The 922,746-nt window shown below is 61.4% G+C and carries 764 protein-coding genes, 2 tRNA genes, 23 pseudogenes and 2 riboswitches (2 of these 791 only partly in view); of the genes and pseudogenes, 337 read left to right on the top strand and 452 right to left on the bottom strand.

Annotated features, from left to right (window positions below):
• Positions 1–983 carry the 5' portion of a hypothetical protein gene (locus C5F70_RS11585; RefSeq protein ID WP_104903353.1) on the bottom strand. The gene continues 274 nt to the left of window position 1, outside the view, so the window shows 983 of its 1,257 coding nt (coding positions 1–983); the start codon lies at positions 981–983; its stop codon lies beyond the left edge, outside the window.
• Between the two features lie 347 nt (positions 984–1,330).
• Between C5F70_RS11585 and C5F70_RS11580 the strand changes: the two genes are divergently transcribed.
• Complete coding sequence (locus C5F70_RS11580) at positions 1,331–1,747, top strand: SRPBCC family protein (protein WP_104903352.1); 417 nt, start codon at positions 1,331–1,333, stop codon at positions 1,745–1,747.
• An 80-nt stretch (positions 1,748–1,827) separates the two neighbouring features.
• On the opposite strand, the gene C5F70_RS11575 is transcribed toward C5F70_RS11580, so the two are convergent.
• The 3 genes from C5F70_RS11575 to C5F70_RS11565 form a co-directional block, all read right to left on the bottom strand.
• Complete coding sequence (locus tag C5F70_RS11575; protein ID WP_104903351.1) at positions 1,828–3,219, bottom strand: HAMP domain-containing sensor histidine kinase; 1,392 nt, start codon at positions 3,217–3,219, stop codon at positions 1,828–1,830.
• Positions 3,197–3,880 carry a response regulator transcription factor gene (locus C5F70_RS11570; protein ID WP_003219726.1) on the bottom strand — a complete coding sequence of 228 codons (684 nt, stop codon included), beginning with the start codon at positions 3,878–3,880 and terminating at the stop codon, positions 3,197–3,199. Before C5F70_RS11570 ends, C5F70_RS11575 begins: the two co-directional genes overlap by 23 nt.
• 187 nt (positions 3,881–4,067) lie before the next feature.
• A complete protein-coding gene (locus C5F70_RS11565; protein WP_017846562.1) occupies positions 4,068–4,988 on the bottom strand; it encodes a MurR/RpiR family transcriptional regulator in 921 nt (306 codons plus the stop codon).
• Between the two features lie 284 nt (positions 4,989–5,272).
• Between C5F70_RS11565 and iolC the strand changes: the two genes are divergently transcribed.
• From iolC to C5F70_RS11495, 13 genes are all read left to right on the top strand, one after another.
• Positions 5,273–7,210 (top strand): 5-dehydro-2-deoxygluconokinase, encoded by a 1,938-nt coding sequence (iolC, locus tag C5F70_RS11560; protein WP_104903350.1) that lies wholly within the window; start codon positions 5,273–5,275, stop codon positions 7,208–7,210.
• Between the two features lie 163 nt (positions 7,211–7,373).
• The gene (gene iolE / locus C5F70_RS11555; protein WP_017846560.1) at positions 7,374–8,267 is read left to right on the top strand and encodes a myo-inosose-2 dehydratase; all 894 of its coding nucleotides are present in this window, start codon (positions 7,374–7,376) and stop codon (positions 8,265–8,267) included.
• A complete protein-coding gene (gene iolB / locus C5F70_RS11550; protein ID WP_104903349.1) occupies positions 8,264–9,052 on the top strand; it encodes a 5-deoxy-glucuronate isomerase in 789 nt (262 codons plus the stop codon). Before iolE ends, iolB begins: the two co-directional genes overlap by 4 nt.
• A 10-nt stretch (positions 9,053–9,062) precedes the next feature.
• Positions 9,063–10,994, top strand: a complete 1,932-nt coding sequence (iolD, locus tag C5F70_RS11545; protein ID WP_046383702.1) for a 3D-(3,5/4)-trihydroxycyclohexane-1,2-dione acylhydrolase (decyclizing) — start codon at positions 9,063–9,065, stop codon at positions 10,992–10,994.
• 19 nt (positions 10,995–11,013) lie between these two features.
• Positions 11,014–12,024 (top strand): Gfo/Idh/MocA family protein, encoded by a 1,011-nt coding sequence (locus C5F70_RS11540; protein WP_017846557.1) that lies wholly within the window; start codon positions 11,014–11,016, stop codon positions 12,022–12,024.
• Positions 12,025–12,986: 962 nt separating this feature from the next.
• Complete coding sequence (locus tag C5F70_RS11530) at positions 12,987–14,015, top strand: Gfo/Idh/MocA family oxidoreductase (protein ID WP_046484460.1); 1,029 nt, start codon at positions 12,987–12,989, stop codon at positions 14,013–14,015.
• Between the two features lie 128 nt (positions 14,016–14,143).
• Entirely contained in the window at positions 14,144–14,323 is a 180-nt protein-coding gene (locus tag C5F70_RS11525) for a hypothetical protein (protein ID WP_079444050.1), read from the top strand.
• Between the two features lie 48 nt (positions 14,324–14,371).
• On the top strand, positions 14,372–15,307 hold the full coding sequence (locus C5F70_RS11520; protein WP_017846555.1) for a sugar ABC transporter substrate-binding protein: 936 nt from the start codon (positions 14,372–14,374) through the stop codon (positions 15,305–15,307).
• Positions 15,308–15,372: 65 nt separating this feature from the next.
• Positions 15,373–16,926 carry a sugar ABC transporter ATP-binding protein gene (locus C5F70_RS11515; protein WP_104903347.1) on the top strand — a complete coding sequence of 518 codons (1,554 nt, stop codon included), beginning with the start codon at positions 15,373–15,375 and terminating at the stop codon, positions 16,924–16,926.
• 58 nt (positions 16,927–16,984) lie between these two features.
• The gene (locus tag C5F70_RS11510) at positions 16,985–18,007 is read left to right on the top strand and encodes an ABC transporter permease (RefSeq protein ID WP_017846553.1); all 1,023 of its coding nucleotides are present in this window, start codon (positions 16,985–16,987) and stop codon (positions 18,005–18,007) included.
• A 344-nt stretch (positions 18,008–18,351) separates the two neighbouring features.
• A complete protein-coding gene (locus C5F70_RS11505; RefSeq protein WP_010564800.1) occupies positions 18,352–18,756 on the top strand; it encodes a TraR/DksA C4-type zinc finger protein in 405 nt (134 codons plus the stop codon).
• A 96-nt stretch (positions 18,757–18,852) separates the two neighbouring features.
• Positions 18,853–20,535, top strand: a complete 1,683-nt coding sequence (locus tag C5F70_RS11500) for a methyl-accepting chemotaxis protein (RefSeq protein ID WP_370737522.1) — start codon at positions 18,853–18,855, stop codon at positions 20,533–20,535.
• A 115-nt stretch (positions 20,536–20,650) separates the two neighbouring features.
• On the top strand, positions 20,651–20,854 hold the full coding sequence (locus C5F70_RS11495) for a hypothetical protein (protein WP_104903346.1): 204 nt from the start codon (positions 20,651–20,653) through the stop codon (positions 20,852–20,854).
• A 6-nt stretch (positions 20,855–20,860) separates the two neighbouring features.
• Here C5F70_RS11495 and C5F70_RS11490 read toward each other — a convergent pair whose 3' ends face one another.
• The 3 genes from C5F70_RS11490 to C5F70_RS11480 form a co-directional block, all read right to left on the bottom strand.
• Positions 20,861–21,097 (bottom strand): DUF2789 domain-containing protein, encoded by a 237-nt coding sequence (locus C5F70_RS11490; RefSeq protein ID WP_104903345.1) that lies wholly within the window; start codon positions 21,095–21,097, stop codon positions 20,861–20,863.
• A 70-nt stretch (positions 21,098–21,167) separates the two neighbouring features.
• Entirely contained in the window at positions 21,168–21,398 is a 231-nt protein-coding gene (locus C5F70_RS11485; RefSeq protein ID WP_017846549.1) for a hypothetical protein, read from the bottom strand.
• Positions 21,399–21,508: 110 nt separating this feature from the next.
• Positions 21,509–21,784, bottom strand: a complete 276-nt coding sequence (locus C5F70_RS11480) for a hypothetical protein (protein WP_082118780.1) — start codon at positions 21,782–21,784, stop codon at positions 21,509–21,511.
• 414 nt (positions 21,785–22,198) lie between these two features.
• Here C5F70_RS11480 and C5F70_RS11475 point away from each other — a divergent pair, with 414 nt between their 5' ends.
• Complete coding sequence (locus C5F70_RS11475; protein WP_017846547.1) at positions 22,199–22,648, top strand: hypothetical protein; 450 nt, start codon at positions 22,199–22,201, stop codon at positions 22,646–22,648.
• A 132-nt stretch (positions 22,649–22,780) separates the two neighbouring features.
• Positions 22,781–23,797: an ABC transporter substrate-binding protein gene (locus C5F70_RS11470; protein WP_104903344.1), complete on the top strand. Its 1,017-nt coding sequence runs from the start codon at positions 22,781–22,783 to the stop codon at positions 23,795–23,797.
• An 89-nt stretch (positions 23,798–23,886) separates the two neighbouring features.
• Here C5F70_RS11470 and C5F70_RS11465 read toward each other — a convergent pair whose 3' ends face one another.
• Positions 23,887–26,013: a TonB-dependent siderophore receptor gene (locus tag C5F70_RS11465; RefSeq protein WP_104903343.1), complete on the bottom strand. Its 2,127-nt coding sequence runs from the start codon at positions 26,011–26,013 to the stop codon at positions 23,887–23,889.
• Positions 26,014–26,106: 93 nt separating this feature from the next.
• Positions 26,107–26,496 carry a DUF2946 domain-containing protein gene (locus C5F70_RS11460; protein ID WP_104903342.1) on the bottom strand — a complete coding sequence of 130 codons (390 nt, stop codon included), beginning with the start codon at positions 26,494–26,496 and terminating at the stop codon, positions 26,107–26,109.
• Positions 26,497–26,589: 93 nt separating this feature from the next.
• Between C5F70_RS11460 and C5F70_RS11455 the strand changes: the two genes are divergently transcribed.
• Entirely contained in the window at positions 26,590–27,027 is a 438-nt protein-coding gene (locus C5F70_RS11455; RefSeq protein ID WP_046383694.1) for a DUF3995 domain-containing protein, read from the top strand.
• An 88-nt stretch (positions 27,028–27,115) separates the two neighbouring features.
• Here the strand turns inward: C5F70_RS11455 and C5F70_RS11450 are convergent.
• A pseudogene (locus C5F70_RS11450) lies at positions 27,116–29,944 on the bottom strand (DUF6531 domain-containing protein); the annotation flags it as partial.
• 460 nt (positions 29,945–30,404) lie between these two features.
• On the opposite strand from C5F70_RS11450, the gene C5F70_RS11445 reads away from it, so the two are divergent.
• Together C5F70_RS11445 and C5F70_RS11440 are read left to right on the top strand one after the other, a co-directional pair.
• Positions 30,405–30,734, top strand: coding sequence for a hypothetical protein (locus C5F70_RS11445; RefSeq protein WP_026139966.1), 330 nt, complete (start codon positions 30,405–30,407; stop codon positions 30,732–30,734).
• A gap of 191 nt (positions 30,735–30,925) precedes the next feature.
• Positions 30,926–31,210 (top strand): hypothetical protein, encoded by a 285-nt coding sequence (locus tag C5F70_RS11440; protein ID WP_102617591.1) that lies wholly within the window; start codon positions 30,926–30,928, stop codon positions 31,208–31,210.
• Between the two features lie 472 nt (positions 31,211–31,682).
• Here the strand turns inward: C5F70_RS11440 and C5F70_RS11435 are convergent, their stop codons facing one another.
• The gene (locus tag C5F70_RS11435; protein ID WP_017846540.1) at positions 31,683–32,045 is read right to left on the bottom strand and encodes an NUDIX hydrolase; all 363 of its coding nucleotides are present in this window, start codon (positions 32,043–32,045) and stop codon (positions 31,683–31,685) included.
• A gap of 126 nt (positions 32,046–32,171) precedes the next feature.
• Here C5F70_RS11435 and C5F70_RS11430 point away from each other — a divergent pair, with 126 nt between their 5' ends.
• Together C5F70_RS11430 and C5F70_RS11425 are read left to right on the top strand one after the other, a co-directional pair.
• A complete protein-coding gene (locus C5F70_RS11430; RefSeq protein WP_046484474.1) occupies positions 32,172–33,152 on the top strand; it encodes a Gfo/Idh/MocA family protein in 981 nt (326 codons plus the stop codon).
• Positions 33,153–33,242: 90 nt separating this feature from the next.
• Entirely contained in the window at positions 33,243–33,884 is a 642-nt protein-coding gene (locus C5F70_RS11425; RefSeq protein ID WP_046484476.1) for a ribonuclease T2, read from the top strand.
• Here C5F70_RS11425 and C5F70_RS11420 read toward each other — a convergent pair.
• Positions 33,875–34,744: a helix-turn-helix domain-containing protein gene (locus C5F70_RS11420; RefSeq protein ID WP_104903340.1), complete on the bottom strand. Its 870-nt coding sequence runs from the start codon at positions 34,742–34,744 to the stop codon at positions 33,875–33,877. The genes C5F70_RS11425 and C5F70_RS11420 overlap by 10 nt on opposite strands.
• Before the next feature lie 109 nt (positions 34,745–34,853).
• Between C5F70_RS11420 and C5F70_RS11415 the strand changes: the two genes are divergently transcribed.
• On the top strand, positions 34,854–35,264 hold the full coding sequence (locus tag C5F70_RS11415) for a hypothetical protein (protein ID WP_046383689.1): 411 nt from the start codon (positions 34,854–34,856) through the stop codon (positions 35,262–35,264).
• Between the two features lie 98 nt (positions 35,265–35,362).
• Complete coding sequence (gene glsB / locus C5F70_RS11410) at positions 35,363–36,271, top strand: glutaminase B (protein WP_017846535.1); 909 nt, start codon at positions 35,363–35,365, stop codon at positions 36,269–36,271.
• A gap of 153 nt (positions 36,272–36,424) precedes the next feature.
• Here glsB and C5F70_RS11405 read toward each other — a convergent pair whose 3' ends face one another.
• Both C5F70_RS11405 and C5F70_RS11400 read right to left on the bottom strand, forming a co-directional pair.
• The gene (locus C5F70_RS11405; RefSeq protein WP_017846534.1) at positions 36,425–37,669 is read right to left on the bottom strand and encodes a saccharopine dehydrogenase family protein; all 1,245 of its coding nucleotides are present in this window, start codon (positions 37,667–37,669) and stop codon (positions 36,425–36,427) included.
• A 28-nt stretch (positions 37,670–37,697) separates the two neighbouring features.
• Positions 37,698–38,795 (bottom strand): carboxynorspermidine decarboxylase, encoded by a 1,098-nt coding sequence (locus C5F70_RS11400; RefSeq protein WP_017846533.1) that lies wholly within the window; start codon positions 38,793–38,795, stop codon positions 37,698–37,700.
• A gap of 355 nt (positions 38,796–39,150) precedes the next feature.
• On the opposite strand from C5F70_RS11400, the gene C5F70_RS11390 reads away from it, so the two are divergent.
• The 8 genes from C5F70_RS11390 to metE all read left to right on the top strand — a co-directional run bounded on the left by C5F70_RS11390 (position 39,151) and on the right by metE (position 48,631).
• Positions 39,151–40,170 (top strand): LacI family DNA-binding transcriptional regulator, encoded by a 1,020-nt coding sequence (locus C5F70_RS11390; protein WP_046484528.1) that lies wholly within the window; start codon positions 39,151–39,153, stop codon positions 40,168–40,170.
• On the top strand, positions 40,154–41,158 hold the full coding sequence (locus tag C5F70_RS11385; protein WP_104903339.1) for an ABC transporter substrate-binding protein: 1,005 nt from the start codon (positions 40,154–40,156) through the stop codon (positions 41,156–41,158). The genes C5F70_RS11390 and C5F70_RS11385 overlap by 17 nt, the downstream gene beginning before the upstream one ends.
• Positions 41,159–41,977, top strand: a complete 819-nt coding sequence (locus C5F70_RS11380; protein WP_017846530.1) for an iron ABC transporter permease — start codon at positions 41,159–41,161, stop codon at positions 41,975–41,977.
• Positions 41,974–42,768 (top strand): ABC transporter permease, encoded by a 795-nt coding sequence (locus tag C5F70_RS11375; RefSeq protein WP_017846529.1) that lies wholly within the window; start codon positions 41,974–41,976, stop codon positions 42,766–42,768. Before C5F70_RS11380 ends, C5F70_RS11375 begins: the two co-directional genes overlap by 4 nt.
• Complete coding sequence (locus tag C5F70_RS11370) at positions 42,765–43,796, top strand: ABC transporter ATP-binding protein (RefSeq protein WP_104903338.1); 1,032 nt, start codon at positions 42,765–42,767, stop codon at positions 43,794–43,796. The genes C5F70_RS11375 and C5F70_RS11370 overlap by 4 nt, the downstream gene beginning before the upstream one ends.
• Before the next feature lie 10 nt (positions 43,797–43,806).
• Positions 43,807–44,640 (top strand): phosphodiesterase, encoded by an 834-nt coding sequence (locus C5F70_RS11365; RefSeq protein WP_017846527.1) that lies wholly within the window; start codon positions 43,807–43,809, stop codon positions 44,638–44,640.
• Between the two features lie 138 nt (positions 44,641–44,778).
• A complete protein-coding gene (locus tag C5F70_RS11360; RefSeq protein ID WP_046383684.1) occupies positions 44,779–46,098 on the top strand; it encodes an OprD family porin in 1,320 nt (439 codons plus the stop codon).
• Positions 46,099–46,342: 244 nt separating this feature from the next.
• Positions 46,343–48,631, top strand: a complete 2,289-nt coding sequence (gene metE, locus C5F70_RS11355; protein ID WP_104903337.1) for a 5-methyltetrahydropteroyltriglutamate--homocysteine S-methyltransferase — start codon at positions 46,343–46,345, stop codon at positions 48,629–48,631.
• Positions 48,632–48,689: 58 nt separating this feature from the next.
• Here the strand turns inward: metE and C5F70_RS11350 are convergent, their stop codons facing one another.
• Positions 48,690–49,844 (bottom strand): DUF1624 domain-containing protein, encoded by a 1,155-nt coding sequence (locus C5F70_RS11350; RefSeq protein ID WP_104903336.1) that lies wholly within the window; start codon positions 49,842–49,844, stop codon positions 48,690–48,692.
• 119 nt (positions 49,845–49,963) lie between these two features.
• Here C5F70_RS11350 and C5F70_RS11345 point away from each other — a divergent pair, with 119 nt between their 5' ends.
• Together C5F70_RS11345 and yfcF are read left to right on the top strand one after the other, a co-directional pair.
• On the top strand, positions 49,964–50,515 hold the full coding sequence (locus tag C5F70_RS11345; RefSeq protein ID WP_046484530.1) for a DUF924 family protein: 552 nt from the start codon (positions 49,964–49,966) through the stop codon (positions 50,513–50,515).
• A 96-nt stretch (positions 50,516–50,611) separates the two neighbouring features.
• Positions 50,612–51,244, top strand: a complete 633-nt coding sequence (gene yfcF, locus C5F70_RS11340; protein WP_104903335.1) for a glutathione transferase — start codon at positions 50,612–50,614, stop codon at positions 51,242–51,244.
• Here the strand turns inward: yfcF and C5F70_RS11335 are convergent.
• Complete coding sequence (locus C5F70_RS11335; RefSeq protein WP_017846521.1) at positions 51,219–51,485, bottom strand: hypothetical protein; 267 nt, start codon at positions 51,483–51,485, stop codon at positions 51,219–51,221. The two genes, yfcF and C5F70_RS11335, sit on opposite strands and share 26 nt — an antisense overlap.
• A 132-nt stretch (positions 51,486–51,617) precedes the next feature.
• On the opposite strand from C5F70_RS11335, the gene C5F70_RS11330 reads away from it, so the two are divergent.
• Positions 51,618–52,262: a hypothetical protein gene (locus C5F70_RS11330; protein WP_026139963.1), complete on the top strand. Its 645-nt coding sequence runs from the start codon at positions 51,618–51,620 to the stop codon at positions 52,260–52,262.
• A 34-nt stretch (positions 52,263–52,296) separates the two neighbouring features.
• Positions 52,297–52,638 carry a hypothetical protein gene (locus C5F70_RS11325; protein ID WP_046383680.1) on the top strand — a complete coding sequence of 114 codons (342 nt, stop codon included), beginning with the start codon at positions 52,297–52,299 and terminating at the stop codon, positions 52,636–52,638.
• Between the two features lie 39 nt (positions 52,639–52,677).
• On the opposite strand, the gene C5F70_RS11320 is transcribed toward C5F70_RS11325, so the two are convergent.
• The gene (locus C5F70_RS11320) at positions 52,678–53,424 is read right to left on the bottom strand and encodes a creatininase family protein (protein ID WP_104903334.1); all 747 of its coding nucleotides are present in this window, start codon (positions 53,422–53,424) and stop codon (positions 52,678–52,680) included.
• Between the two features lie 31 nt (positions 53,425–53,455).
• Positions 53,456–54,169 (bottom strand): murein L,D-transpeptidase catalytic domain family protein, encoded by a 714-nt coding sequence (locus C5F70_RS11315; protein ID WP_017846517.1) that lies wholly within the window; start codon positions 54,167–54,169, stop codon positions 53,456–53,458.
• Positions 54,170–54,208: 39 nt separating this feature from the next.
• On the opposite strand from C5F70_RS11315, the gene C5F70_RS11310 reads away from it, so the two are divergent.
• Both C5F70_RS11310 and dapF read left to right on the top strand, forming a co-directional pair.
• Positions 54,209–55,792 (top strand): murein L,D-transpeptidase, encoded by a 1,584-nt coding sequence (locus tag C5F70_RS11310; RefSeq protein ID WP_017846516.1) that lies wholly within the window; start codon positions 54,209–54,211, stop codon positions 55,790–55,792.
• A gap of 25 nt (positions 55,793–55,817) precedes the next feature.
• On the top strand, positions 55,818–56,627 hold the full coding sequence (dapF, locus tag C5F70_RS11305) for a diaminopimelate epimerase (protein ID WP_102617584.1): 810 nt from the start codon (positions 55,818–55,820) through the stop codon (positions 56,625–56,627).
• 66 nt (positions 56,628–56,693) lie between these two features.
• Here the strand turns inward: dapF and C5F70_RS11300 are convergent, their stop codons facing one another.
• Positions 56,694–57,188, bottom strand: coding sequence for a DUF1543 domain-containing protein (locus C5F70_RS11300; protein ID WP_017846514.1), 495 nt, complete (start codon positions 57,186–57,188; stop codon positions 56,694–56,696).
• A gap of 105 nt (positions 57,189–57,293) precedes the next feature.
• On the opposite strand from C5F70_RS11300, the gene C5F70_RS11295 reads away from it, so the two are divergent.
• A complete protein-coding gene (locus C5F70_RS11295; protein WP_104903333.1) occupies positions 57,294–58,115 on the top strand; it encodes an aldo/keto reductase in 822 nt (273 codons plus the stop codon).
• 30 nt (positions 58,116–58,145) lie between these two features.
• Here C5F70_RS11295 and C5F70_RS11290 read toward each other — a convergent pair whose 3' ends face one another.
• The 5 genes from C5F70_RS11290 to C5F70_RS11270 form a co-directional block, all read right to left on the bottom strand.
• Positions 58,146–58,475 (bottom strand): DUF6388 family protein, encoded by a 330-nt coding sequence (locus tag C5F70_RS11290; protein WP_046383675.1) that lies wholly within the window; start codon positions 58,473–58,475, stop codon positions 58,146–58,148.
• A gap of 22 nt (positions 58,476–58,497) precedes the next feature.
• Positions 58,498–58,728, bottom strand: coding sequence for a hypothetical protein (locus tag C5F70_RS11285; protein WP_226927611.1), 231 nt, complete (start codon positions 58,726–58,728; stop codon positions 58,498–58,500).
• A gap of 427 nt (positions 58,729–59,155) precedes the next feature.
• Positions 59,156–60,004 carry a metal-dependent hydrolase gene (locus C5F70_RS11280; RefSeq protein WP_046383674.1) on the bottom strand — a complete coding sequence of 283 codons (849 nt, stop codon included), beginning with the start codon at positions 60,002–60,004 and terminating at the stop codon, positions 59,156–59,158.
• 15 nt (positions 60,005–60,019) lie between these two features.
• The gene (locus C5F70_RS11275; protein ID WP_104903332.1) at positions 60,020–60,910 is read right to left on the bottom strand and encodes an SDR family oxidoreductase; all 891 of its coding nucleotides are present in this window, start codon (positions 60,908–60,910) and stop codon (positions 60,020–60,022) included.
• Entirely contained in the window at positions 60,907–62,445 is a 1,539-nt protein-coding gene (locus C5F70_RS11270; RefSeq protein WP_104903331.1) for an NAD(P)/FAD-dependent oxidoreductase, read from the bottom strand. The genes C5F70_RS11275 and C5F70_RS11270 overlap by 4 nt, the downstream gene beginning before the upstream one ends.
• Before the next feature lie 258 nt (positions 62,446–62,703).
• Between C5F70_RS11270 and C5F70_RS11265 the strand changes: the two genes are divergently transcribed.
• From C5F70_RS11265 to C5F70_RS11220, 10 genes are all read left to right on the top strand, one after another.
• Positions 62,704–63,702: an alpha/beta fold hydrolase gene (locus C5F70_RS11265; RefSeq protein WP_046484500.1), complete on the top strand. Its 999-nt coding sequence runs from the start codon at positions 62,704–62,706 to the stop codon at positions 63,700–63,702.
• Positions 63,703–63,996: 294 nt separating this feature from the next.
• The gene (locus C5F70_RS11260; protein WP_104903330.1) at positions 63,997–65,277 is read left to right on the top strand and encodes an alkane 1-monooxygenase; all 1,281 of its coding nucleotides are present in this window, start codon (positions 63,997–63,999) and stop codon (positions 65,275–65,277) included.
• A gap of 135 nt (positions 65,278–65,412) precedes the next feature.
• Entirely contained in the window at positions 65,413–65,907 is a 495-nt protein-coding gene (gene praA, locus C5F70_RS11255) for an alkane oxidation protein activator PraA (RefSeq protein ID WP_046484504.1), read from the top strand.
• A 133-nt stretch (positions 65,908–66,040) separates the two neighbouring features.
• A complete protein-coding gene (gene praB, locus C5F70_RS11250) occupies positions 66,041–66,562 on the top strand; it encodes an alkane oxidation protein activator PraB (protein WP_079444031.1) in 522 nt (173 codons plus the stop codon).
• 119 nt (positions 66,563–66,681) lie between these two features.
• Complete coding sequence (locus tag C5F70_RS11245) at positions 66,682–68,139, top strand: outer membrane protein transport protein (protein ID WP_026139961.1); 1,458 nt, start codon at positions 66,682–66,684, stop codon at positions 68,137–68,139.
• A gap of 280 nt (positions 68,140–68,419) precedes the next feature.
• Positions 68,420–70,945 carry an acyl-CoA dehydrogenase gene (locus tag C5F70_RS11240; RefSeq protein ID WP_104903329.1) on the top strand — a complete coding sequence of 842 codons (2,526 nt, stop codon included), beginning with the start codon at positions 68,420–68,422 and terminating at the stop codon, positions 70,943–70,945.
• Between the two features lie 71 nt (positions 70,946–71,016).
• Entirely contained in the window at positions 71,017–72,360 is a 1,344-nt protein-coding gene (locus C5F70_RS11235) for a 3-oxoacyl-ACP reductase (protein WP_104903328.1), read from the top strand.
• Between the two features lie 3 nt (positions 72,361–72,363).
• Positions 72,364–73,254 carry a MaoC/PaaZ C-terminal domain-containing protein gene (locus C5F70_RS11230; RefSeq protein ID WP_104903327.1) on the top strand — a complete coding sequence of 297 codons (891 nt, stop codon included), beginning with the start codon at positions 72,364–72,366 and terminating at the stop codon, positions 73,252–73,254.
• Complete coding sequence (locus C5F70_RS11225) at positions 73,251–74,549, top strand: acetyl-CoA C-acetyltransferase (RefSeq protein WP_104903326.1); 1,299 nt, start codon at positions 73,251–73,253, stop codon at positions 74,547–74,549. The genes C5F70_RS11230 and C5F70_RS11225 overlap by 4 nt, the downstream gene beginning before the upstream one ends.
• A gap of 31 nt (positions 74,550–74,580) precedes the next feature.
• A complete protein-coding gene (locus C5F70_RS11220) occupies positions 74,581–76,284 on the top strand; it encodes an AMP-binding protein (RefSeq protein WP_104903325.1) in 1,704 nt (567 codons plus the stop codon).
• A 343-nt stretch (positions 76,285–76,627) separates the two neighbouring features.
• Here the strand turns inward: C5F70_RS11220 and C5F70_RS11215 are convergent, their stop codons facing one another.
• Positions 76,628–77,743 (bottom strand): Gfo/Idh/MocA family protein, encoded by a 1,116-nt coding sequence (locus C5F70_RS11215; protein ID WP_104903324.1) that lies wholly within the window; start codon positions 77,741–77,743, stop codon positions 76,628–76,630.
• 310 nt (positions 77,744–78,053) lie between these two features.
• Here C5F70_RS11215 and C5F70_RS11210 point away from each other — a divergent pair, with 310 nt between their 5' ends.
• Both C5F70_RS11210 and C5F70_RS11205 read left to right on the top strand, forming a co-directional pair.
• Positions 78,054–79,094, top strand: coding sequence for a YCF48-related protein (locus tag C5F70_RS11210; protein WP_169865359.1), 1,041 nt, complete (start codon positions 78,054–78,056; stop codon positions 79,092–79,094).
• Positions 79,095–79,109: 15 nt separating this feature from the next.
• A complete protein-coding gene (locus tag C5F70_RS11205; RefSeq protein WP_104903323.1) occupies positions 79,110–81,485 on the top strand; it encodes an RND family transporter in 2,376 nt (791 codons plus the stop codon).
• A gap of 49 nt (positions 81,486–81,534) precedes the next feature.
• Here the strand turns inward: C5F70_RS11205 and C5F70_RS11200 are convergent, their stop codons facing one another.
• Positions 81,535–86,427 (bottom strand): DUF6543 domain-containing protein, encoded by a 4,893-nt coding sequence (locus tag C5F70_RS11200; protein WP_104903322.1) that lies wholly within the window; start codon positions 86,425–86,427, stop codon positions 81,535–81,537.
• A 141-nt stretch (positions 86,428–86,568) separates the two neighbouring features.
• Here C5F70_RS11200 and C5F70_RS11195 point away from each other — a divergent pair, with 141 nt between their 5' ends.
• From C5F70_RS11195 to C5F70_RS11185, 3 genes are all read left to right on the top strand, one after another.
• Entirely contained in the window at positions 86,569–86,856 is a 288-nt protein-coding gene (locus C5F70_RS11195; protein WP_046490933.1) for a DUF5629 family protein, read from the top strand.
• Complete coding sequence (locus C5F70_RS11190; protein WP_104903321.1) at positions 86,843–88,018, top strand: lactonase family protein; 1,176 nt, start codon at positions 86,843–86,845, stop codon at positions 88,016–88,018. Before C5F70_RS11195 ends, C5F70_RS11190 begins: the two co-directional genes overlap by 14 nt.
• Positions 88,019–88,173: 155 nt before the next feature.
• Entirely contained in the window at positions 88,174–88,353 is a 180-nt protein-coding gene (locus C5F70_RS11185; protein WP_046490937.1) for a hypothetical protein, read from the top strand.
• Between the two features lie 39 nt (positions 88,354–88,392).
• Here the strand turns inward: C5F70_RS11185 and C5F70_RS11180 are convergent, their stop codons facing one another.
• The 10 genes and pseudogenes from C5F70_RS11180 to C5F70_RS11135 form a co-directional block, all read right to left on the bottom strand.
• A complete protein-coding gene (locus C5F70_RS11180) occupies positions 88,393–88,995 on the bottom strand; it encodes a glutathione S-transferase (protein ID WP_104903320.1) in 603 nt (200 codons plus the stop codon).
• Positions 88,992–92,630, bottom strand: a complete 3,639-nt coding sequence (locus tag C5F70_RS11175) for an AAA family ATPase (protein WP_104903319.1) — start codon at positions 92,628–92,630, stop codon at positions 88,992–88,994. The genes C5F70_RS11180 and C5F70_RS11175 overlap by 4 nt, the downstream gene beginning before the upstream one ends.
• Positions 92,627–93,867, bottom strand: a pseudogene (locus C5F70_RS11170) (exonuclease SbcCD subunit D C-terminal domain-containing protein). Before C5F70_RS11170 ends, C5F70_RS11175 begins: the two are co-directional and overlap by 4 nt.
• A 1,255-nt stretch (positions 93,868–95,122) precedes the next feature.
• Positions 95,123–96,763, bottom strand: a complete 1,641-nt coding sequence (locus tag C5F70_RS11165; RefSeq protein WP_017846487.1) for a BatD family protein — start codon at positions 96,761–96,763, stop codon at positions 95,123–95,125.
• Entirely contained in the window at positions 96,760–98,499 is a 1,740-nt protein-coding gene (locus tag C5F70_RS11160) for a tetratricopeptide repeat protein (protein ID WP_104903318.1), read from the bottom strand. Before C5F70_RS11160 ends, C5F70_RS11165 begins: the two co-directional genes overlap by 4 nt.
• On the bottom strand, positions 98,496–99,584 hold the full coding sequence (locus C5F70_RS11155; protein ID WP_017846485.1) for a VWA domain-containing protein: 1,089 nt from the start codon (positions 99,582–99,584) through the stop codon (positions 98,496–98,498). The genes C5F70_RS11160 and C5F70_RS11155 overlap by 4 nt, the downstream gene beginning before the upstream one ends.
• Positions 99,577–100,071, bottom strand: a complete 495-nt coding sequence (locus C5F70_RS11150) for a DUF4381 domain-containing protein (RefSeq protein ID WP_017846484.1) — start codon at positions 100,069–100,071, stop codon at positions 99,577–99,579. Before C5F70_RS11150 ends, C5F70_RS11155 begins: the two co-directional genes overlap by 8 nt.
• Positions 100,068–101,000: a DUF58 domain-containing protein gene (locus C5F70_RS11145; protein WP_017846483.1), complete on the bottom strand. Its 933-nt coding sequence runs from the start codon at positions 100,998–101,000 to the stop codon at positions 100,068–100,070. The genes C5F70_RS11150 and C5F70_RS11145 overlap by 4 nt, the downstream gene beginning before the upstream one ends.
• A 5-nt stretch (positions 101,001–101,005) precedes the next feature.
• On the bottom strand, positions 101,006–101,965 hold the full coding sequence (locus C5F70_RS11140) for a MoxR family ATPase (protein WP_003218556.1): 960 nt from the start codon (positions 101,963–101,965) through the stop codon (positions 101,006–101,008).
• 148 nt (positions 101,966–102,113) lie between these two features.
• On the bottom strand, positions 102,114–102,464 hold the full coding sequence (locus tag C5F70_RS11135; protein WP_079444019.1) for a hypothetical protein: 351 nt from the start codon (positions 102,462–102,464) through the stop codon (positions 102,114–102,116).
• 826 nt (positions 102,465–103,290) lie between these two features.
• On the opposite strand from C5F70_RS11135, the gene C5F70_RS11130 reads away from it, so the two are divergent.
• The gene (locus tag C5F70_RS11130; protein WP_104903317.1) at positions 103,291–108,159 is read left to right on the top strand and encodes an NAD-glutamate dehydrogenase; all 4,869 of its coding nucleotides are present in this window, start codon (positions 103,291–103,293) and stop codon (positions 108,157–108,159) included.
• Positions 108,160–108,287: 128 nt separating this feature from the next.
• Here the strand turns inward: C5F70_RS11130 and C5F70_RS11125 are convergent, their stop codons facing one another.
• The 3 genes from C5F70_RS11125 to C5F70_RS11115 all read right to left on the bottom strand — a co-directional run bounded on the left by C5F70_RS11125 (position 108,288) and on the right by C5F70_RS11115 (position 111,136).
• On the bottom strand, positions 108,288–108,983 hold the full coding sequence (locus C5F70_RS11125; RefSeq protein ID WP_017846480.1) for a GntR family transcriptional regulator: 696 nt from the start codon (positions 108,981–108,983) through the stop codon (positions 108,288–108,290).
• 16 nt (positions 108,984–108,999) lie between these two features.
• Complete coding sequence (locus C5F70_RS11120) at positions 109,000–109,701, bottom strand: FadR/GntR family transcriptional regulator (protein ID WP_017846479.1); 702 nt, start codon at positions 109,699–109,701, stop codon at positions 109,000–109,002.
• 109 nt (positions 109,702–109,810) lie between these two features.
• Positions 109,811–111,136 (bottom strand): C4-dicarboxylate transporter DctA, encoded by a 1,326-nt coding sequence (locus C5F70_RS11115; protein ID WP_173677810.1) that lies wholly within the window; start codon positions 111,134–111,136, stop codon positions 109,811–109,813.
• Between the two features lie 216 nt (positions 111,137–111,352).
• Between C5F70_RS11115 and C5F70_RS11105 the strand changes: the two genes are divergently transcribed.
• On the top strand, positions 111,353–111,982 hold the full coding sequence (locus tag C5F70_RS11105; protein WP_104903316.1) for a DNA-3-methyladenine glycosylase I: 630 nt from the start codon (positions 111,353–111,355) through the stop codon (positions 111,980–111,982).
• A gap of 14 nt (positions 111,983–111,996) precedes the next feature.
• Here C5F70_RS11105 and C5F70_RS11100 read toward each other — a convergent pair whose 3' ends face one another.
• The 6 genes from C5F70_RS11100 to C5F70_RS11075 all read right to left on the bottom strand — a co-directional run bounded on the left by C5F70_RS11100 (position 111,997) and on the right by C5F70_RS11075 (position 117,679).
• Positions 111,997–112,401, bottom strand: coding sequence for a cupin domain-containing protein (locus C5F70_RS11100; RefSeq protein WP_104903315.1), 405 nt, complete (start codon positions 112,399–112,401; stop codon positions 111,997–111,999).
• Positions 112,402–112,484: 83 nt separating this feature from the next.
• Entirely contained in the window at positions 112,485–113,918 is a 1,434-nt protein-coding gene (locus tag C5F70_RS11095) for a PLP-dependent aminotransferase family protein (RefSeq protein WP_046490964.1), read from the bottom strand.
• A 132-nt stretch (positions 113,919–114,050) separates the two neighbouring features.
• Positions 114,051–114,818, bottom strand: coding sequence for an SDR family oxidoreductase (locus C5F70_RS11090; RefSeq protein WP_017846474.1), 768 nt, complete (start codon positions 114,816–114,818; stop codon positions 114,051–114,053).
• Positions 114,819–114,849: 31 nt separating this feature from the next.
• Positions 114,850–115,917 (bottom strand): phosphotransferase family protein, encoded by a 1,068-nt coding sequence (locus C5F70_RS11085; protein WP_046383649.1) that lies wholly within the window; start codon positions 115,915–115,917, stop codon positions 114,850–114,852.
• A gap of 129 nt (positions 115,918–116,046) precedes the next feature.
• On the bottom strand, positions 116,047–117,000 hold the full coding sequence (locus tag C5F70_RS11080) for a 2-hydroxyacid dehydrogenase (RefSeq protein ID WP_104903314.1): 954 nt from the start codon (positions 116,998–117,000) through the stop codon (positions 116,047–116,049).
• 154 nt (positions 117,001–117,154) lie between these two features.
• Positions 117,155–117,679, bottom strand: coding sequence for a cysteine hydrolase family protein (locus C5F70_RS11075; RefSeq protein ID WP_104903313.1), 525 nt, complete (start codon positions 117,677–117,679; stop codon positions 117,155–117,157).
• A gap of 488 nt (positions 117,680–118,167) precedes the next feature.
• Here C5F70_RS11075 and C5F70_RS11070 point away from each other — a divergent pair, with 488 nt between their 5' ends.
• Together C5F70_RS11070 and C5F70_RS11065 are read left to right on the top strand one after the other, a co-directional pair.
• The gene (locus C5F70_RS11070; protein WP_046490971.1) at positions 118,168–119,445 is read left to right on the top strand and encodes a serine/threonine transporter; all 1,278 of its coding nucleotides are present in this window, start codon (positions 118,168–118,170) and stop codon (positions 119,443–119,445) included.
• 143 nt (positions 119,446–119,588) lie between these two features.
• Positions 119,589–121,241: a SulP family inorganic anion transporter gene (locus C5F70_RS11065; protein WP_104903312.1), complete on the top strand. Its 1,653-nt coding sequence runs from the start codon at positions 119,589–119,591 to the stop codon at positions 121,239–121,241.
• Positions 121,242–121,292: 51 nt separating this feature from the next.
• Here the strand turns inward: C5F70_RS11065 and acnB are convergent, their stop codons facing one another.
• A complete protein-coding gene (gene acnB / locus C5F70_RS11060) occupies positions 121,293–123,893 on the bottom strand; it encodes a bifunctional aconitate hydratase 2/2-methylisocitrate dehydratase (RefSeq protein WP_017846468.1) in 2,601 nt (866 codons plus the stop codon).
• 396 nt (positions 123,894–124,289) lie between these two features.
• Here acnB and C5F70_RS11055 point away from each other — a divergent pair, with 396 nt between their 5' ends.
• On the top strand, positions 124,290–124,760 hold the full coding sequence (locus C5F70_RS11055) for a DUF1289 domain-containing protein (RefSeq protein ID WP_017846467.1): 471 nt from the start codon (positions 124,290–124,292) through the stop codon (positions 124,758–124,760).
• Positions 124,761–124,763: 3 nt separating this feature from the next.
• Here C5F70_RS11055 and C5F70_RS11050 read toward each other — a convergent pair whose 3' ends face one another.
• The gene (locus C5F70_RS11050) at positions 124,764–125,627 is read right to left on the bottom strand and encodes a universal stress protein (RefSeq protein ID WP_017846466.1); all 864 of its coding nucleotides are present in this window, start codon (positions 125,625–125,627) and stop codon (positions 124,764–124,766) included.
• A gap of 149 nt (positions 125,628–125,776) precedes the next feature.
• Between C5F70_RS11050 and C5F70_RS11045 the strand changes: the two genes are divergently transcribed.
• The 3 genes from C5F70_RS11045 (at position 125,777) to C5F70_RS11035 (ending at position 128,536) form a co-directional block, all read left to right on the top strand.
• Positions 125,777–126,379, top strand: coding sequence for a tRNA-(ms[2]io[6]A)-hydroxylase (locus C5F70_RS11045; protein ID WP_017846465.1), 603 nt, complete (start codon positions 125,777–125,779; stop codon positions 126,377–126,379).
• A 171-nt stretch (positions 126,380–126,550) separates the two neighbouring features.
• Positions 126,551–127,258: a winged helix-turn-helix domain-containing protein gene (locus C5F70_RS11040; protein ID WP_017846464.1), complete on the top strand. Its 708-nt coding sequence runs from the start codon at positions 126,551–126,553 to the stop codon at positions 127,256–127,258.
• Positions 127,259–128,536 (top strand): ATP-binding protein, encoded by a 1,278-nt coding sequence (locus C5F70_RS11035; RefSeq protein WP_017846463.1) that lies wholly within the window; start codon positions 127,259–127,261, stop codon positions 128,534–128,536.
• 17 nt (positions 128,537–128,553) lie between these two features.
• Here the strand turns inward: C5F70_RS11035 and C5F70_RS30795 are convergent, their stop codons facing one another.
• From C5F70_RS30795 to C5F70_RS11015, 4 genes are all read right to left on the bottom strand, one after another.
• On the bottom strand, positions 128,554–128,748 hold the full coding sequence (locus tag C5F70_RS30795) for a hypothetical protein (RefSeq protein WP_177410554.1): 195 nt from the start codon (positions 128,746–128,748) through the stop codon (positions 128,554–128,556).
• Positions 128,749–128,750: 2 nt separating this feature from the next.
• Positions 128,751–130,574: a serine hydrolase gene (locus C5F70_RS11025; RefSeq protein WP_104903311.1), complete on the bottom strand. Its 1,824-nt coding sequence runs from the start codon at positions 130,572–130,574 to the stop codon at positions 128,751–128,753.
• 94 nt (positions 130,575–130,668) lie between these two features.
• A complete protein-coding gene (locus tag C5F70_RS11020; RefSeq protein ID WP_104903310.1) occupies positions 130,669–131,157 on the bottom strand; it encodes a GFA family protein in 489 nt (162 codons plus the stop codon).
• A 33-nt stretch (positions 131,158–131,190) separates the two neighbouring features.
• Entirely contained in the window at positions 131,191–132,081 is an 891-nt protein-coding gene (locus C5F70_RS11015; protein ID WP_079444008.1) for a LysR family transcriptional regulator, read from the bottom strand.
• 229 nt (positions 132,082–132,310) lie between these two features.
• On the opposite strand from C5F70_RS11015, the gene C5F70_RS11010 reads away from it, so the two are divergent.
• The 8 genes from C5F70_RS11010 (at position 132,311) to dctM (C5F70_RS10975) (ending at position 140,851) form a co-directional block, all read left to right on the top strand.
• Positions 132,311–133,129, top strand: coding sequence for a MaoC family dehydratase N-terminal domain-containing protein (locus C5F70_RS11010; RefSeq protein WP_046490981.1), 819 nt, complete (start codon positions 132,311–132,313; stop codon positions 133,127–133,129).
• A gap of 28 nt (positions 133,130–133,157) precedes the next feature.
• Positions 133,158–134,321 (top strand): acyl-CoA dehydrogenase family protein, encoded by a 1,164-nt coding sequence (locus C5F70_RS11005; protein ID WP_046490983.1) that lies wholly within the window; start codon positions 133,158–133,160, stop codon positions 134,319–134,321.
• A 10-nt stretch (positions 134,322–134,331) separates the two neighbouring features.
• The gene (locus tag C5F70_RS11000) at positions 134,332–135,681 is read left to right on the top strand and encodes an MmgE/PrpD family protein (RefSeq protein ID WP_104903309.1); all 1,350 of its coding nucleotides are present in this window, start codon (positions 134,332–134,334) and stop codon (positions 135,679–135,681) included.
• 9 nt (positions 135,682–135,690) lie between these two features.
• On the top strand, positions 135,691–136,887 hold the full coding sequence (locus C5F70_RS10995) for a CaiB/BaiF CoA-transferase family protein (RefSeq protein ID WP_104903308.1): 1,197 nt from the start codon (positions 135,691–135,693) through the stop codon (positions 136,885–136,887).
• A 14-nt stretch (positions 136,888–136,901) separates the two neighbouring features.
• The gene (locus tag C5F70_RS10990) at positions 136,902–137,717 is read left to right on the top strand and encodes a CoA ester lyase (RefSeq protein ID WP_104903307.1); all 816 of its coding nucleotides are present in this window, start codon (positions 136,902–136,904) and stop codon (positions 137,715–137,717) included.
• Positions 137,718–137,873: 156 nt separating this feature from the next.
• Positions 137,874–138,857: a TRAP transporter substrate-binding protein gene (locus tag C5F70_RS10985; protein WP_017846454.1), complete on the top strand. Its 984-nt coding sequence runs from the start codon at positions 137,874–137,876 to the stop codon at positions 138,855–138,857.
• A gap of 81 nt (positions 138,858–138,938) precedes the next feature.
• Positions 138,939–139,571: a TRAP transporter small permease gene (locus C5F70_RS10980; RefSeq protein WP_046490990.1), complete on the top strand. Its 633-nt coding sequence runs from the start codon at positions 138,939–138,941 to the stop codon at positions 139,569–139,571.
• Positions 139,571–140,851, top strand: a complete 1,281-nt coding sequence (gene dctM, locus C5F70_RS10975; RefSeq protein ID WP_017846452.1) for a C4-dicarboxylate TRAP transporter large permease protein DctM — start codon at positions 139,571–139,573, stop codon at positions 140,849–140,851. Before C5F70_RS10980 ends, dctM (C5F70_RS10975) begins: the two co-directional genes overlap by 1 nt.
• A 34-nt stretch (positions 140,852–140,885) precedes the next feature.
• Here the strand turns inward: dctM (C5F70_RS10975) and ampC are convergent, their stop codons facing one another.
• A complete protein-coding gene (gene ampC, locus C5F70_RS10970; RefSeq protein ID WP_104903306.1) occupies positions 140,886–142,040 on the bottom strand; it encodes a class C beta-lactamase in 1,155 nt (384 codons plus the stop codon).
• A gap of 128 nt (positions 142,041–142,168) precedes the next feature.
• Between ampC and C5F70_RS10965 the strand changes: the two genes are divergently transcribed.
• The gene (locus C5F70_RS10965; RefSeq protein WP_104903305.1) at positions 142,169–143,047 is read left to right on the top strand and encodes a LysR family transcriptional regulator; all 879 of its coding nucleotides are present in this window, start codon (positions 142,169–142,171) and stop codon (positions 143,045–143,047) included.
• A gap of 64 nt (positions 143,048–143,111) precedes the next feature.
• On the opposite strand, the gene yghX is transcribed toward C5F70_RS10965, so the two are convergent.
• From yghX to C5F70_RS10950, 3 genes are all read right to left on the bottom strand, one after another.
• Positions 143,112–143,999, bottom strand: a complete 888-nt coding sequence (yghX, locus tag C5F70_RS10960) for a YghX family hydrolase (RefSeq protein WP_104903304.1) — start codon at positions 143,997–143,999, stop codon at positions 143,112–143,114.
• Between the two features lie 44 nt (positions 144,000–144,043).
• On the bottom strand, positions 144,044–144,538 hold the full coding sequence (locus C5F70_RS10955; RefSeq protein ID WP_079443999.1) for a PaaI family thioesterase: 495 nt from the start codon (positions 144,536–144,538) through the stop codon (positions 144,044–144,046).
• An 81-nt stretch (positions 144,539–144,619) separates the two neighbouring features.
• Positions 144,620–145,510, bottom strand: a complete 891-nt coding sequence (locus C5F70_RS10950; RefSeq protein ID WP_017846447.1) for a DMT family transporter — start codon at positions 145,508–145,510, stop codon at positions 144,620–144,622.
• 91 nt (positions 145,511–145,601) lie between these two features.
• Here C5F70_RS10950 and C5F70_RS10945 point away from each other — a divergent pair, with 91 nt between their 5' ends.
• The 3 genes from C5F70_RS10945 (at position 145,602) to C5F70_RS10935 (ending at position 147,950) form a co-directional block, all read left to right on the top strand.
• On the top strand, positions 145,602–146,927 hold the full coding sequence (locus C5F70_RS10945; protein ID WP_104903303.1) for a PLP-dependent aminotransferase family protein: 1,326 nt from the start codon (positions 145,602–145,604) through the stop codon (positions 146,925–146,927).
• 76 nt (positions 146,928–147,003) lie between these two features.
• Positions 147,004–147,216 carry a DUF6434 domain-containing protein gene (locus C5F70_RS10940; protein WP_046490999.1) on the top strand — a complete coding sequence of 71 codons (213 nt, stop codon included), beginning with the start codon at positions 147,004–147,006 and terminating at the stop codon, positions 147,214–147,216.
• Entirely contained in the window at positions 147,213–147,950 is a 738-nt protein-coding gene (locus tag C5F70_RS10935; protein ID WP_104903302.1) for a CPBP family intramembrane glutamic endopeptidase, read from the top strand. The genes C5F70_RS10940 and C5F70_RS10935 overlap by 4 nt, the downstream gene beginning before the upstream one ends.
• Positions 147,951–148,001: 51 nt before the next feature.
• Here C5F70_RS10935 and C5F70_RS10930 read toward each other — a convergent pair whose 3' ends face one another.
• Positions 148,002–149,711, bottom strand: a complete 1,710-nt coding sequence (locus tag C5F70_RS10930; RefSeq protein ID WP_173677809.1) for an amidase — start codon at positions 149,709–149,711, stop codon at positions 148,002–148,004.
• A gap of 54 nt (positions 149,712–149,765) precedes the next feature.
• Complete coding sequence (locus C5F70_RS10925; RefSeq protein ID WP_102617547.1) at positions 149,766–150,554, bottom strand: helix-turn-helix domain-containing protein; 789 nt, start codon at positions 150,552–150,554, stop codon at positions 149,766–149,768.
• 83 nt (positions 150,555–150,637) lie between these two features.
• Here C5F70_RS10925 and C5F70_RS10920 point away from each other — a divergent pair, with 83 nt between their 5' ends.
• Both C5F70_RS10920 and C5F70_RS10915 read left to right on the top strand, forming a co-directional pair.
• On the top strand, positions 150,638–150,943 hold the full coding sequence (locus C5F70_RS10920) for a DUF2834 domain-containing protein (RefSeq protein WP_102617546.1): 306 nt from the start codon (positions 150,638–150,640) through the stop codon (positions 150,941–150,943).
• Complete coding sequence (locus C5F70_RS10915) at positions 150,936–151,358, top strand: MAPEG family protein (RefSeq protein WP_104903301.1); 423 nt, start codon at positions 150,936–150,938, stop codon at positions 151,356–151,358. The genes C5F70_RS10920 and C5F70_RS10915 overlap by 8 nt, the downstream gene beginning before the upstream one ends.
• An 83-nt stretch (positions 151,359–151,441) precedes the next feature.
• Here the strand turns inward: C5F70_RS10915 and C5F70_RS10910 are convergent, their stop codons facing one another.
• Positions 151,442–152,653: an MFS transporter gene (locus C5F70_RS10910; RefSeq protein WP_017846439.1), complete on the bottom strand. Its 1,212-nt coding sequence runs from the start codon at positions 152,651–152,653 to the stop codon at positions 151,442–151,444.
• An 83-nt stretch (positions 152,654–152,736) separates the two neighbouring features.
• Between C5F70_RS10910 and C5F70_RS10905 the strand changes: the two genes are divergently transcribed.
• Positions 152,737–153,576 (top strand): helix-turn-helix domain-containing protein, encoded by an 840-nt coding sequence (locus C5F70_RS10905; RefSeq protein WP_017846438.1) that lies wholly within the window; start codon positions 152,737–152,739, stop codon positions 153,574–153,576.
• 19 nt (positions 153,577–153,595) lie between these two features.
• On the opposite strand, the gene C5F70_RS10900 is transcribed toward C5F70_RS10905, so the two are convergent.
• The 10 genes and pseudogenes from C5F70_RS10900 to C5F70_RS10855 all read right to left on the bottom strand — a co-directional run bounded on the left by C5F70_RS10900 (position 153,596) and on the right by C5F70_RS10855 (position 167,900).
• Positions 153,596–156,172: an EAL domain-containing protein gene (locus C5F70_RS10900; RefSeq protein WP_104903300.1), complete on the bottom strand. Its 2,577-nt coding sequence runs from the start codon at positions 156,170–156,172 to the stop codon at positions 153,596–153,598.
• A 306-nt stretch (positions 156,173–156,478) separates the two neighbouring features.
• Positions 156,479–156,706 (bottom strand): annotated as a pseudogene (locus C5F70_RS31475) (DUF2303 family protein); the annotation flags it as partial.
• 15 nt (positions 156,707–156,721) lie between these two features.
• Entirely contained in the window at positions 156,722–157,915 is a 1,194-nt protein-coding gene (locus C5F70_RS10890; RefSeq protein ID WP_104903298.1) for a DUF6396 domain-containing protein, read from the bottom strand.
• A 104-nt stretch (positions 157,916–158,019) separates the two neighbouring features.
• The gene (locus C5F70_RS10885) at positions 158,020–159,126 is read right to left on the bottom strand and encodes a DUF1176 domain-containing protein (protein WP_104903297.1); all 1,107 of its coding nucleotides are present in this window, start codon (positions 159,124–159,126) and stop codon (positions 158,020–158,022) included.
• A gap of 415 nt (positions 159,127–159,541) precedes the next feature.
• Positions 159,542–159,943 carry a DUF5329 domain-containing protein gene (locus C5F70_RS10880; protein ID WP_104903296.1) on the bottom strand — a complete coding sequence of 134 codons (402 nt, stop codon included), beginning with the start codon at positions 159,941–159,943 and terminating at the stop codon, positions 159,542–159,544.
• 68 nt (positions 159,944–160,011) lie between these two features.
• Positions 160,012–160,473, bottom strand: coding sequence for a hypothetical protein (locus C5F70_RS10875; protein ID WP_104903295.1), 462 nt, complete (start codon positions 160,471–160,473; stop codon positions 160,012–160,014).
• A gap of 139 nt (positions 160,474–160,612) precedes the next feature.
• Positions 160,613–161,902 (bottom strand): sel1 repeat family protein, encoded by a 1,290-nt coding sequence (locus C5F70_RS10870; protein WP_104903294.1) that lies wholly within the window; start codon positions 161,900–161,902, stop codon positions 160,613–160,615.
• Positions 161,903–162,010: 108 nt separating this feature from the next.
• Positions 162,011–163,294, bottom strand: a complete 1,284-nt coding sequence (locus tag C5F70_RS10865; protein WP_104903293.1) for a sel1 repeat family protein — start codon at positions 163,292–163,294, stop codon at positions 162,011–162,013.
• Positions 163,294–165,195 carry a phosphatidylserine/phosphatidylglycerophosphate/cardiolipin synthase family protein gene (locus C5F70_RS10860; RefSeq protein ID WP_104903292.1) on the bottom strand — a complete coding sequence of 634 codons (1,902 nt, stop codon included), beginning with the start codon at positions 165,193–165,195 and terminating at the stop codon, positions 163,294–163,296. Before C5F70_RS10860 ends, C5F70_RS10865 begins: the two co-directional genes overlap by 1 nt.
• Positions 165,192–167,900: a type VI secretion system Vgr family protein gene (locus C5F70_RS10855; protein ID WP_104903291.1), complete on the bottom strand. Its 2,709-nt coding sequence runs from the start codon at positions 167,898–167,900 to the stop codon at positions 165,192–165,194. The genes C5F70_RS10860 and C5F70_RS10855 overlap by 4 nt, the downstream gene beginning before the upstream one ends.
• A 352-nt stretch (positions 167,901–168,252) precedes the next feature.
• On the opposite strand from C5F70_RS10855, the gene C5F70_RS10850 reads away from it, so the two are divergent.
• Positions 168,253–169,656 carry an MFS transporter gene (locus C5F70_RS10850; RefSeq protein ID WP_104903290.1) on the top strand — a complete coding sequence of 468 codons (1,404 nt, stop codon included), beginning with the start codon at positions 168,253–168,255 and terminating at the stop codon, positions 169,654–169,656.
• A 33-nt stretch (positions 169,657–169,689) separates the two neighbouring features.
• Here C5F70_RS10850 and C5F70_RS10845 read toward each other — a convergent pair whose 3' ends face one another.
• Complete coding sequence (locus C5F70_RS10845; RefSeq protein ID WP_017846427.1) at positions 169,690–170,610, bottom strand: bifunctional helix-turn-helix transcriptional regulator/GNAT family N-acetyltransferase; 921 nt, start codon at positions 170,608–170,610, stop codon at positions 169,690–169,692.
• Between the two features lie 70 nt (positions 170,611–170,680).
• A complete protein-coding gene (locus C5F70_RS10840; protein ID WP_104903289.1) occupies positions 170,681–171,517 on the bottom strand; it encodes an alpha/beta fold hydrolase in 837 nt (278 codons plus the stop codon).
• Between the two features lie 177 nt (positions 171,518–171,694).
• Here C5F70_RS10840 and C5F70_RS10835 point away from each other — a divergent pair, with 177 nt between their 5' ends.
• The gene (locus C5F70_RS10835) at positions 171,695–172,603 is read left to right on the top strand and encodes a LysR substrate-binding domain-containing protein (RefSeq protein ID WP_104903288.1); all 909 of its coding nucleotides are present in this window, start codon (positions 171,695–171,697) and stop codon (positions 172,601–172,603) included.
• Between the two features lie 118 nt (positions 172,604–172,721).
• Here the strand turns inward: C5F70_RS10835 and C5F70_RS10830 are convergent, their stop codons facing one another.
• Positions 172,722–176,777, bottom strand: coding sequence for a bifunctional nitrate reductase/sulfite reductase flavoprotein subunit alpha (locus C5F70_RS10830; RefSeq protein ID WP_104903287.1), 4,056 nt, complete (start codon positions 176,775–176,777; stop codon positions 172,722–172,724).
• Between the two features lie 517 nt (positions 176,778–177,294).
• Between C5F70_RS10830 and nirB the strand changes: the two genes are divergently transcribed.
• The gene (gene nirB, locus C5F70_RS10825) at positions 177,295–179,856 is read left to right on the top strand and encodes a nitrite reductase large subunit NirB (protein ID WP_104903286.1); all 2,562 of its coding nucleotides are present in this window, start codon (positions 177,295–177,297) and stop codon (positions 179,854–179,856) included.
• Positions 179,856–180,218 carry a nitrite reductase small subunit NirD gene (gene nirD / locus C5F70_RS10820; RefSeq protein WP_104903285.1) on the top strand — a complete coding sequence of 121 codons (363 nt, stop codon included), beginning with the start codon at positions 179,856–179,858 and terminating at the stop codon, positions 180,216–180,218. The genes nirB and nirD overlap by 1 nt, the downstream gene beginning before the upstream one ends.
• Before the next feature lie 74 nt (positions 180,219–180,292).
• Here the strand turns inward: nirD and C5F70_RS10815 are convergent, their stop codons facing one another.
• Positions 180,293–181,774 (bottom strand): PAS domain-containing methyl-accepting chemotaxis protein, encoded by a 1,482-nt coding sequence (locus C5F70_RS10815; RefSeq protein WP_371920070.1) that lies wholly within the window; start codon positions 181,772–181,774, stop codon positions 180,293–180,295.
• Positions 181,775–182,071: 297 nt separating this feature from the next.
• Between C5F70_RS10815 and C5F70_RS10810 the strand changes: the two genes are divergently transcribed.
• Positions 182,072–184,270 carry an OsmC domain/YcaO domain-containing protein gene (locus C5F70_RS10810; RefSeq protein WP_104903284.1) on the top strand — a complete coding sequence of 733 codons (2,199 nt, stop codon included), beginning with the start codon at positions 182,072–182,074 and terminating at the stop codon, positions 184,268–184,270.
• Positions 184,271–184,755: 485 nt separating this feature from the next.
• On the opposite strand, the gene C5F70_RS10805 is transcribed toward C5F70_RS10810, so the two are convergent.
• Positions 184,756–185,922 carry a cystathionine gamma-synthase gene (locus tag C5F70_RS10805; RefSeq protein WP_104903283.1) on the bottom strand — a complete coding sequence of 389 codons (1,167 nt, stop codon included), beginning with the start codon at positions 185,920–185,922 and terminating at the stop codon, positions 184,756–184,758.
• Positions 185,919–187,295, bottom strand: coding sequence for a cystathionine beta-synthase (locus C5F70_RS10800; protein WP_104903282.1), 1,377 nt, complete (start codon positions 187,293–187,295; stop codon positions 185,919–185,921). Before C5F70_RS10800 ends, C5F70_RS10805 begins: the two co-directional genes overlap by 4 nt.
• Before the next feature lie 256 nt (positions 187,296–187,551).
• Between C5F70_RS10800 and atzF the strand changes: the two genes are divergently transcribed.
• Complete coding sequence (atzF, locus tag C5F70_RS10795) at positions 187,552–189,348, top strand: allophanate hydrolase (protein ID WP_104903281.1); 1,797 nt, start codon at positions 187,552–187,554, stop codon at positions 189,346–189,348.
• Positions 189,349–189,350: 2 nt separating this feature from the next.
• Entirely contained in the window at positions 189,351–190,085 is a 735-nt protein-coding gene (locus tag C5F70_RS10790; RefSeq protein ID WP_104903280.1) for a GntR family transcriptional regulator, read from the top strand.
• On the opposite strand, the gene dapA is transcribed toward C5F70_RS10790, so the two are convergent.
• From dapA to C5F70_RS10775, 3 genes are all read right to left on the bottom strand, one after another.
• A complete protein-coding gene (dapA, locus tag C5F70_RS10785; protein ID WP_104903279.1) occupies positions 190,060–190,911 on the bottom strand; it encodes a 4-hydroxy-tetrahydrodipicolinate synthase in 852 nt (283 codons plus the stop codon). The two genes, C5F70_RS10790 and dapA, sit on opposite strands and share 26 nt — an antisense overlap.
• A gap of 363 nt (positions 190,912–191,274) precedes the next feature.
• Complete coding sequence (locus C5F70_RS10780; protein WP_017846413.1) at positions 191,275–191,757, bottom strand: VOC family protein; 483 nt, start codon at positions 191,755–191,757, stop codon at positions 191,275–191,277.
• 212 nt (positions 191,758–191,969) lie between these two features.
• A complete protein-coding gene (locus C5F70_RS10775) occupies positions 191,970–192,896 on the bottom strand; it encodes a LysR family transcriptional regulator (RefSeq protein ID WP_017846412.1) in 927 nt (308 codons plus the stop codon).
• Between the two features lie 143 nt (positions 192,897–193,039).
• Here C5F70_RS10775 and C5F70_RS10770 point away from each other — a divergent pair, with 143 nt between their 5' ends.
• Positions 193,040–193,444 carry a RidA family protein gene (locus C5F70_RS10770; protein ID WP_079443979.1) on the top strand — a complete coding sequence of 135 codons (405 nt, stop codon included), beginning with the start codon at positions 193,040–193,042 and terminating at the stop codon, positions 193,442–193,444.
• Positions 193,445–193,520: 76 nt separating this feature from the next.
• Here C5F70_RS10770 and C5F70_RS10765 read toward each other — a convergent pair whose 3' ends face one another.
• Positions 193,521–194,687 carry an MFS transporter gene (locus tag C5F70_RS10765; protein ID WP_104903278.1) on the bottom strand — a complete coding sequence of 389 codons (1,167 nt, stop codon included), beginning with the start codon at positions 194,685–194,687 and terminating at the stop codon, positions 193,521–193,523.
• A gap of 94 nt (positions 194,688–194,781) precedes the next feature.
• On the opposite strand from C5F70_RS10765, the gene C5F70_RS10760 reads away from it, so the two are divergent.
• The gene (locus C5F70_RS10760) at positions 194,782–195,675 is read left to right on the top strand and encodes a LysR family transcriptional regulator (protein ID WP_017846409.1); all 894 of its coding nucleotides are present in this window, start codon (positions 194,782–194,784) and stop codon (positions 195,673–195,675) included.
• Between the two features lie 224 nt (positions 195,676–195,899).
• Here C5F70_RS10760 and C5F70_RS10755 read toward each other — a convergent pair whose 3' ends face one another.
• The 4 genes from C5F70_RS10755 to C5F70_RS10740 all read right to left on the bottom strand — a co-directional run bounded on the left by C5F70_RS10755 (position 195,900) and on the right by C5F70_RS10740 (position 199,169).
• Complete coding sequence (locus C5F70_RS10755; protein ID WP_046486046.1) at positions 195,900–196,283, bottom strand: hypothetical protein; 384 nt, start codon at positions 196,281–196,283, stop codon at positions 195,900–195,902.
• Complete coding sequence (locus C5F70_RS10750) at positions 196,280–196,492, bottom strand: hypothetical protein (RefSeq protein ID WP_046486048.1); 213 nt, start codon at positions 196,490–196,492, stop codon at positions 196,280–196,282. Before C5F70_RS10750 ends, C5F70_RS10755 begins: the two co-directional genes overlap by 4 nt.
• 364 nt (positions 196,493–196,856) lie before the next feature.
• On the bottom strand, positions 196,857–198,323 hold the full coding sequence (locus tag C5F70_RS10745; RefSeq protein ID WP_102617027.1) for a DUF726 domain-containing protein: 1,467 nt from the start codon (positions 198,321–198,323) through the stop codon (positions 196,857–196,859).
• A 225-nt stretch (positions 198,324–198,548) separates the two neighbouring features.
• Positions 198,549–199,169, bottom strand: coding sequence for a LysE family translocator (locus C5F70_RS10740; protein WP_104903277.1), 621 nt, complete (start codon positions 199,167–199,169; stop codon positions 198,549–198,551).
• Between the two features lie 129 nt (positions 199,170–199,298).
• Here C5F70_RS10740 and C5F70_RS10735 point away from each other — a divergent pair, with 129 nt between their 5' ends.
• Positions 199,299–200,024, top strand: a complete 726-nt coding sequence (locus C5F70_RS10735) for a hypothetical protein (protein ID WP_046486054.1) — start codon at positions 199,299–199,301, stop codon at positions 200,022–200,024.
• A gap of 104 nt (positions 200,025–200,128) precedes the next feature.
• Here the strand turns inward: C5F70_RS10735 and C5F70_RS10730 are convergent, their stop codons facing one another.
• The 24 genes and pseudogenes from C5F70_RS10730 to C5F70_RS31060 all read right to left on the bottom strand — a co-directional run bounded on the left by C5F70_RS10730 (position 200,129) and on the right by C5F70_RS31060 (position 230,597).
• Positions 200,129–202,285: a TonB-dependent siderophore receptor gene (locus C5F70_RS10730; protein ID WP_104903276.1), complete on the bottom strand. Its 2,157-nt coding sequence runs from the start codon at positions 202,283–202,285 to the stop codon at positions 200,129–200,131.
• A 240-nt stretch (positions 202,286–202,525) separates the two neighbouring features.
• Positions 202,526–205,084: an autotransporter outer membrane beta-barrel domain-containing protein gene (locus C5F70_RS10725; RefSeq protein ID WP_104903275.1), complete on the bottom strand. Its 2,559-nt coding sequence runs from the start codon at positions 205,082–205,084 to the stop codon at positions 202,526–202,528.
• A gap of 244 nt (positions 205,085–205,328) precedes the next feature.
• On the bottom strand, positions 205,329–206,090 hold the full coding sequence (locus C5F70_RS10720; protein ID WP_017846401.1) for a PIG-L deacetylase family protein: 762 nt from the start codon (positions 206,088–206,090) through the stop codon (positions 205,329–205,331).
• Between the two features lie 203 nt (positions 206,091–206,293).
• Complete coding sequence (locus C5F70_RS10715; RefSeq protein ID WP_104903274.1) at positions 206,294–206,893, bottom strand: SAM-dependent methyltransferase; 600 nt, start codon at positions 206,891–206,893, stop codon at positions 206,294–206,296.
• On the bottom strand, positions 206,890–207,648 hold the full coding sequence (locus C5F70_RS10710) for a PIG-L deacetylase family protein (protein ID WP_104903273.1): 759 nt from the start codon (positions 207,646–207,648) through the stop codon (positions 206,890–206,892). Before C5F70_RS10710 ends, C5F70_RS10715 begins: the two co-directional genes overlap by 4 nt.
• Positions 207,645–208,642 (bottom strand): annotated as a pseudogene (locus C5F70_RS10705) (acyl-CoA dehydrogenase). Before C5F70_RS10705 ends, C5F70_RS10710 begins: the two are co-directional and overlap by 4 nt.
• A gap of 1 nt (position 208,643) precedes the next feature.
• Positions 208,644–210,752 carry a glycogen debranching protein GlgX gene (gene glgX, locus C5F70_RS10700; RefSeq protein ID WP_104903272.1) on the bottom strand — a complete coding sequence of 703 codons (2,109 nt, stop codon included), beginning with the start codon at positions 210,750–210,752 and terminating at the stop codon, positions 208,644–208,646.
• A gap of 179 nt (positions 210,753–210,931) precedes the next feature.
• A complete protein-coding gene (locus C5F70_RS10695) occupies positions 210,932–211,201 on the bottom strand; it encodes a DUF2934 domain-containing protein (protein WP_017846396.1) in 270 nt (89 codons plus the stop codon).
• A 23-nt stretch (positions 211,202–211,224) separates the two neighbouring features.
• Positions 211,225–213,993, bottom strand: coding sequence for a malto-oligosyltrehalose synthase (locus tag C5F70_RS10690; RefSeq protein ID WP_104903271.1), 2,769 nt, complete (start codon positions 213,991–213,993; stop codon positions 211,225–211,227).
• Complete coding sequence (gene malQ, locus C5F70_RS10685) at positions 213,990–216,074, bottom strand: 4-alpha-glucanotransferase (RefSeq protein ID WP_046383595.1); 2,085 nt, start codon at positions 216,072–216,074, stop codon at positions 213,990–213,992. Before malQ ends, C5F70_RS10690 begins: the two co-directional genes overlap by 4 nt.
• A complete protein-coding gene (gene treZ / locus C5F70_RS10680) occupies positions 216,071–217,816 on the bottom strand; it encodes a malto-oligosyltrehalose trehalohydrolase (RefSeq protein WP_026139954.1) in 1,746 nt (581 codons plus the stop codon). The genes malQ and treZ overlap by 4 nt, the downstream gene beginning before the upstream one ends.
• 19 nt (positions 217,817–217,835) lie before the next feature.
• Positions 217,836–219,392 (bottom strand): glycogen synthase GlgA, encoded by a 1,557-nt coding sequence (glgA, locus tag C5F70_RS10675; RefSeq protein ID WP_371918431.1) that lies wholly within the window; start codon positions 219,390–219,392, stop codon positions 217,836–217,838.
• A gap of 484 nt (positions 219,393–219,876) precedes the next feature.
• A complete protein-coding gene (locus C5F70_RS10670) occupies positions 219,877–220,830 on the bottom strand; it encodes a D-2-hydroxyacid dehydrogenase family protein (RefSeq protein ID WP_017846391.1) in 954 nt (317 codons plus the stop codon).
• A 26-nt stretch (positions 220,831–220,856) separates the two neighbouring features.
• Entirely contained in the window at positions 220,857–221,870 is a 1,014-nt protein-coding gene (locus tag C5F70_RS10665; protein ID WP_104903270.1) for an alpha/beta fold hydrolase, read from the bottom strand.
• Between the two features lie 43 nt (positions 221,871–221,913).
• Complete coding sequence (locus tag C5F70_RS10660) at positions 221,914–222,357, bottom strand: YqaA family protein (protein ID WP_104903269.1); 444 nt, start codon at positions 222,355–222,357, stop codon at positions 221,914–221,916.
• A 3-nt stretch (positions 222,358–222,360) separates the two neighbouring features.
• Positions 222,361–222,807 (bottom strand): DUF411 domain-containing protein, encoded by a 447-nt coding sequence (locus C5F70_RS10655; protein ID WP_017846388.1) that lies wholly within the window; start codon positions 222,805–222,807, stop codon positions 222,361–222,363.
• Between the two features lie 107 nt (positions 222,808–222,914).
• On the bottom strand, positions 222,915–224,168 hold the full coding sequence (locus tag C5F70_RS10650) for a ferric reductase-like transmembrane domain-containing protein (protein ID WP_104903268.1): 1,254 nt from the start codon (positions 224,166–224,168) through the stop codon (positions 222,915–222,917).
• Between the two features lie 152 nt (positions 224,169–224,320).
• Positions 224,321–225,646, bottom strand: a complete 1,326-nt coding sequence (locus C5F70_RS10645) for an MFS transporter (RefSeq protein ID WP_104903267.1) — start codon at positions 225,644–225,646, stop codon at positions 224,321–224,323.
• 82 nt (positions 225,647–225,728) lie between these two features.
• Positions 225,729–226,922: an L-2-hydroxyglutarate oxidase gene (gene lhgO, locus C5F70_RS10640; protein WP_017846385.1), complete on the bottom strand. Its 1,194-nt coding sequence runs from the start codon at positions 226,920–226,922 to the stop codon at positions 225,729–225,731.
• A gap of 111 nt (positions 226,923–227,033) precedes the next feature.
• Positions 227,034–227,744, bottom strand: coding sequence for a FadR/GntR family transcriptional regulator (locus tag C5F70_RS10635; protein WP_017846384.1), 711 nt, complete (start codon positions 227,742–227,744; stop codon positions 227,034–227,036).
• Between the two features lie 164 nt (positions 227,745–227,908).
• Positions 227,909–228,370 (bottom strand): SRPBCC family protein, encoded by a 462-nt coding sequence (locus C5F70_RS10630; RefSeq protein ID WP_017846383.1) that lies wholly within the window; start codon positions 228,368–228,370, stop codon positions 227,909–227,911.
• A gap of 90 nt (positions 228,371–228,460) precedes the next feature.
• Positions 228,461–228,673, bottom strand: a pseudogene (locus C5F70_RS10625) (methyl-accepting chemotaxis protein); the annotation flags it as partial.
• Between the two features lie 22 nt (positions 228,674–228,695).
• Complete coding sequence (locus C5F70_RS10620; protein WP_256588395.1) at positions 228,696–230,456, bottom strand: M91 family zinc metallopeptidase; 1,761 nt, start codon at positions 230,454–230,456, stop codon at positions 228,696–228,698.
• A 6-nt stretch (positions 230,457–230,462) separates the two neighbouring features.
• Positions 230,463–230,597: a hypothetical protein gene (locus C5F70_RS31060; protein ID WP_017846380.1), complete on the bottom strand. Its 135-nt coding sequence runs from the start codon at positions 230,595–230,597 to the stop codon at positions 230,463–230,465.
• Positions 230,598–230,769: 172 nt separating this feature from the next.
• Here C5F70_RS31060 and C5F70_RS10615 point away from each other — a divergent pair, with 172 nt between their 5' ends.
• Positions 230,770–230,964, top strand: a complete 195-nt coding sequence (locus C5F70_RS10615) for a hypothetical protein (RefSeq protein ID WP_017846379.1) — start codon at positions 230,770–230,772, stop codon at positions 230,962–230,964.
• 14 nt (positions 230,965–230,978) lie between these two features.
• Here the strand turns inward: C5F70_RS10615 and C5F70_RS10610 are convergent, their stop codons facing one another.
• Both C5F70_RS10610 and C5F70_RS10605 read right to left on the bottom strand, forming a co-directional pair.
• The gene (locus tag C5F70_RS10610; protein ID WP_017846378.1) at positions 230,979–231,359 is read right to left on the bottom strand and encodes a hypothetical protein; all 381 of its coding nucleotides are present in this window, start codon (positions 231,357–231,359) and stop codon (positions 230,979–230,981) included.
• Between the two features lie 165 nt (positions 231,360–231,524).
• Positions 231,525–235,106, bottom strand: coding sequence for a membrane-targeted effector domain-containing toxin (locus C5F70_RS10605; protein ID WP_104903265.1), 3,582 nt, complete (start codon positions 235,104–235,106; stop codon positions 231,525–231,527).
• A gap of 278 nt (positions 235,107–235,384) precedes the next feature.
• Between C5F70_RS10605 and C5F70_RS10600 the strand changes: the two genes are divergently transcribed.
• Entirely contained in the window at positions 235,385–237,670 is a 2,286-nt protein-coding gene (locus C5F70_RS10600; RefSeq protein WP_104903264.1) for an acylase, read from the top strand.
• A 214-nt stretch (positions 237,671–237,884) separates the two neighbouring features.
• Positions 237,885–237,958 (top strand) — tRNA-Cys (locus C5F70_RS10595).
• 979 nt (positions 237,959–238,937) lie between these two features.
• Here the strand turns inward: C5F70_RS10595 and C5F70_RS10585 are convergent.
• From C5F70_RS10585 to C5F70_RS10560, 5 genes and pseudogenes are all read right to left on the bottom strand, one after another.
• A complete protein-coding gene (locus tag C5F70_RS10585) occupies positions 238,938–239,249 on the bottom strand; it encodes a hypothetical protein (protein WP_057004210.1) in 312 nt (103 codons plus the stop codon).
• A 454-nt stretch (positions 239,250–239,703) separates the two neighbouring features.
• Entirely contained in the window at positions 239,704–240,408 is a 705-nt protein-coding gene (locus tag C5F70_RS10575; protein WP_104903262.1) for an endonuclease NucS domain-containing protein, read from the bottom strand.
• Between the two features lie 266 nt (positions 240,409–240,674).
• On the bottom strand, positions 240,675–241,214 hold the full coding sequence (locus C5F70_RS10570; RefSeq protein WP_104903261.1) for a hypothetical protein: 540 nt from the start codon (positions 241,212–241,214) through the stop codon (positions 240,675–240,677).
• A gap of 19 nt (positions 241,215–241,233) precedes the next feature.
• Positions 241,234–241,359 (bottom strand): annotated as a pseudogene (locus tag C5F70_RS31055) (hypothetical protein); the annotation flags it as partial.
• Between the two features lie 101 nt (positions 241,360–241,460).
• Complete coding sequence (locus tag C5F70_RS10560) at positions 241,461–242,138, bottom strand: GntR family transcriptional regulator (RefSeq protein WP_017846363.1); 678 nt, start codon at positions 242,136–242,138, stop codon at positions 241,461–241,463.
• Between the two features lie 226 nt (positions 242,139–242,364).
• Here C5F70_RS10560 and C5F70_RS10555 point away from each other — a divergent pair, with 226 nt between their 5' ends.
• From C5F70_RS10555 to C5F70_RS10530, 6 genes are all read left to right on the top strand, one after another.
• Positions 242,365–243,102, top strand: coding sequence for a DUF969 domain-containing protein (locus C5F70_RS10555; protein ID WP_046484274.1), 738 nt, complete (start codon positions 242,365–242,367; stop codon positions 243,100–243,102).
• Positions 243,099–244,055, top strand: a complete 957-nt coding sequence (locus C5F70_RS10550; protein WP_046484272.1) for a DUF979 domain-containing protein — start codon at positions 243,099–243,101, stop codon at positions 244,053–244,055. Before C5F70_RS10555 ends, C5F70_RS10550 begins: the two co-directional genes overlap by 4 nt.
• Before the next feature lie 15 nt (positions 244,056–244,070).
• Complete coding sequence (locus C5F70_RS10545) at positions 244,071–244,844, top strand: LamB/YcsF family protein (protein WP_017846360.1); 774 nt, start codon at positions 244,071–244,073, stop codon at positions 244,842–244,844.
• Positions 244,844–246,445, top strand: coding sequence for a 5-oxoprolinase subunit PxpB (pxpB, locus tag C5F70_RS10540; protein ID WP_104903260.1), 1,602 nt, complete (start codon positions 244,844–244,846; stop codon positions 246,443–246,445). Before C5F70_RS10545 ends, pxpB begins: the two co-directional genes overlap by 1 nt.
• A complete protein-coding gene (locus C5F70_RS10535; protein WP_104903259.1) occupies positions 246,442–248,178 on the top strand; it encodes a biotin carboxylase N-terminal domain-containing protein in 1,737 nt (578 codons plus the stop codon). Before pxpB ends, C5F70_RS10535 begins: the two co-directional genes overlap by 4 nt.
• Before the next feature lie 1,253 nt (positions 248,179–249,431).
• Positions 249,432–250,415, top strand: coding sequence for a GlxA family transcriptional regulator (locus C5F70_RS10530; protein ID WP_046484266.1), 984 nt, complete (start codon positions 249,432–249,434; stop codon positions 250,413–250,415).
• Here C5F70_RS10530 and C5F70_RS31045 read toward each other — a convergent pair.
• From C5F70_RS31045 to C5F70_RS10480, 11 genes are all read right to left on the bottom strand, one after another.
• On the bottom strand, positions 250,408–251,541 hold the full coding sequence (locus C5F70_RS31045; RefSeq protein WP_256588393.1) for an avidin/streptavidin family protein: 1,134 nt from the start codon (positions 251,539–251,541) through the stop codon (positions 250,408–250,410). The two genes, C5F70_RS10530 and C5F70_RS31045, sit on opposite strands and share 8 nt — an antisense overlap.
• Positions 251,484–252,341 (bottom strand): pepsin-like aspartic protease, encoded by an 858-nt coding sequence (locus tag C5F70_RS31040; RefSeq protein ID WP_256588392.1) that lies wholly within the window; start codon positions 252,339–252,341, stop codon positions 251,484–251,486. Before C5F70_RS31040 ends, C5F70_RS31045 begins: the two co-directional genes overlap by 58 nt.
• Before the next feature lie 162 nt (positions 252,342–252,503).
• A complete protein-coding gene (locus tag C5F70_RS10520; RefSeq protein WP_026139948.1) occupies positions 252,504–253,862 on the bottom strand; it encodes an MFS transporter in 1,359 nt (452 codons plus the stop codon).
• 21 nt (positions 253,863–253,883) lie between these two features.
• Entirely contained in the window at positions 253,884–254,705 is an 822-nt protein-coding gene (locus C5F70_RS10515; RefSeq protein WP_017846354.1) for an aspartate/glutamate racemase family protein, read from the bottom strand.
• 32 nt (positions 254,706–254,737) lie between these two features.
• Positions 254,738–255,628, bottom strand: a complete 891-nt coding sequence (locus tag C5F70_RS10510) for a hypothetical protein (RefSeq protein ID WP_017846353.1) — start codon at positions 255,626–255,628, stop codon at positions 254,738–254,740.
• A 70-nt stretch (positions 255,629–255,698) separates the two neighbouring features.
• Positions 255,699–257,357, bottom strand: coding sequence for a hydantoinase B/oxoprolinase family protein (locus C5F70_RS10505; RefSeq protein WP_017846352.1), 1,659 nt, complete (start codon positions 257,355–257,357; stop codon positions 255,699–255,701).
• Positions 257,358–257,369: 12 nt separating this feature from the next.
• Complete coding sequence (locus C5F70_RS10500; protein ID WP_104903258.1) at positions 257,370–259,454, bottom strand: hydantoinase/oxoprolinase family protein; 2,085 nt, start codon at positions 259,452–259,454, stop codon at positions 257,370–257,372.
• 163 nt (positions 259,455–259,617) lie between these two features.
• Positions 259,618–262,245 carry a LuxR C-terminal-related transcriptional regulator gene (locus tag C5F70_RS10495; protein WP_081610129.1) on the bottom strand — a complete coding sequence of 876 codons (2,628 nt, stop codon included), beginning with the start codon at positions 262,243–262,245 and terminating at the stop codon, positions 259,618–259,620.
• Between the two features lie 279 nt (positions 262,246–262,524).
• Positions 262,525–263,787 (bottom strand): FAD-binding oxidoreductase, encoded by a 1,263-nt coding sequence (locus tag C5F70_RS10490; protein ID WP_017846349.1) that lies wholly within the window; start codon positions 263,785–263,787, stop codon positions 262,525–262,527.
• A complete protein-coding gene (locus C5F70_RS10485) occupies positions 263,777–264,724 on the bottom strand; it encodes a dihydrodipicolinate synthase family protein (RefSeq protein WP_017846348.1) in 948 nt (315 codons plus the stop codon). Before C5F70_RS10485 ends, C5F70_RS10490 begins: the two co-directional genes overlap by 11 nt.
• 41 nt (positions 264,725–264,765) lie before the next feature.
• On the bottom strand, positions 264,766–265,692 hold the full coding sequence (locus tag C5F70_RS10480) for a 4-hydroxyproline epimerase (RefSeq protein ID WP_104903257.1): 927 nt from the start codon (positions 265,690–265,692) through the stop codon (positions 264,766–264,768).
• Between the two features lie 195 nt (positions 265,693–265,887).
• Between C5F70_RS10480 and C5F70_RS10475 the strand changes: the two genes are divergently transcribed.
• The 3 genes from C5F70_RS10475 to C5F70_RS10465 all read left to right on the top strand — a co-directional run bounded on the left by C5F70_RS10475 (position 265,888) and on the right by C5F70_RS10465 (position 269,380).
• On the top strand, positions 265,888–266,655 hold the full coding sequence (locus tag C5F70_RS10475) for an AraC family transcriptional regulator (protein WP_046484259.1): 768 nt from the start codon (positions 265,888–265,890) through the stop codon (positions 266,653–266,655).
• 86 nt (positions 266,656–266,741) lie between these two features.
• Positions 266,742–268,808 (top strand): maltose alpha-D-glucosyltransferase, encoded by a 2,067-nt coding sequence (treS, locus tag C5F70_RS10470; protein WP_017846345.1) that lies wholly within the window; start codon positions 266,742–266,744, stop codon positions 268,806–268,808.
• A 113-nt stretch (positions 268,809–268,921) separates the two neighbouring features.
• Positions 268,922–269,380: a hypothetical protein gene (locus C5F70_RS10465; protein ID WP_104903256.1), complete on the top strand. Its 459-nt coding sequence runs from the start codon at positions 268,922–268,924 to the stop codon at positions 269,378–269,380.
• A gap of 50 nt (positions 269,381–269,430) precedes the next feature.
• On the opposite strand, the gene C5F70_RS10460 is transcribed toward C5F70_RS10465, so the two are convergent.
• Entirely contained in the window at positions 269,431–269,673 is a 243-nt protein-coding gene (locus tag C5F70_RS10460) for a Pathogenicity locus (protein WP_104903255.1), read from the bottom strand.
• Between the two features lie 654 nt (positions 269,674–270,327).
• Here C5F70_RS10460 and C5F70_RS10450 point away from each other — a divergent pair.
• Positions 270,328–270,591 carry a hypothetical protein gene (locus tag C5F70_RS10450; RefSeq protein WP_141123472.1) on the top strand — a complete coding sequence of 88 codons (264 nt, stop codon included), beginning with the start codon at positions 270,328–270,330 and terminating at the stop codon, positions 270,589–270,591.
• Between the two features lie 255 nt (positions 270,592–270,846).
• Here C5F70_RS10450 and C5F70_RS10445 read toward each other — a convergent pair whose 3' ends face one another.
• Positions 270,847–271,083, bottom strand: a complete 237-nt coding sequence (locus C5F70_RS10445; protein ID WP_169884367.1) for a DUF2790 domain-containing protein — start codon at positions 271,081–271,083, stop codon at positions 270,847–270,849.
• A 33-nt stretch (positions 271,084–271,116) separates the two neighbouring features.
• Between C5F70_RS10445 and C5F70_RS30565 the strand changes: the two genes are divergently transcribed.
• Entirely contained in the window at positions 271,117–271,326 is a 210-nt protein-coding gene (locus C5F70_RS30565) for a hypothetical protein (RefSeq protein ID WP_158683853.1), read from the top strand.
• 353 nt (positions 271,327–271,679) lie between these two features.
• On the opposite strand, the gene C5F70_RS10440 is transcribed toward C5F70_RS30565, so the two are convergent.
• On the bottom strand, positions 271,680–272,612 hold the full coding sequence (locus C5F70_RS10440; protein WP_046383563.1) for a cation diffusion facilitator family transporter: 933 nt from the start codon (positions 272,610–272,612) through the stop codon (positions 271,680–271,682).
• A gap of 1,171 nt (positions 272,613–273,783) precedes the next feature.
• On the opposite strand from C5F70_RS10440, the pseudogene C5F70_RS31035 reads away from it, so the two are divergent.
• Positions 273,784–273,876: pseudogene (locus C5F70_RS31035) on the top strand (lysis protein); the annotation flags it as partial.
• 120 nt (positions 273,877–273,996) lie between these two features.
• Here C5F70_RS31035 and C5F70_RS10425 read toward each other — a convergent pair.
• A tRNA-Leu gene (locus C5F70_RS10425) sits at positions 273,997–274,083 on the bottom strand.
• Between the two features lie 336 nt (positions 274,084–274,419).
• Between C5F70_RS10425 and C5F70_RS10420 the strand changes: the two genes are divergently transcribed.
• Positions 274,420–274,611: a DUF2188 domain-containing protein gene (locus C5F70_RS10420; RefSeq protein ID WP_104903254.1), complete on the top strand. Its 192-nt coding sequence runs from the start codon at positions 274,420–274,422 to the stop codon at positions 274,609–274,611.
• 56 nt (positions 274,612–274,667) lie between these two features.
• On the opposite strand, the gene C5F70_RS10415 is transcribed toward C5F70_RS10420, so the two are convergent.
• Positions 274,668–274,949 (bottom strand): hypothetical protein, encoded by a 282-nt coding sequence (locus tag C5F70_RS10415; protein ID WP_017846337.1) that lies wholly within the window; start codon positions 274,947–274,949, stop codon positions 274,668–274,670.
• A gap of 196 nt (positions 274,950–275,145) precedes the next feature.
• Here C5F70_RS10415 and C5F70_RS10410 point away from each other — a divergent pair, with 196 nt between their 5' ends.
• Entirely contained in the window at positions 275,146–275,604 is a 459-nt protein-coding gene (locus C5F70_RS10410) for a GFA family protein (protein ID WP_017846336.1), read from the top strand.
• Between the two features lie 2 nt (positions 275,605–275,606).
• On the opposite strand, the gene C5F70_RS10405 is transcribed toward C5F70_RS10410, so the two are convergent.
• The 10 genes and pseudogenes from C5F70_RS10405 to C5F70_RS10360 all read right to left on the bottom strand — a co-directional run bounded on the left by C5F70_RS10405 (position 275,607) and on the right by C5F70_RS10360 (position 285,014).
• Positions 275,607–276,134, bottom strand: a complete 528-nt coding sequence (locus C5F70_RS10405; RefSeq protein ID WP_104903253.1) for a DinB family protein — start codon at positions 276,132–276,134, stop codon at positions 275,607–275,609.
• A 106-nt stretch (positions 276,135–276,240) separates the two neighbouring features.
• A complete protein-coding gene (locus C5F70_RS10400) occupies positions 276,241–277,032 on the bottom strand; it encodes a hypothetical protein (RefSeq protein WP_104903252.1) in 792 nt (263 codons plus the stop codon).
• Between the two features lie 18 nt (positions 277,033–277,050).
• Complete coding sequence (locus tag C5F70_RS10395; RefSeq protein ID WP_046383555.1) at positions 277,051–277,398, bottom strand: DUF2493 domain-containing protein; 348 nt, start codon at positions 277,396–277,398, stop codon at positions 277,051–277,053.
• Between the two features lie 65 nt (positions 277,399–277,463).
• The gene (gene mgtA / locus C5F70_RS10390) at positions 277,464–280,178 is read right to left on the bottom strand and encodes a magnesium-translocating P-type ATPase (RefSeq protein WP_104903251.1); all 2,715 of its coding nucleotides are present in this window, start codon (positions 280,176–280,178) and stop codon (positions 277,464–277,466) included.
• An 847-nt stretch (positions 280,179–281,025) separates the two neighbouring features.
• On the bottom strand, positions 281,026–281,637 hold the full coding sequence (locus C5F70_RS10380; protein ID WP_017846331.1) for a LysE family transporter: 612 nt from the start codon (positions 281,635–281,637) through the stop codon (positions 281,026–281,028).
• 74 nt (positions 281,638–281,711) lie between these two features.
• Positions 281,712–282,503, bottom strand: coding sequence for an AraC family transcriptional regulator (locus C5F70_RS10375; protein ID WP_046489450.1), 792 nt, complete (start codon positions 282,501–282,503; stop codon positions 281,712–281,714).
• A 50-nt stretch (positions 282,504–282,553) separates the two neighbouring features.
• Positions 282,554–283,064, bottom strand: a pseudogene (gene arsH / locus C5F70_RS10370) (arsenical resistance protein ArsH); the annotation flags it as partial.
• Positions 283,062–283,347 (bottom strand): annotated as a pseudogene (locus C5F70_RS30790) (arsenate reductase ArsC); the annotation flags it as partial. The pseudogenes C5F70_RS30790 and arsH, both read right to left, overlap by 3 nt.
• Before the next feature lie 70 nt (positions 283,348–283,417).
• Positions 283,418–284,701, bottom strand: a complete 1,284-nt coding sequence (locus C5F70_RS10365) for an arsenic transporter (protein WP_104903249.1) — start codon at positions 284,699–284,701, stop codon at positions 283,418–283,420.
• A 19-nt stretch (positions 284,702–284,720) separates the two neighbouring features.
• The gene (locus tag C5F70_RS10360; protein WP_256588391.1) at positions 284,721–285,014 is read right to left on the bottom strand and encodes a metalloregulator ArsR/SmtB family transcription factor; all 294 of its coding nucleotides are present in this window, start codon (positions 285,012–285,014) and stop codon (positions 284,721–284,723) included.
• Between the two features lie 240 nt (positions 285,015–285,254).
• On the opposite strand from C5F70_RS10360, the gene C5F70_RS10355 reads away from it, so the two are divergent.
• The 3 genes from C5F70_RS10355 (at position 285,255) to C5F70_RS10345 (ending at position 286,545) form a co-directional block, all read left to right on the top strand.
• Positions 285,255–285,470 (top strand): hypothetical protein, encoded by a 216-nt coding sequence (locus C5F70_RS10355; RefSeq protein WP_017846326.1) that lies wholly within the window; start codon positions 285,255–285,257, stop codon positions 285,468–285,470.
• Between the two features lie 71 nt (positions 285,471–285,541).
• Positions 285,542–286,237: an AzlC family ABC transporter permease gene (locus C5F70_RS10350; RefSeq protein WP_046383548.1), complete on the top strand. Its 696-nt coding sequence runs from the start codon at positions 285,542–285,544 to the stop codon at positions 286,235–286,237.
• Positions 286,234–286,545, top strand: coding sequence for an AzlD domain-containing protein (locus C5F70_RS10345; protein ID WP_046383547.1), 312 nt, complete (start codon positions 286,234–286,236; stop codon positions 286,543–286,545). Before C5F70_RS10350 ends, C5F70_RS10345 begins: the two co-directional genes overlap by 4 nt.
• Positions 286,546–286,651: 106 nt before the next feature.
• On the opposite strand, the gene C5F70_RS10340 is transcribed toward C5F70_RS10345, so the two are convergent.
• Entirely contained in the window at positions 286,652–286,909 is a 258-nt protein-coding gene (locus C5F70_RS10340) for a hypothetical protein (RefSeq protein WP_046489453.1), read from the bottom strand.
• Between the two features lie 109 nt (positions 286,910–287,018).
• Between C5F70_RS10340 and C5F70_RS10335 the strand changes: the two genes are divergently transcribed.
• Positions 287,019–287,372, top strand: a complete 354-nt coding sequence (locus C5F70_RS10335) for a hypothetical protein (protein ID WP_017846322.1) — start codon at positions 287,019–287,021, stop codon at positions 287,370–287,372.
• Between the two features lie 143 nt (positions 287,373–287,515).
• Here the strand turns inward: C5F70_RS10335 and C5F70_RS10330 are convergent, their stop codons facing one another.
• From C5F70_RS10330 to modA, 4 genes are all read right to left on the bottom strand, one after another.
• Positions 287,516–288,220 (bottom strand): YoaK family protein, encoded by a 705-nt coding sequence (locus tag C5F70_RS10330; RefSeq protein WP_017846321.1) that lies wholly within the window; start codon positions 288,218–288,220, stop codon positions 287,516–287,518.
• A gap of 283 nt (positions 288,221–288,503) precedes the next feature.
• The gene (modC, locus tag C5F70_RS10325) at positions 288,504–289,589 is read right to left on the bottom strand and encodes a molybdenum ABC transporter ATP-binding protein (protein ID WP_371920063.1); all 1,086 of its coding nucleotides are present in this window, start codon (positions 289,587–289,589) and stop codon (positions 288,504–288,506) included.
• The gene (gene modB / locus C5F70_RS10320; protein ID WP_017846319.1) at positions 289,589–290,269 is read right to left on the bottom strand and encodes a molybdate ABC transporter permease subunit; all 681 of its coding nucleotides are present in this window, start codon (positions 290,267–290,269) and stop codon (positions 289,589–289,591) included. Before modB ends, modC begins: the two co-directional genes overlap by 1 nt.
• Entirely contained in the window at positions 290,270–291,037 is a 768-nt protein-coding gene (modA, locus tag C5F70_RS10315) for a molybdate ABC transporter substrate-binding protein (protein ID WP_046383545.1), read from the bottom strand.
• A 220-nt stretch (positions 291,038–291,257) separates the two neighbouring features.
• Between modA and C5F70_RS10310 the strand changes: the two genes are divergently transcribed.
• On the top strand, positions 291,258–294,998 hold the full coding sequence (locus C5F70_RS10310) for a hypothetical protein (RefSeq protein WP_104903248.1): 3,741 nt from the start codon (positions 291,258–291,260) through the stop codon (positions 294,996–294,998).
• Positions 294,999–295,004: 6 nt separating this feature from the next.
• On the opposite strand, the gene C5F70_RS10305 is transcribed toward C5F70_RS10310, so the two are convergent.
• From C5F70_RS10305 to C5F70_RS10290, 5 genes are all read right to left on the bottom strand, one after another.
• Entirely contained in the window at positions 295,005–296,066 is a 1,062-nt protein-coding gene (locus tag C5F70_RS10305) for a nitronate monooxygenase family protein (protein ID WP_104903247.1), read from the bottom strand.
• Positions 296,067–296,184: 118 nt separating this feature from the next.
• Entirely contained in the window at positions 296,185–297,231 is a 1,047-nt protein-coding gene (gene ada, locus C5F70_RS10300) for a bifunctional DNA-binding transcriptional regulator/O6-methylguanine-DNA methyltransferase Ada (protein WP_104903246.1), read from the bottom strand.
• Positions 297,232–297,306: 75 nt separating this feature from the next.
• The gene (alkB, locus tag C5F70_RS10295) at positions 297,307–297,972 is read right to left on the bottom strand and encodes a DNA oxidative demethylase AlkB (RefSeq protein ID WP_046489457.1); all 666 of its coding nucleotides are present in this window, start codon (positions 297,970–297,972) and stop codon (positions 297,307–297,309) included.
• 4 nt (positions 297,973–297,976) lie between these two features.
• Positions 297,977–298,141: a hypothetical protein gene (locus C5F70_RS30785; protein WP_177410553.1), complete on the bottom strand. Its 165-nt coding sequence runs from the start codon at positions 298,139–298,141 to the stop codon at positions 297,977–297,979.
• 26 nt (positions 298,142–298,167) lie between these two features.
• A complete protein-coding gene (locus C5F70_RS10290; protein ID WP_017846312.1) occupies positions 298,168–298,470 on the bottom strand; it encodes a DUF1883 domain-containing protein in 303 nt (100 codons plus the stop codon).
• A 214-nt stretch (positions 298,471–298,684) separates the two neighbouring features.
• Here C5F70_RS10290 and C5F70_RS10285 point away from each other — a divergent pair, with 214 nt between their 5' ends.
• From C5F70_RS10285 to C5F70_RS10270, 4 genes are all read left to right on the top strand, one after another.
• A complete protein-coding gene (locus C5F70_RS10285; RefSeq protein ID WP_046383541.1) occupies positions 298,685–299,035 on the top strand; it encodes a hypothetical protein in 351 nt (116 codons plus the stop codon).
• Positions 299,036–299,212: 177 nt separating this feature from the next.
• Positions 299,213–299,860 (top strand): c-type cytochrome, encoded by a 648-nt coding sequence (locus C5F70_RS10280; protein ID WP_017846310.1) that lies wholly within the window; start codon positions 299,213–299,215, stop codon positions 299,858–299,860.
• The gene (locus C5F70_RS10275; protein WP_026139942.1) at positions 299,857–300,774 is read left to right on the top strand and encodes a c-type cytochrome; all 918 of its coding nucleotides are present in this window, start codon (positions 299,857–299,859) and stop codon (positions 300,772–300,774) included. Before C5F70_RS10280 ends, C5F70_RS10275 begins: the two co-directional genes overlap by 4 nt.
• Positions 300,775–300,851: 77 nt before the next feature.
• The gene (locus tag C5F70_RS10270) at positions 300,852–301,082 is read left to right on the top strand and encodes a hypothetical protein (protein ID WP_046383538.1); all 231 of its coding nucleotides are present in this window, start codon (positions 300,852–300,854) and stop codon (positions 301,080–301,082) included.
• 9 nt (positions 301,083–301,091) lie between these two features.
• On the opposite strand, the gene C5F70_RS10265 is transcribed toward C5F70_RS10270, so the two are convergent.
• Positions 301,092–301,373: a hypothetical protein gene (locus tag C5F70_RS10265; RefSeq protein ID WP_017846307.1), complete on the bottom strand. Its 282-nt coding sequence runs from the start codon at positions 301,371–301,373 to the stop codon at positions 301,092–301,094.
• Positions 301,374–301,565: 192 nt separating this feature from the next.
• Positions 301,566–301,751: a hypothetical protein gene (locus tag C5F70_RS10260; protein ID WP_017846306.1), complete on the bottom strand. Its 186-nt coding sequence runs from the start codon at positions 301,749–301,751 to the stop codon at positions 301,566–301,568.
• Positions 301,752–302,061: 310 nt separating this feature from the next.
• Between C5F70_RS10260 and galU the strand changes: the two genes are divergently transcribed.
• On the top strand, positions 302,062–302,901 hold the full coding sequence (gene galU, locus C5F70_RS10255; protein ID WP_003212579.1) for a UTP--glucose-1-phosphate uridylyltransferase GalU: 840 nt from the start codon (positions 302,062–302,064) through the stop codon (positions 302,899–302,901).
• A gap of 105 nt (positions 302,902–303,006) precedes the next feature.
• Entirely contained in the window at positions 303,007–304,365 is a 1,359-nt protein-coding gene (gene gorA, locus C5F70_RS10250) for a glutathione-disulfide reductase (protein ID WP_046489458.1), read from the top strand.
• On the opposite strand, the gene C5F70_RS10245 is transcribed toward gorA, so the two are convergent.
• A complete protein-coding gene (locus tag C5F70_RS10245) occupies positions 304,366–305,373 on the bottom strand; it encodes a DNA-binding protein (RefSeq protein WP_104903245.1) in 1,008 nt (335 codons plus the stop codon).
• A 170-nt stretch (positions 305,374–305,543) separates the two neighbouring features.
• Here C5F70_RS10245 and C5F70_RS10240 point away from each other — a divergent pair, with 170 nt between their 5' ends.
• The 3 genes from C5F70_RS10240 to ahpF all read left to right on the top strand — a co-directional run bounded on the left by C5F70_RS10240 (position 305,544) and on the right by ahpF (position 308,856).
• A complete protein-coding gene (locus C5F70_RS10240; protein WP_104903244.1) occupies positions 305,544–306,476 on the top strand; it encodes a site-specific integrase in 933 nt (310 codons plus the stop codon).
• Positions 306,477–306,609: 133 nt separating this feature from the next.
• Positions 306,610–307,173, top strand: coding sequence for an alkyl hydroperoxide reductase subunit C (gene ahpC, locus C5F70_RS10235; protein ID WP_010210361.1), 564 nt, complete (start codon positions 306,610–306,612; stop codon positions 307,171–307,173).
• A gap of 117 nt (positions 307,174–307,290) precedes the next feature.
• Positions 307,291–308,856, top strand: a complete 1,566-nt coding sequence (ahpF, locus tag C5F70_RS10230) for an alkyl hydroperoxide reductase subunit F (RefSeq protein WP_104903243.1) — start codon at positions 307,291–307,293, stop codon at positions 308,854–308,856.
• Positions 308,857–308,985: 129 nt separating this feature from the next.
• Here ahpF and C5F70_RS10225 read toward each other — a convergent pair whose 3' ends face one another.
• Positions 308,986–309,981, bottom strand: a complete 996-nt coding sequence (locus C5F70_RS10225; RefSeq protein WP_104903242.1) for an aldo/keto reductase — start codon at positions 309,979–309,981, stop codon at positions 308,986–308,988.
• A gap of 105 nt (positions 309,982–310,086) precedes the next feature.
• Between C5F70_RS10225 and C5F70_RS10220 the strand changes: the two genes are divergently transcribed.
• Positions 310,087–310,983, top strand: a complete 897-nt coding sequence (locus C5F70_RS10220) for a LysR family transcriptional regulator (protein WP_104903241.1) — start codon at positions 310,087–310,089, stop codon at positions 310,981–310,983.
• Between the two features lie 243 nt (positions 310,984–311,226).
• On the opposite strand, the gene gloA is transcribed toward C5F70_RS10220, so the two are convergent.
• Positions 311,227–311,748, bottom strand: a complete 522-nt coding sequence (gene gloA, locus C5F70_RS10215; protein WP_017846299.1) for a lactoylglutathione lyase — start codon at positions 311,746–311,748, stop codon at positions 311,227–311,229.
• Positions 311,749–311,946: 198 nt separating this feature from the next.
• On the opposite strand from gloA, the gene C5F70_RS10210 reads away from it, so the two are divergent.
• Positions 311,947–312,483 (top strand): DUF4946 domain-containing protein, encoded by a 537-nt coding sequence (locus C5F70_RS10210; RefSeq protein WP_104903240.1) that lies wholly within the window; start codon positions 311,947–311,949, stop codon positions 312,481–312,483.
• 115 nt (positions 312,484–312,598) lie between these two features.
• Here C5F70_RS10210 and C5F70_RS10205 read toward each other — a convergent pair whose 3' ends face one another.
• The 3 genes from C5F70_RS10205 to C5F70_RS10195 form a co-directional block, all read right to left on the bottom strand.
• The gene (locus C5F70_RS10205) at positions 312,599–312,961 is read right to left on the bottom strand and encodes a histone-like nucleoid-structuring protein, MvaT/MvaU family (RefSeq protein WP_017846297.1); all 363 of its coding nucleotides are present in this window, start codon (positions 312,959–312,961) and stop codon (positions 312,599–312,601) included.
• A 196-nt stretch (positions 312,962–313,157) separates the two neighbouring features.
• Positions 313,158–314,699, bottom strand: a complete 1,542-nt coding sequence (locus C5F70_RS10200) for an EAL domain-containing protein (protein ID WP_104903239.1) — start codon at positions 314,697–314,699, stop codon at positions 313,158–313,160.
• A gap of 47 nt (positions 314,700–314,746) precedes the next feature.
• Positions 314,747–315,661, bottom strand: coding sequence for a LysR family transcriptional regulator (locus C5F70_RS10195; RefSeq protein WP_046383527.1), 915 nt, complete (start codon positions 315,659–315,661; stop codon positions 314,747–314,749).
• Between the two features lie 78 nt (positions 315,662–315,739).
• On the opposite strand from C5F70_RS10195, the gene C5F70_RS10190 reads away from it, so the two are divergent.
• The 3 genes from C5F70_RS10190 (at position 315,740) to C5F70_RS10180 (ending at position 319,375) form a co-directional block, all read left to right on the top strand.
• On the top strand, positions 315,740–316,663 hold the full coding sequence (locus C5F70_RS10190; protein WP_104903238.1) for a DMT family transporter: 924 nt from the start codon (positions 315,740–315,742) through the stop codon (positions 316,661–316,663).
• 245 nt (positions 316,664–316,908) lie between these two features.
• Entirely contained in the window at positions 316,909–317,985 is a 1,077-nt protein-coding gene (gene hppD, locus C5F70_RS10185) for a 4-hydroxyphenylpyruvate dioxygenase (protein WP_017846293.1), read from the top strand.
• 175 nt (positions 317,986–318,160) lie between these two features.
• Entirely contained in the window at positions 318,161–319,375 is a 1,215-nt protein-coding gene (locus tag C5F70_RS10180; protein WP_256588388.1) for a dermonecrotic toxin domain-containing protein, read from the top strand.
• Between the two features lie 53 nt (positions 319,376–319,428).
• Here C5F70_RS10180 and rarD read toward each other — a convergent pair whose 3' ends face one another.
• From rarD to C5F70_RS10165, 3 genes are all read right to left on the bottom strand, one after another.
• Positions 319,429–320,310, bottom strand: a complete 882-nt coding sequence (gene rarD / locus C5F70_RS10175; RefSeq protein WP_102617074.1) for an EamA family transporter RarD — start codon at positions 320,308–320,310, stop codon at positions 319,429–319,431.
• Positions 320,311–320,468: 158 nt separating this feature from the next.
• Positions 320,469–321,479, bottom strand: coding sequence for an aldo/keto reductase (locus tag C5F70_RS10170; RefSeq protein WP_104903236.1), 1,011 nt, complete (start codon positions 321,477–321,479; stop codon positions 320,469–320,471).
• Between the two features lie 81 nt (positions 321,480–321,560).
• Complete coding sequence (locus tag C5F70_RS10165; protein ID WP_104903235.1) at positions 321,561–322,463, bottom strand: LysR family transcriptional regulator; 903 nt, start codon at positions 322,461–322,463, stop codon at positions 321,561–321,563.
• A gap of 101 nt (positions 322,464–322,564) precedes the next feature.
• Between C5F70_RS10165 and C5F70_RS10160 the strand changes: the two genes are divergently transcribed.
• Positions 322,565–323,269, top strand: coding sequence for an SDR family oxidoreductase (locus C5F70_RS10160; protein WP_104903234.1), 705 nt, complete (start codon positions 322,565–322,567; stop codon positions 323,267–323,269).
• 38 nt (positions 323,270–323,307) lie between these two features.
• On the opposite strand, the gene C5F70_RS10155 is transcribed toward C5F70_RS10160, so the two are convergent.
• Positions 323,308–324,618, bottom strand: coding sequence for an MFS transporter (locus C5F70_RS10155; RefSeq protein ID WP_017846287.1), 1,311 nt, complete (start codon positions 324,616–324,618; stop codon positions 323,308–323,310).
• Positions 324,619–324,779: 161 nt separating this feature from the next.
• On the opposite strand from C5F70_RS10155, the gene C5F70_RS10150 reads away from it, so the two are divergent.
• The 5 genes from C5F70_RS10150 to C5F70_RS10135 all read left to right on the top strand — a co-directional run bounded on the left by C5F70_RS10150 (position 324,780) and on the right by C5F70_RS10135 (position 329,783).
• A complete protein-coding gene (locus tag C5F70_RS10150; protein ID WP_046489470.1) occupies positions 324,780–325,886 on the top strand; it encodes a sugar diacid recognition domain-containing protein in 1,107 nt (368 codons plus the stop codon).
• A gap of 91 nt (positions 325,887–325,977) precedes the next feature.
• The gene (locus C5F70_RS10145; RefSeq protein ID WP_104903233.1) at positions 325,978–327,120 is read left to right on the top strand and encodes a glycerate kinase; all 1,143 of its coding nucleotides are present in this window, start codon (positions 325,978–325,980) and stop codon (positions 327,118–327,120) included.
• A gap of 99 nt (positions 327,121–327,219) precedes the next feature.
• Positions 327,220–328,494, top strand: a complete 1,275-nt coding sequence (locus C5F70_RS10140; protein ID WP_104903232.1) for an AAA family ATPase — start codon at positions 327,220–327,222, stop codon at positions 328,492–328,494.
• A complete protein-coding gene (locus C5F70_RS30560; protein WP_158683852.1) occupies positions 328,491–329,210 on the top strand; it encodes a hypothetical protein in 720 nt (239 codons plus the stop codon). Before C5F70_RS10140 ends, C5F70_RS30560 begins: the two co-directional genes overlap by 4 nt.
• A gap of 60 nt (positions 329,211–329,270) precedes the next feature.
• A complete protein-coding gene (locus C5F70_RS10135) occupies positions 329,271–329,783 on the top strand; it encodes a GNAT family N-acetyltransferase (protein ID WP_104903231.1) in 513 nt (170 codons plus the stop codon).
• Here C5F70_RS10135 and C5F70_RS10130 read toward each other — a convergent pair.
• From C5F70_RS10130 to ccoN, 3 genes are all read right to left on the bottom strand, one after another.
• The gene (locus tag C5F70_RS10130) at positions 329,780–330,472 is read right to left on the bottom strand and encodes an aspartate/glutamate racemase family protein (protein ID WP_046383518.1); all 693 of its coding nucleotides are present in this window, start codon (positions 330,470–330,472) and stop codon (positions 329,780–329,782) included. The genes C5F70_RS10135 and C5F70_RS10130 overlap by 4 nt on opposite strands.
• Positions 330,473–330,562: 90 nt before the next feature.
• A complete protein-coding gene (locus C5F70_RS10125) occupies positions 330,563–330,772 on the bottom strand; it encodes a cbb3-type cytochrome c oxidase subunit 3 (protein WP_017846283.1) in 210 nt (69 codons plus the stop codon).
• Entirely contained in the window at positions 330,772–332,199 is a 1,428-nt protein-coding gene (gene ccoN, locus C5F70_RS10120; RefSeq protein WP_017846282.1) for a cytochrome-c oxidase, cbb3-type subunit I, read from the bottom strand. Before ccoN ends, C5F70_RS10125 begins: the two co-directional genes overlap by 1 nt.
• Before the next feature lie 241 nt (positions 332,200–332,440).
• On the opposite strand from ccoN, the gene C5F70_RS10115 reads away from it, so the two are divergent.
• From C5F70_RS10115 to C5F70_RS10100, 4 genes are all read left to right on the top strand, one after another.
• Positions 332,441–334,105 (top strand): nitrite/sulfite reductase, encoded by a 1,665-nt coding sequence (locus C5F70_RS10115; RefSeq protein WP_102617078.1) that lies wholly within the window; start codon positions 332,441–332,443, stop codon positions 334,103–334,105.
• Positions 334,102–334,566, top strand: a complete 465-nt coding sequence (locus C5F70_RS10110) for a DUF934 domain-containing protein (RefSeq protein ID WP_017846280.1) — start codon at positions 334,102–334,104, stop codon at positions 334,564–334,566. Before C5F70_RS10115 ends, C5F70_RS10110 begins: the two co-directional genes overlap by 4 nt.
• Before the next feature lie 68 nt (positions 334,567–334,634).
• Entirely contained in the window at positions 334,635–335,129 is a 495-nt protein-coding gene (locus tag C5F70_RS10105; RefSeq protein WP_017846279.1) for a hypothetical protein, read from the top strand.
• A gap of 77 nt (positions 335,130–335,206) precedes the next feature.
• Positions 335,207–335,878 carry a DUF3313 domain-containing protein gene (locus C5F70_RS10100; protein WP_026139938.1) on the top strand — a complete coding sequence of 224 codons (672 nt, stop codon included), beginning with the start codon at positions 335,207–335,209 and terminating at the stop codon, positions 335,876–335,878.
• Positions 335,879–335,891: 13 nt separating this feature from the next.
• On the opposite strand, the gene C5F70_RS10095 is transcribed toward C5F70_RS10100, so the two are convergent.
• The 3 genes from C5F70_RS10095 to C5F70_RS10085 all read right to left on the bottom strand — a co-directional run bounded on the left by C5F70_RS10095 (position 335,892) and on the right by C5F70_RS10085 (position 341,704).
• On the bottom strand, positions 335,892–337,292 hold the full coding sequence (locus C5F70_RS10095) for a DUF1254 domain-containing protein (RefSeq protein WP_017846277.1): 1,401 nt from the start codon (positions 337,290–337,292) through the stop codon (positions 335,892–335,894).
• A 164-nt stretch (positions 337,293–337,456) separates the two neighbouring features.
• Positions 337,457–337,822, bottom strand: coding sequence for a response regulator (locus C5F70_RS10090; RefSeq protein WP_017846276.1), 366 nt, complete (start codon positions 337,820–337,822; stop codon positions 337,457–337,459).
• A 147-nt stretch (positions 337,823–337,969) separates the two neighbouring features.
• Positions 337,970–341,704 (bottom strand): hypothetical protein, encoded by a 3,735-nt coding sequence (locus C5F70_RS10085; protein WP_256588387.1) that lies wholly within the window; start codon positions 341,702–341,704, stop codon positions 337,970–337,972.
• A 167-nt stretch (positions 341,705–341,871) separates the two neighbouring features.
• Here C5F70_RS10085 and C5F70_RS10080 point away from each other — a divergent pair, with 167 nt between their 5' ends.
• The 5 genes from C5F70_RS10080 to C5F70_RS10060 all read left to right on the top strand — a co-directional run bounded on the left by C5F70_RS10080 (position 341,872) and on the right by C5F70_RS10060 (position 348,439).
• Positions 341,872–345,369 (top strand): response regulator, encoded by a 3,498-nt coding sequence (locus tag C5F70_RS10080; RefSeq protein ID WP_173677801.1) that lies wholly within the window; start codon positions 341,872–341,874, stop codon positions 345,367–345,369.
• A complete protein-coding gene (locus C5F70_RS10075; RefSeq protein ID WP_169884331.1) occupies positions 345,370–346,200 on the top strand; it encodes a protein-glutamate O-methyltransferase CheR in 831 nt (276 codons plus the stop codon).
• Positions 346,197–346,796, top strand: a complete 600-nt coding sequence (locus C5F70_RS10070) for a chemotaxis protein CheB (RefSeq protein ID WP_017846272.1) — start codon at positions 346,197–346,199, stop codon at positions 346,794–346,796. Before C5F70_RS10075 ends, C5F70_RS10070 begins: the two co-directional genes overlap by 4 nt.
• Positions 346,790–347,983 carry a hybrid sensor histidine kinase/response regulator gene (locus C5F70_RS10065; RefSeq protein WP_017846271.1) on the top strand — a complete coding sequence of 398 codons (1,194 nt, stop codon included), beginning with the start codon at positions 346,790–346,792 and terminating at the stop codon, positions 347,981–347,983. Before C5F70_RS10070 ends, C5F70_RS10065 begins: the two co-directional genes overlap by 7 nt.
• Positions 347,984–348,061: 78 nt before the next feature.
• Entirely contained in the window at positions 348,062–348,439 is a 378-nt protein-coding gene (locus tag C5F70_RS10060; protein ID WP_017846270.1) for a response regulator, read from the top strand.
• A gap of 50 nt (positions 348,440–348,489) precedes the next feature.
• Here C5F70_RS10060 and C5F70_RS10055 read toward each other — a convergent pair whose 3' ends face one another.
• The 5 genes from C5F70_RS10055 to C5F70_RS10035 form a co-directional block, all read right to left on the bottom strand.
• Positions 348,490–353,253, bottom strand: coding sequence for a hypothetical protein (locus tag C5F70_RS10055; RefSeq protein ID WP_104903229.1), 4,764 nt, complete (start codon positions 353,251–353,253; stop codon positions 348,490–348,492).
• 111 nt (positions 353,254–353,364) lie between these two features.
• Complete coding sequence (locus tag C5F70_RS10050) at positions 353,365–355,074, bottom strand: ATP-binding protein (protein WP_104903228.1); 1,710 nt, start codon at positions 355,072–355,074, stop codon at positions 353,365–353,367.
• Entirely contained in the window at positions 355,071–356,573 is a 1,503-nt protein-coding gene (locus tag C5F70_RS10045; protein ID WP_026139937.1) for an ATPase domain-containing protein, read from the bottom strand. Before C5F70_RS10045 ends, C5F70_RS10050 begins: the two co-directional genes overlap by 4 nt.
• A 142-nt stretch (positions 356,574–356,715) precedes the next feature.
• The gene (locus C5F70_RS10040) at positions 356,716–357,774 is read right to left on the bottom strand and encodes a lipopolysaccharide assembly protein LapB (protein ID WP_017846266.1); all 1,059 of its coding nucleotides are present in this window, start codon (positions 357,772–357,774) and stop codon (positions 356,716–356,718) included.
• 76 nt (positions 357,775–357,850) lie between these two features.
• Complete coding sequence (locus C5F70_RS10035) at positions 357,851–358,744, bottom strand: bestrophin family protein (protein ID WP_104903227.1); 894 nt, start codon at positions 358,742–358,744, stop codon at positions 357,851–357,853.
• 235 nt (positions 358,745–358,979) lie between these two features.
• On the opposite strand from C5F70_RS10035, the gene C5F70_RS10030 reads away from it, so the two are divergent.
• The 5 genes from C5F70_RS10030 to C5F70_RS10010 are packed head-to-tail and all read left to right on the top strand — an operon-like array spanning position 358,980 to position 364,539.
• A complete protein-coding gene (locus tag C5F70_RS10030; RefSeq protein WP_104903226.1) occupies positions 358,980–360,629 on the top strand; it encodes an AMP-binding protein in 1,650 nt (549 codons plus the stop codon).
• Positions 360,630–360,651: 22 nt separating this feature from the next.
• Positions 360,652–361,419, top strand: coding sequence for an SDR family NAD(P)-dependent oxidoreductase (locus C5F70_RS10025; protein WP_104903225.1), 768 nt, complete (start codon positions 360,652–360,654; stop codon positions 361,417–361,419).
• Positions 361,420–361,432: 13 nt separating this feature from the next.
• Positions 361,433–362,617 (top strand): acetyl-CoA C-acyltransferase, encoded by a 1,185-nt coding sequence (locus tag C5F70_RS10020; protein ID WP_046489480.1) that lies wholly within the window; start codon positions 361,433–361,435, stop codon positions 362,615–362,617.
• 9 nt (positions 362,618–362,626) lie between these two features.
• A complete protein-coding gene (locus tag C5F70_RS10015; RefSeq protein ID WP_104903224.1) occupies positions 362,627–363,754 on the top strand; it encodes an acyl-CoA dehydrogenase in 1,128 nt (375 codons plus the stop codon).
• 11 nt (positions 363,755–363,765) lie between these two features.
• On the top strand, positions 363,766–364,539 hold the full coding sequence (locus C5F70_RS10010) for an enoyl-CoA hydratase (protein ID WP_046489481.1): 774 nt from the start codon (positions 363,766–363,768) through the stop codon (positions 364,537–364,539).
• Positions 364,540–364,602: 63 nt separating this feature from the next.
• Here C5F70_RS10010 and C5F70_RS10005 read toward each other — a convergent pair whose 3' ends face one another.
• The 14 genes from C5F70_RS10005 to arnC all read right to left on the bottom strand — a co-directional run bounded on the left by C5F70_RS10005 (position 364,603) and on the right by arnC (position 381,433).
• On the bottom strand, positions 364,603–365,754 hold the full coding sequence (locus C5F70_RS10005) for an acyl-CoA dehydrogenase family protein (protein ID WP_104903223.1): 1,152 nt from the start codon (positions 365,752–365,754) through the stop codon (positions 364,603–364,605).
• Between the two features lie 3 nt (positions 365,755–365,757).
• Entirely contained in the window at positions 365,758–366,861 is a 1,104-nt protein-coding gene (locus tag C5F70_RS10000; RefSeq protein ID WP_046383501.1) for an enoyl-CoA hydratase/isomerase family protein, read from the bottom strand.
• 134 nt (positions 366,862–366,995) lie between these two features.
• Positions 366,996–367,841, bottom strand: coding sequence for an alpha/beta hydrolase (locus C5F70_RS09995; RefSeq protein ID WP_104903222.1), 846 nt, complete (start codon positions 367,839–367,841; stop codon positions 366,996–366,998).
• Positions 367,838–369,463, bottom strand: a complete 1,626-nt coding sequence (locus C5F70_RS09990; protein ID WP_104903221.1) for a cytochrome P450 — start codon at positions 369,461–369,463, stop codon at positions 367,838–367,840. The genes C5F70_RS09995 and C5F70_RS09990 overlap by 4 nt, the downstream gene beginning before the upstream one ends.
• Positions 369,464–369,465: 2 nt before the next feature.
• A complete protein-coding gene (locus C5F70_RS09985; RefSeq protein WP_104903220.1) occupies positions 369,466–370,983 on the bottom strand; it encodes an acyl-CoA dehydrogenase family protein in 1,518 nt (505 codons plus the stop codon).
• A 233-nt stretch (positions 370,984–371,216) separates the two neighbouring features.
• Positions 371,217–371,927, bottom strand: coding sequence for an HPP family protein (locus C5F70_RS09980; protein WP_017846254.1), 711 nt, complete (start codon positions 371,925–371,927; stop codon positions 371,217–371,219).
• 188 nt (positions 371,928–372,115) lie between these two features.
• The gene (locus C5F70_RS09975; RefSeq protein ID WP_177410552.1) at positions 372,116–373,726 is read right to left on the bottom strand and encodes a glycosyltransferase family 39 protein; all 1,611 of its coding nucleotides are present in this window, start codon (positions 373,724–373,726) and stop codon (positions 372,116–372,118) included.
• Between the two features lie 15 nt (positions 373,727–373,741).
• Positions 373,742–375,121, bottom strand: a complete 1,380-nt coding sequence (locus C5F70_RS09970; RefSeq protein ID WP_104903218.1) for a UDP-glucose/GDP-mannose dehydrogenase family protein — start codon at positions 375,119–375,121, stop codon at positions 373,742–373,744.
• Complete coding sequence (arnF, locus tag C5F70_RS09965) at positions 375,118–375,531, bottom strand: 4-amino-4-deoxy-L-arabinose-phosphoundecaprenol flippase subunit ArnF (protein ID WP_046489489.1); 414 nt, start codon at positions 375,529–375,531, stop codon at positions 375,118–375,120. Before arnF ends, C5F70_RS09970 begins: the two co-directional genes overlap by 4 nt.
• Entirely contained in the window at positions 375,528–375,875 is a 348-nt protein-coding gene (gene arnE / locus C5F70_RS09960; RefSeq protein WP_017846250.1) for a 4-amino-4-deoxy-L-arabinose-phosphoundecaprenol flippase subunit ArnE, read from the bottom strand. Before arnE ends, arnF begins: the two co-directional genes overlap by 4 nt.
• Positions 375,872–377,527 carry a lipid IV(A) 4-amino-4-deoxy-L-arabinosyltransferase gene (arnT, locus tag C5F70_RS09955; protein WP_104903217.1) on the bottom strand — a complete coding sequence of 552 codons (1,656 nt, stop codon included), beginning with the start codon at positions 377,525–377,527 and terminating at the stop codon, positions 375,872–375,874. The genes arnE and arnT overlap by 4 nt, the downstream gene beginning before the upstream one ends.
• Positions 377,524–378,408: a 4-deoxy-4-formamido-L-arabinose-phosphoundecaprenol deformylase gene (gene arnD, locus C5F70_RS09950; protein ID WP_017846248.1), complete on the bottom strand. Its 885-nt coding sequence runs from the start codon at positions 378,406–378,408 to the stop codon at positions 377,524–377,526. Before arnD ends, arnT begins: the two co-directional genes overlap by 4 nt.
• A complete protein-coding gene (gene arnA, locus C5F70_RS09945) occupies positions 378,408–380,399 on the bottom strand; it encodes a bifunctional UDP-4-amino-4-deoxy-L-arabinose formyltransferase/UDP-glucuronic acid oxidase ArnA (protein WP_104903216.1) in 1,992 nt (663 codons plus the stop codon). Before arnA ends, arnD begins: the two co-directional genes overlap by 1 nt.
• Entirely contained in the window at positions 380,396–381,433 is a 1,038-nt protein-coding gene (gene arnC, locus C5F70_RS09940) for an undecaprenyl-phosphate 4-deoxy-4-formamido-L-arabinose transferase (protein WP_046489492.1), read from the bottom strand. Before arnC ends, arnA begins: the two co-directional genes overlap by 4 nt.
• Positions 381,434–381,945: 512 nt before the next feature.
• On the opposite strand from arnC, the gene C5F70_RS09935 reads away from it, so the two are divergent.
• Together C5F70_RS09935 and xerC are read left to right on the top strand one after the other, a co-directional pair.
• Positions 381,946–382,758: a M949_RS01915 family surface polysaccharide biosynthesis protein gene (locus tag C5F70_RS09935; protein WP_017846245.1), complete on the top strand. Its 813-nt coding sequence runs from the start codon at positions 381,946–381,948 to the stop codon at positions 382,756–382,758.
• A gap of 108 nt (positions 382,759–382,866) precedes the next feature.
• Entirely contained in the window at positions 382,867–383,781 is a 915-nt protein-coding gene (xerC, locus tag C5F70_RS09930; protein WP_046489493.1) for a tyrosine recombinase XerC, read from the top strand.
• 43 nt (positions 383,782–383,824) lie between these two features.
• Here xerC and C5F70_RS09925 read toward each other — a convergent pair whose 3' ends face one another.
• Positions 383,825–385,036: a multidrug effflux MFS transporter gene (locus C5F70_RS09925; RefSeq protein WP_104903215.1), complete on the bottom strand. Its 1,212-nt coding sequence runs from the start codon at positions 385,034–385,036 to the stop codon at positions 383,825–383,827.
• 190 nt (positions 385,037–385,226) lie between these two features.
• Between C5F70_RS09925 and C5F70_RS31470 the strand changes: the two are divergent.
• Positions 385,227–385,943 (top strand): annotated as a pseudogene (locus tag C5F70_RS31470) (MCP four helix bundle domain-containing protein); the annotation flags it as partial.
• 42 nt (positions 385,944–385,985) lie between these two features.
• The gene (locus C5F70_RS31465; RefSeq protein ID WP_371920069.1) at positions 385,986–386,849 is read left to right on the top strand and encodes a methyl-accepting chemotaxis protein; all 864 of its coding nucleotides are present in this window, start codon (positions 385,986–385,988) and stop codon (positions 386,847–386,849) included.
• Between the two features lie 104 nt (positions 386,850–386,953).
• Here C5F70_RS31465 and C5F70_RS09915 read toward each other — a convergent pair whose 3' ends face one another.
• The 3 genes from C5F70_RS09915 to C5F70_RS09905 all read right to left on the bottom strand — a co-directional run bounded on the left by C5F70_RS09915 (position 386,954) and on the right by C5F70_RS09905 (position 390,329).
• The gene (locus C5F70_RS09915) at positions 386,954–388,189 is read right to left on the bottom strand and encodes a fimbrial protein (protein ID WP_017846241.1); all 1,236 of its coding nucleotides are present in this window, start codon (positions 388,187–388,189) and stop codon (positions 386,954–386,956) included.
• A gap of 168 nt (positions 388,190–388,357) precedes the next feature.
• Entirely contained in the window at positions 388,358–389,428 is a 1,071-nt protein-coding gene (locus tag C5F70_RS09910) for a linear amide C-N hydrolase (protein ID WP_104903214.1), read from the bottom strand.
• Positions 389,429–389,450: 22 nt separating this feature from the next.
• Entirely contained in the window at positions 389,451–390,329 is an 879-nt protein-coding gene (locus C5F70_RS09905) for a hypothetical protein (RefSeq protein ID WP_371920068.1), read from the bottom strand.
• A gap of 233 nt (positions 390,330–390,562) precedes the next feature.
• Here C5F70_RS09905 and C5F70_RS09900 point away from each other — a divergent pair, with 233 nt between their 5' ends.
• Both C5F70_RS09900 and C5F70_RS09895 read left to right on the top strand, forming a co-directional pair.
• Positions 390,563–391,237, top strand: a complete 675-nt coding sequence (locus tag C5F70_RS09900; RefSeq protein WP_026139934.1) for a response regulator transcription factor — start codon at positions 390,563–390,565, stop codon at positions 391,235–391,237.
• 66 nt (positions 391,238–391,303) lie between these two features.
• The gene (locus C5F70_RS09895) at positions 391,304–392,233 is read left to right on the top strand and encodes an EAL domain-containing protein (RefSeq protein WP_104903212.1); all 930 of its coding nucleotides are present in this window, start codon (positions 391,304–391,306) and stop codon (positions 392,231–392,233) included.
• Here C5F70_RS09895 and C5F70_RS09890 read toward each other — a convergent pair.
• Positions 392,196–392,873, bottom strand: a complete 678-nt coding sequence (locus C5F70_RS09890; protein WP_017846236.1) for a response regulator transcription factor — start codon at positions 392,871–392,873, stop codon at positions 392,196–392,198. The genes C5F70_RS09895 and C5F70_RS09890 overlap by 38 nt on opposite strands.
• 246 nt (positions 392,874–393,119) lie before the next feature.
• Here C5F70_RS09890 and C5F70_RS09885 point away from each other — a divergent pair, with 246 nt between their 5' ends.
• From C5F70_RS09885 to C5F70_RS09865, 5 genes are all read left to right on the top strand, one after another.
• Positions 393,120–395,891: an ATP-binding protein gene (locus tag C5F70_RS09885; RefSeq protein ID WP_158683851.1), complete on the top strand. Its 2,772-nt coding sequence runs from the start codon at positions 393,120–393,122 to the stop codon at positions 395,889–395,891.
• A 75-nt stretch (positions 395,892–395,966) separates the two neighbouring features.
• Entirely contained in the window at positions 395,967–399,410 is a 3,444-nt protein-coding gene (locus C5F70_RS09880; protein WP_158683850.1) for a hybrid sensor histidine kinase/response regulator, read from the top strand.
• 268 nt (positions 399,411–399,678) lie between these two features.
• Positions 399,679–400,254 carry a fimbrial protein gene (locus tag C5F70_RS09875; protein WP_026139933.1) on the top strand — a complete coding sequence of 192 codons (576 nt, stop codon included), beginning with the start codon at positions 399,679–399,681 and terminating at the stop codon, positions 400,252–400,254.
• Between the two features lie 66 nt (positions 400,255–400,320).
• Positions 400,321–401,082 (top strand): molecular chaperone, encoded by a 762-nt coding sequence (locus C5F70_RS09870; protein ID WP_226926191.1) that lies wholly within the window; start codon positions 400,321–400,323, stop codon positions 401,080–401,082.
• Between the two features lie 118 nt (positions 401,083–401,200).
• Positions 401,201–403,954, top strand: coding sequence for a fimbria/pilus outer membrane usher protein (locus C5F70_RS09865; RefSeq protein ID WP_256588383.1), 2,754 nt, complete (start codon positions 401,201–401,203; stop codon positions 403,952–403,954).
• Positions 403,955–404,042: 88 nt separating this feature from the next.
• Here the strand turns inward: C5F70_RS09865 and C5F70_RS09860 are convergent, their stop codons facing one another.
• The 4 genes from C5F70_RS09860 to flgE all read right to left on the bottom strand — a co-directional run bounded on the left by C5F70_RS09860 (position 404,043) and on the right by flgE (position 407,321).
• Positions 404,043–404,384, bottom strand: a complete 342-nt coding sequence (locus C5F70_RS09860; RefSeq protein WP_104903208.1) for a hypothetical protein — start codon at positions 404,382–404,384, stop codon at positions 404,043–404,045.
• Between the two features lie 194 nt (positions 404,385–404,578).
• Positions 404,579–404,989 (bottom strand): response regulator, encoded by a 411-nt coding sequence (locus C5F70_RS30555; RefSeq protein ID WP_132849932.1) that lies wholly within the window; start codon positions 404,987–404,989, stop codon positions 404,579–404,581.
• A gap of 152 nt (positions 404,990–405,141) precedes the next feature.
• On the bottom strand, positions 405,142–405,927 hold the full coding sequence (gene flgG / locus C5F70_RS09850; protein WP_057004138.1) for a flagellar basal-body rod protein FlgG: 786 nt from the start codon (positions 405,925–405,927) through the stop codon (positions 405,142–405,144).
• A gap of 77 nt (positions 405,928–406,004) precedes the next feature.
• Positions 406,005–407,321: a flagellar hook protein FlgE gene (flgE, locus tag C5F70_RS09845; protein WP_017846227.1), complete on the bottom strand. Its 1,317-nt coding sequence runs from the start codon at positions 407,319–407,321 to the stop codon at positions 406,005–406,007.
• A gap of 313 nt (positions 407,322–407,634) precedes the next feature.
• Between flgE and C5F70_RS09840 the strand changes: the two genes are divergently transcribed.
• The 4 genes from C5F70_RS09840 (at position 407,635) to C5F70_RS09825 (ending at position 411,377) form a co-directional block, all read left to right on the top strand.
• Positions 407,635–408,141: an AAA family ATPase gene (locus C5F70_RS09840; protein WP_104904551.1), complete on the top strand. Its 507-nt coding sequence runs from the start codon at positions 407,635–407,637 to the stop codon at positions 408,139–408,141.
• Between the two features lie 205 nt (positions 408,142–408,346).
• Positions 408,347–409,078, top strand: a complete 732-nt coding sequence (locus C5F70_RS09835; RefSeq protein WP_017846225.1) for a GntR family transcriptional regulator — start codon at positions 408,347–408,349, stop codon at positions 409,076–409,078.
• Positions 409,079–409,213: 135 nt separating this feature from the next.
• Complete coding sequence (locus C5F70_RS09830; RefSeq protein ID WP_046489496.1) at positions 409,214–410,503, top strand: MFS transporter; 1,290 nt, start codon at positions 409,214–409,216, stop codon at positions 410,501–410,503.
• 28 nt (positions 410,504–410,531) lie between these two features.
• Positions 410,532–411,377, top strand: coding sequence for an amidohydrolase (locus C5F70_RS09825; protein WP_104903207.1), 846 nt, complete (start codon positions 410,532–410,534; stop codon positions 411,375–411,377).
• Between the two features lie 123 nt (positions 411,378–411,500).
• Here the strand turns inward: C5F70_RS09825 and C5F70_RS09820 are convergent, their stop codons facing one another.
• Positions 411,501–412,118: a CatB-related O-acetyltransferase gene (locus C5F70_RS09820; protein ID WP_017846222.1), complete on the bottom strand. Its 618-nt coding sequence runs from the start codon at positions 412,116–412,118 to the stop codon at positions 411,501–411,503.
• Between the two features lie 608 nt (positions 412,119–412,726).
• Positions 412,727–413,266: a hypothetical protein gene (locus C5F70_RS09815; RefSeq protein ID WP_046489498.1), complete on the bottom strand. Its 540-nt coding sequence runs from the start codon at positions 413,264–413,266 to the stop codon at positions 412,727–412,729.
• A gap of 261 nt (positions 413,267–413,527) precedes the next feature.
• On the opposite strand from C5F70_RS09815, the gene C5F70_RS09810 reads away from it, so the two are divergent.
• From C5F70_RS09810 to copD, 4 genes are all read left to right on the top strand, one after another.
• Positions 413,528–415,393 (top strand): copper resistance system multicopper oxidase, encoded by a 1,866-nt coding sequence (locus tag C5F70_RS09810; protein ID WP_104903206.1) that lies wholly within the window; start codon positions 413,528–413,530, stop codon positions 415,391–415,393.
• Between the two features lie 63 nt (positions 415,394–415,456).
• Positions 415,457–416,263 (top strand): copper resistance protein B, encoded by an 807-nt coding sequence (locus C5F70_RS09805; protein WP_104904550.1) that lies wholly within the window; start codon positions 415,457–415,459, stop codon positions 416,261–416,263.
• Positions 416,264–416,333: 70 nt separating this feature from the next.
• Positions 416,334–416,720 carry a copper homeostasis periplasmic binding protein CopC gene (gene copC, locus C5F70_RS09800; RefSeq protein ID WP_046489501.1) on the top strand — a complete coding sequence of 129 codons (387 nt, stop codon included), beginning with the start codon at positions 416,334–416,336 and terminating at the stop codon, positions 416,718–416,720.
• A 3-nt stretch (positions 416,721–416,723) separates the two neighbouring features.
• Positions 416,724–417,668: a copper homeostasis membrane protein CopD gene (copD, locus tag C5F70_RS09795; protein ID WP_104903205.1), complete on the top strand. Its 945-nt coding sequence runs from the start codon at positions 416,724–416,726 to the stop codon at positions 417,666–417,668.
• A 154-nt stretch (positions 417,669–417,822) separates the two neighbouring features.
• Here copD and C5F70_RS09790 read toward each other — a convergent pair whose 3' ends face one another.
• From C5F70_RS09790 to tssA, 18 genes are all read right to left on the bottom strand, one after another.
• Positions 417,823–418,695, bottom strand: a complete 873-nt coding sequence (locus tag C5F70_RS09790; protein ID WP_104903204.1) for an ADP-polyphosphate phosphotransferase — start codon at positions 418,693–418,695, stop codon at positions 417,823–417,825.
• A 265-nt stretch (positions 418,696–418,960) separates the two neighbouring features.
• Positions 418,961–422,902 (bottom strand): type VI secretion protein IcmF/TssM N-terminal domain-containing protein, encoded by a 3,942-nt coding sequence (locus C5F70_RS09785; protein WP_104903203.1) that lies wholly within the window; start codon positions 422,900–422,902, stop codon positions 418,961–418,963.
• Positions 422,902–423,570 carry a DotU family type IV/VI secretion system protein gene (locus C5F70_RS09780; protein WP_104903202.1) on the bottom strand — a complete coding sequence of 223 codons (669 nt, stop codon included), beginning with the start codon at positions 423,568–423,570 and terminating at the stop codon, positions 422,902–422,904. The genes C5F70_RS09785 and C5F70_RS09780 overlap by 1 nt, the downstream gene beginning before the upstream one ends.
• Entirely contained in the window at positions 423,567–424,949 is a 1,383-nt protein-coding gene (tssK, locus tag C5F70_RS09775; RefSeq protein ID WP_104903201.1) for a type VI secretion system baseplate subunit TssK, read from the bottom strand. The genes C5F70_RS09780 and tssK overlap by 4 nt, the downstream gene beginning before the upstream one ends.
• 63 nt (positions 424,950–425,012) lie before the next feature.
• The gene (gene tssJ / locus C5F70_RS09770) at positions 425,013–425,654 is read right to left on the bottom strand and encodes a type VI secretion system lipoprotein TssJ (RefSeq protein ID WP_104903200.1); all 642 of its coding nucleotides are present in this window, start codon (positions 425,652–425,654) and stop codon (positions 425,013–425,015) included.
• The gene (locus tag C5F70_RS09765; RefSeq protein ID WP_104903199.1) at positions 425,651–426,055 is read right to left on the bottom strand and encodes a DUF4150 domain-containing protein; all 405 of its coding nucleotides are present in this window, start codon (positions 426,053–426,055) and stop codon (positions 425,651–425,653) included. The genes tssJ and C5F70_RS09765 overlap by 4 nt, the downstream gene beginning before the upstream one ends.
• Before the next feature lie 8 nt (positions 426,056–426,063).
• Positions 426,064–426,711 (bottom strand): DUF3540 domain-containing protein, encoded by a 648-nt coding sequence (locus C5F70_RS09760; RefSeq protein ID WP_104903198.1) that lies wholly within the window; start codon positions 426,709–426,711, stop codon positions 426,064–426,066.
• Positions 426,708–427,670, bottom strand: coding sequence for a pentapeptide repeat-containing protein (locus tag C5F70_RS09755; RefSeq protein WP_104903197.1), 963 nt, complete (start codon positions 427,668–427,670; stop codon positions 426,708–426,710). Before C5F70_RS09755 ends, C5F70_RS09760 begins: the two co-directional genes overlap by 4 nt.
• Positions 427,663–430,257, bottom strand: a complete 2,595-nt coding sequence (locus C5F70_RS09750) for a pentapeptide repeat-containing protein (RefSeq protein WP_104903196.1) — start codon at positions 430,255–430,257, stop codon at positions 427,663–427,665. Before C5F70_RS09750 ends, C5F70_RS09755 begins: the two co-directional genes overlap by 8 nt.
• Before the next feature lie 42 nt (positions 430,258–430,299).
• Positions 430,300–432,927: a type VI secretion system Vgr family protein gene (locus tag C5F70_RS09745; RefSeq protein WP_104903195.1), complete on the bottom strand. Its 2,628-nt coding sequence runs from the start codon at positions 432,925–432,927 to the stop codon at positions 430,300–430,302.
• Between the two features lie 36 nt (positions 432,928–432,963).
• Complete coding sequence (tssH, locus tag C5F70_RS09740; RefSeq protein ID WP_104903194.1) at positions 432,964–435,696, bottom strand: type VI secretion system ATPase TssH; 2,733 nt, start codon at positions 435,694–435,696, stop codon at positions 432,964–432,966.
• Entirely contained in the window at positions 435,697–436,704 is a 1,008-nt protein-coding gene (gene tssG, locus C5F70_RS09735) for a type VI secretion system baseplate subunit TssG (RefSeq protein ID WP_104903193.1), read from the bottom strand.
• Positions 436,668–438,383: a type VI secretion system baseplate subunit TssF gene (gene tssF, locus C5F70_RS09730; protein WP_104903192.1), complete on the bottom strand. Its 1,716-nt coding sequence runs from the start codon at positions 438,381–438,383 to the stop codon at positions 436,668–436,670. The genes tssG and tssF overlap by 37 nt, the downstream gene beginning before the upstream one ends.
• Before the next feature lie 3 nt (positions 438,384–438,386).
• Positions 438,387–438,806 carry a type VI secretion system baseplate subunit TssE gene (tssE, locus tag C5F70_RS09725; RefSeq protein ID WP_226926231.1) on the bottom strand — a complete coding sequence of 140 codons (420 nt, stop codon included), beginning with the start codon at positions 438,804–438,806 and terminating at the stop codon, positions 438,387–438,389.
• A gap of 70 nt (positions 438,807–438,876) precedes the next feature.
• Positions 438,877–439,365: an Hcp family type VI secretion system effector gene (locus C5F70_RS09720; RefSeq protein ID WP_017849099.1), complete on the bottom strand. Its 489-nt coding sequence runs from the start codon at positions 439,363–439,365 to the stop codon at positions 438,877–438,879.
• Positions 439,366–439,524: 159 nt separating this feature from the next.
• Positions 439,525–441,009, bottom strand: coding sequence for a type VI secretion system contractile sheath large subunit (gene tssC, locus C5F70_RS09715; protein WP_017849098.1), 1,485 nt, complete (start codon positions 441,007–441,009; stop codon positions 439,525–439,527).
• A gap of 3 nt (positions 441,010–441,012) precedes the next feature.
• A complete protein-coding gene (tssB, locus tag C5F70_RS09710; RefSeq protein ID WP_017849097.1) occupies positions 441,013–441,510 on the bottom strand; it encodes a type VI secretion system contractile sheath small subunit in 498 nt (165 codons plus the stop codon).
• 98 nt (positions 441,511–441,608) lie between these two features.
• The gene (gene tssA, locus C5F70_RS09705) at positions 441,609–443,159 is read right to left on the bottom strand and encodes a type VI secretion system protein TssA (protein WP_104903191.1); all 1,551 of its coding nucleotides are present in this window, start codon (positions 443,157–443,159) and stop codon (positions 441,609–441,611) included.
• 636 nt (positions 443,160–443,795) lie between these two features.
• On the opposite strand from tssA, the gene C5F70_RS09700 reads away from it, so the two are divergent.
• On the top strand, positions 443,796–444,851 hold the full coding sequence (locus C5F70_RS09700; RefSeq protein WP_104903190.1) for a helix-turn-helix domain-containing protein: 1,056 nt from the start codon (positions 443,796–443,798) through the stop codon (positions 444,849–444,851).
• Here C5F70_RS09700 and C5F70_RS09695 read toward each other — a convergent pair.
• The 11 genes from C5F70_RS09695 to C5F70_RS09645 all read right to left on the bottom strand — a co-directional run bounded on the left by C5F70_RS09695 (position 444,845) and on the right by C5F70_RS09645 (position 466,741).
• Complete coding sequence (locus C5F70_RS09695) at positions 444,845–446,122, bottom strand: MFS transporter (RefSeq protein WP_026140300.1); 1,278 nt, start codon at positions 446,120–446,122, stop codon at positions 444,845–444,847. The genes C5F70_RS09700 and C5F70_RS09695 overlap by 7 nt on opposite strands.
• 296 nt (positions 446,123–446,418) lie before the next feature.
• Positions 446,419–447,645: a RhtX/FptX family siderophore transporter gene (locus tag C5F70_RS09690; RefSeq protein ID WP_017849093.1), complete on the bottom strand. Its 1,227-nt coding sequence runs from the start codon at positions 447,643–447,645 to the stop codon at positions 446,419–446,421.
• Positions 447,646–447,658: 13 nt separating this feature from the next.
• Positions 447,659–449,149 (bottom strand): PepSY domain-containing protein, encoded by a 1,491-nt coding sequence (locus C5F70_RS09685; RefSeq protein ID WP_256588382.1) that lies wholly within the window; start codon positions 449,147–449,149, stop codon positions 447,659–447,661.
• Positions 449,146–449,427, bottom strand: a complete 282-nt coding sequence (locus C5F70_RS09680) for a hypothetical protein (RefSeq protein ID WP_034097888.1) — start codon at positions 449,425–449,427, stop codon at positions 449,146–449,148. The genes C5F70_RS09685 and C5F70_RS09680 overlap by 4 nt, the downstream gene beginning before the upstream one ends.
• Positions 449,427–451,499, bottom strand: a complete 2,073-nt coding sequence (locus tag C5F70_RS09675; protein ID WP_017849090.1) for a TonB-dependent siderophore receptor — start codon at positions 451,497–451,499, stop codon at positions 449,427–449,429. The genes C5F70_RS09680 and C5F70_RS09675 overlap by 1 nt, the downstream gene beginning before the upstream one ends.
• 142 nt (positions 451,500–451,641) lie before the next feature.
• A complete protein-coding gene (locus C5F70_RS09670; protein WP_104903189.1) occupies positions 451,642–453,336 on the bottom strand; it encodes an ABC transporter ATP-binding protein in 1,695 nt (564 codons plus the stop codon).
• Complete coding sequence (locus C5F70_RS09665) at positions 453,333–455,060, bottom strand: ABC transporter ATP-binding protein (RefSeq protein ID WP_104903188.1); 1,728 nt, start codon at positions 455,058–455,060, stop codon at positions 453,333–453,335. Before C5F70_RS09665 ends, C5F70_RS09670 begins: the two co-directional genes overlap by 4 nt.
• The gene (locus tag C5F70_RS09660) at positions 455,057–456,106 is read right to left on the bottom strand and encodes a Gfo/Idh/MocA family oxidoreductase (RefSeq protein ID WP_104903187.1); all 1,050 of its coding nucleotides are present in this window, start codon (positions 456,104–456,106) and stop codon (positions 455,057–455,059) included. Before C5F70_RS09660 ends, C5F70_RS09665 begins: the two co-directional genes overlap by 4 nt.
• A complete protein-coding gene (locus tag C5F70_RS09655; protein ID WP_104903186.1) occupies positions 456,103–461,424 on the bottom strand; it encodes a non-ribosomal peptide synthetase in 5,322 nt (1,773 codons plus the stop codon). The genes C5F70_RS09660 and C5F70_RS09655 overlap by 4 nt, the downstream gene beginning before the upstream one ends.
• Entirely contained in the window at positions 461,421–465,692 is a 4,272-nt protein-coding gene (locus C5F70_RS09650; protein WP_104903185.1) for a non-ribosomal peptide synthetase, read from the bottom strand. Before C5F70_RS09650 ends, C5F70_RS09655 begins: the two co-directional genes overlap by 4 nt.
• 155 nt (positions 465,693–465,847) lie before the next feature.
• Complete coding sequence (locus C5F70_RS09645) at positions 465,848–466,741, bottom strand: AraC family transcriptional regulator (RefSeq protein ID WP_017849084.1); 894 nt, start codon at positions 466,739–466,741, stop codon at positions 465,848–465,850.
• Between the two features lie 222 nt (positions 466,742–466,963).
• Here C5F70_RS09645 and C5F70_RS09640 point away from each other — a divergent pair, with 222 nt between their 5' ends.
• The 16 genes from C5F70_RS09640 (at position 466,964) to C5F70_RS09565 (ending at position 484,395) form a co-directional block, all read left to right on the top strand.
• Positions 466,964–468,619: a (2,3-dihydroxybenzoyl)adenylate synthase gene (locus tag C5F70_RS09640; RefSeq protein ID WP_104903184.1), complete on the top strand. Its 1,656-nt coding sequence runs from the start codon at positions 466,964–466,966 to the stop codon at positions 468,617–468,619.
• Positions 468,616–469,386, top strand: a complete 771-nt coding sequence (locus C5F70_RS09635) for a thioesterase II family protein (protein ID WP_305888791.1) — start codon at positions 468,616–468,618, stop codon at positions 469,384–469,386. Before C5F70_RS09640 ends, C5F70_RS09635 begins: the two co-directional genes overlap by 4 nt.
• Positions 469,383–469,688: an isochorismate lyase gene (locus C5F70_RS09630; protein WP_017849081.1), complete on the top strand. Its 306-nt coding sequence runs from the start codon at positions 469,383–469,385 to the stop codon at positions 469,686–469,688. The genes C5F70_RS09635 and C5F70_RS09630 overlap by 4 nt, the downstream gene beginning before the upstream one ends.
• Positions 469,685–471,082: an isochorismate synthase gene (locus tag C5F70_RS09625; protein ID WP_104903182.1), complete on the top strand. Its 1,398-nt coding sequence runs from the start codon at positions 469,685–469,687 to the stop codon at positions 471,080–471,082. Before C5F70_RS09630 ends, C5F70_RS09625 begins: the two co-directional genes overlap by 4 nt.
• Positions 471,083–471,166: 84 nt before the next feature.
• Entirely contained in the window at positions 471,167–471,895 is a 729-nt protein-coding gene (locus C5F70_RS09620; protein ID WP_017849079.1) for an AraC family transcriptional regulator, read from the top strand.
• A gap of 183 nt (positions 471,896–472,078) precedes the next feature.
• Positions 472,079–473,143 (top strand): SDR family oxidoreductase, encoded by a 1,065-nt coding sequence (locus C5F70_RS09615; protein WP_046383432.1) that lies wholly within the window; start codon positions 472,079–472,081, stop codon positions 473,141–473,143.
• Entirely contained in the window at positions 473,140–474,399 is a 1,260-nt protein-coding gene (locus C5F70_RS09610; protein WP_104903181.1) for an aspartate aminotransferase family protein, read from the top strand. The genes C5F70_RS09615 and C5F70_RS09610 overlap by 4 nt, the downstream gene beginning before the upstream one ends.
• 14 nt (positions 474,400–474,413) lie before the next feature.
• Entirely contained in the window at positions 474,414–474,857 is a 444-nt protein-coding gene (locus C5F70_RS09605; RefSeq protein ID WP_046489543.1) for a type II toxin-antitoxin system RatA family toxin, read from the top strand.
• A gap of 3 nt (positions 474,858–474,860) precedes the next feature.
• Entirely contained in the window at positions 474,861–476,003 is a 1,143-nt protein-coding gene (locus C5F70_RS09600) for an acyl-CoA dehydrogenase family protein (protein ID WP_034113710.1), read from the top strand.
• Positions 476,000–476,827, top strand: a complete 828-nt coding sequence (locus C5F70_RS09595; RefSeq protein WP_104903180.1) for an SDR family oxidoreductase — start codon at positions 476,000–476,002, stop codon at positions 476,825–476,827. The genes C5F70_RS09600 and C5F70_RS09595 overlap by 4 nt, the downstream gene beginning before the upstream one ends.
• Before the next feature lie 10 nt (positions 476,828–476,837).
• A complete protein-coding gene (locus C5F70_RS09590; RefSeq protein WP_104903179.1) occupies positions 476,838–477,794 on the top strand; it encodes a fatty acid desaturase in 957 nt (318 codons plus the stop codon).
• A gap of 59 nt (positions 477,795–477,853) precedes the next feature.
• A complete protein-coding gene (locus tag C5F70_RS09585; protein ID WP_017849072.1) occupies positions 477,854–478,654 on the top strand; it encodes a DUF3050 domain-containing protein in 801 nt (266 codons plus the stop codon).
• Between the two features lie 16 nt (positions 478,655–478,670).
• Entirely contained in the window at positions 478,671–479,738 is a 1,068-nt protein-coding gene (locus C5F70_RS09580; RefSeq protein WP_046489549.1) for an HlyD family secretion protein, read from the top strand.
• Positions 479,735–481,252, top strand: coding sequence for a DHA2 family efflux MFS transporter permease subunit (locus C5F70_RS09575; RefSeq protein WP_046489551.1), 1,518 nt, complete (start codon positions 479,735–479,737; stop codon positions 481,250–481,252). Before C5F70_RS09580 ends, C5F70_RS09575 begins: the two co-directional genes overlap by 4 nt.
• 23 nt (positions 481,253–481,275) lie before the next feature.
• A complete protein-coding gene (locus C5F70_RS09570) occupies positions 481,276–482,619 on the top strand; it encodes a TolC family outer membrane protein (RefSeq protein WP_104903178.1) in 1,344 nt (447 codons plus the stop codon).
• 150 nt (positions 482,620–482,769) lie between these two features.
• Complete coding sequence (locus C5F70_RS09565; RefSeq protein ID WP_104903177.1) at positions 482,770–484,395, top strand: methyl-accepting chemotaxis protein; 1,626 nt, start codon at positions 482,770–482,772, stop codon at positions 484,393–484,395.
• Between the two features lie 66 nt (positions 484,396–484,461).
• Here C5F70_RS09565 and C5F70_RS31025 read toward each other — a convergent pair whose 3' ends face one another.
• Both C5F70_RS31025 and C5F70_RS09555 read right to left on the bottom strand, forming a co-directional pair.
• Entirely contained in the window at positions 484,462–484,998 is a 537-nt protein-coding gene (locus C5F70_RS31025) for an AAA family ATPase (protein WP_104903176.1), read from the bottom strand.
• A 63-nt stretch (positions 484,999–485,061) separates the two neighbouring features.
• On the bottom strand, positions 485,062–485,466 hold the full coding sequence (locus tag C5F70_RS09555; RefSeq protein WP_017849067.1) for a hypothetical protein: 405 nt from the start codon (positions 485,464–485,466) through the stop codon (positions 485,062–485,064).
• Between the two features lie 185 nt (positions 485,467–485,651).
• Between C5F70_RS09555 and C5F70_RS09550 the strand changes: the two genes are divergently transcribed.
• A complete protein-coding gene (locus C5F70_RS09550) occupies positions 485,652–486,083 on the top strand; it encodes a hypothetical protein (RefSeq protein WP_104903175.1) in 432 nt (143 codons plus the stop codon).
• 19 nt (positions 486,084–486,102) lie between these two features.
• Here C5F70_RS09550 and C5F70_RS09545 read toward each other — a convergent pair.
• A pseudogene (locus C5F70_RS09545) lies at positions 486,103–486,222 on the bottom strand (transposase domain-containing protein); the annotation flags it as partial.
• Positions 486,223–486,451: 229 nt separating this feature from the next.
• On the opposite strand from C5F70_RS09545, the gene C5F70_RS09540 reads away from it, so the two are divergent.
• A complete protein-coding gene (locus C5F70_RS09540) occupies positions 486,452–487,285 on the top strand; it encodes an oxidoreductase (protein ID WP_104903174.1) in 834 nt (277 codons plus the stop codon).
• A gap of 22 nt (positions 487,286–487,307) precedes the next feature.
• Entirely contained in the window at positions 487,308–488,246 is a 939-nt protein-coding gene (locus C5F70_RS09535) for an AraC family transcriptional regulator (protein ID WP_046383423.1), read from the top strand.
• A 76-nt stretch (positions 488,247–488,322) separates the two neighbouring features.
• Here C5F70_RS09535 and C5F70_RS09530 read toward each other — a convergent pair.
• The 9 genes and pseudogenes from C5F70_RS09530 to C5F70_RS09490 form a co-directional block, all read right to left on the bottom strand.
• Positions 488,323–488,571: pseudogene (locus C5F70_RS09530) on the bottom strand (transposase domain-containing protein); the annotation flags it as partial.
• A gap of 752 nt (positions 488,572–489,323) precedes the next feature.
• Positions 489,324–489,542, bottom strand: a pseudogene (locus C5F70_RS09525) (transposase domain-containing protein); the annotation flags it as partial.
• A gap of 507 nt (positions 489,543–490,049) precedes the next feature.
• Positions 490,050–490,502, bottom strand: coding sequence for a hypothetical protein (locus C5F70_RS09520; protein WP_046489557.1), 453 nt, complete (start codon positions 490,500–490,502; stop codon positions 490,050–490,052).
• Between the two features lie 57 nt (positions 490,503–490,559).
• A pseudogene (locus tag C5F70_RS31015) lies at positions 490,560–490,715 on the bottom strand (ATP-binding protein); the annotation flags it as partial.
• A gap of 469 nt (positions 490,716–491,184) precedes the next feature.
• Entirely contained in the window at positions 491,185–492,075 is an 891-nt protein-coding gene (locus C5F70_RS09510; RefSeq protein WP_046489561.1) for a helix-turn-helix domain-containing protein, read from the bottom strand.
• 409 nt (positions 492,076–492,484) lie between these two features.
• Complete coding sequence (locus C5F70_RS09505) at positions 492,485–493,462, bottom strand: transporter (RefSeq protein WP_256588381.1); 978 nt, start codon at positions 493,460–493,462, stop codon at positions 492,485–492,487.
• A 73-nt stretch (positions 493,463–493,535) separates the two neighbouring features.
• Positions 493,536–494,585: an alpha/beta fold hydrolase gene (locus C5F70_RS09500; protein WP_104903172.1), complete on the bottom strand. Its 1,050-nt coding sequence runs from the start codon at positions 494,583–494,585 to the stop codon at positions 493,536–493,538.
• 83 nt (positions 494,586–494,668) lie between these two features.
• Complete coding sequence (locus C5F70_RS09495; RefSeq protein WP_104903171.1) at positions 494,669–496,318, bottom strand: NAD(P)/FAD-dependent oxidoreductase; 1,650 nt, start codon at positions 496,316–496,318, stop codon at positions 494,669–494,671.
• A 212-nt stretch (positions 496,319–496,530) separates the two neighbouring features.
• Positions 496,531–496,890 (bottom strand): helix-turn-helix domain-containing protein, encoded by a 360-nt coding sequence (locus C5F70_RS09490; RefSeq protein ID WP_046489568.1) that lies wholly within the window; start codon positions 496,888–496,890, stop codon positions 496,531–496,533.
• A 148-nt stretch (positions 496,891–497,038) separates the two neighbouring features.
• Between C5F70_RS09490 and gstA the strand changes: the two genes are divergently transcribed.
• Entirely contained in the window at positions 497,039–497,668 is a 630-nt protein-coding gene (gene gstA / locus C5F70_RS09485; RefSeq protein WP_046383405.1) for a glutathione transferase GstA, read from the top strand.
• A gap of 6 nt (positions 497,669–497,674) precedes the next feature.
• Here gstA and ppsA read toward each other — a convergent pair whose 3' ends face one another.
• From ppsA to C5F70_RS09465, 4 genes are all read right to left on the bottom strand, one after another.
• Positions 497,675–500,131 (bottom strand): phosphoenolpyruvate synthase, encoded by a 2,457-nt coding sequence (gene ppsA, locus C5F70_RS09480; protein ID WP_104903170.1) that lies wholly within the window; start codon positions 500,129–500,131, stop codon positions 497,675–497,677.
• Positions 500,128–501,717 carry a glycogen synthase GlgA gene (gene glgA, locus C5F70_RS09475; RefSeq protein ID WP_104903169.1) on the bottom strand — a complete coding sequence of 530 codons (1,590 nt, stop codon included), beginning with the start codon at positions 501,715–501,717 and terminating at the stop codon, positions 500,128–500,130. Before glgA (C5F70_RS09475) ends, ppsA begins: the two co-directional genes overlap by 4 nt.
• A gap of 230 nt (positions 501,718–501,947) precedes the next feature.
• Positions 501,948–504,449 carry an alpha-glucan family phosphorylase gene (glgP, locus tag C5F70_RS09470; RefSeq protein WP_104903168.1) on the bottom strand — a complete coding sequence of 834 codons (2,502 nt, stop codon included), beginning with the start codon at positions 504,447–504,449 and terminating at the stop codon, positions 501,948–501,950.
• Between the two features lie 24 nt (positions 504,450–504,473).
• Entirely contained in the window at positions 504,474–505,679 is a 1,206-nt protein-coding gene (locus tag C5F70_RS09465; RefSeq protein WP_104903167.1) for an acetate/propionate family kinase, read from the bottom strand.
• Between the two features lie 561 nt (positions 505,680–506,240).
• Between C5F70_RS09465 and C5F70_RS09460 the strand changes: the two genes are divergently transcribed.
• Together C5F70_RS09460 and C5F70_RS09455 are read left to right on the top strand one after the other, a co-directional pair.
• On the top strand, positions 506,241–507,602 hold the full coding sequence (locus C5F70_RS09460) for a basic amino acid/polyamine antiporter (RefSeq protein ID WP_231590031.1): 1,362 nt from the start codon (positions 506,241–506,243) through the stop codon (positions 507,600–507,602).
• An 88-nt stretch (positions 507,603–507,690) separates the two neighbouring features.
• Positions 507,691–508,233, top strand: coding sequence for an Hsp20/alpha crystallin family protein (locus tag C5F70_RS09455; protein WP_017845784.1), 543 nt, complete (start codon positions 507,691–507,693; stop codon positions 508,231–508,233).
• Positions 508,234–508,555: 322 nt separating this feature from the next.
• On the opposite strand, the gene C5F70_RS09450 is transcribed toward C5F70_RS09455, so the two are convergent.
• The 3 genes from C5F70_RS09450 to C5F70_RS09440 form a co-directional block, all read right to left on the bottom strand.
• Positions 508,556–508,810 carry an Lpp/OprI family alanine-zipper lipoprotein gene (locus C5F70_RS09450; protein ID WP_017845783.1) on the bottom strand — a complete coding sequence of 85 codons (255 nt, stop codon included), beginning with the start codon at positions 508,808–508,810 and terminating at the stop codon, positions 508,556–508,558.
• Between the two features lie 116 nt (positions 508,811–508,926).
• A complete protein-coding gene (gene polX, locus C5F70_RS09445) occupies positions 508,927–510,714 on the bottom strand; it encodes a DNA polymerase/3'-5' exonuclease PolX (protein ID WP_104903166.1) in 1,788 nt (595 codons plus the stop codon).
• Positions 510,711–511,244, bottom strand: a complete 534-nt coding sequence (locus tag C5F70_RS09440; RefSeq protein ID WP_169796383.1) for a c-type cytochrome — start codon at positions 511,242–511,244, stop codon at positions 510,711–510,713. Before C5F70_RS09440 ends, polX begins: the two co-directional genes overlap by 4 nt.
• Before the next feature lie 275 nt (positions 511,245–511,519).
• On the opposite strand from C5F70_RS09440, the gene C5F70_RS09435 reads away from it, so the two are divergent.
• On the top strand, positions 511,520–512,866 hold the full coding sequence (locus C5F70_RS09435; protein WP_017845780.1) for an erythromycin esterase family protein: 1,347 nt from the start codon (positions 511,520–511,522) through the stop codon (positions 512,864–512,866).
• 21 nt (positions 512,867–512,887) lie between these two features.
• Here C5F70_RS09435 and C5F70_RS09430 read toward each other — a convergent pair whose 3' ends face one another.
• The 6 genes from C5F70_RS09430 to groL all read right to left on the bottom strand — a co-directional run bounded on the left by C5F70_RS09430 (position 512,888) and on the right by groL (position 517,955).
• Complete coding sequence (locus C5F70_RS09430) at positions 512,888–513,577, bottom strand: phosphoribosyltransferase (RefSeq protein WP_104903165.1); 690 nt, start codon at positions 513,575–513,577, stop codon at positions 512,888–512,890.
• A gap of 44 nt (positions 513,578–513,621) precedes the next feature.
• The gene (locus tag C5F70_RS09425) at positions 513,622–514,506 is read right to left on the bottom strand and encodes a universal stress protein (protein ID WP_017845778.1); all 885 of its coding nucleotides are present in this window, start codon (positions 514,504–514,506) and stop codon (positions 513,622–513,624) included.
• Positions 514,507–514,553: 47 nt separating this feature from the next.
• Positions 514,554–514,952 (bottom strand): hypothetical protein, encoded by a 399-nt coding sequence (locus C5F70_RS09420; RefSeq protein WP_218276647.1) that lies wholly within the window; start codon positions 514,950–514,952, stop codon positions 514,554–514,556.
• A gap of 30 nt (positions 514,953–514,982) precedes the next feature.
• Positions 514,983–515,594, bottom strand: a complete 612-nt coding sequence (locus tag C5F70_RS09415; RefSeq protein WP_104903163.1) for a Spy/CpxP family protein refolding chaperone — start codon at positions 515,592–515,594, stop codon at positions 514,983–514,985.
• Between the two features lie 126 nt (positions 515,595–515,720).
• Complete coding sequence (locus C5F70_RS09410) at positions 515,721–516,281, bottom strand: nitroreductase (RefSeq protein ID WP_017845775.1); 561 nt, start codon at positions 516,279–516,281, stop codon at positions 515,721–515,723.
• A gap of 54 nt (positions 516,282–516,335) precedes the next feature.
• Entirely contained in the window at positions 516,336–517,955 is a 1,620-nt protein-coding gene (gene groL / locus C5F70_RS09405; RefSeq protein ID WP_046484233.1) for a chaperonin GroEL, read from the bottom strand.
• A 253-nt stretch (positions 517,956–518,208) separates the two neighbouring features.
• On the opposite strand from groL, the gene C5F70_RS09400 reads away from it, so the two are divergent.
• A complete protein-coding gene (locus tag C5F70_RS09400) occupies positions 518,209–518,706 on the top strand; it encodes a BCAM0308 family protein (protein WP_046484231.1) in 498 nt (165 codons plus the stop codon).
• 14 nt (positions 518,707–518,720) lie between these two features.
• Here the strand turns inward: C5F70_RS09400 and mgtA (C5F70_RS09395) are convergent, their stop codons facing one another.
• A complete protein-coding gene (gene mgtA, locus C5F70_RS09395) occupies positions 518,721–522,302 on the bottom strand; it encodes a magnesium-translocating P-type ATPase (RefSeq protein ID WP_104903162.1) in 3,582 nt (1,193 codons plus the stop codon).
• Positions 522,303–522,499: 197 nt separating this feature from the next.
• Between mgtA (C5F70_RS09395) and C5F70_RS09390 the strand changes: the two genes are divergently transcribed.
• On the top strand, positions 522,500–523,069 hold the full coding sequence (locus C5F70_RS09390) for a GNAT family N-acetyltransferase (RefSeq protein ID WP_017845771.1): 570 nt from the start codon (positions 522,500–522,502) through the stop codon (positions 523,067–523,069).
• 21 nt (positions 523,070–523,090) lie between these two features.
• Here C5F70_RS09390 and C5F70_RS09385 read toward each other — a convergent pair whose 3' ends face one another.
• From C5F70_RS09385 to C5F70_RS09355, 7 genes are all read right to left on the bottom strand, one after another.
• Positions 523,091–524,779, bottom strand: a complete 1,689-nt coding sequence (locus C5F70_RS09385) for an HAD-IIB family hydrolase (RefSeq protein WP_104903161.1) — start codon at positions 524,777–524,779, stop codon at positions 523,091–523,093.
• Between the two features lie 37 nt (positions 524,780–524,816).
• Positions 524,817–525,542 (bottom strand): dienelactone hydrolase family protein, encoded by a 726-nt coding sequence (locus C5F70_RS09380; RefSeq protein ID WP_046383389.1) that lies wholly within the window; start codon positions 525,540–525,542, stop codon positions 524,817–524,819.
• 296 nt (positions 525,543–525,838) lie between these two features.
• Positions 525,839–526,972 carry an NAD(P)H-hydrate epimerase gene (locus tag C5F70_RS09375; RefSeq protein WP_046484224.1) on the bottom strand — a complete coding sequence of 378 codons (1,134 nt, stop codon included), beginning with the start codon at positions 526,970–526,972 and terminating at the stop codon, positions 525,839–525,841.
• A 66-nt stretch (positions 526,973–527,038) separates the two neighbouring features.
• Positions 527,039–528,475, bottom strand: a complete 1,437-nt coding sequence (locus tag C5F70_RS09370) for an NAD(P)(+) transhydrogenase (Re/Si-specific) subunit beta (RefSeq protein WP_104903160.1) — start codon at positions 528,473–528,475, stop codon at positions 527,039–527,041.
• 9 nt (positions 528,476–528,484) lie between these two features.
• Entirely contained in the window at positions 528,485–528,826 is a 342-nt protein-coding gene (locus C5F70_RS09365; protein ID WP_017845766.1) for an NAD(P) transhydrogenase subunit alpha, read from the bottom strand.
• Positions 528,823–529,962, bottom strand: coding sequence for an NAD(P) transhydrogenase subunit alpha (locus tag C5F70_RS09360; RefSeq protein ID WP_104903159.1), 1,140 nt, complete (start codon positions 529,960–529,962; stop codon positions 528,823–528,825). Before C5F70_RS09360 ends, C5F70_RS09365 begins: the two co-directional genes overlap by 4 nt.
• Positions 529,963–530,025: 63 nt before the next feature.
• Positions 530,026–531,408, bottom strand: a complete 1,383-nt coding sequence (locus C5F70_RS09355) for an NAD-dependent succinate-semialdehyde dehydrogenase (protein WP_017845764.1) — start codon at positions 531,406–531,408, stop codon at positions 530,026–530,028.
• A gap of 399 nt (positions 531,409–531,807) precedes the next feature.
• On the opposite strand from C5F70_RS09355, the gene C5F70_RS09350 reads away from it, so the two are divergent.
• Positions 531,808–533,652: a response regulator gene (locus C5F70_RS09350; protein WP_104903158.1), complete on the top strand. Its 1,845-nt coding sequence runs from the start codon at positions 531,808–531,810 to the stop codon at positions 533,650–533,652.
• Between the two features lie 10 nt (positions 533,653–533,662).
• Here the strand turns inward: C5F70_RS09350 and C5F70_RS09345 are convergent, their stop codons facing one another.
• From C5F70_RS09345 to C5F70_RS09335, 3 genes and pseudogenes are all read right to left on the bottom strand, one after another.
• Positions 533,663–534,343: a BON domain-containing protein gene (locus C5F70_RS09345; RefSeq protein WP_017845762.1), complete on the bottom strand. Its 681-nt coding sequence runs from the start codon at positions 534,341–534,343 to the stop codon at positions 533,663–533,665.
• Positions 534,344–534,469: 126 nt separating this feature from the next.
• Complete coding sequence (locus C5F70_RS09340) at positions 534,470–535,852, bottom strand: MBL fold metallo-hydrolase RNA specificity domain-containing protein (RefSeq protein WP_046383383.1); 1,383 nt, start codon at positions 535,850–535,852, stop codon at positions 534,470–534,472.
• A 35-nt stretch (positions 535,853–535,887) separates the two neighbouring features.
• Positions 535,888–536,807, bottom strand: a pseudogene (locus tag C5F70_RS09335) (universal stress protein).
• A 283-nt stretch (positions 536,808–537,090) separates the two neighbouring features.
• Between C5F70_RS09335 and C5F70_RS09330 the strand changes: the two are divergent.
• The 3 genes from C5F70_RS09330 to C5F70_RS09320 all read left to right on the top strand — a co-directional run bounded on the left by C5F70_RS09330 (position 537,091) and on the right by C5F70_RS09320 (position 540,100).
• Positions 537,091–537,738, top strand: a complete 648-nt coding sequence (locus C5F70_RS09330) for a BON domain-containing protein (protein WP_017845759.1) — start codon at positions 537,091–537,093, stop codon at positions 537,736–537,738.
• Positions 537,739–537,817: 79 nt separating this feature from the next.
• Positions 537,818–539,641, top strand: coding sequence for an ATP-dependent zinc metalloprotease FtsH (gene ftsH, locus C5F70_RS09325; RefSeq protein WP_017845758.1), 1,824 nt, complete (start codon positions 537,818–537,820; stop codon positions 539,639–539,641).
• Positions 539,642–539,674: 33 nt separating this feature from the next.
• Positions 539,675–540,100, top strand: coding sequence for a potassium channel family protein (locus C5F70_RS09320; RefSeq protein WP_104903157.1), 426 nt, complete (start codon positions 539,675–539,677; stop codon positions 540,098–540,100).
• Between the two features lie 3 nt (positions 540,101–540,103).
• Here the strand turns inward: C5F70_RS09320 and C5F70_RS09315 are convergent, their stop codons facing one another.
• Positions 540,104–542,473 (bottom strand): phosphoketolase, encoded by a 2,370-nt coding sequence (locus C5F70_RS09315; RefSeq protein ID WP_017845756.1) that lies wholly within the window; start codon positions 542,471–542,473, stop codon positions 540,104–540,106.
• Between the two features lie 362 nt (positions 542,474–542,835).
• On the opposite strand from C5F70_RS09315, the gene C5F70_RS09310 reads away from it, so the two are divergent.
• A complete protein-coding gene (locus C5F70_RS09310; protein WP_017845755.1) occupies positions 542,836–543,465 on the top strand; it encodes a helix-turn-helix domain-containing protein in 630 nt (209 codons plus the stop codon).
• 30 nt (positions 543,466–543,495) lie between these two features.
• Complete coding sequence (locus C5F70_RS09305; protein ID WP_046484211.1) at positions 543,496–544,479, top strand: zinc-dependent alcohol dehydrogenase family protein; 984 nt, start codon at positions 543,496–543,498, stop codon at positions 544,477–544,479.
• A 13-nt stretch (positions 544,480–544,492) separates the two neighbouring features.
• Here C5F70_RS09305 and C5F70_RS09300 read toward each other — a convergent pair whose 3' ends face one another.
• The 3 genes from C5F70_RS09300 to C5F70_RS09290 form a co-directional block, all read right to left on the bottom strand.
• Entirely contained in the window at positions 544,493–544,744 is a 252-nt protein-coding gene (locus tag C5F70_RS09300) for an Lpp/OprI family alanine-zipper lipoprotein (RefSeq protein ID WP_017845753.1), read from the bottom strand.
• Between the two features lie 110 nt (positions 544,745–544,854).
• On the bottom strand, positions 544,855–545,775 hold the full coding sequence (locus C5F70_RS09295) for a universal stress protein (protein WP_046484209.1): 921 nt from the start codon (positions 545,773–545,775) through the stop codon (positions 544,855–544,857).
• Positions 545,776–545,826: 51 nt separating this feature from the next.
• Entirely contained in the window at positions 545,827–546,741 is a 915-nt protein-coding gene (locus tag C5F70_RS09290; RefSeq protein ID WP_104903156.1) for a universal stress protein, read from the bottom strand.
• A gap of 188 nt (positions 546,742–546,929) precedes the next feature.
• Here C5F70_RS09290 and C5F70_RS09285 point away from each other — a divergent pair, with 188 nt between their 5' ends.
• Together C5F70_RS09285 and C5F70_RS09280 are read left to right on the top strand one after the other, a co-directional pair.
• Entirely contained in the window at positions 546,930–547,832 is a 903-nt protein-coding gene (locus C5F70_RS09285) for a GGDEF domain-containing protein (RefSeq protein ID WP_017845750.1), read from the top strand.
• Positions 547,833–547,979: 147 nt separating this feature from the next.
• On the top strand, positions 547,980–548,849 hold the full coding sequence (locus C5F70_RS09280; protein ID WP_017845749.1) for an oxaloacetate decarboxylase: 870 nt from the start codon (positions 547,980–547,982) through the stop codon (positions 548,847–548,849).
• Positions 548,850–548,869: 20 nt separating this feature from the next.
• Here the strand turns inward: C5F70_RS09280 and C5F70_RS31460 are convergent.
• Both C5F70_RS31460 and C5F70_RS31455 read right to left on the bottom strand, forming a co-directional pair.
• Positions 548,870–549,346 (bottom strand): annotated as a pseudogene (locus C5F70_RS31460) (methyl-accepting chemotaxis protein); the annotation flags it as partial.
• A 159-nt stretch (positions 549,347–549,505) separates the two neighbouring features.
• Positions 549,506–550,135: pseudogene (locus C5F70_RS31455) on the bottom strand (PAS domain-containing protein); the annotation flags it as partial.
• A gap of 289 nt (positions 550,136–550,424) precedes the next feature.
• Between C5F70_RS31455 and C5F70_RS09270 the strand changes: the two are divergent.
• Together C5F70_RS09270 and C5F70_RS09265 are read left to right on the top strand one after the other, a co-directional pair.
• A complete protein-coding gene (locus C5F70_RS09270; protein WP_046383374.1) occupies positions 550,425–550,805 on the top strand; it encodes a RidA family protein in 381 nt (126 codons plus the stop codon).
• Positions 550,806–550,944: 139 nt separating this feature from the next.
• Positions 550,945–552,933 (top strand): U32 family peptidase, encoded by a 1,989-nt coding sequence (locus C5F70_RS09265; RefSeq protein WP_104903155.1) that lies wholly within the window; start codon positions 550,945–550,947, stop codon positions 552,931–552,933.
• A 40-nt stretch (positions 552,934–552,973) separates the two neighbouring features.
• On the opposite strand, the gene C5F70_RS09260 is transcribed toward C5F70_RS09265, so the two are convergent.
• Positions 552,974–553,867, bottom strand: a complete 894-nt coding sequence (locus tag C5F70_RS09260; protein ID WP_104903154.1) for a DMT family transporter — start codon at positions 553,865–553,867, stop codon at positions 552,974–552,976.
• Positions 553,868–553,976: 109 nt separating this feature from the next.
• Between C5F70_RS09260 and C5F70_RS09255 the strand changes: the two genes are divergently transcribed.
• Positions 553,977–554,417 carry an Lrp/AsnC family transcriptional regulator gene (locus C5F70_RS09255; protein WP_017845744.1) on the top strand — a complete coding sequence of 147 codons (441 nt, stop codon included), beginning with the start codon at positions 553,977–553,979 and terminating at the stop codon, positions 554,415–554,417.
• 102 nt (positions 554,418–554,519) lie between these two features.
• Here C5F70_RS09255 and xylB (C5F70_RS09250) read toward each other — a convergent pair whose 3' ends face one another.
• The 6 genes from xylB (C5F70_RS09250) to C5F70_RS09225 form a co-directional block, all read right to left on the bottom strand.
• Positions 554,520–555,980: a xylulokinase gene (xylB, locus tag C5F70_RS09250; RefSeq protein WP_104903153.1), complete on the bottom strand. Its 1,461-nt coding sequence runs from the start codon at positions 555,978–555,980 to the stop codon at positions 554,520–554,522.
• A gap of 16 nt (positions 555,981–555,996) precedes the next feature.
• On the bottom strand, positions 555,997–556,989 hold the full coding sequence (locus C5F70_RS09245; RefSeq protein WP_046383370.1) for a LacI family DNA-binding transcriptional regulator: 993 nt from the start codon (positions 556,987–556,989) through the stop codon (positions 555,997–555,999).
• A 21-nt stretch (positions 556,990–557,010) separates the two neighbouring features.
• A complete protein-coding gene (locus C5F70_RS09240; RefSeq protein ID WP_057004076.1) occupies positions 557,011–557,943 on the bottom strand; it encodes an ABC transporter substrate-binding protein in 933 nt (310 codons plus the stop codon).
• 34 nt (positions 557,944–557,977) lie between these two features.
• Positions 557,978–558,946 (bottom strand): ribose ABC transporter permease, encoded by a 969-nt coding sequence (locus C5F70_RS09235; RefSeq protein ID WP_104904548.1) that lies wholly within the window; start codon positions 558,944–558,946, stop codon positions 557,978–557,980.
• Between the two features lie 13 nt (positions 558,947–558,959).
• Complete coding sequence (locus C5F70_RS09230; protein WP_017845740.1) at positions 558,960–560,492, bottom strand: sugar ABC transporter ATP-binding protein; 1,533 nt, start codon at positions 560,490–560,492, stop codon at positions 558,960–558,962.
• A gap of 163 nt (positions 560,493–560,655) precedes the next feature.
• The gene (locus C5F70_RS09225) at positions 560,656–561,198 is read right to left on the bottom strand and encodes a cytochrome b (protein WP_017845739.1); all 543 of its coding nucleotides are present in this window, start codon (positions 561,196–561,198) and stop codon (positions 560,656–560,658) included.
• 182 nt (positions 561,199–561,380) lie between these two features.
• Here C5F70_RS09225 and C5F70_RS09220 point away from each other — a divergent pair, with 182 nt between their 5' ends.
• From C5F70_RS09220 to C5F70_RS09190, 7 genes are read left to right on the top strand one after another with little or no spacing between them, the layout of a single operon-like run.
• Positions 561,381–562,058, top strand: coding sequence for a thermostable hemolysin (locus tag C5F70_RS09220; protein ID WP_104903152.1), 678 nt, complete (start codon positions 561,381–561,383; stop codon positions 562,056–562,058).
• A complete protein-coding gene (locus tag C5F70_RS09215; protein ID WP_104903151.1) occupies positions 562,048–563,526 on the top strand; it encodes an AMP-binding protein in 1,479 nt (492 codons plus the stop codon). Before C5F70_RS09220 ends, C5F70_RS09215 begins: the two co-directional genes overlap by 11 nt.
• The gene (locus C5F70_RS09210) at positions 563,523–564,197 is read left to right on the top strand and encodes a TenA family transcriptional regulator (protein WP_017845736.1); all 675 of its coding nucleotides are present in this window, start codon (positions 563,523–563,525) and stop codon (positions 564,195–564,197) included. The genes C5F70_RS09215 and C5F70_RS09210 overlap by 4 nt, the downstream gene beginning before the upstream one ends.
• On the top strand, positions 564,184–564,993 hold the full coding sequence (locus tag C5F70_RS09205) for an SDR family oxidoreductase (protein WP_104903150.1): 810 nt from the start codon (positions 564,184–564,186) through the stop codon (positions 564,991–564,993). Before C5F70_RS09210 ends, C5F70_RS09205 begins: the two co-directional genes overlap by 14 nt.
• Positions 564,990–565,634, top strand: coding sequence for a tetratricopeptide repeat protein (locus tag C5F70_RS09200; RefSeq protein ID WP_017845734.1), 645 nt, complete (start codon positions 564,990–564,992; stop codon positions 565,632–565,634). Before C5F70_RS09205 ends, C5F70_RS09200 begins: the two co-directional genes overlap by 4 nt.
• Before the next feature lie 11 nt (positions 565,635–565,645).
• Complete coding sequence (locus C5F70_RS09195; protein ID WP_017845733.1) at positions 565,646–566,308, top strand: response regulator; 663 nt, start codon at positions 565,646–565,648, stop codon at positions 566,306–566,308.
• Positions 566,305–567,669, top strand: coding sequence for an ATP-binding protein (locus C5F70_RS09190; RefSeq protein WP_017845732.1), 1,365 nt, complete (start codon positions 566,305–566,307; stop codon positions 567,667–567,669). Before C5F70_RS09195 ends, C5F70_RS09190 begins: the two co-directional genes overlap by 4 nt.
• Before the next feature lie 7 nt (positions 567,670–567,676).
• Here C5F70_RS09190 and C5F70_RS09185 read toward each other — a convergent pair whose 3' ends face one another.
• Both C5F70_RS09185 and C5F70_RS09180 read right to left on the bottom strand, forming a co-directional pair.
• Positions 567,677–568,915 (bottom strand): MgtC/SapB family protein, encoded by a 1,239-nt coding sequence (locus C5F70_RS09185; protein WP_104903149.1) that lies wholly within the window; start codon positions 568,913–568,915, stop codon positions 567,677–567,679.
• 12 nt (positions 568,916–568,927) lie between these two features.
• The gene (locus tag C5F70_RS09180) at positions 568,928–570,001 is read right to left on the bottom strand and encodes an NAD(P)-dependent alcohol dehydrogenase (RefSeq protein ID WP_026139872.1); all 1,074 of its coding nucleotides are present in this window, start codon (positions 569,999–570,001) and stop codon (positions 568,928–568,930) included.
• 243 nt (positions 570,002–570,244) lie between these two features.
• On the opposite strand from C5F70_RS09180, the gene C5F70_RS09175 reads away from it, so the two are divergent.
• From C5F70_RS09175 to C5F70_RS09160, 4 genes are all read left to right on the top strand, one after another.
• The gene (locus C5F70_RS09175; RefSeq protein ID WP_017845728.1) at positions 570,245–571,168 is read left to right on the top strand and encodes a universal stress protein; all 924 of its coding nucleotides are present in this window, start codon (positions 570,245–570,247) and stop codon (positions 571,166–571,168) included.
• Between the two features lie 199 nt (positions 571,169–571,367).
• Positions 571,368–572,117, top strand: a complete 750-nt coding sequence (locus C5F70_RS09170) for a helix-turn-helix domain-containing protein (protein WP_032804245.1) — start codon at positions 571,368–571,370, stop codon at positions 572,115–572,117.
• Positions 572,118–572,220: 103 nt separating this feature from the next.
• Complete coding sequence (locus C5F70_RS09165) at positions 572,221–572,784, top strand: GNAT family N-acetyltransferase (protein ID WP_046383356.1); 564 nt, start codon at positions 572,221–572,223, stop codon at positions 572,782–572,784.
• A gap of 261 nt (positions 572,785–573,045) precedes the next feature.
• Complete coding sequence (locus tag C5F70_RS09160) at positions 573,046–578,037, top strand: glycosyltransferase family 32 protein (RefSeq protein WP_104903148.1); 4,992 nt, start codon at positions 573,046–573,048, stop codon at positions 578,035–578,037.
• A 51-nt stretch (positions 578,038–578,088) separates the two neighbouring features.
• Here C5F70_RS09160 and C5F70_RS31000 read toward each other — a convergent pair whose 3' ends face one another.
• Positions 578,089–578,223 carry a hypothetical protein gene (locus C5F70_RS31000; protein WP_256350977.1) on the bottom strand — a complete coding sequence of 45 codons (135 nt, stop codon included), beginning with the start codon at positions 578,221–578,223 and terminating at the stop codon, positions 578,089–578,091.
• A gap of 423 nt (positions 578,224–578,646) precedes the next feature.
• Between C5F70_RS31000 and C5F70_RS09155 the strand changes: the two genes are divergently transcribed.
• Positions 578,647–580,056: a circularly permuted type 2 ATP-grasp protein gene (locus C5F70_RS09155; protein WP_026139870.1), complete on the top strand. Its 1,410-nt coding sequence runs from the start codon at positions 578,647–578,649 to the stop codon at positions 580,054–580,056.
• A gap of 2 nt (positions 580,057–580,058) precedes the next feature.
• Positions 580,059–581,009 (top strand): alpha-E domain-containing protein, encoded by a 951-nt coding sequence (locus C5F70_RS09150; RefSeq protein WP_017845722.1) that lies wholly within the window; start codon positions 580,059–580,061, stop codon positions 581,007–581,009.
• Here C5F70_RS09150 and C5F70_RS09145 read toward each other — a convergent pair.
• The 3 genes from C5F70_RS09145 to C5F70_RS09130 all read right to left on the bottom strand — a co-directional run bounded on the left by C5F70_RS09145 (position 581,006) and on the right by C5F70_RS09130 (position 586,065).
• The gene (locus C5F70_RS09145) at positions 581,006–581,926 is read right to left on the bottom strand and encodes an AraC family transcriptional regulator (protein WP_104903147.1); all 921 of its coding nucleotides are present in this window, start codon (positions 581,924–581,926) and stop codon (positions 581,006–581,008) included. The genes C5F70_RS09150 and C5F70_RS09145 overlap by 4 nt on opposite strands.
• Positions 581,927–582,136: 210 nt before the next feature.
• Positions 582,137–584,422 (bottom strand): ATP-dependent DNA helicase, encoded by a 2,286-nt coding sequence (locus tag C5F70_RS09135; protein WP_104903146.1) that lies wholly within the window; start codon positions 584,420–584,422, stop codon positions 582,137–582,139.
• The gene (locus C5F70_RS09130; RefSeq protein WP_104903145.1) at positions 584,419–586,065 is read right to left on the bottom strand and encodes a VRR-NUC domain-containing protein; all 1,647 of its coding nucleotides are present in this window, start codon (positions 586,063–586,065) and stop codon (positions 584,419–584,421) included. The genes C5F70_RS09135 and C5F70_RS09130 overlap by 4 nt, the downstream gene beginning before the upstream one ends.
• A 187-nt stretch (positions 586,066–586,252) precedes the next feature.
• On the opposite strand from C5F70_RS09130, the gene C5F70_RS09125 reads away from it, so the two are divergent.
• Entirely contained in the window at positions 586,253–586,477 is a 225-nt protein-coding gene (locus C5F70_RS09125; RefSeq protein WP_017845718.1) for a YgdI/YgdR family lipoprotein, read from the top strand.
• 75 nt (positions 586,478–586,552) lie between these two features.
• Here C5F70_RS09125 and C5F70_RS09120 read toward each other — a convergent pair whose 3' ends face one another.
• The 8 genes from C5F70_RS09120 to C5F70_RS09085 all read right to left on the bottom strand — a co-directional run bounded on the left by C5F70_RS09120 (position 586,553) and on the right by C5F70_RS09085 (position 597,223).
• Positions 586,553–587,977 (bottom strand): lipase, encoded by a 1,425-nt coding sequence (locus C5F70_RS09120; protein ID WP_017845717.1) that lies wholly within the window; start codon positions 587,975–587,977, stop codon positions 586,553–586,555.
• Positions 587,978–588,036: 59 nt separating this feature from the next.
• Positions 588,037–589,380: a TolC family outer membrane protein gene (locus C5F70_RS09115; RefSeq protein ID WP_017845716.1), complete on the bottom strand. Its 1,344-nt coding sequence runs from the start codon at positions 589,378–589,380 to the stop codon at positions 588,037–588,039.
• Between the two features lie 2 nt (positions 589,381–589,382).
• Positions 589,383–590,684 (bottom strand): HlyD family type I secretion periplasmic adaptor subunit, encoded by a 1,302-nt coding sequence (locus C5F70_RS09110; RefSeq protein ID WP_104903144.1) that lies wholly within the window; start codon positions 590,682–590,684, stop codon positions 589,383–589,385.
• Entirely contained in the window at positions 590,681–592,432 is a 1,752-nt protein-coding gene (locus C5F70_RS09105; protein WP_104903143.1) for a type I secretion system permease/ATPase, read from the bottom strand. The genes C5F70_RS09110 and C5F70_RS09105 overlap by 4 nt, the downstream gene beginning before the upstream one ends.
• Positions 592,433–592,536: 104 nt before the next feature.
• The gene (locus C5F70_RS09100) at positions 592,537–592,905 is read right to left on the bottom strand and encodes an AprI/Inh family metalloprotease inhibitor (protein WP_104903142.1); all 369 of its coding nucleotides are present in this window, start codon (positions 592,903–592,905) and stop codon (positions 592,537–592,539) included.
• Positions 592,906–592,953: 48 nt separating this feature from the next.
• On the bottom strand, positions 592,954–594,387 hold the full coding sequence (locus C5F70_RS09095; RefSeq protein WP_104903141.1) for a serralysin family metalloprotease: 1,434 nt from the start codon (positions 594,385–594,387) through the stop codon (positions 592,954–592,956).
• A gap of 358 nt (positions 594,388–594,745) precedes the next feature.
• Positions 594,746–595,849, bottom strand: coding sequence for a P1 family peptidase (locus C5F70_RS09090; RefSeq protein ID WP_104903140.1), 1,104 nt, complete (start codon positions 595,847–595,849; stop codon positions 594,746–594,748).
• 9 nt (positions 595,850–595,858) lie between these two features.
• The gene (locus tag C5F70_RS09085) at positions 595,859–597,223 is read right to left on the bottom strand and encodes an APC family permease (RefSeq protein WP_017845710.1); all 1,365 of its coding nucleotides are present in this window, start codon (positions 597,221–597,223) and stop codon (positions 595,859–595,861) included.
• A 199-nt stretch (positions 597,224–597,422) separates the two neighbouring features.
• Here C5F70_RS09085 and C5F70_RS09080 point away from each other — a divergent pair, with 199 nt between their 5' ends.
• A complete protein-coding gene (locus C5F70_RS09080) occupies positions 597,423–598,217 on the top strand; it encodes a helix-turn-helix transcriptional regulator (protein WP_017845709.1) in 795 nt (264 codons plus the stop codon).
• Between the two features lie 44 nt (positions 598,218–598,261).
• On the opposite strand, the gene C5F70_RS09075 is transcribed toward C5F70_RS09080, so the two are convergent.
• The 5 genes from C5F70_RS09075 to C5F70_RS09055 all read right to left on the bottom strand — a co-directional run bounded on the left by C5F70_RS09075 (position 598,262) and on the right by C5F70_RS09055 (position 602,683).
• Positions 598,262–599,341 carry a polyamine ABC transporter substrate-binding protein gene (locus C5F70_RS09075; protein ID WP_104903139.1) on the bottom strand — a complete coding sequence of 360 codons (1,080 nt, stop codon included), beginning with the start codon at positions 599,339–599,341 and terminating at the stop codon, positions 598,262–598,264.
• Between the two features lie 60 nt (positions 599,342–599,401).
• Entirely contained in the window at positions 599,402–599,743 is a 342-nt protein-coding gene (locus C5F70_RS09070; protein WP_104903138.1) for a cupin domain-containing protein, read from the bottom strand.
• A gap of 26 nt (positions 599,744–599,769) precedes the next feature.
• Complete coding sequence (locus tag C5F70_RS09065; RefSeq protein ID WP_104903137.1) at positions 599,770–601,176, bottom strand: FAD-binding oxidoreductase; 1,407 nt, start codon at positions 601,174–601,176, stop codon at positions 599,770–599,772.
• A gap of 168 nt (positions 601,177–601,344) precedes the next feature.
• Complete coding sequence (locus C5F70_RS09060; protein WP_104903136.1) at positions 601,345–601,773, bottom strand: hypothetical protein; 429 nt, start codon at positions 601,771–601,773, stop codon at positions 601,345–601,347.
• Positions 601,774–601,855: 82 nt separating this feature from the next.
• Positions 601,856–602,683 (bottom strand): AraC family transcriptional regulator, encoded by an 828-nt coding sequence (locus tag C5F70_RS09055; protein ID WP_102617472.1) that lies wholly within the window; start codon positions 602,681–602,683, stop codon positions 601,856–601,858.
• Positions 602,684–602,940: 257 nt separating this feature from the next.
• Between C5F70_RS09055 and C5F70_RS09050 the strand changes: the two genes are divergently transcribed.
• Complete coding sequence (locus tag C5F70_RS09050; protein ID WP_017845703.1) at positions 602,941–603,213, top strand: DUF1652 domain-containing protein; 273 nt, start codon at positions 602,941–602,943, stop codon at positions 603,211–603,213.
• A gap of 92 nt (positions 603,214–603,305) precedes the next feature.
• Here the strand turns inward: C5F70_RS09050 and C5F70_RS09045 are convergent, their stop codons facing one another.
• Positions 603,306–605,750: a UvrD-helicase domain-containing protein gene (locus C5F70_RS09045; RefSeq protein WP_104903135.1), complete on the bottom strand. Its 2,445-nt coding sequence runs from the start codon at positions 605,748–605,750 to the stop codon at positions 603,306–603,308.
• Between the two features lie 218 nt (positions 605,751–605,968).
• Between C5F70_RS09045 and C5F70_RS09040 the strand changes: the two genes are divergently transcribed.
• Complete coding sequence (locus C5F70_RS09040; RefSeq protein WP_057004051.1) at positions 605,969–606,664, top strand: pirin family protein; 696 nt, start codon at positions 605,969–605,971, stop codon at positions 606,662–606,664.
• Positions 606,665–606,719: 55 nt separating this feature from the next.
• Here the strand turns inward: C5F70_RS09040 and pgm are convergent, their stop codons facing one another.
• The 4 genes from pgm to C5F70_RS09020 form a co-directional block, all read right to left on the bottom strand.
• Positions 606,720–608,366 carry a phosphoglucomutase (alpha-D-glucose-1,6-bisphosphate-dependent) gene (gene pgm / locus C5F70_RS09035; protein ID WP_104903134.1) on the bottom strand — a complete coding sequence of 549 codons (1,647 nt, stop codon included), beginning with the start codon at positions 608,364–608,366 and terminating at the stop codon, positions 606,720–606,722.
• A 104-nt stretch (positions 608,367–608,470) separates the two neighbouring features.
• Positions 608,471–609,877: a PLP-dependent aminotransferase family protein gene (locus tag C5F70_RS09030; protein WP_104903133.1), complete on the bottom strand. Its 1,407-nt coding sequence runs from the start codon at positions 609,875–609,877 to the stop codon at positions 608,471–608,473.
• 35 nt (positions 609,878–609,912) lie between these two features.
• Positions 609,913–611,349, bottom strand: coding sequence for a hypothetical protein (locus C5F70_RS09025; protein ID WP_104903132.1), 1,437 nt, complete (start codon positions 611,347–611,349; stop codon positions 609,913–609,915).
• 705 nt (positions 611,350–612,054) lie between these two features.
• The gene (locus C5F70_RS09020) at positions 612,055–613,077 is read right to left on the bottom strand and encodes a zinc-dependent alcohol dehydrogenase family protein (RefSeq protein WP_104903131.1); all 1,023 of its coding nucleotides are present in this window, start codon (positions 613,075–613,077) and stop codon (positions 612,055–612,057) included.
• A gap of 269 nt (positions 613,078–613,346) precedes the next feature.
• Between C5F70_RS09020 and C5F70_RS09015 the strand changes: the two genes are divergently transcribed.
• Together C5F70_RS09015 and C5F70_RS30540 are read left to right on the top strand one after the other, a co-directional pair.
• Entirely contained in the window at positions 613,347–614,261 is a 915-nt protein-coding gene (locus C5F70_RS09015) for a LysR substrate-binding domain-containing protein (RefSeq protein ID WP_017845696.1), read from the top strand.
• Positions 614,262–614,294: 33 nt separating this feature from the next.
• Positions 614,295–614,603 (top strand): hypothetical protein, encoded by a 309-nt coding sequence (locus tag C5F70_RS30540; RefSeq protein WP_158683847.1) that lies wholly within the window; start codon positions 614,295–614,297, stop codon positions 614,601–614,603.
• A 245-nt stretch (positions 614,604–614,848) separates the two neighbouring features.
• Here the strand turns inward: C5F70_RS30540 and C5F70_RS31450 are convergent.
• The 5 genes and pseudogenes from C5F70_RS31450 to C5F70_RS08985 all read right to left on the bottom strand — a co-directional run.
• A pseudogene (locus C5F70_RS31450) lies at positions 614,849–615,142 on the bottom strand (ATP-binding protein); the annotation flags it as partial.
• Positions 615,143–615,708: 566 nt separating this feature from the next.
• Positions 615,709–615,997 (bottom strand): annotated as a pseudogene (locus C5F70_RS31445) (response regulator transcription factor); the annotation flags it as partial.
• 303 nt (positions 615,998–616,300) lie between these two features.
• Positions 616,301–617,188: pseudogene (locus C5F70_RS31440) on the bottom strand (sensor histidine kinase); the annotation flags it as partial.
• Between the two features lie 1,395 nt (positions 617,189–618,583).
• Positions 618,584–619,684 (bottom strand): ABC transporter substrate-binding protein, encoded by a 1,101-nt coding sequence (locus C5F70_RS08995; protein ID WP_104903129.1) that lies wholly within the window; start codon positions 619,682–619,684, stop codon positions 618,584–618,586.
• 707 nt (positions 619,685–620,391) lie between these two features.
• Positions 620,392–621,084, bottom strand: coding sequence for a DMT family transporter (locus tag C5F70_RS08985; protein ID WP_218276653.1), 693 nt, complete (start codon positions 621,082–621,084; stop codon positions 620,392–620,394).
• Between C5F70_RS08985 and C5F70_RS08980 the strand changes: the two genes are divergently transcribed.
• Both C5F70_RS08980 and C5F70_RS08975 read left to right on the top strand, forming a co-directional pair.
• Complete coding sequence (locus C5F70_RS08980; protein ID WP_177410575.1) at positions 621,059–621,331, top strand: helix-turn-helix transcriptional regulator; 273 nt, start codon at positions 621,059–621,061, stop codon at positions 621,329–621,331. The two genes, C5F70_RS08985 and C5F70_RS08980, sit on opposite strands and share 26 nt — an antisense overlap.
• A 511-nt stretch (positions 621,332–621,842) precedes the next feature.
• Positions 621,843–622,763 (top strand): LysR substrate-binding domain-containing protein, encoded by a 921-nt coding sequence (locus tag C5F70_RS08975; protein ID WP_017845651.1) that lies wholly within the window; start codon positions 621,843–621,845, stop codon positions 622,761–622,763.
• A gap of 8 nt (positions 622,764–622,771) precedes the next feature.
• On the opposite strand, the gene cptA is transcribed toward C5F70_RS08975, so the two are convergent.
• Genes cptA through C5F70_RS08935 form a run of 8 tightly spaced genes read right to left on the bottom strand, consistent with a single transcriptional unit; the run spans position 622,772 to position 631,806 of the window.
• Positions 622,772–624,505, bottom strand: a complete 1,734-nt coding sequence (gene cptA / locus C5F70_RS08970; RefSeq protein ID WP_017845650.1) for a phosphoethanolamine transferase CptA — start codon at positions 624,503–624,505, stop codon at positions 622,772–622,774.
• A 4-nt stretch (positions 624,506–624,509) separates the two neighbouring features.
• Positions 624,510–625,253: a hypothetical protein gene (locus tag C5F70_RS08965; protein ID WP_017845649.1), complete on the bottom strand. Its 744-nt coding sequence runs from the start codon at positions 625,251–625,253 to the stop codon at positions 624,510–624,512.
• A complete protein-coding gene (locus C5F70_RS30995; protein ID WP_026139859.1) occupies positions 625,253–625,987 on the bottom strand; it encodes a hypothetical protein in 735 nt (244 codons plus the stop codon). Before C5F70_RS30995 ends, C5F70_RS08965 begins: the two co-directional genes overlap by 1 nt.
• Before the next feature lies 1 nt (position 625,988).
• Entirely contained in the window at positions 625,989–627,728 is a 1,740-nt protein-coding gene (locus tag C5F70_RS08955; protein ID WP_017845647.1) for an ABC transporter ATP-binding protein, read from the bottom strand.
• Positions 627,725–628,924, bottom strand: a complete 1,200-nt coding sequence (locus C5F70_RS08950; protein WP_046383325.1) for an aminotransferase class I/II-fold pyridoxal phosphate-dependent enzyme — start codon at positions 628,922–628,924, stop codon at positions 627,725–627,727. The genes C5F70_RS08955 and C5F70_RS08950 overlap by 4 nt, the downstream gene beginning before the upstream one ends.
• The gene (locus C5F70_RS08945; RefSeq protein WP_017845645.1) at positions 628,911–629,174 is read right to left on the bottom strand and encodes an acyl carrier protein; all 264 of its coding nucleotides are present in this window, start codon (positions 629,172–629,174) and stop codon (positions 628,911–628,913) included. The genes C5F70_RS08950 and C5F70_RS08945 overlap by 14 nt, the downstream gene beginning before the upstream one ends.
• Before the next feature lie 32 nt (positions 629,175–629,206).
• Positions 629,207–630,115, bottom strand: a complete 909-nt coding sequence (locus tag C5F70_RS08940) for an NAD(P)-dependent oxidoreductase (protein WP_104903127.1) — start codon at positions 630,113–630,115, stop codon at positions 629,207–629,209.
• The gene (locus C5F70_RS08935) at positions 630,115–631,806 is read right to left on the bottom strand and encodes a fatty acyl-AMP ligase (protein WP_232591733.1); all 1,692 of its coding nucleotides are present in this window, start codon (positions 631,804–631,806) and stop codon (positions 630,115–630,117) included. Before C5F70_RS08935 ends, C5F70_RS08940 begins: the two co-directional genes overlap by 1 nt.
• Positions 631,807–632,217: 411 nt before the next feature.
• Here C5F70_RS08935 and C5F70_RS08930 point away from each other — a divergent pair, with 411 nt between their 5' ends.
• From C5F70_RS08930 to C5F70_RS08900, 7 genes are all read left to right on the top strand, one after another.
• Positions 632,218–633,342, top strand: a complete 1,125-nt coding sequence (locus tag C5F70_RS08930) for a hypothetical protein (RefSeq protein ID WP_017845642.1) — start codon at positions 632,218–632,220, stop codon at positions 633,340–633,342.
• The gene (locus tag C5F70_RS08925) at positions 633,326–634,156 is read left to right on the top strand and encodes a nucleotidyltransferase family protein (protein ID WP_046383321.1); all 831 of its coding nucleotides are present in this window, start codon (positions 633,326–633,328) and stop codon (positions 634,154–634,156) included. Before C5F70_RS08930 ends, C5F70_RS08925 begins: the two co-directional genes overlap by 17 nt.
• Before the next feature lie 67 nt (positions 634,157–634,223).
• Positions 634,224–635,297 (top strand): LPS export ABC transporter permease LptF, encoded by a 1,074-nt coding sequence (gene lptF / locus C5F70_RS08920; RefSeq protein ID WP_104903126.1) that lies wholly within the window; start codon positions 634,224–634,226, stop codon positions 635,295–635,297.
• On the top strand, positions 635,294–636,373 hold the full coding sequence (lptG, locus tag C5F70_RS08915) for an LPS export ABC transporter permease LptG (protein ID WP_046484133.1): 1,080 nt from the start codon (positions 635,294–635,296) through the stop codon (positions 636,371–636,373). Before lptF ends, lptG begins: the two co-directional genes overlap by 4 nt.
• A 56-nt stretch (positions 636,374–636,429) precedes the next feature.
• Complete coding sequence (locus C5F70_RS08910) at positions 636,430–637,359, top strand: diacylglycerol kinase family protein (RefSeq protein WP_158243610.1); 930 nt, start codon at positions 636,430–636,432, stop codon at positions 637,357–637,359.
• 9 nt (positions 637,360–637,368) lie between these two features.
• Positions 637,369–638,334 (top strand): hypothetical protein, encoded by a 966-nt coding sequence (locus C5F70_RS08905; RefSeq protein ID WP_104903125.1) that lies wholly within the window; start codon positions 637,369–637,371, stop codon positions 638,332–638,334.
• 19 nt (positions 638,335–638,353) lie between these two features.
• Positions 638,354–639,115, top strand: coding sequence for an aspartyl/asparaginyl beta-hydroxylase domain-containing protein (locus C5F70_RS08900; protein WP_017845636.1), 762 nt, complete (start codon positions 638,354–638,356; stop codon positions 639,113–639,115).
• Between the two features lie 51 nt (positions 639,116–639,166).
• Here the strand turns inward: C5F70_RS08900 and C5F70_RS08895 are convergent, their stop codons facing one another.
• On the bottom strand, positions 639,167–639,661 hold the full coding sequence (locus tag C5F70_RS08895) for a RimK/LysX family protein (RefSeq protein WP_104903124.1): 495 nt from the start codon (positions 639,659–639,661) through the stop codon (positions 639,167–639,169).
• Between the two features lie 300 nt (positions 639,662–639,961).
• On the opposite strand from C5F70_RS08895, the gene C5F70_RS08890 reads away from it, so the two are divergent.
• Both C5F70_RS08890 and C5F70_RS08880 read left to right on the top strand, forming a co-directional pair.
• Positions 639,962–640,453: an acyl-CoA thioesterase gene (locus tag C5F70_RS08890; protein WP_017845634.1), complete on the top strand. Its 492-nt coding sequence runs from the start codon at positions 639,962–639,964 to the stop codon at positions 640,451–640,453.
• 315 nt (positions 640,454–640,768) lie between these two features.
• Positions 640,769–645,418 (top strand): hypothetical protein, encoded by a 4,650-nt coding sequence (locus tag C5F70_RS08880; RefSeq protein WP_256588378.1) that lies wholly within the window; start codon positions 640,769–640,771, stop codon positions 645,416–645,418.
• 165 nt (positions 645,419–645,583) lie between these two features.
• Here the strand turns inward: C5F70_RS08880 and hypE are convergent, their stop codons facing one another.
• The 26 genes from hypE to C5F70_RS08750 form a co-directional block, all read right to left on the bottom strand.
• A complete protein-coding gene (hypE, locus tag C5F70_RS08875; protein WP_046484092.1) occupies positions 645,584–646,651 on the bottom strand; it encodes a hydrogenase expression/formation protein HypE in 1,068 nt (355 codons plus the stop codon).
• On the bottom strand, positions 646,648–647,784 hold the full coding sequence (gene hypD / locus C5F70_RS08870; RefSeq protein ID WP_079443710.1) for a hydrogenase formation protein HypD: 1,137 nt from the start codon (positions 647,782–647,784) through the stop codon (positions 646,648–646,650). Before hypD ends, hypE begins: the two co-directional genes overlap by 4 nt.
• Positions 647,781–648,014 carry a HypC/HybG/HupF family hydrogenase formation chaperone gene (locus C5F70_RS08865; RefSeq protein WP_017845603.1) on the bottom strand — a complete coding sequence of 78 codons (234 nt, stop codon included), beginning with the start codon at positions 648,012–648,014 and terminating at the stop codon, positions 647,781–647,783. The genes hypD and C5F70_RS08865 overlap by 4 nt, the downstream gene beginning before the upstream one ends.
• Positions 648,005–649,168, bottom strand: a complete 1,164-nt coding sequence (locus tag C5F70_RS08860; RefSeq protein WP_104903123.1) for a hydrogenase maturation protein HypF — start codon at positions 649,166–649,168, stop codon at positions 648,005–648,007. Before C5F70_RS08860 ends, C5F70_RS08865 begins: the two co-directional genes overlap by 10 nt.
• Complete coding sequence (hypB, locus tag C5F70_RS08855) at positions 649,161–650,174, bottom strand: hydrogenase nickel incorporation protein HypB (protein WP_104903122.1); 1,014 nt, start codon at positions 650,172–650,174, stop codon at positions 649,161–649,163. Before hypB ends, C5F70_RS08860 begins: the two co-directional genes overlap by 8 nt.
• A 23-nt stretch (positions 650,175–650,197) precedes the next feature.
• Positions 650,198–650,545: a hydrogenase maturation nickel metallochaperone HypA gene (locus C5F70_RS08850; protein WP_046383285.1), complete on the bottom strand. Its 348-nt coding sequence runs from the start codon at positions 650,543–650,545 to the stop codon at positions 650,198–650,200.
• A complete protein-coding gene (locus tag C5F70_RS08845; RefSeq protein ID WP_104903121.1) occupies positions 650,538–651,620 on the bottom strand; it encodes a HoxV in 1,083 nt (360 codons plus the stop codon). The genes C5F70_RS08850 and C5F70_RS08845 overlap by 8 nt, the downstream gene beginning before the upstream one ends.
• On the bottom strand, positions 651,617–652,120 hold the full coding sequence (gene hybE / locus C5F70_RS08840) for a [NiFe]-hydrogenase assembly chaperone HybE (protein WP_104903120.1): 504 nt from the start codon (positions 652,118–652,120) through the stop codon (positions 651,617–651,619). Before hybE ends, C5F70_RS08845 begins: the two co-directional genes overlap by 4 nt.
• The gene (locus C5F70_RS08835; protein WP_017845597.1) at positions 652,107–652,337 is read right to left on the bottom strand and encodes a rubredoxin; all 231 of its coding nucleotides are present in this window, start codon (positions 652,335–652,337) and stop codon (positions 652,107–652,109) included. The genes hybE and C5F70_RS08835 overlap by 14 nt, the downstream gene beginning before the upstream one ends.
• A gap of 7 nt (positions 652,338–652,344) precedes the next feature.
• On the bottom strand, positions 652,345–653,238 hold the full coding sequence (locus tag C5F70_RS08830) for a hydrogenase expression/formation protein (RefSeq protein ID WP_052743351.1): 894 nt from the start codon (positions 653,236–653,238) through the stop codon (positions 652,345–652,347).
• Positions 653,235–653,717: a hydrogenase gene (locus tag C5F70_RS08825; RefSeq protein WP_104903119.1), complete on the bottom strand. Its 483-nt coding sequence runs from the start codon at positions 653,715–653,717 to the stop codon at positions 653,235–653,237. Before C5F70_RS08825 ends, C5F70_RS08830 begins: the two co-directional genes overlap by 4 nt.
• Entirely contained in the window at positions 653,714–654,073 is a 360-nt protein-coding gene (locus tag C5F70_RS08820) for a HypC/HybG/HupF family hydrogenase formation chaperone (RefSeq protein ID WP_234427191.1), read from the bottom strand. Before C5F70_RS08820 ends, C5F70_RS08825 begins: the two co-directional genes overlap by 4 nt.
• A 19-nt stretch (positions 654,074–654,092) precedes the next feature.
• The gene (locus C5F70_RS08815; protein WP_026139853.1) at positions 654,093–654,728 is read right to left on the bottom strand and encodes a HyaD/HybD family hydrogenase maturation endopeptidase; all 636 of its coding nucleotides are present in this window, start codon (positions 654,726–654,728) and stop codon (positions 654,093–654,095) included.
• Between the two features lie 20 nt (positions 654,729–654,748).
• The gene (cybH, locus tag C5F70_RS08810; protein WP_017845592.1) at positions 654,749–655,432 is read right to left on the bottom strand and encodes a Ni/Fe-hydrogenase, b-type cytochrome subunit; all 684 of its coding nucleotides are present in this window, start codon (positions 655,430–655,432) and stop codon (positions 654,749–654,751) included.
• A 61-nt stretch (positions 655,433–655,493) separates the two neighbouring features.
• A complete protein-coding gene (locus C5F70_RS08805) occupies positions 655,494–657,350 on the bottom strand; it encodes a nickel-dependent hydrogenase large subunit (protein ID WP_017845591.1) in 1,857 nt (618 codons plus the stop codon).
• Positions 657,351–657,356: 6 nt separating this feature from the next.
• Positions 657,357–658,457 carry a hydrogenase small subunit gene (locus C5F70_RS08800; protein WP_017845590.1) on the bottom strand — a complete coding sequence of 367 codons (1,101 nt, stop codon included), beginning with the start codon at positions 658,455–658,457 and terminating at the stop codon, positions 657,357–657,359.
• A gap of 435 nt (positions 658,458–658,892) precedes the next feature.
• On the bottom strand, positions 658,893–659,948 hold the full coding sequence (locus C5F70_RS08795; RefSeq protein WP_017845589.1) for a HoxN/HupN/NixA family nickel/cobalt transporter: 1,056 nt from the start codon (positions 659,946–659,948) through the stop codon (positions 658,893–658,895).
• Positions 659,949–660,138: 190 nt separating this feature from the next.
• Positions 660,139–661,464, bottom strand: a complete 1,326-nt coding sequence (locus C5F70_RS08790; RefSeq protein ID WP_017845588.1) for an ATP-binding protein — start codon at positions 661,462–661,464, stop codon at positions 660,139–660,141.
• 5 nt (positions 661,465–661,469) lie between these two features.
• A complete protein-coding gene (gene nikR, locus C5F70_RS08785; RefSeq protein ID WP_017845587.1) occupies positions 661,470–661,925 on the bottom strand; it encodes a nickel-responsive transcriptional regulator NikR in 456 nt (151 codons plus the stop codon).
• 12 nt (positions 661,926–661,937) lie between these two features.
• Positions 661,938–663,395: a nickel-dependent hydrogenase large subunit gene (locus C5F70_RS08780; protein WP_104903118.1), complete on the bottom strand. Its 1,458-nt coding sequence runs from the start codon at positions 663,393–663,395 to the stop codon at positions 661,938–661,940.
• 8 nt (positions 663,396–663,403) lie between these two features.
• A complete protein-coding gene (locus C5F70_RS08775) occupies positions 663,404–664,408 on the bottom strand; it encodes a HupU protein (RefSeq protein ID WP_046484070.1) in 1,005 nt (334 codons plus the stop codon).
• Positions 664,405–665,829 (bottom strand): sigma-54 dependent transcriptional regulator, encoded by a 1,425-nt coding sequence (locus C5F70_RS08770; protein ID WP_226926216.1) that lies wholly within the window; start codon positions 665,827–665,829, stop codon positions 664,405–664,407. Before C5F70_RS08770 ends, C5F70_RS08775 begins: the two co-directional genes overlap by 4 nt.
• Before the next feature lie 207 nt (positions 665,830–666,036).
• Complete coding sequence (locus C5F70_RS08765; RefSeq protein WP_046486974.1) at positions 666,037–666,585, bottom strand: cupin domain-containing protein; 549 nt, start codon at positions 666,583–666,585, stop codon at positions 666,037–666,039.
• Between the two features lie 261 nt (positions 666,586–666,846).
• The gene (locus tag C5F70_RS08760; RefSeq protein ID WP_102617496.1) at positions 666,847–668,127 is read right to left on the bottom strand and encodes an FAD-binding oxidoreductase; all 1,281 of its coding nucleotides are present in this window, start codon (positions 668,125–668,127) and stop codon (positions 666,847–666,849) included.
• Between the two features lie 59 nt (positions 668,128–668,186).
• Positions 668,187–669,677, bottom strand: coding sequence for an aldehyde dehydrogenase (locus C5F70_RS08755; RefSeq protein ID WP_104903117.1), 1,491 nt, complete (start codon positions 669,675–669,677; stop codon positions 668,187–668,189).
• A gap of 33 nt (positions 669,678–669,710) precedes the next feature.
• Positions 669,711–671,087 carry a glutamine synthetase family protein gene (locus C5F70_RS08750; protein ID WP_017845581.1) on the bottom strand — a complete coding sequence of 459 codons (1,377 nt, stop codon included), beginning with the start codon at positions 671,085–671,087 and terminating at the stop codon, positions 669,711–669,713.
• Positions 671,088–671,352: 265 nt separating this feature from the next.
• Between C5F70_RS08750 and C5F70_RS08745 the strand changes: the two genes are divergently transcribed.
• From C5F70_RS08745 to C5F70_RS08720, 5 genes are all read left to right on the top strand, one after another.
• A complete protein-coding gene (locus C5F70_RS08745) occupies positions 671,353–672,114 on the top strand; it encodes a gamma-glutamyl-gamma-aminobutyrate hydrolase family protein (RefSeq protein WP_104903116.1) in 762 nt (253 codons plus the stop codon).
• A gap of 245 nt (positions 672,115–672,359) precedes the next feature.
• The gene (locus C5F70_RS08740; protein ID WP_104903115.1) at positions 672,360–673,502 is read left to right on the top strand and encodes an ABC transporter ATP-binding protein; all 1,143 of its coding nucleotides are present in this window, start codon (positions 672,360–672,362) and stop codon (positions 673,500–673,502) included.
• Positions 673,503–673,546: 44 nt separating this feature from the next.
• On the top strand, positions 673,547–674,428 hold the full coding sequence (locus C5F70_RS08735; RefSeq protein WP_162231507.1) for an ABC transporter permease subunit: 882 nt from the start codon (positions 673,547–673,549) through the stop codon (positions 674,426–674,428).
• Complete coding sequence (locus tag C5F70_RS08730) at positions 674,425–675,300, top strand: ABC transporter permease subunit (RefSeq protein WP_017845577.1); 876 nt, start codon at positions 674,425–674,427, stop codon at positions 675,298–675,300. Before C5F70_RS08735 ends, C5F70_RS08730 begins: the two co-directional genes overlap by 4 nt.
• Positions 675,301–675,880: 580 nt before the next feature.
• Positions 675,881–677,158, top strand: coding sequence for a DUF2254 domain-containing protein (locus C5F70_RS08720; RefSeq protein WP_104903114.1), 1,278 nt, complete (start codon positions 675,881–675,883; stop codon positions 677,156–677,158).
• Between the two features lie 6 nt (positions 677,159–677,164).
• Here the strand turns inward: C5F70_RS08720 and C5F70_RS08715 are convergent.
• Positions 677,165–678,486, bottom strand: a pseudogene (locus tag C5F70_RS08715) (chloride channel protein).
• A gap of 241 nt (positions 678,487–678,727) precedes the next feature.
• On the opposite strand from C5F70_RS08715, the gene C5F70_RS08710 reads away from it, so the two are divergent.
• From C5F70_RS08710 to C5F70_RS08700, 3 genes are all read left to right on the top strand, one after another.
• Positions 678,728–679,681 carry a TAXI family TRAP transporter solute-binding subunit gene (locus C5F70_RS08710; protein WP_102617500.1) on the top strand — a complete coding sequence of 318 codons (954 nt, stop codon included), beginning with the start codon at positions 678,728–678,730 and terminating at the stop codon, positions 679,679–679,681.
• A 75-nt stretch (positions 679,682–679,756) separates the two neighbouring features.
• Positions 679,757–681,784 (top strand): TRAP transporter permease, encoded by a 2,028-nt coding sequence (locus C5F70_RS08705; RefSeq protein WP_046486953.1) that lies wholly within the window; start codon positions 679,757–679,759, stop codon positions 681,782–681,784.
• A complete protein-coding gene (locus tag C5F70_RS08700) occupies positions 681,781–682,167 on the top strand; it encodes a DUF1850 domain-containing protein (RefSeq protein ID WP_017845572.1) in 387 nt (128 codons plus the stop codon). Before C5F70_RS08705 ends, C5F70_RS08700 begins: the two co-directional genes overlap by 4 nt.
• Before the next feature lie 314 nt (positions 682,168–682,481).
• Here the strand turns inward: C5F70_RS08700 and C5F70_RS08695 are convergent, their stop codons facing one another.
• Positions 682,482–683,936 carry a TrkH family potassium uptake protein gene (locus tag C5F70_RS08695; RefSeq protein ID WP_017845571.1) on the bottom strand — a complete coding sequence of 485 codons (1,455 nt, stop codon included), beginning with the start codon at positions 683,934–683,936 and terminating at the stop codon, positions 682,482–682,484.
• A gap of 345 nt (positions 683,937–684,281) precedes the next feature.
• Positions 684,282–684,437: a F0F1 ATP synthase subunit gamma gene (locus C5F70_RS08690; RefSeq protein ID WP_256588376.1), complete on the bottom strand. Its 156-nt coding sequence runs from the start codon at positions 684,435–684,437 to the stop codon at positions 684,282–684,284.
• 713 nt (positions 684,438–685,150) lie between these two features.
• Here C5F70_RS08690 and C5F70_RS08685 point away from each other — a divergent pair.
• The 4 genes from C5F70_RS08685 (at position 685,151) to C5F70_RS08670 (ending at position 690,075) form a co-directional block, all read left to right on the top strand.
• Positions 685,151–686,146 carry a TRAP transporter substrate-binding protein gene (locus C5F70_RS08685; RefSeq protein ID WP_026139851.1) on the top strand — a complete coding sequence of 332 codons (996 nt, stop codon included), beginning with the start codon at positions 685,151–685,153 and terminating at the stop codon, positions 686,144–686,146.
• Between the two features lie 65 nt (positions 686,147–686,211).
• On the top strand, positions 686,212–686,844 hold the full coding sequence (locus C5F70_RS08680; RefSeq protein WP_046486948.1) for a TRAP transporter small permease: 633 nt from the start codon (positions 686,212–686,214) through the stop codon (positions 686,842–686,844).
• Complete coding sequence (dctM, locus tag C5F70_RS08675; protein ID WP_017845567.1) at positions 686,841–688,124, top strand: C4-dicarboxylate TRAP transporter large permease protein DctM; 1,284 nt, start codon at positions 686,841–686,843, stop codon at positions 688,122–688,124. The genes C5F70_RS08680 and dctM (C5F70_RS08675) overlap by 4 nt, the downstream gene beginning before the upstream one ends.
• A 745-nt stretch (positions 688,125–688,869) precedes the next feature.
• Positions 688,870–690,075 carry an ISL3 family transposase gene (locus C5F70_RS08670; protein ID WP_026139890.1) on the top strand — a complete coding sequence of 402 codons (1,206 nt, stop codon included), beginning with the start codon at positions 688,870–688,872 and terminating at the stop codon, positions 690,073–690,075.
• Between the two features lie 271 nt (positions 690,076–690,346).
• Here the strand turns inward: C5F70_RS08670 and C5F70_RS08665 are convergent, their stop codons facing one another.
• The 16 genes from C5F70_RS08665 to C5F70_RS08590 form a co-directional block, all read right to left on the bottom strand.
• Positions 690,347–690,928, bottom strand: a complete 582-nt coding sequence (locus C5F70_RS08665) for a putative natural product biosynthesis protein (RefSeq protein ID WP_026139850.1) — start codon at positions 690,926–690,928, stop codon at positions 690,347–690,349.
• 209 nt (positions 690,929–691,137) lie between these two features.
• Positions 691,138–691,527, bottom strand: a complete 390-nt coding sequence (locus C5F70_RS08660; RefSeq protein WP_017845565.1) for a DUF2946 domain-containing protein — start codon at positions 691,525–691,527, stop codon at positions 691,138–691,140.
• A 77-nt stretch (positions 691,528–691,604) separates the two neighbouring features.
• Positions 691,605–693,239, bottom strand: a complete 1,635-nt coding sequence (locus C5F70_RS08655; RefSeq protein WP_046486945.1) for a methyl-accepting chemotaxis protein — start codon at positions 693,237–693,239, stop codon at positions 691,605–691,607.
• 114 nt (positions 693,240–693,353) lie between these two features.
• Positions 693,354–694,358, bottom strand: coding sequence for a CDP-6-deoxy-delta-3,4-glucoseen reductase (locus C5F70_RS08650; RefSeq protein WP_104903113.1), 1,005 nt, complete (start codon positions 694,356–694,358; stop codon positions 693,354–693,356).
• Between the two features lie 10 nt (positions 694,359–694,368).
• Positions 694,369–695,394 carry a 4-hydroxy-2-oxovalerate aldolase gene (gene dmpG, locus C5F70_RS08645; protein ID WP_079443696.1) on the bottom strand — a complete coding sequence of 342 codons (1,026 nt, stop codon included), beginning with the start codon at positions 695,392–695,394 and terminating at the stop codon, positions 694,369–694,371.
• Between the two features lie 10 nt (positions 695,395–695,404).
• Entirely contained in the window at positions 695,405–696,346 is a 942-nt protein-coding gene (locus tag C5F70_RS08640) for an acetaldehyde dehydrogenase (acetylating) (protein WP_079443695.1), read from the bottom strand.
• Positions 696,343–698,202 (bottom strand): feruloyl-CoA synthase, encoded by a 1,860-nt coding sequence (locus C5F70_RS08635; protein ID WP_104903112.1) that lies wholly within the window; start codon positions 698,200–698,202, stop codon positions 696,343–696,345. The genes C5F70_RS08640 and C5F70_RS08635 overlap by 4 nt, the downstream gene beginning before the upstream one ends.
• A 108-nt stretch (positions 698,203–698,310) precedes the next feature.
• Positions 698,311–699,093, bottom strand: coding sequence for a 2-keto-4-pentenoate hydratase (locus C5F70_RS08630; RefSeq protein ID WP_104903111.1), 783 nt, complete (start codon positions 699,091–699,093; stop codon positions 698,311–698,313).
• A gap of 29 nt (positions 699,094–699,122) precedes the next feature.
• Positions 699,123–700,094 carry a nitronate monooxygenase family protein gene (locus tag C5F70_RS08625; RefSeq protein ID WP_017847311.1) on the bottom strand — a complete coding sequence of 324 codons (972 nt, stop codon included), beginning with the start codon at positions 700,092–700,094 and terminating at the stop codon, positions 699,123–699,125.
• A gap of 42 nt (positions 700,095–700,136) precedes the next feature.
• On the bottom strand, positions 700,137–700,949 hold the full coding sequence (gene hcaB, locus C5F70_RS08620) for a 3-(cis-5,6-dihydroxycyclohexa-1,3-dien-1-yl)propanoate dehydrogenase (RefSeq protein WP_104903110.1): 813 nt from the start codon (positions 700,947–700,949) through the stop codon (positions 700,137–700,139).
• Positions 700,950–700,959: 10 nt separating this feature from the next.
• Complete coding sequence (locus C5F70_RS08615; protein ID WP_017847309.1) at positions 700,960–701,490, bottom strand: 3-phenylpropionate/cinnamic acid dioxygenase subunit beta; 531 nt, start codon at positions 701,488–701,490, stop codon at positions 700,960–700,962.
• Between the two features lie 9 nt (positions 701,491–701,499).
• Positions 701,500–702,849 carry an SRPBCC family protein gene (locus C5F70_RS08610; protein ID WP_057005521.1) on the bottom strand — a complete coding sequence of 450 codons (1,350 nt, stop codon included), beginning with the start codon at positions 702,847–702,849 and terminating at the stop codon, positions 701,500–701,502.
• 39 nt (positions 702,850–702,888) lie between these two features.
• A complete protein-coding gene (locus tag C5F70_RS08605; protein WP_017847307.1) occupies positions 702,889–703,242 on the bottom strand; it encodes a non-heme iron oxygenase ferredoxin subunit in 354 nt (117 codons plus the stop codon).
• Positions 703,214–704,089, bottom strand: a complete 876-nt coding sequence (locus tag C5F70_RS08600; protein ID WP_046383254.1) for a protocatechuate 3,4-dioxygenase — start codon at positions 704,087–704,089, stop codon at positions 703,214–703,216. The genes C5F70_RS08605 and C5F70_RS08600 overlap by 29 nt, the downstream gene beginning before the upstream one ends.
• Positions 704,090–704,093: 4 nt before the next feature.
• Positions 704,094–704,390, bottom strand: a complete 297-nt coding sequence (locus C5F70_RS08595; protein WP_032804499.1) for an extradiol ring-cleavage dioxygenase — start codon at positions 704,388–704,390, stop codon at positions 704,094–704,096.
• A 6-nt stretch (positions 704,391–704,396) separates the two neighbouring features.
• Entirely contained in the window at positions 704,397–705,212 is an 816-nt protein-coding gene (locus tag C5F70_RS08590) for an alpha/beta fold hydrolase (RefSeq protein WP_017847304.1), read from the bottom strand.
• Positions 705,213–705,507: 295 nt separating this feature from the next.
• Here C5F70_RS08590 and C5F70_RS08585 point away from each other — a divergent pair, with 295 nt between their 5' ends.
• From C5F70_RS08585 to C5F70_RS08560, 6 genes are all read left to right on the top strand, one after another.
• Complete coding sequence (locus tag C5F70_RS08585; RefSeq protein WP_017847303.1) at positions 705,508–706,089, top strand: TetR/AcrR family transcriptional regulator; 582 nt, start codon at positions 705,508–705,510, stop codon at positions 706,087–706,089.
• A gap of 456 nt (positions 706,090–706,545) precedes the next feature.
• On the top strand, positions 706,546–707,583 hold the full coding sequence (locus C5F70_RS08580; RefSeq protein WP_102618766.1) for a branched-chain amino acid ABC transporter permease: 1,038 nt from the start codon (positions 706,546–706,548) through the stop codon (positions 707,581–707,583).
• Positions 707,583–709,349, top strand: a complete 1,767-nt coding sequence (locus C5F70_RS08575) for an ATP-binding cassette domain-containing protein (RefSeq protein WP_104903109.1) — start codon at positions 707,583–707,585, stop codon at positions 709,347–709,349. Before C5F70_RS08580 ends, C5F70_RS08575 begins: the two co-directional genes overlap by 1 nt.
• A 5-nt stretch (positions 709,350–709,354) precedes the next feature.
• Positions 709,355–710,110, top strand: a complete 756-nt coding sequence (locus C5F70_RS08570; protein ID WP_226926318.1) for an ABC transporter ATP-binding protein — start codon at positions 709,355–709,357, stop codon at positions 710,108–710,110.
• 50 nt (positions 710,111–710,160) lie between these two features.
• Positions 710,161–711,297, top strand: a complete 1,137-nt coding sequence (locus C5F70_RS08565; protein ID WP_046486463.1) for an ABC transporter substrate-binding protein — start codon at positions 710,161–710,163, stop codon at positions 711,295–711,297.
• A gap of 31 nt (positions 711,298–711,328) precedes the next feature.
• Positions 711,329–712,609 (top strand): OprD family porin, encoded by a 1,281-nt coding sequence (locus C5F70_RS08560; RefSeq protein WP_104903107.1) that lies wholly within the window; start codon positions 711,329–711,331, stop codon positions 712,607–712,609.
• Positions 712,610–712,769: 160 nt separating this feature from the next.
• Here C5F70_RS08560 and C5F70_RS08555 read toward each other — a convergent pair whose 3' ends face one another.
• The 6 genes from C5F70_RS08555 to C5F70_RS08530 all read right to left on the bottom strand — a co-directional run bounded on the left by C5F70_RS08555 (position 712,770) and on the right by C5F70_RS08530 (position 719,816).
• Positions 712,770–713,894 carry an FAD-binding oxidoreductase gene (locus C5F70_RS08555; RefSeq protein ID WP_104903106.1) on the bottom strand — a complete coding sequence of 375 codons (1,125 nt, stop codon included), beginning with the start codon at positions 713,892–713,894 and terminating at the stop codon, positions 712,770–712,772.
• A complete protein-coding gene (locus tag C5F70_RS08550) occupies positions 713,887–715,509 on the bottom strand; it encodes a methionine--tRNA ligase (protein WP_104903105.1) in 1,623 nt (540 codons plus the stop codon). The genes C5F70_RS08555 and C5F70_RS08550 overlap by 8 nt, the downstream gene beginning before the upstream one ends.
• 4 nt (positions 715,510–715,513) lie before the next feature.
• The gene (locus C5F70_RS08545; protein WP_226926317.1) at positions 715,514–716,638 is read right to left on the bottom strand and encodes an FAD-binding oxidoreductase; all 1,125 of its coding nucleotides are present in this window, start codon (positions 716,636–716,638) and stop codon (positions 715,514–715,516) included.
• Positions 716,635–716,988, bottom strand: a complete 354-nt coding sequence (locus C5F70_RS08540; protein WP_017847294.1) for a cupin domain-containing protein — start codon at positions 716,986–716,988, stop codon at positions 716,635–716,637. The genes C5F70_RS08545 and C5F70_RS08540 overlap by 4 nt, the downstream gene beginning before the upstream one ends.
• A 16-nt stretch (positions 716,989–717,004) precedes the next feature.
• Positions 717,005–718,345 (bottom strand): lysine N(6)-hydroxylase/L-ornithine N(5)-oxygenase family protein, encoded by a 1,341-nt coding sequence (locus C5F70_RS08535; RefSeq protein ID WP_256588375.1) that lies wholly within the window; start codon positions 718,343–718,345, stop codon positions 717,005–717,007.
• 97 nt (positions 718,346–718,442) lie between these two features.
• Complete coding sequence (locus tag C5F70_RS08530; RefSeq protein WP_104903102.1) at positions 718,443–719,816, bottom strand: MFS transporter; 1,374 nt, start codon at positions 719,814–719,816, stop codon at positions 718,443–718,445.
• Between the two features lie 137 nt (positions 719,817–719,953).
• Here C5F70_RS08530 and C5F70_RS08525 point away from each other — a divergent pair, with 137 nt between their 5' ends.
• Positions 719,954–720,715, top strand: a complete 762-nt coding sequence (locus C5F70_RS08525; protein WP_017847291.1) for a helix-turn-helix transcriptional regulator — start codon at positions 719,954–719,956, stop codon at positions 720,713–720,715.
• Here the strand turns inward: C5F70_RS08525 and C5F70_RS08520 are convergent.
• From C5F70_RS08520 to C5F70_RS08500, 5 genes are all read right to left on the bottom strand, one after another.
• Entirely contained in the window at positions 720,690–721,355 is a 666-nt protein-coding gene (locus tag C5F70_RS08520) for a glutathione S-transferase family protein (RefSeq protein ID WP_104903101.1), read from the bottom strand. The two genes, C5F70_RS08525 and C5F70_RS08520, sit on opposite strands and share 26 nt — an antisense overlap.
• Positions 721,352–722,821 carry an FAD/NAD(P)-binding protein gene (locus C5F70_RS08515; RefSeq protein WP_104903100.1) on the bottom strand — a complete coding sequence of 490 codons (1,470 nt, stop codon included), beginning with the start codon at positions 722,819–722,821 and terminating at the stop codon, positions 721,352–721,354. Before C5F70_RS08515 ends, C5F70_RS08520 begins: the two co-directional genes overlap by 4 nt.
• Complete coding sequence (locus C5F70_RS08510; RefSeq protein ID WP_104903099.1) at positions 722,818–723,252, bottom strand: nuclear transport factor 2 family protein; 435 nt, start codon at positions 723,250–723,252, stop codon at positions 722,818–722,820. Before C5F70_RS08510 ends, C5F70_RS08515 begins: the two co-directional genes overlap by 4 nt.
• Before the next feature lie 115 nt (positions 723,253–723,367).
• Positions 723,368–723,910 (bottom strand): ester cyclase, encoded by a 543-nt coding sequence (locus tag C5F70_RS08505; protein WP_104903098.1) that lies wholly within the window; start codon positions 723,908–723,910, stop codon positions 723,368–723,370.
• A gap of 25 nt (positions 723,911–723,935) precedes the next feature.
• Positions 723,936–724,943: a polysaccharide deacetylase family protein gene (locus tag C5F70_RS08500; RefSeq protein WP_046383240.1), complete on the bottom strand. Its 1,008-nt coding sequence runs from the start codon at positions 724,941–724,943 to the stop codon at positions 723,936–723,938.
• Between the two features lie 101 nt (positions 724,944–725,044).
• Between C5F70_RS08500 and C5F70_RS08495 the strand changes: the two genes are divergently transcribed.
• The 4 genes from C5F70_RS08495 (at position 725,045) to C5F70_RS08480 (ending at position 731,994) form a co-directional block, all read left to right on the top strand.
• The gene (locus C5F70_RS08495; protein ID WP_104903097.1) at positions 725,045–725,941 is read left to right on the top strand and encodes a LysR family transcriptional regulator; all 897 of its coding nucleotides are present in this window, start codon (positions 725,045–725,047) and stop codon (positions 725,939–725,941) included.
• Between the two features lie 204 nt (positions 725,942–726,145).
• Complete coding sequence (mexE, locus tag C5F70_RS08490; RefSeq protein WP_017847284.1) at positions 726,146–727,387, top strand: multidrug efflux RND transporter periplasmic adaptor subunit MexE; 1,242 nt, start codon at positions 726,146–726,148, stop codon at positions 727,385–727,387.
• 15 nt (positions 727,388–727,402) lie between these two features.
• The gene (locus C5F70_RS08485) at positions 727,403–730,582 is read left to right on the top strand and encodes an efflux RND transporter permease subunit (RefSeq protein WP_104903096.1); all 3,180 of its coding nucleotides are present in this window, start codon (positions 727,403–727,405) and stop codon (positions 730,580–730,582) included.
• Positions 730,579–731,994: an efflux transporter outer membrane subunit gene (locus C5F70_RS08480; protein ID WP_046383236.1), complete on the top strand. Its 1,416-nt coding sequence runs from the start codon at positions 730,579–730,581 to the stop codon at positions 731,992–731,994. Before C5F70_RS08485 ends, C5F70_RS08480 begins: the two co-directional genes overlap by 4 nt.
• Before the next feature lie 85 nt (positions 731,995–732,079).
• Here C5F70_RS08480 and C5F70_RS08475 read toward each other — a convergent pair whose 3' ends face one another.
• The 7 genes from C5F70_RS08475 to C5F70_RS08445 form a co-directional block, all read right to left on the bottom strand.
• Complete coding sequence (locus C5F70_RS08475; RefSeq protein WP_079443682.1) at positions 732,080–732,469, bottom strand: hypothetical protein; 390 nt, start codon at positions 732,467–732,469, stop codon at positions 732,080–732,082.
• Positions 732,470–732,641: 172 nt separating this feature from the next.
• Positions 732,642–733,031 (bottom strand): hypothetical protein, encoded by a 390-nt coding sequence (locus C5F70_RS08470; protein ID WP_017847280.1) that lies wholly within the window; start codon positions 733,029–733,031, stop codon positions 732,642–732,644.
• Positions 733,021–733,968 (bottom strand): hypothetical protein, encoded by a 948-nt coding sequence (locus tag C5F70_RS08465; protein ID WP_104903095.1) that lies wholly within the window; start codon positions 733,966–733,968, stop codon positions 733,021–733,023. The genes C5F70_RS08470 and C5F70_RS08465 overlap by 11 nt, the downstream gene beginning before the upstream one ends.
• Positions 733,969–734,378: 410 nt before the next feature.
• Positions 734,379–734,756, bottom strand: a complete 378-nt coding sequence (locus tag C5F70_RS08460; RefSeq protein WP_104903094.1) for a hypothetical protein — start codon at positions 734,754–734,756, stop codon at positions 734,379–734,381.
• Positions 734,757–734,867: 111 nt separating this feature from the next.
• On the bottom strand, positions 734,868–735,263 hold the full coding sequence (locus tag C5F70_RS08455) for a hypothetical protein (RefSeq protein ID WP_256588373.1): 396 nt from the start codon (positions 735,261–735,263) through the stop codon (positions 734,868–734,870).
• The gene (locus C5F70_RS08450; protein ID WP_104903092.1) at positions 735,248–735,625 is read right to left on the bottom strand and encodes a hypothetical protein; all 378 of its coding nucleotides are present in this window, start codon (positions 735,623–735,625) and stop codon (positions 735,248–735,250) included. Before C5F70_RS08450 ends, C5F70_RS08455 begins: the two co-directional genes overlap by 16 nt.
• Positions 735,615–736,562: a hypothetical protein gene (locus C5F70_RS08445; RefSeq protein ID WP_104903091.1), complete on the bottom strand. Its 948-nt coding sequence runs from the start codon at positions 736,560–736,562 to the stop codon at positions 735,615–735,617. The genes C5F70_RS08450 and C5F70_RS08445 overlap by 11 nt, the downstream gene beginning before the upstream one ends.
• 430 nt (positions 736,563–736,992) lie before the next feature.
• On the opposite strand from C5F70_RS08445, the gene C5F70_RS30990 reads away from it, so the two are divergent.
• Positions 736,993–737,241, top strand: a complete 249-nt coding sequence (locus C5F70_RS30990; RefSeq protein WP_256588372.1) for a hypothetical protein — start codon at positions 736,993–736,995, stop codon at positions 737,239–737,241.
• A 309-nt stretch (positions 737,242–737,550) separates the two neighbouring features.
• On the opposite strand, the gene C5F70_RS08435 is transcribed toward C5F70_RS30990, so the two are convergent.
• Complete coding sequence (locus C5F70_RS08435; RefSeq protein ID WP_046486474.1) at positions 737,551–738,573, bottom strand: AraC family transcriptional regulator; 1,023 nt, start codon at positions 738,571–738,573, stop codon at positions 737,551–737,553.
• Between the two features lie 167 nt (positions 738,574–738,740).
• On the opposite strand from C5F70_RS08435, the gene efeU reads away from it, so the two are divergent.
• Genes efeU through efeO (C5F70_RS08415) form a run of 4 tightly spaced genes read left to right on the top strand, consistent with a single transcriptional unit; the run spans position 738,741 to position 742,952 of the window.
• Positions 738,741–739,586, top strand: coding sequence for an iron uptake transporter permease EfeU (gene efeU / locus C5F70_RS08430; protein WP_104903090.1), 846 nt, complete (start codon positions 738,741–738,743; stop codon positions 739,584–739,586).
• A 10-nt stretch (positions 739,587–739,596) separates the two neighbouring features.
• Positions 739,597–740,799 (top strand): iron uptake system protein EfeO, encoded by a 1,203-nt coding sequence (efeO, locus tag C5F70_RS08425; RefSeq protein WP_017847275.1) that lies wholly within the window; start codon positions 739,597–739,599, stop codon positions 740,797–740,799.
• A 14-nt stretch (positions 740,800–740,813) separates the two neighbouring features.
• Entirely contained in the window at positions 740,814–742,118 is a 1,305-nt protein-coding gene (efeB, locus tag C5F70_RS08420; protein WP_104904547.1) for an iron uptake transporter deferrochelatase/peroxidase subunit, read from the top strand.
• Between the two features lie 15 nt (positions 742,119–742,133).
• Positions 742,134–742,952 (top strand): iron uptake system protein EfeO, encoded by an 819-nt coding sequence (gene efeO, locus C5F70_RS08415; RefSeq protein WP_017847273.1) that lies wholly within the window; start codon positions 742,134–742,136, stop codon positions 742,950–742,952.
• A gap of 5 nt (positions 742,953–742,957) precedes the next feature.
• Here efeO (C5F70_RS08415) and C5F70_RS08410 read toward each other — a convergent pair whose 3' ends face one another.
• Together C5F70_RS08410 and pssA are read right to left on the bottom strand one after the other, a co-directional pair.
• Entirely contained in the window at positions 742,958–746,371 is a 3,414-nt protein-coding gene (locus C5F70_RS08410; protein ID WP_104903089.1) for a hypothetical protein, read from the bottom strand.
• A 147-nt stretch (positions 746,372–746,518) separates the two neighbouring features.
• Positions 746,519–747,862 carry a CDP-diacylglycerol--serine O-phosphatidyltransferase gene (gene pssA / locus C5F70_RS08405; RefSeq protein WP_017847271.1) on the bottom strand — a complete coding sequence of 448 codons (1,344 nt, stop codon included), beginning with the start codon at positions 747,860–747,862 and terminating at the stop codon, positions 746,519–746,521.
• 124 nt (positions 747,863–747,986) lie between these two features.
• On the opposite strand from pssA, the gene C5F70_RS08400 reads away from it, so the two are divergent.
• Positions 747,987–748,538, top strand: a complete 552-nt coding sequence (locus C5F70_RS08400; RefSeq protein ID WP_104903088.1) for a TetR/AcrR family transcriptional regulator — start codon at positions 747,987–747,989, stop codon at positions 748,536–748,538.
• Positions 748,539–748,592: 54 nt separating this feature from the next.
• Entirely contained in the window at positions 748,593–749,072 is a 480-nt protein-coding gene (locus C5F70_RS08395) for a nuclear transport factor 2 family protein (protein WP_046383231.1), read from the top strand.
• Positions 749,073–749,108: 36 nt separating this feature from the next.
• Here C5F70_RS08395 and C5F70_RS08390 read toward each other — a convergent pair whose 3' ends face one another.
• Positions 749,109–750,266: a PQQ-dependent sugar dehydrogenase gene (locus C5F70_RS08390; RefSeq protein WP_057005535.1), complete on the bottom strand. Its 1,158-nt coding sequence runs from the start codon at positions 750,264–750,266 to the stop codon at positions 749,109–749,111.
• A 22-nt stretch (positions 750,267–750,288) separates the two neighbouring features.
• Entirely contained in the window at positions 750,289–750,606 is a 318-nt protein-coding gene (locus C5F70_RS08385) for a hypothetical protein (protein ID WP_017847267.1), read from the bottom strand.
• Between the two features lie 212 nt (positions 750,607–750,818).
• On the opposite strand from C5F70_RS08385, the gene ligD reads away from it, so the two are divergent.
• Positions 750,819–752,324 carry a DNA ligase D gene (gene ligD, locus C5F70_RS08380; RefSeq protein ID WP_104903087.1) on the top strand — a complete coding sequence of 502 codons (1,506 nt, stop codon included), beginning with the start codon at positions 750,819–750,821 and terminating at the stop codon, positions 752,322–752,324.
• Between the two features lie 18 nt (positions 752,325–752,342).
• Here the strand turns inward: ligD and lpxO are convergent, their stop codons facing one another.
• Both lpxO and C5F70_RS08370 read right to left on the bottom strand, forming a co-directional pair.
• Complete coding sequence (gene lpxO / locus C5F70_RS08375; RefSeq protein WP_017847265.1) at positions 752,343–753,242, bottom strand: lipid A hydroxylase LpxO; 900 nt, start codon at positions 753,240–753,242, stop codon at positions 752,343–752,345.
• A gap of 259 nt (positions 753,243–753,501) precedes the next feature.
• Positions 753,502–754,845 carry an LPS O-antigen chain length determinant protein WzzB gene (locus C5F70_RS08370; RefSeq protein ID WP_026140065.1) on the bottom strand — a complete coding sequence of 448 codons (1,344 nt, stop codon included), beginning with the start codon at positions 754,843–754,845 and terminating at the stop codon, positions 753,502–753,504.
• Between the two features lie 386 nt (positions 754,846–755,231).
• On the opposite strand from C5F70_RS08370, the gene C5F70_RS08365 reads away from it, so the two are divergent.
• The gene (locus C5F70_RS08365) at positions 755,232–755,618 is read left to right on the top strand and encodes a TIGR03067 domain-containing protein (protein ID WP_104903086.1); all 387 of its coding nucleotides are present in this window, start codon (positions 755,232–755,234) and stop codon (positions 755,616–755,618) included.
• Between the two features lie 135 nt (positions 755,619–755,753).
• On the opposite strand, the gene C5F70_RS08360 is transcribed toward C5F70_RS08365, so the two are convergent.
• Positions 755,754–756,566 (bottom strand): bifunctional 2-polyprenyl-6-hydroxyphenol methylase/3-demethylubiquinol 3-O-methyltransferase UbiG, encoded by an 813-nt coding sequence (locus C5F70_RS08360; protein ID WP_104903085.1) that lies wholly within the window; start codon positions 756,564–756,566, stop codon positions 755,754–755,756.
• Between the two features lie 277 nt (positions 756,567–756,843).
• On the opposite strand from C5F70_RS08360, the gene C5F70_RS08355 reads away from it, so the two are divergent.
• From C5F70_RS08355 to C5F70_RS08340, 4 genes and pseudogenes are all read left to right on the top strand, one after another.
• Complete coding sequence (locus C5F70_RS08355; protein ID WP_104903084.1) at positions 756,844–757,251, top strand: FMN-dependent NADH-azoreductase; 408 nt, start codon at positions 756,844–756,846, stop codon at positions 757,249–757,251.
• Positions 757,252–757,396: 145 nt separating this feature from the next.
• Positions 757,397–757,713 (top strand): annotated as a pseudogene (locus C5F70_RS30985) (site-specific integrase); the annotation flags it as partial.
• A gap of 20 nt (positions 757,714–757,733) precedes the next feature.
• Positions 757,734–759,320: an ABC-F family ATPase gene (locus tag C5F70_RS08345; protein ID WP_026140064.1), complete on the top strand. Its 1,587-nt coding sequence runs from the start codon at positions 757,734–757,736 to the stop codon at positions 759,318–759,320.
• 156 nt (positions 759,321–759,476) lie between these two features.
• Positions 759,477–760,652 (top strand): MFS transporter, encoded by a 1,176-nt coding sequence (locus C5F70_RS08340; RefSeq protein ID WP_057005542.1) that lies wholly within the window; start codon positions 759,477–759,479, stop codon positions 760,650–760,652.
• Here C5F70_RS08340 and C5F70_RS08335 read toward each other — a convergent pair.
• Both C5F70_RS08335 and C5F70_RS08330 read right to left on the bottom strand, forming a co-directional pair.
• Complete coding sequence (locus tag C5F70_RS08335) at positions 760,646–761,683, bottom strand: dienelactone hydrolase (RefSeq protein ID WP_026140063.1); 1,038 nt, start codon at positions 761,681–761,683, stop codon at positions 760,646–760,648. The two genes, C5F70_RS08340 and C5F70_RS08335, sit on opposite strands and share 7 nt — an antisense overlap.
• Before the next feature lie 229 nt (positions 761,684–761,912).
• Positions 761,913–762,524: an FMN-dependent NADH-azoreductase gene (locus C5F70_RS08330; protein WP_104903082.1), complete on the bottom strand. Its 612-nt coding sequence runs from the start codon at positions 762,522–762,524 to the stop codon at positions 761,913–761,915.
• Positions 762,525–762,648: 124 nt separating this feature from the next.
• Here C5F70_RS08330 and C5F70_RS08325 point away from each other — a divergent pair, with 124 nt between their 5' ends.
• Both C5F70_RS08325 and C5F70_RS08320 read left to right on the top strand, forming a co-directional pair.
• The gene (locus C5F70_RS08325) at positions 762,649–763,557 is read left to right on the top strand and encodes a LysR substrate-binding domain-containing protein (protein ID WP_017847256.1); all 909 of its coding nucleotides are present in this window, start codon (positions 762,649–762,651) and stop codon (positions 763,555–763,557) included.
• Positions 763,554–763,910, top strand: a complete 357-nt coding sequence (locus C5F70_RS08320) for an MmcQ/YjbR family DNA-binding protein (protein WP_017847255.1) — start codon at positions 763,554–763,556, stop codon at positions 763,908–763,910. Before C5F70_RS08325 ends, C5F70_RS08320 begins: the two co-directional genes overlap by 4 nt.
• Here C5F70_RS08320 and C5F70_RS08315 read toward each other — a convergent pair.
• Complete coding sequence (locus C5F70_RS08315) at positions 763,899–764,282, bottom strand: DUF1294 domain-containing protein (protein ID WP_017847254.1); 384 nt, start codon at positions 764,280–764,282, stop codon at positions 763,899–763,901. The genes C5F70_RS08320 and C5F70_RS08315 overlap by 12 nt on opposite strands.
• A complete protein-coding gene (locus C5F70_RS08310; protein WP_104903081.1) occupies positions 764,279–765,109 on the bottom strand; it encodes an undecaprenyl-diphosphate phosphatase in 831 nt (276 codons plus the stop codon). The genes C5F70_RS08315 and C5F70_RS08310 overlap by 4 nt, the downstream gene beginning before the upstream one ends.
• Positions 765,110–765,339: 230 nt before the next feature.
• Here C5F70_RS08310 and C5F70_RS08305 point away from each other — a divergent pair, with 230 nt between their 5' ends.
• The 3 genes from C5F70_RS08305 to C5F70_RS08295 all read left to right on the top strand — a co-directional run bounded on the left by C5F70_RS08305 (position 765,340) and on the right by C5F70_RS08295 (position 768,163).
• The gene (locus C5F70_RS08305) at positions 765,340–766,974 is read left to right on the top strand and encodes a methyl-accepting chemotaxis protein (protein WP_017847252.1); all 1,635 of its coding nucleotides are present in this window, start codon (positions 765,340–765,342) and stop codon (positions 766,972–766,974) included.
• 107 nt (positions 766,975–767,081) lie between these two features.
• Positions 767,082–767,648: a nicotinamide riboside transporter PnuC gene (pnuC, locus tag C5F70_RS08300; protein ID WP_104903080.1), complete on the top strand. Its 567-nt coding sequence runs from the start codon at positions 767,082–767,084 to the stop codon at positions 767,646–767,648.
• Positions 767,645–768,163 carry an AAA family ATPase gene (locus tag C5F70_RS08295; protein WP_102618900.1) on the top strand — a complete coding sequence of 173 codons (519 nt, stop codon included), beginning with the start codon at positions 767,645–767,647 and terminating at the stop codon, positions 768,161–768,163. The genes pnuC and C5F70_RS08295 overlap by 4 nt, the downstream gene beginning before the upstream one ends.
• Before the next feature lie 109 nt (positions 768,164–768,272).
• Here the strand turns inward: C5F70_RS08295 and ggt are convergent, their stop codons facing one another.
• Positions 768,273–769,997: a gamma-glutamyltransferase gene (ggt, locus tag C5F70_RS08290; protein ID WP_104903079.1), complete on the bottom strand. Its 1,725-nt coding sequence runs from the start codon at positions 769,995–769,997 to the stop codon at positions 768,273–768,275.
• Positions 769,998–770,177: 180 nt separating this feature from the next.
• Here ggt and C5F70_RS08285 point away from each other — a divergent pair, with 180 nt between their 5' ends.
• Together C5F70_RS08285 and C5F70_RS08280 are read left to right on the top strand one after the other, a co-directional pair.
• Positions 770,178–771,323 (top strand): MalY/PatB family protein, encoded by a 1,146-nt coding sequence (locus tag C5F70_RS08285; protein WP_046383215.1) that lies wholly within the window; start codon positions 770,178–770,180, stop codon positions 771,321–771,323.
• 93 nt (positions 771,324–771,416) lie between these two features.
• Entirely contained in the window at positions 771,417–771,761 is a 345-nt protein-coding gene (locus C5F70_RS08280; RefSeq protein WP_104903078.1) for a hypothetical protein, read from the top strand.
• 618 nt (positions 771,762–772,379) lie between these two features.
• Here C5F70_RS08280 and C5F70_RS08275 read toward each other — a convergent pair.
• From C5F70_RS08275 to C5F70_RS08265, 3 genes are all read right to left on the bottom strand, one after another.
• Positions 772,380–772,595 carry a molybdopterin-binding protein gene (locus C5F70_RS08275; protein ID WP_003173733.1) on the bottom strand — a complete coding sequence of 72 codons (216 nt, stop codon included), beginning with the start codon at positions 772,593–772,595 and terminating at the stop codon, positions 772,380–772,382.
• A 313-nt stretch (positions 772,596–772,908) separates the two neighbouring features.
• Positions 772,909–773,817 (bottom strand): FecR domain-containing protein, encoded by a 909-nt coding sequence (locus tag C5F70_RS08270; protein ID WP_104903077.1) that lies wholly within the window; start codon positions 773,815–773,817, stop codon positions 772,909–772,911.
• Positions 773,814–774,332, bottom strand: a complete 519-nt coding sequence (locus C5F70_RS08265; protein WP_017847246.1) for a sigma-70 family RNA polymerase sigma factor — start codon at positions 774,330–774,332, stop codon at positions 773,814–773,816. The genes C5F70_RS08270 and C5F70_RS08265 overlap by 4 nt, the downstream gene beginning before the upstream one ends.
• 359 nt (positions 774,333–774,691) lie before the next feature.
• On the opposite strand from C5F70_RS08265, the gene C5F70_RS08260 reads away from it, so the two are divergent.
• Positions 774,692–775,942, top strand: coding sequence for a ribonucleotide-diphosphate reductase subunit beta (locus C5F70_RS08260; RefSeq protein ID WP_079443666.1), 1,251 nt, complete (start codon positions 774,692–774,694; stop codon positions 775,940–775,942).
• Positions 775,943–775,997: 55 nt separating this feature from the next.
• Positions 775,998–776,486, top strand: coding sequence for a DUF1289 domain-containing protein (locus C5F70_RS08255; RefSeq protein WP_104903076.1), 489 nt, complete (start codon positions 775,998–776,000; stop codon positions 776,484–776,486).
• 91 nt (positions 776,487–776,577) lie between these two features.
• Here C5F70_RS08255 and mdeB read toward each other — a convergent pair whose 3' ends face one another.
• A complete protein-coding gene (mdeB, locus tag C5F70_RS08250) occupies positions 776,578–779,268 on the bottom strand; it encodes an alpha-ketoglutarate dehydrogenase (protein WP_104903075.1) in 2,691 nt (896 codons plus the stop codon).
• 191 nt (positions 779,269–779,459) lie between these two features.
• On the opposite strand from mdeB, the gene C5F70_RS08245 reads away from it, so the two are divergent.
• From C5F70_RS08245 to C5F70_RS08235, 3 genes are all read left to right on the top strand, one after another.
• Positions 779,460–780,386 (top strand): class I SAM-dependent methyltransferase, encoded by a 927-nt coding sequence (locus C5F70_RS08245; protein WP_046483619.1) that lies wholly within the window; start codon positions 779,460–779,462, stop codon positions 780,384–780,386.
• Positions 780,387–780,534: 148 nt separating this feature from the next.
• Positions 780,535–781,251, top strand: a complete 717-nt coding sequence (gene pcsA, locus C5F70_RS08240; RefSeq protein WP_017848465.1) for a phosphatidylcholine synthase — start codon at positions 780,535–780,537, stop codon at positions 781,249–781,251.
• Positions 781,252–781,373: 122 nt separating this feature from the next.
• Positions 781,374–782,153, top strand: coding sequence for a TSUP family transporter (locus tag C5F70_RS08235; protein WP_046383211.1), 780 nt, complete (start codon positions 781,374–781,376; stop codon positions 782,151–782,153).
• Here C5F70_RS08235 and nudC read toward each other — a convergent pair.
• Entirely contained in the window at positions 782,121–782,954 is an 834-nt protein-coding gene (gene nudC / locus C5F70_RS08230) for an NAD(+) diphosphatase (RefSeq protein ID WP_104903074.1), read from the bottom strand. The two genes, C5F70_RS08235 and nudC, sit on opposite strands and share 33 nt — an antisense overlap.
• Positions 782,955–782,959: 5 nt before the next feature.
• Positions 782,960–783,772: a crotonase/enoyl-CoA hydratase family protein gene (locus C5F70_RS08225; RefSeq protein WP_017848462.1), complete on the bottom strand. Its 813-nt coding sequence runs from the start codon at positions 783,770–783,772 to the stop codon at positions 782,960–782,962.
• 205 nt (positions 783,773–783,977) lie between these two features.
• Between C5F70_RS08225 and C5F70_RS08220 the strand changes: the two genes are divergently transcribed.
• The 3 genes from C5F70_RS08220 to C5F70_RS08210 all read left to right on the top strand — a co-directional run bounded on the left by C5F70_RS08220 (position 783,978) and on the right by C5F70_RS08210 (position 786,299).
• Positions 783,978–784,532 (top strand): UPF0149 family protein, encoded by a 555-nt coding sequence (locus C5F70_RS08220; protein ID WP_017848461.1) that lies wholly within the window; start codon positions 783,978–783,980, stop codon positions 784,530–784,532.
• 91 nt (positions 784,533–784,623) lie between these two features.
• Positions 784,624–785,880 (top strand): 3-phosphoshikimate 1-carboxyvinyltransferase, encoded by a 1,257-nt coding sequence (gene aroA / locus C5F70_RS08215; protein WP_017848460.1) that lies wholly within the window; start codon positions 784,624–784,626, stop codon positions 785,878–785,880.
• 32 nt (positions 785,881–785,912) lie between these two features.
• Entirely contained in the window at positions 785,913–786,299 is a 387-nt protein-coding gene (locus C5F70_RS08210) for a hypothetical protein (protein WP_046383210.1), read from the top strand.
• 67 nt (positions 786,300–786,366) lie between these two features.
• Here the strand turns inward: C5F70_RS08210 and C5F70_RS08205 are convergent, their stop codons facing one another.
• Positions 786,367–786,744 (bottom strand): hypothetical protein, encoded by a 378-nt coding sequence (locus tag C5F70_RS08205; protein WP_102618714.1) that lies wholly within the window; start codon positions 786,742–786,744, stop codon positions 786,367–786,369.
• A 73-nt stretch (positions 786,745–786,817) separates the two neighbouring features.
• Positions 786,818–787,417: an NAD(P)H-dependent oxidoreductase gene (locus C5F70_RS08200; RefSeq protein WP_017848457.1), complete on the bottom strand. Its 600-nt coding sequence runs from the start codon at positions 787,415–787,417 to the stop codon at positions 786,818–786,820.
• Between the two features lie 69 nt (positions 787,418–787,486).
• Here C5F70_RS08200 and C5F70_RS08195 point away from each other — a divergent pair, with 69 nt between their 5' ends.
• Positions 787,487–788,098, top strand: coding sequence for a TetR/AcrR family transcriptional regulator (locus C5F70_RS08195; protein WP_017848456.1), 612 nt, complete (start codon positions 787,487–787,489; stop codon positions 788,096–788,098).
• 10 nt (positions 788,099–788,108) lie between these two features.
• Here the strand turns inward: C5F70_RS08195 and C5F70_RS08190 are convergent, their stop codons facing one another.
• Entirely contained in the window at positions 788,109–788,786 is a 678-nt protein-coding gene (locus tag C5F70_RS08190; RefSeq protein WP_102618715.1) for a GNAT family N-acetyltransferase, read from the bottom strand.
• Positions 788,787–788,922: 136 nt separating this feature from the next.
• Positions 788,923–789,804 (bottom strand): LysR family transcriptional regulator, encoded by an 882-nt coding sequence (locus C5F70_RS08185; RefSeq protein WP_104903073.1) that lies wholly within the window; start codon positions 789,802–789,804, stop codon positions 788,923–788,925.
• A 113-nt stretch (positions 789,805–789,917) separates the two neighbouring features.
• On the opposite strand from C5F70_RS08185, the gene C5F70_RS08180 reads away from it, so the two are divergent.
• The 3 genes from C5F70_RS08180 (at position 789,918) to C5F70_RS08170 (ending at position 794,513) form a co-directional block, all read left to right on the top strand.
• The gene (locus C5F70_RS08180) at positions 789,918–791,120 is read left to right on the top strand and encodes an MFS transporter (RefSeq protein WP_104903072.1); all 1,203 of its coding nucleotides are present in this window, start codon (positions 789,918–789,920) and stop codon (positions 791,118–791,120) included.
• Positions 791,121–791,313: 193 nt separating this feature from the next.
• Positions 791,314–792,168, top strand: a complete 855-nt coding sequence (locus C5F70_RS08175; RefSeq protein ID WP_104903071.1) for a CAP domain-containing protein — start codon at positions 791,314–791,316, stop codon at positions 792,166–792,168.
• A 158-nt stretch (positions 792,169–792,326) separates the two neighbouring features.
• Positions 792,327–794,513 (top strand): GAF domain-containing protein, encoded by a 2,187-nt coding sequence (locus C5F70_RS08170; protein ID WP_104903070.1) that lies wholly within the window; start codon positions 792,327–792,329, stop codon positions 794,511–794,513.
• Positions 794,514–794,516: 3 nt separating this feature from the next.
• On the opposite strand, the gene C5F70_RS08165 is transcribed toward C5F70_RS08170, so the two are convergent.
• The 4 genes from C5F70_RS08165 to C5F70_RS08150 form a co-directional block, all read right to left on the bottom strand.
• Positions 794,517–795,683 carry a diguanylate cyclase gene (locus C5F70_RS08165; RefSeq protein ID WP_104903069.1) on the bottom strand — a complete coding sequence of 389 codons (1,167 nt, stop codon included), beginning with the start codon at positions 795,681–795,683 and terminating at the stop codon, positions 794,517–794,519.
• Between the two features lie 51 nt (positions 795,684–795,734).
• Positions 795,735–797,972 (bottom strand): 1,4-alpha-glucan branching protein GlgB, encoded by a 2,238-nt coding sequence (gene glgB, locus C5F70_RS08160; protein WP_104903068.1) that lies wholly within the window; start codon positions 797,970–797,972, stop codon positions 795,735–795,737.
• Positions 797,969–801,316, bottom strand: a complete 3,348-nt coding sequence (gene treS, locus C5F70_RS08155; RefSeq protein ID WP_017848448.1) for a maltose alpha-D-glucosyltransferase — start codon at positions 801,314–801,316, stop codon at positions 797,969–797,971. Before treS (C5F70_RS08155) ends, glgB begins: the two co-directional genes overlap by 4 nt.
• A 145-nt stretch (positions 801,317–801,461) precedes the next feature.
• Positions 801,462–803,450: an alpha-1,4-glucan--maltose-1-phosphate maltosyltransferase gene (locus C5F70_RS08150; RefSeq protein ID WP_104903067.1), complete on the bottom strand. Its 1,989-nt coding sequence runs from the start codon at positions 803,448–803,450 to the stop codon at positions 801,462–801,464.
• A 204-nt stretch (positions 803,451–803,654) separates the two neighbouring features.
• Between C5F70_RS08150 and C5F70_RS30775 the strand changes: the two genes are divergently transcribed.
• The 5 genes from C5F70_RS30775 (at position 803,655) to C5F70_RS08130 (ending at position 807,713) form a co-directional block, all read left to right on the top strand.
• Positions 803,655–803,822, top strand: coding sequence for a hypothetical protein (locus tag C5F70_RS30775; protein ID WP_017848446.1), 168 nt, complete (start codon positions 803,655–803,657; stop codon positions 803,820–803,822).
• A gap of 13 nt (positions 803,823–803,835) precedes the next feature.
• Positions 803,836–804,075, top strand: coding sequence for a DUF3203 family protein (locus C5F70_RS08145; protein WP_046483643.1), 240 nt, complete (start codon positions 803,836–803,838; stop codon positions 804,073–804,075).
• Positions 804,076–804,259: 184 nt separating this feature from the next.
• On the top strand, positions 804,260–805,675 hold the full coding sequence (gene ccoG / locus C5F70_RS08140; RefSeq protein WP_102618721.1) for a cytochrome c oxidase accessory protein CcoG: 1,416 nt from the start codon (positions 804,260–804,262) through the stop codon (positions 805,673–805,675).
• Between the two features lie 94 nt (positions 805,676–805,769).
• Positions 805,770–807,179 (top strand): GntR family transcriptional regulator MpaR, encoded by a 1,410-nt coding sequence (gene mapR / locus C5F70_RS08135; protein WP_017848443.1) that lies wholly within the window; start codon positions 805,770–805,772, stop codon positions 807,177–807,179.
• 69 nt (positions 807,180–807,248) lie between these two features.
• Complete coding sequence (locus tag C5F70_RS08130; RefSeq protein ID WP_226940717.1) at positions 807,249–807,713, top strand: hypothetical protein; 465 nt, start codon at positions 807,249–807,251, stop codon at positions 807,711–807,713.
• Positions 807,714–807,725: 12 nt separating this feature from the next.
• On the opposite strand, the gene C5F70_RS08125 is transcribed toward C5F70_RS08130, so the two are convergent.
• The 7 genes from C5F70_RS08125 to tpx form a co-directional block, all read right to left on the bottom strand.
• The gene (locus C5F70_RS08125; protein ID WP_046383198.1) at positions 807,726–808,472 is read right to left on the bottom strand and encodes an SDR family oxidoreductase; all 747 of its coding nucleotides are present in this window, start codon (positions 808,470–808,472) and stop codon (positions 807,726–807,728) included.
• 54 nt (positions 808,473–808,526) lie between these two features.
• Complete coding sequence (locus C5F70_RS08120; protein ID WP_104903066.1) at positions 808,527–810,623, bottom strand: bifunctional diguanylate cyclase/phosphodiesterase; 2,097 nt, start codon at positions 810,621–810,623, stop codon at positions 808,527–808,529.
• Between the two features lie 152 nt (positions 810,624–810,775).
• Entirely contained in the window at positions 810,776–812,245 is a 1,470-nt protein-coding gene (locus tag C5F70_RS08115) for an efflux transporter outer membrane subunit (RefSeq protein WP_017848439.1), read from the bottom strand.
• On the bottom strand, positions 812,242–815,349 hold the full coding sequence (locus tag C5F70_RS08110) for an efflux RND transporter permease subunit (RefSeq protein WP_102618159.1): 3,108 nt from the start codon (positions 815,347–815,349) through the stop codon (positions 812,242–812,244). Before C5F70_RS08110 ends, C5F70_RS08115 begins: the two co-directional genes overlap by 4 nt.
• On the bottom strand, positions 815,346–818,447 hold the full coding sequence (locus C5F70_RS08105) for an MdtB/MuxB family multidrug efflux RND transporter permease subunit (RefSeq protein WP_102618160.1): 3,102 nt from the start codon (positions 818,445–818,447) through the stop codon (positions 815,346–815,348). Before C5F70_RS08105 ends, C5F70_RS08110 begins: the two co-directional genes overlap by 4 nt.
• Positions 818,444–819,742, bottom strand: a complete 1,299-nt coding sequence (locus C5F70_RS08100; RefSeq protein WP_026140210.1) for an MdtA/MuxA family multidrug efflux RND transporter periplasmic adaptor subunit — start codon at positions 819,740–819,742, stop codon at positions 818,444–818,446. Before C5F70_RS08100 ends, C5F70_RS08105 begins: the two co-directional genes overlap by 4 nt.
• A 232-nt stretch (positions 819,743–819,974) precedes the next feature.
• On the bottom strand, positions 819,975–820,475 hold the full coding sequence (gene tpx / locus C5F70_RS08095; protein ID WP_017848435.1) for a thiol peroxidase: 501 nt from the start codon (positions 820,473–820,475) through the stop codon (positions 819,975–819,977).
• A 170-nt stretch (positions 820,476–820,645) separates the two neighbouring features.
• Between tpx and C5F70_RS08090 the strand changes: the two genes are divergently transcribed.
• Positions 820,646–821,935: a glycosyltransferase gene (locus tag C5F70_RS08090; RefSeq protein WP_104903065.1), complete on the top strand. Its 1,290-nt coding sequence runs from the start codon at positions 820,646–820,648 to the stop codon at positions 821,933–821,935.
• Positions 821,936–822,011: 76 nt separating this feature from the next.
• Here C5F70_RS08090 and C5F70_RS08085 read toward each other — a convergent pair whose 3' ends face one another.
• Positions 822,012–822,524, bottom strand: a complete 513-nt coding sequence (locus C5F70_RS08085) for a GNAT family N-acetyltransferase (protein WP_026140209.1) — start codon at positions 822,522–822,524, stop codon at positions 822,012–822,014.
• 245 nt (positions 822,525–822,769) lie between these two features.
• Between C5F70_RS08085 and C5F70_RS08080 the strand changes: the two genes are divergently transcribed.
• The 8 genes from C5F70_RS08080 (at position 822,770) to C5F70_RS08045 (ending at position 832,260) form a co-directional block, all read left to right on the top strand.
• Positions 822,770–823,675 carry an AraC family transcriptional regulator gene (locus tag C5F70_RS08080; RefSeq protein WP_017848432.1) on the top strand — a complete coding sequence of 302 codons (906 nt, stop codon included), beginning with the start codon at positions 822,770–822,772 and terminating at the stop codon, positions 823,673–823,675.
• Between the two features lie 178 nt (positions 823,676–823,853).
• Positions 823,854–825,176, top strand: a complete 1,323-nt coding sequence (locus C5F70_RS08075) for a sugar ABC transporter substrate-binding protein (RefSeq protein ID WP_026140208.1) — start codon at positions 823,854–823,856, stop codon at positions 825,174–825,176.
• Positions 825,177–825,310: 134 nt separating this feature from the next.
• Positions 825,311–826,201 (top strand): carbohydrate ABC transporter permease, encoded by an 891-nt coding sequence (locus C5F70_RS08070; RefSeq protein WP_046385260.1) that lies wholly within the window; start codon positions 825,311–825,313, stop codon positions 826,199–826,201.
• A 10-nt stretch (positions 826,202–826,211) separates the two neighbouring features.
• Positions 826,212–827,042, top strand: a complete 831-nt coding sequence (locus tag C5F70_RS08065) for a carbohydrate ABC transporter permease (RefSeq protein WP_017848429.1) — start codon at positions 826,212–826,214, stop codon at positions 827,040–827,042.
• Positions 827,043–827,088: 46 nt separating this feature from the next.
• Complete coding sequence (locus C5F70_RS08060; RefSeq protein WP_104903064.1) at positions 827,089–828,192, top strand: ABC transporter ATP-binding protein; 1,104 nt, start codon at positions 827,089–827,091, stop codon at positions 828,190–828,192.
• 16 nt (positions 828,193–828,208) lie between these two features.
• Positions 828,209–829,690: a mannitol dehydrogenase family protein gene (locus tag C5F70_RS08055; RefSeq protein ID WP_104903063.1), complete on the top strand. Its 1,482-nt coding sequence runs from the start codon at positions 828,209–828,211 to the stop codon at positions 829,688–829,690.
• 137 nt (positions 829,691–829,827) lie between these two features.
• Positions 829,828–831,309 (top strand): xylulokinase, encoded by a 1,482-nt coding sequence (xylB, locus tag C5F70_RS08050; RefSeq protein WP_046383189.1) that lies wholly within the window; start codon positions 829,828–829,830, stop codon positions 831,307–831,309.
• A gap of 12 nt (positions 831,310–831,321) precedes the next feature.
• The gene (locus C5F70_RS08045) at positions 831,322–832,260 is read left to right on the top strand and encodes a carbohydrate kinase (protein WP_104903062.1); all 939 of its coding nucleotides are present in this window, start codon (positions 831,322–831,324) and stop codon (positions 832,258–832,260) included.
• Between the two features lie 105 nt (positions 832,261–832,365).
• Here C5F70_RS08045 and C5F70_RS08040 read toward each other — a convergent pair whose 3' ends face one another.
• On the bottom strand, positions 832,366–832,635 hold the full coding sequence (locus C5F70_RS08040) for a DUF1652 domain-containing protein (RefSeq protein ID WP_017848424.1): 270 nt from the start codon (positions 832,633–832,635) through the stop codon (positions 832,366–832,368).
• Between the two features lie 245 nt (positions 832,636–832,880).
• Entirely contained in the window at positions 832,881–833,903 is a 1,023-nt protein-coding gene (gene ilvA, locus C5F70_RS08035) for a threonine ammonia-lyase, biosynthetic (protein WP_104903061.1), read from the bottom strand.
• 272 nt (positions 833,904–834,175) lie between these two features.
• Here ilvA and C5F70_RS08030 point away from each other — a divergent pair, with 272 nt between their 5' ends.
• Together C5F70_RS08030 and map are read left to right on the top strand one after the other, a co-directional pair.
• A complete protein-coding gene (locus C5F70_RS08030) occupies positions 834,176–834,376 on the top strand; it encodes a ParD-like family protein (RefSeq protein WP_003190946.1) in 201 nt (66 codons plus the stop codon).
• Entirely contained in the window at positions 834,376–835,131 is a 756-nt protein-coding gene (gene map / locus C5F70_RS08025; protein ID WP_046383187.1) for a type I methionyl aminopeptidase, read from the top strand. Before C5F70_RS08030 ends, map begins: the two co-directional genes overlap by 1 nt.
• 24 nt (positions 835,132–835,155) lie before the next feature.
• Here map and C5F70_RS08020 read toward each other — a convergent pair whose 3' ends face one another.
• Together C5F70_RS08020 and C5F70_RS08015 are read right to left on the bottom strand one after the other, a co-directional pair.
• The gene (locus C5F70_RS08020; RefSeq protein ID WP_104903060.1) at positions 835,156–836,094 is read right to left on the bottom strand and encodes a magnesium transporter CorA family protein; all 939 of its coding nucleotides are present in this window, start codon (positions 836,092–836,094) and stop codon (positions 835,156–835,158) included.
• A gap of 6 nt (positions 836,095–836,100) precedes the next feature.
• Entirely contained in the window at positions 836,101–837,687 is a 1,587-nt protein-coding gene (locus C5F70_RS08015) for a RimK family protein (protein ID WP_104903059.1), read from the bottom strand.
• A gap of 94 nt (positions 837,688–837,781) precedes the next feature.
• Between C5F70_RS08015 and C5F70_RS08010 the strand changes: the two genes are divergently transcribed.
• Positions 837,782–838,882, top strand: a complete 1,101-nt coding sequence (locus C5F70_RS08010; protein WP_104903058.1) for a GNAT family N-acetyltransferase/peptidase C39 family protein — start codon at positions 837,782–837,784, stop codon at positions 838,880–838,882.
• A 53-nt stretch (positions 838,883–838,935) separates the two neighbouring features.
• Here the strand turns inward: C5F70_RS08010 and C5F70_RS08005 are convergent, their stop codons facing one another.
• The 4 genes from C5F70_RS08005 to C5F70_RS07990 form a co-directional block, all read right to left on the bottom strand.
• Positions 838,936–839,721: a sulfite exporter TauE/SafE family protein gene (locus C5F70_RS08005; protein WP_017848418.1), complete on the bottom strand. Its 786-nt coding sequence runs from the start codon at positions 839,719–839,721 to the stop codon at positions 838,936–838,938.
• A 91-nt stretch (positions 839,722–839,812) separates the two neighbouring features.
• Entirely contained in the window at positions 839,813–840,583 is a 771-nt protein-coding gene (locus C5F70_RS08000) for a class I SAM-dependent methyltransferase (RefSeq protein ID WP_102618168.1), read from the bottom strand.
• A gap of 58 nt (positions 840,584–840,641) precedes the next feature.
• Positions 840,642–841,946 (bottom strand): ATP-binding protein, encoded by a 1,305-nt coding sequence (locus tag C5F70_RS07995; RefSeq protein WP_017848416.1) that lies wholly within the window; start codon positions 841,944–841,946, stop codon positions 840,642–840,644.
• Between the two features lie 3 nt (positions 841,947–841,949).
• Complete coding sequence (locus tag C5F70_RS07990; RefSeq protein WP_017848415.1) at positions 841,950–842,651, bottom strand: response regulator transcription factor; 702 nt, start codon at positions 842,649–842,651, stop codon at positions 841,950–841,952.
• Positions 842,652–842,876: 225 nt separating this feature from the next.
• Here C5F70_RS07990 and C5F70_RS07985 point away from each other — a divergent pair, with 225 nt between their 5' ends.
• From C5F70_RS07985 to C5F70_RS07940, 10 genes are all read left to right on the top strand, one after another.
• On the top strand, positions 842,877–844,034 hold the full coding sequence (locus tag C5F70_RS07985; protein ID WP_046483679.1) for an efflux RND transporter periplasmic adaptor subunit: 1,158 nt from the start codon (positions 842,877–842,879) through the stop codon (positions 844,032–844,034).
• 12 nt (positions 844,035–844,046) lie between these two features.
• Entirely contained in the window at positions 844,047–847,136 is a 3,090-nt protein-coding gene (locus tag C5F70_RS07980) for an efflux RND transporter permease subunit (RefSeq protein ID WP_102618169.1), read from the top strand.
• 52 nt (positions 847,137–847,188) lie between these two features.
• The gene (locus C5F70_RS07975) at positions 847,189–847,830 is read left to right on the top strand and encodes a DUF1345 domain-containing protein (RefSeq protein WP_104903057.1); all 642 of its coding nucleotides are present in this window, start codon (positions 847,189–847,191) and stop codon (positions 847,828–847,830) included.
• Between the two features lie 75 nt (positions 847,831–847,905).
• Complete coding sequence (locus C5F70_RS07970) at positions 847,906–848,745, top strand: AraC family transcriptional regulator (protein ID WP_017848411.1); 840 nt, start codon at positions 847,906–847,908, stop codon at positions 848,743–848,745.
• Between the two features lie 54 nt (positions 848,746–848,799).
• Entirely contained in the window at positions 848,800–849,399 is a 600-nt protein-coding gene (locus C5F70_RS07965) for a LysE family translocator (RefSeq protein ID WP_104903056.1), read from the top strand.
• Between the two features lie 109 nt (positions 849,400–849,508).
• Positions 849,509–850,525 (top strand): LacI family DNA-binding transcriptional regulator, encoded by a 1,017-nt coding sequence (locus C5F70_RS07960; protein WP_090234923.1) that lies wholly within the window; start codon positions 849,509–849,511, stop codon positions 850,523–850,525.
• A gap of 76 nt (positions 850,526–850,601) precedes the next feature.
• Positions 850,602–851,384: a sugar phosphate isomerase/epimerase gene (locus tag C5F70_RS07955; protein WP_104903055.1), complete on the top strand. Its 783-nt coding sequence runs from the start codon at positions 850,602–850,604 to the stop codon at positions 851,382–851,384.
• Positions 851,377–852,318: a sugar kinase gene (locus C5F70_RS07950; protein WP_017848407.1), complete on the top strand. Its 942-nt coding sequence runs from the start codon at positions 851,377–851,379 to the stop codon at positions 852,316–852,318. The genes C5F70_RS07955 and C5F70_RS07950 overlap by 8 nt, the downstream gene beginning before the upstream one ends.
• A 45-nt stretch (positions 852,319–852,363) precedes the next feature.
• Positions 852,364–853,659: an MFS transporter gene (locus tag C5F70_RS07945; protein ID WP_104903054.1), complete on the top strand. Its 1,296-nt coding sequence runs from the start codon at positions 852,364–852,366 to the stop codon at positions 853,657–853,659.
• Entirely contained in the window at positions 853,659–854,636 is a 978-nt protein-coding gene (locus C5F70_RS07940) for an NAD(P)-dependent oxidoreductase (protein WP_104903053.1), read from the top strand. Before C5F70_RS07945 ends, C5F70_RS07940 begins: the two co-directional genes overlap by 1 nt.
• Before the next feature lie 136 nt (positions 854,637–854,772).
• Here C5F70_RS07940 and C5F70_RS07935 read toward each other — a convergent pair whose 3' ends face one another.
• The gene (locus C5F70_RS07935) at positions 854,773–856,323 is read right to left on the bottom strand and encodes a methyl-accepting chemotaxis protein (RefSeq protein ID WP_371920062.1); all 1,551 of its coding nucleotides are present in this window, start codon (positions 856,321–856,323) and stop codon (positions 854,773–854,775) included.
• A 309-nt stretch (positions 856,324–856,632) separates the two neighbouring features.
• Between C5F70_RS07935 and C5F70_RS07930 the strand changes: the two genes are divergently transcribed.
• Genes C5F70_RS07930 through C5F70_RS07920 form a run of 3 tightly spaced genes read left to right on the top strand, consistent with a single transcriptional unit; the run spans position 856,633 to position 859,092 of the window.
• Positions 856,633–858,060, top strand: coding sequence for a nucleobase:cation symporter-2 family protein (locus C5F70_RS07930; RefSeq protein ID WP_046383168.1), 1,428 nt, complete (start codon positions 856,633–856,635; stop codon positions 858,058–858,060).
• Between the two features lie 12 nt (positions 858,061–858,072).
• Complete coding sequence (locus tag C5F70_RS07925) at positions 858,073–858,534, top strand: LEA type 2 family protein (RefSeq protein ID WP_017848402.1); 462 nt, start codon at positions 858,073–858,075, stop codon at positions 858,532–858,534.
• A gap of 6 nt (positions 858,535–858,540) precedes the next feature.
• A complete protein-coding gene (locus C5F70_RS07920) occupies positions 858,541–859,092 on the top strand; it encodes a GNAT family N-acetyltransferase (protein ID WP_017848401.1) in 552 nt (183 codons plus the stop codon).
• A 46-nt stretch (positions 859,093–859,138) separates the two neighbouring features.
• Here the strand turns inward: C5F70_RS07920 and C5F70_RS07915 are convergent, their stop codons facing one another.
• Positions 859,139–860,065, bottom strand: a complete 927-nt coding sequence (locus C5F70_RS07915) for a carbon-nitrogen hydrolase family protein (protein WP_026140204.1) — start codon at positions 860,063–860,065, stop codon at positions 859,139–859,141.
• An 83-nt stretch (positions 860,066–860,148) separates the two neighbouring features.
• Here C5F70_RS07915 and C5F70_RS07910 point away from each other — a divergent pair, with 83 nt between their 5' ends.
• Positions 860,149–861,078 carry a LysR family transcriptional regulator gene (locus C5F70_RS07910; protein WP_079443641.1) on the top strand — a complete coding sequence of 310 codons (930 nt, stop codon included), beginning with the start codon at positions 860,149–860,151 and terminating at the stop codon, positions 861,076–861,078.
• Here C5F70_RS07910 and C5F70_RS07905 read toward each other — a convergent pair.
• Complete coding sequence (locus C5F70_RS07905) at positions 861,050–861,304, bottom strand: hypothetical protein (protein WP_017848398.1); 255 nt, start codon at positions 861,302–861,304, stop codon at positions 861,050–861,052. The genes C5F70_RS07910 and C5F70_RS07905 overlap by 29 nt on opposite strands.
• 162 nt (positions 861,305–861,466) lie before the next feature.
• Here C5F70_RS07905 and C5F70_RS07900 point away from each other — a divergent pair, with 162 nt between their 5' ends.
• Positions 861,467–861,787, top strand: coding sequence for a YqjD family protein (locus C5F70_RS07900; protein ID WP_017848397.1), 321 nt, complete (start codon positions 861,467–861,469; stop codon positions 861,785–861,787).
• Between the two features lie 60 nt (positions 861,788–861,847).
• On the opposite strand, the gene C5F70_RS07895 is transcribed toward C5F70_RS07900, so the two are convergent.
• Positions 861,848–862,882 carry an Ldh family oxidoreductase gene (locus C5F70_RS07895; protein WP_017848396.1) on the bottom strand — a complete coding sequence of 345 codons (1,035 nt, stop codon included), beginning with the start codon at positions 862,880–862,882 and terminating at the stop codon, positions 861,848–861,850.
• A gap of 267 nt (positions 862,883–863,149) precedes the next feature.
• Here C5F70_RS07895 and C5F70_RS07890 point away from each other — a divergent pair, with 267 nt between their 5' ends.
• From C5F70_RS07890 to C5F70_RS07860, 7 genes and pseudogenes are all read left to right on the top strand, one after another.
• Positions 863,150–864,139: a FecR family protein gene (locus tag C5F70_RS07890; RefSeq protein WP_102618174.1), complete on the top strand. Its 990-nt coding sequence runs from the start codon at positions 863,150–863,152 to the stop codon at positions 864,137–864,139.
• Between the two features lie 330 nt (positions 864,140–864,469).
• Positions 864,470–864,921: pseudogene (locus C5F70_RS07885) on the top strand (hypothetical protein).
• Positions 864,921–865,472, top strand: coding sequence for a hypothetical protein (locus C5F70_RS07880; protein WP_017848393.1), 552 nt, complete (start codon positions 864,921–864,923; stop codon positions 865,470–865,472). The pseudogene C5F70_RS07885 and the gene C5F70_RS07880 overlap by 1 nt, the downstream one beginning before the upstream one ends.
• Positions 865,473–865,540: 68 nt before the next feature.
• Positions 865,541–866,296 carry a hypothetical protein gene (locus tag C5F70_RS07875; protein ID WP_104903051.1) on the top strand — a complete coding sequence of 252 codons (756 nt, stop codon included), beginning with the start codon at positions 865,541–865,543 and terminating at the stop codon, positions 866,294–866,296.
• A gap of 61 nt (positions 866,297–866,357) precedes the next feature.
• Entirely contained in the window at positions 866,358–867,038 is a 681-nt protein-coding gene (locus tag C5F70_RS07870; protein WP_017848391.1) for a C39 family peptidase, read from the top strand.
• A gap of 38 nt (positions 867,039–867,076) precedes the next feature.
• Complete coding sequence (locus C5F70_RS07865; protein WP_104903050.1) at positions 867,077–867,820, top strand: hypothetical protein; 744 nt, start codon at positions 867,077–867,079, stop codon at positions 867,818–867,820.
• Positions 867,821–867,870: 50 nt separating this feature from the next.
• Positions 867,871–869,172 carry a hypothetical protein gene (locus C5F70_RS07860; RefSeq protein WP_026140201.1) on the top strand — a complete coding sequence of 434 codons (1,302 nt, stop codon included), beginning with the start codon at positions 867,871–867,873 and terminating at the stop codon, positions 869,170–869,172.
• A 64-nt stretch (positions 869,173–869,236) separates the two neighbouring features.
• Here C5F70_RS07860 and C5F70_RS07855 read toward each other — a convergent pair whose 3' ends face one another.
• Positions 869,237–870,562 (bottom strand): sigma-54 dependent transcriptional regulator, encoded by a 1,326-nt coding sequence (locus C5F70_RS07855; RefSeq protein ID WP_017848388.1) that lies wholly within the window; start codon positions 870,560–870,562, stop codon positions 869,237–869,239.
• Positions 870,563–870,907: 345 nt separating this feature from the next.
• Here C5F70_RS07855 and C5F70_RS07850 point away from each other — a divergent pair, with 345 nt between their 5' ends.
• Positions 870,908–871,168, top strand: a complete 261-nt coding sequence (locus tag C5F70_RS07850; protein ID WP_017848387.1) for a hypothetical protein — start codon at positions 870,908–870,910, stop codon at positions 871,166–871,168.
• Between the two features lie 73 nt (positions 871,169–871,241).
• Here the strand turns inward: C5F70_RS07850 and C5F70_RS07845 are convergent, their stop codons facing one another.
• From C5F70_RS07845 to gnd, 3 genes are read right to left on the bottom strand one after another with little or no spacing between them, the layout of a single operon-like run.
• A complete protein-coding gene (locus C5F70_RS07845) occupies positions 871,242–872,090 on the bottom strand; it encodes a Cof-type HAD-IIB family hydrolase (RefSeq protein WP_104903049.1) in 849 nt (282 codons plus the stop codon).
• The gene (gene zwf / locus C5F70_RS07840) at positions 872,087–873,610 is read right to left on the bottom strand and encodes a glucose-6-phosphate dehydrogenase (RefSeq protein WP_017848385.1); all 1,524 of its coding nucleotides are present in this window, start codon (positions 873,608–873,610) and stop codon (positions 872,087–872,089) included. Before zwf ends, C5F70_RS07845 begins: the two co-directional genes overlap by 4 nt.
• Complete coding sequence (gnd, locus tag C5F70_RS07835) at positions 873,607–874,590, bottom strand: phosphogluconate dehydrogenase (NAD(+)-dependent, decarboxylating) (RefSeq protein ID WP_017848384.1); 984 nt, start codon at positions 874,588–874,590, stop codon at positions 873,607–873,609. Before gnd ends, zwf begins: the two co-directional genes overlap by 4 nt.
• A gap of 282 nt (positions 874,591–874,872) precedes the next feature.
• Here gnd and C5F70_RS30535 point away from each other — a divergent pair, with 282 nt between their 5' ends.
• The 4 genes from C5F70_RS30535 to C5F70_RS07820 all read left to right on the top strand — a co-directional run bounded on the left by C5F70_RS30535 (position 874,873) and on the right by C5F70_RS07820 (position 879,660).
• Positions 874,873–875,034: a DUF6026 family protein gene (locus C5F70_RS30535; protein WP_017848383.1), complete on the top strand. Its 162-nt coding sequence runs from the start codon at positions 874,873–874,875 to the stop codon at positions 875,032–875,034.
• 152 nt (positions 875,035–875,186) lie between these two features.
• Complete coding sequence (locus tag C5F70_RS07830) at positions 875,187–876,929, top strand: phosphoethanolamine transferase CptA (RefSeq protein WP_104903048.1); 1,743 nt, start codon at positions 875,187–875,189, stop codon at positions 876,927–876,929.
• 128 nt (positions 876,930–877,057) lie between these two features.
• Positions 877,058–879,295, top strand: coding sequence for a TonB-dependent siderophore receptor (locus C5F70_RS07825; protein WP_104903047.1), 2,238 nt, complete (start codon positions 877,058–877,060; stop codon positions 879,293–879,295).
• Between the two features lie 143 nt (positions 879,296–879,438).
• On the top strand, positions 879,439–879,660 hold the full coding sequence (locus C5F70_RS07820) for a hypothetical protein (protein WP_046483715.1): 222 nt from the start codon (positions 879,439–879,441) through the stop codon (positions 879,658–879,660).
• A 100-nt stretch (positions 879,661–879,760) separates the two neighbouring features.
• Here the strand turns inward: C5F70_RS07820 and C5F70_RS07815 are convergent, their stop codons facing one another.
• From C5F70_RS07815 to C5F70_RS07770, 10 genes are all read right to left on the bottom strand, one after another.
• The gene (locus C5F70_RS07815) at positions 879,761–880,252 is read right to left on the bottom strand and encodes a GNAT family N-acetyltransferase (RefSeq protein WP_104903046.1); all 492 of its coding nucleotides are present in this window, start codon (positions 880,250–880,252) and stop codon (positions 879,761–879,763) included.
• Positions 880,253–880,417: 165 nt separating this feature from the next.
• Entirely contained in the window at positions 880,418–881,524 is a 1,107-nt protein-coding gene (gene zapE, locus C5F70_RS07810) for a cell division protein ZapE (protein ID WP_104904545.1), read from the bottom strand.
• A 15-nt stretch (positions 881,525–881,539) separates the two neighbouring features.
• Positions 881,540–881,875 (bottom strand): nuclear transport factor 2 family protein, encoded by a 336-nt coding sequence (locus C5F70_RS07805; RefSeq protein WP_017848377.1) that lies wholly within the window; start codon positions 881,873–881,875, stop codon positions 881,540–881,542.
• Between the two features lie 51 nt (positions 881,876–881,926).
• Positions 881,927–882,643 carry a YafY family protein gene (locus C5F70_RS07800; protein ID WP_026140198.1) on the bottom strand — a complete coding sequence of 239 codons (717 nt, stop codon included), beginning with the start codon at positions 882,641–882,643 and terminating at the stop codon, positions 881,927–881,929.
• Positions 882,644–882,776: 133 nt separating this feature from the next.
• Positions 882,777–885,434, bottom strand: a complete 2,658-nt coding sequence (gene pepN, locus C5F70_RS07795; protein ID WP_104903045.1) for an aminopeptidase N — start codon at positions 885,432–885,434, stop codon at positions 882,777–882,779.
• 13 nt (positions 885,435–885,447) lie between these two features.
• Positions 885,448–886,278 carry a DUF2797 domain-containing protein gene (locus tag C5F70_RS07790; protein ID WP_104903044.1) on the bottom strand — a complete coding sequence of 277 codons (831 nt, stop codon included), beginning with the start codon at positions 886,276–886,278 and terminating at the stop codon, positions 885,448–885,450.
• Positions 886,275–886,535 (bottom strand): YeaC family protein, encoded by a 261-nt coding sequence (locus C5F70_RS07785; RefSeq protein WP_017848373.1) that lies wholly within the window; start codon positions 886,533–886,535, stop codon positions 886,275–886,277. Before C5F70_RS07785 ends, C5F70_RS07790 begins: the two co-directional genes overlap by 4 nt.
• A 12-nt stretch (positions 886,536–886,547) precedes the next feature.
• Positions 886,548–887,420 (bottom strand): rhomboid family intramembrane serine protease, encoded by an 873-nt coding sequence (locus tag C5F70_RS07780; protein ID WP_017848372.1) that lies wholly within the window; start codon positions 887,418–887,420, stop codon positions 886,548–886,550.
• Positions 887,417–888,388 carry a metallophosphoesterase gene (locus C5F70_RS07775; protein ID WP_046383153.1) on the bottom strand — a complete coding sequence of 324 codons (972 nt, stop codon included), beginning with the start codon at positions 888,386–888,388 and terminating at the stop codon, positions 887,417–887,419. The genes C5F70_RS07780 and C5F70_RS07775 overlap by 4 nt, the downstream gene beginning before the upstream one ends.
• The gene (locus C5F70_RS07770) at positions 888,388–889,278 is read right to left on the bottom strand and encodes an NAD(+) kinase (protein ID WP_104903043.1); all 891 of its coding nucleotides are present in this window, start codon (positions 889,276–889,278) and stop codon (positions 888,388–888,390) included. Before C5F70_RS07770 ends, C5F70_RS07775 begins: the two co-directional genes overlap by 1 nt.
• Before the next feature lie 143 nt (positions 889,279–889,421).
• Here C5F70_RS07770 and C5F70_RS07765 point away from each other — a divergent pair, with 143 nt between their 5' ends.
• The gene (locus tag C5F70_RS07765; protein WP_102618180.1) at positions 889,422–890,369 is read left to right on the top strand and encodes a DUF1853 family protein; all 948 of its coding nucleotides are present in this window, start codon (positions 889,422–889,424) and stop codon (positions 890,367–890,369) included.
• 32 nt (positions 890,370–890,401) lie between these two features.
• Here the strand turns inward: C5F70_RS07765 and C5F70_RS07760 are convergent, their stop codons facing one another.
• The 11 genes from C5F70_RS07760 to cobW all read right to left on the bottom strand — a co-directional run bounded on the left by C5F70_RS07760 (position 890,402) and on the right by cobW (position 907,954).
• Positions 890,402–893,713 carry an ImcF-related family protein gene (locus tag C5F70_RS07760; protein ID WP_104903042.1) on the bottom strand — a complete coding sequence of 1,104 codons (3,312 nt, stop codon included), beginning with the start codon at positions 893,711–893,713 and terminating at the stop codon, positions 890,402–890,404.
• Positions 893,700–894,710, bottom strand: coding sequence for a hypothetical protein (locus tag C5F70_RS07755; RefSeq protein ID WP_104904544.1), 1,011 nt, complete (start codon positions 894,708–894,710; stop codon positions 893,700–893,702). The genes C5F70_RS07760 and C5F70_RS07755 overlap by 14 nt, the downstream gene beginning before the upstream one ends.
• 107 nt (positions 894,711–894,817) lie before the next feature.
• Positions 894,818–895,081, bottom strand: a complete 264-nt coding sequence (locus tag C5F70_RS07750) for a PAAR domain-containing protein (protein WP_079443631.1) — start codon at positions 895,079–895,081, stop codon at positions 894,818–894,820.
• A complete protein-coding gene (locus C5F70_RS07745; protein WP_104903041.1) occupies positions 895,081–897,432 on the bottom strand; it encodes a DUF2235 domain-containing protein in 2,352 nt (783 codons plus the stop codon). Before C5F70_RS07745 ends, C5F70_RS07750 begins: the two co-directional genes overlap by 1 nt.
• A complete protein-coding gene (locus C5F70_RS07740) occupies positions 897,420–897,941 on the bottom strand; it encodes a DUF3304 domain-containing protein (protein WP_104903040.1) in 522 nt (173 codons plus the stop codon). The genes C5F70_RS07745 and C5F70_RS07740 overlap by 13 nt, the downstream gene beginning before the upstream one ends.
• Positions 897,942–898,199: 258 nt before the next feature.
• A complete protein-coding gene (locus C5F70_RS07735; RefSeq protein WP_104904543.1) occupies positions 898,200–898,955 on the bottom strand; it encodes a DUF4123 domain-containing protein in 756 nt (251 codons plus the stop codon).
• Positions 898,956–898,963: 8 nt separating this feature from the next.
• Positions 898,964–901,360, bottom strand: a complete 2,397-nt coding sequence (locus C5F70_RS07730; protein ID WP_104903039.1) for a type VI secretion system Vgr family protein — start codon at positions 901,358–901,360, stop codon at positions 898,964–898,966.
• 110 nt (positions 901,361–901,470) lie between these two features.
• Positions 901,471–902,073, bottom strand: coding sequence for a VWA domain-containing protein (locus C5F70_RS07725; protein ID WP_104904542.1), 603 nt, complete (start codon positions 902,071–902,073; stop codon positions 901,471–901,473).
• Between the two features lie 53 nt (positions 902,074–902,126).
• Entirely contained in the window at positions 902,127–903,128 is a 1,002-nt protein-coding gene (locus C5F70_RS07720) for an ATP-binding protein (RefSeq protein ID WP_104903038.1), read from the bottom strand.
• Positions 903,128–906,889 (bottom strand): cobaltochelatase subunit CobN, encoded by a 3,762-nt coding sequence (gene cobN, locus C5F70_RS07715; protein ID WP_104903037.1) that lies wholly within the window; start codon positions 906,887–906,889, stop codon positions 903,128–903,130. The genes C5F70_RS07720 and cobN overlap by 1 nt, the downstream gene beginning before the upstream one ends.
• Positions 906,890–906,892: 3 nt before the next feature.
• Complete coding sequence (gene cobW / locus C5F70_RS07710) at positions 906,893–907,954, bottom strand: cobalamin biosynthesis protein CobW (RefSeq protein ID WP_017846596.1); 1,062 nt, start codon at positions 907,952–907,954, stop codon at positions 906,893–906,895.
• Between the two features lie 91 nt (positions 907,955–908,045).
• Positions 908,046–908,246, bottom strand: a riboswitch (cobalamin riboswitch).
• Between the two features lie 41 nt (positions 908,247–908,287).
• Positions 908,288–908,498, top strand: a riboswitch (cobalamin riboswitch).
• A 96-nt stretch (positions 908,499–908,594) separates the two neighbouring features.
• Here cobW and C5F70_RS07705 point away from each other — a divergent pair.
• The 4 genes from C5F70_RS07705 to cobM all read left to right on the top strand — a co-directional run bounded on the left by C5F70_RS07705 (position 908,595) and on the right by cobM (position 910,705).
• Positions 908,595–908,783 carry a CbtB-domain containing protein gene (locus C5F70_RS07705; RefSeq protein WP_017846597.1) on the top strand — a complete coding sequence of 63 codons (189 nt, stop codon included), beginning with the start codon at positions 908,595–908,597 and terminating at the stop codon, positions 908,781–908,783.
• 11 nt (positions 908,784–908,794) lie between these two features.
• Positions 908,795–909,499 carry a CbtA family protein gene (locus C5F70_RS07700; RefSeq protein ID WP_079444077.1) on the top strand — a complete coding sequence of 235 codons (705 nt, stop codon included), beginning with the start codon at positions 908,795–908,797 and terminating at the stop codon, positions 909,497–909,499.
• The gene (locus tag C5F70_RS07695) at positions 909,496–909,888 is read left to right on the top strand and encodes a cobalamin biosynthesis protein (protein WP_104903036.1); all 393 of its coding nucleotides are present in this window, start codon (positions 909,496–909,498) and stop codon (positions 909,886–909,888) included. Before C5F70_RS07700 ends, C5F70_RS07695 begins: the two co-directional genes overlap by 4 nt.
• Positions 909,889–909,958: 70 nt before the next feature.
• Positions 909,959–910,705 carry a precorrin-4 C(11)-methyltransferase gene (gene cobM, locus C5F70_RS07690; RefSeq protein ID WP_104903035.1) on the top strand — a complete coding sequence of 249 codons (747 nt, stop codon included), beginning with the start codon at positions 909,959–909,961 and terminating at the stop codon, positions 910,703–910,705.
• 253 nt (positions 910,706–910,958) lie between these two features.
• Here the strand turns inward: cobM and nfuA are convergent, their stop codons facing one another.
• Entirely contained in the window at positions 910,959–911,543 is a 585-nt protein-coding gene (nfuA, locus tag C5F70_RS07685) for a Fe-S biogenesis protein NfuA (protein WP_003190728.1), read from the bottom strand.
• A gap of 94 nt (positions 911,544–911,637) precedes the next feature.
• A complete protein-coding gene (locus tag C5F70_RS07680; RefSeq protein WP_104903034.1) occupies positions 911,638–913,932 on the bottom strand; it encodes a fatty acid cis/trans isomerase in 2,295 nt (764 codons plus the stop codon).
• A gap of 164 nt (positions 913,933–914,096) precedes the next feature.
• On the opposite strand from C5F70_RS07680, the gene metH reads away from it, so the two are divergent.
• Entirely contained in the window at positions 914,097–917,807 is a 3,711-nt protein-coding gene (gene metH / locus C5F70_RS07675; RefSeq protein WP_017846602.1) for a methionine synthase, read from the top strand.
• Between the two features lie 51 nt (positions 917,808–917,858).
• Positions 917,859–918,077, top strand: coding sequence for a DUF2970 domain-containing protein (locus C5F70_RS07670; protein WP_017846603.1), 219 nt, complete (start codon positions 917,859–917,861; stop codon positions 918,075–918,077).
• On the opposite strand, the gene C5F70_RS07665 is transcribed toward C5F70_RS07670, so the two are convergent.
• Complete coding sequence (locus tag C5F70_RS07665; protein ID WP_017846604.1) at positions 918,074–919,141, bottom strand: ABC transporter substrate-binding protein; 1,068 nt, start codon at positions 919,139–919,141, stop codon at positions 918,074–918,076. The genes C5F70_RS07670 and C5F70_RS07665 overlap by 4 nt on opposite strands.
• A gap of 422 nt (positions 919,142–919,563) precedes the next feature.
• Between C5F70_RS07665 and C5F70_RS07660 the strand changes: the two genes are divergently transcribed.
• Both C5F70_RS07660 and C5F70_RS07655 read left to right on the top strand, forming a co-directional pair.
• Positions 919,564–921,222, top strand: a complete 1,659-nt coding sequence (locus C5F70_RS07660) for a nitrite/sulfite reductase (RefSeq protein WP_017846606.1) — start codon at positions 919,564–919,566, stop codon at positions 921,220–921,222.
• On the top strand, positions 921,206–921,700 hold the full coding sequence (locus C5F70_RS07655) for a DUF934 domain-containing protein (protein WP_017846607.1): 495 nt from the start codon (positions 921,206–921,208) through the stop codon (positions 921,698–921,700). Before C5F70_RS07660 ends, C5F70_RS07655 begins: the two co-directional genes overlap by 17 nt.
• A gap of 40 nt (positions 921,701–921,740) precedes the next feature.
• Here the strand turns inward: C5F70_RS07655 and C5F70_RS07650 are convergent, their stop codons facing one another.
• Positions 921,741–922,145, bottom strand: coding sequence for a MerR family transcriptional regulator (locus C5F70_RS07650; RefSeq protein ID WP_104904541.1), 405 nt, complete (start codon positions 922,143–922,145; stop codon positions 921,741–921,743).
• A gap of 70 nt (positions 922,146–922,215) precedes the next feature.
• Here C5F70_RS07650 and C5F70_RS07645 point away from each other — a divergent pair, with 70 nt between their 5' ends.
• Positions 922,216–922,746 carry the start of an NADH:flavin oxidoreductase/NADH oxidase family protein gene (locus C5F70_RS07645; protein WP_104903033.1) on the top strand. It continues 693 nt past the right edge of the window, so 531 of the gene's 1,224 nt are visible here — the first part of the coding sequence; its start codon is at positions 922,216–922,218; its stop codon lies off the right edge, out of view.

Here is a 922,746-nt window from a genome sequence, read left to right as displayed (position 1 = left end):
AACGAGTTGGTGGGGTCTGGCCAAAAGAGTGCTTTCTCGAAACCCGACGGGTCCCTGCCATACGCGAGTATATGCCCGGGGTTGTTGATCGACACCGCGTAATTCTGCGCATTGAGGGGCATGGTCAGCAGCAGGGGCGCGCTGCTGGGTGTTCCCCAGAATGCCGTTTGCGGCACATCGCCGGTAGCGCCGCTGAACACGCAGGTACCGACCACCTGAAGCTGATCGTTCATGCCCACCGCCCAGCAATAGCTGGCGCCGGAGGGGCTGGCCAGCGCGGTCAACACGTAGCTGCTGCCGTTCCAGGTGGCGACGGTGGGTTTGGGCGTGGCATTGGCCCCCGGACAGTTCATGACGACACTGGGATAGCCGTTGATCAAGGTGTTGTTCACGTCGACCCCGGCACAGTTGTCGCCATAACTGGAAACGCGCTGCGGCGTGGCATTGCCCGGGGTATACAGCACCACGGTTGCCTGTAACGTGGCGCTGATGCTTTGAGCCAGGGCAGCGCCTAGCGGGTTCAGGGCGGTGGGTACGGTCTGGACATCGGCGGGTCGCAGCAGGGGAAATAGCAAGGTGCCAGGCAAGGGGGCCGTCGCCGTCGGCAGGCCACTGGGCGTCGCTGCATTCCAGAACACGGCAAAACTGAGATTGGCGGCGTTGGCGCAACTTCCCAGCATCCAGCCACTGTTAGCGATTGCCTCGACGCTGCACGGTTGCCCGTTCACCAGCGGCGGCAAGACCTGTTGAGGGCCGCTCAGCGATGCGGCGTACCAAGGATTGCTGTTGGCGCTGACCGTAGCGGATGAACAATTGCCCACGGCCTGCGCGCTATCGTTGACGCTACTGGTTGAACATTGCGCCCCGGCCGCACTGCCCGAGTCGACGTATGTGGCGGCACTGGCGGTTACACCATAGCCGTACAGCAGCGAGGCGCCGAGCAGTGTCAGCGCAGTGATCGAGGTTTTGAAATAACGCGGCATGATGAGTCCCTCCCTGGAGTGTTTTACCTGTCGGTGCCGTATGGGCAGGCGCCGGTTGCGTACCAGTAAACGCTGGAGATGGGGGCGTTACAACTGTCATTTCTAACAGGTACAGAACGAGTGGCTGTGCGTTAGCATCGGTATTTTTGTGCCCTGCGGGCCGTCCAGGCACGCAGATGATTTCAGTGGTCCGGTACGGCATGGCATCAATCTCGAGCATCCATCGCGCCACGAATAGGGGGTGAAGTGACGAATCGGCTGGCGTACATTGTTCAACCCCGGTCGCCAGCAACTGTCGGTGCGACAGATCTGGCGATCTGAATTGTTTATTGTCTGGAGTATTGATTGTGCCTACAGCTTCTTCTGTCATTGAAGTTCCGGTTTCGGCCGATCAGGTGTGGCAATTGGTCGGCGGTTTTGACGCGCTGCCGGACTGGCTGCCATTGATCGTCGAGAGCAAGCCGGGCGACGGCGGGCGCCTGCGTCACCTGAAGACCGCCGATGGCGGCGTGGTGGTGGAGCGCTTGCAGACCTTTGATAACGGGGCCCGCACTTACAGCTACAGCATCGAGGAGTCGCCGTTTCCGGTGAGTGCCTACCTGGCGACGTTGCGGGTCGAAGCCCTGACGGAATCGTCGGCGAAGGTGACGTGGTCGGGCGTGTTCACCCCGGTGCCGGGCACCACCGACGAGGCGGTGGAGGCTTTGTTTGCCGGCGTGTACCGCGGTGGGCTTGAGGCGCTGCGCGCCAACTTCCCGGCTTGACCTGATCGATCGGGCAACCGACGCCCAATGTGGGAGGGAGCAAGTCCCCTCCCACCGTTTCGATCGGTGTCGTGTCTGGTTTATTTGGGCATCAGTTGCTGGCGACACTCCAGCACCAACCGCGCACCGCCGCGTTGGCTGGTGCCAACGTCCAGATTGAAACCGTGCAGGTTGATGATCGCCGCGACAATCGACAAGCCCAGCCCAAACCCACCTTGCTGGTCGCTTTCATCCACGCGATAGAACCGCTGGAACACCGCCTTGCGTTCCGCTGTTGGGATGCCGGGGCCGGAGTCGTGGACTTCGATACGCGTGCTGCCCGCATCGTTGACCGCGCGCAAAATCACTTCGCCGCCCGCTGGGGTGAACTTGATCGAGTTGCTCAGCAGGTTGGCCAGGGCCTCGAACAGCAAGGCCCGGTCGCCGGTGATCCAGGGCAGGGATGGCGGGGTGTCGAGCACCAGTTGCAGTTCGCCTTCCTCGGCCAGGGGCAGGTAGAAGTCGTGCAGTTCGCGCAGCAGCGGCAGTGGGTCCATCACCAGGAAGCCCGAGCGGCGTTGGTGGTCTTCCAGTTCCGAGATCCGCAACAACCCGCGAAAGCGCGCCATCAGCGTGTCGGTCTCCGCGATGGCGTCGTCCAGCTGCACCGCGTGGGCCGAGTCGTGTTCGGCTTGTTGCTTGATGCGATAGAGCTGCGCGCGCAAGCGGGTGAGCGGGGTGCGCAGGTCGTGGGCGATGTTGTCGCACACGCCTTTGACCTCGTTCATCAGCTTCTCGATGCGGTCGAGCATGGCGTTGACGATGGCGGCGAGCATGTCCAGTTCGTCACGCCGGTTCGACAGCGGCAGGCGATGGGTGAGGTCGCCGGCGACGATGGCCTCGGCGCTGGCCTGGATCCCGCGAATCCGTCGCAATGGGCGGCGGCGCAGCAAATGCCAGCCGGCGGCGCCGGGGATGATGGTCAGCGACACCGCCCACAGCAGCGCGTGCCAGATGATCCGGGTTACGCCGAACAGCGAACCGTTGGCGCGCACCAGCACCAGCCAGCGGCCATCGGCGGTGTGGGTGACCACGGCGTCGCAGCTGTCTTTGGGCAGTTTCGGGTCGTCGGAGTCGACGCAATTGGCCAGGGCGTGGATCTTGCCGTCCAGGGGCAAGTCGGGTGGTATCGCCTGGATCGGTCCGTTCAATGGGCGAAATTGCGCATCGAACAGGCCATAGGCGTCCACGCCCTTCATGTCGAAGGTCATGCTGGTGGTCAGGGCTTCCAACAGTTCTTCGCCGTCGAACCGCTGGAACAGGTGCTGGCGCTGCATCAGCGAATGGCGCGAGAGGTCGCTGAGGTAACCGGATACCTCGTAATACAGCACCCCCATGAGGATGCAGCTCCAGGCCACGAACAGTGAACTGTACAGCGCCAGCAAGCGGCTGCTGGAGGAACGCCAGCCCTTAGAGGGGTTCAGCAATGACATACCCGGAACCTCGTACCGTGCGGATCAGCGGCGTGAGGCCCGGTGGATCGATCTTCTTGCGCAGGCGACCGATGTGGACATCGATCAGGTTGGTCCCGGGATCGAAGTGATAACCCCAGACTTCCTCGAAGATCATCATCCGCGACAGGATCTGCCCGGTGTTGCGCATCAGGAATTCCAGCAGTTTGTATTCAGTGGGCAGCAGGCTCAGCGGCTGCTCGGCGCGGCTGGCTTCACGGCTGATCAGGTTCAGCTCGAGGTCGGCCACGCGCAGGGCGGTTTCGAATTCCTTGACCGTGCTTTTGCGCCGCAGCAGCACTTCAACGCGGGCGGCCATTTCATCGGAGGCGAACGGCTTGGTCAGGTAGTCATCCCCACCGGCGCGCAGGCCGCGCACCCGCTCGTCGACATCGGAGAGCGCGCTGATCATCAGGATCGGCGTCGACACGCCGATGGTGCGCAGGGTGGTGACGATGGCCAGGCCATCGAGTTCCGGCAACATACGGTCGAGGGTGATCAGATCGTAATCACCACTCACGGCGCGGACCAGGCCTTCGCGGCCGTTGTCCACCCAATCTACGTCCAGTCCATGGCTACTCAGCTCGGCGACGATCTCGCGGGCCGTTACGGCGTCATCCTCAATGGTCAAAATGCGGGTCATAGGATTACCTGGTGAGCGATTCACACTAGAAGTGTGGGCATTTTGCCAAGAAATGGCTGAACGCTTCCTAAATAAAACTTCATGTTGGCAAAACTGACACAGTTTTCATAAATCCCGCCTACTCCGATGTGCGGGCTTGCCTGCGATGAAGGTGTGTCAATCGGCGGCTACGGTGACGGATCCTCCGTCAGTCGTCGAAGCCCACCTGCTCATGAATCTCATCCACCTTCAACTCCAGGCGATACGCCACCGCAATGAACAGCGCCTGGCACAGGCACAACGTGGCGCTCAACGAACGGAAGGCAAACGACGAGCCTTCATTGACCAACAGCACTGCGTTCGCGCGCTTGGCCAGGGGCGACAGGTTGCTGTCAGTAATGATCAGGGTCTTGGCCTGGTGGTGCTGGGCGATACGCAGGCAGTGCTGGGTTTCTTTGCCGTAGGGCGTGAAGCTGATGGCGATCACCAGGTCATTGGCGCGCACGCTGCGCATCTGCTCGCGGTAGCTGCCGCCCAGGCCTGAGATCAGGTGGATGCGCTTGTTGGTGTGCTGCAGGTTGTAGACCAGGTAATCGGCCACCGCAAACGAACGGCGCACGCCAACCACGTAGATGTTGTCGGCGTTGACCACCAGGTCGACGGCTTTTTCGAACGCCGCGTCATCCAGTTCCAGGCCCAGGCGCTCGATGCCCGAAAGCGTGGCATTGACACACTCGCGCGCCAGGTCGCCGCCGCTGGCCTTCTGCGACTTGTTGGCGATCATGCTGCGGATGCGCTGCTGATAGTTCTGCACCGGCGTGGTCTTGTGGGTGTACGCCTCGCGAAACAGCGCCTGCATCTCACTGAACCCGCTGAAGCCGAAACGCTGGGAGAACCGCACGATGGCCGACGGATGCACTTCGCATTCGCGGGCGATGTCGCTGATGCGGTCGACCATGATCCGATCGCTCTGCTGGCTCATGTAGCTGGCGATGCGCTTGAGCTGGCGTGGCAGGCTTTCGTATTCGTCGGTGATCAGCTGCAACAGGCGTTCGGCATTGATCGCAGGGCTGGCGAGAGTGTCTTGGGAAGCGGTCTCGGGCGTGGCCGGCTGATCGGTGCGGGACATGGGCAATCCTTCTGGCGGGTTCATCTGGTGCGCTGATGGTGGGTGCAAGTCTACAGGGTAGGCGCAAAAAAATACCCCGGCATGCGCCAGCGAGTGGGCGGCTGAAACGATGCACTGTCGCTGGCGTACCCTTATGCTGACGTATTGGAAAAAATATTCTACCAAAAATAATTATGGAATAAATATTGATTGGGCTCGCTGAACGTTCTAGTCTGCTCCCACCAAGAGCGTGTGCCGTCGCCACGGCGGCACAACGCAGGCTGATAAAAATAACAGGAGCCAGCATGGGCCAGACTCGTTTTGCCAGTGGGCGTCAATTGGATCTGATTTGCCTCGGGCGCCTGGGCGTCGACCTCTATGCGCAGCAAGTCGGTGCGCGGCTTGAGGATGTGTCCAGCTTTGCCAAGTACCTCGGCGGTTCTTCCGCCAACATTGCCTTCGGCACCGCGCGCCTGGGCCTCAAGTCGGCGATGTTGAGCCGGGTAGGGGACGACCATATGGGCCGGTTCCTGACGGAATCCCTGGCCCGTGAAGGCTGCGATGTCAGCGGCATCAAGGTCGACCCGCAACGCCTTACGGCGCTGGTGCTGCTGGGCCTCAAGGACCGCGAAACCTTCCCCCTGGTGTTTTACCGCGAAAACTGCGCCGACATGGCCCTGCGCGCCGAAGACATCAGCGAAGCCTTTATCGCCTCGAGCAAGGCCCTGCTGATCACCGGCACGCATTTCTCCACCGACGCTGTGTACAAGGCCAGCGTCCAGGCCCTGGATTACGCGGCCAAACACAACGTCCAGCGCGTGCTCGACATCGACTACCGCCCGGTGCTGTGGGGCCTGGCGGGCAAGGCCGATGGCGAAACCCGGTTTGTCGCCGACCAGAGCGTCAGCCAGCACGTGCAGAGCATCCTGCCGCGCTTCGATCTGATCGTCGGTACTGAAGAAGAGTTCCTGATCGCCGGCGGCAGCGAAGATTTGCTCAGCGCCCTGCGCACCGTCCGTGAACTGACCCCGGCGACCCTGGTGGTCAAGCTCGGCCCGCAGGGCTGCACGGTGATCCACGGCGCGATCCCGGCCCGTTTGGAAGAGGGGGCGATCTACCCCGGCGTGCGCGTTGAAGTGCTTAACGTGCTGGGCGCCGGCGATGCGTTCATGGCGGGCTTTCTCAGCGGCTGGCTGAACGATGCCAGCGACGCGCGATGCAGCCAGTTGGCCAATGCCTGCGGCGGCCTGGTGGTGTCGCGCCACGCCTGCGCACCGGCCATGCCGACGCCGGCCGAACTGGATTACCTGTTCAACAGCCCGGTGCCGATCACCCGCCCCGATCAAGACGTGACCCTGCAGCGCCTGCATCGGGTCACGGTGCCACGCAAGGCCTGGAAGCAACTGTTCGTGTTCGCCTTCGACCACCGCTGGCAATTGGTCGACCTGGCGCAACGCGGCGGCCAGGACCCGAGCCGCATCAGCACGATCAAGCAGCTGTTTATCCAGGCCGTCGAACGCGTGGAGAAGACGCTGCGCGGGCAGGGCGTCGAGGCCGATGTCGGTTTGCTCGCCGACCAGCGCTTCGGCCAGGACGCGCTCAACGCCGCCAGCGGTCGCGGCTGGTGGATCGCACGCCCGGTGGAGGTGCAGAACTCGCGGCCCCTGGCGTTCGAACACGGCCGTTCGATCGGCAGCAACCTGATCGCCTGGCCCCAGGAGCAAATCATCAAATGCCTGGTGCAATACCACCCCGATGACGAACCGCTGCTGCGTCTGGAACAGGAAGCGCAACTCAAGGCGGTGTACGAGGCTTCGCTGGTCAGCGGGCATGAACTGTTGCTGGAAGTCATCCCGCCCAAGGATCACCCCTCGACCTACCCCGATGTGCTCTACCGCAGCCTCAAGCGCCTGTACAACCTGGGTATCTACCCGGCGTGGTGGAAAATCGAGGCACAGTCGGCCGAGGACTGGACAAAACTCGACGAACTGATCGAGGAACGCGACCCGTACTGCCGCGGCGTGGTGCTGCTGGGCCTGAATGCCTCGGCCGAATGCCTGGCCGAGGGCTTCCGCCAAGCCAGCCAGAGTCGCACCTGCCGTGGTTTTGCCGTGGGACGCACGATCTTCCAGGAGCCGAGTCGCGCGTGGATGGCGGGGGAGATTGATGACGAGACCCTGATCCGCCAAGTCCGGGCCACTTTCGAGCAATTGATCAGTGCCTGGTGCAGTGCCAGAGGCTGAACGTAGTTCTTAATTTGAAATGTAATCCAATGTGGGAGGGAGCTTGCTCCCGAAGGCGGTGGTGCAGTTACAGAAGTGTTGCCTGACACACTGCCATCGGGAGCAAGCTCCCTCCCACATAATGCAGATCTCAGTGATACCTGAAAATAATAAAGGTGCAGCCATGCCCGCAATCCGAATTGGCATCAACCCGATCTCCTGGAGCAACGACGACCTGCCGGCCCTGGGCGGCGAAACGCCCCTGAGCACGGCGTTGAGCGAAGGCAAGCAGATCGGCTACGAAGGTTTTGAACTCAACGGCAAATTCCCCAAGGACGCCAAGGGCGTCGCCGATGTGTTGCGCCCCTACGACCTGGCGCTGGTCTCCGGTTGGTACTCCAGCCGCCTGGCCCAGCGGTCGGTCGCGCAGGAAATCGAAGCCATCGCCGCTCACGTCGAGTTGCTCAAACACAATGGCGCCACGGTGTTGGTCTACGGCGAAGTGGCCGATTCGATCCAGGGCTCCCGCATCCGCCTGATCGAACGCCCGCGTTTCCACAGTGAGCAGGCCTGGCAGGACTACGCCGACAAGCTCACCGAACTGGCGCGCTTTACCCTGTCCCAGGGCGTGCGCCTGGCCTACCACCACCATATGGGCGCCTATGTCGAATCGCCGGAGGACATTGATCAACTGATGCGCCGCACCGGCCCCGAAGTCGGCCTGCTGTTCGATTCGGGCCATTGCTACATGGGTGGCGGTGAACCCCTCGACGTACTGCGCAAGCACATCGACCGCGTGTGCCATGTGCATTTCAAGGACGTGCGCAAAGCAGTGGTGCAACTGGCGCGCAACCAGATGTGGAGCTTCCCCGACTGCATCGTCAACGGCACCTTCACCGTGCCGGGTGACGGCGATATCGACTTTGCCGCGTTGCTCGATGTGCTGCTGGCCGCGCATTACCGAGGCTGGCTGGTGGTCGAAGCCGAGCAGGACCCGGCTGTCGCGCCGAGCTATATCTATGCGAAAAAAGGTTACGACACCTTGCGTGCGCTGCTGAACGAGAGGACGGGGCAATGAGTTTGCTGGTCAAGAGCCATAAGCGCGGGCAAACCATGGTCGCCCTCGAAGCGGGCCGCCTGGACTATGTCGGCTTTGCCGCCTACCGCCTGAGCCTGGGCGAAACCCTGCCAGTCACCGCCGGCGATCAGGAGCTGTGCCTGGTGCTGCTTAGCGGCCGGGTGACGATCGAAGGCGAGGGGTTCAACTGGCAGAACCTCGGCGATCGTCAGTCGGTGTTTGAAGACAAATCGCCCTTTGCCGCTTACCTGCCGCCGGGCACCGACGCCCAGGTGACGGCATTGAGCGACGTGCAGCTCGCGGTCTGCGCCGCGCCTGGCGCGACGGGTTTCGCGCCGCGCTTGATCCGCCCCGAACAATGCAAGCGCAGCGTGCGCGGCAAAGGCGCCAACACCCGTTACGTGTGCGACATCCTGCCCGACAGCGAGCCCGCCCACTCCTTGCTGGTGGTGGAAGTCCGCACGCCGTCCGGGCATTCGTCGAGCTACCCGCCGCACAAGCACGACACCGACGACCTGCCGCACCAGAGCTTTCTCGAAGAAACCTATTACCACCAGGTCAACCCGCCCCAGGGCTTCGTGTTCCAGCGGGTGTACACCGACGATCGCAGCATCGATGAGGCCATGGCCGTGGAAAACAGCGACCTGGTGGTGGTGCCCAAGGGGTACCACCCGGTGAGCGTGCCGTATGGCTACGAGTCCTACTACCTCAACGTAATGGCCGGCCCCAAGCGCGCCTGGCATTTTCATAACGACCCGCAGCACAGCTGGCTGCTGGACCTTTAAGGGGCGCGACATGACCACCACTCGTTTGACCATGGCCCAGGCCCTGGTGAAATTTCTGGATAACCAATACATCGAAGTCGATGGTGTGCAGAGCAAGTTCGTGGCCGGGGTGTTCACCATTTTCGGCCACGGCAACGTGCTCGGCCTGGGCCAGGCGCTGGAGCAGGACAGCGGCGACCTGGTGGTCCATCAGGGCCGCAACGAGCAAGGCATGGCCCACGCCGCCATCGGGTTTGCCAAACAGCACCTGCGCCGCAAGATCTACGCGTGTACCGCGTCGGTCGGCCCGGGGGCGGCGAATATGCTGACCGCTGCCGCGACCGCCACGGCCAACCGCATTCCGTTGCTGCTATTGCCTGGCGATGTCTACGCCAGCCGCCAGCCCGACCCGGTGCTGCAACAGATCGAGCAGTTCCATGACCTGAGCATCAGCACCAACGACGCCTTCCGTTCGGTGAGCAAATACTGGGACCGCATCAACCGCCCCGAGCAATTGATGAGCGCGGCGATCCACGCCATGCGCGTGCTCACCGACCCGGCCGAAACCGGTGCCGTCACCCTGGCGCTGCCGCAGGACGTGCAAGCCGAGGCCTGGGATTACCCGGATTACTTCTTGCAAAAACGTGTCCATCGCCTCGACCGGCGCCCGCCCACCGAGGCGATGATCGGCGATGCCGTGGCGGCCTTCGAGGGCAAGCGCAAGCCGTTGATCATCTGCGGCGGCGGGGTCAAGTACTCCGGGGCGAATGCGGCCCTGCAGGCATTTGCCGAACGCTTCGAGATGCCCTTCGCCGAAACCCAGGCGGGCAAGAGTGCGGTGCTGTCCAGCCATCCGCTGAACGTCGGCGGGATCGGCGAAACCGGCTGCCTGGCCGCGAACCTGTTGGCCGCCGAGGCCGACCTGATCATCGGGATCGGCACGCGCTACACCGATTTCACCACGTCGTCGAAGTCGTTGTTCAAGCACGCCGAGGTGCGGTTCCTCAACCTCAACATCAGCCCCGGCGATGCGTTGAAACTCGATGGCGTGCAAGTGCTGGCGGATGCACGAGTCGCCCTTGAGGCATTGGCCGCAGCGCTGGGCGATTATCGCGCCGGTTGGGGCGAGCAGGTGCGCGATGCAAGGGCGCAACTGGATGCTGAAGTCGACCGGGTGCATCAGTTGGAATACGCCGGTGACGACTTCGTCCCCGAGGTCGACGACCACCTCGACCGCGGCGTGCTGCGCGAATTTATCGAGCTGACCGGTTCGTGCCTGACCCAAAGCCGGGTCCTCGGCGTGCTCAACCAGGCGCTGGCCGACGACGCGATCATCGTCGCCGCCGCCGGCAGCCTGCCCGGCGACCTGCAGCGCAGCTGGCGCAGCAAGGGCGTCAACACTTACCACGTCGAGTACGGTTATTCGTGCATGGGCTACGAGATCAACGCCGCCCTCGGCGTGAAACTCGCCGAGCCGACGCGCGAGGTCTATGCGCTGGTCGGCGATGGCTCCTACATGATGCTGCACTCGGAGCTGGCCACCTCGATCCAGGAGCGCCGCAAGATCAACGTGGTGCTGCTGGACAACATGGCTTTCGGTTGCATCAACAACCTGCAGATCGGCAACGGCATGGACAGCTTCGGCACCGAGTTCCGCTACCGCAACCCCGAGAGCGGCAAGCTCGACGGCGGCCTGGTGCCGGTGGACTTCGCCATGAGTGCGGCGGCCTACGGTTGCAAGACTTACAAGGTCAGTAGCGTCGAACAGCTCGAAGCGGCGCTGGCCGATGCGCGCACGCAAACGGTGTCGACGCTGATCGATATCAAGGTGCTGCCCAAGACCATGATCCACGGCTACCTGTCGTGGTGGCGGGTGGGTGTGGCGCAGGTCTCCACCAGCGAACGCACCAACGCGGCGGCGAAAAAACTCAATGAACAGCTGGCCAAGGCCCGGCAGTACTAATAACAAGAGGAGTGAATGTATGTCGTTGAAGCTGGGTGTTATCGGTACGGGCGCTATCGGCCGGGACCATATTCGTCGTTGCAGCCAGACCTTGCTCAACAGCCAGGTGGTGGCGGTGACCGACATCGACCTGGAGCAGGCCGCCAAGGTGGTGGCGGATCTGAAACTGGACGCCGAGGTGTATCCGGACGGCCATGCGCTGATCCGTTCGCCTCAGGTCGAAGCCATTCTCGTTACTTCCTGGGGCCCGAGCCATGAGGCATTTGTGCTCGCCGCCATCGAGGCGGGCAAACCGGTGTTCTGCGAAAAACCCCTGGCGGTCACCGCCGAAGGCTGTCGCAGGATCGTCGAGGCCGAAGTGGCGCACGGCAAGCGCCTGGTGCAAGTGGGCTTCATGCGCCCCTATGACGAAGGTTATCGCGCCCTCAAAGCGGTGATCGACAGCGGCCGGATCGGCGAGCCGCTGATGCTGCACTGCGCGCACCGCAACCCGCGGGTGGGTGAGAACTACAAGACCGACATGGCGATCACCGACACCCTGATCCACGAGCTGGATGTGTTGCGTTGGCTGCTCGACGACGACTATGTGTCGGTGCAAGTGGTGTTCCCGCGCAAGACCAGCAAGGCCCTGGCCCATCTGCGCGATCCGCAGATCGTGCTGCTGGAAACCGCCAAGGGCACGCGCATCGATGTGGAAGTGTTTGTGAACTGCCAGTACGGCTACGACATTCAGTGCGAAGTGGTGGGGGAGACCGGTATCGCCAAGCTGCCGGAACCGTCGCAGGTGCAATTGCGCAGCGAGGCCAAGCTGTCCAATGCGATTCTGATGGACTGGAAAGACCGCTTTATCGGCGCCTATGACGTCGAGTTGCAGGCGTTCATCGACAGCGTGCGCGCCGGGCAAGTGGGCGGGCCGTCGGCGTGGGATGGGTTTGCAGCGGCAGTCGCGGCGGATGCGTGTATCGAGGCCCAAGGCAGTGGGCAAATTGTCCAAGTCAGCCTGCCTGAGCGTCCGCGCTTCTACGGCTGACACGCGGTCAATGTGGGAGGGGGCTTGCCCCCGATAGCAGTGGGTCAGCTAATGAATCTGGATCTGATCCACCGCCATCGGGGGCAAGCCCCCTCCCACAGTTGGATTGGGTGTGCACTTCAATGAAGGAGTGAATGTATGCGAATTGGATTGGTCGGCTATGGCCACGGAGGGCGCTTCTTTCATGCGCCACTGACTGCAACCCTGCCTTCTGCGGCTAACACGCGGTCAATGTGGGAGGGGGGCTTGCCCCCGATAGCAGTGGGTCAGCTAATGAATCTGGATCTGATCCACCGCCATCGGGGGCAAGCCCCCTCCCACAGTTGGGTTGGGTGTGCACTTCAATGAAGGAGTGAATGTATGCGAATCGGACTGGTCGGCTGTGGCCACGGAGGACGCTTCTTTCATGCGCCACTGACTGCAACCCTGCCTTCTACGGCTAGCACTCGGTCAATGTGGGAGGGGGCTTGCCCCCGATAGCAGTGGGTCAGCTAATGAATCTGGATCTGATCCACCGCCATCGGGGGCAAGCCCCCTCCCACAGTTGGATTGGGTGTGCACTTCAATGAAGGAGTAAATGTATGCGAATCGGACTGGTCGGCTATGGCCACGGAGGGCGCTTCTTTCATGCGCCACTGACTGCAACCCTGCCTTCTGCGGCTAACACTCGGTCAATGTGGGAGGGGGCTTGCCCCCGATAGCAGTGGGTCAGCTAATGAATCTGGATCTGATCCACCGCCATCGGGGGCAAGCCCCCTCCCACAGTTGGATTGGGTGTGCACTTCAATGAAGGAGTGAATGTATGCGAATTGGACTAGTCGGCTATGGCCACGGAGGGCGCTTCTTTCATGCGCCACTGACTGCAACCCTGCCTTCTACGGCTAACACTCGGTCAATGTGGGAGGGGGCAAGCCCCCTCCCACAGTTGGATTGGGTTTGCACTTCAATGAAGGAGTGAATATATGCGAATTGGACTGGTCGGCTATGGCCACGGAGGGCGCTTCTTTCATGCGCCACTGATTGCAACCCTGCCCGGCGCTACTTTTGTTGGTGTGGTGACTCGTTCACCCGAGCGCCGTCAGCAATTGAGCACTGATCTTCCAGGGGTTAAAGCCTTTGACAGCATCGGCCAGATCGTCGAGGCCGGCGTTGACGCCCTGGTGATTTCCACCACGCTTAAAGGTCGCCCGGCGCTGGTGCTGGAGGCCATCGAGCACGGCGTCGCCGTGGTCAGCGATAAACCTTTCGCCGCCAACGCCGAGCAGGCCCGGGTGCTGATCACCGCGGCTGAACGCCAGGGCGTGTTGCTCAGCGTCTACCAGAACCGGCGCTGGGATTCGGATTTCCTGACCTTGCGCAAACTGATCGACGCCGGCGCCCTCGGCGCTGTCACCCGGTTTGAATCCCGCGTCGAGCGTTTCAGCCCGCAATCGGTGGGCAATGCCAGCGGCGGCGGCTGGCTGCGCGACCTGGGCAGCCATCTGGTGGATCAGGCGCTGCAACTGTTCGGCCCGGTAGATCGGGTTTTCGCGCAACTGCACTACAGCGCCGAACACCCCAGCATCGACCACGGCTTCTTCGTCTCCCTGACCCACGCCAACGGGGTGATTTCCCACCTGTGGGGCAACGCCTTGCAGAACAGCCCGGCACCGCGCTTGCGGGTCAGCGGCACCCTGGGTTGCTACACCGTCGACGGATTGGACGGCCAGGAAGACGCACTGATAGCCGGCAAGTCGCCCAAAACCGAGGGCGAGCACTGGGGCTCTGAGGAGCACCGCCGCTGGGGCTGGTTCGAACAAGGCCCCGAGCGCGAGCGTGTGCCGTCGGAAAAAGGCTGCTGGACCCAGTTCTATCGCCAGTGGCAGGCCGCCGTGCAAGGACAGGGGCCGCTGCCGGTGGACGCCTACGAGGCGTTGGAAACCACAAGGATATTGGACGCCGCACGCCTGAGCGCCGAGCGCCAGCAAGTGGTTTCGACAAAAATAGAATAAAATTCTAAAACAGGTTGATATAGAAATTATTTTCCAATAAAGTCTTTTCCAGGTTGCATAAAGTACGTTCCGGACTCGATCCCGACGACTCAACAAAAACAAGATCAAAAACAACCAGGTACCGTCAGATGAAAATCTTCAACGCTGTACTGCGAGTTTTACGCCCAGCCCTTGCGCCACGCGGTCTGCCCCGCACCCGGCCGTTTTACTTCTCCTTCCTCAACGTGCTGTGCGTCGAAAACCAAGGCGCCCTGGTGTGCTGCATTCCGGGAGCACCGCTCGTCCGCCTGCCGTCATCCTCGCTCTGAAAAACGCAACGTCCAAAAAACCAACAAGAAAGTGGAGACAGACCGTTCATGAAGACCCCGATCCGTTTTACCGCGCTGGCGTTGTCCCTGCTGCTGGCCAGCGGTTTTGCCATGGCTGCCGATCTGAAGATCGGCGTGAGCATGTCGCAGTTCGATGACACCTACCTGACCAATGTGCGTGAGTACATGGACAAGCAAGCCAAGGCCTACCCCAAGGGCGATGGTGTGCAACTGCAGTTCGAAGACGCGCGCGCCGACGTGGTCAAGCAATTGAGCCAGGTCGAGAACTTCATCAGCCAGAAGGTCGACGCGATCATCGTCAACCCGGTGGACACGGCGTCCACGGCGCGGATCAGCAAGTCAGCGCTCGAAGCGGGTATTCCGCTGGTCTATGTCAACCGCCGACCTGACCAGAAAGACCTGCCCAAAGGCGTGGCGGCCGTGACCTCCGATGATGAAGAGGCCGGCAGGCTGCAAATGCAGTACATCGCCGAAAAACTGGGGGGCAAGGGCAAGGTGGTGATCCTGCTCGGTGACCTGGCGAACAACTCCACCACCAACCGGACCAAGGGCATCAAAGAAGTCCTGGCCAAGTACCCGCAGATCAAGATCGAGCAGGAACAGACCGGCATCTGGCTGCGTGACCGTGGGATGACCCTGGTCAACGACTGGTTGACCCAGGGCCGCGAATTCAATGCCGTGCTGGCCAACAACGATGAAATGGCGATTGGCGCGGCTATGGCGTTGAAGTCGGCCGGCACCAAGCCGGGCAGCGTCTTGATTGCGGGGGTCGACGGCACGCCGGACGGCTTGAATGCGATCACCAAGGGCGAAATGACCGTGTCGGTGTTCCAGGATGCCAAGGGCCAGGCAGTCGGCTCGGTGGAGGCGGCGCGCAAGATGGCGAAGAAGGAAGCGATCGAGCAGAACATTGTCATCCCGTTCAAGCTGATCACCCCGGACAACGTCAAAGACTTCAAGTAGCCCTTACATCACAACAATAAGCCGGCAGGGCGGTCGTGCCCGCCCTGTCGATGGAGTACCGCCCTATGCTTGCTCAAGCCACTGTCTCGCAGCCGCCCGCTATCCAGCCGTCGCTGCTGGAAGAACCGTACCTGCTGGAAATCCTCAACATCAGTAAAGGCTTTCCCGGTGTGGTGGCCCTGGCCGATGTACAACTGCGTGTGCGCCCGGGCTCGGTGCTGGCGCTGATGGGCGAGAACGGCGCGGGCAAGTCGACCCTGATGAAAATCATCGCCGGCATCTACCAGCCCGACACCGGGGAAATCCGCCTGCGCGGCAAGCCGATTGTGTTTGAGACGCCGCTGGCCGCGCAAAAGGCCGGGATCGCGATGATCCACCAGGAACTCAACCTGATGCCGCACATGAGCATCGCCGAGAATATCTGGATCGGCCGCGAGCAGCTCAACAGCCTGCGCATGGTCAACCACCGCGAAATGCACCGCTGCACCGCCCAATTGCTCGCCCGCCTGCGCATCAACCTCGACCCCGAGGAGCAGGTGGGCAACCTGAGCATCGCCGAGCGGCAGATGGTCGAGATTGCCAAGGCGGTGTCCTACGATTCCGACATCCTGATCATGGATGAGCCGACGTCCGCCATCACCGAGAAGGAAGTCGCCCACCTGTTTTCGATCATTGCCGACCTCAAGGCCCAGGGCAAAGGCATCGTCTACATCACGCACAAGATGAATGAAGTGTTCGCCATCGCCGATGAAGTGGCGGTGTTTCGCGACGGCCAGTACATCGGCCTGCAGCGCGCCGACAGCATGAACAGCGACAGCCTGATCTCGATGATGGTCGGCCGTGAACTGAGCCAGTTGTTCCCGGTGCGCGAAACGCCCATCGGCGAGTTGCTGTTGTCGGTGCGCGACCTGGGCCTGGACGGCGTGTTCAACAACGTCTCGTTCGACCTGCATGCCGGCGAGATCCTCGGCATCGCCGGGCTGATGGGCTCGGGCCGCACCAACGTGGCGGAAACCCTTTTCGGCATCAGCCCAAGCACTCGCGGGCAGATAACCCTCGATGGCAAGGCGCTGCGTATCACCGACCCGCACATGGCCATCGACAAAGGCTTTGCGCTGTTGACTGAAGACCGCAAGCTCAGCGGGCTGTTCCCGTGCCTGTCGGTCCTGGAAAACATGGAAATGGCCGTGTTGCCGCATTACTCGGGCAACGGGTTTATCCAGCAGAAAGCCCTGCGTGCGCTGTGCGAAGACATGTGCAAGAAGCTGCGGGTGAAAACCCCGTCCCTGGAGCAATGCATCGACACCTTGTCCGGCGGCAATCAGCAGAAAGCCCTGCTGGCGCGCTGGCTGATGACCAACCCGCGCCTGCTGATCCTCGACGAACCGACCCGTGGCATCGATGTCGGTGCCAAGGCCGAGATCTACCGTTTGATTGCGTTCCTCGCCAGCGAGGGCATGGCGGTGATCATGATTTCTTCGGAGCTGCCTGAAGTGCTGGGTATGAGCGACCGGGTGATGGTGATGCATGAAGGCGAACTGATGGGCACCCTGGACCGTGCAGACGCGACCCAGGAAAAAGTCATGCAACTGGCCTCCGGTATGACCGCGGTCCACTGACGAACAGCCGCGCGGGCCTGCGGTTGGCCTGCGCCATAGAATAAAAAGGTGATTGGCTATGAACGCAATAACAGACAACAAGCCTGCCACGGCAGCGGTCAAGCACCGTCGGCGCTTGCCCACCGAGCTGAGCATCTTCCTGGTGCTGATCGGCATCGGCCTGGTGTTTGAGCTGTTTGGCTGGATTGTGCGAGACCAGAGCTTCCTGATGAACTCCCAGCGCCTGGTGTTGATGATCCTGCAAGTGTCGATCATCGGCCTGCTGGCCATCGGTGTGACCCAGGTGATCATCACCACCGGGATCGACTTGTCTTCCGGCTCGGTCCTGGCGTTATCGGCGATGATCGCTGCCAGTCTTGCGCAAACATCTGATTTTTCCCGTGCGGTGTTTCCGTCCCTGACCGACCTGCCGGTGTGGATTCCGGTGGTGGCGGGGCTCGGCGTGGGGCTGCTGGCGGGCGCGATCAACGGCAGCATTATTGCGGTGACCGGTATCCCGCCGTTTATCGCAACGCTGGGGATGATGGTGTCGGCCCGTGGCCTGGCGCGTTACTACACCGAAGGCCAGCCGGTGAGCATGCTCTCGGATTCCTACACGGCCATCGGGCATGGCGCGATGCCGGTGATCATCTTTCTGGTGGTGGCGGTGATCTTCCATATCGCCCTGCGCTACACCAAGTACGGTAAGTACACCTACGCCATCGGCGGCAATATGCAGGCGGCGCGCACCTCGGGGATCAACGTCAAGCGCCACCTGATCATCGTCTACAGCATCGCCGGGCTCCTGGCGGGCCTGGCCGGTGTGGTGGCCTCGGCGCGTGCCGCCACCGGCCAGGCCGGCATGGGCATGTCCTACGAACTGGATGCGATTGCCGCCGCGGTGATCGGCGGCACCAGCCTGGCCGGCGGAGTAGGGCGCATCACCGGCACCGTGATCGGCGCGCTGATCCTTGGGGTGATGGCCAGCGGGTTTACCTTTGTCGGGGTCGACGCGTATATCCAGGACATCATCAAGGGCCTGATTATCGTGGCGGCGGTGGTGATCGACCAATATCGCAACAAGCGGAAGCTAAAACGCTGACGCAGTGCAAAATGTGGGAGGGGCTTGCCCCCTCCCACATTCAGACCTGCATTCGTCAGATCCAACCGTTTGTCTTCTATATAGCTCCACAACACTGAATTTCTTGCTATAAACACACTCCGATGACCATTCGCCAAGCCCGTCCTGGTGCCTTTGGGGGTTATCTTGGAAAAAATGCCTGTCTTTTCAGTTGCTGCGCCCTCAAGTCGGCCTTAGACTGCCGCCCCTCGTAAATTGAGTGCCGGGTGGCGCTTGGAATGGATGGCGCCTTTCCGAGACCTGCAGAGGTTGACCGGAACGCTCCCTTATTCGCCTTAATGCACGTATTTTTTATAGAGAAATCAATGACAAAGGAAAAGTTGCTGGCCATGCCGGCGGATGACTACATGAATGCCGAACAGCACGCTTTTTTCGAGCAGTTGCTGCAAGACATGAAAGTGGAACACCACGAGCGCATTGAACAGAACCGCATCGCCATTGAGAGCCTGGACACCCCGGCCGACCCGGCGGATGCCGCCTCCGTGGAAGAAGAGCGCACCTGGTTGGTGAATGCCATTGATCGCGACCAGCGCATGCTGCCGCAACTGGAGCGCGCACTGGAGCGCATCAAGGAAGATTCCTTTGGCTGGTGCGATGACAGCGGCGAGCCTATCGGCCTCAAGCGCCTGCTGATCAGCCCGACCACCAAGTACTGCATCGAAGCGCAAGAGCGCCACGAGCAGATCGACAAGCACCAGCGTCAAGCCTGATGCGCTGAAGCTGGGGGGCGAGTACTGCGCTCCCCAGGGAAAATACCCGTTACGCCCGCTATATTGATCTGTTGCAAGCTCCCCCACTAAAGGCCCATGGATAATGGCCTGATAGTGGCGTTTAATGCAGAGACAATAATGACAAGCAGTGGGGTGACGAAGATGGCTGGAGACGGATCTCTGATGGGCGCAGCAGTGCCACCGCACGCGGTGGTGCGCGGGTTGCCCGGCTGGCTGACGCCGCTTTTGCAGAGCACCGCCGTGGTGCTGGTCCTGCTCGGCCTTGCGTTTGCCAGCCTGCCGATTTATCTCTGCCTGACACTGGCCTTGCTGGTGATCTGGCTGCCTCGCCTGAAAAAACGCACACCCAGCGCGGCGCCGTCCGAAGCGGTCGATGCGATTGGCGACCTGACCCGCGACCTGTCCTATACCACCAGTCATAACGCCTTGTCGGCGGCCGGCGTGGCCTATTCGGTCAAGCAACTGGCTGCGCGCCTGCAGTCGCAGTTGAGCGCTGCCCAGCAGATCGTCAACAGCGCCGAAGTGATGATCGGCACCGAACAAGTCACCTCCCAACTCAGTCACCAGGCGCTGGGCGCCGCCAGCCAGGCGCATCAGCGCAGCACCGAGGGCCGCGAAGTGCTGGCCCAGTCGATCACCCGCATGCACCAACTCAGCCAGCGCGCGAATGCCAGCCGCGAGATGATTGAAGCCCTGAGCCAGCGCAGCGAGGAAATCCAGCGGGTGACCCTGGTGATCCAGTCCATCGCCAGCCAGACCAACCTGCTGGCCTTGAACGCCGCCATCGAAGCCGCGCGTGCCGGCGAGCATGGGCGCGGGTTTGCCGTGGTGGCCGATGAAGTCCGCGGGCTGGCCGGCCGTACCGCCACCGCCACCGAGGAAGTCGGGGTGATGGTGGCCGATATCCAGCAACGCACCGGCCAGGTGGTGGAGCAGATTCGCCAACTGTCGGCGGACCTGCACACCGGCGTGGAGCAGGTGGAACACGCCGGTGAGCAGTTGCAGAACATCGCCAGCCTGGCCGCGGATGTCGAAGGGCAGGTCAACGAAATCGCCCAAGGCACCGAGACCAATCGGGCGCAACTCGACAGCCTGTTCCATGCCGTGGAGCAAATGCGCAGCGACCTGACGGTGAGCGACGAGCAAACCCGTCAACTGGCCGATGCCGCCGTGCAAATGGAAGGGCAGGCCGAAACCATCAGCGAACGCTTGGCCGCCGTCGGGCTAGATGACTATCACCAGCGCGTCTACGACCTCGCCCGCGAAGGCGCGAGCCGCATCGCCGAACAGTTCGAGGCCGATGTACTGCAAAACCGCGTCAGCCTGGAGGATCTGTTCGACCGCAACTACGCGGCGATCCCCAACACCCACCCCAGCAAGTACCACACGCGTTTTGATAGCTACACCGATCAGGTGTTGCCGGCGATTCAAGAGGCGCTGCTGCCGCGACACGAAGGTTTGGTATTTGCCATCGCCTGTACGCAACAGGGGTATGTGCCGACACACAACAAGGCGTTTTCCCAACCCTTGACTGGCGATGTACAGGTGGATGCGTTACAGAATCGCACCAAGCGCAAGTTCGACGACCGTACCGGGATTCGCTGTGGCAGCCATCAGCAAGCGGTACTGTTGCAGACTTACACCCGCGATACCGGTGAGTTGATGCACGACTTGTCGGTGCCGATCATGGTCAAGGGCCGGCATTGGGGCGGGTTGCGCCTGGGCTATAAACCCGAAGGCACGAACGCCAGGCACTAGAGATTGTTGCTGTTTGCGCAATAGAGCTATCCAGGGGATAGCTTTTTCTGACGGGAGGAAAAACGTAGCATGGCCGCCGTTGTTAGTTAGCTAACGATTGTTGCGGAGAAGCTCCATGCAAAACAAAGTCGATGTCGCTGTGATGATTGGCAGTGGCGTACCCAAAACCCTGCGTGCGTTGGGTCAGAAGGCTTGTTGGGTCGTGCTGCTCAACGGTGAGCAGCGTGGCACCGCCTTCGCCAGCCGTGATGAAGCCGAGGAGTGCAGGGCCGCCTGGCAAGCGCTGTTGCGCATGGAACAGTCAGACAGCCTGCATTGAGGGGCGTTATTGCGCTTGGTGCAGACGCTGGTTCAGTTCATCCACGGCCATCGCCCATTCAGCGTCTTCCCGAAGTTCTTCCTTGAGGAACCGAGCCTGCTGGGGCGTCCAGAAGGGCGCGTCGATCAGCTTGACGTCGTCGGCCAAAGGATGGGCAGCGATAAACGCGTCGATGTCCTTCGGGGTGGAGTTCAGGCCCAGTTGATCAAACAGGGTTTCAAGGGTTGGTACTGGCGCATCCATATCGTTCTCCATGCCGGTTTTGGGGGGTATGCATCGGAGGCTTGTCGCGCAGTAGAGTTCTATCGGATTCTCAGGAGGTCAACGCCCCTGAGTCCACCGCTGTCTTGAGGGCCCTGGCGGCTTCTTTTGCCGCGACGGCGGCGGCGTCCGCGGTCTTGAACCAACGATCTTTTTCCACTTGGTGCATTGTGATCGTGGTCAAGGGAGGCTTGGCACGCATTACGATAACTGCTTGGAATTCTCCGTCTACTTCCTTGGCTTCGCCATGGATAAAAAATTCGCCAATATCAAATTCCGTCACGTATAACCTTCCCTTCAAGGTAACTGCACTGATGAAACCTGACCCGCACGGGGCAAACTTCAATGGACGGGCCAGTATGGCAGTTGTTGAGGGGCGACGGCGCGGTAAAGTCATCCAGGTGACGAAACGATCCCGCCGTGCGGGGCGTGCAGGGCGGCCTCGAGGGTTTTTGCCAGTTCGCAGGCGCGGATATGGTTGCTGCGAAAGCCTTTGATCCTGCCGCTGGTGACTTCCATAATATGAAAGAAGTTGCGCCCGGCCGGTACAACTTGATAAAGCACGGAGTTTGAGTACCCATCATGGCTGTGCAAGCAGTAGTATTGGCGCTCGTCTTGATAGGATGAGTGAGTGCTGGAAGACGTAGCGTTGTGTTGACGTCGTTGCATGGTCAGCTCCTGTCGATCGATCTGGTTGGCCCGCCAGCAGCGGAACGGGTGGTTTTGACCCGTGTTGCTGTTTTAATATTGTCGTCGGCGATCGGTACTCGGTTCCATTCCAGGTGTTTTGTTTTGTGCAGGTTGTCGGAAACTGCGCTTTTTAATTGGGTTATTCTCTGAAGCTGGTCGACCCGTCTTCTCGGGCTGTTAAACCTGTGATTTGCTGTGAAGATCGATGGCCTGCATAAGGCTCGTCGTGTATGCCTGTATTAGTCTTACGGCACCGCAGGGGCGTTTTTTCAGGGTTTTTAATCAATGCGTTGTGTCAGCGTGCCGGTATGGCCGCTTTTTTGTGCTGCCCGTTCCGGCGGACAGTGCTTTTTTTGATCTGGGGGCGTTTCCTTGGCAGTCAGTAATCTGGATATGCACGCGTTATTCGTGCTGGGTGATTTGCGCGCAAAGTTGGTCAAGCAGTTTCAATCCCGTTTTGTTTACATCACTGAACAGACACCGGAAGGCATCTATATCGCCGAGATCGATACTGAATCGGCATTGGTCGTGGATGACAAACAACGCCTTGAACTCAAGGTCGGTGATCATTTTCGTGCCGCGGTATTGCCCAGTCGCGAAGGTGGCAAGTTTGAATTGAAGTTCCGCGATATCAAGTTGACGGTGTATGGCTTGGGCGACTATGCCTTTGTTTCCTCGGCCGAAGGCCAGGGCATTGTGTTCAAGGAAGGTCACAGCGTGATGCTGGTGTTTGCCGCCAACGAACAATTGCAGGAAGGCTTGACCAAAACCCTCAAGGCCGTGACCGGCAAGGCCGCCAAGTGGCGCAAGGGTGAACTGGTGACCTTCAAGGCCAGCGAATAACCCGCTCGTACAGCAAACAGCCTTTATCTCCCGGAACCTCTACTACAGTTGAGTTGACTTAACTATTCAGAGGCTTCGCGCAGTGGCGGCCAAGCCGTCCGTTATTGCAGCGAACACGTGAGGTGCAAAGGCATGAAAGGATTGAGATCCCTGTTGGCGGCGTCCCTGGCGAGCCTGAGTCTGTCGGTGACTTCGTTGCCGGTTTCGGCTGCACAGGCGCCTGTGCATTTCGCCGACCTGAACTGGGAAAGCGGCAGTCTGATCACCGAAGTGCTGCGCTATATCGTCGAGAAGGGCTATGACCTGCCCACCGACACCTTGCCCGGCACCACCATCACCCTGGAAACCGCCCTGGCGAAGAATGACATCCAGGTGATCGGCGAAGAATGGGCAGGCCGCAGTCCGGTGTGGATCAAGGCCGAGGCCGAAGGCAAGGTGGCCGGGGTGGGCGATACGGTCAAGGGCGCCACCGAAGGCTGGTGGGTGCCGGAGTACGTGGTTAAGGGCGACCCTGCCAAAGGCCTTAAGCCCCTGGCGCCAGACCTCAAAAGTGTCGCGGACCTGGCGCGTTACAAGGACGTGTTCAAGGACCCCGAATCCCCAGGCAAAGGGCGCTTTCTCAACAGCCCCATTGGCTGGACCTCGGAAGTGGTCAACAAGCAGAAACTCAAGGCCTACGGCCTGGACGACAGCTATGTGAACTTCCGCAGTGGCTCGGGGGCGGCGTTGGATGCCGAGATAACTTCCTCGATTCGTCGCGGTAAGCCAGTGCTGTTCTATTACTGGTCGCCGACGCCCTTGATGGGGCGCTACAAGTTGATCCAGCTGGAGGAGCCGGCGTTCGACGCCGAGGCGTGGAAGACGCTGACGGATGCGGACAATCCCGATCCGAAGCCGACACGGTCTTTGGCGTCCAAGTTGAGTATCGGCGTGTCCACGCCGTTCCAGAAAGAACATCCGCAGATTGTCGGGTTCTTCGAGAAAGTCGAGTTCCCGATCGAGCCGCTGAACAAAGCCTTGGCGACCATGAGCGAGAATCACACCGCGCCACGCGACGTCGCGCTGGCGTTTCTCAAGGCGCATCCTGATGTGTGGAAGGCCTGGTTGACGGAGGATGTGGCGCAGAAGGTTGAAGCCAGCCTGAAATAGCGTCCCATCCTGCGGCAGAACGCGGGGCAAGAATGTGGAAGCGGGCTTGTCAGCGTGTGCCCGCTTTCACATTGGCTAGCATTCCAGGCTCAGAAGCGGGTTTGCACCGCCACTTCAAACGTGCGCGGCGACCCCAGGTAATACGCCGGCGACACATGGGCAAACTCGGCATACACCTCGTTGGTCAGGTTGCGCACGCGGCCGGTCACCGAGGTGTGGGCGTCCACCTTGTAGCGCAGGAATGTGCCGAACAGGGTGTAGGCCGGCACTGTCTGGGTGTTGGCGTTATCCGCATACACCTGGGCCACATACCGCGCATCCACGCCGCCTTGCCAATCCTCGGAAAAATCATAGGTCAGCCACAGGTTGCCGACGCGCTTGGGCACATTGGTCGGCGTATTGCCCTTGCGTGAGACCACCGCGCCGCTGGCGATTTTTTCGTTGAACTCGTCGTACTCGGCGTCCACCCAGGCGAAGTTGCCTTCGGCGAGTAGTCGCGGCGTGATGCGCAACGAACTGGCCAACTCAATGCCCTTGGACGACTGTGCGCCTACCGGGATGCTGTTGGTGGGGTCCAGCGGGTCGGTGACGGCAAAGTCCTTGCGCTCGATTTTGTAAGCCGCGATGGTGGCCGAACCGCGACCGTCCAGGTAGTCGAATTTACTGCCCACCTCCCACTGTTTGCCGGTCGATACGTCGAATACCTGGGTGGTGGTACTCGGCTGTTCGGCGGCCGTGCTGTATTGCACGTACACATTGGCCGTCGGGATGAACTGGTAGGTCAGGGCCGCGCGCCCGGTCACCGGCTCCCAACTGCGCGTGAAGTGCCGTGGACTGCTGGCGGTTATCGCGCCATGGTTGGTGACATCCAGGTCGATGGCGTCGTAGCGCAGGCCCGTCAGCAATGTCAGTTTATCGGTCAGGCCCAGGCGATTTTCCACGAACAGTGCTTTGGTGGTGACCTCGTTGGTCTTGTCGCTGATAAAGCCCGGTCGGGTGCCTGGGATGTCGTAAAAGTACCCCGGGTCGTAATGGTCAGGATCGACCGTGCTGTTGCCTGCGGCTCTCAGCGGGCTATTGGTCGTGCTGTTGACCTTGTATTCGAAGCCGCCGGACCAGGTGGTGGCGAGGCCGACGACGCGGTCGTCGTGGCGCAGCTCGAACTGGTTGCCATTCTGCTCACCCTGATGACGCACCTGGTACGCGGTCGAGCGGTTCACCGCGCTGTTGTCGGCGTTGTATTGGTAGGTCTCCAGGTTGCGGTAATCGCGCTGGCTGTCCAGGTGATACAGGGTGTTTTTCAGTGTAGTGCTGTCGTTGATCCGGTAGTCGATGATCGAACGCGCCCAGAGCGTGCGCTGTTCGTAACGACCGTCGGCGACGTTGTAATTGTTGAAACGGTTGTGTTTATCGATCTTCAGCTCGCCGGCCTTGGGGTTCAGCACCGGCGTGCCCCAGTACGGGCTGTCTTCATGTTCGTCCTGGTATTCCAGGGCCAGGGTATGGGACAGGTTGGGGGTAAGGTCGCTGAGCAGGGAAAACGCTACGCTCCAGGCGTCGCGCTGGTCGCGGTCGATGTAGCTGTGGTTGGTGTTGCGGCTGACGTCCAGGCGTGCGTAATGCTGCACGTCGGCGCTGGGGTCGGTCAGCGCGTGGTTCAGGCCGAATGCCATGCCGGCGGTGTCGTAGCTGCCGTAGGTCAGTTGGCCTTCGGCGGCCTGTTCTTCGCGGGTGGCCAGCTTGGTCACGTAGTTCAGCGAACCGCCCACGGAGCCGGCGCCGTTGATCAAGGACGAGGGGCCGCCGACCAGTTCCACCCGATCATAGATCCACGCGTCCACCGGCCGGGCCAGGCCGGTGGCGACGTTGATGCCGTTGAACATCTGGGTGATCTGGCTGCTGGTAAACCCACGATACGAGACAAAACCCCCAAACCCCGGCGGTGCGCTGGCGTTGACACCGGGCAAGGTATTGGCTGCATCCCGGAACGTCTTGGCGCCATGGCGCTCGATGTCATTGCGGTTGGCGATTGCCACCGAGGCGGGCGTTTCGCGCACGCTCAACCCCAGCCGCGACGCCACGCCGCTGGACTGGTCCAGGGCCAGGCCGGGTTCGTGGGAGGGTTCGCCATCGATGGTGGTCGGGGCCAGTTCGAGCGCCCAGGCACAGACTGGCAGGCAACCGAACAGGCCTGCCAACAGAGGTAAATGTTTCATGCTTGAATCCTGAAAAACCTGCTTGAAAACAACGCACAGTCACCCGTACTTCCTTACGGAAACGGTGTCAGTGCAGATCAGAAAGCGCGAGGATCAGGCGAGGGCGGGCGGCGCCCGTGGGTGGGCCGTGGGCCAGGTGAAGCGGGCAGGAATGTCAGCCGCCAGTACGATAGCCGGCGGCGGTGCGTGGGGTTGCGGCAACACCGCGACGTTGAGGCTGGAGTTCAGCGCCGGGCCCATGCCGCCGGTCGAGCACAGCGGGCAACCAAACGCCTTGGACAGCGTCGGCAGGCTTTCCTCGGCGGGGGTGGACGGCTTGGGCGCCTGGGTGCGTGGGTCGACGGTACAGAACTGCCCGCCGAGTCCGTTGAGCTGCATGCCCGCCATCTGCCCATGCCCGATGCTGCACGCGAACACATTGAACAGGACGCTGCAGTAGAGCATCCAGGCAATGAGCGAGCGGTCGGCACGGGTGATTTTCATGGGGTGGCACTTTACCATCGGCCGCCGACGAAATGCCTGCAAAAAATCTCAGGGGGACTATCCTACTTCGCACAAATTCCGGGAGAGGCCGCCATGAGCTTTATCGTCGCACGATGGATCGTCGGTATTTTCACCTTTGTCAGCATGGTGCATTTGTACTGGGCCGCCGGTGGCAAGCTCGGCAGCCTCGCCGCCATCCCTCAACTTCCCGGCGAATTCGCCAGCGGCCCCCGCCTGGCGTTCAAGCCTTCGGCATTGGGCACCTTGCTGGTGGCGATGGGCCTGGTGGCAATCGCCTTGCTCGTTTGCCTGCGGGCCGGGCTGTATTTTTCGCCGGTGTCCCATGGCGCATTGCAATGGGGCATCAGCGCGATTGCCGTGATCATGTTTGCCAGGGCAATCGGCGATTCGGAGCTGGTGGGTTTTTTCAAAAAGGTCGGTGGTTCGCGGTTTGCACGGTGGGATACGTATTTTTATTCGCCGTTGTGCCTGTTGTTGGGCGCCGGGTTGTTGGTGGTGGCGTGGAGTTGATCGCCTGATCGCGCCGCGAGCGTTCACCCGCCTGCGGACCCGCCCCGTGGATTTGGGCGCTTACCGATAGGCGTTGATCCTGCCCACCCGTCAGGCAGCGCCCGTTATCCGGATCGTAGTAGCGGTGGCGATGGTAGTGCAGCCCGCTTTCCCGGTCGAAGTATTGACCTTGGGAGCGCAGCGGGTTTTCGACTTTTTCGACGTCCAATCGCGTGATCCGGCCGTCGGCGCGGTAGTGCGCGGACCACACGATTTCGCCGTCGGGCGTGGTGAGTTCCTGCGCGGTGCCAAGGTGATCCAGTTGGTAGTGGAAAGGCGTGGTGTGCTGTGGGCCGAAGCCTTCCAGCAGGGCCAGTGGGCGGACACTGTCGGGTTCGTAGACGTAGCTGCGATGCCGTTGCGCGCGGTGTTCGGCGATCAGTCTGTCGCCTTGCCAGAAAAACTCGGTGGTCGTGCCGGCGACGGTTTTGCTGATGCGGCGACCAAACGGGTCGTAGCGGTAGTGGACGGTTTGGCCGTTGGGGCGGGTGAGGCCGATCAGGCGGTGCTGGCAGTCGTAGCGGTATTCGGTAACGACAGAGTGGGCCTGGCCACGCCGTTCGCGGATGAGATTGCCAAAGGCGTCATAGTCGTATTGGCGGCCATCCTGGAGCGTCAGACGGTTACCCGCTGGCGTGTAGGTGAAACGTTCCTGTGCGGCCTGGGAATGATCAGCGCGGACCAGGCGGTTTAGCGTGTCGTAGTGGTAGCGGTGCTCGCCTTTGCGGGTGTCGAGCAAGTACCTGAGGTTGCCGGCTTTGTCGTAGCTGTACTGGCGGCGGTAGCGAGTGCCTTCGATATCGCAGATGCCATGGTTGAACAGGCGTGCATGCTCATCGTATTGGTAACTGCTGAGCAGTTTGCCTTGGGCGCGTTGGTGTTCTCGGCCGGCGTCGAACAGGTGAGACGTCAACAGCGCGCCATTGAGTTCAACGGTCGCAAGGTGGCCGCCCTTGTCATGGTTGAACCCTAGCTGGTTGTTGTCTGGCAGGCGCAGGTATTTGAGTCGGCCGCAGGCGTCGTAGCCATAACGGAGTGTGCCCCAGCCCTGGTGTTCGGCGATCAGGCGGTTTTGCGGGTCGTATTCGTAGGTAAGGGGGCGGTAGCCGTCGTCGACGCTGAGGAGGTTGCCCTGGCGGTCGTAGGTATATTCAACAATGCCGCCATCGGGCAGGGTTTTCCTGACCAACCGGCCGGCGTGGTCTCGCCGGTAGCGGGTGACGAGCTGACTGCCGTCGGTGCCGCGTGCGGTTTTTTCCAGCAGCTTGCCGTTGAGGTCGTAGGCATAGGCGGTGCGTCGGCCGTCGAAGTCGATTTCCTGCTGGAGCAGGCCGTTGGGGTGATAGTCGAAGCGGTAGATTTCGCCGATTTCGTTTTCGATTTCGGCGAGCAACAATCGCACGTGGTCGTAGCGGTAGTTGACCTGGCTACCGTCCGCATTGATGCGCCGGCTGATCAGGGGCAGACCGTCGGTGTATTCGTAGCGAGTGACGTGCCCCAGTTCATCGCGTTCGGCGGTGATTCTTCCGTAGGGGTTGTAGCTGTATTCCCGCGTGCCACCGCCGGGCATGACCACACGAACCAATCGTCCGACACCGTCCCACTGGTACTGGGTCGCCACCCCATGCTTGTCCTCTTGCGCCACCCTCCGACCGAGATCGTCATAGCGATAGCGCTTCACACTGCCGTTTGGCCAGTGTTCTTCAAGCAACTGCCCACGCTCATTCCACCACCGCCGCAGGCAGCTATGGTCGGGAAACCAAACCCCGATCAGTTGGCCATACTGGTTGTAGCTATAGTCGGTAACGTTGCCATCGGGGTCGGTCTGACGAATGACATTGCCTTGGTCGTTATGCGCGTAGTTCCAAACTGCCTGGCCACGACGTACAACTCTTAAGAATCCATTGTCATACTCGTAGGACGTTGGCTCATCTTCCCCCGGAAAAAACGCGACCAAGCATCCAGCGTCGTCGTACTGATACGCCGTTACCGCGCCGAGGGGGTCTTGCTCGACCGTGAGACGGCCCTTGTCGTCATAGGATCTGAAATGCTTGGCGCCATCCGGACCCACCCGCTGCACCCGCCGTGCCCGAACATAGGTTTCCTGGCTCCCATCGGCGTTGTGATGGGTCACGCTGCCGTCGTCCCCCCAGGCATACCGCGTGTCGATCTGCAAGAAACTCGCCCAATGCCGGACACATCGCGCCGCCTTGCCAGCCCGTTCCCAAGCCCAAAAGAAGCGCGCGCCGCCGGTTAACTGGCGTTCAAGGATCAAGTGTTGCTTGTCGTACCGATAGGTCTCGCTTTCCCCTACGGCATTGGTCGCCGAAACCAGTCTTCCAATGTCGTCATAGGTGTAGGAAACCACGGTCTGTTCGGTCATCCAATCCCCGGCCGCACGGCCCTCGGGCCGCTGAACCTGGTAATCGAGCGCCACCAAGTGGCCGCGCTCATAACGGAAAAACAGCGAGCGACCGACACCGTTATCCAGGCGTTCAATGTGCCCCAATACATCGCGGACAATTCGCAGCCGGTTGCCGTAGGCATCGCTGATCGCGGTCAGCACACCGTGGCAGAAGTGGTAGAAGCGTGATGCCTGGCACAGCACCAGCTCATCCGACCGCGCCCCCAGGTAGATCGCGGCGTCGGCCTGGCGATTGCCGGTTGTCGGTCGCGTCTCGGTCGGCAAGGGCAGGGCGGTCGATCGGTGCTCATGCTCGATCCACATCGTCGAGGCGTCCGTCAGCGTCAGCCGATGCGCCAGCGAGTGGCTCCAGCCAACCCCCAATCCGCAGTCCACATCCACCGCACGGGGGTGATAGCACCGCGTCCATTCGAACGGCAGGAGCCCGTCCAGTGCGGCATCGGTCAGCCTCAGCGAATCCAGTGCGCCATACCCGGCGTTGACCTGCTGGGGATACTCGGCCTGGCGTTGATGCACGCCATCCAGCTCCGGTGTGATAAAGGCAATGTGGGAAGCGTTAGTCATCCGTGACGTCTCGGCAAAGGGTAAGACGTCGGAGTCTGCCGCGGAAAAAAGACGCTGGACGAACGGCTGGAAAAATCAGAAGGGGCTGACACGCCCAGGGAAAATCCCGCGAAAAAGCAATTGAAAGGGCTACCCAAAAAGTCGATCCGACCGATTGCGAGACCGCCCGTCATTGTTCGCGCAAATAAAACCACTTGTCTTGCTGCCCGGTTTCCAGATATCGGCCGGCGAGTTGAGCCCGCGTTGTGGCGATCCTTCAATCCGTGCGATAAGGCAATTTAGTGGCCCCTTTGTAACAAAATTCTCGCCAGAATCGCTTTTATTTTCAGCTGGTTAGGTGAGGAAGCAAATGCGCAATGTAGGAATCATGCTGATCGCCTGTTCCCTGGCCGGCGGCGCGGCTGCCGTACAGGCACGGGAGTTGCGCGAGGGCGACAAGTACATGTGCAGTTGGGGCGCGGGCACGGCCGCCAGGGCACAGGAACTCAAGCTGTCGGGCGTTTCACTGTATGCCGCGCGGCAGAAGATCCAGACCATCAAGTTCAACAAGTCATGGATGCGGATGATGGCCATGGGCATCACCGAGCAGACTTATGACAGCCGTTCACGGCTCAAGCCCGAGGCGATTCGCCAGAGTTTCTATCAGGATTGCGTGCGCTACAAAGTGGCGCGCAAATAAGGCGCTTCTTGCTGGTCGAGCAGCGCGGTTTACAAATCCACGACAATCTCAGTGTTTCTATTTGCATACAATTGCCCCCGTCATTGAGGAGACTGGTATGCAAACGCTTTTTCCCGGGGCGACGTCGGATGATGTCGCCGCGCTGTTCCTGATCGCCGACGTTCGCTGCCAGAAGAGCAGGGCGCACTAAAATGATGACCCCTCCGGAGCCCCGGTCGCCCGACAGCTTGCGCTACTTCGCAGTCGCGGTGTTGTGCGTTGCGGTGTTGCTGGGGATCTATTTCGTACAACTCAATGCCAAAGTCGACCGCCAGCGTGAACAGACCGTCGAGTACCTGGCTCTCTGCAGGCAAGTGGAGCGCGTGGCCAGTGCCGCCTCGGCAAACAGGATTGAACTTAGCGATACGTGCAAACAGTTGAGCGGACAGTCATCGAAAAGTCTCACGCCGAAATCGATTGATAACCCTTCTTTATAAAGGGAAATAGTACTTAAAAGTCGCGATGGTATTTGCACCAAAAAGTGGCGCTTATATACCTCCCTACCTTGATAAATGTGTGGTTATTGAAGGACTTACGATTGTTTTATTCCGACGAAAGGATTAAAACCATCTTGTTACGGAATTAGGCAATCGGTACTATAGCCGGGCGTTCACCTCCCACGGTTTATGCATTTTTTAAATCCCAAGTTTCCATCAGCTACTTGGGATTTTTTTTGCCTGGGATTTGTTGTCGGCATCAACAAGCTCCGCGCGCATCCGACCATTGTGCTTGGCTTGGTACAGCAACATCGTCGATGTTCTCGACAAACTCGAGCATCACACTGTTCCATCCAACTCGTTGGACGAGATTACCGATTTCGGTGGCGAGCAAGTCGATAACCGGCCTGAGCACATTCGAGTGAAGCGCCCCGACGCAGAATCTGCACAGGTCGCCGGACAGAGCGCGGAACTACAGGCGTCGCAGAAAGGATTTGACGATGTGCCGGGTGGTATCGGTAGTGTCCAGCTCGTCCATCGCACCGTAGGCGTGCCAGCGGCAATCGATGATTTCGTTGCACGGCCGTGCTTGCGCGATGTTCACCACCGACGCCTCGAACACATGGTGCAGCGTGTCGCGCGCCTTCAATTCCTGCAGGTACAGCAGTCCGTCGACGTTCAACCCGGTTTCTTCTTCCAGCTCCCGTTCGGCGGCGCCGACCGGGCGCTCATCGCGTTCGACCTTGCCGCCCGGCAACGCCCATTTCGATCTGGCTTTGCGCACGAAGAGGATATGCCCCTCGTGTTCGCAAATCACCGTTGCGCGTATTTTCATCGTCTGTGCCCCGCAGCGAGATGTCTGTCATAAAAGTGTAATGCAAATGTCATGCTGGATGGTGGTGGCGTATCTGCGTGAGGATATAGATACTGGTCGATTGACGACAACGCACGAGGGGAGCAGATGAAGACGGTACGTTGGGGCATGATCGGCTGTGGCAGCGTCACTGAGTTAAAGAGTGGACCTGCTTTCTACAAAGCGCCAGGTTCGGCCCTGGTGGCCGTGATGGGGCGCCGCGAAGAGGCTGTGCGCGATTATGCGGCACGCCACGGCATTGGCCGTTTCTATACCGACGCCCAGGCACTGATCAACGACCCTGAGGTGGACGCGGTGTACATCGCTACACCGCCCGACAGCCACCTCGAATACAGCCTGATGGTCGCGGCCGCCGGCAAGCACTGTTGTGTCGAAAAACCCATGGCGCTGAATGCCGAGCAGGGCGCATTGATGCAGCGCACCTTCGAACGTGCCGGGCTGCATTTGTTTGTGTCCTACTATCGCCGCTCGCTGCCGCGCTTCCAGCAAGTGCGCGACTGGTTGCGCGATGGGCGCATCGGCCAACTGCGTCACCTGACCTGGTCCCTGTGCAAGCCGCCAGCCATCGAAGACACCAGTGCCGCCAATTGGCGCACCGACCCGGCCATTGCCGGCGGCGGCTACTTTGCCGACCTGGCCAGCCACGGCTTTGATCTGTTCCAGTACCTGGCCGGCGACATTGTCGAGGTTGCCGGGTTTAGCGCGCGACAGGCCGGACAGTATGCGGCGGAAGACGCGGTGACTGCCTGCTGGACTTTCAGCTCCGGCGCGCTGGGCATGGGCTGCTGGAACTTTGTCGCGGACCGCCATGAAGATCGCGTCGAGCTGATCGGCACCCTGGGGCGGATCACGTTTGCGGTGTTCGACGACCAGCCGTTGCGGCTTGAAGGGGCGGTCGCCGAAGTGCTGGAGGTGCCTTGCCACACGCATATCCAGTGGCACCATGTGCTGGGCATGAACGCCCATATTCGCGGCGAAGCCGAGCACCCCTCACTGGCGATCGAGGCATTGAAGACCGACCGGATTCTGGACAAGGTGCTGCAACGCAATCCCTATCATCCTGAGTAGTTTTCCTGGCGTCGGCGTTGCATTCACCACTTTCGCCGGACCCTGGCCTGCACTCACAATGCGGGCTTATTTTTTTCAAGGAACAGACGGATGAAATACAAGGCAGCCTGGCTGGCCGTGGGGTGGGTACTGGCAAGCATGGCGACGCAGGCGGCGCCACGCGAGCAACGGCCGGTGGGGGACTTTGATTTTTATGTGCTGTCGCTGTCGTGGTCGCCAACGTTCTGCCTGGCGCACCCGAACAACGAGCAATGCAGCGGCAAAGGCTACGGGTTTGTATTGCATGGGCTATGGCCGCAATACGCACGGGGTGGCTGGCCGGCGTCGTGCGATACGCAGTCGCGGCTGTCGGCGGATGAGCTGGCCAAAGGCGCGTTGATATTCCCGACGCAGGCACTGCTCAAGCATGAATGGTCCAAACATGGCACCTGCAGCGGCCTGGAAGCCACGCGTTACCTGCAGGCCACCGATGCGGCCTTGGCCACGGTGCAGATCCCACAGCAATTGCAGCCATTCAACGTGCCGGGTCACTTGGAGGCACGGGAGATCGAGGCGCTCTTTCGCGAGAGTAACCCGGCCATGGGCAACCATGGCGTGGCGGTGATCTGCAAGGGCAAGGTGCTGTCCGAAGTGCGCGTGTGCCTGAGCAAGGAACTGCGTTTTGCCGGCTGCCCCAAGAGTGTGAAAACCCAGTGCCGAGACGGTGATATCCGCATTCCGGTTCAGCGCTGATCGAGCGCCTGGAGCGAGTGCAATGCGATGGCCGCCGGGGCCTCGGTTGACGTCGACACCCCGACGCGGCCCGCCAGGTAACGCGCTGGCGGCTGGCCCACGGCCTTGCGGAACATGGTGATAAAACCGCTGGCATTTTCATAGCCCAAGTCCAGGGCGACCCGCTGCACACTTTCGCCCCTGGCCAGTCGTTGCAACGACAGGATCACATGCAACTGCCGACGCCAGCGGCCGAAGCTCAGGCCTGACTCCTCCAGCAACAAGCGCGTCATGCTGCGCTCGCTCATGCCGATGCGCGCCGCCCATTGGCCGAGCGTGGCCTTGTCGCCGGGGTTGGCCAGCAGGCTGTCGGCCAGGCGACGCAGCCTCGGGTCCTGGGGCATCGGCAGGTGCAGGCCTTCGATGGGCGCCTGGGCCAGCTCGTCCAAAAGCGTGTCGATCAAACGCCCCTGCGCACTGTTCACGTCGTACAACTGCGGGAAGCTCACCGCTTTGCTGATCAACTCATGCAACAGGCCGGATACCGACAGGGTGCAGCATTGCGAGGGCAGGGCGCCGGCAGCGTCCGGGTCGATCAGCAGGCAATACACCTCCGCTTCGCCGGCGCCACGCGCGGCGTGGGGCATGCCGCCGGGAATCCACAGCGCGCACTGGCGCGGCACAATCCAGATGCCGGCCTCGATTTCGCAATGAATCACCCCGCGCAGCGTGTACATCAACTGGCCTTTGCGGTGGGTGTGCTGAACGTGCTCCCAACGCTCGGACGTACTGGTCGCGCTCACGGCCACCACCGCACGCGGGACCAGATCGGCATCCTTGGCTAACGACGGATCATGCTGGTCCAGGCGATGGCGTTTCATGGTGAGCTCGCAGCTTGGCTGAATTGCGAAACATTCTGGCTATTCTGTGCAATGCCGTCCAGCTTCGTCAGCCTTATAGTGAGACTCTCTCTCATTAAGGAACTCTGCCATGCGACTCGACAGTTCAGCATTTCCCGTGGTGAAGATCATTTTTGATGCGCCGAATGAAGGCGGGTCGCAGGACAGCTTCGTGATGTTCGAAGGCCTGCTGGCACGTCAGCAATCTTTTGTGTTGCTGTATGAAAAAGCCTTGGACGAACTGAATCACGCGCACTCCTACGAAGAGCGCGAGCACGCCTCGCACTGGATGAAGACACACCGGCAGGCCCTGCGTGCGTATGTCAAAGGCATGATCCAGGTGGAGCCCTGCGCGGCCAAGCGCCGGGCACTCAAGCCGTTCGCCGCGACGTTTGGCAATGCCTGGGGTTATCCGCTGCTGATGGTGGCGTCCAATGACCAGGCGTGGGCGCTGGCGCGGGATGTGCTGGATGAGCAGGTGTCGGATGTGACGTATTTCTAAGCGATGCACCGCCTCCCGCCAGTGGGACTGCCGAGCGCATTGAAGTATCCTCCGCGCCCCGCTTACCACTGATTCAAAGAACGATGACAGGACAAGACATGCAGGCGCTGTTGGAGTCGATTCTCGACGAAGTTCGTCCACTGATCGGCCTCGGCAACGTCGCCGACTACATTCCCGCGCTGGCCGACGTGCCCGCCGATCAACTGGGGATCGCCGTGTACGGCAACGACGGCGCAGCCTACTGCGCCGGGGATGCCGATACCCTGTTCTCGGTGCAGAGTATTTCCAAGGTGTTCAGCCTGGTGCAAGCCATCGACCACGGCGGCGAAACCATCTGGGAGCGCCTCGGCCACGAGCCCTCGGGGCAACCGTTCAACTCCCTGGTGCAGCTGGAATTCGAACGCGGCCGCCCGCGCAACCCCTTTATCAATGCCGGCGCGCTGGTGATCTGCGATATCAACCAGTCACGCTTTGCCGTGCCGATTCTGTCGATGCGCGACTTTGTGCGGCGCCTGTCGGGCAACCCGCAGATCCTGGTCAATAGCGTCGTCGCCGAATCGGAAGCACAACACGGCGCGCGCAACGCGGCCATGGCCTACCTGATGAAGTCGTTCGGCAACTTCCATAACGATGTCGACGCGGTGCTCCACAGCTACTTCAACTACTGCGCGTTGCAGATGAGCTGCCTGGACCTGGCCAGGGCGTTCAGTTTCCTGGCCAACGAGGGGGTGAGTGCCCACAGCGGCGAGCAGATCCTGACTGCGCGCCAGACCAAGCAGGTCAACTCGATCATGGCCACCAGCGGGCTGTATGACGAGGCGGGGAACTTCGCCTATCGCGTGGGTTTGCCGGGCAAGAGCGGGGTCGGCGGCGGCATTGTCGCGGTGGTACCGGGGCAGTTCACGGTGTGCGTGTGGTCGCCGGAGTTGAACGCGGCGGGGAATTCGCTGGCGGGGATCAAGGCGTTGGAATTGTTGAGTGAGCGGATTGGGTGGTCGGTGTTTTGAGGCCGCTCCCGTGTGTGCAGGAAGCATCACGAATCCAAATGTGGGAGGGGGCTTGCCCCCGATTACAGTGTGTCAGTCAATACAGCTGTGACTGATCTACCGCTATCGGGGGCAAGCCCCCTCCCACATTTTGGTTCGGTCTGCTATCGCCTATCAGGCAATCGCATCCCAGGCCCGATCGCCGTGCTCGTCTTTGATCCGAGTCGGCAGGCCCATCACGTCCAGCGCTTTCAGGAACGGCTCAGCCGGCAGTTCCTCGACGTTGGCCATGCGCTTCACATCCCACTCACCACGCGCTACCAGTAGCGCAGCGGCGACCGGCGGCACGCCGGCGGTGTAGGAGATGCCCTGGCTGTCGGTCTCGGCGTAGGCTTCTTCATGATCGGCCACGTTGTAGATGAACACCTCGCGCGGCTGGCCGTCCTTGGTGCCTTTGACCAGGTCGCCGATGCAGGTCTTGCCGGTGTAGCCGGGGGCGAGCGAAGACGGGTCGGGCAGCACGGCCTTGACCACTTTCAACGGCACCACTTGCAGGCCTTCGGCGGTGGTGACCGGCTTTTCGGAGAGCAGGCCGAGGCTGTTCAGCACGGTGAACACGTTGATGTAATGCTCGCCGAAGCTCATCCAGAAACGCACGTTGGGCACGTCGAGGTTTTTCGACAGCGAGTGAACTTCATCGTGGCCGGTCAGGTACAGGTTCTGCGAACCGACCACAGGCAGGTCGTCGGTACGTTTGACTTCGAACATGGTGTTGCTGGTCCACTGGCTGTTCTGCCAGCTCCACACCTGTCCGGTGAATTCGCGGAAGTTGATTTCCGGGTCGAAATTGGTGGCGAAGTATTTGCCATGGGAGCCGGCATTGACGTCGAGAATGTCGATCGAATCAATGCGGTCGAAATGCTGTTGCTGCGCCAGCGCGGCATACGCGTTGACGACACCCGGGTCGAAGCCCACGCCAAGGATGGCGGTGATGTTCTTCTGTTTGCACTCTTCCAGGTGGTTCCATTCGTAGTTGCCGTACCACGGCGGGGTCTCGCAGATTTTGCCCGGCTCTTCGTGGATGGCGGTGTCGAGGTAAGCCACGCCGGTATCGATGCAGGCACGCAGCACCGACATGTTGAGGAAGGCGGAGCCGACGTTGATGACGATCTGCGATTGTGTCTCGCGGATCAGGGCCTTGGTTGCTTCCACGTCCAGGGCGTTCAGCGCGAAGGCTTGGATGTCGGCGGGTACTTTGAGGCTACCCTTGGCCTTGACGCTGTCGATGATGGCCTGGCATTTGGAGATGTTGCGCGACGCAATAGCAATACGACCGAGTTCGTCGTTGTGCTGCGCACACTTGTGGGCCACCACCTTGGCGACACCTCCTGCACCAATGATAAGAACGTTCTTTTTCAATTGCTTTATCTCTCCTTTATCCGCCAGCTTACGAAAGGCTGGACAGGTAGTCGTCGTAACCAAATTCACGAACCACCTCGACTGTACCGTCGAGTTGTTTCACTACGATGGACGGCATTTTCAGGCCGTTGAACCAGTTTTTCTTGACCATGGTGTAGCCCGCGGTGTCGATGAACGACAGCCGATCGCCGATGGCCAACGGACGATCAAATTGATACTCGCCGAAAATGTCCCCGGCCAGGCAGGATTTGCCGCACACCATGTAGGTGTGTTCACCCGTGCTCGGCGCCAGCTTGGCATTGAGGCGGTAGATCAGCAGGTCCAGCAGGTGGGCTTCGATGGAACTGTCGACCACGGCCAGGTGTTTGCCGTTGTACAGCGTGTCGAGCACGGTGACTTCCAGCGAGGCGCTGTTGGTGATCGCCGCTTCGCCGGGTTCCAGGTACACCTGCACGCCGTACTTCTCGGAGAACGCCTTCAAGCGCGCACAGAATGCGTCCACGGCATAGTCTTCACCGGTGAAATGGATGCCGCCGCCGAGGCTGACCCACTCGACCTTGTGCAGCAGCGCGCCGAAGCGTTCTTCGATGGTGCCGAGCATCTTGTCGAACAGGCTGAAGTCGTCGTTTTCGCAGTTGTTGTGGAACATGAAGCCGGAGATCTGCTCGATCACGCCTTCGATCTTCACCGGGTCCCATTCGCCCAGGCGGCTGAACGGACGCGCCGGGTCGGCCAGCAGGTAATCCGAACTGCTCACCTGCGGGTTGACGCGCAGGCCGCGGGTCTTGCCTTCGCTACGTTCGGCAAAACGCTGCAGTTGGCTGATGGAGTTGAAGATGATCTTGTCGCAGTTTTCCAGCATCTCTTCGATTTCATCGTCGGCCCAGGCCACGCTGTAGGCGTGCGCCTCGCCTTGGAATTTCTGGCGACCGAGCTTCAATTCATACAGCGACGACGACGTGGTGCCGTCCATGTATTGCTGCATCAGGTCAAACACCGACCAGGTGGCAAAGCACTTGAGCGCCAGCAACGCCTTGGCGCCGGACTGTTCGCGCACGTAAGCAATCTTCTGCATGTTGACCAGAAGTTTCTGTTTATCGATGAGGTAGTACGGCGTTTTGATCATTTTTGAGAGCCTGCGGCGGTGCCTGCCAAAAAAGGACACGCATTGTGCCCGCACTTGGAGCAGATCGAAAGGTTAGCGGGCGGATTTTGCGCGTCGGGTTTCCAAGCATAGCCCCGGAATATGACTCTCCAACGGCATGCATCGACCCAATGTGGGAGGGGGCTTGCCCCCGATAGCGTTGTGTCAGACGCCCGATAGGCCAGCTGATCCACCGCCATCGGGGGCAAGCCCCCTCCCACATTCGGATCGCGGTGTGTCCAGGGCGCTGACATCAAACCGTCATCTGTCCACCACGTTCCTGCCACATTGCGTCGCTAATGTCCTCGCCAATGAGATCGATCTCAAGCGAGTGACCATGACTGATTTGAAAGACGTTGCACGGCTGGCCGGGGTCTCCCGTGCGACCGCTGCCCGCACCTTTGCCTCTCCCGACCAGGTACGCCCGGCGACCCGCGAACAGGTGTTCGCCGCTGCCCGCGAGCTGGGTTTTCGGCCTAACTTGCTCGGCCGCCAACTGCGCCTGCAAACCACCAACCTGATCGGCGTGGTGGTGCCCAACCTGCTCAACCCGGTCTTCGCCGAGCAATTGCAGGCCATGGAGCGGGCGGCCCGTTTGCGCGGCTATAGCCTGTTGCTGGCAACCACCGACTACAACAGCGAGCGCGAAAGCATTGTGGTGGAAGAGTTGCTGCGCCAGCGCGTCGACGGCCTGGTGCTGACGGTGACGGATGCCGAAAGCAACAGCGTGCTGCACAGCCTGGCCACCGAGCAGACGCCGTTCGTGCTCGCCTACCACCAACCGAGCAACCCCGACTACAGCGCCGTGTCCGTCGACAACCGCGCCGGTATGGCCCTGGCGACGCGCTATTTGCTCGAAGCGGGGCACCGGCGCATCGGCATGGTCGCCGGCCCCGCGTTGCAGTCCGACCGCGCACGTCTGCGTTACGCCGGTTATTGCGATGGGATGAAAGAGCATGGCCTCCAACCCCGCCCGGTGATCGAAATGCCGGCCCACACCCAGGCCGAGTTCGCCGCCATTGCACCGTTTCTCAACGGCCCTGATGCACCGACCGCGCTGGTGTGTTCCAACGACTTCCTGGCGATCAGCCTGATCGCCGAGCTGCGCCGCAACGCCTGGAACGTACCCGAGCAACTGTCAGTGATGGGCTTCGACGGCATCGCCCTCGGCACCCAGATGCACCCGACGCTGTGCAGCGTGGTGCAGCCCATCGCCTTGCTCGCCAGCACCGTGATTGACCAGTTGCTGGCGCAGATCGCCGGCAACGCCCCGATTTCCCATTGCCTGCCTTGCCATATCCGGCCGGGTGAAAGCACTCAACCCCATGAGGAGACCCTTGATGCGCGTATTCAGTAAAACCCTGGCCGCCGTGCTGCTGTGCGGCATGGCCAGCCTGGCCCAGGCCGCCGACACGGCGATTTGCTACAACTGCCCGCCGGACTGGGCCGACTGGGGCAACCAGCTCAAGGCCATCGCCGCCAGCACTGGCGTGCAGGTGCCGCTGGACAACAAGAACTCCGGCCAGTCCCTGGCGCAGTTGGTGGCGGAGAAAGCCGCTCCGGTGGCCGACGTGGTGTATTACGGCGTGACCTTCGGCCTGCAGGCGCAAAAGGCCGAGGTGGTCGATGGCTACAAACCCAAAGGCTGGGAGCAGATTCCCGCCGGCTTGAAAGACCCGACCGGCCACTGGTTCGCGATCCACTCCGGCACCTTGGGCATCATGGTCAACGTCGATGCGCTGGGTGGCTTGCCGGTGCCGCAAAGCTGGGCCGACCTGCTCAAGCCTGAATACAAAGGCATGGTCGGCTACCTCGACCCGTCCAGCGCTTTCGTCGGCTACGTGTCGGCGGTGGCAATCAACCGCGCCCTGGGCGGCGACCTGGACAACTTCGCCCCGGCCATCGACTACTTCCAGAAACTGGCGAAAAACGCCCCCATCGTGCCCAAGCAAACCGCCTATGCGCGGGTGTTGTCCGGTGAGTTGCCGATCCTGGTGGACTACGACTTCAACGCCTACCGCGCACGCTACAAAGACAACGCCAACGTCGCGTTCGTGATTCCCCAGGAAGGCAGCATCAGCGTGCCCTACGTGATGAGCCTGGTGGCCAACGCACCGCACCGCGCCAATGGCGAAAAAGTGCTGGATTTCGTGCTGTCCGATGCCGGCCAGGCGCTGTGGGCGAAGGCTTACCTGCGCCCGATACGCCCGGTGCAGATGCCGACCGAAGTCGCCGCGCAGTTCCTGCCCGACAGCGATTACGCCCGCGCCGGCGTGGTGGACTACCAGAAAATGGCCGCCGTGCAGGAAGCCTTTGCCGCTCGTTACCTGAACGAGGTCAAGTAAGTGGCCGCATCGGCAAGACATACCGCCTGGGCCCTGGCCCCGGCCTTTGCGGTGCTGCTCGCGTTCTGGCTGTTGCCGCTGGCGCACCTGATGGTGCTCGGCGCCGAGAGCCGCGACAGCAACGGCAGCGGTTACTGGCAGGTCCTCAGCAGCGCGCAGTATCTAGGCAGCCTGGCGCAAACCTGTGCGCTTGCGGTGTTCGTCACACTCGTGGCGTTACTGATCGGCGGCATCAGCGGTGTATTCCTGGCGCGCCAGCAGTTCTTCGGGCGCTCGGCGCTGGTTGCGTTGCTGACGTTTCCGTTGGCATTCCCGGGTGTCGTAGTGGGCTTTTTGGTGATCCTGTTGGCCGGGCGCCAGGGGCTGCTGGCGTCCCTGGGCCTGCAGTTGGCCGGTGAGCGTTGGATCTTCGCTTACTCGCTGGCCGGGTTGTTTATCGGCTATCTGTACTTCTCGATCCCGCGGGTGATCCTCACGGTGATGGCCGCGTGCGAAAGCCTCGACCGCAGCCTGGAAGAAGCCGCGCACTCGTTGGGCGCAGGGCATTGGCGCGTGGTGTGCGATGTGATCGTGCCGGGCCTGGCACCGGCGTTGGCGTCCTGCGGGGCGATCTGCTTTGCCACGTCCATGGGCGCCTTCGGTACGGCGTTCACCTTGGGCACGCGGCTGAACGTGACCCCGGTGGCGATCTACAACGTGTTCACCAACTACGCCAACTTTGCCGTCGCCGCGGCGCTTTCCGTGGTGTTGGGCGCGCTGACCTGGGCAGTGTTGCTGCTCACCCGGCGCTGGGTGAAAAACGCGGGGACTGTCCTGTGAAGCGCTCATCGCTGTTCGTGATGCAACTGCTGTTTACCCTGCTGGTGTGCGCCTTCATGTTGGTGCCGGTGTTGATGTCGTTGCTGGCCGGGCTCACGCGCAATTTCTTTGTGGGCCTGTCCAGTGGCTTGACCTTCGATTGGTTGATTCAGGTCTGGCAGGCCTATTCGCCGACGGTGTGGTTGTCGCTGCAACTGGCCCTGGCCTGCGCGGTGTGCGTCTGCGTGATCGGCGTGCCGGCGGCCTACGCCCTGGTGTGCATGAACAATCGCTTCAGTCGCGCCTTCGAGGAACTGATGGTGCTGCCGGTGGCGATGCCGGGGCTGGCCAGCGCGCTGGCCTTACTCTTGACCTACGGCCAGTTCGGCGCGTTTCGCAGCAGTTGGCTGTTCATTTTGGTCGGCCATGTGCTGTTCACCTTGCCATTCCTGGTGCGCCCGGTGATGGCGGTGATGCAACGCCAGCAACTGCCGGTGCTGGAGGAGGCGGCGGCGAGCCTGGGGGCAGGTCCCATCAAGCGCTTTTTCAGCGTGGTGGTGCCCAACTGCCGGGCGGGCATTCTCGCCGGTGTGCTGATGGTGGTCACCTTGTCGCTGGGTGAATTCAACCTGACCTGGATGCTGCATACGCCCATGACCAAGACCCTGCCGGTGGGCCTGGCCGACAGCTACGCCTCGGCGCGCCTGGAAATCGCCAGCGCCTACACCCTTATCTTTTTGCTGATGATCGTGCCGCTGCTGATTGCGTTGCAGGCCATCAGTGCCCGTTTGTCCCGTGGAGAGCGTCGATGACCGCTATCACTATCCGCCTGCAAGGTTGCCGCAAGGCGTTCGCCGACGGCACCGTCGCCGTGCATGACTTGGACCTGACCGTCGAAGGCGGCGAAACCCTGGCCATCCTCGGCCCGTCCGGTTGTGGCAAAACCACGACGTTGCGCTTGATCGCCGGCCTGGAGCGCCCGGATGTGGGCCAGGTGTTCTTCGGCGACCAGGACGTCACGCGCCTGCCCATCGAGCGCCGCGATGTGGGCATGGTGTTCCAGAACTATGCGCTGTTTCCCAACCTGGATGTGGCCGGGAACATCGTCTATGGCCTGAAGATTCGCGGCGTGTCGCCAGCGGAGCGCAACAAGCGCTGCGAGGAACTGCTGGAACTGGTCGGTTTGCAACACCACGGCAAGCGCAGCATTTATGAACTGTCGGGTGGGCAACGCCAGCGCGTGGCCTTGGCCCGTGCGTTGGCGCCGCGCCCCAAGGTGCTGTTGCTGGACGAACCCCTGGCCGCCCTCGATGCGCAATTGCGTGAGCGCCTGCGCAGTGAGTTGAATCAACTGTTGCGCGGCCTCGGTATCACCTCGGTGTTTGTCACCCACGACCAGGGCGAAGCCATGGCCCTGGGGGATCGCATCCTGGTGATGGAACACGGCCGCGTCGCGCAACTGGCCAGCCCGCGGGACATCTACCAGAAACCGGCCAACGCCTTCGTCGCAGGCTTTGTCGGCAACCTGAATGCCTTCCAGGTCATTGAGCCGTCGCCCCATGGTTTGAAAGTCTGCGGCGGCGAATTGCCGTGGCATGCAGCGCAGTTGCCCGGCACCGTGTATTGCCGCCCCGAACACTTGCGGGTGATGGAAAACGAAGGGCATCTGCACGGCCATCTGCTGGCGCAGTTTTTCCAGGGCGCGCAAAGCCGCCTGCTGGTGGATGTGGGCGGCCCGCAACCGTTGCTGGTCGACAGCAGCGACAACCAGCTGTACGCCGTCGGCGCGCCGATTGCCTTGGCCATCGCGCCGCACATGTTGTTCACCCTGAATGCGTGAGAGTTGCCTTTTGAACCGTCCGTTTCTTGTTGCACAGATCAGCGATCTGCACCTTAAAGCCGGCCAGCGCCTGACTTACGGCGTGGTCGACACCTTGGGCGCGCTGCGCCGTGCCGTCGACCATCTGAACGCCAGCCACCCACGCCCCGATATCGTGGTGATCAGCGGCGACCTGGTGGACTTCGGCCGCGCCGATGAATACGCCGTGCTGCACCCTGAACTGGCGCGCCTGCACATGCCTTGCTACCTGGTGCCCGGCAACCATGACACGCGCGGGCCGTTGCTGGATGCGTTCCGCGATCACACCTACTTGCCGAGTTCGGCGGCGGGCCCGTTGGATTGGGTGGTCGACGCCCACCCCCTGCGCCTGATCGGCCTCGATTCCACCATCCCCGGCGGCCATGGCGGCCAACTGCTGGACAGCCAGTTGCAGTGGCTCGACCAACAGTTGGCACTGCGTCCGCAAGTGCCGACCGTGCTGATCCTGCATCACCCGCCGTTTATCAGCGGCATCGGCCATATGGACCGCGAGCACTTTATCAATGCCGCCGCCCTCGAAACCGTCGTGGCGCGCCACCCGCAGGTGGAACGCTTGCTGTGCGGGCATTTGCACCGGTCGATGCAGCGGCGTTTCGGCGGCAGTTTGAGCTGTGTATGCCCTGGCACGTCCCATCAGATCGTGCTGGACCTGCAAGACGCCGCGCCGGCGCATTTCAACCTGGAACCGGCGGGTTACTTGTTGCATCGCTGGGATGCGCAACAGGGGTTGGTCAGCCACAACGGCGTATTCGGGGACTACCCGGGGCCATATCCGTTTTATGACGCTCATGGATTGATTGACTGAGGTTCTACGGAGGTTCACTTCACCCAACCAAGTAACTGAACGTTAGTTAACGCAACGGCCAACTCATGTGTGGCCGTGTGCTTCCTGCTGTCCATTTTTAGCGCCCGGAACTTGGATTCCGCGCCGGAGTTCGTCCTGATGAAAGCTACTTTGAATGTATTAAGCCTATTGACCGGCAGCTTGGGCATCGCCCTGAGCCCCCTGGCGTCGGCCGATTTCTTGAGCGACAGCAAAGCCAACTTGAGCATGCGCAACTTCTACTTCAACAACGACAACCGTGACGGCAGCGCCGCACCGTCGAAGACTGAAGAGTGGGGCCAGGCGTTCATACTCAATTACCAATCGGGCTTCACCGACGGCACCGTCGGCTTTGGTCTGGACGCGGTCGGCATGCTCGGCATGACCCTCGACAGCAGCGCCGGCCGCCATGTGGGCAGCTCGATGATCCCAACCGACGACGGCAAGGCCGTGGACAACTGGGCTCGCGGCGGCGCCACCGCCAAGGCACGCTTCGCCAAGACAGAAGCGCGCTACGGCTACCTGCGCCCGAACCTGCCGATCCTGGTGAGCAACGATGGCCGCCTGTTGCCGCAATCGTTCGAAGGCGGGCAGGTCACCAGCAAAGACATCGACAACCTGACCCTGATCGGCGGTCAGCTTCAACACACCACCGGGCGCGGCTCCAGCGACCGCAGCGGCCTGGCGGCGGCGGGCGGCACCCAGGAAAGCAATAAATTCACCTACGCCGGTGCCGACTACCAACTGACCAAAGACCTGATGGTCCAGTACTACTACGCCAACCTCGAAGACTATTACCAACAACACTTTGCCGGCTTGATTCATGTATTGCCGCTGGGCGATTACGGTTCGTTGAAAACCGACCTGCGTTACTTCAAGACCACCTCCGACGGCAAAAACAGCAGCGCCGCCGGGCGCGCCGAAGGCTACAAGTTCAGCGGCTATACCAAAAACGGCAGCGGTGAAATCGACAACAACACCTGGAGTGCGGCCTTCATCTACTCCCTGGGGTCTCACGCGATTACTGCCGGTTACCAGCAAGTGTCCGATGACAGCAACTTTGCCCAACTCAACCAGGGCGGCCTGGTGAACAAAGGGGAGGGCGGCTCCAGCCTGTATCTCTACACCGACCGGACGGTGCAAACCTTTATCCAGGCCGGCGAACGCACGGCCTTTGCGCAGTACGCCTATGACTTCGCGGCGTTGGGCGTGCCGGGCTTGAAGGCGTCGATGATGTATTTGAAAGGCGACCATATCCTCACCGCCAGCGGGAACAACGCCAGCGAGTGGGAACGGGATATCTCGTTGGATTATGTGGTGCAGAGCGGCACCTTCAAGAACGTCGGGTTCGGCTGGCGCAACGGTATGTCGCGCAGTGAGGTCGCGCGGGACCAGGATCAGAATCGGCTGTTCGTGAGCTATTCGATTCCATTGATGTAACAGCCTGTAGGAGCGAGCTTGCTCGCGAAGAACGCCAACGATCATGCGGGCTGCCTGACGGTACGCGGCGCACTTGGGTTTTTCGCGAGCAAGCTCGCTCCTACAAGGGTCAGGTGTTCAGGCGCCGCGAGCGCGGTATTAACATGAGTAAATCTTGTGATCATCAGGAATAAAATGAGTTTGTCTCACTATCGTCATCTGCCGACAATGGCTGCCATTACTACCTACAGTGGAGTTGTAAGTCATGGCAGTCGCTCATTCCCTCGGATTTCCGCGCATTGGACGCGATCGTGAACTGAAAAAAGCGCAGGAAGCGTTTTGGAAGGGCGAACTCGACGAAGCCGGCCTGCACGCTGTCGGCCGCGATTTACGCAAGGCGCATTGGGCCTTGCAAAAACAGGCTGGCATCGAGCTGTTGCCCGTCGGTGATTTTGCCTGGTACGACCAGGTACTCACCCATTCGCTGATGTTCGGTGTGATCCCTGAGCGTTTTCGCCCGGCCGATGGCAAAGCCACCTTGCAGACCTTGTTCGGCATGGCGCGTGGCGTCAGTGACAATTGCTGCGGCGGGGCGCACGCCCAGGAAATGACCAAATGGTTCGACACCAATTACCATTACCTGGTGCCTGAGTTCAGCGTCGACCAGCACTTCCACCTCGGCTGGGACCAGCTCTTCGACGAGGTCAAGGAGGCGCTTGACCTGGGGCACACCGTCAAACCCGTGGTGATCGGCCCGCTGACCTACCTGTGGCTGGGCAAGGCCAAGGGCGGTGATTTCGACAAACTCGAGCTGCTCGACCGCCTGCTGCCCCTGTACGGCCAGATCTTCCAGCGCTTGGCTGACCTGGGCGTGGAGTGGGTGCAGATCGACGAGCCGATTCTGGTACTCGACCTGCCGCAAGCCTGGAAAAACGCCTTCGAGCGTGCCTACAACCTGATCCAGCGTGACCCGCTGAAAAAGCTGGTCGCGACTTACTTCGGTGGCCTGGAAGAAAACCTCGGCCTGGCCGCCAACCTGCCGGTGGATGGCCTGCACATCGATCTGGTGCGCGCACCGGAGCAGTACCCGACCATTCTCGACCGCCTGCCGGCCTACAAGGTGTTGTCCCTTGGGGTCGTCAACGGGCGTAACGTCTGGCGTTGCGACCTGGACAATGCCCTGGCCACCTTGCGGCACGCCCATGAAAAATTGGGCGATCGCTTGTGGGTGGCGCCGTCCTGCTCGTTGTTGCACAGCCCGGTCGACCTGGGCCGTGAAGACCAGCTCGATAACGAGTTGAAAAGCTGGCTGGCGTTCGCCGTACAGAAGTGCGCCGAAGTGGCCGTGCTGGCCCAGGCCGTCGACCAGCCCGACGCGCCGAACGTGCTCGCCGCCCTCGCCGAAAGCCGCGCCGTACAGGCGGCCCGTGCCGCATCGCCGCGCATTCATAAACCGGCGGTGCAAGCCCGCGTGGCGGCAATCACCGCTCAGGACAGCCAGCGCCAGTCGCCGTTTGCCCAGCGCATCGAGACACAACGCGCCGGTCTCAAGTTGCCGCTGTTTCCGACCACCACCATCGGTTCGTTCCCACAAACCGCGTCGATCCGCCTGGCGCGTCAGTCCTACAAACAAGGCAAGTTGAGCGAAGCCGAATACGTCGAGGCGATGCACAGCGAGATTCGTCACGCCGTTGAGGTGCAGGAAAACCTCGGCCTGGACGTATTGGTGCATGGTGAAGCCGAGCGCAATGACATGGTCGAGTACTTCGCCGAGCAATTGGACGGCTACGCCTTCACCCGCTTCGGCTGGGTGCAGAGCTACGGTTCACGCTGTGTGAAACCGGCGGTGATTTTCGGCGACTTGAGCCGCCCGCAGGCGATGACCGTGGCGTGGATCCGCTACGCCCAAGGCCTCACCCGCAAGGTGATGAAAGGCATGCTGACCGGCCCGGTGACCATGCTGATGTGGTCCTTCCCGCGTGAAGACGTGAGCCGTGAAGTGCAGGCGCGTCAACTCGCCCTGGCGATCCGTGACGAAGTGGTCGACCTGGAAGCCGCTGGCATCCAGATCGTGCAGATCGATGAAGCCGCGTTCCGTGAAGGCTTGCCGTTGCGCCAGGCGCAGTGGCAGCACTACCTGGTCTGGGCCACCGAAGTGTTCCGCCTGTGCGCCTGCGGTGTGCGTGACGAAACCCAGATCCATACGCACATGTGCTACAGCGAGTTCAACGATGTGATCGAGTCCATCGCGGCGATGGATGCCGACGTGATCACCATCGAAACCTCGCGCTCGGACATGGAACTGCTGGACGCGTTCGAAGCCTTCGCCTACCCGAACGACATCGGCCCGGGCGTCTATGACATCCACTCGCCACGAGTGCCGGACGCCTCGGAAATGGCCAACCTGCTGCGCAAGGCCGCCAAACGCATTCCAGCAGAACGCTTGTGGGTGAACCCCGACTGCGGCTTGAAAACACGCGGCTGGCCGGAGACGGAAGCGGCCCTGATCCATATGGTCGCGGCGGCGCGGCAACTGCGCGCCGAACTGGCGTAACACGGCCTGACAAGGTGCTAGGGCGCTTGCGCCCTTTCACCGCAGGCGCAGTGACAGGTCACAGGTATTTAAGCCACGCCACATCCCGCCGCCGCGCCTTCAGCCCGGCAAACCAGCGCACCGGCCAATACAGCACCATCGGCAAGAGCAGCGCGACCAGCCATACCGCGCCGACACTGTCGAAGCCGAAGTAGGCGCCATGGTTGAGGCCCAACAGCGCCACGCACGCGACATAGAGCATCTTCAGCACATACAGGTGCAACAGATAAAAGAACATCGGGGCTGCGCCGAATACCGCGAGCACGCCGATCCAGCGCCGCTGCCCCACGCGTTCAAGAGCCAGCAGCAATAACAGGCCAATGCCCAGCGTCAACGCGAGGAACAACAGCGACGGCGGATACTTGGTGACATTGAAAAAGCTCATCAACGTCAGCACGCCGCTGTCATACGCGTGCCACGGCTGCTCGCCATAGCCATTGGCCGCCCGCAACACCACGAATCCCAGCAATGCACCGAGCCCCGCCCGTAACAGGTAACGCTGGCGCAGGGCCGGCGCCATGGCCGTGGCAAACCATGGGCCCAGGCCGTAACCCAGCGCGATCACACCGATCCATGGCAACACCGGGTACGTGATGCGCAATCGCAGGTGATCGGACACCTCGATCCAACTACGCTCATGCAGGAGCGCCCACACAGTCTGCAGCGCTGTCCCTGGAGCGAAGTGCAGCGCGTCCAGCAGGTTATGCCCGGCCATGATCACCAGTGCCAAGCTGATCAGCAGCGGGCGCGGCAACCACAGCAGCGCGGCGAGGGCGATCATGCTCAGGCCAATCGCCCAGATCACCTGCAGGTAGATGACGCTGGGCGGCAGTTGGAAGGTCCAGGCAAAGTTGACCAGGCTGAACTCCAGCACGATCAAGAACAGCCCGCGCTTGAACAGAAAGGCCGACACATCGCCACGGCCCTGGTATTTTTGCCCGTACAACCAGGCGGACAGCCCGGTGAGCAACACAAACACCGGCGCACACAGGTGGGCGAGGGTACGGCTGATAAACAGCGCGGGCTCGGTGCTGTCGAGGCTCATCGGGTCGCTGACCTGACGGTGCAGCAGGAAGGTTTCGCGCACGTGGTCCAGCAGCATGAACAGGATCACCAGGCCGCGCAGGGCGTCGATGGAAAGCAGGCGTTGGCGCAGGGGAGCAGCATCGGTCATGGGCGTGGATCACAAGGGCAGGATGGAAAACGGATGTTATCCTATAACGCATGCGCGCGCCGCTGCGCGAAGTCATCGAGAGCGAACAGGTTCGCGCCTGGCATCGGGAGAGGCTGATCATGAGCAAACCACACAACGACACCCCGCACGCCGTCGTCGATTTCTGGACGCAGGCCGGTCCCAAGCGTTGGTTCGCCAAGGACGCAGCGTTCGACGCGGCGTTTCGCGACACCTTCCACACCACCCATTTGCAAGCGGCGCGGCGTGAGCTGGAGGGCTGGCTGGACTCGGCGCAAGGTGCGCTGGCCTTGCTGATCCTGCTCGATCAGTACCCGCGCAACGCGTTTCGCGGCACAGCGCATATGTTTGCCACGGACCCGTTGGCGCGCTTGTATGCGCGGCGCATGGTGGATGCTGGGCTGGATCAATTGGTCGAACCGGCATTGCGTGCGTTTTGCTATCTGCCGTTTGAGCATTCCGAAGACGCGCAAGACCAGCAACGCTCCCTGCTCCTCAACCAGCAGTTGGATGCCAACACTTACCGTTGGGCCAAGGAACACGCGCGGATCATCGAACGTTTCGGGCGCTTTCCCCACCGCAACGAGGTGCTGGCCAGGACGACCACGGAGGCGGAACGGGCGTTTCTGGAGCAGGGCGGGTTTGCCGGTTGAGGCGCTATTCCGCCGGGGAATGCCCCCATAAAAACTGCGCATTGTCTTTATCGCCGCCGATCTCGTAGCGTGGGGTTTCACTCAAGGAGATCCACCATGAATCAAGCTGCGCTGCGCCTCTACGTTGATTCGCTGTTCACCAGCCCCTACGCGATGTCGGTGTTCGTCACCCTGCGCGAAAAAGGCCTGGCGTTCGACACCGTGCCCCTCGACCTCGATGCCGCGCAACACCAGATGGCGGGCTTTGCCCAACTGTCCATGACCCAACGCGTGCCGACGCTGGTGGACGGCGATTTCTCCCTGTCGGAGTCCTCGGCGATCAGCGAATACCTCGACGAGGCCTACCCCGGAACGGCGGTGTACCCGGCCGACCCGAAGCAGCGGGCGCGGGCGCGGCAGGTCCAGGCGTGGTTGCGCAGCGATTTGCTGCCGATTCGCCAGGAGCGTTCGACGTTGGTGGTGTTCTATGGGCAGAAGATGCCGCCGTTGTCGCCATTGGCCGAAGCTGCCGCCCATCGCTTGATCAGTGCGGCGCAGGTGCTGTTGGCGGGGAATCCGGCGTACTTGTTCGGGGAGTGGTCAATTGCCGATGTGGACCTGGCGGTGATGCTCAACCGCCTGATCCTCAACGGCGACCCTATGCCGGCCGACTTGGTGAGCTATGCGCAGCGCCAATGGCAGCGGCCATCAGTGCAGGAATGGGTCAATCTGCCAAGGCCCGCGCTTTAGGCCATTCCTGCGCGACGCGTCGGTCCAGCTCTTCCCAGTCCGCCATGCCCAGCACGCGGGTGGTGTTCAAACCGCGCAGGTAACCGAGCAATTGCTGGGCGATGGCGTAGGCCTGGTCCGGGTCGGCGGCCTCGTCCAGCAGCACATCTTCATAGACAACCAGGTAATCGGCGACCCGATCGCGAAAATCCGGCAATACGGCTTCGCGGATGCGGTCGAAGGTTTTCTGGTGGGGTTTCATAGCGTGGTCCTTATAGATTTTATGTAAGCACTATTGATTCAGATAATAGTCAGCATCAGAGATTGCAAGTTCTGTTTTTTCCACAAAGGCGGAAAATCTCCCCATCAAGACGCAGTTCAAGGAAATCGCGCGATGAGGACGTTTATTCAACTGGCTTTAATGACCCTGATGATGAGCACTGTGGTCATGATCAACCCGGTAATCGCCGATGAACTGCGTGCAGGCCATTTGCTGTCACTCGGCGCTAGCGTAGACTCGCTGCGGCACGAGCAGTCAGTGGGGGTGCTGTACAGTGAAAACACGGTCGACAACCTCAGCTACCTTGAACGCTACCACGCCACAGCCTTGAATGGCGCCAGAGATGCCCTTGATGGGCGCATCCGGGCGGCGTTCGTCAACAGTTCCGACCCGGAGTTGGCGATTGACTGGTTGATGAATTCGTTGCAAGGCACGTTTTTGTCGGTGACCGTTTACGACACGCTGGATGCGCTCGTGCAGGCTCACCCCGATGTGGTGGTGATGCTCGACACCCATAACCAACTGTTGACCCCGCGTAACGACCTGGTCGAAGCGCATTTTATCGCGCGCTTCTATGACGCGGACCTGCAGTACATCGCCAAGGCCGAAGGCTCGGTGCATAAGCAAGTGCCGTCGGTGTGGACGCATGACAAGGCGGCCCCGGAGATTGCCGCGCAGATCGAGCAGCAGCGCGATGTACAGCTCGATGCCTTGAAACAATTTGATGCGTCGCTCAAGGCATTAGTCCGAGCGGGTTGATGTGAACTTTTCCTTTTATATATTCAGGATTTCTATGCGCTCTTTTTTTGCCCCGGCCCTGGCTGTCGCTTCTTTGTTACTGGCCGGTTGTGTTTCCGCTCCGAATGCTCCGACATTGACCCTGCATACCGCCAAGACCCCCGAAGGTTATATGCAATGCGTGTTGCCCAAACTTGAAAAACACAATCTCACCTCGACCGTGACGCAGAATTCGCGCCACGCCAAGGTGGTGTTGACCAGCAAGGTTGCCGCCGATGATGTACTGGAGGCCTACAAGAGCCAGGACGGCACCAAGGTGTTCCTGTATGAGCGCAAGCCGCTCGCGTCGACCATCACGCCGTCGCGCCTGGAATTGACGGCGCAAGAGTGCAAGTAACCGCAGGCCACCCCTAACTCGGTGGGCGCGAGGGTTGGCTCAAGGGGTTGCTTCGTGGCTGAAGCTGTCGACAACCCTGACCAGCCCTTGAGCCGCCAACGCCACCAATTCAGCGCCTTTCTCCACGGTCGCCAGGGCCGGGTCCGAGCCCATGCGCCCGTCGGGGAAGCGCGCGCGGAAGTCCAACGCTTCACGGATCGGCCCGGTGTTGGCGATCTGCGGCGAATAATCGGCAGACTTGATCGACTCCGGATAAGCCCATTGCGTCACGGCAATTTCCGACGGCGTGGCATGGCTGCCGTGGCCGACCGGGAACTGCCGGTGAGCCAACTCGTTGACGCCGTCCAGATCCCACCAGTTCACCAGCTTCAGCGCAAACCCGGCCGGTTGGCGGGCGAAGCTGGCGGCGGCATACAGCTCGGAAAACGCCGCTTCGATCGTGGCGATGTTGCCGCCATGGCCATTGAGAAACAGGATCTTCTCGAAACCATGCCCGGCCAGCGAACGCACCCAGTCGCCAATCGCGGCAATAAAGGTGGAAGGGCGCAGCGAAATGGTGCCGGGAAAGCCCAGGTGGTGCTGGGCCATGCCGATATTGAAGGTCGGGCCGATCAGGATGTCTGCGTGTAGCTGCGCTTGGTGGGCGATGATTTCCGGGCACATCCAGTCGGTGCCCAGCAGGCCGGTGGGGCCGTGTTGCTCATTCGAGCCGATCGGGATCACCACCGTGCGGCTGCGCTCCAGAAACTGCCCGATCTCGATCCAGGTGGACTTATGTAGAAGCATGCGACGCTCTCTTTATATCGGTGGGGACAGGCTAACCGCCACGGATTGTACGACTACTCGCCACCTGTTGGGGTTTGCAGTTGAGGTAGGTCGAAGACTTCAGCCAGCGCTGGTCCGGGTACCACGAGAACATGAACTGCCCATCCTTGAGTTTGTCCACCACCTGGCGCGCCACCTGCGGACGCACCGCCGGGCAACCCTGGCTGCGGCCGATGCGGCCTTCGCGCTTGCTCCACAACGGGTTGACGTAGTCGGCGGCGTGAATCACCAGGGCACGGTCGCGCGCCTGATCATTGAAGCCTGGCTCCAGGCCGTCCATGCGCAACGAATAGCCATGGGTGCCCAGGTAACTTTCCTGGGTACGGAACAGGCCCAGGCTGGACTGGTGGCTGCCTTCACGATTGGAGAACTGGGTGGCGAAGTTTTCCCCGGACTTCGCCCCGTGGGCCACCAGGTCGCGCAGCACCAGGGTCTTTTTGCGCAAATCGAAAATCCATAGCCGACGAGCGGTCGAAGGCTGGGAATAGTCAATCACGGCCAGGCGCTCGGAACGCTCTTCACCATTATTGACCGCGCACTGCACCGCGTTCAGCGCGCTTTTGAGTACAGTGGGATTGAGTTCTGGAGCCGAGCGCGCCAGGCTGCTATACAAGGAAACAGGGTTGCCGTCGGCGGCGAGCACAACGGTGCTCAGCGTAGCCACGGTCAAGGTCATCAGGCCGAGGCGGCACATAAAAGTCAGCATCTACAGTACATCCCCCCACTGTGGATTGGAGCAAAGCTATTGTTCAAAAAACACGCATGTTACTTGAGCATTTGCTTGCTCGTTGCACCGCTGGTCGCTACAGCCGACGAAGTACCGATGGGCACGTTACCGGTGATTCCAGCCAGCCCGGTCCAACAGGCCCTCGCGCAGTTGCCCAGCGTGTGCCCCAGCCTTGCGTCGCGCATCGACGCGGCGACATTGGCGCGTCTGCAGGCGTTCTATCGGCAGCAGGGCGATGTGCCGCTGTGGGTCGCCGAACGCCGCCAGGCACTGCAAGCGCAGTTGCTGATGCTGGCCGACGACGGCCTGGACCCCACCCACTATAGCCTGCCCCCGGCGAACGCCACGGACAACGTGCTGTGCAGCGATATCGGCAGCAGCGAACAGTACCTGCAAGCCCTGCAGGATTTGCATTACGGGCGCCTGCAGCAATCGCGCTTCGAACCGCTGTGGCATTTCCAGCCACCCACCCGCGACCTGGATACCGAGGTGTTGGCCTTCGCCGCCACCGGGCTGCACGACATGGCGCAAGCCTTCGACCAGGCCCGGCCCAGCACGGATTTATACCGCAGCCTGCGCAACGTCTATTCCACGCTGCGTAAGCAGCCATTACCGCATTGGGACGCGGTCGCCGGCGGGCCGCTGTTGCGCCCCGGCATGGAAGACCCGCGCGTGCCGGAACTGGCGCGGCGCCTCTACCGCGGCGGTTACCTCGCCAGCGAACCCAAGGACAACGGCAAGCAGTACCGCGACGAACTGGTCAAGGCGGTCAAGGCCTTCCAGGTCGGTCACTCATTGCAATCCGACGGCGTGATCGGCGCCGGCACCGTGGCCGAACTCAACATCAGCCCGGCGGTGCGCCGCGAGCAGTTGCGCATCAACCTGGAGCGCTTCCGCTGGCTGAGCCAGGACCTGGAGCCCGAAGGCGTGGTGGTCAACGTCGCCGCCGCGCAATTGAGTGTCTATCAGAGTGGCATCCCGGTGTGGCAAACCCGCTTGCAGGTCGGCCGCGCCGAACGCCAGACACCGCTGCTCAAATCACGCATCAACCGGTTGACCCTCAACCCGACCTGGACCGTGCCGCCCACCATCATGCGCGAGGACAAACTCCCGGCCATCCGCCTCAACCCCGAATACCTGCGCCAGCAGAACCTGCAAGTGCTCGACCCCGAAGGCCGCCCGCTGGCCCCCGAACACATTGACTGGGCCCGCCCCGGCAACATCCTGCTGCGCCAGGGCGCCGGCCCGCGCAACCCGCTGGGCAAGATCGTGCTGCGTTTCCCCAACCCGTACTCGGTGTACCTGCACGACACGCCCAGCCAACCGCTGTTCACCAAAGGCCCGCGTGCGTTCAGCTCGGGTTGTGTGCGGGTCGAACAACCGTTGCTGCTGCGCGACCTGCTGGTGAGCCCGGCGGAGCGCGTTCGCACCGATGAATTGCTGGCCACCGGCGTGACCCATGAATTCCGCCTGGCGACGCCGGTGCCGGTGTTGCTCGGGTACTGGACCGTGGAAGTGGATCGCCAGGGCGAGTTGGTGTATGCGCCCGATATCTACGGGCGCGACCCCGTGTTGATGAAAGCCATGGGGAGTGTGCTCTGATTTGTCACCGCCCACAGCACACGCCATGACGCTGCCTTTCGTGAAGATGCACGCCCACGGCGACGACTTCCTCATCATCGATCGCCGTGGTCTGGATGATCCGATCAGCGCGCAGGTCGCTCGCCGTCTCGGCAATCGTCACACCGGCATCGGCTTCAATCAGTTGGCGGTGGTGCTCGATTGCGCAGACGCTGCCGCACGGATCAAATTCTGGAACCCCAATGGCACGCCCCTGCAAACCTGCGGCAGCGCTACGCGCGGTGTGGCCGAGCGGCTGATGCATGAAGCCGGCACCGATACCATCGTGCTGCGTACCGACCGCGGTTTGCTGACCTGTGTGCGTGAGTCGGGGCAGCGGGTGTCGGTGAATATGGGCGCGCCATCGCTGGGCTGGGCCGCGGTGCCGCTGGCCGAGTCGATGGACACACTGTACTTGCCCCTCGAAGGCGACCCGGCGGCGTGCAGCATGGGCAACCCCCATTGCACCTTCTTTGTCGCGGACCTCGCCGCTGTCGACGTGGCGACCCTGGGCCCAGCCCTGGAAACCCACGTGCTGTTCCCCGCCAGGACCAATGTGCATTTTGTCCAGGTCATCGATCGTGGGCATATTCGCCTGCGGATCTGGGAGCGCGGCGGCGGCGTGCCGCTCGGGTCCGGCTCGTGCTGCTGCGGCGCGGTGGTGAATGGGATTCGCCGCGGCTTGCTCGACGACCGCGTCGAGGTGCAATGCGACGGCGGCACAGTCACCGTGCAGTGGGACGGGCAGGGCGGCGTGGTGTTGACCGGGAGCGTGGAGCCGATCATGCAGGGCATCGTCTATGTGCCCATAGGGTAAATTGAGTTCCGGCAGCGGTTCATCCGGTGCCGGCGGTTGAGCGTCGGCGGAGCGGGTAAAGCCGGTTCACCCCAGCACAATGTAGTCGTTCTGCTGGAGCACCGGCCGGTGCGGGGCTTGGACGAGGTGAAGGTAACGGCCGTCGACCAGATCGATGGGCAGGCAGTCGTCGATGTCCAGCACGCCGTCGGTGTGGGCCTGTGACCAGTGACGCAGCAGCTGTTGCTTGCCTTTGCCCGTCGCTTCCTTTTTGTCGCGGGCAACCACCAGCAGGTAGTGATGCGCCTCGCCAAAGCGGTTGGTCTCATAGCCGCCCAGGTTGATGAAGTACAGGTGCGGCGCGCCGGCCTGGGGCGCCAGGTGGCTGAGTTCGACTTTCCAACCGTCGACGCCATCGACCGCCATCCACGAATCGATATGCACGCCCTTGGGGCTGCCAAACCAGGCATCGCGTAACTGTGGGTAGGTGGCTTCCAGCGTATCCGCCACGGCGAATACCACGTCATGGACTTCGATCCTGGCCCGTGGGTGCTTGCCCCCGAGCATCACGACAAACAGCATTGCAGGCCCTTCCGGCGATTTGGCAAAAGGCAACCATACTTCGATTGAACCCGTTTGTCCGGTGAATGCCACACTGTTAACCCGCGAACCCATCAGGAGATTGTCATGCGAACCATCGATCTGGCCGGTGTTCCGGTCCCTGTCATCGGCCAGGGTACCTGGCGTATGGGCGAAGACCCGGAGCGGCGCCGCGCCGAAGTCGCGGCGTTGCAGTGCGGTATCGACGAGGGCATGACCTTGATCGACACCGCCGAAATGTACGGCGAAGGCGGCGCCGAAAGCGTGGTCGGCGAGGCCATTCGCGGCAAGCGCGAGCAGGTGTTCCTGGTGAGCAAGGTCTACCCCCGCAACGCCAGCCGCCGGGGCGTACCGCGCGCGTGCGATGCCAGCCTCCAGCGCCTGGGCACCGATTACATTGACCTGTACCTGCTGCACTGGCGCGGTCAGTACCCGCTGGCAGAAACCGTCGAGGCGTTCGAGCGCTTGCGCGAAGCCGGCAAGATCGGCCGCTGGGGTGTTTCCAACTTCGATGTGGCCGACCTGCAGGAACTTGCGTCACCGGCCTGCGCGACCAACCAGGTGCTCTACAACATCCAGGAGCGCGGCATCGAATTCGACCTGCTGCCGTGGTGGCAACAACATCACTTGCCGTTGATGGCTTACTGTCCGATCGCGCAAGGCGGCGAATTACTGTCCAGCCCGACCCTCAAGCAGATCGCCCATCGGCATCAGGCGACGCCCGCGCAGGTCGCGCTGGCCTGGGTAGTGCGTCAGGACGGGATGATCGCCATCCCCAAGGCCGTCACGCAAGAGCATGTGCGGCTTAACGCTGCGGCCGCTCAACTGGTGCTGGACGAACACGACCTCGACGCCATCGACCGGGTGTTCGGAGCGCCCAAGCGCAAGCATCCGTTGGCGATGGTGTGAGGCGATAAAACCAGCATGGGGCGTGCCGCGTCAGCCGCTCACGCCATGCAACTCGCAGTATTCGTCCCAGCTCATCCCCGCCATCTGCGCCACTTCCTTATGCACTTCGAGGCGTTGCGCTTCGAATGCCTGGGCGGATTCGGCCGTCAGCTTGAGGGTCAGCTCCCAGGCAAACAGCCCCAGGCGCTCGGCTTCGGCTTCGAACGCCTCATGCAGGCGTTCGGCGCGGTATTGCGCAAGGGTTTCGCCTTTGGCCTGGGCGGCCAGCGGGTTCAGAGTGTCCAGTTGGGTGAGGACATCCGGGTGTGCCTGCAGAAATCGGTCCAGCGCGAGTTGATGGGTATCGCCGGGTTGGGACACAGGTGGGTTCCTCGAAAAAAAGTCAGGCATCTGCGCCGGTGTCTTGGCAAGCCTGTCTACGCCGGGCGCGTTTGCGCATGCGGCGGTTTATCCGGGTGCGTATGGGGTCGAGGACGAAAAGTAACAGGTATGCGGTCAGCACCAGCGTCAGGTCGATCCAGGTTTCGCTGATCGGCCCTAAAAACAGCTCCATAACCGCCTTGGCCAGGTAGAGCAAAGCAACCCCACATAACCACAACAGTGCGTTAAACATCAGTGGGTGCATAGTATTAGACCGTTTGTGTTGTATCTCAAGCCAAGCTCCTTGCTGCTGGCGATTTCAGCGTGTTCCCCTTGCTGCGCGATCCGGGAACCCTGAAAAAGTCGCAGATATTACATCTTGAAACAGGTTTAGGGACTGGTTCTTATCAGAAAGTTCCATCGCTAAAGCGCAAGCGCGCACATGAGCGTGCTGAGGAACCTGAAAAATCAACTGGGCGACCGCAACGGCTTTTCGCGCCGCGCCTGGTCATGTGTGGCGTTGGCCGGTGTGTTCCCGGCCCTGTCTTCGAGGGGCTGCGCGCCGGCCGCGAGGGCGCGCTGTGTGTTATTCGGCGTCGGGGGGCGCCTCGACGCTGACCCGAGCACCCACGGCGATCAGGGTGGTCGTGGTGCTGTACCAGGTTGCGTGCGCGGCGGGTCTAGGCTTGGGCCGATCGGTATTCGCGCTGGGTCTGTTCGATCTCTTCGACCAAGCCCTCGATCCTCGCCAGGCGCGCACGGTTGTCGTGGTCCCACGGATGAAAGCCCGGCTTGAAGTAGTGCAGCCACGGCCGCAGCATCCGCGGGAACACGCCCTTGGGTCCATACAAAAACTTGAGCATGCGCCAGAACCCTTGCACATGCCCGCCGGCCTTGCGGTCGGCAATCAGCAGGCGCAGGTGGAAGTCGAACACCACCAGCCAGAAGAGCAACGTCGTGGTCAGCATGCTCCCGGTGCGCAGCAGGTAACGCAGGGGGCCCGGCTTGATCACGCGGTTCCACACGTCAAACGCCACCGCCTTGTGCTCGGTTTCTTCGAGGGCATGCCAGTACCACATCTGCTGGTAACCCTTGAGTGAATCGCCGAAGCGCGAAGGGTCGCTCAGGAGGATTTCCGCGAGCATCGCGGTGTAATGCTCCAGGGCGATGGTCACCGCCAGGTTGAACGCCGGCGGCAGGTGTTTTTTCTGCAGGTCGAGGAAGAATTTCAGGCGCCGGTCCAGGCGATGTGCCGGCAGGCCTGCGGCTTGCAGCAAGTCGTTATAGGCGAGGTGTTCGCGGCTGTGCATGGCCTCCTGGCCGATAAAACCCTGGATCTCCTGTTTCAGCGCCGGGTCATCGATGCGTTGGCGGTAGTGGCGCACGCTGTCCATGAAAAACAGCTCGCCCTGGGGAAACAGCAACGACAACGCATTGAAAAAATGCGTGATGAACGGACCTTGTTCGTGCCAGTCCTTGATGCGTTCGGCCGGCAAGGCAAAGCGGATATCGCGACGGATCGGTAGCATGGGGCTTGCTCCTGTTCAGAGACGGCTCTCGTCGTTGCTGTCAAACAGCGGCGTTGGGCGTTTGGGGACCATGCGCTTGCTGGCGAACACCACCAGCGCTTGATAGGCCGCCGGCAGGCAGCGGGTGAGCAGGTCGAGAACATACGCATCGCGGCCGATGAGCACGCGGCGTTTATTCTTGCGCACGCCCTGCAGGATCACTTTGGCGGCCTGGTCGGCGTCGGTGATGAACAGCTTTTCGAAGTCGGCGCGGGCCTGCTGTTCGCTGTGGATCAGAAAGCCGGTCATGTTGGCGTCGATGCGGCTGCTACGGCAGATATCGGTGCGGATGCCGCCGGGGTGGACACAACTGGCCGAGACGCCGCAACGTTGCAGGTCCAACTCCTGGCGTAGGGCTTCGGTAAAGCCGCGCACCGCGAATTTGCTGGCGTTGTAGCCGCTCATGCCGGGCTGGGCAAACAGCCCGAACACGCTGGACGTGTTGACCACATGGCCGTCGCCGCTGGCCTTGAGATATGGCAGGAAGGCCTTGGTCCCGTACACCACGCCCCAGAAGTTGATGCCGATGATCCATTCCAGATCGCTGTAGTCCACGCCTTCGACGGTGCTCGACAGCGCCACTCCGGCGTTGTTGAAGATCAGGTTGACCTGGCCGTGCTCGGCAGCGCAGCGCGCCGCCCAGTCTTGCATGGCGTGCCGGTCGGACACATCCAGCACCTGGGTGGTCACCCGCACCGGCGCCAGGGTGGCGGTTTGAATCAACGCCACGGTCTGTTCCAGGCCTTGGCTGTTCTTGTCCGCCAGCGCCAGGTGGCAACCTTCGCGCGCCAGGGCCAGGGCCAATGCGCGGCCCATGCCGGATGCCGCGCCGGTGATCGCCGCCACGCGGCCATTGAACGACTTCATGACAGGCTCCCTTCTGCGGTGGAATGTGGCGCAGCCATTGCGCGGGGCGCCGCGTCAATCGGTGCCATGCTGGCGACATAATCCTTGAGCGCAAAATGCCGGGTGATCTGCTTGAAGCGCCAGGTCGAGCCGGGCCACAGGGTGGTGTTCTTGCCGGTGCGAGGGTCGAGGTACCAGCTCCGGCAGCCGCCGGTGTTCCAGATGGTGCGCGTGAGTTTGTCCTGCAATTGGTGGTTGTAGGCTTGTTCCACCGCGGGTTTGACCTCCACTGTGGCAATGCGGTGGCGCTGCATTTGTTGCAGCGCATCGAGGATGTAAGCGACCTGGGCTTCGATCATCAGGATCATCGAGTTATGCCCCAGGCCGGTGTTGGGGCCGATGATCAGGAACAGGTTCGGGTAGCCCGGCACCGTGCTGCCTTTGTAGGCATGGGCGCCGTCGTGCCAGGCGTCCATCAGGTCGACGCCGTGACGCCCGATGATGCAGTCGCGGGGCAGCGGGTCGGTGGCCTGGAACCCGGTGCCGAAGATCAGGCAATCGGCCGGGTGCTTGACGCCGTCGGCGGTGATCACGCCATCGGCTTCGATGCGCAGCACGCTGTCGGTCACCACCTGCACATTGCTGCGCGACAACGCTGGGTAATAGTCGTTGGAGATCAGCACGCGCTTGCAGCCGAGGGTGTAGTCCGGCGTCAGCGCCTTGCGCAGGGCAGGGCGGGTGACGTGTTTGTGCAAGTGGCGCAGGGCGACTTTCTGCACCATCTTCATCAGCCGTGGGTGCCGGGCAAAGCCCACCACGCGGGCTTCCAGCGCCCAATACAAGGCGCCGCGCACCAGCCGTTGGGTGAAGGGCAGGTGCTTGAATGCCCAGCGCTCAACGCGGGAAATCGCTCGGTCGGGCTTGGGCATGATCCATGGCGGGGTGCGCTGGAACAGGTCCAAATGGGCGACCTGCGGCGCGATCTGCGGCACGAACTGAATGGCACTGGCGCCGGTGCCGATCACCGCCACGCGCTTGCCCTTCAGGGCATAGGCGTGGTCCCACTGCTGGGAGTGAAAGCGCTGGCCTTTGAAGCTGTCCAGCCCCGGGATATCCGGCAGCGCGGGGCGAGACAAGCCGCCCATGCCCGACACCAGCACCCGCGCGCTGACCTGGCGCCCATTGCTGAAGCTCAGCTGCCAGCGTTGTTGCTGCTCATCAAACACCGCACGTTGCAGGCCCATGCCGAAGCGCAGATACGGCGCCAGCGCGAAACGTCGGGCGCATTGCTCCAGGTAGGCGCGGATCTCCGCTTGCGCGGCGAATTGGCGGGTCCAGTGCGGGTTGGGCGCAAACGAAAACGAATAGACGTGGGACTGCACATCGCAGGCGCAGCCAGGGTAGTGGTTGTCGCGCCAGGTGCCGCCGAGTGTCTCGGCCTGTTCGGCGATAAAGAAGTCGCTAAAGCCGGCTTCCTTGAGCTTGATCGCCATGCACAGGCCGGCGAAGCCTGAGCCGATGATGGCGATGTCGATGGAATCACTGTGGGCATTCATAGGCGGGCCTGCGTGGGCATCGGATGTGCTCCTGTTTTTGTTTTGTCTTTTTAGATAGAACACCATTGCAAAGGAAAATTGAATTACTTATTTTAAAAAATATTTTAAATAATCTACCTGAAAATATCGCCTAGGCTAGTCCCTGGCTCCTTATGTGCGACGGTATGCACGAAGTTTAGGTCCAGGGTGTGGGCGATGGCTGAGGCCTTGATCAATTCCGGTCGGGCGGTCGGCAGCAGGGAAGCAGAGGACCGAGCTATGGCTGTCGAATGGGTTATCGCTGCGGGTGTGCTGGTCGGTGCGAGCGTGGTGGCATGGGGCTTCAGTGCCTGGATGACACGGCGCATCGAAGCGGCCGTTCCAAGTAACGGGCGCTTTGTGGACGTCGATGGCGAGCGCTTTCATTATCTCGACGAGGGCAAGGGCCCACCGCTGGTGATGATTCACGGGCTGATGGGCAGCAGTCGCAACCTGACCTACGCCTTGTCGGGGCAGTTGCGCGAGCATTTCCGGGTCATCACGCTCGACCGACCTGGCTCGGGCTATTCGACCCGGCATCCGGGCACGGCGGCGGACCTGCCGGCCCAGGCCCGGCAAATCGCGGCTTTTATCCAGGCGCTGGGCCTGGATCGACCGCTGGTGCTGGGGCATTCCCTCGGCGGCGCGGTGGCCCTGGCGCTGGCCCTCGACCATCCCCACGCGGTCTCCGGGTTGATCCTGGTGGCACCGCTGACCCATCCCCAGCGCCTGTTGCCGCTGGTGTTCCTGTCATTGGCGGTGCGCCCGGCGTGGCTGCGTCGCTGGCTGTCGCACACGCTGACGATGCCGATCGGCCTGCTGACCAAAGGCTCGGTGGTCAAGGGCGTGTTCGCCCCCGATCCTGCACCAGCGGACTTCGCTACACGCGGCGGCGGGCTGCTCGGCATGCGCCCGGCCAACTTCTACGCGGCCTCCACCGAGATCAACCAGGTCAACGATCACCTGCCGGGCATGGTCAAGCGCTACCCGCAACTGACCCTGCCCATCGGCCTGATCTACGGCGCAAAGGACAAGGTGCTGGACTTTCAAAAACACGGCCAGGCCCTCGCGAGCCGGGTGCCCGGCCTCAAGCTGCAACTGGTGGAGGGGCGCGGCCATATGTTGCCGATCACCGCGACGGAGCGTGTTGTGGCGGTGGTGGAACAGGTGGCCAAACGGGCCCGATCACCGCAAAACACCACCGTCCTGCATCCACCGTTGGCCCTGGCGGACAAATAATCGGGCCATCCGAGTCGCGGCACAACGGCGTCAATGCGCGCTCTAGACACCTGACCAGCCAGCTGAAAAAGAGACTGCTCGGTCACGCAAAAAAGGGCTCGATAAACTAGTTGACGACCTAACGATTCCGCGTTATTTATTTAAAAAAATATTTCAATGTTTGTTTTGAAATGATTTTTGAAATGCCTAAGAGCGAATAACAATGAAAAAAACGTCTTTTATCGCATGGTTGATTTCCCGGAGCCTTCCGCGCTCCTCGAACCTGTTTTGCACCTGCCTCGTCCGGAGGTTGCCATGAATCAGACCCTGGCCACCCCGCAGGTCTGGGCCGACGGCAAACGCCACCTGTGGTGGCTTGGCATCCTGCCCCTGGCAACGCCTTTACTCTCCGGCACACTGGCAATCACCAGCGGCGTGCAACAACTGTGGTGGGTTGGCGTATTGGTGATCTTCGGCCTCATCCCGCTGATCGATGGCCTGTTGGGCGAAGACGTGAGTAACCCGCCCGAGTCCGCCGTCAACCACCTCGAATCGCAACGCTATTACCGCTGGATCATCTACACCGGCGTGCTGTTCGTCATCGCTTCGGTGGTGATCACCGGTTGGCTGGCGGCCGGCGGTATCGACTGGATCATCAACGGCGGTTTGCTCCAGGCCACCGCCGCGCTGGAACCTTCGAGCTGGCTGGCGAAAACGGCCGCCTATCTCACCTCGCGCACCCAACTGCACGGCCAGGTCAGTGCGTTCACGTACCTGGGCATGGCCATGTCCACGGGCGCGGCGACTGGCATCGCGATCAACACCGCCCACGAGCTGGGGCACAAACCCAAGCCGCTGGAAGTGTTCCTGGCCAAAGTCACTTTGGCGCCGACGTTCTACGGGCACTTCTATACCGAACACAATCGGGGCCATCACGTCCGTGTCGCCACCCCGGAAGATCCGGCCAGCTCGCGGCTGGGGGAAAGTTTCTGGGCTTTCCTGCCGCGCTCGGTGTGGTTCAGCGCACGCTCGGCGTGGAACCTGGAGCGCGAACGCCTGCGCAAACTCGGCCTGCCGGCCTGGCACTGGAAAAACGCCGTGCTCAGCGCCTGGCTGTACAGCGTGGTGTTGTGGGGCGCGATGATTGCCTGGTTGGGGGCGGCGGTGATTCCGTTCCTGATCATCCAGGGCATCTACGGCTTCTCGCTGCTGGAAGTGGTGAACTACGTCGAACACTACGGCCTTAAACGCCAGAAGTTGCCCAACGGCCGTTATGAGCGTTGCTCGCCGCGACACTCGTGGAACAGTAACCGGATCGTGACCAATATCTTTCTGTTCCAACTGCAACGGCACTCCGATCATCACGCCAATCCGACGCGCAGTTATCAATCGTTGCGTCACTTCGATGAATCGCCGCAACTTCCCTACGGTTATGCAAGCATGATTGTCTGGGCTTACGTGCCGTATTTGTGGCGACGACGGATGGACCATCGGGTGCTCAGGCATTATGCCGGGGATATCACTCTGACCAATCTTCAACCGTCCAAGCGTTTGCACTATCTGAAACAATACGGCGGCAATAGCAAAACGTTCTGAGATGAACTGAAAAAGTTACCTGGCGTGCTCGGGATCTTTGTATCGCGCGGTTTCTTATCGCCCAGCGTTTATCGATTTCATTGCAAGAGAGTTGTTTGACCCCACAAAAATAAAAGCAAGGGAAGGACGTTCACCATGCAAACACCTGCCAAGTTCACTGCCCATATCTTATTGGCGGCATTGGGTCTGATTGTCTATCAGCAAGCCCAGGCTGCCCGTATTGAACCTGCCGGCAGTGCGTTTACTGCCCAAGGGCCCATCAGTTTTTCCAAAGGCAAGCTGATCAGTGCCGACTGCACCATCAAGGTGGCGGGCAAGGTTGCCGCCGACGGTTCGTCCGTCAATGTCGACAAGGTCGAATTCGACGGCGGCCTCAAGTGCAGCCGGGTCGAAGCGATCAACCTGCCGTGGATCTTGGTGGCCAAAGACACCCAAAGCGGCTCGATGTCGAAGATCAGCGTGGACGTCCACGCCTTCGGCCTGGGCGGCAAGTGCGGCCCCTCCACGGCCGACGGCACCTGGGATAACGCCACCGGCAAGTTGGAAGCCGCCAATGTACCGATTGGCGAAGACTGCAAGATCAAGACGGTGTCGATCAAGATGCCGGCCAACTTCAAAGTTGTCGAATAGATATATCCGATAGTTGCAGCGGTAATTGAATTGAAATTTGGCTGGAAAGGGAAGTTCTGCAGTTTCTCCGTGACCTCTCGTTCATGGCCATTACCCCTGGCGAATGACTCGCCATAACATGTGAGGAAAAATAATGAAAAGTTTGAAAACTCTCGTGTCGTTGTCTGCTTTGGCCGTGTGCATGGGTGCGGCCTCGATGGCTAATGCTGTCAGCATTAGCCCAGATGGAGCTTTCAGTACCTCCAGCGGTACTATTGTAGTGAAGTCGCCATCTTCATTTGGTGCTGCAGTGACTTGCGGTATTACCTTTAAAGGGAACGTTACATCTGGCGTGGCGACCATCAACGACGCGAAGCTCACCGGTGGGGGGCTTTGCGATTTGCCGGTACTGAAGAATATCCCCACCCCTGGCTGGGTATTGACTGCCACTAGTCTTTCGGGCGGCACAGTAACCAACGTTGGCTACACCATCACCAAGCCACTGATTCCGCTAACTGATTGCGGCCCTGACACTATCAACGTGACTTGGAACAACAGTACTCACGCATTGACCGCAAACAACCAGACGTTGACTGGCCACACATCCGGCACTAGTCCGAACTGCGTTGTGCAGTCTCTGACTGTGACGGCGCCAAGTCTGACCATTGTTCCTTGATGCAGTAACTCCATAAAGGGCTGATCACCCGTAGAAAGTGGGTGCCTTTTACCGGGCACCTACCGGGCGGTGACGCAAAGGCAACGCGTAGAGCGGCAGATAATAATAAGGATTGGAGCATGAATAATAAGAAACAACAGGTGCGGGTGACCGCTGGGTTTGCTCTTCTGAGCAGCTTGATCGTGGCCGGCTCTGTTCAGGCCGGTGGCTTTTCAACTCCAACTTATGGTGCTCCCGGCTGGGGGAGAGCGTTCGGGGGTGGTTCGTTGTTCAAAAATGACCCCAGTTCGGCGTACAACAACCCCGCCGCGATGGCGTTTGTGGACCAGAACGTCGCACAAATGACGGTCGACTACGCGCGCATCAAAATCAAATATAAGGGCGCGGCTAATGATTATCTGGGTAACCCTGTCTCGAACAGTCCAATAGGTGCGGATGGTTTCCCTGACCTTTCATCGCCAACGGTCAACAACAATGATGGTGGCGAGGGTGGTTTCACTGCCTGGTTGCCGACCGGGTTCATGGTGATGCCCCTGGGGGACCGGTTCGCTTTTGGCTTGAGCCAAGTGGTGCCACAAGGGATGCGCTCAACTTGGGACGAAGACTCCAAACTTCGCGATTTTGCTGTAGACACCAAGATCGAAACCGTGGGATTGACCGGTTCGCTTTCGTTCAAAGTCAATGATCAGTTCGCCATCGGCGGTGGGCTTATTGTTCAACACAGTAAAGGGTTTGTGAGTCAGAACATCGATTTGTTGGCGGCTGCTGCCAACTCCCAGGACCCATTACTGGGCAGTATTGATTTGCCGGCAGGTGTCGGAGGCGCGCTGATACGGGTCAAGGTCGACAATATCTCCACCGGCTGGTTTACCGGTATTACCTGGAAACCCACTGACCAAGACACCTTGGGCCTGAACTATCACGCCAAGATCAAGAACAAGATGACGGGCAAGTACAACATTCGTTCAGACTCGTACAGCTATGCCCTGATGACTCAACCGAACCCGTTCACTGGCACTGGCACGCTGGTTGGGTCGGCTTATCCTGGGCTGGCGTTGTACCCGGATGGCGCACATGCCAGTACCCAACTGGATATTCCCGCGACTGCGGGCTTTGACTGGGTGCATCAGTTCAATGACCGATTCACCTTGGGCGCAAGTGTGAACTGGACGCAGTGGTCGTCGTTCAAGGACCTCACGCTCAAGTCCGGCGATATCACCATCGTCTCGATCCCCTACAACTACAAGGACTCGTGGATGTACTCCCTCGGCGGCGACTTCCGTGCCACCGATGAACTGACGCTGCGTGCCGGTGTGGCCCTTGACCAGACACCAACCCGCAACTCGACCCGTGACCCCCGTATCCCGGATGGTGATCGTACGTTCTTGTCGTTCGGTGCGGGTTACGAGGTAAAGGCTGTAAAGGGCTTGAGTCTTGACTTGGCGTATTCCCATCAGTTCGTGCAGGAAGTGAAGCTGAAAACCAAAAACGTTGACCGCTTGGGTGGCGCCAGCCTGGACGGCAAGGCTGAGTCGTCAGGCGATGTGGTCAGCGTATCGGCCACCTACAAGTTTTAACAGATATCGAGGGCTATGGAGGAAGGCACTAAGCGCATCTGAATGCCTTCTTCCTGCTGTTTGCCCTCATTTACGGGTCGCCATGTGACCTATTCCGATTTTCGTATTCGTGACCCCGGCTGACGTGCTCAGCCCAGTATTTTTTTGCCCATGAGTTAAATAAAAATTTCAAAATATAATTTGAATCTGACTTTCCAAATTTGTAGTGTTGCCCTACGCCGCAGTTCATATCGATCTGCGCCAGCGTTCGCCACGCCCTGAATCGAGTAGAGGTATCCCCATGGTGATCTGGTTATTGGTGGGTTTCGCAGCCGCGATTGCCCTGGCGTATCGACAAGCCGCCGCTGTCCACTGGCTGGGCGCTGGCCTGGCCTGGCTGGCGGCCGGCTACCTGTTCAACGTGGTCGCCGTTTTCGGCACCACCGTCGTGGCGCTGTTAGTGGTATTGCCCGCGTTGCTGATGACAATCAAACCGCTGCGTCGCCGCCTGTTGACCAGCAAGGCTCTGAGCCTATTTCGTACAGTGATGCCGGCAATGTCCGACACCGAGCGCGCGGCCATCGAGTCCGGCACCGTGTGGTGGGATGCCGAACTGTTCAGCGGCCGACCCGACTGGCAGCGCCTGCTGCAAGCCGCGCCGGCCAGCCTGAGTGCCGAGGAACAAGCCTTCCTCGACAACGAAGTCGAAACCCTGTGCGACATCGCCAACGACTGGGAAACCACCCAGGTCTGGCAAGACATGTCCCCCGAGGGCTGGCAGTACACCAAGGACGCCGGTTTCCTTGGCATGATCATTCCCAAGCAGTACGGCGGCAAAGGCTTTTCCCACTACGCGCATTCGCAAGTGGTGATGAAGCTGTCGACACGCTGCTCGGCGGCGGCGATTTCGGTGATGGTGCCCAACTCCCTGGGCCCGGCGGAATTGCTGCTGCATTACGGCACCGATGCCCAGCGCAATTACTACCTGCCGCGCCTGGCGCGTGGCGAAGACATTCCGTGTTTCGCGCTGACCAGCCCGTATGCCGGTTCCGACGCTGGGGCGATTCCGGACCTGGGCATCGTCTGCAAAGGCCTGCACGAAGGCGAGGAAGTGCTGGGTTTCAACGTGACCTGGGACAAGCGCTACATCACCCTTGGCCCGATTGCCACAGTGCTTGGCCTGGCGTTTCGTGCGCAAGACCCGGAAGGTCTGCTCGGCCAGCCGGGTTCGCTGGGCATCACTTGCGCGTTGATCCCAACCTCCCATCCGGGCGTGAACAGCGGTCGTCGGCACTGGCCGCTCAACGCGGTGTTTCAGAACGGTCCTACCACCGGCAAGGATGTGTTCATTCCCCTGGAGTGGGTCATCGGCGGCCGCGAACAGGTCGGCAACGGCTGGCGCATGCTGATGGAATGCCTGGCGGCCGGTCGGGCGATTTCCCTGCCGTCGGCCAACGTCGGCCTGGGCAAGGTCGCAGTACGCGGCACCAGCGCCTATGCGGCGATGCGCAAACAGTTCGGCCTGCCCATCGGCAAGTTCGAAGGCGTGCAAGCCCCGTTGGCGCGCATGGCTGGGCATTTGTATGCCTGCGACGCAGTGCGCAAGGTGTCGGTGGCATCGCTGGATGCCGGCGAGAAACCTTCAGTGATCTCCGCCATCGCCAAATACCACGTCACCGAGCGCGCGCGGATGATCGTCAACGACGGCATGGACATCGTCGCCGGCAAGGGCATCTGCATGGGGCCCAACAACTTCCTGGCTCGCGCTTATCAACAAAGCCCGATTGCGATCACGGTGGAAGGCGCGAACATCATGACCCGCTGCCTGATCATCTTTGGCCAGGGCCTGATCCGTTGCCATCCCTATGTGTTGCGCGAGATGGAAGCGGCGCGCAACCCCGATCGGCGCAAGGCGCTTGAAGCGTTTGACAGCGCAATGTTCGGCCATGTGAGCTTTGTGCTGGCCAATACGGTGCGCGCCACAGTGCATTCGCTCACTGGCGGGCGCCTGATTTCCGCACCCTCCAAGACCGAGCCGGCGTTGGCGTCCTACTACCGTCAGGCCAATCGGCTGTCGGTGGTGTTGGCTTTGATCTCGGACGTTTCCATGGGTGTGCTCGGCGGTGCGCTCAAGCGCAAGGAAAGTATCACCGGGCGCCTGGGCGATATTCTTTCGCAGTTGTACATCTTGTCTTGCGTGCTCAAGCGCTTTGAAGACGACGGTCGGCCCCAGGCGGACTTGCCGTTGGTGCACTGGTCGGCCCAGGACGCCTTGCTGCGCGCCCATGAAGCGCTCGCCGAGGTGCTGGAGAACTATCCGTCGAAAGCCGCTGCGGCGGTGGTGCGCGGCTTGAGTTTTCCGTTTGGCATCCCGTTGCGCAAACCCTCGGATTGGCTGCTGGCCCAGGTGGCGGATGTGGTGCAGACCCCCGGCGAAACCCGTGAGCGCTTGCTGGCCAATTCCTATATCCCACGTCCGGAAATCGACAAGCTGGCCTACGGCGAATTGGCTTTCCGCCTGTTGCCGCAGGTGGAGCTGATCGAAGCACGGCTCAAGCCTGCGATCAAACAGGGCTTGCTCGAACCGATGCCGATCGCCGCCACGGCCTTTGCCGCCTGGCGCGTCAAGGCGCGGGCGCTGGACTTGATCAGCAGCGATGAAGACGCCTTGCTCGCGCGCTATGTGGAATATGCCGACCACGGCATCCAGGTCGACGACTTCCCGCAGGACTTCGGTCTGCTTGAGGCGTTGCAGCAGCGTAAGCATGTGTTGCAACCGTCTACCCAGCGTCGTACCAGCCAGGGCGAGAATGCTTCGGTCAATTGAGTGGCACTGAATGAACGCGCCTACATGGCTCGGGCGTTCATACCGATACCGTATCGTGAGTGGATGTTTATATGAGTGACAGCTACCTATCGTTCGTCAATTCTCCCTGGGGCCGACGCTTGGCCCAGGCCATCGGCCTGCCGCAACCGTTGCTGCTGCAACGTCATCGCCGTGGCCAGCAAGGCCTGGCCAACCCGGTGATCGTCGCGGGGGCAGGGCGCCTGGCTGTGCAAGTGCAACAGATTTTCAGCGCCACCGACACGGTCGCCGCCACTGCAGCGACCCTCAAGGCGCCGTCTACGGTCAAGGTGCAGGGCGCGGTGTTCGATGCCACGGGCGTCGTCGACCTGCAGCAGCTCGATGAGCTCTACGTATTTTTCCACGCCAATGCCAAGCGCCTCGCCCAGCATGGCCGTGTGGTGGTGCTCGGCACTGCTCCCGAAGACTGTCGGGATTTGCCCCAGGCCATCGCCCAGCGCGCCCTCGAAGGGTTGGTGCGTTCGCTGGCCAAGGAACTGCGCCGGGCGATCACCGTGCAATTGATCTACGTCGCGCCGGGGGCCGAACACGCCCTGGACAGCAGCCTGCGCTTCTTTCTGTCGCGTCGTTCGGCCTATGTGTCGGGGCAAGTGGTGCGCCTGGAAAAACCGCTGGACGGCCCTGTCACGGTCAACTGGGACACCCCCTTCGCCGGCCGCCGCGCACTGGTCACCGGTGCCTCCCGCGGCATCGGCTTGGCGATTGCCCAGGTATTGGCCCGCGACGGCGCCCATGTGGTGTGCGTGGATGTGCCCCAAGCCGAGGACGCGCTGCAACACGCCGCCGCCAGCGTCGGTGGCTCGGCGTTGCCACTGGACATTACCGCAGCAGATGCGGCCTCACTGTTGCAGGCCCATGTCAGCCAATCCGGCGCCTTCGACGTGGTGGTGCATAACGCCGGGATCACCCGCGACAAGACCATCACCAAGATGACCGAAGCGGCGTGGCGCAGTGTGCTGGCGGTCAACCTGCAAGCGCCGTTGCAACTGAGCCACGCGTTGCTGGAATGCCAGGGCCTGAACCCGGGCGGGCGTATCGTCTGTGTGTCGTCGATTTCCGGCATCGCCGGCAACCTCGGGCAAAGCAACTACGCCACCTCCAAAGCCGGCGTGATCGGCCTGGTCCACGGCCTGGCGCCGTTGGCGGCGGCGCAGCAGGTCACGGTGAACGCGGTGGCGCCGGGGTTCATCGAAACCCAGATGACCGCGAAGATCCCGCTGCTGATCCGCGAAGCCGGGCGGCGCATGAATTCGCTGTCCCAGGGCGGCCAGCCGATCGACGTGGCCGAGACCATCGCCTGGCTGGCCCACCCGGCGTCCGGCGGCGTCAACGGCCAAGTCGTGCGCGTGTGCGGCCAAAGCCTGCTGGGAGCTTGAGCCATGGACTACGTGACGCAGATCATCGACCCGCCGCCGTCGCAGCCCCAGTTGTTGCTGGACGGCCTGCGCGCCTTGCGCAAACCCAAGCTCGACGGCGCGCCTGAGTTGCCCAAGGCGCGTCTGGTGCGTTCGGCGGTGGAATTGTCGGCCACCGGCATCGCCGCGTATGGCCGCGCCTGTGGTTTCCGACATGAGCAGGGCGTGCCGCTGTCCTACCCGCAGGTGCTGGCGTTCCCGTTGCACCTGATGCTGCTGACCCGGCCGAGTTTCCCGTACCCGGCCAGCGGCATGGTCCACCTGGCCAATCGCATTCGTCAGCACCAGCGCTTGCACGCGGGCCAGGCCCTGCGCCTGGAGGTGTACTGCGAGCGTTGGGTGGCGCACCCCAAGGGCCAGGCGCTGAGCATCGCCACCCGGGCCTACGGTGCGGACACGCTGCTGTGGGAAAGCGACAGCCTGTACCTGCGGCGCGACGTGAAAAAACCGGTGGGTGAGCCATGGGCGGACGTGCTGCCCTTGCAGGAAGAAGGCCTGTTGCGCACCCAGCGCTGGGTGCTGCCCGCCGACCTGGGCCGGCGGTTTGCCAAGGTCTCGGGGGATTTCAACCCGATTCATACCTCGCTGATCGGCGCAAAACTCTTTGGCTTTCGCCGCGCCATCGCCCACGGCATGTGGACATTGGGCCGCGCATTGGCCGCCGAGCAACCGCCGGGTGGCCTGGATCAGGCGCAAGCGCATTGCGACTTCAAGCTGCCGATCTTCCTGCCCGGCCAGGTCGCGCTGTGGCGCCGCCCCGTGAGCGGCCCGCGGCGTGAGTTCGAAGTGCGCAACTTCGCCGGTGACAAACCGCACATGCGCGGGCTTTTTATCTGGAACGAGCGCCTTAAATGAATGACTACAGCTTCAACCCGGCCCCGGCCCGCCGTGTGGCGATCATCGGCGGCAACCGCATTCCGTTTGCCCGCTCCAACACGGTGTACGCCCACGACAGTAACCAGGATTTGCTGGTGGCCGCGCTGCAAGGCCTGGTCGACCGCTACAACCTGCATGGCCAGCGCCTGGGCGAGTTCGCCGCGGGCGCGGTGATCAAGCACTCGCGGGATTTCAACCTGGCGCGTGAGTCGCTGTTATCGACCACGCTGTCTGCGCAAACCCCGGCCTACGACTTGCAACAAGCCTGCGGCACGGGCCTGGAAGCGGCCTTGCTGGTGGCGAACAAGATCGCCCTCGGCCAGATCGACGTGGGCATCGCCGGTGGCGCCGACACCACGTCCGACGCGCCCATCGGCCTCAATGAAGCGCTGCGCCACACCTTGCTTGCGGCCAATCGCGCCAAGGCCATGGGCGACAAGGTGAAGGCGCTGCTGAAGGTGCGTCCGTCGATGTTCTTCAAGCCGCTGCTGCCGCGCAATGGCGAACCGCGCACCGGCCTGTCGATGGGCGAGCACTGCGAAGAAATGGCCAAGCGCTGGCAGATCAAGCGCCTGGCCCAGGATGAATTGACCCTCAGCAGCCACCAGCGCCTGGATGCCGCCTATCAACGCGGTTTCTTCGACGACCTGATCAGCCCCTATCGCGGCCTGGCGCGGGACAACAACCTGCGCGCCGACACCAGCCTGGAGAAGCTCGCCAGCCTGTCCCCGGCCTACGACCGCCAGAACGGCACGCTCACGGCGGGCAACTCCACACCGCTGACCGACGGCGCCTCGGTGGTGCTGTTGGCCAGTGAAGCGTGGGCCGCCGAACACGGCTGGCCGGTGTTGGCTTACCTGCGCACCGGCGAGACCGCGGCGGTGAACTTTGTCGACGGCAGCGAAGGCCTGCTGATGGCGCCGGCCTATGCCGTGCCGCGCCTGCTCAAGCGTGAGGGCCTGGGCTTTGCCGACTTCGATTTCTTCGAGATCCACGAAGCGTTCGCCGCCCAGGTGCTCTGCACGCTCAAGGCCTGGGAAGACGCCGACTACTGTCGCGAACGGCTGGGGCTGGACGCACCGCTGGGCACCATCGACCGCGCCAAGATGAACGTCAACGGCGGCTCCCTGGGCTGCGGGCATCCCTTCGCCGCCACCGGGGGCCGGCAATTGGCGGCGTTGGCCAAGGCGATCCACGAGCGTGGCGGCGGGCGCGGCCTGATTTCGATCTGCGCGGCGGCCGGGCTGGGCATTACCGCCATCGTCGAAAAGTAGCGCTATCCAAAACAACAACAAGGAAACTGCCATGAACGCTATCAGCCTGGAACACACCGAACGCATCTGGTTGAACGCCTACCTGCCTGGCGTCCCGGCGGACATCGATGCCGGTATCGAGGACTACCCGTCGCTGCGCGAGGTGTTCCTGGAGCACTTGGAAAAATTCCGCGAACGGGTGGCCTACGTCAGCATCGGCACCGAAATGACCTATGCCGACTGGCACATGCAGGGCATCGCGTTTGCCGCCTGGTTGCAAGGCCAGGGTGTGAAGACCGGCGACCGCGTGGCGCTGATGATGCCCAACTGCTTGCAGTACCCGATCTGCCTGCTGGGGACGATCCTGGCCGGTGCGGTGGTGGTCAACGTCAACCCGCTGTACACCGCCCATGAACTCAAGCATTTGCTCAAGGACAGCGGCGCGGAGACGGTGGTGATCTTCGAGAACTTCGCCCACACCCTGGAAAAAGCCATGCCCGGCAGCAGCGTCAAGCGCGTGGTGGTGGCGGCCATCGGCGACTTGCTCGGCACCTTCAAGGGCGCGGCGATGAACTTCATCCTGCGCCGCGTGCAGAAACAGGTGCCGAGGTTCAACCTGCGCGGTTCGGTACGCTTCAATCAGGCGCTCAAGCAAGGAAGGGCGCTGACCCATTTCCCGGTGGACATGCACCTCGACGACCTGGCCTTCCTGCAATACACCGGCGGCACCACGGGTGACGCCAAGGGCGTGATGCTCAGCCACCGCAACATCATCGCCAACCTGCTGCAAGCCAAGGCCTGGGTCGGCAACCAATTGGACCAGGACAAGCAGGAAACCAACGTCACCTTGTTGCCGCTGTATCACATCTTTTCCCTGACGGTGAACTGCCTGATGTTCATGTGCCTGGGCGGGCGCAACATCCTGATCGCCAACCCACGGGACGTGAAGCGCGTGCAGATGATCCTGCGCAAGGAGCGCTTCAACGGGATTGCCGGGGTCAACACGTTGTTTAACGGCTTGCTGGAGAACCCGGAATTCTGTGCGCGGGACTTTTCCGACCTGCGCATGGTGATCGCCGGTGGCATGGCCACGCACACGGCGGTGGCCAAGCGCTGGAAGGAAGTCACCGGGCTGCCGATCATCGAAGGCTACGGGCTGACCGAATGCTCGCCGGTGGTGAGCATCAGCCCCATCGATATTTCCCGCATGCGCGAGATGGAATTCACCGGCAGCATCGGCGTGCCCTTGCCGTCGACCTGGGTGCGTTTCATGCGCGAAGACGGCGAATTGGCTGACCTCGGTGAGCAGGGCGAATTGCAAGTGCGCGGCCCGCAGGTGATGCAGGGCTACTGGAAGCGGCCCAAGGAAACCGCCGAGGTGCTGGATGCCGAGGGCTGGCTGTCGACCGGCGATATCGGGGTGATGGATACGCGCGGTTATATCCGCCTGGTCGACCGCAAGAAGGACCTGATCCTGGTCTCGGGCTTCAACGTGTACCCCAATGAAATCGAAGACGTGGTGGCGCTGCACCCCGGCGTTGCTGAAGTGGCGGCAATCGGTGTGGAAGATGGCGTGACCGGCGAGAGGGTGAAGATCATCGTGGTGCGCAAGGACCCGAACCTGACCCAGGCACAGATCCTGGCCCATTGCCGGGAATACCTGACGGGGTACAAAGTGCCCAGGTACGTGGAGTTTCGCAGCACCGAGCTGCCCAAGACCACGGTGGGCAAGGTGCTGCGCCGCGCGCTGCGTTAACTTGAATTCTAGGTGATCTAAATGTGGGAGGGGGCTTGCCCCCGATAGCGGAGTTGAAGTCACCGAGCCTATCGACTGATCCACCGCCATCGGGGGCAAGCCCCCTCCCACATTTCAGAGCGAGTTCACATTGACCCAGCGCTGTTCTCGAGCCGCCATGTGGAGTTTCGCAGCACCGAGCTGCCCAAGACCACGGTGGGCAAGGTACTGCGCCGCGCGCTGCGTTAACTTGAATCTCTAGGTGATCTAAATGTGGGAGGGGGCTTGCCCCCGATAGCGGAGTTGAAGTCACCGAGCCTATCGACTGATCCACCGCCATCGGGGGCAAGCCCCCTCCCACATTTCAGAGCGAGTTCACATTGACCCAGCGCTGTTCTCGAGCCGCCACCCGAATCGCTGTCGCCAGCCGCTCGACCGCCCACGCCGTCTCGAAGTCGCTGCCGTCCGCGCCCTGGCCGGCCACTGCCAGAATCAACTCGCGCACTTCCAGCGTCTTCAATTCGTTGTAGCCCAACTGATGGCCGGCGGCCGGGCTGAACGCCGCGTAGCCGGGCAGGGCGGGGCCGGCCAGCAGGCGTTGGAAGCCGTCCTGGCCCTTGCGGCACAGGCGCAGTTCGTTCAAGCGCTCCTGATCGAAGGCCAACGTGCCTTGCGTCCCGCTGATCTCAAACGCCAGGTGGTTTTTGTAACCGTGCTTGAGCCAACTGCTGCTCACCGTGCCGCGCGCGCCGTTGGCGAAACGCAGCAGGGCGTGTACCTGGTCGTCCACGGCAATCGACTTGAGTGTGTCGCCGCCTTTGACGGCGGGGCGCTGCGCATGCACGGTCTGCGTATCGGCGCACACGCTGACCACATCGCCCACCAGATAGCGTGCCATCGACAGCAAGTGGCTGCCCAGGTCTGCCAGGGCGCCACCGGCATGTTCCACCTCACAGCGCCACGACCAGGGTGAAGCCGGGTCGGCCATGAAGTCTTCGCTGAACTCACCCTGGAAACTGATGATTTCGCCCAATTCGCCGTTGGCGATGATCTGCTTTGCCCACCCGATCATCGGGTTGTGCTGGTAGTTGTAGCCGACCCGCGTCACCACGCCCGCCGCACTCGCGGCGTGGCGCATGGCGTCGGCCTGCGCCAGGCTGACCGCCAGCGGTTTTTCGCAGTACACCGCCTTGCCCGCCGCGAGCGCGGCCATGGCCATGGGGTAGTGCAAATGGTTCGGTGTGGTGATCGCCACCACATCGACCGTGGGGTCGTTGACCAGCGCTTGCCAGTCACCATGGGCCTGGGCAAATCCCCAGGCATCGGCGCAGCGCTGGGCGCGTTCGGTGTCGGCATCGGCCAGGGCGGCCAGCTTGAGGCTGACCGGCAGCTCGAATACCGTGCGGGCGTTATTGAACGCCAGGGCATGGGCGCGGCCCATGAAGCCTGTGCCGATCAGGCCGATTCCGAGTTTGCGCATAGCCGTGGTCCTTTGGATTATTGTTTTCAGGGAGGCTATTAATGGAATATAAATTCTCATAATTCAATATGTGGAAAAAATAATTCATTTCTGAAGCTATATCATTGCAGTTGATGTGGTTATATTCAGCGCAGGGTTAAAAGCCGCCAGTTAACAAAAGATAACGTAGCGCCGATTGTCAGACGATTCGAAAGCCCGATAGGATGGCCCCTACTTCCTCCAGGCGCTCTAGATTGCAGGTTTCAGAGCCCGGGAAGGTAAGACGACCTAACAATAATAAATGGGAGAAAGGTCTATGAGTGAGCCTGTCATGGGTTGGGTTGTTTGCCGCCCACGCGCCGCACGCAGGGTTGCGTTGCTGGCCACAGCGCTCTCGTTGCTGGCCGGTGCCGCGTTGTCGCCACCGCTGTTGGCAGCCAGCGATACCGCCGCACAGCCGGTGTTTGCAATTGAATCCCCCAAGGCCGCCAAGGGCCTGATGATCGACGTGGTCCACGCGGGCTCGCGCCTGGTGGCGGTCGGTGATCGCGGGCACATCCTCTATTCCGATGACCAGGGCAGCACCTGGACCCAAGCCAAAGTTCCCACCCGCCAGTTGCTCACGGCGGTGTTTTTTGTCGATGACAAACACGGCTGGGCCGTCGGCCACGATGCGCAGATCCTCGCCAGCGTCGACGGCGGCGCCACCTGGGCCCAGCAATACCAGGACCTCAAGCGCGAAGCGCCGTTGCTCGACGTCTGGTTCAACGACGCCAACCACGGCCTGGCCGTCGGCGCCTACGGGGCGCTGATCGAAACCACCGATGGCGGCAAAACCTGGGAAGACGTCAGCGAGCGCCTCGACAACGAAGACCAGTTCCACCTCAACGCCATCGCCCAGATCAAGGATGCCGGCCTGTTTATCGTCGGTGAGCAGGGCAGCATGTTCCGCTCCAGCGACGACGGCCAGACCTGGGAAAAACTCGAAGGCCCCTACGAGGGTTCGCTGTTCGGCGTGATCGGCACCGCCCAGCCGCACACCCTGTTGGCCTACGGCTTGCGTGGCAACCTGTACCGCTCCACGGATTTCGGCAGCACCTGGGAGCAGGTCGAACTGAATGCGGCGCGCGGCGCTCTGGAGTTCGGCTTGTCCGGGGCGACCTTGCTCGATGACGGCGCGCTGGTGGTGGTCGGTAACGGCGGCAGCGTGGTGGTCAGCCATGACGACGGCCAGACCTTCAGCGTATTCAATCGCCCGGACCGTATTTCACTCTCGGCGGTGACGGCGGCGGGCAATGGCAACTTGATTCTGGTCGGGCAGGGGGGTGTTCGTGTTGCTACGCCAACCGGCGCCGAACCCACAAAACAATAAGAAGGCGGGGAAAGAATGAGCAGTCATCACAACGATAAAGCGACCTTTCTTGAGCGCCTGATCTTCAACAACCGCCCGGCAGTGATCGTCATCTGCCTGCTGGTGAGTATTTTCCTGTTCTGGCAGGCGACGTTGATTCGCCCCTCCACCAGCTTCGAAAAGATGATCCCGCTCAAGCACCCCTTCATCGAAAAGATGATGGAACACCGCAACGACCTGGCCAACCTGGGCAACACGGTGCGTATCTCGGTGGAGGCCAAGGACGGTGACATCTTCACCAAGGACTACATGGAGACCCTGCGGCAGATCAACGACGAGGTGTTCTACATCTCTGGCGTCGACCGCTCGGGCCTCAAGTCGCTGTGGAGCCCCAGCGTGCGCTGGACCGAAGTCACCGAGGAAGGCTTTGCCGGCGGGGAAGTGATCCCGCAGAGCTACAACGGCTCGCCGCAAAGCCTCGATCAACTGCGCAACAACGTGCTCAAGTCCGGCCAGGTCGGGCGCCTGGTGTCCAACGACTTCAAGTCGAGCATTGTCGACATCCCGCTGCTGGAGTCCTACCCGGACCCGCAGGACCAGGGCAAGTTGCTGGCGCTGGACTATCGGCAGTTCTCCCATGAACTGGAAGACAAGATCCGCACCAAGTTCGAAGCGCAGAACCCCAACGTCAAGATCCACATCGTCGGTTTCGCCAAGAAGGTCGGCGACCTGATCGACGGGCTGGTGATGGTCGTGTTGTTCTTCGGCGTTGCCTTCGTCATCACGCTGGTGCTGTTGCTGTGGTTCACCAACTGCCTGCGCAGCACCGTCGCGGTGTTGAGCACGACGCTGGTGGCGGTGGTCTGGCAACTCGGCTTGATGCACTTCTTCGGCTTCGGGCTCGATCCATATTCGATGCTGGTGCCGTTCCTGATCTTCGCCATCGGTATTTCCCACGGCGTGCAGAAGATCAACGGTATCGCCCTGCAATCGAGCGACGCGGACAATGCGCTGACTGCCGCACGGCGGACCTTCCGGCAACTGTTCCTGCCGGGGATGATCGCGATTCTGGCGGATGCGGTGGGTTTCATTACCCTGCTGATCATCGACATCGGGGTGATCCGGGAACTGGCCATCGGCGCGTCCATCGGCGTGGCGGTGATCGTGTTTACCAACCTGATCCTGCTGCCGGTGGCGATTTCCTACGCGGGCATCAGCAAGCGCGCCGTGGCCAGGAGCAAGAAAGACGCGAATCGCGAACACCCGTTCTGGCGCCTGCTGTCGAATTTCGCCAACCCGAAGGTCGCGCCGATTTCCGTCGCCCTGGCGCTGGTCGCGTTCAGCGGCGGCCTCTGGTACAGCCAGCACCTCAAGATCGGCGACTTGGACCAGGGCGCGCCGGAGCTACGCCCGGATTCGCGCTACAACAAGGACAACAACTTTATCATCAGCAACTACTCCACCAGTTCCGACGTGCTGGTGGTGATGGTCAAGACCAAGGCCGAAGGCTGCTCGCGCTATGATGCCATGGCGCCCATCGACCAGTTGATGTGGAAGATGCAGAACACCGAGGGCGTGCAGTCGGCGATCTCGCTGGTGACCGTGTCCAAGCAGATGATCAAGGGCATGAACGAGGGCAACCTGAAATGGGAAACCTTATCGCGCAACCCGGATGTGCTGAACAACTCCATCGCCCGTGCCGATGGCCTGTACAACAACAACTGCTCCCTGGCGCCGGTGCTGGTGTTCCTCAACGACCACAAGGCCGAAACCCTCGACCGCGCCGTGCATGCGGTGCAGGACTTCGCCAAGGAAAACAACAAGGACGGCCTGGAGTTCATCCTCGCCGCCGGTAACGCCGGGATCGAGGCCGCCACCAACGAGGTGATCAAGGAGTCGGAACTGACCATCCTGATCCTGGTGTACCTGTGCGTGGCGACCATGTGCATGATCACCTTCCGCTCTTGGGCGGCGACCCTGTGCATCGTGCTGCCGCTGGTGCTGACCTCGGTGCTGGGCAACGCGCTGATGGCGTTCATGGGCATCGGCGTCAAGGTCGCGACCTTGCCGGTGGTGGCCCTTGGCGTGGGCATCGGCGTGGACTACGGCATTTACATCTACAGCCGTCTGGAAAGTTTCCTGCGCGCTGGCCTGCCGTTGCAAGAGGCGTACTACCAGACGCTCAAGTCCACAGGCAAGGCGGTGCTGTTCACAGGGTTGTGCCTGGCGATCGGCGTGTGTACCTGGATCTTCTCGGCGATCAAGTTCCAGGCCGACATGGGCCTGATGCTGACCTTCATGCTGCTGTGGAACATGTTCGGTGCGCTGTGGCTGCTGCCGGCGCTGGCGCGGTTCCTGATCAAACCGGAGAAGTTGGCCGGGCAGAAAGGCAACTCGCTGTTCGCCCACTGAGTGCGGCGGTGGGGGCGGTTGCGCCCCCACCGGCAACGTCAGGCTGCGCTCACCGGCTTGCGCGCGGTATGGGCGCGATCGCCAGGAACAACTGATCCACCGGCGGCGTGATCAATACGTAGACAATCCGCCTGATCGGCTCGGCGCCCGGCTCCTGGGGGTTGCGCAAGCTGCTCTGGACGTGTTGCTTGAGCAAATCTTTCTGCGTGTATTTGCGCTGCTCCGCCAGTTTCAGATGGGCGCGGGTATAGCGCGCGGGCGGGGCGTCGGCGCTGGCGTAATGGAAGTGGGCATACCACAGCACCGTCGGCGGTTTTTTCGCTTTGTCATACACCGCGTATTCGGTGAAGAAATCGCCACTGAGGGTCGGCCGTTGCGGGTCGGCCAGGCTGGTCAGGTTGATATCGATCTGCTGGTGTTGCCACAGATACTCGAGGCTCTCCTGGGTCGGCCATTGACGCTTGTAGCCCTCGCTGCACACCCGTTCCGCCAGCCGCAGCATATCGCGGGCCTGGGCCTGGTACTCATCGATCAGGTCCTGGGCCGAGGGTTTGTCGAGGTGGTCGCGCTGGATTTCCTCGGCCAGCGCGGTGAGCTTGTCCGCGTGCCCGCTGAGCAGCTCATCCCAGTCGCCCGGGTTGACCTGTTGGCGTGTGCGCGGCGAGTCGAGTTTTTGCCGGTCGGCGGTAATGACGCGTTCAATGTCGCGGCGCTGTTCGATCAGCGTCTGGGCCAAACCTTTGAGGGTCGCCAGCGTGCGGCCTCGCGGGGGCTGCGTGGGGGCTTGGGAAGGCGGTTCGGCGGTGGTCGCCCAGCCGTCCGCGTGCTTGTTGAAAGAGGCAACGGCTTCACCGGTCAGCGTATCGGTGAGGGTGAAGTGCTCCTCGGCGTTCTGCGCATCGGCCGGCTTGAGTTCGCCGATCAAATACTCTTTTTTGCGGGTCTTGAACACGCGCTTTGTCGGCGCCTTGGCGCGCAGGGTTTTCGACAGCGGCAGCACCACCTCCAACGCTTCCTGCTTGCGCACCACCGATTCCAGCTCGCTGTTCGCCAGCGCCTGGGCGTATTCGAGGCCCGCCAGCAGACGTTCGGCCTGCGGGCGCAGGCGGCTCGGGTGGAGCGCCTTGAGTACGCGGATCGCCTCTTCATAACGGCGGTACTTTTTCAGCACGCTCTCGTACACATGCCGTTGTTCGACCAGGGTGTATTCGGTGCTGCTGCGCACTTCGACGTGAGACAGCAGCGCCGCGCTCAGGTCGGTTTGCTCCAGGCGTTTGACGTACAGCTCTTCCTGCGGCGGCAGGCGTACATCGGTCATCTCCACGCTGCTGACGGCCAGGTAGTCGAGGGCATTGAGCCGCAGGTTGTCGGGGAAAAAGTTCTGCGGATATTCGATCTGTGTCAGCAACTCCTGGCGTATCGTGCGCCCCGCCAGCGAATCGTTTTCCAGCTGTTCCAGGGTGGTTTCCATGGCAACGGAAACCTCGGCCATGTGCTGGCGGATGTTTGCTGACTCGGTGGCGTTGCGCACGTATTCGTCGTAGACCGTCGAGTCGCCGAGCAAGTTATTCACGAACATGCGGCGCGCCATTCGCGCCATGGGTTCGCCCGCGCCGGAAAAGCGCATGGCGTTCAACCGGCCCAGGAGCATCTCGTGGATAAACAGTTGTTGGTCCCAGACCGTCTTGAGGATTTTCGCGCGGTCATGCACATGCACGCCAGCGCCGCCGACTTTTTCCAGTTCTACGCCGAGCTTGACCATCTCCAGGCGCGGGGCGAGTGATTGGGCAAACAGCAATTCCAGGTTCTCCAGCAGAATCTGGAATTCGGTGCGCAATTGCTGATGCTTGAGGGTTTCGCGCTGATGCCGTGTTTCCAGGGCGGGCCTTTGCTGGTCGCTGGCTTTTTGCAGCAGGTTCCACACCAACTGCGCGGTTTTGCGTTGTTTGACCAAGGCGTCCAGGGCGGGAGATATCTGCGTGCTCGCTGCCTGGAATGGCGCCATCAGGTGCTGCATGTCTTCACTGAGCACTTGCACCCGGGCGAGCACTTCTTGTTTCTTGCGCAGGTTTTCTTCGCGCAAGGCGGCCAGGCGCTTGGGCCCGCCACCCAGCAGTTTGAGCCCGCGGTCCAGCGACCAATGGCCGTTGCCGTCGGTGCTCAGCAAAATCCCGGGATGTTCGGGTTTTTGCGGATGAACGATGAACACGTCAGCAAAACCCGGGACGATGCTCACCCTGAATAACAGCCCGGCCACCGAGGCATGCCACAGGCCGTTGATGCGGTACAAACCTTGGTGAGGCCCGGTGTCGAGTGGCGCGGGAGCGGGCACGGGCCACGGCACGTTGACGGCGCGCAGTTTCTCCAGCAGCGCGGCCGCGGCGGTGTCGCCGGCCAGCGAATGGTCGAAGTCCAACGGCGTGCGGCCACCGCCGGGTGGTTCGCTGGGCAGGCCGATGACGCCGCGTTCGACCGCCGCGGCATGGCGGGTTGCCAGGCCGGGCGGGCGTCGGAAGGGCGTGCGCGTGACGGGCTGTTCGTCGAGCGGCGGGCTGGCGCTGTGCGCGCTGAGGGGGCCTTGATGCACCAGCAGCATGCCGATGTTGAGCAGCAGGTCGACCCACGCCAGCTCTTTCGCCGTAGGGTCAGGGCTCTCCAGCGCCGGCAGGTCCTGGGTCAGGCTTTGCGTCGCCTGGATCAGCCAGCCGATCGTCGCCAGGGGGCCGCGCACGGCCATCAACAAGGTGTTGAAGCCCAATTGCATGCCTTCGAGGATCAACGCCCAGCGGCTTTGCGCGTTCGAGGTCGACTCGCGCTCGGCCTGGTCCAGCAACTGGCGGGTTTCGCAGCCGAACAGATAGTCCATCAGGCTGCCGTGGTTGAGCGCTTGGAGGATTTCGTCGCCGCTCGCATCGCCGGCCGGCGCCAATTCGGCGGGTTTGGGCACCTCGGGCAGCCGGTCGAACTCCGAACCGATGCCGATGCGCAGGATGTGCGGCTGGCTGAACCCGCCGTTGCTGTAGATCGCCCTGGCCGGGTCGGGCAGCCAGGTCAGCACGCTGTCCTGTAGCGCACCGGGTTGCACAATGGCCGCCAGCAGGTGTTCGCGGCTGCTGAACTCGAGCAGCGCGTCGCGATAGGCCGGACGGTATAGCAGGTGCGGCCCCAGCCGGGTGTCGAGCGGTTCGATGATGAACATGTTCTGCGCCACGTCCGCCGTGGCTGCCGGCGTGCGCAGAAAGGCCAGGGGGCGGATGACCATTTCGTCGCCATCGACCCGGCGTGCCAGCGGGTTGGTTGCGAGCAGTGCCCGCACACAGCGCGCGCCGCGCGCGGTCAGGCCGGCTTCGCCGCGGAGCGCGTGCTCCAGCGCCTGGGTTTTCAGGTGCAGGGGCCGCTGTTGGTTGAACAGCCGCTGGCGTTTGCGCGCGGCGGCGGTGTCGCCCATCAGTTCCCGGCGCAGGTAGGCGGGATAGTTGTTGCCGATGTCCACACGCTGGACCAGTTGCAGCACGTAGGCGGGCGTCAACCACGCTTCGAGCGCCCGGCCGCTGCGATGGCTGAGCGTCATGCGGCCTCTGGGGCTTCCCGACAGGTTCTTCAGCGCCAGGTCCACCAGGCTCATGGATACCGGCGCGAGGTAACCACCTGCAAGGCTGCCCACCGCGACATGAAAGGTCAGGGTCAACTCGTCGGCCCGGTAGCCGGCAGCGCGTGCCGCGTCGTTGCAGGTACGCTGGCCGCCCAGGGCGACAGCGCGATCCAGGCACAGTTGATGGTTCAAGTGCTCGGCGGCATAGCTATGCAGGGTTTCCAGGCCATCGAAGTCGGAATCGCCGAGGGTCTGGCGCTTGATCCCGGCCTGTTCAAGCAGGCATTCGCGGTAAGCCAGGCGGTCGGCGGCGCTGGCGCGTTGCAGCCAGTCGGGCAGGGCGGCCTGGAGAGACGCCAGCGTGGCCAGCGCCGTGCCGCGGGCGCGGGCGAAAAACCGCGCCGGTTGGGTGATGTCGGCAAACTGTTGTTCCAAGGCCTGCACCGTGCTGTTGGCCGGGAGTTGCAGGGCGGCCAGGTCCTCCAATTGCTGGTTGAGGATCAGCGCGGCCTGGACCTCGAAAATATTGCCGTCGGGTTCGTACTGCTGCCAGGTGATGCTGTCGACGCTGAAGCGCTGTTGCAGGTGGTCGGACCAGGCCTGGCCGAAGGCGTCCAGGTCAGGGTAGGTCTCGATTGCGCCGGATAGACGGCACAGCAACACCTGCTCGCGGCACACCACCAGCAGGTCGCTCGCTTGCAGCGTGAGCAGGCTGCCTGCGCGCGTCAGGTGCGCCTCTAGCGTATAGGCATGAATCGCGTTGTCGGGGGCCGGGCGGCGTGCGCGGGTGGCACGGTCTGGGTAGCGCGCCAGCGTATTGAGGATGTCCAGCGGTTGGGCGTGGCGTGCGGCGGCGTCGAGCAGCGTGCCTTGCAGCACGTCGGCCAGCCATTTCCAGCGGCTGCCGCCGGCGTCGCTGTCTTCGCCCCAATAGCTGGCCATGGCGTCTTGGAAGCCGATAAACAGCAGCGACGGCAGTTCGCGAATGACGGCTTCGATGACGTCAAGATCATAGGCGTGGGCGCCATTGGCCGGATAACCGAGCCGCGTGCCGCTGGCATCGCTCAAGTAGCTATCCAGGCCGTGGCGCGTCGACACATCGGGAAAGCTGCCGTCGGCGAGATGGCTCAGCGCGACCTCCAGCAACGGCAGCAACGCCCGCCCGCCACCGTCACGGGGCACGGCCAGTCGCAGGTCGGCGAGGGGGTGTGTCAACGGCGGATATTTCTCCGCCAGGTTGCGCGCCAGCATCTGCGCGGTGACTGCGCGCAGTGTCGGGCGCTTGAGAAACTGGGCTTCAAGCGCTTCCCGCAGCGGGTCGGCGGCGAGGGGGGGATTGCGGTCTGGCATGGGTATTCCTTTACGTTGAATAAAGACGTGCCCTTGCACGGTAATCCGCGGTGTGGCGCCGATGCGGTAGCCGGTTATGGTTTTAGGTCCTGGCGGCAAAGTGGCCTATCATTAGCCCTTTGAACCTGATGAAAGACTGTGATGACTACTACTTTGACGGCCGTCCTTGCCACCAGCGACATGCTTGAAATCGACGGGCTGCATGCCTTCGAGTTCGCACTGGATGAAGAAAAGCTGCTGATCATCGCCATGGATGGCCGTGCGCAAAAACGCTGGAGTTTCAGCCAGGAACAGCTGCAGGCCGCAGTCTTCGATGAGACTCTGCAAAGCTGGACGCTGACCGGTGATGTGGGCGAGCACCGCCTGGTCTGCGTGAATGCCTTCACCGGCAACAACAATGACGAGGATGAAGCGGATGCTGATGCGTAAATTCTGGCCCTTGTTGATCGCGGGCAGCGTCGGGGCGATGTCGGTACAGGCTGCACCGGCCGACACCCATGAACTGCTGGTCGGCAGCTACACCGCCGGCAGCAGCGAAGGGATCTATCGCCTGCAATTCGACAGCCGCACCGGGCGGTTCCAGGGCAAGCCGGTATTGGCGGCGAAAACGGCCAACCCGTCCTGGCTGACCGTCTCCAAGGATCAGCAGCATCTGTTTGTCGTCAATGAAAACGGCCCCGGCCAACAGGACGCGGTCGGTCGCGTCAGCAGCTACCGCATCGACCCGCAGAACCATCAGCTCACGCTGATCAACCAGGTACAAAGCCTGGGCAGCGAGCCGACGCATTCCAGCGTAGCCGCCGATGGCCGCTACCTGTTCGTCGCCAACTATTCAGTGCTTGAAGACCCGGGCGGCAGCCTGGCGATTCTGCCGCTGGACGCCCAAGGCAAACTGGCGGCGCCCGTGCAGTTGAGCGGGCACCCGGCGAGCCGCGTCAACCCGCAACGCCAGGCGTCCAACCATGTGCATTCGGTGGTGCCGGCGCCGGATGGCAAGTATGTGTTTGTGCAGGATCTCGGCGCGGACAAGGTGTTTGCCTACCGCTACGATCCCAAGGCCAACCCTGAGCAGCCCCTGACCCCGGCCAACCCGGCGTCGGTGCCCTTGCCGCCGGGCAGCGGCCCGCGTCATTTGCTGTTCAGCGCGGACGGCAAACATGCCTGGCTGACCACCGAGATGAGCGCTCAGGTCGCGGTGTTCGATTACCACGACGGCACGCTCAACCAAACCCAGCTGGTGGACTTCGCCGCCGGGCAACCGGTGTCCGACAAGGCCGGCGCGGCGCTGCACGCTTCCAGCGATGGCAAGTTCCTGTACGTGAGCAATCGCGGCACGGCCAATCAGTTGCTGGTGTTCAGCATCGATCCGGCGACCGCGCATCTCAAGGAACTGCAGCGCCGTTCCGTGGACGGCGACCACCCGCGCGAGTTCAGCCTGGACCCGAGCGGCAAGTTCCTGCTGATCGCCAACCAGAAAAGCAATGAAATCGTGGTGGTCGAACGCGACCCACACACCGGCCTGCTCGGCAAAACCGTGCAAAAACTACCGATCGATGCGCCCAGCGACCTCAAGTTCCTGGTGCGTCAATAAGCCATAGGCCCCGCACGTCGGGGCCTGATCCTCTTTATTAATTCGATTAATAACAGCTACTGTTTCAAAGCATTTCTAAGGCCCAACCCTCGGGCGTAAGTTGAGTTCCAAGGCCTCCCCGGCCACTCAACCAAACGAACACAAGGGTTACCGACATGAACTTCAATCTCTTCTCGATCATCGCCGCCTCCGCTGTTTCCGCCACTGTTGTACTGCCAGCTGCGGCCAGCGTGAACATCATCGGCAAACAATCCAGCACCAGCGCCTACACCCAGAAATACCTGCAACAGAGTGCCAACTTCTACGCCGCACTGGATCACAAAACCCAGTACTGAGCGACCTGTGGGAGCCGGCGCGCCCGCTCCCACATCGATTCAGACAGATTCAGGCTTGGCCATCACCGCGATAAACAGCGGCGAGTCCAGAAACCACTGCAACCACGCCTGCACCCGTCGATATGAGGTGCGCGCAAACCACTCCCGATCGACATGGGCAAACTGCCGCACAAACGGCGCCACAGCCATATCCGCAAGGCTTGGATGCTCGGCGAGCAAATACGCACGGTCAGCCAGCAACGCCTCCAGCTTCTGCAAAAACACCTCACCGTCGGCCCGATACGCTTCCATCGGCCGCTCCGGGTAGCGCTCGGCATACTTGTAGTGATTCAAGTGATGTTTGAAGCCCAGGTCATTCTCGGCAATCAGCGCCAGCACCGCGGGATCACCCTGCAGCAACCAGTCTTGCGGATCGTTTTGCGCGAGGGCCCAGCGCATGATGTCCAGGCTTTCGTCGATCACCCGACCGTCGACGCTCAACACCGGCACCGTGCCTTTGGACGACAGCGCGAGCATCTCGGCCGGCTTGGCCTTGAGGTTGACTTCGACAATCCGCAGCGGCACGCCGCAATAGCGCAGGGCCAGGCGGGCGCGCATCGCGTAGGGGCAACGGCGAAACGAGTACAGCAGCGCCTCGCTCACTTCACCTCCACGGTGCTCAAACCATTGCCCTGACGCTTGACCTGGATCTGCACCGGAATGCGCTCGTGCATTTCCTGTACGTGGGAAATCACCGCCACCTTGCGGCCCTGGGCTTGCAGGCCGTCCAGCGCGTCCATGGCCAATTGCAGGGATTCCGGGTCGAGGCTGCCGAAACCTTCGTCGATAAACAGCGACTCGATCTTCAAGGTACTCGAGGCCATCGACGCCAGGCCCAGCGCCAGCGCCAGGGAGACGAGGAACGTCTCGCCGCCGGACAACGAATGCACCGAGCGCAGTTCGTCGCCCATTTCCGTGTCCATCACCAGCAGGCCGAGCATGCTGCCGCCGCGTTTGAGGCGGTAGCGGCGCACCAGTTGGCGCAGTTGCACGTTGGCGTGGTGTACCAGCAAATCGAGGTTGTAGGCCTGGGCGATCTTGCGGAAGGTGTCGCCGGTGGCCGAGCCGATCAGCGCATTGAGGCGCGCCCAGCGTTGCCATTCTTCATAAGCCTTGGTGATCTGTTCGGCCAGGGCGTGGTTGGCATCCTGGCGGCGCTGGTCTTCGGATTGCCGCGCGCGCAGTTCGGCGCAGTGTTTTTCGCCCTCGGCCAGTTGCTGGTTGAGCGTGGCCAGTTGGGCGTCCAGTTGTTCGGCGTCGAGGTTGCCGTTGTGCAGCGCCTGGTGCTCGGCCAGGCGTTGTTCGCGCTCCTGCAGCAGAACCCGGGCTTGCTCGACGGCTTTTTCGCTGTTGTGCAGTTGCTGGCGCAGTGCGCTGGCATGGGCCTCGTCCAAGGCCAGCAGGCGCTTGAGCCCGGCGTCGTCCAGGTCGGGGTGCAGAGCGCGCCACTCGGCCAAGCGTGTCGCGAGCGCGTGTTGTTCGGCGTGCAGCGTGTGCTGGCGGTCTTGCTGGGCCTTGAGGTCGGCGGCCAGTTGGATCAAGGCGTTGCGGATGTCCTGCAGTTGTTGATTGGCGTCGGCTTCGCTTTGCCGAGACTGCGCCACGGCCTGTTCGAGTTGCTGTTGCCAGTCTTCGGCGCGTGGGTGTTCACCGAGCAGGCGGGTGAGTTTTTCCTGGGCCGCGTGTTGCTGGGCGGCCAGTTCGCTGACCTGCTGGCGCAATGCGTCGAGTTGCTGCTGGCGATGTTGCTGATGGGTGTGTTCTTTCTCGATCGCCTGCTGACGCGTTTGTTGCTCGGCCAGTTCATCGCGCTGATGGGCCAACTGTTCGAGGCGCTGACCGACCTGTTGGTCCAACTGCATGAAGGTCGCCGCCGGTTCGCTGCGCAGGCCCTCGAGTGTCTCGGTCGGCAACAGGCTGGCGAACGCCTGGAGTTCTTCGTCGAGGCGTTCGCGGTCGTTGGCCAGTTCGCGTTGCTGGTCGATCAGCAACTGGCGGGCCTGCTGGCTGGCGTCCTGGGCGGCTTGCAGCTGTTGCTGCAGGCGCCCGGCGTTTTGTTGCAGGTTGAGCAGGGCGCCTTGGCGTTGCTCGTCCTGGGTGATGTTTTGCGTCAGTTGACTGAGCTGCTGGGCCAGCCAGGTGCTGCGCCGGGCCGCCTCCTGATTGAACAGCGCGGCCGCCAGCGGGTGCGCGTCCAGGCTCGGCGCCAGGGCTTGCTGTTGGATTGCCAGTTGCTCCTGTTGCTGCAGGAATTCCTTTTGCTGGGCGATCAAACCGCCGACTTCACCGCGCAGCTCGGTGAGTTTTTCCTTGAGGCTGTCGACGGCTTTCTGCGCCATCGCCTCTTCGTTTTCGTCGTGGCGACCGAGGCTGTGCAGCAACGCTTCGGGTTGGTGATACGGATGCGCTTGGCTGCCGCACACCGGGCAGGGCTGGTCATCCTGCAATTGCCCGCGCAACTCCTCGACACTGGCACTGCGGGCCAGGCGCTGGCGCTCCAGCAGTTGCTTGGTCACCGTCAGGGTCTGTTCGGCGCGCGTGAGTTCGGCTTTGGTGTGCAGGCCGGTCTGGTTCAACTGATCGCGTTGTTGTTGCGCGTCCGCGAGTTTTTGCGTCAACACGCTGGCTTGCTGGTCCAGCTGTTGCTGGTTGTCCCACAGCCGGGTCAGGTCTTCGAAGGCGCGTTGCTGCTTGCGATTGTCTTGCAGCAGGCTGGCGAGTAACTGGATCTGCTCGGCGACGGCGTGAGGTTCGGCGCCGGCCTCCTGGTGCAGCAGGTCGAGGGCATCGCGTTGTTGGGCGAACTTCTCGGCGGCGGCGGTGGCGCGCTGTTCAAGCTGCGGCAGTTCGGCCTGACCTTTGTTCAGGCGATTGCCGACCAGCATCAGTTGTTGCAGGCGGTCGCGGTAGGCATTCCAGGCCTCGCTCAACGGCGCGAGGGCGGCGCTGCGTTCCAGGCCGGCGGCCAGGCGTTGCAGGCGCTCGGCGACGAGGGTGTGCTTTTCCTGCAAGCCCTTGAGCAAGGCCTGACCTTCGGCGCAGGCTGTTTCGTGCTGTTGCTGGTCCTCGTTGCGCTTGGCCAGTTCCTTGTTCAGGTGGGCGAGGGTGTTCTGTTCCTCGAAGGCCTGGCGCAGCAAAGGCCCGGCGTCGGCCTGAGCTTGCAGGGCCGCGGCCAGCGCTGTTTGGGCCGATGCCTGCTGTTGTAGGGCTTGCTCCTGGCGGCCATGCAGATCGGTTTGCTGCTCGATCTGCGCTTGAATGTGCGCGGCCAGCGGCGTGAGCAAGGTGTCGAGCTCAGCCTGGCGCGCGAAGTGATGACGCTGCGGCGCCAACTGTTCCAAGCGGCTCAAGTCCTCGCGCTGCGGGCCTTGGCTGTCCCAGTGCTGCTGGGCTTGCTGCAACTGTTCGACGGCACTGAGCTTGCGCTCCTGCCATTCGCGCAGTTCCTTGAGCCAGGTGTGCTGCAGCTCCAGTTGCTTGAGCTGGGCTTGCTCGGTCTTGAGCTGTTGCTGCGCGTTGGCCAATTGTTGGTCCAGTTCGGCGCGAGCTTGCTCGGCCAGGGGTTCCACGCCGGTGGCCTGGTCCTGCAGCTGTTTGTGGGCGTCCTTGGCGTCCTTGGCCTTGTCGAAGGCGCGACGGCCGAGTTGGGTGTAGAGCGCGGTGTCGGTGAGCTTTTCCAGCAGTTCGCTGCGCTCGTTGTCGTTGGCCTTGAGGAAGGCGCTGAACTCGCTCTGCGCCAGCAGCACCGCGCGGGTGAACTGTTCGAAGTTCAGGCCCAGGGCCAACTCCAGCTGGGTCTTGTATTCGGTTTTCTGGCTCGCCAGCAACTGGTCGCTGTCCAGGTCGATCAGGCTTTGCCGGCTGTTCTGCAACTTGCCGCTGGCTTTGTCGCGGGCGCGGTTGGCTTCCCAGCGCGCACGGTAACGGCGGCCGTTGACGCCGACAAAGTCGACCTCGGCATACCCGCCGCCGGTGCCGCGTCGCAGCAACGTGCGCGGGTCGCCGATGGAAATATCGCTGTCGGCGTCGGGCATCTTGGCCTGGCCGGTATCGCCCAGGCGCGGCACGGCACCGAACAGCGCCAGGCACAGCGCGTCGAGCAGGGTACTTTTGCCGGCGCCGGTCGGCCCGGTAATCGCGAACAACCCGGCGCTGGCCAGGGGCTCGGCGGTAAAGTCGATCTCAAACGGGCCCGCCAGGGAGGCGAGGTTTTTCAGGCGGATGGCGAGGATCTTCATGGCTGTTCGCCCTCCTGTTGCACTTCCTGGAGCAGCACCGCGAAGTCCTTCAAGGTCTGTTCATCCACTTCACTGCCGTAGTTGTCCTGCCAGGCGCGGCTGAACAGCTCCTGGGGGTGAGCTGGTCGAGTTCGATCAAGCGCTCGTTGTCGGTGTCGTCGCTGCCGCGTTTGCCGGCGTACTCGGCAGCGATACGCACCAGGCGCACGGCCTTGCCTTGCAGGGCGGTTTCGATTTGCTGGCGCAGGTCGGGTTGCGGCTCGTCGAGGCGCACGCGCACTTCCAGCCACGGCTGGCGTTGGGTTTCGGCGAGCAGGTCGATGTCCGGCAAGTCGCCGAGCTGCTTGAGGATATCGGCCAGTGGCGCCGCTTCCAGGCGTTGCAGGTTGACCGCGCGCGGGATCAGGCGCGGTTCGACGCTGAGCAGGGTTGCGCCGTCGAACGTCACGTCGAGAATCTGGTGTTGGTAGCCGATTTCGGAAAACGACAACGGAATCGGCGAACCGCTGTAGCGAATGCGTTCTTCGCCGTTGACCCGCTGCGGCTTGTGCAGGTGGCCGAGGGCGACATAGCTGACGCTGGCGTCGAACAGGCTGGCGGGCAGCGCTTCGGCGTTGCCGATGATCAGGCTGCGCTCGGAGTCTTCCGACACCGAACCGCCGGCCATATGTGCATGGCTGATGGCAACCAGTGCCTGGCCGGGCTCGCGTTTGGCGTTGGCTGCGGCAATCAGCCACTCATGCACCTGGCCGATACCGCGCAGGTAATCGTCGCCCAGTTGCGCCCCGGTGACTTCCGCCGGGCGCAGGAATGGCAGCGCCAGGCACCAGGCGGCGATCTTGCCGTCGGCGCCGGGCAGCGGGATCAGCAAGCGCTCGGTATCCAGTTGCCCGTCATCGAGCCACAACACCCGGCCCAGGGCATGGGTGCGCAAACGGCGCATCAACGGCGCGGGCAATTCGATGCGCGAGCCGGAGTCGTGGTTGCCGGCGATCATCACAATCGTGAGGTTGGGGGTTTGTTCGTGGGCGCTGATGATGAAATCGTACAGCCGCTCCTGGGCCTTGAGCGGCGGGTTGACCGTGTCGAAGATATCACCGGCGATCAACAGCACGTCCGGCGCGTGCGCGCCGAGCTGGCGCAGCAGCCACTCGAGGAAACAGGCGTGTTCGAAGTCGCGCTCCTGGCCATGCAGGTTTTGCCCAAGGTGCCAGTCGGAGGTGTGAAACAGACGCAAGGCGAGCTCCGTGGAGAAGATGAAAAGGAGGGGAGTTTACCTGTATTGCGCACACGCTGCTCCAGACGACGCAGATCCAGTGTGGGAGGCGGCTTGCCTGCGATGGTGGTGGTCCGCTTGCTCAGTGTTGTCTGGCCCATCGCTATCGGGGGCAAGCCCCCTCCCACAGGGGTATGCGGTGTGCGTTATGCCTTGGCGGGCAGGCAATCCAGGGCGCGGTCGGACAGGTTCGGGCTATGTCGACCAGACGACGCAGATCCAGTGTGGGAGGGGGCTTGCCCCCGATGGCGGTGGTCCGCTTGCTCAGTGTTGTCTGGCCCATCGCCATCGGGGGCAAGCCCCCTCCCACAGGGGGATGCGGTGTGCGTTATGTCTTGGCGGGCAGGCAATCCAGGGCGCGGAAGGACAGGGTTCGGGCCATGTAGATCAGGCGACGCAGATCCAGTGTGGGAGGCGGCAAGCCCCTCCCACAGGGGGACGCGTTATGCCTTGGCGGGCAGGCAATTCAGGGCGCGGTCGGACAGGTTCGGGCTATGTCGACCAGACGACGCAGATCCAGTGTGGGAGGGGGCTTGCCCCCGATGGCGGTGGTCCGCTTGCTCAGTGTTGTCTGGCCCATCGCTATCGGGGGCAAGCCCCCTCCCACAGGGGTATGTGGTGTGCGTTATGTCTTGGCGGGCAGGCAATTCAGGGCGCGGAAGGACAGGGTTCGGGCTATGTAGATCGGACGACGCAGATCCAGTGTGGGAGGGGGCTTGCCTGCGATGGTGGTGGTCCGCTTGCTCAGTGTTGTCTGGCCCATCGCTATCGGGGGCAAGCCCCCTCCCACAGGGGTATGCGGTGTGCGTTATGTCTTGGCGGGCAGGCAATTCAGGGCGCGGAAGGACAGGGTTCGGGCTATGTAGATCGGACGACGCAGATCCAGTGTGGGAGGGGGCTTGCCTGCGATGGTGGTGGTCCGCTTGCTCAGTGTTGTCTGGCCCATCGCTATCGGGGGCAAGCCCCCTCCCACAGGGGTATGCGGTGTGCGTTATGTCTTGGCGGGCAGGCAATTCAGGGCGCGGAAGGACAGGGTTCGGACTATGTCGACCAGACGACGCAGATCCAGTGTGGGAGGGGGCTTGCCCCCGATGGCGGCGTGTCAGCCGACATCATAATTGACTGATACACCGCTATCGGCGTGGTGGGTCCGCTTGCTCGGTGTTGACTGGCCCACCCCCCGTCCCGACTCTCGATTCGTGACGTATCAGGAGCGCTATTTGGGATACAACGGCGGCAAGCTGGTGGTGTCGGTCGTCGGGTCTTGCTCGCGGTCGGCCATTGGAATGGCTTTTACCGCACGCCACAGTTCTTCACCCAGCCAATAATGGCCGCTTTCGCTGTACAGCGCGCCGTTCAACCCATCCAGCGCGTCGGACAGCGGCACGAAGCGCGCCGCCATGTCGGCCAGGGTTTCCGGTTGTTGCCGGGCCCAGGCGTCGAGGGCCTGGCGGGTGGCCTGGGGGTCGTTGGCCTGGGTCGCGCGCTTGAGATCGTCGAGCAGGGTGCGCGGGCTCGGGCCGGTTTGTGCGGCGCGTTGCACCGCCGGTTGGCGGCGTGCGCGCCACCACAGGCCGAAACCCAGCAACGTGGTGCAGGCAAGGAGCAGGGTGCTCAGTTGCCACAGCCACAGGCGGCTATCGTCGGGGGCGGTGATCACGGTCGGTGTCGCGGGCGTGTCCACCACCAGGCTCGGGTTATTCGCCACTTGCAGCGTGCGGGCGGGCAGGCGGGTGCGTTCGAGGTGGTCCTCATGGGTGTTCCACCACACCACTTCCACCGCCGGCAAGTCCAGCGCGCCGGCGCGGGTGGGCACCAGGGCTTCGCGGTCTTCTCGGCTGCCGATCAAGCCACGGTCGTTGTTCTGGTTGCCGACTACCGGCTGGTCCGGGTATCGGCGCAGGCCATTGATTTCGGTGCTCGGCAGTGCCGGCAGTTGTGCGCTGGAGAGGCCCTCGGCCTTGACCGTCAGGCTGCGGGTCAGGGAATCGCCGACCTGCACGTGGTCCGGCTCGGGGTTCCAGTTTTCGCTCAGGGTCAGGCTGCGTGCCGGCAGCCACGGCGCCTCGGCGGGGTACAGCTCGGGCTTGGGCTTGACCGTCAGCTCGAGGGGCGCGGAGCTGACGTGGATCAGCTTGCCCGGCTTGGTGCCCTGCAGCGTGTTCTCCTGCGGCGGGCGCGATTCCACCAGGGTCGCGCTGAAGGTCTGGGCGGCAATCGTCAGGCTGCCGCTGTGCTGCGGGTAGATCGCGTAGCGGGTTTCGATCACGCCGTGGCGAATGCTGTTGATGACCTTCTCGTAGGTGCGTGATTCGCCCAGTTGCTCGATGCGCGCATCGGGAATCTGCAGCGGTGTGAGGCTGCTGTCGTCGTACAGCGACACCGAGTGATACACGCGTACCGTCAACAGGGCCTGGGCCTGCACGTACACGGTGTTCTGGTCGAGGTTGGATTCAACGAACACCGGCGCGAGTTCGGCGTTGGTGTCCTGGCTGGTGGTTTCCAGCACTTGCAGGCTGATCGGCTGGGTCGTGTATTCGCCCACTTGCAGCGGCGGGATCACCACGGTGCCGTTCTGCTTGGGCAGCAGGGTGATGATCCAGCGCGTGGTGGCGTGGTTATCGCCGCCGAGGGTGGTGAGTTGGTTGATCTGGCGCGTGCCGCTGACTTCGAACTGCGCCTCCAGCGGCGACAGGTCGGGTTTGCCGAACTGCGTGACGTCGCCGGATTCCACCGTCAGCTCCACCGTTTCCCCGGAATTGAGGCGGCTGCGGTCGACGCTGGCGACCAGGTTCGCCGCCTGGGCGTGGCTTGCCGACAACGCGAGCAGAAGCAGAAGGGTGGTGCGGCGGCTCATCGAGTCTTGTCCTGATGCTGTTGCTGTTCGTACCAGAATTTGCGCCGCAGCAGTTCGCCGGGGTTGTCCGGGATCTCCTGCAGCCATTGTTCCAGGGCCTGGCGATGTTCGTCGTCCAGGCTGGCGCCGCTGGGGCGCAACGGCGGGGTGGTGGTTTGCTCGTCCTCCAGCTCGCTGCCCGGCACGTCATTGCCGCCCGCTTGTGGCGTGGCGCCGGCCTGGGTCTCGGCGGTGCCGGCTTCGCCCGGGTTTTGCGGCGATTGCTCGCCACCCGTGGCACTTTGCGCGCTCGCGCCCGGTTGCGCAGTTTGGCCGGGTTGGGTGGTTTCGTCATCTTCGTTTTTTGCGGGCTGGGCCGGCTCGGGCTGCGCCTGTTGTTGTATCAGGCTTTCCACCAGGGCCTTGTTTTTCAGGGCCGGCAGCAGATCGGGCTGGGCTTCCAGCGCCTGTTCGTAGGCATCGATGGCTGCTTCCAGCTCACCGGACCTGGCCAGTGCATTGCCGCGATTGTAGTGAGAGTAGGCGTCACTGCCCTCGGCAAAACGCTTGATGGCTTCGGCGTAGTTACCCGCTTCGTACAGCGCCACGCCTTGCCATTGCGGGTCTTGGAAGCGTTCGGCGGCTTCGGCGGGGCGTTTTTTCTTCAGCAGGTACTGGCCTTGCTGATCGGGGCGCAGCCACAAGTCCTGGAGTTCGAAGGCATAACTGGGCTGCGGTGCGCCAAGCAGCAGCAACGGCAAGCAGAACAACCAGCCACGCCGCCCGGCGCACGCGGCCAGCAGCAACAGCGGCAGTAGCAGCCAGTAACCCTGGTCGGCCCAGGTGTCGAGGTGCAGCAGTTGGCCGTCGTTGCGCAGGGCTTGCGGCGCGTCGAGCATGCCCAGTTGGCGCAGGTCCTTGTCGTCCAGGCGCGCGGCACGGTAGCGGCCGCCCATTTCGCTGGCGAAGGCTTTGAGCGTCGGGCTGTCGAGGCGCGGCACGAGGATGGCGCCTTGGTCGTCCTTGAGAAATTCGCCGCTCTCCAGGGTCACCGGCGTGCCCTCGCGGCTACCGATGCCGAGGATCGACAGGCTTGGCGCCTGGCCGCCTTGCAGCAGCAAGCGGATGCCCTGGCGTTCCTGCTTGGACAGCGATGAGCCGATCAGCAACAGGCGCCCCTGGCCGAGGCCGCCTTGCTTGAGCAGGCCGAGGGCTTTCTCCACGGCCAGGTCGGCGCGGTGCCCGGGCTCGGGCATCAATGAGGGGCGTAGCGCTTCGAGCAGGTTGCGACTGGTGGCCAGGTCGTCCGACAGCGGCACCAGGGTGTGGGCGCTGCCGGCATACACGACGATGGCGGTTTGTGCGTCGCTGCGCGCTTGCAGTAAGTCATACAGCTTGCGCCGTGCCTGCTCCAGGCGGCTGGGCGGGCTGTCGGTGGCGAGCATTTCCGGGGTCAGTTCGAGCAGCACCACCAAGGGGTCGGAAGGCTTCTGGCTGGTCTGTTCCACCCGTTGCCAACTGGGGCCGAGCAAGGCCAGTACTGCCAGCAGCCAGGCGATACCGAGGAGCACCCACGGCGATTTGCTTTCACGGCCATTGCCACCGCTGAGCAGCACGGCATGGAACGCCGGCGGCAGGATCATCTGCCAGCGCCCGGCGCGCTTTTGCCGGTGCCACAGCTGCCACAGCAACCAGCCGAGCAGCGGCAGCAGCAACAGCCACCAGGGACGGAACCAGTGCGGCCACAGGTCGATCATCGACGCCTCCGCAAACGCAGGCGTTTGAGGCGCTGGCGCCATTCTGGGTGCTGTTGCAGAAAATGCCCCTTGGTCGACAGTTTGTTGAACAGCCGTTGCAGCGTGTTGTTCGGCCAGCGCTCCTGCACCACCAGCAACAGGCTGAGGATCAGCGCCAATGCCAGGGGGCCGCTGTACAGCGCCTGGGCCGGGCGCGCCTGGGTCGGTTGCTGTTCGACCGGTTCGAGTTGGTCGAGGGTTTCCTTGACCGCTTGCAACTCTGCGCCATCGCGGGCACGGAAGTAGCGGCCGCCGGTGGCCTCGGCGATGGCCTTGAGCGCCGGTTCGTCGAGGTCCAGGCTCGGGTTGACGCCCAGCACGCCGAGGGAACCGGTTTGTTCAGGATCGGCGCCGATACCGATCGGATAGATCTTCACGCCTTCTTCGGCGGCCAGACGCGCGGCGGTCAGCGGGTCGATCCGGCCGCCGTTGTTGGCGCCGTCAGTCACCAGGATCAGCACGCGGCTTTGCGCCGGGCGCTGGCGCAGGCGCTTCAAGGCCAGGCCGATGGCGTCACCGATGGCGGTGTTCTTGCCGGCGATGCCGATGCGCGCTTCATCCAGCCAGGTGCGTACCGTGTGGCGGTCGAAGGTCAGCGGCGCTTGCAGGTAGGCTTGGCTGCCGAACAGGATCAGGCCGACGCGATCGCCTTCGCGCCCTTCAAGGAAGTCGCCGAGCAGGTGCTTGACCAAGGTCAGGCGGCTGACGTCTTCGTCTTCCCAGTGCATATCGGGGAAATCCATGGAGCCGGACACGTCCACCGCCACCAGCAGATCGCGGCCGCTGGCGGCAATCGGCAACGGTTCGCCGAGCCATTCCGGGCGGGCGGCGGCGGTCAACAGCAGCAGCCACAGCACGACGAAAGGCGCCTGTTGCCGCCAGCCGGGCAGGTTCGAGCGTGCGCGGCGGCCCGCCAGGCCTTCGAGGTCGCTGAGGTAGCTGACTTTCAGCGCGGGCTCGCCGCTGTCGGCCGCCGGCAGCACCAGGCGCATCAACCAGGGCAACGGCAGCAGGGCGAAGATCCACGGCCAGGCGAACTCAAACATGTTTGCGAATCCAGGTGTCGACGGCCTGGGTCAGGCCGGCGATGGCTTTGTCGTCGAGTTTGCATTCGGGCTTATAGGCGCCTTCCACCAGCACCATCCAGCGTGTGAGGCCGGCGGCGGGGCAGCGGTTATCGAGAAACGCCAGCCATTTGCGGCCGTTGAGGGTGTGGCTCTGGCTGTAGGGGTAGTCGTTGCGGCACAGGCGCTTGAGCAGGCCGTTGAGTTGCTGCAACCAGGCCCCGGCGGGCGCGCCGTCGTAGGGTCTGGGCATCAGCGCCAGTTCGGCCAGGGCGGCGATGCGCAGCGGGTCGAGCGGTTGTTCGGCGCGGGACACGGGACGCCGCGTGGGCAGGAAACGGCGCAGCCACCACACGCCCCAGCCCAGCAGCGGGATCACCAGCAGCAACAGCCACCAGCCTGGCGCAGGCGGCCAGAAGCCGATCGCCGGTGGGGCGATCAGCGGTTGGAGTTGGTCGAGGCTGCTCATTGCTTTTTAACCGGGCGTTGCGGGTTGAGGTATTCGCGCAGTTGCTCGACCATTTCGCTCTGGGTGCTCAAGGGCATCAGCAATACCCGCAGTTTCTGCGCGAGCAGTTCCCAGCGGGCGCTGCGCGCTTCGGCCTGGGCCTTGTAGGCCTGGCGCAAATCGAAGTTCAGCGTGTCCAGTTCCAGTTGCGCACCGCGTTCGGCAAAGCGCAGCAGCCCCGCGGCGGGCAGGGCGTGGTCGAGCGGGTCGGAGATCGGCAACAGCAGCAGGTCGCAATGGCGTGACAACAGGCTCAGCTGTTGTTCGGCGCCTTCGGTCAGTGCGCGCTCGTCGCAGATCACGATCACCAGGCTGCCCGGGCGCAGCACTTCACGGCCACGGCGCAGGGCCAGGCCCAGGGCGTCGGTTTCGGGGCCGCTCTCGGTGCTCAGGCTCTGGTTGACCCGCACCAGGCGGTTGAGCAGTTGCAGCAGGCTCTGTTTGCTGCGCCGCGGTTTGATTTCGTAGTGCTCGTTGTCGCCGAAGACCAGCCCGCCGACGCGGTCGTTATGCCCCAGCGCCGCCCAGCCGATCAGGCTGGCCGCCTGGGCCGCGAGCACCGACTTGAACATCTGCCCCGAACCGAAAAACAAGCGGCAGCTTTGCTCCACCATGATGAAAATCGGGCGTTCGCGCTCTTCGTGGAACAGCTTGGTGTGCGGTTCCTGGGTGCGCGCGGTCACGCGCCAGTCGATGGTGCGTACATCGTCGCCGGCCTGGTAGACGCGCACCTGGTCGAAGTCGACCCCGCGCCCGCGCAGCTTGGAGTGGTGCAGGCCGATCAGCGGGCTGCGCTGGCTCGGCGTGGAAAACAGCTGCACTTCACGCACGCGGTGGCGCATCTCAATCAATTCACTGAGCGTGACGCGCACTCCATCGCTGGCGTTCATCGATTTCAAGCGACGGCTACGACGTCGAGAATGCGTTGCACCACGCGGTCCTGGTCGATCCCGGCGGCTTCGGCTTCGAACGACAGAATGATGCGATGGCGCAGCACGTCGAACAGCACCGCCTGGATGTCTTCCGGGCTGACAAAGTCTCGCCCGGCCAGCCAGGCGTGGGCGCGGGCGCAACGGTCGAGGGCGATCGAGCCACGGGGGCTGGCGCCATAGGCAATCCACTCGGCCATTTCCGGGTCGAATTTGGCCGGGGTGCGCGTGGCCATGACCAATTGCACCAGGTATTCCTCCACCGCATCGGCCATGTACAACCCGAGGATTTCCTTGCGCGCGGCAAAGATCGCCTGTTGGCTGACGCGGCGTTCAGGCTTGGTTTCACCGTTGAGCGCCTCGCCACGGGCCTGCTGCAGGATGCGCCGCTCGACGGCCGCGTCCGGGAAACCGATCTTGACGTGCATCAGGAAACGGTCGAGCTGGGCTTCGGGCAATGGGTAGGTGCCTTCCTGCTCGATGGGGTTTTGCGTGGCCATCACCAGAAACAGCGGCGACAGCTCGTAAGTACTGCGGCCCACACTGACCTGCCGCTCGGCCATGGCTTCGAGCAAGGCCGACTGCACCTTGGCCGGGGCGCGGTTGATTTCGTCCGCCAGCACCAGGTTGTGGAAGATCGGCCCCTGCTGGAACACGAAGCTGCCGGTTTCGGGGCGATAGATTTCAGTGCCGGTGATGTCGGCGGGCAACAGGTCGGGGGTGAACTGGATGCGATGGAACTGCGCTTCGATGCCTTCGGCCAACTCCTTGATGGCCTTGGTCTTGGCCAGGCCCGGCGCGCCTTCCACCAGCATATGGCCGTCGGCAAGCAAGGCGATCAGCAGGCGCTCGATGAGTTTTTCCTGGCCGAGAATCTGCGTAGAAAGAAAGGTTCGCAGCGCAAGCAGCGCTTCACGATGTTCCATCGATGACGGTTCCTGGAGAGATGAGCCCGAGCGTCGAGAAAAAACGCCGGGCCTGGGGGGCTTACTTTAATGCATCGGGGGGGGCGGCGACTAACGGCGCGCGGGGTATTTTTCGCAAAACGTGTAGGAATTTTGTGTGGCAGTAGCCTCAGGCACGGATATAAGTGCCTGTGCCCCTGAGAATGTTCTGCAGGGTTTCTTCAACTTCAGCCATATCCTCAGGGGCGGTGCTGTGCAGAATCTCCAAGTGGTCCTTGCCGCCCAGCGCATCGGCATCGCCTGCCGCCAGCTCAATCAGCAACGTGCTGTCACTCAGCGTGACCTTCAGGCCCTCGAGGGTCGATGGTTCGTCGTCCCAGGTCAGCTCCACCTCGTCTTCATCCGGGTAACGGGCCAGTATGAACATCTCGCCCTTAGCGCTATGGCAGCAGAGCATGGCCATGTTGTCTTCTTCTTCGTCACATGGGTTGGCGATCAGGTTGGTAGTGATCAATTGCATGGCAGTCCTATGGGTTTATTGGCCGCAAAAGGGGGATTTTGCCACTGCCGCCATATTTATGTCGGTGTGAATTTCATCAGTGCGTCATGGCTTGAGCACAACGATTTTGCCTTTTTTATAGGTTGACTATCTAAACGGTGGCACGCCTGTCGGCTGTGGCCTGGGGGCCGCCTGATTATATTTATCCCATTGCGCAGAATATACGCCGCTGTCGGCGAACGAAATCGGCGGATTGATGTTATCCGGTGACGAGGTGGGTTGCGAAATGATGGGCGAGGGTGCTGTTGGCGTAATCATGACGGGCCTGCAATAGATGGCGGTCGGTAAACCACGCTCCCTGTGTTTTTTTGATTGGCGGTTGGCGCAGGAAAAGTTCCCTGATGTTTGAGGTCCCTTGCTTGATGTGCCGTAGGTATGTGCCGACGGGCTTCGCGTGTGTTAGCTATCATTGGCTTGAAATCAGCGCCGGTGACCGGCTTTTTTGTAGTTCGGTGTGCGTGGTTGCCCTTTGTGCAACCCTTCGTTGCCAGCCGATGACCGAATATGTCGCAGCGCCGCAAGCAGCTGTCTTCCTACTCTCGTTAAGCTGCGCAACGGATGTGCTCACTGCTGGGAGCCTGACCTGCCCGTCACACCGTCGCCTGGCAAGGTGTATGTCCAATGGAAGTTGTATGTGACCTGATCGTCTTGTCCAGCTTCACCCACCTGTCACCCTGATTCGTTTATGGTGCTTGTATCGTTACCTGCGAACAGGGCTGACGGTCTCCCCGCAAGGGGATAACACGCGACGCTTCCATCAATAACAAGCCCAAGCGGAGTACCACAGATGGCGTTCTTCACCGCAGCCAGCAAGGCCGACTTCCAGCATCAACTGCAAGCGGCACTGGCGCAGCACATCAGTGAACAGGCACTGCCACAAGTGGCGCTGTTCGCTGAACAATTTTTCGGCATCATTTCCCTGGACGAACTGACCCAACGTCGCCTTTCCGACCTGGCCGGTTGCACCCTGTCTGCCTGGCGCCTGCTTGAGCGCTTCGACCACACCGAACCCCAGGTGCGGGTCTACAACCCCGATTACGAACGTCATGGTTGGCAGTCGACCCACACCGCGGTCGAAGTGCTGCACCATGACCTGCCATTTCTGGTGGACTCGGTGCGTACCGAGCTGAACCGCCGCGGCTACAGCATCCACACCCTGCAAACCACCGTGCTCAGCACGCGCCGTGGCAGCAAGGGCGAATTGCTGGAAATTCTGTCCAAGGGCACCCAGGGCGAAGGCATCCAGCAAGAATCGCTGATGTACCTGGAAATCGACCGCTGCGCCAACGCCGCCGAACTGAACGTGCTGAGCAAAGAGCTGGAGCAGGTACTGGGCGAAGTGCGCGTGGCCGTGGCCGATTTCGAGCCGATGAAAGCCAAGGTCCAGGAACTGCTGGTCGGTATCGACGCCAGCCGGTTCAGCATCGACGGAGAAGAAAAAGCCGAGATCAAGAACTTCCTGGAATGGCTGGTGGGCAACCACTTCACCTTCCTCGGCTATGAAGAGTTCGTGGTACGTGACGAGGCGGACGGTGGTCATATCGAATATGACGCCGGCTCCTTCCTCGGTCTGACCAAGCTGCTGCGCGCCGGCCTTACCGCCGACGACCTGCGCATCGAAGACTACGCCGTGTCCTACCTGCGCGAGCCGACCGTGTTGTCGTTCGCCAAGGCCGCCCACCCGAGCCGCGTGCATCGCCCGGCTTATCCGGACTACGTGTCGATCCGCGAGATCGACGCCGACGGCAAGGTCATCAAGGAATGCCGCTTCATGGGCCTGTACACCTCGTCGGTGTACGGTGAAAGCGTGCGGGTGATTCCTTATATCCGCCGCAAGGTCGCGGAAATCGAACGCCGCTCGGGCTTCCAGGCCAAGGCGCACCTGGGCAAGGAACTGGCGCAGGTGGTCGAAGTACTGCCGCGTGACGACCTGTTCCAGACCCCGGTCGACGAGCTGTTCAGCACCGTGATGTCGATCGTGCAGATCCAGGAACGCAACAAGATCCGCGTGTTCCTGCGCAAAGACCCCTACGGGCGTTTCTGCTACTGCCTGGCCTACGTGCCGCGCGATATCTATTCCACCGAAGTGCGCCAGAAGATCCAGCAAGTGCTGATGGATCGCCTGAAAGCCTCGGACTGCGAATTCTGGACGTTCTTCTCCGAGTCCGTGCTGGCCCGTGTGCAACTGATTCTGCGGGTCGACCCGAAGAACCGCCTGGACATCGACCCGCTGCAACTGGAAAAAGAAGTGGTGCAGGCCTGCCGCAGCTGGCAGGACGACTATTCCAGCCTGGTGGTCGAAAGCTTCGGCGAAGCCCACGGCACCAACGTGCTGGCGGATTTCCCGAAAGGTTTCCCGGCCGGCTACCGCGAGCGTTTTGCTGCGCATTCGGCGGTGGTCGACATGCAGCACTTGCTCAGCCTCACCGAAGCCAACCCGTTGGTGATGAGCTTCTATCAGCCGCTGGGCCAGGCGTCCGGCCAGCGTGAGCTGCATTGCAAGCTCTACCATGCCGACACCCCGCTGGCGCTGTCCGACGTATTGCCGATCCTGGAAAACCTTGGCCTGCGCGTGCTGGGCGAGTTCCCGTACCGCCTGCGTCATGCCAATGGCCGTGAGTTCTGGATCCATGATTTCGCGTTCATTGCCGCCGAAGGCGTGAACCTGGATATCCAGCAGCTCAACGACACCCTGCAGGACGCGTTCGTGCATATCGTCCACGGCGATGCCGAGAACGATGCGTTCAACCGCCTGGTACTCACCGCCGGCCTGCCGTGGCGCGACGTGGCGCTGCTGCGTGCCTACGCGCGTTACATGAAACAGATCCGCCTGGGCTTCGACCTGGGTTACATCGCCAGCACCCTGAACAACCACACCGACATCGCCCGCGAGTTGACCCGGTTGTTCAAGACGCGCTTCTACCTGGCGCGCAAGCTCACCGCCGACGACCTGGAAGACAAGCAGCAACGCCTGGAACAAGCGATCCTCAGCGCCCTGGACGAGGTTCAGGTGCTCAACGAAGACCGCATCCTGCGTCGCTACCTGGACCTGATCAAGGCCACCCTGCGCACCAACTTCTACCAGACCGACGCCAACGGCCAGAACAAGGCGTACTTCAGCTTCAAGTTCGACCCGCGGGCCATTCCCGAGCTGCCCAAGCCAGTGCCGAAGTTTGAAATCTTCGTCTACTCGCCACGGGTCGAGGGTGTCCACCTGCGCTTCGGTAATGTCGCGCGCGGCGGCCTGCGCTGGTCCGACCGTGAAGAAGACTTCCGCACCGAAGTGCTCGGCCTGGTAAAAGCCCAGCAAGTGAAGAACTCGGTGATCGTGCCGGTGGGCGCCAAGGGCGGCTTCCTGCCGCGCCGCTTGCCACTGGGCGGCAGCCGCGACGAGATCGCGGCCGAGGGCATCGCCTGCTACCGCATCTTCATTTCCGGCCTGTTGGATATCACCGACAACCTCAAGGATGGCGCCCTGGTGCCGCCGGTCAACGTCGTGCGGCATGACGGCGATGACCCGTACCTGGTGGTCGCGGCGGACAAGGGCACTGCGACCTTCTCCGACATCGCCAACGGTATCGCCATCGACTACGGCTTCTGGCTCGGCGATGCATTCGCCTCCGGCGGTTCGGCCGGTTACGACCACAAGAAAATGGGCATCACCGCCAAGGGCGCGTGGGTCGGTGTGCAGCGTCACTTCCGTGAGCGCGGCATCAACGTGCAGGAAGACAGCATCACCGTGGTCGGCGTCGGCGACATGGCCGGCGACGTGTTCGGTAACGGCCTGTTGATGTCCGACAAGCTGCAACTGGTCGCGGCCTTCAACCACCTGCATATCTTCATCGACCCGAACCCGAACCCGGCGACCAGCTTCGTCGAGCGTCAGCGCATGTTCGAGCTGCCGCGTTCGGCGTGGAGCGACTACGACACCAGCATCATGTCCGAAGGCGGCGGTATCTTCTCGCGCAGCGCGAAGAGCATTGCCATCTCGGCGCAGATGAAAGAACGCTTCGACATCCAGGCTGACAAACTGACTCCGACCGAACTGCTGAACGCCTTGCTCAAGGCGCCGGTGGACCTGTTGTGGAACGGCGGTATCGGCACTTACGTCAAGGCCAGCACCGAAAGCCATGCCGATGTGGGCGACAAGGCCAACGACGCCCTGCGCGTCAACGGCAACGAGCTGCGCTGCAAGGTGGTGGGCGAGGGCGGTAACCTTGGCATGACCCAACTGGGGCGTGTGGAATTCGGCCTCAATGGCGGCGGTTCGAACACCGACTTCATCGACAACGCCGGCGGCGTGGACTGCTCCGACCACGAAGTGAACATCAAGATCCTGCTCAACGAAGTGGTGCAGGCCGGCGACATGACCGACAAGCAACGCAACCAGTTGCTGGCGAGCATGACCGACGAAGTCGGCAGCCTGGTGTTGGGCAACAATTACAAGCAGACCCAGGCCCTGTCCCTGGCCGCACGCCGTGCCTACGAGCGTGCCGCCGAGTACAAGCGCCTGATGAGCGACCTGGAAAGCCGTGGCAAGCTGGACCGCGCCATCGAGTACCTGCCGACCGAGGAGCAGCTCACCGAGCGCGCCGCCACCGGCAAGGGCCTGACCCGTCCGGAGCTATCGGTGCTGATCTCGTACAGCAAGATCGACCTCAAGGAAGCCCTGCTCAAGTCGCAGGTGCCGGATGACGAGTACCTGACCCGTGACATGGAGACCGCGTTCCCACCGAGCCTGGTGGCCAAGTTCGGCGAGGCGATGCGTCGCCACCGTCTGAAGCGCGAGATCGTCAGCACCCAGATCGCCAACGACCTGGTCAACCACATGGGCATCACCTTTGTGCAGCGGCTCAAAGAGTCGACCGGCATGAGCCCGGCCAACGTGGCGGGCGCCTATGTGATCGTGCGCGACATTTTCCATCTCCCGCACTGGTTCCGTCAGATCGAAGCCCTGGACCATCAGGTCTCCGCCGACGTGCAACTGGAGCTGATGGACGAGCTGATGCGCCTGGGCCGTCGTGCCACGCGCTGGTTCCTGCGCAGCCGTCGCAACGAGCAGGATGCCGGGCGTGACACCGCGCACTTCGGTCCGCACCTGGCCGCACTGGGTCTCAAACTCGACGAACTGCTCGAAGGCCCGACCCGTGAAGGCTGGCAGACCCGTTACCAGGCCTACACCGAAGCCGGCGTACCGGAGTTGTTGGCACGCATGGTTGCAGGCACGACGCACCTGTACACCTTGCTGCCGATCATCGAAGCCGCCGACGTGACCGGGCATGACGCCGCCGAAGTGGCCAAGGCCTACTTCGCCGTCGGCAGCGCCCTGGACTTGCCATGGTACCTGCAGCAGATCAGCGATCTGCCGGTCGCCAACAACTGGCAGGCCCAGGCCCGCGAAGCCTTCCGCGACGACGTGGACTGGCAGCAACGGGCGATCACCATTTCCGTACTGCAAATGGCCGAAGCGCCACAAGACATGGAAGCCCGCGTGGCCCTGTGGCTTGAGCAGCACCAGGACATGGCCGATCGCTGGCGCGCAATGATGGTGGAAATCCGTGCCGCGGTCGGCACGGACTACGCCATGTACGCGGTGGCCAACCGTGAGTTGCTGGACCTGGCGTTGAGCGGTCAGTCGGTGCTGGCATCGGTTTGATCGAGCGGTAAACAACTGTGGGAGGGGGCTTGCTCCCGATAGCGATGGATCAGTCAACACCTGTATGACTGATCCACCACTATCGGGGGCAAGCCCCCTTCTTCATTGTGAGCACCATCGACTTGGGATCAGTGGTGCTTGAGTAGTCGGGTCTCCAGGTGATCCAGGTGCCGGGTCATCAAGTTCACCGCAATGCCAGAGGCCCGTTGCTCGATCGCATCGACAATCGCCACATGCTCCTGCCACGCACAATAGCTGCTGGCTTGCGCCTCGTACTGGGCAATGATCAGCGACGTCAACGGCACCAGGCTGTTGAGAAACTGCGCCAACGGCGCATTCCCCGCCATCGCCGCCAATTGCAGATGAAACTCCCCCGACAAGCGAATCGCCGGCCCACGCTGGTCGCGTTCAATACAATCACGCTCGCGGGCAATCAGCTCGCGCAACTGGCGGATCTGCATCGGTGTGGCCTGGGCGCAGGCCAGTTGTACCACCGTGATCTCCGTCAACCGCCGCGCTTCCAGAATCTGCCGCGTCTGCTGGGCATCCGGTGCGGCTACCTGGGCGCGCTGGTTGGGGCGCAGGATGATCACGTGCTGGTGCGACAACTTGGCCAACACCCGGCGAATCACGCTGCGGCTCACTCCGAAGGTTTGGCCCAGGCTTTCCTCGGTCAACCGGGTGGACGGGGCGATGCGCTGTTCGAGAATGGCGTCGAACAGCCGTGGGTAGATGTCATTCACCGAGGGCTTTTTACCGGCCACCAGGCACATGGCGGGTAGGCCGGTGATGGGCAGGTCGCGTGGCAAGGCGTGGGCGGTCATGGCCGGTCTCCAAAAATCAACTGCCCAGATGGTCGTCCGGGATGGTCAAGCGAATGCCCATGCGCAGGCCTTCCTGGAGGATGTGCTTGCGCATTTCGGCACTGGCCAGGGCGCTGTTCTTGTTGCGGATGGCGCGCACCACGGCATCGTTTTCCTGCAGGCGTTCTGCCAGGTGTTCCGGGGAGTTGCGCAGCACCTGTGCGCTTTGCTTGAGAGCGTTGCTGGTTTGTTGCACCACGTTCTGGAAGATCGGGTTGGAGGTGAGGGCGAACAGTTCTTCGTGGAAGGCAATGTAGGCATTCATCCCGGCTTCGGCGTCGCCAGCGTCGAGGGCTTCGCGCATGTCCATCAGGGTCAGGCGCAGTTGGCCAACCTCTTTGCTGCTGATGGATTGGGCCACCAGGCCGACAATAAACGGTTCGAGGGTGTAGCGCAGTTGCAGGATATCTTCGAGGCTGGCGTCGGCCACGGCGTCACTCGATTGCGCCTCGTTGACGTGGGTTTCGAGCACCACCACGCCTTTGCCGGGCATCGAGCGCACCAGGCCGAGGGTTTCCAGCACGATCACGGCTTCACGCAGGCTGGGGCGGCTGATGCCCAGCTGTTCGGCCAGTTCACGCTGACCGGGCAGCATTTCACCGCGCCGCCACTGGCCCCGCGCCAGGGAGGCGCGGAGTTTTTCTACGACTGAATTGACGACGGTTGAGGGGGTGACCACGTCGATTGCTCCTTGATGTTGCGAATACAATTGCCACAAAGGCGACGATTGAGTGTGGGAGAGAGCAAGCCCCCTCCCACTGGTGATCTGTGTCGCTCATGCCAATGGGTCAGAACTCCTGGTGCGCGGGCACTACCGGCTTTTTAGCCTGGAACGCATAACCCTGCTGGCCGGCGAGTACCTTGTTGGCGCGCTGGATATCGATGTCTTTTTCCCAGCGCGCAATGGCCACGGTGGCGACGCAGTTGCCGATCAGGTTGGTCAATGCACGGCCGATGCCCATGAACCAATCCACCGCCAACACCAGCACCAGGCCGACCACCGGAATCGCCGGGATGGCCGTGAGTGTCGCCGCCAGAATCACCAGCGCCGACCCCGGAATGCCATGGGCGCCCTTGGAGGTGATCAACGATACCAGCAGGATGGTCAGCAAGTCGGTCATCGACAGCGGTGTGCCGGTAGCGTTGGCGATAAACACGATGGCCAGGGTCAGATAGATCGAGAAACCGTCGAGGTTGAACGAATAGCCTGTCGGAATCACCAGGCCCACGGTGGAACTACCGATGCCCAAGTGTTCCAGTTTACGCATGATCTGTGGCAGCACCGCGTCGGACGAGGCGGTGCCCATCACGATCAGCAGCTCTTCGCGCAGGTACTTGAGCAGCGGCAGCATGCGCAGGCCGGACAGGCGCATCACCAGGCCGAGGATCACCCCGACAAACATAAAGCAGGTCAGGTAGAACAGGCCTACCAGGCTGCCCAGGTGCTGCAGTGAGTCCAGGCCGTAGGTGCTGGTGGTAAAGGCGATCGCGCCGAACACGCCGATCGGCGCCAGGCGCACGATCATGCCCATGATGCGGAAGATCACGTGACTCAGCTCGTTGATCAGCCGCGAAATGCCCGACGCCGCTTCACCCACCAGGTTCAAGGCGCTGCCGAACAGCACCGAGAACAGCAGCACTTGCAGCACGTTGTTGTCGGCAAACGCACCGATCACCGAGTTGGGGATCAGGTCCATCAGGAACTGGCTGGTGCCCTTGATGTGTTGGCCCTTGTCGGCCAGTTCATGCAAGCCGGCGGAGGACAATTGCTCCAGGTGGATATTCGCACCGCTGCCGATGCCGGTGCTGAAGGCCATGAGCAGGCCGATCACCAGGGCGACGGTGGTCAGCACTTCGAAATAGATCACCGACTTGAGGCCGATGCGCCCGACCTTTTTCAAGTCGCCGGCGCCGGAGATACCGCTGACCACCACGCAGAACACGATCAGGCCAATCAACATCTTGATCAGTTTGATGAAACCATCACCCAGGGGTTTGAGTTGCGAGGAGAATTCGGGAAGGGCCAAGCCGCAGAGGATGCCGAGCATCAGACCGATCACGACTTGCAGGAAAATCGAACGCGAGCACCATCTGAACATGGGAGGGATCTCTATTCGGTGCCCTGGTGGGTCCAGGGCTTAATTGTTGTGGTCATACCGGTAAGTCCAGTGCGTGGCCAGTCTACGCTGGGTTTTTTCCAGGTCACAAGTGATTTTCGCGGCTTGTCCGGTTGCGGTCTGACCAGTTGCTCTGCGAGGGCGGTGCTTGAGCGGTTGACGGGGCGCAAATTTTTTCGCTTATCATCCGCCGCTGAGTACGCGAGGTGACGGATGGACAAACCAGGACTGAGCACCAACGACGCAGGGCTGACCCATTGCAGTTGGCGTACCGCTGCGCCGGAATATCCGCATTACCACGACCATGAATGGGGCGTGCCGGTGGCGGATGATATTCAGTTGTACGAGAAGATTTGCCTGGAGGGGTTTCAGGCGGGGATGGCCTGGATCACCATCCTGCGCAAGCGCGAGCATTTTCGGCGGGCGTTCGACGGTTTTGATTTCCGCCGTGTGGCGCAGTACGGCGAAGCGGATATCGAACGCCTGATGGCTGACCCTAGCATTGTGCGCAACCGCGCGAAGATCGTCTCGACCCTCAACAATGCGCGCAGGGCGTGCGAGTTGGTGGCGGAAAGCGGTTCGTTGGCGAAATGGCTATGGTCGTTCGAACCGACGCCAGACGAGCGCCCGGCGCGGGTGGATCTGGCGTATTGGAGCGCCAACCCGACGTCACCGGCTTCGGTGCGCTTGTCGAAGGCCTTGAAGAAACGCGGGTGGACCTACGTGGGGCCGACCACGATGTATGCGTTGATGCAGGCGACGGGGATGGTCAATGACCATCTTGAAGGTTGTGCCTGCCGCGAGCCGATTGAAGCACTGCGCCGTCGATTCAATCGCCCTTGAGTCTCGCAGCGGTGCTATTCGTGCGCCAGAGGGGTGAGCACCTCAGCCTTGTCATCCAGCACCATCACCACCAGCAGTTTCGCCGGTCGGGTCTGGCTGGCATTGCTCGACTCGAAGTGCCGCGAGCCCGGCGGTTCGTAGAATGACTGACCGGCCGTGTAGGTGATCGCCGGTTCATCGTTGACCCGCGACGTGATCGCGCCCTCCAGCACGTAAGCCACGGCAGTGCCGGTATGGCTGTGGGGCACGGTGGCCTGGCCCGCGGCGTAATCGACGCTCAGCATGATGGTTTTCTTGCCGGGCACGTTGCTCAGGGCGTGCTCTTGCAGAACCTTGATCGACTCCTGGTTGTACACCGGTTCATGGGCGAAGGCACTGAACGAGGCCAGTATCAGGGCGGTTGCGAGTGAGCGTTTCATGGCGAGTTTCCGAGTCGTTCGAGAGGTCTTCACCCTACGCCGCGTGCTCCCGCCGACCAATGACCAATCCAGCCGAAAAACCTCTAGCCAATCTGCTGGAGAATGTCGCGCACCTTGTCCAGGGCCGGGTCGATGTCCAGGGTTTCGATCGCGCCGAAACCGATGATCAGGCCCGGGCGTACCGGCGTGTCATGAAAAAACACGTCGAGCGGGTACAGGCCCACGTCGACCTGGCGTGCCAGCTGCATCAACAACGCAATATTCACCGGCACCTTGCACAGGGCCGCCATATGAAAGCCGGCCACGGTGGGCACCGCTTCGAACCACGGCGCCAGGTCGCCCGCCAGGCGCTGCAGGATGCGCTCGCGGCGCCCGGCATACACGCTGTGGCAGCGGCGAATATGCTTGAGCAGATAGCCTTCGCTGATGAACTTGGCCAACGCCCATTGCGGCAAGGTGGAGCTGTGTTGATCGGTCAATTGCTTGGCCTTGAGCACCGCGCCATAAAGGGCTGGCGGCAGTACCGCATAGCCCAGGCGCAACTCCGGCAGCAGGGTTTTGGAGAAGGTGCCGACGTAAGTCACCACGCCTCGGGTGTCCATGTTTTGCAGGGAGTCGGTGGGACGGCCTTCGTAGCGGAATTCGCTGTCGTAGTCGTCTTCGATAACCATCGCCCCCAGCTCGAACGCACGGGCCAGCAGGGCTTCACGGCGTGCCTGGCTCATGGGCATGCCGAGGGGGAACTGGTGGGACGGTGTCACATAGATCAGCCGCGCACCGTCGGGGATCCGCTCGACCTGAATGCCCTGATCGTCGACGGGCACCCCGATGACGTTTGCCCCCATCGCCATGAACAACTGGCGCGCCGGGGTGTAGCCGGGGTCTTCCATGGCGACGATGCTGCCCGGCTCCAGCACGACGCGGGCGATCAGGTCGAGAGCCTGCTGCGCGCCGTTGGTGACCACGATGTCGTCGGCGCTGCATTTGACCCCACGGGAAAACGCAATGTGCCCGGCGATGGCGCTGCGCAACGCCGGCAGGCCTTCGGTCTGGCTGTAGAGGCCACTGTTCTGGGCAATACGGCGCAGGGCGTCCTGGGTGCAGCGTCGCCATTCGTCCTGGGGGAATTGGTGGCGGCTGGTGGCGCCGCCGAGGAATTCGTAGCGCAGGGCACTGTCGCGCGTGGGGTGATGCATGGGTGAGGGCAGTGCCTGCCACTTCGCCAGGTTGGCGGCGCAGGCCAGGTCGGTGGCGGTTTGCAGGCGTTCGGTCGGCGGAGTGCGGCTGTTGACGAACGTGCCGCGTCCGATCTTGCCCACCAGCAGGCCTTCGTAGGTCAGGGTGGCGTAGGTGTCGGACACGGTCTTGCGTGACACGCCCAGTTGCGCGGCCAGCAGGCGGCTGGGCGGCAGTTGCGCCCCGGCGGCCAGGCGGCCGGAGTCGATGGCTTCGCGCAGTTGCTGGTAAAGCTGTTCGGCCAGGTCCTTGCGGCCGTTGATGATCACGTGCAGTTCCATGTTTTTCCTGAGGGGCTGAGTCGGTCCAAGACTACTCGCTGGCGACGTTTGCTCCAAAGGGGCTGTATGACAACGCGATAAAAAAAGTGGGAGCGGGCCTGCTCCCACCTGCGGATTGTGCTGCTTATGTGGTCAGGACAGGAAACCACCGTCCACGTTCAGCGACACCCCAGTGGTGTAGCTGGATGCATCGCTGGCCAGGTACAGCACTGCGCCGGCCATCTCGCTCGGGTCCGCTACGCGCTTGAGCGGGATCTGCGCCAGGGCCATTTTCAGGATCGCGTCGTTCTTCACCAGCGCCGAGGCGAACTTGGTGTCGGTCAGGCCTGGCAGCAGGGCGTTGCAGCGGATGCCGAATTCGGCGCATTCCTTGGCGAACACCTTGGTCATGTTGATCACCGCGGCCTTGGTCACCGAGTAGATGCCCTGGAACACGCCCGGCGAGATGCCGTTGATCGAGGCCACGTTGATGATGCTGCCGCCGCCGTTTTCGCGCATCAGCTTGCCGGCTTCCACCGACATGAAGAAGTAGCCGCGAATATTCACATCCACGGTTTTCTGGAAGGCGCCCAGGTCGGTGTCCAGCACGTTGCAGAATTGCGGGTTGGTCGCGGCGTTGTTGACTAGGATGTCCAGGCGGCCGAACTGCTCGCGGATGCCGGCGAAGACCTGGCTGATCTGCTCCATTTCACCGATATGGCAGGCAACCGCAGTGGCCTTGCCGCCGTCGGCGATGATCGCATCCGCTACGTGCTGGCAGCCTTCCAGCTTACGGCTGGACACGATCACGTGGGCGCCTTGCTGGGCCAGCAACTTGGCGATGGCCTCACCGATGCCACGGCTGGCGCCGGAGACAAAAGCGATCTTGCCGTCGAGGTCGAACAGGTTGGTCTTGGACATGGGGGTTCCTTGTGGGTCTTGGCTCGGTCGATCAGAGGGCGGATTTGCCGATGACATTCAGGCTCATCTGCTCCAGCAGCTTGTTCATCTGAATGAACTGCGCAAAGCGTTTGTCCTGGGTCTGTCCATGGAAAAAACGGTAGTAGATCTGCTGCACGATGCCGGCCAGGCGGAACAGGCCGTAGGTGTAGTAGAAGTCGAAATTGTCGATCTCAAGGCCGGCGCGCTCGGCGTAATAGTCGACGAACTGGCGACGCGTGAGCATGCCCGGTGCGTTGCTCGGCTGGCGGCGCATCAGTTGCACGGGCGCCGGGTCGGCGGCTTCGATCCAGTAGGCGAGGGTGTTGCCCAGGTCCATCAGTGGGTCGCCGAGGGTGGTCAACTCCCAGTCCAGCACGCCGATGATCTGCATCGGGTTGTGCGGGTCGAGGATCACGTTGTCGAAGCGGTAGTCGTTATGCACGATGCTGGAAGTGGGATGGTCGGCCGGCATCTTGTCGTTGAGCCAGGCGCGCACGGCCTCCCAGCGAGGTGCGTCGGGGGTCAGGGCTTTTTCGTAGCGGTCGCTCCAGCCGCGGATCTGGCGTTCCACGTACCCCTCGGGCTTGCCCAGGTCGGCCAGGCCGCAGGCGTTGTAGTCCACTTGGTGCAGTTCGACGAACTTGTCGATAAAGCTTTTGCACAGCGCTTCGGTCCTGCTCGCGTCCAGGCCCAGTTCGGCCGGCAGGTCGGAGCGCAGGATGATGCCGTTGACGCGCTCCATCACATAGAACTCGGCGCCGATCACCGATTCATCGGTGCAATGCACGTAGGCCTTGGGGCAGTAGGGAAAGCCGTCTTTCAGTTGATTGAGAATGCGGAACTCGCGGCCCATGTCATGGGCGGATTTGGCCTTGTGCCCGAACGGCGGGCGGCGCAGCACGAATTCCTGGCCCGGGTATTCCAGCAGGTAGGTCAGGTTGGACGCGCCGCCGGGGAACTGGCTGATCTTGAGCGTGCCGCTCAGGCCCGGGATATGGGCCTTGAGGTAGGGATCGATCAGGCTGGCATCAAGTTCTTCGCCTGGGCGGATCTGGGTCGATTGGTCGTTCAGCGCCATGCTTATCCCTTCTGCTTATTCTAAAGGCCTCGGACTATTGGCTAATCTAATGCGCCCAGCCGCCCGGCCACAAGGTCGGGGCGGCTTAATAGGTTCGCGTGTTGGATGATGATCAGCGTGCCTGATCGGTCATTTTTCGGGCGGGGGCAAGGCGACTGGCGTCAGCACCGACCGGCCGGCGAAGTACTCCAGCAGGTTGTCGGCCACCCGCTGCACCGTATCGTGCGCGGCTTCCGGCGACAGCCCGGCCACATGGGAGGTCAGCACGGTATTGCTCAGGCGCTTGAGGGCATCGGGCACCTTGGGCTCGTCGTCGAACACATCCAGTGCCGCGCCGCCGATACGCCGCTGTTCCAGGGCGGCGACCAGGTCGGCGGTCACCACCACGCTGCCACGGCCGATATTCACCAGGTAGCCGTTCGGCCCCAATGCATCCAGGGCATGCCGATCGATCAAGTGGCGCGTGCCCGGGCCGCCGGGCGTGGCCAGGATCAGGAAGTCCGAGGTGTGTGCCAGCTCCACGGCGGTCGAGCAATAGATGTAGTCCACGTCATCGCGCGGCTGGCGGTTGTGGTAACTCACCTGCATGCCGAACCCGAGGGCGGCGCGCTTGGCGATCTCCAGGCCCACCGCGCCGAGGCCGAGAATCCCCAGTTGCTTGCCGCCCAGGGAAGGGCGCATCACTTTGGGCCACTCGCCGTGGCGCACTGCCGCGTCCGTTTGCGGAATGCCGCGCACCAATGACAGCAGCAAGGCCATGGCATGGTCCGCCACCGAAGGCGCGTTCACCCCGGCGCCGTTGGTCACCACGATTCCGCGGTTGCTTGCCGCCTGCAGGTCGACATGCTCATAGCCGGCACCGATCACGCAGATGATCTCCAGCAATGGCAGCGCGGCGATTTCTTCGGCATACAGGCCCAGCGGGCCACGCGTCAGTACGGCCTTGATCTGCCCGCCGTGGGCCTTGATGGCCTGGGCGCGTTCGGCGGGCGTCGGTGCCAGGATCACATGAAAGTCATTGCTTTCGATGATGGGCAGGTATTCGTTGATGGTTTCGACCAGGACCAGAACAGTGGTTGTCATCGGACGGCTCTTCCTGAAGGTTTTGAGAGCAAGAGTATGCGGGATTTGTCAGCAAAATCGCTTTGCCGTGGCAGAAAAATCGTCGTAGGGCCGAGCTTGCAGGTGTTGAGGGCGACGCGCGCCCAGCAAGCTCGTGCCTACGGTATTTGCGTTGTCAGAAACTGATCGCGGCGGCGCTCACGCGTTGCACAAACGCCCCGGCCAACGTGGCATTGTGATGTTCGATGATCGCCGCCGCCGACAGCGTTGCAGTGTCCATGCAGGTGTGGCCGTCTTCGGGCAGTATCACCGAGAACCCCAGTTCGACTGCGACGCGGCAAGTGGTATCGATGCAGAACTGGGTTTTCATCCCGACAATCACCAGCTCATTGAGCTGCATCGCGCGCAGTCGCTGCGCCAGATCGGTGCCGAGGAAACAACTGGGCCGGGTTTTATTGAAGAACTGGTCACGCGCCTCATCGACATCCAGCTCGTGCCACACCTGCCAATACGGGCTGCCCGCAGCAATCGCGGAGCCCGCCGGGCCTGTGTGGCGGGCGACGAAGATCGGTGCGCCGGCGTGGCGGGCGCGCCCGATCAGTTGGTTGATGGTCTGCAGCACCCGTTCGCGTTCGAAGGGGTGGTCCGGGCCAGCGTACAGGCCGGTTTGCATATCGATGATCAGCAGGGCGTCAGCCATGGTGTTGCTCCTTTCGCGTGCCGGATGGCGGCGCAATAAAAAAGGCCCCGTCCATTGCTGGCGGGGCCTTGGGTTGAATCCGTGAGGTGTCTAGTTCAAGCACCCACAGCAACCGCACGACCCGCCGGAAGCGGTCGTGGTGGTGGTGCGGGTGAGGTGCTGCTGAAAAAGGTTCATGGCCGATCATGCTGGGGCATAAGTTTGGCTGTCAAGCGTTGCAGGCAACTTCTTATAAGGCGTGACGATGTTTCGGGCATCCACAAGGGACTCGTCTGACACGCGACTACCCAGGGGGCTCTTCACGCCAAGCGCGCAAAAAAATAGCCGACAACCTCGTCCTTGAGCCTCTGCACCGCTTAACCATTCCTCAGCTAAGCCTTTGCTTATTTAAAAGAATCCCGGACAATCGCGCCCCTGTTATAGCCGGGGCGCTGCCTGTCAGGTTTTTCTGACTCGTGCCGGCTGTGGAAATGCGGAGATCCGACTGGATGAATGATCAGGCCAATAGCGTCGACGAACGCTATGTCACGACACCTGTAATCCTTACAAGCTGGAGCCGTCAGGACACCACCTGGATGCTTGGCTTGTTTGGCACGGCGATTGGTGCCGGCACTTTGTTTCTACCTATCAACGCCGGCCTCGGCGGCTTCTGGCCGCTGGTGATCCTGGCGCTGCTGGCCTTCCCGATGACGTTCTTTGCCCACCGTGGCCTGACGCGTTTCGTGCTGTCCGGCCGTGAAGGTTCCGACATCACCGACGTGGTCGAAGAGCATTTCGGCGTCAAGGCTGGCGCGCTGATCACCTTGCTGTACTTCCTGGCGATTTTCCCGATCCTGCTGATCTACAGCGTGGCGCTGACCAATACCGTCGGCAGCTTCATGGAGCACCAGTTGCACATCATGCCGCCGCCACGGGCGATCCTGGCGTTTGTGCTGATCCTCGGCCTGCTGGCCGTGGTGCGTTGCGGTGAGCAGGCGATCGTCAAGGCCATGAGCCTGATGGTGTACCCGTTCATCGTCGCCTTGCTGTTCCTGGCGGTGTACCTGATCCCGCACTGGAACGGCGGCATCCTCAGCACCGCCAACGTGGTCCCGGCGCCTTCGGCGTTGCTCAACACCTTGTGGCTGGCGATTCCGGTGATGGTGTTCTCGTTCAACCATTCGCCGATCATCTCGGCCTTTGCGGTGGACCAGAAGCGCCAGTACGGCGCGCATGCCGATGAGCGCAGTTCGCAGATCCTGTCGCGCGCGCACCTGTTGATGGTTGCGATGGTGCTGTTCTTCGTGTTCAGTTGCGTGCTGACCCTGTCGCCGGCGCAACTGGCTGAAGCGAAAGCACAGAACCTGTCGATCCTGTCGTACCTGGCCAACCACTTCGACAACCGGACCATCGCCTTCGCCGCGCCGCTGATTGCGTTCGTGGCGATTGCCAAGTCGTTCCTGGGCCATTACATCGGCGCCAGTGAAGGCCTCAAGGGCCTGGTCGCGAAAACCGGCCGGCGTCCGGCACCGAAGACCCTGGACCGCATGACCGCCTCCTTCATGTTGGTGGTGTGCTGGATCGTCGCCACGCTCAATCCGAGCATCCTTCGCATGATCGAGACATTGGGCGGGCCGATCATTGCGTCGATCCTGTTCCTGATGCCGATGTACGCGATCCGCAAGGTGCCGGCGATGGCCAAGTACCGCGGGCAGGCGTCCAACGTGTTTGTCACGGCGGTCGGCCTGGTGGCGATTACTGCGCTGATTTACTCGCTGCTCTCCTGACCGCACGCTGCACCGAACAGGGCCGATTCGCACGCGTGGCGAGTCGGCCTTTTTTTCGCTCGGAAAACCTGACGCGGCGCAACCGTCGCGCGGCAATGGGCGCTAAGCTGGAACACATTTTTAGCCAGGATGGATGGGGCCGATTGAAAACTGAAACCGATACGCCCGTTGTCGTTGCGTCGAAGCGAACCCAGGACATAATTGCCGGCTTATCGATTGCCGGTTTGCTGTTGCCGGAGGCGGTGGCCTATTCCAGCATTGCCGCGCTCCCGCCCCAGGCCGGTGTGATTGCCTTGTTTGCCGGGCTGGTGTGCTACGGCCTGTTCGGCACCAGCCGTTTCGCGATCGTCTCGGCGACTTCGTCGTCGGCAGCGGTGTTGGCGGCGGCAACGGCCAGCCTGGCGGGGGATGACCCGGCGCTGAGGCTGTCCCTGGCCTTCGGGCTGGTGCTGATCATTGGCGTGTTTTTTCTGCTGGCCGGGCTGTTCAAGCTCGGTGGCGTCACTTCGTTTATTGCCAAGCCAGTGTTGCGTGGGTTTGCCTTCGGGCTGGCGTTGACCATCATCCTCAAGCAACTGGCCAGTGTGGTGGGCGTCCAACTGACCGATAACAACCTGATCCGCTTCCTGCCGCAGTTGCTGGAGCAGCTGCCGCACTGGAACTGGCCCGCCGCGCTGGTGGCTGCGGTGGCCTTGCTGGTGTTGTGGTTATGCGCCCGCGTTCCGCGCCTGCCCGGCGGGCTGGTGGTGATCGTGCTCGGCGTTATTGCCGGCCAGAGCCTGAACCTGCAGGCCCACGGCGTCGCGCTGATCGGCCTGATCGACCTGCGCCTGGAGCTGGGGCATTTGCCGGTACTGCCGTTTGCCGATTGGCTGCGCCTGGGTGAGTTGGCGTTTGCGTTGGTCATGATTTTGTACGCAGAGTCCTACGGGTCCATCAGTTCGTTCGCTCTCAAGCACGGCGACCGGGTGTCGTCCAACCGCGACTTGCTGGCGCTGGGCGCGGCCAACCTGGTGTCTGGGTTGTTCCACGGCATGCCGACGGGCGCCGGGTATTCGGCGACCTCGGCGAATGAGGCGGCTGGCGCCTATTCGCGTTTGGCGGGGATCGTCGCGGCGCTGGTGATCCTGGCGATTGTGTTGACGGTGCTGCCGTATGTTGCGCTCACGCCGGAGCCGGTGTTGGCGGCGGTGGTCATCTATGCCCTGGGCCGGGGTTTGAGCCTGCAGCCCCTGGGGCGTTACTTCCTGTGGCGACGCGACCGTTTGCTGGTGGTGTGTGCGGTGGCGGCGGTGCTGGTGCTCGGCGTGCTGGATGGTTTGTTGTTGTCGGTCGGGATCAGCGTGGTGTTGATGTTGCGCCAGATGTCGGCGGCGGATATCCAGGTGCTTGGGCGCCTGGGCGACACTCATGACTTCGTGGACCGTCAACACCATGCCGATGCGCTGACCGTTCCCGGCGTGTTGATCATACGGCCAAGCGAGGCGCTGTTTTTTGCGAATGCCGAGCGCATCCTCGGCGCCGCTCTGCGCCTGATGCGTCAGTCATCCGCGCAGACGGTGGTGTTGAGCCTGGAAGAGTCCCCCGACCTCGACGGCACCAGCGTCGAAGCGCTGGCCGCTTTTTTTGCCCAGGTGCGCGGGGAGGGCAAGCAATTGGTGCTGGCGCGGGTGCGCCATGACGCCCATGAAGTCTTGCAGGCGCTGCCCGAGGCCCAGGCGCCCGAGGTGTTGCTCAGCGGCTTGAGCGTCGATGGTGCGGTGCAACTGGCGTTGCACAGCCATCCCCAGGCATAAAAAAACGCCGCGTATCTTGCGATACGCGGCGTCCTTTACATCAACACACCCTTAGGCTTGCAGCACCGGGATGTTGGCGTTTGCAGCGCTTTCACGGAACTCGGCGATCTGATCGAAACTCAGGTAGCGATACACATCGCTGGCCATGGTGTTGATCTTCGCGGCGTATTCCATGTACTCCTCGACGGTCGGCAGGCGACCCAGGATCGAAGCCACCGACGCCAGCTCGGCCGAAGCCAGGTAGACGTTGGCGCCATCGCCCAGACGGTTCGGGAAGTTACGGGTCGAAGTCGACACGACGGTCGAATTCGGTTCTACACGTGCCTGGTTACCCATGCACAGCGAGCAGCCCGGCATTTCCATGCGCGCGCCAGCCTTGCCGTAGATGCCGTAGTAGCCTTCTTCGGTCAGTTGGTGAGCGTCCATCTTGGTCGGCGGCGACAGCCACAGACGGGTTGGCAGCTGACCCTTGACCTGATCCAGCAGTTTACCGGCAGCGCGGAAGTGACCGATGTTGGTCATGCACGAACCGATGAACACTTCGTCGATCTTCTCGCCAGCAACGCTGGACAGCAGACGGGCGTCGTCCGGGTCGTTTGGCGCGCAGAGCACAGGCTCCTTGATGTCGGCCAGGTCGATCTCGATGATTTCGGCGTATTCCGCGTCGGCATCGGCCACCATCAGCTCCGGGTTGGCAACCCAGGCTTCCATCGCTTGGGCGCGACGTTCCAGGGTACGTGCATCGCCGTAGCCTTCGCCGATCATCCAGCGCAGCAGGGTGATGTTGGAGTTCAGGTACTCGGTGATCGACTCTTTCGACAGCTTGATGGTGCAACCGGCAGCCGAACGTTCAGCCGAGGCGTCGGACAGCTCGAAAGCTTGTTCGATGCTCAGGTTGTCCAGGCCTTCGATTTCCAGGATGCGGCCGGAGAAGGCGTTCTTCTTGCCTTTCTTCTCTACGGTCAGCAGGCCAGCCTGGATCGCGTAGTAAGGAATGGCATGAACCAGGTCACGCAGGGTGATGCCAGGTTGCATTTTGCCTTTGAAGCGCACCAGGATCGATTCCGGCATGTCCAGTGGCATCACGCCAGTGGCTGCGGCGAACGCTACCAGGCCGGAACCGGCCGGGAACGAAATGCCCATCGGGAAACGGGTGTGGGAGTCACCACCGGTGCCGACGGTGTCCGGCAGCAGCATGCGGTTCAGCCAGCTGTGGATGATGCCGTCGCCTGGGCGCAGCGACACGCCGCCACGAGTCATGATGAAGTCAGGCAGGGTGTGGTGGGTGGTCACGTCGATCGGCTTAGGATACGCCGCGGTGTGGCAGAAAGACTGCATCACCAGATCGGTCGAGAAGCCCAGGCACGCCAGGTCTTTCAGTTCGTCACGGGTCATAGGACCGGTGGTGTCCTGGGAACCCACGGTGGTCATCTTAGGCTCGCAGTAGGTGCCTGGACGAACGCCAGTCACGCCGCATGCCTTGCCGACCATCTTCTGCGCCAGGGTGAAACCCTTGGTGCTTTCGGCCGGAGCTTCCGGCTTCTTGAACAGGTCGGACGGTGGCAGACCCAGTTCGGCACGCGCCTTCTCGGTCAGGCCACGGCCGATGATCAGCGGGATACGGCCGCCGGCACGGACTTCGTCCAACAGCACCGGGGTCTTCATTTCGAAGGTGGTCAGGACTTCATCGGTACCGTGCTTGCAGACTTTGCCAGCATGCGGGTACAGGTCGATCACGTCGCCCATGTTCATGTTGGTGACGTCGAATTCGATCGGCAGTGCGCCAGCATCTTCCATGGTGTTGTAGAAGATCGGAGCGATCTTGCTGCCGAAGCAGAAGCCGCCAGCACGCTTGTTCGGCACGTAAGGAACGTCGTCGCCGAAGAACCACAGTACGGAGTTGGTTGCCGATTTACGCGACGAACCGGTACCGACCACGTCACCGACATAGGCGATCGGGAAGCCTTGACCGCGCATTTCTTCGATCTGCTTCATCGGGCCGGTCTTGCCTTGCTCGTCCGGCACGATGCCGTCGCGAGCCATTTTCAGCATGGCCAGGGCGTGCAGCGGGATGTCAGGGCGGGACCAGGCGTCCGGCGCAGGCGACAGGTCGTCGGTGTTGGTTTCGCCGGAGACCTTGAACACGCGCAGGCTGATCTTGTCGGCCAGGGTCGGACGGTTCTTGAACCACTCGCCGTCGGCCCAGGACTGGATCACGGCCTTGGCGTGTGCGTTGCCGGCCTTGGCTTTTTCAGCCACGTCGTGGAACGCATCGAACATCAGCAGGGTGTGCTTGAGTTGAGCGGCGGCAACAGGCGCCAGTTCGGCGTTGTCGAGCAGCTCGACCAGGGTCACGATGTTGTAGCCGCCTTGCATGGTGCCAAGCAGTTCAACGGCGCGTTTCTTGTCGATCAGGGGAGAAGTGGCTTCGCCCTTGGCCAGGGCAGACAGGAAACCGGCTTTGACGTAGGCAGCTTCGTCAACGCCTGGTGGAATGCGGTTGGTGATCAGGTCAACGAGGAATTCTTCTTCGCCAGCCGGGGGATTTTTCAGCAGCTCGACCAGGCCTGCGGTTTGTTCGGCATTAAGCGGCTGGGGAACAATACCCAGGGCTGCACGCTCTTCGATATGTTTGCGGTAGGCTTCAAGCACAGTTATTACCCTCATCAGTGGTCCCACGGGACGCTCATCCAGAAATGAACGGCACGCATGCGCTCGGGGGCTTTTTGGGCCGCAAAGCCAGCGCTGCCGACATTCCTCACAGAAGCTGCTTTCAAAGTTTTACGCCTGCAGAACGGAGCTGATGAGGGTTGGCGCTGGCTTGACCTGCCGGGTCATTGACCATCGCCAACACCGTTCTGAAGGAACGACTGTGCTCGTGACGCTTTGAAAACAGCTTCCAGCGGATTATTGGCGCCTTATAAGGCCGGATGATTCTACGGCAAAAAAATTCTAAACGTAAGTTGCCAAGCCAAGTTTGCTGGGTGATCAACCTTAGACAAAGGGCTAACATGGCGCCCTGTTTCGCTGATTTGCGTGTTGCCGCCCATGTCCAACCAAGCCATCAAGACCCCCTGCGTAGGCCTGTGCTCCACGGTTTACGGTGACCTCGTGTGTCGCGGCTGCAAGCGTTTCCACCACGAAGTGATCCAGTGGAACGGCTATAACGAAGAAGAAAAACGTGCGGTGTGGCTGCGGCTCGAGCAACTGTTGGTGCAGGTCATGGCCGGCAAGCTGGAGGTTTTCGACCCCAAGACTCTGCGCAGCCAGCTGGAGCAACGCAAGATCCGCTTTGTGCCGCACCAGTCCGAGTACTGCTGGGCCTACCAGTTGATCGCCCGCGGGGCACGGGTGATTTCCAACCTGGAGGCCTATGGCATGGTGCTGCTGCCGGAGTTCCGCGAGTGGAACCTGCCGCAGCTGCGCGATGCCATCGACCGTGAGTTTTTCATCCTGTCCGAGGCGCACTACCAGCGCTATATCGCGCCGGGGTTTCTCAAGGATGTGTTGGGCGCCTGACGATCAGGCTTTGTTGGCCAGCTTTTCCAGTTGATCCGTCAGTGCCTGGGGCTTGAGCACCAGCACGTCGCTTTCCAGCGCATCGAGCACCACTTCCGCCGTATTGCCGATCAGCGCGCCGGTCAGCCCGGTGCGCGCCACGGTGCCGATGATCGTCACTGCGGCTTTCAAGGTGTAGGCGGCATGGGGAATCAGCACATCCGCCGGGCCTTCTTCGATATGCAGGTGGGCGTCGTCGATATCGAACGTGGCCTGGAATGCCTTGCACTGCTCGCGATAACGCGCCTCGATGGTTTCCTTGAGCTGAAACACCGGGTCGCCGGCCGAGAGCATTGGCGATGGATGGGCGCTGATGACATGCAGTGACGCCTTGGCCAGGCTGGCGATGTCGAAGCCGTAGTCGATGATCATGTGGTGCAGCGCACGATGCTCGGTGTCGGTATTGCCTACATCGATGGCGGCGAGAATGACGCCGTCGTTCCATGGCGTTGCTGTCTTGACCAGCAGCACCGGCACCGGGCAGTAGCGCAACAGCTTCCAGTCGGCCGGGGTCAGGAGCGCCTTTTTCAGCGGGCTGTCGGGGTAGTGCTGCTTGATCACCAGGCCACAGCCTTCGGCCTGCTGCACCTCGATGATGGTTTCATGCAGGCTGGTATTCCACGCCTGTTCGGTGGTGACGCTGTAGCCGTCTTCGGTCAGGCCGGACTTGAGCAGGCTCAACAGCGCCGAATGCTCATGTTTCTTGTCGCACACCAGCAGGTGCAGGCGCGCGCCGGTGGTCCCGGCGATCAGTTTGGCGCGTTTGAGGGCCAGGCTTTCCGAATGCTCGGGCTCAAGGACCACCAGGATGCTGCGGATGGCTTGCATGATCGGGACTCTCCAGAAAGGGGGCGTTGAACAACTATAGTTGCTGCCCGCCAGACGTCATGTTGATGCACATCAAGGCCAGCGGCTGGTGGTCTGCGGCGCGGTCGGTATAATCGGCGACCTTTTGTGATCCTTTGCCCGTGAGCCCGATGAACCTGCCCGAAATCCACGAATTCCTCGGTTGCCCCACCCCTGACGCCTGGGTCCAGGCCGCGTTGGCCGATCAGGAAACCCTGCTGATCGACCACAAGAACTGCGAATTCAAGGCCGCCAGCACTGCCTTGAGCCTGATCGCTAAGTATCACAGCCATGTCGACTTGATCAATATGATGTCGCGCCTGGCCCGGGAAGAGCTGGTCCATCACGAACAGGTCATGCGCCTGATGAAGAAGCGCAAGGTCGCGCTGCGTCAGTTGCACGCCGGGCGTTATGCCTCGGGCTTGCGCAAGGTGGTGCGCAGCCACGAGCCGGTCAAACTGGTGGACACCCTGGTGGTCGGCGCCTTTATCGAGGCGCGCAGTTGCGAGCGTTTCGAGGCGCTGGTGCCACATTTGGACGAAGAACTCGGCAAGTTCTACTTCGGCCTGCTCAAAAGCGAGGCGCGGCACTACCAGGGTTACTTGAAACTGGCTTATCAGTATGGCGAGGCCAAGGATATTGCCCAGGTGATCGAGCGGGTGAGGGCGGCCGAGCAGGAACTGATCGAGTCCCCCGACGTCGAGTTCCGCTTTCACAGTGGCGTGCCAGCCTGAGGCGACGGCTGCGCATACAACGCTCGGTGACGGCGTTAAAAATTGCAGGCTATTTGTTAAAAACTCTTAAAAGCATGAAGCTTCATCGCGTGTGGCCGGCCAAGCGCTGCCGGCGGGCAACTTGCCACCTATAATGCGCGCACTTCAATCCGCGTTGTGCACTGAGAACTTATGGAAAACCTGGGGCTGGGCAAGGTATTGCTCGTTGAGGACGATGAGAAGCTGGCAGGGCTGATCGCGCACTTTCTGGCACAGCACGGTTTTGAGGTACGGGCGGTGCATCGCGGTGATGCGGCCTTGGCGGCCTTTCTTGACTTCAAGCCCAAGATTGTCGTGCTCGACCTGATGCTGCCGGGCCAGAGCGGCTTGCATGTGTGTCGCGCGATTCGCGCGGTGTCCGACACGCCGATCGTGATCCTCACCGCCAAGGAAGACGACCTGGACCACATTCTCGGCCTGGAGTCCGGCGCCGACGACTATGTGATCAAACCGATCAAACCGCCGGTGCTGCTGGCCCGCCTGCGAGCGTTGCAACGGCGCCAGGCGCCGGAGCCGACGGTGCGCGGCGCCATCGAGTTCGGGCGCCTGGTCATTGACCGCAGTTGCCGGGTGGTCAGCCTGGGCGGCGAGAAGATCGACCTCACCACCATGGAGTTCGAACTGTTGTGGTTGCTGGCCAGCAGCGCCGGCAAGATCCTCTCGCGCGATGACATCCTCAACCGCATGCGCGGCATCGCCTTTGATGGCCTGAACCGCAGCGTCGACGTGTACATCAGCAAACTGCGCGGCAAGCTCAACGATAACCCCCGTGAGCCGGTGTGCATCAAGACTATCTGGGGCAAGGGTTATCTGTTCAATCCGTTTGCGTGGGAGGTCTAGATGCTGCGCCTGTTTCTACGCCTGTATGTGATTCTGGCCCTGGGCCTGGCGGGAGCGATCTGGCTGGTCAACTACACGTTCGACGAGTTGCTGCCCGAAACCGACGAAACCTATAGCCGCGAGGCCGTGCGCGGCCCGGCCTATGGCCTGGTCGAACAACTGCGGCCGCATGTCGGCGAAGCGCGGCAAGCCCGCTTGGCCGAATTGCAACCCCATTACGGGCTGCACCTGAAGCTGGTTGAAAGCGAAGCCCTGGGGCTGTCCGAGCGTGAAAAAAAGCTGCTGGACGACGGCTTGCTGGTGGTGCGCGGGGACTTCAAGGAGTTCCTCTCCCGCATCGACAGTGGCATGCAGTTGCTGGAAATCAAACTGCCGGAAGAACCCAAATGGATGTACATGTGGGTCTACGGCTTTCTCGGACTGTGCCTGGCTATCGTGCTGTATTTTTGGGTGCGCCCGCATTGGCGCGACCTGGAGCATATCCGCCTGGCCGCCCAGCGCTTCGGCGATAACGACCTCGGCTCGCGCATCCTGCTGCCGCGTCGCTCCACCGTGCGCGAACTGGCCGGGCACTTCAACCAGATGGCCGAACGCATCGAGAGCCTGATCGCCAACCAGCGTGAGTTGACCAACGCGGTCTCCCACGAACTGCGCACGCCCATCGCGCGCCTGTCGTTCGAGCTCGACCAGCTCAAACAACAGGCCGATCCCCGGCAGAGCCTCGCACTGATCACCGACATGTATGCCGACCTTGGCGAGTTGGAGGAAATGGTCTCTGAATTGTTGACCTACGCCAGCCTGGAGCGCGGCGCCACCCAGGTCACGCAGGAAAATATCGAGGCCCACAGCTGGCTCGACAGTGTGATCGGCAGCGTGGCCCTGGAGGCCGAGGCGGAAGGCGTGCAGTTGTCCTTGCGTACCTGTGAAGTCGACGTTATCCAGATCGAACCGCGCTTCATGGCGCGTGCGGTGATCAACCTGCTGCGCAACGCCATTCGTTACGCCGACCGCCGCGTGGAAGTGTCGCTGGTCAAGTTCGGCAGTGGTTATGAAGTGCGGGTCTGCGATGACGGCCCCGGCATCCCCGAGGAAGGCCGGGCGAAGATCTTCCAGCCGTTCATCCGCCTCGACGCCAGCCGCGACCGCCGCACCGGCGGCTTCGGCCTCGGCCTGGCGCTGGTGCAACGGGTTTGCCAATGGCATGGCGGGCAGGTCCAAGTAGTCGATTCGGAGTGGGGCGGGGCGTCGTTTCGGATGAGTTGGGCGTATACCGAATAAGGTTTTTTGGGCGGAGATCAGGTACGGGAGGGCGATTGCAAAAAGCCGCAGACTGCTGTGCCGACAGTCACACCACCCAAGTCATAGCTGGCACTCACGCCCAATTGCGTGCGCGATTTGATTTCTCCCAGGGCCTTGTCGGCGCCCTCAACAGGCACACTGAGCTGATGGACAGGCAAAGGTGTTTCGAGCGCATAAGCAGGTGCATCCATGGTTAGAAAATCAAGGGCTTATGGGGCGACTGCGTGCGTTTGAAGGCGTAGCCCGAGGCGCTGAGGCCGTTGACCTGGCGGCTGACGGTGTCGCCCAGGCCATAGCCGTTGCCGGCAAGCACGGCATGGGCGTGGTCCACGGGCAGCAGGATGTAATCGGTCAGCGGCTTGTCGTGCAGTTGGCCGCGAATCACCAGGAAGCCTTCTTCCAGGCGCACGCTGATGCCGCTGAGTGGCGCGTCGGGTTCGTGGGTGCTGAGCACTTGATAGGTGCCGACGGTGTCGGCCCAGGCCAGTGGCAGGGGCAGCGGGTCGATGCGTTCGCCCACGGCCACCCGCTGGCCGTGACTGCGCGCGGTGAGTATCTGCCGGCCTTGCACCGTCACCACGTCCAGTTGCACGCGGCCCAGCCCGCCGAGATCCTTGAGCCAGAACCCCAGGACTTTTTGCTGCGCGCGCAACCAGCCGTCTTCATCGCGCAGCAGTTCGAAGGTGTATCCGGCCAACTCGCCGGACAATCGCGTAGGGGTATCCCTGATCCGGAATACGCCCCAGGCCGTGGCGTAGAACCCGGCCAGGCGCTTACGGTCGATGGCGGCGGGCACCTGGCGCAACTTACCCCCGTGCTTGGGCGCCTGGCAGTCGTCGGCGCATACCGGCGCGCCGGTTTGCGCCTGGAGCATCAGGCGCAGGGTGTCGGTGCTCAGCGCGACCACCATGTCTTCGGCGTTGCTGTCGTTGGCCATGATGATCACTGCCAACTGCTGGTCCGGCAGCACCGTCACCTGCGCGGCAAAATCGTCGCCCCCGCCGCTGTGCTGGAACGTGCGTATGCCGGGGCTGACCGGCTTGTCGCCACAGGGCGAGAGAAACCAGCCCAGGCCCATCTGGCAATCGAAGTCCAGCACGTTGCCGATATTTTGTTGGGTAAACATCTGCTCGATGGAAGCGCGGTCCATTACGCGGGTGTCGTTGTAGAGGCCTTGCGCGAACAGCATCTGTACGTAGCGGCTGAGGTCCTTGGGGCTGGTCCACAAGCCGCTGGCGGCGAGGTCGCGCACCTGGGCATCGGTGCTCGCGCTGCCGTCCTGATAGCCGAGCGCGCGGTGGGGCACGTGCGCGCTGACGCCGACAAAACTCGATTGGTTCATCTTCAACGGCTTGAACAGGCTGTTTTGCAACTGGGTCTCGAATGCCTTGCCGCTGCTGCGTTCGATAGCCGCGCCCACCAGCGCATAGCCGAGATTCGAGTACGCCACCTGCGAACCCGGCGGGGTGCTCAGCCACACGCCCGACATACGCATTGGCATCTGGCCCATGGCGAAGGTGTTGCGCAGGCCGCGCAGGTGTTCGCTGGGCAAGCCCGACTGATGACTGAGCAAGCGGCGCAGGGTGATGGCGCGGTCGGCGTCGGCCTGGTCGTCATGGAAGCGCGAGCGCACATAGAACTCGCGCAAGGTTTGCTGGATCGGTGCGTCAAGGGCCAGTTGCTGTTGTTCCACCTGTTGCAGCGCGGCGGTGGCGGTGAGGAGCTTGGAGATCGCGCCGGCGCGAAATGCCGTATTCGGCGTCACCGGTACGCCCCGGGCCTTGTCGGCCACGCCGAAACCACTGGCCCAGATCAACTCTTGGCCATTGACCAGGGCGATGGACAGCCCGGGCACCTGCTCCCGAGCCATCTCCCACGGAATGCGGGTTTGTAGATAGCGAATGATCGCGTTGTAGTCGCCGTTGGGGATCGGCGGCGGGGCAGGCGGTTGACCATGGCAACCGATACTGCCGAGCAGGCAGCCCAGCAGCGGAATACCGCGCAATGTGCGAAACATGAAGAGCACCCGGATGGCTGTTTGGATGCTCGAATGCTAGGGAAGGGCTGTCCGACAATCTTTGCAAGCTTTGTCGGAAAACTGTCAAAGACTGTTAACGCGCCAACCCCAACCGCTCATGCCACTGCGCGATCGATTCTTCCGGGTATTCATCGAACTGCAGGTCGCCCTTGCGCACGCTGACTTCGACCCAGGGCGCCTTGGAACCGAGCATCAGGTGCGTGTGCTGTGGCGGCACCGGCAACGGTGTGTCGATGGCCGAGGCAAACGGATGGATCAGCTCCGGCCACTGCGGGCTGAACAGCCATAGCGCGCTGCCGCATTGTGAACAGAAATGCCGTTCGGCGCTGCTGGCATGGGCGCGGCTGGCGCCTTCGGGCTTGAGCCTGGCGTGGTAGATCGAGATCAGCTTGCGCCCGCGCACTTTCAGGCTGTTGCTGTCGCCCGCGAGGTTGATCGCGTAACCGCCGCCACCCTGGGTCTTGCGGCAAATCGAGCAATAGCAGCGCTGGTAAGGGTAGGGGTGGGCGCTGGTCAGGCTGAACGTCACAGCGCCGCAATGGCAGGAACCTTCGAGTTGCATGGGCAGTCTCCTCTGGCAAGGTGACTCTGGAGTCTAGGCGCTTTGCGGCATCAAGGTCGCGATCAGGGCACGAATGGTCCCCGGCAGCGCTTCCAGTTCGCGCACCAGGATACTGCGCTCGCGAATCGCCCATGGCTCATTCAGTTTCACCGCCACCAACTGCATGGTCCGGCTGTGCCGCAAGGCGGCGGATTCCGGGATGATGCCAATGCCCACGCCCGCCTCGACCATCCGGCAGATCGCCTCGAAACTCGACATTTGGATGCGCAGCGACAACTGCTTGCCGACCCGCTCGACGTGCTCGCGCAGGAAGCTCAGCAAGGTGCTGCCTTCGTGCAGGCCGATATGCTGGTAGGCGAGGGTCTGTTCCAGCGTCACCGAGGGTTGGTCCGCCAAGGGGTGGCCCACGGGCACCATCAATACCAGTTTATCGGTGCTGAAGTGCAGCACCTGCAGGCCCGCGGCCTCCACAGGGCCGGCGATGATGCCCATGTCGCTGGTGCCATCGAGCACGCCGCGCACGATGTCGCGGGACAGGCGCTCCTGCAGGTCGACAGTGACACCAGGCCGCTGGGAGAGGAAACCGGCCAACACTTCGGGAAGAAACTCAGTGACCGCCGTGGTGTTGGCGAAGATGCGGATATGCCCGGCAGAGTCGACGCCGTATTGGGTGAACTCACTTTTCAGGTAGTCCACCTGGCGCATGATCAGTCGCGCATGGTGCAGCAGCCGCTCGCCTGCCGGGGTGATCTCCACACCGCGGCTGTCGCGGTACAACAGACGTGTTTCCAACTGGCCTTCCAGGGCCTTGATGCGCGCACTCGCAGCCGCCGGCGAGAGGAAGGCGCGCTTGGCACCCTGGGTCAGGCTGGGTGATTCGGCGATATGGATAAACAGGCGCAGGTCAGCGAGATCGAAGTGCATGGCGGCTCCGGGGTGGACAGGGCTGTTCGGTGCAGCGGCGGTGCGGGGCTTGCCTGCGCTGACAGTGTGCCGGCGATGAAAATGCCAACCAACCGAAGCAAGCCCGTTGCCCATCAATGCGTGGCGTTCAGCATAGCCGAACGCTGGCTTATTGAAATGCAAATTCTCAGAACGGTCGAGCGCTTGCATGATCCGGGGCACACATTCACAGCCCGAGGACCTGCACCCGATGAGCGCCACTGATTGGATCGGCCGAAGCGAAACGGCCCACGACCACCTGAGCCACAACCTGCTCACACGCATCGCCGCGACATTCGGCGAGCCCGTGCCCGAACACGGCGCGGCGGTGCCGCCGTTGTGGCAATGGTGTTTCTTCCAGGACCCGCTGCCGGAATCGGCCCTGGGCACCGACGGCCACCCGGCCCGTGGCGGCTTCCTGCCGCCGGCGGATAACCGCAATCGCATGTGGGCCGGTGGGCGTCTCGAGTTCCTGCATCCGCTGCGCGCTGGCGAGGCGGCCAGCCGTGTGTCGACCATCACCCAGGTCGAAGAAAAAACCGGCCGCACCGGTGCGTTGCTGTTTGTCACCGTGCGCCATGACTACACCCAGGACGGCCGCCTGGCGATCCGCGAAGAACAAGACATCGTCTACCGCGAACCGACCCCACCCAAGCCGGGCAACGGCGCTGCGCTGGCGGCGGGTGAGTGGTGCGAAGCGATCGAGCCGACGCCGACCCTGCTGTTCCGCTACAGCGCTGTGACTTTCAACGGCCACCGCATTCACTACGACTATCCCTACGTCACCGGCACGGAAGGCTATTCGGGCCTAGTGGTGCATGGGCCGTTGATCGCCACGTTGAGCCTGCGCGCCTTTTGTCGGGCCCATCCCCGCGCCACGGTGCGCCGTTTCGACTATCGCGGCGTGCGCCCGCTGATCGCTGCGCAACCGTTTGAAGTCGCCGGGCGTATCAGCCAAGCCGGCGTGGCAGAGCTGTGGGCCGGTAATCACGATGGCTTGGCCCAGCAGGCCCGTGTGCATTTCGAATAACACCAGAACAACAGGCGGAGAGCCGTTAATGAACCCGAATGACAATGAAGCACTCAATGCCATCCGCGCAGGCGTGCGCGCTTTGTGCGCCGAATTCGATGCGACGTACTGGCGTCGGATCGACGAAGAAAAAGCGTTCCCCGATGCCTTCGTCAAGGCCTTGACCGCCGCCGGCTGGCTGTCGGCGATGATCCCGGAAGAGTACGGCGGCTCCGGCCTCGGCCTGGCTGAAGCGTCGGTGATCCTTGAAGAGGTCAACCGTTGCGGCGGTAACTCCGGCACCGTCCACGGCCAGATGTACAACATGTTCACCCTGCTGCGCCACGGTAGCGCCGCGCAAAAACGCTTCTACCTGCCCAAGCTGGCCAGCGGCGAATTGCGACTGCAATCGATGGGCGTCACCGAGCCCAGCACCGGCACCGACACCACCAGGATCAAGACCACCGCGATCAAGCGCGGCGATAAGTACGTGATCAACGGCCAGAAAGTCTGGATCTCGCGGGTGCAGCATTCCGACCTGATGATCCTGCTGGCGCGCACCACGCCGCTGGCCGACGTGAAGAAAAAGTCCGAAGGCATGTCGATCTTCCTCGTGGACCTGCGCGAGGCGATCGGCAACGGCCTGACCGTGCAACCCATCGCCAACATGGTCAACCACGAAACCAACGAGCTGTTCTTCGACAACCTCGAACTGCCTCTGGACAGCCTGATCGGCGAAGAGGGTAAGGGCTTCAAGTACATCCTCGACGGCCTGAATGCCGAGCGTACCCTGATCGCCGCCGAGTGCATCGGCGATGGCCGCTGGTTTATCGAAAAGGCCAGCGCCTATGCCCGCGACCGCGTGGTGTTCGGCCGGCCCATCGGGCAGAACCAGGGCGTGCAGTTCCCGATTGCCGAAGCGCATATCGAAATCGAAGCGGCCGACCTGATGCGCTGGCGTGCCTGCGAGGAATACGACCGCGGCGCGCCTGCCGGGGCCAGCGCGAACATGGCCAAGTACCTGGCGGCCAAGGCGTCCTGGGAGGCGGCCAATGCGTGCCTGCAAACCCACGGCGGCTTTGGTTTTGCCTGCGAGTACGACGTGGAACGCAAATTCCGCGAGACCCGCCTGTACCAGGTGGCGCCGATCTCCACCAACCTGATCCTGTCCTACGTGGCCGAGCACTTGCTCGAGCTGCCACGCAGTTTCTGAGGGCCTGAACATGAGCCATACCCAAGCCCTGTGTCGGTTCCTCGCCGAATTGACCTATGCGCAGTTGCCCGAACCGGTGCTGGCGCGTACCGAAGACCTTTTTCTCGATTGGCTGGCGTCGGCGCTGGCCAGCCAGGGCGCGCACCCGATCCCGCTGTTTGAACGCTACGCGCAGAAAATGGGGCCGAGCAGCGGCCCGGCGCAGGTGATCGTCAATGGCCGCAGCAGCAGCGCGTATTTCGCCGCGTTGGTCAACGGCGCCTCGTCGCACCTGGTGGAGCAGGATGACCTGCACAACAGCTCGGTGCTGCACCCGGCGACGGTGGTCTTTCCCGCAGCCCTGGCGGCGGCCCAGGACCTCGGCAAATCCGGCCGTGAACTGCTGCTGGCCGCGGTGGCCGGTTATGAAGCCGGGATTCGCATCGGCGAATTCATGGGCCGTTCCCACTACCGCATCTTCCACACCACCGCGACCGTCGGCACCTTGGCGGCGGCGGTGGCCGTGGGCAAATTGCTGGGGTTCGATCAGGAGCAATTCATCAACCTGCTCGGCAGCGCCGGCACCCAGGCTGCCGGGCTGTGGGAGTTTTTGCGCGATGCCGCCGACTCCAAGCAATTGCACACGGCCAAGGCGGCGGCGGATGGCTTGCTCGCCGCGTACCTGACGGCGGACGGGCTGACGGGCGCGCGCAATATCCTCGAAGGCGACCAGGGCCTGGCGGCCGGGATGTCCAGCGATGCCGAACCGCACAAGCTGTCCGCCGACCTCGGCCGGCGCTGGGCGCTGCTGGAAACCTCGTTCAAGTTCCATGCCTCGTGTCGCCACACCCATCCTGCCGCCGATGCGCTGCTGCAGTTGATGCAGCGTGAAGGCCTCGATGCCGCCGCGATCGCCAAGGTGCAGACCCGCGTGCATCAGGGCGCCATCGATGTGCTGGGGCGCGTCACTACGCCGGCCACCGTTCACCAGGCCAAGTTCTCCATGGGCACCGTGCTGGGCCTGATCGCCGTGCATGGCAAGGCCGGGCTGGTTGAGTTCCACACGCTGGCACTGAGCGATCCCGCCGTCTCGGCCTTTCGCGACAAGGTCAGCATGACCCTTGATCGCGAAGTCGACGACGCCTATCCGCAGCGTTGGCTGGGCCGCGTCACCGTCACCACCGAGGATGGCCGCACGCTGCACGGCGCTATCGACGAGCCCAAGGGCGACCCCGGCAACAGCCTGAGCCGCGCCGAGCTGGCGGATAAATTCCAGCGCCTCAGCCAGTTCAGCGGCGCACGCACCCCGGCCGAGGCCGACGCGTTGATCGCCAAGGTCTGGCAGTTGCGCAACACCCCGTGCATGGCCCACTGGCTTTGAGGAATCGTCATGACTGCTAATCAACGACCGCTGGACGGTATCACCGTTGTCAGCCTGGAACATGCGATTGCCGCACCCTTTTGCACACGCCAATTGGCCGATCTCGGCGCGCGTGTGATCAAGATCGAACGCCCCGGCAGCGGTGACTTCGCCCGTGGCTATGACGAACGCGTGCGCGGCCTGGCGTCGCATTTCGTGTGGACCAACCGCTCCAAGGAAAGCCTGACCCTGGACCTCAAGCAAGACGCGGCGGGCGCCATTCTCGACAGCTTGCTCGCCGACGCCGATGTACTGGTGCAGAACCTCGCACCCGGTGCGGCGGCGCGCATGGGCCTGTCGTTCGAGACGCTGCATGCGCGCTTCCCGCGCTTGATCGTCTGCGATATTTCCGGCTATGGCGAAGGCGGGCCCTACGCGCAAAAGAAGGCTTATGACCTGTTGATCCAGAGCGAGGGCGGCTTTCTGTCGGTGACCGGCGGGCCCGCTGACGACCAGATGGCCAAGGCCGGTTGCTCCATCGCCGACATCGCCGCCGGCATGTACGCCTACAGCGGCATCCTCTCGGCGCTGTTGTTGCGCGGCAAGACCGGCGAGGGCAGCCATATCGACGTGAGCATGCTGGAGAGCCTGGTGGAGTGGATGGGCTACCCGATGTACTACGCCTTCGACGGAGCACCGCCACCGCCGCGTGCCGGAGCGGCGCATTCGACGATTTATCCCTACGGGCCGTTTCCCACCGGCGACGGCGGTACGGTGATGCTCGGCTTGCAGAACGAGCGCGAATGGGCGGCGTTCTGCGACAAGGTGCTGCTCACCCCGGCCTTGGCCACGGACGAGCGCTTCTGCGCCAACTTCAAGCGCTCGGCCAACCGCGAGGCGCTGCGCCGGATCATCGTCGACAGCTTCGCCCGACTCGACGCCGAGGCCGTCATCCAGCGCCTGGAACATGCGCAGATCGCCAGTGCCCGCGTCAACGATATGCACGGCGTGTGGGACCACCCGCAACTCAAGGCACGTGACAGCTGGCGCGAAGTCGCGAGCCCGGCCGGTCCGCTGCCAGCGCTGTTGCCGCCAGCGCGCAATACGGCATTCAGCCCGCGCATGGATGCGGTGCCCGCGTTAGGCCAGCACAGCCAGGGCATTCTCGATCAGCTCGGTTATTCGGGCGAAACCATCGACGACCTGCGCGCGCGCGGCGTTATCTGACAAGGAGTGTGATGATGCCAACGCCTGTAGTCCGTTCAGCCCTGTTCGTTCCCGGCAGCCGCCCGGAGCGGTTTTCCAAAGCGCTGGCCAGCGGTGCCGACGCGGTGATTGTGGATTTTGAAGACGCGGTGGAAGAGCCGCTCAAGCGGCAGGCGCGGGAGAACCTTGGCGCGTTTTTGCGCGCCCACCCCGACACCCGGGTGTGGGTGCGGATCAACGCGCCAGAGCACGCCGAACACGCTGACGATGTGGCGTTCTGCAGCGCCCATGCAAACGTGGCGGGCGTGCTGCTGCCGAAAGTCGAAAGTGCCGCCCAGGTCGCGGTGGTGGCCGCCGCCGGCAAACGGATCTGGCCGATTATCGAAAGCGCCAAGGGCCTGCTGGCGGTGGCCGCGATTGCCCATGCGCGGCAGGTGGAGCGCCTGTCGTTCGGCGGCCTGGACCTGGCGCTCGACTTGAATCTGAGCAGCCCTTCGCCAGCGGCTGACTTTGCCCTGGACCAGGCGCGCCTGGCGCTGATCGTGCATTCCCGCGCCGCCGGCCTGGTGGCCCCGCTGGACGGCGTCCACCCGGCCATCGACGACCCCGAAGGCCTGCGCCGCTCGATCCGGCATGCCTATGAAATGGGCTTTGCCGGCGCGCTGTGCATCCATCCCCGGCAGGTGGCGGTGATCCATGCGGCCTTGGCACCGAGCGCCGCAGACCTGGCCTGGGCCAAGCGCGTGGTGGCGGGCGGAGCCCACGGGGCCGGCGCGTATCAGATCGATGGGCAGATGGTGGATGCCCCGGTTCTGTTGCGCGCACAACGGCTGCTCGCCGCCCGGCGCTGACGGACGCAGCCGAAGCCAGAGGCGAGAGAGGATCTGCATTTTCGTTCAGGTTGGCGTTCATCTAAGCCGAACGCAGGTATCAAAAACTCGAAATTCACTACACGCGCCATATCAGGCACCTTGCCCTACAACACAACAATAAGAAGGTGATTTCCCATGCTCAAGCTCTCCCGGGCGCTGTTCTGCGCCGCCACCTTGTTCGTAGCGGGCCTGGCCCAGGCGGCGGACCCGATTGTGATCAAGTTCGCCCATGTGGTTGCCGAAAACACGCCCAAAGGCCAGGGCGCGTTGCTGTTCAAGAAACTTGCCGAAGAACGCCTGCCGGGCGTGGTCAAGGTCGAGGTGTACCCGAACTCGTCGCTGTTCGGCGATGGCAAGGAAATGGAAGCGCTGCTGTTGGGCGATGTGCAGATGCTCGCGCCGTCCCTGGCCAAGTTCGAGCAATACACCAGACAGGTGCAGATCTATGACCTGCCGTTCCTGTTCAACGACCTGGCCGCCGTCGACCGCTTTCAGGCCGCCCAAGGCAAGCAGTTACTGACCTCGATGCAGAACAAGAACATCCTCGGCCTGGCCTATTGGCACAACGGTCTCAAGCAGTTGTCGGCCAACAAAGCCCTGCACGAACCCAAGGACGCCCGTGGCCTGAAGTTCCGCGTGCAAGCCTCCAGCGTGCTTGAAGAGCAGTTCAAGGCGATCCGCGCCAACCCGCGCAAGATGAGCTTTGCCGAGGTCTACCAGGGCTTGCAGACCGGTACGGTCAACGGCACCGAAAACACCTGGTCGAACTATGAAAGCCAGAAGGTCAACGAGGTGCAGAAGTACTTCACCGAGTCCAACCATGGCCTGATCGACTACATGGTGATCACCAACGCGAAGTTCTGGAACGGCCTGCCAGCGGATGTGCGCAGCACCCTGGAGCAGATCATGGCCGAGGTCACCGTTGAGGTGAACAAGCAGGCCGAGGCGCTGAACCAGTCGGCCAAACAGAAGATCGTCGACGCCAAGACCAGCGAAATCATCGAACTGACCCCCGCGCAACGCCAGCAATGGCGCGAAGCCATGCGCCCGGTCTGGCAGATGTTCGAAGGCGAGATCGGGGCTGACCTGATCAAGGCGGCGGATGCGTCCAACCTGTAATGCCGGGGCATACCGAGATCCCTCCCACAGGTTGATCCGGTTTCCACTCTGAAACCTATTCCCGCTTCGCGAGGTTTTGCCATGCAAACGCTCAGGCGCGTCTGGGAGCACCTGGAGGAAGGCGTCATTGCCTTCCTGCTGGCCGCCATGACCCTGGTGACATTCGTCTACGTCATGCTCAACAACATCTACACGCTGTTCTTTGCCCTGTCCGACAAGTGGGCCTGGAGCAGCCATTTTTTCAACGCCCTGGGCGACGGCAGCATGACCTGGGCCCAGGACATGACCTGGAGCGTGGCGCTGACCAAGGCCATGTTCGGCTGGCTGATTTTCTTCGGCATTTCCTACGGCGTGCGTACCGCCGGCCACCTTGGGGTGGATGCGCTGGTCAAGCTGACCGGGCGCCGGGTGCAGCGCTTGCTTGGGATGCTTGCCTGCCTGTGCTGCCTGGCCTACGCCGGGCTGTTCATGGTCGCCAGCTACAGGTGGGTGAGTGCGGTGATGACAGCACACATCGGCGCCGAAGACCTCGACCAGTTCGGCATCGATGTCGGCGACATCGTGCTCATCGTGCCGGTCGGTTTTGCCCTGGTGTTTATCCGCTACCTGGAAATTTTCTATCGCCTGTTCACCCACCGCCAGGTCGGGTTGGGGCTGGCCGACGAGGCCGGTGAGGCGAGCAAATTGGCCGGCGGCCATGAGGAGCGTCACTGATGGCCGTGCTCTGTCTGTTTCTGCTGTTGTTTGTGTTCATGTTCCTCGGTGTGCCCGTCGCGATTTCCCTCGGATTGTCCGGCGCGGTGTCGATCCTGATGTTCAGCCAGGACTCGGTGAGTTCCCTGGCGATCAAGCTGTTCGAAACCTCGGATGCCTATACCTTCCTGGCGATTCCGTTCTTCCTGCTGTCCGGTGCGTTCATGACCACCGGCGGTGTGGCGCAGCGGCTGATCGACTTCGCCAATGCGTGTGTCGGACATATCCGTGGCGGCCTGGCGATTGCGGCGGTGTTGGCGTGCATGTTGTTTGCCGCGCTGTCCGGTTCGTCACCGGCCACCGTGGCGGCCGTCGGTTCGATTGCGGTGGCCGGGATGGTGCGCTCCGGTTACCCGAAGGCGTTCGGCGCGGGCATCATCTGCAACGCCGGCACCCTGGGCATCCTGATTCCGCCGTCGATCGTGATGGTGGTGTATTCGGCCGCCACGGAAACGTCGGTCGGCAAGTTGTTCATGGCCGGGGTGATCCCGGGGCTGCTGCTGGGCCTGATGCTGATGGTCGCGATCTATATCGTGGCGCGCATCAAGAAGCTGCCGGCGCAGCCACGGGCGAGCTTTCGCGAGTGGCTGGCCTGCGCGCGCCGTGCGTTCTGGGGCTTGCTGCTGCTGGTGATCATCCTCGGTGGCATCTACAGCGGGATGTTCACCCCGACCGAAGCCGCGGCGGTGGCAGCGGTGTACTCGGCGTTTGTCGCGCTGTTCGTCTACAAGGACATGAGTTTGCGCGACTGTCCCAAGGTGCTGCTGGAGTCCGGGCGGCTGGCGATCATGCTGATGTTTATCATCGCCAATGCGATGCTCTTCGCCCATGTGTTGACCACCGAACAGATCCCCCAGGAAATCACCGCCTGGGTGCTGTCCGAGGGCCTCACGCCGATCGGCTTCCTGATCATGGTCAACGTGGTCTTGCTGATCGCCGGCAGTTTCATGGAACCGTCGGCGATCGTGTTGATCCTGGCGCCGATCTTCTTCCCGATCGCGATGAAGCTGGGCATCGATCCGATTCACTTGGGGATCGTGATGGTGGTGAATATGGAAATCGGCCTGGTTCACCCGCCAGTGGGCTTGAACCTGTTCGTGACCTCGGCGGTGACCGGCTTGACGCTGGGGCAGACCATTCGTGCGGCGATGCCGTGGCTGATGATCCTGTTGGTGTTCCTGATCATGGTCACCTACCTGCCGTTCATCTCGCTGGCGCTGCCGCACTGGCTGGGGATGTAGACCTCACGATGTGGGAGCCTGGCTCCCACCTTGCTCAGTGATCCAGCGCGCTCAGGATCGCATGGGCGACCTTGACCCGCTCGGCATTCGGATAGTTCTTGTTCGCCAGGATCACCACGCCCATGTCCTTGCTTGGCACATACGCCACATACGCGCCAAAGCCTGCGGTTGAGCCGGTTTTGTTGTACAGCACGTTGGCCGGTTGCGCTTGCGGCGTCGCCAGCCAATCGGGACGGTGAGGTTCCATGGCCATCGGTGTCGAGTTGCCGTCAATCAGCGCTTGCAGGGCAATGGGGTAGGGGTAGTACTCCCAGCCCAGGCCCTGGGTCATGCCGTTCACGCGGTAATAACCAGCGTGGGTACTGGCGATGGCTTGTTGCAGCGGCTTTTCCAGGGTTTGCGGGTGCAGGTTGGCGATCACATAGCGCGCCAGGTCGTGGGTGCTGGTCTTGATGCCGTAGGCTTCGTTGTCCAGTGCGCCAGGGCTTACACGGACGGGTTTCTGCTGCTTGTCGTAGCCTTGGGCGTACTCGCCGGATTGCGCGGTGGGCACGCTGAGGTGGGTGTTGCTCAACCCCAGCCTGGGCAGCAGGGTGTGCTCCATGGCGACATTGAACGGCTGGCCCAGGCTTCGCGCCGCGAGGTAGCCAAACAGGCCGATGCTCGGGTTGGAATAGAGACGTTGCGCGCCCGGGGCGTAGCTGGGTTTCCAGCGCTGGAAGTAGCCGAGCATGGCGTCGGCGTTGTCGGCGGCATCCGGAAACTGCAGCGGCAGGCCGCCGGGGGTGTAGGTCGCCAGTTGCAGCAGGCTGATGCGGTCAAAGGCGCTGCCGGCCAACGCAGGCCAGTATTGGCTGGCCTTGTCCGACAGCGTGAGCTTGCCGATGGCCTGGGCGTAACCGCCCAGGGTTGCGGTGAAGGTTTTGCTCACTGAGCCGATTTCGAACAAGGTGTTTTGGTTGACCGGTTGCTGCGTTTCTTTCGATGCCATGCCGTAGTTAAAGTATTGCACCTTGCCGTTCTGCACCACCGCCACCGCCAGGCCGGGAATGGCCTGCTGCTGCATCAGCGGCTTGACGCTGGCGTCTACCACGGCCTGTAGGTCGGTGGCGGCCAGGCACTGGCCGGCGCCGAGAAACATTGCCAGCGCCGTTAAATGACGCACTCCAAATACCGCTTGTTGGGGCATGATATCGCTTCCATGAGTATGATCGATTGAATGAACAGCCTGCGCGGGCGTGCCAAAGGTAGACAGTTCGCCGGGCCTGGGCAAACGATGATATTTCGCACCAGCCATTAGAAAAATTAGGGGCAAGCATGCTGCGTTCCCATCTGCCTCTCAATGCCCTGCGCGCATTCGAGGCCTCCGCCCGGCACCTGAGTTTTACGCGGGCCGCCATTGAGTTGTGTGTCACCCAGGCGGCGGTCAGCCACCAGGTCAAGAGCCTGGAGGCGCAACTGAACGTCACCCTGTTCAAACGCCTGCCGCGTGGCCTGATGCTGACCCGCGAAGGCGAGACGTTGTTGCCGGTGCTGCGCGAGTCCTTCGACCGCATTGCCCACACCCTGGGCCAGTTCGAAGGCGGGCACTACCGCGAAGTGCTCAGCGTCGGTGCGGTCGGCACTTTTGCGGTGGGCTGGCTGCTGCCGCGCCTGGCGGACTTCCAGCGCCGCTACCCGTTTATCGACCTGCGCCTGTCGACGCACAACAACCGTGTCGATGTCGCCGCCGAAGGCCTGGATTACGCGATCCGTTTCGGCGCCGGGGCCTGGCATGGCACCGACGCCTGCCCATTGTTCGAAGCGCCGCTGACGGTGCTTTGCGTGCCGTCAATCGCCGAGCAGTTACACACGCCAGCCGAGCTGTTGAAGCACACGGTGCTGCGCTCCTATCGCGCCGATGAGTGGAACCTGTGGTTCCAGGCCGCCGGGCTGCCTGCCGACACCCTGGTGCCGCGCAGCATCGTGTTCGACTCATCGCTGGCGATGATGGAAGCAGCGCTGCAGGGCGTCGGCGTGGCGTTGGCCCCTGCGCTGATGTTCTCGCGACAACTGGAAAGTGATGCGATCCGCCAGCCCTTCAAGGTGGGCATCAGCACCGGCAGCTATTGGTTGACGCGCCTGCAGTCACGCGCCGAAACCTCGGCGATGCTGGCGTTCAAGGCCTGGCTGACGGTGATGGCGGCGCAGGGCTGAGATTTTCATCAAGAAGCAAAATGAAACATTTGTCGGCGGCTAACCTCTACACATTCAGAGGCGGTCAGGCCAGGTATTTGTTGAACCACCCCAGCGTGCGCTGCCACGCCAGGTTCGCCGCCGCCTCGTCATAACGCGGCGTCGAGTCGTTGTGAAAACCGTGGTTGGCGCCCTTGTAGATATACGCTTCATAGGTAGTGCCCGCGGCCTTCAGGGCCTTTTCATAGGCCGGCCAGCCTTCGTTGATCCGCGTATCCAGTTCGCCGTAATGCAGCATGATCGGTGCCTTGATGCGCGGCACGTCCTTGGCCTCTGGCTGCCGCCCGTAAAATGACACGGCGGCGCCCAGTTCCGGGTAGGCCACGGCTGCTGCATTGACCACGCCGCCGCCATAGCAGAAGCCGGTAATCCCGACTTTGCCGGTGCTGTTGTCGTGGTGCATCAGCCACTCGATGGCGGCGAAGAAGTCGTTCATCAGCTTGGTCGGGTCGACTTTTTGTTGCAGCGCTACGCCTTTTTCATCGTTGCCGGGGTAGCCACCCACGGATGTCAGGCCATCCGGCGCGAGGGCGATAAAGCCGGCCTTGGCCAGGCGGCGGGCGACGTCTTCGATATACGGGTTGAGGCCGCGGTTTTCATGCACCACGACCACGGCGGGGATTTTGCCGGTGGCCTTGGCCGGGCGCACCAGATAGCCGCGCACCGTGCCGTTGCCCTTGGGCGAAGGGTAGGTGATGTAGTCCGCGACGATGTCCGGGTCGGTGAATTTCACTTGCTCGGCCAGCGCATAGTTGGGGCTCAGGGCGGCGAGCAGCGCCGACGCGGTGAGCCCGCCGAAGGTGAACAGTGCGGCGCGGTCGAGAAACTCGCGGCGGTTGATCTTGCCGTGGGCGTAGCCGTCGTAGAGCTCCAGCAGTTCGGGGGCGAAGTCTTTCGCGGTGAGACGAGTCATCGGTGCAGTCCTCAATTAGCGGTGCCAGTCAATGTAGACCAGGATCACGCGTTGCGAGCGTGGGCGGCGGCGGCCAGTTGCCCGGTATCGACGCGCACGAACACCGAATCGCCGATCGCCGTGAGCACATCGCCGGCGTATACCTCGCAGACCACGCGGCTTTTACGCCCCACATCGCCCTCGACCCGGGCACGCAAGGTCAGCGTGACACCCAGGGGCGTGGGCTTGATGAATTTGATCCCGAGATGCCCGGTCACGCAGTCGATACGCGGCAGGCTGCCGGGTTCGCGTTGTTCGGCGCGGTAGTGGTAGGCCATGGCGGTCCAGTTCGAGTGGCAGTCCACCAGCATGGCGATCAGGCCGCCGTAGACCAGATCCGGCCAGCCGCTGTATTTCGCTTCCGGTTGGTGCTCGGCGACCACGTGAACGCCGTCGGCGTCCCAGCGGCTCTTGATATGCAGGCCGTGGGGGTTGCTGCCGCCGCAGCCGTAGCAGATGCCTTCGGGGGCGGTGGTGTCTTGCAGTGACGGGGTGTGCATGCCAAGTCCTTATTGTTCTGGGGTGACTGTCCTGTTTAACAGGACGCGCGCCGGATGGGAATAATGCCATCGCCGCAGACGCTAGCGCGCAAACCGCTTGGCCCCGGCCACACAGCCGATCACCGCGACTGTCACCAGCACCATGCCCAGGCTGACCTGCTCATGCAGCAGGCCCGCCGCCAGCGCCAGGCCGAAGAACGGTTGCAGCAACTGCAACTGGCCGACCGCGGCGATGCCGCCTTGGGCCAGCCCGCGGTACCAGAACACAAACCCGATCAACATGCTGAACAGCGCCACATAGCCCAGGCTCAGCCACGCCGGCAGGCTGATGCCGGTGAAGGTCGGCGGCGCGAGCATCAGGCTCAACGGCAGCGCCACCGGCAACGACACCACCAGCGCCCAGCAGATCACTTGCCAGCCGCCCAGGCTGCGCGACAGCTTGGCGCCCTCGGCGTAACCCAGGCCGCACACCAGCACCGCCAACAGCATCAGCAGGTCACCGGCCGGGGCGGCGCTCAGGCCCTGGGCGACGGCATACCCCATCACCAGCGCGCTGCCCAGGATCGAAAACAACCAGAACACCGGGCGTGGCCGCTCACCGCCGCGCAGCACGCCAAAGAGCGCCGTGGCCAGCGGCAACAGGCCGATAAACACGATGGAGTGCGCGGACGTCACGTATTGCAGGGCCAGCGCCGTCAGCAAGGGGAAGCCGATAACCACGCCGAGGGCGACGATGACCAGGGGCAGCCATTGCGCGCGTGTTGGGCGTTTTTCCTTGAAAAAAGCCAACAGGCACAACGCCAACACGCCGGCCAGGGTGGCGCGCAGCAGGGTGAGGAACACCGGCTCGAATTCCATCACCGCCAGGCGCGTCGCCGGCAACGAACCGCTGAAAATCACCACGCCGATAAAGCCATTGATCCAACCCTGGGTGCTGTTGGCCAGGGGATTGAGCGGTGAGGTCTGTTCCATGAAGGGGGCCCGAAAAAAGGAGAGGTTGCGTGCGGGCCATGCTAGGCAGGAAGATTAAGACAATCAAAAAATTGTCATGGATACATCGCCCATGCCTCGCGCCCGTTACAAAAACCTGGTCGACACCTTCGCCGAGGACATCCGCAGCGGCAGGCTGTCGCCCGGCGAGCGTCTGCCCACCCATCGCCAATTGGCCGCGCGCCACGGCCTCGCGCTGGTCACCGCGAGCCGCGTGTACAGCGAGCTGGCGGCGATGGGCCTGGTCAGCGGTGAAACCGGCCGCGGCACCTTCGTGCGCGAGATCTCGCTGCCGCCGGGGCAGGGCAGTGGGCAGATGAGCGTGGCGCCGGGCATGCTGGATCTGAATTTCAATTACCCGTCATTGCCGGGCCAGGCCGAGCTGCTGCGCACGGCATTGCGTCAACTGGCGCTGTCGGGCGATCTGCAAGCGTTACTGCGTTACCAGCCCCACGCCGGGCGCCAGCATGAACGCGCGGCGGTGGCGCGCCATCTGCTGAGTCGAGGGCTGACGGTCGAAGCCGATCAGGTGCTGCTGGTCAGCGGCGCGCAACATGGGTTGGCCGTGACGCTGATGGCGCTGCTCAAACCGGGGGATGTGATTGCCGTCGACGCGCTGACCTATTCAGGCTTCAAGGTGCTGGCCGAGACCCTGCACCTGGAAATGCTGGCGATCCCGCTCACCGCCAGCGGCCCCGACCTCGATCATCTGCACCGCCTGTGTCGCAAGCATCCGGTCCGCGCGGTGTATAGCATGCCGACCGTGCATAACCCGCTGGGTTGGGTGATGAGCCTGGAGCAACGCGAACACCTGGTAGCCATCGCCCGTCAGCACAACCTGATGATCATCGAGGACGCGGCCTACGCATTTCTGGCAGAACACGCGCCACCACCGTTGGCGACCCTCGCGCCGGAACGCACGGTGTATGTCGGCGGCTTTTCGAAAAGCGTCGCCACCGGCCTGCGGGTCGGCTTTGTGTCAGCCCCGGCGGCGTGGGTGAAGGCCCTGGAACGCAGCATCATGGCCACGACCTGGAATGTGCCGGGGGTAATGAGCGCGATTGCCGTGGCCTGGCTCGACGACGGCACGGTGGCTCAACTGGAAGCACAGAAACGCCAGGATGCCCGGGCGCGCCAGGCATTGGCGGCGCAGGTGCTGAAGGGGCTGACGTACATCAGCCATCCTTCGTCGTATTTTCTCTGGTTGCCCCTGGCGGAAGAGGCCCGCGCCGATCAGATCGCCATGACCTTGCAGCGCGAAAATATCGCCGTATCCACCGCCGAACCGTTTGCCGTATCCGCCCATGTACCGCATGCGCTGCGCCTGGCGTTGGGCTCGGTGGACATGACGGCGCTGCGCGAGGCCTTGCTGGCGGTACGCAAGGTGGTGGCGTGGTGACGCTATCCGGCACTTCCTGCTTAAGTGGCACATCGCTATGCTACGGCGAAAACAACAAACCGCCTTGTGAGAAAAAATGGAATTTAATTGGCACAGCGACCCCATCACCCGCAGCACCCCGATCACCCCGCGCTACAAAAACACCCAGAACGTGCGCCGTTTCATGCTCGAACACTGCGGCCCGGGGTTTAAGTTCGATCGCGCATTCATGGCCTGGATTCGCAACGACACGGCCAAAACCCTGGGCGATGTGGTGGATGAGTGGCAGCGTCGAAACGCCGGCTTATGATTACTCAAGGCATGGTGGCACTGGTTAACTACAGCATCCATTTGACGCCAGGCCTGCTGCTGTTCGGCGCGTGGTTCGCGCTCACACCCAGGTCGATGACGGCGATCCGCATCCTGATTCTGTTGGCGGCGTTTGTGCTGATGCGCGATGCGATGACGCCGTTGCGCATGTGGGCGCTCAGTGACGATGTGCAGATAGCATTCACCGCCAACACCTTTGTGCTGGCGGCGCTGGGCGGTCTATCGCTGTTGCTGGTTGCCGGGCTCGCGTGGGTGGCGCCGGACTTGTCGCGGCTGGTCGTGTGGTCCAAGGGCAATTGCGCCGTCGGACTGGCGAGGGGCCTGGCGGTGGGCTGCCTGATCGGCGTACCGCTGCGGCTTTACCAGGGCGTGGATACGCAAGCGATCCACGACTACTGGGTGTGGTTGCCAGGCATGGTGGTATTGGCCTATGGCGCCAATGCGTTGGAAGAGGTGTTGTTTCGCGGTTATCTGCAGGGCTATCTGGAGCAACAACTGACGCCACTGCGGGCGGCCTTGATCAGCGGCGTGGCGTTCGCGGCCTGCCATGCGTTCCTGGCCCTGAGCGTCACTCAATTGGGCTGGCCGGTGTTGCTGTTTACCCTGATCGAAGGGCTGGCCTGCGCGTTGTTGCGCATGCGTCATGGTGTGTTGGCCGCGACGCTCGCCCATGGCACGGCGATCCTGTTGATTGCCGTGCCTCTGGTTGCCTGAGTGAGCAGCGCAACCAGGTGGGAGCGGTGGCTCCCACCTTTGGACCGCGCGTCAGCGTGGCGTGAGTGCCGGCGTGCGCGGCGGAACCAGGCGTTTGCTGCCGGTGGCTTCATACGCTGACGCCAGTTGCAGCAACCTGGAGTCATCGTAGGCGCGCCCGGCAAAGGTCAGCCCGACCGGCATGCCGATATCCGCCATCACGCCCATCGGCACGGTAACGGTCGGCACGCCCAAGTGGCGGATGGCAAGGTTGCCGTTGGCCACCCACACGCCATTGCTCCAGGCGATGTCGGCGGACGCTTCGTTCACATCGGCATCGGCAGGGCCGACGTCGGCGACGGTGGGGAAGATTACGGCATCGAGGCCGAGCTTATCCATCCAGTCTTCGAGGTCGATGCGCCGGGTCTGTTCGAGGCCGCGCAGGCCGTCGGGCAGGGTGCTGATCTGGTTCCACGGGGTGATCCCGCGTTGGGCCATCCGCACGTATTCGTCCATGCCGGCGGCCAGTTCGTCTTCACGGTTGGGCAAGGTGCCGGGGTCATGGGGGAAAATCTTCGGCCCGTCGACATCCGCCAGGCGGTTCAGGCTCGGGTCGTTATTGGCGCGCAGGAAGTCATCGAAGGCCCACGCGGACAGTTCCCACAACTCATCGTGGAGGAACTCCTTGGACACCAAGCCACGGGTAAACACCGTCGGCGCGCCCGGGCGGTCGCCTTCGCAGTTGGACACCAGGGGGAAGTCCACTTCGATGACTTCGGCGCCGGCCGCCTCGAGGGCCTGGCGCGCGGCTTGCCACAGGGCGATGACGCTGGCGCGGGTGATGATCTTTTGCCCGGTCGGGCCACCGATGCCGGGTTTCTCGCTGGTGCCGGCGTCGGGGTCGGCGTTGATGTACATGCGCGGTACGCCAAAGCGTTTGCCGGCGAGGGATGCGGCGGTCGCGGCCAGTTCAGCGTAAGCCGCCGGGCGCACCGAAGCGACGCTGGGGATGGGCACCCAAGGTTGCAGGCGCCACAGGTCGCCGCGGGTGTCGGGGTCTTCGGCGACCACCACGTCGAGTACTTCCAGCAGGTCGGCCATGGTGCGCGCATAAGGCACCACCACGTCCATGGTGGGGGTCAGCGGCCAGTTGCCGCGCACCGAAATCACCCCACGGGACGGGGTATAGGCACACAGGCCGTTGTTGGACGCCGGGCCGCGCCCGCTCGACCAGGTTTCTTCCGCTAGGCCGAATGCCGCGAAGCTCGCGGCAGTTGCGGTGCCGGCGCCGTTGGACGAGCCGGAGGCAAACGGTGCCGTCAGGTAGGCGGCGTTATACGGGCTTTCCGCGCGGCCATACACGCCACGCTGCATGCCGCCATTGGCCATCGGCGGCATGTTGGTCTTGCCCAGGCAGATGGCACCACCGGCCCGCAGCCGTTCGATGCTGAAGGCGTCGCGCTGGGCAACCAGCTTGGCGAACGCCGGGCTGCCGGACGCCGCCGTGAGGCCCTTGACCAGGTAACTGTCCTTGGCGGTATAGGGAATGCCGTCGAGCGGTCCCAGCGTTGCGCCCTTGGCCCGGCGCGCATCGGACGCCTCGGCTTCGTCCAGGGCTGCGGGGTTGCGCACCACCACGGCATTCAGCGCGGTCGCGGTCTGCGCGCCGTCGTAGGCGTCGATCCGCGCCAGATAAGCCTGGACCAGTTCGACGGCCGTGGTCTGGCCGGACTCAAGCGCCGCGCGCAATTGGGCAATGGAGACTTCGGTAACTTGCATCAGGTTTTTTTCGCCGCCTTCAAGTGGGGGTATGGCGGCAGTCTACGGACAGATATTTCACAAAACCAGCGCCGCATGACCTTCGAAAGCGCTGCGCATGACCTGCCATGTGAAGTCGTCGGCGGGAATCAGATGCTCGATCCGCAGCGAGGTGAGGGTAATGTCCTGGGGCATGCCGAAGGTGGTGAAGGTCGATAGAAAGTTCAGCTCGCCCTGGGTCGAGCGCACGCGGGTCAACACCAGTGGCGGCATGTCGCTGGGCAGCTCGGTGTGGGCGGGCACCGGCAGGCTGGCCAGCAGCGCCGCCAACGATGGGTTGGTCAAGGCCTCGCGGGTTGCCCGTTGCCAGGCGAGGGTGCGGATCTCTTCGGCGTTGATCAGGTGATCGCCCAGGCCGCCCGATTGCAGCAGGGTGCTCAGCAGGTTCACGCCATCGGCGGCGCCCGGGTCGATCCCGACCAAGCCAAAGAGCACGGCAGTGCTGGTGTTGGCCGCCAGCACCTGCCACTCACTGCCGAGCAGAATCGCCGGGGCGGGGTTGTTGGCGTGCAGCACATGGCTGACCGCTTCGCGAATGGCCGCCATGGCCGGCGAGGCGAGGGGGGTGGCGGCATAACGCGGGGCAAAACCGGCGGCGAGGAATACGCGGTTGCACTGGTCGAGGGGCACCTGCAGCGCGCTCAGCAGATTGTGCAGGGTGCCGGGGCTCGGCTTGGCGCGGCCGGTTTCCAGGCAACTGAGATGACGCTGCGAGACGCCGGTGATCAGGGCCAGGTCGAGCTGGCTCAACTGTGCCTGGCGGCGTAGCCGGCGCAAGTGTTCGCCGGCGGTAGCAGGGTTGTCCATGGCGTGACCATGACCTCCGAGGTCATTGCGAGGGGCTGAACCTTATCACTATCGTGGGCCTCGATCACTTCAAGGAAGAGACCATGCACAGACCCTTTATCGCCCTGGCCGGTTTGCTCGGGTTTTCGCTGTATACGCTGATAACGATGCTGACCGCGGAGCAGTCGCTGCTGGCGTTTGGCCGGCAATTGCTGTCGCGCCCGGACACCGCGCAAGTGGTGATCGACCTGTACCTGATGGCGCTGCTGGCCTGTGTGTGGATGTACCGCGACGCCCGGCGGCGTGGGCGGTCGGTGGTGTCGGTGCTGCCTTACTGGGTGCTGACGGCGCTGTTCGTTTCGGTGGGGCCGCTGCTCTATATCGTCATCACGGGGTTGCGGGATGAATGAGCTATTGCGTGTCTACGCACTGTGCGTGTTGATGCTGTGCCTGAAGATGCTGGCGATTTCCTGCTATCAGGGTTTTTTCCGCCTGCGCGCGCGGGCGTTCACCAACCCCGAAGATGCGGCTTTCTTCAACCGTGCGCCGCAGCCAGACGAACTGCCGCAAGTCGGCCGTGCCGCCAGGGCGTGGGCCAATGACCAGGAAAACATTCCGCTGTTTTTTGTCCTCGGCGGGCTGTGTGTCGTGGCGGGCACCGCTTCGGTAGCCACGGGAGTGCTGTTCGGGGTTTTTACCCTGGCGCGGGTGGCACACACGCTCATGTACCTGATGGCGTGCCAGCCCTGGCGCACGCTGGCCTATGGGGTGAGCGTGGCGTGTCTGATCGGGTTGGGCGCGATGCTCGTGTTGAACATGATATGAAGGGCACCGGCGTCCTCAAGCGCTAGCTGTAGGCGCCGGCCCCGTGCGATCGAACCGCCGGATGCCCCGGCAGGCTCAACCGATCAAACGCCTTTGGTCGACGGCAACAGAATCGTCAGAACCCCCAGCAACGGCAGGAACGAGCACAGCGTGTAGACGTACTCGATGCCATGGCTGTCCGCGAGCAACCCCAGCAATGCCGCGCCGATACCGCTGAAGCCGAACATCAGGCCAAAGAACACGCCGGCGATCATCCCGACATTGCCCGGCACCAGCTCCTGGGCGAATACGACGATGGCGGAGAACGCCGACGCCAGGATGAAACCGATCACCACGCTGAGCATCGCGGTCCAGAACAGGTCGACATACGGCAGGGCCAGGGTGAACGGCGCCGCGCCGAGGATGGAGAACCAGATGACGGTCCTGCGTCCGATCCGGTCGCCGATCGGCCCGCCAAAGAAGGTGCCCGCGGCCACCGCGCCGAGGAACAGGAACAGGTAAAGCTGGGAACTGGCGACCGACAGGTTGAATTTCTCGATCAGATAGAAGGTGAAATAGCTGGTCAGGCTGGACATGTAGAAGTACTTGGAAAACACCAGCAAGGCCAGCACCACCAAGGCAAAGGTCACGCGGCCTTTCGACAGGCCGTGGGTGGCTTTGCTGCCTTGCTTGAGCTTGAACAAATTGAGGTGGTTGCGGTACCAGCGGCTCAAGCCATACAGCACCAGGATCGCGAACACCGCAAACAGGCCGAACCAGGCGATATGCCCCTGGCCGTAGGGAATGACGATCGCCGCCGCCAGCAGTGGGCCGAACGCGCTGCCGGCGTTACCGCCGACCTGGAAGGTCGATTGCGCCAGGCCGTAGCGCCCGCCGGAAGCCAGGCGGGCCACCCGCGACGTTTCCGGGTGGAAGGTCGACGAGCCGACGCCGATCAGCGCCGACGCCAGCAGGATCGCCGGGAAGGTGCCGACAAACGCCAGCATCAGGATGCCGATCAAGGTACACACCATGCCCGCCGGCAACAGCCAGGGTTTGGGGTGGCGGTCGGTGTGGTAGCCGATCCACGGTTGCAGCAGGGAGGCAGTCAGTTGGAAGGTCAGGGTGATCAGGCCGACCTGGGTGAAGCTCAGCCCGTAGTTGGCCTTGAGCATTGGGTAGATCGAGGGCAGCACGGCCTGGATCAGGTCATTGATCAAATGCGCCAGGGCGCAGGCGCCGAGGACGCGCATGACCAAGGGGCTGACTTGGGGCGGGCTGGAGGTGGCAGCGGGAGACGCGGTCAAGGTCGACATGCAGGCATTCCATACAAGGCAGTGAACGACGGGGACGGGCAGCGATGATTTAAACCGCCGCTCCATGGATGAACTCGGCGTTTATGCTAGATTTGTCGAAAACGCCTGTCTCGCGAAATTCGGGCAGCAAACATCGCAAAAGAGGCGAAGCCATCAAAACACTGGATAAATTTCTGCGGGATATCGATGAGGGCGAGTGGGCCGTCATCAGCTCGGCCACCGACTATCCGGAGAGCTGGGTGATCCCCGACCATAGCCACGAGAAGCATCAACTGCTGTACGCCACCGAAGGCGTGATGGTGGTGCATTCGGCGCAGAATCAGTGGACGGTGCCACCCAATCGCGGCTTCTGGATGCCCAGTGGGCATGTGCATTCGCTGCGCTGCGTCGGGGCGTTGAAAATGCGCAGTGTGTTTGTGCGCCCCGCGAGTTTTCCGAACCTGCCGAGCGAAACCAAGGCCGTCAGCATTTCACCGCTGCTCAGCGAACTGATCAAGGCATCGGTCAGCTTGAAGCCGCCGTATGCCGAGGATTCGCGCGACGCGCGGATCATGCACCTGATCCTCGACGAACTGGCGCTATTGCCGGCCTTGCCGTTGTCCTTGCCCCAGCCTGCAGACCCGCGCATCCGCCGGATTTGCCTGGCGTTGCAGGACGACCCGGGCGATGCCTCGACCGTGGCGGATTGGAGCGAGCGCCTGGGCCTGGACCAGACCACCATCCAGCGCCTGTTCCGCCGGGAAACCGGCCTGACCTTCGGCCAGTGGCGCCAGCAAGCGCGGTTGCTGCTGGCGCTGGAGCGCATAGCCGTGGGCGAGAAGATCATCGATGTGGCATTTGAGCTGGGCTATGAAAGCCCGAGCGCCTTTACCAGTATGTTCAAGAAACAGTTCGGCAAGACGCCGAGTCATTTCTTCCGCTAGCGCAAGGCGCTGTCGAGCGCTAACACGGCGGGGTGCTCGCGCACACGTCCAGCAGGCCGTTGAAGGCGTCGACGTCCAGCGGTCGGCTGAGGAAGTAGCCTTGGCCTTCGTCACAGGCCACCGCCTTGAGCAGTGCCAGGTGTTCGGCAGTTTCGATTCCTTCCGCGGTGACTGTCAGCGACAGGGCGCGTCCCAGGCCGACAATCGCCTGCACAATGGCCTTGTCATCGGCGCTGTCCTCCAGCCGGTTCAAGAAACTGCGGTCGATTTTCAACCCGTCGAACGGGAACGCGCGCAAGTAGCTCAGGGAGGAATAGCCGGTGCCGAAGTCGTCCATGGCGATGCGGATACCCAGGTGCTTGAGGGTGTGCATGACTTCAAGCGCGCCGACGGCATCTTCAAGCATCACGCTTTCGGTGATTTCCAGCTCCACGCGCGTTGGCTCGATGCCGGACTTATTCAGGGCGTACCGCACGCGCTCCACCAGGTTGCCGCGCTTGAATTCGGTGGGTGACAGGTTTACCGACACAAACAGCTCATCCGGCCACTGCGCGGCGCACGCGCAGGCGGTTTCCAGCACCCAGTCGCTCAGCGAGAGGATCAACCCCGACTCCTCGGCAATCGGGATGAACGTGTCCGGTGCGATCAGGCCACGCTCCGGGTGTTGCCAGCGCACCAGCGCTTCGGCGCCGACCATTTGCCCGTCGCTGATGCGGTAGCGCGGTTGAAAGTGCAGACGCAGCTCTGCGTGCTTGATCGCAAACCGCAGGTCGCTTTCCAGGCGGCGCCGTTCGATGATCCGCGCGTTCATTTCGCCGGAGTAAAAACGCCAGGTATTGCGCCCGGCGGCCTTGGCTTCGTATAAGGCAATATCGGCGTAGCGCAACAACTCGGTGACGCCGTTGGCATCATTGGGCGCGAGGGCGATGCCGATACTCGCGCTGATGAACACGTCCTGCTCGTCGACCCTGATCACCCGCTCGACGGACTCGATCAAGCGCCGGCACAGGGCTTCGACTTCGTCCTGGGCGCCGGCATCGATCAGGATCAGTACAAATTCATCGCCGCCGACCCGAGCGACCAGGTCACCGTGGCGCACGCAATCAGAGAGGCGGCTCGATACCTCATTGAGCACCCGGTCGCCGGCGGCATGCCCGAGCAAGTCATTGACCGGTTTGAACCGATCCAGGTCCAGGCTGAGCATGACCAAAGGGTGGGTGAGGGTGGGCAAGGCTTTGAGTTTACCGTCCAGAAACGCTTGCAGGCGCGTGCGATTGGGCAGCCCGGTGAGGGCGTCGTGCTGGGACAGGAACTCGATGCGGCGACGCGCCTCGACTTCTTCGGTGACGTCGGTGGCCGTGCCGCGAAACCCGCCGCAGGGCATCTCACGCGCCGACAGCCGGGTGGTGCGCTCCCGTCCCCGGGCGTCGACGTAGCGACACTGCATGCTGATATCCGCGAGCCGCCCGGGCGTGGTCAGCCACTGAGAAAGGGCGCCGGCATCGGTGTCCAGCAGGTCGTACAGCGTGGCGCCGATCCAGGCCTGGCGGTCCAGGCCGGTGACGCTTTCGAAGCGCTCCGACAGGTAGGTGAAACGCCACTCGCCGTCGATTTCCCAGACCCAGTCCGAACTGGCTTCCACCACATCGCGAAAGCGTGCTTCGCTGGTGGCCAGCGCGTTTTGACTGTCTTGCAGCGAGGTGTGGCTGTTGTCGAGGGCCTGGGCGTCCGCCGTGGTGCGGCGCACAATCAGCCAGGTCATCAGGCACACCAGCAACGCCGCCAGGCCCAGCAGCGGCAAACCGACAGCCACCAAACGCATACCGGGCCGCTCGGGGTGCCAGTGCAGGCTGCCGGCGGCACCGTTCTCACCGAGGGCAAACAGCAGGGTCTCGCCGATTTCATCGGGTGTGGCGATGTGCAGGTGATCGACGCCAAAATCGTTGCCGATTTCGGTCAGCTTGGCGCTGTCGAGGATGTTGATGAAGAGCAATACCGAGGCTTTCCGGTCATCGGCGATCACGCTGGGGTCAGTGCCGGGCGTTATCGCCGCTGCCGCCACCAGCGTGGGGTTGCCGCGCACGTTAATGAACGTCGTGACCGGTGTGTCCGTCGCGGCGCCTGCGCGCGCTTGTTCGAGTAGCGCCGCGACGGGCTGGTCGAGCCATTCGGTCAGCTCAATCGGTTGCAGCTTGCCCTCGACCAACGCGTATACCGTGCGGTCCAGGTCGTTGACGACAAACACGCCTTGGAAACCGAAATCATGAAACAGCGTCGGCCCGACGTTTTCGCGGGTATAGGCCCAATCCGTGTCCACGGAAACGTGCAGGTGTTTGTAGGCATCGCCCCAGAATGCGTAATCCTTGACGGTCAGGCGCTGGGATTTTTCCAGGGACTGCACCGCCTTGCGCGTGTAGAAGGCGCTTTCGCTGTCTTCGAATCGGTTCAGTTCCTGGGCGAGGTACACCAGCGAATAGCTGGCCGCCGCAAACACACAGGCGAGCAGCACCACGCACTGGAACAACGACGTGCGCGCCATCGACAGGCTGGTGCGTTGGGAAAGGTTACGAATGATCGGGGCGAAGGTATTTGGCATTGATTCCCGCAGGGCGTCGCCGCTTGTCAGGGTGATGACAGGCTATCGGCAGCCTTACGCAGAAAATGAGCGTTTGAGGCGCGGCGCGCCCATTCTCCCGGTACCTGGCTCGAGTGTGGGCGGGTGCCCTTAGTTGATTCGAGGCATGGAACCTCATCCCAACAGCCGCCATTCGATGTTTTGCTCATTGACTGTGATGATGTCGGGCAGCAAAAACCGCGGCTTAACGGCCGCGGGTCTGCCGGTTGTCGGTTCAAGAAGTTTGGCTTTGGCCAATTGCTGGATCAGTGCTTCGCTATCCACCTGCATTTTTGCTTTAAGCACGCTCTTGAATTCCAGAGTGATGTCCTCGCGCGGAACCTCTTCGCCAACCCAGCGCAGTTTCAGCACCGGTTGCGAGTCGCTGGTGATCACCGAAATACGCAACATGATCTGTTGTGCGGTCAGAACTTCCTATGGGATCACGTTGAACAACAACTTGGCTGGGGCTTTGATCTGATCGAGGGTGTTGCGGCTGGCGTTGGTCTCGCCGACGGTACCATTCCGCTATCATTGCGCCGCGTCCTTTGCCAGTCCCGTCCGCGAGTCCAGCGTCTTAGCTTTGGCCATGCGTGCCACCAACGTCTCTGATGGAGCCTCACGCGGTTCGAGCTGCTCGCTCTTCCACAGGAACTCCCCGTTCCACTCGGGCAAAGCTGCAGGAGGCAACGGCACGATGCGATCCAGGTCAGGCACCCTCGGGGCGAATTGCTCTTCTTGGATCAAGAAGATGCGAATCTTCTCGTATCGTTCGTAACGCGCGGCGTCTTTTGCCACTCCCAGTGATCGCGTCGAGTTCGAACCCTCGCCAAAAGCCTCCCTGAGCCGATAGGCCGCAGCGGCATTCCCCTCCATTACCGCTTGCTGAAATCCTGCCATCGCTTCGGCGTAGCGCCGCTCATCGATTTGTTTGATGGCCAGTTCGTACATCGCACCGCCATGCCCTTGTTGTGCGGCACAGCGATAGAGTGGCAGGGCGAATGCTTTGTCCTCGGCTTTCGCTCCGAATGCCGCGGGACCTATGATCGAGTCGACGTCGAGATATTCGGCCAATAGGAACTGTGACTCTGCATCGCCCATGTCCGCCGCTTTGCGGAAAAGGACGAGTGCCTCGCGCAGATTCCATGCCTGCCGGAACATGCCCGCCTGCAGCCTATAACCACGTGACGGAGACTGTTGCGTGAGCAGCTCCCTCAGGCGCTTGGTTTCTTCCTCGCGATTTCGGCGAAGCCGGGTGGGGACACCATCGTAGGTGGTATCGGTCAATCTCCATTGCAGGTAGTGCAATGCCTCGGTCGCCTTGGCGTTTCCGTGCGCGGACGCGATACGGTAATAACGACTGATGCGATTTAATTCGTCGACACTTTCACTACCGAAATCACGTCCCTTAACACGTCTCTTAAGCAGGTAATCAAGATGGCGTGCGTAATCGAACAAGCGTTGTGCATCCGTATTCTGGGGGAAAGGAGACACATCATGCGTGCAAACGAAATCTGATCGTACGCCACTGGCCTCGAGCGGCGATTCACGTCCAACGGCCGTGTTGGAGCAAACCGCTAGCAACGATGCAAACAGCGCCGCTAGCCCCCCTTTCAGATTCCCTTTTGTGAAGAGGCTGGTGTCCAGGGTACGGAGAAATTCAGAAAAGAGTTTGTTGGTATACGACGGGGGCGTGCTGCATTCATTTTGCTGATCCTGAACCATAGGGGTTAGTCACTACTTTGCTCTTGCCGCATCCGCTAGAGCGCTAGGTAAACACTGAAAAAAACGCCGATAGGCGTGGGTCAGCTTTCAACCAGTGGCGAAAATTATTTACCCGGAATGATCTCATTGACCACAACGGTAGGCATTTTCCACCCTTGAGAAACTAAGGATATCTTTTTGTTGCATATTCCCTGTATGTAACTATTGCCAAGTACAAATTTAACTCCATCCCATATCCAAGACTTATATTCACCGCAATCCCTAGCGCGGTCTCGATATTCTGAGATGAGACCATTTCCATAGTCGGTAGCACTAATAGTAATTAGCGACGGCACACCAAGAAATTTTTTATCAATAGTCCAATAACCCTCACGATAATCTCTGGATGCTGGCGATTCCCACATGCCCGGCATTCCTTGACAAGCAGCAGATAGCAATACATGAGTTTCGTTTAATGGGTACACACGGATGCCTTCATTTACGCGTTGCAACGGAGCGCAGTCTTGGGGGTTGTCCAAACTCTCAATCAATTTATTCCCTACTAATATTCGCACGCTGGCAGGCTCTAACCATTTGCCCATAAACCCAATATGATACCCTTCAGGCATTACTCTATGGATTACGGGAACTTTTAGTGGATAAATCACACTGTTTTCGTCTTCTAGCCCTTTTTTAACTAGGGCTGCTGGAGTACCAATACGCTTTTGAGTTTCATCCATCTTCAGGAAAACAGCATAAGCTCCTTGCCCGGAAAGTGTTGTAACTTTAGAAGCTGCGGAGTAATCGACAACCTCAAAAGAGACACGAGCGTTTCCTTTCAGCGCATCAATGACTGCGGCAGTCTGCAACTCATCCAGAAAATAATCGCTATGCGAGTTGAGATTTAATCTCCCAATCAATCGATCATTGATGCGCAATAGCACCTGCTTGATTCCACCTACTAAAGTCGACTTAAAAGAATCAGTTTTCCAGTTGGAAAATTTCAAACTTGCAGTTGGTAATTGATTTGGGCCAGCATCGCGAGTGACCATTAATGCCAGTGTGTTATTGGTTGCTCCGACCGCCCGACAAGTATGAGTATTGTCGCAAACTAACTGCCACTCTTTATGAGTAAAATTTACTCCATTCGGAGAGGTAGCGGCATTTGCACTAGAGCCTGAAATGCCAAATAATAAAAAAATACTAATGCTGTTTAATGGAAAGGTATTCATATTCACTCCAAACTAGAGATGTACGGCTATTCTAATAACTGCTTATGAAATAACTACCTGGCTATACCGCCACCGCAGCTTGCTGATACCGTAAAATTTGACTTGCTCTGTGCTTCGGCTTGTTTGCAGTCATATCCAGATGCTCAAAATTGAAATTTAAAGCTGTCGGCCCTACAGGCTGTCCCTAGGACACGTGAGGTAGCATCAGACTTCGTTTATGGTCAGGTTTATTTGCCATCTTTGTATATATCGCGATTCCAACATTCAAGAGTGCTATATCTGCAATGCCATGCACATCAGGCATGACACGCATCAGTGGGGACGCGATGAACATCCATAGTTTTTTCCCTGCTAGGGCAGGTGTTGGGTAGAACACGCGTCTGGTCATGATCATCCGGTACTCCCGTGTCACAACCTACTGTAGGAGCTGTCGTTGCCTTGTTAGTTCTGTGGTGAGCCAAGTGCTCGCCGGTTGTACGCCTGTCGGGCATCGGACCTCATAGGCGGTGCCAGTTACACTGCTTTTAGTGGCCCCTAGATTGATGAAGTCTTCTGCACTGCTCACCATGTTCTTGCCTTCGAGATAATGCAGCTTTTTTCCCAAATGGGCACGAGCCTGGGCACCTGGGTATTCGCTCCCGTTGCGCACAAACCGACACTCACTGTGTTCGACAAAATCTAGCAAGCCCTGTATCTCTTGAGCGGCTTGCGGTGTGGTTTGAGCCTGTACATGGGGCACCATTATCATTAGACCGAGACCCGTCGCGCTCAACCATTGGCTGATGAGGCGAGCTATCCGCCGTGTCAAAATACGCATGATGTTTCCTCGTATTAATTTATTGTAAAGAGTGTTTGGTCATGATCACTGCCTGGCGCGCCGTTATTTCAGTGTGCTTGATGATTGGTCGAATGGCCTCGGCTAACAATAGCTTCGTTGTTTTGGTTGAGTGTCTGGTTAAAGTTTCGACCGGTGAACCCTTTCACTTGGCCGTCTTGTGAATGCGCGACCTCGATATCGCCACCATCAAAAAAGTCCATGCGATAAATCCGTGTTTGATCCACCGTTCGCACTGCCAATGACTCAATTTCGGATATATCCCGGATGCCTACCGATTTGGGGATAAGGTTTTCGATGGTGATATCACCGTCAATCATGCTTATCGTTACCCCGTCAGGACGAATGCCCCTCACACCGCCCTCACTTCTTTCCACGAAGTTGTCATATGAATGAGCTTCCATAAACATGCCTTGGTCGTCCCACTGAACAATGGTTTCAGCCTCTACTTCAAGCCTTGGCGGGGCGGGTTCACACTCTATCGTCACATCGTTTTTTTTATGGTTGCTCATGGTGTTGTTCCATTTAGTTGCCAGTGTTAGGGTAATTCCCAGGCCGGCCACGCACTTGAGTACACCTCGGGGTGTACAGCACAGGCCCCACAGCGGAGTAACACCGCAGCCAATAGCTCCACGGCAGAATAACGACGCCTCATCCGAGCAGTCCCCATGTCACTTCTTTATGCCGTTGCCGGTATTTTTCGGATAGCGGCCAAAGGCGCTTCTGATAAAAGCCCACGAGGGCCATAGGCATGATCTCGCCCTGAGAGAAATAGCGGGCCGTATTCCTTTCCACCAACTGATAAAACCCTCCGTGGCCGGACCACGTGATCTTCCAGTAGCCGCTCTGCGGGCAGGCTTCGCCGCTGGTGCAGGTTGGCCCGAGAAAGTTGGTCTCGCTGAACGAGGGTGAGCCCAGCATGGGTTTGCCGGTCTCTGGGTCGAGAACCATGGCATTGGCCAGTTGGTTGATCAGTGCGTCGCTGGGGTTTTCGGGCGGGACATTGGCCAGGCGTTCTTCCAGCCATTTGAGCTTGTCGTCCCAGGCGGGCAGCTTGGCCGGTGGTAGCGGGAGGATGTCGTTGATTTCGGGGACTTTGGGGTTGGCGTAGGAATAGTTACCTAGCACTTTGCTTATTTTGTTGTAGCGCTCGGCGCGTTCGAGGTCTTCCTGTTGGCCGAGATAATCAAGTTCATCGGTAGGGGGCGGATTACGAAAGACTTTTCCTAACGAATAAGCAGAAGTGCTATCACCCGCTGCCACTCCCAGCTGGAAGGCTTCGAGCGCTTCCTGGTATCGCCCTTTGCCCTGAAGATTGACACCTAATGCACGAGCAGCCTCTCCATTGCCTTGTTCAGCAGCACAGCGGCGCATTTGCCGGGCGATGTCCGGGGCCATATCGCTCGGTGCCAGTTTCTTGCCCACGTACGTCTGGGCTTGGGCATTGCCGCTATCGGCAGCTTTGCGGTAATAACGCAGGGCCATTTCCGGATCCTGCTTCAGCCCAGCTGAACCTTGTTGCAGGAAGATTCCGACGAAGTAATAACCCGTTGCCACACCCTCGTCGATCAGTCGCTGGCTCAAACGCAAATGCTCGTCGCCCCGAAGCTGGAAATATCCGCGCATGGCGCCGTTCTGAAGGTTGATGTTGGCCTTGTAGTGGCCGTTCTCGGCAGCAATGCGGTATAGGCGCTCGATCTCGACATCAACGCTCTTGTCCTGCTTGAGCTGGTTATTTTTCTGCAACCAGCGGGCGTACTGGAATAGAACGTCGGCTCCGGCCGACGGTTGGGGAATAGTCTCGTGTACGCAGGTAAAGGTCAGTTTTTCCTTAGCCTCGGCGATCGGGTTCATGGGAAGGTCCTGGTTCAGGTAAGTAAAGGCATCGCCGTTATTACAGGCGGCCAACAGCAGGCTTGATAGCAGAAGCAATTGGCGCATCAATCGAGTTCCTTCACGGTCTTTCCACCCTAATAATGTCGACGCGACCGATAGAGCCGTACCGCCGCCGGTTGTCTTGTCGCCGACGCGAAAAATGCCTTGCATGCCTCACCCCAACAGCCGCCATTCGATGCTTTCCTCATTGACTGTGATGATGTCGGGCAGCAAAAAACGCGGCTTGTGACTCTCAATCTGCAGGGTGGGCATGATCTCGTTCTTCTCGAAACGGCGGATCACGCCATCGCTGAGCCGCGCATAAACATCGCGACTCAGGCTGAATGCCCGCCAATAGCCAGTCTGGGGGCAGGCCTGGCCGCTGGAACAGGTCGGTTCGGGGTAGCTGGCCTTGATGAACGCGGGGGAGTCGGGCGTGGGTCTGCCGGTTGCAGGTTCAAGGAGTTTGGCTTTGGCCAACTGCTGGATCAGCGCTTCGCTGGGCTTTTTTGGCGGAACATTAGCCAGGCGTGCTTCCAGCCATTGCAGTTTGCCGTCCCAGGTGGGGAGTTTGGCGGGAGGTAAGGGGAGGATGTCGTTGATTTCGGGGACTTTGGGGGCAGCATAGGAGTAGTTTGCGAGAATTCGCCAGATTTTTTCATAGCGTTCGGCGCGCTCAAGGTCCTCCTGCTGGCCGAGGTAGTACAAACGATCATCCGACTTGGGGCCGAGAAAGCCTTTACTCAGAAAGGACGCGGAGGTGCTGTCACCTGCAATTAACCCAAGTTGAAATGCCTCAAGGGCCTCCTGATAGTGTCCATCTGTCGACAGGTCAACTCCTAGCGCCCTGGCGGCCTTACCATGGCCCTGTTCGGCCGAGCATCGGCGCATCTGCCGGGCGATGTTCGGAGCAATGTTGATTGGCGCCAGTATGTCCCCCACTTCGTACTGGGCTTGCGCGCTGCCCTGATCGGCGGCCTTACGAAAGTAACGCAATGACATGGCCGTATCCTGCTTCAGCCCAGCCGAGCCGTTTTTCAGAAAGAGGCCGATAAAGTAGTACCCCGTCGCCACCTTCGCGTCGATCAGTTGCTGGCTCAGGCGCAGGTGTTCGGCGCCACTGAGCACGAAGTGGCCGCGTATGGCGCCGTTTTGCAGGTTGATGTTGGCTTTGTAATGGCCATTCTCGGACGCAATACGGTACAGCCGTTCGATCTCCAGATCGACCGCCTTATCCTGCTTGAGCAGGTTGTTTTTCTGGAGCCAGCGAGCGTATTGGAACAGCTCATCGGCCTCGGCGGACGGCGAAGGAATTTGCTCGTGTACACAGGTAAAGGCCAGCTTGGCTTTAATCTCGGTCAGTGGGTTCACGGCAGGGTCCTGAGTTGGGTGAGTAGGGGCGCTGCCGTTATCGCAGGCGGCCAGCAGCAGGCTTGTCAACAACAAGGCCCGGTGCATTAGTCGAGGTCCGTCAGGGACTTTTCGCCGTAATAAAACTCGACGAGCGGAGTGATGGGTGCCAAATTTTTGGATTGACGATCCTTGTTCTTATCGATGATCTCCTGCCAAGCATCGAATGCTTTCGCGACATCATCCTGCGCCCCCCTCCCATTCGTATGCAGATCCCACAACCGCCGCCGCAACGCCCGCGTCACACTCATCCACTCATGCGCAATGTTCAGCTCGCTATCCACCTGCATGCTGCGCGTGTTGATATTCGCCGAGCCGTGGGTGGTGAACACGTCATTGACGATCATCAGCTTGGAATGGATGTACACCGGCATCCACTGCTGCCCCGCCGGCGAATCAGGCGCGACCAGTGAGCACACGTGGATTTTCAGGCCTGGGCGCGACTCTGGTTCAAGCGTGCTTTGCTCAATCGCCGCGATCTGGGCTTTGAGAGCTGTCTGTCGAGACACATTGTTTCTGGCGGCGTCCCGTTGGGCTTCACGGGCCTTATCGCTTATCTCGCCACCCCCCAGTGCGTCGGTCAGGCTGGTCAACGTGAGCAAGGCTTGTCGCTCAAGCAGTTCAGCCAAGGTCGGCGTCTGCGCGTTGGCTTGGGCTTTGGCCTGTTCAATGCGCTGCAACTTGGTGATTTCAGGAATGGTATCGCCGCGTCCGAGGCTTTCGAGCATGCGCTGAGTGTTCAAGCTCCCCGGCCCCACGCCGTCTGGGCTGGCATTGGTGATTACAAACAGGTGTAAATTTCCATGCAGGCCCGGATCACGCCCAGCGCCGGTTTGGACTTCGGCCGCCGCTTTGATGGCCTCGGCCAATGGCGGCCAGCGAAAGTACTGGTTCTCGATGTAGATGAATTGGGTCGCGTTGTTGACCGCCTTCAGGTAGATCTTTTCGATATCGCGCTTGCCGTCTTGTGCCTGGGTACGCACGATTTGGGCCAGCTGGCGGGTGACGCCGGGGGCGCATTGCAGTTGGGGGGCCACCGCCATCGCTTTGCGCGATGCGAGCAGGTCTTCACCGGTTTCCTTGCGCCAGGCAGTGGCGAAGTTATGGTGCAGGTGCTCCAGAATCGGCCCGCTGATCTGGCTGGAAATATCCTGGCGTGGTGTGTTGCCACGCGGCCCGCGATTGGGTGCAGGCTTGCTGCCCTCGGTGCGGTTCAGTGCTGAGTGCTTGTCGGTGTCCCAGTACTCGTCGAGCATGTTGTGGCCCATGACAAAACCAACGGCGCGGTCTGTCTGTTCATAGTCGATCAGGACGGTCTTCTGATGGTGGGTCGCAGTGCTGGCCAGCACGCCCAACGTGCTGAGGCTGAGCTGTGGGTCGAGGCTTTTGTATTTGGCCTGATAGGCAATTTCAGCCCGTTCATACATGCTGAAACCGCGGCCGACAAACACCGGCACATTACGAGCCACTCGGATCGCGGGCGCTAAGTGATCGGCGAATGCACATCGGGAAAACCATTTCCGATCTTCGGTATATTGGTCAGCGGTGGAGCTCTGCATCGCCCGATCCTTGATACGAAGCGGTCCTTTACCGGGAAGGTTGGCCTCGCCCCCTGCGCCCGCAGCATTGAACGGCATCTCCCAACCGAGCACCCGAACCTCGATCCCTTTCCCGGCTTTGGTCATCAGCAGTTCGCCAATGCTTGGGGCACTGCCATCGCGGATAAAGTACATCGACGGTTGAAACCCCCAGCAGATGATGTCGATGGTTTTAGTGGCTTGGGCGATAGCCAGATGCACGGCCTCGAAGGCTTCTTCACCGTTGATCAGCGGCTTATAGGTGGCTTTCGCAGGAGGGTACTCGGTGTTCGGCACGTACCAGGGCGCGGAGCAGGTCACCTGCTGTGTGTGTTGCAGGGCGACGGGGGCGACGATATCGGGTTCAGTCATGAAGTTTTCCCTTCCTGGTCATTGATCACGGCGGCATACAGGGCACGGTGATCCGTGTGCGATGTGGGTTGGCTCACCTCGGTGTCGGCTCGCGAGAGGTGGTTGTGCATGCCGCCATTGGCCAGGTGTGCTTGTTCGGCATTGCGATAGTCAGTAGGCACCGGGATCTGGTAGCTCACCCCGTTGGCCAACACCATTCGGTACTGCTGCGTCACGACCGCGTGGTCGATCGACACTTGCCCGGACTTGTCCAATACGCCGTGATTGAGCACTGCACCATCGGCGTAGAGCGTGTAGGGCATGCCTGCCCAGCCTTGATCAGGGGCATTGGGGGTTTGCGGCACGTTGAACCGCAGCGCTTGTTTGAACAGGCTTTGTGGGTACTCCGGATCTGCGGCTTTCTGGCTGGCTGGACCGAGGGCTTCGAAGTACGCCGATTTGATCAGGTAGTCGCCCAGGGTCCCTGACTTGATGCTGCTCGCATCGAGGGTGATGTAGCTGCCGCCGGCATTCAGGGTGATTTTCTTTTTCGCAACGATGCGGATTTCATCTTCGGAGCTGGTGATCTCCAGGCCATGCCGGGCCATCAGTTCCAGTGTGTCGTTCTGTGCCTGGACACTCACCGGCCCCTGGTTGGCGATCAATTTGATGCCCAACTCGCGTACAAACAGGCTCAATCCTTGGCCCACGCCTATAAACAGTCGTTTGACCACACTGATATCCGCCTCGGCTCCGGCGTTGATTATCAGGTTGTCCTGAGCGGCCAATTGCAGGTGCTGGCCGCTGGTGACGGCAACGCCTTGGGGGGCGCTGAGCAATACGACCGAGGCCTTGAGTTGATCGAGCTGGTCTCGCATCAATTTCAGTTGCGCTTGTACATCCGCTGGATCTGCGTTGGCGGCCTGGGCATCGGTCGATAATCCTTCCAACTGGTTACTCGCCTGTTGCAGCCGACCCAGCGCGGCGCTCATTTCCAGCATGTGTCCCTGAGCCTTGGGTTGTGCGTCGGCACTGATCAAGATCCCACTACCGGCACGAATGGCGGCATGCCCATCAGTCCGCAACTCCGCGCCCTGGCCTCGCGGTTGGCGCTTGGCATCAACCAAATGCCCCAGGTTGAGCTGGCTCTTACCACTGTGCTCAGTACTGAGCTTCACGTGTTCTTGCCCTCGCGTGTCGTCCATGCGCAATTTGTTATTGGCGGGGGTGCGCAAGACGTTGCGTTTGTAGTTGCGCAAGGTCACATGGTCAGGATGCTGGCTGTCGTGCAGGGCATGGGCGATGTAGGGCCGGTCGGGGTCGCCTTGTTCAAAGGCGATCGCCACCTCGGTGCCGGGGATCAACGGCAGGTGCAAGCCGTGGGTGTCGCCGGCGTAGGGCCTGGCCAGGCGGAGCCAGAGGCTTTCTTCGCCGGGTTTCCAGGTGTCGCGGTCGAACAGGAAATTGACCTTGTAGCGGCCTTCGATGTCGATGTGGCCGTAGGGGTCGTGCTCCTGCGGGCTGGTGACGCGGGCCGGGACGGTGCCGGCGATCCGAGGTGTTGGCGGCAGTGCTGGGCGAAAGCACACGGTTTCCGAGTAGGGAATGGCTTCAAAGTTGATTTCAAAACTGCGATCGCGGGCGGCGTGGGTGGTCAGTTGCGTGATCACCGCGCCGGAAGCAAAGGCCTGCGGCGCGCCGCCGGAGATGTTCAGGACCTGGCCGGGCGCCAGGGCGGCGCTACTGCTGACGCCGCTGAGTCGGGTCTGGCCGTTGAGGTAACGCTCGTGACGCAGGCGAGCATAGAAGTAGCCACTTTCGCTTTGCAGGTCTTCGTCATGGGCGTATCGGTCGCCCATCCCCGTGTACGCTTCGGCGTAGTGATAAGCCTCGCCGTAGGTACCGCTGGCGCCACGCGTTTGGTCGATCTCGCCATTCAGGTGAGCGTTGGCCACGCGGTGATGGTAGGTGCGGATGTTGACGCGTTTTTCCACCACGTGGTGGCTCGATTGCAGGCCCCACGTGCTGTCTTTTCCGCCGCTGCTGAGCCCGGATTGCGGACGGTAGGCCAGCTCGACATCGAACGTGTAATGACGCTGGTCGTCGTGAAATTCCACCACGTCGATGTTCAACCGCTCATCGTGGGTGAAGCGATACCAGATGCCCACATCGGCCAATAAGCGCGAGATAAAGGCCAGGTCGCTTTCGCCATATTGCATGACCTGCTCGCGCCTGGGGTATTCGCGCACCAGCTTGAAGAGGAAGTCCTGGCCTTCAAAGTCGTGGCGGCTGCGCAGGATGCTTTCGACGATCTGCGGGACAGATTGGTGTTGATAAATGCGGAACTGGCGGCCTCGCCCAAGCAGGGCCAGGCGCGGTTGCAGAGTGATTTCGTAGCGGGCTTCATCAACGGAGCCGGACAGGCGTTTGAAGCCGGTGACCACGCCGTGCAAGACACGCAGCGGTTCGCTCGAGGGCACGCTCAGGCCGCGAAAGGGCGGAGGCTGCGGCGCCCCGTACAGACTGAAGCAGGCGTTTTGGCCGAGCATCTTTTCAGCGGCAATGTCGCCGTCGGTGCTGGTGAATTCCACAGCATAGTTGAATGGTTGGCTCAGGCCTTCTGTGCCCTCGAAGGCCAGGACGTCGAGCGGCTCGTCAACATCGCGGACAGTGAGCGTGTGCCGACGATGGTCGAAGAAAACGCTCGGTAATACGCTGGAAGCCATTCCTTTTACTCCTAGGCGCGAAAGCCCGAAGAGTAAAGATTTGGTCTCGGTGATTAATGTCGGAAGATTCGCCTTTACGAGACAGCCACTTCCTGAACGTGTTTTTGCGCTCCCGCTCACACAGGGAATGCGGCGTGCTCGACGATGTCCTCAGTGAGGCGCCGAACTTGGCGATTTGGCGTGTCATCCTACAACCATGGTTTTCATGGTCAGCGCTGTATCCGCAGAATACCCAGATAAACGGCAATATTTCAGATTGACAGCGCAGAGGGCGCCCGCTATAAAAGTCACAGTTGTACGACGACATATGACGTTACATATGTCTTATCTAACAAAAATAAAAAGTGATGCCATGAACTTGAACGAGCCCATCAACGCCCATCGCGTGGGCCAAGCGGTAGGCAACTATCGCTGGACCATCTGCGCGATGCTGTTCTTCGCCACCACCGTCAACTACCTCGACCGCCAGGTGCTCAGCCTGTTGGCGCCACAGTTGTCCACGCAATTTGGCTGGAGCAACACCGATTACGCGAACATTGCGGCGGTGTTCCAGTTTGTCTATGCGATTTCCATGCTGTTCGCCGGGCGGTTCGTCGACAAGATCGGCACCAAGGCGGCCTATGTCGTGGCAATCGGCATCTGGTCCACCGGCGCCATCATGCATGCGTTCGCGGTGCCGATGGGCGAGGGGATCGCGGCCGTGAGCGGCGCGATTGGCCTAGCGGTGATTCCGGTGTCGATCGCGGGCTTTATGCTGTCCCGTGCGGTACTGGCGATCGGCGAGGCGGGCAACTTCCCGATTGCGATCAAGGCCACCGCCGAGTACTTCCCCAAGAAAGAACGCTCGCTGGCCACCGGCATTTTCAACTCGGGCGCCAACGTCGGCGCGATCCTGGCGCCGATCTGTGTGCCGCTGATTGCCGGGGTGTGGGGCTGGGAAGCGACGTTCATGATCATCGGCATGCTCGGCTTCATCTGGGTCGCGGTGTGGGCCGCGCTGTATGAAAAGCCCGATCAGCAAAAACGCCTGTCGGCCGAGGAACTGGCCTACATCCGCAGCGATCAGACGGTCCAGCCGTTCACCGCGCAGGCTGCAGGCGCGGCGTCGCAAAAAGTCTCATGGTTCAAACTGCTGACCTATCGCCAGACCTGGGCCTTTGCCTTCGGCAAGTTCATGACTGACGGCGTGTGGTGGTTTTTCCTGTTCTGGCTGCCGACTTACCTGTCGGCGCAGTACGGCATGAAAGGCGCCGATATCGTCATGCCGCTGGCGGTGCTGTACAGCATGACCATGGTCGGCAGCATCGGCGGCGGCTGGTTCCCCAGCTACTTCATGGCCCGTGGTGATGCGCCCTACGACGGCCGCATGAAAGCCATGTTGGTCATCGCGCTGTTCCCGCTGGTGGTGCTGCTGGCGCAACCGTTGGGCTACATCAGCTTCTGGGTGCCGGTGTTGCTGATCGGCGTGGGAGCGTCGGCGCACCAGGCGTGGTCGTGCAATATCTTCACTACCGTGTCCGACATGTTCCCGCAGAAAACTGTGGCCTCGGTGGTCGGTATCGGCGGCATGGCCGGTGGCCTGGGCGGGGTGGTGATGACCAAGGTCGGCGGCTGGGTGTTCGATTATTACAAGTCCATCGGCGATATCCACACCGGCTACATGATCATGTTCGCGATCTGTGCGCTGGCGTACCTGGTGGCCTGGAGCGTGATGAAGACGCTCGTGCCGCGCCACAAGGAAATCACCGACCTGTAAACCGGGCGGGGCTTGAGTCGTGCCAGCCCCGCATCACAACGCACGCGCCCAGGTCTGGCTGACCAATGGCTTGCCGAAACTGAGAGTGGGCTCTTCTTCAACCAGCTCAAAACCGGCTTTCTGGTAGAGCCTGCGTGCGTCGGTGAGGGCGCTCATGGTCCACAGCATCATGCGCGTGTACCCGGCATGTCGGGCAAAGCGCAGGCATTCGTCCACCAGCCGCTGGCCGATGCCCAGGCCCCGCGCACTCGCGTCGACGTAGAGCATGCGCAACTTAGCGGTGCTGTCGTCATGGCGCACGACGAACACTGAGCCCACCACCGCGCCGTCTTTCTCCGCGATCCAGCAGCGCTCACGGGTCGGGTCGAACTCGCGCAGGTACTTGGCGACAATCTCCGCCACCAACGCTTCGAACTCCCAATTCCATTGGTATTCTCGCGCATACAGTGCCGATTGCTGCTGCACCACCAGGCCCATATCGCCAGGTTGTGGGTCGCGCAACACGTAGTTCGGCGTGCTGCCTTGCAGCAACGTCTGAATGCGCTGCATGGCTGCGGTCAATTGCTGTTGTTGCGGCTCGGGCAAGGCACTCAATAAGGCCATGACTTCTTGCTGGGTTTTCTCTTCCAGCGGAGCCAGGACTGACCGGCCGAGGTCGCTGAGGTGCAGTTGCACCGCGCGCGCATCGGTGATCGAGCGGACTTTCTGGATCAAGCCCTTCTTCTCTAGCCCGCTGATCAACCGGCTCAAATAACCCGCGTCGAGACTGAGCATCTGACACAAGTCGGCGCTGGTCAGGTCGCCACGCGAGGACAGTTCGTACATCACCCGGATTTCGGTGAGGGAGAAGTCGCTTTGCAGCAGGTGTTCCTGCAGCACGCCGATCTGGTGCGTATAGAAACGGTTGAAGCCGCGCACGATACCGGCGCGCTGCACAAGCAGGGGAGTGGACATGATGTGCGCTCTGATGGTTGCCTTGGGCAATTATATTGTTGCCTTAGGCAATTATGTCAATGTGTTTAATTCAGCCGAACAGCACCTTCATCAACGCGGCGACGATGGCTTCCGGTGCGTCTTCCTGCACCAGATGCCCCGCGTGCGGGACGCGAATGCAGGTCGGCTCCGCCAGCCGGCTCGCGAGTGCATCGCCTTGCGCCACGGCGAGCCACTGATCTTCCTCGCCCCACAGCAGCGTCACCGGGCAGCGGATCTCGGCGAGTCGCTGTTCGATCGCGTCGGTGTAGCGTTGATCCATCTGTGCGATCTGTCGATAAAAGGCCATCTGACCTGTTTCGCCGGTCCACGGTGCGACATAGGTTTGCAGTACGTCGACCGGCAGTGGCTTGAAGGCGGCACCTTGGATGTAGGCGCGCACAATTGCCTCGTGGATATATGCCGGTGCTTCGCTGAACGCCGATTCGTGCAGGCGCACGTGCTGGATCAACGGGGAGCCCCAGGGCGCCATCGCGACGGGATCGACCAAGGTCAGGCTGGCGTAGTTGCAGCCATCCAGCAGATGGGCGCGCAGCGCCGTGGCACCGCCGAAGTCGTGGGCGAGCATGTGCGGGCGGTCCAGTTGCCAATGCTTGAGCAGCGCCGTGAGCAGGGTGTTTTGCATGCCGAGGGAGACGTCCTGGCCGGAGGCTTTTTCCGACTGGCCGTAGCCGAGCAGGTCGTAATAGAACACGCGACACCGTTGGGCGAACAACGGCGCAATACGCCGCCAGACCTGGGACGAGAAGGGCGTGCCGTGAACCATCACCAGCGCCGGTCCCGCCGTGCCGATGTGCCCCCAGCGCACGGCCTGGCCGTGGAAATCAAAGGTGTCGGGTAATGCAATGGCGTCACGCGCGATGGTCATCGATGAGTCTCCTGTGAGGATGATGCGAACGGTTATGAACACGCCGCCCGACACCGGCGAATGTTGAGGAATGCGCGGCGGTCATCAGGCTTATCCATGAGGCCGTGCCTGCATGGTGCATAACCCCGATGCTGTGCTACAAACGAGTTCTCGGCCCTGAATGCATAACTTCAGATTATGAATATGTTCGGCAAAACCTTACCGCCGCTCGCCAGCTTGTTGCCCTTCGAGGCGGCGGCGCGCCTGGAGAGTTTCTCCAGGGCCGCCGATGAGCTGCACATCACCCAGGCCGCCGTCAGTCGGCAGATCCGCGGGCTTGAGGACAACGTCGGGGTGAAGCTGTTCTGCCGGCGCAATCGCGCGGTGTTTCTCACGCAAGAGGGGCGTGAACTGGCGCAGGTGGTCAGCCAGGCACTGCTCAGCATCAGCGAGAAGGCCACTGCTCTGCGTGCGACGCCCCGGCGCAACCGTGTGGTCCTGCTCTGTCAGTTGTGCGAAGCGTTTTATTGGCTGATGCCGCGGCTGTCGAGCTTCCACCAGCAATACCCGGCCATCGAAATCCAAGTGGTGACGTCCACCCGGCCACTCACCGAATACAACGATCACTTCGACGTGGCCCTGCAAAGCACGCGGCGCGCCAGCGGTTCGCATCCGCTGATGTTCACTGCCTCCGATGAGGTGTTCCCGGTATGCAGCCCGGCCTACCTGAGTGCGGAGCAACCGCTGCACCTCAGCGAGCTGCAGCCCTGTACGTTTTTGCACCACAGCTCCGAGCCGCCCCATTTGATGGAGTGGGACAGCTGGTTGCAGGTGTTCGGTCAGACGCTGGCCAGCGACGCGCGCAGCGCCACGTTCGACAGCTACCCGCTGATGCTCCAGGCCGCTGTCGAAGGGCATGGGATCGCCATGGGCTGGCGGCGCACCGCGAGCCGGCTGATTGAAAGCGGGGTGCTGGTAAGGCCGTGTGTCGAGAGCGTGCATTTACCGCAGGCGCTCTCGGTGTACCGGCAGCAGGGAGGCGAGAGCCGCCCCGAGGTGACGGCGCTGTTGGCCTGGCTTGAGGCGCAACTGCAGGATGAGGGCTGACTGGAGCGAAGCCGCTCCCGCCACCCAGGTGGCAATATTGGCGTTCTACACGCGGGATTTCAGCGCTGAGGTCATCGGTCACGCCGACACTGAAGTGGCGTGACCGTTCTGTCACGGCTCAGTAGACATCGCGCAAGTAACGCTTCTGCTCACTCATCCGCCGCCAGTAATCGACGGCGCTCTCGACGCCCAGCCCGCCGTGGCGATGGGCAACCTGGCGCAGGGCCTGGTCGACATCCTTGGCCATGTGGCTGGCATCCCCACAGATATACAACTGCGCACCTTCCTGCAGCCAGCGCCACAGCTCGGCGCCGTGTTCGCGGATGCGATCCTGCACGTAGATCTTCTGCGCCTGGTCGCGGGAAAACGCCAGGCTCAGGTGGCTGAGCAAACCGTCGCGCTGCATGCCCTGCAGTTCATCCTGGTAGTAAAAATCGCTCGCCGCATGTTGCTCACCGAAAAACAGCCAGTTGCGGCCCTGATGCCCCAGGGCCCGACGTTCCTGCAAAAACGCGCGGAAGGGCGCCACGCCGGTGCCGGGGCCGATCATGATGATCGGCACATCGCCGTCGGCGGGAAGCCGGAAGTGCTTGGAGGGCTGCACGAACACCGGCACTTCGCCGTTGCCAGCACGGTCGGCGAGGAAGGTGGACGACACCCCCTTGCGCTTGCCGTAGCGCACGGCCGCCACGGTGAGGTGGACTTCACGCGGGTACGCCTTGGCGCTGGACGCGATCGAATACAAGCGCGGTTGCAGGCGCTTGAGCGTGCCGAGCAGTTCGTCCGCCGCGCAGTCGATCGGGTATTCGTGCAGCACGTCCGCCAGTTGCCGGCCCCACAGCCAGTCTTTCAGTTCGGCTTTGCGCTCAGGTTCGAGCAGGTGTTTCAGGCCTGGCTTGGCGCTGCGTGCGGCAATGAAGGCCAGGGTCTCGCTGTTGGGCCGGGCAATTTCAAAGTGCTCGGTCAGGGCCTGGTGCAGCGGCACGTCGCCGAGTCTGTCGATGTTTACGCAGGTACTGGAACCCAGGCGCGTCAGCTCGAGCAGCTCGCTGACCAGTTCCGGGCAGTTGCGTGGCATCACTCCCAGGGCGTCGCCGGCTTCGTAGGTCAGCGCGGAGTCCGCCAGGTCCAGGGAGAACTGGCGGGTTTCCTTGTGCGGGCTTTGCTGGTTCAGGTGCAGGTTGAGCAGCAACCGTGACGCATGAGGCTTGGGTTTGCCGCTCGGCGTGGCGAGCGCGACGGGCGTTGCCGGGTTGAGGGTGTGTAGGAACTGTGTGAACCAGGCATCGGCGCGCTCTTCGAATTCGGTATCGCAGTCGACGCGCTCTAGCAGGCGCGTGGCGCCCAATTCGAGCAGGCGCCGGTCGAGTTGTTTGCCGTGCTGGCAGAACTGGTCGTAGTTGGGATCGCCCAACGCCAGTACCGCGAAGCGCAGCGACTCCAGGCGGGTTTCGGCGAGGGTCAGGCTGTGCCAGAAACCTTCGCCGTTGTCCGGCGGGTCGCCGTCGCCGAAGGTGCTGCTGATCAGCGCGAGGTTCTGCGTGTGCGCCAGTTTGCTCGCGGGGAAGTCCGCCATTGCGCTCAGTTCCACCGCGATGCCGCCGGCGCGCAGGCGTTGGGCAAAGCGCTCGGCCAAGGCTTCGGCGTTACCGGTTTGCGAGGCCCACAGCAAGGTGACGGCCTGGGTGTCGGCAGCGGGCGCCGGTGCCACGGCGCTGGCCTCGGTGCGGCTGAACAAACCGCCCAACAGGCCGTCCAGCCACAGCCGCGCGTCCCTGGCCACGGGCGCATTCGCCGGCAGCGTCGGAACACCGCTGGCCTGGCGCGCAGCACTGGATTGCAGGCCACTGAGAAAACCGGCGAGGTAGGTGCGCTCATTGTCGCTCAATGACGGCGACGGCAGGTTGCGGATGCCGACCAGGTCGGCGAAGGCGTCGAGGCGCGACATGGCGAGTTCCTCTGTTAAGGGGGAAACGGGGTGGGCGGCCGGTGCCGATACATCGAGGAACTGGTGCTCGATCAGCTCGACCCGTTGCAGGGCGACCGCACAGAACTTGAACTCGGGCTGCAGCGAAATCGGGTCGACCGCGTCATGGGTCACGGCGTTGATCGCCAGGTTGTCGCCGAACACATCGTTCCAGTGAAACGGCGCAAAACAGTTGCCCGCCCGCACACGGTCACTGATCACCGCGGGCAGCACGGCGCGGCCGCGTCGTGAGCGCACCTCGACCGGGTCTTTGTGCTTGATGCCCAGGCTGGCGGCGTCGTCGGGGTGGATTTCCACGAAAGGGCCGGGGTTGAGTTTGTTCAGCGTGGCGACCTTGCCGGTCTTGGTCAGGGTGTGCCACTGGTGTTGCAGGCGGCCGGTGTTGAGCACGAACGGGAACGCTTCATCGGGCATTTCCGCCGGGGACAGGTGTGGGCGCGGGAAAAACCGGGCTTTGCCGTGTTCGGTGGCGAAAACGATCGTCGGCTGGCGGCCGTCGGCGTCGGTCTTGAGGGGCTGGTTGATGCCGTTGTTCAAGTAGCGGATCGGGTTGCGCTCTGCGGCCTCAATCGACGCGCACGGCCATTGCAGCGGTCGTTCGCGCAGGCGCGCATGGCTGGCGCCGCGGATGTCGTAGCCGGTGGCGGGGTTCCAGGCGCGCTTGATCTCGTCGAACACCTCGGCGGCGGACGCATACGTGAAGGCGTCGGCGAAGCCCATTTCGCACGCGACCCTGGCGATGATCTGCCAGTCGGCCAGCGACTCGCCGGGTGGCTCCACGGCTTTTTGCATCAGGGTCAGGTTACGCTCGGAGTTGATCATCACGCCTTCGGCTTCGGCCCACAGCGCGCCGGGCAAGAGGATGTCGGCGTAGCGATTGGTCTCGGTATCGAGGAACGCATCCTGGGTGATCACCAGTTCGGCGCTTTGCAGCGCCTTGATCACGGTCTGGCGATTGGGCGCGCTGGCCACCGGATTGGTGCAGATGATCCAGCAGGCTTTGATCTGCCCGGCCGCCATTTGTTCGAACATGCCCACGGTGCCACTGCCGGCCTGGCGCGGCAGGCTGTCGGCGGGCAGGTCCCACAGTGCTTCGATAAATGCGCGGTCGGCGTCGACCAGCACCGAGCGCTGCCCAGGCAGGCCGGGGCCCATGTAGCCCATTTCACGACCGCCCATGGCGTTGGGTTGCCCGGTCAGGGAGAACGGCCCGCTGCCGGGGCGGCAGATCGCGCCGGTGGCCAGGTGCAGGTTGCACAGCGCGTTGGTGTTCCAGGTGCCGTGGGTGCTTTGGTTGAGGCCCATGGTCCAGCAGCTCATCCACTCGGCGGCCTGGCCGATCCAGTCGGCGGCTTGGCGGATGTCGGCTTCGGCCAGTCCGGTCAGTTCGGCGACCCGCTGCGGCGGGTAGTCTTCCAGAAAGCCGGGCATGGCCTCCCAGCCTTCGGTGAACGCGGCGATAAAGGCCGGGTCGGTGTGCCCGTTTTTCACCAGCAGGTGCAGCAAACCGTTGAGCAGCGCGAGGTCGGTGCCCGGCTTGATCGGCAAGAACAGGTTGGCCTTGTCGGCCGTGGCGCTGCGCCGCGGGTCGACCACGATCAGTCTGGCGCCGGCCTTGACCCGGTCCATCATGCGCAGGAACAGGATCGGGTGACAGTCGGCCATGTTGGCGCCGATCACGAAGAACAGGTCGGCGCGGTCGAAGTCTTCATACGAGCCGGGCGGCCCGTCGGCACCGAGGGAGAGTTTGTAGCCGCTGCCGGCGCTGGCCATGCACAGGCGTGAGTTGGATTCGATATGGGCGGTCCGCACAAAGCCCTTGGCCAATTTGTTGATCAGGTACTGGGCTTCCAGCGACATCTGCCCGGACACGTAGAACGCCAGGGCGTCCGGGCCATCGCGGTCGAGGATGGCGCGCAAGCGGCCGGCGGTCTCGCTGATGGCCTTGTCCATGCCGATCCGCACCGGGTCATGCTCCCGCGCCTGGCGCAGGTAGGCGTTTTCCATGCGGCCGGACTCGGCGATGGCTTGCCCGCAGGTGGTGCCTTTGGTGCAGAGCCGGCCGGCGTTGGTGGGGTGGGCCTTGTCGCCGATCACCTTGACCACGCGGTTGTGCTCGACCTGCATGACGATGCCGCAGCCCACGCCACAATAAGGACACACGCTGCGTACACTTTGGTTTGCCATCGGTAACCCTCGGATCATTTCTGCCACCCATAAAAAAACGCCCTGCAACCCTCCGTTGGAAACGGGGATTACACGGCGCCTTTGTCGTGAGTGGCAGTCTGCGTTGACTGCTTGGTATGCGTATTCCTAGCAAGTCACGCGCCAGGTTTTTCACACGCCGCTGTGACGGGCCTGGTTGCCCCCAGCGCGGGCCCGTCACGCGCAGAAATGCACTTTTATGACGCCGGAGCGCACCAGTTGGAGGCACAACCAGCGGTGTCTGGCAGGGTTGAGCACCGTTTGCAGCCTTTGCGACGGGCATGGCGGCTGGTTGGCACAGAGCCTGCAAGCACACTGTACAACCCACCTCGGTCAACGACGATCGACAGGCCATACAGGTCATGGGCACCAGCGGTAGAACCGGCGAAGACGTCCGGGTCGACCCCGCATCAGAACAGGCAAAGACGCCTGGAACCGCAAGGTTTCAGGCGTTTTTTTTTGCTTTTTAAACCGTGATGAGCTTTGTCGGGTGCTTGATATGAATTCCACTCTCGCCAGTCTGAAACAGCTGAAAACCCTGATCGTCGTCGGCAATGGCATGGTCGGCCATCATTGTGTGGCGCAACTGATCGAGCGCGGCGCCCTGGAGCACTATCGCCTGCATGTGTTCAGCGAAGAGCCGATGCGTGCCTATGACCGCGTGCATTTGTCCGAATACTTCACTGGCCGTGATGCCGAGTCGCTGGCGTTGTCGCACGCTTCGCTGTACCAGACGCCGGGCGTGACCCTGCACCTGGGGGCGCCGGTACTGGAAATCGACCGCGCCCGCCGTGAGGTGATCACCGCCACAGGCAGCGTGGCGTATGACAAATTGGTCCTGGCAACCGGCTCTTACCCGTTTGTGCCGCCGATCAACGGCGCGCAAGGCGATTCGCGGCTGGTCTACCGTACCCTTGAAGACCTCGATGCCATCCGTGGCGCCGCCGCGAATGCGCGGCGTGGTGTGGTGGTCGGCGGTGGCCTGCTCGGCCTGGAAGCCGCCAACGCCCTGAAAAGCCTGGGCCTTGAAGCCCATGTGGTGGAGTTCGCGCCGCGCTTGATGCCGGTGCAACTGGATGACTTCGGCGGGCTGGCGCTCAAGGCGCAGATCGAGCGCCTGGGCGTGGGCGTGCATTTGTCCCGCGCCACTCAATCGATCAGCGCGGGCGAGCAGTACCGCTATCGCATGAACTTTGCCAATGACGAATTTCTGGAAACCGATCTGATCGTGTTCTCCGCTGGCATCCGCGCCCAGGACGCACTGGCCCGCCAGGCCGGCCTGGAGATCGGCCCGCGCGGCGGGGTGGTGATCAACGATGAATGCCTGAGCAGCGACCCGGACATCTACGCGATCGGCGAGTGTGCGTCGTGGAACGGCAGCCTGTTCGGCCTGGTCGCGCCGGGTTACCAGATGGCCCGAGGGGTGGCCGCCCTGTTGTGCGGGCAGACCGCCGAGCCCTTTGTCGGCGCGGACATGTCGACCAAACTCAAACTGCTGGGGGTGGACGTGGGTTCCATCGGCGACGCCCATGCACACACCCCCGGTGCGCGCAGCTACCAGTTCATCGACGAGGCCAGCGCCAGCTACCGACGCCTGGTGGTGGACGCCAGCGGCAAGCAGGTGATCGGCGCGGTGCTGGTCGGCGACAACAGCTACTACGACACCTTGCTGCAGTACATGCAGAACGGCATTGCGTTGCCGTCCGAACCGGCCGGCCTGATCTTGCCGTCGTCCGCCGGCGCACCGAGCCTCGGCCCTGGCGCGTTGCCGGAGTCGGCCACCGTCTGTTCCTGCCATAACGTCACCAAAGGTTCGATTTGCGCGGCCATCGACAGCGGTTGCGCCGACCTCGGCCTGCTCAAGGCGCAGACCAAGGCCTGCACCGGTTGCGGCGGCTGCGCCGGTTTGCTCAAGCAGGTGTTCGAGCATGAACTGGTCGCCCGTGGCGTCAGCGTCGACAAGAGCCTGTGCGAACACTTCGTCTACACCCGCCAGGAGTTGTATGCCCTGGTACGCGTGGAAGGGGTGATCACCTTCGAAGAGTTGCTGGCCAAGCACGGCCGTGGCCACACCGGTTGCGATGTATGCAAACCGGCGGTGGGCTCGATCCTGGCGTCGTGCTGGAACCAACCGATCATGGACGCCTCGCTGGTGCCGTTGCAGGATACCAACGACACGTTCATGGCCAATATGCAGAAGAACGGCACCTATTCGGTGGTGCCGCGTATTCCGGGCGGCGAAATCACCGCAGAAAAACTCATCGCCATCGGTGTGGTCGCGCAGAAATACCAGCTCTACACCAAGATCACCGGCGGCCAGCGTATCGACCTGTTTGGCGCGCAACTGCATGAGCTGCCGGACATCTGGGCCGAGCTGATCGACGCCGGGTTTGAAACCGGGCACGCCTACGGCAAATCCACGCGCACGGTGAAGTCATGCGTCGGCAGCACCTGGTGCCGCTACGGCGTGCAGGACAGCGTCAAAATGGCGCTGCTGATCGAGGACCGCTACAAGGGCCTGCGTTCGCCGCACAAGCTCAAGTTCGCGGTGTCCGGCTGCACCCGCGAATGCGCCGAAGCGCAAAGCAAAGACGTCGGAGTGATCGCCACCGAGAAGGGCTGGAACCTCTACATCGCCGGTAACGGCGGCATGCGCCCACGCCACGCCGAGCTGTTCGCGACCGACCTGGATGACGCCACGCTGATCCGCTACATCGACCGCTTTCTGATGTTCTACATCCGCACGGCCGACAAATTGCAACGCACCTCGGTGTGGCGTGAAAGCCTGGAAGGCGGCCTGGATTTCCTCAAGGACGTGATCCTCGACGACAGCCTGGGCCTGGGTGCCGAACTCGAAGCGCAAATGCAACTGGTGGTCGACCGGTACGAATGCGAATGGGCCAACGCCCTCAAAGACCCGGAAAAACTCAAACGCTTCCGCACCTTCGTCAACGACAAACGCCCGGATCCGGACATCCATTTTGTCCACGAACGCGGCCAGCGCCGGCCGATCATGGCCGCCGAACTCAACCTGATTCCCGTCATCGAGGAGCTTGCCTGATGAGCCAGTCCAACACTTTGCGTACCCTTGCCACCTGGAAAAGCGTGTGCAGCGAAAGCGACCTGGTGAACAATTCCGGCGTGGTGGTGTGGTACGACGGCGCGCAAGTCGCGCTGTTCTACCTGCCGGACGCGCCGGACCAGACCCTCTACGCCATCGACAACCATGACCCTGAATCCGGCGCGAACGTGATCGGCCGCGGGCTGGTCGGCAGTATCAAGGGCGATCTGGTGGTGGCTGCGCCGATCTACAAACAGCATTACCGTCTGGCGGACGGCCAATGCCTGGAGGCACCGCAGCAGCGCTTGCGGGTATGGCCGGTGCGGTTGAATGCGGGGGTGGTGGAGTTGGGGGTGAGTTGAGGCGAGGTCGGCCGAAGGCGCCCATCCTCCAGCTGCCTGCGGCATGTGGAGAATGGGCGCGTGCCTATCCGCCGTCAGCGGTTGAAACGTTCAACCAGTGCGTATTGGGTGGACGCGGTGTGGGTCAGTTCCTTGCTCAGGTCCGCGGATTGATGGGCCTGGACCGACGTCTGGTCGGCCAGTTCGGCGATGGTGGTGATGTTGCGGCTGATCTCTTCGGCCACCGCGCTTTGTTCTTCGGTGGCGGCGGCGATCTGGGTGGTCATCTCGGTGATGTGGGACACCGCTTCGCTGATGCCGACCAGCGCCTGGTCGGCCTCAAGTACCCGGGCCACGCCTTCCTGCGCCTGGCGCTGGCCGTGTTCCATGCTTTGTACAGCGTTGCTGGACGATGCCTGGAGCTTGGTGATCAAGTCATGGATCTGGGTGGTGGAGTGCGACGTGCGTTGCGCCAATTGGCGGACTTCGTCGGCGACTACGGCAAAGCCGCGGCCCATATCCCCGGCACGCGCCGCCTCGATCGCGGCGTTGAGGGCCAGCAGGTTGGTCTGGTCGGCGATGCCTTTGATCACGTCGACGACAGTGCCGATTTCGTCGCTGTCGCGGGCCAACTGCGCCACGGTGACACCGGTTTCGCCGACCACGGCGGAGAGGCGCTCGATGGCTTCGCGGGTATCGCGGGCCACCTCGCGGCCACGCCCGGTCAGCACGTTGGCTTGCTGGGTGGCATCCGCGGTGCGCTGCACGTGGCTGGCGACTTCCTGGGTGGTTGCGGCCATCTGGTTGACGGCGGCCGAGACCTGCTCGGTTTCGACGCGTTGACGGTCAAGGCCGGTCGAACTGGCCGTGGCCAGTCGGTTGGATTGCCCGGCCAGCGCGTTGAGCTGCTCGGCACTGTCCTGCAGGCGGGTGAGGCAGGTTTTCAGCCGAGCGTTCTGGCTGAAGAACGCGGTTTCCAGGCGGCCCTGGGGGCCGCGTTCATCGCTGTACATCTGCGCAATCAGCGCATCCGAGGTCGACGGTTCGATGCCCGAAAGCAAGCGTAACGTTGCACGCCGACGCACCTGCGCGCCGATCATGCTCACGGGCACCGCAACGGCTACCGCCACGGCCATGGCCAGCGGCGCACTGAGGAACAGCCCGCCCATGGCGCCGGCAAGCCCGGTGGCGACGTAGGGCACGCTGTCGAATAACGTCGACAGCCAACTGTCCCGGCGCGAAACCGCCGATTTGTTCTGGCTCAAACGCCGGTAAAGCGCCTGGGCACGTCGGATTTCATCGGCGCTCGGCTTGACCCGTACCGACTCGAAGCCCACCACACGGCTGCCTTCGAAGATCGGTGTAACGTAAGCATTGACCCAATAATGGTCGCCGTTTTTCGAGCGATTCTTGACGATACCCATCCACGGCAGGCCTTGCTTGAGCGCGCACCACATATGGGAAAAAACGGCTGAGGGGACGTCGGGATGGCGCACGATATTCTGCGGGGCGCCGATCAAGTCGGCGCGTTCAAAACCACTGATATCGACAAAAGCATCGTTGCAGTAAGTGATCATCCCGTTAACATCGGTTGCGGAGATGAGCTTCTGCGAAGGCGCGAGGGAAATCTCGCGCTGTGTCACGGGTTGGTTATTGCGCATTCGACTACTCCCAGAATTGCCTTTAGGACATCGGCAAGTATTCAGATAAGTTGAAGACCGATTGTCTGACAATCTCAAACAGCAACATTTCACCGGTCTAAATCAGGTATTCAGTCCTGTCAGTCGGCGGCCGAAACGCGAAAGCACAAGACTTCAAACGCAAATACCGGATAATGGCGGCCAATTTGAAGTTCGCTATTTTGGTAATCCCGTATGGAAATTAAGGTTAACTTTCTCGACAACCTTCGACTTGAAGCCAAGTTCGATGACTTCACGGTGATCGCCGATCAACCGATTCGCTATAAAGGCGACGGGTCGGCGCCGGGGCCATTCGATTACTTCCTGGCTTCGTCGGCATTGTGTGCGGCGTACTTCGTGAAGTTGTACTGCGAGACACGCAATATCCCCACGAACAATATCCGGTTGTCGCAGAACAACATTGTCGACCCGGAAAACCGCTACAACCAGATTTTCAAGATCCAGGTGGAGTTGCCGGCAGATATCTCCGACAAGGATCGCCAAGGCATCTTGCGCTCTATTGACCGTTGCACGGTGAAGAAAGTGGTACAGGCCGGCCCTGAGTTCGTGATCGAAGAGGTGGAAAACCTCGACGCCGACGCCCAGGCCCTGTTGATGCCCAATTCCACTTCCGAGGCGGGCACCTACATCGTGGGCAAGGACCTGCCGCTGGAGCAGACCATCGCCAACATGTCGGGCATCCTGGCGGGCCTGGGCATGAAGATCGAGATCGCCTCGTGGCGCAATATCGTGCCGAACGTGTGGTCGCTGCATATCCGCGATGCCCATTCGCCGATGTGCTTCACCAACGGCAAGGGCGCGACCAAGGAAAGCGCGCTGGCCTCGGCGTTGGGCGAGTTCATCGAGCGCCTCAACTGCAACTTCTTCTATAACGATCAGTTCTGGGGCGAAGAACTGGCCAATGCACCGTTCGTGCATTACCCGGACGAGCGCTGGTTCCAGCCTGGGCGCAAGGATGAACTGCCAGCGGAAATCCTCGACGCCTACTGCCTGAACATCTACAACCGCGACGGCGAGTTGCGTGGCTCGCACCTGTTCGACACCAACTCGGGCAATGAAGACCGCGGGATTGTGGCACTGCCGTTTGTGCGCCAGTCGGACGGCGAGGTGGTGTATTTCCCGTCCAACCTGATCGAAAACCTGTACCTGAGCAACGGTATGAGCGCCGGCAACACCCTGGCCGAAGCCCAGGTGCAGTGCCTGTCGGAGATCTTCGAGCGGGCGGTCAAGCGTGAAATCATCGAAGGTGAATTCGCCCTGCCGGATGTGCCGGCTGACGTGCTGGCCAAGTACCCGAGTATTCTGGCCGGGATCCAGGGGCTGGAAGCCCAGGGCTTCCCGGTGCTGGTCAAGGATGCCTCGCTGGGCGGCGAGTTCCCGGTGATGTGCGTGACCTTGATGAACCCGCGTACCGGCGGTGTGTTTGCCTCGTTCGGCGCGCACCCGAGCCTGGAAGTGGCGCTGGAACGCAGCCTGACTGAATTGCTCCAAGGCCGCAGTTTCGAAGGCCTGAACGATCTGCCGCAGCCGACGTTCGAAGGTCACGCGGTGACCGAGCCGAACAACTTCGTCGAGCACTTCATCGACTCCAGCGGCGTGGTCTCGTGGCGCTTCTTCAGTGCCCGCTCGGATTACGAATTCGTCGAGTGGGACTTCTCCGGCCAGGGCGAAAACTCCAACGCCGAAGAAGCCGCGACGCTGTTCGGCATTCTCGAGAACATGGGCAAGGAGTCGTACATGGCGGTGTATGAGCACCTCGGTGCCACCGCCTGCCGCATCCTGGTTCCGGACTACTCGGAAATCTATCCGGTGGACGACCTGATCTGGGACAACACCAACAAAGCCCTGTTTTTCCGCGCCGACATCCTCAACCTGCATCGCCTGGATGACGCGCAACTCAAGGCCCTGGCCGAACGCCTGGTGGAAAGCGAACTGGACGACTACACCGATATCACCACCTTGATCGGCATCGAATTCGACGACAACACCGCCTGGGGCCAACTGACCATCCTCGAATTGAAGCTGCTGATCTACCTCGCCCTGCAGCAATACGAGGAAGCGAAGGAAGCGGTGGAAATGTTCCTGCAGTACAACGACAACACCGTCGAGCGCGGCCTGTTCTACCAGGCGGTGAACGCGGTGCTGGAGATGGAACTGGATGAAGACCTGGAATTGGCGGACTACGAGGCCAACTTCCGGCGGATGTTCGGTAACGAGCGGATGGATGCGGTGATCGGCTCGGTCAACGGCAGTGTGCGCTTCCATGGATTGACGCCGACCAGCATGAAGCTGGAAGGGCTGGACCGGCATCTGCGCTTGATCGAGAGCTATAAAAAACTGCATAGCGCGCGGGCCAACGTCACGTCAGCCTGACGCAGCATCCATTGTGGGAGGGGGCTTGCCCCGATAGCAATCTGTCAGTCACTGAATCAGGAGACTGGCCCACCGCTATCGGGGGCAAGTCGAATCGTCGCACCGCCCCTCCCACATTAAGATGGAACTGGCAGACTACGAGGCGTCTGCAAAAACTGCACGGCACGCGGGCCAACATCACGTCAGCCTGACGCAGTATCCAGTGTGGGAGGGGGCTTGCCCCCGATAGCAATCTGTCAGTCACTGAGTCAGGAGACTGGCCCACCGCTATCGGGGGCAAGTCGAATCGTCGCACCGCCCCTCCCACATTAAGATGGAACTGGCAGACTACGAGGCGTCTGCAAAAACTGCACGGCACGCGGGCCAACATCACGTCAGCCTGACGCAGTATCCAGTGTGGGAGGGGGCTTGCCCCCGATAGCAATCTGTCAGTCACTGAATCAGGAGACTGGCCCACCGCTATCGGGGGCAAGCCCCCTCCCACATTAGATATGTGCCAACGCTTGCGCGAGGTCCGCGCGCAAGTCCTCCACATCTTCAACCCCCACCGACAACCGCACCAACCCATCGCCAATGCCCAATTGCGCCCGCGTCGCTGCCGGGATGCTGGCATGGGTCATGATCGCCGGGTGTTCGATCAGGCTTTCCACGCCGCCGAGGCTTTCGGCCAGGGCGAAGAGTTTGACGTGTTCCAGGAAACGCCTGGCGCCGGCCAGGTCGCTGTTCAATACCACTGAAATCATCCCGCCAAACCCGCGCATCTGCCGACGTGCCAGGGCGTGCTGGGGGTGCGAGACCAGGCCCGGGTAGTGAACCCGCGCCACCTGCGGTTGGTGTTCGAGCCAGCTCGCCAGGTCCAGTGCATTGCTGCAATGGCGCTCCATGCGCAGGGCCAGGGTTTTCACACCGCGCAGGGTCAGAAAGGCGTCGAACGGCCCGGCGATGGCGCCGACCGAGTTCTGCAGGAAGCCCAAGCGCTCGGCCAGTTCGGGGTTGTCGCCGACAATTGCGATGCCGCCGATCACGTCGGAGTGGCCATTGAGGTATTTGGTGGTGGAATGCACCACGATGTCGCAACCCAGCTCCAGCGGGCGCTGGATCCACGGGCTGGCGAAGGTGTTGTCGGCCACGCAGAGGATGCCGCGGGCGCGGCAGATGCGCGCGATGGCGCTGAGGTCGGTCAGGCTCAGCAGCGGGTTGCTGGGCGTCTCGACCCAGACCATGCGCGTGTCGTCCTGCAACGCCGCTTCAAACGCCTGCACATCGCTCAAATCGACAAAACTGAAACGGTGCCCGGCGCTGCGTTGGCGCACCTTGTCGAACAGGCGGAAGGTGCCGCCATACAGGTCGTTGCCGGAGACGACATGGCTGCCGGCATCCAGCAACTCCAGCACGGTGGAAATCGCCGCCAGCCCCGAGGCAAAGGCAAACGCCTGGCGGCCGCCTTCCAGGTCGGCCACGCAGCGCTCCAGGGCGAACCGCGTGGGGTTGTGGGAGCGGCCATAATCGAAGCCTTTGTGTACGCCGGGGCTGTCTTGCCGGTAGGTGGAATTGGCGTAGATCGGCGGCATCAGCGCGCCGGTGGTCGGGTCGGGCGATTGCCCGGCGTGGATCACACGGGTGGCAAACGCGCTTTTATCGGGCTGACTCATGCAAGGGATCTCCGCAGGTGATTGAGCAGGTCGACACGGGTGATCAGGCCATGGAAGCCCGACGCGTCGGCGATGATGGCGATCAGGCCGCGATCCAGCTCCGCCTGCAACTCGGCGAGGCTGGCGCTGGGGTCGAGCGTGTGCAGGGTTTCGGTCATGGCGCTGGCGACGATCATGGAAAAGTCCGCGGCGTCGTGGTGCAGGCCCAGCAGGATGTCGGATTCGTCGATCACACCCACCAGTGCCTGGCCGTTCACCAGCACCGGCAATTGCGAGACATCGGCCAGGCGCATGCGCTGGAAGGCCGTGAGCAGGGTGTCGTCGGGGCTGACGCTGATCACGCGGCCGTCTTCGAAGCGCCGGGCGATCAGGTCGCGCAGGTCGCCGTAGTGCTTGTAGTGCAGCAAGCCCGCGTCGCTCATCCATTGGTCGTTGTAGACCTTCGACAGGTAACGCGTGCCGGTGTCGCAGACGAAGCTGACCACGCGCTTGGGCGCGGTCTGTGCGCGGCAATAGCGCAAGGCTGCGGCGAGCAGGGTGCCGGTGGACGAGCCGCCGAGAATGCCTTCGGCCTTGAGCAACTGGCGGGCGTGGTCGAAGCTCTCTTCATCGCTGATGGAATAGGCGTGGCGCACGCTGGACAGGTCGGCAATCGAGGGGACGAAGTCTTCGCCGATGCCTTCCACCGCCCAGGAACCCGGGGTGACCAGGGTGCCGCTGCGGCTGTATTCGGCCATCACCGAACCGACGGGGTCGGCCAGCACCATCTCCAGCGCCGGCTGCACCCGCTTGAAGAAGCGCGTCAGCCCGGTGAGCGTGCCGGCCGAACCGACGCCGACCACAATCGCGTCGAGGTCATGCTCGGTCTGCGCCCAGAGCTCCGGCGCGGTGCTGGTTTCGTGGGCGAGCGGGTTGGCCGGGTTATTGAACTGGTCGGCGAAGAACGAGCCCGGGATGTCCTTGGCCAGGCGCGCAGCCACGTCCTGATAGTACTCGGGGTGGCCTTTGCCGACATCGGAGCGGGTGATATGCACTTCGGCGCCCATGGCCTTGAGGTGCAGCACCTTTTCGGTGGACATCTTGTCGGGCACCACCAGCACCACCCGGTAGCCTTTCGCCCGGCCCACCAGCGCCAGGCCCAGCCCGGTGTTGCCGGCGGTGGCTTCGACAATCGTGCCGCCGACGCGCAGGCGGCCGTCGCGCTCGGCGGCGTCGATCATTGCCAGGCCGATGCGATCCTTGATCGAGCCGCCGGGGTTTTGCGATTCGAGTTTGAGAAACAGCGTGCAGGGGCCGGTGTCGAAGCGGCTGATCCGCACCAGCGGAGTGTTGCCAATCAGTTCAAGCACGGCGGGGCGGGCAAGCGCGGGCATGTCGTCACCTGGGTGTAGGGTGGGGGGACAGCAAACGGCAAAGCGTGGCTTGGAACATAGGCCGCTATTGCACGGGTCGCAACTGCGCGGTCGGCCGGCTGTCTTTTTTTGGCGCATGAGCGAAGGCTCGGTGCGCCATCGGTGGGCAGTCTTGCCGCGCCGCCTGGGCGCGAACCCGCGCAATCGTTGGGTGTGCGCAGCTGGCCTGGGGTTTGCTAGAAACAAATCCAAACTTGGATACAAGATGGAGACCCTTATGCAGAGTGTTATCGGCTGGACCCTCGGCGAATGGCGTGAGGCCTATCGCAACGGGACGATCACCCCGGACATCGTGCTGACCCTGGCCGCGCAATACGCCGCCGCCGACAACGCCTGGATCGCCCGCGCGCGGCCTGAACAACTGACGGCGCAGTTGGCGCAATTGAGCGAGCGGCTGGCGGCGGTCGGTGGCGATATGACCCAGTTGCCGTTGTATGGCGTGCCGTTTGCGATCAAGGACAACATCGACGCGGCCGGTTGGGAGACCACGGCGGCGTGTCCGGAATTTGCCTACGCCCCGGCGTCGGATGCGAGCGTCGTCGCCAAGCTGCGTGCGGCCGGTGCGATCCTGATGGGCAAGACCAACCTCGATCAGTTCGCCACCGGCCTGGTGGGCACCCGCTCGCCGTATGGCGCGGTGGCCAACAGCTTCAATCCGGCGTATGTCAGCGGCGGTTCCAGCTCCGGTTCCGCTTCGGTGGTCGCCCGGGGTTTGGTGGCGTTCTCCCTGGGTACCGACACCGCCGGCTCCGGTCGGGTGCCAGCGGGGTTCAACAATATCGTCGGGTTAAAACCCAGCAAAGGCCGCCTGTCCAATACCGGCCTGGTGCCTGCGTGCCGCACGGTGGATTGCATCTCGGTGTTTGCCCTGACCGTGGAAGACGCAGAATCCGTGGCGCAAGTGGCCGAAGGCTACGACGCGAGTGACGCCTATTCCCGCGCCAACCCCCATACCGCGCCGGTGGCGGTGGGGCGTGCGATCAAACTCGCCATTCCGGCGACCCTGGAGTTCTTCGGCGACACCCAGAACCAGGCCGTATTCGGGCAGGCCGTCGAGCGCTTCAAGGCGTTGGGGGCGCAGATCACCCCGGTGGATTTCAGCCCGTTCAAGGCGCTGGCGGACCAGTTGTATTTCGGCCCATGGGTCGCCGAGCGCACGGTCGCCCTGCACAGCATGCTTGAACAGCAGCCGGACGCGATCAACCCGGTGGTGCGCGGCATCGTCGAAAACGGGCTTGAGTACAGCGCCTGCGACGCCTACAAAGCCGAATACCTGCGCGCCGACCTGAGCCGGCGCATCAACGACACGCTGGCGGGCTTCGACGCATTGCTGGTGCCGACCTCGCCGACGATTCGCACCCAGGCCGAGATGGCGCTGGAGCCGGTGCGCTACAACTCGCAATTCGGCTATTACACCAACTTCACCAACCTGGCGGACCTGTGCGCGCTGGCGCTGCCCGCCGGCTTGCGCGCAGATGGCTTGCCCAGCGGCATCACCTTGTTGGCGCCGGCCTGGCATGACACGGCCCTGGCCCATTTGGGCAAGCGCTGGCAAGCCGGCCTCGGCCTGCCGCTGGGCGCCACCGCGCGCGAGTTGCCCGCACCGGCCGCACCAACCCCCGCGCCCGGCAGCGTGCGCCTGGCGGTGGTCGGCGCGCACCTGAGCGGCATGCCGCTGAATTTCCAACTGACCACGCGCAATGCGGTGCTGGTGGAGCAAACGCTGACCGCCGACAGCTATCGACTCTACGCGCTACCGGGCACGGTGCCGCCCAAGCCGGGGCTGGCCAGGGCGGACAGTGGCCGCTCGATCATCGTCGAGCTGTGGGACATGCCCATCGCCCGCTTTGGCGAGTTCGTCGCTGAAGTCCCCGCACCGTTGGGCATCGGCAACCTGAGCCTGACCGACGGGCGCAACGTCAAAGGCTTTATCTGCGAACCCTGGGCCCTGGCCGATGCGCTCGATATCACCGAATTCGGCGGCTGGCGCGCCTTTATCGCGAGCCGGGGCTAAGCATGCCGGGCTCAACCCTGAAAAATCCCAAGGCGCGCCCCGACAGCCTGGCCGAACGCATCTACGCGCAGCTCAAGGCGGATATCTTCGACTTTCGCCTGCTGCCGGGCGACCGCTTCAGCGAAGGCGAAGTGGCCGAGCGCATGAACGTCAGCCGCACCCCGGTGCGTCAGGCGCTCTATCGTCTGGAGAAGGAAGGTTACCTGGAGGTGTACTTCCGCAGTGGCTGGCAGGTGAAACCGTTCGACTTCACCTACTTCGAAGAGCTGTATGACCTGCGGATCATTCTGGAACTGGCGGCGGTCAACCGTTTATGCCTGATGGATGAACCGCGCCCTGCACAGTTGCAAGGGTTACAGGCGATCTGGCAGGTGGAGGAGGGCGAACGCCAGCAGGACACCCAGGTGGTGTCCGAGCTGGATGAGCGCTTTCACTGCGCCTTGGTGGAAGCCACCGGCAACCGCGAAATGGCGCGCATGCACTACGCCATTACGGAAAAAATTCGCATCATCCGCCGGCTCGACTTTACCCAGGCATCGCGGATCGCGGCGACCTACGAAGAACACGCGCAGATACTCGACGCTATCCTGCAACGGCGCGGTGAAGAGGCGCAGCAGCTGCTCAAGCGGCATATCGAACTGAGCAAGCAGCAGGTGCGCAACATCACGTTGCACCGGTTGCAGGTGGCGCGGGACACTCAATCAACCGGCTTCACAGCAACGCTTGCAGACGGCTGACGGTGGCATCGCCGGCCCGCTGCATCGGTGCGCGCAATTCACTGCCGATCAGCCCCTGCAAGGCCAGCGCGGCCTTGACCGGTGCCGGGTTGGGCTCCATAAACAACGTATCGATCAACGGCAGCAACTGGAAAAACGTCTGCCGCGCCTCGCTCAACTGGTTATCCCGCACCTGCTGCCACAGCGCCACGAACCGCTCGGTGTGTACATGTGCCGACGCTGCGATCGCCCCACTGGCGCCAAGGCACAATGCATTGAATATCTGGATGTCCTCGCCACACAGCACATCCACCGCCCCACTGACCAGCAGCGCCAGGGTATTGCTCAGGTTGCCGCCACAGTCCTTGACCGCGACGATGCGCGGATGGGCGACGATGTTCAGCAGCGTGGCCTGTTCGAAGGTCGCGCCGGTGCGATAGGGAATGTCATAGAGAATGATCGGCACACTGGAGGCGTCGGCCACCGTGCGGAAGAACGCTTCAAGGCCGCTCTGGGACGGACGGATATAGCTGGGCGCCGGCACCAACAGCCCGGCCACCGGGCGTTTGAGGATTTCGCCCTGGAACTGCAACAGCTCAATCTGGTTATATCCCGCCAGGCCCATCACCACGCGGTGCGCCGGCACCCATTGCAACACCGCATCCAGCACCGCCAGTTGTTCCTGGCGGCTCAACGCCGCGGCTTCGCCCGTGGTGGTGCAGACCATGATCCCGGCCACGTGCTTTTCCAGCAGATGCTCGACCAGCCGGCGCAAGCCGATAAAGTCGATGGCGCCGTCCTGAAACGGCGTGACCACGGGAACCCAGATACCTTGAAACGCTGACATGCACTCTCTCCTGATGATTGACCGATTAAGTCACCGTCAGAAGGGCAGAAGGAATTGTGCAAGGGCAGGGTGTCCGTCGCGCTCAATGTCCTGTCAGCTCATCTGACGGGACAGCGCGCCCCGGTCACATGAGCGACTGTTTCTTCGATTTGAGGGCGCGCGCAACGCAACCTTGCGCCTTGGCGATCAAGCCAATGACGGAAAGGTTAACGAAAGACGTTGCAAGCATGAGCTGACACACCCTGAATGAGGGCTCCATCTTCAGGGGGTGTGAGTAAATGTGTCAAGCCCTGCGTAGTTACCGGCAGGTTGCACCGCCCAGGCACTTGAACGGTGCCTGGGCGGTGAAACGATCGTTGTCGGTCAGGGATTAGCCACTGCGGCCTCAATCGCGGCAATGTCGATCTTGGTCATGGTCATCATCGCCTCGAAGGCTCGCTTGGCCGTCGCCGGGTCGGCATGGGTCACGGCGGCCGACAACACACGCGGCGTGATTTGCCACGACAGGCCCCACTTGTCCTTGCACCAACCGCAGGCACTGGCCTGGCCACCGTTGTCGATGATGGCGTTCCACAGCCGATCAGTCTCGGCCTGGTCATCGGTAGCCACCTGAAAGGAAAACGCCTCGGTGTGCGGGAATGCCGGACCGCCATTCAGGCCGAGACACGGGATGCCCAGCACGGTGAACTCGACGGTCAGAATGTCGCCCTGTTTACCTGCTGGATAATCCCCCGGCGCGCGGTGTAACGCCTTCACCGCACTGTCCGGGAAGGTCTTGGCATAAAACGTCGCAGCGTCCAGGGCGGTGCCGTTGTACCAGAGGCACAGGGTGTTTTTGTTGTTCATGTTCGGTCTCCACGGTGAATGGGTGTGTGGAGTTTAGATCAGGGTGAAGGGCGGATGCGGTGTTGCGAACCGAGTACCGCGGCCTCGCCGACAGAGGCCGCATACAGAATCAGCATGCTGGGGCCAGCAACACCCACGATTCTCTCAAGCCGATCGTCAAGGACGAAGAACGCGCAGATGAGCAAAACGTCTGCGCGCCCCCAACGCCACCGTCACGAACCAAGTCGCTCGCTGACAGGCGCATGCTGCGCCATCAGCTCCGCGACCCAGTCGATGAACACGCGCACCTTGATGCTGATATGCCGGTTCGGCGGAAATGCCACGTAGATCGGCATCGGATCGAGACGCCAGTCCTTGAACAGGGGCACCAATTCGCCGCGTGCTTCGTAGGTCGTGGACATGTACTTGGGCAGCCAAAGCACACCCAGCCCGGCCAGGCCGGCCGCGAGGTAGGCGTTGCCATCGTCGACTGCCAGCGCATAGCGGCCTTTGACCTGGAGGCTCTCAGCGTGGTTGCGCATGGAGTAGGGCAGGGCTTTGCCGGTGCGCGCCCACAAGAAGCCGACGATACGGTGTTGCGAATCTTCCAGCTCCCGCGGATGCGCGGGGATACCGACACGGGCCAGGTAGCTCGGTGCTGCGAAAACGCCAAGCTGGAGGTCGCCAACCTTCCGGGCCATCAGCGACTGATCCTTTATCTCGCCGCCGCGCACCACGCAATCGATGTTCTCACCGATCATATCCACGATCCGGTCGCTGACGCCCATGTCGATCTGGATGTCCGGATAGCGCAGGTAAAACTCGGGCAATGCGGGGACTAGAATCATGCTGGCCAGCGGGCTTGGCACATCCACTCGCAATCGCCCCCTGGGCAGTGTCGAGGCGCCGGACAGGCTGGTCTCGGCGTCGTCCATGTCGGCCAGCAGTCGTAACACTCGCTCGTAATAGACTGCACCGTCGGCCGTGACGTTGACTTTGCGCGTGGTGCGGTTAAGCAATTTAACCCGCAACCGTGCCTCCAACTGCTGTACCAGTTGTGTCACGGTGGTCTTGCTCATGTGCAGTGTTTCGGCCGCTTTGGTGAAGCTGCCAGCTTCCACCACGCGAGCAAACGCCTGCATCGCATCAAAACGGTCCATTGCTAACCCCCGCTCTCGATTGGATTGTTTGGATTTTACAAACAGTGCTAGCTAGGGTTGCGTGTTTATCGCCCAGGTACAAGTCCATACAGTCTCTGCATCGTTAGTTCCGGGTCGGCTTTGACCCATTGATGGAGGCACCTATGACGCAGCGTGATGTTGTTTTTCCACCTGGACGCCAGGCGCTTTACGAGCGCAATCGCTATTCGCCGGCGATCAAGTCCAATGGTTTTTTATTCGTGTCGGGGCAAGTCGGCAGTCGCGAAGACGGCTCGCCCGAACCCGATCTGGAGGCCCAGGTCCGACGCGCGTTCACCAACCTGAATGCAATCCTGGTCGCTGCCGGTTGCACCTTCGACGATGTGATTGACGTCACCGTCTTCATCGTCGATCCCGAGTCGACGTTCGAGACGATCTGGAAGGTTGTGCCGGAGTTCTGGGGCCGGGCGCCACACCCGACGCTGACCGGCGTGGGTGTCACGTGGCTGTATGGTTACCAGTTCGAGATCAAGGTGATTGCCAAGCTGCCGGAAGGCACCGGGGGATGATCAGGCCAGTGATTACGCAAGGGCGCGGTACCGAAAGCGGTTCATCCTGAACCGTTGGGCTGTGACAGCGCGCACGTCACACCACCGCAGTTGCAAGCGTTCTGGAACGCCAGGCAAAAGCCAACACCATCAGCAGCCCCAGCCCCGCCATTGCTGCTCCGGCCAGGGAAATCGCCGGATAACCCAGCCCGGCATTGATCACCGCTCCGCCCAGCGCCGCACCAATCGCGTTGCCTAAGTTGAAGGCGCCGATGTTCACCGCCGAGGCCAGATTGGGCGCGTCCTTGGCCGCTTCCATGACGCGCATCTGCAGCGGCGGCACCAGGGCGAAGCTGGCGATACCCCATATCAGGATGGCAACGGCGGCCGGCAGCGGCCAACGCATCAGTACGGTGAACGCGAGCAAGACGAGAATGAGCACGCTCAGCGAAACGATCAGGGTGCGATCTATCGAGCGGTCGGCGGCCTTGCCGCCCCACATGTTGCCCAGCGTCAACCCCACACCGAACAGCACCAGCATGGCGGTGATGTAGGCGGTGGACGCGTGGGTCTTGCTGCTGAGAATCGGCGCGATGTAGGTGAAGACGGTAAACATTGCCCCCGAGCCGACGACAGTGAGGGCCAGTGCCCCCAGCACCGGGCCACGGCCCAATACCCGAATTTCGGCCAGTACGCCGCCGCTTTGCGGCGCCGGCAGGTTGGGCAGGGCGAACCATAACGCTGCCATGGCCACCACACCGAGGCCGGTAATCCCCCAGAATGCGCTGCGCCAGCCGAACAGTTCGCCGAACCAGGCGGCCAGCGGCACACCGCCGATGGTCGCCAGGGTCAGGCCCATGAACATGGCCGCAACCGCTCCGGCACGTTTCTGCGGGGCAACCACGCTGGCTGCGACGATGGCGCCGACGCCAAAGAACGCACCGTGGTTCAGTGAGGTCACCACCCTGGCGACCATGAGGCTGTAGTAATCGGTCGCCAGGGCTGACATCAGATTCCCCAGGGTGAAAATCGCCATGAGTCCGATCAGCAGATAGCGCCGTGGAATCCTGCCGGTGGTCAGGGTCATCAGCGGCGCGCCGAGCAGTACGCCCAGGGCGTAAGCGCTGACCAACAGACCTGCGGCGGGAATGGAAACACCGAGATCCGCCGCGATGCCCGGCAACATGCCCATGGGGGCGAACTCGGTAACGCCGATGCCAAAGGCACCCATGGCGAGTGCGACAAGTGGTGGATTGATACGCATGGAAGGCTCCTTATCTATGCCGCCAATGCTACGATTCAGCCTTTTCCGGCGGTAGATAGCATTTCTGGCAATCACCTTTGCGTAAGGAGCACAAATGGACTTCAACGGCAGATCGGGTGAAATGGGCGTGTTCGTCAGCGTGGCGCAGGAAGGCAGCCTGTCGGCCGCCGCGCGGACATTGGGGCTGACACCCTCGGCGGTCAGTCGGATCATCGCCCGTACTGAACAGCGTCTTGGCACTCGGCTGCTGTTGCGCACCACCCGGTCGCTCACCTTCACCGCCGAGGGCGAGGCGTTCCTGCGCGGCGCCCGGCGCATCCTGGCCGACATGGCCGAGGTCGAAGAAGCCATCGCCGACCAGGGCGTCCCAAGGGGGCGATTGCGCGTCAGCGCCGCGCTTGGTCATGGGCGGCTGGCGATCGTGCCCTTGGTGGCGGCATTCAGCGCGCGCTACCCGAACATCGTCGTCGACCTCACCCTCGGCGACGAAGTGGTCGACATTCTCGGCGGCCAGGCCGACGTGGCGGTACGTTTTGGTTATCTGCCCGACAGCCCGCTGACCGCACGCAGGATCGGCGCCACCGGCCAGGTAGTGGTGGCATCGCCCGCGTATCTGCAGCGCCACGGCATCCCCCTGGAACCGGAGGATCTACTGCGGCACAACTGCCTACGCTTCAACTTCCGACGTGCCGAACCCAACTGGCCATTCATCCGCGACGGAAAAGCGTTTTCCCTGAAGGTCAGCGGCAACATCGAATGCAGCAGTGGCGAAGCGCTGGCCCAACTCGCGCGAGTAGGTGCCGGCATTGCGCGTATCGGCGAGTTCAGCGTGAGCGAGGACCTGCAGCGTGGCGATCTGATACCGCTGCTGGAAGCCTGGAACCCCGGCGACGAGGAACCGATTCATGCGGTGTTCGTGGGGGGCTCGGCAATGCCGGCGCGGGTGCGGTTGTTCGTGGACTTCCTGCTGGAACAGCATCGGATGTAGGTGCTGGCGTTAGCTGATCCTTGCGGGTACTCGCGCGATGCTGTTTGCATTAAGCAAATAGTGAGCAACAACCGAATCCAAACTCATTCGAGTGCTAATAGAATGTTGAGCAGCAGCTGACGAAGTACCGAGCATGAATTGTATTCGACCGCCGAGCAATAAATTTATTGGCTCGGAATTGGTCGTTTTGGGTGAAATGCCGGGGCCAACCGCGAAGCACTGTTTTAGCTGCGCTTAAGCGTGACTTTGTTGTCCGACTCACTGACTATCTTATAGTTGCCTCTTAACTTTTTTAACACGCTAAGGCTTCTTACCGAAACGGCCATGGAAATAGCCGCCGAAGTTGCTGCAGCCCCTAGAACGCTGAGGGCTCCGCCTGACCCGGCAACCGCTGCGAAGCCAGCAACCGGTGTGGCAACACCACCCGTACCGACGGTGGCTATGACGCCATAAAAGACTATGCATATAGAACCAATGGCCACAGCCCATGCAACCGTGCCGGTAGCCTTTATCCGAATGGTTTTTTTTGCAAGATCGCCTTCAATCACGATGGTGTCTTCATTGCGGTTTACCGCGTCGGCTAGTTCTTTCTCTGTCGTTACGCTCATTGCTTGTCCTTCGTTTTTTTATTGCCGGCAATAATGAACCCGATGATTAAAAAAAGAATAATGATCGGTGGAAAAGCTACGCACAAAGCGATTGCGCCAAGTAGCAGCAGCCCGCCGATTATCACGCCTACCATTTCCCCTAAAAGTGGAAGTAATAGCTTGAACATAACGACGGCTAAAATAATTCCGGCTATTACGACAATAATCATGTGCGGCCTTATGTGGGTTGTGTTGGTTTTTAGAATATGTTTGTCGGGTCTGCACTAAAGGCCGTACCCCGGAATGATCCGGAAAGCGTCGATTGAGCATCCATGTCCGTCGCGTGAGTTTCTGATCTTCCAGTTTGAAATCCCATCGCGATCCTGCGTACTTTGCTTATCTGATACTTGGTTGGGCTTCTAAAATCCCCCTTCGCACGCTCAGGTTGTCGGCTGTCGCCCATCATTCTTTAGTTTTAAGGCATCCCTGCCAGTCATTCCCAATCCCCTCAGTGATTAATGATCTGCACTTCGCGGTACTCAAATAACAGTTTGAGGTGTCGAGGGCGAGGCACAGCCATTGAGCACGCTAGGGTTAGAGCAGCCCTTCGTTATTCAGCTTCAAGCGCGCATAGAAGAGAATCGCAACCGCGGGAATCAAGGCCGAGTAGCCGGGCTTGACTGCACTTTTCAGGTTCGTAACCGCCGCCTTGATGCGCTCGGTCGAAACCAGATGAGTGAGGGAGGGCAGTCGCGTTGCAGATGCCAGCGTTAACTCCTTGTTCTTACTGGTCAGCGTTGAGTGCGCCTTGCGATACACGGGGGCAGGTGCGCTAGGGGTCGAGAAGTAAGACGTAACGGTCAGGCTTGCCGCCAACGCATCGACCTGCTCAAAGTAAGCTTTCTCGGACATGACCTCCAAATGCTGGACAATGTCCTGTTTTGACGCGAGTACATGACCCTCACCGAAAGAAGAGTGGAAGCATTTGCTGATGAGCAACCCCTCCATCTCAATCACCCGAGCACAATCGTGCAACTCGTCTACCAAGTCGTAGTGTTCTGTCAGCATGAGCAGGATCTGTAGATACTTAAGACCGCGTCTACGCGCCAGGTTGGCCAAGCAGTGGCCGCCCAGTAGTTGGAATTCCTTAGTCAGCAGATACAGTGAATGGTCGGTCTCAAGGGTCGTCCAACTGCTGCTACGCAGGTGCTTGGCGACTTGATTGCGGATTCGATCGCTGGTCAGTTCGAGCAGGTCATAAATGAAGTGGTCGGTCACGACCGGATCGGGATTCTTGATGATCAGTTGGGGCTGATTCGACGCCGGCAGGCCACTTTTGTAGCCATGGAAGCCTGATGCCCTGAGCACTTGCTCCAGACGCGGCCAATAGTCTGTATGACCGAAGGACTCCATCCGAACGTTTTTGCAGTTACCGATTGGCTGGCGACCCGCGCTGCTTTCGCCCATATTCAATCGCAGAACGTCGTCATCTTTTGAGTAAGCATTGTACAGCCTGCAGTTTGTGCGCTTGCGGATGGCTCGAGCCTCGTCTCCCGACAATTCGGCAGCCGCCGCCATCAACAACACATCGCCAATTTCAAGATCGTGATCAGTTGGCCTGTCGAGCAGATCGAGTAGCGCACTCACGACGACCCGCCCGCCAAGCGAGTGCCCGACCAGATTGACCTTCGACACGTAGGGGTGATGTTTGAGCAGGTAGCCCTCAAGTTGCGAGAGCAGTGTCTTGCCCATGGCGGTGGCGCGCTTGCGGCTGGTGTTGAAGTGGACGGCGCGATCGGCCACTGCTGCCGCGGTACCCGCGAAGATGTTCAACCGAGCCATTGCAGCCACGCTACTGCTGGATAACTTATCGAACTGGCTCCAATGACCGGAAGGCCAGAACGCAAAGATGTTGATGCACTCGTGGAGGGATGACGGGATACATTTGCTCAGCGCGCACCGGTCTTCTATATCGTGGCCGGCTGAGTAGCCGTGGATAAAGATGTTGGCGACCTCGCCGGAGCGGTGGGGCAGGGTCAAGAACTTGAAGTTGTGGCTCACGCGACGTCCTTGTAGCAAATCGTAGATGAGCGAATGGTGGCATTTGGCTATTGCTGTTGTAAACGGATGTTTAGGCACAAAGGCGCGGGGCTAGACCTCGACTCAGTAGGGCCTGAACGTGGCTTGCTGCTTATTCGTCCCGAAAACGCGGTGTTGGTGTTTGAAGAGCAACCCATGAGGCCGACAGGCAACACCGCGCGTATCCCGCCGCTTTGATAACGCCATTCAAGCCCGCCGCGCCATCAGCAACACCGTCGCCGCCGCAGACAACAACCCCGCGCAGCAGCGATTGAACAACCGCTTGCCCCGTGGCTCGGCGAACCAGCGGCGCATGTGCAGGCCCATATAGGCGTAGAGGCTGATGGCGATCCATTCCAGCACCAGGAACAGTGCGCCGAGCAGGGCGAACTGTGGGGTGATGGGCTGGCCGGGCACCACGAACTGTGGGAGGAAGGCGGTGAAGATCAGGATGGCTTTCGGGTTGCCCGCCGCTACCAGAAACTCCTGACGCGCCAACGCCCATGTTCCTACCTTGGCCGTAATCGATTCGTCCTGCGCCTGCGGATCGGCCCGCCACAGTTGCAACGCCAGATAGAACAGATACGCCGCACCGACGATCTTGATCGCGTAGAACAACAACTCCGACGTTTGCAGCACCACCGCCAACCCGGCGGAGGCGAGGGCGATCATGCCGGCGAAGGCGAGCAGGCGGCCGATGCCGGCGAGGCAGGCAGTGCGGTAGCCGTAGCGCGTGGCGTTGCTGACGGACAGCAGGTTGTTGGGGCCGGGTGCCATGTTCAGTGCGAAGCAGGCAGGTAGGAAGAGGGCGAGGGTGGTGAGGTCCATGGCGGTTCCGGGTACTGGCGGGGAGGGTCGAGGATAAAGGGGCTTGAGGGGAGAAGACAATCCAAGTCCTAAAGTTTGCCCCCTTGACGTCGATAACCGCTGTGAACCACTCAATCATGGACCGATGAAATGGTACTTACCCTCAGTTCTACCTATATCCCGCCCGCCAATACCCACCTTACGCCTGCCGACCAGATACTCGTGGCCAAGCCTCTGACGGACCTCGCGAAGGACGCCGTGGCCAGCGCCGGCCCGGCGGCTGTCTACCATCCCAGCGCAGACGCTGAACCAATGCAGTCGCTGGAGGCTATCGATACGTGGGTCGGCCGCTCGGCATCACGAGCGCTTCCTCGGATCATCGAGATCGCCAAAGGCGCGCAAAGCGTGCTGAACGCCACGTTCAAGACATTCCAGTCAACGCTGGCGGCGACTTATCCGGATTTGGCCGGCACGAAATACGGCTTTACGGTGGAGGCCGATGGCGCGTTGAAGGTGCTCAATGAAGCCGGTCAGCTCAGCAGTTCGCAGACTCAGCGGCTGACCCTGCTGCTTAATCAATCCAAGGATCTGAAAGCCGCCGCCATTACGTTCCGCGATGCATCTATCGATATGGTCGATGCTGATTCGCCGTGGTCCGGGAACTACTTGGGCCGCTACAGCCTGACCAAGGAGAACTTCGCCGCCACGATTGACCTGGTGCCATTGTTCAACAAACCAGGCTCGGTGCCTCCTCAGGAGTATGCCGACGGCTTTTTTTTCAGCCAGTTGGAGTACAAAGGCGAACTGGCCACGCGCGAGACGGAAACAGCGATGTTTGAGCGTCGCGGCGCGCAGGGGCTTGCATCGCTCTACTGATGGGGCTTGCGCGCCACTCTCAACGCACGGATGAAACCCGCGTTCGTGCGTCTTTTGCGCCTGCCTGAAGATCGAGAACGGCTACCCGAGCGGCCTCATCAGCGTCAGAAACTGTACTTCGCCGTCACCCCAAAGCTGCGCGGGTTGCCGTAGGTGTCGTTGGAGCCCCAGATCGTGCTGTTGCCGATCGCCGAGTAGTAGGTGCGGTCGAAGATGTTGTTGGCGTTCACTTGCAGGTCCAGGTGCTGGTTCACTTGGTAACCGGCCATCACGTCCGCCACCGCGTAGCTGCCTTGCTCCAGGCGATAGCTGCCGTTGGTGAGGGCGATGTCGTTGTACATGCGGCTCTGCCAGTAGACGTTGCCACCGATGCGCAGTTTTTCCAGCGGGCCCTGGAAGCGGTAGGACGTGGTGAGTTTGAACAGGCGTTCCGGTGTATCGGAGCTGAAGCGCTGGTTGTCATTGGCCGGGTCGCTGTCCTTGATGAAATGCGCGCGGGTGTAGGTGAAGCCGCCGCCGACTTGCCAGTTTTCGGTGAGGGCGCCTTGCAGTTCCAGGTCGATGCCCTGGCTGCGCACCAGGCCGGCGGCTGCGTAGCAGGTGAGCACCGGGCAACCGGCCTGGGTGGCGGCGGTGGTGGCGCGGTTTTTCTGGTCGATCTGGAACACCGCCAGGCTGGCGTTGAGCGCACCGTTGAAATATTCGCCCTTGATGCCGACTTCGTAGTTTTCGCCCACGATCGGTTCCAGCACCTTGCCCGAGAGGTCCTTGCTGCTTTGCGGGTTGAAGATGTCGGTGTAGCTGGCGTAGACCGAGTGGTGCTCGTCGAGGTCGTAGATCACCCCAGCGTAGCGCGTCAGGTTGCGGGTGACTTTGTAGTCGCCGTCCTGGCTTTGGCGGTCGTCATAGTCGTACCAGTCCAAGCGTGCGCCGAGGATCACCTTGAGCGGGTCGGCCAGGTTGAGGCGCGTGGTCAGGTAGACGCCGTCCTGGGTGGTGAGGGTGTGGGTTTTGCCGTTGCGCTGGAAGTCGGGTTTGGCGCCGTTGAGCGGGTAATTGGTGTCGTAAGGGCTGTACTCCTTGGAGGTGGCGTCGTAGATGCGTTTGCTGGTGCCGACCACCACTTCGTGGGTGCGGCCGAAGGCGTCGACCGGGCCGCTGGCGAAGGTGTCGAAGGCGTACTGTTTGTCGTCCTGATGCGACTGGTAGGCGGTGCGCGCCAGCTCGGTCTGGTAGCGCGATTGGTAACTGCCGGTGAACACGCCGTCCAGCTGCGACGCGGAGCCGGCGACGTTGAGTTTCCAGCCATTGTCGAAGCGGTGCTGGATGTCGCCGAATACGGTGTTGATCGTCAGCTCCTTGTTTTCCCAGTCGCTGCCGGGGTTGGTGGAGCGGGGCAGGTTCAGGTGATGGCCGTCGGTGCCGATGGGCAGGCCACCCCAGAAGAAGTTGGTCTGGTCTTCCTGCCGGGAGAAACCGAGGGTGGCGGTGGTGTCTTCGCTGAGGTCGGCTTCGCTGATCGCGTAGAACAGGCCGTGGTCGCTGGTTTCGTTATCGCGGAAGCTGTTGGCGTCGCGGTACGAGCCGACGACGCGGCCGCGCAGGGTGCCGCTGTCGTTCAAGGCGCTGGAAGCATCGAGCTCCATGCGATAGTCATCCCAACTGCCGGCCGCGCCGGTGATCGACACCTGCGGCGTAGCGGTGGGGCGCTTGCGCACGAAGTTGATCGCCGCCGAAGGGTTGCCGGCGCCGGTGACCAGGCCGGTCGCGCCGCGGATCACTTCGACCCGGTCGAACATCGCCAGGTTGGGCTGCACGCTGTTGGCGTAGCCCGAGTAGGCGCTGGGCAAGCCATCGAACATCATGTTGTCGATGTCGAAGCCGCGCGAGCTGTAGGTCTGCCGGCCGGGGCCGCTGGACTGACTGAGGAACAGGCCGGGGGTGTTCTTGACCACATCGTTGACGCTGGTCATGGCCTGGTCGTCCATGCGCTGGCGGGTGATCACGGTCACGGCCTGCGGGGTTTCGCGCATGGTCAGCGGCAATTTGGTGGCTGTGGCCATAGCACCGGTGGTGTAGGACTGGGTGCCTTCGGTGGTCTCGCCTAGTGCCTGGCCGCTGATCTCGGTGGCGCCCAGTTCAAGCGGTGCCGCTGCCTTTTCGGTATCGGCCGCCAGCGTTGTCTGGGTGCCGCTGAGGCAGATGGCCAATGCCAATAGACTGGGTGAAAAACGCGTAGCGACAGGTTGTTGAACGGACATGAATCTGAGCCTCCCCGAGCGCCATCCATAGCGAATAATAAACGTATTGATAATTATTCGCGTGAGTGTGGCAGATTGAATCCGCGCAAAAAAGACTTGGGGGAGAATTACTTAACAACTTTTTCACATCTATCGGGGGGACAGATCACCCTCCCAGCGCCAAATCATCCGCTGCTGCGTGGGCTCGCGGGCGCCAATGGGCTGGCGCTCAAATCGACGGCACCGCGAAAAAAGTCGCTGTCAGAATTCCATTCGCAGGCCCACGGTGCCTTGTCGGCCGTTGAGCATCTGGCTGTCCAGGTTGCGGTTATAGCCGACTTCGCTGTACAGGCTGACGCCCTTGGCCACCTCCAGCGTGGCGCCCAGACTCAGGCCCAGGGTGGTGGATTTCTGTTCGGTGTCGATGTCTGTCACATGGTTAAAGGTGACGGTGTTCTGCCCGGCGGCGGTGTGCCAGATATTGGCCCGCGCGTAGGGCTGCAACGGCAGGCCACGGACCTGATAGTCGCCGCGCAGGCGTATGCCCAGGCGCGTGGTGACGTTGGTGTCGGCGTTGTAGGCCACGTCGGAGATGCCATCGTTCTGACTGTCCAGTTTGGTTCGGCTCAGGATCAATTGAGCCTGGGGCTCAACCACCCAATCGGCGGTCATCTGGAACGGCCTGCCGACCTCGACGGATGCGGCGACGTTATGCCCGCGGGTTTTCATCTTCACCCCACGGTCCGATTCGTTATTGCCATCGAAACGGGTGCCCATCAGCACCAGATCGAGGTAGGCCCGGTTGGCGCCGATCAGTGTCCAGTAAACGCCCAGGCTGTCACCGCGCAAGGTGGTGTTGCCAGCGGCGTTGTCTTGCCAGCCGCCGTTGAAGCCTTTCACGTCACCTTTCAAGCGGCTGTGGCCGACGAAGAAGCCGACTCGCTGCACCGCGCCGTTGGCGGTAGCGCTCGCGTACACGTCGGTACCGATCTGGAAGGCGGACATCGAACTGTCCAGCGTCGGGCTCACCGTGCCGGCAAAGCTCTGGCGGCTGCTGTTGCCATACATACGCCCCCAACCGGCAGGAAACGCACCGGTCTGCTGTTGTTGGCGCTGATCGCCCATGCGTTCGTGATAGGTGCCCAGCATGGCCTGTACGATTTGTTGCGCGGCAGGAAACAACACCGCGTAGATCGGTACTTCCGGGCGATAGATCGGGATCGGCGTGAGGCCCGGATTGGTCGGCAGTTCAGGGGTGCCCACCACCGGTTCGGGGAGCGGCGTCACCGGGCCCGGCAGTGGTGCCACTGGCACTGAAGAGCGCAGGTAGTAGTTTTCGCCCGTGCCCGCGTTGTCGCCCCCTTTGAACAGGTAGTAGTCGAAGGCGCCTGCGGAAACCCGGTTTGCCAGGGTGAACTGGGTGCCGGCGCCGCTGGCGCCGTTGATTGCGCGGACCACCTGGATGCCGTCCTGCACGGTTTCGGCCCCCGGCCCGGCGAGATTGGTCACGCTGATAGCGGTGGTGCCGCTGATCTGGCCCGTGCCGATCACCAGCAAATCGCTGGGTGAGCCGTCGCTGCCCAAGACGCTTTGCAAGGCGAGTCGGCCAGCGTTGCCGTTGTAGTTCCCGTTCACCGTCAGGGTGTCGGTGGCGCTGGTACTGCCGGTGGTCATGTCGATCAGGCCGCCGTTGTTCAAGGTGACGGATTGGCCGGCGGTAAAGGGGTCGATCGAACCGTTGGTGACAGTCAATTTGCTCGAACCGTCGAGGGTCATGATGCCGCTGCCGGTTGCGCTGTCGCCCAGCACGAAGGCACCGCCCAGCTTGAGGTCCGAGCCGTTATCCAGCAGCACCTGTTCCCAGCCGGTATAGCGTGCGGGGACGTCGGTCTGCGTATTGTCGAATGTGAGCGTGTCGTTACCCAGGCCACCATCTACCAAGGGGTTGGAGGACAGCGACGTTTCGTTGAGGTTTTTCAGCAGCGCGGTGTCGTCGTCGGCGCCCATGACGATCAAGCCGTTGACCTTGCCGCCATCGCGCCAGATCAACTGGTCCTTGCCGAAACTGGCGAGGATTTGCCCGTTGACCGTGCCGCCGCTGACTTCAATCAAGTCATCGCCGCCGCTGGTGCTGATGTTGCCGCCGATGTAACTGGTGCCCGAGACGAGAATATGGTCATTGCCGAACCCGGTGACCAGATTGCCCAGGATGGTGCCGCCTTGCATGTCGAACACGTTGTTATCGAGCTTCATATCGACCCGGCCAATGGTGCCGCTTCTCATCGTGGCTTGGTCGCCATCTTCAAACGCCCCGGTGATGACCCCGCCGCTCATGTTGAAGGTGTCCAGGCCATCGCCCTGGGCCAGGGAAGCGATGGTGCCGCCGCTCATGGCAAAGCTGTCGATGCCGCCGCCTTGGCTTATTGCACCCGCTTGCCCACCGGTGATCTGCACCACATCCGCGCCTGCGCCTTGGGCGACCGAGCCAGTGACGGTGCCTAGGTTGAGGCGGAAAATATTCGCGCCGTCGCCTTGGTTCAGCGCACCGTTGAGCGCCGCCGTCGGCCCGTTCACGTCCACCAGGTCGTTACCCGCACCAAAGGTGACATTGCCGTTGATGGCGCCGCTGCCACTGATATTCAGGGCGTTGTTGCCACCGGTGTCGGTAAACCCCGGTGCCGAGGCACTGTCGCAGGTGGAGATGTCGTCGCCGGCGCTGTTGTTGATCGTGCATGCGCCATAAGAGGGGAGTGGCCACGCCGTCACGGCGATGATTGAGCTGATGCCCAGGTACCACAAAGAAGATGTTGGTGCGCGCATGACCCGTCCTCGTTCGAAGGGAACATCTCCCGGCACCTGGACAAGCAGGTGCGTTCGGACCATGGCAACAACGAACGATACGGATCAGGGAATACCGGTTACCCGATTCTGAAAACATCGGCCAATGCAAAGGGTTGGCATGGCTTTCTCGACTGCGCCTTAAGCAGTGCAGGTTTTTTGCACCTTAGTCGCACATCAAACGGGCCGCCACTGTCAGAAATAACAGGTATAGACGAGTGGGCTTCTAGACGAACACGATCTCATAGGGCTCGCGCATCCGCTCCAGCAACACCTGGGCGAGCATCGGCGCGAGGCCGATCTCCGGGTCTCCGGCCAGTTGGCTGGCATAGGCATGGGCCGCATGCAGCTTGCGCGCCACGCTCCAGGTGTCGAGGCGCACCTTGCGCGCACGCTGCCAGGGGATCATCGAACCTTCGCGCGCCGTCCAATGCCAGGCCCAGATCGGCAGCTCATACAGACGTGCCCCGACCAGGCTGCATGCCTTGGCGCTGGCACGGCCGACGGCGTCGTGGTCGGCGTTGCCGTCGTTGCGCCAGGTGCTGAAGACCACATCGCCGGGCTGTAGATATCGGGCGATGAGTTGGCTCATGGGGTGTTCGCTGGCGGCCAGCGCGTCATCGCGAAAGCCGCCGCGAATCCACTTCAGGCTGTGCAGCGGCATGCCCAGCCGGCGCAGCGCTTCGACGCTTTCCTGGGGCCGCACCACGCTCAAGCGCCTCGCCGGCCAGACATTCGAGCCGGGGTGGCTGGCGCTGCCGTCGGTGATGGAAATCAACAGCATCGGGTGTTCGAGGGTGCTCAGCCGTTGCAGCAAACCGCCACAGGCCAACACTTCATCGCCGGGGTGGGGCGCGATGATGACCACCCGCGCACCCGCAGGCACCAGCGAGTGAGGATGAATGGCGGGGATTTGCGCCAACTGCGGGGCACTGTTCCAGATCTGCGCTGGACCGCGGCGGCTTTCGCTGAGGGAGGCGGGTTTCATGGCGGGCACGTCCTTGTCAATTGATGCTGGGTCGTAGCCCGTGGACGGGACGACGCTCTTTTTAGTCGCCGCAGGCTCCGCTGCAGCGATTGCTCGGCATTTCAATCCTGGATTGCCAGCAAGGCGTCCTCAGCATAGACAAGGATTCGCTGCTTTCACATCTTGTAACTTCGATTTTTTTTAACGGGCCCGTTTCAGGCCGCTCAACGCAGGCCCTCATGGGTGGCGACCGACGTACCGTCGCGGCTCCAGAGGTCGAGCAGGAAGTCACTGTCGTGGTGCCGCGCAACACACGGCATGGCCAGCCGTTGCTCGAGCAGCGCGTGCACTTGGGCGGCGGTTTGCGGGCAGCCGTCGATCGGCGCGCGCCAGTGACAGGCCAGCAGTTGACCGTCGTCGCTCAGCGCGGCGAGGGCGCAGTCGATCAGGCGGGTGAGGTCATCGGCGTCGAGGTAGTAACACAGCTCGCTCAGCACGATCAGGTCGAAGCGGCCGTCAGGCCACTGTGCGGGCAGGCGACGCTGCTGCACCTGGGCATGGGGAAATCCCATCAGACGTGTCTTGGCCAGGGCCACTGCCGCGGCCGCGGTATCGCAGCACACCAGGCGGTCACAACGCGGCGCCAGTTCGACGCTCAGTTCACCATTGGCGCAGCCGGGCTCAAAAATCGCGGCGTAACGCGGGCGGGTCAACAGCGCCAAGGTCAGCGCGCGCTTGCGCCGCTCGTACCAGCGTTGACGGAAGGCCCAGGGGTCATCGTTGTCGGCGAACAGCCGATCAAAATACGGTGTCGCCACGCTCATACAAACACCACTTCAAAAGGCTGCAGCAAACGCTCGACGACATACGGTGCCAGCACCGGCGGCAAGCCGATCTGCGGATCGCCCTCCAATTGGCTGGCGAACGCGTGGATGGCATGGCGCTTGCGCGCGACGACTTGGCAACTCAGCGGGAGTTTGCGCGCGCGATGCCACGGTACCTGGCTGTCTTCCGGGGTTGCCCAGTGCCAGGTCCACACGGGCAACTCGTACAGGGTCGCGCCGACCGCCAGTGCGGCACTGGCGCTGGCGTGGCCGACGGCTTCATGGTCGCAGTGGCCGTCTTCGCGCCAGGTGGTGAACACCACGTCCCTGGGTTTGAGGTGGCGCTCAATAAACGCGGCCAACTGCGCTTCGCGGGCGGCGACCTGGCTGTCGGTAAACCCGGCGCGCAGCCACTTCAACCGGTGCAGCGGCAAGCCCAGGCGGTGCAAGGCCTGGGCCGACTCCTGCGGGCGCACCACGCTGAGGCGCTCCACCGACCAGCGCCGCGAACCGGGGTGACTGGCGCTGCCATCGGTGACAGAGATCAACTGGATCGCCCGACCGAGTGCGGCCAAGCCTTGCAACAGGCCGCCGCAGCCCAGCACTTCATCGTCCGGGTGCGGTGCGATGATCACTGCGCGATGCCCTTCGGGTACCAACTGTTCGACGCTGATCGGCGCCAGTTCGGCCATGTGGGACGAGGTCTGCCACTGATGCAGCGACGTGCCCTGGCCCACGATCGGATTGGCTTTCATAACTGCCACCTCCCAGGTGGCTCGGCGGCAACCTGTTCACCGAGGGCGGCCAGGTCACGCTCGGCATGGCTTTGACGTACATACACCGGCAGGTCCGCCATCAGTTGGGCAAAGTGCGGATCTTTGCAAAAAGGCCCCGCACCGGCGGCGCGACCGACGTGGCGCATGACCTGTTCAACCGTGTCTTCGAGAGACGCGCGTACCTGTTGGGCCAGTTGCCTGGCATCGGCCAGCGGGGCGCGGTCGATCTGCCGCGCACTGGCGCGCAGCACGCAGGCGGCACTGTTCAAGGCGCTGTCGACCGCGCCGAGGTGGGCCAGGGCATGCGGTTCCGCACGCCTGTTGCACTGCTCGCGCAGCACTTCAGCCAGGCGTTGCGCCGCGCCATACCAGCACGCTGCGATACCGACGGCGCCTTGCCAGAAGCCGGGGCGGGCGAGGTAGTCGCCGGGCCTGCCGATGGCAATCCCGCTGGCCGCCTCGAACAGGACGTCGACACTGCCGGTGGCCGCCATGCCTACCGCCTGCCACCCCTCATCGGTCACGCAGATGCCGGGCTGGCCCATCTCCACTGCGACCAATTGCTGGCGATCCTCCTCGTCCCAGGCCGTCAACAACCCATGGCTGACCACCGCCGCCCCGAACACCAGGCTTTACGCCCCTGCAGCACCAGACGATGGCCGTTGCGCCGCGCCCGCACCCTGGCCGTCGGCGGTTCTGCCGCCCACATGCCCCAGAGGCTGCCCTCCGGCGGCAAGGGGCTGCGCAGCTCGGCAATGATCGCCAAGGCATCGGTGTGACCTTCGAACAACTTGCACAAGCGCAGGTCGTGTCCGGCGACCTGGGCCAAGCGGCTGAACCGTTCGAGGGTCTGGCCGCTGCCGGGGAGCGGCAGGCGGTCCAGCCCCTCGGCCTGCAGCGCCTTCAAGGCCGCGCCCAGGGCCTGCGTGTCCGCATAGCCTTGGTAGCCTTGAAGGAATCCATGCAGGCCCATGTCACACCTCTTCGTCGTGCTGCAGTTCAAACAGCAGCAGCGAGCGTCCGGTGACCGCGTACTCATGGTGGAAATCAAAGCGTTCCTGCCCGCGTATCGTCGTGTCATGGGTGTCGAGCATGCAGGTCCAGAACTGGCCTTCCGGCACGGGGGGCAGGCGGAAATTGACCAAGTCGTGATGGGCGTTGACCACCAGCAACAACGTGGCATCGCCACCCGGACGGCGAATCCCGGTCTCCTGGGCGCGGCCATCCATCAGCATGCCCAGGCAACGGCCGTGACTGTCTTCCCACTGTTCGGTGCTCATCTCGTTGCCATCCGGCGCGAGCCAGGTGACGTCCTTCACGCCGATGTCTTCGTTGTAGTCGCCCACCAGGAAGCGGCCACGGCGCAGGATCGGGTACGTCATGCGCAGTTTGATCACGCGCTTGACGAACTTGAGCAGCGCCTTGCCGTCATCGTCCAGCTCCCAGTTGACCCAGCCGATCTCGCTGTCCTGGCAGTAGGCGTTGTTGTTGCCGTGCTGGGTGCGCGCGAACTCATCCCCGGCCACCAGCATCGGCGTACCTTGGGCGAGCAGCAGGGTGGCGAAGAAGTTGCGCATCTGGCGCAGGCGCAGGGCGTTGATTTCCGGGTCGTCGGTGGGGCCTTCGACGCCATGGTTCCAGGACAGGTTGTTGTTGCTGCCGTCCTGATTGTTTTCGTCGTTGGCTTCGTTGTGCTTGTCGTTGTACGACACCAGGTCATGCAGGGTGAAACCGTCGTGTGCGGTGATGAAGTTCACCGAGCTGTAAGGCCGGCGGCCACGGTGGTTGAACATCTCGCCGGATGCGGTCATGCGCCCGGCGAAGTCCGCCAGCTGGCCGTCATCGCCTTTCCAGAAGGCGCGCACGGTGTCGCGGAAGCGGTCGTTCCATTCCACCCAGCCCGGCGGGAAGTTGCCCACCTGATAGCCTCCGGGGCCGCAGTCCCAGGGTTCGGCGATGAGTTTCAACTGGCGCAGCACCGGGTCTTGACGGCAGGCGACGAGGAAACTGTGGCGCTCGTCGAACCCGTCACGATAACGGCCGAGGATGGTCGCCAGGTCGAAGCGGAAACCGTCGACGTGCATCTCGGTGGCCCAGTAACGCAGGGAGTCAGTGACCATCTGCAGCACGCACGGGTGGCTCAGGTCGAGGGTGTTGCCGGTGCCGGAATCATTGATATAGAAGCGCTTGTCGTCCGGCATCAGGCGGTAGTAGGAAGCGTTGTCGATGCCGCGCATGGACAGGGTCGGGCCGCGCTCGTTGCCTTCGGCGGTGTGGTTGTAGACCACGTCGAGAATCACTTCCAGCTTGGCTTCGTGCAGGTGCGCGACCATCTCCTTGAACTCGGCGATCTTGCCGCTGGCCAGGTAGCGCGGATCCGGGGCGAAGAAGGCGATGCTGTTGTAGCCCCAGTAGTTGGTCATGCCTTTTTCCAGCAAATGCTGGTCGTTGACAAAGGCGTGTACCGGCAACAGTTCCACGGAAGAAATACCCAACTGGCGGATGTGCTTGAGCAGATCGTCTTCCATCAGCCCGGCGCAGGTGCCGCGCACGGCCTCGCCGACCGAGGGGTGACGCATGCTGATGCCGCGCAGGTGGGTTTCATAAATGATCGTGCGGTCCCATGGCACGCGCACCGGTTGGTCGTCGCCCCAGGTGTGCGCCGGGTCGATGACCTTGCACTTGGGCACGAAGGGCGCACTGTCGCGTTTGTCGAAACTGAGGTCGTCGTCGGGGTGGCCGATGGTGTAGCCAAACAGCGCCTCGGACCATTTGAGCTCGCCCACCAGCTGTTTGGCGTAGGGGTCGATCAGCAATTTGTGGTGGTTGAAACGGTGGCCGTTGGCCGGGTCATACGCGCCGTACACACGGTAGCCGTAAATCAGCCCGGGGTGGGCGTCGGGCAAGTAGCCGTGGAAGATTTCATCGGTGTATTCGGGAAGTTCAATACGTTCCAGCTCGACCACGCCGGCGTCGTCGAACAGGCACAACTCGACTTTGGTGGCGTTGGCCGAGAACAGGGCAAAGTTGACACCCAGGCCGTCCCAGGTCGCCCCCAGGGGGAAGGGCAAACCTTCGCGAATCCGCGATGGTTCGTGGGCCGGGGGGCCTGTTTTTTATCGGCTTTGCTCATTGTGTTGCTCCTGCATGGGTCTTTTTTCGGGCCGAACGTAGCCCTGCTGACGAGGGGGCAGCTAACAATCGGGCAAGTGGCTGACCTCCGGCCGGGGGTGCCGGCCGGAGGTTCATGACGGCACAGGGCTTACGGCTTGGGCTTTTTTGTGGCCGCCGGCTTTTTAGCCGCCGGCGTGGCCGGTTTGCCTGCGGCCGCTGCCGGCGGCTTGGCTTTTGCTGCCGGCTTGGGCGCGGTTTTCGGTTTGGCGGCGGGTTTGGGCTTGCTGGGTGTCAGTGCTTCGGCTTCTGCCAACTTGCGGGCCATTTCCCAATGGCGCGCATCCTGACCTTGCGGCTTGCCCTCCGATTCCCAGATCTGATACGCGAATTCGCGAACACGTTTGTCTTCAGTACTCATCACAATGTTCCTCGCAGAAAATTTCAGCTTGATTGATCATCAGGATCGATAAAGACGTTGACCGGGAAATCCCCCAGCGCAGTGCTGATCAACAGCTCCTTGTCTGGTGTGACTGCGCGTGTATGAAAAAGTCCCTTCCAGTTTTCGGTTGGCGCGGCGAACGGTAATTTCACTCGGGTATCGCCCCAAACCCGCGCATTGACCTGGGGATGCACACCGTTTTCCAGCAGGCGATAGGGCCAGCGCGGCACCACCACCAGTGCGCGTTTGCCCTGGTATTCGCGGCAGAACGCGACCACGTGCTCGGCGTGTCGACCGACCACGTCCAGGGGCGTGTAGCTGCCCCGATGGAACAGTTCAGGATGGGCCTTGCGCAAGGCCAGCACCTGGGCGATCAAGGCTTGTTTGATACGCCCGTCCCGCCAGTTGAACAACAGCTTGCCGATGTCCGGTGGGGTATCCAGCGCGTGCTGCCGTGCGTTGAAATCCACCGGGCGGCGGTTGTCCGGGTCGACCAGGCTGAAGTCCCAGAACTCATTGCCCTGGTACAGGTCCGGCACACCCGGCACTGTGACTCGAAGCAAGGATTGCGCCAGCCCATTGAGCGCGCCAGCGGGGGCAATCGCTTGGGCGGCGGCGCCGATGGCGGTGCGCAGTGCGCGGCCTGCGTCGCTGAGCAGCAGGCGCGTGAGAAACGTTTCCACGCCCTGTTCGTAAGCCTCGTTGGGCGCGCTCCAACTGCTCTGCAACTTGGCTTCGCGCAGGGCCTTTTGTTGCCATTGCCAGAGGCGTTGTTGATAGGCTTCGAGTGCTGGCCGGTCGTCCAGGTGCAGGTCCAGCGGCCAACTGCCGAGCAGTACCTGATAGAGGATCAACTCATCGCCTGCCGATGGGCAACTGGCGTCGTTGCGCAGCGGCGCGGCGAGGCGGCGCCAATGCGTCACCTGTTCGGCATACCACCCTGCGCACTCACTCAACACGGCGAGGCGGGCGCGGCTGTCTTCACCGCGTTTGTGGTCGTGGGTGGCGGTGGCCAGCAGGTTATCGGGGAACGCCTGCAAGCGCTGCTGATTGGCCGCGTGAAAATCGGCCAGCGGTGCGCTGAACTGTTCGGTACTGAAGCCCACGTCGTTGCGCGACAGCAACACCGCCGAGCGATAGAACGCGGTGTCTTCCACGGCTTTGGCGGCGGCCGGCGAGGTCAATTGCTGGAAGCGCACGCAGGCGTGCTTGAGCAGCTTGCGCTCGCGGCCGAGCGGGCGATTGCGCCACGGCTGGCCGCCCAACCATTTTTCCAGGTTGTCCAGCACCGGCCAGTCGCCTTCGCTCAAGGTGCTGCGCGCGCCCGCCAGGGCTTGCAGGAAAAACGTGTCGTCGCGTTCGCTGCGGCCACAGGCGCTGATGTAGGTGCGGTACACCGGGAAATGCACGATCAGTTCCTGCAGGGCGCGGCGGATCGCGCCGAGGGTCAGGTCGCGGCTCATCACGTCGTCGCGGGCCACTTGCAGCAGGGCCTGGGCCACGCTTTCGAAGTCGCCGGCAAGAGAACCGTTGAGGATCTGCCGGCGCGCCAGCCAGGCTTCTTCGATAAAGGCCGACGGCCGTTCGCTGTGCCGGGTCCACAGCTCGGCCAGCGTTGCGAAGCCTTGCGGGCGGTGTTGCAGCAGCGACAGTTGGTTCATGAATTCGTAGCCGGTGGTGCCGTCCACCTGCCAGTCCTCGCGCAGGGTTTCGCCTTCGCCGAGGATTTTTTCGACGAAAATCGGCAGGTGACGCTCGGGCGACAGCGTATCGACCCGCCGCCGCAGCTTGCGGCAATACCCGCGTGGGTCGGCCAGCCCGTCGATATGGTCGATGCGCAGGCCATCGACCAGCCCCTGGCTGATCAACTCGAAGATCTTGCCGTGGGTGGCTTCGAACACGGCGCTGCGTTCTACGCGCAGGCCGCCCAGATCGTTGACATCGAAGAAGCGCCGCCAGTTGATATCGTCCGCCGCGGTGCGCCAACTGGCCAGGCGATAGGCCTGTTGCTCCAACAGCCCGTGCAGGCGCTGGAACCCTTCGGGCTGGCGTGCGTCGAAGGTGCCCAGCCGCTGTTCGATGGCCTGCCGCACGGCGTTGTCGGTGGCGCGTTCGGCCAGGGCTTGTTTGAGCCAGGCCGCTTCGGCGTAGGCATCGCTCTGGTAGGCGAGGGTGCTGAAGCGGTCGGCGAGGGGCTTGAGCAGTTCATCGGCGCCCAGAATCGTCGCGTAATCTTGTGGGCAGATCGGGAAGCGGTGTTCGTAGTGCTCGACGGAAAAACTGCCGTGCGCGGCGTCGAAGTGCAGGGTCAACGTGCCGGCTTGCAGGGCTTCGCCGTAGTCGCAGCCGAGGAACGGCATGAGCAATTGGCCCTTGAGCAGCGGGTCGGGCGAGTGCCATTGAATGTCGAAGAATTCGCAGTAGGGACTCAACCGGCCCCATTCCAGCAGGTCGAGCCACCAGGGGTTGTCGGCGCCGCCCACGGCCATGTGGTTGGATACGATATCGAGGATCAGCCCCATGTCGTGTTCGCGCAGGGCGGCCACCAGGCGGCGCAACGCGGCTTCGCCGCCCAGCTCCGGGTTGACGGTGGTGGGGTCGACCACGTCATAGCCATGCATGGAACCTGCGCGGGCACTGAGTAGCGGTGAGGCATACAGATGGCTGATGCCCAGCCGGGCAAAGTACGGCACCAGAGCCACCGCGTCATCGAGGGTGAACCCTTTATGAAACTGCAGGCGCTGGGTAGCGCGCAGGGGCAGAGCCTTCATCGGTCACGCTCATGGGCTTGATTGCGCGCCACCGCCAGCAGTTCCAGGCGGCGCGCGGCCCCCGCGTTGTCGAGCAGGCTCGCCGCCTCACCCGGCAGGCGGCGGCGCCAATTGGGGTGGGTGTCGACGGTGCCGGGCAGGTTGGCTTGTTCTTCGAGGCCCAAGGCATCTTCCAGCGGCAGCAGCACCAGCGGCGCGCGGGTGTGGCCGAGGTAGCGTACGCTGGCGTCGATCATGTGGTCGGTTTCATTGCGCACTTCATCGACGAAGTTCTGCGGGTCCTGGCTCAAGGCCTGGCGCAGTGCCTGGCGTTCGCGCAGGCGGTGCTCGCGCCATTGCTCCGTGGTGGGCGCATCGATCAGGCCGAGCTGGACGTTCCAGTCGATGTCGCGGCTGTGCCACCAGCCATTGAGGGTTGGCAGGTCGTGGGTGCTGGTGGTGGCCAGGGCGTTGTCCGGCCAGTCGAGGATCGGCTTGAATTGGCCATCATGACCCTGTTCGAACAGCAGCACGCGCATGCCCAGAATCGAGCGGCCGATGAGTTTGTCGCGCAGGCCGTCGGGCACGGTGCCGAGGTCTTCGCCGAGGACGATGGCCTGGTGGCGGTGCGATTCCAGCGCCAGCAGACGCAACAGATCGTCCACCGGGTAATACAGGTAGGCGCCGTCCTGGGGCGAGGCATCCATGGGCATCACCCACAGGCGTTGCAGGCCCATCACATGGTCGATACGCAAGCCGCCGGCATGGGCGAAATTGGCCCGCAGCATCTCGATAAACGCACGGAAGCCGTGGCGCTTGAGACCTTCCGGAGCGAAGGCGGAGATGCCCCAGCCTTGGCCGGCGCGGTTGAGAATGTCCGGCGGCGCGCCGACGGTCAGGCCGGCGAGCAATTCATCCTGGCGGCTCCAGGCCTGGCTGCCGCCACCGTCGGCGCCGACGGCCAGGTCGGCGATCAGGCCGATGCTCATGCCACTGCCTCGGGCGGCTTGTTGGGCGCGTTCCAGGCAGCGCGCGATCAGCCATTGGCCGAAGGCGTAGAAGCCGATGTCGTCGCGGTTTTCCTCGGCGAAGCGCAGGAGTGCCGGGCTTTGCGGGCTGCGCCATTGCTCTGGCCAATGGCGCCAGTCGAGGTCTTCGCCAGCGGCGGCGCGCGCGGCCTGGACCGCTTCGAAACGGCAGTGGTTCTCCAGGGCTTCACCGCCCGCTTGGCGGAAACTGAGGAAGTCGGCGTGTTGCGGGTGTTGACCGTGGCGGAAGTCGTCGTACAGGGCACGCAACAGGCGGTGTTTGGCCTTGGCTGCGGTGGGCCAGTCGATCAGGGTGTGTTGTTCGAGGGTGTGCAGCTCGTCGGCCAGACCGCAGGCCTCGATGGCATTGCGCACCTGGCGCTCACCCAGGATGCAGCCGGGTGATGCGTACAGGCTATTGAGAAACAGGCGGCTCGACGGCGAGTACGGGCTGTAGCGCTCGGGGTCGGCGCTGAACATCGCGTGCATCGGGCTGATCGCCAGCGCGTCGGCACCGCGTTCGGCGGCCGAGCGGGCCAGGTGTTCCAGCGCCAGGGTGTCGCCGAACCCGCCGTCGCCGAGGCGGCGCAGGGCGTACAACTGGGCGCTCAGGCCCCAGGCACGTGGGGTTTGACTGTCGACGGCATCGGCGACGCTGTAGCAGTGACGAGGGGCCACGGCCAGGGTGAAGGCCTGGTCGGCGATATGCACTTGGTGGTAGCCGAGGGCGATCACGCCGGGCAGTACCGCGTTGCCGTCGAGGCGTAATTCGAGGACTTCGCCCTCCTCGAGGCTGACCCGGCAGACGGTGTCGGGTGCGAAGTAGCGCGCCAGGTCCAGGCCTTCGCCGCTGTCGACGGTGAGCAAGGGCGGCAGGTGTTTGTCCTGTTGCACTTGCTCCAGGTCTCGCAGGCTGGCGTCGATCTCGGCATCGCTGTCGGCCGGATGGCCCAGGCCTTTGAGGACGGCGCGCAGGGCGTCCGGTTTGACACGTTGCGGGCGGCCGTTTGCGTCGATCCAATCGACCGCCAGGCCCGCTCGGCCGGCGAGGATTTCCAGGTTCGCTTCGCTCAAGGGTGCTCTCCAACAGGGGATAGGGTAACGCGTGCGCTGAAGGGCGCCAGGTGCGCGTGGTCATGCGCTGGCGTTTGGAACAGCACATGCTGCGCAGCGGGGTGATCCAGGGCCGTGGCACTCAGGTTCAGGTCGATCTGTAACAGGCTGCCGTTGCCCAGGCGCCAACGCGCACTGACGGCGCGGTCTGCCAGCACCTGCGCACCGAGGGCCACGCTGCCGGGCAGGTGCGGCACGATATGCTGGTGGCGCAGGCGCAGCAGGTGGCGATAGAACTCGGTGTGTTCGTTGGCGGCGAATGACGGCGCCGATTGCTCGAAGGTCGGCAGCGCGTTGGGATCGGGAATCCGCTCGCGCCGCTCGGGGTCGTGGAACGCGGCGAAATCGGCGAATTCATTGCGACGTCCTTCGCGTACCGCTTCAGCCAGTTCGCCATGGTGGTCAGTGAAAAACAGAAACGGCTCGCTGGCGTTGACTTCATCGCCCATGAATAGCAACGGGATCATCGGCGACATCAGTAGCAAGGTGGTCGCCGCCTTCAGCGCCTGGGGCGAACACAGTTGGTGCAGGCGTTCGCCGAGGGCGCGGTTGCCGATCTGGTCATGGTTCTGCAAGAACGCCACGAAGGCGGTGGGCGGCAAGCCGCTGCTGGGTTCGCCGCGTGCATGCCCGTGGCGTGTGGTGTGGCCTTGGTAGACAAAACCGTCGCTGAGGCAACGTGCGAGTTTGGCGGTAGGCGCTTGGGCAAAGTCGCTGTAGTAGGCATCGGTTTCGCCGGTCAGCAGCACATGCAATACGTTGTGGAAGTCGTCGTTCCATTGCGCATCGAAATCGTGTTTCAGCAGGCTGGCCTGGTTCAGTTCGTTTTCCAGCACCAGCCAAACATGACGACCGATGTCGACCTGCTGGCGCACCCGGTGCGCCAGTTCCCGCAGGAAACCGGGGTTGTCGATGGCGTGTACCGCGTCCAGGCGCAGGCCGTCGAAGCGGTAGTCGAGCAGCCACATCAGGGCGTTGTCCAGAAAGAAGTCCCGCACTTCACGCCGCGCAAAGTCGATGCCGGCGCCCCATGGCGTATGCACATCTTGCTGGAAGAAGTCTTTGGCGTACTGGCCCAGGTAGTTGCCATCGGGGCCGAAGTGGTTGTAGACCACGTCGAGCAAGACCGCGAGCCCGTGTTCATGGGCGCTGTCGATCAGATGCTTGAGCTGTTCGGGGCTGCCGTAGGCGGCGTGCGGCGCGTAGGGCAGCACGCCGTCGTAGCCCCAATTGCGCTCGCCGGGAAATTGCGCCAGGGGCATCAACTCAATCGCGGTAACGCCCAGTTCGGCCAGGCGTGGCAGGTGCTGCTCGACGGCTGCGAAGCCGCCCAGCGCGCCGACATGCAGCTCGTAGATCACCGCTTCATGCCAGGGGCGGCCCTGCCATGGGTGGTGTCGCCATTCATAGGCGAGCGGGTCGACCACCAGGCTCCAGCCATGCACGTCCGAGGCCTGGGCCCTGGATGCGGGATCGGGGACATCCATTTCCCCATCGATGTTGTAGCGGTAGCGCGTGCCTGCGGGGCACTTTATCTCCGTTTCGAACCAGCCATTTGCCTGGGGCAGCATGGCGACCGAGCGGCCATCTTGCAATTCAACGCTGACATAAAACGCGTCTGGCGCCCACAAGGCGAAACGCGTGTGTTGCGCGTCCAGCATGATTGCGCCGTGGGGCCAGGTTTCCAGAGTCCGTAACGGCATCTATGAAGACCTCCCTTGATTATTTAGTCGATTTCCCCAGCGCCTTGGCCACCAGTTGTTCATACAGTTCGGCATAGGGTTCGACCGCCTGGCACCAGTTGAACGGTTGGGTCATCGCCCGGCAGCGCATGGCGTTGAGCAGGCCTGGGTAGGCGAACACTTTGAACGCACGGTTCAGGGCTTCGCGGTAGCTGTCCACGGTGGACTCGTTGAACAGAAACCCGGTGACGCCGTCTTCGATGGTGTCCGCCAGGCCGCCGGTGTTGCGCGCCACCGGCAGCGAGCCGAAACGCTGCGCGTACATCTGGCTCAAGCCGCACGGTTCATAGCGCGACGGCATCAGCAGGAAGTCGCTGCCGGCAAACATGCGGCGGGCGTCGGTTTCGTTGAAGCCGATGCGTACACCGACCTGGCCCGGGAAACGCAGCGCCAGTTCGCGCATGGCCTGTTCTTCTTCCGGCTCGCCACGACCGATGATCGCGATCTGGCCGCCGTTCTCGACGATAAAGCTGGCGACCGCTTCGGTCAGGTCCAGGCCTTTTTGATAGACCAGCCGCGAGACCACGGCGAACAGCGGCCCGGTGGAGTCATGCAGGCCAAACAGGTTGCGCACGTGGGCGGCGTTGACCGCCTTGCCTTCCCAATCGCCGATATTGAAGTTGTGGGTCAGGTGCGTGTCGGTGGAGGCTTCCCAGCTTTCATCGATGCCGTTGGGAATGCCGCTGAGCAAGCCTTGCTGGGTCTTGCTGGCGAGGAAGCCGTCCAGGCCGCAGCCGAATTCCGGGGTGGTGATTTCCTGGGCGTAGGTGGCGCTCACGGTGGTGATGTGGCTGGAGTAGGCCATCCCCGCCTTGAGGAACGACATCTTGCCGTAGAACTCCATGCCTTCCTGTTGCAGCGCATGGGGCGGAATGCCCAGCTCCGGCGTGGAGGCCAGGCTAACCACGCCCTGGTATGCCAGGTTGTGGATGGTGAACAGGGTCGGTGTGCGTGACCCACGCCAGTGCATATAGGCGGGGGCCAGGCCGGCGGGCCAGTCGTGGGCATGCACCAGGTCCGGGCACCAGTGGATCTGGGCGAGGTTGGCGGCCATGTCGGCAGCGGCCAGGCCCAGGCGCGCGAAGCGGATGTGGTTGTCCGGCCAGTCGCGGCCGTTGTTGGCGCCATAGGGCGTGCCTTCGCGCTCGTACAGTTCGGGGCAGATCAGTACGTAGATAACCAGGCCATCCTTGAGGTCCATGCGCCCGATCTTGCATGGCGGCAGCGCGGCGTGGCCACCCAGTTCGCCGATGATATGGATCGGGTTGTCGCTTTCCATCACCTGCGGGTAACCGGGGATCAGCACGCGCACATCGTGCAAGTGCCCCATGGCGCGGGGCAGGGCGGCGGAAACGTCGCCTAGGCCGCCGGTCTTGACCAGGTCGGCAAATTCGGAAGTGACGAACAAGACTTTCTTTCGATTGGGGTTATGACTCACGACCGGCCGCACAGCATTGGGCAGATCGACCAACGATGTTGGCCCCCCTGCCGATTTACTAAAACGCTCTCCCTGAGTTTCTACAGCAGCGGCACTGATCATAGTTCTCTCCCACATGTTGGTTGGCTGGTGGCCCGCTGCCACTAGCTCCGAAGACCGCTTCCTGCGGCCAGACGCACAAGCGCTATACAAACTGGCAAGGCTTGTGCCAGTTGCACGGTTAGCTGAAATAGATTGGATGGACGGGCATTCGGTCTGAACCGCTTATGCACGCCTTACCCTAAACCTGACCTACGGCAGAGTTTGAAAGTTTCGATTTTTTGCGGGGCTTTTGTTTTTGAACGGACCCATCGAGCTTGAGTCTAGGACAAATCCTAAAGACTGTAGGGTTTATGTGGAAATTTTGTAGGACAAAAAAACTTGTAACGATATGCGACGTTGGAACACGGTGTGGGCGCCTGGCGATCCGCGGACAGTGCGTAGCGAGGGCGCTCGGTCCGGTTGGTGGGCTGGCGCCCCGCTTCAGGGGCGTTTCGGGAGCAGGTGCCTCGTCACCGCAGTGCGCGTGCGCTGAATTGGTGCGTCAGCCGAGCACGCGAATGGGCGTGCCCGCGGCCCAAGCCTGGATATCGGCAATCATCTGCTGATAGAACTGCCGGTAATTCTGCTCGCTGACATACCCGACGTGGGGAGTGGCCAGCACGTTAGGCAAACGGCGCAACGGATGATCGACCGGCAGTGGCTCCTCGGCATACACATCCAGCGCGGCTCCCGCCAGGCGGCCGTTGCTCAAGGCCTCCAGCAGCGCCGGTTCGTCTACGATCGGCCCGCGTGCCGTATTGACCAGGCGTGCCGTCGGCTTCATCCAGCCGAGCGCCTCGGCATCCACCAGCCCACGGCTACGCTCGCTGAGGACCAGGTGGATGGTGAGAATATCGGCCTGTGCGAACAAGTCGCGCTTGCTGACCCACGTCACCCCGGATTCCGCCGCGCGTTGCGGTGTAAGGTTTTCACTCCAGGCAATCACCCGCATCCCGAACACCTGGGCAAATTGCGCGACCTTCTGGCCAATGCTGCCCAGCCCCAGGATCCCCAGGGTCTGGCCATGCAGGTCGCCGCCCAGGCCCACCTGCCAGTGACCGGCGCGCAGGGAATTGGCTTCGGCCAGCAGGTTGCGCGTGGACGCCATGATCAACGCCCACGTCAGCTCCGGTGCCGCGTGTTTATAGCTGTCGGTGCCGCACACCTGGATACCCAGGGCTTTGGCGGCGGCAAGGTCGATGGCGGCGTTGCGCATGCCACCGGTCACCAGCAGCTTGAGGTTGGGCAGGCCTTGCAGCAACGGGCTATCGAAGGTCGAACGTTCGCGCATCACGCAGATCACGTCGAAGCCTTTCAGGCGCTCGACCATTGTGGCGGTGTCCGCCGGGTAATCATGCAGAAAATGCACCTGGCCGAGCGCCGCCAGGGCTGACCAGTCCACCACATCACGGGCGACGTCCTGCCAATCATCAATGACTGCAATCTGTAGCGACATACGCGGGCGCCTCTTATAACGTTGGATTAAAGGTGGTCGAGCCCCTGCAGCAAGGCCTTGTGGAACTGCGCCGGTTCTTCCATCTGCGGTGCGTGGCCCAGGCCGGGGAATTCCACCAGGGTGGCGCGGGGGATCAACTTGGCTACCTGTTTGCCCAGCACCGCGTAGTGCCCGATCTTTGCCTTTACCGCCGGCGGCGCGAGGTCTTTGCCGATGGCGGTGGTGTCGCTGGTGCCGATCAGCAACAGCGTGGGCACCTGCAGGTCCTTGAACTCGTAGTACACCGGCTGGGTGAAGATCATGTCGTAAATCAGCGCCGAGTTCCATGCCACCTGGGTGTGGCCGGGGCCTTTGTTCATGCCGGCGAGCATCTGTACCCAGCGCTCATATTCGGGCTTCCAGTGGCCGGCGTAGTAGGTGTCGCGCTCGTAGTTGCGGATGCCGTCGGCGCTCACCTGCAATTCGCGTTCGTACCATTGGTCGACGCTGCGATAAGGCACGCCGAGGGCTTTCCAGTCTTCCAGGCCGATCGGGTTGACCAGCGCCAGTTGCTCGGTTTGCTCTGGGTACAGCAGCGCGTATCGGGTGGCGAGCATGCCGCCGGTGGAGTGGCCGAGCAGGGTGACCTTCTGAATGCCGAGTTTTTCCAGCAGTTGGTGGGTATTGATCGCCAGTTGCTGGAAGCTGTACTGGTAGCTGTCGGGCTTGCTCGAGGTGCAGAAGCCGATCTGGTCGGGTGCGATCACGCGGTAACCGGCGTCGCTCAGCGCCTTGATCGAACCCTCCCATGTGGCGCCGCAGAAGTTCTTGCCGTGCAGCAGCACCACGCTGCGACCGTTGGCGGTGCCGCTGGCCGGGATGTCCATGTAGCCCATGTGCAGGGATTTGCCCTGGGACTGAAAACGGAACTGTTGAACCGGATAAGGGTATTGGAAACCCTGCAGTTCAGGCCCGTAGCTGGGGCCTTCGGTGGTGGCGAATGCGGGCGCTGCGCCGGCGGCGAGCAGGCCGGCAAGGCAAAAGGTGCGCAGTAGAGGCATGACGGGGCTCCGAGTGGGGAGCTCGGATGCTGTTTGCAGGCGATTAAGTGGGGATTAACACCCAGTGCAGGGGCAGCGCGGCCAGCACGCCATACCGCACGCCCTTGGCCAGGGTCACCAGCAGCAAAAAACGCCACAGCGGTTCGCGCATCACCCCGGCGATCAAGGTCAGCGGGTCGCCAATGATCGGCACCCAACTGAGCAATAACGTCCAATGCCCCCAGCGTTCGTAGTGGCGGCGCGCCTTGTCCAGTTGCCGGGCGTTGACCGGAAACCAGCGGCGCGCCTTGAAGTGCTCGATCGAGCGCCCCAGCAGCCAATTGACCAGCGAGCCGAGCACGTTGCCCAGCGTCGCAATGCCCAGCAGCCACCACAGGCTGTAATGCCCGCTGAGCAGCAGGCCCACCAGCACGGCTTCCGATTGCAAGGGCAGGAGGGTGGCGGCGCCGAATGCCGCAAAAAACAGCCCCAGGTAACCCGTCAGCATCGATCAGTGTGCCGGGTAGTCGGCCACCACCACATCTTTACCGTCGCGGGTCAGGCCGATGACTTGGTAGGCGTCGCCGTGGCCGTCCATTTCCATGCCGGGCGAACCCATGGGCATGCCCGGCGCGGCGATACCGAGCAGATCATCGCGCTTGCGCAGCGCCAACACGTGCTCGGCGGGTACGTGACCTTCGACGAACTTGCCGTCGATCACGGCGGTATGGCACGAGCCCAGGCGCGGCGCGACGCCGAGGCGTTGTTTGACCGCGCTCATATCGGTCTCAACGTGATCATTGACCTTGAAACCGTGGCTTTCCAGATGGCGGATCCATTGTTTGCAGCAGCCGCAGTTGGCGTCGCGGTGTACGTCGATGGGGATCAGCTCGGCCGCCTGGGCCAGGCCGGTGGTCAACAGGGCTGAAAGCAGGGCCAGTCGCAATGGGGTTTTCATGGGGCGTCTCGCAAGTCAGAGAAGGTTGTGGGATGGGCGCTATCATGCCAGTTTACGTCCACCGCCAAACCCCCTTCAGGTGCTGGGTTGACCTGCGTCCTGTGGTTTCAGCGAAACTCGAACCGTTCGCTGTGCAGGTTGGCCGGTGGAATCCGGTGGGCGTTCATCAGCTCGCGAACCTTGACCAGCAAGCCTTTGGGGCCGCAGAAGCTGATATGCACTTTGTCAGGGTCGGTCTCGGCCACGGCTTGGCGCAGGGTGTCGGCCAAGCGTTCGAGGCCGCCGGCATTACTGACGAATTGCGCACCCCGTAAGCGGGCCATGGTCTGCACCTGTTCGGCCGGCGGGAAGGCGCGCGCGGGCGTGAAGCAATAGACCAGCGTGGCTTTGTCGAAGTCTTTGGCGGCAGGGTCTTGCAGCCAGGAAATAAACGGCGAAATGCCCACGCCGGCGCCGATCCAGATTTCCCGTTCGGCCTGCACAGCACGCTTGAAGCGCCCATAAGGCGCATACAGATCGGCGCGCATGCCGACCTTGGCGCAGTCTGCCAGGGCGTTGGTGTAATCCCCCAACTCTCTGATCATGAACGCAATCTGCCCGTTCTCACGGTTGGCGCTGGCGATCGTGAAGGGGTGCGGCTCGCGCAACCCTTTGACCTGCATGGCCAGGAACGCGAATTGCCCGGCCTTGAAGTCAAACCCGTTGTGAATCGGCGCCAGTGTCAAATGCAACGCACCGTTGGCACGGTTGACGGCCGTCACCCGGTATTCGCCGGCACGCCCAACCCAGGGGTAAAGCACCAGTTTATAGAGGGCTCCGATGACGCCCAGGCTGCAGCACAAGGTTAACCAGACGCCCGATGGCGCGGTCAGAGTGATTGGCGATTTGAAACTCAGCCCGTGCAGGATCACGATCAGGAACAGCGGGCCAGACAATTTGTGCCACCAGCGCCAGACGTTGTAAGGAATGTTGCGGTTCAACGCCAACAGCACGATCAGGCCCAGCGCCACGTAGCTCAGTTGACGGACGAGGCGCGTCCAGTATTTGGGCAGCTCGAGGATGGGCACGCTGTTCCACACATCCAGGTTAGCTTTGAACACAAAGTGATACGTGGCGAACACCAGCGCCCAGATGCCCAACCACTTGTGTACTTCATAGACGCGATCCAGGCCGCCAAACACGTTCTCCACCACCGACCAGCGACTGGCCAGTACACAGGACGCCGCCATGTACACCAGCGCGCAAGTGCCGAGCAGCAAACTGAGGGTCGCTGAGGTCAGCCACGTCTTGACCGGTATATCCATGAGTAACGTCAACGTCGTGATCAGGAAGAGGACGACGAGGCAGTGACGGGTTTTCAACGGGTGCTCCTAGGGTTTCTTCGGGGGAGTGAATACTCATCTCACATTTTTTAGGTTACCCGGTTACGTGAAGGGCGACCTTGACGTCGGTCATGCGCAAGGGCTCAGGCCAACACCTGGCCCCCGCGCTGAAGCCGACCGAGGTTTTTCGCTCAGTTCTTGAAGGTCGAGTGTTTACGGCCCTGGTCGCACAGGGCGAACACCACCACCAGCAGTGCCGCAATCGCGAGGATAATCACCACCCCGCCTGTGGCGTGGGTCGGTGACGCGGCCACCAGGGACAAGGCTCCCAGCGGTGCCAGGCCGCCAGCGATAGCGGTGCCGATTTCGCGGCCGGTGCCGAAGCCCGAGGAGCGCGTCTGGGTCGGGAATTGACGGCTTAAGAACGAGCCCTGGGGCGCGAACATCATGGGAGCGAGCAGGCCGGTGCCGACGCCGATGGCAATGTAGATCATTAGGCTGTCGCCAGTGTCGAGCAGGGCCAGGAACGGGTAGGCAAACAACAGCGAGCAGACGCCGCCGAGTACCAGCACTTTTTTGCTGCTCCATTTGTCGCACAGCCAGCCGAAGCACGGCACCGCGACGATGGCGATCAGGCTGGCAATGGTCACCGACAGCGACGTGACGTGCACATCGACGCCTTTGAATTGAGTCAGGTAGGCCAGGGAAAACGTCTTGAAGATATAGCTCAGGGCGTTGTAGCCAATGGCTACGAAGAACACCACCGCCAACCCCTTGAGATCGTTCTTGAACAGCGCTTTGAGTGGCGAAGGCTTGGCGACCTTGGGTGCCTGGCTCAGCTCCTTGAACTCCGGGGTTTCCGGAATGCTGTTGCGCACCCACAGGCCGACGCCCACCAACGCGATACTGCAGATGAACGGGATACGCCAGCCGCCTGCCAGCATGAAGTCGTTGCCATTGATGGTCAGCAGGTACACGGTCAATGACGACAGCAGCAGGCCCAGGTTCAGGCCCAACGCCGGCCAGGCGCCCTGGCTACCGCGCTTGCCTTCCGACGCGTGCTCGTAGGAAGTGACCGCCGCGCCCGACAACTCGGCCCCGGCGCCCAGGCCCTGGATGATCCTGATGAACACCAGGATGATCGGCGCCCAGATGCCGATGGAGGCATAGCTGGGGATCAGGCCGATCAGCGTGGTACACACGCCCATCATGCAGAAGGTCAATACCAGCACCTGTTTGCGGCCGAACTTGTCGCCCAGGTAGCCGAACAGAATGCCGCCGAACGGTCGGGCGATAAAGCCGATGGCGAAGGTGGAAAAGGCCATGAGCGAGGCGGTTTTCGGGTCACTGTTGTCGAAGAAGATCTTCGAGAACACGATGGCCTCCATGGTGGCGTACAGGTAAAAGTCGTACCACTCCAGCATCGATCCGAAGATCGTGGCGGCGGCGACTTTGCGCAGGCGTTTTTTGCTTTGTGCCGGCGTTTCCGGGGCAGCGGTATGCGGTGTTGCCGTCATTCTGTACTTCCTTCTGAGTCATTATATTTATTGTCAAAGTGACGCTTGTGGCGATGGCCCGGGAAGGGCCGGGGATGCGGTGTCAGCCGGGTGTGAACATGCGATCGGCGATCATTTCGCCGATGGGAATCGCCGAGGTGGCGGCGGGTGAGGGCGCGTTGCAGACATGGAGCATGCGGGGCGTCTGGGCGAACAGAAAGTCGTGGACCAGGCTGCCGTCGCGCATCACGGCCTGGGCGCGGATGCCTGCTTCGTAGGGCAGCAGATCTTCGCGGTTCAACGACGGGCAGTACTTGCGGCATTGCTCCAGGTAGCCGGACTTGAACAGTGAGTTTTTCATCTCGACGCTGCCCGAACCCAGGTTCTGCCAGAGAGTTTTCCAGAAACCGGGGAAGCTGGCGTACTGCGCCACGTCGCGCCAGTTGATCGAGAACTTGCGGTAGTTCTCCCGGCCCAGGCCCAGCACGGCGTTGGGGCCGACCGTGATGCTGCCGTCGATCATCCGCGTCAGGTGTACGCCGAGGAACGGCAGTTCCGGGTCCGGAATCGGGTAGATCAGGTGGTTGACGAGGTTGTTCTTCGAGGCCGGCAGGCGGAAGTATTCGCCGCGAAAGGGAATGATCTGGTGGTCGATCTTGACCCCGGCCATCGTCGCCAGCCGATCCGACTGCAGGCCGGCGCAGACCACCAGGTGCCTGGCTTGCCAGGCTTCGCCGCGGGTGTTGACGGTGACCTTGTCGGTGTCTTCCGAAATGGCGGTGACGGTGCGTTCCAGGCAGATCTCACCGCCTTGTCGGCGAATCACCTGGGCCATGGTTTCGCAGACTTCGCGGTAATCGACAATGCCGGTCGCATCGAGAAACAAGCCGCCCAGACCGATGATGTTGGGTTCGCGCTGGCGCAGTTGGTCGGCGTCCAGGCGTTCGACCTTCAGCTCATTCAACTGCGAGCGCGCATAAAGTGCCTCCATGCGCTGCATTTCCAGGGGCGTGGAGGCCACCAGCAACTTGCCGCACACCTCGAACTTGATCCCGTGTTCGCGGCAAAACCGTTTGGTGGCCTCGGCGCCGCGTTTGCACAGATCGGCCTTGAGGCTGCCGGGGGCGTAGTAGATGCCGGCGTGAATCACCCCGCTGTTATGCCCGGTCTGGTGCTTGGCCAGCGAGGCTTCTTTTTCCAGGATCACCAGTGAGGCGTTGGGCTGGCGTTTGAGCAGCTCCATCGCAGTGGCCAGGCCGACGATGCCACCGCCGATGATGCAGAAGTCGTAAATCATGGTTTGGAGTACCTAAGGGCTGCACATTTCAGTCTGCTTATCAGGTTGTCAGACTAATGTTTTTGTTAAAAAATGGCGTGCCTGAGGCACGCTGCACAAAGCTTGGATCATTCAGTTCGTGGCAGGCAGCTCAAGTTGCAGGCGTTTGGCCGCTGCGCGCAGGTGCGCTTCGGCATTGGCAGCGGCCGCTTGGGCGTCACCGTCGGCGATGGCCTGGTAAAGCGCTTGGTGTTCCTGGGTGGCGTCGGCCGAGCCACTGGCAAAACGCGACGCCGAGTTTTCCCAGGCGGTTTTGCGCGCACTGGCCAACTGGCTGCGCAGAAAGTCGTGGAAGGCGACAAAGTAGTCATTCTTGCTGGCTTCGGCGATGGCGCGATGAAACTCGACATCGGCGAGGGCGGCGGCCTCGAAGTCGGCGCGCTGGTCGTGCATTTCCTGCAGCGCCTTCTGCATGCGCTGCAGGTCGTCGGCATCACGGCGTTGGGCGGCGATCGAGGCGGCCTGGGTTTCGATCCACAGGCGCACTTCGAACATTTGCGCCAGGTCCGGACGACGACCGTTTTTTTCCGGGAAGCGAAACACCGTGCCCGCAGGGGTTTGCGAGATAAATGAGCCCAGGCCACGCTTGGCTGTCAGCACACCATCGGCCTTGAGTTGGGCAATGGCTTCGCGCACCACCGAGCGGCTGACGTTCAGTTGTTCAGCCAGTTGCTGTTCAGTGGGCAAACGCGACTCGGGCGCCAATTGGCCAGAATCGATTTCGGCGCGGATGGCGCTGACAACCCGTACAACGAGTGAGTCAGGGCGCTGGAGCTCAAGCATGGAAAAAACCTTGGTAGTCAGGTTGTCAGACAATAGAGGTTACGCTTTTGCCTTGTCAAGATGTTGCCGGAGATGTTCGCAGGCTGTCCGGTCGTTGGGTCGATAGGCTTGCCGTCGAGACTAAGGCGCATCGCGGCCGTGCGGAAGCTCGACGGTATGTTGGCTTATTCGACGAAGGCGGGGTTTTCCAAGCGTTGCTTGAGCTGGTCCAGCGCAACCGTGGACAGCTCCACCATGCGCTCGTGCAAGCCGGCCAGTTGCAGTTCGGTTTCGTAGGTCAACACGCGCTTGAACAGCGTGCCGTCACGGCAGGCGTGCAGGCTGTAGTGAATCGAGCCGTCGACGGCCAGGGAGGTGAATACCGCCTTGAATTCTTCCGGCGGCCGGGCGATCTGCACGCGGTAACTCATCGGCACCCGCACGCCCAGCAGGTCGATCACCTCGGTAAAGCGCGTGCCGGCGGAGAGTGAACCGGTGGTGCCGGTGTCGGCACTGAGGGAGGTCGGGTGCCATTCGTGCCAGCGATCGGGCTGGGTTACATAGTTGTAGACAGCCTCGATAGGCGCTTGGATAAAGCGTTCCTGACTGATCCGCTCCAGGCGGACCGACTGCTCGACAGCGCGCATGGAACACCTCCTGTGTGGTGAAACTCTGCACCCGGAGCTGTCAGGATAGACCTACTCCCATGCATTGCACGGGAGTGTCTCATAAATTTATCACTGCACCTTGAAGCGGCTCATCAGCGCGATCACCCAGGCATTGGCGTTGAGCAGGCTTTGCGTATTGGTTTCAGTGGCATGGCCGCTTTGCACCCGCTCTTCGACCATATGTCGGATATGGACCATGCTGCGGTTGATCCACTCGGTCACAGCGCTTTGCTGCTCGGCAGCCGTGGCGTTCTGGGTGCTGAGGTTGTTGATATGGCTGACCGGCTGGCGTGTGAAGGGTGTACTAGAGACCGTCCCCCTGAGCACTGAGATCAAATCGGTAACTTTTCCTAAGCGGTTTACCCATTTCTTCGGTCAAACCGTTCTCAGTGAAGGGTTTTGGATTAATGGTGCTTGGTGGCGTGGCGGGGTCGTTATCGAGGTCAAAAGGTTCTGCATCGCTGGGCAGGCCAACGACTTGGTGTTCTAAATGCGGGACGAGGTCCGTTCTGCCTGATTCCCGACGTTGGGTACTCTCACCCGCCAGGAACGTGCCGGTGGCGCCATTGTAGGCATGCCCAATCTCGTGAAAGAGGCCGGTTACGGGAAACCCTGTAAAGGTACCGTCAGCTCGCTCCCGGGTAGACTGGGGGTCATAAAAAATGTGGGCACTATTGGCGCCCAAACCGGCCACACCATTTTGGATGATTCCCTGCTCCGATGGGGTGAGAGCTTCGTATGCCTCAGGTGTCAGCTCGTCCTGATCAGTTCTCCAGAAAACGTATGACGTGTTGCCCGAGTCACCTCGTTCGATGGTGACTTTGCCGCCGTTCAGCACGGCGAGTTCATCCATTTTGGCAAGGGTCTGTTGGCCTAGCGGCGAACTGCGCAGGAATTCGAGGTCGTCGGTTACCCGTTGTTTGAACTCCAGGTGCCCGTCTTTCACGATGAACGCCTGCTCGCCGGCGTTGCTGGGTTTCACCTCGGTGAAAGCCGAGCCTTGGGTACGGTCGAAATGATCACTGGCGTTGGCGTAGATACGGTCCTTGCGCTGATTATTCAAAATGGTGTCGTGGCCTTTCCCTGTATAGAAGGTGGTACGGTCGCGCCCTATAAGAAGGTCATCGTCATTGCCGCCATGTGAAACCGTATGCCCGCTGCCTGAGACGAGTACATCTTCGTTGTCGCCACCGTCCAGATAACTCTGCTTGGTGGCGGGACCGTCGCCGGCAATGAGCAGGTCCATGCCCTTATTGCCATACATCACGGCATGGCCGCTTCCCCCAAGGATGGTGTCGTCGCCGTCATTGCCCTCGGCATAGCCGAGACCACTGCCCAGTTGCAGGAAGTCCTTGCCGTTCCCGCCATAGAGTCTGCTCCGGCCGCCGCCTGCCCGGATGTAGTCGTTGCCATCGCCCCCTTCAACGTCAACACGAAGCTTGACGTCATCGTCGATTATTACCGTGTCATCGCCCCCTTGGGTCTCGATCCAGAGGTGCTGCTCCGGGCCTTGTTTTTCTTTGATGTCGAAAAAATAGGGCTTGTCGTTGATCAGGATTTGCAGCTTGTCGCCGGGCCAACTGCGTACATGGATACGGTCCGAATGGTTACCGCTTTCCACGAAAAGCCAACTGCTCTTAATCTCCGGTTTTTCGGGGTCCGATGTATTCCAGTCAATGAGTCGACTGATTGTCACGTCGCCGTCAGTGTGCAGCGGGTGTTTTCTGAGGTTGTTGCCGTCTGGCGTCAGATCGGATGGGGGATCGTAAGGCGAGGGTTTATCGCGAGGGGCAGGTTGTGGCGTGTGGGTATGAGTGGCTGCGAAATAAACGAGAGGAAATAGCATCGGCGGGGCCTTCACATTCAATGAGGTGAGCATCTGATTGCGCATCAGGGCTGCCCATTCCGTGGTGGGTTGGCTGAAAGTGTTCCGCAGGATGGCGAGAAGCTTGGTGCAAAATGTTTCGTGCCGGCGGTGATCGGCGGGCCAAACGCGCCCTTTGAAGGCAGGTGGATAAGCGACGGCTTGAGCGGTCTCGCTCTGCGCAGGGAGAGCGAGACGCACGTGTGATCAGCGGTGGTAGTAACCCGGGCCGCCACCGTAGTAACGGTGGTCATGCCAGCCACCACCGTGTGGGAAAATGATGCAGCCGCTCATGCTCAGGATGATCAACAAGGGAATCAGCAGTGTGATTCGACGGAACATTTCAAAATCCTCTAGGGTACTCATAGATTGAATCAGGCGACGGGCAAGCCAAAGTTTTTCATCGCCTGTAACATGAGACCCTGCCGACCCGATTCCATCCCCGCCAGCGGGTATGTATTTGGCATGTTCGGCGATACAAAGTGGATACATTCTCAAGGTTCAGGAACCCGTCATGACGCAAAAGCAACGTTTGAAATACTCGATTCTGATCTCCCTGGTCGTACTGGGGACGATGTTTGGCCTGTCCTACTTGCAGAACACCGGGGTTATCAGCGAAAAAACGTTCCAGTACATCGCCATTGCGGTGGCGGTCACCGTGGTCGTGATCAACGGTGTGATGCGGCGCAAGGTCAAGCCCAACTTTTGATTCTGCTGCGTGGGTCAGGCGCGGCCTTCGAGTACTTTGGCAGCCTCTTCATGGAGGCTGTAGCTTTTGTCGGCATTGAGGGTGATCACGCCCTCGCTGCACAGGCGCTTGAGTACCTCGCGCACGCTGAGAAACGACAACGGGATGCCCAGCTCCAGCAAATGGCTGTGTACCCCGCGTACCCCAAGGGTGCGCTGGTTGTCGGCGGCGGTGAGGAGGGCGTCGATGACCTTCAGCCGGATCAGGCTGGTGCGCAAACCAAAACACTTGAGCAAATGGCGGATGCGCTGATTGCCGTGCTGTTCAGGTGCGCTGCCGAACGCTTGGGCGCCTCTGCCATGAGCGGCCTCGGCGGTCGGTGAATGTCCGTCCGTGGGCAGTTGCGAGTTGTACATGCAAAAACTCCTTATCAGAGCCTGATCAGGAAAATGATGGCGCTGTTACCTAATAAGACGAACGAGCGATGCAAATCATGAAGTGCCGGATGTAGAAAATTTGTCGGTATCCGCTTTGTCACATTGCAATCGCTCTGGATAGACGTCTTCTGGCTGCTGTTCCCGTCACACCGGCCACACTTCGCCGGCGAAAATCTGCAGGTCGCCGGTCAAGTCATCCGCAGGGGTGAGGGTGCCCGAGGGGCCGGGGCGTGGGTCTGCCGAGCGAACGCCGTAGTTAACGCGTCCGGCTCTTCCATATACGGCGATGCCGGTGGCGCCGGTCAATTCGGAGAGGCCCAGAACATTCTGGGTGGTATTGAGATGATGGCGCCCTACCAGGGCAACCCACTTGTCCTCGCCTGCGTGTTGCTCGATGGTGCGGGTGGCGTAGTAGTTGAACTCTTCGAGTCGTCGTTTGGCCTGCGCAGGTGTCTTGATGGGGCCGCCGAACAGGTGGCGTTCGTCGTTGTGCCGCGTCAGGTAAAAATGGTCAAGCGGTACGATTTCGATCCCGTTGTCTTCGAATTTCTTCAACAGTTCGCCCAGGGTCGGGCGTTGGTTGGGAGGGCGGTATATGAGCCCGATCCGGCCCATGCCATCGTCTTTCCAGCGCATGATTTTGTCGTACACCAGGCCTTCGACGAATAGCTTTTTTACCTTGTTTTGAACAAACACATCGACGTTGTCATACAAAGTTCGGAAAGCCGCCAAGCTGCTGTGGGATTCGCCGAATACCAGGCCAGGCGCCGTGCGAAAAGCATCGGCAATCACATCGCTCGTTTTCTTTGGCGCGGGAATGTTTGGAAACTCGGGGCGAGGGGGCAGCCCGTTTGCGGCCATGTGCGTATAAAAATCGCGCATTTCCTGGGCGAATTTCTCATGGGTTGCCTGCTTTCTGCTGGGGGTGAAATGGCCCTCGATGGGGCGGCCACGAATGCTGCTCACGTACTCGGCGTCGGGCAAATGGTCGATTTTACGCACCGGCTCGACTGGCAGCCCAGCCGGCGGTTGACTGAGTGGCGGACGTGACGGTCGGCTCAGCGGGTTGAAGCGATGATCGCGAGCCGATCGCCCCGGGTGTTGGGCAGTGGGTGAGGGCGGCATCAGTGTATGGACAGGGGTGAATGCGTCGAGTACGGGCCCATAAGGCCGCATGGTGTCTGAATCGAAGGCATACCATTTACCGTGTTGGCGTATGGCCGAGCCTTCCACTTGCTGCGTACCCACCTGTAAAACGCCTGTTGCGGCGGCCTCGTAACGTTGGCTGGCGATGACCAGCGACTGGCCGTTGGCCGTGCCGCGCAGCTTGCGGATGCCTTGCGCGCTGGCGCTGATGCCATCCGTGACAAGTCTGCCGGCACCCACCGCCAGGTCAACGCTGCCACTCAACGGGTTGAAGGCGTTGAGTGCGGTGACCCCGAGGATTTTGCCGCCACGCGCCAAGGCACCCAGGGTTGAACCCGCGTTTGTCACTGCCTTGCCGAGTTTTGCGGTAGCGCCCAACCCGGCTGTCACAAAGCCAAATATATCCAGCGCCAGGTCAATCGCGCCGTCCTTGTAGTGACCGTTGCGCAAGTGGGTGATCGCCGAGCGGAGGGGGATCAGGTTCAATAATGCGTCCGTTGTTGAACTGACCCATTCGCGTCGCGCCTCGTCCGGGGTTTCGCCTGCGGCGTATTGCTTGACGGCAGGCTCATCAAACCCCAACGCCTTGATCAGTGCGTCGGCGATGTAGTGGGTTCGCGGACTTTGGAACGTGTTGAAGGTGGGGTATTGCGGTTCCTTTTCTTCGGCGTCGTAGTTGTGGGTTGAGCGATTGGGATGAAACGCTTCGATTTTGTTGACTTCGTCCGACACGTATTGGTGGGGCCGGCTGATCCTGCCCTGGTCAACCTTGGAGATGATGCCGGTTGTGGTATCGAATTCGTATGTCTGATGGCTGTTTTGATATTCGCTGTGTACGAGGATCTTTGGGCTGGTGTGGAAGACCTTGTCTTGGGCGAAAGGAATCAAGCTGGTGCGGTAGTCGTTTTCCTTGAAAAAACTGATTTTTCCATAATTGAGGCGTGTTCGATCTGCCAACGGCAGGCGGTCAATGGCACTGATGAGTGAGTATTTTTTTACCTGTTTGATAGTGTCCAACGCGTTGGTGAATGCCGTGTCGAACGCCTGCGGGATATTGAAAGACGGGCTTCGGGTGAACTGCGCAAACGCCTCAAGATCGATGTCGGCGCGCGCGCCTCTGACCAGCCAGCTCTGCGCGTCGATTTCCAGCCCCTGCTGAGTGATGTCGAGCATCGAATAGGCTTGGCTGAAGCGCGGGGCCTTGGGGTCGTTGGATTTATAGTTGATGTGCAACACGCGATCCTCAAAGTCATCGCGTTCGCCGAAGGTGGCTTTCAGCAGATCCAGCGCCATCTGTTTGCGGCTGGGCAGTGTCGCGCCGACTTCTTTGGACGCGGCGCTCAATTCGCTGTGTTGGGTATTGAAGGCTTCGCGGGTGTACTCGATTTCTGCGTTGTTGTACGCCGCATCATCTTTGGCGTAGAGAAAACCGTTCACCACGCCCCAATCGATCAAGGCGGCCTTCTGCGCCGCTTCACCCGCCGGTGCTATTGAGTCGGCATGGCGCATGACCTCGGCAAAATCCATGTGCATTGCCTTGCCGGGTGCCTGGGCTTCAATCGCAGCCACGGCGATGCACAAGTTGGCCCATGCCTGGCTGCCGTACACCACCGTGGCGGGAATATCCTTGACCAGATATTGCGGCGCCACCCGTGCCAGCAGCAACCTGGCGCCGAGATCCGCGCTAGCGAGGGAAGTCTTGCCGCTGTCGCTCAGGTGTTTGGCCAGTGCGCTGATCACACTGGCTGGCGACATGCCCCAGTGGCTCTCGGCAGCGAGGTTGAAGCCCGCGACGGTATTTCTGCCAGGCTGTTCGATGGATTCGGGGTCCAGCCCCAAGTGGATCGCGCTCAGTACATAGTCGTTTGCGCTGGTATCGGTCGCGATGCCGCCGACTTTGGCCTGTATCGCCTGGCCCAGCTCCTGCGCCTTGGGGGTATCGAGGAGTTTCTCCAACGCCTTGGCCGGGTCCTGTAGCTCGGTACCGGATAGCGGATTACCTTCCAGCAGATACCCCAATGCTCCGCGCCGAGGGTCGAAAAGGGGCACGCCCGGCAGTTTCTCGGTGTTGTCGGCCACGACGTCGCGCACCACGCGCTGGTGTTCCACGCTCAGCGGCAATGCCCAACTGAGCCCGCCGCCCAAGTTGCCCAATGGGTGCGACAACGAATGATTGATCAGTGCGTCGGCCATGTCGAAAAGGTCTTCACGCGTGGCCGGAATGTACGTGCCGTGGTGTGTGATGAAACGCTCAAGGCTGATTTTCTGCGGCGATTGATGCTGAAGCGCCGAGTCTGGATCGACGTCCATCAGGGTTTCTTGCAGTGCGCGCAGCACTGCTTCGGCGCTGGCTTGCGGTGCCAGTGACTGGGCGGCCTGCTTGAGTTGGCGGGCGAGCGTTTGCAGGTTGCGCCTGTGCGCCAATGCGGTTTTGAGGGCCTGGCGGTTGTCATTGCTGTCGACTTCTTGCTCTGTAGGCGGGTCTGCGACCGGAGCCATGTCGTCGGTCGCTAAAGCCGTGGGCAGCAGCGGGTAAACAGGTTGCTGGGACGAGCCGGAGGTTAGGGTGACGGATGTCATGCTGAGTACCTTCTTTCACACGGTGAGGCAGTCCTTGCCGACGAACGCCTTTGTATGAAGGCGCTCGTTTGGGTGTTGAAAGCAGGTGCTTGTGTTCCGCTTGCGGGCGGTGCGGGTTGTCAGTATGTGTAACGGAGGCCATCGGAGCTTGGACTGACCACCCTCGTAGCGCAGAAAATGACGCGGCCGCATTCGTACCTAAATTATTCGCGGGCTGTTGCGTTCTTACGTTGGGGTGATTGCCCTGTGAGGCGGTTCAATCTGACGGTGGGGTCTGCGTGATTATTTGTAACGGGTTGTCCAGGGTGTGTGTGACGGCGCTATTGCTGGGCGTGAGCCTGGCCGCATCCGCGCGCGAGGCGGTGGTGCAGGCGGCGGACATCCGACGCACCAGTTTCGGTGTGCCCCATATCCGCGCCAGTGATGAGCGCGGCCTGGGCTTCGGCATCGGTTACGCCTATGCCCAGGACAATCTGTGCCTGCTGGCCAACGAGGTGGTCACGGTGAGCGGAGAGCGCGCCAGGTTCTTTGGCCCTGAACAATCGACCCTGGATGAGCGCAACAACGTTACCAGCGATGTGTTCTTTGCCTGGCTGAATACACCAGAGGCGGTGGCCACGTTCTGGGCGGCGCAGAGCCCACCGATCCAGCAGCGTATCGAAGGGTACGTCGCCGGCTACAACCGTTATCTGACAGAGCAGGGCGCTCCGGCCCAGTGCCAGGCGGCGTGGGTACGGCCGATCACGCCGCAGGATGTGATCAAGCTGACGCGCAGGCTGCTGGTGGAAGGCGGCGTCGGCCAATTCGCCGAAGCCCTTGTCGGCGCCACGCCGCCCAACACCACCGCCCATCGACTGGGCGACGCCAAGGCCTTTGAACTGGCCGCTGCGCATCAACAGCGTTTCACTCTGGACCGAGGCAGCAACGCCGTCGCCGTGGGCCGTGACCGCTCATTCAACGGGCGTGGCATGCTGCTGGCCAATCCGCATTTCCCCTGGATCGGCGGCATGCGCTTTTATGAGATGCACCTGACCATCCCTGGCCAACTGGATGTGATGGGCGCTGCACTGCCGGGCTTGCCCCTGGTGAATATCGGCTTTAACCAGCATGTGGCATGGACCCATACCGTCGACACGTCCAAGCATTTCACCGTGTATCGCCTGACCCTCGATCCCAAGGATGTCACGCGCTACCTGCTGGACGGTAAATCCATCCCGCTGGATAAAACCACGCTGACGGTACAGGTCAAACAAGCCGATGGCAGCCTCAAAGAGCAGGCGCATACCGTCTACCGTTCGCAATTCGGCCCGGTCGTGCAATGGCCTGGCAAGCTTGATTGGGACAACCGTTACGCCTTCAGCCTGCGCGATGCCAACCTGGGCAACGACCGCGTGCTGCAACAGTGGTACGCGATGAATCGCGCCGGCAGCGTCAAGGAGCTGCAAACCGCGGTACACACCCTGCAAGGCATCCCGTGGGTCAATACCCTGGCTGCGGATGACCAGGGGCAGAGCCTGTTCATGAACCTGTCGGTGGTGCCCAACGTCAACGCGGCCAAACTCGCGCAATGCAGTGACCCACGGGCCGGCCTGCAATTGATCGTACTCGACGGTGCCCGCAGCGCCTGCGCCTGGGACGTCGACCCGCGCGCTGCCCAAGCCGGGATCTTCGCGGCCGACCAGTTGCCGCAACTGGAACGTACCGACTACGTGCAGCATTCCAACGATTCGGCCTGGATGGTCAACCCCAAGGCGCCCCTCACCGGTTTTTCCCCGGTGATCAGCCAGGACAACACCGGCCTCGGCCCCCGCGCGCGTTTCGCCGTGCAACGCCTGCAGTCGCTGGACAACCGGCCGATCAGCGTTGCCGACCTGCAAAACATGGTGATGGACAACCAGGTCTACCTCGCCAGCCAGGTGATGCCCGATTTGCTCGAATTCTGCGCCAAACACCTCGGTGCCGACACCGCCACGCTGCAACCGCTGTGCGCCAGCCTGCAAACCTGGGACCAGCGCGCCAACCTCGACAGCGGCCTGGGCCTGGTGCATTTCATCAACCTGATGCAACACCTGCAGCACAGCCCTGACGCCTGGCGTGTCGCCTTCGACCCGGCCCAACCCCTCACCACCCCACGCGGCCTGGCCATCGAGCGAGCGCCCGTCGCCAAGGCCTTGCGCGAAGCCATGCTGGCCTCGACCGTCGAGGCCGGCCAACTCGGGCTCACCGCCAACAGCCGCTGGGGCGACCTACAAGTCTCCGGCCAGACCCCAATCCACGGCGGCCCGCAACAGCTTGGCATCTACAACGCCATGCAAACCGTGCCCCGCGCCGATGGCAAACGCGAAGTGGTCAGCGGCAGCAGCTACCTGCAAATCGTCACCTTCGACGCCAACGGCCCCCGCGCCCAAGGCTTACTGACATTCTCCCTGTCCAGCAACCCTGCATCGAAATACGCAAAGGACCAGACACACGCATTCTCCGAAAAAAACCTCCGCCCGCTGCCCTTCAGCGAAGCGCAGATCAAGGCCGATCCGCAGTACCAATCGCAGGTCATCAAAGAGTAGGGCGCGCACGCAACCCCTTGATGCCAGGGCAGAATATTTTTTGAAATCAAGGGGTTGCAGGCAAAAGCAAATGAGTACATAATGGCGCCCATCGAACGCAATGAAGCATTAAAAACTTCAATGTATTCAATAAGTTAGAGTAGAGGCACGCTTCACATAGCCCACTCAAGTTTGTATGCGGTGAGTGCCAGCAACCAGGGTACTGATCGTTTGAGGCCGAGTAGCAAAATGGTTATGCAGCGGATTGCAAATCCGCCTACGCCGGTTCGATTCCGACCTCGGCCTCCACTCTTAAAAGCCCCGTAGATTAACGTCTACGGGGTTTTTTATTGCCTGCGATTTAAGATCGCTTCCGCAATTTTTTGAATCGCTTCCGCAACCGGCCTGATTTACAGGAGGCTCTAGCCTTAATTGGCAGCGGTTTTCCTGTGTCAGGTGCATTTTTTGTCGATCTTGGTGGCGGGTGATGTACTCATGAGTCTGCGATAATCGAGGTTAGGACGTGGTTGTCGATGCTGGGGGCAATCCAGGGCTCAGAGATGGTCCGGATGGTACCTATTTGTGCGCAACCTGCGGGCTGTTGATGTCTCCAGCCCCGAAGCCCAAGGCCTAGGAAAAATTCCGGTAATGCCCAAGCCCAGTCCTACTGGGTCCAGGCCTTAGCAGCAGGGTGCTTTCGGCCCTCATGATCGAGAGGGAAACAATGAACAGGTTACTGGCGATAGTTTTAATGATGACGTCCCTGACGGCCTGCAATAGCCAAAACGTAAACAATTTCGAGCGGATAGATTCATCCGCTAAAAGCGTCACGGTGCCCGTCGGGTCTAGCGGTCTACTCGGGGGCTCAAACAATCTTTGAGGTCAAATGGTTGGAAAATGAGCGTTTACAAAGGCGCATCAATCATTGAAGGAACAATGGGTAAGGAAACCTCACTCCAGCACTACGACACATTCAATACACGATATACCCTGAAAGTAGCTTACCAACAGGTAGACACCTGCATCTGGGACCTTAGGGGATACTCGATTTTTGATATATCTCTAATAGATAACCAGTCAGGCAGTGAGGTATTTACTATCGCCGGTAAGGACTGCGATTCAACCGTCGTTAAAAAATTCGACGAGCTCGTGCGCTAGGTCTAAGCAAGAAGGTAAAGCGGCAAGCGCAACTACTCACACTGACCTCCGGGTCATAAACGCGCCGAAATTGGCGCAACCCCAGTCCTTGGGCTTGCAGGCAAAAGACTGGTAAATCCTTTAGCCTGCGCTATGGCAGGAGGCTGATGTCGTGCCAGAGAGCAAGGTCGTCGGCGGTGTCGCTTAAGTCGGCCTGTTTCGAACTTTCAATCGCATCAGCTATGCCTTTGAAAATTTCCTTGGCTTCTTTGCTAAGTTCATAGGGCGCCGGGTCGTTCTCGTCGACCCTTATATGTTTGTCACATATTTTGACTATCGGGATTTTTGTTTGAATCAGGTTGCCGACTATCACTTCCCTGGCTTTGCAATGCTCATCAAGAGAGGTGCCAGCGTTATCCACGGCATCGCGAATTAGCTTCGATTTTTGTCTGTTAGTGGTCATTGGCCTTCCCTACTGGCTAATTTTAAGGCCCAAAGCTACTACGGCGCTGACAAAGCAAGGTACTGGCATTCCATCCACGCTGGATGCCCGGACAGGAGTCAGTATGACGTTAGTACCCAAGCAAGTCCAAGTATCGGTTTACGCCTCGAAGCAGCGGGCATGGGTCCTGAGCGATCCAGTCTGCAATTTCTATCCGCGAGTTGAAAAGCTTATGAACCGGGCGAGTCCAGGGCGGCATCAGATATTCACCTAGTCTGTAGGCATTCAACTCGGTGCCTTCTACGACGACGAATAGCCACTGCCACAACTCGAAAATTCCGGCGTGTGAAATGAGTGAATTATTTACTGCGAAGTTTAGAACGTCGCCACGTTGTGAGTTCGTTAGCATGGGCAATCAACGTTCCTTGCAGAGAGTGAAAAGCCCGGCGGGCCGGGCTGTGCAGGAAGCGCGTCCCTACTCATCAATCGAAACAGAGTTAAAGGCGAACAGCACTTTGTACTGGACTAGCATGAGATCTGGTATGGCCTCGGTGGCGTACCGGACCGCCTCGGGAAACTCGCTTGCGATCAACATTCCGCGAGGTCTCTTACCATCTTGTCGGGCGTACCAGCCGAGGTAACGGGCAATCTGGCCAACTGCAGAATCCTTCGCCTGTCCGACCTTCAGTTCAATAACAACACGGCGACCTGCCGCGTCCTCTGCGAGTATGTCGACTCGGCCAACTTCGATATTGACCTGGCGATCGACGAAGCGCAGGCCCTTCTCGATGCTATCGAGGTTGCGAACCAAATGGGTTTCGACGTCCCGCTCCAGGGTAATGGAGGTTTCTACAAGCTCCTCGATACTGGCATCATCGCTAGTTTCAAATTCATCCGACTGACTCTCAACAGAAGGCGCCCATGTATTCACTCCATGCACTTGTGGGCTGTATCGGTGGAAACGCCCGTCTTCAGATCGGTAGAGAAAACGATCTGCCCATTTGTGATGGATGTAGGCCTTAGGATTGTTTACAGCGCATGCATAGAGATGTGCGGTCAGGGTGCCTGGTGCCCATTCGCCTGGAAATTTGCCTTCGATGTGGTCTTTGATTTGCTTCCTTGTTACGCCGCCGGTTGCTTGCTCAACGAAGCTGCGAAGGGCTTCTGCCATAGTCGTCATGCTGAGATCCTAAGTTTACCTTGGAGTGTGAAAAAGCCCGGTGGGCCGGGCTATGATTGAGGTTCAGCTTTGTATCGTTTCGCGAAGCTCAACTAAGTCCTTTGAGGGGACGGTTACAAATAATTAGGGATTGCAACTCCACCTACGCCAGTTCGATTCCAACCCCGGCCTCCACTCTTAAAAACCCCGTAGATTACCGTCTACGGGGTTTTTTATACCTGCGATTTACGATCCCTTCCGCAACGCTTCAGATGTGTTCCGCAACTTCACCGTTTTAACCGGATTACATACTGGATCACCTCTTCAAGGGTGCCTATGTCTGGAGCGTTGCTCGCTAATGCTTCTGGGCGGCACCATGGATAGTCCAGGCGGGATACCCACTCCATGATGGTGTGAAGATCGGTAGGTGGCAGGGTTTTCATATGCTCGATGGTGATAGTGAGCCGCTCGACAAGTCCCGACTCGGGATTGAACTGCCATCCATACTGACCACAACCGACTCGGACCTCGCCGGAGTTTTTGTCGGACATAGCGACCAGCCATTGGCATTGGAACGTTTTGCTATCCGGCTCCGGTGGGTGTCCCAGACAAAAGGTATAGACGTTTTCGAATGTCTGACCGAAGCGACTGACCAGCACGTCGCCGATGGACTCAAGGCCTTCAACGTGGGGTGGAAACGAGATAGACCCCGTGTGTACCACCATCTCCAGTTGTGCATCCGGCATAAAAGCCTGGCGCAGCAGATGCGGGCGGTTACTGTCCTTGGCGTTTATGTACTGCTGAATCGACCGTTGAGCTGTGTTCATTGTTGGTCCATTGCATCCATTCGTTGTTGTTGAGGGCAGTGCCGGCATCCAGGAGCGGTTGTTCGAAGGAAAACGAGCAGCCGATGGTGAAGGCAACCAGGTCATCCTGCCACAGGGGCACTATGTCTAGCAGTTCTTCGCTCATGCGCTAGGGCGGCAAAAAATTCTGAAGGAGCCCCGCTTGGTTAACTGTATCGACCAGTCGACCGGCTGTGTGGGGCAGATGTTGCGTGGACGTCGGAGCTCTCACCCTTCTTGGGAAGGGCGCCTCGCATAGACGGCCAAAACAATGCGTTCGGAATGAATGAGGTATTCAAGCATTGCTTCGCGAGCTTTGGCCATCTCGTTGCGTTCAACGAGTTCAAGAATCTGAAAGTTCATATCGACGTAGGGCTCATGCAAGAACTCGGCGTCCTGCAACAGCCCAAAAGTCAGCCGTAGCTCTGCAAGTATGCGCCGGAACATGGCGTTCAAGCGTTCACTGTCCGCAAGTTCAACGACTGCCGTATGGAAGTCCATGTTAGCTGTGCCCACTGCCAGCCAGTCCCCCGCGTCCCGTGCTCGTTGGGCCTGTTCTGCCGCTGCGCGCATGTTCTTCTTCGCCGGGTGGCGCGGGTAAGCCTCGGCCAACGCCTGGCATTCGATGAGGCGTCGCACGCGGTAGATGTCGATGACGGCCGCGATGCTGGGAACCACCACGAATACCCCACGGTTGGGTTCGTGTCGTAACAGGCCGTCTTTGGCCAGCGTCCGGAATACTTCGCGCAGGGTGTTTCGCGAGATGCCGAGGTTTTCGCTGAGCACCTGCTCGGACAGCCGTTGCCCAGGTGTGAATTCGCCTTGGGTGACTTGCTGACGCAACTGTTCGGCGATCCGCTCGTTTAGCGTCTGGGCTACGAATGAAGGGGAGGCGGGAAGGGGCATCGAGCGGACTTCTGAGTGGCAGGGGCGATTGGATTCTAGCAGGTTTTGCCCTACTCGCAGTGTCGCTTTTTCTTGTAGGGCTGAAACAGATTGGTATTTTGGCATACATATTGCTTTTTATTATCCGTGTTGGATTGTTGAACAATTCTGTTGAAATGATCATTCAATCGGATGAAGATAGTTGAGTGATCTAAGAAAATAACTCAAACAACTTGGAGAAACGCCGGTGCCCACTGACATCAACTTGTGGCCCTTGCTGGGGGTCGTCGTCATCATCGTGGGCTTCGTCCTGCGCTTTAATCCCATGTTGGTCGTGATTGTCACGGCCGTCGTCACCGCCTTCGCGGCGCACTTTCCGGTCGACAGGATTCTTGCCGCCATCGGCACGGGCTTCATCAAGACGCGTAACCTGCCGTTGATCATCCTGTTACCGCTGGCGGTGATTGGCTTGCTCGAGCGTTATGGTTTGCGCCAGCACGCCCAGCGATGGATCAGTAGCATCAAGTCCGCGACTGCGGGCCGCTTGCTGATTGTCTACCTTGGCGCACGCCAGATGACCGCAGCCATCGGTCTTACCAGCCTGGGCGGCCATCCACAAATGGTGCGACCGCTGCTCGCGCCAATGGCAGAAGGTGCTGCCGAAGCCCGTTTTGGGGCACTGCCGGAGAAGGTTCGCCACAAGCTGCGAGCGTATGCCGCAGCGACCGATAACGTCGGCCTGTTCTTCGGCGAAGACATCTTCGTGGCTTTCGGCGCGATCGTGCTGATGACCACGTTCTTGCGTGAGGCGGGCATCGAAGTCGAGCCGATCCGCGTCGCGCTCTGGGGGATTCCGACAGCTGTTTGCGCATTCACCATCCATGCTTGGCGCCTGCGCCGGCTTGACACTTGGTTGATGCGCGAGATGGCCAGCGGCGCCGCGGCTGCAACCGTCACAGTCGAAGGCAAGGAGTCCCGACCATGACGCTCACGATCACGCACCTGTACTACCTCGTCGGTGCCATCCTCGCCATCACCGCGGTGATGACACTTATGGACCGCCAGCACTCAAAGCGCTATTCCAGTGCCTTTTTCTGGGGCCTTTATTCGCTCGTCTTCTTGCTCGGCGACCAGTTGCCGCCGGTCTGGGTCGGCGTCGGTGTTGTGGTGATGGCGCTGATTGCAGCCTTCGGCGGTGTCGGCATTGGCCGTCACGTGGCCCGCTCGGCGGCGGAGTACTCGGCCAGCGCCAATTTGCTGGGCAACAAACTTTTCATCCCCGCCCTGGCGATCCCGGCCGTGACCATGATCGGCACACTGTCGGCGAAGTACCTCGTGGTTGGCGGCATACCGCTGCTCGACCCGAAGAACACCACGATGGTAAGCCTAGGGCTGGGCTGTATGGTCGCGCTTGCGCTGGTCTGCAAGATGACGAACGAAACGCCGATGCAAGGTATCCGCGAATCGCGTCGGCTGACCGATGCGCTCGGTTGGGCGCTGGTACTGCCGCAGATGCTCGGCATGCTGGGCCTCGTATTCTCCGACGCCGGTGTGGGCAAGGCCGTGGCGCATATCACCACCAGCTACATCAACATGGATGTACGTTTCTTCGCGGTGATGGTGTATGTGGTTGGCATGGCGCTTTTCACCATCATCATGGGCAACGGTTTCGCCGCCTTCCCCGTGATGACAGGGGGCGTCGGGGTGCCAGTCCTGGTCGGCATGTACGACGGTAACCCGGCCCTTATGGCAGCCATCGGCATGCTCTCGGGTTATTGCGGCACCTTGCTTACGCCGATGGCAGCCAACTTTAATATCGTACCGGCGGCCCTACTCGAACTGCCCGACAAAAACGCGGTGATCCGCGCGCAGGTGCCCACGGCGCTGGCCTTGCTGACTTGCAATGTTTTCATCCTGTATTTCCTGATGTTTCGCTAAAGAAAAGAAAACAACATGAAGATAGACCTCAATAGTGACCTGGGTGAAAGCCTGGGCGCCTGGCGCATGGGTGACGACCACGCGATGCTCAGCATCGTGAGCAGTGCCAATGTGGCCTGCGGCTTCCACGCTGGCGACGCCGCCGGCATCCTGCGGACGCTACGTCAAGCGGCGGAGCGCGGCGTGGCAGTAGGCGCGCACGTCGCCTATCCCGACCTCGTCGGTTTCGGCCGCCGCCAAATGGACGTGGCAAGCGCCGACCTGCAGGCTGACGTGATCTACCAGATCGGCGCGCTCAAGGGGTTGGCTGCGGTGGCCGGCACGTCGGTACGATACGTCAAGCCACACGGAGCGCTCTACAACACCATCGCGCACGATAAGCGCCAGGCACACGACGTGATTGCCGCCATCCGCGCAATCGACCCGTCGCTGGTGCTGGTCGGTTTGGCCGGCTCGCCGCTACTCGGCTGGGCGCAGGCAAGCGGGCTGAGCACGGTGGCTGAAGCCTTTGCCGATCGCGCCTACATGCCGAACGGTTCGCTGGTCTCCCGCCGCGAGAAGGGCTCCGTGCTGCACGATGCACAGGATGTTGCCGAGCGCATGCTACGCCTGGCGACCGAAGGTGTGGTCACGGCCATTGACGGCAGCATCGTGCGCCTTAAGGCCGATTCGGTCTGCGTGCATGGTGACAGCCCCGGCGCGGTGGAGATGGCGCGGCAAGTGCGTGCGCTGCTTGAGCGTTCGGGCGTCAAGGTCGCTCCTTTCGTCGACATGGGAGTCGTACCGTGATGCGATTTCTGCCGGCTAATCTCGACGCCCTGTTGGTCGAGCTGGATGACTTGTCGCAGACGCTGGCGCTGCTTGCATCACTACAGGCCGAGCCCATCGATGGCATCGTCGAACTCGTGCCGGCCGCGCGCACGGTCATGGTTCACTTCCGGCCTAACACGGTGACGCATGATGAACTCGTCACGCGCATCAGCCGCCGCGACCTCACGGCGCAGATCGAGCGTGCGACCACTCGCGTGGAGATTCCGGTCTCCTACGAAGGAGAGGACCTTGACGAGGTCGCGCAGATGCTTGATCTCTCGCGCGAAGAGGTGATTCGCCGTCATACCGGCTGCGACTACACCGTTGCCTTCACTGGCTTCGCACCTGGGTTCGCCTATCTGAGCGGCGGCCACCCAAGCCTCAACGTGCCGCGTCGCACTACGCCACGCACGCGCATCCCCGCGGGCGCCGTGGGGTTGGCCGGCGCTTTCAGCGGCGTCTATCCGCAGGCCAGTCCGGGGGGGTGGCAGATCATCGGCGTGACTGCCACGCCGATGTGGGACCTAAGCCGTGACGTGCCCGCGCTGCTGCAACCGGGCTTCAAGGTACGTTTCGTCGATGTTTCAGGGCGGCAGGTTTCGACTTTGCCAGCGCCGTCGCCTGGCCCCGTCGAGGTTCCGCTCCACAATGGTCCGGCGCTTGTTGTCCGTAGCACCGGCCTGCAGGCGCTGTTCCAGGATCTCGGGCGCGAGGGTCTGGCCGGGCAGGGCGTATCCGCCTCAGGGGCGATGGATAAGGGCGCACTGCGCGCGGCCAACCGTCTGGTCGGCAATGCGAGCGACATGGCCTGCGTCGAGATCGTCTACGGTGGCTTCCAAATCACGAGCCGCGCAGACACGGTGGTGGCCTTCACCGGTGCCGATGCGCCGATCGAACTCACGCGTGCGAACGGCGCTCGATATCGTGTGCCAGGCCATGAAGCCATCGCACTTTCTGATGGCGACAGTCTGTCGCTTGGCGACCCGCGTGCCGGCATCCGCAGCTACCTGGCGGTGCGCGGTGGCTTCGCGATCGCGCCCGTGCTCGGAAGTCGATCGACGGACACGCTCGCGCAGGTCGGTCCGCCGCCCATCAAAGCCGGTGACATTTTGCCGGTACCTGTGGTCACGCATGGCTCCATCGTCGGCGCGCCCGAAACGCCTCGTGCCGATCTCCCGACGACGACGCAGACCGTGGTGCTCGATGTCGTGATGGGGCCGCGCACCGACTGGTTCACACTGCAGGCCATTGCATTGTTGGCGAGCCAATTGTGGACTGTGACGCCGCAATCGAACCGCGTCGGCCTGCGTCTGGCCGGTGAAACGCCGTTGATGCGCGCACAGATCGCCGAACTGCCCAGCGAAGGCACCGTGTTGGGCGCGATTCAGGTGCCGCCAAGCGGCCAGCCCGTGCTCTTCCTTGCCGACCACCCGCTGACCGGTGGCTACCCAGTGATCGGCGCTGTCGCCCCTTACCACCTCGACCGTGCGGGGCAGATCCCCATCGGTGCGCAGGTGCGCTTCAACCCCATACGCGCGTTCACCGCGGCCCTCTCTTCCGACCTGCGAGAAACCCCATGAAGAAAGTTCTTATCGCCAACCGCGGCGAGATCGCTGTACGCATCGTGCGCGCCTGTGCCGATTATGGTGTGAAATCCGTCGCGGTGTATGCCGACGCCGACATCGACGCGATGCACGCTCGTATGGCCGATGAGGCCTACGGCCTTGACGGCCAGCGCCCGGCCGACACCTACTTGAACATCGAAAAGCTGCTCGCCGTGGCCGACCGCTGTGGCGCCGACGCGGTACACCCCGGATACGGCTTCCTTTCGGAAAGCGCAACTTTTGCCAGGGCCGTGATTGGCGCGGGCCTGAAGTGGATCGGCCCTTCGCCGGCAGCCATTGAGGCACTGGGTGACAAGGTGCAGGCGCGCAAGATCGCCCTGGCTGTCGGTGCGCCGTTGGTGGCTGGCACGTCGGAGCCCGCGCGCGATGCGCAGGAGGTCGTGGCCTTTGCCGAGAAGAACGGCCTGCCGATCGCCATCAAGGCGGCCTTTGGCGGTGGCGGCCGCGGCATGAAGGTCGCATGGCGGCTCGACGAAGTAGCCGAATTGTACGAGTCGGCGGTGCGTGAAGCGGTCACTGCTTTCGGCCGTGGCGAGTGTTTCGTTGAACAGTTCCTCGATCGGCCTCGTCATGTCGAGGCGCAGGTGATCGCCGATACGCACGGCCATGTTGTCGTGCTCGGCACGCGCGATTGCTCGTTGCAGCGGCGCAACCAGAAGCTGGTGGAAGAAGCCCCCGCGCCCTTCCTCAGTGATGAGCAGCGTGAGCGCATCCATCAATCGGCGCGCGATGTGTGCGCGAAGGCAGGCTACGTCGGTGCGGGGACTGTCGAGTTTCTGTTGAGTCCCTCCGGAACAATCTCGTTTCTGGAGGTCAACACGCGCCTGCAGGTCGAGCATCCAGTGACCGAAGAGACAACGGGCATCGACCTCGTCGTCGAGCAACTGCGCATCGCCGATGGCTTGCCGCTGTCGGTCACCGAGACGCCGAAGCCGCGCGGTCATTCTTTCGAGTTTCGCATCAACGCCGAGGATGTGGGGCGCGGCTTTCTACCCGCGCCGGGGTTGGTGCATCTGTTCGAGGCACCGTCGGGGCCCGGCGTGCGCGTCGATACCGGCGTGCAGTCGGGTTCTACCGTCCCAGGTACATTCGATTCACTGATGGCCAAGTTGATCATTACTGGCGCCACCCGTGCCCAGGCTATAGCCCGCGCGCGCCGGGCGCTGAAGGAGTTCCGAATCGAAGGGGTGCCATCGGTGCTTCCTTTTCACCGGGCGGTGATGGCACACGCCGATTTCACATCAGCCGATGCTTTCAGCGTGCATACGCGCTGGATCGAGACAGATTTTGCCGACACGCTGGCGGCCGCTGTACGGCCTGAACCGCTGGCCGATATCGCGCTGGTACGCACGGCCGTGGAGATCGATGGCCGAAGGATTGCGCTCGGGTTGCCGGCTGAACTGCTGCGCGGGCTACATTCCACTGCGCCGTCTGCTGAGCGCGAGGGGGCTGATGTGTCTTCCATTTCGACGGATGCCGCCGCCGTTGTAGCCCCGATCTCGGGCACCCTGCAGTCCTGGAACGTCGCCGACGGCGACAACGTGGCTGTGGGCGACACCCTCGCTTCCATGGAGGCGATGAAGATGGAAATGCAAGTCACGGCACACCGCGCAGGACGCATCACCCTAACGGTGTCCGTGGGTTCGACCGTCGCCGCAGGCACTGCAATCGCAAAAATTGTGAGTTGATGAGAGTCGACTCGCTCGCCCAGGGCTCGGCTCAACACGACTGAATTATTCGCTGTTGAAGGTTGTGATTTTTTAGATGGGATGAATAAATGATTGATGTTGCAACTCAAATGAAACGGACAGCTTTAGTTGCTTTTATGGCAGTAGCATCGGGGTGTTCGTCACCGCCAGAGCGTAGCGCTAATTCCACCAGACCTGCTGAGCCACTCGCGGATTCTCACTTTCATGTTTCCAACTATGCCTTCCAAGGCACAACGCTGCGCAATCTGGTAGATAACTACATGTAGCCTTTCCAATACATTTAATACCATCAAGTTACACGATAGGCGTGACGCACTTCATTTTGAACGGTCTTATTCATCGAGCATTAAAGCTTGTGACTAGAGAGTGTTGTGATGAAGTTGAACAATCTAACTAAGGCGGCACTGATTGTCGCGTTGTTATCGTCCCTGTCGGGCTGCTGGATATTCATGCCGCCGGGTAGTGGTGGTGGTGGTGGTGGTGGTGGTGGTGGTGGTGGTGGTGGTGGTGGTGGTGGCCACGGTCAGGGCGGGGGTCATGGCGGTCCCGGCCTGCGTTAAGTAACGGCTTATTGGGGCAAGCCACGCTATTCATCTTGATGAGGCGTGGCTTGCCTTTTTTTTGCCCGGCTTAAATCACAGGCAAAGAAAAGCCCGCGATGGGGAGAGCGGGCTAAAAGGTGTTTCTCTAGGAGCTGAAACAACACTAGGCGTTCACCTGTGAAAGCTTTGTGAAAGGCTTGAGTCAATGTATCGATGGCCAGTTTGCTGGTGCTGTCGCTGTACCCGAGGCTGTTTTCGCGTCGAGCGCCGGGGCTGCGCTGACGTCAAACGGGCGAGATGGTCGCCAGCAGACCGATGCCAATGGTCAGCACCAAAAAGCCAAACAGGAAAATTGCCATCTTGGTCATAAGGCCTCCGAAGGGAAGGGGGCGGCAGGAACATTCCTGTCGCGCTCGACAAGGGTGTCGGGAGTGGCCCTATTGTCCGCCTCGATGACATTTCGATACAGGCGCAGATAGTAAAGAAAAAACCGTATCAGATGCGCGCGCAACGCTTTGGCCCGGGGGGTTGGAGAGGGCTGGCTTTATCAAGATCAGCAGGTGAGCCATGTCTTGAGGGTACGGCGCGCCACCTGAGACAGCCGCAGCATTTCCCCCTAAGATGGCGCCCACAGCCTCAACAATAAGAGAGGGCCGACCCTCGATGGAAAGACGTCAATTCAGCGGTGGCATGAAAGGCAAGAACCTGCGCTACCTCAATGAAACACCCGGCCAGCCGGCGTCAGCCACCCGCGTTGGCTTCCTGCTGCTCGAACACTTCTCCCTGCCAGCCTTCACCCAGACCCTCGACACCTTCGTCACCGCCAACCTGTTGCGCCCCGAGTTGTTCGCATCGCGCACGTTCGGCTGGGGCGACGGCGAAGTCATCAGCGACCTGGGCCTGGTGATCCGCCCGGATGCACGCCTCGACGTGGCGGCCCTGCAAACGCTGGAGTTGTTGGTGATCTGCGGCGGCTTTCGCACCGAACTCAAGGCCAGCGACGACTTCGTCCACCTGCTGCGCAACGCCGCCGAGCAGGGCGTCAGCCTGGCCGGCTTATGGAACGGCGCCTGGTTCCTCGGCCGCGCCGGCCTGTTGCAGGGCTACCGCTGCGCCATCCACCCCGAACATCGCCCGGCACTGGCGGAAGTGTCCAAGGCGGCCCACGTCACCAGCGAACCGTATGTCATCGACCGCGACCGCCTGACCGCCTCGAGTCCGTCCGGCGCTTTCCACATGGCGCTGGATTGGATCAAGGGCCTGCACGACAAGGCCTTGGTCGAAGGTATCGAAGATATCCTGGCCTTCGAGGAGTCGCGCTACCGGCGCATCAAACCGACGGAAAACATCTGCGTCAGCGCGCCGTTACGCGAGGTGGTGAAACTGATGGACGCCAACCTCGAAGAACCCTTGGAGCTCGACCAACTCGCCGTCTACGCCGGCCGCTCCCGCCGCCAGCTCGAACGGCTGTTCAAGGAACAACTGGGCACCACGCCGCAGCGCTATTACATGGAACTGCGGGTGACCGAGGCGCGCCGGCTGTTGCAACACACTGAGTTGTCGCAGGTGGAGGTGCTGGTGGCGTGCGGGTTTGTTTCGCCGAGTCATTTCAGCAAGTGTTATAGCTCGTATTTCGGCTACAGGCCGTCGAAGGAAAAGAGGTTGGTCAAGTAGCGCGAGTGAAGCGTATCGATGAGATCTGTGTTGCCAGGTAGGCATTTGCAGGCGCGACTGAAGCGCTTGCCAGTACCAGCAGTTCGAGCGTCTCTCCCTCCAACTCCAAGGCACCACATAAGGCACGCACCGTCGCATCCGGAGTCTCGGCGGCGGTGAGACTCACGGATTGGCGCTGGAGTTTACTCGCGACGGCATTGATGTCGGTAAAGCCGCTAACCTCTGCGCCAGCGCCGCTGTTCGGACACGTCAGCTGCCCCCGAACGATACCCATGCGTTGCTTGCTGTGGCTATGCACGCTCAAGACCAGAGACGTCCCGTCGCCAGCGACCCAATTGCCCGCCAGGGCGTTTTCAACGGGTAACAGCGTGGATGGCAAAGGGGGCTCAACGTACAGCGGTTTTTCTATCCGACGATAAACCAACTTGTCGACATAGGTTCCCGGGGCGGCAAGTTCGGGGAAGTCGCTGGTCGCGACCAACAGATGGGACAACGTCAGCGCATCGCCCGCAACCGTCATACTCAATTGCCCACTCAACCCGGAAGTCCAGTTCCAGCTAGGGTCGCAGGAGTCGGCGCCAAGAGCGTGCCAGTTGATGGCCAGCGCGATGGGTTGGTTCTTTTCACGGCTGGCGCCCGCGCCCAGGGAAAAGCCGCGTACCGGATACTTGCCGGTTGAGCCTGTCGAAGAATGATAAGTGCCGTAGATTCGCTGTCCGGACACCTCCAGGTTCATGACCGAGCCGTAGTCGTTCTTCCAGGTGCCGGCGACCGACACGGTTTCATTCGAAGGGCCTGGGAGGGCGAGTTTTCCATTGACGATTGCGCGCGTTCCCGGCGTGAAACGTTTTGATGACGACCGCGTGATGATCTGCGGGCCATCAGCACGATTGAACAGCCAGACGCCTACGGGGGCCAATGAATAGACCTCATGACTGCATTTCACGACTTGATACTCGTACACCGTGTAGCAGTGCTCCATTACCAGCGACCCCACCAGCACCAGGTCAGCCAGGCCCAATGGTGCGAACTGAGGCAAGCGCTCACCTTTTTGCGGGCCTTCTTCGATCAGGCAGTTATAGAGGTCGGCACCCAAGGTGATCTCGCCGTCGGCAAACCCCAGCACGATGTCGGGTTCTCCCCCTGCGCAATACGAGCCAGGGTCCGGCGCATCAAACCGTCGTCCCCCTTGAACTGCGAAGAGCCTGAGTCGAGCGCAAACTTGATGTTGCTGGCCATCAGCTCTGAGCCGACCGAGTAAGATTTCAGGTCGGCCGACCAGATGTATTCCACACCCGCTAATGTGCTGTAGACCGACCACGGCAGAAATAACTGCGCGCCTTGGGTTTTCGTGGGATCCACGCCGCCCATTTGGCAGCTGCCGGTGCGGGCCTGGTTATCCCAATCAAATGCGACGAAGGGGTGATCGGGTGACAGTTGACCTTCACGCATTAATGCCTGGAGTAAAAAGGCGCTGCGCCCCTCGACGTAAGCACTGCTGCAAGGTAAACCCAGGCCGCCGTCCCAATCGAGTTGCTTGAATTGTTCGCCGTCATAGGCTGCGGCCAGCAGCAGTTGAGTCTCCAGTGGCGTACCGCAGGGCATTGTCAAAACGTCTGAGGCGGATTCCACTTGCATCGTGCCCCAAGGGCCAAAGCTGTAAGGCCGCTGCAAGCAGTCGGTAAAGGCAAAGGTGCTCGAAGCCTGGAAGTCAAAGCGGCTACCGGCAAAATGCACGCACTGGTCAGCGGGACAAAGTGCCGAGGTGATCCAGTTCATGTTGGTGCCAGAATCGATTGCGAACTTCAGCGGTTGGCCAGGGGTGCCGAGTTCAAGCGTGCAATACCAAGGCGAAGCACCGTTGTTCTGATAAGGCCCGCGCCGCATGGGAAAAACCAGGCGGTTGTCCAAGTGTTTATTGCTCATGGGAACTCCGTTTCCATTCGGACTGATAGGCGCCCGACAGGTGTCGGTGCCCGGAATAGGGCGCTTGAATGCGCCTGGCGATATTCAGCCCGATCTGCGTGGCGGCCACTGCCAGCGGCGAACCCTTCGGGTTGTCGGATTCGACGCTGAACTCAGGTGGTTTCAGCGTAACGCCTGGCCTTCGGTTTCCGGCATGAACGCGGCAAGAATGACCGTGACCAACAGAAATGCATTGATGATGGTGGTCGTCAGGTTGAACGACGAGCCGTAGGCGATTAACGCGCCGATCAGAGACGGTGCCAGTACGTTCGCCACACGCTGGGCGAAAATCGCCCAGCCATAACCCACAGTACGCAACGCGGTGGGATACAGCTCACCGATCCATGTACCCCACACTCCCCATGCGCCGAGGCTGAAGAAGGCCAAGGCGAAATTGCTCAGGTAGAGCATTTCCAGGGTCTGGGCGTTGGCGAAACCATACCCCGCCAGCACCGATGCGCTGATAAACGCCACGATGACTTTTTTGCGTCCAAAACGCCCCGTCAGATACGACGCGGCCATATACCCAGGGATCATGCACAGCGCCGACAGCGCAATAAAACCGTAGCTCTGCGGCAAACTCAGGCCGCGCTGCTGCAGCAAGGTGGGTAGCCAGGTTTGCAAGCCCCAGTAACCCCACGAGAAGGTAAAGTTGACGGTGATTTGCAGCAGGCTGACTTTGAGCAGGGCACGGCTGAATAGCTCACGCTGGTGTCCGGAAACCGTGCGATCAACCTGCAGTTCGCAGTCCTCGGGTATGCTCACCGCCCCTTGGCTCAATACGGCAATCGCCGCTCTGGCCTCCTGTTGCCTGCCGGCGGAGGCCAGCCAGTAAGGCGACTCCGGCACCCAGCGTGCCACGGCGATCGCCCACAACCCACCGAGCGAACTCAAGACGATGATCGCGCGCCAGCCTTGCGGCAGTAACCACACCGTGGCACCCAACGCCAGCAGCATGCCAACAGGCCAGCCAGAAGCGAGATAGACGGTCAACGAGCCGCGCTGGCGCACCGGCAGCAGTTCCTGATAATGCGCAAAGGTCACCACCATCATGCCCACGGCTGCAACCCCGGACAGCAAGCGCAAGGCATACAGGGTTGAGTAATCGGGTGCGAATGCACTGGCCAGGGAGACGGCCCCGTAAGCGCCCAGGCTCCAGACAATCGCGCGTTTTCGCCCGATGCGTTCGGCAACTTTGCCCCAGGCCAACGCACCCAGCAGCATGCCGATGAACATCGCGCCGATCAGGTGGCCCACGGCAAGGGCGTCCAGGCCAAACTCCGCGGCAATCAGTGGTGCGGTGTAGACAATGATCATCATCTCCCAGGCTTCAATCGCAAAGACAAAGAACAGCACCAGGCAACACTGCAGGTGAGTACGGGTGAGGGGGAAATTTCGGAAGACCTCGCCCACGTTGCGGGTGTGTGAGTCCGGCGTAGGTTCCGGGTGAACGGCATGTAGCGTTGAGGGAATATCACGCATGGTGGCGATCCTTTTTGCGAGTCAGGCGCTGACACGGTTGCCAATTGGCGCAGGGGCGCGGAACAAACCAAACCGTTCGATTTCAGTTTCCGGTGGCGGCTCACAACTGCCGACTCGACTCGGACGCCAGCCAAACCTGCGTTTCATACCCGCCATCGCTTCGGCCACCTTGAATGCGGCGACTACCGGATCTATCACGGGCACGCCGACTTCCCGTTGCACCTCCTCGAAAAAGCCGAACTCAATGGTGCAGCCGAGGATGATGGCTTCGGCACCGTCCTCTTCGACTGCGCGGTGGGCTTGTTCGATGATCTTGCGACGGGTCACGGCATGATCGCGCTGGAACTCATCGACGCCCATGCCCAACGGACGCAGCGAAGCCAACCGGGAGCCGGCGCCATAGCCTTGCACCCGCGCACGCATCTGCTCGATCCATTTGTTGCGCCCGACAATGATCGAAAAGCGATTGGCCAGGTGTTCCGCCACCTGCAGGCTCGCCTGGCAGGGCGCGACGACCAGGGTTTCACCGGAAATTTCCCGTGCGTCTTCCAGTGCCGGATCGTAGAAGCAACCCAGCACTAGCGCGTCTACACCCGCCTGGGCGCAATCGCGGGCGATATGCACGGTGCGTTCATACGTAAGGGCCTCGTAGGCGCGGTATTCCAGGTGCGTTGGGCTGGGCGTCATGTCGAACGACACTACCTCCACCTGAGTGGAGGGTTGTTTGATGCGGTGCAACAGCTCAGCGATGGGCGCGTCAAAGGTCGGGCAGCCGATCGGGTTGAGCCAGCGCACGGTCACTGCAATGTCTTGCGGTGCGATGTTGAAGGTTGAACTGTCCACACGGTATTCCTCGATAAGTGTGTTGAATGGCACTAGAAGAACTTCACCAGAGCCATGGTCAAACTATTGGAATAGGGCAGGTTGTCGCTGTGGTAGTAGTCGAAGTTCAGGTTGGCCGACAGGTAGAACCCCTGTTTGCTGAAACCGGTGTAGGTCATCGCCGGGCCGATCTTGCCTTCGCGGGATTCCTTGAAGTCGGACGCCGAGCGATTGTTGATGTGGTAAGAATGATGGACGCCCAGCCATACATCGTCGGTGACCAGATACCCGGCGGCGATGTCGGCCAGCCAGAAACTGACACCGCCGCGCAGGCGTGTCGGGTCGCCGCTGCCGAGATCGGTCGCGTGCCGATTGCGCGCGGCGTAGTGAATGCCGGCCGGCGTAAAGGTGGCGGCGAAACGGCCCAAGCGCAGGTAGTTGGCGACGCTGAAGCTTGCGCCATAGCGGTTGGCAAACGCGCCGTAACCCGTGCCCTCATCATTGCCGTTGGGAAACTCCAGGGAGAGCGTCGGGTTGATCCAGAAGGTGGTGAAGTCATCGGAACCATAGGCACTGGTGGGCTCCACCACGTTGTAGTAATACGCCAGGCCGAGGTTCGGTGACGCCACGCCCCACGAGCCGTTGTTGCGAGCGCTGTTGTCATTGCTGTAGCCCGTGTCGGCGCCGACCCAAAACTGCAATTGGTCGCGCTGCGTCCCGGTAAAGCCGGTTTCCGAAAAGTACGCCAGGACAGTGTTGCTGCCCGCGCGCACGCTGCCCGTTGTGGTGCGGCTGAATACAGGAAACGATTCCAGGGCCCACTGTCCGGGTACGCCCGGTTGGGCGAAGCCGATGAACTGTTCAGCGTGTGCCTGGGGTGTGATCCCCAAAACCCAGGCAAGCGTAGGCGCTACCCATAAACGAGATGAGTGTTGCAGTTTCATGAGGGTGCTCTCTTTTTGTTGTTGTTCTTGAAGGTCGAGCAGCAGGCGGGGCGCGGGAGGCGCCCCAAGGTCACGTCACCAGGCCGTATACCGACTGAGCGGTCGCCGCATCGAGGTAGCCGTTTTTCACGTCGTTGCGCACCGCGTCCGGATCTCGTTGGCTGGCGGGGCCATACCCTCCGCCCGCGCCGGTGCGTACCCTGACCAGATCACCCGCGCTCAACGCGATGCCGCTGGCCATCGCGTGGCGTTCGCGCTGACCGTTCCGGCGGATGACTTCGACGTAATTGGGCGTGCCTTCGGCCCCTTGTTCCAGGCCCCAGGGCGGAACGACCGCGCGGGTGTAGCCGCAGGTCATGAAGCTGCCATCGGCGCGAATCCGATAATCGATGCACACGCCACGGCCGCCTCGGAATTGCCCATGCCCGCCGGCTTCATCATTCAAGGCCATGCGTTCGACATACAAGCCATAGCGGGCTTCACAGACTTCGACGGGGCAGTTGTAGGTTTCGCCATGCAGCCCGGAGTAGACGGCATTGTTGCCATCGCGCCCGGGTTCGGCGCCCCAGCCGCCGATTTCCGGTTCGACCAGGGTGAACAGGCGGCCCGTGTCCGGGTGAATGCCGCCAATGATCGTGGCGCACACCGAGGCAAAATTGCCGGCGGGCAACCGGTCAGGAAAACGTTGGGCCAGACAGCACAGGATCAGGTCGTGAACCCGGATGAGGTTCTCGAAATAGAAACCTTCGGCGGCCGGTGGCAGTGCATCGAACAGCGAGCCGGGGCGGGTCAACACCCTGAGAGGGCGAAAAGTGCCGCCATTGGTAATGCCTTGGGGGGCGGTCAAGGCCTTGAATGCCATCTGTGCGGCAACGACGGTGCCGTCGCGACTAAGATTGGTTGGCCCTTGGCATTGATCGGGGTTGTCGCGCAGATCGACGACCATTTCGCTGGCGCGGATGTCGATCCGGACCTTGAACAGGCTGCCGTCATCCTGCAGTTCTTCCAGACTTAACTGCCCTGCAGGCAGTTCGCCCAGAGCCTTGAGGGACACCTTTTCGCCCAGGTCCATGAAGTCTTTCATCGCCAGCAGAAACAGCGCGCTGTCATACTTGCTCGTCAGCTCGCGCAGGCGCGCGGCGCCACCGCGCACGGCAGCCACCCCGGCCCACAGGTCACCCTCCATGAAGTCCGGCATCCGGGTATTGGCGCGCAGGATCTGCAACACCGAGCGGATTGGCTGGCCTTGGCTGATCAACTTGACCGACGCCAGGCGCAGACCTTCCTGGAAGATGTCCGTCGCTTCTGTTGACAAAGAGCCCGGCACTCGCCCGCCGACATCGTTCCAGTGCGCGATATTCGCGGTCCAGGCGACCAACTGGCCTTCGGCAAAGACCGGCATGGCCAGTACCACATCGTTGAGGTGAGTCACCGCACCGTCGTGGGGGTCATTGCTGATGAAGACGTCTCCGTCCTCGATGTCCTGCGGCAACGGATGGTGCTGCAGAATTTTCTTCACGGCCTTGTCCAACACGCCGACAAAGGCCGGAATACCTGCGCCGGAACTCGCAATGTCGCCGTGCGCGTCGGTAATGCCGGTGCCCATGTCCAGGACTTCATAAATCACCGGGCTCATCGCCGCGTTGCGCATGGCGGTGAACATTTCGTCGGCAATTGCCTGGAGCGAGTTCTGGATGATGTCGCGGGTAAAGATATCTAGCGTACTCATGGCAGCGCTCCTTCAGCCGTTGATCATGATGTGCAGGTTGCCGAGGCGGTCGACCTGTACGCGGTTGCCGGGGTGAACCACCACCGTGGTGCCGGCGTCCTCGACGATTGCCGGGCCGTAAAATGTCATCAGCGGTTCGAGCAAGTCGTAGTCGTAGAGGTTCGCGTTATGGCAACCCTCCTGGGCGTAATCCACACGGCGTTGGCCTTTGCAGGCGTCGCTGACGCGGCGGCCGGTGATCGGCAGCGCTTGGGGCGTCAACTTGCCGATCTGGGCCGTGGCGACCAGATGAAAACCGATAATTTCCAAGGGGGCTTGCAGGCGATAGGTGTAGTGCTGTTCGTAGAGACCATGAAAACGCTGCTCGATCAGTGCCCAGTCCGCGTCGAGACATTCGTGCGGGTTGAGCAGCACTTCGACTGAATGTTCCTGGTTCTGGTAGCGCAGCTTGCAATACACCTGGAGCTCGACCTGTTGTGGGGGGATCGCTTCGGCGACGAATTGCTCGCGGGCCGCACAGCTCAATTCGTCGAGAAATTGCTGTGCCTGCTCAAGCTTGTCGGCCTGGGCGGTATCGACAAAGCGGTTGATAAACAGATCGCGGCGCAAATCCGACAGCGTCATGCCCCAGGCCGAGAACACCGAGGCGCTCCGGGGGATGATGACCTTCTGCACGCCCAGTTCCTGCGCCAGTGCGACCGCGTGCATCGCGCCGCCGCCACCGAAGGCCATCAGCGTCAGTTCCCGTGGGTCATGGCCGCGGCTCAACGACACCAGTTTCAACGCGTTGACCATATTGTCGTTGGCCAAGCGCACGATGCCACGGGCGATCTCGTCGGCTGGCAAGTTCAGGCGTTGACCCAGCTCGTTCAAGCCGCGCTTAACCGCGGGCAGGTCGGCCTCCACGCGGCCGCCGCAAAAGTAGTCCGGGTTGATACGCCCGAGCATCAGGTTGGCGTCGGTCGTGGTGATGTGCGTACCGCCGTTGCCATAGGCGGCGGGGCCCGGTACTGCGCCGGCGGACTGAGGCCCCACGTGCAGTTTGTCGAAGTCGTCGACCCAGGCGATAGAACCGCCGCCGTTGCCGATCTCCACCAGGTCGACCACGGGCACCATGATCGGATAGCCGGCGTTGATCCTGTTGCGCTCGATCCAGTAATCGGTCTTGATCGATACTTGGCCGTTACGGATCAATGCACATTTGGCCGTGGTGCCGCCGATGTCGAGGCCCAATAGGTTGGGTTCGTCGATCAGTTGTCCCAGTTGCGCCGCAGCCCAAAAACCGCTGGCCGGGCCTGACTCGACCATGGTGATCGGGGTCTGTCGGGCGTGCTCTACGCTGTCGACGCCGCAGTTGGATTGCATGATGTACAAGGGCGCTGTGTAGCCGCTGTCACGCAGGCCATCGACCAGGTCATCCAGATAACGTGCAGCGATGGGTTGAACATAGGCTGAGAGCACGGTGGTACTGGAGCGTTCGTATTCGCGCCATTCACGGGTGATCTGATGGGAGGCCACCACCGATACCTGTGGCCAGAGCCTACGTACTTCGTGCAGAACCGCCTGTTCATGGGCCGGGTTGGCGTAGGCATGCAGCAGGCAGATAGCAATGGCCTGCACATTGTCGGCACGAAAGGCATCGAGGATCCGGGGCAGTTGCGAGAGGTCGAGCGGTTCACGTTCCTGGCCATTGGTGTGCAAGCGGCCTGAGACTTCGCGGCGCAGATAGCGGGGCACGAAGGGGGCTGGCTTGACCCATTTGAGATTGAAGTAGTCCGGCCGGTTGGCGCGTGCAATCTCCAGCACATCGCGAAAACCTTGGGTGGTAATCAGCGCCGTCTTGACGCCGCGACGTTCGGTCAGGGCATTGATCACTACCGTGGTGCCGTGGGCCAGAAAATCCACGCTGCCCAGGTCTACGTCGGCCTTGCCGATGACGTTGAGTACGCCTTGGGCAAAGTTCGGCGGGGTGGTGTCGACCTTGGCGGTACGAATGGTCTGTTCGCCGGTGACCGGATCGCTGATGAAATACACCAAGTCGGTAAAGGTTCCGCCGACGTCGGTGGCCACGCGCACTGTTTTGCCGTCCGTACCCACAGGGCATCTCCTGCTGTGTTTATTGTTATGGGCGCCAGGAGAAAAGGGCTCTCACTGGGGTTGACGGGATGCTAGGGCGCGGCACATGGCGGCGACTACACACGGGGCGGGTAGGTGGCAACGATCTAGGCAGATCGACTACCCGCACGGGTAGGTGGGTGGGTCAATGAAAAGGTGTCAGCATCCCCAGGCGCAACGCGGCGGCCATGGCGGCGGTGCGGTTGTCCACGCCGAGCTTTGCGAATACATGCTTGAGGTGGAATTTCACGGTGTTTTCAGAAATGTCCATGGCCTGGGCAATGGCTTTGTTCGATTGGCCTTCGGCGAGCAGGGCGAGGATCTGCGTCTCTTTGGCGCTGAAGGGCGTGCGCGGGCGAACGGGGTGGGCGCGCCATCCGCGCAGGCGGGTGAGCACCGCGGGGGGCCTGGAACGGCTGTTGGTGCAGGCCTCCAGGGCGGCGAGCACACACGGTCCGGCCTCGAGCAGGAGGCCGGGCAGGGCCGTTGCGGGTATCGACGCCAGGGTCGCGTCCAGCGCTACCGCATGACCTTTGCCGTGAGCGGCCAGGGTCAGCACCTGCAGGCGCCACGTGGGCAGTCGCAAGCCTTGTGGTTGCAGCACCCCGACGCCTTGTTGCAGGCGATTGAGCGCCGCGCCGGACGCGCCGGTGGCGAACTGAAACCGGGCCAATGCCAACGTAGCCGCTTCCAGGTTACGCCAGTCCTCGGCGTTGTTCGCGGTGTGGTCGAGGTTGGCGGCCAGCGCTTCCTGGCGCGCCTGGGTCAATGACCCGCCTTGCACCAATAAGTCGACTCGCCAGGTGCGGACCAAGCGTTCCAGGCGCTGCCAGTTACGCGCGCTGGCCAGTTGGGCGGTGTGCTCAAGCTCCAGCAGTGCCGGTTGCAGGCCCAGGTTTCGCAGGGCGCTGCGCCACGTCACCTCGGCGGTGGCGGCCGCGATATCGAGCCAGCCGTCGGTATGTTTGAGTGACGCCCAGCCATCGCGAAACCAGGGGGTCGCCTCGGCCCAGGCACCCTGCCAATACAAGTGCTGCGCCTTGAGGCAACCCACCAGTGCCCTGACCGAGCTTTCGCTGCCGAACTGGCTATCGGCAATGGCCAGTGCGTTATCGACCATCTGCGCTGATGCCGAAAGGTCACCCCCCAAGGCCAGGACCTGCGCCTCGTGGATACGGCAATAGTTCTCGCCCCGCGGGCTGGCGGCCAAGCGCATCTTGATGTGCGCCGAGCGGATGACTTGCAGGGCCAAAGGCAGTCGTCCCTGGGTCAGCGCCTGCAAGGCGTGGACGCACTCCAGCGTACCCTGTGCAAGTACATCGTCGCCTGCGGCGCCTGCGCAATGGTGCGGTTCGAAGCGATCCGTATAGGCATTCGCCAGCGTGTGGATGACATGAAAATCCCGCGCCAGGCGAGGGTCATCCTCGACCCTGCCATGGGCGAGGTACAGCAGTTGTGTGGCGAGGGCATGATCACCGAGCTTGGCGTGCAGATAGGCCTGGAGCAGGAGCAAGTCCGGTTCTTCCCTGCGGGTTTTCTCGTCGAATAAGCCCAACAGGCTTTGCGCGTAGCGGATGCCTTTGTGCAGCACGACCTCCCAACTGCCGGCTCGCACCACCAGTTGCACCGCCAGCCGGGTATCGCTGGCGCGCAGCGCGTAGGTGATCGCCTGTACCCAATCGCTCTCCTCAGCTAGCCACTGGGCCGCTGCGTAGTGGATATCGCGCGCGACGCTGGCGTCGATGCGCTGGTTGAGAAAATCCTGGAGCAAGCGGTGCTGGCGGAACCACTGGCGGTCGGCATCCAGAGGTACCAACAGCGCATCCAGATGGGCCAGTTGCATCAACTGCTGCGCACTGTCGCTACGGCCGCGTACCGCATCTGCCAACTCAGGGTTGAAGCGCTCGAGCAGGGCCATATCGCGTAAAAAGTCCTGGCTGTCCTGGGGCAGGCGTTGCACCACTTGCCCGGTCAGGTAGTCGGCCATATCGGCGCTGCAGCCTGAAAAGGCGTTCAGGCCGTACAACGATGCGTCGCCATTGGCGCACCACAGCCGGGCCAGTTGTACGGCAACCGGCCAACCTTCGGTTTTTTCGTGCAAATGCTGTTGTGCGCTCGGCGCAACAGTGGGGCCGAGAATTTCGCTGGTTTCGACCTGGGTGAACCTCAGCGCTTGGGCAAACACTTCGTGGACCCAACCGTTGGCCTTCCATTGGGCCAGTGGCCAGCCAGGGCGGACGCGGGCGGACACCACCCACTCGAGCCACGGTGCGGCCTGTTCCAGCAAAGCCTGTACAAGGGCGTCAAGCGCAGCGTTTGCCGCGGTGTGATAGTCGTCAAGAAACAGCGTAACCCGGCAGTTTTCCCGGGCGAACGCGTGGAGAAGGGCGGTGATCGTGCGATGCGGCTGCACATCCAGCGCCTGGGCGTGCGCCAGGCGCGTCAGATGGCCGAGATCAAGCCCCGCGCGATCCAGCGTCAAGATCAGATAGGACAGGAAACGATTCGGGTCGCCGTCGGCCTCATCCAATGACAACCACGCGACGGTTGCCGAGGGGGTGTTCGATAGCAAGGCTTGCCGCCGTTGCATCAACAACGTGGTTTTTCCGTATCCGGCCGGTGCGACCAGCAGCACCAGCGGCCCCCTTGTCCGGGCATGCAAGGCGGCCAATAGTGCCTGGCGTGGCAAGGACGTGAGCAATGTCAAGGGCGGCGCCAGTTTGCCAATCCAGCACCAGTCACTGGCGACAGCGGGAGAAACGTCTGTATTCATGGCTGCGGGCTCATGGAGAAGAGGGCCGCTTGGGGTTGTATCAATTACGTTTTGGCCTTGGGGGCGGCGAATAGTTACGTGATGTTTATTCGGTGTATGAAGCCAGGCCCGCAGTGGGTTCTGTTGTGAAAAACCTGTGCGAGCAGATGGGAGCGTCTGCGCGAAATCCTTGCCACGTCTGCGTTGGTGAGGCGCCGCGCCGCTTGTGTGCCACACGGTCCTACAAGAGCTGTGGGACCTTTCTGGATTTTGAGCGAAGCACGCTTGGCGCGACGCCGCTCAGAACCGCACCAACCGATACCCCTCCAACTCCGGCAAACCCGACAGTCGCGGCCGTGTCGAAGCCAGTTGCGCGATGAGCTCCGCAGTCACCGCTGCCTGCGTCAACCCCAGATGTTGATGCCCGAACGCAAGCAACACCTTGCCGTCGGCGACCCGATCGATGATCGGCAGCGAGTCCGGCAGGGAGGGCCGGAAGCCCATCCATGGTGTCGCGTCCTGTGCATTGAGGTCTTGCCGGAACAACCCTTTGCTCAGGCGATGCAGCTGCCAGGCGCGTTGCATATTCGCCGGGCGCTCCAGGCCGGCGAATTCCACGGTGCCGGCCAGGCGCAGACCGCCGCGCATGGGCGTCATGATGAACTTGCGCTCCAGGGAGGTGACGGCGAAGGGCAGGCGTTCATGTTCGTGGGGCAGCATCAGGTGGTAGCCGCGTTCGGTGTCGAGGGGGACGTGCTTGCCGGTCAAGGCGGCGGTGAGTTTCGCCGAGTGGGCTCCGCAGGCGATCAGCACTTGGCGTGCGGCCAATGGGCCTTGATCGGTGGTCAGCGTGACGCCATGGGCGTCGACTTGCCCGCCCAGCACCTGGCGGGTGAGGAATTGCACGCCGTTGGCTGTGGCGGCGTTCACCAGTTCGCACACCACCTGATAGGGATCGAGAAAGTGCCCGGTGCCCGCAAAGAACAGCCCGCCCTGGATGTGCTCGCTCAACTGCGGCGCGGCCTTGTGAATGGTGTCAGCCGACCAGAACACCACCGGCACGCCTTGCTGCGCCATGCGTTGCTGCAGCGCGTCGATGGCCCCTCGCGAATCCGCGCGCTCGAACACCAGCAACGAGCCGTCTTCGCGTAGCAGCTCCGGCCGGTCGATGCCTTGCAGCAGGCGCTGCCATGCGCCCAGGCTGCCTTCGTTCAGTGCGCGAATGCCGGCGACCGTGCGCCGGTAGCTGGCCGGGCGCAGGTTGAGCAGCAAACGCGCAAACCAGGGCAGGGCGCGGGGCAGGTATTTCCAGTCCAGGCGCAGCGGGCCCATGGGGTCCATCAGCATCGTGGGCAAGCGCTTGAGGATCGACAGGTCGGCGATGGGGAACACTTGTTCGCTCGCCAGATGGCCGGCGTTGCCATAGGAGGCGCCCATGCCGGGGGGCTGCGCGTCGATGACGACAACCTGGCGCCCTTGACGTGCCAACTGCAAGGCGCAGGCGACGCCGATGATGCCCGCGCCGACTACGGCGATGTCGGCGCTTGTGGGTTCAAGCGACATTCTGTTCCGCCGACCAGTTCGCATACCACTGGCGGAACAGCGCGTACTGGCTTTCGGCATAACGACGCTGGGCCGCGCTGAGCTGGTCGCTTTCGTTGAAGTGCAGGGCGTAGCCATGGTCGCCGTTGAGCACCATCAGGTGCTTGTAATACAGCACCAGATCGCAGCCTTCGTCGAACGATGACAGCACCGCCAGCGCGGCCTCCAACTCAAGGGCCTGGCGACGTGCCTTGGCGTCGCCCTTGGCGGCTTGCTTGCTTAGCGCCACCAGTTGCAGCACTTCCCGAGGTAGGGCGTTGCCGACGCCGGTGATAGCGCCGGTGGCGTTGCAGTTGACGAAGCCGTGTACCACCTGGGTATCGACGCCGACCATCAAACTCACGTTATCGTCCTGGGAGGTGATGTGTTCGGCGGCGTAGCGCAGGTCGGCGGCGCCGCCGAACTCCTTGAAGCCGATCAGGTTCGGGTGCTCGCGGCGCAGCTCGAAAAACAGCTCGGCGCGGGTGGCGAAGCCGTAGTAGGGGCTGTTGTAGATCACCGCCGGCAGGTGGGGCGCAGCGTCGAGGATCGCGGCGAAGTGGGCCTTTTGCGCGGTGGCCGAAGCGCCACGGGACAGCACGCGGGGAATCACCATCAACCCCTGGGCGCCGACCTTGGCCGCATGCGCCGCGTGGGACACTGCTTCACGGCTGTTGACCGCGCCGGTGCCGACGATGGTCGGCACGCCGGCGGCGGCCAGGCGCGCCACGCCCTCCTGGCGCTGGGCTTCGGTGAGCAACGGCCAATCGCCCATGGAGCCGCAATAGACCACGGCGCTCATGCCGATATCGATCAATTCGCGGCCCTTGGCGACGAGGGCGTCGAAGTCCGGCTTGCGCGCGGCGGTACACGGGGTCATCAGTGCGGGAATGCAGCCGGTGAAGATGGTGTCGCTCATGGGGCTAACTCCTTGGAATATTCAGTCAAACCATGCAGGGCTCAGATGCCCCAGGCGAAAGGGTCCTGCGCATCGATCAGCAGGGTGCTGTCGGCGGTCATGTAGGCGCGACCGGTGATGTACGGGCGCACGCGTTCGCCGTCCCATTCATAGCGGCCTTCGAACTGGCTGCCGGTGATGCTGGCTTGTACCCAGGTTTCACCCGGCGCGAGTTTGTCATCGGCGGCCAGGCAGGCGAGCTTGGCGCTGGTGCCGGTGCCGCAGGGCGAGCGGTCGTAGGCTTTGCCCGGGCACATGACAAAGTTGCGGCTGTCGGCGTGGGCGTCATCGGCGAACAACTCGATATGGTCGATCAGTGCGCCGTCTTCGCCATAGATGCCTTGGCGTTCGAGGGCCTTGAGCATCGCCCAGGTGTAGTCGGTCAGGGCGTCGACGTTATCCATCTGCAGCGCCTGGCCGTGCTCCGACACCAGGAAGAACCAGTTGCCGCCCCAGGCGATATCGCCATGGACCACGCCATGCCCCGGCACATCCACCGCTACCCGTTGGCGAAAACGGTAGGCGGGCACGTTGCGCAGGGTCACGGCGCCGTCTGCATGCAGTGTGGCCGCCACCGGCCCGACGGGCGTGTCGACGGTGTGTACGCCCGGCTCGATGCGCCCCAGATAGTGCAGCGAGGCAACCAGGCCGATCGTGCCGTGGCCGCACATGCCGAGGTAGCCGGCGTTGTTGAAGAAGATCACGCCGCAGGTGGCGCCCGGTGTGACCGGCGCGCAATACAAGGCGCCCACCAGCACATCGTTGCCACGCGGTTCCAGCAGGCAGGCGCGGCGCCATGCGTCGTGGTGGGTGCGCAGGTTGTCGAGTTGTGCGGCGATGCTGTTGCCGGCCAGTGCGGGGAATCCGTCCATCACCAGGCGCGTGGGTTCGCCGCCGGTGTGAGAGTCGATGACGTGCAGTCGTTTCATGACACGCTCCGTTCAGGGGTGAGCCTGGCCGATGGGATAGGCATGCAGTGGCCATATCGTGAACGCGTCAGCGCTGCGACGATTGATGTTTTGCGCCGGGTTGGATGACGAATTCAGCACAGTTTTCTACGCTCGACAGCATCCCGTGCATGGGGCAATCTGCTGGACGTCGAAGCGCAAAGAGGGGGCGGAGTGATGTTGCAGAGTGCGTTTGCAGCCCTGTGCCAAGGGCACGAGGCGAATCGCCCGCAGAGCATCGAGCAGTTATTGGCCGGCGTCATGCAACTGCTGCCGATGCTCGACGTGATCCCCAATGCCGCGATTTTCATCAAGGATCTCGACGCCCGCTATGTGCTCGCCAACCGCACCCTGGTGCAGCGTTGCGGGCTCAAGCAACTGCAACCGTTGCTCGGCAAAACCAGCGCCGAGGTGTTCCCCGAGCAATTGGGGCCGGGTTATACCGAGCAGGACCGGCGCGTGCTGGAGCAGGGGTTTGTATTGGCGGATCAGCTCGAGTTGCATCTCTATGGCAGCCGCGAACCGGGCTGGTGCCTGACCCACAAGTGGCCGCTGTACAACCACGTCGGGCAGATCATCGGCCTGGCCGGCATTTCCGTCGACCTGCAATCGGCCAGCGAAACCCACCCCGCCTACCAACGCCTGGCCGCCGTGGACGCGCACATTCGCACGCATTTCAATCGGCGCGTGACCTTGGGCGAACTGACGCGTATCGCCGGGATCTCGGTGGCGCAGCTGGAGCGCTACTGCAAGCGCGTGTTCCACCTGACGCCGCGGCAGATGATCCAGAAAGTGCGCCTGGAGCACGCCCATCGCTTGCTGCACAGCGACCTGCCGATCACCGACGTCGCGCTGCAGTGCGGTTACACCGACCACAGCGCGTTCAGTCGCCAGTTCAAGGCGTCGACGGGGTTTACGCCGAGGCAGTACCGTCAGTTGAGCTAACCGCCGGCATTGCGATGCAACGAATAGCCCCGCTCGCCGCTCCTATGCTTACGAGTAACCTTTTCACGACGACAGGTAATGGGCTTATGACGGCGGCTGACAACGATCATGTGAACTGGCTGGTGCAACAGTCGATGCTGCACGCGGCGCGCCAGCGCGCCAAGCTCTATTCGGGGCAAGGGCGCCTGTGGCAACAGCCGTATGCACATACCCGGCCGCGTGATGCTTCGGCCTTGTCGTCGGTGTGGTTCACCGCGTACCCGGCGTCGATTGTCACCCGTGAAAACGGCACGGTGCTCGAAGCGCTGGGCGATGAGGCGCTGTGGCATGCCTTGTCGAAGATCGGTATCCAGGGTATTCACAATGGTCCGCTGAAAAAGTCCGGCGGCTTGGCCGGGACGGAACACACGCCGACCATCGATGGCAATTTCGATCGCATCAGCTTCGACATCGACCCGCAGTTGGGCACCGAGGCGCAGTTGCAGGCGCTGACACGCATGGCGGCGGCTCACAATGCGGTGATCATCGACGATGTGATCCCCTCGCACACCGGCAAGGGCGCGGATTTCCGCCTGGCCGAGATGGCCTACGAGGACTACCCGGGGCTCTACCACATGGTGGAAATCCGCGAGGAAGACTGGCCGTTGCTGCCGGAGGTCGCCGACGGGCGCGATGCCCAGAACCTCAGCCCGCTGCAGGTGGACGCGCTGCGTGATAAACACTACATCGTCGGCCAGTTGCAGCGGGTGATTTTCTTCGAGCCTGGCGTGAAGGAAACCGACTGGAGCACCACGCCGGTGGTCATCGGCGTCGATGGCAAGCCGCGGCGCTGGGTCTACCTGCATTACTTCAAGGAGGGCCAACCGTCGCTTAACTGGCTCGATCCATCCTTCGCCGCGCAGCAGATGATCATTGGCGATGCGCTGCACGCGATCGATGTGATGGGCGCCAAGATCCTGCGCCTGGACGCCAACGGTTTCCTCGGTGTGGAGCGCAAGCTCGACGGCACGGCCTGGTCGGAAAGCCATCCGCTGTCGATCACCGGTAATCAATTGCTTGGCGGCGCGATTCGCAAGGCTGGCGGTTTCAGCTTCCAGGAACTGAACCTGACGCTGGACGACATCGCGTCGATGTCCCACGGCGGTGCTGATCTCTCCTACGACTTCATCACGCGTCCGGCCTATCAGCATGCCTTGCTGATGGGCGACACCGAGTTCCTGCGCCTGATGCTGCGCCAGATGCACAACCTCGGCATCGACCCCGGCTCGCTGATCCATGCCTTGCAAAACCATGACGAACTGACCCTGGAACTCGTGCATTTCTGGACCCTGCATGCCCATGACAGTTTCCTCTACCAGGGGCAGACATTTCCCGGCAACATCCTGCGCGAGCATATCCGCGAGCAGATGTACGAGCGCCTGGCCGGCGAACATGCGCCGTACAACCTCAAGTTCGTCACCAATGGCGTGTCCTGCACCACCGCCAGCATCATCACGGCGGCCCTCGGCATTCGTGACCTTGCGGCGATCACGCCGGCCGATGTCGAGCAGATTCGCCAGATCCATTTGCTCCTGGTGATGTACAACGCCATGCAGCCCGGCGTGTTCGCCTTGTCCGGCTGGGACCTGGTCGGGGCATTACCGTTGGCGGCGGATGACGTCGCGCACCTGATGACTGATGGCGATACCCGCTGGATACACCGCGGCGCCTACGACCTGGTGGACCTGAACCCGCAGGCCGAGCTTTCGGCGGGGCAGATGCCGCGTTCGAAAACCCTGTACGGCAGCCTCAACCGCCAATTGCAGGACCCGGACTCGTTCGCCTCCCAGTTGCAGAAAATCCTCGCCGTGCGCCGTGCCTATGACATCGCGGCCAGTCGCCAGATCCTGGTGCCGGACGTCGAACATCCTGGCTTGTTGGTCATGGTCCACGAACTGCCGGCCGGTAAAGGCACGCAAATCACCGCGTTGAACTTCGGCAGCACGCCGATCACCGAAACCCTGCACCTGCCCAATATCGCGCCGGGGCCGGTGGTGGACATCATCAATGAACGGGTCGAGGGCGATCTGACGGCCGAAGGGGCGTTCACCATTACCCTGGACGCGTATGAAGGGTTGGCGTTGCGGGTGGTCAGCAGTTCGCCGATGCTTTAGCGCAGATCAAGTGATGACCGGCACCGACCCGCCAAACTGGTTGGGTGCAGGTTGGCACACGGGTTGAGGGCAACCCGACACGACGCTCATCCAGCCATAAAGGAAACCCGACCATGTTGTTTGATGCATATGCTGAAGAGTCGCTGAACGGTATCGGACCTGTCGTCCAGGATATCGAGCAAGTCGCCAAGTACACTGAAGGCCTGCGAACGCGTCTTTCTGAACTCTTCACATCTACGCACAGCCGTTTTGGCGTGAGCTTTACCGTTCCGCCAGAGGGTTACTTCCAGCTTGAAGGCCATTTCGGCCTGATCAGAGCGAATCTGCTCTATGCCAATGAGGGCAGCGGCACCTTTGGTCGCGTGGTGCTTCGCAAGCACACGCTGGACGAGCAGGGGAGAGAAGCGTGGCCAGAAATCTGGGCGTTCCGCATTCTGAAAGATGGCGATGTCTGGGTGAGTGACAAAGGCCCGGTGCTCTACAACGAGTGGAGTACGCCAAGCGAACACAAGTTTGTCGCTGCTCGGCGTCTCGTTGAATCAATCGTGCTGTCTGCGATGAAGCCACGCTAGACCGCGCAGGTAGTCAGCAAGCAACCCCTGGGGGAGGCGCTTGAACGCGTTTACCGCTGCGGGTTGCGTCTTGCAAGCGCCACGGCCGCAGTGATGGCCGCGCGCGCTTGTGGGCTGTTCTTCCAGCACGTCGAGCCCAATGCCGCAGAGGCTTGGGCGAGGATGTCCCCCACGTTGGATTGGCTGAGTGCGTCCAGCGATTCAATGCCCATCTGTTCAAGCCGGGTAATCACCGTGGGGCCTACCCCCTTGAGTGCGAGCAACGCTGTTCTTTCTTCCAATGAGAATGGCATCGGTGAATTCCTTTTTCCAAGAGTCCAGGAGTGTGCCGGATACTGGAGAGTGCCTCAATAGGTCGTTGTTGATTGGGTATATCGAACTCCCCGGCTATCGACGACAGCGCCACGCGGGCCTCCTGTTTTTGTGCGCTGAAGAGCCATATAAAGAACGTTACATTTTTGACTGTTAAATCACTCTCCATTAAAAAATAAAATAGCTGACTTTGGAGTCAATCCGCAAAAACAGGATCATATTTGAAGTAGGGAAATAAATTCCCTCTTAAAAAGGTGAGCCAATTGGAATATACGTATAAAAACCAGTTTCACGAAAAAGCCAATGTAAAAGCGGTTCTCGTGGGCGACAGTAAAGTCATTAGTCCCTCCGAGTATATTGAGATCTTCTTAATAACCAGAGGCTATGACACGAGCCCGGAAAATAGACTCCGGGTCGCGGAAAGCCTGGCCCACGTGCCCGCACGCGAACGCCATTCCGCCTCTGAGCTGGACCACTGGCTTGATTGTCATTTCAAAAGCTGAGGGGCTCCGTCGCGGCACATTCAACGCAAGAGTGATAATCAAAGACAATGCCAGGTACTTATGCAGGCAGATTACGAGATACATTATATAAAGAGCGATCACAAGAAGGTCCGACGCGTCAGAGCCCAACACATGATGGATCTTGATGCGTGGAAATTCGCAATTATTGCCGAAGGCGGCAGCCGTGAAGAGACTTCGCCGTTAGTTTGTTTGGCACAGGTCAAAGCACTTGCCGCTAAATACGATGTAAGTTCAGTCAGGTGGAACAAGGCGATCCATGTCAACAACTTGGATACCGTCGTATCGAATAGGCGGATGGCGTTGGAGGATGCCGGCGACCGTAACTTAGAGTGGGCTCAACCTCGGGATGACGTGACACCCGATCAATCTGGCTGACAGCACGCAATCGAGTGTTGTTCGACTCGAAAAAGGCCTGGACGTGTTCCAGGCCTTTTCATCGAGCAGCGCCGCTTCAGCAGTTGGCGCTCCTTGGGCTTGGTTTTGTTGGCGCATAAAAAACCCCGCACTGGGCGGGGTTAGTCCTGCATCACCGATGCAGAGGGCGGGAAATAGTGCTGGGAACTTCCCCCAGCTTGCCCCAGTGGGGCGTTTTAACAAGCCTGTCATCAGGCAGGCTTTGTCGGGACTCTGTTAGCTGTTGGAGCAACCGTTAGCCATGACACTGTATTGCATGACATGTACGTGACCTTGGTGGTCCAGGTAGGTCATCTGGACAGGGACTACGGCACAGACATTGTCAGGGATGGAGTCCATGTGAATCACTTTGGCAATGTCGAGGTGCGAACTGTAGCTGTATTGCTCAACGGCAGGCTCATCGGCAAACGCCATCTGGCTACCCAGCATTACAAAAGAAGCAGCAATCAACATTTTAAACAGTTTCATTTTTTCAGTGTCCCAACGATGCAAACGATTTACGTCTTCAGTCGGATTGGCTATGGCCGAAGGCTCTACGAGGCGCTGGAGGGTGGTTTGCTTGGACCCTATGGATTCGCGCTTCGTCGCTTTGTTTGGAAGCTGGGTTTAGTTTATGCCTATGGCGATTTTGATAAATCCCAAAGACTGGAAAGCATTGTTGTTGAAAAAGTAATAATTCACTCCGGCGCCTGGTAGCCACCCCAGCCAATACACTCGGTTTCTGCTCCTGTCGATGACGCGAACTTGCGCTTGTTTAGTGCCGTGAGAAAGCATGGGGTTGGGGGTAGTACGAATCTCAAAACCGAGCGTCTCAGCATTAAGTGACGGTGGTTTGAATTAATACTATTGGCCTGTTATTTCAATATTTAAGCGTTCTGGTTAAAGCGCTCATGAATAAAAATAATTGAGAGTATTTCGCAGGCTTAAGTTTGTTTCGGTACTTGGACAATCAAGTGTTGTGTGAAAAATTTGTGATATGTCTGTGATGCTTGGCGAGTTGCTTTTGCACTATCCCTGTCGGCGGATCGTGTTGCCGGCGTCGCGCCAGGTTAATGATCAAGGTCGGGGCGGTGCCAGGGATCTACATGCGTCATAAGATTCAAAACACGATGAATCTGCATCACATTTTCCCTTGCGCAAACTGCAATGGCATGACCTTCCTCAACGGTAATTGAGGCATCCACTTCGATATGAGCGTCGACAATGATCATGTCCCCCATTTTTCGAGTGCGTAGATCATGTACACCTTTAATGCCGGGGGTATTTTTAAGCGTATTGCGGATAGTTTCGACTTCCTGCTCATCAGCCGATCGGTCCATCAGGTCGTGCAACGAATCCCAAGTGAAACTCCAACCCATCTTGGCGATCATGCCTCCAACAACCAGCGCAGCAATCGGGTCAAGAATCGGGTAGCCCGCCAGATTGCCCACAATACCTATGCCGACAACCAAGGAGGAGGCGGCGTCGGACCTTGCGTGCCAGGCATTGGCAACCAACAGACTAGACTTAACTTTTTTGGCTACCCGCAGCATAAAGCGAAACAACAGCTCCTTGGCCACCAGCGCTGCGATGGCAACCCATAAGGCCGCAATGTGTACCGTTGGAATCGATTCAGGGGTTTCAAGCTTGAACACTGCAGAACCGATCATGCCCACGCCCACGATCAACAACAGTATGCCCAATACCATGGATGCAGCGGTCTCGAAACGCAGATGCCCATAGGGGTGACCTTCGTCGGCATCCTCCTTGCTTTTGTGGCTGGCGAACAGCACTACGAAATCGGCGATCAAGTCTGATAGCGAGTGAATACCATCGGCTACAAGCCCCTGGGATTTTGACATCACGCCTACGACAATCTGTGTGCACGACAGCGCGATATTGACGATGACGCTCATCCAAGTGCATCGCGAGGCTGCCGCTGCGCGGGCGACTTGACTATATCCCTCGTCTTCAGATTGTTCAGAGATCTGTTGATGATTCATGTGTATTTCTCTAATTGAAATTGATACTCGTCTCGCGCGGTAAGACGCGCCACAACTTAGTACTGGTTGCGCTTTTTATCGGGCGTGGAGGGTAAGGCGTCTGCCTTAATTAAAGCAAGGTGCGATGAGTTATAAAAGTGCCTATTTATCGGTATTTAGGTCTGAGTGTAATGATGTAAATGCTAATACTTCGCGTAACTAAGTTTTCCACCTGGCTGCAGGGTTTGTGAGTCAAATAGGGATGACTCTCAACTTCACTAAAGAAAAGGTGGGCCGGTACGGTGGGGTGGGTTTTATCTCTCGAGCCGAAGCGGTCAGGCGCAGGAAAAATGCACGGAAGAATAATGTGATTGTCGTGGGGTATTTGTTTGTAATAGATGTATTGGGCGGCAAGTTCAGAACCTTGCGCTACAAAGTGAGGGCACGGCGAAAGACCTGGTGTTCGGTTGGCCAGACGCTTAGGAATGGGGAATTGCGGAGCCGGACAGATGATTGTGGCTCAAAAAAATAAGGGCCTGCACGAAGTTCATCATGCACGCCCTTGATATCCATGGTACCCAAAGCCGTAATCGAACCGGCACGCCCTTACGAGCGGGGGATTTTAAGTTCGCATGAGGGCATGCGTCGGGCGTGAACCTTTAAGCCCGGCGCCATCCGTAATTAACGGCGGAAGCGGAATTTTTGCCAGCCATACTTGAACCTGAAAGTTCCGGTATCTCCTCGTAGAACGTAGAGGCTGACCCTGTAAAAAGCAGTAAAACGAGAGAATCCAAGGTGTCTGATTTTTCTGTAGACCCAAACCCATCCGTGGCGATTGGTAGTTTTGGCGGGTCTCAACACGATTAACACGCTCCTTCTGCTATGCGTAATTTGGCGCAGATGATAGCGATGTGCCCCATCTAGAGGCTGTCAAATAATAACGGTGCGGGAACTCGTTGTCGCAATAGCTGTATTGCCAATATTCATCTTGGTACTGCACCGCGCGCCCACGTAAACCAAGCTGCTGTTCACCTCTAATCTCCGCCGTTGTGCGGGTTTTTTCGTAGGGAGAAAAGTATGACTGCAACCGGAAAAGACCGGGATATCTTGGCGCGCCTCCCCTTTGGCGTGAGGCCCGTGGTGCAGGTCTGGACGGACAGATCGCCGTGGCCCGGATCATCCGTCACCGAGTGCTCAACGAATTCTCGCCATCACCGGTGACGGCGATCAAGGATTGATCGCGCTGTGGGCGTGCCAGGCGTATGTGAGGAGTGTTTCAAAATAGGCGTTGGTGTTCGGTCGGCAGGACGCCGGGGAATGGAGAGTTGCGGAACAGGTCTGAAAATTGCGGAGCAAAAAAGATAAGGGCTCGCATGAAGTTCATCATGCAAGCCCTTGATATTTATGGTGCCCGAAGCCGGAATCGAACCGGCACGCCCTTACGAGCGGGGGATTTTAAGTCCCATGCGTCTACCAGTTTCGCCATTCGGGCGGCAGCGCGGTGCAGCAGGGTTGGGAATATATAGATCCGGGCGCCAGGGCGCAAGGTCGGAGGTTGCCTTTCTTGCACAAACATCGGGATGAAAAAGCTCGATAGATCAGTGATCTACATCGGCTTTTGAGCACAAGCCGAAGATTCCCAGGGCCGGCGAATACGCCTCATAAATGACAGGTGCGGCAATACGCCGTCACGCTGCTTCAGAGTGGACGACTCAGCAGTGGCGGCCTTGGGCATAAGCCGCTGCGACATGCGGTCCGCAACGGCGCTGGATGCAGGTGTAAGGTAGGCCGTGCAACGCTTGGAAATCTCAGGAAAAGCGAGGTGACTATGAGCGCTCCAACACTCAAGAAGCTGCATCTGAATGGGTATGACATCGTGCAGGTCAATTTCGGGCCGTGGCAGGTGTGTACGGCTCAGGACCGGTTGGCGTCCTTCGATTCCCGCGAGCAGGCGCTGGCCTATGCGGCCACGCTGTCGGTGCGCAAGGCGCGTGGCAGGCCGGGGTCCAATGATGACTGAGTGACTGATTCAGCAGAACCAAGCCCCGACGCAACCGGGGCTTCTGCTGCTTGGGACTACACGAAGGGCTGACCACTGAAGCCGCGTGGCAGGCGCTGCAACCCTGGCAGGTCGGTCAAGTGTTGCGCCCAGGCGCTGCGCCAGTCGCTGGAGGTGTGGGTCTTGGCTGCGCGCGAAGCTCGGCGGGCGGCGTTGCGCTGGGTGCGGCGCGCTTCCTTGTAGGCCTCGGTGTTGCGGCAGGTTCGGCATTTGACGCGGTTCAGCTCGGTGCTGGAGGGGAGGCTGCCGCCGTGATGGCCGCAGGCTAAGTGCCCGGCGACCTTGAAGTGAATGACCATGTAAGCGTCTCCTTCTTGGGTATACGCGCATCTGCAGATCCACAATGCACGCAGGGAGGGCGGGCTGCGATTGATCCCGACACCTACAATTACGACCCCGTGCTGGTCGCAGCGTTCGGTTTACGGGCCTGGCCCTTCTCAACAGCAAGGCTCGACGTTACCCTGCCTCAAGTCCAATCATAAAAAGGAGTGAGTGATGAGCGTCGAGAACCTGCCTCGTGAAGGCAGTTGCCGTTGTAACCGCGTGCGCTTCAGTGTGAGCCAGCCCCCCGTGATCACCATGGCCTGCCATTGCACCGGTTGTCAGAAGATGACCGCCAGCGCGTTCTCCCTCAGTGCGCTGATTCCCGCCAGCGCGTTCACCGTGACCCAGGGTTGCCCGGTGATCGGCGGCATGCATGGCGTGGACCGCCATTACTTTTGCCCCCATTGCATGAGCTGGCTGTTTACACGGCCCCATGGCATCGATGAGTTCGTCAATGTGCGTGCGACGATGCTGGAGAATGCCGAGGATTATCCGCCGTTCATGGAAACCTGGACCAGCGAGAAATTGCCCTGGGCCACGACGCCGGCGGTCGAGCACTTTGCACAATTGCCTGGGCCGGAGGATTTTCCACGTTTGTTGCAGGCTTACGCCGAGTTCAGCGCCCGCTGAGTTCAGTCGATCAGCGCGAGCAGGTCGGTATCGCCCACATCGTGTCCGGCCTGGGTCAGCAGTGTTGTCAGCTGGCCCCGGTGGTGGGTCTGATGATTGAAAAAATGCACCAGCAGGCCGAAGAACGGTTTGTCCGCCGCGACCCCGCGCATGTTGTGGTAATGCAGGCGCAGGTCGAGGTCAGGCTCGCGCAGGCTTTGCGCCCAGTCGATGATCAGTCGATCCAGCCAGGCGCGGTGGGTGGCCAGTTCGTGCAGGTCGGCGAAGGCCAGTTGCTTGAGATCGGTGGGCGCGGCAATGGCGCTTAACGGTGCCAGCGCCGCATGGCTGGCGGGGTGCTGGGCAAAGCGTTTGAGCCACACGGTGTCGCCCAGTGTCAGGTGGTTCAGCGTGCCGAGGATCGAGCCGAAAAATGCGCGGCGGTCCATCCGTAGTTCGGCGTCCGTCAGCTTCGCGGCCGCGTCGTAGACTTTACGGTTCATCCACTGGTTGTAGGTCGCCATCAGGGCGATCTGTTCGATACGGTTCACGGGCTTTCTCTCTGTCTGGGCGGCGCGATGGCGCCATCATAAGGCGTGCCCACCCCGCGGTCATCGGGTTCCGCCAGAGGACGCCACCCCTGCGAAGGCGTGACGCCTAGAAACGCAACGTGGCGCCGGTGGTCAACCATTGCGCGCGTTCAGCGACCAGGCTGCGCCCAACCACCACATCGATGTCGATCAACGGCCCAAGGTGGAACCGCGGCCCCGCTTGCCAGGCCTGCTCAGCGCCTTTTTGGCCGTAGCGCTCGACAATCAGCGTCAACGAGTGCGCTACCCGATATTCGGCGCCGGCGCCCCATGTGAGACGCTGGTTTTGCTCGCCGTCGTCATACGCGTGGGTCCAGCCGGCATTCAGGTTCAGTCGCAGGGGCTCCAGCGGTTGCCACGTCAACGGCGCGTTGACGTCCGCGCCATCAAACGCATGTCGCCGGTCCAGGGCAACGTGGGCGCTGGCGGACACGGCTATCTCCAGGCGCAGGTCCTGACGTGACATTACCTGCGCCTTCACTTGCGGGCTCACTTGCGTCTCGCGGTTGGCCCGTGACAATGCCGCGCCCCATTGCACGGCGGGCAGGGCCTCGAAGGTGCAGGCAGGCGACAGTGTCTCATTGTGCGTGCCGCCGTCGTGTCGGTGGGCGCTGTACCAGGCGTCGACGTTGCATTCGCCCGGCGCATTGATCGCGCCGTCGTCGACTGCATAAGCGCCCCCGGCCGCGAAAGCCTTCGAGAGTAGGCTGATGAGCAGGACGACGCTGAGTGTAAGCCCGATAAACATCAGGTTGCGCCGTAACGCCCGCCGTTTGGCTGGCGGTAACAACAAGAGGGTTTGGCGAGCGCCTCGATAGCGGGTAACCCTGTCCGAGGGTTGGCGGTGTTTTTTGTACATGTTGTGCCTCGCTTGAATTCAGCTTTCTACGGTCAGCACCGAAATGCCGCTGGCTTTGGCCTGACAGACCAGCTCTGACGTGTCATCGCCACCGGGCAGGGCGATGACCACATCAGGGCGGCTGTCGGTCAGCATGAAATGGTTGCGCTGGCGTTCCGCCTGCTTGCCGTGGCGTTGCCAATTGGGCGGATAACGCACCACGTCGATGCCGATTTCCCGCGCCCACTCCTCGATCTCGCTGCCGAGGAACTGGTTGCCGCCGTGGATCAATACCTGCACCGGGCGCAGGCGGTGGTAAGCGTCCAGCACGTGGCGGGAACGTTGGGTGTCGGCGTAATGACGACCTGCACAGATCAACACGCGCATGCTTGAAATCCTTGTAATGCACGGTGGCAGCCGAGCGACCGCCACCGTCTGAACGGCGGGAGTGATCAGTACCACTGCTTGAAGCGGCGGATGTAGATCGTCTTCATCAGTTGAGCCACGCAGCAGTAGCTGAGCAAGGTGCCTGCCAGCCATGGGAAGTACGCCAGCGGCAGCGGTTGCAGGCCCACCAGGGTGCCGAGCGGCGAGAACGGCACATAGATCCCCAGGGCGATCACCACACCGGTCATCAGCAACACCGGCCATGCCGCGGTGCTCTGGAAGAACGGGATCTTGCGGGTGCGCAGCATATGCACCACCAGGGTTTGCGAGAGCAGGCCCTCGATGAACCAGCCGGACTGGAACAGGGTCTGCATCTCCACGCTGTTGGCGGCGAACACGTACCACATCAGCGCAAAGGTGGTGATGTCGAAGATCGACGAGGTTGGCCCGATCCACAGCATGAAGCGGCCGATGTTCTTCGCGTCCCACTTGCGTGGCTTGGCCAGGTATTCCTTGTCCATCTTGTCCCACGGCAAGGCCAGTTGGGAGATGTCGTACATCAGGTTCTGCAGCAGCAGGTGGATCGCCAGCATCGGCATGAACGGAATGAACGCACTGGCCACCAGCACCGAGAACACGTTGCCGAAGTTGGAGCTGGCGGTCATGTTCAGGTACTTCATGATATTGCCGAAGGTTTCGCGGCCCTTGAGCACGCCTTCTTCCAGCACCATCAGGCTCTTTTCCAGCAGGATGATGTCGGCCGATTCCTTGGCGATGTCGGTGCCGCTGTCCACCGAGATCCCCACGTCGGCATCGCGCAGCGCCGGCGCATCGTTGATACCGTCACCGAGGAAACCGACAGTGTGGCCGTTGGCTTGCAGGGCCTTGAGCACCCGCGACTTCTGCAGCGGTGTCAGCTTGGCGAACACCGTGCGCTCTTCCACGCGGCGCTGCAGGGTCGCATCGTCCATTGCTTCGATGTCCACGCCGAGCAGCGGCTGGCCTGGGTCGAGGCCGACCTGGCGGCAGATCTTGCTGGTGACCACGGCGTTGTCGCCGGTCAGCACTTTTACCGCTACGCCGATCTGTTGCAGCGCCGCAATCGCCGGGCCTGCGGTTTCCTTCGGTGGATCAAGGAAGGTTAGGAACCCCTGGATCACCAGGTTGCGCTCATCGGCGGTGGTGTACTGCCGGCGCGCCAACGCGTTCGGGATATTGCGGGTGGCCACCACCAACACGCGAAAGCCGTCTTCGTTGTAGTCATTGGCAATCGCCAGCAACGCCTCGCGACGCCGCTGATCCAGCGGCACCGCGGCGCCGGCTTCGATCACGTGGGTGGCAATGCTCAGCATCTCTTCCACGGCACCCTTGCACACCAGCAGATGGTCGCCGGCGGCGTCCTTGACCACAATCGACAGGCGACGGCGTACAAAGTCGAACGGCAATTCATCGACCTTGCTGTAGGCAAACGGCGCCTGGAACTTGGGGTTTTGTGCCGAGAACTGCACCACGGCCTGGTCCATCAGGTTCTTCATGCCGCTTTGGTGATAGCTGTTGAGCCAGGCCAGCGACAGCACCGCGTCATCGCGCTGGCCAAAGGCGTTGACGTGATGTTCGAGGATGATCTTGTCCTGGGTCAGGGTGCCGGTCTTGTCGGTACACAGCACGTCCATCGAACCGAAGTTCTGGATCGCGTTGAGGCGCTTGACCACCACTTTGCGCTTGGCCATGGCGGTGGCGCCCTTGGCCAGGTTGGCGCTGACAATCATCGGCAGCATTTCCGGGGTCAGGCCGACGGCGACCGCCAGGGCAAACAGGAAGGCATCGCCCCAGTCACCCTTGGAGAAACCGTTGAGGAAGAACACGATCGGCACCATCACCAGCATGAAGCGGATCAGCAGCCAGCTGACGCTGTTCACGCCGCGATCAAACGCGGTCTGCGCCCGCGAGCCGACAATCGCCTTGGCCAGCGAGCCGAAGTAGGTGCGCGGTCCGGTGGCCACCACCACGGCTTTGGCGCGGCCGCTGACCACGTTGGTGCCCATGAAGCAGATGTTCGGCAGGTCGAGCAAGTTGCCCTGGTCGGCGGCAAGGGTACTGGCGGACTTTTGCGTCACGTCCCCCAGCGTGTCGTATTTTTCCACGGGCAAGGCTTCGCCGGTCAGCACCGCCTGGCTGATGAACAGGTCACGCGATTCGATCAGGCGGATGTCGGCCGGGATCATGTCGCCGGCCGACAGTTGCACGATATCGCCGGCCACCAGTTCGCGCATCGGCACTTCGCGCAGGGTTGGCTGGGCGCCGACCTGTTCGCGGCGTAGTACGGTGGCGGTGGTGCGGACCATGGCTTTGAGCGTTTCGGCGGATTTGGCCGAACGGTGCTCCTGCCAGAACCGCAGCAGGCTGCTGAGCAGGACCATGGTCATGATGATGATGACTTTGGTCAGGTCGACTTCTTCACCGGCCTGCAACGGCAACCAGTAATCGGTGACGAAGCTGATCGCGCCCAGCGTCAGCAGCACATAGATAAACGGATTGTTCAGCGCCTGCAGGAACTGGATGAACGCGTGAGGCGGCTTGTCATGGGCGACTTCGTTATGGCCTTGCTGTTGCAGGCGTGCAGTGGCATCCAACTCGGTCAGGCCATCCAGAGTGGCTCGCACATTGGCCAGGGTGGCCGACAGGCCGTTATGGGCTTCGCGGGCGGCCCGCATCGATAGCCGAGTGTCGGCGTCGGTGCGGTTTTTGTTGGGCTGTGGCGGTTTTTTTACGGCGCTCATGGTGTGTACTCCTGTCGCCAGTTCTCGACAAAACATACCCGGTACTGACCTGATGACAGGCGAGCGAAAGCATGCCGAGCCGCGGACTTCGCGATCGGTTCAAATAAGGTGTTGAATAACTTTCAATGGGCCCGCTAAGTGCGCGTTAGTTACTGCGCGCGCAGCGGGCTACTACTGGAAAGGTTCATAAAAGAACTCCAGGGTATTGATCAGAAAGTTGCTGTTTCCAAGCGGTCAAGCGGCGCGAGTGCCCAGGTAAAGAGCGGGCATCAGGCGGGCTTCAGCCAGGTTGGAAACGTTACGTCTCTGTGGGTCTTGAGGGGCGGCGTGAGCCCAATGCTGCTGCAGTCGGCCAGTCGTCGGGCAGGCACGCCAGTGCGCCAGCGGATGGGCCGGGCGCATTCGAGGGGAGGGTACGGCAAAGGTTGGGCGGGCAACACAAACGCCTGCGGGCGCTCGGCACAGCTTGGCCCGCAGGGTCGCGGCCAGCGTTCGTACATCTTTTACAACAAAGGTTTGGAAGGTCATAACACACCTCGGGACCGGACGGGCGACCGGTGAGGCAGTTACGGTGGAGCACAAGCTCTAGCGCAGCTTACCGGACCGGAGAGGCAAGTCCTGTCATCTTCTGGGTTGGGCGCCCGATGCCCGCCAACGCGGTGCTCGGACAGCGACTAGATACTGTGTCCATTGGCTTCTTTTGTGAGGTTTAAAAAAGGCCCCAATTGCGGGCAGGGGCAATCTACTCAGCCAGTTGCGGAATGTCAACGCATGATTAATTAAAATACCAAGTGTTCAGAGTCTATTCAGATAAAACATATTCATAAGTTACCGGGCATATATAACTTCATATGCCTTGCGCGGCGAGAACGGCGAGATAGATCAAGACTACACCGCACGCCGCGTAACTGATGCGTTGCCAGGTCGGCGAGGCGTTCTTGCGCAGCAGATTGACCAGTGCGGCCGTCAGAAAACACGACAGCACCGAGGCCAGCATGAAACCGCCGAAAAACATCAGCGTCTGCGTGTGGCTGGGCGTAGCCCCGACGATGCCCGACAACGCACTGCCCAGCGCCCCCCAGTACACAATGTTCTTCGGGTTGGCCAGCGAAATGGCTGCGCCCACCGCCAGCGCATTCGTGCCGGAGCCGGCCGGTGCGCTGTCGGCTGCGGGCAAACGCCAGGCGTCGAGCAGGCTGCGCACGCCGAGCCAGGCTAGGTAGAGCGCGCAGAGGAGGGTCAGCGGCACGCGCACGGCGTCATGCTGGATCAACAGCGCGATGCCGGTCAGGCCGATAACGGCCCACACCGCATCGCCGACCAGCGAACCGACCTGCACCAACAATGCCGGGGTGAAACCGTGCTGCAAACCACGGCGCAAGGTCTCCGCCAACACGGCGCCGGGAGACAGGCAAAACACAAAACCGAATACCAGTGCGTAAAAGAAGATCGCCAGCATCCCTATGCTCCATCAAGTGATGGCGGGCAGTGTGCTGGCGCACGCACGCGTTGTCTTGGACCAGATTGTGCTGTTCAGCGTTTCGCCACACTCTGATAGCGGCCAGGCGTGAGGCCATAGGCGGCGCGGAAATGCCGGTTGAGGTGGCTCTGGTCGGCAAAACCGAGCTGATGGGCGACCTCGCCAGCCGCCATCCCATTGCGCAACAGGCCTTTGGCGCGGCGCGTGCGCAATTGCATGGCCCACTGGCGAGGGCTGAGCCCGGTCTCTTTTTGAAAGGTGCGCAGCAGGTGGAACTTGGACAACCCCAGCGCCTCGCCGAGGTGGTCCAGGGGCAGCGATTGATGCAACTGTGCGGCGAGCAATTCCTGGGCGCGGCCGATCAGGCTTTTGCCGGCTGCCGCGTTGCCGGGCAAGCGCACGCCGCTGAGGCCGACCACTTCTCCCAGCAGCACAACCAGGGCGTCTTCGTTCAGCTCGCGGACCAGAACGTCGCCGCTCGATGCGCCTTTTGCCACAACCGCCAGGCGCCGCGCCAGATCCGGCTGGAAACACAACGATCGATCGAATTCGACATGCGCCAACCCCAGGTCGGCGGCCAGTTGCTCGGCGCTGACGTACAGGCTGATAAACTGCCACGGCGCGCCTTCCGCCGCACCGCCGCCCTGAATCTGCCCGGGGTTGTACAAGGTGATGGCGCCTGGCCCGGCCACGAACTCGCGGCGGTCCAGCCACACGTTTTCTTCGCCCACCAGGTTCACGCCGATCACGCATTCGTCGTGGCTATGGCGGGCAAAGGTCAGGCCGGAGCAGTGGACGCTGTTGATTTCGTAGTCGCCCAGCCAGGCGTGTTGCAGGGTGCTCATGGGGTCGGCTCAGTCATGGGATGGCCGTGAGCATACGCCGTCAGCCAGGCTCAGATCGACCGTTGATTGACCCGTTGCGACAGTTCTTCGGCGCTTTCCCTGCGCTCCGAGTAGCGGTCGACCAAATCCGGACGATCACGCAGCAGCACGGCGAACTTCACCAGTTCCTCCATCACGTCGACAACGCGATCATAGAGCGCCGAGGGTTTCATGCGGTCCTGATCATCGAACTCCATGAACGCCTTGGGCACCGAGGATTGATTGGGGATGGTGAATACGCATCCAACGCCCGAGTACGCGCAGTTGGTTGACCGTGTTGAAGGACTGGGAACCGCCGCACACTTGCATCACCGCCAGGGTTTTGCCCTGGGTCGGGCGGACCGCGCCCAAGGACAACGGCACCCAGTCGATTTGCGCTTTGAACACCGCCGACATCGAACCGTGTCGTTCAGGGGAACACCAGACCTGGCCTTCCGACCATTGCATCCGTTCCAACAGCTCCTGCACCTTCGGATGCTCACGCGGGGCATCATCGGGTAATGGCAAGCCGCTCGGGTCGAATGCGGCTTGGATGCTCGCCTCGTCGCCCGACATCCGAAGGGTCTGCCAACCCCCAGTGCGCCTTCAGCGCCGGGCCGAAATACACTGGGCAGGCTTCACCGGCGGCCTTGTCGCACACCGTGATCACCACATCCGGCGGGCTGCCTTCAAAGGCGTCGTTGCCCTTGCTGTACAAGCCCTGCGTGGCCTGCAACGTGCTCAGGCTGCGGGGCAGCACCTGACCCTTGGGGAAGCTGCCGGAGCTGACCGCCTCAAACCCTTCTGGCGCCAGGTGGTTGAACATCGCTTCGGACAAAATGCTCCGTCAGCTGTTGGCGGTACACATGAACAAGACTTTCATTGGCGTATGTCCTTCAGAGGCTAAGACGCAAGGCGAGGGCGGCGAGAGTGATCAGCAACACCGGCAAGGTCAGGACGATGCCGACCTTGAAGTAGTAACCCCAAGTGATGGTGATGCCTTTGCGCGCCAGGATATGCAGCCACAGCAGGGTGGCCAGGCTGCCGATGGGGGTGATTTTCGGGCCGAGGTCGCTGCCGATCACGTTGGCGTAGATCATCGCGTCCTTGACCACGCCCGCGGCATGGCTGGATTCGATAGACAGCGCACCGATCAACACGGTCGGCAGGTTGTTCATTGCCGAGGACAACAATGCCGTCAGCACCCCGGTGCCCATCGCCGCGCCCCATACGCCGTAGGTGGCGAAGGTGTCGAGCCAGGTCGCCAGGTATGTGGTCAGCCCGGCGTTGCGCAGCCCGTAGACCACCAGGTACATGCCCAGGGAAAAGATCACGATATGCCAGGGCGCTTCCTTGAGCACTTTGCGCGTGGAAATCTTGTGGCCTTTGGCGGCGATCACCAGCAGCAACACCGCGCACACTGCAGAGATCGCGCTGATGGGAATCCCCAACGGTTCCAGGGCAAAGCAGCCGATCAGCAGGATACCCAGCACCCACCAGCCGGCGCGAAAAGTGGCGTGGTCGTGAATGGCGCTGGCCGGGGCCGCCAGGTCGGCCGGGTCGTAGGTCTGCGGAATATCGCGGCGGAAAAACCACAACAGCACCGCCAGGGTGGCGGCGACGCTGACCAGGTTCACCGGCACCATCACCGCTGCGTATTCATTGAAGCCGATCTTGAAATAGTCCGCCGAGACAATGTTCACCAGGTTCGACACCACCAGCGGCAGGCTCGCCGTGTCGGCGATAAACCCGGCGCCCATGACGAACGCCAGGGTCGCCGCCGGAGAAAAACGCAACGCCAGCAGCATCGACATCACAATCGGCGTGAGGATCAGTGCCGCGCCGTCATTGGCAAACAGCGCCGACACCAACGCGCCGAGCAGCACCATGTAGGCAAACAACCGCCGGCCGCGACCACGGCCCCAACGGGCCACATGCAGCGCAGCCCAGGCAAAGAACCCGGCCTCGTCCAGCAACAGGCTGATGACGATCAGCGCGACAAAGGTGCCGGTGGCATTCCAGATGATGTGCCACACCACCGGGATGTCCGCCAGGCTGATCACGCCGCAGGCCAGTGCGAGGATCGCGCCCATGGTCGCGCTCCAGCCGACACCCAGGCCTTTGGGCTGCCAGATGACCAGGATGATGGTGAAGATAAAAATCGCAATTGCGACAAGCATGAATAAACGCTCCGGTGGCTCAACAGCAGGTGCTGGCTCGTTGTGGTCTGTCGCCCATTGCATCAAGACGCAGCGCGTCGTTTTGCAACCATGGCTGGTTGGCTTGCAGGGTGGTGTCCAGCACGTGAGTCACCCAGTCGGGCACTGCCGGATTGATGCGGTAGTAGATCCATTGCCCCTGGCGACGATCCAGCAGCAACCCGCAGTTGCGCAGCTGCGCAAGGTGGCGGGAGATTTTCGGCTGGCTGTCGTCAAGTGCGTGGATCAGTTCGCACACGCAAAGTTCGCCTTCGCGCAGGATCAGCAAGGTCATTCGCACGCGAGTGGCATCGGCCAGGCATTTGAATAGGGTTGGAGGTGAGAAAGGGACTGGCACGGTCAAGGCCTGCTCGTATAGGTATATCCGAATATACGTATTTCCATATATTTCGGTCAAATCCTGTTTCAATTGATATGGATCAAATGTCTGGAAACACGCCACAAGTGATTGAAATTAAAATGAAACACAAATGTCCTAAAGTGCCTGCCCATAGCTGATGAAGGAATACCACGCGTGACCCGTGCCACTCGCAATCTGCGCAAGACCCTCGATTCCGTCGCGGAAAATAACGAAACCGCGGCCTTCGATCTGATGCGTGCCGTCGAAAAACTCGGCGATGAAGTGCTGCGCCAGCGCTTGCTCAATACCATCCACCGTCTCAACCAGGACGCCTATGAACTGCGCGAAGCGCGGGACTCGGTGGAACTGGTGTCGGTAAGGCTCGCCTGAGCAAGATCGTTCAAGACAACCTGCATATTGCGCTGGCATGCTTGTCGACTGTCTGTCGATGAGCGGTTCCCATGCCTACTGCTTTACCTCACTACGCCTTCGCCCGTGGCGCGATTGCTGTCATTCCGTTGTCCCTGGCGTGCGCGCCCTGGGGCTTGTTGGCTGGCTCAATGGCCATCGAAGCGCACTTTTCCCCGCTCGAAGCCCAGGGGCTTTCCGCTATCGTGTTTGCCGGTGCCGCGCAACTGGTGGCCATCGGCATGGTCAAGAGCGGCGCCAGCCTGATCTCCATCTTGCTCACGACTTTGCTGCTGACCTCACAACATCTGCTGTACGGCATGCACCTGCGCCCCACATTGTCCGTGCTCAAACCGCGCTGGCGCATGAGCCTGGGTTTCCTGATGACCGATGAGTTCTTCGCCCTGGTCAGCCAGTACGACCGCGAAACCTTCAACCGCTGGTACGCGCTGGGTGTTGGCCTGACGTTCTATATCGCCTGGAACCTGTTCACCCTCGCCGGCATTGTCCTGGGCAAGAGCATTCCGGGGCTCGAACACCTGGGCCTGGAGTTCTCGATTGTCGCGACGTTTATCGCGTTGATCACGCCCGTGGTGCGCGATGTGCCCACCGTGGTGTGCGTGGCGGTGGCGCTGTTGTGCTCGGTCGGCTTGAGCTTCCTGCAGTGGGAGTCGGCCGTGGTGGTGTCGGGTGTGTTGGGCATGAGTGCAGGGTATGCCTGCAAACGACTGGGAGTCGGGCAGGCATGATTTTTGTGATGATTGTTGCAATGGGTTTGATCGTATTTTTTAACCGCTACCTGTTTATCGAACCGCGCCTGCCCGTGCGGCTCACCCGTGGTGCGCGGGAGTTTCTCGGGTTCGCGGTACCGGGCATGCTCACGGCGATTTGCGGGCCGATCATTTTCTTCGCCGACCACCGGCTCAACCTGAGCCCGGCCAACCCCTACCTGCTGGCCGGGATCTGCGCGGTGGCGCTGATGGTCTGGACGCGCAATGTGCTGCTCACCGTGCTGTTGAGCATGGCGTTGTTCTACCTGTTTCGCTGGTGGTTCTAAACACATAGGCGAAAAAAAGCCCGCGGGAGGGCGGGCTGAAGGAGACTTCTAAAAGTGAGCCCGGCCATTATCGGTGGCGCGTTCTGCTGTCACAGTGAAACTAAATTCATTCGGTGGGCGGCGTCGGCTTCTTTTTCGCCTTGGCCTCGGCCGCCAGGCACTCCAGCGCGAACTGCTCGGTGTAGGTCATCTGGATCGGCGTACTTTCGCCTTTCACCGTGCGCTCGCCGTCGAGAATGTAGCGAATGCGCTTGTCCGTCACGCCAATGCGCTTGGCGATCCACGTGGGCGTCTGGCCGATGCGGCTGATCAGCTTGTCGGCATAGTCGGTGGATGGGTTGTAGCGTTCGGCATTGGGTGTCATCGGTTTTCCAGGTAGAAGCGAACTCGCAAGTAGGCGACAGGGTGACGTAATAATCCGTGAGTGTCGCCTGCTAATGGTAGAGTCGCGTTTTTTTCCAAGGAGCGATGGCATGCGGAAACTGGTAATTGGCGCATTGGTACTGGCAGCACTGGCCGGCTGCGCGGGCTCGAAAATGAACGCGGCACGCACCGGCACGCCCTACAAGACCTTGGCGTCGGACAAGGCTGCGCTGGTGGTTGCCCAATGTATCCAGTTCGGCTGGCAGGACGAGGCGGTGTTTGGTGTCGACGCCGGCGGCTTCAAGGAGCCGATCGGGGCGGGCGGTTTCACGGTGTACACCACCGGCGGCGATTACTTTGCCGACGTGCGCAGCGCAGGGGCCGGTTCCTCTGTCGATTACTACACTGCCGAAGACTCCATGGTCGCCAAGCGCCGTTTGGCCGCACTTGCGACTTGTCTGTAATCTGTTGCCGTAGTGCTTTTAGGAAATGCCCTGCGGGACAGTCGCAGGGCATTGTCCTATGATTCCCCCGCTCGCTCGACGTAATAGCTCTTTACCAGTACACGGATGTCGAGGCCGTCACGTCGGGCGAGCCTCCCAGGTCATCAGCGCGGCATGTAACCCAAGTGCCAGCGCCGGGGGATCTTCAGTGACACCAGGCCCAAAACCGCAGCCAGCGCCCCGCTGACCAGCAGCGCACCCAAGCCCATGCGGTGCTCAAGCAGCGCCCCGATCACCGCCCCGATGAACATCCCCGTCCAGGGGACCAACTGCACGCGCCACCCGTTGCGACGCTCCCCCAGCAACCAGCGCCCCAACCCGCGACCAAAGCGTGACAGCGCGCCGGTGACATAGGTAAGCCCCACCGGCAAGCCGTTGACCTCTTCGACGGCGGCATTGAGCATGCCCATCGCCACAATCGCCGCGAGCAAGGCGGGCAGCATATCGGCGAACGGCCACAGCGCGCCGCCGCAGAGCAGCGCCGCGATGCACAGCAGCAGGGGTAGGGCGTGACGGCCGCTCATGCGGCTGACCACGATACCCAAGGCGTTGCCGACCACGAAGGTCGCGACCAGCAACAGCAGGCGCCCGGTCAGGCCCAGGTCACCTTCGCTGATCGCTACTGCCAGGCGCGTGGTGTTGCCGCTCATGAATGAGACAAAGTCGCCACTGGCCATGAAACCAATGGCATCGGTCATGCCCGCCAGCACAGACAGGCTGGCCACCAGCATCATGCCGACACGACCCCGCCATTGCTGTTGACGGGCGAGTACGACGTTGGCGTAGGGCTTTTGGGACGAAGGCAGCATCGGGCTGGGTTCCTCGGTGAGATTATGCGGCCACTACCGTAAGGCGCTTTGATGTCTGGCGCAATGACCTCAGGCCGCTTCCAGCCTCCAGCCAGCGTCATGCCAGACCAAAGTATGAGAGGACTCGATCGCCGGTAAAAAACTCGAGGTGTGACACGCCCATTGCGTAGGTAATGTTCTTGCAGGTCGCGGGGCAGGTCGGCGGACAGCAGGTTATAAACAGATCAGGCCGGTCTGTCTGATTGACTGCAACGCAAGACGCTGCGGCCACAAGGTTTCGCGGCTATGCCAGCACCGCCACCGCCTTGATCTGTGCCCACAGCATCTGGCCGGGGTGCAGTTGCAACTGGTCGCGGGAGAAGCGTGTGATCCGTGCCAGCAACGGCGTGCCGCCGGCATCCAGGCGCACCAGCACATGGGCGCTGTTGTCCGCCGCAATCTCCTGGGTGACCGTCACCGGCAGGCGGTTGAGGATGCTGCTGTGGGCTTCGGCCTGCAAATTGAGGCTTACGTCCCGCGCCTGCACCTTGACCCGCAGGGCTTTGCCCAAGGCCAGCGGCGTATGGGCGACGCGCATCTGCAAGGCGCTGCCGGGCAGTTGCAGGGTCAGCAATTGATAGTGCGCGTCGTAAGCGCTTACCGTGCCGTTGATCACCACACCGGCGTCGTCGCCCAAGGCCAAGGGCAAATCCAGCCGCGCCAGGGTTTCACCGATGGGGCCGCTGGCCAGGGCCTGGCCGTCGCGCAGCAACACGATGTGATCGGCCAGGCGCGCCACCTCGTCCTGGGCGTGGCTGACGTAGAGCACCGGAATGTCCAGTTCGTCGTGCAGGCGTTCCAGGTAAGGCAGGATTTCACCTTTGCGTTGGCTGTCGAGTGCCGCCAGCGGTTCGTCCATCAATAACAGGCGCGGGCTGGTCAGTAGCGCGCGGGCGATACCGATGCGCTGGCGCTCGCCGCCGGACAAGTGCTGCGGATGCCGCTCAAGCAAGTGGCCGATGCCCAACAGTTCGGTGGCCTGGGCCATGTCGACGCGACGTTGCGCACGCGGGATGCGCTTGAGGCCGAATTCCAGATTGGCGCGCACCGACAGATGGGGGAACAGGCTCGCTTCCTGGAACACATAGCCCAGCGCACGTTTATGCGGCGGTACGAACAGCCCGTTGCGGCTGTCTTGCCAGACTTCGTCGTTGACCTGGACAAAACCGTCCTCGGCACGTTCCAGCCCGGCAATGCAGCGCAGGCAGGTGGTCTTGCCGGAGCCGGAATGCCCATACAGCGCGGTGACGCCGCGACCGGGCAGTTGCAGGTCCACTTTCAGGGCAAAGGCGGAATACGTGAGGTGCAGGCGTACATCAATCATCGGCATCAACTCCAGCCCATCTTGGTTTTACGGCTGGAGTAGAGCGCCAGCAACACCAGGAACGCGAACACCACCATGGCGCCGGCCAGCCAGTGCGCCTGGGCGTATTCCATGGCTTCGACGTGGTCGTAGATCTGCACCGAGACGACCCGGGTCTTGTCCGGGATATTGCCGCCGATCATCAGCACCACCCCGAACTCGCCGACGGTATGCGCAAAGCCGAGAATCGACGCGGTGATAAACCCCGGGCGGGCCAGGGGCAGGATCACGCTGAAGAACGTGTCCCAGGGGTTGGCGCGCAAGGTCGCGGCCACTTCCAAGGGGCGTGTGCCGATGGCGGAGAAGGCGTTTTGCAACGGCTGCACCACGAACGGCATGGAATAGATCACCGAGCCGATCACCAGCCCGGCGAAACTGAAGGTCAGGGTGCCCAGGCCCAGCCATTGGGTGAACTGGCCGAAGTAACCGTGCGGCCCCATCGTCAGCAGCAGGTAGAAGCCGATGACCGTGGGCGGCAGCACCAGCGGCAGGGCGACCACCGCGCCGATAGGCCCGCGCCACCAGGAGCGCGTGCGCGACAGCCACAGGGCAATCGGAGTGCCGATGACCAGCAGGATCACCGTGGTCAGTGACGCCAGTTTGATGGTCAACCAGATCGCGGAAAAATCGGCACTCGATAGCGGCATTTAGAGCTCGTAACCGTAGGACTTGATAACGGCAGCGGCTTTCGGCCCTTTCAGGTACTCGACCAGCGCCTTGGCAGCGGCGCTGTCTTTGCCCTTATTGAGGATCACCGCATCCTGTTTGATCGGGTCATGCATGGACGCCGGGACGATCCACGCCGAACCGCTGGTGACTTTGCCGTCTTTGTAGATCTGCGACAAGGCCACAAACCCCAACTCGGCATTGCCGGTGGAGACAAACTGATAGGCCTGGGTGATGTTCTGGCCCTCGACGAGCTTGTCCTTGAGCTTCTCGGTCAAGCCTTCCTTGGCCAGCACTTGGGTGGCGGCCAGCCCGTAGGGCGCGGCTTTCGGGTTGGCGATGGACAGGTGCTTGAACGCGTTCTGCTTGAGCACATCGCCCTTGGCATCGACATAACCTTCCTTCGCCGACCACAGCGCCAGGGTGCCGACCGCGTAGGTAAAGCGCGAACCCTTGACGGTATCGCCTTCGGTTTCGAGTTTTTGCGGGGTGGTGTCGTCGGCGCTGAGGAACACTTCGAACGGCGCGCCGTTCTTGATCTGGGTATAGAACTGCCCGGTGGCACCGTAGGCGGCGATCAGCTTGTGACCGGTGTCCTTCTCGAAGTCGGCGGCAATCGCCTGGATCGGTGCGGTGAAGTTGGCGGCGACGGCCACCTGGACTTCATCGGCGTGGACCGCAGCGGCGGTGACTAGCGCAATGACGGCCGCCAGGCCGGGGCGAATCAAGCGTGGGAGGCTGAAGGTCATGGATAGCTCCGTATGAGAAGGAAAAAAGCCAGGATTGAGCGCTGCGGGACCAGGGGGGCGGTCAAGCGGTGTATGTATAGGTATATAGCGAAAAAATGGCAAGGGGAATCCGCCGGCCCCGCGCTGACATTTCCCGGCGGCAACGGCCCGCCTCCTGACAGCCAATGCACGGGAACCCGTTGATAGTGCAGCTCCTTTGGCCGGCAAAGGAGCAAGTGCCATGCAAAGGGAATATGCCTATATCAACGTCGGCGCCCCGAACAACCTTACCAGCGAGGCCGCCGTGAAGGCCTGGCTGGACCGCGTACTCAGCGCTTCGGCACTGGAACCGCAGGCCAAGGCGCTGATCACCACGCAATCGTTGATACCGGTGGAGTTTTCGATCCTGGAGGAGGGGGCCGAGCCGGGAAGTCCTGCGTTGATTGTCGAGCGCCAGGAAATGCCCCTGTGGAAAATCCTCGACAAGCGCTTTACCTGGCGCGCGAGTGTCGGAAAAAACCAATCGACTGACAGCGTGCAGGTCAATGTTCTGTTTCCCAAGTTTTACGGGGCATTGGCCCAACGCTTGACGGCCCATCGATACTTTCTCGACAGCCTGCGAGTGTCAGGCCAGGCCCAGAGTGTCGAGTGGGAAGAGCGTGGCCTGGCGATCGCGGCACGGCCTTTGCTCAAGACCGAGGTGGTGCTGTTCTCCGTGTGGGGGGCCAGTAAGCGCCTGCTTGCGGATATCTGGTTCGATCTCCCGCTGATTTCCCTGGGGGCCGGGCAATGGCCCAGGGCGATTGGCACCGGTTGGCCGGGGATGCGTATTGGCGCACGCAGCGGCGATCACATTCGTTATTCCGATGAGCCCGGCAAAAACACGCTGTGGGTCAAGCCGTTCGGCGAGGCGGTACTCGACGCCGATTTCAGCATTTTCCCGCGCTGGACGCCCCGTGCCGTCCTCCTGGCCGACCAAGCGCTGAAGGCCGACGAAGTGATTGAGGTGACCCTGAGCGCAATGCCTTATCAGGCCGATGAGGAGCGCTACATCATAGAAGTTCCGGCCTCGCGCCGCGCCGCTGCGGATTGGCACTACTATCTCAGCGTCTACATGAGTTACCGCTGCCCCTGGGTCAACTGCGGCGTCTTGCAGGAAGACGGCGGCATCCGGCTGCAGAGCGAGCGGCTCAATCAATGGTTCGTGCGCTGCGATGCCGCGCGGCTGTTTATAGCGGTCAGCATTCAGCCCCGCGAACGTACCGGCTGGAAGGTCCCCACCGCGCCCCCGACGCCCGAGGCAACGACGACCCAGGCCTGGCAAAAATGGGATGGGCTGAGGGAGAGCGTAGGCAATAACAAGATCGCCAAAGACTATATCGAATCGTTGATCGATCGCTGCCTGAAGAAGTCCGGTCTGCCTCAAGACACCCAGCAACTGTTCAAAAAAGAACGCCAATTCAAGTTCAAATACCTGATAGGCCACCCCACATATTCTCCTGGCGTGAGTGCATTCGTGCCGCCACGCTACAAGTACTTTTCCTTTGAACAAGTGCTGTTGGGTGAGCCGCAACGGCGTGCGTACTTCCAGGAAAAACTCAGTGCCGTGGATGTGCAGGGGCAAGCCTTGCCGGCGTCGCAAGTCGCGACATTGACCGGGATGCGCGACGTGTTGCTGGCTGACTTCCTGGCGGATATCGATGCGCTGGCCGCCAGCGACGACTACCAGAAACTATTCGGCGAAACCTGTGACGCCCTCGCCAGGGTGCGGGTCGCACGCTACCTCGCGCAAGTCGATGCAGCCGACGAAGACTTGCGAGGGTGTGCGTTCCGCTACTTGAAAGGCGAGTTGAAACCGCGACTGCTGCTATTCAACGAAGCGGTGGTGCCCAATGTGATTGTGCTCAAATTCAACTCACAGAAGGCATTGCTGATATCCCTCAACTTCACCGGGCTCAAGTGGGCGGTCTGGGCACCAAGCACCACCGCCGGGCAACCCTCGGAGGTGTTGATGCGATTTGTCGCGGAACATTCCCCTTTCCCGCAGAAAATGAACCTGGTGCCTCAGGATTTTTTCCCGCAAAAAAAACGCTATGGCTACCATTACCGGCGTTTCGCCCCGGAGCCGGTGTCCTTTCGTGATACCCAGCACATCAACGTGCAATTGCAGTTGGCGGCCATCGCGGATATCAAGGGGCAGGTCGACTACGCAGTGTTTTCGTCCGACGAAGAGCGGCGCCGGGTAAAACTGGCGATGTTCAAAAGTGTCGCCCGTGCGGTGTCCGGCCTGGTGACGGCGGCCGTCGGGCCTCTGAGTGGGTTGGGCGCGCTGCTGCTTTCCGGCATGGCGCGCTTCATCGCCAATGTCGGTGATGTCGGCCTTACGTATGCGTTGGCGCAAAATACCGATCGGCCCGAGGACTACGCCCACTACATCCATGAGTGCAAGCTGGGGGTGCTATTGGCGATGGTTGACCTGGGGGCCGATCTGCCCAGCGCCAATGCCAAGTTGCGCATATTGCTCAAGCAGTCGACGCTCGGCGGTCGGACCGTGGCGCCGATTCTGAATGCGCCCATAGACTACGACGCCCCGATAAAGTTGAAACAGACCAGTGAGTCCGAGACTTTTGTCTCCACGCCATTCTGGTTGATCGACCTGCGCCAGCGCATGGAAAAATCCTTCGATGACCGGGGCAAAGGCGCCGAACTCAAAGGTTACCTCCAGGCAACCGCCACCTGTGGGTATGCCGAGGCGAAAAGCTGTTCCGACTTTTTGCGCAGTCAGCGCTGGGAGACACAGGCCGTCGGCGTGCTGATTTTCTCCGAACTCGGCGATCAGCGCCCGCAAACGCATTTTGCGTTGTCGATTCGGGATGCGACGGACACCGCGATGGTCGATTTCAGCCTGGGCGACCTCGATGCCTCAATGAACGGTCGCGGCTATTTCGGTGCGTTGAAAGGCTGGGAGGACTGCGTGCGCGGGTTGCCGGCCTTGGAGGGCGCGTTGGTGATTTACAAGTTTTATCCGGATTTTGCCAACGCAAGCCTGGAGGTTGACGGGGCGTTTGCGCTGGGCATCAGTTGGAGCCCCTTCGTCAATAGCGGCGATTACAGCGTGCTGTCGTTTCCCCTGGATTTCGTCTGCGGGGTTCGCGAGCAGTTGGAGCGTGTCTGGGCCCAGGTCTTTCACCAGTTGCCGATCAATGCATCGCTATCGCTCAATGAGCCGGCGACCTTCAATCAGTCTGAACTGCTGGCGCAAGTCAGCAACCTCAGCGGCCTGGTCGACGAGGCGGAAGGGCTATTGCGGCGCACCATTGGCGTGCAGGCGATCGGTGAGTTGCGGGCCTTGATGCTGGGCTTCCTTCAGGCATGGCGTAACGAACCGTGGGGCGGCTATCGAGAACTGATGGAGGGCGTGATGGCTGAGGAGGCAGACTTGGTCAACCAGGCATTGATCCACCTCGAAGCCCTGCAGGCCGGTTTGCCAAGCACGCTCGCGAGCGCGCAAAACGCGCTGGTCGATTGTGTCGACTGGGTCGCGGTGCGGGCCGGAATCGACGACGATGCGTGGCGACTGTTATTTAAACAGCAACTGGAACTTCATGTGTCAGGCGAGCAGGCGACGGTGGATTTATACACCGCCGCTGAACTGGACACGCTGTATGAACAGCTCGCCCGGGGCCAGCAGCGCGAGTGTCATCACCAGCGCAGCTCCGGTTATGAGCGACTGACCATGACCAGTAGCCGGGCGTTGCTGGGGATAGGGTTGGGATTGATCCGCAAGATGGCCCAGGAGCGCCAGGCCGAATGCTGTTTCGCGCTGATCATGGCGAGCCAGCCCTATGACGACAGCAACGAACACTTTGCCCGAGTCGTATATGGCATCTGTGCGTTGCGCCAACAGCGGTTTACCGTGTTGACGCCGCTGCATGAACGTCGGCTCAGCGGCCTTCCACCCGCAGAGCCGATACTGATCTGACGTGCGTTACCGAGACAGCCGGCTCAAGGCTTGTTCTGCCAGCCAGGTGGTCAGCTCGCGGGTTGCGAACGGATGCCGCAGGCCCACCGCCTGGCCCGCCCACAGGTTGCTGAAGCCGGCTTCATCCTTGGCCTTGAGTGGCAGCAACGCACCGCCGGCCCTGGGGAAGGCCGGGGCCAGCGGGTTGATCGCGCCGAGTTCTCGCATCACCCGGTTGACGATGCCGCGCGCCGGTCGGCCGGTGAACAGGTTGGTCAGCGCGGTTTCGCTGGCCTGGGCGTGGCGCAATGCATGGTGGTGCGAGGGGCTGACCGTGGCTTCGGGGGTCAACAGGTAGGCGGTACCGATCTGCACCGCCGAAGCACCCAAGGCAAAGGCGGCCGCGATGCCGCGCGCGTCAGCGATACCGCCGGCGGCAATCACCGGCACGCTCACGGCGTCGACGATCTGCGGCACCAGCGCCATCAAGCCGATCTGGCTGTTGAGGTCGTCGCTCAGAAAAATGCCGCGGTGGCCGCCGGCTTCAAGGCCCATGGCGATGATCGCATCGCAGCCATGCTGTTCCAGCCAAATCGCTTCTTCGACGGTTGTGGCCGATGAAAGTACCTTGGCGCCGGTCGCTTTGACGCGGTCGAGCAGGGATTTTTCCGGCAAACCGAAATGGAAACTGACCACCTCGGGACGGAACGCTTCCACCACTTCACAAGCCGCTTCGTTGAACGGCGCACGGTTGGTCACCGGCGTCGGTGCATCAAAGTCGGCGCCCAGTTCGCGGTAGTAGGGTTGCAGCAGGTCTTTCCAGCGTCGATCACGGGCGTCGTCCGCCTCGGGCGGTTGATGGCAGAAGAAGTTGACGTTGATCGGCCGCGTGCCGGCCTGGCGGATAGTGCTCAACGCAGCGCGCAATTGCTCGATACTCAGTGCCGCCGCCGGCATCGAACCGAGCGCGCCGGCCTCGCTGGCGGCGATGACCATTTGCGCGGTGGTCGCACCGGCCATGGGCGCCTGGATAATCGGTACGTCGATGCCCAGCAGATCGAGAATGCGCGTGTCTGGCCAGGTGCTCATGGGATGCGTCTCCAGCGTTGGTAAGAGTTTTCGCTGTTTTAGCAGGGCCCTTGGCGTCCGGCCAGTCTGTTTTATTCACTGGACGCAGCCTGGGTTTCGTGTAGTGGCGCGGGCTGTTTTAGCGGTCGCGCTCGCGTTCCAGCAACTGGCGCTTGCGCTCCACCCCCCATCGGTAGCCCGACAACTCGCCATTGCTGCGCACCACGCGGTGGCAGGGAATCGCTACTGCGAGGCGATTGGCGCCACAGGCCTGGGCCACGGCCCGAAAGGCGGTGGGCGCGCCAATCCGTTCGGCGATCTGCGCGTAGCTGGCGGTGCTGCCCACCGGGATGTCGCGCAAGGCCTGCCATACCCGTTCCTGAAAGGCCGTGCCGCGCAGGTCCAAGGGTAAGTCCAGGCCCAGGGCCGGGGCTTCTATAAGCCCCACCACCTGGGCGACCAACTGTTCGAAGGCCGGGTCCGCACCCAGCAGTTCGGCCTTGGGGAATTGGTCCTGCAGGTCGCGCACCAGCGTGTCCGGCTCGTCGCCCAGCAGGATCGCGCACACGCCGCGATGACTTTGCGCCACCAGAATCGCGCCGAGGGAACATTGGCCGACGGCAAAACGGATGTGAGTATTCGTGCCGCCGGCTTTGTAATCGCTTGGCTTCATGCCAAGCAGTTGGTCCGCCGACTCATAGAAGCGGCTGTTGGAATTGAAGCCGGCGTCATACAGCGCGTCGGTGACGGTGTTGCGACCTTTGAGCCCCTTGCGCACTTTGCGTGAGCGCTGGGCGCTGGCATAGCCCTTGGGGGTGAGGCCGGTGACTGACTTGAACACGCGATGGAAATGGAACGGGCTCAGCCCGGCTTGCTGAGCCAGTTGGTCGAGGCTGGGCGGGGTTTCGGCGTGTTCGATCTGCCGACAAGCGTTGGCCACCAGCTCCGCATGGCGTGCCGCGCGTTGCGTCTGGTCACCGGTCGCACGTTTGCTTGGGCGATAGCCTGCCGCCTCGGCCTGTTGAGGTGTCTCAAAGAATTCGACGTTTTCCGGGCGCGGCAAGCGCGAGGCACTGCTGGGGCGGCAATACACACCGGTGGTTTTTACCCCATAGACAAACAGCGCGTCGGCCTGAGGATCACGGGCGAGGATCGCTGCCCAGCGCGGGTCATGTTCGTTATTCATTGCCTGCTCTCATGACGGGTCACGGCCAGATTAGTCGTGTCGCGGCGGCCTGGCACTCTGAAGCTTGCGGTCAAATCAGCCGGCGGTGCGAAAGGTCAGGTTGATGCGTTGCGGGCCCATGACCGGATGCGTGCCGTCCTTGACCGGCATTACTCCGTGGAAGCGCAGACGATCAACCCCGCCCCACACCACCACATCGCCATGGAACAACGAGATTTTTTGCGGCTTGTCGCTGCGTGCATGGCCGCCGAACAGGAAGATCGCCGGCAGCCCCAGCGACACGGAAACCACCGGCGCGGTATAGCAGCGTTCGTTCTTGTCCTGGTGCAACGACATCTTTGCCCCCGGCACATAACGGTTGATCAGGCAGGCATCGGGCACAAAATCGCTGAACCCGGCGTCGGCCGCCGCGTGTGCCGCCAGTTGGCGCAACGTTTCGGGCATGGCTGGCCAGGGGTGGCCACTGCGCGGGTCAAGCGCGGTGTAGCGGTAGCCGCTGGGATCGGTGGTCCAACCCAGTTCTCCGCAACTGCTCAGCGCGGCCGACATGGTGAAACCACCAGGCGTAACCATTTGCCGAAACGGCGACTGAGCCAGCACGCAGCGCAACGCTGGCAGAAGATGCTCAATCCAGGGCAGGGCATAGCCCCTCAGAACGTGGGACTGTTCGCCAATCTGCTCACGCCCTGCGGGTTGTTGCAGGGCGTCGTCGGCGAACAGGTCGACAGTCGGGCCGGGCATGGGCTTACAGCGCCTTGCTCACGTTGATGTCAGTGATTTCATCGCTGGCGTCGTGAATCTTCGCCAGTACTAGCTTGGCTTCTTCGACGCTGTTGCTGTGCAGTTGGGCAAACTCAAAGCGGCGTTCGCCGTTGAGTTTGTACTTGATGACGTATTTGGTCGTGGCCACAGCTTTTTTCCTGTCGAGTGTTCGGATCAGCTCAATTTGCTGTTGGTGCGACGAACGATGCGGATCTTGTGGGACAGCGCAGGTTTGCGGGTAACGCTGATGGCGCGGCGCGTCACAACGTCCAGGGTGATGTTCCAGAAACCGGTGCTCGGCGCGGTGATTTTCGCCGGGAACTTGTCGAACGCGCCGCCGTGGTAGGTGTGACGGCCGCCATTCTTGAAGCTGCGAAAATTCGCATCGCTCATCAGACGAATATTACAAGTCTGTGAGCATTCGATGACGACAATATCTCCCTCGTTGAGGTGCTCACGCTGGTGGATGAATTTCATGGGCGGGTGTCTCCAGAAGGGCTTTTTCTGAAAAATCAGAACGATACGTAGGTTAAGATAGAGTTTATCAGCCCCAGCGCGTTTATTATCGGGCCGTCGTCGACGACTTCGACAATTTAAAACAGTTATTTACCGAGTTATCAGGGATAAATCCTACGTTGGCGGGAGAAAATTACCATCCCCGCTGTCCTAGGGTCTTTATCGGAGGTTTTATATGAAGTGGAGTGTGTTGGTTCTGGCCTTGGCGATTGGTGGGTGTGCTTCGGTTGCAGATATCAAGCAGACCCCCCCGACCTTGGCGGTCATTTCAGGGAAAAAACCGCAGGAATATGCAGCCTGTGTGGTACGCAAATTGTCGACTACCCGCCGGCCGCCGCAGATCGAGCCGCATAAAGACGGCGTGCAGGTGATTGTGCCGCAGAAATTCTCCGCTGACCCGTCGGCTATTTTCGAGATTGACGAGCGCTCCAGTGGCAGCAGCATCAAGCTCTACGAGAGCATGTCCAATGTGCCGATCCGCCCGGGCGATGTGAAGAAGGCCGGGGAGGACTGCATTTCCGGCTGAGGCCGCGCGTTTACACGGTCCGTTTGAATCCGATAAAGAAGCCTGACCTGCCGTTGCAGTGTCGGGCTTTTTTTTGGTGGTGCGTTTTCGCAGTTGTCGCGGCGGGAAGGTTCTCCTACCATTTGTAGGCTTATGACATAAACGCCTAAATATATAACTATAAAAAATGGAGCCGTGATGATGTCTCTGGAACGAGTACTGATAGGCAGTGCGCTGATGTTGCTGCTGGGCAATGCCCACGCGCTGGATGGGAAGAAGATATTCACCGAGGGCGGCTCGCAGCCGGGCGCCATGCCCTGCGTAGCCTGCCATGGCGCCGATGGCGCGGGGCTCGCCGCCGCGGGCTTCCCCAGGTTGGCGGGGTTGCCGGCCCTGTATGTGCGTAAACAGTTGGAAGACTTCAAGCGCGGCACGCGTGCCAACCCGGTGATGCAACCCTTGGCGAATGCCCTCACTGACGCTGAGATCGACGCTGTCAGCCAGGCGCTGGCGGCGATGCCAGGCGTCGTCCCGCAACCGATCCATCGCAGCGAGATGCCTATCGGTGCTGCGCAAAAGCTTGCCCAGCAGGGCGCCTGGGAGCGGCAGATTCCGGCATGTGCAAGTTGCCATGGTCCTGCCGGTACAGGTGTCGGCGACACGTTCCCGCCTCTTGCCGGTCAGCCGGCCACCTACCTGGCAGCACAGTTGACGGCCTGGCAAAACGGCACCCGTCACAACGACCCGAATGACCTGATGGGCCACATCGCAAAATCCCTGACGCCGGATGAAGTACAGGGCGTGGCCCAGTATTTCGCCTCACTGAAACTGGAGGCCAAGCCATGAGCCCGTTTGTTTTAGTTCTAGGACTGTTGGGTCTGCCGTCCGCCCACGCCGCTACGATCGCCATGGAAGACCAGTCGCAGTTGCAGCCTTCTGCCGGCCATGCGGCTGTCAGTCAATTCCAGCCGCCCCAAGAGAGCGAGCTGCCTGACAATGCCTACGGCAAGCTGGTCAAGGAGGGCTACGCGTTGTTCGTGGATACCAAGCGCCTGGCGCCGACATTCGTCGGTAACGGGCTCAACTGCAGCAACTGCCACCTGGATCAGGGCCGCCTGGCCAACTCGGCGCCGCTGTGGGGCGCCTACCCGATGTATCCGGCCTATCGAAAGAAGAACGACAAGGTCAACACCTTTGCCGAGCGCTTGCAGGGGTGTTTCCAATTCAGCATGAACGGCGGTACGCCGCCGACCGCTGATAGTCGCGAAATTACCGCGCTCTCGGTGTACGCCTACTGGCTGGCCAGCAAAGCACCGTTGGGCGTGGAGTTACCAGGCCGTGGGTATCCCGACGTGGCCCAACCGGCCAAGGGTTATGACCTGTCCGGGGGCGCGCAGGTTTACAAAGGGCAATGCGCCGTCTGCCATGGCCCCGAAGGGCAGGGCCAGAAGGTCGGTGACAGTTACGTGATGCCACCGTTGTGGGGGAAGGACTCCTACAATTGGGGCGCCGGCATGCACCGCATCAATACTGCGGCGTCCTTCATCAAGCACAACATGCCGCTGGGCAAGGGTGGCAGCCTGAGCGACCAGCAAGCCTGGGACGTGGCGGCCTACGTCAACAGCCACGAGCGACCGCAGGACCCGCGGCTGGTTGACGGTTCCGTGGAGAAAACCCGGGTCAAATTCCACGCCAACGATGGGGTCAATCTCTACGGCCAAACCGTAGAAGGCGTGTTGATTGGGCAGGGCATCCGTTAGACTCACGCCCAATCAACGCAAAAATGCCGCGCAAACCCTCGGTTTGTGCGGCATGTGTCTTTTTTGGGAAGTCTTTCATGAAGCGTGAACACGTCAGGGCTCGCCAGGCCGAAGGTCAGATATCGGCCACTCACATCATCCAGAACCCGGCTGACCTCGGGGAATGGATCGTATTCTTCAAGAAAAGCGGCGGTCGCAGTTTTTTCCTGGTGGACGATCAGGATGAAGTCGAATCTTTCTCGCGCCTGGATGAGCTGGTGGAGACCGTCCGTGGCCTGGGTATCAAGTTTGCCGATATCCAGCTGTAGACGTAACGCTTACTTGCAGACCACCACCACACTGCGGCTTTTGAAGTTGCCCACGTCCTGGCCCAGGGTCTTTTCGCTTTCCTTGAGCGAAGGCGTGCCTTCGGTACCGACGATACGGTAGCCGGTGCCCGCACAAGAGGCATCGGCCTTTTCGTAGCAACTGGCCCAGGAATTGGCTTCGCCCGAGCAGTCGATGGTCAGGCCTTGTTCGCCGTTTTTCAGGTAGACATCAGACGTGGTCGTGCAGCCGGCGAGCGCCAATACTGCAGTGAGTGCCAGAATCTTGTTCATATGTGTTCATCATCGAGGGTGTTGGAGGGTGCGCTGACACTGTCGTGGGGCGTTTCGACGAGACTATAGCGAACTGCCATCTACGTATAGACATGTCTCGTCCTGAAAGTCAGGTGTAAGCCTATTCCAGGGTTATACAAAAGATACAAAAAAGCCCCGTTCACCGGGGCGTTTTTACGCAGCTTCCAAGGCTTACTTGCCCTTCGGTCGCTTGCTCGATGCGTGGCCCGCTTCATCCACAAACACTTCTGCAACCGCAGTTGCCTGGCTCTCGGTCGCGAATGCGCCAGCGACGCTGTCGCCGTGGAAGTTGATCAGGTGCCAACCGTCCGCTCGCTTAGTGATCAGGTAGCCGTTCACGCCTTTGGGTTCTGACATCTATTAACAATCTCGTAGTCTGGTTCAAGGGCGTAATGATAGCGCCAATTGTCGCGCCACCGCCCAAGTTATTCCAGGTCAATGTTTGCGGCGCCGAAGCGTGCTAAAAGGGTTGCAGCCCTTTTCAAGCCACAGGGCTACGCTGTTTTTGTCGGGGTATTGGTGAAGCTCTTTGTAGGATTAGCGGAACTTACGCCGACATTTTTTCTCTATGATGACATCGCAACGCCAGCAGGACCCATTGTAAGGTGACTGCGGCCTGATTAGACTGCGCCGAATTCCGTACGCACAGCCCTTTGTAAGGACCCATATGATCAAGAAATGCTTGTTCCCAGCAGCCGGTTACGGCACTCGCTTCTTGCCAGCGACCAAGGCCATGCCCAAAGAGATGCTGCCGGTGGTGAACAAGCCACTGATCCAGTACGGCGTCGAAGAGGCACTGGATGCCGGTTTGAATGAAATCTCTATCGTTACCGGCCGTGGTAAGCGCGCGCTGGAAGACCACTTCGACATCAGCTACGAGCTGGAAAACCAGATCAAAGGCACCGACAAGGAAAAATACCTGGTTGGTATCCGTAAGCTGCTCGACGAGTGCTCGTTCTCCTACACCCGTCAGACCCAGATGAAAGGCCTCGGCCACGCCATCCTGACCGGCCGTCCGCTGATCGGTGACGAACCGTTCGCCGTGGTACTGGCCGACGACCTGTGTGTGAACCTGGAAGGCGACGGCGTACTGACCCAGATGGTCAAGCTGTACCAGAAGTACCGTTGCACCATCGTCGCGGTTCAAGAGGTCGATCCTCAAGAAACCAACAAGTACGGCGTGATCGCTGGCGACGACATCGGCGATGGCCTGATCCGCGTGCGCGACATGGTCGAGAAGCCAGCGCCTGAAGATGCCCCGTCGAACCTGGCGATCATCGGTCGTTACATCCTGACCCCGGACATCTTCAAGCTGATCGAAGAAACCGAGCCGGGCAAGGGTGGCGAGATCCAGATTACCGACGCCCTGTTGAAGCAGGCCAAAGACGGTTGCGTGATCGCGTACAAGTTCAAGGGTCGTCGTTTTGACTGCGGTGGCGCCGAAGGCTACATCGAAGCGACCAACTTCTGCTACGAGCACTTCTACAAGACTGGCAAGGCTTACTGATTCACGGTTGCCCGCCTGTTGTAAGAGAAAGCCACCTTCGGGTGGCTTTTTCGTTTTTCACCCCCAACTAAGTCGGTATGCTGATTGCCTGCCGAGGAGAGTGAAATGGCCTACGATTTTGACCTGTATGTAATTGGCGCCGGTTCCGGCGGTGTTCGTGCTGCGCGCTTTGCCGCCGGTTTTGGCGCCAAGGTGGCCGTGGCGGAAAGCCGCTACCTGGGCGGCACGTGTGTGAACGTCGGCTGCGTGCCGAAGAAACTGCTGGTCTACGGCGCGCATTTTGCCGAAGACTTCGAGCAGGCCAGCGGTTTCGGCTGGTCCCTGGGGGAGGCGAACTTTGACTGGGCGACCCTGATCGCCAACAAGGACCGCGAGATCAACCGCCTCAACGGCATCTATCGCAACCTGCTGGTCAACAGCGGCGTGACCCTGCATGAAGGGCATGCGCGACTGGTCGATCCGCATCAGGTGGAAATCAATGGCGAGCGCTTCACGGCCAGGCACATCCTGATCGCGACCGGCGGCTGGCCGCAGATCCCGCAGATACCGGGGCATGAGCACGCGATCGGTTCCAATGAAGCGTTCTTCCTCAAAACGCTGCCCAAGCGCGTGCTGGTGGTTGGCGGTGGCTATATCGCCGTTGAGTTCGCCGGAATTTTCCATGGTTTGGGTGCGCAGACTTCTTTGCTGTATCGCGGCGACTTGTTCCTGCGCGGTTTTGACGGTGCGGTGCGCAAGCATCTGCAGGAAGAATTGACCAAACGTGGCCTGGATCTGCAGTTCAATGCCGATATCGAACGGATCGACAAGCAAGCCGACGGCAGCCTCAAGGCCACCCTCAAAGACGGGCGCGTGCTGGAAACAGACTGCGTGTTCTACGCCACCGGCCGTCGGCCGATGCTGGATAACCTGGGCCTGGAAAACACCGGGGTCAAACTGGATAAGCGCGGTTTTGTCGAAGTGGATGACCTGTACCAGACCGCCGAATCGTCGATCCTGGCGATTGGCGATGTGATCGGTCGCGTGCAGTTGACCCCAGTGGCCCTGGCCGAAGGCATGGCCGTGGCGCGTCGCTTGTTCAAGCCGGAGCAGTATCGTCCGGTGGACTACGCGATGATCCCGACGGCCGTGTTCAGCCTGCCGAACATCGGTACGGTCGGTCTGAGCGAGGAAGATGCGAAGGGCAAAGGCTATAAGGTGAAGGTTTTCGAAAGCCGTTTCCGGCCGATGAAGCTGACATTGACCGGCTGCCAGGAAAAAACCCTGATGAAACTGGTGGTCGACGCCGACACCGACAGGGTCCTGGGTTGCCATATGGTCGGCCCGGACGCCGGGGAAATCGTGCAGGGCTTGGCGATCGCGCTCAAGGCGGGCGCGACCAAGCAGCATTTTGATGAAACCATTGGCGTACACCCGACGGCGGCCGAAGAGTTCGTCACCATGCGAACGCCCGTGGCCGACTGATCAGGTGCTGGGCGTTGCCTCGGCGGTCGCTGCAACGGCGGCTGTCAGACGCAACGACTCGATGCTGGCCTGAGCCTTGATCAGGTCCAGCTCCAGCGCCTTGTTGGCCTGCTGGAATTCGCTCAGCGCGGCTTGGCGTGACTGACTGTCTTGCACCGCGACCCGCAGGCGTTCCTGGAGCAGGGTGCGTTCGCTGTCGATCTGCTTCAACTGTTCGCTCAGGTGGAGTTGTTGCGCCTGGTCCTTGCGCACTTGCTCCTGCAGTGTCGCCAACTCCTTCACCGTCACCCGATGTTCGATCAGCAGGCGCTCGTTGTCGCGGTGCAACTGGGTGATCTCGTCCTGGCGCACCATGGCGCTCTGCTGGGCCTGGCGCAGTTCCGCCTGGACCTGTTGCACCTGGCCTTCGTGGCGTCGTTGCTCCTGTTCGCGCTGTTCTTTGATGGCGTTGCGGTAATGCTCCAGCGCATCCCGGGCGTGCAGGTGTTTGTCTTCCAGCGAGCGAATCTGTTCGTCCTTGTCGCTGATGCGCAGCTCGTAGTCACTGCATGCCTGGCTCAACCCGGCGTTACGGGTTTGTTCGGTCTGCAGGCTGGTGCTGGTGGTTTGCAGGGCTGCGCTTTCTTCGGCAAGGGCCGCGGCCTGGATATCGAATTGCTGTTGCAGTTGGTTGTGGGCTGCTTGCAGGGTTTCGAGCTGGGCGAGCAGGGCGGTTTTCTGTTGCTCGAATTGCGCCAGGGCCAAGTCGATGGGCTCTTGGGCTTTCTCTTTCAGGCGCTGGGCAAGCCGTGCCACCAATTCGCCGAGTTCATCGTCGATGGGCGCTTCGGTGATGGTCTGCCGCGTTTCGCTCTCGTCCAGTTCCTTCAAGTAGCGATGAATCGTGGTTTTCGAGCCGGTATTGCCCATTTCGATGCGTACCGCATCGATGCTGGGGTTTTCGCCGCGGGCGAGGATCGCCAGGCGTGCCGTTTGAACGACTGCTTTGTTTATGCCGCCACGAGCCATGGGGTCTCCGTCGATTTAGTACTGTGGTACATGGTATGTATTTACATATCATATCATGAATAAAAACGAGTTAAAAATCATGATCTAACGGATGGGATATTGGCGTATTATCCCGTGTCAGCGCAGTTTTCACCGTAAGTGCGCCCTATCAGCAGTACGAAAAGGCTTTCATGAGCGATCTGGATCGTTACCTCAACGCCGCTACCCGCGATAACACGCGCCGCAGCTATCGCGCAGCCATCGAGCACTTCGAGGTGAGTTGGGGCGGATTCCTGCCCGCCACCAGTGACAGCGTGGCGCGCTACCTCGTGGCCCATGCCGGGGTGTTGGCGGTGAATACCTTGAAGTTGCGCCTTTCGGCATTGGCGCAATGGCATACGAGCCAGGGTTTTCCCGACCCGACCAAGGCGCCGGTCGTGCGCCAGGTGCTCAAGGGAATTCGCGCCGTACACCCGGCGCGGGAGAAGCAGGCGCAGCCGTTGCAGCTCAAGCATCTGGAACAGGTGGTTGCGTGCCTGGAAGGGGAGGCGCGCGCAGCGAGCGAAGCCCGGGACCCCGCCCGGCTGTTGCGCGCCAAACGCGACAGCGCATTGATCCTGCTCGGCTTCTGGCGCGGCTTTCGCAGTGATGAGTTGTGCCGATTGAGCATCGAGCACGTTCAGGCCGTGCCCGGGGCCGGCATCAGCCTGTACCTGCCGCGCAGCAAAAGCGACCGCGACAACCTCGGCAAGACCTACCAAACCCCGGCATTGCTGCGGCTGTGCCCGGTGCAGGCCTACAGTGAATGGCTCAGTGCCTCGGCGCTGGTCCGCGGCCCGGTGTTTCGCGGGATTGACCGCTGGGGCAACCTGGGCGAGGCGGGGTTGCACCCCAACAGCGTGATCCCGCTGTTGCGCCAGGCTCTGGAGCGTGCGGGCATTGCGGCGGAGCACTACACCAGCCACTCCCTGCGTCGGGGCTTTGCCACGTGGGCCCATCGCAGTGGTTGGGATTTGAAGTCGTTGATGAGTTACGTCGGCTGGAACGACATGAAATCCGCCATGCGCTATGTTGAAGTGACACCCTTTCTAGGCATGACCCTGGCAACTGCGCCGCTGATTTGAGGTTTCTTCTATTAATACTGTCGACTGATAGAGAAAGCCAATCGCGAGCATCAGGTTTGCCAATGAGCCATCGGCCAAGAGAGTGGGTAGGATTCACTTCATCAACTTACCAACCCCTGACGGAGAGTCAACGATGCCTATCATCAACAGCCAAGTAAAACCGTTCAAAGCGACCGCCTACAAAAACGGCAACTTCGTAGACGTGTCTGACGCTGACCTGAAAGGCAAATGGTCCGTAGTGTTCTTCTACCCGGCCGACTTCACCTTCGTTTGCCCGACCGAGCTGGAAGACCTGGCTGACAACTATGCCGAATTCCAGAAGCTGGGCGTCGAAATCTACAGCGTTTCCACCGACACCCACTTTGCCCACGCTGCCTGGCACAACACCTCGCCAGCCATCGGCAAGATCCAGTACACCATGATCGGCGACCCAACCCTGACCATCTCCCGCAACTTCGACGTGCTGATCGAAGAAGCCGGCCTGGCAGACCGCGGTACTTTCGTGATCAACCCAGAAGGTCAGATCAAGATCGTTGAACTGAACGACGGCGGTGTTGGTCGTGACGCTTCCGAGCTGCTGCGCAAAATCAAAGCCGCTCAGTACGTCGCTGCCCACCCAGGCGAAGTGTGCCCAGCCAAGTGGAAAGAAGGCGAAGCCACCTTGGCTCCGTCCCTGGACCTGGTCGGCAAGATCTAAGTCTGTGACACATCAAGGGCGGGATTCCGCACCTAAGTAAGCTGCAACCGCCCTCAAAAACGCCCGGGCGAGATTCGCTCGGGCGTTTTTTTTACCAAATTCAAAGGAATCGCCCGTATGTTGGACGCCAATCTTAAAGCTCAGTTGAAGTCATACCTGGAACGGGTCACCCAGCCGATTGAGATCGTCGCCTCCCTCGATGACGGCGCGAAATCCCAGGAAATGCTTGCACTTTTGCAGGACGTAACCAGCCTCACCACGCTGATTACCCTGAAAACCGAGGGTGACGATGCACGCAAGCCCTCGTTCTCCATCAACCGCCCGGGTGCCGAGATCAGCCTGCGTTTTGCCGGCATCCCCATGGGGCATGAATTCACTTCGCTGGTGTTGGCCCTGCTGCAAGTCGGTGGCCACCCGTCGAAGGCCAGTGTCGAAGTGATTGAACAGATTCGCGCGCTCAAAGGCGAGTTCAGCTTCGAGACTTACTTCTCGCTGTCATGCCAGAACTGCCCGGACGTGGTCCAGGCGCTGAACCTGATGGCCGTGCTGAACCCGAACATCAAGCATGTGGCCATCGACGGCGCGCTGTTCCAGGCCGAAGTCGATGAGCGCCAGGTCATGGCCGTGCCAAGTGTCTACCTCAACGGTGTGAACTTCGGTCAGGGCCGCATGGGCCTGGAAGAAATCCTCGCCAAGCTCGACACCAGCGGTATCGAAAAAGCCGCCGAGAAGATCAGTGCCAAAGCCGCATTCGATGTGCTGGTGGTCGGCGGTGGCCCGGCCGGTTCGGCGGCGGCTATCTACGCTGCGCGCAAAGGTATCCGTACCGGTGTGGCGGCCGAGCGTTTTGGCGGCCAGGTGCTGGACACCATGTCCATCGAGAACTTTATCTCGGTACAGGAAACCGAAGGGCCGAAACTGGCCAGCGCGCTTGAAACTCATGTGCGTCAGTACGACGTGGACATCATGAACCTGCAGCGTGCCAGCAGCCTGGTGCCGGCGAAAAATGCCGGTGACTTGCACGAAATCCGTTTTGAAAGCGGTGCGACGCTCAAGTCGAAGACGGTGATCCTGGCTACCGGCGCCCGCTGGCGTGAAATGGGCGTTCCGGGCGAGCAGGAATACAAGGCCAAGGGCGTGTGTTTCTGCCCGCACTGTGATGGCCCGCTGTTCAAGGGCAAGCGCGTAGCGGTGATTGGTGGCGGTAACTCCGGCGTCGAAGCGGCCATCGACCTGGCCGGCATCGTCAGCCACGTGACCTTGCTCGAATTCGACAGCAAGCTGCGGGCTGATGCTGTGTTGCAACGCAAGCTGTTCAGCCTGCCGAATGTCGACGTGATCACCAGCGCACTGACCAGTGAAGTTAAAGGCGATGGCCAGAAAGTCACCGGCCTGGTGTACAAGAATCGCGACAATGGCGAGTTCACGACCATCGGCCTGGAAGGCATCTTTGTGCAGATCGGTTTGTTGCCCAACACCGATTGGCTCAAAGGCACCGTCGAACTGTCGCCCCGGGGCGAGATCATTGTCGATGCGCGTGGCGAAACGTCACTGCCGGGTGTATTCGCTGCCGGTGACGTGACCACTGTGCCGTACAAGCAGATCGTGATTGCGGTGGGCGAGGGCGCCAAGGCTTCCCTGAGCGCGTTCGATCACCTGATCCGGACCTCGGCGCCGGCCTGAAGTCCGCGCCGTAAATAAAAAACCCCGTGTGTAAACATGGGGTTTTTTATTTCAGGATGGTTTCGGTAGCGTATTTTGCTGGGCTACGCCACTGCCCGATACACAAGGTCTGCACCTTCAGTGCGGGTTTTATTTCTGAGACATCACCTCAAACGCTGCTGGGTATCGGTCGCCCGAGATGTTTTCGGGCGAGAACGTCGCTTCGAGCCAGGTGCATTCCTCTTCGGTCAATTTCAGGCGGGTCGCAGCGACGTTCTGCTCCAGATGTTCGAGGCGTTTCGCACCGGGGATCGGAATGATGTCGTTGCCCTGGGCCAGCACCCAAGCCAGGGCGACTTGCGCAGCGCTCACTCCTTTTGCGGCGGCGATTTCTTCGATCACGCTCACCAACCTGCGGTTTGCCTCGACGTGCCCAGGCTGGAAGCGCGGCAGATTGTGTCGGAAATCTCCCGCTTCCAGCGTGGCGGTAACGGGCGCCTTGCCGGTCAGGAAGCCGCGGCCGAGCGGGCTGAACGGCACGAAGGAAATGCCCAGCTCGCGGCAAGTGTCGAGAACGCCATTGGTTTCGACATCACGCGTCCACAGAGAATATTCGCTCTGTAACGCGGTGATCGGGTGGATGGCGTGGGCTCGGCGCAATGTCTCGGCAGAGACTTCGGAAAGGCCGATCGCGCGAACCTTGCCCTCGGTGACCAGTTCGGCCATTGCTCCGACACTCTCTTCGATGGGCACCGCTGGGTCGACACGGTGCAGATAGTAGAGATCGATGACGTCGGTATCGAGGCGCTTCAGCGAAGCGTGCGCGACGGCCCGGGCATTTTCGGGACGGCCATCCGTTCCGGTGATTTCACCGAAATCGTTCCGATCCCGGTTGTAGATGAAGCCAAACTTCGTCGCGATGACCACGCGTTCCCGATACGGCTTGAGCGCCTTGCCCAGAAGTATCTCGTTGCGATACGGGCCATAAACCTCGGCAGTATCGAAGAAGGTTACGCCAAGTTCGACTGCACGATGCAGTGTCTGGATTGAACTGGCTTCATCTTGGACGCCATAGGCCTGGCTCAGTCCCATGCAGCCCAAACCGATGGCCGAGACGTCGATTTTGCCTAATTTGCGATGTTCCATAACGTGTTCCTCTGTGAAGTTAGCCGGAATACGAACAGGGTAGAGCGAGCGACTAGTACTGATAATCCGTGCAAGCGAGATTGTGTTGATCTAAAATTTAGAGCAATGGACAGAACACAGCTCTCCCAACTCGTCGTTTTCGTCGCCGTCGCCAAGACAGGCAGCTTTCGCGCGGCGGCCGATCAACTCGGCATCGCGCCTTCTGCGGTCAGCCATGCGGTCTCCACGTTAGAGGGCGCCTTGGGGCTGCGCCTATTGGCAAGGACCACACGCTCGACACGCCCGACAGAGGAGGGCGAACGCCTTCTGGCACGGGTCGCAGGCCCCCTCGCCGAAATCGAAACCGGGTTCGCGGAAGTTACGGAGGATGCTGTTGCTCCTTCTGGTCCCTTACGGATCACGATGCCGCTCCTCGCTGTCCAGGAAGTCATCATGCGTCGACTGCCGGCATTCGTGGCGCTCTATCCTGCGATTGAGCTCGACATTCGCGTTTCGGATACGTTTGAGAACATAGTCGAGGAAGGGTGTGACGCCGGGATCAGGCTCGGGGAGAGCCTGGAGATCGACATGATCGCGGTACGTGCTGGTGGGGCACGGCGCGGCATGATCGTTGGGGCCCCGGCTTACTTCGCCGGGCATCCCAAACCTCTGCACCCCCGCGACCTGGCCGCACACAACTGCATCCGCCGCAGGTTCCAGAGTGGCCGTATCTACCGCTGGGAATTGGAGCGCGACGGGCATGCCGTCAGTGTCGGGGTGAACGGCAATCTGATCCTGCCACAGCAGGAACTGATGAGGCAGGCCGCCCTCGACGGCATTGGGCTGGCTTTTTTGTTTGAGGAAAGCGTTTTGGCCGATGTCCACGCAGGCAGGCTGATTTCCGTCATGGAAGAGTGGTGTCCACCCTTCGATGGCTTTTATATCTACTATCCTTCCCGGCGACTGATGCGTCCTGCATTGCGGGCCTTCATAGAATTCTTCCGTTATGGAGAGTCTGCGTAACACGCCATTCGCGGCACGCTTGGGGATTGCGCGATGACGTCCGCCGGCCTGGGTCGTTTCATTGCGGTTGCCGGGGCTTGGTTCTGACATGCCCAAGCGTGCAACCGCTGCACACCCATATGGCCCCCAGCCCACCAAAGCGCCAGTGCTTCAGTGAGCGGAGGGCTGCGCCGTGTAGGTTTTCTTGGCGTCTCATGTCCTCACGCTAGGCGTGGCATCGGACATTTTGATGGCGTCGGATTTTTACAGCGGCGTGGGCTGAATGATCTCAACCCAGTAAGCGTCCGGGTCCTTGATGAACGCCAGGCTTTTCATGCGGCCATCGCTCAGGCGCTTCTGGAAGTCGCAGCCCAGGGCTTCGAAGCGCTCGCACGCGGCCACGATATCCGGCACCGAAATGCAGATATGGCCAAAGCCGCGTGGGTCGGTGTTGCCGTTATGGTAGGCGAAGTCGGCGTCGTTTTCGGTGCCGTGGTTGTGGGTCAGTTCCAGGATGCCTGGGATCGAGTTCATCCACTGGGTCCGCTCGGCGGCGTCTGCGGGGATCCGGGCCTTGTCCACCAGTGCGAGGAAGTACAGGCTGAATTCGGCTTCCGGGAAGTCGCGCTTTTCGAGCAGCGAGAACCCGAGGACGCGGGTGTAGAAATCCAGGGATTTGGTGATGTCCTTGACCCGCAGCATGGTGTGGTTGAACACGAAGTTCGACGTGGCGGTGTCAGGCTGGGCGGTGACGCCCGGGAAAGTGTTCAGATCATGCAGGCTCATGGGCCCTCCAGAAAAAAATGGGGCAAACGCGGCGTGAGATGAGCGGTGCGTTCCCTTGGCTTGCGGCAAGCATTCGTGCGGCTGGGCCATGATACGCAACGCCCGCCCGCCGCGCCAAATGAAAAAGCCCACGCAGGCCTTGCGAGCCGCAGGGGCTGGGCCGCAAACTTCGGCGCTTGAACCTGGGATGTTTTTGTAATGAGCGAATGTCGTACAGCGTTGTTGAGCACGTTGTGTTTGTTCTTGGGTAGCCCTTTGGCGCTGGCGGCCGAACCGGAAATTCACTGGCCCAGCGGCTGGCAAATCGAGGAAGTGGAGCCTGCCGGGGAGACGCCCGCCAACACTCAACCGGTGTCTCGGCAACGGGCAATCAAGAATGATGAAAATGGCGCGACAGTGATGGTCATGGAGTTGACGGGCACGCCGATCGAGGCCGGGCATGCCGTCAATCTTGAGGGCGTGTTACTGGAAATGCGCAAGTCCATCCAGAAAGACTTTGCCCAGGGCGGCTATCAAAGTGTGTGCAGCAAGATGCATCCTACAACATTGAGTCGTCTTGAGGCGCTGGAAACTACTTGTGTGATTACCGAGAACGGCCGCCACGTACTCTCGCAAACATTGGTGGGCGCTGTTGATACCGATAAAGCCTTTGTTTTTTCATACGCAGGGCAGGCGCAAGCATACGAAGCGAGCAAGGATGAAGTCCGTTCGGTGCGTGACAGCCTGAAACTTTGAAAAGGCCCCACGGTAAGCGTTTTTGAACAAAGTGAAATGTTATTTAAGTTCGCATTCGAACGTTTAAACCAAAAAAGCCCCGCTGTTGCGGGGCTCTTTGCAAGTGCGTTGTCGATCAGCCGCGAAGCCAGGAATCTACAGTGGCAGCGCCGTACTGTTCTTTCCAGGCTTTCAGGCCGCGGTGGTTGCCGCCTTTGGTCTCGATCAGTTCGCCGGTGTGCGGGTTTTGGTAAACCTTGACCACGCGTGCGCGACGCTGTTTTGGTGCGGTGGCGACCGCTGCGGCCTTGCCTGGGTTAGGGTCAAGGATGGAAATGATATCGCGCAGGCCCTTGCCATAGCTCTTCATCAACGCTTGCAGCTTTTCTTCGAATTCGATTTCTTTCTTCAGGCCAGCGTCGTTCTTCAGGGATTCCAGCTGGGCAAGCTGCTCTTGAAGGGCTTTTTCTGCTGCGCGAAATTCGGCGAGTCTGGACAAAATCTTTACTCCAATAGTGTATTTGGCTGATATCAACTGCAGATAACGCTATAAGCCAAGAGCTGTAAGGCGACTCAAGAAAGAAGCCTTCCTGCGAGTTCTGCACAGGTATGAAAAATTGTAGTAGTTAATCCGTCACGAGTAAATCATGTCTTTAGCTAATTAACACTCTTTCATCGGCGCGGTAGATGGCTATTCAATGGCTGATCAGGGATTTAATGAACTCGTCGCAGGGCAGCGGGCGCCCGAACAGGTAACCCTGCAGGAAATCCACGCCTTGTGCCGCCAGGTATTCACATTGCTCGATTGTTTCCACGCCTTCGGCAACGATGCCCAAGTCGAGCTTGCCGGACAGCTCTATGATGCTGTCCAGAATATGCCGCGAGAGTGCATCTACACCGATCATGGCGACAAAGCTTTGATCGATCTTCAAGTAGTCGACATTGAAGTTGCGCAAGTAGGCCAGGCTGGAGTGACCGGTACCGAAGTCATCGATTGCAATCATCACGCCCAGTTCATGCAGCGCATCGAACAGGCGGCGGGTGATGTCCGTAGGGTTGATCAGCTCGCGCTCGGTCAGTTCCAGCACCAAGGTTACCTGGCCAGGCGGGAAGGCCGCGAGAAACTCGCGACAGTCCTGCACCAGGGCCAAGTCCTGGCAATGACGCGCGGTGATATTCACGCCGATATGGAAACCGCGGGGAAAACGCTCGGCATGCGGCGCCAGTTGCGCTGCCGTCTGGCGCAGCAGCGCGCGCGTCATGGGTACGATCAGGCCGCAATCCTCGGCCAGCGGAATGAACAGGTCCGGCCGCACCAGGCCTTCCTTGGGGTGGTTCCAGCGCATCAAGACTTCGCAGCCGGCCCACTCGCGCGTATCGCCGCGTACCACCGGCTGGAAATAGGCGACGAACTCATTGGCGCCCAGGGCCCGTTGCAGCTCGTGGGTCGGGGCCGACGAGCGTTTCTGCAGCCAGTGAGCCAGCACGCCCGCCAGTACACCGAAGAACACCACCAGGCTGAACAGCGCCGGGTAACGCTCCTGCATATAGCGCCAGGTTTCCCCGGCCGGCATGCCGGCGTCGACACTGTAGTGATAACGCGGCGACACCAGATGGTGATGGGCCACGGCAAATACCGGCAACGCCGTGTCCTGCACCTTGCCGTCAGCGCCCATCCAGTGCGGCCCTACCTGCAGGACCAGCTCTGCGTGGCGGCTGATCAGGCGTAGGGCGTTGGTCAGGTGGTAGCCGTCAATCGACGCAAAGGCGCCTTGATCGCCGTCGACCAGGCGGTATACCAGCAGCGCGGTATCCGGTGTGACCGGGTTGCCATCCATCAACCACAAGCGCCCATCGACATAATCGCCCGGGTTGACCTGCGATTCATAACCGCCGCCGAACAAGGAGCTGCAATAGATTTTCTTCTGCCAGGACAAGGTGGTTGCCCGTACAAACGGCCGGCGCGTGACTTGCTCGCGCAGTGCCAGCTGCACGCCGCTGTCACAGGGCTGGCCGGCCAGTGGCAGCAAGGCCTGGGCGGCGAGGGCGGTGTTGTCGAGCATCAGGTCGAACTGGCGCACCGCTTCCTGGGCCATCTGCGCGGTACTTTGTTGCAGCGTGCGTTCAGCCTGCCAGTGCAGGATGAGTATGCCCAGGCCGATTGGCAGCAGCGCGCTGAGTGCGCTGATCAGGTAGCGGGTGGCGCGTTTTTGCGGGCCGTTGACGGTCAGGGGCATGGGGCGAACGGTCTGTGGTGGGAGGCGGAACGCCGCAAGGCGCAGGATTAACTCGATGATAGATGGCCGGGCTCAATTAAGCTCGCCGCGGCAGAGAAATCCACGCTTTGTGCAACTTGAATAAAGGCCAGGGTCGCCGGTGTCGACTGGCGTTGATCCAGCACCGCCAGGCCAACTTCGCGGCTGACCGGCGGCGACAGCGGGCGCACGGTGTAGCGCGCATCCGGCGTTTCGGGCAGCGACGCCTGCGCCACCACGCTGACGCCGTCGCCGCGACTCACCGCCTCCAGGGTGCTGAGCAATTGCGAACAGCGATAACGCACATTCGGGGTCAACCGGGCGCTGTCGAACAGTCGCGAAACCAGTTCCAGCGAGCCGGCTTCGGTGAGGATGAACGGGTCAGTGCACAGCGCCTTCAGTGCCACGCAAGGGCGTTCGGCCAAGGGGTGGGCGGCGGGCAAAAGGGCGACCATCTGGTCTTTGAACAGCGCAAACGTATCGAATCGTTCGTGCTCCAGTACCACAAACCCGACGTCGATACGCCGCTCATCCAGCCATTGGATCACTTGGCGATCCGGGCCTTCGTCGACATGCACTTCAATGCCCGGATGCTGCAGCCGATAGCGCTTTAGAATGCGCGGCAGCAGGCGATTGGATGAGGTGGGGCCGAAAGAGCCGATGCGCAGCGTACCGCGTTTCATCCCGCGCGCGTCGCAGGCTTCCTGCTGCAAGGTGTCGGCCACGCCGAGCAACGTGCGGGCGCGCATCAGCAGTTGCCGGCCGATATCGCTGAGCTCGATTGGGGACTGATGGCGTCGAAACAACTCCACCCCCAGCTCTTGCTCCAGGGCTTTGATCGCATGGGACACGGCAGACTGACTGATCCCCAGGCGAAGGGCCGCACTGGTGAAACCTTGCAGTTCGGCGACCCGCGAGAATATTTCCAATTGCGTGAGGGTCATGAGTATTTACTCATTTTACGATGATTGATCATTAGCTGGAGGATACGCCAATCCTACAGGCCACAGAGCAACCCGCCGATGACATCTTCCTCCGACCGCTCGACTTATCTGAAGCTCGCCGCTGTGACCGTGATCTGGGGCGGGACCTTTGTGGCCGGCCGCTACCTGGCGGCCGACCTTGACCCGCTGCTGGCCGCGACCCTGCGTTTTCTATCGGCGAGCGTTGCACTGTTGCTGTTCATGGCCTGCGCACGCGTGCGCCTGACTCGCCCTGACGCCAGGCAATGGGCGCGCCTGGCCGTGCTGGGTTTTTTCGGCATCTTTTTCTACAACCTGTGCTTCTTTTACGGCCTGCATTACATCAATGCATCGCGAGCCTCCTTGATCGTGGCCCTAAACCCCGCAGTGATCGGCGTGGCTTCATGGTGGCTGTTCAAGGAGCGCCTGGGCGCGGCCAAGTGGCTGGGGATTGCCTTGTGCCTGGTCGGCGCAGGCACGGTGATTGTCAGCCGCAATCCCCAACTGCTGCAGGCCGCAGCCAACGCGTGGGTCGGCGATGTGCTGATCTTCGGCTGCGTGGTGGGGTGGGGCGTGTACTCATTGTGTTCCCGTGAGCTCAACCAGAGCCTGGGCGCGTTGCAAACGGTCACGTGGTCGATTCTGCTGGGGACAGTAATGCTGACGGCCACAACCCTCATCAGTGGCAGGATCAGCCTGAATGCGCTGGCCGCCGTGCATTGGCCGCAACTGTTCAGCCTGTTGTACCTCGGGGTGCTGGGCTCGGCGCTGGCGTATATCGGCTGGTACGACGGCATCCGCCGAATCGGCGCGACCCGCGCCGGTGTGTTTATCGCGCTGAATCCGCTGACCGCCGTCATTTGCGGCGCGGCGTTGCTGGATGAGCGACTGACTCTGCCGATGCTGTTGGGCGGCGCGGTGATCCTGCTCGGTATTTACCTGTGCAACAAACCCCTTGCTCCGAGCAGGCCAATGGGGATTTGATAAGAGTACGGACAAACGCTGTTACGCTGTGTAGAATCGATTTACGCATACAAGAATATGGACTTGCGCTCACGCAAGCCTCAGCCGTCAGAGACTGATGTACCCATGAAGCTACTCGGCTCCCCCCTCATCTTCGGTGACTTCCTCGCCCGCAGCGTGCGAGGTCTCTCGTGTGCGCCTCCCTCCCACTTCATCCTTGCTGGCAATTGACATCCGTTCATCCCAAGAATGAAGAGGCGCCGAAAATGGCTGACCAATACGAAAACCCAATGGGCCTGATGGGCTTTGAATTCATCGAATTCGCATCACCCACCCCAGGCACCCTGGAGCCGATCTTCCAGATCATGGGCTTCAGCAAAGTCGCGACCCACCGATCCAAGAACGTCGACCTGTATCGCCAGGGTGAGATCAATCTGATTCTCAACAACGAACCCAACAGCATCGCCTCCTACTTCGCGGCCGAGCACGGCCCATCGGTGTGCGGCATGGCGTTCCGTGTGAAGGACTCGCAAAAGGCCTACAACCGCGCCTTGGAACTGGGCGCCCAGCCGATCCATATCGACACCGGGCCGATGGAGCTGAACCTGCCGGCGATCAAGGGCATCGGCGGCGCGCCGTTGTACCTGATCGACCGTTTCGGTGAAGGCAGTTCGATCTACGACATTGATTTCGTCTACCTCGAAGGCGTAGAGCGCAACCCGGTCGGTGCCGGCCTCAAGGTCATCGATCACCTGACCCACAACGTGTATCGCGGGCGCATGGCCTACTGGGCCAACTTCTACGAGAAGCTGTTCAACTTCCGTGAAGCGCGCTATTTCGATATCAAGGGCGAGTACACCGGCCTGACCTCCAAGGCCATGAGCGCCCCGGACGGCATGATCCGCATCCCGCTCAACGAAGAGTCGTCCAAGGGCGCCGGGCAGATCGAAGAGTTCCTGATGCAGTTCAACGGTGAAGGCATCCAGCACGTGGCGTTCCTCACCGACGACCTGGTCAAGACCTGGGACGCATTGAAGAAGATCGGCATGCGCTTCATGACCGCGCCGCCGGATACCTACTATGAAATGCTCGAAGGTCGCCTGCCGAACCATGGCGAGCCGGTGGACCAACTGCAAGCGCGCGGCATCCTGCTCGACGGTTCGTCCATTGAAGGCGACAAACGCCTGCTGTTGCAGATTTTCTCGGAAACCCTGATGGGTCCGGTGTTCTTCGAATTCATCCAGCGCAAGGGCGATGATGGCTTCGGCGAGGGCAATTTCAAGGCGCTGTTCGAGTCCATCGAGCGTGACCAGGTGCGCCGCGGTGTACTGAACACCGACTGATCACCTTCTCGTCACAACAAGCCCGGTCGAGGTCGCCTCTGCCGGGTTTTTTTGTACGCCAGGTGTGAGGAACCGTATTTCGAGCCGCGTCCACAAAGATGGCAGGGCCGCAGGAAACCTCCTGTGCCTTGATGCAGGGATGCCGAACTTCAGTAGTCACGTCGGGATACATTTTATGATCAATACATCCTATGCAAGCCAACATCCGCTTACCCCTTACGCGCAAAACGAGCCCGCAGTGTCCACTCGCCGCATCCGCTCGACCAGCGACTCGGACCCAGTCGACCAGGCGTTTCAAAACTACATGGACCGCATACAGTCAGAGTTCCGCGACGGTTCGCTGAGTGCCGGCGGGCGAGCGCTGGCGACTGCCGTCGTAAGGCCTGGCAAACCGGGAGCACCCGGTGTGCAGGTGTCGACCTTTGCCGTCGATGGCGTACAAGCCAAAGACATCGTCATGGCCAAGCGCACGCCGGCGACCGCCGAAGGGCCGAACTTTCTGATGTATTTGCCGGAGCAAGAAGGTCAGTCGTTTCACGCATTCAACACCCGTGAAGAAATGACAGCCTCGCTCAAGGCGGCGCTCAGCGATCCAAAGAAGGTGGACCAGCTTGCCGCACACTTCTCCAGTGACGCGGCGCCAAAGCAAGTGGAGCGTGTCAAGCGGGTGCTGGAAAAGTTTGCCGCTGGCGATCCCAATGCGGTGGTCGGCAGTTATGGGTATGAGAAGGGGGACATCTTTACGCGCCTGGACAAAGACGCCAGCACCCCGCCGGTGCCGGTCAACGGCCTGACCGACACGCGCCTCCACAACCTATCGCCGGACGGCACAGCTACCTACGTCGGGACGCGCGCGGATGGCAATAAGGTGCTTTATTATTATGACGGTTACGGCAACCTGCATGGCGGTAGCAAGGATGGTCTCTACTTAGTGCGTAACGGGCTGAACAATAACGACCCGCTCGTATTGATGACGCCCAAGGAATACAAAGCGGATCTCGGTAATCTTCTCCTGAGCAATGCGGGCGCCAATGATCTGAATGGGCTCTACGACGAGTTCCTCAAGCAGCTCAGAAACCCAGGCCATGGCCTGGGGACGGCGCTGGAGGCGTTGGGCGTTCCTGAAGACGTGGCTTATTCTATCGAAAAAATCGCCAAGAACCCGGTCACAGGCACGTTGCTCGAGCTGAACCAGGGCAATCGACTGGGCAATCTGTTTGGCGTCAAGAAAGAAGTGATGGATGCCTCCCTGGAAGAGGTAGGCAATCAAGTGCAGAGCGACATCCCGATTTACGGCTCAAGGCGCGAGCAACTGAACGCCGTGGCCGACCTGTTGGAAAAGCAATTTGGCACGCCTGTTCAGCCAACAGTCCAGGTGCAAACCCGCTGAATGGCGGCGCAGCCCTGAGCAGGAGGGCATGGATGCCCCCCACGCTCTCGCGCTTATGCCCTGCGTTGGCGCACCAGGTGCTTGAAGCCTTCGTACACCAGCACCATCACCGCCAGCCAGATCGGGATGTAGGTCAGCCATTCGCCCGCCTTGATACCTTCACCCAGCAGCAACGCCACCCCCAGCAGCAGGACCGGCTCCACATAACTGAGCAACCCGAACAGGCTGAATGCGAGCAAGCGGCTGGCAATGATATAGCTCACCAGCGCCGAGGCACTGATGACGCCCAGCATCGGGATCAACGCGTACAGTTTCGGATGGGCCGCCATCACCGCAAAGCCCTGTTCGCCGCTTTGCACAAACCACCAGGCCACCGGCAGCATCAGCGCCATGTCCAGCCACAGCCCGCCCAAATGGTCGGTGGTCAGGTATTTGCGCACCACGAAATAGACCGGGTAACCGATGATCACCACCAGCGTGGCCCAGGAAAAACCACCGACCTGATACAGTTCGTTAAGCACCCCAAGGGCTGCAAAAAACACCGCGATCTGTTGCAGCCGCGACAAGCGTTCGCCGTACACCAGGCGCCCGGTCAGCACCATGGTCAGCGGCAGCAGGAAATAGCCCACCGACACATCCATGCTGCGCCCATTCAGCGGCGCCCACATGAACAGCCACAATTGCACGCCGAGCAGCGCCGAGGACACCACGATGCCGCCAATCAGTCGCGGCCTGGCCGCCAGCATCCGCAGCACGTCCCATACCCGTCGCCATTCGCCGCTGATGAGCATGAACACCGTCATGCACGGCATGGTGAGTAACATGCGCCAGCCGAAAATCTCCAGGCCACTCAAGGGCGTCAGCAGCGACGTGAAGTAATACATCACGGCAAACAACACCGAAGCCAAGACCGATAACACAACACCTTTAGACACGCTGTCCTCGCGAAAACCGTTGGATACAAAAGAGGGGGGATTTCAGCAGGGGAATATAGTGCTTTTGGCGTCAGAAGGTGGCTCTGTTTTGGGGCGTTTCATCCAGGTTTTGCTCACTGCCCTTGGCTGGAGGGCAGTGAACTGCGATTTTTCGGGGGTTACGTGCGTGCCATGCGGCCCGACACAAAATGACCGACATCATTGAAGCCCGGGGTGGACGAGTGCCCCGGCGTCACCAGCGAGTCGATAAAGGCCTCGTCCTCAGCGGTGAGCTTCACATCCAGTGCGCCGGTGTACGCATCCCACTGCGCTTCGGTGCGCGGGCCGACAATCGCAGAGCTGACGGCCGCGTTATTCAGTACCCAGGCGATTGCGAATTCGACAATCCCCACGCCACGTTCTTGGGCGTATTGCTGGATTTGCTGGGCAATGCGCAGCGACTCGACCCGCCATTCGGTTTCCAGAATGCGCTTGTCCTGCCGCGCGGCGCGGCTGCCGGCCTCGGGCTTGGCATCGGGTGCGTATTTTCCGCTGAGTACGCCACGGGCCAGTGGGCTGTAAGGCACCACGCCCAAGCCATAGGCGGCTGCGGCGGTGATCTGTTCGACCTCGGCCTGGCGATTGACGATGTTGTACAGCGGCTGGCTGATCACCGGCTTGTCCACGCCCAGGCGCTCGGCCACGCGAATCACTTCGGCAATGCGCCAGCCGCGGTAGTTGGACAGGCCCCAGTAACGGATCTTGCCCTGGCGAATCAGGTCGCCGATCGCCGATACGCTGACCTCCAGCGGGGTGTTGTGGTCTTCGCGGTGCAGGTAGTAGATATCCAGGTAGTCGGTGTCGAGGCGGGTCAGGCTGGCTTCCAGTGCATTGAAAATACGCTTGCGGCTCAAACCGCTGCGGTTGGGCAAACCGTCCGGTGGGCCAAAGCCGACCTTGGACGCCACCACCCAATCCTGACGCTGGCGGGCGATGGCTTCACCGATCAGCTCTTCCGAACGTCCGCCTGTATAAACGTCGGCGGTGTCGATGAAGTTGATGCCCTGGTCCCAGGCCTTGTCGATGATGCGCAACGAGTCTTCGGTGTTGGTCTGTTCGCCAAACATCATGGTGCCCAGGGTCAAGGCGCTGACCTTCAACCCGGATTGGCCCAACGTGCGATAAATCATACAAAGCTCCTCAAATCAGGAAAACGTGTGCCATGCAATACCAGACTCGCAGGCTCTGGGACAAGCCCTGGGCGCGTTTCTTCATACGCTCAGCAGCGTCCGGCAACGTGTCTGGAGGAAGCGATGCAACACTTTCACCCGTTCCGACACTTGCAGGCGATGGGGGCACATCAGATTGAAGGGCGTGTGTTCGCCCTGCCAGTCGGTCAACAGTGGCACCAGGCGTCCGGCCTGGATGTCGCTGGCGATATCCAGGTTGGCTTTATAGGCGATGCCATGCCCGGCCAATGCCCAGCGCCGCACGATTTCGCCGTCATCGCTCAAATAGTCGCCCGTCACCTCGACTTCCTGCAGCTCGGCGCCTTGGCGGAAGTACCAGGTGTTGTTGGCCCGCCCCTGGCGCATGTAGCGCAGCGTATTGTGTTGCGCCAGTTCTGCCGGCGTGCTCGGTGCGCCATGGCGCGTGAGGTAGGCGGGGCTGGCGCAGGCGATGCGGCGGTGGTCCGGCACCACTGGCAACGCCACCAGGCTGGAGTCACGGGGTACACCGAAGCGCAGCGCGATGTCGACGGTTTCGCGGAACAGGTCGGCGTTACTGTCGTTCAGCAACAGTTGAACGCGGATGTTCGGGTGCTCCAGCTTGAACTCATCCAGCCAGCCCAGCAGCACGTTGCGCCCGAAATCCGAAGGCGCGGCCAATTGCAGCCAACCGCTGAGGCTTTGGCCTTGTTGCTTGATCGCCTGTTCACCCTCGGACAGGGCTTCCAGGGCCACACGCACGCTGTCCAGATAGCGCCGGCCTTCCTCGGTCAGGCGCATGCTGCGGGTGGAGCGCGCCAGCAGCCGTATGCCCAGGCGGGTTTCCAGGCGCTTGAGCGCAATACTCGCGGCGGCCGGCGTGAGACTGAGGCTGCGCGCGGCGGCCGACAGGCTGCCGGTGTCGGCGCTGCGCACGAAGACTTCCAGGTCGAGAATCGAGCTCATTTGTAAAAAACCTTTAAATATCTTGTCGTTTTACCGGGATTTTTCGCTGATTGCCAAGCTGGGAAGATGAACGCTCATTTTTTGACCCAGGATCTTTCTCCATGACCCATTCCCTCAGCGGTAAAACTGTCATCGTTATCGGCGGCAGCAGCGGCATTGGCGCGGCAGTGGCCAAGGCGGCAGCCGCGCGTGGCGCACAGGTGGTGCTGGCTGGACGGCGTGTGTCCTCCGGCGTCGATAACGGCGTGCGCAGCGAACCGGTGGACGTCACCGACAGCGCCTCGCTGCAACGCCTGTTCGAAGCCGTGGGGCACTTTGATCATCTGGTCTATACCGCCGGCCCGTCGGTGCGCGCCAAGAACCTGATCGACACCGACCTGGACGAAGCCCAGGATAATTTCAACGTTAAACTCTGGGGTTCGTTGCGCGCGATTCAACGGGCGCTGCCGTTCCTCGACGAGCACGGCAGCATCAGCCTGACCTCCGGTCAACTGGGGCGCAAATTGGCGCCCGGTCAGTTCATCAAGACCGGTATCAATGCCGCCACCGAAGCGCTGGGCAAGCAATTGGCCAAGGAGCTGGCACCGCGTCGGGTCAATGTGATCAGTCCTGGCGTGATCGACACGCCGGCGTATGCCGGGTTGGACGAAACGCAGCGCCTGGCGATGTTTGCCAAGGTGGAGAGCGCATTGCCAGTAGGTCGCGTCGGGCAGGCCGACGAAGTGGCGGCGGGGTTTGTGCTGGCCATGGAAAATGGCTTTATGACCGGCGCCGTGATCGATATCGACGGCGGCGGCCAGTTGTAAATCCCCAACCCAGAGTAGGAGCAAGCCTGCTCCAACTGTCAGACTTTGAGGGTGCGGGTCATACGCAGTGCCAACACACTGCCACCGACGATCACCGCCGCCAGCAGGTACAGCGCGATATCCGTGGACCCGGTGGCATCCTTCACAAAGCCGACGATGTACGGGCTGAGGAAGCCGGCCATCTGGCCCATCGAGTTGATCAACGCCAGGCCACCTGCCGCCGCGCCCGCACTGAGCATGGCGGTGGGCACCGGCCAGAACATCGGCAGGCCGGTGAGGGCGCCCATGGTGGCGATGGTCAGGCCGAGAATGGCGATGGCCGGGGTGGTGGCGAAATTCACCGCGATCACCAGGCCCAGCGCGCCCATCAACATTGGCACTACCAAATGCCAGCGCCGCTCCTTGCGCAAGTCGGCGGAGCGGCCCACCAGCAACATGAACACTGCGGCCAGCAGGTAGGGGATCGCGCTGAGCCAGCCGATCACCAGGTTATCGCTGAAACCCAGGTTCTTGATGATCGAGGGCAACCAGAAGTTGATCGCGTAGACGCCGCTCTGAATGCAGAAATAGATCAAGCCGAACGCCCAGATCGCCGGGTTCTTGAACACTTCGGCGAGGGAGTCGGTGGTGGTTTTCGGCTTGTTCGCCAGGTCAGTCGCGTGGTCGGCTTCCAGCATTGCGCGCTCATGCGGTTGGAGCCATTTGGCGTTGGCAAAGCTGTCGCTGAGCAGGAAGTAGGCGAGGGCGCCCAGGATTACGGTCGGGATGCCTTGCAACAGGAACATCCACTGCCAGCCGGCGAGCCCGCCTTGGCCGGCGCCGAAGTGGTTGAGTATCCAGCCGGAAAACGGGCTGCCCAGCAGGCCGGACACCGGAATCGCCGACATGAACAACGCCATGATCCGCCCACGGCGGAACGTCGGGAACCACTGCGAGAGATACAGCACCACACCGGGGAAGAAGCCGGCTTCGGCGGCACCGGTCAACAGGCGCAACGTATAGAAATGCGTCGGCGTGGTGACGAACAGCAGGCAGGTAGACAGCGTGCCCCAGACGATCATCATCAAGGCAATCCAGCGCCGCGGACCGAACTTGGTCAGCGCCAGGTTGCTCGGCACGCCACACAGCACGTAGCCGATAAAGAAGATCCCGGCACCCAGGCCGTACACGGTTTCGCTGAACTTCAGCGCGTCGAGCATCTGCAACTTGGCAAAGCCAACGTTCACCCGGTCAAGGTAGTTGAACAGGTAGCAGATAAAAATGAAGGGGATCAGGCGCAGGGTAATGCGCTTGTAGATGGCGTTTTTATCGTCATCGGTGGCCAGTGGGGCAACGGCGCTCTGTGACATGGGAGTCTCTCTTTATTATGATTTTTTGCGATGCGAGGGTAACGTTGATCGCCCCATGAGTCTCGGCCACCTGGCGGGGTGCTGTCTTTGTGCTCGCGCACAGTGAAGCATCCTTTGCGCTGTGCCGATGAACAACCGCCGCTTTCAAGGAAATTAGCCCCATGTTCGAGCTGGATCATGACCTGGCGCAGGATATCGTCGATCGCACCATGGCGATCCTGCCGCATAACGTCAACGTCATGGACAGCCAGGGCCTGATCCTCGGCAGCGGCGAGCCGGAGCGCATCAACACGCGGCATGAAGGCGCGCAACTGGTGTTGGCCAACGGCCGCGTGGTGGAGATCGACGGGCAGACCGCCAAGCACCTCAAGGGCGTGCAACCGGGCATCAACCTGCCGTTGATGCACGACCAGCGCCTGATCGGCGTGCTCGGCATTACCGGCGAGCCGGAGGGGCTGCGCACGTATGCCGAACTGGTACGCATGACCGCGGAAATGCTGGTCAGCCACCGGCATCAGCAAGCCGAGCAACAATGGCGACGCCAGCGCTGCGACGATCTGTTGGCGTTGCTGCTGGCCGACACCGGCGACTCGCCACGCCTGGTGGATGAGGCGCAGCAACTGGGGCTCAAGCCGCAGATGGCGCGCACGCCGTATCTGTTCGAGTTGGGGGCGGGGCAGACGGCGGAAGCGCTGAGTGCCTGGTTGACGTCGCGCTATCCGGACAGTTGGTGCGTCAGCTCCGCGCAGTATTCGCTGCTATGGTGCCGGCCGGCGGCGGTGCCGGTGGACAATCCGCGCCTGCTGGAAAAGCTCGAAGGCCTGGGCTGGACGATTCTGCGGGTGGCGGTCGGCGGGCAAGCCGATGGCTTGGCGGGGTTGCGTCGTTGTTATCGACGCGTGGGCGACCTGCTGGCCTACGGCCGCGATGTCCTGCCGCATTCACGGCTGCTGACCCTCAACCGCTATCGCCTGCCGGTGATGCTCTGGCGGCATCGCAACGACGATGCCCTGGACGAATTGCTCAACCCGCTGCGAAAAGTGCTGGCCAAGGACAACAACGGCCAACTGCAGGCGACCTTGCGCAGTTGGTGCGAACACGACGGGCAAAGCCAGGCATGCGCCGATGCGCTGGGCATTCACCGCAACAGCCTGCGCTACCGCATGGAGCGCATTGCCGAACTCAGCGGAGTCGACCCGTTGACGCTGGATGGCATGCTCGCGCTGTACCTTGGCGTCCAGCTGCTGCCCCAGGTTTTGTCGGAATGACCAACAAGCCGGGTTCGCACTTGTGCATCGGACCAGCGTCATTGCCGCTGCCAACTGGCAGCATGGGCGGCATAAAAACCGGAGAACGCCCATGAAAATCATCATCGCCCCCGATTCGTTCAAAGACAGCCTGAGTGCCGAAGGCGTCGCCCAGGCCATTGCCGAAGGCTTGGCGCAGGTCTGGCCGGATGCACGCGTGGTCCAGTGCCCGATGGCGGACGGTGGTGAAGGCACGGTGGAGTCGGTACTCGCCGCCTGCCAGGGCGAACTGCGGCACCAATCGGTGAAAGGCCCCTTGGGCGCTGCGGTTGACGCGCATTGGGGCTGGCTGGCCGACAGCCACACCGCACTCATCGAAATGGCCGAAGCCAGCGGCCTGCAATTGGTGGCGCCGGGGCAGCGCGACGCGTGCTCCACGACCACTTTCGGCACCGGCGAACTTATCCGCGCGGCCCTGGACGCCGGTGCCCGGCGCATCATCCTGGCGATTGGCGGCAGTGCCACCAACGATGGCGGCGCAGGCGCGATGCAGGCACTCGGCGTGCAGTTGTTCGATGCCGAGGGTCACCCTCTGGCACCGGGCGGCCTGGCTTTGGCCCGCCTGGCGCGGATCAGCCTGGAACAACTCGACCCGCGCCTGGCCCAGGTGCGCTTTGAAATCGCCGCCGACGTGAATAACCCGTTGTGCGGCCCCCACGGCGCCTCGGCGATTTTCGGCCCGCAAAAAGGCGCCGATCCGCAGCAGGTCGAACAACTCGACGCGGCCCTCGGCCATTTTGCCGACCATTGCGCCAAGGTCTTGCCCAACGACGTGCGCGACGAACCCGGCAGTGGCGCCGCCGGCGGCCTGGGGTTCGCCGCCAAGGCCTTCCTCGGGGCGCAGTTCCGTGCGGGGGTGGAGGTGGTCGCCGAACTGGTCGGCCTCGACGAAGCGATACGCGGCGCTGACCTTGTGATCACCGGTGAAGGTCGTTTCGACGCCCAGACGTTGCGCGGTAAAACACCCTTCGGCGTGGCACGCATCGCTCAGCGGCACCAGGTCCCGGTGATCGTGATCGCCGGCACGCTGGGTGAAGGCTACGAGCAGATGTACGCCCACGGCGTGGATGCAGCCTTCGCCTTGCCGTCCGGGCCGATGAGCCTGGAGCAGGCCTGCAGCGAGGCACCGCGCTTGTTGCGCGAGCGAGCGGCGGATGTTGCGCGGCTGTGGCGCGTGGCCCGGCGCAGGGAATAGCGGTAACCGTCGGCGCCGTGACATAGCTGTCGATAATTACTATGATCCGTGCACTCTTTAAAGACTGGCCGATCTGGCCAGACACGTTGGAAGCCGATCATGCAGATCAAGCGTTTTACCCTCGTCAATTTCCGTGGCATCGAGAAGATGGAGCTCGATTTTGAGGGCAAGAAGACTGTCGCTTTGGTGGGCGTCAATGGCGTGGGCAAGTCTTCGATTCTGGATGCGTTGGCGATAACGTTGTCTAGTCTGACGGCTCGGATGGTTGGTCAGCCGTCCAAGTCACGGTCGATCTCTAAAGATGACATCAAGATCGGAGCCGACTACACGCGGTTACATGTCGAAACCAAGCTATTTGAAAACTACGACGTCGATTGGGCAATTGCTCTGAATCGCAAAGGCGGCAAGCATCCCAGTGACCGTAGTAGTGATTTGTCTCGATTAAACGATGCCGCAGACGGCGTTGAGTATGGAATAGGTCAGTACGAGTTCATCGGCGGAGAGTCAATCGAGTTGCCATTGGCGGTCTACTACGATGTACACCGTGCAGTACTGGACGTACCGTTACGCGTTCGCGAGCATTTGGCAAATGCCATTGCTGAGGGGTATGACGACGCACTTGGCCATGGTGGCGCCGACTTCAAGCGATTTTTCATTTGGTTTCGCAACCAGGAAGATCTCGAAAATGAAAATAGTCGAGATATTCCAGGCTATCGGGACCCAGAGCTTTCCGCGGTACGCAGAGCGATCGAAACGTTTACCGGGTTCAAGGACGTTCGGGTTCGCCGCAAGCCTGCGTTGAGAATGACTGTTCTCAAAGGTGAATTCGAATTCAACGTCCTGCAACTTTCAGACGGTGAGAAATGCCTGTTGGCAATGGTCGGCGATTTGGCTCGCAGACTCACATTGCTCAATCGCGAAGTGCCTGACCCATTGAAAGGAAAGGGTGTTGTCCTTATTGATGAGTTGGATCTGCACCTCCATCCAGGCTGGCAACGCACCGTCGTCGCCAATTTAGAAAAAACCTTTCCCAACTGCCAATTCATCATTACCACTCACTCCCCACAAATACTGGGAGAATTACCTGCTGAATCGGTGATGCTGCTCAAAGACGGTCAGTATCTAGGCCATCCAGAGCGCTCACTGGGGCTTCGCAGTGGTGAGGTGATCGAAGAACTGATGGACGGCTTGTCACAAAACCTAAACGTCAGTCAGCAACTCAGAAAAATCTACCGCAATCTTGACGACGATGATCTTGAGTCGGCCCAGTCTCACCTTGCGCAATTGCGCGAAAAGGTCGGAAAAATTCCTGATGTCCTTGAGGCTCAAGCGAGCATTGATTCATTGAGGTCGTTAGAAGAGGGCGAGGCGTGAGGTCTATCAAAAAGGGCGCAGAACCGCGCGCGTTGATTGAATGGCGAAGGGAAAACCGTGATACACCGCAAAATCTCTTTTATGGCAAAGGCAGCAGCTTTCCTAGCGAGGCGGTTCGCCAAGCGCTATTGAAGGAGCAATTTCATTTATGCGCCTACACGTTGCGTCGTTTGCCGACAGCGGCAGAATGCCAGGTTAAGAATCAGGGCACACAATTCAGTTGCCATATTGAGCATATTCTTCCCCAGCACCCTTACAGGGCTGACAGCATCGTCTACACAAATATTGTGGCGTGTTATCCATCCAGCCAAACCAAAACGGTTTGCGGTTATGGCGCGGTGGCGAAGGAAGATTATGACCCGGCAAAAAAGCCCTTTATTTCTCCGTTGACTGCAAATGTAGAGCGGCATTTCCGGTTCACCCGTGATGGGTATGTCGAAGGGCTCACACCTGAAGCGATCGCAACAGTCGAGGTCTTGAACCTCAACCATCCGACGTTGGTCAATGATCGATCCGCGGTTATCAAAGGTCGATTGCAGCCACGGGGCAGCTATATTTCAGCGGCGATGGCCAGGCGTTTGGTTGAAGAGATCGATACGCCAGATAACCAGCAGTGCCTCCCCGAGTACTGTCAAGCGATCAAACAACAGGCTCAGCTTCACGCACAACACCTTGAAAAACGAGCGGTTCGTGTACGTGGTCAAGTGAGGCCTTGAACTCAACCCGCATAAGCCGTGAAACTGGCCGGCCACTTGTCTTTCAATGGATGAAACACAATGCACGCACCTGAACCCCATATCGTGATCCAGCGCTTTACCGAGGCCCATCTTGAAGGTGTCGCCGCGCTCTACAACGAGCCGGCTGTGTGTCGTCAGGTGCTACAGATGCCGTTCCAGTCCGTCGAGGCGTGGCGCAACAAGCTGGTGACAGATAATGAGCGGCGTCTGCAACTGGTGGCGCTGCATGGCGGGGAAGTGGTCGGCCAGCTCGGCCTGGAACAGTACCTGCGCGTGCGCCAGAGCCATGTCGGTTCGTTCGGCATGGGCGTGACGCCAGCCTGGCAAGGCAAAGGTGTGGGCTCTCGCCTGTTGACGGCCGCGTTGGATGTGGCCGACAACTGGATGAACCTGCACCGCGTGGAACTCACGGTGTATGCCGACAACGAAGCGGCCCACAACCTGTACCGCAAATTCGGCTTCGAAGTGGAAGGGCTGCTGCGCGATTACGCCCTGCGCGACGGTGTCTTCGTCGACACCCTGAGCATGGCGCGCCTGCGCCGCTCGGCTTAGTCCCGTAACGCGAACGCCACCGCTGCCTGCGCATGCAGCACCGTGGTGTCGAGCAGCGGCAGGTTGCTGTGTTCGGGTTTTATCAGCAGGCCGATTTCCGTGCAGCCCAGGATGATTGCCTGGGCGCCGCGTGCGGCCAGGGATGCGATCACGCGCTGATAGACCTGGCGTGACGCCTCGCTGATCACGCCGACGCACAATTCCTCATAGATGATCCGGTGGACGGCCTGGCGCTCGTTCGCATCGGGCACCAGCACGTTCAGGCCGTGGGCGGCCAGGCGCGAGGTGAGAAAGTCCTGTTCCATGGTGAACGCGGTGCCGAGTAAACCCACGGTCAGGGTGCCGGCGGCGACGGCTGCGGCACCCGCGGCATCGGCAATATGCAGAAAGGGAATCGACACCGCCGCTTCGATCCGCGGCGCCACCAAATGCATGGTGTTGGTACACAGCACCACGCACTCGGCACCCCCGGCTTGCAGGCGGCGCGCAGCATCCTCGAGGATCAGCGCGGCGTCGTCCCAGCGTCCGGCATGCTGGGCCTGTTCCACCGGGCCGAAGTCCACGCTGTACATCAGCAGTTGCGCCGAACGCAGCGGACCGAGCTGGTCGCGCACGCGCTGGTTGATGATACGGTAGTACTCGGCGCTGGACTCCCAGCTCATGCCGCCGATCAGGCCGATGGTGTGCATGCGATGCTCCTGACAAGAAATATCGCATCACCTTACCCATCGGTCGCCGAATAGTCATACGCAGTTGCGCGCCAAATCAGCGGAGCAGTTTCACATATCCAGATTGCCCCAGCCCGGCCTGGCTTGCTCCGCTGCCACCGCGTGGATCTGTTTGCCGGTGGCCAGCTCCACCCGGCGTGCCACCTCCGGGTCGTCGGCGAACGGAATCAAACTGGCCTCATCCAGCGTCTCCTCGGATTGACCGCGCAAACAGTACTCCACCGCGCCATACAGGCACACCACCATCAGAAAGCCCCACATCAGACGATCCTCGCGTCAAGCTGCGCAACCCGCAAGTCGGCGACCCGCACCGTGCGCCAGGTGTTGTAGGCCATCAGCAGCATGCCGCTGAGAAACAACACGCCACCGGCAAAGCGCACCACAAACCCCGGATGGCTGGCCTGCAAGGCCTCGACAAACGAGTAGGTGAGGGTGCCGTCATCGTTGATCGCACGCCACATCAGGCCCTGGGTAATGCCGTTGACCCACATCGAGGCGATATACAGCACGGTGCCGATGGTCGCCAGCCAGAAGTGCAGGTTGATCAGCGTCACGCTGTGCATCTGCTGGCGGCCGAAGACTTTCGGGATCATGTGGTACAGCGAGCCGAAGGTGATCATCGCCACCCAGCCCAACGCGCCGGCATGGACGTGGCCGATGGTCCAGTCGGTGTAGTGGGAGAGGGCGTTGACGGTCTTGATCGCCATCATCGGCCCTTCGAACGTCGACATGCCGTAGAACGCCAGCGACAACACCAAAAAGCGCAGGATCGGGTCGCTGCGCAACTTATGCCAGGCGCCCGACAAGGTCATCATGCCGTTGATCATGCCGCCCCAGCTCGGTGCGAGCAGGATCAGTGACATCGCCATGCCCAGCGACTGCGCCCAGTCCGGCAGCGCCGTGTAATGCAAGTGGTGCGGACCGGCCCAGATGTACAAGGTGATCAGTGCCCAGAAATGCACGATGGACAGGCGATAGGAATACACCGGCCGTCCGACTTGTTTCGGCACGAAGTAGTACATCATCCCCAGGAAACCGGTGGTCAGGAAAAAGCCCACGGCGTTATGCCCGTACCACCATTGCACCATCGCATCGGTGGCGCCGGAATACACCGGGTAGGACTTGAACCAGTCCACCGGAATCGCCAGGTGGTTGACCACATGCAGCATGGCGATCACCAGGATGAACGCGCCGAAAAACCAGTTGCCCACGTAGATGTGCCGGGTCTGGCGCCGTACCACGGTGGTGAAAAACACAATGGCGTAGGCCACCCACACCACCGTCATCCATACCGCGCCGGAGAATTCGATCTCGGCGTATTCCTTGGTGGTGGTGTAGCCCAACGGCAGGCTGATCAACATGATCACGATGACCGATTGCCAACCCCAGAAGGTAAATGCGGCGAGCTTGTCGGAAAACAGCCGCACCTGGCAGGTGCGCTGTACCGCGTAATAACTGGCGGCGAACTGCGCGCTGCCGGCGAACCCGAAGATCACCAGGCTGGTGTGCAACGGTCGCAGTCGGCCAAAAGTCGTCCAGGGCAAATCGAGGTTCATTTCCGGCCAGACCAGCTGCGAAGCGATCCACACGCCCATGGCCATGCCCACCACGCCCCAGACGATGGTGGCGATCACGAATTGGCGGACGACCTTGTAGTTATAGGCCTGTCCGATTGTTGCTGTGCTCATGCTCAGTCCTCCCACGGTTCCAAGTGGCAGGCACTGTAGGAAGTGTGGGTAAAACAAAACAGACTCAGAAAAAGCTGATTACTACGGATCAGTTTATTTGGCGTGAAAGCACGGCTTATAGCCCATCTGATCCGCTTTTTAAGCCTGCACCTGAATCTTTAATGCCCTGCGCCGCAGGCGCATAGTCGCCGCCTCTAGAAGCCGCGCCCTGGGACGCGGCCAACCCTGATGAGGCGGTGATATGTACCAGTACGATGCATACGACCGGGCGCTGGTGTTCGAGCGCGTGGCGCAATTTCGTGATCAGGTCGAGCGTTTTATCGCCGGCGACTTGAGCGAAGAAGAGTTTCTGCCCTTGCGCCTGCAGAACGGCCTGTACCTGCAAAAGCATGCCTACATGCTGCGGGTGGCGATTCCCTACGGCACCTTGAGCGCCGAACAGATGCGTACCCTGGCCAGCATCGCCCGCGACTACGACCGTGGCTACGGCCACTTCACCACCCGGCAGAACCTGCAGTTCAACTGGATCGAGCTGCACCAGGTGCCCGATATCCTCGAACGCCTGGCCCAAGTGGACATGCATGCGATCCAGACCTCCGGTAACTGCGTGCGCAATATCACCACCGAAGCCTTTGCCGGGGTCGCGGCCGACGAGCTGCTGGACCCGCGCCCGTTGGCGGAGATTCTGCGCCAGTGGTCAACCATCAACCCGGAATTCCTGTTCCTGCCCCGCAAGTTCAAGATCGCCATCTGCTCGGCCCGCGAAGACCGCGCGGCGATCATGATGCATGACATCGGCCTGTACCTTTACCGTGACGACCAAGGCGAGATGCTGTTGCGCGTGATGGTGGGCGGCGGCCTGGGCCGCACGCCGATCCTCGGTTTGCAGATTCGCGAGGGTTTGCCGTGGCGGCACCTGCTGTCCTACGTCGAGGCGGTGTTGCGGGTGTACAACCGGCATGGCCGGCGGGACAACAAGTACAAGGCGCGCATCAAGATCCTGGTCAAGGCGCTGGGGATCGACGCGTTTTCCCAGGAGGTGGAGGAAGAATGGCAGTACCTGCGCGATGGCCCTGCGCAGTTGACCGATGCCGAATACGCGCGCGTGGCGTCGGCCTTCGTGCCGCCGGCGTATGCGTCGCTCAGCGATACCAGCCTGGCCTACGGCACCGAACTGGCCGACAACCCGGGCTTTGCGCGCTGGGTCAGCCGCAACGTCATGCCGCATAAAGTCGCGGGCTACGCCAGCGTGGTGTTGTCCACCAAACCCGGTATCAGCGCGCCGCCCGGCGACGTCAGCGCCCCGCAAATGGAGGCCGTGGCGGAGTGGGCGGAGCAGTTCGGTTTTGGCGAAATCCGCATCGCCCATGAACAGAACATCGTGTTGCCGGATGTGCCCAAGGAGCATCTGCATGCCGTGTGGCGCCTGGCCTGCGAACACGGTCTGGGCGCGGCGAATATCGGCCTGTTGACCGACATCATCGCCTGCCCGGGCGGTGACTTCTGCGCCCTGGCCAATGCCAAGTCGATCCCCATCGCCCAGGCGATCCAGCAGCGCTTCGATAACCTCGACTACCTGCACGACCTGGGTGACATCAGCCTGAACATCTCGGGTTGCATCAATGCCTGCGGCCATCACCACATCGGCAATATCGGCATCCTGGGCGTCGATAAGAATGGCAGTGAGTGGTATCAGATCACCCTCGGCGGGGCCCAGGGCAAACACAGTTCACTGGGCAAAGTGATCGGCCCGTCGTTCAGCGCCGCCGAGATTCCGGATGTGATCGAGCGCGTGATCAGCACCTTCGTGCGCTACCGCGAAAGCGAAGAGCGCTTTGTCGATACCGTGCAGCGCATTGGCCTGGAGCCGTTCAAGGAGCAGGTGTACGCGGAGCAGCCGGCATGAATAATCTGTTGAAGCTTGAGCAGGGGCAGGCGCGTCTGGTGGCGGATGATCCGTGGGTGTTGGTGCGTGACGAGGTGCCGGACGGCGCTGCACTGATCCTGCCGCTGGCGTCCTATGCGCCGGGGCATGGCGTGTGGCTGGGCCCGGATGATGAGGTCGAACAGCTGCAGCCCTGGCTCGCCACGCTGCCGCTGATTGCCCTGGATTTCCCCAGCTTTCGTGACGGCCGCGCCTATAGCCAGGCCTATCTGTTGCGCACGCGTATGGGCTGGCGAGGCGAGTTACGGGCGATTGGCGATGTGCTACGCGATCAGCTCAGCCACATGCGCCAGTGCGGGTTCGATGCGTTTGCGGTGCGCGCGGACAAATCGGCTGAAGACGCCCTGAAAGGGCTGGCGGGGATGAGCGTGCAGTACGGGCGTAGCGTGATCGAGCCGCGCCCGCTGTTTCGCAGGCGTTAATCATACGGTGAGTTGCCGCATCTGCCATGATCGCGGTTCGCACTACGGCTCACCCGAGGAAAACCGCAATGGATGATGTACAGCAACTGGGCGAGATGCTTCGTCATTACGCCGATAGCGAAGCGCACAAAAAACAGCAGTTCGAGGTGCAATCGGCGCGCTGGGCGCTAAAGCTCGGCGAGCTGTTCCAGCAGATCGAACAATGGCTGGAACCGGTCAATACCGCTGGTTTGCTTGAAGTCCACCGTGAAGCGTATGTCGCCAGCGGCCCGAGCGTTCCGGTGGAGACATCGCCGTTCAAGAGCGAAAAACTCACCGTGCAGATCACCGGCAAGAATGTGGAGTTCGTGCCGGACGTGATGGGCGTCGGCGGCTTGATTTCGGTGTCGGTCATGGGCCTGACGGCGGCACGGCACGGCAGTGTTTCACTGGTGCTGCCGGCGGATAAAAACGACTGGTTGTGGAAGAAAACCAACGGTTTGAAAGACCCGGACACCTTCGCCTTCAACGCGAACTTCCTGGCCGCGCAGTTGCAGAGCCTGATCCCGCGCGAACGCAGCTGAGCTTTTCAGCGCTTTTTCCCAGGATTGGCTATACCTACAGCTCAACGTTCTGATGATGACTGCCAAGGAGTTCGATGATGAAACTAAGGCTAATGATCAGCACGCTCTGCATCGCCACGATCGGGATGGTGGGCTGTGCCAGCCAAGTCACGCAACCGGATGAGTATTCAGGATTCCTGTCCGATTACAGCCGCCTCAAGCCGGCCAAGTCGCCTTCGGGCGTCGAGGTGCTGCGTTGGGTCGATCCGAAACTGGATATGAGCCGCTACAACGCGGTGTATATCGAACCGACGCAGTTTTACCCCAGGCCCCAAGCCACCGCGAAAATTCCTGAGAGCACGTTGCGTGGCATCAATGACTACTTCAACCAGGCCCTCAAGCGCGAAGTCGGCAAGTCATTGCCCCTTGCCCAAGGGCCCGGCGCCGGAGTGTTAGTGGTGCGTGCGGCGATTACGGCAGTCAGCAGCAAAACCCAGGGCCTGAAACCTTATGAGTTCGTGCCGGTCGCCCTGGTGGCCGCTGCGGTGAGTAGCGGCACCGGCATCCGCGACCAGGACACGGTGCTGGGCACCGAGGCGCAGTTTCTTGACGGCGCCAACGGCAAGGTGGTTGCGGAGGTAGTACGCAAGGGCACCGGCAAGCCGCTGGAAAACGACTCGCAGGTGATGACGCCCAATGACGTGAAAAGCGTGATCGACGGTTGGGCGTCGGATTTGCATCAGTCGTATCTGAAACTGAAAAAGCGGTAAGTCGCTTGCCGTATCACTTCAGTGGCGTCAGCGGCGGCAGCTTCCACTGGCCGTTGTTCGCTTCGGGTTTGGGCAGGTACAGGCGCAACACCGCGTAGAACGGGCCGGGCGGTGCCGGCAACCAGTTGCTCTGTTCGGCTTTTGGCGGTTCGTGGTGTTGCAGCGCCAGGGTCAGGCCGCCATCGGCGTCCAGTTTGAGGTTGGGCAACATCCGCGAATTGATCACATAGCGCTTTTTGTGGTTGGGCACCAGCAACTTGGTCTTGGCGTTGTACAGGGTCAGTGACCAGAAGGCGTCGACCGGCGGCAGTTGGTCCTTGGCGAAGTGGACGGTGTAGCTATGGCGCGCGCCGTTGGCGGGCTTGCCTTCACTGTCGACGACGTAATTGAAGTAGGTGGCTTCATCGGCAGAGTTGCCGAAAAGCCCCACCTCGGCACCGGCATAGCGGTACAGGTCGTTGTTTTTCAGGTGATCGCGGTTGCCGAACAGGTCGCCTATGGCGACCTGCTGGGTGTCGAGTTTGTCTTTTTTGAACGCCGCGAACTCAGCCTTGGCGTCGGCGATCCCGTCTTCCAGTGCTTTACGCTGTTCGGCGCTCAACTGGTTGACCTTGAACGGCGCACCCGGTGCGATGCCGATGGTGGCAAAGCGTGCGAGCTGGTCTTTCTCGCTGTCCTGAGGGGCAGCGAAGGCGAGCATGAAGTTCAAGTAGCGAAACAGTTGCGGGCCTTCGGTCATGTTGGCCAGCGGCTTGGGCCAATCGATCTTCGGCGCTTTGGCCGGGGCGGCTTGTTTCACATAGCTGCTGAGCGACTGCACTTTGTAGCCATTCTGGATCTGCTTGACCTTGTTCAGGTCCTTTTCATCAAACAACTGCGTGCGGTACAGCGCATAAGCGAGGTTACTTTCGCTATACACCACACGATCCACATCGACCGGCTGCTGACCTTTCCAGTCGGGCCCGGCGATCATGTAGTGGCCGCCATTGTTGCCGGTGCTGCGCGTGCCCAGGTACGCGAAGTTATGCGTATAGAGGTCGACCAGTTGCACCGAGTAATAGCGGTTGTCTTCGATCTTGGGCAGCGTCAGCACCAGCGGCTCGCTACGCAGGTCCATCCAGACGAAGGAGTAGGGCGTGTCGGGGTTCGGCGTGGCCAGTGTGGTGTCTTTGGGGGTGAAGACCTGGGCGGTGTTGCCGATATGGTTGAACGGTGCCTTGAAGTTGACGCCGCCCTTGTCGACCGCCTGGGTGTAGAGCGTTTTGTACATTTCCACGACCGGGTAACCATACAAATAGGCTTCCTTGGCGATTGCCCGAGCCTCAGAGGGGGTGGCCGTGAAGTCGGCCCAGGCGCCAGAGCTCATGAGTATCGAGAGGCTCGCCAACAGCAGGCGCGTCGGTTTTCCAATCATCTTGTTGCGTCCTTCCAGAGGGCTTGTGAGGAGTACTATTGAATGGTGTGGCAAAGCGGCGAGTTTCCAACTTTATTGGCCGAACGTCACGTTAATCCCGGTATGACGTACAGCTTGACGTAAAAATGCCGCCTCTGTGGGCGGCATTGGACAAAAACGCAACGTCAGGCTGCGTCAAGCATTTGCTTAACCTTATTGCGCAATTGATCGATGGAGAACGGCTTGGCGATCGATTGCATGCCCGGCTGAACCTCGATGCTCTCGGGATAACCACTGGCAAACAGGACCGGCAGTTGCGGGCGCAGTTTACGCGCCTGGGTGGCCAAGTCCCGGCCGTTCATATCCGGCAGGCCGACATCGGTCATCATCAGATCAATGACTTCATTTGTGTTCTCTACGAATTCAAGCGCCGATTTGGCGTCTTCAGCCTCCAGCACACGGAACCCCAGCTCTTCGAGTACATCGACGATCAGCATACGCACAATGGAGTCGTCTTCGACTACGAGAATGGTTGAGGTGGGTGCCGACATAGTGAACATTCCTGAAAAAGTGAAGGTGCTGGGCGCGACAGGTCTAAAGGCAATCCACTAGTGAGTAGCGACAAGGCCAGCAAGTTCCGAAAAATTGCTGGCATTGTGAGCTTCGCGCCGGAGAATGTCGCGTCAGGGGCGGAAAAACTACAACGGGACCGACGCGATACGGTGGACCTGTGCGGAATCGCGGTAGAACTGCATGTCACCGGACTCAAAATAACTCACTTGATACTCAGGCGTGCCCGGATTCGTACCGTAAGCCCGATGCTGAAACGGGCTGGTGCCGCGATTCAGGGTACGTTCCAGGCCATTTTTCATGGCCTCGGCCGAGTCAAATTGGGCCATCCCGAAATTCGGATCGAAGTAGAACCAGACGGGTTTGTCGTCACGCACCATGACGCCGGCCAGCAGGGCGTGATCCTTCGTTGCAATCCTCAGGCTCCTTGGCGGGCTCGCATCGGTCAGCTCGGTGGCGATCTGATGATAGGGAATCTGCCTGGGCTGCTTGCCCATATGAAAGGTATCCACGTGTTTGACTGCTTCATGAAACGACCTGAGGGTGCGGATGAACTGCGTCGCCACAGGGTCCCGTGGATCGGCGGCCGCCTTGAACATATTGCCCAGGTAGGTCGTCTCTTGGCCCGATTGCATGGCCAGCGCCAGGGTATTGGCGATACCCGCACATTCGCCTGGTGAAGCCAGATTGACTTGGCTGAGGTAAAACTCCTGGGGCATCGGGGTCAAGGTGCCGCCGACGGCGTGGATATCCCGCTGGAACAGGGTAAAGCCTTCCTGGATCAGTCTGACTTTCTTGCGTTCGATCTGTTTGACCAGCGTGCCGACGTCTTCGGCGCCCAGCCACCCACGGGAGACCAGCATCTGAAGCTCGAGAATCGTCGAGTCTGACGAGAAGCCCGGCACCTTGTGCGGGTCACCGTTCGCATAGCCGGCGTTGAAGTCGGAAACCTTCTCGGGGCGTTGCGCGCGTTTCAACTCGTTTTCGAACTCTTTGGGTGCATATTGACCGAGTACGGTCGGCGGGCCCTCCGGCGACTGTATTTCGCCCGCCAGCTTCTTGTAGAGCCAGTCGGTGAAGCTCTGGTTGATCTGCCCCTTCGCCGACACCGTGGTGGGTGCGAAGCCCTGGAGTGGCCCGCCGTAGGCGCGCATTTTTTCCGCGTCGAAGGCATACCATTGGCCATTTTTCAGCACCGCGGCACCGTCGATACTGTGTTCGCCGATCTTCACGGTGCCTGTGGCGACGACGCCATGCTCGTTGCTGGCGGCTTTGAGCAGGTCGTAACGGCCCGACGCGCCACGCAATGCGTTCACACCTTGCGCGCCTTTGGCGCCGAGGAACTTGAGCCCGCCACCGGCCAGGCGGGCCCCGCCAACCGCCAGGTCGCCTGCGCCGCTCAGCGGGTTGAATGCGCCGAACGTGGCCATGCCGATGACTTTGGCCGACCGTGCCACCTTGGTCGCCGCCGAAACGGTGGTCCCTGCGATCTTGACCACTTTTCCGGCCGCACCCACACCCGCCGTCACGATGCCGAACGCGTCCAGGCTCAGATCGATCAAGCCTTCAGCAATGTTGCCGTTGCGGAAGTGGTTGATCGCGGAGCGCAAAGGGACCAGGTCCAACAGGAAGTTTTCAATCATGTCGGACCGGTTCCGAATATTGTCGTCGGTGGTGAGGCCACGCGCCTGTTGCTTGATCGCCGGATCATCGAGGTTGATATGTTCAACGAAGGCATCGGCGATCAGTTGGACGCGGTGCGAGGCGAAGGTATCGCTGGGTGAATCGCCAGGCGGTGTCTGCTCTGTATCAAGCGTGGCTTGACCGGCACTGGGGGTGAACACCTTTGTTTCGGAGACGATATTCGCCTTCCTTGAAGAGCCAGGCTGTGCCTGCCACTGCGGAATACTGCGGATAGCGCCGGCGTTGAAGTCGATCTCATAGGCCGTGGTCACCCCACCGCGCTCGATCCTTACCAGTAGTTCTTCGCCTTTGGGCAGCTCGGTTTTGTCACTGAACAAACCCAGCCCAAGTTTATGGGCGTGATTTTGATAAAAAGTGACGTTGCCATATTCAAAGTTTTTTCGGTCGTCTGCCGGCAACTGGCTGATCAAGTGCTTGATATACGTGCCGACCGCGCTCTTCTTTTCCTCGATCACCTGCTTGAATTGCGACTCGAACGCCGTGGCCACCCCAAACTCGGGATTGGCGTTCAACGCCCCCACGGGGATACGGCTGTCACGGGAGCCGTAGACCGCGTCGGGTCCAACGTCCATCATCGCGACATCCAGCAGCGAGTGCACGCCCGGCACCTGATTTCTACGCCGGATATCCCCGCCCGGCATATGGGTGACGCGAATCAAGGGTTCTTCGAACAGCTCCTCCTTGTCGGGAAAGCGTTGTTTCAGCTCGGCCAATGCCATCGCTTTACGGGACGGGATGTCTTTGTCGAAGGCCTCTGAGGCGGCCAGCATCACGGATTGGCGCTCGCTGAAGCGAGTCACCAGGTTGTTCAGTTCATCGGACGCGTACAGATGCTCGGCTTTTTTCTCCAGCAGGCCATTGGCCGTGCCCCAATCGATCAAGGCGTTACGTTGAGCGGTGTTCGTCATGTTCACGTCTGCGCCGCTGGCGTGTTCGGCTTCCAGCATGACCGCGGCGAAGCTCATATTGGCGACCCGGCCGGGTATGTGCGCGTCGACCATCGTCGCGGCGATTGCGAGGTTGACCCAGGCCGGGCTGCCAAAGGTCACGCTGTCGGGAATGTCCTTGACCAGAAATACCGGCGCACGACCCGCCAGCAGCAGCTGGGCGGCTGCGCCAGCCAGTTCTGGGCTGGTTTTACCCTGAGCCACCAGGTGTTGGCGCAGGGCATCGACGATTTGGGCGGCCGACTTGCCCCTGAGTGAGTCGTCGGCCAGGTCGAAGCCGGCCACGTTGTTGCGTTGGGGGGCGGTGATGGACTCTGGGTCCAGCTGCAGTATCACGGCCGCGAGCAGGTAATCGAGGCTGCTGCTATCGGTGGCAATGCCCTGCATCTGTTCCTGAAGCGCGTGGCCCAATGATTGTGCTTCTGGCGAACTGACAAGGGCGTTCAACGTCGCGCCCGGGCTCGTCAGCGCTTCGGCCGCGAGAGGGGTTCGATGCCGCAGGAACTCCAGTACTCCGCCAGTGGTGTGCTTGAGCGGCTGTTTTTGCCCAAGAGGGTCGGTGTAATCCAGGGTGCGGGTGCGCAAGCGTTGTTGCTCATCGGCGCTCAAGGGCACCGGCCAGCTGAGGGCGCCGCCCAGGTTACCCAACGGGTGCGCCTGGGATCGGGCGGCCATGGCGTCCGACAGCCCGGTCAGGGATAAATGGCTATAGGGTGAAAGCAATCCTCCCTGGCGTTTGATAAAGCTATCCACGCTGGTGCTGCCGCCGACTTCGCTGTGATAAACCGAGTCGGGGTGAACGTCCATCGGCGTGGTCTTGAGGGCTGCCTGCACGGCCGGGGTGGAGGCGTCAGGCCCAAGCCGCAGGGCGATTTCGTTGAGTTTGTCGGCGAGTGTTTTGAGGTTGTGATAATGCCCCAGCTTCGCCTTGAGGCTGGCGCTTTGCGCGACGGTGACGCTGGCTGGCGGCTGCACCGTTGGCGCGGGCGAATCGTGGCTGGGGACGGGTGTCAACGTCGGCGGTGTAGCGGCGGGTATTGCGGGTGGCGTGGAGAGCGGCATCAATGAAACGCTGGGGAGGGTTTGCAAGGAAATAGTCATACGAGCACCGTTTTGTTGAACAGAAGGTGAGCGCCTTTCTCGCGGAGTTTCCTTATTCCCAAGACGCTTTAGTCTGTGGAAAGGCTGATCAACCAGGTTCCGGTTCAGCACGGGCGGAGTGTGAGCAACTGAAACTGTGACGGGATGTGGGCGGTGTTCAGGGGGCCGTTGCCCGATTACGCCGTTTCGGGTTGCAGCGGTTTATGGCAGAAAAATAGCGTTCAACCGCAACTTTGGGGCAAACTCCCGGTTTTTCCGCATTTGGCCAAGGCATGCCCATGACTCCCGCGTCGATCGTCGATGAAAAGAGCTTTCGTAAGCTGTTGAGCCGCAACGTCGCACTGCCCCTCGGTGTAGGTGTGCTCAGCGCGGTGTTTTTTGTGTGCCTGATCACTTATTTGTTGTCGGTGATCCAGTGGGTAGAGCACACCGACCGGGTCATTAATAACCTCAACGAAACGTCCAAGCTGACGGTTGACCTGGAAACCGGCATGCGCGGCTTCCTGATCACCGGCGACGAGCATTTCCTCGACCCCTATGAAGTGGCCAAGCCGCGGATCATTGCTGACTTACACAATTTGCAGGAACTGGCGGCGGACAACCCCCAGCAGGTAGATCGCCTCAAGCGCCTGGAAAGCCTGCAACTGGAGTGGAACAACTACGCCCAGTCGATGATTGATATGCAGCGCGAGAACGGCGACTACCGCGGCGCGGTGAAAGCCGGCCGGGGTAAACGCCTGACCGATGAGATTCGCAATGAATACGACGATGCGGTGGCGATGGAGCAACAGTTCCGGATTACCCGCAACGCGGAAGTCACCCGTACCACCCTCATCAGCGTCACCCTGTACTTGGTGTTCGTGCTGGGGCTGAGTGGCTTTCTGGCTTACATTGGTCGTAAAAATTTACTAGCACTTTCAGATAGTTACAGTGCGAACTTCGCGTCGCAACAGAAGATCGCACTGCGTCTGGAGCAACAAGCTTGGCTGCGCAATGGCCAGACCGAACTGGCCGAACAGGTGCTCGGTCAACTGACCCTGAACATGTTGGGGCGCAATATCCTGCAGTTCTTTGCCCAGTACATGGGCTCGGTGGTGGCGGCGCTGTATGTGCGTGAAGAGCACGGCGGCCTCAAGCGCGTGGCCGCCTATGGTTTCTCCCGCGAGCAGGAGCAGCAGGAGCAGGCGATCTACAGCGACGAAGGCATCGTGGGGCAGGCCGCCCAGCTCGGTCGCCTGATTCGCCTGGACGACGTGCCGGTGGATTACTTCAAAGTGAGTTCCGGCCTGGGCGAAGGCACGACCCGTAGCGTGCTGGTGGTGCCGACCAGCGATGACGACCGGATCAACGGCGTGATCGAACTGGGTTTCCTGCGCCCGCTGCAGGAGCGCGACATCGAACTGCTGGAACTCATCGCCGGCAATATCGGTACCTCCATCGAAGCCGCCCGCTATCGCCAGCGCTTGCAGGAAGTGCTGGCCGAGACCCAGCAGCTCAACGAAGAGCTGCAAGTGCAGCAGGAAGAGCTCAAGACCGCCAACGAAGAGTTGGAAGAGCAATCGCGCATCCTCAAGGAGTCCCAGGCCCACCTGGAAACGCAACAGGCGGAACTTGAGCAGACCAACGAGCAATTGGCCGAGCAGACGCTTACCCTGGCCGAGCAGCGCGATGCCATGGACCGCAAGAACGTCGAGCTCAACCAGGCCCAGCTTGAGCTGGAAGACCGCGCTGACGAGTTGCAACGCTCGAGCAAGTACAAATCAGAATTCCTCGCCAATATGTCCCACGAACTGCGCACGCCGCTGAACAGCTCGCTGATCCTGGCCAAGTTGCTGGCGGAGAACCCTCAGGAAAACCTCAGCGCCGAGCAAGTCAAGTTTGCCGAGTCGATCTATTCCGCCGGCAATGACCTGCTCAACCTGATCAACGACATCCTCGATATCTCCAAGGTCGAAGCCGGCAAGCTGGAAATGCGCCCGGAAAACTCCAGCGTGGCGCGCTTGGTCGATGGCCTGCGCGGGATGTTCGAGCCGCTGGCGGCCGATCGCAAGCTGGGGTTCCAGGTGCAGGTGCAGGAAGGTACGCCGACCATGCTCTTTACCGATCGCCAGCGCCTGGAGCAGATTCTCAAGAACCTGCTGTCCAACGCGGTCAAGTTCACCGAGCAGGGCCAGGTCAGCCTGTCGGTGTCCCGCGCGCCGGGGGAGGGTGTTGCCTTTACCGTGCGCGATTCCGGGATAGGCATCGCCCCGGACCAGCAGGAGAGCATCTTCGAAGCCTTCCGTCAGGCCGATGGCACCACCAATCGCCGGTATGGCGGCACCGGCCTGGGCTTGTCGATTTCCCGCGACCTGGCCGCGTTGCTCGGCGGCTATATCAGCGTCACCAGCGAACCCGGCAAGGGCAGCACGTTCACCCTGGTCATCCCGGAGCAGTACGTCGAACGCGAGGAAGACGCTGCGCCTATCGAGCAACCGCGCCAGGTGATTGCCGCCCCGGCGCCCAAGCCCATCGCGGTCTCGCCCCTGCCGGTGGCCGATGCCACACAGATCCCGCGCTTTGCCGACGACCGTGAGAAAGCGCCGTTCGCCACGCGCTGCATCCTGGTGGTGGAAGACGAACCGAACTTCGCGCGCATCCTGTTCGACCTCGCCCATGAGTTGGGCTACCACTGCCTGGTAGCCCATGGCGCGGATGAGGGTTACAGCCTGGCCGAGGAGTACATCCCCGACGCGATCCTGCTCGACATGCGCCTGCCGGACCATTCCGGGCTGACGGTGCTGCAACGCCTCAAGGAACACGCCAATACCCGCCACATCCCGGTGCATGTGATCTCCGTGGAAGACCGCGTCGAAGCCGCCATGCACATGGGCGCCATCGGTTACGCGGTGAAACCCACCACCCGCGAAGAGCTCAAGGAGATATTCACGCGCCTGGAAGCCAAGCTGACCCAGAAGGTCAAGCGCGTGCTGCTGGTGGAAGACGATGACCTGCAGCGCGAGAGCATTGCCCGCCTGATCGGCGACGATGACATCGAGATCACCGCCGTCGGCTTTGCCCAGGAAGCCCTCGACCTGCTGCGCACGAACATCTACGACTGCATGATCATCGACCTCAAGTTGCCCGACATGCTCGGCAACGAGCTGCTCAAGCGCATGGCCACCGAGGATATCTGCTCGTTCCCGCCGGTGATCGTCTACACCGGGCGCAACCTGACCCGCGACGAAGAGGCCGAGCTGCGCAAGTATTCGCGCTCGATCATCATCAAGGGCGCCCGTTCGCCGGAGCGCCTGCTCGACGAAGTCACACTCTTTTTGCACAAAGTCGAATCGCAGCTGTCCCATGAACGCCAGAAGATGCTCAAGACCGCGCGCAGCCGCGACAAGGTCTTCGAAGGGCGCAAGATCCTGTTGGTGGACGACGATGTGCGCAACATCTTCGCCCTGACCAGCGCCCTGGAGCACAAAGGCGCCGTGGTGGTGATCGGGCGTAACGGCCATGAAGCCATCGCCAGGCTCAATGAAGTCGATGATATCGACCTGGTGCTGATGGACGTGATGATGCCGGAAATGGACGGTTACGAGGCCACCGCCCTGATCCGCCAGGACCCGCGCTGGAAGAAGCTGCCGATCATCGCCGTGACGGCCAAGGCCATGAAGGACGATCAGGAGCGTTGCCTGGCGGCCGGCTCCAACGATTACCTGGCCAAGCCGATTGACCTGGATCGCCTGTTCTCGCTGATTCGCGTCTGGTTACCGAAGATGGAACGTATTTAAGTGGAACGCAGTTTTTTGGAAAAAAGCAGTGATATTGAGCTGCGCCTGCTGATTGAGGCGATCTACCTCAAGTACAGCTATGACTTTCGCGACTACTCCGGTGCGTCGGTCAAACGCCGTGTGGCCCATGCCTTGCGCCAGTTTGAATGCGCGACGATTTCGGCGTTGCAGGAGCGCGTCCTGCACGATCCGGCAGCGTTCATGCAATTGCTGCAGTTTTTGACGATTCCGGTCAGCGAGATGTTTCGCGACCCGTCGCACTTCCTCGCGATCCGCCAGGAAGTGGTGCCGCTGCTCAAGACGTATCCGTCGATCAAGATCTGGATCGCCGGTTGCAGCACCGGGGAGGAGGTGTACTCCATGGCGATCCTGCTGCGCGAAGAAGGGCTGTTGGAACGCACCATCATCTACGCCACCGACATCAACCCGGCATCGCTGGATAAGGCCAAGCAGGGGATTTTTTCCCTGGAGAATGTGCGTGCCTATACCGCCAACTACCAGCAGGCCGGTGGGCAGCGTTCCTTTGCCGATTACTACACGGCGGCTTACGATCATGCGATCTTCGACAAGACGTTGCGCGAGAATGTCACGTTCGCCGATCACAGCTTGGCAACCGACAGTGTATTCTCAGAAACTCAATTAATTTCATGTCGCAATGTATTGATTTACTTCAATAAAAAATTGCAGGATCGGGCGTTTGGATTGTTTCATGAGTCGCTGTGTCATCGTGGCTTCCTGGTGCTGGGCAGCAAGGAAACCCTGGATTTTTCTGCCTACAACAAGCAATTCGAGCCCTTGGTCAAACAGGAACGGATCTACCGGAAATCATGAACGACGCTGCCGCCAACCCCATGTGTGGGATAGAAGCCATCGTCGTCGGCGCGTCCGCCGGCGGCGTTGAGGCGTTGCTGAGTATTTTTGGCGATCTGCCGCAGGCCTTCGGGCTGCCGATCATTGCCGTGCTGCACCTGCCGGACGAGCGCCGTAGCCAGTTGGCGGAAGTGTTTGCGCGGCGTTTGCAGATTCCGGTACGCGAAGGGCAGGACAAGGAAGTGATCCAACCGGGCACCTTGTACTTCGCCAGCCCCGGCTATCATTTGTCGGTGGAGCATGACCGCAGCCTGTCTTTGAGCCAGGAAGACCGGGTACACCATTCCCGGCCCGCCATCGATTACCTGTTCGCCTCGGCCGGCGATGTCTACGGCAAGCGCCTGCTGGCCATACTGCTGACCGGTGCGAACCAGGACGGCGCCCAAGGGCTGGCCCACGTCAAGCAATCGGGCGGTATCACTGTCGTACAGGACCCCGACGAAGCACGAATTGCCGTGATGCCGCGGGCGGCCCTGGCCCTGCACACGCCTGACCATATTCTGACCTTGAGCCGCATTGCCTCATTGCTGGCTTCCCTGGAATCTTCCCCATGTTAAGTACTATCCAGGCCAAACTGCTGATCGTCGACGATCTGCCGGAAAACCTGCTGGCCCTCGAAGCGCTGATCAAGCGCGAGGACCGCCAGGTCTTCAAGGCCTTGAGCGCCGACGAGGCCTTGTCCCTGTTGCTGGAGCACGAGTTCGCCATGGCGATCCTCGATGTGCAGATGCCCGGCATGAACGGTTTCGAGTTGGCCGAGCTGATGCGCGGCACCGAAAAGACCAAGAACATCCCGATCGTATTCGTCAGCGCCGCCGGCCGCGAACTCAACTATGCCTTCAAGGGTTATGAAAGCGGGGCCGTGGACTTCCTGCACAAGCCGCTGGATATCCATGCGGTGAAGAGCAAGGTCAATGTGTTCGTCGACCTGTACCGCCAGAGCAAGGCGATGAAGCAGCAGGTGGAAGCGCTGGAGCGCAGCCGCCGCGAACAGGAGTTGCTGCTGACACGCCTGCAGGCCACTCAGGCTGAGTTGGAGCAGGCGGTACGCATGCGCGATGATTTCATGTCGATCGTCGCCCACGAAGTCCGCACGCCACTCAACGGGCTGATTCTCGAAACCCAACTGCGCAAGATGCACCTGGCCCGGGACAACGCCGCCGCGTTCACCCTGGACAAGATGCGCGCCATGGTCGACCGCGATGAGCGGCAGATCCAGAGCCTGATCCGGCTGATCGAAGACATGCTCGACGTGTCGCGCATCCGCACCGGCAAACTGTCGATTCGTCCGGCGCGCTTCGACCTCACGCAACTGGTGCGCAACCTGCTGGAAAACTTCGCGCCGCAAGTGGCCGCCGCCGAGTCGTCCATGCAACTGGAGGCGGAAGGTCCGGTGGAAGGCAGCTGGGATGAATTCCGCATCGAGCAAGTGGTGTCCAACCTGCTGACCAACGCCTTGCGCTATGGGGCCAAGAGCCCGGTGGGCGTGCGGGTGTACAGCGAACACGGCGAAGCACGGCTGGAGGTGCGGGACCACGGGATCGGCATCAGCGCCGACAATCAGAAGCGCATTTTCCAGCAGTTCGAGCGCGTGTCCGCCAGCCATGTGGCCGCCGGTCTGGGCCTCGGGCTGTTTATTTCCGAACAGATCGTCGCGGCCCATGGCGGCACCATCGAGGTGGAGAGCCAGATAGGCGAGGGCGCCCTGTTCCGGGTGTGCCTGCCCCTGGACGCGTCGGCGTGAAAACAATCGTCACTTCGACGCAACCTCTGCGTGACTGCATGGTCGTAAGTGCAGCAATTGACCGGACAAAGGCTTCCCATGAGTGAAGATGCACAAGATGTCGTTCTGATCGTCGAGGACGACGAATCGATTATGTTTGTCCTGGATGAATACCTCAAAGGCCTGGGCTATCGGGTATTGAAGGCGATCAATGGGGAGCAGGCTTTTGAAATCCTCGCCAGTAAACCGCACCTGGACCTCATGGTGACGGACTATCGCCTGCCTGGCGGCGTCACCGGCGTGCAGATCGCCGAGCCGGCGGTGAAGTTGCGCCCGGAGCTGAAGGTGATTTTTATCAGTGGCTATCCGCAGGAAATTCGTGACTGCGACAGCCCGATCACACGCAAGGCGCCGATCCTGGCCAAGCCGTTTGACCTGGATACGCTGCAAGAACATATCCTGCGGTTGTTGGCGTGACACCTGCATGTGTCAGTCCAACAACCGCTGATGCCCCTGGCCGGTCAGGATTACCAGGCAAGCACCTCGGCCTTTGCATGTGAATCAAGTACCCGTGCGGGGTTGGTTCCCTCGAAGAGCTCAAACGATCCATCGGGTTTTATGTCAATACGGTTGGCCGTTGCGATCGTAGTGGACGCCGGGTATTTGTTTGCGATGTTGAACAGCACCTGTTCACCGGCGTCACCTTGTTTCAGAGCGATGCCTAATCCCGGAATGGTCCGGACATAATCGCCGCCCACATAAATCACTTTGCTTGTCTGGTCTAACGATCCCTCCAGTTGTTTCAGCACGCGCTGTTGTTCTGTCGTCGGCACGCCGCCTTGGAAGTGCATTAATGTTCGTTTCTGGTAGACACCCTCTTTCAAGTCGGTAAGCACCGCCAGGGCCGTACAATCACTGATGCCACTGGTGCTGATGATTGCGGTCGGGTTAGTGACGGTGACGTCCTTGTAATCCGACATAGCGATGTGGTGGGTCGGGGCGGGGGGCTTCAGGTGAGTAACCGTCGTCGGGATGGATTCTTCATAAAGCCGTTTGACCGGTCTGTCATGAAGACTCGCGGTGCTTATCCACGACTCGTGATGGTCGCTGATCTTGAATTCAAGTTTTTTGGGGTCATTGCTATAAGTTTTGTATTGGACCGGCAGCTTCTTGTCATTGAATATTTTTTCGAGACCACGCCTCATCATGGCCTCGCTTGAAAACTCGGCCACCCCAACATTCGGGTCGTAAAAAAAGAACTTCTTACCGTCGCCATCCGGCACGGACCCGGCCACCATCGCATGGCCGGGAGAGTCGATCATCACGGTCTTGCCCCCAGGCGCATTGGCCAGTTCCGTAATCATGTCCTGATACGTTACCTGGCGCTGTGGGTTACCGGCGTGAAACATGAACGGTGTACTGATGCTTTTTTGCACATCGTCTAATGTGCGAGCAAATACTCGCGACCCCTCAGCCCGCGGATTGGCAGCGGCAACGTACAGGTTGTCAATAAATACGCGTTCTTTTCCTTGCGCCTTGGCCGATGCGAACGTACGCGAGAGAGCGGCGCACTGCCCATCGGAAAGGTGGTTGACCTGGCTAAGGTAGATGGTCTGAGGTACGGGGGTGAACGTTCCTCCGACGGCATTTACGTGGGCGTTGAAATGCTGTGTGCCGTTGAGCCCGTGCTGGACAGCCAGCCTTTCCTGCTGGCGGACCAAGGTGCCCACCTCTTTTGCTGTTTTGTCCGGGCGTAGCGCCAGCTTCATCACGTCTTCTGATTTCATGCCCTTGGCATAGCCTTTAATCAGTTCCGGCGCGCCGTCCTCATAGCCACTCTTAAACGCTGCGCTGGGCGTCACCCCATCGCCCTGGTAACGATCCAGTAGCTTTCCCCAGTCTTTTCGAATTTGAATCGACTCCGGCGAGAGCGCGCGCTGCGTGTTTTGCCACGCATGAAGCTCCTGAGTACCGCCTCGTATTGACGGCTGGAAATCGTCCAGTGCTTTGCCAAACGGGCGTCGGGTCGTCGTATCAAAGGCATACCATTTACCGTCCTGAAGAACCGCGGCACCTTGTAAGGTCTCGCCGGACGTCTTGAAGGTACCCATCGCTGCTGCGTCGTATTGTTTGCTCGCGGCGACCAGGTCGTAGCCAGTGTGGGTGCCGCGTAGGTGCCGGATGTCTTGAATCGTGTCGGTGATGACGCGTTTACCGACGCTTGCCACGCCGCGACCGGTAGCGCGCAGTAAATCCGCCGCGCCGTCCAACGGATTAACCAGGCTGATCGCGCTCAACCCCAGGGTCTTTCCTATATGCAAGGCCTTGCTACCCGCAGACAGGGTTTTGGTTGCAACGTTAGCCAGTTTCCCTGCGGTGGAGGCTCCAACGGTCATGATGCCAAACAGGTCGAGTGATAAGTCGATGATCCCTTCGCCGAGGTTGCCCTCCGTAAAATGCTTGATGGCTGACCGTAATGGGATCAGGTTAAGAAGCAACTCATTTAACTTTTTATAAAAGGGTACCTCGGACTCAACCGTCGTCACCCCTCGAGCCTCGGCCTCCAGCGCGCCCCATACGCTGCTGACCTTGGCCACCGTGGCACCGATGGCCGCGCTCCGGGGGCTGGCGAAACTGTTCAACGGCCCGGCGGTGTCGGTTTTTTCTTGTAGCAGCTGTTGCCGTACCAGCGGGGAACCTTCATCGGGAATGGACAGTGTGACGGGGACCATGTCGGTATACGGCGTGTTGTTATCGCGCGGTTTTCCGTCTTCTATATGAGCCCCAGGCTGATAACCGGGCTGGAAATCGCCGAGGCCCCCGCGTTTGGTGAGCGTGTTCTTCTGGACATTCAGTTCATAGGTATGGGCAATCCCGTCGCGCATCACTTTCAATAGCACAGGGTTGCCGTCGGCAGCCGGGACCCGGACGATACCGCTGAGCTGATGTTCGCCCTTGAACTCCTTGAAGATCGAAAGGCTTCCGTATTCGATATTCTGCCGGTCCTCCAGCGGCAACTGGGCGATCAGGTGCTTGACCTGCGTGGCGACGCTGCTGTCGAGGGCGCGACCAAACTGTTGGAACTCACTGACGAATTCCCTGCTGATATTTTTCAGGTTTTGCGTCTTGCTCAAGACCTCCTCGAGGGTGAAGTTGGGCGTGTTGGCAGCAGAGCGTCCGGGGCCCCTGCGCGGTGGTGTGTAAGGCTCGATCACCCATTGATTGGGGTGTGACGCGTTGTTGTGCCGGGCCGGGTGGTAGGGCACATTGGGCGGGTTGTGCAGCATGTTCTCCATGTACAAGTCCAATATCGAATAGGGCCCGGGTCGATCTTTATCGTAAGTGTCCAGTACGATGCACTTCAGTTCCAGGCGCGCGTCATCGCCCAAAACTTCGCGCAGTTCGGCCAGGGCCATCTCCTTGCGAGACGCCGGCGCGGGCGTGCGCTGTGCTTCGGAAGCTGTTCGCAGTTCGCCGACCTGCTGGTTAAAGGCGTCGGCGATGGTTTGCATATCTGCGGGCGACGTCACACTCGTGACGATGCTGTTGGTCAGGCCCCATTCCTTGAGCGCGTCATGCTGGGCGACATATTCGATCTGACGCTGAGCCTGGGACACCGGGGCGATATCCGCGTACAACATGACCTCGCCGTAACTCATGGTGGATGCCCGGCCCGGCGTCTCAGCCTCTATGCGCGCCGCCGCGGTACTGAAGCTGACGTGGGCGGGGGAGCCGTGAGTGACCGTGGCCGGGATATCCTTGACCAGCAACTCTGGCGCCTTGGAGGCCAGTTTCAGGTTGGCCTGGATATTGGCTTTTTCCGGTGACGAAGCCTCTTTCGTGACGTAGTACAAATGGTCGGCCACACGCTGGGCCGTCTCTGATAAAGGTTTGCCTTTAAGCTGCTGGCCGGCCAGGTCAAAGCCTGAAATGTGCTTCTGGGGCAAGGTTGCCTGGGTGAATGCATCGGTGTAATTCAGGTTCAAGGCCGCCATTAACCAATCATTGACGCTGCCTTTGACCGACAGTGTGTTGAACTTGGCCTGGATGGCCGCCCCCAGCGCCTGGCCCTTGGGCGACTGGATGATGCGGTCGAGCAGTTGCTGTGGGTTGCGAAGCTCGTGGGCTTCGACTGCTACACCTTGCATCAATGCTTCCAACACATTGCGGTTGCTCCCCAGGTTCAGGTCGCCCACATTGCCGTGCTGCAAGAACGCCAACAGTTGGCGCTGGGTGTCCGTGTCAATCGGCTGCGGCCAGGACAGGGCGCCGCCGTAGTTACCATGGACGGGGCTTCGCGGTGTGGGGATGAGGAGGAATCGCCTGAGGTTCTCCACTTCCTGTGCGGTGCCGGGTTTTTCAAAGCCGTGGTATTCAAGAAAATCAGCCAGGTTAGCCACGCCTCCTTGCTGCACGCCTCGATCCCGTTCGTATGAGGAGTGGGGGTTCAATTCGAAGGTGGTTTCACGCAGATACGCGGGGACCTGCGACAGCTGAAGGCTGCCTGAGGCAAGGACTGTCCCCAGATGCTTCAACAACACAGTCGCTTGGTGCCGGTTGTTGATGTTCCCCAGCAGCGTCTGCTGCTGCTCGAGTGCGTCCTCGCTGCGCGTTTCCTGGAGCCCAGGGAATACAGCGGGGTCAAGCGGGGCAAAGGTTTTATCGCGCTCCAGCTCGGCGGCGCGTTGCTGGAGTTCGGAAGGGGCGATTCGCGTCGGCTCTTTGTAGAACTGCCCAACCAGCCAGGCCGGCGCACGGTTGGCGCTCTCGGACGACGGAAGGGGAAACGGCCTGTTCCTGTCGGAGATGACTCCTCCGGCATCCATTAACGGCCCTCGCACCGCCGACCAGCGCTTGTCCTCGCTCGCACGCAACTGTAAGGGCGCATTGAGCGAAACATCTGGGGTTACACGGTAGGTGACTTGACCACTTTGCGGCAGGATTTTGATCGAGTCGGGCAGGGCTCTGACCGTGAGCCGCCAGTCGAGGAACTCCGGCGACCGAGCGGCATTGCCTAGCAACTTCCACCACTGGCCAAATGTTGAATCCGGCGGAATATCCACCATGATCGCGTTGTCGTGGGCGGGAACGCCGCTGAAGCCCTGCAATGCCTTGCCGTAGTTCTGCGCCAACGCACTGTCGCCCCTGGCCCGGGGGGAATTGCCAGGGGCAGAGAAGTGGGGGCTTTCGCGGTCAGGCTCTACAGCTACCTGCTCGACTGGCTCCAGCGTGTCGCTGGCAATGGAAGAGTGCGGGGGAAAAGCGTGGGCAAGGCTGTTGGAAATCGTCATAGGTGGCGGCTCTATCATCAGGATTGAGGTCCACTGGGTGAAAATTCCAGGTCCCAGTGGTAATCCTTCGTACCCAAGCCCCTTGACCGATTCCATTTTCGAACCGTGGCTTTATTGCACCTTGTTGCCAGTCGCCTCCGCTTGGCTGGCGGCTGCGCGGATCATTTCCCTGACTTTCGCCGTCAAGAGATCAAACGTGAACGGCTTGGTAATCAACTGCATCCCAGGGTCCAGAAAACCACCGCGCACCGCCGCGTGTTCGGCATAGCCGGTGATAAATAGAACCTTGAGTTCCGGCCGAATCTGCCGGCCGATTTCCGCCAGTTGCCGGCCGTTCATGCCCGGCAGCCCGACGTCGCTGATCATCAGGTCAATGCGCTGGTCGGACTCGATGATCGGCAGTGCGGTGTTGGCATCGCTGGCCTCGACAAAGGCATAGCCCAGTTCCTTGAGCACCGCGCTGATCAGCACCCGTACCGCCGGGTCGTCCTCGACGATCAACACTGTTTCACCGGCATTGGCAAAGGGCAGCCGCGCGGGGTTGGCCGCTTCGGCCACGACCATTTCACCGACGAAACGCGGCAGGAACAGGCTGACGGTAGTGCCTTTTCCGACTTCGCTGTGGATCGTCACATGGCCACCGGATTGCCGTGCAAAGCCGTAAATCATCGACAGGCCGAGGCCGGTGCCCTGGCCGATCGGTTTGGTGGTGAAGAAAGGATCGAAGACGCGCCCCATTAAACTTTCCGGGATACCGCAGCCGCTGTCGCTGACGCTCAATTCAACGTAGTCACCGGGTTGCAATGTGCCGTAGGCGGCGGTGAACACGCTGTCGAGATGGCGGTTGCTGGTTTCCACGGTGAGGTTGCCGCCGTTCGGCATGGCATCGCGTGCGTTGATCACCAGGTTGAGCAGCGCGCTTTCCAACTGGTTGGGGTCGGCTTCGGCGGTCCAGAGCGGGTCGCTGAGGCGCATGTCCAGCGCAATGCTTTCATTGATGCTGCGTTGCAACAGTTCGCCCATGGAGGTCACCAGTTGGTTGATCTCGACGGGTTTTGAATCCAGCGACTGCCGACGGGAGAATGCGAGCAGGCGGTGGGTCAGGCCGGCGGCCCGGTTGGCGGAGGTGACACCCAGGTCGATCAGGCTGTCCAGGTCGTCCAGCTTGCCGCGGGAGACGCGCCTGCGCAGTAACTCCAGGCTGCCGATGATGCCGGTGAGCATGTTGTTGAAGTCATGGGCGATGCCGCCGGTCAACTGGCCGACGGCCTCCATCTTCTGCGATTGACGCAGCGCTTCTTCATTGCTGCGCAACTGCGCCGTGCGTTCTTCTACTTGCTGCTCGAGCGTCTCCAGCGTGCGTTGCAAGCGCAGTTCGCTTTCGCTCAGGTCGATCAGCCGGTCGCGCGCATCGTATTGTCGGCGTCGTCCGCGCAGTGCCGCCGTGACCAGGCTGATCAACGTCACAGGATGGAAAGGCCGCTCGAGGAAGGTGACATTGCCCAATAACCCGCTCAGGTGCGAGGAACCGTTCTGCTCGGCGCCGCCGTGATGGGTCATCAATACGATGGGCAAGTCCGACCACGCAGGCTGTTGGTGCAAATACTCGAGCAGCGGTTCCAGATCGACGCCGCGCAAGGCTTCGGCAGCAATAATCAGCAGGCCGGCCCCTTCTTCCAGTGCGTTGCACAAAGCCGTCAGGCCCGTGGCGATCATGCCGTTGTACCCGGCCTCGTTGAGCATCATCAGCGCCAACGCGCCGTCGCGGCCCATCGGCGCAAGCACGATGGCGCGCTCGGAGACGGGCGATAGGCTCGTCACTGGCCCTCATCCTTGAGCAGAGGAGAGCCGGCGCCCATGTACGTGGGGATACCGCGCAGTACGCCCTGGAAATTATCGAGCGGCTCGCCGACAGTCATGCCCTGGCTGCTGATGCGGTACTCGCGAATGGTCGATTCATGGGCACCGGTGCGTTTCTTGATGATTGAAATGGCGCGGCGCACCTTGCCCAGCGCTTCGAAATAGCGCAGCAGAATGACCGTGTCGGCGAGGTAGGTAATGTCGACGGGCGCCTGCATGTCACCGACCAGGCCGTGCTGGGCGACGGTCATGAACGTGGCGACGCCGCGGCGGTTGAGATACAGCAGCAGTTCGTGCATGTGCAGGATCAGCGCATTTTCTTCCGGCATGGCGGCCTGATAGCCGTTGATGCTGTCGATCACCACGGTCTTGATCCCGCGCTCATCCACGCAGCGCCGCACGCGGTGCGAGAACTCGCCGGGGGTCAACTCGGCCGCGTCGACTTGCTCGATCAGCAGGTTGCCGGTGGCTTGCAGCGCGGCGAGGTCGATGCCCATGTTTTTCATGCGCTCGAAGAGCAGGCCCAGTTCCTCATCGAAGATGAACAGCGCGGCTTTTTCGCCCCGCGCCACGGCGGCGGCGGCAAACACCATCGAGATCAGCGACTTGCCGGTGCCGGCGGGGCCGAGGATCAGGCTACTGGAGCCCGTCTCGACTCCGCCGCCCATCAAGGCATCCATTTCGCGAATGCCGCTGCTCAGGGTCTCGCGCACATAGCCGCCGCGATGCTCGGCCGCCACCAGCCGCGGGAACACATGCACGCCATCGCCCATGATGGTGAAATCGTGGAAGCCGCCGCGGTACTTTTGGCCGCGGTACTTCACGACCCGCACGCGACGGCGTTCGGCGCCGTAATTGGGCGTCAGTTCTTCCAGGCGAATCACCCCGTGGGCGACGCTGTGTACGGTTTTGTCGAGGGATTCGGTGGTCAGGTCGTCGAGCAGCAACACCGTGGCGTCGTAACGCACGAAATAGTGCTTGATCGCCAGGATCTGTCGTCGATAACGCAGGGAACTTTGCGCCAGCAGGCGGATTTCGGAGAGGCTGTCGACCACCACGCGGGTCGGCTTGACCCGTTCCACCACTTCAAAGATTTGCCGCGTGGCCTCGCCCAGCTCCAGGTCGGAAGAGTACAACAGGCTTTGCTGCTGTTCGGCATTGAGCAGGCTTTCCGGCGGGGTCAGCTCGAAAATATGGATATTGTCATCCAGATCCCAGCCGTGGGATTTTGCGCCCTGGCGCAATTCACGCTCGGTTTCGGACAAGGTGATATAGAGCGAGCGTTCACCATTTTCTGCCCCTGCCTTCAGGAAGTGCAGGGCGACGGTGGTTTTGCCGGTCCCTGGTTCGCCTTCGAGCAGAAACAGATGGCTGCGGGACAAACCGCCGCAAAGAATGTCATCAAGACCTTCGATACCGGTGGCCGCCTTTTCGGATAACAGCGCGTTGGACATAGACAAGAAGTGCCCTCAGGTCACATACGAGTAAGAGGTGCGCGTTCGTTCGAGCGCGCTATACCTTCTTGACCCTGGCGTATGAGCGGGGTTCCGCCTTTTCGTCTTTTGCGCGCAATGTCAGCGCCTGGGCGGCGATGCGGCGCGCCTACAGGCCCTGTTGCAGCGCCGGATCATCCGGGTTTTGTTGCTCCAACTGCGCCAGCAGCACCTGAACGTTCTGCAATTGACCGCTTTCTTTCCAGTAGCTGACCAGCAGCACCCGCGCCTTGCGATTGGCCGGGTGGCGCTGGATGATTTCTTCCAACTGGCGCTGGGCGGCTTCGAGTTCTTCCTGGGCGTGCAGGGTGGTGGCCAGGTCGTAACGGTAATCCTGATTGCTCGGTTCCAGTTCCACTGCCTTGGACAGGCCGAGCAAGGCGTAAGCACGCTCGCCATGGTGCAGCAACCACATGCCCAGGGCGTGTTGCAGGTACGCGGATTCGGGGTGCGCCGCGAGCTGGCGGGCCAGCAGTTGGCGGGACTCGTCGGTCTTGCCTTGTTTATCCAGCAGTTCGATTTGCGCAACCACGGCTTGCAGGTTGTCCGGCTGCAGGCGCATCGCTTGCTCCAGGGCGTTCTGCGCCTCCGGCAACAGCGCGCTGTGGATGTACAGGCGCGCCAGCTGGAGCCAACCTTCGGCAGTTTCAGGTTGCGCCTTGAGCTTCTTCACGAACTCATCGAGTACCTGCTGCAAGGGCCCGAAATACAGGCCGAGGGTGTCGGGCGAGAGGCCAAGCAATGCGTTGGCGGCGGCAAAGCGCACGTCTTGTTGCGGATCGTCGAGCAACGGCCCGAGCAGCAGCGTGCGCTGGCCCGTGGGCACCAGGCCGACGATGCTGTGAATCGCCGCTTCACGCACCTGCGGCGAGTCATCGGCCAGGTCCTTGTCGGCGAGCTTCAGTGCCTGGGGGCTGGGGTAATTGGGTAGCTCGGCGTGCAAGGCCACACGACGCTCGTCGGACAAGTCCGGCCGGGCCAGTTGCTGGTACAGCACGCGGGCGGCGCCCGGTTCGCCGTTGCGCGCCTGTTTCAAGGCTTTCGCGTAGCCATGGGCAATGGCGGGCGGCACGGCCACCGGGGTGGAACGGGAGAAATACCAGGTGATCAGCACAATCAACAACAGGGCGCACAGGCCGATGATGGAGTAACGGCGTGACTTTGACATGCAGGCGTCCGAGAGCTTAGGCAGCTAGGGCAAAGCTCTCAGCTTCGGTCAGACCACGGCGAGTGTCAAACCTGTATCAGGTCAGCACGTATTCCACCGGCTGCAGGGCAGGCGGCAAGGCCGTTTCGCCGAGGGCCGCCAGGATCTCGCGCTCCAGGGTCCGCACGATCGCGTTGCAGGGCAGATCGTTCTCATCGAAGCCGAAGGGGTCCTCCAGGTCGTCGCCGATTTCGTCGAGGCCAAAGAAGGTGTAGCTGACGATTGCGGTGAACACCGGTGTCAGCCAGCCCAGCGGTTCGGCCATGGCAAACGGCAACAGAATGCAGAACAGGTAAATGGTGCGGTGCAGCAGCAGGGTGTAGGGGAAGGGCAGCGGGGTGCTTTTGATCCGCTCGCACGCTGCCTGCACCTGGGTCAGGCTGACCAGTCGGGTTTCCAGCTGGGTGTAGCGCCATTCACTGATCACGCCCCGTTCGGCCAGCCCGGAAAACCGCGCGCCGAGCTGTTGCAGCACTTGGTCCGGGAGGTTGGGGTGGCCTGATTCGACGTCGATCCAGGGCTTCACCGCTCGCGCCTCATCTTCCAGGCGCAGGCGCGCGATCAATCCATGGGTAAAACCGCACAGACCGCGCAGCAGGCCAGCCCGCTCCAGCGGGTCGCTGAATACCTGGGTTTCACGGATCAGTGAGCGCACTTCAATGGTCATCTGCCCGAGTTGCTTGCGGCCTTCCCACCAGCGGTCGTAGCAAGCGTTGTTGCGAAAACTCATGAAGATCGACAGCGACAGCCCGAGCAAGGTGAACGGCGTGGCATTGACCTTGGAGAAATACGCCGGGTGCAGGGTTTCCACCAGCACGATGACCGAGGCCAGCAACGTGACCAGCAGGCTGCGCAGGGCGATGCGCTTGGCGATCGAGCCCTTGAGCGAAAACAGAATGCCCAGCAGGTTGGGTTTGGGGCGAACGATCATCGGGGGGCTTCTTCGGTGGCGCAGGCCATCAGGTTAGAAGCTGGCGGACGGCGCGTCCAATCGCTTGGGCCGACCGCTTGATCGGCGGGGTCTATGATCAAACGGCATTGGCCAAACCAGTCAGGCATGTTGGTGGCTTTGACCATTGCTGCTGCAGCGCTCTAGAGCGACTATTTCCGCGGTTCTTGTCCGAAAAAAACGTCCTGAAAATAAAAATACTGAAGGATTTGAAGCGATGCGTGACTATTTGGCTGCCACTACCGAGTTCGATTACCAACACACCGTCGACAGCACCTTGGCCGGTAACCTGCAAGGCCTCAATGCCTGCGTGGAATGCTGCGACCGGCATGCGTTACCAGGGCGCATTGCGCTGTTCTGGGAAGGCAAGGATGGGCGCAGTGCCACATCCACCTTCAGCGACTTGCAAGACCAGGCAGCACGCTTCGCCAATTTCCTGCTGGCCCAGGGCGTCAAACGCGGCGACAAGGTGGCCGGCCTGTTGCCACGCACCGCCGAATTACTGGTGGTGGTCCTTGCGACCTGGCGCATCGGCGCCGTCTACCAACCGTTGTTCACCGCCTTCGGCCCCAAGGCCATTGAGCATCGCCTGAACAGTTCCGGCGCGGCCGTGGTGGTCACCGATGCGGTGAACCGGCCCAAGCTCGCGCAAGTGGAAGGCTGCCCGACGATCGTCACGGTCACTGGCGCCAAGGGCGAAGGCCTGGTACGCGGTGATTTCAGCTTCTGGGCCGAGCTGGCCACCTATTCCAACCACTGCGAGCCGGTGCTGCTGGGCGCTGACGACCCGTTCCTGCTGATGTTCACCTCGGGCACCACCGGCCCGTCGAAAGCGCTGTCGGTGCCGCTCAAGGCCATTGTTGCGTTCCAGAGCTACACCCGCGACGCGGTGGACCTGCGCCCCGAAGACGCATTCTGGAACGTTGCCGACCCGGGCTGGGCCTATGGCATCTATTTCGGCGTGACCGGACCGTTGTCCATGGGCCACCCGATTACTTTCTACGATGGCCCGTTCACCCTCGAAAGCACCTGCCGGGTGATCAATAAATACGGGATCACCAACCTGACCGGCTCGCCGACCGCGTATCGCCTGTTGATTGCCGGCGGCGAGCAATTCGCCCGCTCGATCAAGGGCAAGCTGCGTATTGTCAGCAGCGCCGGCGAGCCGCTGAACCCGGAAGTGATCCGCTGGTTTGCCGACAACCTGGGGGTGACCATCCATGACCATTACGGCCAGACCGAGTTGGGTATGGTGCTATGCAATCACCATGGCCTGGAACACCCGGTGCATGTCGGTTCGGCGGGTTTTGCCTCGCCAGGGCATCGCATCGTGGTGCTGGACGACGCTCACCAGGAATTGCCCGCCGGCCAGCCAGGGATTCTCGCCGTCGACCGTGAGCAATCGCCGATGTGTTGGTTCGCCGGCTATGACGGCGTGCGGACCAAGGCGTTTGTCGGCAAGTACTACCTCAGCGGCGATACCGTCGAACTGAACCCGGACGGCAGCATCAGCTTCGTCGGGCGCAGTGACGATGTGATCACTACTTCCGGCTACCGCGTCGGCCCGTTCGATGTGGAAAGCGCGCTGGTCGAACACCCGGCGGTGGTGGAAGCGGCGGTCGTCGGCAAGCCCGACGCGGAACGCACCGAGCTGGTGAAAGCCTTCGTGGTGATCAACGAACAGTTCCGCGCCACCCCCGAGCTGGCCGAGGAATTGCGCCTGCATGTACGCCAGCGCCTGGCCGCGCATGCCTACCCGCGGGAAATCGAATTTGTCAGCGACTTGCCCAAGACCCCGAGCGGCAAGCTGCAGCGCTTCATTTTGCGTAATCAGGAAATCGCCAAGGCGCAAGCCGTGTTGGCCTGATCCACTTTTCAAGGAAACAACGATGCAGATTGCAAACAAGGTTTTTCTGGTCAGCGGCGGCGCGTCGGGCCTCGGCGCAGCCACCGCTGACATGCTGGTCGCCGCCGGCGCCAAGGTGATGCTGGTGGACCTGAACGCCGATGCCGTCGCGGCCAAGGCCAAACAACTGGGCGACAACGCCCGCAGCGCGGTGGCGGACATCAGCCAGGAAGCCGCTGCCGAAACCGCCGTGCAGGCCACCGTTGCGGCCTTTGGTGGCTTGCACGGGCTGGTGAACTGCGCCGGTGTGGTACGCGGCGAGAAGATCCTCGGCAAGAACGGCCCCCATGGGCTGGCCAGCTTTGCCCAGGTGATCAACGTCAACCTGATCGGCAGCTTCAACCTGCTGCGCCTGGCCGCTGCGGCCATCGCAGAAACCCAGGCGGACGCCGACGGTGAGCGCGGCGTGATCATCAATACCGCGTCGGTGGCGGCGTTCGACGGGCAGATCGGCCAGGCGGCGTATGCTGCGTCCAAAGGTGCGATCGCCAGCCTGACCCTGCCCGCCGCGCGTGAATTGGCGCGCTTCGGCATTCGGGTGATGACCATCGCCCCCGGCATTTTCGAAACCCCGATGATGGCCGGCATGACCCCGGAAGTCCGCGATTCCCTGGCCGCTGGCGTGCCGTTCCCGCCACGCCTGGGCAAACCGAGCGAATACGCCGCGTTGGTTCGGCACATCATTGAAAACAGCATGCTCAATGGCGAGGTGATCCGTCTCGACGGCGCCTTGCGCATGGCAGCCAAGTAAGAGAGGAAGCGTCATGAGTGATCCCATCGTAATTGTCAGCGCCGCACGCACCCCCATGGGCGGGTTCCAGGGTGATCTCAAAGGCCTGACCGCACCGCAACTGGGCTCCGCGGCGATTCGCGCCGCCGTCGAGCGTGCCGGCATCGCCAGCGATGCCGTGGATGAAGTGCTGTTCGGCTGTGTACTGCCGGCCGGCCTCGGCCAGGCCCCGGCACGCCAGGCCGCGCTTGGCGCCGGGCTGGACAAGGCCACCCGCTGCACCACCCTCAACAAAATGTGCGGCTCGGGCATGGAGGCGACGATGCTTGCCCATGACTCGCTGCTGGCCGGCAGCGTTGATGTGGTGATTGCCGGCGGCATGGAAAGCATGTCCAACGCGCCGTACCTGCTGGACCGCGCACGCAGTGGCTACCGCATGGGCCACGGCCGCGTGCTCGACCATATGTTCCTCGACGGCCTGGAAGACGCCTACGACAAAGGCCGCCTGATGGGCACCTTTGCCGAAGACTGCGCACAACATAACGGCTTTACCCGCGAGGCCCAGGATGCGTTTGCCATTGCATCCCTGAGCCGCGCACAAGCGGCGATCAGCAATGGCAGCTTCGCGGCCGAGATCGTCCCGGTGCAGGTCACAGTGGGCAAGGAGCAAAAAACCATCGTGCATGATGAGCAACCGCCCAAAGCCAAGCCGGAGAAGATCGCCAGCCTGAAACCGGCGTTCCGTGAAGGGGGTACAGTGACTGCGGCCAACTCCAGTTCGATTTCCGACGGTGCGGCGGCTTTGCTCCTGATGCGTCAGTCCGAGGCGCACAAGCGCGGGCTGCAACCCTTGGCGGTGATCCGTGGGCATGCGGCGTTTGCCGATGAGCCGGGCCTGTTTCCGGAGGCGCCGGTGGGGGCGATCCGCAAGTTGATGAGCAAGACCGGCTGGAACCTGGGCGACGTGGACCTGTTCGAAATCAACGAAGCCTTTGCCGTGGTCAGCCTGATCACCATGAGCAAGCTGGAGATCCCCCACGACAAGGTCAACATTCATGGCGGCGCCTGTGCCCTGGGCCACCCGATCGGCGCCTCAGGCGCGCGGATTCTGGTGACGCTGCTGTCGGCCCTGCGCCAGAAAGGCCTCAAGCGTGGCGTCGCCGCCATCTGCATCGGCGGCGGTGAAGCCACGGCCATGGCAGTCGAATGCCTGTATTAAGGATTGAACATGCTGCCCAATGACGAACAACTGCAAATCAGCGACGCGGCCCGACAATTCGCCCAGGAACGCCTGAAACCGTTCGCGGCTGAGTGGGACCGCGAGCACCGCTTTCCCAAGGAGGCCATCGGCGAAATGGCCGAACTGGGCTTTTTCGGCATGCTGGTGCCGGAACAGTGGGGCGGTTGCGACACCGGCTACCTGGCCTACGCCATGGCCCTGGAAGAAATCGCCGCCGGCGACGGGGCCTGCTCGACCATCATGAGCGTACATAACTCGGTGGGCTGCGTGCCGATCCTCACGTTCGGCAACGATCAGCAGAAAGAGCAGTTCCTCAAGCCCCTGGCCAGCGGCGCGATGCTCGGCGCCTTCGCGTTGACCGAGCCGCAGGCCGGTTCCGATGCCAGCAGCCTGAAAACCCGTGCGCGCCGCGAAGGCGACCACTATGTGTTGAACGGCTGCAAACAATTCATCACCTCCGGGCAAAACGCCGGCATCGTGATTGTGTTTGCCGTCACCGACCCGGCGGCGGGCAAGCGCGGCATCAGCGCGTTTATCGTGCCGACGGATTCGCCGGGCTACACGGTGGCGCGGGTCGAGGACAAGCTGGGCCAGCATGCGTCGGACACTTGCCAGATCCTGTTCGAAGACGTCAAGGTGCCGCTCGCCAATCGTCTGGGGGAGGAGGGCGAAGGCTACCGCATCGCCCTGGCCAACCTCGAAGGCGGGCGGGTCGGCATTGCCTCGCAATCGGTGGGCATGGCCCGCGCCGCCTTTGAAGCGGCGCGCGACTATGCCCGCGAGCGCGAAAGTTTTGGCAAAACCTTGATCGAACACCAGGCCGTGGCCTTCCGCCTGGCGGACATGGCCACGCAAATCGCCGTCGCGCGGCAAATGGTGCATTACGCCGCCGCCCTGCGCGACAGCGGCAAAGCGGCGCTGGTCGAGGCGTCCATGGCCAAGCTGTTCGCCTCGGAAATGGCCGAGAAAGTCTGCTCTGCCGCCTTGCAAACCTTGGGCGGTTACGGTTACCTGAGCGACTTCCCCTTGGAGCGGATCTACCGCGATGTGCGGGTCTGCCAGATTTACGAAGGCACCAGCGATATTCAGCGCATGGTCATCTCACGCAATCTTTAAGGAACCACTATATGAGTTACGAAACTATTTTGCTCGACGTGCAGGGCCGTGTCGGGTTGATCACCCTCAACCGTCCGCAAGCCCTGAACGCGTTGAACGCACAACTGATCAACGAGTTGAATCAGGCGCTGGACACCCTGGAACGCAACCCTGAAATCGGCTGCATCGTGCTGACCGGCTCGAAAAAAGCCTTCGCCGCCGGCGCCGACATCAAGGAAATGGCCGAGCTGACCTACCCGCGGATCTATATCGACGACCTGTTCAGCGAGGCCGATCGCGTGGCCAACCGTCGCAAGCCGATCATCGCTGCCGTCAACGGCTTCGCCCTGGGCGGCGGCTGTGAGCTGGCGCTGATGTGCGACTTCATTCTGGCGGGCGACGGCGCCAAGTTCGGCCAGCCGGAAATCAACCTCGGCGTGCTGCCGGGCATGGGCGGCACCCAGCGCCTGACCCGCGCCGTGGGCAAGGCCAAAGCCATGGAAATGTGCCTGACCGGACGCTTTATCGATGCGGTGGAAGCCGAGCGTTGTGGGATCGTGGCGCGTATTGTCCCGGCCGATGAACTGCTCGAAGAGGCGCTGAAAGTCGCCACGCTGATTGCTGGCAAGTCGGTGCCGATCAGCATGATGGTCAAGGAAAGCGTGAACCGGGCGTTTGAAGTGAGCCTGTCGGAAGGCGTGCGCTTTGAGCGTCGGGTATTCCATGCGGCGTTTGCGACGCAGGATCAGAAGGAAGGCATGGCGGCATTCGTGGCCAAGCGCGCGCCTGAATTCAAAGACCAGTAAGCAGCTTATAAACGCCACAACCCCCCTGTGGGACGCTCCCACAGGGGGGTTGTGGCGTGTCAGTCAGAGCTGGTAGTTCTTCAGCTCCCGTGCAATCACCATCCGCTGAATTTCGCTGGTGCCCTCGTAGATCTGCGTGATCCGCGCATCGCGGTAGTAGCGCTCCACCGGATAATCCTCCAGATACCCATACCCGCCATGAATCTGCATGGCCGAGGAGCAGACCTTTTCGGCCATTTCCGAGGCGAACAGCTTGGCCTGGGACGCTTCCGACAGGCACGGCTTGCCCGCACTGCGCAGGCGTGCGGCGTGCAGGATCAGTAAACGTGCGGCATTGAGCCGGGTTTGCATGTCGGCCAGCAGGTTGGCCACGCTCTGGTGCTCGATGATGGCCTTGTCGAACTGCACGCGGTCACGGGCATACGCCAGCGCCGCTTCAAACGCAGCACGGGCGATGCCCAGGGCTTGAGCGGCAATGCCGATGCGCCCGCCTTCCAGGTTGGACAGCGCAATCGCCAGGCCTTTGCCGCGCTCACCCAGCAGGTTGGCCTCAGGCACGCTGCACTGGTTGAGGGTGACGGCACAGGTGTCCGAGGCGCGGATGCCCATTTTGTGTTCGGTACGGTCGACCACGAACCCCGGCGTGTCGGTCGGCACCAGGAAGGCAGAAATGCCGCGCTTGCCCAGTTCCGGATCGGTCACCGCAAACACAATCGCCAACTTGGCGCGCTTGCCGTTGCTGACAAACTGCTTGGCACCATTGATCACCCACTGGCCGTCACGCAGTTCGGCACGGGTACGCAGGTTATGGGCTTCGGAGCCGGCCTGCGGTTCGGTCAGGCAGAAGCAGCCGATGGCCTGGCCGCTGGCGAGGTCGCTCAGCCAGGTTTGTTTCTGTTCAGGTGTGCCGTAGTTGAGGATTGGCCCGCAACCCACTGAATTATGGATACTCATCAGGGCGCCTGTGGCACCGTCGCCGGCGGAAATCTCTTCCACGGCCAAGGCATATGCCACGTAATCGACATAGGTGCCGCCCCATTCTTCCGGCACCATCATGCCCAGCAGGCCCAACTCGCCCATCTTCGCCACCAGGGCATCATCGATCCAGCCGGCTTTTTCCCAGGCCTGGGCGTGAGGGGCGATTTCGCCACGGGCAAAGTCGCGCGCCATGTCGCGAATCATGATCTGTTCTTCAGTATATTCAATATCTTGCATGGCTTATCTCGCAACCTGCGTGAAGTTGTGGAAGAAACTTTCCACGTGGCTCGGGTCCAGCCCATGGAGCGTCGACGGGTTCCAGCGCGGGCTCTTGTCCTTGTCGATGATCAGGGCGCGGACGCCTTCAATCAGGTCGCCACGCTCGAACCACTGGCGATCCAGATGCAGTTCCAGGGCGAAACACTGCTCCAGCCGCAAACGGCGCCCGCGCCGCAGCATTTCCAGGGTCACGGCCATGGCCAGCGGCGAACGGGTTTGCATCAGGTTAGCCGTGGTCAGCGCCCATTCATGGCTGTTGGCAACCGTTACTTGCTGCAGTTGTTCGACAATGCTCGGCACGTCCGGCAGGGCAAAGAAATGATCGATAGCGGGGCGCAAGGCGGCAAGCGGGGCGTCCGGCAGTTGTTGCACGGCCAGCTTGGCCAACACGCCTTGCAGGTCCTTGAGAGGGGAGTCTTGCCATTGCAGTTGATCGAGTTTCTGGTCGAGGTCGGCCAGCTTGGTGCTGTCCAGGTACCAGTCCGCCAGCCCGCAGTACAACGCATCGGCCGCGCGAATCTGCACGCCGGTAACGCCCAGATAAATGCCCAGTTCGCCAGGAATGCGCGGCAGGAAGTAGCTGCCGCCGACGTCGGGGAAGTAACCGATCGCCACTTCCGGCATCGCCAGGCGGCTGCGTTCGGTGACCACGCGCAGATCCGCGCCTTGCACCAGGCCCATGCCGCCGCCGAGGACAAAACCGTCCATCAGGGCCAGTATCGGTTTGCGGTAATGGTGGATGGACAGGTCGAGGGCGTATTCCTCGACGAAGAAATCCTGGTGCAGGCTGTCGCCGTTCTTGAAGCTGTCGTAAAGCGAGCGAATATCGCCGCCGGCGCAGAAGGCTTTTTCACCGGCTCCGCGTAGGACCACGGCGTACACCTGGGGATCGTCTGCCCAGGCCTGTAACTGTTCGGTCAGGCTGCGAACCATGTTCAGGGTGATCGCGTTCAAGCCGGCGGGGCGATTGAGGGTAAGGTGGCCAATATGGTTGCGAACGTCGGCCAGAACCTCTTGCTGAAGCCTGTCGGCGTGGCTTGCCTCGGATGAAACCTGAGCAGTCATCTGTAACTCCCTGCTTTTATTGTTCTTTATCAATATGTTCGGGGACGAACGCTCCCGCGATCGTACCAGTGCAAATTTGCCCAGTACAACCGGGAATCATGCAGGTCGTTTTTGCATTTATGCAGAACCGGCGATCAGGCCGCCGAAGGATGAAAATAGCCGGCCAGAGCCTCGGCGCAGAGCAGCACGGCCCGCCTGGCCGCAGGCTCGGCAGCGGGGTGGTTGATAAACCCGTGGCGCATGCCCGGGTACTCTTTGTGCCGCACCGACACCCCGGCGGTTTTCAAGCGCCGCGCGAAGGCGCGCCCTTCATCGCGCAGCGGATCGCAGCCGGCGGTGATGATCAAGGCCGCAGGCAAGCCCTGCAGGCACGGATCGCGGGCGGGTGAAAGCCAAGGATGCGCCCGCGGCGTATCGGCGGGTACGTAGTGGCTCACGTACCACTCCAGCAATTCGGCCGTCAGCCCGAAGCCTGTGGCGAAGTCATGTCGGGAACGATTGCGCGCCAGGCAGTCGAGAAGCGGGTAGAGCAGTAATTGAAAACCGATGTGCGCCTCGCCCAGGTCCCTGGCCATTTGGCCGATCACCGCGGCAAGCCCGCCGCCCGAGCCACCGCCTCCCACGGCGATACGCCGAGTGTCCAAGCCCAGGCTGGCACCGTGGCGGGCGATCCAGACCGTGGCGGCGTAACAGCTTTTTACTGCGGCGGGGAAGCGTTGTTCCGGTGGCCTCGGGTAGTCCACCGCCACCACGGCGCAGCCGGCCCACTCCGCCATCACCCGGCAAAAGCTGTCGTGGGTATCGAGGTCGCCTGTAACCCAGCCCCCACCGTGGAAATACATCAGCACCGCGGCCGGCGCAGGACGGGCCGGCCGGTACAGCCTCACGGCCACCGGCTGCCCCGGTGTGGCCAGGGTCAGGTCGCTGACATCCATCACCACCGCATCACGCACTTCCCGGCGTGCCTGCTCGGGGCTCATGGCCTGGCCTCCGGTGCCTGTGCCTGGGCTTCGATTTCCACCAGGTAGTCCGGGGTTATCAGCGCCTTGACGCCCAACAACATGGTGGTCGGTTCGCAGCCCTCGAAAAACTCCTTATGCGCTTGGGCGATTTGCGGCCACCACTTCACGTTGGTGGTGTACATGCGTGTGGCAATCACTCGGGTGCGATCGGTGCCCAGCCGTTTAAGCGCCGCTTCGATGATTTCCAGGCAGCGACGGGTCTGTAAGTACACATCGTCGCTGGCGTAGGGGTTGCCCTGCTCGTCGAAGGCTACCGTGCCACTGGTGACGATGGTTTCACCGACGCGCAAGGCACGGCAGTAACCGCCATTTTTCTCCCAGGGGGCGGCGGAAAAGCAGCGCTGGATCGATGCGCCCTTTGGAATCGGTTCAAGTTCGACGTGGAGGGTTTTCAAGCCGCGGAACTGCAGGTTACTGGTACGCCACACCGGCGGCTTTTTCTCCTGCAGGCGCAGGTTCGGGAAGCGCTTGAGCAGGCTGCTGAACACCACCTCGGCCTCCAGCCGGAACAGCGCCGGGCCCAGACAGAAATGCACGCCACGGCCAAAGGCCAGGTGGTCGTTTTTCGCGCGTTGAATGTTGAAGCGGTCCGGGTCGGCAAAGTGCTCCGGGTCGCGGTTGGCAGCGGCGCGTATCAGGTACACCAGATCGCCTTTGCGCAGGGTCTGGCCTCTGAGTTCGATATCTTGCGTCACGACGCGATGGCTGAACTGCCCCGACGGATCAATGCGCAGCATTTCTTCGATCGCGGGTTTCATCAACGAACCATCGGCCAGCAGTGCGTTCAGCTGGGCAGGGTTGGTCAACAAGTACCACAGGCCGATGCCCAGCATATCGGCGCTGGTGGTGTAGCCAGCCACCAGAACAAAGGCCACCTGGGCCAGCAGATCGTCTGTGCTCGTGTCGGGGCCGGCGGCGGCAATGACACGGCTGACCAAGTCGTCACGCGGGGCCTGTCGGCGTCGCTCGATCAGGTTGCCGAAGTAGGCGTACATCTCCTCCAGGCCTTGCGCGGCGGCGCCGGGAGTATTCGCCGGGTCAAGGTTGCCGACCAGAAACATCAGGATCACATCGGTCCAGCGCCGCAGCTTGAGCGCATCTTTTTTGGGGATGCCGTAGAGCATCGCCAGCACTCTGGCCGGCACCTGATTGAACAGGCGGCTCATCAGTTCGGCGGAAGGGCCCACTGTGGCGAGGAGTTCATCGGTAACCGCCTGGATGTCTGCCCGCAGCGCTTCAATCGAGCGCGGCGTGAACGCGCGCCCGAGCAGATGGCGGCTGGCCTCATGGACTTTGCCATCCTGGGCGTACATCCAGCGCGATGCTTTTTCAATAAAGGGCTCGTACATCGCGCGCTTTTCGGGCGGCAGTTGCGCGTTTACCAACTGGCGTATCCGATCCGAGGAGTAGCAGGTGGCGTCGCTTTGCGCTTTGAAGACGTCATCGAAGCGGGTCAGCATCCACGCCTTGTGCTGGGAACTCCAATACACGGGATGATGGGTGCGTAGAAACGCGTAGGCCGGGTAGGGATCGCGAACCGTGTCGGGGTCGCGGAAGTCGGGTTTGCCTTGAGGGTTCATGGTTATTGATCCTCATACAATGCGCGGGTGAACTGCTGGATGTAGTCGGCTTTCGCGATAGGCGCGTCGACCAGTTCGTCAGGCGGCTTCAGCCAATCGCCGAGCCAGGCAATGCGCGCAATGCTGGCGCACGGTTCGTCATCGTGAGCGAGGCCCCAGCGGTGCAAATAGGCGACAAACACTGCGATCAAGTCGCGCAGCAGGCCCGGTTCGAGCGGCTGGCCTTCGAGCGCCTGAATGATCAGATCGAGGGCGCGGGCGTAAGTCAGCCCCACCGCTTGCGGGTGGGAAAAATCACCGGCGTCCCGGCACTGCCGGACAATGCTCCGCTCGATTGCCTGGCCCGGGTTACAGGGCGCAACCCGGTCAAATCGCGGACGGGACAGCGCATCCTTGATCACTTGGTAGGCCATCACGCTGTTGTCCCCGGCGAATGTCGGGCTGATCTCGAAGTCCATGCGCAGGGTGACGATCTGGTTGTAGTGGTGAAACCCTTGTGAACCACACAACTCACGGCACTGGGCGATCACTTCCAGGCCCATCCAGGTGCCGATGCATTTGCTTAATGCCGCGAGAATGTGCAGGTCTTTGCGCCGTTCGGTCTGCGGCCATTGCGCTTCGAAGCGTGCGAGGATGGCTTGCTCAAGATACTTGAGGGCCAATGCCTTGAGCTGGACGTTGTACAGCCGCTGGCGAAACAGCGGGTTGCCCAGTAGCGGGCCGGCCTGTGTCAGGCGGTGGCGGGCGAATTGATAGGCCAGGTGCGCGCTCAATCCCGCACCAAGGCGCGAGGCGGCCATCAACAGCAGGCGCTCCTGGAGGAATGTCTCCAGTGCATTGATAAAGCGTTCGTTTTTGGGCAGGTCGCTGACGAACTGGCCGTTGCGGGTAAACCTGGCGTGGCGTTGCAACAAGGCGTCGGTGTCCAGCTGCATCTGGCAAAAGCGCAAACCGCCGACCTGATTGGCGTGAATGCCGCCCTTGGGGTCGCAAGCCATGACCTTGACACCCGGGCGCAACGGGCCGTTCTCTGTGTCGCGAATCACCACGCGAAACCAGTGGTGCCCCTGGTCTTCCCCATTGACCTGCAATCGCGCGAGTACCATCGCCACCTGGGCGGCATACAAACTGTTGCCGATCCAGTATTTACAGGCGCCGGCGCACGGTGAGTCGAGCACCAGGCAGTGCCGGGCAGGATCGTAGGTAACGGTTGTCTTGAGGTTACGCACGTCGGTGCCGCTGGCGATTTCAGTGCAGCCAAAGGCATACACAGCGCGCATCTGAATGACTTCATCGCGGTAGCGCGCCACTTGCTCCGGGCTGCCCTGGGTCAGTAAGGCGTTGGCGGCAATCATATGGTCGACCAGCGAGGAATACAGTGCGTAATCGTAGGCACCGATCACGCCGATCTGTTCGCACAGCGCCCTGAAATGTGATTCGTCCGGTTGGCCGAGCCACATGTCATTGTTGATCACCCCGGCATTGAAAATGGCGTGCATACGCCTGATGGTCAGGTCCATGTAGGCCCTGAGGGGGAGGTGGTGACGTTCTCGAGCAGCAAATAACGGGGTGCGAAGCAGGTGTTGCAGACATTCGTTCATGCCGTAACCCTCAGCCAGACTCTGCGTGTCTTCGCTACTGGGTTACGGCGTTCCAGACCTCAAGTGAACCACTGACATAGTTAGAACTTTAGCCGCCGTGTACTGCGTCGCAACTCTGTGGACACGCCACTCGTCGTGCGCCATACACGGGCTCAATTGACACGGCTTGCCAGCACCTCACCGATACTGCGGCGGCGCGCGTGGGTTTCTGCGGCGTGGATCAACTGTTCCAGTTCATTGGGTTCCACATCGTAGAACTGTTCCATCTCGGCCAATGCCAGCTTCAGGTCGGCGGCGGTAATCGCCGGGTCGCGCGCGGCCCTGGCATCCTTAAAGATCGCTGTCGGCGACTCGCTCGCACCTTTGGGATAGCGCGTGCGGGTGGCATTGTTGTAGGCCAGTGCGCAGGTCAATAGCGCTCCGGCGCCGAGCATCACCACCGGCAGTTCCTGCCAGCCGAGCGCCGCCGAGGCCGGATCGGCCAGTACCAGCGTCATCGCCAGGCCTCCCGCGGGTGGGTGCAGGCAGCGCAGCCAGCAGATCAGGATCACGGTCATGCCTGCTGCCAGGCAGGCGCTGCCCAAGGTGCGCCCCAGGACCCGCGCGACCAACAGCGCGACCACGGCCGCACACAGGTAGCTGCCGATGATCGACCACGGCTGGGCCAGGGCGCCGGATGAAACGGCAAACAGCAGCACGGCCGACGCGCCCAGCGGGCCAAGCAGGTGCAGGGCGACCTCCATGCCAAACACTTGGGCGCAGACCCATACGCTGAGCAGAGTGCCCAAGGCCATGCCGATCGCGGCACGGCTCCATTCGGCAGGGCGGGTATTGATGGCGGCGGGTAACCAGCGAGCGAGCATCGACAACTTCCATAAACAGCGGGCAAAAAAAAGGCTTGTCTGGTTTCCCGGAAAAGCCCTTGAAAGTTCCTGCATTTGGGGGAGGAACCTGCGTAGTGTGCCGAGCGCGATGCAAGGTCGCCAATGCATATTAATGCAGGTTAAATACAAAAATAATGGACTCAACTGGCCGGCTGCCGCCGGCGCGGTCAAGGTTGGAGGGGTTTGTCCAAGTGCAGCAGCACGTAGGGATTCTTGTCGAACGTGCCGGTGAGCGTCGGTGTGATCGAGCGCAATCGCGGGTCTTGCAACGCTTCGAAGTCGTCCTGGCTCATGACCAGCCACGCCGGGCCTTGCAACGTCGCCAGGTCGGCGGGCTGCTGTGTGAACAACGGCACTCGGTCGCAATCGAGGTTGACGATGAACTTGATGGCTTTGGCATCTTTGCCCAGCGCATGCAGCACGACGGGCGCCGGTTGCTGGTTGACCTGGGCCTGGACTTGCAGGCTGAAGGTACGCGTGTCATAGAGGCTACGCTCCAGTGGCTCGACCACCCAAATATAGGTGGTCCATACCGCCAGCACGGCGGTCAGCGCCGGCGCCAGCATGCGCAGGCGTGCCTGGAACACTGCCACCAACGCCAGCACTTGAAGCACGCCAAGCACGCCCAACACCCAGCCGATGTGCGCCAACTGCTCCGGGTAACGCGGGCGCGCCATCCAGAGCCCGGCGATCAGCAACGCAGGCAACACGGTCCACAGGCTCAGCATCAAGCCGCGCAGCCAGCCGAACAACCGGCCGTGGGCGACTTGAAACGGATACGCCGCAATAATGGCCGCCATCGGCAGCATCGGCAGCACGTAACGCGCTTTCTTCGCCTGGGGCACCGACAAGCCGAGCATCACCAGCAAGCCCGCCGCGGCGCAGTACAGCACCAACTGCAACGCCGGATCAGGTGCGCGTCGGCCGCCCAGCGCTATCGCCAGCAGCACCAGCAACGCCAGCGGGTAAGCCAGCGCGTAGTTGCCCAGGGAACTGCTGAAGTAATACAACGCACCGCTGGAGCCTTCACTGCCATCCATCCGCCCGAGGAACTGCATGCGGATCACGTCCTGCATGAACGCTTCGCCGCCACTGAGCTTGGCCAGCAGCAACAGCAGGCCGACGCACGCCCCCAGCAGTGCCAGAGCCAACAGGCCGAAGCTGAACAGTTGGCGCCATTGGCGGTTGATCAGGAAGTAGCTGCACAGCACGCCTGTGGGAATCACCAGGCCAATCGGCCCACGGATCGCAAAACCCACGATCAACAGCAGGTACAGCCAATGCAGGCGCTTGGCTGCACCGAAGTGATCATGTGCATAACCCAGGTAGAACACCGTCAGGGCCACGGCCGCGAGCATCTGGTCCAGCGACACAGCGCGGGTTTCGCTGATAAACGTGCTGCTGAGCAACAGCAGCGCAACACTCAGCAGGCCCCAACGCTGGGAGTAGGGCGCCGTCAGGCGATACACCAGCATGACGATCAGCGCCGAAGCGATGGACGTCGGCAACCAGGCCGTGAAGCTGTTGACCTGGCCCAGGGGCAAGGACAGCAGCCACGTCATCAGCGTCGAGGTCGCCAGGTAATCGGCATACGGTTGCCCGTAGGTCGTGGGGAAGAAGCTCGGCCCATGGCGCAGCATTTCCTGGGCGAATACCACGAAGCGCGAGTCAAACCCGATGATTGCCTGGTGCCAGTTACCGGCGATAAATAACAGCAACGCCAGCAGCGCCAACCCCAGCGACTGGCGCCGGATCGCTGCGTTCATCAGCTGGGGCATTTGATCGTTCACTTGTCAGGCTTCCCCTGCTTGCGGCACCCACTGTTGCTGGGGAATCGGCAACTGGCAGGAGTCGCCACGGCCCATCGGGAAGTACTGGAAGCCTTTGCGCGCCAGGCGCTCGCTGTCGTACAGGTTGCGCCCATCGAAGATCACCGGAGTGTTCAGGCGTTGGTGGATCAGGTCGAAGTCCGGTGCCTTGAACTGCTGCCATTCTGTGCAGACGATCAACGCATCGGCGCCGCTCAGGGTGGATTCCGGAGTGCCCATCAGCATCAGCCGTGGGTCGTCGCCGTAGATCCGCTGGGTTTCCTGCATGGCTTCGGGGTCAAACGCGCGCACATTGGCGCCGGCTGCCCACAGCGCTTCCATCAACACGCGGCTCGGGGCATCGCGCATGTCGTCGGTGTTGGGCTTGAAGGCCAGGCCCCACAGGGCGAAGGTCTTGCCGCGCAGGTCGCCCTTGAAGAAGGCGTTGATGCGCTCAAACAGCTTGCTCTTCTGGCGCTGGTTGATCGCTTCGACGGCTTCGAGCAGGTCGCTCGAGCAATGGGCCTGCTTGGCGCTGTGGATCAGCGCGCGCATGTCCTTGGGGAAGCACGAGCCGCCGTAGCCGCAGCCTGGGTAGATGAAGTGATAGCCGATGCGCGAGTCGGCGCCGATGCCCAGGCGTATCGCTTCGATGTCCGCCCCTAGGTGTTCGGCCAGCTCGGCGATCTGGTTGATGAAGCTGATCTTGGTGGCCAGCATGCAGTTGGCGGCGTACTTGGTCAGTTCGGCGCTGCGCAGGTCCATGAAGATGATGCGATCGTGGTTGCGGTTGAAGGGCGCGTACAGGTCGCGCATGACTTCGCGCACTGCTTCACGCTCGCAGCCGATGATGATGCGGTCCGGGCGGCGGCAGTCGGCAACCGCCGAACCTTCCTTGAGAAATTCCGGGTTGGAGACGATATCGAACTCCAGGTGCCGGCCGGTCCCGTGCAGGGTCTTTTCAATATGGGCGCGTAAGGTGTCGCCGGTGCCGACGGGTACAGTGGATTTTTCCACCAGGATCACCGGTTCGATGCGATGGCGGGCAACCGCATCGCCGACCGACAGCACGTATTTCAAGTCCGCCGAACCGTCTTCATCCGACGGCGTACCCACCGCGATAAACAGCACTTCGCCATGTTCGACAGCGAGCTTTTCATCGAAGGTGAAGCTCAATCGTCCGCTTTCAAGGTTCTCCTTGACCATCGCCGCCAACCCTGGCTCGAAAATGCTCACATGGCCCTGCTGCAATTGCCTGACCTTGTGTTGATCAACGTCCATGCAGATGACATCGTGACCGACTTCGGCCAATACAGTGGCCTGTACCAGACCGACGTAACCACTACCAAATACACTGATTTTCATGGGGCATTCCTGGGGCTTGCTGTGCTAGCACGACGAGAGTTAATAACCAGTACACCGAGGATGACCAAGGCCACCCCCAGGGTTTTTGAAAGCGAAAAATGTTCGTTGAACACCGGCAGGCTGGCGGCCAACAGGTAGACCAGCGCGTAGCTGATGCTGAGCAGCGAATAGGCGCGGCCCAGGGGCAAATCCTTGAGCGCACAGAGCCAGCACAGCATCGACAGCGCATAAGCGAGGATTGCCAGGCTCACCACGCCGAGGGCGCCCAGGTCGATGGCGTTGCTGCTGAATGCGCCGAGCCATTCGTCCGGCAGGGGCAGGCGCGTCATGCTCCAGCGCATCCCCAACTGGGCGGCGCTGACCAGACCGACACTGCCTAGGGCGAAGGCAAACCCGCGAGCCCGGCTCATACCTGGCGCCCCAGCAGCACGACGCCGGCAATCACCAGCGCCACACCCAGCCAATGCCGGGTGTCGATGTGCTCCTTGAATACGAAGCGCGCCATTAACGTGACCAAGACGAAATTGAGGCTGAGCATCGGGTAGGCAATCCCGACTTCGAGGCGCTGCAGCACCAGCAGCCAGACCAACAGGCCAAAACCCAGGCACAACAGCGCGGCCCACAACCAGGCAGAGCGCAGTTTCAGGGCCCAACCGTCAGGCTGGTCGCGCCAGCTTTCCACGGCGAACTTCTGAGCGACCTGGCCCATGCAAGTGAGCAGGCAGGCGGCCAATAACAGGAACAGGGTGATCATGGCGCAACCTGCGGGAAAATCAGGATCACGATATTGCCTTGCTCATAGCGCTTGCCATCCGGGGGCAGCAGGTTCACTTCGGCGATCTCCTCGTCACCCTTGACGCGCATCACCACACCTACGGAGCCTTGCCGGCGGGCCTCGTTCATCCATTGCTGGACCTGGGTCATGTCAACCTTGCGCTGCGCGGCGTCCGGGTAGGCGAGGCCGTATTTCACTTCGCCGATGGTGTTGTAGAGGGTGACATCAGCGCGTTGCAGGCGCCAGGCCAAGGCCGACGCCGCGCCGAGGTCATTGCTGAGCAGGGCGGATGTCGGTTGCAGTTCCTGCAGGTGGTCGATGATGAATTGATCCGGTGTCTTGTTGTACACCACCGAATGGGGCAGTGCGGCCGGGGCCAATGCCAGCAGCAACCAACTGCCCAGCGCCGGTGCGGCCCACAGTTTCAATGGGCGTGCAACCTGCAGCAGGTTGGCGATGATCCAGCCGAACAGACCGGTGAATACCAGCACCAGGCTGAGGGTTTCCTGGCCGTGTTCGTACAGCGGTTTTTTCAGTTGGAACCACGTCAGCGCGAGCAAGGCCACGACACCGAGGATCAGGTTCAGCCAGCCGTTGATGCGCAAGGCACGGTCACGGGCCTGGGCCAGTTTGTCGGTGAGCGCGTTACCCATGAGCAACGCCAGCGGCAGCAGGCACGGCATGATGTAGGACGGCAGCTTGCCTTTGGCCAGGCTGAACAGTGCCAGCGGCATCAGCAGCCACAACAGCAGGAATGCGGTGCCGGGCGCGCGCTTCTGCTGCCAGGCCTGCTTGACGGTGGACGGCAACAGCGCCACCCACGGCAGGCTGAATGCGACCAGCAGCGGCAGGTAGTACCAGAATGGCTCGGCGTGCTGCGCGTCTGCGCCGGCAAAGCGTTGGATATGCTCATGCCAAAAGAAGAAGTTCCAGAAATCCGGCTCCTGGCTCTGCACCGCAAGCGCCCAGGGCAGGCTGATGACAATCGCCACAGCGACGGCGACCAGGCCGTAACCGAGCAGCTCGCGCAAGCGCTTCTGCCAGATCGCGTAGGGCAGGGCGATCAGCACCGGCAGCAGCCAGGCGAGGAAGCCTTTGGTCATGAAACCCATGCCACAGGCAACCCCAAGCAGCGCCCAGGACCCGACGCGACCGTTGCGGGTGGTGCTGTCGAAGCAAAACCACAGCGCCACACCGGTCAGGTTGACCCAGAAGGTGAACTGCGGGTCCAGGTTGGCATAACCGCCCAGCGCCACGACGCTGAAAAAGCTCATGTACAGTACTGTGCTGACCAGGCTCTTGTGCGGGTCATTCCACAACCGGCGCGACACCCAGTACACCAGTAGAATGCTGAGCCCGGTACTCAAGGCCGACGCAAAGCGCACGCCGAACAGGTTTTGCCCGAAGAGCGCCTGGCCCAGCGCGATCATCCAGTAACCGGCAGCCGGTTTTTCGAAATAACGAATGCCCATAAAGTGCGGCGACGCCCATTTGCCGGTCAGCAGCATTTCCTGGCTGATCTGTGCATAGCGGGTTTCATCCGGAATCCACAGGCCATGGGTGGCCAGGGGTAACAGATAAAATGCGCCGAATGCCAACAGCAGCAGGGGCAGCGCCCAACGGCGGATCATGCCTGCTGCACTCCGAGCCAACCCTCACGGCCGCTCAGGGCGCCGCGCACCAGTTGTTGCTGGGGCAGGGTGGAGACGTCCGCCGGGAGCAGATCGCCCAGCGGTTTGAAATGGATGCCGCGCTGCCCTGCCTGGGCGAGCAACTGGCGAAAATCGTTGGACATCAGAATCCCTTCTACTTCTGCGTGGATCGTGTAGACGTTCAGCTTCGACTCTGCGAAGCGGTCGAGAATGAACCCGTTGAAATCCTTGGCAGCCACCACCGGCCCGACGACTTCGTCGAAGGTCGGCAGGTCTACCGGAATCTGTGGGGTGCCCGCGCTGCCATCGGCCAGGGTCGGACGAAACAGGCTGGTGCCCCGGCAATCGCTGTTGTAGCGAAAGTTGAAGGCTTGCTTGGCTTGCACCACGCGTTCATCGGCGCGCCAACCGGCGGCCGCTGAACAGTCGATACGTTCACCGAGGATGTCGCTCAAGGTGTCCACACCGCGTCGGACCTGCTCGATCAACTGTGCGTCGCTCCAACGTCCGGCGTTGGCCTGCCAGCCATGGTGATCCCAGGCGTGCAGGCCGACTTCATGCCCGGCGGCCTTGGCCTGGCGCATCAAGTGCCCCAGGTCGCGGCCGATCGGCTTGCCCGGCCAGGCGGTGCCGGCGAGCAAGATATCCCAGCCATACAGGCCGGCGGCGTTGGAACGCAGCATCTTCCACAGAAATTGCGGGCGGATCAGGCGCCACAAGTGGCGCCCCATATTGTCCGGCCCGACACTGAAGAAGAACGTCGCTTTTACCCCGGCTTCATCCAGGGACTCGAGCAACCGTGGCACGCCTTCGCGGGTGCCGCGGTAGGTGTCGACATCAATGCGAAGACCTGCCTGCATCAGCGCTTGTCCGCGATTTCGAGCATGGCTTCACGCAGGAAGAAATCCAGGGTGTTGCCGATGGTTTCGCTCATCTCCACGGTCGGCTCCCAGTTCAGCAGGCGCTTGGCGTTTTCGATGCTTGGTTTGCGGTGGGCCACGTCCTGGTAACCGGTGCCGTAGAACGCCTTGCTTTCCACGTCGCGGAAACCGGCGAACGGCGGGAAGTTGCCGCGCAGCGGGTGAGCTTCGAACTGACGCAGCAGTTCTTCGCCCAACTGGCGGATGCTTGCTTCGTTTTCCGGGTTGCCAATGTTGATGATCTGGCCGTTGCACGCATCGTTGTCGTTATCGATGATGCGCGCCAGGGCTTCGATGCCGTCGGCGATGTCGGTGAAGCAGCGTTTCTGCTCGCCACCGTCGAACAGGCGGATCGGCGTACCTTCCACCAGGTTCAGGATCAACTGGGTGATCGCACGGGAGCTGCCGATACGTGCCGAGTCCAGGCGGTCCAGACGCGGGCCCATCCAGTTGAATGGACGGAACAGGGTGAACTTCAGGCCCTTGGCGCCGTAGGCCCAGATCACGCGGTCCAGCAGTTGCTTGGAGACCGAGTAGATCCAGCGTTGCTTGTTGACCGGGCCGACCACCAGGTTGGAGGTGTCTTCGTCGAAGTACTGGTCCTGGCACATGCCATAGACTTCAGAAGTCGACGGGAAGATCACGCGCTTGTTGTACTTGACGCAGTAGCGCACCAGCTTGAGGTTCTCTTCGAAGTCCAACTCAAACACACGCAGCGGGTTGCGGGTGTATTCGATCGGGGTAGCGATGGCCACCAACGGCAGGACCACGTCGCACTTCTTGATGTGGTACTCGATCCACTCGGTGTGAATGCTGATATCGCCTTCCACGTAATGGAAGTTCGGGTGGCTGCGCAGGCGCTCGATGGCGTCGGAGCCGATGTCCAGGCCGTAGACTTCGTAACGGTCGTCACGCAGCAGGCGTTCGGACAGGTGGTTACCGATAAAGCCGTTCACGCCCAGGATCAGCACACGGGTGCGACGTGGCTTGCGGCCGGACTCGGCGCCGCGCAGGACGGAACCGTCTACCAGGCCCAATTCGTTGGCCAGGGACGGGCCGGCCAGGTACAGACCGTTGTCGTTGCGCTGACCGAACTTGATCACCAGCGAGTCTTCACCGCACGCGATGCGCAGCGGGTTGACGCTGATCACGCGGCCAGGCGCCAGGCCTTCGTTGCCCTGGACCACTTCGGCTTGCCACACGATCAGCTTGTGCTCGCCAACGGCGCAGAAAGCGCCCGGGTACGGTTGCGTCACGGCGCGTACCAGGTTGAACAGTTCTTCAGCCGGTTTTTGCCATTCCAACTTGCCATCCGCTGGAGTGCGGCGGCCGAAATAAGTGGCCTTGCTTTCGTCCTGGGCGGTTTCCGCCAGTTTGCCCGCAGCCAGTTGCGGCAAGGCGTCGCGCAGCAGGCTGCTGGCGGCGTCACGCAGTTTGGCGTGCAGGGTCAGGCCGGTGTCGGAACGCTCGATCGCGACTTTCTGCTGGGCCAGGATCGCGCCGGCATCGGCACGCTTGACCATGCGGTGCAGGGTCACGCCGGTTTCGGTCTCGCCTTTGACCAGCACCCAGTTGGCGGGCGCGCGGCCACGGTATTTCGGCAGCAGCGAGCCGTGCAGGTTGAACGCGCCTTTGCGGGCGGTGGCCAGCAGGGGTTCGCTCAGCAGGTTGCGGTAGTAGAAGGAGAAGATGAAATCCGGGTTGAGCTTGGCGATGCGCTCGATCCACAGCGGGTGGTTGGCGTCTTCCGGTGCATGCACCGGGATGCCTTTGCGGGCGCACAGTTGCGCGACGGAACCGTAGAAATTGTTTTCCTTGGGGTCATCGGCATGGGTGAACACGGCAGCAATGTCGTAACCGGCAGTCAGCAGGGCTTCAATGCCAGCACAGCCAATATCGTGGTAAGCGAAGACAACAGCTTTTGAATTCATGACGAAACCTGATCGGAAGGGGAAGTAGTGGTGGTATGGGAGGACACCATGCCGTCAACGACGACCACGGGTGCCGGTGCTGCCGGTTGGTTGCGCAGCACTTTTTCAATAAAGAACCGGGGGCGGGCGCGCACATCGCTGTACATGCGGCCCAGGTATTCACCCAAGAGGCCCATGCCGATGAACTGGCCGCCGGTGAACACGAACAGCACCGCGAACAGCACGAACGTGCCGCCGCCGGCCCATTGGGCGCCGAAGGCCAGGCGCAGGACGATCAGCGCAACGGCGAACAGCACGCCCAGGCCCGCCAGGCTGAAGCCGACGATGGACAGCAGGCGCAGCGGGGTGGTGGTCATGCAGGTCAGCAGGTCGAACATCAGGCTGATCAGGCGCATGGCGCTGTATTTGGATTCGCCGTGTTCGCGCTCAGCATGGTGTACGAGGATTTCAGTCGTGTGACGGGCAAAACCGTTGGCCAGGATCGGAATAAACGTGCTGCGTTCGCGGCAGGCGAGCATGGCGTCGACGATGGTGCGGCGGTACGCGCGCAGCATGCAGCCGTAGTCACTCATGGCAACGCCGGTCGAACGCTGCACGGCCAGGTTGATCAGGCGCGACGGCCAGCGGCGGAAGGCCGAGTCCTGGCGGTTGTTGCGCACGGTGGCAACCACGTCGTAGCCCAGCGCGGCTTGTTCCACCAGGCGCGGGATTTCTTCCGGGGGGTTCTGCAGGTCGGCGTCGAGGGTAATCACCACTTCGCCCCGGCACTGCTCGAAACCTGCCATGATCGCCGCATGCTGGCCATAGTTGCGATTGAGGATCACCGCGACCACATTGCTGCCGTCTTCGGCGGCGGCGTCTTCGAGCAATTGGGCGGATTTGTCGCGGCTACCGTCATCCACCAGGATGATTTCGTATTCGTAGGCCAGTTGCTTGCAGGCTGCCGTCGTGCGACGCAGCAATTCAGGCAGGCTTTCTTGTTCGTTGTAGACCGGGATGACGATCGACACACAATGAATAGGGTAGGGTTTCAAAGATTCATGACCTCGGGGTTTGAGCAACTTGGAGCGTAAAGACAACAGTCACTGGCCGAAAAGGCGGGTGTCTGGTTGAACCTGCTGTGGAGTTGGTGTGTTCATCCGACCATCCTGATGGGTTATTGAGATCTTCCATGTGCCGCCGAGAGTAAAGATCAAAAATTACAAAGATAAAGACGAATCAACAAGTTACTCGGCACAGTGCGGTTCGTTCTCAAGTCCTGCGGCCAAGATTAAGCGTAAAAATGTTCAACGAATATGAAAGCCGTATGAAAAACTCGTTTATTTGACAGGTAGACAGCTAGGGTTCAGCTACACAACTAAGGCACTGAGGGCGTTGTTTATTTAGCGTAATAGGAACGTTTTACATGGCGCCGGGCTCCACTGAGTAGGCGCGGATCTGCGTGGTGCGTGGCGGCAGTGTCTGCTACGTGTGTTTATTGAAGAATCTTCTCTGCATTGCGCCTCAAGTGCCGGTAAAGTAAGCCATCTCTTGCCAGGGTACTCGGATGAATAGCGTGCAGCGTTTAGGCGGCCAATGGCGGCCGGTGTTGATGGGATTGTTGATGAGCGCAGCCTGCGTCACCACCGCATGCGCCGATGACGCAGTGGCGCTGACCACGGTGGTCCAACTGCCGGAAGGGGTTGAAGTGCGCGGCAAGGAAGTTGCCGCCTACACCTGGGACGACCGCCAGGGCAAGAACCTGCTGGTGTTGGCCGAGCAAATCAGCGAACGCGAGGATGACGGCACCCAGTCGGCGTTTGTCTACGCGGCCCAGTATCTGATCGACGGTGACCGCCCCAAGCGCATGTGGATGCTCTACGACGACGTGCAGCACTGTGAATTCGATGCCGCGCTTCGCTTCGACATGGCGGCGACCAAAGTCACCGACCTAGCCGGCGACGGCACCACCCAGGCTACGGTGGGTTACACGCGCACCTGCACCAGTGATGTCAGCCCCAATGAATTCAAACTGATCATGCATGTCGGCAAGGCGCAGAAGTACCGCCTGCGCGGGGTCGACCGGGTCGGCGCCGCCTGGTGGGACGAAGAGGCTGGGGCACTGCGTGGCATGCCGCTGCCCAGGGATTGCAGCGTCGCCGGGCAACAGGCGTTGGTCAGCCAGTACAAGGAGCAGGGCACCGAGTTGCCTTTGCCGGGCTGCTACAGCGACGAGAAAGACTTTGCCAAGGCGCCGGAGGCCTACCTGACGTTCATGCGTCAGCACTGGTTCGCGCTGATGCAGAAACAGGATGCTGAATGGGGCCAGGCGCAGACCCCGTCCCAGGAGCCGACCGAGGACGAAGAGAGCGCCCCGTGATTTGGCGCCAGGGCCGATCGTGCGTTAGACTCGGCCGTCGCCAATTTAATAAATACCTCGAATAAACAATTGGTTACTCGAGGTATTTAATCCAAAGGCTGATCTACCTTGACTGAGTCTATCCGCAACCCTCTGACCCTCTACCTCACCCGCCTGGCGCCCTCCAGCCAACTGACCATGCGTTACGTGCTGCAGGATGCCGCCGACCGCCTGGGCTTCGAGGACATCAACCTTGAGGAGATCGACTGGCACCTGCTGCAACCCGAACAGGTGATCGCGCTGGTTGCGGCCTTGCGCGAGGACGGCTACGCGCCCAATACCTCATCGCTGTATGTCAACGCTGTGCGCGGGGTCATGAACGAAGCCTGGCGCATGAGCCTGATCAGCCAGGAACACCTGCTGAAAATCCGCACGGTCAAGGCTGCGCCCGGCACACGCCTGAGCCAGGGGCGCAACCTGCGTCGCACGTTGATCCGCGAAATGATGGATGTGTGCGCTGCCGATCCGCGCCCCCAGGGCCTGCGCGATGCTGCAGTGATCAGCATCTTGTATGGCTCAGGCATGCGCAAGTCGGAGTCGGTCAACCTCGACCTGGCGCAGATCAACTTTGGCGAGCGCAGCCTGCGCGTGATCGGCAAGGGCAACAAGGAACTGATCAAGTACGCGCCGGGCTGGGCCTTCGCCAAATTACAGGCCTGGCTCGAATTCCGGCGCGAACAGCTCAAGGAAGGCGAGCCAGACGATGCGTTCCTGTTCAACCGCATCCGCCGGGGCAGCCACATCACCCGCGAACGCATCACCAAGCATGCGATTTACTACATCGCCCGCCAGCGCGGTCAGCAAGTCGGGGTGACGATCATGCCCCATGATTTCCGGCGGTCTTTCATCACGCGGGTGATCGAGGAACATGACCTGTCGATTGCACAAAAACTTGCGCACCACACCAATATCCAGACCACCGCCAGCTATGACATGCGCGACGACAATGAGCGCCGGCGCGCGGTGGATCGGTTTGACCTGTAGCCGCCGGCGAGCGCGGCCGCCGCGTTCCATCCTCGGGCATGGTTCAGGAGGAAGGCGGGGCGCCGGGCAGCAGGTGCGCCGGTAAACGGCGCAAGGTCCACAACGTGGCGAGCATCGCCGCGACCGCACACAAGGCGATGCCAACCAACATCGGCGCGGGGGTGTGATCGGCGAAGATTCCCACCAGGGTCATGGAGACCGCGGCCGTGATCATCTGGATCGCGCCGAGCAGTGCCGACGCGGAACCCGCCACCGCGCCATGATCCTCCAGGGACAACACACCGGCCGCCGGTAACAGCAAACCGAGAAAGCCGAAACCGATAAACAGCAGTGTCATCATCAAGGCCAGGTGACTGCCCCACAGCGTGGTGGCGGCCAACACCACCATGACCGCCGCCACACCCACCACCGACCAGCGAATCAGCGGTGCCAGCCCGAAGCGTGCGCTCAGGCGGGCGGTGAGCTGGCTCATGGCAAAAAATGACGCCGCGTTCAGCGCAAAGCACAGGCTGAATTGGGTCGGGGTCAACCCGAAGTACTCGATGTACACGAACGGCGCGCTGCCGATAAACACAAAGAACGTCGCCAGGCCGAACCCGCACACCACCGATAAACCGATGAACACCGGGTCGCGCAACAACGCCCCATAACTGCTGAATGCATGCCCCAGGGTCTTGCCCAGTCGGCGCTCGGCGGGGTGGGTTTCAGGCAATTGCACGATGGTCATGCCCAGGCACAACACGGCCACCACCGCCAGCACGGCAAACACCTCGCGCCAACTCCAGAGCGCAATCACCAGGCTACCGGCCAATGGCGCGAGGATCGGCGACACACTCATCACCAACATCAGCAAAGCCATCAGGCGTGCCGCTTCATGGCCGGTATACAGGTCACGCACAATAGCCCGGGGAATCACCATCCCCGCGCATGCGCCGAACGCCTGCACGGCGCGAAAACCAATCAGCACTTCGATGCTCGGCGCCAGGGCGCAGCCGATACTGCCCACGGCGAAGATCACCAACCCGGCATAGATCGGCGGCTTGCGCCCGAACACATCGCTGATCGGGCCATAAAACAGCTGGCAGACGCCGATGATCATGAAGAACACCGTGAGGCTCATCTGCACCGCTGCCGGCGAGGCCTGCAGGCTGGCGCCCAGGGTCGGCAGCGCCGGCAGGTAGATATCGATGGCGAAGGGGCCGACGGCCGTGATCAGACCTAGCAGCAAAGCAAGGCGGGCGATACGTTTAGGCATGGGCAGTTCCGGGTGAAGCAAAGGTCGGTCAGCTTAAAGAACCGCCCCCGCGCAAACAAGGCGGGCAAGGCTTTGAGTTTATCTGCGCAGATCTGCGCAATTGAGCTTCAATAACAGGGAGCCTATGCCGATAACAGTATCAGTGACGCTCTAGCGGTTGGGTTCCCAACCGGCTGTCCAGGCTACGGGGATGACCAGCATGACGATCAAATTACGCTTGTGGCTATTGATTGCGACCGGGTTGCTCACAGCTTTGATCATGAGCCTGGCCGGTTACCTGGGAAACGTCCGGATGGCCGATGCCGTGCAGGATAACGAGATCAGCATGACGGTGCTGCGCAACCACATGGAAGCCGACATGATGCACGACGCCCTGCGCGCCGATGTGTTGTCGGCGATGTTGGTCGGGTTGGGTAAAAGCACCAGCACCAAGGCCGAGGTCGGCAACTCGCTCAAGGAGCATGCCGAGCACTTTCGCCAGGTGCTGGAGGACAACCTCAAGCTGCCGCTGGGCGACACGCTCAAGACCAGCCTGGAAAAAATCAAACCCAGCCTGGATACCTATATCAGCGCTGCTGAACGCATTACGGCACTCGCGCTGGACAACCCGGAGGCCGCTCGCGGCGAACTGGAGACCTTCAATACAGCCTTCAGCCAGTTGGAAGGTCAGATGGCGAGCCTCAGCGAGCTGATCGAAAACAATACGCAGCAAACCAGCATCGGTACCCGACAAACCATCAGCAACGCCAACTTCACCTTGGGCGTGGTGTTGATTGCGAGCCTGCTGCTGCTCCTGGCGCAGGGCCGCTGGGTTTCGCGGAGCATCATGGGGCCGTTGCAGGCCGCAAGCCGCATCGCCGACAGCATCGCCCGTGGCAATTTGAGCGAACCGATTGTCGAGCCCCAGCGCAAGGACGAGGCCAGCGCGCTGATACGCAGCCTCGGCACCATGCAGCGGGACCTGCGCGGCATGATCGAAGTGGTGCGCAGCAATGCCCATGGCGTCAATGGCATGAGCGAGCAACTGAGCCAGGGTTGCCATGAGGTGGCGGGCAGCAGTCAGCAGCAAAGTAGCGCCGCCAGCACCATGGCGGCGGCGGCCAGTGAAATGACCGCCAGTATCGAGGAAATCACCCAACATGCGGCGCGCGCACTGAACATGGCCAACCAGGCAGAAGCCTTGGCCAAGGACGGCGGTCGGGTGATCCACCAAGTGGTCAGTGACATGGCCGGCATTGCCCGTTCAGCGCAGCAGTCGGCTCACGTCATCCGCACGCTGGACAAGGAGTCCGAGGCAATCTTCAGCATTATCCAGGTCATCAAGGGCATTGCGGATCAAACCAATCTGCTGGCCCTGAATGCCGCGATCGAAGCCGCCCGCGCCGGTGAACAGGGGCGCGGTTTTGCGGTAGTCGCCGATGAAGTGCGCAGCCTGGCCGGACGCACCAGCGCCTCGACCCAGGAAATTGCCAGCATGGTCGGCCGTATCCAGCAAAACACCCGCGAAGCGGTGACCAGCATGGAGGAGGGCGTCACACAAGTGGACAAGGGCATGGCCGTGACCGCCGAAGTCGAGCGCGCCATCCGCGAGATTCTCCAGGCCACCCTCAACACCACCGAGTTGGTCAACGACATCTCCCGCACCATCAGCGAGCAAAGCCTGGCCAGTAACGAAATTGCCCATCAAGTGGAGATGATTGCCAGCATGTCGCAGCGCAACAGCCAGGTGATCGGCACGACGGCCTCGACGACGGACGAGTTGTCTGCGTTGGCGGGGAAATTGTCGCAGTCGGTGGATCGATTTCGGCTCTGAGCATCACCGCTGATTTAGACAACTCGACTCAATCCTAACGCCAGCAGCCATCGGCAATTCGTGATGGCTGAGGGATGAGGTTTGGCTGTTTGGTCGGCTGGCGGCTAGGGATATACGATCGTGACAGTCGCCATTGCAGTGACCGCTCCGGCGGGTGCGGTATCGACACCCGGCATCCGCACATACTGTGCTGTAAAGGGCATGGTATATGAGGCCCCCGCAGCAGCCGAGGAATTGCCATATTGAATCGGTGCCTGCGAAGGCAGCGTACTGCCCGTTGGCGTAGGGCCGAATGTGATCGGGGCTGTCTCGTTACTGTGGTAGAGGCGTACCCCCACTTTATTGCCTGCACTTGGCTGCAGATAGTTCTGCTGGCTACCGGTGTGAAGCGCATCGGTGAAATAGGTGGAATAAACCGCGCCTTTGCCGCAAGCCGAGGCTGTGATCGAAAACGCCATTTCGCCCACCGTGCCCGCGCTGCGCGTACTGCCTTGCGAGGCAATCTGCGACTGTGTGGCGGAGTTGAGTTTGACCGTCTGATTCAGTTCACCGGCGCTGAACTTGCAGGTGGGCAGGTCCTTGGGCAGTGCCGATTGCAACTGAGGCAAGTTCAACGCGTAGTTGGAACCTCTAAAACAATTGATTGTGCTCTGTGTCCCCGTCGAGTCCGGGTAAACATACATGCCCACAAGAAGTTGTGGCCCGCGCTGGGCGGCCATGTACTGCGACAGAAGTGTGGTTGTCGTATCATTGGCGGCATATTTGGCCGCGTCGACGATGACCAGTTCATACTGCGCATAATAGGTGACGCTGCCGTTATAGCGAATGAAATTGTTAGAGGTTGGCAGATAGGCGTAGGCGACGTCGAGCGTATTGGGGGCAAGTATGACTGGCGTATAACTAATTACTCTCGTGAGTATGTTGGACGTCAGTGAGGTTATCGTCATCCTGCCGCCGATACCGGACGTGGTGGAAAGTGGCACCGAATTGGTACTTGTGTCGTAATTCGGGTAGCTGCCCCCGGCGTTTGTCTGTATCCCCCATGAATACACGGAGTCCGCACCGGTGGTGCTGTTTCCGCCGCCGCGGATATTCGTCAAGGTGATTGGCAATTTCATGGTGATGGAAGCTAATACCGTACCATTGCCAAATGTCGCCGGCTGCTTGATATCCCAGCCCCCCGACGCTTGAAAGCTCGATGCGGAACAAGAGCCTATCTCCGCGTATACCGGGGAAACCCAGAGCGCACCCAGAATCAACGTGACTGCACTGCACAACTTAGCTAGACGGACACCCCAAGAGTTCAAAAGGTTGGCTAGTCTAGGCTCTGAATATTTCATCAAAATGCCCTCTGAAATTGGCCTGATATGCGTGGTATGGACTAAATATAGTTTGGCTGAAAACCTCCACGCGAGAACGCAAGTTAAAGTTAGTTTAAAAGTGCATCTAGCCGCTGTATATCGGACAAGTATTAAAAACGCTGGCAAGCCAGGTCCTGCACGATGGGATTAACCCCCTTCGAACTTGAACGGAGGTGTCACTTTGAACTCGCGCGACACTTCGCCGGAAAAGATATTCGACTGATCCTTGCCCAGGTCCAGTTTCATGACGTTGCCCGTGCCGGGGGAAAAATCGATCTTTTTCAAATCGACCCAGAAGGTATTGGGCGTCAGGGCCGATTCGAAGAAATACAACTTGCGTTGATGATCCACCACCGAACGCCAGCGGGTGGAGGAGATGTTCGGCTCCCCTGGCGTGGAGATGCCGTAGGGCACCGAAACGTTCCTGATCACGCTGAATACACTGGCCAGCGACACCTGCGGGTTCTCGTTCCTGGGGATCGCGTTGACATAAAAGGACGCCCGGGCGAAGCGGTCGGCCGCGCGGTTGGTGCCCGGCAACATGACTGTCCCGCCGATGGATTTCCAATAGGCATTGAGGGCCAGCTGTTGATCAAAGGTCGGTGAGTTGGTCATGACCTGGAACTCCCGACCATGGTGAATCACCGGTTTTCCCTTGATGTACTCGATGATTGCGCTGTCGCCTGACGCATCGGACAGGGACAGATGCAGGGTCGCCAGGCGAGTGTCCCCGGGAACCTTGGACGTCACCAGGGTGAACGGTTCTTTCTTCAGCGCCTCCACGGCTTCAGCCACAGTGGCGTAGTTGTCCAGCACGTATTGCGCCCAGGCGGCGATGCTCAGACCGGGCTTAGTGCTTTTGGCCGTTGGGTATTCCGACTCCACCAGCCACAGCAGGTTGGCGACCAAACCGGCCTCGTTGACCCCGTCGGTGGTGGCGATGTCATAACCCGAAGCAATCACGCTCCCATAACGCGAAGTCCACTTGATCGAACCTGCGCCCACTTCGCCATTACGCTGCATACCCTGGGGAAAGATCCACAGGTTGGTCGCTACATCGGTTTTCCAGTCCATGGAGCGCGCGGTGATCACCGTCTGGTTATCCCCCAGGTAGGTCAGTCGCGTGCAGGCCTGGGCCACCGGCAGACACAGCATGAATCCTGCCAGGCCAAGGGCTAGCGCGCGGGTGATGGGTTTACGCAACTGTGCTCCCTTCATTGTATGACTCCTCAACTGCTGATCAGAAACGCACGGACAGGCCGATTGCCGGGCCGCGCTGGGTAACGTCGTACTTGAACGTATTACCGGTGAAATCGTGAGTTTGATATTTCTGTGATAACACTCGATAGCCCGCTCGCAGCGTAGTTGGGTATTGGAACAAGTGGGTCCGATACCCCAAATACCCCTGGGCGCTGTAACTGCTCTTCGTCGCGGTATCGAAGCCGCCGACGTCCACTTCGCCGGAGGCCGTCCAACGTTCATCAAGATCCGTCAGCATCCGCACGCCCACGAACGGATCGCTCCATTGCGCTTTCTTGCGGGTGGCAAAGCCGATGCTGTCGATCTCCAGTTTGCTCGCCAGGCGGGTCCAACGTACCCCGGCAGTCGGTTCCACGCGCCAGGCGCGCGGGTCGCCGAAAATCGTCGTGCCGCCGAGCGCTTGCTCATGGGCGAGGTAATAGACCCCCGCCGCGATGGTGGTCTGCGTGATGTTGAGTCCAGCCTTCTGACCCAACACCCGGTGGGACTCATGAGTATCGGCATGGACTCCATCGACATAGAAGCCGAGGCTGCGGTTGGTGACGTCGAGATTACCCATGAAGACCGAGCGCAAGTTGTTCAAGGTTTCAGAAAACGGCACGTCGACGTGGGTGCTTACACCGCCGAGCGTCGCCTGGCCGGACATCGAAGGTGCCCACGCAAATGGGCTGACAAGCACGCGCCAGGGCGCATCGCCATGTGCGGATGCGGCGCTCGAGTCAGCCGCCTGGGCCTGTTGCCATTGCATGGAAAAACAACTGATGGCAATCAGGATATAGATCATTTTTGTTTTAGCGCACTTGAATGTCATGGCCGGATTTTTCCACTTTTGCACAATGGGTTCGCTCCGCAAAGTCATCGCCAAACCAAGGTTTTCCGGTGGTTTGCGAGATTAACAAGAGAAAGATATGAAGCGAGCCTGAACTTTATCGTGAATTTACTAGCGCCAGAAGATAGACGGACTTGCATTCGTTCCAGTCTTATTTGTTTGCACTAAAAAAGCAGACGGGTACGAGAGTCTGCAAGGTGGCAGGCCACTATATTAGTCCTCTGATAACGATTGGGCCTAACCATCAACTAGTTGCGAATATCATGAAAATCAATCTCATTATTGCTGACGATCACCCAGTATTAATCTCGGGTATACAACATGAGTTGTCCAGCATTCATACGCTGCAGGTGGTGGGAACTGCCAACAACTCTACTGAAATAATGGAGCTGCTCGCCAAGGAACAATGCGACATCCTGATCACGGATTATGTGATGCCTGGCGGTGAGTTTGGTGATGGGATGACCATGCTCTCGTTTCTGCGCCGGCGCTACCCGAGCCTGAAGATCATCGTGTTCACCATGATCGACAGCCAGATCATGCTGACCGAGTTGATCAAGCTCGGCGTACACTCGGTATTAAACAAATCGGAGCATATCAGCCACCTGATATTTGCCATTCATGCGCTCTACGCGGGGGCCACTTATTTTTCGCCGAAACCCCATCCCGGCAACGATCTCAACCTTGCCCAGACCCGCACGACGCGGCGTTTATCCAGGCGCGAGGCAGAAGTCATTCGGTTGTATGTGTCTGGACGCTCGGTCAATGAAATTGCCAGCGAATTCAATCGAAGCAAGCAGACCATCAGTTCGCAAAAAACCAGCGCCATGCGCAAACTGGGTATCAAGCGTGACGTTGAACTGATTCGCTTCGCCCGTGAGATGGGATTAGTTACCACCATGCGCTCAGATGATTACTTTGAGGAAAAACTCGATTAATTAAGAACACCATGATGAATGTTTTTGATACTTGTCTCATTGTTCGAGCATATGACGACCTGAATAATGAGTCGCGTCGCCACCCGCCAACTTTTCTTGGTTATGCAAAAGGCTTTATGGTTTTTTAACTCGCGTTACTGCAGTTGGTATTTCTCTATGTTTATTAAAAACAGTCTTGAGCCCGGGTTGAATGACCAAGAGCTCATCCATGCCATTACTGGCGGCCGGGCTTTTCGCGTGGTCTTGCAACCCCAGCATGATCTGCTGACCGGCGCCCTGGTCGGCGCTGAAGCCCTGGCCCGCTGGGACCATCCACAACGCGGCGAAATTGCGCCCTCGCTGTTCATACCTGCCTTGACCCGGCTGGGGGGCGAGCCCGGGCTGTTCAAACAGGTGGTCAGGCAGATCCAGGCGGTATTGTGGGTGCTGGTCGAAGCGGATGCGGCATGCCCGATTTCAGTCAACACCTCGGTGGCGACGCTGTCGATTCCAGGCCTCTTGCGCGAGCTTGAGTGCAGCCTGAACGAAAGTCGGGTGTCGCCGCGCTTGATGAAAATCGAGATCACTGAAGACCTGGCAATCGATGATCTGCAAAGCCTCGCCGATGAACTCCATCGGATGCGCGCTCAAGGCTTCGGGATCAGCATGGATGACTTCGGCATCGGTACCTCCACGCTGGAGCGACTGACACAGTTGCCTTTCACCGAGCTCAAGATAGACCGCTCCTTTGTCCGCCGCATGCTGTATCAGCCAGCGGCGGGCGCCGTGGTGCGGGCGGCGCTGGAGTTGGGTAATACCCTGGGGATGGAGGTGGTGGCAGAAGGCGTCGAGTGCGCCGAACAGATCCACTTACTGCGAGAGTTCGGCGGGCGGGTGGGGCAAGGTTATGGACTGGGCGCCCCCATGGAAGTCGAGGCCTTCATTGCCTATGCGCTGGCTGCGGCGCGCCAGCAAGAGATCACTCCGGGGACGCGTCTGTCTCGCTGGAAGGGGTAGATGCCGTGGCGATACCGGTTTCGTAGGCGAAGCGAAACAGGTCGGCATCGCGCTCTATGCCCAACTTGCGCATGGCGCTGGTTTTTTGCGAGCTGATGGTTTGTTTTGAGCGGTGCAGTTGTTCCGCAATTTCGTTGATCGACTGACCGCCGACGTACAGCCTGACCACTTCCAACTCGCGTTTTGTCAGATCCAAGCCTTCATCCGCATTCCTATGGTGACCGGCAGAGCCCGTCCGTGAAATCTCGGAGGGGAAATAACGAGCGCCTGCATGCACAGCATGAATGGCCGATATCAGATGACGGGTTTCGTTGACCTTGCCCAGCACCGATTCCACCCCGAGCTTGGCCAGTTCTTGAACGATGGCGGGGCTATCCAATGTGGTGAATACGACAATCTTCAAGGTGGGAAAACAACGGCGCAAATAAGAAATGAAGGTCAACCCGTCGCCGTAGGCACCTCCAGGCATCGCGTAGTCGGTGACCAGGACATCGCAGGATTGATGCTGCAATAATCCAACCAGTTCGCCAGAGTCCCGGGCGACACCGACGACGTCAAGGGTCGGAATCGCTGCGAGATCATGTTGGATGCCCGACAAAAGGGCTGGGTGATCATCGGCCAGCAGAATACGGATCTTCATGATGCGCGCACTTTACTCATGGAAGGTGGAGAAACAATCGATTCAAATCGTCGGGAATTTATAACAACGCCAATCAGGCACGGTAGCACTCGATTGTTCTTCGACGGAAGACACTAAGGCCTCATTCATCAAAGTACTAAAAGTTGCGTAATGGGGCTAGTACTTGTCTGCAATGGGTCTCCAGCCGTCCTGAAAAAGTCTGACTCGGTTCATAGTATGCCCCTACTAAAGGATGAGCCCAGTGCTGTGACCAACGCCCAAATAAACGTTTTGACTCGCTATCGCCGTTTTCAGCGACTGCTGCTGTTTGGAGGAGGTCTGTTCACCACGCTGATGGTGTTGTTGACTTTTTCATTGGGGGTGCATGAGCGCTGGCGCACGCATCTGGAAGTGTTACGCCAGGTCTTTATCGTTAACCGCAATATTCTGGCGACACAGGACATGAGCGTGCTGGTCACGCCATTCAATTTTTATGGCATGTGCAGCACTGTGCTGATTCTGCCGCGCAACGGCGACGTACAGGTCAGTGCCACCAACCCGTGCGATGACTCTCGCGACCTGGAGCCTGACTACCTGCATGATCTGGTCGATAACACTTACTTGCCTCTGCAAGAGCGATACGGCGACGGGGTGTTCAGCCTCACGGGTATCGTCGCGGACAGCGATTGGGTCCTGGTGCATGCCTATAGCTCGCGCAGTATCGGCATCATCATCGGCCGGCAAGTGGGCATGGAGGGCGCGTTGACCCTGATAACGCTGATGTTGATGTGGCTGTTACTGATTGCTCTTAGGCTAGGGGTCTTTTCTCCGTTGTTGAAATGGGCGCGGAGTGTCCACGAGAGTGAAAAACTCAACCGTATCTTGATCGACACCGTGCCGGTGGGATTGGGGGTGATTGCCCTGGATAGTGGCGAGGTACTGCTATGCAGCCCCACGATGCTGGAAACGGGTGAACGCTTAGCCCCTGTGGGCGCCTCCTTGCCGGCGGCCTTTATCAAACGGTATGACGAGTTGATGCTTGAATACCGCGGGCAACCAGGGAAACCGCCTGAGGCGTTCCATGAAGAGTTGAGCTTCACATTGCGCGATAACTCCAGGCTCGACTTGTCGGTGAGAATGGCGCGAGCACGCCACAAGGGGCGAGAGGTGCTGGTGACGGCGTTTGCTGATATCACGGCGAAGATCCGGGTGACAGAACAGATGCGCGAGGCGCGCCAGCTCGCCGATTCGGCCAATGCTGCGAAATCGGCGTTCCTCGCGGCCATGAGCCATGAGATCCGCACCCCTCTCAACGCTATCCTCGGCAATCTGGAACTGCTGTCCCATTCCGCCCTCGATTGCGTGCAGCGCGATCGGCTGAACGTGATCCGCGCCTCCTCCGATGGCCTGCTGGCGACTATCAGCGATGTATTGGACTTCTCTAAAATCGAGGCCGGCGAGCTGTGTCTGGAGCACATCGAGTTTGATGCGCTGGAGGTGGTGTCCCGCGCGCTCATGATGTTCGCTCCAGTGGCGGCGGCCAAGGGCCTGCGATTGATGGGCGAATTGGGCCAAGCATCGACGCAGCCGATGCGCGGAGACCCGACCCGCCTCGGGCAGGTGATCTATAACCTGCTATCCAATGCCATCAAGTTCACCGAGTCCGGGCAGGTCCTGTTGCGCATGCTGACGGACGAGTCCAGGTCACAGTTGCTGATCGAGGTCCAGGATACCGGCATCGGCTTGTCATCGGGGCAGTTGGCGCGCATGTTCCAGGCCTTTAGCCAAGCGGATGCGTCTATCAATCGCCGCTTTGGCGGTACCGGGTTGGGGCTGGCGTTGTGCTCGCGGCTGGTGCAGGCCATGGACGGCACATTGTCCGTCGTCAGCGAACTGGGGCAGGGCAGCCGTTTCATCCTGAGCCTGCCCCTGGGGGCGTGTACGCAAGTGCCATTGGTGCCGCGCTTCAATGGCCAGCACGTATTGCTGGTGGTGGCCTCGCATTCCGCCTGTGACTATGTCTGCGGCGTGTTGCAAGCGTGGGGCCTGCGTGTCACCTGCTACAGCCATCCCTCCCAGGTCGGATCAGAGGCAATTTCGACGGCGTCGATATTGATCCTCTGGGGGGAGCGGCACAGCTGGCACGCCGCTGAGGAAAATCGACTTGTGGAGGAGTCGTCGTGGGTCATCGATTGTGCTATCGATGGAACCCGGGAACCCTTGGTTGCTGGACGTCTGTTGAGTGTTTCGATGTTCGGGCTGCGTGGGCTGGTCGCAGGCTTGCGTCATGCGCTGCAAGGCAAAGCGTTGGCCGCGCCACAAAACGCCAGAAAAGTCCTGGTCAAGCCATTGCGGGTGCTGGTCGTCGAAGACAATCTATTGAACCGGGAGCTGTTCAGGGAGCAACTCAAGCTGCTGGGCTGTGCCCCGTTGGTGGTTGCGAATGGCGAGCAGGCGCTGGCATGGCTGGACGATCAACCGTTTGACGCACTGCTCACCGACCTGGCCATGCCCTTGCTCGATGGTTACGAATTGGCACGTCGGGTGCGGCAGCGCTGGCCCGATATGCCGGTGTTGGCGGTCACCGCCCATGTCACGATGCAGGACCGCAGGCGTTGCGAAAAGGCGGGCATGCTCCGCGTGCTGGGCAAACCCTTGTCGCTGAATGCACTGGCCCAGGCCCTGTCGGAAGTGACGGGCACCGAATGCACTTACTATGAGGTCGGTCAGGGCAGTGGGCTACTGGGTGGGCAGGTCATGCCGGACAGTATTCGCGAAATGTTCTGGGAGTCCTGCGAAAGCTCATTGGCCGTGCTGCGCCAGGCCAGGCGCGACGGTGATGTGCAGCAAATGCTCGCAGAGTTACACTCCCTGAGCGGCATGCTCGGGGTGTACCGGATGCGCGGGGTGAGCCGCAAGCTGATCGATGCGGAGAACGGGCTGAAGTGTGGGGCCGCTTCCGCGCTGGCGGAGGTGGACAGGCTGATGGCAGAACTGGCGGCAGAGATCAATCTGGTGCGCACCGCAGCTATCGCGTGAGCTTGCCGTTACCGCGTCTGAAAGCAGCGATCCATATTTCAGCAAATGAGTGCGCAGTGGGAGAACGTTCGAGCGATGACCACAACCTTTGACCAGGATGGTGTGCTGGCCCGCTTGCATCGCTATCAGACTATGTTGGTCATGGGCGGTGGCACTGCCATCACCGTGTTGGTGCTGCTGGCCGCGGTACTGGAAGTGGTTGCCTCGGTGATGACCTACGTTGCCCGGACCAACGAAGAAGTCTCCGTCGATGTGCGTCACGTAATGGACTTCACTGCGCGTGCCACGGCGACTTTACGCAACAATGTGCAGAACATGGAGCTTGCCTGGGAGCGTGCCGAGGCACCGGACAGCAAGCGTCTGCAGGCCTACATCGAAGCTGGCAAGCTGGTACGCGTCAATGCGTCCGCTGCCGCGCCTTCGTTGCTGGTGCTCGGCAGCACCCACCAGGACGATCCCGCCCAGGCCTGGCGCTACATCGATCTGGCGCAGCAGATGGCGCCCGCCACCGCAGTGATAGCGGCCCGAAACGCCGGTGATCTCAGCGCCTACTTCTACAGCCCCGAACGTAGTGTTCTCATCCTCGCGGTTGCACCCTGGCCTGGAGCAGAGTGGCAGGCGCGTATCGCGGCGTCCCGCGACAGTCTGTTCGAAACCCTGACCCGTCAGAACGGACGCGCACTGCTCGCAGCGGACAACCCTGCGCGGAATAGCGCAAAGGGGCTGCCGGCATTTCAGTGGCTGGCGCCCTATGACAGCCCGCTCACCGGCGCTTCGGCGATTCGGGTGGCGGCACCGCTGATCGGCCGTGATCAGCACTCTTTCGGCACTCTGGTGTTCGAGCTGCCGCTGGCCAGCCTGGCAGCCAAGTTGCCGGACACCGGCCTGCAAGGCAGTTGCATGATTCTGGGCGCCGATGGCTCGCCGATCTTTTCCTGTCAGCAGGCGGGTGGGCCTCAAACCTTGAGCGAGGCCCAGCAGGCATTGGCTGACGGCTTGGGGCGCAGCCGCCAAACGACCTATCTGCAAGGCCATGTTCTCAGCGGCTGGCCGCTGGGAGACACCTCCTGGACGCTGGTGTACGCCCAGTCGTGGCAGCAGATCGCTAAAGGTGTTGCACCGCAGATCGCCGTCACCGCACTGACCTCGGCCCTGATCATCCTGGCCACCTGGCTGGTATTGCTGCTGGTCAAGTGGCGGTTGCTGGCGCCAGCCGTGGCGCAGTCGCGCCGGGTGTTTGAAAACGAGCAACTCAGCCGGATTCTGGTGGAGACGGCACCGATAGGGCTGGGCCTGATTGCTGTCGACAACGAACAACCGTTGCTGCGCAGCCCGGCGATGATCGACATGGCCCGGCATATCTCCCGCCCTGGAACCAGCTTGTCGGCACTGTTTGCCCGGCATTTCAAACAACGGCTGACACTGCCGGGCACGCCTCCGGTGCATACCATTCGCCAGGAAGACCTCGGTGTTTCCACCCTCGATGGCCAACACATCGACCTGTCGGTGAGCATCGCCCAGGCCCGTTACCAAGGTCGTGATGTGCTGGTGACGGCGTTCACCGACGTGACCGCGAAAAAACGTCTTGAGCAGCAACTGCGTGAAGCACACCAGGCCGCGGACGCCGCCAATGCGGCCAAGTCCGGGTTCCTGGCGGCCATGAGCCACGAAATCCGCACGCCGTTGAACGCCATCCTGGGCAACCTCGAATTGCTTGCCTACTCGCCGCTCAACTCGCGCCAACGCGACCGCCTCAAGACCATCCAGACAACCTCCGATGCGTTGCTGGCGATCATCAGCGACGTCCTGGATTTTTCCAGAATCGAAGCCAATGAGTTACGCCTGGAGGACCTTGAGTTCGATGCCCTGGAGATCGCGTCTCGGGCGCTGATGATATTTGCGCCGGTCGCGCGGGCCAAGGGCCTGACGTTGCTCGGCGAGTTCGAGGAGAGTGTTTCGTTGCCGATGCGCGGTGATCCTACGCGCATGGGGCAGGTGATCCATAACCTGCTGTCCAACGCCATCAAGTTTACGGACAAGGGCCAGGTACTGCTGCGCCTGACTGCGGATAAAGTTGCGCGCACCGTGACTATTGAGGTCGAGGACAGTGGGATCGGTCTGACCGCCGAGCAACAGGCGCGGCTGTTCAGTGCGTTCAGTCAGGCCGACGCCAGTATCAACCGTCGGTATGGCGGCACCGGATTGGGGTTGGCACTGTGCTCGCGCTTGACCCAGGCCATGGGCGGCAGCCTTGTGGTGCAAAGCGAGCATGGTCACGGCAGTCGATTTACCCTGCGCTTGCCTCTGGGAGCGGCGACCGGCCACCCGGACCTTCCGCGCTTCGAGTCTGAACGCGCGCTGTTGGTGGCGGCCTCGCCTGATTGCCGCACCTATTTGACCCGGGCTCTGTGCAGTTGGGGGTTACAGGTCCAGTCTTATGGTCACCCGGCACAATTGCAAGATGACCAGCTTGAGGGCGCCGACACCCTGATTCTGTGGGGCTCACGACAGACCTGGCATGCCGATGACGAAAACCGCCTGGTGGAAAAGTCTTCTTGGGTCATCGATTGCACGGAGGACGGCCCGGCCGAACCCGTGGCCGCCGGGCGCGTCCTCAGTGCGTCGGTGTTCGGTCTGCGCGGGCTGGCAGCGGCGTTGCGCTATGGCTTGCAAGGTCAACCGTTAGCGAAGGCAGAGCAGGGCATATCGGCACTGGCCAAACCGCTGAAGGTATTGATTGCGGAAGACAACGCGGTCAACCGCCGACTGTTTGAGGAGCAGCTCAAGCGACTCGGATGCCTCGCCACTACCGTGGAGGGCGGGGCAAAAGCGCTGGCCTGTCTGGAGCAGGAGCCTTTCGATGTTTTGCTCACCGACCTGTCGATGCCGGGGATGGACGGCTATGAGCTTGCCTTGCAGGTTCGCCAGCGATGGCCGGCACTCCCGGTGCTGGCAGTCACGGCGCACGTAACACCGCAGGAGCGCGCGCGCGGCGAAGACGTCGGCATGACTCGCGTTCTGAGCAAGCCGCTGTCGCTCAGGGACCTGGGCCAAGCCTTGTCCGAAGTGACCGGCACCGAGTGGGGGGGCAAGGCCTGGTCTGGCAGTGAACTCCTGGCTGGCGACGCAGTGCCTGATGACATCCGGCGGGTGTTTCGCGAATCCTGCCAAGCATCGGTGGCAACCCTGTGTCGGGCCCGGGACGCGGACGATACCGCCGCGATCCTGGCAGAACTGCATGCGTTGCGTGGCGCCTTGGGCGTATTCAATATGCAACACATGGCCGCGCTGTGCATGGACCTGGAACAGGATGTGCGCGCCAACGGTGTAAGGGCTTGCAGCACCGGCGTGAAGCAATTGTGCGATGCGCTGCAAACCAGTGTGATCAGCCCCCCTGAATCATTGCATGATCTCCTGGAACGGATGTTATCCCTGGCGGATGCCAAGGCGCCCGAAGACGCCATGGCTCAAATCGCCGTGCTGGCGCGCCAAGCCCAACAACGTCTGCGCGATGGTTGATCGCGGTGACTGACTGCTATGCGTCGCTCTCGGCGTTAGTTACCTTTCCGAGGCTCCTCGGGCACGGAACTTGACCTGGATCAATAACGCTGTTAGTCCGCTGCGATTTTGCGCCGCAAGTTTAACTTCCGTACTGGTCCTACATAAAATCTTTCTGCTTTTACTTAGTATTCGTTGGTGCCGGTAACGGCTATCGATCGATATGCAAAGGCCTGTGGGACTTCCATTGGCGGACGATATCTATACTCCATTAAAGCAGACACTGAATATGAAAAAGCTCTTTCTAAGCGTTGCAGTTATTTCGGCAATGGGGCTCTCGGCCATGGCCAACGCGGCTTCTACTCCTACTGTTGGTGCTACAGGCACTATCACTTTCAATGGCACTATCAGTGCCGATAGTTGTGTTGTTCATAGTGACGGCCCTGGCACTGCGGGCGGCAACCTGACTTACAACCTCGGGACTGTTCCAGTCAGCGCCCTGGGGACTGAAGCCAATCCAAGTGGCGGCGGTACCCTGACCGCGCTGCCGACAGACCTGAACTTGAGTGTGGAGTGCGGTTCGGCGGCAACCACCGTCGAACTGAAACTGACGCCGACTGCAGTCTCCGGCAAAGGTATTGCGGTGAGCGGTGGTGCGACCAACGTACAAATCATGTTGGTTGATACGCGTACCAGTACTCCGGCACCGCTTGACTTCACCTCAGGCAGCGCAACCTTGACCGGTGCGATCAGCGGTGGCAGCAGCAGTATCCCGCTGAAGGCTTACTACACCCACACGTCCTCGGGCGCGGCAACTGCGGGTCCGGCCAACGCAACCGTGGCCTACACCCTGTCTTACAACTAAGCCCTCGGCTTGTCTCAAGCGAGGTTGCAGAACCTTGCTTGAGGTCTTTTTTCGGAGGATTGTTTTTTGACCACTTTCATATTTCGTAGTCTCGCGGCCCAAGTCATGCTGGTGACGGCGTGCCTGGGTTTCAGTTTGTCCGCGCAGGCTGCCATTTCCCTTAGTGGTACTCGCCTGATATTTGAGGGTAAGAATAAAGAAGCCTCTATCATTGTTCGCAATGAAGGTTCAAAAGTGCTGGTCCAGTCGTGGATCGAGAGCAATACGCCCGGTGATAGTGGTGAACTACCATTTGCAGTAACACCGCCATTGGCCAAGATGCAACCTAATGGCCAACAACTGTTGCGCGTACTCTATGCAGGCAAGAGCGATTTGCCGACCAATAAAGAGACCGTACTCTGGCTCAATGTTCAGGAAGTTCCGGAGCAAGTCGAAGGCGAGAATACGCTGCAGTTGGCGATTCGTCAGCGCATCAAGCTGTTCTATCGTCCAGCGGGCATCAGCGGAACGGCGGCCGATGCGGCTACCGGTTTGACCTGGCAATTGGTTCAGCAAGCCGGAAAACCGGCGCTGAGAGTCGTCAATTCCAGTGCTTTTCATGTCCCGATCAATACTGTCGATCTGAGTGCCATGGCGCAGCAGGAAAAACTCTCCACGCCCTTCATGATCGCGCCGGGAGAGACCCATTACCTGACGTTGAAGAACGCTGGCATTTCGCCCCAGGCGCGCCTCAGCTTCAAGGCCGTCAACGATTACGGCGGCGTCGACACTTTCAACGCACAACTTGTCAGCGGCACCCCCGTTCAAGCTCAACGCGCAACGCCTTAACCACACGCCCGAGCGCCTCCCTGGCATCTGTCCCATACATAGCGCTAAGGCTTGCGCTGATTGCCTGAGTCATACGGCTGCGCGTTCCTTTTTTTGAGCAGAATCTCTCGAAACTATCATGTCGATACCTAGCTTGTTTTTCACATCACACATGACCGGCTCGCGACTTCGCATCGGCACTCCGCGTCTGATGCTGTTGAGCACATGCTTATGTTTCTGGATCGACGCTATCGCGGCCGACGGCCTGGTCAAGGCCGTACCGGAGGCCGACACTCAGCTGATTGCCAACGCTACGGCGGTAGATATCACTCGCACCCCCGGCCGGGGGCATGAGGGCTACAACGTCGCGTTCCTGTATGGCATGGGCCAGTCTGCGGATGTGAAAACGTTGTTGATGGGCAGCGACGTACTGCCGGGCATCTATCGGGTCGATATCTATGCAAACAACACGCTGGTCGGACGCCAGGATGTGGTCTTTTCCGAGAACCCCAAGTCCGGCGAGGTCGAGGCGTGTTTCAGCGAGGATCTGCTCAAGCAAGTCGGCATCAACACCGTGGCGTTGCACAGCGAGGGGAAGCTCAAGGCCGACACTGACTGCTATCGTCTGCCTGATCTGATCGATCAAGCCGGTGCGGTCTACGATTCGCCGCGATTGCGCTTGAACCTGAGCGTGCCGCAGGCCGCGATGACTCGCGAGCGCCGCGGTTATGTCGATCCTTCCGTGTGGGATTCCGGGGTCAGCCTTGGCTTCGTCAATTACAACCTCAATAGCCGCTACGACTACAGTTCCAGCAATGAAAGCCGGCAATCGACCAACCTGGGGTTGCGCATGGGGCTGAATGTGGGTGACTGGCGTCTGCGCAATAACTCTTCCCAGACTTCCAGTACCGGGCAACCGTCGAAGTTCACCAGCCAGAACACCTACCTGCAGCGGGACATCACAGGACTGAAAAGCCAACTGTGGCTAGGCGAGACCTACACCAATTCGCCGCTGTTCGACGGGGTACGTTTTCGCGGGGTGCAGATGGCCTCCGACGAAGGCATGAGTCCGGATAGCGAACAGGGTTATGCGCCAGTCATTCGAGGGAATGCCGAGTCCAACGCCACCGTTGAAGTGCGCCAGAACAATTATCTGATCTACAGCGCAAACGTCTCGCCAGGGCCTTTTGAAATCACCGACCTCTCGCCGTCCGGTTCCAACGGCGACCTGGAGGTGACCATCATCGAGGCGGATGGCCGCCGTCGGGTGATGCGCCAGGCGTTTTCCAGCCCCCCCTTGATGGTGCGTGAAGGGCGGCTGCTGTATGACGCAACGCTGGGGGAGTTCCAGCAGGATTATGATTCCAGTGAACGTCCGGTATTTGCCAATGGCTCGATGATGTATGGCCTGACCAGCGACCTGACCTTGGCCAGCGGTCTGCAGGCAGCTTCCGGCTTTCAGGCGTATAGCATGGGCGCTGGGATCAATACGCGTATCGGCGCAGTGTCCCTGGACGGAACCCAGTCCCACAGCAGCATTGAGGGTACGAGCAAGGCCGGCCAGCGCTTGCGCCTGCGCTATGCAAAATTCATCGAGAGCACCAACACTAACGTGTCGGTCAATGCCCAGCGCAGCCTCAATGAAAACTTCCGAAGCCTCTCCGACCACGTCTATGCCAGCAGCGCTGCACAGGGGCATGCGTGGTATTCGAGTGAGTTTCCTGATTATTCGTCGACTTCTTCTGCGTACTCGCGAACGCGTCTGGACGTCTATCTGGCGCAGAACCTGGGCAAGGACAATCGCTTTGGCAGCGTGTACCTCAACGGATCGGACGACCGCTATTGGAACAATTCAAGCTCACGCAGCTACTCGGCGGGCTATAGCAACTCCTGGCGCAGCCTGAGCTACAACGTGGGTGTGACCCACGCGCAGAACGTCAGCTCGTCGGTGTATAACAGTCGCTACAGCGACACCACCCTCACGCTTTCACTGTCCTTCCCGTTAGGTGGCGGGGAAAGGCCGCCGCAAGTGTTCATGAACAGCAGCCGGCAGCAGGGCGGCGATACCAGCTTGCAGACGGGCGTCACCGGGACTTTGCCCAGTGACCGTGACGTGAACTATTCGGTGGTCGCCGGCCGGGGAGCGGACGGAACCGGCAATGGCTCGGCATCGGTGGGCAGTAACACGTCCGTCGGCAACATGACGCTGGGTTACAGCTATGGCAATCAGTACCACTCGACTTCTCTGCAAGCCAACGGCGCTATCGTCGCCCATGCCGGAGGCGTCAACCTCGCCCAGCCGCTGAGCGAGACCTTTGCCTTGGTCAAGGTCGAACCGCGCATGGCGGACGTACCGGTGGCGAGCTACTCGGGGGTGAAAACCGGTGCCAACGGTTACGCGGTCGTCCCCAACGCTACGCCATACCGGGCGAACTGGCTGGGCCTAAGCGCGAATGGGATGAGTCCTGACGTCGAGATCGACACGGCCATGCAACAAGTGGTGCCGCGTCGTGGTGCTGCGGCATTGGCTACGTTCAAGTCCAGCAGTGGACGCCGGGTGCAGTTCGAGCTGTTCCGCCCGGATGGCAAGCTGATGCCCTTCGGTGCGACGGTGGATCATGACGACGGCCAGCGCCTGGGTATTGCCGATCCACGCGGACGGGTGCTCGCGTTGCTGAGCGACGAGCAGACTTCGGGTGAGCTGCTGATTAGCTGGGATAACAATCAGTGCCGCGTAAGATTTGCTTTGCCGGAGAAAAAAGCCGGGGAGAACTATCAGAGTATTTCTCTGAAGTGCAACGCAGTGACTCCGACGCCAGACAAGCCTGCACCTGCACCGAAAAAGATCAAGAGTGCCGTGCCGAGCATTGCGTTCTACCAGCCTCGGCAATAACCCTCGACTTCGCCATGTTCATGAGCGCTATGGACCTCAATTGCGCGCCGCCCTCAAGGGCGGCGCTGCCTACACCAGAGCACGAGGCTCAGAAATAACTCAAGGTGATTCGGTAAGCGTCATGCGAAGCATCTTGGCTGAGAACAATACCTTTTCCCGTTGAACTCAGGTGCCGCCAGACAACCACATCAGTATCCATGCTTGCGGTGACCAGCGACGTCATTTCACTGCGCTCGCATTGGATGGCGAGCGCGGAGGGGAGGGCGGTGTGAGAGGGGGAGTGGAGGGGTTGGCATTGCGCCGCTTCTACGATTGCTCCGCTGAACTTAATCTTGCCCGTCGTAACGGCCTCTGCGTTGGCCTGATTAATCACGACAGGACTAATAAGAAATGTAAGTAACACCATTAGACCGGGTTTTATGGTATTCATGGTTTTCTCCTGCTAGTACTGGGTCGAGAATCGAACCAGGCTACTGCTATCTAATTCAACGGCACCTTTTTCATAAACTTTAGGGTCGGCTGATTAAATACAGTGCGCAGTAGCAGCGGAGCATTGATACGATCGGATCGTGTTCTGAGAGGTCTTATCCTGAATGGGACTGCTTGATTTCCGCGTGACTTCGTTCAATACGGATATCGGACGGTGTCCTGCACTGGAATGGAATTATCTGTTGATGAGATTATCCATTGGAGTTCCGCGCGATCGACAAAAGTCGCATCGCAAATGGTGACTTTACCGCAACGAATGACCGACCCGGCGACCAGCTTTTCGCTGCCATAGATCAATGCAGAGAGAATCTGCGGGGAGTCGAGGCAAAAAGCCAGTGGGGCAAAGCTGTTCTGGTTGCTGAATTTCTCGTTGAGAATCAGTACATCAAACGGCGCATACGCATAATCTACCAAGCGCCGTAATTCCGTAATGGACTGCACTGGTGCAATCCGGTGATAGCCCAATTGGTTCAATACCCTTTCAATTCGCAAGCGAAAGAAATGCTGTTCATCGGCGATGAGAATTCGTGATGACTTATGTATCATTTTTACAGCCCTGCGCGGTAAGGTATGCAGTAGAGGAAACTTATTCCTACAACAGCCCAGCCTAACGATGCTGTAATTTTTATTATATGGGACGAGTATTAAAAACAGCGCGCACACAGTAGCGATGTCTACGAAACCCCGTGACGATTCAATCAAAGACTCTTTGTAAGGTTGCCTAGCATCTCTTTTGCGGTAGAGACAACTTTGGAGTTCATTTCATAGGCTCGTTGAGTGGTGATCATGTTGACCATCTCTTCAACGGTACTCACGTTTGAGGTTTCCAAGGTGCTCTGCAATGTTGTGCCGATACCATTGACTCCCGGAGTGCCGACTTGAGGAGCCCCGCTGGCGGCGGTTTCCAGAAAGAGGTTGGCGCCTTGTGCTTGCAAGCCTGCCGGATTAATGAAATCGGCTATCTGCAGATTGCCAATCACCTGCGAGGCAGGGCTGCCGGCGACAGTGATCGATACAGTCCCGTCCTGGCCCACGGTGAATGTCTGGGCGTTGTTGGGGACAACGATCGCCGGTTCCAGGGCGAACCCATTCGCTGTGACGATCTGACCGTTTGCATTTAAGTGGAACGTGCCGTCCCTAGTGTAGGAAAGGCTGCCGTCGGGTTGCAGTATCTGGAAAAAACCACGGCCGTTCAGCGCCAGGTCCAGAGGTTGACCGGTCGTTTGCAGGCTGCCGGCAGAGAAGTTTTTCTGGGTGCCGACGACATGCACCCCGGTGCCTAGTTGCAGGCCAGAGGGCAATGCACTGTTCTGGGTTGACTGTGCGCCTGGCTGTCGTTTGATCTGATAGACAAGGTCTTGAAACTCGGCGCGATCACGTTTGAAGCCGGTAGTCGAGACGTTCGCCAGGTTGTTGGAAATAGTGGTCAGGTTAGTGTCCTGGGCAGAAAGCCCCGTTTTTGCGACATACAGTGCAGGAAGCATCCAAATCTCCTTGGCGGCCGTTTTGCGTGGTTAGGATTTGTCGGGGAGGGCAAACACAATTGACTTCCGAACGAGCCTCACGTCATCTGGAGTAACGTCTTGTTGATAGTGCTTTCGGTCGAAATCGTCTTGGCGTTTGCCTGGTAGTTGCTCTGGGCCTTGATCAGGTTCACCAACTCGGTGGTCAGGTTAACGTTGGAGTTCTCCAGAGCATTGGCGACGATCGATCCGAGTGTTCCGGCCTGAGGGACGTCATAACCCGGCTGGCCGGAAGCGAAGGTTTCCTTCCAGGCAGTGCCACCTGCCGGCTGCAGGCCTTGCTCGTTGTTGAAACTCGCCAGCGACAGCTGGCCGATCGCTTTACTTTGCTGGTTGCTGAACGTGGCGAACATCACACCGCTACCGTCGATTTTCAGGCCGGTGATTTGCCCCGTCGCGTAACCATCGGTGATCGGTGGGTTGCGATAGCTGGCTGAGTTGTACTGTGTAATGTTGGCCATGTTGATGGCAACGCCGGCCGGGTTGGCGGCAGCGCCGTTATATTTCCATGCTCCGTTTTCCAGTGCGCCCGGCTTCCAGTCGGTAATCGTCAGGGTGGTATTGGACGTTGCGGAGGGGGGGATCGTGATAGTCGAAAGAGTGCCCGACGTATCAAATGTCAAAAGGGAACCCCTCGGCGCGACACCGGCAATGCCACTGATTGCCGTACCGTCTGGGTTTCGCCCATCGATCAGGGTGTAAGACATCCATTTATTGGCGTCCGTCTTCACCATGTACTGCACCATAGCGTGCGAGTTGCCTTGGGTGTCGTACAAGGTGGTGCTGTATTGGGTCGTGAAGCTGCTGGTGTCGGTTGGGTCGAACGGCTTGGTGGCTTGGTTGATCGCCGGCGCAGACGCGTTCAGGTTGCTGGTGGAGTCCACCTTGCTGGAAGCCTTTGGCGGCAAGTTCGACAGGTTCAGCCGCAGGTCGGTCAACCCGCCCTTGATGATCTTGCCGTCGGCGTCTGCGGCGTAGCCTTGCAGGCGTGAGGTGCCCGTATTGTTGGTGATGTAGCCATCTTTGTCTGCGCTGAAGGCACCGTTACGGGTGTACTGCAGAGAGCCGTCGCTGCCTTTCTGCACAAAAAAACCACCGCCTTGGATCGCCATATCCAGTGTGCCGCCACTGCCGTTGACATCGCCTTGAGTGAACTGCTGGGACACAGCGGACAGGTTCACACCATTACCGATAGCATTGTGCCCAGTACCCAGCTTGGCAGCCGCATAGATATCAGCAAATTCTGCACGGGATGATTTGAAACCGGTGGTGGCGACGTTGGCGATGTTATTGCCAGTGACATCCAACTGTTTGTTGGCCGCATACAGCCCGCTGAGCCCAATATTAAAAGACATAGCCACTCCTTATTTTGCCATTCAGTTTGAATTTGAAGCAGGGGGCTGATCTGGCCGGGATTGAAGCATGGGGTTGCTGAGGCACCCTTGGAGCATCTTTTTCAGGCCGTCAGTTAGTCATCCAAGCGCCCACCGCTTAATCGGCGATGACTTTAGAGATGCTGATTGTGCGCAAAGAATGTTGGGTTTTATGGGAGGAACCATGGAGGAATGATGGAGGCGTCAGATTTCTTGTGGGAGGCATAACTTAAACGGTGATCTGATGACCGACGTGACAAGGTACATTGTGTTCGCACTCTTCCAAGGACAGACAATGCTTATCGTATTCAGCGGCCTTCCGGGCACTGGAAAAACCACTATCGCCAAGGCCCTCGTCGCTACGACAGGCGCCCTCTACCTGCGGATCGATACGATCGAACAAGCGATTCGAAACTCCGGTGCTCTTGCGCAAGACGTGGGGCGCAGTGGCTACATGGTCGCGAATGAACTCGCCCTGAGTAATCTTCGTCTAGGCCGTATGGTCATCGTTGATTGCGTAAATCCAGTCATCGAAAGCCGAATGGCGTGGAACGAAACCGCCTCAAAAACGGGTGTTCGGTTGGTAAATATTGAAGTGATTTGCTCGGATAAAAACGAACATCGGCGCCGCATAGAAACGAGGCTGGGTGATATTCCCGGGTTGATTCCAGCAACCTGGCAATCTGTGTTGGATCACGAATATGAAGCGTGGGCCGAAGCGCCGTTTTGCATAGACACCGCGCTGACTTCGCCGGAGCAAGCAGTATCGATGCTCACCGAAGGCTTATTGTCCAGTGAGTAGTGGCGGCTAATGGGTGCTTAGTCTGCGGTGAGGGCAGGGGAGACAACGGTGAGGATTTCCGAGTCGAACTGACGCAGATTGGCTACGGCTTGGCCCCGCCATTCGTCAGCAAAGTGCCTTGCCCCTTATTGACAGCGAAGCTGTATGGGGAAATACTTGCCTCCATATTCATATATATGACTAGATGACAAGGTGAACAAAGTCGATGAGTTCTCTTTCCAGTGATGTTCGCTTGCCGCTTTACCAACGCCTGCGTGACCATTTGGCTGAACAGATCGCCAACAATCGCTGGCGTCCGGGGGAAGCGATTCCCACCGAAGCTGCGCTTTCAGCGGAATACCAACTGTCTACTGGCACCGTGCGCAAAGCGGTCGATGCATTGGTCAGTGAAGGTATCCTGGAACGTCAGCAAGGTCGAGGCACTTTCATTCGCCGGCCTCAGTTCCAATCTTCGCTGTTCCGATTCTTCCGTTTTCAAACCGCTGCCGGCGAGCGTCGGGTGCCAGAGAGTCGCATCCTGTCGATCGAACCGGTGGCCGCGCCCTCGGCGGTGGCCCAGGCGTTGGGGCTGCCACTCGACGCGCCGGTGATCCGCATTGTTCGTGTGCGTCTGCTTGATGTTCAGCCGGTGCTCGCCGAAGAAATCTGGTTACCCCGCAATCGATTTCAGCCGCTGCTGGAGATCGACCTGAGTAGCAAAGGGCCGTTGTTGTATCCGATCTATGAAGAGGTCTGCGGTCAGGTCGTCGCCTCGGCCGAAGAAACGCTGACCGCTGAGTCGGTGAATGACGTGTACGCGCGATTGCTGCAAGTCCCGGTCAACAGCCCGGTGGTGGTGATCGAGAGGCTGGCGCGTGATTACGCCGGTACACCGCTGGAGTGGCGTCGTTCTCGCGGGCATGCCGAGCACTTCCGTTACCGCGTGGATATTCGCTGACCCGTGCCTGGGTAGCGTTTCGTTCAGCGGCGAGTCGGTCGCCGCTGGTTTGATCGTTTTGTCTGTTCTGACTGGCCTCGTAGCGGCGCGGTTCGCTCTCGGCTGCCTCACGTTCCACCTATAAGGATAAGAATCATGTTTAGCTGGTATCGCCAAGTCACTCCTCGGGAGCGCAAGACGTTTTGGGCCTGCTTCGGCGGATGGTCGCTCGATGCGCTGGAAGTACAAATGTTCGGCCTGGCGATTCCGGCGTTGATCGCCGCGTTCGCCCTGACCAAGGGCGACGCCGGGCTGATCAGTGGTGTCACCCTGGTCACTTCAGCCATTGGTGGCTGGGTAGGGGGGACGTTGTCCGACCGCTACGGCCGGGTACGCACACTTCAGTGGATGATTTTGTGGTTCTCGGTCTTCACCTTTCTGTCCGCGTTCGTGACGGGATTCAATCAGCTCTTGATCGTCAAAGCGCTCCAGGGTTTTGGCATCGGTGGCGAATGGGCTGCCGGCGCAGTGCTGATGGCTGAGACAATCAACCCTCAATATCGCGGCAAGGTCATGGGAACGGTGCAAAGCGCCTGGGCCGTAGGTTGGGGGTTGGCGGTAGGGGTGTTTACGCTGATTTACTCCTTTGTACCCCAGGACATGGCCTGGCGTGTGATGTTCCTGGTCGGATTGCTGCCGTCGTTCCTGATCATCTGGGTACGTCGCAACGTCGAGGAGCCCGACAGCTTCCAGCGCCTGCAAAAAGAAAACGCCATCCCGCAAAGTTTCTTCAAATCCCTGGCCGGCATTTTCCGCCCTGAACTCATCCGCGTGACGCTGTTCGGTGGTCTGTTGGGCCTCGGCGCGCACGGCGGCTACCACGCAGTGATGACCTGGCTGCCGACGTTCCTCAAGACAGAGCGCAACCTGTCGGTGCTGAACTCTGGCGGCTACCTGGCGGTGATTATCTTCGCGTTCTGGTGTGGCTGTGTGGTCAGCGGATTTTTGATCGACCGTATTGGCCGTCGCAAAAACATCGTGTTGTTTGCATTGTGCTGTGTCGTCACCGTGCAGTGCTATGTGTTCCTGCCGCTGACCAATACCCAGATGCTGTTCCTGGGGTTTCCGCTCGGCTTCTTCGCGGCTGGCATTCCGGCGAGTCTTGGTGCGCTGTTCAACGAGTTGTATCCAGCGGACGTGCGCGGCGCCGGTGTCGGTTTCTGCTACAACTTTGGCCGAGTGCTTTCCGCGGTGTTCCCGTTCCTGGTCGGCCATATGAGCGACTCCATGTCCTTGGGGTCTGCAATTGGCATCGACGCAGGGGTCGCCTACGGTGTGGCGGTGATCGCGGCACTTTGCCTGCCGGAAACCCGTGGGCGCAGTCTCGTGGCCTCGACTGCACCGGTGCAAACCACGGTCGACGGCAACGAGACCGCCCGGGCCTGATGACCATTACCTTCGATAGATGAAATCCATGCCTGATACCTGTCCTGCGCCGATCACCGGCATCGACTCCCACGCTCATGTGTTCAGCCGCGAGCTGAACCTGGCCGCTGCACGACGCTATACCCCTGGCTACGACGCCACACTTGCGCAGTATCTGAAGCACTTGCAAGCCCATGGCCTGAGTCATGGTGTATTGGTGCAGCCGAGTTTTCTCGGCACCGACAATAACTACCTGCTGGCTGCGCTGAGGCAGGTGCCGGAGCGATTGCGAGGGGTAGTGGTGCTGGAGCGAGGTGTCAGCCGCGTCATGTTGAACGACATGGCTCGGCTGGGCGTGGTCGGCATTCGCTTGAACCTCATGGGCAAAGCCTTGCCTGACTTTCACGACGCTGCCTGGAAGGACTTCTTCGGCAACATCGCTGAACTGGACTGGCACGTGGAGTTGCACCGCCAGGTGGAGGATTTACCGAAACTGATTCGTCAGCTGATGCCGTTTGGGATCAAACTCGTCATCGATCACTTGGGGCGTCCGGACGCGCGTTTTGGCCTTGATCAGCCAGGTTTTTCCGAGGTGCTGGAACTGGGGCTGAGCGGGCAAGTGTGGATGAAGGTGTCCGGTATCTATCGACTGGAAGGTACGCCACAACAGAACCTCGAGTTTGCCCGGATGGCGTTACCGCTGCTGGAGCAGAGCTTCGGCCGTCGCCGTTTGGTGTGGGGCAGCGACTGGCCGCATACGCAACATGAAGAAGGCGTCGGTTTCGATACGGTGATCGATCAACTTCAAGCACTGGAGTGCTCGACGGAGCTTATGCGTGCGCTGCTGGTGGACTCGCCACGGATGTTATTCGGGTTTGCAAAAGGCGAAAGCTGAAACTTACGCGTAAGTTTCTGGCTACTTCAGACCTTCCTTAGTTGTAGAGTAGGTAGGAAGGGATGAAGGAGCATATTAATAGCTCAACTAAATAGTCATTTAGTTGAGCTATATTCTTCCCGTTTACTGGCGTTGTTTTAAGTACTCGATAAACGGCTCGATATCAGAGGAGCACAGCAGATGTGCAACGCTGCGTACCTCGGTCTCAGGCCAATACCACCAGGCGGATTCTTCCAAGACCTGGCGAACAGGCTCATCAAAACGCCAACGGATAAACTTGGCGGGATTTCCGCCTACTATGGAATAGGGCGCGACATCTTTGGTCACCAGCGCACCGGCCGCCACAACGGCGCCATCGCCAATGGTGATACCCGAAAGAATCTTTGCATGGGAACTGATCCAGCAATCATTGCCGATCACGACGTCGCCATTGCTGCCGCCGAAGTCAGTGATGTAGGCAACTTCTTCGACCTTGGCGGGAAACGGATAACAGCTTAGCCAGTCGACGCGATGATGACCGCCCAGATAGACTTCGACGTTACCGGCAATCGACGTATAAGCGCCTACACGCAATGTGGTTCCTTCATGCCAGTCATGTACCTTGAGATCGCCATAGGTGCCAATTCCAAAGCTGAATTGCGGATAACGGTTGCGCAGTTTTTGTGTTGCACGCTCAAGCTTCGGCAGTGCACGCAGCGCTTTGCGTTCCTGACGATCGCGCCAGATGCGCAGTAGCTTCATGGGAAGAACCTTATTCAAACGTTGGAATGGGACGTTATCCTGAAGAATGAAAAACGGGGTTGCAAGCGAGCAAGTGAAATGGAGGGTTTGTTTTTTCGGCCTGTTGGGCCTCAGGTCTGAGGGCGAGAGGCAGCGCCAGGCATAAAATCTGACCACAACAGGCCCACAGTTCTGCATGTGTAGGTTCGCATAATGTATATTATGTTAAATCATGTGCCATGTTAGGAAGCCGCGGATTCGCGCTGTCCATTTCCACTTACCCCTAGTCGCTTTTCCACAAAACCCCGGTTGCTGAAAAATCAGCGCTGTTGGCGCTCCATTCTCACACCCGCCCTTAGGTCGCCCTGTCACGGAATCTCCGTTTCCGTATCTGAAGCTTTGGTGACTGGCTAGCACCCAGCACGTCTGCTAAACGTAAATGCACCACGCAAAGATTCTAGCGCGGGTTCACCAATGACGCGGCCATTCATCCCCAATCTTTCCTCCCTACAGTCATTGGCGGCCTATTTGCATCCAGGGGCTAGAAAAGATGCTCAAGTATTGATAGCGGCGAATGTGGACTAGCAGATACATCGCCGATACCGGCCTCTTTCGGCTTACGGCAGAAATTATTTACCTTGCACCACTCGAACATGTGCATGGCTGATGGCTTTGTAGACACGCATCAATCTTAAAAGCGGCCACCAGTCATATAGAAAAATCTGCAGCGGTCGCCACATTGCCACCCAGCCAACGATCATCAGGCTTTCGCGCGCTGTGCCGACTACAGCGCCAGTGCCCAGTTGGCCAATGACATCGACTGCAATCAGGCAAAGGGTAACAAAGGCGATGCCGATCACCAGGCTGATGCGGCCATCTCGAAGGAGGTGTTTTAACTCACTGCGCGTGAGGCCTGCCTTATGATCAAAGTAATTGTGGATTGCCTCGATCATGATCGCACTTGGATCGCCCTCTGCTGGTAGGTGCTCAAGGTGGATTGTGATACGAAGCCGGCTGTCCGACGAAAATTCCGCCGCCCAAGTCTCAATGAACGCTTCAGCTTCGCGATCGAGATCCTTGTTAAGAAAAGGTGTCGGATCCATCGAGTTAAACAACTGCCCAAGCTCGCGTACTCGAAGTTGAAGGTGATGCTCTGGTTTTTTTCTCATGGCACTTACCGATTGTGACGACTACGTCAGCGCTAACCTGACACGGCCTATCACAACAAGACAACTCTATCGATGCTGCCCTATCGCAGCGCAGCCAAATTGCCGCCGCCAACCTGACGGAAATGTAATCACGCGCGGGCTGATGATGTGACATCTTGCTCGCAAAATGGCAGCTGGCACCGACTCTCTGAAGCGAGCCATGGCCCTACTGTGGCAGCGCTTTCGTATCTGCCTGGACTCCGACTGACTGGATACCCCTCCATGCATTCCAGAACATCAAGACGCACTTTCGTGAAAGCCTTGGCGGCAGGCGGGGTACTCGCAGGCTTTGGGCTGTGGCGCAGCCCGGTGTGGGCAATTACCAGTCCGGGGCAGCCGTATGTGCTCGCTGGCACTCATTTCGATCTGACTATCGGTGAAATGGGGGTGAACTTCACGGGCACGCCCCGCTCCGCCATGACCATCAACGGCAGCCTCCCCGGCCCGATACTGCGCTGGCGCGAGGGCGATACGGTGACGTTGCGGGTCAGGAATCGGCTCAAGGAAAACACCTCGATCCATTGGCACGGCATCATTCTGCCGGTGAACATGGACGGTGTACCGGGTCTGAGTTTTCACGGCATCGAACCGGGCGGCCTGTACGTTTATTCGTTCAAGGTCAAACAGAACGGCACCTACTGGTATCACAGTCATTCCGGGTTCCAGGAGCAGGTCGGCGTCTACGGCCCTTTGGTCATCGATGCAAAGGATCCCGAACCCTTCAGCTATGACCGCGACTATGTGGTGATGCTGTCCGACTGGACGGATGAAGACCCAGCGCGGGTCATGAAGAAACTCAAGAAACAATCCAGCTACTACAACCTGCACAAGCGCACCGTCGGCGACTTCATTGATGACGTCAGCAAGAACGGTTGGTCTGCCACCGTCGCGGATCGGAAAATGTGGGCTGAAATGAACATGAACCCCACCGATCTTGCCGACGTTAGCGGCGCCACCTACACCTACTTGCTCAACGGACAGGCTCCCGACAGCAACTGGACAGGCATTTTCAAGCCCGGCGAACGGCTGCGCCTGAGGTTCATCAACGGCTCGGCGATGAGCTACTTTGACGTACGTATTCCTGGGCTGAAAATGACTGTCGTCGCCGCAGACGGGCAGTACGTGAAACCGGTGAGCGTCGATGAGTTCCGCATCGCCGTGGCCGAAACCTTTGATGTGATCGTCGACCCCACTGAAAATGCATACACCTTGTTCGCCCAGTCGATGGATCGCACCGGTTTCGCGAGAGGCACATTGGCTGTACATGAAGGGCTCTCGGCCCCTGTGCCGCCCCTGGATCCACGTCCGTTGATCACGATGAGCGACATGGGCATGGGGGATATGGCCGGCATGGATCATGGCGATATGACGGGTATGACCCAGGACTCGATGCAAGGCATGGAGAGTATGGATCACAGCCAAATGGCGGCCGGCGAGGACAACGGCATGCAGGGTATGACGGGCATGGACGGTGGATCGATGCAGAGCATGGATCACAGTCAGACGCCAGGCTCGGCAGACACGTCGGGGCACTCGATGCCGGGCATGAGCAGCATGGACTCGATGGAGCCTCACCCGGCCTCGGAAGCGAATAACCCGCTGGTCGACATGCAGACGATGAGTCCCACACCGAAACTCAACGATCCTGGCATGGGACTGAGAAACAACGGTCGCCGGGTGCTGACCTACTCAGACCTGAAGAGCACCTTCCAGGATCCCGATGGTCGGGAACCCAGCCGCACCATCACGCTGCACCTGACTGGACACATGGAAAAGTTCTCGTGGTCTTTTGACGGCGTCAAATTCGCGGACGCCGAACCACTTCATCTCAAATATGGAGAGCGCATCCGAGTGGTTCTAGTCAACGACACCATGATGATGCATCCCATTCATCTGCATGGCATGTGGAGTGATCTGGAGGATGAAAACGGTGATTTCATGGTTCGCAAACACACCATCGACATGCCGCCCGGCACCAAACGCAGCTACCGCGTGACCGCCGACGCCCTGGGGCGATGGGCGTACCACTGCCACCTGATGTACCACATGGAAATGGGCATGTTCCGCGAAGTCCGTGTACAAGAGTAGGAGCCAGACATGAACTTCGATAGAACCGCTAAACCGCTACTCGCCGGCCTGGCCATCCTCGGGATGGGTGTCATGACGCTTGCTTATGGGCAGACCGAGCCAATGCAAGGTATGGACGGCAACCAGATGCAGGGTATGAAACCCGCAGCGCCCCAGCAAAGCCGTACACCCATTCCGGCGCTCACCGATGCCGATCGCGCGGCGGTGTTTGAAAGCCATGCCGGCCACCAGATGCACGACAGCGCCATCAACTCATTTTTCCTGATCGATCAACTCGAATGGCAAGACGCTGACAAGGGCAGCGCATTACGTTGGGAAGCCAACGGCTGGATTGGCGGCGACACGGATCGTCTCTGGCTGCGTACCGAAGGCGAGCGAACCAATGGCGTGACCGAAAGCGCTGAGCTTCAGGCACTCTGGGGACACGCCGTCAGTCCCTGGTGGGACGTGGTCAGTGGTGTGCGACAAGACTTCAAACCTGGCGCACCGCAGACCTGGGCGGCGCTGGGGCTGCAAGGCATGGCGCTCTACGACTTTGAAACTCAAGCCACCGCTTACCTGGGCGAGGCCGGCCAGACCGCGCTGCGGCTCAAGGGTGACTACGATATTTTGCTGACCAACCGTTTGATTCTGCAACCCACTGCAGAAATCAACCTCTATGGCAAAAACGACCCGCAACGGGCCACAGGCTCAGGGCTGTCGGACACCGAGGTCGGCCTGAGACTGCGCTATGAAGTACGCCGCGAGTTCGCACCTTACATCGGCGTGACCTGGAACCGCGCCTACGGCAAAACGGCGGATTACCGCCTCGAAGAAGGCGAAGACCAGAGCGATACGCGCTTTGTCGTCGGTGTGCGAATGTGGTTCTAAACCTGACCGAAAGATACATCCATTCTAACAGTAACACCCCACCCACGGCCCAGGCCGTCAGGAGCCTTGCATGTCATCGTTTAAAGCCCTCGGTGCTGTCGCTGCACTCAGCATCGGTTTGTTGTTGAGCACTGCCGCCCAGGCGCATCCAAAACTACTGTCCTCCACCCCGGTCGATGGCGCCACCGTGGCTGCACCGGCAAAAATCGAACTGAGTTTCTCGGAAAAGCTCACCACCCAGTTTTCCGGCGCGAAATTGATCATGACCGAAATGCCGGGCATGTCCGCCCACTCCCCCATGGGTGTCAAAGCGAGTGTCGCGGGTAGCGACGATCCGAAAATGATGGTCATCACCCCGGCAGCGCCGCTCACACCTGGCACATACAAGGTCGAGTGGAGGGCGGTTTCTTCCGATACCCACCCGATCACAGGTACCGTGACCTTTAAAGTCAAGTGATCCATGGACGACTCCATCTACATTAGCCTTCGCTTCGCGCTCTATATCGACTTGATGCTGCTCTTCGGGCTGGCACTGTTTGGCCTGTACAGTCTCAGAGGAAAGGAACGTGCAGACGGCGCCGTGTTGAATTTTGGGTCGTTGCTGGTGGGAACTGCCCTTATCGGCATACTGCTATCGATGGTGGCCATGCTACAGATGGCCAAGACGATGAGCGGCGTGTCCAGCGTCATGGAGCTGCATCACCACATCCTGCAGATGATGTTGATGGACACTGACGTCGGGTTGACCTGGATGGTTCGAATAGCCTCATTGACCTTGGCGGCCATCGCCGCGACTCTCAATCGACGAAGCCCGGCATTGAGCCTCTGGCTGGCCACATTGTGTGGGGCCATCGCCCTCGCGACGCTCGCCTGGACGGGACATGGCGCCATGGATGAAGGCAGTCGACGCTACCTGCACTTCACCAGCGATATTGTCCATCTTCTGGGTGCAGGCAGTTGGTTGGGCGCTCTCGCTGCATTTGCGCTGTTATTGCGCTCAACCAACCTCACAGGCGATCTGCAGATACGGTTGCTGGCTCGAACGCTGATTGGTTTCGAATCAGCGGGGACGCTTATCGTCGCAACCCTGACTATCACCGGGATCGTCAACTATCTGATGGTTGTCGGGCCAGCATTCGAGACATTGACCTCCAGCACGTATGGGGCCCTGCTGTCTTTGAAGGTCTTCTTGTTCGCGGGGATGCTGGTATTTGCGGCGGTAAACCGCTTTCACCTGAGCCCGCTGCTTGAGCGATCCATTCAGGCAGATACTCACACCGTCGCGATCAACGCTTTACGGCGCAGCATGATTCTAGAGTTCTCGGTCGCGGTGATCATTATGGGCCTGGTTGCCTGGCTCGGCACACTCAGCCCGGAGATGGAGATGTCCGCTGAGTCCCCATGAAGTGAATGATGAGCGACCAGCTCCGGGACAAACCACACTGCTCAATTCTGAGCCTGCCAAGTTCTGCCAGATTTTCAACCAGGTCCCAAAGCATGTTTTTTTGAACTAGCATCCATCAGCCTCTCATGCATGCTGATAAAGCGGCACCGTTCATTCATTCTTCCAGAAGCTGCTTGCGGATATCCAGCAGTTCTTGGTGACGCTCCTCACTGGTCTTTGGATATGACATTTTCAGCCCATCCAGCACATCTGAAAATATCTGAGATACGATCAGTCGGGCATTTTTCTTGTCATCGGCAGGCACAACATACCAAGGCGTCTCAGTCGTGCTCGTTGCACTAAGGCATTTTTCGTAGGCCTGCATATAGTCTTTCCAATACTTGCGTTCCTCGATATCCGCCGCACTGAATTTCCAGTTTTTTTCCGGCTTGTCGATGCGATCCAGGAAGCGTTTTCGTTGCTCTTCTTTCGACAGATGGAGAAAAAATTTGATGATGCGCGTTCCGTTACCTGTCAGGTGGCGCTCCAAATTGGAGATCGAACGATATCGCTCCCGCCAGACAGTACTATTGTTTTCAAGAGCATCCGGGAGGCCCTCGCTTCGGAGAATTTCCGGATGGACACGGGCTATCAATACCTCCTCATAGTACGACCGATTGAATATGCCAATCTGTCCGCGTCCCGGTAGGTTGCGTGTGGTTCGCCATAGAAAATCGTGCTCCAGTTCTGCCGCGCTGGGATGCTTGAAGCTGAATACCTGGCAACCTTGCGGATTCACCCCTGACATCACATGTTTGATGGCACCGTCTTTTCCTGCCGCATCCATCGCCTGGAAAATCAGCAGAATGGCATAGCGATTGGATGCGTAAAGAAGCTGTTGCTGCGCGCTCAATTGCGCAACATGCGCTCTCAGAAGTTTGCGATATTGTTGCTTTGACTTGTAGAAAGGTTCCACTTTGGTCGGCCACTTATGGAGATTGACCTTGTCGCCTTCCCGTACTCTAAAATCCGCCGAATTTATTTTCATATTCCGCCTTTCGGTGCCGCCGCCGCGGTGACTGGTTGTCTTGAAGCTGCATTGGCAACTCGCCATCTGCTCAACGCAACCTTCAAAGTGTCGTTCAGAATTAGACTGGAGACTAGCGCATAACCAAATATTGCGAGCATCTGCCATCCTGGCAATACGTTGGGCCTGGTGACAGCAGTCGTCTGGCGCCCTCCTCCGCTGCGCCAGCCGCTAAGCCCGGCGGCCACGCACCAACTCAATGCCAGTGACGCGTGCCCACCCTTCACTACAGGTCGACCTTACTGGCGGCGGCACTGTCGAGCGTGGCGGCCACGCCCATTTTGCGCACAATATCGCGGATCGCCCGTTGCGCAGCCGCGTCGTCACGCAGCGCCACCACCAGCAACCGCGTCACCTTGTCACCCGTTATCGCCTGCGTGGCTTCGCGCCGGCTGGTCAAGCCGAGGATACGCAGCTGTTCCTCAAGGTTCTTCAAGCGCGTCTCGTTGCCATAGGTACCAAGATCCAAGCGCAGCCCTTCACCTGCCGACAGCCCCGTTACCACGGGCCGGGGCGTCCAGCACCAGGCAATCTGGGTCGGCGGTTGAATACTCGCGACACCCTGTTCGACCGGTGAACCGAGGGCAGCCAGCCGCACATTCGTCGCGGCGGCCTGGGTATCCATCGCCGCCAACTGTTCGGCGGTGGCACTCAAGCGTGCGTCGATGAGATTGGCCTGGCGCTGCATTTGGTCGGCCTGGTCGTACTTGTCCAGCAACACCTGTTCGCCTTCCTGGCGGTACGTCAGTTGGATGCCGATGAGATTCTCACTGCCCATCAAATTGCGCTGGCCGGGGAAATCGTCGGCGCTGAAGGTGTGTTGCCCACCGTTGAACAGCCGCAGGAAGTCCACGAACGCGCGGTCTCCGGTCCAGTGCCGGGTCAGCTTGAAGTTGGCGAAGCTGATCTCCAGGGCGACATCGGCACAGGCCCCCGGCGCCCAGACGAAGCTGGCGCTGGTGGGGAAGTTGAAGTTGTCCAGTACCGTCGAACGGCCACTGCATTGCAGCGTCAGGCGCGTCTGCTGGGGCAGCGAACGGGCACCGAGGTTGACCTGCGACGGCGCGGCGGACAGTTCCACCACCGCCGCGGTGGCCTGCAGTATGGCGATGCTCTGCTTGAGCTCCGCCCGTTGCGCCACAAGGCCTTTTTGCTCGGCTTCCAGTGCCTGTCGGCTTTGCTGCTCCGTGGCCTGCTGGGCCTGACTCTGTCGCTCGGCACCGAGCAGATCGTTGCGCGCATGCTGCATGCGGCTGACATAGGCGTAGAACGCACCGGTCAGCGGAATTTGCACACCCAGCGCCTCCCGTCCGCTGTAGCGCAGGACATCGCGTTGCACGAAGGTTTTCACCGCTCCGCTCATAAAGGCCGGCAGTTGACCGCGCTCGCCGTACAGCAACTCGTTGAGCATGACCGGGTCCTGCACGCCCTGAATCGAGCTGAGCAACTGCCCGCTCCAGTCGCCTTGCAGGCGGCAGGCCGCCACTTCGGCGGCGTAATGCGAGGAGAAATCCAACTGGCCGGTGGCCAACGCCCAGACCGCATCTTCACGCGGGTCCGGCCCCTTCAGCGCCTGGATCAAGGCGCTGCGCACGCTGTCGGCTTCCCAGAGCGGTGCGGACTTCACCGACGGATCGGCGCCGAAGCCCCAAGTCTCCACGGCCACCTGGAACGCTTGCGCATCGCTTTTCTGCAGATCGGCCACCACACCCTTCATCAACTGCTGGAACCTGGCCAAGGCACGGGCTTGGGTCAACTCGTCGCGCAAGCCGTTGACGCCACTCTCGATCGAACCGCCACTGGCCACGCCCTTGAGCATATCGCCGCCCAGGGCATTGGTGATTTTCAGACTGCCCAGCGCCCCCGCTTCGGCATGCAGATCGTTGTTACTGGCCAGTTCAAGCAAACGATCGAGCGACACCGCGCGGCTCGCCCAAGGTGCCCGCTGCTCGGGCGGGATCAAGGCAAACCGTTCGGCACTGCGATGCAACAGCTTCAGGAACGGATCATTGGGCGTACCGACCACACTCAGGGCCAATTGCCAGTCGCTGCGCGTCTTCAAGCGTGTCTGTGCACTGAGCAGGCTGCCCTGGATAAACCGATACCAGGCGTCCTGGGTATCGCTTTGGTACTGATCGAGGAATTTCACCCGCTGTGTCTTCCACAACGCGCTGTCACGGCTGGCAAGGCCGAGTTCATCCATGAACGCAAAAATCGCGCTGTGCCCTTGCAACGTATAGGCACCGGAAAGACTCAACCCCGGGTTATCGCTATCGCTCCAGTATTCCGTCAGCCGGATCGGTTGCAGATTGCCCTGCAGTTCCGCCCAGGCTTTCAGCCACGTCAGGGGGCGTCCTTCAAGCCCCATGCTCTCCAGTTGGCCCAGCAAGGCGGCGCGTTGGCCCTGCATCTGCGCCATATCGGTTTGCCACTCCAGATAGGAGCGATAGCTGCTCCCCAGGGTGACCAGTTGCCCGGCGCTGGTCGCTTCCTTGGAACCGTAGGTCAGGTTCAGGAAACCTACCTCGGAACCCGGCAGCGGCAAGTTATCCATCGACTGGTTATTCAGGCGAGCATCGAGCAGGTTGATCCGGCGCACGAGGAATTCGGCATAAGCGGCAATCAGCCGTGGATCGCCGCTGTTCAACGCGCCGCGCAGGTTCTGCGAAATGAAACCATCGAATACCGGCGTGCGTATTTCGCTGTCGAACAACCTCACGTAGTCAGAGCGGTAGTGCTCCTGGACCTGTTCGATATGGCGTGAGAACGGCAGCAAACCATGCCATCCGCCCTGCTGCTGGTCAGATAAGCTGATCAACGCTTGGCGAAACCGACGCAGCGCATCCAGGTCGCTCTCCAGCCCACCGTTGAAGTCCTCGGCCGCTGGCGGCTCGTCCAGCGCGTCGGTGAGCACAGCTTGAGTGTGGTGGTCGGCATACACCAGCAATGCGCCAAAGCCGATACACAGCCCCAGCCAGCCGATGACTGCGGCGTGGGCCAACAGCCTGCGCCAGCGATGCCAGCTATCGATGGGTTGATAGGCGTGGCGTTGCGCAGGCAAAAGCCTGCCCAGCAACTCATGACTGAACCAGCCTTCGCTTGTGCCGTCTGCCTCTTGCCCTTGCGCGGTCAGGAACAGCCCGCAGAGCAGCGGCAACTCGCTGTAGGGGTTGGCGTCAAACGCGGGTAACAGCAGATGCTGGAGACGCGAGCGCAGTTCAACGATGCGCTCCGGCAGGCTGAAAGCTTCTTCATCCGGCAGGCCACGCACGCCCAACTCGATGCGCAGGTCGAACAGACGCTGGCCAAGCCCGCTGAACATCTCGTCGAGAAACACCTGCGCCGCCCCCGTGCGCTGTTGGCTGAGCAGGCCAAACGGTTGCTCGCGTTGTGGCGGCGTGAGAGCGCAAGCCCACTGGGTGAAACCCGGCAAGGCTTCGGCACCGGTAATGATGAAATACACCGGCAGACGGGCACCAAAGACCTTCACCAGATCATCCAGGCGGCGGCGCAGATTGTGTCCCTGCTCGGCCAGGCGCGCATCGGAGTCGCTCAACAAGCGCTGGCAGTCGATCACCAGCAGTACACCGTTGAGGGGTTCGCGGCGCCGCGAACGCAGCAGCCAGTACAGCAACCGTCGCCATTCCGGGCCGGCGTCGCTGTTGCCCTCCGCCATGCGGCCGGCGGGGTCAATGATCACGCCACGCTCAAGGAACCACCAATCCAGAGTGCCAGTCGAGGCCGCCGGCTTTCCACCGCGGGTCGAACGCAAGGCCGAGGTCAGCCCGCTGTTGCCCAGCAACCGCCGGGTGCCGCTGCCACTCTCGCCCAGCGTCAGGAACCAGGGCAGCACATACAACGGTGAACCCAATCGACTCAGGCGCGACTGGCGCAACATCTGCACGCCGCTGTTCCAGTCCTGATCAAGCGCCGGCGCTTCATCGCGACGACTCTGGGGCAACTCGCTGTTCATCCGGCGACGCAAGCGCCAGGCATACCAGCGTCGCCCGACCCCGCGCAGGCAAAAAACCACCAACAGCGTCACGATGCAAATCAGCGGCACGTACCACAATGGCCAGCTTTTGTAGAGCGCCAGGCCCCAGAGCAATAGCACGATGCACGCCAGCAGCAGCACCCAGAGCAACAACACCCCTGCTTTCTTCAACATCAGCGCATCTCCAGCAATTGGCTGACTTGTCGACCCAGCGAGAGATCGAAACTGATGTAAAGCACGGTCAACAGAATCAACGGCACCCCGATCAGCAACAGCAGCGAAAGACCGGGCAAGCCCCGGCGCACCACACGCAGGCGCGTTGGCAGGTGGTCCTCGGGTTGTTCGAAGAGATGGCTGTTGGCGTCCAGCGGCACCATCTGCCGATCGAGAATGATCCGCTCCAGGCAAAGCCGACGGTATTGCATCAGTTCACCACCCGGGCGGGTCGCGTAACGCCCCTGGAAACCGCCGAGCAAGGCCAGGCCGAAGACCTCGCGGGCACCGACCGCCGCCTCGGGCAAAGCCTCCAGGCGTTGGAAGAACTCGACACCGGCGCGACTGGTGGAAAAATAGTGGCGCTGCAACGGCGCCCGCCGCCATTCGGCCGCCCCGGGCCATTCGCCGGACATGGCCGCTTCGTCGATCCAGGCGACCACCGCGAACAGCGCCTCGCGCACTTCGGCTTCGGCAAAGTGCAGCTCGCGGGCCCGATTCGCGGCGCTATCGAGCAGCACGATGAGCGCCGGCGCAAGCGTCTCATAGGACTGTGCCGGATCAATGAAGCCGCGCTTGGCAGCCTCGAAACTCGACATCCAGCAGTCAGCCAGGCGGGGATTGATCATGTGCGAACCACCACCAGGTCGATACTCAGGTCAGCCGGCGGCTGGGGCAGGAAGAACGCCGCCTGACGCTCCTGCTGCAGCGTTTCCCAACCCTCGCTCAGCGTTTCCAGGCGGAAGTACAACGCGCCCGCCACCCGCGGCAAGCCTTGGGGCGGAACCTGCAGATAGATCAACTCAACCCCGGGCAAGGCGCGGTTGACCAGGCCTTGCATGACGCTGAGAGCTCCCAGCTTGCCATCCAACGGCAGGCACTCGGCCAGCCACGCCGGATCGACCAGACTGCGCGCCACCAGATAGTAACGATGCCGCGCGCCGAAAAACGCGTCCGGCAATGGAGCCTGATAAAACCCTTCCTGCAGTTGCAGGTGGACCAGCAACTCTGAGCCGATGCTGATCTCATTGAGCTGCTGACCGATCAGGGCCACCAGTGCGATCGTCGCCGCGCCCGCGTCCTCATGCTTGTAGGCCGGCACCAACAGACGGCCATCCGGGGTTTCGCCGAGCATGTCGCAGACATCGGAAAACAGACTCAACTCACCAACAAGTTGGCGCAGGGTGCCGTAAAGCTGCCATGGCGACACCTGCGGGGTTTCCAGCAAATGCGTCAGCAACGGGCCATAGCGATTCAGTACCGCCAGGGCCATCAGGTGGTTGACCTGGGCCGCGTCGAGATCGCCCCGCCGCGACTCCCCCGGCTGCTTGTACACCGACAACTGCCGCGCCCGGCCGACCAGTTCGTCGCGGACTTCGCGCAAGGTTTGCAGGAGCATCGGCGATGCCGCCAGATTGACTGACGGCGGCACGTAGCGTTGGGCCGGCCGGAGGCGATCACCGTCCAGCTCAAGCCGTGCAATCGGCAGCAGCTCGTAGGCGCTCAGATGCTCCAGCTCATCGTCCCAGAACAGCCGCAACACATAGGACATGGGGCGCACCCGCGCTTCCGGGGAGTCGCCGAGACGGTCACCGATCACTTCCGGATCGGCCGCCACGATAAAGCGCGCTTCCGCCCGGGACCCGGCAGACAACGTCTCGAACACTTGCGCGTTGGCGTCGCCCGGCAGCAAGCGGCGTAGCCCCACAAACAGCGTACGGCCGCCACTGAAATCGCCGAGGTCAAGGGTGCGCGACTCCAGCATCGCATTGCCCGGATATTCGGCCAGCGTGCCTTCGGCAAAGCGCACCGACAATTGCTCCAGCAGGCACTGTTTGGCAACCAGCGCGGGCTCGTTGATCTTCAGCGAGATCAAACCCCACGGGTACGGATGGTTCAACTCTGTGGTCCGGGTCAGACGATGCTCGATACGCGCATCGTTCTGTTGAAAATGCTGAGGCTGGAGGAACAAGCCCTGGTGCCAATACAACAACTGATCGATATTCATAGGGCTCGGTTTCAGGCAAAAAATTGAAAAAGCGTGGCCACTGCAACGCTCACGGCAAGCAGCTCAGTCCTGTGCGCCGGGCAGGCGCACCTCACCCTCTCGGGGCTGCACCGGCTTGGGCAACGCCAGGCGACTCTCCTTGCCACGCAACAGCGCATCGGGCCCGACGAGCAGGTCAATGGCGATGGGGCGCGGGGTGGCGGTCCAGGTCTTGCTGAAAAACCCTGTCGACGTCACGTCGACGCCGATCTGATAGAGCTTGACGCTGCGCGTCGGGTCCAGGTGCGCGTAACCGGCGGCGATACCGACCATCTTCGCGCCCTCCAGTCGCGGCAGGCTCAACTGGCGGGTCTGGCCCGGCTCGATAAACAGCCGCGTCAGCCCGATCATCCCGGGCGGCGCGCTGTTCATCAGCAGCAGGCTGCTCAGTTGCTGGGAACTGCCGGTGTAGGCGGAAAACGCACTGATCTGATCGAACTGCGTGACCACCACCAACAGGTTATGTGCCTGGCCGTCGTACTGATTGAGGTCGTTATCGGCGGTGAAGCTCAGCTCGATGGCGTTTTCGGTGTAGTCCCATTTGAGCGCGGTGAGGGCCTTTTGCTCGGGGGTGAGGTCCTGGCTGCTGCAGGCGGCGAGCAGGATGCACAGGGCCAGTCCGCCTATGGAAAACTTGATGGAGGGCGCACGCCCCGCGCTGCTCACGCCATCACCAGCACAGCGGTCTGGCTCGGCTGCGAAACCGTCCCCATGGTGTTATTGGCGTTGTGCATGGTCTGGCAGGTGACACGCACGGCGGGCTTACCGGCGACCATCACTTTGGCGCTGCCATCGATGAAGATCATTTCACCCTTGACCTTGCCGCTGGTGACACCACCGGCCACCCCAGCTTCATCGCCACTGGTCATCAACACCTTGCTCGACATATTCATCGCTGGCATGCCGTCCACCAGCACGTCCATCACCAATCCACCCGGGGCCGCGGCGCTGGTATCGGCAGCGTTGGGATAAGGCAATGGCACTGGCCCGGCGGGCGGAACGGGCGTCTTGCAGATATCGGGCACCGTGGACAGCGCCATCGCACCGCCGTTATTGAGCATATACATAATCGATCTCACCCCAGCTTGATGCTGTCGCCATCAATGGCAACGCTACGTTGTGCATTCAGGTCCAGCGTGTCGGCCTGCACGCTCCAGTCATCGCGCACGCGCTGGCGCAAGGAGCCGGAATGAAGTTCTTCATGGCCTTCGACGCGACGGCGGCTGTCAGCAAAATCCGCCTCGTGGCGCACAGCCTTTTCGCGGTGATAAACGCTGCTGTCGTGGCGCTCGACCCAGTGGTTCTGAAGATGCTCGCCACTCATGGCCAGGGTGCCGACAGTCAGATGGGCACGCTGCATCTGCACACTGCCCTGCTCGGCGCACACCCGGAGTGCGATACCGGCGTCAAGGCTCACGCCGTCGCGGGCCTGAATGCTCAGCGCGCCGGCGGGCAGGCTCAAATGCAGGTCACCCTCCAGATGCATACGCGCCGGTTGAGCGATGGCGCGTTCCAGCACGCTAAGGATGTAACCGCCTTGCGCGTCCAGGCTGACCAACACCTTGTCCCCCACTGCCGGACGCACCAGGCAACCGAATGCGGGTTTTAGCCAATAGCGGCGGCCATCGCTGCTGACCACGCCGAAACGCTCGCCATCCAGTGCGTTGACCTGCGCATGCCGCAATTGAGCAGCGGCATCGCAATATTGCGGGGCTTCATTCATCTCGATTTTCCTAAAGAGGCAGGCTGCCATTGCTCGGCGGCGAGGCGTTCGGTATCTACGGGCTGGATGGCCTGGGGGTTGCTCTGCTGCCAGTCGGCCTGGGTGAAATCAGCGGCATGGGCATTCATGCCGGTCACGTCGGCGGCGACGAACGAGGCGCGTGGCGCAAGCAACGCGGTGCAGTCGGCATAACGCAACAGTGCGCGGTCAAAGCGCGCGCCTGGCATCTGGGCGTCGATCAGGATGGCCATCTCCAGAACGGCATCACTGAAATCGACCGAGTCAAAATGGCTGGCATTGAACAGAGCGCCCTTGAGATGGGCACCGGCAAACATCGGCGCGGTTCCCTTGCTGCGGTAGAACGACGCGCCCTCGGCCTGCACGGCATGAAAATCGGCCCCGCTCAACGACGATTCATCGAAGGCACACTGCTGCAACGACGCCAGACCGAAGCGCGCCTGATCGAGTTGGCAATCGATCAATCGTGCCTTCGCAAAATGCGCCGACTGGGCATCAAGGCCCGTCAGATCGCAGCGGTTCCATTGGGATTTGCTCAACTGGGCGGCTGCCAGCCTGATACGCGGTACGCGGCACTCCGCGAGTGTAAACGCCTGTAGCTGCGCGCCCGACAGATCCAGATCCTCGCCGTGGCATTGCGCCCAGCTGGTCTTGTTCCAACGCACATTCGTGAACAATGCGCCCTGCAATGAACACCCGTTCATGTGCAACGAGTCCGCAGTGCTCTCGGAAAAATTGGCGCCGTCCAGGCGGCAGTCTTTCCAGTGGCTTTGGGTCAGCATGGCGCCATTGAATTGCGCGCCACGCGCATCCACTTGTTCCAGCCGCGCGTTGCTCAAATCGACACCGCGATAGTCGCCACCGGCCAGATTCAACGCGCGCAAGGGCTGCCAATCAGCCAGCAATGCCCTTAGACGCTCGGCACTTAATACCTCAAGCATGAGTCAGGCTCTCCTTGAGTCGGCAGCGCGTCATCAATGCCTGCTCCAGGCGCACACCGCTGCCGTGTACAGCGTCACTGGCCAAGCCATGCAAGTTGCTGCCACTGAGGTTGGCCTGCTCCAGGCATACCTTGCGCAAGCGGCCGTTAAGCAGGTTGGCGCCGGACCAATCAGCGCGACTCAAGTCACATCCCGACAGGTAGACACCTTGCGCGACCAGCCCGACACCGTCGGAATCACTCAGGTCGCAACCGCTCAGCAGCGCGTCGTTAAGCCGTGCGCCGCGCAGGCTGGCGTGATTCAGATCGGCGTCTTGAAAACTGGCAGCGGTCAGGTCGGCATCGTCCAGGCGCACACCCGGCAAAACGCAGTGAGCGGCCAGGCGCAGGTTCTGCAGGTTGCACTCGCGCAAGTCCAGATCACGGCCCACCACCTTGGCGAAATCGGCTTTGCTGAGATTGGCGCGGCGCATATCCGTCGCGTCCAGTGTGCAGTCGTAGAGCTTGGCTTTGTGCAGGTTGCTGTCGGTGAGTCGTGCGCCGCTCAGGTCGCATTTATTGAGGCGTAGTTTGCTTAGATTGGCGTTGCTCAGTTGAGTCTTGTCGAGGCTGCATTCGTTGAGTTGGGCTTGTTGCAGGTTGGCTTCGGTGAAATCAGCAGCGGAGAAATCACAGTTCTGAGCGCGGATATCGATCAAGCTGGTGCCGCAGAACGAAGCGCCTTGGCATAGAACCCTATGAAACATTGCGTCCTGCAAGCGCGCCTTGCTCAGATCCGAAGCACCCAAGTCGCAGTCGATGAACTGACAGTGGCTCAGATCGGCGTTCTGCAGTCGAGTGCCATTGAGCTTGCAACTCATAAAAGTGGTATTTCTCAGGTCAGCGCTGCTCAGATCGATTTCGCAAAGATCAAGGCTCTCCAAACTGAGGTCTTGCAGCGTCTTACCTGCCGCGTGCAATGCCAGCAGCCGCTCACGGGTCAGACTGCAGTATTCAGGAAGCGGGAGAATGGGGGCGAATTGGATTCGATCAGCCGCCAGCGCTTTGTTCATGACGCTTAAAACACGGTCTATCTCAGCTTCCACGGCTTGAGACTCTGCTATGGCGGCAGTCAGTTTTTCCTTGGCTTGCGCCTGCTGGTCTGGAGGCAGCTCCAGGCGCTCAAGCATGTCCATGATATCGACCTTCGGTGCTGGCTGTTTAGCACGCGCCAACGCTTGCTCTGCATCTATGCCCAGCCGGGTCATCATCTGCTGGGCATACTCCATGCCTTGGGCCTTAGCCTTGGCGATTTCCGAATCAATTTCCAGCGCCAATGCCTCGGGGTCAAAGGGCTTGAGGGGGCGCATCGGTTCGCGCATCAGAACCGTAAAGTCCGTTGTCGCTGATGGTGGGTAATCGGTGGGGTTGAAAGGCAGGTTCATGCGAGTCGCCATCATCTGAGCGTATTGCATGCACTGCTCATGAGTTGCGCTTAACGCTGCATATTGCGCATCCGCAGCGGCCTGCAAACTGGCGATTATCGGCCCGGAGTCGAACGGGGTTGGTTCGACAGGCGCAACCTTGACCGACTCGACGGGAGGGCGTGGCCAAAGCCGCTCAATCCAGACTTGCGCGTCCAGCACGGGGTCACCCGCTCGCTCGAGGGCCGTAGCCAATTTGACGATATCTTGCGCATCTATATCGAGCACCGGTACTTCGACGCGGTACAGCAGAAGAGCACTTTGCGCATCAGGGAACAGCCATACCGTATCCAGGTCCATCGACATTTCGGTAACGGGTACACGCTTATCCGCACGCTCAATAAACAGCCGTGGCCGCAGGCCCGGCAATCGCCCGGCGACCCGGGCCTCGGTAGGGTGCATGCCTGAGATCGACCAGGCTTCGTCGCCACGCCAAAAACCGGCGTTGCATTGGTCCTGCGCCACTTCATCGAACCAGCGCGCATCAGTATCCGTCGGTAAGAATGGGGCGCGATAAGCAGTCCAATGCTCGTCAAGGGTGCCCATATACTGGCGGCGCTCAGCGCTTTGTACTGGCAATGGCAAAAAACTCGCCAGGGCTGGCCGATCATTGGGGTCAACAACTGTGGCATTCGCCACTTCCAGTTGTGCCAACGGCATTCCTTGCGCGGCGTCCACCTCCGGATAATGGCCTTTGCCTGTCGGATTATCTGGCCACTTATTACCGCCATAAGCGCTTTCAAAGTCCAACGGCAGGTTATCCAGTTGACCGCTCACAACGGGCGTCCAACCCAGAGGCCCTTTGCGCCATTGCCGCGGCGCGAGTACATGCAATGTTTTTTCCATATCCCCCAGACGCACCCGCACCGCCATGCCACCCCGTTGCACATCGGTCAACGGATAAGCCTTACCCTGTACGGCAAATGTGCCTCGACTTTTCTTTAAACCCCGATCAAGCATCTGCTTGCCAAGTCGCTCGGTTAACCAGGCCCAAGTTTCCCCAGCGGCCATTACCTGATCTTCAGCGTCCACCAGCAGACCCAGGGTGACGACCACACAATGAAGGTCCAGAAGTTTGGCATTGGCTAGCAATAGAAGGCTGGCCTGTTCACATTTGAGCTGCATCGGACTCTCCGAATAGGAAACTTACGCCTCTTTTTTTCCGTATCACGGCGCGGCAGCGGGCGGTGCAGCAGCATCGCCCGCTGCCGCGACCGCATCGGCGGCGCCATCAAGCAGGTCAACGGCGCCGTTTACAACCGCATTGGCTCCGCCCGCGGCCACTTTCACCGCAGCAAGACTTGGGCGTGATGCTAGCTTCAGACTTAACAGGCTGGGGCTGGGGGCTAGTTCAAAACACGGAAATTCCTGTACTTGATCCGAAGTGATCGTTGCACCCACTATAGTGCCGCTAACTCTCATGAACTTACTAAAAAAGGCGTTACCGCAAACTTCTAAATCCCCATCCACAAGAACATCACCAGTAACATGCACCTGGCCTTCAAGATGTATGATCTCGTCCGACTTTATGACAATCCCTGCCGCATTGATAAGTATGCTATTCCCACCCAGCTTAATCTCATATGAGGTTACATTTTCATGGCAGTAAATATCTGTATTCTTCAACTCCATCTTTGAGTTGGATGCTCGAACTATATGCATTCCTTTCAGATATTCTGAATTTTTAATACTCGCCTTATGATACTCCCAGGCACTGTTGCCAACGCTTTTCTTATACAAACTGTAGTCAGCCGAAAGCGAAACCAATCCAAGTTTCACTGACACGCCAACCCCGTAGAGAGAGAGACTTCCGCTGGCTATATTTACGTCACCCTTCAATTGAAGCATTGAAGTTGTAACGTCTAATTTTGTGCTCAGCTTTGGGTTGGCTATTGCGTCTTTGAAATTATCAAATCCGCTTTTCTCTGATGCGCTATTTGTTGTGCTTGGCGCGGAGGCAAGCTTGCTGCTACTGGCGGGAGTGGGAGGCCGATCTTTAAAGTTGGCACCCATCAAACTCTCTGAAGAGCTCGTCCCCGCCACCGGGGCCGGCGCATGCCCTCCCCCTATGGATTGCCAATAAACACCTGGCACCTGATGCTTATACGAACTAGACGCCAGCTGCATATGCTTGTCCGTGCGCAAATGCGCTCCACTGACATCGCCCTCACCCAAGGTAAAACTACAACCGGTGGACGCCCCCATCTTCATCATCGGCCCGGACGGGCTGTCTTCCATCGCAAACAAATGCCCACCGGGAGTGCTCAAGCCACTTTGGGTCGCGTTTTCGTCGGTGACCACATTGGGATTCTCGGAGTTGGGCACACTACCGGTGATCACCGGGCGGTCCGGGTCGCCGCCCAAGAACGAAACCAGCACTTCCGTGCCTTTGAGCAGCGGGAAATTCATGCCGTGGCTCGAACCACTGGACAGCGTGGCCATACGCAACCAGGCCGAACCACGCGTCGCATTCTTCTCACCGCGAATGAACGGGAAACTCACCCTGTAGCAACCATGCTCATTGAGCAGCGGCCGACCGGTATCTTCATCACCATCCACCACCGCACTGAGCACGCCCTGCACATAAGGCCGCGGTGTCACACAGGGTGCGCGGTACTGCACGTCGCCGGGCAAGGCGATAAACCGCGTGTTGATCCCCTGCCCCGGCCCTTCCCCCTCCGAGCCGAGGCCCGGCAACGGCTGATAACCGTCATGGTGAACTTCAATCACCTGATAACCGGCATTGAACAGCGGACGCGGGTGGCCGACTAACAGCATCGGATAACCGGCGCGCAACCCCGTGGCTCGACCGCTGCCATGAAACTCCCGTTGACGGCAACCGATGGCCTGGGCGCGGCGATTGGCCAACCATTGCCCCTGTTCGAGCGAACCGAAGTGCTCGCCATACAACCCTTGTCCGCCGATAAATACAGACGAACCAGAGACGGCCTCTCGTTGTGCGGTTGAGGCATCTGCGCCAAGGCTGGCAGCTGCCACCGAAGCATTGACCTCTAACTTCAACTGCGCGTTACTCGCGGAAAAGTCCTGGAGCGTGACCCCCGCCGCTTGCCGCACGAGTTTGCGCTCGAAGGTCCGCGCCACCGCCAGGACCCGGCCTACCTCCAGTTCCGAATCTTGGCGGCGATAGGTCAGCAGACTGGGGAGTTGCGGCTGGTACAGTCGGTCGCCACAGAACACCAGTGCCTCGCCGTCAGGCCCCTGCTCAAAGAAGTAATACACGCCGAAATATTCAAGAAGACGTGAAATAAAGGCGAAGCTGGTTTCTTCGAACTGGCAGGTAAACGTCGCCTGAGTCAGCGGATCATCGGCCAGCGGCAGGCGGATATCGAAGTCATACGCCGCCCCGGGCAAACCGTTCATACCCGCCCCTTCGACAGTCAGGTCGGCCAACTTGAGCACGTCGCGAATCAGCTCCGGCAGACTTTTGTCCAGCCAGATTTCCGAAAAGCGGAAATGCCGCAACTGCACGAAGCGCGGTTCCAGCACCACGCGGTAGTAGTAATACAAGGAGTCGGCGTCGAGATAATCCACCTCCGTGACCACGCCCTGATAGGGATGCGGCTGCCCCAACGCATCGCTCAGGGTCAATACCGCTCGGTTGCCCAGCAGCGCTTCGTCGTCGAACAATGGATTGATCGTGGCCAGCCGAACCTCGAAGCGATAGGGCTGAGAGAGCTGTTCCTCGCCCTGCCACTGCTGCACCCATAATGTTTCGAGCAGCAGCGAGGGGGCCAGGCTGGCGAAAGTGCAGAGCGCATGATCATTGAGAGCCATCAATCAATCCTTGTTCTTCAGTCGGTAAACGAGCGGTCACTCTAGGGGCTCAAGCAGCGCTTCACGCTCGGGTAAAGACCTGATCGCATCGACATCTTGCGTGGTAATGATCCACTCGCCGCGCGCATCCACCGCCACATGCAAGCCGGCCAGGGGCCGCTGATCGGCAATCGCCCCGAGCAAGACGTCAGACAGGCGCGGTGTCAGGCTCTTACGCAAAATGAAGTCGATATTGCGCGCCCCGCTTTCCACTTCCGTGCAGCGCGCGGCGATGGCGTCGGCGACCTCTTCTGCAAACGTCAGACGGACTTTCGACGAAGCCAGCAGACGCTCGCTGAGCCGGCCCAGCTTGAGGCGCACGATGCCCGCCAGTTGCGCGCCACCCAGGGTGAAGAACGGCACGATGGTCATGCGCGCCAGCAGCGCCGGTTTGAAATGCCGGGACAGAGTCGGGCGGATTTTTTCCGCGAGGGTGTCCGGGTCGGGCCGCCCGTCGACGCACAGGTTCTGGATTTCTTCGGTGGCCAGGTTGCTGGTCAGCAGCACCACGGTGTTGGAGAAATCAATCTGCCGCCCTTCGCCGTCGGACAGGCTGCCCTTGTCGAAGACCTGATAGAAAATGTTCACCACGTCCAGGTGGGCTTTTTCCACTTCATCGAGCAGCACCACCGAATACGGACGCTTGCGCACCGCCTCGGTCAACATGCCGCCCTCGCCGAAGCCGACATAGCCGGCGGGCGAACCCACCAAGCGGCTGACGGTGTGCTTCTCCTGATACTCGCTCATGTTCACCGAGATCATCGCCTGTTCGCCGCCGAACAGATGTTCGGCCACAGCCAGAGCGGTTTCGGTCTTGCCGACCCCCGACGGCCCGACCAGCAGGAACACACCCAACGGCTGTTGCGGATCGCGCAGGCCGGATTGCGCGGCCTTGAGGATTTCCGCGATCTGCTCGACGGCGGTGTCCTGACCGCGAATACGCATCTTGAGGTTGTCGGCCAGGGCCAATACGCCGCCCGCCGCATCGCGCAGCACTTTGCCCAGCGGCACGCCGGTCCAGTCGGAAACCACCTGGGCAATCGCATCGGGGCTGACCTCGGTGAACAGCAACGGCGCATCGCCTTGCAGTGCGGCCAGGGTTTCACGGGCCTGATCCAGCTCGGCCTGACGTTCCTCCAGCGAGGCCAGTACCTGCACAACCTCGCCTTCGGCCGGAACCGGCAGGTCCTGTGCTTGCAGGGTCAGTTGCTTGCGTGCTTCAAGGACGCGCAGCGCCGCGTCGCGCTCGGCCAGCCAGCGGACTTCCAGCGCAACCCGACGCTCGTCAATCTCAGCCTGTTCGTCGGCGATATCCGTCAGGCGCTGGTCTTCTACGGGGAAACCATTGCCACGGTCGCGCTCCAGCGCGCTCTGTTCACGCGCCAGACCGGACAACTGCCGCTCCATGCGCTCCAACTCGGCAGGCTTGATGCCCAGGCCGATGCGTACCCGGGCGCTGGCGGTGTCGAGCAAGTCCACGGCCTTGTCCGGCAGCAAGCGCCCGGTGATGTAGCGATCCGACAATTCGGCGGCGGCGACGATGGCGTCGTCACGCACGCTGACCCCGTGGACTTTTTCGTAGTGCCCCTTGAGCCCGCGCAGGATCAACACTGCGGTTTTGACACTCGGCTCGTCCAGCTTGACCAGTTGGAAACGACGCGCCAGGGCCGGGTCTTTCTCGAAGTACTTCTTGTACTCCGACCAGGTCGTGGCGGCGATGGTGCGCAACTCGCCACGGGCCAATGCGGGTTTGAGCAGGTTGGCCGCATCCGAGCCACCCGCCGCGCCGCCGGCGCCGATCAGCATGTGCGCTTCGTCGATGAACAGGATCACCGGCGTGGTGGACGCCTTGATCTCTTCGATGACGCCACGCAGACGGTTTTCGAACTCGCCCTTGACGCTGGCGCCCGCTTCCAGCGCACCGAGATCCAGGCTGAGCAAACGTGTGTTTTTGAGGAAGTCGGGGACTTCGTCCTGGCTGATCAACAACGCCAGGCCCTCCACCACGGCGGACTTGCCCACACCTGGCTCGCCCACGGCGATGGGGTTGTTTTTACGCCGCCGGGCGAGGATGTCGATCATCTGGCGAATCTCATCATCGCGCCCGAAAATCGGGTCGATGCGCCCCGCCGCTGCCTTGGCGGTCAGGTCTTCGCAAAAGCGCGCGATATTGTCTTCGGCTGCGGGCGCACTGCCGCCGGCGCCGGCCAACGAAGCACAGGCCGCGCCGGTCTGCAGGCTGTCCAGCGGACCTTCGCTGGAGCCGCCCAACAGTTGAGCGAACTCTGCGGTCAGGGCATCGGTGGATATCGGCTTGAGCAGTTCGCCGTAACGCGTGCCAGCACTGTAGTAGCCCAGGCGCGATACCAGCGCCAGCAGCAGCGAACCGCCGCGAATCCGCCCGCTGCCGACCACCAGCGAGGCAATCAGCCAGGCGTCCTGAATCCATTCGGTGAGCAGGCCAGCGAACACCGGACGTCCCGGGTTGCCGTTTTTCAACTGCGCCAGGCCCTCATCCAACAGCGCACGCAAGCGCATCGGATCGATCTCGAAGCGCGCGAGAATGCGCGTCGTATCGGCATCCGGATCTTCCAGCAACTGGCGCAGCAGGTGCTCCAGGGAAATCTCGTAGTGAGCGCGCGCCAGGGTCTGGCCCGCCGCGTTCTCCAGGGCCTTGGTGCTGTACACATTGAGCCGTGCGAACAGCGGTTTGAGTTCTACCTGAATCATCTAGCGAGCCCTCTCTTCGAGCATTGGTCCGTGTTCGGCCGTCAGCATGAATACAACGTCGTCCTGTGTGTCTCCGTCACCGAGCCAGGTATCCAGGCCCAGCCGCTGCCAGCCGCCGCCCAGCGAAGCGCACTGCTGCTTATCTGCCGCAAGACGCATGACCAGACGGCTGCGTAGCGGTGTCTGCAAATACAACCCCACCAAGCGTTCGAGCTTTTGATACAGCGCCTGCCCCGGCAATAACCCGTGAAAACGCTCGGTACTCAGTGACGTCAGGCGGATATCCAGGGTGCCGCTGCGGTCCATGACTTCACGACCGAGCAGGCTGTTTTCGCCCAACACCCCGCACTGCGTGCCCAGGTAAGTGCGTGCCGTGCGGTCGATCCGCAGGCGCGTCTCGACACACGGCACGACTTCCACCGTCACATCGCTGAGTACCGCCTTGACCAACTGCTGCAGACCCAGGGCCGAGCGCGGGTACTGGTTGAACAACCCGGCATACCGCAGCAAATCGGTGGATTGATCGCGCTGCTCCGGACGCGCATCCGCAATGCCGATCAGCGCCTGCAACTGACGCAGGCTCTTGACGTCGCGCCGCTCGGTAATGTCGATCCAGATCCGGTGCTTTTCCCAGGCACGGAACAGCAACGGATAGAGCGAGGCATGCAGGATGTCGAGAAAGTCACGTCCCGCCGAATGGCCCAGCAGTTGTTCGTCGATCAGGTCTTCGGTGTAAAACGTCGGCAACGGCGAAGTGACGCCATACAGCCCGAAGAAGTTGGCCTCGATCCGATAACGACCGTCGTCGTCCTGCTCGATCCCTTCGATATCCCGCAGCGGAAACCCGAGCCCCAGCCGCGGCCGGACCCGCACGTTGTCGACGAAGTGTTTTTCGCTCGGGAAACGTAACCGCAACAGGCGCAAGGCCTGGAAAAACCCGAACTCGCCGCCGTCATCGAGCAGCGGATCGATCACAACAGGCGTTGGTGCCCGATCTTCGCTGGCCATTTCAAGGTCTCGTGGTTGACGCTGTCGAACAGCGTGAAGGCGGTAAAGCTGTTGATGGCCGTACAGCCGGCGAAAAACTCATCCAGCACACAACCGAACAGGTAGAAATTGCCGGGGCTGAGGAAATAGTCGCCCCGGCACTCGACCCGGACCACACTGCCTTCGATCGGCAGCCCGCGAATAAAACGCCGCTCGTGGCTGACGGTGACTTTTTCGATGGCATCGATGCGCCGCTGGTTGGCGTCCTGGGCCCCTTCGCCGACGCTCGGCAGATACAGCGCGAGCAGGCCGCGCAGGTAGTCGCGATCGGCCAGGCGGAAGTGGTTGGCATTGAGCTGCGAGAGCATGCGCCACAGCAACTTGTCGTCGAACTTGGGCGGCTGGCACGGCGTAATGCCGCGAATGCTCTTGAATTCGACCCTGGGCGGCGTGTTGTCGGTGGGCTGGTTCAAATCCCCCAGGCGCAGGCTTTCCGGCAGCTTGCCATTGGTGCAGAGCAAGCCGATGGACAAGGTCATCTCGCCCGGCACTTTGCCTTCGCTGTAGGGCAGGCTCAGATAGTGGTCATAACCTTGGGCATCGATACTCGAGGCGCGGATGCGCAGGTTATAGGTGTCGCGCTGCGAGAAGGTATTGAACGGCTCCAGCAGGCGCTCCCCGCCTCCAGCGGAATAAGCACTGACCTTGAGCACCGAATGAATCCGCATGCTCATGCGCTGGCCATGGTCGGCAGGCTGGATGCGATAGTCGACTTGCTTGTGGTCGATGCGCAGCGGGTGTGCGTCCTGGGCGAACAGATTGATCGCTGGCGTCACCCCCAGCAAAAAACTGTTGGCCGACAGGTTCGGTGTCCAGTCCGGCAGGTTCTCGAACATCAGGCGCACGCTGAAGCGCCCGTCTGCGCCTCTGGCTCGCCACTGTTTGAAGCCGCGAAGCTCGATAAACAGGAATTTCTCGGGCAGCGCGAAGTATTCCTGCAGGCACCGATAGGCCGGGTGCGCGGTATCGGGAAACGGCAGCAAGGCGTTGCTCGCATCGAATCCCAGGCCACGCAAATGGCTGGCCGGCAATACCGTCATGGGCTGCTCTTGCGCAGAGATGCGAATCTCGCGCAGGTTGAGCTGCAACAGACGCAATAACTTGGAGCCATCGACCAGGCCATCCCCCAGATAGAAACGCAGGCTGTCAGCCAGCCAGCTATTCGGGTCAGCGGTGGTAAAAGCAAAGTCCAGGACCAGGCTGCGCTCTTCACCGGCGCCGCCGTCCCAGCGGCTGCCGAGCAGTTGCAACGGTTCCAGGTCGACCGCCGCTGTACTGCTAAAGCGCACGCGCTGGCCATCGACCGGCACCGAGGCAATTTCGCAGCCGGGCTCGATACGCGTAACCTCCTGCAATGCCGTGCGCGGCTGAAATTGCAGCAGCGTCAGGCAGGGCAACGGTTGCAGGTAATGGGGATAGAGCAGCTGCGCCAACTCTTGAATGAACTCGGGAAACTCGTCGTCCAACCGTTGGCGAACCATCCCGGTGAGAAACGCCACGCCTTCGAGCAAGCGTTCGACGTCCGGGTCATTGGCCGAGTCCACCCCCAGCAGCGGCGCCAGGGCCGGGTTGCGGCGGGCAAACTCATCGGCCAGACGCCGCAGTTGGTTGAGTTCACTTTGATAATGGCTGTTGAGCATGACTTAGTGCATCGCCAGGGACACGCGACCGTCCGAAGACACACGCGTTGCCAGGTGAATAGGAATGTCCCGGTCATCGATCGACACCACGCCCTCAAGACTGAAACTCAGCGACAACACTTCCTGGGCACCTTCGGCGACCAGGATGCGCGGCGATTTCAAGCGAGGCTCGTAGCGGGCGATCATGCGCGTCATGTTCTCGATTATTTGCGTGGTCTCGCCGGTCGCAAACGAACCGGCCAGATTGGTGAAGTCGGGTACGCCAAACTCGGCGTCAATCGGCACGCTGCCGCGCCGGGTATTCAAAATGCGTTGCAGATGCTGGACGATCGACTGCGTCAACACTTCAGCCTGGGTCAGGTGCGTGCGACCGGTTTCGGCCTGCAGGCTTGTGATGCGCTCCAGCAATCGCTTTTCTCTCAACGCGGTGTACCTTCTGCAGTAACAAGAACACCGCCCTGGACCAGGGCGGCATTGAACCGTCGAGCCGGGCTTACGCTTTTGGCGCCAACCACGAGTCTTCGGCTTCGATACCGTCCGGTACCCAGGTCCAGACGATTTTTTCGTAGGTGATGCCGATGTCTTCCATATGGCCCATTTGCTTGAACTCAGGGCTCAACACGTTCGGCACCCAGGTGCGGGCCGAAACGAGTACGGCATTGCTCAGGGTGATGGTGTAGTACTTTTCTTCGGTGCCTTTAGGCGAGATCCGATAGAACTCCAGGACTACCGACTTGAGTTGCTCGCCGGAAGTCAGGGCTTGCAGCAGCTTTGGAGAAGACTTATCGATTTCCTTGGTCAGGGTCATGCCCTGGTGGACACGCTTGCCGGCAGGCAGGCCGGTCTGCGGGTTCTTGGGAATATCGATCAGGTGTTCGACGGCCTGAACAAGGATCTTTCCTTCATGACCGGTAACCGTGCTGGAACCTTCGATCTTGCCTTGGTTCTGGCCTTCGATACTCAAGTAGCATGGCATTGGCATAACGTGTACTCCGGGTTTAATCAGTGAGTTTTCAGGCATCGATCAGCGCCTCTGGCCCTGTCTCGCTGCGTTGAATCCATCTTATGGAAACGCCGAGGCAATGACCCTCGGGTGAACACCTGAATGGGCAACGGCGGCGTTGCCCATTCGCGCTACCGATCAGCTCTTGTCGAGCTTGCCCACCAGCGACAGCGTGAAAGACGCGCCCATGTACTTGAAGTGCGGACGGACTTTCAAACCGACGCGGTACCAGCCTGGATCGCCTTCGACGTCGCTGACGGTAATCTCCGCCTGACGCAGTGGGCGACGGCTGCGCACACCGGCGGCGGGGTTATCCATGTCGGCCACGTACTGGCGAATCCAGGTGTTGAGCTCCGACTCCAGGTCGCCACGCTCTTTCCAGGTGCCGATGTTTTCGCGCTGGATGACCTTGATGTAATGGGCCAGGCGGCTGACCACAAAGATGTACGGCAGTTGGGTGCCCAGCTTGTAGTTCAGCTCGGCTTCCTTGCCTTCTTTGTCATTGCCGAAGAACTTGGGCTTCTGGCACGAGTTGGCGGAGAAGAACGCCGCGTTATCGGTGTTCTTGCGCATGGTCAGTGCGATAAAACCCTGCTCGGCCAGCTCGAACTCGCGGCGCTCGGAAATAAGCACTTCGGTCGGGATCTTGGTCTGGGTTTCGCCCATGGCCTCGTAGTTGTAGATCGGCAAATCACCGACGGTGCCGCCGCCCTGTGGGCCAATGACGTTGGCGCACCAGCGGTACTGGGCAAAGCTGTCGGACAGGCGACTGGCAAAGGCAAACGCAGCGTTGCCCCACAGGAAGTCCTGGTTGCCGCCACCGACGTTTTCGTTGTAGCGGAACGTCTTGGCGGGGACCGTGTCTTCGCCATAGGGCGTGCGCAGCAGGAAGTGCGGCAATGTCAGGCCAACGAAACGCGCGTCGTCGCTTTCACGAAAGGCATTCCATTTGGTGAACTGCGGCCCCTCGAAGACGGCTTGCAGATCCTTGAGGTTGGGCAGGTCGGCAAAGCTGTCGATGCCGAAGAACTGTGGTCCGGCCGCGGCGATGAAGGGCGTGTGGGACATCGCCGAAATCGCGGCGACCGACTGCAGCAACTTCATGTCCTGCGGCCCGGGGTTGAACTCGTAGTTACCGATGATCGAGCCGAACGGCTGGCCGCCGAACTGGCCGAACTCGGCGGTGTACACCGCCTTGTACAGACCCGAACGGGTGATCTCCGGCGCATCCTCGAAATCTTCGAGCAGCTTCTCTTTGGACACGCTGAGGATTTCCAGCTTGTTGTTCTCGCGAAAATCCGTGCGGTCGACCAGAAACTTCAGCGAGCGCCAGGACGATTCCAGCTTCTGGAACTGCTGGTGGTGAATGATCGCGTCGACCTGCCGGCACAGCTTGGCATCCAGCGTGGCGATCATGTCGTCGATCAACCCGGCGCTGACCTTCTCGGCCTGCCGGGCCGGCTCGAGCAGTTCGGTGACAAACGCTTCGAGGCCCTGACGGGTGACGGCATACGCCTCGTCGCCCGGCTTGACGCGCGTCGCTTCCACCAACTGATCCAACAGGGAAACCGACTCGACCGCCTGGCCGGTCGTGCTCGCTGCCTGACTCTTTTCTTCGCTCATGGGTTATTCCTTGTCCTTTACGCCAAGTTCCGAGAGCAAACGCTCGCGGGCCCCGTCATCGTTCATCAGGGCCTGCAGCTGTTTGCGAAACTCCGGCAAGTTACCCATCGGCCCTTTCAAGGCCTTGAGCGAATCCCGCAGGGCGATCAGTTGCTGCAACTCGGGAACCTGGGCCACGATGGCATCCGGCTCAAAATCGCGAATGGACTGGAAGGTCAGCGAGACCGGGATCTGCTCGTCCTCCGGCGCGTTTTCCGCCAGATGATTGGGCACCGCCAACTGCAGGCTCAGGTTCTGGCCCTTGAGCACATCGGTGAAGTTGTCTTTGTCGACGCGGATCGGTTTGAGGTCTTCAACCGGCGTGTCGTCTTCACGCAAGGTGAAGTCGCCGATCACCAGTTGCTTGAGCGGCAGCTCGACCTGTTCCTGCGCGCCGCCGGTGTCAGAGCTGTAAACAATATTGACGCGCTCTTTAGGCGCGACCGAACCTTCACTAGCCATTAAATCTCACTCCTGTTTACCGGACTCGCTCAACGCAGCCGTTAGAAAACTCATGGCATGGATATGCACACGCCTGCCAGGTATTGCCTGTTGCCCATTCAACTTGCCGGCGGGCTGGCCAAACGCCAGAACGCCGGCAAATCCATTGCCGCCAACTGTTGCGCCCACAGCGCTCTCGAACCGCCGTCGTCATGCGTCAGTGCCAACTCCAACAACGGCCGGACCAGCTCCGGCTCCCAACGATCGAGGCCCTGCTCCGTCGCTTCCTGGAGCAACACATCCAAGGCAACACCCAACTGCGCGCGCGGGTCGAAACGCTGTAGCAGATGGCATTGGGCAGCGCGCAGGCGAAACCGCTCGCGGCCGCTGCCCGCCTCTCGCACGGCGCTCTGCAAGCGCGCCAACGCTTCGTTCAAACGGCCTTCGGCGGCATCACGCGCGACTTCATCAATCAGCGTTTGCAGCCCATCCGTGGCGCCGCTGCCGGCCGCCGGTGCCAAACCTTCGAGCCAACTGCGGGTCGCGCCGTCGGCGAACGGCTGGCCGTCGGCGAATGTCAGCTCGACCAGCGCCGGCAGGCGCGCCAGAAAATGACGGGTTTCCAGGGCCAGGCTGGCAGCACCGGCCTGCGCCGCCGAACCGAGCCTCAAGAGCGCGGCATGACTGGCCCGATTGAGGTCCAGCCAGCACGGATAACTCGGTAACCGACCTTCGCAAAAACGCACGATGTCCAGCGGCTCGCCAACGCTCTGCAAGCGGCTGAAACTTTCGAGTTCCGCGTCCGAAGGCGGCGGCACGCGCGTCGTGTAGCCTTGCGCAGGAGGGACCTGCTCCAGGGTCGTCCACGCCAATTGACGATTGAGGCGAAACAGCAACGGCAAGGTCGCCCGAGACTCCAGGCAAAACCCCAGCAGCGGTGCAAGCGCGGCAAACACGCTATTGACCGCGTTCTCGATGGCTTCATCGCTCTCAAGACGGCCCAATGGCGGAGTCGGCACCAGGGCCGGGAGCGGCGCCGAAGGGGCGTGCGCAACCGGCGTCGGGAGCGCTGTAGGCGCATCGACTGCCGCTGGAACCTCTTCCGCCGTCACCGCTATTGGCTCGACACCCGCTTGCACGGGCAACTGCGATAGGCGACGACGCAACGCAAAAAAACTCGGGCCGTCGGCGTCCCGGTCGCGCCAATGGCGATCGATGGCGTCCCAGTCTTCAAGCAACTGCGCCAATTGTTCCCCGGGCACCGCTTCGAAGTTGGCTTCAAGTTTTACGGCGAGCCACTCGATCATCCACTCGGCCTGGTTGCGGCGGGCACGCAATCTGGCCGGCGGCGGGGTCAGGGTCTCCCAATACAACTCGAGCATTTCGCGCACTATATGCACGCCGGTCGCCAGGCCGGAAATGCCTTGCAGGGTGGTCCAGGCACATAACAACCAGACCGCGGCATTAAAGTCCTTGCCCTCTTCTCGCAGCACTTTTACACAGGCATCGGCGACTTTCTGCCAATCCACTCCGGACTCGGCGTGGATATTGTTCAATTTATCCACTTCGATTTGCGCGAGGGAAAAAGCCAGCCCTTCCCGAGGATTAACGCCAGCAGGATGAGTCAAACTGATCGCAAACGAACCTACTTCCCGGTCGAGGCAACTCATCCGTTACTCCTTACTTCAATAGGTTGTTTGATACATCGTTGCCGCGTAAAAAAATTCCGCCGATGCCGGGTTGATTTATGCAGCGGTGACGATCTTCATTGATTGATCCAAGGCCTGATATTTCGCCCACCGCGGCTGTAATCCGCTAAGCCAAAGCCCCGCGCGTTGAGCCGTCGGACAAGCATGTGTCAGCCAAGGCGCCGGGGCCATCGGGTGAACACCTGAAGTCCTGACCGGTTTAACGTACCCGTTCAGATCATCGCGCCGAAAATAACAAGGCCAATACCCAGCGCACTTTGCTTGAGAAACAAGCGCACGCATTCACAGCGTGGAAACACATAAACGCTGTCAAATGCGAATTTGCGTCAATCTATCAAGCGCCTTGCAGATGGCTTGACCCTGCGTTGCAACTTTTCAATTATTTTCAGGCGCCCTGCCCGGCTCTTGCCGCCGCCAGAAAGTGCGCAACAAGTTGGATACAAGAGGGATTGTCATTACTTTCATGGAGAAACCGGTTATAAGGAGCACCACAACCCATTCTGACTGGCTGCCGCTAGGTAGCACGGACGTACAGTGGGAAGATGCAACGCCTGTTCACGGGGCGTGAACATAGGCTTTCCGGGTTGTAGTGAATTCATGAATAAACCAGCTTCACTCATATGCGCCCCTAAACACGTCGGCTCCAGGCACGCCCATGATCACTTCGAGGTCAGCGCCGAGCCGGTTGCCAACCAACTGCTGGCCTGGCGTGATCGGGTCGGACACGTCATCGACGTCCTGCCTACATCCCACGCAACCACCACGCCCTTCAACGCGAGCATTGACCGCTACAAATTGGGTGATCGCGTCTTCACCGACTGCTCAAGCGACGCCTTGTTGCTCGACCGTTCGATTGCGCGCATCTCTACCGACAAGGTCCGGGACTATGTTTTCCAGGTCTTCACCCAAGGCGCAATGGAGTCCATTCGAGGCGGCCCCCAGGAACATGGCGTGTCCGCCAGGGCGAGCATCGTTGCCATGGACATGAACCAGCCGATCAAAATGAGCCGGGGGCGTTGCCGCGTATTGACCTTCTTTGTCTCGCGCCCGGTGGTGGAAGCGGCGCTGCCGCATGCCGAGTCGATCCACGGGCGTGTCTTCGAGAATACGACGCCTATGACCCAATTGATGATCGAGCACGTCGAGGCGTTTTCCAGAAAACTGCCGGTTATCAGCAGCGCCGAGGCCGCGTCGACATTCGATACCGCCGTTCAACTCATGCTCGCAGCCTTCTCGAAACAGGCCAAGCTGGGTGGGCACGTGCGGGCGGCGGCGCGCAGTGCGATGTTCGATAAAGCCAGGCGTTATGTGCAGAACAACCTGTATCAACCCTGGCTGACGCCAGAGTACGTGCTGATGGCCATGCAACTGCCTCGTGCCACGCTCTACCGTCTGTTCCAGCATGAAGGAGGGTTGGGTCGTTACATCCTCAACTGCCGTCTGCGTGAAGCCGCGGACGAACTGGTGCGCTATCCGGACCGCCAGGTGATTGAGATCGCCTACAGCCTGGGCTTTAACAGCGCATCGGCGTTTACCCGCGCGTTTCGTCGTCGCTATGACCTGGCGCCGCAGGATCATCGCCTGATGGCGGCACAGCGAATGGGCAACGCTATGCCGGGGCACCGTAACGTCGCTGGCCGAATTGATCAGTGAGCCGGCTGCCGCGCTGGAAATTTCACCAGTGCGAACAGGCTGACCAATAGCGCGCCCAGCAGATACCAGGAAGGCGCCATTGCGTTCTGGGTAACACCGATCAACCACGTCACAAAAAACGGGCAGAACGCCCCGAAGATCGTCACGCCGAAACTGTAGACCATCGACATCCCCGTGGCCCGGTGATGCGCCGGAAAAGCCTCCATGATCATGACGGTAGCGACGCCGTTGTTGCCCATCGCGACAGCCGAATAGATGCCGATGATCAGCAAGGAAGCCAGCTCGCCGACCCCATGGGTCAAGGCCAGGAACACCGGATAGACCAACAGGATGCTGAGGATCATCGTCACGTATTGGGTCGGCTTGCGTCGCGGCAGCCGGTCGGCGAACCGCGCAAACAATGGCGCGGCAATGAACAGCATCGCACTGGAAAAGCACGCCGAAAGCAAGCTCATGCTCGGCGACAGGCCTAACGTGCGAACCAGATAGGTCGGCATGTAGAGCACCATCAGGTAGATGCTTGCGGTGGGGGTTGCCATCATCAAGATCCCCAGCAATAGCTGGGGGCGGTGGTTTTTCAGCAAGACACGCAGCGACGGCGACTGGATACCACGCCGTGTTGTCTCCACCATATTGCGCCGAATGAACCACCCAAACGGCGCAATCAAAAGCCCAAGCACGAAAGGAATACGCCAGCCCCAGGCCAGCAACTGTTCGGGGGTCAGCAATGCGGTCGTGGTGGCACCGACAACCGCTCCCACCAAAACCGCGGCCGCCTGGCTGGCAGAACGCCAACTGACCAGATAGCAGCGTTGATTGCGCGCCGCCAGCTCCATCAGCACCACGGACGACACGCCGATCTCCCCTCCGGTCGCGAACCCCTGCAGCAACCGCGAGAGCACCAGCAACACCGTTGCGGTGACGCCGATCGATGCATGCGTCGGCATGAACGCGATCAAGGCGGTACCGGCTGCCATCAATAGATTGGTGACATTCAAGCCGGCTTTTCGCCCTTTGCGGTCGGCGAGGTTGCCGATCACGATTGCGCCCAGCGGGCGCATCGCGAAACCGATGCCAAACGTCAACAATGCCATCAGCAACGAGGCGAACGAACTGTCCGATGGGAAAAACAGCTTGCCGATGATCACGGCAGAAAAGCTGTATACCGTGAAGTCGTAGATCACCAGGCCATTGCCAACGACTGTCGCGACTATCACCTTCTTCGATTGCCTGAAGGTCACCGGACAATCGCCAGATTCAAGATAAGACATTTAGGCCGAGGTCCCGTCGAGTCAATCAAAGCGCGCTGGGTAGCGAACACGTGGGCCCAAAAGGCCCCTCATGGGTACGTTGGGCGCTAACAGCTCGATCGACGGGCTATTAATTTGTAGTAGCGTCCTGGCGGGAGCATCCTACGGAACAATATCAGGCTTGTATGTACCCCTTTTATAACGCCAGCAGGCGCGCACTCACTGCGGCTCCGCGCCGCAGGCTTCATGTCGGAAGATCACGAGCGCTCGCACTGATTGACCCGTTGAGCGCTTTTGACGATCGCCGAACCTATCAATCAGCCCGCCGCCCTTTCCCCCACACGGTGACGTGACACATTCAACGCCACCAACGACGCCAGGATCGCCATCACCATCCCCGCAAGAAACCCACCGCTATACCCCGCCTGCGCAGTCAACCCCACCAGCAAGGTCGAAGACAGCATTTCCCCCAGATCACGCGTGCTTTGCACGGCGGTCATGTCCGTACCGGCCTGGTCGCTTTGCGCGGCGAAGGCCATGGAGGCAGTCATGATCACCACCGAGGTGGCACCGGTCGCGAACGAGCCCAGGCCCACGGCCAACCAGATCAGTCCGGTTTGCGTGGCAAGCATGCCGTTGGCTTGCAGCAGCCAGGTCAACGCGGCAGCGCCGGCCATGCCCACCGCCAGGATGAACGTCGGCCACAGCCCCAACACCCGGATCAACCACGCACCACCGCCGCAGCCGAGGACGATGGTGACCACGCCGCCGCTCATGCCCAGTTGGCCGATAGCCTGCAAGGACCAACCGGCGTCATTCAGGAACAGCTTTGACAAACCAAAACCCGACACTGACGTCATGGCCGACAACAAGGCCAGCACCACCAGCGCCAGCGCCTTCGGCCGCTTGATAAACCGCCATAATGAGGCATGCGCCACATCTGGCTGTTTTTCCTTGGCCGGTGCCACGTGCAGCCAGCCGACGCACACCAGACTCAACAACGGCACCAAAGCCAGCAGACTGAACGCGCTGGTTTGCCCCAGGTAACCGCTAAGCAGCAAGGTGCCGGCGCCGCCAACGAAGAAGCCGACCATGGTGCCGCCCACTTGGATGGCGTTAATCCGCGCGAGCATGTTGCCGCTAAAGTACTCGGCCGCCATGCCGTCGGTGGCGATGTCCTGGGTGGCGCTGGCCAGCGAGGCAACAATCAGCAGGCCCACGGCGATGCCTGCCGTCTCGACGCGCAGGCCGATGCTCGCCAGGCAGGCAATGCACAGCAGCACCAGTATCTGCATGGGAATGATCCAACTGCGGCGCCGTCCCAGGCGTGGGCTCCAATGGTTATCCACCTGGGGCGCCCAGAGGAACTTGACCACCCACGGTATCCCCACCAACGGCAGGAAGGCCAAGGCGTGGAGCGCCGCGCCGTCATGACGCAGCAGGGTCGGCAAGGCGTCCATGGCGATGCCGAAGCAAATGCCTTGGGACAGGTACAACAGTGCAAAGGTCAGCACCATGCGCCAATGTTTCAACAGATCCAGCATTACAAGTCTCCCCTCAGGCAACATTGGCGGCGGCAGCCCGTGCCGCACGCGTAAAAGAAATCAGGCGCCGCAATGCCCACAGGGCACTGGCCGCGCACAGCAGCAACACAAGATCGATGGGCCACAGCGGCACGCTGCCTTGTTTCAGGCTGCCGGCCAGGTGCAGCAGCGCCGCCGCCAGGAAGCCCAGGCCCGTCACGGCCAGCAGCAGGTGCAGCGGTTGACGCCTGGGGGGCATCAGGCAGGCCAGCAGCAGGCTGGCAAGCCAACCGCCCCAGAACCACCACGCCAGGTTGGCACTGCCCAGCGCCCCCGCGCAGAGCAATACCGCCGTGGCCGCCAGCAACCCGCCACCGCCGCCGATCACCAGGCGCAGTAGCACCTGCCAACCGCCGCCGGCCTTGAGGCGCCGACGCTCCAGCCACAGGTACAAGCCGCTGAGCACCAACCCCGCCGCCGCCAACGCCATGCCGAAATGCACGGCACGCAGCAGTGACCCGCCAACAGGCACCCAGCGGTAGTCGGCAAAGTGCAGCGGCTGCACCGCAATAAACGCCTGCAACCACAGACCGCGCCCGCTGGCGCTGCTGGAGCCGACGGCGAGGCCGTCAGCGGCGCGATAGGCATGCCGTTCAAAGACGGCCGTACTGGGCAGGCCTTGTTGGATACCGCTCACTTCCACCCAGGCATCCGGCTCACCCCAGTGGTGCAAGGCGACGTTTTGAGCAGAGAACCCCGGATGGGCGACGGCGTCCTGGTGCAGCAACTGATCCAGGTCGACCGCCGGCGCCGAAGCCGTTGTTCGGCCGACCTGCGGCGGCGCCCCCAGCAACTGCATGAACGCTTGCTGCGGCGCGCCCGGGAACGCCTGCGCGGCAAGCCCCAAGGTGCCGAGCGCCCCCAGGCCGGACAACGCGCCAGTGATACCAAACAGCAGCAACCAGGGCCCGCACCAACGGCCGATCAGGCTGTGCAAGTCATGGGCGAACACCCGTGCCCCACGGTCGCGCCGCAGGCGCTTGAGGTCTTGCAGGCGCCCACTGTGTAATGCACTGCCTGCCCAGATCATCAGCAACAACACCACGCCCAACAAACTGATCAAAATCCGGCCGGGAAAACCGATGAACAGACTTTTGTGCAGGTTGAACAGGATATCGGCCGCGTTGCCTGACGCCAGCTCACGGCCATTGGAGGGGTCCAAGGCGACCGTGCAGTCCTTGGGCGATGCACACAACTCGACCACCGAGTGGCGGCTGTCCGGCAAACGAATGCGCAATTCACCGAGCGCCAGGCCGCGCTCGCGAGCGATAGCCGGCCATTGCGCGACCGGTAGCGCCGGCCCGTGAGCCAACGCCGCCGGGCCGCGAAACCAGGCGCGCAAGTCTTCATGGGCCATGCTCCACGCCCCCGTCAGCAGGATCACGAACAGCAGTACCCCAAACACCCCGCCTGCCCCGGCGTGTACACGCTGGACCAATGCCCTCGGTGCGCCCATCAGGTTCATCGCCAGGCTCCATCCCAAAGCAGCCAGGGCGTAAACAGCAGCAGCCAGACGCTGGAACGACACACCACGCGTTTGCGATCCGGCGCCAGCAGCGACCACAGCAGTACCGTCACCAGAAACCCCAAGCCCAGGAACACGCCGGCATACAGCCGCTCCAGCCCACCGCCCCACGGATAATGCCGCGCCAGCAGGACGGCCAGTTGCAGGCTGCTGAGCACACTGCCCGCCAGCGCCAGACAAATGCGCAGCGGCCAGGAACCGAGGGCCGGCGCGGCCATCAGAACGTACCTCGCAGGGTCAGATTGAGGCTGCGCGGTTCGCCATAGCGGTTGTTCCAATTGACGTTGGACAGGCTCTGGTAGTACTTGCGGTCCGCCAGGTTGTTGCCGTTGACCGCGGCAGTCCAATGCTCATCGATGCGGTAGGCGACCCGCGCATTGAGTAAGGCATAGCCGCCCTGCTCCAGGGTCACAGCGCCGGATTGGGTGGAGTAATCACTTTGCGCCTGCACGCCGGCACCGACGCTCCAGCGGCGGTCCTGCCACGGCAACTCGTACTGGGTCCACACCCGCGCCATGTGACGCGGCGTGAAGCTGGCATAGCGCTCACCCGAAGCGTTGGTGTCCTTGAGGTACTCGGTGCTGGTGTAGGTATAACCGGCGGAGACGTTCCATTCGGGGGTGATATAACCGCTGCTCTCCAGCTCGAAGCCCTGGCTGCGCACCTTGCCGCCGCTGATGTAATAGGTGGTCGGCCCCACACCCGGGTGGTCCGGATCGACCTGCGGATTGTTCTCCAGGTCGATACGGAACACCGCCAGCGACACATTCAAACGCCCGTCCGCCAACTCGCCCTTGATCCCGGTTTCATAGGTCTTGCCCTCCACCGGTTTGAGCAGGTCGCCGCTCCAGGTTTGCCCGGTCTGCGGCTGGTAGACCTCGGCGTAGCTGGCGTACCACGACCAGTTCTGCGCAAAGTCCCAGATCAAGCCGCCATACGGGGTTATTTCCCGGCCGGGGGTGAAGTGGCTGGTCGGCGCGTTCTGGTCCCACCAACTGGCCCGGCCGCCGATGACCAGGGTCAGCGGATCGAGCAGTTTGTAGCGGGTCAGCGCGTAGACGCCCTTGGAGGTGGTCGTCGTGGACCCGGGCGACGTGTAGGCGCCGATCCCGGGTTTGGGCACACTGCTCGGGTCCCAGCGATAGACATTCACCGGCACGTTGAGCGGCGTGGTGAACTGGGCGGTGCGCTGCTCGGTTTCGCCGTGGCTGTAGTTGGTGCCCAACAGCAACTCATGGCTGCGGCCAAACAACGAATACGGCCCATTGACCGAGGCATCCACGCTCTTTTGAGTGCTGCTGAATTTATACGCAGCGCCCATCAAGCGACCGCCATCGCCGGTGAGCGGGTCAATGGCGCCAAAAGCACCGGCATAGCGCAGGCTTGAGTCGGCATCCTGGTATTCGGCGGCGACCTTGGCTTTCCAGTCGTGATCCAATTGCTGCTCGAGAGAGCCGAACACCCGGCGCGTGGTCCACTTGAAGCGGTCCCAGTCCACGTCCAGATAGGTGGAGCGCGACAGGTTCAGGCTCGACCCGTCCTTGGCCATGGGCACGCCGGCCATGTTGGTCACCGAGTCGATGGTCTGGTATTGCGCGCCCAGGGTCAGCAGGGTGTCGGGGCTCAGGTCGAATTCGGTGATGCCGTAGAGCAACTGGGTGTCTTGCTTGCCGACATCGTAGAAGTAGTCGCGATCCTCGTAGGCCGCCACCACACGCCCACGCACGTTGCCAGTCTGGGTCAGCGGCCCGCCGACATCCACTTCGCCACGGTAACGGTCCCAGGTGCCGCCGCTGAGGGTGGTGCTGGCGGCGAATGCCTTTTGTGGGCGCTTGCGCACCAGGTTGACCGTGGCCGCCGGGTTACCGCTGCCGTGCAGCAAACCATTGGAGCCACGCAGGATTTCGACGCGCTCATACACCGCCATGTCCTGAGGCGAACCGGCGGTTTCACCGAGCATCGCCGGCACGCCATCCAGTTCGAAAGAGTTGATCTTGAAGCCACGCACGTAGTACGCGGTGGTCAGCAACTGGAACGGCTGCACCGTCACGCCAGTGGCCTGCTGCATCACTTCATCGAGGCTGAACAGGTTTTGCTGCTCGATGCGCTCATGGTCGATGACGCTCACCGACTGCGGCGTTTCCCGCAGTTTGAGCGGTAGCTTGCCGATGGTGGTCACGCCGGGCGGGGTCACCTCGCCCGAGGTGTCGTCACCCGCGACCTTGATGTCAGGCAATTGCACGGTCGCAATCGCCTGTGCCAACGGGCTCAGGCCCAGCACCAGCACCATCCCAAGTTGCGCCCCATTACGTTGGAAACCCCGCCCCGCCTTTGTTGCTCCCCGGTGTGACATTGCCCAGCCTCTTTATCGATAATAATTCGCATTAGTATCGTTTAAACGAACGCTGCGACTTTTCGATTAAGGGACTTTTTCAATGGCTGCCCGGCAGGTTTTGCTCGACGAACTGCGCATACCAGCGGTGCGTGGCCAGCAACTGCTCATGACTGCCGCAGCCACTGACGCTGCCGCCTTCCAGCACCAGGATCTGATCGGCACCGCGCACCAACATCGGGTTGTGCGACACCAACACCACGGTGCGCCTGCCATGCAGCGCCTGCAGGCTGCGATTGACCCGTGCTTCGCAGCGCGCATCGAGGCTGGCGGTGGGTTCGTCAAGCAACAGGATCGGCGCCGGGGACAGCAGCGCGCGCGCCAGGCCGACCCGTTGCCGCTGGCCGCCCGAGAGTAATGCGCCGCCCGGCCCCACCTCACTGTGCCAACCCTGCGGCAGGCTGCTGAGCACCTCATCCAATGCAGCATCCTTGGCGGCGTGTTGCAGTTGCGCAGGCGTGGCTTGCGGCCGGGCCATGCTGACATTCCACAGCAGGCTGCCGGCAAACAGCCCGCTGTTCTGGAACACTTGCGTGAGGTGGTTGGCCAAGGTGTGTTCGCTTAGCTGGCGAATGTCCACCTGGCCGAGTCGTACTGCGCCGGTCTGCGGGTCCATGCCACGCCCCAGCAAGGCCAGCAGAGTACTTTTACCCGCGCCCGACGGACCGACAATCGCCGTGAACGTTCCCGGCGCGCAATGGATGTCCACATCCTTGAGCAACTGCTCGCCGCCTTCGCCGCAGATATTCAAGCCTTGCCCTTGCAAACTTGCATCCTGAGGCTGCTCTCCGGGGTGCGGGCTGTGCAGCGTCGGCATGGCCAACACCGCGAGCACTTGAGATAACGCCTGCCACGCCATACGCAAAGCCTGGTCCAGATAAGCCAGTTGCGACAGCGGTTCGATGAAGCGCACCAGCAACACCAACACCGCCACCAACAGCGCGCCGGATAGCTGCCCCGCCGCCACCGCCAGCACACCACCTGCCAACACCAGCGAAAACACCACCTGCACCGCCGCCGCAAAGCCAAGCCCGCTGGGCAGCGCGCGGCGGTTGAGACGGTGCGTGGCCTGGTGTTGCTCGTGCAAGGCCTGACGCAACGCCAACTGGCCCTGGCTGGCATCACCGGCGCTGCGGATCAAGGCCTGTTGCTGCGCGAATGTCTGCAACAGCTGCCCGGCGCGACGGTCGACTTGCTGGCGCAGTTGCTCCAGCGCCAGGCTACGTCGCCCGGCCCAACGCAGCAGGGCGAACAACGGCAGATAAGCCAGGGCCAACGCCAGCGCCAAACGCGGTTCAATAAAGATCAGCCCCAGCACCACCATCGTCGGCGTCACCAGCGCCGTTACCAGCGGCGCCAGCAAGTGCGCCGGGATGCCCATGCTGTTGAACACCGGCCCGCGCACCAAGTCTTCCAACTGGCCCTGACGCGCCAATGGCAAGCGCGGCAGCTGTTGCACCAGTTGCGAGACCAGGCCGGCCGCCAACCCGGCTCCCGCCAGATAACCACGGCGCTGGGCAACGTAGCTGACCAAGGCCTGCAGCAACGTCAGCCCCAGCAACAGCAGCACACTTGGCTGCACACTCTGTTGATCGAACCAGGCCAGTATCAGCGGCACCAGCGCCAAACCCGCCAAGCCATCCAGCACGGCGGCCAGTAGCATCCACCCCAGGGCGCCGCGCAGTACGCGCCGGGCCTGGTCGGGCAAATGACGCAACGGCGAAAGTACACTCATGACACGAACTCCAGTTGATCGGCCGTCGACATTTGCTCGTTCCACAGCTGGCGGTACAGACCGTCCACGGCCAACAACTGTGCATGACATCCGCGCTGCACAATGCGCCCTTCGCAGAGCACCAGGATCTGCTCGGCATGGGCGATGGTTTCCAGGCGATGGGCGATGATCAGCCGCGTGCGCCCGGCCGCGTCGTCACGCAGTGCAGTACGCAAGGCGCGCTCGGTCTGCGGGTCGGTGGCGGAGGTGGGTTCGTCGAGCAACATGATCGGCGCACGCGACAGCAGCGCCCGCGCAATCGCCAGGCGCTGCAATTCGCCGCCGGACAGCCGCACATCATCGTCCACCACGCTGGCGTAGCCCTTGGGCAACCCCATGATCCAGTCGTCCAGGCAGGCCGCCTTGGCCGCGGCGCGAATCTGTTTTTCACTGGCGTGCGGCTGATACAGGGCGATGTTTTGCGCCAGTGACAGGCGCAATGCCCCCGCCTGCTGAAACACCAGCGCCAGATGCTGCTGCAATTGGCGGCTGGCGATCTGCCGAACATCCACCCCGCCCACGCGCACATGCCCGCTGTCGACGTCCATAAAGCGGGCGATCAAACCGGCCAAGGTGCTTTTCCCCGCGCCGGACGGCCCCACCAGCGCGGTGGTAGTGCCCGGCTCCAGGCGCAGGTTGATCGCCTTCAGTACCGTGACATCACCCTGGGAGAAGCTCACATCGAGCATCTCCACGCTGGCGTCCCGAGGCGATTGCGGTGCGTCGGGCTCGATCAACGGCGGTGTACTCAACACCTCCTGTAGGCGCCGGGCACTTGCGCGCGCGTTGTTCAGCGCATCAAAGCCGTGCCCCAGCGCCAATACCGGCGCTGCCATGGCGCGCACCAGCAGCAAAAAACCGCACACCTGCACGGCGCCCACTTCGCTCACGCCGATAAATAGTGTGCCGAGTACCACCCAGGCCAACAGCCACGGTGCGCTGAGCAGGACCTGGATCAGCGCAGCAAGATGGCCGGCGCGACTCACCCAATGGCTGAAGCGCTGATCAAACTGCTGCACCGCCTCTTGCACACGGCGATGAATGCCCGCGCTGGGAAATTGCCGGACCAGGCCCAGGTTGCTGGCGAACTGGCTGTAGTCGCTGAACAACCGCTGGATTGCGCCATTGCGCTGGGCTACGTCCTCGCGGTAATGCGCCGAGCCCAGGCGCCAATAGCCCAACACGCCCAATGCCAACGGCAGCAGGCACCAGAGCGCCAGGGCACTGTTGCTCCACAGCAGGTAGGCCAGGGTGGCCATGGGAATCAACAGCAGGTTGACCAGGTCGGTCGGCGCATGGCCCACCAGTTGGTGCAAGGCCCGCACATCCTGCTCGGCGTAACGGGTGACGCCCTCGGGCCCCAGCCGTGCAAACCAGCCCAAGGGCAAGCGTTGCAGATGCTCGGCCAGGCGCACGCGCAGACGGTCACACAGGTCGGCGTCCACCTGATGGGTCAGGTGCAAGGCCAGGGTCTGGCCGCACAACCACAGCGCTGACGCCACCACCGCCACCACCACCCAGTTCAGTGCCGAAGACGCCAGCGGCGGCGCCTGGCGCAAGCTGTCCGCCAGTTGCGCCAAGGCTATCAGCGGCAGCAGCGAGCAGATCCCAGCGACGGCCTGCAACGCGATCGCCGCCCCTAAGCGCGCACGGAAAGGACGCAGCATTTCGCTCAAGTGGCTCATCGGACGTGCTCCAATGCCTGGGCCAGGCCGGCCGCCGGTAACGTCAGCGACGGCTGCAGCGGGAACCCGAGCGCCGCCGTCACCTGTTGCCATAACCTCACCACTTCCAGGCTGCGCTGTTGCAGGCGCGCCAGCCCCACCCCCGTGATCAGCGGTTGCAATGCACTGGCCGCAGCTGTCGGCCAGACGCGGCGGTAAACCTGCGCCCAATCCGTCGCCGCGGCCTCCAACACTTCGGCGCACGGCAGCGACTCATCGGCCTGCGGCCCAAACAGGTCGAACACCCCGTCGGCATCTTGCACCGGCGCACGCACGGCCGGCAGCCACAGCAACGGTCCGTGGGGCGAGGCCAACAGCAACGTGCCGCTGTCAGTGGCGATGCTGATGCGCTGCAACCTCTGCATGCGCCCGTCATCATTGGCGGCCAACTCATTGAGCACGCGCAACGACACCGGCACTTGCGCCATGACCAGGCTGATATCCCGCCAGGCCGACAGCGCCGGTGCCACGCAGTCCACCGACCATGGGCCTACCGACTCCAACACTGCCGCCAGCACATCGAGGGTCGCGTAACTCACCTGCACCGCGCAGTCGGCGTCGATATGGCGAATGCCCTGTTGACGATGCAGCTGTCGCGCCAGCTCGATGAACCGCGCCACGCACGGCAACTGCGGGTAGAAACTGTTGAGCAGGCAGCGCCGATGCAGGCGCGCCGCCGTGCTCAGCAAGTCTTGCAGTTCCTGGGGCAGCAACGGGTGCTCGATCAACACATCAATGCCCCTCTCCATCAGCGCTTGCGCCAAGGCGGGGCCCTGTTCGCCCCTTGCTGCGCCGCCCACCGCTACGCAAGCCAGTTGTGTGTCGGCGGGTACGTGGGCCAAGGCCTCGAAACACGGCACTTCGAGATAGCGAGCCAGTGCGCGGGAGCGACGACTGCCCTGCCCCAGCACCCCGACCAGTTCCAGGTGCTCGGCCGCAGCCACACCAACGGCGTAGAACTGGCCGAAGCGCGAGCCCACCACCAGGGTTTTCACAGGCATAGTCATGGGCGTTCCTCCAGCAAGTAACGACTCAGCCCGGCGTTCAAGCACTCGAAGTGATTGCCGCGCAGGGTCTGCACAGTCAGCGGCGCCAACGACGCCGCCTGCCACCAGGCTTGCAGAGCGGCCTGGTGATCAGGGATCAACGGGTTGGCGACACTCGGCACAAACAGGCGGATGGCGCCCACATACGGCGCGCCATCACTGTAGTGACTGGCGCGCACGGAATGAGCGAACACCCGGAACAACTGCTCATCGGCAATGCCCTTGGCCGCCGCCAATACGCGGGATCTGAGCGCGGTGGCGTCCAGATCCAGGTGTTTGTCGAGCAACTGTTCAGCCGCCGGCAACCCCAGCGCAACGGTGTCCAGCCCCAGGGTGCCGGCGAAGCTGTAGAGCATCTGCACTTCATCCTCCACCAGGTACGGAATGCGGTAGCTCGATACGATGTCCACCCGACGCACCTCGGCGCCCAATTGCAGCAGGGCCTTGGCCAGCTCCAGCGTTACCAACCCGCCGGAGCAGTAGCCCAGCAAGTCGAAGCGGCGCCGGCCGCTGTCCCACAGCGCCTGGGCATAGCGTTTGCCGAGGGTGGCGTTGATATGCTCCGGCGGCAGGCTCAGGTAATCGTCGCTGTCATGCACCGCCAACCCCAGCAACGGGCCGCTGCCGGCCAGTTCGGCGATCAACCCGCGATACGGCAGCAGCGTGCCGAGCCCTTCATGCACCAGCACTCGCGCGGTGCCTTCACCCACGGCCAGTTCCGTCAGCGCATCCACCCGCCCGCGCCCACCCAGCGGCGCACGGCGGGTGTCCAAGCAGGGCACCACTGCGGGGGCTTCACTGCTCGACTCACTGCGCAAGCGCTGGGCCAGGCCTTCCGGGGTCGGCTGGCTGAGAGCCCAGCGCAACAGGCGGTCGAAGGGTTGCGCACGGGCCAATGGCTCTTGCTCGCGCAAGCCGGCGATCAATTGCGCGATCAGCAGCGAGTCACCACCGGCGCCGAAGAAATCCTGATCCGCCGACACCCCACTGCAATCGAGTACTCGCTCCCAATGCGCGATCAAGCGCTGCACCAGCTCATCCGCCACTTCCGTGCGCGCACGGCGTGCCGGTTCGAGCTGGCGTTGCTCGGCTTGGGTGGTCAGCGCGCGGCGGTCAATCTTGCCATTGGCGGTGACCGGCAAGCGGTCGAGTATCCGCACCTGCGCCGGCACCATATAACGCGGCACGCGCTCGGCGATGAAGGCCAGCAACGTCTCCTGGCTCAGTAATGGCCGGTCGGTTTTCACGCGTGCGACCAACAGGTCGTAGCCCAGCAGGTGCAGCACACTGTCGGCCGATGCCAGCGATTCGGCCTGGTCGCCGGCCTCGCTGTTCAGCCACGCCAGCCACTGGTCCGTATGCACAAACAGCTGCCCGGAGGTGGCGCGCACGTCCTGCGGCGTCTCCATCATCAGGCTTTGGCTGATGCTGATTTCGCGGTGTTCGCGGGTCAGTTCCTGGATCACCAGCCAGGCATCGGCTTGCAGTAATTGGCGTAACCCGGCGAGCAGGCGTGGTGTATCCAGGGCGTTGTTCAATGCGCCGGAGCTGAGCAGCAGGTCCAGGGACCCCGCGGCAAGCCCTTGTTCGCAGGCGGGTTTGTTCATGTCGAACGGCATGAAGCGCACCCACGGATACGCGGCAAAGCGTTCGCGCGCAGCGTTAAGGAAATAGCTCGACACGTCGGAAAACACATAGTCGATCTGCACCCCGTCCGCCACCAACGGCGCCAGCGCGGGGATGATCAACGCACTGGCGGCACCGGTGCCGGCGCCCACTTCCAGGATGCGCCAGCGGCGCTGGCTCTGGCGCGCAACGATCGCGCAAACCGCCTCGGCCATGGCCCGATGCAGCACTTGGGCATGCTGGCCACGGCTGTACATCGCCTCGGCAATATGTGCCGAGCCCTGCGGGAACATCAGGCTTGCCGGGCTCAGGCGCCCGTCCAATTGCTCGGCCAGGCGGGTCGCGCTGGTGCGCAGGTAATCGACCAATTCCAGCGGCCAAAGACCGCTCGGCGCCAGGCGGGCGAACTGTGTCCAGGCATCGTCCTGACTCAGGTCAGCCGTGCTGACCTGGCAGCGCCAACCGTCATTGTCCGCACACAGGTAGCCGCTGTCGGTCAACAACGTCAGCCAATGCCGCAACAGGCGATGCTGACCCGCGTCGAGTTGCAAGGCCTGGCACAGCGAGTCGAATGCCACGGACTGCCCCGGGATCAGCAAGCCACTACCGCCCAACCAGTGCAGCAACGACACATCCGCCGCCCGATCCAGCGCCGCCAGTGCCGCTTCGATGGCGGCGCGCGGGCCGAAATCCGCGTGTTCAAGGGTGTGGCGTGCCTGGCGCAGGACTTCGCCCAACTGCGTGCTCAGGTGAGGCGCAGGTGCGTGGGTGTGCAGGGTGACGAAGCTGCACAGCGAACGTTCGTGACGCTCGCCGAGCAACACCGTGGTACTCGCGGCGATCTGCGGATGGGCCAGCCAGCCCGCGTCGATTTCCGCCAGTTCGATGCGGTGACCGCGAATCTTCACCTGGTCATCCTGGCGCCCAAGAAACTCGATCAAGCCTTCCGCGTCCAGGTAACGCCCCTGGTCACCCGTGCGGTACAGGCGACGCCCGCTGGCATGGGTGATGAACCGCTCGGCGCTGCGCTGCGGGTCTTCGGCATAACCCAGGGCCAGGCCGAGTCCGCCGATATGAATCTCACCACGCACGCCCACCGGGCACTGGCGGCCCAGCGCGTCGAGCACTTCCAGGGTCTGGTGCTTGAGGGCCCGGCCGTAGGGGATGCTCGGCAAGGCCGTATCTTCGGCACGAATGGGATGTTCCACCGACCAGATCGCGGCTTCGGTGGCGCCGCCCAGGCTGAACAACTGGCTTTCGGGCCAGCGTTGCCACCAGCGGGTCGGCAGCGTGGTGGGAATCCAGTCGCCGGACCACAGCACACAGCGCGGCCCGGGGATTGCGCCGGGCTCGGTCTCCAGGTAATCCACCAGCATCTGCCCCTGTGCGGGCACCGAGTTCCACAAGGTGATGCCGTGTTCCTGCATCAATTGCGCCCAGTGCGAAGGATCGGCGCCGCGCTCGGGGTCGGGCAGCACCACCTGCGCACCGACCGCCGTGGCGCCGAAGAAGTCATACACCGACAGGTCGAAACTCAACTCTGCCAGGCCCAACACGCGGTCATCGACGTTCACCGCGTAGCGCTGGTTGATGTCATCGAGGGTGTTGACCACCGCGCCATGGCTGAGCATTACGCCTTTGGGCGTGCCGGTGGAGCCTGAGGTGTAGATGATGTAGGCCAGGTCCGCGGCCTCTACCGCCAGCGGCTCACGGGGTGGCCAATGCGGGTCGGCGGCAAGCGTATCGATGGCGATGCGCGGAAGTTCAAGGGTGTCCGGCAGTGCCTGGGCTTGCAGGACAATCACCGCGGCAATCCCCGCGTCGCGCAGGATCGCCTCGCGGCGCAAGGCCGGTTGGCGGATGTCCACCGGCACATAGGCCGCGCCCATCTGGGTAATGCCCAGCACCGCCATCAGTTGCCAGGCGCTCTTGGGCAGCATCACCGCCACCCGCGCCCCCGGCTGCACGCCGAGCGCTTCAAGCGCCTTGCGCACCGCGGCGGCATGCTGGGCGACCTGGCGATAGCGGTAACGGCCGTCGCGGTCGCTGATCACGAGGGCATCCGGAGTTCGCCGCGCCTGTTGGGCGAAGCCGTCGGCGATATTGCGCGCTGGGGCGCTGGCGTGGATTGGCGGGTTTGCCTGCTGCGCGGGCAGCACGATATCGCCACGCGCTTGCCACAATTGCGGGTCGCAGGCCAAGCGTTGCAGCAAGTCGACGTAGGCTGCGAACATCTGCGCGGCCATGCCCTCGGGCAACACGCCGATGCGGACATCCCAGCCGATCTGCAAACCGCCGTATTGGTCGCTGACCTGGCAGTCGATCCACACTTGCGGGGTTTGGCTGATCATGTAGCTGGGCGGCTGCAACACACGCCCGGCATCGCCGAGCATGCGTTCGACGCTGCCGATGCCACTGGTGAACACCACTGGCATCAGGTCGGCGCCACGCCCTCGCACACGGGCCAGTTCGCGCAGTACCTCAACGCCGGTGAAGCGGCCGTGGTCGAGGTCATCGAACAGCTGCGCGCCGATACGCCGCGCACGCTGGACAAAACTGGCGCCCTCGGTGCCGTCCACCGCGAGCAGGCTCAGCGCGGTGAAGTCCCCCACGACCTGGTCCAATTGCGGGTGCAGGTTCGGCCGGTTGAGCACGGTGAGGTTCAGGCAAAAGTCCGGGCTTTGGCTCCAGCGCCCGATCACCTCGACAAACGCGGCCAGCGTCACGCCCGCCGCGCTGAGGCCTTGGGCGCTGGCAAGGGCGCACAGGGCGTTCCATTGCCCGCTGCTCAACACGCCATGGTGGTGGGCGAAACGCGTGGAGCCCAAGCCCGCGTGCTCGCTCAGCGGCAGGTCCGGACGCCCGGGCAGGCTGTCCAGGCGCGCCAGCCACCACGCCTTGTCGGCGTGCCAGGCGGTGCTGCCGCGCGCTTGCTGTTCGTGCTCGAGGTAGTCGCGAAAGGTCGCTTCCAGCGCCGGCCAGTGGCGCGTCGGTTCCAAGTAGCGCTGGGTGAGTTCTGCCAGCAGCAGTTGCAGGCTGGCGTAGTCGAACAAGGTGAAATCCACCGAACAATGCAGGATTGCCTGCTCGCGTCCCACGCTCAGTTCGGGCAGCAGGATCGGCCATTGATCGAGCGCATGGCAGGCATGGTCCAGGCGCTTGCGCGCGCTGTTCAGGTGCGCCTCGAACGCCTCGGGCGTGGCGTCGCGGCGGTCATGCACCGGCAACTGTTGCCATGGCACCTGGGCTTGCACACGTTGCTGATGGTTATCGACCACCGCGCGCAGCATCGGGTGACGTTGCACCACGGCGTTCCAGGCCTGTTCAAGGTGTCCGGTGTCGACGTTCGCCGGCCACGGGTATTCGACATACAAGTGGCAAGCGTTGCCGCCATAGTCAAAGGCCGGGTTGCGTCCCAGTACATAGGCGCCCTGTACCGCGCTCAAGGCGAAGGGTTGCAGCGCCTGCTCCGGCTGTGCGCGCCATTGTTGGGGCGCAAGATGCACCAGCAGCGCTGGCCGCTGGGCGCGAATACGCTCCGCCAGGGCAGAGTCCAATGCGCCTTGCGGCGCGCGAAAATGCAGCTTGCCGTCAGTCGCCCAGAGTTCGATCTGGCGTTCACGGCAGATATGCAGCACATCATCCAGGCTCATAACACGCCCTCCTCGATAGCCACTTCGCCGCTGCGCACCAACAGCGCGGCCATGCCTGCCAATGTCGGCTGCAGGTAGAAATCGCTCATGCGCAGGCTGGCGCCCAGTTGTTCACGCACGCTAGCCAGCAGCCGCGTCGCCAGTAGGCTGTCGCCGCCCAGGCTGAAAAAACTCGCCTGGGCGCTGCGCACCGGCCGTCCCAGGATGGCCTCCCAGCACGCCGCCAGGGGCTGTAGCTCGGCACTGAGTTCGCCGTCTTCGTTGTTTGCCGGTTGCCTGCGTTGCAACGCGTCGCTGAGGCTGGCGTGCAGGCGCGCGCGGTCGATCTTGCCGTTGGCATTCAGTGTCAGGCGCGGTACGGACCACAGATGTTCGGGCCGCATCGCCTGGGGCAAGCGTTGTTGCAGCCATTGGTCGAGGCTTTCAGCGGTCAGGGTTTCATCCGCCGCACGCGCACTCAACAGCAGCATCGCGGGGTTTTGCCACAGGCATTCCAGGTGGCGAAAACCGCTCTGGCCGAGCAGGTGCGCCAGTTCGGCAGCGTCAGGCAATACCGGTGCGCGCTCATCCAGCAGCGCCGCGCTGACCAGCCGCAACGGCGAGTCGCGCAGCAGGTCGGCCAGCAACAGGCGGCCTTGCGGCTTGAGCAGTGCCTGCGCCAGATTCAGCCCATCGCCGGGCTGAGCATAACTGTGCAAGGCCGCGAAGCTGATCACCACGTCGTACTGTGACCAGTGTTCAGCGGGCAGCAGGCCCTCCACCAGCAGTTGGCTCGCCACGCGCCGGCGCTTGCCCACGCTGGCCGCCAGCAGGCCGGGGCTGCTCTCGAACAAGGTCAGTTGCACGTCGCGCGAACTCGCATGGTTCAGCCATTGCTCCAGCAACTGCCCGCCGCGCACATCCAGCACCGCGACTTTCAGCGGTGTGCCGCTGTGTTGTTGGAGCGCCTGGCTCAGGGTGTCCAACACCTGGCGGCCCGCCGGCAGGTTCAACGCCATGGCCTGCGGTGCCAGCAACGGATCGAATAACACTTGCGAGGCGCCGCCTTCGGTGCGCAACAGCACCTGCAAGGCACCGACCATGCGGTGCAGATCCGCCTCGCGCCACCCCAAGTGCGCCAACGCGTCGTGCAGGCTGAGCGACTCGACATGCTCGGCCAGCCACTCGCGCCACGTGTCGAGCAGGACGCTGGGCGGCGGGTCTTGCAGCAGGCGGCGCAACAGCTGCGCGGTGACCTGGTGTTCTGCGGCCAAGGTGTCGTCGAGCATCGAGACGGCCGGCAACGCCTGCGCCGATGCAGATTCAGCGCTGATCACCACGGCCGCGCCGAGGCTGCCGTTCAACACGGCGGCACAGGCGCTTTCAACCCGTGGGTGGGCGGTGAGCGCCGCTTCGATTTCCCCCAGTTCGATACGCTGCCCGCGCAGCTTGACCTGCTGGTCCATGCGCCCGAGAAACTCAAGGGTGCCATCGGCCCAGAAGCGCCCGCGGTCGCCGGTGTGGTACCAACGCCCGTGCTCATCACTGCGAAAGCGCTGTGCGGTCAGCAGCGGGTCATTGCGATACCCCCGCGCCAGGCTTGCACCACCGATCAACAGTTGCCCGATCACCTGGTCCGGCACATCGCGCCCGGTGGCGTCCACCACCCGATACGCCTGGCCGGCCAAAGGCTTGCCATAGGGAATCGACGGCCAGTGGTCGGGGACCTCATCAATGCTTTGCAGGTTCGACCAGATACCCGCCTCGGTGGCGCCGCCCAGGCCATACACGCGGCACTGCGCGGTGGCGTGGCGCCGCAGGCGTGCGGCGAGGTCGAGGGCAATCCAGTCGCCCGACAGCAACACCGCCCGCAGGCTTCGGTAATCACAGGCATCGGCGCCGACGCCCAGGGCCATTTCCAGCAACGCCGGGGCCGAATTCCACAGGCTCACGCGGTGTTCGGCGATCAGTTGCGCCCAACGCGCCGCATCGCGGGTTTCTTCAGGTTGCAGCAGCACCAGGCGAGCGCCCTGCCCCAGCACGCCAAACAGGTCGTACACCGACAAGTCGAAATCCAGCGCCGACACGGCCAGCAGGCAATCATTCGGTGTGACCTGCAGTTCGGCCTGCACCGCGTCGATCGTGTTGATTGCGGCGCCATGGCAGACTTCAACACCTTTGGGAATGCCGGTAGAGCCCGAGGTGTAGATCACATACGCGCTGGCGCGCGACGATAGCGTTTTCGGCGCGGCCAATGGCGCGGACTGCTCAAGCACCGCCGGGTCAAGCCATTGCAGTGCGTTGCCCGGCGGCTGATCGGCAATCACTCGGGTGATGCCCGCAGCCGATTCGATCAGGCTGCGCCGCGCAACCGGCTGTGCGGTGTCCACCGGCACATAGCAACCACCGGCTGCCAGCACGCCGAATACCGCGGCGATCTGGCGAGGCCCACGCGGCAGGCAGACCTCCACGGCCTCGCCCTGACGCATGCCCGCCTCAAGCAAACCCGCCGCTATACGCAGGGCTTGGGTAGCCAGATCGTTATATGTCCAGCGTTGCGCGCCGCAGATCAGGGCGAGTGCGTCGGGTTGCCGGGCACTTTGACGAAAAAAGTCTTCAAGCAGGCCACGCCCCGGCGCCAACGCCGGCAGGCTGTTCTGCTGGTCGCGGCGCGCCTGTTGCGCCAGCGGCAACAACACCGGTTGCGGCTGGTTCCAGTCGCTGTCGGCGAGACGCTGCACCAGTTCGACATAGGCGCTGAACATCGCCTGCGGCACGCCTTGCGGGAACAGGTCGGCAACGCTGTCCCAGGCCAGCAGCACACCGTCCTCAAGCCGATACAGTTGGTGGTCGAGCCACACTTGCGGGGTTTGCGAGAGCATGTCGTGCAGGTCGCCAAACACCTCGCGAAAGCTGGCGGGGACAAAACCCGAATCGCTCAGGTTGCAGGAAAACACCACCGGCGCGGAACGCGGATGACCTTGGCGACGTGCCTCACGCAGCACTTCCAGCGCGGGAAACGCCGCGTGGTCGATGGTGGCGTGCAAGTCGCGCTGGTAGCGCCGGGCGCCTTCGGCAAACGGCAACTGCGGTGCGTCTTCACACGCCACCAGCAGCAAGGTGGTGAAGTCGGCGATCACCTGATCGATGGATGGCTGGTCATCGTGACGGTCGAACAACGGCACATTGAGCAGGAAGCTCGACTGTTCACTCCAGCGTGCCAACACCGCGTTGAATGCCGTGGCGAACACACTGGGCAACGTCAGGCCATGGGCCGTCGCCTGGCGTTGCAGGCGTTCGACTTCTGCGTGACTGAGTACGTAAGCCTGGCGGGTAAACCGTGGCGCACGGATCGATTCCGGGGCACAGGCCAGCGGCAGTGCGGGGCCGTCCGGCAACTGCGCAAGGCGTTGGCACCAATACTCACGATCTCGCGCATACGCCTCTGCGCGACGTTGGCGGCGCCGGCCCAGGTAGTCGGCAAACTGCACGTCCGGCGCGGGCGCAAGCGCGGCCGGCGCCTGATAGGCCTGGCCCAGTTGCGCCATCAACAGGCGCAAGCTTTCCACGTCAACCGCCAGCAGGTCGACACTCAACCACACACGATCACGGCCTTCGGGCAACTGCACCAGACCGACCAACAACACCTGGCCCGCGTCCACGGCCAGGCATTCATGCGATCGCCATTCACGCAGCGCGTGCCAGGCGTCTTGCGCAACCGCCTGAGTGTGGTGGCGCCAATCCTGATGGTCGAAAACCGGCAATTGCGTTGCGCCAAGAATGCGTTGGCGGCCGTCGTTGAAACTGGCACGCAACATCGGGTGACGCGCCTGCACGCACTTGACTGCCGCTTCCAGGCGTCGCGCATCGATGCCCTGGCAGTCGAATTCCAGCCATGCGTGGCAACTGATATTGCCCAGCACTTCGGCGGGCCCGCGCCCCAGCCAGTACGCCTGTTGCACCGCGCTGAGTTCAAAACTGTCGTCGGCTGCGCTCAACGGGGCGACATCAGCCACCTCCACACGTCGCACCACCTGGCCATGCAGCAGGCCAAGCCAGGCCGCGAGGCTGGGTTCGGCGCTGAGTTGGGCGAAGTCGACCCGCAACCCGTGGCTGCGCAGGCGCTCCTGCAAGTACATCAGGCGGATGGAATCCAACCCGCAGCCCAAGAGGTTTTCCTCATCGCCCAGGCTGTCGATTTCTTCCACGGTAGCGCCCAGCAACTGGGCAAGGTGTTCGATCAGCCATCTGCGCAGTGCGGTGGTGTCTGCTGTTGTCAGCTCGCTCATGAAAAGCTTCCTGTGACCCGTCTAGATAAAGTCCCTGGCTCACCAAGATGGAAGCCATTCTCAATTGGAACTCTATCGCAAGCGGTTTTTCAGAAAGCGCTCAGGGCTTTAGACAAACAGGCCTTTTCATTCGATTCAGAGACACCGTGCCGTGATCAACGGATTTCGCTGGGCGATACACCGTAGCGTTTGCGAAAGGCGATGGAAAAATGCGCCGGGCTGAATCCCACGCCATAGGCGACGGTAGACACATTGCTTTCCTCGTCGCTGAGCATGCGGTGGGCTTCGTTGAGACGATGTTCGTGCAGGTAGCCGAACACGCTGGTACCGAACACTTTGCGAAACCCCGCCGTCAGTTTGCGCGGGCTCATGCCCACGTGGCTGGCCAGGGCGTTCAGGCTGGGCGGTTCGAGCAGCGAGCGCACCAGACGGTCCCGGGCGGCGTGTACACGCTCCACATCCGACGAGGTGATGCGCAGCTTATGCTCCGGCTGCCCGCGCTCACCGAGCAGGAACTGCGCGCTCAACGCGGTCAATTCCAGCGCCTTGCCACCCAGGTACAACGAGCGGCTCGGGCCCTGCATCGGGCATGTTGCAATTTGCGTGGCCAGTGCCTGCATCGCGCGCGGAGCCGGGCGCACCATCATGTACGGGTCGCCGCCGCCACTGCTGAGCAGCTTGCGCGGGGCCAGGCCGAGATGGCGGTCGAGGGATTCGAGGTCCAGCTGGACGATGGTGTAGCGCAGTGGCGTGGTGGTGCCGTAGATCTGCGACGAGGTGAACTCGCCGTCGTTGACGATGGTGCACAGGCTCGGCCCCTTGATCGACTGCTCGCTGTGCCCGGGGATGCGGCACGACAGCTCGCCACTTTGCACCAGAATCAACTTGAGGCCGCGCTCCAGCGGGTCCTCGACCCAGTTTTCGCTGTCTGACCACAACGTGCCGGTGACCAGGGTCATGTGCGGGTCCAGGTAGACCGTTCCGGGTTGGTTGCCCTTGGGTTCGGCCTGCGTCTCTTGTCGACTGGGGGCGATGATCGTAATAGTCATTGGGTTTTCCCTTGATCCTGAGGCCATTACGCGGGGCCTGACCTGAATGAGGAGGAGGCTTTTAAACCGTAAACCTCCCTGTTTATAGCCGCTGTGTATTTCATCTAATGAAAAAGTCACAGGTCCGAAAGCCTTGGCGTTGAGAAGCGCTCGGCGAAGGACAATGATAATAGATCTCATTTAGACGTTTGTAGCCAATTATTTCTACAAATAGGGGATTCCATGTCATTGCACACCTGCGCACCCGATTCAGACAGCGTTGGCGACGCGCCCGACTGGCCTGCCGCGTTCGCCGAACGCTACCGCCAGGCCGGTTACTGGCAAGACCAGACCTTCGCTCAGGCCCTCGATACGGTCGCCGCGCGCACCCCATCGGCCATCGCGATAACCGACGGCCCCTTGCACCTCAATTACCGCAGCCTGGCAGACCGCTGCCGGCGCCTGGCTGGCGGTTTGCACGCGCTGGGGATCGCAGAGGGCGACAATGTGCTGGTGCACTTGCCCAACGGCACTGCGTTTATCGAAGTGTGCTTTGCGTTGTTCCGCCTGGGCGCCCGGCCGATCCTCGCCCTGCCCGCCCACCGTCAACATGAGATCGGCGGCTTTTGTGGCTTTGCCCAGGCCTCGGCCTACATCGGCTGCGCTCAATTGGAGGGCTTTGATTGCCGCTCGATGGCGCGCCGACTGGCCGCTGCCAACCCGCTGTTGCGCCATGTGGTGATCGACGGCGATGCGCAGGAGTTCACCGCGTTGAGTGAGCTTTACAACAGCGCCCCGCTGGAGCGCGACGCCGGTCGCGCCGACGCCGTGGCGTGTTTCCAGCTGTCGGGAGGCACCACCGGCACGCCAAAGTTGATCCCGAGGCGGCACGCCGAATACCTCTATAACGTGCGCGCCAGCAGCGAAGTCTGCGAGCTGGATGCGCGCACCGTTTACCTCACCGCGTTGCCCATGGCGCATAACTTCACCCTGTGTTGCCCGGGTGTGATCGGCACCCTGCTGGCCGGTGGGCGCGTGGTGTGTACGCGCCGCTCGGACCCGGAGTCCTGCTTTGCGCTGATCAGCGAGCAGCGGGTCACCGTCACCGCCGTGGTGCCGCCGCTGGCGATGCTCTGGCTGGACGCCCAGGACCAGCGCCAGGCCGACCTGTCCAGCCTGCGCGTGCTGCAAGTGGGCGGTGCGAAATTGCTCAGCAGCGCGGCAGAACGGGTCACGCCGACGCTGGGCTGCACCTTGCAACAAGTGCTGGGCATGGCCGAGGGGTTGTTGTGTTTTACCCGCCTGGATGACCGCCCGGATCTGCTGCTGCATACCCAGGGCCGTCCGCTGAGCGCCGATGACGAAGTACGCATTGTCGATGAACAGGGCCAACCGGTGCCCGAGGGTGAAGTGGGTGAACTGCAAGTGCGCGGCCCGTACACCATTCGCGGCTACTATCGCCTGCCCGAACACAATGCCCGGGCGTTCACCGCCGATGGATTCTATTGCAGCGGTGATCGGGTCAGGCGCACCGCCGATGGTTACCTGGTGGTCGAAGGTCGTGACAAGGACCAGATCAACCGCGGCGGTGAAAAAGTCGCAGCCGAAGAAGTGGAAAACCTGCTGATCGGCCATCCCCAGGTACACGACGCCGCACTGGTGGCGATGCCGGATGCGGTGCTCGGCGAATCCACCTGTGCCTTTATCGTCGCCCGTGACCCGGCGCCCTCGGCCTTCGCACTCAAGCATTACCTGCGCGGCCACGGCCTGGCGGCGTTCAAGGTGCCGGACCGTATCGAGTTCGTCGCACACTTCCCGCACACCGGCGTGGGCAAAGTCAGCCGCAAAGACCTGCGCGAGCGCCTGCGCCAGGCCTGGCTGCAGAGTGCCGCTTCGTGAGCCTGCACGACGAACGCTGGGTACGCGCTTATCGACTCACGCCCATGCCACGCTGGCGATGGGTGTGTTTCGCGCATGCCGGGGGCAGTGCAAGTTTCTTCCGCGACTGGGTCCATGCCCTGCCCGCCGACATCGACCTGTTGGCCATCCAATACCCGGGCCGCGAAGACCGTTTCAGCGAGCCGTGCCTGACCGACATGCAGCGCCTCGCCGACGGTGCCGCGCAGGCGTTGTCGTGTTACGCCGACCGGCCGCTGGTGTTGTTCGGCCATAGCCTGGGGGCGGTGGTGGCGTATGAAGTGGCGACGCGCCTGGAACAACGGGCAATCGCCGTCGACCACCTGTTCGTGTCCGCCCACCCGGCGCCGCAGCGCCAACGCGGCGGGCAGTTGCACCTGGGCCCCGACGCGGCCTTGCTGGACGATGTGCGGCGCCTGGCCGAGCGCCCCAATGCGTTGCTGGAGAACCCGGCCCTGTGCGAATTGTTCCTGCCCGGCTTGCGCAACGATTACCGCATCGTTGAAACCTATACCTGTGCGCAACCGCGGCCACTCAAGAGCCGCATCGGGGTGTTCTACCCCGAGCAAGACCCGGAAATCGAGCTTGATGAAGCCATGGCCTGGCAAGCCGCCAGCCACCAGCCACTGCACCTGCAGCGCTGGCAAGGCGGACATTTTTACCTGGTCGAGCAGCGCCAGGCACTCATCGACGCCATCGTCGCGACGCTGTCGACCCCATCGCCCTCCTTGAAGGAAACCTGTCAATGAAAACCCCCGACGCCTGTGATGGCCTGCAGGACATCCGTCACGCCATCGATTCACTGGACCACCAGATCATCGACCTCATGCGCCAACGCATGGCTTACGTCAAAGCCGCCGCGCGCTTCAAGCCGACCGAAAGCAGCATCGCCGCGCCCGAACGTGTTGCCCAGATGCTCCCGCAACGCCGCGAGTGGGCCGAGCAGGCCGGGCTGGACCCGCACTTCGTCGAAACCCTGTTTGCCCAGATCATCCATTGGTACATCGGCCAGCAAGTGTTGCACTGGCGCGCGATGAGAACGCTGGCATGAGGGCCTTTGCACAGTTGCACGCCCATGCCGAGGGGATGACCGAGGTGTTCGAGCACGCCCAGCGGCGTGCCGTCGAACAAGGTGAACCGGTGTTGGCCAGTTACTCGATGAGGATCGCCCCGCTGGACTTGCTGGCGCTGTTTGGCAGCGTCGACCAACCTGGCGCCGAGTGCCTGTTCTGGCGGGCCCCGGAAGACGACAAAAGCCTGTTCGGCTGGGGGGTGGCGGCGGAGCTGAGCAGCGCGGGCACCCAGCGTTTTGCCTCGGTCGATGCGCAATGGCGACACTGGCTGCAAAGCGCAGTGATACACGGCCCGCTGGCGCCTTCGGTGTGCGGCGGCTTTCGATTCGATCATCAGGTCAAGGCCAGCCCCGCCTGGCAGGGTTTTGGCGATGCGTCCCTGTGGCTGATGACGCTATTGTTGGTGCGCGACGGTGCAGACTGTTGGCTGGTGTGCCAACAGCGCGTCGCGCCCAGCGATGCGGCGCGTTGCTGTTGCGAGCACGTACTGAAGGAGTGGAACACGCTGATGGATCGCTACGTCAGCGGCGCGCCCTCGACGGCTGCACGGCAGCACACCCGCGACCAGAGCCTGCCGCGGGCCTGCTGGGAAAGCAAAGTCGCACATGCCCTGGACGTGTTGCGCGACACCGCGTTGAACAAGGTGGTGCTGGCGCGGGAAGTGGTCAGCGAATTTTCCCGGCCCATCAGTGCCGGGCGCACCTTGGCTGCCCTGGCGATCAACGACCCCACGGCGTACTTGTTTGCGTTTCGACGCCACCACGCGTGTTTTATCGGCGCCTCCCCGGAGCGCCTGGTCAAACTGCACAACGGTCACCTGCAAACCCTGGCGCTGGCGGGCACAGCCCGGCGCGATCCCTGCCCGGAGCAGGATGCACAACTGGCGCAAATGCTGCTCGGCTGCCAGAAGAACCAGCATGAGCACGCCGTGGTGGTGCAGATCATTCAGCGTGACCTGGCGCCCTGGGTACGCCCGTTGCACGTTCCCCCGGCGCCGCACATCAAGCGGCTCAGCCGCGTGCAGCACTTGGCGACGCTGATCGAAGGCGCACTGCGCCCGCAGAGCAGTTTGCTGGACATGGTCGCAGTCCTGCACCCGACGCCCGCCGTCGGCGGCCATGAGCGCGGCCAGGCGCTGGAGCATATTCGCCAATTCGAGGGCTTTGACCGTGGCTGGTACGCGGCGCCGTTAGGCTGGCTGGATGCCCACGGCAACGGCGAATTCATCGTCGGTTTGCGCAGCGCCTTGCTCAACGGTAACCAAGCCCGTCTATTTGCCGGCTGTGGCATCGTCGAACACTCCGACCCTGCCAGCGAATACGACGAAACCTGCATCAAATTGGCGGGCATGCGCGCCGCGTTGCAGGTATAACCCGCTGCCCGATGCTTGAATCAAGTCCGGCGCAGGCCTACCCTGCACACGGAAAATTCACCCTCTGAGTCAGGAAGACCTTACATGTGGGATGGCAACGTTACCTTTGGTGATTCATGGGCCGGCTACATTGGCCGCGCGGATCAGAACACTGCCCACTCCCATGTTGCCATTCAGCTGTGCATCGGCGTACACCAGCCCGTCACCCTGGAGCTGCCCGGCCAGTCGATCCGCGCGGCCGGCGTGATCATCGGGCCCAATGTCGAGCACCGTGCCGTGCCCGACATTCATCCGGTGGCCTTTGTCTACGTCAACCCGGATACCCCGTTGGGGCGTGCGCTCAACGCGTTGCTGCAAGACAATGGCATCGCCCTGGCCAGCGACGAACTGCTCGAGTGCTTTCGCCACTCCAGCTCCCTGTCTCAGTTTGTGGAAGCGCTGGGGCGCTTGCTGGCGATTACGTCGCCCATCGACCAACGCCTCTACAAGGCCTTGAACATTCTGCGCCTGGACCGCGACGGTCCGGGCTCCGTCAGCCGCGCCGCGAGTGCGGTCGGCCTGTCCAGCCCGCGCTTGCGCTATGTCGCCACGCACCAGATGGGCGTGTCGCTGTCCCAATGGATCATCTGGAACAAACTCGAGCGCGCGTCCAAATCCCTCGCTGACGGTTCCACCTTGTCGGATGCCGCCGCCGATGGCGGCTTTTCCGACCAGGCGCACTTGGCCCGCATCATGCGCCGCATGATTGGCATGACGCCCCGCACCGCTGCCAGGGTTTTGCGAAAGACAAGCGTTTCGTTCAAGACGCATTGATATCAAAAAGCCAATATCGATCGCATCTTATTCGCGAAAACGATAAGCGCTGATTGCCGGCCTCACACAGCACCTCAGCGCTACCGACAGTGAATGCAAGAGTGTTCGCCAGGGGTATCCGTGCCCGGGATTTGGCGGAACGCACCGTTAATTCTTTCGATGAGTCCGCAGGAAGCGTCCTACATGTCAGAACAGCAAAAATTAACCGTCCTTCTCACGGGGGGCTCAGGCGTACTCGGTGAATCACTGATCGACTGCCTGGCAGAGGACTTTGACCTGGTATGCCTGGCGCGTAAAAGCCGCATTCGCCACCCGCGAGTGGAGGTGCTCAAGGGCGATATATGCAGCCCGCGACTGGGGCTGGACGTCGGCGATTATGAAGCGCTGCTCAAGCGTGTCGATTGGGTGATCCACGCCGCAGCGGTGACCCGCATGGATGGCGATATCGACCAGATCTTTTCGGTGAACTACCTCGGCACCGAAAACGTCGTGAACTTTGTCCAGCAAGCCAACGTGCCGCTTTACCACATCAGCACCGCCTTCACCCATCCGTGCGACTACTACGAAGGCGTGCAAGCAGAAACGCCTTACGAAGTCGCCAAGCGCCAGGCTGAAACGCTGGTGCGCTCGGCAGGTATCGATGTTTCGATCTTTCGTCCCTCCATCATCATTGGCGACTCGGACAGCGGGCACATGCCCAACTTCCAGGGGTTTCATATGACCATGGGTCTGATGATGTCCGGCGTGCTGCCTATCGTGCCCTGCCCGCCTGCCGGGTATATCGACTTGATCGCCCGTGACGTGGCGGCGCGGGCGATTGCCAACGCGTTGCGCCAGCGCTTGATCGGCGCAGACTACTTTCTCACCAGCGGCCCGCAGGCGCTTGATCTCAACGGCCTGTTGGACCTGATGTGCCAATCCATGGAAGCCCAGGCCCAAGCCTTCACCCGGCCGCGCTGCATGGCGCCGGATATTTATGAGCGGCTGATCCGCCCAGTGTTCCTCCCGGCACTGACCGGCAATATCCAGGCCGCGCTGGGCCGCGCCAACCAGCTGTGTCGCTATGCCTGCCTGCGTACACCGCTGCCCACGTCACTTCCTGAGTTGCTCGGCGAACCGGCGTTCAGCGCACGGGATGTCAGCCGTGAGTTACTGCTCTCGCTCAACCACTTGGCGCCCAAGCTGGGCGCGTTGACGCGCATGCTCAAGCAGCCGATGCCAACCGTCGCACAGGCGTCAGTCGCATGAACCCGCTTCTTACCGAACCCGCAGCCGACGCCGCACAGGTCGACCAGTACTTCCGCCAGCACGTGAATTCAGGGTACGCGCGCCTTGCGTCGTTGATGAATTTGCCGATCGAACAGTCCAGCCATGGCGTCTATATCTACGACAGCCAAGGCCGCAAGTACCTGGATGCCGGCGGCTATGGCGTATTTTTCCTCGGCCACGGCCACCCGGTGGTGGTGGCGGCCGTCACCCGGCAGCTGCAGCAAAACGCCCTGGCCAGCAAGCTGTTGCTCAACCCGCAACAGGCTTTCGCCGCGCAAGCCCTGGCTGCGCATTGCCCTGGCAACCTGGACTATGTGTTCTTTTGCAACTCAGGTGCCGAGGCCACCGAAGCCGGCCTGAAACTCGCCCGGCTCAACGGCTGCCGCCGCACGCTGTCAACCCTCGGCGGCTTCCACGGCAAGACCCTTGGCGCACTCGCCGTCACCGGCCGCGAAAGCTACCGCGAGCCGTTCAGCGGCTTGCTCAGTGAAAGCACGTTCGTCCCCTTCGGCGACAGCGCCGCGCTGGAACAGCAATTGCGCGCTTCGCCGGACAAGGCCTGTGTGATTCTCGAACCGATCCAGGCCGAAGCGGGTGTGATCCTCGCGCCGCCAGGCTACCTGACACGTGTCCGCGCACTGTGCGACCAGTACGGCGCCGTGCTGATCATCGACGAAATCCAGTCCGGCATGGGCCGTACCGGCCATTGGTGGGCATGCGACCAGGAACAGGTGGTGCCCGACATCATGCTGGTGGGCAAAAGCCTGTCCGGTGGCTGCGTGCCGGTCAGTGCCATGGTCGCCAGCGCGGCGATTTACGCGCCGTTCAACCGCAACCCCACGGTGCATACCTCGACCTTCGGCGCCAACCCGCTGGCCATGGCGGCCGTGCAGGCCGCGTTGCAAGTGATGGTGCAGGAAGACCTCGTGGAACGTGCGCGGCTGATGGGCCAGGACCTGCACGCCCGCTTCAGCGCGCTGTTGCAGCAGAGGGACCTGGCCGAGCGCGTCAAGTTGCGCAGTGCCGGCTTGTTGCTGGGCTTTGAATTCAGCGACGCCTCGGTCGCCGCGAACATGGTCATGGCCCTGATCGAACAGCAAATCATTGTGTGCCACTCGCTCAATGACCACCGGGTCGTCAGGCTCACGCCTTCCCCGCTGCTGACAGCCCAGGATTGCAATCGGTTGATCGAGGGGTTCGCCCACGCGCTGACCACCTCAATACCATCCCTTTGATTGGAGTTTCCCCCATGCAAGAAGTCAACGTACTGGCCCACATCCCCAGTGCCTGCGCTGATGAAGTCTTTGCCGTGATCAGCGACTTCAGCAACTACGTCGAGCTGTGCGAGTCGGTGCGCAATATCACGATCAATAAGGTCAGCGACCAGGTGTCGCTCACCTCCTGGGAAGTCAATTTCCACAGCGGCATTCTCAAGTGGCAGGAGCGTGACACGTTCAATGCCCAGACCCGGGAAATCCACTTCGAGCAAATGAGCGGCGATGTCGATCACTTCTCCGGCACCTGGCAAGTACTGGCGGACGGCAAAGACGCGGTCATCACCTTCGCCTCGCGCTTTGACCTGGGCCTGCCGATGCTCGCCGACATGCTCGACCCCGTGGCCCACAAAGCCATCCGCGACAACATTCACTCGATCATCACCGGTCTGTTCCCGGCGAGTTACTTGAAGGCCTGAACCATGTCCCTTTCACTGTTGAATCGCTCGCGTGCCTTGCTGCACAGCTACGCCCCAGGTTTTGACGAACGCCTGGCGAGCATCGCATTCGCCGAACGCGAAGCGCCGCCTAGCGAAGTCATCGCCCTGTTCAAGCAACAAGGGCCGGTCGGCCTGTTGGTCAACCGTGCCGCGGGCGGGTTGGGCGCGGGCATCCTTGATGCCGTGCATGTGCAGATCGCCCTGGGCGCGCGTTCACCCTCGCTGGCGGTGGCCAGCACCATGCATCAGTTTTCCGTGGCGAGCCTGTTGGCCCTCACCCAGAACGGCGGCGGCGCCGAAGGTTTGCTGTTGGCGGCGGTCGCACAAAAGCGCTTGCTGTTGTCCTCGGGGTTTGCCGAAGGCAACTCGGGCGCCGGCATTCTCGATTCGAACATGCAGGCGCTGCAAACCCCTGAAGGTGTATTGCTCAGCGGCAGCAAAAAGCCCTGCTGCCTCGGGCAGTCGATGGACTTGCTCACCGCCAGCTACACCCGCCAGACCGCCGAGGGCGAAGAGCTGATGGTCGCACTGATTCCGGCGAATGCACCGGGCATCACGCGGTCGCCGTTCTGGCAGAACAGCGCACTGGCCGCCGCCGAAAGCATCGAGGTGCGCCTCAACGAAGTCTTCGTGCCCGAACGCATGTTGTTTTCCGCCGGCTACAAACACCTGTTGGGCGACGTGCAAACCGTCGGTTTCATCTGGTTCGAGCTGTTGATTTGCGCGTCCTACGTGGGGGTCTGCGCCGGTTTGGTCGAGTCTGTGATCGAGGCCGGGCGCTGGACGCCCCATCACCGCGTGGAGCTGGCGGCTCAGCTGCAACTGGCGATCAGTGCGCTGGAAGGCGCGGCGCTGGATATCGAACGCAACCCGCAGGACCTGCCGAACGTGCTGGCCCGTCTGCTGCTGGTGCGCTACGGCATCGAACAACTGCTCACCGAGCTTTCGGACCAGGCCCACGCCATGCTCGGTGGGATGGCGTTTATCACCAGCAACCAGAGTTCGAACTGGTTGATGGCCTGCCGTGGCCTGCAGTTTCACCCGCCGGCGAAGATCTCGATGGCGAGCAACCTCGACACCTACTTGTCCCACTCAACCTTCAGCATCGCCGGAGCGCACCCATGAACCTGCTCGGAAAAATCGTCGTGATCACCGGAACCGCGCGCGGCCTCGGTTACGCGGCGGCCTGCACATTGAAAAAACAGGGCGCCACCGTGATCGGCCTGGACATTCTTGCGCCACAAGAGCCCGGGTTGCTGGAGGGGTTTTATCAAGTCGACCTGTGTGACCGAACGGCGCTGGCGCAGGTGATTGGTGCCATCAGCACCGACTTCGGCGACATCGATATCCTGGTGAATAACGCCGGCACCCTGACCCTGGAACGCGGTGAAACCGGCGTCACCGACGCAGTCACCCGCGCGGTGGATGTGAACCTGTTCGCGCCATGGCAACTGGTGGCCGGGTTCCTGCCGGGGTTGCTGCGCAAGCGCGGCAAAGTGGTCAACGTGTCGTCGCTGTTTGCCCTGGTGAACGCGCCTTATGTGGCCGCATACGCTGCCAGCAAACGCGCGCTGAGTGCTTATTCGGACGTGCTGCGCATGCAATATCGCGGGCAGCTCGACGTGGTCACCGTGTACCCGGGCTTTATCGACACCGCCATTCACTTGCCCGCCCAGCGCGTGGGTTTGTCGGTCAAGCGCCTGGTGACGTTCATGTGGGGTGACAGGACCCTGCTGTCCCTCGAAGAGAAACTCGATGCCGCCGCCGACGGCCTGGTTCGCGCCTGCCAAAAAGACGGCCTGCGCAACCGCGGGCTGACCTTTATGGGCACGCTGGCCATGTACACCGCGCGTATCGCACCAAGTGTGGTCGACGCCTTTATCGCCCTGCGCCTGCGCACGCTGACCCGCAGCGGGCACCTCGCGCTCAAACCTGAACTGATCGAGTAACGCGTTGCCAATGGCCAGACAACTCCACAGCAAGCCTCAGGTCCGCCTCGATCGCGCCTTGTTCAAGGCCCGGTCGGGTGAGTCCCTGTTGATCATCGGTTACGCCTTGTGCCTCTTCCTGCTGCCCCTCGCGCTGTTTGTGTGGGTGGCGAACACGGCCGCCACCCTGTGGGTGTTGCTGTGCTCGCCCCTTTGGGTGCTGGCCGGGTACGGGTGGTTTCTGCAAGCGATCCTCGGGCATGAAGGTTTCCACTTCAACCTGAGCAGCAGGCCTATGCACAGTTGCTACCTGGGCATTTTCACCAGTTCGTTGCTGCCTGGATTCTGCGTGACCGGTTACTTCGTCGACCATTGGCAACACCATCGCTACAGCAACAGCGAACAGGACCCGGACTATCGGCACTTCTCACGTTATCGGAGCCTGTTTAGCCGCCTTGCGCTGTCACGGTTGATGGCCACCTCGAACTATCTGCAGGCGACGTTGCGCCTGGCTTTCGGCCCGCCGGTCAGCCCATCGCCCTTGCCTTCGCCTTTGAGCGCAGCCCAGGTGCGACGACTGGCGCGCTGCAATATCGCGTGCCAGGTCGGCTGGTTGAGTGTCTACGCGGTCGCCCTGTGGCAGATCGACGGACTGCTGCTTGGGTTTGCCTTGAGCCTGGCGGTTGCGTTCCTGCTCTCGGCAGTCAATGCCTATCAGGAACATGCCTTCAGCGAGGGCCATGACCAGCCCCCTGCCCGCTCGCGTACCTCGCGCCTGAGCACCTGGCTGCACGCCGGCGCGAACTTTCACCTGGAACATCACTTTTATCCAGCGGTGCCGTGCTGGCGCCTGCCCAAGGTCCACCGCCAATTGCTGGACGCGGGGTGGTACGCAGACCGGCAATACCTGCTGGAAACACGCTTCATATCGTCCTTCAAGTACGCCTGCGGTCGCCATCCTTACCGGGGCGACACGCTGAACGACTGAACGGTCCCCTTACTTTCCCCATGGATTTTGGCCTGAACCATCAGGCCGCAGGAGCAGCTATGCCTTTTGATATCGACCGCCACATTGAAACCGAGCGCGCCCAGTTATTCGGCCACCCGCTTTTCGCCAATATCCGCACCGTTGAAGATGTACGCACACTGATGGAATTTCATGTGTTTGCCGTATGGGACTTCATGACCCTGCTCAAGCGCATCCAGCGCGACCTCACCTGTGTGGAGTTGCCGTGGGTACCGCCAACGCATATCACGGCGGCGCGCTTGATCAATGAAATCGTGGTCGGCGAAGAAACCGACGAACACCCCGATGGCGGCTTTATCAGCCACCTGGACCTGTACCTGACCGCCATGGATGAAATCGGCGCCGACAGCTCGGTATTCCGCCGCTTCCTCGCCGCCATCCAGGCCAAGGAACCGCTGGCCAAGGCCCTCAGCGACCGCGATATCCCATTGGCGGCCAAAGTGTTCATGTGCCAGACGCTCGATGTGGCGCAACACGGCACCACCGAAGCGGTGCTGGCGTACTTCTTCTTTGGCCGTGAAGACATCATCCCCGACATGTTCGGACGCCTGCTGTCGCAATGGTCGGTCAGCGAAACCGAGGTGCCGATGCTCACCTATTACTTGAAGCGCCACATCGAAATGGATGGCGACGATCACGGCCCGGCGGCTAAACGCATCATCGCTGAAATCGTCACTACCCCTGTGCAACACCAGCACATGGTCGAAAGCGCCAAGACCGCGATCAAATCGCGCATCGATTTGTGGGATGGCGTGCATCACTTCCTGCAGCACAAAGCGCAACACGCCACGGACCGCCCTGAGTGCCTAAGCCTCGCATGACCACAGGGAGCAGGACATGACCAAAGGTAAATTGATAAAACTGACACTGTGCGGCGTTGTGGTCGGTGGGTTACTGCTGCTCGGCTGGCAGCGTTGGCAGTATTCCAACGCTTACGTGAGTACCGATAACGCCGAGCTCGATGGCGTGATCATTCCGGTGCGCGCCAAGCTCTCGGGCGTGGTGATGAGCGTGCCGGTGACAGACAACCTCACGGTGCAAAGCGGTGATCTGCTGTTTCAGATCCGCGACAGCGAATATCAATACCAGGTCGAGCAGCGTGAGGCGCAATGGCAGGCGTTGCTTGCTGCCGCAGGGCGCGGCGGCGGTCCGGGTGCGTTGGACAGCCAGGTCCTCGGCGCGGTCGCGATGCGCCAGGCGGCGCAAGCGGCGCTGGCACAATCCAGCGCCAATCTGGAGCAGGCGCGCAACGATTACGGGCGCGCCCGCCGCCTGGGCGCGCAAGGGGTGTTGAGCACTCAGGATCTCGAGGTGGCCAAGGCGCGTTTCGACGCCCTGAGCCACGCTCAGGAAGTGGCACGCGGCAATGCCCAGGCTGCCGCGCAAAGCACCTTGGCCAACAAAGCCGAACTGAAAGTGCAGGACTACCGGATCGCGGCGGCGCAAGCCGAACTGGAACAGGCCCGGATCAAGCTGCACGACACTCGTCAGACCGCGCCGGTGCGCAGCATCGTCTCGAAAAAAGAAGTCGAGCCGGGCCAATTCGTGGTCGCCGGGCAAAAGCTGTTGAGCCTGATTGCCACCGACCCGCTGTGGATTACCGCCAACTTCAAGGAAACCCAGGTCGGGCGCGTGCGGGTCGGCCAGTTGGCCAAGGTCACTGTGGATGCGTTTCCCGGGCAGGCTTTCGACGGGGTGGTCGAGAGCCTCGCTCCGGCTACCGGCGCAAAGTTTTCACTGCTGCCCCAAGAGAACGCCACTGGCAACTTCACCAAGGTGGTGCAGCGCGTCCAGGTCAGGATTGCCCTCAAAGACGTGCCGGATGACTACAAAGCCTTGTTGAGCCCCGGCATGAGTGCCTTCGTCGAAGTCGCCACGCAACAGCACGGCAGCCACACGCTATGAAGTCGCCGTATCTGATTGCGCTGACCGTGACGCTGGTGTCGATGATGGAGCTGCTCGACGTGACCATCGTCAACGTGGCGATTCCCAGCCTGATGGGCACCTACGGGGCGTCGGTCGATGAAATCTCCTGGGTGTCCACCGGCTACGTGGTGGCCAACGTGGTGATCCTGCCGGTCAGCGGCTGGCTGTCGGCCTGGTTCGGGCGGCGCACTTATTACCTGGTCTCCACGGCAGTGTTCGTGCTGGCATCCGTGGGCTGCGCCTTTTCCGCCGAACTCTGGCAACTGGTGGCATTCCGCGTACTGCAAGGCTTGGCGGGCGGCGGGTTGCTGGGGATTTCCCAGGCAATCATTTACGACGTATTCCCCAAGGAGAAGGTCAGCAGCGGCATGGCGTTGTACGGCGTTGGCGTGATGATGGGGCCGACGTTGGGCCCCACCGTCGGCGGCTATCTGATCGACACCTTGTCCTGGCACTGGATATTCCTGATCAATCTGCCCATCGGTGCTGTGGCCCTGCTGCTGTGCTGGCTGTGCATCGGCGATTCCGCCAATGAAAGCAAACCCAGCAGCGTCGACTACAGCGGCTTCTGCCTGCTGGCCCTGGGCGTCGGCAGCCTGCAGATCCTGCTGGAGCGCGGCGAGCATTGGGACTGGATGGAATCGAACTGGACGGTTGCCTGCCTGTTGCTCAGCAGCTTCAGCCTGGTGGGGTTCTTCTGGTGGGAACGGCGCGCGACCAACCCGATCGTCAATGTGGCGTTGTTTCAGAACCGCGAGTTTTTGATGGGCTGCATCTGCGCGTTTTGCGTGGGTTTCGGGCTGTACAGCACGTTATTCATGGTGCCGCTGTTTTTGCAGACGTTGCTGGCGCAGAGCGCGTACCAGAGCGGGCTGGTGATTTTCCCCGGGGCGGTGGCCAGTGCCATCAGCACCTTGGTGATTGGCAAGCTGTCCCAGGAAAACAAGATCGACGAGCGCGTGTTCGTGACCTTGGGCATCGTCATGTACTGCTACGCGATGTTCCTGCACACCCAGTTCACCCTCGACAGCAACCCGGACACGCTCTATTGGCCCCTGGTGATTCGCGGCCTGGGCCTGGGCATGATCTTCGTACCGCTGACCAACCTGGCCATGCGCCGTCTGCCGCTGACGTTGATCTCGGGCGCCTCGGGCGTGCTCAACCTGATGCGCCAGCTGGGCGGCAGCGTCGGCATCGCCATTGCCGCGACCCTGCTCACGCGGTTTTCGTGGGAGCGCTATCGCCTGCTGTCCGAGCATGTGACCGAGTCCAGCCTGGTTGCCAGTGGCTGGGGCGGCGTGGAATCCAACCCGCTGTTTCTGTCCCTGAACCTTGCAAGCCATCAACAAGCCTTGGCCCTGATGCCTTACCTGCAAGCGCGTGAACAAGCGCAAATGCTGGCCTTCAGCATGCTGTTCGGCACATTGGGCGCGGTCATGGCCATCGGCATTCCCATGGTGCTGATGATGCGCAGAAGCACCCTCAGCCGATAACTTCTCCAGTGGAGCACATCCCCTTGCGTATTCCAGGGCTGCATCTCGACCCGATCACACTGCTCACTTTCCTGTGCGGCCTCAGCCTCGCCTGCTGCCCGGCCAATGCGGCGGCGGAAGACTTGTACCAGCTGTACCAGAAGGCGCTGACCCACGACATGAAGTTCGCCGCCGCGCAGGCGCAACAATTGGCCACCGCTGAAAAAGAACCGCAAAGCCGTGCCAACCTGTTACCGGACCTGTCGGTCACCGGCGGCGCGGCGTGGGTCGATGCCGAGGATTCGTCCGACTACCATCGCAACCGCAATAACACCAACGCCTATGCCGTGGTTCTCACCCAACCGCTGTTGCGCTGGCAGAGTGTGGTTGCCCACGACCAAAGCAAACTGATGATCAGCGCCAGCGAGGTGCAGACCGAACAAGCGCGCCAGGACCTGATGCTGCGTGTCGCCCGCGCCTACTTCGACGTACTGCTTAACCAGGAACTGCTGAACACCCGCACGCAACAGTTGCAAACCCTGCAGGAGAGCCAGGACCGCACCCGGCGTTTGTTGGCCGACGGCGCCAGCACCCACAACGCGCTCGAACAGGTTCAGGCCAAATACGACCAGGCCTTCGCCGAGCAAATCGCCGCACGCGGCGCGCTGGATATCGCCACCGAAGCCCTCACCCAATTGACCGCCGCCCAGGCGCGCCCATGGTCGGGCAAGGAGCCACAATTCAGCGCTCCGGTGCCCGCCGCGATCGGCGCCTGGGCCACCACCGCGCAACAAGGCAACCTCGCCGTGCAGCGGGCGCAGATTGCCCAGCGCCTGGCCGAAATGGACATCGACAAGGAACAAGCCGGCCACTTGCCGACGCTTGACCTGATCGCCGCCCATGGCCGTTTTGCCTCGGTCGGCGGCGATGTGTACGACGTCACCCTGCCGGAGAATCGTTATAACCAGACGGTGGTCGGGGTCAAACTGAGCGTGCCACTGTATGGCGGCGGCCGTACCAGCAGCCGCGTGCGCGAAGCCCATGCGTTGCAGAGCAAAGCCCTGGATGAACTCGAAGATGCGCGCCGCAGCGCCGGGCTGATGGCCCGCCAGGCCTACCTGCAAGTGACCAGCGGCATGAGCCAATACCAGGCGCTCAAGCAGGCGCTGAAATCCAGCCAGGTCAACCTCAAGTCGGTGACCCACGGCTTCGAGGCCGGTGCGCGCATCAACACGGAGGTGCTGGACGCACAGCAGAAAGTCACGGACACCCAGCAACGTTTGGCCCAGCAACGCTACGCGATTCTGCTCGCGCAGCTCAACCTGCTGGCGTCGACGGGGAACCTGAACGACGTGCGTCTGCGTGAGGTCAGTCGCCTGCTCGATTGAACCCGGTGCGCGCCCCATTCAGCCCATGTACCTGAGCCATTGAATTCAGGGTTCGATAATCGAACGGGTTCCCACTTCTGCCGTTCAAGTTCACTGCGTGAATGCGGATAGCACGATCACTATTACTTAAGTGGTCTGCGGAGTATGCCCATGTTTGCCCATCTGAAAATTCGCACCGGGATGATCGGGGTGCTGCTGCTGTTCGTTATTGCACTGTTGTTCTCGACCCTGAACGGCTGGCGGTCGGCGGTACGCAGTCACGAGCACATTGACGAGTTGGGGCGTACCTCGCGACAAATCGACGGGATCAACAACGCATTGCTGCTGGCAATCCGTACCAGCGCCAACGTGTCCTCGGCGTTCATCGAGACCGTCGGCGGGCGTTTCGACGACGCGGAAGCCCGGCTGGTGCGCAGTGAGGCGATCTGGAGTGACGCCATCGCCAAGGTCAATGCCTCGACCACAGACTTGCGTGACCCGCAGTTGAAGGCCCTCGCCGAAGATCTCAAGCGTGCGTTCGCCGTATACGGCACGGCCATCGTCGGACAACGCGCCGCCACGCGCGCGCGCTCCGCCGAAGAGTATTTTCAAGTCAACATCGATGCCGGCAACAGCATGACCAAGCTTCAGGAGATTCGCGTGAAGCTGGTCGGCGCGTTGGATGCCCGTGCCCAGGAGATCAACACGGAGGCGGCTGCGCGGCTGCAGACTTCGCAAACCCTGGCCATTGCCTTGATCCTGCTGACCCTGGCACTCGCTGTCGTCTGCTGGGTATTCATCTCGGGCACCGTCCTGCGCCCATTGCGCGCGGCCGGCGAGCACTTCAAGCGCATTGCCGGGGGCGATCTGACCCGCGAAGTCGTCTCGCCTGGCCGCAACGAAATTGGCGAATTGTTCCTTGAACTGCAACGCATGCAGGCCAGCCAGCGTGAAACACTGATCCAGATCGCTGACTCAGCAACGCAGTTGGCCTCAGCCGCTGAAGAACTCAACGCCGTCACCGAAGAAAGCAACCGTGGCCTCCAGCAGCAGGACATGCAGCTGGAACAGGCCGCGACCGCGGTGAACCAGATGACCAGTGCGGTCGAAGAGGTGGCGCGCAACGCGGTGTCGACTTCGCAAGCGGCCACCGCCTCCAATACGCTGTCGGAAAAGAGCCGTCAGCAGGTACGCGAAAACATCAGCGGTACGCAATCGATGACCGCCGAAATCCAGGGCAGCGCCGAGCGTATCCAGCACCTCGCCAATGAAGTGCGCAACATCGGCAAGGTGCTCGACGTGATCCGGGCCGTCTCGGAGCAGACCAACCTGCTGGCCCTCAACGCGGCGATCGAAGCGGCCCGGGCCGGTGAAGCCGGTCGGGGGTTTGCTGTCGTGGCCGACGAGGTACGCACCCTCGCCTACCGCACCCAGGAATCGACCCGCGAGATCGAACAGATGATTGCCAGCGTGCAGAGCACTGCCGAACACGCGGTGGATTCGATGCGCAGCAGCACGGCGCGGGCGCAAGGCACGCTGGAAATCACGCAGGCGTCGGGGGTGGTGCTGGAGGATATCTTCGCGGCCATCGGCCAGATCAACGAGCGCAACCTGGTGATTGCCAGCGCCGCCGAAGAACAGGCCCTGGTTGCCCGTGAGGTCGACAGCAACCTGTTGGCGATCCGCGACCTGTCGGCGCAATCCGCGGCGGGCGCCTTGCAGACCAACGCAGCGAGCCATGCGCTGTCACGCTTGGCTGCGGAGCTGAGCGGGCTGGTGGGACGCTTTCGGACTTGATCCTTGGCGTAAGACACACGCCGGCTTAGGGCATGCACGCAGCGGCTTTGTCGGAACCTGGACTTTTCACGACGACTGTCCGCAACGCACGTCCCGAATACTCGATAGAAATTGCCTGGTTTGGCGGTTGGATCGCAGACAGACGACGCGACATGTTGAGGGCGCCGTTGCCGCAAGCTGCCTCATCTTGGCACGCGCCGATTTACGGGTAGTCCACATGAAGTTGAAAAGCGCTAGAAGGTTCTTTAGCTGCTCTGGGCAATCCTCTGGAAGGTCGGGGCGAGTGCTACCACGCTGGGTCAAAGTTCTAAGAAACACACGCCAAAACCGAAGTACCGGCGACCGATCAATCCATATTAAGAGGTCGGCTCTGGCAATACGGTTATCCCAGGTGGCCGAATGGCCACCTTCAAAAATCCACTGATCGCGAGCCTCGGCCTCGTGACAAAGGCGAGTCTTCTCATCAGTGTTTCGCTCAACCCATCCCGGTTGCCAATGGATCGTGTCGATATGGATGACCGGAAGACCTGTGTGCTTGCCCATCGCCCGAGCCAACGTACTTTTTCCTGACCCTGGTTGGCCAATAATCATGACACGCTGCATAGGAGCCCCTGCGCATTGAACATCCTGATCATACTGAGCGACGCTGCCCCTCATTGGAACACTTCACAATCGAATCGTGTTGATTAGTGCTACGCGACGACGGGTGAAGTTCCAGGCGATAGGCGAGAGTAGAAAAACCGCGACAAGAAACGCCACCTGGGACAGGTAGAACGGCTCCAGCCACTGCTGGTTCAACGCGACGTAATAGGTGTTATGGGCGACGTCAGCCAGAATGATTGCTGCTGTAAGGATGATGCCCACCCTTGGTTTTATGAAAAGGAGCAGTGCCGCCAGCGGGTCAAAAAACGTAAGCGCCCCCCAGAAAATACGGCTAGCCCAATAGGCGCTGGCCCCGTATCCGTAGTCCCAGAGCAACCCATGCTGAAAATCTGCTCGAATGTGATTGGTGGTTGCGACCAAAAGGCAACAGGCGAACAAAACTCGGATGGCGAATGACGACCGTGGCATAGCTGGATCTGCTTTCGTGAAGTAATCCTATGATAACGGGATCAACCAACGTCGCAGCAATGTAAACGTATGGCAAACCCGTCTTGACCAGACGACTTTGGGCCGTGCGACAATTGGTTGCATATCGTTGGGCAAGAAATGTAGGTTGTACCGTCAACATAAATACGTCGTTTAACTGGAGCTACATGGACGAGCTAAGAGTTTTCAGCAACACCCACTGGATAGTAACTCATCGGCGAGATTCACGTTACGACGGGTATTTGATAATTTCATCTGAAGAGACGGCTTCAGATCTCAGCGATTTGAGCGACGAAGCCATGTCATCTCTCGGTTTGGTGATGAAAACCTCGGAGCGTCTGCTGGCAAAGGTGTATTCCCCTTACAAAGTAATGTTCTACAAATTGGGATTTTCTCCTGACTTCAACGCACATTTTCATGTCGTTCCAGTCTCGGAAGACTTGCTCGCAGAGATATCAAAACACCCCGGTTATTCCGACAATCCTGACGGTAACGACGCAATTGTTTTTCTAAGTCGAGAGTACTGTGAAAGACCTCTTACCGTTGGCGAAGCAGAAAAACAGCTCTCGGCGGTTCATTTGCTCAGGGCCTTTCTGTGACTAAGATACTTTCGCGCGGTTAAGCGGATACCCACTTGTGCGGTGGCAGTTCTTCAATCTCACTCGCCCGCTGCGTCGGCAGGCGCGTTAGAATATCCCTCAAATACGCGTATGGACCATGCCCATTCAACCGCGCAGTAAGCGTTTGGCCAACTCTCCTGGAGTAGTTGGGGTATTGCGCAGACTCTCCCATCCAATTGCATGGAATTGACATAAGTGTCCATTCAACACACATGTTGCGTGGTTAAACGCGCGCCTACTTAACTGTTGACTCTGATAGGAATAGGCAATGCTCTAAGACAAACCGGCATAGGTGACCGAGTTTTCGATAGATATCATGGCCTCGTCCCTACTTATTGGAAGTCGCCATGAACAGCAGAAAAACCATATTCATCACGGGGGTGAGCAGTGGCTTCGGCAACGCGCTGGCGCAAGAAGCTCTTGCAGCGGGCCACCGCGTCATAGGTACCGTGCGTAGTGAAGCCACCTTGCGCGCCTTTCAGGCGCTCTCGGTGGATCATGCTCATGGGGTGATTCTGGATATCACTGACTTCGCCCGGATCGACAGCGTAGTAGCTGCTATTGAAGCAACCCACGGCCCAGTCGACGTGTTGGTCAACAACGCCGGCTACGGTCATGAGGGCATCTTTGAAGAGTCGCCGCTGGAGGAAATGCGTCGCCAATTCGACGTCAACGTGTTCGGCGCGGTAGCGGTGACCAAGGCTTTCGTGCCTTATTTTCGCAAGCGTCGCACTGGTCATATTCTTAATATCACTTCTATGGGCGGCACCATCACGATGCCGGGCATCGCGTACTACTGCGGGAGCAAGTTTGCTCTCGAAGGTATCTCCGATACGCTGAGCAAAGAACTGCTACCTTTCAACATCTTCGTGACCGCCGTGGCACCTGGCTCGTTTCGCACTGACTGGGCCGGTCGTTCGATGCAGCGCACCCCACGAAGCATTGCTGACTATGACGCCAGTTTCGACCCGGTACGTAAGGCCCGCGAAGAAAAGAGCGGCAAACAGCTTGGCGACCCGCGAAAAGCGGCGCAAGCGATGTTGCAGGTCATTGCCAGCCCGACACCACCGGCACACTTATTATTGGGCAGTGACGCGTTGGGGCTGGTACGTGACAAGCTGAATCGCACGGCCAGGGAGATTGATCAATGGGAAGCGCTGACCCTTACCACCGACGGTTGAGCGGCCAGCAGAGGGGACATCAATGAATCGGGCCGACTCACGCACCTCGCGCATGGTGCATTTGATGGAAACCCTCGCGCCGGTCGAGGGCTACAACCTCAGCACGCTAGAGGATATCCGCTTTTTGCGTTCGAATCGGCCACTGACTCGCACTCCGGTGCTGTATGACCCGGGTATCGTGATCCTGTGCCAAGGGCGCAAACGTGGCTATCTGGGCGATGACGTATACGTTTATGACGCCCAGCACTATCTAGTGGTGTCCGTCCCAGTTCCTTTCACCATGGAGACCGATGCCAGCGAGGCGCAGCCAATGCTGGCGGTCTACATGCGCCTCGACTTACAAATGGCCAGCGAGTTGATACTGCAAATGGATGAAGCTCTCGGGCCAAGTGATGCCCAGCCCAAGGGCATGTATGCCTCGCCAATGGACGATTTGCTGCGCGCCTCGACGCTACGCTTTCTTGAGGCGATGAGCAGTCCGGGCGAAGCGCAAATACTTGGGCCGTCGCTGGTGCGAGAGATCTACTACCGCATCCTAACCGGCGAGCAAGGTGGTTCGATGCGCGCCGCGCTCAATCGCCAGGGTCACTTTGGTAAGGTCACTCGTGCGATCCGCAAGATCCATAGTTGCTACCAGGAGCGCCTGGATGTGGTGTCCCTTGCCCAAGAAGCGAGCATGAGCGTGCCCAACTTTCATCTGCACTTTCGCAGCGTGACGGACTCGTCGCCGATGCAATACCTGAAGTCGACGCGCTTGCACCAGGCGCGATTACTGATGCTACGCAACGCTATGACCGCTTCGACGGCGGCGTTCAATGTAGGCTACGAAAGCGCCTCGCAATTCAGCCGCGAATTCAAACGTTTCTTTGGGCGCACGCCCCAGGCAGAGATCGAATGGATGAAGGCGACCTACGCACTGCCTGCGCCGTCCACGCCATCTATGTACGTCTCGTCACATTAGCAATGAGCCGATCCGCTGCTCCGGCAACCCCAGTACCAGCGCTGTCCGCACCTGCCCAACATACTTTGGGCGGTTGAACGGGCGCCCATTTATGCGGCAGCAACTCGGTAATCTCACTTGCCCGCTGCGTCGGCAGCCGCGTCAGCACATCTTTGAGATAAGCATACGGGTCATGCCCGTTGAGCCGCGCCGACTGGATCAAGCTCATGATCGCTGCCGCCCGTTTGCCACGGCGTAAAGACCCTGCGAAGAGCCAGCTCTTGCGCCCAAGAGCCCATGGCCTGATTTGGTTTTCGGCCCAATTGTTGTCTATGGGCACGGCCCCTCATCACAGGTACTGCTTTTTCTTGCCGTATTAGGCGCCGTAAATCCGTAAGCGTTTCGGAAACACACCTTGTGAACTCCAGAATTAATGGCGATGGTGTTCGCGTACTTTAAGCGGACGCATGCACCATCTATCATAAGTCTGTGGGCGCCTTGATTCGCCTTGGCCATTTTTTGGATGTGGCCATCTCATCCCAATCAGCCAGGCGAGCGCGTTTTGTGTATGAATAGTACAAGCATAACTCCGCGCCAGATTGATCCTTCATGGATGGAGGGGGCTTAATGCCTCGCACTAATATTGCGAAAATTTCTTCCGAGTCGAGGAAATGCGCTTGAGTTCTTGAAAAGGAAGGCTTCAGCAGTTTACTTATTGCTTTGCAGGCTGTAACAGCCGCATTGGTCGATTGTCTGGTCTCATTCGGAGCAGCGTCCGCATACAAAAGTGTGCTGATCCAGGTCAATACCGCAAAAACTATCCACTTCAATATCTAGCTCCTTCAACAGGTTTTAATTGCCGGCTAACAAGTCTTGGTACGAACATGCCTTGTGTGATTAAAGAGGTCCCACTTATGTGGCGGCAATTGATTGATTTCACTCGCCGGCTGTGTAGGTGGGCGCCTGAACACCTTCAGGTAAACATACGATCATTACCATTCTAGGTCGCAATCTGTATAAATTAATGATCGCTGCTGCTGGTTTTCCGCTGCGCAGGGAACCTGCAAAACAAGCGCCCGCCGAACACACCTTGCTTGATTAAACGGGCGCCCATCTGCGCGGTAGCAGTTTGGTAATCTCACTCGCCCGCTGCGTCGGCAGGCGTGTAAGAACATCCTTCAAGTAAGCATACGGATCATGCCCGCTGAGCCATACCGACTCGATCAAACTCGCGATTGCAGCCGCACGTTTGCCACTGCGCAGCGAGCCTGCGAACAACCAATTCGAGCGGCCAAGAGCCCAGGGCCGAATTTGATTCGCACACACGTCGAGAGTCACACAGAAACCTTGCGCGTTTAACTGTCGAACCCGCGCCAGGGCTTCGCCTAGCGTGGCACCAGCAATGTAGCGGCGGGAGATTTTTTGGATAATTGCGCGCGGAATCAAAGGGATGGCACGAGCCATCAAAGCGTTAAAAAGGTGCATATCAATACCCGAGACGAAAAACAGCAAACTTCCGCTTCTTCGCGCCAAAGCGTCGAAAAACCACGGACGAAGCAAAGCCGCCACTCCTTTTTTGAGAGCAGCATGAAGCAGAGTCACAGTCGTATGCGTCAGCGCATAACGGCAGCGTCTACTGCGAGCTTCAGTTCATCAATGGGGGCCAGGCGGCGACGTGCATGTTTTCTTCTTCAGGTGCTTGTTAACGTCAATGTTGTTGAAGTCCTCTGCCCCAGTACTGCCCACGCTTTTTGTAGCGCTTAGAGGTAACACGCGTGACTGGACGAACAGACGCGCCTCGCGCCCGCCAGGCCCGTCAGATAATCACGCGCTACGAGCGGACGACTCCGCCGAATAGATGACGGTTTGCGCGCTGTTCGCCGCAACGGTTTGCCGGGTGAAGTAGGTGTCGCCTTCGTCGGTCAGAATCTCATAATCGACTTTTTGCGTGCTGCTGGCGTGTTTGATGATTTTCAGCACGCGCTGGAATTTCACGCTTTGCGTGCCGTTCTGGTTGGGCCCGGTCAGTACATTCACGCTTTGAAACCATCCGGCGTGTTGCTTGTTGCTCACCAGCGCGTTGGTCATCGCCTCGAACCGCTCCAGGCGGGTGAAGCCCCACAGCGTCTGCTCCTCGACGGTTGCGTCGGGGGTGGCGGCGCCGGTAAAAACGAAGATATTGATCGTCGGGCTGTCTTCACAAAAGAAGTCATACGGGACCAGGCCATCGACCATTTTCCTGCCGGGCACAAAGCCCTTTTTATGCACCTGAAACATCGCCACCTCCGCTCAAACAATGGCGACAAGTCTAATGAGCGGCGACGTACAGGGCGGTCAAGCCAATGTAATGTCGTGTAAAGATCGCGCGTTGTGCAGGTTGACCTCCACGGTCAGCCCGCCGCCTGACTCATTGCGTGCCGCGATGCTGCCGCCGTGCATCTGCACTGCCCGCGCGGCGATGGCCAAGCCCAGGCCAAAGCCGACGCTGGCTTATCCGATTCGCACGCCGGAGAACGCGGATAAACAGGTGTTTCAGTTTTCCATGGGCCAGACGTTCTGACCATTTCAGCGGGTTAACGCGCTGCTCGTCATCGCGGGATACCGGCGTTATGTTTTATCGCCTGGCTCCGATGGGGCCTCGGCGACGGTTGCGGATTCGCGAGGCACATACGGTTCTGGAATAGAGGGTGCGAGTGGGCGCCGTGTGAGGGCTGACCGGGACTTACCGCGAACTTTCTCTTCCCACTTGGCACGCTCCTGAGGGATGTCTTCGATCGGGATTTTCCTGTCCGTGCGTCTAAGTGCGATCAGTGCCACCACCAATACGGTTACGACGGCCGAGGATAGAATATCTAAAAGGTCCATGTTTCTTTCCGGTAGCCGTTGGCCGGCAATGGCTTGACTTCGCTGATGGTTGTTCGGCGAAGCAGAAAATTACTTTCCGATCGTTGTAAGAACACTATTCCAGGTTGTTTGTTTTCCTTAGTTGCGTAGGCGTGACGCCAAGTTTGCTGCGCAGGACACGGGTCAAATGCGCCTGATCTGAAAACCCACAATGATAGGCAATTTCCTTAATCGACAGTGTGCCGCTGTACAGCATTCGCTTGGCCCGCTCGATGCGCTGCTCGGTAACAAAGGTGTGTGGCGAACAGTCGAACGATTCGCTGAATTTCCTGGAAAACGTCCAGACGCCCAACCCTACGGCATCGGCCATTTCGTCCAGGCGTATGGACTCCTCCAGATGAGCATCGATGAACTCGAGCAAGTACTTTTTTTGTTGTTGCGACAGCCGCCCAGGCGCACTGGACTCTTTAAAGGTGACACTGGCGTAATGCCGTAGAAGGTGAATGGCCAACTGCATGCTCAAGGCTTCCACATACAATGCGCCACCAATCCCACGACTTCTTACTTCATTGGTAATTGCACCGACAATAGCCGTGAGGATCGTGTCTTGGGTACGGAGCAGATCATGCAGGCGCACCTCTTCAATCGGACGCTCCATAACATCCATGGCCACACGAGACATCAGCGCATTGGAAAGATAGAGATGAGAAACATCAATGTCTTCTGTCCAGTTCCAATGGGAGTCCTGTGACATCGTAAGCAGGGAAATATCGCCCGGCGCGCAAGCGGTACGTGTCCAGCCCTCATCCACACAACGATCCATCGGTGTGCGGCCGCCAAAGTAATAAACGATCATGAAATGATCAAGGGGTGGAATGAGGACGTCCTGACCTTTATATCGATATGAGCGTTGCTGCATATCTTTCCATCCGAGTTCTTCGCTTGAGCTGAGAACTACGCCTGGCACCCACTTGAGAAGTTCCTTTGGGGTAATGACGGTCGGCATACTTGAAGTCTCACTTGAGGGCCGTCACCTTGGCTCTTATTGCGCTCCTACGCAAATTTGAAAGCACTCGAGAGATGGCCGTGGAGTATTGTTTTTATTAGTATTTACAGCTCACCAGAATACTAGCATGGGATGAGCAGTGTCGAAAAAAATATCCAACGTTATGCGACTTAAGTGATTATAAAAAACCGAACACAGGGATTAAATGGCTATAAAGCGTGACCGAGATGATTTGCATGGGTTGAAGGTTGCGGACGTTTCCCGCCCCGCTAAAAAAACGGCCACCGCCGGGCGGCCGTAAAGGGGCTGCGAGAAGTGATTCTCGCAACGGAGCGACGCCTGTCAGGCCACCACAGCCCTGGTGATGTCTTCGCTGATTTTCCTGGCGTAGCCGGCGTTGCTCAGTGACTTAGAATACGTAAAGCAATCGAAGATTGACGCGAGACTCTTCCTTGAAGCCATTTTCAACTGAAAGGTCTCGCCCCAATGTCGCAAGCAACTGAGCTTTCGGCGTCACGAAATAAGACCCGCCCAGCACTATTTTTGCTTGACGGCTTTCATCTTCCAGTTCGGTTCCGTCAACTTTCCTCTGCCCGCCCCATAGCCGGGAATAACCGACATGCATAGCCGCGCGCTCACTGAACATGTACCTGATGAATCCTTGCATCTGATACTGCGGGTCCTGCTTCAGCGTCAGGTCGCGGGAGGAATAACGATCGTTGTCGCCGAAAAAAGTCACGTCAGCGACGAAATCCAGAATGACGCGGCTGCCGATGCCGTGCATGTATCCGCCCTGCAAGACATACTTCCATCGGTTCTCCCCAATATTCAACTCTTTATTCTTGTTGTAGTCGCCTATTGGCAAAAAAAGATATTGAGTGACGGCCAATGCGCGGTTTGTTGAAGGGTCCTGATGGATCCAGACCGCATTGGCCAGAATCGGATCGCCCATTCCGCTTTCGCTGCCCATGCCTTTTATATCGCCACCGGCCGACAGGTGGCCAAAAGGCAATAGCAGTTGGATATTCGTCAGGACGCCTGCAAACGCTTGATAGCTGACCCCCCTCAGAATACTGACATCCGAGTACAGGTTATATTTGTCGCTTAACTGATTGCCGCGCACGTAATAATCATGGCGTTCTGCATGCTGTAAATACAGCAGCCCGAGCTGTGTGCCGTCTGGCATTGGCGTATAGTCGCCAGGATCGACATCCAGTGCGTGGCACACAATCGGAAGTTGTAGACCAAGCATTAAAGTCGCCAACTGAAACGCATACATAATTCGGCAGTGGCTATTGTTTTTCCTCAGGCAGTCGACGCTAGCATCAGAACTCGACTTGAGCGTATTGGCCGCGAGCAAAGCATGTGCTGTTGTTATTATGTTCATCTTCAACCCTGTTTTTTTTAAAATTGTTCTGGGTCTAGCACAGGTGCCCTGTGCTATTTTTTTGAAGCTTGTTTCAATGTGTCGGGGACGAGAGTAGCTCTGTCAGATGGGCGTCCAGTTGATTGAGCATTTGCGTATCGGTGCCAAAAAGTCCGAGGTGACCGTCGATTGATTGCAATGGCCTGAACTCGCTGTTCGGGATCATTTTCTGCTCCGACAGACAATCGTCCACGGTAAAGAACTGGTCATGTGAGATGGGCATGACATAGGTTTTCGCTCGGATTCGCCCCAGGGCCGCCGCAAGATCACCGCCCGTGTTTCGACTGACATCGCCCCGTTGCCATTTCCAGGCCATGGTCAGGAGGTTGTTAGGGTCCATTGCCGCAAAGTAGTTCGTCATAAAGCTGTCGACGAATACCTGCATCGACTCGAAACCCAGCGCCTTATGCCGCTCGGCGCGGAAGAACGCGGTACTCCAGCCCATCAATGTCCAAACTTTCGCGTGGCGCTTGAGCCCGGCCGCCACTGCCGCCGATGAGCCGTATAAGCCAGCCCGGAAGGCCGGATCGGTGGTTATCGCATCAATCAGTATTTCGCTGAACAGGAAGTCATGTTCGCTATTGCGCGCGGTGCCCGCTATGGCTGCGGCGCGTTTGACAAAGTCTGGATAGCGCACGGCCCACTCGTAGGTTTGCTGTGCGCCCATCGATCCCCCGACCACTAACGCCAGGCTCTCGATGCCAAAGTATTCGGTGAGCAATGTGTGCTGGGCACTGACGTCATCGCCAATTCTGACATTCGGGAACCCAGGGCCAGCCAATGAACCGCCGGTGTTACTCGCAGAGCTGGAAAGACCGTTACCGATCTGGTTGACGACGATGATGCAGTATTTCGCAGGGTCCAGCGCCCGCCCTTCGCCGATGTAAATCTGCTCCATCGCCTTGCTTGTGCCGGAATACCAAGTGGGAACCAGTATGGCGTTAGTCTTGTCGGCGTTCAGGGTGCCATGTACGGCTACGGCCAGCTGACATTCAGGAATGCACGAGCCTTCTTCAAGCTGAAGCGCTCCGATGTTGATCAGTTCAAAAGGACCGTGATGTTCCTGGGAGTAATAGTTGTTCATTTCGGGTTACCTCGAATATCCAGCTGTCACGGCGCAATAGAGAGTCGGAGTGACAGCTGCAATCAATGAGCAGTCGTTCGACCTCAAGCCATTTCAAAGCCTGGGTAACCCTGTGCGGCTATTTCGTCGCAGCGGCGATGATAATTACCGACGCCGCCGATATACGATACAAGTCGGCGCGGTTTTCCATCGACGTTGGAGCCCATGTACCAAGAGTCGGTTTTGACGACCAGGGTCTTCGCCGCCGTCTCGTCGTGATGCTGTACCCAGTCGTCCTCGAACTCTTTGGAAGCTTCCACGACTTGTTTGCCGTGCTGGATGGCAAACTCAATGCATCCGGTGATCCAGTCCACCTGCTGCTGCAGGCAAGTGGTCATGTTGCAAAGTGCCGCCGACGGTGCCAACGGCGCACCGGTGGTGAACAGGTTGGGGTAGCCATGGATCTGCAGCCCCATCGATGTACGGATTTCTTGTTTCCACTGCTCCCTCAACGACCGGTTATCGCGCCCTCGAATGTCGATCCGGCTGAGTGCGCCGGAACCTGCATCGAAACCCACGGCCAGCACGATGATGTCTACCTCGTGAATCTTTCCATCCGCAGTCTGGATCCCCTCCGGCACAATGCGCTCGATCGGCGACTGCTTGCAGTCGACCGCCTCGACGTTGGGTTGCAGATAGACTTCAAGGTACTTGCTTTCCAGCGGTACGCGATGGGTGCCGAAGCCATAGTCGGTCGGGATCAGCAGGTTGCAGAGTTCTGGCCTCGACTGCAGGCGCTCACGCATCTTGATACGCACGAACTCCGACACGACTTCATTGACCTGTTCGTCAAAGAACATCTCGGGAAACGACGCCAGCCACATGGCCAGAGAGCCATCATCCCAGAGTTGTTCAAGCACGGCTTGTCGCTCGTCGGGGGTTTTCTCGGCCCAGGGGCCGGCGTCGAAGTCATAGTCGAAACCGGCAAAGGTCTCTCGCACGCGCTTCTTGAGCTGGTGGAATTGGGTGCCCCACTTTTCCCAGTCTTCTTTGCTGTACTTAGGGTTCCTCATCGGAATCACATACTGCGGGGTACGCACGAAGACCTTCATCGATCCCACCGCCGGAGCGATGGTCTGGATCACCTGAATACCAGTGGCGCCAGTGCCTACCACGGCCACGCGCTTGCCGCTGAAGTCCACGGGGTCTTTTGGCCACAGGCCGGTGTGATAGATCTGGCCGTTGAAGTCGGTTTGGCCGGGGAACCGATCGGACAGCGGAGCGGACAGCATCCCGCAGCAAGAGATCAGATATTGCGTATTGATCGTTTCGCCGGCCTCAGTTGTCACCCTCCAGTACCCGCTCTCTTCGCAGAAGTACGCGGCAGCGATGCGGGTGTTGAACTGGATATCTTTCTTGAGGTCGAGCCGATTGGCGACGAAGTTCAGCCACTGCTCTGTTTCGGGCTGAGCCGGGAAACGCTCGGTGGGTTGCCAGGACTTATAGAGTTCTTCAGAGAACCAGTACTGATAAATTTCTGCCTGAGAGTCAAACCGCGCACCGGGGTAACGATTCCAATACCATGTGCCGCCCACTCCGGAAGCCGTATCGTAGGCGCGGACCGTCAAGCCCATCTCACGAAGTCGATACAACTGGTAGAGGCCAGCTACCCCTGCACCAATCACCATTGCGTCCAAGTACGTGACTTTGCCGTTTTCGGCAGACACAGCGGCGAGTTTAGATTGAGCACTCATTTTGAAGCCTCATATTGTTATGTTTATATTTGCCTTTACTTACTTGCTGCCAGGCAATGCTTAAGGCACGGATAAACGATAACAACCGAGGCGCGTTCTACTCTTGAAGGAAATGGTGAATAGCTTGAACAATCCGGTGCGATTAACCGGGCTTCGTCGAGGTCTACACCAGATCGGAAGACCCGTCTGATTGAGGCCCCCGCGAGCTCCCGCTAGAGCGCATCCGACTCGCGGCTGGCAACCTGTATCACCTCACATGGGCGACTCTTGACCCACAGCCCAAACTCTTTCATTACCGCAACGACCGGTTCCAACCGTCGCCCGTCCACGGTGAGTTCGTACTCAACCGTCACGGGCACGGTGGGGAACACCGTCCGTTTGACCAGCCCGGCTTGCTCAAGGGCGCGCAAATCGAGGGTCAGCATGCGTTGCGAAATAGCCGGAATGTCGCGCCTCAGCGCATTAAAACGCTTCGGCCCATCGAGCAGGTAGGACGCAAGAAGCAGGCGCCAGCGGCCACCCAACAAACGCATCGCTTCTTCGACCGAGCAGCCGGAGATGTTGTCTTTCATGGTCAGAGTCCTGGCCGGGTGTAGGTATATTTTTTGTACCTATACTACAAAATAGTGCGTTCTTCCTATTTTATACCGGGCATCTAGAATCAGCTGAAGCGCGCTCTCCATTGGATTGACAGCGCTCCCCCTGTTCTGGAGTTTGCCAATGAAGTTGTACTACATCCCCGCGTCTTGCTCGCTTTCGCCCCACATCGTTCTGAATGAATTGGGTCTCGATGCCACGCTGATCAAGGTCGATCACAAGACGCACCTTACCGACTCGGGCGCCAACTACTTCGAGGTCAACCGTCTGGGCTACGTACCCGCCATCGAGCTGGACGATGGCACGCTCCTGCGTGAAGGCCCGGCAATCGTGCAGTATTTGGGCGACCTGAAGCCGGCGCTTGGGCTGGTTCCCGCTCATGGCACCCTCGATCGATACCGACTTCAGGAATGGCTGAGCTTCCTGTCGTCTGAGATTCACAAGGGCTACATTCCACTGTTGTACGCCACACTCGCAGGTCAATACGTCGAGACTGCCAAGCCAAAGCTGGAAAAGCGCTTCGCCTGGATCGACGAACAATTGAGTACCCGTCCATACCTCATGGGCGATGCCTTCACGGTGGCGGATGCCTATCTGTTCGCATTGACCGGCTGGGGCCAGGCCTCTTGGCTGACCAGCTATTACAAGGCCGACATCCACTTCGAGCACTTGCATAACCTCCGGGCCTGGTATGACCGGGTCAAGGTGCGTCCTGCGGTGCGCAAAGCATTGCGAGACGAAGGCCTTGCGTGAAAGGCCTCACGCGCCGATGTTGCCCCGGTCGGCCTCATCGCTCGGTAACCGCTGCGTCTGCACCGCCAGCACATGCCGAATCGTCGCCAGCACCGCATCCGGGCTGAGGCTCATTGAATCGATGCCAATCGACACCAAAAACTCCGCCATCTCGGGATAATCCGACGGCGCCTGCCCGCAGATTCCCGAGTGTCGGCCGTTACGCTTGGCGCCTTCTACCGCCAGGCGAATCATCTGCTTGACGCCCGGGTCGCGCTCATCGAAATCGAAGGCGACGATTTCCGAGTCGCGGTCCACGCCGAGCGTCAACTGGGTCAAGTCGTTGGAACCGATCGAGAAGCCGTCGAACAGTTTGGCGAACGCGTCGATCTGGATCACGTTGTTGGGTATTTCGCACATGATGTAGACCTCCAGCCCGTTTTCTCCGCGCTGCAGGCCATGGCTGGCCATGGTCGCCAATACCCTTTCGCCCTCCGCCACGGTGCGGCAAAACGGGATCATCAACTTGATGTTGGTGAGCCCGATGTGTTCGCGCGCCCATTTCATCGCCGCGCACTCCAGCGCAAACCCTTCGGCATAAGCCGGATGGCTGTATCGGGACGCGCCGCGAAAACCGATCATCGGGTTGTGTTCTACCGGCTCGAAATACTGCCCACCCAGCAGGGTCGCGTACTCATTGCTCTTGAAGTCGCTCATGCGTACCACGCACGGTTTTGGGTACACCGCTGCGGCAATGGTGGCGACGCCTTCGGCCAAGGTCTTGATGAAAAAATCCGTAGGGTCTGCATGCGCGGCGCTCAGCACGGCGATCTTTTCACGGGTGGCGTCATCCAGCTTTTCCGGGTGGACAAGGGCCATCGGATGGACCTTGATGCATTCATTGATGATGAACTCCATACGCGCCAGACCGATACCGTCGACCGGCAGCGAGGCCAGGCTGAAGGCCTGGTCGGGGTTGGCCAGGTTCATCATGATGTGCGTGTCGGGATGCCCGAGTTGGCTGAGGTCCGTTTCCTCCACATCAAAATCCAGGATGCCGTCGTAGACCGTTCCGATTTCGCCTTCGGCGCAACTGACGGTCAACAAGGCGCCGGTTTTGATTGTCGCTGCCGCATTGGTGGCGCCCACGATCGCGGGAATACCCAGCTCCCGCGCCACGATGGCCGCGTGGCAGGTGCGTCCGCCGCGGTTCGTCACAATCGCGGCGGCGGTTTTCATCACCGGTTCCCAATCCGGAGTCGTGGCTTCGGAGACCAGCACTTCGCCCGGTTGAAACTCGCTGAGCTGTTTCACATCGTTGACGATACGGGCCTTCCCGGCGCCGATGCGGGTGCCGACCGCCTTCCCCTTGAGCAGCACTGGCGAGCGTTGCTTGAGGTGATAGATCTGCAGCACGCTGCCTTTTTTCTGCGAGGCCACCGTTTCGGGGCGCGCCTGGACCATATACAAGTGGCCATCGATCCCGTCTTTCGCCCATTCCATGTCCATGGGTTTGTAGAAACCGGCTTTGCTCGAATAGTGGTTTTCAACCTTGATGGCATAGTCAGCCAGGACCATGACGTCCCCGTCCGAGAGGCAAAAGCGCGTTTGTTCTTCGTCGGGTGTTTCGATATTCGCGGTGTACTCCTGCGCGATGTTCCCGGTATTGAGGGTGTCGGTAAACACCATCTTCTTTTCTTTGCTGCCCAGGCTACGTTTGAGCACGCCACGATAACCGGCGACGAAGCTGGGTTTGTGTACGTAGAAACTGTCCGGGGCCAGCGCGCCCTGCACCACATTCTCCCCAAGCCCCCACGCGGCGTTGATGAACACGACATCCTTGAAGCCGGTTTCCGTATCCAGGGAAAACATCACGCCGCTGGCCCCGAGATCACTGCGCACCATTTTCATGATGACGACGGCGAGATCGACTTTGAAGCAATCAAAGCCGTTGTCGTATTTGTAATGGATCGACCGATCGGTGAAGTTGGAGGCCAGGCAACGCTTGTAGGCATCGAGCAGCGCATCTTCATTGGCGATATTGAGATAGGTCTCGTTCTGCCCGGCAAATGAGGCCTGCGGCGAGTCCTCGGCGGTTGCCGAGGAGCGCACGGCCAGTGAAAGGCTGTTGCCGTACTCGCGCTTGAGCTGGGCGTAGCTGTGCAGTATCGCGCTCTTCAGGTCTTCCGGCAGCGTACAGCCATACACAATCGCCCGCGCCCGTTTGCCGCGGGCTTGCAGGTCTTTGATGTCGTTGGGGTCGAGGCCGTCGAGCGCGGCATGCAGCGGCGCCCACGCCTTGTTGTGCTCAAGGACATAACGGTACGCGTCTGAAGTAACGGCAAACCCGTTGGGTACGCGGATGCCCTGGCCTGTCAGGTTCTGGTACATCTCCCCCAGCGAGGCGTTCTTGCCACCGACCTGTGCGACGTCGTTGATACCCAAGTCCTTGAACCAACGAATGTGCGGCTGTGAATGGGTCACGATGTCTCTCCATTGAGTGAGGGGACCGCCAGGGATACCCGATTGGCCTTCAGCAATCGCAGATACAGGGCGCTGTAAGGCTTTATGGCTTGGTGCCAATCGAACGGCTTGCGCATGGCGCGGCAACGCATTGCATTGAGCAACTCAGGGTTGGCGAACACCTTGATCGCCCGCGTCAGTGCTGCCGCGTAGCTTTCCACGGTGGGCTCCTCGAACAGAAAACCGCTCACGCCATCTTCGATCGTGTCGGCCAGCCCACCGGTATTACGGGCTACCGGTAATGAGCCGAAACGCTGCGCATACATCTGGCTCAGGCCGCACGGTTCATAGCGCGACGGCATCAGCAGGAAGTCACTGCCGGCAAACATGCGCCGGGCATCCGTTTCGTTGAAGCCGATAAGCACACCGACCTGGCCCGGGAAGCGCTGGGCCAGCTCCCGTGCGGCCTCCTCTTCCTGCGGTTCGCCACGGCCGATGATGACGATCTGCCCGCCCTGCCTGACGATGTGCCCGGCAACGCCAATGGTCAGATCCAGGCCTTTCTGGAAGACCAGGCGCGATACCACCGCGAACAGAGGCCCCGTCGACGGTTTGAGATTGAACAACTGGCGTACATAGTGGGCGTTCACCGCCTTGCCGAGCCAATCGTTAGCGGCAAACCGGCAGATCAAGTGCTCATCGGTTTCGGCGTCCCAACTGGCGTCGATACCATTGGCAATGCCGCTGAGCAGCCCTTGTTCGGCTTTGCTTTGCAGAAAGCCGTCCAGGCCGCAACCGAATGCTGGCGTGGTGATTTCCCGGGCGTAGGTCGCGCTGACGGTGGTGATGTGGTTGGCATAGGCCATGCCGGCCTTGAGCATTGAGAGCTTGCCGTAGAACTCCATACCGTCCGAGGCCTGCGCATGCTCGGGGATGCCCAGTTCGCGCCGGGAACCGCTGCTGACCATGCCTTGATAGGCAAGGTTATGGATGGTGAAAATGCTCGGCGTGTCCTGCCCACGCCAGCGCATGTACGCCGGCGCGAGGCCAGCCGGCCAATCATGCGCGTGTACCAGCTCCGGACGCCACTGGCACTTCACCGCGCCTGCGGCGAAGTCGGCCGCGGCCAGGCCAAGACGGGCAAACCGGATATGGTTATCCGGCCAGTCACGACCATTGTTATCCCCGTAAGGAGTGCCTTCACGCTCATACAGTTCAGGACAGATCACCAGGTAAATGACCAGGCCATCCGTCATGTCCATCCGCCCGATCTTGCACGCCGGCAATGCCGCATGGCCCTCCAGCTCGCTGATCACATGGACCGGATTTCCGCTGTTGAGCACTTGCGGGTAACCCGGCATCAACACGCGCACATCGTGCAGGGGATGCAGGGCCCGGGGCAATGCCGCCGATACATCGCCGAGCCCGCCGGTTTTCACGAGGCCGGCCAATTCGGAGGTCACGAACAGGACCTTGGCCCTGGCCGCCACGCTGGTAATGGGCAGCGAAACCGGCGCTAGCGCCAGCGGATCAACAGTCGAGGTAACCCATTCACTGACCGGCAGGTTGAAACGTTCAGCCTGCGGGGAAATGGCGGCTGTGCCCATGATCCTTTTCCTTTTTGTTGAGTCGAGAGTGCGGGAAGACGGTTAAGTCGGTCGCATGAGTATCTGGGGTTGCTCCCGATGGCCTCTGATCTTTATCAACAAATGCGCTTTGCTGCCGCGTGGGACAGCGCCCGTTGCGATAGGTGATGCTCTCGGTGTTCACCGTTCTTCTGCTATTGGCCGCCAGGCTTTACCCCGGTTTGGCTCGCTGACAATAGGCGCATCGCAGCTCAACGCTGCCACGCAATCAATGGGTTTTCCGCTGGCAGAAAGGCATCCGCGTGCCAGGCGCGAACCCTCGGAGTGTAGTGCTCCAGCGGGCGCGTGGCGGCGACCGAAATGGAATAGATATAACCCTGGATGGCGCCCGGAATCACATCGACGGCTTTCATCAGCAAGCACTCGGCGGGGTACTCGTCGCACAGGCCGCCATAGAGTTCCACCTTGACCCACAGAGGCGAGATCTCACCCAGATAGACCGGCACGCGAACGCACAGGCAGTCGCCATCGCGATGCCCCTCGACCGCGCCGAAGTGAATATTGTCCCAGGCCGCCGTCAACGCCTTCTGCCAGGCATGGAGCGTGCGCGCCAGTGCCGCGTTATCCTCGCGGCGGCGTCGAAACGCCTGAATCGCCGGTTGGTAAAGATGCTCCAGGTATTCCTGCAGCATGCGATTGCTGCTGTAGTACGGCCCCAGCTGCGACATGCTGGCGCGCATGCGTTGCACCCAGTCGCGTGGAATACCCTGTGCATCGCGTGAATAGAACGTGGGGACGACCTCGTTTTCCAACAGGCCGTACAAGCGCTCGGCGTCGACGTCGTCATCGCTCGGCGCGTCATCCCCGATCGCCCAGCCATAGGCGGGCTGGTACGCTTGCGCCCACCAACCATCGAGTTCCGAGAGGTTCAACCCGCCGTTGACGAGCACCTTCATGCCACTGGTGCCGCAGGCTTCCCAGGGCCGACGCGGGGTGTTGATCCAGACATCGACGCCTTGCACCAGGTGTTGGGCCATTTCCAGGTCGTAGTCTTCCAGGAACACCACATGCCGGCGCAGCCCCGGGCGATGCACGAAGTCGAGCCATGCCTGGATCAGTTGCTTGCCGCGCTCATCGGCGGGATGAGCCTTGCCAGCGATGAGCAGTTGTACCGGATGCTGCTCGTTGGTTAACAGCCGCGCCAGGCGGTCGCTGTCGTGCAGCAGCAGGTTCGGGCGCTTATAGTCGGTGAAGCGTCGCGCAAACCCGAGCGTGAGGCAGTTGGGGTCAAACACCTGCCCGCCCTCCGCCACCTGCTGCGCCGACTCGCCACGCTGCTCGAGCTGCCAGGCCAGGCGCTTGCGCGCATAGGTCACCAGGTCGCGCCGTTGCTCGGCAGCCATGTTCCACAAGGCCTCGTCGTCATTGTTGGCGACCGTCGCCGGCAGCAACTCGACTGCGCCGCGCCAACGCTCCTTGCCGCAGCTTGTGGTCCACAGATGATCGGACCACATTGAGTCCCAGGACGGCACATGCACACCGTTGGTGACATGCCCCACCGGTATCTCTTGAACAGGCCAGCGGGGATACAAATCGCTGAATAGCCGTCGGCTGACCTCGCCGTGCAAGCGGCTCACGCCATTGGCTTGAGCGCACCCACGCAGCGCCAGAAAAGCCATGTTGAAGGGTTCATCCGCGTCCGACGGATTGCGTCGGCCCAACGCCAGCAACTCGTGCGATGTGAGGCGGCAGTCGTCGAGATAGCCGCGGGCGTATTTGAGTACCAGCTCCGCGGAAAACACATCGAAACCCGCAGCCACTGGCGTATGGGTCGTAAACACGTTGCCTGCCCGCGTCGCCCACCAGGCTTCCTGGAACGATGTGCCCTTCTGATGCATGAAGCGCCGGGCACGCTCCAGCACCAGCAGTGCAGCATGACCTTCGTTGAGGTGGCACACATCGACATTGATCGCCAACGCTTCGAGTGTGGCCCAGCCGCCGATGCCAAGCACCACTTCCTGCAGCAAGCGCATCTCCGAACCGCCGCCGTACAACTTCGAGGTGATGCCACGGTCGCTGGCGCCGTTGAGCAGGTCATTACTGTCGAGCAGGTACAGGCTGGTACGCCCGACGATGGCCTGCCACACGCGTAAATACAGGGTCCGGCCGGGAAGCGCCAAGGGGATTTTCAACCACGCGCCGTCCTGTCCAAACGTCGGCTGGATCGGCAGGCTGGTGGGGTCGTTATAGGGGTAGGCCTCCTGCTGGCGCCCCATCGCGTCGATGGATTGTCGAAAATAGCCTTCCTGATAGAGCAACCCCACCCCGAGCACCGGTACGCCCATGTCGCTTGCCGTCTTCAGGTAATCCCCGGCCAGCACACCGAGCCCGCCGGCATAGAGCGCCAGCGCCTCGCTCAGGCCGAATTCCATGCTGAAGTAGGCGATCTGCTTGGAATCGCCGGCGCTTGTCTGCTGCGCATACCAACCCGGCTCGCTGAGGTAGTGCCGATGCTCTTCGATGGCGTGCGCGAGGGTTTGCGAGAACGTCGCATCTCGACAGAGTTCTCCTAGCCGGTGCGGCGAGGTGTTCTGCAGTATCAGCCAGGGGTTGTGGGTACGCTCCCACAGTTGCGGGTCGATGCTTTTCCAGAGTTCGTCGAGCGCATGGTTCCAGGTCCAGCGCAGGTTAAGCGCAAGCTCGGTCAATGCGCGCAACTGCTCCGGCAGTTCGCGTGGCAGGAATGCATACACGTCGACACCTCAAGGCGATAGTGGCTAAAGCGCCTCGCTCGAAACCGGCGCCGGCAGCAAGGCCAGGCTGTGTCGAGCGATGACTGCATTTTCATCAGTGGCGATGACCCAGGCCGATACCTGGCTGTCCGACGTCGTCAGGCAGGCTCCGGTGGGCGGGTGCTGGTGGCGGGTTACGCCTAACCAGGCGCAACCGTCGAGAATCCCGTCACGCACGGTGGGTGCATGTTCGCCAATGCCGCCGGTGAACACCAACGCGTCGAGCCCGCCGAGCAATGCGGCCAGCGCGCCGATTTCCTTGACGGCACGCCGTACAAACAACTCAATGGCCTGCGCGGCCCCTTCGGCGTGGCTGGCCAGCAGCGTCCGCATATCACTCGCCACACCGCCAGAGATGCCCAGCAATCCGGACTCGTGGTACAGCAGGTGTTCGACCGCCGCCGTGCTCATGCCGCGTTCGCGCAGCAGGTACAGCACGATGCCGGGGTCCAGGTTGCCCGGGCGGGTGCCCATCAACAGCCCGTCCAGGGTGGAAAACCCCATGGTGGTGCCGCAACTGATGCGGTTACGCATCGCGCACAGGCTGGCACCGTTGCCCAGGTGTGCGACCAGGGTGCGCCCGGCCGCCGCGCGCGGGTCGTAATCCGCCAGGACCCCGGCAATGTACTCGTAGGACAAACCATGGAAGCCGTAACGCCGCAGGCCCGCCTCGCTCAGTGCCCGGGGCAGGCCGTACAAGGTTTCCAGCGGGTCGAGTGTGTGGTGAAAGGCAGTGTCGAAGCAGGCCACCTGAGGCAGCTCGGGATGCTCCCGGGCCATATGGAGAATCGGTGCCAGGCACAAAGGCTGGTGCAACGGTGCCATTGGAATCAGTCGTTGTATCTCGTCGATCAGCGCGCTATCGACCCGCGCAGCCACTTCCCGACGGGCGCCGCCATGGACCACCCGATGCGCCGCGCCGACAATCTGCCATTGGCGGTTGCTGCCCAGCCAACGCATCAGGTTGCCCAGGGAAACTGCGTCCATGCAACTGTCGGCGCGCCATTGCTCCTGATGTTCGGCCTCGGATCCTGGGGCCTGATACACCAGCGTTGCCCTGCCCTGGCGCACTTCAATCATGCCGCTGCCCAGGCAATGGACCGTGGGTGCCGCCACGAAGTAAAGGGAAAACTTGAGGGTTGAAGAGCCCGCATTCAGCACCAACAATGCCGGGCAAGGGGCATCCTTCATGCGCGGCTCCACAACGCCGGGGAATCCACGGCCTGACGGGAGCCGCCAAGCAGTAACCGTAATGCTCGCATCATGGGCCGCCTCGACACTCGATGAGGTTACAGGGAACCTTGCCCCAGGTTGGCCTTATCCTGGCATCCACGGGGCGCGGCTGCTTGACCTTCCTCAATAAAATGTTCCCGTTACGGTTCAGCGCGTTCCTGGCGCATCAATATCATTGACGAACAACACTTTGGCGTTTAACGACGAAAACACCCGCGGGAAAATTTTTTTTGAAAAACAATTCAATCAGTTAAGTATTGCGACTGATCCGCAGACACTTACATCTGATCTAAATCAACCAGACCCAGCCCCTTCGCGCAGAAATTAGATGCAGCAGTCGCACCCTCGCATTCGACGGTGCAGATACTCACGTTTTCGTGGAGGCTCGTCATGGCTACGCATCTGCAAGGCTCTCAACCGATCGTCCCGCCGGCTGTCCAACCCGTGGCAGGCAGTCTGCGCAAGGTAGAACCCAAGCGCTTGTCGCTGAGCTTGTTGATTGCCCTGGTGGTCGGTTCGATGATCGGCAGCGGCATTTTCAGCCTGCCGCAAAACATGGCCGCCAGTGCGGGCGCCGGTGCGATTCTGATCGGTTGGTTGATCACCGGCGTCGGCATGCTGTCGCTGGCGCTGGTCTATCAGACCCTGTCCAACCGCCAGCCCGCGCTGGACAACGGTGTGTTTGCCTATGCGCGTGCGCTGGGTGGCGAATACCTGAGCTTCAACTCCGCCTGGGGTTATTGGATCAGTGCCTGGATCGGCAACGTCAGTTACCTGGTGATCCTGTTCGCTGCACTGAGTTACTTCTTTCCGGTGTTTGGCGAAGGCAATAACAAGGCGGCGATCGCCGGTGCGTCCGTGGTGTTGTGGGCGTTGCACTGGATGATCCTCAGGGGCTTGCGCACCGCTGCGCGGGCCAATGCGTTGACGACGGTCGCGAAGATCGTGCCGTTGCTGTTGTTCATCGGCCTGGTGATCGCCGCGTTCCAGCGTGAAACGTTCACTGTCGACTTCTGGGGCTCGCCAGCGTTGGGCAGTACGCTCGATCAAGTCAAAAGCACGATGCTGGTCACCGTTTGGGTGTTTATCGGGATTGAGGGCGCCAACGTGTTTTCTGCCCGTGCGGCGGAGCGGGCCAATGTCGGGCGGGCCACGGTGATCGGTTTTGTCATCACGTTGTTGCTGCTGATTTCGGTGTCCTTGCTGTCGCTGGGGGTGCTCAAACAACCGGAACTCGCCGCCTTGAAGAACCCCTCGATGGCGGGCGTGCTGCAGGCCGCGGCCGGGCCATGGGGCGCGGTGCTGATCAGCATCGGCCTGATTGTTTCGGTCGGCGGCGCCCTGCTCGCCTGGACGTTGCTGGCGGCCGAGTCGGTGTTCACGCCCGCCAAGGAAAAGGTCATGCCTGTCTCGCTGGGCGTGGAAAACACCCAAGGCGCGCCAGCCAATGCGCTGTGGCTGACCAACGGCTGCATTCAATTGTTCCTGCTGCTGACCTTGTATTCGAGCGCTACCTATCTCGCGCTGATCTCCCTGGCCACCTCGATGATTCTATTGCCGTACCTGTTCAGCGGCCTGTATGCGCTGAAATTGACCTGGAAGGGTGACACCTATGCCGGCCACCGCGCCCTGCAATTGCGCGACATGGCCATCGCGGCGGTCGCCACGCTGTATTGCATGTGGTTGCTCTATGCCGCCGGGCCGAAATATATGCTGCTCAGCGCCCTCCTCTACGCCCCGGGCTCGTTGATCTACCTGGGCACCCTGCGCGCCCGTCAGGGACAAGCGCTCAGCGGTCCCGAGACCGGCCTGTTGATCATCATCTGGGCGGCCGCGGCCTATGCCGGCTGGATGCTGTGGTCGGGGACGCTGACCTTGTAACGATGGGCTTGCCCCCGTGTTCTGTCCTGGCAGGCCGCGCAGAGGCCGTTCTGCTGCCTGCCTTCTATCTGAAGAGGAGTACCGAAAGATGAGCAATTCCGCAAAAAAAATGCCGGTCACTACCGAACACAAATCCGACCAGCATCCCATGACGACAGACCTGTGGCGGCCGCTGGAAAAACTGCGGCAACAGGTGGACCACCTGTTTGATGACTTCAATCTCGGTTCCGGCCTGTCGCCCTTCAGCCGGGGGCTGTTCGACGTTGAACCGTTCTGGCGTCGCGAGCTGATCGGCCATGGCATGCCTGCCGTGGACATCACCGAGAAAGACAAAAGCTACGAGATCACCGCCGAAGTACCCGGCATGGATCAGAAAGACATTGAGGTCAAACTGTCCAACGGCAGCTTGATCATCAAAGGCGAGAAACAGGAGGACAAGGAAGAAAAACGCAAAGGCTACCACCTTAGCGAGCGTCACTATGGTTCCTTCGAGCGGGTGTTCAACCTGCCCAAAGGTATTGATGCCGATAAGATCGACGCGAGTTTCAGCAAAGGCGTGCTGTGCATCTCGTTGCCGAAAAAGCCAGAAGCCATGAAAGCGGATAAAGTCGTGCCGATCAAAGGCGAATGAACCCCAGGCTGCACTGCCCCTTGGCGGGAAACCGACAAGGGGCTTTTTTTATCTGCAGTGGTTCAACGCTTCATCCCCGGAAAATATCGAACAGCTCGATCTTCAAGAGCGTGCGAATGCACAGGTAACGCCTGCCGAACGTCAGCCTAAGCCACATGTTCAGCGGCAGTCCGCTACGCGAAGAGATGATAGTCGGGGAAAACCAAGCCAATGCTGTTGAGTCGACGCGCAGGTGCCAGATGTGCTGCCTGGCAGGGGTGGTTGCAGGCCTGCGGCTGTCTTGCAGCAAACCCGACGACGTGTCGGGTGCTGCAACCGTTCACTACTTGCGGCTGGCTTTTTCGAGCATCCGGCTGGCGCGCTCATTGGCCTGGTCGGCAGTCTGTTGCGCCTGATTGGCCGCCATCGCCGCCTGCTCCGCTTTCGAGTAGGCTTCATCGGCTCTGGCGCGTGCCGACAGCGCAGTGCTTTGAGCAGCCTCCAGGCGTGCATCCAGTTCTTTGGCCGGTTTGTTACTGCAACCAGCCGATAACGCGAGGAGGACGCTGAGCAACACTACGGGTAAACGCATATTCATGGGTATTCTCCTTGAGGGTCGTAGCAGGAACGCTCCGGCTACGGTTCAAGTATCCGGCGCCGTCGGTGCGGGGCTCTGATTTTTGTCAACTTTCGACCAAGAATCAGACCGAACCGTCAGTTCCCGGCGCCTTGCGAACGCCCGCCTGCCATAGCGGCCAACAACGACTTCAGCGCGCTCAGCGAACGGGTATTGAGTACATCGCCCTTTTCCAGCCAGGCACGCCGGGCTTGCGCGACGCCGTAGCGCAAGTACGCAAAATCCGCGGTGCGCTGGGCATCCGAATTGATGCTGATCAGCACGTGTTGGTCTTTGGCGTATTGGCATTGAAGGTCGAACAGGTCCATGCGCTGGGGTTGCGCGTTGAGTTCCAGGCAGCAGCCGCGTGCAGAAGCGGCCCTGATGACGGCCGACAGGTCCATGTTCAACGGCGCGCGCTGATTGATCAGGCGACACAGCGGGTGCGCCAATAGCGTGAAATAGCGATGATCCATGGCCCTGAGCAGGCGTTGCGTCTGTTGCCGCAGCGTCAGGTTGAAATGCGTGTGGACCGCGCCCACCACAAGGTCCAGGCGAGCGAGAACAGCGTCTGGCAGCCCCAGGCTGCCATCTTCCAGAATCTCGACTTCAACGCCCTTGAGCAAGGTGATGCCGCGCAGGCGGGCGTTGAGCGCATCGATCTGGTCGATCTGCTTCAGCAGCCGCTCGCCGTCCAGGAAATGATCGGTGATCGCCAGGTATTCCAACCCGGCTTGCTGCGCGGCCAGTGCCATCTGTTCCAGAGTATTGGCGCCATCCGCGTCGCAGGTGTGCGCGTGCAAGTCACCCTTGAGATCACTCACTTCCACCAGCCTGGGCAAACGCCCGCTGAGTGCCGCCGCGACCTCACCGCGATCTTCGCGCAGCTCCGGCGTGATCCACGGCAACCCCAGGGCCTGATAAACCGAGACCTCCGTGGCACCCGCCAGGCGTTCCTCGCCCCTGAACACGCCATACTCGTTGAGCTTCAGGCCCTGTTCCCGTGCCTGCTTGCGAATCGCAATGTTGTGCGCCTTGCTGCCGGTGAAATACACCAGCGCGGCGCCCCAATCCGCGGGCTTGACCACCCGCACGTCGACTTGCAGGCCGGAGTCCAGTACGACACTGGCCCGCGTGCGGCCTTTGACCAATACGGTGGACACCTCCGGGTGCCTGATCAGGTGCGCCGTGACCGCCACCGCGGGCGCTGCTGCCACTAGGATGTCGATGTCGCCCACGGTATCGCGCATGCGCCGCAGACTGCCGGCCAGCCTCGCGTCCTCGACCCCGGGCAGTTGACGCAGATACTCGATCAACTGCAGCGCCACGGGCTCGACAACGCCCAGCGGCAACCGGCGATCCTTTCCGAGCCCCTTCTGCGCGGCGCTCAATAAGCGCGCCTCGAGCCTTTCGCCAAAACCGGGCACATGGCGGATGTGGCCCTGCTCGGCGGCCTCGCACAGTTGCTGCGCGGTTTCGATTCCCAGGCCGTGATACAGGTGTTTGATGCGTTTGGGGCCGAGGCCGGCGATGGACAGCAGTTCAACCAGCCCAGGCGGCAATGTCGAGCGCAGGCGCTGCCGTAGCGCACAATCACCGGTGCTGGCGATTTCACTGATCTTGGCCGCCAGATCGACGCCGATGCCCGGCAGTTTCGGCAAGGTTTCCCCACGCGCAATGAGCGGCGCCAACTCGACCGTCAGCGCCCTCAGCGTGCGCGCCGCAACCCGATAAGCGCGGATGCGAAACGGGTTGGCGTCATCGATTTCGAGCAGGTCGGCGATATCGTCAAACACCGCGGCAATGTCCTCATTGCTCACCGCCTGCGAGCGCTTGACCGTCGACGTCGGTGTGCTGGGTGCCTGCGGTGCGGCCGTGAGCTTCATGGCCCCAGCCTGGCCATGTAATGCGCGACTGCCTCGGCATCGGCGTCCGACAGTGTGTGCGCAATCTGGCTCGTCAGGTCACCGCGCTCACGCAGGTCGGCCTGTTGAAACACCTGGATCTGGCGAATCATGTACGCGGCATGCTGGCCCGCCACACGGGGGGTCTGGCCATGGCCCCGGCCCTCGGCGCCATGACAGGCGCTGCACTGAGCGATGCCGGATTCCGGCACGCCGTGGCGAAAGATCAATTCGCCCCGCGCGTCAGGCGTTTCGGCTTCAGCCTGCATGGCCGGCTGTTTTGAATAGTAGTCCGCCAGTTCAGTGATCTGCGATTCGGTCAAATGGGTAAAGCCCCACATGTATTGAGTCGAGGCTTTATCCATGCGCGTATGGTTTTTGAAATCAGTCAACTGCTGCTTCAGGTAGTCTTTTTGCTGGCCGGCCAATTTGGGAAACAACGGCGATACCGACTCCCCCGTCAGCCCGTGGCACAGCGAACACACGTCGTTTACCAAGGCCAGCGCGGGCATGGATGCGGTTTTTTGCGATGCCCGGTCGCGGGTGTCGGTACAGCCCACAAGGGCCACCACACAGAGGGCAAGCGTCAGGTGTGATCGATTGATAGAGCACCTCATATCACAAGCCTCCATGAGCCGCGTCGGTAGCCGGCGCGTACCGGGTTCAGCCACATTGGCTCAAGGCCGTGCAGGCTTTATTGACAAAACTCAATGATTCACCTGGGTCAGGGTGTAGGAATAGATAAACACTGAAGGGGACGACGGCCGTGAGCACACCCGCCCAACGCATGCTGGATAAACACTATGGCGCGTCTCGGCAGGTCGATAGAGCCGCCATCGCGGCGGTCCTGCGCCAATTTGCCGAGCCTCTGCCGGCGTTCGATTCTGCGGCGTTCGGCGAAATGTTCGATCGCTACGCGGATGCGCGGGTGGTGCTGATCGGCGAAGCCAGCCACGGCACCAGCGATTTCTATCGCGCCCGAGCCGCCATCACGCAACGCTTGATTGAGCGGCATGGCTTCTCCATCGTCGCCGTTGAGGCCGACTGGCCCGATGCAGGGCATGTCGACAAGTACGTCCGAGGGCTGGCCCCGTCGGCCTGGAAACGCCATATCTTCAGCCGCTTCCCGACCTGGATGTGGCGCAACGCCGAGGTCAAAGCCTTTGCCCACTGGCTGCACCGCTACAACCATCAACGCGCCAGTGAAGACCGTGTGGAGTTCCGTGGCCTCGACGTTTACAGCATGCGTAACTCGATCCATGAGGTGCTGCACTATCTGGACAGCGTCGACCCGCAACTGGCCCAAGAAGCACGGCGGCGCTACGGCTGCCTGACGCCCTGGCAGGATGACCCGGCCTTGTACGGTCACTTCGTCGAACGCAATGGCCTGATGCCCTGTGAACCGCAGGTGGTCGAACAACTCAACGTGATGCTGGCCAAGCAATTGGCCGGGCTCATCCAGGATGACGAAGGTTTTTTCAACGCCACGCAAAACGCCCGCGTGGTGCGTGCGGCGGAACAGTACTACCGCGCCGTCTATCGCGGCTCGACCGCGTCGTGGAACCTGCGTGACCGCCACATGTTCGACACCCTGCGCGCCCTGCTGGAACACCGGGGCCCGCAGGCCAAAGCGGTGGTCTGGGCGCACAACTCGCATATCGGCAACGCGGCTGCCACGGAGATGGGCTGGAAGGGCCAGTTCAACATCGGCCAGCTGTGCCGCAGTGCCTATGGGCGCGACGCCGTGCTGATCGGCATGAGCACCGACCGTGGCCACGTGGCGGCGGCCGACGATTGGGACGCCGAGATGCTCATCAAGGCGGTGCGGCCTTCCCGTCCCGACAGTTGGGAGCATCAGTTCCTCGAGGCCGGCGTGCCGGCGTCGTTGACCGACTGGCGCGACCCGCAGCGCGCCGAGCTGCGCACAGTGTTGTCCGCCACCCTGCTGGAACGCGCGATTGGCGTGATTTACCGGCCCACAACCGAACGCGACAGCCACTACTTCGAAGCGGTACTGGCCGAACAGTTCGACGCCATGCTCTGGTTCGAGCAGACGCAGGCGGTAAAGGCCCTGGCACTGCCCAAAAACGAGGAGCTGGAAGCGGAAGACGAAACCTTTCCGTTCGGTGTGTAAGGCTCACCTGCCGCGACGCATCTACAGCGGGTGCGCTTCAGTCGATTCGCGTTGCCAGGCCCGCTGCAATAACTCAATGACCTCTGCATCGGTGGTCTGGGGGAAATTCGAGTACCAGTAACCGATGGACATCATCCGCTCAGGAATCAGCGGGCAGATCACTTCATTGACGATACAGCGCAGGGTTTCCACCGTATCCAGCGGCGCGACCGGCACCGCCACGACGATCCGCGCCGGGGCCTGCACCTGTACCGCCTGGATCGCGGCGAGCATCGAAGCCCCTGTGGCCAGGCCGTCATCGATCAGGATGACCACCTGATCCTTCAACTGCAGCGGCGCCCGCGTGCCCCGGTAAACCTGCTCACGGCGCGATAACTCGCGAGCTTCCCGGGCGACCACCGCGTCATAACTGTCTTGATCAATCGAATGAGCCCGCAGCACCTCTTCATTGCGGATCTGGATACCGCCACTGGCGATGGCGCCCATGGCGAATTCGGGTTGGGACGGCATGCCGAGCTTGCGTACCACCATCAGATCCAGGCGCACCTGCAGGGCCGTGGCCACCTCATACGCCACCGGGACGCCGCCACGCGGCAAGGCCAGGATGATCACGTCGGGGCGGTGGGCGTATCTGAGCAACGGCTCCACCAGGCTTTGACCGGCCACCGACCGATCCTGCCAGAGCGTTTGCAGCGAAGGGCTATAACTCATGGGTCACCTCATCTGTCGTTTCATTGCACACCGCCTTTGCCGCGCTAGACCGCCAGTACGCCGCAAGGCACCTGATAGAGAATGTGTTCGGTGGTACTGCCCAGCAGCTTCTCGATGCCGTGATACTGGACCCGGCCCATCACGATCACATCCACCTGGTGTTCCTTGGCGAATTGACTCAACACCGCAACCGGATTGCCCAAAACGAAGTGATGACGATCGGAAGGCACGCCATAGTCTCGCGCCAGTTCGAGGAAGGTTTTTTCCTCCTTGCTCGCCAGGTCCTTACTGAGATTGGACAGGGCCATACCGCCCATGTCAGCCATGTAGATCGTCGACATGTCGCAGGCATACAGCAGGTGCAGCTCGGCATCGCATTGCAGCGCCAGGCTGGTGGCCTGCTCAATGATGCGCTGGTTCAACGCGCTGTTGGCCGGTTGAACATTCGACACGTCAACCGCTGCCACGACGATGCGCGGCAAGGCATGCCCACCACCGCCGACCAGATAGACCGGAATCGGACACTCGCGCAGCAACTGCCAGTCCAGCGGGGTGAAGAACGCGCGCTTGAACGCGGACTCTTGCTGAACCTGTTTGATCAACAGATCGGGCTGCGTCTCGGTGACGTAATCCAGGATGTCTTGCTTGAGGTTGGTGGCCCAGGTCACCTGGGCGGTCACGTTGAGCCCCAGGGCGTGGAGGTTCTTGGTTTGGGCGTTCAGCCAGTCGCGGTGGTCCTCGAGGTAGCTGGCCCGGGCCTTTTCACGCACGTTCTCGGCCAGTAGCAACAAGATGTCCAACGGTGCTGCCAGCGCGACAATATGCAGGCTCGCGCCGCTGGCCTTGGCCAGGGCGGCAGCATGGCCGATTGCCGGGGAATCACGCAGGGCGGGATTGATGATCAGTAACAAACACTGGTATTGGCTCATGATCTGGCTCCAGGGAGGAATGAAAAACAGCCCACGCGTCCGGGGTCTTAACGGATGGGGCCAGGCGGCGGCGTCGCGGGAACCATGCGCCATCCCTCAGGACACTGGCGTACGCTCGGGTAATAGCCTTTGGCGGAATCGCAGTAGTACCAGGCCGATGGCGCGGCCGTGACGGGCTGAGGCTCGACCACCACCGTCGGCGGGCTGGCCGGGTAGTAGTAGTACGTCGGGGCGGGATAGTAATAAACCGGATACGTCGGGTAGTAATACGGCGTGGCGATACGCGCGGCTTCCCAACCCAGTCCCAGGCCGAGACCAAACCCCCACCAGCCCGGCCCGCCCCCATGCCCACCGCCATGCGGCCCGGCATGCGCCGGCAATGCAACGGCGGCAGCCAGCAGGATGAACCCGGTCAGCACGCACTGTTTTACTGAGTCACTGTTCATGATGTTTACCCAGGAGGCTCGCGAATAGCATTACGGTTGGCTGGTCGGGTTGAGCCCGCCGCACCCTTGCGGCCATGCCATGTGCATGGGCATGTGCATGGGCGTTCGCCAACCGTCCTGATCGGCGATGCGGTGATGCATCACCGTCCAGAACAGATCGAAGATGGTTTTTTGCTGGGTATCGAGGGCATCGTAGAAGGTTTGGGTGCGTGCCTGAGCCGCGTCCAGACGGACCAGTTGCGCCTGCATCCAACTGGTTTGCGTGCGCAGGCGCTCTATACCTTTGGCCATTCTCTGCGGCGTTGTTTCGTCCTTCAGCGCTTGTCTGGCACTTGCCTTGTCAGCAGCGGCTGCGTTGCCTTTTTCCACTTGCTGATTGGCGTCTGCGATGACGCCTGCAGCCCAGGTTTCCCAGGCGGGCATTTGCTCCGGCTTGAGGCTGAGCTTGCCCTTGAGTTCTTCCAGGGTCTGCTGCGTATGCTTGACCCAATCGAAATTCGAGGCGTGACGGAACATACCGCCCTGCCCTGGCCCTAGCCCTAACCCTGGCATCGCGGGGTTGGCAAATGCGCCGGTGGACGGTAACAGCAGAACACTTGCCGCGATCAGCAAGCACTGGCCAAGCAAGCGTGGCTTGTTCATTTCAGCTCATCTCAACGTCGTGGGTTCAATCCGAGCATAGGAGCCGGCCTGGCGGGCGATCTGATCCACGTCAGAAAACCGAGACACCGGTCAACCGCTGGATCAACGGTAGCCCTGCCTGGGGCATCAGCCTATCCAATGGATCTCTGGGGTCTTATGCACGATGGGCGCGGGCACAGACTTCGGGTGCCCCACGATAATCGGTGCCACGGGTATCCACTCGGCGGGCAGGCCGAGCGCCTGCTTACCCTGCGGCGTATTCAGAAAGCCCTGGGCGAAACCGATCCAGCACGTCCCGAGCCCCTCGGCATACGCCGCGAGCATCAGGTTCTCGGCCGCCAGGGCACAGTCTTCGACAATGCACTGATTGGGCCCGTTGCCCGAGATCAGCACCAGGGCCGGCGCGTGGTAGAAAATCTGAAAACTGTCCTCGCTGAGCAACGCTTGGAAGTGGCTGGAGTGCGTTCCGGCGGGCGTGGTGGCGAGCATCCAGGCCCTGGCTTCGCGGGAAACCCGCTCCAGCAGCGCCTGGTCGCGGATCACCGTGAACGTCCACGGTTGTTGGTTCATCGCGCTGGGCGCCTGGGCGGCGGCATCGATCAAGCGACAAATGAGTTTTTCATCGAGCGGTTCTGGCGTGTAGTCACGTGTCGAGCGCCGGCCGGCGATTGCCTTGGTTACGTTCATGGGTGCATGCCTCCATCAGGGCGATTCAAATCGAAGCAAGGCGCGAGCAGGCGCTCAACCTTCAGGGAACGACGGTTGGGCTGGCGGTTCTTTTTCTGGGATATCGGTAATGGTCGCTTCGGTCAGCAGCAAGATACTGGCCACGGAAACCGCATTTTCCAGGGCAATACGCACGACTTTGGTCGGATCGATGATGCCGGCTTCGTACATGTCGACATAAGTATTGGCGGACGCATCAAAGCCAATGTTGCCCGGCTCCGCCAGCATGCGCGCAACGACCACGCCGGCGTCCACCGCCGAGTTTTCCGCAATGCGCCGCGCCGGTGCTTCCAGTGCCCGGCGCAGTATCTGCAGGCCGGTGCGGACATCGCCCTCCTGCCGGGCTTCCTCGGCGGCGATCAGCGGCACCGCTTTGAGCAGCGCGAGGCCGCCGCCGGGGACAATCCCTTCGGTGATCGCCGCGCGGGTCGCCGAGATCGCGTCATCCAGGGCGTCCTTGCGCGCTTTCATTTCGGCTTCGGACGGCGCGCCGACCCGGATCACCGCGACGCCGCCGGACAGCCTGGCCAGCCGCTCCTGCAGCTTTTCACGGTCGTAATCGCTGGTGGTAGCCGCCATTTGCCCGCGGATCTGCTGCAGGCGCGCGTCGATCGCGGCGCGTGTACCGGCGCCGCCGATCAGCGAAGTGCTGTCCTTCGACACCACCACCCGATGGGCCCGCCCCAACTGCTGCAGGTCGACCTGTTCGAGGCTGATCCCCAGTTCGTTGGAGACCACCGTGGCGCCGGTCAATACGGCCATGTCCTGCAGCATGTCCTTGCGCCGGTCGCCAAAGCCTGGGGCCTTGATCGCCACGGCCTTGAGCACGCCGCGGATGTGGTTGACCACCAGCGTGGTCAACGCTTCGCCTTCGATGTCATCTGCGATCAACACCAGGGGCTGACCGCTTTTGGCGACCTGTTCCAACAACGGCAGCAAGTCTTTGAGTACGCCGATCTTGTGGTCACAGAGCAGCAGGCAGGCATCGTCGAGTTCGACCTGCATTTTCTCGGTGTCGGTGACGAAATAAGGTGAGACATAACCCCGGTCAAAGCGCATGCCCTCCATGACCTCGACCACCGTTTCGGTGGTCTTGGACTCTTCGACGCTGACCACGCCTTCAACGCCGACCTTCTCCAGCGCGTCGGCCACCAGTTGACCGATGACCGCGTCGTTATGCGCCGACAGCGTCGCCACCTGGGCTTTTTCCTTGGGCGTGCTGACGGGTCGGGACTGCGCCGCCAGCGACTCGACGACCAGCTGCAGGCCCCGATCCAGGCCGCGCTTGAGATCGATCGCGCTGGCCCCCGCGACCACGTTGCGGATGCCATCGGCCAGGATCGCATGGGCCAGCACCGTTGACGTACTGGTCCCGTCGCCGACCGCGTCACCCGTGCGTTCCGCGGCCTGGCGCAGCATTTGCGCGCCGAGGTTCTCCTCGGGGTCCTGCAGGTCAATGCGTTTGGCAATCGTGACGCCATCGTTGCAGACCGTCGGGTTGCCCCACTTGTTCTGCATCAACACCGACTTGGACTTCGGCCCCAGCGTCACGCGCACCGCGTCCGCCAATTGGGTGGCGCCGCTGAGGATCTTCTCGCGGGCAGCCGCGCGAAACACGATTTTACTGTGAGCCATCAGGGTGCTCTCCTCTCACGTCGACGGAACTTGCATGCTTCTCTGAAGTGCCTGCGGCGAGGTTGACTTTTATCAACAAACTCACACCCCTTGCCGACGCCCGCCGCGACGCTTGCACCGGCGGTCGCCGGGCGCTCCGCGAGTTGACAAAAATCAACCCGCTCGGGCGGAAACAGCGTCCAAATCAACCTGTGAAATCCACCCGATCGTCAACACGTGGGTTTGCCCCTCTCGATGCGTCAGGAGAAACACCATGGACAAGTATCAGCAGAGTCAGAAAAACAAGCTGTTCAAAACGCCGCCCCATGATCCCTATTGCTTGCCGCGGGTTGAAGGTTCGGCGGTGTGCCCGCAGTGCGACGCGGTGTATCAGGCCGGGAACTGGACCTGGAACCGACCTGAAAACGCGGTGGTACATAACGCGCAAACCGTCACCTGCCCGGCCTGCCGCCGCATCGCGGACAACATGCCGGCCGGCACCCTGATGCTATCGGGCGGCTTCTTGCAAAAGCACCATGATGAAATCATCCACCTGATCGAAAACACCGAAAAAACCGAAATGGCCGAGCATGCGCTGGAGCGCATCATGCGCGTGACGGAGGTGGCGGACGACCTGATGGTGACCACCACCGGTATTCATCTGGCCAATCGCCTGGCGCATGCACTGGAAGGCGCATTCAAAGGCAAGGCGCAGTACCGCTACGGTGATAGTCAATACGGCGTGAACGTCACGTGGGCACGTAACGAGTAACCCCTCACGCCCCGCTACGGCGCAGCGCGAGCGCGGCTCAACCGCTGGCGACGGTAAAAGAGCCGCTTGACCCATTCCGCCGCGCCCATGTAGGCCAGGCTGATTGCCAGCACTGTCAGCAGGATCGGCAGTGGCAAGGGCACCAGGCCGAACCAGGACGCGATCGGGCTGTAAGGTAGCCCGACGGCCAGCAGGCCGATGGCCGCGGCGCTGAGCAACAGCAGTGTGGCCGGGCGGCTTTGGTAGAATGGGCGGTAGGTTCGCACGATGAAGATTGTCAGCAGTTGGGTCAGCAGCGATTCGACGAACCAGCCGCTGCGAAACACTTCCGGGCCCTTTTCCGCCAGCAGGTACAGGGCCGCAAACGTGAGCACATCGAACAGCGAACTGACCAGCCCGAACACCACCATGAAGTTGCGGATTTCCCTGATGTTCCAGCGGTGCGGGGTGTTTTCCCATTCGCGGTCGACGTTGTCGCTGGCGATCCCCATGGAGGGGATATCGGACAGGAAGTTGTTGAGCAGTATCTGCTTGGCCAGCATCGGCAGGAACGGCAATACCAACGACGCCAGGGCCATGCTGATCATGTTGCCGAAATTGGCGCTGGAGACGATGGAAATGTACTTCAAGGTATTGGCAAAGGTATGCCGGCCCTCTTCGATGCCTTCGCGCAACACGTCGAGGTTGTGCTCCAGCAACACGAAGTCGGCGGCCTGCTTGGCCACGTCGGCGGCGTTATCCACCGAGATCCCGATATCGGCGACTTGCAGCGCCGGGGCATCGTTGATGCCATCGCCCATATAGCCGACAACGTGCCCGGTCTTCTGCAGGGCGCGGATGATGCGTTCTTTCTGGTTGGGGTCGACCTCGGCAAAGAGCGTCGTCAGTGGCGCCAGGTGCATCAATGCTTCGTCTTTCATGGCCGCCAGCTCGGCGCCGGTGATAATGCGCTCCACGGGCAGTCCCACGGCCATGCCGACATGGCGGGCGACCAGATGGCTGTCGCCACTGATGATCTTGACTTGCACACCCAGGCGCTCAAGGTTGGCGAGAGTGTCTTTCACCCCCGGCTCCGGCGGGTCGAAGAACAACAGAAAACCGCGGAAGGTCATGGCCTTTTCTTCATCCCGGCCGTAGTGCGGCTGTTCCGGCAAGACCCGCGTGGCCAGGCCCAAAACCCTGAAGCCCTGCTCGCTCCAGTCGGCGAAACGCTGCGCGATGGCGGCCCGCTCGGTGTCGCTCAGCGCCAGCAACTGTTCGCCGCGGCGCACCTGTGTGCAAACCTCGAGCACATTGTCCAGCGCCCCCTTGGTCACCATCAGCCGGGCGGCCTCAGGCGCATTCGCGACCACCACGCTCAGGCGCTTGCGCACGAAGTCATACGGCACTTCATCGAGCTTGCTCGCGCCGGGGCATGGCGCCAGGGTTTTGCCGGCCAGGGTGATCGCATCGTCCATGGCGTTGCGCATGCCGGTCTGCAGGCTGGAGTTGAACACCGCCAGTTGCAGGATCGTGGCATCGGCATTGCCCGCCAGATCCATGGCGCCGTCCAGCACGACGACACCGCGGGTCAGCGTACCGGTCTTGTCGGTACACAGGATGTCCATCGCCCCGAGGTTTTCAATCGCATTGAGGTGACGCACGATGACCCCTTTGGCGGCCATGCGTTGCGCGCCTTTGGCCAGCGTGATGCTCAGGATCGCCGGCAACAGTTCCGGCGACAGCCCGATGGACAACGCGATGGCAAACAACAGGGTGTCGAGCGCAGGACGATGCAGCAGGATATTGATGCCGAACACCACGATCGTGATCACCAGCATCACCCGCAACAGCAAGCTGCCGAAGCGACGCAGGCCGCGCTCGAACTCCGTCTCGGGCGGGCGCAGCGTCAGGGTCTTGGCAATGCGCCCGATCTCACTGTCCGAGGCGTAGCGCGTGACCAGCACCTCGGCGGTGCCGCTGCGCACCGAGGTGCCCATGAACACGCAATTATGCCGCTGTCCGAGCGTGGCATCGGCGGCGCAGTCGCCCGGCAATTTTTCCACCGGGAAGGTTTCGCCGGTCAGCAGGCCTTCACCGATGAAGCAATCGAGCGCCTGCAGGATCCGACCGTCGGCCGCGATCAGGCTGCCGGCGCTGAGTATCAGGATATCCCCCGGCACCACCTCGCTGGCGGCGATGTCCACGGCCTTGCCGTCGCGCCGCACCGTGGCGCGCAGCGCGATCTTGCTGCGCAGTTGCTCCACCGCCGTACTGGCGCGATTTTCATACCAGGCGCTGAGAACCGCACTGATCAGCACGATGCAGCCGACAATCGCCGCATCTAGCCAATCCCCCACCACCACGGCGACCAGCGCGCCCACGATCAGGATCAGCACCAAGGGCGTCCGCATTTGCTCCAGCACCAACCGGGCCAGGCCGCGCGGTCGGTCTTTGGGCGTGGCCGGCGCGCTGCGCACCCGCGCGTTGGCGTCGGCCTCGCTCAAGCCCTGCGGCGTGCTGTGCAGGCTGCTGAACACCTGGCTGACTGGCGGGCTCCAATAATCGCCGGTTGCCACGCGGGCGGGCGGCTTGACGTTGGATCGCCACTCACGATGGGCCAACCAGAGGCCGGGCAGCATCGGCAACCAGAACGTCAGCCCGCGGAATAACAACGTGGCGGAAAGCGCCACCGCAATGTTCACCCCCACCCAATGCAGCGTGACCACCGCCGCCGCTTCGAAGGCGCCGAGCCCGCCCGGCACAATGCCGATACTGCGCAGCACGCTGGCCAGCATAAAACCGGCAAACAGCCCCAACGGCGGCGCGGACACACCCAGCGCGCGCACCAGCACCCACAATGTGGCGCTGTCGAGCACAATGATCACCAATTCCAGCAAGGTAATCCGCCAGAGTAACCCTTGGCTGCGTACCAGTTGCTTGTCGGCCCCGGTGAGCAATGACGCAATTCTGGCGACAATCGGAAAATGTCGCCCCGGCAAATGCGCGACCAGGCGCCGATTGCCGGCCAGCCTTGGCGTGACCACTGCCAGCAACAGGCTGACGGCGACGAACACCAGGCACGCCGTCATCACCGCAGGCGTGGCATGGCCCTGGAAGATCACCACCGGTAACGCCACGCCGACCGACACCGCATAGGCCAGGAAATACCCGGACAAATCCAGCACCAGGCTCGCCAGCACCAGCGGTTTTGCGAACCCGAGGCGGACGAAGGAGGCCACGACCGCAAAGGCGCCGCTGATGCCGGAGGACGGCAGGGCCTGATCGACAAACAGCTTCATCACGCTGAGTTTGCCTGCCTCCCAGAGTGAAAGCGGCTGCGTCCCGGCCCTGAGCACCACCCGAAAGACCTGCCCTTGCGCCATATACGTCAGGACTTGCAACGCCAGGGCGCCGACCAGCCACAGCGGCTCTGCCTGGGTCAGCAAGTGTGTGAAGGATTCGACGTCGGTGAATTGCAGCGCCACGCCGACCACTGTCGCAAACATCGCGGCGCCGAGCAGCCACGTCAGCCACAGCGCGGAACGGCTGTAATGCTGTTCCTCTTCAGGTACAGCCGGATCGATGAAACCAGCAGTGGGCGGTTTGACAGGCATGCCGTGCCCCTGAGCGAATCAGCAGAGAGTCCGATTCTGGCGCGGCCTGCGCGGGGCCGTTTGATCCAAGTCAACCTGCCCCTGGACGATCGGTTAGTCCGCATCACGCTTTCTGACCTTGATCAATACGCCTGCTGCGCATACCCCTCAGTGTGAACAAGGCCGTTCTTCGACCCCACTGTGCGCTGGAGCCCCCCATGCTAGCTAATCAACACACTGCGGCTCTGATTGCCGAGATGGATAAAGCCTCGCCCGCCGAGCATTGGCTGGAAAAACTGCACGACGGAACGCATGTGCTTATCCGTCCGTTGTCGACGCACGATCACCTGGGCCTGCTGCATTTTTTCCAGCGGTTGTCGCCGCTGTCACTGCGCTTCCGGTTTTTGGGCGCAGTGACCCATGTCGATGCGAGCGCAATCGATACACTGCTGAGCGAGCCGGCGCAGATCAGCCGCGGCTACCTGGCCTTGATCCACCATGACGGCGAGTTGCAGGTAATCGGTGTCAGCCGCTACCGGCGTGCCACCGATCAGGACGAACAGTGCGACTGCGCGGTCGCCGTCGCCGACCCGTGGCTGCGCAAGGGCCTGGGCCGTTTATTGCTGGGGCATCTGATCGATGCCGCCAGGCGTGAGGGGTTTCACAAAATGTGCTCGACGGACCTGTCGACCGATTACCCGATTCATGGCTTGTACAAGCAATCGGGTTTTACCTCGGCCTATCTGGGCCGGGATTTTGATCGCATCGTTCACGAGCTGGAACTGTAGACGCGCACGCCGCCCGACCATTCACTGCGGTTCCAAGTGGTAGCGCGATTGCACCAGATGCGCGATCTGTTCCTGGGCATCCCGCAGCGGTACAGACGCATCGTTTTCAAGCAGACGGGTTTCGTTGGCCAGCACGTCGTCGCGGATCACCTCGCGAAACCAGTTGGAAAAGTCCCCGGCCTCGCGGTGTTGGCGGAACGCGGGATCGTCCAGGCGCGCAAGCGAAGACAAAAACTCCGCAAGGTTCGAGGCGCGCTGGTCAAGGCTGGGAAAGTAGAATGCATGCCAGGCGCCCACATCCCCGACCGCATACTTGCCGCTGTGGCGATGATGTTTCTGCTCGGGTTGCTGCTGCGCCATCAGCACCACGTCGCCGCCATGACGAATGTCCCACAGACAGAAATAGTCGGGCGCGGATGAGCGCGCCGGGAATTCGGGGCAGCGTCGCTGCGTATGCTGGGCGTAGCGTTGGACCAGTTCGCGGGCGGTGCTGCCCAGGGTCACCAGCACGTCTACCGCGTCCAGCAGCGACGGGCAGACTTGATCGAAGTCCAGGGCAACGATGATCGCCCCCATATTCGCCAGAAACCCCGGAGGCCACGCAGCGCAATGGGGCAGCATGTAGTGGGCCTCGTCCACGACCATCCAGTACGGGCGGCCGGTGCTGCTGCGTAGCTGCTGGATAAACGGCAGTAATTCGCCGAACAACTGCACGCGGGCGGCCGGGTCCAGAGCCAGGGTGCTAACCACCACGTTAAGCCGCGCCTGTAACAGGTGATGCAGCGACTCTTCGGTTGTCGGCGGAGTGGTCAGGCCACCGACCGTGACCGCACCGTCCAGCGACAGATAGTCGCCTTCCGGATCAATGATGCAGAAGCCCTGGTGGGCCTCGACCATGCGTTCTGTCAGCCAGGTCACGTAGCTCGACTTGCCGGAGCCTGAATTGCCGATTACCAGCAGCACCGATTCCGGCGGCAACCACACCTTGCGTGCATCGGCGGTTCGCCCCAGTTGCACGCCGATACGCTCGACCGGCACCAGCGCGGCGTCCTTTTGCAGCAGCATGTCTATCAGCTCGCAGACCCCGCGCCCGTGATCCTGGCTCAGGCAGATGTCCGCGCGGGCCTTGATTGAGTCGATCGCGTTGTTCACCGCCGCCGCACAACCGCAGATCGCGAGAAACGCGTGGTCATTTTCGGCGTCGCCCACGCCGACCACATTCAGTTCGCAGATGCCCAGCCTCAGCAACGCGGCACTCAGCCCCGAGGCCTTGTTCACCCCCGTCGGCAGGACCATGATCGCGTCCTTGTTGAACGTCATCTGCAGCTCCAGGCCCAGCTCGCGAATCGAGCTGATCACCGCGTCCTCGAACGGATGCCAGGTGGCAATGACGGACCTGCCGACGGACAAGGGTGAAACCCCTTTGTCGCGCAGGCGCTCCACCAGTGCGGTCGAGGCCGAATCGGCGATGAGTTCCTCGGTGTCAGTGCGCGGGTCGTACAGGAGCGCGCCATTCTCCACGACCACAAGGTCAAACAGATCGAGCTGGGTAAAATGATGCTTGAGCGCCTGCAACTCCCTGCCGGTAATCAACAGCAACTTGCGACCGCTGGCCTTGAGGCTGGCAAGCGCTGTACAGACGTGTTCGGGAACATTGCCGTTTTCGGCAATGGTTCCGTCATAGTCGACCGCCAAGGCTAAGAAATGCATGTTCGCTCCATGACGGGTTGGGTTGTACAGGCCCGCGCTAAGAAGATGAAACCTTGCCATTGATTCCGGGCAGCGGCTCGCTGGGCAAAGGTTCCTTGTGCAGGTACTTTTCGAACCAATCGCCGGTCAGCCTGGCTACGTCCGCCAGGGTGCCCGGCTCTTTGAAAAGGTGCGTCGCGCCTTTGACGACCTCCAGGCTTTGCGTGCAGTGCAACGCCCGACTGGTCCGCACATTCAAGCGCAGGATCATCGGGTCTTCCGCGCCCACCACTTGCAACGTCGGCGCTTTGACCTCGCACAACGCCTGGGCGGCCAGATCGGTGCGCCCGCCTCGACAGACCACCGCCCGCACACCGCCCACGTGAGCCGCGGCGACCAGCACGGCGGCGGCGCCCGTACTGGCACCGAACAAGCCCATGGCAAGACGGCGTAATTCAGCGTCTCGGGCGATCGCGTCGATGACCTTGACCAGTCGATCGGCGAGCAATGCAATATCGAAACGCAGCACACCGGTCAGGTTATCCCAGCGCTGCTCTGTCCTTGTCAGCAGGTCGATCACCAAGGTGCCCATCCCGTGGCGCGCCAGGTACTCCGCGATAAAATGGTTACGCGGGTTCGAATGACCGCCGCCACTGGCATGGACGAGAACGACCAGGCTTTCGGCGCCGCGCGGCAATCGCAGATCACCAGCCAATTCATAGCCGGCAAAGTTAAACTTTTTGTATTGAAGCTCAGATACTGCAACACCGCAGTGAGAGGCCATTAGTTGAATACCTTCGTATATAACCTTTTCGAGGGGCAAGGTACTTCAAGAGTGGCTTCATCTTTCTTTTTGATTGTTCGTCAGGTCGATGGATTGGGCATGAACGCCTATCAGGTTAAAACCGAAAAAAGCCCGGCCTGCTCTGTTGGATACACGACGATGACCTGAAGCCTCTGGGGGGTAAACTGCGCTTTTCCGGCAAAGCGTACTTGATAAATATCAAACGCACGGCCATCCACGTTTCAAATCGGACATTTGACGTGCAATACACCACTCGCCGACATGTCCACGGACAATCAGCCGTACAGTCGACGCAATAACCCAGGTAAAAGATGCGGCACTTCTTTGGCCAGTAACCCTGGGCCGAATTCGGCAGCGGCCACATCATGCAACCACACGCCCGCTGCCGCCGCCGGAAAGGCCGGCATGCCCTGGGTCCGCAGCCACCGAATAATGCCGCCCAACAGCTCGCCGGTGGCGGCCGAGGGCACACTGCAATGGATCACGGCGCGGCCATCGGGGCAGGCAATCACCGTGTCACTGCCGCGATGCACAACCACAGCCGAGCCGTGCTGGGCAGCGGCTCGAGTGCGGGTCAGTTTGTCGCCGACGAAGTCGAACATCCGCCGAAATTCGCTCTCGTGAAGGGTCAGCACCTGCGTGGCATCCGCCGCAACGACCGGTGGGTGCCCCGCGACGGTATCGAGACCGGCTCGCGGTAAGTCGGGCAGCCACAACCCAGGGTGATTCTCAAATGCCTGGGGGACGATGGCGTCGAGCACCGCTTCGGGCGTGCCAATATCGGCCACAATCACTTCGCCACACAGATCGCGCCCCGGTAACAGCAGATGCCCCGGCTTTTTGCGAAAAAACGTCACCGTCAGCACCGCCGCCACCGCGCCCAACGACTCACCAGTATCGCCCATCACTCCGCTGGGCGTGTCGACCGCGACAATCGGCACCGTGCCACGGCCAGCCGCAGCCAGGGTGTCCAACACCTGCCCCTCCAGCGCACGGGCGAGGCCGGCGCCGAACACCGCGTCGACAATCAGCTCGGCCCCCTCAAGTACCGCGGGGCTCAGGGCTTGCACCTCGCCCGGCCAGCGCTGTGCATGTTGCCCGGCTTCACCTTTCAGCGCGGCGCGACTGCCCCACATCGCCACCCGCACCGGCCAGCCCGCTTGCGCAAGCCGGTACGCGCAGACAAAACCATCGCCGCCATTGTTGCCCGGCCCGCAGAGCACCAGCAGCGGCCGGGGTGTCCAGCGCCGCTGGATTTCGCGTGCCACCGCCGCGCCGGCATTGCTCATCAACTCGAAAGACGACACGCCGGCAACCACCGAAAGCCGGTCGGCTTCCGCCATCTGGCGCACCGTCAGCAAGGCCGCCTGGCGCGCGCCGTTATCGAGGTCGGGACTCAACGTGTTCATGCTTTTCACACTCTCGATCGCTACTGAAGTCACTCACCGCCTGCGCGGTGACGTCGCCCCGCTTGGTTACCCCAAGCCTCTGACCGCCTCGATCATCTTGACCAGGACGGCCTGTGCATCGCCGTACACCATGTTGCAGTTTTCCGCATAAAACAGCTGGTTCTGAATACCAGCATAGCCCTTGCCCTCCCCGCGCTTGACCACGTACACGTGATGAGCCTTGTCCACATCCAGGATCGGCATGCCATAGATCGGCGAAGCTTTGTCGTTGCGCGCGGCGGGGTTGACCACGTCGTTTGCCCCGATCACCAACACCACATCGGTGTCGACGAAATCGGTGTTGATGTCGTCCAACTGGAAGATCAGGTCGTAAGGCACACCGGCCTCTGCCAGTAGCACGTCCATTTGTCCCGGCATACGCCCCGCCACCGGGTGGACCGCGAATCGCACAAGCACGCCGTGGGCCTGTAACAACTTCACGAACTCATAGAGCTTTTGTTGGCCCTGCGCCACGGCCAGGCCATAGCCGGGCACGATGATGACCTTATTGGCGTACCGCATGGCGACGCCGGCATCACTCGCCGCCGTCGGCTTGAGCTCACCCACGATCGCCGCGCCTTTGCGCACGGGCTGGCCGCCAAAACGGGCAAACAGCACATGCGCGACCGTGCGATTCATGGCCTTGGCCATCAGCAATGTGAGCAGCACGCCCGCGGCGCCGACCAGCATGCCGGCGATCATCATGGCCGGAACCTGCAACACAAACCCTTCCAGGCCGACCGCCAGGCCGGTGAAGGCATTGTAGATGGAGATGACCACCGGCATGTCGGCACCGCCGATGGGCAATGTCATCAGCACACCGAACAACAGCGCGCAGCCGAAGAACACACCGATCAACCACAGCACGCCGTTCAACGAACCGTGTTCGGCGTGCATGACCACCATCAGCCAAGCGCCTACGCACAGCGTCACCAGCATCAGCAAGGCGTTGATCAGTTGCAGGCCTTTCATGTGCAGTGGTTTGTTGATGCGGCCATCCAGCTTGGCCCAGGCAATCAACGAGCCGGATAACGAAATCGCACCGATCAACGCGCCAAACAAGGTGCCGGCCAATGCGGAAAGGTCGAACACTCGGCCCCCGAACAACTCCATGGCGGCGATCGCGGCGGCAGCGCCCCCGCCCATGCCGTTGTATATCGCGACCATCTGCGGCATGGCGGTCATGGCCGCCTTGCGCCCGCTCCACCACGCTGCGCCACCGCCCAGCAGCAGCGCGACGAGCGCCAGGCTGACGTTGACAGGCAAATGTGGCCGGGCCGCCTCACTCACCGAAAATACGTAGAGAAAACTCACGATAACGGCGGCCGCCATGCCCCAACCGGCGACATGAATGCCACCGGCCGCCGTGACCGGCGAAGACATGCGCCACAACCCGAAAATCAGTAGAAAAGCGGCGAAGAAATACACCAGCCCTATCAGCCACTGCGACGTCATAATCAGCATGATCAAACCTCAAACCTTTTCAGGCTTCCGGGTGGCAGAGTGATGAGCTTTGCGCCGCTTGGGTTCCGGCGCGCTGGTCTGGAACATCGCCAGCATCCGGCCCGTCACGGCGTACCCGCCCGCGGCATTCCCCGCGCCCAGCAACACCGCGACAAAACCAGCCGCCTGTTCGGCCACGCTCGCCGCATCGAGCAGGCCGATAAGCCCGCCGATCACCACGATGCCATGGATAAAATTCGAGCCCGACATCAACGGCGTGTGCAGAATCGCCGGGACCCGCCCGATGATGACCCAGCCGGCGAACGCGGCGAGCATGAAGATATAAAGCCCGACGAAGCCAACACTGTTCATGAGGTCTTCTCCTGGGTTGCGGCATCCGCCGGGTTCAGCGAATGCATGAGTTTGCCGGCGTGGGTGAGTACCGTTTGCCCCAGAATCTGATCGTCCCAGTCGATGCTGATAACGTTGTTCTTCAACATCAGCGCCAACAGGTTGAACTGATTTTTCGCATACAGCAGGCTGGCGTCCTGGCTCAAGGATGAGGGCAGATTCAACGGCGCCATCAGGGTTACCCGACCGATCGTGACGGTCTGTCCGGGCACGCAGCCTTCGCAGTTGCCGCCGCCTTCGGCGCCAAGATCGACGATCACCGCGCCAGGTTTCATCCCGGCAAGCTGTGCGGCACTGATCAGGCGCGGAGACGGCCGCCCCGGCACTGCCGCCGTGGTAATGACCAGGTCCGCCTGTTGGATATGCTCCGTCAGCACTTGAGCGACTTGGGTTTTCTCAGCCTCACTCAGCTCCCGTGCATAGCCGCCCTTGCCTCGCGCATCGACCCCGACATCGACAAACTCGGCCCCCAGGGACCGCGCCTGTTCCGCGGTTTCCGGGCGCACGTCGTAGCCCTCCACCACCGCGCCCAGGCGATGGGCAGTCGCGATCGCCTCCAGCCCCGCCACGCCCAACCCCAGGACCAATACCCGCGCCGGCCCCACGATACCCGCCGCGGTGGTGACTTTTGGCAGGATGCGAGACATCTGCACCGAGCCCAGTTGGACCGCATAGTACCCAGACAACGCCGATTGACTGGACAGTGCATCCATCGACTGGGCCCGCGTGATGCGCGGCAGGCGCTCCATGGCAAAACACGTGATTTGGCGCTCCAGTAAACGTTGCACCAAGGCCGGATTCTTCTGCGCATACACAAAACACAGGAGTACCGACCCGGGCTTCATCTTGCCTACGACTTCCAGCGAAGGCGCCTGCACCGCGAGAAGCACATCGGCCTCATGCAGCCACTGTCCGCCGCTGGACACGAACAGCACATCCGAATAAGCAGCGTCCGGCAAAAAACTCGCTTCACCCGCCCCCGCCTGCATATGAAGCCTTGCCCCCAGCGCGCATAACTTCGCGCAGAGGCCAGGCACGAGGGCCACACGTCGTTCGTGCGGGTGGGTTTCTTTCAGCACAGCCACATTGACGTACATCGCGCGCTCCGTTGAAGGCACCCGCGCATGGCCGGGCACCCGGAATGTAAACAGGACAAGGCTTCAGACCGGCGCCTGAGCCAACACGTAACGCACCAGTTTTTTATTCACGAACTGCTGGATACCCATGTCGCCCAGCTCGCGGCCATAGCCGGAGTCCTTGATGCCGCCAAAGGGCAACTCGGCATCGCTCCAACTGATGTTGTTGATGAACATCATCCCGGTCTCGACGCGACTTGCCACACGACGCCCCCTGTCCAGGTCACGTGTGAACACCGAGCCGCCCAGGCCGAAGTCGGAGTCGTTGGCCAGGGCGATCGCGGCGTCTTCGTCCTTGACGCGGAAAAACAGCGCCACCGGGCCGAAGAACTCATCCCGGAACGCCGGGTTTTCAGGGGCGATGTCAGTGAGAATGGTCGGCGTCATAAAGGCGCCGGGGCGATCGATACGTGTGCCCCCGAGCAGAACCTTCGCACCGTGATCGGTCGCCGTGCGAACCTGCCCGAGCAACTGCACCAATGCCGCTTCCGAAGACAGCGGGCCCAGGGTCGTCGCTTCGTCCATGGGATCGCCGGGTTTCAGCGCCGCGAGCCCGGCCTGAAAGCCCTTCAGGAAGGCATCGGCGACCTTATCCACGACAATGAAGCGTTTTGCCGCGCAACAGGTCTGCCCGCAGTTGTACATCCGCCCCCAGATCGCCCATTTGACGGCCAGCTCCAGGTCGGCGTCTTCGAGCACAATGAACGCGTCGCTGCCGCCCAGCTCCATGGAAGACGGTTTCAGGTTCTGCCCGGCCCAGGCCGCCAGGCTGCGGCCCGCGGCGACACTGCCGGTCAGTGCAACCCCGCGAACACGCGGGTCATCGACCACCTGTCTGGACTGCTCATGGGAGATCGACAGGTTGGTATAAAGCCCGGCAGGCGCGCCGGCTTCGAGCAGGATTTGCTCGAAGGCCATCGCGCATTGAGGCACGCAACCGGCATGCTTGATCACTAGCACGTTGCCTGCCATCAAATGCGGACCGGCCACGCGAGCCAACTGATAGAACGGAAAGTTCCACGGCTCGACCCCGAAGATCACGCCGATGGGGCTGCTCTCCATGTGCGCCTCGCCTTGGCTCGGCTCCAGCGCTTGCGGGGCCAGGAAGCGTTCCGCGTTCTTGGCGTAGTACGCCATGATATCGGCGCTGAATTTGACTTCGCCTCGGGCCTCGTCGATGCGCTTGCCCATTTCCAGTGTGATCTTACGGGCCAGGGCATCGAAGCGCTGATGCATCAATTCACCGGCCTTCGCGATGATCGAGGCGCGCTGGGCATACGTTGTGTGTTTCCACGTCGCATAGCACTGCGCCGCAGCCGCCAGTTTGTGCTCCAGTTGCTCAGCCGTCAGCGTATCGAATTGTGCGAGCAACTCGCCGTTGTATGGATTGATCGTTGTATAAGCCATAACGGTTGCCTTCCCATGAGATTGAGTTAACCAACGTCAACCGGCTACCTTCAGCCGCCGTCCCCACGAACCGGCATTACGTTGGCCTGAATGCATTCAGCTGGCTAGCGTCGGAAACTACTTACGTCTGCCGCCTTGAGCCCGGGCCAGGGCCTGAAGAACGGGCACTCTAACGGTGCCGTCGGCGCACTTCGTTGGCGCAAAGCGCGGTGATGTGAACCGAAAGGCGGCCTGAACAAGGCGCTCAGCGTGAACGGCCTGCTGGCTCGCGATCAACCGAGCGGTTTAGAACCGTCGGGGCTCGGTAAATACTTACATAGATCAATTAAGCCGCCTTACAAACTGCATAGGATTACGCATCAGGCAATACGACTTTGCGTCTTGTCAGGAGGGGTAATCATGCAAGTCAAGCAATCCATGTCGGAAGATGTGTTGCCACGTCAGGCATCAGGCCCGGCATCGGCCTACTGTCCCCTCCCCGCTGAACGGTTGGGCGGCATCGATCAGAAACTTCGCCAGACCGCGCAATTGGTTTCACTCATCGTCGGGCAGCTTGAGGCCTGTGAATTCGACCCCGCGACACCGGCGCGCAGGGTGCTTGAACAATTGGATGCCACGCTGGAGAAATTGTTGAGTCGATTCGGGCTCGACCAACCCGCCCCCGCGACAGACTATGATCGCCACGCAGCGGTGGATTTCCCCATACAGGCCCTCTTCAAGGCATTGGCTCAAGACTTTTTGCCGTTGGCCGCCGCCCAGCGCCGCAACCTGCGGATCGTGCCGTGTTCGTCATGGGTCAGGAGCCTTCCCGATTGCCTCAGGCAACTCTTGAGCGGTCTGATTGCCAACATCATGGACAGTACCAGTACGCCACGCCTGACACTGGGCTGCAGGCGCCACGCGGAGTGGCTGAGCATCGAGCTGTGGTTCGCGGGCTGCAAAAGCCGCGACGACGCCTTGCGTATCGTGTCGATGCCTGTCTATGAGGCTTCGCTGCCGGGTGCCTGTGGCAAGCCTGCCCTTCGCTCGATAGCGGAACTCAGCGCGATGCTGGGTTTACAGCTACAGGTCAAAACCGCTGACGAACGCGCGACGCTGATCTCCATCAGCGCGCCGTTATCGCCGTCAGTCGTTCAGCCCGGCGCGCGCAGGCAACAGAACGCTCGAGCGCTGGGCATGGCTCGCACGTGCCTGCTGTTGATCGTGGAACCGGACGCCCTGCTAGGCGATATGCTCAGTTGCGGTTTGGGGGCGCTGGGCTATCGAACGGCAGCGGTGCGCGATAGCGTCGCCGCGTTGGAATGGATCGCGCGTTCGGGCATTCAACCGGACCTGATCTTGACCGAGCATGTGCTTGAGCGGTCCTCGGACGGTGTCCAACTGGTGCAAAAGATTCGCGATCAATTCAGTCGAGCCACACCCGCGGTCATATTGACCGCCGAGACGAAAAAGCAGGTTTCCCAGTCCGCCCTGACCGCCGACTGCATGCTCCTTCGCAAACCGGTGAGCCTGAACCTGCTGCGCGTCACCCTCGCCAGTGCATTGAGTACACACACCGAAGTACACGCTGTTCACGCCATGCCCTCGTCGCGCCAACCCGTCATTTACGTGGTGGACGACGACGCCGCGCTGCGCAGCGACTTGCGCACGCTATTGGAGTCGGAAGGTTACCTGGTGCGCGACTACGGCACTGCCGAGCAGTTTCTCGACAGTTATACCGCTGACCAACCGGGCTGCCTGATCATTGATGCGCGCCGCTCGGGCATCAGCGGGCTTGAGACGGTGGCCCGTCTTAAAGCACAGGGCGACGAGTTGCCCGTTCTGATGATCAGTTGCAACAGCCGTGTTGCCGATGTCGTCGATGCGATGAAGGCTGGGGTATGCGACTTCATTGAAAAGCCGTTTCGTTATCAGCAGTTGTTAACCAGCGTGAAGAAAGCGTTGGCCAGCCAAGTCGCAACCGAGAGTTCCCAGGTCCTTCGCAAGGCTGCGATTGACCATATCAACCACCTCACCGCACGGCAGCGCCAGATTCTGGCGATGGTGCTGGACGGTCATCCGAGCAAAAACATCGCTGCCAACCTGGGGATCAGTCAACGGACAGTGGAAAAGCACCGAGCGTCGATCATGAGCAGGACCGAAGCCAGGTCAATTCCCGAACTCGCCCGCATCGCCCTGGCAGCCGGCGAAAAAACACTCTCGGCGGCTACCAATGACAAACGCAACGGGCCCATCGGCGGGTAATCGCGGACGGTTATGTCGAACCCGGCGATTCAAGGCCGCTGGGCGATACCATCAGATTGTCGACAACCTTCTGCACACCCGCAGTGCCCGATGCCGTCAACCGCGCCATATCCCGCTCCGGGAGCGATCCGACAACCCCCGAGAGCGTGACTTCCCCGCCCTCCACACGCACGTCGATAGCGTGGGCGTCGATGATCGCCTTGCGGCGAAACGCTGATTCGATATCGGTCTTGATGGTTTGCGCAGAGGCATGGGCCTTGACGACGATATCGTTACTGATCCCCTTGATCCCTTGCAGATAACGCACCGCATAGCCGGCCGTCTGGCGCTGATGCTCAGAATCCACTTCTCCGCTGAGCACCAGCCAGCCATCGGTCACGCTGACTTTGACGCGGTGGTCCGCCAGCGAGGTATTCCATTGCAATGCGGAAACGGCGGCCGCGACGAGATCGCTGTCGGTCCGCACATGACTGGAAGGCAGCACGACATCGATCTGGTTGAGCAGATCCACGACACCGGCGACATGTGCGACCGCCTGTTCCGCGTGCCAGCGTTCGGCGTGACTGGCGACATTGCCGGAAAGCGTGACGATGCCATCGGACACTTGAACCAAAATCTGATCGGCTTTGAGTGCCAGGTCCCAATTCAGTTCTTCGATCACCTGTTGCCTAAGCTTTTCATCGGTATTCATAAAAAAGCTCCAGAATTTTTCAAAAGTCTCAATCAGCCAAAGCGTATCCGGTTGCGATGTTTTTCAGCAGGTCGGAAAGTACCCATCCTTGGCGCGGGAGCGGTGATTCAGGCGCGTTTTTTCGCCCTAGACCGGCAAAGGCTGCGCGACCGCCGGCAGTTCGACACTGTCCCGATACTCCGGCACCGACACCGACCAGCCCAGTTCCTGGCTGATGCGCCGCCGTAGCACGTCCGAGGCGTTCGGCTCGCCGTGTACGACGTAGGTGTGTTTCGGCGCACGCTTGAAGCCGCGCAGCCACTGCATGATTTCATCGGCATCGGCGTGCGCGGACAGGGTTTGCATCGGCACCACCTCGGCGTTGATCGGCACGTCCTGACCGTGGATACGCACCGACGGCACACCCGCGACAATCTGCGCGCCACGTGTGCCGCCGGCCTGAAAGCCTGGCACCAACAGGGTGTTGAGCGGGTTGGGCGCCAGCGCCTTGAGGTGGTGCAGCACCCGCCCACCGGTGGCCATGCCACTGGCGGCAATGATGATCGCAGGGGTGCGCTGCTGGTCCAGGTCAATCGACTGTTGCACGGAACACACAAAGTGCGTGCCATCGCACATGCCCTGGCAGTCCTCCAGCGACAGCCGATGCTCAGAGCGAAAACGCTGGTACAGGCGGGTGACCTCGGTGGCCATCGGGCTATTGAGGTAGATCGGCAGGTCCGGAATCGCATGCTGTTGTTTGAGTCGATACAGGTGATACATCAGCAGTTGCGCGCGCCCCACCGCAAACGACGGCACCAGGGTGATGCCGCGCCGCAGCGCCGTGCGGTTGATCACGTCCGCCAGTTGCTGTTCGGGAGGCTCAGCGGGGTGTCGACGATCGCCGTAGGTGGATTCCACCAGCAGGTAATCGGTCTGCTCGATGGTTTCCGGGGCGAACATCAGGGGATCGTTTGGCCGCCCCAGGTCGCCGGAACACACCAGCGTGACGCCATCGGCGACAACTTCGACCGTCGCCGCGCCAAGAATATGCCCGGCGTCACGCAGCAGGATGGTCAAGCCCGGCGCGATCGCGACCCGGTGGTGCAGCTCGATCGGCCGCAGCAGCTTCAACGCGCGCTCGGCGTCCTGTTCGGTATAGAGCGGCAGCGCCGGGTCGTGCTTGGAGAAACCATGCCGGTTGGCGAATTCGGCCTCTTCTTCCTGCAGGCGGCCACTGTCGCGCAGGAGGATTTTCGCCAGCTCGCAGGTGGCCGGCGTGGCATACACCGGCCCGCGATAGCCGTTGCGCACCAGAACCGGCAGGTAGCCGCTGTGGTCCAGGTGGGCATGGGTCAACACGATGGCGTGCAGGTCTTGAACCGGCAGCTGGAACGTGTCCCAGTTGTGCAGGCGCAATTGCTTATAGCCCTGGAACAGGCCGCAATCGATCAGTACGTGCAGGTCGCGATGTTCCAGCAAGTACTTGCTGCCGGTGACCGTACCGGCCGCCCCGAGAAATGTCATACGCATGGCTATGTCCTTGAGGTCTCATGGGATCGGTGGTTTCAGTCAACCCAGGGTGATGGCTTGACGATCATCAAACTGCAGGAGGTGCGGTTCAGCACACTCTCGGCGGTGCTGCCGATCAGCCGGTCAAGCTTGTCGCGATAGACCGTACCAAGCACCACCACGTCGAATGCATTGCGCCGGGCAAACAAGCTGATCACTTTGTGCGGAATGCCGGTCAGCACATGTTGGCGTTCCTGCTCGACCCCATAGCGTTCGGCGAGCACATCGAAGGCTTCCACCTGCGCGTCATTGACCGCCTCGCCCAAACTGCTATCCAGGCTTTGGGTCGGCACGCTCGTGGGGGTATCGCCCACCACCGACCAGTTGCTGACATTGAGCAGGTGCAGATGGGCATCGCACACATGCGCCAATGTCGAAGCCAGTTCGAGCACGCGCTCGTTCAGCCCGTATGTGAGTTCTTCGAGGTGCGACAGGTCAATGGCCGCGAGTACTTTCAACGGTTTGGGGTGCCTGGCGTCGGTGACCAGGTGCAGACAGGCCGGACAATCGCGCAACAACAGCCAATCCAGGGTTGATGGAAGGTCCGGTCAAGGGCCGAGACATGCTGGACGTCTTTGATCACCAGGTCGGCGTGAAAGTCGTTCACATACGCCAGCACGTGCGCCAGGTTGGGTTTGGCCCACACCACTTCACAGCTGACCGCCAGCCCCGCACGCCGTTGAACGCGCATTTGCTGCTCCAGCCAGTGGCGGTGGACCTGCAGGTAGCCTTCCCTGGCCTGGGCCATCGCGTCATGGTCAAACAGGCCGGCCACCTCCAGCGATGCGACATAATCAAACGCCACAATGTGCAACAACGCGCCGGTTGCAATGGCCAGTGCCTGGGCCCGGTCAAAGGCCGGGGTGCGTGTCATCTCCGAGGGTGCAATCAATAAAATACGTTTGAGTGGCAGCATTAGATACCTCGGCCTGGGCGCATGTAATCACCTGACTGCAACCCGACGTCCTAGCGAGCAGCGTGGCGCCCTGTTGTTGTGACTGAAAACCGTCGGTCAAGTATCTGGCGCCATAGGGCGCGCGCTCTGATCTTTGTCAACTAATGGCTGGCTTTCACACAATGAGTGAATCACTCAGGCCTTGTTGATATAGCTCAATGATTTTCCGTGGTTCGAGCGTAGAAACCAGTGACTGGCCACTCTCGGCCCGTCATCAGCCACGAATTCGATTGAGGACACCATCATGAGCGACTTGAGTTTGCGCAAAGCCATTATGGAAGAGCTTGAATTCCAACCGCAGATCGATGCAGCCAGCATCGGTGTTGCCGTGGAAAACGGCGTTGTCACGCTCACCGGACATGTCAGTAGCTATGAACAGAAGGTCTGCGCCGAGCGCGCGGTAAAAGGCATCAAAGGCGTGCGCGCAGTCGCCGAGGAGATCCAGGTGCGCCTGCACAAAGGCGCCGGAACCGCGGACGACACCATCGCCTCCCGCGCCCTGAGCATCATCAACTGGAGCGCCGACGTACCGGCGAATGCGGTTAAGGTCATCGTTCAGAACGGCTGGATCACCCTCGAAGGCCAAGTCGACTGGCAGTACCAGAAAGAAACCGTAGAGAAGGCGGTGCGCAAGCTGTCCGGCGTGCTTGGGGTGGATAATCGGCTGACCCTGAGCCCGCGGGTAGACATCGTCGATATCCGCAAACGCATCGAAGATGCGCTCAAACGCAATGCTGAAGTGGACGCCAAGGATATTCATGTCAGGGTCGACGGTGATGTGGTCCGGCTCGACGGCAAGGTTCACCTGTGGCGCGAGCGCAAGCTCGTAGAACGGGCGGCCTGGTCGGTGCCGGGCGTCACGCGGGTGGAAGATCACCTGCTGCTCGCCTGAGGTGATGCATGCTCCAGTGCGCCGACTGGGGCATTCAACGTTTGTGTCTGCCTTGCGTGCCCTTTTTTGAGTCAAGGTCATGAAAAAGAACCATCAGTGGAACCTGTCTTACTTTCTGACCGCGTTTGTCGTGTTCACCGTTGTGCAGTTTCTATGGACGGAACACCGCGTGGTGCAAAGCATCCCGTACAGTCAGTTTCTGCAGTTGCTGAACGAGCAGAAAGTCAGCGACCTGCAGGTCGAGAAAGACCAGATCAGCGGCAAGCTGCAAGTGCCGATCGACGGCCATAACCTGTTCACGACGGTGCGGGTCGACCCGACGTTGGCCACCAGCCTGGCGCAGTCGGGCGCGAGCTTCACCGGGGTCACTGACAATACCTTTTTAAGCGGCCTGCTGGGTTGGCTGCTGCCTTTTATGCTGATCATGGTGGTTTGGCACTTTTTGTTTCGCGGCGTCGCGGAAAAACAGGGCCTGGGCGGGCTGATGAACATCGGCAAGTCCCGGGCCAAGGTGTTTGTCCAGCGCGACACCGGGATCACCTTCGCGGATGTCGCCGGCATCGACGAAGCCAAGGCCGAACTGGTGGAGATCGTCTCGTTCCTCAAGGACAAGGCCAAGTACGCACGGCTGGGCGCGCATATTCCCAAAGGCACGCTGCTGGTCGGTCCGCCGGGCACCGGCAAGACCCTGGTGGCCAAAGCCATCGCCGGCGAAGCCGGGGTGCCGTTTTTCTCGATCTCGGGCTCGGAATTCGTCGAGATGTTCGTCGGCGTCGGTGCCGCGCGGGTCCACGATCTGTTCGAACAGGCGCGCCAAGCGGCGCCGTGCATCATTTTCATCGATGAACTGGATGCCCTGGGCAAGATGCGTGGCGTCGGTGTAATGGGCGGCAATGACGAAAAGGAACAGACTCTCAACCAGCTGCTGGCCGAACTGGACGGCTTCGATCCCCGCGAGGGCGTGGTGCTGCTCGCTGCGACCAATCGCCCGGAGATTCTCGACCCGGCGCTGCTGCGCGCCGGCCGGATCGACCGCCAGGTGTTGATCGATCGCCCTGACCGCAAGGGGCGGCAGGCGATTCTCAAGGTCCACCTGCAGAAAATCACCGTGGACAAGGCCCTCGACAGCGAGCGCATTGCCGACATCACCACCGGTTTCACCGGCGCCGACCTGGCGAACCTGGTCAACGAAGCGGCGATTGTCGCCACCCGCCGTGGCGCCGACACGGTCGGCCTGGACGACTTCACCGCGGCCGTGGAACGCCTGATCGCGGGCATCGAACGCAAGAGCAGCGTGCTGCGTCCCGAAGAACGCCAGGTGGTGGCGTACCACGAGATGGGCCATGCACTGGCGGCGAGCCACCTGCCGGCCATGGACCCGGTACACAAGGTGTCCATCGTGCCGCGCGCCATTGGCTCGTTGGGCTACACGCTGCAGCGCCCGACGGAGGACCACTTCCTCATCAGTTACCAGATGCTCAAAGACCGCATCGTCGTGCTGATGGCCGGCCGCGCCGCCGAATTTCTGATATATGCTCAGACATCCACCGGGGCCGCCGATGACCTGGCCCGTGCGACCGATATCGCGCGGCAGTTGGTGACCCGCTTCGGCATGAGCGCCGAACTGGGGCAGTCGGTGCTGGAGCGACAAAACATGACCTACCTGGGTGAACAGATGCAGAGTACGGGGCAGAAAGATTATTCGGAACAGACCGCCAGGGAAGTCGACCTGTGTATACGCGCCCTGCTCGACGAAGCCTACGCCCGCGCCAAGAGCTTACTCCAGGCGCATCGCGCCGACCTGGAGGCCGGCGCGCGCCTGTTGATGGAAAAGGAAAGCCTGACCCCAGAGGACTTCCCCGCGCTGCTGCCAATGAAACCCGTGCCGGTCGCCGCAGGTTGAGCGTCGCCCTGAAACCACGCACTGAGGCTCGCCATGCTGGCCGTCACGCTGATTAATACGCTGGTGGTCATCATCGCCGTGGTCATTCATTACGAATGCCTGTTGCGCCTGAACGACTGGTTGCCGCGGCTCAAGGTCTGGAGCCGCTTCAGGATGGTCATCGGGGTCTTCGGTGCCCTGCTCGCCCACGCGATCGAAGTCTGGTGCTTCGCCCTGGCCTATTACCTGATGACACGCGACGGCGAGTGGGGCCGCCTGTCGGGCCAGTTCGATGGCTCGTTCATGGACTGCGTGTACTTTTCCTTCACGACCTACACCACCATCGGTTTCGGCGACATCACCCCCATGGGCCACATCAAGTTCCTGACCGGACTGCAAGCGCTGACCGGTCTGGTGCTGATCACATGGACGGCGTCCTTTCTGTTCCTGGAAATGCAGAAGTACTGGAAGAACAAGTAGCCCCTAGCCGGCCGGGGTCCATTGCCAGTTCAGCACCTCGGGCAGGTCTTCGCCGTGTTCGATCAGGTACAGCTTGTGTTTCTCCATCATCGCCCAGTAGCGCGCCTGCGCGGTGTGGCGTTGCTCATGCAGCCGGGGCACGCGCTCGATGACGTCCAACGCCAACCGGTAGCGATCCAGGTTGTTGATCACCGCCATATCGAACGGGGTGGTGGTGGCGCCCTCCTCGATGAAGCCGCGCACATGGAAGTTGTCGTGATTGGTGCGTTTGTACAGCAGCCGATGCACCAGCGCCGGGTAGCCGTGGAAGGCAAAGATCACCGGTTTGTCGGTGGTGAACAACTCATCGAAGGCGGCATCCGCCAGGCCATGGGGATGCTGCGATGACGACTGCAGCACCATCAGGTCCACCACATTGATGACCCTGACCCGCAGATCCGGCACATATTCGCGCAGCAATGTCACGGCGGCCAGGGTTTCCAGGGTCGGTACGTCGCCGGCGCAGGCCATGACCACGTCCGGCTCCTGATCATCGCGGCAGGCCCAGTCCCAGCGGCCGATGCCCGCCAGGCAATGGCGCACGGCCGCGTCGATATCCAGCCACTGCCACTCCGGCTGCTTGCCCACCACGATGACATTGATGTAATTGCGGCTGCGCAGGCAGTGATCCGCCACCGACAGCAGGCAGTTGGCATCCGGCGGCAGGTAGATGCGCGCCACGTCGGACTTCTTGTTCGCCACTAGGTCGATGAAGCCGGGGTCTTGATGAGAGAACCCGTTGTGGTCCTGGCGCCAGACATGGGACGTCAGCAGCAGGTTGAGCGACGCCAGCGGCTTGCGCCAGGGCACGTCGGCCGCAGTTTTCAGCCACTTGGCATGCTGGTTGACCATCGAATCGACGATATGGATGAACGCTTCGTAACACGACAGCAGACCATGACGCCCGGTGAGCAGGTAGCCTTCGAGCCAGCCCTCACACACGTGTTCGCTGAGAATCTCCATGACCCGGCCATCCGCCGCCAGGTTCACGTCGTCGGCCTCCAACGGGTCCATCCAGGCCTTGGCGCTGACCTCGTACACGGCGTCCAGGCGATTGGAGGCGGTTTCATCCGGGCCGAACAGGCGGAAGTTGGCGGCGCCCTGTGCGTTTTTCATCACGTCGCGCAAAAAGCTGCCCAATACCCGGGTCGCCTCGGCACGCAGGCAACCGGGGGCCGGCAGGGCTACCGCGTAGTCGGTAAAGCATGGCAAGTCGAGCGTGCGTAATACCAGCCCGCCGTTGGCGTGCGGGTTGGCGCTCATGCGGCGGTGCCCGGTGGGCGCCAGCGCGGCGATTTCCGGGAGCAAGGCGCCGTCGGCATCGAACAGTTCGTCGGGACGGTAGCTGTTCAGCCATTCCGCCAGTTGCTGCACATGCCCCGGCGCCTGAAAGTTGGCCAACGGCACTTGGTGTGCGCGCCAGGTGCCTTCGACCCGACAGCCATCGACAAATTTCGGCCCGGTCCAGCCTTTGGGCGTGCGCAATACCAGCACCGGCCACAGCTGGCGCTCCGGCGTCTCGGCCCGCCGGGGCTGGCGCGCCGCGTGCTGAATCTCGCGGATTTTCAGCAGCATGGTGTGAAGGGTGCGGGCAAGCTCCTGATGCACCTGCGCCGGGTCATCGCCTTCGACGAAGTACGCATCGTAACCATAGCCATACAACAGCGCCGACAGTTCATCTTCGCTGATCCTGGACAGGACCGTGGGGTTGGCGATCTTGTAGCCGTTGAGGTGCAGGATCGGCAGCACTGCCCCATCGCGCGCGGGGTTGATGAATTTGTTGGAGTGCCAGCTGGCGGCCAGCGGGCCGGTTTCGGCCTCGCCGTCGCCGATCACGCAGGCGACGATCAGGTCCGGGTTATCGAAGACCGCGCCGTAGGCGTGCGCCAGGCAGTAACCCAGCTCGCCGCCTTCATGGATCGAGCCCGGGATCTGCGCCGAAACGTGGCTGGAAATCCCATAAGGCCAGGAAAACTGCCGAAACAGCCGCAGCAGGCCATTGGCATTGCGCTCCACCGAGGGATAACACTCGGTGTAGGTGCCTTCCAGGTAGGTCTGCGCGACCACCGCCGGCCCGCCATGCCCGGGGCCGGCGACAAAGAGCATGTTCAAGTCGTACTGGTTGATCAGCCGATTGAGGTGCGTATAGAGCAGATTCAGCCCCGGCGTGGTGCCCCAATGCCCCAACAGGCGCGGTTTGATGTGCGCCAGGGTCAAGGGTGTCTTTAACAACGGGTTGCTCTTGAGGTAGATCTGCCCGACCGCCAGGTAATTGGACGCCCGCCAATACGCGTCCAGCCCTTCCAGCTCCTCTGCACTCAAAAAATCGCTCATACACCCCTCCGTCAAGGCTCGACCCGTGGATTGTCGTTCGTCGATTCTGGGTGCCTCAACTGCGCGAGGCTTGATGTATATCAAGTCTTAAAGCCGGCGCTGAAGCTCAATTGAAACAGGAACTCGGGATATTGAGTAAAAGCGCTGGCAGCGCATTTTCCTCGTTCTCTCTATCACTCAGGCACATGCCTGGACGGAGCGCATGCATGAATGCCCATCACCTGCGTTTAGTCGGTCGCTCGACGGTGCTACCGCACACCTCTTGCCCCAGACCGGTAATCCCCCCAAAAACGGCATGTTCCGGTTGCGGCGTGTCGGCATGCAGCTTGCCAATCGGTCTCGATAGTCCTGACGTGTCCCACTTGGATGCATTGGTGGTGCAACGCTTCAAGGTCAAAAAAGGCGCAGCTTTATTCCGTACCGGCGATCCCTTGCGTTCGCTGTATACGGTTCGCACCGGCTCGTTCAAGACCGGCATCGTGTCTGTCGATGGCCGTGAACAAGTGACCGGCTTTCAACTCTCCGGCGATATGCTCGGCCTGGACGCCATCAGTGACGATGCACACGCCTGCACGGCGGTCGCCCTTGAGGACAGTGAGGTCTGCCCCATCCACTTCGCCCATCTGGAGAGCCTGGCGCGTAACCTTCCGTCGCTGCAGCACAACCTCACGCGGCTGCTGAGCCGTGAAATCGTGCAGGATCACACCCTGCTGATGCTGATGGGCAACATGAGTTCGGATGAACGCCTGGCCGCGTTCCTGCTGAACCTGTCGCAACGCTTCAGCTCCCGCGGGTATTCGGCCAGGCACTTTGTGCTGAAAATGCGCCGTGAGGAAATCGGTTCCTACCTGGGCTTGCGCCTGGAAACCATCTGCCGCGGCATCGCGCACCTGCGCGACCAGGGATTGGCGCAGATCGTCGGCCGCAACGTCACGATCCTGGACCTGGAAGGTCTCAAGCGTCTGGTCGCGGGCTGCCGCCGACCGATCTAGCATTACCGCCCGAACACCTGGAGATTCGTCATGCGTGCGATGGTTCTGCACACCCCCGGCCAGCCGCTGCAACTGGAGCAGCGCCCGATCCCGACACCCGGAAGCGGGCAGCTGTTGATCAAGGTCCTGGCCTGTGGCGTGTGCCGCACCGACCTGCACCTGGTCGACGGCGAGTTGCCGCAAGCGCAACTGCCACGGGTGCCAGGCCATGAAATCGTCGGTGAAGTGACGGCCGTGGGCGCCACGGTCGGGGCTGACTGGATCGGCCGCCGCGTCGGGGTGCCGTGGCTCGGCTGGACCTGCGGCGAGTGCGCCTTCTGTCGATCGGGCCGGGAAAACCTCTGCGATCAGGCGCTGTTCACCGGCTGCAATCTGGACGGCGGCTACGCTGAATACACGGTGGCGGACGAACGCTTCTGCCTGCCGATTCCCGACACACTGTCGGACGTTCAAGCCGCGCCCCTGTTGTGTGCCGGCCTGATCGGCTTTCGCGCCTTGCAGATGGCCGCGGACGCCGCCCACCTGGGGCTTTACGGCTTCGGTGCGGCCGCCCATCTGGCGATCCAAGTGGCGCTGGGCCGCGGGCAACAGGTGTACGCGTTCACCCGCCCGGGTGACAGCGCAGGCCAGGCCTATGCACGCTCATTGGGCGCCGTGTGGGCCGGGCCTTCGGACCAACTGCCGCCGCACCTGCTGGATGCCAGCCTGATATTCGCCCCGGTCGGAGCGCTTGTACCGCTGGCATTGGCCGCCACCGTCAAGGGCGGCTGTGTGATTTGCGCCGGGATTCACATGAGCGATATTCCGGCCTTCCCCTATCGACTGCTATGGGGCGAACGCAGCGTGCGTTCAGTGGCGAACCTGACCCGACAGGACGGCACGGCGTTCTTTCAAACCGTGCAGCACACGCCGATCCACTGCGACATCACCCGCTTCGCCCTGGAAGACGCCAATCAGGCACTCGCGCACCTGCGCAGCGGGCAGTTCAACGGCGCGATCGTGCTGACCCCATAACACGCAGCCGCGGCTATTTGCGGGTCGCGCTGGTCAGCATATGGATCGCTCTCTCGTTGGCTTCGTCGGCGGTGCGCTGGGCCTGGTTGGCCAGCGCCATCGCCTGCTCCGCCTTGAGGTAGGCTTCGTCAGCGCGCAGGCGCGCCGTGGCGGCATTGTTTTCTGCGGAGTCCAGGCGAGCCTCAAGCTCCTTGACATGTTGACTGCACCCGGCGGACGTTGCCAATACCAGCGCCAACAGTGAAACGGACAGGTAGCGGTTCATGGTGTTTCCCCTCGATTCATCGCGGTAAGAAATCAACAACGCACATTTTCAGTATCCGGCGTGGGCCCGCCGTGCCTCTGACCTTTGTCAATAAAGGATCAGAGCCCGGGCTAGCCCTTGACGTCGTTTCCCGGCTGGCGGATCGCTAAAATGCTGCCCGGCACCGAATACAGCGCCCGTTCGGTGTTGCTGCCGATCAGTCGGTCGAGCCCGACCCGGTGAGCAGTCCCCATGACCACCACGTCGGCCTGGAATTGCTCGACAAACTCCTGAATCACCGGCACTGGCTGGCCCATGACAAAGTGCCGTCTTTCCGGCGGTACGCCATAACGGTCGGCCAAGGTGACGAATGCCTGGTGCAACGACTGGCGCAGCTCTTCGGCGAAGTCCACGTTCCAACCGCCCATGGCCATCGGCGCATCGCCGTTGAATGCCGGGGACAGGTCATAGGCGTACAACAGATGCAGCGGCGCATCGCATTGCAGGGCCATGGAGTAGGCGCACTGAATGATGGTGTCGTTCAGACCGCTGATCTGCGTGCCGGGCTCGAACGGATCGACGGCCGCCACCACGCGATGGGGCAAACCGTAGCGCGCCTGGCTCACCAGATGCAGGGGGGTCGGGCACTCGCGCAGCAGGTGGCAATCGAGCGGGGTGATGAATATGCGCTTGAGAACCGGCTCCAGCTTCACGTCCTTGATCACCAGGTCCGGGTTCAGATCGGCGATCGTGCGCAGGATCTCCAGCACAGGGTGGGTGGTGAAGAGCAATTCAACCGTCACCTTCAGGCCGTTACCGCCCAGGCGCTGGACTTCGTCGACCAGCCAATCGCGATAGCGGTGCAGATAGTCCTGGAAAACCGACTCATCGACGTGTTCTTCCCACAAATGAATGATCGGCGCAGGTTCGATAAACGCCCTGATATCGAGCGCCGCGCCGCTGGCCTTGGCCAGGGCCACCGCGCGCAGCAGCGCCGGGGAGTGATACAACGAACGGTCGGTGATCAGCAACAGACGTTGATATTGGCTCATTTCGCACCTCGTCGGGCACCGGTTGGTCCTGGCGCCAGGTTCAATCCTTCATCAGTTGCGCGTCGGTTTGATCGCCCACATGCTGCACGGCGCGTGGTGCAGCAGGCTTTCGGCGGTAGTGCCCAACAGCTTGTTCAAGCCCCAGTGCTGCACGGTGCCCATGACGATGATGTCGATCTGGTGATCGCGGGCGAAGTCGCAAATGTTGAAGAGCGGCGTGCCCTCGATAAAGTGCCGATGCTCGACGGGAATCCCCTGGCGCTCGGCCAACGCGGCAAACGCCTCATGCTGGGCTTCATTCAACGACTCATAGAGCCCGGCGGCCAGGGGCACCGCGCCGAAGCCCATGTCCTTGGCATACACCGCGGCCCAGTCGTACACATGCAGCAACTCGAGCTGGGCCTGGCATTGCGCGGCCAGCTTGACCGCCGCTTCGACAATCTGGTCGTTGAAGATCTGGTCCTGCTCCTCGCTGCGCAACACATCGACAATCGCCAGCACCTTGCGTGGCAACGGGTGGCGCGAGTCGGTGACCAGATGCACCGGCACCGGGCAGTCGCGCAGCAGTTGCCAATCCAGCGGGGTGAAGAACACCCGTTTCAACGCCGGCTCTTCCTCGGCATCCTTGATGATCAGGGCCAGCGACATCTCGTTGACGAAATGCAGGATTTCCTCATAAGGATGATGCACCCAGACCACCTCGCTGGTGACCTCGACCCCGCGCTGGCGCATCACCTCGGCCTGCTCGGCGAGCCAGTGGCGATGGGTGTCCAGGTACCCTTCCCGGGCCCGATTGATCTGTTCGGGCGCAAACAGCCCGGCGATCGCCAGAGCCTGCAAATAGTCGAATGCCACGATATGCAACGGCAACTGCATCGCGCGCGCCAAGGCAGCTGCACGATCGAACGCCGGTGTGCGGGTCATGGACGAAGGGGCAATCAACAGTAAACGCTGAGTCTGCAACATGGGGGCACCTCGGCACGCGGCCATCTGATTCGGTGGATAGGCCTTCAGATTGAGCGTTCCGGCTCAGCGGCTACTTGATCTTTATCAGTTGGTGCCCGCAAAAGTTGATTTTCATCAACAGCCGCCGGGCCCCTTGCCCCTAGCCTGCATCAAGACTTGCAGCGTCACCGGCTCCGTCGGAGGGCACCATGATCGAAGATGAGCAGCAAGTGTTGGTGAGGGCGTTGGACGCGGCGACAAACCCGGTGCTGATCACCGAGAGATCGGGTTGCATTGTGTGGATCAACCGAGCGTTCAGCCTGTTGAGTGGCTATTCGAAGCTGGAGCTGGTCGGCAAAACCCCGCACCTTTTGTCGTCGGGACGACAAACCACCACGTTCTATCGGGAGCTGTGGATGACCATCATGGCGGGCCTGACCTGGCAGGGTGAGATGGTCGAGCGCCGCAAGGACGGCTCCAACTGTACGATCAATCAGGTCATTACCCCGGTGCTCGACCCGCAGGGCGTGGTCACGCACTTCATCGCGATCCTGCACAACTTCAAGGTGATGGACGAAGAACGTGCGCGCATGCAACAACTGGCGTTCCATGACGGACTGACCGGCTTGCCCAACCGCAGCCTGTTTCTGAGCCTGCTCAATCAAGCGATGAGTCATGCCACCCAGCAGCAACAGCCGCTGGCGTTGATGTTTATCGACCTGGACCGTTTCAAAGCGGTCAACGACACCCATGGGCATGCGTGCGGCGACAAATTGCTGGTGGCGGTGGCCGAACGCCTCAGCCAGTCGGTGCGCAGGTCCGATGTCGTCGGCCGTTTGAGCGGCGACGAGTTTGCGATCCTGGTGACCGGTATGGACCACGCCAGGCAGGTCGAGGTGTTGGCCGATAAATTGATCGGCGCGATCAACCAGCCGTTCATGATCGATGCCCACCGCCTGAACACACACATCAGCGTCGGCATCAGCCTGTATCCATGGGACGGGGCAAGCGTCGAGCAACTGCTCGCACGGGCCGACGACGCGATGTACCAGGCTAAACGACGCGGTGGCAGCGCCTGTCATTTCAACCTGCTTAGCCAGCCTGCCGACTGAACGGCGTACACCTCGCGCCCACCGTATGTGCGGTGGGCATAGCCCATTCTCAAACGTCATAATCCTGGGTTTTGTGGCGTGGTAATCTCTGACGACTATGAATAGGCATTGATCGTCAGTCGACAATGACCAGAACCAGGAAAGATCATGCCCAAAGTGTCCCACTCAGCCCTGCGTCGTAATTTCCGTGAACTGCTTGCTACGCCCCTGTGCGTTGAGACGGCCTCTGTGTTCGACCCGATGTCGGCGCGTATCGCCGCCGACCTGGGCTTCGAGGTCGGCATTCTGGGGGGCTCGGTCGCTTCGCTGCAGGTACTGGCGGCACCCGATTTTGCGTTGATCACCTTGAGTGAGTTCGTTGAACAGGCCACCCGGATCGGCCGCGTTGCGCAGTTGCCGGTGATTGCCGATGCCGACCACGGCTATGGCAATGCCCTGAATGTCATGCGTACCGTCGCGGAGCTGGAACGCGCAGGCGTAGCGGCACTGACGATTGAAGACACGCTGTTGCCGGCGCAGTTCGGGCGCAAATCGACCGATCTGATTTCCATCGAGGAAGGCATCGGCAAAGTCAGGGCCGCCCTTGAAGCACGGGTCGACCCCGAGCTGTCCATCATCGCCCGCACTAACGCGAAGGTGTTGCCGACCGAGGCTGTGATCGAACGCACCCTGGCCTATGAAAAAGCCGGTGCCGATGGGATCTGCATGGTGGGTGTCAGCGACTTCGAGCACCTTGAGCAGATTGCGCAACAACTCACGGTGCCCTTGATGCTGGTGACCTACGGCAACCCGAAACTCAATGACAGCCAGCGCCTGGCAAGCCTGGGAGTACGCATCGTGGTGGCCGGCCACGGCGCCTACTTCGCAGCGATCAAGGCCACCTACGACAGCCTGCGCGCCCAACGTCAGCTCACCCACAGCACCTCGAACCTCAGTGCCACCGAGCTTACTCACACCTACACCCTGCCGGAGAGCTACGTGGCCTGGGCCAAAGAGTTCATGGATGTAGAGGAGTGAGACTGACCCCGGGTGCGCGTCTAGCCGACCCAGCCGACAGCGGTTTTCGGAACCACCTCCGACTCATCCAGCTTTGACGCAAACATGCTCACGGCTTGCACCGCATCGCTGGTGCTGGTGCGGATCTGCAGAATCACCGCACCCGCCTGGTCGGCCAGGCTGACGCCACGTTGCGCGCCTTCCTGGGTCGCGCTCATGCTGGCGACCGCGTCACGGGTTTCCGACAGAATCAGGCCGATCATCTCGGCAATCTCGGCAGTCGAACGGCTGGTACGCCCCGCCAGTTGCCTGACCTCATCGGCCACCACCGCAAAACCACGGCCCTGATCGCCTGCGCGCGCGGCCTCGATGGCGGCGTTGAGCGCCAGCAGGTTGGTCTGGTCGGCAATACCGCGAATGGTATTGACGATCGCAGTGATCTGCTCGGAACGATCACCCAACTGTCCCACCAGGCGTGCCGAGGCGCCGATGTTATCGGCAATGCGGCGCATTTCACTGGCGGTTTCGTGGATCACCTGGGTGCCATGTTCGGCGAAACGCTCGGTTTCCGAGGAAATATGGTAAGCGCGGGAAGCACCGCGTGAATCCTCCTCGAACTTCTCGACACGCTCGCTGATGTCGCTGGCGAACTTGACGATTTTGATCAGCTTGCCGTCGCCGTCATACACCGGGTTGTAACTCGCCTCCAACCACACCACGCGGCCGTGCTTGCCGATACGCTTGAATTGCCCGGTGAAGAATTCACCATTGTTCAAGCGCCGCCAGAAGTCGGCGTACTCAGGGCTGTTGACCTGGGCCGGTTCGCAAAACATACGGTGATGCTTGCCTTTGAGTTCCGTCAGTGAATACCCCATGACCGTGAGGAAATTCTCGTTGGCATCGAGCACTTGCCCGTTCAAATCGAACTCGATCACCGCCATCGCCCGGTCCAGCGCAGCCAGCTTGCTGCGGGTCGCCGCCTCCTGCTCCACTTTGCGCGTGACGTCGAGGGCGTACTTGACCACTTTCACGACCTGGCCGCGCTCATCCAGCACCGGGTTGTAGCTGGCCTCCAGCCAGATGATCTTGCCGTGGGCGTCCACCCGTTTGAATGTGCCCGAGACGAACTTACCGGCCCTGAGTTCCTGCCAGAACTCGGCATAGGCAGGGCTGCTGGTCAGCGCCGACGGGCAAAAATCACGGTGGGTCTTGCCGGCCAATTGAGCGCTGCTGTAACCCAGGGTTTTCATAAAGTTGTCATTGGCGCGCAACACCTTGCCATTGAGGTCGAATTCGACCACGGCCATGGAGCGCTCAAGCGCGGCAATCAATCCTTGGTATTCAGCGACTTCGGCCCTCCTGGCCGCCAGTTCTGTTTTTAGTGTGTGATTGAACATGACGTAGCCTCAGCCGTGCGTAGAATCGGGGGTTATCTCCTGCACTATCGGCCAATAAATACCGGACTTGACCGATGAAAAATAAATATCATTTGACGTCAAATACTCGTCGCTCGCCACGCCTGCAAAGCCGAAGAGTACTGATCCTCGCGCCCCCTGTGTTTAAATTGGCGCCCCTTTTCCCTGCCAAGAGAACGTCATGGCCAACCACGACCTGTCCTTCACCCCTGATCCGGATGCCGACTCGATTTCCTCCGACGTGATCGGCTTCAACGGCATCCTGGTCTCCACCCAGATCCCGACCCGCGCCGACGGCAGCCTGGAACTGGGCGACATCACCGCGCAAAGTGAATGCACGCTGCAAGCGCTGAAAGTCGCCCTTGAACGCGCCGGCAGTTCCATGGACCGGGTGATGCACCTGACCATCTACCTGACCGACATGGCCGACCGCGCGGCGTTCAACGAGGTCTACAAGCGCTTCTTCGCCAAGCCGTGGCCGGTGCGTGCCGCGGTTGGCGTGGCGGCCCTGGCGGTGGAAGGCATGCGTGTGGAAGTCACCGCGATGGCCGCCAAGGCCTGAACCCGCGTCGATTGAAACACCCGTCATTGGCCTGGCACCTTGCAGGCCAAGCCCGCCGGCGGCCCTGCGGTAGGTGCCGGTCAGGCGTTTCACGGCTACAATGCGCGCCTCGACCGTGACAAGCCTGACTAAAAAAACTATGTCCTTGCCCAAGCATCACCTGGAATTGCTCAGCCCTGCCCGCGATGTCGCCATCGCGCGCGAGGCCATCCTGCATGGCGCCGACGCCATCTACATCGGCGGCCCAAGCTTCGGCGCCCGCCACAACGCCTGCAACGAGGTCAGCGATATCGCGCAATTGGTCGAATTCGCCCGGCGCTACCACGCCCGCGTCTTCACCACCCTCAACACCATCTTGCATGACAACGAACTGGAACCGGCGCGCAAGCTGATCCATCAGCTCTACGACGCTGGCGTCGACGCGTTGATCGTGCAAGACCTGGGCGTGATGGAGCTGGATATCCCGCCGATCGAGCTGCACGCCAGCACCCAGACCGACATCCGCACCCTGGGCCGCGCCAAGTTTCTCGACCAGGCCGGCTTCTCGCAGCTGGTATTGGCCCGCGAGCTGAACCTGCAGGAAATCCGCGCCATTGCCGATGAAACCGATGCCGCCATCGAGTTCTTCATCCACGGCGCCCTGTGCGTGGCGTTCTCCGGGCAGTGCAATATCTCCCACGCGCAGAACGGCCGCAGCGCCAACCGCGGCGACTGTTCCCAGGCGTGCCGCCTGCCGTACACCCTCAAAGACGATCAAGGCCGCGTCGTCGCCTTTGAAAAGCACCTGCTGTCGATGAAAGACAACAACCAGAGCGCCAACCTGCGCGCCCTGGTCGATGCCGGTGTGCGCTCGTTCAAGATCGAAGGGCGCTACAAGGACATGGGCTATGTGAAGAACATCACTGCCTATTACCGCCAGCGCCTCGACGAGATCCTCGAAGACCGCCCCGACCTGGCCCGCGCTTCCAGCGGCCGGACCGCGCATTTCTTCCTGCCCGACCCGGAAAAGACCTTCCACCGGGGCAGCACCGATTATTTCGTCAGCGACCGCAAGATCGACATCGGCGCCTTCGACACCCCGACCTTCACCGGCCTGCCGGTGGGCGTGGTGGAAAAAGCCGGCAAACGCGACCTGCAAGTGGTCACCCATGAGCCGCTGTCCAACGGCGACGGCCTGAATGTGCTGGTCAAGCGCGAAGTGGTGGGTTTCCGCGCCAATATCGCCGAGGCCAAGGGCGAGTTCGAGGAAGACGGCGAGAAGCGCTACCGCTATCGCGTCGAGCCGAACGAAATGCCGGCCGGCCTGCATCAGTTGCGCCCCAACCACCCGCTGAACCGCAACCTCGACCACAACTGGCAACAGGCGCTGCTCAAAACCTCCGCCGAGCGCCGGATCGGCCTGTCGTGGGTCGCCCGACTGCGCGAAGAGCACCTGGAACTGAACGCCACCAGCGAAGAAGGCATCACCGCCAGCGTCGCCCTGCCCGGCCCGTTCGGCGTGGCCAACAAACCGGAACAGGCGCTGGACACCCTGCGTGACCTGCTCGGCCAACTGGGCACCACCGAATACCACGCCACCGCTATTGAGCTGGATGCGCCGCAGGCATTCTTCATCCCCAACTCGCAGCTCAAGGCCGCGCGCCGTGAAGTGATCGAAGCGCTGACAGCGGCGCGCATCGACGCTCACCCGCGTGGTGGGCGCAAGGCCGAAACCAGCCCGCCGCCGGTGTACCCGGAAGCGCACCTGTCGTTCCTGGCCAACGTGTATAACCAGAAGGCCCGGGATTTCTACCACCGCCACGGCGTGAAACTGATCGACGCGGCCTTCGAAGCCCACGAAGAAACCGGTGAAGTGCCGGTGATGATCACCAAGCACTGCCTGCGTTTCTCGTTCAACCTCTGCCCCAAACAGGCCAAGGGCGTGACGGGGGTGAAGACCAAGGTTGCGCCGATGCAGTTGATCCATGGCGATGAAGTGCTGACCCTGAAATTCGACTGCAAGCCATGCGAAATGCATGTGGTGGGCAAGATCAAGGGGCACATCCTCGGGTTGCCGCAGCCAGGCAGCGTAGTCGGCTACATCAGCCCGGACGATCTGCTCAAGACCATCCCGCGCGCGCCGCATTGATCGAACCGCGGGCGCGCTGCAACGGCGCGCTCGCTCTCGATCACTGCACTTGCACCACAGCTTTGGGGCGCCACCACCAGCCCCTTTGCAACCCGGCGGCAGCCAACAGAATCGCGGCGACGCCCAGCCATTGCAGCCAACCCAGGCGATGCCCGAAGGCAATCCAGTCGACCAGAATCGCCGCAATCGGGTAGATAAACGACAACGCGCCGGTGATGGCCGTCGGCAACTTCTGGATCGCCCCGTACAGCAACACATACATCAAACCGGTGTGTACCACCCCGAGCGTCAACAAGGCCGCCCAGGCGTTGTGCGCCACCAGCAGACTGTGCCACGGCACCAGCGGCGCCAGTAACAACGCACCGGTCGTGACCTGGATCAGCGCGATCAAATGCGGCGGTACTGCCTTCAGGCGCTTGATGATCAGCGCGGCAAGCGCATACAGAAATGCCGCGCCGAGGGCCAGGGCGATACCGGCCAGGTAATCGTCGCCGGTTGGCTGATTGCCATGGGCGCTGACAATCGCCAGCATCCCGAGGAATGCCACACTCAGCCACGCCAGCTTCGGCACGCTGAGCTTTTCACCGAGAAACAGCGCCGCCAGCATCACCAACATGAACGGCTGCACGTTGTACACCGCAGTGCTGATGGCGATGGACGCGCGGGAATACGATTCGAACAGCAGCAACCAGTTGCCGACAATGGCCACTCCGCTGAGCATCGCCAGGCCGAGCCCGGCCCAACTGAGCAGGTCCCGGCGCAGATACCCGAGCAGCGCGCACACCAGCAATAACGTCAGCGCCCCGATCACGCAGCGCCAGAACACCACTTCGAGCACCGATACGCCCGACACCAGTACAAACCAGCCAATGGTGCCCGAGATCAGCATGGCGGCGACCATTTCCCACGACCCGCGACGGATGGATGTATCCATGATTGAGACTCCTCAAGTGAGGCTCAATTATGGCAAGCTGGTTCGCCGCGGCTCCAGCGCCTAAAAAAGGCGAAAAGCCTCAATGACCTTTATTTATTAGGCGCACACCATGATCGACACCATCGACCAACAACTGATCGGCGCTTTGATGGACGACTCCCGGCTGTCCCTCAAGGCCCTGGCCGGCATCACCGGCCTGTCCTCGCCCAGCGTCGGCGAACGCCTGCGCCGCCTGGAAGAGCGCGGCGTGCTGACCCATTACACGGTCGACATCGACCCCAAACACTTCGGCTACCTGCTGCAAGCCATCGTGCGTATCCGTCCCCTGCCCGGCCAATTGCAGGAAGTGGAGCGGCAGATCCAGGCCATCCCCGAATTCACCGAATGCGACAAAGTCACCGGCGAGGACTGCTTCATCGCACGCCTGCATGTACGCACCATGGACCACCTCGACAGCCTGCTGGATCGGCTCAACGTCTATGCCGAAACCAACACCGCCATCGTCAAGAAAACCCCAGTGAAGCGGCGCCTGCCACCGCTGACGGACTAACGCCGACAAACCTTAGGTGGGGATAGCAGTGGTTCAGGCACTTATGCAGTGACTGACACTCCGCTATCGGGAGCAAGCTCCCTCCCACAGGGCCAGATCAAGTCAGTCGTGCAAAGCCTTGGCCGCGCCCAACAGCCCCTGAAACTTGCGATAACGCGCCTCCAGCACCGGCTGTTGCGCCACGTCCGGTACATACCGCGCCTTGACCGGCATGCCCGCCGCGAGCAACGCCGCGCCCTGCCCGATGGCCAAAAAGCCCAACTTCGCCGCGCCGATGCACGCGCTCAGTTCACTGCCGTGCAGCGTGAAGATTTCCCGCTGCAGGATGTTGGCCAGCAACTGCGCCCAATACTCACTGCGCGCGCCGCCACCCACCAGCGCACAGGCGGTGACGTCGGCGCCGCTCGATTGCACTGCGCGCAACGCGTCGAGCAGGCCAAAACCCACGCCTTCCATCACCGCATACCCCAGCATCGCCGGGGTGCAGTCGTGGCCCAGGTTCATAAAGCCGCCGCGTAATAAGGGGTCGTTATGCGGGGTGCGTTCGCCGGCCAGGTACGGCAGGAACAACGGCGTATCCAGCGGCACCGATTGGCCGATGGGCAACTGGGCCTGGACCTGATCCAACAGCGCCTGTTCATCCGGCATGCCCGTCAGGCGCGTGACCCAGCGCAAACAACTGGCGCCGGCCAGCATCGCGCCCATGGTGTACCAACGGTCGGGCAGCGCATGGCAGAAGCTGTGTACCGCGCTGGCCGGGTTGCCCGCCGCATGGTCGGTGATGGCGACAATCGCCGCGCTGGTGCCCAGCGTGATGAAACCGTCGCCAGCATTGATCGCGCCGATGCCGACCGCCGCAACCGGGTTGTCGCCACCGCCGCCGGCAATCACCACCTCGGCGCGCAAACCCAGTTCGCGGGCGGTCAGACACGCGCTTGCCGCACCGCCCTCCACCAGCCTGGGCATTTGTTCCGGCGCCAGGCCGGTGGCCCGCAGCATGGGGCTGAACCATTGACGATTGGCCACGTCCAGCCACAGCGTTCCGGCCGCATCGGACATCTCGCTGACGCGCTCCCCGCTCAAGCGCAGGCGCAGGTAGTCCTTGGGCGACAGCACGCAATCGATGGCCTTGAACACCTCGGGCTCATGCCGTTGCAGCCAGAGCAGTTTCGGCGCGGTCAAGCCGGCCATGGGCAAGCTGCCGGTGACATCGGCAAACCCTGGCCCAAGCTGTGCCGCTTCGGCCACCGCGCGCGAGTCGTCCCACAGAATCGCCGGGTATAACACGCGGTCGTCATCCCCCAGCAATACCGCGCCGTGCATTTGCCCGGACAGGCCGATGCACGCCACACGGGCAAACGATTCATGAGCGCGCAACACATCCAGCGCCTGCAAACAGGCTTGCCACCAGTCTTGCGGCGCCTGTTCGGACCAGCCGGCGTGCCGGCGCGAGACGCTCAAGCGCACGCCGGCCTGAGCCAGCACCGCGCCGCTGGCGTCCATCAGGATGGCTTTGAGTTCCGAGGTGCCCAGGTCGATGCCGAGGGAAACAGCAGTGTTCATACGCGAGTCATTCCAATCAATCACAGCCACAGGAGTTACGTATTTGCAGGGTCGGCTCCAGACGCACACTGCGGGTCGGCGCATCGGGTGCGGCCATGCGTTGCAGTAACAGGTTGACCGCACGAGCGCCGAGCGCCTGGACCGGCTGGGCGATCAACGTCAGGCGCGGCACAAAGAAATCCGCCCAATCAAAATCATCGAAGCCCACCAGCGCCATCTGCGCCGGCACTTCGATATGTGCATCGCGCAAGGCCTGCATGGCGCCGAGGGTCATCAGGTTGTTGCCGGCCATGATCGCGGTCGGCGGCGCAGCCAGGCCCAGTAACTGCACCGTGGCCTGGCGTGCCGGTTCGGTGTTGGAGCCGCCGTTGACCAGCAGTTGCGGATCGAACGCCAGCCCCGCGGCCGCCAATGCCGCGCGGTAACCAGCCACCCGTTCATCCGTGGTGCTGAACCCCGGGCGCCCGGCGATAAAGCCGATTCGGCGATGCCCATGGGCGATCAGGTGGGCAATCAGCGCCTGGGTGGGCTGGGTATTCGCCACCCCGACCTGATCGAATTGCTCACTCATCATCCGGTCCACCAGCACCGCCGGAATCTCGCTGGCCCGTAGATACTCCAGGGCCAGCGAACCGTTCGAGGGCGCCAACACAATGCCGTCGACGCGCCGGTGATGCAGCGCCGTGACCACCCGCAGCTCCTGCTCCGGGTCGTCGTGGGTATCGACGAACAGCATCATGTAGCCGTGCTTGGCGCACTCGGTTTCGATCGCGTGTACGGTTTCGCTGAAGTAATGATTGGACAGCGCCGAGATCGCCACGCCGATGGTGTTGGTGCTCGAACGCGCCAGCGAGCGCGCCAGGGTGTTGGGGATATAACCCAGTTCCTGGATCGCGCGCTGCACCGCTTGCACCGTGGCCGGGCTGACCTTGCGGGTGCCGTTCAACACATGGGACACCGTTGACGTCGACACCCCCGCTCTGCTTGCGACGTCATCCATGGTGACCACGGCGCTGTCCCCCTCAATGACTCAGTGTTTACTCGACCAGCCGCTGTACGTCGCGACGTTGTCGCGGGTGATCAGTTTGGGCGTGAGCAGCGTAACCGTTTCGGCCGGCGCTTTGTCGTTGAGAAGGTCATTGCCGATGTTCACCGCCGTCTGCGCCATGGCCCATGGGTCCTGGCTGGAGGACGCCTGGATCTGGGTGTCGGTCTTCAGCGCATTCTCGATATCCGGCGCGCCATCTACCGAGGTGATGATGATACCGCTGCGTTTAAGCTGCTTGGCCGCTAGGTCGCTGCCGATGGCCTGGGGGTCGTTGATCGCGAACAGACCGTCGATTTTCGCAAAACGCGTGAGGTAGCCCTGCATCACGTTCAGGCCGCCTTCACGCGAGCCCTTGCCGTCCTGGTCATCGGACAGCACCTTGATCTGCGGCGCAGCGGCCAAGGCGGCCTTGCAACCTTTGACGCGGTCGGTCACGGCGGTCACTTGCGGGCCGTTCTGGATAATCACGTTGCCTTTACCCGCGAGTTTGTCCACCAGGAATTGGCAGGCCAGTTTGCCGGCTTCGACGTTGTCGGTCTGGACGGTCGCGTTGACCCCCTTGGCGTCCACGTCCACCGCCACCACGACTATACCGGCGTCACGGGCTTTCTTGATCGCCGAGGCCATGGCGGAGGGGTCGACGGCGTTGATCAGAATCAGGTCGACCTTGGACGAGATGAAGTTGTCGATCTGCGAAAACTGCTTGCTCAAGTCATAGTCGGCCGACACCGACGTGACCTTGACGCCGGGGTTCAGCTCCTTGGCGCGGGCCGTGGCGCCGTCGGCCAGGGTCACGAAATACGGGTTGCCCAGCGAGCCCATGCTGATGCCCAGGGCTTTCAATTCACGCGCTTCCACGGCTTGGGACATCAGGGCAGCCAAGGCAATGACGGGAAAGATGTGTTTTAGGTTCATGTGGGTCTCTCTTGTGATTGTTGTAGGAGTGAACTCAGGTCCGCGCACCGGACTGGCGATAGCGATCCAGCGCGACCGCGCCGATGATCACGATGCCCTTGATGATGTACTGCCAGATATCCGAGACGCCCAGCAGCACCAGGCCATTGGTCAGTACCGCAATGATCAGTGCGCCGATCAGCGTGCCGCCGATGGTGCCGACGCCGCCGGTAAAGCTGGTGCCGCCGAGGATCACTGCAGCGATCGCATCCAGCTCGTAGGATTGCCCCAGTTGCAGGCCATTGGCGGCGAACAGGCGTGAAGCACTCATCACCGCGCCAAGCCCGGCCAACGCACCGGACATCGCGTAGACGAACAGCAGCACCTTCCACACCTTGATCCCGGAGAGCCGCGCCGCTTCCGGGTTGCCGCCCACCGAATAGATCTGCACGCCCATCACCGTGCGCCGCAGGATGAACCACGACAACGCCACCACCGCGACCGCGATTACCACCAACCACGGCACGCCGAGGATCGAGTCATTGCCGATAAAGGCAAACGGCAAGTTGGGGTTGAACACGGTCTTGTCGTCGGCCAGCAAACGCGCCAGGCCGCGCATGGCGGTCAGCGCGCCGAGGGTGACGATAAACGGCGGCAAGCGCATGAACGCGATCAACCCACCATTGACCAGGCCCAGCAACAGGCCAAAGCCAATCCCGGCGGCAATCCCGAACATGCCGAACTGCGGCGACATCGAGGCCTGCAACGCCACCACGGCGGACGCCGCGAGGATCGCGCCGACGGACAGGTCGATGCCGGCAGTGAGGATCACAAAGGTCATGCCCGCCGCCAGCACCACGTTGACCGAGGCCTGTTGCGTGATGATCGACAGGTTCTGCACCGTCAGGAAGTTTTCGCTGGCCAGGGCAAAGCCCACCAGCAGCAGGACCAGCACCGGCAGCATGCCGACGCTGCGCATCAGTTCCCTGAGCCGCTCGGCCTTGCCGATTGGCGGGAGGGTCATTGTGTTGTTCGAATCAGCCATGGGCAGCCACCTGATCGCCACCGGTGGCGAGGTCAATAATACGTTCCTGGGAAATGACGTGGCCCGAAGCCCCGCCGACTTCGGCCACCAACTGGCCTTCGCGCATGATCAGCACGCGGTCGCAGGTGCCGATGATTTCCGGCAACTCGCTGGAAATCACCACGACGCCTACACCGGCCTGCGCCAGTTGATTGATGATGCGGTAGATCTCGGATTTGGAGCCGATGTCCACGCCGCGCGTGGGTTCGTCGAGGATCAGCACATGCGGCTTGACCTCCAGCAGCCGCGCCAACAAGACCTTTTGCTGATTGCCGCCGGACAACGCGCCGACGTTGACCTTGCCCGACGCCACGCGAATCGACAGCGACTTGATCGCGTCCTGCGAGCGTTGCGCGGCATGCCGTCGATTGAGCACACCACCGGCATGGGCGTCCGGCACACAGGCGCAGACATTGATGTTGTCGGCCACGCTCATGTCCAGGAACAGGCCCTGGGCCTTGCGGTCTTCGGTGAGGTACACCACGCCGGCGCGGATCGCGTCGGCCGGGGTGCGCAGTTGGGTGACGGTCTTGCCCACCACTTCCAGGGTGCCGCCGGTGCGCGGGTCGGCGCCGAAGATCAGCCGCGCCAGTTCGGTGCGCCCTGCCCCCACCAGGCCGGCGATGCCCAGCACTTCGCCGGCATGCAGGTCGAAGCTGCAGTTGCGCACGCGTTTGCCATCGGCCATGTCGCGCACGCGCATCACCACCGCGCCAGGGTCATAGGCCGCGTGTTCCTTCTTGTAGAAACCGGAGAGGTCGCGGCCGACCATCATCTTCACCAATACCTCGGCCGACAGCGCGTCGCGGGTCAGTTCGCCGATGTACTGGCCGTCGCGCAGCACCGAAACCCGGTCCGACAGTTCGTAGATCTCAGCCATGCGATGGCTGATATAGATGATCGCCAGGCCCTGGCTGCGCAGTTGTTTGATCAGTGCGAACAGGCGATCGGTCTCGCGCGACGAGAGCGGCGTGGTGGGCTCGTCCATCACCAGAATTTTGGCGTGGGCATGCAGGGCGCGGGCGATTTCCACCAATTGGCGTTCGGCAATCGACAGGCTGCTGACCCGCGTCGCCGCGGTGAACTCGGCACCCAGGCGTTGCAGCACTTCCACGCAACCGGCCTGCATGCCCTGGCGGTCGATGGTCCAGCCACGGCGCAGTTCGCGGCCCAGGTAGATGTTCTCGGCCACGCTCAGGTTCGGGCACAGGCTCAGTTCCTGATAGATCACGGCGATGCCGAGGGCTTTGGCGGTGGCGGGGTCGAACGTGGCGACAGGCTGGCCGGCGATGCGGATGGTGCCGCCCGGGTCGGCCTGGTAAGCGCCGGAGAGGATTTTCATCAGGGTGGATTTGCCGGCGCCGTTCTCCCCCATCAAGGCGTGGATTTCGCCGGGGTAGACTTTCAGGCTGACATTCTTGAGCACGCGCAAACCGCTGAAGGTTTTGCTGATGCCCTGCATTTCAAGCAAGGGTTCGAGGCTCATGACTGAGCTCCTGAATTTATTATTTTTGTATTCGCGCTCCTTGGATCAGAGCCGATCACCACCGACTCTAATCAGATAGATTTGCTTACGCAAGCGCTTGCGTAGCCCGTTTGTCGCTTGATGAAACGTTTCATCAAGCGACTTAACCGCAACCTCAGCGTTCTTAACGTTTTGGCAGCATGCGCAGCAAGGTGTTGTCCCGCACCCAATAGTGGTGGAACAAACCGGCGGCGGCGTGCAGGCCGATCAGCCAATAACCGGCGCTGCCCAACCATTCATGCCAGTGCTTGAACTGCCTGGCCAGGTCGGGGTCCGCTGCGACCAGGGTCGGCAAGGAAAACTCGAAATACGGCACCGGTTTGCCTGCGGCGTTGAGCATCAGCCAGGCCAGCAGCGGCGTGACGATCATCAGGCCGTACAACGCCAGGTGCATCAGGTGCGACATGCCCGTCTGCCAGGCCGGCGGGCGCGGCACGATCGGTGGGCGCGGCGTCAGGCGCCCGAGCAGGCGCAGCCAGACCAGCAGGAAAATCCCGATACCGAACAGCGCATGGGCGCCGAGGAACAGCCCCTTGAGTGCGTGCCCGCGGGGCAACAGACCTTTGATTTCGATGCAACCGTACACGCCGACAAACAACGCCAGCATCAACCAGTGCAGAATCATCGACAGCCTTGAATAGCGCGCTGTCATCAGGTTTTCGCTCATAGAAAAGGCACCTTGTGCAGGGGTTGGGGCCGAACCCGGCCTTGATAAAGTCGCGGTCACCCTGCCCGGCTAGTCTTAAGACAATCTGAAGATCGCTGAAACGATCATTTTCGCCACCTTCAGACTTCGTTAAGAAATGCCTTTGATACTTCTCCCAACTTCACTTGGGAGGCATAACGCCAATGCCCGGTATCGATTGGAAGATTCCCCTGCCCCTGCTGTTCGGCCAAGCCGACAGCGCATCGCTGTGCCTTTCCCGAGCACTGCCTCAAGACCCCCAACGCCCAGCCTTCGAAGCCTTCATCCAGCAGCGCTTTCGGATTGCCCACGGTGCCGATATCCGTCATTTCATGCCGCAGCTGTTTGGCGTCAGCCAGGCCAACGGTGAACTCTGCGCCGTCGCCGGGGTGCGCCTGGCGAGCGACGAGTCGTTGTTCCTGGAGCGCTACCTCGACCATCCGATCGAGCCGCTGATCAGCGCCGCCGCCGCGCAACCGGTAGACCGCGGGGCCATCGCCGAAGTCGGCAACCTGGCCGCCAGCGACACCGGCAGTGCGCGCCTGAGCATCATCGCCATCACCTGGTTGCTGGCCATGGCCGGCCTGGAGTGGGTGGCATTCACCGGCAATATCGGCCTGGTCAACAGTTTCCATCGCCTCGGTCTGAAGCCCGTCACCCTGTGCGCCGCCGACCCACAGCGCCTGGGCGATGAGCGCCATCACTGGGGCAGTTATTACGAAAGCCAACCCTGGGTGCATGTCGGCAATATCCGCGCCGGCTTCATCCATCTGCGCAACATGGGCCTGTTCTCGCGCCTGGGGTTGCCGACCACGATTGAGGATGCCAGCCATGTCGCCTGAAACCCGCCGTTTCCACGCTGTTCTTCGCGGCTATGCCGAACGCAATGACGGCGCCGTCGCCCTGTGGGGCGACACCTTGAAGATGGATTACACCGCGCTGTTCGCCGAGGTGACCGCTCGACAGGAACGCCTGCGTGATGAAGGCGTGAAGGTGGTGGCGCTGGCCCTGGACAATGGCATCGAGGCCATGCTGTGGGACCTGGCGATCCTGTTCGAAGGCTTGACCTGCCTGACTCTGCCGCCGTTCTTCAGCCCGACCCAGCGCGCCCACTGCCTGGAACAGAGCCACGCCGAGCGCGTGATCGCCGAGCCCTACCTGGACGCCGAATTGCACGCTGGCGGTTACCGCAAAACCGGTGACTTCTGGTGCCGCGCGTTCGACGGCCGCCCTTCGATGCCCCTGGGCACGGCCAAAGTGACCTTTACCTCCGGCACCACCGGCACGCCCAAAGGCGTGTGCCTGAGCGCCGACAGCGTATTGCGGGTGGCCCGCGAGTTGTACCAGGCCAGCCATGCCAGCGACCCGCGCCATCACCTGTCATTATTGCCGCTTGCCATCCTGCTCGAGAACCTGGGGTGCTACGCCGCGCTGTATGCCGGCGCCACCTTGAGCCTGCCCAGCCAGAAGAGCCTGGGCATCCAGGGCGCCAGTGCGGTGGACGCCGCGCAATTGCTCGGTTGCCTGGCGGTGCGCCAACCCCACAGCCTGATCCTGGTTCCGCAGTTGCTGCTGATGCTGGTCATCGCCGCCGAGCAGAAAGCCTTCAACCCGCAAGGCCTGCGCTTTGCCGCGGTGGGCGGTGCGCGGGTCTCCGAGGCCTTGCTGCTGCGCGCGCAGCACTCGGGCGTGCCGGTGTTCGAAGGCTACGGCCTGTCGGAATGCGCCTCGGTGGTGTGCCTCAACCGGCCCGGCGCCCAGCGCGCCGGCAGTGTTGGCCAGCCGCTGCCCCATGTGGAGATCCGCCTGGCCGAAGACAACGAGGTGCTGATCAAGGGCTCGACCTTGCTCGGCTATCTGGGCCAGACCGAACAGCCCGAACAATGGTGGCCCAGCGGTGACCTGGGCGCGTTCGACGACGACGGTTTTCTCTACCTCAAAGGCCGCAAGAAGCATCAATTCGTCACCAGTTACGGGCGCAACGTCAACCCGGACTGGGTCGAGGCCGAACTGACCCAGGGCGGCGCCATCGCCCAGGCCTTCGTCTACGGCGAAGCCCTGCCGCAGAACCACGCGCTGCTGTGGCCTCATCGCGCCGACTGCACCGACGCCCAACTGGCCGCCGCCGTGGCCCTGGCCAACAGCGGCCTGCCCGACTACGCACAGGTGCATTGCTGGACGCGCCTGGAAGAACCGTTCACCGCCGCCAACGGCTTGCTCACCGCCAATGGCCGGCCACGGCGTGACGCCATCGTCGCGCGCTATCAATCTCAACTTGCCCCTGCACTCAACGAGGAAACTTCATCGTGAACTTTTTCGACACCCTGCAAGACGCTACCCAACAAGAACGCCAGACCCTGTTCAGCCTGCCGATCATCCGTGATGCACTGGAAGGCAAGGTCAGCCTGGAGAGCTACCGTGAATTCCTCGCCCAGGCCTACTACCACGTGCGCCACACCGTGCCATTGATGATGGCCTGCGGTGCGCGCCTGCCCTCGCGCCTGGAGTGGCTGCGCAAGGCGGTCTGCGAGTACATCGAGGATGAATATGGCCATGAGCAATGGGTGCTCGATGACATCGCGGCCTGTGGCGGCGACCGCGATGCGGTACGTGATGGACGCCCGGGCTTGCCCATCGAGTTGATGGTCAGCTACCTCTACGACCTGATCGCCCGTGACAATCCGGTCGGCCTGTTCGGCATGGTCAATGTGCTGGAAGGCACCAGCATCGCCCTGGCCACCCACGCCGCCGGCAGCATCCGCGATCACCTGCAACTGCCGGAGACGGCGTTCAGCTACCTGAGTTCCCACGGTGCCCTGGACATCGGGCACATGGAAACGTACCGCCGCTTGATGAACAGCCTGGACGACCCCGAAGACCAGGCCGCCGTGATCCGCGCCTCCAAAGTCGTGTACGCGCTGTACACCGACATGTTCCGCAACCTGCCGCGTAGCGGGGAGGCTCCCCATGCGCCTGTCTGAAGCCCGTGTGGTGCTGACCGGCGCCAGCGGTGGCATTGGCCTGGCGATTGCCACCGCACTGTGCGCCAGTGGCGCGCATGTGCTGGCCGTGGCGCGTCATCGCGAACCGCTGGAAGCCTTGTTGGCGCAATACCCGGAACAAATGTGCTGGGTCGGCGCCGACCTGACCTTCCTCAACGACCGGCGCAAGGTGCTGGCCGCCGCGCAAGCCATCGGCGGCGTCAACCTGCTGATCAACGCAGCCGGGATCAACCACTTTGCCATGCTGGAACAGCTCGACGAAAACGAGATCAACGGCATGCTCGCGTTGAACATCACCGCGCCGATCTGCCTGACCAAGCTGCTGCTGCCCATGCTCAAGCAAGCCGCGAGCGCGATGGTGGTGAACGTCGGCTCCACTTACGGCTCCATCGGTTACCCCGGCTATGCCACCTACTGCGCGACCAAGTTCGCCTTGCGCGGGTTTTCCGAAGCCCTGCGCCGGGAACTGGCCGATACGCGGGTCGGCGTGTTGTACGTCGCGCCGCGTGCCACCCACACGCGCATGAACAGCCCTGCGGCGCAGGCCTTGAACGATGCGCTTAAATCCAATGTCGACGACCCGCACAGCGTGGCCGCCGCCGTGATCAAAGCGATTGCCAACGACCGCCGCGACCTTTACCTGGGCTGGCCGGAGCGCTTTTTTGTGCGCCTCAACAGCCTGCTGCCGAACCTGGTCGACCGAGGCTTGCGCAAACAACTGCCGCTGGTCCGCCGCCTCAGCGATAAACCCGTGAAAAAGGATCTGAACCCATGAAACGCCTCTTCGCCGCGCTGCTGCTCACCGCCCTGAGCCCACTCACCTGGGCGCTGGACAGCGCCGACCAGCAACGCCTGACCGAGATCCAGACACGCTGGGCCCATATTCAATACAACTTGCCCGAGGAACAGCGCACCAAGGCCTTTGAGCAACTCGCCGCCCAGGCGACAGCCTTCACCCAGGCGCGCCCTCAAGCGGCCGAGGCCTGGATCTGGTCCGGCATCGTCAGCAGCAGTTGGGCCGGTGCCCAGGGCGGGCTTGGCGCGTTGAGCAAGGTCAAGGCGGCCAAGGTAGACCTGGAAAAAGCCCTCGCCCTCGACCCCAAGGCCCTGCAAGGCTCGGCCTACACCAGCCTCGCCGCATTGTATGATCGGGTTCCCGGCTGGCCGATCGGCTTTGGCGATGCCGACAAGGCTGACCAGTTACTCAAACAGGCCTTGCAACTGAACCCGACGGGCATAGATAGTCTGTATTTCTGGGGGGATCACCTGTACCGGCAAAAACGCTACAGCGAAGCCCGCGAGGCCCTGCAAAAAGCCCTGCTGGCCGCTCCACGGCCGGGCCGGGAAACCGCCGATGCCGGGCGGCGCAAAGAGATCGAAAGCGTGCTGGCCGACATCAACAAAAAACTCAACTGACGGGAGTCCGCGTGCGCCTATTACTGATCGAGGATGACGAAGCATTGGGTGAAGGTATTCACCAGGCGCTGGTGCGGGAAGGCTACACCGTTGATTGGCTCAAAGATGGCAGCAGTGCATTACATGCACTGCTCAGCGAAACCTTTGACGTGGCGGTGCTCGATCTGGGGCTGCCGCGCATGGATGGGCTGGAGGTGCTGCGCCGCTTGCGCGACAGCGGCTCGAACCTGCCGGTGCTGATCCTCACGGCACGGGATGCCACCGAAGACCGGATCGCCGGGCTGGACGCCGGCGCCGACGATTATCTGATCAAGCCCTTCGACCTGGCCGAGCTCAAGGCGCGCCTGCGCGCGTTGCTGCGCCGCAGCGCCGGGCGCGCACGGGTGATGATCGAGCACGCGGGCATCTGCCTGGACCCGAGCACGCAACAGGTCAGCTACCACGGCGAACCGGTGCTGCTCACCCCCAAGGAGTATCAACTGCTGCACGAACTGCTGTCGCCACCGGGCCGCGTCATGACCCGCGACCAGTTGATGCAGTTGCTCTACGGCTGGAACGAAGAAGCTGAAAGCAACACCCTTGAAGTGCATATCCATCACCTGCGCAAGAAGTTCTCCAGCGAGCTGATCCGCACCGTTCGCGGCGTCGGCTATCTGGTTGAGGAGCGCGGATGACTTCTATACGACGGCGAACCCTGACCCTGATCATCGGCCTGCTGCTCGCCGGTCTGCTGCTGATCAGCGCGCTCAACCTGCATGACAGCAACCACGAAATCGCCGAAGTCTATGACGCGCAACTGGCGCAGAACGCCCGCCTGCTCCAGGGCGTGATGAGCATGCCGCTGGCCAGCCAGGACCAGGAAGACCTGTACCGCGCGTTCAACAAAGCCTTGGGCGAAGCGATGCCCAAGGTGGATGGGCACCCCTACGAAAGCAAAGTCGCCTTCCAGGTGTGGAACCCCAAGGGCGAACTGCTGGTGTTCACCGCCAGCGCCCCGTCATTTGTCCCCGCGCCCACCCAGCCGGGCTTCAGCAACGTCGAAGACCTGAACGGCCGTCAATGGCGCGGCTTCGTGCTCAAGGACAAGGACAACGGCCTGCGGATCTGGGTGGGCGAGCGCGACGACGTGCGCGACGACCTGGTGCAACGCATCGTGCGGCATACCTTGTGGCCCAACGTGCTGGGCAGCCTGATTCTCGCGGCGATGGTCTGGCTGGCGATCGGCTGGGGCCTCAAGCCCCTGGCCGATATGGCCGCCACCCTGCGCGCGCGGCATTCGGGCTCGCTCGAACCGATGCAACTGACGCCGCTGCCCACGGAGCTTGAGCCGATGCAGGCGGCGCTCAACCGCATGCTCGCGCAGATCCAGGAAATGCTCGGCCGCGAACGGCGCTTCATTGCCGATGCGGCCCATGAAATGCGTACACCATTGGCGGTATTGCGCGTGCATGCCCAGAACCTGCTGGAAGCCGGCACGGAAACCGAACGGCGCGAGTCCCTGGCCTTTCTGATCGCCGGCGTCGACCGCACCAGCCGACTGGTCAACCAATTGCTGACCATGGCGCGCTTGGAGCCCAGCGCCGGGCAACCGCCGGTACAGGCCATCGACCTGGCGACAACAGTGCGCGAAACCCTGATTCAGTTGACCCCATGGCTGTTGAGCAAAGGCCTTGAGCTGGTATTCGACGTCGAGGATGGCCCGTGCCCGGTGAATACCGACGCCGCCGCGATCAATATCGCCCTGACCAACCTGGTGACCAACGCCGCGAATTTCTCCCCGGAACACGGGGTGATCACCGTGGGCTTGCGCAAGAACGCCATGCGTTTTGCCCTTACCGTCGACGATCAGGGCCCTGGCATCGACGAAAACCAGCGCGAGCGCCTGTTCGAACGCTTCTACAGCCGTGGCAATGCCCAAGGCGCAGGTCTGGGCCTGACCATCGTACAAACCATTGCCCAACGCCTCGGCGGCCAGGTCAGCCTGGAAAACCTGGCGGCCGGCGGCCTGCGGGCGACCCTGGAAATCCCTGCCTGACGGAGCATCAGCCGGCCCATGTGACCAGCCACATCGCGCCGACCAGCAAGACCTGGCCGACGATCACATACACCGCGAAGTAACGACCGCCGCTGACCCCGGCCACCACGCACTTGCTCAGCGCGTTGCAACTGACCGCGAGCAACACCGGGATGGACGCGGCCTCCAGGGACAGCTGGCCGCTGGTGGCCAGGGCCGCGATCGAGGCGATGGACGCGTGGGCATCGGCAAAGCCACTCAGGGTGGCAGTCAATATCACGCCGACCTGGCCGAAGTGATGGAGCATCAGCGACGACAAGAAGGTAATGCCGGTCAGGGTCACGACCATGATCAGCGCCAGCTTGAGGTCGAATGCGCCGCCCACCTTGATGGTTTGGCTGGCCGCCGCCGTCGGCGCGTGCCACATCAGGCACACACCGTACAACGCGGTGGTGGCAAACCCGGCGAGCAGCGGCCAGGCCATCTGCGACAGCAGCGCCGGTTCCACGGTGCCGAGGATCAGAGCCGCCTGGGCCACCGTCGCAATATTCGAGAAAATGGCCGCCGCCGCGAGGATGCGCAGGTGCTCCGGCTCTTTGGCGACCATCTGGCCCATGGCGGCAACGGTCACGGTACTGGAGGCGAACCCCGAAGCAATGGCGCTCACGACGTAGCCATAACGTGGCCCCAGCGCGCGCACCGCCACGTGCCCCACCGCGCCGACCGCCATCAACAACACCGTCAACGTGCAGATGGTGCGCGGGTTCAGCGCGCCGTAGGGGCCGATAAAGCGATCCGGCGCCAACGGCAGGACCACCAGCGCAACGACCAACAACAACAGGCCGTCGCGCATTTCCACATCGGTCAATTGACTGCGGGCAAAGTTGTGCAACTTGTCGCGATAGGCCAGCAGGCCGGCCACCACCACGCCGACGGCCGTGGCCTGTTCGGGAGCGACCCCACACCAGGCGCCCAGTAGCAGCACCGTGAGCAACGCCACTTCACTGGTGATCCCCGGGTCGTTGTCCCGGCTCTTCCAGTAAGCGGTACTGACGATCACGGCCAGGCACCCGGCGATCAGGCCCAGCAACAGGCCACCGCCGACTTGCTGCGAGACGTAGCCCAATAACGCGGTAATCGAATAGGTGCGCAAACCGGCAAACGCGCGCAACTCGCCCTGGCCCTTGTGGCGTTCGCGCTCAAGGCCGATCAGCATGCCGATGCCCAGCGCCGCGGCGGCACCGGCCAGCCCGAGGGTTTGCGTCATTTACAGGCGCCTTCAGGGCGTGATCGCGACCTTCATGACACCGTCGCGCTGATGGGCAAACAGCTCATAGGCGGCCTCGATATCGTCGAGCTTGAAACGGTGCGTCACCAGGGGCGACAGATCCACCCCGCCGCTGGCCACCACGGCCAGCAAGCGGCGCATGCGTTCCTTGCCGCCGGGGCACAGGGTCGACACGATGCTGTAATCCCCCAAGCCCGCGCTGAACGCGTCGTAGGGAATGTGCAGGTCGCTGGAATAGACCCCCAGGCTGGAGACCCGCCCTCCCGGACGCAGCACGCGCAATGCCGACTCGAACGTACCCTGGGTGCCCAGGGCCTCGATCGCTACATCAACCCCACGGCCGTCGGTGATGGTCATGATCTGCTCGACAACATTGCCTTTCTTGAAGTCGACGATATGGGTGGCGCCCAGGCTGCGGGCGACGTTCATGCGCTCGCTGACGCCATCGACACCGATGATCATCGACGCGCCTTTGAGCCGGGCGCCCGCCACCGCGCACAGGCCGATCGGCCCGAGGGCGAAGACCGCGACGGTGTCGCCGATGGTCACCTCACCGCGCTCGGCTCCGGAAAAGCCGGTGGACATGATGTCCGGGCACATGAGCACCTGTTCGTCGCTCAGCCCATCGGGGATCGGGCACAGGTTGGCCAGCGCATCGGGGACCAGTACGTATTCGGCCTGGCAGCCGTCGATGGTATTGCCGAACTTCCAGCCGCCGGCCGCGCGAAAGCCATGCCGGGTGTCGGGGCCGTCCTGGGAGCCGCAGCCGCACAGGCAGGCATAACTCTGCCCGCTGGGCGTGATGGCGCCGGCGATCACCCGCTGCCCCTCAACGAAACCACGTACCTGGGAGCCCAGCCGCTCGATCACGCCCACCGGTTCATGGCCCACGGTCAGCCCTTTGGCCACCGGGTACTCACCGCGCAGGATATGCACGTCGGTGCCGCAGATGGTCGTGGTGGTGATACGCACCAACGCGTCCAGCGGGCCGACTTCGGGGATGGGTTTGTCGTCGAGGACGATGCGGTTTTTTTCAACGAAGACAGCTGCTCTCATGGTTGCCACGGCGTGACCTCCTGCGTCTGGAAAAGCCTGAATGACATCCAGACTGCACCGCGATGACAACACAGGGGTTGATCATTATCAACAATCCTCTGATTGATCGAGACACCCGGCTGGATGTCGCTGAGCGTGCGCTGGCTCAAGGCGACTTGATGCAAGTCAAACCGGCGCCGGCGCCCGGCGCCATGATCTAGAGTAAGTATCATTGCCCGATGCTATCTGCTGGTTACCCAAGGGAGATTGCCCATGTCTGCTCAAGCACGTTTCTTACTGCTGGTTTCGCCACTGATGGAACACAGCCCCGCCTTCGACCGGGCCGCCGCCCTGGCCAAGGCTGAAGGCGCCGCGCTGCACATCCTCGCCTTCGATTACCTGGAAGGCCTGGCTACCGCCGGCCTGGTCAACGAGCAGGCGCTGGAACAGATGCGAATTGGCTATGTAGAGCGCCATCACCAGTGGCTGGAGGATCAGGCCAGGCCCTTGCGCAACCTCGGCCTGACCGTCACCACCGAAGTGGCGTGGGTGGAGCGCCCGCTGCAGGAAATTCTGATTCGTCTTAAGGAAGAGCCCATGGCCGTGGTGATCAAGGCGCTGGAGCATGAGTCCCTGTTGTCGCGCTTGTTGTTTACGCCGCTGGACGTCCACCTGATTCGCGAATGCCCGGTGCCACTGCATTTTGTCAGCGGTGCGCCCCATGCGTTACCGCGCAAGATCGTGGCGGCCGTCGACCCGTTCCATCACGACGAGCACTACGACAGCCTTAACGACCGCATCCTGCATGAAGCCGTCAAACTGGCGACAGCCTGTGATGCCGAGGTCGAGGTAATTTATGCCCATGACCTGTCCGATCTCGGGGCTCAGGAGTATGGACTCGGCAGCGGTGCCGGGTTCTTCTCTTCGGTGGCCGCCAAACGGCTGTTCGACGAACAGGGGCAGGCCTTCAATGACTTGGCCGCGCGCAACGGTATTCCGCCGGCGCAGCGCCATATGATCTTGGGTAACCCGGCGAAAGTGCTGTCCAGCTATGCCGATGCCTACAACGTCGATGTGATCGTCATGGGCCGGGTCGGTCATCGCGGCCTATCGCGCCTGCTCGGCAGTACCGCCGAAATGCTGCTGTACAAAATGCCTTGCAGCGTGTGGATGGTTAAACCGGAAGTGCTCGACTGAGCGCGGTGATCGTATGCACACCCTCGCTGCACACTCGCGGCGAGGGCATGTCAAAGGCATTCATTGAGGGGGCATAACGAGACTCATCACACTCGAAAGCGATCAGCGGTCAAATATATGAAACATGCACCTATCTTTCTCCAATATTTGGATGTTAAGTAGGAGGAATATATATGTGTGTGTGCAAGAGGCTTTTGTGATGAAGTCAACTCCAGTTCTTGTACAAGTCCAACATTTAAAAACAACCTGCGCGAGCTGCAGCGTTTTAGAGTTGTGTTTACCCCTGGGTTTGACCGAGATCGAAGTGGGTCGCCTGGACACATTGATTCCACAACGCGTCAAAGTCAAAAAAGGTGCTTCGCTGTATCGCACCGCTGATCCGTTACGCTCGCTTTACGCCGTGCGTACCGGATTCTTCAAGACCTGCATACTGTCCATGGATGGTCGCGAGCAAGTCACCGGGTTCCAGATGGCCGGGGAAATGCTCGGCCTCGACGCCATCAGTGCCGATGCCCATGCCTGCAACGCGATTGCGCTGGAAGACAGCGAAGTGTGCCCTCTGCACTTCAACCAACTGGAGCGACTGGCCGGTCAAATACCGTCGTTGCAACATAACTTGAACAAAATCATGAGCCGCGAAATTGTGCGTGATCACGGCATGTTATTGCAGATGGGTAATATGAACGCCGATGAGCGGCTTTGTGCATTTGTATTGAATATATCAATGCGTATGAGTACGCGTGGTTATTCATCGCGATCTTTTATATTACGCATGCGACGAGAAGAGATCGGCTCTTATCTGGGCCTGCGCCTGGAGACGGTGTGCCGCAGCATTGCGCAGTTACGCAAACTGGGCCTGGTGCATATCAGCGCGCGCAATGTCGAGATTCTCGACCTGGCGAAACTCAAGACGTTCATATCCGGCTGTCATCGGCATGGTCCCGAGTAACAGGGCCTCATCTGATCCAAATCAGCTTTATCTGTCGGCAAAGGCGTAGAACCGAAGCAACAGGGGGCCGCTCCTGTCGCCCCCAAACCTCGGAGCTCACACCATGCTTACCGTCGAAGAGCACAACAGACAAGCCGCCATCGCCTATAAAACAAGCCCGGAACCGCACTGGATCGATAAGCTCAATGACGGCCGCCATGTGCTGGTGCGCCCGCTGAGAATCGAAGACCGGGACCGCGAATATAACTTCATCAAGAGCTTGTCCCGCGAGTCCCGGCACGCGCGCTTCCTCGGCGAAATCAACGAGCCCGGCAAGACCCTGCTCGATCAATTGATGGATGTCGACAATCAGCAACGCGTGGCGTTTATTGCCCTGGTGCATGACAACGGCAAACTGATCGAAATCGGCGTTGCGCGCTATGCCGCAGCCAAAGAGCACGAATGCGAATGCGCGGTCACCGTGGCGGACCCTTGGCAGCACCTGGGACTTGGGCACATTTTGATGCAACACCTGATGACCGCGGCGAAAGCAAACAACTTCACGTCGATGTACACCGTGGATGAAGCGAGCAACACCCCGTTGCGTGAGTTGACCAACGCGTTGGGCTTCCACACCGTCACCAATCCGGATGACGCTACCCAAGTGATCAGCAGCGTGAAGCTCTGAGTAGCACTGCACGGTAAAAGGGCGGCGCGCCGCCCTTGCCTTCCATACACTCGTTTGAGTGTATTCGTACCGAACCGAAAACGTCTGTTGCGCGAACGCCTGTAAGCAGGGTGAACCGCACCTGCGCCTGGCACTGCGTAATACCGGGTAACGGTGTTTTGGCTGAACGAAGGAATCAAGACCGCTTCTGTCGCTACACAAGGTTAATGCCGCGGGCACTGCCCCCCTGGCGTCATCTCGTAACCTCAGGCGACAGACCTCATGACCAGTGTTTCCACGCACATCACCGCACAACCCCAGCCATTCGCCCTATCCCACCTGCCACTCGCCAGACACAAACGCGAAGCCCCTGCCCCCACCGAGTCGGCAGGCGACGCTCGTACCGAAGGCGATCGCGCATTGGCGGCCGAATACAGTACTGCGTTGCTGCTGGCGGCCAATCGCGAGAGCAATATCAACATCCGCCCGATACCTGCCGATTCCTCATTCGGTCGGTGGTGGGGGCAGTTGCGTGCCGCCTTTCGATCACCCGACGTCGTTCAGTGGATGCGTGACAAAGGTATTAATGCTGAGTCGATAACACTCAAACCGGAATCGGGAACGATCACCTTCAAGCTCAAGCCTTCGGTTGATCCCGAGCAGAAACTGCATACCGTCGGGCAAGACGACAGGCGCTGGGGCGCGATCAGCGGCCCCATCCTCCAGGCCGCACGTGTGATCAACGCGGGGCACGAGGATACGGCCTTCACGCCGCCGGCAAGTGATCTCAGTGAATCCGCACCTTGGTTTATGGTGGGGCGGTTTTATCAAGAGCGGCAAGACCTTACAGGACCGGCGATGCGCAGGCGTGCTGAAGAACTCGACCGGGACCAAGGTTTTTCACGCCTCGACCCGAGCAGCGCGGCAGGCTTGATTGAATCGCGTAGCGCGGACGCGCTCCAAAAACAGGAAGCCACGGTGGGCGATGTGGTGAATCGGTATGAGGCCATCAACGAGCTGCGGCACCTGGCAAAGTCCGTGGACATCCGCAATCCCGAGCAAATCCCGGGCGAATTGAAGAGGCGGACGCTCTCTCTGTCTTCCCCGAGCACCTACCAACCCATCAGTGCTAGCCAATCGAACAGGGTCAGCCTCGTGCAATTCCTGGAAGATCATGGCTGGCATATTCCCACCCATCACGAACAGCTGGAGAACCTCGCAACCGCCCTCTCAACCCCGGCGCCCAAGATGCCGGCGCACGGTAACCTCGGCGGAGCGCTGGCTTGGCCTGTGCCGCTGGATCAGGGAGACCTGCAACAGCTGAAGGCAGATATTGGTACAGGCAAAATTGGCGATATTGACTTAGGACCGTCAAAAAATGTCCTGGACTACCTGCTGAGCGGCAGGACAATTTCCGCGGCGGAACAGAGCAACCCGCGAAGGCTGATCGATACCTGGATCACATCGCCCAGAGGCAAGGCGCTGGGTGAGGCGATTCAAACTGCGTTCGAGGCGCGGGGTGTCAAAGGCAGTGCTTCTGACTGGCTGCTCACGGCCCTGAACAGCGAAAGCGCCAGCGTCTCTGGCGACGACGTCGATCACCAAGCCCCTGGTCAAATTGAAGGCTATCGGCTGGTCTCGGCGGAGAACTCGGGCAAATCACCGTCGACGGTTGTCAAGGAGCTGGAGGATCACCTGGTCGCCAAAGGTAAAGCCTCATCCCCGGAAAAAGCCACGATTCAGGCTCACCTGTTACTGGCCAGCCGGGCACCGGAATTCCTGATCAAGGACATCCCGGAAGGCGTCGTCGTGGGCACCCACAGCTGGGTCAGTCTTGCCACGGCGGTTGCCCGAATCGAAGCGAAAGCGCCAGGAAACACGGCGTCGATGAGCTACGCCGACGTTATGCTCGAAGCCAGCGTTGCGCCGATCTCTGACGACGAACGCACTGTCGAATATGTCGCCCAGACCGACGCAATCAAACACTGGAGCGTTGCCAACGGTATGGATTACCCGTCGACGGAGGCCTCAATGACGACTGCCCGCGAGGCCTACAGCGCGCAGATTCGAGAGTTGAGAGAGGCTGCGCAAACGCACATCGGGCAAATGCCGACGACGAGGGGCATTGCGCTGGAACAGTTAAAAGTAGCGCTGCCTCACGTCGACCCGGAACTGTTCGAAGAAAAAACTATCACCCTGCAGCCTTCCAACCGGCACTTCCCCGGGCCTTACTCGATACTGGACATGTATATCGATGGTCGAGGACTCAAAGGCGCACCGGACTCAGCGGATAATTGGGGGGAAGCGGGCCGTGGTTTCGTGAACCTACTGACATTTGGCGGCGTCACTCTGCGGCCGGACGGTCGTCCCAGCGCATGGGTGTCCTCCTCGGACGGGTTCAGCATTAGCGATGTGCTGGAACGGCTTAACGAACTACCGCGCCCGACGGAGATATTCAACGAGACGTTCTCGGATTACTCCAGTGCCGTCAAAAAAACGACCGCCGCGCAGCTCAAGCACCTTATTTCGAAACAGCCGCTGGAGGATCGGCAGAATCTGGAGTTTGGCAAAATAACAATCCGCAAAGAAATGTCGTTCCACCGCGCCGATCAGCCCAGGCGTGTTTCAGACGGTGTTCTGCTGGTCGAGACCGAGCGCAATGGCCAGCGCATGAGCTATGAAATCGATCGACTAAAAGGGACGGTGACCAAGCTGCCGGACAAGACTTATCGGGACTATGAGCCGACGGTTCATTCTATAAAAGCAGGCAAACGTTTTGATGAGGTAAAACCCGCAGGTCACTATGCAGCGGGGATAACCCATGAAAACAAAGATGCACAAGGCGCACCCAATAGTTTCAGTAGCGCTAGAACCCAATACATCGTTGATGCATTGGTAGAGGATATCAACTTGCCGGCGGTGGAGAAGTACGCCAAGGGCAGAACCACCTTTGACTCTGAAGTACCGCTGCATGAGACCGTTGAGGAGATCGCGCTCAACCTGATCCCGTTACGGTCAGCCATTGTTAATTTTACCAACGGCAATGTTGGTGGGGGCGTTGTCGATCTTGCCTTCGATATCTTTGGTTTCGCCGTCGGCTTGGGAGCCGCGGCAAAAGGCGCGAAAGTCGCGGCGGCCGGCGCATCGACAGTTGCCAAGGTTGGTCAGGTCGCCAAGATTATAGGGCGCGCGACCGTGGGCGCACTCAATCCATTGGACGGGGTTGCCGACCTGGTTCGCGGCGTGGCGAACGGCCTGCATCAAGGCGTCAGCACAGCGATCAAGGGGGTCAAACATCTGCGCGGCTCTTACCGAGGTGTCGATCTACTTGAATTGGCGAAAAAAACCGATGTCGCCGAAGGCACACTCAAAACAGCTAATGGCACACGCGAAAGCAAAGCGCTGGGCAAATTCGATGAGGCGACCAATAAGTGGTACGCCTACGATCCGCTCGCGAAGCAGGCATACGGCAGGCCGTTGGACAACTTCAGCGTTGACACGCCGAGGTTGAATGACCCCAATAGCCTGCACTCGATCGGCAGTAATGATGTGGTGAAGACCGCCAGTCAGCAGCACGGCGTGGCAGCAACCGGCAGATTCACCGTGGGGCAAGAGACGGTCGAAGGTAACGTGGTTTTGTTTCAAGGTAATTGGCATCGCTACGACGCGATCAATAAACGTGCCTTCGGCCCGCCGCTGACGGATTTCAAACCGAGCCGGGTCGCGGCCAATGGTGACGTGAGGTCGATGGACGCCGATTTGTTGGGCTATGAGGTCAAGTACATTGCGCCCCAAGAGTTATCGACAAAAGGCTTACAGTCCAATGTGTACGTGGGTCGCAGTAAAAAAGAATATGTAAAAATCGATGGTAAGTTTTATGAGTCACACCTCAAGGATGGCCAGCGAGTTATCCGGCATCCGGCGCGCACGGGGCCTGACCTACCGGTCAGGGATCTGGGGCTTTCCGGATGGGAACCGCTCTCCAGAACCGACCGCCTCCTGGGGGGCGCGGGCGGCAACCCCTGGAACCCCGGAGAAAATACCTACTTAATCCCGCTGGACGATATCCACCTGACGGGAAACCCGACACGCCCCTATTCGCTGAACCACAAGGGCGTAGAACATGATGTCACCTTCAACATCTATGCCGGTACGTGGAAATCCAGCAACCTCAAACCAGCAAGCGGTGCCCCAGACCAGGATTACTTCTGGAGGAGTGGCAAAGGAAAATGGCAACGGGGAACGCTTAGTGAGTTTAAACACGCAAAAAAAGTCGATGCCCGCGCGTTTAAATATGTTGATGTTTCCCCTCCGACAATTTTACGGGTTCCAAAAGATGCTCACCCTATCCCCAAACAGATTCACTATTTTTGGGCTGGCAGTGACATTCCGCCGAACCTGATAGAAAACATCGCCAACAACTCTGCCAATGCACCTGGGTATAAATCCATTATCCATGTAGATGCGGACAGCCCGGCGATGTTCGAAAAAATCAAAAGCAAATTGCACACTCAAGCGCCTGGCCTAAGCGTCATGAATCTGCACGAGGACGATTTTTTCAAACAATTGAAAGACACTGAAATGTACAACTATTTTCGACAGGGGCAAGGTAAAAATCTCGCCGCCACTTCGGATGTCGCCCGTTACCCACTGATGAATAAATACGGAGGCATTTACCTCGACACCGATGATGCGATTCCAGTCAATATTGGCGCTACCGCATTGAAGGCGGGCTCCAGCGACATTCTGCTTAACAGACCCGTCGCCCATACTATTACGGACTACAAACCCTTCTACAACACCAGTAACTTTGCGACGCAGCCTGGCAATCCGGTTATTAACGATATGATCGCGGAGATGAACAAGCGTTTTTCCGCTAACAAAGCTTACTTTGAAAGCAACCGCCCCACCGTCACCAGAGGGCCCGGAGGGGAAATCCAATACACCTCTGAATTTCGCACCTACGAAAGTAAGATTTTCGAGACGGTAGGCCCAACAATGTTTGATGACGTGCTCCAGTCAAAAAGACCTGACATGTACCATCTGGGCCTCGATGGGTTGGCTAAAGAATCGAAGATTGTCGACGGTAAGCTGGTCTCATCCGGACCGATAGTCGATATTGAACGTGAAGCGCGCCAATATTATGCGAGCAAGGGTATTACTCCGCCGGACCTGCTGGGTAATCAGATAAAAAAGATGAAGGAGCACTACCTATCACTTCTTCACCAACTCCAGATAAAGATTGGCGCCGAACACTCCTGGATAGGAACATGATCAACTAATGCTCATACCGGCAGCCGGCCAACGCTGGCAAGGTATGAACAATCAGTCTTGATGTTCACCGCTGCCAGGGTCCGCGGCGTCATCCGGTTCCTTGAGCGGCACTTCTGCATCATCCATCAGCGACCCCGGGTCTTCGTTGCCGGGGTCGTTGAGGTCTTCTTCCGAATCTTTTGACATGACCGTCTCCTCTGATCGCCTTGACATAGCGTAGCTCTTTTGAAGAACGCGGCCTGCGTCAAGATGAGGCCCTGCGCGGGTCGTTAAAGTTCCGGTGAATCCCTGGCCGGGCATTCAGAAACGTTCAAGTTCGCGTATGCACCGTTGTAGTGCGCGCGCCGTTCCCTGGTGGCGAGCAAACGCGCTCGCCACCAGGGAATAGAGACGCTTTGCCGGTTTCGGCACAGGCATTGCTTAATCCATTCATCGTTCACCCGCCATGCCCGGATACAGGAGCATTCGTTACCCCCCGACCCAGAGCCGACCCCATAAGAAAGTAAGGACCTGGCCCGATGGCACCCTGCGCCACGGGCTCATAAAAAATGCGTTTTTCAAAGCGGCAGTGCCCCCCCGCGCTTCCCTCGGCACTGACAAGGTACTGGAATGGCTCGATCTTTCTTTGATGAAATGAATGACGCACACGGTGTATGCCGCGCGCACTATCAGGAATTCTCCCGCTGGCTGGCCAATACGCCGCCAGAACTGCTGGACCAGCGTCGCCGCGAAGCCGACCTGTTGTTCCACCGCGCCGGGATCACCTTCACCTTGTATGGCGACGAGCAGGACACCGAGCGCCTGATCCCCTTCGACATCATCCCGCGCAGCATCCCTGCCAGTGAATGGAGCATCATCGAGCGTGGCTGTATCCAGCGCGTCACTGCGCTGAACATGTTCCTTGCCGATATCTACCACGACCAGCGCATCATCAAGGCCGGGATCGTTCCGGCGGACCAGGTGCTGGGCAACGAGGGTTACCAGAAGGCGATGGTCGGCCTCGATCTGCACCGCGACATCTACTCGCATATTTCCGGGGTGGACCTGGTGCGCGATGGCGACGGCACCTACTACGTGCTCGAAGACAACCTGCGCACGCCCAGCGGTGTGAGCTATATGCTCGAAGACCGCAAGATGATGATGCGCCTGTTCCCCGAAGTGTTCGCCAAACAGCGCATCGCGCCAGTGGACCACTACCCCAACCTGCTGCTCAAAACCCTGAAAAGCGCCAGCCGCCTGGACAACCCCAATGTGGTGGTGCTGACGCCGGGGCGCTTTAACAGCGCATTTTTCGAGCATGCGTTCCTGGCCCGGGAAATGGGCGTGGAGTTGGTGGAGGGCGCCGACCTGTTCGTGCAGGATCTCAAGGTGTTCATGCGTACCACCGACGGCCCCAAGGCCGTGGACGTGATCTACCGCCGTATCGACGACGCGTTCCTCGACCCGCTGGCGTTCAACCCGGAATCGATGCTCGGCGTGCCCGGCCTGGTCGCGGCCTACTGCGCCGGCAACGTGGTGCTGGCCAACGCCATCGGCACCGGCGTCGCGGACGACAAGTCGATCTACCCCTACGTGCCGGAAATGATCCGCTTCTACCTGGACGAAGAACCGGTCCTGCAAAACGTGCCGACGTTTCAGTGCCGCAAGCCGGATGAGCTGTCCCATGTGCTGGCCCACCTGCCGGAACTGGTGGTCAAGGAAACCCAGGGCTCCGGCGGCTACGGCATGTTGGTCGGCCCCGCGTCCACGGCGGCGGAGATCGAGGACTTCCGCCAACGCATCAAGGCGCGTCCCCACGCCTATATCGCCCAACCGACCCTGAGCCTGTCCACCTGCCCGACATTTGTCGAAAACGGCATCGCCCCCCGGCATATCGACCTGCGCCCGTTCGTGCTGTCGGGCAAGGAGACCCGCCTGGTACCCGGTGGCCTCACGCGCGTGGCGTTGCGCGAAGGGTCGTTGATCGTCAACTCGTCGCAAGGCGGCGGAACCAAGGACACCTGGGTGGTGGAGGGCTGAGTATGTTGAGTAGAACCGCCGCAGACCTGTACTGGATGTCCCGTTACCTGGAGCGTGCCGAGAACCTGGCGCGCATGCTCGAGGTCAGTTATTCGCTGTCATTGATGCCCCAGGCCGGGCGCAGCGATGGCCTGGACGAACTGGCGATGTCGCTGCTCAGCAGCGGCACCCTGGACAGCTACCTGGAGCGCCACGGCCAACTGGATGCCGAGCGCATGCTGCACTTCTTCGCCCTCGACGAAGAAAACCCGGCCAGCATCTACAACTGTCTGCGCGCCGCACGGGGCAACGCCCATGCCGTGCGCGGGCGCATCACCGCCGACATGTGGGAAAACCTCAACGCCACCTGGCTGGAAATGCGCAGCATCGCCGCCGGCGGGCTGGCGCGCCATGGCATCAGCCACTTCTGCGATTGGGTCAAACAGCGTTCGCACCTGTTTCGCGGGGCGACGTCCGGCACCATCATGCGCAATGACGCCTACCGGTTCATTCGCCTGGGCACCTTCGTCGAACGCGCCGACAACACCTTACGCCTGCTGGATGCGCGCTACGAGATGTTCGGCGAGGAATCGGAGGAAGTCAGCGACTTGTCAGCACGCGGTTATTACCAGTGGAGCGCCCTGCTCCGCGCCCTGTCGTCATTCGAGGCGTACACGGAGCTGTATCCGAATGCGCTGAATGCACGCTCGGTCTCGGAGTTGCTGCTGTTGCGCAGTGATGTGCCGCGTTCGTTGCATGCCTGTATCGAGGAACTGAGCCACATTCTGGCGGACTTGCCAGGCAGTTATGGGCGCACCGCACAGCGCTTGGCCGCCGAGTTCGAAGCGCGGCTGCGCTATACCGGGATCGACGAAATCCTCGAAGCAGGCTTGCACAGCCGCCTGACGGAATTCATCGACACGGTACGCGAATTGGCGCGGGCGATTCACCGCTCGTACCTGGAGGTGGTTTAGACACCGAGGGGCGCGTGCTTTCGCTCGCGGTATTCCCGCGGGGAGCAGTTCATCAGGCGCTTGAAGGCACTGCTGAACGCGCTGTCCGACTGATACCCGAGTGACTGGCCGATACAGGAAACACTTCTGGCAGAAGAGTTCAAGGCCTGTAACGCCAGGTGCATGCGCCAGCGCGTCAGATACTCCTGGGGCGCCATTCCGACCCGCTGCTTGAAGTGCAGGGCAAAGGTCGACCGGGATTGGCTCGCGACACCGACCATGTCGCTCAAGGTCCAGCGGCGTGCCGGTGCGGCGTGTATTTGCTGCAGTACCGGCGCCAACCGCGGATCGTTCAACGCCGCCAACCAACCGGTGGTAGTGGCGCCCATGGATGACTGATAGAGGCGCAGGATCTGCACCAACATCATTTGCGCCAGATGCTCGGTCATCAACGCCGCGCCTTGCATCGGGCTGGCATATTCCCGAGCCAGGCGATCCAGACACCAGCGCAAAACGCTGGCCTGCTCGGACCTCGCACTGAAACGCACCACGGGCGGCAACCCCTCCAGCAATAGACGGGCGTCGTCACCGTAGCTAAAGCGCCCGCCTATCAGGAACAGATCCACAGTCTCACCCAGGCGAGCGATCCCCCCCACGGCGTCACGGTACACCGTGCGCGCGTCAACGCCCTCCAGTGCAAGGTTGCTGGACAACCTCCAGGGACGGTTCTGCGTCAACAAAAAGCAATCGCCCTCGCTCAAGGGCATCGGTACGGGCATGCCCTCGACTTCCAGCCAACACTTTCCCTCCACCACGGCATTGAACTTGATGCCCTCCGGCGGTGGAAAATCCAGGGCCCAATCACCGCCAGCCTTGAGGCCGGCGAAATAGGACCGATGACTCTTTAACAGCGCCACCACGTCAGACAGGGTATCCATAAAAAAAACTCCGGACGATCGCGACAGAAATACGGACTTTATGGCGTTTCGCGTCCGGCATCCAGGGGAGAACATAACGGCTCCCCCTGGAGAATTCCCTATGATCAATAAACAACGCCCTATCGAGAGTGGATTCGACGGCACGACAACCGCTATGCAAGCGTTGGCGGGTAAAGATTTGCACGGTATGACTGCCATCGTCACCGGTGGTTATTCAGGCATTGGCCTGGAAGCCGTTTTAGTCGCTATCGCCCACCATCGAGGCAACAGCTGCCGCACCCGCCCTTCGCCGAACCGGTCATCGATCAACATCACCACGCCTTGGTCCTGCTGGCTGCGGATCACCCGCCCCGCAGCCTGCACGACTTTCTGAATGCCCGGGTACAAGTAGGTGTAGTCGTAGCCGGAGCCGAAGATCGCGCCCATGCGCTGCTTCATCTGTTCGTTGATCGGGTTCAGTTGCGGCAGCCCCAGGGTCGCGATGAACGCGCCGATCAAGCGCGCACCGGGCAGGTCGATGCCTTCGCCAAACGCGCCGCCCAGCACCGCAAAACCGACGCCCTGGCTGTGTTCGGTGAACTGTTCGAGAAACGCCCGGCGCTCGGCTTCGGCCATGCCGCGAGACTGCTGCCACAGTGCGATGTGCGGGTGTCGCTCGGCGAGTAACAGCGCCACTTGTTGCAGATAATCGAAACTGCTGAAGAACGCCAGGTAATTACCCGGTTGGTGAGCGAACTGCTCGGCGATCAATTCAACGATGGGTTCCAGCGAGGCCTGGCGATGCACGAACCGGGTGGAGACCTCATCGACAATCCGCACCCGCAACTGCGCGGCATTGAACGGTGATTCCACGTCGACCCAGGCAGTGTCCGCCGGCAGGCCCAGCAGGTCGGCGTAGTAATGGCGCGGGCTGAGTGTGGCGGAAAACAACACGCTGCTGCGCGCCGCCGTGAATCGCGGGCGGATGAATTCGGCGGGCACCACATTGCGCAGGCACAAGGTGGAACTGCTGCGCTTGCCGCGCAACTGACGCAGGCTGATATCAAAGATGAAATGTTCGTTGAACAGCTCGGCGACCTTGGCAAATTGCAGTGCCTCAAAATAGAACGCCTGCAGATCGCCGTTGAGTGCCTCGGGGTGGTCGTTGAAATAGTCGCCCATGGCGCTGGCGCAAAGGCTCAGGGCCTGGAGCATTTTGTCGGGTCTGGCCGCGTAGGCCTGATACGGCGCGAGTTGGTCCTTGTGCAACGCGTTCCACTCACGATTCAAGCGCTGCAAGGGTTTCTTCAACGGCTCCGGCGCCGTATCGCGCACGGTCTTGAGGGTGTACTGATCAAGGCTGGCGCTGTACATCGAACGTGCGCGCTCCACCAGGTTATGGGCTTCGTCCACCAGCACCGCGACGCGCCACTGGTTGAGTTGGGCCAGCCCGAACAACAGCGCGCCAAAGTCGAAATAGTAGTTGTAGTCGGCGACCACCAGGTCGCTCCAGCGCGCCATCTCCTGGCTCAGGTAATACGGACAGAGGCCGTGCTCCAGGGCGACCTCGCGCAAGTTGCGTTGGTCGAGCAGGCGCACCTTGGCGGCCGCGATACGCGCGGCGGGCAAACGGTCGTAGAAACCCTTGGCCAGCGGGCAGGATTCGCCGTGGCAGGCCTTGTCCAGGTGTTCGCAGGCCTTGTCCCGCGCCACCAGCTCCAGCACGCGCAGCGGCAGTTCGGGACTGCTGGCATACAGCACTTGCGCGGCGTCGAGGGCCAGCTTGCGGCCCGGGGTCTTGGCGGTGAGGAACAACACCTTGTCCAGTTGCTGGGGCGCTAGGGCCTTGAGCATGGGGAAGATCGTGCCGACGGTTTTGCCGATGCCGGTGGGCGCCTGGGCCATCAGGCAGCGGCCGGTGCTGACGGCTTTGTACACCGACTCTGCGAGGTTGCGCTGGCCGGGGCGAAAGGCGCTGTGGGGGAACGCCAGGGCCTGTGCGGAGCGGTTGCGGGCGTCGCGGTGCTGCATCTCCTGGCGGGCCCAGCCGAGAAACAACGCGCATTGCCGGTTGAAGAAGCGTTGCAGATCGGCGGCCGCAAAGCGCTGGTTCAGCAAGATTTCGCCCTCGCCGACGATATCGAAATACACCAGCGCCAAATCGATATGCGCAAGCCCGAGCTTCTGGCACATCAACCAGCCGTAGACCTTGACCTGGGCCCAATGCAATTGCCGATGGTTGGCGGGCTGCGCGTCGAGGTCGCCGCGATAGGTCTTCACCTCTTCGAGGCGGTTGCTGTCCGGGTCGTAGCCGTCCGCCCTGCCCCGCACCTTGAGTTCCTCGTACTCGCCTTCCAGGGCCACTTCGTTCTGGTAGTGCGCGCTGCGCCGCGAGGCGACCGTGCGATGGCCGGCGATGCCTTCCTGGGCGCTGGGCGAGGGGGTAAAACGCAGGTCGAGGTCACCGACCTTGGCCGTGAACTCACACAGTGCGCGCACCGCCACGGTGTAGCTCAAGCGGACTGCGCCCAGCGCACATAGCAGACGGTGACCGGCATCTGGTACTCGCCACAGAACTCCAGCCAGCGCAGCTGGTTGTCTTGCAGGCGATCGCCGGGGCCTTTGACTTCGATCATGCGGTAGGTTTTCTGCGCGGGCCAGAACTGGATCAGGTCCGGCATACCCGCGCGGTTGGCGCGAATATCCAGCAGCAGCCGCTCGAACCAGCAACGCAAGTGTTCGGCGGGCAAGCATGCCAAGGCCTGCTCCAATAGTTCTTCACTGAGCAGGTTCCAGAAGACAAAGGGTGACTGGATGCCCCACTTGTCCACGTACCGTTGGCGGATGGTGTGTTTGTAGCGGTCATCCTGCAGTTGCTCGAGACAGGCGGCAAACAGTGACGCACGGCGCTGATGGAAGTCTTCGCTGTGCAAATCCGCCGGCCCGCGCTGGAACGGGTGGAAAAATGCCCCCGGCAGCGGCGCGAAGATCGCCTCCCAGCACAGCAGGCCGAACAGCGAATTGATCAGGCCGTTTTCGACGTAGTACACCGGCGCATCGGGCTCGCTCAGATGGGCCTGCACGCAATACTCCACCGCCATCGAGAGCGGCGGCGGCGGGAGCGCCAGGTCCAGGCGCGTGACGTCCCGAGGCTTGGCCTTGGGCACGGCTGGCGCGCCCAGCTTGCGCCGCAGGCGCGGCAACACTCGCAGCAGGTGTTGCTGCTCGGCGGGGCTTTCCGGGGCCTCGTGGGCGGCACATGCCAGGGCCATCGCCTGGGCGTAGTCTTCCTGGCGCTCCAGCACGCGAATCAAGCGTGCGCGCGCGCCGGGATAAGCACAGGCCCGGTAGATCTGCTCGGCCAACGCCAACTCGGCACTGCGCTCGCAAGACTGGCCGACCTGGAACAACAGCTTGGCCCGGCGTTTTTCCAGCCAGGGGTTGTCGGTCTGCAACGTGGCGATCTGCGCCAGCACGCTGTCCAGCGCCTGCGCGGACTCAAAGGCTTGCTGGCACTGGTGCAGGAACAGAAACCCCAGCACGTCATCGCGGCTGCGCAAACCGCGGGACTGCGCGCAAAACTCGACTTTTTCGTAGGTGTAGATCCCCAGGTCCGCCAGCACGAACTCCGACCAGTCCTGATGCAGGTTGCCGAAGAACATCAAGCGCAGGCGATCACACAAGTCCATCACGGTGACGCTGTAAAGCACGTCATCCAGCTCGGGGCACCAGTGGGCAAAGCAGCGGCGCTCATCGAACTGCGGCGCCAGTTGCTCGAGCCAATCGGCCTTTTTGCCCTTGGGCTGCTCGATCCACGGCTGGAACGCGCCCAGCAACTCGCCCTTTTGCAGCAACCCGAACAGTTCGTCAAAGCCCAGCAGGCACTGATCATCCACCCAACCCAAAGCCTTCAGCGGACGCGCTGCCGCATGAGCGCAGCCGATCTCCGGGTAATTGAGCTTGCCCGCTCGAAAATGCACGCCCTTGCGCATCACCAGACGTACCAGTAATGCCTGGGACGCCTGCGGCAACCTGTCGAATTGCTGAATGAAATGCGCTTCTTCAGCATCGAGCAGATCGGCATAGCGTTGTGCCAGCCAATCCAGTACCTGACGGAAGTTATGCAGGTAATACAGGGGATTTTCGAGGGGTTCGGGCATGGTCCGCAGCGATCAAATACTGGTTATGCATACAGAGTGCCGCCGCTGACGCGTTGTTGCAATCGGTAATAGATAAATGGCGCACGCAACTTTTTGCGTAAAAGTGATCAGATAGGGGAATTGATGGCGTAACATTTATGGCCCGCAGCCTCAGGCCGCGGGACTTTTCAGGGTTAAGGTAAGGGTTATGAACATGAAGAATTTGGGTCTGCCACTGGTTGCACTCACTTTTCTGGTATTGGCCGGTTGCGCGACGCAAACCGTAGTGACATTGCAGAACGGCACGCAGTATTTAACCAAAGACACGCCGAAGACCAAGACCGCCGACGGCTTCTATGAATTCACCGACATCGCCGGCAAGCGCATCCGCGTCAGGGCCGATGATGTGGCCACGGTTCGCAAGGAAGACTGATCCCTCCCGGCATCCTTCATCAAACATGTGGGAGCCCGCTTGCTCCCACCGTTTGAACCGCGTGCCAACGCGGTTTCAACCGATCACGACGCCCTCCCCCGACCAGTTGCTCACCCCCACCAACGTCACCGAATCCGCGCCAAAACTGATCACCGTATCGCCGCCCACCGCCTTGGCGTGCTCGCGATAATCCAGGCTGCCCTGCACATCCGTGAACACCAGTTTGTCGCTCGATTGATAGCCGATCACCCGATCCTGGCCAAACGGCCCGCTGAACAGAAAGGTGTTATGGCCACTGTTGTCGCGAAGGGTGTCGTTGCCCTTGCCGCCTTCGATGAAGTCCGCGCCCTTGCCGCCCTGGATCAGGTCATTACCGTCGCTGCCGATGATGAAGGTGTTGCCCTTGTGCGGCTCGGCATTGCGGTTGAGGTCCTGCACCCAGGTGGTAGCCCGCGCCGGGTCGGACAGGTTGGCGACGATCACCGTCGAGTCCCGGCTCATCTGGTCGTAGAACCCGGATTCGAGCACGCGGGTCATGCCGTCGCCATAACCGCTGGGCAAATGCGACACCCAGGTCGGCAGGTTGGCAATGGAAAACGGCAGCACGTTCCACAGCGTCGAGGCGTAGTGATCGTTGAAGCTGACGATGTTGTCGGTGGTCGATTCATGGGGTTTGTCATGCACGCCCAGGGACGACAGGTTGAAGGATGAACCGTCCAGCGCACGGAATACCGGGTCGTTTTCATAGCCGATGTTCAACACCTTGTCGCCGGCGCTCTGGGTCGGCGACGCGTAGGCCACATAGTTGGCGTCCTTGTAGAACCCCGACCATCGCTGGTCGCTCAACTCCGCCAGGCTGTTGACCGCCAGCCCGCCGAGGCTGTGGCCGCTGACCAGCACGTCGGAACCGCTCAGGCCATGGGCACCGGCATACTCGGCAACCGCCTTGAGCAAACCGCCGAAGGCTTCGCCGGCGTAGTTCTTCGCGTAATCCCTGGGGCCCAGGGCGGCGAGCAGATCGCTGAGCAGATCACCGATGGAATCGCTGATCAGGCTTTCCCGCGGCCCCGACGTGCCACGAAAGCCGATGCCGATTTCGAGCAGTCGACCGGCGTCATCGTACTTGCCCAGCACTTCGGCCTGCGCGGTGGTGTAGCCAGCCTTTTCACCGAAAAACGTGCCCCTGGCGTCAACCTTGCCGACGTAACCCAGGGTGCTCGCGCTGAGCGGCGTCCATCCGGCGTGTTGCAGCGCTTCCAGGGCGGCCTTTTCCGAATCGGGATTCCACGGGATACCGGGGATCACGCCTTGGGAGTCGGCACCACCGAGCAATGCACCGACCAGCGTCGCCGGCAGGCCAACGCCCAAGCCGTGGTGCTGATAGCCCACCGCAAAGCCGTTATCCAGGTTGTGGTAGGTATACAGCGTGATCGCCATCGCATCGGCGAACAGCGCTTTGGAACCCTCGGTGCCAAGGTTTTTATAATCAAAGATTCCCATCGGTAGTGCCTCTCTGTTGTTGGAGTTGTCGAGAAAGCGCAATGACGTCCCAGGTGCTGCTACGGCTGCTTGCCCACCGGCCCAAAGGCCTCATCGACTTGCGCCAGGTCGGTATCGCGCAGGTTGCCGGCGTAGTAGTGCAATTTGGTCCAGGCCATCAGGTAGTCATAACGCGCCTGGGCCAGGTCGCGCCGGGTGCTGTAGAGCTGCTGCTCGGCGTTGAGCGCATCGAGGTTGACCCGCTCGCCGCCGAGGATGCTTTGCCGGGTCGACACCACCAGCGCCTCGGCCGAGGTCAGGGCTTTCTGGTAGGCGCGCAGCTTGCTCACGCCCGACAGGCAGGCGCTGAACTGGCGACGCAGTTCGATCAGGGTTTCGCGGGTCTTGCCTTCCAGCTCGTATTCGGCCTGCTCCATGGCGCGGCTGGCCTGGCGCGTGGACGCGGAGACAGCGCCACCGGCATACAATGGCAGGCTGACTTCGACGCCGATGGTGTTGGTGTCGTAGCGCTGGTTGTAGGTGTTGCCGCTGTCGGATTCCTGCTGGCGCGAACTGGCATACGCGGTGATCTTCGGCAAGTGCCCGGCACGGTTGCGCTCCACTTCATAACGCGCCACTTCCAGGGCCTGGCGTTGCGAGGCCAGCGTCGGGTTGTTGCTGATCGCCAGCGCGTGCCAGGTGTCGTAGTTGGCCGGCGTCAGGCTGAAGGCGGCGAAGCGCTGATTGAGCGGCGCGAGGTCGTGGATGTTGACGCTCTGCACGCCGATCAACGCGCCCAACGCTCTTAACGAGGCGTCCTGTTCATCCAGCGCCTGGATTTCTTCGGCGGTGGCCAGCTCATAGCGCGATTCGGCTTCAAGGATGTCGGTGCGCGTGCCCTCGCCCTGCTGGAACAGGTGCTGGTTCTGCTGAAACTGCTGCTCGAAGGCGTTTTTCTTGGCGCGGGCGATCTCGATCTGGTCTTGGGCGAACAACGCTTGGGTGTAATAGCTCAACACCCGCACCAACAGCGCCTGGCTCTTGTCGCGAAAACTTTCATCGGCAAACAGCGCCTGGGCCACACCCTTGCGGTAGTTGGCATAGGCTTCGTAGTCGAACAGCGGCTGCTGCAGGCTGAAGGTCGAGCCGTAGCTGTTGTAATTGCGCGCGTCGCGATAGCTGCCGCCACGCCCGTCAGGCAGGTGGGCTTCGGAATTATTGCGCCCCTTGTTGTAGTTGTAGGACAGCCGCGGCAGCAACCCGGCGCGGCCGATGGTGCGGTTTTCCAGGCCGGCGTCGCGTTCCTTGAGCGCGCCAAGGAACACCGGATCGTTGCGCAGAGCCTGCTCGTACACATCGAACGGGCCCATGGCGGCCTGGGCAGGCGCACAGCTCAACAGCACGGCAATGAACAGCGGTTTCATGTTCATTCCTCGGTCAACGCAGAGCCGGCGCGGTCGAGCAGCGGCTTGAACAGGTAATTGAGCAACGAGCGCTCGCCGGTACGCACGAACATCTCGGCGGGCATGCCCGGCTTGATCACCAGGCCGTGGAGTGTTTCCAGCGCGGCCTCGCTGACGCTGGTGCGCAGCACGTAGTACGGCGCGCCGGTCTTTTCGTCGAGCAGTTGGTCGGCAGAAATCAGACTGACCTGCCCCGGCACACGCGGGGTACGACTCTGGTTGAACGCGGTGAACAGGATATCGACCGGCAGGTGGGTGCCGACCTTGTCCACCAGGTGGACCGGCAAATGCCCCTCGACTTCCAGCCGCGTGCCCTGCGGCACGATCTCCAGCAAGGTCTCCCCGGCACGCACCACCGCGCCTTCGGTGTGGACGCCGAGGTTGACCGCAATGCCATCGGCCGGCGCGTTGATTTCGCTGTGTTGCAGGTCGAACCCGGCGGACGTGAGTTGCTGCTCCAGGGTCAGGCTGCGCAGTTGCGCGTCGGCCAGTTGGCTGCGCACTTCCTTCTGGTATTCGTCGCTGTGCTGCTGCAGTTTGAGCCGCGATTCGAGGATGCCCTGCTCCACTCGGCCGCTTTCGCCGGTGTTCTGCGCCAGGTCCTGTTGCACCTGGGACAACTGGCGCTGGTACTCCATCAAACGGTTGCGCGGGATGTAGCCATTGTCGGCCAGGGGCTGCAGATTGCTCAGTTGATCGCGCAGGGATTGAGCCTGGGCGCTCAGGTCGCTGCGTGCGCGGCGCATGCCATTGAGCTGCGCCGTGGCGCCGTCGATATTCGCGCGAATCCCCGCCTGTTCACGGGCAAAGGCTTCGCGGCGGCTGCTGAACAGTTGGCGCTGGCCTTCGAGCACCAAGGCCAGCGCAGGGTCCGGGGCGGTGCGGAGTTCGGCGGGAAACACGATGGCCGCGCGATTGTCGCGCTCGCTCTGCCAGCGCGCCACACTGGCCCAGGCCAGGCGGTACTGCGCTTGCAGCGATTGCACATCGGCCTGGTTCTGGGTCTGGTCGAGACGAAACAGCGGCTGGCCCTGTTTGACCGTCTCACCTTCGCGCACCAGGATGCGGCTGACCACGCCGGGGCTGAAGGTCTGCACGGCCTTGCGCTTGCCCGAGACCACCACGGTGCCCTGCACCGGAATGCCCTGGTCCAGCGGCGCCAGGCTGGCCCAGAGGAAAAACCCACCGGCGCCGACCACCGTCAGCCACCAGCCCAGACGCACGAAAAAAGCGGCGTCGCGTTGTTCCACAGTGAGCATGCTCATGCGCCTGGATTCCTTGCGGTTTGATACTGACGACTGAAACTGACGCCGGTTTTTTCCTGCGTCGCCGCCTGCTGGCCGGACAACGCGCGCAGCACGTCCTGGCTCGGCCCAAACGCTTGCAGGTGGCCTTCGTTGAGCACCAGCAACTTGTCGGCCTGGGCCAGGACCGAAGAGCGGTGGGTAACGAGAATCACGCTGCTGCCCTGGGCCTTCAGCTGCACGATGGCGCTGGCCAGCGCGGCTTCACCGACGGTGTCGAGGTTGGAGTTGGGTTCGTCCAGCACAACCAGCCGCGGCCCGCCATACAGCGCACGCGCCAGGGCCACCCGTTGCTTCTGGCCGCCCGACAGGCCGCCGCCGTTGTCGCCCAACACGGTGTCGTAGCCTTGCGGCAGGCGCAGAATCAATTCATGCACCCCGGCCTGTTGCGCCGCCTGGACCACCTGCGCCGGGTCGGCATCGCGAAAGCGCGCAATGTTGTCGGCGATGCTGCCGCTGAACAGTTCGATGTCCTGGGGCAGGTAACCGATGTGCGGGCCAAGATCGTCACGGTCCCAGCGATGGATATCCGCGCCATCCAGGCGCACGGTGCCGGCCAGGGTTGGCCAAACGCCCACCAGCACCCGCGCCAGCGTGGACTTGCCGGACCCCGACGCGCCCAGCACCCCCAGCACCTCGCCAGCGCCCAGGTGGAAGCTGACCTGATGCAGCGTCGCCAGGCGTCGACCCGGCGGGCCGGCGCTGACCTGCTCGAAACTCACCTGACCCTTGGGGGCGGGCAAGGCCATCGGCTCGACGTCCGGCGCAAATTCGCGCAGCAGTTGGTCAAGCCGCTGATAGGCCAGCTTGGCCGAACTCCACTGCTTCCACACGGCAATCAACTGGTCGATCGGGCTGAGCACCCGCCCCATCAGGATCGAACCGGCGATCATCATCCCGGCGGTCATCTCGCCCTTGATCACCAAGAATGCGCCCAGGCCGAGCACCAACGATTGCAGGCACAGGCGCAGGGATTTGCTCAGGGCGGTGATCACCGAGCCGGTGTCGCTGGCCGCGTTCTGCAAGCCCAGGAACTGCGAATGCACGGCAAACCAGCGCTGGCGCAACGCGCCGAGCATGCCCATGGCCTGGATGGTTTCGGCGTTGTGCAAATGGCTGGTGGCCAGTTGGCTGGATTGCTGGGAGTAACCGCCAGCCTCAGCCAGGGGCTTGTTGGTCAGGTATTCATTGAGGCAGGCCAGGCCGATCAGCAGCAAGGCCCCCGCCGTGGCCAGCACGCCCAGCCACACGTTGAACAGGAAAATCACCAACAGATAGATCGGAAACCACGGCGCATCAAAAAACGCGAACAGCGCCGGCCCGGTGATGAACTGGCGGAGATGGGTCAAATCTGCCAGGGACTGCCCGGCATGCCCTTGGCCGCGTTGCAGGTTGCGTTCGAAGGCAGCTTTATACACGCGCAAGTTGAAGCGCCGTTCCAACTGGCTGCCGATGCGGATCACGATAAAACTGCGGATGACTTCCAGGCTGCCGATAAAGGCGAAGAAACCGACGACCATCAGCGTCAACATCACCAGAGTGGTTTCATTCTGGGAGGACAGCACGCGGTCATACACTTGCAGCATATAAATGGACGGCACCAGCATCAGCAGGTTAATTAATGCAGTGAAACAGCCAACACTGATCAAAATACTTTTATATTCACCCAGCGCCTTGAATAAAGGCGCAACAACAGGGGGCTTCGCCATGGTGTTTGATCTTCCTTGAACCCAATGACCGGCAATAGTTGCCCCAGCCCCTGAATAAGCGGCGGCCAACTATTAAATTCGAGTTATAGCGTTATAACTGGAAACTAAGGTATTCGTTGCAATGTCACGATATCGCCAGATGGCGTGCGCGCCTGGTATTCACCGTCGCGCTGACGATTCAAGTGGGTAATCCCGGAACCTTCGGCATTCATCAACCAGATCCCGTCCGGCGTCGGCGACCATGTCAGGGGTTTGTCTCCCAGCCATTGCTCGACGCAGGCCACATCGCCCCCCACGGCGGTGGCTTGCTCCAGCAAATCCAGGGCACAGACCTGATCCTGTCGGTGCAGTTGCCAATGTCCGGCCAACTGCGCGGTGGTGGGTAAAACGAGACTGCTAGCCATTGCGTGGGCTCCTGCCGACACGAACAACACCTGTAGGACACAGGCGATCAAATGCACAAAATGCGGCATGTGTATGCCCCTCCTGGAAGCGCGGCGCCACAACGCCGCGCCGGTGCATCAGGCCACGATGTCGCTGACCGCTGCCTGGCCCACGGTGGTGACGAGGAAATCCGCCACGCCGTGCCCGGAGAAGTCCACGGCCAAGGTACCCAGGTGGGTGCCCGAGGCATAGCTCAATACTGCGTCGCCGGCATGCCCGGTGAACGCGTTGACGAAGCTCAGGCCCGCACCTTTGGTGATGCCGCTCAGGTCGATCTTGTCGGCGCCGCTGGTGAAGTCAAAGATCTTGTCCGCCGCACCTGGCTTGGAATCGGAACTGGCACCGAACACAAAGGTGTCGTTGCCGGCGCCGCCCCACAGTTGGTCGGCACCGCCAGCGCCGTAGATGAGGTCGTTGCCGGCCCCGCCCTTGATCAGGTTGGCGGCATTGTTGCCGATGATCAGATCGTTGCCCGCGCCGCCGAAGGCGTTTTCCACGGTGACGCCCTTAGCGATGGACACGTTGCCCACCAGGCCGCCAACGTCGGAGAACGAGGTCTCATTGAGGTTGATCTTCTGGTTCTGGGTGAAACCGGAAAAATCCAGGGTGTCGTTGCCGCCGCCGTCCCAGACCGAAAACACCAGCTTGTCGGCGTTGGCGGTGGCGCTGAGGAAATCACGCCCGGTGTTGGAGTTGAAGCCGTAGGTGGTGTCGCCGGCGCGGGTGGCGTAGTTCGCGCCGTAAAGCTTCTGGATCGCCGCGATATCGTCGATCAACGGCCCGGAGGCATAGGCCTCGACCCCGCCCTTGCTGAAGTTCTGGTTGGTGTTGCTCTCACTCCAGTAACTCATGAGGCTGTAGCCGCGCGTGTCCTGTCCATAGGTCGCGTCGTTGTAGGTCGGGTTGCCATTCCCGGCGTTGTAGTCGCCGGGGTGAGCCAGGCCCAGGGTATGACCGATCTCGTGGGTCAGGGTCTGCCGGCCGTAGTTGTTCAGGTCCGGGGTCTTGTTGGGTGTGTAGCTGCTGTTGGTCAGGTACCACGAGGTGCCGTCGTAGCCCGCGCCGGTGCCGGGCAGGTAGGCGAAGGCCGCCGCGCCGTCCTGGCCGCCGCTGTAGTTGCCGAAGGTCATATGCCCATCGCCGCCGCGAGCCTTCTCGGTGAAGGCAACGTTGGCGACATCCGACCAGGATTGCATGGCCAGCGCGGCCTGGGCTTTCTGCTGGCTGTTGAACTGGCTGAAGCCCGAGATGCCATGCTTGTTCAGCGTGCTCGAGGAGGCCGAGGTCAGGAAGGTGTAGGTCAGGTCGATCTTGCCGTTGCCGTCGACGTCCCGGTACGCGGCGCCGTCGCGCAGCAGCTGGGTGGCGGCCTGGTCAACGGAGTAGGAGGGTTTGCCATTGATCGTGAGGTTGCCGCCACGGTCGTACAGATGGCTGAAACTATCGATTTGCGTATACGCAGTGCTGGCTTGCGCGGCAGACACAATAGCCTGGTCTTTTACTTTTGACATAAACGTACTTCCTTGTGTGCAAGTGCATCAGTCTTGGGTCGATAGGAACCCCGCTGGCGAGATCGTCCTATCACTCGCCTCTTTTGAAGGCGTCACGAAACTGACACAACTTGAAATCTTTCGTCTACATCTATTTACGCAGTGAAAACCGACAAGCCGGCAACTTAAGCAAGTCGCGTGCAATGTTTATAGGGGGTTAGTTGCTTTTGTCCGACAAAAAGCACCGTGCTGTTATTTAAATATTAAATAGCGGTAAAGCCGCTCAACTTGAGCGGCGCACTTGTTTAGATGGATCCAATATATTGTCACGGTGTCATTCGCCGCATTAAAGAACCAGCATCTTTATAAATACACCGGATTATCGGCAGCTGTTCCAGCCCGTCTCGCGCAATGCCTGCAACAGTGTTTCGCCGTCCAGGCCCGGCACTCGCACCCCGTCGTCGGTGGTCATGCTCTCACCGGCCAGCATGGCGTTGACGATCGCCTCCTCCACTGCCTCCGCCGCGGCGAGGAACAACGGGGACATATGATCGTTATTGACCATCTGCACCGCGCTGCTGAACGCCAGGTCCTTGCGCCCATAGTCCGCCGGGGGCAGCGCCTGATTGCCGGTGGCGAAGGCCAGGAACAGGTCGCCGCTGGAGTCCTCGGTGCCGCCGCCGGTGCGCGCAATGCCGATGGACGCGCGTTGCGCCAGGCGCCGGCATTGATGGGGCAGCAACGGCGCATCGGTAGCCAGGATCACCACGATCGAGCCCATGCCCGGCGTGCCCCGCTCGGCGAACGGCGATGGGATCGCCATCAACTGCCGGCCCACCGGGTAGCCGTCGACCCGCAGTTCCTGGCGCTTGCCATGGTTGGCCTGCACCAGCACGCCGACCGTCCAGCCGCCCTGCTCCGCCGGCAACCGGCGCGACGCGGTGCCGATGCCGCCTTTGAATTCATGGCAGATCATCCCGGTGCCGCCGCCCACCGCGCCTTCCTGTACCGGGCCGCTTTCGGCGTGCTCCAGCGCCTCGCGCACATGCGCAGGCTTGACGTGCTGGCCCCAGATATCGTTCAGCAGGCCGTCGTAGGTTTCCATCACCACCGGCATGCACCAGTACACGGCCGGGTCCGCCAGGCGCTCGCGTTCCAGGGCAATCAGGGTGTCGCGCACAATGCCGAGGCTATGGGTGTTGGTGATCGCCAGTGGCGTGGTCAACAGCCCGGCTTCGCTGATCCACTCCAGGCCCGTGGCGTCGCCATTGCCGTTGAGCACGTGATACCCGGCAAAGCACGGCTGCTGCCGCGCCTCGCCGGCACGCGGCTGGAGCACTGTGACGCCGGTACACACCTGTTTACCGTCGACGCGGGTCTTGAGCGTGCTGTGGCCGACCCGGACGCCGGGAACATCGGTGATGGCATTCAACGCGCCGGGCGTGCCCAGCCCCAACGTGATGCCCAATTGACGTGCGCGCATAACCACTCCTTACAGTTTCTGATACGCCGGACTCAACCGGCCACTGATGCAATACAGAATCACCGACAGCGCCAGCAAGCCGATGATGACCATGATGTCGCGCACCGAAGCCTCCGCGATCAAGGTCATCAACAGATACCCGGCGCCCAGCACCGCCAGCAATGCTGGCAGCGGCCACAAGGGCATGCGATACGGATGTGCGCGCTCACGCAGCAGCACCCGGCTCATCAGCGCACTCAAGGCCACGATCAGGTACACCAGCATGATCAGCAGCACACTGAACGAGGTGAGGTCCGCCAGGTTGGAGCTGAAACTCAGCAGCGCCGAAGGGATCGCCAGGAACAGCGTCGCCAGCCAGGGCGAATCCCAGCGCGGGTGAATGCGCGTGAACAGTTTGTTGATGGTCGGCGTCCACAGGGCGTCGCGGCCGCTGCTGAATACCACGCGGCCGATCTGGATCACGATGGCGACGATGGCGTTGAATACCGAGAGGAAGATCCCGGCACTGACCAGGCGTGACAAGGTTTCGTTGCCATGGCTGGTCAGCAGGTAGCCGATGGGGTCGGGGCTGCTGATCATCGCACTCAGCGACGGCGCACCGATCAGCAGTGCGGTGATCGGCACCAGTTCGATCACCACCACCAGCCCCAGGGACCACAACACCGCTTTGTGTACGCCCTTGCCGCCGCATTTCATGTCTTCGGCCAGCAGCACCGCCGGCCCGTAGCCATTGAAGGAGAACAGGCCGATGCCGACCGCACCGATCACCAGGGCCCAGGGCGCCAGGTGCAACATGCCGTTTTCGACGATCTGCGGCTGAAACAGCACGCTGACCGGCTGCACCGGATGGCCGAAGCCGAGGAACACGATCACCAGCAAGGCCGCCACTTCCAGCAGCAGGCAAGTGCCGGTGATCCAGGCATTGAGCTTGATATTGAGGATGCCCAGGGCGTAACTGCACACCACAATGACCAGCGCAACGGTCTGGGCATCGAACCGGGTGCCCAGGGCGTTATTCAAGTAGGTCGCCGCGCCCGTGGCCAGTACCGGTGGGATAAACAGCAACATCACCAGTACCGTCAGGAACGTCGCATAGCCCGCCATGCCGCCGAATACCCGTTTGGCATACACATATTCACCGCCAGCGCTGTTGTGGGCGCGGCCCAGTTCGGCGTAGCAAAAGGCGAACATCAGCGCGAGCAAGGCGGCCATGACAAAGGCCAGGAACACGCCGCTGCCGGCCTGTTGAATGGCGAACGGGGCGATCACGAACACCGAACTGGCGGGCGTCACCGCCGAAACGGTAATGGCCACCACATCGAAGACGCTCAGGGTGGGCTTGAGCACGCCGTCAGGCGCGGGGGAAGCACTCATATCGTTATCCTCTGTCGTTGTTTTTTGTGTGAGGCAGAAACGAAAAGTCTGAAAGTCGTGGGATATGTTTCCCACTCAATGATCGCGAAGTTAAAGCCAGAGCTGTTGTCAGCCAATTCCCCTATTGGCGTACTCCCCTTGACGACACCCGGCAAAAGCCGAACCCTTGGCCGATCTTTTGATGAGGGGAACCTGTGACATGAGCCTGTTCAGGGAAGTCGGCATGCATGCGGGGCTGGGACGCACCCTGTCACAGATCGGCAGCGAGCGATTCTGGAAACAGCTGGTGCTGTTGTTGCACCAATGCCTGCCGTTCGATAACGCCCTGGCGATTTTCTACCCGCTCGACGGCCTGCCCCAGGCCCTGGAGGAATACGACGCCCAGCCCAGCAGCAAACCGGCGTCGATGCTGGTGTACCTCAACGGCCTGTACGTGCTCGACCCGTTTTTCCAGGCCTGTCGCGAAGGGTATGCCAGCGGCGTGTACCGCCTGGAGGAAGTGGCGCCGGACCATTTCCGCCAGAGCGAATACTTCCTCAATTACTTCCACGACAACGTGCTGGAAGACGAGGTGCAATTCATCCTGCAACTACCTGGCGCGGGCACGTTGTCGCTGTCACTGGGCATGCAGCGGCGCTTCAGTGCTGAAGAAACCGGGCTGCTGACCACCTTGGCGGCGTGGGTGCTGCCGTTGATGCAGCAGCATTGGCAGCAAAGCACCCAGCGTGTACCGGCAGCGCAGGCGATGGCCAGCCAGATTCGCGATGCGCTGAGCCATTTCGGCTGCGGCGTGCTCTCGGACCGCGAGCTGGAAGTCGCCCGCCTGGTACTGCGCGGGTTCTCGTCCAAGGCCATGGCCGAGCGCCTGAATATCTCGCCGGATACGGTCAAAGTGCATCGCCGGCATCTGTACGCCAAGCTGGATATTTCTTCGCAGCCGGAGCTGTTTTCGTTGTTTATCCAGTCGTTGGGGCATGACCTGGAAAACCCCTGAAATCCAAATGTGGGAGGGGGCTAGCCCTCTCCCACATCAGTTCTTCAGCGCCCGGTACGAATGGTGTTCCACACCCGCGTGCGAACCCGGTCGATATTCAGCGGCATCGCTTCCAGCGCGAACAACTTGCCCATCATTTCCGCGCTTGGGTAGATCTTGGTATCGGCCTTGATTGCCGGGTCCACCAGGCTGTCCGCCGCACTGTTGCCGTTGGCGTAATGAACGGAGTTGGTGATGTCGGCCATCACTTGGGGCTCCAGCAAGTAGTTCATGAAGGCATACCCGGCCTTTTCATCCGGGGCGTCGGCGGGCATGGCCACCATGTCGAACCAGATCGCGGCGCCTTCCTTGGGGATCTGATAGCCGATGTTCACGCCATTCTTGGCTTCCTTGGCGCGGCTTTCGGCTTGCAGCACGTCGCCGGAGAAACCGACGGCCACGCAGATGTCGCCATTGGCCAGGTCGCCGGTGTATTTCGAGGAATGAAAGTACGCCACGTAGGGGCGAACTTTCATCAGCAGCGCCTCGGCTTTCTTGTAGTCCTCAGGCTTCTTGCTGTGGGGTGGCAGCCCCAGGTAATTCAGAGCGATCGGCAACAATTCCGGGCCATTGTCGAGGATGGCCACCCCGCATTTGCTGAGCTTTTGCATGTATTCGGGCTTGAAGATTAGGTCCCAGGAATTCACTGGCGCGTTATCGCCCAACACCGCCTTGACCTTGTCGACGTTGTAGCCGATGCCGGTGCTGCCCCACAGGTACGGGAAGCCGTGGGCGTTGCCCGGGTCGTTGTTTTCCAGGGCCTTGAGCAGCACCGGGTTGAGGTTCTTCCAGTTGGGCAATTGGCTCTTGTCGAGCTTCTTCAGGGCGCCGCCCTGGATCTGCCGCGCCATGAAGTGGTTGGAGGGAAACACCACGTCATAGCCGGAGTTACCGGTCATCAACTTGCCATCGAGGGTTTCGTTGCTGTCGTACACGTCATAGCTGAAACCGATGCCGGTTTGTTTCTGGAAGTTCTTCGTGGTGTCCGGCGCAATGTAGCTCGACCAGTTGTAGATCTTCACCGTCTCGGCGGCCTGGCTGACAGAGGCCACCAACATCAAGGGCAACAGGGCAATGGCTTTCATGGTTCGATTTCCTGGCGGTTTTAGGGCTGTTTTTATGGCAGGCGATCAAGGATCAAAGCGTTACAGGATCAATACATAGGTCTTGCGCACGGTTTCCTGGATATCCCAGGTTCCGCTGCTGTTAGCCGGCAACATCAGTGCATCGCCGGCTTGTAGGTGGACGATTTCACCGTTGTCAGGGGTGAAAGTGCAGCGGCCCTGGATAAAGTGGCAAAACTCCTGGGCTTTGATCTGCCGGCGCCAGCGGCCGGGGGTACAGGCCCAGATACCGGTTTCGACGCCGTCGCTGCGCTCGACGCTCAAGCTTGACGCCACGGCGATCGGCTCGCCCAGGGGCACGGCGACCGGTGACGAATCCGGCAGGTGGGCATTCAGCGCGTCTTTGAATTGAGTGATGCTCATGGGGCTACCTGTGTGAGTGGAACGGCTCAGTGCATGAAACTTTCCATGAACCCGGCCACGCCGATCGCCAACTTACGGCGCCAGGGCGCGGTATTGGGATTGGCCAATACCTGGTCTTCATGGACAAAACTGCGAATGATCGCGTTGTAGCCCAGCCAGCGGCACGGCTCCGGCTCCCAGGCCTTGAGCGCCTCCAGGCCACGCTCGCGGATCACCCAGGGTTGATGGGTCAACGGCGTCTCCTGGCCCAGGATCAGGTCGGCCAGGGTGCGGCCGCCCAGGTTCGTGGCACCGACGCCCTCCCCGCCGTAGCCGCCGGACAGCGCGATGCCGGTGGCGTGATGGCAGAGCATGTGCGGCCGGAACTGGCGCGACATGCCAAGGTTGCCGCCCCAGGAGTGGGTAATCCGCACGTTTTTCAACTGTGGGAACAACTCGCCGAACAGGTAGCGACGCAGCGCCACTTCGCTGTCGGTCAAATCGAAGTCGTGGCGCAATTTGCCAGCAAACTGATAACCGCCACGGGCACCGAACACCAGACGGTTGTCGGCCGAGCGCTGGCCATAGGTGACCTGGCGGCTGCTTTCGCCGAAGGCCTGGCCATGCCTCAGGCCGATTTCGTCCCAGGTGCTGGCGGGTAATGGCTCGGTGGCGACGATCAGGCTTTGCACCGGCAGTTGGTAGCGACCCAACGGCGCCAAGGTGGTCGCGTAGCCCTCCACGGCCGGCACCACCCAGGCGGCACGCACGCCGGCCTTTGCAGTGCGCAGGCGGCCGGACTGCCAATGGGTGACGGGCGAGTTTTCGTAGATCTTGACGCCCATGCGTTCCACCACCCGCGCCAGGCCGCGGACCAACTTGGCTGGGTTGATCGTCGCCACATGGGGCGCATAAACCGCGCCAAAGGGCTTGGCGATTCGCAGTTGCTCAGCCAGTTGTTGCGGGCTCAGCCAGCGGTAGTCGGCCTCGGTGAGGCCTTGGGCGTAGAGCTTGTCCAGATAAAGGCGCAGGCTGCTTTCCTGCTCGGGGTAACGCGCGGCGCAGTACAGGGCGCCGCCCTTGCGGTAGTCGCAGTCGATGCCTTCGCGGGCCAGCACCTGCGCCACTTCGTCGGGAATGCCGTGCAGCAGGTCAAACGAAGCACGCCGCTGCTCGGGCGTGAGGCCGGCGAGTAAACGGTCTTCCCCCAACAGGTTGCCCATCAACCAGCCGCCATTGCGCCCGGACGCGCCGAAACCGGCGGTTTGCGCCTCGATGATCGCAATGTTCAGCTCGGGCGCCTGGCGCTTGAGGTAATACGCGGTCCACAGACCGGTGTAACCGGCGCCGATGATGGCCACGTTGACGTCCAGGTCGTGCTCCAGAGACGGCCGCGCCAGCAGCGGGTCGTCCAACTGGTCCATCCATAAACTGATAGTGCGCCATGCCGGCATGCCAGGTTCCCCTACCTCGTTTCGATAGGCTGGATCCTAGAGCGGGATGTCAGGGGCTGTCTTGCGCGCGTGCACGCAGGGAAATGTTGGCGCGACCTGCTGCCCCGTCAACGCCGAATGATTGGCGCTAACCGACGCGGGCAGAGGCTGCGGGGCCGACTATTTATTCTACCCCTTGAAGGCGTACTGGACGTTTACGATAGTCGTTCGACCGCCAACACTGAACTCACAACTCACTACCCCGAATAACTGTTTAAGGGGGATGCTCCTGGTGAGCGACACCTCGCCTTTGTCAGCTGTATAGCTGTTACCGGTTTGATGGTCGACGTAAATAACATCTTTAACACTCTCCCCGCCCACCTGGTATTTACCCGTCGAAATGGTGGGCGGTGTGAGTTGCACTTGAACCGCTTCGAATTTATCCGGGTTCTCGTCAACGGTTCGGGCACCGAAAAACCTCAGCGCACCGTCTTGCTCATCCATATACACACGGTCCGCTTGAAAGGTGTGACCCGTTCCGTCGATGTTAATGATTCCGTCCATGCGGCCTTCACTCTCTGGACCGTTCGGGTGAGCGGATTTATTGTGCTTAGACATAGCGACACTCCAACTGAAAGAAAAGATGCCTGGGCATTACACTACGAATCCGCGAATGAAAAACCTGTCGAACATGACAGGTTTAACCCACATCTTTTTTATTGCCAGTTGATCTAGCCGACTCGCCCTCAAAGCGCCCTTTAATGTAAGCCTTCGGCGTCAGGCCGGTGTGCTGGCGAAAAGCGCTATAAAACGCCGATAACGAATTGAACCCCGCCGCATAGGCCAGGTCGTCCACGCGTATGGGCGGCCTGGCTTTATCCAGCGCAGCCAGCAAATGCACGAGCCGAGCCTGATTGACATAGCGATAGAAGGTTTGCCCGAGGACTTGATTGAGCAAGTAGGAAATCTGATTGCGACTGTAGCCGCACTCTTTGGCGACCCGTTGCAGGTCCAACTCCGGGTCCAGGTAGGGTTGTTGCTGCTGGAAGTAGTGCTGCAGGTCGTTGGCCATATGCCCTAGTTGCTGGGGCGACAGGCCCAGGCGGCTGACGCTCGGGCGCGTGGTTGGGGGGCTGTGTTCATGCACCAGTGACGCATATTCGTTGACCCGCCAGATCAGCCCGTCGCGCACGGTGATGGCCTCACTGGTACGGAACGACACCAGGCCCTGCCCGCCGCGCAGGGTGATGCGGTACTGGATGAACGCGGTGTCGCCATCGGCGCGAATGCGGTCCATGTGCTCGATGGCCTCGTCGGGCCCGCGCGGCATGCTGGCTTGCAGGTACTCGCGCAGTTCGGCGTAGCCGACGACGCGGTTCTGGAAGAAGTCGTGGTACTGGATGTGCGGATGGTAGTAAGACATCACGCCATCCAGGTCGCGATGACGCCAGCACAGGTGGTGGCGCGTCACTAGCTCGCGCGTGGCGTGGGTGTGCTGGCAATCATCGTCCGCGGCGGTGTGGGGCATGCATGGCTCTACGACGGGTAAAAGGTGGAGGTTGCCGAATTTCAGCGCTGCCATCAATGGCCGACGGCAACTTCTGACTAATGGCCTTTTGCCCAGCCTTTAGCAAGACATGACACACGTCAAGCTATAGGAAAAGAACCGCCGAACGGGGTGAAAAAACTGCCCTTGCATTTATGAACGAATGCTATTTTTACACTCTCACTCGCTGTGACCAGTGACGGTCATGGCCCCCTGCCGCGAGCTAAAGGAAGCGCTCAATGAACAAGGTGGGCAACATGAACAAAGTGACATTCCCCAACGCCTGCCAGCTGATGCGCTGGCATTTCCATCCCATGGGCTTCGAAGGGAGCATGGACGCTCCCGGCAGTATGGTCGCGCGTCTGTTCGACCGCGCCAGCGGCGAGACGCTGATCGCCATCGCCGGCATCCCCTGCGCCACCGTGATGAATGCTACCGATGTAGAGCGCATCATCGAAGCGGTGGAAGCGGAGCTGGAGTGTTTTGTGCCGCCACATTTGTTAAGGGCTTGAACACGACCAGCGGTGCGCCAGTCGAGCGGTCTATCGACTGATGCACCGCTATTGCGGGCAAGCCCCTACATAGGGCCTGCGCCAGACAGTGCTTAGCGCTGATCGTCAAAGAACGCTTTCCTGGCGTCGACCCGCTCCGAGGCCTTCGGCACATTCACGGCCTGGCCCTCGGGTTTTTCCACATACCAGTAGCAATGGCTGACCGCGCGGGTAATGCCGACATACGCCAGGCGCAGCACTTCGTCTTTTTGCGCGTTGTCGTAGGGTTCAGTGTCGCCGGCCTTGCCCAGGCCCGCCATGCGGTACACCTGGTTCTTGTACGGCGAACGGGTGACGTGCTGGCAATCCCCAAGCAGGAACACCGCATCCGCCTGCAGGCCTTTGGCGCTGTGATAGGTCAATTGTTTGAGCTTGCGCGCCGCGGGCGGCAAGCTAGAATCCACATTAACTACAGACTGAATATGCTCATTAATCAATAACTTATCGCTACTTTTTCGATACAGCATTAACACCGAATCGCCCTTTTGATAGTGCTCCTGCAGGCGCCGGCCCAAGGCCGCATCGTCGCGTTCCAGTACCGTGACGGGCACCAACGCCTTGGGTGTGCCGCTGGCCTTGGCCTTCTTGCCGGGGATCGCCGGCGCGGCGCGCACAATGTGTTCGGCGGCATCGATGATGTGCTGATGGCTGCGATAGTTCTCGCCGAGCATGACGCGGGTGGTACTCGGTGCCGGGAATTCCTGGTTGAACTGCATGAAGTACTTCGGCGAACTGCCGCGCCAGCCATAGATTGACTGCCAGTCATCCCCTACGCACAGCAGTGACGAATGCTGGGCGCCGCGTCCTACATGCATGGCTGGCCCACGGCTGCGGATTTCACGCAGGCTGGCGCGCAGCCAGGAGACGATCTGCGGCGAGACGTCCTGGAACTCGTCGATCATCAGGTGTGACAGCGGCCGCAACAGAGGGTCGCTGAGCAACTTGAGGTTTTCCGGGGTGTTTTCGCCAAACAGCGAGAACATGCGGTTGTAGGTCATGATCGGCGGCGACTGGTCGAGCAGATGATCTTCCAGAGCTTTCCAGAAAATGCTCAAGGCCTCGAAGAAGCAGCGGTCCGGATCGTCTTTGGCGAAGCTCATCTGGCCCACGGCACTGGGCACGTCCAGACCGAGGTTCTCGATGAAACCTGCGGCCATGACAAAACAGTCCAGCAACGGCGCCGACGCCAGCTCGCCTTTGACCTTGTAATCGAACCCCGGCCCCGCACTGGCATCACCGGCCAGGCTGCTTAAAAGACGCTTGGACGACTCGTAACTATCAAGCCATATCAAAGGCTTACGGCAGAATGCTTGAAACAGGGTGCGCTTGACCGCCCATTCTGCACGCACCGACAGCTTGGCATTGGGGCGGCTGAGCTGGGCGTTTTCCCGCGAATCGAAGCCCAGCACGACCCAGGCATCCAGCTCGGGAATATAGCCATGGCAATGGAATTGCGCGCCATTGATCTCCACGGTCTGGCGACTCGGCTCGATCCCTTTGATCGGCCAGGCGCCCGCGCGAAACCACAGGTCTTCAATCACGTCACACAGCTCTTCATCGCGCTTGGCGGCCAGTTCTGTCACGGCCATGCGCTTCTGCACGTCCGGGTGATCACGCTCCAGCTCCTTGAGCTGCAAACCATGGCGCGCCAGCGGTGCAATCAGTTCGCGAAAGCGCGCGTGCTGGCCGTACAGCCGGTGGTAGCAGGCGTTCATCTGCTGGCGTTGCGCCTCGTTGAGGCGCAGGTCGAACGGGTTGCTGTCTGCGTCCTCGAAGCCCGCACTGAGGTTCTCGAACGCCTGCAGCCGCTCGAAGCCCGGCAGGCTGCGCACCATCGGCAGGATGCGCGAGTGAAAGGTCCGCACCACGGCCTGGGCTTCTTTGATATCAAGGGGTTGCCCCCACAAGCTGAGCACTTCCATGAGCTTGTTGATGAAGTCCTTGCGCGACTCACGGGTGAACGTCACCACGGTCATCGAGCTCAGCTCAAAACCCAGGTAATGGGTGAGCAGCAGGATACGCAACACCAGCGAGGTGGATTTGCCCGCACCGGCACCGGCAATCACCGAGGTGGACGGCGTGTCGCTGAAGATCATCTTCCATTGGGCGGCGCTGGGCTGCGCGTGAGCCGGCAGCAAGCGTGCCACATCGGCCTTGATGCGTTTTTTCAGATCGGCCGTGAGGGGCAGCCGCCAATCATCGAACAGGTTGTCATCCACCCCCGGCGCACGGTGTTCTTCCGGGCGGAAGTCGCGAATCAGCAGGACCTGCCGGCCTTCTTCGATGCCGTCGGCCTTGCCCTCGCGATAGCCGTACTCCACACCCGCCTCGTGCCCACTGCGAAAACCGTCGGCCTGCCCATGCAGCCAGGAGAACCGGTGTTGCGCGCGCAAGCGGGTCAAGCCATGCCCGAACAAGCGGGCGGCGAGCCGTTTCAACCATGGCATTTCGGCCAGGGGGCGCAATTCAGGGGGCAGATCAGGCTGTTGTTGCGGCACGCGGACTCCTGCGATGAGCTGGGTGTTGACGAGTGCGCCATGGTCGCCGGAATCGCCGCGCAGTTCCAGCCAATTGCTTTGCTGTCATGCAGTTAGGCGATGAAGTGAAAGTCAAAGCATCCGAAACCAATCCAATTGATCGATAGGAATAAGGCATTTTTTACGCTTTTTATCGATCATGCACTGTTGGATGATGACCCCATCAACTGGAGACGATCATGCTCGAATTACGACCTTTCACCGCCCTGGGCGGCGCCCATCATGGCTGGCTTGACGCCCATCATCACTTTTCATTCGCTGAGTACCACGATCCCCAGCGCATGCACTGGGGCAACCTGCGGGTCTGGAACGACGACATCATCGCGCCCGGCACCGGGTTTCCCCAGCACCCGCATCGCGACATGGAAATCATCACCTATGTACGCGAAGGCGCCATCAGCCATGCCGACAACCTCGGCAACAAGGGCCGCACCGAGGCGGGTGACGTGCAGGTCATGAGCGCCGGCACCGGGATTGCCCACAGCGAATACAACCTGGAAGCCACCCCCACCAAGATTTTCCAGATCTGGATCATCCCCAACGAAGCCGGCCTGCCGCCGTCATGGGGCGCCAAGCCGTTTCCGAAAGGTGACCGCGAAGGGTTTGTGACCCTGGCCAGCGGCAAGGCCGGTGACAGCGAGAGCCTGCGCATTCGTGCGGATGCGCGCCTGGTGGCGGCCAACCTGAAAGCCGGGGAAACTGCCGAATACCGCCTGGACAGCGGGCGTCGCGCCTACCTGGTGCCGGCGACGGGGGTGATTGAGGTCAATGGCTTGCGCGCGCACGCGCGAGACGGTGTCGCGGTGGAAGATGAACAGCTGTTGCGCGTGACCGCGATAGAAGACAGCGAGATCGTGCTGGTCGACCTGGCCTGATCTCGAGGCGAAATGTAGGCGCGGGCTGACCCGCGCCTCCATTGACTGAGGCGTGTCAGCCAGCGCTGATTGCAGCGTCAACCAGTACCTGCGCCTCTTGCACCAGTTGCTTGAGGTGATCTTCACCGATGAAGCTCTCGGCGTAGATCTTGTAGATGTCCTCGGTGCCCGATGGCCGTGCGGCGAACCAGCCGTTTTCGGTCATGACTTTCAAACCGCCGATCGCCTGGTTGTTGCCCGGCGCATGGCTGAGGATCTGCTGGATGCGCTCCCCGGCCAGTTCGGTGGACGTCACCTGCTCCGGCGACAGTTTGCCCAGCAACGCCTTCTGCGCCGGGGTGGCCTTGGCGTCGACGCGAATCGCGAACGGTTCGCCCAGAGCGTCGGTCAGGCCACGGTAGATCTGGCTGGGGTCCTGGCCTTTGCGCGAGGTCATTTCTGCCGCGAGCAACGCCGGGATCAAACCGTCCTTGTCGGTGCTCCACACGGTGCCGTCCTTGCGCAGGAACGAAGCGCCAGCGCTTTCCTCACCGCCAAAACCCAGCGAACCGTCGAACAGACCGTCGGCAAACCACTTGAAGCCGACCGGCACTTCGTACAGGCGCCGTCCGATACGCGCCGCGACGCGATCGATCAAGCCGCTGCTGACCACGGTCTTGCCCACGGCCGCATCGGCGCGCCAGCCGGGACGGTTCTGGAACAGGTAGTCGATGGACACGGCCAGGTAATTGTTCGGCGCCAACAGGCCGCCGGACGGGGTGACGATGCCGTGGCGATCGTGGTCCGGGTCGCAGGCGAAGGCCACGTCGAAACGTTCCTTGAGTCCGATCAAGCCCTGCATGGCGTAGCTGGACGACGGGTCCATGCGGATCTGGCCATCCCAGTCGACGCTCATGAAGCGGAAGGTCGGATCGACTTCGGTGTTGACCACGTCCAGGTTCAAGCGGTAGTGCTCGGCAATCGCCGACCAGTAGCGCACCCCGGCGCCGCCCAGCGGATCGACGCCCAAACGCAGGTCGGCGCTGCGAATGGCGTCCATGTCGATCACATTGATCAGGTCGGCCACGTAGCTGTTGAGGTAGTCATGGCGATGGGTGGTGTCGGCTTTGAGCGCCTGGGCGTGGGTGATGCGTTTGACCCCGGCCAGCCGATTGGCCAGCAGCTCGTTGGCCTTGGCCTCGATCCATTTGGTGACGTGGGTATCGGCCGGACCGCCGTTGGGCGGGTTGTACTTGTAGCCGCCGCTTTGCGGCGGGTTGTGGGACGGCGTGATGACAATGCCGTCGGCCAGGCCGCTGGTGCGACCGCGGTTATAGCAGATGATGGCGTGGGAAATGGCCGGGGTCGGCGTGTATTCATCGCCCTCGGCGAGCATCACATGCACACCGTTGGCCGCCAGGACTTCCAGCGCGCTGGCCCCCGCAGGCGTCGACAATGCATGGGTGTCGAGGCCGACGAACAACGGCCCGTCGATGCCTTGGGCTTCGCGGTACAGGCAGATGGCCTGGCTGATAGCGAGCACATGCCATTCGTTGAAGCTCAGTTCGAACGAGCTGCCCCGGTGCCCGGAAGTCCCGAACGCGACGCGCTGGGTGGAGATCGCTGCATCAGGCTGACCGGTGTAATAGGCCGTAACCAGTCGCGGGATATCTACCAGCAACTGGGCTGGCGCCGGCTTGCCCGCAAAAGGACTGATTGTCATGCATAAACCTCGGAAAGAAGGATTCGGAAAAAATGACAGTTTACTGAGAGTTGGACTGCCGCGCGATGTTATAGATCCCACACCAGCAAGAGATTTTTCACACGCTAGGCGCTCTGCGCCTGCAGCAAGGCCAGCGCCAGCGCATCCAATGCCGCGTCCAGGTTCGGGTGCCCGTTGAACGCATGGCTCAGCCGTAGTTGCTGATGATGCAAGCCACTGAGGCTGAACAATTCCCCCGGGGCAATCACCACCTGTTGCGCCAGCAGGCGCTGGAACACCTGGCGCATGTCCACCGGCGCCGACGCGTGCAGCCAGAAACTCGCCCCTGCCAGCGGCATGCGGTAAGTCACCCGCCCTGCCAGGCGCTGATCCATGCGCTGGCTCATGGCGTCGGCCTGCTCACGCAGGCGCTGGCGCAATGTCTGCAGGTGCTGGTCCAGCCGCCCGCTTTGATACAGGTGGGCAATCGCGCGTTGACGGATCGACGACAGGCGAAACGAACGCAGCAGGAACTGGCGCTGCAGCTCACTGCTCAGGTGGCGTGACAGTACATAGCCGAACGGTGCTTCCGGGCCGAGTACTTTTTCGAACGACGAGAATACGATCAACCGTTCGGGGTTGACCTGGTTGCGCAGCGCCGTGTGGTTCTGCGCAAAACCCAACTCGCCAAAGGTGTCATTCTCCAGCAGCCAGCAGCCATATTCTTCGAGCAACTGAGCCACCCGCAAGCGCTCATAGTTGAGCATGACGTTGCCCGACGGCATGCCCACCACCGACGATAGCAGCACCAAGTGGACGGGTTCATGGCGCAACAGGTGTTCGAGCCGCGCCAGGTCCAGGCGACCGTCGACCTGCCAGGGCAACTCAATGACGCGCACGCCGGCAGCCTGCAGCAGGCGCAGTATTAACCAGTCGCAGGGGGACTCGACCAATACCGCGGCGCCCTTGAGACCCAGTACATCAATGAGTATTTCCAATACACCGCGCAGATCGGCACCGATGTAGACGTCATCGGCCTGCCAGCAGCGGGTCGGCGATGAGGTGTAACGCGCCGCCAACGCGGCGCGCAGCTCCCAGACGCCGCAAGGCTGCGACCAGGGTTGCAGTTGGCGTGGGTGACGGCGCACCAGTTGGCGTTCGAGCATCAGCAATGCGCCGTCCAGCGCTCCCAGCAGCGCCGGTTCATCGCCGCTGAGTACCACCATTCCGGGCCGCCGCGCCGCCGCATACAGGCGCTCCAACAGATCGGCGCCCGCCGCCATCAGCGGATTGGCTGCCACGGGCCAGGCGAAATAACCCGATTTGGCCACCGAATACACCCGCCCTTCCTTTTCCAACAGGGAGTACGCGTATTGAATCGTCGAGATCGACACATTCAGGCGCGTCGCCAACTGCCGCAAAGAAGGCAGTTTGACGGGCATGTCCAGGCTGACTTCGTTGATCAGGTTGATCATGTAGCGGTACACCGCCTGGTAGGCGAAATCCGCCTGCCGCTCACCTCGCAGGTTCATGACTGTCTACCTGGACGCACACACCGGCGCACCGCCTAGCGCCCGAACAACTGAAACGCCCGCGCCTCGGCGTTGGTCTGCAGACGTGCGGCGCGGCGCTTGCGCGCATCGGCGCCCTGTTCAACCGCCAACGGGCGCTTGCGGTAAAGGTGCTGGAGCAGAGGCAGCGGCAAGCCGCTGGTGTCGATCGCCCATTGCTGCAGCATGTCGGCAGCCGGCTTGCCCTGGAGTACCTTGTGCAACTCGGGGAGTGCCACCAGCATGCCGGGATGGCATTGACGCAGATAACCCTCCAACCGCTCACCATGATGGATGAAGGGCGAGAACAGCAAACAGGTCAATTGGGCCTCCTCCAGGCCAAAGAACTCTTGGGCGTAGGCCGTCGACTGCACACGCCCTTCCCCACCGCAGGCCTCTGCGATCAAATGTTCAGGAATTTGCCGGTGACACAGGTAGTCCATCGCCTGGCGCAGAAAACCCGCCACGCCGTCCTCGTAGGACAGCTCGCGCAGGCACTGGGCCTGCACCCCGCGCAGGTGAGCCATCAGCAGCGGGTTGGGGTAGGCCGGATGGCTGAAGTGAAAACCAAACGGATCGGGGACGTAGCCCAGGAAGTCGCTGAGCAGAGGGGTTGAAGCAATGTCGACGTTGTTAAGCAGGTCGGCGATACCAATGTAGGCCAAATGGCGGTGCCCACCCCGGCCGGGGCTCTCATGGGCAACGTATTGCTCGCCATAGAGGTCTTGATAACAGCCGTTGCTCCACTCCTCCATGCGCGCGAACAACCCGGTGAGCGAGGCCGGCTTGCCCGGCGCAGTGCTGACGCCGGCCGCTTGGGCCGCCTTTTTCAACCACGCCAGGTACTGGCTCTGCTTGCGCGGTGAATCACCGCTGACCAGCGCATGCACCCCTCCGTTCCAGGTGGTGACACGCTGGTAAAAATCCCCCAGGGACAGGTAAGTATCGTTACACAACGTCGCGCGAATATCCCCGGAGGTCAGGTGCCCCACCATCAGCATATTGCGCTGGCTGACCTCCCGGCCCGCACCTGAGGCCGGGCGCTGGTGGTTGAACGGCTGCACTACCTGGTTTTCCACCATCAGCAGCTCAACCCGCGGGTCGTCGTGGAAAAACAGTGTGCTGTAGCCACGCTGCAGGCTATCCAGCGTGGCCTGGGTCATGCCGGCATGTCGGAGCGTCGCCACACGCAAGTTGAAAGTCCTGGGCGCGCGGCCCGCGATAGTCAGTTGCGCCGCACGCAGCAGTGCCAGGGTATAGCTGCTGACTTCGCCGCCCCCATGGGCAACCAACACTTTGTAATCGCCCACTTGTTCCATGCCGCCGGCAGCCACGACAATTCGCTGAATCAATAATTGAAGTGCGGTACGTTCGGCGCGCGTGAAGTGCCCGACCAAACGTTGCAGAACTTGCTGATAAACATAGTTCATGGCTTGTTCGTGAATTGCGCTCATAGTTCTACTACCTGAGTTGAAATATCAGTTCCAAGTAACTGCCGAGGTTATTTGCTCGACCCATTAGATGCGTAGGAATGTCGTCACACCGCGTGGCGTAACGATAAATAAACCTTAGCACGCCGTAACAATTCGACAGGGAACGCCAATTGTGTGCCCTTCGCGCCGCCTCTCCTTGAGACCCTTGCGCCAGGGCGTCCTGACTACCCTAGGACCGTTCCGACAATGCCCTACACCGGCTTAAGCAGGAAACTAAGGATGCATCCGACATAAAGAAAAGATCCAGTTTAACCAATCAAACTTCAATAAATTGGAGTTACCTAACCCAACAGCTGCACCCTGTCTCGCAGGCAAGCATCGCGATAATTTAATTTCATATGTATCAGGCCGGAACGTCAGACATTCAATCATTGCTCAATCCTTGAGATGAGAGTGAAGTCACGATTATCGGCACTGGCATAATGATTAACAGATACAGAACGCCGCAAGAAACCAGTTCAGATGGCAATTGGGCAAGCCGTTGATTACGTGCACACACAGATGCCGCGCTGGAATACAGCGCGGCATCGGGGGGAAAGCTCGTGTTTTGCGGGGCCTGGCGCCCTGACGGCGGCTTAAACGCCGCGAGGGTTAAGCCCTGACAAATGGCGCATTTGCCCCATCCGTTCAGACGCCGGAGTATTCATTTGCGAATACTCCTACAGCTCAAACAGCTTCAACCTGCAATGCGACGCGCTCACGGCACGGGCATTCGTCCATGTAGCGGTGCGCTTCGACGAACTGGCTGAATGGAAACACGGTGGTTTTCAGCGGGACCAGCACGCGGTCGGCGGTCATCTGGTTGATGTCGCGCAACGCGCGCTGCAATGCCACTTGGTCCTGGATGATGCCCAGCTCCGGTTTGCCGGTGAAGTTGCCGATGCAATGCACAAAGAACTGAATATTCTTCTGGAACGCTGCACAGGCCGGGAATGGCGTCTGGTTGCCACCTTGCAGGCCATACAGCACCAGGCTGCCACGCGGCGCCAAGACATCACCGAGTAACGACATCTGCGGGCCGCCCAAGCCATCGAACACCACGTCAACGCCGCGATTATCAGTGAACTTGTTGATTTGCATGAGCAGGTCCTGCTCTTCGGTGACGATGACCTTTTCCGCCCCGAGGGACAGCAGGTACTCGCGCTCCGCGCTGTCCTTGGTCGCGGCAATCACACGCACACCCAAGGCCTTGCCCAGTTGCACAAAGGACGGGCCGGCGCAGTGGCTCGCGTCGGTCACCAAGGCAAACTGGCCGGGTTTGACCCGCGCCAAGTCCACATATGCAAAATATGCAATCAACAGCGGCGTGTAATGCACGCTGGCTTCGATCGGGCTCAAGACATCCGGATAACGGGTCAACGCCGAACGGGGCAGGACGATTTGTTCGCCATACACCGGGTAATCATTGGGGCTCTCGGCGGGAAAACTGGCGACTTTATCGCCCACGGCCAAGTCATCCACGCCGTCGCCCAGGGCTACGACCACCCCGGCCATCTCGTGGCCAAGGCCGGACGGCAAACGTGCGTGGGAAGACGCCAGGTTCTGGCGCCACAAAATGTCATACCAACTGATGCCAATTGCCTCGACACGTATCTGCACTTCGCCCGGTGCAGGCTGCGCGGCTGCATGCTCTTCGCACTTGAGCACCTCAGCCGGACCAAACTTGTGAAAACGGATCGTGCGGGACATCGCAAACCTCGTCAAAGTAACCTCTATTGCCCTGAACTCTATCTGGGCTTTCCGGGTAAGACCACCGGTCGCCGTTAATAGTCGACATGTCTGTCATTGATTCCGCGACTGAGGAATAGACCTCAACTATCGTAGGAAAACTCAATTAGCCGGTGCAGAGTACCAGCCTTTCCCCGTAAGATTCATGCCGGTCATGCTCCGAGCATGGAGATCATAGGGATCATGTATGGCCGCTCTCGTCAAGTTTACAGACTCATCCAGGACACAAGATGAACCGTAACGACCTGCGTCGTGTCGACCTTAACCTCTTGATCGTATTCGAAACCTTGATGCATGAGCGCAGTGTGACCCGTGCCGCCGAGAAATTGTTCCTCGGCCAGCCGGCCATCAGCGCGGCACTGTCGCGCCTGCGCGGTCTCTTCGATGACCCGCTGTTTGTGCGTACCGGGCGCAGCATGGAGCCGTCGGCCCGCGCCGTGGAAATTTTCGCCCTGCTGTCCCCGGCCCTGGACTCGATTTCCACCGCCGTCAGCCGCGCCGCCGAATTCGACCCGGCCACCAGCACCGCCGTGTTCCGCATCGGCCTGTCGGACGACGTCGAGTTCGCCCTGCTCCCCCAACTGCTCAAACGCCTGCGCGCCGAAGCCCCCGGCATCGTGCTCGTCGTGCGCCGTGTCAATTACATCCTGATGCCCGGCCTGCTCGCCTCCGGCGAAATCTCCATCGGCGTCAGCTACACCGCCGAGCTACCGGCCAACGCCAAGCGCAAGGTACTGCGCCGCAGCCTGCCGAAACTGCTACGCGCCGACAGCGTGCCCGGCGCCCTCAGCCTGGACGACTTCTGCGCCCGCCCTCATGCGCTGGTGTCATTTGCCGGGGATTTGAGTGGGTTTATCGACGAAGAACTCGAAAAGCTCGACCGCAAACGCCATGTGGTGTTGGCCGTGCCGCAATTCAACGGCCTGGGCACCCTGCTTGCCGGGACCGACATCGTCGCCATCGTCCCGGACTACGCCGCCGAGGCCCTGACCGCGGCGGGCGGCTTGCGAGCCGAGGATCCGCCACTGCCGGTGCGCTCGTTCGAGTTGCACATGGCATGGCGGGGCTCGCAGGACAATGATCCGGGTGAGCGTTGGTTGCGATCGCGGATTCAGATGTTTTTTGGCGATCCTGAGAGTCTTTAGGCGTCGTCTGGCAGGCGGTTCAGTTGATCATTTTTGCTTTTCCACAAACCATGGAGCTCCATCCACTTCCAGTGGATTGCTACGCCTCGGCGACCCTGGGCCTCGGACCGACTGATCCCGGCGCTCGCCGCGCATCTCAAGACCTGCCCGGAAGTGGGTATCGAATTGCAGGCCAACGACCGTGTGGTGGACTTGGTGGAAGACGGCTTCGATATGGTGTCCGCTACGGCGACCTGCCCAGCAGTGGCTTGGTGGGCTGCCTGCGCCCCACTGCGGCGTACCTGTGAAGCCAACGGCACGCCACGGATTCCAACGGGGCTGCAGTGCAATGCCATCGATTAGATGACATCCATGAAGCTACTCTCTGACCTGGGAGAAAGTAACCACTGGACCATATTCCTGATCAGACACTATCGCTTGCACACAAAATTTCTTTTCTGGAAATTTACTCAATAACACCATCCTCTACGACTGAGCAACAATCCTGCACAGCTGCTCATAAACAGTGTCATCCACCCTATCTCTGCAGCCTTCAAAAACATCAAACAGATGCAGATGATTCAAATTAATGGGTTTAGGTTCGGTGCTCATCCCCTGCTCAGCTGAGCATCAAGAGGGATTTCGAGGATGAAGGTTGCGCCCTGTCCCGCTCCGTCGCTGTGCACGGTCAAGCTGCCACCCATTTCCTGCGCGGCGAGCGCGCAGCTGTGCAGGCCGAAACCGTGTCCCTCTTTGCGCGTCGTGAAGCCATGGAAAAAGATACGCGTCAGGTGCTCGGGCGTAATCCCGCTGCCGTTGTCAGTTACCGTGATACGCAGTACTGGCCCGTCCGCGAGGGCGGCGTTGAACATTATGCACGGGCTGCGATCGACCACGCCGTCCAACGCCTGATTGGCGTTTCTGATCAGGTTCATCAGAATCAGCAGCACTCGGTGACGGTCCAGCGACAGCAGGGGCAAGTCGGCAATGTCCTTGACCACTATCACCTCCTGGCGCACCCGTGCCCCGGCACTCATGCGCAAGGCATCATCGATCAGCTCTGAGACCGGTATTGTCTCGACGACACTGACGGCAACGGCATAGGACTGCTGGGCCGCGACAATGGTTTTGATGTGGTCAATGCCCTTGGTGAGTTGCCCGAGCTCTTCGATGATGCCCTGTTGCTCTGCCGTCACCACCTCCGCCAGCTTGAGCAGGTAGTCGGGCAGCATCTTCCCTTTGTTGTCGCGGGTGAGGAATTCGCTCAGGTCATTGATATGCTCGTTCAGCATCTGAGCCACCTTGCCCAGGCCCTGGGCCTTGGAAGTGCGCACCTGACTGCTGACCAGTTCTGCCGATACATTCACGCTGTTGAGGATATTACCGACGTTGTGCAGCACCGTCGTGGCGATTTCGGCCATGCCCGCCTGACGGGATTTTGCATTCAGTTCGGCTTGCACCTGGCTCATGCGTAGGGCCGCGCGTACGCGAGCCTTGAGCTCCAGCGGCGAGAAGGGTTTGGCAATATAATCATCGGCGCCACTCTCCAACCCGGAGACGCAGGCCTCGCTGCCGCCGCGGGCGGTCAACAGGATGACGGGTATATGGGCGAAACCCGCGCTGGCTTTGATTCTGGCGGTCAGGCCAAAGCCGTCGAGCTCCGGCATCATCACATCCGAGAGAACGACATCGATTGCTCGACGCTGCAGTGTTGCCCAGGCCTGTTCTCCATCAGCGGCGGTGACGACGATGTAGTCGTCGCGCAAAAGCTCGCTGAGGTAGCTAAGCATTTCCGGGCTGTCATCTACCACCAGCACCCTGGACTGCAAGGCGTGCTCCGGGGTGCCCTCTCCAGTCGAGGCTTGGTCGTTGCTACTGCCATGGCGACCGTCGTCGAAAAGCAGGTGGCGCTGCTCGGCTGTGATGATCGTGGTGGGTGACGATTGCTCATGTATATCGCTGACTTCGGTCGGCACTGTGTTTTGCTCAGCCCCCCGCGCAAATCGAACAAAGAAGCACGCCCCCCGTCCAGGCTCACTGTTGACGCCGACTTCGCCCCCCATCAGTTCGACCAGATCCTTGACCAGGGCGAGACCGATGCCTGTGCCGCTGTATTGGCGAGTGGCGGAGTTATCGATCTGGGAAAAACGCTGGAACAACAGCGGCAGTTTGTCAGCCGCAATGCCAATGCCCGAGTCTTGCACCGACAGCTCAAATCGCTCGTCATCGAGCGCAGTGACGGCCAGATGCACGGTACCGCCAGCGGGGGTGAACTTGATGGCGTTACTCACCAGGTTGAGCAGAATCTTCTCGAAGTGCCGGGGGTCCAGGAACACCGTGCCAAGGGCGGGATCGATGCTGCAGGTCAAGGTGCAACCTTTGCCCTTGGCCACCATGGCCGCATCCTCGGCCAGCACACCCACCGCCTGGTTCAAGTCAATCGGCGCTGGGCACAACTCAAACTTGCCGGCTTCAGCCTTGGAAAAATCGAGGATGTCGTTCACCCGGTTCATCAAGCGCAGTGCGTTGCGTTGGGCGCGCTCGATCTGCACGCGCCAGTCTGCCGGCGGGGTAGTCGCCGCCGAGAGCTGCTCCAGCGGGGCCAGAATGAGCGTCAGAGGGGTGCGCAATTCGTGGCTGACCGTGGCCACGAAATCGCTCTTGGCCTGGTTAGCCGTATCGGCCTGGTTGCGCGCCTGAATGAGCTCGACGGCCTGCGCCTCCAGCACCTCAGTCTGCCGGTGCAGCGTGTCGGTTCGTTCGGCGACCATTCTCTCCAACGAGGCCTGGACCTGCTGTCGTTCGGCGTCGGCTTCGGCCTCCAGCACCCGGATGCGCAACGCATTTTCTTGGAACACCCGCACGGCCCGCGTCATGATTCCAATCTCATCGCCGCGTCCAACGCTGTCGATCTCGGCGGTCAGGTCACCGGCAGCAAGCCGGCGCATGACCGAGGCCAGGGCGACGATGGGCTGCGCGACAAACCGCGAGGTGCTCCAGGCGATGGCACCGGCCAGCAGGATGGCGACGGTGCCCGCGATGATTGCCGCAAGCATGCCGCGATCCTTGTGGGCCAAGGCGTCTGAGCGCGCCTCGCCAGCGAAGCGCGCAACCAACAGGCCCGCGCTCCGGGCCTCGTTGCGAACTTGGTCACGCGCGTCGCTCAAGGCGTTGCTCGCCTGATGGAACCTGGCGAATGCGGCTCGGTAGCCAGCAATCTGATCGCTGACCGTCAGGGGTGTAGCGTTGGTCTGCGGCCCGACAGACGAAGGGAGAACGCGAGAGAGACGGGAGAGCTCATCCAGGATGGTGCCGACAGAGTCGGCGACCTCGGCCGACGGTGACAGGCGAAACGACAACGTCTGCGCTTCCAGGGTGGCCACCCGCTCGGCGAAACGCTTGGACAATGCGGCTGCATTTTGCAGTAAACCGGTGGCTGCCTGAATGTCACTGGCGTCACGGGCAATGTGCTCGTCCACCTCACCCAACATTGCTTCGAGGCGCTCGGCCACATCCCCAACCGCGCCGAGATCACGCAAAGCCTCGCCTCCCAGGAGCCTGGGCGCCTTGCCAAGCTGCTCGACCGCCAGGCTGGCAGCAGTGATCGCCGTCGCCAACTGCCCCAGGGCCTCCACCTCCTGTGGCGCCTCCATCAACTCGCGCAATTGCTCGACCACGGGCGGCAGTGCCGCGCAGGCGTTCCTCGCCGCAGTGGCGGCCGCCCCATCACCGGTCACCAGCACCTTGGCCACATTGGCGGTGATGATCCGCTCTCCGTTGCGCAGGATATCCAGGATGCGATGGGCGCTCTCAATATTGCTCACCTGCGCCTTGTGGTCAGCGGCGCGGGAATCAAGCCCCTTCAGCCCATCGGCGATGCCCTGTTCGACGAGGATCGTCGCCTCTCGCATTCGGCTGTAGTGGGCTGTCATGCTCTCCGTTTCGCCATCCATGGTCAGGGTCGCCGCCCGTAAAGCGGCGATCGCCGCAGAGAGTCTTTCCAGACTGCCCTTGAGCGATTGCGCCTCTACCACCGGAATGTCGTCAAGGCCGGCGATAGCCGTCGCCACCATGCCTTCTGCCTGGGACAAGCTTTCCTGGTCGCGGGTGGCAATGAAGTTTTCCACCCGCCCGGTGGCCCCGTTGACCGAGGCCAGGATCTCTGCGGAATGACTGGCGGAATCCACCGCACGTACCATGCCTCGCAGGCCGTAGAGGTTCACCAGCGATACCGCCAGCATCAAGAACACCAGTGCGGCAACCGCCAGGCCGATCCTGACGGCAATGGGCCTGGCCGTGGCTGATTTGAATGTCAACATGGGGCCTCGCCTCCTAGCCCGCCGCTACTGTTTCTTGACCTCCGGCAAAGGCCCCGGCGCCGCCGTATTGTTGATGGCCGCGTCGATCATCGCCGCAACGGAAGCCTGGCTGTAGAAAGGATTGGCGGCGCCGCCCACCGGCATAGTGGCGAGCCAGGTGTCCAGGTCTTTCGCATCGATACGCACCAGCGGCACCTCGACGAACTTCGGCACCGGCTTGCCCGCCAGGATCTGCTGGGCCACCCAGAACCCCACTTGGGAGACACTCGGCGAGGCAGAGACAGAGACGGTCTCGTAGCCATTGGCATCGCGCTCCTGTTTCCACAAGACGAGTTCGTCCTGGCGGTTCCCCATCACGATGATCGGCAAAGGGCGTCCTGCCGCCTTGAACGCCATGGCCGCCCCGTAACCATCGCCCCCCTGAGTCGCCACGGCATCAATCTTGGGCAGCGACAGCAGCGCCAGCGCCACCTCCTTGCGGGCGACGGAAGCCGTCCAGTTCCCGTACACGGTCTTGGCGAATTTCAGTCCCGGATAGTCGCTGGCGGCCTTGCGAATGCCGTCGCTGATGTTTTTATCGGTGGCATCGCCGGCAATGCCGCGGATCTCCAGCAACGTTCCGTTGCCCTTAAGACGCTCGGCGATGTAATCCATTTCCACACGGCCCATGGCGGACCAGTCGTAATCCACGGTATAGACGCAACGTTCGGTGACCAGGCTGGCCATGACGACCACCACAATGCCGGCGTTGCAGGCGTCGCGGATCACCCCGTTGAGGGCCGTGTCGGAAGCGGCCAGGATGACAATGGCATTGACGCCCTTGACGATCATGTCCTGGATATGGGCCGCCTGTTCCGATGCCGAGTTATTGGCACTGACCACCGGGGCCTCCCGGATCAAGCCATCCTTTTGCGCTTGGAGCGCAATTTCCTGCCAGTTGCGCACCATCACCTTGCGAAAATCGCTGCCCGCGTAGGAATTGCTGAAGGCAATGCTATAGCCTGCGGTCGGGCCGCCAGCGCTGCCATCGTTAGCCGCTTGGGCTGGATTGGCGGCAACTATCGCCAGCCCCGCCACGCAGCCGGCGAAGCGCCACAAGAGTGTGTGGATTGGTTTAGCGTTCATGCTGTTCTCCGACGTGCCAGGGATTGACCAGCAGTAATCCACCCGCACCTGCCGGCAGCCTGGATCGACGGCTCGATCTGGTTGGAGCAGTTGGCCCGCAGATAGGAGATCTTCGACACTGTGAAGTTTGACGCAGGCATTGAACGTTTCCCTGTATGGCGCGTGCGGGGTTGTTCCATATTGCCTTTTAAAAAAACCTGAAGCCCACCCACCTAGTGTCTTGCCGGCATCGGACTGCTGGCCAACGACACTGGCTTTGATGGGGTTAGTGCCCTTGGCCAGTTGCCCAAGTTCTTCGGTTGTGTCGCCCTACGAAGGGCCGATGGACACGCGTTACCAGGCTACTCATTCGGTCGTTCCAATAGCAGGACCAGACATGAAGAAGCAGACACATACAGATTCCTCTCCTTGGCGGCCGGCAATTGAACCCCCTGCATTGGCAATGATCATAGTATCAAAGTGCCCGCTTCGCGCGGGGTCTTGGAGGATTTCAGCCAATTGAGCGACTGAATCGCCCCGGATTCTCTAGACACCTTGCAAGCGCGCGCGCCAGCCTTGATTGCCAGGTCGAGCATGCTCAACCCATCATTGACCATTCGACGCTCACGAATGCCCGTGCGCGATTCTATCCATTCGGGCGTGGTATCCAGGCCGCTGGAAATTTGCTGATTGTCAATTATCTGAGGCGCGTGGTGTCACGCGCGGCCCTAGTTCGCTTCCTGACGCGGGGCACGGCCCAGCGACCAACCAAAATTCATGCCCGCCGCCGCCAGCAGGATCGCGCTCGCGCCAAGCACTTGCAGGGTGCTGAGCGGATGGGCGAAGGCAACCCAGTCGACCAGGATGGCGACGATCGGGTAGATGAACGACAGTGCGCCAACCAGCGCCGTGGGGATTTTCTGGATGGCGCTGTACAGCAGGGTCGACATGAGCCCGGTATGGACCACGCCGATAATGATCAGATATGTCCAGGCGCCCTCGACCGTATCGACCCTGCTGAAATCCACGAACGGGGCCAGGACCACCACGCCTACCACCATCTGGATCAGCACGATCAGGTGCGCGGGCAAGTCCTTGAGGCGCTTGGTGATCGCCGCCGCCACGGCGTAGAAAAAGGCCGAAGCCAGGGCCAGGCAGACGCCGAGCACGTAGTCGGCGCCGGTGGCCTGCCCACTGCCCTTGGCGGACACGATCAGCATCAGCCCGGCGAAGGCCAACAGCAGCCAGCCAACCTTGGCGGCGCTGAGGCGTTCAGCGAAAAACAGCACACCCAGACCGACCAGCATGAACGGCTGAACGTGGTAGACCACCGTGGCAATGGCGATAGAGGAATGTTTGTAGGCGCTGATCAGGGAGCGGCGCAGCACCCCGAGGATCAGGCACGCAACCAGCATCGCCATCGCGCCGAACAAGCAACGCCAGAACACCACGGCCTCCGGGCTTTCCTTGACCGAGTTGGCGAAGCGCGCCGGGGTGGCGAAGTCGACCTTGTTTCAATTGGAGTCGGGAATCGGTAACCCCAGCATCGAAACCTTGTGGTCGCTGCTGAATGCCGGCGACTACATCAGCTACCTGGCGAATGTGCCTCACGTGTTCGAAGCACTTGAGGCGGACACTACTGCAGTGATGGTGATAGAGCATTCCTGAGGTAGGCGCCATGGACACGCCAAAGGATGAATCGCCCTGAATTTTCTGGACGCCCTGACAGCGACTCACGATACCCCTGACTCCAATGGGGAGTTAACAATAACCATTAGAACCCTGATGGAATTCTTCCAGCTCCCGCCATTTTCGTTCGCTCGTGTATCACGAGCGACCTAGGGGCAAGATTGGGGGCATATTTGAAATTTTTCTGCCTGCCCCGCCCATCTCTCGCACGCCGTTGGTACACATCTGCGTTGCCCGCAAAAAGTTGACGTAGTAAGTCTTTTTCAGAGCTTCCGTAACAGCGATCGCTCACCATTGTTGCGAAAACGGTAACTAGGCATTCCAGAAAGCGCGATGGTGCCACTGAAAAGCACATGCTAAGTTTCGCGCCGCGTAACAATTTGAAATATTTTCTATGGCCTGAGTGCGTCTAGCTCGACCATCAGACACTCTTAGCTCAACTTTCCCGGCACTGCCATGCGCCAACTTGCACGGCAGTTGAAAGGCGCCCATGAATCGAAATGAACTGCGAAAATCCGACATCAACCTGATGGTCATTTTCGAAGCGCTCATGCAGGAACAAAACGTCACCCGCGTCGCCGAAAAAATGTATTTAGGCCAGCCAACCGTCAGCACAGCACTGGGACGGCTGCGAACGCTGTTCAATGACCCCCTGTTTGTTCGAGTAGGCCACCGCATGGAGCCCACTCGCCGCGCCGAAGAAATCATCCGGCATCTGTCGCCAGCGCTGGATGCCATGGCCACGGCGCTCAGCCTCGCACACCAGTTCGATCCGCTGGAAAGCTGCCTGACCTTCAAGATCGGCCTTTCCGACGACGTCGAATTCGCCCTGCTGCCGCCCTTTCTGGCGGCGCTGCGCGATGAAGCCCCCAACGTGGTCGTGATCATCCAGCATGCCGACTATTGGCGCATTCCCGACCTATTGGCGTCTGGCGACATCACCGTCGGCATCACCGAGACCCGTGAACTGCCCGCGAATGCCAAGCGCAAACTGCTCAGACGCGTCGAACCACGCATCCTGCGCGCCGATAACGCTGACGCACCTTTGACCCTGGACGAGTTCTGTACCCGCCCCCATGTTCAAGTCTCTTACACGGCCAATATCCACGGTATCGTCGATGAATGCCTGGCTAAAATCGGCCGCGACCGCAAGGTGGTACTGTCGATTCCGCAGTTCAGCTCGCTGCCGGCGGCCCTCAACGCGACCAATCTGCTGGCGAGCTGCCCCGACTACGCGGCGAAGGCGTTGCTGGGGTGGGGCAATTTGCGCGACGAACCCTGCCCGTTCGAGGTGCCGGCACAGGAGTTGTCCATGGTCTGGCTGAGCCTGACTGACAACGACCCGGCCGAGCGCTGGTTGCGCACCCGGCTAGAGCAGCACATGGGCAACCTGGCCGCCACTGCTGCTTAGCCGGCAATTCAAGGTGCGCTGCCCAGCGTGTTGAAGTCACGCAATTTGGCCGGCTGGCGAGGATCACCAATCAGTAGCTGACCTCGCTGATAGGCCGGGTTGACGATGCTTTTCCACGGCTCGAACGTGTCGAAGCGCAGCCCTGCCAGATCCGCCCACGTGTGGATGAAGTGCGACGTGGTCCACTCGCGATGTAATGCATCGCGCAGATCGAGTGGGTTGTCCTCTTTCCAGCTCGGCGAGCGCCATACCAGGAAAGGCACGGTGTACATTGGCCGTGTCGGCGCCTCTTCATTGCGCCCCAGCATGTGCGGGGCCACCGGGTCGTACACCGACTCACCATGATCTGACAGATACACCAGGAAGCCATGCGGGTTGGAGCGCTTGAAGCGATCAATCAACGAGCTGACCACGTAATCGTTGTAGAACACGGCATTGTCATAGTCGTTGTATTTGCGCAGCGTCTTGTCCGTGATATAGCGCGGTACCTCGGCGCTGTCCTGGAACCGCGCGTAGCCGCTGGGAAACCGGTAGCGGTAGTTCATGTGGGTGCCCAGCAGATGCACGACGATCAGCTTTCGCGGCGCCTTGTCCTTGAGAACCTGGCTAAACGGCTCCAGCACGTCTTCGTCGTATTGGCTGGTGGAATTCTGATTCCGGTTGTTGTTCAGGTAGACCTGCTCGTCCGCCTGCTTGGAAAAGGTGGTGAGCATGGTATTGCGCTGGGTCATGGTCTGCTGATTGGTGATCCAGAACGTTTTGTAACCAACCTGCTTCATCATGCTGATCAACGAAGGTGTCGTCAGGTACAGGTCCGGGTGCTCCTGGTCGGCAAAAGTCAACACCTGCTGCAGCACTTCGATGGTATACGGCCGCGGCGCCACGACCTGATCAAACACGTCGAGTTCGGGCCGCAAGGCATCCAGCTGTGGCGTGGTCTGGCGAGTGTAGCCGTACAGACTCATGCGCTGGCGATCAGTCGACTCGCCGATAACCAACACCATTGTCGCTGGCTGCCCGGCATGGGCATCCACTTGATGCTGCAAGGGCGCAATGGCTTTCCAGCCCTCGAACATATTCGCCATATCGGCCAATTGCTGACGGTACTGCGTGTAGCCAATGACCATCTGCCAAGGCGATGCCGACTGCAGATTCTGCTGAAACTTACCGATGCGCATGTCCAGGTCGCCACGCTTGCGGTACTCATGGAGGGCTGAGTAGCCCACCGATGCAAAGGCAATCAGCAGGCACAACACCACCTTGGCACGCCCCGAGAACGCAACGGGGCGAACCCTGAACCATAACCCCAGCGCGATGACGGTATAGGCCACCAGCACGGCCAATTTAGACCAGGAGAAATACTGGGAAATATACTCACTGGACTCACTCATGTTGGACTCGAACATGATAAAGATCGCGCTTTGCGAAAACTCCTGGCCATAGATCAGGAAGTAAGCCAGCGCAGTCAGCGAGCACATCCACAACACCAGCCCTATCAACCCAACGATGGGCCGCGTCCAGCGCGGAAACAGCAATGGCGGGATCAGCCACAGCAGGCTTGCCGCGCTGGCTTGCCAGAAGCCGTCAAGGCCGGCGACATCGGCATGGTAGATCAACCATTGCAGGGGGCCGGAAAAATACCAGAAAAACAGGTACATGACGGCCAGCGAGCGGGCACTGGAACGGCGCAGGAGCGGCGTGCCAGAGGCATTCGCAAAGGGCTGGGCGCCGAGATGGGGCATAGATTTATTCAACGCGTGTAACCTGCGGTTCAAGAGATGAGGAAAAGCCCGGGGTCTCACTGACCAGTGTTTCGATGAGCTGACGGCAAATGGCATGCACCTGGGCCTGCGGCAAGCCCGCATCGACCTCGACCACCCGCGCCCCGGGGAACGTCAAGGCCGCGGTGGCGGCCACCTTGCGCTCGATCAGGGCTAGGTCATGGTCGGGCTTGCGCGCCCAGGCCGTGTGGGCGTCCACATTGAGCCGGATGACCAGCGTGGGCGGTATCTGGGCCATCTCGATGTAGAGGTCGCGCTCACGCCGGGCCAGCAATGCGGTTAACCAACCAGTGGCATGGGCGGCCGACAAGCCAGGGCCATCGTTGAGCCCGGCGATCTGCGCCTGCGGGTAGCGGTCACAGATCACCAGCCGCCCGCTCTCGCGCACGTGCAGCATGTGCAGGAAACGACGCCAGCGCAGCCTGCCGAACAGGTAGATGACCGCAGCCGTGACAGGCCCGGGAATACGCTCGCCGGGCGTTCGAGCCCGACTGGCCTTGGCGGACAGATGCCGCTCCAGCATCGCGCCTATCCACGGCAACTGCCGAATCTTCAGCCCCAGCGCCCCGGAGCCCAGCCCCAGGTAGGCATATTGGCTATTGGCAATGACGGAGCACAGGTAGTGCGCCGTGGTGGTCTTCCCGGCACCGTCCGGGCCGATGATGGCGACCAACGGCGCCAGGCGCCGGAAGGCGCTACGGCTGGCCATTACACGGCGCGCTGGCGGGCCAGGCATGCGTTGATGGCATGCTTGGCCTGGTCGATGACGGTATCCAGGGGCTGGGTACTGTCCAGATCAATGATCGGACTGCCCTGGTATTCCAGCTGCGGCACCAACGCGATTTTGGTGGCCAACGACGCGTAGCGGTGATCCGGTTTGCGCTTGTAGGCCGTTTCCAGATCGACATTGAGCCGAATCACCACGTCAGGGCGATAGCTCACCATGTAGCAGTACAGCAAGCGCTCGCAACGTGCCAGGCAGCGCACCAGCGCATTGCGATGCGGTACGCCACTGAGGCCCGGGCCATCGATCTTCATTTTGGCCACGGCAATTTGCGGAAAGCGATCGGCGATCACCGCAACACCCTGGCGTCGCAGCGACATCATCTTCTGATAGCGCCGCCAACGCCGTACGGACAGCAGAAAAATCGCGGCCGCCGCCAGGGTACTCGGCGCCTCGATGGAGGTTCGCGACGCTTCGCCTGGCGACACTGTTTTCGGCGAGTTTTTGGCAATCAGACGCTTGAGTACGCCCCCCACCATCGGCAAGCCCACCAGTTTCTCGCCCAATGCCTTGGATTGGATGCCCAGATGGCAGCTTTCAACCTGTCCGGACTCGCGCATCCACGCCAGGATAGCGTCGGAAACAGTGGTCTTGCCCGCACCATCGCAGCCTACAAAGGCGATCACCGGTGCTAGTTCGTTCTCATGGTTCATCGACATCTCAGCGGCCTCCCGTGCCATGGCTCAGAGCGGGACGCGGCAGCGGCGCATGCCCACCTGTCACGACCTTGAATTTACCCTCGACCAACTCGACAACCTTGTCCGCCACCTCGATCAGGCGCGGACGGTGCGACACGGCGATAATGGTGATGTTCGGCGTCAACGCCTTGAGCGTGGCGCAGATGTCGGCTTCGGATTCGGCGTCCAGCGCACTGGTGGCCTCGTCCAGGATCAGCAGGCGGGGCCGGTGCGCGAGCGCGCGGGCGATAATGATTCGCTGGCGCTGACCACCGGACAGTTGGCCGCCCCGCTCCCCAACCCGCGTGTGCAGGCCGTAATCCAGGCCCTGCACGAATTCCCAGGCGCCGGCCTGACGCAACGCATGCTCGGCATCGGCTTCGGTCAATGACGGCTCACCGAGGGTGACGTTGGCCAGCACACTGTCGTGTAGCAGCAGGGTTTCCTGGGTCACGTAGCCGATCATCCGGCGCCAACTGCGCCGTTGCAGATCGCCCAACGCCCGGCCATCCACGCGGATGCTGCCGTCTTGAGCCACCAGCAAAGCGCACAGCAGGTCAAGAACCGTGGTTTTGCCGGTGCCCGACGGGCCAACCAGCGTTGTCATGGTGCCCACCTCGAAACTCACGCTGGCCTCGTCGAGGACGCGTCGACCGCCGTAGGTAAACGAAACCTGATCGAACACAATGTTCCGGGCCAACGTTGGCTGGAGGCTGCCGCCGGCGGGTTCGCGCTGGGCCTCGGCTTCTTCCACCGCCTCGCGCAGGGCCCAGAACGCGCTCTCCTGCCCGACCATGCGGTGATAGCGCTGCTGCGCCTTGTGCATCAGCCCAAGCACGCGCACGACCATGAATATCAGCACCATCACCGAGGACATCGGCAGCTTCCAGATCACCAGGCCGGCGTACAGACCGCCTGCGGCCAGCAGCGCCAGCAGCGGCTCCTGCAGGGCGCGCAGGGTCTCGCGACTGGTGACTTCCTTTTCCATGGCAATGTTGAGCTCGGTCGCCTGGCTGCGCAGCAGCGAATCGGCGATGTCCTCGCGGGCCATCGCCTTCAGCGGTTTGACCGAACCCAGGGTGTCGCTCAGGTTGATCAGCAGTTCGCGCATCAGCCCGGTCTGGCTTTTGCCGGCCTTGCGCGAGGTTTTCACCAGGCCTCGCAAGGCCAGTAAAATGGTCAGGCCCAGGGCAATACACACCAGGGCGGCCTGCCAGGACACCACGAAGGCAATGATGGCGTAGGCAATGGCCTGAATCGTCAGGGCCACCATGTTGGCGGCGTGCTCGTAGGCCGTCGAGGCACGGAACGCCTCGGTGGCCACGGCGTTGGCCAGGGCCCCGCCCGGCTGACGCAGGTAATGCTCCCATCGGCTGCCCAGCGTGGCATTGATCAGGTCGACACGCAGGTCCGTGGCTACGTGTGCCACGGTGTAGCCCACCTGACGGTTGGCCAGCAGAATCAGCAGGCTGGTCAAGGACATGCCGACCACGATGATAATCAACAATACGGTGATGGAGGGCTCCAGCCCTACACTGTGCAGCACGCTGGCAACATGGCCGGCCACCATGCTTGAGTGGCCGCTGTCACCCAGCATGACCGACACCAGGGGCAGCATGGTGGTCAGGCTCGCGCCCTCCACCACACCGGCGACCACCAGGCTGAGCAGCATCAAGATAGTGCGAAGGGGGTAGGATTTGCCGAATGCCAGGATGATTCTCATGCCACCGACTCCAGGATATCGCTGTCACGCAGGGCGGCGAAGGCCTCCACCATGACGTCGATTTCCTGTTCCGAATGGGCCGCGCTGACACTGCACCGCACCAGCGTGATGCCCGCAGGCGCGGCCGGCGGCAGCACCAGGTTCACGTACACCCCGTGCTCGATCAACGCTCGCCAGAAGCGCACGCCCTGCTCCTTGGTACCGATCATCACCGGCACCACCGGGCTGGCATGCGGGCCCACCTGGTAACCCAATGCTGCCAGGCCGTCATACAGGCGATGGGCGTTTTGCCACAGCTTTTCGCGCAACTCAGGGGCTTGTGCAATGGTCTGCAGCGCCGAACGCACGGAGGCAATGGCCGATGGCGACGGCGAGGCGGTGAAAATATAAGGACGACTGGCATAGCGCAGCACTTCCATGCCGCGGTCATTACCCACCGCGAAGCCGCCAATGGCCGCGAGGCTCTTGCTGAACGTCCCGAGGATGATATCGACGTCCTGCTCCACATCCAGCGCCTGGGCCAGGCCACGGCCAGTCGCGCCCATCACGCCGAAGGAGTGCGCCTCGTCCAGCAGCAGGTAACCACCCAGGCGGCGCTTGATCTCGACGATTTCCTGCAGCGGAGCCACGTCACCGAGCATGCTGTAGATGCCTTCGACGATGATCAGCGCATGCTTGGCCTGTTCGCCGAGGCGCACCATGCGTCGCTCAAGGTCCGCGGCGTCGTTGTGACGAAAGCGGATGATCTGCGCCCCTCCCAGGGCGCATGCATCGTAGATACTGGCGTGGCAATCGGCATCGAGCAGCACCACGGCCTTGGGCGTCGCCAGGGCGCTGATGATGCCCAGGTTGGCGACATAACCGGTGGAGAAGACAATGGCGGATGGCCGCTCGAAGAACGCCGCCAACTCCTGCTCCAGTGCCACGTGCCCGCCGTAACTGCCGTTGGCCATGCGCGAACCGGTAGTGCCAGTGCCCTGCTCGACCAGGGCAGCCTGGGCGGCGGCAATGGCCTGAGGGTCAAACGTCAGGCCCAGGTAGTTGTTGGTACCGGCCAAAATGACGCGACGATTGCCGATGCGTCCCTGGGTGGCGCAATGGACCTCATCGATGCAGGTGCCAAAAGGGTTGAGGCCGTCGTCCTGGAACGCTTCGCGCTCCTGTGCCAGGCGGGAAAAACTGTCATACAACCCCATGATGCTCCTCCAGGTAGATCATCAGTGCGTCGGTGAGATCGGCGGGTGTGCTGACATCGATCAGGATATTGATTGGGATAGACAGGTCGAACTGGTCTTCCAGCATCATCAGCAAGTCCATGATCTTGATGGACTCAAGGCCCAGGTCTTCGATCAGGTTGCTGTGCAGGCCTACTGGCCGTTGCTTGTCGGCGGTCAAGCCGCTCAGGCATTCCAGGATGTAGTCGGTGACGACTTCGCGCTTCAACATAAAAAGAGTCTGATATCTGTATGAAAGTGGGATCAAAACAACCGTTCACGCAACGCGTGTTCAAGCTCGATGGCCGGGTACCAGCCCAGGTCCTTCGAGATAAGGCGGTTGCTGGATGACCAGTCGGGATGGATAAGCTCGTTGACCTTGCTCGGCGTCAGCATGGGCTCGCCACCTGCCAGGCGATGCCAGGCCAGGTTCAGGCGTGACAGCTGCAAGAGTAAGGCTGTGGGAACACCGATCAGACGCACCGGCCCGCCGCGTATCAGCGCCCCCATGGCGGCCAGTTGCTTCCAACCGTAGCCATCCTTGGCACCGTCATTGATTTCGTAGCGCACGGCATGAATAGCCTCCACGTCCAGCCAGCGCAGGGTGGCCTGGACCAGGTCTTCCACATGCAGAAAAGACAGCCGTGCATCGGCATGGCCAAGCCGGGGCAGCCAGCCACGCAGCAGTGCCGACAGTACCGGCTGCAATTCGCTGTCGCCTGGCCCATAGACGGCCGTAGGCCGGAAAATGCTGATGGGCATGTCGGCGGCCGCCTGGAGGGCAGCGACTTCGGCATCGAACTTGGACTCGGCGTACCACGACAGGTGCGGGTACCTGGCAGCCAGCGAAGAAAACAACAGGAAACGCTCGCAACCGGCAGCCTTGGCTGCCTGCACCAGGCGCTGGGTGCCCTCGACGTTACAGCGCTGAAACACTACGCGGCTGCGACCACGCACCTGGCCAGCACAATGGATGACTGCACTGGCGCCGCTGACCAGCCTGGCCAGCGATGCCTCATCTTCCAGCGACCCGCGCACCCACGTCACGGCGTCCAGGCTCGCCACCGATCGGCGGGTCAACGCACGCACGGCGATACCGCGCGCCAACAGGGCCTGCAGAATGCGCCGGCCGATAAAGCCGGTGGCCCCCGTGATTGCCACGGTCAGGCTCATCAGGCGATGGCCGCGGCAGGCAACGCAAGAGCGTCGAGCATGCTCAGGTAGCGACGTTTGGCCTCAGCACGTGCCGGTTTGCCGGATGAGGTACGCGGAATGCTTTGCGGCGGTACCAACTGAATGTCGACGCTGACGCCGAACTCACTCTGGATGCGCCCCGACAGCGAGCGGACCATTTGCTCGCGCGATGCGGGCGAGGCCACCCGGCACTGGATCTGCATCACCACCACTGACTCATCACCGCGCGACGTCACGAAGGCGATCGCATCGCCCGGCCGCACGCCAGGCTCGCCCTCGGCCACGTGCTCGATATCCTGAGGCCAGATGTTGCGCCCGCGAATGATAATGAGGTCTTTCTTGCGGCCGGTGACATGTAGATTGCCCTCGAACAAATAACCCAGGTCGCCGGTGCCCAGCCATTGGGAGGCCTGCAGTTGCGAGTCAGGGTCGCGGAAATAGCCACTCATCAGGCTGGGGCCGGCAATGAATATCTGCCCCACCTCGCGCTCGCCGAGCACCTCACCCTGGGCGTTGCGAATTTCCAGCCGGTGCCCGGGCAGGACCGCCCCGCAGTTCACGAACGTGCTGACGGCACGTGTGCGTGACGTGGGCGGTACGGCCTTGCCGCTGTGCTCCAGTACATCGCGATCGATCACATCGGCCCGCAGGCCTTTGGGGGTGTCGGCAAAGCTGACCGCCAGGGTGCTTTCCGCCAGACCGAAGCACGGCATGAACGCCTCTGTCGCGAAACCTGTTGCCGCAAAACGTTCGGCAAATTGCGTCAGTGCCTCGAACGGGACCGGCTCTGCGCCCACACCAGCAACCCGCCAACTTCTCAGGTCAAGCTCGGCCAGGTCCTTGTCACTGCAACGCCGCAGGCACAGGTTGTAACCGAACGGTGGCGCCACGGACACCGTGCCACGATTGCGGCTGATCAGCTTCAACCATTGCAAGGGGCGCATGGCGAAGTCCTGCGTGCGCAGGTAGTCGACCGACAGTTGAGTGGCGACGGGTGTGAGGACGAACCCCACCAGGCCCATGTCGTGATAGAAAGGCAGCCATGAAACGCAGCGGTCGCCTTCGCGCAGCTTGATGCCGTCACGACTGATAACCTGCAAGTTGGCCATGACCGCGCGCTGGGTAATCACCACGCCTCGAGGAAAGCGGGTGCTGCCCGAGGTGTACTGAAGGTACGCCACATCGTCCGCGCCAGGTGCCTGCAATTCGACCTCGGCCTCTGGCAGCGCGTCGATGTCGACACCACTGAGCAAGGGCATCGGCGGCATATCGGCAGCGGCCTCTCGCACCAGCGGCAGCCATTCCTCGCCACCGCACACCGCAGCCGGGCTGCAACTGTTCAGCAACCCACGCAGCTTGTCCACGTAGGATGAATGCTGGCCAACCCCCATGGGAATGGGCAACGGCACGGGGATCAGCCCCGCGTATTGGCAGGCGAAGAACACTTCGACGAACGTGGCATTGGTGTCGGCGATCAGTGCCACCCGGTCGCCCCGCACCAGCCCCAAGCCGAGCAGGCGACGTGCGCCCATCAGGGCGCGCCGTTTCAGCATGCGGTACTCGAACGAGCTGACCAACTGACTGCGTCGGTCATAGAAGTTCATGCCGGTTTGACCGGTGGCGGCATAATCCAATGCCTCTACCAGACTTTCAAAGTCTGCGTGACGCATGGGTATGGAATGATTTGAGCTTGTTTCTGACATATACAGCACAGCCATTAGATGAGAACCTTCGGCCTGATCGCATGACGGCAAATCCACCCGCAACATTTCATTTGGCCGATGCATTTATCAGGCGACAATAAGATAGGAAACAGCGCATCTGCGCCGCAGCCAGCAAGCGATTGTTACCTGCGCAGTGTTCAAATTCTGATTGAATCAAATTCGGCGCGAAGATTAACAGGAGTTGTTTTCTGAACGACTATTCATTTATCAGATACCCGCCATCTGAAACAGCGATGAAGATTTTATATACAAACTTAGTTAATAGCGGTTTCATTTACGCCGCATTTGCGGTGATCAACCGTGCGTTACGTTAATTAAGTTAACACCCCCTCGAAGTTAGTTGGATTTAGGTCAGCCATGATTTCCATAGAACAGGTCAGCGACAAGGCTGGTTTAAAAGCCTTCATCTCCCTGCCCTCCCACTTGTACGCAGACGATCCCCACTGGGTCCAACCCCTGCATGTGGAACGTATCGAGCATCTGTCGGCGAAGAACCCGGCATCGGACCACATTCACTGGCAGGCCTGGATTGCGCGACGCGGCGGTGAAGTGGTGGGCCGCATTACCGCTCAGGTGGATTCACTGCATCGTGATCTACACGGCATGGACACCGGCCATTTCGGCATGCTCGACGCCATCGATGACGAGGCAGTGTTCAGCCTGCTGACTCATACGGCGGAGACCTGGCTGCGCAAACAGGGCGCCCACCGAATCACCGGCCCGTTTGGCTTGAACATCAATCAGGAAAGCGGCCTGCTGGTCGACGGGTTCGATACACCGCCGTCGGCGCTGATGGAGCATGGCAAGCCCTACTACGCCGCACGCCTGGAGCAGCAAGGCTACGCCAAGGGCATGGACCTGCTGGCTTACTGGATGCGACGCACCGACCTGTCCTTCACCCCGGCGCTGACATCACTGATGGACTGCATGCGCGGTAGAGTCACCATCCGGCAGCTTGACCGCAAGCATTTCGCACGGGAAATGCAGGTACTACGCGCCGTGTTCAACGATGCCTGGCAGAAAAACTGGGGGTTTGTACCGTTCACCGAACGTGAGTTCGACGAGATGGGCGCGCAACTGAAATTCCTGGTGCCCGAAGACATGATCTATATCGCCGAGGTCGACGGTGAGCCCTGTGCCTTCATCGTTGCCCTGCCCAACATCAACGAAGCCATCGCCGACCTGGATGGGCGCCTGCTGCCATTGGGCTGGGCCAAATTATTGTGGCGTCTGAAAGTCAGTGGCGTACGCACCGCGCGGGTACCGCTGATGGGCGTGCGACAGCAGTACCAGTTCAGCCGAATGGGGCCGATCATCGCACTGTTGCTGATCGAAGCCTTGAAGGCGCCGTTCGAAAAACGTGACATCGAAGCACTGGAAATGTCCTGGATCCTGGAAACCAACACCGGTATGCGGACGATTCTGGATCGCATCGGTGCCGCCCCCTACAAACGGTATCGCCTGTATGAAAAAGCAATTTGAACCACCGCGTTTCGACGCGCTGGTGCTGGGTGCGGATCGCCATGGCCATGACCCGGTGGCTGCGCTGGGCTCGGCGGGTTGCAAGGCGCTGACGCCAATCGCAGGGGTGCCGATGCTGCACCGTGTGCTGGGCGCTTTGCACGACAGCGCCCAGGTTGGCCGGGTAACGTTGATCGGGCCTTCGCTGGCGCTGCTGGAGAAGGACCTCCATGTACGGTCGATGATCCTCAGCGAGCAGTTGAGCTTTCTGCAACCCCAGGCAACCCCGGCTGCAAGCGTCGCCCATGGCCTGGCCAGGCGACAACACTGGCCATTGTTGGTGACGACCGCCGACCATGCCTTGCTGCGCGGCGACATGGTCGACTACTTCCTCACCCAGGCAGCCGCCCTGGATTGTGACGTGGCGGTTGCCGTGACGCCCCTGGAGACAGTGCTGCAACGATTCCCCGGCACGGCCAGAACGGCCATCCGGCTCAAGGGTGGCCCGTATTGCGGCAGCAACCTGTTCGCCTTCCTCACCCCACAGGGTGCCAAGGTGGCGCAGTACTGGCGTGGCATGGAAGAAGCGCGCAAGCGTCCCCGACAAGTTGTGGCCCGTGCGCTGGGCCCGCTGGCTACCGTGCGCTACCTGCTGGGCGAACTGTCCCTCAAGCATGCGCTGAACCAGCTTTCCCGGGTGCTCGGCGCACGCGTGGGCGCTGTGGTCATGCCCTTCCCGGAAGCGGCGGTGGATGTGGATTCAGCCAACGACTTCGCGCTGGTGGAACGCACCCTGCGCGAGATGGCCAAGGACCACGGGCGCCCTGCGGCCTGACCGACTCACCCGCTTCATTCCCCTTTTTACTGTGCACGGCTGATGCCGCGTTGAAGGCTTGCGGTACATGCTTACGATCGAGCGCTACATCATTTCCGAAGTACGCCGTCCTGTGACGATGATGGTTGGCTTCCTGACCTTTGTTTTCGCCAGTTACTCGGCCGAACGCTACCTGACGGAGGCCGCCAATGGCACCCTGGCGCTGGGGGTGGTCCTCGACATCGTTTTCTACAAAGTGCTGATCGCGCTGGAGATGCTGCTGCCCGTAGGGCTGTATGCCTCGGTGGCCATCGCGCTGGGTCGGCTATACAACGACTCGGAAATCACCGCCATCCTGGCGTCCGGCGCCAGCCCGTTGCGTATCTACCGGGCCATTCTGATCATCGCCACACCGCTGGCCCTGGCGGTGGCTGCGCTGTCGTTCTACGGCCGGCCCTGGGCCTATACGCAAACCTATCAACTGGAACAGCAATCGCGCTCCGACCTCGACGTCAGTCACCTGCAGGCCCAACGCTTCAACCTCAACGATGACAACGGCCGGATGATCCTGGCCCAGCACATCGACCCGGACACCAACCAGCTCACCGACGCGCTGATCTACGACCCGACCGAAGGCAAAAGCCGCGTGCTGCGCGCCAACGTGGCGACCATTACCGATCCCGACCCCACGACGCCGGCGCTGACCCTGCAACAGGGCACCAGTTATACGCTGGAGCATCGCGGCAGCAAGGACAGCACACTGAATTACAAAGCGTTGCTGCTACACCTCAAGCCGGTAGAACCGACCGATGAGTCAAAGCGCAAATCCACCCCCAGCGCGATGCTGGCCATGTCGGCCATGCCCCAGGACAAAGCCGAACTGCAATGGCGTGAAAGCCGCGGCCTGAATGCCATTCTCATGGCCCTGCTGGCCGTGCCGCTGAGCCGGACCGCACCACGCAAAGGCCGGTTCTCAACCCTGCTGCCGATCGCGATCCTGTTTACGGTGATCTTCTATGCCGGCAACCTGTGCCGCACCCTGGTAGCCAATACCGCCCTGCCCCTGATCCCGGGCCTGTGGCTGGTCCCCCTGCTGATGCTGGTTGGTCTGGGGGCCTTGATGGCTCGTGACCTGCGGCTGTTGCCGAGGTTTTCGCGATGAGCCTTTGGGGTCGCTACCTGGTCAGGAACGTGTTCGTGGGTTTCGGTGCTGCCGCTGCACTGCTGATTCCGTTGTTCACGACTTTTGATCTGATCAGCGAACTCGACAATGTCAGCGCTGGCGGCTACCGCTGGACCCAGGCGGTGGCGGTGGTGCTGATGACGCTGCCCCGTCGCCTGATCGACCTGGGGCCCTTCATCGCCCTGTTGGGCGGCATCGTCGGCCTGGGCCAACTGGCGGTCAGCCAGGAGCTCACGGCCCTGCGCGCCGCTGGTGTGTCCATCGTGCGTATTGCCCTGGCGGCCGTTACCGCAGGCGTGCTGCTGACCGCCAGCCTGGCAGCACTGGATGAATGGGTGGCCTCACCGTTGCAGCAGCGCGGCCTGCAGATGCGCAACGCCGCCATCACCAGTTCCGATGAGGCAGTCAATGCCAAGGGGACGCTGTGGGCCAGGCGCGGCAATGAAATCGCCAGGATCGACAGCGTGGCCGCGCACAACCGGCCCATGGGCATCGAGATATTCCACTACAACCCGGACAACACCCTGGTCAGTTACATTCACGCCGACAATGCCAGCGTATCCCAGGACGGCAGCTGGACGCTCAACCAAGTCAACTTCAAGCAATGGAGCAACGGCGAAGAAACGGTCCGCGAGTTGGATAGCCTGCAATGGACGTCAATCTTTTCCAGTATTCATCTCAAGGAACTGACCCTGCCCAGCGACAGTTTTTCCATCAAGCAGTTGAGCCGCTACATCCACTTTCTCAAGGCCACCGATCAACCGGTCGATCAGTACAGCATCGCCCTGTGGCAGAAGTTCGGCCGGCCGATCCTGACGCTGGCGATGATCCTGCTGGCGGTACCCTTCACCTTCGTGCAACAGCGCGACCCCGGGATGGGCAGCCGCCTGGCGGTGGGCGCTGTCGTCGGTCTGCTGACCTATGTGGGTAATCAGATCATCGTCAACCTGGGGCTGCTGTTTGCCCTGAATCCGCTGTTGACCACCTTGTTGCCACCGCTGTTTATTCTGGGCGCGGCATTGATGCTGGTCTATCGCTTCGACCGAAACGCCTAGGCAACGTCATGAACATCAACCCACCTTCAATTGCTAAGCCACGATGCATCGGCGTTTTGATCAACCCCCTCAGCGGCCGCGTCCGTCGCCAGCAGGCACGCATGTGCCGCCTGATCCATAGATTGCCCCGCGCCCGCGTCGCGCAGGTGCGCACCCCGGCCGAGGTCGAGACTGCCATCGCCAGCTGGGCGCTGATGGAAAACGACTTGTTGGTCGTAGTGGGCGGGGATGGCACGCTGCAGGCGGCGCTCACCAGCCTGCTGCAAACCCCGGGGGCGAAAGTCCCCAAGGTGTTCATCGTCCCCGCAGGCACCACCAACATGAGTGCCAATGCCATCGGGTTGCGTGGCAGCCCACTCAGGGCAATCAAGGCACTGACGCGCTGGCTGACCCATGACGACCACACCGCGCGGGAGAAACCCACGGCTGTACTGCAAGTGTCTGACTCGCACACCCGGCGAGCACAATGCGGCCTATTCTTTGGCGCGGGTTCAATCGTCACCGGCGTTCGCTATTTTCATGAACGGGTTCGCCCCACCGGCCTCAAGGGGCTGGCAGGGCCATTGACCGCCTTCGTGCGCATGCTGCTGGCGTTGTTTTCCCGCACGGCCAGCCATCTGCTGCCGACCGTCAACGCCCCTATCACGGTGAACGGCACGACACGCGAGGCGCCATGGCTGCTGGTATTGGCCACCACCCTCGACAAATTGCTGCTGGGCAGCACGCCATTTTGGGGCGCCGAGCACCAGCCCATGCGGCTGACCGCCATTGCCCAGGCCCCTGCCCGCCTGTGCCGGGCCTTGCCCGCCGTACTGCGCGGGCGACCCAGCGCGGCCATGCGCCAGGATCCGGGCTACCTGAGCCACAACGCCCAGCACGCCAGCATTGACCACCTGCACGAATACCTACTGGACGGCGAGATATTCCCGGTGACCGGAACACTGGAAATCAAGGCCAGCCCGCCCGTGCGCTTCATCACCTTGTAAGGACATTCCATGATCGAGATTGAACGGGACCCGACGACACTCCCCCTGTTCGAGTTGGTGAGCCGTGAACTGGCGCGCCCGGTGGACCAAGACCTGCACGCACTGACTGAAGCGCTGATGGCGCGGTTCGGCGCAGGCATCTCAGCGATCCTGTTCTACGGTTCTTGCCTGCGCACACGCACCACCGATGAGGGGTTGATCGACCTGTACGTCCTGGTGGATCACTACCAGGACATCCACACCTCCCGGCTCAGTCAATGGGCCAACGCCCTGCTGCCGCCCACGGTGTTTCTGTTCACGGCCACTGATACCGCCGGCAAAACCCTGCGCGCCAAGTGCGCCATTCTTTCGGTGAGCGACTTTGAACAAGGCACCCATAGCTGGTTTCAAAGCTACCTGTGGGCGCGTTTTGCCCAGCCTAGCCGCCTGGTGTTCAGCCGCACGCCCGCCATCCAACGGCGCGTGGAGCGAGCGGTGTGCCGCGCGGCCTTGCGCATGATCAGCGAAACGGTCTCCCTGCAAGCTCCCTTGTTCAACAGCGACACGTTCTGGACCCGCGCGTTGAGCTTTACCTACGGCAGCGAACTGCGGCCCGAAAGCAGCAACCGCCCGGCACTGATTACCCAGCAGAATCAAGGCTACCTCGCCGCCCTCCTGGTCGCGGCCGCCCAGGTCGATGGCGTTGGCTTTGCCGGGTCGATGACCGACGAGCTGTATATCAACCACAGCACCGCTGAACAGCAGCGACGGCAGGCGCGGCACTGGCGGACCCGGCGCATTCAGGGCCGGGCATTGAACCTGGTGCGTCTGATCAAATCGCTGTTTACCGTCAAGGGCGCAGTGGATTACGCCATCTGGAAACTGGAGCGCCATTGGGGCGAGCCGATCAAACAGCCGGAACGGTTGCGCCGCTATCCGCTGGTGTTCTGCTGGCCGCTGCTGTGGAAGCTGTTGAAACAACGACCTCATACATGAAACCGACAGGATATTTCCCATGAGCACCAGGAAGACGGCTTTGACCCCCAAGAAAAAACGCAAACATCGTCCCAGCGTCGCCATCGGCCTGTGGATCATCAAACGCCTTGAAAATCTGATACGGCGCAGCTCTACGGTGGGTAACACGCCGTTCTTTGACCCGGCCATCTTCGCCTGGACCCGGGAGCTGGAATCCCGGTCGGCGGTGATTCGCGCCGAGCTCGATGCCGTGCTGCGCAACAGCGATGCCATTCCCAGTTTTCAGCAGATATCCAAAGACCAGGCCAGACTGACCCAGGACGACCGCTGGAAGACATTCTTCCTCTACGGCTATGGCTACAAGATCGACGGCAATTGCGCCCAGTGCCCACAAACGACCCAGGCCATCGAGGCCATCCCGGGCATGTACACCGCGTTTTTCTCGATTCTCAGCCCCGGCAAGCACATTCCGCCCCACCGCGGGCCTTACAACGGATTGCTGCGGGTGCATCTGGGGTTGATCATCCCGCAACAGGCCGAACAGTGTCGTATAGAGGTGGGTGATGAGGTCCACCATTGGCAGCAGGACAGTTGCCTGGTATTCGACGACACTTACAAGCATCAGGTCTGGAACGACACTGACGAGCGGCGCGTGGTGCTGTTCCTGGATGTGCAGCGGCCCCTGACATTACCAGGCCGCTTACTGAACCGGGTGGTGCTCAAGCTGATCCAGTGGTCGCCGTTCATACAGGACGCGCGCAGGAATCAGCAGAACTGGGATCGCGGGATCCTCAACCAGTAAATCATCGCCAATCAGGCTCCGGGGCTCCCCCGACGCCTGATTGGCGCGGTATCACGGCTTGCAATCAGGCTTGAGGGTGTCGAATCGCGACGCATCAACCAAGCCCAGGTGTGCAAGCACATCACGCCCCAGCTTGACCGGCGAACCACCTTTGCTGTGGGTTTTCAGCATAAGGTCCTCGGCGTATACCTTGTCACCCAGGCACAGCGACATCCGCACCAACTGATGCTGAGTGCTGCCAAAGGCGCTTTTGGTTTTTTCGGTGCGCAGTATTTTCCTCTCCAGCGTCAAATCGGTCGTGCCCGTCAATGCGTGCATCACCGGTACACTGAAACGCGCCCAATTCTCACCATTTTTCTGGAATAGAACGAGGTCATGAACTTCAATGGAAGACTTCGGCGAAGTGGGACTAAGTTCGACCTCCACACTCCCTTGCTCAGGTTGAATCAGTGCCTTTTCCTGCCAACCGAAAACGGCGGCCTGGGTCAATTGCGGAATAATCAATGCCAACATAAAGCTGCTTAAAACTGTGGTATAGCGACGCATTATTTCACCCGACGCAAATAGTAATTTCAGATAATGCAACAATAAAGCCCAATAACAGGCGCCCTGTGTTCAGCGCACTTTATCATCCGCTCTTATTTTACAAAATTAAATTATACCTAGCGCTAAAATATACACGCACTGCGGTAAATTATTAACTTATTCGAAATACACTCTTTCACTTCGTTACATAGCTACTTCCATCGGCTGGCTGTTAACGTCATGCGCCCCAGGCAAAGCCTCAAGCGCCAGACCTACATGGCGACAAGGGCCCCTGACAATGCCTACCGTGATGAGGAAACTATGGAACCCGGCAGCTACCAACTGAGCATGAGCGTGCTCATGACCCCCGACAAAGCCAACTTCTCCGGCAACGTGCATGGCGGCGCGTTGTTGAAAATGCTCGACGAAGTGGCGTTCGCCTGCGCCAAGCGCTATGCAGGCCGTTACGTGGTCACCCTTTCGGTTGACCAGGTGATTTTCAAGGAGCCGATCCACGTCGGCGAACTGGTCACCTTCCTGGCGTCAGTCAACTACACCGGACGCACTTCGCTCGAGATCGGCGTGAAGGTCATGACCGAGAATATCCATGAGCGTACCGTGCGCCACACCAACAGTTGCTACTTCACCATGGTCGCCGTCGACGCCGCTGGGCGCCCCAGCCCCGTGCGCCCCTTGCTGCCTGACACGCTGACCGAGCGCCGTCGCTACGCCCAGGGCCAGTTACGCAGGCAACAGCGTCAGGAACTGCAGGCTCGCTACGACGAGATACGCGAACTGGGCACGCCCCGTTAGGCCCTTCGCTCACCCGCAACCCTGCCCGGAACACCAAGGATCAACTATGAAAATATCGCTCCTGAGTCGGAGCGGCCCCGAGATCCTCCAGTCCATGCTGGAAGGTGATGAAGAACACGCAGCGCTCCATCGTCTAACAGCGGGTTAAAACAAGGCGGGTTCCACCGTGCGGCCGAGGGCTGGTCATCGTGCCCGGCACACCAGGTGGCCACCGCGCCTATCAAAACTTTCGACGTGATGCCCATCGGCGCCCAAGGCAAGTCCTTGAGGCGCTTGGTGATCGCCGCCGCCACGGCGTAGAAAAAGGCCGAAGCCATGGCCAGGCAGACGCCGATCAAGTACTCGGCGCCGGTGGCCTGTCCACTGCCCTTGGCGGACACGATCAGCATCAGCCCGGCGAAGTTCGGTTGTCTCAGCCTCACCCAACGGGATGCGTACTGGCTGTATGAGCAGATCCTGCCGCTGTACCGCTTCGCCACACCGTCGCCACTGCCGCGGGTGCTCGGCCTGCCGAGCCCGGACGACGACCCGTATCGCGGCTTCGGCTGGGCCACAAGCCTGCCCTCGGCCCTGGTCGAGCTGAACTTGCAGGACATCTTCGGCAACCAGACCGGCGCCAACCCCGCTGGCCAGGGCCAGGTCAGCCTGCCCAGCGGCTATACCGATCCATTGCTGGGCGTCGGTGACTGGCCGGCGCAGGTCAGTGCCTGGGCGGTCAGCGTCAGCGATGCCCAGGTGACCCTGAGCATCAGCCTGGAGGCGCGCCCGGCCACGGTGATGCCGTCGCCAAGCCAGCCCGGCGATGCGGCCGCGCAAACCGCCGAGCGCCAGGCCGAAGCCTACGCCAAGGCCTACTACCAACTCGGCCAGCCGCTGAGCGCGGCGGTGGAAACCAGCCTCGACATCAGCGCCGCCCACGGTATCGACCAGCAACCGCTGTGGCGCTTCGCCGCCGCGTCCCAGGCCTTCAGCGCCAGCGCATCGCGCCTGGGTGCCGCACGTGCCCCGGCCAATGCCACCCTCGCCTCGCTGGCCGAGGACTACAGCCTGCGCTACGCGGAAATGGCCCTGGCCAACGCGCAAGTGCCAATGCAGGCCCTGTTCGGTGTCGGTGCCCTGCTGAAGGTCCCGGCCTATGCGCTGTTCGCCGAAAACGACACGGCGCAGAGCATCGCCGCTATCACCCGCCCCAGCGGCTGGCCGAGCATCACTGCCGAGGCGTTGCTCGCTGCCCGCGAGAACGGCGAGCTGCCGCTGCGCAGCGGCGCGGTACTCAAGGTGTCGCCTGCACTGACCCGCAATACCGCCGACGGCAGCGCCAACCTGGCGACCCTGGCCAATCTCCTCGGCACCCTGCCGGGGTTGCTGGCCGGGGATAACGCCAGCCTGACCATCCTCACCCCGGGCATCACCTTCTCGGTCGCGGTGTCCGAGGCCGAGCAGGTGTCGGTCACGGTGACCGAGGCCGATGCACCGGCGCCGATCCGCTCGCTGGCGCAGGTCTGCACCGCCTTCGCCGCCCTCGGGGTGAATATCAGCGTCACCGACCTGGGCCAGAGCCATCAGGCGCTGCCGGCGATCTTCCAGGCCAACCAGCTGATTTCCAGCACGGTCTGGGTCGCGGGCAACGACGACAGCCTGGGGCACAACGGCAGCGGTCTGGACCAGGCAGCCCTGGCGGCGCTGAATACCCGCTCGGTCAATCTGTTCGAGATGGGCACGCTGTTGTATCTGGGCGACTTCAACGCCGGTGCGGGGATCAGCGCCGACGGCGCACAGACGCTGCACCAGTTCGCCGATGCCCACGCCTGCCCGGCGGAACTGCTGCTGGGTGCCAACCCGGATCTCGCGGTGCCGGCGGACGGCGCCTTCGCCCTGCCAGGCCGGGTGAGCTGGCCGAGCGACGCGGCACAGGTGCGGGTGCCCTACTCGATCCAGGGCGGCGACAGCCTCGACACCATCGCCCCGCGTTTCGCCCAGAACACCCTGGACCTGGCCACGGCCAACCTGGAGATGCCAGTGGTCGTGGCCGGTGGCGTGACCCTGAGCATCCGTGTCGGCGGCCAGTCCTACAGCCTGACCACCGCCGCCAGCGGGCAAAGCCTGGCCGTCACCCTGAGCCAGCTGCAACAACTGGCGCCTGCGGCGACCCTGGCGGATCTGCTGGCAGGCATGGGCGACGATAGCCAGGCGCTGAACCCGGGCGCCCTGCTGATCTGCGCCCCCGCGCAATTCGCCAGCGCCACCGCACCATCGGCGATTGCCGGGCTGCTGGGGGTCAGCACCGGAGCCTTCGCCCTGGCCAACGTCGGTACGCCAAACCTGATCGCCAGCGGTATCCGCCTAGATGCCCCGCAAGGCCAGGCCAGCGTGGTCACCCAGGCCAACGACTGCCTGAACAGCCTGATCGTGCGCTTCGCCGAAGCCGGGGTGCAGGTCAATGCCCAGGAAATCGTCGAAACCCCGGCGAACGCCGACAAACCGTTGTTCGCCGCTGCGGCACCGGCCCTGGTACCGCCAAGCGGGATGCGTATCCGCCTGCCGATCGGTGCCAGCGGGCCTTATCCGGGGCCGGCCTTCCCGCTCAATGTGAGCCTGACCCTGAGCCGGCCGACGGCGCTGATCAACCCGGACTTCGCCGCCGATAACAGCGCAGGCGTGTCGCGCAGCAGCAGCCCGATCCCGGCGCCGCTAGTACCTGCGGCCGAGGACCAGGGCGGCGGCCTGGCCTTCAATGCCTTTATCGCCGCCATGCGTGCGGCCCTGCCCGACCTGCGTATCGCCACCGGCCGCGCCCTGGAGGACAGCCGCGATCTGTGGGCGGTGAACTTCGGCGACACCGGGATCCGCTCCCTGAGCATCGCCGGGGCCACCACGGTGCCCGGTGCTCCGGGTCCGCAGCCGCGCTTCTTTGCCCTGACCCCGCTGTACAAGAGCCTGGTCAGTCGCCAGGGCGTCGGCCTCAACGTTTTGCTGCCCGACGGCACGCTGTCGCAAGCCAGCAGCCAGCACGACTTCCAGGGCATCGACGTGGAGCCCTGGGCCGGGCGTTTCCTCTCGGACATGGACCGCATCCTCGGCGCCAGCAACGTCGCCGCGCTGTACCGTACCCCGGATACCCGTCAGACCCTCAGCGACCTGGTGGCGGTCAAGCGCCAACTGGCCGGAGCTATTCCCGAGGGACTGGAGCCGGTCCTGGCAATCAGCGACCCGGATGCCGTCGCCGGCCAGGCGGCTGCGGCCACCACCCTGCAACAGCAACTGGGCGTCAACCTGTCCCGGGCCTGGAGTGCCTCGACCCTGGTGCAACTGAACCGCGAGGTCGCGTCGGCCTGGCAAGACCCGCACAGTGCATTGCTGCCAGCGGACATGTACGGCGGCATCGAAGTCACCAGCGGCGGCGAGGAACGCTCCTGGAGCATGAGCGCAGGCAAGTGCTGGCTGACTGACTTCTCGCCGTTCATCACCCTGCTGCTGACCGAGTCCGATCCCGCCAGCCACCGCACGGTCACCGCCAACATGGCCTTCGGCATCACCGACCTGGAGCGCAATATCACCAGCGCCGGCCTGCCCGACGGCTATGCCGCGTCGCAATGGCTGACCTTCGTCCCGCCGCTGGGCGGTAGCGACCTTCCAGCGGCGTTGAGCGTCGACCTGGGTGAAGTCTCGGTGCCGATTGCGCTACGGGATTTCCCGGCGCTGCCGGTGATCGTCGAGCAACGCGCCAGTGCCACCGCGCTGAACGCCGAACTGCGCCAGCGCCTGCGCAGCGGCCGCGCCCTCAGTACCCTGCGCGCAGACAGCGAGGTCAGCCTCGCCAGCCTGGCGCTGTGGGACCACCGCTTCACCTACTCCCACGAGCATGCCGAGCAGGACGACGTCAACCTGACCCTGAGCTACAACCTGCGCCCCGACCCGATGATGCGACTGGCCGTCAGCGACGTGGATCTGTTCGTCGAGTTGGCGCGCTATATCGCCGTGGCCGATGGCCTCTGGGACATCCTCGGCGACCTGCCGCAAAGCGGCGCCCTGACGCCGGTGCAGAGCAATGCAGCCAATACGCTGCGCGATCTGGCCCGTGCGGTCGCCGGCAGCTGGAACGTGCGCCTGGTCGACAGCCGCCCGGATGCGCGCCTGCAGGCCCCGGACACCGATCAGTTCAGCTTCCAGGCGCGGGTCACCGACCGGGGTGGGCCGCAGACCAGTCGCGAAGTCGCCAGTCTCGGCTTGACGGCACTGAGCGCCGGCGTCGGTCCCGACGGGCAATGGCCGCAGGTCTGGGCATTGACCGCAGCGGGCTTGATGGTGCAATTGGAGCGCACAAGCGTCTCGGCCAGCGAGTCCCGTTACGAGGTGGCGCCGGGTGTCCATGTCCCGGCGTCGTGGCCGACCTTCAGCCTGGTCTTCGCTGGGCTCAACGTCGCCCGCTGGCAGAACGCGACGGGCTCGATCCTGGTCCAGCGCAACCAGAAACTGCTGGGTGCCGACGGGCCCTCGACCAATCCGGCGTTCGTGTTCCAGACCGACCGGGTCGAAGCCGCCAGCGTGGCCACCCCACTCAATGCCTGGGACCAGCGCGTGCCGCTGGCGACTGCCCCTGCCACGATCAGCGCAGCCCTGCAGGCGGCCTTCGACAGCCTGTTCGGCGACGCTGCGGAAAATGGCGGGCTACGCATCACCGTCGGGGTGGCCTATGCCTACGAGCTGGCCACCGACCCACTCGAACCGAACCATGGGTTGGTCGGGGAAACGCCGGTGTACCTGTATCCCAACCAGACGCTCGACAGCAGTACGGCGGGCAATCTGCAAACGGCGGTGGATACCTGGCGCGAGCAGGCCAATCCGCAGCGGGATGGCGGGGAATGGGTGTTTTCGTTGACCCTGTATTCGTCGCTGGTGGAGGACCGGCGACCGTTGCTGGTGATCGGAAATATGTATCTGCCGATGCTGCTGGAGCAACGTTGACGCCGCTCAGAGGATGATGTGCGGCGTGACGGCTGCACATCCGAGGGGGCTATCACCGTCCTGCCGTTTGTCAGCCTTACCCCCTGCCGACTTGGCAGGGTTGTGGAACGCATGGCGGCAACTGGAGGATGCCGCCGTTGGTTGCTGACTCAGGGCTTCAGGGCCTCAGCAGATTCTTGGCAGCTGTTCGCCCGACAACCAGTCCACCACCCTGCGCCCGCCGAATCGGGTCTGCATCTGCACGAAACCGTGGGCGTCTTCAAGGACCGTGCCGATACGCACCGCATGTTCGCCCAACGGGTTGAGGCGCATACAGTCGAGCAGCGGCTGGGCGTCTTCTTCGGCGCAGATTGCGATCAGCTTACCCTCGTTGGCGATGTACAGCGGGTCCAGGCCCAACAGTTCGCAGGCGGCTTCAACCTGCGGCAGCACGGGAATCGCCGCTTCGTCCAACAGCATGCCGACTCCGGACTGACCGGCAATTTCGTTCAGCGTGGTCGCCAAACCGCCTCGGGTCGGGTCGCGCAGTACGCGCAGGCCGGGAGCGACCGCGAGCATCTGCGCCACCAAGCCATGCAGCGCCGCACTGTCAGACAGGATTTCGGTCTCGAACGTCAGCCCTTCTCGCTTGGACATGATCGCCACACCGTGTTCGCCGATGCTGCCGGACACCAATATCGCATCGCCGGGGCGTGCGCGATGCCCGCCCGTGTCGACCCCGTTGGGGATAATGCCGATGCCGGTGGTGCTGATGAACACGCCGTCGCCACTGCCGCGTTCCACGACTTTGGTGTCGCCGGTGATGATCGGCACCCCGGCATCGCGGGAGGCGCGGCCCATCGACTCAACGATGCGCTTGAGGTCAGCGAGGGCAAAGCCTTCCTCGATGATGAAGCTGGCTGAGAGATAAAGCGGCCGCGCGCCGCCCATGGCGACGTCGTTGAGGGTGCCATGCACAGACAAGCTGCCAATGTCGCCACCGGGGAAAAACAGCGGCGACACCACGTGTGCGTCGGTGGCCATGACCATGCGTTCGCCGGGTTTGAGTTCCGGGCTGAAGGCGGCGCCATCGTTGCCCTGGCGCAACCACGGGTTGTCGAAGGCGGCGACAAATAGCTCTTCGATCAACTGCGCCGAAGCGCGCCCGCCAGCACCGTGGCCCATATCGACCACGCCGTCGCGAAAATTGAGGGGGCGTACATAACCGCGTTTTACGGGGGAACGGCCGGTCATACTGCAACAACCTCAATGTCTTTATAGCGCCCGTAGGCGTAATGAGCGGCGCAGGCGCCTTCGTTGGAGACCATGCACGAGCCCATGGGGTTTTCCGGGGTGCATACGCTGCCGAACAGGCGGCAGTCGGTGGGCTTTTTCTGGCCGCGCAGGATCGGCCCGCATTCGCAGGCTTTGTTATCGGCCACGGCGCGGTAATGCAGGTCGAAGCGTTTTTCTGCATCGAAGGCGGCGAATTTCGCGCGAATGCGCAAGGCGCTGAACGGCACCTCGCCAAGCCCGCGCCATTCGAAGCTCTCACGCAGTTCGAAGATCTCGTCCATCAAGGTCTGGGCGGCGCTGTTGCCATTGCGGCCGACGGCGCGGACGAATTCGTTTTCGACCTCGGCGCGCCCGTCGTTGACCTGGCGCACCAGCATCAAAATCGCCTGTATCACGTCCAGCGGTTCGAAACCGGCAATCACCACCGGCTTGCGGTATCGGCGGGCGAACTCGGCGTAGGGTTCGGAGCCAATGATGATGCTCACATGCGCCGGGCCGACGAAGCCGTCCAGTTCCACCGCCGCCGGATCTTGCCCGGGGGCCGCAAGGATATGCTCGATGGCCGCCGGGGTCAGGACATGGCAGCACAGCACGCTGAAGTTTTTCAGGCCGCGAGCGGCGGCGTCGCGGATCACCAGGGCGGTCGGCGGCGTGGTGGTTTCGAAGCCAATGGCCAGGAACACCACTTCACGCTCGGGGTTGGCCTCGGCGATTTTCAGCGCATCGCTGGGCGAGTAGATCATGCGGATATCCGCGCCTTGTGCCTTGGCGCGCAGCAGCGAGAGGCCACCGGACGCCGGCACGCGCAGGGTATCGCCATAGCTGCAGAGGATCGCTCCGTCCTCCAGCGCCAGCTTCACCGCCAGGTCGATACGCCCAATCGGCAAGACACACACCGGGCAACCGGGGCCGTGGATCATGCGGACATTGGCGGGCAGCAAATCGCTCACGCCGTAACGCGATATCGCATGGGTGTGGCCGCCACAGAATTCCATGAAGCGGTATTGGCGTTCCGGCCGGACTTCGTCGCGGATGCGCTCGGCAATGCGTTGTGCCAGTTCGCCGTCGCGGTATTCATCGATGTACTTCATAGGGCTTCCGGTTGCAGGCGGTCCAGCTCTTCGAACATGGCCAGGGTCCGCTGGGCTTCTTCGGGGTCGATCAGGCCGAGGGCGTAACCGACGTGGACGATCACGTAGTCGTCGACCTGGGCTTGCGGCACCAGCGCCAGGGAGATTTCCTTGCGGATACCGCCCAAGTCGACGAGTGCGTTATCGCCGGCGCGCAATTCGATCACGCGTGCGGGAATGGCTAGGCACATGCTTGGGATTCCTTCAATGGCAAAGCGGGTTGGCGCTGCGGGTCGCGCCAGTGCGCGGCAACCCAGGCTTGACCCAGGGCCAGCCCGGCATCGCCGCACGACACAGCCTGCGCGCTGAAAACCGGTAAGCCCCTGGCGCTCAATCGTTGCGTGAGCCGGGCACTGAGCAGGCGATTGGCGAAGCATCCGCCCCCGAGCAGCACCGGCAGCGTGGTGGATTGGTGCTCGACCCAGTCAGCGAGAGCGGCGGCCAGCGTCAGGTGAAACAGCGCCGCGCCTTCTGCGCTGCGTGCGCTGTCGGCGAGTTCGAACAGGCGGGTCAGCAGCGGGAGCAGATCGAGCACGCCGTCAGCGCGGAGATGCCACAGGCCGTCGACGACGGGCTCGGCGTGGGTTGCCAGGTATTCAGCGGCCAGACGCTCCAGGGCAATGGCCGCCTCGGCCTCGAATTGTTGACGCACGCTGATGCCGAGAATCCCCGCAGCAGCATCGAACCAGCGGCCGGCGCCACTGCTCGGCGGGCAGTTGAGATTGCGCGCGAGCATCTGCGCGACAGTGTTCGCGCTTTGTTCGCCGACCAGCGGCCCGAGCCGCCTGAGGATTTCATCGTCGCGCCCCAGCAGGTGCAGCGCCGCGGCGGCCAGGCGCCAGGGTTCGCGGGCGGCCACATCGCCACCGGGCAGCGGCAGCGGCAATAGATAGCCAAGTCGGCGCCAGGCATCGCTGGCCACCCAGAGCAACTCGCCGCCCCAGGCTGCGCCATCGCTGCCAAGGCCCACGCCGTCCAGCGCCAGGCCGAGGACCGGGCCGTCGAGGCCATGTTCGGCCATCAGCGCGGCAATGTGCGCGTGGTGATGCTGCACGGCTACGGCGGGCACGTTGAGTTTTTCCGCCAGCGTCACCGCCAGTTGCGAGCTATAGAAATCCGGGTGCAAGTCATGGGCGATGGCTTGCGGCGTGACTTCAGCGCACGCCAACAGAGCGTCCAACGACGCCGCCAGGTCCAGGCAGCTTTGCGGGTCGCCCAAGTCACCGTGGAGTGGCGACCACAGCACCTGATCGCCCTGCAACAGGCAGGCGGTGTTCTTCAGCCACGCGCCACAGGCCAGCACCGGCGGCCAGACCTGCGCGCCAGGCAGTTTTTCGCTACGCATGCGGGGCCTCCACCTGAGCCTTGAGGCGGGCCAGTTCAGCTTCCAGTTCGGCGATGCGCGCGGCACGTCGGTCAACCTCGGGGGCGCCGGCCAGCAACCAGTCGAGCCAGGCATCCAGCCCGGTGCCGTCGCGGGCGCTGAGCTGGATGATCTGGATCTGCGGGTTGACCTGTCGCGCATAGTCCAGGCAGCGCTGCACGTCGAAATCCAGGTGCGGCAACAGGTCGATCTTGTTGAGGATCATCAGGCGCGCCGCGGCGAACATGTCCGGGTACTTGAGGGGTTTGTCTTCGCCCTCGGTCACCGACAGGATCGCCACTTTGCCCGCCTCGCCCAGATCCCAGAGCGCGGGGCAGACCAGATTGCCGACGTTCTCGATGAACAGCATGCCGGCCGGCTCACTGCCGTCGTGGGCATGATGGCTGTGTTGATGCTGTTGAGTCTGTACGTGGGCGTGCGGCTGCTGATCAACGTGGCTATGCATAGGCGACTGATGCGTGTGACCGGCCGCGTGCAGCGCGTCATGCAGCGGCAGGCGGCTGTAGGCTTCGGTGATCATCCGGGCATCGAGGTGGCAGCCTTTGCCGGTGTTGATCTGGATCGCGGGTACGCCGGTTTCGCGGATGCGCTCGGCGTCGTGACGGGTTTGCTGATCGCCCTCGATCACCGCCAGCGGCAAGTCGGCGCGGCGTTGGCGCAGGGCCATGAGGGTGCTGCACAACAGGGTGGTCTTGCCGGAACCGGGGCTGGACACCAGATTGAGGGCCAGTACGCCGTGGGCGGTGAAGTTTTCCCGGTTACGCGCGGCGTGCCGGTCGTTTTCGCCGAGGATGTCTTGCTCCAGGCGGATGGTGCGGGCCTGGCTCATGCCGGGCACTGAAACCCGCGCCTGACCCGCGCCGTAATGCAGGTCGCCGGTAGCGTCGACCTGCACATCGCTATCGGTGGCCGGAGCTTCGGTCTTGTCGTGTGAATGCCCGGTTCCGCAACCGCAGACGACGCACATGGTGTACCTCCAAAATCAAACGATTAATGATCCTCGACCTGCAGGTCGAGGATGCGCAATTCAGTCCCGCCGGTGGGTTGCAGCCAAAAGCCGCCGCATTGCGGGCAGCCGGCACCGCGCTCGATCAGCGGCACGCTGATGGCGCAATCCAGGCACCAGGCCTGGCCCGGCGGTTGTTCAATGTCGATTTGCGCGCCGGCCAGCAAGGTGCCGGGCGCCAGTGCTTCAAGGGCGAAACGCAGCGCCTCGATTTCAACGCCGGCCAGCTTGCCGGCCTCCAGGCGCAGGCGGCTGACCCGCACGAACGGATCGCGCCTGGCCGCCGCCTCGACGGCGCTGAGAATGCCGCCCGCCAGACTCACTTCATGCATGAATAATGTCCTCGCTCGGTACGGCTTCAAGCTCAAGGGTGAAGCCGATGCACGGGTCGAAAGCCGCGATCAACAGCTCAGCGCGACGTCGCGTGGCCGGATCGCCGGCTGACATCGTCGCCAAACCCTGGGCCAGCGCGCCGTGGGGATGAAGGTTCCATTCGGTCGGCGCGATGACCTGATAGTCGCGGATCAACACACCGGCATTCATTCGCTCCAGACAGACCCGGTGCAACAACAGGCCGCGCGACGTTTCGCTCCAGGCCAACGCCTCGTCGGGCCCCAGCGCCAATGCGCCGAGTGCCAAGCCAGCGGGCTGTGGCAGCGAGAGCCGCGCCAGTTCGGCGAGGCGCGCGCCCAGACGCAGCCAGACGCTGGCGTAGCGTTGTGGGTCGGCCTCACGCGCGCGGGTCCAACTGCCCGTCTCACAGGGTAGCCCGAAGGCCACCGGATGCAACGCAAAATCGCTGGCCTCTCGCAGTTGGGCGGCCACCACCTGCAGCGCTTGGGTGTTGCCGGCCAGCGACAGGGCATGCACCGGCAGTTGCAGGGCGTGGGCATCCTCGCGACAATCGGCCAGGGCGTGCGCCAGCCAATGATCGCTGCGCTGGCTCCACTCATCGAGCGCGCTGAACGGCTCGGCGTCCCATCGTTCAAGCCATTGCGCCACCGATTCGCCCAACCAGGCGGACATCGCCTGTTGCGGGGCGTGTTCCCAGGCATGCAGTTGGCTGAGATCGGGGCGCACCGACGGGTTACCCAGCAACCGCGGCCATTCGAGCAGCATACGCCGCACATGCTCGCGGCGGGTTTCGGCCTCCAGCATGCGCTGGGTGTTGGGGTCGATGGGGGTTTCGCCATGCAGTGCGGTGTCGACGGCCAACGCTGCGGTCAAGCGGTGCGCTTGCCCGCACAGGCTATAGAGCAACGGCAAGTGGTGCGCGGCGGTCTGTGGCGGCTGGCCGCGCAACAAGGTGGCGGCCAGCGCCGGACGCCCGCCGACAATGGCGGGCTGCTGGCCGGGACGCACCCGCAATGAGCCGCCGAGCCGTGCCAAGCCTGCCATGGCGATCATTGCGCCCCCCCGGACACGCGTCCGAACAGCAAGCCACGGCGGCTGATGGCCGGGCGTTCCGGTGCGCGTTCGGGCGCGTCCCGCAACAGCGCCAGCACCTGCTCGGCGGTTTGCCGGGCCGCGTCCTGATCGGCGAATTCAAACATCGGTGAAAACAGCGAACAGCTCTCGTAGCCACCGATGCCTTCACCGTCTGCGCCAATGAAGGTCAGGCACTGCCCGCCAAATTGATGTTCGCCTGACGCCCCCTGGGCCAGGAGTGTGTCGCGGTTCTCCGGCAGCCAGATCAGGTTCATGAACCAAGGGGTGATCAGAACACCCAGCACCCCGGTTGCCGCGTTTTCCCCGGCGATTTGCGCGCTGAAGCCCACCGCCTCGACCGCCAGCTGTTGATTGAGAAACGGCAACCCGCGCATGCGTGTCTCGGCGATGCCCTGGAAGTGCGCGCACAGGGTTTGTGCCTGTTGCGCCGGGCCGTCTTGGCGCTCAGACAGGTTCATCGATCACCATGAACTGCTCGGCATCGCCATCGCAATTCGGGCAACGCCAATGCTCCGGCAATGCGGAGAACGGCGTACCCGGCTCAATCTGCCAGACCGGGTCGCCGTCGCGCGGGTCATACACCCACCAGCAGATTTTGCATTCCAGGCGGGTGGCGTCGCTGATCCGGGCGTTGTCGCCGCCGTAGCTGCCTTCGAAGCCGGTTTTTTCGTTCATCGTGACCTCACTGCCCTTCGAACCACTGGATAACGTCTTCGAAGCGCTCCAGTGAGTCGGCCAGGTCTTCGGGGGCGGCGCAGATCACTTCCGGCAGGTCGGTGATTTCGATGGTGTCGAGGATTTGCGCATCCTGTGAGTTGAAGTACGTGATGCGCCAGCAGTTCTGTATCCGGGTCGCGCTGATCAGGCAATTGCCATAGCCACGGGCCAAGGCGCGCACCGGGCCGGCGGGCAAGTAGGCGTCGAGGAAGGCGATGTCCTGTTCGGACAACGGCAGCAAGGTCAGGTTGATGACATGCACCTGATCGCCAGGTTGCCAGTGTTGGCTGCGGTCTTGTACCTCGGTCAGGATCGCCGGAGCGTTCATGACGCCGAGCGGCAACGCTGACGACAAGTCGAAATCTGCCGGTCGGGCCGCCGCGCGGGCATTGCCGCGCAGTTGCGAAGGCGCCGCGCCCACTTCGACGTGATCGTAGCCCTGGCCGTAGATGCGCCATACGCCGGCGAAGATCGATTCCTGGATACGCAACGACGGCTGCGCGGCAATGATCGCGCTGACCTCGCCTTCGCCCAGCAATTGGTCGAGCAGCTTGCGGTCGCCTGTTTCCAGGCCACTGAGGTCGACGCTTTGCGTGGTCAGGCCGTTATTGCAGTCGCGCAGGCATTGCAGCAACGCTTGCAACGCGTGCCGCGCACCGGGCAGCGCCGCAAGCTCTTCAGGTTCGGGCAGCACCGGAATGCTATGGGTATACATGCCCTGAGGCATGCTGATGTATTCGAGCACGTCCTCATCGTCGGGTTGCGAGCCGGGGCCGATATCCACCACGGGGATGTAGTTCAGCGGATCGAACTCCACGGCGTGGCTTTGCGCATCGCGGTGATTGGCATCGTGGTTCATTGGCAACCTCCGAGGGCGCTGACCGGGGCACCGGCAAGCAATGGAATGCGCGCGTTGCTTTGGCTGACGGCAGCTTCCGCCAGGCGCAGGTATTCGTCCCAGTCGAGCATGCCGCTGAAGGTGCTGACGTAACCCGCATCGCGCAGCCACACCAGCGACGGCCAGCGGCGCACGGCAAAGCGCGCGGCGATGGCTTCTTCATCGGCACGACCGACCACGCCCAGGCGCAGGCTCAATTGGTGGCGGCGCGCGATTTCCACGCGCAGTTCCGGCAACACCACGGCCACGTCCAGGCATTCGGGATGGCGTACCGGGTCACCGCACAGCAGCAACAGGCAGTCGCCCCCTTCGGCAAGCCAGGCATCGAGGTTGTCGGCGTCGATCCAGGTCGCGTCGAATTGCTCCACCAGCCGGCTGATCAAGGCCGGGATGGCGGGTGTCACGGGAATGGGCGCCATGAAAACAGCGGAGTCGCTCATGTGGGGTCCTTGACTGACGGTTGAGGTGGGGTGAGCGCGGCAGGCGCAACAAGGGGTGGCGACGCGTGGCCCAACAAGGCCGCCAGTTGCTCGGCGTTCATGGCCGAGGGCAGGCTGAAACCCGGCACGCTGTCGGGCTGCGGGGCCGTGCCGAACAGGGCCGCTTCGAGCAGGCGCAGGGTGGAGTCGATTTCGCTGGCGCGTTGGGCGTCGAGGCGTTCACGGGCGGCGTCGAGAAAGATCAACAGCCAGTCGCCGACCGCACACGGGCCGACCAGTGACAGGTCGATACGGCGTTCTTCGCCGTGGCGGTCGCGGCAGCGGGCGAAGCCCAACTCGGCCGCGATCACTTGCATGGGCAATCCGATGCACATATCAGGCGCGCCTGGCGAGGATGCGTTCGTCGCCGATCCGGCAGGCTTGCTGTTCGGACGGGCGTTCGTTTTCGTAGCGTTGCAGTTCGAGGTGCGGCAGGGTCACCGCCTCTTCACCCGCGAGTGGCGAGGCGCGCTTGTGCGGTGCCGCGCCCCAACTTTCGAGCACGCGCAGCGCCTCATCCAGCGCACCTTCCATGGCGGCCCTGACGCTGGGGCGCAGGCTGCCGCCGTAGTCCATCATGTTTTCCGGCTGGCAACCGATCAACAGCACGCGTGTCGGGTAATGGCCGGTCAGTTGCGCGAGCATCAGCACCTCCTGAAAGCCGGTCTGGTGCAGGCTGAGCTTTTTGATGCCGAGGAATTTGGGGACATCGTCGTCGGCGATGAACTTCAGTTCGCCAGGCGCGAGGTTGTAATCCACGGCGTCGAAAATCAGCAGGTAATCGGCTTGCTGAACATGCTGGATCAAGTACAGGCCTTGCGTGCCGCCATCGATCAGCGCCACGTTGTCGGCGAACTCATAACGCTGTTGCAAGGCTTCGACGCAACGAACGCCGAAGCCTTCGTCGGCCCACAGGAGATTGCCGATGCCTAGCACAGTGATCTGCGGCAGTGTCGGTTGGAGAGGACTCATGGCGGTTTCTACCAATATGGTCATTTTTTAAAGGTCTTGTAGCCGGAAATCATTGCCCCGACCAAGCTCAGGCGCCCGTTGATTTCTTCGCGCACGGCGGCATAGATGTGGAACATGACGAATAGCACAATCACCCACATGCCCAAGTGATGCAGGACATGCACATTGTTGGATTGCCCCAGCAGCGGCAGTACCCAACCGAAGGTGCGTTCCTGCCAGGAGCCCATTTGCGCGCCTTCGCCATACAGCGCGAAGCCGGTCAGGATCATGAACAGCGAGGACAGCAAGAAGATGAAAAACATCGCGAAACGCGACAGCGGGTTGTGGCCGAACATCGGTTTTGGCGTCGGCCCGATGAACAGGTAGTAGCGCACCCAAGCGAGCATGTCGGCCCAGTAGACCTTGCTGGTCAGCGGCACCGAGAACAGTTCGCGGGCGTGATGATTGCCCACCAGCGCCCAATAGGCGCGCCCGATCATGGCGATGGTGAAAATGTACGCCGCGCTGAAATGCGCAAAGCGGATGTAGCCCATCACGAAATGGTCGCTGGCTTCGCCCGGTTGGGTCGCCAGCGGCGAACCGATCAGGTAGCCGGTGATGGCCAGCACCACAATGCAGGCGGCATTGATCCAGTGCCACAGGCGCACGGGGGCCTCGTACACGTATTCCGACGCGTCGAGGGGGCTTTGAGTAGGTTGAGTCATAGCGTCACCTTTGGATGGGCAGGCGCCGTGGCGCCTGCCGAATGCAGCGTTGAACAATCGATCAACTGACCTTGACTGTGCTCAGCTCCGCGCCGTCCTCGCTCATCACGTGGGTGGCGCAGGCCATGCAAGGGTCGAAGGAATGCAGCGTGCGCAGGATTTCCACGGGCTGATCGGGGACGGCCACCGGCGTGTTCATCAGCGCGGCCTCGAAAGCACCGATCTGACCCTTGGCGTCACGCGGGCTGCCGTTCCAGGTGCTGGGCACGACGCACTGGTAGTTTTCGATCTTGCCGTTCTTGATCCGAATCCAGTGGCCGAGCGCGCCGCGTGGCGCGGCAACGATGCCGACCCCCTTGGCCTCGGCAGGCCAGGTGGACGGGTCCCATTTTTCGACGTTGGCGGTGGCACGGTCGCCGTTGCGGATGTTGGTCATCAACTCGTTCCAGTCGTCGACCATCATTTCTGCGCAGTACTCGGCTTCCAGGGCGCGGGTCAGCGTTCGGCCGATCGTGCTGGGCAACAGTTGCTTGGCGCTGAGGTTGGTTTCCGCCAGGCCCAGGGCTTTTGGCAAGTCGAGGTTGACGGCTCGCAGCGAACCTTCCAGTTGTTCCTTGACCCGCTGGCAATGCGGGTTGCCTTTGAGGGCATGGGCATAGCCCAGGATGTAACGCGCCAACGGCCCGACTTCCATGGCGTGGCCGCGCCAGCGCGGCGATTTGACCCACGAATATTTGGCGCTTTCGTCGACTTCTTCGATGTTGGTGCGGGTGCCCTTGGTCTTGGCGCCCAGCTCGTAGTTCGGCTCGGTGATGCCGTCCCACGGGTGCAGGCCCTTGTCGTTGTCCGGGTAGTTGTACCAGGAGTGGGTCACGAACTCTTGCACTTGCTCGGGATCACGCGCGTCGACAGGCAGGATTTCGTCCCAGTTGCCGTTGAGGATCGCCCCGCCCGGCAATTGGTTGGTGCTGTCGTCGTAATTGACCTTGGCGTAGGTGCCGTAATCCATCACGTTGGTCGCCGACAGACCGCCGCCGTGCAGCCAGCCTTTTTGCTTGTAGATAGTGCCAATGGCCAGCACGTCCGGCACATACACGTTGCGGCAGAAGGTCAGCGCTTCGTCGATGCGCGCCCGCACGAAGTTCAGGCGTTCCATATTCAACGGCGCACCGGCGGCCAGGTCGCCATCGATATTGATCGCGCAGGGCACGCCGCCGACCAGGTAGTTGGGGTGCGGGTTCTTGCCACCGAAGATGGTATGGATCTTCACCCACTCTTTCTGCAGGTCGAGGGCTTCAAGGTAATGGGTCACGGCCATCAGGTTGGCTTCAGGCGGCAGTTGGTAAGCCGGGTTGCCCCAGTAACCATTCATGAACGGCCCGAGCTGACCGCTTTCGACGAACTTCTTCAGACGGTTTTGCACGTCGCGGAAATAACCCGGCGAAGACAACGGGTGAGCCGGCGAAACGGTCTGCTGCAATTCCGAGGTGCGTTTGGGGTCAGCCTTGAGCGCAGACACCACGTCCACCCAGTCCAGTGCATGCAGGTGGTAGAAATGCACGGCGTGGTCATGGACTTGCAGGGTCTTGGCCATCATCTCGCGAATCAAGTGCGCGTTCGGCGGGATGCGAATGCCCAGCGCGTCCTCTACCGAGCGCACCGAGGCCAGCGCGTGGCAACCGGTGCAGACGCCGCAGATGCGCTCCACGAATGCCCAGGCGTCACGTGGGTCGCGGCCCTTGAGGATGACTTCGAGGCCGCGCCACATGGTGCCGGTGGAAACGGCGTTGCGGATAACGTTGTTGGCATCGAGGTTGACCTCGACGCGCATGTGGCCTTCGATACGGGTCACAGGGTCGACAACGATACGTCGGCCTGTGTTGTTGAGGTCGAAACCCTGAGTCGAATAGGTGCTCATTGGTGCTTATTCCTGTCTTGTCGCTGGGGCGTCGGGCGAGGTAGTGGGCGCTTTGCCGTTGCTGGCGCGTTTGAGGGCGGTGACGGCAGCGTGGGCAGTGATCGCTGCGCCGACGGTGACGCCGGCAACCAGGCCGATTTCGTCCGCGTTCGCTTCAACGCCAAACTGGTTGATGCCGCTCAAGTGCTGATAGAACGAGCCCTTGTCCCAGAACCCCTCCTCCGAACAACCGATGCAGCCGTGGCCGGACTGAATCGGGAAGCTGGTGCCGCCATTCCAACGCACGGTCGAGCAGGCGTTATAGGTGGTCGGGCCTTTGCAGCCGACTTTGTAAAGGCAGTAGCCCTTGCGCGCCGCGTCGTCGTCCCAGGACTCGACGAACTGACCGGCGTCGAAGTTCGGACGGCGGTAGCACTTGTCGTGAATGCGCTGGCTGTAGAACATTTTCGGCCGGCCCTGACGGTCCAGCTCAGGAATGCGGTCGAAAGTCAGCATGTAGGTGATCACCCCGGTCATGACTTCGGCGATCGGCGGGCAGCCCGGCACTTTGATGATCGGTTTGTCGGTGATGACCTTGTGAATCGGCACGGCCTGGGTCGGGTTCGGCTTGGCAGCCTGTACGCAGCCCCAACTGGCGCAGGAGCCCCAGGAAATGATCGCCTTGGCATCGCGTGAAACGCGCTTCAACTGCTCGACGAAGGGCTTGCCGCCAATGATGCAACTCATACCGTCCTGGTTCAGTGGCGGGTTGCCTTCGACGGCCAGGATGTAGTTGCCCTTGTACTTGGTCATGACCTCGTCAAGGATCGCCTCGGCCTGATGCCCGGCGGCGGCCATCAAGGTGTCGTCGTAATCCAGGGAGATCATCGACAGCACCACGTCCTTGGCCAGCGGATGCGCGGAGCGGATGAATGACTCCGAGCAACAGGTGCATTCCAGGCCGTGCAGCCAGAGGACTGGCGTGCGTGGCTTGTTCTCCATGGCCCAGGCGATTTTGGGCATGAATGCCGGGCCCAGCCCCAGCGACGTTGCGGTCAAGGAACAAAACTTGAGAAAGCTGCGGCGCGAGATGCCTTGTCTGCGCATCACCTCGTAAAACGTTTCCATTACTTTATTTCTCCTCCCCGAGAAGGTACTTCAACGGGGGCTGCACTCGGTGTGTTGGAAATCTGTGCCCGACCAGGTGAGTCGGGCGCCATGCCGTCGGCTACAAAGGCCATCAGTTCTATGGGGTGTTGAGGCTGCAGCCTGGGCATGATTGCGACGGCTGCTGGAAACATGCGGGTAACCCATGACGTTCAGTTATCTGGTAAGTACAAGACCTGTGCCATTTCGCCGCGGCGTAGATAAATTGCTTACTAATTAATTTATCTATCTGTTTTTAAAGGACTTTTACTTTTTTACCGAGCGCATTGAGACACCTTGTAACAAACCTCAACTGGAATGTTTGTTTCCACTATTTATGCAGCCTGGAAACCATATGTCCGGCTTGGCAAGTGGCTGGCGAGAGAACCTCGCCAGGCGCTGAAAGGAAGAGAAGGCTCAGGCGGGCGTCGCGTCCAGGCGGTCGTAGCCCTTGAAGCGGTAGAACAACACGGAAACGGCCCAGGTCAGGATGAATATCCCGACGATCAGGTAGCCGATCATGCCGAAGTTGTCGGTCAGCGCAGTGATGAAATCCCACACACCGCCGTGCAGATCCCAGCGCGCCGCGACCAGCCCGAGCACTTCCACCCCGCCCACCAGCAATGCCACCAACACCGACATGGACGTGATGGTCAGGTTGTAATAGAGCTTGCGTGCCGGGTTGACCAGTGCCCAGTGGTAAGCACCGGTCATCATCACGCTGTCGGCGGTGTCGACCAGCGCCATGCCGGCCGTGAAGAGCGCCGGGAACACCAGAATCGACCAGATCGGCAGGCTCTGCGAGGCTTGCACCGCAGCGATCCCCAGCAGGCCGATTTCCGTGGCGGTATCAAACCCCAGACCGAACAGCAGGCCCAGCGGATACAGGTGCCAGGGACGGCTGATCAGGCGGAACAGCGGGCGCAACAGTCGGGCGATGGGGCCGCCGCCGGTGAGTATCGCGTTCATTTCTTGCTCGCCGATCCGTTCGCCGCGCCGCACGCGGCCAAACGCCTGGTACACCGAGCGCAGGATGAGCAGGTTGATCAACGCCACCAGCAACAGGAAGGCGGCAGACACCGAGGTGCCAATCAGCCCGCCGAGGCCGTGAAAGGCTTCGATTTCGCTTTTGAACGCCGTGGCCGTCAGTGCGATGCCGAGCGAAGCCAGGATCACCACGGTGCTGTGCCCGAGCGAGAAAAACAGGCCGACACTCGCGGTCTGCCGGCCTTCCTGGATCAGCTTGCGGGTGGCGTTGTCGATGGCGGCGATGTGATCGGCATCCACGGCATGGCGCAGGCCGAAGCTGTAGGCCAGAAAGGCGGTGCCGAGCAACAGCGGATAGTCATGGAAGGCCGTGAAAGCCCAGGCCCAGGCCAGCAGGTTGGCAGCGACCAGGCCGGCGAAAATGGCCAGGACGCGATGTTTGAACGTCAAAGGCGCACGAGTCGGTGAAACAGGATGCAAGGGCATGCGAACTCCAGAAAGATGGGTTCAAGTATGAAGAAACGAAAAAACCTCATACAAACCCTGTGCCAGTTTGCGTGCCGAGTACCATTCAGGCGTGGTCGGGCGCTCGCAGAACATGGCGGCTGGACAGTGACTGTCCAGCCGAGCCGATAACTGGACAATGAGCTTCCAGCGCCGCTGCCGGATTATCGGCTCAGGCGGGCCCGGCTTCGGGCAGCGTCACGGTGAACTGCGCACCGCCCTCGGGGTGATTGGCGGCCACCATCCGACCGCCACAGCGTTCGATGATGCCGTAGCTGATCGACAGGCCCAGGCCCGTGCCTTTGCCCACGGACTTGGTGCTGAAGAACGGGTCGAACACCTGGCTCAGGTGTTTCTCTGCGATGCCCGCACCGTTGTCGCGTAAACGCAGGGTGACCCAGCCCGGCTCCTGGGTCACCTCGATCCAGACTGTCGGCAAGGCCTGGTTGGCCGCTTGCGCGGCATCGTAGGCGTTCTGCATCAGGTTCATCAGCACTTGTAGCAGTTGCCCGGCATTGCCGCGCACCGGCGGTGTGTCAACGGCCTGCCAATGCACCTGCAGATCGGGCGCGACGCCACGGCAGACCCAGTGGATGGCGCGCTCGATGACGTCATTGAGGTCGACCTCGCCCAGCGCTTCACGATCCACCGCCGAGAAGCGCTTCAGGGCGCTGACGATGTCGGCGGTGCGTTGCGCGCCTTCCATGCTGCCCTCGATCAACGACGGCAAATCGCTCAGCAGCGGATCGATGCGTAGCTGTTGGCGCAAGGCTTGAAGACTGGCGTGCGACTCGCCGCCGTGGACCGCTTGCAGGTACTGCTGCAGGCGTTTGCCATAGCTGTCGAGCACATGCGCGTTGGCCAGCACGAAGCTGATGGGGTTGTTCAGTTCGTGGGCGACACCAGCCACCAGGCGCCCCAGCGAGGCCATTTTTTCCGCGTGCAACAGTTGCTGTTGAGTGCGCTTGAGCGCCTCGTGAGCCTCGTGCAGTTGGCGATATGCGTGCTGGAGTTCGCCCAGCGGTCGCCCCACCAGCACATGCCCGATAAAACGTCCGTTGCCCGTGCTGCGCACGGTGCAACTGACGTCCACGGGCACCGGCGCGCCGTTGACATCCTTGAAGTTGACCTCCAGCGAGGCGCTGGCGTTGGGATGGCGCAGGCTGGCGAGGGTCTGGCGCAACTGGGTTTCACTGTGGGGGTCGGCCAACAAGACATAGGCCGGGCTGCCGGACAATGACTGTTCATCACGGCCGACCAGCGTGCGCAGCGCGCTGTTGCTCTCCTCGATGCGCCCTTGCGGGTCGCAGGCCAGCAACACGTCGGACATCGACGACAGCAACCCGGCGATGAACTGCTGCGACTGCTCCAGTTCGACGTTCTTCTCTTCCAGGGCGATTTCATCTTGCACCAGCTTGGAATAGACCTCGTCCATCCTCGCGATGACTTCGATCCAGGCGTCTTCGTCGAGGCTGCCGGGTGGCGGTTTACGGGCCATGGTCGTCAGCTTTTAGGGTGCAGATGCAGGTGGCTGTGGACTTGCTCGTGGCTCGCGCCCTGCTCCACCGGGATCAGGTTCAGCGAGCCATGACGCACGCCGCGTTCGGCGCACACGCGATGGGCGAAATCGCGCACTTCATCGGACGAGCCCTTGAGCATCAGGCTTTCCAGGCAGTTGTCGTGATCCAGATGCACATGCTGGCTGGCAATGGTCAGGTGATGATGCGCGTGCTGCAGGTCCATCACCCGTTCGGTGAGGGTGCGCGAATGGTGATCGTAAACGAAGCTCAGGTTGGCCACGCAATGCGGCGCCTGGCCTTGCTCCAGGCGCGCCTGTTCGATATGCCGCCGCAAAATGTCGCGCATGGCCTCGGAACGGTTGTGGTAACCCTGGTCGCGAATCAGCGCGTCCAGTTCCTCAGCGAGGCCACGGTCCAGGGAAATGGTCAGGCGTTCCATGGGATTTCCTTTTCAATGCACCGTGCAAACCATGCACGGGTCAAAAGAACGAACGATATGTTGCACCGCTACCGGGCTTTTTTCGCCGGGTAACACGGGAGCACCCTGCAAGGCTTGTTCCAATGCCCCGGGCTGGCCCTGGGCATCGCGTGGCGAGAAGTTCCAGGTGGTCGGGGCGATGATCTGGTAGCGGGAGATTTTCCCGTGCTCCACCTCCAGCCAATGCCCCAGTGCGCCACGCGCCGCTTCGGTCAGGCCGACCGCGCGGCCTTTGTCGGGTAATGCTGCGGCGCGGTAATACGGCTCGCCGGGGCGCAGGGCGATCAACCAGCTTTCCATCAGCGGCACCACCTGCGCCAACTCCAGCAAACGCGCGAGCAGGCGGGTATAAACCGTTGCCGAACAGCGTGCCACGGCATCGCGCAGCAGCGCTTGGCCGGCAATCAACTGGCGTGCAATGGCGCCGGTTTCCAGCACCGCGCCGGCCAGGCGCGGGGCTTTGTTCCAGGTATACGCGTCGGGTTTTTCCATCAACGGCTGGGTTTGCCCATCGGCCGGGTGGCGCGGGCCGCCAGCGTCGTCGAGCCAGGCATGCGCGCTGTCTTCGCGGATATCGTCCAGGTCCAGCGCTTGTAGACACTGGGTGACGCCATTCCACAGGCCGCGCGGGAACACCATCGAGCCGTCGGCTCGCGGATACGCCCCGTAGGAAAGATACAGCCCCGGCCCCGGCCCCAGATGCTCAAGCCCGGTGTCCAGGGCGATTTGCAGAAATTGGCGGAAGTCGCCCTGCCCCGGCGCTTCGGCGTGCCATGCCCAGAGCTCGCTTTCGCTGGTGAAACCATTGATACGCTCCAGCGGCGCGGCGAACAGCTCGCCTTCCAGAAACTGCCGGAACTCGCGAACGCGGGTCAGCAGGCGCAGGCGCTCGGCGGCATCGATGGCGCGGGTCGAGCCACCCGGTTGGATCGAGCCGGTGTGCGGCCACTTGCCGCCCAGTGTACCGATCAAATCCAGCCAGCGTTTGCGCGCAGAAATGGCCAGGCGCTGCTGGCTGCCCTGAAGCGGGGTAAAGCGCGCCACCGCGTCTGGATACCAAGGGCGCTCGGCGTACACCGGGCGCACGAAATCCGGCATGAAAAACAGGTAGAAATGGCTCAAGTGATCGGCGAGGTTTTCGGTGGCGGCCATCAGGTTGATTGCCAGCAGGCCGTTGTCCGGCGGCTGTACGCCGGCCAGCCCGGCCAGGGCGCGGGCGGCGGCGATCGATTGCGACACCGAGCAGATTCCGCAGATGCGTGGCGCGTAGGTCAGCGCATCGAGCGGTGCGTGTTGCAGCAGGATTTGCTCGAAGCCACGGTACATGGTGGCGTTGACCCGTGCCGAACGCACATGGCCATCTTCCACGTCCAGTTGTACTTCCAGATCGCCTTCAACCCGATTGAATGGGCCGACCACCAAACGTGACATGCAAACTCCTAACGGCGGGGGGTGCGTACCGACGGCGCGATCAGCGGGTGATCGGACGTCGCATTCTGTTTGACGCGCTTGGGGGTGGCGGACTTGGACAGCGCCGACAGGGCGACGAACCAGGCCTTGGGCATGTCGATGGGCAGGCCGATGGGAATGCCCGCCAGCTTCGGCGTGCGCTGAAACGCGTGCCCCGGTTCTTCGAAGCCCGGGGCGGTGCAGTTGATGCAGGCAAACCCGCCACGGGTACACGAGCCCTCGCCGTTCCACAGGCGGGTATTGCAGTCGCCGTGGGCCTGGGTGCCTTTGCAGCCGAGGTTTTCCATCATGCAGCCCAGGTCCGAGGGCTTTTCCGCACTGGCTTTGTATTCGTAGAACTCGTTGCGCGTGCAGCCCTGATGCACCAGTTGGTCGGCGTAGAAACGCGGACGCCCGATGACGTCCAGATCGGCCTCGGCGAACAGCCCGGCGGCCAGCGCCATCAAGGTGTCGGTCACCCAGCCGGGGTGCGTCGGGCAACCGGCCACGTTGATCACCGGCAAGCCGCGCAACGACCGATAATCGGCACCCAGCAGGCCGCCGCGATGCTCACCGTCAAATTGCAGGCCGCAGGCGTCGGTCGGGTTGCTGCCCGCAGCGGTGATGCCTCCGTAGGCCGCACAAGTGCCGATGCCCAAGGTGTATTGGGCCACCGCCGCGAGTTTGCGCACCCAGTCGATCATCGGCGCATCGGTGCCCGCCAGCATGTGAAAGCGCCCGGTGCCGTGCGGGCCGCGCAGCAATGAGCCTTCGATGCACAAGGCATCGAGCCGGGTGCGACCTTGCAGGCAGTCCTCCAGGATATCCAGCACCTGATCACCGCTTTCAAGGGACAGCGATGGATGCCAGAGCAACTCAATCCCCGCACTGCGCCACATCGCGGAAAAATCCTGGGTATCGGCGCACAGCAAGGACATGTTGCAACCACCGCAACCGCCCGATTGCAGCCACAGCACTCGGAATGGGGTGTTCATCGGGCTTCCTCCAGGCCAAGACGGCGCAATTTCTGGCGCAGGCCCACGCGCGACAAGCCCAGTTCACGGGCCGCATGGGTTTTGTTCCAGCGGTGACGCAGCAGCGATTCCTTGAGTATGGTCGCTTCGATAGCGTCCAGTTGTTCTTGCAACGTGCCCGTGGGAGGCGACAGGCGTATGTCGTTGGTGTTGCGTCCCTGGCCCTGCATGACGCGCCAGGAAAACGAATGAGCACCGATTTGCGAGCCTTCCGACAACGCAGCGGCGCGGTAGATTTCGTTGCGCAACTCGCGAATATTACCGGGCCATGGGTAACCGATCAGGCTCGCCAGGGCGTCGTCGGCGAAGTGCAGGTTTGGCAGGTCCAGCTCCAGGCGGGCATCGTCGAGCAGCTTTTTGGCGATGGGCATCAGGTCGGCGGTGCGCTCGCGCAACGGCGGCAAGCCCAGGCTGACCGTGGACAGCCGGTAATAAAGGTCGCTGCGAAAACGTCCGGTGGCGACATCCTGCTCCAGGTCGCGATGGGTCGCCGCGATCACCCGCACATCGACCCGTACCGTGCTCGAGGCGCCGACCGGGCGCAGTTCGCCCTCTTGCAAGACGCGTAACAACTTGACCTGAAAAGCCGGCGAGGTGTCGCCGATTTCGTCGAGTAGCAAGGTGCCGCCATTGGCACGCTGGAACAGCCCGATGTGATCCTGATGCGCGCCGGTGAAGGCGCCGCGCTTGTGCCCGAACAGCTCGGACTCCAGCAAGGTATCAGGCAGCGCCGCGCAGTTCTCCATGACAAAGGCATTACTCGCACGCGGGCTGGCGTAATGGATGGCGCGGGCCAGCAGTTCTTTGCCCGTGCCCGATTCGCCCAGCAGCAGCACCGACAAATCATAGCGGGCGACCCGGGCGGCCAACTCACAGACCGCATCCAGCGGGCCGCCGGGGCTGCGCACGATGCGCGAGAAATCGAAGGTATCGCGTACCCGCTCCAGGGTTTCGCGGCTGCGGCGACGCAGCGCTGGCGTACCGGCGCGCAGTTCCAGGTCCAGTCGCTGCATATGGTTTTGCAACGATTGGCTCTCGACCGCATTGCGCACGGTGTTGAGCAGGTTTTCAGGCAGCCAGGGCTTGAGCAGGTACTGATAGATACCGGCCTGATTGACGCCCGCGATGATGTCTTCCGAATCGGTGTAGCCCGACAGCACGATGCGGACCACCCCCGGCCAGCGCTCGCGCACTTCCTTGAGAAATTCGATACCGCTGACATGGGGCATGCGCTGGTCGCAGAGGATCACCGCGACCACATGCTGTTCCAGCAGTTCGCGTGCTTGCCCGGCCGACTCGGCCAGCAGCACCTGGAATTCCTGATCGAGTACCCGGCGCAACGATTCGCGCGAGCGCAGCTCATCGTCCACTACCAGGATCATGGGCAAGTCGGATTGCGAGTCGAATGGGGAGGTCATGAGTCAGCGAAAGGCCGATTATTGAAGTTCATTGCAACATTATGTTGCTGCAAGTCATGGCGTCGATGGTAGCACGGTGCCAAAAGCAGACGAGGGTTTTCCTTCGAGGGAGGCCGCTACGGGATGTGTTTTAAACAGCGTCTTGCTCCGCCGGGTTATGCCACCCCCGGCCTAGAAGTTCGCCGGCGTATTCGCGCTGATGATTTCCGCCTCATCCTGCCCGATATTGCGGAACCTGTGGGGCAAGGTGGTGGGGAAGTAATAACCATCCCCTGGGTTCAATACGCTGACCTGGCCATCGACAGTGAGTTCGACGGTGCCACGGGTGACGAGGCCGCACTCCTCGCCTTCGACATGCACGATCGGCTCTTCGCCGGAACTGGCGCCGGGTGCGTACTGCTCGCGCAGAAAGCGCATCTGGCGGCTGGGGATCGGCGCGCCCACCAGCAGCAGGCGCAGGCCGTCGCGACCCAGGTCGGGCTGTTCGTTGGCGCGAAAGACGTATTGGTGTTCGCGTGGCGGCTGGTCGAAGGTGAAAAAGTCCGCCAGGGACATGGGGATGCTTTCCAGCAGCTTTTTCAGGGAACTGACAGAGGGACTGACGCGATTCTGTTCGATCAGGGAAATGGTGGCGTTGGTCACGCCGCTACGACGGGCCAGCTCGCGCTGGGAGAGTTTGTAGCTTTCGCGAACGAGTTTGAGTCGGGTGCCCGTGTCCATAGCTGCCTTATATAAGGGGTGAGTGTCGTGATGTTTATTGGTTGCGATAGCACTGCAGGAGCTGGGGCGAGCGCGGGCAGGCAATGTTGCGAAATTCGCCGATTACCCGACCCGGAAACCTGAAAGGCGGCTATTAAATCACGTTTGCGGGTGGAGCTGTAGCGCTGCTGAATATGCCTGCATGCGCAAAAAAAGCAAGCCCGCGGCCGCGGCCGAAGGCGGCGTGGGCCGGGGGCTCGCGGCGCGCGTGTGGCTGACCGGTCAAATACCGAGTCGGTCGCGCAGGGCGTAGTAGGCGGCGCCCATGGCCGTCAGCGGGGCCTGGAAGGTGCGGCCGCCGAACATCGGCATGTGCGGCAGTGAGGCGAAGGCGTCGAAGCGTTCGGCGTCACCGCGGATCACTTCGCTGATCAGCTTGCCCGCGAGGTGCGAACAGGTGACGCCGTGGCCGCTATACCCTTGCATGTAGTAGGCGTTCTTTTCGATACGGCCGAATTGCGGCATGCGCGACATGGTCAGCAGGAAGTTGCCGGTCCAGCGGTAGTCGATCTTGACGTTTTTCAACTGCGGGAAGGTCTTGAGGATCTTCGGCCGGATCAGTTGTTCGATGTCGTCCGGCTCGCGGGCGCCGTAGACCACGCCGCCGCCGTACAACAGACGGTTGTCAGCGGTCAGACGATAATAGTCGAGCAGGTAGTTGCAGTCTTCGACGCAGTAATTGTGGGTAATCAGGCTGCGTGCCACTGCCTCCGACAGCGGCTCGGTGACCACGATCTGCGAGCCGCAGGGCATGCTTTTGCGCGTCACCCGAGGGTCGAGATTCTGCGGCAGGTAGGCGTTGCCGGCGATCAGCAGGTACTTGGCGCGAACCACACCCTTGGCCGTGCGTACCACGTTGGGTTCGCCGTAGGTGATTTCCTCGGCCGCCGATTGTTCGAAGATCTTGCCGCCCAGGCCGATAATCGCGCTGGCTTCGCCCAGGGCGAGGTTCAGCGGATGGACGTGGCCGCCCTGCTTGTCCAGCAGGCCGCCGATGTAATTTTCACAGCCCACTTCGTTTGCCATGTCTTTGGCGTCGAGCAGTTGCAGGTTGCGGTTGCCATAGCGCTCCCAACTGCTTTTCTGTTCGACCAGGCCCTTGAGCTGTTTTTTGTTCAACGCGGCGAAGATCCCGCCCGGGCGGTAGTCGCACTGGATGTCGTAGTGCTGGATGCGCTGGCGAATGATCTCGGCGCCTTCGAACATCATGCTGCCGAGGATTTCGGCGCTCTTTTCGCCGTAGCGCTGCTCGATGACATCCACGTCACGGCTGTAGGAATTGACCAGTTGCCCGCCGTTGCGCCCGCTGGCGCCAAAGCCGACCTTGGCCGCTTCGAGCACGGTGACGCTGTAGCCGGCTTCCGCCAGGAACAGCGCCGACGACAGGCCGGTGTAGCCGGCGCCGATGACACAGACATCACACTCGACCAACTCTTCAAGCACAGGGAAGTCGCCGGTGTGGTTGCGGGTCGCGGCGTAATAGCTGTTTACATGGGGTTGCATGGTTAGGACTCCCTGGCGACTGGCCGGCACGCGCCGGCAATCGCCGTTGTTATTTGGGCTTAGAGCTTGATCCAGGTGGCTTTGAGCTCGGTGTACTTGTCAAAGGCGTGCAGCGACTTGTCGCGGCCATTGCCCGACTGTTTAAAGCCGCCGAACGGCGCGGTCATGTCGCCGCCGTCGTACTGGTTGACCCACACGCTGCCGGCACGCAGGCCCCGGGCAAAGCGGTGGGCGCGGCTGAGGTCGGCGGTCCACAGTGCGGCGGCCAGGCCGAAGATGCTGTCGTTGGCGATCGACAGCGCTTCTTCTTCGGTGTCGAAGCTGATCAGCGACAACACCGGGCCGAAGATTTCTTCGCGGGCGATGGTCATGGCATTGGTCACGCCGTCGAAAACCGTCGGCTCCACGTACTGGCCACCGGTGTCTTGCAGGGCGCGCTGGCCGCCAACCAAGAGTTGGGCGCCCTGCTCTTTGCCGATCTCGATGTAGCGCAACACGTTGTCCAGTTGCCGCTGATCGACCACTGCACCGACCTTGGTCGCCGGGTCCAGTGGATGCCCCGGCTTCCAGGCCTGGAACGCCTCCACCAGCAGCGCAATGAAGGGCTCGCGGATCGACCGTTGCACCAGCAGGCGCGAACCGGCCACGCAGACTTCGCCCTGGTTGAAGGCAATCGCTGCAGCCGCAGCGGCGGCGGCAGCACGCAAGTCCGGGGCATCGGCGAACACCACATTGGGGCTCTTGCCACCGGCTTCCAGCCACACCCGTTTCATATTGCTCTGGCCGGAATACACCAGCAGTTGCTTGGCCACCGCGGTGGAGCCGGTAAAGGCCAGCACATCCACATCCCTATGCAAGGCCAGCGCCTTGCCGACGGTGTGACCGTAGCCCGGCAGCACGTTGAACACGCCTGGGGGAATGCCGGCCTCAAGCGCCAGTTGGGCCAGGCGAATGGCGGTCAGCGGCGACTTTTCCGAAGGTTTGAGGATGAACGAGTTACCCGCCGCCAGGGCCGGCGCGAACTTCCAACTGGCCATGATCATCGGGAAGTTCCACGGCACGATGGCCGCGACCACGCCGCAGGGTTCGCGGGTGATCAGGCCCAACTGGTCGTGGGGCGTGGGCGCCACTTCGTCGTAGAGCTTGTCGATGGCCTCGGCACTCCAGCGGATCGCGTTGGCGGTGGCCGGTACGTCGATGGCCATGGAGTCGCCGATCGGCTTGCCCATGTCGAGGGTTTCCAGGAGCGCCAGTTCTTCCTGGTGTTCGAGGATCAGATCGGCGAAACGGATCAGCACGCGCTTGCGCGCCGCCGGGGCCTGCAAGCGCCAGATCCCGGATTCGAACGCCCGGCGTGCAGCGATCACCGCGGCGTCGGCGTCGGCCTCATCGGTGCTGGCGACCGCGGCCAGAAAACGCCCGTCCACCGGGCTGATGCTGTCAAAGGTTTCGCCGCTGGCGGCCCAACGGTATTCGCCGTCGATAAAGGCCCGGCCTTCAAGGTTCAGGGACTGGAAGTACTGCTCCCAGTCGTTGCGATGCTTGGTCATAGGGTGTGCTCAACGCAAAAAGTGGGAGGGCCGTCAGACCGTGTGCAGGTACCAGTTGTACTCAAGGTCGGAGATCGAGTTTTCGAACTCGGCCAGTTCGCTTTCCTTACACGCGACAAACACGTCGATGTACAGCGGGTCGATGTACCGGGCCATGACCTCGCTGTCGTCCAGCTCGCGCAGGGCGTCGCGCAGGTTGTTGGGCAGGCTCTGCTCGTTCTGCTCGTAGGAGTTGCCTTCGACCGGCGCCCCCGGCTCGATCTTGTTGGTCAAGCCGTGGTGGATACCGGCCAGTACCGAGGCCATCAGCAGATAAGGGTTGGCGTCGGCGCCGGCCACCCGATGTTCGATACGCACGGCATCCGCCGCGCCGGTCGGCACGCGCACGGCCACGGTGCGGTTGTCGATACCCCAGCTCGGCGAGTTCGGCACATAGAACTGCGCACCGAAGCGGCGGTAGGAGTTGACGTTCGGGCAGAGAAACGCCATCTGCGCCGGCAGGGTTTCCAGCACGCCGCCGATGGCGTGACGCAGGGCGTCGTTGGTCTCGGGGTCTTCGCTGGCGAAGATGTTGTTGCCCTGTTTGTCGAGGATCGAGATGTGTACATGCAAGCCATTACCGGCCTGGCCCGGGTAGGGCTTGGCCATAAAGGTGGTGTCCATCTCGTGGTCGTAGGCGATGTTTTTCACCAGGCGCTTGAGCAGTACCGCGTAGTCGCAGGCTTTGATCGGGTCGCTGACGTGGTGCAGATTGACCTCGAACTGCGCCGGGGCGCTTTCCTTGACGATGGCGTCGGCAGGGATGCCCTGCTCTTTCGCGCCTTCGAGGATGTCCTGCAGGCAATCGACGTATTCGTCGAGGTCATCGATCAGGTAGACCTGGGTCGAATGCGGGCGCTTGCCGGAGATTGGCGAGCGCGGCGCTTGCGGACGGCCGTTCACGTTGTCCTGGTCGATCAGGTAGAACTCCAGCTCGAACGCGGCGCAAATGGTCAGGCCCAATTCGTCGAACTTGCTCACCACCTGGCGCAGCACTTCCCGTGGGTCGGCGAAGAACGGCTGGCCCTCGAGTTCATGCATGGTCATCAACAGCTGCGCGGTGGGACGCTTCTGCCAGGGCTCGATGCTCAGGGTGTCGGGGATCGGGTAGCAGATGCGGTCGGAGTCGCCGATATCCAGGCCCAGGCCGGTGCTTTCCACGGTGGAGCCATTGATGTCCAGGGCAAACAACGACGCGGGGAGGTTGATGCCTTTTTCATACACCTTATGCAAGGCGGTGCGTTCGATACGCTTGCCGCGCACCACGCCATTCATGTCTGCAATCAGCAGATCGACGTACAGGACCTCCGGGTGTTTTTTCAGAAAGGCGTTGGCTTCGTTGAGCTGAACGGTACGCAGTGGGACCGACATGATGCACCTATGTGTTAATTATTATGTTCAAAGCTGTTTCGTAGCAGCAGTCAATCCGAAAGCCAAAGTGAAGTCAATAGCGAGAACAGGCACCACACGTTAATTATATTGGTAGCTATAGCACCAAAACTGGGCGCCAACCCAACCAATCAACACAAACATACTCACGAGCGTTTAGAATTTTTTACATTGAAGTTGTTAATTAAAATCAACAGAGATAAGCTCTGGAAAAACTCGTTCCAGCGTGAATTTCGAGGTGATAAAAATGGCACTCAAGCCATTGATCGGTGTTACAGCGTGCGTCAAAGAGATTGGCTTACACCCCTACCATGTCAGCGGCGACAAGTATTTGCGTGCTGTCAGCGTCGCGGCCCTCGGGCTGCCCGTGATCATTCCTGCCCTGGCGGACCTCTGCGAGATCAAGGACCTGCTGCACTACGTCGACGGCCTGCTGTTCACCGGCTCGCCGTCCAATGTCGAACCCTTCCACTATCAAGGCGCTCCCAGCGCGCCGGGCACCGCCCATGACCCGCAACGCGACGCCACCACCCTGCCCCTGTTGCGGGCTGCGGTGGCAGCCGGAGTGCCAGTCCTCGGCATCTGCCGCGGCTTCCAGGAAATGAACGTGGCCTTTGGCGGCAGCCTGCACCAGAAGGTGCATGAACTGCCGGGCTTTATGGACCACCGCGAAGCCGACGACCCGCGCCTCGACGTCCAGTACGCCCCGGCGCACCCGGTGGCGATCCAGCCCGGCGGCGTGTTCGAGGCCATGGGCCTGGCCGGCGAGATCCAGGTCAACTCGATCCACAGTCAGGGCATCGACCGCCTGGGTGACGGCCTGCGGGTCGAGGCCCTGGCCCCGGATGGCCTGATCGAAGCCGTTTCCGTGAAGCACAGCCAGGCGTTTGCCTTTGGCGTGCAGTGGCACCCGGAATGGCAGGTCCTGTCGAACCCGGCCTACCTGAGTATTTTCCAGGCCTTTGGCGATGCCTGCCGGCAACGTGCCGCGCAGCGTCAGCGCCTTTGACACCAGGCGGCCCGCGCCGGGCCGCCAGCACTCGCTTTACCGATTGACACGCCCTGCCCACGCGGCGCGCGCACCTGTGTGCGCCTGCCGTGCGGCGTGAACGGCAATACCCGAACAACAACAAGCAAGGCCAGGCAGCCAGGACGGCGGTGCCGAATAAACCTGCATTGCACTGAGGGTGCAGGTTTGCAATCAACCTTATTACGTCAGGCCGTATTGGCCCGACGACCTGTTGGGAGTTTCACATGGCAAACGCCTCCAGCATTTATCGCAAGGCACTGGAAGGTCATCAGCAACCGCAAAAGGTGCTGGTGAAGATCGACCGCGTGACCAAGAAGTTCGACGAAACCGTGGCCGTGGACGATGTGTCCCTGGAGATCCACCAGGGCGAGATCTTCGCCCTGCTCGGCGGTTCGGGTTCGGGCAAATCCACCCTGCTGCGCATGCTCGCCGGTTTCGAACGGCCCACCGAAGGCCGCATCCTGCTGGATGGCGTGGACATCACCGAGATGCCGCCCTATGAGCGGCCGATCAACATGATGTTCCAGTCCTATGCCCTGTTCCCGCACATGACCGTGGCCCAGAACATCGCCTTCGGCCTCAAGCAGGACCGCCTGCCAGCCGGCGAGATCGAGGCGCGGGTCGAGGAAATGCTCAAGCTGGTCCACATGACCCAATACGCCCGGCGCAAACCCCACCAGCTCTCCGGCGGCCAGCGCCAGCGCGTGGCCCTCGCCCGCTCCCTGGCCAAACGCCCGAAACTGCTGTTGCTCGACGAACCCATGGGCGCCCTGGATAAAAAGCTGCGCTCGCAGATGCAACTGGAACTGGTGGAGATCATCGAACGCGTCGGCGTGACCTGCGTGATGGTGACCCACGACCAGGAAGAAGCCATGACCATGGCCCAGCGCATCGCCATCATGCACTTGGGCTGGATCGCCCAGATCGGCAGCCCGGTGGACATTTACGAAGCGCCGGTGAGCCGCCTGGTCTGCGAATTCGTCGGCAACGTCAACATCTTCGACACCCAGGTGGTCGACGACGCCGAAGGCCACGCGGTGCTCAAGTGCGCGGACCTGGACCGCAACATCTACGTCGGCTACGGCATCGCCACTTCGGTGGAAGACAAGTCGGTGACCTACGCCATCCGCCCGGAAAAGCTGCTGGTCACCGCCCAAATGCCGACCTGCGCGCACAACTGGTCCAGCGGCAAGGTCCACGACATCGCCTACCTCGGCGGGCACTCGGTGTTTTACGTCGAGCTGCCCAGCGGCAAGATCGTCCAGTCGTTCATGGCCAACGCCGAACGCCGTGGCTCCCGACCGTCCTGGGGCGACACCGTGTACGTGTGGTGGGAAGACGACAGCGGCGTGGTACTGCGGGCATGAGTACATCGACCATGAGCACTTTCCATCAAGCGTTGATCCGTGTGCTGCCCAGCGGTCGCAAGCTGGTGATCGGCATTCCCTTCCTCTGGCTGTTCCTGTTTTTCATGCTGCCGTTTTTCCTGGTGATGAAGATCAGCTTCTCCGAAGCGACCGTCTCGATTCCGCCGTATTCGCAGATCTACGGCTTCGTCGACCAGAAACTCCAAGTGCTGCTGAACCTGGGTAACTACAGCCTGCTGGGCGCCGACGAGTTGTACATCTCGGCCTACCTGGGCTCGCTGAAGATCGCCCTGCTCAGCACGCTGATGTGCCTGCTGATCGGTTTTCCCATGGCCTATGGGATTTCCAAGACCCGCAAGGAAATGCAAAACGTATTACTGCTGCTGATCATGATGCCGACCTGGACCGCGATCCTGATCCGCGTCTATGCCTGGATGGGCATCCTCAGCAATAACGGCCTGCTCAATGCGTTCCTGATGGGGTGCGGCCTTATATCGAGCCCGATTGAAATCCTCAACACCAACACGGCGGTCTACATCGGCGTGGTCTACGCCTACCTGCCGTTCATGGTGCTGCCGCTCTACGCCAACCTGGTCAAGCACGACCAGAGCCTGCTGGAAGCCGCCTCGGACCTGGGTTCGAGCAACTTCAACAACTTCTGGAAAATCACCGTGCCGCTGGCCAAGAACGGCATCGTCGCCGGCTGCATGCTGGTGTTCATTCCGGTGGTCGGCGAGTTCGTGATCCCGGAACTGCTGGGCGGCCCGGAGACCCTGATGATCGGCCGCGTGCTGTGGCAGGAGTTCTTCAACAACCGCGACTGGCCGGTGGCGTCCGCCCTGGCGGTGGTGATGCTGGCGATCCTGATTATTCCCATCGTGCTGTTCAACCGCAGCCAGGCCAAAGAAATGGAGGCACGGGCATGAAGCGTTTCAGTTTTTCGACCCTGATGCTGGTGCTCGGCTTGTTGTTCATCTACCTGCCGATGCTGATTCTGGTGATCTATTCGTTCAACGCCTCCAAGCTGGTGACGGTCTGGGGCGGCTGGTCGCTCAAGTGGTACCTGGGGCTGTTGGACAACACCCAACTGATGGGTTCGGTGGCCCGCTCCCTGGAGATTGCCTGCTACACCGCTGTGGCCGCCGTGGCCCTGGGCACCCTGGCCGCGTTCGTGCTGACCCGGGTCACCCGCTTCAAGGGCCGGACCCTGTTCGGTGGCCTGGTGACCGCGCCCCTGGTGATGCCGGAAGTGATCACCGGGCTGTCGCTGCTGCTGCTGTTCGTGGCGATGGCGCAGATGATCGGCTGGCCCATGGAACGCGGCCTGGTGACGATCTGGATCGCCCACACCACGTTCTGCGCCGCGTATGTCGCGGTGGTCGTCTCGGCACGCCTGCGCGAGCTGGACCTGTCCATCGAAGAAGCCGCCATGGACCTCGGCGCGCGGCCACTCAAGGTGTTTTTCCTGATCACCATCCCGATGATCGCGCCGTCGTTGGCAGCGGGCGGCATGATGTCGTTCGCCTTGTCCCTGGATGACTTGGTGCTCGCCAGTTTCGTCTCCGGGCCCGGCTCCACCACCCTGCCGATGGAGGTGTTCTCTGCCGTGCGCCTGGGGGTCAAGCCGGAGATCAACGCCGTGGCCAGCCTGATCCTGATGGCGGTGTCGCTGATGACGTTCATGGTCTGGTATTTCAGCCGCAAGGCCGAAGCCAACCGCAAGCGGGCGATCCAGGAAGCCATGGACCAGACCACCAGCGAAACCTGGCAGCCGCAACGCACGCCCGCGACGGCCTAGGCCGTCGTGTGTTACCCCAAATGAACCCCTGCGCACCTTCACTCGGCGCGCCCCGCTTCCGTTCCCGTCGCGCCTTACCACCGCGACCATTGCTGTGAACGGCTTCACCCGGCTCCCTCGGTCAGGGTGAACCCCTTGGCGCCTTCGGGCGCCTTTTTTGCGTCCCGAAAGAGTGCGCGGCACTTCGTGGAACCCGAATAAAAACGTGCTACCTACGATTAATGACCTCCTGATGGGCATATTGCTGACGTTGTTATCGCGATTGCTGACTGTAGGGGTTCCAATCGCGGTATTGGGTCAACGCTTGCGCCTACCAGAAGGTGCTTGGAGCGTGCTCATCTGGGGCGGCCCGCGATGTGGTGGTTTCCCTGACGTATCTGGTGGTGGTTTTTTCTGTCCTGATCCAGGGCATGTCCATCGGTAAATGGGTCAAGCGAGTGATCCCATGTGCCGCAAGCAGAGACGCTGAATGAACCTTCGGCCATACAAAAGACTCCTTTAGGGATAATCAGCTCACCGCCTTTGTTTCCCTGAACCCTGGGGCCAGGGCCCTGCGTATTACTCACACAAGGTATAAAAAATGCTCGCACGCTGGCGCTGGGTGTTACATCAACTGACCAAACGGCTGTGGTTCAGGGCAAGCCTGTTTTCCTTGCTCGGCATTGCAACCGCGTTACTCGCCGTTGTCTTCAAGGACTACATTCCCGAATCATTGCCCGCCCGTATAGGCGCCGACGCCGTCGACAAGATCTTGGGCATCATTGCCTCAAGCATGCTCGCCGTGACCACCTTTTCGTTAAGCACGATGGTGACTGCCTACGGTGCGGCTAGCAGCGGCGTGACGCCTCGCGCCACCACGCTGGTGATGGAAGACACCACGACACAAAATGCCCTGGCCACCTTTATCGGCTCGTTCCTGTTCAGCCTGGTTGGAATTATTGCGCTGAGCACCGGCGCTTACGGTACACAAGGAAGGGTTTTGCTATTTGCGGTGACCCTCGCCGTGGTGATTCTGATTGTCTACACCCTTTTGCGCTGGATCGATCATTTGTCCAAGCTTGGCCGGGTGGGAGAAACCATTGACCGTGTCGAGCAGGCGACCATTGACGCCATAACCAATCGACTCCAATGGCCGCATTTGGGTGCAGCCGCCTACCCTTGCGACTCGATGGTCCCGAACTCTGCGCTGATCATCACAAGTCTCCACACAGGGTATGTCCAGCACATCGACGTTCAGGCGTTAGGCGCCATCGCCAAAGCAGACGAGACACGCATTTTTTTGGAGGTCCTGCCAGGTAGCTTCGTGCATGTCGGCATGCCGCTCGCCCGAATCGTCAGTCTGAGCAAGCCGCGCGAGGGCGAACAGCAGTCGAGTAGCGAAAAAATCATCTCTACCCTGACTATCGGTGTACGTCGCACGTTTGAACACGACCCCCGGTTCGGCTTGTCGGTGCTGTCAGAGATTGCCTCCCGCGCCTTGTCGCCGGCCGTCAATGACCCCGGCACTGCCATTGACGTCATTGGGCGCGGCATCAGAAGCCTGACATGCTGGGGTAAACCCAAAGCACCCGCCGCGAAAATCGACACCGATTGCCAGCAGGTTTACCTGCGCGCATTGACAGTAGATGACCTGTTCGATGACTTCTTCGCACCGATTGCCAGGGATGGCGCGGGTTTGGTGGAAGTCGACCTGCGCATGATGAAGGCACTTGTGTGCCTCGCACAGATAAACCCGGCGATGTTCAGCAGCGCCTGTGCCAGGCACGCGGGCCTGCTGCTCAAGCACGCGAACAATGCGCTTGTGCTGGAAGAAGACCGGCACACGCTCAGCGCGGTGGCGCGACCACTGCTGCGCTGACCCAGCCTATGGTTTGGCTTTTTGCGTGGCGGCGTCACTGCCCTCCGACTGCAAAAAGCCACGCGCCAACTGTTGATAGAGCTCAGGCCCCATCCTGGCACTGACTGCTTTGGCAATCAGCGCAACGGCCATCAGACTGATCACCATGCCATGGCTGTCGATCATCTCCATCACGATGATCGCGGACGTGATCGGCGATTGCGTGACAGCCGCCAGAAAGCCAACCATGCACAAGGCAATGATGGGCTGTGCCGCCAGAGCGAAGAACTCAGCGACGTTGGCTCCTACCGCAGCCCCTACCGCCAGAGACGGGGCAAAAATGCCGCCCGGGATACCGGAAAAATAAGTCACTACCGTCGCGAGAAAACGCGTGATCGGCGCGTGCCAGGGCAGACCGATATCGGACACGATGATCTGGGATGTGATCCCGTAACCGCTGCCAAAGGACATCCCGCCACTGAGCCAACCGAGAATAGCCACGATCATCCCGCAGCCACCTGCGAACCAGACAGGGTGCATGCGGCGCCATTCCCATACGAAAAATCGGCGATACCTCTGCGGCCACAGGAGCATCCGACTGAATAACCCTCCCATAAGGCCGCAGCCAATACCAATCGCCAGCACCGGGACAATGATATCGAGATTGACCTCTTGCACGTCGAAATGCCCGAAGTAGTTGTAGTTGCCCTGCAAAGCAATTGCGACTATCCCCGACAAGATGATCGTACTGAGCAAAACCCCGCTGGTACGGGTTTCCAACTTGCGCCCCAACTCCTCCACCGCAAAAGCCACGCCGGCCAAAGGCGTGTTGAACGCGGCGGCAATACCCGCTGCACCACCGGCCAGAATAAGATCTTCGGGGCGGATGATTCGAGCGTTAGGCAGATAACGGTGGAAGAAATGCATGATCGAGGCGGCGACTTGAACTGACGGGCCTTCACGCCCTGCTGAAAAACCACCGGTCAACGCCAGGGTACCTAGCCCTATCTTGGCAACAGCAAGGCGCAAGGACACCAACTTATCCACGGGCTTACCTTGGTGGGCCAACCGCGTAGCCGCAATGACCTGAGGAATGCCACTGCCTTGTGCCCCGACAAAAAACGGGTGGTCATCCATACGACAAACATGCCGATCAAAGGCGTGTAGATAAACGGCAGCCAAGGCCGGCCGGCGGTTTGTTGAACGAACTGCATCAGCGCAAGGTCGGCCAGCCGGGCGAATAGCACAACCAGTAACCCGGCGAAGGTAGCAGCAGCCCAGAGCGTCACACGAGTACGCCATCGGATCGAGGCAAAGCGACGACGTATGAGTAATATCGGTTTGATCACCCGAGCGGATTCCCGTTGTCGAGGTTAATAAACCCCACAAAACAAGACTACCGGGTTAAACGGTCAGGTCCAGCCAGCAGAGACTAAAGGATTATAACCATCATCTTCTCCTGCGACCCACTCCACGTGCAGTTACCTTGGCAATCTGATGCAGGGTAGGACTGTCCGCTCGCCACTGTGCTGATCAATCAACTACAGTTGAATCGCTCTGAATAAAAACAAACAAAACGGAGAGATTCCCATGCGCGTAAAGAACCGCTTCACCTTGCTGGCCGCCGCCACAACCCTGGCACTCACCTGCACGGCCCAGGCGGCACCTGTGTTCATCAACATACTGACCGGAGGCACCAGCGGGGTGTATTACCCGATTGGGGTTGGCCTGTCGCAGATCTACAGTGAAGGCATACCCGACGTGAAGACCTCGGTGCAGGCCACTAAAGCGTCCGTGGAGAACCTGAACCTGCTGCAGTCCGGTCGAGGCGAGTTGGCACTGGCGCTGGGCGACTCTGTGGCGGATGCAAAGAACGGCGTCGAGGAAGCTGGCTTCAACGCACCGCTGACCAAATTGCGCGCGATTGCCGGAGCGTATCCCAACTACATCCAAATCGTCGCCAGCAAAGAGTCGGGAATCAAGACGCTCGCGGACCTTAAAGGCAAAACCCTCTCGGTCGGCGCACCGAAATCGGGCACCGAGTTGAACGCGCGAGCGATTTTAAAGGCGGCAGGCCTGACCTATGCAGACATGGGCAAGGTGCAATACCTGCCCTTTGCCGAGTCTGTCGAGTTAATCAAGAACCGGCAATTGGATGCGACGTTACAGTCGTCAGGACTGGGCATGGCGGCCATTCGCGACTTGTCATCGGTGATGCCGCTGAACTATGTCGCCATCCCCCCGGAAGTCGTGGCAAAAATCGACAACCCGGCCTATCACAGCGCGATGATTCCGGCCAATACGTATGACGGCCAGCCTGAAGCGGTGCCAACGGTTGCTATCGTCAACATTCTGGTGACCCGCTCGGATGTACCCGATGAGTTGGCGTACCAGATGACAAAACTGCTGTTCGAAAACTTGCCGCGCCTGGGTAACGCTCATTCGGCCGCCAAGGACATCACACTGGAAAACGCCACCAGGAACCTGCCGATTGCGCTTCATCCGGGCGCCGAACGCTACTACACCGAAAAAGGCGCGCTCTAGCGACGCAAGGCGCAGCGGCACAGTATCGCCGCGCCAACAGCCCGCCCTTTTTCCATGCAGTGAGGCAGGTAACTAATGAGTGAAGATCATCACGACATCTCTGCGAACCCGCGAGACTGGCCAAAAACGCTGTTTTACGTAGCGTTGTTATTTTCGATTTTTCAGATCGTCACGGCAGCGTTTTCGCCCTTTTCGAGCCAGGTATTGCGTGCGATACACGTCGGTTTCCTGCTGTGGGTGGTCTACCTCAGCTATCCGGCCTATGGCAACAAACGCCCTTGGCAACCCTTGGCCTGGATACTCAGCCTCGCCGCCATTGCCACCGCCCTGTATCAATGGAGGTATGAGGCTGACCTGATCCAGCGTTCCGGGGATCTGACAACGGCGGACATGGTGATCGGCATTCTACTGGTGGTGCTCGTGTTCGAAGCCGCTCGACGAGTGATGGGCATTGCCCTGCCGGTCATTTGCGGCCTGTTCCTGGCTTATGGTCTGTTTGGCGAGTATTTGCCGGGCGATCTGGCCCATCGAGGTTATGGTTTCGACCAAATCATCAACCAACTGTCTTTTGGCACCGAAGGGCTGTACGGCACGCCAACCTATGTTTCAGCGACCTACATCTTCCTGTTTATCCTGTTCGGAGCGTTCCTCGAACAGGCCGGCATGATCAAACTGTTCACCGACTTTGCCATGGGCCTGTTCGGCCACAAACAGGGAGGGCCTGCCAAGGTTGCCGTTGCGTCGTCGGCACTGATGGGCACCATCACCGGTTCGGGCATCGCCAACGTGGTGACTACGGGGCAATTCACTATTCCACTGATGAAGCGCTTTGGTTATCGGGCCGCGTTTGCCGGAGGCGTGGAAGCAACCGCCAGCATGGGCAGTCAACTGATGCCGCCGGTGATGGGCGCAGTCGCCTTCATCATGGCTGAAACCATCAACGTACCATTCGTGGAGATTGCCAAGGCCGCGTTGATTCCCGCCATCCTCTACTTCGGTTCGGTCTTCTGGATGGTCCATCTGGAAGCCAAGCGATCCAACCTCAAGGGCCTGCCCAAGGATCAATGCCCCAGTGCATTGGGCGCCGTGAGGGAGAAGTGGTACCTGCTCATTCCGCTGCTGGTATTGGTCTACTTGCTGTTTTCCGGGCGCACGCCGCTGTTTTCCGGAATGGTCGGACTTGCACTCACGGCCATCGTGATTCTTGGCTCGGCGATCATCCTGAAAGTGCAAAGCTTCGGCTTGCGCTGCGCCTTCTGGATTGCGCTCGGCATCCTCTGTACCGGCTTTTTCCAACTGGGTATCGGCGTGATCTTTGCCGTCATTGCAGTGCTGGTGGGGGTCTGTGGGGTCATCAAAGGAGGGCACGAAACGCTGACCATCTGCCTGCACGCGTTGGTCGAAGGCGCTCGTCATGCTGTACCGGTGGGGATCGCGTGCGCGCTGGTGGGCATCATTATTGGTGTGGTTTCACTGACCGGCGTCGCCTCTACGTTTGCGGGTTATATCTTGGGCATTGGCCGAGACAACCTGCTGCTGTCACTGATACTCACAATGATCACGTGCCTGGTGCTGGGCATGGGGATTCCGACCATTCCCAACTACATCATCACCAGTTCGATCGCAGCCCCTGCCCTCCTCGAATTGGGCGTACCGCTGATTGTGTCGCACATGTTCGTGTTTTACTTCGGCATCCTCGCCGACCTGACTCCCCCTGTCGCCCTCGCCTGCTTTGCAGCGGCACCGATCGCTAAAGAGACCGGGTTCAAGATCAGCCTATGGGCGGTGCGAATAGCGCTGGCGGGCTTTGTCATACCGTTCATGGCGGTCTACAACCCAGCGTTGATGCTGCAAGGTGACAGTGTGTGGATGTCCGTCTACATGCTGCTCAAGACCCTATTCGCGGTCGGGTTATGGGGCATCGCATCCACTGGCTTTTGGCAGCGCAAGATGCCTCTATGGGAGCGTTTGCTGAGCGTCGCTGCCGGGGCACTCCTCGTGGTGGCGTTACCGCTGACCGATGAACTGGGCTTCGCGCTGGGACTCTGTGTGATAGTCCAGCACGTCTGGCGGTCCCGCCGGGCCGCGCTAGCCAATCCATGATCGGCGTATGCCTGGGCTTGACCGGCGTGCTGTGGGCCCAGTTGTCGGTTTCACACTTCACGCTGGCATGGGATCACACCATTGAAAAGATCCGCTGGGAGGAAGACTACCGCGTGACCGAGCAAGGGCTGGTGCTGGAAGAGGCTCGTGTACGCGGTAACGGTGCAGGAATGGAAGTTCCCGACGGGGCGTGGCTGGAAAATGGCAGTTGGCATTACCGGCGCCAATTGCCGCCTTTGCAACCCTTGCGCCTGGGGCGCACACCGGAGGCTGGCGATTACCAGCTGTGCGTTGATGGCCAGTGTCACGCCCTGAGTCACTGGATTGGCGCGCCAACCGCTCGCCAGCCTTTTATTCAAATGTGGACGTGCAAGGCCGGATAAGTCATCACTATTCCCCCTCATCTCAGTCAACCCGTTAGCCTGTTCGACGCCGAACATAAACTGGGGGGCGGCCATTGGTCGTCCTTGTGGACGCAGAGCAAGGCTATTGGTGGACACGCTGGTACTGCACGCTCAATGAAATCATCGAATAGCACTTGGGCCGCCTGTACAGGCGCGCGGGCACTTGTCGATACCGCACAGCAAATGCTGATTAACGGCAAGGGCCAGGCGGGAGACGCAATGGGTGCTTCACGTCGCGACGGCCCTGGGTATTGACCGTCTACCTCGGCTCGAGCCCTGTGAACAGTGAATAATCAATATCTCCAAAATACCGGCGTGACGAGCACTAACACCGTCAGGATTTCCAGCCTTCCAAGCAGCATTCCTACGGTCAAGAGCCATTTTGCGGCATCCGGTAATGATGAGAAGTTACCGGCCGGCCCAATGATCGTGCCAAGCCCAGGCCCGACGTTACACACTGCCGTAGCCGCACCGCTCAACGCAGTTGTCCAATCCAGCCCAATGAGACTCAGGCCCAAGGCAATCGCGGCAATCGTGATGGAGAAGAAAAATGAGAAAGTCAAAAGCGAACGCAAGATCTCTTCGTCAATAGGGTGGCCGTTGTACTTTTTCTGAATCACGGCGCGAGGATGGATCAGTTGCTTCAAACTGCTCACCAATAGCGCGGCCGCCACTTGAAAACGGAAGATTTTAAGACCACCCGCCGTGGAACCTGAACACCCACCGACGAAGGTCAAATAGAAAAAGAGCAAAACGGCGAAACTGCCCCACAAGGTGTAATCGCCCACGGCGACGCCAGTGGTGGTGACAACCGAAGTCACATTTATTGCCACGATACGAAATGCTTCCCACCATCCGTAATCGCTGTGAAAACACAGCCAAGTACCTACCACCAGCCACGTGAAGACCAAGAACCCAATAAATCCGCGAACCTGGTGATCCTTCAGCAGCGCACGCCGATGGCCGCGCAATGTCGCGACATACAACGTAAAAGGCAGGCTACCCAGAATCATGATGACGACTGCAACCCAGTGAATGGCAGGCTGTGTCCAATGCCCTAGAGAAGCGTCCGACGTCGAGAAGCCGCCGGTAGAGATCAACGACATGGCGTGGTTGACGGCTTCAAACGGCGTCATCCCGGCAATCCAGAGCGCGAGCGTTCCGGCGCCAGTGAGTCCCAGATAAAGAAAAAGGATGTATTTGGCTGCTACATGGGAGCGCGGCGTCACTTTTTCCGACCAGTCTGAAGACTCAGTCTGGAAAAGACGCATGCCCCCTACTCGCAGTAGCGGAAGAATCGCCACGGCCATGCCGATAAAGCCGATCCCTCCCAGCCAGTGAAGCATTGATCGCCAGATCAACAGCCCAGGAGAGGCGGTGTCCAAACCACTCAACACCGTTGAGCCCGTGGTTGTGATGCCAGACATCGTTTCAAAAAAAGCATCGGTGTAACTGATGTGATGGATAAACACCATTGGCAACGCTGCGAAGGTACACACCACCACCCAACTGCCGGTGGTCAGCAGGTACATATCCCTTGGACGAAGTTGAGCCGTCTCTGGGCGCCCTCGCATGATCAGCAACAGACCGCAGATGAACGTAATCAAACTGGACCAAAGAAAGGCGGACAGGTCGTCGCTGCGCTCATAGACCACCAGCGTGATCATGGGGATGGCCATGCTTATAGCCAGCGTAATAAGAAAAAGACCTAAGACAAAGCCGATGAGCCGTATTGCCGCGAGGGACATAAGAAAAAACCTGCCAAATTAGCGCCGCGCAGTATCGGACTGCTAACATTTTTGAGCCCGTAAATTTTGCGTAAATTTTCTATGGACGATCAGTCGTTTCGCCAACCTTAGCCTATTCCAAAGACTGCGCGGTTAAGGCGGGTTGCCCCAGCACTTTTTTTCAAACCTGCAGACATTGCGTCCACATTGACGCGGGGGGCGCTTTCATAGGTTGTTCAGATCCATGGAAAGCGGCGGTACCTTTCTTAAATCACATCCTCTTCCGAGGCCTTCAGGTGGAACAGCCCCTTGACCTTGGTTTACAGTTTTTTTGCGATGGCCTGTGCTTCAAGCGTGGTGCCCTGCTCAGCCTTGGGGACCGGCATCGGCGTTCGGCGACAGGGCGTCAAAACCTGAAATCACGTCAAAGAGTTCCTCGTCGATGTCGGCTTGGCGCAAACAGTGATAGGTGGCCTCAAGGTGTTGCAACAGTTCACCGATGTTGCGGTCTGCGCGCTGCATCGCGGCAAGACGGCCGGCGTCCCTCTCTCACGCAGGTTGGCCACCGCCTTGGCCACTGCCGACGCTCGCTGGCCAATGGCGCAATACACACAACACGTTCTTGTCGCGCTGATTAAAAATGGTAATGAGCGTGTGCCGGAGCAGCGTGGTAGCCAGGCCTGTTCAGGGCCGTCGGGCGAGCGACAGCAACAACCAATGGCACAGCTGCCGGCTGATTGAGTCTGGAGATGCCCCCCGAGTTGGGGGCGCAGACGATGCCGAACTTCGCCCGGGAGCTCGGCGAGTACGTGATTTTGTTGAGGCCCTGGTAGCTCCGACATATTCAGTAACCTTCTTTTTCGGCGCGATCTGAACACGGTGTGAGGCCCGTGAATTCAATGGCCGCGCAGCGCCTAAACGTCTGCTCTGCTCCACAATTGCACAGCCCCGAGTTAGCGGCCTGACAGGCTATAGAGTAGCCCCTTGAGTAGTACTACAGCGCCGTTGTCAGGGGGCCATTGCATACCGGGAGCTGGTGGGAAAGCCTCCCGATCGAGCTCCGTAGGTGTCGTGCAGGAGCAGAAGGTTCGGAAACTACTTATTAGTGGATCTTTGCAGTGATGCCCGAACATCTAGTTGTAAATTTTTGCCTAGACTGACTGCTTGACCGCATAACGAATACACGTCAGAACATCGACTGTACAAAACTAAAAAAACAAAAGGAATTCCCCGAAATGTTCAAATCCTTCTGCAAGGCACTTGCCTGCACGTTTGCTCTAGGGAGCATGAGTGCAGTCATGGCAGCTGATCCAATCATCATCAAGTTCTCACACGTCGTCGCCGACCACACGCCAAAGGGGCAAGGCGCACTGCTGTTCAAGAAACTGGTAGAGGAACGCCTGCCCGGCAAGGTCAAGGTCGAGGTCTATTCCAACTCATCGTTGTTTGGTGATGGCAAAGAGATGGAAGCCCTTTTGCTGGGGGATGTGCAGTTAATTGCGCCGTCACTGGCCAAGTTCGAACAGTACACAAAGACCGTCCAGCTGTACGATCTGCCCTTTCTGTTTGATGACATTGCTGCGGTTGACCGCTTCCAGATGAGCCCACAGGGCCAAGGGCTGCTCAAGTCCATGGAGAGTAAAAACATCACCGGCCTGGCCTATTGGCACAATGGGATGAAGCAGTTGTCTGCCAACAAACCGCTGCGTGTTCCTGGTGACGCCCGGGGCCTGAAATTTCGGGTGCAAGCCTCTGCCGTGCTTGAGGAGCAGTTCAAGGCCTTGCGGGCCAACCCGCGCAAGATGAGCTTTGCCGAGGTGTATCAGGGCTTGCAAACCGGTGTGGTCAACGGTGCAGAAAACCCTTACTCGAACATCTACAGCCAGAAAATGCATGAGGTGCAGAAATACATCACCGAATCCAATCATGGTGTGCTCGATTACATGCTGATCACCAACACCAAGTTCTGGAATGGCCTGCCGCCAGACATTCGCAGTGAACTGGACAAGATTATTGTGCAGGTGACCGCGCAGGTTAACAAAGATGCCGAGCAGCTCAATCAGGATGCCAAGCAAAGCATCATCGCCGCCAAAACCACCGAAATCATCACCCTGACACCTGAACAGCGCGAACAATGGCGCGTCGCGATGAAACCCGTCTGGAAAAAATTCGAAGCAGATATCGGCCCTGAGCTGATCACCGCAGCCGAAGCCGCCAACAAGGCTCAATGACCGGGAGGCAGGTGTTGCCGACGTGGTAGCACCTGCCAGTCATTACCATACGGGAGATGCCATTCATGCAGGCCTTTCGGCGCATCTGGGAACACTTCGAGGAAGGCTTCATTGTCTTCCTTTTGGCCGCCATGACATTGGTAACGTTCGTCTACGTCATTCTCAACAACCTCTATACGCTGTTCTACAAACTTGCCGACAACTGGGAAGGCGCCAGCGACTTATTGTTCGCCCTCGGCGATCGCGTCATGAGCATGGCTCAAGCCATGACCTGGAGCACCTCACTGACCAAGGCGCTGTTTGGCTGGCTGATCTTCTTCGGCCTGTCCTACGGCGTGCGCACGGCCGGGCATATCGGCGTTGATGCGCTGGTGAAGCTGGTCAGTAAACCCGTCCAGCGGCTCATTGGGATGTTGGCCTGTCTCTGCTGCCTGCTCTATGCCGGGCTATTCAGTGTGGCCAGCTTCGAGTGGATTCATACCCTGATGTCAGCAGGAATAGGCGCCGAGGATCTGGGGCACTACGGGATCATGCAGTGGCACATAGGGCTGATTGTCCCTGTGGGTTTTGCATTGGTGTTCATCCGTTTCGCTGAAATTTTCGTGCGTATCCTGCTGCACCGCCAAACCGGCCTTGGCCTGGCCGATGAGGCTGCGGACGTGATGAAACTGACCGAACACGAGGACGACAAGTCATGACCATTGCCTTCCTGTTCGCGACACTGTTCGCCTTGATGTTCATTGGCGTGCCCATCGCCATTTCCTTGGGCCTGGCGGGTTCGCTGACCATTGTATTTTTCAGCCCCGACTCGGTACGTTCCCTGGCGATAAAGCTGTTTGAAACGTCAGAGCACTACACCCTGCTAGCGATTCCGTTTTTCTTGCTTGCAGGCGCCTTCATGACCACCGGCGGCGTCGCACGCCGGCTGATCGATTTTGCCAACGCCTGCGTCGGCCATATTCGTGGGGGGCTTGCCATCGCCGCCGTATTGGCCTGCATGCTGTTTGCAGCCCTGTCCGGCTCCAGCCCTGCAACGGTTGCAGCAGTAGGCTCGATCGCCATTGCCGGCATGGTGCGCTCCGGGTATCCGCAGGCATTCGGCGCGGGAATCGTCTGTAACGCGGGCACTCTGGGCATCCTGATACCGCCCTCGATCGTGATGGTGGTCTATGCCGCCGCCACCGAGACGTCCGTCGGCAAGCTGTTCATGGCCGGCGTCATACCTGGCCTATTGCTGGGTATAGCGCTGATGGTGGCGATCTACATCGTCGCGGTTAAGAAAAACTTACCGGCCATGCCGCGCGCAACCCTGCGTGAGTTTCTGAGCGCCGCGCGCAAAGCCATCTGGGGCTTGCTGCTGATGTTGATCATCCTGGGTGGCATTTACAGCGGGATGTTCACACCGACAGAAGCCGCTGCCGTTGCCGCCGTGTATTCGGCGTTCATCGCCTTGTTCGTCTACAAGGATCTGACGTTTCGCGAGACACCCAAAGTGCTGCTGGACTCTGCCAAGTTGAGCATCATGCTGATGTTCATCATTGCCAACGCCATGCTCTTTGCTCACGTATTGACCACCGAGCAATTACCCCAGCAGATCACAGCCTGGGTGATCGAGGCAGGACTGACACCAGTGACCTTCCTGCTGGTAGTGAACATCGTCTTGTTGGTGGCCGGCGCCTTTATGGAGCCCTCGGCCATTATCCTGATCCTGGCGCCGATCCTTTTTCCGATTGCCATGAAACTGGGTATCGACCCGATTCACCTTGGCATCATCATGGTGGTCAATCTGGAGATCGGCTTGATCACGCCGCCGGTCGGCCTGAACTTGTTCGTGACGTCCGCCGTGACGGGGATGTCGGTGCCGGCCACCATAAAGGCGGCCATGCCCTGGCTGATGCTCTTGCTGCTGTTCCTGATACTGATTACCTATGTACCTTGGATATCCCTGGCCCTGCCCAACTGGCTGGGCATGAATTAATGACCACGCTTGCGGACACTTGAGGGTTGCTGCCGGTGAAACCGGTAGTGTTAAGGCGCCAATCGTTGGCAGTGCAAAAGACTACCCGCTCGCCCGTTGAAACGGCGATTGGCACGGGCATGCTGGCCCAGGCCAGGGCTTGAAACAGGCACGCGAACAGGCAGACCAGAAGGCCGAGGGTGGGCCGAGCGTGCGGTGGGTGCCTGTTGGAAAGCATGCAAGAATCCCTGCAATTGTTATGTCGTCAGCAATGCCCGTGGACAGGACATATTCCGTGCTTCAACCGTTAATCTGCAGAGCCCGCAACCGTTGGTTGAGGCTCGAACGCACATTGAAGGAGCGCCAGGAACCTTGCGATTCCCGGCGCTCAGTAACGCGACCCAAACCCTGCCAAGGGAAAATGTCGTGTCGACGCAGAATCTAGCATGCCCGTGCGCGCCACCTGACCTGCGACAAACCACCACAGACAGCGCCTCATTGCACAATCAAGAACCACGCCTTGGCGCTCTGCCCTCCTGACTGTGGCGGGCTGTCGCACCGGCCTCCTCGCTCAACGCCAACAACCGCAGTGCCGAGCCCCATGAACCTGGCTCATGAACGCCAAACCGGCACGCGGGCGAGTGAGGACCGGGACATCAGGCAAAAAAAAGGTTCTTCACGGAATCCCGGGAAACACAGAAACAAGAACGCCGATTTGATGGATGATGTTCGTGCGAGCAAACACATCTAAAAAACCGGCGTTCTTATGCGCAATATTAATACTTTCCTTCCTTTTTGGGAGGGCTTTTCTGTCGTTGCGATCAAACCTGACGGCGATGCCCTTCAAATCGATCTGATCCCCCAGGCCACGCGATTTCCCACCTGTGGTGGCTGCCAAAAGCTCTGTTCAACAACTCATGAGTACTGCGATCGAGTCGTGCGTGACTTGCCGATTCTCGGTCGTGCAGTCCGCCTCAACGTGCAGCTCAGGCGTGTTAGTTGCCGTGATTGTGGCAAGCGCATGGAGGTCGTCAGTTGGCTGGATCGCTATGCCCGCATGACGCGCCGGCTGGCAGAGGCCGTTATTCAAGCCTGCGAACGCCTTCCTACACTGCATGTTGCGCAAATGTTCGGGCTGCACTGGGACACCGTTCGGTTGCTGGAGCGGCGCGCTCTGCAAGCGGCGTTGAGTGCCTTACCCAAGGCCCAACCACGGCGCTTGATAATGGACGAGTTCGCGTTATTCAAAGGTCATCGCTACGCCAGCGTGGTGTTGGACGCTGATACTCGGCGAGTGCTTTGGATCGGCGAAGGCCGTAGCCGAGCGGCAGTCAGACCGTTTTTCGAAGAGCTGGGGCCAGAAGGGTGCGCCCGAATTGAAGCGGTAGCGATGGACATGAACACGGCTTATGACCTGGAGGTTCGCCAACACTGCCCAAAAGCACGGGTGATTTATGACCTTTTCCATGTGGTCGCCAAATATGGCCGAGAAGTGATTGATCGTGTTCGCGTTGACGAGGCGAACCGATTGCGCCATGACAAGCCCGCTCGAAAGATCATAAAGCAAGCGCGATGGTTGCTATTGCGTAACCCGGAGAACCTGAAAAAGCCGGAACAGCAGGTTCATTTACAGGATCTGCTGGCCGCTAACCAATCGTTAATGACGGTCTACTTGATGAAGGCCGAGCTCAAAATGCTCTGGGCGCCGAGCGATGCCTGGGACTGGAGATCAGCCTGGAAGCAGTGGCTGCGTCATGCTCAAGAAAGCGAAATACCCGCACTGATCCAGTTCGCAAAGCGACTAAAAGGCTACTGGCGGGGCATCGTGAGCCGGGTACGCTGGCCAATGCACACCGGTCAGTTGGAAGGAATAAACAATCGAATAAAGGTCATCAAACGAATGGCGTACGGTTACCGGGACAGCGAATTCTTTTTCATGAAGATCAAGAGCGTCTTTCCCGGCAATCCGTGAAGAACCAAAAAAAAGCCCTCTGGGAAGAGGGCCTGGCAACCGGCACATGAACGGGTTCAAATGCCGCGCTTCGAGCTACCGTGGAAGTGTCTGCCTCCGCTCAAAGCCTGCACACTTTATGAGCACAGTCTCAGGGCAACAACTGCGACAATCGGCCACACCTCGTGCGCTGATCGGCACGATCCGCGGTGCTGGCGGCGCGAGTGATCAATGCTGATCAGGCGTGGTGTTTTGTCGCAGCCCACTGGCGCCCTCCTGGGTCAACAGTGCGTCAAGGAATCGGCAGCCAGCGGCGAAATCCCACACCGCCCTTGCCGGTCAACGGGCACCAGGCAAAGTCCCAGGGCACGGGCGGAAACTCCTCCAGATCAGCTTCAAGCCCGGGCACCGGACGGGGTGCCTGCTTCCAATCGAACACCATTTGCGGCGCGCCCTGCCAGGCCAACACCAGCCCCCGAGCCTGGCTGTCATCGCTATTGATCCAGCGTGCCGCCGCAGCGCACATAAACGACTCGATGTGCTCTTCGTTGATCCGCGCCTGATACTTTGAGCCCAGTAGCCAGCGGCATATGCTCAGGTAATAGGTCCAGTTCAACGGCGGATGATTGCGATAGGCCCAGGTCATGAAGCCACGAAAGATATTCAGGCCATCGGGCGGATCGAGTTTGAGCAAGCCGGGGCACACATCGAACAAGGTGTGCCAGTAAGGCAGCAGTCGGGCATCCAGGTGTACGAAACTGCGCGCATTACCTGGGTAATCCGGAAACGGCAGCAGGAAGTCCGCTTGATTACGCAGACGCGAGGTTTTGCTGACCAATCGCGAAGCCCCCGATGGAACGGCTAGCGCGCGCATGGCGACCTCCGGCTGATCGGCGCAGTTGCGGATTTTGCGTGTTTTCTTGCGTAAACGGTCGCCGCCAATCCTGACAGTAGCCGGCGACGGAGGCGTGCAAATACATGAGCCATTTTGTGCTCCTTCCCGTGTCACCTTTAACCGTGGAGCCCCCCGCGACGCCTGACGAACCTGGGTCGACAGGCACAAGGGGGCTTAGACAAACGCGGTCATGCGCAAAGTGCGGGGGAAGCTCTGGGGTTGGCCGAGGGCCAGGAATAACGTGGGGGCGCCTTGCAGCGCTGTTCGCGGTCAGGCCGGCGTACCTGCGCGATCCGCAGCAACCAGCCCAGACAGAACAGCAAGGCGATGCTCAAGGTCACGGACGAGCAGATCGGACAAGCAAAACTCCCGGCCCAGCCACTGGCGGACAGATCGGCGAGGTCTGTTTTCGAGGTCGGCGCGGAACTGCCCTGGGAGGAGCAGAACTGCCCGCCGACGCCATTGAGCGTCAGGCCCGTCACCTGTCCGTGAGCCAAACCGCAGGCGAACACATTGAACAGGACGCAGAAATACAGCGTCCAGGCAATGAGCGAGCGGTCTGAGCGGGTCAGTTTCATGGCGGCGACTCTAACACCGAACAGCCAGTCGGTTGAAGCGCGACCAATGTCGCCTCACAGGTTCAAACAGCGAGCCTTCAAAGCCTGAGCTGCTCGACCTGCCCTTCCAGCACCCGTGCCAACTGCCGCAACGCGTCGCTGGAATCACGCGTGCTGACGCTGGACGCGCCGCTGACCGTCACCAGCGTATGGATGCGCGCCAGGGTGCGGCTGATTTCATCTGCCGTCACCGCCTGCTGCTCGGCCGCACTGGCGATCTGCAAGGTCATGTCGCTGACGGTCGCGGCCGACTGGGTGATCCGCTTCAAGGCGTCGCCCGCCCGCGCCGAGATCTCGACCGGCACACGTGCCGTTTCGACGTTTGCGACGATGCGCTCCAGCGCCCCACGGGCACCTGACTGCACCTGCTCGATGATCTGCTTGATCTCCACCGTGGAGGCCTGCGTGCGCTGAGCCAAGGTCCGCACCTCATCGGCGACCACCGCAAACCCCCGCCCATACTCGCCCGCCCGCGCGGCTTCGATTGCCGCATTGAGCGCCAGCAGGTTGGTCTGCTCGGCAATCGCGCTGATCACATCCAGCACACTGCCGACTCGGCTGGAGTCAGCCTCCAGTTGCTTGACCAGTGCATGGGTGCCGAACAGCGCCTCGACCAATTGCTGGATAGCGTCGATGGTCGACTGAACGATGTGCTGCCCATCGCTGGCCTGCCCTTCGGCCAGCCGCGTGGCATCTGCCGCCACGGCGGCGTTGCGTGCGACATCCTGCACGGTGGCGACCATTTCATTCATGGCGGTGACCAGGCTGTCGGTTTCCAACAGTTGGTGATCGAGGCTGGTCTGGGTAGCCGCTGTGACCTCGCCGAGGTCGTCACTCAGGCGCAACACCTGCCCGCTGGCCACTGCCGTGCCTCGACTGACTTCGTGGGCGGCGTGGATCAAGCAGTTGACACTGCGTGACAGTTGCGTGAGTTCGTCATTGCCAACGGCGGGCAGCCGTATCGTCAGGTCGGTTTGCCCGCTGACCGCTGCCCCCAGCACCTCGACCGTCTCCCGCAGCGGCCGGGTAATGCTGCGGATGATCATCCAGGCAAACAGCATCAACCCGAGCAGCACCACGGCGCTGATCCATGCCGGCGCCACCAACACGCGGTTGACGACCCGTTGTACATCGCTGGGGTAGATGCCGCTCGCCACCACCCAGCCCCAGGGCTTGAACAGGCGCGCCTCAGACAGTTTGTATTCGGCCGGCGCGCCATTGGCACGGGGAAAGTAGTAATCCACCAACACCCGCCCCTGCTCGCGCGCGCCTTCCACGAACTGGCGGGAAAACGGCTTGCCGTTCTGGTCCTTGAAGTCGCCCAGCGCCTTGCCCACCAACGCCGGCGCCGTCGGGTGCATGATCATCCGATAGTCCAAGTCGAGGATCAGCAAATAGTTATCGCCCAGGTAGCGCAGGGTTCCGACCACCTCGGCGGCCTGGCGCTGGGCCAACGCCAGGCTCATGTGGCCGTTTTCCACTTGCCCGGCGTAGTACGCAAGGATCGAATTGGCGGTGTTCAGCGCGGTGTCGACGCCCGCCATTTTTTCTTCGAGCAACGAGCGCTGCAGCAACAGGCCCAGCCAGATGGCCAGACAAATGATCAACACGCCCAGGCCAACCACCAACGCGCCAATACGCGTCGTGATGCGCCATTTTCTAAGATTCAGCACGCAAGCCTCTCAGGATTATTGTTGTTGGGCAGGCAAGCAAACCGGCGGCCTCGGGGAGCCGCCTGATTCACCTGGCCTGGGGGCACGCACGCTAAAAACGCGCACGGTCAGGCTCTAGACGAAGGCGTCGGCATAGAAGTCGGCCGCCTCCAGTTGCCGCAACTCGACGTAGTCGCGCCGCGCTGAATCAACCACGATCGGCGCGCCACAGGCATACACTTCAAACCCCTTGAGGCTCTGGAAGTCGCTCAGCACCTGGCGGTGGACGAAGCCGGTCGCACCCTGCCAATCACAGGCCGCGGTAGGATCGGACAGCACCGGGGTGTAGCGCAGCCACGGCAACTGTGCCTCCCAGGCCAGCAACTGTTCATGCCGATACAGATCCTCACGGCGCCGGCCGCCCCAGTACAGGTAAACCGGACGCCGGTTGTGCCCCTGTTCGCGCAGCTGTTCGAGCAAGGCCTGGATCGGCGCAAAACCGGTGCCGCTGGCCAGGAAGATCATCGGCCGCTCGCTGTCGCGCAGGTAGAACGAGCCGAACGGGCCTTCCATGCGCAGGATGGCCTTGGGTTGCAAGGCGTTGAACACATGCCCGCTGAACACCCCGCCGGGCATGTGTCGAATGTGCAGCTCCAACTGGTTGTCCCGTGGGGTGTGGGTCGCCATCGAATAGCTGCGCCGGCTGCCATCCTTGAGCAACACCTGCACGTACTGGCCCGGGAAATAAGTAAACCCGGCGCCCGGGGCGAGTGTCAGCCGCAGCACTGCAACGTCACTGCTGACCTTGTCGAGGCTGGCCACACGCACGCCCATCTGCTGGATGCCGATACCGCGCAACGCCGTCACTTCTGGCGCCTCGATCACCAGGTCAGAGCGCGCCGTGGCGCAGCAAAACAACGCCAACCCCCGCGCCCGCTCGGCCGCGCTAAGTACCTCCAGCGGGCTGTCGCCGTGCTCCACTTCACCGCTGAGCACCTGGCCCTTGCAACTGCCGCACGTGCCGGTGCGGCAGCTGTGCTTGAGCATCAGGCCGTCGGCCAGCGCCGCGTCCAGCACGGTTTGTTCAGGCAGTAGCGGACAACTCAGGCCGACCGGAAGAATCTGCAGTTGATAGCTCATGCGCGCCTCCTCAGTGTGTGTGCTTGCCAGCGGCCAACAGGTCCAGCGCGACGTCGACGATCATGTCTTCCTGGCCACCGACCATCCGGCGTTTGCCCAGCTCGACGAGGATGTCCACGGTCTTCAAACCGTACTTGGCCGCAGCGATTTCGGCATGGCGCAGGAAGCTCGAATAGACCCCGGCATACCCCAGCGCCAGTGACTCGCGGTCGACCCGCACTGGCCGATCCTGCAACGGCCGCACGATGTCGTCCGCTGCGTCCATCAAGGTGTAGAGGTCGGTGCCGTGGTTCCAGCCCAGGCGTTCGGCGGCGGCGATGAACACTTCCAGCGGCGCGTTGCCGGCCCCGGCGCCCATGCCGGCGAGGCTGGCGTCGATGCGGTCGCAGCCTTCCTCGACCGCGGTGATCGAGTTGGCCACGCCGAGCGAGAGGTTGTGGTGGGCATGCATGCCGGTTTCGGTTTCCGGCTTGAGCACGGCCTTGAACGCACGAAAGCGATCGCGGATGTCCTGCATGTTCATCGCGCCGCCGGAGTCGGCCATGTACACGCAGGTCGCGCCGTAGCTTTCCATCAGCTTGGCCTGGGCGGCGAGCTGCTCGGCCGGGATCATGTGGCTCATCATCAGGAAACCGACGGTGTCCATGCCCAGTTCGCGGGCGTATTCGATGTGCTGTCTGGAGACGTCGGCCTCGGTGCAATGGGTGGCGATCCGCACCACGCGGGCACCGGCGTTGTAGGCCGCCTTGAGGTCATGCACGGTGCCGATGCCGGGCAGCAACAGCGTGGTGATCTTGGCGTGGCTGATCACATCGGCGGCGGCTTCGATCCATTCCAGGTCGGTGTGCGCCGCGAAGCCGTAGTTGAAGCTCGAGCCTTGCAGGCCGTCGCCGTGGGCGACTTCGATCGAGTCGACCTTGGCCTTGTCCAGGGCGCGGGCGATGTCCTGCACGTTTTGCAACGAATACTGATGACGCACCGCATGGCTGCCGTCGCGCAGGGTCACGTCGGAGATGTAGATTTTCTTACCGTTCATGTCGCTCTCCTCAGGCCTGTTGCATCGACTGCGCCATGCGCTCGGCGGTAGCCAAGGCAGCGGAGGTCATGATGTCGAGGTTGCCAGCGTAGGCCGGCAGGTAATGGGCGGCGCCTTCGACTTCGAGGAACACCGAGGTTTTCAGGCCGGAGAATTTGCCCAGGCCAGGGATGTTCAGCGGCGCATCTGCCGGGATCACGTCGAACTGCACGTTTTGCTTGAGGCGATAGCCCGGCACATAGGCCTGCACGGCCGCCGCCATCTCGACGATGGAGGCTTCGACCAGCGCCTGATCCGCCGCTTCGGACAGCACAAACACCGTGTCGCGCATGATCAACGGCGGCTCGGCCGGGTTCATCACGATAATCGCCTTGCCCTTGGCCGCGCCGCCGATCACTTCGATGGCCTTGGACGTGGTTTCGGTGAATTCGTCGATATTGGCGCGGGTGCCGGGCCCGGCGGATTTACTCGCGATCGAGGCGACGATTTCGGCGTAATGCACCTTGGCCACACGCGACACCGCGGCGACCATCGGAATGGTCGCCTGGCCGCCGCAGGTGACCATGTTGACGTTGAGCTGATCGAGGTTCTGCTCCAGGTTCACCACCGGCACGCAGTACGGACCGATGGCTGCCGGCGTCAGGTCGATCAGGCGGATGCCGGGCTTGATCGCGCGCAGGAACGCATCGTTCTGCACATGCGCGCCGGCCGAGGTGGCATCGAAGACGAAGTCGATGTGCTGGAACACGTCCATGCGGGTCAGGCCTTCGACGCCTTCATGGGTGGTGGCCACGCCCATGCGCTGGGCGCGGGCGAGGCCGTCGGAGGCCGGGTCGATGCCGACCATGACCGCCATTTCCAGGTGTTTGGCGTTGCGCAGGATCTTGATCATCAGGTCGGTGCCGATGTTGCCGGAACCGATGATGGCGACTTTGAGTTTTGCAGGGTTCATACGGCTTCTCCGTAGACTTCAGCGAGGAGGATGACGCTGGGCTCGAGGCTGTCGGCGTACAGCCGTGTCACGGCCTCGGCGCGCAGGCTCAGCGCCATGCGCTGGTTGATGTAGCCTTTGTCGGTGATTTCGCCGTCGTTGAGGCTGGGCGGCGAATCGAGAATCACCAGGCGCATGGCATGCTGGGACGACGCCGGGAATTCCTTGGCCAGCGCCAGCAGCCCCGAACACAAGGCCAGGCGCACCTCGGACTGCATCGCCAGTTGTGCGCCGCTCATCTGTTGTCCGGCGGCACCGAGCAGATCGCGCAGGGCCGGGCTCGGGTAGATCAGCGCACCGATCACGTCGCGATCATGCCCACAGATCACGCAATCGCTGACGTAAGGCGCCAAGGCACTGACCAGGCGCGGACGCAGGGTGCCCACCGATACCCAGGTGCCGCTGCTGAGTTTGAAGTCTTCAGTCACCCGACCGTCGAACTGCACCCCCAACTCCGGCCGCTGCGGGTCGACCAAGCGCCCCGCGTCGCCAATGCGGTAGAAGCCCTCCTCATCGAACGCGGCCAGGCTGCTGACCGGGTCCTTCAGGTAGCGCGGGAACACCGACGGCCCGCGCACGCGCATCTCCAGCTTGTCGCCGCAGGGCACGAACTTGAGCTGCGTGCCCGGCACCGGCAGGCCGATGATGCCGGCCTTGTCGGCGGCGAAATGCACGTTGGTGACCACCGGCGACGTCTCGGTCGAGCCCCACTCGGTGGCAAAGAACAGCGGGGTGTCGCGGACCTTGGTGGCACACGCCGCCAGCCGCGCCCAACTGCTCTGGGGCAGCGCGGCAGCGGCGTAGAACAGCATGCGCAGACGCCCGAACAAGGCGCGCGCCAGTACCTCGTCGCGCTCGAGGTACGGCAGCAAGACCTCGTAGCCGCGCGGCACGTTGAAGTACAGGGTGGGTCGCACCGACTTGAGGTTTTCCACGGTGCGGTCGATTTGCCCCGGCAACGGCAGGCCGTCGTCGATGTACAAGGTGCCGCCGTTGCGCAGTACCAGGTTGAAGTTGTGGTTGGCGCCGAACACATGGCTCCAGGGCAACCAGTCGAGCACCACCAGTTCTTCGTGTTCAAGAAAGCGCCAGCACTGGGCAATCGCCTGCTGGTTGGCGCAGAGCATGCCGTGGGTATTGACCACCGCCTTGGGCGCACCGGTCGAACCGGAGGTCATCAGGTAGCGCGCCGGGGTGTCGCCGTCGAGTAGTGCAAACGCTTGCATCACCGCTGGGCTTTCGGCCTTGTACAACAGCGGCAAGGCCAGCGCCCCGCAAATTTCCTGGGCGTTGCGCGCCGCCACCACCAGGCAATCCGGGTTGACCAACTCGATGGCACGGCAATAGGCATCGCCGTCGTTGACGAAAATCAGCGCCGGCTTGAGCACTTCGACAATCGCCTTGAGTTTGCTGCACCCGCTGCCGGTGTTGCGCGAGTACGCCACGGAAATCGTCGACACCGGGATGCCCACGTGCAGCGCCGCCAAGGTCAACAGCGCCTGGTCCAGATCGTTTTCCGAGAGCATCAGCAGCGGGCGCCCCGCCGGCAAGTCCAGCTCGAGCAAGCCCTGGGCCAATGCCCCCACGCGCTGGCGTACCTGGGCATAGTTCAGGCTGAACCAGCCGGCGCCGCGCCGCTCGGCCAGGTAGGCACGCTGCGGTGTCTGCACGGCCCAGTGTTCGAGCCACTGCCCGATACAGCGCGCATAGGGCTGCAGGGGTTCGGGGGAACTCAGCACGAAGCTGCCGTCGGCACGTGCCTCATACAGCACCTTGGCAGGGGCCAATTGGGTCGGATCATTGAAAAAATCGTACATTGCACGCCCTCGTGAATACGGCAGGCCATCAGCCCGCTGCTCACTCGTTTTATTGTTGTAATCGCCACCGGGTCGTCAGCCCGGTAGCAGGGTTGTTGCCTGCCGGCCTCAGCCGAAACGACAGCTCACTTCACCCAGGCGGGTGAGGCGCAAGCGCACGCCGTCGCCCGCCACCACCGGCACCATGGGCCCGAGCGCGCCCGACAACAGCACGTCGCCCGCCTGCAACGGGCGCCCGGTCAGGGCCATGGTGCGCGCCAGCCACAGCGCAGCGTCGAGTGGGTTGCCCATGCACGCGGCCCCCACGCCGATGGCCGCCTGGGCCGCGTTCTTCTCCAGCAGCATGCCTTCGAGCGCCAGGTCCAGGCCGCGCAGGCTGACAGGGGTCTTGCCCAGCACGTAGAGGCCCGATGAAGCGTTGTCGGCCACGGTATCGACCAGGGTGATCTTCCAGTCCTCGATCGCCGAGTCGACGATTTCCAGGGCCGGCAGCACATGGTCGACAGCGCGCAGCAATTCGCCCAGGGTCGTATCGGGGTGAGGGAGATCGCGCCCCAGGACGAAGGCAATTTCGCCCTCGACCTTGGGCTGGATCAGCCGGGTGCTGTCGATGGTCTCGCCATCGCGGTATTCCATGTCGGCGAACAGCATGCCGAAATCGGGCTGATCGACGCCCAACTGCTGCTGTACCGCCAGGGACGTCAGGCCGATCTTGCGCCCGCTCAGGCGCCGACCGGCAGCCAGGGCGGCCTGGGTGTTGATCTCTTGCACGGCGTAGGCGTCGTGCAACGACTGGATGTCGAAACGCTCGGAAATGCGTGGGCAAGGGCTGCGGCTCGACCGCGCCAGGGCCAGCGCAGCGGCGGCGGCCTGAAGGTTTTCGTGGTGCATGGGGTTGCTCCTGAACGGTTCTGGATGGCTCACAACTGACGTGCGCGGCTTTCGCGATAACCCTGGTGCAACTCGTCCACCAGTTGCGCCACGCTGTAGGTGCCGGTGATCTGGCCTACGCCCTGGCCGGCCGACCACACATGTTTCCAGGCCTTGTTGGCAGTGGAGATGTCACCGGAAAAGTCGATGCTGGCGCGGTTTTCGGCGCTGGGGTCGATACCGGCCTTTTCCAGCGACGGCCGCATCCAGTTGGCAAGCACGCCGCTGACCGCCTTGGTGGTGGTCACGTCATCCAGCGAGCAGGCCACCAGCATGTCGCGGTAGGCGGCTTCCACCAGGCTTTCATGGGCGGCAATCAGACGGGTCCCGACCAGCGAGAAATCGCAGCCCAATACCTGCGCCGCATGGATGTCGCGGCCGTTGGAAATCGCCCCGGCCAAGCCCAGAGGGCCGTCCCAGAACTGGCGCACTTCGGCGACGAAGGCGAACGGGTTGTAGCTGCCGGTATGCCCGCCCGCCCCGTTGCACACCAGGACCAGGCCATCGACGCCAGCGGCCACCGCCTTGCGCGCCAGTGCCGGGCTGATCACGTCGGCGATCACCACGCCACCATAAGCGTGTACGGTTTCAAGGACACGCTTGGGGCTACCCAGGGCTGTGGACACGATGGGCGGCTGATAACGGCGCACCAACTCAAGCTCAGCGTCGAAGCGGTCGTAGGTGCTGTGTACGATCATGTTGAGCATCCATGGCGCCCACTGCTCGCCGCGTTGCTGCGCCAGCTCACGCTCGCGGCTGATCTGCTCCAGCCATTCCTGCAATTGCTCGACCGTTCGCGCATTGGGCGCCGGAAGGCTGCCGACGATGCCGGCCTGGCAGCAGGCAGCCACCAGGGCCGGCCCCGACACCAGGAACATCGGCGCCGCAAGGACCGGAAGGTTGAGCCCGGCAAACAGGTTCAGGAGTTGCTGTTGCGGTGCACTCAGGCTTGTTCTTGTCATCACGCATCTCTCTTATTCTAGTTATCAAGGCGTCGGCCTGGCTCAGGCCTTGCGCGGCTTGGCTGCACCGGCACTGCGGATCTCCCAGCCGCCATCGCTGTGGATGAAGTTCGCCGTGGTCAGGCCGGAATTTTCCCGCGAGGCCAACAGCACGTAGTGCCCGGTGTGGTCTTCGGGCTCGGCAATCCGTTGCAACGGCACCGCCTGCGCCGCACCGGCTTCGAAGCCCGGGATCTGGTTCAGCGGCACACTGCGGCTGTTCAAGCCTTCCAGGCTTTTCATCGGCGTGTTGGTCGCCCCCGGAGCCACGCCGTTGACGCGGATCTCCGGCGCCAGCTCATAAGCCAGCTGGCGAATCATGCCCACCAACGCATGCTTGGCGGTGACGTAGAGAATGCCACCGCCGCCGGCATAAAAGGCACTGTTGGAGAGGGTAAAGATCATGCTGCCCCGGGTTTCGCGCAGCGCCTCGATCGAGGCTTGCGCGCCCAGCAGATAACCCTGCACGTTGGTGGCGAAGAGTTTCTGGAAGGCGCCCTCGAACTCTTCCGGGGCAATACGGTCCAGGCGCGTGAAATAATCGAACACGGCAGCGTTGCCGACGAAGGTGTCAAGCCTACCAAACGCCTCGAGGGTCGCCGCCACCGCACGCTGATTGTCCTGATACCGCGACACATCCCCCTCAATCGTGATGACCGCGTCGCCAAGCGTGTCAGCCAACGCGGCCAGTTGCGCCGCATCGCGGCCCATGACCGCGACGCGCGCGCCCTCGGCCACGTAACGACGGACGATGGCGCTGCCAATCCCCCCGGTACCGCCGGTGACCAATGCCACCTGCCCTTTTAACCAAGCCATATGCCAGCCCTCAGAGGAAGGTGTTGATGTTCTTGCACAGCAACATCGCGTTAGGGATCAGGATCTTGCGCTTGAGCAACTTGAGGCCGTCGGCCTCCAGGCGCAGTACATCCTCGCGCCGGCCGGCGATCTGGTGATGCTCGTCCAGGCCGCGGCTGCGCACGTTGATAAAGCACGAGTAGGCCAGGTATTCGCCCGGCGCCGGGCCGGCATACACTTCGATGTTGCTGATCAGGTGAACGTTGCGCGTCGGCGGGTTCTCGGCCCAGGCCGACGGCTGCTTGAAGCGTGCCACGCGGCGCTTGAGTTCGCGCATGCCGTCATCGAAGAAGGCCATGTGTTCCAGGCGATAGGGCCCGGATTTGTCCTCGCGGCGCCGGTTCTCGATGCCCGGCATCCAGTAGTGGATGGCTTCGCTGAGACCGTGCAGCCACGCGTCCCAGCATTCGCCGTCGAGCAGGCGCGCTTCGCGCAGCAGGAACTGTTCGACGCGGCGGGTTTCCTCGACTGAAACGAGGCTGTCCTGTTGTTCGTGTGTCATCTGGCCCCCTCAGCGCAGCGTGCCGTTGCGGTCCGGAACATCGGCCCAGGTCGGAGCCTGCAGCAGGTCCTTCCAGCGCTGATAGAACGCCCGCGCATTACATTCGTTGAGCTGGCCCTTGAACACATTGCCGGGCAACTCGCTGTTTTCGAGACGGGTGTGCATGCCCAGGCCGACGTACAGGTCCTGATAACGCGTGACCACGCCACGGCTGCTCTTGGTGCAGTACTCCCAGTTCTCGCCGTCGTCCATCTCGAACACCCCGGTGGGCGAGAACGTCATCATCGCGCCGCGCCGCCATTTGTCCTTGATCTCCTGCGGGGCGTTTTTGTTGACGATCACCCAGGTGAACAGCTCGATCTTGTGCGGGCCGCGCGGCTGCCAGATGCGAACGGTGTTTTGCCCCGGCAGAAAGGAAAAGTTGGGGAACACGGTGAACGAGGAAATCGCCCCGATCAGCCGCGAGCGGAATTCGCCGAGGCGGTCCGCCACCTTGGGACGCAGCACGTGCAGGTATTTGTTGATGTCTTTCTCGCCCAGGGTCGCGGCGTTGCCGACCACGTCGGTGGCGAACTCATAGCCGTGGCCATTCCAGTTCACCGAGTACGACTCGGGCAACTCGCCGACATTCGCCACCGGCCCGCCGAGCATGGCCTTGGCCGCCGAATCGTGGGTCCAGCCGCCGTGCAGGATGTCACCGACGAAGTTCTCGGCGGCGATCTTCCAGTTGCACTCAATGGTGGAGCGGATGCAACCACCGAGAAACTCGCTGCCGCCTTCATCCATGTCGAGCATCACGTCCATGTACCAGGTCATCGGCCCGAGGTATTCCTCCAGGGTCGGCGCATCGCTGGCAAACGTGGCGAAAACCAGGCCTTTATAGCTGGCGACACGCGCCTCGCGCAGGCCGTGCCTGGACTTGTCGAACTGGCTTTCTTCGTAGCATTTGGACTCGTGCATGCCCATCAGCCGGCCGCCATCGGCACCGAACGACCAGCCATGGTAGTTGCAGATAAAACCGCGGGCGTTGCCGGCCTCGGCAAAGCACACCTTGTTGCCACGGTGCGGGCAGGCATTGAGGAAGACCTTGATCGAGGCGTCCTTCTGGCGCACCACCAGCACTTCGTCTTCACCCATCGAGGTGGTCAGGTAGTCGCCGGACTTGGGCAGCTGGGACTCGTGTGCGACGAACAGCCAGCAGCGCGCGAAGATTTTCTCCAGCTCCTGCTCGTAGATCGCCGGGTCCCAGAAGACCTTGCCGGACAGGCGCCCTTCCTCCATGTCGCAGATACGGTCGAGGTTGCCCAGGGCGGGCGTGCTTTCAATGGTTCTGAGCGGTATGTGTTTGTTGTTATCCATGGTTCAGACTCACAGGAATACGGTTGGACAGCGGCCCGGTCACACCGGGCTGTTGGCGGCGGCCAGCGCCTCGTCAGCCTCCAGGGCGATGTCGGCGAACACCTCGCGGTCGGTGACGATGACCTTGTAGGTGCGCAAGTGGCGCTCGCAGGGAAACGTCACCGCCTTGCCGCTGGGCACATGGAACTGGCCCCAGTGGACCGGGCAGGTGATCAGGTCGTCTTCCAGGTCGCCCTCGGCCAGCGAAGCGGTGGCGTGGGTACACATGTCGGTGGTGGCGTAGAACGTGCCCCCCAGGTTGTAGACGCAGATGGCGTCGCCCTCGCGGTGGGCAACCTTCTTCAGCTCCCCTGGCGCCAGCTCATCACGTTGGCAAAGTAATACACGGCTCATGCTCGGCCCTCACACTCAGTTGCACAAAGCCCAGCCCGGTGACCCAGGCGGGTACGGCTTCATAGGCAATCACTTCGCCCTGCGGGCGCTCGATGGCGGCCAGGGCGCAGGCGAAGTTACGGATTTCCATCGCGCCGTTGCCGGCCCGACGCAGGATCTCTTCGTCGCTGTAGGCGCACAGCGCTTGCAGGTCGCCATTGACGCCGAGGGCGAGAATCTCGCGATCGAAGTCTTCGGCCACCCGGCCCATCTCGGCGGTGCCGACCCAGTGGCTGATACCGCCACTGCCGATAATCACCACACGCTCGTCGGCATCGAACGCTTCGACGGCCGCCCGCAGCTGCCGGCCGAGGTCGGCCGAACGCTGGAGCGAGATGTACGGGTCAACGCCGCACGCCAGGTACACCGGAATGCTCGGCAACTCACGCCCGAGCAAGGCCTCGGCCGGCTTGACCACCAGTTGGTGCGGAATGGAAAAGGAATGGTCGACGGTAAAACTGCGCGCCACGGTCCAGTCCACGCCCTGCCCATCGCCGTGCTCGACAATGTGCGCGGCCAACGCTTGATGGTTGCGCACCGCGCCACGTTCCAGGCCCGGCAGGCGATCGATGGGGCCATCCACATCGCCGGTGCCGATCACATAGCGCGGCAGGCAATGGGTGCCGAACAGAATGTAATGGTCGCAACCGACGATGATCACCGAGGTCGGCTGCAAGGCCGCCAGGCGTTCGGCGCAGGCTTCGTATGCAGCCCATACCGCCTCACGTTGCGCCAACGGCGGCGCGTCGGGTGCCACGAACATTACCGGGTCATGCGGCATCCAGAAGCCGCCTACTATCTTGCCCATCGGTTCACCCCTTGAGCGCGGCGGAAAATCCCGCGCTGTGTTCGTCGGTAGCGCCCAGGCGCTGTTTGTAGAGGCTCATGTTGCGGTCAGGGGCAAGCTCCTGCCAGAAGCCCATGGTCAGCATCGGGTTGACCCCGGCCGCCTGCAGCCCGGCAACATCGAACTCGACGATCATGCGGACCTCGGCCTCCTCCAGGGCAAAACGCCCGAGGAACCCGACCGCGTCCTGCCGAAAGCGCTCTTTGGCGACACGCTCGACGCACAGCTGCCAGAGCGCACGCTCCATAACGTTTCTGCTCATACCGGCCTACTCGCTGAGGAAATCGCGGACCAGCGCGGCAAAGCGGCGCGGCTGCTCGCTCTGCACCCAGTGCCCGCAGCGCCCGAACAGGTGCAGGTCGGCATCGGGAATGCTGTTGGCGATCAGCAGCCCGCACTCAGGCGGCACCACGCGGTCTTCACGGCCGTGTACCACCAGCGTCGGCGCGACGATCTTGGCCAACGCGGCCGCGGGAAAGCCCTTGACCAGGGTCGGGCCGTCGGCGGCCGGCTGCGGGATCAGTTTGCGTAGCGCCTGCTGGGCACCAGGGCGCGCACTGGCTTCGTAACGTGCCTGCACCATCGCCTCGGTAATCAGCGACACGTCATAGGGGAACAGCTTCATCAGCTCGCGCATGTTGTCCAGCGATGGCTCGTATTCCCAGGCGCCGCGCAAGCCTGGGGTCTGCACGAACTCACCAGCCGGGGTGCCGAGCAACACCAGCTTGTTGACCCGCTCCGGTGCGAACACCGCTAGGCCGATGGCCAGCGCGCCGCCAAACGAATTGCCGACGAACGAGGCTTTTTCGATGTCCAGGGCATCCATGATGCCGAGCAGATGGTTGACCCACAGCTTGATGTCGTACTTGGCGTCGTCCTTGAACTCGGTGAAGCCGAAGCCGGCGATGTCCGGCACGACCACGCGCCAGCGATCAGCGAACACCGGCACGGTATTGGCCCAGTTGGCCCAGCCCGATACACCGGGGCCCGAACCATGCAACAGGAACAAGGCCTCGCCCTGACCGGCTTCGTGGTAGTGAGTCTGGTGCCCTGCTGCAAGCAGAGTCTTGGGATTTGCGCTCATGTCGGCCTCCGGTTCTTATTCTTAACATACAGATGTGTATCTGTATGCTATTTACCGATTTGACCTGCGTCAATTAAAAAAACGTGGCTTTGTGCAAATAATCTAAAATCCAACCTACACACATGTACTCTAGAATCCGAGCACACGCAGCCCCCATGCGCGGGCCACAGTCGGTGCGCTGGCAATAGCTTCGTCGTTGCGCCGGGCGTTAGAATGGCGGCTCGCTGCCAAGGCGGGCGTCGAACGCTGCTGTGCCCTGGCGCTTATCCAGCTTGTTGGACAAGGCCCCTAGACAATGTCATCACGCACCAACCTCACGCGGGAAGATTGGATTCATGCGGCACAGGAAGTCCTGGTTACCAGCGGCGTCGACGCTGTGCGGGTCGACACCCTGGCCAAGGAATTGAAGATCACCCGTGGCAGCTTCTACTACCACTTCAAAAGTCGCGGGGAACTGCTCGAAGGCATCCTCGGCAACTGGCGCGCACGCGCCACCGAAGATGTGATTCTGCACCTGCGCAATGCCCACAGCTCGCCGCTGCAACAACTGCATCGCCTGCTCGAACTGCCCTCCCACGGGCAGACCGCCAAGGACGCCGCCTCGATCGAGCTGGGCATTCGCGGCTGGGCCCGCCGCGACAAGCAGGCGCGCCAGGCCATCGACGAAGTCGACAGCCACCGCCTGAGCTACATCGAAGGCCTGCTGATCCAGGCCGGCGTGCCCAGTGGCGATGCCCAGGACCGCGCCTACCTGATCTATGCCTACCAGATCAGCCTGTCATTGCTGCACAGCGAAGACACCCCGCAACAACGCCTGGAACGCAGCCAGCGCATGGCCGGCATCCTGATCCCCGAATCCTGCACCCTCCCCGCCTGAGCCCGGATGCCGACCTGCGTCGGCATTCATAAAAATACATAAATGTATCTTTCAAAATCACAAAGCAGCACGCGCACTGGGTGCCGAGCTTTTCAGATGAAAAATATTATTTTATTTTTTTATCTAAAAACAACAACATAGATCAGAACACCGCCTTTAAACAAACCGTTACAGCGGCGCCTATTGACAAAGCGCCCACCCTCCCGCGTAGTCTATACATACACATTCACATGTGTATTTTAAAGCTGTGTATGGCGCTCCCTCAGGCTTATCCACACGACAATAAGAATAGAAAACGGGTACCTCACTATGCACTTGCATGCCCCCCTGCGCACGGCCACACCCTGCGCGCTTGACACCTCGCCCTCTCGACGACAGCACCCCGGCACGGCATTGACCGGCGCCCGCTGGCGCACACCTTCGCCTCCCTTCCCTACCGCTCGCTGAGGGCCGCTCATGGATATCTCGATACTGGCGTTTCTCGCCCAGGACGGCCTGACCACGGGCGCGATTTATGCCTTGGTGGCGCTGGCCCTGGTGCTGGTGTTCTCGGTGACGCGCACCATCCTGGTGTGCCAGGGCGACTTCGTCACCTACAGCGCCCTGACCCTGGCCACCCTGCAACTGGGGCTGGTGCCCGGCACCCTGTGGCTGCTGCTCGGCTGCTCGCTGGCCGCCTGCACACTGGACAGCATCGCCGCGTTGCGCCGTGGTCAATCGCGCCGGGTGCCCGGCCTGCTGGCACGCTACCTGGGCTTGCCGACGGTGCTGTGGGTGGTGCTGGACACCTTCGAGCTGGCCGGTTTGCCGGCCGTGTTGCAGATCCTGCTGACCCTGGCGCTGGTCACGCCGCTGGGGCCGCTGCTGTATCGCCTGGTGTATCAACGGGTGGCCGAGACCTCGGTGCTGTTGCTGCTGATTGTATCGGTGGCCGTACACATCACGCTGGTGGGTATCAGCTTGCTGATGTTCGGCGCAGAAGGGGTTCGCACCGATGCCCTGGCCGAAGCGGTGTTCATGCTCGGTGAGCTGCCGGTGGGCCTGCAAAGCCTGTTGGTGATCGCCAGCGCCCTGCTGCTGATCGGCCTGCTCTACGCGTTCTTCGGCCACAGCCTGTATGGCAAGGCCCTGCGCGCCACGGCACTGAATCGCAAGGGCGCGCAACTGGTGGGCATCCCCACACAGCTGGCCGGCAAGGCGGCGTTCGGCCTGGCGGCGTTGATCGGCGCCATTTCCGGCGTGCTGATCGGCCCGCTGACCACCCTGTACTACGACTCGGGCTTTCTGATCAGCCTCAAGGGGTTTGTCGCTGCGATCTTCGGCGGCCTGGCCAGTTACCCGATTGCCGCGGCCAGTGCGTTTTTCGTCGGTGTCCTGGAGAGCTTCGCCAACTTCGGCGCCTCGGCCTACAAGGAGGTGATCGTGTTCACCCTGGTGATCCCGGTACTGCTGTGGCTCTCGTTGAAGCACCCTCACCTTGAGGAGCAACACTGATGATCCGTCGACTGATCCCCCTGTTCGCCCTGCTGCTGCTGGCGGGCCTGGCACCAGTGCTGCTGCCGACCTTCCATGTCACGCTGCTGAATTACATCGGCCTGTACAGCCTGGTCGCCCTGGGCCTGGTGCTGCTGACCGGCATCGGCGGCATGACCTCGTTCGGCCAGGCCGCGTTCGTCGGTATCGGCGCCTACGCCAGCGCGGTGCTGACCACCCAATATGGCCTGTCGCCCTGGCTCGGTTTGCTCGCGGGCCTGGCGATTACCCTTGGGGTTGCCACCAGCCTGGGCCTGTTGACCCTGCGCCTGGCCGGCCACTACCTGCCCATCGGCACCCTGGCCTGGGGCCTGGCGCTGTTCTATCTGTTCGGCAACCTGCCCGGGCTGGGCGGCTTCGGCGGCCTGCAAAACCTGCCGAATATCAGCCTGTTCGGCTGGCAGGTCCGCGACCCGGCCGACTTCAGCCTGCTGATTGGGCTGTTGTTGGCGATCAGCCTGTGGCTGCTCGACAACCTGCTGCACAGCCGTCAGGGCCGCGCCATCCGCACCCTCAAGGATTCCGCCGGCATGGCTGAGGCGATGGGCATCGACACGGCGCGCAGCCGCTTGCAGGTGTTCATCATCGCGGCCCTGCTCGCGGCGTTGTCGGGCTGGCTGTACGCGCACCTGCAACGGGTGGTCAATCCCACGCCGTTCTCGGTGGTGATGGGTATCGAGTATCTGTTCATGATCGTGCTCGGCGGCGTTGCCAGCCTCTGGGGCGCACTGCTCGGTGCAGCCCTGCTGACCCTGATCAAACAGGTGCTGCAAGACGTACTGCCACAGCTGTTCGGACACGCCGACAACGTCGAGATGATTTTCTTCGGCGTGCTGGTGATCCTGGTCCTGCAATACGCCCGTGGCGGCCTGTTGCCATTGCTGAGCGGCCTGTTCCCGAGGGCACAACCCCGCCCGTTGCCCGAGCCCCCGGCCCATGCGCTGCCCCGCCGGACGATGCCCGCCAACGGGCAGCCGTTGATGGTCGCAGAAGGTCTGCTCAAGCAGTTTGGCGGACTGGTGGCCAACAAGGACATGGGTTTGACCGTCAATGGCGCCGAAATCACCGCGCTGATCGGTCCCAACGGCGCCGGCAAGTCGACCCTGTTCAATCTGTTGTCCGGGGTGCTGGCGCCCAATGCCGGCCAGATCGTTTTTCTCGGCCAGCGCATCGACGGCCTGTCGCCGCGTGCCATCGCCCGACTGGGCGTCAGCCGCACCTTCCAGCACGTGCGTTTGTTGCCGGACATGAGCGTCCTGGAAAACGTCGCCCTCGGCGCCCATGCCCGGGGCAAAGCCGGGCTGCTGCGCTCGATGCTGCATCTGGAGCGCGAAGAGGAAGCCGCCCTGCTGGCCGAAGCCCGGCGCCAGATCGAACGCGTGGGCCTGGGCGCCGCCCTGCACACCCCCGCCGGCAGCCTGCCGTTGGGCCAGCAGCGCATCGTCGAAATTGCCCGAGCGCTGTGCAGCGATCCCCTGTTGCTGTTGCTCGACGAACCCGCCGCCGGACTGCGCCATGGCGAAAAGCAGGCACTCGCCCACCTGCTCGAACAACTGCGCAGCGAAGGCCTGGGCGTGCTGCTGGTGGAGCACGACATGGAATTCGTCATGGGCCTGGCCGACCAGATCGTGGTGATGGAATTCGGCCAGCGCCTGGCCGGAGGCACGCCGCTGCAGATACAGCAAAACCCTGCGGTGCTTGCCGCCTACCTTGGAGGTGTCGAATGAGTCGCCTGCTGGATGTACGCAACCTGACGATCAGCCACGGCAAGGTCGAAGCGGTACGCCAACTCAACCTGTGCCTGGAGGAAGGCCAGATCGTCAGCCTGATCGGCCCCAACGGCGCCGGCAAGACCACCTTGATGGCGGCGCTGATCGGCCTGCTGCCAGCACAGGGCCAGGTGAGTTACGCCGGCCAGCCGCTGCTGGCGCACCACGACGTCGCCCAGCGCATCGACAAGGGCATGGCGCTGGTGCCGGAAAGCCGCGAACTGTTCGGCCTGATGAGCGTCGAGGACAACCTGCGCCTGGGCGCCTTCAGCCGTCATCGACGTGGCTTTCGCGACCACCAGAAGACCCTCGACGAAGTCTTCGGCCTGTTCCCGCGCATGTACGAACGGCGCAGTCAGCCGGCCTGCACCCTGTCGGGCGGCGAGCGCCAGATGCTTGCCATCGGCCGCGCACTGATGGCCAAGCCGCGCTTGCTGATGCTCGACGAACCCAGCCTGGGCCTGGCCCCGCGGGTGATCGGCGAAATCTTCACGATCTTCGAGACCCTGCGCCAGAGCGGCGTGTCGATCCTGCTGGTCGAGCAAAACGCCCGCGCAGCGCTGAAGATTTCCGACTACGGCTACGTGCTTGAAGTCGGGGAAATCGTGCTTGAAGGCAGCGCCCAAGCCTTGGCCAACAACCCCCAGGTGGCCGAAATCTACCTGGGCCGCCCACCCACCCGAGCCGCCATGGAGGTCACCAGCGCTACCGGCACGTAGCGCCCTGCCACAGCCTTTGCCACACCATAAAAAAAATATCAGGAGCGTGTATGAGATCGATTTTTCCCTTGCTGTTGCTGGCCTCACTGTCTGCCGCCGCACAGGCGGACATGACCGTCGGCGTGATTCTCTCCACCACCGGCCCCGGTGCCTCGCTGGGTATTCCCGAGCGCAATACCGTGGCCCTGTTGCCCAAGGAAATTGCCGGCCAGGCGGTGAAATACGTGGTACTGGACGACGGCAGCGACAGCACGGCCGCCGCCAAGAACGCGCGCAAACTGGTGAGCGAAAACCGTGTCGACCTGTTGATCGGCTCCACCACCGTGCCCACCTCGGCGGCCGTGGCGCAAATCGCCAAGGAGAGCAAGACCGCGCAGATCGCCCTGGCCCCATTCGCCCCGGCAAGTGGCGAACAGACCTGGATTTTCACCGTCGCCCAGACCAACACCTTGATGGCTGAGGCGCTGATCGAGCACATGCAAAAAGCCGGCGTAAAAACCCTGGCGTACATCGGCTACAACGATGTGTGGGGCGAGGACTGGCACAAAGTGCTGAGCGAGATGGCGCCGGCGGCAGGCATCCAATTGGTGCGAGACGAGCGCTTCAACCGCACCGACTCGTCGGTCAGCGGCCAGGCCCTGAAGGTCATGAGCAGCAAGCCCGATGCGGTATTGATCGGCGCCACCGGCACACCCGCGGCCCTGCCCCACACCGAACTGCGGCGCCTGGGTTACAAGGGCACCATTTACCACACCCATGGTGCGGCCAACAGCGCGTTCCTGCGCATCGGCGACAAAGCCTTGAACGGCGCGATCCTGCCCGTGGGGCCCGTGGTGGTGTGGGACAAACTGCCGGCCAGCCACCCGTCCAAAGCCATCGCCAGCCAATACGCGCAGGATTACCAGGCCCAGTACGGTGCCAACAGCCTGTCGCCATTCGGCGCCTACCTGTACGACGCCATGCGCCTGGTGGAGGCCGCCGTGCCGGCCGCGCTCAAAGGCAGCACACCGGGCACGCCAGCGTTTCGCGAGCAACTGCGCGACCAGCTTGAGCAGACCCGCAACGTGGTCGGCACCCACGGCGTGTACAACCTGAGCGCCACCGACCACTTCGGCCACGACCAGCGCGCTCGCGCACTGGTGACGGTGCAGGATCAGCAGTGGGTCCTCTTGCATGCCCCTGAATAACCCCGACAACAATAATAAAAAGGCAACGTCCATGAGTACTCTGAAACGGGTTCACACCACCCTCGCCCTCGGTACGCTGTGCAGCATCAGCCCCGCGCTGCTGGCCCAGGGTTTTATCGAAGACAGCAAGGCCACGCTGACTTCACGCAACTACTACTTCGACCGCGACTACAAAGGCGACTCGGCGCAATCGGCCACCCGTGAATGGGCGCAGGGCTTCATCCTGCGCTTCACTTCCGGTTATACCCCTGGCACCGTGGGGTTTGGCCTGGATGCCCAAGGCCTGCTCGGCTTGAAACTCGACTCCAGCCCCGATCGCACCGGCACCGGCCTGCTGTCGTACAACCCGGTTAATCGCCAGCCGAACGACAGCTATTCAGAACTGGGGCTGACCGGCAAGGTCAAGGTATCGAAAACCGAACTGCAGGGCGGCACGCTCGCGCCGAACCTGCCCATCCTGTTTGCCAGCCCGACGCGCCTGCTGCCACAGACCTTTCGTGGCGCCCAGCTCAAGTCCCAGGACATCGACAACCTGACGCTCAATGCCGGCTGGCTCGACCGCATGAACCAGCGCGATTCGACCAACTACCAGAAGATCACCCTGGCCTCGCCCAACCGGCGCTTCAACGGTGCGGCCGAATCGGACAGCTTCAGCTTTGCCGGCGGCGACTACAAATGGTCCGACGCTCTCACACTCAAGTACTACCACGCGGAACTTGCGGACATTTATCGCCAGGACTTCGTCGGGTTTATCGACAATCGCCCACTGGGCCCGGGGCGGGTGAAAACCGATGTGCGCTACCACATCAGTGGCGAGGACGGCCCCGCCAAAGCGGGCAAGGTCGACAACCGCACCTTCGGCGTGATGAGCACCTACAGCCTGGGCGCCCACAGCCTCGGGCTCGGTTACATGCAACTGAGCGGTGACACGGCAATGCCCTACATCGCCGGTTCAGAACCGATGGTGGTCAGTGAAGGCGCCTTGAGCAGCGAGTTCCTCAACCCCAAGGAACGCACCTGGCAGGTCCGCTACGACTATGACTTCGCCGCCCTGGCGGTTCCCGGGCTCAAGGGCATGCTGCGGTATCTGGACGCCAGCCATATCGAACTACCGAGTGCATTGGGCGGCAGTGATCGCAACGAGAGCGAAAAAGACATAGAGCTGTCTTACGTGGTGCAGAGCGGCACCTTCAAGAACGTCGCGTTCCGCTTGCGCCATGCCTGGTACCGCAATGACTTCGCCCCTACCGCTTCGTTTCGCGATGACAACGAACTGCGGGTGAACATCGATTACACCTTGGCGCTCTGGTAAAGCCTCAATAGGTTAACCCGTTGCGAAACACCCCGGCTTTGCGGGGTGTTTTGCGTTGAGGCTTACTCGGCCGCGTTGATCAGGCCGATGGAGGAGTAGACGTTGCCCGGGGCCAGATTGCATCGCGGCCCGCGCAGCCACACAATTTACTGAATTACCGTTACCCGACCAACCGCTGCAGCGCAAACGGCGCCATCGCCGCCGACATCTCCCCCGTCAACACCCACTGCGCAATCGCCTGTCCGAACAGCGGCGCGAACTTGAAACCATGCCCGCTCAACCCTGCCGCGACCATCAACCCCGGCACGCGCGGGTCCGGGCCGAGCAGCGGATTACCGTCCGGCGTGTCGTCGAAGAACGACACGCGGCGCCCGATCGGCTGTGCGCCCAGTAAACGTTGCACGCGTTGCGCGGCGCGGTCACGGTAGGCCAACACCTGAGTGTCGCTGAAGGTGCCGTCGAAGGCATCCGGGTCGATGGGCGCCCCTTCGGTGCCGCCCAGCGCGCCGATCACGTAGCTGCCGGGGCGATCCGGGCGCAGGTAGAAGCCGACGTCGCGGTCGCAGTAGCCCGGCATCGGCTTATCCGCGCCGCAGACCTCGAGAATGCCCACGCATTGCCGTGTGGCGTGGATCGGCAGCGGCGCGCCGCACTCGGCGGCCAGTGCGGCAGCCCACGGCCCGGCGGCGTTGATCACATGGCTGCTGGCGATAAACCCGCAGTCGGTCTGCACGCCGATGACGCGGCCGGCCTGGCGCACAATCCGCCGCGCCGCCCGGCCCTCTTCGATCACCGCGCCCAGGGCGCTCGCACCGGCGGCAAAGCTGCGCGCGGTAAGACGCGGGTCGCAATAACCGGCGTCCGGTTCGTAGACCGCGCCCGCCAGGCCATCGGTGTACAGGTCCGGCACCCGTTCCCGTATCTGCTCGGGGCAGAGCCATTCAAGCGGCGCGCCCGCTGCCCGCAGACGCGCGACATTGGCCTGGGTGGTCGCTTGCGCGTGCCCGGCAATACCGGTCAGGAACCCCGTGCGCTGGTAGCCGCATGCGCCGGGATAGTGCTGCGGCCACTCGCGATAGGCCCGCACACCTTGCGTCGCCAGGTAGCTGAGGGCGGGGTCGGAATAATAAGCCCGGACGATCCCCGGCGATGCGCCCGACGAACCGCTGGCAATCGCGCCTTTATCGAGCAGCCTGACCGACGCCCCGGCCCGCGCCAGGTGCCAGGCTGCGGCGGTGCCGGTGGTGCCGGCGCCGATCACGATAACGTCGGCGTATTCATGCATCGCTGGTGGCCCCGGCAAGCACCACGCTGGCCGGCAGGCACGGCGCCAATGCGGCCGGCGACAGCGGCGCAAAGCGCGGGCGCGCCGAGGTCTGCGGGCGTGGCTGCGAGGCAGCGCGCAGCGCCTGGATCAGCGGCAAACCGTCATGCCCCAGGCGCTGCCACAGGTACTCGGCCAGGCGCGGCATGATCGGCGCGGCCAGGTACGCCAGGCCCTTGAGCCACAGGTAGGCGTGGGCGGGCTGCGTGACGTCCAGGTCGGGGCGTTGCATCCATTGATGCAGCACGTCCCAGGCTTCGCGCACCGACACAGCGTCCAACCGGAAGGCCTGCCCCAACCGCGTAACGGCCAGCTCCAGGGCCGGCCACAACGCCGGGTCGATGGACTGCGGCCGCGTGTGATCGAGGGCGGCCAGCGCCAGGTCGATGCGGCCGTCGAGCGCACCGGCCAGGTCCACATTGACCACCTCGACAAACTCCTCCACGGCGAAGTTGGTTTCGCCCTGTTCGGGGCTTTCGCGGCTGAGGAAGTAACGCACCGCGTCGCTGGTCGCCGGGGTTTTTTCGACGATATCGGCGGCCCACACCACATGCAGGCGGCTGGTGGAAAACTTCGCGCCTTGCAGGTTGTAGAAGTAATTGGTCAACACGTAATCGAATGAGCGGTGATCCTGCAACGCATCCATCACCGCGACACTGCCGGCCAACAGCAGCACCGCGTTGTCGATGCCAAAACTGACCAGCGTCGTCACCTCGCTGCTGCACAGCATGGCATGGCCGTGCTCGGGCGCCTGTTCCTGGGATCGGTCGGCGCAGGTCAGCGCATACTCCCAGCCCGACTCGAACAGCGCGCGCGGGTTGCCGAAGCGGTCCGCGCTCCAGGCAACGCCCCATTCCCCCGGCGCGGTCAGCCGCACCCGGCCGTTTTCCCGTTCCAGGAAGCGCGCAATCACCTCGACGATCGACGCCGGCGCACCGGAGGTCGCCATGCGCTGCAGCAACTGCTCGGGGTGGGCGACGGTCAGAAACAGGCTTTCGACCTCAACCCAGTGCAGGGGGCTGTCGCCCATGCGCGGTTGCGGGTCAAGCATGGCTTCCGGGCGAAACAGTGCGCCGCAGGCTTCGCAAAAATAGCCGCCCGCCCCCGCCCGGCAATACGGGCATTGCCCCAGCAGCCAGGCCCCCGCCATGTAGCGCCGGGTGTCCGGGCAATACAGCACGCGTTCGACCACGCTTTGCGTCACCCCGAGCGCCACCAGGCGCTCCACCGTGCGCTGGGCATTGCGCGCATGCTGCTGCGCATAGGGGCCTTGCACCAGGTCGAGGAAGTCATCCACCTCGACATCCAGCGCGCGCAGGTCATGGGCGATTTGCCCGTGATAGTCGCGCACCACGGCTTCGGGCGTGCGCTGCTCTTGCAGGGCCTTCCACAGCACATAGGAGTCGAAGCCGTCGACCGCCGAGACCACGTCGACACGATGGCCCTGGCTACGCAGGTAGCGCCCCAGCATGTCCATGCGCAAGTACGGCCCGGCGATATGCCCCAGGTGCAGCCTGCCGTTCGGAGTGGGCGGGATGGGCATCAGGAAGAAGGTTTGCGCGGCGATAGCGGTCATCTTTTCAATCCATCGAAACAGTAGAAAGGGTGGGTTTGGCGGTAGCGGGCGCATCGGGCCACTGGGCGACGAGCAGGTCCACGGCTTCGCGGGCAATGCCCGGTGCCAGGCGGAAACCGGCGCCGCTGCCGGCGCCGGCAAACACCAGGTTCTGCCCGGCGTCGAAGCTCACCTGCGACTCTCCGCCGGGGCTGTAGCTGTCGCAGAACACCCGGCCGCCGCGACAGCGGGCCACCAGCTCGGGCAGGTAGTGCGCCAGCGTGCGGGTGGCCACCTGCACATCGTGGCGGTTGATTTCCAGTGCATGTTTGCGCGGCGCAACGTCCCATTCATCGCACCGGAAGCTGAACAACCACTGGTTACGCGCCGCCAATGGCATCAGGTAAGCGTCGGATTGCGGCAGGAACAGCGCCGCGGCGTTGCTCGGCGGTACGCCGTCGATATGCAGGGCCACCACCTTCTTCACGCGCAGCCCATGGCGCGCGGCAAGCGCGTCGAACGGCGGCTCGCTGACCCACGGCCCCGTGGCAACCAGGGTGCGGCGGGCGCGCAGCGTGGCGCCGTCGGCCAGGGTGATGCGCGTGCCGCTGCCCAGCGCATCGATCTGCTGCACGCCTACGCCTTCGATGCAGCGCACATGGGCACTGGCCAGGCTGTGGCCGATCAGCAACCGCGCCACCAGCGGTGGCTCATAGCTTTCGGCGGTGCCGCCACGCAACAGGCTTTCGTTCGTGCCAACGTTGAGTGGGGCGCCCAGGCGTGAGCCCAGGTCCGCCACGCACAAGTCGGCGGGCTGAACCGGCGCATCGACCAGGGCCTGCTCGATGTCTGCGCTAAAGCTGCGTTCGGCCAGCCAGTACACCGGCGCCTGGGTGGTGCGGATGCCCAGGCGATCACGCAGGGCCCGATACAGCTCGGCGCTCTCCCCGGCCAGGCGCCGTTCGCGCGGCGAGCGGCCGGTGGCCAGCAGCACACCCGCCGAATGGGCGGTGGCCCCGTCGCCGATGCGGTAGCGGTCGATCAGCAGAATCTGCCAGTGGGGATAGCGTTGCGTCGCATGATGCAACGCCCAGGCACCGATAATGCCGCCTCCGACAATCACCAGGTCGAAGTGCTGCGCCATGCTCATGCCCACCACACCGAAAACACCTGGACCTGGGTCATGCCGTTGTTGCGCGCGAAATGCGGCCGCCAGGGCGCGAAATACAGGCTTTCGCCATTTCTGACCGCGTGCCAGGTGCCGTCGTAGCAGACGTCCAGCTCCCCGCCGCTGATAAACCAGATTTCGTTCACGGCGTGCTTGTCTTCGTCGGTCGCGCTGTGTGGCTCGAGGGTGAAACGCGATGACTGGATCGGCGCATTGGCCAGTTTGCCGGCAAAGTGGTGCAGGTACAGGCGCACGCCTTCCGGCGCCACGGGCTCCTCGGTTTCTCGAATCACCGGGGCATTGCCGTTGGGGGCAAGTGTGATGGGTTCCATGACCGGGCTCCTGGGTCTAGTTGGCGAGAGCGGTCAGGCGATCGAAACGCGCATCGCCGACCTCGTCGAATACTTCGTTGGCGCCCCATTGGACGAACGCCTCGGGCTCATCCAAGTCGTACAGGGCTTGCCCGCTGACGCTGTTGATGATGTTCGCGCAACGCCAGGGGATCAGGCCCAGGTTCGGGTCGGCGATGCCTTTCTGGCTGCGCGCGGCGTTTTGCACATAGATGGCCGAGCCCTGCGGCCCATCCCAGGCGACGGAATAGTCATCGTTGAAGACGTACTCGCCGTTGCATTGGGTAATCCGTGATTCGAGCGCCGCCAGGCACGCCGGCATCTGGTAGGCATAGCCTGTACACAGCACCGCGGTGTCGGCACTCAGTTCCTCCTGCACCTGGCTGTGCCCGTGCGCTATCGACAGGCTCCAGTGATGCGGGCGCTGCTGAATCGCGGTCAACTCGCGCCCGGGCAGCAGGCGAATGTGACAGGGGTGCTGCAAGACGTGCTTGAGCTCGTACAGGCGGCGATAAATCGACTGCAACAACGCTTGGGAAATGCCGTCGCTCGCCAGTTTCTGCTCGACCAGCAATGGCCGGCGCACGGCCTCGGGCTGGGCGAAAAAGTGGTCGCTGTACTGCGGGGTGTAGAGCTCGTTGGTAAACGGCGACTCATCCAGCGGCGAAAAATTCCAGCGCCGCGAGACCCAGGTCACGCTGGCGGGCAAGGCGGCGGTGTCGGACAGCAGGTGCTGGATGATTTCGGCCCCGGTCTGGCCGCCACCGATCACCACCACGCGCTGGTCTTTGAAGCTGCGCTTGCGGGTCATGTACTGCGAGGAGTGAAACAGCGTATCGCCCAGATGCGCCTGCGCGCACGCCGGGATCGACGGTTGCTGCCCGGTGCCCAACACCAGGTGGCGCGCCGGCTGCGCCCAGGTATCGCCCTGGAGCAGGAACAGGCCGTTATCGAACGTCACCGAACGCACTTCGCTGTTGAAATGCAGATTCGGCAGCTGGCTGCACGCCCAGCGGTAGTACTGGTTGAACTCGCGGCGCAGCACCTGCTCGAAATGCGCGTTGATAAAACTGAGCAGCTGTTTTTTCTGCGCCAGGTAAGCGAGGAATGACAGCGGGTTGGACGGGTCCACCAGGCTGACCAGGTCCTTGAGGTAATGCACCTGCAGTTTGGCCTCGGGCACCATCATCCCCGCATGCCATTGAAATTCGCTGCTGCGCTCGAAGAACGCTGCGCTAATGCTCGGTTTGGGCTGGGCCAGCGCCGCCAGGCTAAGGTTGGCCGGACCGATGCCGATCCCTGCCATATCGACAACTGCAGGTGCAGAACGCAGATTCATGATCATTATCCCTATTGATGATGTTTTTCAGGTGCAGCGACGCTTCGCGAATGTCACGAAAACGTGCCGGGCAATCGCCTTTACAGGTGCAGGTCCATCAACTTTCCACGGGTTGCGCTGCCGGCGCTTTCAGCACCAGGGCGGCCATCAGCATGGCGAGCAACGACAAGCCGATGGCGACGCTGACGGCGACGTCGATGGCATCGCCCAGGGGCTGAATCGAGGTGAGCAAGGCGCCGAAGATCGCCACGCCGAAGGCGGAGCCGCTTTGGCGGCTGGCATTGAGCGTGCCCGCCGCCACCCCGGCCTTGGTGCGGTCAACCACACTCATCAGCACGGAGGTGGCGGCCGGGGTGATGATCCCGGCACCGAACCCCACGGCCGGGTAGCACACTGCGATACGCCAGTACGGTGCGTCACTGGCCAGGGCGAACAGGCCGATAAACCCCACGGTGTATAGGCCGAACCCCGCACACAGCACGGCGCGCGCGCCATACGCACGGGTCAGCCGGCCGCAGGTGAAGCTGCCCAGGGTGACCATGGCGGTCAATGGCAGGAAAGCCAGCCCGGTGTCCAGCGGCGACCAGCCACGCTCGCTCTGGAAGTACACGCTGAGCAGGAAAAACAGGCCATAGAACACCAGGGCCGATGCCAGCGACAGCAGCGTCGCCCCCGAGAACACCGGGTTGCGGAAATACTGCAGCGGCAGCATCGGGTCCTTGTGGCGGCTTTCGGTCACAAAGAACACGCACCAGGCGATACAGGCCACGAACACGCAGGCGTACACCCATTCGGAGTTCCACCCCAGCTTCGCCCCTTCAATCAGCACCGCCACCGAGGTCGCCAGCGCGATAATCGCGGCGACTTGCCCAGTGACGTCCAAGTGCCGGTTTGGCGCCAACGGTGCCGAAGACGGGATGCGCGAGGTCAGCCACACGCCCACCAGGGCGATCGGCACGTTGATCAAGAAGATGCTGCGCCAGCCGAACAGCTCGATCAGTATGCCGCCCACCAACGGTCCGGCCGCCATGGCGATGCCGCCGCACCCGGCCCACACGCCAATGGCGCCGGCGCGCTGGTGGGTCTGCGGGTAGGCGCTGTTGATCAACATCAAGGAACACGGCACCAGCAACGCGGCGCCCAGCCCCTGCAGGACCCGCGCACCGACCAACTCCGGCAGGTCGGTGGCCAGGCCGCATAACGCCGAGGCCAGGGCAAACAGGCCGAGGCCGACGGCGTAGATTTTCTTCGCGCCGAAACGATCGCCCAGCAGGCCACCCGTCAGCAGCAGGCTGGCGAAGGTCAGGGTATATGCGTTGATCACCCACTGCAGCCCGGTGATACCCGAGCCAAAGGTGCGGGAAATCGACTCCACTGCCACGTTGACAATCGAAGTGTCGAGGATAACGACCACATAGCTCAGACTCGTCGCAATCAGTACTTGTCGTTGGTAGCGGGTGTTGGAGGTCATGACCGCGAGCGTCCTTTAAGGGGGCGGCTCGACTATATGCAGCTTTCTGGGATAAACGCTTCGAGCTGTGTCGAAGTGTTTATGTTTATGTCATCCTGAAATCCGATTTCACCTGGCACAGCACGGAGTTCGACGGAATGACCCAGCCAAAAATCTCATCCATCGCCTACCTGATCGCCGAACCCGTGCGCGCAGTGATCCTGATCACCCTGGCAGATGGCAGTTCGATGTCTGCCAGCGCCTTGGCCGATGCCGCTGGCGTGACGCCGCAGACGGCCAGTTCGCACCTGGCGAAGCTGCTCGACGGCGGCTTGCTCACCGTGGAGACCAAGGGCCGCAACCGCTTCTATCAATTGGCCGGCCCCGATGTGTCCCATGTGCTGGAAAGCCTGGCGGCGGTCGCGCCGCAAACCAGTTCGTGGCGTAGCCTGCCCAACCGTTCGGCCCATGAATTGCGTTTTGCCCGTTGCTGCTACGACCACCTGGCCGGCCAGGTCGGCGTAGCGGTGACCCAAGGCATGCTGGAGCAGGGTTTTCTCCTTGAAAGCGACGAGCGCGAATACGTGCTCACCCGGCGTGGTACCGAGTGGCTGCAGTCACTCACCCCGCAGGCCGGCGAGCCATGCTTGTACGACCACCTCCAGGCCCGCCGCTGCCTGGATTGGACCGAACGGCAACACCACATCGCCGGGCCGCTCGGCACCCACCTGCTGGAGACTTTTTGCCGGCTGGGTTGGCTGCGCCGAACCGCCGGCTCGCGTGCGGTGTATGTAACCGGCTCGGGCTGGCGGGCATTCAAGCTGCATCTGGGGATTGAGCATCTGCGCCATCTCGAAGCACCGCTGCATGCCGTGACCCCGGCCAGGAAAACCCTTATGCCGGCACCTGTTGCGAGCTGAACAAGCGCTCGATTTCGGCGATGCGGCGCTCCTGGGCCACCCCACTCTGCTGCCAGGCGAGCAGCGTATTGATCCGCGCGTACCAGGCCGCCACATGGGGATACTCCAGAAACGGCGCCTGGGTCCGCGGGATATGACTCAGCGGGGCCGCCAGGTCGATGTCCGCCAGGCTCAACGCGTCGCCCACCACAAAGCGCCGGGTGCGCAAGTGCCCGTCGAGCACCGCCGTGTAGCGGTGGATCGCCTGCAACGCTTCGGCCACCAGGGTCGGGTTCTCGGCGCGGCCTTTGAGGCGGTCCATGAACCGCTGCTCGATCAGCACCGTGGGCCCGCGACGAAAATGCTCGGCGGCCCAGAACATCCATTTGAGCGTTTCGTACTTGGCATTGCCCGCGGGCAGCAATGACGAGCCGGCCCGTTCCGCCAGGTAAATCATGATCGCCGAGGCTTCGAACAGCACCACGTCGCCGTCGACCAAGGTCGGGATCGTGCCGTTGGGGTTGAGCGCCAGGTACTCCGGCGTGCGGTTCTCGCCACTGAACAGATCGAGGAAGACGAATTCGACCTCAAGCCCCAGGTAAGCGGCGGTCGTCAGTACGCGCCGGGTATTGCTCGAACCTCTGTCGCCATACACTTTCATGCCACTGCCTCGGTTGCGTGTTTGTCCATGAATGAAGGGTGCTCGGCGAGCAGCATCACCACCTCGCGGGCCTGGCGCACCGATTGGTACACCGAATTGACCATCGGCGCCGCCAGGTACGAGGCCACGCCCAGCAGCCAGATGTCTTCCGGCGCTTCGGCGCCGGGCAGGCTGACCTGCAACTGCGCTGACACATAAGGCGGCGTACACGGCGTTGCCGGCGGCACCTGCAGCTCAAGGCCGTTGCGCGAGGCATGGAAAAACTGTTTATGAAAACCGCTGGCGCACACCACCGCATCCACCGCCTCGATGCGCCCCTGGGCATCGTGGACCCGCCATTGGCCTCGCCACTCAAGCTGTGTCGGCAAGTGCGCGGCCAGTTGCAGGCGCCCTTCGTCGATCAGGCGCAGCAGCGTGGTTGCGGTCTGCAAAGGCACCGCGAACAGGTAACGCCCGACCGCTTCCCAGCAGTTTTGCAGCGCCGCCACGCGCACCGAGGGCGGCGCCGCGCGCAACTTCACGTCGGCCAGGTCCATGCACTGCACCAACAGGTTCTGCCAGTCCGTCGCGCCCCGTCGGGCCAAGGCGACTTCGCCGCGCAGGCGCTGGGTGGGCTCCGCGCTGCGATCGACTTGTTCGCGCAGCGAGCGGCCATTGATCGCCTTGGTCGCCCGCGCAACGATGCGCAGCAAGTGCCAGTACAGCTTGGGGTTTTCCAGGTCCAGCCGGGCGAATCGCGCTTCATCCAGGGCCACCGCGCCACGCCGGGGGGTGGCGGTACGCACGCCCGGCAAACGCCCGGAAGGCGACGCCATCAGCACCCGGTGTCCCGCGCCGCAGAGCAGCAACACACTGTCGACCGCCGACAGGCGACTGCCCAGCACCAAGACCCGTGACGGTTTATCCAGGCTGTCCAGCCAGGCCTTGGCCGGGTATGGCGTGGAGAAAATGCCCGGCGCACCGGCATGCGGGCTGACCAGCGGCGGCACGAACGGCGCGGCACTGCCGGTGCAGACCAGCACGGCACAGGCGCGCAGCTCGCTGCCTTCATCCAGCACCAGGCGATAGTCGCCGCGCGCGACCGGCTGGATATGCCGCACCGTCGCCCGCACGATCCGATGCGCAATGCCCCGGGCCTCGGCCACATCGCGGTACTCGGCATAGCGTTGCTTGAGATAGCCCGCCACCCAGGTCCGTGGCACAAACGCGTCTTCGCTGACGTCGATGCCCTGCGCCTGGAGGTAACGCTGAAAGTCGTGCGGCTCATCGTCCAGTATCGACAGGGTCTGCACCGAGGTATTGCATAACAGCACGTCCTCGCAGACGCCGAAGGCAATCGAGTCCGCCAGCCCCTCGGGATCGATGATGTCGATACGCTTGGCGTTGCCGACGCGCACCAGTTGGATAAACGCCGCGACACCGGTCACCGACCCACCAATGATCGCAACCGCCGCACGCGGGTTCACAGCGCTTGCGCCTTCGCCAGCACTGGCGCCAGCAAGCGCACGCCATACCAGCCCCAATACACGCGGTGGCAGGTGATCAAGCCGTCTTCTATCTCCATCATTTCCATCAGGTCGACCTGCTCCCCCGTCGGCGTCTTGCGCGGGTATTCCCACGTCAGGTTGCGGCCGTTGATGAAGGCTTTATCGCTGCGATACCACTCAGCCAGGTCATTGGGAAAGCGGCGCTTGCTGTCCTCCATGAACCGCTGGATCGTCCCCCGGCCGACCAGCACGCCGCTGCCGTGGTCGGGGTAGATCGCCAGCACCAGCGGCGTTTCGAACACCGCCTGCTCGGCATACAACGCCGCCGTCGCGGCCAGGTCGCCGGCACAGACGCTGGCGTGCCAGGCTTCATAGATAGCCAGCAGGCCGGGATCGATGGACGCAGTCATGAGGTTTCCTCGCGTGGCAGCACCGCTGCTAATAGAAGCCGCAATTGTAAAAAATTGCCACCCCGCCATGCTTCGACCTGGCCCGAAGTGTCAGGCACGCGATGCCTCTCAAGGATTACAGGGCGCCCAACTGTTTCATCAAGGTGAGGTTGTCTTCGATGTGCCAGTTGGCGGCGATCTTGCCGTTGTCGATCTGATAGATATCGGTGGCGATAAAGTCCACGGGCTGCCCAGCGCCCTTGATCTGGCCGAAGGTGCCGGTGAAGTGCCCGCGAAAATGCAGGTGAACAACCACGCGGTCGCCGGCGATGAGCATGTGTTCGACCTCGCAACGCAGGTCCGGTACCGCTTCACGAAACGCCCGGGAGGCGAGCAACGGGCCTTCGGGGCCTTGTTTACGTCCGGCCGGCGGGGTTTTGTCGATGAAATCTGCGGCCAGCGCCTCACGGGCCAGGCTTTCGTCGCCGGTATCCCAGAAGGTGTCATAACGGCGGGCGGCGGTTTCCATGAGCGCCAGTTGCGCAGGCGGGAGGCTCTTGTCCACCACCAGCACACCCGGCTTGACCAGTTCAGTGTTGGCCGCGAGGACGGCGCCGGAAAAGGTCGAGGTCAAGAGTGTGGCGATGAAGCAAACGCGCGCTATAGGTGAGGGTTTCATTGAAAAATCTCCTTGGGTGATGGGCTCAGAGGGTCTCGTGTTCGCGCAGGCTAAGCGGGCTTTTAAGGGTGTACTGCGCGATAGCGTCCTTGCGCATGAAGGCCACGCCGGGGTGGCGGTTGGCATAGCGCAAAAACTCATCCCAGACCCGGACCATTTGCGGCGTACCGCTGATGCGGTCGTGGGCGCTGATCGACATCATGCGGCGCCGGCTGCCGGCCTCTTCGTACAGCTGGTCGAAGTCCAGCTTCACCTGTTCCAGGAACTGCGACGGTGAGTAGTTGCGGCCTTCGATCAAGACGATGTCGTTGTTGCGCAAGGTGTACGGAACCACCACGAAATCCTGGCCGTTGACCTGCTCGATAAACGGCTCGTCGCGACTCACATCGTCGATGTGATAGACGTAGCCAAGCTCTTGCAGCAGCGCCAGGGTGTTGGGGCCACGGCGCAGCCAATTGCAGTTGTAGCCGCTGACCGGCTGGCCGGTGACGTCCTGCACCATGCTCGCGGCCTGGCGCAGGAACGTGCGTTCTTCATCGCGGCTCATGGCAAATTGCGAACTCCAGCGCGGGCCATGGCCCGCCGCCTCGTGTCCGCGCGCGACGATTTCCCGGGCCAACTGCGGATGCCGCTTCACCGCATCGCCGATCATGTGGCTGGTGACCTTCACCCCATGCCGGTCCCAGAGGTCGAGCAGCCTGGGAATGCCTTCGCGGTAGCCATAGGCGAACCAGGTATTGGTGGCCGGGTCAGCGGGCACGCTGTCGGGGAAGTCCACCTTGGGAAACGGGCTGTCGGTGCCCTTCAGCGGTTGCCCGCCGGCCTCGAACTGCATCGAGATCGAGACCACAAGCCGTGTGTCGCCGGGCCAGAAACCACCCTTGGCCTGGCGCGCAGCCGGTGCCGCCCCACTCTGCCCGGCCTGCGCCGCGCTCGCGTTGGCGCTGCCGAGCAGCGATCCGGCGGTCAACACCGCGGCGCCCGCGCCCGCCTGGGCCAGGAAGGTACGCCGTTGCAGGTTCACAGATGACATGACGGTAACTCCGTTGAATAAACACGGATGCAACGCTAGTCCTTTAGGTTTATTTTGATAATTGAGCTGAAATCAAAAATCACTTTCGGAAAAACCGAACAATGCTACTGAAGAACCTTGAGCTGTTTTTGTTGATCGTCGAGAAAGGCGGGCTGTCTGCCGCCGGCCGGGAACTGGGCTTATCGCCAGCCTCGGTGTCGGAACGGCTGGCGCAGTTGGAGAGTTTTTACGGCGCCAGCCTGCTCAAGCGCACCACCCGCGCGATCAACCTCACGGATGAAGGCCGCCTGCTGGTCGATGGCGCGCATCGCCTGTTGGCAGACGCCGACGAGTTGCACACCAGCATTCGCCTGGGCGCCGACACCCTTTGCGGGCCGATCCGCCTCAGCGCCCCGCAAGACTTCGGCCGCCAATACATCGAGCCGATCCTTGCGCAGTTCATGCAGGAGCACCCGCAGGTCAGCATCGACCTGAACCTCAGCGACGGCTATGTCGACCCCGTCGGCCAGGGGATCGACTTCGCCGTGCGCTTCGGCGCGCTGGCCGACAGCACCCTGCATGCCCGTCTGATTGGCGAAAACCGCCGAGTGGTGTGTGCATCACCGCTGTACCTGGCGCGCCACGGCACCCCGCAACACCCCGAGGACCTGGCCGCGCACGAGTGCCTGGTGATGCGCTTCGGCGTCAATATTTCGCGGGAGTGGGCGTTCATGCAGCACGGGCAGACCCACCGGATCATGGTGCGTGGCCGCCGCGTGGCGAACGACGGCGCGCTGGTCCGCCAATGGTGCCTGGCCGGCCACGGGATTTGCTTGAAATCGGTGTGGGACGTGCGTGCCGATCTCGACGCCGGCCGCTTGGTCGAGGTGCTCGAGGATTACGACCTGGGCCGCACAGCGCTGAACATCGTCTACCCGCCCACGCGCATTCAGCCCAGACGGGTGAGAATGTTGATAGAACGCATCGTTGCGCAGCTGGCGAGCGACAGTGCCAGTTAGGCGTTGCGGCGTTCCTTGCAGCGCGCGCAACATGCCTTTGTCATCAAGCATATTGATAGCTGCCTAATGAAACCCGCAGACTAGAGGGCTCACTCCGCGCTTATATCATTCCGAATGATAGTTATCTTTGCTTCATTCGATTCGTGACCTAGCAGCTCCCCGCGCATGATCCGCCCATCTCAAATACATTGGCGGATACACCTCATGGAACAGACACTCAAACACTTACGCTTGCCCCTGGCGATTCTGGCCGTGGCGGTGATGAGCGCGTGCGGCAAAACCCCGGAACAAGCGGCCGCCATGCCTCCTGCAAAAATCAGCGTGGCCAAGGTGCTTGAGCAACCGGTCAACGAGTGGGACGAATTCACCGGACGCCTGGAAGCACCGGAAACCGTGCAGATCCGTCCACGGGTGTCCGGCCAGATCGATCAGGTGGCCTTCACCGAAGGCGCCCTCGTGAAGAAAGGCGACCTGCTGTTTCAGATCGACCCACGCCCGTTCCAGGCCGAGGTGCGCCGCCTCGAAGCCCAGTTGCAACAGACCAAAGCCGCCGCCACCCGCAGCGATAACGAAGCGCAACGGGGCGAACGCCTGCGCCAGAGCAACGCGATCTCCGCCGAACTGGCCGACTCGCGCACCACCGCCGCCCAGGAAGCCCGCGCCGCTGTCGCCGGCATCCAGGCGCAGTTGGACCTGGCCAAGCTGAACCTGAGCTTCACCCGCGTCATCGCGCCGATCAGCGGCCGTGTCAGCCGTGCCGAGATCACCGCTGGCAACCTGGTCACCGCCGACGTCACCGCACTGACCAGCGTGGTCTCCACCGACAAGGTCTACGCCTACTTCGACGCCGATGAGCGCGTGTACCTCAAGTACACCGAACTCGCCCGCCAGGGTCGCCGTGGCGCGACCACCCCGGTGTACCTGGGCCTGTCGAATGAAACCGGCAACCCGCACCTGGGCCAGATGAACTTCGTCGACAACCAGGTCAACCCGGCCACCGGCACCATCCGTGGCCGCGCGGTATTCGACAACAGCAAAGGCGAATTCACCCCTGGCTTGTACGCCCGCCTGAAACTGGTCGGCAGCGGCACTTACTCCGCCGTGCTGATCAACGATGAAGCGGTCGGCACCGACCTGGGCAAGAAGTTCGTGCTGGTGATGGAAGGCGACAAGCCAGCCTACCGCTCGGTGGAACTGGGGCCGAAGATCGAAGGTTTGCGCATTGTGCGCAGCGGCCTGAACAAGGACGACACCATTATCGTCAAGGGCCTGCAGCGTGTGCGCCCGGGCGCGCCGGTCGCCCCGGAAACCATCCCGATGGCCAGCAAGGAAACCCTCGCCGCCTTGGCCCAACAACGACAAGCGCTTGAAGCCAGCAACCTGGAGCAAGTGGCGCCGGAAAAAACCGCGCCCAAGCTCGCAGCCGTCGCGACTCCACGCGGTTAAGGGATACGACTCAAGATGAATTTTTCCAAGTTCTTCATTTCGCGGCCGATCTTCGCAGCGGTGCTCTCGCTGTTGATCCTGATCGCTGGCGCGATCTCGCTGTTCCAACTGCCGATCAGCGAATACCCGGAAGTGGTGCCGCCGACCGTGGTGGTGCGTGCCAACTTCCCTGGCGCCAACCCCAAAGTCATCGGCGAAACCGTCGCCGCGCCGCTGGAACAGGCGATCACCGGCGTCGAGAACATGCTGTACATGTCCTCGCAGTCGACCGCCGACGGCAAACTGACCCTGACCATCACCTTCGCCCTGGGCACCGACCTGGACAACGCGCAGGTGCAGGTGCAAAACCGTGTGACGCGCACGCAACCCAAGCTGCCCGAGGAAGTGACGCGCATCGGTATCACCGTGGACAAGGCCTCCCCCGACCTGACCATGGTGGTGCATTTGACCTCCCCGGATCAGCGTTACGACATGCTTTACCTGTCCAACTACGCCTTGCTCAACATCAAGGACGAGTTGGCGCGCCTGGGCGGCGTGGGTGATGTGCAGCTGTTCGGCATGGGCGACTACTCCCTGCGCGTCTGGCTGGACCCGAACAAGACCGCTTCGCGCAACCTGACCGCCACCGATGTGGTGACCGCGATTCGCGAGCAGAACCGTCAAGTGGCCGCCGGTGCGCTGGGTGCGCCGCCTGCACCGAATGCCACCAGCTTCCAGTTGTCGGTGAACACCCAGGGCCGCCTGGTCACGGAAGAAGAGTTCGAGAACATCATCATTCGCGCCGGCGATAACGGTGAAATCACGCGCCTCAAAGACATCGCGCGGGTCGAGCTGGGTTCGAGCCAATACGCCCTGCGTTCGTTGCTCAACAACCAGCCGGCCGTGGCGATCCCGATCTTCCAGCGCCCGGGTTCGAACGCGATCCAGATCTCCAACGAAGTGCGCGACAAAATGGCGGAGCTGAAGAAGAGCTTCCCCGAAGGCATGGACTTCAGCATCGTCTACGACCCGACCATCTTCGTGCGCGGCTCCATCGAGGCGGTGGTGCATACCCTGTTCGAAGCGCTGATCCTCGTGGTGCTGGTGGTGATCCTGTTCCTGCAGACCTGGCGCGCCTCGATCATTCCGTTGGTGGCGGTGCCGGTCTCGCTGATCGGTACGTTTGCGGTGATGCACCTGTTCGGCTTCTCGCTCAACGCGCTGTCCTTGTTCGGCCTGGTACTCGCCATCGGCATCGTGGTGGATGACGCCATCGTGGTGGTGGAGAACGTCGAGCGCAACATCGAGCTGGGGCTGGAACCGTTCCAGGCGACTGAAAAGGCCATGAGCGAAGTGACCGGGCCGATCATCGCCACGGCACTGGTGCTGTGCGCCGTGTTCATTCCCGCCGCCTTCATCAGCGGCTTGACCGGGCAGTTCTACAAGCAGTTCGCCTTGACCATTGCGATTTCGACGGTGATCTCGGCCTTCAACTCGCTGACCTTGTCCCCTGCCCTGGCTGCTGTGTTGCTGCGCAGCCATGACGCGCCGAAGGATCGTTTCTCCAAGATACTCGACAAGCTGTTGGGGGGCTGGTTGTTCCGGCCGTTCAACCGCTTCTTCGAAAAAGCCAGCCATGGCTACGTCGGCACCGTGCGCCGGGTGATTCGCGGCAGCGGCATCGCGCTGTTCCTGTACGCCGGCCTGATGGTGCTGACGTGGTTCGGGTTTGCCCACACCCCGACCGGTTTCGTACCGGCCCAGGACAAGCAGTACCTGGTGGCTTTCGCCCAATTGCCGGACGCCGCAAGCCTGGATCGCACCGAAGACGTGATCAAGCGCATGTCCGACATCGCCCTGAAACAGCCGGGCGTGGAAAGCGCCGTGGCCTTCCCGGGCCTGTCGATCAATGGGTTCACCAACAGCCCGAACAGCGGCATCGTGTTCGTGACCCTCAAACCGTTCGACGAGCGTAAAGACCCGAGCATGTCCGCCGGTGCGATTGCCGGTGCGCTGAACGGCAAGTACAGCGACATCCAGGAAGCCTACATGGCGATCTTCCCACCGCCGCCGGTACAGGGCCTGGGCACCATCGGCGGGTTCCGCCTGCAGATCGAAGACCGTGGCAACCTGGGTTACGAAGAGCTGTACAAAGAAGTGCAGAACGTCATCACCAAGAGCCGCAGCACGCCGGAGCTGTTCGGCCTGTTCACCAGCTACACGGTCAACGTGCCCCAGGTCGATGCCGCCATCGACCGCGAAAAGGCCAAGACCCACGGCGTGGCGATCAGCGACATCTTCGACACCCTGCAGATCTACCTGGGTTCGTTGTATGCCAACGACTTCAACCGCTTCGGCCGCACCTACCAGGTCAACGTGCAGGCTGAACAGCAGTTCCGCCTGGATGAAGACCAGATCGGCCAGTTGAAAGTGCGCAACAACAAAGGCGAGATGATCCCGCTGGCGACCTTCATCAAGGTCAGCGACACCTCTGGCCCGGACCGCGTAATGCACTACAACGGCTTCATCACCGCGGAAATCAACGGCAACGCTGCACCGGGCTACAGCTCCGGCCAGGCCCAGGCCGCGATTGAAAAACTGCTGAAGGATGAACTGCCCAACGGCATGACCTACGAGTGGACCGACCTGACGTATCAGCAAATCCTCTCGGGCAACACCGCGCTGTTCGTGTTCCCGCTGTGTGTGCTGCTGGCGTTCCTGGTACTGGCCGCCCAATACGAAAGCTGGAGCCTGCCGCTGGCGGTGATCCTGATCGTACCGATGACGCTGCTGTCGGCCATCACCGGGGTGATCATCTCGGGCGGCGACAACAACATCTTCACCCAGATCGGCCTGATCGTGCTGGTGGGCCTGGCCTGTAAGAACGCGATTCTGATCGTCGAGTTCGCCAAGGATAAACAGCAGGAAGGCCTCGACCCGCTCGCCGCGGTGCTGGAAGCCTGCCGTCTGCGGCTGCGGCCGATCCTGATGACCTCGTTCGCCTTCATCATGGGTGTGGTGCCCCTGGTGCTGTCCAGCGGTGCCGGTGCCGAGATGCGGCATGCCATGGGCGTGGCGGTGTTCTCCGGGATGATCGGCGTGACCTTCTTCGGGCTGTTGCTGACACCAGTGTTCTACGTACTCATCCGTCGCTATGTGGAGCGCCAGGACGCGCGCAAAGCGGCCAAGGCCTTGAAGCTGGAGACACAGCAATGAGTGTGAAAGTCTTTCTGCCGAGCTTGCTGGTCCTGGCGCTGAGCGCCTGTGCCGTGGGCCCGGACTACACAACCCAGACCCCGGAGGCGGCCAATATCACGGCTGCCGCCGATGCCAAAAAATACGACCACGGGAAATTCGAAGGCATCTGGTGGCAGCAATTCGACGACCCGACTCTGAACCAGTTGGTGACTCAGTCGCTGAGCGGTAACCGCGACCTGCGTGTGGCGTTTGCCCGCCTGCGGGCCGCACGGGCGATCCGCGATGACGCCAGCAACGACGCGATGCCGACCATCACCAGCCGCGCCAGCAGTGACCTGGCCAAGGGGCAAATCCCTGGCCAGACCACCAAGCGCGTCAACAGCGAGCGTTATGACCTGGGCCTGGACATGGCCTGGGAGCTGGACCTGTTCGGCCGCATCCAGCGCAACCTGGAAGCCACCGACGCCGACCAGCAAGCGGCCGAAGCCGACCTGTACCAGCTGCAAGTCACGCTGATTGCCGAACTGGTGGACGCCTACGGTCAACTGCGCGGCGCGCAACTGCGTGAACGCATCGCCCTGGACAACCTGAAGAACCAACAGGAGTCGCGCACCATCACCGTCAGCCTGCGCGATGCCGGCGTGGGCGACCAACTCGACGTGGAACGTGCCGACGCGCGCCTCGCAGCGGTGGAAGCCAGCGTGCCGCAACTGCAGGCCGAACAAGTGCGCGAGCGCAACCGCATCGCCACCCTCCTCGGCCAGCGCCCCGACAAGCTGAGCGTGGACCTGAGCCCGAAAGACTTGCCGGCGATTGCCAAGGCGCTGCCGATCGGCGATCCAGGGCTACTGCTGCAACGGCGCCCGGACATTCTGAGTGCCGAACGCAAACTGGCATCCGCCACCGCGCGCATCGGCGTGGCCAAGGCCGACCTGTTCCCACGGGTCAGCCTCAGCGGCTTCCTCGGCTTCACCGCCGGGCGCGGTTCGCAGATCGGTTCATCCGCGGCGAATGCCTGGGCCCTCGGCCCGAGCATCACCTGGGCCGCGTTTGACCTGGGCAGCGTGCGTGCGCGCCTGCGCGGCGCCGATGCCGAGGCCGATGGCGCCCTGGCCAACTACGAGCAGCAAGTGTTGCTGGCGTTGGAAGAATCCGAGAACGCCTTCAGCGACTACGGCAAGCGTCAGCAACGCCTGGTCTCGCTGATCCGCCAAAGCGAATCCAGCCGCGCCGCCGCCGACCTCGCCGCGATCCGCTACCGCGAAGGCACCGTGGACTTCCTCGTGCTGCTCGACGCACAACGCGAACGCCTCGCTGCCGAAGACTCCCAGGCCCAGGCCGAGGTTGATCTGTATCGCGGGATTGTTGCGATCTACAAGGCGCTGGGTGGCGGTTGGCAGCCGGATACGGTGGTCGCTACGGCCAAGTGATGTAAAGAGCTCCTTTGGTTGGTCGCATCCAGCCAATTTTTAGCCCCGTGGTCTGTTTGGTCATGGGGCTTTTTTTGTGTCGCAGTTACTGATGTAGCCACTTATACAAGATGTCAGCGGTGGCGCTCATTAGAAAAAGCACTCCAACAAGCAGGGTTCCCTGAAGCAATCGCTTGAGGTTACGAGGAAAGGCTTGTACCTGCTGCCAATCCACTGCACCTCGTTTTACGTTCCACTTTGGTAGAACAACCGCTGCGGTGACGGCAGATAGTCGAATCATTCTTCCTCGAATCGAATTACCCCAAACACGTTGATTGGGTGTGATAAGACTGCATTTGTTTAGAAGATATTCCATTTCGTCGAGTCTTCGATAAGCCAGGTATATCAAAACCACAAAGGCGATGAAGACCAAAAAAAACAGAGTCAAATCAAACCAGAGCTTCAGCGGATGATAAATAAAACAATCAATACTCATATAGTTTCTCTCCTACTTACTTGCCGAGCTAACTCCCATAACTGCCCCTTACAGCGCCTGCGGTTCCCCCCGCCAGTGCCAAATGATGTAAAGAGTTCCTTTGGTTGGTCGCATCCAGCCAATTTTTAGCCCCGTGGTCCGTTTGGTCATGGGGCTTTTTTTGTGTCGCTGATCAGCGTGTTAGCCATTTATAAAATATGTTGGATATGGCAGACGTCATAAAAAGTACTTCCCCAAGGATCTTTCCCTGAAGCAAGCGCTTGAGACCGCGAGGAAAATCCTGAACTTGCTGCCGATCCACAGTACCGCGCTTTATGTTCCACCACGGCATAACAACCGCTGAGGTGACGGCACACAGCCGAATCATTCTTCCTCGTATCGAATCGCCCCAGAACTGTTTGTTAGAAGTGACAAGGCTGCATTTATTTAAACGATCCTCCATTTCATCCAATCGTCGATACATCAGGAAAATGCCGACTACATTGATGCTAAGGACTACAAACAGAACGCTCACACTAAACCAGAACTTAAGAGGAAGATTGAGCCAGTAGTCAATATTCATAAATTTTCTCCCCTGCGTACTCACCCAACTCGCTTCCAAGACTGCCCCCAACCGCGCCCAAGGTCCCACCTGCGATTAACAGGCAACTCAATGATCCCGGCCCAGTTGTAGGGAGTAGTACGGTGAAACATAAAGCTGCCGCCATAGACCCACCTGCCATCCCCCCCAGAACCCCTCCTCCTAGCTTGCTCACTTCCACATATTTCGCCTGCCTGCACTGCTCCTCCCTCCCCGTGGAACAGGCTTCCTTGATCTCCAGCCCAGTGGACGCAGCGCTCAAAGCAATCCCCAACGGCGTCCCTGCCTTGAGCACTTTCGCCACCCTGGAAATCCGCGCAATCCTCTCGGCATATCGACTGATCTCCCCGGTATGCAAATAACTCTTGGTGGAAATACCGAGCATTTTCTTGATCGAGCCTTCATTACGCAAACCCGTGCCGTAACGGGCAAACCCGCGCAGTTGTGCTTCCAGTTTTTTGAACAGGGTTTGGCGACGCGCCAAAAACTCCTCCCGCGCTGCGCCACCGCCTCGGCGCAACGCCTGTTTATGCAGGGCATCGATTTCTTCCAGGGTTTTGACGATCGCCTTCAAGTGGTGATTCCACGCATCTCCCGCCGTGCCGATACCGAGCGACGTGTAGCCGAGCAGTTTCTGCAACAAATCGTAGTTTTGCAGGGCAAAGGCGTCGCCCCCTTCGGCCATCACGCTATGGCGGATACGCCAGGCGGATTGCATCAGCAGATGCTCTTCCGGCTTGCACAACGCCGTGGAGTCATCACCGATGATGACCAACTGCCCCGGCAGCACCACAACGTTTCGAATATGGGTATTGAGCCTGTCGAACTTGGCTTCGGCGTGCTGGCTCAAGCGCAATCTTGCCTTGAGTTCAACTGAGGTTTGTTGCCAATCATTGATAAACGCATAGGGCTGAGACATTAAAAACCTCTCAGCAGCAGTGGGCGAAGGGAGCCGGTTGATGTGGGCGTATTGCTTGCCATACGTGCATTCCTGATTGAATGAAGATGGCGTCGTAATCTAATTAACGGCTCAAGCGCTGTCGCGGATTTGCCCGGTGAATTCGCGCATCGTCGATCAACTTGGGAAATGGACTTCTCCTCGTCTACCAATAGCTGTCAGACACTTCCTAATAGCTATTCCAATGGAATAATTTCGTTAACCAATATGACTGCGGCAACGCAAATGACGCGAAACGTCACTAGTACCAGACAATGTAAAGAGTCTCTTTGGTTGGTCGCATCCAGCCAGTTTTTTACCCCGTACTCCATTCGATCACGGGGATTTTTTGGCTCAACAACTTAAGAAAAACATTCCTACTGAATACTATTTCATTTACGCAGCCAAAAAACGACGCCGCACATAAAGACAACGACGATGACGAAATAGATACCACGAAACAAGTTTTTCAGGCTGCGAGGAAACTCCTGGACTTGCTGCCAGTCAATGACACCGCGTTTCAAGTTCCGTTTTGGCAGCAATACTGCTACTGCGACCGCACCGAATCGCATCATTCTCCCTCGCGGTGAGTTGTCCCAAAACTGGGCGTGAAACACAACGAAACTGCATTTATTCAGAAGGCGCTCCATGTATTCCAAACGCCGATAGGCCAGAAAAGCATAGATCAGTAAGGCAACGCCGAGTGAAATACACAACGCTATTTCAAACCAGAAAATGATATGAGGACTTAGTAGATCATCAATATTCATAGAGTTTTTCACCCACCATTTCCCCACCTCTGCTGCCAATTCCCGTACCCCATTCGACCACGGCTTTTTTGGATCGGCAACTTAAGACGAATCCTCCTACTGAGCACTATTTCATTTACGCAGCCAAAAAACGACGCCGCACATAAAGACAACGACGATGACGAAATAGATACCACGAAACAAGTTTTTCAGGCTGCGAGGAAACTCCTGGACTTGCTGCCAGTCAATGACACCGCGCTTCAGATTCCATGTTGGCAGTAATACGGCTACTGCAACCGCAGATAACCGCATCATTCTTCCTCGCGGCGAGTTGCCCCAAAACTGAGAGTGGAAGGTAACGAGACTGCATTTGTTCAGAAGGCGCTCCATGTAGTCGAGACGTCGGTAGGCCAGAAAAACGCCTATTAGTACAACGATATTGATAGAGAGTATTAACGCCACCAGAAACCAAAACATAACGCGAGAATTTAAGAAATAGTCAACACCTAACACTATTTGCAAAGCCAAAAATAGGTACCAAAGGCAAAGAAAACCACACCAACGAAGAGCATTCCCCTGAACAGGTTTTTAAGGCCACGAGGAAATTCCTGAACTTGCTGCCAGTCAATAACGCCGCGCTTCAAATTCCTCTTTGGCTGTAGTACTGCCACTGTAATTGCAGACAACCGCATCATTCTTCCTCGCGCAGAGTTGTCCCAAAACCGGGAGTGAAATACGACGAGACTGCATTTATTCAAAAGCCGCTCCATATATTCCAGCCGTCGATAGGCCAGGAAAACACCTATGAGTACGACAACGACGACCGAAACACACAAGGCTAATTCAATCCAAAAAATGATGAGCGGATTTAGGAAGTTGTCAATATTCATAGAGTTTTTCACCCACCATTTCCCCACCTCTGCTACCAATCGCACCTCCTACAACCCCCCCAGCCGCGCCACCGATTAATAGACAAGCCAGTGAGCCTGGACCGGTTGTTGGTATCAATACGGCAAGACACAAACTTGATCCTATATAACCTCCTAGAGCGCCTCCTCCAACCCCCATCGTGAACTTCCCCACCTCCACATACTTAGCCTTCGTACACTGCTCTTCCCTCCCCGTGGAACAGGCTTCCTTGATCTCCAGCCCAGTGGACGCAGCGCTCAAAGCAATCCCCAACGGCGTCCCTGCCTTGAGTACTTTCGCCACCCTGGAAATCCGCGCAATCCTCTCGGCATATCGACTGATCTCCCCGGTATGCAAATAACTCTTGGTGGAAATACCGAGCATTTTCTTGATCGAGCCTTCATTACGCAAACCCGTGCCGTAACGGGCAAACCCGCGCAGTTGTGCTTCCAGTTTTTTGAACAGGGTTTGGCGACGCGCCAAAAACTCCTCCCGCGCTGCGCCACCGCCTCGGCGCAACGCCTGTTTATGCAGGGCATCGATTTCTTCCAGGGTTTTGACGATCGCCTTCAAGTGGCGATTCCAAGCATCCTCCGCCGTGCCGATACCGAGCGACGTGTAGCCGAGCAGTTTCTGCAACAAATCGTAGTTTTGCAGGACAAAGGCATCTCCCCCTTCGGCCATCACGCTATGGCGGATACGCCAGGCGGATTGCATCAGCAGATGCTCTTCCGGCTTGCACAACGCCGTGGAGTCATCACCGATGATGACCAACTGCCCCGGCAGCACCACAACGTTCCGGATATGGGTATTGAGCCTGTCGAACTTGGCTTCGGCGTGCTGGCTCAAGCGCAATCTTGCCTTGAGTTCAACTGAGGTTTGTTGACAATCATTGATAAACGCGTAGGGCTGAGACATTAAAACCCTCTCAGCAGCAGTGGGCGAAGGGAGCCGCTTGATGTGGGCGTATTGCTTGCCATACGTGCATTCCTGATTGAATGAAGATGGCGTCGTAATCTAATTAACGGCCCAAGCGTTGTCGCGGATTTAGCCGGTGGATTTGCACGCGGTAGATCAATTTGGGAAATGGACTACCCCTCGCAAGCTAATCGCTGTCAGACACTTCCCAACATCTACTCCAACAGACTGTTTTCATTAAATAACATGGCCACAGTAATGCAACGGACACGAAGGCCATCAGCGTCTTGTGATGTAAAAATCTCCTTGGATTGGTCGCCTCCAGCCAATTCTTTGCCCTACGGCCCATTCGGTCACGGCACTTTTTTAAAGTAGGTACAAGAGTGGCCCGATATAAAAGTATACGTTTCGACTAATGGAGGATTTCACTATGGCCGTTTTATTTACTGCGGAACAAATGAGGTACGCCAAAGCGTCTAACCCGTTCCAGATAAAGAACCCGGAACAAGTTGTCAATACATTCACGATAACGGAAGAATCAAAAGCTTCGGACACGTTGAAGCTTCGAAAACAAGAGTCGATTGATGATCTGAAAGCTTTTTTGAAAGACTACGACATGACATCGATCACCACCAACGAACTAAAAAAGTCGGCAGACGGCTTTATGAAAACGACGTAATTGATGGCGAGGCGTTTCATATGTTCATATCTGGCCTGGGTGCTTTTGATGCCAACGGCCAGCAAGCTGAAACTGACGTAAAATACAAGGCAATCGCCTTATTTAACGAAAAGCTGGAAGATTACCTTTCGTTTCTTGAAAGCCATCCCAACGTGAAGCGGTCACAAGGCATCCCCGAATATGTTCAAGGCATGTTCGCTGCCAATCATGCAATCAATGCACTGGCATTTTTTGTTAATTCTTCCCGCAGTGATCTCTCGATAGAGGAGCGTGCCTGGGTTTGGCTCTTTATCCCGTACACTCACTCCATCACAGGCGATTTGTCTCGTTCAAAATCAAACTACGATAATGCCCCGGATTCGACCCGACCCATTTACGAAACGCCTTGTAGAACGAACTGGCATCGGCAAATCCCAATCGCGTGGCAATTTCGGCAAAGCTGATCTGCGGTTCGGCCAGCCAGACAATCGCCAACTCTTTGCGCACGCTGTCCTTGAGCCCCTGATACGTTTGCCCCTCTTCCGCCAGGCGGCGGCGCAGGGTCGAGGCGGAGATGCACAGGTTGGCAGCCAGGCCGTCGGTTTCCGGCCAGGTCTCGGGCGGCATCTGGCGCAGGTCGTGCTTGATGCGCGTGGCCAGGCTGTCGGGGTCGCGGTATTTGACCAGGATATTGGCCGGTGCGTGGCCAAGGAAACGCTTGAGTTCTTCGGCGCTGCGCTTGATCGGTAGGTCGAGGCAATCGGCGGAGAAGATCATGCGCGTGCGCGGCCGGTCAAAACGCAGGTTGTCGGAGAACATCACCCGGTAATCGTCACAAAAATCCGGTTGTGGGCAGCGCAGTTCGATGGCCAGGATCGGTATACGCCGCCCCGCGAGCCAACAGGCGACGCCGTGGACGATCATCCAATAAGTGAAATAGCTGAACGCCCGGCGCGGCTCGGGCTCGGTTTCGAGCAGCACGATTTCCGCCAGGCTTTGCTGGCGCACCAGTTGGGCAGGCAAATGCTCGAACATCAATGACAGGAACGCCAAGCCGGTTTCCAGACCGGCCGCCACCGTCGGTTGAGCCATGGCCACGCGGCACAGAAACGCCAGGCTGCCGGACTTGAGCGGGCGCGGGTCCATGCCAAAAAACTCATCGTCCAGGCGCCGCGCCAGCAGGCGCCACAACCGAGCGTAGGTCGTGGCCGAGACACGTGCACCAGGCTGCAACAGCAGCTCGGGAGCAATGCCCGCCTTGCTCAAGGCCTCAACGCTCGCTGCCTCCGACGCGCAGCTCTGCAACAGGGCTTCGCGCACAAGGTGGATGGAGATGGTGTCTTTTTCCGACATGGGTGTGGGGCAATCCAACGGCACAAAAGGTGGGGTGCATCATAAGGGCGCTTGAGCTTTGCCACCACCGTTCAGCCGCCGTTCAGTAAAGGTCAATGTTTCTTGTTTGGCAATGAGTATCATTATGTTACAACTTAGCTTCCTATCCAATTTCCCTGCGGTGTCGAATGCTTGTTCCCTTTCTCATCATGTTGCGCGAAGGCATTGAAGCCGCATTGATCGTTGGCATCATCGCCAGTTACCTGCAACAGACCGGCCGTGGCCAGTGGATGCCCGCCGTGTGGGTCGGTGTCTTCCTCGCCGCGGCCCTGGCCTTGCTGGTCGGTGGCGGCCTGGAACTGATGAGTGCCGAATTTCCGCAAAAGCAGCAGGAATTGTTCGAAGGCGTGGTCGGCCTGGTCGCCGTGGGCATTCTCAGTTCCATGGTGTTCTGGATGCGCAAGGTTGCACGCTCGATCAAACATTCGCTGCACCAATCCCTCGACCATGCCCTGGCCGGCTCGCACCACCAAGTCACCGCACTGATCCTGATGGTGTTTTTCGCCGTGGCCCGTGAAGGCCTGGAAACCGTATTTTTCTTGTTGGCGGTGTTCCAGCAGAGTGAAGGCCCCGGCGCACCGCTGGGTGCCCTGCTCGGCCTGGTGCTGGCGATCATCGTCGGGTTCCTGATTTACAGCGGCAGCATGCGCCTGAACCTCGGCGCGTTTTTCCGCTGGACTGGCCTGTTCATCCTGGTGGTGGCCGCCGGCATCCTCGCCAACTCCGTGCAGGCCCTGCATGAAGCCGGCGTGTGGAACCACCTGCAAAGCGTGCTGTTCGATGTCAGCGCGACGTTGCCGATGGATGGCCCGGTGGGCTCGGTACTCGCCGGGATGTTCGGCTATCAGGATGCGCCGACCGTCAGCACGCTGGGGGCCTACCTGATCTACCTGGTGGTGGCCCTGGCGATGTTCTTCCTGCCCGCGGCACCCGCCAAGCCGGTCGCCGCGCCCTCTTCCGTTTCTCACCCGTAAGGACCGTCCCTTGTCCAACCCAACTCCTCAACCGGCCTCGCCGCCACGCGCCTTGCGCTGGGCGGTGGCCGGCTCGGCGGTCGTGATGATCGCCGCCGGCGGCCTGTTCTACTATGCCTCGCAGCTGGCAGCGACCAAGCGCCAGACCCACCAAGATGAAACCGTCGTGACCATTCACGGCCACGCTTGTGAACCCAACGCACTGACCGTTGCGGCCGGGCGCGCGAGTTTTCGCATCATCAACCGCTCCGACCGCGCGGTGGAATGGGAGATCCTCGACGGCGTGCTGGTGGTCGAAGAACGCGAAAACATCGCGCCGGGCCTGAGCCAGGTGATCAATGCCAATCTGTTGCCCGGCGACTATGCAATTACCTGCGGCCTGTTAAGCAACCCGCGCGGCACCTTGCACGTAACGCCGACGGCGGCATCCGACGCCCAAGCCAAGGCCAAGCCGTCGATGGTGGCGTTTATCGGGCCGTTGTCGGAGTTCCGTGTGTACCTGAGCAGCCAGGCCAGCGCTCTGATCAAGGCCACGACCGCCTTGCAACAAGCGATCGACGCCGGTGACCTGGCCCAGGCTCAGGCGCTGTATGTGCCGGCCCGCGAGGCTTATCAGCGTCTCGCCGCGGCGTCGCAACGCCTGGCGCAACTGGATAACGCGATCAACGCCCGCGCCGATTATTTCGAAAAACGCGAGCAGGACCCAGCCTTCAGCGGCTTCCACCGCCTCGAATACGGCCTGTTCCAGCAACGCAGCCTCGATGGCCTGGCCCCGCTGGCGCAGCGCCTGGTGAGCGACGTCGGCACCCTCAAACAACAGTTGCTGGCGCAGTCGCTGCCACCGGAACAACTGGTGAGCATCGTGGTGCGCAACCTCAATAGCCTGGCCGACGTGCGCGCCGTCAGTGGCGAAGAGGAGCGCTACAGCCATATCGACCTGAACGGTTTCGCCGCCAACCTGGATGCCGCGCGCAAGGTGGTGGACCTGATGCGTCCGCTGCTGAGCAAGTCCGCCGCCGACCTGTTGCCGAACATCGACACGGCCCTCGCCGCGTTCGAGACGGCGCTCGATGGTTTGAAAGTCGACGGCCAATTCAGCCGCTACGACCGTGTTACCGCCGATCAGCGCAAGCAGATCGCCGACAAGGCCAAGGTACTGGCCGCCGCACTCGATGGAATCGACCCCGCCCTTGGCCTCTCCGGCCTACAGTGAAGACGACCGCATACATGAGTGATTTACCACCGTTAGACCTTCAACGCCGTCGCGTCCTGCTGGGCATGGCCGCCACCGGTGCCGCGCTTGCCGGCAGCACCTTGAGCTGCCCGGCCATGGCTGCTGCCGCCGAGCAAGTGACCACCGCCCCGCGCAGCGACAAGACCCAGGACCATCACGATTTTTTCGGCAAGCACCAAAGCGGCATCGTCACCCCGCGCCCGGCCTGCGGCATGCTGGTGGCCTTCGATGTCCTGGCTGCTGATCGCGACGACTTGGAGCGGCTGTTCCGCACCCTCAACGAGCGCATCAGCTTCCTGATGACCGGCGGCAGCGTGCCGCAGGTCGACCCGAAACTGCCGCCCACCGATTCGGGCATCCTCGGCCCGGTGGTTACGCCGGATAACCTGACCATCACCGTATCGGTCGGCGAATCGCTGTTCGATGAGCGTTTCGGCCTCAGCGCAGCCAAACCCAAGCGCCTGATCCGCATGGTCGGTTTCCCCAACGATGCGTTGGAAGCGGCGCAGTGCCACGGCGACCTGAGCCTGCAATTTTGCTCCAACACTCCGGATACCAATATCCACGCCCTGCGCGACATCGTGAAGAACCTGCCCGACCTGCTGCTGGTGCGCTGGAAGCAGGAAGGCAGCGTGCCGCCACAGGCGCCCGCCCGCCCCGGCGAGCCTGCGCAGAGTGCGCGCAACTTCCTGGGCTTTCGTGACGGTTCGGCCAACCCGAATTCCAACGATGCCAAGACCATGGACCAAGTGGTCTGGGTGCAGCCCGGCAGTGACGAACCGGCCTGGGCGGCCAATGGCAGCTACCAGGCGGTGCGGATCATTCGCAATTTTGTCGAGCGTTGGGACCGCACGCCGCTGCAGGAACAGGAAAGCATCATCGGCCGCATCAAGTCCACCGGCGCGCCCATGGGTGGCCAGCACGAAGCCCAAGTACCCGATTACAGCAAAGACCCGCAAGGCAAGCTGACCAAGCTCGATGCCCATATCCGCCTGGCCAACCCGCGCACCCCGCAGACCCAGGCCAACCTGATCCTGCGCCGGCCGTTCAACTACTCCAACGGCGTCAACAAAAACGGTCAGTTGGACATGGGGCTGCTGTTCATCTGCTACCAGGCCGACCTGGAAAAAGGTTTTATCAGCGTACAAACCCGGCTCAACGGCGAGCCCCTGGAGGAGTACCTCAAGCCAGTCGGCGGCGGGTATTTCTTCACCTTGCCGGGGGCAACGGGACCGAAGGATTTCATCGGGCGCACGCTACTTGCTGCAACGCACGTTCAACCTCCTGCCAACACTTAAAGCGGAAACCGTCCCATGAACAAGTCGACTCTCGCGCTGTCGCTGTTAATCACCCTCTCGCCCCTGGCGGCCTTCGCCGCCACGGCGCCGCTGGACCTGGTAGGCCCGGTGTCGGACTACAAGATCTACGTCACCGAACAAATCGCTGAGCTGGCGACCCAGACCCAGGCGTTCACCGACGCGGTGAAAAAAGGCGACCTGGCCACCGCCAAGCAGTTGTATGCGCCGACCCGCGTGCATTATGAGGCCATCGAACCGATCGCCGAGCTGTTCAGCGACCTCGACGCGGCCATCGATTCGCGGGTCGACGACCACGAAAAAGGCGTGAAGGCCGACGACTTCACCGGCTTTCACCGTATCGAGTACAGCCTGTTCGCCGAAAACACCACCCACGGCCTCGACGCCTTGGCCGACGGCCTGAACAACAACGTCAAGGACCTGCAGACGCGCGTGGCCGGCCTGACCTTCCCGCCGGAAAAAGTCGTGGGCGGCGCCGCAGCCCTGCTCGAAGAAGTCGCCGCCACCAAGATCTCCGGCGAGGAAGACCGCTACAGCCACACCGACCTGTATGACTTCCAGGGCAACATCGACGGCGCGAAGAAAATCGTCGACCTGTTCCGCGGCCAGATCGAGAAACAGGACACGGCCTTCCTGGCCAAGGTCGACAAGAACTTCGCCAGCGTGGACACGATCCTGGCCAAGTACAAGACGGCGGACGGCGGTTTCCAGACCTACGACAAGGTCAAGGAAAACGACCGCAAAGCCTTGGTCGGCCCGGTCAATACCCTGGCTGAAGACCTGTCGACCCTGCGCGGCAAACTGGGTTTGAACTGAGCCCTCTAGGCCTCGCTCAACGGTCGGTACCCTTCCAACGGCGTACCGACCGGCAAGCCGCTTTCAGGATTGGCCGCATACCAATGCGCGCCCATTTGCACCGCTCGAACGGGCACGCCTTGATGGTGCCCATTGTGCGTTGCCACCGCGCGATCTATTGCCGCGTGTACGCCGAAGAATGTGCGCAACTTTTCCTGCGCCGCGAGCATGTTCGCGAACGCCGACACGTTGGGCGCGCTGTTCAACGCGCGAGGCAAGGCGAGCACGCCTTTGGCACTGTTGACCAACAGATCGGCAGCGCCATCTACCGGATTCAAAAACGCGCTGACCACGCTCACGCCCTTTTCCAGCACGCGGAATGCCTTGGCGCCAAAAGGCGCGACGACCTTGGTGGATTTGACCAACGAGCGCACCGCCGTTCCCGCGCCACCTAGAAACGCACCGGCCGTATCGATCAACAAGCCCCGCGTACCTTCGATGATATTGCCCTTGGCCAGGTCCACGATGGCCCCGACAAACGGAATCATGCTCAGCAAAATACTGTCGTTGCGTTGCGACACTTCTCGTTGTTGCTCAAGGGGTAATTGGCCCTGGGCGTACTTGAGCACACTGTCGCGGTGATGAATGAAATTGCCCTGCATGATCCGGTCGACAATCGCTTGGCTGCGGGGCGATGCAAAGCTGTTGGGCACCGCCGCGCTCACGCGGCCATCCGCAGCCGCGGGAGCGGCCGGCAAGGTATCACCGAGCTTATCGATAATGATGCCGGCGAACGAAACGTCCGATCGCGGCAAGGCATCGGAGGTGTAGGCGGTGAAGTCGAACGGCTCCACTGCGCCGTTCTGCAACAGGACCGTCGAGGGCGCCCAACGTCCGTAGGTGCGCTGCGTCTCTTCGAGGGTGCCGCCCAGCACCAGTTGCTCGGGTAAGTCCGTGCGCTTAACGATCATCATCTTGGCCGGGAACACTTCAAAGTAGCTGATCTCCCCGTTGTAGTCACAGCGGATCAGCGTGCCTTTGCGCCCTCGTCGCGCTTCGACTTGCGCGGATGTCTGGTCCAGCGTGGGCACCCCGTCGATCTGTTCGCGCAGGGTAAACAGCTCGACGGCGCCATACTCCAGGGCCTGGCGATCAGCCAGGGGCAAGTTGGCGATCATGCGCTTGGTGGTAATGCCCAAGCCTTGCTTGAGGCTCGCCAGGTAGCCGTCGACTTCGCTCACCACTTGCCCCGGCAGGCTGGGCAAACGGTTGATCCTGGCATTCAGGGCGCGCACGTTTTTGACGATGGCAGCTTGTTCGGTGCGACTTGGGCGTGCGTTTGAAAAGGGCGTTCTTGCAGCGCCAGTGGCGCCGGGAGTGTCAGCCTCCAGCAGCATCCAGCGGTCCCTGACCAGGTCGCCGGTCATATAGGTCTCGATCAGCGAACGGATCTTGGGTTCCGAGACCTTCATGTTGCGGCGCTCGTCCGGGTCCGCAACGTAGACCTGCAACGCTTGCAACTGGGGCCCGCTGAGTTCCGGGAACACCTTCTGCAGGTTCGCGACCGCCTGGTCCCGGCGTGTCGGCAGCGGCGTCTTGAACGCCATCAGGGCCTGCAGGAGTTGCTCGCGCTGGGCCTGAAAGGCTTCACTGGCCTGCTGGTAGTGCTGCGGTGTATAGCGACCGTCGGCGGTCTTGGCGTAAACCCCTTGCATCAAGCCCCAGTCCAGCAACACGTCGACGCCGTGGTTATCCAGCACTGCCGCCTCGTCCGCAGTGCGTGCATCCAGCCGGGCAAGCGCCATGATTTCCGGGTAACTCATCGCCCGCGAGCTGCCCGCGCCGCCTTGACGTTCGGCAAAGGTCACGCCCAGGCGCAGATCCGCCCATTCCGCAGACCCCATGCGCAGCGTGGAGGGAACATCCCGAATCAGAAACTCAGGGGCGGCAGCGGCCAGAAACAGGTGGGCCAACAGGGGCGCGACCTTGGGGTCCAGTGAGGTTTTTTTCCACAGGTGCGTTTCGATATCCGTGCGTACCGAGGCCAGCGTCCGCCCATTGTTGGCAGGTTGGTAGATGTCATAGCCGGCAATGGTCCCGGGGCGTCCCGGGGCGTCGGGGTCGATTTGCAACATGATGGCCGCCAGCACCCACTGCTTGGCTTCGAGCGTCGAGAGTTGATCGCTGCCGGACGCGCCCTGGAACTGGCGATTACGCGCCACGGCCCTGCCCCAGTTCAACACCACGGGGCTGTTCAGGACCTGCTCAAGGAAGCGCTCAGCGTCGGCGCGCAAGGTGCCTGCGCTGTTGAGAGCAAGCACCCCGCGGATATCCAGGACACGCAGCAGGTTCACCGCAGGCTTGTTGCCAGGAGTATCGTCATCGCTCAACTCCGCCACGAAGCGTTTGTCGGCGTCGGACAAGACGCCAGGGGCCCACTGACGCGCGATCAACTGTGCATAGCCCCCCAGCGCCGGCGCTGGCGGCAGCGCAGCGTCGAGCCAGCGCAGGATATTGCGCACCTCCCGCGCCGTCTTCGGCACCGACAACCCATGGGACGCCAGCACCTCGCTGACCGCTGCCTGCTCGGCGCCGTCAATCGCCAGCGACGAGGTGCGGCTGATCGGCGTTTGCACGTCGGCCAGCAACACCTCGTCTTCATCGGAGAGGTGCCGCACGCGCTCACTCAAGGTGCCCGCCAGATGCACGCGCTCGTCCATCACGTCGATGACTTTTCTAGCCCTCAGGTTGCGCTGCTCCAGGCGCCCCTTGACCTCCGGCGACAAGGCAGACCAATCCGCCGTCGAGAGTGCCTGGCGCACAGTCTGCAGTTCGTCGGCGGTGTGCGGCGGGGGAATACCATACCCCTGCAACACCGCGTTGCGAGACAAGCCTTCGCTCTCGGGATGCACATACGCAAGCCCGTTGCCGGCCACATCCAGGGCGGCAGCGGCGGCGCGCAGCCTGGCGCTGACCTGCCACCATCCCGAGGTGTCGTTCAAGGTGAAGGTCTTTTGTGTCGCTACCCCACTGTCGACGACCCAACCGCTGACCGAGTCGGGTTTGACCACGACGGTATCCAGGGCCATCCCTTTGCTGGCGACCCAGGCCCGCATCTCGGCGGTATTGAAGGCACTGCGCAGCGCCTCGAAGCCTGGACGAATCGTGGCGCCATGGGGAATCTGGACGCTCGAGTCCGCTAACTGACGCAGGGCCGAGGTGCTCAACGCCGTGTGTAACTGATGATCGGCCTCCGCCGACGTGGCCGGCGCTGGCTGCAAGGTCCATGGCGGCGCCGCGCTGGCCGGTAGATCGGATGGCGCCGCGCGCCGGTAGCGCACAACGGTTTCGGGGATGATGCTGCCAATCGGCGCCGGCGCGGCGCTCAGCGCCAGCGGAATTGGCGAACGGGCATGAAGGATTGGGGAGACGGGCGACATTTCTAGTTCCTCTCTACCAGTGAATGGCAAGAGTTCTTGTCCTTAAGAACTGTCGAGAGAAAACATACCCGCCTGGGCCAGCGCTGCGTGTAGGCGAACTCTCAAGGCTTTGAAGGCAGCAAGAGAGTTCGTTGCGCGATGCCCGTGTTACAGAATGCGATACAACAACCGCTCGATCCGCACGCGGCTGACGCGGCGCAGGAACTTGCCGACTGCCTGCGGGTAATCCACCAGGGTCTGCAGTTGCTGATAACCTTCGATGCGCGTGGTGTGCTGGAAAATCTGCGCCAGCTCGGTGCGCCGGGGTTCCAGCCACTCGCTCTTGGGGTCATCGATCAGCAAGGCGTTTTCCAGGTCAAGGCGGAACGCGCGTGGGTTGAGGTTGTTGCCGGTCAGCAACGTATAACGCTGGTCGACCCACATGCCTTTGAGATGGTAGGTGTTGTCGCCGTCGCGCCACAGGTGCAGGTTCAATTGGCCGCTGTCGATCATCGGCTGATGGCGCTTGGCAAAGCGGCGCAGGCTGATTTCATAGAGGTACGGCAAGGCCGCGATCACCTTGAACGGCTCGCTGGGCGAAATGTAGAAGTCGTTGGCGGTCTTGTCGCCGACGATGATGTCGATCTTCACCCCGCGCGCCAGGGCGCGGTTGATTTCCCGGGTCACCGGCAGCGGCAGGTTGAAGTATGGCGTGCAAATGGTCAGTTGATGCTGGGCGCTGGCGATCAGTTCGAGGATCACCCGGCTCAGGGGGTTGTTCTTACCGACACCGAGCAAGGGGCTGACAGACAGGTGGCCGTTGGGCAACTGGCCGCTGGTGGTGTCGTAGGCCGCGTGCTTGAGGCGGCTGCGCAGGTCGCCGATATCGTTGCGCAGGCTGCGGGTCGTCGGCGGGTTGGGCAAGTCGAGGCGATGCACGGCCTTGGATGCCATCAGCCCGTGCTCCACCAGGTGTTGCATCGAATCCGCCAGCGGTGCGCTGTGGATCAGGTGGTAACGGTCGAAACGGTACTTGTCGAATTTGTGCAAATACACGTTGTTCAGGCTGGCGCCGCTGTACAGCACGCTGTCGTCGATCACAAAGCCCTTGAGGTGCAACACGCCGAACAGTTCGCGGGTCTGCACCGGCACGCCGTAGACCGGCACCTCGGTGGCATGGCTTTGGGTCATGGCCTGGTACCAGGCGCTGTTGCCCGGCTGTTTACCGGCGCCGATCAGCCCGCGCTGGGCGCGCAGCCAATCGACCAGCACCACGATGTCCAGCTCCGGGCGTGCGGCCTTGGCGGCGTGCAAGGCGTCGTAGATCTCCTGCCCCGCCTCGTCCTGCTGCAAGTACAGCGCGACGATATAGATGCGTTGGGTAGCCTGGGAAATTTTCTCCAGCAGGCAACGACGAAACGCAGCGGCGCCGGACAGCACCTCAATCGCCTCGGTGGAGAGTGGGAAAGCGCGCAGTTTGGGCAACAGGGAACGTTTGAAGAACGACGGCATAAGGCTCGCAATGGGTCGAATCCGAAGAGGCCCAGAGCTTACACCATGGGGGTGCTCAGGTCTCGTGGCCAGTCAGTGAAAAACCTTGTTGCGAAAGAAGAACGATCGTTCTACTGTATGGCACATGAACGATATTACCCGCAACATTATCCTCGACGTCACCGAGAAGCTGATCTATCGCCACGGCATCGCCGCCACTGGCATGGACTTCCTGGTGAAAACCGCCGGTGTCTCCCGAAAGAGCATCTACCGCTATTTCGCCAATAAGGACGAACTGGTGATCGCGGCCCTGCAACGTCGCGACGCGCGCTGGATGCACTGGCTGCGGGCCGAGGTGGAACGCCGTGAAGACAGCGGCGAGCGCCTGCTCGCAGTGTTCGACGCGCTCAAGGCCTGGTTCGGTTCGGCGGACTTTCGCGGCTGCGCATTCATCAACACCAGCGGCGAAACCGGCGACCCGCAAGCCCCGGTACGCCTGCTGGCGAAGGCGCATAAACACAAACTCTTCGAGTACCTGCTCGAACTGTGTCAAGCCCATGGCACGCCCGAGCCGCAACGGCAGGCCGCGCAACTGCTGATCCTGATCGATGGCGCCATTACCGTGGCCCTGGTGACGGGCGATGCAATCGCGGCGGATACGGCGCAATCCATGGCACGAACGCTATTGGGACTTTAAACCCACAGGCATCGCAACTTTCGATCAACCCTTATTGTTTTAAGGAGCCGCCCAATGTCATCCCCTGCAGAAACCCGCCCACCTCTGCCGCCGTTTACCCGCGAGTCGGCCATCGAAAAAGTCCGCCTGGCCGAAGACGGCTGGAACTCCCGCGACCCGCATCGGGTGTCCCTGGCCTACACCCTGGACACCAAGTGGCGTAACCGCGCTGAATTCGCCTACAACCGCGAACAAGCCAAAGACTTCCTCAGCCGCAAATGGGCCAAGGAGTTGGATTACCGGTTGATCAAGGAATTGTGGGCGTTCAGCGATAACCGTATCGCGGTGCGCTATGCCTATGAGTGGCACGACGACTCGGGCAACTGGTTCCGTTCCTACGGCAACGAAAACTGGGAATTTGACCAGCACGGCCTGATGGCCAACCGTTTTGCCTGCATCAACGACATGCCGATCAAGGACAGCGAGCGCAAGTTCCATTGGCCGTTGGGACGGCGTCCGGACGATCATCCGGGGCTGTCGGAGTTGGGACTCTAGCCTGTAGCCGCAAGCGTGAAGCTTGCGGCTTATTGCTCAATCCTGGTTCAGACCCACTCGGTACAACACCCCATCATCCTCATCGGTCAATACATACAAAAAGCCATCCGGCCCTTGCCGCACGTCGCGAATCCGCGCATTCAAGCCGCCGAGCAAGCGCTCTTCATGGATCGCCTTGTCGCCGTCGAACTGCAGGCGAATCAGCTCCCGGCTGGCCAGTGCGCCAATGAACAGATTGTGCTGCCATGCCTGGAAGCGGTCGGCATCGTAGAATGCCATGCCACTGATCGCCGGGGATTTCTCCCACACATGGTGCGGCGCCACAGTACCGTCCACCACCTTGCCCTTGGCCTCGGGGATCGGTGTCAGCGAATAGTTGATGCCATGAGTCGCCATGGGCCAGCCGTAGTTCTTGCCGCGTTCGATGATGTTGATTTCATCTCCGCCACGCGGCCCGTGCTCGTTTTCCCAGAGCGTGCCGTTCCACGGGTTCAACGCCAGCCCCTGCGGATTGCGCTGGCCGTAGGACCAGATTTCGGGGCGCACGCCCGGCTGCCCGACAAAGGGGTTGTCATCCGGCACGCGGCCGTCCGGGTAGATCCGCACCACCTTGCCTTGCAGCTTGTCCAGGTCCTGGGCGGTGGGTCGGTCGTTGTTTTCACCCAGGGTGACGAACAGGTAGCCGTCGCGATCAAAGGCCAGGCGCGAGCCGAAATGATTGCCGGTGGAGAGCTTGGGCTCCTGGCGCAGGATCACCTTGAAGTCGCGCAAACCGCTCAGGTCATCCGCCAACCGCCCGCGACCGACCGCAGTGCCGGCTGTGCCGCCCTTGCCGCCGCCTTCGGCATATGACAGGTACACCAGGCGGTCCTGTTTGAAGTCCGGCGACAGCACCACATCGAGCAAACCACCCTGGCCCTTGGCCCAGACCTCAGGCACGCCGGTCAGCGGCGCCGACAATTTGCCATCCGGGCTGACGACCCGCAGGTGGCCGGGACGCTCGGTGACGAGGTAGCCCTGTTTGTCCGGTAAAAACGCCACGGCCCACGGATGATCCAGGCCTTTGGCGATCGGCGTGGCGCTGATGCTGCCTTGTTCGCTGGGAAACTGCTGGGCTTCGGCGGCATACAGCGTTGTCAGCGGCAATAAGGCGCTTGCGCAACACGCGGCAAGCAGGGTTTTGCGTAGAGACATAAGACGGGGTCCTTACCGGCGCTCAAGGCCGGCGATTGCCGTTGGCGTCAACCGTGGGGGCTTTGGTTTCCGTCGCCGGGCGGCTAGGCGCAGCCTGGCGTTGCGGATAGCGATTGCCGATGCCGCCGTTTTCCAGGGTCGGCGTGCGCGTGGTCGGCCCGGTCTGGATGCCGCGAATCGCCGGCGCATTGGGCTGGGTGCCCTGCATACTGTTGGGATTGGCCCGGTGGATCGGGCTATTGTTGGCGTCATTGCTGCCGGGCAAGTTTTGCGCCTGGGCACTGGCGCAAAGCGCCAGGCCTAGCGCCAATGCTGCAAGATGTCGCACACAGGTGATCATGACAAAGCCTCTTGGGACGAGGAGTACATGCTTTCGATACCACGCTACGCTTTGGGTTCGCCTTTGGTAACTAAATAGTTTCTCATTAGATGTAACACGTTCTGTCCGAGCATCCGCGCACCGCAACTTCCACGCCAGCGATCGCACGGATGCCAGGTGTGTAAAAAGCCAGCGAAAAGGCCTCTTGAGCCGACCAAGATAGGGAGCACGATATGGCAAAGCCCCTGAGCGAATACAACCGCAAACGCGACTTCAAGATCACCGCCGAACCTTCCGGCGCCGCGTCGGGCGCGCAGCGCAATACATCGGCGCTGACGTTCGTGATCCAGAAGCACGACGCACGCAATCTGCACTACGATCTGCGCCTTGAGCTCGATGGCGTGCTCAAGAGCTGGGCGGTGCCCAAGGGCCCCAGCCTCGACCCCAGCCAGAAACGCCTGGCGGTGCAAGTCGAAGACCACCCCTTGAGCTACGGCAGTTTCGAAGGCAGCATTCCGGCCGGCCAATACGGCGCCGGCGATGTGATCGTCTGGGACCGTGGCATTTGGCACCCCCACGACGATCCACAAACCGCCTACGCCGCCGGCAAACTGGAATTCACCCTGGCCGGCGAAAAACTCTCAGGCGATTGGGCCTTGGTACGCACCCACCTCAAAGGCAGCGGCGACAAGGAACGGTGGCTGCTGATCAAGGAAAACGACCGGCACGCCCGCCCGGCCAGCGACTACGACATCACCGAAGCCCAGCCGCAAAGCGTGCTCAGCGGTGCCTGCGTGGGGAACGCCAGGCCCACGCCCGCGCCGCAAAAGACCGCCACGTCGGTCACCCTCGCCGGTGTGCAGATCACCCATGCCGAGCGCGTCATCGATCTCGCCAGCGGCACCCGCAAGCTGCAACTGGCGCAGTTTTACCAGAGCATCAGCGAATGGCTGCTGCCCTTCCTGCGTCACCGCCCCGTTTCCTTGCTGAGGGCGCCGGAGGGCATCGACGGCGAGCAATTTTTCCAGAAGCACTCGGAGCACCTGGCGATTCCCCATATCAAGCAACTGGACCAGCGCCTGGACCCTGACCATGCGCGCCTGATGCAGATCGACAGCCTCGCCGCCCTGATCGGTGCGGTGCAGATGGGTACCGTCGAACTGCACACCTGGGGTGCCACCTCGGACAAGATCGAAACCCCGGACCTGTTCGTCCTCGACCTCGACCCCGATCCGGCCCTGCCGTGGAAAGCCATGCTGGAGGCGGCGCAGTTGACCTTGTCGGTGCTCGACGAGTTGGGCCTGCAAGCCTTCGTCAAGACCAGCGGCGGCAAAGGCCTGCACCTGATGATCCCGCTGGCGCGCCGCGATGATTGGGCCACCGTGAAAGCCTTCGCCAAAGCGATCGCCCAGTTCATGACCCAACGCCTGCCGGAACGCTTCACCGCCACCTCCGGGCCGAAGAATCGACAGGGCAAGATCTTCATCGATTACCTGCGTAACGCGCGCGGTGCCAGTACGGTGGCGGCCTATTCAGTGCGCGCACGCCCCGGCCTGCCGGTGTCGGTGCCAGTCAGTCGCGAGGAGTTGAAGGGGTTGCGCGGCGCCCAGCAGTGGACGGTCGCCAACCTGCAACAGCGGTTGCAGGGTTTGAAGGGCGACCCGTGGGCGGGTTATGCCAACAGGCAGAGGCTCAGCAAACAGATGTGGGACACGTTGGGCGCGACGCCACCGCAGTGAGTCGCGCCACGTCGAGGTTCAGATCAGGATGAAGATCAGCGCAAGCACCGCGAAGATCGCCCACTTTTCCAGGTAGTAGCGCGTGCGGTTACGCTTCTTGAGTTCCTTGCCGCGCAGGCGGATTTTGTACAAGCGGCTAAACGCACGGTTCAGCCCGCCGGTCTTGTCGCCCGCGTCGTTCGGCGCGCCGGCGGCGGCCATCACCGTGCGGCTGAACCAGCGGTTGAACGCGGCCGCCCAGCGGTACTTCATTGGCCGCTCGACGTCACAGAACAGAATGATGCGGTTCTTCTGGGTGGCGTTTTCTGCGTAGTGGATATAGGTCTCGTCGAACATCACCGGTTCGCCGTCGCGCCAGGAGTAGTTCTCGCCGTCCACATTGATGTAGCACCCCGGATCGTTGGGGGTATCCAGGCCCAGGTGGTAGCGATAGGAACCGGCGTAAGGGTCGCGGTGGCGCACCAGCTTGGAGCCCGGCGGCAACTCGGCGAACATCGCGGCCTTGACCGAGCCGATGCTCTGCAGCAACTCGGTGGTGCGCGGGCACAGCTTCATCGCCGAGGGGTGGCTGTCGCCATACCATTTCAGGTAGAAGCGCTTCCAACCCGACTTGAAGAACGAGTTGAAACCAACGTCGTCGTATTGGTCCGAACGCTTGATCGCGCCCGCCTGCATCAGGGTATGGGCTTCCTGGCGGATTTCTTCCCAATGCTCCTGCAGTGGGCTCAGGTCCGGGAAGTCGCTGGGTGAGAGATACGGTCGGCTGGGTAGCTTGGAGAACAGGTAGAGAAAGCAGTTGATCGGCGCCAGGAACGTAGAGTGATCGCTGAGCTGGCGTCTCAGTTTATGCCGAACCCGGCCACGCAGGTGGACATACGCAATAGAGGCAACGTAGAGGAAAACAATAATGAGTTTCAATGGATTTCGTCACAAGTCAGGAGAAAACAGGCTGCTCCTGCGGGCCCACGACGGCCGAGGTTGGATAGCAGCACATGAAATCACAATTCACATACAGGCGGCACGACCGGCGGATAGCCCTTCGGTTCATAACCATCGCCCGATATTTAGCCACAATTTGTAACTAAAGGTTAACTAAGAATTGTGAAAAGCTGTCCACTGATTGTAATTGGAGGGGGCACGGGGGCTTGTCATGGGACAAGCCCTTTCGCATTAAACGTTACGGCAGCGGCTGATCATCCTTGCGCTCACGCCGGGAAAAGCGCCCGTCTTCCAAGCTCGAATAAGGCACGGTTTCGCGCCGGGTCAGCACAAAATGGCGGACCAGTGCGATGAACAAGCCGAGGATCAACCCCGCGACCAGGCTCAAGGCGATCACCAGGGCTTTTTTCGGTTTGATCGGCGCCAGAGGCTCCTGGGCGCGGCGGTCGACGGTGACCAGCTTGAGGTTGCTCATGTCGATGTTGAGATTACGCAAGCGCGCAACTTCAGCACGAAGCGGTTCAACATCCTGCAGGAAGATGTCTTCATTCCCACGCTTGCGCAGCACTTCAACCTCACGGTTGACCTCCAGCAGTTGCAACTCCTTGCCGATCTCGGCGACGCGAGGGTTGGTAAAGTCGTCGCTGGTCCGCTGTTGTAGCGCAACGCGCTCGGCCTCCAGGGCCTCGGTGCCGAGGAAGAAAAGCGGGATCTTCTGGTTGTTGACCTCGGTACGCATCACCTGGCTCGAACCGCCTCGTGCGGCATCCGCCATGGACGATGGCGTGGTCGGCGTTTTGATACCCATGGACTTGGCGATGGCAATGGCTTCCGACAGCTCTGCCAGGCGGTTGGTACGCTCCATTTTCATCTGCAGGCGCAGGGCACTGAGTTCATCTTGCAACTGGGCGCGCTTGAGTCGGTCATCTTCCAACAGCTTGGCGATCTTCGATTCCTTATCGGTATCGTAGTTGGCGCGCGCAGCGTCGATCTTGCCTTTGAGTTCATTCAGGCGGTTGTTGACGATCACCTTGAGGTCCGCACCGACTTGTTCGCGCTCCGCCGCAATGGCGTAGTCGACAAAGCCGTTCAGAATCGCCACACCGTCCACATCGCTCGGGTACTGCAACTCCAGGCGGATATAACTGCTCAACGAGTCTGACTTTTTCGGGTCCGGCAGAATCAAGTTGACCGAGTTGCGGTTGAAGTCTTCAAAACTCTGCTCCAGGCTTTGCCCAGGCTTCTGGAACGCAGTGAACAATTGCTCATGGGATCTGAAAAAGCCCAGCCTCGCCTCATAAGAGTCCAACTGCGCGCCCACCTTCGACAACGCATCGGCCGGCGGCAACTTGTAGACTTCGGAACGGTTCAATGCATCCAGTTCATTGATCGCCGCCGGGCGCAAGACACTGCTGACCTCATATGTCCGCGGCGCCAGGAAGGCATAACCGACGCCCAGCACGCCCGCCAGAATCGTACACCCCACTACCAGTTTTTTTTGCTGCCAAATCGAGTGGAACAGTTCAAGCAGGTCGATTTCATCTGAAGAGCTAGAAACAGTATGCGGGGAAGTTCGATTCAAAATGAAAGCACCTTAAAAATGATACTAAACGGCCATCACCGTCAAAAACCTGAATACCCCAGTAAAGAATCAGGGACAACGCCCTGAAGCCCACAGAGCAGGCTAACCAATCGCTATCTGACCACTCAGTCAGACGAAAAATCCCACGCTATTAAAGTTTGTTTCCCTTCATTCAAGCGATCATTGCCACTGGCGTTCATCAAGTAGGAATATTCTTGTCACAAGAATAGTCAAAAGTTTGTTAAATAGCTGCTCGCACTCGAAAAAATCGCGATAAAAGCCTGATAACACGAAGCTTCCTACGGATAAACCTGTATATACCCGGCTTTTTCTGACCGTTCGGTCGCGCTATTCAGCGCTATGCGCCTCAACAAAAAGGAATTTGTATGACATCCATTCTCGACTCGGACTACCAAGCCCTGCAGGGCACATGGCAGCAGGTCTCGCTCGAAGACAGCGGCGTGCTCAACCCGCCCGACGCCCACAGCGCCCCCGGTGCAATCACCACCCTTACCGACGATCACTTTGAAGTGCTCACCGTTGATGGCAAACGACTACTGGCCGGCCGATTCTTCCTGGACAGCACCACCCATCCCAAAAGCATCACCTGGATCGATGCCATGGGTGATGACGCGGGCAAGCTGCTGCCGGCCAGCTACCGCCTGGAAGGAGACGAGTTCGTATTCATCGCGGCGGATGAAGGCATGCCGCGACCGTGTGTATTCAGCACCGGCCCCGGGCAGACAATGCGTACATTCGTGCGTCGATCCTGAGCCCCGCGCCCATCTGAACTTGCGACGGGATTTTCACAAAGCATTCACCTTCCGGTCTATAGGGTGAAGCCTACCTACTCCAGTGAATCCCTTAGCCCGCCTCCCCCGGCGGGCTTTTTTTACGCGCAAAACAGCTCAGGGCAGGCGCTTGGTCGCCGTCAGGGTAAAACACAGCGGCAACTGGGCCGCCTGATCCTCGTACTGGTCGTAGAGTTCTTCGCGATTTGAATGCGGGTACTCTTGCAGATGAGCGATCTGCAACCGCGCCGCAATCGCTGCGCTGACCACACTGCCCAGCGTGTGTACAAACCAGTAGGACGTCGGCCCCGCGACTGCGCTCTGCCCTTCATAGACGATCGACTCTTGCAGCACAAAAGGCTCACGCTGGAAGTACGAACTGGCAGGCAGCAGCGGATTGGCTGCCAGCGGGTCGAACACTTCCAGGAACGGGTGGGTTTCGTACATCACCAGGGTGCCGCCGGGCTTCAGCGTTGTGGCGACCTGGCGCATGAACCGCGCCACATCCGGCATCCAGCCCAATACGCCGATGGTCACCAGGGCGATATCGAAGCGTGCGTGCAAGCGCTCGGGCAAATGGTGGATCTCGGTTTCGATGAATTCCGGGCTGTAGGGTGAGAGTGCCGCCAGTTCCCGAGCCTGATCGAGAAAGGCACGGGATTGGTCCACGCCGACGACCGTGCGTGCGCCCAGGCCGAATAACGACAAGCTTTCGCGGCCGTTGTTGCAACACAGCTGCACCACGTCTTTGCCGGCAACACCGACATCTTGCAACAAGGCGGTGAGAGTCGGGTCCAGGCACGAAAAATCCGGTTCGGCGACCGAGGCCAGCAGCGCCCTCCAGGTGTCCGTGTCTTTGTGCATCTGGGCGGATTCGTCCCAGGCGTCCTTGTTGCTGGCAATCGCCTGCTGGGCTGAGGGCATGTCCATTGCGTCTCCAGAAAGTCGGTTACAGTGAGCTACGGAAAATAAGCCAATTGCTCGTCAGATGAAACCCTCGCCTGCGGCCGAACTTATCTCCCGGCCCAGGTCACCAAACCGCCGACCTCGGTCATCTTCGTACCCTCACAGGCACAGACGACGGGTCAGGTCATTCAGCAACCATCGGCCTGCGTTGCCTAAATACGGGATCTAACGGACACCCCGCTGACCTTCGTGACAGCCCCCTGGTTACAGGCTTACTTCCCCCCCCCAACATTCGCCTGAAATGAAAGCGGTGTTGCAACTATCCGATGAACTTGCGGCCGAGTTGCTGGAAACCGATCACTTGGTTATTTCAACACCCGTCTACAACTATAACGTCCCTGCGGCACTCAAGGCCTGGGGCGATCATGTGGTGCGTAAAGGCCTGACCCTGGGCGTTGATGGCAAAGGACTGGTGACCGGTAAAAAAGCAACAGTGCTGCTCGCCTCGGGAGGTGTATATACCGACGACTCGCCGATTAAAGACCGTGACATTGCGACCCACTATTTGAAACTGATCCTGAACGTCCTGGGTATCACTGACATAACCTTTATCGCGGCCGGCGGCGCTAAAACCGTAGATCTCGGAGAACTCAGCATGCAGGACTTTCTAGAGACATTTGATCATCAAATTCAAAAGTCGCTGGTTTAGACGGCTGTTTTCCTTAGCCATACGACTCTGCTCGATCGACTACGTGTGGTTAAACGGGGATTCACTTATGCGGCAGCAACTGAGCGGTACGCGTTTCGCTCTGCCCAAAAAGTTGCGACTCCGACTGGACCTTTTATCCGACTTGAAAATGCCGTTGATTTTCTCGCCACCGACGCACTCGGAGTGCGTGAAGCAGACGACCGACCTGCACTACAGGGGACTCCAACACCGAAAGTGTTGAACATCCGTCGTCGACCGCCATACAACTGTCGTCACACCTATGCGACAATATGCAGTATGTCTGGCATGAACCCCGCCTTCATTTCCCAGCAGCTCGGCCATCGTGCGCAGATGCTGCTCTCGACTTATGCGCGTTGGATCAACCCAAGCTCGGACTGGAGCGAATCGGAAGAGCTCCAGATTGGTCCCAAATTGGTCCCAGCTCAAATAAGCGCACCCTAAGCTATTGATAGGTAAAGTAATTGATCTCCACAGCTAACATCACCATGCAGTTCGGCGCCAAGCCGCTCTTCGAGAATGTCTCGGTCAAATTCGGCGCCGGTAACCGTTATGGTTTGATCGGTGCCAACGGTTGCGGCAAGTCGACCTTCATGAAAATCCTCGGTGGCGACCTGGACCCGTCCGGCGGCCAGGTCATGCTGGAACCGAATGTGCGCCTGGGTAAACTGCGCCAGGACCAGTTCGCCTACGAAGAATTCACCGTGCTCGACACCGTGATCATGGGTCACGAAGAACTGTGGAAGGTCAAGGCCGAGCGCGATCGCATCTACTCGCTGCCGGAAATGAGCGAAGACGACGGCATGGCCGTGGCCGAGCTGGAAACCGAGTTCGCCGAGATGGACGGCTACACCGCCGAATCCCGCGCCGGTGAACTGCTGCTGGGCCTGGGTATTCCCCTGGAACAGCACTTCGGCCCGATGAGCGAAGTGTCCCCCGGCTGGAAACTACGCGTATTGCTGGCCCAGGCGCTGTTCTCCGACCCTGAAGTGCTGTTGCTCGACGAACCGACCAACCACTTGGACATCAACACCATCCGCTGGCTGGAAAACATCCTGACCCAGCGCTCCAGCCTGATGATCATCATCTCTCACGACCGTCACTTCCTGAACAGCGTATGTACCCACATGGCTGACCTGGACTACGGCGAGTTGCGCCTGTTCCCGGGCAACTACGACGAGTACATGACCGTGGCGACCCAGTCCCGCGAGCAACTGCTGTCGGACAACGCCAAGAAAAAAGCGCAGATCTCCGAACTGCAATCCTTCGTCAGCCGCTTCTCGGCCAACGCCTCGAAAGCCAAGCAGGCCACTTCCCGTGCCAAGGCGATCGACAAGATCCAGCTGGCCGAGGTCAAGCCTTCGAGCCGTGTGAGCCCGTTCATCCGTTTCGAACAAACCAAAAAGCTGCACCGCCAGGCGGTCATCGTCGATCGCATGGCCAAAGGCTTCGACGGCAAGCCGCTGTTCAAGGACTTCAGCTTTCAGGTTGAAGCCGGCGAGCGCGTGGCGATCATCGGCCCGAACGGTATCGGCAAGACCACCCTGCTGCGCACCCTGGTCAACGAACTGACGCCGGATGCCGGCAGCATCAAGTGGACCGACGCCGCCGAACTGGGCTACTACGCCCAGGACCACGCCCACGACTTCGAAGACGACATGAGCCTGTTCGACTGGATGGGCCAGTGGACACAGGGCGAGCAAGTGATCCGCGGCACCCTGGGGCGCATGCTGTTTTCCAACGACGAGATCCTCAAGTCGGTCAAGGTCATCTCCGGTGGCGAACAAGGTCGCATGCTGTTCGGCAAGCTGATCCTGCAAAAGCCCAACGTGCTGATCATGGACGAACCGACCAACCACTTGGACATGGAATCCATCGAAGCGCTGAACCTGGCACTGGAAAACTACCCGGGCACGCTGATCTTCGTCAGCCACGACCGTGAGTTCGTATCGTCCCTGGCCACCCGCATCATCGAGTTGAGCGCCAACGGCGTGATCGACTTCAGCGGCACCTATGACGACTACCTGCGCAGCCAAGGCGTGGTCTTCTAAGCACTGCGATCAGCTGTTAGCAACAAGAAAAAGCCCCGTCCACTGCGACGGGGCTTTTTTGTATCTGTCGGTCAGCCAGGTTGATAGTTAGGGTGCTTTCTTTTCCCCCGAGCCCTTGCGATGATGCCCTCACCGCCCGCCCGCGAACGAGTGCTCATGTCTGCCGCCGCCCCGAGTTCACTGTCGATCACCCTGCAGATCGTCTCGATCGTCTTCTACACCTTTATTGCCTTTATCTGCATCGGCCTGCCGATCGCGGTGATCCCAGGCTACGTACACGAGCAACTGGGTTTCAGTGCGGTGGTGGCCGGGCTGACCATCGGTTCGCAATACCTCGCCACCCTGCTCAGCCGCCCCATGGCCGGGCGCATGTCCGATAACGTGGGCACCAAACGCGCAATCGTGCTCGGCCTGGGCGGCATCCTGGCCAGCGGCGGGCTGACGCTGCTGGCAACACTGCTGCAAAGCCTGCCGCTGTTGAGCCTGGGCATCCTGATCGTCGCTCGTTTGTTGCTCGGCGTGGCCCAGGGCCTGATTGGCGTGGGCACCATCAGTTGGTGCATGGGCCAGGTCGGCGCCGAGCATACGGGGCGCTCGATTTCCTGGAACGGCATTGCGTCCTACGGCGCCATCGCGATTGGCGCGCCGCTGGGCGTGGTAATGGTCGCCGAATACGGCTACAACAGCCTTGGCATCGCCCTGTCGGTGCTGGCGGCGCTGGGCTTGGTGCTGATCCGCAATAAACCGTCCGTGCCGGTGGTCCGCGGCGAGCGCCTGCCGTTCTGGGCGGTGTTCGGGCGTATCGCCCCGTTTGGCGCCAGCCTGTGCCTGGCGTCCATCGGCTACGGCACCCTGACCACCTTTATCACCCTGTATTACCTCAATCGCGGCTGGGCTGGCGCGGCCTATTGCCTGACGGTATTTGGCGTGTGTTTCATCGTTTCGCGCCTGGTGTTTATCTCGGCCATCAGCCGCTTTGGCGGCTTCCGCGCGGCGATTGGGTGCATGATCATCGAGACCCTGGGCCTGACGCTGTTGTGGCTCGCGCCGTCTACCGGCGTGGCATTGATCGGTGCAGGGCTGACCGGCTTCGGTTTGTCGCTGGTGTACCCGGCGCTGGGCGTGGAAGCGATCAAGCAGGTGCCCAACAGCAGCCGTGGCGCGGGGCTGAGTGCCTACGCCGTGTTTTTCGACCTGGCCCTGGCGATTGCCGGGCCCTTGATGGGGGCGGTGGCGTTGAACCTCGGCTACGGCTGGATCTTCTTCTGCGCCGCACTGCTGTCGCTCAGCGCCTTGGGCGTGACTTTGCTGCTCAAACGTCGCGCTTACTGATCCGCCGTCTGCAGGCCGGCACGGGTGGATCGCCCGAGGGTGTGAGCGAAAAAGCGCCCGGCTTCGGAGGTCAGATCGCGGTGAATGCCTTCGCGGTCGACGCCATCGGCATCGGTGCAGATCGCCGGCATCAGCGCCAGTTGATCGCTGTCGCAGGGCGCCATGAACACGAAATGCCCGGCCCCGGCCAGCAATTTGAAGTCCGGCGGTTCGGGCAGCTTGCGCGCCAGGGCGGCGGCGTTCTTGTCCACCGCCACCAGCTTGTCGCCATCACCGCTATAGAGCAGCACCGGCACGTGGACGTCGGCCAGGGTGTGGCGCCCGAACATCAAGCTCAGCGGCGCCATCAACATCAACGCGTGAATGCGTGGGTCGGCTTGTGGCTGCAAGTCATCACGGTCCACCACCAGCTCGCCTTTGGTGGTGCAGGCGTCGCGGTCTTCCGGACGCTCCTGGCAATAGCGGCGCAGGCGGTCGAAATCGGGCTTGGCGCCCGCCAGGATCAACGCGGTTTCGCCACCGGCCGAGTAGCCGATGACACCCACTTGGTCGACGTTGACGAACGGTGAAAGCATCGGGTCGCCCAGGGTCGCGGTGATCGCTTCGGAAATCTGGATCGGCCGCCCATACAGGTTGCTCAACGTGCCCAGGCGGCTGTGATCCTTGTAGTTGTCGCCAGGGTGCAGCACCGCCACGACTACAAAGCCCTTGCGCGCCAGGGAGGTCGCCAGGTCATGCAGGGCCAGCGGCGTTCCTGTGTTGCCGTGGGACAGCATCAGCATCGGGAAACGGCCGATAGCGATCTTCGAATCTTCCGTGGCGGCCACGTGATACCCACCCACCCGGGTGGTGTGCTCAACGTCGGTGGACGGATAGAACGCGATGGCATTCATCGGCTGCAGATCCAGCGGGTCGAGAAAACTCATGCGGTGGAAGCCCACACTCCAATGCGGGTGCGGCGCAGGCGCGGCGTGCACTGAAACCAGGCCACCAAGCAGGGAAAGAACCAAAACAGCACAAAGACGCATCATGAGGATGTCCACCTTTGCTGCGCGATAACCGGCATGTCTATTCAAGATGTCCATGGTTCAAGGTACTCGCACCGAGTGATAAACCCATGCGTGCATAACCTGGGCCAAAGTAAAGACAGCGGGCCAACGAAAAAACTCCGTACTCCGGTCGCGTTCAGGCGAGCAGAATACAGAGTTTAGGCGCCCGGCTTCAGATTGAAACCGAGCAACAGCGAAATTTACACAAGCCTTACGCGGCGGCGAACAATTGTTCGTTGATGACAACGTTGGCGTCGCTCAGGGACTTGCTGCGGAACTCATCGCCATACGCCAGGCCCTGGGCGCGGACGAATTCGATGTCGGTGATGCCGAGGAAGCCCAGCATGACTTTCAAGTATTCCTCGTGGGCCACGCCGGTTGCCTGGCCAACATGCAGGCCGCCGGACGTGGAGACGATGATGACTTTCTTGTTGCCGCACAGGCCTTCCGGGCCGGCTTCGGTGTAACGGAAGGTCTGGCCGGCCACTGCAATGCGGTCGATCCAGGCCTTGAGCTGGGACGGGATGGTGAAGTTGTACATCGGCGCGCCCAGCACCACGGCGTCGGCGGCGAGGAACTCAGCCAGGGTCGACGCGCTGAGGTCGGCTTCGTGCTGCTGCGCGGCATCGCGCAGTTCGGTCGGCGTGCCCAGCGCAGCCAGGGTGGCGCCGGAGAAGTGGTTGATCGCTTCGCTGGCCAGGTCACGGTAAGTCACTTCCACACCCGGCTCGGCCGCTTGCCAGGCCTTGACCACGCCGGCACTGAGCTGGCGCGAAGCCGAGTTGTCGCCGAGGATGCTGGAATCGATGTGCAACAGTTTCATGGGTAAGCTCCAAATAAGATCAGCGGTGCGAATCAGATGGTGTTAAGCCTACGCATGAAACCAATAGCCGATAAGGTAGTTGAAATGCGATAGTTCGTCCTACTGACAGGACAATAGGCCGAGCATGCAAGACCTCAATGACCTCTACTATTTCGCCAAAGTCGTGGAAGCCGGCGGCTTCGCGGCGGCCGGGCGCCTGCTGGGGATTCCCAAGTCACGCCTGTCGCGACGGATCGCCGAGCTGGAAGAACGCCTTGGCGCGCGCCTGCTGCAGCGCACCACCCGGCAACTGACCCTGACCGCCGTCGGCGAGCGTTACCTGCGCCATTGCCAGGCGATGCTGCTGGAAGCGGAAATGGCCGACGAGGCCGTGGCCAGCATGTCCAGCGAACCCCGCGGGCGGCTGCGGGTCAGTTGCCCGGTGGGCATGGCCCAGCACATCCTGCCGGAGCTGGTCGCCGGGTTTCTCGCCGCCCACCCCCAGGTGCAGCTGGAAATGACCCTGGTCAACCGCCGCGTCGACCTGGTGGCCGAAGGCATTGACGTGGCGTTGCGGGTGCGCGAGCTCGGCGATGAAGACCCGCTGCTGGTCACCAAGCGCCTGCGCCAGGCCCAAACGCTGCTGGTCGCCAGCCCGGACTTCATGCGCGGCCGACAGGTCGACAACCTCGACGACCTCAAACAATTGCCGGTGCTCGGCGCCCTGGAAGCCGACCGCATGGTCCACCTGCGCCTGCTCGACCCCCAAGGCAACGCAGAAGACCTGGTGATGGAAGCCCGCCTGGGCATCGATGATTTCATTGTGCGCAAAGCCAGCGCACTCAAGGGCCTGGGCTTCACCGTGCTGCCGATGATGTATTGCGAAGAAGAACTGGCCAGCGGCCAACTGGTGCAACTGCTGCCGCAATGGTCGCTGCCGGGCGGCTGGTTGCAGGCCGTGTACCCGCATCGCCGTGGCGTGCTGCCGGCGATTCGTGCGTGGATCGATTACCTGGAAGAAGGTTTTAAAAGCTGTGGAGACCGCCTGTTATGAGCATGACCGAAGAACAAGTCGCGCACTTCTGCCTGAGCCTGCCCGGCGCGCGGGAAGACTATAAATGGGGTGGCGTGCGAGTGTTTTCGATTGCCGGCAACAAGATGTTCGCCTTGCAGAACCTGCGGGGTGACTCGTTGGCGTTCAAGGTCGACAAGGAACTGTTCCTCGGCCATGTGGACCGCCCGGGCATCCACCCGGCGCCGTACCTGGCGCGCGCGCAGTGGATCATCATGAACACGCCCTACCCGCTGGGCACCGAGGAGTTGCGTGGCCTGTTGCAGCGCTCTCACCAGTTGGTGGTGAGCAAGTTGCCCAAGCGCACGCAGATCGGGTTGTTGCTAGAGGACTGACCCCAGCGTGCCGCTGAGGAACAACTGGTCAAGCCAGAACACCTGATGCAACAGCACGATTGCCCAGAACAGCACCTGATACGAGACCTTGCGCGTCTTGTGCCGGAACACCTGCTGGGCAATCAGCGCCCCCGGCCATCCGCCCGCCAGCTCGACGGCGTGCAGGATGTTTTCGGGAATGCGCCGAGCGTCGGTACGCGCCTTGTGCTTGTCGCTCCAGTACAGCAAAAACGCAATCACGCTGACCACGCCATAGGCCGCCAGCGGCAGCACGGTCTCGCCGCGATGCCACACCAATACCGAGCCCAATAACGGCGCCGCGCACAACAGCGCAAAGATCAGCGCCTTCAGGCGTGGGTGCTGAATCATCATGCCTTGGCCGCAGACCAATCGATCCAGCCGAACTGCCAGGTCGCCAGGATCAGCAAGCCGAATGCAATCCGATACCAGGCAAATGCCGCATAGCTATGGCTGGCGATGAACTTGAGCAGGCCCTTGACCGCAATCATCGCGAAGATGAACGAGGTGACAAACCCGATGGCGAACACCGGCAGGTCAGCCGGCTGGAACAGGTCGCGGTACTTGTAGCCCGAATACACCGCCGCACCGACCATGGTCGGCATGGCCAGGAAGAACGAAAACTCAGTGGCGGCCTTGCGCGACAGGCCGAACAGCAGGCCGCCGATAATGGTCGAGCCCGAGCGCGAGGTGCCCGGGATCATCGCCAGGCACTGGGCAAAACCGACCTTGAGCGCGTCCTTCCAACTGATCTCATCGACGCTCTCGGCATGCACTTCATGCTCGCGCCGCTCGGCCCACAACATCACGATGCCGCCCACCACCAACGCCGTGGCGACGGTGATCGGGTTGAACAGGTAATGGTGAATCAGGTCAGCGAAAATCACCCCCAGCACCACGGCCGGCAGGAATGCGATCAGCAGGTTGACGGTAAAGCGCTGCGCATTGCGCTGGGTCGGCAAACCGGTCACCACGTCGAGGATCTTGCGGCGAAACTCCCAGACCACCGCCAGAATCGCACCCAGCTGAATGATGATGTTGAACGCCATGGCGCGTTCGCCACCAAAGTTAAGCAAATCGGCGACGATAATCTGGTGGCCGGTACTGGAGACCGGCAAAAACTCCGTCAGCCCTTCTACCACGCCGAGTATCAACGCCTGTGCGGCGGTCCACAAATCCATACGTCCCCCAAAGGTCTTGTTCTAAGACAAGCCTCGTTAGTCTTTTTAATGGTTCACTGACGACGAGCGCACAAAAAGGCCCGGTGCTGATAATCAACGCCGGTCTGCAAAAATTCCGTGAAAAATCAGGCAGTACTCAGGTTTTTCGATTTCAGGCCGAAAGCCTATCAGACAAGGCGTAAAAGTCGATGCAGCGCCGACAATTATAAAAAGTACGGAGTGACAGGACGATGAACAGTTTACGCAATATGTCGATCAGCCGCCGTCTCTGGTTGATCCTGGTAGTTGCCGTGTTGATGCTGTTGGCCCTGGGTTTGCTGATGCTCAAACAGATCCATGACGACCTCTATGAAGCCAAAAGCCTGCAGACCCGACACGTCGTACAGACCGCCAGTGGAATCCTGACGTTTTATCACAGCCTCGAAACCAGCGGCGTCATGCCCCGTGAAGCGGCACAAAAACAAGCCCTGAGCGCGGTGCGCGGCCTGCGCTATAACAAAGACGAATATTTCTGGATCAACGACCTGACGCCGGTGATGATCATGCACCCGGCCAACCCCAAGCTCGATGGCCAGAACCTCTCGTCGATTCGCGACCCGGACGGCTTTGCGATATTCAACGAGTTCGTGAGCCTGGCCAAGGCCAAGGGTGCCGGTATCGTCAATTACCGCTGGCCGAAGCCGGGTGCCGATACGCCGATAGAAAAAACCTCGTATATCCAGTTGTTCGAACCGTGGGGCTGGATCATCGGCTCCGGCGTGTATGTGGATGACGTGCAAGCCGAATTCAACGCGCAAGTGTGGAAAGCCTCGGGGGTCGGCCTGGGCATCGCCGTGGTCATGGCCCTGCTGGTTTCGTTGATTGTGCGCAGCATCGTGCGCCCGCTGCAGGCCGCCGTGAATGCCATGGCCAGTATCGCCAGCGGCGAGAGCGACCTGACGCGCAGCCTCGACACCCATGGCCGCGACGAAGTCACTCAACTGTCCCAGCACTTCAACAGCTTCACCGCCAAGCTGCGCCACGTCGTCGGCCAGTTGCAGATGTGCGCCAATGCGCTGGGCCAGTCCTCCACTGAGCTGGGCAACAACGCCAGCCAGGCCCACGACCGCAGCCAGCAACAGTCGCAACAGATGGAACTGGTGGCCACCGCGGTCAATGAAGTCACCTACGGCGTGCAGGACGTGGCCAAGAACGCCGAGCACGCCGCCAGCGAAATGCGCGATGCCCAGGCCCAGGCCGAGCAAGGCCAAGTGAACATCGACAGCAGCTTGCAGCAGATCGACCAACTGTCCACCACCATCAGCCAGGCCGTGGAAGTGATTCGCACCCTGTCGAGCGAAAGCACGCAGATCGGTGGCGTGCTCGAAGTGATCCGCTCCATCGCTGACCAGACCAACCTGCTCGCCCTCAACGCCGCCATCGAAGCCGCGCGTGCCGGTGAGCAAGGCCGCGGGTTTGCGGTGGTGGCGGACGAAGTGCGGCTGCTGGCCCAACGCACGCAGAAATCCACTGCTGAAATCCAGGTCATGATCGAACGTCTGCAAGGTCACTCGGAAGCGGCGGTCAAGGTCATCAGCGACAGCCACAGCGCGTCGCAACTGACCATCGAACAGGCCGGCCAGGCCGGGGCCAGCCTCACCGCCATCGGCCAGGCCCTGCGCAACCTCAATGGCCTGAATGCCTCGATCGCCAGCGCCACCCTGCAACAGGCCCACGTGGTCGAGGACATCAACCAGAACGTGACCCAGGCCGCCGGGTTGTCCCACAACACGGCAGTGGCGGCCGAACAGTCCAGCGTGGCCAGCGCACACTTGCGCGGGTTGAGCGAGCAGCTCGACGGCCTGCTGCGTCAATTCAAAGTCTGACGCCACTCAAACTGTGGGAGGGGGCAAGCTCCCTCCCACATTTGCCTTCCTGTGTTTTGAAGATTGGTTACAATCCCCGCCCTTTCCCTCTCTCCCAAGGAACCACCATGTCCGGGCTTGAACTGTTCGCCGCCGCGCTGGGGGTGATCGCTGTCTGGCTGACGGTCAAACAAAACCCCTGGTGCTGGCCCATCGGCCTGGTGATGGTGCTGCTCTACACCTGGGTGTTCTACGACGTGAAACTCTATTCCGACATGCTGTTGCAGGTGGTCTACGCCGCCCTGCAAGTCTACGGCTGGTGGCAGTGGACCCGACGCGTCGCCGACATCAAGCCAGGTCGCCAGGTCACCAGCCTGGGCTGGCCCGCGATCCTCACCAGCCTGGCTATCGGCGCGGTCGGCAGCCTGTTGCTCGGCGCCGCCATGGCTCACTGGACCGACGCCGCCCAACCCTGGCTCGACGCCGCCCTCACCGGCTTCAGCCTGGTGGCGCAGATGTGGATGGCGCAAAAGCGCGTGCAGTGCTGGCCATTGTGGATTGTCGTGGATGTGATTTTCGTCGGGCTGTTCCTCTATAAAGGCCTCTACCTCACCGCCGCGCTCTATGCGCTGTTCACCGCGATCGCCGTGCAAGGCTGGCGCGAATGGCGTGCCGACGCGGCGTTGCGCGCATGAAGGTGGTGGTCCTGGCCGGCCCCGAATCCAGCGGTAAAAGCTGGTTGGCCGCGCAGTTGCAAATGCAGTTCGGCGGGCTGATGGTGGGCGAGTACGTGCGGCACTTCATCGACCACCATCAGCGCGACACCACGCTGGCCGACATCCCGGCCATCGCCCGTGGACAACTGGCCTGGGAAGATGCCGCCCGCGCCGAGCGCCCTGCGCTGCTGATCCTCGACACGCACCTGCTGACCAACAGACTCTGGAGCCAGACCCTGTTCGGCGACTATCCGACATGGCTTGACGACGAACTGCTGGCCCGCCACTACGACCTGCACCTGCTGCTGTCCCCCGACGACGTGGAATGGACCGCCGACGGCCAGCGTTGCCAGCCGGAACTGGCCGACCGCCAGGCGTTTTTCCAGCACAGCCTGGATTGGATGCAGCAGCATCGCCAGGCCCTGGTGGTGATCAGGGGAAATTGGGAAGAACGCCGCGCCAAAGCCTTCGCAGCCGTCAAACAGATACTGTAGGAGCGAGCTTGCTCGCGAAAAACGCAAGAACACCGCGTTAATCCAGAATGCCCGCGTTATCGTTGACGCTCTTCGCGAGCAAGCTCGCTTCTACAGTGAGTTGCGGCGCTTAGTAGCCCAGGGACAGGCCGGTATTGCGACGCGGGTCGTTGGCCCCATAGAAACGGTTGTTGCCGACCGGCTTGCCGTCCAGGGATGGCGCGCCCACCAGGATCGCCGCCAAGTGGTTGGCATCCTGTGGCCCGGCAAACTTGTGGCCCCAGCTCTCAAGGATCTTCTGCGTATCCGGGCTGACCGCGAAGGTCTCCAGGTTAGTGGTGTCCGGCATCCACTGCTGGTGGAAACGCGGCGCGTCGACGGCCTCCTGGATGTTCATCTTGTAATCGATGACGTTGAGAATGGTCAGCAAGGTCGCGGTAATGATGCGACTGCCGCCCGGCGTGCCGACCACCATCACGGCCTTGCCATCCTTGGTCACGATGGTCGGGCTCATCGACGACAGCGGCGCCTTGCCCGGTGCGATGGCGTTGGCTTCACCCTGGACCAGGCCGTACATGTTCGGCACGCCGACCTTGACGGTGAAATCGTCCATTTCATCGTTGAGGATCACCCCGGTCTTGCTCGCCATCACACCGGCACCGAACCAGTCATTGAGGGTGTAGGTCACCGAGACCGCGTTGCCCCACTTGTCGACGATGGAATAGTGGGTGGTGTTGTTGCCTTCATGGGGCGCTACGCCCGGTTTGATCGCCAGGGAGTCGCCGGCCTTGTTCGGTTCGATGGCGTCACGCAGTTTCGTGGCGTAGTTTTTGTCCAGCAGGTGTTCGATCGGGTTCTTTACGAAGTCCGGATCGCCGAGGTAGCTGTTGCGGTCCACATACGCGTGGCGCATGGCTTCGATCTGGTAGTGCAGGCCCTGGGCCGAGTGGTAGCCCAGGTCGGCCATCGGGTAGCCTTCAAGGATGTTCATGATCTGGCAGATCACCACGCCACCGGAGCTCGGCGGCGGTGCAGAGACCACGTGGTAGCCCCGGTAGTCGCACTCGATGGGCGCCAGTTCACGGGTCTTGTACTTGTCGAGGTCGGCCTGGGTGATGATGCCCTTGCCGGCCTGGCTGGAATCCACCAACGCCTTGGCGACCCAGCCTTTATAGAAACCGTCGCTGCCCTTGGCGGAGATTTCCTTGAGGGTCTTGGCCAGGTCTTTCTGCACCAGCTTCTGGCCGACCTGCAACGGCTGGCCGTTGTGCAGGAAGATTGCGCGCAGGTCCTTGTCTTTTTCGAACTCGCCGGTGGCGGTGTGCAGCAGGTCGATATCACCCTGCTCCAGCGCGAAGCCGTTTTCCGCCAGTTTGATCGCCGGGGCAATCACCTGGGCGCGCTTGAGGGTGCCGTATTTGCTCAGGGCCAGCTCCATGCCGGACACGGTGCCGGGGACGCCGACGGCCAGGTGGCCCTTGGCGCTCAGGCCTTCGACGACGTTGCCGGCCTTGTCCAGGTACATGTCGGCGGTGGCGGCCAGCGGGGCTTTTTCGCGGAAGTCGAGGAAGGTCTTGCGCCCGTCGGCCAGTTGCACGGTCATGAAGCCGCCGCCGCCCAGGTTACCCGCCGCCGGGTACACCACTGCCAACGCGTAGCCCACGGCCACGGCGGCATCCACCGCGTTGCCGCCGGCCTTGAGCACATCTACGCCGACATGCGTGGCCAGATGCTGGGCCGTTACCACCATGCCATTTTCACCGGCCACCGGGGCCTGGGAGGCGGCTTGCACGCCGCTGACCGTCAATACCAGCGCAGTGGCAATCAAAGTACGGCTGAAGGGTTGGTATTTCATCCTTGGCTACTCGGGTTATTGAGATGCACCAAAATAGCCCGACTTGGATGCAATCCCCAGCGCAGTGGCGTTTTTATGACAGAACCTGTCGGTCACGGAACGATTCAGCGCTGGCCTCGACGGCCAATGGCGCTAGAATCGGCGCCATTCTTCACCTGACTCTCCGACACGAGCCTCCCCATGAGCTTTGATTTCGACACGATCCACCCCCGCCTCGGCACCGGCAGCACCAAGTGGAACCGTTACCCGCCCGACGTGTTGCCGATGTGGATCGCCGACATGGACATCGCCGCGCCACCCGCCGTGCTTCAAGCCCTGCACCAGCGTCTCGACCAGCAGATTCTCGGCTACAGCGTGGCCGGCCCGGACGTGCGCGCGGCCATCGTTGCCGACCTGTGGGCCAAATACGCCTGGCGCGTGCAACCGGACGAATTGCTGTTTCTGCCCGGGGTAGAACCCGGTTTCAATATGGCGCTGCATGCCTTCGTGCAGCCCGGTCAAGCGGTGGTGCTGCAAACCCCCAACTATCGGCCGATTCGCCTGGCGCCCGGAAACTGGAACCTGCCGCGCATCGAGGTGCCGTTCAAGCTGGTCAACGCGCAGTACATCACGCCGATGCCGCTGCTGCGCCAGGCGCTGACAGGGGCCGGCGCATTATTGCTGAGCAACCCGCACAACCCGGTGGGCAAAGTCTTCCCCCGCGAAGAACTGCTCGCAGTGGCCAATGCCTGCCTGGAACAGGGCGCGCTGATCATCAGCGATGAAATCCACGCCGAGCTGTGCTTCGACGGCCGTCGCCACATCCCCACCGCCAGCCTCAGCCCGGAAATCGCCCAGCGCACCATCACGCTGATGTCCGCGAGCAAGGCCTACAACGTGGCCGGCCTGAAGACCTGTTTTGCCGTAGTGCAAAACGCCGAGATGCGCGAGCGCTTCAACCAGGCGCGTTGCGGCATGGTCGACAGCGTCAGCCCCCTGGGCCTGGAAGCCACCCGCGCGGCCTACAGCCAATGCAGCGACTGGCTCGAGGCGTTGCTGCAGTACCTGCAGGCCAACCGCGACTACCTGCTCGACGCGGTAAAAACCCGCCTGCCCGGCGTGGTCATGCATGCGCCTCAAGGCACCTTTCTGGCGTGGCTGGATTGCAGCGCCCTGGGCCTGGACGACCCGCAACAGTTCTTCCTGGAACAGGCCAAGGTCGGTTTGAGCGCGGGGATCGAATTCGGCGATGACTGCCAGCAGTTCGTGCGCCTGAACTTCGGCTGCCCGCGGGCGTTGCTGGAAGAGGGTCTGCAGCGGATGGAACGCAGCTTGCTCACCCGTTAAAACTGACTGGCTCCTTCCCGGGGCCAGTCGTTCGATGGTGTTGGCCCACCCTTGGGCGTGCGTCAGGTTTGAGGATGACCAGTTTCAACTTTCATGCTGCTCACCTGCACAGTCCGGATGGATGAGCCCGCTTGGCGTGGCGCATTTATCACCATAGTCACACCGTCGTTGGTGATGAACATTGGTCGTGCCCGATCATCCTCCGTATCGCTGGAAAAGGCATTGTTGAAGACAAGTGCGCGGCTATTCCACGGCGTATCGCCGCTCGTATCAACGGATAAATCACCGGTGGGCGAAACACGCCAGCCAGAGTTGACCGTTGAGCGTGAACATATGGTCCTCATCATTATCCTGGATAAAACTTTGCAGTCGTTCAACCGTAGTCACATTGGAAAAAGACTGGAAATGCGCGATTTTCTTCAGCCCTTCCGTATTTGATTCCTGGGTTTTTATCGAAATCGTATTCGTCTTGAAGTTAATGACGTGCCCCGCTTATCGCGGCTACTTTGTCCGCTCCATCTTCTTTATAGGGGGTCGTTAGTATGATATTATCGACTTAACCTCCCTGTATAGATGAATGCCTTGATCGGAAAACACTAGCAAAGCAAAAAGCATTCAACTGTCAGACTTATCTGTTTACCGTCATTATCGTTTGATAACAATATATTTCGACTGCACGCCTGAAACTCAAACACTAAAGAATACGCGCGACCAATGCCCTTGCTCCCTTCCACCCAAGATCGGTACGCAGCTCCATACGCGGTTCAAAAACAGCGCCAACAGTAAGAAGGTCGAAACCCACAACGACACTCCCAAACTGTTTGACTACCTGCAGCGCCCCCTCACTAAGTTCCAGGCATTTATCTCATTTTATACCCTGCACCAACGCTCATAAAAACCATGCACCCTTTGAATACTCCGACAGGTTCGACTCAGCCAGGACTTCGAGTCCCTCTGCGGCGTAGTTGCCAGCCAGAACGCCGGCGACCAGAGCCTCGGCGTCAACAGCGCCGCCATCGCCAGCAAGCGGGCGCCTACAGTGAATTACGCAAGTCTTTAGAGTTTGGCGATGGAAACTTCAGTCGATTTCACAAAGGCAATCACTTCACTGCCCACCTTCAACTCCAGGTCACGCACCGAGCGCGTGGTGATCACTGAAGTAACGATGCCGGACGCGGTCTGCACGTCGATTTCCGACACCACTTCCCCCAGCAGAATCTCCTTGATCACGCCCTTGAACTGATTACGCACGTTGATCGCTTTAATGGTCATGTCGGCTTTCCTTTTGGCTGTTAGGTCGATCTGCACGAATGTGCAGAGCCTCAAAGTGCGCCACCCACAAAAACATTAAAAGGAATATATAACTATTTGTTTATTCCATATGGGTATATCAAAGCTGTTTCACCGCCAACAGTCGATCAACAGCTTGCCCTCCCCGCTACAGCCTTCTCCGCTCGAAACCACGTAAACATGCGTGGGCTGGCCTTGCAACCACGCGAAGCCGTCAGCCTGCTGGGCCCCAGTGTCTGAAACCTTCCGTCGAAACGAAACAAAACAACTGCCACATTTTTGATCGCCAGTGTCTTCAAGTGAGTGTGACCCAATACCGCGTCCGCGCCTGCACCTCGAACCCTAGACTCGAGGCCAGCAGGCTGAGGATGCGGTCGGTGTCATCCAGGCGAAAACTGCCCGTCACCCGCAACGTCTCCAGGTTCGGCGCCCAGCGCAACACGCCTGGGCGATAGCGCGCCAGCTCGCGCAGAAAATCCCCCAGTGCCTGGTTCTGTGCGGTCAGCACGCCGTCGCGCCAGCCTAGTTGCAACACATCGAACGGCACCCGCGCACCGAGCCCGCCGGCGCTTAATGGCGCTTGCTGGCCGTCCTGCAACGTCGCCAGTTGCCCGTTCACGTCGCGCACCTGCACGCGGCCCTTGAGCACCGACACCCGGCAGCCGGCAGCCAGTTGGCGCACGCACACCTCGGCCTGACTGACCCGCACCTCGCCGTAGCGCGTGCGTAGCGTCATCGCGTGTGCGCCCGGCACGTTCAGTGCCAGTTCGCCGTCCACCAGCGTGATGCGCCGTTGCGCCGGGTCCACATCCACGGCCGTGGCGGTGTTCAGTTGCAGGCTGCCGCCCTCGGCCAACGGCAGGCGTCTGCGCTCGCCGGTGGCGGTGTGCAGGTCGGCGCGCCAACTATCTATAGGTAACTGGCGACTGATCAACCAGGCCGTCGGCACCAGCGCCGCCACGCCCAACGCACGCTTGAGCAACGCCCGCCGCCCCACTTGCGGGCGGTCGAGGCTGGCCATCGCCAACGCCTGGGGCAGCGCGCTGAAGCGCTGGCGCAGGGCCTGAGCTTTCTGCCAGGTGTGTTCGTGCTGCGGATGACTGTCGCGCCAGTGCTGCAACGCAGCATGATCGCGTTCAGTGGCCGCCCCCGATTCCAGCAGCGCAAGCCATTGCGCGGCCGTTCGCGCAACCTCACGGTTCACAGGTCCACCAGCAGGCAATGTTCATAGGCTTGCGCCATGTAACGCTTGACCGTGCGCTCCGACACCTCAAGCCGCTCGGCAATCTCTCGATAGCCCAGGCCCTCCAGCTGACTCCAAAGAAACGCCCGGCGCACCAGTGCAGGCAAGCCGTCGAGCAATTCATCCAGGGCTTGCAGGGTTTCCAACACCAGCCAGCGCTGCTCGGGAGATGGCACGCAGGCTGGCGGCAGGTTGCCGAGTGCGGTCAGATAAGCCTGCTCAAGGCTGCGTCGCTGATGAAAATTGACCAGCAGGCGCTTGCCCACCGTCACCAGATAGGCCCGCGGTTCCTGCATCTGCGCGAGCGGCTGGGCACTGGCGAGCACCCGCACGAAAGTGTCCTGGCTCAGGTCAGCCGCATCCCAGGCATTGCCCAGGCGCCGCCGCAGCCAGCTTTCCAACCAACTGCGATGGTCGCGATACAGGCTCGACAACGTCGGTTCGGCGGCGTGCGAAGGGACAACAGCATCATTCATGGCAAGCAACCTGCGCAGCGCGACTGAGTCTCAAATGAGATTAATTCTAATTAATATCGCGGCGAGACACCACGTTCTTTTCAACGGGGCGTTCATACGGGCATCAAAGGCCAGTGAACCCAGGCTTTGCCACCACAGGTGTGCCTGGCAGCGACCTAAAACCGCACACGTTGTCCGTTGACCATGCTGATCACACCCCATATAGTGTGCCCACACCAACAAACAACCACTACATAGTGTGCGAACTCGTAAAACGCTGACCACACTATGCGCAGTATTTCAATGCCTTGAAGCCTGCAAATCACTTATTTTTGGACGGGTTCACACACCGTCAGCACAGACCAGGAAGGAGTATTTCAATGCTGAGTTGGGATGAAGTCGACAACGAAGACACCGGTGCAGCGGTGATCAGAGGCGCCAACGCCGGCCACGCCACCGAAGCCAACATGGACCGCCTCGACGGTGCCGGCGCCGCTGCCGCCATCGAAGCCCGCGCCGTCACCGCCAACGATTCCGCCGCGATCATCCGCGCCAAGGCTGCCCTCGACAAACTCGACATCGCCGAAGGCCTCGCCGAGCTCGAAGGCGCCTCCGCCCGCGTCGCTGTCGACGAAAAGCGCATGATCAACTGCCGCGCCGACCTCAACCAGCTCGTGCCCTTCAAGTACGACTGGGCCTGGCAGAAATACCTCGACGGCTGCGCCAACCACTGGATGCCGCAAGAGGTCAACATGACCGCCGACATCGCGCTGTGGAAAAACCCCGAAGGCCTGACCGACGACGAGCGTCGCATCGTCATGCGCAACCTCGGCTTCTTCTCCACCGCCGACTCGCTGGTCGCCAACAACCTGGTCCTGGCCGTGTACCGCCTGATCACCAACCCGGAGTGCCGCCAGTACATCCTGCGCCAGGCCTTCGAAGAGGCGATCCACACCCACGCCTACCAGTACTGCATCGAATCGCTGGCCATGGATGAAGGCGAGATCTTCAACATGTACCACGAGATCCCATCGGTCGCGAAAAAAGCCGCCTGGGGCCTGAAATACACGCGCTCCATCTCCGACCCGAAATTCGAAACCGGCACCGTCGACACCGACAAAGAACTGCTGCGCAACCTGGTGGCCTACTACTGCGTACTGGAAGGCATCTTCTTCTATTGCGGCTTCACCCAGATCCTCTCCATGGGCCGCCGCAACAAAATGACCGGCGTGGCCGAGCAGTTCCAGTACATCCTGCGCGACGAGTCGATGCACCTGAACTTCGGCATCGACGTGATCAACCAGATCAAAATCGAAAACCCACACCTGTGGGACGCCGAGATGAAGGAAGAAGCGACCCAGATGATCCTGCAAGGGACCCAACTGGAGATCGAATACGCGCGCGACACCATGCCACGCGGTGTACTCGGCATGAACGCGGCGATGATGGAGGACTACCTCAAGTTCATCGCTAACCGTCGTCTGTCGCAGATCGGTTTGAAGGAAGAGTATCCAGGGACGACTAACCCGTTCCCATGGATGAGCGAGATCATGGACTTGAAGAAAGAGAAGAATTTCTTTGAGACCCGTGTGATCGAGTACCAGACTGGCGGTGCGTTGAGCTGGGATTGATTGAAAAAAACGGCCCCTTCAGGGGCCGTGTTGTTTCACCTGTCGATGTTTTTTTATGCCCAATCAAACCATCAAGACCCCCTGCGTCGGCCTGTGCTCCACCGTTTACGGTGATCTGGTCTGCCGCGGGTGCAAGCGTTATCACCATGAAGTCATCCAGTGGAATGGCTACAACGCCGAGGAAAAACAGGCGGTGTGGCTGCGCCTTGAGCAACTGCTGGTGCAGGTGATGGCCTCCAAGCTGGACGTGTTCGACCCACAGCGCCTGCGCCAGCAACTGGAAAGCCGCAAGATTCGCTTTATGCCGCACCAGTCGCCGTACTGCTGGGCCTACCAGTTGATCGCCCGGGGTGCGCGGGTGATTACCAGGCTGGAGGCATATGGCCTGGTGTTGCTGCCGGAATTTCGCGAGCACAGCCTGGCGGATTTGCGCGATGGAATTGATCGCGAGTTTTTCCTGCTGTCCGAGGCGCATTACCAGCGGTATATCGCCCCCGTGTTCTTGAAAGAGGCCTTTGGGCCAGCCCTGATCGCCACGCTCTAAATGTGGGAGGGGGCTTGCTCCCGATAGCAGTGTGTCAGTCAGCTTATGGGGCACTGACCCGGCGCAATCGGGGGCAAGCCCCCTCCCACATTTAGGTCCAGGACGCTGCACGCTCCGCCTGGAGGCCATAGCGTTCAATCGCCTGCTGGCACACCTTGCGCGCCAGACTGCCCTGCTCCGCCAATGCCGTTAGCGCCGCCAACACCAGGTGATGGCGATCCACCTCAAAAAAATCCCGCAACGCCGCCCGTGTATCGCTGCGCCCGAAACCGTCGGTGCCGAGTACGGTGTAGGGGGAATCCAGGTACGAAGCAATCATCTGCGGCACCGCCCGCACGTAGTCCGACACTGCAACCACCGGGGCGCCCTTGGGCAGGCTATCATTCACATGACTGACGCGCTGGATCGCCTGCGGATGCAAGCGATTCCAACGCTCCACCTCCCGCGCCTGCCGTGCCAGTTCGCTGAAGCTGGTCACGCTGTAGACCTCACTCGCCACCTGCCAATCGTCCGCCAATAGCTGCGCAGCCGCCTGGGCTTCACGCACCAGCGTACCCGAACCGAGCAGGCGCACCTGGGCGTCAGGCGCGCCCTGCAAGCGGTACATACCTTTGATGATCGCCGCTTCCACCCCCTCGGGCAGGCTCGGCTGCGGGTAGTTTTCGTTCATCAGGGTCACGTAGTAGAACTCGTCGACATCGTGCTCCAGCATCTGGCGCATGCCGTGGTCGAGGATCACCGCAAACTCCCCGGCGAACGCCGGGTCGTAGGCACGGCAGTTGGGGACGCTGGCGGCGCTCAGGTGGCTGCTGCCGTCCTGATGCTGCAGGCCCTCGCCGCCGAGGGTGGTGCGGCCGGCGGTGGCGCCCAGCAGGAAGCCACGGGCGCGCTGGTCGGCGGCGGCCCAGATCAGGTCGCCCACGCGCTGAAAGCCGAACATCGAGTAATAGATGTAGAACGGCAACATGCGCAGGCCATGCACCGAATAGCTGGTGGCCGCCGCGACCCAGGAGCTGATGGCGCTGGCTTCGCTGATGCCCTCTTCGAGGATCTGCCCGTCGGTGGCTTCGCGGTAGCTGAGGATCGAGCCGATATCTTCCGGCTCGTAGCGTTGGCCGACGCTGGAGTAGATGCCGATCTGCTTGAACAGGTTGGCCATGCCGAAGGTACGCGCCTCGTCGGCGACGATCGGCACGATGCGTGGCCCCAGGTGCTTGTCCTTGAGCAGGTTGGTGAGCATACGCACGAAGGCCATGGTGGTGGACATCTCCTTACCCGCAGCAGCCATGGCGAAGCCGGCGTAACCGGCCAGAGGCGGCACACTGACCGGCGCGGCGGCCTGGCAGCGACTGGGCACATAGCCGCCCAGGGCGTTGCGCCGTTGATGCAGGTAGCGCAACTCCAGGCTGTCAGCGGCCGGTTTGAAGAAACTCAACGACTCGGTCTGCTCATCCGTCAGCGGCAACTGGAAACGATTGCGGAAGGCGATCAGCGCCTCGCGATCGAGTTTCTTCTGCTGGTGGGTGGTCATCTTGCCCTGCCCGGCTTCGCCCATGCCGAAGCCTTTTTTGGTCTGGGCCAGGATCACCGTGGGCTTGCCCTTGACCCGCCGCGCCGCGTGGTAGGCGGCGTGGATCTTGACCATGTCGTGGCCGCCGCGCTTGAGGCGGTCGATCTGTTCGTCGCTCATGCCCTCGACCAGCCTGGCCAGGGACGCGCTCTGGCCGAAGAAGTGCTCGCGGTTGTAGGCGCCGTCCTTGGCGGCGAAGGTCTGGAACTGCCCGTCCACGGTCTGCGACAGCGTATTGACCAGGGCGCCGTCGCTGTCCTTGGCGAGCAAGGCGTCCCAGTCCGAGCCCCACACCAGCTTGATCACGTTCCAGCCGGCGCCGCCGAACAACGCCTCCAGCTCATCGATGATCCGCCCATTGCCACGCACCGGGCCGTCGAGGCGTTGCAGGTTGCAGTTGACCACCCAGGTCAGGTTGTCCAGGCCTTCGCGGGCGGCCAGGGTCAGGGCCGACATGCTTTCCGGCTCGTCCATTTCGCCGTCGCCGAATACGCCCCAGACGTGGCGCTCGGTGGTGTCCTGCAAGCCGCGGTGCTGCAGGTAACGCATAAAGCGCGCCTGGAAAATCGAGCTGATCGGGCCGATGCCCATGGAGCCGGTGGGAAACTGCCAGAAGTCCGGCATCAACCACGGGTGCGGGTAACTCGACAAACCGCGCGCGCCGACCTTGGCCCCGCCGATTTCCTGCCGGTAGTGCGCCAGGTCCTGCTCGCTCAGGCGCCCCTCCAGGAACGCCCGCGCATAAATGCCCGGCGCGGAATGCGGCTGGTAGAACACCAGGTCGCCGCCAAAGCCGTCGTGGCGGGCACGGAAAAAGTGATTGAAGCCCACTTCGAACAAATCCGCCGCGCTGGCGTAGCTGGCGATATGACCGCCGAGTTCGCCATACGCCTGGTTGGCGCGCACCACCATGGCCAGGGCGTTCCAGCGCACCAGCGAGGCCAGGCGTTCTTCGGTGGCCAGGTCGCCGGGAAACGCCGGCTGCCGCTCGACGCTGATGCTATTGATATACGGGGTGCCGTGACGGGGTTTCCAGTCGATGTGCGGGGCGCCGCCTTCACGGGCCAGCACGTCGAGGATCTGCCGCGCCCGCGCGGGGCCGGCGTTGGCCACCAGCGAGGCCAGGGCGTCGCGCCACTCGTCCTGCTCGATTTGATCACCGGCGAGCTGATCCGTTGTGGTGTGATTCACTGCGCTCGCAAAACCGTTCATGGGCACCTCCAGGCTTTTTTTCCAGTTTATGTCGATGACTGAGGATTTTTTGCCTGATGTCAGGCGTACCAAAGCGTATTTTGAGCATGAATCGCTGCCAATCAGACGTTTCCCAGCACGTTGTGCTCCAACCCCCCGAAACCTCGCCATTGTGTTTAAAATGCCGCCCGCTCAACGAACGACGCTCAACGATGAACCCCGACGCCCTCGCCACACTGCACGCCCACCTGCTGACCGCCCTGGCCACGCCACCGACCGAAACCCGGCGCCTGTTCCACGGCCGCGGCCGTTGCTGGCCGGGCCTGGAGCAACTGACCGTGGACTGGCTGCAGGGCGTGGTGCTGGTTGCGCTGTTCAAGGAGCCGGAGGCGGCGCACCTGGACGCGCTGAAACAGCTGCTGGTTCAGTTCGAATGGGCGCAGTCCGGCGCCCACACGGTAGCCCTGCAGCACCGCTACCTGCCGCAAAGCACCACCGAATGGCTGGTGGGCGATGCGATCGATGAGCTGACGATTACCGAAGGCGGCCTGCGCTACCTGATCGACCTCGGTAAAAAACAGAACAGCGGGCTGTTTCTCGACATGCGCTACGGCCGCAACTGGGTGCGCGAACAGGCCAAGGGGCTGCGGGTACTCAACCTGTTCGCCTACACCTGCGGGTTTTCCGTGGCGGCCATCGAGGGCGGCGCCGAGCATGTGGTGAACCTGGACATGGCCCGCGGCGCCCTGAGCCGAGGTCGCGACAACCATCGCCTGAATGGGCATGACCTGAGCCGCGTTACCTTTCTTGGCCACGACTTGTTCAAGTCCTGGGCCAAGGTCATCCACAGCGGCCCCTATGATCTGGTGATCATCGACCCGCCGTCCTTCCAGAAAGGCAGTTTCCTGCTGACCAAGGATTACCAGCGCGTGCTGCGCCGCCTGCCGGATTTGCTCACGCCACAAGGCACGGTGCTGGCGTGCATGAATGACCCGGCGTTCGGCGAGGACTTCCTGATCGATGGCGTGACCCGCGAAGCACCGGGCCTGCGCTTTGTCGAACGGCTGGAAAACCCGCCGGAATTCCCGGATATCGATCGGCAAAGCGGCTTGAAAGCCTTGGTGTTCCGCCAAGGCTGATGCCGAAACGTCCGACGCTTGCTACGCTAAGCAATCACCGGGGTGGTGAACCTTATCCTCCCCTTCCCGGTCGATACCTGCATCCCCTGGCCAGACTCGACGCTGCCACAGCGTCGGCTGCCCCGTTTCACCCTTTGGAGAACCGCCCGTGATATCGACCCTGCATGTAGCCAGACTGAAAGCCTGGGGCGCCCACGGCTTCACTGCCACCGGAGTGGTGTTGGCCTTCCTGGCCACGCTGGCCTTGCTGGAGAACTCACCCAAGGCGTGCCTGCTGTGGCTGGGCCTGGCACTGGTGGTCGATGGCGTCGACGGTTCCCTGGCCCGCCGCGTGAATGTCAGCACGGTACTGCCCAGCTTTGACGGCTCGGTGCTGGACCTGGTGATTGATTACCTGACCTATGTGTTTATCCCAGCACTGTTTATCTACCGCTATATCGACCTGCCGGACTTTACCCACCTGTTCACGGTGTCGGTGATCCTGGTGTCGTCGCTGTTCTGCTTCTGCAACGTGAACATGAAAAGCAAGGACAACTACTTCGTCGGCTTCCCCGCCGCCTGGAACGTGGTAGCCCTCTGCGTGTATATCATCCAGCCCGACGCGTGGGTGACGTTGCTCACGGTGATTGGCCTGGCGCTGCTGACCGTGACGCCGATGAAGTTCCTGCACCCGTTCCGGGTCAAGCGGTTCATGCCGATCAACATCGCGGTGACCACGCTCTGGTTGCTGTGCAGCTTCTTGATGGTGGTGGATTACCCGAACACCAACCCGTGGACGTTTGGGTTGTGGTCGCTGATGTCGGCGTACTTCCTCGGGATCTGCATCTGGCGCACCGCGCTGGAGTGGCTGGGCACCCACAAATAGCCAGGCCGGCACCGTTTGAATGTGGGAGGAGGCTTGCGCCCTCCCACATTTGGATTTGCGTACATCGGGCAGGTAAGATGGCCGCCTTTCGCATAGCGCCCTGCCAACCATAAGCCCTGCCCATGCCCTTCGAACTCAGCGTAGACCTCACTACCCTCGCCATCCTGGCCGTCGTTGCGTTCATCGCCGGCTTCATCGACGCCATCGCCGGCGGTGGCGGCTTGCTCACCACCCCGGCCCTGCTCACCGCCGGCATGCCGCCCCATTTGGTACTGGGCACCAACAAACTCAGCTCCACCTTCGGCTCGGCCACCGCCAGTTTCACCTTTTACCGACGCAAGCTGTTTCACCCGCGCCAGTGGGTACATGCCATCGTCGGTACGTTTATCGGCGCCCTGGCCGGCGCCATCGTCGCCCACTACCTGCCCGCCGAAACCCTGAACAAGATGCTCCCGGTGATCGTCTTCGGTTGTGGCCTGTACCTGTTGTTCGGCGGCACGCCCAAGGCGCCGCTGGAGGGCGACGCACCGATCAAGAAGAAATGGCAGGCCACCCAAGGCTTCGGCCTGGGCTTCTACGACGGCGTGGCCGGCCCCGGCACCGGCGCGTTCTGGACGGTGAGCACGATGCTGCTGCACCCCATCGACCTGGTCAAAGCCAGCGGCGTGGCGCGCAGCATGAACTTCGTCAGCAACGCGGCGGCGCTGTCGGTGTTTATCATCAACGGTTCGGTGGACTGGATCGTCGGGCTGGCCATGGGCGTGTCGGTGATGGTGGGCGCGTTCTTTGGCGCGCGCAGCGCAATCAGCGGCGGCGCCAAATTCATTCGTCCGGTGTTTATCACCGTGGTCCTCGGCCTGACGGTGCGCCTAGCCTGGCAGCACTGGTTCAGCGTGGCCTAAGCGACGGGCCACGTAGAGGTCGATCAGGTAACGCGCAATCGAGCGTGACGCCGGCAACGGCGGCAAGTCGTGGATGTTGAACCACTGCGCGTCCTCGATCTCATCGGCCTGGGGCACGATATCGCCACCGGCGTACTCGGCATGGAAGCCCAGCATCATCGAATGGGGAAACGGCCAGCACTGGCTGCCCACGTACTGGATATTGCGGACTTCCAGCTGCACTTCTTCGTGAACTTCGCGGATCAGGCAGTCTTCGGCCGACTCACCCGGCTCGGCAAACCCCGCCAGCGTGCTGTAGACCCCGGGGACAAAGCGCGGCGACCGCGCCAGCAGGATCTCGTCGCCACGGGTCACCAGCACAATCATGCTCGGCGAGATGCGCGGGTAGCTGCGCAGGTCACAAGCCTCGCAGAACATCGCCCGCTCCCGAGGCACCTGGACCATGGCCTGGCCGCAACTGCCACAAAAACGGTGTTCCCGCGCCCAGGTGCCGATCTGCGCGGCATAGGCCAGCACTTTGTACAGCCGGTGATCGCCTTGCAGCATGAAGCCGCGCAGGCCTTGCCAACTGCATCCAGGCACGTCGCTGGTGGCATTGAGTTCGAGCAGGTACACCGGCTCGCCGTCAAGATGGCCGATGCCGTGTTCGGCGAACACCGCCAGGTCCTGGCGCTTGAGCCATTCCCGCGGGAACAGCGCGCCATTGGTGTCGTGTAAAAAACCCTCGCGGCTGCGCGCGACGGCCCAGCCGCCGGGGGTTTGGTTGTCCAGCAGTGTGGTGGTAATCCAGCCTGGGGTCATATCAGTCAATCCACGAATTCGGGTTTCTGCTTGCTCATATGGGCCGCGATGGCCACGCGCAAGTCGTTGGATTGCAACATAGCCGCGTTCCAGGTGGCAACGTATTCCAGACCGTCATTGACTGTATGGTCACGCATGTAGCTGATCATGGCCTTGGTGCCGGTCACGGCAATCGGCGATTTGGCGGCGATTTCCCGGGCGATGTCCAGTACGCCGGCCAACAGGCTTTCCTGATCGGGATACACGCGATTGACCAGGCCGATACTGCGCGCTTCCTCGGCGCCGAACTGGCGACCGGTGTAGGCCAGCTCGCGCAGCATGCCATCGCCGATGATGCGCGGCAGGCGCTGCAGGGTGCCGACGTCGGCCGCCATGCCGATGTCGATTTCCTTGATGGAAAACTGCGCGTCCTCGGCGGCGTAACGCATGTCGCAGGCGCTGATCAGGTCGATGGCACCACCGATGCAGTAGCCCTGGATCGCGGCCAGCACCGGCTTGCGGCAGGTGTCGACGGCGTTGAACGAGGCTTGCAGTTCGAGGATCTTGCGCCGCAACAGGCGTGCATTACGGCCCACGTCCTTGCCAAAATCATTGGCCACCGAGGCCAGCATCATCAGGTCGATGCCGGACGAAAAATGTTTGCCGGCACCGCTGAGCACCACGGCGCGCACGGCGTCGGTGTCGTCGACCCAGCGGAAGATATCGATGATCTCGGTCCAGAACGCCGCGTTCATGGCGTTGATCTTTTCCGGGCGGTTGATCTGCACATGGGCAACGCTGCCAATGAGCTCGACGACGAAGGCTTGGTATTCGGACATGGCAGTGATCCCTGACTGGCGAGTAATAAGAGCCGAACTATAACAAGGGTGAGCCACGGCGCATCAGCCAAAAACGGGACTGCTAAAATTCATCCGGGACGGGCCGTCGGCCTTGGAAAAGGCTGGATAAAAACCGCCTCAGGCGCCATCCTTCGCGCTTTAAGCCGCTGCCGCAGCGGCGCTCTACGTTTAAAGGATACGCCCCATGCTCACCCAACCTCTGGCCCCCGCCGATTTCGACCTGATCGAAGAAACCCTGCTCAAGTACGGTGACGACCACTCGGTGCTGAACCTCGCCGAACTCGATGGTTACTTCTGCGCACTGGTGTCCAGCCCGGCACCGGTGGATATCGCCGAGTGGTTCCCGGCGATCTGGGGCGGGCAGAACCCGCAGTGGGAAAGTGCCGAAGAAGCCAAGCAGTTCCTCGAACTGTGCGTTCGCCACATGAACGCCCGCGCCGCCCAACTGGCCACCGACGCCAAAGGTTTCCGGGCGCGCTTCGACGACACGGAGCATCAGGGCCAGACCCTGACCCTCGCCGAAGAATGGTGCTTTGGCTATATCCGTGGCGCCGCTATCGGCAACTGGCCTGAACTGCCCGCCGAACAGGCCGCACTGCTGGAGAAAATCTCCTGGTGCGCCGAACAGGACAACTTCGAACTGCCGGCGGACCTCGATGTACAGGCGCATCAGCAGCGCGTCAGCGAGATCGAACCGGCGGCGCGGGCGCTGCATGATTACTCGCTCGCCCAGCGCTAAGCCTCGACAAGCGTGACGTCTATGCCCGATTATTCGGGTCCGCCCGTCGGCCACTCCGTGCCACCTTGCCTTGAATCAGGAGCCTTGTACCTTGAGTTCGCAGAAAACCGTGACCGTTACACCGCCCACTTTCCCCCTCAATGGCAAGGTCGCGCCCCCCGGCTCCAAATCCATTACCAACCGCGCGCTGTTGCTCGCCGCCCTGGCCAAGGGCACCAGCCGCCTCAGCGGCGCGTTGAAGAGCGATGACACCCGGCACATGTCGGTGGCCCTGCGCCAGATGGGCGTGATCATCGACGAGCCGGACGACACCACCTTCGTGGTCACGGGCCAAGGCCAGCTGCAATTGCCTGCGCAGCCGCTGTTCCTCGGCAATGCCGGCACCGCGATGCGTTTTCTCACCGCCGCCGTCGCCACCGTGCAAGGCACCGTGGTGCTGGACGGCGACGACTACATGCGCAAACGCCCGATCGGCCCGCTGCTCGCCACCCTCGGTCAGAACGGCATCCAGGTCGACAGCCCGACCGGTTGCCCGCCGGTTACCGTGCATGGCGTGGGCAAGGTCCAGGCCAAGCGCTTTGAGATCGACGGCGGTCTGTCCAGCCAATACGTATCGGCCTTGCTGATGCTCGCGGCCTGCGGCGCAGCGCCGATTGAAGTGGCGCTGACCGGCAAGGACATCGGCGCCCGCGGCTATGTGGACCTGACCCTCGACTGCATGCGTGCATTCGGCGCGCAGGTCGAGGTGGTCGACGACACCACCTGGCGCGTCGCTCCCAGCGGCTACACCGCCCATGACTACCTGATCGAACCGGACGCCTCCGCCGCCACCTACCTGTGGGCGGCTGAAGTGCTGACCGGCGGGCACATCGATATCGGCGTCGCCGCACACGACTTCACCCAGCCGGACGCCAAGGCCCAGGCGCTGATCGCACAGTTCCCGAACATGCAGGCCACGGTGGTGGGTTCGCAAATGCAGGACGCGATCCCGACGCTTGCCGTGCTGGCCGCGTTCAACAACAGCCCGGTGCGCTTCACCGAACTGGCCAACCTGCGGGTCAAGGAATGTGATCGCGTGCAGGCGCTGCACGACGGCCTCAACCAGATCCGCCCAGGCCTGGCCCGCATCGAAGGCGATGACCTGCTGGTGGCCAGCGATCCGGCACTGGCAGGCACGGCCTGCACTGCACTGATCGACACCCACGCCGATCACCGCATCGCCATGTGTTTCGCCCTGGCCGGACTGAAGGTCTCGGGTATTCGTATTCAGGACCCGGACTGCGTGGCCAAGACCTATCCTGACTACTGGAAGGCACTGGGCAGCCTGGGTGTCGCCCTGCGCTACTGAGTCCGCGACGTCGAGATGGGGAGGGCTTGATCATGAACATTCGCCAACCCTGCCCGCCCGGCGCCTGTGTCTGTGACCGCGAACAGCTGCTGCAAACCCCAGGCGCCGACCTGCGCATCCTCAACCTGACGCGCCAGGAAGAAAAACGCCTGATCGAACGCCTGGAAGACCTGCAAAGCCTGCAAGACCTCGAACACATGCAGCAGCGCATGTACGCGCTATTGGGTATCCGCGTGCAGGTCGCGCCGGGGCACACCGAGGTCAAGAGCATGCGCGGGATTCAGATCGTCATCGACGAACTGCCCGGCCTGTGCCGCAAGACCCGGCAATCGATCCCGGCGGCGATTCGCCGAGGCCTGGAGAAACGACCGGAGATTGCCTACCGGCTGCTGGATGCACATGACCTGCTTGGACTCTAGTCGGTCCTTTCAGTGCATCGGCACCAAGCTGCGGCTCCAGGCCTGAGGCGTGCCGCAACTAACGTAGTTACCAGATGAAATTATCGCCGCCTTTCACGCCATGCCCATTAAGCACGTCCCGGTAAGTCATAGTGGGATACTTGATAAGCCTGTCCACTTGCTCGGAGTTCAAATCTTGAACTTCTCTAGGCGATATATTTGGAAACTCTTTCCCATGTGCATCCACCACTTGCTGAAAGTTCATATTGGGATATTTATCGAGCGTATTGTGTTGGTCAAAGGTCAAGTTTTGCAGGTCGCCATTCGATAGATTTGGAAACGGACTGTCTTCGTTCGCATTGTTTTCCTGCTCTTGTCTCACTTGATCTTGCGTGGGTTTTCCCTGGGATGTGTCAATGGGAGGAGCAATCGGTGCGGATCCAGATGCAGCAGAAATTGAAGTCATTATCAAATCTCCAGTGATTGTGAACGCCTTGATTGGTCGTCGAACGGTTTCTGGTTCCCTGCTCGCAACGAAATCATCCGGCGACCGTCTCGGTTTCGAACAGACCCTGGCCCACTGCCTTGGCGTGATCCAGATGCACCTGCACCTGGCCGCTTTCCGACTCCAGCAGCAACGCTGACGTCAGCACCTGCGCGCCACAGTAATCGAAGATCCCGTAATCGATTTGCGTGTGCATGGCCTTGGCATAACCATGGCGCTCAAACGCGCTTTGATCGGCAGCACCGAGGGCCAGCAGGTGAACCTGCAAGTGCCGCAGTTTCTTCACCACCGGAGTGTCGGGGCCGTAGTCGATCGCCCAGCCGTTGACGAACACGCGGTCGATCCACCCCTTGAGCAGGCCTGGCAGCGACCACCAGTAAATGGGGAACACCAAGACCAGGGCGTCGGCGCGGTCGATGCGGGCTTGTTCGGCGGCGACGTCAGCCGGCGGTTCGGCGCGGGTGCGATGTACGCGCTGGTCGGCAGCGTTGTAGCGCGGGTCGAAGCCTTCGGCGGCAAGGTCGGCGATTTCGAACGTATGGCCAGACGCGCTCAACCCGGCGGCGACTTGCGCGGCGAGGCTGTGGGTGAGGGATTGCGGGTCGTGATGAGCTACAACGATCAGTGCGTGCATGACAGTGACTCCCATTGGGTTTATGCTGGGCTTAAGTTACCTTTGGTAAGTTACTTTTGGTATATAAGCATGTCAAGCAGTGAATCCCCTGCCCCGCGTCGTCGCCTGTCGCGTGAAGATCGTCTGCGCCAATTGTTGGACGTGGCCTGGCAACTGGTGCGTGAAGAAGGCACCGAAGCCCTGACCCTCGGCCACCTGGCGGAACGAGCGGGCGTGACCAAGCCGGTGGTCTATGACCATTTCGTTACCCGCGCGGGGTTGCTGGCGGCGTTGTACGAGGATTTCGATGGGCGCCAGAATCAGGTGCTTGCCGACGCCCTCGAAGCCAGCAGCCCGACCCTGGAAGATCGCGCGTGGGTGATCGCCTCATCCTATGTCGACTGCGTGTTGTTGCAGGGCCGGGAAATTCCGGGGGTGATCGCGGCGCTGAGCAGCTCACCGGAGTTGGAAAGCCTCAAGCGCAAGTACGAAGCACTCTTTCTCGATAAGTGCCGCGACGTCATGGCCCCCTTCGCGCCGGGCGGCAGCGTGTCCCAGGCCGGGCTGCGGGCCATGCTCGGGGCGGCGGAGGCCTTGTCTCATGCGGCGGCCAGCGGTGAGCTCAGCCGTGAAGAGGCGCAACAGGAGTTGCTGGCGACCATTCTGGCAATGGTCAATCGCGGGGCGCGCAGCGCCCGTTGAGAGGCGTTTTTCAGCCTCGCCCCTGCACAAACAAGCGGACCTTGTGCGCCAGTTGATCCAGGTGCCGGTCACGTTGCTTCTCGGCATCCACCATGGCGCGCTTGCCATGTTTTTGCAGCAGGTAGGTATGAATCTGCCGCACTTCCAATGAGCTATAGATAGCGGCCACATCCAGCACGCCCATCAAGCCATCGGTGGCATAGGCGCGGGTGTTCATCAGCACCTGCGTGCCGCGCGCGCCGCGCACCTGAAAGCCCATCGCCGCGAAGGCCGGCACTTTGTCCACGGCGCAGGCCAGTTCGGCGTGAGGGTAACGTGCCAGCACCTCTTGCATCATGCCCCGCGCCACGCCCTGGCGCCGGCTGCCTGCCTGTACGGCCATGAACGCCACACCGCAGGCTTCTGGGTCGTCCTTGACCGGCAAGTACAGCAAAAACCCAATGACTTTTTCCGGGTCTTGCGCAGACGTCGCGACGATCAGTTCGACCGCGATCCCCTTCGACCCGTCCAGCGCCTGCAGGTACAAATGCACCTCAAAGCCGATGGCATATTGGTAAATGTTGTAGAGCAGGTTACTCGGCGGCAGCGCGACGCTGCTGATGTCGGTGAGGTTGTCGACCACCATCTGCAGGATCTGGCTGTTGACCGGTTCGGGGCACGGCGTGGTGTAGCGGGTAAGGCTGAACATGCAAATTCCTGAGGTTTCGCGTCAAGGCAGATGGGATTGTACCTGTTGCAGCAGGTTCGGGATCGATAGGCATGCCCGCCATGCTCTGCACGCCTGGCGGCTCGCATGCACATCGCCCCGGGGACGGGCCGCACTGTCATCGTCCGCACACCTCGCGCAAACATCCGCGCAACCAACGATGGGCCAGGTCGGCGTCCAACCGTGGGTGCCAGAGCATTGCCACGGTAAACGCGGGTAACGCCACCGGCAGCGCAAAACAGAACAGGTCGCGCCGGTCTGGGGTATAGCGCTCGGGCACCGAGGCAATCAGGTCGGTGTTGCGTGCCAGGGCGATGGCGCTGGAAAAACTCGCGACGATGCTGCCGATCTGCCGCTTCAGGCCCTGGGCTTCAAGGACGTCGTCGATCTGGCCGCGGTCCTGGCCGCGCCGCGATACGTAAAGGTGTCGGCCCTCGGCAAACCGTGCAGCGCTGATCTCGCCTTGGCTCAGGGGATGGCCGCTGCGCACCACGCCGATCAGGCGATCGCGAAACAGCGCCTGGGTCAGCACTTCAGGGCTGGCCGTGGGGTCGACCACGCCGATGTCCAGGTCGACGCGGCCTTCGCGCAGTTGCGCAGTGTCCTTGTCGGTCTTGCTGACGAAGCGCAGGCGCACGCCGGGGGCGTCCTCGGCGAGACGGGCGAGCAACGCCGAACCGAAGCCTTCGACAAACTCCTCGCTGGTTCGCAGGGTGAAGGTGCGGACCACGTGGGCCATCTCCAGCGCCTGTGCCGGGCGCAACACCGCCTGGGCGCCCTGCACCAGTTGGCTGACCTGTTCGCGCAGTGCCAACGCCCGGGGCGTCGGCACCAGGCCACGGCCAGCGCGGACCAGCAACGGGTCGCCGGTGGTCGCACGCAAGCGCGCCAACGCCCGGCTCATGGCCGAAGGGCTCAACCGCAGGCGCTTGGCCGCACGGGCGACACTGCCTTCGGCGAGCAATACATCCAGGGTGATCAGCAAATTGAGATCGGGCATCAGCGCTCCATGGCAGGCGTCATATGCAGGTATTTAGTGCAACTCATGCGTCTTCCGCCATGTTAGGCCACGCCGTAGATTTGCGACAGTTGCGTTCATTCAAGGAATCTTCCATGCATACCTCTTCCCGTGGCGGTCTTGTCAGCCTGTGCCTGTCCATGTTGCTGGCCGCCCTTGGCACCAGCATCGCCAATGTCGGCCTGCCCAGCCTCGCGCAGGCCTTCAATGCATCCTTTCACGCGACGCAATGGGTGGTGCTCACCTACCTGCTGGCGATCACGGCAGTCATCGTCAATGCCGGGCGCCTGGGCGATCGACTGGGGCGACGGCGGCTGTTGATCGCTGGCTTGCTGCTGTTCGCCTTGGCCGGCGGGTTATGCGGTGTCGCGCCTGGCCTGCGGTGGCTGATTGCGGCGCGCAGCCTGCAAGGTTTGGGCGCGGCGATCATGATGGCGATGACGTTAGCGATGGTCGGCGACACCGTCCCCCAAGCGCGCATTGCGCGTGTCATGGGCTTGCTCGGCACGATGTCAGCCGTCGGTACCGCCATGGGCCCCGGCGTGGGCGGCCTGTTGCTCAGTGTGTGGGGGTGGCGCGCGCTGTTTCTGGTGGGGATGCCGCTGGGCTTGCTCGCGGCCGCCCTCGCCTGGCGCTACTTGCCGGTGGATCAGCCACCCGCGCTACTGGCCAGCGGCACCGGCATTTGGCGCTCATTGCAGTCGACCTCGTTGCGCGCCGGCCTGGCGATGAGTGCGTTGGTGTCGGCGGTGATCATGGCCACCTTTGTCGTCGGGCCGTTCTACTTGTCCCGAGGGCTTGGGCTCGATCCGGCCGGGATGGGCCTGGCAATGGCCGTCGGCCCTGGTGTCGCGGCGCTCACCGGCATTCCGGCCGGTCGTCTGAGCGAACGCTTTGGCAGCCACGTCATGACACTCGTGGGGCTGGCTGTCTGCGGCAGTGGCGCCCTGTCGCTGTGCCTTGCGTCCGGGCTGGTCACTTATCTTGCCTCACTGATTACGCTGACCGCGGGCTACAGCCTGTTCCAGGCCGCCAACAACACTGCGGTGATGAGCGACGCCGATGCGGCACGCCGAGGCACGATCTCAGGCCTGCTGAACCTGTCACGCAACCTGGGGCTGATTTTCGGTGCGTCGGCATTGGGCGCGATGTTTGCCTGGACCACTCCCGATGTCACCCATGCCACGCCGCAATCCGTGGCTGACGGTCTGCACGCAACCTTTACCGCAGCGTTCGCTTTGATCCTGCTCGCCAGCGCCATGGCATGGCGGCGACAACCCGCGCGTCAGCTGGCGTGAGCTGAATATCCTCATTCATTGCGGGTTGATCATCCTCGCCATGCCAGCGCGGCGGGTGGTGGCGTTTGCCTTGCATGACCAGGGCCGTGAACATCCGGCATTCAAAACCCGAGGAAAAAAGTTCGGACCAACGGGTGCATGGACGCCCCTACATCGCGCATCATGGGCACTTTCAAGTTCAAGGGTAACGTCCATGCGCGTGCTGTCATTGATGATGGGTCTGACGACGCTGGCCGCCAGCCTGGTGTTCTGCGCCAGCGCGATGGCGAATGAAGAAAGTCAGTTAGTGCAACAGATCAACGCTTACCGCAGCCAGGTGCAACGCTGCGGCGACCAAGGTTCCCAGGAACTGCCACCGCTGGCCAGCGATACACGCCTGGTGCTGCCGGCCAGTAATGTCGGCGACTTGCAGCAGGCCCTGGCCCGCGCGGCGTACCCGATGGTCAACGTGCAGGCAATCAGCCTGTCCGGGCCCAAGGATGCCCAGGCGGCCATGAAAGCCGTGCGCGAGAGTTTCTGCCGCGTGGTGCTGGACCCGCAATTCGTCGACATCGGCGTGAGCAACAGCGGCCAGGACTGGCGCATCGTGCTCGCCCGCCCACTGCTGTCCAGCGGCCTGGGCGATTGGCAGACCGAAGGCAGGCAATTGCTGAACCTGATCAACGCCGCCCGCACACAACCGCGCCAATGCGGTCCCCAGGCGTTCACCGCGACCACGCCACTGTCGTGGAACGACACCTTGGCCAGTGCCGCCAACAGCCACACACGCAACATGGCCAACGGCAATTTCTTCGACCATCTGGACCACGACGGCCGCACCCCGGGCGACCGTGCCGAGCTGGCCGGGTACAGCGCGAAGAACATCGGCGAAAACATCGCGGCCGGCCTCGACACCCCGCGCAAAGTGGTGGACGGCTGGCTCGCCAGCCCCGGCCATTGCGCCAACCTGATGAACCCGCAATTCCGTGAATTGGGCGCCGCCTACGCCATGGACCCGAAGAGCGATGCAGGCATTTATTGGACAGCGGTGTTCGGAACACAACAGTAAGTGAACACCCGCGATGAGATCTATCCCAGCGGGTGAAGCATCAAAGTGCCATCTCATGGATAATTGCGCTGAACCGGCAGCAATCATTTCTGTCTGTTGCTTATTGGCCTGACGCATCAGGCATCCAAACAGACCGTGGCAAACAAGGTGTTCACCCGATGATGAATTGGCTGCAAAGCAGCAGCGACATGGCCGAGCGGGTACGCCAGCACGACTGGGCCAGTACGCCCCTGGGTCCGCTGGAACACTGGCCGGATGTGCTCAAGACCACCGTGGCGCTGTGCTTTGCTTCAAGTTTCCCCCAAGCCATCGTGTGGGGGCCTCAATTGACGACCCTCTATAACGACGCGTTCATTCCGATACTGGGCAATAAACCCTATGCGCTGGGGCGTCCATTCAGCGAGATCTGGAGCGAGGTCTGGGACGACATCAGCCCCATCGCCGACGCGGCTTTCCAGGGCCATGCGACCTATATCGAAAACTTCCCGCTGGTGATCGAACGCGGCGCGGCGCCGGAACAAGCGTACTTCACGTTCTGCTATAGCCCGATCCGCGACCCGCGGGGCCATGTCGTCGGCATGCTCGACACCGTGACCGAAACCACCGCCACGGTGTTCCTTTCGCGCCGCCTTGCGGTGCTGGATACTATCGGCAGCACGGTCGCCAATGCCACCGATGCCGAAGCCATCGTGACCGCCACCACGCACCTGCTGGCGCAGCACCTGCAAGTGTCCATCTGCGCCTACGCCGATATGGACGCCGATGAAGACGGCTTCACCATCCGTGACAACTGGACGGCTCCCGGCTCGCCCAGCATCGTCGGCCACTACCGCCTGCAGGCCTTCGGGCAGACCGCGGTCAGGTGCCTGCGGGCCGGTGAGCCACTGGTGATCGGCAACAACCGGCTCGAACTGCCCGCGCAGGAAGCCGCGGCGTTCCAGGCCCTGGGCATCACCGCCACGATCTGCATACCACTGATCAAACACGGTCGTCTTACGGCCTTGATGGCGGTTCACAGCACAGCAGAGCGGACCTGGTCGCCGTATGACCTGGCGCTGTTGGCCGAAGTCACCGAGCGGTCCTGGGCGCACATCGAACGGGTGCGCGCCGATGCCGCCGTGCGCGAAGGGTTGGCGGCCTTTACCGAATTGAACGCCACCCTCGAGCAGCGTGTGGAAGAACGCACCGCTGCGCTGGCCCAGGCCGAAGCGGCGTTGCGTCAATCGCAGAAACTCGAAGCCATCGGCCAATTGACCGGCGGCGTGGCCCATGACTTCAACAACCTGCTGACCATCATTCGTTCGTCGGTGGACTTTTTGCGTCAGCCCGGGCTGTCCGAAGAACGGCGCCAACGCTACATGCGCGCGGTATCCGACACCGTCGAGCGCGCCAGCAAGTTGACCAGCCAGTTGCTTGCGTTCGCGCGCCGCCAACCGCTGAACCCGGAAGTCTTCGATGTGGCGCAGCGGGTCAAGGACATTGGCGAGATGCTCGAGAGTGTCACCGGTGCGCGCATTCATGTGCAGGTTCAATTGCCCGAGCGGCCGTGCCATGTCCGGGTCGACTCGAGCCAGTTCGAAACCGCGCTGATCAATATCGCACTCAACGCCCGCGACGCCATGGACGGCCAGGGCACCCTGACCCTGCGCGTGGACACGTTGGACGCGATGCCGCGCATCCGGGGCGATGCCCAAGCCTGCCAGCCGTTTGTCACGGTGGCCCTGGCCGACACCGGCAGCGGCATTCCGGGGGAAACGTTCGAGCGCATTTTCGAGCCGTTCTTTACCACCAAGGCCGTGGGCAAAGGCACGGGCCTGGGGTTGTCACAGGTGTTCGGCTTCGCCAAGCAGTCCGGTGGCAATGTCGACGTGGCCAGCCGTCTTGGCCAGGGCACGGTGTTTACCCTGTACCTGCCCGAGGTCGAGCCGGAGGACGCCCGCCACGAGCCCTCCCCTAGTGACCCGGCACCGCCCCACGACACGACCCTGCGCAACATCCTGATCGTGGAAGACAACCTGGACGTAGGCCGTTTCGCCAACCAGATCCTCCAGGACCTCGGTTACCAGACCACCTGGGCGACCGATGCCGAACAGGCGCTGGCGCTGGCCGGTCCGGATGCCGCGGCTTTCGACGCGATTTTCTCAGACGTGGTGATGCCGGGCATGACCGGCGTGGCGATGGCCAGGCTCCTGCGCCAACGTCGCGCCGACCTGCCGGTGGTACTCACCTCCGGCTACAGCGAAGAACTCGCGGAAAGCGGCTACGAAGGGTTCGAGTTCCTCGCCAAGCCCTACTCCGCCGACCAGGTGGCGCGGGTGCTGGCCAAGGCCATGTTCAAGGACTGAGCCCTACTCCGCCACGGCCACTTGATTGCGGCCGAGGGCCTTGGCGCGGTATAGCGCCTTGTCGGCGGTGTTCATCAACGCGTGCAGGTCGCCATCCAAGGTGCAGGTCGACGCCACGCCGAGACTGGCGGTCATGCCCTGCACAGGTTCGGAAGCCATGCAGGAGATGGCCTTGATCAACTGCTCAGCGATACCCCGGGCGGTTTCCAGCGAGGTATTGGGCAGCAACACCGCAAACTCCTCGCCCCCCAGGCGACCGTACACATCGGCCTGGCGAAACGACGCGGTGATCACTCCGCCGATCTGCCGCAATACCTGGTCGCCGGCCTGGTGGCCGTAGGTATCGTTGATTTCCTTGAAGTGGTCCATGTCGATCATCAACGCGCACAGCGGCTGCCGGTTGAGACGGCACTGCGCGTACAGCAATTGTGCATGTTCAAAAAACGCGCGGCGGTTCATCAGCCCGGTCAGTTCATCGGTCTGTGCGGCGCGCGCGGAAATAGTGTGGGCGCGTTCCATCTGCCTGGTCAGGCGGAAGGCTTTTTCCAGGGCGCCGGACAACTTGCGCGTGGCACTGACCACAAACGAGGAAAACACCAGCACCGCAATCGCCACGCCGACCTGCATCGACGACGGCTGAAACAGCAGCCACAGCGTACACGGCAGCAACACCAGGCCCATGGACACCATGGTCATGTAGCGATAGGCCGAATAGCACGAGACAGCACTGACGGACATGCCCACGGTAAACAACATCACCAGTACTTGGGACATCCGGTCGTCGCTGGGCATTACCGCAAAGGCACCGGCGCCCCAGATGCTCGCGGACAGTATCAAGGTGAGCCAGTAACGGCGCTCCCAGCGTTCCGGCGTGCGCTCGCTGTGGGGGCTGCGAAACCACTCGAGGAACATTTTCACCCGCAGCAGCGATGACGCCGCCAGCACCGCCAGCCATACCTGCATGACCTGGTGGTCAAAACGGTCCCAACACAGCCAGCAAAGCATCGCCGCCGCGAAATAACTGCCGAAAATGGCGGCAAATGACTGACGAAACAGCTGATGCAAACGGTCGGTTCGCACCTGCCCCTCAATAACGCAATCCTGGTCTTGCTCATGCCCAAGGCCATTCATGAAAACCGCCTGATTCAACTGCCGCGACAAAGGTGCCATTGTGGCACCCTGCCACTAGCGCGGACAATAGACGCCAGCACCTTGGCGCCGTTAACTGTCTTGCGGACGCAAAATCAGCACGCCCAATGGCGGCAGATTCAACGACAGCGACACCGGTTGACCATGATGCGGTTCATCTTCGGTGAATACCCCCCCGCCATTGCCATAATTCGAACCGGCATACGTGTCCGCATCGCTGTTGATCACCTCGCTCCAACGCCCGGCGAACGGTACGCCGACCTTGTAGGCTTCACGGGGCACCGGGGTGAAGTTGGCCACCACCAGCACCGGCCTGCCGTCCTTGCTCCAGCGCAGCCAGGCGTAGACGCTGTTGATCGCATCGTCGCCGATCAGCCACTGGAAGCCCTGGGGCGCGTCGTCCTGTTCATACAGGGCCGGTTCCTCGCGGTACAGGCGATTCAAGTCACTCACCAGCTTCTGCACCCCACGGTGTTCGGGGTATTGCAGCAGGTACCAGTCCAGTTGCTGGTCGTGGTTCCACTCGCGCCATTGGCCGAACTCGCAGCCCATGAACAGCAGCTTCTTGCCCGGGTGCGTCCACATGAAACTCAGGTAGGCGCGCAGGTTGGCGAATTTCTGCCAGCGGTCGCCGGGCATCTTGTCGATCAGCGAGTGCTTGCCGTGGACCACTTCATCGTGGGAGATCGGCAGGATGAAACGCTCGGACCAGGCATACACCAGGCCAAAACTCAGTTCATTGTGATGGTGGGCGCGGTACACCGGGTCTTGCTGGATGTAATGCAGGGAATCGTTCATCCAGCCCATGTTCCACTTGTAGTTGAAGCCCAGGCCGCCCTGTTGGGTTGGCTGGCTGACGCCCGGCCAGGCCGTGGATTCTTCGGCGATCACCAGCGCGCCGGGGGCTTCGAGGGCGACCACGTCGTTCAAGTGCCGCAGGAAGTCGATGGCTTCGAGGTTCTCGCGGCCGCCATGGCGGTTGGGCACCCATTCGCCGGCCTTGCGCGAATAGTCGCGATACAGCATCGAGGCCACGGCATCGACGCGCAGGCCATCGACGTGGAAGTGTTTGAGCCAATGCAGCGCCGAGGCCAGCATAAAGCCATGTACTTCGGTGCGACCCAGGTTGTAGATCAGCGTGTCCCAATCCTGGTGGAAGCCTTCCAGCGGGTTGGCGTATTCGTACAGCGCCGTGCCATCGAATTGCGCAAGGCCGTGGGCATCGGTGGGAAAATGCGCCGGTACCCAGTCGAGGATCACGCCGATGTCGGCCTGGTGACAGGCATTGACGAACTCGGCGAATGCTTGCGGCGAACCGAAGCGCGCAGTCGGCGCGAACTGGGACAACGCTTGATAGCCCCAGGAGCCGCCGAACGGGTACTCCATGATCGGCATCAGCTCGATATGGGTAAAGCCCAGCTGTTGCACATACGGAATCAGCCGCTCGGCCAGTTCACCCCAGCCGTACTGGCGCGAAACCTCACCGGCCTCGTCCAGTTCGCACTGCCAGGAGCCCAGGTGCAACTCATAAATCGACAGCGGCGCCGTGGGCTTCTGCTTTTGCGCACGCGCCTGCATCCACGCGTGATCCTGCCAGTCGACCTGCAACGGCGACGCGACTTTCGATGCCGTGTCGGGCGGCATCTGGGTGGCCAGGGCCATCGGGTCGGCCTTGAGCGGCAAAATGCCGTGGGCCCCGAGAATCTCGTATTTGTAGGCCGCGCCCGCTTGCAAGCGTGGGATAAAGATCTCCCACACACCGGCCGGATGGCGCAGGCGCATCGGGTGGCGGCGGCCGTCCCAGATATTGAAGTCACCGACCACCGACACGCGCCGGGCGTTCGGTGCCCACACGGCAAACCGCACGCCCTGCACGCCATCGACCGTGGTCAACTGGGCGCCCAGGCAGCTGCTGAGGTCACGGTGATTGCCTTCGGCAAACAGGTACAGGTCCATTTCCCCCAGCAGCAGTTGCTGGAAACTGTAAGGGTCTTCGGTGATCTGTTCGCCACCGGCCCATTGGATCTTCAACAGGTAGGCCTGGCGGCTGCTGAAATGCCCGATAAACAGACCCGGCACCTGGGTCGCGTCGAGGCTGCCGATCGGCTCGCCAGTGTCGCGACTCAGCAGTTGGACGCTCAAGGCCTCCGGCAGGAACGCACGGATAAACTGGCCGCCCTGCTCGTCATCATGGGGCCCGAGAATCGAGAACGGATCATGGTGTTCGGCGCGCACCAGCGCTTCGACGTCCTTGGACGCCGGCATTGCTGTCAGTTTCGGCTGCAGCGGTTCTTTATTCGTAAAACTCATGACGTCTCCCCACCGCGTACAGATTTCGATCCAGGTATGAGCCCGCTGAGCAAACCGTGCAAACCCTGCAAGGGCACCGGCAGCCAGGTCGGGCGGTTTTCCGCTTCATAAGCCACTTCATACGCGGCCTTTTCCAGGCTGAACAAGGTCAGCGCTGCGTCTTGGCCTTTGGCATCCTGCCAGTCATGCGCCAGTGTAGCCGTCGCCGCGTGATAAGCCTTGATAAATGCCAGACGCGCCTCAATCAGGTAGCGCTCGGTCACACGCTGGCGCGCCGCGTCCGCTGCGGGCGAGTGGTCCACGCCTTGCACATTCAGGGCCATGGCCGCCGCGTAATCAAACGAACGCAGCACGCCACTGACATCTTTATACGGGCTGTGCTTGCCGCGCCGTTCGTGCAGCGGCCGCGCCGGTTCCCCTTCAAAGTCGATCAGGTAGGCGTCGCCTTTCACTACCAGCACCTGGCCCAGGTGCAAGTCACCGTGGACGCGAATGCGCAAGCCGCCCAACGTGGCCTGCGCCAACGCCCGGACCTGAGCGCCGATGGCTTTTTTCTGCTCCAACAATTCACTGACCCGCGCCTGATCGGCCGGGTTCAATTGGTTTTGATGCAGTTTGAGCAATTGCAGGGCGCGCTCGATCTGCGCCGCGATGTCCTTGGCCCAGGCCTCGGCATCCTTGGCGGTGGTGACTTCGGCTTGGAAGTCTGGGTTGGCCGTCGGCGCCGCCAGCACGCCGTGCATTTCACCCAGGCGCTGCCCGAGCAAGCCGGCAAAGTCGGCCAGCTCGCCCAAGGCGTTGTAATGCTGCTCCTGTTCGGACATCGCTTCGGCCAGTTCGTCGCGGATCGCGCGCTCCAGGTTGTTCTGGGTCCAGCCCCAGGCGTCGCCCTGGTTGCTCAGGTAGCCCTGGGCAATCATCAACAGGTTGTCCTGGCCTTGGCCGTCACGCCGAATCATCGAACCGAGCAACGGCGAAATGTTCGGGTAACCGGCTGCGGTCAGGTAGGCGCTCATCTCCAGCTCCGGATGGACCCCGGCGCTGACCTTGCGGATCAACTTGAGTACCAGGCTCTCGCCCACCACCACCGAGCTGTTGGACTGCTCGGCGGCCAGGTAGCGCACGGGCGACTCATCGGTCAGCGCCAGCCTGGCCAGTTGCGGCGTGGCTTCAAAGCGCAGCTCGCCCTCGCTGCTGTTCAACACGGTGCCGGCCTGCAAGGCCTGGATCACCGCGCGGATAAAGTGTTCCAGGCTGAACGCATCGGTCACCAACCCCACCTGACGCACGCGCCGCACACGGGCCAGGGCCAGTTGTTGCGGCAAGGCGCTGGTGAACTGGTCTTCGCCGAGAAAGCCGAACGGCAACTGGTAACGACTGACCTGCCCCCCGGCGCTCACCTCGATTTCGCTGAGCAGCACCGGGTGCTGCAGGTCGCCGAACCGCACGCCGTAGGCGATATGCACGCTGTCGATGGCCGTGTCCTTGCCGGCGAACCAGCGGCGCTTGGGCAGCCAGGCCGGCAGCGAGGTGTGCTCCAGGACGGCGCGACACGGTGCGTCGAGCAGCTCCTCCATGCGCTTTTTCAGAACCAGGGTGGTGAAGTCCGGCATGCTTTGCACCGGTTCCACATGCCAACTGGGCATCTGGTTTTCCGCCGCCAGCACGAACCAATAGAAGCCATACGGCGCCAGGGTCAGCAGGAAATTCAACTGGCCGATGGGCGGGAACGCATTACCGCCGAGCATCTCCACCGGCACCATGCCGGCGAAGGCCGAGAGGTCCAACTCGGCCGCCTGGGCGCTGCGCGAGACGTTGGCCACGCACAGGATGATCTCGGTGCGGCCGTCGTCCCCGGTGAATTCACGGGTATAGGCGAGGATGCGCCGGTTGCTCGGCGAGAGCATCTTCAAGCTGCCGCGGCCGAAGGCCTTGGACTGCTTGCGCACCGCGAGCATGCGGCGGGTCCAGTTGAGCAGCGAATGCGGGTCCTGGGCCTGGGTTTCGACGTTGACCGACTGATAGCCGTATTGCGCGTCCATGATCGGCGGCAGCACCAGGCTGGCCGGGTCGGCGCGGGAAAAGCCGCCGTTGCGGTCGATGGACCACTGCATCGGCGTTCGCACGCCGTCGCGGTCGCCCAGGTAGATGTTGTCGCCCATGCCGATTTCATCGCCGTAATACAGGGTCGGCGTGCCCGGCATCGACAACAGCAGGCTGTTGAGCAGTTCGACGCGACGGCGGTCACGCTCCATCAGCGGCGCCAGGCGCCGGCGAATGCCCAGGTTGATCCGCGCGCGACGGTCGGCGGCGTAGTAGTTCCACAGGTAGTCGCGTTCTTTGTCGGTGACCATTTCCAGGGTCAGTTCATCGTGGTTGCGCAGGAAGATCGCCCATTGGCAATTGGCCGGGATTTCCGGGGTCTGGCGCAGGATGTCGGTGATCGGGAAACGGTCCTCCTGGGCCAGCGCCATGTACATGCGCGGCATCAGCGGGAAGTGAAAGGCCATGTGGCATTCATCGCCGTCGTCGCCCTTTTTGTCACCGAAGTACATCTGCGTGTCTTCCGGCCACTGGTTGGCTTCGGCCAGCAGCATGCGGTCGGGGTAATGGGCGTCGATCTCGGCGCGGATCTGCTTGAGGACGTCGTGGGTCTCCGGCAGGTTTTCGTTGTTGGTGCCGTCGCGCTCGATCAGGTACGGGATCGCGTCCAGGCGCAGGCCGTCGATGCCCATGTCGAGCCAGAAGCGCATCACCGACAGCACGGCTTTCATCACTTGCGGATTGTCGAAGTTGAGGTCGGGCTGGTGCGAATAGAAACGGTGCCAGAAGTACTGGCCGGCCACCGGGTCCCAGGTCCAGTTGGACTTCTCGGTATCGAGGAAGATGACGCGCGTGCCGTCGTACTTCTGATCGTCGTCGGACCACACGTAGAAGTCCCGCGCCGCCGAACCGGGCTTGGCCTTGCGTGCGCGCTGAAACCACGGGTGCTGGTCGGAGGTGTGGTTGATCACCAGTTCGGTGATCACCCGCAGCCCGCGTTGGTGGGCTTCGGCGATAAAGCGCCGGGCATCGGCCATGGTCCCGTAGTCGCTGTGCACGCCGCGGTACTCGGCGATGTCATAGCCGTCGTCGCGACGTGGCGAGGGGTAGAACGGCAGGAGCCAGATGGTGTTCACACCGAGGTCGGCGATGTAGTCGAGTTTGGCGATCAGCCCGGGAAAGTCACCGATGCCGTCGTTATTGGAGTCGAAATAGGATTTGACGTGAACCTGATAGATCACCGCGTCCTTGTACCACAGCGGGTCTTTGATAAAGGTGGCAGCCTTGGGTTTCTTCGCCATTGGAAACTCCTGAAAACTCGAGGATTCTTGCGGACTGAAGCGGGTCGAAGTGCGGGGGCTTGCGCCCGATAGCGGCAGGACAGTCACTTGATCCATAGGCTGGCATAGCGCTTTCGGGAGCAAGCCCCCGCCCACATGTCGCTCCTTAGTACGTGGTGATGCGCCAGATCCCGAACGGCATCTGCGGCTCCAGCCGCATCCATTGGGTCTTGCCGTACCACGTCCAGCGATGGCCGTTCATCAAATCTTCGCCCTGGGTGTGGGCGTCGTCCGGCAGGCCCAGCTCCCACAGCGGCAATTCGAATTGCGCTTCCTGGGCATTGAATGGGTCGAGGTTGACCGCCACCAGGATGAAATTGCTGCCGTCTTCGCTGCGCTTGCCGAAGTACAGGATGTTCTCGTTCCAGGCGTTGTAGAGCGTCAGCCCCAGATGCGTGTGCAATGCCGGGTTTTGCCGGCGGATGCGGTTGAGTTGGGCGATCTCGGCGATGATGTTGCCGGGTGCGGTGAAGTCCCGGGGGCGGATCTCGTATTTTTCCGAGTCCTGGTACTCTTCCTTGCCCGGCACCGGCGCGGCTTCGCACAGTTCGAAGCCGGAATACATGCCCCACAACCCCGAGCCCATGCTCGCCAGCGCGGCGCGGATCAAGAAACCCGGGCGCCCGGACTCATGCAGGAAAGCGGGGTTGATGTCCGGGGTGTTGACGAAGAAGTTCGGCCGGTAGCACTCGCGCCAGGGCGACTCGTTCAATTGCGCCAAGTACTCGCTCAGCTCGGCCTTGGTGTTGCGCCAGGTGAAATAGGTGTAGCTCTGGGAGTAACCGACCTTGCCCAGGCGCGCCATCATCGCCGGTGTGGTGAATGCTTCGGCGAGGAAGATCACCTCCGGGTACTTGGACCGCACATCGCTGATCAGCCATTGCCAGAATGGCAGCGGCTTGGTGTGAGGGTTATCGACGCGGAATGTCTTCACGCCCTCCTCGACCCAAGCGAGCACGATGTCACGCAGTTCGGTCCACAGGCTGGGGATCGCATCGGCGGCGTAGAAATCGACGTTGACGATGTCCTGGTACTTTTTCGGCGGGTTTTCCGCGTATTTGATCGTGCCGTCCGGGCGCCAGTTGAACCAGCCCGGGTGCTGCTTGAGCCACGGGTGGTCCTGGGAGCACTGAATGGCGAAGTCCAGGGCGACTTCCAGGCCATGGTCGGCGGCGGCCTTGACCAGGCGCCGAAAATCGTCGCGGCTGCCCAGTTGCGGATGAATCGCGTCGTGGCCGCCCTCCTCGCTGCCGATCGCGTAGGGGCTGCCCGGATCGTGCTGCTCGGCCCTCAAGGCATTGTTCCTGCCCTTACGGTGGCTGCGGCCGATGGGGTGGATCGGCGGGAAGTACAGCACGTCGAACCCCATGTCATGGATCATCGACAGCCGCGAATGCACGTCGAGGAACGTACCGTGACGCGCTGGATGGTCGGTGATAGAGCGCGGAAACAGCTCATACCAACTGGCAAACTGCGCACGCTCGCGCTCCACGTCGAGCGGGTACGCGGGACTGATGCTCAAATAGGCGCGGTGATCGGCCCGGGTCATCAGGTACGCACTGTCTTCGTGCAGGAACAGCGCAACCTGCTCGGTTTCCAGCAGGCCGGAGAGCTCGTGGTGCAAGCGCATCAGGCGCTCGCGCAGCTCACTGTCACTGCGCTCGGCGGCCAGCAGCACCAGGCTGCGGCCTTCCTGCAACTCAAGGCTGACCGGCACGCCAGCCTCATGTTTCTTGCGCAGTTCGTAGCAGAAGCTGGCAAAGCTATCGATCCAGGCTTCGATGCAATATTCATGGGGCCCTTGGGCGGTGACGGTAAACGCGCCCTCCCAGCCGTCGTTGCCGATATCGGCCATGACCTCGCTGTGCCAGCTTTCATCGTGCAAGGCGCGCCAGCGGATCAGCACCGCAAGCGTATCGTGGCCGTCGGCGAACACCTTGCTGGTGACATTGATGCGTTGGCCCACCACGGCCTTGACCGCAAATTCGCCGCCGTCGATCACCGGCATGGTGCTTTCAATCGCTATGCGAGGCAGCAACAACGCCTGGGACAGCGGCAATACACAATCGTCTGGAGTCAGTGTTTCAGCAGTCATCGAGCATCTTCCCCTTACGCCCTGTGGACGCTCTTTGCTTGATCCGAATTCTGATACGGCACCGCTCTCCCTGAGCAGGGCCACATAAGGTCCGAGCCCGGGGCCGGGTGAAAAGTTCAGGTGGATGTGCCGCCATCGACGGGGGAATCAATTCCCCCGGGCGGCTGTCCACCGATAGAGCAAAGCACAAAGGAGGCCACACCGATGAATATCCCGATCCCCGCGCAAACGCCCGATCCGAATATCGACAAGCCGACCCTGCCGCCCACCGAACCGGCTGCGCCTCCTGAGGAGGAACCGCCGCAAGACCCGCCCGTGCGGGTGGAGGAACCGTTGGCGCAAGGCTACCCGCTCACCATCACCAGACGATGACAAGGAGTTCACCATGCCTGTACGTATCGAAAACCAGATCTGCTACTTCACGGTCGATGACAACGGCCAGGAACAAAGCCTGCCCGCGTCCCAGGTCACCATCAGTACCGACAGCGAAAAATCCATGTCTTTTGTGGCGCTGAACGACGATCGGATCTACATCACCGAGGTCGAGGCCGACGCGCTGACCGTCGCCGGCGCCCAGGATGGGCGCAAACACCTGAAGGCCAGCGACAGTGATTCGGTGATTTGATTGATCTGTATCAGCACACGCTGAATCGAGCTGCGCCCCAGGCGCCACGGGGTGCAGCACATTGTCGCAGCAGGGCCTTTGCAGCGCATCTGATCCGCTTTTTATCGCCACACCTGAGTCTGTTATGCAAACAGCACGACGAGCATAGTTCACCGGCCTGATGGAGGCTGATGAGCAAACGACCATGAGCGAAATGATCCCCGTCCGAACCGTGGAAATCCACGAGCCTGCGCACCCGAAGAAGGTGACGGCCAAATCCAGCGATAACCAGATCCATACCCGTAGCTTCACCGGCCTGTACCGCACCTTGCGCGTGGCTGGTGCAGGCTTTCTGTTCCTGGCGTTTTTCGGCACGGTGTGGCTGAACTGGGGCGGGCGCCAGGCCGTACTGTGGGACCTGGCCGAAAGCAAGTTCCACATATTCGGCGCCACGTTCTGGCCGCAGGACTTCATCCTGCTGTCGGCGCTGTTGATCATCTGCGCCTTCGGCCTGTTTGCGATCACCGTGTTCGCCGGCCGGGTGTGGTGCGGCTACACCTGCCCGCAAAGCTCGTTTACCTGGCTGTTCATGTGGTGCGAAAAAGTCACCGAAGGCGAGCGCAACCAGCGTATCAAGCTGCAAGCGGCACCCTGGAGCCTGAACAAACTGGCGCGGCGCTCGGCCAAACATACGCTGTGGCTGGGGATCAGCGTGCTGACCGGGTTGACCTTTGTCGGTTACTTCACACCCATTCGCCCGCTGGCCAGCGAACTGCTGACCTGGCAGATGGGCGGCGTGAGCCTGTTCTGGGTGGTGTTTTTCACCGCCGCCACTTACCTCAACGCCGGCTGGCTGCGCGAAGCGGTGTGCATGCACATGTGCCCATATGCGCGGTTCCAGAGCGTGATGTTCGACAAAGACACGCTGACCATCTCCTACGATGCGGCCCGTGGCGAACACCGCGGCCCGCGCAAGCGTGAAGCCAAACCGGCGGACGTCGGCCTCGGCGACTGCATCGATTGCCAATTGTGCGTGCAAGTGTGCCCCACCGGCATCGATATCCGCGACGGCCTGCAAATGGAATGCATCGGCTGCGCGGCGTGCATCGATGCCTGCGACTCGATCATGGACAAAATGGGCTACGCCCGCGGCCTGGTGAGCTACACCAGCGAACATCAACTGCAAGGCGGCAAGACCCACCTGCTCAGGCCACGCCTGATCGGCTACAGTGCGGTGCTGCTGGTGATGATCGCGGCGTTGGTCGTGGCACTGGTGCAGCGGCCGATGGTGTCGCTGGACGTGACCAAGGACCGCGGCATGTTCCGCGAAAACAGCCAGGGCCTGATCGAAAACATCTACAGCCTCAAGGTCATCAACAAGACCCAGCAACCCCAGGACTACCGCCTGGAACTGGTGGATGGCGAAGGCTTCCAGCTGCAAGGCAAGACCCAGATCAGCCTGGCCCCGGGGGAAATCAGCGACGTGCCGGTGTCGGTGGCGTTGCTGGCGGACAAGCCGGCGAGCAGTTCGCAGATCCTGCGCTTCAAGGTCACCGACGTCGACGAACCATGGGTCTACAGCGCTGCCGACAGCCGTTTCGTGGCACCGTTGAACCGCTGAGGGTTGGCCTGCATAAGAGATCAAATGTGGCAGCCGCTAAGCCGGCGGCCACATTTCGCCCTGCGTACATCTTGAGAAGATTAATTTGGCTACCATGAAACGCTACGAAAAATTCGCCGACGACATCGCAGAACTGATCCGCTCCGGCGTGCTCGGCCCTGGCCAGCGAGTGCCTTCGGTGCGCTATGCCAGCCAGACCTACGGCGTCAGCCCGTCCACGGTGTTCCAGGCGTACTACCTGCTGGAACGCCGCGGCCTGATCCGGGCACGACCGCGTTCCGGCTACTTCGTCAACACCCATGCGCCCAGCCCGTTCTCCGAACCGGTGGTGAGTGAACACGTGCATGAGTCCACCGAAGTCGATGTGAGCGAATTGGTGTTCTCGGTGCTCGAGTCCATCAAAGACCCGAATACCGTGCCGTTCGGCTCGGCCTTCCCCAGCCCGATGCTGTTCCCGCTGCCCCGCCTGGCCCGCTCCCTGGCCAGCGCCGCCCGTGAGATGGACCCGCGCCTGGTGGTCACCGACATGTCGCCGGGCAACCCGCAACTGCGCCGGCAGATTGCCCTGCGTTATATGGTCGGCGGCCTGATGTTGCCGATGGAAGAGCTGCTGATCACCAACGGCGCCCTCGAAGCCCTGAACCTGTGCCTGCAGGCCGTCACCGAACCGGGCGATCTGGTGGCCATTGAAGCACCGGCGTTTTATGCCTGCCTGCAAGTGCTCGAACGCCTGAAACTCAAAGCGGTGGAAATCCCCGTGCATCCGCGTGACGGCATCGACCTCAACGCTCTGGCGCAAAGCCTGGAGCGCTACCCGATCAAAGCCTGTTGGACCATGACCAGTTTCCAGAACCCCATGGGCGCCACGCTGCCGGAAGCGAAGAAACAGGAATTGGTGGAGCTGCTGCGCCGCCATCAGGTGCCGTTGATCGAGGACGACGTCTACGCAGAATTGTACTACGGACAACAGGCACCGAAACCCGCCAAGGCCTTCGACACCGAGGGCCTGGTGATGCACTGCGGCTCCTTCGCCAAGAGCCTCGCACCGGGTTATCGCATTGGCTGGGTGGCGGCCGGGCGCTATGCGCAGAAGGTCGAGCGTTTGAAGCTGATGACCTCGTTGTGCCCGTCGATGCCCGCCCAGGCGGCGATTGCCGACTACCTGCAACATGGCGGCTATGACCGGCACTTGCGCAAATTGCGCTACGCCCTGGAAGAACAGCAAAGCGCCATGCTTGCGGCCATTGCCCGGTATTTTCCGGCGCAGACGCGGGTCAGCCAGCCGGCCGGCGGGTATTTCCTCTGGCTGGAATTGCCGGAGCAGACGGATTCATTGAAGTTGTTCCAGATGGCCTTGGCCCAGGGCATCAGCATCGCGCCGGGGCCGATTTTTTCGGCGACCCAGCGTTTCAGGAACTGTATCCGCTTGAACTACGGCAGCCCGTGGTCGGAAGCATCGGAAAAAGCGATGGAGACGTTGGGACGCATTGTGCGCTCGTTTTGACGCGGAACCAGATCGACGCACGTACCACACAGGACACTCACTATTCCTGGTTCGAACCAGAGGTTTCCTATGAGCGTTTCTGTACCCCCAAGGCCTGCACCCCTGCCCATCCCGCCCAACTACATGCGTGCCGTCGAACAAAAGCAGGTTCGCGAGATGTACGCTCCGCTGGACCGACCGGCCGGCGACCTGCGCTCGGCACAGCAGATCATCGACCAGAGCCCGGTCATGACGCACTTCCTGCAAGGCCGCGACAGTTACGCGATCGCTGATGATCTTAAGCAGCAGGTCGGTGACTGGACCCCATCCAACGCAGACCCGGATGCGCGTGCTGACGCGGCTTACAACCTGGAAAAAGTGCTGCAGTTTCTCGACAACCTTGACGACCGCACCTTGAATGGCAGCCATGCCCGCAACGGGCGTATCGATGGGTTCTTCAACGACGGCTACAGCACCCTGGATAACTCCGAAGCCAGCCGGCTCAAGGCGTTTTCCTTTAAAGGCTATGAAGTGCTGCGCCATCTGCCGAGCTGAAGGCCGAGGGCCTCAACGACCGCCGCCCAGGTCGACGAACGTCCCGGTGGCATAGGACGCCTTGTCCGACAACAACCAGACAATCGCCTCCGCCACCTCGTCCGGCCGGCCGCCACGGGCCATGGGAATCCCGGACTCCAGCTTGCTGACCCGGTCCGGATCACCGCTCAGGGCATGGAAGTCGGTGTAGATATAGCCGGGGCGCACCGCGTTGACACGAATGCCCTCGCCCGCCACTTCCTTCGACAGCCCGATGGTAAAGCTGTCCAGCGCGCCCTTGGAGGCGGCGTAGTCGACATATTCACCCGGCGAACCGAGGCGCGCCGCCACCGACGACACATTGACGATGCTGCCGCCCTGCCCACCATGCCGGGGCGACATACGCAGCACCGCGTGCTTGGCGCACAGAATCGGGCCGAGCACGTTGGTCTTCATGATCTTCAGGATGCGGAACTCGGACATTTCATCAACACGGGATTTATGCCCCACGGTGCCGGCATTGTTGACCAGTGCCGTCACCCGCCCCAGCTCGTTGTCAACACGATGGAACAGCGCGATCACCTCATCCTCGATGCTCACATCGGCGCGCACCGCAATGGCCTGGGCGCCCAGCGCACGGACCTGGTCGAGCACGCGATGAGCGGCCTCTTCGTCCGACTGGAAGTTGATACAAATGCGATAGCCCTGGCGAGCCGCCAGCAATGCCGTCGCGGCGCCAATCCCACGACCGCCCCCGGTGATGATGAGGACTTTGTCCATGCCTACGCTCTCCTGAATCAACCAAATGTTTAGAGTTGGCCCCAAGAATACCCGTCAAGCACGCTGCTTGTCAGGCGCCAGCGCTGCTTGTGCCCGCAGGATGTCGGCCATGAAGCCATCCGCCGGTAACGGATGCCCGAGCAAGTAGCCCTGCAACGCGTTGCACCCCAGGCGGGTGAGGAAGCTCTGCTGGACATCGGTTTCCACCCCTTCGGCGACAATCCGCAGCCCAAGGGCCTGGCCCAGGGCGACGATGGCCGAGACGATGGCGGCGTCGTCGCCGTCGTGTTCCAGGTCTCGCACAAAGCCACGGTCGATCTTCAGTTCGTTGGCCGGCAGGCGCTTGAGGTACATCAGGCTGGAATAGCCGGTGCCGAAGTCGTCAATGGACAGATCGACCCCCATTTCCGACAGCTGCTGCAACACCGTCATGCTTGCATCGGCATCGCTCATGGCGGTGGTTTCGGTAATCTCCAGCGTCAGGCTGTTGGCCGGCAACTGGTGGCGATCCAACGCGGCGGCGACACTCTTGACCAAGCCGGCGTGGCAAAACTGCAACGCCGACAGGTTCACCGCGATTCGCCAGCCTTCATAACCCTGGGCGTACCACACGCGCATCTGACGGCAGGCTTCGTCGAGCACCCACTCGCCAATCGGAATGATCAGCCCGGTCTTTTCCGCCAGCTCGATAAAGGCCGCCGGCAGCAACAAGCCCTCTTGCGGATGCTCCCAGCGCAGCAAGGCTTCGGCGCCTATCGGGGCACCGCTGACAGCGTCGAACTTGGGCTGGTAGTACAAGCGGAACTGCTGCTGCTCGACTGCGTTGCGCAAGTCCTGCAACAACTGCAGTTGCTTGCGCGCGTTAGAGTTCATCGACACATCGAAGAAGCTGTAGCCATTCTTGCCCATGCCCTTGGCGTGGTACATCGCGGCGTCGGCGTTCATCAGCAGTTCCTGGGGCGTACTGCCGTTGCCCGGGAACATCGCGATACCGACGCTGGCTGAAATTTTCAGCACGTGTTCGGCCACCTGGAACGCGCGATTGATCAGCACCACCTGGCGTTCGGCAAGGCCCAGGGCATCATTGGGCTGCGTCAGTTGCACCAGCAGCACAAACTCATCACCGCCGATGCGCGCCAGGGTGTCCTGGCTGCGCAGATCTTCACGCAGGCGCTGGCTGACTTCGCGCAACAACTGGTCGCCCATGTGATGGCCGAAGGCATCGTTGACCGGCTTGAAGCCGTCCAGATCGATAAACATCAGGGCCAGGCAACCGCCCTGCTCTTTCACCGCCTGCATGGCTTGCTGAATCCGGTCGGCGAGCAGGGTGCGATTGGGCAGGCCGGTCAGGGTGTCGTGCAGGGCCAGGTGGGTCAGTTCCTGATTGGCCAACGTCAGCGAGTCGGCCAGCACCGCGGTACGCGCCTCCAGGCGCGCGTCGAGCAACGACGTGAGCAGCGCGATAACCAGCACGGCCAGGCTGGTGACCAACACCAGGTTATCCAGGCCCTTGCCGCTCAAGCCGGTCAGCGCGGCGCCGCAGAAACTGTCGTCGGCAAAACGCGCCGCCGCCATGCCGGTGTAGTGCATGCCGACGATGGCCACGCCCATCACCACGGCGGCGCCACCGCGTGCCAGACGCACATAAGGCGTGTTGCGCCGCAGATTGAAGGCGATCCACAGTGCCGCGCCAGACGCCGCCACCGCGATCAGCAACGAGGCGCCAAACAACGCGGGGTCGTAATCGATGCCCGGCAGCATCCGCATCGCGGCCATGCCGGTGTAATGCATGCTGCTGATGCCGGCGCCCATTATCAGCGCGCCAAACCCCAGTTGCCACATAGGCAGGCGCTGCTGGCTGACCAACCACAAGGCAAAGCCGCAGGACAACACCGCGATCAACAGCGACAACGCGGTAATGTCCAGGTCAAAACCCAGGGCAAACGGCAGCCTGAGCGCCAACATGCCGATAAAGTGCATGGACCACACGCCCACGCCCATGGCCAATGCCCCGCCCAGCATCCACAAGTAGATGGCGCGACCCTTGGCCGTGGCGATGCGACCGGAGAGGTCGAGCGCGGTGTAGGAAGCAAGCACCGCGACGAACAGGGAGATCACGACCAGAGAGGGAGAATAACTACCGATGAGCATGGAACTTCTCGAGAGCGACGGGTTGTAAACACCCGCCCCGGGTGGCAAAGCCGCGGATTGTAGCGAGAATAATTATTGAACAGGTGATTAATTATCATAGGGCCAACATCGGCAATTTGACGTCAATCTGCCCATTCAAAAAGGCCCGGACTTCACTCCTTTTCCGCCACTTGAGTCTGCCCATCCCAACCACCGCCCAACGCGGCGATCAGTTGCACGCTGGCCACCAATCGCGTCTGCAGCAAGGTCAGCACGGTGCGTTCGTTACTCAGCGCCGTCGCCTGCACGGTGACCACATCCAGGTAAGCGATCAGCCCCGCTTTGTATTGGTTCTGGGTCAGGCGCAGCGATTCGCGAGCGGCCTCCAGGGCTTCGTTGCTGACCACGGCTTCGTCTTCCAGCACCTTGAGCTGGACCATGTAGTTTTCCACTTCGCGAAAACCATCCAGCACGGTCTGGCGATACTTGGCCACGGTCTCATCGTAACTGGCCACGGTGCGGTCGACTTCCGCCGAGCGCTGGCCGCCGTCGAACAGGGTCATCGCCAGTTTCGGCCCGACCGACCAGAAGCGGTTCGGCAGGCTGATCCAGTCTGAATAGGTGCTACTGGAATAACCGCCAGCCAGGCTCAGGCTCAGGTCCGGGTAATAGGCGGCCTTGGCCACGCCGATATTGGCGTTGGCGGCGATCACCGAGCGTTCAGCCGAGGCGATGTCCGGGCGCCGTTCGAGCAATTGCGAGGGCAGGCTCACCGGAATCTGCGGCAAGGCCGGGATGTCCTTGCTCACGGCCAGGTTGAAGTTGGCCGGCGCCTCGCCGATCAACACGGCGATGGCGTTTTCCAGCTGGGCACGCTGCCAGATCAGGTCGATCAGGCTGGCCTGGGTGGACTTGAGCTGGGTTTGCGCCTGGGCCACGGCTTCCTTGCCGGAGACGCCGGCGCGGTATTGGTTTTCGGTCATTTGCAGGGAGCGCTGGTAGGTGTCCAGCGTGGCCTGCAGCAGCCGGGTCTGCTCATCCATGACGCGCAGTTGCAGGTAGCTTTGCACCAACTCCGACTGCTGGCTCAAGCGCATCGCGGCCAGGTCCGCCGAGCTGGCTTCGGCGCTGGCCTCTTTGGCTTCCAGGCCCCGGCGCAACTTGCCCCAGACATCGGCTTCCCAGCTCACGCCCAACTGCGCGTTGAGGGTGTCGCGGATGCCGCTGCTGGAACTGCTGAGGCTGGCGTTGCTGCTGCCGGTGCCCTGGCTGGCGCGGGTTTTCCCGACGCTCAGGTCCACCGTCGGGTAAAACGCCCCACGGGAACTGCGCACCAGCGCCTGGGCCTGGCGGAAGCGCGCTTCGGCCTGGGCGACGGTCTGGTTGGCGTTGTTCAGCCGGACCACGAGGTCATTGAGCTGACGGTCGCCGTACAGCTCCCACCAGGCACCACGGGCCAGCGCATCGCTCGGCGTAGCCTGGCGCCAGCCCTGGGCTTGCTTGAACTGCGCCGGCTCGATGACCTCCGGGCGCGTGTAGTCGGGGCCGACGGCGCAAGCGCTGAGCAACACCCCGCAGAGCACCAGGCTGGCGACGCGGGAACCACGGGGCATGGCCAATGTGGCGAAAATTGAATCGGTCATAGCGCAGTGTCCAGGGCAGCATCGGTACGCACGCCGCGCCAAGCGTTGAAACGATGGCGCGCGCGGTCGAGATAAAGGTAAACCACCGGGGTGGTGTAAAGGGTCAGGATCTGGCTGAAGACCAGCCCGCCGATAATGGTCAGGCCCAGGGGCTGGCGCATTTCCGCACCTTCGGCCCTGCCGAGCAACAACGGCAAGGCACCGAGAATCGCCGCCAGCGTGGTCATCAGGATCGGCCGCAGACGCAACAGGCAGGCGCTGCGAATCGAATCCAGCGGGCTCAGGCCATCATTGCGCTCCAGTTGCAGCGCCAGGTCGATCATCAGGATCGCGTTTTTCTTCACCACCCCGATCAACAGGAACAAGCCGAGCAAGGAGATCAGGCTGAACTCGCCGCCCAGCAGGTAGATGGAGAGCAAGGCTCCGACGCCGGCCGACGGCAAGGTCGAGAGGATCGTCAGCGGGTGGATATAACTTTCATACAGAATACCCAACACCAGGTACACCGCCACCAGCGCGCCGAGGATCATGAACGGCTGGCCCTTCTGGGTCGCCGCAAAGGCATCGGCGGTGCCGGCCATCTTGGCGATGACGTCCTCCGGCAAGCCCACCTTGGCAATTGCCCGCTCGATGGCCGCGGTGCCCTGCTCCACCGTCACGCCGGGCGCTATGTCAAAGGCGATGTTTTCCGAGGCGAACTGGCCTTCGTGGCTGACCCGGTCGTCCGCCAGGCTGTTCTCATAATGGGCAATGGTCGACAACGGCACCCGCGCGCCCGTGGAGGTGATCACCTGCATCTGGTTCAGGGTGATCGGGTCCTGGGCGTATTTCGGGTTGACCTCCATCACCACCTGATACTGGTTGAGGCTGTCATAGATAGTCGAGATCTGCCGCTGGCTGTAGGCGTTGTTCAGCACCGCAGTGACCATGTTCATATCGATTCCCAGGCGCTTGGCCTGGTCGCGGTCGACGACCAGCGTCACCTGGGCCGCGCCCCGGCCTTCGCGGGCGTCGATGGCGGTGAGTTCGGGTAACGCACGCAGTGCGGCCACGACCTTCGGGTACCACAGGCGCAGCGCAGACAGATCACCGCTTTGCAGGATGTAGGAATACTGCGCACTGGTCTGGTCACGCCCGCCACCGAATTGCAGGTCCTGGTCAGCCATCAGGAACAGCCGCCCGCCCGGCACCAAGGGCACGTTCTTGCGCAGACGCTCGATCACCGCCTGGGCGGAGACCTTGCGTTCGCTAATGGGTTTGAGTCGAACCAGCATCACCGCGTTGTTGGTGCCGCTGTTGCCGCCGATGAAACCGGCCACGCTGAGCACCGCCGGGTCTTGCAACACGGCCTTGCGGAAAATCTCCATCTTCGGCTGCATCACGCTGAACGACAGCCCATCGTCACCGCGCACAAAGCCGATCAATTGCCCGGTGTCCTGCTGGGGCATGAAGGTTTTCGGCACCACCACATACAGCGCGATATTCACCCCCACCGTGATCAGCAGGCTGAGCAAGGTCAGGCGCCGATGGCGCAGCACCCAGTCCAGGCTGGTGGCGTAGGCCGAGACCATGCGGTCGTTGACCTTCTGGCTCCAACGCTGCAAACCGGTCAGTTGGCCTTTGATATGAGGCTTGAGCCAACGCGCGCAGAGCATCGGCGTGAGGGTCAGCGAGACCACCAGCGACACGATGATCGCCGCCGACAAGGTGATGGAAAACTCACGAAACAGGCTGGTGACGATCCCGCCCATGAACAGGATGGACAGGAACACCGCCACCAGCGACACGTTCATCGACAGCAAGGTAAAGCCGACTTCCTTGGCGCCCAGGTACGCCGCCTTCATCGGCGGCACGCCCTCGTCGATATGCCGGGAAATGTTCTCCAGCACCACGATGGCATCGTCCACCACCAGGCCGGTGGCGAGGATCAGCGCCATCAGCGAGAAGTTGTTCAGCGAGAAACCGAACAGATACATCACCGCGAAGGTGCCCACCAGCGACACCGGCACCGCCAGGGTTGGAATCAGCGACGCACGGAAGTTACCGAGGAACAGGTAGACCACCAGGATCACCAGCCCAACGGCAATCAGCAAGGTCATCTCGGCCTCGTGCAGGGTGGCGGTGATCACCGGCGAGCGATCCATCGCCAGGCTCAGCTTGACGCTGGACGGCAGCACCGCCTGCAATGCCGGCAACTGCGCCTTGATCTGCCGGACGGTCTCGATGATGTTGGCACCGGACTGGCGGTTGATCACCAGCAGCACCGCCGAATCGTTGTTGAAGAAGCCGCTGTTGTAGCGGTCTTCCACACCGTCGCTGATCTTCGCCACATCGCCCAGGCGCAGGGCCGCGCCGTTCTGGTAGCGGATCAGCAGCGGTTCATAGTCCTTGGCTTTTTCCAGCTGGTCGTTGGCCTGGATCTGCCAGTTGCGCTCGGCGTCTTCCAGGGAACCCTTGGGCCGACGCTGGTTGGCGTTGGCGATGGTGTTGCGCACATCGTCGAGGGCCACGCCGTACTGGTCGAGGGCCTTGGGTTCGAGTTCGATCCGCACCGCCGGCAGGGAACTGCCGCCGATCTGCACTTCACCCACGCCCGGCACCTGGGACAGGCTTTGCGACAGGATGGTCGACGCCAGGTCGTACAGCTGGCCCTTCTGCAATACGTCCGAGGTCAGCGACAGCACCATGATCGGCGCCTGCGACGGGTTGATCTTCTTGTAGGTCGGCATGCTGCGCATACCGCTGGGCAGCAGGTTGCGCGAAGCATTGATCGCCGCCTGCACTTCGCGCGCCGCGCCGTTGATATCACGGTTGGAATCGAACGCCAGGATCACCCGCGTCGAACCCTGGCTCGACGAACTGCTCATGGTGGTAATGCCGGCAATCGCGCCGAACGAGCGCTCCAGCGGCGTGGCCACGGTGGACGCCATCACCTCGGGGCTGGCGCCGGGCAGGCTGGCCGACACCACGATCACCGGGAAGTCGATCTGCGGCAGCGGCGACACCGGCAGCAAATTGAAGCTGACACCGCCCAGCAACATGATCGCCAGGCTCAACAGCATGGTCGCGACCGGGCGGCGAATGAAAGGTCCGGACAGGTTCATGACTCAACCGGCTCCAGGCGTTGCGGCTCTTTGCGCCAGCGCCGCCCCAGGCGATCGAAGTACAGGTAGATCACCGGCGTGGTGAACAGGGTCAATACCTGGCTCACCAGCAAACCGCCGACCATCACCAGGCCCAGGGGTTGACGCAGCTCAGCACCGGAACCGGTGGCCAGCATCAACGGCACCGCGCCGAACAGCGCGGCCAGGGTGGTCATCAGGATCGGCCGGAAGCGCAACAGCGCCGCCTGGTAGATCGCGGTCTGCGGGTCAAGGCCCTGGTTGCGTTCGGCGTCGAGGGCGAAGTCGATCATCATGATCGCGTTCTTCTTGACGATACCGATCAGCAAAATGATGCCAATGATCGCGATCATGCCCAGGTCATTGCCGCTGAGCAGCAACGCCAGCAACGCCCCCACCGCCGCCGAAGGCAGGGTCGAGAGGATGGTGACCGGGTGGATGTAGCTCTCGTAGAGCACGCCGAGCACGATGTACATGGTGACCACCGCCGCCAGGATCAGCAGCAAGGTGCTCGACAGCGAGGCTTCGAACGCCTGGGCCGCGCCCTGGAACTGGGTCTGCACGCCCACCGGCATGCCGATGTCTTTCTGGGTCTGGTTGATCAACTCCACGCCCTTGCCCAGTGCGACGCCAGGGGCCAGGTTGAACGACATCATCACCGCCGGGAACTGACCGATATGGGCAATCGCCAACTGCGCCTGGCGCTGTTCCACATGGGCCAGGCTCGACAGCCGCACCTGGCCGCCGTCGGTGGTCTTGACGTGGATCTGATTCAGCGCATCCGGCCCCAGGGTCTCGCCCGACTGGGCCTGCAACACCACGCGGTATTGGCTGGCCTGGGTGTAGATGGTGGAAATCTGCCGCTGACCGAAGGCGTCGTACAGCGCATCGGTGATGGTCGACACGTTGACGCCCAGACGCGAGGCCGCATCGCGGTCGATCACCAGGTACACCTGCAGGCCCTTGTCCTGCAGGTCGCTGGCGACGTCGGTGAGCTGCGGCAACTGGCTCAAGGCATGGACCAGCTTTTCACTCCACAACGCCAGCAGTTCGGCATCGGGTGACGACATGCTGAACTGGTACTGGGTGCGGCTGACGCGGTCTTCGATGGTCAGATCCTGCACCGGCTGCATGTACAGGCGGATGCCCACCAGTTTGTCGATTTGCGGCTGCAGGCGGGTGATCACCTGGGCCGCGCTCAAGTTCCGCTGCCCATGGGCCTTGAGGTTGATCAGCAAGCGACCGCTGTTGAGGGTGGCGTTGTCGCCATCCACACCGATGTAGGACGACAGGCTTTCCACCGCCGGGTCGGCCAGGATGATCTTCGCCAGCTCCTGCTGGCGCTGGCTCATGGCCGCGAAGGAAATCGACTGCGGCGCCTCGGAAATGCCCTGGATCACCCCGGTGTCCTGCACCGGGAAAAAGCCCTTGGGCACCACCAGGTACAGCACCACGGTGAGGCCCAGGGTGGCGATGGCCACCAGCAACGTCAGCGGCTGGTGCTTGAGCACCCACTGCAACTTGCGCCCGTAGGCCGCGATCAACCAATCGATCCAGGCGCCGCTGGCCTTGTAGAAACGGCTCTGTTCTGCTTCCTCGGGCTCACGCTTGAGCAGGCGCGCGCACATCATCGGCGTCAGGGTCAGGGACACCACCAGGGAAATCAGGATCGCCACCGCCAGGGTGATGGCGAACTCGCGGAACAGGCGCCCGACCACATCGCCCATGAACAGCAACGGAATCAATACGGCGATCAGCGACAGGGTCAGGGAAATCAGGGTGAAGCCGATCTGTTTGGCGCCCTTGAGCGCGGCGGCCAGCGGGGTTTCACCTTCCTCGATATAACGCGAGATGTTCTCCAGCATCACGATCGCATCGTCGACCACGAAGCCAGTGGCGATGGTCAGGGCCATCAGCGTCAGGTTGTTGATCGAGAAACCCGCCAGGTACATCACGCCAAAGGTGCCCACCAGTGACAGTGGCACAGCGATCGACGGGATGATCGTCGCGCTGACGCGGCGCAGGAACAGGAAGGTCACCATCACCACCAGGGCAATCGCGATCAGCAATTCGTGCTGCACGTCGGTGACCGAGGCGCGGATGGTCTGGGTACGGTCGGTCAGCACCGTCACATCCAGGCCGGCCGGCAGGTTATCGGTGATGCTCGGCAGCAGGGCCTTGATACGGTCGACCACCTCGATCACGTTGGCACCGGGCTGGCGCTGGATATTCAGCAGCACGGCCTGGTTTTCGTTGGCCCAGGCGGCGAGGCGTTCGTTTTCGGCGCCGTCGACGATCTGCGCGACGTCCTTCAGACGCAGCGGCGCGCCATTTTTGTAGGCCAGGATCAATTCGGCGTATTGCTGCGGCGACACCAGTTGGTCGTTGGCGTCGAGCATCGACACGCGGGTCGGCCCGTCGAAGTTGCCCTTGGGCTGGTTGACGTTGGACGCGGTAATCAGCGTGCGTACATCCGACAGGTTCAAGCCGTTGGCCGCCAGGGCCTCGGGGTTGACCTTGATACGCACGGCCTGGCGCTGGCCACCGGCAATGCTGACCATGCCGACGCCGCTGATCTGCGCGATCTTTTGCGCCATGCGTGTGTCGACCAGGTCATTGAGCTTGGGCAGCAGCATGGTCTTGGAGGTAATCGCCAGGGTCAGCACCGGGGTATCCGCCGGGTTGACCTTGTTGTACACCGGCGGCGCCGGCAAGTCCTTGGGCAGCAGGTTGGTCGCGGCGTTGATCGCGGCCTGCACCTGTTGCTCGGCGACATCCATATTGATGTCGAGGTTGAAGCGCAGGGTCAGCACCGAGGCCCCGCCGGAGCTGGTGGAGGCCATCTGGGTCAAGCCGGGCATTTGCCCGAACTGGCGCTCCAGGGGCGCGGTGACTGCGCTGGTCATCACATCCGGGCTGGCGCCGGGGTACAGGGTCATCACCCGGATGGTCGGGTAGTCCACCTGGGGCAAGGCCGAGACCGGCAACAAGCGGTACGAGATGATCCCTGCCAGGACAATCGCCAGCATACTCAGCGTGGTAGCGACCGGGCGAAGGATAAACAGCCGCGACAGGTTCATGAACCGACCTTTTGCGCCTTGCCGGCGTCAGCGCCGGTCTCCCCTTTGGCCGCGGGCTTGCCTTGCAGGTGCTCGGTCGGCGTGGTCGGGACTTGACTGCTGTCGTTGACCACTTCGACTTCACTGCCGTCCTTCAGGCGGTCGGTGCCTTCCAGCACCACGCGATCGCCGGCGACCAGGCCTTGCTTGATCACGGTGTTGTCGCCGTCGCTATCGCCGACCACCAGGGGCTGGACCTTGACCTTCTTGTCGCCGTCGAGCTTGTAGACAAAGGTGCCGGCGTTGCCGAACTGGATGGCGGCGGACGGTGCCAGCACGACGTTGTGCAGGGTGTCGGCGAGCAGATGCACGTTGACGAACTGATTGGGGAACAGCGCCTGGTCTTTGTTATCGAAGCGCGCCTTGAACTTCAAGGTGCCGGTGGTGACGTCGATCTGGTTATCCAGGCTCTGCAGCACGCCGGTGGCTTGGCGCTTGGCGTCGCCGCGGTCCCAGGCTTCCACCGGCAGCTTGTTGCCGGCGTGGTAACGGGCGAGCACGGTTTCCAGGCTGTTCTCCGGCAGAGTGAAGGCCACGCTGATCGGCTGGGTCTGAGTGATCACCGCCAGCGCCGTGGTGTCGTTGGCGGCCACCAGGTTACCGACGTCAAGCTGACGCAGGCCGACGCGCCCGGTGATCGGCGCGCGGATCTTGGTGAATTCGAGGTTGAGCTTGGCGTCGTCGACCGCGCCCTGGTTGGTCTTGACCGTGCCTTGGTATTGCAGGACCAGCGCTTCGGCGGTGTCCAGGGTTTGCTTGGCGATACTGTCCTGGGCATACAAGCCGCGATAACGCTCGACATCGACCTGGGCGTTTTTCAACTGGGCCTGGCTCTGCATCAACGTGCCCTGGGCCTGGAGCAAGGCGTTCTGGTAACTGCGCGGGTCGATTTCCGCCAGCAGGTCGCCGGCCTTGACCATCTGCCCTTCTTCAAAGGCGATCTTCACCAACTCGCCGCCCACCCGGCTGCGTACATTAATAGTGTTGAGCGCGGTGACCGTCCCCAATGCCTTGTAGTACACCGGGAACTCCCCCAGCACCGCCGGCGCCACGCGCACCGGCACCGGACCGGTGGAGCCGCCGAAACCAGGGCGCGCCATGCCCGTTTTACCGGTGCGGCCGGCTGGCGCTTCTGGATGGGGCGCGCCGGTGGGCCAGAATTTCCAGCACAGGCCGGCGATAACCAGCAGCACGAGCAGGCCGAACAGCCAGCGACGGGAGTTGCGGGGGGAGGATTGCATGGAGTGATCAACCATTGGGCGCGAGGGCTTCTTCTTTGGGAGGCTGAAAGATAAGCACTGGGGCGCGTTAAGAAAAGCGCCTTTACCGGCTATTTACCTTGGGCTTACAACTTTTAACTTTTGAGCTTAGTCCACCGGCTATTTCGCTAAACATCTGACCAGCAAATAAAAACGGCCTGGACTAGGCCAGGCCGCAATTATGTACCGCGCAGTGTTACTGCATAACGACAGTAATGCGCAGAAACAGTTACTTCAAAACAGCCAGGGCTGCTTCGTAGTTTGGCTCTTGGCCGATTTCAGGGACCAGTTCGCTGTGCAGTACATTGTCGTTTTCATCCAGCACAACGACGGCACGGGCGGTCAGAGCCCGGAGCGGGCCGTCAGCAATCGAAACGCCGTAGTCAACGGCGAAATCGGCGTTGCGGAAGTCCGACAGGCTCTGCACGTTGTCCAGGCCTTCGGTGCCGCAAAAACGCTTCTGGGCAAACGGCAGGTCAGAGGAGATGCACAGCACCACGGTGTTGGCCACTTTGTCGGCCTGGGCGTTGAACGTGCGTACCGACGTGGCACAGGTCGGGGTGTCGACGCTTGGGAAGATGTTCAGCACTTTGCGCTTGCCGGCGAAGGTGGCCAGGGTCACGTCCGACAGATCGCCGGCGGTCAGGGTGAAGTCTGGCGCCTTGGAGCCGGTTTGCGGCAGTTCGCCTTCAACTTGGACGGGGTTACCACGAAGGGTGACTTGAGCCATGAACGGAATCCTTATGCTGGGTTTGGTTAAACGAATTCGAGAGGCGGAAGTTAACCACAAAGTGCCGTGACGACCTACCGCCAGACACAAATTGTCATGTCTCGCCGGGCACGCGGGCGGTTGTGGTTTAATTGCGCGGTTTTCGTCCCCGCTCAAGGAATCTGTTGTTGATGAATCAGCCCGCCACCAAAGTCCTGGTCATTGGTTATGTCTGGCCGGAACCGCGCTCCTCGGCTGCCGGCGGGCATATGATGCAGATTCTCGAAACTTTTCTTACACAAGGTTGGGATATTACCTTCAGCAGCCCAGCGACCATCGGCGAGCACAAAGCCGACCTGCCGGCACTCGGTATCACCGAGTGCGCCATCGAACTCAATAACAGCAGTTTCGACGACTTTATCCGCGAACTGGCCCCGGACATCGTGCTGTTCGACCGCTTCATGATGGAAGAACAGTTCGGCTGGCGCGTCGAGAAGCACTGCCCCGCGGCCTTGCGGGTGCTGGAAACCTCCGACCTGCAAAGCCTGCGCGACGCACGCCAGCAGCGGCTCAAGGACGACCTCAAGGCGCAACCGGGCAACGATGACTTCAGCGCCTTGTTCGCACCGGGCCTGGAAGACGAGTTCCAGCGCATGGCCGACACCGACCTGGCCAAGCGCGAGATCGCGGCCATCTATCGCTGCGACATCAGCCTGATGATCTCCGACGTGGAAATCCGTCTGCTCACCGAGCACTTCAAGGTGCCCGCCGCCCTGCTCCACTGGTGCCCATTGATGCTCGAGCCGCCAACCGAAGCATTCGCCCCCTTCGACGAGCGCGCGCACTTCCTCAGCATCGGCAACTTCCGTCACGCGCCGAACTGGGATGCCGTGCTCTGGATGAAGAACAGTGTGTGGCCGTTGATCCGCCAGCAACTGCCAGGCGCCCAACTGCATATCTATGGTGCCTACACCCCGCCCAAGGCGACGGCCCTGCACAACGCGGCCCAGGGGTTTCATGTGATGAACTGGGCCGAGGATGCCCTGCAAGTGATGACAGCGGCGCGCATCTGCCTGGCGCCGTTGCGCTTCGGTGCTGGCATCAAGGGCAAGCTGGCGGATGCCATGCTCTGCGGCACGCCGAATATCACCACACCGGTCGGCGCCGAAGCCATGGGCGACGAGCAGCCGTGGCCGGGGGCAATCGCCCACAGCGCCACGGCGTTGGCCGATGCCGCCGTGAGCCTTTACCAGGACCGCGAACGCTGGACCCAGGCTCAGGAGCACGGGCGCCAACTCCTGGCCCGCCGGTATGACCAAAACATCCACGGCCCCGCGTTGGTGGAATGCCTGGAACAGTGCCGCAACGACCTCGCCGCCCATCGCCGAAATAATTTCACCGGTAGCATGCTGCGCCACCATGCCCACAAAAGTACGCAATACATGTCGCAGTGGATCGAGGCAAAAAACCGTAACCTTTAGCGCATCAGGAAGCGTGAATATCGTAACTTCGACGTGCCGCCGCTGCGCGGCACGTCACTCGGGGCATCCCTAAACCTTAACGTCCCCAAACATACCTCACCTCATCCAGCGACACGCCACCACGGACCAGCGTGCGACGGCTGCCAGGCTCTTCTCTTCCGCCGAGCCCCTGATAAAAGCGAACAGCTCTTTCGTTTGCAGATAAAACCCATAAGGTAATATTTTTATAACCTTGATCAAACAAACGGTTTAAACCTGACTCCCACAATTTGGCACCGATTCCTTTACCCCAATACGCTGCCAAAATATAGATAGCCATGACCTCTCCCGACTCCGCTGCGGGCTTGTCTTCATCACGGCAACGGCCCACTGAAATCCAACCGACAACGTTTCCATCCACCTCTGAAACTAAAACGTCAGAATCTTTGCTTTCGATTGCCTGAGCCCAATAAGCCTCCCTTTTCGGCAATGTCGCAGTCAGCGAGGCCAAAAAATCAGCCGGCATCAGATTCGCATAAGCGTGTTGCCAGCTACTGACATGAACATCAGCAATGCTCTTCGCGTCCTTGGGCAGTGCATCACGAATCATAACCAACTCCTTGTTCGTGTTCTGTTTCAGATAAAACGCTTCTTTGCTCCTAGCGACCATGCCCTCTCGATTAGCACGACGCCTGCTCGTAAACGCTTTTGTTAATAGCACAGGCCAGTGAAATATATTAAGTAGCCGATAACCCAAAACGGCCTTCAGGGATGCTCCAACCAACTTGCCGCTGGCAGCGACAGCACACAAGGGGGCATTATTGCGAAGCGCAACCACAATAAAGCGACGGCAGCATGACCCGAGCAACGCGAATCACCGACCCTTCCTACGAGCTGATGGACGATCACAACGGTCTGTCCATCATCTATCGCCAGCACGGTTTCCCTTGCCCGTTGGTGCGCTGGCATTTCCATAAGGAATACGAGCTGCACCTGATCGTCGCCAGTTCCGGCAAGGTGTTCATCGGCGACTACATCGGCAACTTCTACCCGGAAAGCCTGTTCCTCACCGGCCCCAACCTGCCTCACAACTGGATCAGCCAGGTCGAGGAAGACGAAGTGGTGCCCAAGCGCGACATGCTGGTGAATTTCACCGATGAGCTGCTTGAGAACGGCAGTCACATTTTTACTGAGCTCAAGACCCTCGCGCCGCTACTGGAGCGGGCGCAGTCCGGCATCGAGTTTCGCTGCAAGAAGACCATCGCCCAGGCCATGACACTCATGCAACGCATCGAGGACGCCCAGGGCATGGCGCGCCTGGGGCACTTCTTTATCCTGCTGGACGTGTTGAGCGCGTGTGAGGACTACCAACTGCTGTCCGGCGTGACCACGCCGCAACTGGCCGACGAACACAGCATCGACCGCACCAACCGGGCGGTGGACTACATCTTTGCGCATTACGCACGGGAGTTGTCACTGGAGGAAGTGGCCGATTACCTGGGGATGAAACCGACGTATTTCTCGCGGGTGTTCAAGCAGGCCACCGGGCGCACGTTTATCGAATTCGTCAATCGCCTGCGCATCAGCAAGTCCTGCGAACTGCTGGCCGATGGCGACAAAGCCGTCACCGATGTGTGCTTCGAGTCGGGGTTCAACAACATTTCCAACTTCAATCGCCGCTTCCAGCAACTTAAAGGCATGACCCCTTCCCACTACCGGCGCCTGGCGGTGCAGCGGCTCACCGAACAGAACCTGGCTTAATCGATTCGGCTTTTGGTGAGCGAGTACAAAAAAGTATCAGTCCCAGTGCGCCCAAGGATTTGTCACACCCCCCATTTGAGGGCTGTAATCAACGCACACTCTTCCTGGCTCCGCGTGGGAAGACACAACAACAATAACTGTCCTTCTGCAGCCCCTGGGCGCAGAAAAGGAGTGCGCGATGAAGTTCACAGTAAAAACACTGCTTGCCTGTTCTTGCATGACGGCATGCATGACCCTCAGCGCCGTCAGCCTTGGCGCGCAAACCCTGACCATTGCCACCGTCAACAACAGCGACATGATCCGCATGCAAAAGCTCTCGAAGACCTTCGAGGCCGAGCACCCGGACATCAAGTTGAATTGGGTGGTGCTCGAAGAAAACGTCCTGCGCCAACGCCTGACCACCGACATCGCCACCCAGGGCGGGCAGTTCGACGTGTTGACCATCGGCATGTACGAAGCCGCACTCTGGGGCGCCAAGGGCTGGCTGGAACCGATGAAGGACCTGCCGGCGTCCTACGACCTCGACGATGTGTTCCCTTCCGTGCGTGACGGTTTGTCCGTCAAGGGTTCGCTGTACGCCCTACCGTTCTATGCCGAAAGTTCGATCACCTATTACCGCACCGACCTGTTCAAGGACGCGGGGCTGAGCATGCCCGAGCATCCGACCTGGACGCAGATCGGTGAATACGCGGCAAAGCTCACCGACAGAAACAAAGAACAATACGGCCTGTGCCTGCGCGGCAAAGCCGGTTGGGGTGAAAACATGGCGCTGATCACCACCCTGGCCAACGGCTATGGCGCGCGCTGGTTCGACGAAAAATGGCAGCCTGAATTCAATGGCCCCGAATGGAAGGACGCGCTGAACTTCTACGTCGACAACATGAAGAAATCCGGCCCGCCGGGCGCTTCGAGCAACGGTTTCAACGAAAACCTCGCCCTGTTCAACAGCGGCAAGTGCGCGATCTGGGTCGACGCCAGCGTGGCCGGCTCGTTCGTCACCGACAAGACCCAAAGCAAGGTGGCGGACCACGTCGGCTTCACCTTCGCCCCCCACGAGAAGACCGACAAAGGCACCTCGTGGCTGTACTCCTGGAGCCTGGCAATCCCGACCAGCTCCAAAGCCAAGGACGCCGCCAAGCTGTTCACCAGTTGGGCGACTTCCAAGGAATACGGCGCCCTGGTTGCCAAGACCGACGGCATCGCCAACGTCCCACCAGGGACGCGCAAGTCGACCTACAGCGACGCGTACATGCAGGCCGCGCCGTTCGCCAAAGTCACCCTGGAATCGCTGAAAGTCGCCGACCCGACCCAGCCGACGCTCAAGCCGGTGCCGTATATCGGTATCCAACTGGTGACCATTCCTGAGTTCCAGGCGATCGGCACCCAGGTCGGCAAGTTCTTCTCGGGTGCGCTGACGGGTCAGCAAACCGTGGATCAAGCCTTGAGCGCCGCGCAGACCACCACCGAGCGTGAAATGAAGCGGGCCGGTTATCCCAAGTAACCCCCGATCCTGTAGGAGCGAGCTTGCTCGCGAAAAAGGTACATCCGACGCCGACATGCGCCTGAAATACCTTCGCGAGCAAGCTCGCTCCTACAGGAGTTTTGCGCACCTGCCTCTAATCGGTCTTGATCACCATGAATACAACACGCAAAAGCCGCCTGGCCAACCCCGGCTGGTTTCTCGTCAGCCCCTCGGTAGCCTTGCTGCTACTGTGGATGATCGTGCCGCTGGGCATGACCCTGTACTTTTCGCTGATCCGCTACAACCTGCTCTACCCCGGCGAAAACCAGTTCGTGGGGCTGGAGAACTTCACCTACTTCATCACCGATTCGGGCTTCCTGCCCGGCGCCACCAATACCCTGTTGCTGGTGGGCAGCGTGCTGCTGATCAGCGTGGTGTTCGGCGTATTGATCAGCGCCCTGCTGGAGGCCAGTGAGTTCTTCGGCCGCGGCCTGGTGCGGGTGTTGTTGATCTCGCCGTTCTTCATCATGCCCACCGTCGGTGCGCTGATCTGGAAGAACCTGATTTTCCACCCGGTGTCGGGGATTCTCGCCGCCGTGTGGAAGCTGTTCGGCGCGCAGCCGGTGGATTGGCTGGCGCATTACCCACTGCTGTCGATCATCATCATCGTCTCGTGGCAATGGCTGCCCTTCGCGATCCTGCTGCTGATGACCGCCATGCAGTCCCTCGACCAGGAACAAAAGGAAGCCGCACGCCTGGACGGTGCCGGCGCCATCGCGATCTTCTGGCACCTGACCCTGCCGCACCTGGCGCGCCCGATTGCCGTGGTGGTGATGATCGAAACGATCTTCCTGCTCTCGGTGTTCGCCGAAATCTTCACCACCACCAACGGCGGCCCCGGCTACGCCTCGACCAACCTCGCCTACCTGATCTACAACCAGGCGCTGGTGCAGTTCGACGTGGGCATGGCCTCGGCCGGCGGCTTGATTGCCGTGGTCATCGCCAACATCGCGGCGATCATCCTGGTGCGGATGATCGGCAAAAACCTGACTGACAAACCTTGAGGGCCGCGCCATGACGCTTCAACAATCCCGCCGCCTGCAAAGCCTGCTGCTCGGCACCCTGGCCTGGGCCATCGCGATCCTGATCTTCTTCCCGATCTTCTGGATGGTGCTGACCAGCTTCAAGACCGAGATCGATGCGTTCGCCACGCCGCCGCAGTTCATCTTCACGCCGACGCTGGAGAACTACCTGCACATCAACGAACGCAGCAATTACTTCAGCTACGCGTGGAACTCGGTGCTGATTTCGTTCAGCGCCACCGCCTTGTGCCTGCTGATCTCGGTGCCGGCGGCCTACTCCATGGCGTTCTACGAGACCCAACGCACCAAGGGCACCCTGCTGTGGATGCTGTCGACCAAGATGCTGCCACCGGTGGGCGTATTGATGCCGATCTACCTGCTGGCCAAGAGCTTTGGCCTGTTGGATACGCGTATCGCGCTGATCATCATCTACACCCTGATCAACCTGCCGATCGTGGTGTGGATGGTTTACACCTACTTCAAGGACATCCCCAAAGACATCCTCGAAGCCGCCCGCCTGGATGGCGCCACCCTGTGGCAGGAGATGGTCCGCGTGCTGCTGCCGATCGCCAAGGGCGGGCTGGCGTCCACGGTGCTGCTGTCGCTGATCCTGTGCTGGAACGAGGCGTTCTGGTCGCTGAACCTGACCTCGTCGAATGCCGCGCCGCTGACCGCGCTGATCGCCTCCTACTCCAGTCCCGAAGGCTTGTTCTGGGCCAAATTGTCGGCCGTGTCGACCCTGGCCTGCGCGCCGATCCTGATTTTTGGCTGGATCAGCCAGAAACAGCTGGTGCGCGGGTTGTCCTTCGGCGCCGTGAAATAACGGCTTCTCTCTAACAAAAACGAATTCAGAAGCGGAGGCCCATCCCATGGCCAACCTGAAAATCAAGAATCTGCAAAAAGGCTTCGAAGGCTTTTCCATCATCAAGGGCATCGACCTGGAAGTGAACGACAAGGAGTTCGTGGTCTTCGTCGGCCCGTCGGGTTGCGGTAAATCCACGCTGCTGCGACTGATCGCCGGCCTGGAAGAAGTCAGCGAAGGCACCATCGAGCTCGATGGCCGCGACATCACCGAAGTCACCCCGGCCAAGCGCGACCTGGCGATGGTGTTCCAGACCTACGCGCTGTACCCGCACATGAGCGTGCGCAAGAACATGTCGTTTGCCCTCGACCTGGCCGGCGTCGACAAAAAGCTGGTGGAGAGCAAAGTCGGCGAAGCGGCGCGCATCCTCGAACTGGGCCCGCTGCTGGAGCGCAAGCCCAAGCAGCTGTCCGGCGGCCAACGCCAGCGCGTGGCGATCGGCCGGGCGATTGTGCGCAACCCGAAGATCTTCCTGTTCGACGAACCGCTGTCCAACCTCGACGCCGCGCTGCGCGTGCAGATGCGCCTGGAACTGGCGCGCCTGCACAAAGAGCTGCAAGCGACCATGATCTATGTGACCCACGATCAGGTCGAAGCCATGACCCTGGCCGACAAAGTGGTGGTGCTCAACAGCGGCCGCATCGAGCAGGTCGGTTCGCCACTGGAGCTGTATCACCAGCCGGCCAACCTGTTTGTCGCGGGCTTTCTCGGCACGCCGAAAATGGGCTTCCTCAAGGGCAAGGTCACGCGGGTCGAGGGCCAGGGCTGCGACGTGCAACTGGACGCCGGCAGCCTGATCAGCCTGCCGCTGAGCGGCGCCACCTTGAGCGTGGGCAGCGCGGTGACCCTGGGCATTCGCCCGGAACACCTGGAGATCGCCGCACCGGGCCAGGCCGGCCTGACCGTCACCGCCGACGTCGGCGAGCGCCTGGGCAGCGACACCTTCTGCCACGTCATCACCGCCAACGGCGAGCCGCTGACCATGCGGATTCGCGGCGACATGGCCAGCCAGTATGGCGAGACGCTGCACCTGCACCTGGACCCGGCGCACTGCCACCTGTTCGACACCGACGGCGTGGCCGTCACCCGACCACTGCGCGCCGCCGCCTGATTTCGCGAGAGTTATGATGAAACTGAATAAACACAACCTCACCCAATTGGCGCCGGAAGTGAAAATCCCGACTTACGCCATTGCCGATACCCGCCAGGGCATCGCCCATATCGGCGTCGGCGGTTTCCACCGCGCGCATCAGGCGTATTACACCGATGCGCTGATGAATACCGGCGAGGGTCTGGACTGGAGCATTTGCGGCATCGGCCTGCGCAGCGAGGACCGCAAGGCCCGCGACGACCTGGCCGGCCAGGACTACCTGTTCACCCTGTATGAACTGGGCGACAGCGACGACACCGAAGTGCGCGTGATCGGCTCGATCAGCGACATGCTGCTGGCCGAGGACGGCGCCCAGGGGCTGATCGACAAACTGGCCAGCCCGCACATCCGCATCGTCTCGCTGACCATCACCGAAGGCGGCTACTGCATCGACGACAGCAATGGCGAGTTCATGGCCCACCTGCCGCAGATCCAGCACGACCTGGCACACCCGCAGGCACCGAAAACCGTGTTCGGCTTTATCTGCGCCGCGCTGACCCAACGTCGCGCCGCCGGCACGCCGGCGTTTACCGTGATGTCCTGCGATAACCTGCCGCACAACGGCGCCGTCACGCGCAAGGCCCTGCTGGCCTTCGCCGCCCTGCACGACGCCGAACTGCATGACTGGATCCAGGCCAACGTGACGTTCCCCAACGCCATGGTCGACCGCATCACGCCGATGACCAGTACCGCGCATCGCCTGCAATTGCACGATGAGCACGGCATCGACGATGCCTGGCCGGTGGTGTGCGAGCCGTTTGTGCAATGGGTGCTGGAAGACCGCTTCGTCAACGGCCGCCCGGCCTGGGAAAAAGTCGGCGTGCAGTTCACCGATGACGTCACGCCTTATGAGGAAATGAAGATCGGCCTGCTCAACGGCAGCCACCTGGCCCTGACTTACCTGGGGTTTCTCAAGGGGTATCGGTTCGTTCACGAGACCATGAATGACCCGTTGTTCGTCGCGTATATGCGCGCCTACATGGACCTGGACGTCACGCCGAACCTGGCGCCGGTGCCGGGCATCGACCTCACGCAGTACAAGCAGACCCTGGTCGATCGCTTCTCCAACCAGGCGATTGCCGACCAGTTGGAGCGCGTGTGTTCCGATGGCTCGTCGAAGTTTCCCAAGTTCACCGTGCCGACGATCAACCGCCTGATTGCCGATGGGCGCGAGACCGAGCGCGCAGCGTTGGTGGTGGCCGCGTGGGCGTTGTACCTCAAGGGTGTCGACGAGACTGGCGCGGTCTACAAAATTCCCGACCCGCGCGCCGAGTTTTGCCAGGGCCTGGTGAGTGACGATGCGCGGATCAGTCAGCGCCTGCTCGGCGTGGAGGAGATTTTCGGCACGGCTATTCCCAAGTCGGCTGAGTTTGTGGCAGCGTTCGAGCGGTGCTATGCGAGCCTGCGCGACAACGGCGTCACAAAAACACTGCAGCAACTCCTGAAGAAACCGGCTTAAACCTGTGGGAGGGGGCTTGCCCCCGATAGCGGTGGGTCAGTAAAGAACATTTACACTGAAACACCGCCATCAGGGGCAAGCCCCCTCCCACATTTGAAGCGCATTTACAATCCAACAACAATGCTGAGCAAACCCTCATGACCCAGCAAAACCTGTTCCTCGGCATCGACTGCGGCACCCAAGGCACCAAAGCCATCGTCCTCGACGCTTCCAGCGGCAAGGTGCTGGGCCTGGGCGCCGCGGCACACACGCTGATCAGCGGCGCCAACGGCCGGCGCGAGCAGCACACCCAAGAGTGGCTGGACGCCTTTACCGAAGCCACCCACCGCGCCCTGCAACAGGCCGGCGTGGACGGCCAGGATATCCTCGGCATCGGCGTGTCCGGCCAGCAACACGGCCTGGTGTTGCTCGATGACAGCGGCCAGGTGCTGCGCCCGGCCAAGCTGTGGTGCGACACCGAAACCGCCGCCGAAAACGAGCGCCTGTTGCAATACCTGGGGGGCGAAAGCGCTTCGCTGGAGCGTCTCGGCGTCGCGATCGCGCCGGGCTACACCGTGTCCAAACTGCTGTGGACCCGCGAGCAGCACCCCGAGGTGTTCGCGCGCATCGCACATATCCTGCTGCCCCACGACTACCTCAACTACTGGCTCACCGGCCGCGCCGTCGCGGAATACGGCGATGCCTCGGGCACCGGCTACTTCAACGTGCGCAGCCGTACCTGGGACGTGGCGCTGCTCCAGCACATCGACCCCAGCGGCCGTCTGCAGGCTGCCTTGCCGACGCTGATCGAAGCCGACCAAGCCGTCGGCACGATCCTGCCGGCCATCGCCGAACGCCTGGGCATCAACCCCGACGCCATCGTGTCCAGCGGCGGCGGCGACAACATGATGGGCGCCATCGGCACCGGCAATATCGCCCCCGGCGTGATCACCATGAGCCTGGGTTCATCGGGCACCGTGTATGCCTTCGCCGACCAGCCCAACGTCAGCCCCCAGGCGTCGGTCGCGACCTTCTGTTCCTCCAGCGGCGGCTGGTTGCCGTTGATCTGCACGATGAACCTGACCAACGCCACCGGGGTGATTCGCGAACTGTTCGACCTCGACCTCGACGCCTTCAACGCCCTGGTCGAGCAGGCGCCGATCGGTGCCGACGGCGTGAGCATGCTGCCGTTCCTCAATGGCGAACGCGTACCCGCCCTGCCCCACGCCACCGGCAGCCTGCATGGCTTGACCATGACCAACCTGACCCGCGCCAACCTGTGTCGCGCGGTCGTCGAGGGCACCACCTTCGGCTTGCGTTACGGCCTTGATCTATTGCGCCAGACCGGCCTGCACAGCCAGAGCATCCGCCTGATCGGCGGCGGCTCGAAAAGCCCGGTGTGGCGGCAGATGGTTGCCGATATCATGCACACCGAAGTGATCTGCACCGAACAAAGCGAAGCGGCGGCCCTGGGCGCGGCGATCCAGGCGGCGTGGAGCCAGTCCGGCGAGTCCCTGGCCAGCCTGTGCGAAAAATGCGTGAGCGTCGACCCGGCCAGCCGGACCCTGCCGGTGGCCGACAATGTCAGCGCCTATCAACACGCCTACGAGCGCTATCAGCAGCACGTGGCAACCCTTTAAGAGCGAACGACTATGTATCTGGTGTGCGGTGAAGCGCTGTTTGATTTTTTCAGCGAAGACGATCCCAGCGGGCAAGCCTCCAAACTCAATTACAAGGCGATTGCCGGTGGTTCGCCGTTCAACGTCGCTGTCGGTTTACGCCGGCTCGGCATCGAGGCCGCGCTGTTCGGCGGCGTGTCCACCGACTTCCTCGGGCAGCGCTTGTTGCAGGTGCTCAGGGACGAAGGCGTCAACCCGCAGTTCCTGGTGGAATTCGCCGCGCCGACCACCCTGGCGATGGTCGCCGTGGGCGCCGATGGCTCGCCGCAATACAGCTTTCGCGGCGAAGGCTGCGCCGACCGCCAATTGACGCGCGCACACCTGCCAACCCTGGGCGATGAGGTTCGCGGGCTGCATGTAGGTTCGTTCTCCCTGGTGGTGCAACCGATTGGCGACACCCTGCTGGCCCTGGTCCAGCGCGAAAGCGGCAAGCGCTTGATCAGCCTCGACCCCAACGTGCGGCTCAACCCGCAACCGGATATCCAACTGTGGCGCGAGCGCGTGGCCGAACTGGTCAAGTACGCCGACCTGATCAAGGTCAGCGATGAAGACCTGCACCTGCTCTACCCCGACCAATCGCCGGAAAGCGTGCTTGAGGGCTGGTTGGAACACCGCTGCCAGTTGGTCTTCCTCACTCGCGGCGGTAACGGCGCCAGCGTGTTCAGCCGCCAGCACGGGCACTGGTCGCAACCGGCGGTGAAGGTGGTGATGGCCGATACCGTGGGTGCCGGGGACACCTTCCAGGCGGCGTTGATTGCCTGGCTGACCGAGCAGCAACTGGACTCGGTCGAGGGCCTGCAGCAACTGACCCGCGCCCAGATCGACGCGATGCTGGGCTTTGCGATCCGTGCGGCCGCCATGACCTGCGGCAAAACGGGCCCGGACCTGCCCTATCGGCAACAGTTGGGGTGAACAAACGATCACAGGCTGCAGCGTTCAGCATGGATTGACGGGTAGCAACAGCATCGGGCCTGGTATTTACCAGGCCCGCAAATCGGTGAAAGCAACGCTCGCTATCTAGTAGTGGCCGCGCCCTGCTGCTCTTTGCAGTGCAGGCCCCTGCGATTGCTTGAGGTCTTCGCGCAACCCGGTGATCAGGTTGCAAATGGCTCGACTGCTGTCGAGTTTGTCAGCATTGATGCCTTTGACTTCCAGATCCACCCGGTCACGGTCACGATCGTCATAGACCTTGATCGTCAACGAGGCATCTTCAGCTTTGGTGCATTCGCACCGTTTAGGCAGGAAACTTCCTTCAATGATACTGCGAAGTTCTAATTCCGAAAGCATGGTCAACCTCTCCTTTCTTGAGACGGCCAATCGATTGTTATAAGTCTTGCAGGCACTTACCCGCCACGTCCTGCCAACCCTGGAAGACGTTTACAATCAATAAGCCTACTCGGCAAAATCCGTTCTCGTTGTAACCTTTCCTCATAAGCAGTACCCAGTCTTGTATAACTTTGTTCAACTCAAATTCACTCGACGAACATCATCGCCGAACAGCTTCGATTAAACGTTTAACCCTGGACTTTGCGTTAACCGGCACTGTGTGCTGCGGCTCTTTCAGCAACATGTCGCAAACTATCAAAGTTGATATTGGCCCCTGAATTGACCGCCACCAGCGTCTGCCCGCGCACGCGGTGTTGCCCCACATAGCGGCGAATGCCCGCCACGGCCAAGGCGCCGGACGGCTCGACGATGGAACGCGTATCGTCGTAGATCAGCTTGATGGCACTGCACAGTTCATCGTTGCTGACCGTGACGACGTCATCCACCCAATCCCGGCAGATCTCAAAGCCATGGGCGCCGATCTGCGCCACTGCCGTGCCATCGGCAAACCCGTCCACACTGGGCAGCACCACGCGTTCACCGGCGCGCAAGGCTGCCAACAGGCAACTCGAGCCTTCGGCTTCGACGCCAACGATGCGTACCTCGGGCCGCAGGTATTTGACGTAGGCGGCGATCCCGGCGATCAGGCCGCCACCGCCCACCGGCACGAAGATCGCGTCCAGCGCGCCCTGCTGCTGGCGCAGGATTTCCATGCCCACCGTGCCTTGGCCGGCGATCACGTCCGGATCGTCGAACGGCGAGACAAACGTACAACCGCAGGCTTCGGCCAGTTGCAACGCATGGGCCAGGGCAAACGGAAAGCTCTCACCGTGCAGCACCGCTTGCGCCCCTCGCGAGCGCACACCCAGCACCTTCAACTCCGGCGTGCTGCACGGCATGACGATCGTCGCCTTGATCCCCAATTCCCGCGCCGCCAGCGCTACGCCTTGCGCATGGTTGCCGGCCGATGCGGTGATCACGCCGCAGGCCTTCTGCTCGGCGCTGAGTTGCATCAGCTTGTTGTAGGCGCCACGGATCTTGAAGGAAAAGGTCGGTTGCAGATCTTCGCGCTTGAGCAACACCTGGTTGTCGAGCAACAGCGACAGCGCCGGGGCGACCTGCAAGGGGGTTCGCACGGCCAAATCGTAGACCGGCGCGGCGAGGATCTTTTTGACGTAGTGCTCAAGCAGTCCCGAGACAGCGGTAGATGGGACGGGGCAAGTGCTCATGGGAGTCTCCTGGCTTGGGTAAGGGCACCTGGAGACGGAAAAACAAAACCCGCCTCTAGGGCGGGTTTGGGTGCAGCCGAGCGCTATCCCGCCAAATGAGGAATGGCGGTAATAATAATTGGCTGGCAACGCAGGGTTTGAAATGTCATGTCACGAAATTACCCGGCGGTGGCCGGTCAAGTCAATGGCAAGGGGCCATTTCGCTGACGGGGCTTTACGATGGACATACGAAACGTATACGATCCGTATATTCATCTGACACAGTGAAGCACATGGGCATCGTCAAGATCACCGACCAACTGCACGAACAACTACGCCTGGCCAGTGCGGCCATGGACCGTTCCATCAACGCCCAGGCCGAGTTCTGGATCAAGATCGGCCTGCTCGCCGAACTCAACCCGCATTTGCCCTACAACGAGCTGATCAACAAGCTGTTGCTGGACAAGCCGGACCTGATCCGGGGGCGCAGCTGATGATCAAAACCGCCGCACAACTCGCCGTGATGCGCGAATCCGGGCGCCTGCTGGCCCAGGTGTTCAGCATGCTCGACGGTTTTGTCGCCGCCGGACGCTCCACCCTGGAGCTGGACAGCGCCGTCGAAGCCTTCATCCGCCACGAGCTCAAAGCCCGCCCGGCGAGCCTCGGGCAATACGACTACCCCTTCTCCATCAACACCTCGGTCAACGAAGTGGTGTGCCACGGCATGCCCAGCGCCACGCAAGTCCTCAAGGACGGCGACATCGTCAACATCGACATCACCCTGGAAAAAGGCGGCTTTATCGCCGACTCGAGCAAGATGTACATGATCGGTACCGTCTCGCCGAAGGCACGCCGTCTGGTGGAGATGACCTTCGAGGCGATGTGGGCCGGTATCCGCCAGGTCAAGCCCGGCGCCCGCCTGGGCGACATCGGCCATGCGATCCAGCACCATGCGCAGGCCAATGGTTACAGCGTGGTACGTGAATACTGCGGCCACGGCATCGGCCGGCAGATGCATGAAGACCCGCAGATCCTGCACTTCGGCCGCCCCGGCACCGGGCTGGAGCTGCGCGAAGGCATGGTGTTTACCATCGAGCCAATGCTGAACCAGGGCAGCGCCAAGGTGCGCAGCCTGAAGGACGGCTGGACGGTGGTGACCAAGGACAACAGCCTGTCGGCCCAGTGGGAACACACCGTGGCGGTGACGGCGGACGGGTTCGAGGTGCTGACCCTGCAAGCCACGTCCTGAGCCGCCCCCCCCAGGGATGGGGGGTCACCTCCCATTCGCGCCGCCTGCCATCCGCTTGAGCCCCAGCACCATCAACCCCGCGCCCAAGCCCATCGCCAACAAAAACAGCGGGTACGACACCCACCACGGCGTACCCGCCGTCATCATGCTGAACTCCGACATGCCGCCAACGCTGGCGATCAGGTTGAGCGGCAGAAACACCACGTTGATCAACGTCAGCTTGCGCAACAGGTTGTTCATGCTGTTGTTCATCAGGTTGCCGCGCGCGTCGATCAGCCCGGAGAACACGTTGGAATAAATCTCCGCCTGTTTGTAGCACTGGTGGTTCTCGATGATCAGGTCGTCGATCAGGCCGAGAATCTCGGCGCTGAAATGCTCCTTCTCGCCGTGGTTGCGCAGCCGCGACAGCACGGCGCCATTGCTGTGCAGCGCGTTGATGTAATAGATCAGGCTTTCGCTGAGGTTGAACATCTGCATCAGATGATGGTTGCTCATGGACGCGTTGAACTGTTGCTGCAACTCCCGCGCGACCAGCTTGATCACCTTGAGGTGGCCGAGGTAGTGGTGAATGTTGTTGAGCAGCAGATCGAGCAGCACATCCAGCGGTGTGTGCAATGGGCGACGGGCGCCGAGCCCGGACAGCGGGGTTTCATCGGTGGCAATCACCAACAGCCGGCCAGGTGAAAACAGCAGGCCGCAGGACGACACCTCAAACACCAGGGTGCCCCCGCCGGAGTAGTTCTCCGGGCGCTTCCAGATCAGAAACAGGTTGTCGGGGTGAAATTCGATGCGCGAGACTTCATCCGGGTCGAGCGCCGAGGCCAGGGCATGCTCGTCCAGTTTGTGGTGCTCAAGCAGCCAGTTGCGCTCGGCATGGTCAGGGTTGCTGAACAACATGATCGGGGCCTCGTCACTGTCCCCGCTGCGCAACTTTCCATCGATCAATTCAAAGCGCTGGATCATCGCGACTCACCAGACCTGGCCCTGACGCTTCAACTCCAGGCGTCGGACGAATTCCTCCAGCACCAGGCCATACAGGTCGTCCTGCAAGTAAGCATCTTCGATACCGGCATCCAGGTTGGGGTTGTCGTTGACCTCGATCACCACCACCTTGTCGCCCGATTGCTTGAGGTCCACGCCGTAAAGGCCGTCGCCGATCAGATTGGCAGTCTTCACGGCCAACTCCACCACGGCCTTGGGGGCTTCGTGGACCGCCAGGGTGCGGCATTCGCCGTTGATGTCCTGGCCGATGGCCTTGTGGTTGTAGATCTGCCAATGGCCCTTGGACATGAAGTATTGGCAGGCAAAGATCGGTTTGCGGTTGAGTACGCCGATACGCCAGTCGTACTCGGTGTAGAAAAACTCCTGGGCCAGCAGCAACACCGAATGCTCGAACAGTTCGGCGGTGGCCGTGAGCAAGGCCTCCTGGCTTTCGACCTTGATCACCCCGCGGGAGAAACAGCCGTCGGGGATTTTCAGCACCAGGGGGAAGCCGAGGCGTTCGCCGACCCGTTCGAAGTCTTCCGGTCGTTCCTTGTAGAGAATCTCGGTGGCCGGCATGCCCAGTTGATGGCTGTTGAGCAGGTCGGTGAGGTAGACCTTGTTGGTACAGCGCAGGATCGACGCGGGGTCGTCCATCACCACCAGGCCTTCGCTTTCGGCTTTCTTGGCGAAACGGTAGGTATGGTTGTCGACGCTGGTGGTCTCGCGGATCAACAAGGCGTCGTATTCGGCCAGGCGCGCGTAGTCCTTGCGCTCGATCAGCTCCACATCGATGCCCAAACCTTTACCGACCCGGACGAAGTTTTCCAGGGCCTTGGCGTTGGAGGGCGGCAATTGCTCCTGGGGATCATGCAGGATCGCCAGGTCATAGCGGGCCAATCGGCGCGAGCGCGGCTGACGCCAGATCTTGCGGCTGAAGTTGTCGAGGGCGTGGGCGAATTGGTCTTCCTGGTCATCACGTAGCTTGTGCAATACGCCGGACTTGACCCCTTCGATATGCCAGCCGTTATTCTTTTTGAATTCAACTAACAAGATCGGGCACGGAAACGCTTCAAACAATTGGCGCGCCAACTCCTGCAACGGATCAATATTGGTTCGGCCAAAATAAAGTGTCAGCGTAAAGCCTTCGGTATTGCTGTAAAGATGATGACTCAAGGCTTTATCGAGGGTTTTATCCAGATCATCCAGGGCCAGCCCGTACAGTGACTTCTTGGTCAGTTCACTGATGGTCCGCACCGATGGAATCACCTTGTGCCCGCGAGCCTCGGCCAGCAGTGAGCAGTAGTAACCGTGCCCCAGGTACTTGTAGCCGCGACACAGGTTGATCACCTGCACACGCTTGCCGGTCTCGCTTTCGCGGGTTTGTTCGAGATATTCCTGGGCCGTGACGATGTCTTCGCTGGGGAAGTAGGAGGCCCAGTCTTCCTTGCGTTCGACAATGATCACCACTTGGCTCGTGCCTCTGGGCGGAGCAGAAAAATAACCTTTGGAAGTTATTGTCGCCGCGACTGTTTGCTCGGATACTTCACGCCAATGACTTTGTACCGCCGACATAATATTTGATCCGCTTTAGAGAACTCGACCTTTTCTATTAAGCACGATCTTTTAGAGAAGTCCCGTTTCATTACGCAACTTTTACGGCGGTCATATGGCTCTTTTCTTTCGCGTTGCAACCCCCAGCGATGTGCCGACATTGGTGGCACTGGAACAGCACTGTTTCACCACCGATCGACTGTCGCCGCGCAGCTTCCACTGGATGATCAGCCGCGCCCATGGCGAGTTGCTGGTGGCTGAACAGGACGGCCAATTGCTCGGGTATGCGCTGGTGTTGTTCCATCGCGGCACGTCCCTGGCGCGGCTGTACTCGATTGCCATCGCCGAACACGCGCGCGGCCTCGGCCTGGGCAAGCAGTTGCTGAGTCGCATCGAGGCCTGCGCGGTGGAGCACGACTGTGCGTACCTGCGCCTCGAAGTGCGCAGCGACAACCCCGGCGCCCTCGCCCTGTATGAACGCAACGGCTACCGGCGCTTTGCGTTGATCAACGATTACTACGAAGACCACGCCCCGGCCCTGCGCCTGGAAAAACGCATCGTCCAGCACCAGGACGCGCGCGTGGAGCGTGTGCCGTATTACCCGCAAACCACCGACTTCACCTGTGGCGCCGCCTGCCTGCTGATGGCCATGGGCGCGTTGCTGCCGGAACGCGTCGCCGCACGCCGCGAAGAACTGCAAATCTGGCGTGAAGCGACCACCGTGTTCATGACCGCCGGCCATGGCGGTTGCAGCCCTCAAGGCCTGGCGCTGGCCGCCTGGCGTCGGGGCTTTCGTGTGCGGATGCAGGTGAATGTACGCGGGCCGTTGTTTCTCGACGGCGTGCGCGATCAGCATAAAAAGGACGTCATGCGTTTAGTGCATGACGCCTTCGAGGAAGAGTTGGCCGGCAGCACGGTCGAACAGGTACTCGGCGGCGCGCTGGATCTGCCCAAGGTACTGCGCGACGGCGGGCAGCCGCTGGTGTTGATCAGCAGCTATCGGCTGACCCGCTCCAAGTCGCCGCACTGGGTGATGGTCACCGACTGCGACGACGACTTCGTCTACTTGCACGACCCGGATGTGGACCACAGCCAGCAACGCCAGCCCCTGGACTGCCAGCACCTGCCGGTCAGCCACGCGGAGTTCGAGCGCATGTGCCGGTTCGGCAACAACAAACTGCGCGCGGCGGTGGTATTGTTCAAGCCGCCGGCTTGATCGAGGCCTCGGCTTGCAGCTCGCACGCCAGCGGCAATACGCGACCGCGTACCTTAGAAAGCCAGCTTATAACCGATGGTCATCAACATGATCGCCAGGCACGGGCGCAGCACGCCGTCCGGGACTTTACCGGCCATGTGGCTACCGATGTAGATACCCGGCAGCGACCCCATCAGCAAAAAGCCCAGCAGGTGCCAATCCATATTGCCCATGCCGGCGTGGCCCAGGCCAGCTACCAGCGTCAGGGGTACGGCGTGGGCGATCTCGGTGCCGACCAGGCGCCGCGTGGCGAGGAACGGGTAAAGGATAAACAATGCGACGGTGCCGAGGGCTCCGGCGCCGATCGAGGTCAGTGCCACCATGGCGCCGAGGACCGCCCCCGTGACTACCGTCAGCGCGTTCAGGTTGCGCGGGTGCATGTGGTAATCGTCGCCAGCATGGCGCTGGGCGAAGGCCAACAGGCGATGCTTGAACAGAATCGCCAGGGCGGTCAGCAGCAACACCACGCCGAGCGCCTGTTTGATCACGGCGTTCATCGCGCTGGGGTCGGTGTGCAGGCTGGCGAGGAACCACAGGGTCAGCAGCACCGCGGGCACGCTGCCCAAGGTGAGCCAGCCGGTGATGGTCCAGTCGATGTTCTTGTTTTTGCCATGCACCAGCACCCCACCGGACTTGGTGATGGCGGCGTACAACAAGTCGGTGCCCACGGCGGTGGCCGGGTTAATGCCGAACCACAGCAGGATCGGGGTCATCAAGGAGCCCCCGCCGACACCGGTCATGCCGACGATAAAACCAACGATCAGGCCTGCAACTACGAAACCAACGTTACCCACATCCATCACAGCTACCTGCGGCCTTGTAAAATTCTGGCCGCAGGATAGCGATTTTTCTTATAACCACTTATATCAATATGATCTGACTTTATGCCTTTTACGTCAGTCGCTGGCAAACGTAGGCCTGGGTCTGATAGGGAAAGGCCACCGTATCGCGGCCTTTCAACGCCGGGTGAGTGGCGATCAGGTTGCGTAATTGCGCGGTGACCTCGGTTTTTTCAGCGGCGGGCAGTGCCGCGATAAAGCTGACGGAGAGGAAGCGATCCATGATCACTTCCTGCGGACTGCCGACGTGGTTGTAGGGAAAACAGGTCATCTCGGGGGCGGAAAAATACTCGCCGGTGAACGCCTCGCGCCATTTTCCGCTGTGAAAGCGCGGCGTATCGCCCTCGTAAGGCGTGATGATCGCGGTGATCGCTGCCACCCAGTCCACCGATTCATCCCGCACATTCCACACCAGCCCCAGACGCCCGTCGGGCTTGAGCACGCGGTGAATTTCGGCCAACGCGGCCTGGGTGGAGAACCAGTGGAAGGACTGGGCGCAGACCAGCGCATCGGCGCAGGCGGACGCCAGGGGGATGGATTCAGCGGTGCCGTTGACCAAGCGCACATCCGGCAACAACCTGGCCAATTGCGCAGCCATCGCCTGCACGGGTTCGACGGCAATCAGCGTCGGCGCCAGGGCGTTCAGCAGGCGCGTGAACTTGCCGGTGCCGGCGCCCAGGTCGATCACCGTCGACTGCGCGTCGATGCGCAGTACGTCAGCCAGCCAGCCCGTGAGTTGCCGCGGATAGTTCGGTCGGCCCTGGGCGTAAGTGACGGCCTGGGTCGAAAAACCCTGTTGCGCAGACGTGTGAACACCGGTCATTGCCAATCTCTCCTCGGGTAAAGCGGGGACACAGTGTGCGCCTTCCCACCCGGTTTTTCTAATCCGTCACACTCGGCAACCACACACGAAACCGCGCACCGCCGAGCGGTGAAGCCTGCGCGGTCAGGGTGCCGCCCTGGGCTTCGAGGGCGCGCCGACTGATCGCCAGGCCCAGGCCAAACCCGCCGGTGGAGCGGTCGCGGCTGCGGTCCAGGCGATAGAACGGCTCGAAGATGCGTTCGCGCTGGTCCGGCGGAATACCGATGCCATCATCGTCCACGCAGATTTCGCAGCCCGTGGGACATACCTTGACCCCCACCTGGATGCGTTTGTCGCAGTAACGCGTGGCATTGCGCAGCAGGTTTTGCAGGGCGCGGGCGGTCAGGCGCGGGTCGAGGTTGAAGCGCTCGACGCTGCAGTCGAGCACCACGTCGATCACAATCTCGGGGTTCTCCAGTTCGTCGTCGACGCTGCCCAGCACGCTGTCGATAAATTCATCGAGCACCACCTCGACCCGCTCCGGTAACTGCGCAGGGTTTTGCAGGCGGCTGTAGGAAAGCAACTCCAGCACCAGCTCATCCAGCTCACGGATATGCGCCACCAGGCTTTGCAGGCGCTCGCGGCTGGCCTGGGGCAGGTCTTCGGACAACGCCAGGGCCAGGCCGAAATCCAGGCGTGTCAGGGGGGTGCGCAGTTCGTGGGAGACCGCGTTGAGCAAGTCACGCTGCTGGTTCAGCAGGTGTTCGATGTCATCGGCCATGGTGTCGAACACCGTCGCCAGGCTGCCAATATTGGAACTTGGCGGAATGCGCGTGCGTTCGCCAAAATTCCCCTTGCCCAACTGCGTGGCAGTGCTTTTCAGGCGCTCCAGGTCGCGCCAGTGCGGGCGCAGCCATACCAGCAGGCAGGCGAGCAGCGCGGCACCGATCAGTACGTTCATCGACCAGTACAACAGGTTCATGTCCAGCGGGTCCGGCGGGATCGTCAGCTTGACCGCGAACTGCGGGTTGATCGGTGCGCTGACCTCGGCCATCCACCCCCACTCGCCCAGGCGGATCACCGGTTTGCCTTGCGCCAGCAACTGCTCTTCTTCGGGGGTGTAACGGGCGTCCTGGTGCAGCAGCAGTTCGACCTTGAGCGGCGCGAAGTCACGGCCCAGTTGCTCGGTGACCTGGGACCAGTGCTCCACCGGCGCCCGCTGGTATTGCTTGACGATGAGTTTCTGCAGGCCGCGGGACTGTTCGACGTTGTAGTCCACGTAGCGGTGCTCGAACACCTGGATCACCAACTTGGGAATCAGGAAGATCGCCGCGCTGTAGGTGACGATCGTGATCAGATAGAGGCGCAGCAGCACACGGAACATGGCTCAGCATTCCCACTCGGATCGGCTGAACAGATAGCCTTTGCCCCACACCGTCTTGATCTTGCGCGCTTCCCCGGCGTGGTCGTCGAACTTGCGGCGCAGCTTGGAGATGGCCACGTCCACCGAGCGGTCGGTGCCGTTGAACTCGATCCCGCGCAGGCGTTGCAGGATCTGGTCGCGGCTGAGCACTTCACCGGCATGCCGCGCCAGCACCACCAGCAGGTTGTATTCGCCGCTGGACAACTCCACCGCCTGTTCGCGCCAGGTCGCGGTGCGTTCCGACAGGTCGATGCACAGGTTGCCGATGACGATCTGGTCGTTGGCCACCTGCGGTTCGGACAAGCTGCTGCGGCGCAACAGCGTGCGGACCCGGGCCAGCAGCACGCGGGGCTCGCAGGGTTTGGTGACGTAGTCGTCGGCGCCCATTTCCAGGCCCAGCACCTGGTCGTGGCTGTCATCGCGGGCGGTCAGCATCAGGATCGGCAGGCCCGCCGAATCGGCGCGCAGCAAACGGCACACTTGCAGGCCGTCGAGGCCAGGCAGCATCAGGTCTAGGATCACCAGGTCCGGCGGGTTGAGCCGCGCGCGTTCGCGAACATGGTCACCCCGGCTGAGCACGCTGACGTGGTAGCCATTGCGCTCCAGGTAGCTGGCAATCAGTTCGGAGAGCGCGGCGTCGTCTTCGACCAGGAGGATGTTGGGCATGGTGTTTCCAAATAATGCGGTTATGGGTCTTACACAAATCCCACGTGGGAGGGGACTTGCGCCCTGCCACATTTGATCTTCAGTGTTTGCAAGGTTGTGCAAGGATATACGCCCGCAGCCGAACGTGGGCTGCACCTTACATTTCTTCACAGACGACCTACACAGCTTCACAGCACTGCGGCGCGGACGGCATTAGGATGCGCCAGTCAATATTGGGATAAGAGCATGTCGAAGAATCTGTTTGCGCCGTTTTGCTTGCTGGCCCTGACACTCGCCCTGAGTGCGTGTGACAAGTCGTCCGCCGAAGCACCGGCAACGCCCCTGGCCACAGTCCGCATCGAAACCCTCGAGGCCAAACCCCTGTCCATCAGCAGTGAACTGAGCGGGCGCATTGCCGCGCCGCGCATTGCCGAAGTGCGCGCGCGGGTCGCCGGGGTGGTGATGCAGCGGGTGTTCAAGGAAGGCCATGACGTGAAACAGGGCGACGTGCTGTTTCGCATCGACCCAGCCCCGTTCAAGGCCGATCTGGACAGTGCTCAGGCCAACCTGAGCAAGGCCGAGGCCAATGCGTTCCAGGCGCGCCTGCAAGAACAGCGCTACAGCCAGTTGGTCGAAGGCAACGCCATCAGCGGCCAGGACTACGACAACGCCCGCGCCGCCCTGCGCCAGACCAACGCCGAGGTCGCCGCGAACAAGGCCGCCGTCGAACGGGCCAAACTGAACCTGGGCTACGCCACCGTCACCGCGCCGATTTCCGGGCGCATCGGGCGTGCGCTGGTGACCGAAGGCGCGCTGGTCGGCCAGAACGAGGCCACGCCGCTGGCGATCATCCAGCAATTGGACCCGATCCACGCCGACCTGACCCAGTCCACCCGTGAGTTGAACGAGCTGCGCCGCGCCTTCCGCGCCGGCAGCCTGAAACAGGTCGGCCAGGACCAGGCCAAGGCCACGCTGATCCAGGACGACGGCAGCCTGTATCCGCTGCCGGGCAAATTGCTCTTCGCCGAGATCAGCGTCGACCCCGGCACCGGGCAGATCATCGTGCGCAGCGAGTTCCCCAACCCGGACCTCGACCTGCTGCCCGGCAGTTTTGTGCGCGTGCGCCTGGAGCAGGCGGTCGACCGCCAAGGCATCAGCGTGCCGCAACGTGCAATCACCCGTGACAGCGCCGGCATCCCGATGGTGCTGTTGTTGGACGCTGAACAAACCGTGAGCCTGCAACCGGTGGAATTGGGCGCCGTGATCGATGACCGCTGGATCGTCAGCGCCGGCCTCAAGGCCGGTGACCGCATCGTCGTCGAGGGTGTGCAACACGTGCGTCCCGGTGAAAAAGTTCAAGTGGATGACAGCACGCCGCCGCCCGCCCAGGCTTCCGGCCAATAAGGATCTTTGACCATGCCGCAGTTCTTTATTGACCGCCCGATCTTCGCCTGGGTGGTCGCCCTGTTTATCCTGCTGGCCGGCGCGCTCGCCATCCCGCAGTTGCCGGTGGCCCAGTACCCCAACGTCGCACCGCCGAAAGTCGAGATCTACGCGGTGTACCCCGGCGCTTCGGCGCAGACCCTGGATGAAAGCGTGGTCAGCCTGATCGAGCAAGAGCTCAATGGCGCCGATCACCTGCTGTATTTCGAATCCCAGAGCAGCCTCGGCTCGGCCACCATCACCGCGACTTTCCAGCCGGGCACCAACCCGGAGATGGCCCAGGTCGATGTGCAGAACCGCCTCAAGGCCGTGGAATCGCGCTTGCCCCAGGCGGTGACACAGCAGGGTTTACAGGTGGAGAAAGTCTCCGCCGGCTTCCTGCTGCTGGTGACCCTGACCTCCAGCGACGGCAAGCTCGATGACGTGGCGCTCAGCGACTACCTGGCGCGCAACGTGATGAACGAGCTCAAGCGCCTCGACGGGGTGGGCAAGGCCCAGCTGTATGGCGCCGAGCGGGCCATGCGGGTGTGGATCGACCCGCAGAAGCTGATCGCTTTCAACCTGACCCCGGCCGACGTGAATGCCGCGATCAGCGCGCAGAACGCCCAGGTTTCCGCCGGCAGCATCGGCGACTTGCCGGGCACCAAGACCCAGGAAATCACCGCGGCAATCCTGGTCAAGGGCCAGTTGTCCACGCCGGCCGAGTTCGCCGACATCGTGCTCAAGGCCAACCCCGACGGTTCCACCGTGCGTATCGGCGATGTGGCACGGGTGGAAGTCGGCAGCCAGGAATACCAGTTCTCCACACGCCTGAACGGCAAGCCGTCCACCGCCGTCAGTGTGCAACTGTCGCCGGGCGCCAATGCGCTGAGCACCGCGAACATGGTGCGGGCGAAGATGGATGAGCTGTCGCGCTACTTCCCGGCCAATGTCGAATACAAGATCCCGTATGACACCTCGCCGTTCGTCAAAGTCTCGATCACCAAGGTGGTCTACACCCTGCTCGAAGCGATGGCGCTGGTGTTCGCGGTGATGTTCCTGTTCCTGCAGAACGTGCGCTACACGCTGATCCCGACCCTGGTGGTGCCGATTGCGTTGATGGGCACCTTCGCCACCATGCTGTTGCTCGGGTTCTCGATCAACGTGCTGACCATGTTCGGCATGGTGCTGGCCATCGGTATCCTGGTGGACGATGCGATCGTGGTGGTGGAGAACGTCGAGCGGATCATGGTCAGCGAGGGCCTGTCGCCCAAAGAGGCCACGCGCAAGGCCATGGGCCAGATCACCGGGGCCATCATCGGCATTACGTTGGTGCTGGTGGCGGTGTTTCTGCCGATGGCATTCATGCCAGGCTCGGTGGGGGTGATCTACCAGCAGTTTTCGCTGTCGATGGCCACCTCGATCCTGTTCTCGGCGTTCCTCGCCCTGACCTTGACCCCGGCACTTTGCGCGACCCTGCTCAAGCCGATCGCCAAGGATGAGCACCACACCAAGGGCGGGTTCTTCGGCTGGTTCAACCGGCGTTTCGAACGGCTCACCGACCGCTACGAAGGCTGGGTGGCGTATGCCCTCAAGCGCAGCGGCCGTTACCTGCTGATCTACCTGGTGCTGCTGGTGGGCCTGGGGCTGATGTTCAGTCGCCTGCCCTCCTCGTTCCTGCCGGTGGAGGACCAGGGTTACACCATCACCGATATCCAGTTGCCGCCGGGCGCGAGCAAGAACCGCACGGTGCAGGTGGCCGAACAGATCGAAGCGCACAACGCCAAAGAGCCCGGGGTTGGTGACACCACCATGATCATGGGCTTCAGTTTCTCCGGCTCCGGGCAGAACGCGGCGCTGGCGTTCACCACGCTCAAGGATTGGTCGCAACGCAGCAGCGACGACTCGGCCGCCGCGATTGCCGACCGCGCCAACATGGCGTTCACCGAACTGAAGGACGCGATTGCCTATGCGATCCTGCCTCCACCGGTGGACGGCCTCGGCACCAGCAGCGGTTTCGAGTTCCGCCTGCAGGACCGTGGCGGCGTCGGCCACGCGGCGTTGATGGCGGCGCGTACCGAACTGCTGGACGCTGCGGGAAAAAGCCCGATCCTGGCCAACGTGCGTGAAAGCGCCCTGGCCGAAGCGCCGCAAGTGCAACTGCAGGTCGACCGCAAGCAGGCCAACGCGCTGGGCGTGTCCTTCGCCGATGTGGGCAATGTACTGTCGTCGGCCATCGGTTCGACCTACGTCAATGACTTCCCCAACCAGGGGCGCATGCAGCGCGTGGTGGTGCAGGCCGAAGGCGACCAACGCAGCCAGGTCGCGGATCTGTTGAAGATCAACGTGCGCAACAAGGCCGGCGAGATGGTGCCGCTGTCGGCGTTCGTCGTAGCCAAGTGGACCCAGGGGCCGACGCAGTTGACCCGTTACAACGGCTACCCGGCCATCGCCATTTCCGGTGAAGCGGCACCGGGGCACAGCACGGGCGAGGCGATGGAAGAAATCCAGCGCCTGGTCAACCAACTGCCGGCGGGCCTGGGCCAGGAATGGACCGGCCTGTCGTTGCAGGAACGCCTGTCCGGCTCCCAGGCGCCGCTGTTGCTGGGCCTGTCGCTGCTGATCGTGTTCCTGTGCCTGGCCGCCCTGTATGAAAGCTGGTCGATCCCGACGTCGGTGCTGCTGGTGGTGCCGCTGGGCGTGCTCGGCGCGGTGTTGGCCGTGACCTTGCGCGGCATGCCCAACGATGTGTTCTTCAAGGTCGGGCTGATCACCATCATCGGCCTGTCGGCGAAGAACGCGATCCTGATCATCGAGTTCGCCAAGGACCTGTACGAGCAGGGCGAAGACTTGCTCGACGCAACCTTGAAGGCCGCGCGGCTGCGCTTGCGGCCGATCATCATGACCTCGCTGGCGTTCATCCTCGGCGTGGTGCCCCTAGCGATTGCCACCGGCGCCAGTTCGGCGAGCCAGCAAGCGATCGGTACGGGGGTGATCGGCGGGATGATCACTGCGACGCTGGCGGTGGTGTTTGTGCCGGTGTTCTTTGTGGTCGTCATGAAGCTGGTGCGCAAGCGTCCATAACCCGCGCAAAAATGCGCTATGGTGCTCACAACCGCCCTTGTTGTGAGCACCCATGCCCTTCCTCGCCCGCACCCACCCTCGCCTCTCTTGCGCCGCCGTCCTGGGCCTTGTCGTTGGCATCCTGGTACCCGCCGATACACTCGTGAGCAAAATCCTGATCGGCTGGAATGCCGGCGTCTGGATCTACCTGGTGCTGATGCTGTGGCTGACCATCCGCGCCAAGGCCGAAGACGTCAAACGCATCGCCGAGATCGAGGATGAGAACGCCGGCCTGGTGCTGTTCACGGTGTGCATCGCGGCCATCGCCAGCCTGGCCACCATCACCTTCGAACTGGTCGGCAGCAAGGACCTGAGCACCGCCGAGCGGCTGTTGCACTACGGTTTTACCGGCCTGACGGTCATCGGCTCATGGTTGTTGATCGGGGTGATCTTCAGCGTTCACTACGCCCGGCTCTATTACACCTGGGCCGGCAAAGAGCCGGCGCTGCGCTTTGCCGAGGGGTTGTTGACCCCCAACTATTGGGACTTCCTGTACTTTTCCTTCACCATCGGCGTCGCCGTGCAAACGTCGGACGTGGGCGTTGCCACCCGCAGCATGCGCAAGGTGGTACTGGGACAATCGCTGATCGGGTTTCTGTTCAACACGGCGATCCTCGGCTTTTCGATCAATATTGCCGCGGGACTGTTCAATTGACGCCGCACAAACCTTCTAGACGCCCACGGCTCGATGGGCGCTAGATAACATCGTCTATTCCGCCTCGGTGTTGTGATGGCCGCGCACAATTGGATCGATCTGTCCCAGGACGCCGACACCGGCATCGAGACCCTGCGCGCGCATTTCGAGGGGCATGCCTACGATCCCCATTGGCACGACAGCTACCTGATCGGCGTGACCGAACAAGGCGTGCAGCAATTCAACTGCCGCCGCACGCGCCACAACAGCGTGCCCGGCCAGGTGTTCCTGGTGGAACCCGGCGAGTTGCATGACGGCGATGCGCCCACGGCCGACGGCTTTACCTACCACATGCTCTACCTCGACCCGCAGTGGTTGACGCGGGAAGTGAGCGCGGTCTTCGAAGAGGCTCCCGTCAACAGCCAGCTGAGTTTTGCCGCGACCTTGACCAACGACCCGCGCCTGGCCCTTGCCACCAGCCAAGCCTTTCGCACCCTGCACAGTGGCGAATTGCGCATCGTGCGACAACGGGCCATGGACCAGTTGCTCGAACGCCTCACCGGCCAGCTCCACTGGCGCAGCCGTTACCGTGACGACCCACGCCTGCCGCTGGTCGCCCACAAAGCCCGGGAATACCTGCATGCCCACCTGCATCACGATGTGGGCATGGACGCCCTGGCGCTGGCCTGCGGCGTCGACCGCTTCCGCCTGACCCGTGCGTTCAGGAGCGCGTTTGGCCTGCCGCCCCATGCTTATCTGGTGCAACTGCGCCTGGCCCGCGCGCGGCACTTGCTGGCCAAGGGTGAACAACCGGCCGATGTGGCGATCGCCCTGGGTTTTGCCGATCAGAGCCACCTGGGCCGCTGGTTCGTGCGCGCTTATGGCCTGACGCCGGCGGCCTACCGCAAGCGCTGCTCAAACCTTCCAGACAGGTGATACGCGGGCTTGTGAAGATCGACGCCATCAATGGGTCTATCGGAGTCGTCCACCATGCTGTCCACACTGCTGCCTTTCATGCTGTTTGCCTTCGTCGCCTCAATTACCCCCGGCCCGACCAATATCCTGGTACTGAGCAACAGCGCCCGTTTCGGTTTCAGGGCCACGCTGCCAATCATCCTGGGCGCCTGCGCCGGCGCGGCGCTGCTCGTGCTGGTGGTGGGCTCGGGGTTTGGCCAGTCCTTGGTGCAGCTACCCAAGGTACAAACCGCCATGCAATGGATCGGCATTGCCTGGCTGAATTACCTGGCCTGGCAGATTTTCAGCGCCCCCACCCGGACCATCGAAGCGGATACACGCCAAAAACCCCTGAGCCCGATCGGCGCCGCCAGCCTGCAATTGATCAACCCGAAAAGCTGGATGATGGCACTGGCGGTAGTCAGCGTTTTTACCGGCAATGGTGCGGAGCGCCAAAGCCAGGTGGTGTACCTCTCCCTGGCGTTTTTCCTGATATCGATCCCCTGCCTGGGCACCTGGGCGCTGTTGGGTGCCGGGTCCGCACGGGTGTTGCGTTCGACCAGCGCCATGCAGCGTTTCAACCGCGGTATGGCCGTGCTGCTGTTGGCGGCGGCTTGGTTAAGTGTGCTGGCCTGAACACACCGGCTATCTGGCTTTGTCCTACAACTTCTTGACGGCTTTCGTACTTTAGTGGTTTCCTGAAACCGGTTTCAGTCATTCCAATAAAAATAGAAGGTCGATGACCGTGAACAGTTTCTCTGCCGCCCAGCGCAGCCGCGTGACCATGCTCGACGTCGCCCAGCGCGCCGGCGTGTCCAAAGCCAGCGTGTCGCGCTTCATCGGCGACGACCGCGCCCTGCTCTCCGACGCCATCGCCCTGCGCATCGAGCACGCCATCGCCGAACTCGGCTACCGCCCCAACCAGATGGCCCGTGGCTTGAAACGCGGGCGCACGCGCCTGATCGGTATGCTGGTGGCCGATATCCGCAACCCCTATTCCATCGCCGTGATGCACGGTGTCGAAACCGCCTGCCGCCAGCACGGCTACAGCCTGGTGGTGTGCAACACCGACCGCGATGACGAGCAGGAACGCCAGCACCTAGCGGCGCTACGCTCGTACAACATCGAAGGGCTGATCGTGAACACCCTCGGCCACCACCTCGAACAACTGCTGGAACTGCAACGGGAAATGCCCCTGGTGCTGGTGGACCGCAAGGTCGCACCGTTGCGCAGCGACCTGGTGGGTTTGGATAACCCGGCCGCGGTACGCATGGCGCTGGAACACCTTGAGCAACAGGGCTACCGCGAGATAGTGCTGGTCAGCGAGGCCACCGATGGCACCAGTTCGCGCCTGGAGCGCCTTGACAGTTTCACCGCCGAGATTGCCCGCCGCCCGGCGTTGAGTGGGACGGTGCTGGAACTGGACGGCGCGCTGGAAAAGCGCCTGCGCAGCTTCCTGGCCAAGCCCGGCGCCAAAGCCGTGTTCTGCGCCAACGGCATTGCCGCCCTCGCCTGCACCCGCGCGCTCAAGGCGCTGGAGTGCGACCTGTTCGCGGACGTCGGCCTGATCGCCCTGGATGACCTGGACTGGTACCCGCTGGTGGGCACCGGCATCACCGCCCTCGCCCAACCGACGCAGGCGATTGGCGCGAGTGCCTTCGACTGCCTGCTCAAGCGCCTGCGCGGCGATACGGCGCCGGCCCGCACCCTGGATTTCCTGCCCGAACTGATCGTTCGCGGTTCCACCCAACCCACCTCGTAGCCGCTGTCGAGCCCTCGCGGGTGTCAATTCAATAGGTTGCGCAGAAAAATGAAACCGGTTTCAGAGGTACACAATCATGCATGAATACCCCGTCTCCATCAGCCTTTCCAGCTACGGCGCCGACCTCGTCCGCCAGCAGGGCCAATTGAGTTTTGTCGCCCTGCTGGCGGCGGCCGGTGCCCGGCGCATCGAGTGGCGCGAAGAGCTGCTGACCATTGAACAACCGGCACAACTGGCCCGGGCGGCGGCCGAACAAGGCCTGGAGTGCGTGTTCTCTTCGCCGCTGGAACTGTGGGTCGCCGGCCGCGCCCAGCCGAATGCCGAGCTCGCCGCCACCCTTGATCGCGCCCAGGCCTTTGGTGCGCGCTGGCTGAAAGTCTCCCTCGGCTACTTCACCGATACCAACGACCTGCACAGCCTGCACGCCCTGCTCAACCGCCACCCGGTCAAGTTGCTGGTGGAAAACGACCAGACCCTGCATGGCGGCCGCATCGAACCGCTGCAACGTTTCTTCAGCAAAGTCGAGCGCCTTGGCCTGCCGGTGAAGATGACGTTCGATATCGGTAACTGGCACTGGCAGGACCAGTCCGCGCTCACCGCCGCGCGCCTGCTCGGCCGGCATGTCGACTACCTGCACTGCAAGGCGGTGGCGCGTCGTGCGGACGGCAAGCTGGTGGCGCTGCCGCCCGGCGCCACCGACCTGCATCTGTGGGAACAACTGCTGGGCCACATGACTCAAGGTATTACCCGGGCGGTGGAATTCCCGCTGCAAGGCGATGACCTGGTCGAAGTCACCGCCCGGCAGGTCGCCACCCTCGCCCTGCTTGGCCAACCCCGTGCGGAGTACGCCCATGTCTGAGATCGATATCCTGTCGTTCGGCGAAACCATGGCGATGTTTGTCGCCGAACAGAGCGGCGACCTGGCCCAAGTGGGCCACTTCCACAAACGCATCGCCGGGGCCGACAGCAATGTCGCCATCGGCCTGTCGCGCCTGGGCTTCAACGTCGCCTGGCTAAGCCGGGTGGGCAACGACTCCCTGGGCCGCTTTGTGCTCGACACGCTCAAGCAACAAGGCCTGGATTGCCGGCACGTGGCGGTCGACCCGCTGCACCCCACCGGTTTTCAGCTCAAGTCCCGCGAAGAGGCCGGCGATGATCCCCAGGTCGAGTACTTCCGCAAGGGCTCGGCGGCCAGCCATTTATCCATCGCAGCCATCAGCCCGGCGCTGCTGCAGGCGCGCCACCTGCACGCCACCGGTATCCCGCCGGCCTTGTCCGAGGCCACCGGCGAGTTGTCCCGCGAGCTGATGACGCAAATGCGCAAGGCCGGGCGCAGCGTGTCGTTCGACCCGAACCTGCGCCCGGCGCTGTGGCCCAGCCAGCAGCAGATGATCCGCGAGATCAACGCCCTCGCAGGCTTGGCCGATTGGGTCTTGCCGGGGTTGAGCGAAGGTCGCTTGCTTACCGGTTTCGACGACCCGGCGGACATCGCCGCGTTTTACCTGGACCAGGGCGCCGAAGCCGTGGCCATCAAGCTCGGCCCGGACGGCGCGTATTACCGTACCCAACTGGACCAAGGCTTTGTCGCCGCCGTGAGCGTGGACAAAGTGGTCGACACCGTCGGCGCCGGTGATGGCTTTGCCGTCGGCATGATCAGCGCCCTGCTGGAAAACCTCAGCTTCCCCGAGGCGGTACACCGCGGCAACTGGATCGGCAGCCGTGCCGTGCAGAGCCGCGGCGATATGGAAGGCTTACCCACACGCACGGAGCTGCCGACCCGATCCGTTGCTTGACCCACTCCCTGTTGCCACAACTACAACAAGCTCAGGAGCAACCCCATGGATACCTTGAAACTCGCCACCCGCCGTTGGTGGTACATCATGCCCATCGTCTTTATCACCTACAGCCTGGCGTACCTGGACCGCGCCAACTACGGTTTCGCCGCCGCCAGCGGCATGGCTGAAGACCTGATGATCACACCGGGCATGTCGTCCCTGCTCGGCGCACTGTTCTTCCTCGGTTACTTTTTCTTCCAGGTGCCGGGCGCGATCTACGCGCAAAAGCGCAGCGTGAAGAAGTTGATTTTCGTCAGCCTGATCCTCTGGGGCGGCCTGGCCACCCTGACCGGCGTGGTGTCCAACGCCTACATGCTGATCGCCATTCGCTTCATGCTCGGCGTGGTCGAAGCGGCGGTGATGCCGGCGATGCTGGTGTACCTGTGCCACTGGTTCACCCGTGCCGAACGCTCGCGGGCCAATACGTTCCTGATCCTCGGCAACCCGGTGACCATGCTGTGGATGTCGGTGGTGTCCGGCTACCTGGTGCAGCATTTCAGCTGGCGTTGGATGTTCATCGTCGAAGGCCTGCCGGCGGTGCTGTGGGCGTTTATCTGGTGGCGCCTGGCCGATGAGCGGCCCAAGGATGCCCGGTGGTTGAGCGACAGCGAAAAGCACCAGTTGGAAACCGCCCTCGCCGCCGAACAGGTGGGGATCAAAGCGGTGAAGAACTACGCCGAAGCGTTTCGCTCGCCCAAGGTGATCATCCTCGCGCTGCAGTTCTTCTGCTGGAGCATCGGCGTGTACGGCTTTGTGCTGTGGCTGCCGTCGATCCTCAAGGCCGGTTTGCAGATGGACATGGTCGAGGCCGGCTGGTTGTCGGCGCTGCCGTACCTGGCGGCGGTGATCGGCATGCTGGTGGTGTCGTGGGGTTCGGACAAGCTGCAAAAACGTAAGCGGTTTGTGTGGCCGCCGTTGTTGATCGCCTCTATAGCTTTCTATGCGTCCTACGTGCTCGGCGCCGAACATTTCTGGTGGTCCTACACCCTGCTGGTGATTGCCGGCGCGTGCATGTATGCGCCCTATGGACCGTTTTTCGCGATTGTCCCGGAGATCCTGCCGGCCAACGTCGCCGGCGGCGCCATGGCGTTGATCAACAGCATGGGCGCGCTCGGTTCGTTCGGCGGTTCGTACCTGGTGGGTTACCTCAATAGCAGCACCGGTTCCCCCGGCGCCTCTTACCTGCTGATGAGCGGCGCGTTGATGGTCTCGGTGGTGCTGACGATGTTCCTCAAGCCCGGCGCCAGCGACCGCGAGTGCGCGCCGTTGCAGTCCCTCGAATTAAAGGTGAAGACCTGATGAAAAAGTCTGTCGTTCTGTACAAAAAACTCTCCGCGCCGCTGATGGCCCGGCTGCATGAGCACGCCGAGGTCACGCTGATCGACGCGCTCGACCCGCCCGGCCTGGCCAAACTGCGCGACGCCCTCCCCGGCGCCCAGGGGTTGCTGGGCGCGAGCCTGCGCCTGGACGCCGCGTTGCTGGACCTGGCACCGCAACTGGAGGCGGTGGCCAGCGTGTCCGTCGGCGTCGACAACTACGACATCGAGTACCTGACCCGGCGCGGCATCCTGCTCAGCAACACGCCCGATGTGCTCACCGAAACCACCGCCGACACCGGCTTCGCGCTGATCCTCGCCACCGCACGCCGGGTGGTCGAACTGGCCGATATGGTGCGTGCCGGCCAGTGGCACAAGAACATCGGCCCGGCGCATTTCGGCAGCGACGTGCATGGCAAGACCCTGGGCATCATCGGCATGGGCCGCATTGGTGAAGCGCTGGCCCAGCGCGGGCATTTCGGCTTCGGCATGCCGGTGCTCTACCACAGTCACTCGCCCAAACCACAGGTGGAAGAACGGTTCGGCGCGCAGTACCGGCGCCTGAACGACTTGCTGCAACAAGCAGACTTCGTCTGCCTGACACTGCCGCTCACCGCCGAAACCGAGCGGTTGATCGGCGCGCAAGAATTCGCCCAGATGGGCCCGGAGACGATCTTTATCAATATCTCCCGCGGCAAGGTGGTGGATGAAGCCGCGCTGGTCGAGGCCTTGCAGCAGCGCACGATTCGCGCGGCGGGGCTGGATGTGTTCGAGCGCGAGCCGCTGCCCCACGACTCGCCGTTGCTGCGCTTGAACAATGTGGTGGCCACGCCGCATATCGGCTCGGCGACCCATGAGACGCGGGAAGCAATGGCCGAGTGCGCGGTGGATAATCTGCTCGCGGCGCTCGCCGGTCAGAAGCCGAAAAACCTGGTGAATCCAGGCGCCTGGATGCAATAGCTTCTGACACCACATAGAGCGAATGTGGGAGGGAGCTTGCTCCCGATGGCGCTGGATCAGTCAGTAGATGAGTTGACTGACCCATTGCTATCGGGGGCAAGCCCCCTCCCACATTGGGATTGCATTGCAAAGTGGCTCAGATAACGAACCTGGCCACCATCGCATTCAAATCCACCGCCAGGCGCGACAGCTCATGGCTGGCCACGCTGGTCTGGTTGGCGCCCGCCGCCGACTGGGTCGCCAGGTCGCGGATGTTGACCAGGTTGCGGTCTACTTCACGGGACACCTGGGCCTGTTCTTCCGAGGCGCTGGCGATCACCAGGTTGCGCTCGTTGATCAGGCTGATCGACTGAGTGATCTGCTCCAGAGCCACGCCGGCCGCGCGGGCCATTTCCAGGGTGTTATGGGTGCGCTGGTTGCTCTGTTGCATGGATTGCACGGCTTCACCGGTGCCGTTCTGGATACCGGCGACCATTTTCTCGATTTCCTGGGTCGACTGCGCGGTGCGATGGGCCAGGGCCCGCACCTCGTCGGCCACCACCGCGAAGCCGCGCCCGGCTTCACCGGCGCGGGCGGCTTCAATCGCCGCGTTGAGCGCCAGCAGGTTGGTCTGCTCGGCAATCGCCCGGATCACGTCGAGGACCTTACCGATGTCGCGCCCCTGAGTGGCCAGACCTTCGATCAGCAGCGAGGTGTTTTGCACATCCTGGGTCATGGTCTGGATCGCGCCGACGGTCTCAACCACCCGGTCGCGGCCTTCCCGTGCCGCCTGGTTGGACTGCGTGGAGGCTTCGGAGGTGGACACGGCGTTCCGCGCCACCTCTTCCACGGCAGCAGTCATCTCATTGACGGCCGTGGCGGCCTGGTCGATTTCGTTGTTTTGTTGCTGCAAGCCTTTGGAGGCTTCTTCGGTGACGGCGCTCAACTCTTCCGCCGCCGAGGCCAATTGCGTGGCCGAACCGGCGATGTGCTGGATGGTCTGGCGCAAGTTGGTTTGCATGGCCGACAACGCACTGATCAAACGCGCCGGTTCATCCTTGCCATCGTCTTCAATGACTTTGCTCAAGTCGCCGCCGGCAATGGTTTGCGCCACTTCCACGGCTTTGCGCAGCGGTGTGACGATGCTGCGGGTCAGCAACCAGGCCAACAGTACCGTGAGCAAGGCGGCGGCCACGGCCACCACGACGATCCCGCTGATCGCGCTGTCATAGCTGCGTCCGGCCTGCTCGCTGGCCTGCTTGGCGCCAGCGGAGTTGAGGGCGATCAGCTTGTTCAACTGCTCGCCCATCTGATCGGTGCCGTTCTTGATCCGGGTATTGATCAAGGCGCGCATCTCATCGACCTTGTTTTGCTGGGACAGGGCCAGCATCTCGGCCTGGGCCGTCAGGTAGTTGTCCAAGGTGCCGACAAACGTCTTGTACAGGGCCGCTTCCTCAGGCACGGAAGGTAACGCTGAGTAACCGGCCTGGGCGGCTCTGACCTTGTCGATCAGTACGGCGATGCGCGTTTGCGCCTCTTGCAACGCAGCCGGTTCACGGTTGACCAATACGCGGAACGACAAGATACGCATGCGCAACACGTTTTCCGTGAGGCTGCCCAAGTAGGCCACGCTGGGCAGTTGGTTGCTGCTCATATCCACCGACGCCTGACGGATCAGCGTCATGCGGTTGACTGCAAACACTCCCAATACAACCACCAACAACGCAATGAATGCGAAACCGAGAGACGCTCGAGGGGCAATATTCAGATGACGAAGAGACATAGAGGTATTCTCAAGAAGGAGTGTCTGCGCGCATCCCTGCAGCGGAATGATCAGCTGGCGTCAACACGCTGCTCTGACCTTGGTCACCACTTGTTGTCATTGTTGGGTGGGCCTATGAAAGATATCGGCAGGCCCAGCGGTTTTCGCAGGGCCTCCATAAATATTTTTTTACACTTCTGACGATCTCCGGTTTCTGGCATCCTGCGCCTCCATTTTCTGTCCAGAGCCCGCATTTTGTCTGACGCTCAAGCCCCGCGCCCGCGCTATAAATCCGACCTGATCTACGGCCTGGAAGACCGTCCGCACTTCTCTGCCGCAATGTTTGCCGCCTTGCAGCATGTGTTGGCGAGCTTTGTCGGCATCATCACCCCTACGCTGATCGTCGGCGGCGTGCTGGGCCTGGAAAGCGAGGTGCCGTACCTGGTGAGCATGGCCTTGTTCGTGTCGGGGCTCGGCACTTTTGTGCAGGCGCGCACGTTCGGCCCGATCGGTTCGGGGTTGTTGTGCCTGCAGGGCACCAGTTTTTCGTTTATCAGCGTGATTCTCAGTGCCGGGTTCATGGTCAAGGCCCGGGGTGGCGGCACCGATGAGATTCTCTCGACGATCTTCGGCATCTGTTTTTTCGCGGCGTTTATCGAAGTCGTGCTCAGCCAGTTCATCGGCAAGTTGCGCAAGCTGATCACCCCGGTGGTGACCGGCACCATCATCACCCTGATGGGCCTGTCGCTGATCAAGGTGGCGGTCACCGACATGGCCGGTGGCTTCGGCGCCGACAACCTCGGCGCCGCGAGCAATATGGGGCTGGCCGCGCTGGTGCTGCTCACCATCGTAGTACTCAACCGCTTCAACAACCCGTTCCTGCGCCTGGGTTCGATCGTGATCGGCCTGACCCTGGGCTTCATCGTGGCCTGGTGGCTGGGCCGTGTGGATATGGCGGCCTTGCCCCAGGTGCCGTTGATCAGCGTGCCGGTGCCGTTCAAGTACGGCTTCTCGTTCGACTGGGTGGCGTTTATCCCGGTGGCGGTGATCTTCCTGATTTCGCCCCTGGAGGCCGCCGGTGATCTGACGGCCAACTCGATGATTTCCCAACAGCCGGTCAAGGGGCCGCTGTACATCAAGCGCATCAAGTCCGGCCTGCTGGCGGACGGCCTCAACTCGGCGATGGCCGCGACCTTCAACAGCCTGCCGATGGTGACGTTCGCCCAGAACAACGGCGTGATCCAACTCACCGGCGTAGCCAGCCGTTATGTAGCGTACTTCATTGCCGGCCTGCTGGTGCTGCTGGGGCTGTTCCCGATGATCGGCGCGGTGCTGCAACTGATGCCCAAGCCGGTATTGGGCGGCGCGACGCTGATCATGTTCGGCACCGTCGCCGTGGCGGGGATCAAGATCCTCGCCGAAGCCGGCCTGCACCGCCGCAATATGCTGATCGTGGCGATCTCCCTGGGCATGGGCCTGGGTGTCGCCGCCGTGCCGGAAGTGTTGCGCGACCTGCCCAAGGCGCTGCACAACATCTTCGAATCGCCGATCACCGTAGGCGCGTTCTGTGCAATCCTGCTGAACATTTTCCTGCCGGAAGAGTTCTTAGAACTGGAAGAAGATGAATTTGATCCGGAGTCCTCAACCCTCAAAGTGATGCAAGACCCGGACGTCACGCACTAGGAGCACCTTCGTATGCGCAAGCTCATGGTTCTATCGATACTGCTGCTGACCTTGAGCGCTTGCGCCCTGTTCCCCAATCGCGACCCGGTCACTATCAACGTGGTGGGCATCGAGCCGCTGCAAAGCCAGGACCTGGAAGTGCGCTTCGCCGTGAAGCTGCGGGTGCAGAACCCCAATGAAACGGCAATCGACTACAACGGCGTGGCCCTGGACCTGGAGGTCAATGGCCGGCCGCTGGCGTCGGGGGTGAGTGATCAGCGTGGAAGCATCCCACGTTTTTCCGAGACGGTTCTGATGGTGCCGGTCAGCGTTTCAGCGTTTTCCGTGTTGCGGCAAACCCTCGGCCTGAGCCAGACCCAGAGTTTGAACAACCTGCCCTACGTATTGCGCGGCAAATTGGCCGGCGGGCTGTTCGGCACCATGCGGTTTGTCGATCGTGGGACACTGGACCTGCCGAATACCGCCACTTGGTAACCCCCCATGCAACCGACCTTGGTCACCCAACGCCTGATTCTGCGCCCGCTGACGCTCGACGATGCCGAGGGCATCCAGCAACAGTTCCCCCATTGGGAAGTGGTGCGTTATCTCAATGCGCTGGTGCCGTGGCCCTACCCGGCTGACGGCGCGCGTCACTACCTGGAACACATCGCGTTGCCCGCCATGGCCCGGGGCGAGGAATGGCATTGGGCGATCCGCCTGCAAAGCGCGCCGGAGCAATTGATCGGCAATATCAGCCTGATGGACGAACCCGATAATAACCGTGGGTTCTGGTTGGGGCCGCGATGGCAGGGCCAGGGGTTGATGTCCGAAGCGAGCGAGGCGGTGACCGCCTATTGGTTCGAGGTGCTTGAGCGGCCCGTGCTGCGCGTGCCGAAAGCTGCGCCCAACCTGAAGTCGCGGCGAATTTCAGAACGCACGGGCATGCGTCTGATCAGGACAGACGAAGGTGAGTTTGTCGAGGGCATTTTTCCACGGGACATCTGGGAAATGACCCGTGAAGAGTGGCTGGATCGCCGCTCTTTCAAGCGATAGACATCAACCGGTGGGAGTGGGCTGACTCCCACCGGTTTTACCGCGCTCAGTCCGTGATGTAGCGCACGCCCGGCTTGGCCCGCTCATCGACCACCAGCTCGAAAACATCCGGCCGGGCGTAATGCCCCACCACGTCATAGTCATACCGTGCGCGCACCAGATCGTCGGTATTGATCTGCGCGCTCAAGAGCCCGGCTTCACCCAGCAGCGGCCCAGCCAGGATGTCGCCCATGGGGCCGACAATCACACTGCCGCCTGCAATCAACGGACGATCTGAAGGCCAGTTGGCCACCTCAACGCCCAGCGCCGCGGGCGATGCCTGCACCTGGCACGCACTGACCACAAAACAGCGGCTCTCGTGGGCAATGTGGCGCATGCTCACCTGCCACATCTCGCGCTCATCCACCGTGGGCGCACACCATACCTGCACACCCTTGGCGTACATCGCCGTTCGCAGCAGGGGCATCATGTTTTCCCAGCACACCGCGCCGCCGATGCGCCCGACCGCCGCGTCGATCACCGGCAGTGTGGAACCATCGCCCTTGCCCCAGATCAGCCGCTCGGTGCCGGTGGGCATCAGCTTGCGGTGCTTGGCCACCAGGCCGTGCGCCGGCTCGAAGTACAGCATGGTGCAATACAAGGTGCTGGCGCTGCGCTCGATCACGCCCAGGACCAGGCTGGCACCGGTTCGCGCCGACAAACCGGCCAACGCTTCGGTTTCGGCGCCGGGCACGTCGATGGCGTTGGCAAAATATCGCGCAAAGGCTTCGCGACCTTCGGGCAGGCGATAACCGAGTTGCGTGCCGAAGCCTTCGCCTTTGGGATAACCGCCCAGCAGCGCCTCGGGCATCACCACCAATTGCGCGCCACTGCGCAGGATCGGCTCTTCATACGCCAGGATTTGCGCCAGGGTGTCGGCCTTGCCGCCGGGCAAGGAACCGATTTGCAAGGCGGCCACAATAGAAACAGGCATCAGGATCACTCCGAACAATGAGGGGTTGCCCATTCTCCAGCCAGCCCGGATCATGAATAAAGCCCACCTCAGTGCTGAATGATATGAGCCAGATAAATATCACCCAAGTCGACCTCAACCTGCTGAAAACCTTCGAAGCCCTGCACGACGAATCCAGCGCCAGCCGCGCAGCGTTGCGCCTGGGCGTCACCCAATCGGCGATCAGCGCGGGCCTGCGGCGTTTGCGCGAGGTGTATGGCGACCAACTGTTCGTGCGAACCGGCCGTGGCCTGGCGCCGACCTTGCGGGCCAACCAGTTGAAGCCGGTGATCAGTGAGGCGTTGGACCGCTGCCGACAGAGCCTGGCAATGACCCACCCGGACACCCAGCAGTATCAGGGACGCTCCGTGGTGCTGGGTTTATCCGACGACTTCGAGATTGCCTACGGCCGCCGCCTGATGGCGGAAATTGCCCAGCGGTTGCCGAAATTGCGAGTGATTTTCCGTCAGACCCACAGCCAGATCGTCGCCGCCGCCCTGCTCGACCGCAGCCTCGACCTGGCGATTACCGCCGGCGGCTTTGCCGAACGCCGCCTAAGCCGGCAGGTGCTGGGAGAAGGTGATTACCGCTGCCTGGTCGACCCACACAGCCTGGCGCCTGGCCAGCAATGCATCGACCTGCACGCGTTCGTTAGCCGCGAGCATGTGCTGGTGTCATCCGGCGGGTTTATCGGGATCACCGATGAAGGGCTGGCGGCACAAGGGCTGAGCCGCCAGGTGTGTGCCTCCACCAGCCACTTCGCCGCGTTGCCGTTTCTGCTCAAGGGCAGCCAGGCGGTGGCGACCATTCCCGGGCACGCCGCCGAAGCCATCGCCGGTATGACCGGCTTGCAGGTTCTGCCGTGCCCGCTGGCGCTGCCGCGCTACCCGGTGGAACTGGGCTGGCGCACCCAGGCTCAGCTTGATCCGATGTTGCTGAAAGTGCGCGAGGCGATTGTCGCCAGCTTTACTTCGCCGCCGCCATCAGCTTGTTGACTTCGCTGCGCACCATGTTGGAGAACTCCGGCGGCGACATGCCGTCGAGTTCCGCGCGAACCCATTCGGCCCACTTGCCCTTGCGTTTGGCGCGCTCGCCGAACAGGCGCGCGGCTTCGCCCTTGGCCTTGCCCAGGTTGCTTTGCCACAGGTCGTAGAGACGGGACTTTTCATCTTCCAGCTCGGCGCGTTCGGCGAGGGTCTTGTTGGCGAGATTGAAGCTCATGTTGAATTTCCTGCTGCACAAATAGGTGACATCTTACACTGTAGGTCTAAGTTTCCTGATTCGGATTTCGCATACCCACGCCGGTCGGCAAAAAACTGCAACTTTTGCCGCCGCCCGACACTCCATTGTTCACTGTCACATTTACCTGCAAGGAGTCACACAATGGCCCGTAAATCTGCCGCCCAAGTCGTCGAAGATCAAATCAAGGATCAAGCGTTCAGCGAACTGACTGCACTGATCGAAGAGTCGGACAAACTGCTCAAAAACAGTGCTTCCCTGGTCGGCGAAGAAGGCGAAACGCTGCGCGAGCAGGTCGCTATCAAGCTCAAGCAAGCGCTCGACTCGGTGTCCAATGTGCGCGAGCGCAGCAAGCCGGTGGTGGATGCCACCGAAACCTACATCGGCGGTCACCCGTGGCAGACCGTGGCGATCTCGGCAGGCTTTGGCCTGGTGGTCGGCCTGCTGCTCGGTCGTCGCAACTAATACTGTAGGCCTTGCGTAGCCACTGCCGAACCCTGGCGAGGTAAGCGGCTACGCGGGTTTTCAGACGGCCCACTCACGTAGTTGATTCAACGCCTGCGCGTCCACTTCAATGCCTGCCGCCAACGACTTCGCCCGCGTGCGATGACGTCGATCCCCCGGCAACCGCCGCAACCCCACCGCGTGCATCTGCCGCACCAGTTCCTGGCTGCGCTCGGCGAAGTTTTGCCCGGCGGTTTTGCTCGGGTCGATCAGGATCAACAACTGGCCGGTCCACGGCGTGCGGGCGCCAGGGTGATCGGCCCAGTTGAACTCAAACGAGAAGTTGCCGCCGGTCAGGGCCGCGGCCAGTAACTCGACCATCATCGACAGCGCCGAGCCCTTGTGCCCGCCGAACGGCAACAACGCACCGCCTTCGAGGATGGCCTTGGGGTCCTGGGTCGGCTGGCCCAGGCTGTCGACGCCCATGCCCGGCGGCAGGCGCTCGCCGTTGCGCGCAGCAATCTGCACGTCACCATGGGCGATGGCGCTGGTGGCCAGGTCGAACACAATCGGCGCGCCGTCCGCCCGTGGCGCGGCAAACGCGATCGGGTTGGTACCGAACAGCGGGCGATCGGCGCCATGGGGCACCACGCAGGTCATGCTGTTGACCACGCTCAGCGCCACCAGGCCTTGCTCGGCGAAAGGTTCGACATCCGGCCACAGCGCGGCGAAGTGATGGGAATTGTGTATCGCCAGCAACGCAATACCGGCGCTGCGGGCCTTGTCCACCAGCAACGCACGGGCCGCCGCCAACGCCGGTTGGGCGAAGCCATTCGCGGCGTCGACCCGCACGAAGCCGGAAGCGACATCCGTGACCACCGGCGTGGCCTTGCCATCGACCCAGCCGCTCTCCAGCGTGCTGATGTATCCGGGCATCCGAAAGATGCCATGGCTGTGGGCGCCGTCGCGCTCGGCGCTGGCGCAATTGTGCGCGAGGATCTGCGCCACTTGCGGCGACGTGCCGTGCTTCACAAACACCGCGTGCAGCAACCCCACCAGGTCGTTGAAACCGATGAACGCTGAAGAATTGTCAACTCTCGGGGACTGGGCAGACATCGGTAGCTCCGATTTTGTAATTGGAAGAGACAACAAGAATCCAGACCGACGATTAAACAACGCCTCCCGTGCCTGCTGTCAACGGGCGCTTGAGTTATCTACTGCCTGACGCGCTTCGCCGTCCATTACGGTGTGTCGCGACTCCATCACCAGCCTGTTTGGGCGTGCCCCAACGAGAATAAAAGTTCAATTGATGCGCAATTGCCATGAAGGCTGTTCTCGCCCCCGGTCTCGGGAGGTTAGAATGTGGGAAATCAGGATGAATTAATGACCGAAAAGTCTGCTTTAGAAGCCGAATATGACGCCATCACCGACGCCGCCGCGCATTGGTGCATGCGCTTGCATGCAAGTGATTGCACGGCGGACGAACGACAGGCCTTTCAACAATGGCACGATGCTCATCCGCTGCATGCCTTCGAATACGCGGCGATGCTGGAAATCTGGGACGTGGCCGATCACTTGCCACGCAATGCGCCGCCCATAGCGCCGTTCAGACCGCGTCGCCGGCTGCGCGATTACGCGGTGGCTGCCGCAGTGTGCTTGGCCGCGCTGCCCCTGGCGGCGTTCACCGGCTGGGAAGCGGGCTGGTTGCCGACTGCCTATGAACGGTTCGAGGCCAGCAATGGCCTGCGCCAGGTCACCCTGGCCGATGGCAGCCAGGTTGAGCTCAACCTGGGCACCGAACTGGTCTACGCCGATTACAAGGACCAGCGCCGGGTCACACTGAGCAAGGGCGAGGCGTTTTTCAAGGTCAGCCATGACAGCACCCATCCGTTTGTCGTCAAGGCCGGTGAAGGACAGGTGCGCGTGACCGGCACCCAATTCAACGTGTGGAAATACGAAAATCAGGTGCGGGTGATGCTGCTCGAAGGCTCGGTGCAGATTTCCAGCGACCCGGCGCACGGCAGCGTGCCGCTGACCCCAGGCATGCAAGCCAGCTATCAACCAGGCGATGCCACCCCGCGCGTGCGCCCGATCAACCCCAACGACAGCGCCCTCGCCTGGCGCCAGGGCAAATTGGTCCTGGACAACCTGGCCCTGGCCGACGCGTTACCGTTGATCAACCGCTACCTGAACAAACCCGTGATGCTGGCCGATATCGGCACCGGAACGATCCGCATCGGCGGCATCTATAACATCAGCGAGGTCAACAACCTCGTCCCCTCCCTGCCCAAGGTTTTGCCGGTCTACCTGACCCAGAACCAAGATGGCAATCCCGTCCTCAACTCCATCCCACGTAAAGCGCCCAAGGGCTGAGGCTTCTGCCTGTCCCTGCGAGCCTGATTGCGCCCGCAGTGTCCATTTCTGAAACACCCTCCTCCTCTGAGCGGCCCTGACAGCGCGGCTTCATCGTTTTGTCATACGCAGTGTTACATCACTGATACAACCTCCCGAAAGCATGACCTGCGGGCCGGCCATCGGGCTGGCATCGGCGCGGTGTATCAGCGCTGAAACAGCATGGCCATCACTTAGCCTGCTATGTTTCATATCTATCTGATTAACAACAACAAAACAAAAGCGGCACGCCTTCTGCTCTATTCCTTACAGCGCTGTTTAGGGTCAGCGCAACGAAAAAGGAATGCCGCCGTGATCACACTCACTCAAGGTTCGATGAATGTACTGCTGGTCAGCTGTGTACTCAGCATCGGCGTCAGCGTTCCGAGCTTTGCTGCCGACGGTGTCATCGTGACCGGGCGTGAAGTGCAAGGTCATATGTACGGTCGCGCATCGTTCGGTCCAGACCCCTACCCCACCACTGCCAACGCCAATCCCAGCAGAGAAATCAACAGTGCCACCTCAAGTGAACTCAGCGATTTGGATATCGGCGGCATCAGCAGTGGCTCGAGCATCGCCCGTTCCATACAGACTGCGGGGAACTTGTCTGGCGTGACCTCCACGCAAAGCAGCATGTCGACACTGGGTACCGGTGCAACGGCCGGCCACGGCGCGGGCAGCAGCATGGGCGGCCAGATCAGCAACTCGATCCAGCGCGGCATGGCCCCCTGAACAACATTGGCAACATGATGGGGGGCAAGTAATGAATCGCACTCTTCTGATCCTCGCCCTGCTGAGCAGCACCACTGCATGGGCAGACGACTCCGCGGTGATCAACAACAGCGGAAAAAACTACAACGGCAACTTCTCGATCAACCAGTCGGCCGGCATCCAACAGCAAACGGCCAACAACCGTGCCATCACACTGGGTGGACAAGCCACCACCGTCAATATCCAAAACCTGAACGGCAAGGTCGACCCGTCGCTGAACGCCAAGGCCGCGATCGCAGGAACCTCTTTTACCAATGGCAACGGCATGCTGGGCATCAACCAGACAGCCGGGGCGAATAACCAATCAATCAATGCCGTGCGGGTCAGCATCAACCCTGGCCCGCAAAGCATCGACGACAGCGTCCTGTTGCAGCAGAACACGACGACGCTGGCAACCGACTCAGGGTTCACCCCTACCACTGGCAGTCGCCAGGTCGTCACAAGCGACCAGGCCTTCACAGGCAGCCGAGGAGTGATTCAGGTGAACCAGAGTGCAGGGGTGGGGAACCGAGTGGCTAACACCCTGGGCATCACTATCAAGTAAATGCTTGGTAGTACTCGCTAGACCGTACCAACACTTAACCAACTAAATTAGAAGCAAGGAGAAACACCATGAAACCTCAAATGGCTCTGAAACCAATGGTTTTCGCTCTGGCCGCGCTGATGGCTGCTGCTGCACAAGCAAATGGTGGTGGCTGGCATCCGGCCCCTCAACCTACCGGGGTTGTGGCCGCTGTTGTGACAGACGTACAAAATAGCGCTGGCAACAAGTTCGACGACACCAAAACCGAAAACAACGCTTCGGCCGATGGCTCGGTAAACAGCAACAGTGGTAACACTGGGGTCAACGTCCAGGCTGGCAGTGGCAACCAAGCAGACAACTCTGCTGCCATCTCCAGCGCCAAAGGCGACTTCGCGTCGGTATTCGCCGTGGTCGATGTCAATCAAAACAGCTTGCTGAACACCTACTCCAACAAAGGCACGCAAAACAACGCCTCCCTGGACAACTCGCTTAACAGCAACTCTGGCAACCTGGGTTACAACGGCCAGGCCGGTCAAGGCAACCAGGGTAAAAACAACATGGCAATCACTACCGCTGACGGCAAAAATATCGCGGCAGCGGCCAACACCGAGCAAAACTCGCTCGGCAACAGCTACCTGAACGCCGCTGCTACCAGCCACGGTTATGGCTATGGCTATGGCGGCAAACCTCAGTATGTGTCCAATAACTCGAGCCTCGACAACTCGGTTAACAGCAACTCCGGCAACGTAGGCGTAAACCTGCAGTCGGGCTTGGGCAACCAAAGCAGCAACAGCCTGTCCATCGGTCAGGGTTGCAGCAGCTGCGCCAGCGGCGTTCGCTTCTGATCCAACGGGGCCTTGGCAACAAGGCCCTTTTTTATTCCAGTGTCCAACAGGTCATTCGATCATGCGCCTCGCGACCCTCACCCTCCTGATGTTGCTCACCGGCCCAACATGGGCAGGCACGATGGCGATCTCCGCCATGCCCGGCGGTGCAGTCATCTATAAAAAGGTCGAGAGTATCCGTGAGCGTCGGTTCGCCAACCTGGTGGAACAGAAAACCGATTTCAGCTGCGGTGCTGCGGCACTTGCCACCATCCTGCGCCAAGCCTACTGGCTGGACGTCGACGAAGAACACATCATCAAAGGCATGCTGGTCAACGCCGACCAGAACCTGGTACGCACCCAGGGTTTTTCCATGCTGGACATGAAGCGCTATCTCGAAAGCATCGGCATGCGTGCCCGGGGCTACAAGATCGCACCAGACACTCTGGTGACCGTGAAGATCCCTGTGGTGGTGCTGCTGGAAATCCGGGGCTACAAGCACTTCGTGGTGATGCAACGCGCAGACAAGGACTGGGTATACATCGGCGACCCGGTGCTGGGCCACAAACGCTATTCGCGCGACGATTTCGTCAAGGGTTGGAATGGCATCGTATTTGCGGTGTTGGGCGAAGGTTATGACAAGGCCAATGTCCTGCTTGACCCGCCTACCCCTCTCAGTGCCAAGAACAAACTGAATGAATTCAGACCCGTGGGCGATGCCGAGCTGATGGACTTCGGTTTTATCCAAAGCGACTTCTTCTAAGAAGCGCCATTAGGGGCAGGAAGCTCCAGGAGCGAGAGATGAACACTTCCCGTTGGCTGACGGTCTTGTGTCTGGCAGCCTCAATGCCCGCTTATGCTTCATCGGGGTTCAAGCCTATCGAACTGAAAGACTCGGAAATGGCTGAGTTGCGTGGTCGTTATGTGATGCCGGGGCGGATCATCAGCTTCGGCATCGTCATGAGCAGCACCTGGACCAACTCGGTGGGTGACTCGATCACCGGCAAAGCCAGCATGCAGATCGACAAGACGACCATCACCCCGCAGTTTTACGTACAGACCGTCGGCGTCAAAGGCACGGGCACCAACCAGACCACAGGCACCGGTTCGGTAGTCGGCGGCGCGGGCCTGGGCAGCGGCCAAGGCGTGACCCAAAGCGTGCGTGCGGCCGGCGATGGCAACACTGCTTACAACAATGTCGGCATCAACGTCACCGAAAACGGCCTCGCACCGGGCAACCTGGTGCAATCAGGCCAGGTGCTGGTCGCCGGAGGCGTGGTCACCGGCAGCAGTGCGGCAGGCGATGTTGCCGTTTCGGCCAGGAACGGTGGCTTGCAAATGGCCATTCAGGCCAATAACAACCAGGGCAACAGCCTTCAACAGATCGGTGCTGGCAATGTACTGCAAGGTACGGTGCTTACCGGCAACACGAATTTTGTCAACAATATGACCCAGCTCAACATTGTCATGGGCAACAGCCTGAACAATGGCGCGCTGAACTGCAATCTTGACCAACTCAAAGGCCTACGCACTCTCGGATATTGAACTACGCTGAGCCTCGACACTTTACGCATTAAAAAAGGACGGCTTATTTCATGCATCGATCGCTATCATTACGTGCGGTTGTTTGTTTAAGTACGCTCTTACCTGCGTCCATGTTGTATGCCGCGCCGGACGCCGATATCGAGACGCTCAAACAAGAACTCTTGGAACTCAAACAGCGTTACGACGTGCAGCAAAAGGCCCTGGCGGTGCTGGAACAACGGGTGCGCCAGGTCGAAGACCAGCCGGCGACTCCAGCGCCCAAACGTCTGGCAAAATCCCCGTCGGACTTCAAAAAAGGTGGGACCACCGTCGCAGGTACAGGCGCGGCAGCTGCCTCCGGGGGAGCGGGTGGCGGCGGCAGTTCCTATGGGCAGTCGCTTAAGGACGACTCGGCGCCTGCGCAAAGCGTCAGCAACCTTTACAACGAAGCCAGCGGCTTCTTCGGCAACGGCAAATTCAGCTTCGAAACCGGCATAACTTATGCGCGCTACGACGCCCGTCAGTTGACCGTCAACGGTTTCCTCGCTCTGGACTCGATTTTCCTGGGTAATATCAACCTTGACCGAATCAAGGCGGATAACTGGACGCTGGACCTGACCGGACGCTACAACGTCGATAACCGCTGGCAATTCGACGTCAACGTGCCAGTGGTCTACCGCGAGTCCACCTACCAATCCGGCGGTGCCGGCAACAATGCCCAGGCCACGTCGGAAGCGTCAGTGACCCGCGACCCGACCATCGGCGATGTCAACTTCGGTGTCGCTTACAAGTTCCTCGACGAAACCGCCAACTTGCCGGATGCAGTCGTGTCGGTGCGGGTCAAGGCGCCAACGGGTAAAGAGCCGTTTGGCATCAAACTGGTCAAGCAAACCACCAACGACAACCTCTACGTGCCGGAAAGCCTGCCCACCGGCAATGGCGTCTGGTCGGTCACGCCGGGCATTTCCCTGGTCAAGACGTTCGACCCGGCGGTGTTGTTTGGCTCGCTCTCCTATACCCATAACTTCGAGGACTCGTTTGACGATATCAGCAGTGACGTGAATCAGAAGGTCGGCGGCAAAGTCCGCCTGGGTGACAGCTTCCAGTTCGGCGTCGGTGTCGCCTTCGCCCTCAACGAGAAGATGAGTATGTCGTTCTCGGTTTCCGACCTGGTCCAACGCAAGAGCAAGCTCAAGCCAGACGGCGGGGATTGGCAATCGGTGGTCTCCAGCGACGCCAACGCCGGTTACTTCAACGTGGGCATGACCATCGCGGCGTCGGATAACCTGACGATCGTGCCGAACCTGGCCATTGGCATGACGGATGATGCGCCGGACTTCACCTTCAGCCTGAAATTCCCGTACTACTTCTAAACCGCGCACAGGGAAAAGCCCCGCAACGATAAGGGTCGTTGCGGGGCTTTTCGGTTTACCCGCCCTAGCGGATCTGGTGTTTGTGCAACAACCGGTAAAACGTCGGCCGGGAAATCCCCAGCACACGGGCCGCGACACTCAGGTTGTCGCTGTGCCGGTTGAGCACATCGCACAGCGCCTGGCGTTCGGCGCGGTGTTTATAGTCTTCCAGTGTAGCCATCGGCGACGAAATTGCCTGCTGACTCTGCAAACCCAGATCAACGGCTTCGATTTGCCGCCCTTCGGCCAGCACCAGGCCTCGGCGCACGCGGTTGGCCAGCTCACGCACATTGCCCGGCCAAGGGTGGTGCCCCATGGCCACCAGGGCGTCTTCGCTGAAGCTGCGGGGGCGGCGCCCGGTTTCCTGGCTGTAGAAGCGCGCAAAGTGGTTGGCCAGCATGGCGACGTCACCGTGGCGCTCGCGCAACGGCGCCGTGACTACTTGCAGCACATTCAAACGGTAATACAAGTCTTCACGAAACGTACCCTTCGCCACGGCCGCTTCCAGGTCGACGTGGGTCGCCGCCAGCACTCGCACATCCACCGGGATCGGCTGGCTGCCGCCGACGCGTTCGATCTGTTTTTCCTGCAGGAATCGCAGCAGGTTGGCCTGCAGCTCCATCGGCAAATCGCCGATCTCATCAAGAAACAACGTGCCGCCATTGGCCGCTTCGATCCGCCCGATCTTACGCTGGTGGGCGCCGGTAAACGCGCCCTTTTCGTGGCCAAACAGTTCGGATTGGATCAGGTGCTCCGGGATCGCGCCGCAGTTGATCGCGACAAACGGCTTGGCATGGCGCTGGGATTGGCGGTGCAGGGTTTTGGCCACCAGCTCTTTGCCGGTGCCGCTGTCGCCGCGGATCAGGACCGGGGACTCGGTGGGCGCCAATTTGGACAATAACTTGCGCAGCTCGCGGATCGGTCGGCTGTCGCCCAGCAGTTCATGTTCAGGCTCGTCCACCGCGGTGTAGCCCTTGCCCCGCAGCCTTGCCATGCCAAAGGCGCGGCCGAGGGTGACCTGCACCCTGGACACATCGAACGGCAAGGTATGGAAGTCAAAAAACCATTCGCAGACAAAATCGCCGACATTCTGCAAGCGCAACACCTCTTGGGTGAGCACCGCGATCCACTCGGTGCCGCTGCGGCTGATCAGTTCCTTGACGGCTTCGGGCCGCTCCAGGTGATACGGCTGCAAGCGCAGCAAGCCGACATCGCAGGATCGCTCCCCCACGGCCGCCAACGTACAACTGTCCACCTCCCACCCCGCCGCACGCAAACCCGGTAACAACTCATAGCAGTCATCACAGGGGTCGACCACGAGCAAGCGGCGCTGCACAGGTGTAACAATCATGACTATTCCTTGGCGCCAGAATTGCTAAAGTTATTTATAAACAAAGGTTTGTGACGCCCGGCAATTACAGTATCAAAATCTTGACAGTTGCCTTGTATCGTTTTGCTATATGTCTTGGCAAAAAGCCACTCGACCGTCACATCCCAGCAAAAAAGTTGTACCTGCCGAATCGCGTATTCAGCTTTCAAAACAGCCGCTTACATGACGTCAATCACAGAAAGTTGAAAATTGTTGCTCTAACATGTGACCCGTACCCCGCCATCGCGCATCAGTACAAGTAACTCGCCGCACGGTCAGCCCAGCCGACGGCACTCACTTGATTGGGCATTTAGAGAGAAGACCCACATGAACGCCCCGCTCCGCATCAACGAAGCTCTTTTGATCGCAGACCGTGCCTTCCAACCCTTCCAGTGCGTGGCCTGGCACGATGGCAACGGTGCCCTCAGCCTGAGCGTCATCGACCGCACCAATACCCGCATCGGCACTAAACAACTGTCGTCGAGCGCGTATACCGACCCGGCACAACTGGAAGATTTGTTGTTGCAGGCGCGCGCCGAGCTCGATAAAGATGGCTACCAGTTGCAGTCCTGGGCCATGCCGAAGTAATCCGAAACTGCAACTTGCGAGCACTGTGTTGTAAAAGACAGGGCTCGCAAGTTCAGTATTAAACGCCGATGGTCTAACTTGGCGTATCGAACACTTTGTGTGGCACCTTGAGAATAAACCGCTCGATCGCTTGTGCCGCACCGTCTTCGAGATTGCTGCCGGTGACCACATCCGCCTGGCGCTTGACGGGCTCTTCAGCCTGCCCCATGGCAATCGACAATCCGGCCACATGAAACATTGCCGGGTCGTTGCCACCATCGCCGATCACTGCAGTCTGTGCCAACGGCACTCCGAGGTGCGCGGCCAAGGTTTTCAAGGCCTCGCCTTTGTTGGCTTTCATGGCGGTCACATCCAGGTAGATCGGTTGCGAACGCGAGACCTGGGCCAAGCCCTGCACCTTGGGCTGCAATTGCGCTTCCAGCTCCATCAATAATTGCGTGTTGCGACTGGCGGCGACGATCTTGTCGACCCGATCCAGGTACGGTTCAAAACTCTCCACCACCAGCGGCCCATAACCCAAGCCAGCGGTTTCAACTGCCACCATGGGCCCAGGCGGATCGCGCCGCAGCCATTCACCATCGGCAAACAGCCAGACTTCCACGTCCGGCTCGCCGGAAAACAGCGCCAATGCCACCAGCGCCGCCTCCGCCGGCAGCCGGTGCGCGACCAGCACGCTGCCGTCAGGGTTGACCAGTGTGCCACCATTGAAGCCCGCCACCGGCACGTCGATGCCAAATGCTTCGACCATATGCATCATGGCCTTGGGCGGACGCCCGCTGGCCAGGCTGAATAACACGCCGGCTTCACGCAAGGCGCGAACCGTTGAAAGGGTGCGTTGGGTCGGGGTGTGATCCGGGCGCAACAAAGTGCCGTCCATATCACTCAACACAAACCGGATGGGATGCTTCGCAGTATCACTCATCCGAGCGAGTGCCAGGCACGGCCATCGCGGGCCAGCAACGCATCGGCCGCCGCCGGACCATCTTCACCGGCCTTGTAGGCCTGGATGCCGTCGTCTTCCTTCCACGCATCGAGAAACGGCTGCACCGCACGCCAGCCGTTTTCGATGTTGTCGGCGCGCTGGAACAGGGTCTGGTCGCCGGTCATGCAGTCGTAGATCAAGGTTTCGTAACCCGTCGACGGCTGCATTTCGAAGAAGTCTTCGTAGGCAAACCCCAACTCAATGTTGGCCATGTCCAAGGTCGGCCCAGGCCTTTTCGCCAGCAGGTCGAACCACATGCCTTCGTTGGGCTGGATCTGGATCTTGAGGAACGTGGGCCGCAGCTCATTCACTTCGGTGTCGCGGAACTGCGCATAAGGCGCCGGCTTGAAGCAGATCACGATCTCGGTATCGCGAATGCTCATGCGTTTGCCGGTGCGCAGATAGAACGGCACACCCACCCAGCGCCAGTTGTCGATCATCACTTTCAGGGCGACAAACGTTTCGGTGCTGCTGTCGGGCGCGACGTTGGCCTCGTCGCGATAACCGGGAACCGGCTTGCCACCAATCTCTCCGGCGCTGTACTGGCCACGCACCGAATTGGCCCGCGCATCCTCTGCGGACCAAGGGCGCACGGCACCGATCACCTTGGCCTTTTCACCCCTCACAGCGTCGGCACCAAACGCCGCCGGCGGTTCCATGGCGACCATTGCCAACAGCTGGAACAGGTGATTAGGCACCATGTCACGCAGGGTGCCGGTTTTTTCGAAGAAATTGCCCCGGGTTTCCACGCCGACGGTTTCGGCGGCGGTGATCTGTACGTGGTCGATGTAATGGTTGTTCCAGAACGCCTCGAACAGCACGTTGGAGAAACGGCTGATCAGGATGTTCTGTACCGTTTCCTTGCCCAGGTAATGGTCGATGCGATAGATCTGCTTCTCGCTCATCACCTTGAGCAAACAGGCGTTCAAGGCTTCGGCGGTGGCCAGGTCGGAACCGAACGGCTTTTCGATCACCACGCGGCGGAAGTGATCGTCGCTCTCCGTCAACAAACCGGCACTGCCCAGGCGCTGCACCACGTCACTGAAGAAGCGCGGCGCGGTGGCCAGGTAGAACACCGCATTGCCGGTGCCGCTGTCGGCGATTTTTTCGGCGATGTCCGCGTAGGTGCTGTCGTCGAGGAAATCACCCTCGACGTAGCTGATACCTTTGGCCAACTGCGCCCACAGCTGTGGGTCCAGTGCGTTGTCGGCATTGCCCTTGACCTTGCTCGCGGCTTCGGTGCGAATGAAGTCCTCGAGTTTCTTGGCAAAGTCAGCATCGCTGATGGCGTTGTGATCAACGCCGACAATGCGCAAGCCATTGCCCAGCAGCCCGTCACGACTCAGGTTGTACAGCGCCGGCATAAGCAGGCGCTTGACCAGGTCGCCGTGGGCACCAAACAGAAACAGCGTAGTGGGAGGAGCGGGTTCGGCCTTGGGTTTCTTGCCGTTGGCGGTCATTTTTTGGACGTCTCCACGTGACCACCGAAGCCAAAGCGCATGGCAGACAACATCTTGTCACCGTAGGTGCTCTGCTGGCGCGAGCGGAAACGCGCAAACAACGACGTGGACAGCACCGGCACCGGCACGGCTTGTTCCATGGCGGCTTCGATGGTCCAACGGCCTTCGCCGCTGTCGGCAACCGAGCCGGAGTAGCCCTCGAGTTTCGGGTCGGTGGCCAAGGCGTCGGCGGTCAGGTCCAGCAGCCAGGACGACACCACGCTGCCACGACGCCAGACTTCAGCGATATCGGCAACATTCAGGTCGAAACGTTGGTCTTCTGCGAGGTTTTCCGAGTTTTTGGTCTTGAGGATGTCAAAGCCTTCGGCAAACGCCTGCATCATCCCGTACTCGATACCGTTGTGAATCATCTTCACGAAGTGCCCCGAACCTGCAGGGCCGGCATGAATGTAACCGTGCTCGGCGCGGGGGTCTGCGGCGGCCGAGCGGTCCTTGGTACGGGGGATGGAACCCAGGCCCGGCGCCAGGCTGGCGAAGATCGGATCAAGGCGCTGTACAGTCGCGGCGTCGCCGCCGATCATCATGCAGTAGCCACGCTCCAGGCCCCAGACGCCGCCCGAGGTGCCGACGTCGACGTAGTGCAGGCCTTTTTCCGACAGGGCCTTGGCACGACGCACGTCGTCCTTGTAGTTGGTGTTGCCGCCGTCGATGATCACGTCACCGTGGTCCAGCAGGTCGCTCAGTTCATTGATGGTGTTTTCGGTGGGGTCGCCTGCCGGCAACATCACCCACACGGCGCGAGGCTTCTGCAGCCCGGCGACCAGCGCCTTCAAATCGGCAACGCCGGTGGCGCCCTCTTCGCTCAGGCCTTTGACAAATGCTTCGTTACGGTCGTAAACAACGGTGGTATGCCCATTGAGCATCAGGCGCCGCGCAATATTACCGCCCATGCGGCCTAGTCCAATAATCCCCAGTTGCATGTGCTGATGCTCCTAACTACTAAAAATGTGTGACATAGTTTATAGCGCAATGAGGCTAATGAGGGTTAGTTCAGAGCGGATCGGTATAGTTTCATGAGAAAAAGTAGCCAGCATTTCACCATTACCGCCGCAAAAGTCACACGACCGCCAAAAATAAAAAAGTTCCCTTGATACATAAAAGAATCCAGAATTGCTTCCGACTGATGCCCAGAACCTCCAATCATGCGTTCTGGCACCGCGATCTACCGGCTATTTGCGAGGTAAGCAATGAGCACAGCACAGATGACCCGCCCGCCACAGACCCTCTACGTCAGCATCCGTCGCGACGAGTTGCGCCAATTGAAGGCCGAACGCGACCAACTGCAACAGGAAGTCTTGCGCCTGCGCTCGCACCTGCAAGGCCAGCTGGATCAGCCTTCCAGCACACAGCCCGCCCTCTGCTGAGCGGTTTTGTAAGGTAACTCCTACAAAAAACTCACAAAGTTTTCACATCTCCTTCACGATACTCGCGCCCGAAGGGCCGCCTTACACAAGGGCGGCCTCTGCTGCGTGCGTCCCTGCGCGTCAGCTGAAAAATTATCGGGTTGGAGCGCTGGATGGCGATGTTCAAACGCAGCACTACGTCTGCGAAAGGTTTTGATTGGGCCGGCCTGGGTTGGCTGTTCCTGTTCTTCTGGTACTTCTCGGGTATTACCCAACTGCTGATTCAACTGACCGGCACTTCCGGTTTCAGTGGCTTTCGCCAAGCCTTCTTCATGAGTGCGTTGTGGTTGGCGCCGATGTTGTTATTCCCGCGCCGTACTCGCCTGCTGGCCGCCTTGATCGGAGTGGTGCTGTGGGCTTGCTCCATGGCCAGCCTGGGTTATTTCTTCATCTATCAGCAGGAATTCTCCCAGAGCGTCATCTTCATCATGTTCGAGTCGAACATTTCTGAAGCGGGCGAATACGCCACCCAATATTTCGCCTGGTGGATCGTGCTGGCATTCATTGCCCACACCGCCTTCGCCATCTTCCTGTGGACGCGCTTGCGCCCGGTTTACCTGCCGCGCGGCCAGTCGATACTGGCAGCGGTAGCCATTGTGCTGGCCGTCGTCGGCTACCCGTTGGTCAAGCAGATCGCCACGAGCGAAACCATGGAACTGGCCATCGACCGCTTCGAAACCCGCATCGAGCCGGCTGTGCCGTGGCAGATGATCGTCGCCTACCGCCGCTACACCGAGCAACTGGACAACATGCAAGGCATGCTGACCAGCGCCAGCCAGATCCCGCCGTTGAAAAACCTCAAGGACAGCATGGCCGGCCAGCCTTCGACCCTGGTGCTGGTGATCGGCGAGTCCACCAACCGCCAACGCATGAGCCTCTATGGCTACCCGCGCAATACCACGCCGGAGCTGGACAAGCTGCGTGACCAGTTGGCCGTGTTCGACAACGTCATCACCCCGCGCCCCTACACCATTGAAGCGCTGCAACAGGTGCTGACCTTCGCCGACGAAGAGAACCCGGACCTGTACCTCAAGACGCCGTCGATTGTCAGCGTGATGAAACAGGCCGGTTACAAGACCTTCTGGATCACCAACCAGCAGACCATGACCAAGCGCAACACCATGCTCACGACCTTTTCCGAACAGGCCGACGAGCAGGTCTACCTGAACAACAACCGCAACCAGAACGCCCGCCAATATGACGGTGACGTCCTGGCGCCATTCGCCAAGGCCCTGACCGACCCCGCCGAGCGCAAGCTCATCGTGGTCCACCTGCTGGGCACGCACATGAGCTACCAGTACCGCTATCCGCCAACCTTCGAGAAGTTCACCGATCGCCAGGGTGTTCCGGACGCTATCACCGATGCCCAGTTGCCGATCTACAACAGCTACGACAACGCGGTGCTGTACAACGACTTCGTGGTGTCGAGCCTGATCAAGGACTACGCCAAGACCGACCCCAACGGTTTCCTGCTGTACCTGTCGGACCACGGTGAAGACGTATTCGACTCCGCCGGCCACACCACCCTGGGCCGCAACGAAGGCAAGCCGACGGCGCCGATGTACACCATCCCGTTCATGGCCTACGCCTCACCGAAATGGCGCGAAACCCACGACTGGAAATTTGCCGGCGACCTGCAACGGCCCTACAGTAGCTCGCAGTTGATCCACACCTGGGCCGACTTGGCCGGCCTGAATTTTGATGAGCTGGACCACAGCAAAAGCCTGGTCAGCGACAGCTTCAAACCGCGCCCGTTGTTGATCGGCAACCCCTATGAGCGCCAGCAGAAAGCGCTGATCGACTTTGGCCTGATCAAACCGAAGACGGCCGAAAACGACGGCGTGGCACTCAAGTAAATACCGCCTTGTAACAGAACGATAACAATCATTCTCGTTTACACCTAAAGTTCCACGCCTCCTTTCGTCTTTGAGCCAAGGCCTTTTCATACTGAGAAGGCCGCAAAGACGACAAGGAGTCTTCCGCGATGTTCGCGCCCTTTACCCGTTCCATGACCGTTACCCTCGGCCTGTTCAGCCTGGCGCTCAGCCCGGAACTGCTGGCTGAAACCGACCCCGAACAGACACCCGCCACCGCCCTGGAGCTGGGCAGCACCCACATCAGCGCCGAAGGCCTGGGCGCCAATACCGAGCACACCGGGGCCTATACCACCGGCTCGATGAGTACCGCCACCCGGCTGAACCTGTCGATCAAGCAAACGCCTCAATCCATTTCGGTGGTCACCCGCCAACAGATGGACGATTTCAATCTCAATACCCTGACCGACGCTTTGCGCCAGACCACCGGCGTGACGGTCCAGCATCTGGATTCGGACCGGGCCGGGTATTCCTCCAGGGGTTATTCGATCAATAACTTCCAGGTGGACGGCATGCTCAATACGTTCGGGCGCATGAAGTCCGACTCGGACACCATCATCTACGACCGTATCGAAGTAGTACGCGGCGCCACCGGCCTGACGACCGGTGCCGGCGACCCCTCGGCGACCGTCAACATGATCCGCAAGCGCCCGACCGCGCAATGGCAAGCCAAGACCGGCGTCAGCGGCGCCAGCCATGACAACTACTACAGCTACCTGGATGTGGGCGGCCCGCTGGCCTTTGACGGACGGCTGCGCGGGCGCACGGTGATGGCTTACCGTGACAGCCAATCCTTTCGCGACAACTACGCGCTGCAACGGGAAGTCGGCTACGGCATTCTGGAGGCCGACCTGACGGACGACACCGTGGTAGCCGTCGGCTTCGACTACCAGAACAAGCACGTGCAAGGCAGCTCCTGGGGCACCCTGCCCTACTGGAACAGCGACGGCAGCAAGGCCCGCCTGTCGCGCTCGGCCAACCTCGCGGCCGACTGGAGCTCCTGGCCCCTGAAGGACAAGACCACCTTCGCCTCCATCGATCACACACTGGCGACGGACTGGCGCCTGAAAGCCGCCTACACCCATCGGCAAAGCGATACCGACGGCAAGGTGTATTACGGCGGCGCCGGTTTTCCGAATGCCGATGGCAGCGGCATGACGGCCTGGACCAACCAGATGGTCGGCACCTCGAAAATGGATGTGGTCGACTTCAACCTGGCCGGCACCTACGCGCTGTTGGGGCGCGAGCATGCGTTGATGCTGGGTTATGGCGAATCCGAGCAGCGCGACACGTCACCCTTCCAACGTTTTGCAACGCCCCAAGGCTACGAGACCATCGAAGACTGGAAACACATGGGCGGCATCGGCAAATTCCCCGACCGCACCACCGGCCTCAAGGGCGAACACAGCAGCAAAAAACAAAAGGCCGGCTACCTCGCCACACGCTTGAGCTTGACCGACACGCTGCATGCGGTACTGGGCAGCCGCTATGGCAGCTGGGAAATCGAAAGCGCCTCGCCCACGTACAACCTCGACAATCAATTGACCGCCTCAAGCAAATCCAGCCAGACCCACACAGACATGTGGACACCTTACGCGGGCCTGCTCTACGACCTGACGCCGGAATACACGGTGTACGCCAGCTACACCGACATCTTCAACCCGCAGGACGAGCGCAACGCCAGCAAGCAATACCTCGAACCAGTGGTCGGCAGTAACTACGAAATCGGCCTTAAGGGCAGCCTGCTCAACGAGCGTTTGAACCTGGCCACCGCGTATTTCTGGAGCACCCAGGATAACGTCGCCGAACTCGACAATGCGGCCCCGCCGGACCCGATCACCCGCGAGCAGTTCTACAAATCCGGTGGCAAGGGCAACAAGGTGCAGGGCTTTGAAGTGGAGGTGTCCGGCGAAGTCATGCCGGACTGGAACCTCACGGCGGGCTACACCTACACCCATTCGCTCAACGGCGATAAACAACGCAACAACACTGGCCAGCCGATGAATATGCTGAAGGTGTCGACAGCCTATCGTTTACCGGGCGAATGGCGCGGGTTGACGGTGGGCGGCGCGGTGAACTGGCAGAGCGACTTCTACGACTTCGCCGAACGGCCGATCGGCGGCCGGGACCAAGAGGGTTACCTGCTCACCGAATCCACCAAGATCACCCAACAGGCCTATACCGTGGTCAACCTGATGTCGCGCTACCAGTTCGACGAGCATGTTTCGGCTTCGGTTAACGTCAATAATCTATTCGATGAAAAATATTATGAACGCGTCGGTTTTTATAATGGCGTGTACTGGGGCGACCCGCGCTCGATAACCTTGGCTCTCGACTGGAAACTCTAACCGCCCTCCGCCGAAGTTAACAACATTGTTAACTTCGGGAGTTCTCCACGTTAATACCCACTTAATAAGCTGCCCGCACAATCGCCCCATGAATCTGATCAAGGACCGAGCGGATACCGACCACACTGAATGGGAACACCTTGATGAAACCCTCGATTTTGATGCTTGCCGGCCTGCTGACCCTGACTTCCGCGGCGGCTTTTGCAGAAGGCGGCTCGGAGCGCTCGAAGGAGTTCTACAATAACTTCACCTTCACGCAGCAGAAACTCCACGGCAGCAATGAACAAACTGCCTCCGCTGACGGTAAAACTTTAAAGCGCGACACAGCTGATCAATCCAGCACCGAGGCACAACCTAAAAGTTAAGTTAACTTTTATTTAACTCGCATCACCCTGTGCCAATCCGCTCTGTTGGCAAAGGTTAACTTGGCGCCATTCAATGGCGCCTTTTTTTGCCTGTGCCTTATTACAGTGGTTTGTTCCAGAACAACATACGCCCATGGGCCGGATCAAATACCGAGTCGTCAAAACCGAACTTGCGGTACGCCGACTGCGCCACAGCATTGCCCTCGAGCACTTCCAGGGTGATCTTGCAGCAGCCACGCTGACGGGCGATTTCCTCGACCTTCTGCAGCATTTTCTGGCTCAGCCCCAGGCCCCGGAACCGATTCATCACGGCGACATCGTGGACATTGACCAGCGGACGACAGGCGAAGGTGGAAAACCCTTCAAAGCAATTGACCAATCCCGCAGGCTCGCCGCCCACGAATGCCAGGACACTGAACGCATGCGGGCGCTTGGCCAGTTCAGTCGGCAGTTGTTGCAACAGGTCGGCGGGCAGGCTGTGGCCGCCCCCCATTGGGTCTTCAGCGTAATGATTGAGCAGCAGGGCAATGGCCTCGGCATGCACAGGATTGGTGTAGCTGGCTTGCAGCACCAGGATTTCAGGGGTATCCATTTCCGTCCTCGATAACGACAAACAAGGGAATCAGTTCCCTTTGAGGAGGACGATTGTAAGCGTGGAGCAGGCGCCAGATGAAGGAGATTAACTACAAATAGCTGCCGGAAGGCGCGAAGGTTACCCGCATCAAAAGCGGCCATAGGACTTGCACCAGGCTTTTTCCTACCCACCAAAGCGCTGCAATTGCATCTCCTGCAAGCGACTCAAGGTTCGTCGGAAGGGGAATTCCAGATAGCCTTCGGTGTAGAGGCTTTCCAACGGCACTTTAGCCTCGATGAACAGCGGCACCTTGCGGTCATAGCATTCATCCACCAGGGCGATAAAGCGCCGCACGCTGTCATCGTGTACTGACAACTCGGGCAATTCGCGATCACCGGCCGCTACTCGCTGGACACCGTCCTCGGTGCCTCGGGCAATCCGTCCCGGTCGCTTTTGTGCGCTCAGGTTGGGGACCTCACCCAACAGGATCGCCTTGAAACGATCACACAGCAGCATGAAATCCATCGCTGCCAAAGGTTGCTCGCACAGGTCGGCATACCGGCACCACAACACCGTGTCGCTGGCCTGCACCGCCACGATGCAACGATGACCGACACTGATCGGGCCATGGCGCACCGCTTGGCCCTCGCTCAATTGCTCGAACACCGCCGCCAGCGCATCCGGCTGATCGACCCAATAACGTTGCACGCCGACACCCGGGTGCAAGCGATGGTCTTCGCCACCGTCCACCGCCACCACTTGCATGTGCTGCTTGATCGCCGCAATGCCCGGCAGGAAACGCTCGCGATTGAAGCCACCGGCGTAGAGCTGTTCGGGCGGTTGATTGGAGGTGCAGACCATCACCACACCTTCTTCGAACATCACCTGGAACAAACGGCCAAGGATAATTGCATCACCGATGTCACTGACGAACAACTCGTCAAAACACAGCACACGCACCTCTTGGGCCAGCTCACGGGCCAGCGCTTGCAACGGGTCATGGGTGCCGGTGAGCTGGAACGAACGCTGGTGTACCCAACCCATGAAGTGATGGAAATGCTGGCGCCGCGCAGGCACGCGCAGACTCAGGCAAAACTGGTCCATCAGCCAGGTTTTACCCCGGCCCACCGGGCCCCAGAGGTAAACCCCGAGAATCGGCGAACGCCCTTGGTGCAAGGCTTGGTGGCAGGTCTGCAGGGCATCCACCGCACGGCGCTGGGCATCGTCGGCGACGAAGCCCAGTTGGGTGGTGGCGTATTGATAAGCGGCGAGCGGCGAGTCGAAAGTCATGCGCGCCATTATGACTTACAAGGAGATATCCAACCGTGAAATCTTGCCCTGTTCGTTCAAGCGAAAGGTATAGCGCAGCTCCAGCGGACTGCCGGGGAAGTTGCCGGAAACCACATTGCTGACCAATACCTTGCCGGTGCGATGCTGCACGTTGAGCACTTCGACCCTGGGCTGATAACGCTGCGCGGTGTCTTCCATCCAGCGTGCGATGGCGGCGGTGCCGACCTGATGCGCGCCCTCATCGAACACGTTGGCGTCGTCAGCAAAACAATGGGCGACGGCCGAAGTGTCGCAGGCATTGGTTGCCGCAATGTAGGCGGCGATGGCCGGGGCCAGATCAGCGTGGGACATGGCACAGCTCCTTTGTGATGAGTTATGACGCCATGCTAAACCAGGGCTGTGTCAGTTTTTGTCAGGAGTGAACGGCGAGGAATGCTGCTGCTCCATCAACTTGCGCCAGCCCCGCAACCAATCACTGCGGCGCCCCGGATAGCGCTCGCCGCGGGACTCGGCGGCAGCCACGCGATCGGTGCGAAAGGTGCGATACGCGTCTCGCAGTTCGCACCAGGCCACGATCACCCGCACCTCATTGAGAAAGCCCAGCGCCAGGGGCCAGATCAGCCGCTGGCTCTGGGTCTGGCTCGCGTCGGCGTAATCGATGTGCAGCTTGGCCTGGTTGCGAATGGCTTCGCGAAACACATTGAGCGGTACGCGGTTTTCCGGGTAGCCGAACCCTGGCGGGCCAGGTAGCAGCGTCGGGTTGCGTAACGCTTCCTGGGCGGCGGGGTCCAGCACGTCGGCAATTTTTGCCAAGGCGTTGGCCGCGGCATGGCTCAAGACATCGTCGCCACGCTGATCCACATAGCGCAGACCAAGCACGATGGCTTCGGTTTCCTCGGCGTTGAGCATCAAGGGCGGTAAAAACAGCCCGCTGCGCAACACATACCCAACTCCGGCCTCGCCAAAAATCGGTGCGCCCAGCGCGGTCAATTCGGCGATGTCGCGATACAGCGTGCGCTCGGACACCTCCAACTGCGCCGCCAGTACGGCAGCGGTCACCGGACGCTTCTTGCCCCGCAGAGCCTGGAGCAAAGTCAGTAGACGAGTGGTACGCGACACGTTGAGCCCATCAAAAAAAGAAAGTGGCACAGCTTATCAGAGCACCCTGTCAGAAAATGTCAGCAGCCGCTCGGCCGCCGATTATCCGGGACGAAAAAAAACGGCCTGTCGGCCGTTTTTTTAATTGCGTGGTTTACGCAAGGCTCTTGCTGACCACCTCGAACACATCGCTCGACAGTTCACCGGAAGCTCGAATACGCTCCAGTTCCGCCTTCATCAGCGCCTGCCGCGCGCTGTCGTATTTGCGCCAGCGGGTCAACGGCGCCAATTGGCGCGAGGCGATCTGCGGGTTGAAGCCGTTCAACTGAATCACCAGGTCCGCCAGGAAACGATAGCCCGAGCCGTCCGCGGCGTGGAAGTTGATCAGGTTCTGCCCGGCAAACGCGCCCACCAGTGCACGCACTTTGTTCGGGTTCTTGATGGTGAACGCCGGATGTTCCATCAACGCCTTGACCCGCGCCAGCCCGCCCGGCAACACGCTGCCGGCCTGCACGCTGAACCACTGGTCCATGACCAGCGGGTTGTCCTTGAAGTTCTCGGCAAACACCGCCAAGGCCTTGGCTTTTTCCGCCTCGAACGGCGAATTCACCAACACCGCCAACGCGGTCAGGCGTTCGGTCATGTTGTCGCTGGTGTCGAACTGGTCCAACGTCGCCGCCAGCACTTGCGGCTTGCCGCTGAGCATCAGGTACGACAGCGCAATGTTCTGCAAGGCACGCCGGGCAAAGTGCTCGGCAGCCGCTACATACGGGGTTTGCTTGGACAGTTCGCGGTTGGCCTGGTAGCGCAGCCACAAGCCGTCGAACAACTGGTCGGCCAGTTGCTTGCGGGCGAATTCACGGGCGGCATGAATGGCGTCGACGTCGGCCACTTCGCTGATTTCCGTCAGGTAGGCCTCACCCGGCAACGAGAGCATTTCGGCGACCATCGCCTGGTCCAGGCTTTCGTCGCTCAATACCGTGCGCAGAGCGTCGATCAGGCGCTGATCCAGCTTCAGCGGCTGACCCGCCTGGTACTGGCCGATCAGCTCCTGCAACACCTGCACCGACAGTTGCTGGCCGGCATCCCAGCGATTGAACCCGTCGCTGTCGTGCTGCATCAGGAACATCAACTGATCACGGGTGTACGCAAAGCTCAGTTTCACCGGCGCCGAGAAACCGCGCAGCAGCGAAGGCAGCGGCTGTTCGTTGATATCGACGAAGGTAAAGGTCTGCTCGGCCTCGGTCACTGAAATCACGCGGGACGTGCCGGCAGCACTTGCCTCACCGGCCAGGCGCAACGCGACAGCGGCGCCCTTGCCGTCCAGCAGGCCCAATGCCACTGGAATCACGAACGGCAGCTTTTCCACCTTGTCCGGGGTTTCCGGGCAGCTTTGGCGGAAAGTCAGGCTGTAGGTTTTGGCCGCAGCATCGTAGGAATCACTCACCGCCAAGCGCGGCGTACCGGCCTGGCTGTACCAGCGCTTGAACTGGCTGAGGTCGGCACCGTTGGCGTCTTCCATGGCCTTGATGAAGTCGTCGCAGGTCACGGCCTGACCGTCATGACGCTCGAAATAGAGGTCGCTGCCTTTGCGGAAGCCTTCGGCGCCGAGCAAGGTGTAGATCATACCGACCACTTCCGAGCCCTTTTCGTACACGGTCAGGGTATAGAAGTTGGAGATCTCGATAAAACTTTCCGGGCGCACGGCGTGGGCCATCGGGCCGGCGTCTTCGGCGAACTGGTGAGTGCGCAGGTACGCCACATCCTGAATGCGCTTGACCGTGGCCGAGTTCATGTCCGCAGAGAAGCCCGAGTCGCGGAACACGGTGAAGCCTTCCTTGAGCGACAGTTGGAACCAGTCGCGGCAGGTCACGCGGTTGCCCGACCAGTTGTGGAAGTATTCATGCGCGACGATAGCCTCGACCCGCTGATGCGCGGCGTCGGTGGCGGTTTCGGCGCGGGCCAGCACGGCGCTGGAGTTGAAGATGTTGAGGCCCTTGTTCTCCATGGCACCCATGTTGAAGTCGTTGACCGCGACGATCATGAAGATGTCGAGGTCGTACTCGCGGCCGTAGGTTTCTTCATCCCAGCGCATGGATTTTTTCAGGCTGGTCATGGCGTGCTGGCACTTGTCGATATTTTCCGGCTCGACATAGATACGCAGCGCCACGGAACGGTTGGTCATGGTGGTGAAGCTGTCTTCGACACACCACAAATCACCGGCCACCAGCGCGAACAGGTACGCCGGCTTCTTGAATGGGTCTTCCCAGGTCGCCCAGTGGCGGCCGTCTTCGCCAGGACCGCTGGCAATCGGGTTGCCGTTGGACAGCAGCACCGGGTAGCTGTGTTGCTCGGCGATCACGGTGGTGGTGAAGGTACTCATCACATCCGGACGGTCGAGGTAGTAAGTGATCTTGCGGAACCCTTCGGCCTCGCACTGGGTGCAGAACATGCCGCCGGACTTGTACAAGCCTTCGAGGGCCGTGTTGGTTTCGGGGTGGATCTTGACGCTGGTGTCGAGGGTGAAGGTCTCACTCGTGGGCTGCACGGTCAGGTGGCTGTCGGTCAACTGGTAGTCAGCGTCCGTCAATTCCCGGTCAGCCAGGTTCACGCTCAACAGTTCGAGCTGCTGACCGTCCAGCACCAGCGGCGGCAAGCCGGCGCCACGTGCGGGGTTACGGCGCATCACCAGTTGCGCGTGGACCAGGCTGTGGTCCTCGAACAACTCGAAGGTCAGGTGCGTCTCGTCGATCAGGTAGTCCGGCGCCTGATAGTCCTTCAGGTAAATCATCTTCGGTTGTTCGGTACGCATGGGTGGCATCCTTTTACTGATGCACGGCGAGCTGGTAGGCCGTGTACTTGCGAATATTGATGACCCCGGTGTCGAAGATCAGGTATTGGCCCTTGATCCCCAGCAGCGTGCCTTCGGCAATTGGGTTCTTGTCCAGGTTGAAGCTGACGATCTTGGTCGGATACTGCTCGATCGGGTAACGGATTTCGATCGGTTCAATGTCGGCAATCGTTTGGATGGCTTGTAGGCCAAAGCGTTCCTGCAAACTCGCCAGGCCCTCGGCGCAAGACGCGAACAACTCATCGCGCACCTGCTTGAGGTCAACCGATTGCGCATCGCCCTTGAGCAAGGCACGCCAGTTGGTCTTGTCGGCGACCTGGCTGCGGAACAGGTCTTCGACGAAACCGGACTGCTGGCGCGTGGACACCCGCACGATCGGCAGCGCCTGGCTGGCGCCCTGGTCGAGCCAACGCGTGGGCAATTGGGTGGCGCGGGTGATGCCGACCTTGATCCCCGACGAATTGGCCAGGTAGACCACATGGTCGGTCATGCAGAACTGCTCGCCCCACGCCGGATCACGGCAGGTGCCGGCGGCGTAATGACAACGCTCGGGACTCATGATGCACAGGTCGCACTGAGCCAGCTTGGTCATGCACGGGTAGCAATAACCCTGGCTGAAGCTGGTCTTGGTCTTGCGGCCGCAATGGCTGCAATGGATCGCACCCAGGTATTCCAGGCGCACATGGGTACCGATCAACGGGTTGACCGGCACCTCGGTATCGCCCAGACGAAACGCATATTGAACGGTCGGCACACCGAGTTGCGCCGACATTTTGCTGACTGCACCGCGACCGATTTCAATCAATGGATCGCGTCCGACTTGAACAGGATGTTCGGCACCGTGGTCGACTTCGATTCACACTCCTGCGTTCCCATGTAGCCGGTGCGCTGGTCTTCCGGCAGGTTCTGGATCTCCCAGGCGATCATCGCTTGCAGCGACAGCTCCCGCTGCTCGGCGGTGAGCTTGCGGCCATCAGACCATTTGCCGATTTCCACGGCGAGCTTGAGGCTCCGGTAGATGTCCGGGGTGATGTTTTCGATCATTTCAGCAAAAGAGGACATTCAGGCTCTTCCTTAACGAATAGTGGATTTGCGACGACTGTATAAACCGCCCAACAAGCCGGTCAGGCAACCGATGGCCAGGCCGCCGACATGGGCGGCATTGGCGATTTCGCCGAAACCGATCATCGAGACCAGCCCCGACAGGCACAGCACCAACCACACCAGCATCATCACCAGCACCCCACGGGGCAGGCGATAAGCCGGGTTGGGCGAGATGAGTTGATAGATCCAGCAATGCCCCAGCAGCCCATACAAGACGCCGGACAAGCCACCAAACAGGCCGGGGCCGCCATACAGGTATTGAGCGAAATTGGAGGCCAGGCTGAACAACAGCGTCAGCCCCAGCAGGTTGATACTGCCCTGGCGCGCTTCAATACGCCGCCCCAGCTCCCAGTACCACATGCCATTCATGGCCAGGTGCAGGATGCCGAAGTGGATCAGCATCGGCGTGACCAGCCGCCACCACTGGCCCGAGGCCAAGGTGTCGGCCAACGGCGTGAACTGGATGTACTCACCCATCACCCGAAACGGCAGGAAGGTCAGCCAGCTCATCGCTTGCAGGTTTTCACCGAGCAAGGTCACCGCGCCGACGATCAGGCTCGCCAGCAGCACCAGCGCCGTCACCGGGCTATGGCGCACTTGCTGAACAAACCCCGGACGCGTGACCGCTGCCTGCTCCGGAATATCCAGTTGTTGGTCCGGATCGCCGGCCGGAAAACGTTGATACAAGACGCGCACATCGTCGCTGATGGTCTCGGGCACCCACAACACCTGCTCGCCCGCTTCTTCACTGACGCGATGGGGCACCTGCATGCGTTGCAGCAGTTTGACGAAACCGCCCAGGTCGACGCTCAGCGGCAAGCGTAATACGGGCACGGCACTCATGTAATCACCTCGGGGCGCTCAACGTCGACCCATACGAATTTATGCGGATCGAGGCGGGTTTCCTGATCCAATCGATACGCCACCAGCTTGCCGTACAGCACCGCGCTGTAGTCCAGGCAGGCCAGGTTCGGACGGATCGGCGCCGGTTTGCCGCTGCGCCAGTAATGCCCGACGAACAGCACAGGCTCGTCGACGCCGTAGCGCAGCAGGGAGTTTTTTTCAGAAGACGACAACGGTGTGCGCGCCACGGGCTCCGGCAATGCATCGGGCTGGAACACGATGTCGCCGTAGGTTTTCGGGTCCTCTTCCCAGAACTTGGTGCGGAAGAACGAGCGTGTCAGGCCGTCGCCGCCGGTCAGGGTCAAACCGTCCGGCAGACGCATGTCGGTGCCGCGCAACAGGCGATCAAAGGCATTGCAGGCGAAGCTGCCCGGCACGGCGGCGGCCTGCAGGAAATGCTGATCGATACAGCCATCGGGAAAAGTCGCGCGCAGCGGCTGGATAAACCCGTCATCCCAGCACGCATGCACCACACGGAAACGCCCGGCGTCAACGAACAGCGGCATGTCATAGAACCAGCCGAGGAAGTCGTGCCAATCGGCCGGGTGATCCTCGAATTGGGTCAGGGTCTCGTGGATCAAGCGCTCATGCCGCGGGGTGTGCTCGCGCACGAACTGCTTGCCGCTGCCCGGTGGCGCGGGCGTGGCCCAGCCCAGGGCGTTGAACTCGTGGTTGCCCATGATGCACAGCGCCTGCCCGGCCTCGGTCATGTCGTGGACAATGTGCAGCGCCTCGCGAATCCGCGGGCCACGGTCGATGATATCGCCGAGGAACACCGCCATGCGCGACGGGTGGCGCCAGGTGCCAGCGTGCTTGTGGTAGCCCAACTGGTCGAGCAGGTGCTCAAGGGTGTGGGCGCAACCATGCACATCACCAATCAGGTCGTAGCTACGCGCGGGATCGAGCATCAGTCGCCTCCACCCCCCAAGCGGCTGCCCCAGCCCAACTTGGTGCGGCACACTTCATAGTAATTGTGGTCCAGCGGGTGGATCAGCCGCAGCTTCTGCGCTTTTTTACTCACGGTGATGGTGTCACCGGGAGCGCAGGTAAAATGGTTCTGCCCGTCGCAGGAGACTTGCGGGTAAATCTGCATGTCTTTGGAAACCACGATTTTCAGCTCACTGTTGCCATCGACCACAATCGGCCGGCTGGACAACATATGGGGGTACATCGGCACGATCACAATGGCGTCGAGCTTGGGGTGCATGATCGGGCCGCCCGCCGACAGCGCATAAGCGGTGGAGCCGGTGGGCGTGGCGACGATCAGGCCATCGGCCTTTTGACTGCATACGAATTGGCCGTCGATATACAGCTCGAATTCGATCATCCGCGTGGATTTGCCGGGGTGCAGCACGACATCGTTGAGGGCGTCGCCCTGGCCGATGGCTTCGCCGCGGCGGCGCACTTCAGCCTGCAGCAGGAAGCGGTTCTCCACCAGGTAATGGCCGTCGAGCACCTTGGCCACTTCGACTTCCAGCTCATCGGGACGAATATCGGTCAGGAACCCCAGGCTGCCACGGTTGATCCCCAGCACCGGCACGTTATGCCGCGCCAGCGCCCGTGCGGCGCCCAGCAGGCTGCCGTCGCCGCCGACCACAATCACCATGTCACAGACTTCACCGAGCATCTTGCGCGAAGAGGTTTGCAGGCCATGGCCCGGGAGGATTTCGGCGATGGTGTCTTCGAGGATCACATGCAGGTGGCGCTCGAGCAAAAACTTTTTCAGCCGGCGGACGGTGTCCAACACCTGGGTACTGCCCAGGCGACCGATAATGCCGATATTGCGAAATTGCTCCATGGGGCTCCTGCGGGATTGGGGTGTGGCAAAAAAGAACGATTATGGGCGAAAGGCCGCGTCAGGCAAAATCCTTTGTCGCCGTGAAGCCTTGATGACAACGCTTCTCAGCCACCCTCCCCTGTGTAAAAGGCTATGCTCGGACCATGACCGTGTTCCCCGACTTGCACAACCTGCCCTGCCAACTGCGCCATCCCGAGGTGCGCGACCTGGCGTGGGTGATGCTCGCCCCGCCGATGCTCGCGCAAACGCCGTGGCCGCAACGCCATCCGCTGGCCGGCAGCGACTGGGTACAGGCGCCCGACCGTCTCGAACACTGGCTGCGGCAATTGGACCAGGACAGCAGCCCCCTGCAGCATTGGCTGAACCTGGCACGCACCCGGCGCCTGGGCCTCTACTACGAACGCCTGTGGCAGTTCGCCGTGCAGCATGCGCCGGGCGTGGAACTGCTGGCAGCCAACCTGCCGATCCGCCGCGCCGGGCATACCCTGGGCGAACTGGACATGCTGCTGCGCGACCGCGAGGGCGTGCATCACCTGGAACTGGCGATCAAACTCTACCTCGGCCCGCAGGACGGCAATGGCCAGGACACCGCGCAGTGGCTGGGGCCGGGCTGTCATGATCGGCTGGATCGCAAGCTGGCGCACCTGGCCCAGCATCAGTTGCCGATTTCGGCACGACCGGAGAGCCGCGAGGTGTTGGCCGCGCTGGGCATCGCGCAGTTCGATGCCCACTTGTGGCTCGGCGGCTATTTGCTTTACCCCTGGCCTGGCCAGGCTGAACCGCCCTATGGCGCTCACCCGCAGCATTTGCGTGGGCGCTGGCTGCATCAGCGTGATTGGCGGGACTTTGTCAGCGCCAGCGCGCCCGGCCGCTGGCAGCCCTTGCCCCGACATGCGTGGCTGGCGCCAGCGCATTACCAGGCAGAAGCGGTGTGGAGCGAAGAACAGATGCTGGAATGGCTGGCGGACCTGGCACCGATGGCACCGGCTCAGTTGCTGGTGCGACTGGTTCAGAACGGCGAGGAGTGGGAGGAAGCCGAGCGGTTGTTTCTGGTGGCGGATCTTTGGCCGAATGTGCCGGGCACTCCCTGACCTGCAAGGAGCGGTTTCACCGACTCGAAGGCTCAGCCCTCATTGAGAAATATCTGTTGCGGCAACCTGAAATCGCGCAGCTTGAGCAACGCCAGCGGCCCCGCATCCAATTCAGTGCGCAGGTGCCATGTCAGGTTCAGGCCGTCGGGCGCCTTGAGGGCCAGGCGGTAGCGGCTGTTGCCGTCGTCCAGTGGCGTGACCTGGGCGTTTTCCAGCAGGCGGATCAGGCCCCAGGGGCCGGGGTAGTCGCCAAATAGCCGCTCGCCGGCATGTACGCTGGTCCAGCTGAGGCTCACGCCGGGATAGTCGCTGCGCCCCGGCCAGTTGAAACGCTGCCAGCTTTCTTTCTGGTTGAAGTACTGGTGCCGGTCGCCGTTGAGGATGAAGGTGGTTTGCACCACGTCGCGCACGGGTTTGCCTTGCAGTTCAAAGCTCAGCCCCACGCCGCCGTCGGTGTAGAGCACATCGGCCAGTTCGCTCAGTTGATTGATCGCGCTCAGAAACCGTGGGTTGAAGCGCAGGCCTTGGCTGTGGCGCGGATCGGCTACCCAACGGCTACCTTCCTTGCGCAGCACGCCGCTCAATTGCTGCTGTAAAAACTGTGCGATGCGCCCGGAGTCCGCGCGGATCATCTGCCCCAACATCGGCAACGAGGCGTCGCTGGTGGTGGCGGCAAACGGGTAGCGGCTGGCGAAGGCGGCGTTCCAATGGCTGACGATCGAGCGCTGCCAGTGGCTGTTGAGGCCCGCGGCGGAGGGTTGCAACACGCGTTGCCAGGCCTGTTCCAGCGGCTGCACGAACAGCGTCTGCGCCGCCCCGCCCCACTCCGCGCCCAGGCTGGCGGCCAGCAGGGCACCGTAGGATTGGGTATCGGTGAGGTCGATGCTGCGGCCTTGAAACACGCTTTGTGCCAGGGCCTGGGTCATTTCCAGCGGGTCGGGCGCGGTGCTGATCTGCTGCAGTTTCAAACGCACCCGTGTCACGCGGGTGAGGAAGGCCGGGAGACTGAGGCCGTCCGTGTTGGACTTGTCCAGCAGCGCCAATAACGGGCCGAAGGTCGCCGCCAGCGGCCCCGTGGCGGCCTGGGCCAACGGTTCGATCGCTGGAGCCTTGTCCGGCCCGATCAGCTTTTGCGCGGACTGCACCAGCGAGTCGGCCAGGGCCTGGGGGCGGCTGCCCGCCTGCGCCTGGTAGGCCACGCTGTTCAGCAGCGCGATCAAGGGCGATTGGCGCACGTCGCTCATCAGCGTCAATTGGTCGATTGACTCATCGAGACTCGCGGCCTGCTGCCAGCGCAGGCTGTTGAGCAGATCCTGCCAGGCGCTGGCGTAGTCCTGGAAGTAGCGTTCGGTGAGGCGGGCGCGCAGTTGGTCAGGGCTCAGGCGGGTGTCGACATCGGCGGGTTGGTCGCTGAGCACCCAATCGATTTCCTCGCGGCGCGCCTCGGCGATCGCATCGATAGCTTGGCGCACCGAGCCTTCCCAGGCCCGGCGGGTGAACACGCCGGGCACGCTGGCCTCAGTGGTGAACAGGGCCTGGGCGTCGGTGTCGCCGACCAGTTGCTGCAGGCCCAGGGCCGGGTAGTGATGGGCGGCGTCATCAAGCAGTTGTTGGTACAGATTGGCTTCGGCATTGCGCTGACCCAGTTGGCCGAGCAGGACCTGCCGGACTTGCGCGACCAGCCGTGCGTCAGTGTCGATGCGCCAAGCCGGGTTTTCCGCCAGGTGTTCAGCGTAAAACTGCCACAAAGTGGGGCCCAGGGCTTGCCAGAGGCCCGCGCGGGAAGGCTCGACTTCGCCGAGGGTTTTCACCAGCAGACTGGCGTCGGCTTTTGCCGGACGCGCCATCATCAGGTAGGCCTTGAGCTGGTCGTAAGCAGCACGGGCGCGTTCGGCGCGCTCGGGATTGTCCGGGGCCAGCTTGACCAGGGCCGTGAGCTGCTGGCGTAAAGCGGCGACGGCCGGGTCGCGGATCAGGCGGTTGTTGGCTTCGACGTAGCGCGGCCACACGGTTTCAAGCAGCGCTGGGTTTTGATTCAGGCCGAAACGCTGATACCACGGAGCGCCGCCTTGAACGCGATCATCCAGGCGCGCCAATTCGCGGACCAGTTCATGAAGGGCCTGGAGCTGTTCGTCGCCTTGTGATGCGCGTTGCAAGGTCGACAACGAGCTGTGTACCTGGGCGATCTGCGTGCGGTTGCTGATGAATGACAGCAGCAGTCCTGCTCCCCATAACGTCGCCAAACCCAGCACCAGCGCGTAGCCAACTCGCGGCATGCTCCAACCCAGCCGGCGGCCACGGGCGTTATCGCCGAGTACGCCGTGCCACACCGGGGCCACCGACCACGCCTGTTGTTGATCATGCGGCGAGCGCTGTACCGGCAGGCTGAACCACAACCCCCGCAACGGCACGCCACGGGCAAATTCGCCGGCCAGGTGCGCCAAGGTGTGACACCAACGATCAATGCCCTCGCCCTTTAAATCCCGCGACAGACGCAGCAGAAAATCATCCTTCATCACCGCGTTCATCTGCGCCAAACCCGCGCGACGCAAAGGCTCCAGCAAACGATTCAGCGCGGCGTCCAACGCCGCCGCCGAGAAGCGCGCGGGCAACTGACAGCCCACCGGCTGCGCTTTGCGCGTGTCCTGCGCCCATGCACTGCCGCAGACCTGCCAGAGAGATAACGGCAACTGCCAGCGCAAGTCACGGGCAAGGCGCTGCACCTGGCGTACACCTTTGCCCATCGCGACATCGTCGGCGGCCTGGGTTTCGTTCAGCGCCCAGACGACCCCGTCCAGCGCACGCCAGCGGCTGAGGCCGCTCCATCGTTTGAGGAAAGACTGATCCAGCGCGGCCTGGGCACTGCCGCCCCACAGCAGGACGGTGCCTTGGCCTTCGAGCCATTGGTGAGCGGCCAGGGTGGGGGCGATGGCTTCGATTTCGGTGGGTTCGCCGATGATGAGCAGCAGGCGGGTTTTGTGGCGCCAGAAGAGGCCGTAGTGCTCGCGTAGGTGCTCGCGCACTTTTACCGCATCTGGCGATGCGGGTTCCCGGGTCAATCGCGAGTTCGGCGTTTGGGTGACCGCCCTCACGACCTGCTGTGCCTGGCGAAACGCCAGACGATCCCAGGCCAGCAAAATGACCGGGCAGAACCAGCAGAGCGCGAACCACACCCCCAGCCCCCACAGCAGCAATTGCTTGAGCGGCATTTTCGGCCAGCCCAGATAGCCGCTGCACAAGCCATACAACAGACCACCGAGCAGCACCAGCAGCGTCATAATCAGCAGATAGCCCAACCCCACGCGAACCAACGAGCCCTTACCCACGTCCTTAACTGTTGCCATAAGGCACCGCCACTCCAATCGCCAATCGTTGGTTTCCATCCTGGCTCAGCCAACCACAGGGCTGACCCGTCGCCCCCGCTTGCAGCAATGCCAGGGACATCCCGATAAACGGCGCCAGGTGCGCCAGCACGCCCCATTGCCCGGCCAGTTGATGTTCGACTGCCGACCAGCCGCCCTCTACAAACGCAGCCTGGCTGGCTCGATCCAGTGCCAGGCAGGTGGTCGGCGCAGATTGCAGTCCGGCGTAACGCTGCATCTGTGCACACAGCTCGACGGGCGACTGGCTTGCAAGGTATTCACCGCGATGCACCAACTGCCGCCCCGGCCAGCTCACTCGCCAGAAGAAACCCGCTTCCCCCCCCAGCTCGCCCTCTTCGGCACTTGCCACCGACGCCACGCCGGCGCACAACAACCAGTCGTCCTCGCCACGGCAATCGCGATGGAAGGTATCGATCAGGTCATCCAAATCAGTCAGGTTCTGTAGCAGCAAACGGGCCTCGGGCAACACCACTCCCGCCCGGACCAACGCCTCAACGAAAGCAGCCTGGCCGCTCTCACCCCCCACCCAGGCAATTGCCCGCAGCTGTGGCCAGCACTCGGACAACCCCGGGAGGGCCAAGGTTAAACGGGCGAGATGCCGTGCCAGTGCAGGTTCACGCTCGCTGATCAAGCTCAGCGACAGTGGGCAACGCAACATGGGCTGTGTAGCGCCGGGTATCGCCAAGGGTGGCGAGACGCTTGTCATCAAGTTCAGGTAGTCTTCTTGCATGTCACCCGCCGGGCCGAGCAACAACACATCCTGCACCGGTAAACCCAGCGAGCGCCGTTGCCACCAAGCCTGCATGGCGGCCTCCAGCGCGCGCAGATACACCTTGCGGTTGAACAGCTCGATCTGCCACACCAACACACGCACCGCCAGGATCAGCGCCCAGCACAGCGGCAGCACCGCGCTCCACAGCCACCATTCCAGGCGCGGTTGCTCCTGGGGCCACAGCATCAGCAAAACGGCCGACTGCACTCCCCATAGCAGTGCCAACCCCAACCACCAACTGCACCAACGCGGCTCGCCCGGTTCGATAACGTCGGGGTACTCAGGCGGACGGTTCATGGCGCAACCACCATTGAAGTGGCCGGCAGGGTGCTGACCAACTGGCAACCACACGCGCAACGATGGCCGTGCAGCGCCACAGGCTTGCCGTCCATGGTTGAACCCGAAGCGCCTTCGATAATGTGCGTAATGCCATGCAGGTTGCAGCGAACTTGATCATCCACGCAGGCCACTGGTTTGCCGAAGGATTTGTAGTGCCCCGACAAAACCTCACCGCCAAACGGGTGCAGTGGGTCGCCCATGCGTACGAGAGGCAGCATCAAACCACCTCGCGCTCAAGTTCGAAAAGACTGCCCGCCTCGCGCAACATGGCGCTGGTCCGCTCAATCCGTTGCCGATAATCGTCCAGCGCGATCTGGCGCTTTAGCTCGGCCGCCACCTGCCCCACGTGAGCGGTCGGTTGCAGGAGCTTCTCGGCACCCGCCAAGAACGGCAACGCCACGCCCCGCGCCTTGTCGATGACCTGATAACCGATGGTCGGCCCACCGATGCCGACGGCCAATCCACCCAGCCCTCCCGCCACGCCTTTTCGCTTGATACCGTATACCGTCGCCCCGGCTATCATCGCCACACCCAACACTCGGCCGGCTACCACCACCGGCGAAAGATACCGACTGTTGTCGTTGCCGAAATAAGTCATGCGGTAAAAGAAATAACCCGCCCACATTTCCCGCGTTTTCAAGGCGTCGTGCATGAACCAGGCCCGCGAGTCGTGAATCTGATCATCGAACAACGCTACCAGCAACGCCATTTGCGGGTCTGCGCTGGGGGTGCCGCGAGCGTCCCGAAACAGTAGCTTGCAGCGCTGCTCACCCGCCGCCTTGATGGCGGCGTGATCCTGGGTCTCATCATCGGAATTGAGCAGATATATCGCGTCGCGCAACAACACGTCGGTGATAGTGCCTGCCAGGCTGCTTTGCTCACGCTTCTGCCCGAGGTAGTCGCTCTTGAATTCGGCTGCGGCCTGGCTGAGCTGGGTCTGGTCGACCTGCGGCTCATAGATCGGCGGGCCGGGGTAGTTCGTCGCAGCTTCGGGGGTTTTCAGCCGCAGGTTCGCGAGATTTTTTTTATGTTGGTCGTAAGCCTTGCGCTCCTCACTGGCCTGATAAGTCGTAGTTTCCCTGGCCTGACTGAAAAAAGGCTGATGTTTGTAGCTGTCGTTACCGCCGTCGCGATCATTGGCAAAACGGCCTATGCGCCAACCGGTGATCCAGCCCAGTTGATCGGCCAGTACATCTTCCACGGGCGCATTCAGCCGCAGTGGCTGGTAGAGCCAAGGGGAGTCATGGGTGGGTTCGTCGGCGTTGATGCCGGGTAGGGTTTTGCGCCAGGCGTTGAAGCGTTCAGATACCAAACGATCTATATCAAACTCCGTGATGTTAGCCTCCGACATAACGCGCCACGATTTCTCTAACTGCAATGTTTTTGGCAACACTAATTCCGGCACCTGCAGGGGGGCACCAGCAGCGAAGGCAACTGCATAAAGGTCATGCAAAACGACCTGCGAAACCAATTCCTGAGTACCGCCGCGGGCCTTACCTTGGTCGTTTTGCGGATAACCGCCGCCAACATCGGAATGCACACCGGGATACACCACTTCATAGGTGTTGTCCGGGTATTGGCCATCCTCGTTACGGATCGAGTCGAGCGGGAAACACGAGCGCTGCTCGAAGCCTGCGACAAAATGTCGGCAACACTTGACCAGGCCAGGAAAACGCTGGGCATCCGGGATGAGTTGGGTATCATCGGCCCAATCCATATGCCCGGCGAAAAAAGGTGCCGCATGGGCGATGCCCACCGAAGCAACGGTGTCCAGTAGCCCGAGAAATTCGACACTTACCGGCAAGCCAATCAGACATTGCAAGGGCTGTTCGGCCCCCGTCGGTGTATCGAACAACTGGCTTAGCCAAGTGACAAAAGTGCGTGCTTCTGCCGCTCCGCGCGAGAAACCGTACACATACAATTTGACCGCCAGTACGCGGGGCTTGGCCAACTCTACTAGCGCCTGCAAGGGCTCGAGCAACTGGCTCATCGTTCGCCGTCGATTGCCCAGACCCAGGCCACTCATCAGTGGTGCTTTCCAGGTGCTCATGGCCTCGACGGCACGCTTCCTTTCAGCGTTAGACACATCCTGATCGGCCAAAGCGGACTTCAGAGCATGTGCCAAAGAAACCAGCGCCCAGTTGATTCGATCTTCACCACCCGTTGCATATTTCAATCCACCCTCGCTGTAGTCCAACTCACCTATCTCCGGAAAAGCGGTTCCAACTCCCGGCATGTAATAAGAGAAATAGCCATTTTTTTCTGCAGCTTCGCCTCTCAGGGCAGCATGAAAGAGCTTGGCAACATTGCTGGGGTGTTTTTTCTTGGTGTCGTTATTATCGTTATTATTAGTACCGTCGAAAAACAGACTAATATGGAGGCTATGGCAACACTCAAAATACTGCTTCCGCCCATTACGATTGACCAGTTGACGAAATCGATTTTCCTCTGCGGTCTGCATCTCATAATTAGCAACCACTTTGGTGATATCACAAGGCAGACGCCCTTCCGAGGGGAACCCTGGCGGCGCCCAAGCAGCTGCCTTTGAAATTTTTTTCATTTCGGACATACAGCTGGCTCCTGCAGACCCTTAGGAACTTTAATCGGATAATTTGACGAGCCATGAGCCCAACATGAAGTAGTCACCTCCACCTGATTACAAGTTAAGAAATGGACCTTAAGATCGCAGGACTCCGTACCAAACCATTGAGGAATATCCACTACTACTCTGTTACGCTGGTAATTTTCTCTATGCTTAGCTTGGGACAATCGGTATCCATCAGTACCTAGAGGAGACCACTTTGAATATGCATACGGATCAGGATCAACCTCCCACTCGATCGTGGCTTTCAAACCAGGCCTCCATACAACTGGCATAATAATGCAACACGACCGCCCACCTCCTCCGTCTGCCCGATAACCATTCACCGAGAGCCAGTTGATAGCCCCCGTAGTATGGTTAATCGCTTGTATATTTCCTCCCACCATCTGACTATCCGCGGAGGAACACCCGAACAACATCAAGCCCAAAAAAACAGATAAACATTTAAATAGCTCTTTGCAAACTATAAACCTCATAACACCCCCTCTCAAACAGCATCAGGCTTATACGCCAAGCTCATCAACCCTACACACAGCCAGGAAGTTTTCATCACGCAGATATCCGACACACCAATAATCTCTGATAACTTTATTTTGATGATCGCTACACAACATCACGGTATCGAACAAAAAAAACCTACCAGCATGCTGAACATGGCAAACTCTCTCAAAGCAATTTTTTAAATGTTTTCCCGATCTTGCGGGCACGTCGAACAGTCGATACACCTTCATAGCTCATGATTTCCTCTTTACGTACTCAGTCAAACTCCCAAAGTAGTTTTCCTGACTAGCCTGTACGGTGACCGAATACAAAGTAGCGAAACGCTGTTCCTGGCTGGATTCCAAGTAATTAAAGTTCCCACCATCCAACAGTTTCTGTGCATCACTGATACAACCAATCAGTTCACATTGCTGATCATCAAGGTCGATCCAGGTCGGTATTGCGATAGTATTTTTCTGCGGCTGCGCAATACCCTCTATCCACTGCGACTGATCATCCCGATCCAGCCAACCCCAGTAGCACGCAACTTTTAAGTATTCGACGCGCTGGACGTCTGTCAGGATCGAAGACATCAACAAGGGAAAGATTCGTGGGTCGTAATAACGCAACAAACCAGACTCCCCACCCCACTTCATTTGCGACAGGGCTTGCAGTGCATGACTCAATGACTTGAACGATAACGGTGAGATCACCACCAGCAAGCGAGCATCGATGGCGCAGTGGATCATCAGTTCTTCCAGCCAGGCTTTGTGTTGCCAATGTGCCAGATCAAGACGCATTAACAGCGGTGCCTGATCCAGCAAGTTCTCTTCCGGAGTACCGCTAAATAATGAAAACCACGGAACTTCAGGCCTCAACGTCTTCAGCGCGGGTACAGCACAGTTGTTCCAATCCGATTGGTCGAGCAGCAAGTCGACCTGTTGTAGACCCAGGCTGGCACATACCTGCTCGATCTGATCTTGCCATTCCGTTGGTGTTGCCATCTTCATATTCCCCATCAACCTTCGCGCATAAGTAAACCGACCGCATTTTTCCGAGCCTTTTCCAGGCACGCCTTGCACACCGACTGCGGCAACTCACGCAAAGGAAAGCGCTGGCTGGTCGTGGTTTCCCAGACGTGTTGGCCTTTAAGGTTGAGCTTGCCCGGGGTGTGGATGTCGATGGCTCCGGTTGGTGTGATGCGGATATACCCGCCACCACACGCCAAGGTGATGCCGTTTTTAGCCGTCAGTTGCAGATGCCCCTGTACGGTCTGCAGGGTGATGTCTTGCTGGGCAATCAGATTCAACACGTCGTTGTGGGATTCGATTTCCAGCGGCCCCTTGCCGGACACCAGGCGCATGCCTTCCTGCTGGGCAAGCAGGGAAATGGCCTGATTCGCATGGACGGACAGCCGTTGAGCGGCAGCCAGGTTGATCTCATCGTTGCTTTGCACATACATCGCCTCGCCGCTTTTGAGCAGCAGGCTTTCAGGGGTTACCGCGCCAATGCCCTTGGGCGCACTGAGTAGGATGGCCGAGGCGTTCAGGTCTTTGGCGTGGTCTTGGAACTGTTGCAGACCATCAATGGCGGGTTTGCGACTGCGATGAGACTGGGCGATTGCCTGCCAATCAGCGATTTGTTGTGTGGCTCCCGCGACCAGATCGGCGGCTGGCGCCATGGTGAGCACATCACCAGAAGCCTTGGCCTGTATATCCGCACTGATGAACAACCCTTTGCCTGCACGAATGCTCCCCCAACTATCCGTGCGCAGCTCAAACCCTTCCCCACGTTTTTTACGCTGACCATCTACCAAATGCCCCAGGTTCAGTTGGCTCTTACCACTGTGCTCAGTACTGACCTTGATATGCTCCCGCCCCCGCGTGTCATCCATCCGCAGCTTGTTATTCGCCGGGGTACGCAGCACGTTGCGTTTGTAGTTACGCAAGGTCACATGATCGACATGCTGGCTATCGTGCAACGCGTGCGCGATGTAGGGCCGGTCCGGGTCGCCCTGCTCGAACGCAATCGCCACTTCGGTCCCTGCAATCAACGGCAGGTGCAGGCCGTGGGTATCTCCGGCGTAGGGTCGGGCCAGGCGTAGCCATAGGCTTTCTTCGCCGGGTTTCCAGGTGTCGCGGTCGAACAGGAAGTTGACCTTGTAGCGCCCTTCGAGGTCGATGTGGCCGTAGGGGTCGTTGGCCTGTGGGCTGGTGACGCGGGCCGGGACGGTGCCGGCGATTTGGGGTTTGGGCTGCAGTGCGGGGCGAAAGCACACGGTGTCTGAATAGGGTATGGCCTGGAAGGTGGCGACCAAGCTGCTGTCGCGGGCGGCGGTGGTGGTCAGGCCGGTGATCACCGCGCCCGGTGTGAAGGCTTCGGGCGCGCCGCCGGTGATGTGCAGCACCTGCCCCGGCGCTAACGTGGCGCTGCTGGTGATGCCGCTGAGTTGGGTCTGGGCGTTGAGGTAACGCTCGTGGCGCAGGCGTGCGTAGAAGTAGCCGCTTTCACTGAGCAGGTCTTCGTCCTGATCCAGCCGGTCGCCGAGGGTCGTGTAGGGCTCGGCGTAGTGGTAGGCCTCGCCGTAGGTGCCGCTGGCGCCGCGGCTCTGGTCGATCTCGCCGCTCAGGTGGGCGCCGGCGTCGCGGGGGTGGTAGGCGCGGATATGCACCTGTTGTTCGACCACCTGGTGGTTCGATTGCAGGTGCCACACCGCGTCCTGCCCGCTGCTGCCCAACCCGGATTGCGGGCGATACGGCAGCGCGATGTCGAACTGGTAGAGGCGCTGATCGTCGCAGAACTCGACCACATCGATACCCAGGCGTTCGTCGCTGGTGAAGCGGTACCAGATGCCGACGTCGGCGAGCAGGCGGTCGATGAAGGCCAGGTCGCTCTCGCCGTATTGCATGACCTGCTCGCGCCTGGGGTAGTCGCGTTTCAGGCTGAACAGAAAGTCCTGGCCTTCAAAGTCGTGGCGGCTGCGCAGGATGCTTTCGACGATCTGTGGCACGGATTGATGCTGGTAGATGCGAAATTGTCTGCCTTGGCCGAGCAGAGCCAGGCGCGGCTGCAGAGTGAGTTCATAACGGGCCTGGTCGTTCGAGCCGGACTGGCGCTTGAAGCCGGTGACCACGCCGTGCAAGGTGCGCAGCGGTTTGACCGCGGGCGCGCTGAAGCCTGAGGCCGGTGGTTTTTGCGGGGCGGCGTGCAGGCTGAAACGGGCGTCCTGGCCAAGCAGGGTTTCGGCGGCGAGGTCACGTTCGGTGCTGGTGAATTCCACGCGATAGGTGAAGGGTTGGCTCAGGTGTTCGCGGCCTTCAAAGGCCAACACGTCGAGACGGGCTTCGATGTTGTGCACACTCAGGGTGTGCCGGCCATGATCGAAAAGAACCCTCGGCAGTACGCTAGAAGTCATTCCCTTTACTCCTGGACGCGAAAGCCCAGAGAGTAAAGATTTGTTATCGGTGATTAATGTCGGAAGATTCGACTTTACAAGAGCGACACTTCCCGATCTGGTTTTAGAGCCTAAAAACTATCGATATGTCGATAATCCAAATACAGGTGCTGAGCCAGTTCTCGCGCCCTCCCCAACCGAATCGGCCCGCGCTCGATGTCGACCAGCAACCCCGGGCACTCCAGCGATGGCAACGCGGCAATCTCCTTGAGTCGCCCGTCAGTCACCACCAGCAACCGCTGCTGTTCGGTGGGGAAACGCGTTCTGCGTGCCACCAGCCATTGCGCCGCCTCGCCCAGCGCGGCCAACAGCGGCGTACCGCCACCCGCGCCGAGCTGATCGAGCCAGCCAGCCAGGCTTTTCGCGGCTTTCAGACCCTGCACCTGCCACTTCGGCGACTGCCCGCTCGCCGTCAGCAATGCCATGCGCGCCCGCTGGCGGTAGGCGTCATCCAACAGTTGCGCCAATAACCCTTTGGCATCGGTCAAGGCACGATGCCGCCGCGTCGACGCCGACGCGTCGACAATCACCAACCATAACTCCTGGGCCGAGCGGCTGCGCAGGTGGAAACGCAGGTCCTCACGAGACTGCGGCCGCCCGCCGAGCAAGGTGCCCGGCCAATTGATCGAGCCCTGCTGCGCGTCGCGCGACTTGCCGTGCCTGCCTTTATCCAGTCGCCCCGCCTTGGGCCGGGCATCCGCCCCCGCGTCAGGTCGGGGGCAGATGCCTAAGGCTTTTTTGGCCAGGCGGGCACGTCTCGGCGAGCGCCCGTGGGCAAGGCCGGTGCGGGCATATCGCCCCACTGGCCTTGGCCGGGTGAAGTATCGGACGCTTGAGGCGCCTGGCCCTCATGGTTGGGCGGGCTGGGCGGCGGGGACTGCGCCTGGCGACGATGGCGCAAAGCAAACTCGGCCACGGCTTCGATATCTTCCTCGGCGATGGCGGTCGCGCCGCGCCAGGCTGCATGCGCTCTTGCGCCACGCAACCAGACAAGGTCGGCGCGCAAACCATCCACGCCCGCGGCAAAGCAGCGTTGGGTGATCTGTGCCAGCGCCTCGTCATCCAATGCAATGGCCTCGAGACAGGCCCGCGCCCGGGTGCAACGCTCGCGCAGGGCGGCCTGCGGTTCGGCCCACAGCGCGCAGAAGGCCACGGGGTCGCTGTCGAAGTCGAGGCGCCGGCGGATGATCTGCCCACGCTCGGCCGGCACGGTTTGCCCGCTCAAGGCCACATTGAAGCCGAAGCGGTCGAGCAACTGCGGACGCAACTCACCCTCCTCCGGGTTCATCGTGCCGATCAGCACAAAGCGCGCAGGATGCCGGTGGGAGATACCGTCGCGCTCGATCAGGTTGGTGCCGCTGGCGGCCACGTCCAGCAACAGGTCCACCAAATGATCGGGCAGCAAGTTGACCTCGTCGACATACAACACCCCACCATCCGCCTTGGCCAGCACGCCGGGTGAAAACTGCGCGCGGCCTTCGCCCAATGCCGCATCCAGGTCCAGGGTGCCGACCAGGCGCTCTTCGGTGGCGCCCAACGGCAAGGTGACGAATTGACCGCTGGCCAACAGGTCCGCCAAGCCACGTGCCAGGGTGGACTTGGCCATGCCGCGCGGGCCTTCGATCAGCACGCCGCCGATCTTCGGGTCGATGGCGGTCAGGCACAGCGCGAGTTTCAGGTCATCGGCACCGACCACGGCCGACAGCGGGAAATGGGGAATATCAGTCATCAGCTGTCTTCTTCTATATCCAGCAACAGGTTTTCCAACGCCTCGCGATACGCCCCCGGCGCTTGCCACATGCCACGCTGCTGGGCTTCGAGCAGGCGCTCGGTCATGTCCCGCAGGGCATCAGGGTTGTGCTGTCGCACAAAGGCGCGGGTGTCGGGGTCGAGTAGGTAGGCGTCGGCGAGCAAGGCGTATTGGTGATCGTCGATCAGCGCGGTGGTGGCGTCGAAGGCGAACAGATTGTCCACGGTTGCCGCCATCTCGAACGCACCTTTATAGCCATGACGCTTCACGCCTTCGATCCACTTGGGGTTGGCGGCGCGGGCACGGATCACCCGGTTCAGCTCTTCCTTCAAGGTGCGGATCTTCGGCACGTCCGGCTGGCTGTGGTCGCCATGGTAGCTGGCAGCCTTATCGCCGCTCAGGGTTTCCACGGCGGCGAGCATGCCGCCCTGGAATTGGTAGTAATCGTTGGAATCGAGCAGGTCGTGCTCGCGATTGTCCTGGTTTTGCAGCACCGCCTGCACCTGGCTCAGGCGTTGGGCGAATTGCCCGCGGGCGGCGGTGCCCCCGTCGGCGCCACCATAGGCGTAGCCACCCCAATTCAGGTAGACCTCGGCCAAGTCCTCGCGGCTTTGCCACAAGCGACCGTCGATCGCGCCCTGCACGCCCGCGCCATAGGCACCCGGCTTGGCCCCGAAAATACGCCAGCCCGCCTGTTTCGCCGCCGCGGCCTCGTCCAGGCCGGACTCAAGCAACGCCTGGCGCTCGCAACGGACCTTGGCGGCCAGCGGGTTCATATCGTCAGGCTCGTCCAGCGCCGCCACCGCTTGTACCGCCGCATCGAACAGGCGGATCAGGTTGGCGAAGGCATCCCGGAAGAACCCGGACACGCGCAAAGTCACGTCGACACGCGGGCGGTCCAGCAGGCTGATCGGCAGGATTTCGAAGTCGTCCACCCGCTGGCTGCCCGTGGCCCACACCGGGCGTACCCCCATCAGGGCCATGGCCTGGGCGATATCGTCGCCGCCGGTACGCATGGTCGCGGTGCCCCACACCGACAGGCCGAGCTGGCGCAGGTGGTCGCCGTGGTCTTGCAGGTGCCGCTCGAGAATCAGGTTGGCCGACTGGAAACCGATGCGCCAGGCAGTGGTGGTCGGCAGGTTGCGCACGTCGACGCTGAAAAAATTGCGCCCGGTGGGCAGCACATCCAGACGCCCCCGGCTCGGCGCGCCGCTTGGGCCCGCCGGCACGAAGCGGCCGCCCAGGGCATCGAGCAGGCCGCGCATTTCCGCCGGGCCGCACCCATCCAGGCGTGGCGCCACGACACTGCGCAGGCTTTCGATGACGGATTTGACGTCCTCCCAACCGGGCTCTTCCAGCTGTTCCAGCGGCCCCGCCAGCGCCTGTTCGATCAACCGTGCAGCGTACAGCTCCAGGCGCTCGCGGGTATCACCGGCGGTGCGCCACCGCTGTGGATCGATGGTTTGCAACACCTCCGGGCAGCGTCCGGTCCAGGGTTCGGCGAGGGCGCAGTCCAGCGGGTCGAAACCCAGCTCGAAGGCCTTGGCCAATACCCGTAACAGGCTCGATTGCGCGCCTCGGCCGTCGCCACGCGGGATACGCAGCAACGCGAGCAAGGTGTCGATACGCAAGCGGCCCTGGGGCGACTCGCCGAAGATATGCAGGCCGTCGCGGATCTGCGATTCCTTCAGGTCACACAGGTAGGTATCCAGGCGCGGCAGCCAGATCGCCGCGTCGGCCTCGCTGTCCAGTTCAAGCTCCTGGTCGATACGGGTTTCGCGCACCAGCTTGAGGATGTCCTTTTGCAGCTCGCGGGCGCGGCGCGGGTCGAGCAATTGCGCTTCGTAGTATTCGTCCGCCAACAGCTCCAGGTCGCGCAGCGGCCCGTAGGTTTCGGCACGGGTCAGCGGCGGCATCAAGTGATCGATGATCACCGCCTGGGTGCGCCGCTTGGCCTGGGCGCCCTCGCCCGGGTCGTTGACGATAAACGGATAGATATTCGGCAGCGGCCCGAGCAGCGCGTCGGGCCAGCAATTTTCCGACAGCCCGACGCCCTTGCCCGGCAGCCATTCCAGGTTGCCGTGCTTGCCGACGTGGATCACGCCGTGAGCGCCGTAGGTGTGGCGCAACCAGAAATAGAACGCCAGGTAAGCGTGAGGCGGCACCAGGTCCGGGTCGTGGTACACCGCGCTGGCGTCCACCTGATAACCGCGGGCCGGCTGGATGCCGATAAACGTCAAGCCCAGGCGCAGGCCGGCGATCATCAGGCGGCCATCGCGGCACATCGGGTCGTTGTGCGGCGTGCCCCAGCGTTCCAGCACCGCCTGGCGGTTGGCTTCGGGCAGGCGCTTGAACATCGCCTCGTAGTCGTCCAGGCCCAGGCTTTGGTGGCACGGGCGCAGGTCGAGGTTGTCCAGGTCGTTGGTGACGCCACCGAGCAGTTCGTGGATCAACGCGGTGCCGCTTTCCGGCAGGACCTGCGGCAGCGGATAACCCTCGGCCTGCAAGGCCCGCAGGATATTCAGCGCCGCCGCCGGCGTGTCCAGGCCGACGCCGTTGCCGATGCGGCCGTCGCGCGTCGGGTAGTTGGCCAGGATTAGGGCGATGCGCTTGTCGGCATTCGGCACCCGCGCCAGTTCGACCCAACGGCGCGCCAGTTCAGCGACAAAGTCCATGCGCTCCGGCGCTGCGCGGTAGCACACCACGTCCGACTGGCTACGCTCACTGCGCCAGGCCAGGTCCTTGAAGCTGATCGGTCGGCTGATGATGCGTCCGTCCAGTTCCGGCAAGGCGATGTGCATCGCCAGGTCGCGCGGGCCGAGGCCTTGTTCGCTGGCCTGCCAGGCGGGTTGGTTGTCCTGGGCGCAAATCGCCTGGATCACCGGGATATTGCGGCGAAACGGCCGCAAATGCGGCGCTTCGGGGCTGGACTGGGCAAAGCCGGTGGTGTTGAGAATCACCGCCGCCCCGACCTCATCCAGCCAGTCCTCGACCGCCGTCAGGCAGCCAGGCTCCTTCAGACTGGCCACTGCCATTGGCAACGGATTCAGGCCCGCCGCCTGCAGACGCTGGCAGAACACATCGATAAAACCGGTATTGGCCGCTTGCAGATGGGAGCGGTAGAACAGCACCGCCGCCACCGGGCACTCAGGATTCCAATCCAACTGCCAGTCGTTGAGGCACGCATGGGCTTTACGCGGGTGATAAATCGCGCTGCGCGCCAGGGTTTGCGGCTCGGCCCAGGCATAGTCGCGGCCCAGGTAAGCGCTGGCCAGGCAGCGATAAAAATCCAGCGCATTACCCAGGCCGCCCTGGCGCAGGAACTGCCACAGGCGGTCACGCGCTGCGGCATCCACGGTGCTGAGGCCGCTGAGTTCCGGGTCGGGGCGGTCATCCCCCGGCACCAGGATCAGCGTGACCCCGCGCTCGGCCAACGCCACCAGGCGCTCGACGCCGTAACGCCAATAGCCGATGCCGCCGTGCAGGGAAATCAGGATGACCTTGGCGTGGCGCAGCACTTCATCGACGTACAGGTCCACCGATGCATGGTTCTGCACCTGCATCGGGTTGGCCAGGCGCAAGCTCGGGTAATCCTCGGGCAACTGCTGGGCCGCTTCGGCCAGCAGCGCCAGGCTGGAATCGCCGCTGCACAGGATCACCAGCTCGGCGGGGGTTTGCCCAAGGTCGGCAATGTTGTCGTCCGCGACGAAACCGCCGGGCTGGGTCCTGAGCAGGTGCATGGGTTAAACGCTGAGGGCGGCGCGCAATTGCGCTTCGAGGCCCGCCGCGTCGAGGTCCTGGCCGATCAGCACCAGGCGCGTGATGCGCGCTTCGTCGGCGCTCCAGGCGCGGTCGAAGTGTTTGTCGAAGCGCGTGCCCACGCCCTGGATCAGCAGGCGCATCGGCTTGTTCGGGATCGCCGCGAAGCCTTTGACGCGCAGGATGCCGTGCTGCACCACCAATTGGCTCAGGGCGTCGAGCAGCAGGGCTTCGTCGGACTGGGGCAGGTCGATGGAAATGGAGTCGAACGCATCGTGATCATGATCGTCTTCGCCTTCGTGATGATGATCGTGATGGCTGTGGCGGCCGTCGATGTGCTCTTCGGAGCCGGCGCCCAGGCCGATCAGCACGTCCAGCGGTACCCGACCGCTGCTGGCTTCGATGATCTTCACCGCCGGCGGCAACTCTTCGGCGACTTCCAGGCGCACGCGGGCCAGGTCGTCGGGGCTGATCAGGTCGCACTTGTTGAGGATCACCAGGTCGGCGCTGGCCAGTTGGTCGGCGAACAGTTCATGCAGCGGTGATTCGTGGTCCAGGTTCGGGTCGAGTTTGCGCTGGGCGTCGACCTGATCCGGGAAGGCGGCGAAGGTGCCGGCCGCCACGGCGGGGCTGTCGACCACGGTGATCACCGCATCGACCGTGCAGGCGTTGCGGATTTCCGGCCACTGGAACGCCTGGACCAAAGGTTTTGGCAGGGCCAGGCCGGAGGTTTCGATGAGGATATGGTCAAGGTCGCCGCGACGGGCAACCAGTTCGCGCATCACCGGGAAGAACTCTTCCTGCACGGTGCAGCACAGGCAGCCGTTGGCCAGTTCATACACGCGGCCGTTGGCTTCTTCCTCGGTGCAGCCGATGGAGCACTGCTTGAGGATTTCACCGTCGATGCCCAGCTCGCCGAACTCGTTGACGATCACCGCGATGCGACGGCCCTGGGCGTTATCGAGCATATGGCGCAGCAAGGTGGTTTTGCCCGAGCCGAGAAAGCCGGTAACGATGGTGACGGGGAGTTTGGCCAGTGTTTTCATCGGATGCCCTTGGGGGCGGGCATACGGGACGATAGGCCCTGCGCGACGCGCAGCAGCAGATTTCGTCACCGGATCACCCCGCCCGGTTGAATTGAAAAATCGGTTGCGAGGCAGGTCTCCTGGCTTGGGGCTTGCGGGTCTTGCGACCGGCGCTGGCTGCGCCTTCCCGCCTTGATGGCAGTGGCGTGGCAGTCAGATAAACCCTTCACAGTTGCGGGGGCAGCCGCGGCTTGAACCGCGTTCCCTTCTTAGCTCCGGCCTGGGCCGAAGAACCTCGAGGGTGCAAGGCTACAGGGGCTCAGTCAATTTGACTACCGTCGCCCTGCATGCTTTCCTACACACCTTGTTTCGGGTGCCCTTCACAGGGTGAAACGGGAAACCGGTGCGTCATAGCGATATGACCAGTCCGGTGCTGCCCCCGCAACGGTAAGCGAGCGAAGCGTCACGGCCACTGTGCTTTGTGCATGGGAAGGCGATGCTTTCAGGACTCAGTTCAAGAGCCCCCTCGCAAGCCCGGAGACCGGCCCGAAAAAAATCATCTAACAAACCCGCGGTGGGCGGGCGCTGTTTGAACCCTGCGTGCCTGGCTCGCGGGTTTTGCATGCGCTCGTGTCACCCTGAACCCCTGAAGGGACGCGCCATGTCGATCATCAGCAGCACCTCGCCTAGCACCAGCAGCACCGCCACCCTGAGCCAACGCCTGGGCGCCGCCATCGGCGCGTCGATCCTCGGCGCGTGCCTGGTGTATTTCGCCGGGTTCTCGCATATCGAAGCGGTACACAACGCCGCCCACGATACCCGCCACAGCGCCGCGTTCCCGTGCCATTGAGACCTGCCGACATGATCAAGCGTATTGCGCAAACCGCAGGTTTCAGTGGGCTGCTGGCCGCCCTGTTGTTGACCTTGCTGCAAAGTTTCTGGGTCGCCCCGCTAATCATGCAGGCGGAAACCTTTGAAAAAGCCCCGGCCGCGACGCAAGTGGTACACGAGCACGCCGCCGGCACCGCTGCACACGCCCATGACGCCGAAGCCTGGGAGCCGGAAGATGGCTGGCAGCGCGTGCTGTCGACCACCGGCGGCAATCTGGTGGTGGCGGTCGGTTTCGCCTTGATGCTCGCCGGGCTCTACACCCTGCGCGCGCCGACTCGCACGGCTCAAGGCCTGCTGTGGGGCCTGGCCGGTTACGCAACCTTCGTGCTGGCGCCAACCCTGGGCCTGCCGCCGGAATTGCCGGGCACTGCCGCTGCCGACCTGGCACAACGGCAGATCTGGTGGATCGGCACGGCGGCCTCAACCGCGGCCGGTATCGCGCTGCTGGTATTCGGTGGCAACTGGCTGCTCAAGGCGCTGGGCGCGGCGATCCTCGTGGTGCCTCATGTGATTGGCGCTCCGCAACCTGAAGTGCATTCGATGCTGGCCCCTGAGGCTCTGGAAGCACAGTTCAAGATCGCCTCGCAACTGACCAACATCGCGTTCTGGTTGGCGTTGGGGCTGATCAGCGCCTGGTTGTTTCGCCGTAACCGCGACGATCGATACACCGCATGACCCTGGTCGTCGGCCTGGGCTGCCAGCGCGGCTGCGAGTTTCAAGCCCTGCTGGACCTGCTGGACGCCGCCCTCGCCGAGGGCGGTATCGAGCGCCATCGCATCACCGCCCTGGCCAGTCTTGATCGCAAGCAGGATGAACCGGGCTTGCTGGCCCTGACCCAATGGCTGAACCTGCCGCTGCACTGCTTCAGCGCGGCGCACCTGGCGATGTATGACGACCGTCTGAGCCACAGGTCTGCCGTCGCCTTTGCCCATACCGGTTGTTACGGCATCGCCGAAAGTGCCGCCCTGGCCCTGGCCGAACAACTCGGCGACGCCCCTGCGCGCCTGTTGGTCCCGCGCAAAAAATCCGCCCGGGCCACCTTGGCATTGGCCTGCGTCGACTGAAACCGCGATAATCGCCGCTTCCGATCATGAGCGTTCCTCATGCTCGCGCGTTTTTTCACAGGATTTGTCCATGACCGTCTACTTCATCGGCGCCGGCCCCGGCGACCCGGAATTGATCACCGTCAAAGGCCAGCGGCTGATCCGCAGTTGCCCGGTGATCATCTATGCAGGGTCGCTGGTGCCGGCGGCGGTACTGGAGGGGCATCAGGCCGAACAGGTGGTCAACAGCGCCGAACTGCACCTGGAACAGATCATCGAGCTGATCAAGGCCGCCGATGCCAGGGGCCAGGATGTGGCGCGGGTCCACTCCGGCGATCCAAGCCTGTACGGCGCAATTGGCGAACAGATCCGCCTGTTGCGCGAGTTGGGCATTGCGTTCCAGATCATTCCCGGCGTCACCGCCGTGGCCGCCTGCGCGGCGCTGCTGGAGACTGAACTGACCCTGCCGGATATCGCCCAGAGCGTGATTCTCACCCGCTACGCCGATAAAACCCGCATGCCCGCCGGTGAAGACTTCGACAGCCTGGCCCGCCACGGCACGACCATGGCGATTCATCTGGGGGTCAATCACCTTGAGAAGATCGTCGCCGAACTGCTGCCGCACTATGGCGCGGATTGCCCGATTGCCGTGGTACACCGCGCGACCTGGCCGGATCAGGATTGGGCTGTCGGCACCTTGGCGGACATTGCCGACAAAGTCGCGGCCAAAGGCTTCAGGCGCACGGCGCTGATTGTGGTGGGTCGGGTGCTGGCCAGTGACAGTTTCAGCGCGTCGTCGCTGTATCGGGCCGGGCATGCACACCTGTACCGCCCCTAATAAAAAACATCAAAAAACAAACATAAAACACTGATTTAACTAAACAAACACAAAATAAAATGTGGGAGGGAGCTTGCTCCCGATAGCGGCGGGTCAGTCGACTTATCAATCGACAGATACACCGCTATCGGGAGCAAGCTCCCTCCCACACCTAATGTTCAGCGTTAGGTAGGTCGCGTAAGAAGCTGAATTTTAAGCATAAAAAAACGGCGCTCACGGGGCGCCGTTTTTTTGCTCGCAGTGAACACCTGACTCAGTAGTAGGCGTTTTCTTTCTGCGTATGGTCAGTCACATCGCGGACGCCCTTGAGCTCCGGAATGCGCTCCAGCAAGGTACGCTCGATGCCTTCACGCAGGGTCACATCCGCCTGGCCGCAGCCCTGGCAGCCGCCGCCGAACTTCAATACGGCGATACCGTCATCCACTACGTCGATCAAGCTGACCTGCCCACCGTGGCTGGCCAGCCCAGGGTTGATCTCGGTTTGCAGGTAGTAATTGATGCGCTCGTTGACCGGGCTGTCGGCATTGACGTTCGGCACCTTGGCGTTCGGCGCCTTGATGGTCAATTGGCCGCCCATGCGGTCAGTGGCGTAGTCGACCACCGCGTCGTCGAGGAACGCTTCGCTGAAGGCATCGATATACGCGGTGAAGCTTTTCAGCCCCAGCGCGGTGTCTTCCGGCTTCTCTTCGCCCGGCTTGCAGTAGGCGATGCACGTCTCGGCGTACTGGGTGCCAGGCTGGGTGATAAAGACGCGGATGCCGATACCCGGGGTGTTCTGCTTGGACAGCAGGTCAGCCAGGTAATCGTGGGCGGCGTCGGTAATGGTTATGGCAGTCATGGAAACTCCTCACAGGCTTGCTGGCAGTTTACGCCAAAATATTACGCAGATACAAAGCCCCAGTAATTTTGTCGGAAAAGCCTCACCATCGCCGTCAGAGGTTTTCATAGCGGTTCATATCCAGCACACCCTCTTCCACCGGCGTGGTTTCGCGGATGTAGGTCGACAGATCGTGGAAGTACTCCCAGAACTGCGGATGGCTGCGGCGCACACCCCAACGATCGACGATCTTCTCGAAGTGCTGGGCGTCGCGGGCACTTTCCATGGCCGCGACGAACGCCGGCACTTGCTCGGCCGGGATATTGAACATGAAGTTCGGATAACTGCTCAGCACGCCGGGGTAGACCGTCAACGTGTCCAGGCCCGGTTGATAGCGAGAAGCCTCACCCAGCATGAACGCGACATTAGTGTGGGCACGGTTGCGCAGCAGGCTGTAGACCTCACGATGACCGGTGCGGGTTTCGATGCGCAGCATGGTCGCTTCCGGCAATTGGTCGATGACCTTGAGCCCCGCCGCCGGGCGCAACGTCAGGCGACTCAGGGCCTGCTCGGCATCGCGCAGCACCGGTTCGAGGCCCGGCCGCGAGCAGTAGGCGCCGACACAGCGATTGATCGGGTCCGGGCTGGCATTGAGGTCGCCATAACGCGCCAGCAACTGGTTGACGAAATCGCGTTTCGGGTCTTTTTCATTCAGTTTCAGGCCGGTGGGTTTATCGTCGTCGATCGACTCATAGTCCATCCACAACTTGACCTTGCCGCCGTTCTGATACCAATCGTCGAGGAAATCGTCCCGCGAATTGGCCGGCATCAGGCGCAGGAAGTTCTGTTCGGCGCCATTGCGGATCAGGTCGAAGTACAAGCGGGTCTGGGCCTGATGGGAGACGTTGCCGAACACGTCAAAATTGACCACCAATTGGTAGTAGGTGCGCTCCAGCAACGGATAGTCGAACAACCACATCGTCTGCGGGACTTCACCGATCAGGCCTTTATTGACCGACGCGCTGTCGAAGTGACGGAAGATGCTCAACAACGCATTGTCGTTGCCGGCCCACAGGGTCGACCAACCGGGCGCCGGCAACTCGCCATAGCGGTAGCGACGCAGCGCTTCGTACTCGTTGCGCTTGTCACGGTACTTGAGCCACAGGCTGAGCACGCTGCCCACGTCGTCGTTCTGCCCGGGCATTGCCAGCAACGGCGTGGCCCGGCCGCGATAGAGCGGATCGGTGATGTACAGGTCGTGTTCGGGGGCCTGGAACAGCGCCCAGAAATTGTCGCGGATCACGTCCGTGGCGATCTGGCCCCGGCACACCGGGCCACGGATGAAGGTGCGGACAAAGTACTCGGCGTTATCGAGCATGAACTGGTAGCGCGCCTGGGCCGGAATCGCCTCGAACGTCTCGAACGGGTTGGCACGACGGCCCGGACCGTAGCCCGGCAAGGCGCTGACCTGCCAGTCGCCGCTGTAGAACAAGGCTTTGACCCGTTCCATTTTCGCCGCGCTGAGCGGGTACGTGATGTGGGTCTTATGGACGATCACCCCTTGTATCGGCCACAGCCGGTAGTAGATCCGGGTACCGGGATCGTCGTTGGGGCGACGGGTATTGATCAGGTCGATCGGCTGCCCGCTGGGGGTGCGCGAGCGTACCCACTGGAAGAAATGCCCCGGCTCACCGCCTTCGAAATACAGATGTGCGATAAACAGGTGTTCAAACAGCCAGCGGGCGACCAGGCTTTCGCGGGCGCCGGGGGCGTTGAGCAGGTTTTCCCACTGCAGCACCTGTGCGGCTTCCTGGGCACTTGGCGCCACGCCCTGCTGGTCAATCGGCGCACCTGAGGCCAGCCAACGTCGCAGGGTCTGGTACTGCTGGTCGCTCAAGCCGGTCACGGCCAGCGGCATACCTTCATTGGGGTGCACGTCGGCGTAAGTGTCGAACTCCTCTGGCAGCGGGCACATGTTCTCGCGGTTCAGGCCCAGCACGATGTCGTCCGGCAGCTTGCCGTTGGGCTGCAACGGCGCGCGGCTGTGGCCCAGTTCGAGCATGCGCGCCATCAACGCAGCCTGGCTGCCTTGGGCGTCGAGCACGGAAGTGAAGCCTTCGTGCCGCCAGGCAGCCTTGCCGAACGCGTCGTAGAACAGACGCGTCGGCTTGGTCGCCTGACTGCGATCACCATCGTAGACCAGTACCTTGGTCGCCCCCCGCGCCGCGCCCTCGCCACTGCCCAGGTTCAACTGGCAGGCCGAGTCGTAGCAGGCATGGCACGCCACGCACTTCTCAGTGAAGATCGGTTGGATATCACGGGTGTAGGAAAGCGCCGGAGCGGGATCTTGGGCCTGTGTAGTGCTGCCAATCAGCAACAAAACGAAGCTGATGATGATGCGATACGGCATGAGCCTGGTCCCGATATGAAGCCAAAATAGAAAACCCCGCGGATTCTACCGATCTAACACGCGCACCAACATGAACGATATTCATGCAAAACCTGCACATGCTCCAAATCCACACAGGTTTGCTATGATCCACGCCCTCCGTAATGCCTGAACAGAGTAGTCCCATGTCCGATCGTAGCGCTCGTCTGCAAGCCCTTCACCAAGCCCTCAAGGAACGCATCCTGATCCTCGACGGCGGCATGGGCACGATGATCCAGAGCTATAAGCTGGAAGAACAGGACTACCGCGGCAAACGGTTTGCCGACTGGCCGAGCGACGTCAAGGGTAACAACGACCTGTTGCTGCTCAGCCGTCCGGACGTCATCGCCTCCATCGAGAAGGCGTACCTGGATGCCGGCGCCGACATCCTCGAAACCAACACCTTCAACGCCACCCAAGTGTCCCAGGCCGATTACGGCATGGAGTCGCTCGCCTACGAGTTGAACGTAGAAGGTGCCCGCGTCGCGCGCAAGGTGGCCGACGCCAAGACCCTGGAGACGCCGGACAAGCCACGCTTCGTCGCCGGCGTGCTCGGCCCGACCAGCCGTACCTGCTCGCTGTCGCCGGATGTGAACAACCCCGGCTACCGCAACGTGACCTTCGATGAACTGGTGGAGAACTACACCGAGGCCACCAAGGGCCTGATCGAAGGCGGCGCGGACCTGATCCTCATCGAAACCATTTTCGACACCCTCAACGCCAAGGCCGCGATCTTTGCCGTGCAGGGTGTATTCGAAGAGCTGGGCTTCGAACTGCCGATCATGATCTCCGGCACCATCACCGACGCCTCCGGCCGCACCCTGTCGGGCCAGACCACCGAAGCGTTCTGGAACTCGGTCAGCCACGCCAAGCCGATTTCCGTGGGCCTCAACTGCGCCCTGGGCGCCAGCGAGTTGCGTCCGTACCTCGAAGAGCTGTCGAACAAGGCCAACACTTATGTGTCCGCGCACCCTAACGCCGGCCTGCCCAACGAATTCGGCGAATACGACGAATTGCCGGCGCAAACCGCCAAAGTCATCGAGGAATTCGCCCAGAGCGGCTTCCTGAACATCGTCGGCGGCTGCTGCGGCACCACGCCGGGGCATATCGAAGCCATCGCCAAGGCCGTGGCCGGTTACGCGCCGCGCCAGATCCCGGACATCCCCAAGGCCTGCCGCCTGTCGGGCCTGGAGCCGTTCACCATCGATCGCCAGTCGTTGTTCGTCAACGTCGGCGAACGTACCAACATCACCGGCTCCGCCCGTTTCGCCCGGCTGATCCGCGAAGACAACTACACCGAAGCCCTCGAAGTCGCCCTGCAGCAGGTGGAAGCCGGCGCCCAGGTGATCGACATCAACATGGACGAAGGCATGCTCGATTCGAAGAAGGCCATGGTGACCTTCCTCAATCTGATTGCCGGCGAGCCGGACATCTCCCGCGTGCCGATCATGATCGACTCCTCCAAGTGGGAAGTGATCGAAGCCGGCCTCAAGTGCATCCAGGGCAAGGGCATCGTCAACTCCATCAGCATGAAGGAAGGCGTCGAGCAGTTCATCCATCACGCCAAGCTGTGCAAACGCTACGGTGCCGCCGTGGTGGTGATGGCCTTCGACGAAGCCGGCCAGGCCGACACCGAAGCGCGCAAGAAAGAGATCTGCAAACGCTCCTACGACATCCTGGTCAATGAAGTCGGCTTCCCGCCGGAAGACATCATCTTCGACCCGAACATCTTCGCGGTCGCCACCGGTATCGAAGAGCACAACAACTACGCCGTCGACTTCATCAACGCCTGCGCCTACATCCGCGACGAGCTGCCGTATGCGCTGACGTCCGGCGGCGTGTCCAACGTGTCGTTCTCGTTCCGCGGCAACAACCCGGTGCGCGAGGCGATCCACTCGGTGTTCCTGCTGTATGCGATCCGCAACGGCCTGACCATGGGCATCGTCAACGCCGGCCAGCTGGAGATCTACGACCAGATCCCCGCCGAACTGCGCGACGCGGTGGAAGACGTGGTGCTCAACCGCACCCCGGACGGCACCGATGCCCTGCTCGCCATCGCCGACAAGTACAAGGGCGACGGCAGCGTCAAGGAAGCCGAAACCGAGGAATGGCGCGGCTGGCCGGTCAACAAGCGCCTGGAACACGCGCTGGTCAAGGGCATCACCACGCACATCGTCGAAGACACCGAAGAATCCCGGCAGTCGTTCGCGCGCCCGATCGAAGTGATCGAAGGCCCGCTGATGTCCGGCATGAACATCGTCGGCGACCTGTTTGGCGCGGGCAAAATGTTCCTGCCGCAGGTGGTCAAGTCGGCGCGGGTGATGAAACAGGCCGTGGCCCATCTGATCCCGTTCATCGAACTGGAAAAAGGCGACAAGCCGGAAGCCAAGGGCAAGATCCTCATGGCCACGGTGAAGGGCGACGTGCATGACATCGGCAAGAATATCGTCGGCGTGGTGCTGGGATGCAACGGCTATGACATCGTCGATCTGGGCGTGATGGTGCCGGCGGAGAAGATCCTGCAGGTGGCCAAGGAACAGAAGTGCGACATCATCGGGCTGTCCGGCCTGATCACCCCGTCCCTTGATGAGATGGTCCACGTCGCCCGCGAAATGCAGCGCCAGGACTTCCACCTGCCGCTGATGATCGGTGGCGCCACCACCTCCAAGGCGCACACGGCGGTGAAGATCGAACCCAAGTACAGCAATGATGCAGTGATCTACGTGACCGACGCCTCGCGCGCGGTGGGCGTGGCCACGCAGCTGCTGTCCAAGGAATTGAAGGCCGGTTTCGTCGAGAAGACCCGCCTGGAATACATCGAAGTGCGCGAGCGCACCTCGAACCGCAGCGCACGCACCGAACGCCTGAGCTACCCGGCGGCGATCGCCAAGAAGCCGCAGTTCGACTGGAGCACTTACACGCCGGTCACGCCGACCTTTACCGGCGCCAAGGTGCTGGACAACATCGACCTCAAGGTGCTCGCCGAATACATCGACTGGACTCCGTTCTTCATCTCCTGGGACCTGGCCGGCAAGTTCCCGCGCATCCTCACCGATGAAGTGGTGGGTGAAGCCGCCACGGCGCTGTATGCCGACGCCCAGGAAATGCTCGCCAAGCTGATCGACGAGAAGCTGATCAGCGCTCGCGCGGTGTTTGGTTTCTGGCCGGCCAACCAGGTGAACGATGATGACCTGGAAGTCTACGGCGACGACGGGCAGCCCCTGGCAACCTTGCACCACCTGCGCCAGCAGATCATCAAGACCGACGGCAAGCCGAACTTCTCCCTGGCCGACTTCGTCGCGCCCAAAGACAGCGGCATCACCGACTACGTGGGAGGGTTTATCACCACCGCGGGCATCGGCGCCGAGGAAGTGGCCAAGGCTTACCAGGACGCGGGCGACGACTACAACTCGATCATGGTCAAGGCCCTGGCCGACCGCCTGGCCGAAGCCTGCGCCGAATGGCTGCACCAACAGGTGCGCAAAGATTACTGGGGTTATGCCAAGGACGAGCAACTGGACAATGACGCGCTGATCAAGGAACAGTACAGCGGCATCCGCCCTGCCCCCGGCTACCCGGCGTGCCCCGACCACACCGAGAAAGGCACCCTGTTCCAACTGCTGGACCCTGAGGCCCGCGAGATGCATGCCGGCCGCAGCGGCGTGTTCCTCACCGAGCACTACGCGATGTTCCCGGCGGCTGCGGTCAGCGGCTGGTACTTCGCCCACCCGCAGGCGCAGTACTTCGCCGTGGGCAAGGTCGACAAAGACCAGGTGGCGAGCTACACCGCACGCAAAGGCCAGGACCTGGCCGTGACCGAGCGCTGGTTGGCACCGAACCTGGGTTACGACAACTAAGCACGCGCAGATTGTCTATGCTTGCCTCACACATCTTGTGTCGAGGCACGTATGGACGATCCAGCCAACAACAAACCGCCTACCCTGTGGCAGATGCTGCACAGCGTCGTCGCCGCAGCCTTTGGCGTGCAGAGCGGCAAGAACCGCGCCCGCGACTTTACCCATGGCAAGCCCAGCCACTTTGTGGTCCTGGGCATTCTGTTCACAGTGGTGTTTGCCTTGACGCTGTTCGGCATCGTCAAACTGGTGTTGCTGCTGGCCGGGGTCTAGTGCAGCAACAGACGCATGCTGAAGGGGTAACCATAGGACGCAGGCTTGCCCAGGGCGGACAGTGCGCGGAAATTTACCGTCGGCATGGGCCCCAGCAAGCGCCGCGCCTGGGCGGAATCGATCAGTTGGAATAGCGCCTCCTGGCGGTCGCGCCCGCCGTGAGCGACGATGTCCACGCCCTTGGCATCATCATTGATCAGCACCATCGCCCACCCGCCCACGGTGAAATGCCCGGCGACCAGGGACGACAACTGCCCGTTCAGACGCGCCTGCAAGATCTCCGGCGAACTGTTGACCGCACTGAACAGCGCGTCCTTGCCAGGCACGCGCCCGCTGTCCCGAAACGCCTGCATGGCACCCAGCGCCATCTGATCGTTGGCCGACCACACCAGCGCCGTGTGCGGGTAACGCTTGAACAACTGCGTCGCTTGCTCGAAGGCGCGCTCGCGGCTCCACTCTCCATAAACCAACTGACGCAGGCGCACCTCGGGGTGTTCGGCCAGCGCCCGGTGCATGCCCTGCTCTCGCAACAGGGCAACGGGAGTGGTCTTGATGCCGGAGAAGGCCAGCAGGTCGAGGGATTCGCCGGGCGCAACACGGCCGTGCTGGCGCAACATGTCCTTGAGCATCAGGTAGCCGGCCTCTTCGTCGTCGGCGACCAGGCTGCCGATCAGATCGATGCCCGTGCGGGCGCCCAACAATTGCACCTGGTCGGCGGTCAGCGCGCTGTTCACCACCAGTAATTTCACCCCACTGCCCTGAGCCATGCGCAGAATCTGCGGGGCGACATACTGCTCATTGACCAGCACCAGATAATCCGGCCGCTCGCGGCCTTGCAGTTCCTCCCGGGCCTGGACCAATGTGGTGTGAAGATCGCGCTCGCCATAGCGCACGCGCAAATCCAGGCCGAGGTCCTTGGCCGCGGCCTGCATGAATTGCGCGTAACTGACCCAAAAGGTTTCCGTCGACATGCCCGGGTTGAGAAACACCACCGACGCCGCCTGAGCCACGCCACAAAATGCTGGCCCCAGCAACCACACACACGCAAACAGAACCTTCACCATGGTTATTCAAGCCTTGAACATTGACCGCCATGATACTGGCAATCGGACAGTCATTCGAGGCTCAGTCAACGCTGTTTACTGGTGGCCAACCCAGAACACCGCCGTCCCTACCACGAGAATGATCAGAAATAGAATGGCCCAGGCATCCACGGTACTGTCGGGTTTACGGGCTTTTGTCGGATGGCTCATCGCATCGCCTCTTGTCGGTTTTATAGGTGATTGCATTCAGACTCGCCCACAGTAAAGTTGATGATTGCCCGCATGACAAATGCGTGTATACCGACAATCGTTCCCATTAGTCGATTTGGTTCTTTGCATATACTCAAACATCACTTTTGCGCATAAACGCAAACTGGTATCGTGCCCCGGCTCCGTTGGGAGTGCGCGGCCGTGCGCGCAGATTTGCCGAGAACAGGACCTATATGTACGTATACGACGAATACGATCAGCGCATCATCGAGGACCGCGTCAAGCAGTTCCGTGATCAGACCCGACGCTACCTAGCAGGTGAACTGAGCGAAGAAGAGTTCCGCCCTCTGCGCCTGCAAAATGGCCTTTATGTTCAGCGCTTTGCGCCGATGCTGCGGGTGGCCGTGCCCTATGGCCAACTGACTTCGCGCCAGACACGCATGATGGCCAAGATTGCCCGCGACTTCGACAAGGGCTACGCCCACATCAGTACCCGCCAGAACGTGCAGTTCAACTGGCCGGCGCTGGAAGACGTGCCGGACATCCTGGCTGAACTGGCCACCGTGCAGATGCACGCCATTCAGACCAGCGGTAACTGCCTGCGCAACGTGACCACCGACCAATTCGCCGGGGTTGCCGCCGACGAACTGATCGACCCGCGCCCCTGGTGTGAAATCGTCCGCCAATGGACCACGTTCCACCCAGAATTCGCTTACCTGCCGCGCAAGTTCAAGATCGCCATCAATGGCTCGACATCGGACCGTGCGGCGATCGAAGTACACGACATCGGCCTGGAGCCGGTCCACAACGCCGCCGGCGAGTTGGGCTTCCGTGTACTGGTAGGCGGTGGCCTGGGGCGTACCCCGGTGGTCGGCGCGTTTATCAACGAGTTCCTGCCGTGGCAGGACCTGCTGAGCTACCTCGACGCGATCCTGCGGGTCTACAACCGCTATGGCCGTCGCGACAACAAATACAAGGCGCGGATCAAGATCCTGGTCAAGGCGCTGACCCCTGAGGTGTTCGCGCAGAAAGTCGACGCCGAGATGGAACACCTGCGCGGCGGCCAGACCACCCTGACCGACGCCGAAGTCCACCGCGTGGCCAAACACTTCGTCGACCCCGAGTACAAAGCCCTGGGCAATCAGGACGCCGAACTCGCCGCGCTCGACCAGCAGCACCCAGGCTTCGCCCGCTGGCGTGTGCGCAACACCCTGGCGCACAAAAAGCCGGGCTATGTCGCCGTGACCCTGTCGCTCAAGCCTACCGGCGTCGCCCCCGGCGATATCACCGACAAGCAGCTGGACGCCGTGGCCGACCTGGCCGAGCGCTACAGCTTCGGTCAACTGCGCACCTCCCACGAGCAGAACATCATTCTCGCGGACGTTGAGCAGAGCCAACTGTTCACCCTGTGGGGCGAACTGCGCGAAGGGGGTTTCGCCACGCCGAACATCGGCCTGCTGACCGACATCATCTGCTGCCCGGGCGGCGACTTCTGCTCCCTGGCCAACGCCAAGTCGATCCCGATTGCCGAATCGATCCAGCGCCGTTTCGACGACCTGGACTACCTGTTCGACATCGGCGAGCTGGACCTGAACATTTCCGGTTGCATGAACGCCTGTGGTCACCACCACGTCGGCCACATCGGCATCCTGGGCGTGGACAAGAAAGGCGAAGAATTCTACCAAGTGTCCCTGGGTGGCAGCGCCAGCCGCGATGCGAGCCTGGGCAAGATCCTCGGCCCATCCTTCGCCCAGGAAGCCATGCCCGAGGTGATCGGCAAACTGATCGATGTGTACATCGAGCAGCGCACCGAAGATGAGCGTTTCATCGACACCTACCAGCGCATCGGCATTGACCTGTTCAAGGAGCGCGTCTATGCAGCGAATCATTAAGAACAACGAAGTCGTCGACGAAACCTGGCACCTGCTGCCCAAGGACGCGACCTTCGACGGCATCTCCAACTGCGACGACCTGATCGTGCCGCTGGCGCTGTGGCGCGAGCACGGTCATGCGCTCAAGGCCCGTGACGGCGGCCTGGGCGTGTGGCTGGACGCCGATGAAGAAGCCGAAGAGATCGGTGACGACGTGGCGCACTTCCAGGTCATCGCCCTGAACTTCCCGGCCTTCACCGACGGGCGCAACTACTCCAATGCGCGCCTGCTGCGTGACCGCTACGGTTACAAAGGCGAATTGCGCGCGATTGGCGACGTGTTGCGCGACCAACTGTTCTACCTGCACCGCTGCGGGTTCGATGCCTTCGCCTTGCGCCCCGACAAAGACCCGTATGAAGCGCTGGAAAGCCTCAAGGACTTTTCCGTGACGTACCAGGCTGCAACGGACGAGCCGCTGCCGCTGTTCCGTCGCCGTTAAGCGTTAGCATCGCGAAAAGCCCTGGCATGCCAGGGCTTTTTTATACATCGAGTTTGATCGACGCCAGCACCTGCTTCTGCTCCATGGAACACGGCACACCCTCCGGCTGCGCGCGCACCGCCGCGATCACGCCCAGCAACTGCGCCTTGCTGTGCGCCAGTTGCGCCTGCATCCCTTCGATCTGCTGCACCTTACGCTCCAACGCCTCAATCAGCGCCTCGCGCTTGTGCTCGCCCGGCGTCGGCATCAGCGCCTTGAGTTCCTGCAAGGTAAACCCGGCCTGTTGCGCGCTCTGGATCAGTTGCAGGGTTTGCAGGGCCTCGGGGGCATAACGCCGATAGCCGTTGGCCTGCCTGCCCACCTGGCTGATCAACCCTTCGGCCTCATAAAACCGAATACGCGACGCCGCCAGCCCGCTCTGTTTCGCCAGTTCACCAATATTCATCGCCATGCCCGCTTGACATTAAAGTTAACTTTAAGCTTAGCCTGAGGCCTCCCCCGCTCAGGAGTCAACCATGTCACCTTTCGAACCCTTGCAACTGCCCAACGGCCAAGTCCTTGTCAACCGTATCGCCAAGGCTGCGATGGAGGAGAATATGGCCGACGCCCAACAAGCGCCGTCCCGTGAATTGAAGCAGTTGTACCAGGCCTGGGCGGATGGCGAGCCCGGCTTGCTGCTGACCGGTAACGTGATGATCGACCGCCGCGCCATGACCGGCCCCGGCGGCGTTGCGCTGGAGGACGAGCGGTCACTGGACAGCTTTCGCGAATGGGCCGCCCTCGGACGCAACAACGGCGGGCACTTCTGGGTGCAGCTCAATCATCCGGGGCGCCAGACGCCGGCCAACCTGCGCCAGCAAGCCTTGGCGCCGTCCGCCGTGGCCCTCGACCTGGGTATTTTTTCGAAGATGTTCGCCAAGCCCAGGGCTATGTCCGAAGACGAGATCCAGAACGTGATCACGCGCTTTGCCACCAGCGCGCGCCTGGCCGAGAAAGCCGGGTTTACAGGCGTGCAGATCCACGCAGCGCATGGCTACTTGCTCAGC

It is taken from the genome of Pseudomonas sp. LH1G9 (assembly GCF_002949975.1).
GTDB classification, from domain to species: Bacteria; Pseudomonadota; Gammaproteobacteria; order Pseudomonadales; family Pseudomonadaceae; genus Aquipseudomonas; species Aquipseudomonas veronii.
This window is presented reverse-complemented; position numbering and strand designations above follow the sequence as displayed.

Coding starts and splice junctions, on each gene's coding strand:
- C5F70_RS08475 (WP_079443682.1), bottom strand. CDS start 732,469: ATGAGTATTGATTGTTTTATTTATCATCCGCTGAAGCTCTGGTTTGAT.
- C5F70_RS10460 (WP_104903255.1), bottom strand. CDS start 269,673: ATGCCATTCTCATTGGAAGAAAGAACAGCGTTGCTCGCACTCAAGGGG.
- C5F70_RS08825 (WP_104903119.1), bottom strand. CDS start 653,717: ATGAGCGACTCCGCTGTTTTCATGGCGCCCATTCCCGTGACACCCGCC.
- C5F70_RS08780 (WP_104903118.1), bottom strand. CDS start 663,395: ATGTCACGTTTGGTGGTCGGCCCATTCAATCGGGTTGAAGGCGATCTG.
- C5F70_RS08105 (WP_102618160.1), bottom strand. CDS start 818,447: ATGAACCTGTCGCGGCTGTTTATCCTTCGCCCGGTCGCTACCACGCTG.
- C5F70_RS08295 (WP_102618900.1), top strand. CDS start 767,645: ATGAAGGTGGTGGTCCTGGCCGGCCCCGAATCCAGCGGTAAAAGCTGG.
- C5F70_RS09985 (WP_104903220.1), bottom strand. CDS start 370,983: ATGGACCTGACCATCAGGCGTATGCACGCCATTTTCAATGCCGGGGTG.
- C5F70_RS08385 (WP_017847267.1), bottom strand. CDS start 750,606: ATGATCACCTGTGTGCGACATCTTGCAGCATTGGCGCTAGGCCTGGCG.
- C5F70_RS10135 (WP_104903231.1), top strand. CDS start 329,271: ATGCACGCACCTGAACCCCATATCGTGATCCAGCGCTTTACCGAGGCC.
- C5F70_RS08205 (WP_102618714.1), bottom strand. CDS start 786,744: ATGACTTCAATTTCTGCTGCATCTGGATCCGCACCGATTGCTCCTCCC.
- C5F70_RS09235 (WP_104904548.1), bottom strand. CDS start 558,946: ATGACCCTCCCGCCAATCGGCAAGGCCGAGCGGCTCAGGGAACTGATG.
- C5F70_RS09355 (WP_017845764.1), bottom strand. CDS start 531,408: ATGGCTTATACAACGATCAATCCATACAACGGCGAGTTGCTCGCACAA.
- C5F70_RS09975 (WP_177410552.1), bottom strand. CDS start 373,726: ATGCCCCAGCTGATGAACGCAGCGATCCGGCGCCAGTCGCTGGGGTTG.
- C5F70_RS09665 (WP_104903188.1), bottom strand. CDS start 455,060: ATGAGCCACTTGAGCGAAATGCTGCGTCCTTTCCGTGCGCGCTTAGGG.
- C5F70_RS09270 (WP_046383374.1), top strand. CDS start 550,425: ATGGCCAACCACGACCTGTCCTTCACCCCTGATCCGGATGCCGACTCG.
- C5F70_RS10915 (WP_104903301.1), top strand. CDS start 150,936: ATGAATGAGCTATTGCGTGTCTACGCACTGTGCGTGTTGATGCTGTGC.
- C5F70_RS09630 (WP_017849081.1), top strand. CDS start 469,383: ATGAAAACCCCCGACGCCTGTGATGGCCTGCAGGACATCCGTCACGCC.
- C5F70_RS07940 (WP_104903053.1), top strand. CDS start 853,659: ATGAAAAAGTCTGTCGTTCTGTACAAAAAACTCTCCGCGCCGCTGATG.
- groL (WP_046484233.1), bottom strand. CDS start 517,955: ATGGCTCACAGTAAAATCGTGTTTCGCGCGGCTGCCCGCGAGAAGATC.
- C5F70_RS07680 (WP_104903034.1), bottom strand. CDS start 913,932: ATGCCGTATCGCATCATCATCAGCTTCGTTTTGTTGCTGATTGGCAGC.
- C5F70_RS10200 (WP_104903239.1), bottom strand. CDS start 314,699: ATGCCCCTGACCGTCAACGGCCCGCAAAAACGCGCCACCCGCTACCTG.
- C5F70_RS08195 (WP_017848456.1), top strand. CDS start 787,487: ATGTCAAGCAGTGAATCCCCTGCCCCGCGTCGTCGCCTGTCGCGTGAA.
- C5F70_RS11345 (WP_046484530.1), top strand. CDS start 49,964: ATGAGCAAACCACACAACGACACCCCGCACGCCGTCGTCGATTTCTGG.
- C5F70_RS08210 (WP_046383210.1), top strand. CDS start 785,913: ATGAACATTCGCCAACCCTGCCCGCCCGGCGCCTGTGTCTGTGACCGC.
- C5F70_RS08185 (WP_104903073.1), bottom strand. CDS start 789,804: ATGCCCGATCTCAATTTGCTGATCACCCTGGATGTATTGCTCGCCGAA.
- C5F70_RS09065 (WP_104903137.1), bottom strand. CDS start 601,176: ATGCCGGCATGGCGCACTATCAGTTTATGGATGGACCAGTTGGACGAC.
- C5F70_RS11335 (WP_017846521.1), bottom strand. CDS start 51,485: ATGAAACCCCACCAGAAAACCTTCGACCGCATCCGCGAAGCCGTATTG.
- C5F70_RS10275 (WP_026139942.1), top strand. CDS start 299,857: ATGAGCCCGTTTGTTTTAGTTCTAGGACTGTTGGGTCTGCCGTCCGCC.
- C5F70_RS09425 (WP_017845778.1), bottom strand. CDS start 514,506: ATGAGCCAATACCAGTGTTTGTTACTGATCATCAATCCCGCCCTGCGT.
- C5F70_RS09435 (WP_017845780.1), top strand. CDS start 511,520: ATGCTGGATAAACACTATGGCGCGTCTCGGCAGGTCGATAGAGCCGCC.
- C5F70_RS11050 (WP_017846466.1), bottom strand. CDS start 125,627: ATGCAAGCCATCCGCAGCATCCTGGTGGTCCTTGAGCCCGAGCATTCG.
- gstA (WP_046383405.1), top strand. CDS start 497,039: ATGAAGTTGTACTACATCCCCGCGTCTTGCTCGCTTTCGCCCCACATC.
- modB (WP_017846319.1), bottom strand. CDS start 290,269: ATGCCGCTATCGAGTGCCGATTTTTCCGCGATCTGGTTGACCATCAAA.
- C5F70_RS07755 (WP_104904544.1), bottom strand. CDS start 894,710: ATGCTGTGGCCCCAGGAGCAACCGCGCCTGGAATGGTGGCTGTGGAGC.
- praA (WP_046484504.1), top strand. CDS start 65,413: ATGCAAACACCTGCCAAGTTCACTGCCCATATCTTATTGGCGGCATTG.
- C5F70_RS11070 (WP_046490971.1), top strand. CDS start 118,168: ATGAATGATCAGGCCAATAGCGTCGACGAACGCTATGTCACGACACCT.
- flgE (WP_017846227.1), bottom strand. CDS start 407,321: ATGTCTTTTAATATTGGGCTCAGCGGGCTGTATGCGGCCAACAAACAG.
- C5F70_RS11195 (WP_046490933.1), top strand. CDS start 86,569: ATGACTACTACTTTGACGGCCGTCCTTGCCACCAGCGACATGCTTGAA.
- C5F70_RS09990 (WP_104903221.1), bottom strand. CDS start 369,463: ATGAACCCTCAAGGCAAACCCGACTTCCGCGACCCCGACACGGTTCGC.
- hypE (WP_046484092.1), bottom strand. CDS start 646,651: ATGACCGGCCGTTCCCCCGTAAAACGCGGTTATGTACGCCCCCTCAAT.
- C5F70_RS07855 (WP_017848388.1), bottom strand. CDS start 870,562: ATGATTGTTACACCTGTGCAGCGCCGCTTGCTCGTGGTCGACCCCTGT.
- C5F70_RS11565 (WP_017846562.1), bottom strand. CDS start 4,988: ATGTCCCGCACCGATCAGCCGGCCACGCCCGAGACCGCTTCCCAAGAC.
- C5F70_RS09805 (WP_104904550.1), top strand. CDS start 415,457: ATGGGTGTCATGACGCTTGCTTATGGGCAGACCGAGCCAATGCAAGGT.
- C5F70_RS09670 (WP_104903189.1), bottom strand. CDS start 453,336: ATGAGTGTACTTTCGCCGTTGCGTCATTTGCCCGACCAGGCCCGGCGC.
- C5F70_RS09625 (WP_104903182.1), top strand. CDS start 469,685: ATGAGGGCCTTTGCACAGTTGCACGCCCATGCCGAGGGGATGACCGAG.
- C5F70_RS07765 (WP_102618180.1), top strand. CDS start 889,422: ATGACCGTGTTCCCCGACTTGCACAACCTGCCCTGCCAACTGCGCCAT.
- C5F70_RS08145 (WP_046483643.1), top strand. CDS start 803,836: ATGCCTGTACGTATCGAAAACCAGATCTGCTACTTCACGGTCGATGAC.
- C5F70_RS08555 (WP_104903106.1), bottom strand. CDS start 713,894: ATGCATGAATACGCCGACGTTATCGTGATCGGCGCCGGCACCACCGGC.
- C5F70_RS10585 (WP_057004210.1), bottom strand. CDS start 239,249: ATGACCACTAACAGACAAAAATCGAAGCTAATTCGCGATGCCGTGGAT.
- C5F70_RS09750 (WP_104903196.1), bottom strand. CDS start 430,257: ATGCAGCTCAAATGTGAACAGGCCAGCCTTCTATTGCTAGCCAATGCC.
- efeO (WP_017847273.1), top strand. CDS start 742,134: ATGAACAAGTCGACTCTCGCGCTGTCGCTGTTAATCACCCTCTCGCCC.
- C5F70_RS09205 (WP_104903150.1), top strand. CDS start 564,184: ATGCGCCTGTCTGAAGCCCGTGTGGTGCTGACCGGCGCCAGCGGTGGC.
- ligD (WP_104903087.1), top strand. CDS start 750,819: ATGGCAAAGCCCCTGAGCGAATACAACCGCAAACGCGACTTCAAGATC.
- C5F70_RS10105 (WP_017846279.1), top strand. CDS start 334,635: ATGGATGATGTACAGCAACTGGGCGAGATGCTTCGTCATTACGCCGAT.
- C5F70_RS09060 (WP_104903136.1), bottom strand. CDS start 601,773: ATGTCTAAGCACAATAAATCCGCTCACCCGAACGGTCCAGAGAGTGAA.
- C5F70_RS08065 (WP_017848429.1), top strand. CDS start 826,212: ATGACGCTTCAACAATCCCGCCGCCTGCAAAGCCTGCTGCTCGGCACC.
- C5F70_RS08680 (WP_046486948.1), top strand. CDS start 686,212: ATGCAGGCCTTTCGGCGCATCTGGGAACACTTCGAGGAAGGCTTCATT.
- C5F70_RS11085 (WP_046383649.1), bottom strand. CDS start 115,917: ATGGCGCTGAACGACCAATCGACCCAGATCCGCCCAGGCGAAGAACTT.
- C5F70_RS07695 (WP_104903036.1), top strand. CDS start 909,496: ATGACCCTGGTCGTCGGCCTGGGCTGCCAGCGCGGCTGCGAGTTTCAA.
- hppD (WP_017846293.1), top strand. CDS start 316,909: ATGGCTGACCAATACGAAAACCCAATGGGCCTGATGGGCTTTGAATTC.
- C5F70_RS11235 (WP_104903328.1), top strand. CDS start 71,017: ATGAGTGACAGCTACCTATCGTTCGTCAATTCTCCCTGGGGCCGACGC.
- C5F70_RS10735 (WP_046486054.1), top strand. CDS start 199,299: ATGGTACTTACCCTCAGTTCTACCTATATCCCGCCCGCCAATACCCAC.
- C5F70_RS10815 (WP_371920070.1), bottom strand. CDS start 181,774: ATGATCACTTACTGCAACGATGCTTTTGTCGATATCAGTGGTTTTGAA.
- C5F70_RS08315 (WP_017847254.1), bottom strand. CDS start 764,282: ATGATGATTCAGCACCCACGCCTGAAGGCGCTGATCTTTGCGCTGTTG.
- C5F70_RS10195 (WP_046383527.1), bottom strand. CDS start 315,661: ATGACCCTCACGCAATTGGAAATATTCTCGCGGGTCGCCGAACTGCAA.
- C5F70_RS11100 (WP_104903315.1), bottom strand. CDS start 112,401: ATGAAACGCTCACTCGCAACCGCCCTGATACTGGCCTCGTTCAGTGCC.
- C5F70_RS09080 (WP_017845709.1), top strand. CDS start 597,423: ATGAGCCTGTTCAGGGAAGTCGGCATGCATGCGGGGCTGGGACGCACC.
- C5F70_RS08500 (WP_046383240.1), bottom strand. CDS start 724,943: ATGTCATCTGTGAACCTGCAACGGCGTACCTTCCTGGCCCAGGCGGGC.
- mgtA (WP_104903162.1), bottom strand. CDS start 522,302: ATGCCTGTCAAACCGCCCACTGCTGGTTTCATCGATCCGGCTGTACCT.
- C5F70_RS09605 (WP_046489543.1), top strand. CDS start 474,414: ATGCAAGAAGTCAACGTACTGGCCCACATCCCCAGTGCCTGCGCTGAT.
- C5F70_RS09935 (WP_017846245.1), top strand. CDS start 381,946: ATGAATAGCGTGCAGCGTTTAGGCGGCCAATGGCGGCCGGTGTTGATG.
- C5F70_RS09075 (WP_104903139.1), bottom strand. CDS start 599,341: ATGAAAGCCATTGCCCTGTTGCCCTTGATGTTGGTGGCCTCTGTCAGC.
- C5F70_RS09680 (WP_034097888.1), bottom strand. CDS start 449,427: ATGGCCGCGCCGGCCCTCGGTTCCTGGCCGCTGCGCATTTGTCTGGCG.
- C5F70_RS08685 (WP_026139851.1), top strand. CDS start 685,151: ATGTTCAAATCCTTCTGCAAGGCACTTGCCTGCACGTTTGCTCTAGGG.
- C5F70_RS10055 (WP_104903229.1), bottom strand. CDS start 353,253: ATGACGATTTCCAACAGCCTTGCCCACGCTTTTCCCCCGCACTCTTCC.
- C5F70_RS09465 (WP_104903167.1), bottom strand. CDS start 505,679: ATGAAGGATGCCCCTTGCCCGGCATTGTTGGTGCTGAATGCGGGCTCT.
- C5F70_RS09580 (WP_046489549.1), top strand. CDS start 478,671: ATGACCAAAGGTAAATTGATAAAACTGACACTGTGCGGCGTTGTGGTC.
- C5F70_RS09490 (WP_046489568.1), bottom strand. CDS start 496,890: ATGAAAGACAACATCTCCGGCTGCTCGGTCGAAGAAGCGATGCGTTTG.
- nirB (WP_104903286.1), top strand. CDS start 177,295: ATGAATTCCACTCTCGCCAGTCTGAAACAGCTGAAAACCCTGATCGTC.
- C5F70_RS09970 (WP_104903218.1), bottom strand. CDS start 375,121: ATGAAAATCAGTGTATTTGGTAGTGGTTACGTCGGTCTGGTACAGGCC.
- C5F70_RS11500 (WP_370737522.1), top strand. CDS start 18,853: ATGGATAATGGCCTGATAGTGGCGTTTAATGCAGAGACAATAATGACA.
- ccoN (WP_017846282.1), bottom strand. CDS start 332,199: ATGAGCACAGCAACAATCGGACAGGCCTATAACTACAAGGTCGTCCGC.
- C5F70_RS08795 (WP_017845589.1), bottom strand. CDS start 659,948: ATGCCCTTGCATCCTGTTTCACCGACTCGTGCGCCTTTGACGTTCAAA.
- C5F70_RS09720 (WP_017849099.1), bottom strand. CDS start 439,365: ATGCCAATGCCATGCTACTTGAGTATCGAAGGCCAGAACCAAGGCAAG.
- C5F70_RS10980 (WP_046490990.1), top strand. CDS start 138,939: ATGCAAACGCTCAGGCGCGTCTGGGAGCACCTGGAGGAAGGCGTCATT.
- C5F70_RS08730 (WP_017845577.1), top strand. CDS start 674,425: ATGAAGCGTTTCAGTTTTTCGACCCTGATGCTGGTGCTCGGCTTGTTG.
- C5F70_RS11490 (WP_104903345.1), bottom strand. CDS start 21,097: ATGGATGCGCCAGTACCAACCCTTGAAACCCTGTTTGATCAACTGGGC.
- C5F70_RS10180 (WP_256588388.1), top strand. CDS start 318,161: ATGATCAATACATCCTATGCAAGCCAACATCCGCTTACCCCTTACGCG.
- C5F70_RS08265 (WP_017847246.1), bottom strand. CDS start 774,332: ATGAATGATGCTGTTGTCCCTTCGCACGCCGCCGAACCGACGTTGTCG.
- C5F70_RS08890 (WP_017845634.1), top strand. CDS start 639,962: ATGGAACCCGGCAGCTACCAACTGAGCATGAGCGTGCTCATGACCCCC.
- pxpB (WP_104903260.1), top strand. CDS start 244,844: ATGCGATTTCTGCCGGCTAATCTCGACGCCCTGTTGGTCGAGCTGGAT.
- C5F70_RS10360 (WP_256588391.1), bottom strand. CDS start 285,014: ATGACCTTGCTGATCCTGCGCGAAGGCGAACTTTGCGTGTGCGAACTG.
- C5F70_RS11445 (WP_026139966.1), top strand. CDS start 30,405: ATGCGCAATGTAGGAATCATGCTGATCGCCTGTTCCCTGGCCGGCGGC.
- C5F70_RS10900 (WP_104903300.1), bottom strand. CDS start 156,172: ATGCCAAATACCTTCGCCCCGATCATTCGTAACCTTTCCCAACGCACC.
- C5F70_RS10575 (WP_104903262.1), bottom strand. CDS start 240,408: ATGACGACTATGGCAGAAGCCCTTCGCAGCTTCGTTGAGCAAGCAACC.
- C5F70_RS10845 (WP_017846427.1), bottom strand. CDS start 170,610: ATGTCCACTCCCCTGCTTGTGCAGCGCGCCGGTATCGTGCGCGGCTTC.
- C5F70_RS07915 (WP_026140204.1), bottom strand. CDS start 860,065: ATGCCTGTTTCTATTGTGGCCGCCTTGCAAATCGGTTCCTTGCCCGGC.
- C5F70_RS08190 (WP_102618715.1), bottom strand. CDS start 788,786: ATGTTCAGCCTTACCCGCTACACCACGCCGTGCCCCGAACCGGTCAAC.
- C5F70_RS09300 (WP_017845753.1), bottom strand. CDS start 544,744: ATGAACCGCTACCTGTCCGTTTCACTGTTGGCGCTGGTATTGGCAACG.
- C5F70_RS09890 (WP_017846236.1), bottom strand. CDS start 392,873: ATGAAGATCCGTATTCTGCTGGCCGATGATCACCCAGCCCTTTTGTCG.
- modC (WP_371920063.1), bottom strand. CDS start 289,589: ATGCCGATGATTGATGTACGCCTGCACCTCACGTATTCCGCCTTTGCC.
- C5F70_RS10160 (WP_104903234.1), top strand. CDS start 322,565: ATGACCCATTCCCTCAGCGGTAAAACTGTCATCGTTATCGGCGGCAGC.
- metH (WP_017846602.1), top strand. CDS start 914,097: ATGTCCGATCGTAGCGCTCGTCTGCAAGCCCTTCACCAAGCCCTCAAG.
- C5F70_RS08770 (WP_226926216.1), bottom strand. CDS start 665,829: ATGATCCTGGTAGTGGACGATGAGCTGCGCTCGCGCGAATCGTTGCGC.
- gnd (WP_017848384.1), bottom strand. CDS start 874,590: ATGCAACTGGGGATTATTGGACTAGGCCGCATGGGCGGTAATATTGCG.
- C5F70_RS09895 (WP_104903212.1), top strand. CDS start 391,304: ATGAGTCGCGTCGCCACCCGCCAACTTTTCTTGGTTATGCAAAAGGCT.
- C5F70_RS10155 (WP_017846287.1), bottom strand. CDS start 324,618: ATGTCACAGAGCGCCGTTGCCCCACTGGCCACCGATGACGATAAAAAC.
- C5F70_RS30990 (WP_256588372.1), top strand. CDS start 736,993: ATGGCCGTTTTATTTACTGCGGAACAAATGAGGTACGCCAAAGCGTCT.
- arnE (WP_017846250.1), bottom strand. CDS start 375,875: ATGATCACCCTGTTCCTGTTATTGGCCGCCTGCCTGCTCACTTGCATG.
- C5F70_RS09875 (WP_026139933.1), top strand. CDS start 399,679: ATGAAAAAGCTCTTTCTAAGCGTTGCAGTTATTTCGGCAATGGGGCTC.
- C5F70_RS08955 (WP_017845647.1), bottom strand. CDS start 627,728: ATGAGAATCATCCTGGCATTCGGCAAATCCTACCCCCTTCGCACTATC.
- copC (WP_046489501.1), top strand. CDS start 416,334: ATGTCATCGTTTAAAGCCCTCGGTGCTGTCGCTGCACTCAGCATCGGT.
- C5F70_RS11515 (WP_104903347.1), top strand. CDS start 15,373: ATGCTTGCTCAAGCCACTGTCTCGCAGCCGCCCGCTATCCAGCCGTCG.
- tssC (WP_017849098.1), bottom strand. CDS start 441,009: ATGAGCGAAGAAAAGAGTCAGGCAGCGAGCACGACCGGCCAGGCGGTC.
- C5F70_RS10530 (WP_046484266.1), top strand. CDS start 249,432: ATGAAAGGCAAGAACCTGCGCTACCTCAATGAAACACCCGGCCAGCCG.
- C5F70_RS10655 (WP_017846388.1), bottom strand. CDS start 222,807: ATGAAAACCCCATTGCGACTGGCCCTGCTTTCAGCCCTGTTGACCACC.
- C5F70_RS10720 (WP_017846401.1), bottom strand. CDS start 206,090: ATGAAACCCGCCTCCCTCAGCGAAAGCCGCCGCGGTCCAGCGCAGATC.
- galU (WP_003212579.1), top strand. CDS start 302,062: ATGATCAAGAAATGCTTGTTCCCAGCAGCCGGTTACGGCACTCGCTTC.
- C5F70_RS11000 (WP_104903309.1), top strand. CDS start 134,332: ATGAGCCATACCCAAGCCCTGTGTCGGTTCCTCGCCGAATTGACCTAT.
- C5F70_RS10790 (WP_104903280.1), top strand. CDS start 189,351: ATGCCGGGCTCAACCCTGAAAAATCCCAAGGCGCGCCCCGACAGCCTG.
- C5F70_RS08670 (WP_026139890.1), top strand. CDS start 688,870: ATGCGCAATATTAATACTTTCCTTCCTTTTTGGGAGGGCTTTTCTGTC.
- C5F70_RS10780 (WP_017846413.1), bottom strand. CDS start 191,757: ATGAACAACAAAAACACCCTGTGCCTCTGGTACAACGGCACCGCCCTG.
- C5F70_RS10030 (WP_104903226.1), top strand. CDS start 358,980: ATGCGTGACTATTTGGCTGCCACTACCGAGTTCGATTACCAACACACC.
- C5F70_RS07875 (WP_104903051.1), top strand. CDS start 865,541: ATGAAACCTCAAATGGCTCTGAAACCAATGGTTTTCGCTCTGGCCGCG.
- C5F70_RS08255 (WP_104903076.1), top strand. CDS start 775,998: ATGCCCAATCAAACCATCAAGACCCCCTGCGTCGGCCTGTGCTCCACC.
- C5F70_RS07770 (WP_104903043.1), bottom strand. CDS start 889,278: ATGGAGCAATTTCGCAATATCGGCATTATCGGTCGCCTGGGCAGTACC.
- dctM (WP_017845567.1), top strand. CDS start 686,841: ATGACCATTGCCTTCCTGTTCGCGACACTGTTCGCCTTGATGTTCATT.
- C5F70_RS07850 (WP_017848387.1), top strand. CDS start 870,908: ATGAACGCCCCGCTCCGCATCAACGAAGCTCTTTTGATCGCAGACCGT.
- C5F70_RS08790 (WP_017845588.1), bottom strand. CDS start 661,464: ATGGCCCGTAAACCGCCACCCGGCAGCCTCGACGAAGACGCCTGGATC.
- C5F70_RS09280 (WP_017845749.1), top strand. CDS start 547,980: ATGCCCAAAGTGTCCCACTCAGCCCTGCGTCGTAATTTCCGTGAACTG.
- C5F70_RS09130 (WP_104903145.1), bottom strand. CDS start 586,065: ATGCCCGAACCCCTCGAAAATCCCCTGTATTACCTGCATAACTTCCGT.
- C5F70_RS09590 (WP_104903179.1), top strand. CDS start 476,838: ATGGCCAGACAACTCCACAGCAAGCCTCAGGTCCGCCTCGATCGCGCC.
- C5F70_RS07895 (WP_017848396.1), bottom strand. CDS start 862,882: ATGTCTGCCCAGTCCCCGAGAGTTGACAATTCTTCAGCGTTCATCGGT.
- C5F70_RS08535 (WP_256588375.1), bottom strand. CDS start 718,345: ATGAATCTGCGTTCTGCACCTGCAGTTGTCGATATGGCAGGGATCGGC.
- C5F70_RS08285 (WP_046383215.1), top strand. CDS start 770,178: ATGAGCTTTGATTTCGACACGATCCACCCCCGCCTCGGCACCGGCAGC.
- C5F70_RS09120 (WP_017845717.1), bottom strand. CDS start 587,977: ATGGGAATCTTTGATTATAAAAACCTTGGCACCGAGGGTTCCAAAGCG.
- C5F70_RS08740 (WP_104903115.1), top strand. CDS start 672,360: ATGGCAAACGCCTCCAGCATTTATCGCAAGGCACTGGAAGGTCATCAG.
- C5F70_RS08395 (WP_046383231.1), top strand. CDS start 748,593: ATGTCATCCCCTGCAGAAACCCGCCCACCTCTGCCGCCGTTTACCCGC.
- C5F70_RS10505 (WP_017846352.1), bottom strand. CDS start 257,357: ATGAGTACGCTAGATATCTTTACCCGCGACATCATCCAGAACTCGCTC.
- alkB (WP_046489457.1), bottom strand. CDS start 297,972: ATGCCCGGCCCGACTGTCGACCTGTTCGCCGACGACGCCCTGCAACAA.
- hypB (WP_104903122.1), bottom strand. CDS start 650,174: ATGTGCGTCGTCTGCGGTTGCGGAACCGGGCATTCACACGACAAGACC.
- C5F70_RS11245 (WP_026139961.1), top strand. CDS start 66,682: ATGAATAATAAGAAACAACAGGTGCGGGTGACCGCTGGGTTTGCTCTT.
- C5F70_RS08260 (WP_079443666.1), top strand. CDS start 774,692: ATGCTGAGTTGGGATGAAGTCGACAACGAAGACACCGGTGCAGCGGTG.
- praB (WP_079444031.1), top strand. CDS start 66,041: ATGAAAAGTTTGAAAACTCTCGTGTCGTTGTCTGCTTTGGCCGTGTGC.
- C5F70_RS08565 (WP_046486463.1), top strand. CDS start 710,161: ATGAGATCGATTTTTCCCTTGCTGTTGCTGGCCTCACTGTCTGCCGCC.
- C5F70_RS10065 (WP_017846271.1), top strand. CDS start 346,790: ATGTTAAGTACTATCCAGGCCAAACTGCTGATCGTCGACGATCTGCCG.
- C5F70_RS10610 (WP_017846378.1), bottom strand. CDS start 231,359: ATGTACAACTCGCAACTGCCCACGGACGGACATTCACCGACCGCCGAG.
- C5F70_RS09400 (WP_046484231.1), top strand. CDS start 518,209: ATGGACAAGTATCAGCAGAGTCAGAAAAACAAGCTGTTCAAAACGCCG.
- C5F70_RS07980 (WP_102618169.1), top strand. CDS start 844,047: ATGCCGCAGTTCTTTATTGACCGCCCGATCTTCGCCTGGGTGGTCGCC.
- C5F70_RS09340 (WP_046383383.1), bottom strand. CDS start 535,852: ATGCGTATGACATTTCTCGGGGCGGCCGGTACGGTCACCGGCAGCAAG.
- C5F70_RS11495 (WP_104903346.1), top strand. CDS start 20,651: ATGCAAAACAAAGTCGATGTCGCTGTGATGATTGGCAGTGGCGTACCC.
- C5F70_RS08340 (WP_057005542.1), top strand. CDS start 759,477: ATGTCTGCCGCCGCCCCGAGTTCACTGTCGATCACCCTGCAGATCGTC.
- C5F70_RS08020 (WP_104903060.1), bottom strand. CDS start 836,094: ATGATCCAGCGCTTTGAATTGATCGATGGAAAGTTGCGCAGCGGGGAC.
- C5F70_RS10695 (WP_017846396.1), bottom strand. CDS start 211,201: ATGAGTACTGAAGACAAACGTGTTCGCGAATTCGCGTATCAGATCTGG.
- C5F70_RS07660 (WP_017846606.1), top strand. CDS start 919,564: ATGTACGTATACGACGAATACGATCAGCGCATCATCGAGGACCGCGTC.
- C5F70_RS08010 (WP_104903058.1), top strand. CDS start 837,782: ATGGCTCTTTTCTTTCGCGTTGCAACCCCCAGCGATGTGCCGACATTG.
- C5F70_RS08640 (WP_079443695.1), bottom strand. CDS start 696,346: ATGAACCCTGCAAAACTCAAAGTCGCCATCATCGGTTCCGGCAACATC.
- treS (WP_017848448.1), bottom strand. CDS start 801,316: ATGGCGAAGAAACCCAAGGCTGCCACCTTTATCAAAGACCCGCTGTGG.
- C5F70_RS09385 (WP_104903161.1), bottom strand. CDS start 524,779: ATGCATTTCTTAGCCTTGGCGGTCGACTATGACGGAACCATTGCCGAA.
- C5F70_RS10095 (WP_017846277.1), bottom strand. CDS start 337,292: ATGATTGGAAAACCGACGCGCCTGCTGTTGGCGAGCCTCTCGATACTC.
- xylB (WP_104903153.1), bottom strand. CDS start 555,980: ATGAACACTGCTGTTTCCCTCGGCATCGACCTGGGCACCTCGGAACTC.
- C5F70_RS10375 (WP_046489450.1), bottom strand. CDS start 282,503: ATGAGCACCCTGCAACACGCCTGGCTGGGCGACTACGAAATCAACAGC.
- C5F70_RS11390 (WP_046484528.1), top strand. CDS start 39,151: ATGACTGATTTGAAAGACGTTGCACGGCTGGCCGGGGTCTCCCGTGCG.
- C5F70_RS09240 (WP_057004076.1), bottom strand. CDS start 557,943: ATGAACCTAAAACACATCTTTCCCGTCATTGCCTTGGCTGCCCTGATG.
- C5F70_RS10490 (WP_017846349.1), bottom strand. CDS start 263,787: ATGTCGCTTGAACCCACAAGCGCCGACATCGCCGTAGTCGGCGCGGGC.
- C5F70_RS09070 (WP_104903138.1), bottom strand. CDS start 599,743: ATGAGCATCACTCAATTCAAAGACGCGCTGAATGCCCACCTGCCGGAT.
- C5F70_RS10635 (WP_017846384.1), bottom strand. CDS start 227,744: ATGCTTGAGCTCCAGCGCCCTGACTCACTCGTTGTACGGGTTGTCAGC.
- C5F70_RS07865 (WP_104903050.1), top strand. CDS start 867,077: ATGAACACTTCCCGTTGGCTGACGGTCTTGTGTCTGGCAGCCTCAATG.
- C5F70_RS11090 (WP_017846474.1), bottom strand. CDS start 114,818: ATGTCCAAGACCAACCTGTTCGACCTCGACGGCAAGATCGCTTTTGTC.
- C5F70_RS11520 (WP_017846555.1), top strand. CDS start 14,372: ATGAAGACCCCGATCCGTTTTACCGCGCTGGCGTTGTCCCTGCTGCTG.
- C5F70_RS09540 (WP_104903174.1), top strand. CDS start 486,452: ATGAACAGCAGAAAAACCATATTCATCACGGGGGTGAGCAGTGGCTTC.
- C5F70_RS09160 (WP_104903148.1), top strand. CDS start 573,046: ATGACCAGTGTTTCCACGCACATCACCGCACAACCCCAGCCATTCGCC.
- C5F70_RS10905 (WP_017846438.1), top strand. CDS start 152,737: ATGCTAGATTTGTCGAAAACGCCTGTCTCGCGAAATTCGGGCAGCAAA.
- C5F70_RS09150 (WP_017845722.1), top strand. CDS start 580,059: ATGTTGAGTAGAACCGCCGCAGACCTGTACTGGATGTCCCGTTACCTG.
- C5F70_RS08495 (WP_104903097.1), top strand. CDS start 725,045: ATGCTACTGAAGAACCTTGAGCTGTTTTTGTTGATCGTCGAGAAAGGC.
- C5F70_RS10860 (WP_104903292.1), bottom strand. CDS start 165,195: ATGACTGAACCCGATATCGTCGCCCCCGTCGCCCTGCAACACACACAG.
- C5F70_RS09830 (WP_046489496.1), top strand. CDS start 409,214: ATGTTTAGCTGGTATCGCCAAGTCACTCCTCGGGAGCGCAAGACGTTT.
- C5F70_RS10890 (WP_104903298.1), bottom strand. CDS start 157,915: ATGGTTCAGGATCAGCAAAATGAATGCAGCACGCCCCCGTCGTATACC.
- C5F70_RS09910 (WP_104903214.1), bottom strand. CDS start 389,428: ATGAAGGGAGCACAGTTGCGTAAACCCATCACCCGCGCGCTAGCCCTT.
- C5F70_RS09085 (WP_017845710.1), bottom strand. CDS start 597,223: ATGAGTGCTTCCCCCGCGCCTGACGGCGTGCTCAAGCCCACCCTGAGC.
- C5F70_RS07830 (WP_104903048.1), top strand. CDS start 875,187: ATGGCGATGTTCAAACGCAGCACTACGTCTGCGAAAGGTTTTGATTGG.
- C5F70_RS07745 (WP_104903041.1), bottom strand. CDS start 897,432: ATGTCCGAAATGAAAAAAATTTCAAAGGCAGCTGCTTGGGCGCCGCCA.
- C5F70_RS08815 (WP_026139853.1), bottom strand. CDS start 654,728: ATGAGTCCTCTCCAACCGACACTGCCGCAGATCACTGTGCTAGGCATC.
- C5F70_RS08625 (WP_017847311.1), bottom strand. CDS start 700,094: ATGACAAGAACAAGCCTGAGTGCACCGCAACAGCAACTCCTGAACCTG.
- C5F70_RS09345 (WP_017845762.1), bottom strand. CDS start 534,343: ATGAATACCGATGAAAAGCTTAGGCAACAGGTGATCGAAGAACTGAAT.
- C5F70_RS08220 (WP_017848461.1), top strand. CDS start 783,978: ATGCTCACCCAACCTCTGGCCCCCGCCGATTTCGACCTGATCGAAGAA.
- C5F70_RS30775 (WP_017848446.1), top strand. CDS start 803,655: ATGAATATCCCGATCCCCGCGCAAACGCCCGATCCGAATATCGACAAG.
- ampC (WP_104903306.1), bottom strand. CDS start 142,040: ATGCCCCAACAAGCGGTATTTGGAGTGCGTCATTTAACGGCGCTGGCA.
- C5F70_RS07860 (WP_026140201.1), top strand. CDS start 867,871: ATGCATCGATCGCTATCATTACGTGCGGTTGTTTGTTTAAGTACGCTC.
- C5F70_RS09030 (WP_104903133.1), bottom strand. CDS start 609,877: ATGAACCTGCGAGGTGAGCGGCAGGCGGATTTCGCCTACCAGGCGGTG.
- C5F70_RS11295 (WP_104903333.1), top strand. CDS start 57,294: ATGCGAACCATCGATCTGGCCGGTGTTCCGGTCCCTGTCATCGGCCAG.
- C5F70_RS08410 (WP_104903089.1), bottom strand. CDS start 746,371: ATGTCGCCCGTCTCCCCAATCCTTCATGCCCGTTCGCCAATTCCGCTG.
- C5F70_RS11475 (WP_017846547.1), top strand. CDS start 22,199: ATGCACGCGTTATTCGTGCTGGGTGATTTGCGCGCAAAGTTGGTCAAG.
- C5F70_RS08100 (WP_026140210.1), bottom strand. CDS start 819,742: ATGGTTGATCACTCCATGCAATCCTCCCCCCGCAACTCCCGTCGCTGG.
- C5F70_RS07650 (WP_104904541.1), bottom strand. CDS start 922,145: ATGAATATTGGTGAACTGGCGAAACAGAGCGGGCTGGCGGCGTCGCGT.
- C5F70_RS10545 (WP_017846360.1), top strand. CDS start 244,071: ATGAAGATAGACCTCAATAGTGACCTGGGTGAAAGCCTGGGCGCCTGG.
- C5F70_RS08850 (WP_046383285.1), bottom strand. CDS start 650,545: ATGCATGAAGTGAGTCTGGCGGGCGGCATTCTCAGCGCCGTCGAGGCG.
- C5F70_RS09460 (WP_231590031.1), top strand. CDS start 506,241: ATGATCGGCAGCGGCATTTTCAGCCTGCCGCAAAACATGGCCGCCAGT.
- C5F70_RS09320 (WP_104903157.1), top strand. CDS start 539,675: ATGCTGGCCGTCACGCTGATTAATACGCTGGTGGTCATCATCGCCGTG.
- C5F70_RS11125 (WP_017846480.1), bottom strand. CDS start 108,983: ATGACCGCCCACGCCTTGCCACGCGACCTGCCCATCACCGGCCTACCC.
- C5F70_RS08005 (WP_017848418.1), bottom strand. CDS start 839,721: ATGGATGTGGGTAACGTTGGTTTCGTAGTTGCAGGCCTGATCGTTGGT.
- C5F70_RS08460 (WP_104903094.1), bottom strand. CDS start 734,756: ATGAATATTGATGATCTACTAAGTCCTCATATCATTTTCTGGTTTGAA.
- C5F70_RS11020 (WP_104903310.1), bottom strand. CDS start 131,157: ATGCAACTCGAAGGTTCCTGCCATTGCGGCGCTGTGACGTTCAGCCTG.
- C5F70_RS11320 (WP_104903334.1), bottom strand. CDS start 53,424: ATGCTTCTACATAAGTCCACCTGGATCGAGATCGGGCAGTTTCTGGAG.
- C5F70_RS08015 (WP_104903059.1), bottom strand. CDS start 837,687: ATGTCGGCGGTACAAAGTCATTGGCGTGAAGTATCCGAGCAAACAGTC.
- C5F70_RS10985 (WP_017846454.1), top strand. CDS start 137,874: ATGCTCAAGCTCTCCCGGGCGCTGTTCTGCGCCGCCACCTTGTTCGTA.
- C5F70_RS08040 (WP_017848424.1), bottom strand. CDS start 832,635: ATGCTTTCGGAATTAGAACTTCGCAGTATCATTGAAGGAAGTTTCCTG.
- C5F70_RS10100 (WP_026139938.1), top strand. CDS start 335,207: ATGAAACTAAGGCTAATGATCAGCACGCTCTGCATCGCCACGATCGGG.
- C5F70_RS11135 (WP_079444019.1), bottom strand. CDS start 102,464: ATGCAATTGATCACTACCAACCTGATCGCCAACCCATGTGACGAAGAA.
- C5F70_RS10395 (WP_046383555.1), bottom strand. CDS start 277,398: ATGCGCGTGTTGATCTGTGCAGGTCGTCATTACGCCGACACCCAACGT.
- C5F70_RS08650 (WP_104903113.1), bottom strand. CDS start 694,358: ATGAGCTATCAACTGCAGATTCTTCCGGTCGGCCTGAGTTGTCCGCTA.
- C5F70_RS10740 (WP_104903277.1), bottom strand. CDS start 199,169: ATGGACCTCACCACCCTCGCCCTCTTCCTACCTGCCTGCTTCGCACTG.
- C5F70_RS09765 (WP_104903199.1), bottom strand. CDS start 426,055: ATGTATATGCTCAATAACGGCGGTGCGATGGCGCTGTCCACGGTGCCC.
- C5F70_RS08080 (WP_017848432.1), top strand. CDS start 822,770: ATGACCCGAGCAACGCGAATCACCGACCCTTCCTACGAGCTGATGGAC.
- C5F70_RS07920 (WP_017848401.1), top strand. CDS start 858,541: ATGCAACCGACCTTGGTCACCCAACGCCTGATTCTGCGCCCGCTGACG.
- C5F70_RS07740 (WP_104903040.1), bottom strand. CDS start 897,941: ATGAGGTTTATAGTTTGCAAAGAGCTATTTAAATGTTTATCTGTTTTT.
- lhgO (WP_017846385.1), bottom strand. CDS start 226,922: ATGATTTACGACTTCTGCATCATCGGCGGTGGCATCGTCGGCCTGGCC.
- C5F70_RS08070 (WP_046385260.1), top strand. CDS start 825,311: ATGAATACAACACGCAAAAGCCGCCTGGCCAACCCCGGCTGGTTTCTC.
- C5F70_RS30795 (WP_177410554.1), bottom strand. CDS start 128,748: ATGGATGCACCTGCTTATGCGCTCGAAACACCTTTGCCTGTCCATCAG.
- C5F70_RS08705 (WP_046486953.1), top strand. CDS start 679,757: ATGAGTGAAGATCATCACGACATCTCTGCGAACCCGCGAGACTGGCCA.
- C5F70_RS11105 (WP_104903316.1), top strand. CDS start 111,353: ATGGACAAACCAGGACTGAGCACCAACGACGCAGGGCTGACCCATTGC.
- C5F70_RS10945 (WP_104903303.1), top strand. CDS start 145,602: ATGCCTCGCGCCCGTTACAAAAACCTGGTCGACACCTTCGCCGAGGAC.
- C5F70_RS08115 (WP_017848439.1), bottom strand. CDS start 812,245: ATGACCGATTCAATTTTCGCCACATTGGCCATGCCCCGTGGTTCCCGC.
- C5F70_RS07735 (WP_104904543.1), bottom strand. CDS start 898,955: ATGAAGATGGCAACACCAACGGAATGGCAAGATCAGATCGAGCAGGTA.
- C5F70_RS08305 (WP_017847252.1), top strand. CDS start 765,340: ATGAACAGTTTACGCAATATGTCGATCAGCCGCCGTCTCTGGTTGATC.
- C5F70_RS11185 (WP_046490937.1), top strand. CDS start 88,174: ATGAACTTCAATCTCTTCTCGATCATCGCCGCCTCCGCTGTTTCCGCC.
- C5F70_RS11525 (WP_079444050.1), top strand. CDS start 14,144: ATGAAAATCTTCAACGCTGTACTGCGAGTTTTACGCCCAGCCCTTGCG.
- C5F70_RS08275 (WP_003173733.1), bottom strand. CDS start 772,595: ATGACCATTAAAGCGATCAACGTGCGTAATCAGTTCAAGGGCGTGATC.
- C5F70_RS07950 (WP_017848407.1), top strand. CDS start 851,377: ATGTCTGAGATCGATATCCTGTCGTTCGGCGAAACCATGGCGATGTTT.
- C5F70_RS10270 (WP_046383538.1), top strand. CDS start 300,852: ATGAAGCGTGAACACGTCAGGGCTCGCCAGGCCGAAGGTCAGATATCG.
- C5F70_RS09265 (WP_104903155.1), top strand. CDS start 550,945: ATGTCCTTGCCCAAGCATCACCTGGAATTGCTCAGCCCTGCCCGCGAT.
- C5F70_RS10770 (WP_079443979.1), top strand. CDS start 193,040: ATGACGCAGCGTGATGTTGTTTTTCCACCTGGACGCCAGGCGCTTTAC.
- C5F70_RS09260 (WP_104903154.1), bottom strand. CDS start 553,867: ATGGATACATCCATCCGTCGCGGGTCGTGGGAAATGGTCGCCGCCATG.
- C5F70_RS07845 (WP_104903049.1), bottom strand. CDS start 872,090: ATGAGTGATACTGCGAAGCATCCCATCCGGTTTGTGTTGAGTGATATG.
- iolE (WP_017846560.1), top strand. CDS start 7,374: ATGCCCGCAATCCGAATTGGCATCAACCCGATCTCCTGGAGCAACGAC.
- treZ (WP_026139954.1), bottom strand. CDS start 217,816: ATGCCGTTACGGACTCTGGAAACCTGGCCCCACGGCGCAATCATGCTG.
- C5F70_RS10420 (WP_104903254.1), top strand. CDS start 274,420: ATGAGCGCTCCAACACTCAAGAAGCTGCATCTGAATGGGTATGACATC.
- C5F70_RS10495 (WP_081610129.1), bottom strand. CDS start 262,245: ATGAATACAGACGTTTCTCCCGCTGTCGCCAGTGACTGGTGCTGGATT.
- C5F70_RS09835 (WP_017846225.1), top strand. CDS start 408,347: ATGAGTTCTCTTTCCAGTGATGTTCGCTTGCCGCTTTACCAACGCCTG.
- C5F70_RS08940 (WP_104903127.1), bottom strand. CDS start 630,115: ATGAGCCTGACCGTGGCAATCACGGGGGCCACCGGCTTTATCGGCCGG.
- C5F70_RS10015 (WP_104903224.1), top strand. CDS start 362,627: ATGCTGCCCAATGACGAACAACTGCAAATCAGCGACGCGGCCCGACAA.
- C5F70_RS31025 (WP_104903176.1), bottom strand. CDS start 484,998: ATGCAGCGTGTCATGATTATTGGCCAACCAGGGTCAGGAAAAAGTACG.
- C5F70_RS08465 (WP_104903095.1), bottom strand. CDS start 733,968: ATGTCTCAGCCCTATGCGTTTATCAATGATTGGCAACAAACCTCAGTT.
- C5F70_RS10220 (WP_104903241.1), top strand. CDS start 310,087: ATGGACAGAACACAGCTCTCCCAACTCGTCGTTTTCGTCGCCGTCGCC.
- C5F70_RS11035 (WP_017846463.1), top strand. CDS start 127,259: ATGCTGCGCCTGTTTCTACGCCTGTATGTGATTCTGGCCCTGGGCCTG.
- tssH (WP_104903194.1), bottom strand. CDS start 435,696: ATGATTCAGGTAGAACTCAAACCGCTGTTCGCACGGCTCAATGTGTAC.
- tssK (WP_104903201.1), bottom strand. CDS start 424,949: ATGAATATCGATCAGTTGTTGTATTGGCACCAGGGCTTGTTCCTCCAG.
- C5F70_RS08225 (WP_017848462.1), bottom strand. CDS start 783,772: ATGTCCGAATACCAAGCCTTCGTCGTCGAGCTCATTGGCAGCGTTGCC.
- pgm (WP_104903134.1), bottom strand. CDS start 608,366: ATGACAATCAGTCCTTTTGCGGGCAAGCCGGCGCCAGCCCAGTTGCTG.
- C5F70_RS11260 (WP_104903330.1), top strand. CDS start 63,997: ATGAATCAGACCCTGGCCACCCCGCAGGTCTGGGCCGACGGCAAACGC.
- C5F70_RS09360 (WP_104903159.1), bottom strand. CDS start 529,962: ATGTACGTCAATGTGGCTGTGCTGAAAGAAACCCACCCGCACGAACGA.
- C5F70_RS09500 (WP_104903172.1), bottom strand. CDS start 494,585: ATGAACAACTATTACTCCCAGGAACATCACGGTCCTTTTGAACTGATC.
- C5F70_RS10965 (WP_104903305.1), top strand. CDS start 142,169: ATGCTGCGTTCCCATCTGCCTCTCAATGCCCTGCGCGCATTCGAGGCC.
- C5F70_RS31060 (WP_017846380.1), bottom strand. CDS start 230,597: ATGTTCCGTCGAATCACACTGCTGATTCCCTTGTTGATCATCCTGAGC.
- C5F70_RS10410 (WP_017846336.1), top strand. CDS start 275,146: ATGAGCGTCGAGAACCTGCCTCGTGAAGGCAGTTGCCGTTGTAACCGC.
- C5F70_RS07995 (WP_017848416.1), bottom strand. CDS start 841,946: ATGTTCCGTGTGCTGCTGCGCCTCTATCTGATCACGATCGTCACCTAC.
- C5F70_RS10245 (WP_104903245.1), bottom strand. CDS start 305,373: ATGGCTCGTGGCGGCATAAACAAAGCAGTCGTTCAAACGGCACGCCTG.
- C5F70_RS10380 (WP_017846331.1), bottom strand. CDS start 281,637: ATGCTGGCGATCTTCTTTTACGCACTGGTATTCGGTTTTGTGTTTTGC.
- ilvA (WP_104903061.1), bottom strand. CDS start 833,903: ATGAGCACTTGCCCCGTCCCATCTACCGCTGTCTCGGGACTGCTTGAG.
- C5F70_RS08605 (WP_017847307.1), bottom strand. CDS start 703,242: ATGAGCCGTGTATTACTTTGCCAACGTGATGAGCTGGCGCCAGGGGAG.
- C5F70_RS08700 (WP_017845572.1), top strand. CDS start 681,781: ATGATCGGCGTATGCCTGGGCTTGACCGGCGTGCTGTGGGCCCAGTTG.
- C5F70_RS08390 (WP_057005535.1), bottom strand. CDS start 750,266: ATGTCTCTACGCAAAACCCTGCTTGCCGCGTGTTGCGCAAGCGCCTTA.
- C5F70_RS09125 (WP_017845718.1), top strand. CDS start 586,253: ATGAACATGAAGAATTTGGGTCTGCCACTGGTTGCACTCACTTTTCTG.
- C5F70_RS10465 (WP_104903256.1), top strand. CDS start 268,922: ATGTTGTTTGATGCATATGCTGAAGAGTCGCTGAACGGTATCGGACCT.
- C5F70_RS10535 (WP_104903259.1), top strand. CDS start 246,442: ATGAAGAAAGTTCTTATCGCCAACCGCGGCGAGATCGCTGTACGCATC.
- C5F70_RS11155 (WP_017846485.1), bottom strand. CDS start 99,584: ATGTTTGAGTTCGCCTGGCCGTGGATCTTCGCCCTGCTGCCGTTGCCC.
- C5F70_RS10800 (WP_104903282.1), bottom strand. CDS start 187,295: ATGCCCGCGCTTGCCCGCCCCGCCGTGCTTGAACTGATTGGCAACACT.
- C5F70_RS09165 (WP_046383356.1), top strand. CDS start 572,221: ATGCTTACCGTCGAAGAGCACAACAGACAAGCCGCCATCGCCTATAAA.
- arnD (WP_017846248.1), bottom strand. CDS start 378,408: ATGCAGGCAGGTCTTCGCATTGATGTCGACACCTACCGCGGCACCCGC.
- C5F70_RS11350 (WP_104903336.1), bottom strand. CDS start 49,844: ATGACCGATGCTGCTCCCCTGCGCCAACGCCTGCTTTCCATCGACGCC.
- C5F70_RS11300 (WP_017846514.1), bottom strand. CDS start 57,188: ATGCTGTTTGTCGTGATGCTCGGGGGCAAGCACCCACGGGCCAGGATC.
- C5F70_RS08335 (WP_026140063.1), bottom strand. CDS start 761,683: ATGATGCGTCTTTGTGCTGTTTTGGTTCTTTCCCTGCTTGGTGGCCTG.
- mexE (WP_017847284.1), top strand. CDS start 726,146: ATGGAACAGACACTCAAACACTTACGCTTGCCCCTGGCGATTCTGGCC.
- tssA (WP_104903191.1), bottom strand. CDS start 443,159: ATGAGTTGCCTCGACCGGGAAGTAGGTTCGTTTGCGATCAGTTTGACT.
- C5F70_RS08665 (WP_026139850.1), bottom strand. CDS start 690,928: ATGCGCGCGCTAGCCGTTCCATCGGGGGCTTCGCGATTGGTCAGCAAA.
- pssA (WP_017847271.1), bottom strand. CDS start 747,862: ATGCCGTCGTTCTTCAAACGTTCCCTGTTGCCCAAACTGCGCGCTTTC.
- C5F70_RS09610 (WP_104903181.1), top strand. CDS start 473,140: ATGAACCCGCTTCTTACCGAACCCGCAGCCGACGCCGCACAGGTCGAC.
- C5F70_RS08660 (WP_017845565.1), bottom strand. CDS start 691,527: ATGAAACTGACCCGCTCAGACCGCTCGCTCATTGCCTGGACGCTGTAT.
- C5F70_RS11200 (WP_104903322.1), bottom strand. CDS start 86,427: ATGCCAGACCGCAATCCCCCCCTCGCCGCCGACCCGCTGCGGGAAGCG.
- C5F70_RS11265 (WP_046484500.1), top strand. CDS start 62,704: ATGGCTGTCGAATGGGTTATCGCTGCGGGTGTGCTGGTCGGTGCGAGC.
- C5F70_RS08865 (WP_017845603.1), bottom strand. CDS start 648,014: ATGTGCCTAGCCATTCCCGCACGCGTGATCGAATTGCGCGCCGGCGAT.
- C5F70_RS10090 (WP_017846276.1), bottom strand. CDS start 337,822: ATGTCGGCACCCACCTCAACCATTCTCGTAGTCGAAGACGACTCCATT.
- C5F70_RS08965 (WP_017845649.1), bottom strand. CDS start 625,253: ATGGCCAGCCGTAGCGCCTTCCGGCGCCTGGCGCCGTTGGTCGCCATC.
- C5F70_RS09220 (WP_104903152.1), top strand. CDS start 561,381: ATGCCCGGTATCGATTGGAAGATTCCCCTGCCCCTGCTGTTCGGCCAA.
- C5F70_RS09785 (WP_104903203.1), bottom strand. CDS start 422,902: ATGTTGAAGAAAGCAGGGGTGTTGTTGCTCTGGGTGCTGCTGCTGGCG.
- C5F70_RS07720 (WP_104903038.1), bottom strand. CDS start 903,128: ATGACTGATATTCCCCATTTCCCGCTGTCGGCCGTGGTCGGTGCCGAT.
- C5F70_RS10330 (WP_017846321.1), bottom strand. CDS start 288,220: ATGCTGCCTTCGTCCCAAAAGCCCTACGCCAACGTCGTACTCGCCCGT.
- C5F70_RS10210 (WP_104903240.1), top strand. CDS start 311,947: ATGAGCGAATGTCGTACAGCGTTGTTGAGCACGTTGTGTTTGTTCTTG.
- C5F70_RS09295 (WP_046484209.1), bottom strand. CDS start 545,775: ATGAGCCAATATCAACGTCTGTTGCTGATCACCGACCGTTCGTTGTAT.
- C5F70_RS08750 (WP_017845581.1), bottom strand. CDS start 671,087: ATGTCGGTCCCACTGCGTACCGTTCAGCTCAACGAAGCCAACGCCTTT.
- C5F70_RS08175 (WP_104903071.1), top strand. CDS start 791,314: ATGCGCGTGCTGTCATTGATGATGGGTCTGACGACGCTGGCCGCCAGC.
- C5F70_RS09410 (WP_017845775.1), bottom strand. CDS start 516,281: ATGAACGTAACCAAGGCAATCGCCGGCCGGCGCTCGACACGTGACTAC.
- ccoG (WP_102618721.1), top strand. CDS start 804,260: ATGAGCGAAATGATCCCCGTCCGAACCGTGGAAATCCACGAGCCTGCG.
- C5F70_RS08125 (WP_046383198.1), bottom strand. CDS start 808,472: ATGGACAAAGTCCTCATCATCACCGGGGGCGGTCGTGGGATTGGCGCC.
- C5F70_RS09745 (WP_104903195.1), bottom strand. CDS start 432,927: ATGGCTCTCAATGATCATGCGCTCTGCACTTTCGCCAGCCTGGCCCCC.
- iolD (WP_046383702.1), top strand. CDS start 9,063: ATGACCACCACTCGTTTGACCATGGCCCAGGCCCTGGTGAAATTTCTG.
- C5F70_RS08900 (WP_017845636.1), top strand. CDS start 638,354: ATGAGCACCAGGAAGACGGCTTTGACCCCCAAGAAAAAACGCAAACAT.
- C5F70_RS08320 (WP_017847255.1), top strand. CDS start 763,554: ATGAGCATGACCGAAGAACAAGTCGCGCACTTCTGCCTGAGCCTGCCC.
- C5F70_RS09110 (WP_104903144.1), bottom strand. CDS start 590,684: ATGAGCATGCTCACTGTGGAACAACGCGACGCCGCTTTTTTCGTGCGT.
- C5F70_RS07730 (WP_104903039.1), bottom strand. CDS start 901,360: ATGACTTCTAGCGTACTGCCGAGGGTTCTTTTCGATCATGGCCGGCAC.
- nfuA (WP_003190728.1), bottom strand. CDS start 911,543: ATGACTGCCATAACCATTACCGACGCCGCCCACGATTACCTGGCTGAC.
- C5F70_RS09090 (WP_104903140.1), bottom strand. CDS start 595,849: ATGCGCGCACGTCAATTGGGCATCACGTTGGGGCTGGGCACGCCCGGC.
- C5F70_RS10130 (WP_046383518.1), bottom strand. CDS start 330,472: ATGCACACCATCGGCCTGATCGGCGGCATGAGCTGGGAGTCCAGCGCC.
- C5F70_RS09505 (WP_256588381.1), bottom strand. CDS start 493,462: ATGAACATAATAACAACAGCACATGCTTTGCTCGCGGCCAATACGCTC.
- C5F70_RS10925 (WP_102617547.1), bottom strand. CDS start 150,554: ATGGACAACCCTGCTACCGCCGGCGAACACTTGCGCCGGCTACGCCGC.
- C5F70_RS09690 (WP_017849093.1), bottom strand. CDS start 447,645: ATGCTGGATCTGTTGAAACATTGGCGCATGGTGCTGACCTTTGCACTG.
- C5F70_RS11240 (WP_104903329.1), top strand. CDS start 68,420: ATGGTGATCTGGTTATTGGTGGGTTTCGCAGCCGCGATTGCCCTGGCG.
- treS (WP_017846345.1), top strand. CDS start 266,742: ATGACGGCGGCTGACAACGATCATGTGAACTGGCTGGTGCAACAGTCG.
- C5F70_RS09290 (WP_104903156.1), bottom strand. CDS start 546,741: ATGTTGCAGACTCAGCGTTTACTGTTGATTGCCCCTTCGTCCATGACC.
- C5F70_RS09495 (WP_104903171.1), bottom strand. CDS start 496,318: ATGAGTGCTCAATCTAAACTCGCCGCTGTGTCTGCCGAAAACGGCAAA.
- C5F70_RS09915 (WP_017846241.1), bottom strand. CDS start 388,189: ATGAAATATTCAGAGCCTAGACTAGCCAACCTTTTGAACTCTTGGGGT.
- C5F70_RS08590 (WP_017847304.1), bottom strand. CDS start 705,212: ATGAGCGCAAATCCCAAGACTCTGCTTGCAGCAGGGCACCAGACTCAC.
- hybE (WP_104903120.1), bottom strand. CDS start 652,120: ATGAACCTGTCTGAGCGCCAAGACGGCCCGGCGCAACAGGCACAAACC.
- C5F70_RS07670 (WP_017846603.1), top strand. CDS start 917,859: ATGGACGATCCAGCCAACAACAAACCGCCTACCCTGTGGCAGATGCTG.
- C5F70_RS10040 (WP_017846266.1), bottom strand. CDS start 357,774: ATGTCAAAGTCACGCCGTTACTCCATCATCGGCCTGTGCGCCCTGTTG.
- C5F70_RS07775 (WP_046383153.1), bottom strand. CDS start 888,388: ATGCTCGATCCCGCGCGTAGCTACGACCTGATTGGTGATGTGCATGGT.
- C5F70_RS10910 (WP_017846439.1), bottom strand. CDS start 152,653: ATGTCGACCTTGACCGCGTCTCCCGCTGCCACCTCCAGCCCGCCCCAA.
- C5F70_RS10760 (WP_017846409.1), top strand. CDS start 194,782: ATGGACTTCAACGGCAGATCGGGTGAAATGGGCGTGTTCGTCAGCGTG.
- C5F70_RS07705 (WP_017846597.1), top strand. CDS start 908,595: ATGTCGATCATCAGCAGCACCTCGCCTAGCACCAGCAGCACCGCCACC.
- C5F70_RS11095 (WP_046490964.1), bottom strand. CDS start 113,918: ATGGAACTGCACGTGATCATCAACGGCCGCAAGGACCTGGCCGAACAG.
- C5F70_RS09620 (WP_017849079.1), top strand. CDS start 471,167: ATGTGGGATGGCAACGTTACCTTTGGTGATTCATGGGCCGGCTACATT.
- C5F70_RS10940 (WP_046490999.1), top strand. CDS start 147,004: ATGGAATTTAATTGGCACAGCGACCCCATCACCCGCAGCACCCCGATC.
- C5F70_RS09420 (WP_218276647.1), bottom strand. CDS start 514,952: ATGAACAGTGACTCAGTAAAACAGTGCGTGCTGACCGGGTTCATCCTG.
- C5F70_RS08830 (WP_052743351.1), bottom strand. CDS start 653,238: ATGAACCACGATGCCAATCACCGCGATGCGCAAAGCCACGCCGTGGAG.
- glgA (WP_104903169.1), bottom strand. CDS start 501,717: ATGGGCACAGCCGCCATTTCCCCGCAGGCTGAACGTTTCAACCTGCCG.
- C5F70_RS11055 (WP_017846467.1), top strand. CDS start 124,290: ATGTCCAACCAAGCCATCAAGACCCCCTGCGTAGGCCTGTGCTCCACG.
- C5F70_RS10005 (WP_104903223.1), bottom strand. CDS start 365,754: ATGCAAGATATTGAATATACTGAAGAACAGATCATGATTCGCGACATG.
- C5F70_RS09115 (WP_017845716.1), bottom strand. CDS start 589,380: ATGAAACCGCTGTTCATTGCCGTGCTGTTGAGCTGTGCGCCTGCCCAG.
- C5F70_RS30565 (WP_158683853.1), top strand. CDS start 271,117: ATGCAAACGATTTACGTCTTCAGTCGGATTGGCTATGGCCGAAGGCTC.
- gorA (WP_046489458.1), top strand. CDS start 303,007: ATGGCCTACGATTTTGACCTGTATGTAATTGGCGCCGGTTCCGGCGGT.
- nirD (WP_104903285.1), top strand. CDS start 179,856: ATGAGCCAGTCCAACACTTTGCGTACCCTTGCCACCTGGAAAAGCGTG.
- C5F70_RS11325 (WP_046383680.1), top strand. CDS start 52,297: ATGCGCTCTTTTTTTGCCCCGGCCCTGGCTGTCGCTTCTTTGTTACTG.
- lptG (WP_046484133.1), top strand. CDS start 635,294: ATGAGCCTTTGGGGTCGCTACCTGGTCAGGAACGTGTTCGTGGGTTTC.
- C5F70_RS09375 (WP_046484224.1), bottom strand. CDS start 526,972: ATGAACACGTTGAGTCCCGACCTCGATAACGGCGCGCGCCAGGCGGCC.
- arnF (WP_046489489.1), bottom strand. CDS start 375,531: ATGAGCCGGGCTCGCGGGTTTGCCTTCGCCCTAGGCAGTGTCGGTCTG.
- C5F70_RS08505 (WP_104903098.1), bottom strand. CDS start 723,910: ATGAAACCCTCACCTATAGCGCGCGTTTGCTTCATCGCCACACTCTTG.
- C5F70_RS08765 (WP_046486974.1), bottom strand. CDS start 666,585: ATGGACACGGGCACCCGACTCAAACTCGTTCGCGAAAGCTACAAACTC.
- C5F70_RS08695 (WP_017845571.1), bottom strand. CDS start 683,936: ATGTCCCTCGCGGCAATACGGCTCATCGGCTTTGTCTTAGGTCTTTTT.
- C5F70_RS09640 (WP_104903184.1), top strand. CDS start 466,964: ATGTCATTGCACACCTGCGCACCCGATTCAGACAGCGTTGGCGACGCG.
- C5F70_RS09175 (WP_017845728.1), top strand. CDS start 570,245: ATGTCTGCTCAAGCACGTTTCTTACTGCTGGTTTCGCCACTGATGGAA.
- metE (WP_104903337.1), top strand. CDS start 46,343: ATGGCAGTCGCTCATTCCCTCGGATTTCCGCGCATTGGACGCGATCGT.
- C5F70_RS08235 (WP_046383211.1), top strand. CDS start 781,374: ATGCCCTTCGAACTCAGCGTAGACCTCACTACCCTCGCCATCCTGGCC.
- iolC (WP_104903350.1), top strand. CDS start 5,273: ATGGGCCAGACTCGTTTTGCCAGTGGGCGTCAATTGGATCTGATTTGC.
- C5F70_RS10415 (WP_017846337.1), bottom strand. CDS start 274,949: ATGGTCATTCACTTCAAGGTCGCCGGGCACTTAGCCTGCGGCCATCAC.
- C5F70_RS11280 (WP_046383674.1), bottom strand. CDS start 60,004: ATGCTACCGATCCGTCGCGATATCCGCTTTGCCTTGCCGGCCGAACGC.
- C5F70_RS09365 (WP_017845766.1), bottom strand. CDS start 528,826: ATGAACAGTGTTGGCTTCGTCGGGCTTTATATCTTCATGCTCGCCGCG.
- efeB (WP_104904547.1), top strand. CDS start 740,814: ATGAGTGATTTACCACCGTTAGACCTTCAACGCCGTCGCGTCCTGCTG.
- C5F70_RS10485 (WP_017846348.1), bottom strand. CDS start 264,724: ATGAGCGACACCATCTTCACCGGCTGCATTCCCGCACTGATGACCCCG.
- C5F70_RS08485 (WP_104903096.1), top strand. CDS start 727,403: ATGAATTTTTCCAAGTTCTTCATTTCGCGGCCGATCTTCGCAGCGGTG.
- C5F70_RS09600 (WP_034113710.1), top strand. CDS start 474,861: ATGTCCCTTTCACTGTTGAATCGCTCGCGTGCCTTGCTGCACAGCTAC.
- C5F70_RS08835 (WP_017845597.1), bottom strand. CDS start 652,337: ATGAACGAAAAAACCGGCTTCGAAGGCAGCTACGGCGGCGACAACGCC.
- yghX (WP_104903304.1), bottom strand. CDS start 143,999: ATGACTCGTCTCACCGCGAAAGACTTCGCCCCCGAACTGCTGGAGCTC.
- C5F70_RS09700 (WP_104903190.1), top strand. CDS start 443,796: ATGAATAAACCAGCTTCACTCATATGCGCCCCTAAACACGTCGGCTCC.
- C5F70_RS08760 (WP_102617496.1), bottom strand. CDS start 668,127: ATGCAACCCCATGTAAACAGCTATTACGCCGCGACCCGCAACCACACC.
- dapF (WP_102617584.1), top strand. CDS start 55,818: ATGACGCTGCCTTTCGTGAAGATGCACGCCCACGGCGACGACTTCCTC.
- C5F70_RS10560 (WP_017846363.1), bottom strand. CDS start 242,138: ATGCCCCTTCCCGCCTCCCCTTCATTCGTAGCCCAGACGCTAAACGAG.
- C5F70_RS07965 (WP_104903056.1), top strand. CDS start 848,800: ATGCTGTCCACACTGCTGCCTTTCATGCTGTTTGCCTTCGTCGCCTCA.
- C5F70_RS11150 (WP_017846484.1), bottom strand. CDS start 100,071: ATGAGCAGCCTCGACCAACTCCAACCGCTGATCGCCCCACCGGCGATC.
- C5F70_RS10340 (WP_046489453.1), bottom strand. CDS start 286,909: ATGACACCCAATGCCGAACGCTACAACCCATCCACCGACTATGCCGAC.
- C5F70_RS11190 (WP_104903321.1), top strand. CDS start 86,843: ATGCTGATGCGTAAATTCTGGCCCTTGTTGATCGCGGGCAGCGTCGGG.
- efeU (WP_104903090.1), top strand. CDS start 738,741: ATGCTTGTTCCCTTTCTCATCATGTTGCGCGAAGGCATTGAAGCCGCA.
- C5F70_RS08000 (WP_102618168.1), bottom strand. CDS start 840,583: ATGACCGGTGTTCACACGTCTGCGCAACAGGGTTTTTCGACCCAGGCC.
- C5F70_RS11505 (WP_010564800.1), top strand. CDS start 18,352: ATGACAAAGGAAAAGTTGCTGGCCATGCCGGCGGATGACTACATGAAT.
- C5F70_RS09350 (WP_104903158.1), top strand. CDS start 531,808: ATGCAAGTCAAGCAATCCATGTCGGAAGATGTGTTGCCACGTCAGGCA.
- dctM (WP_017846452.1), top strand. CDS start 139,571: ATGGCCGTGCTCTGTCTGTTTCTGCTGTTGTTTGTGTTCATGTTCCTC.
- C5F70_RS09170 (WP_032804245.1), top strand. CDS start 571,368: ATGAAGTCAACTCCAGTTCTTGTACAAGTCCAACATTTAAAAACAACC.
- C5F70_RS10715 (WP_104903274.1), bottom strand. CDS start 206,893: ATGAGCGTGGCGACACCGTATTTTGATCGGCTGTTCGCCGACAACGAT.
- C5F70_RS11400 (WP_017846533.1), bottom strand. CDS start 38,795: ATGATCAAAACGCCGTACTACCTCATCGATAAACAGAAACTTCTGGTC.
- C5F70_RS08085 (WP_026140209.1), bottom strand. CDS start 822,524: ATGATTCGTGATGCACTGCCCAAGGACGCGAAGAGCATTGCTGATGTT.
- zapE (WP_104904545.1), bottom strand. CDS start 881,524: ATGACTTTCGACTCGCCGCTCGCCGCTTATCAATACGCCACCACCCAA.
- C5F70_RS08995 (WP_104903129.1), bottom strand. CDS start 619,684: ATGAACGCTAAACCAATCCACACACTCTTGTGGCGCTTCGCCGGCTGC.
- C5F70_RS10440 (WP_046383563.1), bottom strand. CDS start 272,612: ATGAATCATCAACAGATCTCTGAACAATCTGAAGACGAGGGATATAGT.
- C5F70_RS11330 (WP_026139963.1), top strand. CDS start 51,618: ATGAGGACGTTTATTCAACTGGCTTTAATGACCCTGATGATGAGCACT.
- C5F70_RS08950 (WP_046383325.1), bottom strand. CDS start 628,924: ATGGGGTTGTATGACAGTTTTTCCCGCCTGGCACAGGAGCGCGAAGCG.
- C5F70_RS09980 (WP_017846254.1), bottom strand. CDS start 371,927: ATGCTCGCTCGCTGGTTACCCGCCGCCATCAATACCCGCCCTGCCGAA.
- C5F70_RS09305 (WP_046484211.1), top strand. CDS start 543,496: ATGCGTGCGATGGTTCTGCACACCCCCGGCCAGCCGCTGCAACTGGAG.
- C5F70_RS08930 (WP_017845642.1), top strand. CDS start 632,218: ATGATTTCCATAGAACAGGTCAGCGACAAGGCTGGTTTAAAAGCCTTC.
- cobM (WP_104903035.1), top strand. CDS start 909,959: ATGACCGTCTACTTCATCGGCGCCGGCCCCGGCGACCCGGAATTGATC.
- dapA (WP_104903279.1), bottom strand. CDS start 190,911: ATGTCAGCGTTTCAAGGTATCTGGGTTCCCGTGGTCACGCCGTTTCAG.
- C5F70_RS08325 (WP_017847256.1), top strand. CDS start 762,649: ATGCAAGACCTCAATGACCTCTACTATTTCGCCAAAGTCGTGGAAGCC.
- C5F70_RS08445 (WP_104903091.1), bottom strand. CDS start 736,562: ATGTCTCAGCCCTACGCGTTTATCAATGATTGTCAACAAACCTCAGTT.
- C5F70_RS09575 (WP_046489551.1), top strand. CDS start 479,735: ATGAAGTCGCCGTATCTGATTGCGCTGACCGTGACGCTGGTGTCGATG.
- mdeB (WP_104903075.1), bottom strand. CDS start 779,268: ATGAACGGTTTTGCGAGCGCAGTGAATCACACCACAACGGATCAGCTC.
- cybH (WP_017845592.1), bottom strand. CDS start 655,432: ATGACTCAACCTACTCAAAGCCCCCTCGACGCGTCGGAATACGTGTAC.
- C5F70_RS09050 (WP_017845703.1), top strand. CDS start 602,941: ATGAACAAGGTGGGCAACATGAACAAAGTGACATTCCCCAACGCCTGC.
- C5F70_RS08925 (WP_046383321.1), top strand. CDS start 633,326: ATGAAAAAGCAATTTGAACCACCGCGTTTCGACGCGCTGGTGCTGGGT.
- C5F70_RS10480 (WP_104903257.1), bottom strand. CDS start 265,692: ATGAAACGACTGCACGTCATCGACTCTCACACCGGCGGCGAACCCACG.
- C5F70_RS11315 (WP_017846517.1), bottom strand. CDS start 54,169: ATGCTGACTTTTATGTGCCGCCTCGGCCTGATGACCTTGACCGTGGCT.
- C5F70_RS08165 (WP_104903069.1), bottom strand. CDS start 795,683: ATGGCACCTTTGTCGCGGCAGTTGAATCAGGCGGTTTTCATGAATGGC.
- C5F70_RS11540 (WP_017846557.1), top strand. CDS start 11,014: ATGTCGTTGAAGCTGGGTGTTATCGGTACGGGCGCTATCGGCCGGGAC.
- C5F70_RS08550 (WP_104903105.1), bottom strand. CDS start 715,509: ATGACCGCTATCGCCGCGCAAACCTTCTTCCTGATGCCCATCCCGCCC.
- C5F70_RS08090 (WP_104903065.1), top strand. CDS start 820,646: ATGAATCAGCCCGCCACCAAAGTCCTGGTCATTGGTTATGTCTGGCCG.
- C5F70_RS31465 (WP_371920069.1), top strand. CDS start 385,986: ATGCAGCGGGACCTGCGCGGCATGATCGAAGTGGTGCGCAGCAATGCC.
- C5F70_RS09995 (WP_104903222.1), bottom strand. CDS start 367,841: ATGAGCCCCGAGCAGGCACGCCGGGAAGTGCGTGATGCGGTGGTGATG.
- C5F70_RS08595 (WP_032804499.1), bottom strand. CDS start 704,390: ATGAGCAGAAACGTTATGGAGCGTGCGCTCTGGCAGCTGTGCGTCGAG.
- C5F70_RS09095 (WP_104903141.1), bottom strand. CDS start 594,387: ATGTCAAAAGTAAAAGACCAGGCTATTGTGTCTGCCGCGCAAGCCAGC.
- C5F70_RS09455 (WP_017845784.1), top strand. CDS start 507,691: ATGAGCAATTCCGCAAAAAAAATGCCGGTCACTACCGAACACAAATCC.
- C5F70_RS09825 (WP_104903207.1), top strand. CDS start 410,532: ATGCCTGATACCTGTCCTGCGCCGATCACCGGCATCGACTCCCACGCT.
- C5F70_RS11415 (WP_046383689.1), top strand. CDS start 34,854: ATGCGACTCGACAGTTCAGCATTTCCCGTGGTGAAGATCATTTTTGAT.
- C5F70_RS09370 (WP_104903160.1), bottom strand. CDS start 528,475: ATGCTGATTATGACGTCGCAGTGGCTGATAGGGCTGGTGTATTTCTTC.
- C5F70_RS08520 (WP_104903101.1), bottom strand. CDS start 721,355: ATGAAAGTGTATGGCGACAGAGGTTCGAGCAATACCCGGCGCGTACTG.
- map (WP_046383187.1), top strand. CDS start 834,376: ATGATCAAAACCGCCGCACAACTCGCCGTGATGCGCGAATCCGGGCGC.
- C5F70_RS08630 (WP_104903111.1), bottom strand. CDS start 699,093: ATGCACCACGAAAACCTTCAGGCCGCCGCCGCTGCGCTGGCCCTGGCG.
- C5F70_RS10450 (WP_141123472.1), top strand. CDS start 270,328: ATGATGGATCTTGATGCGTGGAAATTCGCAATTATTGCCGAAGGCGGC.
- C5F70_RS11025 (WP_104903311.1), bottom strand. CDS start 130,574: ATGTTTCGCACATTGCGCGGTATTCCGCTGCTGGGCTGCCTGCTCGGC.
- C5F70_RS08110 (WP_102618159.1), bottom strand. CDS start 815,349: ATGAACCTGTCCGGACCTTTCATTCGCCGCCCGGTCGCGACCATGCTG.
- C5F70_RS07785 (WP_017848373.1), bottom strand. CDS start 886,535: ATGTCCTCTTTTGCTGAAATGATCGAAAACATCACCCCGGACATCTAC.
- C5F70_RS09925 (WP_104903215.1), bottom strand. CDS start 385,036: ATGCCTAAACGTATCGCCCGCCTTGCTTTGCTGCTAGGTCTGATCACG.
- C5F70_RS10605 (WP_104903265.1), bottom strand. CDS start 235,106: ATGACATCCGTCACCCTAACCTCCGGCTCGTCCCAGCAACCTGTTTAC.
- C5F70_RS11440 (WP_102617591.1), top strand. CDS start 30,926: ATGATGACCCCTCCGGAGCCCCGGTCGCCCGACAGCTTGCGCTACTTC.
- C5F70_RS10445 (WP_169884367.1), bottom strand. CDS start 271,083: ATGTTGATTGCTGCTTCTTTTGTAATGCTGGGTAGCCAGATGGCGTTT.
- C5F70_RS08985 (WP_218276653.1), bottom strand. CDS start 621,084: ATGGCGATGCTGGTTGCGTGCCTGATCCTCGGGGTGCTGCGCCGCTCC.
- C5F70_RS10920 (WP_102617546.1), top strand. CDS start 150,638: ATGCACAGACCCTTTATCGCCCTGGCCGGTTTGCTCGGGTTTTCGCTG.
- C5F70_RS10025 (WP_104903225.1), top strand. CDS start 360,652: ATGCAGATTGCAAACAAGGTTTTTCTGGTCAGCGGCGGCGCGTCGGGC.
- C5F70_RS09615 (WP_046383432.1), top strand. CDS start 472,079: ATGTCAGAACAGCAAAAATTAACCGTCCTTCTCACGGGGGGCTCAGGC.
- C5F70_RS07750 (WP_079443631.1), bottom strand. CDS start 895,081: ATGCTGCCTCTCGTACGCATGGGCGACCCACTGCACCCGTTTGGCGGT.
- C5F70_RS10750 (WP_046486048.1), bottom strand. CDS start 196,492: ATGATTATTGTCGTAATAGCCGGAATTATTTTAGCCGTCGTTATGTTC.
- C5F70_RS08030 (WP_003190946.1), top strand. CDS start 834,176: ATGGGCATCGTCAAGATCACCGACCAACTGCACGAACAACTACGCCTG.
- C5F70_RS09255 (WP_017845744.1), top strand. CDS start 553,977: ATGATCGACACCATCGACCAACAACTGATCGGCGCTTTGATGGACGAC.
- C5F70_RS10365 (WP_104903249.1), bottom strand. CDS start 284,701: ATGCTTGTCGCAATTGCGATTTTTATCTTCACCATCATCCTGGTCATC.
- C5F70_RS30555 (WP_132849932.1), bottom strand. CDS start 404,989: ATGATACATAAGTCATCACGAATTCTCATCGCCGATGAACAGCATTTC.
- cptA (WP_017845650.1), bottom strand. CDS start 624,505: ATGCCCCATCTCGGCGCCCAGCCCTTTGCGAATGCCTCTGGCACGCCG.
- C5F70_RS08600 (WP_046383254.1), bottom strand. CDS start 704,089: ATGGGCAAGATAGTAGGCGGCTTCTGGATGCCGCATGACCCGGTAATG.
- C5F70_RS08330 (WP_104903082.1), bottom strand. CDS start 762,524: ATGAAACTGTTGCACATCGATTCCAGCATCCTCGGCGACAACTCGGCT.
- dmpG (WP_079443696.1), bottom strand. CDS start 695,394: ATGAACGGTAAGAAAATCTACATCTCCGACGTGACCCTGCGCGACGGC.
- C5F70_RS08310 (WP_104903081.1), bottom strand. CDS start 765,109: ATGGATTTGTGGACCGCCGCACAGGCGTTGATACTCGGCGTGGTAGAA.
- C5F70_RS07955 (WP_104903055.1), top strand. CDS start 850,602: ATGCATGAATACCCCGTCTCCATCAGCCTTTCCAGCTACGGCGCCGAC.
- C5F70_RS07990 (WP_017848415.1), bottom strand. CDS start 842,651: ATGCCCAACATCCTCCTGGTCGAAGACGACGCCGCGCTCTCCGAACTG.
- C5F70_RS10010 (WP_046489481.1), top strand. CDS start 363,766: ATGAGTTACGAAACTATTTTGCTCGACGTGCAGGGCCGTGTCGGGTTG.
- C5F70_RS08800 (WP_017845590.1), bottom strand. CDS start 658,457: ATGGAAACGTTTTACGAGGTGATGCGCAGACAAGGCATCTCGCGCCGC.
- C5F70_RS10305 (WP_104903247.1), bottom strand. CDS start 296,066: ATGAGCACCTGGCCAGACACGCGCATTCTCGATCTGCTGGGCATCGAC.
- C5F70_RS11455 (WP_046383694.1), top strand. CDS start 26,590: ATGAGCTTTATCGTCGCACGATGGATCGTCGGTATTTTCACCTTTGTC.
- copD (WP_104903205.1), top strand. CDS start 416,724: ATGGACGACTCCATCTACATTAGCCTTCGCTTCGCGCTCTATATCGAC.
- C5F70_RS10865 (WP_104903293.1), bottom strand. CDS start 163,294: ATGCACCGGGCCTTGTTGTTGACAAGCCTGCTGCTGGCCGCCTGCGAT.
- C5F70_RS10755 (WP_046486046.1), bottom strand. CDS start 196,283: ATGAGCGTAACGACAGAGAAAGAACTAGCCGACGCGGTAAACCGCAAT.
- C5F70_RS07890 (WP_102618174.1), top strand. CDS start 863,150: ATGACCGAAAAGTCTGCTTTAGAAGCCGAATATGACGCCATCACCGAC.
- atzF (WP_104903281.1), top strand. CDS start 187,552: ATGCAGAGTGTTATCGGCTGGACCCTCGGCGAATGGCGTGAGGCCTAT.
- C5F70_RS09880 (WP_158683850.1), top strand. CDS start 395,967: ATGACCACAACCTTTGACCAGGATGGTGTGCTGGCCCGCTTGCATCGC.
- C5F70_RS31000 (WP_256350977.1), bottom strand. CDS start 578,223: ATGTCAAAAGATTCGGAAGAAGACCTCAACGACCCCGGCAACGAAGAC.
- C5F70_RS08775 (WP_046484070.1), bottom strand. CDS start 664,408: ATGAACACCCCATTCCGAGTGCTGTGGCTGCAATCGGGCGGTTGCGGT.
- modA (WP_046383545.1), bottom strand. CDS start 291,037: ATGACCTTCAGCCTCCCACGCTTGATTCGCCCCGGCCTGGCGGCCGTC.
- C5F70_RS09790 (WP_104903204.1), bottom strand. CDS start 418,695: ATGAAAATAAATTCGGCGGATTTTAGAGTACGGGAAGGCGACAAGGTC.
- tpx (WP_017848435.1), bottom strand. CDS start 820,475: ATGGCTCAAGTCACCCTTCGTGGTAACCCCGTCCAAGTTGAAGGCGAA.
- C5F70_RS10935 (WP_104903302.1), top strand. CDS start 147,213: ATGATTACTCAAGGCATGGTGGCACTGGTTAACTACAGCATCCATTTG.
- C5F70_RS08540 (WP_017847294.1), bottom strand. CDS start 716,988: ATGGAACCCATCACACTTGCCCCCAACGGCAATGCCCCGGTGATTCGA.
- C5F70_RS08610 (WP_057005521.1), bottom strand. CDS start 702,849: ATGGATAACAACAAACACATACCGCTCAGAACCATTGAAAGCACGCCC.
- C5F70_RS09390 (WP_017845771.1), top strand. CDS start 522,500: ATGCTAGCTAATCAACACACTGCGGCTCTGATTGCCGAGATGGATAAA.
- C5F70_RS09185 (WP_104903149.1), bottom strand. CDS start 568,915: ATGACGCAAACCCTCGGGCTGGCCGGTGCCGCCGCGGCGCTGGGCATC.
- tssF (WP_104903192.1), bottom strand. CDS start 438,383: ATGCTCAACAGCCATTATCAAAGTGAACTCAACCAACTGCGGCGTCTG.
- C5F70_RS07700 (WP_079444077.1), top strand. CDS start 908,795: ATGATCAAGCGTATTGCGCAAACCGCAGGTTTCAGTGGGCTGCTGGCC.
- C5F70_RS10150 (WP_046489470.1), top strand. CDS start 324,780: ATGTTCGAGCTGGATCATGACCTGGCGCAGGATATCGTCGATCGCACC.
- C5F70_RS11420 (WP_104903340.1), bottom strand. CDS start 34,744: ATGAAACGCCATCGCCTGGACCAGCATGATCCGTCGTTAGCCAAGGAT.
- C5F70_RS10345 (WP_046383547.1), top strand. CDS start 286,234: ATGATTTTTGTGATGATTGTTGCAATGGGTTTGATCGTATTTTTTAAC.
- pepN (WP_104903045.1), bottom strand. CDS start 885,434: ATGCGTACCGAACAACCGAAGATGATTTACCTGAAGGACTATCAGGCG.
- C5F70_RS11045 (WP_017846465.1), top strand. CDS start 125,777: ATGAACCTGCCCGAAATCCACGAATTCCTCGGTTGCCCCACCCCTGAC.
- C5F70_RS10260 (WP_017846306.1), bottom strand. CDS start 301,751: ATGTCAGAACCCAAAGGCGTGAACGGCTACCTGATCACTAAGCGAGCG.
- lptF (WP_104903126.1), top strand. CDS start 634,224: ATGCTTACGATCGAGCGCTACATCATTTCCGAAGTACGCCGTCCTGTG.
- C5F70_RS11080 (WP_104903314.1), bottom strand. CDS start 117,000: ATGACAACCACTGTTCTGGTCCTGGTCGAAACCATCAACGAATACCTG.
- C5F70_RS10885 (WP_104903297.1), bottom strand. CDS start 159,126: ATGAATACCTTTCCATTAAACAGCATTAGTATTTTTTTATTATTTGGC.
- C5F70_RS11480 (WP_082118780.1), bottom strand. CDS start 21,784: ATGCAACGACGTCAACACAACGCTACGTCTTCCAGCACTCACTCATCC.
- C5F70_RS09415 (WP_104903163.1), bottom strand. CDS start 515,594: ATGAACAAGCCACGCTTGCTTGGCCAGTGCTTGCTGATCGCGGCAAGT.
- C5F70_RS10290 (WP_017846312.1), bottom strand. CDS start 298,470: ATGAAATTCATCCACCAGCGTGAGCACCTCAACGAGGGAGATATTGTC.
- C5F70_RS10630 (WP_017846383.1), bottom strand. CDS start 228,370: ATGCGCGCTGTCGAGCAGTCGGTCCGCCTGGAGCGGATCAGTCAGGAA.
- C5F70_RS08935 (WP_232591733.1), bottom strand. CDS start 631,806: ATGCGTCACGCAGACTTTGAAAGTCTGGTAGAGGCATTGGATTATGCC.
- C5F70_RS08720 (WP_104903114.1), top strand. CDS start 675,881: ATGCTCGCACGCTGGCGCTGGGTGTTACATCAACTGACCAAACGGCTG.
- C5F70_RS10170 (WP_104903236.1), bottom strand. CDS start 321,479: ATGATTTATCGCACGTTGGGCCAATCCGGGTTGAAGGTCAGCGCCTTG.
- nudC (WP_104903074.1), bottom strand. CDS start 782,954: ATGACCCCAGGCTGGATTACCACCACACTGCTGGACAACCAAACCCCC.
- C5F70_RS09450 (WP_017845783.1), bottom strand. CDS start 508,810: ATGAATATGCGTTTACCCGTAGTGTTGCTCAGCGTCCTCCTCGCGTTA.
- flgG (WP_057004138.1), bottom strand. CDS start 405,927: ATGCTTCCTGCACTGTATGTCGCAAAAACGGGGCTTTCTGCCCAGGAC.
- C5F70_RS10020 (WP_046489480.1), top strand. CDS start 361,433: ATGAGTGATCCCATCGTAATTGTCAGCGCCGCACGCACCCCCATGGGC.
- C5F70_RS10570 (WP_104903261.1), bottom strand. CDS start 241,214: ATGAACACAGCTCAACGGTCGATTCAGCAGTACATAAACGCCAAGGAC.
- C5F70_RS10835 (WP_104903288.1), top strand. CDS start 171,695: ATGAATATGTTCGGCAAAACCTTACCGCCGCTCGCCAGCTTGTTGCCC.
- C5F70_RS11225 (WP_104903326.1), top strand. CDS start 73,251: ATGAATGACTACAGCTTCAACCCGGCCCCGGCCCGCCGTGTGGCGATC.
- C5F70_RS10110 (WP_017846280.1), top strand. CDS start 334,102: ATGAATAATCTGTTGAAGCTTGAGCAGGGGCAGGCGCGTCTGGTGGCG.
- C5F70_RS11460 (WP_104903342.1), bottom strand. CDS start 26,496: ATGAAAATCACCCGTGCCGACCGCTCGCTCATTGCCTGGATGCTCTAC.
- C5F70_RS08435 (WP_046486474.1), bottom strand. CDS start 738,573: ATGTCGGAAAAAGACACCATCTCCATCCACCTTGTGCGCGAAGCCCTG.
- C5F70_RS07760 (WP_104903042.1), bottom strand. CDS start 893,713: ATGGCAACAGTTAAGGACGTGGGTAAGGGCTCGTTGGTTCGCGTGGGG.
- C5F70_RS07910 (WP_079443641.1), top strand. CDS start 860,149: ATGAGCCAGATAAATATCACCCAAGTCGACCTCAACCTGCTGAAAACC.
- C5F70_RS11360 (WP_046383684.1), top strand. CDS start 44,779: ATGAAAGCTACTTTGAATGTATTAAGCCTATTGACCGGCAGCTTGGGC.
- C5F70_RS08580 (WP_102618766.1), top strand. CDS start 706,546: ATGGATATCTCGATACTGGCGTTTCTCGCCCAGGACGGCCTGACCACG.
- C5F70_RS08130 (WP_226940717.1), top strand. CDS start 807,249: ATGAGCGTTTCTGTACCCCCAAGGCCTGCACCCCTGCCCATCCCGCCC.
- C5F70_RS08845 (WP_104903121.1), bottom strand. CDS start 651,620: ATGATCGCCATGGCAGGCTTGGCACGGCTCGGCGGCTCATTGCGGGTG.
- C5F70_RS10850 (WP_104903290.1), top strand. CDS start 168,253: ATGAACTTGAACGAGCCCATCAACGCCCATCGCGTGGGCCAAGCGGTA.
- C5F70_RS10955 (WP_079443999.1), bottom strand. CDS start 144,538: ATGCACACCCCGTCACTGCAAGACACCACCGCCCCCGAAGGCATCTGC.
- C5F70_RS09225 (WP_017845739.1), bottom strand. CDS start 561,198: ATGAGCGAAAACCTGATGACAGCGCGCTATTCAAGGCTGTCGATGATT.
- C5F70_RS08975 (WP_017845651.1), top strand. CDS start 621,843: ATGAATCGAAATGAACTGCGAAAATCCGACATCAACCTGATGGTCATT.
- C5F70_RS10870 (WP_104903294.1), bottom strand. CDS start 161,902: ATGCGCCAATTGCTTCTGCTATCAAGCCTGCTGTTGGCCGCCTGTAAT.
- C5F70_RS09100 (WP_104903142.1), bottom strand. CDS start 592,905: ATGCCGCATTTTGTGCATTTGATCGCCTGTGTCCTACAGGTGTTGTTC.
- C5F70_RS09510 (WP_046489561.1), bottom strand. CDS start 492,075: ATGCCGACCGTCATTACCCCAAAGGAACTTCTCAAGTGGGTGCCAGGC.
- C5F70_RS07665 (WP_017846604.1), bottom strand. CDS start 919,141: ATGGTGAAGGTTCTGTTTGCGTGTGTGTGGTTGCTGGGGCCAGCATTT.
- ftsH (WP_017845758.1), top strand. CDS start 537,818: ATGAAAAAGAACCATCAGTGGAACCTGTCTTACTTTCTGACCGCGTTT.
- nikR (WP_017845587.1), bottom strand. CDS start 661,925: ATGGAACGCCTGACCATTTCCCTGGACCGTGGCCTCGCTGAGGAACTG.
- ggt (WP_104903079.1), bottom strand. CDS start 769,997: ATGAAATACCAACCCTTCAGCCGTACTTTGATTGCCACTGCGCTGGTA.
- C5F70_RS10125 (WP_017846283.1), bottom strand. CDS start 330,772: ATGTGGGGCTTTCTGATGGTGGTGTGCCTGTATGGCGCGGTGGAGTAC.
- C5F70_RS10730 (WP_104903276.1), bottom strand. CDS start 202,285: ATGTCCGTTCAACAACCTGTCGCTACGCGTTTTTCACCCAGTCTATTG.
- C5F70_RS10225 (WP_104903242.1), bottom strand. CDS start 309,981: ATGGAACATCGCAAATTAGGCAAAATCGACGTCTCGGCCATCGGTTTG.
- C5F70_RS09190 (WP_017845732.1), top strand. CDS start 566,305: ATGACTTCTATACGACGGCGAACCCTGACCCTGATCATCGGCCTGCTG.
- C5F70_RS08060 (WP_104903064.1), top strand. CDS start 827,089: ATGGCCAACCTGAAAATCAAGAATCTGCAAAAAGGCTTCGAAGGCTTT.
- C5F70_RS08470 (WP_017847280.1), bottom strand. CDS start 733,031: ATGAATATTGACTACTGGCTCAATCTTCCTCTTAAGTTCTGGTTTAGT.
- C5F70_RS09685 (WP_256588382.1), bottom strand. CDS start 449,149: ATGAACCTGATGGGCGCACCGAGGGCATTGGTCCAGCGTGTACACGCC.
- C5F70_RS07820 (WP_046483715.1), top strand. CDS start 879,439: ATGAAACCCTCGATTTTGATGCTTGCCGGCCTGCTGACCCTGACTTCC.
- C5F70_RS07925 (WP_017848402.1), top strand. CDS start 858,073: ATGCGCAAGCTCATGGTTCTATCGATACTGCTGCTGACCTTGAGCGCT.
- C5F70_RS08365 (WP_104903086.1), top strand. CDS start 755,232: ATGACATCCATTCTCGACTCGGACTACCAAGCCCTGCAGGGCACATGG.
- C5F70_RS11275 (WP_104903332.1), bottom strand. CDS start 60,910: ATGAAGTCGTTCAATGGCCGCGTGGCGGCGATCACCGGCGCGGCATCC.
- C5F70_RS11140 (WP_003218556.1), bottom strand. CDS start 101,965: ATGGAACATCGTGAAGCGCTGCTTGCGCTGCGAACCTTTCTTTCTACG.
- C5F70_RS11470 (WP_104903344.1), top strand. CDS start 22,781: ATGAAAGGATTGAGATCCCTGTTGGCGGCGTCCCTGGCGAGCCTGAGT.
- C5F70_RS09760 (WP_104903198.1), bottom strand. CDS start 426,711: ATGAATGAAGCCCCGCAATATTGCGATGCCGCTGCTCAATTGCGGCAT.
- C5F70_RS09155 (WP_026139870.1), top strand. CDS start 578,647: ATGGCTCGATCTTTCTTTGATGAAATGAATGACGCACACGGTGTATGC.
- C5F70_RS09055 (WP_102617472.1), bottom strand. CDS start 602,683: ATGCCCCACACCGCCGCGGACGATGATTGCCAGCACACCCACGCCACG.
- C5F70_RS10350 (WP_046383548.1), top strand. CDS start 285,542: ATGCCTACTGCTTTACCTCACTACGCCTTCGCCCGTGGCGCGATTGCT.
- C5F70_RS08545 (WP_226926317.1), bottom strand. CDS start 716,638: ATGAGCATGGCGCAGCACTTCGACCTGGTGATTGTCGGAGGCGGCATT.
- C5F70_RS08200 (WP_017848457.1), bottom strand. CDS start 787,417: ATGCACGCACTGATCGTTGTAGCTCATCACGACCCGCAATCCCTCACC.
- C5F70_RS09550 (WP_104903175.1), top strand. CDS start 485,652: ATGGACGAGCTAAGAGTTTTCAGCAACACCCACTGGATAGTAACTCAT.
- C5F70_RS11510 (WP_017846553.1), top strand. CDS start 16,985: ATGAACGCAATAACAGACAACAAGCCTGCCACGGCAGCGGTCAAGCAC.
- C5F70_RS10400 (WP_104903252.1), bottom strand. CDS start 277,032: ATGTACAAAAAACACCGCCAACCCTCGGACAGGGTTACCCGCTATCGA.
- C5F70_RS10145 (WP_104903233.1), top strand. CDS start 325,978: ATGAAAATCATCATCGCCCCCGATTCGTTCAAAGACAGCCTGAGTGCC.
- C5F70_RS09105 (WP_104903143.1), bottom strand. CDS start 592,432: ATGGCGAAGCCCCCTGTTGTTGCGCCTTTATTCAAGGCGCTGGGTGAA.
- ahpC (WP_010210361.1), top strand. CDS start 306,610: ATGCCTATCATCAACAGCCAAGTAAAACCGTTCAAAGCGACCGCCTAC.
- cobW (WP_017846596.1), bottom strand. CDS start 907,954: ATGAAAACACTGGCCAAACTCCCCGTCACCATCGTTACCGGCTTTCTC.
- C5F70_RS08905 (WP_104903125.1), top strand. CDS start 637,369: ATGATCGAGATTGAACGGGACCCGACGACACTCCCCCTGTTCGAGTTG.
- C5F70_RS07655 (WP_017846607.1), top strand. CDS start 921,206: ATGCAGCGAATCATTAAGAACAACGAAGTCGTCGACGAAACCTGGCAC.
- C5F70_RS09535 (WP_046383423.1), top strand. CDS start 487,308: ATGAATCGGGCCGACTCACGCACCTCGCGCATGGTGCATTTGATGGAA.
- C5F70_RS10035 (WP_104903227.1), bottom strand. CDS start 358,744: ATGATCGTTCGCCCCAAACCCAACCTGCTGGGCATTCTGTTTTCGCTC.
- C5F70_RS10165 (WP_104903235.1), bottom strand. CDS start 322,463: ATGAGCTCGATTCTCGACCTGGAAGTCTTCGTGCGCAGCGCCGACACC.
- C5F70_RS09905 (WP_371920068.1), bottom strand. CDS start 390,329: ATGACTTTGCGGAGCGAACCCATTGTGCAAAAGTGGAAAAATCCGGCC.
- C5F70_RS10805 (WP_104903283.1), bottom strand. CDS start 185,922: ATGAGTCAGCCCGATAAAAGCGCGTTTGCCACCCGTGTGATCCACGCC.
- C5F70_RS08400 (WP_104903088.1), top strand. CDS start 747,987: ATGAACGATATTACCCGCAACATTATCCTCGACGTCACCGAGAAGCTG.
- C5F70_RS11425 (WP_046484476.1), top strand. CDS start 33,243: ATGAAATACAAGGCAGCCTGGCTGGCCGTGGGGTGGGTACTGGCAAGC.
- C5F70_RS07825 (WP_104903047.1), top strand. CDS start 877,058: ATGTTCGCGCCCTTTACCCGTTCCATGACCGTTACCCTCGGCCTGTTC.
- C5F70_RS09555 (WP_017849067.1), bottom strand. CDS start 485,466: ATGCCACGGTCGTCATTCGCCATCCGAGTTTTGTTCGCCTGTTGCCTT.
- mapR (WP_017848443.1), top strand. CDS start 805,770: ATGAAACGCTACGAAAAATTCGCCGACGACATCGCAGAACTGATCCGC.
- C5F70_RS09330 (WP_017845759.1), top strand. CDS start 537,091: ATGAGCGACTTGAGTTTGCGCAAAGCCATTATGGAAGAGCTTGAATTC.
- C5F70_RS11575 (WP_104903351.1), bottom strand. CDS start 3,219: ATGTCATTGCTGAACCCCTCTAAGGGCTGGCGTTCCTCCAGCAGCCGC.
- C5F70_RS10710 (WP_104903273.1), bottom strand. CDS start 207,648: ATGAAAGCCAATCCGATCGTGGGCCAGGGCACGTCGCTGCATCAGTGG.
- C5F70_RS10285 (WP_046383541.1), top strand. CDS start 298,685: ATGAAGTGGAGTGTGTTGGTTCTGGCCTTGGCGATTGGTGGGTGTGCT.
- C5F70_RS11370 (WP_104903338.1), top strand. CDS start 42,765: ATGACCGCTATCACTATCCGCCTGCAAGGTTGCCGCAAGGCGTTCGCC.
- arnT (WP_104903217.1), bottom strand. CDS start 377,527: ATGATCCGCCGTTGGGCGCTGCCCCTGCTGCTGTTGGCATTCGGCGCA.
- C5F70_RS07975 (WP_104903057.1), top strand. CDS start 847,189: ATGCCCTTCCTCGCCCGCACCCACCCTCGCCTCTCTTGCGCCGCCGTC.
- C5F70_RS07900 (WP_017848397.1), top strand. CDS start 861,467: ATGGCCCGTAAATCTGCCGCCCAAGTCGTCGAAGATCAAATCAAGGAT.
- C5F70_RS10775 (WP_017846412.1), bottom strand. CDS start 192,896: ATGGACCGTTTTGATGCGATGCAGGCGTTTGCTCGCGTGGTGGAAGCT.
- C5F70_RS10615 (WP_017846379.1), top strand. CDS start 230,770: ATGACGCAAAAGCAACGTTTGAAATACTCGATTCTGATCTCCCTGGTC.
- C5F70_RS10990 (WP_104903307.1), top strand. CDS start 136,902: ATGCCAACGCCTGTAGTCCGTTCAGCCCTGTTCGTTCCCGGCAGCCGC.
- glgB (WP_104903068.1), bottom strand. CDS start 797,972: ATGAGTTTTACGAATAAAGAACCGCTGCAGCCGAAACTGACAGCAATG.
- C5F70_RS10240 (WP_104903244.1), top strand. CDS start 305,544: ATGAGCGATCTGGATCGTTACCTCAACGCCGCTACCCGCGATAACACG.
- C5F70_RS08355 (WP_104903084.1), top strand. CDS start 756,844: ATGAAAGCGGTGTTGCAACTATCCGATGAACTTGCGGCCGAGTTGCTG.
- C5F70_RS11075 (WP_104903313.1), bottom strand. CDS start 117,679: ATGGCTGACGCCCTGCTGATCATCGATATGCAAACCGGCCTGTACGCT.
- C5F70_RS10115 (WP_102617078.1), top strand. CDS start 332,441: ATGTACCAGTACGATGCATACGACCGGGCGCTGGTGTTCGAGCGCGTG.
- C5F70_RS11220 (WP_104903325.1), top strand. CDS start 74,581: ATGAACGCTATCAGCCTGGAACACACCGAACGCATCTGGTTGAACGCC.
- C5F70_RS08150 (WP_104903067.1), bottom strand. CDS start 803,450: ATGACTGCTGAAACACTGACTCCAGACGATTGTGTATTGCCGCTGTCC.
- C5F70_RS11430 (WP_046484474.1), top strand. CDS start 32,172: ATGAAGACGGTACGTTGGGGCATGATCGGCTGTGGCAGCGTCACTGAG.
- C5F70_RS08585 (WP_017847303.1), top strand. CDS start 705,508: ATGTCATCACGCACCAACCTCACGCGGGAAGATTGGATTCATGCGGCA.
- C5F70_RS10690 (WP_104903271.1), bottom strand. CDS start 213,993: ATGAAGGCTCTGCCCCTGCGCGCTACCCAGCGCCTGCAGTTTCATAAA.
- C5F70_RS07905 (WP_017848398.1), bottom strand. CDS start 861,304: ATGAGCTTCAATCTCGCCAACAAGACCCTCGCCGAACGCGCCGAGCTG.
- C5F70_RS11005 (WP_046490983.1), top strand. CDS start 133,158: ATGAACCCGAATGACAATGAAGCACTCAATGCCATCCGCGCAGGCGTG.
- C5F70_RS09840 (WP_104904551.1), top strand. CDS start 407,635: ATGCTTATCGTATTCAGCGGCCTTCCGGGCACTGGAAAAACCACTATC.
- C5F70_RS11145 (WP_017846483.1), bottom strand. CDS start 101,000: ATGAACGCCAGCGATGGAGTGCGCGTCACGCTCAGTGAATTGATTGAG.
- C5F70_RS10475 (WP_046484259.1), top strand. CDS start 265,888: ATGTTGCAGAGTGCGTTTGCAGCCCTGTGCCAAGGGCACGAGGCGAAT.
- C5F70_RS09015 (WP_017845696.1), top strand. CDS start 613,347: ATGAACCGTAACGACCTGCGTCGTGTCGACCTTAACCTCTTGATCGTA.
- C5F70_RS09285 (WP_017845750.1), top strand. CDS start 546,930: ATGATCGAAGATGAGCAGCAAGTGTTGGTGAGGGCGTTGGACGCGGCG.
- C5F70_RS08860 (WP_104903123.1), bottom strand. CDS start 649,168: ATGCGTAGCGAAAAACTGCCTGGCGCGCAGGTCTGGCCGCCGGTGCTG.
- C5F70_RS10080 (WP_173677801.1), top strand. CDS start 341,872: ATGACTCCCGCGTCGATCGTCGATGAAAAGAGCTTTCGTAAGCTGTTG.
- C5F70_RS08280 (WP_104903078.1), top strand. CDS start 771,417: ATGCTGCTCACCTGCACAGTCCGGATGGATGAGCCCGCTTGGCGTGGC.
- C5F70_RS08895 (WP_104903124.1), bottom strand. CDS start 639,661: ATGCGTCGCTATACCACAGTTTTAAGCAGCTTTATGTTGGCATTGATT.
- C5F70_RS11175 (WP_104903319.1), bottom strand. CDS start 92,630: ATGAAGATCCTCGCCATCCGCCTGAAAAACCTCGCCTCCCTGGCGGGC.
- hcaB (WP_104903110.1), bottom strand. CDS start 700,949: ATGGCTTGGTTAAAAGGGCAGGTGGCATTGGTCACCGGCGGTACCGGG.
- glsB (WP_017846535.1), top strand. CDS start 35,363: ATGCAGGCGCTGTTGGAGTCGATTCTCGACGAAGTTCGTCCACTGATC.
- C5F70_RS09660 (WP_104903187.1), bottom strand. CDS start 456,106: ATGACTATGCCTGTGAAAACCCTGGTGGTGGGCTCGCGCTTCGGCCAG.
- C5F70_RS10855 (WP_104903291.1), bottom strand. CDS start 167,900: ATGGCTTCCAGCGTATTACCGAGCGTTTTCTTCGACCATCGTCGGCAC.
- C5F70_RS08120 (WP_104903066.1), bottom strand. CDS start 810,623: ATGCTCATCGGTAGTTATTCTCCCTCTCTGGTCGTGATCTCCCTGTTC.
- C5F70_RS09230 (WP_017845740.1), bottom strand. CDS start 560,492: ATGAGCCTCGAACCCTTGCTTGAAATGCAGGGCATCAGCAAAACCTTC.
- zwf (WP_017848385.1), bottom strand. CDS start 873,610: ATGACCGCCAACGGCAAGAAACCCAAGGCCGAACCCGCTCCTCCCACT.
- C5F70_RS10725 (WP_104903275.1), bottom strand. CDS start 205,084: ATGCGCGCACCAACATCTTCTTTGTGGTACCTGGGCATCAGCTCAATC.
- C5F70_RS09900 (WP_026139934.1), top strand. CDS start 390,563: ATGAAAATCAATCTCATTATTGCTGACGATCACCCAGTATTAATCTCG.
- C5F70_RS11570 (WP_003219726.1), bottom strand. CDS start 3,880: ATGACCCGCATTTTGACCATTGAGGATGACGCCGTAACGGCCCGCGAG.
- C5F70_RS07780 (WP_017848372.1), bottom strand. CDS start 887,420: ATGAGTGCCGTGCCCGTATTACGCTTGCCGCTGAGCGTCGACCTGGGC.
- C5F70_RS08575 (WP_104903109.1), top strand. CDS start 707,583: ATGATCCGTCGACTGATCCCCCTGTTCGCCCTGCTGCTGCTGGCGGGC.
- cobN (WP_104903037.1), bottom strand. CDS start 906,889: ATGCACCTGCTCAGGACCCAGCCCGGCGGTTTCGTCGCGGACGACAAC.
- C5F70_RS08360 (WP_104903085.1), bottom strand. CDS start 756,566: ATGGACATGCCCTCAGCCCAGCAGGCGATTGCCAGCAACAAGGACGCC.
- C5F70_RS31040 (WP_256588392.1), bottom strand. CDS start 252,341: ATGAGCAATAAACACTTGGACAACCGCCTGGTTTTTCCCATGCGGCGC.
- C5F70_RS08710 (WP_102617500.1), top strand. CDS start 678,728: ATGCGCGTAAAGAACCGCTTCACCTTGCTGGCCGCCGCCACAACCCTG.
- C5F70_RS09655 (WP_104903186.1), bottom strand. CDS start 461,424: ATGAGCCTGGATGATGTGCTGCATATCTGCCGTGAACGCCAGATCGAA.
- C5F70_RS10660 (WP_104903269.1), bottom strand. CDS start 222,357: ATGCTGACGGGTTACCTGGGGCTGTTTTTTGCGGCATTCGGCGCCGCC.
- C5F70_RS10310 (WP_104903248.1), top strand. CDS start 291,258: ATGCAAAGGGAATATGCCTATATCAACGTCGGCGCCCCGAACAACCTT.
- C5F70_RS07945 (WP_104903054.1), top strand. CDS start 852,364: ATGGATACCTTGAAACTCGCCACCCGCCGTTGGTGGTACATCATGCCC.
- C5F70_RS10000 (WP_046383501.1), bottom strand. CDS start 366,861: ATGACTGCTCAGGTTTCATCCGAGGCAAGCCACGCCGACAGGCTTCAG.
- C5F70_RS08245 (WP_046483619.1), top strand. CDS start 779,460: ATGAACCCCGACGCCCTCGCCACACTGCACGCCCACCTGCTGACCGCC.
- C5F70_RS08075 (WP_026140208.1), top strand. CDS start 823,854: ATGAAGTTCACAGTAAAAACACTGCTTGCCTGTTCTTGCATGACGGCA.
- C5F70_RS10875 (WP_104903295.1), bottom strand. CDS start 160,473: ATGAGCAACCATAAAAAAAACGATGTGACGATAGAGTGTGAACCCGCC.
- C5F70_RS11435 (WP_017846540.1), bottom strand. CDS start 32,045: ATGAAAATACGCGCAACGGTGATTTGCGAACACGAGGGGCATATCCTC.
- C5F70_RS11215 (WP_104903324.1), bottom strand. CDS start 77,743: ATGCGCAAACTCGGAATCGGCCTGATCGGCACAGGCTTCATGGGCCGC.
- mgtA (WP_104903251.1), bottom strand. CDS start 280,178: ATGAGCGCCGTAAAAAAACCGCCACAGCCCAACAAAAACCGCACCGAC.
- C5F70_RS08560 (WP_104903107.1), top strand. CDS start 711,329: ATGAGTACTCTGAAACGGGTTCACACCACCCTCGCCCTCGGTACGCTG.
- C5F70_RS10190 (WP_104903238.1), top strand. CDS start 315,740: ATGACATCTTCCTCCGACCGCTCGACTTATCTGAAGCTCGCCGCTGTG.
- C5F70_RS10840 (WP_104903289.1), bottom strand. CDS start 171,517: ATGACCATCGCGCGTGACGCCATTGCATTACCCGACACCTTTGATTTC.
- C5F70_RS08615 (WP_017847309.1), bottom strand. CDS start 701,490: ATGACACACGAACAACAGGACAGCCTCGTTTCAGTCGAGGAAACCCGC.
- C5F70_RS08820 (WP_234427191.1), bottom strand. CDS start 654,073: ATGCAAGTGATCGCGGCCGAGTTGGGCTTCGCCCGCTGCCGCGACCGC.
- C5F70_RS08525 (WP_017847291.1), top strand. CDS start 719,954: ATGACCCAGCCAAAAATCTCATCCATCGCCTACCTGATCGCCGAACCC.
- C5F70_RS09215 (WP_104903151.1), top strand. CDS start 562,048: ATGTCGCCTGAAACCCGCCGTTTCCACGCTGTTCTTCGCGGCTATGCC.
- C5F70_RS11205 (WP_104903323.1), top strand. CDS start 79,110: ATGAGCAGTCATCACAACGATAAAGCGACCTTTCTTGAGCGCCTGATC.
- C5F70_RS08045 (WP_104903062.1), top strand. CDS start 831,322: ATGTATCTGGTGTGCGGTGAAGCGCTGTTTGATTTTTTCAGCGAAGAC.
- C5F70_RS10335 (WP_017846322.1), top strand. CDS start 287,019: ATGCGGAAACTGGTAATTGGCGCATTGGTACTGGCAGCACTGGCCGGC.
- iolB (WP_104903349.1), top strand. CDS start 8,264: ATGAGTTTGCTGGTCAAGAGCCATAAGCGCGGGCAAACCATGGTCGCC.
- C5F70_RS11165 (WP_017846487.1), bottom strand. CDS start 96,763: ATGAGCCGCCGCACCACCCTTCTGCTTCTGCTCGCGTTGTCGGCAAGC.
- C5F70_RS10520 (WP_026139948.1), bottom strand. CDS start 253,862: ATGCGTGATATTCCCTCAACGCTACATGCCGTTCACCCGGAACCTACG.
- C5F70_RS09020 (WP_104903131.1), bottom strand. CDS start 613,077: ATGTCCCGCACGATCCGTTTTCACAAGTTTGGTCCGGCTGAGGTGCTC.
- C5F70_RS30535 (WP_017848383.1), top strand. CDS start 874,873: ATGACCCGCCCGCCACAGACCCTCTACGTCAGCATCCGTCGCGACGAG.
- C5F70_RS10810 (WP_104903284.1), top strand. CDS start 182,072: ATGGAAATTAAGGTTAACTTTCTCGACAACCTTCGACTTGAAGCCAAG.
- C5F70_RS11010 (WP_046490981.1), top strand. CDS start 132,311: ATGAGCGCCACTGATTGGATCGGCCGAAGCGAAACGGCCCACGACCAC.
- C5F70_RS10665 (WP_104903270.1), bottom strand. CDS start 221,870: ATGCCTCTACTGCGCACCTTTTGCCTTGCCGGCCTGCTCGCCGCCGGC.
- arnA (WP_104903216.1), bottom strand. CDS start 380,399: ATGAATTCAAAAGCTGTTGTCTTCGCTTACCACGATATTGGCTGTGCT.
- tssG (WP_104903193.1), bottom strand. CDS start 436,704: ATGGCCAGCGAAGATCGGGCACCAACGCCTGTTGTGATCGATCCGCTG.
- C5F70_RS09755 (WP_104903197.1), bottom strand. CDS start 427,670: ATGCTTGAGGTATTAAGTGCCGAGCGTCTAAGGGCATTGCTGGCTGAT.
- C5F70_RS08690 (WP_256588376.1), bottom strand. CDS start 684,437: ATGCAGCGCGCAGACCGCAACATCGGTGAACTGTTGCAACACCTTGAG.
- C5F70_RS10880 (WP_104903296.1), bottom strand. CDS start 159,943: ATGCGTATTTTGACACGGCGGATAGCTCGCCTCATCAGCCAATGGTTG.
- pnuC (WP_104903080.1), top strand. CDS start 767,082: ATGTCCGGGCTTGAACTGTTCGCCGCCGCGCTGGGGGTGATCGCTGTC.
- C5F70_RS08170 (WP_104903070.1), top strand. CDS start 792,327: ATGATGAATTGGCTGCAAAGCAGCAGCGACATGGCCGAGCGGGTACGC.
- C5F70_RS09695 (WP_026140300.1), bottom strand. CDS start 446,122: ATGTCTTATCTTGAATCTGGCGATTGTCCGGTGACCTTCAGGCAATCG.
- C5F70_RS11015 (WP_079444008.1), bottom strand. CDS start 132,081: ATGCACTTCGATCTCGCTGACCTGCGCCTGTTTATCCATATCGCCGAA.
- polX (WP_104903166.1), bottom strand. CDS start 510,714: ATGAAGCTCACGGCCGCACCGCAGGCACCCAGCACACCGACGTCGACG.
- C5F70_RS09520 (WP_046489557.1), bottom strand. CDS start 490,502: ATGTTTCAGGTGCATAAAAAGGGCTTTGTGCCCGGCAGGAAAATGGTC.
- C5F70_RS07805 (WP_017848377.1), bottom strand. CDS start 881,875: ATGTCCCACGCTGATCTGGCCCCGGCCATCGCCGCCTACATTGCGGCA.
- C5F70_RS09595 (WP_104903180.1), top strand. CDS start 476,000: ATGAACCTGCTCGGAAAAATCGTCGTGATCACCGGAACCGCGCGCGGC.
- gloA (WP_017846299.1), bottom strand. CDS start 311,748: ATGAGCCTGCATGATCTGAACACTTTCCCGGGCGTCACCGCCCAGCCT.
- C5F70_RS11040 (WP_017846464.1), top strand. CDS start 126,551: ATGGAAAACCTGGGGCTGGGCAAGGTATTGCTCGTTGAGGACGATGAG.
- C5F70_RS10670 (WP_017846391.1), bottom strand. CDS start 220,830: ATGTCGCTACAGATTGCAGTCATTGATGATTGGCAGGACGTCGCCCGT.
- C5F70_RS09780 (WP_104903202.1), bottom strand. CDS start 423,570: ATGATCAATCCCCGCCTGGCTGACTGCTGGATGTCGAGTTTCGAGGCT.
- C5F70_RS08745 (WP_104903116.1), top strand. CDS start 671,353: ATGGCACTCAAGCCATTGATCGGTGTTACAGCGTGCGTCAAAGAGATT.
- C5F70_RS08450 (WP_104903092.1), bottom strand. CDS start 735,625: ATGAATATTGACAACTTCCTAAATCCGCTCATCATTTTTTGGATTGAA.
- C5F70_RS10950 (WP_017846447.1), bottom strand. CDS start 145,510: ATGGAACAGACCTCACCGCTCAATCCCCTGGCCAACAGCACCCAGGGT.
- C5F70_RS08180 (WP_104903072.1), top strand. CDS start 789,918: ATGCATACCTCTTCCCGTGGCGGTCTTGTCAGCCTGTGCCTGTCCATG.
- C5F70_RS09585 (WP_017849072.1), top strand. CDS start 477,854: ATGCCTTTTGATATCGACCGCCACATTGAAACCGAGCGCGCCCAGTTA.
- C5F70_RS10060 (WP_017846270.1), top strand. CDS start 348,062: ATGAGTGAAGATGCACAAGATGTCGTTCTGATCGTCGAGGACGACGAA.
- C5F70_RS11465 (WP_104903343.1), bottom strand. CDS start 26,013: ATGAAACATTTACCTCTGTTGGCAGGCCTGTTCGGTTGCCTGCCAGTC.
- C5F70_RS08055 (WP_104903063.1), top strand. CDS start 828,209: ATGAAACTGAATAAACACAACCTCACCCAATTGGCGCCGGAAGTGAAA.
- C5F70_RS08510 (WP_104903099.1), bottom strand. CDS start 723,252: ATGACTGCGTCCATCGATCCCGGCCTGCTGGCTATCTATGAAGCCTGG.
- C5F70_RS09815 (WP_046489498.1), bottom strand. CDS start 413,266: ATGAGAAAAAAACCAGAGCATCACCTTCAACTTCGAGTACGCGAGCTT.
- C5F70_RS07815 (WP_104903046.1), bottom strand. CDS start 880,252: ATGGATACCCCTGAAATCCTGGTGCTGCAAGCCAGCTACACCAATCCT.
- C5F70_RS09810 (WP_104903206.1), top strand. CDS start 413,528: ATGCATTCCAGAACATCAAGACGCACTTTCGTGAAAGCCTTGGCGGCA.
- C5F70_RS11270 (WP_104903331.1), bottom strand. CDS start 62,445: ATGAATGCCCACAGTGATTCCATCGACATCGCCATCATCGGCTCAGGC.
- C5F70_RS10765 (WP_104903278.1), bottom strand. CDS start 194,687: ATGCGTATCAATCCACCACTTGTCGCACTCGCCATGGGTGCCTTTGGC.
- C5F70_RS09650 (WP_104903185.1), bottom strand. CDS start 465,692: ATGAGCGAGCTGACAACAGCAGACACCACCGCACTGCGCAGATGGCTG.
- C5F70_RS08755 (WP_104903117.1), bottom strand. CDS start 669,677: ATGACCAAGCATCGCAACGACTGGGAGCAGTACTTCCAGTCCCTGAAC.
- C5F70_RS08635 (WP_104903112.1), bottom strand. CDS start 698,202: ATGTACGATTTTTTCAATGATCCGACCCAATTGGCCCCTGCCAAGGTG.
- C5F70_RS09565 (WP_104903177.1), top strand. CDS start 482,770: ATGTTTGCCCATCTGAAAATTCGCACCGGGATGATCGGGGTGCTGCTG.
- C5F70_RS10070 (WP_017846272.1), top strand. CDS start 346,197: ATGAACGACGCTGCCGCCAACCCCATGTGTGGGATAGAAGCCATCGTC.
- C5F70_RS09025 (WP_104903132.1), bottom strand. CDS start 611,349: ATGAGCGCAATTCACGAACAAGCCATGAACTATGTTTATCAGCAAGTT.
- C5F70_RS10140 (WP_104903232.1), top strand. CDS start 327,220: ATGCAGATCAAGCGTTTTACCCTCGTCAATTTCCGTGGCATCGAGAAG.
- C5F70_RS10280 (WP_017846310.1), top strand. CDS start 299,213: ATGATGTCTCTGGAACGAGTACTGATAGGCAGTGCGCTGATGTTGCTG.
- ada (WP_104903246.1), bottom strand. CDS start 297,231: ATGAATAACGAACATGACCCGCGCTGGGCAGCGATCCTCGCCCGTGAT.
- C5F70_RS10645 (WP_104903267.1), bottom strand. CDS start 225,646: ATGACGGCAACACCGCATACCGCTGCCCCGGAAACGCCGGCACAAAGC.
- yfcF (WP_104903335.1), top strand. CDS start 50,612: ATGAATCAAGCTGCGCTGCGCCTCTACGTTGATTCGCTGTTCACCAGC.
- C5F70_RS08805 (WP_017845591.1), bottom strand. CDS start 657,350: ATGAGCACCTATTCGACTCAGGGTTTCGACCTCAACAACACAGGCCGA.
- C5F70_RS10995 (WP_104903308.1), top strand. CDS start 135,691: ATGACTGCTAATCAACGACCGCTGGACGGTATCACCGTTGTCAGCCTG.
- C5F70_RS07970 (WP_017848411.1), top strand. CDS start 847,906: ATGGCCGCGCACAATTGGATCGATCTGTCCCAGGACGCCGACACCGGC.
- C5F70_RS08945 (WP_017845645.1), bottom strand. CDS start 629,174: ATGTTGAAGCGCGAAGTCGTCACCGACTACATCCTGGAATGCCTGAGC.
- C5F70_RS08480 (WP_046383236.1), top strand. CDS start 730,579: ATGAGTGTGAAAGTCTTTCTGCCGAGCTTGCTGGTCCTGGCGCTGAGC.
- C5F70_RS11210 (WP_169865359.1), top strand. CDS start 78,054: ATGGGTTGGGTTGTTTGCCGCCCACGCGCCGCACGCAGGGTTGCGTTG.
- C5F70_RS10550 (WP_046484272.1), top strand. CDS start 243,099: ATGACGCTCACGATCACGCACCTGTACTACCTCGTCGGTGCCATCCTC.
- C5F70_RS11530 (WP_046484460.1), top strand. CDS start 12,987: ATGCGAATTGGACTGGTCGGCTATGGCCACGGAGGGCGCTTCTTTCAT.
- C5F70_RS11160 (WP_104903318.1), bottom strand. CDS start 98,499: ATGATCGACCTGTGGCCGCACTGGTTCCGTCCCTGGTGGCTGTTGCTG.
- C5F70_RS10265 (WP_017846307.1), bottom strand. CDS start 301,373: ATGAACAAGATTCTGGCACTCACTGCAGTATTGGCGCTCGCCGGCTGC.
- C5F70_RS11285 (WP_226927611.1), bottom strand. CDS start 58,728: ATGTTTAACGCACTGTTGTGGTTATGTGGGGTTGCTTTGCTCTACCTG.
- tssB (WP_017849097.1), bottom strand. CDS start 441,510: ATGGCTAGTGAAGGTTCGGTCGCGCCTAAAGAGCGCGTCAATATTGTT.
- C5F70_RS10510 (WP_017846353.1), bottom strand. CDS start 255,628: ATGAAACTGCAACACTCATCTCGTTTATGGGTAGCGCCTACGCTTGCC.
- C5F70_RS09145 (WP_104903147.1), bottom strand. CDS start 581,926: ATGGATACCCTGTCTGACGTGGTGGCGCTGTTAAAGAGTCATCGGTCC.
- hypD (WP_079443710.1), bottom strand. CDS start 647,784: ATGAAGTACATCGATGAATACCGCGACGGCGAACTGGCACAACGCATT.
- C5F70_RS09440 (WP_169796383.1), bottom strand. CDS start 511,244: ATGCCCGCGCTGGCCTTGGTAAACGACGTGTGTTCGCTGTGCCACGGG.
- C5F70_RS09040 (WP_057004051.1), top strand. CDS start 605,969: ATGCTCGAATTACGACCTTTCACCGCCCTGGGCGGCGCCCATCATGGC.
- C5F70_RS10830 (WP_104903287.1), bottom strand. CDS start 176,777: ATGGCAAACCAAAGTGTACGCAGCGTGTGTCCTTATTGTGGCGTGGGC.
- C5F70_RS11385 (WP_104903339.1), top strand. CDS start 40,154: ATGCGCGTATTCAGTAAAACCCTGGCCGCCGTGCTGCTGTGCGGCATG.
- C5F70_RS30995 (WP_026139859.1), bottom strand. CDS start 625,987: ATGTCGATGAACCATGAGAACGAACTAGCACCGGTGATCGCCTTTGTA.
- C5F70_RS07985 (WP_046483679.1), top strand. CDS start 842,877: ATGTCGAAGAATCTGTTTGCGCCGTTTTGCTTGCTGGCCCTGACACTC.
- C5F70_RS09645 (WP_017849084.1), bottom strand. CDS start 466,741: ATGACTATTACGATCATCGCCCCCAGTCGACAAGAGACGCAGGCCGAA.
- C5F70_RS09675 (WP_017849090.1), bottom strand. CDS start 451,499: ATGGTGCTGGTGCTGGGCCTGAGCCCGTTGGCACAGGCGATTGCGACC.
- C5F70_RS08530 (WP_104903102.1), bottom strand. CDS start 719,816: ATGACCTCCAACACCCGCTACCAACGACAAGTACTGATTGCGACGAGT.
- C5F70_RS09860 (WP_104903208.1), bottom strand. CDS start 404,384: ATGAATACCATAAAACCCGGTCTAATGGTGTTACTTACATTTCTTATT.
- C5F70_RS09865 (WP_256588383.1), top strand. CDS start 401,201: ATGTCGATACCTAGCTTGTTTTTCACATCACACATGACCGGCTCGCGA.
- C5F70_RS09315 (WP_017845756.1), bottom strand. CDS start 542,473: ATGAGCGATTTTTTGAGTGCAGAGGAGCTGGAAGGGCTGGACGCGTAT.
- C5F70_RS07870 (WP_017848391.1), top strand. CDS start 866,358: ATGCGCCTCGCGACCCTCACCCTCCTGATGTTGCTCACCGGCCCAACA.
- C5F70_RS09430 (WP_104903165.1), bottom strand. CDS start 513,577: ATGAGTTATAGCCCTTCGCTGCAAACGCTCTGGCAGGATCGGTCGGTG.
- C5F70_RS11230 (WP_104903327.1), top strand. CDS start 72,364: ATGGACTACGTGACGCAGATCATCGACCCGCCGCCGTCGCAGCCCCAG.
- ahpF (WP_104903243.1), top strand. CDS start 307,291: ATGTTGGACGCCAATCTTAAAGCTCAGTTGAAGTCATACCTGGAACGG.
- C5F70_RS09380 (WP_046383389.1), bottom strand. CDS start 525,542: ATGGCCTCTCACTGCGGTGTTGCAGTATCTGAGCTTCAATACAAAAAG.
- C5F70_RS11130 (WP_104903317.1), top strand. CDS start 103,291: ATGGCGTTCTTCACCGCAGCCAGCAAGGCCGACTTCCAGCATCAACTG.
- C5F70_RS07880 (WP_017848393.1), top strand. CDS start 864,921: ATGAATCGCACTCTTCTGATCCTCGCCCTGCTGAGCAGCACCACTGCA.
- C5F70_RS09820 (WP_017846222.1), bottom strand. CDS start 412,118: ATGAAGCTACTGCGCATCTGGCGCGATCGTCAGGAACGCAAAGCGCTG.
- C5F70_RS08880 (WP_256588378.1), top strand. CDS start 640,769: ATGGCCAGGCAGACGCCGATCAAGTACTCGGCGCCGGTGGCCTGTCCA.
- C5F70_RS09200 (WP_017845734.1), top strand. CDS start 564,990: ATGAAACGCCTCTTCGCCGCGCTGCTGCTCACCGCCCTGAGCCCACTC.
- xylB (WP_046383189.1), top strand. CDS start 829,828: ATGACCCAGCAAAACCTGTTCCTCGGCATCGACTGCGGCACCCAAGGC.